The following is an 843959-nucleotide window of genomic DNA, read 5'->3' as shown; positions in this document are numbered from 1 at the left end:
GCTTCACTGATCCAGAAATGGCGACAGTGGGCTATAACGAAGATCAAGCTAAAGCTGAAGGTATTGAATATACTGCAGCAAAATTCCCATTCGCAATAAACGGTCGTGCACTTGCACTGAACCAAACGGAGGGCTTCGTGAAGCTTGTTACGCGTAAAGAAGATGGCATATTAATCGGCGCTCAAATCGTAGGTGCTGGTGCATCTGATATGATCGCTGAACTGACGCTTGCAATTGAAACGGGGATGACAGCAGAAGATGTTGCATGCACGATACACGCTCACCCAACATTAAGTGAACTGACAATGGAGGCAGCCGAAGTAATAATAGGGAGACCAATTCATATGATAAAAGCCCGATAGATTGATATAGAGCTAAAAAGGAAAGCCTGTTTTGAGAACTTTGTTCAAAACAGGTTTTATCATATGAGCGGAATTAAATGAACAAGCGAAAAAGTAATTCAAATCATGTCGTATTAGTTGTTTGTATTTTGTCACTTTAGGATAGACTGAAATCAAAAGTAAAGGAGGGCATGCAATTGTTACAAATTGAATCTAATATCGTCGGAAAAGAAATTAGCTTTGGCTATTTACGTGATCAAATCGAGAGGCATGGTTTTACAATTGGAGGCAATTGGGAGTATCACAAAGGTAGCTTTGATACGATTTTATCGAGCGATGGTGGCGAAACAATCTATTTACGCGTACCGTTTATCGTGACACAGGGTGAATTAGATTTTTATGATGCACAAATTCGCTTTCAAAACCCCTTTGTTATTAAACATGTCACAAATGTAGGATTAGATTATGATGAAGGATCATTGCTTGATGCTACGGGTGCTAGTCAATTCCAAACACCGCTTGATAAAGATGGGCATATACATGATAAAAGTAAATGGATACAAGTTGGTGAAAAGGTAGTAGCTGATAAAGTTCTTCCTTATTTTCACTAGCCTTTACACCAATAATATTACGTTAGTCACACTTTTAATAAGTAGTGGCTTTTATTATGCTTAAAACTTTAACAATATTAAATAATACGCTAGCAGCCTACAGTGATGCGTAAGAAAATTCTTGCTATAGCGTACCTTCGTTGTGATAAAGCGCATGATTTTTAAAGAGATTATCAATTCCACCTATATAATACGGCATTCTAGTGCTAGCTATATCAATAGTTGCCCATTCAATGTGAGAAATTTCATCAGGTAACGTTATTTCTTCTACACCTTCTACTATTTGCGCTTCAAAAGTGAAAAATAGTGCATGATGATTCCTAACAGTAAATTTTGCCTCATTAACTGCGAGTAATTTTCCTATTTCAACAATATAGCCTGTTTCTTCTTTGACTTCACGGATTGTCGCTTCAAATAGTGTTTCATCTGCCTCAACTTTCCCGCCTGGAAGCGACCAATGACCTTCGTGATTATGAACCATCAGTATTTGATTTTTGAGGTTTTTAATTAAAGCATAGACGACTTTTACTTCCTCCATGTCTCTCTCCTTTTAATATCATTTTTTAGTTAAATATGTACATAATAGTTTAATGGTATTTAAATGGAAAGTAAATATATCATTTTCTATTAACATAGGAAGTTGGTATGTTGAAGAAAACTTCAAGAAAAGAGGGAAAGCGATTGAAGAAAAAAATTAACTTTTTGTTTTTAATAATGATTTTGCTGACTGGGTGTTCCGCAAATACACAACAACAGCCTACGAAGCATAGGGAGGGGAATGTTACAGATAATCTAGAACAAAACAATATAAACTTAGAAATAGTAGCGGATAATTTAGATATCCCATGGGCTATCGAAAAATATAAAAATATGTTTTACGTTACGGAGAGAACAGGACATATTGTAAAAATTAACGAGGGAGAAGTGGAGAGACAACGAGTTAATTTGAAAAAAGAACTAGCGACAGCTGCTGAAGCAGGATTACTAGGGTTTGTACTTGCACCAGATTTTTCTGATTTAAAACTTGCTTATGCTTATTATACGTATGTGGATGGAGACAAACAGTTTAATCGCATTGTGACACTTCGACAAGAGGGGGATGTTTGGTATGAAGAACATTTGCTTCTTGATCATATAATAAGTGGTACTTTCCATCATGGGGGAAGGCTTAAAATTGGGCCGGACGGCAAGCTTTATGCAACTGTTGGCGATGCGTTGCAATCGTCTGTAGCGCAAGACCTGTCCGCATTAGAAGGGAAAATTTTACGCATTAATTTAGACGGAACTGTTCCCTCTGATAATCCATTTCCAAATTCATTTGTTTATAGTTATGGACACCGTAATCCACAAGGGTTGACGTGGTCGTTAGATGGCACATTATTTGCAAGTGAGCATGGCAACAGCGCCAATGATGAAATAAACAAAATTGAAGCAGGACAAAACTATGGTTGGCCAATAATAGAAGGGAGTGACACACGACAACGGATGAAATCACCGTTGTTTACATCAGGAAGTAACACAACTTGGGCTCCGTCTGGCATCGATTATAATGATAATAAATTGTATGTAGCTGCATTAAGAGGAGCAGCTGTTTTGGAATTTAATCTTGAAACAAACGCCCAAAGGGAAATGATAGCGGGACTAGGAAGAATTCGAGATATACTAGTGGACGAACAGTATCTTTATTTTGTTAGCAATAATACAGATGGACGTGGGACTCCACTAAATAATGACGATAAACTATATCGAATACCATTATGATATAATGATTTTGAAAACTTTGAATTGGTTGGAAAAGTTGAGGAGGGTAATGATGGTTACGAATTATAAGACAATCGCTGTAGCAATAGATTTTTCAGAGCAGTCGTTGAAAGCCTATGAGCGAGCATTAAAGTTGGCAATAGAGTATGGGGCAACATTACAATTAGTGAATGTCATTGACACGAAGTCGTTCGGGGCTGTTACGGCATATGACTTGAAGTATGCTGAGAAATTGAAAGAAGAGAATTTTATTAAAATAGAGAAGTTAAGAAAAGAAGCTCAAACAGCAGGTGTAACAGAAGTATTAGCTAATGTAGAAACTGGTTCGCCGAAAAGTATACTTACACAACTTCCAGCTGTAGACTTACTGGTATGTGGTGCAACGGGGTTAAATCAATTAGAAAAGATAGTACTCGGCTCAGTAGCGGAGCGTATCGTCCGATTAGCATCATGTGATGTATTGATTGTACGCTAATTAGATAAAATAATTACATATCACTAGAAGGTTAGTGATATATAATTTTTCACAAGAGGAAAAGCCAATCTTCGAGATTTCGATGGTTGGCTTTTTTGCTAGATATAAATAAAAAAGACCGAGAAAATGAAATCATTTTCTCGGCTCTTTTTATTAGTAACCCCAGATCATTGCGAATAATGTACCAAGGATTGTCACAACAGCTACGAACACTGAATATAAAATTGTTGTATATAATGTTTTTTTATCTTCAGATTCACCAATGTGCATGAATAATACTAATTGAACAGTTGCTTGTGCAAGTGCAGTCACTAATAGGATAGCAAATGCTATATTGTAAGACATATCAAATTTCACAACTGCTAAAGCGATAATAGTTAGTAATAGTGAGAAGCCGAAGCCCATCACATGTTGTTTTGGGAATAGTTCCTTCATCAGCTAATCAGTCCTTTCAAGTAGACGAAGCTGAAGATGAAAATCCAAACAACGTCTAGGAAGTGCCAGTACAGTGAGAAGATAAACGCTTTGTTAGCCGTTTGTGGGTTTAAGCCACGTCTTGCTACTTGGATTAAAATTGCAACGCCCCAGAAGAAACCAAATGTTACGTGGGCACCGTGCGTACCAAGTAAAGTCATTAATGCAGATAAAAATGCACTTGTTGTAATTGTTGCACCTTCATGAACATAAGTGACGAACTCATCGATCTCAATACCTAAGAAGCCAAGACCTAAAATAAGTGTAATGATGAAGAATGTCATCATTGCTTTTTTGTTTCCAAGACGCATAGCGTGTACGCCAAGACCGATTGTAAAACTACTTGCTAGTAGTAAAAATGTTTCTAATAATACTGGTGTTAACTCGAAAATCTCAGCACCATCTGGGCCGCTACCTGTACGAGTGTGGAGCGTAAAATAGACAGCAAAGAGTGTAGCGAATAACATGATTTCGGCTCCAAGGAAGATCCAGAAACCAAAAATCTTTAAGCGGTTTTCCTCTGTACTATATTCTAATGGAAGTGAAGAATCGATTTTCATATTATTTATCACCTCTCAAACTTTTTTCAGTTTCCGTAATTTCTTCAACTGAAATGTAACGACCATGATCATTTTCAAATGAACGAAGAGCCATAAAGCCAAATACAACAAGCATGCTGATGATGGCTGGAATCCATAGACTAAATACAGCAAAGAACGCTGCTAGGAATAAGAATCCACTTGTCCAGAAAGGAGTACCTGTGTTGTTAGGCATATGGATTTTTTCAATTTTACCTGCAGTAATATCGCGACCTTCTTTTTTCGCGAACCAGAACTCATCTAAACGTGACACGTTTGGTACTATTGCAAAGTTGTATTCAGGAACTGGAGAATGAGTAGCCCATTCTAATGAACGACCGTCCCAAACATCTGCTTTCTCGTTACGAGGCATATGTTTCCAGCTGTAGTAAATGTTATAACAGATTAACGCAAAGCCTACTGCAAGTCCAAGTGCACCGATGAACGATAGCATGTTTAATGGACCATAACCAGTTGAAGCTGAATAAGTGTACATACGACGTGCATAACCATCTAAACCTAAGATGAATAGAGGGAAGAACGTTACGTTGAAGCTGATAGCGATGAACCAGAAACCAGCTTTCCCTAATTTCTCATTTAAACGGAAACCGAACATTTTTGGCCACCAGAAATGGTAACCTGCAAGTACACCAAATACTGTACCAGGAATTAATACATAGTGGAAGTGGGCAACTAAGAACATCGTATTATGATATTGATAGTCGGCACTTGCCATTGCTAGCATTACACCTGTAACCCCACCAATTGTGAAGATCGGAATAAAGCCAAGCGCATAAAGCATTGGGGTAGTGAATTGAATCTTACCGTGCCTCATTGTGAGCAACCAGTTGAACATTTTAACCCCGGTTGGAACAGCAATCGCCATTGTTGTAATAGAGAATACACTGTTTACCATAACGCCGTGACCCATTGTATAGAAATGGTGGGCCCATACTAAGAATGATAGTAATGAAATGACAACCATACTCATTACCATTGATTTGTAACCGTATAAGTTTTTACGTGCAAATGTTGCAATAACCTCTGAGAAAATACCGAATGCTGGTAGGATAACGATGTAAACTTCAGGATGTCCCCAAACCCAGAATAGGTTGGCCCAAAGCATATCCATACCGCCGTCTGTCATTGCAAAGAATTTTGTACCGAATTGACGGTCTAACATCATTAATGCAAGTGCTACAGTTAACACTGGGAACGCAAATACGATAATAACGTTTGTAATTAAAATTGACCAAGAGAACATTGGCATTTTCATTAATGTCATACCAGGAGCACGCATTTTAAAGATCGTTGTGATAAAGTTCACACCCGTCAATAGCGTACCAATCCCAGATAATTGTAGTGCTAATGAATAGTAGTTGTTCCCTACAGTTGGACTAAAATCAGTACTTGCTAATGGGAAGTAAGCTGTCCAACCTGCATCTGGTGAACCACCAATAATGAATGATAGGTTCAGCAAGCCACAACCTGCTGCGAATGCCCAGAAGCTGACTGCATTAAGACGTGGGAATGCAACGTCACGTGCACCGATTTGTAATGGGATAACAATGTTCATTAAACCGATTACAAATGGCATCGCCATAAATAAAATCATGATTAAACCATGTGTAGTGAAAATCTCGTTATAGTGTTGTGCATCAAGTAGTCCGTTATCAGGAACGGCTGTTTGTGCACGCATTAAAAGTGCGTCGATACCACCGCGGAATAGCATTAAAAGTGCTACGGCGATATACATAATACCGATCTTTTTATGATCGACTGTTGATAGCCAGTTTTTATAGAAGTAGCCCCATTTTTTAAAATAAGTAAGGCCTGCTACGACAACAACTGCACCAACTACGATACTGATAGCTGCCGCTAAAATCATCGGTTCTTGCAGTGGATGGAATAATTCTTCCATACTCATAGGATGCGCTCCTTTCAAATTTGAAAATTAGTGTGAATGTGTTGATTCGGCATCAGTGTTTGAATGATCCATATCTTCATGATTCATGTCTTCGTCAGACATGTCCATGTCACTATGGTCCATACCCCCCATATCCATATCACCATGTGCCATTGGTGCTGGGCTGAAATCTAAGTGAGTAGATGAGTAGCTTGAACGACCTACGTGTTCAGCTGCTAATAATTCCTTGAATTTCTCTTCAGTTAATGGTTTTTCGTTCGCTTTTACATCAGAAACCCATTGATCGAAGTCTGCTTGTGTCATAGTTTGTGCTTCAAATTCCATTTCCGCAAATCCACGACCGTTAAAGTTAGAGTTACGACCCATGAAAGAGCCAATTTCATCAGCTGCAAGGTGAATAGTTGTTAACATGTCACTCATCGCATATTTTTGACCAGCTAACTGTGGAATCCAGAAACTTGTGATTGGTCCGAATGAATACAATTTAAACTCAATTGGACGATCAGTTGGAATGTTTACATAGTTCACAGTCTCAATACCCTCTTCTGGATAGCTGAAATGCCATTTCCAGTTTGAAGATGCTGCATAAATAACAAGTGGTTCTTTATTGTCATAACCTTCTGGTGTTGTTTCTACCGTACTAGTTGTTTTAACAGTAACAATTGCTAGGAATGCTACGATAATAATAGGAATAACTGTCCACGTAATTTCAAGTACGTGACTACCTTCTTCATGAGGTGGCTCATAATCGGCAGATGCTTTTGATGCGCGGTATTTTGTTAACATAAACGCAAATAGCACATACACGACTAGTAAAATAACTGCCATTGTAATAATGGATAAAATAATTGTGTTTGATAATGTTTGAGCATTCGGTCCTTTTGGATTGAAAACTGTTAATGGTTCACAACCAGAAAGGATTGCGATAGCGCCAAATGCTAAAAACATTAAGCTTAATTTTTTATTCATGTTTGACTCCTTTCTATAAAACGGCTATTCATAAATTTCATGTGTAGTAGTATTGATTCACATTTATAAATAGTGGGTATTGAGGTCACCTCTTTTATCTGATGTACCAATCAAGTACAGTTGCATTTACAATGACAATGGCATGGTTCAATATGAAACATAATGTCTTGTAATTGATTGGTCTGATGCAAGCGTTCACATACATGATGATTTATGCACCATAAATTGGACAAAACTTTAATGTCGATGGTCACATCACGTCTTTGTTTGCATATAGGATTATACGCCCGCTTCACTAAAAAAAAAAATAATTAATTATAAATATGATAATGAAAGGGGGGTGAATATGAACATTTTTTGAACAAAAAAAGCTATTTTGCTATTGGTATTTTTAGGTTTTGTTAATTAAACACTGTATAAACGTTGAAAATACTGAGTTTGTCGTATTTAACTAAGTAAATAAATTATTTGTGAAAAATCCTATTTCACATTTTAGACGACGATTTGTAATAAAGTCCTTGTCGTGCCTCTGTTTTTAATTCTTTTTAGTTGCGTTTTTTTAAAAAAAGGAGTATACAAAAAGACTGTTTTTCAACGATTAAAGGATAAAATTTCTATGTAAGGAATGATTAGAGAGAGGATATTGGAACAATGATAAAATTATGTTAACATAATTAAGCGCTTTCAATATTTAACAGAAATTAGTATATCAATATGGGTGGTTCCGAAAAAAAGAACATCCAATGTGATTTGGATGCTCTAGCATTAGTTAAGAACCGAGCTTCAGCCACTTTGCTACTTGGATATACAGTGTGTTTTGAAGTTTAGGTGCTTGATTATTCATTTTTAATGCGAAATACAATGTCTTCATCGCGTTTAATGTGCAAGTACGTCCGCTAAAAAAGCTCTCATTATAACCTTGCGTTACTAAATGCATTTCGAATTTATCAAAAGCTTGCTCTACCCATTCCGATAAGGCTTCTTCAGAATAGCCCCTTGCTAATAATGCCTCAATGATATTTACAAAGCGTTCTTCCTCATCGTTTACATAGACAACATCTTTCCAAGTTGCCAATTTCAGTGCGTGTAGGATGGATGGTGCATATTGCAAGTCAAACTTAGGGTGTTTAATTGTCATGGCGGCTAAATCGGCCCCATGTGCAATGCTGTGTGCCCAACCTTTGCCTTCGACATGTCCTCTTGTATCCTTTTCAAGTAACAAATAACGACCGATTTTTTTAAAGAAAGATTGTAAGCTTGTCTCATTTAAAATAAGGAGCTCACTATCTTTTGCAAGAATGCTAGCTACAAGTAACGCTGAAAAGGAGCGTGTGAATACACTATCATCCATTTGTTCCCCGATGTTTGCATATAAGTAATCGTCACCTATTGCCGTATCGAACAAATTTTGGAGTTGCTGTGAATTTAGTAAGTTATCACTGAGCAGGTCGATAAAAGTTCGATAGATAAGGTGATCGCGTAGCTTTTCATCAGTTGAGCCGATGTGCGTTAACATTTCCTCCAATAGCCAGTCGCCTTCTTTTTCAAAAAACGCTTGTCTTGCTGTAAGTGTCATTGAAGAAAATGTTTGTAATGCTTCTTTTATATCCATGATAATTGCCTCCAATAATAAATCTATTTTTTTATTATACCTTCTTTACTAAAAAAAATTGTTAGATGTGAATTTTTTAATGGTTACTTTCGCAATTGGAATACCGGAATCTATCGAAAGCTGATATGATTAGAGCGCAACGAATTGAAGGATTGGTGTTTAATCATGACAAAAAGACATACTTTGCAAGTATGTCTCAGACATAAGAATAGTTTATGGGCTAGTCGGTTTCAAAAGCATGATCTACATAAAAGGTTTTTGTTTAGCTTCCTATAATATAACAGCAGACTTTATGCCGAGAGGCCATTCGATAAATGTGTTTTGATTTGTTTTTAATTCAACAAGGATATTTGCATTTTTGATGGCATCTAAAAGCCACTCACTATAATAGAGCGTTGGGGTGGGATGCTGTAAAATGCGTTCCATATCTTTTGTGTCAATATGCAGAATCTTATAATTGCATTCAATGTGAACACTTTGGGGAATAATATAAAGTGATTCCTGATGATGCCCAATTGAGATGGAACCGGGTATAGTACCTTGAATACTTGAGATATGTGTTGTTGCTTCTTTCGTAAACGTATTAATTTTTGTACGTGTAAAAAATTCGAAGTCAATTGAATAATCTTGTAGCGGACCGTGTGCTGTTGTAATCGATATAACTTTAATTGATAGTGCCTCGAAAGCGGGGGAGATGCGACTATCGAATTCAATGATTGTATCCATTAATGGCATGTATTACACTCCTTGTGAACAACTTGTTTTCGTCTAGCTAACAATGACTATGGTTGAAGCACTTTCTATCAATAAGGTAAATAATGTTAGGTATTATTAATTATAATTCAATTCATTACAAAATATGAATATAAATTCAATTATTTTTGTTAAAAATAAACAATTAGGAACTAGTGAACTAAAAGAGGTGAGAAAAATGACAAAGCAAAAGCCCCATGTTATTAAACATGACAATATTGTTGTTTTTCCTGGTGCAACCCAAACGCTAATTCGTGAGGGCCATATGTATGTGGAAAAATATCAATATGAAGAGGCAGTTGCATGTTTTGAAAAGGCGTTTTTATATGACAAAGGAGATGAAAAAGCGTTAAGTGCCTATGCGTATGCTTTATATGAGCTGAAACTATATGTGCAAGCTAAAGACGTATGTGAGCAATTGTTAGCTATGGGCACTTCTATGTATGTTGAAGTGATGGAGCTATACATTACGATTTGCATGCAGTTAAAGGAATATCATCAAGTTGAGTCTATAATAACTACGTTAATTGAGGAAAAAGTTCTTCCAGAAGCACAGCTAGAAAAATTTGAACGCTTAAAAAGTATAAATAGTGAAGTCGCTAAAAATCTTCAGCAACGAGAAGATGTACAAGAATTGATAGAAGCGCAAGAATATGAATTAGGAAAATTTACCACACTTACACCGAATGAACAATCGTTGCGATTGCATCGCCTGATGGATACGAATGTAAGGCAGATAAAAATGCTTTTAAAGGCTATTATCGAATGTTCGGATATCCATCCATTTGTGCAGAGTCTTGCACTTATTTTGCTAGTAGAGCAAGAAGTTTCAATTGAAGTTACTGTTACAAAATTTGAACAAACAAAAACTATTAATCCGATTGATCTTGCGTTACCTAATCAATTACAGCAGTATGGTGAAATAAAAAAAATTATAGAATCTAAATTAGAACAAGACCCATCAACATTGGAAATGGTACAATATTTAATGGCTAAGCATGCAATTGTTACGTATCCGTTTGAATGGCACCCGTTTGCAGCCGATGATATTGCATATAGTTATATTGATTTTGTAAAAGCAATGCTTGGTAAGGTGCAGGAAATGGACTATGAAATCATCGACTTTTTACAAATGTTAGAAAAACTAACAGAACTCCATGAAGTATGAAATAAGTTGAAACTATGCGCATCTATGATATACTAAAATGGTTGTCAAAATCGTAGTTACGAATAAATTGTCTAACATTTAAACTTGATTCAACCGAAGTCCCCTAATTTAACAAGTAGGTGGATGAATGTCAAAGGATTTTACTATTTAGTAGGGAATCAAAACTTTAACTAAATGCTAAGTCTTTGACACAAGTTGCGGATTTACAAAAAATTATCGAGAAATCGAAATCCGAACACAATTACGTCATGCGTAATTGAAACTAGATTATTTTGGAGGTATTTATACATGTCAGCAAAATGGGAAAAACAAGAAGGAAATATCGGTACTCTTACAATCGAAGTACCAGCTACTGAAGTAGATGCAGCGATGGACCAAGCGTTCAACAAAGTTGTGAAACAAATTAACGTACCAGGTTTCCGTAAAGGTAAAATGCCTCGTAAAATGTTTGAACAACGCTTTGGAATTGAATCTTTATATCAAGATGCATTAGAAATCATTGTTCCAGATTCTTATGCAAAAGCAATCGACGAAGCTGGTATTATGCCAGTTGATTACCCAGAAATTTCTGGTACAGAAAACTTCGTTCATGGTCAAGATTTCTCATTCACTGCTCAAGTAACAGTGAAACCAGAACCAAAACTTGGCGACTACAAAGGCTTAGAAGTTACGAAACTTCCAGTTGAAGTAACGGACGAAGAAGTTGAAGCTCAAATTCAAGAACAATTAGCACGTAAAGCTGAACTTGAAATTAAAGAAGATGAAGCTATCGTAGAAGGCGACACAGCGGTAATCGACTTTGAAGGTTTCGTAGGCGAAGAAGCTTTCGAAGGCGGAAAAGGCGAAGACTACCCATTAGAAATCGGTTCAGGTTCATTCATTCCTGGATTTGAAGAGCAATTAGTAGGCGTAAAAGCTGGCGAAGAGAAAGACGTTACTGTAACTTTCCCAGAAGAATACCACGCTGCTGAATTAGCTGGTAAAGAAGCTACTTTCAAAGTAACTGTTAAAGAAGTGAAAACAAAAGTACTTCCTGAGCTAAACGATGAGTTTGCAAAAGAATTAGATCCTGAAGTTGAAGGCGTAGAAGCATTACGTGCTAAAATTAAAGAACAAACTGCTACTCAAAAACAAGCAGAATCAGACGCTACACTTCGCGACGAATTAGTAGAAAAAGCTGCTGACAATGCAGAATTCGAAGTACCAGCTGGTATGGTTAACTCTGAAACAGATCGTATGCTACAAGAGTTTGGCCAACGCTTACAAACACAAGGTATGAACTTAGACCTTTACTACCAATTCTCTGGTCAATCAGAAGAAGATTTACGTGGTCAAATGAAAGAAGAAGCTGAAAGCCGTGTACGTGTTTCATTAACTCTTGAAGCAATCGCTGATGCAGAAAAAATTGAAGCTACAGAAGCTGATATTGAAGCTGAATTAGAAAAAATGGCTGCTCAATTCAATATGACAAAAGAACAAATTACTGGCGCTCTAGGCGGTACTGCTGTTCTTGAAAATGATATTAAAATCCAAAAAACAGTTGAATTTTTAGTAGAAAACGCTAAAATTACTGAATAAGATTTTTTACGTAACTAGATAGAAAAATTAAGAAGACAAGGTACGGCGTAAAACCGTGCCTTGTTTTATCACACATAGCTTTTTAGTTTAGGCTAAAGGGGCCCCAACCTCTCAAGGTCAAGGACGACAAAAAGTAAGTCTGATTTTTACTAACTGTTATACTTTTGGTGGCCACTTTAGTTAATTTACTTATACATAGTATTGTTGTTTAACTTTTTACACGATGCTAAATTTTAACATCATTGTAGTAGAGCCGAAAAGTAGCAGTAATTATAGCGCCCCCATTATAATGGAAGAAGAGCGCATATAGGTTTTACGAGTGAGGGAACTAAACCTCGAAGGAATGAAGCTAAATAATCAATAAGTGGTCATGGGTTAGTCTGAATGGTCGCATCAACACGAATTATTTGCATGAAAGCGAGCAGACGGCGGTTAATGTTTTAGTGCGGAAGACTGCCAATTCCTAGCTAACTGACCTCGTGCTTGAAGACTTTGAAAATACTTCAAAATCTAGACGCATTTGCGCCATGACGTAAATGTTGCAATCAATTTATTTGATAATGGTTCAATAATCTTGTAAGATTGTAGCTTGAATAGGGGTGAAACATATTGTTCAAATTTAATGATGAAAAAGGCAATTTAAAATGCTCATTCTGTGGTAAGCCACAAGAACAAGTACGTAAATTAGTTGCAGGTCCAGGTGTTTATATTTGTGATGAATGTATCGAACTTTGTTCAGAAATCGTTGTAGAAGAACTAGGTGTTGAGGAAGAAATCGATTTCCAAGATATTCCGAAACCGAAAGAAATCCAATCGATTTTAAATGAGTATGTAATTGGACAAGAGCGTGCTAAAAAAGCCTTAGCGGTTGCGGTTTACAATCACTACAAACGCATCAATACTAATAGTAAAATCGATGATGTGGAATTAGCAAAATCGAACATTGTGTTAATCGGCCCAACTGGTAGCGGTAAAACATTATTAGCTCAAACATTAGCACGTATACTAAACGTTCCTTTCGCAATTGCAGATGCTACTTCTTTAACAGAAGCTGGTTATGTAGGTGAAGACGTTGAAAATATTTTATTAAAATTAATCCAATCAGCAGATTATGATATTGAACGTGCGGAAAAAGGAATCATCTATATTGATGAAATCGATAAAGTTGCACGTAAATCAGAAAATCCGTCGATAACTCGTGATGTTTCTGGTGAAGGGGTCCAACAGGCGTTGCTAAAAATTCTAGAAGGCACTGTTGCAAGTGTACCTCCACAAGGTGGACGTAAGCATCCGCACCAAGAATTTTTACAAATTGATACAACAAATATTTTATTTATCGTAGGCGGAGCATTTGATGGTATTGAATCCATCATTAAACGTCGTCAAGGTGAAAAAGTAATTGGTTTCGGTTCAGATCCTAATAAAGTAGAAGTGGACGAAGGTTCATTAATGGCGAAATTGATTCCTGAAGATTTGTTGAAATTCGGTCTAATTCCAGAATTCATCGGTCGATTACCTGTACTTGCAAGCCTAGAGCAATTAAATGAGGCAGCACTTGTACAAATTTTGACGGAACCAAAAAATGCGCTTGCGAAGCAATATCAAAAAATGCTTGAACTAGATGGTGTTGAGCTTGAGTTTGATGAAGGTGCCCTTTCTGAAATTGCAAAGGAAGCAATTGAACGTAAAACAGGTGCACGTGGTCTTCGTTCAATTATTGAGTCAACAATGCTTGATGTAATGTACGAATTACCTTCACGTGATGACGTGAAAAAATGTATCATTACTGCAAAAACAATTACGGAAAAAGAAAAACCGAAATTGCTTCTTGAAGATGGCACTGAACTCGATGAAGGTAGCGACACAAAAACTTCGGCATAATAAACAGACGTAGCGTCTATTGTTATGAGAAAAAGAGTAACTTAGCTGACTTCGATTGTGCAATGTTCGCACATATCGGGAGTCAGCTTTTTATTCATACATAAAGCTGAAGACTGTAAATAGATGAAATTTTTGGCTCGTTTGAATAGATAGTGTGAATCGGTTTTTTAAACACATACTAGAAGCGCGGGATTGTGAATAAGAAAATTTTGACGGAGGTGAATACCCGCATGGTAACAATTCAAAAAACAACAAATGTACCATTATTGCCTTTACGTGGACTTTTAGTATACCCGTCGATGGTGTTACATATTGATGTGGGTAGAAATCGTTCTGTAGCGGCGCTAGAACAAGCGATGTTAGAGGACCAATTGATTTTATTGGTAACGCAAAAAGAAATGCACGATGAACAGCCAGAAGAGCAGGATTTATATCAAGTAGGTACAATGGCTTATGTGAAGCAAATGTTAAAGTTACCAAATGGTACGCTACGTATTTTAGTGGAAGGTGTAGCACGTGCAACGTGGTCCAACTATCAAGCATTAGAGAAATATACAGTTGTTGATATTGATGTTAAAGAGGAGAAAATCGATAAAGATGTGGAAACACAGGCCTTAATGCGTACATTGTTAACGTATTTTGAAAGATATGCAAAATCCTCCAACAAAATAACAACAGAAACAATTAATACAGTTGCAGACATTGAAGAACCAAGCCGTCTTGCTGATATTATTGCCTCGCATTTACCAATTAAAATTGCGGATAAACAAGAAGTTTTAGAAATGCTAAATGTTAAGAAACGCTTAGATCATTTAATTATTCGCCTGCATGATGAGCAAGAGGTCCTGGATCTTGAAAAGAAAATTAATTCAAAAGTAAAGCAATCAATGGAGCGTACGCAAAAGGAATATTACTTACGCGAACAAATGAAGGCTATCCAAACAGAGCTTGGCGATCGAGAAGGTAAAACTGGTGAAGTAACGGAATTACGAAAGCTCATTGATGAAACAGGTATGCCTGAATCTGCAAAAGAAGCAGCGCTTAAAGAACTGGATCGTTATGAAAAACTACCTAGCGCAAGTGCGGAAAGTGGAGTAATACGAAACTATATTGACTGGTTAGTGTCTTTACCTTGGACAAAGTCAACTGAAGATCGAATGAATATTGATCATGCTGAGGAAATTTTAAACAGAGATCATGCTGGATTAGATAAAGTAAAGGAACGTGTGCTTGAATATTTAGCTGTGCGGCAGTTAAAAAATTCATTACGTGGACCAATTCTATGTTTAGCTGGCCCTCCTGGAGTAGGTAAAACATCGTTAGCACGCTCAATTGCAGAAAGTTTAGATCGAAAATTTATTCGTATTTCTTTAGGCGGGGTGCGAGATGAATCCGAAATTCGAGGACATCGTCGTACGTATGTAGGTGCGATGCCAGGTCGTATTATTCAAGGAATGAAAAAAGCAGGTACGATTAATCCTGTATTTTTACTTGATGAAATCGATAAAATGTCAAATGATTTCCGAGGAGATCCTGCAGCCGCGATGTTAGAAGTGCTGGACCCTGCACAAAACAATACATTTAGCGATCATTATATCGAAGAACCGTATGACTTATCTAACGTATTATTTATTGCTACAGCTAATGATTTAAGTACGATTCCTGGACCTTTATTAGATCGTATGGAAGTCATTTCGATTGCAGGCTATACAGAAATTGAAAAGGCGCAAATTACAAAAAATCATTTGATACCAAAGCAATTAAAAGAACATGGCTTGAAGAAAACGCAAGTAGTAATCAAAGATGAAGCTGTGCTGGATATTATTCGTTATTATACACGTGAAGCAGGTGTCCGAGGACTAGAGCGTCAAATAGCAACACTTTGTCGTAAAATCGCTAAAATTATTGTTTCTGGAGAAAAGAAACGTGTAACAGTAAATTCAAAATCAGTAATCGAATATCTTGGTAAGCACCGTTTCCGCTATGGACAAGCGGAAGAGGAAAACCAAATAGGTGTAGCAACAGGACTAGCATATACAACTGTTGGTGGTGACACATTACAAATTGAAGTTTCCTTAACTCCTGGAAAGGGCAAAATTCAGTTAACAGGGAAACTCGGAGATGTTATGAAGGAATCCGCACAAACAGCGTTATCGTATGTCCGAACTAAAATAGAGGATCTCAATGTAGACTCAGAATATTTTGAAACACATGATATCCACATCCATGTACCTGAGGGAGCAGTACCAAAAGATGGACCGTCTGCAGGTATCACGATGGCGACAGCAATTGTTTCGGCTATTTTACATCGTCCGATTCGTCGTGAAGTAGGAATGACTGGTGAAATTACGTTACGTGGTCGTGTACTACCAATCGGCGGTTTGAAAGAAAAAACATTAAGCGCACACAGAGCAGGTTTAACAACAATCATTTGTCCAAAAGATAATGAACGTGATATTGAAGATATTCCTGAAAGTGTACGCGAACAACTCACATTTAAACTAGTGTCATCTGCTGATGAAGTATTAGCAATTGCACTGGACGGAGGTTTTTAAGGAAATGAAAGTCCATAATGTCGAAATGGTCATAAGTGCAGTAAGACCGGACCAATACCCAGAAGATGGACTGCCAGAGTTTGCATTAGCAGGTCGCTCAAACGTTGGGAAGTCATCATTTATTAACCGTATGATTGGGCGTAAGGCGTTAGCGCGTATTTCTTCTAAACCTGGGAAGACACAAACGCTAAATTTTTACAAAATTGAAGAACAGCTGTTTTTCGTCGATGTTCCGGGATATGGTTATGCCAAAGTCTCAAAAACAGAGCGTGAAGCATGGGGGAAAATGATTGAACGTTACATCACTGGCCGTGAAGAATTAAAAGCGGTAGTTCAAATTGTTGATTTACGTCATCCTCCAACTGCTGATGATCGAATGATGTATGACTTTTTAAAACATTACAATATCCCTTGTATTGTCATTGCAACGAAGGCAGATAAAATTCCAAAAGGTAAATGGGATAAGCACAAAAAAGTTGTCAAGGAAACACTAGATATGGATAAAAATGATCCGCTTATTGTGTTCTCTTCTGAAAAGGGTATCGGTTTTGAAGAAGCTTGGCGCACAATTGAAAATAAAATGTAATCAAAAAACATCTATTGCGTTAGGAGCACAGTAGATGTTTTTTTATTGCCTAATATTTGAATGACACACAATATTTTTTTTGCTCTCTTTGTATGAAAAGAAGTGAATAAGCTGTTCTGCTGTTAGTGTGAAAGTTATGGATAAATATGAGGGAATTACTTGATGAACGGCAAGTTTAGCCGATAAATTAAATAGGAGGTGGACTAAAATGGATATCGCAGCTTTATCAATCGCAATGCATCAATCTAATCTAATGCAAAATGTATCATTAGCTGTTACAAAGCAAGCAATGGAAATGCAACAGCAAAATAGTGAACAGCTAGTTGAGATGCTAGATGCTCCACATCCAACGGCTGGACATACAATTGACATCCAAGTATGATGATGGCAAGGTAGCTTGAAGTTGGAAGCTACCTCTATCTTTATGTCTAATGGTAGATTCAAAAAAATATTAAAACAAGTTAAAATGTAACTTTTTGAATAAGAAAAACTACCAATAATACGATATACTATTTATAAATAACAATTTTTTAAGGAGGCGGGAATTGTTGAAGAAGATTCCATACATATTGATTGTCCTGTTATTAATGGCACTTAGTTTGCCATCACTACCGACTGTCCATGCCGCACAGTTAGTAACAGGAACCTTCGTTGATGTAACCTATTCAGAATATACGAATTCAAACGGGGAAGTAGAAAGGCAGCTTAGTAAAATTACATTAGAAAATGCTAGTGGCCGTCAAGTAACATACAATATTAATAATAATGCCCGCCTGTACATTAATAACACTGAAACTACAATTGAGGGCTTTAAGATGGGCATGAAAGTAGAGGCTGAAATCAACCTTCGTAGTGTGGTTGAGCTCCGCGGTACTTCCAATACTACTGAGGAATCAACGACAGTTGCTCAAAATCCTAGAATAGTTGCTGGCGTAATCACAAGCATCGACCCAAAAGGTTTGTTCATAATGGTGAAGCCGGATATTGGAAAAGAAACTACATATTATTTGAATAAAGATACTGCTTTTCAAAAGGGTTCTTCATCGGTAGATATTAGTGGGATGTATGTAGGTGATCGTGTAAAACTTAATTTAAAAAATAAAAGTACATCGATTGTCACAAAAGTAGATATTAGTGAGACTGGAACATTAGTTGAAAATTTATACAAAGGTGAAATTCAAGCAGTTAATATCAATGCGAACAAATTAACAGTAAAAAATCAAAATGCCTTTGTGAACTGGCAATTTGGTTCAGCAACAACAACTGCTCTTTCAACGATGAATTTTTCAACAAAGGTACCAATTTACGTTGGAAATACGAAAATTGAAAAGGGCCAATTGAAAAATTATATTGGCAGTGAAGCATATTACGCAACGGTCAAGCAATTTGGTAAAGAAGTTATTGAAAAGATTGTCGTGTTGAAAAACAATGAACGTACGTACTACGAGCCGATGATTGCTGTTGATACAGATTATCAATTGTTAAAACTTAAAACTGCTGGCACGCTGTACTTCCATGATGGGTCAATTTTAATTCGAAATGGTCGTTTTATTCAACCAACAGGATTATTGGCATACGGAACAGCATTTGTCATTACAGACGGTGCTGCTCGCGATCATTATGCGCAAGTAGTAGATGTTACAAGTGATAGCTTTATGTCACCAAATTTAGCTTCGCATGAATTATATTATGGCCGTTTAGCACAAGCAGATGGCTACTTAATTGAAATTGATGATGCAATGAAGATTGAATCAAATGTTTTCAAAAAAACAGCTAGTACCGTACTATCTGTTAGTAATACAACAAAAGCAATGGTAGACGATGGTAATAAAACGTACAGCGTAATGCCAGATATTGAACTGTATTTATCAGAAGGCGATTATGGTTACTTCTACGTAAACAATGGGCATGTTCAGGCTCTTCACATGTTAGATAATGCTAAACCTGTTGCCCCACTAATGCTAGTCGGTAAACTACAGTCAGTAAAATCGACATATCCAGCTACTATTAATGTGAAAAGTGTGAGTCAATGGCAAAATGGCCGTTGGTATGAAGCTGGCCAAATGGTTGATATGAATATTGATCAAGCTACGCTGATTAAAGCAGGGAAAGTCATTCAACCATCTGATTTGAATCCTTCTGATCGTTTAGTCGTATTATCTGACCGATTTGTAAAAGCACATTTCATTTTAGTTGATTAACAAGATAGAAGCTATCTCTACAATACGAGATAGCTTCATCTGTGCATATGCATGGGAAGAAAGAGAGGGGAAAAGAACAGATGCGAAACCATTTATATAAAGTAATGTTAGCCATTCTAATGGTGTTCGTTTTGGGGACAAGTATTCTAGTAGATGCCTCCGCTGCATCGGTGGAAACAACAGGTGCTGTAAAAAATGAATATACATATGAAGAAGCAGTGTTCATTACTGGAACACCAATTATTTTTAAAGGTACGAGTAAAGATATTAAAATTACACAAAAAGAAACAAAAGGTAAATTAACAGAAACATATAATTTAAAACTAACAGCAAGTAATGGGGCGACATTAACAAGAAATATTGCCTATGAATCTGATGTTGTTAATTATGATACGATTGGGCAAAAAACTTCCAATGGGGTTGTCAAAAAATACTCTGAAAAAATTGTTGATGGAAAAATTACGTATAATTTAGCAGACTACCAATTTTCACAAGGTACAGTAACGGATAACCGTGCAGCTTCTGATTATTTTTCAGGCAATGTTATTTCAAGAAAAACATATACCTATCAAACAGGCTCAGGAAAAAATGCAAAAACAAATACGGTAACGATAGATATTGATAGTCGTCATGCAGGCTACGAAAATTTCTGGGGTGCAACTGAAACGCAAATTACAGAATCTATTTATACGTACAGTGATGGTACAACTAGCCATGTGAAAAACCGTTTATCAACAAGTAAATCACGTGTCCTCAATTATGAGGAAAACCCAGGTAGTTTAGCTAGCTTCGATGGGGGCTATGCGGTTGTTAGTGAGAAAGACGTAATTTCAGAATATACGTATGACTTAGCTTCTGGCAAAAAAGGTAAAGTTGATTTGGATACTGAATTTACGCCAACAATTGAACGTCTTATAATTCCGAAGTTCCGAGATTTATCTAATCATTATGCTAAAAGTGCTATCGAGAAATTATATTCTTTAGGAATCTATTCAGATACAAGTAATTTCTTTTCACCAAACACACCGATGAAGCGAATTGACTTTACAATAGCGATTGGGAAAGCAGTCGATCTCCGTGTAATGGAAGAAAAGAATACGAAAAAAACATCCACAAGTGTCTTTAAGGATGTTAAGCGTACTGTTAAAGATTATCCATATATTGAATCAGCAGTAAATAAAGGCATTATTAAAGGTGTGACACCAGATTATTTTAAACCTGATAATGCGATTACACGTGCGCAAGCAGCTGCAATATTTGTACGTGCATTAGGGCTTGAAAATAAAGCACCAGAACCTGGCTATGTTACGGAATTTAAAGATGATGCACAAATTCCAGACTATTCAAGAGACGGAATTTATATCGTCAATGAGCTTGGTCTAATGACAGGCGACCCAGTAACTGGACGTTTTAATCCAAACCAGCCATTAACGCGTGCACAAGCATCTGTAGTGCTTGAACGATTCTTAAACTATTTAGAAAATGATTTAAAACAAAACTATCGAGATGATATTTTATTCTTTAACTAATGAAAGGATTGAAATGAATGAAGTATGCGAAAAAGGCATTGCTATTACTAGCCTGTTTTGTACTAGCCTTTATGACTTTAACACCATCAGTCACACTGGCTGCTACAACGATTCAAGATGTACCAACATCTAATAGTAAATACAAAGCCATCTCATGGGCTGTCGATAATGATTTACTATCGTTAAATAGTGCGAATAACTTTTTACCAAACGAACAAGTAACTGAGCGAGAGCTAGTAACAATGTTTGCTAAGCTTGATAAAAACTATGCGTTATCTTATAACGAAAACGTTGCTTATAATTTTTATAGTGATTTTTATTTACCATTTGATGGAACGCATGTCATGGCGAATCGTTCAAAATCTATAACTCGAGGTCATTTTGCTCGTATCTATGCTGCATTTCAAGGTTTAGATTTGGATGAGCCACAAGCTGTACAATATTTATATACAAACGATATTTCAACTGGTAATACTGGCAAAAAAACATTTGCTGATTTCAATCCCTCTACGAAACTATCTCGCGGGGATGCAGCTGAGTTCTTATATCGTATTGTGCAAAACAATTCCTTTGCTGTACAAGGATTGAAACGATCTGCAGCAGGACGTGATAATGATAAAATTACTTTGCCAGCAGGTTTTATGGGCTCTAATAGTGGTGAGTTTGAAGAACCAAAGGATAATGAAAATGATTTTACTGGTCCCGACTATGTTAATAATGCATTACAAAGTATTGAAGTTGAAAAACCAGATTTAATTGCGAATGGTGAGGATATGACGCCAATTACTGTATCTTTAAAGGCATGTAATGGTGACCCTATTGCCGATGATAAGTCATATACGTTCCGTGTAACTTCTTCAAATGGAGCGGATATTGTAAATGCAGCTGGAGAAGCTGTTCGTAATGTACAATCTGACGGCGCAACAGTAACAGCATTTGTTAAAGCGAAAAAGCTAACGAAATCAGTGCGTGATACGATTACTTTTGAGCTTATTAACAACACAGATCCTAGCATGAAATGTCTTGTTGGAGAAAAAATAAATGCACACGTTCGTTACTTACCACAGCCAGAATTACGCATTGATTTTAAAGTGTATGACCCAACGAACACAGATGATAACGGAAGTGTAACACCACCATATGTACAATATGAAAAGCCACCTGAGTTTTTCACAGAAAATTTGATTGATGTATATGGTCCTGTACCGTTAAAACCGGATGCAGATGAAAAGAAATTCAGCATTGGGCAACAAACAAATGTTACAAATGCTCTTGGTCAAGTAGAAAATATCTACTTACAATATGGTGGTTCAGATCCGAAGTATCCAGCACTCGGATATGAGAATGCCATTTTACAATTTGAAAACTACAATATTTCGGTATATTTATTTGAAAAAATACTGAATGATCGACTAAAAGACTCAGTGACGACGCCAGCTAAGACTGAGATTATGTACATGATTTCTGAAGATGGTCGTCCGATTTATCGCATCCAAGGAATCGATGATAATATTGCGTCACAAGTTGAAAACATCAATCCGGTTGGGGCAATCATTCAATTAATGAGTCCAAAATACATGCCGGAAGAAAAGAATTTGACATTAGAGCATTATGATAGTGTTATGAAAATTTATGCGATTTTAACAAGCCTAAGTAATTATGAGCGTACAGTATTATTGAAATACCAAGGTGGTAAATTACTAGGACAAGTAGAAGCATATAAGAAACGTGTAGAGGCGTTAAAAGAAAGTGCTGACGCTGCAGCAAGGCCAAATGGTAAAGATAGATATACACAAGTAATGGTGACGTTAGTGAGTCCAGGTGGAGAAATTATTACCGACTATCAAGGAACTGTAAAAATTAAATTTGATGGTATTGAGAAAACAGCTTCCTTTGTCACGAATACTTCGGATTATTTGAATAATACAGGTGGTCCAGGAACTGCGGTCGCTTATTTTGACTCAATCATTTATGGAAAGTCTAAAATAGAAGCAACGCTCGTTAATAAAATTGATCCACGTTATGCAACAATATTGAAGTCTCTTACGGATAAAACGATTACGAAAGAAATTTTCACAAATCCTTACTTTAGTAAAAATGCATGTACATTAGCAACTGAAGTCGCATATGTAGTTGATTACTCATCTTCTATGAAACGTATCGACCAAACGAATTATCGCGGTAAAAAAATGGTGGAACTGATTAATCAAATACAAGCTAAAAACAATATTGTGATTGAAACGAATACAAGTGCAAACGTATTGGGTGAGGGCAGCACCGAAAATGTCTTAAAGAAAGATTTGTATCGTACATCGACGGATAAAGGCGCTACAGATATCTTTGCGGGTATAGAGTTGGCTCTTACTAAATTCTCGAACGATACAAAAACTTCTAAATCCATTGTTGTAGTGTCTGATGGTAAAACAAGCAAATCAAAAATGACAAAAGTAATCAATGATGCGAAAAAGAAAGGCATTAAAATTTACACTGTAAGTATGGGCAAGAAAAATCAAATTAATGAGGCAACCCTTACTCAAATAGCTTCGGAAACTGGTGGTATTTACTATCATGCTATTGATAATTTACAATTCCATCAGGTTGCTCAAAAAATAATTGATTCGATTTTATGTAAAACGTCGCCTTCAAGTTGTATTAATCCTGAGGACATCTTTGAAGAAGCGGAAGTAACATTACGAAAAGGTTATATTACAATGAATGCAAGAATTGATGGAAATTGTTCAAATGTTGCAAATGTCATTGTTCGTTATTCTTCTGTTAGCGGGGATGTTCAATTTGAACTTAAAAAGCGTAGTGATAGTGTGTTTATGTTGACTAAAAATGTACAAACTATGTATGACTTTAAAGTTAATGGCGACATCGAGTTTCTAGCATATGATAAAGACGGAAATGTAATTTCGCAGCAAACAGTGAAAATTACAAATTAATAATATTGCTCTTATATAGAGCGATTCTAGACTGTAGATGAACTCAAATGAATTTTTGAGTCGTCTACAGTCTATTTATATTGTGTTGTAAAGTAGAGCTAAAAGTCATTTCTATTCCATCACAATCAACTGTATTTTCCTTATTTTCGACACAAGATGCTACTGCATAGTTAAGCCCAGTTTTTAAATTTGAAACAAGCAGTATAATTTGTTAAACTTAGTTTATAATAATTCTAATGTAGAAAATGAATTATAGTTCTTCATGACATGTTCACAAATTATAGATGAACTATTGTCGAACTGTGCTATAATGAGATTTGTGAATTAGAACGTGTGAGGTGTTATTCATGCATACCATCGTAGTAGGCTTGAATTATAAATCAGCGCCAGTTGAAATTCGTGAAAAGCTATCTTTCATAGAGAGCGAGCTACCACAAGCAATGGAAGCGCTGCAAAAACAAAAAAGTATATTGGAAAACGTCATAGTTTCGACATGTAATCGGACAGAAATATATGCAGTAGTTGATCAATTGCATACTGGCCGACACTATGTAAAGCAATTTTTAGCAGATTGGTTTAACTTGCCTGTGGAGACTTTTTCTTCTTATTTAACAATCCGAGAAGAAGATGAGGCATTAGAGCATTTGTTTAAAGTAACAGCTGGAATTGATTCAATGGTACTTGGTGAAACTCAAATTTTAGGACAAGTGAAGAAAAGCTTCTTAAATGGACAAGAGATTGGGACGACAGGTACGGTCTACAATCAGTTATTTAAACAAGCAGTCACATTTGCGAAGCGAGCACATAGCGAAACAGCTATCGGAGAGAATGCGGTATCTGTTTCATATGCAGCAGTAGAATTAGCAAAGAAAATTTTTGGATCTTTACAGCGCAAGCATGTTGCTATTTTAGGTGCAGGTAAAATGGGCGAACTTGCCATTGAAAATTTATATGGCAATGGCGTAGGAAAAGTAACGGTTATTAACCGTACGTTTGAAAAAGCAGAGACTTTAGCTGCTAAATTCCAAGGCGAAGCAAAATCAATGAGGGAATTACAATGCTCGTTACTTGAGGCGGACATTTTAATTACGTCTACAGGTGCAACAGATTTTGTTATTGATTATGAATTAATGCAACTTGTCGAACGCTTACGTAAAGGTAAACCATTATTTATGGTAGATATTGCGGTACCACGTGATATTGATCCACGTGTTGGAGACTTACCAAACGTTTTCTTATATGATATCGATGATTTACAAGGTATTGTAGAAGCAAACTTAGCAGAGCGTGAACGTGCAGCAGCAGAAATTACACAAATGATTGGTAAAGAAGTTGTACAATTTAAAGATTGGTTTGCTACGCTAGGTGTCGTGCCAGTTATCTCGGCTTTACGTAAAAAGGCAAATCAAATTCAAGAAGAAACAATGATCAGTATTGAAAATAAAATGCCAGAGTTAACGGATCGTGAACGTAAGATATTAAGCAAGCATACAAAATCAATTATTAATCAATTATTAAAAGAGCCTATCTTACAAGCTAAAGAAATGGCAAATTCATCAAAAGCAAATGAACAGTTACGTTTATTCCAACAAATTTTTGGCATTGAAGATGCTGTGGAAGTAGAAGTAGATATGATGAGCAAGCAAGAGCTTGAGCGTAAAGAACGTTTACAGTCATCGCAAACACCTACCGAACCAAAGTATTCTTTCTAGATATGTCTAGACATTCAAGCTCCACAATCGCTTGAGGTTCACGATGTGAGTCATGTAGCAATAGCGCTAATTGCGTAGTTTTGCTGACGTGTGCGAACTTGAAATTACATGAGGCGTTTTCGTATCTGTATGGTAAACTAAAGATACGAAAACGTCTTTTTTTAGGCTGGGATACTGTTTATAGTAACTTTAGCACTTTTTGATATAAAGAAGGGATGTCCATTGGCTGATTTGACAATGACAAGGCTCTATGAAGTAATGATCGTCTTGTACGCGATCAGTCTAGTGTTTTACTTTACTGATTACTTTTATAAGCAAGTACAAACAAGGCGAATTGCTTTTTGGCTTGTTTCATTTGTATGGGTAATTCAAAGTGCCATAATTATTTTAACTTTTGTAGAAACAAAACGATTCCCGATTTTATCCTTGTATGAGGGGATTCTTTTCTATTCCTGGTTACTTGTATCACTGTCGATTATTCTCCATTGTATAGCGAGAGTCGATTTACCAGTATTTATTATCAATATATTAGGATTTGTATTTGCTAGTATATTCACATTTATGCCGAAAAGACCGACGGGTGCAGTAGGAGAGACTTTAATTTCCGAAATGCTCTTTATCCATATTTCATTTGCAATCTTATCGTATGCTGCTTTTACGTTAACTTTTGTGTTTGCGATATTGTATTTAATTTTATATCGTTTATTAAAAAAGAAAAAGTGGTCTCAACTATGGACACGTTTGCCGTCACTACAGCAAACGAGCAATTGGATGAACATATCATTTTTTATTGGTATTCCAATGCTATTCATAAGTTTAATTTTAGGGTTTGAATGGGCATTATTAAGATTAGAGAGTTTATCTATCTTTGATGCGAAGATAATAGGGTCCTTTATCATTTTAGTATTATATTGCTGTATTTTATATGTGAATCGTAAAAGTAAGCTGACAGGTACTAATTATGCGTGGGTACATATCTATGCATATTTATTAGTTGTTGTAAACTTCTTTTTAGGGAGTAGCTTATCTCGATTCCATTTATGGTATTAGAAGAAAGGTTGGAGACTGTTGAGAAAAATTATTGTAGGTTCTAGGAGAAGTAAATTAGCATTAACGCAAACAAATTGGTTCATCAATGAGCTAAAGGCAGCAGGTGCGCCGTTTGAATTTGAAGTAAAAGAAATTGTCACAAAAGGCGATCAAATTTTAGACGTCCAACTTTCTAAAGTTGGCGGTAAAGGGCTTTTTGTAAAAGAAATTGAACAGGCACTTTTTGATAAGGAAATTGACTTTGCTGTTCATTCTATGAAAGATATGCCTGCGGTACTACCTGAAGGTTTAGTCATTGGTTGTATTCCACCACGTGAAGATGCGCGTGATGCATTTATTTCTAAAGGTCATGTGAAGTTTGCAGATCTTCCTGCAGGAGCGGTAGTTGGGACAAGTTCTCTTCGACGTAGCGCTCAACTCTTAACGATGCGTCCAGATATTGAAATAAAATGGATTCGTGGGAATGTAGATACACGTTTAGCAAAACTTGAAACAGAAGAATATGATGCGATTATTTTAGCTGCTGCAGGGTTAAAACGACTTGGCTGGAGCGATGATGTCGTAACCGAATTTTTATCAGTTGAAAATTGTCTGCCAGCAGTAGCGCAAGGTTCTTTAGGTATTGAATGCCGTAAAGATGACGCTGAATTATTAGCTGAACTAGCAAAATTAACTGATAATGCTACATGGCAAGAGGCACATGCAGAACGTGCTTTCTTAGCAGCTATGGATGGCGGTTGCCAAGTGCCTATCGCAGGGTATGCAAAGCTTAATGGGGAAGAAATTACACTTACAGGTTTAGTTGCTGCACCAGATGCCTCTGTAATTTATAAAGAGACTGTAAATGGTATTGATGCTGAAACAATTGGCAAAGAACTTGCTGAGATGTTAACGAAGCAAGGTGCCTATGATTTAATTCAACGTGTGAAGGCAGAGCAAGATGCAAAATAGTTTACCTTTACAGGGTAAAACAATCGTTTTAACAGGAACATCTAAAACAGCAACAGTTATAGAAGATATTTCCTCTTTAGGTGGTCAGGCAGTTTTTGCCCCATTGATAGAAACTTGCGAAATTATCGACATAAATGATGGCGTGCATTTAGAATGTGCGCGTCAATTTAACTGGCTAATCTTTACGAGTCAAAATGCAGTAGATGCTTTTGCTAAGAAGATGGATCGCAGTCATTTACGTGCAATTCATTTTCAAGGGAAAATTGCATCTATTGGAACTAAAACTACTGAGGCATTAGAGAAGTTAGGATTTCAAGTTAGCTTCATGCCTTCAGTATTTAGTGCTGATGTATTTGTTAAAGAGTTTCCAATTATTGCAGGGGACAATCCAACATGTTTATTTATTCGTGGAGAAAAAGCGAAAAAAACGTTAAAGGAAGGTTTGCCCTTTAAACTTAAAGAATGGACCGTTTATGAAACGATTGAGCGCCACGACCAAAAACAAGTAATTATTGATTGCATTCAGGAGCATGCAGACGTCACAGTAATATTTGCAAGTCCTTCAGCTGTAGATGTATATGCAATGGATGTAGCATCAATCGTTGGTTGGGAATCGGTACGTGTGGCAGCAATCGGTCATATTACAGAAGCAGCTATTTTAAACCACGGTGCTGCTGTAGACATTAAGCCGAGTGTTTATACAATGCAAGCAGTCATCGAGGAATTAACGAAAGTAGAGGAAAGAAAATGACAAATTTACAATTTCAAAGACATCGTCGTTTACGCGCAAATGCAACGATTCGATCTATGGTAAAAGAAACTTATTTACACAAAGAGGACTTAATTTATCCGATTTTCGTTATTGAAGGCGAAAATATTAAAAATGAAGTTCAGTCTATGCCAGGTGTTTTTCAATTTTCATTAGATAACCTAGGTGCTGAAGTTGATGAAGTTGTTGCTTTAGGTATACCTTCTGTTATTTTATTCGGTTTACCAGCGGAAAAAGATGCGGTTGGTACGGGTGCTTTCCATGATCATGGCATTGTACAAGAAGCTACGCGCCTTATTAAAGAACGTCATCCAAATCTTTTAGTTATTGCAGATACATGCCTTTGTGAATTTACAGACCATGGTCATTGTGGCTTAATCGAGGGCGACCAGATTTTAAATGACGCTTCTCTTGATGTTTTAGCACGCACTGCTGTATCACAAGCACAAGCAGGGGCAGATATTATTGCGCCATCGAATATGATGGATGGCTTTGTTGCTGCAATACGTACTGGTCTTGACGAAGCTGGATTTGAAAATGTACCGATTATGTCATATGCCGTAAAATATGCATCAAGCTACTATGGTCCTTTCCGTGATGCGGCTGATGGAGCACCACAATTTGGGGATCGTAAATCGTACCAGATGGATCCTTCAAATCGTATGGAAGCATTCCGTGAGGCAGAATCTGATATCGAAGAAGGTGCAGATTTCTTAATCGTAAAACCAGCTCTTAGCTATTTAGATATTATTCGAGATATGAAAAATAACTATACATTACCGATTGTTGCCTATAACGTATCTGGTGAATATGCAATGATTAAAGCTGCAGCTATTAATGGCTGGATTGAAGAGAAAAAAGTCGTGCTTGAAACATTGCTAGGTATGAAGCGAGCAGGCTCTGATTTAATTATCACATATCATGCTAAAGATGTAGCACGTTGGTTGGAGGAGAAATAAATGGCGCGTTCTTATGAAAAATCAAAGCAAGCATATGCAGAAGCTATTAACTTAATGCCAGGTGGGGTTAGTAGCCCAGTTCGTGCATTTAAATCTGTCAACATGGACCCGATATTTATGGAATCTGGTCACGGTGCAATTATTAAAGACATTGATGGCAATGAATATATCGATTACGTATTATCATGGGGGCCTTTAATTTTAGGTCATACTCATCCAGACGTTGTAAAAGCTATTGCTGAAACAGCAGCAAAAGGCTCTTCATTTGGCGCACCTAGTTATACAGAAAATCGATTAGCTAAATTAGTATTGGATCGTCTGCCTGGTATGGAGATGATTCGCTTTGTATCATCTGGAACAGAGGCAACGATGTCTGCATTACGTGTAGCGCGCGGTGTAACAGGACGCGATAAAATTTTGAAATTTGAAGGGTCATATCATGGTCATGGTGACTCATTACTTATTAAAGCTGGCTCGGGTGTAGCAACATTAGGCTTACCTGATAGCCCTGGTGTACCAGCGGATATTGCTCGTAATACATTGACGGTTGCTTATAATGATTTAGAAGGTGCTCAACAAGTATTCGAAAAATTTGGTACAGAGCTTGCCGCAATTATCGTTGAACCAGTGGCAGGTAATATGGGCGTTGTACCGCCGCAACCAGGTTTCCTCGAAGGTTTACGTGAGTTAACAACTAAACATGGTGCATTGTTAATCTTTGATGAAGTAATGACGGGCTTCCGAGTGGACTATGGCTGTGCTCAAGGTTACTTTGGTGTGACACCTGATATGACAACGCTAGGAAAAGTAATTGGTGGCGGGCTGCCTGTAGGTGCGTTTGCTGGTAAAAAGGAAATTATGGAGCAAGTAGCACCAGCTGGGCCGATTTATCAAGCTGGCACACTATCAGGTAATCCATTAGCAATGACAGCAGGCTATGAAACTTTATCACGCCTTGATGCAAACTCCTATGAGTATTTTAAAAAATTAGGAGATCAATTAGAGGAAGGTTTCCGTGCAGCTGCTACAAAATACAATATTCCACATACTGTTAATCGTGCAGGTTCTATGATTGGTTTCTTCTTTACGAATGAAGATGTAATAGATTTTGCTTCAGCAAAAACGTCTGACTTACAATTATTTGCTGAATATTTCCGCTTAATGGCAGAGGAAGGTATTTTCTTACCACCTTCACAATTTGAAGGATTATTTATTTCGACTGCACATACAGAAGAGCATATTGCGAAAACTGTCGCAGCCTTCCATAAAGTGTTTGAACAATTAGCAAAATAACATAAAGCCATCCATTTAGGGTGGCTTTTTTTATTAAAATTAAAACTTTCAGCATAGCCAAATTGTGGGCGTTTTAGTTTATAATAAAACTATTCATAATAGAAAGTAGTGAATTAAAATGGCAACAGGCACACATTCAGTAGAAGTACCCGTAGCAATCGAGCATGTATGGGAATTTGTTAGCGATATGGAAAAATGGGCAAAGCTTGTCCCAGGCTATAATGCACATACAATGATAGATGATAAGCAATCTACATGGACATTTAAAGGTAATGTTGGTGTACTGAAAAAAACAGTTGAAGTAGAAATTACAATTTTAGAGTGGACAGCACCATCAAAAGTAACGTTCAATTTAAAAGGGTTATCAGATAATTTCACAGGAAACGGTTATTTCCTTGCTGAAAGTATTGATGCAGATAATACAAAAATGACAGGCTTTTTAGAGGTAACAGCAGGGGGCTTAGCTGGTCCTGTTTTAAACCCTATCTTTAAGCCAATTGTTCCAAAAGCTACCCAAATTTTAACTGATCGTGTAGCAAATAAAATTAAAATGGTTAACGTATAATCATAAAAAGCATGCCTGATTAAAATCGGGCATGCTTTTTATATGAAAGCTAACTTGCTAGTTGGCTAGCATACATTCCAATTGCAATTCATATGATGCAAAGGGAGGGATTATTATCGAAAAGAAAACTTGGAATATGCGAGAGACATTTTGTTTTCCGGGGTACGGTTGCCCAACAGAAATTGCTGCTGTACAGATAAAGCCACAATGGCAGTCAATGCAATTAGAAGATTCTTTAAGATTAAATGGTATTTATCATATTACAGCGCATGTACGCTTTGATTTTCAAAACATGCAAACTTTCATGGATGCTGAAGACTTAATAAGTATTGATGCGCTTGATGTTCAAGGAGACACAGGTTATTTTGAGTATGCGGTCCCATTAAATGTTGATTTACCAAAAGAGGCAGCGATTGAGGACTTAATGGTAAAAGACATTCGTCCGATACTTACCAATCAAAAGTGCCAATTAGAATGGACAGTGACAAGTACGTTTAGCGAATCGGTGCCAGTAGTCGAACAAGTCGATGCTTTAGAAGAAAAGCTTGTAGAAGCTACAACGCATGATGCAGTGGAAGAGTCTGCATTTGTTGCGCAATCTGTTCAAGTAAAGCAACCGACAACTGTAGAAGCTAGTGCAGCTATTTCAAAATCTAAACAATCTGCACCTGCCGAGCAAAAAATCGTCCTTAGAGAGTCTTCAAGCCTTACTGCTGTGCGAGAATCGAGTTCTTGGCATGAAGTGCCGACGATGATATGGGATTTAACAGAAGGCTATACACCACTCAAAGTTCGTGTATCAAATGATATCTTTCAAAAGTAAATAGCATAGAAGCAGTAAAAGTAATAAGATGATAAGGTCGCCAGAAGTTGGGATGATTATGACACGTATAAACTGAAAACCACAAATCGGTATAATAATTGTTCTACAATAAAATCGAAATTGTCGTAGCCAAGGTGGTAAAAGCCAAGGGTTATACTTACGTCGTCGCATATGAATAGTCACTTCCTTTTTCTATTTACTTTTTAAGACTAGCTGAAATTGACGAAATCACTTGAAAAAATACATGAATTTGCGGTACAATGTGTAAAATCGAATATGGATGCTATGACAGGGAAGAGTAGATTATTTGTGCAATTATAGAGAGGGAACGGTAGCTGAAAAGTTTCTATTTGTGCGTAATTGAACGTAGCCCTCGAGCAGCTTTAGTGAACTAGTAGTAGTTAAAGCCGGTTAAACACCGTTAACGAATTGAGAGCCAGTTGTAATAAGCTTAAGTAAATCAAGCATGAATCATTATTTCGAGATGATAAGGGCATTTAGAGCACTTATTAAATGACAAATAGTGGTGTGTAAGAGTACTAATCTTAAAATGCTGGAATTAAAGGTGGTACCGCGAACTTAAACTCCTTCGTCCTTTTGTTGACGATAGGAGTTTTTTTATTTGCTAAAAAGATGTATGCATTTTATTAGCAAATAAGCCACGTGCAATTGTCACGGATTTATTCGGTGTGAATACACTGAAAAATCAAGACGAGTGGTTATCTAGTTTGCCAAAGCTGACGTATGTCAAAATTATTTACCAACAGGAGGAGACAATATGACAGAAAACATTTCAATGCCTACGAAATATGATCCACAATCAATTGAAACGGGTCGCTATGAATGGTGGTTACAAGGTAAATTTTTCGAAGCACAACCTGAAAGCGGAAAGGAACCATATTCCATCGTAATTCCACCACCAAACGTAACAGGTAAATTACACCTTGGTCACGCGTGGGATACAACGTTACAAGATATTTTAATCCGTATGAAGCGCATGCAAGGTTATGATGCACTTTGGTTACCAGGAATGGACCATGCAGGTATTGCAACTCAAGCAAAAGTAGAAGCAAAACTGCGTGAGGATAATATTACACGTTATGATTTAGGACGTGAAAAATTCCTAGAAAAAACTTGGGAGTGGAAAGAAGAGTATGCTGGGCACATTCGCTCACAATGGGCGAAGCTTGGCCTTGCATTAGACTACTCTCGTGAACGTTTCACACTCGATACAGGTCTATCAGATGCTGTTAAAACGGTTTTCGTTCAATTATATGAGAAAGGCTTAATTTATCGCGGTGAGCGTATTATTAACTGGGACCCAGCAGCGAAAACAGCCTTATCGGATATTGAAGTAATCTATCAAGATGTTCAAGGTGCATTCTACCACATGAAATACCCATTAGCAGATGGCTCGGGCTATGTGGAAGTTGCAACAACACGCCCTGAAACAATGCTTGGTGACTCTGGTGTAGCAGTTCACCCGAAAGATGAGCGTTATCAACACTTAATTGGTAAAACAGTTATTTTACCAATTGTGGGCCGTGAAATTCCAATCGTAGCAGATGATTACGTTGATATGGAATTCGGTACAGGCGTTGTAAAAATGACTCCAGCCCATGACCCGAATGACTTTGAAGTTGGTAACCGTCATAACTTAGAACGAATTCTTGTTATGAACGAAGATGGCACAATGAATGAGCTTGCTGGTAAATACAATGGCATGGATCGTTTTGAATGCCGTAAACAAATCGTAGCAGACTTACAAGAAGCGGGTGTCTTAATAAACATTGAAGAGCATATGCACTCTGTAGGGCACTCTGAACGTTCTGGAGCGGTTGTAGAGCCTTACCTATCAGCACAATGGTTCGTTAAAATGCAACCACTTGCAGATGCCTCTTTAGAGCTTCAAAAAGACGAGGAAGGTAAAGTGAATTTCGTTCCATCACGTTTTGAAAACACATATTCTCGTTGGATGGAGAATATCCGTGACTGGTGTATCTCTCGCCAATTATGGTGGGGACACCAAATTCCTGCCTGGTATCACAATGAAACAGGCGAGATTTACGTAGGGAAAGAAGCTCCTGCTGATGCAGAAAATTGGACACAAGATGAAGATGTATTAGATACATGGTTCTCATCTGCACTATGGCCATTTTCTACAATGGGTTGGCCGGACGAGGCAAATGAAGAATATCAACGTTACTATCCAACAAGTACGCTTGTAACGGGCTATGATATTATTTTCTTCTGGGTTTCTCGTATGATATTCCAAGGTATTGAATTTACAGAACAACGCCCATTCAAAGATGTATTAATCCATGGATTAGTACGTGATGGTGAAGGACGTAAGATGAGTAAATCACTTGGTAATGGTGTGGACCCTATGGATGTTATTGAGAAATACGGTGCTGATTCACTTCGTTATTTCTTAGCAACAGGCTCTTCTCCGGGTCAAGATTTACGTTATACAACTGAAAAAGTAGAGTCTGTTTGGAACTTTGCTAATAAAATTTGGAATGCTTCTCGTTTTGCATTAATGAACATGGATGGTATGACGTATGATGAAATCGACTTGACTGGTGAAAAATCAGTGGCTGATAAGTGGATTCTGACTCGTTTAAATGAGACGATTGAACGTGTAACATCATTAGCAGAACGCTATGAATTCGGTGAAGTAGGTCGTGAACTATATAACTTCATTTGGGATGATTTCTGTTCTTGGTATATTGAAATGGCGAAATTACCAATGAATGGTGAAGACGAAGCTGCTAAAAAAACGACTCGCTCTATATTAGCTTATGTACTAGACCAAACAATGCGTCTATTACATCCGCTTATGCCATTCATTACAGAAGAAATTTGGCAACACTTACCGCATGAAGGTGAGTCGATTACAGTTGCAGCATGGCCAACTGTACGCACAGACCTTCACTTTGCAGAGGAAGCAGACAATATGAAGCTTCTTATGGATATTATACGTTCAGTGCGCAATATTCGTGCGGAAGTTAACACACCAATGAGCAAAAAAGTACCATTATACATTTCTGCTAAGGATGCTGCTACGGTTGCCATTCTTGAAGCCAATAAAGGCTATTTAGAAAAATTCTGTAATCCAGAGTCATTAACAATTGGTGAAGGCTTAGAGGCTCCAGGACAGTCTATGACTGCTGTAGTAACAGGGGCAGAGCTATTCTTACCACTTGTGGGACTGATCAACCTGGAAGAAGAGATTGCTCGTCTTGAAAAAGAATTAGAAAAATGGGCTAAAGAAGTGAAGCTTGTAACTGGTAAGCTGTCAAATGAAAAATTTGTTTCAAAAGCACCAGAAGCGTTGGTTAATGCAGAACGCGAAAAATTAGCGGACTATGAAGATAAACATGCCGTTGTATTAAAACGTTTAGAAGAACTAAAAAATATGTAATAACATAGTGAATGATAGAAACAGCAGATGGCGAAAAAGTCATCTGCTGTTTTTCTTTTTGTAAGCCAAAAGATATGTGTTGAGTTAGGAAAAAATGTATAGTATCATACAATGTAGTTAGTATAATAGATAAAGGCAAACTATCCGAAAGGTTAGGACGCAAAGCCTAGGGTCTAAGGTGAAGAGAGAATTGTTTTCTTTCAACTACGATTGCCTGGTTACCATTTAAAGTAATTTCATTTAATTTTATGGCTATTCTATGTTGATTAGAATGGCTTTTTTCTTTGGTATGAAAAATAAAAATGGAGGTTTATCATGTCTGGAAATATTGGAACAATAGTTGTGAAGGTGAACAAAGCCTGTGATGATTTAGATTTTGTTAATGCAAGAGGGCTGATAGAGGCAAATTTACTAAAGCTATCGGAAGCGAAATACTATCGTTTATTAAACGCAAGCGGGCGCGTTCTTATTAAACATGTTTTAGCGAATAGAAGTGGGCAAAATGAAGTGAATAAAACATTAACACGTACAGATTTACTAGTTATTAATAAGATTAATGAATATTGTTCAAATTTTGATATTTCGATGTTGAAAAGAACATTAAAGAACTCGTTTGATTTAGTGCAAAGATCGGATGTTTTGCCACTTTTAAATAATGATGCAAAAATTATTTTAGATGATATGGGTGCGCTATTAGGTGTCCATCAATTACAATAATTTGCTGTTTATTTGAAATAAACTAGTTGAAAACACACAGATAATCACTCCTAAAGTGCTTTTCTGTGTGTTTTTAAAATTGTGTCTGAATTGTTTGTGTGCCTGGCACCCTTTATACTAGAGTGAGAGGGAGTGTTTCTTTTGTTTACAACGATAAAAGCATGTACAGATTTTATTTTTACATTAAAAGCAGTTGATTTTAAACGTGAGCCATTAGTAATGATGCGTGAAGTATTGGCCCGTTTGGGAGACCCGCAAAACAAGCTACGAACTATACATTTAGCTGGTTCCAATGGCAAGGGGTCTACAGTAAACGTATTGAGGGAAATGTTAGAGGATACAGGTTATCGAGTAGGAGCTTTTACTTCTCCACATTTAACACGCGTTAATGAACGAATGACTATCAATGGCACGCAAATTTCTGACGAGCAATTTTTACAGTATATGAACAATATCGCTTCAATTATTGAGGCGCATTATAATGGGGACTATCCGAGCTTTTTTGAAGTCGTAACACTTATTATGTTCCAGTATTTTGCTGAAGAAGAAGTAGATTTTGCACTAATTGAAACAGGGCTTGGCGGTCGTTTAGATGCGACAAATATCATCACACCACTTGTTTCAATTATTACGACAATTTCATTGGAGCATACAGCATTTTTAGGCGATACGTATGCGAAAGTTGCATTTGAAAAGGCAGGTATTATTAAAGAAGGAGTACCTGTTGTGGTAGGGGTTAAAAACGATGAGGCGCTTGATGTTATTCAAAAAGTTGCACAAGAACGTCATGCGGAATGCCTTGTTTTAGGAAACGATTTTCACGTAGTGGCAAAAAATCAAGGGATTGTTATGCAAACCTTCAACTATCGTAACGCAAATGTTGAAATAAATGATATTCAACTAAAAATGGCTGGTGAGCATCAAATTGCGAATGCCAGTCTTGCCATTACAGCGATGGATATTTTACGTGAGCAAGGACATATTCAACTAACAGAACAATCAATGCGTCAGGCGTTGCAAAATGCTCAGTGGGCAGGCCGCTTTGAACAATTTCCAAATAATATCGTGCTAGACGGTGCTCATAATTCTGAAGGAACAGCCGCGTTGATTCAAACACTTCAGACTGTTTATCCAAATCATCATTATCGCTTCATTTATGCAGCGCTGTCTGATAAGGATCATGCAAATAGTATTGCTTTAATGGATGGAATCGCTTCATCCATGTCCTTTACGCAAATTGGACTGCCAAATGCCATGCCAGCTGAAAAATTAGCGATGCTGTCTACGCATAATGACAAACAATATGATGCAAATTGGCAAGCAATCGTCCGTTCTGTTATACAAAGCAAGGGCCTTCACGATATTGTTGTTATTACTGGCTCACTTTATTTTATAGCGGAAGTTCGCCAATGGTTGCAGGAGGAAGTACGATGATTCCACAGTTTGATATATATAAGAAAAAATGGGCAATAACAAGCGATGATATCATTAAGCCTGGTCTAAAAGCTATTGAAGAGGCATTAGCGCTCGTAGGAAACCCAGAGAGAAAACTACAGATTGTACATCTTGCAGGTACAAACGGCAAAGGCTCAACACTTACATTTTTAGAGTCAATTGCACAGGAGCATGGCTTAAAAGTAGGCAAGTTTATGTCTCCATGTATTTTAAATGTGCATGACCAAATTCAAGTAACGAAAAAGCCCATTACAGAAGTAGAGATGGACCGCGTTTTTCAACAAATGAAAAGCGCTGGACTTAGCGGTAAACTAACAGATTTCGAATTATTAACGGTTGCTGCATTCTTGCACTTTGTTAATTGTGATGTCGATGTGGCTTTAATTGAAGCAGGAATGGGTGGCTTATTGGATAGCACCAATGTAGTGATGCCAATTGTCTCCATTATTCCAAGTATAGCGCTCGAGCATACGAAATTTTTAGGCTCAACAATCGAAAGTATTGCTGAGCATAAAGCAGGGATTATTAAACAAAATCGTCCAGTTGTTATAGGTGAGGTACCTTTAGAAGCGAAGGCAATAATTAATAATGTAGCACATGCAAAGCAAGCACCAATTCTTGAGCTTAAAAAACAATTTACGCTAGAGCAGTCGAATCATTATGAGTGCTATAAAAATAATGAAAAAAACATCTGTATCTCCAATCTTACACGTAATATGAAAGGGCCACATCAAGGAAATAATATGGCATTAGCCATCACTGCTTTTATCGAAGTGGCTACAGTACTAGACGTTGCTATTAACGAAGAAAGTATACGCCGTGGAATAAAAGTGGCACGTATTTTAGGACGATTTGAAGAAGTAATGCCTTATATTATTTTTGACGGTGCACATAATCCTGCTAGTGCAGAGAAATTGGTCGAAACTGTTCGTCTTGAATTTCCTAATGAGTCGGTTACCTTCGTTATCGGCATATTAGGTGATAAAGATGTAAAAGAAGTTTTGCAATACTTTGAGCAAATAAGTGATAGCTTTTATTTTGTTGATTTTGATAATCCACGTGCAATGTCAGCAAAAGATATGGTAGAACTAAGTAATGCACCGCACAAAGCGGTTTTAAGTGATTATCTTCAATTTATTCAGCAGCAATCAGAAAATAAATGTAGAACTATTGTATCAGGCTCTTTATATTTGTTAACAGAAGTGCGTAGTAGGTTGCTACAACAAAACAATTAGGACCGTTAAGCCATTTTCACCCCATTGCGTCAAATTATGTATATGTCATTGTTAGAAGGACAAGCAATTCGTCATCGTTCTACTGAAAACAACGTAACATTACTTTTGATAAATTACAGGTTTTCTGAATTTAGCAGAAGTTTGATACAAGCTATGCACTGCTTTCTATAATACCTAGCCCAAATGACCAAGAGAACACAAAAACATCGGCTAGATAGGATGATGTGACGAGCTTTGAAAGTTATGGACGATTTTTGATAATTAATAGCGATAAATTTTTTAGGCGAGACGACAGCAGTCTCGTCTTTTTTCATCCTCATTTTGATAGGTTGAAATAAGAGGTGATGAACGTATGAAAATTGTTAGTCAGGTAATAAGAAAACAAATAGTGCGCGCAATGCTAATTGGTGGCATCGTCGGGCTTTTTGGTGTAGCCATTTTTTTAGGCGTTCTCCAGGCGAGTACCCAATTTTCTTTAAAAAAGGACAGTGAGGTAGCGAAAAACGAAACTGAAACACAAGCAGAAACAGATTCAGAAACAATACCGACAGCAGGAGGTACTGGGACCTCAACTATGTTTTATGCGAGTCAAGCTGGTGTATTTTCTAATTATGAAAGTGCAAGTGCATTTATAGCAGAACATCCTACACTGCAAGAAAGTGCAGTAGTAGAAGTAGAGGGTAAATATTATGTTTGGACAAGTATGGTGACAGCGGAAAATGACTTAGTTTTTTTAAAGGATCCTCCAACATTTAAAAAAGCATTTAGTGTTAGTGGCGATAGTTGTAAAGAGGCGACAATTGCAGAAATAACAAATGTATTAGCTGATAAAAATACTAAAAAATTAAATTTTAGTGAGGCAGCAAATGATTCTACGCTACCTTCTGATTGGCAAAGCATTGGCAAGGCCGCAACCTCTATTTCCAGTGATATAAGCATTATACGCCTTCAAATTTTCGCGCATTACAAATCAAAAAATGCTTGTCTTCAAACAAAATTTTAAGTAGATAATTTAGCTAAAAGCGCATTATCTTGATTTTTAGAAAATTTTCAAATACCACATTCTCCGTTATGATAGAGAGAAGGAGGAATGGTGAAATAATGTTTGAAACGAATCATAAATTAGTGCTTGCTTCCGCTTCACCACGACGAAAAGAATTGCTTGCTATGCTTGACCTTCCGTTTGAAATTGTGACAAGTAATGTAGAAGAGACAAGCGTAACAGCAACAACAATGCATGATTATGTAAAAGGTGTGGCACTTCTAAAAACGCGTGATGTAGCGCAAAAAAATCCAAATGCAACGATTATTGGTGCAGATACGATTGTCGTCTTTGACAATGAGCTACTGCATAAGCCAAAAACCCGTGAGGAAGCAATTTCTCACTTATCACGTTTATCAGGCAAGCGTCATGCGGTCATGACTGCTGTTGCCATCATTGAACCAAATGGATTGGAAACGACATTTGTGGAAGAAACAGCCGTTGTATTCCATACTTTATCGCAGGAGCTTATAGAAGCGTATGTAGCATCTGGAGATCCTTATGATAAGGCAGGCGGTTATGGTATTCAAACAGCTGGTACCCTTTTAGTTGAGCGAATTGAAGGAGATTATAACAATGTTGTGGGGTTACCACTTGCAGCGTTGTTTGCGCAATTGGTAGCACGACATATTATCCAATTTGCGAAGGAGTGAAACTAATTGCCAATAGACGTTTTACCAGATATGATGATTCGTGACGTCAATATAGCAGACCGACCACGTGAACGACTTTTAAGGCAGGGGGCAAAGAGCTTATCCAATCAGGAGCTGCTAGCCATTTTACTGAGGACAGGCACGAAGGAAGAATCTGTACTTGTACTTGCCAATCGTGTTTTAAGTACATTTGAACGTTTACATCATTTAAAACATGCGACAATTGAAGAAATGGTTGCCATAAAAGGTATTGGAGAGGTAAAGGCAATCCAAATTTTAGCTGCAATCGAGCTTGGAAGGCGCTTGTCTCAAAAGCAAAATGATGACAAGTATACTGTTCGTTCTCCACAAGATGCCGCTGCATACCTAATGCCTGATATGACCTCACTGAGTCAGGAACATTTTGTTGTACTTTTTCTTGATGTAAAAAATCAAATCATTCATAAAAAAACGATTTTTATCGGGGGTTTGAATGCGTCCATTGTACATCCGAGAGAAATTTTTCGGGAGGCTGTAAAGCGATCCGCTGCTACTATTATATGTGCTCATAATCATCCAAGTGGTGTGCCGACACCGAGTCCGGAAGATATAGAGGTAACGAAAAGAATTCAGGAAGCTGGTTTTATTATTGGTATTGAATTACTTGATCACGTCATCATCGGTGACCATCAATTTATTAGCTTAAAAGAAAAAGGTTATTTTTAGCACTGTACGATTAAAGGCTTTTTAAATAAGTCTTGCATAGGACGCACAACCTTTACTGGACAAGCAAAGGCTGTTAGCAGTCGTACAATTAACTTAGCTCCTCGTCTGCTAAATGCGCGTATTAGTAAGGAGCATGTCGCTCACGCATGCAATACGCAGTAGTGGAGCTTGCTAGTTTTACTACAGAACAGCTTTTTGTAAATTAAATAGCTTTGTTGACAAGCTGAGCTCTGCAAATATTTTGCAGAGCTCTTTAGATTGATACTTCTGTTAATATAAGTGACTCCCTAGCACATTTATTTAGGAGAAAAAATTTTTCTAGTATATTTTAGCTTTAGTATAGTTTGAGCGATTTTAAGCACTTTAATAAAAAAATGAACCTTTTTGATTGAATGACGTTATTGTATTCGTAGAAATATCTATAGCATTCACAAAAATTGGTAGCCTATAATGCGTTGTTTTACATGAAAAAAAATAATATGCTAATCTATACGTACTATTTTTAGTTTAAGAGGGAATTAAAATAGTAAGTTTTCTGCAAGATGAGGTATGTGGCACTACAAATTCTTGCATTTATCCGTTATAATGAACGGTATGATTTTATGTCAACGATAGTATGGCTTAAATAGAAAGGGAGTACACAATTTGTTTGGATTAGGTAGTAAAGATGTCGGGATTGACCTTGGCACAGCGAATACATTAGTTTTTATTAAAGGGAAGGGGATCGTTTTACGCGAGCCTTCTGTAGTAGCGAAAAACACAAAAACAGGAGACATCGTTGCAGTTGGTAATGATGCGAAAAATATGATTGGCCGTACACCTGGGTCAATCGTGGCGATTCGTCCGATGAAAGATGGCGTTATTGCTGATTATGATATTACAACAGCGATGATTGAATATTATTTAAAAGAAGCTTGTAAGAATTCTGGCGGTAATTGGAAAAAACCGAATGTAATGATTTGTGTGCCATACGGTATTACATCGGTTGAACAACGTGCAGTTATCGATGCATCTCGTCAAGCAGGCGCAAAAGAAGCCTTTACAATCGAAGAGCCATTTGCAGCAGCTATTGGAGCGAACCTACCAGTTTGGGATCCAACAGGTTCGATGGTTGTTGATATCGGTGGTGGTACTACTGAAGTTGCGGTTATTTCTTTAGGTGGTATCGTTACAAGTGAGTCTGTACGTATCGGTGGGGATGCGATGGACCAATCGATTATTTCATATATCCGTAAATCGTATAACTTAACAATTGGTGAACGTACAGCGGAAGCAGTAAAAATGGAAATTGGTACAGCGTTTGCTGAAGGACCTGATGAGAAAATGGAAATTAGAGGTCGTGACCTTTTAACTGGTTTACCAAAAACGATTGAAATTTCGTCTCAGGAAATTTCAGAATCATTGCGTGAAGCGGTATCATCAATTATTGATGGTGTACGAAAAACGTTGGAACAAACACCTCCAGAATTATCTGCTGACGTGATGGAGCGAGGTATTGTTTTAACTGGTGGTGGCGCGTTATTAACGAATTTAGACAAAGTTATTAGCCGTGAAACAAATATGCCTGTATTTATTGCTGAGGATCCATTAGACTGTGTAGCTATTGGGACAGGTAAAGCTTTAGATCATATTGATTTAATTCGTCAACAACAAGTAAAAGGGTAAGGAGGTTTAGGCAATGCCACATTTTTTTTTCAATAAGAAAGTAATACTGCTACTTGTGGGCATGGTTTTTCTTGTGGCATTGATTAGCTTCTCATTACGAGATCGGACGAACGCAACTTTACCAGAGCAAATTATTAAAGATACTGTCGGCGTCGCACAATCTATTGTTGCGAAGCCGGCGAATTACATAACTGGTATCTTTAATAATATTGACTCCCTCTTAAACACGTACGAAGAAAATAAACGTTTAAAAGCACGCTTAGAAGATTTTGCAGCTGTACAAGCCGAAGCATTGGTATTAAAATCTGAAAATGAAAAACTACTAGAACTTACAAAGTCAGAAAGTTTAAAGGCGTTTAATCCTATTCAAGCAACGGTTATTGCTAGAAATCCTGACCAATGGGAAGAAAAAATTATTTTAAATAAAGGTTCATCTCATGGTGTAGAAAAAAATATGGCAGTTATGACAGCGAAAGGGCTAGTCGGTAAAATTACGTTAGTGACCCCTTTCACCTCTGAGGTTGAGCTTTTATATACAAATAATCCTAACTATCGTGTTTCAGCGATGGTTTTAGGAGAAAAAGAGGCATACGGTTTAATCGAGGGCTTTGATAAAGAACGAAATGAACTCATTATGAAGCGAATCGATTCTAGCTTAACTGTAAAAGTAGGCGAAAAAGTAGTTTCTTCAGGTCTTGGTGGTATTTTCCCTAAAGGTGTACCAATCGGAGAAATTACGGAAGTTAGCACAGATGATTTTGGCTTAACGAAAATGGCTTATGTAAAACCATCTGCTGATTTTTCTATTTTAGAAAATGTTGTAATCGCAAAACGATCAGTAACAGTTATTGATGGTTCTGACGGTGATGCAACAAATGAAGATTTAACAAATCCACAAAAGGTTACTGAAGAGGGGGAAAAGTAATGGTTCGATTTCTTATTCCCTCTGTTGCAGTATTGCTATTTTTACTAGAACCAGAGTTTGCTATGCTCTCACCGATTGAAGTGGGAGGGCATATCTATTATCTAGTACCTCGATTTTTAATTTTATACTTAATATTTATATCCATCTATTACAGCCGTCAACGAGCGGTAATGTATGGACTTTTTTTTGGTGTCTTGTATGATGTGTTTTACATTGATATTATTGGATTATATTCGGTACTATATCCGCTTATTTGTTTTTTAGCAGGGTCTATCGTGAAAATAATTCATCAGCACTTAGTTGTGACAACGACTATTTCAGTTGTTTTAGTAGCAATTTTAGAATTCGTACTTTATCAATTCTTCTACCTAATCGCTTTTACAACGATACCGTTAACGGATTTCTTACAATCACGACTACTACCAACAATCATTGCTAATACGTTATTTTTAATGATTCTTGGTTGGGCCTTCAAGTATCTAATTAATGCGCGTGTCTTACAGAGAGCACGTGAAGTTTCTTAATATCAAGAGCAACGTGGGGTGAGGCATTCATGAAAAAACAATTAGTTAATATGAAGGGAACAAAGGATGGTTTTGTTCTTCGTTTAGACGATCAATGTTCGTATGCCGATTTAGTAGATGAGCTAAAACGAAAAGTTTCAGAAGGCGGTATCGATGGTAAAGTAGATGTACAATTACATTTAGGCTATCGATACTGTTCAGATGAACAAGTAAAAGAGCTAGTAAAAATTGTTCAAGAATCAGAACAGTTAATTGTAGCAAAGGTGCAAAGTGATGTACTGACTGTCCATGAAAGCAACCAGAAAATGATAGAAAGCCAACAAGATACATATGTAGGAGTGGTCAGATCGGGACAAATTCTACGTGCCACTGGGGATATAGTAATTGTGGGGAATGTGAATCCGAATGGACGTGTAGAAGCTGGTGGTAATGTTTACGTCCTTGGCAGACTAAAGGGAATTGTACATGCAGGTGTACATGGAAATAAGGAAGCAATTATTGCTGCCTCTCGTTTAGAAGCCACACATATTATGATTGCTGATCAGGTTGAGGCAATGTCAGATGAACATGTAAAAGCTATCAATCAAGCAGACATGGCTTGTGCATTTATTGGCTATGATGGGCGTATTGCGTACGATCAAATTCATGCGTTAAAAAATATTCGACCATTATTGAATGTGTCTAAGGGAGGAAGCTAGTGTGGGAGAAGCGATCGTCATAACTTCAGGTAAGGGCGGTGTCGGTAAAACGACAACAACGGCTAACCTCGGGACTGCATTGGCTCTACAAGGGAAAAAAGTATGTTTAGTAGATACAGATATTGGCTTGAGAAATTTAGATGTCATTCTAGGTCTCGAAAACCGTATTATTTATGATTTAGTTGATGTTGTTGAAGGACGATGCAAGATCCATCAAGCATTAATTAAAGATAAACGTGTAGATGATAAACTATTTTTATTACCTGCTGCTCAAACGACAGATAAAAATGCTGTCACACCTGAGCAAATGGAGAGCTTAGTAGAGGAATTAAAGAGAGACTATGATTATGTTTTAATTGATTGTCCCGCTGGCATTGAGCAAGGCTATCGCAATGCAGTGGCAGGTGCAGACCATGCAATTGTTGTAACGACACCAGAAATTTCAGCTGTACGAGATGCAGATCGAATTATTGGACTGCTTGAACAAGAAGAAATAACTGCTCCTAAACTAATTATTAATCGTATTCGTCAGCATATGATGAAAAACGGCGATACACTGGATGTCAATGAAATTACAACACATTTGTCAATTGATCTATTAGGCATTATTGTCGATAGTGAAGGTGTTATCTCATCATCAAATAAAGGTGAGCCAGTCGTTATGGATCCGACTAATAAAGCATCTTTAGGTTACCGTAATATTGCCCGACGCATATTAGGTGAATCTGTGCCCTTGATGGCTATCGAGGACGAGCATCGAGGAATGTTCTCAAAACTTAAAGCATTGTTTTCAAGATAATTAATACCTTTTCGTGCATGTGCGCGGAAAGGTTTTTTTATTGAAAGCGAATTGTGTGAGAATTGTGTGAGTGACTGGCACATTTTTTGCGTGCATGAATGGACATGCTGCCTCATATAGTGTGAAAAAAGAGGATGAGAGCTTGTTTAAAAAATGGAAATGGATTGTCATGATATTACTTGTGGCTGCAATTATGCTTGTTATTCGATTAGAAGATCAAGGCGTAATGGAAACTCCTGTGCGAAAGCTTGTAACGACATCAGCAGACTTAACATACTTAAGTGAGCTCGGAAAAAGTCTGCTAAAAAAAGAGGAAGAAACGATAATGGTTTCAAGTGATGTAGGGCAAACTGAACTATTAACGTTCACGAATGCGCAAGTTTTTAAAGAAGGGTTTTTATTACAATATGATGTGGGTCTTCCTGTATACGCAGGGCAAAGTGGGCTCGTTGTTTTTACAGGCCATACAAAATATACCGGTAAAACGATGACAGTTAGCTATGAAGATGGCACAACGGTCTCCTATGGGATGCTCGATAGTTTAGCGCAGTTACCATACACGACTATACAGGCCAATGACTTAATCGGTATGAAGCAGACTGGACAACTCTATATTTCGATTGAGAAAGACAAAACTCATTTTGATTTAGAACAAATTGTCCAGTGGCTTGAAACAACGGAGAACGATGAAAGTTAAATTGCATTTATTATGTATCCCTCTGATTCTGTTAATGATTTTCAGTGGCCAGATTGCTTATTATGCAATTATTTTGACTTCGTTGCTATGGCATGAAGCTGGTCATATATTGGCCGCGGTGCTTTGTGGCGTGAAAATAAAATCATGTGTTATTGCACCATATGGAGGGGAAATTGAATTTGAAAATCCAGCAGCTGTGCAGGCATCTTCACTACTTTGGATTGCACTAGGAGGTCCAATCGCCACTATACTGGGGATTGGTCTTGCTTTTTTCATGCCGGATTTAATTGCAATTCGACTAGTCAATGTGCAGCTAGTGTTACTAGTAATTAACCTAATCCCAATTATTCCACTGGACGGTGGAAGGATACTCTTAGCATGTTTATTTTTATTTTATCCAAGTGTGCGAGTATTTGAATATTATTATTCGCTCTCACTAATTTTTGCCACTATCCTATTCATTGTAACTTTAGTGAATTTGCCACAATCCATTTTTTTGACTGTCCTTTGCCTATTTATATGGTTGCAAGTACTAAAAGAATGGAATTATCGAAAGTATCGTTTAGCTTTTGAGAAATATGTAATGAACAGGTTGACTTGATAGAATTCGTGTGGTAGTATTTTAATGTTATTGTTTGTAGCACCCGTGCTACTACAACCGCTCTGGGAAGGTTCAAGTATCTTTGGATCACCTTCATATACAGGCGAGTCTGAGTCTAAGAGGAGGTGCAGTAAAATGTACGCAATTATTGAAACTGGTGGTAAACAAATCAAAGTAGAAGCTGGTCAAGAAATCTATGTTGAGAAATTAGGCGTAGAAGCTGACGAGGTTGTAACTTTCGATAAAGTTCTATTCGTAGGTGGCGAAAACGTAAAAGTTGGAGCTCCATTCGTAGAAGGCGCTACAGTAACAGCTAAAGCTGTTAAAGAAGGCCGTCAAAAGAAAATCGTTGTTTTCAAATTGAAAGCTAAAAAGAACTACCGTCGTAAACAAGGTCACCGTCAACCTTATACAAAATTAGTTGTTGAATCAATCAATGCTTAATTGTGAGGTGTAACATTTGATAAAAGTTACGATACATCATGATGAAAACAGACATGTGTCTGCATTTGAATTTTCAGGACATGCTGAGTACGACGAATCTGGTAAAGATTTAGTATGTGCAGGCGCATCTACCATTGCCATTGGTACGGTGAATGCGATTTATGCATTACTACAATTACAACCAGAAGTTGAACAAGCGGCTGAAGGTGGAGGCTTTCTTAAGGTATCCTTACCAACAGATTTAGAACCTGAAATTGATACAAAACTACAATTAATTGTCCAAGTAATGACTGCTCAAGTGTATTCTATGGTGCAAAATTACGGACAATATATCCAAATCAACTACAACCAAGTAGGAGGTGGAACAGAATGAAATTGTTATTAGCATTAGACCTTCAACTTTTCGCATCGAAAAAAGGGGTAGGTTCTACAAAAAACGGACGTGACTCTGAGTCTAAACGTCTTGGCGCTAAACGTGCTGATGGCCAATTTGTAACTGGTGGTTCTATTCTTTACCGTCAACGCGGTACAAAAATTTACCCAGGTACAAACGTAGGTCGTGGTGGTGATGATACGCTATTTGCTAAAGTTGATGGCGTTGTTAAATTCGAACGCTTAGGTCGCGATCGCAAACAAGTATCTGTATACCCAGCTACACAAGAAGCTTAATTTTAATAAAGTAGACATAAAGCGGAGGACTGCATTTATTGCAGTCCTTTTTTTGGCTAAATTTCAATGAAGAATTAAGGGAAAAATACATCAAAACTTGTTATACTAGTTAAGATAACTTTATTGGAGTGAATGGGATGAACAATCAATCACTAACCATTAGTGAGGTATTACGTTTTGCAAATCATGATTATGTGAATCAACTTCAACTTATTCGCATGAATTTAGATTTAGGTAGAATTGATGAATCAAAAGAACTTATTCAACATTATTCGGAACAGCTACGAGTATTGTCTATCATGAGTCGTCTACAATTACCACAAACAATGGAGTGGCTACAAACAGCAGGATGGCGCTATCCATCTTTACCGCTGGAGCTTAATGGTGAGATCAAAAAACCAGTCACTAATAATATTGACAAGGATGTTGTAGAGTATTTAAACAAAACAGTTATGCATGTTTATGATACATTAGATCCATTTACGGAGCAGAGCTTAACGCTTGATGTACGTGTTGACGATCATACATTTGTTTTGGCGTTTACGCTAAATGGACTGTGGAGTGCAGACGCATTCACCGAAAGAGGTTTGAAACAATTCGACATTCAAACAATTGTGCAGACAAATACGTGCTGGCAATATGTGTTGAGTGCAAATAGGGAGTGAAATAAATGTTTGTCGATCACGTAAAGATATATGTAAAAGGTGGCGATGGCGGCGATGGAATGGTAGCATTTCGCCGTGAAAAATATGTACCAAATGGTGGTCCAGCTGGTGGAGATGGCGGTCACGGAGGTAACGTTGTCTTTGAAGTAGAAGAAGGCTTACGTACGTTAATGGATTTCCGTTATAAACGCCACTTTAAAGCAGATCGTGGTGAACACGGGATGAGTAAAGGGATGCACGGAAAACGCGCTGAAGATTTAATTGTCAAAGTGCCACCAGGTACAGTTGTGATGAATGAGGAAACAGGAGAAGTCATCGCAGATTTAGTTGAGCATGGTCAACAAGCGATTATCGCTAAATCAGGTCGAGGTGGACGTGGGAATTCCCGCTTTGCAACCCCGGCTAATCCTGCGCCTGAGCTTTCTGAAAAAGGCGAGCCAGGACAAGAATTAAATGTTATATTAGAGTTAAAAGTATTAGCAGATGTTGGTTTAGTTGGTTTCCCAAGTGTAGGAAAATCAACACTATTATCTGTTGTTTCTGCAGCAAAACCAAAGATTGGTGCTTATCATTTTACGACAATCGTGCCGAATTTAGGAATGATTGAAACAGATGATCACCGAAGCTTTGCAATGGCAGATTTACCTGGGCTAATTGAAGGTGCACATGAAGGCGTAGGGTTAGGACATCAATTTTTACGTCATATCGAACGTACACGTGTAATTGTGCATGTTATCGATATGTCAGGAATGGAAGGCCGTGACCCGTACGAAGACTATTTAACAATTAACGAGGAGTTAAAGCAATATAATCTGCGTTTAACAGAGCGTCCTCAAATTATTGTAGCAAATAAAATGGATATGCCAGAAGCAGAAGAAAACTTAGTGGAATTCCGCAAAAAGGTAGGCGAAGATGTACAAATCTTCCCAATCTCAGCAGTTTCACGACAAGGCTTAAAAGAATTATTATTTGCTATAGCAGATTTACTTGAAGTAACGCCTGAGTTCCCTCTATTTGAAGATGTAGAGGAGCAATCAGACGCAACGGTGATGTACAAGCATCAATCACAAGGTGATGATTTCGAGATTACACGTGATGATGACGGTACATTTATCATTAGTGGCTACTCGATTGAACGTCTATTTAAAATGACAGACTTTAGTCGTGAAGATGGTATTCGCCGTTTCGCACGCCAATTGCGCGGTATGGGCGTGGACGAGGCATTGCGTGAGCGTGGTGCTCAAAATGGTGATACAGTTCGTCTGCAAGAGTTTGAGTTCGAATTTATAGATTAAGACAGGAGTTTTAGGGGGAAGCGTATGAAGAATGTTGCGAATCAGCGATATTATTTAGTTCGTGAAGATGTATTGACGGATGCTATGCAAAAAACATTGGAGGCGAAGCAATTACTTTCAAGTGGTTCAGTATCCTCCATCTGGGATGCGGTTAAGCAAGTGGATTTATCGCGCAGTGCGTTTTACAAATATCGTGATGCTGTATTTCCTTTTCACTCTATTGTACAGGAGCGCATTTTAACTGTCTTTTTACAGCTTCAAGATCGAAAAGGAACGTTGGCTAAGTTATTAGAAACTGTGACAAATTCACATTGTAATGTACTAACAATCCATCAAACTATACCAATTCAAGGACGTGCTAATGTGACATTGTCATTAGATGTGACGAGTATGACTTCTGAACTTGATGACTTAATCCAGCAGCTAAAACGATTAGATTTTGTTGAATCTGCTGAGGTAATTAGTTCTGGTGCATTGTAAGGGGCTATTTGAAAAAGCCCCTTGCCTTTTATTAGTTAATGCTGGTAGCTGTTGATACAAAATTTCGCTCCCTTTCCGCATGCGATGAGCAAGCCTCTCTGAAGCTAAAAATAGCCTCTGTGAGGTTTCGCTTAAGTCGCTATCCTGCGAAATACTGCGAAATTTTTTTAAAATACCCAAACATAGTGTGTAATAACTGCATTTGATATAAGCAATTTTATCTTAACAGCTAGCAAAAGCAGTACATATTTTCACATTTACTCTTTTTAGGGGAGGCTATGTAACATAGCCTTTTCTTTTTATAAAGAGTTTTCCAAACATTAAAAATGTTTAAGATACTATGAATTGTAGAAGGAGGTCATTTTGATGACAGAGCGACAGTGGGAGAAACGAATTGCATATTTAGGACCGGAAGCATCATTTACATATTTAGCAACAAAATCTATCTTCCCAACTGATAGCCTTGTACCATGTACAACGATACCTGAATGCATTGAGGCAGTAGCGGAGGGCAAGGTTGATTTAGCGGTTGTACCATTAGAAAATGCATTAGAGGGCTCAGTACCATTGACGCTCGATTATTTATTCCATGAGGCAACGCTTTATGTGACAGGTGAGCTACAATTAAAAATTCAACAACATTTAATGGTCAATAAGGCGCAAAAGGACAATTGGGAATCGATCAAAGGAGTATATTCACATCCGCATGCTTTAGCACAATGTCATAAATATTTATTTTATCGCTTCAGTGATGTGCCTTTACATCAAACAACATCAACAGCGGCCGCAGCTAAATTTGTTTCCGAAAATCCAGATGAATGTATTGCAGCAGTAGGTAATGCAGCCGCAGCAGCGAAATACGGACTAGAAATCGTGCAAGATAATATACATGATTTTCATTTTAATCATACTCGTTTCTTTGTGTTATCCAAGCAAAATAAACGTCTACCCCAGGAATTATCAGAAGGGCAAGCGAAAACAACCTTCATGATTACGTTACCGACAGATCGTTCAGGTGCTTTACACCAAGTTCTTTCCGTCTTTGCGTGGCGACAATTAAATTTAAGTAAAATTGAATCACGTCCATTAAAAACAGGTCTTGGGGATTATTTCTTTATGATTGATGTGTTAGCAGATGAAAAACAACCAATGATGCGGGGGGCTATGGAGGAGCTAGCGGCACTTGGCTGCCAAGTGAAATCCCTTGGTACATACTTTACGTATTTAACATCTGACGAAGACTAACAGGTTTAGGGGTGTCAAAAATGGGTGGTATAATATTGTTTGATGGAATTTGTAATTTCTGTAATAGCAGTGTGCAATTTATAATCAAACGCGATCAAGCTGCGTTTTTTAAGTTTGCTTCGATTCAAAGTGAGGTTGGCCAAGCGCTTCTTGCGCAATACAAAGTACCAGCAAATATCGATAGTGTGATTTACATTGAACAAGATAATATTTATTTTGAATCAACAGCAGCGCTTAAAATTAGTCGACGTTTAGATGGCTTATGGCCTGCTTGCTACGTGCTAATTGTTATACCACAATGTATACGAAATACAGCATATAAACTTTTTGCAAAAAATCGTTATCGTCTTTTCGGTAAAAAGCAAGCATGTCTATTACCAACACCCTCACAACGACAACGTTTTCTTTAAGGTGCCAGGCACATAAACAATTTTTAAAATTTTGAAAATTTTATTCCTAACCGAGTAAAAATCCACGAAGATTTCTGCGGCTTACATCGTGCCCGCGGAAACCGAAGTGGATTTTTTTACGTTCGTTATAGAAAGCCTTGTATTATGCACAAGAACATCTATGAGCTAGCTCTCGGCTCTAATTTTCGTCCGTCGCCATACCTTATTAATCTGAAACGAGATAGCCCTTTTTTTGCAATGATTGCTCAATTAAGTCTAAAATTTCAACGGAAGGTGCTGAAATAACATGAAGATGAGTGCCGCCTGTAAGTGCAGATAAGTAGCTTGCTTGTGTGTCGTTAACACGTTGTACAAATTTTTCAACTTCATGACGATTGGAGACCATGAACGAAGCGGTAAGCTCTCCGTAAATGGGATGCTCGACAATTACATTTTTAACGGTTCCACCACAGTCTACAATTGTTAACAATTCATCTTTAGCGTCTTCGGGTTTGTGGAAACATGGGATTGTCCGTTCAACAGTTTGACTGAGTTGCTCTTGGTGCATATAAATATAACCTTGGCTTGTTGCAATGATAGGTTCATTTCTAGCCTTTAATAATGTCATATCGTTAACAATGACCTGTCTAGAAACGTTTGCAAATTTAGCGAAGTCTGTCCCAGTAATAGGTGTGTTGCTTTTTTTTAGCAGTTCTAAAAGTTGCAGTCGGCGTTCCTCGCCTAACATTTTTTTCATAAAAGATCACCTCTGCCATGTAATAAAGGAAGTGTTATTCCTTAAGCATTAGTGTACCATGAAGCATTTCCACCATGCGTAATTTTTTGTATCCAAATGAAACATTGAACATATGATACGTAGAGAGGAAGGGAGGAAAAAATTGCGTATTCATATTGTTCAAAAGGGAGATACGTTGTGGAAGATTGCGAAAGAGTACGGTATTTCGTTTGAGGATTTAAAGCGACTCAATGCCCATCTTGCCAACCCTGATTATATTGTTCCGGGCATGGAAATTATTTTGCCTGAAAAAATAAACATGGAGCCACATAAAGGATCACATAAGGAAACACATAAAGAAACACAAGTGCATAAAGAGATGCCAACTCAAACAAAGCCAAAGGAAAGTGTTAAAAAAGAGGTGCAAAGACCGATGCCGGTACCACCACCTATTGTTATTCAACCACCAGCACCGATGCCGATGCCAGAACCACAGATGATTCCAATACCGTTTCCAATGCCAATGCCGATGCCACAACAACAGCAACCGATGTGGGTGCCACAGCCAGTAGAACTTAGCTGGAATCAACAATTAGTAATGCCGCAAGTGCAACAACCAGCACCACCACCACCAGTAGCACAGCCAGCACCGCCGCCACCACCACCGCCACCACCGCCAGCACCAGCACCGCCGCCGGTTCATATGGTACCACATATGCCAATGGTACCTCATTGCTCTAGCTGTCATCAGCCAATGCATCATCAAATGTGGTGGCATATGCCAATGCATCCACAAGTAGAGGCATATACAATGCCACAGCAACAAATGCCATTTGCTATGCCGCAACAACCAATGCCAACATATGTAGAAGGTGCGAATTTCTTAGAATCGAGCTCATCACCATTCTTTAATGAGCCGCAAATGCAGCCTCAATTTGAGCAGATGCCAATGATGCCGATGATGCCGATGAATCAACCTTGCGGATGTGGTTCACAGCATGGAATGGGTCAATCTTGCGGATGTGGTGCACAACATGGAATGGGTCAATCCTGTGGATGTGGTTCTCAGCCGGTAATGATGCCTAATTGGCAATTTGACCATAACTGCCCACCGCCATGCCCGCCACCATGTCCTTCACCTGGACCATGGGTTTCACCGAACTTTTTCCCAGGCGGGATGACGCCTTATCGATGGTAAAAAGGCATTCATTGTTGAGGAAGTAAAACCGAACATTTGGAAGTATAAATATCGATCAAATCATTATTTTGTGAAACGAGCAAAGCAGTTAGAAATAGCAGATAAGGTGAGGGCAATTCATCGTCAACTTGGACGAATAGAGCCCTCCCTCGTCCTGCCTCTAGTAAAAAGTGATGATGAGCAACTTATCGTTCAAATGTGGCAAGAGGGAAGCCACAGTGCGAATTTTGCACATAAAAAAGATAGAGAACAATCTTTAAAGTTATTAAACACACTGCATGATACAAATCAAAAAATTGCGTGGCAACGAGTGCCAGGTTTGTATACCTTCTCACAGCTTTTAAAATGGCAGATGCGTCATATGCGTTTTAAAAGCAGACGAAATGAATTTAGAGCATTTTTAACGAGAGAAGAAGTGGATCAAATCATTCATTTTAGTGAAAAGGCTTTGCAGTTAATGGAGCAAGAAAATGTGCCAGAAAAAGATATAACATTGCTACATGGTGATGTCGTACATCATAATTTCTTATGGTGTTCAGATGGGGAATTGCGCTTAATCGATTTTGATCTTGCACATCTTGGTGAAGCTGATGATGAATATATATTATGGCTGCATCGTGTGTTACCTGCAGTAGATTATAATATTGATAGTGTTTTGAACGAATTACCAGAGCTTCAACGGTTAGATAAGAGAAAGTTACATCGTCTAAAGTTTCCTAATGAGTTATTACGAGAGTGGTTATTTGCTGTAGATTTGCCACTAGAACAACAGCTAGTATTTTTAGATTATTTAATACCGTTTACTAAGCGAGCCCTAACATACTGGCCGAAACTGTGGTACGATATTGATAGAGTGATAAAGAAATGACCGTCTCCGAGGCGGTCATTTTTGCATGTGAACGGTACTATCGCCATTTATATAGTCGAGCATTCGTTCGCTATATGCTATAATCGAAGACGATGAATGTGAGGGATTTTACATGTATGATTATTTAAAAGGACAAGTAGTGCGTATTACGCCTGAGTATATCGTTTTGGAGCAACAGGGGATTGGCTGGCAGTTGAATACACCTAATCCATTTGCATTTCGTGCGTCAGCCGTAGAACAACAAATCTACGTACATCTACATGTTCGAGAAGATGCACAAATGTTGTATGGCTTTCCTAATTTAGACCAACGAGAGCTGTTCCGAAAATTAATTTTAGTGTCGGGCATTGGACCTAAAGGGGCGCTTGCGATTTTAGCAACAGGCAATCCACAACAAGTAATCAGTGCCATCGAACGTGAAGACGAAGCATTTTTAGTGAAATTCCCTGGTGTTGGTAAAAAAACAGCACGTCAAATGATTCTAGATTTGAAAGGTAAACTTGGTTCTTTACTTGACACTATTGAGTTACCTAGCTCTGAGGATGAGTTACCGTTATTTGGCGTCAATCCATATAAGCATGAATTAGAAGAAGCCATTCTAGCATTAATGGCACTTGGTTATTCAGAAAAAGAACTCGATAAAATCCGACCGCTTCTTGAAGATAATGACAAGCTAGAAACAACAGATGCCTATATGAAGCAAGCATTACAGCTTCTACTGAAGTTAAAATAATGAAAGGGGGGCAGGTACATGTCAGAGCGCATGATAGCAAGTGAAGCAGGTAGTTATGATGAACAATTTGAATTATCTCTAAGACCACAAAGATTGGCTCAATATATTGGGCAGCAGAAGGTTAAAGAGAACTTACAAATTTTCATTGAAGCGGCGAAGCTTCGGCAGGAAAGTTTGGATCATGTACTATTATATGGTCCTCCTGGATTGGGAAAGACGACATTAGCCGCGATTATTGCAAATGAAATGAATGTTAATGTTCGTATGACGAGTGGCCCTGCTATTGAGCGTCCAGGAGATTTAGCCGCAATTTTAAGCTCACTGGAGCCGGGGGATGTATTATTTATTGATGAAATTCATCGCCTTCCCCGTGCGATTGAAGAGGTACTTTATCCAGCAATGGAGGATTTTTGTTTAGACATCGTTGTTGGAAAAGGCCCTGAAGCACGTTCTGTCCGTCTTGATTTGCCACCTTTTACACTCGTTGGGGCAACTACAAGAGCGGGAGCGTTGTCAGCGCCACTCCGAGATCGATTCGGTGTTCTACTACGTCTAGAATTTTATGATGATACATCATTAGCTGAAATTGTAGTTAGAAGCGCGCATTTATTTGATGTCGATATTGAGCAAATAGCCGCAGGTGAAATGGCAAGGCGCTCACGTGGTACGCCTCGTATCGCTAACCGCTTACTTAAACGAGTGCGAGATTATGCACAAGTGCTTGGAGATGGTATGATAACGGAGGACCTTGCCAAGCAAGCGCTAGAACTTTTACAAGTTGATCCTAGAGGGCTTGACCATATTGACCATAAACTTGTGACCAATATGATTGAGCGCTTCCGTGGTGGCCCAGTAGGCTTAGATACACTTGCTGCCTCCATAGGTGAAGAACGAGTGACGATAGAAGATGTGTACGAGCCTTATTTAATGCAAATAGGCTTTATTCAACGTACACCGCGTGGACGTGTTGCAACGCATCTTGCTTACGAACATTTTGGATATGATTATCCACAACAAACATAAAAGAAGGAAGTTTTTTCAATGCGTGTAGAAGATTTTGATTTTGAATTACCAGAGGAGCTCATTGCACAAACGCCACTTGTCGATCGTACGGCAAGCCGTTTAATGGTGGTGACACCGGGCTCAGAAAAAGTCGAGCATCATCATTTTGCCCATATATTAAATGAGCTACATGCTGGTGACTGTCTTGTATTAAATGATACAAGAGTATTACCAGCACGTTTAATGGGTGTGAAAGAGGAAACAGGCGCACATATCGAAGTATTGCTTTTAAAGCAAACAGCAGGCACTGATGAATGGGAAACGCTTGTAAAGCCAGCAAAACGTGTTAAAGTGGGTACCGTTGTGACATTTGGCGACGGTTTACTAACCGCTACTTGTACAGCTGAGTTAGACCATGGTGGCCGTATGTTTGAATTTAAATACGAAGGTATTTTTTATGAAATTTTGGAGCAACTTGGAGAAATGCCATTGCCCCCGTATATTCGCGAAAAATTAGATGACAGTGAACGTTATCAAACTGTATATGCGAAAGAACGCGGCTCGGCAGCAGCACCAACAGCAGGTCTTCATTTTACGCAAGAATTATTAGATCAAGTTCGCGCAAAAGGTGTGGAAATTGTTTTTATAACGCTGCATGTTGGTCTTGGAACATTCCGTCCAGTGAGTGTGGACTCGATAGAAAATCACGAAATGCATGCTGAATTTTATAGCGTAACAGAAGAAGCGGCTGCTACGATCAACCGAGTGAAAGCAAATGGTGGGAATGTGATAGCTGTTGGTACAACTTCTACTCGTACGCTCGAAACAATTGGCTCTAAGTATGGAGAAGTACGTGCAGAGCAAGGTTGGACATCTATTTTCATTTATCCAGGCTATAAATTTACTGTAGTGGATGGTTTAATTACAAACTTCCATTTACCGAAATCGACTTTAGTAATGCTCGTTAGTACACTTGCGACGAAGGATACGATTTTAAGTGCTTACAATCAGGCAGTAGAAGAAAAATATCGCTTCTTCAGCTTCGGGGATGCTATGTTTATACGTCCAAGTTCAATTCGTAAATAATGTTTATCAACATTCTATTAAGACAGTTGAATGTTGATATTGATTTTTCAAATGAAAAATTTTAAAAAATCGGAGTACTGTTTTTACTTTAGATAAGAGAGGATTTATTATTTTATGACACAACCAGCAATTCGTTATGAACTACTTCATACATGTAAGCAAACAGGAGCGCGACTAGGCATCGTGCATACACCTCATGGCTCTTTTGAAACACCAGCATTTATGCCTGTGGGGACTCAAGCGACCGTTAAAACGATGTCTCCTGAGGAATTAAAAGAAATGAATGCGGGCATTATTCTTTCAAATACGTACCACTTATGGCTTCGTCCAGGCAATGATATTGTGAAGGAAGCAGGTGGACTGCATAAATTTATGAACTGGGATCGCCCGATTTTAACGGATTCAGGTGGCTTCCAAGTGTTTTCACTGAGCCAATTCCGTAAAATCGAAGAAGAAGGTGTCCATTTCCGTAATCATTTAAATGGTGATAAGCTATTTTTAAGTCCAGAAAAGGCGATGGAAATTCAAAATGATTTAGGGTCAGACATTATGATGGCATTTGATGAATGTCCACCTTACCCAGCAACATATGACTATATGCTGAAATCGGTAGACAGAACGACGCGTTGGGCAAAGCGATGCAAAGAAGCGCATGCTCGTCCAGAAGATCAAGGCCTATTCGGCATTATTCAAGGTGGAGAATTCGAGGAATTACGTCGTCGCTCTGCTGAAGCATTAGTAGAGCTTGATTTTCCTGGTTATGCAATAGGGGGCTTATCAGTAGGCGAACCTAAAGATGTGATGAACCGAGTGCTAGAGTTTACGACACCGTTAATGCCATCCAATAAGCCGCGTTATTTAATGGGTGTTGGTTCGCCAGATTCTCTTATTGACGGCGCTATTCGAGGAATCGATATGTTTGACTGTGTATTACCAACACGAATTGCACGTAATGGTACATTAATGACATCTGAAGGCCGTTTAGTCGTTAAAAATGCGAAATATGCACGTGATTTCGGTCCAATCGATCCAAACTGTGATTGCTACACATGTAAAAATTATTCTCGTGCGTATGTTCGGCATTTAATTCGTACGGAAGAGACATTCGGTATACGTTTAACTTCTTATCATAACTTGCATTTTTTACTGAAGCTAATGGAGCAAGTGCGTGAGGCTATTCGTGAGGATCGTCTTGGTGATTTCCGTGAAGAATTTTTCGAGAAGTACGGTTTTAATGGACCGGATGCTAAAAACTTCTAAAAATGGAATGTATCTTAGCGAAAATTTACCTGTTATAGAAAAACTATTGATAATATAGAAAAATTTTGGGCTTGTCCATCGCTTTTTTAGGGTGAAATAGTCTATACTAAAAAAGTGAGATTTGGAAAGGGGGCTAACAATATGAATATGGAATCAATTTTAGGATTTGCGCCTATTATATTGATGTTCGTGGCGATGTGGTTCATTTTAATCCGTCCTGCTAAAAAGAGACAGCAAGAAACGCAAAATATGCAAGGTAGCTTACAGCGCGGTGATAAAGTTATTACAATCGGTGGCTTACATGGTGTGATCGACTCAATCGAGGACACTGCTATCACTTTAGTTATCGCTGATAATGTTCGCGTTAAATTTGACCGTCAAGCAATTGGACGTGTCGTAAATGACCAAGTATAATAATATAAGGCGTTGTCCCAAATAATTTTTGGACAACGCCTTTGCAATTCTAAAAGCTTTGTCGAAATGTGCGCATTTTTGACACAGCTTTTTTGTATAAAAAGCAACTGATACGGTCACCTTGATATTGTGGGGGTGTCTGTATGGAAGAATATTTAACAATTATTTTTAGAACGTGCTTTTTATATGTGTTTATACTTATTGTTTTTCGTTTAATGGGTAAACGTGAAGTAGGTGAACTTTCTGTCATCGATTTAGTCGTGTTTGTTTTGATTGCGGAAGTTGCTGCTTTTGCACTTGATGATTACGAAAATCCTTTATTTAATGCCATTTTACCGATTATTATTTTGCTCTTTATTCAAATATTGAGTGCTTATTTATCGTTAAAAAATAAAAAGATACGTGATTTAGTTGACGGTGAACCAGCAGTTCTCGTTAAAGATGGTATTATCCAAGAAAAAGAAATGCGGAAGCAACGCTATAATTTGGATGACCTATGTCAGCAACTACGTGAAAATGGCATCGCTTCTGTTACTGAAATTGCTTATGCTTACTTAGAGCCTTCTGGCAACCTTTCCGTTTACAAAAAGGATGAGAAGGCATTTATCTATCCGCTGATCATTGATGGTGATATCCAAAATAGACACTTATTGATTATTCATAAGGATGAAGAATGGTTAATGGAAGAGCTAGCTAAAAATAATATTCAGGATACTAGTACGGTGTTCTTTTGTATATGGGAAGACAATCGACTCCATATTCAATTAAAGGAATTTTAAACCTTCTTGGCTAATTTACGTATATAAAGGAAATCTGTAAAGCGTAATTGGTTTGTCAGTAATAACAGCGTAAATAGTAAAAATAGTGTAACACAGCTACTTAATAGGAACGGTAATGGCATAATTTGCATGAAGAAATATTGCGCAATACAAACGCCGATAAAACAACTATAAGGTACAACAAACATACGGAAGCCTGCGCGTAAATTTTTACGTTGTCTAACTGTAGCGATATGCAAGAACGATGTTAGTAACACACCGAAGCCAATTGCTACAACAGCACCTTTTTCTTGTATCCCAGGTTGGGAGGCCAGTACAAACATGACGAATAGTTTGCCAAGGCCACCGTATATTGAATTCATCATTGCAGCACGAGCTTCACCGACAGCTTGTAAAATCGAATGTAATGGACTTTGAATATAATAAAAATAAAAAATGGGTGCTAAAATTTTCACATAGCCTCTATTTTCTTCTAAGTGAAATAATTTCATTGCTAAGTCATCACCGTGTACGAAAAAATACGTAGCAGCGACGCAACCTACCAATGAAGATAAGCGTAGAGAAACGGATATACGTTCCTGTAAAAGAGCGTTATGTTGACGAGCGACTGCATCACTGACAGCAGGAATAAGGACAATTGAAAGTGCTGTGGATACAAAGGCTGGGAATAATAGCAGGGGTACTAAAACACCTGAAATAACTCCGTATAATATAGTCGCGGCAGATGCTGTCAATCCTGCCATCGTTAATGCCTTTAAAAAGATAATTGGTTCTAAAAACCAAGTGAAAGAGCCAAATAATTTGCTTCCTGCTGAAGGTACGGCAACCCGCAACATAGGTGAAGCAGGATAGGACTCCACTTTGCTTTTTCTTGGCAATAATTTTTTCTTTGAAACCGTATAATGTAGCCATAAATACAAGAAAGCAACTACTTCAGCTAACAGTGTAATACCCATCGCAGAAGCTGCAGTTATGGAAGCATTATTATAAGCAGCAACCAGTGGTAACATGAAGGTAATAAACCCGATACGAACAATTTGTTCAAGCATTTGTGCCCAAGCAGTTGGTGTAATTTTAGCAACGCCCTGTAAATAAGCGCGAAGTAATCCTGAACCGACCGAAACTGGCACAGCGAAGAGTGCAATCCAAAGTGTAAAGGTTGTTTGTTCATTATGTAACAGCGTAGTAGAGATATAAGGTATTGTTAGTGCAACGAGTGGCATAAAAACAATCATACCAATAAATGACCAAAGGATTGCTGTACGCATCACGCCAAAAATGCTTTCGCGTTTATTTTTTGCTAGTAATTCAGCTACAATTTTTGCTACAGCGATAGGTAGTCCAAGTTGAATGAGTGAGATGAAGAAAATAAATGCAGGATAGGCGGTCATATAAATACCGACTGCCTCTTCACCAGCAATACGCATAAACTGCATTCTATAAAAGAAGCCAAAGAGTTTAGATAAGAAAATCACAAACATTAAAAATAGTGTACCTCTTACAAAAGAACTCATGCCATCCGTCCCTTCTCAAGCCGCAAAAATTCATTTACACTATTTGTATGCAAACACTTCTTACGATACAACTTTGATTGGAGATGATTCAAAATGAGTATGCAACATGCACAACTATTTGAAAAAATTCGTCCGGCAATTGATAGTAAGATTGCAGAATTTAAGTATTATAATTATGATGCGATTACAGCAGAAGAATTATGGCGTTTTTGCGTAGAAAAAAAATGGCGGAAAAAAAATATAGAGCAATTGCGCTTATATGAAATTATTGCTACTATTTTTGCAGTATCACCGTCCGATATTGTCTCATTCAACCAAGTAGAGTTTTTACAAAGTGATGATTGGTTTGCAGAAATAAACACAGAGGAACTAAAATCATTGCTTGGTCCGGTGAAAACACAAGCAGAATATGTCGGTTCTGTAAAAGATTAATAAGAATAATACAGTGTTGAATTGACACCAAGCGCAACGTGTTTCATAATGAGTGTGTTGCGCTTTTTTACTTTGTACAAGCCATATTAAAAAAAGGCTGTAAAAAGTTGTAAGGAATTTTGATTTCCCTACATAAATGTTCCGCTTACTATTCATAATGAAATGGGAGACGCATCTTCTATTAGTACGGGATTTGCGCGTTATTGAACGATTAAAATAAGTAAAGCAACCCTTTTGAAGCACGAGCTACAATTATTCTAAGGAAAAGGAGGAATACAGGTTTCAAAAGGTATTGCTAGTATACTTGTTTGCAGTGTAAGGGATGCCCTTGCACCAATTCGAGGAGGATTTATAGATGAAATTAAGAAGTCGAATTGTTGCATTCGTGCTACTTTTGGTGCTATTTGCAGCTTCCATGGGTACGACTGTAGATGGCGTCTTAAAGGACATCAAGCTTGGTCTTGATTTACAAGGCGGGTTTGAGGTACTTTATGAGGTCAACGAATTAAAAGAAGGACAAAAAATCACACCTGAGGTTGTAACCGCAACGGCAACAGCTCTTAGTAACCGTGTCAATGCAATTGGGGTAAGTGAACCAAGCATACAGGTTGAAGACAAAAACCGTATTCGCGTGCAATTAGCGGGGGTTGAAGACCAAGAATCTGCTCGTAAAATGCTATCTACATCTGCGAATTTAACATTCCGTGATGTCGATGATAATTTACTTTTAGATGGTGATGATTTAAAGGCTGATGGTGCGTCAGCTTCCTTTGACCAACAAAACCGTCCAATTGTTTCGCTAACGTTAAAAGATGCGAAAAAATTTGCGGATATTACGAGTAAAATTGCTGCCAAACCACAAGGCCAAAATTTACTTGTTGTATGGCTAGACTTTGAAGAAGGCGTCGATTCTTATAAAGCGGAATCACAAAAAGCGAAACCTCGCTATGCTTCTGCAGCAACAGTTAGTCAAACATTAAATACTACAGATGTAATGATTAGTGGTAGCTTTACAGTTGACGAAACAAAAAATTTAGCAGGTATTTTAAATGCAGGGGCACTTCCTGTGAAACTTGATGAGATTTACTCTACATCAGTTGGTGCACAATTCGGTGACCAAGCATTAAAAAGTACAGTATTTGCAGGGATTGTAGGCGTAATAGTTATATTCCTATTTATGCTATTCTACTACCGTTTACCTGGTTTCATTTCGATTATTACTCTTGCTGTTTTCACATTCCTAGTACTTGTTGTGTTCGACTGGATTAATGCCGTGTTAACATTGCCAGGTATTGCAGCTATCGTGCTCGGAATAGGGATGGCAGTAGATGCCAATATCTTGGCAGCAGAACGTATTCGGGAAGAGCTACGTGTTGGTTATTCGGTAAAACAAGCATTCCAGATTGGTTCAAAACAATCTTTATCAGCGATTGTCGATGCGCAGCTTACAACATTATTAGCTGCAGGTGTATTATTCTACTTCGGTACAAGCTCTGTTAAAGGATTTGCAACAACATTAATCATTAGTATCTTATTGAGCTTCTTAACGGCTGTTTGGGGTTCTCGTGTGCTATTAGGATTACTTGTAAACAGCGGTTACTTTAATAATCCAGCATGGTTTGGTATACCAAGATCTAAACAGCATAGCTTGGATGAAAAAATTGGTACATTAGATTTATCAACGAAATTTGATCGTTTTGACTTTGTACACAACCGTAAAAAATTCTATACGCTCTCTTTAGCTATTTTTGTTGCAGGGATTGTCGTTCTTGGAATTTTCCGCTTAAATCTTGGAATTGACTTCTCAAGTGGTACGCGAGCGCAAATTGAAGCGGATCAAACATTAACGAAAGAAGAAGTTTCAAAATATGTGGCTAGCATCGGTTTCCCATCTGATGATATTGTGCTTTCAGGTGAGAAAAGTAATATGGCGGTTATCCGTTATAAAGATGACTTATCACAAAGTGAAGTTTTAAAATTCAAGAAGGTAGTGGGCGAGAATTATGGTCATGAGCCTGCAGTAAGTACTGTATCTCCAACTATCGGTAAAGAGCTCGTGAAAAATGCTATTAAAGCATTAGCACTTGCTGCTCTTGGAATCATTATTTATGTAGCGATTCGATTTGAATGGCGTATGGGTATTGGCGCGATTGTATCGCTTCTGCATGACGTATTCCTTATCATTGCTGTCTTTAGTTTTATGCGCTTAGAAGTAGACATTACGTTTATTGCAGCCGTACTGACAATTGTTGGTTACTCCATTAACGATACAATTGTTACATTTGACCGCATGCGTGAAAACTTAGAGCAGTATGATACGATTAAAGACAGAGAAGTTTTGGCGAACATTGTTAATAAATCATTACGTCAAACGATGGGACGTTCAGTAAATACGGTATTAACTGTAATTATCGTAGTAGTGTCGCTCCTAATTTTCGGTGCACCGTCAATTGAAACGTTCTCAATTGCGTTATTAATTGGTTTAATTACAGGTATGTATTCTTCAATCTGTATTGCAGCCCAAATCTGGTACTCACTAAAAGTGCGTGAGATGAAAAAATCAGATGGTCAATTACACAAAAAAGAGAAAAAACAATGGGGAACAGACGAACCTACTGTTTAATAAATAGTTAAAAGAGCCATTCTCAACTGATGTTGAGATGGCTCTTTTTGTATGGTTAGGATTAGTGTTTTACAAATAACTTAATTATTGAGAATTTTTGTTGAAAATTTTAGTGTTTCTAATAATAATCTTTTATTGTGTTAATGATAGATTGTTTCATGTCTTATTAGCCCTATATATTGTGAGTATTTGTAAAAATATACATCTTCTTTATATCTTTTATATAGTAAGAGAAACTGTTCGTGTGGTTTTGTATATCTGATGTGCTTATAATATACACTTCTTCTTTCAGAAGAGACTGAAGAAAAAATGGCAGTTGCTATAGAAGCTAGAACACCTACTATTACATTTTTTGTAAGTATGGCTGCGAGGACACCTATTAGTGCAGCTTTAGTTAAGCCAGATACATTAATTTGTCCATAATCTGTAAATTAATAAACCCATGTTGTACCAAATCCAGCACCTTGATCAACTGATAAAGGTGTTGGATTATTGTTTTGCAAGTGAATAGATTGATGGTTATTGATTGATGTATGCTCATTTTCAATTTCAGCAAATTTTTTTAAAGAATTTACTATTTCATCTGAAAGTTTTTCACCGTTTAAAAACATTTCATTTTTTTTAGTATCGTAGACAATGTTTTCAGTCGTGTTTCCGTCGTCTACAATCACCGTTTTTATGCCGTTGTCAGTATTTATTGTTACGATGAAACTTTCTTTTGTTGCAGAGTCAGTTAAAATAAATCTTTTATTATTTGATGATACTTCTGCATTAGCTGAGGGGAGATTGAGAGTAAATATTACTAGTAGTATTAACGCTGTAAGGTTTAGAAATTTTTTCATGATTATACTCCTTTCTTTAAAAGACTATAAATATGATATATAAATTATATATAGAAAAGGAAATAAATTAAACTAACAAGTGATTTTATAGGAGGGAAATTTAATGAAATTGCTGAAAATTGTATTGAGTTTGTTTATTGTGCTGGTTGGTTCTTTCTTTTTAAATATTACAGTAAAAGATGAATTACTTAAAAATATTGTATTGAATTTTTTAGGAGTTATATTTTTGTTCGTTGGTTTATTTTATCTGCTTAAAATAATGAAAGTCCCTAACAAATGTCAAAAGAAATAAGCAACTTTGTAATCTTTTAATCAGAATTGGTTGACAATTATTGTAGGGTGGCATAGAATAAGGCTAACTTTTCGTTCGGATACGGTAGAAGGTCTCGGGAGCGAGATCAGCCTAGAACAGATGAGCAGAGCATAGACGAGAATAGCTGAGAAATTGTTGAATAAGAGTAGTAGCATAAGTGTGCAATCTAGAGAGTCAGTGGCTGGTGAAAACTGATTTGTAGCTTATGTGAATGGACTTATGAGAGTTGCTATGCAAATAGCAAACGGATTCCCCACGTTATCGGGGGTGCTTCATCTTAAACAGTTAACTACACAACTGTTTATTAGACATATGCCTATAAATCTTTCGCACAAAAAACACTGCGATAGATTTTATTTGCTATAGGTAAAAATGATGCACATAAGTGAGAGCTTTATAGCTCTAATATGAGGTGGCAACGCGGTCATGATCGTCCTCTGTAATTAGGAAAATTCCTTTTTGCAGAGGGCTTTTTTTGTTTTGTTTTATGCTTTTGCTAAATCGAGAAACGTAAAATTAATGTTTAAAAGGAGTTTAGTCGATATGCAAACAACCAGTTCAAGAACAAAGGTAAAGAAAATAAATGGGGATTCGTTAACGCCAATATTAATTTTTAGACGCTTGCAAGGTACACATAAATTTTTGCTAGAAAGTTCAGCACAGCATGAAGGGGCAGGACGCTATTCGTTCATAGGTGCCAATCCTCGAAAAACATATAAAGGTATAGGCGATGAGATTACGGAATACTCCTATAAAACGGGAAAAACGTATACACATAAAGGCGACATTTTCGTATTGTTGAAACGTTTGATGCCTCGTATTTCGAATACGACTGAATTTCCATTTTCAGGTGGTGCAATAGGTTATATTGGCAGTGGTGCTACAAACAATGTAGCAAGAAATCAAGAAATTTTAGAGGGACCAGATATACATTTTCATGTTTATGAAACAATCGTTGTTTTTGACCACCTAACGGATGAAGTTACATTGATCCATACAAACATCGATGCAGAAAATAAAGAGCCGAATTTAGAGGAATTGGCTCTGCAGTTATTAACAGGCAAAGAAGTTGAAGATACAACATGGAGCTATCATGCGCTAAAGCCGTTATCAGATAAACAATTTGCAACATCTGTTACAAACTTAACAGAGACGTTAAGCGAGGAGCATACACGTGTTATTCTTTCCAAACACTTTATAGCTACTATGCATGGAGATGCCTTTGCATTATATCGTCAATTACGAAAGAAAAATCCTGCCCCATATATGTATTATGTAACATTTGATGATCATATTGTGATGGGAACATCGCCTGAAAGTTTGGTTCAAGTAAAGGGTGAACGCGTTATTGCGACACCTACGGAGGGCTCTTTTCCACGCGGCACAACCAACTTAGAAGATAGAGAAAATGAACGTAAGCTGTACGAAAATACTGAAGTGAGGAAATCGCATGCAGTTCTTGTTACGGCTGTACAACAAGAGCTAGCAAATGTATGTTTTCGTGATTCTATTCAAGTGATTGATGCGATGAGAATTGAACGTTCGAAGCAGAAGCTGCATATGACATCCTATGTAGAAGGGCAACTATTACCGATGCTACATGCAATAGACGTCTTAGCTGCGACAATACCGCCATTTTCATCTACATGTTTCCCAGATCAACAAACCGAGAGTAATATAGCAAAAACAACGCAAACAGCAGGTGTTTTTGGTGGTGCTATAGGATTTATAGGATTTAATGGGCATTTAGATTTTGCATTAACTGGTAAGTCAATTGTTGTTGAAAATGAAACAATGCATATGCAATCCACGATAACGGTAACAAAATATTCAAATGTGAAAAATGTACTGAAACAAGTAACAGCGGAAGAACAGTCGTTTTTACAACATTTGAAAAATGAAGGTGAGATAAAATAATGGAAATGATAAAAAGAAAGGTTCAGCAGCGTCAACATTTAATGTACGAGGAAATGATAGAAGCGGCCAAATGGATGTTCCAACAAACTACACCGAAAGAAGAAATAGCTAATTTTTTATTAAGCTTATCGGCAAAGGGTGAAACGGCTCATGAAGTGGCGGCATTAGCAACGGTTATGCGTTCATTTGCACTGGAAGTACCAGCTAAAGCAGGTGTCTATATGGATAACTGTGGTACAGGTGGTGATGGATTAAATACATTTAATATTAGTACTGCATCGGCTTTTGTATTAGCGGGGGCAGGTGTCAAAATGGCTAAGCATGGTAATCGTAAAATTTCATCTGCATCAGGTAGTGCGGATGTGTTAGAGGCATTAGGTATTCATACAAATATTTCTATTGAGCAAACGGTAGAGCTTTTAGAAAAAGAAGGTATTGCTTTTTTATATGCTCCAAATGTACATCCAAAATTGAAGCGTATCGGAGAGGTGCGCCGTGCCTTAGGAAAGCCAACTATTTTTAATCTTGTCGGGCCACTGACAAATCCAGTCCCATTATCAACTCAGTTTACTGGCATTAATCGACCAAACTTTGTGATGGAATATGCTTCCGTTTTACAAATGCTCGGACGTGAGCGAGCGATAGTTGTTTCAGGTCCAATGGGTTTAGATGAAGCTTCACTTGCTGGTCAAAATACATTTGTCTTAGTAGATAAGGGAGATTTGATTCCGTTTGCCTTAACAGCAGAGGACGCAGGACTTCACTATGCACCTTTAGAAGCGATTCGAGGTGGCAATGCTAACGACAATGCAGCCATTATGCGCAAATTGCTGGCAGGTGAACAAAGTGCTTATTTTGATACGGTATTGCTAAACGCTGGAATTGGTTTATTTGGCCATGGGATTGCGCAAACCGTCAAAGAAGGTGTGGCTATTGCTAGGGATAGTATCATCAGTGGACGCGCATTACAAAAATTAGAGGCAGTAGCCGCTTATAGTGAGCAAATTAAAGAGGTGGAGATTGGGCAATGAATATATTAACTAAAATTATAGAACAGAAAAAAATAGAGGTAGCCGACTTACTTACACAGCCAGATCCATTAACCGATTTCAACGAAATAAAGCGCAACTCTCTTTTTGTAACGTTAAACACTGCTGACACTTTGCAAGTCATTGCGGAAATGAAACGTGCTTCTCCGTCGAAGGGCCTTATTGCACAAGGCGCTGATCCTGTAAAACAGGCGAAAATTTATGCTGAAGCAGGTGCAGCAGCTATTTCGGTCTTAACTGACAAAGCATTTTTTCAAGGTTCGTTTGAAGATTTGGCTGCAGTTGCAAAAGCTGTGCAAACACCATTACTTTGTAAAGATTTTATGATTGATCGTGTGCAAATTCGATTTGCCAAGGCTGCTGGGGCATCTATTATTTTACTAATTGTTGCAGCACTTGACGATGTAACGTTACAAGAATTATTTAGCTTTGCAACAAGCTTGGGGCTAGAAGTGCTAGTAGAAGTTCATGATGTTGAAGAGCTTGAACGAGCACTAGCTCTAGGTGCAAAGTTAATTGGTGTCAACAATCGAGATTTACGCACATTTGAAGTAGATTTAGCACGTACGAAAGAAATTGCAGAGGCTTTTCCATTTGAGGAGCAACGGGTGCTGATTAGTGAAAGCGGCATTTGGCACAATGAAGATGCTAAAAAGGTTGCGGCAATGGGCGCAAGTGCTGTGCTTGTAGGAGAATCATTAATGCGCAGTGGCGATGCAGGTAGTGCACTTCGACAATTACAAGTAAATAAAGAGGGTGCATCAGTATGACGAAAGTAAAAATTTGCGGTTTGAAAGAAGTACAGCATGTGAAAGCGGCGGTGCAAACAGGAGCGGATGCCATCGGTTTTGTCTTTGCACCAAGTAAACGCCAAGTGTCCATAGAACAGGCGCAACAATTGGCACAGCATGTACCTGAAGGAATTATGAAAATAGGTGTTTTTGTTAATCCAACACCTGAGGAATTACAACTGGCCGTCTCGAGTGTGCCGTTGGATTATGTGCAGTATCATGGCGAGGAAACGCCGGCCTTTATTGTTCAGCAAGGCTATCCTTCGATTAAGGCTCTTTCTGTCCATTGCGAGGAGGATGTGCAGGCGGCTACCAACTATGATGTTGACTATTATTTATTCGACGCTCCTGGCACGGATTATAAAGGCGGAAGTGGTCATACGTTTGATTGGACATTACTTGAGGCAGCCGGCATCCAACGTGACAAGCTAATACTAGCAGGTGGCTTAAAGTTAGAAAATATTCAAGAGGCGCTGTCACTTGTATCACCTTCTATGGTAGATGTTTCAAGCGGTGTTGAGACAGAGGGTAGCAAAGACACGAAAAAAATAGAAGCATTTTTACAAGCAGTAAGAGGGGGAGAGCATAATGACAAATTCAATCGCAAATAGTGTACCGACGAAGGAAGGGCGCTACGGGAAATTCGGCGGACAGTATGTTCCAGAAACATTAATGACGGCATTAATAGAATTAGAAGCATCTTTTGATGAGGCGATGGCAGATCCAATATTCACAAACGAGCTAGCTTATTATTTACAGGAATATGTAGGTCGTGAGACGCCGCTGTACTATGCTGAAAATTTAACAAAAGAGCTTGGTGGAGCCAAAATCTATTTGAAGCGTGAAGATTTAAATCATACAGGCGCTCATAAGATTAATAATGCTATTGGTCAAGCGCTTCTTGCCAAGCGCATGGGTAAAAAGAAAATAGTGGCGGAAACGGGAGCAGGACAACATGGAGTAGCGACAGCGACTGCTTGTGCATTGTTAAATCTGGAATGTGTTGTTTTTATGGGTGCTGAAGATATCAAACGACAACAATTAAATGTTTTTCGTATGGAGCTACTTGGCACAAAGGTAGAGTCTGTTGAAACAGGTTCGAAAACGCTAAAAGATGCAGTTAATGCTGCTCTTCGTTACTGGGTGACGAATGTCGAAGATACACATTATATTTTAGGCTCAGCTCTAGGTCCTCATCCTTTCCCGAAAATAGTGCGTGATTTCCAACGTATCATTGGTGTGGAGACAAGAGCACAAGTCCTTGCAAAAGAAGGACGTTTACCAGATGCCGTTGTCGCTTGTATAGGCGGTGGCAGTAATGCTATTGGCATGTTCCATCCATTTGTCGATGATGAATCGGTAGCGTTATACGGTGTAGAAGCAGCTGGAAGTGGTATTGATACAGGGAAACACGCTGCGGCCATTGCAGGTGGTCAGTTAGGCGTTCTTCACGGAGCATACATGTATTTACTTCAAGATGACAATGGTTTTGTTCAGGAGGCACATTCCATTTCAGCAGGTCTTGATTACCCTGGGAAGGGGCCAGAGCATTGTTATTTGCATGATATTGGACGCGCAAATTTTGATTCTATTACAGATGATGAAGCGCTTGAAGGTCTACAATTACTAAGTCGCACAGAAGGTATTTTACCGGCTCTGGAAAGTGCACATGCTATTGCGTATACAGCAAAGCTTGCAAAAGAAATGAATGCTGGTGATATCATTGTTGTTTGTTTATCAGGCCGCGGTGATAAGGATGTACATACTGTTCGTGCAGTACTTGGAGGTGATAAATAATGACAACATTACAGCAGGCAATTGATCAAGTGAACAACGCTGGTAATAAAGCATTTGTGCCCTATATTATGGCAGGAGATGGTGGGCTTGAAACGTTAAAGCCAACTATTTTGTCATTACAAAAAATGGGTGTGACAGCCATTGAAGTGGGTATTCCTTTTACCGATCCTGTTGCGGATGGTCCTACGATAGAGCAGGCAGGAGAACGAGCTTTGGCAGAAGGTGTAACATTGCGAAAAGTTCTAGAAGCGCTTGCTTCATTCCGTCAAGAGATTACAGTTCCATTAGCCGTTATGACATATTTTAATCCAGTTTTAGCTTATGGTTTAGAGCAATTTGCCATCGCTTGTGAAGCAGGGGGGATAAAAGGGTTAATCGTTCCTGATGTACCACTAGAGGAAAGTGAAATACTTCGTCAAACTTTAAATCCCCATGGTGTTGACATTGTGCAACTTGTATCGTTAACAAGCCCACCAGAGCGAATTGCTCGTATAGCAGCGGCTAGTCAAGGTTTCGTTTATGCAGTAACTGTGAACGGTATTACTGGGGCTCGTGCAAGCTTTGCAGATGATTTAGAAGGTCATTTTACACGTTTGCGTAATATGAGTCACATACCTGTGTTAGCTGGCTTTGGCATTTCAACGCCTCAACAAGTGGTGAGCATGGGTGCCCTTGGCAATGGCGTAATTGTAGGCAGTACAATAGTGGCGGCTTTGCATGAAGGAAATGTTGCTAAAATCGAAGCATTAGTCGCAGCCTCAAAAGGAATTGAAATTGTTTGAGTGCCTGGCACTTCGCTTGGGCATTTGTGAGCCGCAACAATCGCTTGGGCACGGTCTGTTGCGATGCACTCGTCGCTTCCTCCGCTCTAATCAACTAAAATTGTTTGAGTGCCTGGCACTTTATTTGTCGCCGTCCACTCCGAAGTCTACTCTTTTTTAGAGTAGGCTTTTTAATATGCGGAAGGAAAGTGTCTTGCATGTTAGAAATAACGAAAAAATAGACAATCTATTAAATCAGGATAAATCTAGTAAGCTAGTGGATAGTGCGAACATGCTCGATTTTCGGTATAATAGCCTTCGTGAGGAAGTGAGAAATATGATTTTATCGAAAAAAAGATGGCAGGTCGAGCGTCCAGACGCACAACTTGTACAAACATTACAAAATGACTTACAACTTTCTGCTATTGCGGCGAAAATTTTGGTGGCCCGAGGCTGTTCAACATCAGCTGATGCAGAAAGCTTATTAAATATGACAGAAGCAAATATACATGATCCGTTTTTAATGCATGGTATGGCAGAAGCGGTAGAGCGCATCCAGAAAGCGCTTGAAAATAATGAGAAAATTTTAGTTTACGGAGATTATGATGCCGATGGTGTGACAAGTACGACGGTCATGCTCAATGTATTACAAGACCTTGGAGCAGATGTGTCTTTTAAAATACCTAACCGTTTTTTACATGGCTATGGTCCGAACGAAGCGTTATTTCGTGAAGCCTATGAAGAGGGCATTCAATTAATACTAACGGTGGATAATGGTATCTCAGGTATTGAACCGATTCGAGTGGCAAAGGAACTTGGAATGGATGTGATTGTGACAGATCACCATGAGCCTGGAGAAGAGTTACCACAAGCGGATATCATTTTACATCCACGTGTACCTGAGGGTCATTATCCGTTTGGTGAGCTGGCGGGTGTTGGTGTGGCATTTAAATTAGCGCATGCCCTATATGGTGAGCTGCCAACACATTTATTTGAGTTTGTGGCAATTGGTACCGTTGCCGATTTAGTACCACTAGTCGACGAAAACCGTTATCTTGTAAAACGTGGCATTGAGGAAATGAGACGTTCACTTAGCCCGTGGATACAGGCAATGTGCGAAGTAGCAAGTGCAGAGCAAGCCACTATCAATGAAGAAACGATTGGCTTTTATTTTGGGCCACGTTTAAATGCAGTTGGGCGACTTGGCGAAGCGTCTCCAGCTGTTGAGTTACTAATGGCAGAGGATGCACCAAAGGCGACAGCTCTAGCGAAACAGCTAAATGGATGTAATACAGAACGTAAAGATATCGTGAAAAGTATTACAGATGAGGCGATTGCCTTAATCGAAGCAGATGAAAAGATTGGGGATTCACTTGTTTTAGTTGTAGCAGGGGAAGGCTGGAATGCTGGCGTTGTAGGTATTGTAGCATCAAGACTTGTTGAACTTTATTATCGTCCAACAATTGTCCTGTCACTAGACTTTGAGAAAGGGACAGCAAAAGGGTCTGCACGTAGTATTGAAGGGTTCCATTTATATAATGAATTGGCGAAAAACAGAGATATTTTACCACATTTCGGCGGACATCCGATGGCAGCGGGAATGACGTTACCATTGGAGCATGTAGATGAACTTCGAGCGCGTTTGGATGTACAAGCAAGAGAATGCTTAACAGAAGAGCAATTAACGCCCGTTGTTTCAATTGATATTCCGCTTAAAATTGATGAGATTTCTGCGGATGCCATAGAAGAAATTGCTACGCTCGGCCCGTTCGGCACAGATTTCCAGAAACCAGTGTATGTACTTGAAGATGTGGAAATTGCATCGATGCGTAAAATTGGTGCTGCTGAAAATCACATTAAAATGGAATTAACCGACGGCCTTGAGAAATTGGATAGTGTAGGTTTTAATAAAGGGCATTTGTATAATGAGCTGACATACGGCATTAAAGTATCGTTTATTGGCGATCTTCAAATTAATGAGTGGCAAGGACGTAAAAAGCCACAATTTATGATTGAGGATGTTCAAACGACAGAGTGGCAATTATTTGATATTCGTGGAATTCGTCAAACATCTCGTTGGTTGCATACAGTGCCAAAAGAGGAAGCTATTTTTTATGCGTTCCGTCCTGAGACGATGAGCTATTATCACACATTGCTAGATGTGCCAATTCAATTAGTTGATGCTGAGCTGACTAATGTAGAGCAAACAAATTATATTGTGTTGCTCGATTTACCACACAACGTTCAATTATTAGAAAATGTATTACAAAAAACTGCACCTTCCCGTATTTATGCTCATTTTTATATGCCAGATTCCCAGTACTTCAACGGAATGCCTACACGTGAACAATTTGCCTGGTACTATAAATTTCTAAAGCAACGCCCTGCATTTCCATTAGATATGCATTTAACGGATTTAGCAAAGCATACGGGTTGGCCGTTAGAAGCATTAAAATTTATGACACAGGTGTTTTTTGAGCTCAATTTTGTTAGAATGGAGAGTGGACTGACGACTGTCAACGTGAATGCGCCGAAAACGGCATTAACTGAGGCGCCGTCTTACAAACAACGTTCAGAACAGATTGAAATAGAGCAAAAACTTGTCTATGCACCATATATAGAGCTAAAGCAATGGTTTGATGAACGATTAAATTTATATACGAATACAATTTCGTAGGAGGAGCAAGAACTATGGATTTAAAGCAATACGTGACAACAGTTGAGAACTGGCCAAAAGAAGGCATTAGCTTCAAAGATATTACAACAATTATGGATAACGGTCCAGCTTACAAATATGCAACAGATCAAATCGTTGAATACGCTAAAGAAGTTGGAGCAGAAATTATTGTAGGTCCTGAAGCTCGTGGTTTCATTATAGGCTGCCCAGTTGCTTATGCGCTTGAAATTGGCTTTGCACCAGTTCGTAAACCAGGAAAATTGCCACGTGAAGTAATTAGTGCAGATTACGGTTTAGAATATGGTAAAGATACATTAACAATGCATAAAGATGCCATCAAACCAGGTCAAAAAGTGCTTATTTGTGACGATTTACTTGCAACTGGTGGTACAGTGGAGGCAACTGTTCGCCTAATTCAACAATTAGGTGGGGAAGTTGTTGGCTGTGCATTCCTAATTGAGCTAATCGAACTAAACGGTCGTGCAAAACTTGGCGATCTAAGCATGAAAACATTAATTCAATATTAATAAACGAAAAAGGCTGTCCCGAATATTGGGACAGCCTTTTTTTATAAAGTGCCAGGCACCCAAACAATTCTGACAAATTAGTCGTAGGATTTCACTACTTTTTGAATTTTTTTTAGCGTTTCATAAAAGTCTATATATTTTTCAAGTCCAATATCCTCTATGATTTTTTCCTGTATGTCCATCCAAATTGGCATTGCTTCATTTAATTTTTCGATTCCTATAGCCGTTAAAGAAATTATCTTTGTTCGGCCATCTTGTGTATCACGCGTAACATCCACATAGCCATTTTTCTTCAATAGATTGACATTACGGGTTATCGTTGTCTGATCAAGTAATAGAATATCACCCAATTGACTAACTGAAACTGCTTTATGATGGGCAATATTTGCTAGCATCGAGTATTGAGTAACTTTTAAATGAGTAGGTTCAAGAGCTTTATCATATAGCTGCGTAACGGCCCTAGTCTTTTTTCTAAGATTCGCACAAACGCAAATTTGAGTATAGTCAATGTCTGTGTAATTTTTCTCCATAACTAGATCTCCTTTTAAGTTTTTCGTTAAACTATATTGTACCACTAAAATGGAATTATTTTCTTGACATCTAAAATAGCGAGTCATTATTATATATGTATATACATATATTTTTAGTATACCTGTTTTCTAAATTTTTTTCATATAAAAACAATCGTTTTACATTTTACTGGAAATGTAGGTGGCATCATGAAACGTATTCATTACAGTTGGTTTATTTTAATGATAACTTTTTTTTCAATTATTGTAGCTGGCATTACCTTATCCTCATCAGGTGTTTTTATTGGCCCGTTTGAACATGAATTTGGGTGGGATCGTTCTGTAATAGCAATGGCTTTTGCTATTAGTCTTTTTTTATACGGGATTTCCGGTCCGTTTATGGCGGCATTACTCGAGGTTCTGGGATTAAAGAAAATGATGCTAGCTGCTATGGCGATATTAATTATAGGCATATCGCTCACATTATTAATGCAGCAAGCATGGCAATTAATTATTATTTGGGGTTTTATTATTGGTCTAGGGGCTAGCCTCTTTTTAACCGTTTTAAGTCCTTTTGTTGCAAATCATTGGTTTGAAAAAAGAAGAGGGCTCGCTTTAGGAATATTAACTGCCAGCACGGCAACAGGACAATTAGTTCTTCTCCCGATATTAGCAATGATTATTGAAAATTCTTCATGGCGATGGGCAATTGCTTTAATAATGGTGTTAAGCTCCATTATGTTTTTCATTATTTTATTGTTTATGAAAAATAAACCGATGGACGTTGGGCTTCTTGCATATGGACTTGAAGAAGAAAAAGCGGAAAGTGTAGTAGAAAATAAGAAAAACCCGATTATTATTGCTTTTAATGGTTTATTCGTTGCAATAAAAGTGAAAGAATTTTGGCTTTTAGCAGGTAGTTTTTTTATTTGCGGATTATCAACAAGCGGGTTAATTGGTACGCATTTTGTATCGTATTGTATTAGTTTCGGTGTACCTTTAGTAACGGCTGCTTCGTTTCTATCGTTCATGGGAATATTCAACTTAGTCGGAACTACATTATCAGGCTGGTTATCTGATCGCTTCGATAATCGTTGGTTACTATTTTGGTATTATCTTTTAAGAGGTGCTTCTCTCGTGTTACTGCCGTATGCATTAATGCAAGGTTCTCTTACATTGCTCATTATTTTTACTGCGTTCTATGGATTAGATTGGATTGCAACTGTACCGCCAACTGTTAGTATTTCAAGACAAATTTTTGGCACGCAAAAAAGTGGTATTATTTATGGTTGGATTTTTGCATCCCATCAGGCAGGTGCTGCAGTAGCAGCATATGGTGGAGGTTTAATTTATAAATTTTTCAACTCGTACACATGGGCGTTTTTCTTAGCTGGTGTATTATGTGTTTTAGCTAGCTTGTTTGTTATCGTCGTGAAAAAGCAATCTCCGAATAAACTAGCACATTAAAACGAATTCTATAGTAATGAACAGAACGGATTGAACATAATAGTATAAACGACATGAAAAGTACAAATAGTATGCTAGGAAGTATTCTAGCGTGCTATTTTTTTGTTGTAAAACCTTGTAAGCATGCATAAATAAGAGAAATGTTTGACTTTGTTCAAACAAAAGTTTATGATATAAACAAATATAATAAAAGGTGATGCTATGAATGAAAGAGAACAAGCGGTACTGGCTTTAATTCGTAAAAATCCGTTTATGTCTCAGCAAGAGATGGCAGATAAGATGAATCTGTCCCGTCCAGTACTTGCAAACCTAGTGTCGAGCTTAACGAAGCAAGGGAAAATTGTTGGCCGTGCTTATATTTTACCTGAGGAAAATGAAATTATTTGTATCGGTGGAGCTAATCTCGATCGGAAATTTCATGTAAGAGGGACCGTGCAATTAGGAACTTCTAATCCTGCTAGCTCCTCATTCAGTGTAGGTGGGGTTGGTCGAAATATTGCGGAAAATTTAGGTCGACTTAATCATGAGGTGACGTTGCTCACGACAGCTGGAAAGGATGCGGATTGGCAAGTAATCCAAGAAGCATCAGAATCATTTATGAATTTACGCTATGTCGAGCAGTTACCAGATGCTTCAACTGGTTCTTATACTGCGATTATGGACGAGCAAGGTGAACTTGCATTAGCTGTTGCAAACATGGAAGTTTATGATTTATTATTGCCAAGTTTATTGAAGAAATATGAGCCAATGCTAATGAATGCAGGCTGCTTTATTATGGATTTAAACTGCCCGAAAGAAACGGTAGCTTACATCCAACAAGTAGCGATTGCGCGAGCTATTCCGTTTGTCATTGTACCGGTATCTTCGCCAAAAATGAATCGATTACCAGATACATTGCAAGGGGTTACATGGTTTATTTGTAACACAGATGAAGCAGAAACAATCGTTGGTCATAAAATTGAAAACGATGCAAACTATGAAAAAGCTATTCAAAAGCTTCTTCAATTAGGGGCCGAGCATGTCATTATTACTGCAGGTAGCAAAGGTGTCTATGCTGCATCTGCAACTAGTACACCAAGTCATTTTGCTGCTAAAGAAATCACTAAAATTGAAGATGTAACTGGCGCGGGTGATGCTTTTGTAAGTGCTGTCATCCATAGTTGGTTAAGGGGACAATCCTTTGAGGTTTGCATTGATGCAGGCTTAACGAATGCTAAAAATACACTTGCATCCCCGTACACAGTAAGACCTGAATTATCAGAAGAATTGTTAAAAAGTGAAATGGAGGAATAACACATGAAAGAATTCATCGTATTATCAGAAGAAGTAAAAGCTGGACAAGCAAAAGGACTACCAATTGTTGCATTAGAGTCAACAATCATCTCACATGGTATGCCATATCCTCAAAACGTACAAACAGCACGTGAAGTAGAGCAAATTATTCGTGACAACGGTGCGGTACCTGCAACGATTGCGCTAATTGACGGTAAAATTAAAATCGGTTTATCTGACGAAGAACTTGAAATGTTTGGGAATGCACAAGGTGTTGCTAAAACTTCTCGCCGTGACCTAGGCTATTTATTAGCTACGAAAAAATTAGGCGCGACAACAGTTGCTGCAACAATGATTTGTGCTGAGCTTGCCGGCATTGAAATTTTCGTTACAGGTGGTATCGGTGGTGTGCACCGCGGTGCTGAAACAACAATGGATATTTCAGCTGACTTAGAAGAATTAGCACAAACAAATGTAGCTGTAATTTGTGCAGGTGCTAAATCTATTTTAGATATCGGTTTAACACTAGAATATCTTGAAACAAAAGGTGTACCTGTTGTAGGTTATGGCACTCCAGAGCTTCCTGCATTCTACACACGCCAAAGTGGATTTGATGTAAACTTTAAGCTTGATACACCAGAAGAAGTAGCAGCAATGTTACGTGCTAAATGGGATTTAGGCTTACGAGGTGGAGCGGTTATTGCAAACCCTATTCCAGAAGCAGAGGCACTTGAGCATGAATTCATCACTAGCATTATCGAAAAAGCGTTACAAGAAGCCGAAGAAAATGGTATTCAAGGTAAAAATGTAACACCATTCTTACTTGGCAAAGTAAAAGAATTAACTGAAGGTAAGAGCCTTGATGCAAACATCGCATTAGTGAAAAACAATGCAGTAGTTGGTGCGAAAATTGCTGTTGCCTACAACAAAGCAAACTAACTAGTAAATTATAGACTCTTTGCGAAGCTCACTTGCCTCGTAAAGGGTCTTTTTATCTATAATAATGTATTTTTTACCCATTAATACAAAGTGTTCACGATATTATCTAAACTATATGACACAGTCCCTTTACAATCGACCTCTATTTTTTATACAATTAAGTTTATATCTAATCTGAAAAATTTGACGAGCAAGGTGGACATGTTATGGCGAAAGAGCAAATTTTGACTCCTGAGGACGTTTTTGATTTAGTCAAATCCTACATGAATGAGGAAAATGTCGCATTCGTGAAAAAAGCATATGAATTGGCAAGAGATGCGCATATTGAGCAATTCCGTAGCTCTGGTGAACCGTATATTATTCACCCAGTGCAAGTTGCCGGTATTTTAGCTGAATTACAAATGGATCCAGAAACTGTGGCAGCAGGCTTTTTACACGATGTTGTTGAAGATACTGAATTTACACGAGATGATTTAGTCCGTGAATTTGGCGAGGAAGTTGCGGTACTTGTTGACGGAGTAACGAAGCTTGGGAAAATAAAATATTTATCGAAAGAAGCACAACAGGCGGAGAATCACCGCAAAATGTTTGTAGCAATGGCTCAAGATATTCGCGTCATCTTGATTAAGCTTGCTGACCGTCTGCATAATATGCGCACGTTAAAGCATTTACCTGCTGAAAAACAACGTCGTATTTCGAAAGAAACGCTTGAAATTTTTGCACCACTTGCACATCGTCTAGGGATTTCGACAGTAAAATGGGAGCTGGAGGATACTGCACTTCGATATTTAAATCCACAGCAATATTATCGTATTGTCAGTCTGATGAAGAAGAAACGAGATGAACGTGAGGCTTATTTAGACAATGTCATGGGGGAAATGAAATCTCAACTTTCTGATGTCGAAATTGATGCGGATGTTTATGGTCGTCCAAAGCATATTTACAGCATTTATCGTAAAATGGTGCTACAAAAAAAGCAATTTAATGAAATTTATGATTTATTAGCGATTCGTGTACTTGTTGATAGCATAAAAGATTGCTATGCAGTGTTAGGAATAGTCCATACTTTATGGAAACCGATGCCTGGACGTTTTAAAGATTATATTGCAATGCCAAAGCAAAATTTATATCAATCATTGCATACGACCGTTATTGGGCCTTATGGCGACCCACTAGAAGTTCAAATCCGTACAAAAGAAATGCATAAAATTGCAGAGTACGGGATCGCAGCTCACTGGGCATATAAAGAAGGTAAAAAGATTGATATTGAAAAACAAAATGTCGATCAAAAATTAACGTGGTTTAGAGAAATTTTAGAATTCCAAAATGAATCTTCTAACGCAGAAGAGTTTATGGAGTCATTAAAATTCGACTTATTCTCTGATATGGTGTACGTATTTACACCTGAAGGGGATGTTATTGAATTGCCTGCTGGTTCTGTACCTATCGATTTCGCATACCGTGTGCATTCAGAAGTCGGCAATCGTACAATCGGAGCTAAAATTAATGGTAAGATGGTACCGCTTGATACACCATTAAAAACAGGTGACATCATTGAAATTTTAACATCGAAGCAATCATTTGGTCCGAGTCGTGACTGGCTTAAAATTGCGCAATCATCACAAGCAAAAAATAAGATTAAGCAATTTTTCAAGCGTCATCTGCGTGAGGAAAATATCATCAAAGGTAAAGAGATGATTGAAAAAGAAATACGCTCACAAGATTTTGACATGAAAGAAACAATGTCATCGGAAAACTTAAAACGTGTTTGTGATAAATTTAATTACACGAATGAAGAAGATTTATATGCGGCTGTTGGTATGAATGGTATTACAGCACAACAAGTTGTAAATCGTTTAGCCGAAAAACGCCGTAAAGAGCGTGAGCAAGAAGAAGCACTTGAAAAAATCGAACAAAAAATGAAAAATCCGATTCCACAAAAGCGTACAGAGTCAGGCGTTATTGTAAAAGGCATTGATAATATGCTTATTCGACTATCACGTTGCTGTACACCTGTTCCTGGTGATGACATCGTCGGCTTTATTACAAAAGGTCGAGGCGTATCAGTACACCGTGCGGATTGTCCTAATATCCAAATAGAGGATGAGCAGGAGCGTATAATCGAAGTTGAATGGGAGCATGGGCTTACACCAGAGAAAAAAGAGTATCCTGTCGACATCGAGGTTTCTGCCTTTGATAGACCTGGAATATTAAATGAAGTCATGCAAATCGTTAGCGAAACAAAAACGAATATTTTAGCTGTGAGTGGCCGCGCTGATCGTGATAAAATTGCGACCATCCACCTAACAATTTCTATTTCAAATATTTCACATTTGCATAAGGTTGTTGAACGCATTAAACAAACACCGGATATTTACTCTGTGCAACGTGTGATTAATTAGATGCACTAGTATTCATACGGTAAGGGCACTTCAGTTTAAACGACAGATGGAACGGATTTTGATAGATTGAGGGGTTAAACATTATGAAAGTAGTTTTACAGCGTAGTAAGGCCGCATCTGTAACGGTACAAGGGGAAGTTACAGGTGCTATTGATAAAGGCTATGTGCTTCTCGTTGGTATTACACATGAGGATACAGCAGAAGACGTCGCATATCTAGCAAAAAAAATTGCAAATCTACGCTTATGGGAAGATAGTGAAGGGAAAATGAATCATTCCATTTTAGAGCATGGTGGCGCAATCCTATCTGTATCTCAATTTACATTGTATGGAGATACAAAAAAGGGCAATCGTCCGAGCTTTACAAGTGCAGCAAGACCGGAAATAGCTGCACCGTTGTGGGAGGCTTTTAATGATGCTTTACGTGGATACGGCTTACAAGTAGAGACCGGTATTTTCGGTGCTATGATGGACGTTGCATTGACGAATGATGGTCCAGTCACGATCCTACTTGAGTCAAAATAGAGGTACATTTTCTATCACTCCTACATATACTAAAAAGAATGGCAAATTTGTAGGAAGGAAGTGTATCGTCGATGACGCAAATAGGAAGGATATCCAATCCTTATTTATATGAAACACTTAAGTTGATGATTAGCCAAATAATTGTAGTGCAAACAGAGAAAAGTATCCAACAAGGTATTTTAACCTCTGTATTACCTGACCATATCGTTATCGAGTTTGATCATACACCTTTCTTTATTCGTATGGAGGAAATTATATGGGTTACATTGGACAAAATAAACACAAACATATAAAAACCTTCATTTTCTAAAATTATAAGAAAATGAAGGTTCTTTTTTATTCATTTGCATCAAAGTAATCTAAAATGCCTTGATAAATACCGAGTGTAGCCTGTTCTCTGAATTTAGCCGTTGTAATAATCCGTTCTTCATTGGCATTACTTAAAAAACCTAGCTCCAGAAGCACTGCTTTTTGTCGGTTTTCACGAAGTACTAAGTAATTTCCTTCCTGTGTACCACGATCTTTAATGTTAATTTTACTAGCAAGGCCATTGTGTATTGCTTCAGCAAGCCCTTTTTGATTGTTATTTAAATAGTAGGAGGTAAAACCTGAAATTGAACTATTATCAGTAGCGTCATAGTGAATACTTATAAAAGCATCTGCATCATGCTGGTGGGCAACGGATACACGTTTACGAAGTGCAACATATTCATCTGATTCACGTGTCATCACAACATTTGCACCAGCTGCACTTAACTTAGATGCGAGAAGAGACGCAGTTTTCAATGTTATATCTTTCTCGTCAGTTCCTCGCTGACCAGTTGTACCGTGGTCATTTCCACCATGACCAGCATCGACAACAATTGTAAGTCCGTTTAGAGTCCCTTTTTTTCGAGGCTCAGATTTTGTATAGCTAGTTGTTACCGCTGTGCTTTGTGAAGTGGAGACTACCCAGTTTGCGACGAATGCGGTTTTATCTTCTAATTGTATTTCGTAAAAATCATCTTTAGCACCTACAATTGGATAGGTTTCGCCAGCATCTACACGTTTAACAACCTCCGCAGTTGTAGTCGCGTCAGTACGTAAGTTTGTCCCATTATAAATAATTGTGACAGATTCAAGCGAGGATGATGATGATGGTGATGATGACGTTGAAGTTTTCGCAGTCGTTTTTACCGTATCAGAAAATGTCCCGTAGAAGCTGTATACCCAACCAGTTTTTTTGTTATTGTACTGAATTTGAACCCAATTATGTTCTTGTGCTAGTACTTTAAAAGATTGTCCATTCGAAACTGTCCCTATTTTTTTTGACGTTAAATCTGCCTTTTTGCGGACATTTAACGTATCGACTAAAATAGTAAATGTAGTACCTTTAGGTTCGGTTGTTGTAGATACTTCTACTACTTGGTCAGTTGTTGTTTTTTCTGTTGTTTCATTAATTGTCACATAGTCTGCAGATACCCAACCGACTAGTCCATTCCAATTAATTTTTGCCCATTCACCATTTTCTGTTATGAGTGCTGCTTGATTGCCTGTTGACAGCTGCCCAAGGACTGGTGATGAAATATCCGGGTCAGTACGGATATTGAGGCGATCAACTTGGGATATGACCGTTTTATCAATTGTTTGTTGCTCATTTATAGAAGCTGTTAGCCAAGATGCTACCCATCCTTCATAATCGTCTGTTTTTACTTGAATCCAATCACCTTCGCGACCGATGGATGTTAACAAATCACCTTCATCTAATGTTGTAATAATCGGGTAAGAGAGCCCAGGTCCTTCGCGTAAATGAAGTATAGTTCCAGTAACTTTTAAATCACTCGAATCGGCAAATACTAGTTCTTTATTGATGATACTTGGAAACAAAAATGTTAATAATAGGACAAAGATAATGGTTTTATGTATAAGTTTTGTCGTCATTGGACCCCTCCTTTTCTTGTGCTATTTTACCATGTTTTCATGATAAAATTCGAGGGAAAAAGGTAACAGAAATCATTATTTTAATAACTACTTTGTGAAAAATAAGAAAACAGTTGACATTACCTTGTGTTGTGACTAACATAAAGGGTAATCAAAAAATGATTAACCGCTTATGACCAAGCAAGTAGCGTATACCTCTATTGGAAAAGAGAGGGAAAGACTTAGGCTGCAATCTTTCCTACAAAAAAGTATAAGGCGAATAACACTTGAGAGGCTTTTTTCTGAAAAGGAATACTTAGTAGGAAAAAACGGAATCGGCCGTTACCCGATTATGAGGAGGACGCAATGTAGTTTGTGCGTCAACTAGGGTGGAACCGCGGAAGCATATACAGCTCTCGTCCCTTGCAATTTTGCAAGGTGGCGAGGGCTTTTTTTGTTGGATTTCTCTAAAAAAAGTCGCTCTGTACTGCTGTTTCGCGCTTTACATACGAAGGCTGGCTCATAAGCAATTGAAAAGGAGGTATTTACATGAGTTTTAAAGTGCCAAGAGGGACCCAAGATATATTGCCAGGTCAATCAGAAAAATGGCAAAAGGTCGAAGCAATTATTCGTGATATTTGTCGTGTGTATCGATATAACGAAATTCGTACACCTATTTTTGAACAAACAGATTTATTTGCGCGCGGTGTTGGAGAAACAACTGATGTAGTGCAAAAGGAAATGTATACATTTGAAGACCGAGGTGGTCGTTCATTAACATTACGTCCAGAAAATACTGCTGGGGTTGTTCGTGCATATGTTGAACATAAAATGTTTGGTGCACCCGATCAACCAGTGAAGCTATCTTATTTAGGACCAATGTTCCGTTATGAACGTCAACAGGCTGGTCGTTACCGTCAATTTGTACAATTTGGTGTTGAAGCTATTGGCTCAGCTGACCCTGCAATCGATGCAGAAGTGATAGCATTAGCAATGGACATTTATGAATCAACAGGCTTAAAAGATTTGAAATTAGTCATCAACTCACTCGGTGATAAAGTAACGCGTGATGCACACCGTACAGCATTAATTAATCACTTTGAGCCACATATCCATGAGTTTTGCTCTGATTGCCAAAATCGTTTGCAAAAAAACCCATTACGTATTTTAGATTGTAAGGTAGACCGTGAGCATCCATTAATGGCAACTGCCCCTGCATTAACTGATTTTTTAACAGAGGAATCAGCGGCATATTTTGCTCAGGTTAAAACGTATCTAGATACGCTAGGTATTTCATATGAAGTAGACCCGAATTTAGTACGTGGCCTTGACTACTACAACCATACGACATTTGAAATTATGTCAACAGCTGATGGCTTTGGCGCAATTACAACGCTTTGCGGTGGTGGTCGTTATAATGGGCTTGTAGAGGAAATCGGTGGTCCGAATGTACCGGGCATCGGCTTTGCATTAAGTATCGAACGTTTATTATTAGCACTTGAAGCTGAAGCGGTAGAGTTAGATACAGAATCAGCATTAGAGGTTTACATGATTGCTATGGGCGATGAAGCGAAGCTAAAAGCAGTCGAACTAACAAGCTCATTCCGTGCAAAAGGTATTTCTACTGATATGGATTATTTAGATCGAAAAATGAAAGCACAAATGAAATCTGCAGACCGTTTAGGTGCTAAATATACTATCGTTTTAGGTGAAACAGAAATAGAAGAGCAAGCAGCAACAGTAAAGCATATGGCATCTGGGGAGCAGCAAAAAGTAGCCTTCTCAGAATTAGTGAACTACTTATTAAATAAATGATTTTGGAGGAAATGCAAAATGGCAAAAAGAACACATGCTAGTAACGAGCTTTCTGAAACGTTACAAGGCGAACACGTTGTATTAAAAGGTTGGGTACAACGTCGTCGCGATTTAGGTGGATTAATCTTTATCGACCTACGTGACCGTACTGGTATTACACAAGTTGTATTTAGTCCTGATGTAGCAGAGGCACATGCTTTAGCTGATAAAGTACGTAGCGAATACGTAATCGAAATTGAAGGAAAAGTAATTCTTCGTTCGGAAGATCAAATCAATCCAAATATGCCAAACGGCAAAATTGAAGTGGAAGCGACAAGCTTAATCGTTATTAATACAGCGAAGACAACTCCTTTCCAAATTGAAGATCGTACGGATGTATCAGAAGATTTACGATTAAAATATCGTTACCTAGATTTACGACGTCCTGCAATGTTCGATACGTTCAAAATGCGTTCAGACGTAACACGTACAATTCGTAACTTCTTACAAAATGAGGGCTTCCTAGAAGTAGAAACGCCTATTTTAACAAAATCAACGCCAGAAGGTGCTCGTGACTACTTAGTACCATCTCGTGTACACGAAGGCGAGTTTTATGCATTACCACAATCTCCGCAGCTATTTAAACAATTACTAATGGTAGCTGGATTTGAAAAGTATTTCCAAATTGCTCGTTGTTTCCGTGACGAAGACTTACGTGCTGACCGTCAACCTGAATTCACACAAGTTGATATCGAAACAAGCTTCTTAACACAAGAAGAAGTTTTAGAAATGAACGAACGTTTAATTCAAGCTGTTATGAAAGATGTAAAAGGCATCGATATTCCTGCGCCATTCCAACGCATGAAATACCAAGAAGCAATGGATCGTTACGGCTCAGATAAACCAGATGTTCGCTTCGGTTTAGAATTAGTAGCGTTAAACGAAGTTTTTGATGGCTGTGATTTCAAAGTATTTGCTGATACAGTAGCACAAGGCAAGCAAGTGAAAAGTATCAACATTAAAGGTGCGGCTGATAAATACTCTCGTAAAGATATGGATGAGCTTACAAAATTCGTTGGTATTTACGGCGCAAAAGGTCTTGCATGGTTGAAAGTAACAGAAGAAGGATTAAATGGACCAATCGCAAAATTCTTTGATGAAGCATTAGCTGCTGCATTAATCGAGCGTATGGGTGCTGAAATCGGTGATATTTTAGTATTCGTAGCTGACAAAGCTGATGTAGTTGCAGCATCTCTAGGTGCTCTTCGTACAAAATTAGGTCAAGATTTAGGCTTAATCGATGAATCGCAATTTGCTTTCTTATGGATTACGGACTGGCCTTTATTCGAGTACTCTGAAGAAGATGGCCGATTCAAAGCAGCGCACCATCCATTCACTCGTCCATTTGACGAAGATATCGAATTAATGGATACAAACCCTGCTGCAGTTCGCGCACAAGCTTACGATATCGTATTAAACGGCTATGAGCTTGGCGGTGGTTCATTACGTATTTATGAGCGTGATTTACAAGAAAAAATGTTTAAACTACTTGGTTTCTCAGATGAGGAAGCACAAGCACAATTTGGCTTCTTATTAGAAGCGTTTGAATATGGCGTGCCTCCACATGCAGGTCTTGCATTTGGTCTTGACCGTTTCGTAATGTTACTTGCTGGTCGTAATAATTTACGTGATACAATTGCATTCCCGAAAACAGCAAGTGCAAGTTGCTTATTGACAGATGCTCCAAGTGAAGTGTCTCCAGATCAATTAAGCGAATTAAGTTTGGCAATTAAAACATTTAAAAGATAAAAGTAATGCAAAATACCTGGATTCTCTAACAAAAAATGTTGGGAATCTAGGTATTTTTTGCGTTTTTTGAAAGAATTTATTTTTTTGCTAGAAATCGTTTGAATTATCTGAAATATGGTGTTATTATAACTGTAATACGAATCCTGATGTGTTTGTCTAACTGCTATCTCTATTTAACAGTTTTGACCGAACACTATATCGTCGGGAGCCATCTAATTTTGTAGTGGCAAACATGCCCCATTTTGGAGAGGGACGTTTAAAGCTATAAAGCGGGCACCCACCTGCAAATTGCGGGTTCAAAACGAATGTTTCATTGGCATTACGGCACAATCGGGATTCGTCCATACATAGCATACTAGAGTCTAGGGGTACGGTATGTCCAATAGCGCCTGCCGTAGCGAACCTTAACGTTTACAACGAAGAAGTGTTAGATTGATTAAAGTCAATCTAACACTTTTTCTGTTTTGTCCCAGCATTTTTACGCCTAAAAAGCATAGGGTGTTATTTACTAAATTAAACGAAAAATAAGAAAAATTGTAAAATTTACTTTTTATTTTTGAATTTCCATACTATAATTGGTATAGACAACTATACCAAATAACATAGCTTGTCCTTACGTTAAAAAGTAAGCTTCGTAAAAACATAGACAGCGGAGGTGTTAAATTGAGCAGTACATTATTAATTTCCAATGTAACGATCGTCAACCATAACGAGATACCTTTTAAAGGTGACGTATTGATTGAGAATGGCAAGATAATTAAAGTAGGTAAAGAATTATTCGATAAGGCAGAGCAATATATTGAAGGCAAGGGGAAAGACTTGTTACTATTTCCTGGCTATATTGATATGCATATTCATGGATCGGCAGGCAATGATGCAATGGATGCTACACAGCAAGCGCTTCATAATATGGCTGCGTCATTAGTTAAAGAAGGTGTCACAGGCTTTCTTGCAACGACGATGACACAAGCGCCAGAAGCGATTGAAAATGCATTAAAGACAATCTCGCAATTTGAAGATGGTGACAATGAAGCCAGTTTATTAGGTATCCACGTTGAAGGTCCTTATGTGTCAACGAAGCGTGCAGGTGCTCAGCCAATCGACTATATGATTCTGCCATCAAGCGAACAATTTGCGCAATGGCAAACATTAAGTAACAACCGCATTAAACAAATAACCATTGCACCTGAGCTAGAAGGTGGCTTTCCGTTTATTGAAGAGCTTTACAAGCAAGGGGTTATTGTATCAATCGGTCATTCAGATGCAACATTTGAAGAGGTAGAGAGAGCAGTAGCACTAGGTGTCAGGCAGGCAACGCATTTATACAATCAAATGCGACCATTCCATCATCGAGATCCAGGCGTTGTAGGGGGAGTACTTGTTGAAGATGCTGTAAAAGTCGAAATCATTGCAGACTTTGTGCATTGCCATCCTATGTCTGTAAAACTTGCCTACCGAGTTAAAGGGGCAGCAGGTATTATTTTAATTACAGATGCTATGCGTGCAAAAGGATTACAATATGGCGATTATGATTTAGGTGGTCAAACAGTCCATGTCACAGAAAGCGGAGCACATTTACCGAATGGAGCATTAGCTGGAAGTGTATTGACGATGGAACAAGCAGTGAAAAATATGAAAGCGGTCACAAATTGTTCGTTGTCAGAGCTTGTTGCAATGTCCTCAACAAATGCTGCGGAACAATTACAATTACGCACAAAAGGCCGTATTGCAGAAGGCTTTGATGCAGATGTCATTTTGTTAGATCAACATTTAAATATTGAAAAAACTATTTGTCGGGGAAAAGTTGTATTTGAGAAATAATAGTAAAAATGCGATAGGATGGTGCAAGGCGTGTTAGATAAAAATTCTCATATACCAATCTATATACAAATAGAAGAAGTATTAAAGCAACGGATTTATTTAGAGGAATACAAAATTGGCGAAAATATTCCATCAGAGCGAGAGCTTTCAGTTCAATTTGATGTGAGTAGAATGACTGTCCGTCAATCAATTACCAATTTAGTAAATAGTGGATTGCTTTATCGTGAAAAAGGCAGAGGTACTTATGTTGCCAATCCAAAGTTGGAACAGCCATTAATGGGATTAACAAGTTTTACGGAGGATATGCGTGCAAGAGGTATGGAACCAACTAGTAAAGTACTACGTTTCGAAAAAATTGTACCACCGTTAGATATTGCAGGAGATTTAATGTTAGAACGGGGTGAAGAAGTATTTTTCGTTACAAGGATACGAAGTGCCGATTCTAAACCGATGGCGATTGAAAGAACCTATATTCCAGTGAAAGTATATCCTGAATTAGATGAAAAGAAAATTATGGGTTCGTTGTATGCGCTTATTGAAGCGAAATTCCATCAGAAAATTGGCAATGCCATTCAGCAAATGGAAGCGGCAATTGTAGCAAAAGAAGATAGTAAATATTTGCAAATCAATAGTACTGCACCGGTTTTAATTATTAAACGAACAAGTTATTTAGCAGATGGCGTGCCATTCGAACTTGTGCGAAGTACTTATCGTGCTGATCGATACAAATTTATAAGTGAAATTAAAAGGTGATATGATGCGTGCTTATTTTCATGAACTACAAAGGCTATTAGATCTTGTGCTAGAGCAGGAAAATACGCTATTAGCAGAAGCTGCACAAATGATTGTTTCACGTCTTCAAAGTGGTGGAATTGTCCAATTGTTTGGTTGTGGACATTCACATCTTTTAGCACAAGATGCATTTTATCGTGCGGGAGGACTTGTGCCTGTACGTCCAATTACGGTCGAGCCATTAACTTTATATGCAGGAGCTTTAACATCTTCAAAAAATGAAAAGGACCCAACGATTATCGTACGACATAAAGATGAATTTCAATTTCAGGAAAATGATGTTTGCATCGTCATTTCCACATCTGGTCGAAATAATGCCCCAATAGATGCGGCATTACTAGCAAAACAGTCGGGTATCCTTGTTATGTCTATGCAATCACTTGAATATTGTGAACAACCAACACGTCATATTAGTGGAAAACGTTTAGAGGATGTTGTGGATGTTGTTATCAACACACATATTCCTGTAGGGGATGGTCTATTGCATCATCAACAGATGCAATACGCACCTGCGTCGACGGTGATTGGTTCTGCAATTCTTCAAGCGCTATTCAGTCACGTTATTGAGTCATTGGCTGATTGTCAGGAAGTATTGCCTGTTTTTGAAAGTAACAATGTTGAATCGAATAAGCATCATAACGAATTGATGATTGCAAACTATCAATCTCGCATTAATTTTGAGTGAAATTTGGAGGGGTATCGATGAAAAAAACATTTAAAATCACAACACCAGAAGGTTTACATGCTCGGCCAACAGCGCTATTAGTAAGTGCTGTCACACCATTTGAGAGTGAGGTTCAGTTAACTTACAATGATAAGTCTGTCAATTTGAAGTCCATCATGGGGGTTATGGCGCAAGGCATCGTGACGGGAAGTACGATTACGGTTTCTGCACAAGGAGCAGATGCAAAACAGCTAATGCAAACAGTTACAGAAGTGATTGTTACTAAAGGAATTGGTGAAGAATGTTAGAAATACAGGGTATTGCCGTTTCTGAAGGCATTGCCTTTGCTAATGCTTTTTGTTTAGTAGAACCAGATTTATCATTTGAGAAGTTAACGATAACAGATATACAGGCAGAATTGGAACGTTTTAAAGTAGCACTCGCGCAATCGAAGAGGGAATTACAAGAAATTTTAACACTCGCTCAGAATAAATTTGGCGAGGACAAGGCGGCTATATTTGCTGCGCATTTATTATTGCTAGAAGACCCTGAAATGTTAGCAGCCATTGAAGAGAAAATTAAAACAGGCAGTAATGCTGAGTATGCCTTACATGAAGTTTCCAAGATGTTTATCGGACTGTTTGAAGGAATGGACAATGTTTATATGCAAGAGCGAGCAGCTGATATTCGTGATGTATCAAAGCGTTTATTAGCCCATTTATTAAATGTTGAACTACTAGATATGAGCCGTTTATCAACAGATGTCATCATCGTAGCAGAAGATTTAACACCATCAATGACGGCACAACTAGATACTAATTATGTCAAAGGATTTATAACAGATATTGGTGGGAAAACTTCTCATTCTGCTATTCTCGCACGCTCACTAGATATACCAGCAATCGTTGGAACAAAAACGGCTACTAAGACAATTAAACATGGCACACCAATTATTATGGATGGCTCAAATGGCAATATTATTATCGATGCTACACCAGAAGTGTCAGCATTTTATGAGCAACAGCAAAAGATGCTCAAGCAGCAGCGACACGAGCTCCTTCAATATCGAGCAATGTCGAGCGTAAGTGAGGACGGACATAGTGTTGAGCTTGCGGGCAATATCGGCAAGCCAGAAGATGTGGAAAAGGTAATAGATGCAGCTGGAGATGGTATTGGCTTATTTCGAACGGAGTTTTTGTATATGGGACGGCAGGAGCTCCCAAGTGAAGATGAACAGTTTCATGCGTATCGCACAGTCCTTGAAAAAATGCAGGGAAAGCCAACGATTGTTCGGACATTGGATATTGGTGGTGATAAGCATCTCCCTTATTTAAAGCTACCAGCTGAAATGAATCCATTTTTAGGTTATAGAGCGATTCGTATTTGCCTAGACCAACAAGCAATGTTCCGTACACAGCTACGTGCATTATTAAGAGCAAGTGCTTATGGCAACTTGAAAATAATGTTTCCAATGATTGCAACGTTAGATGAATGGAGAATGGCAAAGCAATTGTTGAATGAGGAAAAAGCACATTTGCAAGCACAAGGGGTTGCAATGGCTGAGGCAATTGAACTCGGAATAATGGTAGAAATTCCGGCAGCCGCGATGATTGCTGATTTATTTGCAAAAGAAGTAGACTTTTTTTCGATCGGTACAAATGATTTAATTCAATATACTTTGGCAACAGATCGTATGAATGAAAATGTCTCTTATCTATATCAACCATATCACCCAGCAGTACTGAGACTTATAAAAAATGTTATTGATGCAGCACATAAGCAGGGGAAATGGGTAGGTATGTGCGGTGAAATGGCAGCAGATGAAATAGCAATACCTATTTTACTTGCTTTAGGCTTAGATGAGTTTTCCATGAATGCGTCTTCCATTCTCAAAACGAGGGCACATATTGCAAAGCTTTCAAAGGAGCGGTTAGTTCACCATATTGAGCACCTTTTAATGCTATCAACTGCATCTGATGTTGAAGCATACGTAAAAAAACATCTAGGTATTTAAGTTCTTATTTTTGAATATTCTGAAAAAAGGAGGGCGTCATGGACATCCAATACGTTCCGGCAAAAGATTATCAACAAATTCATCGATTACGAGATTATTGCTTTCCAAATAAATATAGCGGTGCGCGGCGCGATGATTTTCATTATTGGATTGAGCATAGTGCAACTTTAGGTGCTTATGATGGCGATAAGGTTGTTGGGCAGCTATTAATACTACCGCTTAATATGACGATACATGGTGAAAACTATGAAATGGGTGGTATTGGATTTGTGGCAACATATCCTGAGTACCGTCAGCAAGGAATTATAAAAAAGCTAATGACTGCTTCTCTAAAGGAAATGCGACAACATGGGCAAACCATCTCGGTACTTGCACCCTTTTCTGTTTCTTTTTACCGTTATTTTGGTTGGGAATTATTTTTTGACAAACTACATTATGCTATTCCTAACTCACAGTTTCCTTATTTCGGCAAACAGTTAGATGTTGTAAAGCGTATGAGCTTTGAATGGCCGGATAGTACGTTGTTCGAAGCAATTCAACAATTTCATAATGCACAGGCAAGTGTTACAAATGGTGGGATGCTACGTGACGCAGCATGGTGGAAACGCATTGAAAGAAGAACACCTGAAAGCCATTTTGCTGCGTGTTTTCTGGAACAAAAAATAGTAGGGTATATCCGCTATACGATTCAAGATGGCATCTTTACAATTCATGACTTTATTGTGGAGGATCATTTAGCAGAACAAGCACTATGGCGCTTTATAACATCACATGCAGCAAGTGTACACACGATCGAAGGAATTACGGCAAATGATAGCCATTTTGGTTTTAATTTTGAAAATCCACAATTTCCAAAAAAGATTATACAAGATGTCATGGTCAGAATCGTGGATGCTTTTGCCTTTATGCAACGCTATCCATGGGGAGATTTACAGCAAACTTTGTACGTTCGTCTAGAGGATCACTTTTGTCCGTGGAATGAACATATTTACATGATAAATAAAGATGGTGAGATCTCGATAATTGAGGAAAATTCCATGTCTGAAAAGCATATGCTTACATTACCAATCAACTTATTTTCTGCGATGATGGTCGGTTATCTTAGTGTGAAAGATGCAGTGACTTTTGCGAATAAAGTGCTAGGTGACGAAGAAATACACCATTGGCAACAGGCGATTCCAGCAAAGCGACCTGCATTTTATGAATATTTTTAACTTGCTGCAGCAGATGATAAAAAACGAAAAAATTTTTTGAATATTTTTCTGGACTATACCAGTTAAGTAAAGCCATTATTTAGCAAGTATCGAAGCAATAGCCCAATTATTTATTAGTTTTGAAAAGGTATAAAATGACTAAAAAAGTATATTGTGGTATATACCAATTGGTGCTATTCTCAATATAAGAAAGCGATTTCATTGGAGTCGTCAATTCGTTAAAAGGTTCTAAATTTAAAAAAACAAAAAGGGAGTGCTGACGATGAAAAATATTATGTTAGTTTGTGTTGCAGGGATGAGTACGAGTTTACTAGTTTCGAAGATGCAGAAGGCTGCACAGGAACAAAATATTGAAGCTGATATTTTTGCTATAGCTGAAAGTGAGGTAGATAAAGTTTTAGCAAATAAGAAGGCAGATGTACTGTTACTTGGACCGCAAGTTCGTTACTTAAAATCAACATTCGAAGTAAAATTCAAAGATTTAAATTTGCCAATTGATGTAATTAATATGGCTGATTACGGCATGATGAACGGTGGAAATGTCTTACAACAGGCATTGAAGCTAATTGGATGAGGAGGCAAGCCAATGGATGAAACAGCAATGATGCAGTCCATTATGGGCTTAATCGTCCATAGTGGTAATACGAAAAGTGAATGTATGGAAGCACTTCAGTTAGCAAAAAAGGGGCAAATTAACGAAGCAAAGGAAAAAATAAAGCAGGCAAATGAAGCGCTAGTTGAGGCTCATCATTCACAAACAGCATTGTTAACGCAGGAAGCAAGGGGAGAAAAAGTCGAAGTATCGATGCTATTAATTCATGCACAGGATCACTTAATGAATGCAATAACGTTTCGTGATTTAGCGCAAGAAATGATCGAACTATATGAACAAATCAAAGGGGAGTAACATCAGTTTTTGATGTCACAATAAAAAGCAAAGGGAGTGTGTGGAATGTTCCGATTTTTAGAAGAAAAATTTGTGCCGGTAGCTGCTAGAGTTGGGAGTCAGCGTCATTTAGTTGCCATTCGTGACGGTTTTATTACGATTATGCCATTGACAATTGTAGGCTCGTTAGCTGTATTAATTAATAACTTACCAATTGACTTTTACCAAAATGCACTGGACTCCATTTGGAAGCATGAAACATGGACGCAATGGGGCGGAAATATGTGGGGTGCGACATTTGGTATTCTGTCGCTGTTACTCGCGTTCGCAATTGCTTATAACTTAGCAAAAAGTTATAACAAAGACGGTCTTTCAGCTGGGGTTATTAGTCTTTCAAGTTATTTGACATTCGGTACGTTTGGTGAAGGCGGTTTATCAGGTTTAACAACTGGAACGGGCGGGATATTTATCGCCATTATCGTGTCCTTGTTGTCTACTGAATTATTTTGTAGGTTATCAGGTAATAGTAAGCTACTAATTAAAATGCCTGATGGGGTACCGCCAGCAGTTTCGAAATCATTTGCAGCATTGCTGCCAGCTATTATTACAATTGGTGTTTTTGCATTAGTTCGTACAATTATTTCTGCAGGTTTTGATATTCCAGATATTGTTGGTTCATTCTATTCAACGATTCAGGAGCCGTTTATGGGCTTAACAAATACGTGGGTTGCTGCCATAATTTTAGCCTTTATTCCAGCATTCTTATGGACGCTAGGTGTTCATGGTGCTAACATTATCGAGCCATTTATGCAAACGATTAATTTACCCGCGATTGATGCAAACGTTGCAGCAATTTCTGCTGGCAAAGTTGCACCTTATATCGTGAATAAGCCATTCTTTGATGCATTCGTCAATATGGGTGGATCGGGTACGACAATTGCACTTATTATCGCGATTTTCATTATTGCACGGAAAAACAAGCAATATAATACCGTTGGAAAATTATCCGCGGCACCAGGGCTATTCAATATTAATGAGCCATTACTATTTGGTCTACCAATCGTTTTAAATCCAATTTTATTTATACCATTTATTTTAACGCCAATGGTAAACGTAACAATTGCTTTCTTTGTCACAAAATGGGGTTGGGTTCCTGCGGCAACTGTTGCAGCCCCATGGACTACACCGCCTATAATTAACGGATTTTTAGTGACACAATCTTGGACTGGAGCTGTTTTAAGTCTTGCGTTAATTGTTATATCAGTTTGTATCTACCTTCCATTCTTAGCGATGGCAAACCGAATTGCTAAACAAGACCAAAAAAAGGCAGAGCAAGCACAAGAACAACAAGCTGAAATTACAGCTGAGAATCCAAAAGTAGAAGTGTAATAGCTTAGCATTGGAGGTATTGTCATTTGAGAAGATTAGGAATTTCACTCTATCCACAGCACAGCACGCTAGAAGAAATGCAACAATATGTTCAGCTAGCACACGATAATGGTTTTGATCGTATTTTTACATGTCTTCTATCTTTAAACAATGAACATGAAAAGCTTAAATTGCAGCAAATCAATTATTTTGCAAAACAGCTAGGCTTTGATATTTCTGCTGATATTGCACCGGCTGTTTTTGAAGATTTAGGCTTAACGTATAAAAATATTGATTATTTTAAAGAACACTACCATCTGGCGGCATTGCGTTTAGATATGGGATTTTCAGGTCAAGAGGAAGCGTTAATGTCTTTCGATGATAGTCAGTTGAAAATTGAGCTAAATATTAGTAATGGAACGAAATATGTGGATAATATATTATCCTACCAACCGAACCGTGACAATATTATAGGCTGTCATAATTTTTATCCAAGACGATTTACGGGTCTTTCACGCCAGCATTTTCTTGCGACATCGAAAAATTTTAAAGCCAACCATATACGGACAGCTGCGATGATTTCATCGCAGCATGCGCTGTACGGTCCTTGGGAAAAAACCGAGCATGGCCTACCAACACTAGAAGAGCATCGCGATTTACCGATTACTGTGCAAGCGAAAGATTTATGGCATACAGGCTTAATCGATGATTGTATTATTGGCAATATGTATGCCTCAGAGGAAGAACTGAAAGCATTAGGACAATTAAATCGGCATAAGTTGGAGCTGAAAGTTGTACCATCCTCTGAAACAACGGTGTTAGAAGAAGCAGTCTTATTCAAAGAGCCTCATTTTAATCGAGGTGATGTATCGGATTACGTTATTCGTAGTACACAATCGCGAGTGAAATATAAAAATGGTGATTTCCCAGTTCACGATGCGCATGCATTGCAACTAGGGGATGTCACGATTGATAATAATTTAGATGTTCGCTATAAAGGTGAACTACAAATAGTTTTAAAGGAAATGCCGAATGCTGGCTCTACAAATGTAGTTGCCAAGGTAGTGGAGGATGAACGCTTTTTAATAGCGCAAATTCAACCATGGGCGTCATTCGGATTTACAAAATAATTGAACTTAAAAGGAGGATTAAGCCGACAATTGTATGTGCTTAATCCTTTTTCATATAGAAAGGAGCAAATAGGATGTATGTGCTAGCGATAGATGGAGGGGGTACAAAAACTTGTGCTGTTATTTGTGATGAATATGGCACTATTTATGGCAAGGTGATGACGTCACGTAGTAACCCAACTGCAATGGATGCACATGATTTTGAGGCAACAATTCACGGATTGTTACAGAAAATGCAGGAGCAAACGCCACAAATATTGACAGCAATACATAGTTGCTTTGCTGGTATGGCAGGGGTGAAGGAACGGCAAGCTGAAGGCATAGTAGAAAGTATTATTCGTCAATATGTTGATCAGACGACGACCGTTGTAATAGAGAATGATGCTTTAATTGCGCTATATGCTGGTACGATGGGACAAGAAGGAATTGTTCAAATTGCTGGTACGGGTGCGATTACGATGGGGTTCAACCATCAGCATATGGTTAATCGTGTTGGTGGCTGGGGGTACTTATTTGATGATGAAGGTAGTGGTTATGATTTAGGTATTCATGTGCTGAAGGCTGTTTTTCAAAGCTATGATCAGCGTGCACAGCCAACCGTTTTAACAGATATAGTACTACAACATTTCTCAGTTGATTGTGTTCCGCAATTAATTGAACATATTTATGGAGTGGAGCACCCAAGAACTGTAATTGCACCAATTGGCAAATATGTTTTTCAAGTTGCAGAAAAAGGAGACCGTATAGCCAAACACATTGTGCAAGACGCTTGTGTCAAATACTATACGGCGATAAAAACATGTTATGCCAGCATGTCATGGGGGAGAGAAAATGTACCCGTAGTATTAGCAGGCGGTGTATTTTCAAATAATCCTACTATTGTTTCGCACCTTGAACAATTAGCATTAGCAGATCAGTTGCCGATACAATTTATTTTACCTTATTTAGAGCCGATTGGTGGGGCGGTTGTCGGAGCCTTTAAACAAGCGCACGTTCAACTAGATGTGTCATTTATTGAAGCGTTTCAAGCAAATTTTGAGAAATGGGAAAATGAAAATGTCTAAATAGGCTAAAACAACCCTCTATGCGAAATTTTTTAGTACAACAACTGTGCGAGTTCTTTTTGAGAATTTCCACTTGAACAATATCATGATAGAATGTAATATAGGTTTGATTTTATCTTAGTATATAACTAGGTTTACTAATAAAAATTGGATAGATGGAGAGTGTAAGGATGTTACATCAATTTTCTCGTAACGAGCTCGCGATAGGTACTGAGGGACTCGAAAAATTAAAAAATACAACAGTAGCCATTCTAGGTGTAGGTGGCGTCGGCTCATTTGCTGCAGAGGCATGTGCTCGTAGTGGGATTGGTCGCATTATTTTAGTTGATAAGGATAATGTAGATATTACGAACGTTAACCGTCAATTAGTAGCGTATCTTTCAACAGTAGGAAAATCCAAATCTGGCGTTATGAAAGAGCGTATTGCTGATATTAATCCAGAATGTGAAGTAATTGATATGCATATGTTTTATACGGAAGAAACATATGAGGAATTTTTTGCACAAGGAATCGACTATGTTATTGACGCGAGCGATACTGTGATCTATAAAATTCACATTATGAAAGAATGCTTAAAACGTAACATCCCAATTATTTCAAGTATGGGTGCTGCCAATAAAATGGACCCAACCCGCTTCAAAATCGCGGATATTTCGAAAACGCATACAGATCCATTAGCGAAAGTTATTCGTACAAAATTACGAAAAGATGGTATTCATAAAGGGATAACAGTTGTATTCTCTGATGAAAGTCCGATTGTCGTACGTCCAGATGTCGTAGAGCATGTGGGCAAACCAGATGCCGCTATCCGTAAGGCGAAAATGCCACCATCTTCTAACGCATTTGTCCCTTCTGTTGCAGGTTTAATAGCAGCAAGTTGGGTAGTCAATAAAATTGTAGAAGATGTGAAAATTACTCGCGTACAAGGTTAAGCTATTTGTCTTGTATTTAGCAGTAACTAGCACATTGAAAATGTTCTTATGTTAATTAAAAGAAGAATCTGCAAAGTTTTCCTTGGGGAAGTTGTGAGTTTGTGCCTGCACATGCTTACTTTCTCTTAGACGACTTGTAGATTCTTTTCTTTTATGACAAGAAAATCAGTAGGAGAAATGACTAAAAATGCTCCCTTATGTTACTTACGCAACAGACGTTCACTTTTTCTATGTTACAATAGGGCTGTTATAAAAGAGGGGGCATTCATTAATAATGGAGCAAATTTATCAAATGGAATATAGAGGATTGAATCTATTCGATGAAATTAGCACAGTGGAATTAGCGATTGATGAGGAGAGAAAGACGATACATATTTTTGATGTTGGACAGGTTGTGACACCTGTTTTTAATTTTGATGTATCTGCTTATGAATTATCAGATGGCTTTTACAAAATGGCGGATATACTTCGGCATAAACGAATTTTAACTGAACAGCAACCAGCGACAGAGCTGACGTTAAGCCAATGGCTAATTACGAATAATGCGTATTTTTATAGTCCAAAACAAAGAATTAAAAAATATGCAAACGGTAGCATCGTCGAAATAATAAATCAAGAAAAGGAACAATTTTTGTTTGATTACTATATACAAAGAGTTTAATTTTACCAAAATAATTAATTTAACGTACACAAAATGCTAATAATTCACGAAATTGCCTTATTTTTTTCATGTCCTCACTTCTTCTTTTGGTTTATTGCTATAATTTGAATAATTCCAATATATAGAGATAATAGGTCAGCTTGTTTGGAATGTTCAAATCTACTTAGGGGAAGTGGAAATGGCGTTTGCTAAAACAAATGAGAACATGGGAGAGTGGAAAAATGGAAATACAAGTAATTCGTGAACATTTAGATATCGTAAAACTTCAAGAGAAAATGAATAGTATTGTATTTGATTATTTAGATACGTCTAATAATTACACAAAAGCCACGAGAGCTTTAACGCCTTTATATACACAAGCTACAACATTTTATAAGGAATATTTAGTTGCTAGAGCTGGTGAATTACCGAAAGCCAATACATATTGGCATTTGTTTATAGATTGTAGTGCCAAGCTTTGTTATTTTTTAGCTGCATCCATTTATTATTCTTCAAATGAGCTACAAAAAACACCTGAAAAAGTAGCGCGTTTATTAACGACTGCCGCCCGTTCTTTACCAAGTATTGAGCAGGAAGAGAATGAGGAGCTATTAGCTGCTATTATCGCTCTATATGGTGATGTAATAGAAAATAGTGATCAGGTAGCTGCTTTAAAAGAAGAGGTCCTTGCCCAAAAAGGTGACGTCAAGCAATGTTTACAGCAATTTAAATTGTTTGTTGAGAAGGAATCCATAAATTAATAAGTAATGAATTATTACCATTGTCGAAAAGCATAACGACAATGGTTTTTCATTTTTGTGAGGGAAATGTAGATAAAATTGTTTATGTGCCTGGCACTCCATTACGCTATCCGTCCAGCACAAGTTGTAAGAAGCAACCCCCGCTATCTCGCGGTCTGTTGCGTCTTACGTTGCGTGCGTTCTTTTAAAGGCATGGTAAATTGTTTGAGTGCCTGGCACTTTACTTGTGACGGAATGATTTAAGCTTATCGTAAATACTTGCCATCCGTTTCTCTTCACCTGCAATAACTGGTTTATAAAATTCTGTACCAACAAGCTCATCTGGTAAATATTGTTGATCTACCCATCCACCAAAAGTACCGATAGGGCTGTTATGTGGATATTGATAACCAACATGCCCTAAATCTTTGGCCCCTTCATAATGTGCATCACGTAAATGGTGTGGAATATCTCCCGTTTTACCTGCGTGGATACTTGCAATAGCAGCGTCAATAGCAGCTATTGCAGAATTTGATTTTGAAGCAAGGCACATTTCAATTACAGCACTTGCTAGCGGAATCCGTGCTTCAGGTAACCCTAAACGCTCTGCTGCCTGGACAGCGGCAAGCATGTGTGCCCCTACTTGTGGGTTGGCAAGACCAATATCCTCATAGGCCATGACGAGTAAACGGCGACTAACTGCAACCAAATCACCTGTTTCAAGTAAATGTGCTAAATAATACAACGCCGCATTCGTATCGCTCCCACGTACCGATTTTTGTAATGCTGACAGCAAGTTATAAAAGTGTGAGCCATTTTTATCACCGTACACGCCAATTCTGCCAATAAGATGTTCTAGAATATGGTCAGAAGCTATTGTTTGTCCGTTCACTTCATCACTTGCATAATAAATCGACTCGAGCAATGTTAGTGCTTTGCGTGCATCGCCATTTGCTGCTGTTGCAATTTGTTCAATTTGTGGATCTGTCAGTGCAAAATGATACTTTCCTAGTCCTCGTTTGTCATCAGAAAGTGCCTTTTGAATAAGTTCTATTAAATTTGCTGTTGTTAATTTTTTTAACTGATGAATTTCTCCGCAACGTGAGCGAATAGCAGGGTTTACATCATGATACGGATTTTCAGTTGTCGCGCCTATTAAAATAATAGAGCCATTTTCCACATGTGGTAGTAATGTATCCTGCTGTAATTTATTGAAACGATGTATCTCATCTAGAAACAGTATAACTTTCCCAGAAATTCTTGCTTCTTGTACAATATCTTCAACGTCTTTTTTCCCAGCACGAGTCGCATTAAGTGCGAAAAAGGGAAGTTTAGAGCTTCCTGCGATGGCATTTGCTATCGATGTTTTACCTATGCCTGGCTCTCCGTATAATAACATGGAAGGAACATGCCCATTTTGAATCATTTTGTATAGAGCAGTATCAGGACCGACGAAATCTTGTTGACCAATGATTTCATCTAGCGTTAATGGGCGCATCCGATATGCAAGTGGTTCATTATGCAAAAGAATATCCCCTTTCGTACGTTTGTTCTAATTCATAGTATATCATAACCTTCCAAGAGTATTTCCGAGTTCTTCAAGAGGAGATTATGATATACTGTTGGTAGTATTTTGACTAGACTAATTGAGGGTGATAAAATGAAAATTTCTACAAAGGGCCGTTACGGTCTCACGATTATGATTGAATTGGCAAAGCATTATGGTGAAGGGCCAATTCCATTACGCAAAATTGCTGCTGAAAAAGAGCTTTCTGAAGCGTACTTAGAGCAACTCGTATCACCATTGCGCAATTCGGGCTTGGTAAAAAGTGTTCGCGGAGCTTATGGAGGTTACATGCTTGCAAACCCACCTAGTGAGATTTCTGCAGCGAATGTAATTAGTGTATTAGAAGGTCCGATTCAGCCTGTAGAGGGTATCGAAAATGAGGAAGCGCCTCAACGTGAACTATGGTTACGAATCCGTGATGCTGTGAAAAATGTATTAGATACAACGACTATTGAAGATTTAGCACAGTATACAGAGGAAAATGCAACAGACGGCTATATGTTCTATATTTAATATTTCTAGGCTAAAGCACCTCCAAAGGTATAAACGCTGTTACGTTTTTACTACTTGGGAATGAATAGTGCTTTAGTGTTTTCGTATAAAGGAGTTTTCAACATGAATTCATATATCTATCTTGATCATGCGGCAACATCCCCGATGAATGACAAGGTAATAGACGCGATGACTTTAGCGATGCGTGATGTATTTGGAAATGCATCAAGTATTCACGGAGCTGGACGAGAGGCGCGCAAACATTTAGATAATGCACGTGATGTCCTAGCACAATCAATAGGTGCAAAGCCAGGGGAAATTATTTTAACAAGTGGCGGTACGGAAGCAGATAATACGGCCATTATTGGAACTGTTACTGCGCGAGCTGCTGAAGGAAAGCACATTATTACAACTCAAATCGAACATCATGCGGTGTTACATACTTGTGAGAAGCTAGAACGAGAGGGCTTTGAAGTGACGTATTTACCAGTTGATGCGCATGGACGCATAACTGTCGAAGCGGTACAAGAGGCATTACGTGACGATACGATTCTCGTAACAATTATGTATGGCAATAATGAAGTTGGTTCAATTCAGCCTATTGCTGAAATAGGTGAGTTGTTACGTGAGCATAAAGCGTCGTTCCATACAGATGCTGTTCAAGCTTATGGTTTAGAGACAATAGACGTGGAAGCTTTGCAAGTTGATTTATTAAGCGTGTCGGCGCATAAGATTAATGGGCCAAAAGGGATTGGCTTCCTTTATCAGAAAACTGGCACACCACTTGCTAGCTATGCGTTAGGCGGTGACCAAGAGAAAAAACGTCGCGCTGGTACTGAAAATATACCGGCTGTTATAGGCTTTGCTACTGCTGCTGAAAATGCAAGTCAGTTGCGTGAAAGTAAGCGAACACTGTACAATCGCTTTAAACAAATTATGCTTGAAGTTTTTACACATGAAAAATTAGTATTTCATGTCAATGGCGATACACAAAATGTTTTACCGCACGTATTAAATGTCAGCTTTGCTAATATGGAGGTAGAGTCATTTTTAGTAAATCTTGATATGGCTGGCATTTGTGCATCTAGTGGTTCTGCATGTACAGCTGGTACAATTGATCCTTCACATGTGTTAGTTGCTATGTACGGCAAAGGGGCAGAGGAGTTACGAAACTCTATTCGCTTTAGCTTTGGCCAAGGTCTAACAGAAGAAGCTGTCCGTCAAGCGGCAGAAAAAACAGCAGCGATTGTGAAAAAGCTGGCAAAATAATTTGTTAATTACTATCAATTTAAACCGAATTAATTAAATGCTATGTAAATTTGCAAAGCCTTATAGTTCGGTTTATATGAATTGAATAAAAGAAAAGGTGACCACAATGATCGAAACACGTGACCCATCGGAAATTCGTGTCGTCGTCGGCATGTCAGGTGGGGTAGACTCTTCAGTTGCTGCATATATGCTAAAGCAACAAGGGTATGAAGTAATTGGTATTTTTATGAAAAACTGGGATGATACAGACGAAAATGGCGTTTGTACAGCAACAGAAGATTATGAAGATGTAATTAAAGTATGTAATCAAATTGGCATTCCCTATTATGCTGTGAATTTTGAAAAGCAATATTGGGATAAAGTTTTCACATACTTTTTAGAAGAATATAAAGCGGGACGCACACCTAACCCTGATGTAATGTGCAATAAGGAAATTAAGTTTAAAGCATTCCTAGAACATGCAATGGATCTTGGTGCAGATTACTTGGCAACAGGACATTATGCACGCATTGATCGCAGTGGTGATGGCGAAGTACGTATGCTTCGTGGTGTTGATGATAATAAGGACCAAACTTATTTCCTTAATCAATTATCGCAAGAACAACTAGCGCATGTAATGTTCCCAATTGGAGATATTGAGAAAAAAGAAGTGCGTAAAATTGCAGAAGAAGCAGGTCTTGCTACTGCCAAGAAAAAGGATTCGACTGGAATTTGCTTTATTGGAGAGCGTAATTTTAAAGAGTTTTTAAGTCAATACTTACCAGCTCAACCAGGCAAAATGGAAACGATGGATGGCGTAGTTATGGGGCAACATGATGGTTTAATGTATTATACATTAGGTCAACGTCATGGTCTTGGTATAGGTGGAGACGGTGAGCCTTGGTTCGTACTTGGAAAAGATTTAGCACGCAATGTGTTACTTGTCGGCCAAGGGTTCGACCACGATGCTTTATACTCAACTTCGCTGACAGCTGTGAAAATGGGCTATACTTCGACAAAAAAATTGCCCGGGAAATTTTCTTGTACTGCGAAATTCCGCTACCGTCAAACAGACACACCTGTTGAGGTAGAAATTTTAGAAGATGGTCGCGCACACATTGAGTTTGCGGAACCAGTACGTGCCATTACACCAGGACAGGCTGTTGTTTTATATGACGGTGAAGTTTGCTTAGGTGGCGGTACAATTGATGAAGTCTTTAAAAGTAATGAAAAACTAACATATGTTGGATAACTTGCAAAAGGGCTGCAAAACATACTTATTTCAGTTGATTTCTTAGGAAATAAAGAAATACATTGAGTTACTATAGTCACTCAGTGTAAACGAATAAGCGATCGGATTTGCAGTCTTTTCGCTACATAGAGGTGAAAAGATTTGGATTTTAACGAGCAGGGCATACTTGCATTCCAAGAGAAGCGTTATGAGGATGCTGCACAGCTATTTACCCAAGCAATTGAAGCAGAACCTGATAATGCAATTGGCTATGTGAATTTTGGGAATTTATTGGCTGTACTAGAAGATACAGAACGAGCAGAACGCTTTTTTCAAAAGGCAATTACTGTAGACGAAACGGCAGCTACAGCATATTATGGCTTAGCTAATTTATATTATAATGCGGACCGCTATGCAGAAGCGTTAAAACTTTATGAGCAAGCGGTACAGCATAAAATTGCAGGTGCAGATGTTTATTATATGATGGGGAAATGCTTTGAACGAATGGAAAATCCAAAGCTCGCATTGCCATATTTACAACGTGCGGCAGAGATTGCGCCTGAAGATACACAAATTCGACTTGCGTATGCTATCGTGCTATGTGCATTAGAAATGTTCGAAGAAGGTAAGAAGGAATTAGATTATTTAATCGAGCTAGATTGGAATAATGCAGATGCTCATTATAATTTAGGTGTTCTGTATGCGGTATCTACAGAACAAACAGAGGATGCTATGTATCATTTGAAGCAGGCATTTACGATTCAACCAGAATATGACCAAGCGCGTTATATTTACGATATGATTGCCCAACGATTTAACTAAAGAGGTTGGGACAAAAGTGAAAAAGTGTTAGATTGACTGTAATCAATCTAACACTTTTTTGCTGTGACCGTTGTTGTCCGCGGGCACACCGTATCCCCAACACTCGCTAACGCGCGGAATGCCCACGTCTTACGCTGCGTGCGTTCTTACAGGAGTCGACGCCTTTCGCTACCAACAACTAATGCTCTCGCTTCTATAAGTTGTCCCTGCTTGATCTTCCTGTCAATTACTTACTATCTTTACTGTCAAATGTGAGTTGCGATAAGTATTGCGCTAAATGTGCAATCGGAGTTGATTCTAAAAGTGAAGATTCTGCTTCATTTTCCTTTAAAATATTGATTTCTTTATTGAGCCGCTCCATTTTACGATCTAATTCTGCTGCTTGTAATGCCGCATCTTTAAGTTCATTACGAATATGTGCAGGTACTTCTTTATTATATTTATAATAAATTTTATGTTCGAGACTTGCCCAAAAATCCATTGCAATCGTACGAATTTGAATTTCCGTATATACTTTTTCCATTCGATCGGACATAAAGATTGGAATTTTAATAATAAGGTGTAGGCTTTGGTAGCCGTTGTCTTTTGGATAAGCAATATAATCCTTTACGTCAACAACTTCAATATCATTTTGTGCTTGAAGCATCGCACTTACTTTGTAAATATCTTCTACGAAAGAGCACGTAATACGGACGCCTGCTATATCACGAATATGTTCGCGAATACTATCAATGGCGGGTGTTAGCTCTTTTTTTGACATCTTCAATAATATACTTTTTGGTGATTTCACTCGGGTTGAGACATGTTCAATTGGATTATATTCATGAATAAGCTTAAATTCCTCTTGTAAAATATTGATTTTCGTTTCAACTTCATTTAATGCAAATTTATATGCTAGGAAAAAGCGGGTTAGCTCTGTTTGGAAAGTTTTTAAAGTTGTGGCTTCGAGTTCGTTTTTCATAATAAAATAAATCCTTTCTTCTGAAAAAAATCGTTCTATCCATGATAGGATGCAAGATGAGCTCCTTATTAGATGATAGGGCAACAAAATTAGTATTCCTTCTTTCAAGCTTAACAAAAAGAAGGGGAAAATAGAAATTTGTGCTCTACAAAAAATGCATGCAACACACGGTAAGACACCGTTGATTCTCGTTCCAAGCGCTCCCATTCCACAGGCACGGCTTTAATTAATTGCTGTGTCTTTGTTTTTGTAGGACACTATCCGCTTCTAAAAAAGAAAAATACTTCGAAAGGTATGGCCCTCGAAGTATTTTGTCTGCGTTTTTATTATTTTAAAGGATAATTTTAGCATCTAAATTGTAACGCTTATTGAATTCGTCAACGAATAGTTGTAAGTCAATATAAGTACCGATATATGGTTCGGTTTCTTGATCACGAAGGAAGCCACAAGTTGCTTTTAACGATTTAGAAAACTCAAGTAACATTTGTTCGTTATCAAGTTGAATCTGTAATGATAAAGAATCATCTAACGTATTCACCTTGAAATATTTTCTATCAATAATGCGTTCTAAATTTGTCTCTTCAAATGGAAAAACAAAATCATTATATATTAGTTTCACAGTATCCCGCCTTTTTTACAATAATTCACAACTTCAACATAAGGTAAATCTCCACCAAAAATAGAAAGTGAGCTACCAATTGTGATATGAAGCTTACCATTTGAAATTGCTTTGAATTTTTCTAAGTCTTCTAAAGAACGAACTCCGCCAGCATAGGTTGTTGGAATGGATGTCCAAGCAGCTAAATCCCGTACTAAGCTTTCCTGCATACCACCTTTTTTTCCTTCCACATCGACGGCGTGAATCAGTAATTCATCACAAAATTTCTCAATATAGGCAATGGTCTTTGCATTCACTTCAAAATCACTAAACTTGGTCCATTTATCAGTTACTACAAACCATTTATTATTGCGCATTCTGCAGCTTAGGTCAATTACGAGATGTTTTTTCCCGATGGCATGAACTAGTTGCTCTAAGCGATTAATATCGAGTTTTCCATCATGAAAGATATAGGATGTTACGATAACATGCGAGGCACCCGCATCTATGTACTTTTTTGCGTTTTCTGAAGTAATGCCGCCGCCGACTTGTAGGCCTCCTGGATATGCTGCTAATGCTACTATTGCGGCATGCTCATTTCCGCTGCCAAGCATAATGACATGACCACCTACTAATTGATCCTCTGCAAACATGTTAGCATAATAGCTAGAGTCATAATCTGAAATGAAATTTTCGATAACTTCTTGATCTGTATGTCCAAGTGTACTTCCAACAATTTGTTTCACTTTGCCATCATGTAAATCGATGCAAGGTCTAAATTCCAATAGCTTCACAATCCTTCCAAACAACAAGTTCATTGTATCTATCATAGCATGGTTAGAGTTAAATTAGCGGTAATTCGTCATTTGTCAAAATAATGTTAAAAATTTTTAGGTTTTTCTAGTTAAAACGATATTTTTTAACGTGCTGTGGTAAAATAATAAAATTGAAATATACGAGAAGGGGACGAATCGATAATGACAGAAAATCTAGATTTATTTGAGTTGAATAAGCTATTTATTCTCGGACGTCCTATTGTATCCATTTTCCATAATACTCAAAATATGTATTCTATTGTACGTGTGAAAATTCAAGAAACTAATTTGCAATATGACGATAAGGAAATTATTGTAGTTGGTTATTTCCCGCAATTGCAAATGGACGAACAATATCGTTTTACAGGTAGTATGAGACAACATCCAAAATATGGTGTACAATTTCAAGTTGAGACGTTTACAAAGGAAGTGCCCGCAACTGAGCAAGGAATTGTTCATTACTTATCAAGTGACTTATTTGTTGGTATAGGAAAGAAAACTGCTGAAACAATTGTTGAAAAGCTTGGTGCCAATACGATCCGTCTTATATTAGAAGATCCAAATGTGCTCGATGTTGTACCTCGATTATCGGCTGAAAAAAAGGAAGTCATTCATCGCACAATTGAGCAAAATCTTGGATTAGAGCGTGTCATGATTCAATTGAATGAATGGGGATTTGGCCCGCAGCTCGGAATGAAAATTTATCAAACGTATCGTACAGAAACGATTGACTTTTTAACTGAAAATCCTTATCGCCTTATTGAAGATGTGGATGGTGTCGGCTTTTTTCGGGCAGATGAGCTTGGTGCAAAATTAGGCATTACTGGTAATCATCCTGACCGTATTAAGGCTGCAATTTTACATACTCTAAATACAGCTGCATTATCAGACGGCCATGTATTTTTAGATGCGGAGCACGTTTTACCACAAGTGAAAGATATGCTCGAGCAAAGTCAACGCCAAGAAATTCCGTATGAAGCAATCTCTAAGGCATGTATCGATATGCGTGAGGAAAATAAAATATATGGTGAAGAAACAAGGCTTTATTTGCCATCACTATATTTTTCTGAGATTGGAATTGCTTCAAAAATTATTGCGTTAACCGAACGAAATAGTCAGGCTAAGCATTTTAGTAAAGATGAAATTCGCAAGGCTATCGGGGATACGGAAGCTTTTTTAAACGTCACCTATGCAGAAACACAAGCATTTGCGATTGAACAGGCCCTTAATTCAGCTGTGATGATTTTGACGGGTGGTCCTGGTACAGGAAAAACGACTGTTGTCAGAGGTATTGTAGAAGTATATGCAAAGCTTCACGGTCTATCATTAAATCCTAAGGAATATGCGCAAAAAGAAGAGCCGTTTCCTATCATTTTATGTGCACCAACAGGACGTGCTGCTAAACGATTATCAGAGTCCACAGAGCTACCTGCTATGACAATTCACCGTTTGTTAGGTTTTACTGGCCAGGAGAAGGAAGAAGAAACCGAGCGAGAGGTTACTGGAAAACTTATAATTGTCGATGAAATGTCAATGGTTGATACATGGCTTGCCCATCAATTATTAAAATCATTACATGAGGATGTTCAAGTTGTCTTTGTAGGTGACCAGGATCAGTTACCACCAGTCGGTCCAGGACAAGTACTCAAAGATTTACTTGCCTCGCAACAAATTCCGACAGTTGAACTGACTGATGTTTATCGTCAGGCGGAAGGTTCAACGATTATTGAACTTGCCCATCAAATTAAACGTGGGACAATTCCTAATGATTTGGCGATGAAAACGTCTGATCGTTCATTTATTAAAGCATCACCAGATCAAGTGGCAAACGTCGTAACGCAAGTTGTAAAAAGTGCTGTATCGAAAGGTCAGGAAATTCGTAATATACAAGTTTTAGCACCGATGTATAAAGGGCCTGCTGGAATCGATAATTTAAATAAAATGATTCAAGACCTTGTTAATCCGAATGATACAGGCTCAAGAAAAGAGCTTATCTTTGGTGATGTAACGTATCGAATTAAGGACAAGGTGCTACAGCTTGTAAACCAGCCCGAAAGCAATGTCTTTAACGGAGATATGGGGGAAGTCATTAGTATTATTAAAGCAAAGGAAACGATTGAAAAGCAGGATTTGCTTGTCGTGTCATTTGATGGTATTGAAGTAACTTACCAACGGAGCGATCTTAATCAGTTAACCCTTGCGTATTGTTGTTCTATCCATAAATCGCAAGGCTCAGAGTTTCAAACGGTAATTATGCCAGTTGTTCGTGGCTACTCTAAAATGCTACGTCGTAATTTGTTATACACTGGAATTACGCGAGCGAAAAATTTCTTAATTTTATGTGGTGAGCCAGATGTGCTAGCTAATGGCTTACAGCGTACAGACGATTTACAACGGTTCACGTCTCTGCGTGCACGACTTAACCCAATGGATGCATCATCCAATGAGGTTATTGAAGTGAAGGAGACATCAGTGGAGACAATTGCAGAAGAAGACCGACAAGAGGAGCCTGTGACTGTTCTACAGCTAACAGTAGATACGGTTCCATATATACATCCAATGATTGGAATGGATGGCATTTCTCCATATGATTTTATGGATGAATAAAAATTGAAAATAAGTTTTATGAGGTGAAGAAAGTGAAACGCATCGTGTTATTGCTTCTATTCATGCTGTTATTACCGTTCGTACAGAAGGTACATGCCAGTAATGTCGTTATTCAAGTGAATGAGGAAGCAACTGTCTTTGATAATCGTTCAGGCTCACTTGAACAAGTAGGAACATTATCTGGAGGACAAACTTTTGAAGTGACAAAAGATTATGGGGCAAATTGGTGGCAAATTCGTTGGGGCGGTAGTTATGGTTATGTCGATAAACGATATACAACCGTTGTTCCTTCCACAACATATAAAAATCCTGTTCCTTCAGTTGCGAAAATAAAAGATTATATTGTAGCAACAAAGGTAACGCCTATATATGATAATACAAGCAATAAGTTGGTGCAATTTGCAACATTGTCGGAAGGTGTTCGCTTCCCTATTTATAGTAGAATGGGCAGTTGGTACGGAATTGCTGTGAACGGACGACTTGGTTATGTACATAGTAATTTTGTTAAAGAAGAAAAAGGACAAGAGACAGATACATCAACAAAGCCGAATGAAAAGCCAACTCCAACGCCAAACCCAAAGCCAACGCCAAACCCAACACCGACACTGCCAAGTAAGCAAAATGGCTATATTGAAGCATTAGAAAACATTGTGCTTTATGACCTTCGTAGAGATCAACCAATGTCTATAGCGACGCTTTTAAAAGGTCAGCAATTGGAAGTTGCAGGTGTAGGAGATGAAACGTATGTCCAAGTTCGTTGGGGCAAGACGTTTGTCTATGCTGAAAAATCGAAAGTGAAGTTTGTGAATACGCCAACTTATAAAAATATTGGTAAGGATAATGCAGTATTAAATCAATATTTCATTCCAATATCAGGAAATAGTGAAATTTATGATCGAACAGCTAACAAATTAATGCCATTTGCAAAGCTTGATACTAATCGACGTTATCCTATATTACGAAAAGAAGCCAATTGGTATGTAACGACAATTGGTGGACGTGAAGGCTATATTCACAGTTCTAAGGTAGCTTTAGATCGTGGTGTTCCTGTTATGATGTATCATCATTTATTGAAGGTGCAAGAGCTTGGGCGCTTTAAAAATGTAAGTACTACAATGACAGATACTCAATTCGCTAATGAAATGAAGTATTTGAAAGATAAAAAATTTGAAACGGTTAGCGCTGATGATTTATTACGTTTTATGCGTAACGAAATTACATTGCCTGCGTATTCTATCGTCTTAACATTTGATGATGGCTTATTATCAACAAGGGAATATGCTTATCCGATATTAAAAAAACATGGTTTTCAAGCAACGCAATTTTTAATTACGTATCGAAATGAATATTCTCCCGCAGAGCAACTATTTAATTATAATGATTTACAAGCACTTTCAAGACAAGATATGGAGCTTATGCAAGATGTCTTTACGTATGAGTCTCATACTTACAATTTACATGATATGATCGGGAATAAAGGGAAAATGCTGCTGATACCATATCATGAAGTTGTACAAGATTTAAAGCGTAGTTTAACAATAATTCCGGGGGCAAAAGCATTTGCTTATCCATTTGGTCAATATAATACCAATACAATTTATGCTGTAAAAGAAGCAGGTTTTGCAATGGCCTTTTCAACAAAGCCTGGTTACAACAATCCGTATGATGATGTTTACCAAATTAAACGTTTATACAGCGATCAACAAACATCCTTCTCACAGTTTAAAAAAATGGTCTCACCATATGCACAATAACAGAGGAGGGCTTCTAATTGCCTTCTTCGACTAGACAAAACAAACCCGTATCTTCCATGAAGATGCGGGTTTATTTTGTAGGGGCTTACTCAATTTATTTTTTTATGTGCAAACAAAAATAGCACCGTTTGAGCGTTTATCATACAGATAAGATGCGAGGAACGATTTAGCCTAATAGGTCATATAATACATGAGAATTAAAACATAGGTCCATATTAGGGGTGAATGTATGCCAGCAATTACAGGCCAGCAATATATTAAACGCATTGACGCATTGCAAACATATATATCGATAGATGGGGAAGTCGTGATGGGAAATGTTTCCGAACATCCGGCATTTAAAGGTGTTATACAAAGTCAGGCTAAACTTTTTGATTTGCAGCATGATGAAAATTTACATGATAGTATGACTTATCTGTCACCTACGAGTAACCAGCGGGTCGGGATGTCTTATTTACAAGTGACAAAGGACGAAGATTTGGTGAAAAGACGTCAAGCTGCTCGAGAGTGGGCTTTATCTAATCATGGATTTATGGGAAGAAGTCCTGATTATATGAACACTACTTTAATGGCATTGGCTTCAGCAGCCGAATACTTAAAAGATAAGCCGAATTGTTTTCCAGATCATCTGCTGAATTATTATGAATATGCACGTGAAAATGATTTAACGATGACACATACGTTTATCGAGCCTCAAGTAAACCGTCATAGTTTTCATTATGAAGATGATGAGGTCATCATTGCGGCTAAAATTGTAGGGAAAACGAGCGAAGGTTTGGTCATTAAAGGGGCAAGATTGCTTGCAACACAGGGTGGCATTACTGATGAGCTCCTTGTTTTATCAACGAATGGTATTGATAAGGAAAAAGGATTTGGTTTCTCCATACCTAGTAATACTAAAGGATTGAAATTTTTATGTAGACAGTCTTTTGTTGGCGGTGAATCCACGTTCGATTATCCACTAAGCGCCCGATTTGAGGAAATGGATGCGATTGTTGTATTTGACGATGTCGTAGTACCGTGGGATCGCGTATTTTATTATGAAAATACAGAAGTTGCGAATAGTTTCATGAATGTGAGTGGCTTCCAAGCATATTCTTTACATCAAGTATTGTCTCGCCAAATTGCTAAAACTGAATTTGTTTTAGGCGTAGTACAATCCATTGTTGATACGATTAATATCGGTAGTTATCAGCATGTGCAACAAAAAGTAGTTGAAATCATTGTAACGCTAGAAACAATGAAGGCTTTATTACTTAAATCAGAAATAGAAGCAAAAAGGGATGTTTTTGGCTTTATAAGACCAGATTTACCAACATTGCAAGTTGCCATTCAAGTTTTCCCAAAAGTCTATCCAACCTTTACGGAAATAATCCAATTACTTGGTGCAAGTGGATTAATGTCTATTCCTAGTGAAAAAGCATTTGCCGCAGATAATGGGGACTTAGAGCATTATTTACAGTCATTTAGAGATGGTGGAGAGGACCGTGTGAAAAAATTCCGCCTAGCGTGGGATTTAACGATGAGTACTTTTGGCACAAGGCAAACACTTTATGAGCGATATTTCTTTGGAGATCCTGTTCGCTTATCGAGCTTGCTCTACCAAACTTATAATCGCGAGCCATTTATGCAAAGAGTAGAAAATTTCTTAAAAAAATAACTTTCAAGAAACGACTTATGTTTGAAGAATTCGATAATTTTGTATAGAATAGAAATGCAATGATTGACAGAAGAACATAATTTTTTTATAATGTGCGTTAGAAAATAGAAAAAACGATGATGGAAAAAGTACGTATTTGTTCGTGTGAAGAAAGGGATTTCTAGGCTGAAAAAATCCTCACGTTAACAAGTGCCGAAAGCTACTCCAGAGTGCAGCTAATCCCTGCCGTTCACTTACGTTACAAGTGCTAAAGAGGTAAGTATGTATATTATGCTTACAACTAGGGTGGTACCGCGAGACAATACACAAAGTCCTCGTCCCTTTTTGGGATGAGGGCTTTTTTATGCGTACAAGCGGATTCATATCGTAATTTTACACAATTTGAGGAGGAACTTTTCATATGAAAGCAGCAGAAATTCGCCGTTTGTATTTAGAATTCTTTAAAGAAAAAGGACATCATCATGAACCATCAGCACCACTTGTGCCAATTAATGACCCTTCATTACTTTGGATTAACTCAGGTGTTGCTACATTAAAACCTTATTTTGACGGTCGTATTATTCCTGATAATCCACGTATTACAAATGCACAAAAATCAATTCGTACGAACGATATTGAAAATGTAGGGAAGACTGCACGTCACCATACATTCTTTGAAATGCTAGGGAACTTTTCTATTGGCGATTACTTCAAAAAAGAGGCAATTCATTATGCATGGGAATTTTTAACGGACAAAAAGTGGATGGGCTTTGACCCTGAACTTTTATCGATTACAATACATCCAGAAGACCAAGAAGCATATGATGTTTGGCATAACGAAATTGGCATTCCTGAAGAACGCTTAATTCGTTTAGAAGGAAACTTCTGGGATATCGGTGAAGGTCCATCTGGTCCAAACTCAGAAATTTTCTACGACCGAGGAGAAGAATATGGTTCAGATCAAAATGATCCAGAAATGTATCCTGGTGGTGAAAACGAGCGTTATTTAGAAGTTTGGAACTTAGTGTTCTCTCAATTTAACCACAATCCAGACGGCACTTATACACCATTACCAAAGCAAAATATTGATACAGGGATGGGTCTAGAACGTATTGTTTCGGTTGTGCAAAATGTACCGACGAACTTTGATACAGATTTATTCATGCCAATCATTGAAAAAATTGAACAGTTTGCAAATCGAAAATACAAACGTCCAGGTGAAGTTGCATTAAGCGAAATCTTCGGCTCAGAAGAAGACATTAATACGCCTTTCAAGGTGATTGCAGACCATATCCGTACTGTAGCATTTGCTATCGGTGACGGTGCACTTCCTTCAAATGAAGGCCGTGGGTACGTATTACGTCGTTTACTACGTCGTGCAGTGCGTTACGCTAAGCAAATTGGTATTGAAAAACCATTCATGTTTGAATTAGTACCTACAGTTGGCGAAATTATGGTTGATTTCTACCCAGAAGTTACGGAGAAATGCGAATTTATCCAACGTGTTATTAAAAACGAGGAAATTCGTTTCCATGAAACATTAGATGGCGGTCTTACGATCTTTAACGAGGTTGTGGAAGCTCAAAAAGCAGCAGGTCATGATTATATACCTGGAGCAGATGCATTCCGTCTTTATGACACGTACGGCTTCCCAATTGAATTAACAGAAGAATATGCGGAAGAAGTAGGCATGAAGGTAGATCACGAAGGATTTGAAGTTGCAATGAACGAGCAACGTGAGCGTGCGCGTGCTGCTCGCCAGGATGTTGATTCAATGCAAGTACAAAATGAAGTTCTAGCAAACTTAACAGTAGCAAGTGAATTTGTTGGGTATGATACATTATCGGTTGAAACTGAAATTGCAGCGATGATTGTTAATGGACAAGTAACTAAAGTAGCTTCAGAAGGTCAAGAAGCGCTAGTTGTATTAGCAAAAACACCATTCTATGCTGAAATGGGTGGACAAATTGCGGATAGCGGTGTAATTGCTAATGATGGCTTTACAGCAATCGTTAAGGATGTTCAAAAAGCACCAAATGGACAACCGTTACACACGGTTCTTGTGGAATCAGGCGAAATGCATGTTGAAGATGCGGTAAAAGCGGTTGTTAATCGTGAGGAACGTAATCTAATCATTAAAAACCATACAGCAACGCACATTATGCAACGTGCATTAAAAGATATATTAGGTGATCATGTGAACCAAGCAGGATCATATGTTGGTCCAGATCGTTTGCGTTTTGACTTCTCTCACTTCGGTCAAGTAACAAAAGAAGAATTACAACAAATTGAACGTATCGTTAACGAAAAAGTGTGGGAAGATATTGAAGTCGTGATTGAAGAAAAAGCGATTGATGAAGCGAGAGCAATGGGAGCAATGGCATTATTCGGAGAGAAATACGGTGATATCGTTCGCGTCGTATCGATTGGTGATTATTCAATCGAACTTTGCGGTGGTATCCATGTAAAACGTTCTTCTGAAATAGGCTTCTTTAAAATTGTTTCAGAAGGTGGTATTGGCGCGGGAACTCGTCGTATCGAGGCTGTAACTGGTAAAGTGGCATATGAGGCAGTCAAAGAGGAAGAGGCGCTTTTAAATGATGCAGCAGCACTTTTAAAAGCAAATCCGAAAGATATTGTGACAAAAGTCCATGCATTACAAGCAGACTACAAAGAATTACAACGTGAAAATGAAGGGTTGTCACAAAAAATTGCGAATGCTCAAGCAGGCGCTATCGTAGATGCAGCACAAACTTTTGGTGATGTAACAGTACTTTCAACTAAAGTGGAAGCAAAAGACAACAACCAATTGCGCCAAATGATGGATGACTTAAAAGGTAAAATGACGAAAGCTGTTGTTGTATTAGGTGCTGTTGATGGCGATAAAGTGATGTTATGTGCAGGTGTCACGAAAGATTTAGTTGGTGGCAATTACCATGCAGGAAATATTGTGAAAATGGTTGCGGAAGCTTGTGGCGGTAAAGGTGGCGGTCGTCCAGATATGGCGATGGCAGGTGCAAAAGATGCATCAAAACTTGATGAAGCGCTACTTTCTGTGTATGATTACGTTAAATCCATTTAATTAATACGTCAAATCGGTTATAATAAAGAGAAATCGGAGATGAGCTTCTTTTGCACATCTCCTTATTTCTGAAAGCGAGGTGCTGGTCATGAGTTCATTTGATCAAACGATGAAATTTAATTTTCCAGAAGAATCAATGGAACAGGAAGTCAAGCAGGTAATGTTGAAAGTACATTCTTCATTAGAGGAAAAGGGATATAATCCTATCAATCAGATTGTCGGTTACTTACTTTCTGGTGATCCGGCGTATATTCCTCGCCATCAGGATGCTCGTAATTTAATTCGCAAGCTAGAGCGTGACGAAATTCTAGAAGAGCTTGTTAAATTTTATATCAAAAAGAATAACGAGGGCTAGAAATGAGAATTATGGGATTGGACGTTGGGTCGAAAACAGTAGGTGTTGCAATTAGCGACGCACTTGGCTGGACGGCCCAAGGTATTGAAACCGTAAAAATTGATGAAGCAAATAGCGAATTCGGCATCGACCGTATTGCTGAGCTAGTGAAGGAATATACTATTACTGAATTTGTTGTAGGGTTCCCGAAAAACATGAATAATACGGTAGGACCGCGTGGTGAAGCTTCTGAAAACTATAAAAAGTTATTAGAAGATACATTTTCACTGCCGGTTAAACTTTGGGATGAGCGTTTAACGACGATGGCTGCCGAGCGCATGCTAATCGAAGCGGACGTAAGTCGCAAAAAACGCAAGCAAGTCATTGATAAAATGGCGGCTGTGATGATTTTACAAGGCTATTTAGATAGCAAAAACTAATTAATGAGGTGGCAAACATGGCACACGAGCATAACCATGAAGAAGAATTACACGTACAACACATTACAGTGATTGACGAAAGCGGAAACGAGCAGCTTTGCGAAGTGATTCACGTACACGAGTCTCCTGAGTTCGGCAAATCTTACGTATTTTACTCAATGGTAGGCGCTGAAGAAGATGAAGATGGCTCTGTAGAAATCTTCGTATCTTCATTTGTACCATCTGAAAACGGTGAAGATGGCGAATTAACACCGATTGAAACAGAAGCAGAGTGGGACATGGTAGAAGACGTTTTAAACGCTTTAGAGGACGAAGACGAAGAATAATTGTTTTCATTTTAGAGTGTAGGGAACAAGGATGGCACAAGCGGTCCTTGTTCTTTTTTTACGCCATCAACTTGTTGTTCCGAAGAAGTGGTAGTAATGATAGAGCACATAGAAACTTAGACAATAAGTAATTTTTGTAAGGAGGAATAAAAATGAACGAGGAAACACAAGAATTCATAATAATAGGTGACAATGGCAAAGAGCAAACATGCCGTGTTGTTTTTACATTTGATGCAGAGGAAAAATCGTATGTACTGTTTTCCCTAATCGATGAAAACGGGCAGGAAATTCCTGGTGATATTTCAGCTATGACATTCGATTATGATGATAACAACGGAGAAATGACCAATTTACAACCTGTGGAAACAGAAGCAGAATGGGAAATGATTAATGAAGTTGTATTAACGCTTCTTGATGAATTCCAAGAAGAGCCACAGCTTATTACGGTAACGAATGAAGATGGTACGGATCAAGTGTGCGAGGTGATTCATACATTCGCCTCAGACCAATTTGGTAAATCTTACGTGCTTTATGTAGCTGTCTCAGATGAGCCAATAGAGGAGCGAGATATTTTCGCTGCGCAGTATGTACCTGGAGCAGATGGATCGATTGAGGATTTATTACCTATCGAAACGGATGAAGAATGGGAATTTGTAGAAGATGTTTTAAATGATTTATAAAAAGAACGAACGATAGTTAAAAGTCAAGGCATACTCGAAGTACGACTTCGAGTATGCTTTTTTACTGTCTTTACAAAGTGCCAGGCACGCAAACAATTCACTAGTCAACGAAGACTCCTGTGGCTTACGTCGTGCGCTATCGGCGATATTGGAGTTTTATCAGCGATTAGTGTTTCGGTTTATAATATGGCTGCGGAAATCGAAGTTGATTTCACGATTTAGAAAGCTTGATTAGTATACAACGATTGGTCTAATAGAAAATTTCTATATGAACCTTAAAAGTATTCTATCTGATAATGACTATTTTGCATTTTAGAGAAGAAATAGCGATTTAAGTACGTAAATAAGGGAAAACACTTTGTGGGAAATGGTCTATTTAAAGTTATGTGGAAAAAATAAGAAAAAAAGGCATTGACCAATCACTAGTAAACAGATAAGATTTGTTGTAATAAAAATAGAAAATTTCAAATACTTTATTTTTAAAGAGCACAATTCAATTGCAAATGATTCTCTGTTTTTATTGCTTATAAAACCAAGTAAATTAATAAATTAAGGAGGATATGATATGAAAAAAATATGGTTATTGCTTATCAGCACATTATTTATTGTATTAGCGGGCTGTGCAGATTCAGGGCAGGCAAAAAAAGACGAAACAGTGACATTAAAAGTAGGAGCAGCGAGTGTACCACATGCGGAAGTTTTAGAGTATTTAGCAGATGATCTTGCAAAAGATGGTGTGAAACTAAATATTTCAATATTAAAAGATGCAGTACAAACTAATCAACAAACAGCAGATGGTGAACTTGATTTCAATTATTTTCAGCATATCCCTTTTTTAGAACAGACGAACAAAGAAAGTAATTTAGATTTAGTAAGTGTCAAAGGAATTCATATAGAGCCATTTGGTGTTTATTCAAAAACGATTAACGATATTAAAGACTTACCACAAAATGCAAAAGTAGCTGTACCAAATGACGTTGTCAATTTTTCGCGTGCACTATTATTGTTTAAAAATAATCACCTTATCGAATTAGACGATGCAAAGAAAAATGATTACACAGTTGAGGATATTACAAAAAATGAAAAGAACATTCAATTTATCGGTGTCGATTCATTGCTGTTAGTTCGCTCCTTAGATGATGTAGATGCATCTGCTATCAATACGAATTACGCTTTAGAAGGTGGCTATAACCCACTTGAGGATGCACTCATTATGGAAGGATCAGATTCTCCATATGTCAATATTATCGCAACGACGAAAGAAAAACAGGAAGATGCTGCTATTCAAAAAGTTGTGAAGTGGCTGACTAGTGAAAAGGCTCGTAAGTTTTTTGAAGACCAATATAAGGGAGCTGTCGTACCAGTATTTTAGTTTTTAAAGTGAATTTTAATAGCTCGAACTTAAGTGAATAGGGGGTAAGTGGATGATTGAATTTATTGATACGACGAAGGAATTCCATGTTGGGCAATCGACTGTAAAGGCGTTAGATCACATTAATTTAACTGTTCAAAAAGGAGATATTTTTGGCGTGATTGGGTTTAGTGGTGCTGGAAAAAGTACTTTAATTCGGACTGTGAATTTACTAGAGGAGCCGACATCTGGCCAAGTACTTGTGAATGGGAAAAATTTGACAAAATTAAGCAAAAGACAATTACGTGAGGAAAAGAAAAATATCGGCATGATTTTTCAACACTTCAATCTTCTTCATTCAAAAACGGTTTTCGATAATGTGGCGATGCCGTTAGTGTTAAGTGGGGCTAAAAAATCGAAAATATCAGCGCAAGTTCAAGAGGTCTTAACTTTTGTCGGCTTAGAAGATAAGGCGCACCGTTATATTGATGAATTATCAGGTGGACAAAAGCAACGAGTAGGTATTGCGAGAGCTCTAATAACAAAGCCAACGATTCTATTATGTGATGAGGCGACTTCTGCTCTTGATCCGCAAACGACAAAATCAATATTAGCGTTACTAAAGCGTGTCAATATCGAGTATGGCATTACGATTTTAATGATTACACATGAAATGGAAGTCATTCGTGATATTTGTAATCGAGTAGCAGTAATGGAAAACGGGAAAATTATTGAACAAGACAATGTATTACACATTTTTTCTGCACCAAAGGAAGAAACGACGAAAAACTTTGTGCAATCTGTTGTGCGAAACGAAATTCCTCAATCTATTTACGATCAACTCAAGGTAATCGATGGAACGAAGCGTATTTATAATATCAAGTTTATCGGGGTGGATGTAGGCCAGCCCGTTGTATCACAAGTAGCTAAAAAATTCGCTGTCGATGTTAATGTTTTATTCGGCAATATTACGGAGCTTCAAGGCATACCATTCGGACATTTAATTGTAGAGCTAGTTGGTACAGCAACTGAAATTCAGAAGGCATTTTTATATATTCAAAGCAAAAATATTCATATAGAGGAGGTTGTTGCACATGAAGGTGAGCACGCAAATTATTATCGACGCAGTGCTGGATACGCTGTACATGGTTAGTATTTCATTATTTTTTGGCGCTATTTTAGGATTTATATTAGGTGTTGTTTTAGTTGTTACACGAAAAGGGCACATTCTTGAAAGTAATATCATCTTCTCGATTGTAAATCCGATTGTAAATACATTTCGATCCATTCCGTTCATTATTTTATTAGTTGCCATCATTCCATTTACACGTTTACTTGTTGGAACAGCTATTGGCACAACAGCTGCTATCGTTCCGTTAGTCTTGCATATTGGACCATATATTTCAAGATTAATTGAAAACTCTCTTCTTGAAGTAGATGAAGGCATTATTGAAGCTGCCAAAGCAATGGGGGCTTCTCCATTTCAAATTATTCATAAGTTTTTACTACCTGAAGCCTTCCCATCATTAATTTTAAGTGTTACGACAGCAACAATTGGACTGATTGGTGCAACGGCAATGGCAGGTGCAGTAGGTGGAGGCGGTCTTGGGGATGTAGCCATTACTTACGGCTATCAACGTTTTGATAATGTTACCATTTTAGTAACAGTCGTTATTTTAGTAATACTTGTTCAAATTATCCAGAGTATCGGCAATACGATAGAAAGAAAGTTAAGAAGAGTAGCATAAAGGAGAGCTGGCCATGAAGAAAATACATTATCTAATAGGACTCATTTCATTATTATTTTTACTTGTAGCATGTTCAAAATCAGAAGGAAAAGATGTTGTGAAGGTCGGCATTCGTAGTTCGGAAATAAAGACGTGGGAATATATTAAAGAGCAAGCTGCAAAGGAAGATATCCAATTAGAACTTGTGACATTTTCGGCACAATATGATCCCAATCAAGCATTGGCAGAGGGAGAAGTTGATATCAATGCCTTTCAGCACGTAGCTTACTTAAATTTGTTTAATACGAATAACGGTACAGATTTACAGGCGATTGGTACAACGATTATGGCGCCTATCGGTCTTTATTCGAACAAATACAATCGAATAGAAGATATAAAAGATGGTGCTAAAATTGCTGTGCCAAATGATCCTTCCAACTGGGGGCGAGCATTGTTACTTTTGCAAGAATACGACCTGTTAACGGTCACGGATAATTTTGATGGCAGTGGTGGAGAAGACCGAATAAAAGATAACCCTAAAAATTTAACGATTGTGCCTGTGGATGGAGCGACGACTCCTCGTGTAATGGAAGACACTGATTTTGCGATTATTAATAACGGGGTAGCTGTCGAAGCAGGCTTACTTTTAAAGGACGCCATTGTTCATGAAAATGAAACAGCGAAGCCTTTTATCAATGTTATTGTGGCAAAGCCCGAAGACAAGGACAAAGACATATTGAAAGCAATTGTTGAAATATATCAGCGTAAAGAAACGGCAGATTTTGTCTCTGAGGTTTCCAAGGGTAACTATATTCCTGTCAAGATGTCAATGGATGAATTAGCAACATGGAAAGCATTTTATTCATATTAAAAGGAGAGATGATGAAAAATGACAGAGAAAAAACAATTGAAGCTTGCTTTATATTTAATTGGGGCAGGAATGCATGTTGCAGCATGGAAGCATCCTTTAGCGCAGGTCGATGCAAGCATCGATATAAAGGCTTTACAGAAAGCAGCACAGCTTGCCGAAAAAGGGAAGTTTGATATTGCCTTCGTTGCGGATAGCTTAGCAATTAATCACGATTCCCACCCACATATTTTAAATCGATTTGACCCATTAATCCAAATTACAGCGCTGGCAGCGGCAACGTCAAAAATAGGCCTTGGTGCAACAGCCTCAACTACTTATAGTGAGCCGTATGTGTTAGCAAGACAATTAATGTCCATCGATCATATAAGTAATGGACGTGTCGCATGGAACTTAGTAACAACGGCAGACGCAACAGGTGAAACAGCTCTAAACTTTAGTCGTGATAAACATTGGGAGCACGATCATCGCTACGAGCGTGCGGAAGAATTTATTGACGTCGTCCAGTCGTTATGGGATTCGTGGGAGGATGACGCATTTATCTATGATCGCGAAAACAATATTTTTTATGACCAACAAAAAGTTCATGAAACAGCATTCAAAGGTAAATATTTATCTGTGAAGGGTCCGTTAAACATTGCGCGTTCAATACAAGGGCAGCCTGTCATAGTTGAGGCAGGAGCATCTAAGCCAGGGCAAAAATTAGCTGCACGGACAGCTGAAGTTGTTTTTGTGCACTGGGATGATATCGAAAAATCAAAGGTGCATTATCGCGATTTAAAGGCACAACTAGTGCCATTTGGTCGCACTGAGGACGAATTGCTTGTTTTACAAGGCATATCTCCAATTGTTGGTGAAACAGAAGAAGAGGCAATACGTAAATATAATGAGTTACAATCCTTAGTAGATCCGTATGAGAGCTTGAAGTTTGTTTCAGGTTATATGGGCAATGTTGATTTTTCGAAGTATTCACTTGATACACCTGCGATTGAAGTTGATTTTCCAGTCGTTAACAGTATACAAAGTCATTTTGATGAGCATTTAGATATTATTAAAAAAGAAAATTTAAAAGTCGGCGATTTATATGCCCGTCTTTTTGGTCCAGCAAGACGTGATGCTTTTGTTGGAACAGCCGTGCAAATTGCTGATGAGATGGAACGTTGGTTAACGGAGAAGGCAGCGGATGGATTTATGCTTCAATTCCCGTTGTTACCGCGTGATTTAGAAAGCTTTGTGGAAAAAGTGGTACCAATTTTGCAGGAACGTGGAATCTATCGTGAAGATTATACGGGATCAACATTACGTGAGCATTTAGGGTTGAAAAAACCACAAAATCGATTTGTCAAAAGTAAGGTGATCCAGTGATGAGTGATATATTTATTCGAAATGAGCGAGAGCAACACCTTGTTCAATATGCGCGCAAACTTGCTGAACAAATTGAAGAAACGGCTGCTATTTATGATGAAAGTGGTGCGTTTCCATTCGAACATTTTAAAATTTTAGAGGATGCAGGTTATTTCCGATTGACTGTACCTAAGAAATACGGTGGGGATGAAATCTCACTCTATGAAATGCTATTAGTGCAAGAACAGCTTGCTAAAGGAGATGGGTCAACTGCTTTAGCCGTTGGTTGGCATTTGTTAACTTTTTTAAATGTCCGAGAGGCAAAGGCGTGGCCTGAGCATGTATTTGCAGAATTGAGTCGTAAGGCAGTAGAGGAAGGATCGCTATTAAATATTATTAATAGTGAACGAGGAAAGGGCAATATTTCACGTGGTAGTATGCCAGGAACGACAGCTAAAAAGGTTTCGGGTGGGTATATTATTTCTGGTGAAAAGGCGTTTGCTTCATTAGCGCCAATTTTAAAGCAATTTACTATTATCGCCTATGTAGAAGATGAAAATCTAACTGCTGAATTTCTCATTGAGAAAAATGAACAAGTAGAAGTTGTTAATACATGGGATGCTATGGGCATGCGTGCGACAGGCAGTCATGATATTATATTTCATGATACCTTTGTACAGGATGACGCATTATTATATCGTCATCGTCCGAATGAAGTAAATCGGTTTTTAGCAGATGGGCGGGTTTATTCGTTAGAAATTCCTGCTGTATATTTAGGGATTGCAGGAGCAGCTAGAGATTATGTAATCGAATTTGCGAAAAATACGTATTCCTATAGTTTGGAAAATACGATCGCCCATGCTAGTCATGTGCAACAAAAGATTGGGGAAATAGAGGTGTTGTATCAAACAGCACGCAGAACACTATATAGCATTGCTGCACAAGTAGAACAGCAACCGGCATTGAAGGAGCACCTAGCGCCTGATGTTAGTATAGCTAAGTATGTTATTTGCCATCATGCCATTGACATTGTGACAAAGGCGATGCAAATCGTTGGAGGTCGCAGTTTGTCGAAATCTAATAAATTGCAACGTCTATTTCGAGACGTCCAATGTAGCCGCTTTAATCCACCAGCTGATGATGTGGTCATTTCTCAGTTAGCACAAGGCTTGTTAGTAGAAGAAAAGCAAGGAGCCTTGCAATTATAAAGTATCAAATCTGCTAAAGAATGTGTTAGCAGATTTTTTTATGTGTGCAATTTCACCTGATTTGTCCATTTCTGTTTGTCGTAAAAGTTGATTTCTAGTATGATATTGGATAGTGATAGGGGGGAAACCCGTGGATAACGGTTCTAAAAAACAAGAAATGTTTTCAAAAATGCAGGAAAAAAAGACTGAGGTAAAAATTGTGAGAAAAATAGTAGCTATTATAGCCATTACATTTGTATTAGTATTTGGGATTATAGGTTTGATGGGTTACAACTACGTAAAAAGTGCTTTAAAACCGGTTGATCCAGATGCAACAAAAACAATTGCTGTTGAAGTACCAATTGGTTCAAGTTTAAGCTCGATTTCGGCTTTACTAGAGAAAAAGGGCATTATTAAAGATGCAAAAGTTTTTAAATACTATGCAAAATTTAAAAATGAATCCCAATTCCAAGCAGGAAATTATGATTTAACACAATCCATGACATTGGACGAGCTAATTGAGAGCTTAAAAACAGGGAAGGTATATCGTGAGCCTGTCTTTACGATGACGATTCCTGAAGGTTTAACACTTGATCAGATAGGTAAAATCGTTGAAAAGAAAACGCCTTACACACAAAAAGAGTTTATGGATTTAGTGACAAGCGAAGCATTTGTTCAAAAAATGATGGCCAACTATCCAGAGCTTATTACAGATGCGGTATTAGCAGACAATATTCGCTATGATTTAGAAGGTTATTTATATCCTGCAACATATTCATATTTTGAAGAGAAACCTTCGTTAGAAGCAATCGCTGAAGAAATGATTGGTGCTATGAATAATGTTGTGAAAAATTACAGTGAAGTTCTAGTAGAAAAACAAATGTCAGTACATCAACTACTAACTTTTGCCTCATTATTAGAGGAAGAAGCAACAGCACAAACAGATCGTGAAACAATTGCGAGTGTCTTCTATAATCGTATTGAGGAAGGCATGCCTCTACAAACTGACCCAACTGTTTTATATGCACTTGGCTCACATAAAGACCGCGTTTTATATGAAGATTTAGAAGTAGAAAATGCTTATAATACTTACAAAAATAAAGGGTTGCCGCCAGGTCCAATTGCAGGTGCTGGAAAAACTTCGATTGAAGCAGCGTTAAATCCGAGCAAAACAGATTATTTCTATTTCCTAGCAGATAAAGAAGGTGTCAACCACTTCTCAAAAACTTATGATGAGCATTTGCAAAAGGTAGAAAAATATTTACGTCAAGCAGAGTAGTTTCTAGTAAATAAAAACGAATGTAACTCAATAAAATGAATAGAAGGAAAGAAAAATAGCTTTCCTTCTATTTTCGTGCTATTATAAATTGTGATTTTTAATCAATTAATACGTGGTGGCAATTGTTTCGTGCTTATAGACAAACAATTGCTCATTTTTGTATGGCAAAGTACCAAGACATCACGTTTGGTCTTTTTCTTTTTGTAGCAAAGTGATGATGAAGTTTGGACAACGGGAATGTGCTCGTTTCCTTTTAAATGAGGGTGAATTTTACAATGGAATTATCGGATGCATATATACAATCCTTTATTCAACCACGTAATGAGTTGCTTTTAGAAATGGAAGCATATGCGGAAGAAAATCATGTACCGATTATGCAACTAGCTGGGATAGATGCGCTTAATCAGTTACTTCGTATTCAAAATCCGTCAAAAATATTAGAAATTGGCACGGCAATTGGTTACTCAGCAATCCGTATGGCAGATGCTTTGCCAAATGTGCAAATTGTGACGATTGAACGCGATGAAGAGCGTGTAGCTCGAGCGAGAGATTATATTGCACGTTCATCTGTTTCAAACCGTATTACGGTAATTGAGGGAGATGCCTTAGAGGTAGACGATGAGGCAATTCATACAACTTTCGATGCAATTTTTATTGATGCAGCGAAGGGACAATATCAACGGTTTTTCGAGAAATATGCCCCACTTGTAAAATCAGGAGGAGTCTTGTATATCGATAATATGTATATGCACGGATTGTCGGATTTGGACTTAAAGGACGTGCCACGTCGCAAGCGGACAATGATTCGAAATTTAAAAAATTTCACTGATTGGATAATGCACCATCCTGAATATACAAGTGCATTTTTACCAGTCGGGGATGGCTTATTATTATGTTTGAAGAGGTGACGACTATGAAAAAACCTGAATTGCTTGTCACACCGCAATCAGTGGACCATGTAAAAGCACTTTTAACAGCTGGAGCAGATGCTTTTGTCATTGGAGAACAACAATTTGGTCTTCGTCTTGCAGGAGAATTCTCTGTGAGCGAAGTTGAAGAAGCAACGAAGCTAATTCACGAAGCAGGCAAAAAGGTTTATGTTGCAGTGAATGCGCTATTTCATAACGAAAAACTAGATGCACTAGGTGAATACTTAAAAGAAATGCAACGTATAGGTGTAGATCGCTTAATTTACGGCGACCCTGCTGTTATTATTGTGCGTCGTGAGCAAGGTGTTACAATTCCGTTGCATTGGAATCCTGAAACAACAGCGACAAACTGGTTTACTGCAAATTATTGGGGTAAACGTGGTGCAACAAGAGCTGTTCTTGCACGTGAGCTTTCGCTAGATGAAGTACTAGAAATTAAGGAAAACGCGGAAGTAGAAGTTGAAGTGCAAGTGCACGGTATGACTTGTATGTTCCAATCAAAACGTCCTTTACTAGGTCATTATTTCCTTTATCAAGATAAAATAATGGCAATAGAAAATCGTCAGGAAAACCGTAATATGTTCCTACACGATGATGAACGTAACAATAAATATCCAATTTATGAGGATAACAACGGTACGCATATTTTTAGTCCAAACGATATGTGCATTATCGATGAGCTTGGCGAGTTATTTGAAGCAGGCATCGATGCATTTAAAATCGAAGGTGTTTTACACTCGCCAGAATATGTTGTCACAGTAACGGAAGCATATCGTCAAGCAATTGACACATATTTTGACGAATCTGAAGACGCATATGACGATATTAAGGATGATTTACTGGCTAAAATTGAAGATATCCAGCCTGCTATTCGACCACTCGATACTGGCTTTATCTTCAAAGAAACAGTGTACTAGGAGGTGGCAAGAATATGGCATTGGCATTAGAACAAAATGACAAAATTCGTGAAGTTGTTAACGGCAAGCGCGTCATTACAAAAAAACCTGAACTACTTGCCCCTGCAGGTAGCTTAGAAAAACTAAAAGTAGCTGTCCATTATGGTGCAGACGCAGTATTTATTGGTGGTCGTGAATTCGGTCTTCGTTCAAACGCAGATAATTTTTCTATCGATGATATGCGTGAAGGTGTAGAGTTCGCTAATCAATACGGCGCAAAAATTTACGTAACAACAAATATTTTCGCTCATAACGAAAATATGGATGGTTTAGAGCAGTACTTGAAGGATATTGAATCTGCAGGAGTTACCGGCATTATTGTAGCGGACCCACTAATTATCGAAACATGTCGAACTGCTGCGCCGAAGCTTGAAATTCATCTTTCTACACAACAGTCACTATCCAATTGGAAAGCTGTGCAGTACTGGAAAGAAGAAGGCTTACATCGAGTAGTGTTAGCGCGTGAAGTTGGCGGCGAAGAGATGAAGCTAATGAAAGAAAAAGTCGACATCGAAATTGAAGCATTCGTTCATGGGGCGATGTGTATCGCATATTCGGGTCGTTGTGTACTATCAAATCATATGACAGCGCGAGACTCCAATCGTGGTGGCTGCTGCCAATCTTGTCGTTGGGACTATGACCTATACGAGCTAGAAGACGGTGAGGAAAAAGCACTTTTCGATGATAACCATGCACCATTTGCGATGAGTCCGAAAGATTTAAAGTTAATTGAAGCGATTCCGCATATGATTGAGCTTGGTATTGATTCATTAAAAGTAGAAGGTCGTATGAAATCAATTCACTATGTGGCTACAGTTGTTTCTGTGTATCGTAAAGTGATTGATGCTTACTGTGCTGATCCAGAGAATTTTAAAATTAAACGTGAATGGCTAGAAGAATTAGATAAATGTGCAAACCGTGATACAGCTGAGGCATTTTTCCATGATGCACCAGGACACGAGGAGCAAATGTTTGGCGTTCATGGCCGTAAAACAACATACGAATTTGCAGGCCTTATTTTAAATCATGATCCAGAGACGAAAATCGTTACAATGCAACAACGTAACTATTTTAAACCCGGTGATGAAGTTGAATTTTTCGGTCCAGAAATCGAAAACTTCAGCATTACAATGGGAGAAATCTGGGATGAGGACGGCAATAGCTTAGATGCGGCACGTCATCCATTACAAATTGTTAAATTTAAATGTGATACGTTGCTTCAACCGCATAACATGATGCGAAAGGAGAATAATTAATGGCAATCAAGCGTCCAGTTGTCATCGGAATCGCTGGTGGTTCATGCTCAGGTAAAACGAGTGTGACACGTGCTATTTATGATGTTTTCCGTGAGCATTCTGTTGTTGTAATTGAGCAAGACTATTACTACAAAGATCAAAGTCATTTAACATTTGAAGAACGTTTAGGAACGAATTATGACCATCCTCTAGCGTTTGATAATGATTTATTAATTGATCATATTAAAAAATTATTAAAGCGTCAGTCTATCGAGAAGCCTGTATATGACTATGTACAGCATACACGTGCCGATGAAGTTATCCATGTTGAGCCAGTAGATGTTATTATACTAGAAGGAATTTTAGTATTAGAGGATGCGGACTTACGTAGTTTAATGGACATAAAATTGTTTGTAGATACGGATTCAGATTTACGTATTATTCGTCGTATTCTCCGAGACATTAAAGAGCGTGGACGTACAACGGATTCCGTTATAGAGCAGTATTTATCTGCGGTGCGCCCAATGCATAATATGTTCATTGAACCAACTAAACGTTATGCTGATATTATTATTCCCGAAGGTGGGGAAAATGGAGTAGCAATTGATTTGATGGTAACGAAAATTAAAACTATTCTTGAAACTGACAACGTATTGTAATAAGATAGAGTGGTATTGACAATATTTACATGAATTTCAAAGCATATTTTTGTAACGCATGCATACTATTAGGTCAAAGCGTATTTTGAAATGAGATTAAAAATAATAAAATTCGATTAAATGCACTTTCTAAAGCATTTGGTCGAGTTTTATGTTTTTATATTGATGAAATAAGGAGTGAAGTACTTTGTCAAATGAAAAACAGTACCCAATGACAGCAGAGGGTAAACGAAAATTAGAAGAAGAATTAGTGAAATTAGAAACAGAAACACGTAAAGAAATCGTAGAGCGTATTAAAATCGCACGCGACTTCGGTGACCTTTCTGAAAACGCTGAGTACGATTCAGCTAAAGAAGAACAAGCCTTTTTAGAGGGCCGCATTTCTACATTAAAATCAATGATTCGTAACGCAGTAATTATTTCTGAAGATGAAACCGACAACAGTGTAGTTTCACTTGGGAAAACGGTTACATTCGTTGAAATTATTAACGGTAAACCATCTTCTGATAAAGAATCTTATACAATCGTAGGTTCAGCAGAGGCAGATCCAATGGAATTCAGAATCTCGAACGAATCACCAATTGCAAAAGGCTTACTTGGAAAAGCAGAAGGTGAAGAAGTAGTTGTACAAACACCTGGTGGCGAAATGAAAGTGAAAATTATTTCAATTAAATAATCACTGATGTACAAGCAGTTAGCTTCTTTATTAGAGAAGCTAGCTGTTTTTATTTTGCAAGCGCTGTAGAACTTGATAAAATATTGGCTAGAGAGGGGGAGACTTCATGAGTGAACGAAAAACTCGAAGCAGTCGTCATTTGCAGCCATCTCGCAATAAAAAGCTAGATAAAATGTTGAATGTTTTAATTGGTATTGTCATTATACTGATTGTTATAACGGCAACGTATGTGTTTAAATGGCAGGATGACAAACAAGAAACAGTTAAAGAGGACCCAGTTCAGGAGCAAAAGAACGATGAAGGTGAGAAAGAACCTCAGAAAGAGGAAGACGTCTCTGGGAAAGAAGAACCGTCTAAAGACGAAGAACAGCCTAAAGAGGAAGAACAACAGCCAGAACAAAATACGGCTGAGGAAACGACGTCAGACGATCCGATTGTTGACCGTGTTGTGACAGATAAAAACTGGAAAGCAACGCCTACAACGCAAACAGGAGCGCATGTATCATCGTATGATGATCAATCTGTCGATTGGGCAGAAAAAATCGCTACGATTACAGCTGTTACAGGTATTACAAATGATAATATGATTGTTTGGCGTCTACAAAATAATGGTGGTGCAAATAAAGCAATTGCAACAGTTTCTACGAAAGATAAGAGTGAAAAGTATCGGGTCAGTATGGAATGGATCGATAACGAAGGCTGGCTGCCAGTGAAGCTAGAACAGTTGAATACATTAGAAGGTGCCTATTGACGAAAGTTGTTGTTTTGATTATTTTTAAAGATGGTCAAAGAAATACGGATTCGCTCCTAGCTTTAATGAAAGCGGAACAATCGGTTAGAGAAGTGTCTGGCGAATAATTTCGATTTTGATTGGATATAGATCATCAAAATGCAGATGCAAACTAGACAGAGACAGAATTAGAGTTGAATAGTAGAAGGGAAGTAATGGATTCATGAAAATCGCAGTTATCGGTGCAATGGAAGAGGAAGTAGAGCTGCTACGGGCTTCTTTGGAGGATGCTAAAAGTACAACAATTGCTGGCAGTGAGTATACAACAGGGACATATGAAGGAAAAGAAGTAGTATTATTAAAAAGCGGTATTGGTAAAGTCAATGCAGCAATGTCTACAACAATTTTATTGCATGAATTCAAGCCAGATGTAGTAATTAATACGGGTTCTGCTGGGGGCTACGATGAGGCACTTGAAGTAGGAGCAGTTGTTATTTCTGATGAAGTACGCCATCATGATGTCGATGTGACAATCTTCGGTTATGAAATTGGTCAAATGGCAGGAATGCCTGCTGCTTTCCAATCTGATGCAAAGCTCATGAAAGTAGCTGAAGAAGCTGTAAAAGCAGTAGGTGAACACCAATACGGTATTGGCCTAATTTGCTCAGGTGATGCTTTTATGAATGATCCTGTACGTGTAGAAGCAGTTCGTCAGCATTTTCCACAAATGAAAGCTGTTGAAATGGAAGCGGCAGCTGTTGCACAAGTGTGCTATCAATTCGGTACACCATTTGTTGTTATTCGTGCATTATCGGATATTGCTGGAAAAGAATCGAACATCAGCTTTGATGAGTTTCTACCAGTAGCCGCTAAACACTCTACACAAATTGTATTAAAGGCAATTTCGTCTCTATAAATCTACATGAAATAGACAAAATGAACAGTTTAAAAGTGAGAAAAATCACAGTCGTAATGAATCTTCAATGTTACAATGGCATTAATTAATTCTCTTCATAGTTAGAGGGGAGGTATTCATTATGCTATTTTTAACAGCAGGTGTCGTCATCATTACGATGTTAATCGGCACGCTTATTTCGGCCGATCTTACTGAAACGACTCATTAATACTGTATAGAAAGCTCCTTTGTGGCTGTTGAGCCTAAAGGAGCTTTTTATATGGAACAAGTAACTGCTAAATGAAAATAAGCTCTTCAATGTAATTTTTGAAAACAAGTGGTAATATTCTTGATTGAATTTTTATGAATAACACATTACAATAAATTACTCAATAGACTTTTGATCTCTTTTGTAAAATTGATAGAGTTTAATGAGTGCTCGCTTTTCTATGCGAGATACATAACTACGAGAAATGCTCAAGCGGGCAGCGATTTCTTTTTGGGTAAGTGCGTCGTGTTGATTTAATCCATAGCGGAGTGTGACAATTTCAAGCTCTCGTTCATCAAGCATATGCAAATAATGATACAACTGAGCAACATGCTCTTTATGTTCTAATTTTTCTGTCGCACTTTCTTCATCGCATTGTAGTAAATCGCGAATTTGCAGTGCGTTCCCATCTTTGTCTGTACCGATTGGTTCAAACAGGGATACATCCTTTTGTACTTTTTTCTGTGTTCGTAAGTGCATTAAAATTTCATTTTCAATACAGCGCGCTGCGTACGTAGCAAGGCGCGTCTTTTTATCAGGGGTATAACTTTCGACGGCTTTCATTAGACCGATTGTACCGATGGAAATATAGTCATCAAGTTGCTCGTGCTTTGGATGGAATTTTTTTACGACATGTGCAACAAGTCGCATATTGCGCTCGATTAAATCAAGACGCGCTTGCTCATCTCCACCTAAAAATCGTTCAATACAAGCAGCTTCCTCTTCTTTAGAAAAGGGTTTATGGAATGTTTGCCCTTTTAAATAACCGAATAACGCAGGAATTTCAAACCATAACTGCAACATAGAAGTAAAAATTCCGCTCATTGAATGATTTCATCCTTTCCCCATTTTTCGACAGTATATGTTAAGAAAAGGCGTTCAATGAAAAAAAGTGCAACAGCAATTGCGCTGTTACACTTTTTTTAACGTGAATGTACTAATCATTAGTAAAGCTAAAATGGGAAGTAGGAAAAGATAAAAAGCTGGGTGGAACGTATTAGATGCAAAATACGTTAATGTTAATAGCGTCCCAGCCGCTGTAATCGGTAGTCCTGTGAAATAACCGTTTGCTTCACTAATGTTGAAGCGAGCTAATCGCATCGCACCGCAGACGATATAAAGAACGGTCATCATCATGCCCGCGAAACCAAAATCAACTAGGACAACTTCATACATTAATAATGCAGGGGCTACACCAAATGATATAATATCACTCATAGAATCTAATTGCTTACCTAACTCGGACACCTGTCCGAGTGCACGTGCCACTTTCCCATCATAGCGATCGAGAAGAGCAGCAATAAAGATAAACAAGACACTATAGCTATAATATTCATGTAAAGTGGCCATTATGGCCGCGCCACCAAAGGACATATTACTAATTGTTATGAAGTTTGCTGCGTGCGATTTCATTTTCTTAACCGTCGTATCCACCAACTTGTGATAAAAAAACAAGGCGGATCACTCCTTTGCACTTAAGATATTGTACCATTATACTTCGGATGCGAAAAAATTGACAGTCTAATTTAATCGATAGGGGTTTTGCTTTATGAAAGAGAAACTTTACCAACGCTTAATAGAATTAACGAATGGCAAACAATCTTCCCAGCTTTTACAAACTATTGCTAAAGCGAAGTGGAGTAAGCGAATAATTCCAAGCTATATGAAAATATACGATATTAACCTTAAAGAAGTTTCAAAAAAACAACAACAATTTTCAAGTTTACATGATTTTTTTACAAGGGAACTTTTAACGGATGCACGACCAATCGATCAAAGTCCTTTCGTTTATACGAGTCCAGTAGATGCAAAAGTGGAATCATTTGGGCGCATTGAATGGGATATGACTTTCCTTGTGAAAGGCAAGCCTTATTCCTTACAGGATTTACTAGGTAATAATGATCGCGCTGCACAATATGCCGATGGACATTATATAGTATTTTATTTAAGTCCTGCTGATTATCATCGAATCCATAGCCCGATTGATGGCACTGTATTAAGACAATATACACTTGGACAAACGTCTTTCCCTGTCAATCAGCTTGGCCTCACATATGGTAAAAAACCAATTTCTCATAACTATCGTCTTGTAACGGAGTTAAAAGTAGCAAATGACCAGCAGATAGCATTTATTAAAGTTGGTGCTACCTTTGTCAACTCCATTGTGCTGACAAATACAACAGTACATTGGGAAAAAGGTGAGGAAGTCGGTTATTTTTCATTTGGTTCGACAGTGGTCATGCTATTTGAAAAAGATACTATTACATTTACGGACAATGTTGTGCAAGGAAGTCCAATTCGCATGGGTGAAGCCTTTGCAAATATGCTATAATGGTCGAATAATACGTTTAGATTAGGGGTCGCTATTTTGTATAATTTTTTATTACCAGATGAATTTGTGACAAGCATTTTTGAAATTACACCAGAAAAGCTTCAAGAATTAGGCATTAAAGGGATTATTACAGATTTAGATAATACGCTTGTGGAATGGGACCGTGCAGATGCAACGGAAGAGCTTATTATTTGGCTACGTATTATGAAGGAATCGGGTATTCGCGTTATCATCGCGTCGAATAATAAAGAGGCGCGTGTAAAGCATTTTGCTGATCCGCTTAATATTCCGTATATTCATAAAGCAAAAAAGCCACTTCGAAATGCCTTTTATAGTGCCGTAATTCAATTAGGATTACGTCCAAATGAAGTAGTAATGGTAGGAGACCAACTACTAACAGATGTAATGGGTGCCAATCGTTTAGGACTGCATACTATTTTAGTAAAACCAGTTGCACAATCAGATGGACTCGTAACAAAATTTAATCGTTTCGTTGAGCGTCGTGTGTTCAATGATTTAAAACGAAAAGGAATAATTACTTGGGAGGAAAAAGAATGAACGAAATGCCAAATTGTATTGGCTGCGGTACGACAATTCAAACAGAAGATAAAACAGCAGTAGGGTACGCACCCCCATCATCATTAGAAAAAGACGTGGTTATTTGCCAACGTTGCTTCCGTTTGAAAAATTACAATGAAATTCAACCTGTGTCATTAACAGATGACGACTTTCTACGTATTTTAAATGGTCTTGGAACACAGCAAGGCTTAATCGTGAAAATCGTTGATATTTTTGACTTCAATGGTAGCTGGTTGCCAGGGCTTCATCGCTTTGTTGGCAAAAATCCAGTGCTATTAGTAGCGAATAAAGCTGATTTGCTTCCAAAATCAGTGAAACCTAAAAAGGTTATCAACTGGCTCAAACGTGAAGCAAAAGCACTCGGCCTACAACCAATTGATGTGCTTTTAGTGAGTGCACATAAAGGACAAGGAATGACTGAGGCGATGGAAGCGATTGACGAGTATCGCAAAGGCCAAAACGTTTACGTAGTAGGTTGTACAAATGTTGGGAAGTCCACGTTTATTAACCGCGTTATTAAGCAGGCTACAGGTGAAGGGGAAGTCATTACAACTTCTCATTTCCCAGGAACTACATTGGATATGATTGAAATTCCACTCGATGATGGTAGTGCATTATATGATACCCCAGGGATTATTAATCACCACCAAATGGCGCATTACATTGATGCGAGTGAATTAAAATATATTATGCCTAAAAAAGAAATTAAGCCGAAAGTGTATCAGCAAAATCCAGGTCAATCATTATTCATTGGTGCACTAGCACGCTTTGATTTTATTCAAGGTGAACGTTCGGCATTCACAATTCATGTGGCAAATGATTTGCCTATCCACCGTACGAAGTTAGAAAAGGCAGATGATTTATACGCTGAGCATAAGGGCGAATTACTTGCACCACCGACTGCAAACTTTATTGACAAGCTACCTGAGTTAATCCGTCATGAGTTTTCAATAAAAGAAGCAAAAACAGATGTCGTCTTTTCAGGGCTTGGTTGGATTACGGTACAGCATGCTAATGTAGTTATTGCTGCTTATGCCCCAAAAGGTGTACAAGTTTCAATTCGTCCATCACTCATTTAATCATTAGTAAAGTAGAGAAGAGGAACTAGGACATGAAGAAGTGGTTTGCAGTAATTGGTGATCCAATCGAGCATTCAAAATCACCAGCCATGCATAATGTTTGGTTTGAAGAAATGGCAATCGATGCAACATATATTCCAGTACATGTGACACCCAATCAGTTAGAAGCGGCAGTTGCTGGTTTTAAAACATTAGGTGCAAGTGGTTGGAATGTTACTATTCCCCATAAGACAGCAATCATTCCCTTTTTAGATGAGTTAGATGAGTTAGCAGAAAAAATGGGTGCGGTAAATACGGTTGTACGTACAAAAGATGGTAAGTTAAAAGGATACAATACGGATGGGCTTGGTTTTGTTCGCTCGTTGGAAGAGGCTGTAGGCAAGTCACATAAAGAAAAGCCAGTGCTTCTTATCGGAGCAGGAGGGGCAGCTCGTGGCATAGCGTTTGCGATGCAACAACAAGGCTATACGAATTTAACGATTGCCAATCGTACAGTTGCCAATGCTCAGGCAATTATCGATGAACTTGGAACAGGTCGGGCGATTTCATTAGCGCAAGCTGAGGAAACGTTGGCTGACTATGGCATTTTGGTACAAATGACGTCAGCGGGACTTGTTGCGGGTGATTTTTCAATGCCATTTTCACTGAATCGACTAATGAAAGGCGCAATTGTTGCAGATATTGTGTATAATCCATTAATGACGCCTTTTTTACAAGCGGCTGAGGAAAAAGGTGCAACTGTAGTAACTGGTCTTGGCATGTTCGTACATCAAGGTGCGATTGCGTTCCAATACTGGCTCGACGAATATCCAAAAACAAATTCAATGATTGCGCGATTGAAGGCGCAATTAGGAGGACAATAATTTTTATGTTAACAGGTAAACAAAAGCGTTTTTTACGTGCAGAAGCACATCATTTAACACCGATTTTCCAAGTAGGAAAAGGCGGCGTGAATGACGAAATGACAAAGCAAATTCGTGAAGCATTAGAAGTACGTGAGCTAATTAAAGTGCGTATTTTAGATAACTGTGAAGATGACAAACAAGAAGTAGCAGAAGCTCTTGCGAAAGGTGCACATGCTGAGCTTGTTCAATTAATCGGATTAACAGTTGTTTTATATAAAGAATCACGTAACAACAAAAAAATTGTGTTACCAAAAGTAGCGAAATAAGGTGAAACGATGAAGAAGGTCGGTTTACTTGGAGGTACGTTTAATCCACCACATATTGGACACCTAATGATGGCAAACGAAGTATTTCATGCATTGGAATTAGATGAGGTACGTTTTTTGCCGAATGCATTACCACCTCATAAACAAGCTCCTCATGATGCGAGTGATGCGAAGCGATTAGAAATGGTTGAACGTGCTATTCAACCATATCAGCATTTTCGTGTGGAGTCGTATGAGGTTGATAAGGGAGGCGTATCCTATTCATATAACACACTTGCTGCATTATGTGAAAGAGAGCCGACTGTAAAATTTTACTTTATCATTGGTGGGGATATGATTGATTCACTCCATACGTGGTATCGCATTGATGAGCTAGTGAAGCTCGTTCAATTCGTCGGCGTAAAGCGTCCAAGTACTGAAGCGCGTACGGAGTATCCTGTATTGATGGTGGAAGTACCGCAAATCGATTTATCGTCTACACTGATTCGTGAACGCCTTGCCACTGGTAGAACGGTAACCTTTTTACTGCCAGAAGCGGTAGAGACGTTTATACGAGAGGAAGGTCTTTATGGAACGCGAACAGTATTTAGCAGCGATTAAACCACGTATGCCTGAAAAGCGTTATATCCATACACTAGGTGTAATGGAAACAGCCATCGCGTTAGCAAAAATCTATGGTGAGAACGAGAAGAAAGCTGAAACAGCAGCCATTCTCCATGACATTGCAAAGTATGCAGATGTCGAATGGATGGAGCGCATCGTTCAAGACGAAAAATTAGATCAACAGCTGATTGGCTGGGGCAGTGAATTACTACATGGTCCAGTTGGGGCATATATTGCTGAAAGTGAATTTGGCATTACGGATGAAGATATATTAAATGCTATCCGTTTTCATACAACAGGACGTGTAGCAATGAGTCGTTTAGAAAAAATACTTTTTGTCGCAGATATGATTGAACCAAATCGAAATTTTGAAGGTGTTGAACGCCTGCGAAAAAAAGCTCAAAAAAATTTGGATAAGGCAATGAGTGCCTGTATACGCCATACATTAGCGTTTTTAATTGATTCAAAGCAGGCAATTTACCCATTATCTATAGCATGTTACAACGATATGATGAAAAGAGAGGAAAGTGAAGGATGACTTCAACTTTATTACAAGCAGCTTACAAAGCAATCGACGACAAACATGGTGAGGATATTGTCGTTTTAAATATGCAAGGTATTTCACTATTAGCAGATTACTTCATCATTGCACACGGGAACTCAGATCGCCAAGTACAAGCGATTGCACGTGAATTACAAGATGTAGCAGTCAAAGAAGGACATGAAATTCGTCGCGTGGAAGGTTTCGATGGCGCACGATGGATTTTAGTAGACCTAGGGGATGTTGTAGCACACGTATTCCATAAGGATGAGCGTGCTTACTATAACTTAGAGCGTCTATGGGGCGATGCACCGCAATTAGACGTACCAGAGGCGTAAGTGAGTAGCTACGAACGTTTTGCTCATGTATACGATGAGCTCCAAACTGATATTCCATATAATAGCTATGTGGAATGGATTGAGCAACATGCACCGAGCAAACATTTCCCGAGGCTTTTAGATATTGGCTGTGGGACCGGTGTTCTTGGCCTTATGTTAGCCAATACTGGCTATAGTGTAAGTGGCATCGATTTGTCAGAAGATATGCTTGCTATAGCGGCAGAGCGTTTTACAGATGCAGGTCTACAAGTACCGCTTTTCTGTATGTCGATGCATGAATTAGAAGGCTTTGAGGCACTGGATGTTGTAACGATTGCAATTGATTCGCTTAACTATGTTGTGGAACAACCAGATGTTTATTCGACGCTAGAACGTATTTTCTATGCTTTACGTGAAGGTGGTCAACTGTTTTTTGATGTCCATTCATTATTTAAAATGGATGAGATTTTTTTAGACGGACCATTTACGTATGATGATGGAGATATTAGCTATGTATGGCATACAGAGCCTGGCGATTATGAACATTCTGTTGTTCATCAAATGACGTTTTTTGTACGAGAAGTAGCGAGTAATTTGTACGAACGTTTTGATGAGGAGCATTTCCAGCGCACATTCCCAATTGAGCAATATATGACATGGCTTCGTGAAATTGGCTTTACAGATGTAGAAGTTACAGCAGATTTTACAGATGAAGCACCTGAATACGAAAGCGAACGCATTTTTATTCGTGCAGTGAAATAAAAAAGAAAAAAGTGACTCAAAAAAGTTCGGTATAATACCGAACTTTTTTTTACTTAAATATAACTTTTTGGACACATAGGGCAAGAACAATTCACTTTTTGAAATATAGCATCAATCAACTTTTCAATACGAGAATGATAGTATATGATGAAATTAACTCCATATGATTGCCTTTTGCATAGAAAGGATGGTTTGTATGATCCAATCTTTATGGCAAAAGTATAGAAAAAGTATGTTGCTCCCCAGCATACTTGGTATCGGTGGACTTTGTTACTTCTTTTTTTCGAGTTTTGACTCTTCACCTCCCCAAGAAGAGCTCATCGAAACAATCCAACCTACAGAACAATTAGCAATAACAGAACCTGCAGAAGAAGCGGTCTTACAGCAGGTGTTTATAGATATAAAGGGCGCTGTCTTACACCCAGGTGTTTATGAGTTAAATCCTGACCAACGAATTATGGATGCTATACAGCTTGCTGGCGGTTATAGCGAAGATGCGGATACACGTCTTATTAATCATGCCCAAAAGTTGCAAGATGAAATGGTTATTTATATACCAGTAAAAGGTGAGCAGCTTGATGAAGTGATGGTCAGTTTCAATAATGCCACCTTTGCAGCTGGAAGCCAAACGTCAACAAATAATAAGGTGAATGTTAATAAGGCAGATAATACGGAACTGACAACATTAGCAGGTATTGGCCCGTCAAAGGCACAGAGCATTATTGCGTATCGTGAGGAAAACGGACGCTTTCAAACAATAGAAGATATAAAAAAAGTGACTGGAATCGGCGAAAAAACTTTTGAAATGCTTAAAGATTCAATTACTGTCAACTAATTGGCTATATAGTATCAAGTTGACGACCCTTTTCGAAAAGGGCTACACTATAGTAGAAAAGTGACTGGGACAATGATGCACAGTCCATAAACAATGATAGTAAATTTTGGAGGTAGTCATATGGAGCGTATTACTTGGGATCAATTTTTCATGGCACAAAGCCATTTACTCGCGTTACGTAGTACTTGTACAAGGCTGGCAGTCGGAGCGACGGTCGTACGTGATAAGCGTATTATAGCAGGAGGATATAACGGTTCGATTACAGGTGATGAACATTGTATTGAAGAAGGTTGCTATGTCGTTGATAATCATTGTGTACGTACAGTGCATGCAGAGATGAATGCACTCCTACAATGCGCAAAATACGGAACGCCGACAAAAGGAGCAGACCTTTATGTTACACATTTCCCTTGTCTACCATGTACAAAATCAATTATTCAAGCAGGAATTGAGCGAATTTATTATGCAACGGACTATAAAAACAATTCATATGCGCAAGAATTATTTGAAAAAGCAGGCGTAGAGGTATTGCATGTACCTTTTGATGAACGCAAAATAGACTTTTTAAGAAATGAAAAATTGGCTTTGTACATAGATATGCTTAATGAGCTACGTGAAAGTGGTGTGCCTGCTGAAAAATTACTCCCTTATGAACAGAAGGTGAGTGCATTATTTGGCAAAATACTATAAAGCATAAATGGATATATGTAGCACTTGCTGTACTTGTGGCCTCATTAGCAGCACACAAGTCAGCTTGGCTACTTGCTAGTTTACTTATCGTAGTAACTTGGCTTACTTTAAAAGGTGAAACTTTTTTCATCTCCGCACTCGTAGTAGGTGCTGGACTTCTTTCCTTCTTCTTTATTACAACTTTTCGATTGACGGAACCTTCCCCTTTACCGTCAACTTTTCAATTAACATGGACGAGCGATTATAAAATTAACGGACAACGGCTTAGTGGTTTTGCGAGAACGGAAACAGGCGAAAAACTTTATGTCACGTATACGTTATCCTCAGAGCTAGAAAAGCATTTTTATGAAACTACATCAATTACTGGCTTTACCTATGTCGTGCAAGGAGAAATTGTAGCGCCAAATCCACCTGCACATACTTACACTTTTTCTTTTGAGAAATATTTAGTGAGCAAAGGTGCAAGGGGCATATTTGAGGTGAAGAGTTGGTCGTTGATGTCGGAGAAAAAAACAATTAGCTCTGTTCTTGCTAAGTATAGATTTCACTTAAAAAAGCATATTGAGACTTTCTTTCCACCATCGCTTATTACAGAGGCACAGGCGCTGCTTATTGGTTTTCGAGATCAAATGGATGATGAGCTCCAACGAGCATATCAAAAGCTTGGTATTACACATTTATTTGCCATCTCCGGCTTACATGTAGCGCTTGTATCATGGTTGTTTTATGAGGGGTTATTACGTTTGGGGATTCGCAAAGAAATGGCCATAATCGTCTTACTCATCATGTTACCTGTTTATGGTGTAGTAGCTGGTGGAGCACCTTCAGTAATCCGTGCAGTTTCTGTTGTGGAACTGAGCATGTTATTGCGCTTTACGAGGTGGCATATGTCAGTTGATGATGCACTAGCCATCAGCTTTATTAGCTTTGTCTTACTAGAGCCAGGTGTTATTTTTCAAATTGGTTTTCAACTATCCTATTTAGCAACAGCTAGTCTTATATACTCGTGGGGGATATTTCAGAACAGGAATTGGTTACAAAAATCATTTTTAATCACGTTTGTATGCCAACTACTTGTTTATCCGCTATTACTGTATCATTTTTATGAACTATCCATATCTTCGTTTTTAGTAAATATTATTTTTGTACCATTATTCTCATTTATAATTCTACCAATAAATATTTTGATGCTTATCGCTACATTCCTCTCGACGCCTTTAGCAAAGCTATTATTTGAAGTATATGAGCCAATGCGTCATTGGCTAACGGAGGCAATCCTGTTTTTACAAGCCTTGCCATTGCAACTTTGGTCGCCTGGGAAACCTGCCTTCTGGCTAGTATGCATCGCTTTTGTCAGCGTGCTTATTAGTTTATATTTTTTAGAAGCAAAGCACTATACCAAAGTTGCCATTGTCCTTCTTATTCCTGCTCTTAGTATACATCTTGCGCCTATTTTATATAAGGAAACAAAGATTACGTTTTTGAATGTAGGTCAGGGTGATTGTACCATCATTGAATTACCGTTTAGAAGGGCCGTATACGTGGTTGATGCAGGAGGCGTACTTCGGTTTAGGCAAGAGCCTTGGAAGCTCTCAAACAGCCCCTATGAGGTTGGTAGACAGGTTGTTGTACCGTTCTTAAAAGGAAAAGGTATTCGGGAGGTGGATATTTTGATTTTGACGCATCCTGATGCCGACCATGTAGAGGGAGCAGAGGAAGTGCTTGAGGAAATAACGATGCGTGAAATTCATGTAACACCAGGCTCATTAAATACACCTGCGATGCAAGATTTATTGGTGGAAGCAACGAAACAAAAAGTACCTGTGAAGGAAAAGATGGAAGGTACGTCATGGCATGTAGGTTCTACAAGTTTTCACTATTTATATCCCCGCGATACGCTTTATGAAGGCAATAACGATTCCCTTGTATTATTTATACAGCAGCAATCGTTTCGTGCATTGTTAACTGGTGATTTAGAAGAAGCTGGAGAACGCGAGCTGATAAAGCTATATGGCCAACAGCTAGCAAACATTACGCTGTTAAAAGCAGGTCATCATGGTAGTAAAACATCCAGTATAGAGCCATTTGTGGAGCTTCTACAGCCTACATTAACGGTTTTTAGTGCAGGACGTAATAATCGCTACCAGCATCCACATGATATTGTAGTTGAGCGTTTTAAGAAGCGCCGATTAGCGACAAAAACGACCAGCATAGATGGGACAATCGAAGTCACTATTTATCGTGATAAATGGATTGTTCGAACAGAAAAAGACCTTGTCCGAAACTGAACAAGGTCTTTTCCATTGGTATAAGAGGTAGATTACATGCTTGCGTAGTCTACTATTACTGCGATGATGAACATAATAGTGAAGACCCCAAATGATACGCCGAAGCCAACGCCTGAATCGATAGCATCGTTACGTTTGCATTGTATATTATTACCTTCAAATGGATTCATTGTCATCCCTCCAATTCTGTTACTAATTATAAGACATCGTTTTCATAAAAGCTATATCGAAAAGATGAATTCCCAACTGTGGCAAGGAATGGACACAATTTAGCTCAAAGTCACAACCGAAACTAAATCATGTATACTAGTAGTATTGCTATATGGAGGTAAAAATATTATGATTTCGACGGTTTGGAACAAAATAAAAAAAGGTGAGCTTTCGCCAGTGTATTTGATTATTGGTGAAGAAAGCTATTTTATAGATGAAACTGTAAAACGTTTAAAGGATGCACTAGGAAATGAAGAAGAGATTGAAATGAGCACTTTTGATTTGGAAGAGTTGCCAGTTGATGTCGTTATAGATGAGGCGGATACAATCCCGTTTTTTTCAGAACGGAAGCTTGTAATTGCTAAAAATGCATCGTTTTTAAAGGCAAGTGAAAAAGGTAAGGAAAAAATAGATCACGATGTTAAACGATTAGAGTCATGGCTTGCAAACCCTTCAGATTTTTCGGTGACGGTTTTTATTGCTCCATATGAAAAGCTGGATGAACGAAAAAAAGTGACGAAAATGATGAAAGAGCATGCGTTCATCGTCCAAGCAGAAACACCGAAAGAACAAGATTTAGCAGTGTGGATTCAAGGGCTTGTAAAAGCGCAGGGTAATACAATAACTCAAAGTGCGATTGAGCAGCTTGTCTCAATGGTTGGATCGAATATGTTACAACTTCAGATGGAAATAGAAAAACTCGCATTATACGTAGGTGACGGTGGAGAAATTACAACGAAGCTAGTGGAGGATTTAGTAGCGAAAACACTCGAACAAGACGCCTTTAAAATGTTAAACGCGTATTTGGCACACGACCCAGTAGCAGCATTGACAATTTACCATGATTTATTGAGACAAAAACAGGAGCCAATAATGCTTGTCGGGCTTCTTGCCTCCAATGTGCGAACGATGTCGAATGTTTTTTACTTGCTGAAAAAAGGCTACCATCCACAGCAAATTGCAAAAAATTTAAAAATCCACCCTTATCGTGTAAAGCTAATGGTAGAGCAACGCAACCGACCATCTGAAGAGAGCTTATTGAAGGCTTTGTACCAATTAGCTGAGGTTGATTTACAGCTAAAAACAGCTGGTGGAAACCGCGAGCGTTATTTAGAACTATTTTTACTGCGCAGACTGTAAAAAATATTTACTAGTTGGGCATGAATGGTTGTATAATGTCGTGGGGGGTTTTTGAACGTGCAAACACGAATTCAGTACATGGATAGCCTACGTGCCATTGCAATTATAGGCGTACTATTTTTACATGCTGCGACTCCTTATGTCGTACTTTATGACAAAATATCTAGTTTTGATTGGCAAACAGGCATTGTATTCAATGCATTGTCACGATGGTGTGTACCCATTTTTTTAATGATTAGTGGGGCACTTTTACTTGGACGAAAGGAAGAATCTTTAAGTACCTTTTTTAAAAAGCGTGCCAATAAAATTTTACTACCTTTCATTGCTTGGTCGATTATTTATTATGCCTGGGCAACATATATGTGGAATCCAGGGTATTCATTAAAAGAATTTCTAATCATGTTTTTTAATGATCAGATATACTATCATTTGTGGTATTTTTATGCGCTTATTGGTATTTATCTATTAGCGCCAGTTTTTAATATATTTGTTAATCATGCCTCTAAACAAATGATAGGCTATGTGATTGTTTTGTGGATGTTATTTTATGGGGTATTCCGTTATTATTCATATATCGTGAGTAATGAATTTACATTGTTTTTCCCTTTAAGTGAGTACATCGGCTTCTTTTTACTAGGCTATTATTTAGCGAAATTTGAGCTATCGAAAAAATGGCGTGTCGGAATTTACATATTAGGGATAATTGGTGCGCTTGAAACGATTTGGAGCACAAATGCGTTGACAGAGCAGCAAGGACAATTTTCAGGCTATGCATTTTCGTATTCCAGCCCTAATGTTATTGCGATGAGTGTTGCACTTTTTGTATTTGTGAAATATTGGGTCAATCGAAAAGTAGCAAGAGGAAGTTATGAAACAAGTGGGATAGTCAAGCTAATTGGACAAACAAGCTTTGGTGTTTACTTAGTACATGCGATGATTCTAGATAAAGTCCGTCCGCACTTTTTTGAAGGAAACGAGCTCTTTGTAAAGCCGCTTATGGCGATTCCGTTACAAGTAGTAATCATTTTGGTGCTATCTACAATTATCGTGTGGATTATACAGAAAATACCATTATTAAAAAGGCTGATTTAGTAGGGAAAATCGACCATAAACTTTAAAAGCCGCTTTGCTTTTTAGAGGGTGAGTAAGGCACGAATGTTTCGTGCTTTTACGTTTCCCGCATTAGCAAGGCGGCTTTTTTTTGTTTATTATTCCTAATAAAAAAATTAGAAATGAAAAAAGACCAGTTACTCCTAAGAGTAAACTGATCCTTAATAAACACTTACGCTTTTTTAGCTAGGCGAGACTTTTTACGAGCCGCCGCGTTTTTGTGGATAAGTCCTTTTGAAGCTGCTTTATCTAAAGATTTGTAAGCTGCTTGTAAAAGTTCTTGTGCGTTTTCAGCGTTTGCAGCAACAGCGTTTTCAGCTTTTTTCACTGTAGTACGCATTGCAGATTTAGCTTGAGTGTTAGCAGCGTTAGCTTTTTCGTTAACTTTTACGCGTTTAATCGCAGATTTAATGTTTGGCATATCTTTCACCTCCTAAAATAGGTACGAGATGATATCTTCTCATTGATTTCTTGTGTCAATACAACAAAAATCATTTTAACAAACGCTAGGCTAAATTGCAATAGATAAATGCAAAGAATATTTACTTGACAGTTTGAACAAACTACAATTTGAGGTGAACTGAATGCAAAACTTAAATTGGCAACGTACTGATTTAATTGATGAATCTGAAGAGGTAGTTTTACATCAAACGAAGGAACAAAAAGATACACTTGAACAATCAAGTGGGGTTCAAATTGAAGACAAAACTGCAGGGCGTGTGAAAATTACCGATGTTCAAGTAAATGCTGAGGGTAAAAAACAAATAGGCAAAAAGGAAGGGAAATATATAACCCTTTCCGTCCCAACGCTTACTTTAGAGGATGAAGATGGATTCGAACAGCTTGAGAAAGCATTGTTGGATAATTTTAAAACAATGCATGAATCAATTGCCTGGAAGGAAGATGACAAAATATTAATTATAGGTCTTGGCAATAGAACAATTACGCCAGATGCCATTGGACCTTATGTTATTGATCACCTGCATAGTCTAGAGCAAATCGATGACAAATTTGTCATGTACGCACCTGGGGTAACAGGACAAACAGGATATGAAACAGGTGAATTTGTAGCAGCATTGGCAGAGCGCCTGCAACCAAAATTAATCATAGTAGTAGATGCACTTGCAACGAGAGCAAGTGATCGATTATGTAAAACCATTCAACTTACAGATACAGGTATTCATCCTGGCTCAGGTGTCGGCAATCAGCGCAAGGAAATTTCTTATGAGATGCTAGGTATCCCGGTTACTGCTATCGGAATTCCAACAGTCGTTGACGCGCCAGTTTTAATTGCTGATGCAGTAGAGGTGATGCTACGCTCTATCGCTGCACGTGTTGCGGAACGTGGAAAACCTTCATCTAAATTATCTTTATCTTCTTGGCGACCGGACATTAATAAAGAACTGGATATGTCCCTTGTGACACCGATTTTTGGTGAATGGGCAACTTGGACAAAAGAGGAGCGCCAACAGCTTTTTGAGGAGACATTTGCCGCTTCCCATGCACAGTTAATGGTGACACCAAAAGAAGCAGATTATTGGATAGATAAGTATGCAACAATCATTTCAACTATGCTTATGAATTGGGCAAACGATCTATAAAATCATCGTTCTAAAAGACACATCCCCTCCATACGATAAGGGGAGGAGGGTGTGACTTTGCTAAAAAAACTACAATGGTCAATTGGTCTATTATTGTTCTTTTTCGTATTACCAGTCATTGCTGGGCAACTTCCGTTCAACAAGCAAGCATCGACTCCGATCAAGCAACCAGAGGATAAACAAGTCGTGTTTGCCGCTACTAATTTGCCTGAACAAACAGCACTAGAGTTGACGAAAGAGCAGACGGAAGAACAGGATCCTTTTAAAGTATTATTGCTATTTACGCATTCACAAGAAGCCTACCAACCAATGGTGAAAGCGGTAAGCGGGAAAGCAGACGTTTATGATGAGAAGACAAATATTTATAATTTACAAGGTGCGATTGCCAAGCATTTTAGTATGAACGGTATACAGACAGATGTATTAGATGTTGATGTCATGAAAGTAATGAAATCTGAAGGCAAAACCTTTCCACAAGCTTACAACACGGTACGTCCATATTTAGCAAATCGTTTACAGGAACAATCTTATAATTTAGTGATTGATTTGCACCGAGATTCTGCCAAGCGTGATACGACAACTATTACACATAACAATGAAAGTTACGCACGTATTGCTATTGTTGTGGGGGCAGAACATAAAAATTACAGATGGAATACAGCTTATGCAGAAAGTCTCTCTGCTGCTATGAATGAAATTGTGCCAAAGGTTTCTAGAGGGGTTATATCGAAAAGTGGTGACAATGTAGACGGTCGTTACAATCAAGATTTAGCCAAAGAAATGATTTTAATTGAATTAGGTGGAATAGATAATACAGAAGAAGAATTAAATCGGACAATTGCGGTAATTGGAAAAGCAATTGCTAAAAGCTTTGTGACGGAATCAAAAAGTTAAAAGCTAGCGTCTTGTCATTCAATATTTTAGAAACATTCGAGATAGCTAGTTATTAATAAAATAATCATATCCATGCGATGCCTTCGTCGTTGTCACTGTTATGAAAATGAGTTGATGTAATCCATGTCGGGGAATGAATGGTAAGTGAGGGTGACTATTGAAAAAATTACCTAAAATTTTTTGTTTCAGAGGTCTTTCAATTGTTTTTACCTTGCATTATACTTTTCAAGTCAGCTCATACGCCTTATTGAATCGGGCAATTTTCGATGGTGTACATCAATGGAAAAAACCGCTTCAAAAGCATCTACCATTATGGGCAGATGCTTTTTTTCGTTGGTTAATATTACGAATTTTAATGTAAAAGTAAAGTATTTTATACATACATTTGTAGTTTTTGGGGTATTTATACAAATCACAGAGGTAAAAAATTCTCAGTGAAAATTTTTTTGTTTTAGAAAATGGTTAACCTTTTTAGGTAGCTCATTCGTCTTTAATAATAGTAATGGAAATGAAGGAAAAGGAGCAGAGGCTAGGCAGTATACAAACTATTTTTAAAACTAAATAATGTTAAAAGGGTTTTACATTTTATTGGAGGAAACAGTATGTTAGGCAAGACATTAAATCATCGTTACATCCCGGGATTAGATGGGATTAGAGCATTAGCAGTACTAGCTGTAATTGCTTATCATTTTAACTTTCGATGGGCCAGTGGAGGATTCCTCGGAGTTGATATATTTTTTGTATTATCAGGTTACTTAATCACCTCAACGATTTTACCGATGCAAGGTGAGCAATTAACAATCAATTTGCGTAAATTTTGGATTGGACGCTTTCGACGCCTAGTTCCAGCTGCATATGTCATGATAATGACCACTTTTGTGTGGGTGATGTTATTTCATAAAGAGCTTTTAAATACGTTGCGAGGAGACGCCCTATCCTCCATTTTTTATTCTAGTAATTGGTGGTTTATTTATCACAAACTGTCCTATTTTGATAGTTTTGGGTCGCCTTCCCCTTTGAAAAATTTATGGTCTTTAGCAATTGAGGAACAATTTTATGTTATATGGCCAATTGTATTAATCATTGGTTTGTCTATATTTAAAAAACAAAGTAAATTTTCTAACATTATTTTCATTGGCGCAATTTGTTCAGCATTACTTATGGCTATCCTATTTCAGCCAGGAGCTGATCCAAGTCGTATTTATTATGGGACAGATACACGTTCATTTGAATTACTAATCGGTTGTTGGCTTGCCTTCGTTTGGCCGATGAAAAGACTTTCTACTAAAAAGCTTTCTGCCAAGCATGTTTATGAGCTCAATAGTATTGGTGTCATTACCTTTATTATTTTTATTGCCAGTATTTTGTATGTAGATGAATACCAAGCATTTTTATATCGAGGCGGCATGTTCCTATTTTGTATTAATGCTGCACTATTAATTGCCTGTGTTTGTCACCCAGCTAGTTTCTTAGGGAAACTACTCTCATGGAAACCACTTTGCTGGATTGGTTCTAGATCATATGGAATTTATCTTTGGCATTACCCAATTATAGTGCTAACTACTCCTGTTCATGAAATAGGAAATCCAGTATATTGGCGTGTCGCTTTACAGCTTGTGTTTATATTAATCGTCGCAGAATTATCATATCGTTTTATTGAAATGCCGATTCGTAAACAAGGATTCCGAATGTATTTCCGAAAATATTGGGTTATCAATCCGAGCAAGTGGCAAAATTTTTCGATTGCAAGAAAAATAGCAACTGCTGTTATTCCGCTATTCATTTTAGTATTTTTTACTGGTATTACAGGGGTAGTAGGGGAAGCACAACAGGATACAAAGGAGAATTACCCTACAAATATTAAAATAAATGGTGAAGAACAGCATTCTGCTAAAGATACGCAAGAAAAAAATAAGGTCGAGGAAGAAGTAGGAACGTCTGTGGAAAATAACGACGAAGCGTCTCAACCTGAAAAAGACGAGCCGAGTGTAAATCCTATGAAAGAACCGTATAAAGAACTATTAGCTATCGGGGATTCAGTTATGATTGATATTGCTACGCGTTTACATACGCTATACCCTAACATTACAATCGATGGGAAAATCGGGAGACAAGTCTCACAAGCAGTTAAATTAGTTCCTAGTTACACTCGTTTCAATCAACCAAATAAAGCAGTCATTATTCAACTAGGCACAAATGGTTATTTTACAAATGACCAGATTGATACTCTCCTTGGAGCATTTTCACAAGCGCAAATTTACTTAGTGAATACACGTGTACCACGTCCATGGGAAACAAAAGTGAATAATGCGTTAGCAAATAAAGCACATGAGTATAACAATATTACATTAATTGATTGGCATTCAACAGCGCTTAATCACCCCGAGTATTTTGCTCCGGACGGCGTACATCTAGAACCAAAAGGGGTAGAAGCTTTATCTAGCCTTATTCAGCAAGCAGTCGATGCTCATATGAATGATGTTTAATGTTAACTGCCAATTTAGCCTCCATATATCTACTTTAACGTTGAAGTAGATCAACTTTCGAGTAACGATAAGATACAAAGAGACCAGCAGCTAAAAATATAGTTGCTGGTCTCTCTTTTGTTTTAAATATAAAATAACAGGGATTTTTTGCATATATTTTATAATAACTAATTTAATATTGACCAATTTTGTACACACACTCGCCATATTTTATGTGTTCCTTATAGAGAGCCATTTTTAGCTTAATTGCCTCAATATGGTGCTTTTTTATGCATTGATTCGCAGAAAATAACAAACATAAATAAGAGTAACCATTGATTTAACAGCATTTATGCCGTTCTAATGTTGTGGTTTGTATATGGTTCATAGTATAATTCATTATAGTTTAATTAGGAGTGGAAGAGATGAACCGAGAAGCACGATTAAAAAGACAAGAGAATATTCGAAATTTCTCTATTATTGCACATATTGACCACGGGAAATCAACGCTTGCTGACCGTATTTTAGAGCAAACGAAATCATTGACATCCCGTGAAATGAAAGCACAGCTACTCGACTCAATGGATTTAGAGCGTGAGCGAGGCATAACAATTAAGTTAAATGCAGTCCAATTAAAATATGAAGCCAAAAATGGCGAAGTGTATACATTCCATTTAATCGACACACCGGGACATGTCGATTTCACATATGAAGTATCACGTAGTTTAGCTGCTTGTGAGGGCGCTATTTTAGTTGTGGATGCAGCACAAGGCATCGAAGCACAAACACTGGCTAACGTTTATCTAGCACTTGATAACGACCTAGAAATTATGCCAGTCATCAATAAAATCGATTTACCAGCAGCTGACCCAGAACGTGTCCGCCAAGAAATCGAAGACGTAATCGGTTTAGATGCTTCTGATGCGGTATTAGCATCTGCAAAAGCTGGTATCGGAATTGAAGATATTTTAGAGCAAATTGTTGAAAAGGTTCCTGCACCAACTGGTGATCCAGATGCACCATTACAAGCACTTATTTTTGACTCTGTATACGATGCTTATAAAGGTGTTATCATTTCCATTCGAATTATGAATGGTACTGTTAAACAGGGTGATAAAATTCGTATGATGGCGACAGGTGCGGAATTTGATGTTATTGAAGTCGGCGTACATACTCCGAAAAGTGTACCACAAGAGGAGCTAACCGTTGGAGATGTTGGTTACTTAACAGCGTCTATTAAAAACGTTGGGGATACGCGAGTTGGGGATACTGTAACATTCGCTAATCGTCCAGCGACAGAGCCATTAGCAGGTTATCGCCGTTTAAATCCAATGGTGTACTGTGGATTGTATCCAATTGATACAGCTAAATATAATGACTTACGTGATGCATTAGAAAAATTAGAACTAAATGACTCTGCATTGCAATATGAGCCTGAAACATCGCAAGCGCTTGGCTTCGGTTTCCGTTGTGGTTTCTTAGGGCTATTGCATATGGAAATCATTCAGGAGCGTATTGAGCGTGAATTTAACATTGATTTAATTACAACAGCTCCATCTGTAATTTACGATGTGCATATGACAGATGGTACGTCCATTAAAGTCGATAATCCATCTTTCATGCCAGATCCACAAAAAATTGACCGTGTAGAAGAGCCGTATGTAAAAGCGACAATTATGGTACCAAATGATTATGTTGGTGCGGTAATGGAGCTTTGCCAAATTAAACGTGGTAATTTCATGACGATGGATTATATTGATACTTCACGTGTCAGCATCATTTATGAAATGCCATTATCTGAAATTGTTTATGACTTTTTCGATTATTTAAAATCAAATACAAAAGGCTATGCATCATTTGACTATGAGCTTATCGGTTACCAACCTTCAAAACTAGTGAAGATGGATATCCTACTAAATGCAGAGCAAGTCGATGCACTTAGCTTTATCGTTCACCGCGACTTTGCTTATGAACGTGGAAAAATCATTGTAGAAAAACTAAAAGAATTAATTCCACGTCAACAATTCGAAGTTCCAATTCAAGCAGCAGTTGGACAAAAAATTGTAGCTCGTTCGACAATTAAAGCGATGCGTAAAAACGTTTTAGCAAAATGTTACGGTGGGGATATTTCCCGTAAACGTAAACTTCTTGATAAACAAAAAGAAGGTAAAAAACGTATGAAACAAGTCGGTTCAGTCGAAGTACCACAAGAAGCATTCATGGCTGTACTGAAGATGGATGATTCGAAGTAACGTTGATATAACAATGTTTATAGAGGTTTTAAATAAATAATTTTATATCACTTGGGTGGAAGATGCCACCGATTTGCCAACGTTATTAAATTGTGCCAGCAATTTGCGGGGGAATCAAAAAGAATTATATCGATAAACACTTTAATATATTTCTGAAGTAATAAAAACCAGGCGCTCATTGTTTTGTGAGTACCTGGTCTTTTTGTTTATTCATCTTAAGGTCTAAATTTTTTGCGAAGCGATTCAAGTACATCTTTTTTCCAAAGCAGGACACTTTTACAAACCTTTATAACGAAGTGGATTTACTTTTTTTCGCATTTCTAACGTCTCCAGGTGGGCGAGTGGTTTCAGTATGTTCATCACGCTCATTAGGTTTTTTAATAGTTGATTGTTTTGTTGGCGCGTCTGTTGCAAATTCTGTGTCTTTTTTATCCCTTTTCATTTCAACACCTCCTAAAGATATTATTTAACTTATCCCAATAAAATATCCTTAATTATTTCAACTTCATACTTTCAACTATAGCGGAGCTGGTTTTTTTATTTGCAATGAAAAAGCAATATAGAAGAGTTAATTATTCTTCACTTTAAAATGTCAATAAATGGTCGATATATAAACAAGAGGTGATGTAATATGAAACTTACGAATGAAGTAAATTCTTCTAATTTCATGAAGCTGTCAAATGTATCAGCAAGTAAGCCTAAATTGGTTCAGCAAAATCTTATAGTACATAAAGATACATTAACAATTGGACAACAAGCTCGTAATTTGTTTAAAGGGCAGCAAGCTAAAACAAGTCTTATCGAAAGTTTAATGAAACAACGTGAGAATATTCAAAAGATGAAAAGTGACCTAAGTGAACGTACGTTAGAAAGTGGCGGCGACTTATCATCTATTAAAGAACAACTAAAAGATTTTGAAAAGCAAATAGCTGATATTGATGCGCAAATAGCTGAACAGCAAACGGATGAGCAAAAGAAAACGACAAACCAAAATGAACAGGATTTGAAAAACGAAAAGCCATCCAACTCAATGGAAAATCTTTTAGAAAAATCTGTTTCACTCGAACAAGTGAAAACACTAGAGTTGACAAAAAATTCATTAGGACGTGAGCAAAATCGCCTTTCCAGTGAATTAGAGATGGATGCAGACCGAGGTATTTTTATTGATAGTAAATATGAAAAACTTTCGGATTTAGAGGATCGTATTCAAACAGTTCAAGAACAAGTTACTGAAGAAATCCAGAATACGGATGATAATGAACTAAATGATAAAAATTCTTTAGCTTCTATGCATGAAAACGAAGAGCTTAAGGAATCACAAACGGATAATCAATAATGAGCATGAATAAGCTCAATAAAGCTATGTTGAAGATGGACGAAGGAAGTAATTCAACAACTATATAGTTTTAGCGCCAATTTGGAATTAAAAATAGCCCAGGTACTCGAATAATGTTGAGCCTGGGTTTTTATTATTTAGTTCATAAAGAAATTGTTTTTCTCAAAAGTTTTATGTAAGCTTCGTAGCTAAAATTGAAATGTTCAAACAAAAAAGGTTAATATTAGTAAATGTCGAAATTGTTAGCTTATATTAAATAATTGTAGGGAGACAAGTTATTGTGACCATACCAATAAAAAAACAAATTCACTGAAATTGAGGATAATTTTTATTTTGTTTTTAAAGATTTAGATGGAAATTTATTAATAATTTGTAGTGAACAACTTAACCAAGTTCGGTAAGTTAGAGGGGATTGAGAAGGGAATATGCAAATGACTATTGTTTGAAAGCCTATAATTCTCAAATAGTAAAGGTGGTTTTGACAGCTTGAGTGCGGGAACTTCTCTTTCACGTTGGGCATATGCTGACACTATATGTCGATTTGAAAGGATGTCTAGTATATGTTTCCGTATCCAGGAAATTATCCATTTTCCTATCCTGATTATAGTTTAATGCCATGGAGGTATTATTCCTCCTCTTATTCAGATGAATGGAATTGCGCTCACGAAGCGGATGCAAGCACCTATTCACATGCACAACGGCTGATGTTCGTACTTGTCCATGGTTCTTGGGCTGATGCTCACTTTTGGGACGGTGTAGCCGCTATCCTTCGTAGTCGAGGACATGTCGTTTATACACCGGAATATGCAGGTCATGGCAATGACCCGAACAAGAATGTTACACATGCAATGATTACAAAGTCTGTCGTTGATTTTATTAAGCAATTGAATATACGTAATTTTATTCTTGTCGGGCACAGCTTTGGTGGAACAGTTATCCAAAAGGTTGCAGAGCAGATACCGGATCGCATAAAGCGTCTTGTTTTCTGGGACGCGTTTGTACTGCAAGATGGCGAATCCGTTGCCGACGCATTTCCTCCACAAATGAGGCAAGGTTTCGAGCAGCTTAGAATCGCTTCTAACGACGATACAATCATGCTCCCATTTCCGTTGTTTCGGGATTCGTTCGTCAATACTGCCACTTTGCAAGAAGCCAAAAGGATGTATGCGGTCATCACCCCAGAACCTGCTAAGCCACTATTCGAGAAGCTGGATCTTAAAGCCTTCTACACACTCTCTATACTAAAAAGTTACGTTTATTTTTACCAAGACAATGCTTTACCACAAGGGGAGGGCTACGGCTGGCATCCGAATATGTCTAGACGACTCGGACAGTTCCGCCTGATAGTAGGCGATGGTGATCACTTTACGGACACACGTACAAGACCTGCTATGTTAGCACAGAAGTTTTACGAGGCGGGGAGGGACTAAGTGCTATAAGGAAGTTGAATAAACGATGAAAAGACTACTCAGTGATGGGTGGTCTTTTCCTCAGATAAATTTTTAAACAACCGGCAAACCTTTATATATTAATCTTTTTTACATATAGTAACTAAATCCAACATAATGATATGTATAATATAAGCCCTCTTATATACATTTTATTACCACTTACTGTGTTAAAAACAACCAATCTAAAATTTAATGTTACATTATGGACTAAGAAACGAAATTTCTTTGATAAAATTTATAATTTTAGGGGACCGCAAAATGAATAAAAAAACTTGGCTTATTTTTTGTTGCTTAGCTATTGGTATAGCTAGTTATTCTATTGTTCAATATTTGATATTGGATGCACATAAAGCAGGATTTGTTAGTATGAAACTTATGTTTATTAATACATTAGATTCGCTTTGGTATACCATGCTTTATACCCATATTATATATAGTGTACTAGCATTAGTTATAGGTCCCTTTACATTATTCTCAAAGTTTAGAGAAAACAATATAAAGCGACATCGAATATTAGGGAAAATCTATATGATTGGCATATTTTTCGGGAGTGTTTCAGGTCTTTATTTAGCATTTTACGCTACGGGGGGATTCGTATCACAGCTCGGTTTTAGCACACTATCTATATTGTGGATGATTACTGGATATCAAGCAGTAGTTAAAATTAAAGAACAAAAAATTTATGATCATCAAAAATGGATGATACGAAATTATTCGTTAACTTTCGCTGCTGTAACATTGAGAATTTGGCTTTTAGTCTTTACTGTATTATTTGGATTTGAAAATTTTATAATTAGTTATCCTATCATTTCATGGTTATGTTGGGTGCCTAATCTCATTGTTGCACAGTGGATAATACAACGGAAGCTTCAAGTTAGTGCACAATATATTGAATAAGACAGGAAAGGCCACTTCATGTAGGGTGGTCTTCTTTGCTGTTTATTAGATTTTTAAACTATAAAATTAATTATGAAAAAAGATTTTGGTGAGCTGAATATTTACAAAAAAGATTAAATAAAAGCTAATAAAAGGATAATATTTTAATACATAATACTCAAATTTTCACCAAAAAATTTTCGGAATTTTATAAAAATGATGTGATTTAACTATTGAATGAGAATCGTTATCAATGATAAATTATTGGTAACTCGAGGTAGTTTAGCTATAGCTATTTAAATAAGTATGTTCACTATTAAATTTAAATACTAATAATATCAGGCTATATTGCTCGATTATAGGATTATGTCGCTTAGAGTTAACCAATGACAGTATTGTATCGTTACGAGAGTCTATTAAAAATCGAAAGTTAACCTAACTACAAGCTTTGAAGAAGGTAAGATTTTTGTAAAGGGGGCAAGTTGATATGAGATTAAGACCATATCATTATTTAGTGATAATCCCAGTCAGTATAAGCTGTATTGCTTCATATTTAACTATATCTTCAAATACAAAAACGATTATTTATCTTATTGCGGCTTTGTTAGTAATTATTTCTATACCTTTGGGCTATAAAGATTACAAACAAGAGACTAAATATTAATAGGTATTTTTTAGGACTGTTGGCATAGAAAACAGTGGTTTCCTTTGTCAATCCAGTTTAATTTGATTTTTGGTGTTGTTTATCAAATTAAAAAAGTAAAAATACAACATAATGAGAAATGATCATGTAGATTATAAAATTAATTATTGGCGTCGAAAAAAAGTAAGAAGACTACATGTTCAAATCAATAAAAAAAATGACCAGGGACTAGCGCAATAAAAGTGAACTGGTCATTTTTTATTATTAACATAAATCGTAAACAAAATACAAAATAATGGTAAAAATAGTAACTGCCGAAATTACATATAGTGTATGATGATATAAGAATAGGAAAGTTGTACTGTCTTTGGATAATGGGGAAGGAGGGGATTGAACATGGATTATCGTATGTTCGAGCATCGAATTGCGAATATAGTGGAACGAATGAATGCAATAGGTGGAGATGTATCGCAAGTAATGGTTGGTGCTCCTGCGTCTTCACAACAAATAGCAGAATGTGAAAACCAAATAGGATTCCAACTTCCAGAAAGTTTTAAAAAAGTACTATTAGAGTTTTCATCAACATGTAACTTGCGGTGGGTTTTCCCTGATGATTATCAACTAGATGATGAATTGGATGGAATCTTTAGCGGGATGCTCCACTGGGATTTAGGATTATTGAAAGAGCTGAATGATGATAAAAATGGATGGGTTACAGAAGTTTTTTCAAATCCAAATAATGAGTATGACAAAGTGTGGCATCATACATTAGCCTTTTATGAGGTAGGCAATGGAGATTATTTTGCATTTGACCTCGTTGAAAATAGTCCTGATGCTTGTGTCGTTTATTTAAGCCATGATGATGGTGAAGGCCATGGCTATAAATTAGGGGACAACTTTATTGATTTTTTGGAGAAATGGTCAAGAGTTGCATTTGCAGGAGGGGAAGATTGGCAGTGGCTACCGTTCACATCAAATTCACAAAGTGGGATTTTACCAGAAAGTCAATCTGCGAATAAGTTCAGAAGTTTATTAAAGTTACCAATTTAATTTGACATGCACTAACGACGACTAGAGAGTAGTAGATCTACTAAAGGAGCTAAGAACATTGTACGAAGAACAACTAGCAAGAGCCATTCAATTACGAACAGATAATAAGAAGTTAGAATCAAATCAATTACTTTTAAAACTGGTAAAGGAATATCCTGACGATGCATTGGTGAATTACCAATGTGCGTGGAGCTTTGATGTTTTAGGTGAAGAATTACAAGCCGTTCCCTACTATGAAAAGGCAATTACGCAAGGGTTATCTGGAACAGATTTAGAGGGAGCGTTCTTGGGACTTGGCAGTACATATAGAACGTTAGGTGAATATGAAAAATCGAAAAATGTTTTTTTAGAGGGAATAGCATCCTTTCCAACGAATCAAGCATTACAAGTGTTTTATGCAATGACTTTATATAATTTAAACGAACATTCAAAGGCGATGGAGCTCTTATTAAAATGCCTGGCAAATACTACAACAGACCCTGAAATACTTAGTTATAAAAATGCGATAAATTTCTATGCAAATCAATTAGATAAAGTATGGAAATAGCTTGTTAACAATTTAATCCTACTATAATGGAGGAGGTTTACAAATGACGAAGTTTTTTATGATGAACATTTGTAAAAAAACAGATGACTCAGAATGTGGGGAAACGAATGTAGAAAAAGTTTTCGAGAAAAAATCTGAGCTAAAAGCGTATTTGAAAAATGAAGGGTATTATAAGGAATCGAAGTATCAATATATTAAAATGCATAAAGAATCTATTTTTGTTGCTACAGTCGAAAAAATAAAAGTTAAATGATAGTATGTCATGAAAAACGAAGGGGTAGTTGTAGTTGAAAATTAGTAAAGAACATGCAGAACATTATTATTGGGGAAATCAGTGTGATGGTTGGCATTTAGTTAAAAATAATGAATTGAGCGTTATTCATGAACGAATGCCTGCCAATACAGAGGAAGTTTGTCATTATCATCATGAAGCCCAACAATTCTTTTTTGTGCTTTCGGGTACGGCAACAATGGAAATAGACGGAAAACGGATTATATTGCAGGCAAATGAAGGAATTGAAGTGCCTCCTCTTCAGGCGCATCAAATGCGTAATGATTCGCAGGAAGATGTAGAATTTTTAGTAATCTCTCAACCGAATAGTAGAGGGGATCGTACACCCGTATAGGGGTATGAAGATTTCAAGCCGTAATTGCTTTTCAAATTGTTCATTCTTTTGCATGAGGTTCATTAAGTATTTATTTAGTACAGTAAATGTATTAAATGCAAAGGGGATGTCTGGAAGATGATGATATCAAAAATGAAGCTATTCGCGCATGATTTACATAAATTGAAGGCATTTTACTGTGACATATTAGAATTTGAATTGTTAGAAGAAGCGGAGCATTATTTTGAAATAGCAGCCGGGGAAAGCGTCATTCAATTCGAAACAATGGATGCTTCTATAGCAAAGCAATATCATTTTGCGCTCAATGTTCCAAGTAATTTGTTTCAGCAAGCGAAAAGATGGGCACAAGCTCGCGTCCAATTATTACGCTTAGATGAACAGGATGAAGTATATTTTAAAACGTTAGATGCGAACTCATGCTATTTTTATGATCCAGAAGGTAATGTATTAGAGTTTATCGCTAGACATGGGATAAATCCATGTGTTCATACCGATGCATTTTCAATTAAACATGTAGTAGATATTGCTGAAATTAATTTAACGACGAATGCGATTCATGCTGTGACAGATTGTTTAAAGAAATATGGTATCACGCCCTTAAAGGGTGAAGAAATTCGTACAGATGCGCTTACATTTATGGGGAATTATGAGGATGGTGTGCATCTATTAATCGGTCCTAGTGAACGCATTTGGTATTTCTCTACTAAAAAAGCAATTGTCAGTCCTATTGATATCATAGTCGATCATCATCTACGACTATACATGAGTGCTAAGGGCGATTTCGCTATATCACAACCTTAATAAATACATCATTATCTTCTAGTTTTATATTGAATAAACATGATATTTATTGTATATTTATTCAAAATGATCTAGGGGGAAATAGTGATGGTGTATACAATATGTGAAACGAACCCTACGTTTGAAGAATATCAGGCATTACATCAAACTACCGGTTGGAATGCGAAGGGGCTGTATACGTACGAACAATTATTTCAAGCCATTTGTAATAGCTGGTATAGTGTGTCAATTTATGATGAGCAAACATTAATCGGCTATGGCAGAATTATTTCAGATGGTATTTATCAAACGTTTATTTGCGATGTAATGGTGCATCCCGAGTATCAACGAAATGGAATTGGTACAACTGTTATGGAAGCTCTATTAGCACATTGTAAAAATGAAAATATTAAATGGATTCAATTATTTTGTGCTATGGGCAAACAACCTTTTTATCAAAAACTTGGATTTACAGAACGGGATGTTGATGCTCCTGGAATGATGTTATTTTTTAAGTAATATGTGGACAGGTGCTATAGAGAGCTTTCCTAGGCTTCTTAATAAAAATGAAGGATAGATGACGATTCCATCCTTCATTTTAGCATTAAAATAAATCGGTAGATAAATAGCGCAGGCCTGTGTCAGGAAAGAGTACGACTATACGCTTCCCTTTGTTTTCAGGTCGTTTAGCAAGAGTTGCTGCAACAAATAGTGCAGCACCAGAGGAGGTACCTACTAAAATGCCATCCGTCTTCGCAACGGTACGAGCGGCTTCATAGGCATCGGCTGTTTCTACTTCTAGCACTTCATCAATCCGATTAAGGTGAACATTTGATGGCACTCGTGCTTCTTCAGCATCAGAAAAGCGATGTACACCTGTAATTTCAATAATATCAGGATTGTCAACTGTAGCAATGGAGTTAATAGCAGGCTCTACGCCAATAATTTGAATGGCAGGATTTTTGGATTTTAAAAAAGCACTTACACCACTAATTGTGCCACCTGTACCAATTGCTGCAACGAAAATATCAATTTGTCCATCTGTATCCTCCCAAATTTCTGGTCCGGTTGTGCGTTCGTGAATATTTGGATTCACTTCATTGTTCAACTGATTTAGAAAGACTACATTTTCCTCCTGATCAACGACAGTTTCTCTAAAAACTTTACTTGTTTCAACAAAATCACCATTTGTTTCTTCAAAGGCCGCTACCATCTCTGGCACATCTGAAAATGGAACAACCTCAGTTCCATATGCCTTCACAACTTTTGTTCGCTCTTCACTTACACCATCTTGCATATAAATACGTAATTTATAGCCCTTCGCTGCTGCGATGGCTGCAAGCCCAATACCAGTATTTCCACTTGTCGTTTCGATAATGGTTTTGTCTTTTGTTAATAGACCCTGTGCTTCAGCATCCTCAATCATTGCTTTAGCAATACGATCTTTTACACTATTGGCAGGATTAAAATATTCTAGCTTCGCAATAATTTCTGCTTCAAGTTGTAGTTCTTTCGTGTACTGATTAAGCGCCAATAGCGGTGTATGACCTACTAATTCAGTAATAGATTGCTTTATTTTGTTGGTAATAATTTGACTCATTCAATCATCCCCTTTCTTTTACCTACTTAACAAATTAGTTTTATAGGAATTAGTGGCATCTTAGCATTATAAGAGCAAATGAGCAATGCATTTCCTGATAGAAAGAATGGTTTGACTAATAGAAAAAAATAATCAATTTAAAACGGAACCCTTTATTTTTGTTAAGGCAAAGAGGTAGTGCAACACTTAGCATATTTTTAAAAAATAGTCACATTGATAATTTGGGAGAACGCCGAAATGCGATATGATAAATATAGGTATTGTTTATTTGGAGGTGAGCATGATGAAAGAAACAATTGCTATCGTGTGCACGTCAGCTAACAATAAAATAACGATGATGAAGAAAAGACCTTTTAACTATTTATTGCAAGCGATTGCTGGTGGACTTTTTATTGGTTTTGGTATTTTGTTAATCGTTACAATTGGAGGATTATTTGATCCTGTGGGTGTACCGAGTATGAAAGTAGTACAGGGGTTAGCATTTGGTGTAGCACTTAGTATGGTCATGATGGCTGGTGCGAATTTATTTACGGGTGATAACTTCGTATTATCGGTAAGTACATTAGAGAAAAAATCTTCCCCACATGAAATGGTCAGTATTTGGTTATTTAGCTACATTGGTAATTTTTTTGGCTCATTACTTGGTGCAATGTTATTCTTCTATGCAGGGCTTGCCGTTGGCGATATAGCTACTTATATCGAGAAAAGTGCAACGTCCAAGATGAATGCAAGCTTTGTTGAGCTGCTATGTCGTGGCATTTTATGTAATCTTCTTGTCTGCTTAGCTGTATGGTGTACTTATAAATTAAAAACAGAAATAGCAAAATTAGCGATGATTTTCTGTTGTATTTTCCCCTTTATTACATCGGGATTTGAGCACAGCATTGCCAATATGACACTTTTTAGCCTTGCGCTCTTTATTCCGCACGGTGATCTTGTATCGCTTGGTGGTGCGGTGGCAAATTTAGTTCCTGTCACAATTGGTAATATTATTGGCGGTGCGATCATCGGCATTGTCTATTGGGTGAACGCGAGAGAATAATCGCAAAAGATCGAGCCATAGAAAGGAGCAATGAATGTTGGAGGATGTTAGTCGTTTGAAAGAAGCAATAAAAAAGCTAAGTGAAGAGGAAGCAAAGTCAATGCTTTTCATATCTTTACTAAATGGCAAGTCGAGTGAGGACATTAAACAAGTTATTCTGCACATGTCAGAAGATAAGGAAAAAGCAGTTAATGCACAAACGGTACATATCCTATTTGGTGATTCACCGGGTGGAAGTTTAAAAGCTGCATTCCGAGATACGGACTATCATAAGACAGAGGGTATTATTGTTTTCCCAGATAATTTGTCCATTGGGCCAATTAAGGATTTACATAACGCGTCGGGTATTGAAGCACGACTTGCTTGGTTTCAGAAACGATACAATACTGAAGATGATGGTCTTGAACATAATAGACAACGTATGCTAACTGCTGTTGAAAAGATAAACAATATTTTACCACATCAGACTATCGTTATTTGGACATGTCAAAATGCGCACGAACAAACAGGATTACGACTTGTGTTAGCCATGCTAGAAGGTAAATTGAATGCAGTACGTGTAATTGATGCGTTCACTGCTTTTCATGAAAAAAATATATACCCATACTTAGTGGAGGATAACTATCCAAGAACAACTGGTGAATTAAATGGAGAAACGCTTCTTAATTTTTACGAGCAGTTTGGGATGGAGCCATTATCTAACATCGAAAGACAAACTCTAAGTGATGAGGGTAGATATTTATTGTCTGACGATATCCATATCATTCGAACATGGGCATGTAATCAGCTATTAAACAGCAGTAATGAAAATCGAGATGATGATTTTATTATTGAATGCGCTAATCGTATGTATCATGAAGATGGCAAGGTGGAATATAAGAAGGCTGCAAGATTAATTGGTGAAGTGATTGGACATATGCAGCAATATACTGGAGACGAATGGATTGAATATCGTCTAAAAAGTTTAATCAAGCAAGGCGTTTTTTCTTATAGAGGTGATTTAAAGGCAATGCGATTTTATGAAGTGAAATTACAAGATGATTTCTTGACATATCATATTTTTTGAAGTTTTGACTTCATTAAAAAGCATAGATAAAATAATGTAGAAAAGTTAGAATGACTCTCCCAAGTTAGCAGCACTTATCAGTGAATATAAAGATTGCATTAATAGATTAATTAAAAGAAAGGAAGTTGACAATGAATCCTGAAATCAATCAAAATGCGATTCTTCAAGCCATTTTGGAGCTTTCTACACAAGTACAAGGCGTGAAAACAGAGATTCTACAAAAAATCGAGGCGCTAGAAACAAGACTAGAGGCAGTTGAAACAAGACTAGATTCGCTAGAAACAAGGCTAGAGGCAGTTGAAACAAGATTAGATTCGCTAGAAACAAGACTAGATTCAGTTGAAACAAGACTAGATTCGGTTGAAACAAGGCTAGGGGCAGTTGAAACAAGACTAGATTCGGTTGAAACAGGGCTACGGGCAGTTGAAACAAGACTAGAGAAGAAAATTGAATCAGTTGAGCAAAAATTACTAGAAAAAACCGACGCAGTGGAAAAAAATCTTAGTGAAATAGTAGAAGAAGTGGATGCAAAGATGGAAGTGTTAATCCTTGAAATATTAGAAACAAAGGCCGATGTGTTAAAGTTAAAGAAAGCAAAATAAATTGTGTCGGTTGACACTATGTGCAATAATCATAGACAATTAGTGATTATATTTGAGGAGTGAGCTTGATGTTAAAAACAGAAGTATTTGAACAACTAAAAAAAGCAATGAAAGAAAAAGATGTCTTGGCAAAAGGTGTTTTAACACTTGTCAAATCAGCACTAGATTTAGCGGAGAAGGAAAAAGGGGAGCCCTTAACACAAGCAGAGGAAATTGCTATTATTAACCGTGAAGTTAAGCAAACGAATCAAGCTTTAGAAGGTGCGCAAAATGCTAATCGTACGGATTTAATTGAAAAAGAGGAAGCAAAGTTAGTGCTATTAAAATCATTCCTCCCTAAACAATTAACTGAAGAAGAAATTACTGAAAAATTAGTAGCAGCAGGTGTTACTAAAGGCATGAATATGGGTGACGCAATGAAAATTGCAAAACCATTGTTAAATGGTCAAGCAGAAGGTGCCGTTATTTCTAAAGTTGTAAAAAGTTTAATTTAACATTGATAAAAGGATAGCCGACGTTATTAGCGTCAGCTATCCTTTATTAATTTCAATGGCGTTCTACCAAAGACATTTTATGAAAGAAGAAAGAATTCAGAATTGTTTCAGTGCCTGTCACTCAAAGAGGGCACTCAAAGATTGAATTTTTGAATGATGTTTCGGAGTTGTTGAGCCATTTCAGCTAAATTATTTGAAGAAGCGGTAATTTCTTCGATGCTTGCTGATTGTTCTTCGGAAGCAGCTGCGACATTTTGAATGTTTCCAGATGCTTGCACGGCTACAACACCAACCTGCTCAACAGAATTAGCGATATTGCTAACTCCTTCATTCATGTTCGTAATGATGCTGTTAACCTCGTTCATTTCTTGCGTAAGTTCTGTAATATGTGAATAGATATCGCCAAAGGCTTCCCCTGAAGCGTTAAAAGTAGTAGAACTTTCAGCAAGGTTATTACTGCTAATCGCCATTGATTTCACTGCTTGAGCAGATTCTTCTTTGATTGTTTCAATGCGTGTTCGAATACTATTTGTTGCCGTAAGTGATTGATCTGCTAATTTACGGACCTCTTCAGCTACAACCGCAAAGCCTTTACCATGTTCACCAGCACGTGCTGCTTCAATAGATGCATTTAATGCAAGTAAATTGGTTTGGTCTGTAATTTCATTTATAAGTGAAACGATATCACCAATCTCATTCGTATAAGTGCTTAAGCGTTTTACAACATCTGCAGTATTATAAATGGCTTCAGATGTAATCGCCATTTTTTCTGTAGCACTTTGGATTGTGGTATTGCCCTTTTCGGCAATAGTAGATGCGCTAAATGCCTTCGTTGTTACATCATTGACACTATTTACAACATCGGACATCTTCGTCGAAATCATTGTAATATGATTTTCTACCTCTTCAATGGATGAAGTTTGTTTTTCTGAGCCTGCAGCTACTTCCTGCATTGAAGATGTAATTTGTTGAATAGATGCGCTCGTTTGCTCGGAGCTGGCAGTTAATTCTTCTGACATGGCGGCTACTTGCTCTGCATTTTCCGCAATTTGCTGAATGAGTGTACGTAAATCAGCCGTCATATTTTGGATACCATCTGAAAGTTGGGCGATTTCATTCGTGCCTTTGATTGGCAGTGATTCAACAGCTAAATCTCCCTTTGCCACCTTATCAACATAACTTGTCATATTTTTGATTGGTTTAATGATACTTTTACTAATGAAATAAGCGACAACGACACCGAATAGCACAAAGATAATTGTCATGATGATGCTAACCCAAATAATTTGAGTTTGTAGCTTAGATATGAATGAAGCATCCATATCTAAGCCAAAAAGTATTTCCGTATTGTTAAATGGAATAAAAATCGATTTATGAATACCATATTCATCTTCATAAATTTCACTTACTTGAGTACGGCCAGTATCTAAAGCAGCATGCATTTTTGGATCGAAAGTGTAGTCTTGCTGATAATTATCACTATTACTTAATGCAACAATATGCTCCTTGCCATTGGCACGTGAAAGGATATAGGCATTTTCAATATCAAACTTTTTTGTTGTACCATTTAATCGTTTTAATAATTTTTCATATTGGTCTTTAATGCCATTATCTGCTGCTTTTATATTATTTTTATCGATATCCTCGAAAATGTTACTAGAAATCACCTCTAACGATGTCTCAAATTGCTTGATAACAAAATTATCGATGATTTTAAAAGAAACTATAAACAACATGAAACTAAATATAATTGAAATAATAACAATTGGAATTGTTAAACTTGCAATATATTTATAGAGTAAAGAACTCTTAAATTTATTTAATATACTCAACTTGTAAATCCTCCAATACTACAACTTTTTGTTGTAGGAAATGAATCATATCACTAATATGTTCTGTCTCTGTGTACGGTGAGATAGAAAAGAATTTAGCTGCTGCCACAGGAACTTGTTGTTTTGTATCGCTCGCGCTAACAGTGCAGACACGTGTTGTGTCACCGAAAAATACTTCATCTCGACCTTCACCTAAAATCTCAAAGAAAGAAGCATTTAAGCCATTAATGTACTCAATTTGATCTTGTGTGTAATTTCCAGCTTGTTCAGATGCCCAATCAAAGCCTTTTGGATATAGTCTATAGGCTGTTACTGGTCCGATATTTGCTTCATTCACTACTTGTAGCATTGGTAATTTCTCAGCTAATTGTGTACGGAACGCTAAATTTACACGGACATAGTTAGCTAGTATTTGTTGATAACCTTCTTTACCAAAAGCTTGTAATGCAGCATAAATAGCAATTGAACTACCCATTCGAGAACATTCTAAAGTATAACCAGTATGATATGAGCCATAGCCTCTATTGCCTACATATGGCGTATCAAAATCGTCAATATCTAACAGTTGTAAACTTTTCCCGTCTTTTATTAAGAAAAGGCTTGTTAAATATGGTGTTTGACCAAGCTTTTGGAAATCAAAGCAAAGACTATCTGCAATTGCAAGATGTTGCATACGTTGGTGAATTTGTTCTAATCCTTGTAATACATCATCCTCGAACTGTAGTGAGTTTGCCTTAAAGTCATAATCATTGAAAAATGCGTAAAAACCGCCTAAAGCAGAGTCAGCATGGATATGTATTTGTTTTAAATCGTATTTTAGTTCAAGTGTTGTTGCAACTTCCTTAATTGCCTGCACATCATCAATAGCAAATTGATCTGTGGCACCTGTAGTCGCTACGATGTAAACTGGAATACCACCATTCTCGATTACTTCCGTCATGCGTTTTCTTAAATCTTCTATGTCCATCGATTGGTCTTTTCCTGCTTTTACACGTACTAAGTGATTACTTCCAATACCAACTGCTTCAATTGATTTTAATAAGCTATAGTGGGCGTTTTCAGATGCAAAGCAATATAAATTATTTGGGACACCTTCCTCTTTGGCGTGAGGGAATTGTTTAGCAATGGCAAGACGTAAACCGCTAAAAACTGCTCCTTGTCCTCCCCATGTTGTATAACCGAAGCTTTCTGTGAAATCATAGCCAACTAATTTTGACATCATTGCGATTACTTTTACTTCACTTTCTGCTGCTGCAGGTCCATATACATCCCACAGATTGTTGCCATTAAGTAAGGCATTTGTAAACTGTCCCAATACACCAGGGATACTAGCCATTGGTAAAACGTTTGTGACAAAGTTGCGTGTATGATAAGGATGACCTTGCATTAATTGTGTTAAGTCTTGAACGACCTGATCAAGACCAACGCCTGATGTGGGAACTTGATTTTCTTGCATAAGATCTTTATAGAAAGTAGCTGAACGTTCTTGAATTGGTCCAAGCGTTGTTTTCTTTGGGTCTTTTAATTGATCTAATGAAGTTACAATTTGCTCTATTAGTGATAAAAAGTTTTCCCTTTGTAAGCTGTTGCCATCTTCACTTTGAAATAGTTGTTGAATTTTCTTCATTTTGCATCATCCTTTATTAGTTCATATTTCACCATTATTTAGATAATAATAGTACAATTTACTAAAGCCATAATAACATATTCTTATGGGAAATATATTCATATTTGACTAGGATATTAAATTTCTACTATTTTAAATTATTAGAAAATATTTTCATTATATTTGAAGAATGATTTGCTAACATAAGATTACGTTGTTTTTTAACTTTTATTAATATTTATCCCATCGAAGGTCCTAGTAAAAGGATTTATTAATGTTTTCTTAATATAATTAAATGTAAAATAGATACTATTAGCTATGAAAAAATAACATAATAAATTACTGTTTTTCTTATGAGTCTTTTTACTTATTTTTTATAATCAGAGATGTGTTTTAGACTATCTGAGAAACCCCTAATTTTTTGTAATGGGGGTTGTTGGTTATATAATGCATAACTCGTTATTACAATAAATAATAGGAGATAACGTCGATAGATTTTGAAATGGGAGGTGTTTAATTGCCAGTTGAGCCACATGTACATGAAGTCGACTATCTTGGAAAAAGTGGAAAACGAAAAAGATGGGTGATTATTGTAATAAGTGTTTTAGTAGTTGCCGGTGTAATGTTGGCAAGTACTCGGTTCGTCTCCTCTATTTTTAATAAAAGTGATAAGTCGGATTTTTCGGCCTATAAAACACTTGTAGGTAAAACAACTAAAAATGATTTTGGGCAATTGACCTTAAATGAGGTGATGATTGATGATAATCAACTATTACTAAATGCAACATTTGAGCCAGCTAAAGGAATGAATTTCAACTATCAAGTATTTTTCTTTCCACAAGTACTAGTGAATGGGCAAGATTATATGGTTCGAAATGGGGGCCAGACCATTGCACAGTCAGCATCAACCTATACAATCTATAGCAGCGTGAAGATGCGTGATTTACCGAAAGATGAAATACTGCAACTTAAAATTCTTTATAACGATTGGAATTGGGAAAAACCAATCGAGGAGCCTTGGGCATTTGAAGTAGAAGCTTCCCAAAAGCAATTGCAAGAGGATCGAAAAGTAATCGCTGTTAATAAAACTATTAAGCTGAATGACGGTCAAGAAATAAAAGTAGGTAATGTTGTTTCTACACCGATTTCTACTACGGTATATTTTGAAACGAAGGAAATATTGAATGAAACCATTGACTTTAAAATTTTAACTGAGTCAGGAAAAACATGGCGTCCTGACTCTTCATATACATTGAATGAAGCGCATACAAAGTGGGGAGTTCGCTTTGATGCACAATATTTATCAGATAAAACATATAAGTTAATTCCTGTTACGACAGGGGATATTGAACTTGGGCCAGCTATCAAAATTCGTGGGAAATGAATTTGATATTTCCAGGCGATTCTCCAGTCTAACCGGCGATACCCGGGTTTTCACAGGCGATTTCTCGTGTCTAACCGGCGATACCTGGGCTTCTATCGGCGATTTCACGGAGGGCGGTGCCAGGCACTCAAACAATTTCGTTTGCCCGCAGAAAGCAACCGCCGTAGCGGACATCAGGCGCAGCAAAAAAGTGTTAGATTGCAATCAATCTAACACTTTTTCTCTTTGTCCCAGTCTCTTTTTATTTTAAATGAGCTCTTCTTTTTGAATCGCGAGTTTTTTCATATGGTACTGCAATGATTGTCGGGATATATTTAATTGCTTCGCGGCAGCTGATATATTTCCATCACACTGTTGCAGCACTTTTCGAATGTACTGCTCTTCATTTGTATGCATAAGTGCTTTAAAAGGGCGCTTTTTTGAAGGGGCTCCTTTTATGGATATTTTATTTTTTAAATAACGTGGCAGCATATCTTCTGTAATATCGCTGTCAGAGCTTGCTTGTATTACGAGGTTTTCTATTAAATGCTCCAGTTCACGTACATTGCCTGGCCAATCGTAGGCTACAAGTATCTGATAAAGTTCAGGTTTAATGGTGATATTGGCCTTCATATATTTCAGCACATTTTTATGTAAAAAATGCTGGATAAAGAAAAGTATATCCTCTGGTCTCTCACGCAGTGGAGGGATATATATACTTGAATGAGCAATGCGATAAAATAGGTCAAGTCGCATTCGCTCGCCAACAGTAAGAAGCTCAGGGTCTTCATTGGATGCGCTAAACACAGTACATTCAATAGGGATAAGTGTGTTACTGCCAACACGTCGAACAGCACGTTCTTGTAAGACACGCATTAATTTTGGTTGAAGCTCCATTGGTAGTGAATTGATTTCGTCTAGAAAAAGTGTCCCATCTTTTGCATATTCAAAAAGACCTTCTTGATTTGTAGCACCAGTAAATGCCCCTTTAACTGAGCCGAAAAGCGTGCTCTCCAACAGCGTAACAGGGATGGCGGCACAATTTATCGCAACGAAGGGCTTTGTTACGCGTGGGCTTAAATTATGCATACTTTGAGCAAATAATTCTTTACCTGTCCCAGTTTCACCGACAATTAACGTATCCGTATTATAATTTGCAATATTTTTAGCTTCGGATATCGTTTGAAGGAGTTCGTCACTGTTTCCTTTTATATCTTGGAATGTGTAAATCGTACCGTTATTACGTTTGACCTCTTCTGGTACCTCCATTGTTTCACGTTTGGAATCCAATGTTTGTTGTAATTGATTTCGTAAGCTTTTTTCCGTATGTGTAATTGAAAAAACACCAATTGTTTTATTATCCTTTTGAATAGGGAAAGAACTGTAGCCTACAAATTTAGGTTCATTTTCTGAATAGGCATGAGCTCTGTATTTCGTATAAATTGGTTTCGCTGTTTTTAAAATATGATTATGCTCTGATAGTCTACGATCTTGATAGTTGTATGCATCCCACAGCTTCTTGCCAAGCATGTCCTCTTTTTTATGCTCCTCCATTTTAGCAAGTGCCTCATTGTAATAAATAATGTCCCCATCTTCATTGCTTACAATAATCCCTTCATCTAAATGCTCAATAATTTCCTCTAGGACAAAAACTTTATTTTGTAATGAATACTGGAAATCTATTAAGTTTTCTACTGAAACAATAAAAAATTGCTCTGGAAAATAAAAAGGCTCTATTGTAAAAGATAAAAGCTGTTCTTGTATTTGCAATTGTTGCGGCTGATGCAAGCTTGTCACATCAATGGCAGCAAAGATTTCTATTGGCATATCAACTTGAATATTTAACGAGATACTTTCATTGAAATGCCACCATTTCACCTTGAAAGAGTTGTCTAGTGCAATGATATTCGCGCCTAAAAATGCTGTATAACGCTGCAATTCCTTAATCATACAAAAACCTACTTTCTCTCGTTATTTTGCATGCAAAATTTATCTGCTTTGTCCTTAATCGTATCACAAATATTTTCTGAATAAAAACAATATACAGAAAATTAAAGAGGTGCAAAAATTATCTGCAGTTACTTTCCAATTCGTGACAATAACAAATGCCGAATATGTATGTACTTCATGTTGGAAACGCAATGAATATCACTTTTTAATAAACTTTTTGTGTGTTTTTAAAAGTTGGCACGCTATTTGCATTATTAAAGTGTGTAGTCACAAAAAAGGAGGAATTATCAATGACAAAACCAGAAATTTTATATTCAGTAAAGGCTCAGCGAGGAAATACATTACGATGCAAAGGTTGGCGTCAAGAAGTTATTTTAAGAATGCTAGAAAATAATATGGAAAATGCTGAAAAACCTGAAGAACTCGTGATATACGGCGGGATTGGGAAGGCAGCTCGTAACTGGGAGTCCTATCATGCCATTGTAGATTCCTTAAAAAATTTAGAAGATGATGAAACTCTTGTTGTGCAATCTGGGATGCCAGTTGCTGTTTTTAAAACTCATAAATATGCACCAACTGTTGTTATGGCGACGACAAATATTATGAAGGCAGATTGGCCAACATTTTATGATTTACAAGAAAAGAACTTAACAATGTATGCCAATTATACAGCGGCACCTTGGGAATATATCGGTACACAAGGTGTCATTCAAGGGACATTTGAAACGCTTTCGGCAATTGCGCGATTGCATTATAACGATTCACTTGTTGGGAAAATTTTATTGACTGCTGGTGCAGGCGGTATGGGTGGCAACCAGACACGTGCGATGACAATGCATGGTGGTGTAGCTATTTTATGTGATTCCAATATCGACATTATTAATCGCCGTATTGAAAAGGGCTTTATTGATATTGTTGTAGATTCATTAGAAGAGGCGATTGAACTAGCAAAAACAAAAGCGGCTGCTGGAGAAGCGCTTGGCATAGCGGTGGTAGGTAATGCAGCAGATATTTTCGAAAAAACATTAGAACTTGGCTTCCTACCACATATTGCAACATCTATGACACCTGCACATGACCCGATTGCCTATTTACCAGCTGGCTACAGTGTTGAAGAGGCAGACGCGCTACGTGATAAAGATCGTCTAGCATACTTAGAAAAAGCACGCCATACGATGATTCGCGAGCTGAAGGCATTAATAGCATTACTTGATAAAGGCGTTCACTCGTTTGAATATGGCACAAGTATTCGTAAAGAATGTATTGATGCTGGATTTGATGAGAAAGAGGCGAAGCGTTTACCTGGATTTGTAGCAGAATATATTCGTCCATTATTCTGCGAGGGACGTGGGCCATTCCGTTGGATTTGTATGTCCGGTGAAGCTGAGGATTTACGTAAAATAGACGATATGATTTTAGCAAAATTTAGTGATGATTTACTTGTTACGCGTTGGATAAAGTTAGCGAAGGAGCATATTCCGATAGAAGCTTTACCTGCTCGTATTTGTTATATGGGCTTTGGACAGCGTAAAAAGTTCGCATTGGAAGTTAACGATATGATACGCCGAGGGGAGTTAAGTGGACCTGTCGCCTTCTCTCGCGATAATTTAGATTCTGGTTCCATAGTCAATCCAACGTTTGAATCTGAAAATATGAAGGATGGTGGAGATTTAATTTCTGACTGGCCAGTTTTAAATGGCTTATTAAATGCAGTTGGGATGTGTGATTTAATCGCTCTTCAAGCTAACTATTCAATGGGAGAGGCCGTTCATACAGGTGTGACGATGATTGCTGATGGAACAGAGGAATCGGATATGCGCTTAGAAGTAGCGATGACAGTAGATTCTGGTATAGGGGTTGTACGTCATGCACAAGCGGGCTATGAAACAGCAAAAGATGTAGCGAATGGTAAAGGGAAATTAACCGATGAAAGCATTCAAATCCCATTATGGTGGGAGCCAACAGCTACATTTGGTCCAAAAGATTTAGTAAAAGAAAAAGTGTAATGTATTTGTGGAAAAGAGGCTGGTGCAATAACTAATGAGAAACGCTGGCCTCTTGTTCATTAAAAAGGAGGAATGTACATGAAAAAAGCAGATATGACACCTGTGGATTTTGATAGTCTTCTAGTTGACGTCGCTCCTAATTATAAGAAATCAGCCATCTACAAATTTTTTGCTTTTAGCTTGTTCGGCATTTTCATGTTCTTTATCTCTATTACCTTAAATGGTAAGAAGACAATACCGCTCGATCATTTAGTAACCTTTATCCGGACGCAGTTTTCGTCAGTTATTGTTTACTATATTTTAGTCATTGTTGTTGCGGGTGCTGTTTACCCTTTTTATAAAAAAACGTGGAATCGCTCCGTTGTCGAAATGGTCATTTCTACATTGAAAATAATGGGTGCTATCGCTTCCGTTTTAGTTGTTTTCAAAATTGGTCCGAGCTGGCTGTTAGCTGCAGATATGGGACCCTATTGGTACAACTCACTACTTACGCCAATCGGTGTTTTAGTTCCAATTGGTGCCATATTTTTAGCTATGTTGGTCGGTTATGGCTTGCTGGAGTTTATCGGTATTTTAGTGCAGCCGATTATGCGACCAATTTGGAAAACACCTGGTCGCTCCGCCATTGATGCAGTTGCCTCCTTTGTCGGGAGCTATTCCATCGGTTTATTAATTACTAACCGCATTTATAAGGAAGGAAAGTATACAACAAAAGAAGCGGTCATTATAGCTACAGGATTTTCGACAGTTTCAGTTACCTTTATGATTGTTGTTGCAAAAACACTTGGATTAATGGATATTTGGAATCTTTATTTTTGGGTTACCTTCCTCGTGACCTTTTTAGTAACAGCCATTAGTGTTCGGATTTGGCCAATTCGTAATATGAGTACGGACTATTACAACCAGATGGATGGGGATGTGGAGAAAACTGTAAAGGAGAAGCGTTTGCAGTGTGCATGGAGAGAGGCGTTACAGACGGCTGAAAATGCGCCGAATCTGTGGCAAAGTATGAAGGACAATGTGAAAGATGGCTTAGTAATGGCAATGGGGATACTACCAACAATTATGTCAATCGGCTTAATCGGTTTATGGCTTGTCAATAACACGCCTATATTTGATTATGCAGCTTATTTGTTTGTACCTATTACTTACTTACTACAAATAGCGGAGCCATTAATTGTTGCAAAAGCGGCCGTCATTAATTTAATCGATATGTTTTTACCTTCACTTGTTGCTGTTGATAGTGCAATAGAGACGCGATTCATTGTTGGAACGTTATCAATATCTGCTATTCTCTTTTTCTCTGCATTAATTCCTTGTATTCTATCAACGGAAATTCCCATTTCTTTAGGCAAAATGATTGCGGTATGGTTTGTACGAACAGTTTTAACGCTCATTATCGTCACGCCTATCGCCTATTTACTATTGTAAAGGAGTGGTCGTGTGTTAAAAAGACCAGACATGATAATTCAAAATGCAGCACAAATATTGCCTTGTACAGGTGACAACATGCAAGACTTTCAAGTTTTAACCGATCAAGCAGTTGTTATAGATGGTCAAAAAATCATCGATATTTGTAGCCATCAACAGCTTGTACAACGATATGTAGTTGATAACAATAACAGTATTGATGCAAGTGGGAAAGTAGTCGCTCCTGGCTATATTGATGCGCACACACATCTCGTGTTTCATGGTAGTCGAGTAGAGGAGTACGCTGCAAAACTCACTGGTAATATTGCAGATAATTTAAAAAAGCTTGCTATAAAAACAGGACCAAATCGAACAATCGAACTTACGCGAGATACTTCTGAGGAAGAGCTTTTGGAACAAGCGAAAAAACGAATAATGACGATGCTTAAACACGGGACAACAACAGTAGAGAGTAAAAGTGGCTACGGTTTAACACTAGAAAGTGAGATAAAAATTTTACGTGTAGGTCGACGTTTAAACGACCAGACAGCCATTGATGTGGTTAATACATTTCTAGGTGCGCACGGTATTCCAGATCATTTAACAAAGGAACAGTATGTGAATGAAATTGTTGATGTTATGATTCCGCAAGTAGCTCAACATAATTTAGCAGAGTTCTGTGATGTTTGGTGTGATGAAGGCTATTTTACTGAACTTGAATCGGAGCGTATTTTACAAGCGGGCTTAGCACATGGATTATTACCAAAAATTCATGCAGATGCCTATTCGTATATCGGTGGTTCAGATTTAGCTGCACGTATGAAAATGATTTCCATTGACCATCTCAATTACACACCCGAGACCGTAATGGCCCAACTAGCGAAAGCTGGAGTCGTCGGTGTATTAATGCCTGCATTAGATTTTGCCGTTGCCCATCACAAACCATTTGCTGCTCGTAAAATGCTCGATAATGGTATGCATATAGCGCTAGCAACAGATATGTGCCCTGCTTGTTATACAACTTCTATGTCCTTTGTTATAAATCTAGCATGTAGACTTTATCAATTTTCAGTAGAGGAAGCCATTAAGGCAGCGACAAAAATGGCCGCAAAGGCTCTAAATCTTACAGATAGAGGGACGTTAGAAATTGGAAAAATGGCAGATATTCAAATATGGGATGTGCCAAATTATAAGCATGTAGCATATGAACTTGGGACGAATATTGTAGATACGGTTATAAAAAGAGGGCAAGTTGTCATCAGTAAAGGGTCATGGGCAATGGAAAGTACATTCAGTTAGAAGGGAGAACTAGTAATGACAATTGAATTTGCATCGAAGGCGGCGTCACATGTAGATGAGGATAAGTTAGTGCAATTGTTTTTAGAAATGGCTCAAATTAATGGTCCTAGTAGCAAGGAAAGTCTAGTAGCAGCGTATTTAAAGAAAGAATTACCGAAGCTTGGCTTTCAATTAAAATTTGATGAAGCACATGAACATTTTAATGGTGAAGTTGGAAATCTAATTGCTTGGCATCCAGGAACAGATGATACCATTCCACCTTTATTCTTTTCTACGCATATGGACACGGTGTTACCAACAGAACACCTCAAGCCTATCATCAAGGATGGGATTATTTATTCAGATGGTACGACGATTTTAGGGGCGGATGATCGAGCGGCACTTGCTTCTTATATCGAAGCGATGCGTGCCATTAATGAAAGTAGTGTCCCACATGGACCGATTGAATTCATTTTAACTGTAAATGAACAGGCAGGTTTAGTAGGTGCAAAATATATGGATTATAACAAGATAAAAAGTAAAAAGGGTTATATTTTTGATAGTAGCGGGGATGTTGGCCAAATCATTTTACAAGGTCCATACAGTAGTAGAATTTGGTTCACTGTGAAAGGTAATGCTGCCCATGTTGCGTTAAATGCGGATGCAGGGAATAATGCATTTATCATTGCCTCTGAAGGGCTTTTATCAATGGAGCTAGGAGAAATTGATAGTGAAACATTAGCAAATATAGGAATTATAAGTGGTGGAGAGCTTACATCGATAATACCAGGTTCAGTTACACTTGGTGGCGAAGTAAGAAGCTTTTCAAAAGAGAAATTGGATGCACAATTAAAACAGATGCAAATGGCGATGGAAACAGCAGCACAGAAACATCAAGGCACTGTCGAGGTGCGCATTGAAGAAAAGTATCTTGGTTTTAATATTTCTGAGGAAGATGATCTCGTTAAAACTGTAAAAAAAGCGGCTAATAATATTCGTGTTTCATCCTATTTAACGAAAACATTGGGCGGCGCAGATACGAATGTATTAAATGAACATGGATTGACGTGTATTACGCTCGGGAACGGATTTCAGAATATTCACTCATTTAGAGAGAATATTAGTATTGAAAACTTAGTCAATACTGGTAGATTAACAGCGGCATTAATTGAGCAGTGGTATGAGCGCCATAAAAATTAAAGGAGGAGAGTGTTACATGACAAGCACTTTAAATGTAGCGAAAGAAATAGAGCAAGTGGTACCGCAAATTTTACAGTGGAGAAGATATTTACATGAAAATCCTGAACTGTCATATGAAGAATATGCTACCGCAGATTTTGTTTACAATCAGTTAATTTCATTTGGAAATTTAGTCGTAACAAGGCCGACAAAGACAAGTGTGTTAGCTGTTTTAAAGGGGAATTTACCAGGAAATTGTTTAGCGTTAAGAGCAGATATGGATGCTTTACCGATTCAAGAAGAAACAGATTTACCATTCGCTTCTAAAGTTGCAGGTGTTATGCATGCTTGTGGACATGATGGACATACCGCTATGTTACTAGGCACTGCTAAAATTTTATCTACGTTGAAGCAATCATTAAAAGGAGAAATTCGATTCATCTTTCAGCATGCAGAGGAATTATTTCCAGGTGGCGCGAAAGAAATGGTGGCAGCTGGTGTAGTAGATGGTGCAGATCACGTTATAGGATTGCATTTATTTTCAACACTTCCGACAGGAAAAATAGGCATTTGTGCAGGACCTTTTACAGCCAATTCAGATACATTTGACTTAGAAATAATCGGAAAGGGAGGGCACTCTTCTCAACCTCAAGATTCTATTAATCCGATTTTAATAGGGTCGCAAATTACAAATGTATTACATCAAATTATTCCGCAAAAAATTGATGCGCAAGAGCGAGCGGTACTCGCGGTAACGGAGTTTCATGCGGGCAGTGCCAAAAATATTATTCCAGATCGGTTAGTAATAGGTGGGAGTGTGCGAACATTCTCACAGCAAGTGAGAGAAGGCATTGCCCAACAAATAGAAATGCTAGTTCAACATACCGTTGCTGCACATGGTGCTGATTATAACTTAACATATCATAACGGTTATTCATCAGTCATAAATGATGAACAACTAACTGCCGTAGTGGAAGAGGTTATACAACAGTATTTTACTCCAGAGACCATTTTACACATCGGCCCGTTTATGGGTGGAGAAGATTTCTCGGCTTTTTTAACAAAAGTGCCTGGTGTATTTATCGCGATTGGAGCAGCTTTTGACGATGACACATTAAATTATCCTCATCATCATCCTAGATTTGCAGTTAATGAAGATTCATTAGCAATTGGCTTAAAACTTTTTGTTCATACAGCTTTAACATTGAATAGTTAAAGGGGAGATAGAATGGTTCAAGAACCTGTAATTGCAGCGATGATTATTTTAGGGCTCATTGCGCTAGGAGAAATCATTTCCGTTATTAGTAAAGCTAGAGTACCGATGCTTTTTGTGGCAATGATGGGCTATTTGATTTTATTGTGGCTTGGAATTTTTCCAAAAGATTTGCTTGAAAACTCGACATTTTTAACAGTTGGCGCATTATTAGGAACGGCTCCTATTTTAGTTCATATGGGAACTTTAATTCCTTTACGTATGATTCGCTCGCAATGGAGGGCTGTATTAATTGCAATTATGGGCATGTTTTTTGCTTCGCTCTTTATTTTAACGATTGTGACCGTTTTTTTTGATTATCAAACAGCGGTTGCAGGTACAGGACCTTTAAATGGAGGCATTATTGCAGTTTTAATTACTTCAGAGGGTATAAAAGAATTGGGTTTAGCTAGTTTATTGACCATCCCTGCATTAATTATGGCTTTGCAGTCTTTAATTGGTATTCCGCTAGCTAATCTATTGTTACGCAAACATGCTACTACGATTAACGAGCAAATGAAAAGCGGTGCATTCGAAGCCTCTGGCAATGTTGCGTTTGATCAAGAAAATGATGAGAAATTATTAATACCGAAAAAATATCAAACTCCTTTAGTACTACTATTTATGTTGTTTATTGGTGGTGCGATTGCAGTTGTATTAGCTAAATATACTGGTATTCCGTATAGCTTATGGGCGTTGGCAATTGGTATTATTGGTCGCTTAGTGAAATTTTATCCTGAACGTGTTATGGAGAAATCAAATAGTTTTACTGTAGGGATGGCGGGCATTATTTTTATCATTATCGGCATGATGAATGATATTACTTTTGAGATGTTTATTGATAAGTTACCTGCTGTCTTAACGATTCTTTTCGTAGGGGTACTTGGCATTTTGTTAGGGGGATTATTAGGATCTAAGCTATTGAAGGTGAATCCTTTTCTCGGGATTCCTGTCGCATTAACGTCTACATTCGGCTTTCCAGGTGATTACATTGTATGTGAGGAAGTAAGTAGGAGCATTGGCAAAACAGAAGAGGAACAGAAAAGAATATTCAATGAAATTATTACGCCAATGCTTGTTGGAGGGTTTACGACAGTGACCTTGGGAAGCGTTATTATAGCAAGTATTTTGATTAAAACAATATAAAACAGACAGTGGGGATGTAGATGTTAGATAATCCTGTTTTAATCTCAGTCATTGTGTTGTCCGTTTTAAGTTTATGTGGCATTCATGTGCTTTTTGCATTAATAATTGCGGCAATTGTTGCAGGGCTTGTTGCGAATTTATCGCTTTCTGAAACAATATCTATCTTTATTAGTGGTATGGGCGGTCAGTCTGAGACGGCTTTAAGTTATATATTGTTAGGAATTTTTGCTGCATTAATCGCGCATTCCGGCTTAGCAAACATTCTTATACAAAAATTATTGTCACTTGAAAAACCGAATAAATACATTTTAATATTTGCGTTGGCAATCATTGCGTGTTTATCAGGTACACTGATTCCCGTACATATTGCCTTTATTCCAATATTGATACCGCCACTTTTATTTTTCTTTAATCAATTAAAAATGGATCGTCGTGCATTGGCATCTGCCCTAACGTTTGGCTTGAAAATGCCCTATTTATGGATTCCTGTTGGTTATGGATTAATATTTCAAGGGATTATTGCCAATGAGATGACAGCTAATGGGATGACCATTGTTCAAAGTCAAATACCGAAAGCGATGGCCATTCCAGCCATTGGCATGTTCGTTGGATTAGCGATTGCTGTCTTTATTTCTTATCGAAAGCCTCGAGAATATCAACAGCTTGAAGAAGATATTAAAGATTATGAGCAAGCAAAGAAAGAAAATAAAAAGGCTACTTTGGATGTTAAAGGATGGATAGCGATCGTCGCAATTTTTGTGGCACTTGGCATTCAATTATCATTAAGCTCCCTAGTTTTAGGCGCATTATCAGGCATTATCATTATGTTTGTTGGCCGTGTAGTCTTTATTAAAGATAGTGAAGAAGTGGTTCAAAATGGCGTGAAACTAATGGGGGTTATTGCCTTTATTATGCTCATTGCCTCAGGCTATGCAACGATTTTAAAAGAAACAAATGCCATTACGGAGCTTGTGGAAGCAATGACTGGTATGACAGGGCAAAGTAAACTTATTATGGCTATCCTCTTATTATTTATCGGTTTACTTGTAACGATGGGAATTGGAACTTCTTTTGGGACTATTCCAATTTTAGCTGTAGTGTTCGTGCCGTTGTGCGCGACAGTCGGGTTTAGTGCGCTTGCAACCGCTGCACTTATTGGAACAGCAGGTGCTTTAGGGGATGCGGGTTCTCCAGCGTCTGATAGTACATTAGGTCCGACATCAGGGTTAAATGCAGATGGACAGCATAATCATATTTGGGATACATGTGTACCGACATTCCTACATTATAATATCCCTTTATTTATATTTGGCATTATCGCAGCAATGGTTTTATAGAAGGAAGATCCGTAACAATAAAAGGGGTGGAGTTATAAATGGAAGTTATTCAGTTGGATGGACATACATTAACGACAACACAAATTGATCAAATAGCGAGGGGGGATGCTCAAGTTGCCATTGCACCGAATGCTTTAGAAAGAGTGCAAGCAAGCCGTGCTAGAATTGAAAAAAGATTAACGGATGGACATACTATTTATGGAGTAAATACAGGCTTTGGGAAACTAAGCGATGTCCAAATTGCCGAAGCGGATAATGAATTATTGCAATTGAATTTGCTACGCGCTGACGCGGTTGGTGTAGGGGTGCCATTGGAAACGACCATTGTTCGTTCGATGATGGTTTTACGTGCCAATGCTTTGGCAAAAGGATACTCCGGCATTCGGCAAGAAACACTCCAATTATTAGTGGCTTTAATTAATCATAATGTTCATCCGATTGTGCCATCCCAAGGCTCTGTTGGAGCAAGTGGTGATTTAGCGCCTTTGTCACATATCGCATTAGTGTTAATTGGTGAAGGCAAAGCAGAATTAAATGGACACGTTATGTCAGGACAGGAAGCATTGACAAAAGTAGGGCTAACCGCTGTCCGCCTGCAAGCGAAAGAAGGGCTTGCGTTAATAAATGGGACACAGGCGATGACGGGCATAGGGGTCATGACGATTAATGAAGCTGAACGTCTTGGCTATGTAGCGGATATGGCAGCATGTCTAACAATGGAAGCATTACAGGGTATTATTTCCGCATTTGATGCTGATTTATTGGCGGTGCGTCCTCATGCTGAAATTGCTACGGTTGGTGATCGAATTCGAAAGTGGCTAAATGGCAGTCAAAGGATAACGACGCAAGGTGCAGTTCGTATGCAAGATGCGTATTCGATACGTTGTGTGCCACAAGTTCACGGTGCATCTTGGCAATGTTTTGATTATGTCCAGCAACGTTTGCAGACGGAAATCAATGCAACGACAGATAACCCGATTGTGTTAGAAAATGGTGAGGTGTTATCTGGAGGACATTTCCATGGTCAGCCGATTGCACTTGCAATGGACTTTTTAAAAGTAGGCGTAGCGGAGTGGGCGAATATTTCTGAGCGAAGGACGGAGCGTTTAGTAAATCCTCAATTAAGTGGGCTATCACCATTTTTAGCAACAGATCCAGGACTTGAATGTGGTTTGATGGTCGTGCAATATGTTGCAGCATCTCTTGTTTCCGAGAACAAAGTACTTGCGCATCCTTCGAGTGTCGATTCCATTCCTACCTCTGGCAATCAAGAGGATCATGTCAGTATGGGCACAACTGCGGCAAGGCAAGTGCGACAGATTGTGCATAATAGTGCACGGGTGCTTGCCATTGAATTAATTGCCGCTTCTCAAGCTATTTATTTAGAACAAGCAGAGCAACAATTAGCACCAATAACACGTAAATATTTAGATATTGTACGGTCATTCTGTCCACCTTTAAAAGGGGATAAAGCGATTGGTGAAGAAACAGAGGCACTGGCAAACTATTTATTGAATAGTAATGATATTTTAACGATTGGGTAGAAATTGTTTGAATTGTTTGGGTGCCTGGCACTCTGTATGAGTATGGGAACATTTTTCGTTCTTGTACTCTCTTTTTCGTTTCAAAAGGACTTCGAACGTTAAGTATTGAGTAATTTATTATAATTCCTTACGTTTACTCGCCGCTTGTATTCCTAGTTCCTCGCGATACTTGCTAATAGTGCGTCGCGCAATATGAATTTGGTGGGAGCTCGCTAAAATTTCAGCAATCTTTTGATCTGATAACGGTTTTTGTTTATTTTCTGCTGTAATTATATTTTTAATCATTTCCAAAATCGACGTTTGAGAATGTTGTGCTTGCGTATTGTCTATTTTAGAAGAAAATAAATCTTTCCACAGATAGGTTCCAACAGGCGTTTGTATGTGTTTATTGCGAATGGCTCGACTTACCGTTGAAACATGCATGTCAATTTGTGTAGCGACATCTTGTAAGGTAAGCGGTTTCAAAGAAGGTAGGCCATGAACGAAAAATGCTTGCTGGTGCTCTAAAACTACGGACATTATTTGAATAATTGTTTGTCGCCGTTGCTGTAAGCTATGTATAAGCCAGTTATATTGCTTAAAATGTTGTTTTACATATTTTTGCTCAGAGTTAGGTAAAAAAGAAGCGATGTTTTTATAGCTATCATTGAGTTGAACGGTCGGTAGTGAGCTATCATTTAAACTAAATTGTAATGTCCCGTCTTCTCTAAAAACGATAATGTCAGGTATTACATACAACGTATCATTCTCTTGGCTTATCGAACATGGTATCGGTGTTAGTTGTTGTAGCCGATTAATGCAATCTGATAACTGATCCTTCGAAAGCTGTAGTATTTTTTGTAACGCTGAAAATTTGCGTTCTGCTAATAGAGCGAGACCATTTTCAATAAGTTGTTGCAAATCATTGTCCTTCTCGCCAATTTGTAACAAAAGACATTCTTGCAAATTACGTGCACCCACTCCAGGAGGTCCAATTTGCTGTAATAGTTGAATTGCACGATCATGCTGTTGTGCTGAAATCTGCCCAAGCTGTGCGGGTGAATATCCTTTATGGTCTAAATGTTTAATGACTGTATGGGCAAGTTGTAAATCTTCACCTACGAAAGTTAGTGTAGCTAATTGTAATAATTCCTCGCGATCATTTGGTTCAGCTATTTTTGTATAAAATTCGTTTGGCATTGTTGTAGAAGCTCTGTAAGTAGTGCCAAAATCTTTTTCCTGAAAAGTAGGTGCTTGTAGGTCGATTAGCGGATTTTCTAATTGTTGTTCATATAAAAATTCTTCTAGCTCATGGGTATTATATTGTAGTAATTCAATAGACTGCTGTAATTGAGGTGTCATCATCATTTTCTGTTGCTGTTGTAGTTTTAAAATTGGCTCCATCATGAATCCTCCTGTCTATCACTTTTTATTAGCATATCATAAAACTAAGTGAATTTTCAGATAAATATCAACTTTATACTAGTTTTTGCTGTTTACCTTTTATGAAAAGATTTACATAGAAGATTAATTTTCATTACACTTTTGTTGTTATTACGAAAAAAAGCAATAGTTCGAATCTTATTAAAAAGGATTTGTTTCGTCTAAGTTTAATAGTAAAATAATGGCATAAGGGGATGGTATATGAAAAAAATTATTTTATTTGTTTTATTATTGTTATTCATTCTGGTTGCTTGCCAATCAAATGATAAAAGTAGATTTTCAGAGGTAAATATTTCAAAGGTCAGTATCTCTAAATCAAGTGGGTTTGGTAAAGTGAATGCTAATTTTTTTACTGTATATAAAGACAAAGAAAGTCTCGATATATTTAACAATGCCATCTCAACCGCTGTTAAGAGAGAAGGAATAGCGGATATGGCTGAGCCTGAGTTTGATTTAAAAGTCAGTTATACAGACGGAAATAAGCAAGGTTATCATCTATGGCTAGGGGAAAAAGGACAAAAAAGTACCATAATGAAGGTGAATGATACACACATTACTTATGCCATCTCAGAAGAAATAACAGATCAGTTAATTAATCTTCTTAAATAATATTTTACTCCAAAGCTTTGCCAGGAGGTATTTTCTTTTATTCAAAAGGTCTTTAAAGCTACCATTAATAGTTTCTTTCTATAGTAACAATTCAATGTTCATGTTTTTAATATTATTGAAGGTTTATTATCATTTTGTACTAACTAGTTTTTACTGTCGTTCATGTATCTGGATGGATTCATGGCGTTCTCCATAACGTTTGTTTATAATGGGGAAATGGAAAAACTCAACTAGAAAGAAGGGATAGCTATGGCACGGGGTGTTTACATTCATATTCCTTTTTGTCATCAAATCTGCAACTATTGCGATTTCAACAAGTTTTACTTTAAAAATCAACCTGTAGATGAATATATAGAAACACTTGGCAAGGAGATGGCGCTTGCTACTGAAAAATTTCCACATAGTTTTAAACAAATTGAAACTATTTTTCTTGGAGGTGGCACACCTACTGCTCTATCTCCAGAACAATTGACGAGACTGCTCAAACTGATTCGCACGTATATTCCGATGGACAGTGTGACAGAATTTACATCAGAGGCGAATCCAGATGAATTATCAGAGGCAAAGATGCATGCTCTGTTTGATGGTGGCGTCAATCGTTTAAGTATGGGAGTGCAATCATTCAACCAAGAATTATTAAAAAAAATTGGCCGCACACATAGCAATGCACATGTCTATGACACCATTGCACTTGCAAAAAAGGTTGGTTTTAAAAATTTAAGTATCGATTTAATGTATGGCTTGCCAGGTCAAACAATGGAGCAATGGAAGGATTCACTTGAAAAAGCGTTTGCGCTTGACCTACCGCATTTTTCAGCGTATTCCCTTATAGTGGAACCAAAAACGATTTTTTATAACCAGTATGCAAAAGGGAAACTGAGCTTACCGACGGAAGATTTAGAAGCGGATATGTATGAGGTGCTTATGCAAGAAATGCAATCGCATGGCCTTTTGCAATATGAAATTAGCAATTTTGCCAAAACTGATTTTGCTTCTACCCATAATAAAATATATTGGGAAAATGATGAATATGCTGGTTTTGGTGCAGGCGCACATGGCTATATAAATGGTAAACGTTATTCAAATCATGGCCCTTTAAAAAAATATATGGATGCTGTTAGTGCAGGGGATTTGCCGATTATGCAGGATCACGTCGTGACGGAAACAGAACAGCGAGAAGAGCAAATGTTTTTAGGACTGCGTAAAACGGAAGGGATTGCACACGCTATATATGAAGAAAGATTTAAGGAGCCGATGATGAGCCGCTATGGTCAAGTCATTGATAAACTAGTTTCAGAAGGTCTTTTAGAGCATGATGCAGTGGGCATTCGTCTTACGCGCAAGGGGCGTTTTGTCGGAAATGAAGTTTTTCAACAATTTTTACTAGAAGATTGAGCGATATCGTTGACAGAAAATGTGGGATTTGATAACTTATTAATAGTATTAGCACTCCTCTTAGTTGAGTGCTAACAGAGGTGATAATCATGCTAACAAATCGGCAATTACAGATATTGCAAGTAATCGTAGATGATTTTATTATGTCTGCACAGCCGGTAGGTTCTCGCCAAATCTCAAAAAAACATGAGATTACATTTAGTCCAGCCACTATTAGAAACGAAATGGCGGATTTAGAGGAATTAGGTTTTTTAGAAAAAACACATACTTCCTCTGGTCGAGTGCCTTCGGAAAAGGGGTATAGATTTTATGTAGATCATTTGTTGAATCCACAGGGCATTAATTCTCGTGATATTCAGCAGATTCAATCGATATTCAATGAACGTCTAGTAGAAGTAGAGCACATTATCCGAAAGTCAGCCAATATTTTATCTGAGCTGACATCGTATACATCGATTCTTTTAGGACCAGATGTCCAAAGGCATCGAGTAAAGCGATTTTCTATTGTGCCACTCTCAAGTGATGCTGCAGTAGCGATTATCGTAACGAATAACGGTCATGTTGAGAATCGCATGTTTAGTTTACCACCTAATTTTACCGCTGCTGAACTAGAAAAAATGGTTAACATCTTAAATGAACGCTTAGTTGGTGTTTCATTAGATGAAATCCATAAAAAGTTGGAAATTGAAATACTCGCCATTTTACAACAACATGTGCGATCTGCGGATGATTTTATCCATTCGCTCGTTTCAGCTACAATGCAAAATTCGGAAAGTAAAATTTTCTACGGTGGCAAGACAAATATGTTCAACCAGCCGGAATTCCACGATTTAAATAAGGTCCGAATGATTCTGGACTTAATGGAAACGACTAGCCAAGTGCAGTCGCTCTTCCATCCGAACGAATCGGGTATTCATATTCGTATTGGCTCGGAAAATAAGCAGTTAGAAATGGAAAACTGTAGTGTCATAACAACGACTTATTCAATAGGTGAAGATCAACAAGGAGCCATTGCAATTATTGGTCCAACACGCATGGATTACAAGCGTGTGGTTGCTTTGCTTGAAGTAATGCGTTTGGATTTATCCCAAGCCTTTACGAAGAATCGTAGTGATTGATAATGAGGAGGATTTAAGTGACTGAAACAACTGAAAACAAAGACCTTGTACAAGAAAATGTACAAGCTGAAAACGAGTCAACTGTAGAGCAAACAGAAACGCAAGAAGTAGAACTAACAGTGGAAGAGCAGTATGAAGCAAAGCTGGCAGAGTTGCAAGCGAAGCTAGATGACGAGGAAAATCGTCACCTACGTTTGCGTGCAGACTTTGATAATTTACGCCGTCGTTCACAGCTTGATCGTGAGGCTGCCGAAAAATATCGTGCACAAAACCTATTAACGGATTTACTGCCGGTATTAGATAATTTTGAACGTGCTTTGCAAATTGAACCAACTTCTGATGAAGCAACATCAATTGTAAAGGGCATCGAAATGGTCTACCGTTCACTATTGGAAGCAACTGAAAAAGAAGGCTTGCAAGTTATTAAAGCAGAAGGGGAGCAGTTTGATCCAAACGTCCACCAAGCTGTCATGCAAGAACAAGATAGTGAAAAAGAACAAGGTGTAGTATTACGTGAGTTGCAAAAAGGCTATATTTTAAAGGATCGCGTATTACGCCCAACGATGGTATCTGTAAACGAATAGTCAAAGCATCATTAATAAAAAATATTTTAGTTAATTAACGCAGCTTTGCGTTTTAATAATAGGAGGAAATTTTACTATGAGCAAAATTATCGGTATTGACTTAGGAACAACAAACTCTTGTGTATCTGTACTTGAAGGCGGAGAACCAAAAGTTATCCCAAATCCAGAAGGAAACCGCACTACTCCATCTGTAGTAGCATTCAAAAATGGTGAAAAACAAGTTGGTGAAGTAGCAAAACGCCAATCAGTAACGAATCCAAACACAATTATTTCAATCAAATCAAAAATGGGTACAGCAGAAAAAGTGAAAGTGGAAGATAAAGAATACACACCACAAGAAGTTTCAGCAATGATTCTTCAATACTTAAAAGGCTATGCAGAAGATTACTTAGGTGAAAAAGTAACAAAAGCAGTAATTACTGTGCCTGCTTACTTTAACGATGCGCAACGTCAAGCGACAAAAGACGCTGGTAAAATCGCTGGTCTTGAAGTAGAGCGTATTATCAATGAACCAACAGCTGCTGCACTTGCTTATGGTTTAGACAAACAAGATGTAGACCAAAAAGTATTAGTATTTGACCTTGGTGGTGGTACATTCGACGTATCGATCCTTGAATTAGGTGACGGTGTATTCGAAGTATTAGCGACTGCTGGTGATAACAAACTTGGTGGTGACGATTTCGATGACGCAGTTATTGAATATTTAGTAGCTGAATTCAAAAAAGAAAACGGCATTGACCTTTCTAAAGATAAAATGGCTATGCAACGTCTAAAAGATGCTGCTGAAAAAGCGAAAAAAGATTTATCAGGTGTAACTTCTACACAAATTTCTTTACCATTCATTACAGCTGGTGAAGCAGGTCCATTACACTTAGAAATCTCTTTAACTCGTGCGAAATTCGATGAAATTACATTACCATTAGTAAACCGTACAGTAGGTCCAGTACGTCAAGCATTATCTGATGCAGGCCTATCAACTTCAGAAATTGACCAAGTTATTTTAGTTGGTGGATCTACTCGTATTCCAGCAGTACAAGAAGCTGTACGTAAAGAAACTGGTAAAGAGCCTCACCGTGGCGTTAACCCTGACGAAGTAGTAGCGATGGGTGCTGCAGTTCAAGGTGGCGTATTAACTGGTGATGTGAAAGACGTAGTACTTCTTGACGTAACACCTCTTTCTTTAGGTATTGAAACAATGGGTGGCGTGTTCACAAAATTAATCGATCGTAACACAACAATTCCAACATCTAAATCACAAGTATTCTCAACTGCGGCTGATAACCAACCAGCAGTAGATATTCACGTATTGCAAGGTGAACGTTCTATGGCAGCGGATAATAAAACATTAGGTCGCTTCCAATTAGCGGATATCCCACCAGCACCACGTGGTATTCCACAAATCGAAGTAACATTTGATATCGACAAAAATGGTATCGTTTCGGTTAAAGCGAAAGATTTAGGTACAAATAAAGAACAAACAATTGTTATTCAATCTGATTCTGGTTTATCAGACGATGAAATTGAACGCATGGTAAAAGACGCTGAAGCGAATGCAGAAGCGGATGCAAAACGTAAAGAAGAAGCTGATGTTCGCAACGAAGCTGATCAATTAGTATTCCAAGTTGATAAAACAATCGCTGACTTAGGTGAGCAAATTACAGAAGATGAGAAGAAATCTGTAGAGGATGCTCGTGATGAGCTTAAAAAAGCGCTTGAAGCTGGCGAATTAGAAGGTATTAAATCAGCGAAAGAAAAATTAGAAGGCGTATTACAGCCTCTAGTAATGAAAGTATACGAACAAGCTGCAGCTGCAGCACAAGCGGCTCAAGGTGGCGAAGCAGGTCCTGATGCTGGAGCAGATAAAAAAGACGACGGTATCGTAGACGCTGACTTCGAAGAAGTAAAAGACGACAAATAAGAAATTTTCAACAGCACAGTAAAGTGAAGAAGCCAAAGACCGCTTGCGGCTTTGGCTTTTCTCTTTCTATACAATTGTTTCCTGATGTTCTAGTAGATGAACTCGAAGTGTCATCGACATGTCAATTCGACAATAGGGCATAGATGCATTGATAGAAAAGTGAAAATTATGGCGAAAATAGAGGCAGTTTTTTAGACTGCATGTTACAATAGATTTTATGCAAAAAGAGCGGAGTGTGAATCATGGAGAAACGCGATTATTACGAGGTGCTTGGTTTAACGAAATCGGCTTCTAAAGATGACATTAAAAAGGCATACCGTAAATTATCAAAACAATACCATCCTGATCTAAATAAAGAGCCAGGTGCGGATGAAAAATTCAAAGAAATTGCTGAAGCTTATGAAGTATTAAGTGACGATCAGAAAAAAGCCCGCTACGACCAATTTGGACATGAAGATCCAAATGCAGGCTTTGGTGGTGGCTTTGGAGGCGGTGGCTTTGGCGGCTTCGAGGATATTTTCAGTTCATTCTTTGGCGGTGGTGGACGCCGACAAGACCCAAATGCACCACGTAAAGGTGACGATCTGCAATACCGCATGAATATTAAATTTGAGGAAGCAATTTTCGGGAAAGAAACAGAAATTGAAATTCCTAAAGACGAAACATGTGATACATGCCATGGCTCGGGTGCTAAACCAGGAACATCTCCTGAGACATGTTCGACATGTAAAGGTGCAGGACAAATTAATCAGGCTGTCGATACACCATTTGGCCGCATGATGAATCGTCGTACTTGTACGACATGTCACGGAACAGGTAAAATTATTAAAGAAAAATGTTCAACTTGTCGCGGTGAAGGTAAAGTTCAAAAACGTAAAAAAATTAAAGTATCAATTCCAGCAGGTGTGGATGATGGTCAACAAATTCGTGTAACAGGTCAAGGTGAACCTGGTATTAACGGTGGTCCAGCAGGTGACTTATACATCATGTTCCGCGTTCAAGGGCACAATGAATTCGAGCGCGATGGCGATGATATTTACTACGAATTAAAATTAACATTCCCTCAAGCAGCATTAGGCGATGAAATTGAAGTACCGACTGTACATGGTAAAGTGAAATTACGTATTCCAGCGGGTACACAATCAGGTGCACAATTCCGCTTGAAAGATAAAGGCGTAAAAAATGTGCATGGTTATGGAACGGGTAACCAATATGTAACAGTTAGGGTTATTACGCCAGAAAAGCTAACAGAAAAACAAAAACAATTACTACGTGAATTTGCAGAAATTAGTGGCGATATTCCAGAAGAACAAGGAAGCTCACTATTTGATAAAATCAAGAAAAAATTCCAAGGTGAATAATTAGAGGAGCTGAAGAGCTACGTGAAGTGGTCAGAATTATCCATTCATACAAAAAATGAAGCGGTGGAAGCAATTTCAAATATTTTGCATGAAGCAGGGGCTAGTGGTGTTGTTATTGAGGATTCAGCTGAATTTGCGAAGCCACGTGAAGATCAGTATGGTGAAATTTACGCGCTAAATGAAGAAGATTTCCCAAAAGAGGGTGTTATCGTTAAAGCTTACTTATCAGAGTCTAGCTTTTTAAATGAAACAGTCGAAGAAATCAAGGCGGCGATTACGAATTTAACGAATTTCAACATTGATATCGGAGAAAATGTTGTTTCGATTGTAGAAGTGAACGAGGAAGATTGGGCGACAGCGTGGAAGCAATACTATCACCCTGTTAAAATTTCGGAACGTTTTACAATTGTACCGACATGGGAAGACTATACACCAGTTTCAACGGATGAATTAATCATTGAGTTAGATCCTGGTATGGCATTTGGTACAGGAACACACCCAACTACGGTTATGTGCTTACAAGGTCTCGAGAAAGTCGTGAAAGAAGGCGACACGGTTGTCGACATTGGCACAGGCTCTGGGGTTCTTTCAATTGGTGCAGCAATGCTCGGTGCAAAAAGTGTGCATGCGCTTGATTTGGATGAAGTAGCTGTACGTTCTGCCAAAGAAAATGTTGCGTTAAACAAAGTAAGCGATAAAGTTGAAGTTTTCCATGGTAACTTATTAGATACTGTGAAAGAGCCAGCTGATGTTGTAGTCGCGAACATTTTAGCAGAGATAATTATGTCCTTTACTGACGATGCATTTACAATTGTCAAACCAGGTGGATTATATGTCACTTCAGGCATCATTGGGGCGAAACGAGATGATGTGAAAGCAGCACTTGAAGCTTCAGGTTTTGTTATAGAAGAAGTATTATTAATGGAAGATTGGGTAGCGATTATCGCTCGTCGACCACAATAAATTGACCAAGGAAGCGCCAAATCGTGAGCCGAGTGCTTACGGTTTGGCGTTTTCTTTATAAGAAAGGAGTGTGAGCTATGCAACGTTATTTCATCGACACAACTATTGATTCAGCCCGCATTTCAGGTGAAGATGCGCGCCATATTATGCGTGTTATGCGTATGAAAGAAGGTGCGGAAATCATCGTCGTGGCACAAGATACTGCTTATATTTGCACAATTGCTGCATTTGAAGATGATGATGTTCTTGTGAAAGCGACTGGACGAACAATTCCCTCTCCAGAGCTCCCTATTCGTGTAACAGTTGCTTGTGGGTTGCCTAAAGGTGATAAACTAGAACTCATTACACAAAAAGCAACAGAGCTTGGCATGTACGCCTTATTACCATTTGAAGCGGAGCGATCCATTGTAAAATGGGATGTTAAAAAAGGTGCGAAAAAGCAGGAGCGCTTGCAAAAAATTGCAAAAGAGGCAGCGGAGCAATCACATCGCACACACATTCCAGAAATATATGAACCAATAAAATTTTCTCAGCTTGTATCGCGTATGGGTGATTTTGACGCTGTATTTATTGCAGATGAAGAGGATGCAAAGGCAGAAAAACGCACAAGGTTTGCGGATAAGCTAAAAAACGTGTATGATAAGGAGTCGAAATCAATCCTTATTATCTTCGGTCCAGAAGGTGGAATTGCGCGTAAAGAAGCAGATACACTGAAGCAAGCTGGCGCGCAAACGATGTCTCTTGGTCCAAGAATTTTACGTGCAGAAACAGCGCCACTTTATGCGCTATCTGCAATATCATATGAATTTGAATGAAAGAGGTGTTTAGCCTTGTCAAAAGTGGCTTTTCACACACTTGGCTGTGCATGAGTAAACTACATTATGATTGCGTACAAACTTAATAAGGATAAGGGTTAACGGCTTGGGGAAAACAACTGTGGTTTAATTTAATTAATGAATGATAAAGATAGCCAATTCGAAAATTTGAATTGGCTATTTTTTGTGTTTTACGTATGTTAAAGTATTACTGTATAAGTTATATCTTTAGGTCAATATCTGGGTATAGAGTTATACTATATACATATATTAAAGAAGGAGTTCTAAAATGAAAAAGAACAAAAAGAACAAAAAGAACACAAAGAACACAAATATTATAATTTTAGCAGTTATCAGTAGCTTTATTTTGTTTGGAATTCTTTTATTTTGGAAAGATTCAAATAGTGTTTTGAACTATTTTGGAATATCTGCAACAATTGTGGGTTTTATTTTAACATTGTTCCTCTTAAACGTGGTCACTGATATTTCTAAGGCTTTTTTAGCCTTTAAAGAAAATCAAATTTTTCATGATACGGTGCTACAAAGTTTTATAAAGGAATTAGAAGAAATTATAGCTATGGCAGATAATTTATTATCAAAAGAGCAAGTGGATGAATTATCTATAAGAGCAAAGTTCTGTTCTAATATAGATATTACATACTCTAAATATATAAGTGATTTATCAAATTATCCTGTAGCGGGATCAGGTAAATTTCAAGAAGCTTTTCAGAGATATGAAAATTACATAATAAATAAAGTTAAATTGAATGAAGAACATAAATTAACTGATGAGTTGGTTATACAATCGTTAAAAGGGAATACACAGTCTATACTAGATAGTGCAAGGTTGTATGAAAGTACATTAAAATCAATAAATTAAGGGGAATTCATATGAATAAAGAAGAGAAAGAAGAACTTCAATATTATCATAAAACAATGGATATATTTGTAGAGAAATTAATGGAGAAAAAAAATAAAAAGAACCAATTGTTATGGGAAAAAATAGATAAGAAGTTATTGAAACATTTAACATTACCTACTGGTAAATTTGTAGAAAAAATTAATGAAATGTATAGTACACATGTAGTTACAAAGGGTGCAAAAAAACAATATTTTGTAATTGGTGAATACCTTAGAAAAGATTTTTTTAATAAACTGGAATATGATATAAATAAAGAAATATTTTTTACTGTATATATGTTTGATGATGATGTACCTGATAAAGTGGGGACAGGTAAAGTTTACTTAACAGAAAGTATGTATAAAAATTTCCTATTAGAAAATGACCACTCTTCAGATATGATATTAAAAAAATTAAATTTACTTTTATCATCATATACAGAGGCAACTTTGCAAAACTCCGATGATTTATTTGAATTATTCTAAATTGATAAATAATTTTTAATCAACTTTATCATAAAAAAATATAGTATTAAAAAATCTCCTTTCGTTTTATTAGAAAGGAGACTTTTAATTTTTGAAAACAATATCTAATCTTTTATCTTGTTTATATAATATCGAATAGCAACTGAGTTGCCTCTTTTCACAATTAAACCTTTTTCCATCATTTCATGAAGAAGTGCGAGAGTGCTACTACGTTTCATGTTGGTTAAATTCTCTAACTCAGTACGATTTGCAGAACCATGCTCTTTGAGATGAATTAATACAATTTCTTCGTAAGATTGATATAAGAATTTTTCTCGATTATTTGATTTGCGATCTTGTAATGGTTTGTATGCAAAATTGTGTTTGATACCATTTTTAAAAGTAATGGATCTAATTTTTTTATCAGTCACAATGATTTTACTAATAACTGACTGTATGAAATCTGTAATCATTTCTTTACCCACAATATCAAGTAATTCTCTATAATCTATATCACGACTATGGAATAATTCCTGTGTTATCAAAAAATGTTTGGCATTATTTAAAAATGACTTGTCCATTCCACTTGAAGAAGATTCCTGGTATTTATTATTTAGCTCTTCATTTAATTTTTCCACTTTACTCAACAATTCGCGCTTTTTAAAAATATAATCTTTTTCACTCATTGCTTCTTCGCTGAACAAAAATAAATCCTCAAGTCGGCCAAGTGCTTTCTCGAATTTTTGTTTTTCCTTTATTATCTGATCTATGGCAAGAGAGGAATGGGATGGTTCATTTTCAGATTCAAGCGCGTACGGCTGCGCATTAAAACCCTCAATAAACATTAAATGTGTATCTTGCAATGCCTCGCGATTTATTCCTAAAACGTCCACAAATGCACTCCCGCGTAATAACATTCTCTCGATGTCTTTTAATGCATGTTTAGGTGTTACTTTATCTTGTAGTCTAATTAGGTTTGATACATAGTTTAAAACAAAAGGAATTAGTGTTATATCGCTCACAAAGTTATTACAGTTATGAGTGTTTTCTGTAAGTTTATTAGTTGAACAAGTATAACGAGAAGGGCGATAACCGTCTTTTCGTGCAGCATCCAATCCAGCGGTAAGTAACATATCGCATTTCCCACAGTAGAGCATCCTAGAAAAAACATGTGTGTGTATATTTGCTCGTTGTGCATCTCCAATACCTTTGTAATTATCAGTCAACATTTTATTGACACGATGATATTGTTCTTTTGAAATAATTGGCGTGTGGTTATCTTCTACAACAATCCATTCTTCTTTATTTTTTAAGCGTCTGCTACCCTCGCTTTTTCTTATGTTGTAACGATAAGTTCCGATGTAAAACGGGTTTCTTAATATATCCCTAACGGTTTTAGCTGTCCATTTTCCACCTCGTTTAGTTTTAACCTGTTCATTATTCAAGCGAAAAGCCACCTTAGAAGTGGATGCAATCTTTTCATATATATCGTAAATATAATGAACAATAGCGGCTTCTTCTTGATCCACGACAGGGAACTTAGCCTCATCAGACCATACATAGCCAATTGGTACAGTCGCACCGTTCCACAGTCCTTTTTCAGCTCTTGACAGCATGATAGAAAATACTCGTTCTGCTGTTAATTTACGTTCCAACTCTGCAAATACAAGAATGATTTTCAACATAGCTTCACCCATTGCAGAAGAAGTATCGAATTGTTCATTTTTTGAAACGAAAGTCACCTTGTAGTTCTTCAATTCCTCATACATTTCAGAAAAATCTTTAAGATTACGCGATATTCTATCTATTTTCCATACAAGTAAATGTGTAAATTCACCGTTACGTATACGCTGCATCATTTGTTGATATCTAGGGCGATCAGTATTTTTAGCCGAATAGCCAGCATCTTCAAAAATTTCTACATCTTCGATATTCAAAGCATATTTAGCGTAATTTTCCAACTCTTGGCGTTGGAAAGGTAATGAATCTTTATCAACTTGGTGCAATGTACTCACACGTACGTATAATGCTGCTTTTTTCAAACTATAATTCCTCTCTTCCTTAGAATAGTACATTGTCTGCTTGTTTATATGTGTAATATTAAGCAAGAAATGCGGTAGATATCAAGCTTTTTACTGCGATTGCTTAATTATAACAAAATAATGTATAAATTATGAAAAAATGGCGAAAAAGAATTATTGGTTATACGCCCTTTTATTACATTATTCGACATAAAATAGTTAAAAAGTAACGGAGGAAATGTAAGAAAAGTAAAGAATTTCTTAATATGTCGAAGCTGGTCGTACAAAAGTGATATGAATATTAGGTATTTGGATATAAAATGTAAATAACAATAATGTCGAATACTGTCATTATTGAAAAGTTTAAAATACATAAATAATAATTGGTAAGAACATATGTTCGGTGTATAATGAGCTAAGAGGTGGTAAGGGTGAAAAAAGGGTTAATAAAAATGATTGAAGAATTAAATGATGAGAAATTAATACGCAGGCTGTTTTACTTAGTAAAAGCAGCAATTAAAAAAAGTAGCTCTGATGAATAAGAGCTACTTTTTTGATTGCTTCGCAAGCATACCATCGATAAGTTGATTAAGCATTAATAAATAATCTTCATCAAGTTCATATGCTTTTGTGATAATGTCTTTGATCATGTCATTATCTGACGCGAGAATAATCCCTAATTTTTCTGAAACTAAATCATCCTCTGTTATAGCGGCATAAATATCGCCTTGGCCAGTTTTTATCCAATCCTCACTAACTCCAAATTTCATACATAAATGGTTTAGGAACAGCTCTGGTGGCTCAACAAGTCCATTTTCATATTTAGCAACTACATTCCTAGAGACTGCCAAACGTTTCCCAAATTCCTCTTGAGATAAATCGCTTTCTTTCCTTATTACTTGTATTCGTTCTCCAATCATCTTTAACACCACCTCTTCTATATGGTACATAAAATAATTTGTTCCTGCAAGAACGAAATAAAACGAAAAATAAAATTTTGTTCTTGAAAGAACACGAAATAGCTGTTATATTGTTCTTATGAGAACGCGATGAGGTGATAATGATGGCGAAAGAGGAAGAAATTAATAAAGTGTTAGAGAAATTAAGGTTATTGGATGATGAACAACTTATGTATATAGTTGGCGCGACAAATGCATTTTGTTTAACTCAACAACAATCTAATAAAAATAAGATTAATAATGTTGAAAAAGTTGTTTCATAAAAAATGCTAGTTTCAATGAATCTATGCGCTGTGATACCGAGCCAATGACGGTATAGAAATCTAATAGTTTATACGACTATAACAAAGCTACTTTTGATTATTTATGAGGTGAGGGTATGAAGGCGACAAATAATATTAACCAAGACAATTTACAACAAGAAAAAATAAAAAGAGCATTAGCCAAATACGGCATTTACAACGAGGAGCAGTTAAATTTAGCGATTCGAGAGATGAAACCTTTAAATATCGGATGTATGGTTTCGCCTGTTCCTTCGAAAAAAGCCATTATTCAAAATGCCATTTAATTAGAGGGGGAAATATAATGCTTGAACAACTTCAAACTGGATATGGACAAGCTTTGAAAAATTTGGTGTTTGTAGATTTCACGAATAAGAAAATCATAGGTGGATTAGACAAACTTCAAATAGAGCACTCAAAAGAAAGTGCTTGTTGTAAAGATTTAATATCAGCTATTAATATCCATTTTCGAAAAGGGGACTTTGATTTAGTGAAAGAGCGGATAGACGATCTAACTGAAAGCGCTGATTATATAAAACGTTTAGAAGGACAAATAAAAGAAAAACGCCTAAATAAACTTTATAAAATTGCTAGTCAACTGCATCAACAAGGTAAATTGGCAGAGGTTGTGAAATATGACTCAAATCCTTGTTAAAGGACATAAAAAAACTGCTTAATCGCTCCAACGATTAAACAGCAGGTAAACCTAGGAAATTATCTTAATTCAAATCATATCAAGAAACGGAGCATGTGTCTAGTTCGCGTCCGTAAAGATGAGGGAAATCTTAATGAAACAAGGCCGTAATTTAACAAGACAACAAAAGATTTATTTAAAGAGTTTACGTTTGAATCCTGACAATTGGCTGATTAGTAAAAAGTTAAAAAATAAGTGGCTTATTATTCACCGAATAACAGGTAAATTACGCTCTATTCCTGCACCATAAAAAAAGCCTTTGTGAGAAGTCGCAAGGGCTTTGATTTTAAACAAAAAAATGCCGTACTTACTCTGACCAGTAAGCACGGCTCACATGACTATTGCCATATATCTTATCGAAAGTATAACAATCTTCGCGGCAAATAGTCAATTACGTCCTTGTAATAGATATTACATTTACGACCAAGCTATAAAAATAACAAGGCTAATAGATTATTAATATCATCGGGAGAGAGTTGTTATGAGGATAAGAAAGCATAAGTTGAAGCATGTATTGGCGACATATGAAGAATCGTTTGCAATAGAAAAAAAGAATTGCGAACAATCGCATTTTGATAGTTTGCGTGCGGAATCTTTAGCTGGATATAGAGTGAAAACAATAAAGAGTGGGCCAATATTGGAAGTCGAAGCATATCCATTTTGGAAAATCCCACAAGGAACACGTAAAAAAAGAGGCGAAGAGAGTAGCGATTCACAAAAGAATTTGAATGATAAGAATACAAAAAAACATGTAACAAGGCTTATCAATGCTAATTTTAAAAATTTTGATGATATTTGGCTTACGTACACATATCCAGAAGGAAAAATGCCAGCGGATTTCGAGCAAGCCAAAAAAGATATGACAAACCTTGTTAGACGAATGAAAAACTGGTTAAAGAAGCAAAGCCAGTTTATGAATTTTGAATTGAAATATATCTACGTAACAGAGCATACACGCGATGGAAATAAGGTAAGGGCGCATCATCACATGGTTACTAACTTCCCTAATCGCGATATTGCAGAAAATTTGTGGAATTGCGGGGGACGTACTCAATCGCGCAGATTGCAAAGTGATGATTTTGGCTTTGAAGGAATGGCCCGCTACATTACAAAAGAAAAAGGCAACAAAACAATGAAACGCTATACACCTTCGCGTAATTTGAAGCAGCCAACTGTTACCGTAGCGGATACAAAATTAACACGCAGGCGTGCTGAAAAAATAGCTAAAGAAGAAATTTCAGCACAAGAGATATTTGAAAAGTGGCACAAAGAATACCAATTTAAAGATATGCAAGTGAAGTTTTCTGATTTTGTTTCAGGGGCGTATTTGCATGTACGAATGAAGCGGATAGATAATTTTACAAAAAAAGGGAGAACAACATATGACGATGAAGACGATCAGCATTATTAATCTAAAAGGTGGCGTAGCAAAAACAGTTTCAACTATCAATATTGCTTACACACTGGTTGCTATACATGGAAAGCGTGTATTAATTATCGATAACGACAAGCAAGGTAATACATCAAAGTTTTTCGGGCTTTACGATCCTTCGAGTTATGGATTATCTGAGTTATTAACAGATAAAAAGATGGATGTGAATAACGTTATTCAGCAAACAAATTATGATGGGCTGGATATTATCACTGCAAATATGAATTTGTTACGCACGAATAAAGAAATCTTAATGGATGTGTCGCGCCCACAGCAAACGCGGCTACGTAAAAAGCTAGAGAAAGTGAAAGATCAATATGATTACGTAATTATAGACAATGCTCCAGATATTAATATGACAGTTATAAATGCATTAGTTGCTTCTGATGATGTGTTAGTACCAATTAAAATAGACCAATTTAGTTTTGATGGATTAGAGCAAATAATTGAGCAAATCGAGGATGTAAGTGAGTTTAATAGTGATATTCGTTTTGCTGGTTGTTTTATCACGATGTATCAACGGAGTAGCGTAAATCAACAAGGGGCGGAATTGTTAGAACAACAAGGGTATCCAATGTTCGCCACGCGAGTTAGAAAGACTGTAAAAGTAGATGAAATGACGTTCAGTAGAAAGCCGTTGTTAGATTACGCGAAGCGGTCAACAGCTTGCGTGGATTATGTAGCGCTAGTAAAAGAATATTTAGAATTGTGATAGAGTCGGGCACATTTTAAGAAAGGGGCTTTCAAATGTCAAAATTCAATCTATCCCAACTTATGAACACAGAATCCAAAAAGCAAAGTGTAGCTTTCAAGATTGAGCATATTGCTTTAAATCACATCCAGCCTTCACCAAAGAATAACTACAGTGTTGATGATGTAGCAGATCTTAAAGCAAGTATTGAGCTTTATGGCCTACAGCAAAACTTAGTGGTCCGTGTCAAAGACAATGGAACTTACGAGTTAGTTAGCGGGCATAGGCGTTTAAAAGCAATGCAGGAATTATGTAGCGAAGGGAAAAATAATTTTGAAAAAGCGCCTTGCAAAATCATTAAATCTACAGACGATATACAAGCGGAATTACAGCTGATACTTGCCAACTCTACGACACGGATATTAACTGATGCTGAAAAAACGATACAGGCTGCAAGGCTATATGAATTATTACAAAAATTGAAAAATGGTGGTTATCAACTTACAGGGCGTAAACGTGAAATTGTAGCAGAACTTATGGGAGTATCTTCGGCGCAGATACAAAGGATGGACAGCATCAATAAAAATCTAACGCAAGAGCTTAAAGATGAATTTACGAAAGAAAACATCAATATCACAACAGCATATGAAATGTCACGGCTTTCACAAGAACAACAAAAAGAATTGGTGCAGGAAAGTGTTGAGCAAGGTAAGGCATTAACGCCAGCGTCAGCAAAGGCCATGCGTCAAGAAGTTATTGAATCTGAGCAGAAGGACAAGCCTATCACACATGAAATAAAAATACATCCTAAGCCTTTTCAAGCAGTAATCAAAGGATTGAAGTCGTGGGAGTATCGCTTTAATAATCGTAATTTCCGCGAAGGTGACAAATTGAAGTTGAATGAGTTTGAGCCTGAGAAGATGGCTTACACTGGCGAATTTGTTGAAGTGCGCGTGGTGTACCTTCTGGAAGGAGGACAATACGATATTCCAGATGGATACGTGATTATGAGTATAAAAAAGATTAGATAACAATGTGGCCCATTTATTGGGCCACACACAATGGAAGGGTTGGTAGAAGTGAGAAAGACATATAGTGGAGGCCATGCTAACCGTGGCGCGAAATTAGAAATGCTTGTAGAAATGACAAATAACCAATATCGCAATGCTTGGTTAGCAGATATTAGAAAAGTACCTACGCATGTGAAAATACTTAAAACTGAAGGAAACAAAGTATCAGGCCATCTTGATACTGCGACATGGGTAGACTATAGCGGTATTTACGAGGGCTATTCAATTATATTCGATGCGAAAGAAACAAAGCTTAAACGTTTTCCTTTGAAAAACATCTCACCTCATCAGTATCAGCTATTAAAGTCTTGGCACAAGCATGGAGCGATTGCTTTTTTATTAGTTGCTTTTTGGTTGGAAGGAAAAAATGAGCCAGAAATTTATGTATTACGTTTTGAACAATTAGCGGAGTTTTATGAAAGTCAGGGAACTGAAAGAGGTACTAAATCTATAGCAATCGATTTTTTTAGAGAAAATTGTGAACGTGCTAAATCAGGGAATGGCTTTACTGTTGATTATATAGACGCACTTAATTTAGAACACGCATTGCGTTGACTAAGAGTTAGGGGCGAGGAGCGAGCAAAGTAATGTCAATTATACAGTTAAACATTTTCGAATGTGATATTAGTATCCAACGTGATGATTTTATTTTTCTGCAACTGGAAGAATTGCAGATTGAAAGTCAATTATTCATTGGTGATCTGAGAATAAGTCGAACAGAAAAATTTTATATCGTAGAAAGAGAAGCAGAGTTTGAAGAGGTTTTTAGAGATATTAAATGTTGTTATGAATTTATTAATCAAGTGTAAGGGGGAAGCATGATGTCTGAGTCATTCTGGAATGCAAAACAGGGCGGGTATCTAAAGTGTCCTGTAAAGGAATGCAATCATATAGGTATTGTTATTACGAAAGCACATTGTCGCATAGTGCATGGCATGACTAGAGAAGAAGTACGAAAGCAATATGGGTTTCCTAAGAGTGTTTCTAAACTAAATCGCAAGCAGATTAAAAGAATAATAGAAAAATAAAAAAGGGTGGTTGTATTGAAAAAAATCTTTGTATCAGTATCGCCAGAAGCGGAAGAATTCTATTTGCTTTGTAATGAGTGGGTAAAATTGACAGGTCATAAAATCACGATTGATGATTTAAGTTTTAGCGCTATTCCATTTCCAAATCTATTTAGGATTTTCGAATTTGAGTCAGGAGCAAGAATATTTGATGTTCATGTACCTGATGTTATAGAGAGTTACGAAGAAACAATGTTATTTTTAGAAATTGATGTAGCCGTAAAATTAGTTAAATTGATTGAACATGTGGGAGTCGAAAAGATAAAAGCGGAATCAAATCGAATGAAAGAAATAATGACAAAAAAACTAGGGCCAAAGCCAAAGTGCGAAAAAATAAATACAGAATGGTTAAAAGCTGATATAAGTGAAACCTTAAATTAATTCATTTAGTGATGGGAGGTAAACAACCCATGTTAGAAATTATAAATAAAAAAGTGGTATTAACACGAAAGACGCATGAGTGTTATGGGTGCTTAAAAGAAATAGAAAGAAGAATAAATGCTATTTATGTTACAGCAAAACAGGATGAGCAGCAGATGCGTTTTCACTTACATGAGAAGTGCAATAAAATAATTGCTAAAGATAAATGGTTTATGGGGAGTGGTCTATTTAAAGGCTGTATTAAAGAAGCGGAAAAAGTATTAGAAGTTGTTGAAAGTATTAATATTACCGCAGATGAAGGGTTACCGTTTATATAAATAAAGTAGTAAGGGAGAGTGAAAATGAAAACTATCGCTTGGTTTAGTGGTGGTGTAAGTAGCTTTATATCAATCTATTTGATGCAAGACCAGATAGACGAAATTTATTTCATTGATGTAAAAGAACAACACGAAGATACCTATAGATTTTTGAAAGATTGTGAGAAAGCAATTGGGCGTAAATTCACGATAATAAAAAATGAAAAAACGTATAGTGCAACGGAGACTTTACGTAAACGAAGATATATCAATGGTCCATCTGGTGCTCCATGTACGAGTGAATTAAAGCGCAAAGTAAGACAACGGTGGGAACAGACACAAGATGATTTATTGCGCTATGTATGGGGCTATGACAGTGAGGAAAAACATCGTGCTGAACGACTATTACAAACGACACCAGAACATGAACACGTATTTCCTTTAATTGATGCGATGCTAACAAAAGATGAAGTACATGGGTTGCTTGAACGATTGGGCATTAAACGACCATTAATGTATGAGCTAGGATTCCGCAATAACAATTGCGTTGGTTGCGTTAAAGGCGGTATGGGCTACTGGAATATGATTCGTAAGCATTTCCCAGAACGTTTTTACGAAATGGCTGCATTAGAAAGAGAAATCGGTGCTACTTGTATTAAAGGGGTTTACTTAGATGAGTTAAATCCAGAACGAGGCAGAATTGAAGATGAAGTGATGGGTGAGTGTGGCATATTATGCGAAATCGCTTATGCCAGTGCAGTTATGTAGTTGCTGCACAATATGAGGAGAATTTACAGTCAATACAAAAAACATTTGGAGGAGAATTTATATGAAAGCAATTGATAAGCAAGCAATCTTAGACGTTCTAAACAGCTTAGAGGTAATCGAACAAAACGGTGGAGAAAGTGCTTATATTCTTGTTGAAAATAATGCAACTAATCACGAAAAGTTAAATGCTGTTGGTGTACCAAGTGAAGCAATAAATAAATATGGTGATGAAGAAACGTTTTGTATTTTAGCATTAGCATTCAGTGAGGGCTATGCAAACGAGTTAGAGTATACCAAGTTGATTCTTAGACCAGATAAATTTGCTGTATATGATACATCTTTTAATGAATTCAGCTTACATGATACTTATAAAAGTGCTTTGGCGGATTATGAGGCAGCTAAGGAGTCCATTATGGAAGAGAGCTTGTCTGGTGATGAACAAGTATATATTTTAGAAGTTAAAAAGGTAGCTTGCATAGTTGAAGATAAAGAAAGAGAAGATGATCCAGCAGAAAAAGGTTTTGAAGGATGGTCTAAGTGGGAAGAAATTGATTTTGATAAATAGCAATTACTGAACCATATGAGGAAACCGTATAGAAGGAGGAAATGAAATGAACGACAATTATTCACGAATTAACGAGGAAGTAGTGGCTATTTTAAAACATTTAAAAGCGGAATCTGCATTTGAAGGTACAGTACTTGAAGGTAAAGAGCAAAAATATACAGTAATCAATATAGCTGATTTAGTTAAATACAACAGTGAACATGTTTTAAATGAAGTAACACCATTGTTAGACTCACTTTTGACGAATATCGAAGAGGGACGACAGGTTGATGGTAAAAGGCCGTATAACTCTTATGTAGTAATAAATACAGATGAGCCGTACATCAATGAAATAATCTCAATACTAGAAAGTAACGATCATTGGGATGGGGTGTCTGTCGAAAGTAGCTCGCTTTTAATACCAAAAGATGAAATTCAAGAGGCAGCAGATTTACACTTACAAACGATTTTAGACTTACAATGCATTCAGAGAATGATTTCTACAGTAGATGATCCAGTTAATCGTTCAATTGGTGTAGCATTGAGCGAGTTAGAAGCAAAATTTCATAAAATCCATGATAAGTGGTCAGAGCATGATTAAACACAAGATAAATATTGTTCAGAAAGAGGGAGTGGGTTCATGAATAAATATTATGAAGGTTGTGGAAATTCGTATAATCCCGACGAATCAGGTGCAGTTTTTTTGTAGTTCAATATGCGAAGTAGAATATGATGGTTAACCCGTTAATCGACAAAGATTTTATTCAGCAAGGAGTGCGAAAAATGAAAATTGAAGCGATATATCAAAACGCAGAGATAACAAGCACATCAGTATGCGGTAGACACTTCAATCGCGTAGCAATAAGTTATGACGAATATGCATTTTTAACAGAATTAACAGGTGTAGAAAATCCGTATAAGGGTTATGGGGATGATTTTATAGAGATGGATTATCACAGTCAATTTATACCGTTAATTGGGAATGCACGTGATGCAGCTTTTCACAAAGAAGAACAAAAACTAATTAAGCAAGATGAAATAACAGCATGGAAAGCTGTAAATGGATTGTTTGAGGATGAAGATGAAAATTACTATCATGGTTAAATTATCAAATTTTTATATGGTTATCAGCTGATAATTGCAATATTTTTACTAAATGAACTATATGAGGACTAGATGAAATGCGATGAAGGAGTGTTCCTATGGAAAGTATCGAATTAGAGAAAATTACTGAAATAGTAATAACCAAATTTAGTGAACTACAAAGAGAAGAACAAACAAAAAAGTCAGATAGAAGGCTTTTCAATACTCGACTTTTGCTAAGGAATTACCATAACCTAAAAGCAAGATGTGAAGAATTAGTTGAAAAGAATAAAACGGAAACAGAAGATGATCCATTTATTGCAATTGGCGGTGAATATCTGTCTATTGAATCTCTAACACGTAGTAGTGCAAGAACTATGAATATGATGAACTTCATTGATAAGATGCTAGAGTTTTACAAAAAAGATTGTGAGCGGCAGGGGAAAGAAGATATTAGGAAATATAATACATTGATACATTTCTATATTAATGAAGATAAAAAAACATATGAGGATATTGCGGAGCTTCATGAATTAAATGAACGTACAGTTAGAAGGGATCTAAAAGAAGCGGTACATGCATTATCTGTATTAATATTTGGAATTGATGGATTGCGCATTCAGTTATAAGATGTCAAAAACATGCCCTTTTTTATGCATTATAAATATAATATAGTGTAAATGTAGAGTAATTGGATTTACTTTACAATAGTCTTCCAATCGACATAGAAGTCCTGTTTTAAACAGGCAATAAAGTTTAATAGACGTTTGCGGAACGTCAACACTACAGAGTCACATCTAATCAGGTGTGACTTTTTATTATGCCTTGAGAGGGTGAACAATGATAAAACCAGAACGCATACAACAACTCCATTCACATATTAATAGTGGCGAGCTTATGAAGTTCTATAAATCAAGAGAGTGGATGTCATTACGTAAAGAAGCATTGAAACGAGACAACTACGAGTGCCAGCTTTGTAAAGCAACTGGGCGTTACCATAAAGCTGAGAATGTGCATCACATGAAAGAAGTGAAGACACATCCTCATTTGTCATTAACATTGAGTAATCTTCAATGTTTATGTATCAAGTGCCATAACGAGGTGCATGATCGATTGGAATCAGTTAGAGCGCCTAAGTTTACTAATGAAGAGAGATGGTAAGTATGCTTCTTGGTGATGGTACATGGTCATTTGATACAAAGGAAATTGATGATGCAGTTATAAAACAACAGCATGATTGGTATGAGCGTGATATGTTAAATGCTTTTACTCGTTATGCTTATTATCGTTACAAACAGATAAGAGACTGTGTAAACTCTCGCAAGTGCAAGCACATGACGATTGTTAAGGTACGCGATCAATTAACTGATGATAGTAAGATGCAATTCATCTGTGACTTGTTACGTATTTCAGACGATGAGGTTAAGTACATTGTTGATTTTGCAGATAAACATCTTCAGTACGTCAAATAGATACCCCCCCATCAAAAAGTTTCGACTTTTTTAGGGGATTCGTTCAACGGTAGGGGTTCATGGGAAAAGATATTTTTTTAATTTCTCCCGCGAGAAAGTGCACACAAATTTGAAATGTATAAAAATACACACGAAAGGTAGGCGGAAAGGGTGCATGTCACATGAATTAGCTTTTTATGATTGGCTCAATGGCATGAAATATAAGGACATTGCTGCAAAGTATGGAGTTACAGAAAATACGGTAAAGTCATGGTATAAACGCCATCATTGGAAAAGAAAAAAAGAAAAGCTTGTAGAAAAAAGTGTGCAAGAAGAGTTGATTGATGCACCACCTTCTGTAGAGTTAGTACCTAGTCACAATAGACTTCGATTGATAATTGAAAAGGACTTGAAAGAGCAGTTACATGAAAAAGGTGCTACACATTCTTATTACATTGATTTAGTGGATGATTATATGGCTTTATGGGATGTAAAGAATAAGTTGATTGAGGATATCAATGATCGTGGTGTTACTGTTCCAGGTATGCATGGACAGAAAAAGAATGATAGTGTAGGCGAGCTTAATAAAACGAATGCACAAATGTTAAGGATTTTGGCCGAACTAGGTTTGAAGGTTACTGATATTGAAAAGCCAGATCCTGATAATGATGATGACGAACTATAAGTTCCATCCTTACATCGATGATTATATTAATGGAGTAAGAAGCGGTAGTTATATTGTATCGAAAGATGTAATGCTACTTATTGACCTAGTCGAACGCAAACTGAATCAGCCAAACGTTATTATTGATACAAATGAAATAACCGAAGCAAAGGAATTTATTGAACGCTATTTCACGTTTAAACTGTATCCAGCACAGTTATTTGTATTAGCCTGTATAGTTGGACTTTTCTACGATGATGAAACATTAGTATTTAATGAATTCCTTTTGTTATGGGCTCGTGGTGCTGGGAAGAATGGTTTTATTGCTGCCATTAGTTTTTATTTTATAGCGAAACAAGGCATTCCTTTTTATAACGTTGACATTGTAGCCACATCCGAAAAACAAGCAAAAACATCTTTCAATGATGTTAGAAATGTACTTGAAAGTAAAAAAGTAAAGATGAAAAAGCATTTCAAATGGACTAAGGAAGAAATAATCCATTTGAAATCTCAATCTGTGCTTACTTATCATACTAATAACGCCAAAACAAAAGATGGTCTACGCCCTGGTGTCATTATTTTTGACGAAGTGCACGAATATGAATCCTACGATAATATCAAAGTATTCACATCAGCATTAGGTAAAGTACCTAGAGCTAGAAGAATCTATATTACAACTGATGGATATGTACGCGGTGGTGTACTGGATGACTTTAAAGCTGAAGCAGAAATGATTTTAAAAGGTGAATTGCCGAACAGTCGAATGTTTCCGTTTTTGGCTCATCTTGATGAAGAAGAGGAAATGCATGATTTTGCTATGTGGGAAAAAGCGAATCCAGGTATTCACTTCTTGCCACATTTAAAATTAGAAATGGAAATGGAGTATGAAAATCTAAAAACTCGTCCATCACTTCGAATCGAATTTGTAACAAAACGAATGAATTTACCATTTATGTTATCAGCAAATGGAGTAACGGATTGGCCAAAATTAGAAGCAGCTAGCAAGCCATTGCCAGATCTGACAGGACAAGAATGCATAGGTGGAGTTGATTATGCAGATATACGTGATTTTGTCGGGGTAGGATTGCTTTTTAAACACGAAGGAAAACGCTATTGGTTAAACCATACTTTCATCAATCATCGTAGTTTAAAACTGTATGATTTTAAAATTGATATTGCTTTGGCAGAGAAAATGGGGCTTGTCACCATCATTTATGAGGAAACAAATAGTCCAGAAATAATCGCGAATTGGTTTGTAGAGCAGTCTAAAAAATATAGGATAAAGACTGTTGCAGCAGACCACGTAAAATTTAGTCACTTGGAAGAAAAATTCAAAGAATATGGATTGGATCTTATTAAAGCTCGAAAAGGTTCGCTAACTCACACGATATTAGAGCCTATTATCGAAGAAATGTTCTCGCATGAAAAAATATTGTGGGGCAACGATTTTATGATGCGTTGGTATACGTGGAATACGTATGTGAAACGAGACGGAAAAGGAAATATCACATATGAAAAAATTGAGCCAGAGTTACGGAAGACTGACGGCTTTTTTGCATTCTTACACGCTCTACAGCATGAAAACTTATTAACTGAAAAGCAAATTATCACAGAAGAAAATGTAGTAAGAGCATTTAAAACATACAGCTACTAGGAGGTGAGGAATTTGAGCATGTGGCAATGGGTAAAGAGGTTCTTTAAAAACGGTCAATTAGAAAGCCTGAAAGATTGCTACTATGAATTATCAGCAGAGTATTATTACAAAAAGCTTGCAGTAGAAACTTGCGTAAACTTAATTGCAAATGCTTTATCGAGATGCGAAATAAAGACATTTAAAGAGGGCAAGGCTCATCGTGGGAACATGTACTACGCTTTAAACGTGCAGCCGAATCAAAATCAAAATGCAACGGCATTCTTTCATAAGGCTATTCGTAAATTTATCTATGAAGGTGAATGTTTAATCGTCATGCAGGATGATAACTTCTACATAGCTGACAGCTTTAATGTGGAAGAGTTCGCATTCCAGGAGAATAAATATTCAGGAATACAAATTGGAAATTTAGCGATGAACAAGATGTTTAATGAATCAGAAGTCATTCGTTTGAAGTTGACTGATACAAAAATTCTCTCAGTGATTAATGACTTGTATGATTCTCATGGGAAAATGATTGAAGCAGCTAAAAGTTATTACAAGCTAAAGAATAATAAACGCGTATTAGTCAAAGGTGATTTTTTAAGGGCGCAGGACGATGTGACACAAAAGAAAATTGATGACATGTTTGAAACTCAATTGAAGAATTGGTTTGATCCAGATAAAAAAAGTGTCGCTTTTCAATTACAAGAGGGTTTTGAGCTAGAGGATATGTCAGATGCAAAAGTTGGTTTAACCATTGATAGCCGAGACATTAGCAATCTTATAGACGACATTTTTAATTATGTAGCAATGGCATTTCACGTCCCTCGTGGCTTGTTGAAAGGCGACCTCGCTGACATAGATAAACAGACTGACAATTTTATTATGTTTGCCTTGAATCCGCCAGCGGAGATGATGGAGGACGAATTTAATCGTAAGGCGTATTCCAAAGAAGAATATCTAAATCGTACTTATGTAAAGATAGACACATCGAAAATAAAAATCACAGATATCGTACAGTTGGCAACTGCCTTCGATAAAATGTTTGCGATTGGAGTCTATACAATTAATGATATTTTAAGCGAGTTAGGCCATGAAATAGTCGATGATGAAATAGCGAATAAGCGTCACGTTACAAAGAACTATCAAGATGCAGAAGAGGCATTAAAAGGAGGTGAGGAAAATTGACAGTTCAAGCAAATAAAAGACGAAGACGTTTCAAAAATTCTCAGTATGAGGACATGATACCGGAAATTCCAAAAAACTTTGCTATTGAAGTGAATGAGATTAATGACGAAACAGTCTTAACTATCTATGGTGATATAGGTGAAAGTTTTTGGTATGAATCAACGTCCGCTAATGACATTGACAGTGCACTGAAAGAAGTAAAGACAAGTAATATCACGATAAGATTAAATAGTCCTGGGGGCGATGCTTTTGATGGAATCGCTATTTACAACCGATTGAAGGATCATCAAGCTAAGGTGAAAATCATTGTTGATGGTTGGGCTTGTTCAGCTGCATCTATTATTGCTATGGCAGCGGATGAATTAATCATGAAACTAGGTGCTATGATAATGGTACACGAGGCATGGACCATTGCTATTGGTTCTAAAACAGAAATGCAAAAAACTATCGATATGATGACAAAACTAGACGAATCACTTTTAGATATTTATATGACTAAAGCGAAAATAACACGTGATGAGATGAAACAATTTGTAATAAATGAAACGTGGTTCACGGCAGATGAAGCTATAGCGATTGGTTTTGCTACTGCAACTGAGGATACAAAAGATGAAGAAGCGGACAAAGCGAATGCAGAAGCATATAAATATAGTGTCCTTGCTCGTTTTAAGCAGGAGTCCACACAACAATCAAATAATATTATAAAAAAATTCCAACGCAACTCAACTGAGTAGGCGTTTTTATTTTATTTAAAAATAGGAGGTCATTTATATGACAGGTATAAAAAATTTAGATAAAGAGTCACAAGGCATTGACAAACAAGCGCAAATCGAAGGTTTGAAAGCTGCATTTGAAAATGGCGATGCAGCAGAAGTTGCGGCCCGCATTGTACAGCAATATGAAGAGAACTTTACTCATTATCAGGATGTAATGAACACAACCATCCGTGAAGCAAAACGCGCAAATGAGCAACAATGGGATGCGACAGTCTTGGCTACTCGCGGAGTACGCCAATTAACAAATGAAGAGAAAAAATTTTACTCACAAGCGATTGAAGTAGAATCTTTCGACGAGGTATTAGCGCTTATGCCTCCGACAGTATATGATCGTGTATTTGAAGACTTAGCCCTGGATCATCCATTGTTATCACTCGTAAACTTTACGCAACTTGGTGCTACTACACAATGGGTTGTACGCAAAGAAGGTGCTACAACAGCATATTGGGGCGATGTATGCGACGAAATTCAAGAAATGATGGATAGTGGTTTCAAAACAATTGAAGCAAAAGCATACAAATTATCAGGCTTCTTAGTTGTATGTAAAGCAATGTTTGAGCTTGGACCTGAATGGTTAGATCGATATGTGCGAGCAATCATGGCAGAAGTTGTATCAGCAGAATTAGAAAAAGTAATTGTAAACGGTACAGGGAACAAACAACCGATTGGTATGATGCGAAATCTTGATGGTGCGGTAGTTGGTGGCGTTTATCCTGAAAAAGCGACAGTGGAATTAGTGTCATTTACACCTCATGAGATTGGTACAAAAATTTTAGCACCCTCAACAAAAAATGGAAAACGTGATGCGCAAGATGTTGTACTAATTATTAACCCATTTGACTACTACTCTAAATTATTTGCGTATGGTGCTAAACAACGTGAGGATGGTGTTTGGACTTTTGGAAATTTCCCAGTGCCAGAGCTTGAAATCATTAAATGTTCAGCTGTACCGCTAAACAAAATGGTTTCGGGTAAACCAAAAGATTACTGGATGGGCGCAGGTAAGGCAACGTTAGAATCATCGGATCATGTGCGAATGATACAAGACCAACGTCTCTATTTAACTCGCCAATTAATAAACGGGCAACCTCTTGATAACGAAGCGTTTACAGTATTTGATATTACAAAAACTGCTATTAATAATGCATCAACGGGTGTGACACAAACACCAGACACACCGTAAGGAGGGGAAACAAATGATTACAGCAAAAGTAGTTAATTCATTTAAAGAACTACAACACAACGGCCATATGTACAATACAGGAGATACGTACCCAGCCGAAGGTTTCGAAGCAACAGAAGAACGTGTCTTTTTTTTAACAGGTGTTCATCCGAAATATGAAAAAATCTATCTTGCAGAGGTTGTGAGTGATGAGCAGGGAGAACAAGAACAAAAACAGGAAGAACAAAAACAGGAAGAACATGTATCAGAGCATCCTAAGCATATAGGAGGAGGCTATTACGAGCTTTCGAATGGCGTTAAGATAAAAGGTAAGGAAGATGCTATTGAGGCTGAAAAAGCTATAAAAAGAGGTAAATAGCCATGTCAGAGTTATTAGCAGAATTAAAAAGTAGATTGCGCATTACATGGAATGATGAAGATGCCGAATTACAAAGAATTATTAATAGAGCAAAGTCTTACTTCGAGAAATTGACAAGTAAGGCTTTTTCTTTTGATTTGGATGATTGGGAAACAGAGTTATTGTTTGAACGTTGTCGTTACGTTTACAACAATGCAGCAGATGAATTTGAAAAGAATTTTTCGGATGAATTGAAGCGTCTTATTCTTCATGTTGCTTTAGAAAAGAGGGCATCTAATGGCAATCAAAAAGATCCGTGATGTTTTAAATGACGGATTTATCGAATTTGGCACAAAGGAAACAGAGAGATCTATTAAAGGCAAGCGGATTGGTGAAAGGTTTGTACCGATGGGGAGACTTGCTTATCAAGAAATGTCATGTCGTGATGAAGATTATGAAATAGCAAAAGTATTAAGTGCTGTTTTAAGTGTGAAAATCCGCACTCTCTGTCCTCCTATTTTACGCAAATATGATAAAAGTAAATTAAAAGTAATTTTAGATGGTGTAGAATTTGACGTCATAAAAGTAGATAGTGACCGAGAAAAAATGTATTTATATTTTTATCTCCAGGAGGTGGGAATGCGTGAGCAAGACTTTGGAGAAAATGCAAGAACAAATTGAAGCACTATTAAAAGCTTTAAATACATTTAACATACCTGTCTTTGAGGATGGTCTCGCAGAAGATGAGGAAGCACAGTTTGAAAAAAAAGGCTATCATTTCTTTGTCTACGAAACAGGAAATATGTTTAAAAACGATGATCTAAAAACAATCAAACAGGAAATCGTAGTTTACTATTACTCTGAAAATCGCGATGACTTAGATGAGCGGACGATTGAAATTATTCAAGCTTTATCTAAAGTACCAATCATAAAGTTTGAACGTTCACAAAAGCAACAATTAAGGCGTAAAGATACAGACAACTACGTTGACAGAATTGTCTTATTATACAATCGGAAAATTGTTACTGGATGTGCAGAAATATGAGAGCACAGTTAGAATTTAATAATCTAAGCTCGCTTGAAGAAAAAATTAGAATGTTACCAAACAGTGCAGAAAAAGCGATCAATCAAGTATTGCATTCCAGAGGTATTGAAATTGCAACTAGAGAAATGACAAACCTTTTACCTGTCTCTAAAGTTCGTAATAAAAAGCATGCAAAAGACAGTAAATGGTCCAAAAGTGAGATAGCCAATTTAGAATTTGTTGTGAAGTCAAAAGGTGGGGCAGCTAACAAAAAGGGGAGCTTTGGCTATCTTGTCTTTCCAGATGAGGGGCGTGGTCCATCTAATCCTTGGGCACAGCGTTTTAGTGATAGGTCATTACAAAAATCAGTGCCGAAAATTTTAGCTGAACTTGATGAAGCGTTACAAGACTTAATACAGGAGGGTTTATAATGACAGCACAAGTAGTTGAACAATTTGATTCATGGGAAATTAAAAATGCATCTATTCAATTTATAGAGGGAGGAACACAGAAGCCAGGTACAAAATTTGGCTGTGTAGGGACAATATCTTCAGAACCAGAAACAACGGTTTTAACAAAAAAATGTGGTCGTTCAACAATGGGTGAAAAAACAGTAACAACAAAATTGAATGTAACTGTAAGTGCACATGTTCCTGTGCAAGTGTTGCGCGATTATTTCGGATTGTCCAACGAAAATTTAAAGACAGGTGTATATAGCTATGGCTCAAATTCTTTGGGGAAAGATTTTGTGTTTACTGCTGATGTAATTGATCTTTTTGAGGATTTGACAAAGGTAATAGCTTTCCCAAAAGCATCTAACGCTGGTGGCTTTAAAATAAATATTGACACATCACAAGAAGAATTAGCAATGTTAGAACTAGGATTTTCCGCAGTTGCAGATGCATCTGGACAGTTCTACTATGAAGCAATTATTGCAGAGCTTGATGATCAGGCAATTGTAAATACATGGCATACTAATTTCAAAAGATCTCTTGTTGAAGCCGTAGAAACACCTTAATCCAAGCACCTCCTTATTGGAGGTGTTTTTATTTTTAATTAAATATTGGAGGGGAATCACATGAAGATTAAAAAGGTCGAGTTAAAAGAAGTAGAAATAAAAGAAGTTGACGGTGAATTTGAAAGGACTTTCATAAATACAAAAGTGCATCCAGCTTTTTTAACGAATGCAGCAGTGAAAAAAGGCTACGACACAGGCTTATTAGAAACAAGTTTATTCGAGGATTTACTGAAACTAAAAGGGTTAGAAAAGCTAATTTCAGAGGTTGAGGATGAAAAAGCGTCTTTAGAATTATTGGGGGCCTTTGATGAACAAAAATTAATTTCTGTGATTTATCTAGCTGTAATTGGTGCGGATAAAAATCTAGGATTATCCTTTGATGAATTTTTAGATAGATATCATTATCCATTAACAGAAACAATTAAACTATATGCCGATTTGATTGTTGGACTAATGAGTGAATCGAATGAATTTGCGCAAGCTCTGCAAAAAGAAACGAAAAAAGGAAAAAAAAAATAACGCCACCAAAGTTAGTAATTATGCACGTAGAGGACCTTTACACACTCTACGTATTAATAGCTGGCATCGACAGCGAAACCTTTTGGCATGCTCCTATTGCAAGCGTAGAGCGTATTTATGCAAACAAACTGGCGTTTGATGGATGGAGTAATAGCCTGATAGGAGAGTGATGATGTGGCAAATAACAATGAAGTTCAAATAACCTTTAGGGCCAGCAATCAAGAATTTAATAAGTCTATGGCGGAAATGAATAAAGAAACAGCAGCATTACGCCAACAAATGAAGCTTCAACAAGAGCAAATGAAGCATAATGCTACAGATTCCGAAAAGCTTGAAGCAAAGATCAATAGCTTACAACAAATCTACGAAGTTGCACGTAGAAAGACAGAAGCCACTACAAGACAACTAGAAGAAGCTAAGGCATTATGGGGTGAAAATTCTGAAGAAGCGAAGAAACTTGAAACACAATTGCGTAGAAATCAGATTGCAGAACAACAGGCTGCGAATGCAATTGCTGAAACACAACAGGCTTTACAGCGAGCGCAACAATCTCAAGCAGATCAGAATGAGTCATTACGACAATTAGAAAATTTATTTGCTGTCACTGGTAAAACAGTAAATGATTTTTCAGGTATTTTAGGTAGAGATTTAACTAGAGCTATTCAAAACGGTACTGCAAGTGCTAATCAGTTAGATCGAGCATTTGACCAAATTTCAAGGTCATCACTAAATGCTGGTCGTGATTTAACTGAAGTAAGAACAGCGATCCGTTCTATAGACAATGGCTCTTCTGTCGAACAAGTACGATTTGATTTAGAAAGATTAAGCCAATCAGCAAGTGAAGCAGAACAAGAAGTAAATGAGTTGGGAGATTCCTTAAAGTCAATGGCTGGCGCAGCGGTTGCAACTGTAGGCATTGGAACTGTCATTTCAGAAGCGTTATCAAGTGCGAGCTTGGATACGTCAATCAAGCTGTCGTTTAATGTACCAGAAGAGTCTAAGGCGACTGTACGAGCTGCGGTAAAAGATGTAGAGGCTTATGGGGTTGAAGGCGAAGCGGCACTAGAAGGTGTTAGGCGACAATGGTCTTTAAATGCTGAAGCAACAGATAATGTAAATAGGGAAGTAGTTAAAAGCGCAGCTACAATTTCGAGAGCTTATGCTGGAATTGATTTTACGGAGTTAATACAAGAATCAAATGAAATAGCCGATGCATTAGGAATAAATAATTTAGAAGCGGTCAATTTAGTTAATAATTTATTAGCTATCGGATTTCCACCAGAACAGCTTGATATTATTTCAGAATATGGAATCCAACTAAAAAGGGCAGGGTTTGAAGCTAAACAAATTCAAACCATTCTAGCAAATGCAGCATTATCTAAATCATGGAATATCGATAATCTTTTAGATGGGTTAAAAGAAGGCCGTATAAAAGCTGTTGAAATGGGCCGAGGGATGACCGAATCCATGAAGGATGCTATTCGTGATGTGGCTGGCGGTACTAAAAAAGTTACAGATGAACAACTAGCTATGATGGAAGATGGTTTTGCTAAACAAGAAGAAGCTATGTCCAAGTCTCTTGATCGTCAAGAAAAAGCGCTTTCCAAAAGTCACTCAAAGCAACAGGATGCTTTATCTAAAAAATTAGATTCTGAGTATAACGCTGCTTCAAAAAATTATGATCAACAGCTAAAAAGTTTAGAGAAATCACTAAGTGATAAATACGATGCTGTGTCTAATAATTATGACGAACAACAAAAATTATTGGAAAAATCATTAGCGGCAGAAGTAAAAGAATTTGAACGTGCTTCAAATGAAAAAATAAAGGTCATTGATAATGAATTTAAGGAACGTTTAAAGCTTATTGACGAAGAAAAATACAATCAATTAAAAGCTTTAGATGCTCAAATTGATTCACTAAATGCACGTACTGCTGCTGAAGATAAAGTGATTAAAGAACGTGAAAACTCCGAGAAGAAAGCGGAGTTAAACAAAGCAGTTCGGGTTGCTAAGAATGGTGAAGAACGGCAAAAAGCAATAAAGAACCTACGGGATTTTGAAGAAAAGCTACGCTTAGAATCTATTCGCGAAGATCGCAAAAAACAAATCGATAATTTGAAAGAACAAAAAGACAGTGTGAAAGATGCTTCAGATGCTAAGAAGGATGCCCTGAAAACAGAGATAGATGAACGGAAAGAACATTTAAAAGAGCAAACTAACGCAGAGAAAGAAGCAATGTCTGAACGTCACAACGCTCAAAAAGAAGCGCTTCAACAGCAGAAAAAAGAGGAACTAAAAGCACTTAGTGAATCAAATAAAGCCCAAATTGATGCAATGCGAGAAGTCAATCAAGCGAAACTGTCTTATTTGAAAGAAGAACAAAACAACCGTAAAAGTGCTTTAAGTGAACGATTAAGTAATGAGATGGATGCAGTAAAAGAAGCGCATCAAGCCGAATTAGCATCGTTTAAAGCAATGAATGATGAAAAGGTGGCAATAGCAAAAGATCCACCAGACAGTGCTGCTGTGCAAGCTTTATTTAGCAAACTTGAAGGATTTGGTAAAGCAATTGCTAAAGGTGGAGAAGAAGGAGCACAAGCTTTCACTGATATGTCTGCTTGGCTAGATTCCATAGGTGATGCAACATTAAGAGAAACTATAGGTGTCGAGCTTTTTGGAACAATGTACGAGGATCAAGGCGAAAAGATTACAAATGTTTTACAAGGCGTATACGCTAGCCAGGAAGAAGTTGCAGACGGCCAAAAAAATATCCAAGATAATATTGATAAATTAGACTCAGATCCAATGACTGAGATAAATCAAGCCTTTACGGATATAAAAGAAGCTCTTAATCCTTTACTTTCTGTGATTGCTGATGTATTAGGTGCATTTGCAGGTTTTGCAAAAGAGCATCCAGTGTTAGTATCTACCTTCGTTGCAATTGTAAGTGCAGTCGGGATTTTAGTAGGGGCTTTTGCAGCTCTTAGTCCAGCAATCATGACCATTATGTCGATGCTTGGCACAGGGGGAGGCGGACTTGGCTTTGGTGCAATTTTAGGTAAAATAATTCCCCTAATCGTCAACATAGCAACGAAAATATTACCAGCTCTACGGATTGCATTTGGAGCGTTAACTGGACCGATTGGAATTGTAGTAACTGCACTTACAATAGCCGTTCCACTTATAATAAAAAATTGGGATTCAATAGTAGAGTTTTTCGGTAATCTATGGGATTTCGTTATTGGGATATTTAAAAATGCAGGAACAGCAATATGGGAATTTGTGAAAAAAAACTGGGAATGGATTTTAGCGGCTATTACTGGTCCAGTTGGTTTAGCAGTGAAAATTATTAAGGATAACTGGGATAAAATTAAGAAATTCACTGATTTTAGTGACCTTTGGAAAAAGACAAAAGAAATTTGGGACAAGGTTGCAACAGCGATCATGTCACCTATTGATAAAGCAAAAGAAGCAGTTAGAAAAGCGATTGAAGCAATTAAGAGCTTCTTTAAATTTGATTTTGAATGGCCAAAATTAAAAGTTCCAAAATTTAAAATTAAAGGTTCGCTTAACCCATTAGATTGGTTTGGAGAAGGATTACCTAAAATTGATATTCAATGGCATGCTAAAGGCGGAGTGTTTAATAAGCCGACTTTATTTAATACAGGTAATGCATTGCATGGTGTCGGAGAAGCAGGACCAGAAGCTATATTACCTCTTAATGAGAGAGTGTTAGGTGCAATTGGCAGAGCGATATTTGATGCTGCTGGAGGAGGGCGACAAGAAGCTCAAGTGATTCATCATAATTATGAACGTATGTTGGAAGGTGCGCAATTTATCATACGTGAAGAAGCAGATATTAAGAAAGTTACACGTCAAATTTATGAGCAACAGCAACGTGATCGAAAGGGGAAATAGTATGTCTGACATCACATTTAAAGGAATACACTGTTCGCGATTGGGGCTTGAGGTTATGGACACTGAAAGACCTCTTTTTGGTGAATTCAGTGATTCATATATCAAATTACCAAAAGTTAACGGCAGTATAGTAATATCTGATAATAGTGAAAGTGATATTGAAATTCGCATACAATTCCTACTTACACCATTAGCAGGTAAAACCTATTATGATGCTTGTCGGGCTTTACGTGGTTATTTCAAATCGGCACAGAAGGAGCATTTAATTTTTGACGAAGATTCTAAGTACGCATACATGGCTAAGTTTATTTCTAGTGAAGATTTTGAACGTATCGTGAATGAAGGGTTATTTTGGGCAACGTTCCGTTGTTCTCCTGATATGGTGGCCTTATGAGTTACGATATTAAAATTCTAAATAATGGTAATTTATTGCCTGTTGGTACACTTGAAAATGTCATTAACGCAGAGATTTATGAAGTCATCAATGACCAATACACTGCTGATATTCAAATTGCTGAAAACAAATTTCCTTCCTTCTTACACTATCCTAATTTAGTGGAGATGGATGGAGATTTTTTTATAATAGCTGGAGTTGACAAGAAACGCGATAGAAGTAAAGAAATTAGGCTTATGCTTGAACATGTGAGCTATGTATTAAATGATCCGTCAGAAGCGCCTTTTTTTTCAGAGGGTGAAGAAGAGTTTTATGAGGGCTCGCCTTTAAATATAATTTCGGAATGTTGGGGAATGGACGGTTTTCAGATAATTGATTTAGCAGGTGGGTATTATTACTACAGACCAAGCGCTAAAGGTGGTCGAAGCCGAATAAATGAATTTGCACGCCAAAATGGGTTAGAAGTTGAATATAACAAGTTTTTAATTACTATTCTTAATAGGCGTGGTGCTAATAAAGGTCTTGTTTTAGAGGTTGGAAAAAACATTCAAACGATTACACAAAAGATAGATTTGAATGACAATTTTTCTATTGAATATGCGCACGAAGTGGACATTATTGATTTTAGTAAAATGTCTGGCTCTCAACAACAAGCTATTGCTTCTGCTGATCTAGGTGATACAGTTCGCATGATTGATACAGATTTAGCCATTGATGCAACTGAACGTATCGTAGGTAAGCGCTATAATCCTTTATTTAAAGAAGTACCGCAATTAGATGTGGGGCAAGTTATACGTGATATTGTAAGTGTCATGAATGAGGATAAAGAAGATGAAGAGAAGGAAGATCCTAGCTTAAATTATTTTTTACAGAGCTGGCAAATTGGTAAGATTAATTGTATGGCACTAAGTGGTATCGAACTTGGCGAGGAAGATACCTTACCAAAAAATATATCTACCTCTATTGATTTTTACATTAGTGGCGAACATAAAGGCATGTCATTAAAAGTGAAGCCTCAATATGCCAACTATCATGTAATAATCGGTGAATTTTATGAAGACGATACCTATGAGGAATACACTTTAGCAAATGTTGTAAACGCAATAAAGGATTGGCATTTCCCTAAACCAAAAATGGTAGGCATATCAATTACTATAAGTGAAGTACCGTTAAATCAGTTAAATCCAGAAGTCCATAAATTCAGAGACTACGCTGTTAAATTTGAAAAAAAGTATATAGAACCACTTCAAGAATTTAAAATAGGAAAGAAAAATGTTCTTGGTATGAATCCATTGATTGATACAGGAGGGGAAAACCTAGAGCTAGACGATATTTCTACAAAGCTTGAATACAATTTGATGCAGGAGCATAAGGGGATGAAATTGTCCCTCAAACGTGAATTTAAAGATTTCATAACTTATATCACTTTACTTGATGAAAATGGATTGCCAGTACAATATGATTTAGAGATTGTGAAAGACCAAATCGGTAAATGGAATTTTCCGCGCCCTGATGCAGAATACGTACTAATAACAATTCAAGAAAAAGCCGAAGCGAATTTCAATCCAGCTATACACAAAAGGGTAATGTATGGTGTCACATTTGAAAAAGTACCTATCGATCCATTTTATGAGTTTCGAATTGGGGACGTAAATTGTTTGCAGTTAAGTGGTATTGATTTAGGTACGAAACCATCACTTAACGAAATTCAAGCAGAGATTTTTTATACAGAACTAAAAGAATATAATGGTTTGAGATTAACGCTAAGAAGAGAGTACAGGTCGTATTCAGTAGAAATTGTAATCTTCGATAAAAATGGATTACCTGAAGTTTATTATTTAGAAGATGTTAAAGGAAGTATAGCAAACTGGAGTTTTCCAACGAATAACATCATGTTCTTGGTAGTTACAGCTAGCGAAGCGCCACCAGGTCTTTTTGATCCAACACAACACCGTAAACAAACTTATGGATTGAAATTTACTGAAAGAAGTGATGAGCCAGATTTACCACCAAGTATAGGGTATTATATAGAATCGGAAATAGTCAAAGCATCAAATACAGGAGCACAATTTGATTTTACAGTGCCCTATGATGATGTAATTAGTGTATCGCTAGGAGTGGGTAAAGTAGAGCAAACAGAGCCTGTTACTTCTTACTGGTCGTTAATTAAAGATGATGATAATAAATGTATAGGTGTTTCTGTAGATATCAAGGGATTGTCTAGTGGTGAGGTTGAAGTGAGTATACAGGCTGTATGCCAGGAAGGTGTAATGGAGGAAGAAGGCGAGCTAAATGGCTAATGGGTTATTTGGTGGTGGAGATGGCGCAGAGTCATCTCCTTTTTTAGTCGAGGATTCACAAGATTTGAATGCGATTAGAAATAATTTATCAGCACACTACAAACAAAAGAAAAATATCGACTTAAAAGTAATTGAAAATTTCGAGCCTATAGGTAGTTATGACACGCCATTTACTGGAATTTATGATGGTTCAAACTTAGAAATAAATAATTTGAAAATTGAGAATGAAGGAGAATATACGGGATTTTTTGCAGTATGTGAAGGTGCTATATTAAAAGGGATAAGTATCAAAAATGCTACTATTAAGAATACTGGAAGTTATACGTATGCTGCTATTTTGGTAGGGGAAGCATCTAGTCAAACGGAAATAACAGATTGTCTTGTAAATGGAGTTGTTGAAGTATTAAATAGTGGCTGTAGTGTTGGGGGGTTAGTATCTCAATTATATAATTCAACCATAAACAAATGCGCATCTGTAAACTCATTTTTAACTGGATTTCAAGTTGGGGGATTATTATGTTACGCTTCAAATGCAGACATACAAAATTCTTATACTACTGGTAATTTAACAGGATATTCACGCAATGCCAATAGTTATATGGGTTCTTTTGCAACTAGTATGTATTACACTACAGTAAAAAACTGTTTCTCTTCAACTCAATTTTCAGTTGATTATTCTGGCACAACTAATGCTCCAATATTTTATCCTTTTGCTAATCAGCAATGGGATACTACCTTTAATTCTTGCTATACAGATACAGAATTGGGCGGTGCACTTCCTTGGATGCCTGACTGTTATTACTATAGCGATAATATTGCGAAAGGTACTGACGGTAGTTTGTATATTTGTACAAACTCTCAATCAAATGTTGACTATGAATATTGGGACCCTGCATGGAACGAAACAGGTCCTCCTCCTTGGTGGCCTGGACCTTTTACTAGAGCACAACCTACAACAGGAGACGTTTGGCAAGAATACTGGCAGGAAGTCACATCCTCGACTCTTCAAGAAGGACGCAATACAGCCCAGATGAAAACGAAGGCAAATTATGAGGATTGGGATTTTGAAAACATTTGGACTATTGTTGAAGGAGTTAGTTATCCAACTTTTAAATTAAAAAGGGCTATAAAAAAGTGCAAAAGAGTGCCACTAACAAACTACAGAAGGTGAAGAAATGGTATTACACGAAAAATTCAAGGATTATATCTTTATACATGGAGATATCTAGGTAATAACCAATTTAAATATACTGTTTTGCCTTTCGCAATTATCTGTGGAAGGCTTTTATTATGCATAAAGGAAGTGTTGATATGGACAATTGGATAATGGCACAGTCGATAAATTTAGGTAAACAAATACTGGAGCAACCTTTCGTTTCATCATTAGGAGCAATTTGCATGATGATTTTTCAATTAGGGTTTGGTGCTGTTCCTACAATTTTAATAGCGTACTTGCTATATGTGACTCTAATCGCGTTAGATTGGTTAACAGGAACATCAGCGGCTAAGAAAGATGGTATTGATACTAGTGCTTATGGGATAGATGGTGTTAAACGTACGGTCTTTTTATTATGTTTACCAGTGTTAGCAAGATTGATTGATTTAATTATGCATTCAGAAGTTATTGTAACTGGAGTTGTTATTGCTATTCTTGCTCGTAGCATCGCACGTTCTGTTATCGCTAACACTAAACGAGCTGGATGGAATACATGGTTGCCAACATGGGCCATTGAATGGGTATCTGCTGAATTGGACCACAAAGATGCAAGAGCAAAACAGAGATTAGAAGAAATTACAAAAAATAATGAAAGAGGGGATGTATGAAATGAAGATTTCTAATGCAGCTCTAAACTTAATTGCAAAGTGGGAAGGGTTTTATGCAAATGCGTACCTTTGTCCTGCGAAAGTGTGGACGATTGGTTACGGTACAACACGATGGGCAAACGGACAACCTGTCAAAAAAGGGGAAGTTATTAAAAAGGAAGAAGCGTGGTTATTATTAGGTAAGCAGGTACAAGAACATGCTAACTCTATTGAGCAGTATGTTAAAACACCACTAAATCAAAATCAATACGATGCCCTTGCAAGCTTTCAATACAACCTAGGCCGTCATATTCTAAAAAGTAGTGCGTTATTAAAATACTTGAATGCAAGACAATGGGAAAAAGCTTGCGCTGAAATGCTTTTATATTGCAACGCTGGAGGAAAACGACTACAAGGTCTTGTCAATCGTCGTATAGAAGAAGTGGCGCTTTTTAAAAAGCCAATTGCAACAGTGAACGTTAAAAACAAAATTCAATATGTAGAAATTAATAAAGATCCAAAAAAATTCCGTATCCAAAGCGGGAATTATAATAGTCGGGAAGCAATGATATCAGCTATGAACTTAGTATTTCAACAAGGATATTTTTCGTACGTAGAGCCTGTAAATGGAAGTACAAACGAAAATGGTTGGCGTTTCATTAGTGGATGGAGTAACACACTTGAGGAAGCAAAGAAAATAGCTGAGCATGCTATAAAAGAGGGGAAATTAAATTACGCAACAATTCGAGGAACAGCACATTAGTAGCATTGACCAGGTTATCACTTCACTGTGAGCCTGGTCTTTTTTATTTCTCAAAAATTTACACTTGCCAAAACACGAACTATTGTTCTAATATAAATACAAACGAATGTTCTTGTTGGAGGAGTGAACGGTGATGAAAGAACAACTGGTAAAAGGAATGCAACGTAATCAATTAGTATACATGATGTATGTAGCAAAGGATGGTTACATAACAAAAAGATGCATAAAAGTCATTAAAATTGTTGGTGATTCATTTCAAGCTTACTGTTTTATAAGACAGGCAAAGCATACTTTCATGATTGATAGCGTATTAGCAGTTGTTCCTATCATTCTCAAGGAGCGTTCAGTTGTATGATAAGTTTTGAACAAAGGCGACTACTCCACAAATATGTAGTTTATGATATGGCAGTACAGACAATACAACGTGACTACAAGGTGATTGAAAATCTTAAAATGAGCAATGTGTATTTACCAATACTCGATAAGCTTTTAGATGACATTTCACAAGAATGTTACAACTCTAAAAGGTTGCTGGCTAAAGATAAAATAAGAGTAGTGCGGTGGGAAAAGACAGATGAATATTTTAGCGATTTAATTGTTGCTACAGCAGGTGAGGACCTTGTGTTGACGTATGCAAATATGGCTTTGAAAACACAGGTTGAAAAGTTGCTGAATCAACACTTATATAAAGATGAGGTTAAAAATTAGTTACCTCTAATTCCTTCATTTACATGTACTTTTACCTAGTGTGACATGAGATAATGGTTATAAGGGGGAATAGGTAATGTTATTTACTCCAATAAAACCAATGTTACTTCAAATGGGTAACAATAATGAAATTATAGATAATCCAGATTGGATTTACGATATAAAATGGGATGGTTGGCGCATCCTTTTGCACAAACAAGGGGATAGGGTTGAAGCATATACACGTCACGGAAATAATGTAACAGCAAAATTTCCTGAACTTCAAGAAGTAGGACAATCAATTCAAACACATACAGCAATTATTGATTGTGAAGGCGTAGTTTTACGAAATGGTGTATCCGTATTTGATGACTTTGCATATAGAGGCAGGCTATCAAACACAAGTAAAATTGAACAGGCTACATTACATTATCCAGCAACATTTATTGCATTCGATGTATTAGCTACTGATAAACCACTAATGCAACATCCATTAGTAAAACGTAAGGAAATATTATCTTCAATTATCGAACCTTCAAATAAAATACTTGTCACACCATCAATTGCGGGCAACGGCAACAATATCTTTCAGTTAACAAAAGACAAAGGAATGGAAGGTATTGTTGGAAAACGAAGCAACTCCACATACAAAATCAATCATCGATCAAATGATTGGTTAAAATTTAAGCATTTTAAAATTACTGATGCTGTTATCCTAGGTTACAAAGAAAATCCGTTTACAATGTTGGTAGGTACACAAGTAAGTAATGGTAAATTTAAACCACTGGCAAATGTTGAATTTGGATTTAAGACAGAAGAAAAAAGGGTATTCAGAGAAATAGCAAAACAAATTGTGACCAGCGTGGACCGTGACATGATGTGGCTTGAACCGAGATTGCACTGTAATGTTCAATATTTGGAAAGAACAGTATCGGGTTCATTAAGAATAGTATCCTTTAAAGGATTTAATTTTGATAAGATTCCTGAAGTAATAAACAAATAACCAGGCGCTCATAATAAATTGAGTACCTGGTCTTTTTTGTTATTCATCATAAGGTCTATATTTTTTTCTGAGCAATTCGAGTTCATCTTTTTTCTCTAACAGTACACTTTTTAGAAACATTTTAGGCTGTTCTTTAGCTGCTATTAGCTTACCTTCTTTCATCAATTTTCCTATACGAGCTTTGGATATTTCTAATACTTCGGCTGCTTCGGCTGCGGATAATAATTCTGTATTTAAGAAACTAAGAAGTTCGTCAGTGTTTGAAAATTCATATTTCATGTTATCACCTTTCTCTTGGGACCATAAAAAGTATTAGCCTTGTAATGTGAATTAAAACAGTTATTCCGTATAGTGTTAGCAATACATAATCAAATGTTGAAGGACTTTGGAAGTTGACATATTTGATTATTATGGCTGTGCTTGCAATTAAAAGTGCAATATTTGTGTAACCAATTCGCTTTAGCATTCTTTTCATACATGTAAGTGGATGTGGTATAATATTATTGAGAAGGAGGAGTTAACCTCCTTCACTTATTACTTGCGACGTTTACCTTTGGTTGGGGGGCGTCGCTTTTTCTTTTTGCCTTGCTTCATGTCGTAAATGTCTTTCAAGCCTGATGTGAAAGCTTTGAAAGCTGTAGCGACTAGTGCAACTGTTGCAAGGACTTTTTCTAAATCATCCACTCTTGTTCACCTCCTTTCTATACTCTTATTATATAATACCTAGCTAAAAAAGTAAATAGGTTTTTTCATTTATTTTTTATTTTTGTAAATTAATTACATTGAATTACGATAAAAAAGTCACTCAATTGAGTGACTTATTTTTTATATGCTGGATGTAATGAATAAGAATTAACAATTAACTTCAATTGATCGTAATTAAATTTTTCAAAATTTATTTTATCAATTTCGGATTTATCTATATTTATGGTTAAACCATTGTCTGTAAAAGTATTACCGTATTTATCAACGAACATAGCTTGAGCGCTAATAGTAATAGTATTAAGGTTTTCAATATCCTTAATACTTTCTAATACATCTACAATATCAGATTCTAAAGAAGAATAACTACCAGACGATTCATCTGACATAAAGCTAATTGTTACATTGTTAGAGTTATTAATTACACTGATAGCTCTTGATTTGCTCATATTATTATTTTCACCAAGAGTACCTAAAACTGCATATTCAAGCCTCTCCACAATAGGTAGGGAAGTGTCTAACGCTTTTTTACTAGCACCTTTTTTATCACCACTGTTATTTGAGTCTATTGAAGCAGCGATAATTAAAATAATAATAATTAATGCTATTAAGCCAAAACAACCAATGGCACAGCCTTTCTTTGCAGTATTGTTCATATGTATCATCCTTTCATTATAATTCCCATTTTAGGGAATTTAATGGTAGATGTACATATTAAAAATCCACTATTGATTGTCTGTATTGCTAGATGTTTTTTTAAAATCAATCAATTCACGAATGTCCTTTACCTCTAAAGCTTCAGCAATTTTACATAATGTCCTTCTCGATAAACGCTCAACTTGATTATTTGTAAGCTCAGAAATAGTACGTTGTGTAAGTCCTGTTAATTTTGAAAGTTCAATCTGTTTCATATTTTTTTTGGACAATAGTTGTTTTAATTTAACTTCGATTTCCACAAATAATCACCTCACAAAAATAAAAATTCCGTTAAACGGAATAATTTAATTCCGTTTAGCGTAAGATTTTTCTAACAGATGCGATAACACACCTTCTACCTAATTGAATATCACTCTATAAGTTCTATTTGTTACATACAAAATCCTTTAATATCAACGGCTTGAATATGGATAACGAAATAACAGAATCGAACAACTCTTACTACGTAAGAGAACCGTGAACCTAATTTTCTTAACGAAAGGATGAATGAGTGCTTTTCGAAATCTTTACAACTGGATTAATGGGGGGAATTGCTTTAAAGGCTTATTCAGAATATAAAGGGATTTCCTCAAACGAAAGTGGAAAAATTTTACGCATTATGTCACTTGCTGGATTGAATGTTCGGGATGGCAAAGGAACACTAACCACTCAATTAGTAAGTAAGAAAAAATATCAATGGGGGTGGGAATATAAATTTAGGATTCCGCTTGGTCGTAGCTATGATGATTATTTATCAAAAATGAATGTATTAGAGGATGGTTTAAATAATCGTAGAAAACATATTACAATAAACGATTTTTTTAAGTTAGAGTGGCAAGGTGATTTATTCCATAACTTAAATAAGTTGTTGCGAACAAAATTAACTGAGCAAAAGGAAATAGAGTTAAATTATGATGGGTTATTAATTATGAGGGTCTATGATAAATCGATGGCGAAAAAAGTGGATTTTATTGCAGGTGAAGGTTGGAAAGTACCCGTGGGTGTTACAAGGGCTATGAATGAGTTTAGATATCATGACTTTGAATCTATACCTCACTTACTACTTGGTGGTGCTACACGATATGGAAAAAGCAACTTTATTAATTCAATGATATGTAGCTTGCTTCAAAGTAACTCCGATAACGTAAAACTGTTTCTGATTGATTTAAAAGGCGGCGTGGAACTATGTGATTACGAAAACATTAAACAAACAGTATCAATTGCATATGAGCCAGAAGAAGCCTTACACACCTTGCAAATAGCATATAACTGTATGAGAAATATTCAGTTGGAGTTAAGGAGAAAAGGAAAAAAGAATGTGCAAGAAGGTGGCATAAAAGAACGCTATTTCATCATTGTGGATGAGGTTGGGGAATTAAATCCTTTAGAAGCGATTACGAAAGAGGAAAAACAACTAAAACAGCAATGCCAAACAATTATGTCACAAATAGCTCGTCTAGGAGCTGGACTTGGTTTTCGCCAAATCCTTGCAACTCAATATCCGACTATTGATATTATTCCTAGACAATGTAAGCAAAATTCAGATGCTAAATTATCATTTCGAGTCCAATCTGCAACAGCTTCAAGAGTAATACTTGACGAAGCGGGAGCGGAATCACTACCACTGGTAAAAGGTCGAGCTATTTATCAAACAGCAGATAAACGTGAAATTCTCCAAACACCACTAATAACCTCAGAAGAAATTCAATCCGTTATTCTTCCATTTTATTCGAGAGAGGAGAAGATTAATGAAGCCAACATTATCAAACAGGGAAGAACAGATATTGTTACTTTTAAAGAAATTTGATTTTCTTACTCGCGATCAACTAAATAGTTATTTCAAATTAGGGAAGGTTTGTAACACAAATAGAGTTTTAAGGAGTTTATCTTTCTACCTATTTAATATCAGAGAAGGTTATCAAACAATTTACTATTTGTCCAAAGAAGGAAGAGGTTATGTAGGTTGTGAAAAAGTTAGGAAAAAAGGCGGTCATGTTAAACATTTTATTATGCGCAATCAATTTTGGTTATTTTATAATTGTCCAATTGATTGGAAGAATGAAGTGAAAATTTCTAGTGGTAGTAATTCAGTAATTACAGATGCAATGTTCACTAGAAACGGTTTTCAATATTTTCTTGAAGTTGATAATCTGCAAACCATGAAAACAAATAGAGATAAAATAAATCGCTATAAAAATTTGATGCCTAGCATATTGCAACAATTTGGTTACAATCCAACTTTGGTTTGGTTAACAACCACTGAACTACGTAGGAAACAACTTGAAGAGGCTTGCGCAAGTAATGGTTTGAAATTCCAGATATACACAATGGACGATATTACGTAAGGGGGAAAGGTATGTTAATAAAAAGAACAAAAAAAACTGAGGTTGTGCCAGTTAGTGAATACACTGATTACTCAGAACGTTTTGCTGGTGATGAGAAGTATGCAACATTAAGGCATGTAGTAGTAGCAGCAGCAGTGCCAACAGTAACAGCGATTACAGCGGGATTATTTGTGTATAATAAATTTCAAAATTTATCATCTTCTGCGAATATACCTGTAAATATGCCGAACCAGCAGCCTGTATTAGAGCCAGTGATTGCACAAATACCATCTGTTATTCCTGTTAATGCAATAACTCAACAAACTGGTGTTATTGCCGATAAATCCTTAGAAATTTTAGCGACTGCTTTAGATCCGCTTATTCAAATTTTAGTTGCTATTAGTTTCCCGATAGCAAGTGTAATTATGGTCGGGGCATGTTTCTTTTTTATGTTTGGTAATAGTGAAAGGGCATGGAATACCATCATGAATGCAGGTTTAGGATATGTTTGTATACAGATGTCTCCATTATTTTTAGAAATATTAAAATCTATAGGCAAAGCTATGTAAAATGCTAGACCAAAAAGTAAACCTTAACATTAAAATAATCTTTAAAGTACTGAAAATAAAAGGTTTGTGTTATCATAAATCACGTATCTAAAGTAAATACATTATAATAAAAAATAGTAATTAAGAAACACAGTGCAATGTGAAGTTGAAAGGATGATATTTATCATGAGTAGCGAGCGACCAAAAATCGTGAGTTTCCATACACTAGGGTGTAAAGTAAATCACTATGAAACAGAGGCTATTTGGCAACTGTTTAAAGAAGATGGGTATGACCGTACGGAATTTGATCATCAAGCGGACGTTTATGTTATTAATACATGTACAGTAACAAATACGGGCGATAAAAAATCGCGACAAGTTATTCGTCGAGCTGTGCGTCAAAATCCAGATGCTGTTATTTGTGTTACAGGCTGTTATGCTCAAACGTCGCCAGCTGAAATTATGGCGATTCCTGGTGTTGATATTGTTGTAGGAACACAGGATCGTACAAAATTACTTGGCTATATCGAGCAATATCGTAACGAGCGTCAACCAATTAATGCTGTACGTAACATTATGAAAAACCGTGTATATGAAGAATTAGATGTGCCGGCATTTACAGACAGAACACGCGCATCATTAAAAATTCAAGAAGGCTGTAATAACTTCTGTACGTTTTGTATTATTCCTTGGGCGCGTGGGTTAATGCGCTCGCGTGATCCACAGGAAGTACTAAACCAAGCGCAACAATTAGTTGATGCTGGTTACCTTGAAATAGTCCTAACGGGTATTCATACAGGTGGCTATGGACAAGACTTAAAAGATTATAACCTTGCCCAGTTGTTACGTGATTTAGAGGCGAATGTAAAAGGTTTAAAACGTTTACGTATTTCTTCTATTGAAGCTAGCCAATTGACAGATGAGGTGATCGATGTTTTACGCGAGTCAAACATTGTTGTTAATCATCTACACATTCCGATTCAATCAGGTTCGGATACCGTATTAAAACGTATGCGCCGTAAATACACGATGGAATTTTTCGGAGAACGCTTAACAAAATTACATGAAGCATTGCCGAACTTAGCTGTTACTTCTGACGTTATCGTTGGTTTCCCAGGTGAGACCGAGGAAGAATTTATGGAAACGTATAACTTTATTCGTGACCATAAATTTTCAGAATTACATGTGTTCCCATTCTCTCCTCGTACAGGTACACCAGCAGCTCGAATGGAAGACCAAATCGATGAGGACATTAAAAATGAGCGCGTTCACCGCCTAATCGCTTTAAATGACCAACTTGCTAAGGAATATGCTTCTCGTTTTGAAAATGAAGTGTTAGAAGTAATTCCAGAAGAATTTGTTCACGATGGTAGTGAGGAAGAAGGCTTATTAACGGGTTATACAGACAACTACTTAAAAGTAGTTTTTGAAGGCCCAGAAAACCTTATTGGCCAACTTGTAAAGGTAAAAATTACACAAGCAGGCTACCCTCATTCTAAAGGACAGTTCGTACGCTTACTTGAAACTGTAAAATAATTGCTAAAGGATTGTCTATCTGTTGTTGATGGACAATCCTTTTTTATTGATAATATTAACCTGAACGGGCATGATAAAAATTATGACAAGTTAAAAACCATTGGGTAATGACTTAAGAAATTAGACGGAAACGTAAAAACATGTTATTATTCCAGAGAGGTACGGACAACTTATGTTAGAAGGAGCGCTTGTTAAATGAAAACAAATTATGCAAGTATGATTGATCACACATTATTAAAGGCTGAGGCTACAAAAGAACAAATTGAAAAGTTATGTGCAGAGGCCAAAGAATTTGGTTTTGCATCTGTTTGCGTAAACCCAACTTGGGTGAAATATTGCAGCGAGCTATTACAAAACTCAGACGTGTTAGTTTGTACGGTTATTGGCTTCCCATTAGGCGCTAATACACCAGCAGTAAAAGCATTTGAGGCAAAAGATGCGATTGCGAATGGTGCACAAGAAGTGGATATGGTCATCAATATTGGCGCTTTAAAAGATCAAAACTTCGAACAAGTACAAGCGGATATTTCAGCAGTAGTAGAAGCGGCAAAAGGTAGTGCAATTGTTAAAGTAATTATTGAAGCTTGCCTACTAACTGAGGAAGAAAAAGTAAAAGCATGTGAACTTTCAGTAGCAGCTGGCGCAGATTACGTGAAAACGTCAACAGGTTTCTCTACTGGTGGAGCTACAGCAGAGGACATCGCTTTAATGCGCAAAACAGTTGGACCAGAGCTAGGTGTAAAAGCTTCTGGTGGTGTTCGTAGCTTGGAAGATATGCAAAAAATGGTTGAAGCAGGTGCCACTCGCATTGGTGCAAGCTCGGGCGTAGCCATTATGAAGGGCTTAATTGCAGACTCTAATTACTAATTCCCGCGAATAACTTAATATTGCTCAATAGGAAAAATAGTGTACTCGATAATTTCTAGTATGCTATTTTTTTGTTTACAACTATTAAATCGTGTGTAAAAAACAACTACATAGTAAACGCCGTGACGCTAATTTTTTCATCAGAATAATTATTTTTCCGACCTCATATACTCGAATGATGGAATTGCCTTTAGGAAGGGAGGATTTAATGTTTACGCAATATAAGTATTGGCGACCTTTTATCAGTCCTTTTGATCCTTGTAAACCGATAGAGGTCAAAAGTTTTGCAACACCTCCACAATTGTATATAGGCTTTCAACCACCTGGTCTACCACAATTTCAGACAGCGAGGGAAGCGTTAAAGTTTGGTACACTATGGCCCGATTTTTTTAGTCCCTATCCAAATCCAGAGAGAGGTGGGGTGAAAGGTGAGTAAACAAATGCCACCAGAATTTTATCAGCTTCTCGAGGAAATTCAAGCTATTGATTTTGTTATAGTTGAATTAAATCTTTATTTAGATACTCATCCACATGATTATGCTGCAATTACACAATTTAATGAGAATACCGAAAAAAGTATGCGATTAAAAATAGATTTTGAACAAAAATTTGGCCCGCTTATGAATTTTGGAAGAAGCTATTCAAATTATCCGTTTAATTGGATCGATACGCCATGGCCCTGGCAAGTATAAATACATTTGGAGTAGGGGGAAGGATGTTTGTGGTATTATGAAAAAAAGCTCCAATATCCAGTAAAAGTTAGTACTTGTAACCCAATGCTAGCAAAGTATTTAGTAGAGCAATATGGTGGTGCTGATGGAGAGCTCGCTGCAGCACTTCGCTATATGAACCAACGTTATACAATACCAGATAAAGTAGTTGGCCTGTTAACGGATATAGCAACGGAAGAGTTTTCTCATCTCGAAATGATTGCAACAATGATTTATAAGCTAACGAAAGATGCAACCCCTCAGCAAATTAAAGAAGCAGGACTTGCTGATCACTATGTTAACCATGATAAAGCGCTGTTTTATCAAAATGCATCGGGTGTACCATTTACTGCATCCTATATACAGGCAAAAGGGGATCCAATTGCTGATTTATACGAGGATATTGCGGCGGAAGAAAAAGCACGTGCCACATACCAATGGATTATTGACTTATCGGATGACCCAGATTTAAATGATAGTTTGATTTTTTTGAGAGAACGAGAAATTATTCATTCACAACGTTTTAGAGAGGCTGTAGAAATTTTAATAGAGGATGGCAATACAAAGAAGATATTTTAACCAATATACTGCTTATTAATCGTTATCGAAGTTTGACCTTTTTTTGTTCAAACTGTATGAAAGTTTTTGTGATGACGGTGAGATATCGATATGTCCCTCTCTCTAACGAAATTACAAAAAAATTTTAGGTACAAAATCTCCGTTTACGGTAGATTATTCTGCGCCAGCTCTATTCTTCATACACAATAACTATTCTTATTGTTATCTGAAGAACCGATTAAAATACGGTTAAAATGGATTTGAAAAATTCTCTTCGTGATTTCGAATACTTTCTATTGACCGTTTTAAGACAATACGGTATAATTTTTTAGTACACAACAGTTGGTTATTAGCCTAATTGTATTGTGTATTGACGTGTGTTCGGAGGGAGGGAAAGAGAGATGTCAAAAACTGTCGTTCGCAAAAACGAATCGCTTGAAGATGCTCTTCGCCGCTTCAAACGTACTGTATCAAAAAGTGGTACAATTCAAGAAGTTAGAAAGCGCGAGTTCTACGAAAAACCTAGCGTTAAACGTAAAAAGAAATCAGAAGCTGCACGTAAACGTAAGTGGTAATTTAATTTCCCATTAAAAATCCCTACGTTCAAAACACGCAATTGTATGATTCACTGAGCAGACAATGATATACCTGGAATTAGTTGCAATTGCGATTAATTCCAGGTATTTTGCATGATGCTCTTTTTGCGGTACATATTCGAAAAAGCCGAATGAAATCACTATAGATTTCATTCGGCTTTTTTTATTTACAAAGAAAAACAATAACTTTGATAATCGACTGAAGGGAAAAAACAAACATCATACTGTATAATAAAAATAAACTCTATTTTGTGAAACTTTTTACAAGGTCAGTCGTATATAGAGTAGAGAAGCATGTTAGAAGGGAGGGAAAAAGATGCGGAAAAGGAGAATCCTTAGCTATATCATCGTCATTTGGATGACTGTTATGGTAGCGTTTCCATTGACTACAGCATTCGCAAGTAGCAAGGTTTACCACGTACCGATTCACGATGAAGTTGAACGTGGACTACACGCATTTTTAGAACGAGCTTTTAAAGAGGCAGAAGAAAACTATGCAGAAGCGATTGTACTGGATATACATACGCCCGGCGGTTTTGTCAATGCAGCAAGTGATATCGCCATGCTTATGGATGCCACTACGATACGCACTATTGCTTTTATTAACAAAGATGCCCATTCAGCCGGTGCCTTTTTAGCCTTACATGCAGATGAAATTTATATGGTCCCTAATGGAACAATTGGGGCAGCAGCAGTAATCGATTCTGCTGGCAATGCAGCAGATAATAAAGCTCATAGCGCGTGGCTAGCTCAAATGCAGGCTGCTGCCGAAACATCTGGTCGTGACCCGAAATATGCATTAGCAATGGCAGATTCGACAATTGATTTGCCAGAATTTCGAGCTGGAGGCAATAATCTATTAACGTTATCTGCTTCAGAGGCTGAAAAGGTAAAATATTCTGAAGGTACGGTTGCTAATTTTCAAGAACTTTTGGAAAAGACAGGTTTAAAGGGCAGTGATATTGTACCAATTGAGCCAACCTTTGCAGAAAAAATTGCTCGTTTTATTACGAATCCACTTATCGTGCCGATTTTATTGTCTGTTGCAAGTTTAGGGCTAGTGTTGGAGTTGTATTCGCCTGGGTTCGGTGTTCCAGGTATAATGGGGTTATCAGCCCTGGGATTATTTTTCTTCGGTCATATGGTGGCAGGCTTTGCAGGCTATGAAACATTGTTAATTTTCATTGCAGGTTTAGCTTTAGTCATTGCAGAATTTTTTGTCCCCGGAGGCATTGTTGGTATTTTAGGTGGCGTGCTTATATTACTTAGCTTGCTGCTGGCAGGTGCAAACATGATGCAAATGGTCATGGCGATTTTTATTGCGCTTGTAGTAGCCATAATAGGAATGGTGATTCTGATGAAATTTTTCGGAAAAAAAATGCATGTTTTAAACAAGTTAGTGCTAATGGATGCTACTACAACGGAAGAGGGCTATGTGTCTAACGTTAATCGCACTGAGTTGTTAGGGAAAGTGGGAATAACGCTAACACCACTTCGCCCAGCTGGCACAATTCGATTTGTGAGTGAACGAATTGACGTTGTGTCAGAAGGTGGCTACGTTGATGTAGGTAAGAATGTAGAAGTAATTAAAGTAGAAGGCTCACGCATTGTCGTGAGACAAACAGAAAAAGAGATGGAGGAATAACAACATGGGATTTGATTTAGCTTTAATTGGTCCAATAGTCGGGCTAGTCCTATTATTTATTGTCGTCGCTGTATTCTTTACTTTTGTACCAGTGGCGTTGTGGATTTCCGCACTTGCTGCAGGTGTCCGCGTTAGTATTTTCACATTAATCGGGATGCGCTTACGTCGTGTAATTCCATCACGTATCGTCAATCCGTTAATCAAAGCACATAAAGCAGGCTTACCAGTGACGATTAACCAATTAGAAAGTCACTATTTAGCAGGTGGTAATGTAGACCGTGTCGTAAATGCGCTGATTGCTGCTCACCGTGCTAATATTGAACTAACGTTTGAACGTTGTGCTGCAATTGACCTTGCAGGGCGTGATGTATTAGAAGCGGTACAAATGTCTGTTAACCCAAAAGTAATTGAAACACCATTTATTGCAGGTGTTGCAATGAACGGGATTGAAGTAAAAGCGAAGGCACGTATAACTGTACGTGCAAACATCGAACGTTTAGTCGGTGGTGCAGGTGAGGAAACAGTTATTGCCCGTGTAGGTGAAGGTATCGTTTCGACAATCGGTAGTGCATCAAGCCATACAACAGTCCTTGAAAATCCAGATATGATTTCTCAAACTGTATTATCTAAAGGCTTAGACTCTGGTACAGCATTCGAAATCTTATCCATTGACATTGCGGATGTGGATATCGGTAAAAATATCGGTGCAGAATTACAAATTGAACAAGCGCAAGCAGATAAAAACATTGCCCAAGCGAAAGCGGAAGAACGTCGTGCAATGGCTGTAGCAAATGAGCAAGAAATGATTGCCCGCGTTCAAGAAATGAAGGCGAAAGTAGTAGAAGCAGAAGCAGAAGTACCACAAGCGATGGCAGAAGCTTTACGTTCTGGTAACCTTGGTATTATGGACTATATGAATTACCGTAATATACAAGCAGATACGGCTATGCGTGACTCCATTTCAAAAGTAAGTACAGATAAATCAGACCCAAATGAACCGAAAGTATAAATAACGGAAAGGAGCGAGTGCTAACAAATGGAACAACTTATTATAATTGCAATTATTGCCATAGTCAGCTCTCTTTTCGGAAAATCTAAAAATAAAAAAGAACAAAAACCAATGCCCCCTTTCAATAAAACTGCTCCATCGCAACCTTCCACTCAAATGGAAGTAGATGAGCCAAAGCATCGTCGTCCAACTGCTAAAAAGCAAAGCTTTGAAGACTTTGCCCGTGGTTTTATAGGGGAACTAAAAGCGGAATTTACGACAGAAGACGACACAGTAAAACGTCTGGAACCAGTGCGAGAAAAAGTGAAGGAACATATGCCTAGCTATGTTGCCCCACCGCTTATTCCAACTGAGCAATCGAGTCGTAAAACCGATCGTCCTAGTCTTGGGCGTATGGCTGCTGGGAAAAAAGACATCTCAGTTGCAACCACAAATAATGGATTTCAGCTACCGAATTCTCAAAAAGCATTGGTGCAAGCAGTGGTGATGGCCGAAATTTTAGGCCCACCAAAAGCAAAACGAAAATAACTAGCATGTCCTCCTTTTTTGGCGCATATATTGCCGAAGAAGGAGGCATTTTTTTATGAAAAAATTATTTCAATTAACGCCACTACTTGAATTAACACAGTATGAAACATTAAAAATTATAGGCCCTTATCGCTTTTTACATGCTGACGCTACATCGTGCTCGTTTATTTATGCTGATTATCATATTATCGTGCGTGGAAAATCGGTTGCAATAAATGCAATAAAGGAAGAAATGCTCCATCTTTCAGTAGAGGATTTACAAGAATTACATGTAAAAATGACTAAAGATATGGGTGTGAGCAAGAATGTGGAATAATCGACCAATTATAATACGTATAAAGCGCCATGAAAATGTTCATCCTTTTATTCAAGCATTACATGCGCAACAAGTACCTTTAAAGCGTGTTGTCTTTCGAGATCAAGAAGTTACATTTGAAACGAATATGGGTTATTTGCCAAAAATTCGCCGTATACGTAGTCGGTATCGGCTAAAAATGACTGTTCATTATGCAGATGAGCTTCAAGTTTTTCGGGCACAACTTTGGACACTACTCGGACTGTTTGTCATGGTTTTAATACCATTGCTTTGTGCGCAAGTAATTTGGCGCGTTGATATTGAAGCGGCTACACCAGAGTTACAGCAACAAATTGAGAAAACGTTTCAAGAAACTTTTCAGTTAGAAACACCGATGACTAAAAAAGTATTACCTTCTGATGCTGTAATTCGGCAGAGTCTGTTAGAAAAACATCGCGATCTAGCGTGGGTGCATATCGAAAAACACGGTGGTCGTATTACGCTAAGACCACAGGAATCTCCAAAAACTAAAGAATTGACAACCGAAAAACTTGCAACACATTTAATTGCTACTAAAAGCGGTGTCATAACAAACTTTAACATTCAACATGGTGAACGGAAAATTTCTGTCAATGATACAGCTTATGAAGGTGACGTCCTCGTAAGTGGTGTAATTGACAGTGGTGACGATCATGTCTTTGTTGGGGCAAAGGGAGAGGTTTTTGCGGACTACTGGCTTGAATGTACATTTAAAATTCCAACAAAGCTAACAATTGAATCTATGCAACAAAAGCAGTGGCGAGTAGTAGTAAAGGGTATTCATAAAGAAGCGGTTGATTATGTACAAAAGAAAGACTTACCAAATTGGCTAGATCCTTATGTTTCGATAGTGGAAGAACAGCAAACAAAAACGGTGGAAATTAAATTAGACGAATCAAAAATAGATACTTTGTTAATGCCACTACTACATGAAAAAATGCTTCAATCACTCCCTGCAAAAACAGTTATTAAAAAAGAAAACCTTTTACAGGCGAAGTGGGGGAATGGTACAGTTGAAGGGAAAGTTCTATTTTTAGTCAACGAAAACATTGCAAGTCCAATACAAGGGCCACAAGGAGAATGATTATGTCAGAACATTTAACTGTATTACAAGTGGATAATCCAAATGAAGCGGTGATGCTGCTAGGTATTTCCGATGCTAATATGAAATTAATTGAAGAGGCTCTTCATGTCCATATCATTACACGCGGTGAGCAAATCCAGCTTACAGGTGAAGAAGAGGCAAAAGAACAGGCAACATATCTTCTACACGCATTATTAAAAGTTATTCGCAAAGGAATTAATATTGATCAGCGTGATGTAGCAACGGCAATTGAAATGACACAAAAAGGAACAATTGAATATTTTGCAGAACTTTATGATGAAGAAATTGCACGCACGACAAAAGGGAAACCGATACGTGCAAAAACAATAGGTCAACGAGAATACATACAAGCGATTCGTCACAAAGACGTTGTTTTTGGTATTGGTCCAGCCGGTACCGGAAAAACGTATTTAGCGGTAGTAATGGCTACGCAAGCACTTAAAAATGGGCATGTAAAGCGTATTATTTTAACACGTCCTGCAGTGGAGGCAGGAGAGTCTCTAGGCTTCCTTCCAGGTGATTTAAAGGAAAAGGTTGATCCATATTTACGACCGCTCTACGATGCGTTAAACGATATTTATGGCACGGAACAAACGCAACGCCTAATTGAGCGAGGAACGATTGAAATCGCGCCTTTAGCCTATATGCGTGGACGTACATTAGATGATGCCTTTGTCATTTTAGATGAGGCACAAAATACAACACATATGCAAATGAAAATGTTTTTAACACGTCTAGGCTTTGGTTCAAAAATGGTTATTACGGGAGATAAAACGCAAATTGACCTTCCGAAAAATACAGAATCTGGATTAATAGTTGCTGAACGCACATTAAAATATGTCAATTCAATACATTTCCAAATTCTAGAACAAGGCGATGTAGTCCGCCATCCAGTCGTAGCAAAAATCATTAAAGCTTATGAGGATCAACAGCTTTAAAATAACCGCCTAAGGCGGTTATTTTAAAGTCTGTACCGAAAGCGAAGCGACAGCTACAACGGAAGTTGATTGGAGCGGAGGGTGGTCGACTCCTGCGGGAACAGCACAAAATGTAAGCCGCAACAGACGGCGCGACAGCGACGGTTGTGGCTTACGATGTGCCCGCGGAAAGCGCCCGCCCGCAGTGGAAATCAACTACCATAGTCTTCTTTATATATAGGTTGAAGCTGATAACTTTTGAAATTATTAGAAGAACGATATTGTGCTTAATTTTAAGCTTAGTCATTCTATAATAGAAACTAATATTGGTTGATTGCAGCGGAGGGTGGTCGACTCCTGCGGGAACAGCACAAAATGTAAGCCGCAACGGACGGCGCGACAGTGACGGTTGTGGCTTACGATGTGCCCGCGGAAAGCGCCCGCAGCGGAAATCAACTGCCATAGTCATCTTTATATATAGGGTGAAATAGGTTGAAGCTGATAACTTTTGGAATTATTGGAAGAATGATATTATGCTTAATTTTAAGCTTAGTCATTCTATAATAGAAACTAATACTGGTTGATTGCAGCGGAGGGTGGGCGACTCCTGCGGGAACAGCACAAAATGTAAGCCGCAATAGGCGGCGCGACAGCGATGGTTGTGGCTTACGATGTGCCCGCGGAAAGCGCCCGCCCGCAGCGGAAATCAACTGCAATAGTCATCTTTATATAGGTTGAAGCTGATAACTTTTGAAATTATTGGAAGAACGATATTGTGCTTAATTTTAAGCTTAGTCATCTGTAATAGAAACTAATACTGATTGATTGGAGCGGAGGGTGGTCGACTCCTGCGGGAACAGCACAAAATGTAAGCCGTAACAGACGGCGCGACTGCGACGGTTGCGGCTTACGATGTGCCCGCGGAAAGCGCCCGCCCGCATCGGAAATCAACTGCAATAACCTATACCAAAAATGAAGTGACAAATTCAGCGCTTTAAGTATGTTAAAGGCGTTAATAGGATAAAAATGTGACGGCTATACAAATACGTATAGCTGTTTTTTTGCTTTCTTATACATTTTTCGGGAAAAATGTTTTTTGAATTGGTATGATAGAAGATAGATAGAGGAGGTGCCGAATGGAGAAACAACTTCAAAAAATTACGGAGCTTATTGGGTTTCGCTACTTTTTGATTGTCGTTCTCATCCTTACAGGGGCATTACAGTTTGCATTTATGTATGGCAATGTAAAGGGTGTTACATACGATTTTAAACCATTGCAACTTGCATCAGAAACAGTAAGATCAACGAAAACGATTGAAGATACAGTTAAGACTCAGCAGGAACGAGAAAAGGCTGCCAATGCAGTTACGCCCGTTTATCAATTTTCAGAAGACGTTGCAACACAACGTGTAGCGATCGTGACGTCTTTATTTGATTATGTGCTTGAAGTAAAAAAGGCTGTTGATAGCAATAAAGATCCCGATGCAGAAGTAGACCAAGTGGCAAAGCTCCGCAAAAAGTTAGAATCTATTGATGTTGATCAAATGCCTGTCATTTTTACAGATGCACAGCTTGAAGGCTTATTACAACAAAGTGAAACAGATTTAAAGCGAACAAGCGTACAACTTTCAAAACTTGTACAAGAATATTTACAAAAATCAATTCGTAAAGAAAATGTGTTAGCTGCTCAAAATGATTTTGAAACAAAAATTCGTGGACAGCGTGGCTATCCTGATAAGATTTTAAACACAGTCATCTTAATTGGACGTGCAAGTATTGTTGAAACCGAAACAATCAATGAGGAACAAACAAAAGTTAGAATAGAGCAAGCTAAGGAAGCAGTTGAACCAACGCGTATACTCCAAGGTCAAATTATTGTACAGGAAGGTCAGATTATTGATAATGAAACATTTAGGCAATTAGAGCTACTTGGAATGGTGAGTAATAAAGCATCAATGAAGCCGATTGCAGGGTTGATTATTTTAACTTTCCTTCAACTGATATTCATGTATATATTATTTGATCGCTGGGAAATAGAAGAACCCAAAAAGCGCAATGCATTGCTCGTCACGGTTATTGTGTATAGTTTTTCAATTCTTCTAATGAAGTTTATAAGCTTAGTGGCAGATGGATTTGATGTGACGGTTGCATTTTTATTCCCAACTGCACTAGCTACAATGCTTGTCCGACTGTTAGCAGATGATCGAGCGGCGGTATTAATTACCGTTATGACGGCTGCTTCAGCAGGGGTTATTTTCCAAGAAGGGTATTCATCTGTGATGCAGATGGAAATTACCTTGTATATTATCTTTGGTGGTTTTGCGAGTTTATTCTTTATGCGCAGTGTAGAAAAGCGCTCACATATTTTACAGGCTGTTGCTGTTATATCACTAGTAAATATGGGCTTTATCGCATTTTATTTATTGATGACACAATCATCGTACGGACTGTCTGAACTGCTATTTTATTTTATAGCCGCCATATTATCGGCACTTTTATCAGGTGCACTTACAATGGGGCTATTACCATTTTTTGAGTCGGCATTTAGTTTACTATCGACATTGCGTTTAATCGAGCTGTCCAATCCGAATCATCCGTTGTTGAAAAAACTACTAATGGAAACACCTGGCACATATCATCATAGTGTAATGGTGGCAAATTTAGCTGAAGCTGCATGCGAAGCTATTGGGGCAGACGGATTACTAGCAAGAGTCGGCTGTTATTATCATGATATTGGCAAGACAAAGCGTCCAGCTTTCTTTATTGAAAATCAAATGTCAGGTATAAATCCACACGATTCAATGCCGCCGGAAACTAGTGCAGAAATAATTATTGCACATACTACTGATGGAGCTGACATGCTAAGACGTTATAAAATGCCTCAAGAAATCATTGATATAGCTCTACAACATCATGGGACAAGCCTACTTAAATTTTTCCTTTACAAAGCAAAGGAAGATGGAAAAGTAATTGATGAGGCAAAGTTCCGTTACCCAGGACCGAAACCACAAACGAAAGAAGCTGCCGTCATAAGTGTTGCAGACAGTGTGGAAGCAGCGGTTCGTTCAATGAAGGAACCAAATGCTGAGAAAATTCACAAGCTCGTGCGTGCTATTATTGATGATCGTGTACAGGACCATCAGTTTGATGAATGCGATATTTCGATAAAAGAGTTAAAATGTATAGAGCAAGTACTTTGTGAGACGTTAAATGGGATTTTCCATTCACGTATTGAATATCCAAAGGCAGATAAGTAGGAGGCACTAATGATTTTAACGATTGATTTTACAGATGAAACAAATGAAGTAACTGCACAACATATGGAGCTCGTGGAGAAGCTTTTACAACATGCTGCAAAAGTAGAAAAGATTGAACCTGAAACAGAAGTATCAGTAACCTTTGTGACAAACGAAGCTATTCAAGAAATTAATAGAGACTATCGCGGTAAAGATCAACCAACGGATGTTATTTCATTCGCCTTAGAAGAATTAGGTGAAGGTGAAATGGAAGTAACATTTGAAGGAATGCCACGTATTTTAGGTGATATTATCATTTCAACAGATCGCACAAAGGAGCAAGCTGAGGAATATGGACATTCATTTGAGCGAGAATTGGGCTTTTTAGCTGTCCATGGCTTCTTGCACTTATTAGGTTATGACCATATGGTACCAGAGGATGAAAAGGTGATGTTCGGTAAGCAAGAGGAGATTTTACAATCTTATGGCTTAGGACGTGACTAAATGGACTTACGCAAATATTTACGTTCGTTTGGATATGCTTTTGAAGGGATAATCACAGCATGTAAAGAGCAAAATTTTCAATCACATTTGCTTAGTGCGGGCATTGTTTTAATTGCTGGTTATTTCACAGGTTTATCACGAGTAGAATGGTTTATTGTGCTATTATTAATAGCACTGATGTTTGCGCTTGAAATGATGAATACCGCTATTGAACGAGTTGTAGACTTAGCTTCAACAGACATTCACCCACTTGCTAAGCAAGCAAAAGATATTGCAGCAGGTGCGGTGCTTGTATTTGCGGTATTCAGTGCTATAATCGGTTTACTAATCTTTATACCAAAATGGTTTTAACTTGTTTTTAGCAAAAGTCCATCACCTTTAAAAGTGGGGAATGAATGCCAATTGTGCACTAAATTTAGTGAGAGTTTAAACTTTGGCTATATAAAGGTGAGGAGAATGTCACAGATTTTAGAGTGGCTTCGAGTGAACTCGAAAAAATCTGGACAGAATTACGCGTTAACGTAATTCATTAAAGAATGCCTAGTTAATAAAGGCATATATGATTTTTATGTAGAGGAGAATTAGCATAGATGAAAATGGATATGCATGCGTTACTAGAAGAATCTAAAAAAGCACGCGAGAAGGCATATGTGCCTTATTCAAAATTTAAAGTGGGCGCTGCGCTTTTAACAAAAAATGGGGATGTCATCCATGGCTGTAATATTGAAAATGCAGGTTATAGTATGACGAATTGTGCAGAGCGTACGGCGTTTTTCAAAGCAGTCTCAGAAGGTGTTTATGATTTTGAAGCGATTGCTATTGTAGCTGATACGGATGGCCCTTGTGCCCCTTGTGGTGCGTGTCGCCAAGTAATGATGGAATTTTGTGAGCCATCTATGCCTGTATATTTAACAAATTTAAATGGTGATGTCACGGTAACGTCAGTTGGCGAGTTACTACCGTTTGCATTTACAACGGAGGATTTAGAGAATGCTGGAAAATAATACTGGCTATAAGTCAGGCTTTATCTCAATTATTGGACGACCAAATGTCGGGAAGTCTACCTTTTTAAACAGAGTCATTGGTCAAAAAATTGCCATTATGAGCGATAAGCCACAAACAACACGAAATAAAGTACAAGGCGTACTAACATCAGACGATAGCCAAATGATCTTTATTGATACACCAGGTATCCATAAGCCAAAACATAAGCTAGGCGATTTCATGTTAAAAGTATCGAAAAATACATTACGTGAAGTAGACGTTATTATGTTTATGGTAAACGCTGAGCAAAAGCTTGGTAAAGGTGACGAGTTTATTTTAGAAATGCTTGAAGGCAATCCAACACCTGTATTTTTAGTAATTAATAAAATCGATCAAATTCACCCAGATGAAGTAATGAGTATTATCGACAGCTATAAGGAGCGTTATGACTTTGCAGAAATAGTGCCAATCTCAGCACTTCAAGGTAATAATGTTGAAAACTTACTGGCTACTTTAACAAAATATTTACCCGAAGGTCCACAATATTATCCTGCCGATCAAGTAACAGACCACCCAGAACGCTTTATTATTTCAGAGTTGATTCGTGAAAAAGTGTTACACTTAACGCGTGAGGAAATACCACATTCTATAGCGGTAGTCATTGATAAAATTCGTCGTGATGAAGAAACAGAAGGTAAAATCCGTGTAGCGGCGACAATTATTGTAGAACGTGATTCTCAAAAAGGTATTGTTATAGGTAAACATGGTGCACTACTGAAAGAAGTAGGTATCCGTGCTCGTAAAGATATAGAAATGCTACTTGGATCTAAAGTGTATTTAGAGCTTTGGGTAAAAGTGCAAAAAGATTGGCGTAATAAATCGACGCATCTTCGTGATTTTGGATTCCGCGATGATGAATATTAATTTTCTCCGCGTGGCTTAATTGCTTAGTTGAGATTATAAAATTCTTCAATTTCTGAAGTGGACAAAGCGTCAGCTGAAGGGATGCTTTTAGCTATAGAGGAAATAGTAAAAAGAGCTGTCCAAATACTGTTTGGAGAGCTCTATTTTCTTTGAAAACTTGCAGGAAGGAGGGGGATTGATGCTTTATAAATGGGAAGGTATTGTGCTAAAGGTTCGTGCATACGGAGAATCAAATAAAATTGTGACGCTACTAACGAGAGAAGCTGGTAAAGTGGCAACAATGGCGCGAGGTGCGAAAAAGCCTTCGAGCAGATTATCTGCGGTGACACAGCCGTTTACATATGGGATGTTTATGGTACAGCATCATACCGGTATGGGCACATTGCAACAAGGAGAGCATCTAAATTCAATGCGTCATATACGTGAGGATATTGTAGCAACTGCCTATGCAAGCTATATAATGGAATTAATCGAACGTGTTGTGGAAGAAGGGAAGGCTGAGCCTTTTGCATTTGAAGTACTTCTACAAGCATTACAAGCAATTGAAGATGGCTATGATCCGGAAGCCATTACACTTTTTGTAGAGTGGAAGATGCTGCCCTACACAGGTGTACAACCAATACTCCATGCTTGTGCATCATGCGGAGCAGTTGATGGGGAATTTGCCTTTTCCTTTGCACAAGGGGGCTTCCTATGTCATCGTTGTTATCAGCACGATCCATATATTATTCGACTAACACCAACACAGTTAAAGCTGATTCGCATGTTTTATACAGTTCCAATCGATCAAATTGGCAAACTAGAATTAAAAAAAGAAACAAAATATTTCATTAAAAAAATTATTACAACCATTTATGAGGAACAAACCGGTATCCGCTTTAAGACAAAGAAATTCATAGAGCAATTAGAAAGAACACCTGAATTACAGTTAAGACCAACTACAGACAAAACAGAAATGCCAGAGGACAACTAATATATGTCCTCTGGCATTTTTTAAAATTCTAATGTATTAATAGTCATCGGAATCATCGTATAAATCGTAATAAGTAGCCCATTTATCTGCAATTTTCATAAACTCAACATTTAAATATGCAGTTTCTCCATTTTTTCCAGTTACGTGTAACACGGCATTGCCTTCTGCTAATGGCGTTACAATCAATTTATTGCCATCAATTACTGCTTTGACTGGTACTTTGTGTGTTGGATCAGAGCTATCATCTAAATCTTCTAATGCAACTTGCACAGGCTCAAAAGTAAAGTAATCGCTTGTAAATGTTAATTCATTTGTAATTTCGTAAAGGTCAATATTACGTACAAAATCATACGTATACACATCAGCCGCCATTGTTTGTTGTTGTGCACCATTTGTAAAAGTTAATAAGTATTGTCCATCTTTAAATATGGATAATGTTGCGATGTTATCTTTAGTATCGAATGCAAAGGAATCTGAAGATAGCGCTTGTCCATCAGCTGTTTGAATACTTACTTCTGTTGGTGTGAACGTTAAATCCGTTTCATTTAGATTAAGAGGTAGATTTTCTAAATAATCTCCTTCATTTACTTCTTCTAGCGTAGCTTGCAGCTTACCATTTACAGATTTCACATGAACTAAGAAAAAGATATCTGTAAATTCCTCTGTATCTTCGTTAAAACCAGTGATAACTAATTTACCAGTGCCTTCTTTTAATGGCTTGATTGTAATGGTATTTGTTATCTCTTGTTCGTCATCCCAAGTGAAAATATCTTCCGCTGGTTCTATCCCGCCATATGATGCAAAAATAAAATCTTGATTATAATGATCTGCATGAATCATCGCATTATTTTGAGTGTTTTCAGCGCGCACTACAAAAGAGGCTAGTTGAGAACGTTTTACATAGCTTTGAGGTCCAAAGGTAGTAGGCGTCGTACCTTTTGTAATGTTATTAGCAAATAATGTTTGAATATACGGCTCATATTCACTGCCAGCCTTTACATCTGTAAAAGGTGTATCAATATCGTCAGTGATTGTTAAATCGAAGCCTTTTACAAGCATTTTGGATAGTTGACCACGTGTAATTTGTTTTGTCGGATTAAAATAACCATTAGAGCCACTAATTATCCCTGCCTCTGCAAGAGCAGCGATTGCACCATAGTTTTCGTTATCAGGGGTAATATCCTTAAAGTGAGGATTTTTTACATGAACAGTATCTAGATGTAAAATGCCTGCTAAAATTTTAGCTGCCTGTGTACGAGTAATAAAATTCGCGGGTTTGAACGTGCCATCAGGATAACCAGAAATTATACCACGCTCGGCTAAGTTAATAATTGCTTTGCCTTCCTCTGTAGATGGATTAATATCGGGAAATAACGAAGCGGCATTAGCTGCTGGGGGGGCTATAACAATAGCACTTGTTGCTAAAGTTGCGGCCAAAGCCATTTGATAAAAACGATGAGTATTCAATTTGTTTCCTCCAATGAATAGATATACATTTATAGCGTTTTTCTTTTTAGTAAGAATCCTTCCTATGAACAGTTTCAAACTTCCGGACGATTGATTGTGAATGGTTGGTATTACTATGTATTGTTAAAAAAACGTACTTTAACATAAAAGATTAACTATAATAATATATTTATATCAAATTGTTGAAGGTGAGAATAGAGGGAATATTATCCACTATAAAATGGAAATTATGTGGTGTACATTGATATGAAATCTTCTCATTATTAGGAAAAAAAGATTAGTAGAACATCCACTGTATGAATTAGTGAGAAAAAATTTGTTTTTTTAGCTATATGTTACATTAATAAAAAAATAGTTATTTTTTGTAATTATAAACTTTTGATTTTATAGCATTAGGTCAAATGAAGTGAAGTTTAATGGGATGAAATACTGAAGTTTACATAATTTATGAAACTAAAGAACTATTTTTTAAATAGTTTATAATATATACATAGTATTAACTAATCATTTCAATCCCATATACTAGTTGAAAAGGCATTTTAACCTATGATATTGTAAAGATAAAGAAAATATATATTAGTTATTTTTGTATAATTATACTAATTAATTACTTGGAAAACTAGTTTGTATTATTTAATTTAACACATATATATGAAAACCGTGCCTCTATCAGCAAAACGTACAATAGTGCGTTATTAGATTAATGCAGTCCTATGGAAAAGGGAGGGAGGTCACATAATGCTGTAAAGACGCGTGTGTGGCTGAATAAATGCTAAGAAAAGTGATATTAAGTATTGACGAAGTAGAAGCGAACGATATTTTAGCAGAAGATATTTTTTCCGAGTATCGCCTATTAGCTAAAAAAGATTTAGTGCTAACTGAGAGAATTATTGCATTACTTAAACTGAGAAAAGTAGAAGAATTATCAGTTTTTTTATCTTCAGATTCAGTAAGGGTTGTACATGATTTAAGTTTACAGCGTACAAGAGAGTATGAGGATGTATTTGCACCGCTTTTAGAACAAAAAGAGGAAATAGATGAATATAAAGTAGCAGTCAACAATCTATTTATGACAACATTAGAAAGTGTTGTGCACGAATTACGTTATGGTCAAATTTTAAAAAGTACTCAAGACACAGCATATGTCAGAGGCGTGTTTGAGCGAATTTTAGAAAAAAAACATCGCTACGATTTACTAATACGTTTAAGAGAATGGGATGAATACTCGTTTGTCCATTCATTTGATGCCTTTGTACTGGGAACTATTTTTGCGCGGCAATTAGGCTTAACGGACATAGAGATGCTAGCACGTGGTTATTTATTTCATGATATTGGAAAAGTATTTATTCCACAAGAGATACTAAGTTTAAAAAGAAAGCTGTCAGAAGATGAATTTGATATTGTCAAAACACATACAACAAAAGGCTATGACCTACTTCTAGAAAATGGTGAAGCGGATATCGCTTATTTAGCACGTGATCACCACGAACGGTTCGCGGGAAAAGGGTATCCTAATCAACTATGTGCAGATAAGATGAGTGATGGCGTTCAACTATTACAAATTATTGATGTCTATTCGGCGATGACCTCAAAGCGTGTATATCATTCGGGATATAACGCAACAGATGCTTTAGCTGTATTATATCGGGATCGACATTTATATAATGAAAAGTTTATGCATAAATTTGTAGAGTGTCTTGGCATTTATCCTGTAAACTCAGTTGTGTTATTATCTGATAATCGTAGTGCACAAGTAGAGCTTGTCTATGATTTATTTCCAACGTTACCGAAAGTAAAATTATTAGATGAGCAAACGTCCATGAATTTACCCCTGAATTATAGTATAAAGATTGTTAAAATGATTGATTATCGTGCAAATAGTTTTGAAGAAATTTTCAACTTATTTATCGAACAGTTGATACGAAATGATGAAAATACTTTAAAAGTATATTTCAATAAATTAATCGATCATTTACATCCAAAAGAAATAGTTTTAAAAATCTTTCTACCTGCCTATCGTATTCTACGGCTACTAACTCGAGAAATTCAAACAGATATGAAGAAATTTAAAAATTCCATTCATATATTAAAGAAACTATTGGAAGAGCAATTAAGTGTTTTGTACATGGATTATCAGCATGAGCAAACAACAATTCTAGTTGTTGAAACTTCTATGCGTGAGAACTTTTTTATCAAACTTGTTCAGAGTATTTTGTATATTGATAAAATTGTACCGTTCTTTATTAATCCTGGCGACGATCAACGTATTACACAACTGATGGAGCATTGCGGGGTCAATGTTGCCTACTTTATCGAGGAGGAACTGACAATAGACAAAAGAGTTCGCCCTATGCGTGAAGGCACATTTTTATATTATTCTTTAAGTGATATTGAGGAACTATTAGTAAACTTAGTTGGAATGAGTATGAAAAAGTTTTTATTTGAGGAAAAAATGCAGGAGCGTTTATTTATATCGTTAAAAGCATAGAACATGGCCAAATCAAAACTTGATTTGGTTTTTATTTTTGCATCTATAAAAAGGGATTGTTTGTTTAGTATTGAAAATAATAAGTATATGAAGCTAGTTTTAGGAGGGCGTAATAGTGGTTATTGATTATGTAATAGAATTAAATGAACATAATATTTCTCAAAGTGGTTGCTTTTGTCAACGTAGTAAAACGAATGCTACTGGATACATAAATAAAAATAAATGGCTTCTTGAACGATTTCACGAAGGTTTAAAGTATATAAAAATAATGGAGAATAATAAGCAGGCAGGATTTATTGAATATACACCAATTGAGTCATCTTCAAGAGTTGTGTTTGGTGAAAACTATATGGTGATTCATTGTTTATGGGTAGGTATTACGGGAAAGGGCTATGCCTCTAAATTGATTAATAAGTGTCTATTAGATGCTAAGGAACAAAATAAGGCAGGGGTAATTGTTATCACAAACCCAGATACTTCTTGGACTCCAAGTAAGCATATTTTTTTAAAGCATAATTTCAAAGAAATAGCTCACGCGCCATATGGCTTTGAGTTGTTAGTTTGTAAATTTGGAAATGCGCCTGATCCATATTTTCCGAATGATTGGGATGAGAGGCTATCTTCCTTTCAAGAGTTAACGATTTTCCGTACTCCTCAATGCCCATTTGTAGATATTGCAACGGACAATGTTGTGGAGGGCGCAAAAAAACTTGGCATTCAGGCACAATTAATTGATTTGCAAAATAGGGAAGAATTGTTGAGATTTTCTCCAACACCATATGGTATCTATGGAGTCGTCTATAAAGGTAAATTAATAGCTTTTCACAGACTTACTGTCCATTCAGCGATGAAACGTTTAAAAGAGTTACGTACATTTTAGCAGTGAGATTGTAGATGAAAATAATAAATCAGGACGCAATTACGCAGAGAGAAGTCCATGAATCACTGGTGTGACGAAAGAAATCGCCGATAAGAGTCCGCGAATCGCCGGTAAACCTAGAGAAACAGCCGATAAAAGTCCATGAATCGCTGGTGAGACAGAAGAAATCGCCGGTAAAAGTCCATGAATCGCCTGTAAACCTTCGAAAAGCAACCGCCGTAGCAGACATCAACGGCATAGAAAAAAGTGTCAGATTGATTGCAGTCAATCTAACACTTATTTCTTTTGTCACAGCCGTTTGACTTTAGACAAATTTAATTCAATTTAAAATTGAAGATGCTTTTCGATATACGCTTTTACATCAGCGATTGGCATACGAACTTGTTCCATTGAATCACGGTGACGAACAGTTACTTGACCGTCTTCTTTTGAATCGAAATCGAATGTGATACAGAATGGCGTACCGATTTCATCTTGACGTCGGTAGCGTTTACCGATTGATTGAGATTCATCAAAATCAACTGGGAACGATTTACGTAGCTCTGACCATACATCTGCAGCTTCATCCGATAACTTTTTAGAAAGTGGAAGTACTGCTGCTTTAAATGGTGCTAAAGCAGGGTGGAAGCGTAATACTGTACGTTTATCATCACCCTCTAGCTCTTCTTCATCATAAGCGTCACATAAAAATGCTAATGTAACACGGTCAGCACCTAAAGATGGTTCGATGCAGTAAGGTACATATCGTTCGTTTGACACAGGATCAATATAAGTGAAATCTTCACCTGAATGTTCCATATGTTGTTTTAAGTCGTAGTCTGTACGATCAGCTACACCCCAAAGCTCACCCCAGCCGAATGGGAATTTAAATTCGATATCTGTTGTTGCGTTAGAGTAATGCGATAATTCGTCATCCTCGTGGTCACGTAAACGCATCGAATCTTCTTTCATTCCTAAGTTTAGTAACCAGTTTTTACAGAATTCTTTCCAATATGCATGCCATTCAAGATCCTCACCTGGTTTACAGAAAAATTCAAGCTCCATTTGTTCAAATTCACGTGTACGGAATGTGAAGTTCCCTGGTGTAATTTCGTTACGGAAAGATTTACCGATTTGTGCAATACCGAATGGTGTACGTTTACGCATAGAACGTTGAACGTTTTTAAAGTTTACGAAAATTCCTTGTGCAGTTTCGGGACGTAGGTAGATTTCGTTAGTTGAAGATTCTGTAACACCTTGGAATGTTTTAAACATTAAATTGAATTGACGGATATCAGTGAAATCTGCTTTCCCACAATCAGGACAAACAACATCGTATTTCACCATTGTTTCTTTCATTTGATCGAAAGTCATACCGTCTACAATAATTTCATCACCTTTTGCTAGGGCAGCATCCTCGATGATTTTATCTGCACGGTGACGCGCTTTACAAGCTTTACAGTCTACCATTGGGTCGTTGAAGTTACCAACGTGACCAGATGCGACCCATGCTTTTGGATTCATAAGAATTGCCGCATCAATACCAACATTATGCTCTGATTCCTGAACAAACTTTAGCCACCAAGCTTTTTTAACATTATTTTTTAATTCAACACCAAGTGGACCGTAATCCCAAGTGTTTGCTAAGCCTCCGTAGATTTCAGAACCTGGGAAGACAAAGCCTCGATGCTTTGCTAAAGATACGATTGTTTCCATTGATTTGTTAGCCATTATAATAGCCTCCTTCATAATTTTTACTTGCACAAGAGTGAAAAGTAAATGTGTTACATGACGACGAATTGGAAGAATGACCAGTTCAACCTTGTCATTTTCAAATCTAATTCGCCACATGCGCATATTGCATGATTTTAATTTAGCACGAGCTAAATTAAAAATAGCACCCGTCTCCGGGCACAAATAATGCCCAGGGACGAGTGCTAATACCCGCGGTTCCACCCTGATTGTTTTAAACGAACTGTTTAAAACCTCTTTTCAAAAAGTTAGCTCAAGGAGTGCCTTTTCTCTGCCACATTGTAGACTTTCACCATTTTCTACTCGCTAAAAATTGAACAGATACTTTTTTCCTATCATCGCCTGTATAACGCAAGTTTGCTCGAAAATACATTTAGAGCAAGCGTATGTGTCAATATTGTAGCATGTAGTTCTTTTCTTCGCAATAACCATTAAAATAGTATATAATAATTGAGCATAAGTATAACACTATTAGATTTGAGGCGGTGAGTCCAATCGAACTCAACAAACGTCAGGAAGACATTTTACAAATTGTGAAAGAGAACGGCCCGATAACAGGGGAGCATATTGCAGAACGTCTCAATCTGACAAGAGCAACTTTAAGACCAGACTTAGCAATTTTGACGATGGCTGGCTTTCTAGATGCTAGACCACGAGTTGGTTATTTCTATTCTGGGAAAAAAACATCCGTAACTTTAATGGATAGCATTAACAATTTAAAAGTAAAAGATTTTCACTCGGGACCTGTTGTTGTACCTGAAACAATGACGGTATATGATGCCATTTGTTTCATGTTTTCAGAGGATGTCGGAACCCTTTTTGTCGTTGATAAGAACGAATTTTTAACTGGGGTTCTCTCTCGTAAAGATTTACTGCGTACAAGTATTGGCACGCAGGATTTAAATAAAATTCCTGTACATATTATTATGACACGAATGCCAAATATCTCGTACTGTGAAAGATCAGATTCGTTAGTTGTTGCAGCAAATAAGTTAATAGAACGAGAAGTAGATTCGTTACCGGTAATCGAACCTCAAGAGGGTGGATTGACGATAGTGGGCCGTTTAACTAAAACAACCATTACACGTGCTTTCCTATCTCTTGCGCAAAATGTCTAACAGTTGAAGGGGAACAGAATGAAGAGATTACGCGTTTTTGTTATATCTGATTCTGTCGGCGAAACTGGTGATCAAGTAGCTAAGGCAGTTATTAGCCAGTTCCGACCAGGCTTAGAAAATACGATTATTCGGCGCTTTCCGCATATTCAAACAGAAGAGCTTGTTCGAAAAATAGTCTGCCTCGCTGCGAAACAGAAGGCATTTGTAGTTTATACACTTGTTCGACAAGACATGCGTGCATTATTGCATGATCTATGCGAAAAAGAAAAAGTTCATGCTGTAGATATATTGGGACCAGCATTAAAATCGATGGCAACCTTTATGGAAGAAATGCCATTAGAAACTCCAGGTATTGTGCATCAACTGGATGATGACTACTTTAAAAAAATTGAGGCGATTGAATTTGCCGTGAAATATGATGATGGCAGAGATCCACGAGGCTTATTGCAGGCTGACATTGTACTTGTTGGAGTTTCACGCACTTCAAAAACGCCGCTTTCACAGTATTTAGCACATAAACGTTATAAGGTGGCAAATGTACCGTTAGTCCCGGAGGTAGCACCACCAGAAGAATTATTAAAAATTGATCCGAAAAAATGTTTTGGCTTAGTTATTTCCCCTGATAAATTAAACTCGATACGAAAAGAAAGATTAATGACATTAGGTTTAAATGATGACGCCATCTATGCGCAACATGTACGTATTTTAGAGGAAATACAACATTTTGAAAAAGTTGTTGATGAAATAGGTTGCAAAGTGATTGACGTAACAAACAAAGCGGTAGAGGAAACAGCTAACGTTATTATTGAATATCTTGCAAGCCGTAAATAAGAAACCAAATTTAGTAAACCACCTCGGGTTAGTAGAGGCGGTTTTTTTGAGTGGGTTTTTAAATTTGTATAGATAAATACTAAAATTTGTTTTATAATAATAAAATTGTGGTAAAAATATTTAAAATGAGAAAAATCCTATTTTTTTGTCGAGAAATAAAGGATTTTTAAAACGGATATCGAATTGTGTTCTAGAACGTAAATTAAAGATGGTGATGAGTTTGGCAGGGAAAATACCAGAAGAAGTGATTGAGCAGATTCGTACACAATCAGATATTGTGGATGTCATAAGCGAATATATGCAGCTGACAAAGCGTGGGCGCAATTGGTTTGGTCTCTGTCCTTTTCATGGAGAACAAACGCCATCTTTTTCTGTGTCAACAGACAAACAGATTTTTCACTGCTTTGGTTGCGGAGCAGGTGGTAATGCTATTACTTTCGTCATGGATATCGAAGGGATTTCTTTCCCAGATGCCGTCGTAAAACTTGGTGAACGTGTTGGTATGCATTTAGATGTAGGCCCAAGCTTACCAGAGGCGACGACAAAGATTTCTAAAGCGGAAGAGAGGATGAAAGAAGCGCATGCTTTTGCGGCAGATTTTTTTCATCATTTACTGCTAAACACAGAAGATGGGGAAGAGCCTTTAAATTATTTGCTAGAAAGAGGATTTACAAGGGAACTTATAGAATCTAATAGCATTGGATGGTCTCTCCCAAGCTTTGATGCATTAACGATATTGCTTGAAAGAAAAGGTTATAACTTACAAGAAATCGCAGATAGTGGTCTAATAATCAAACGTGAAGGGGAAGAACGCTATTTTGATCGTTTTCGAGGACGTATTATGTTCCCGATTCGTGATGAGAACGGTAAAATTATTGCCTTCTCAGGACGAATATTGTCATCGACAGGTGAAGAGGCAAAATATTTAAATAGTCCAGAATCACCAATTTTTCAAAAGAGTGAAGTGTTATATAACCTAGATAAGGCACGAACCTCTATTAGAAAAAATCGTCAAGTAGTGTTGATGGAAGGTTTTATGGATGTTTTGGCTGCAACCTCAGTTGGCGTAACAAATGCCGTAGCAACAATGGGAACCTCGCTTACGAATCAGCATATCACAAAGCTAAAACGCTTAGTAGAGCAAGTTACAATTTGCTATGACGGTGATAATGCTGGATTTGATGCGGCGAAAAGAGCGGCACAGTTACTACAAACGGAGCGCATGAAAGTTAATATTGCGGTGATACCTGATAAGCTCGATCCTGATGAGTATATTCAAAGTTTAGGTGGACAGGCTTTTAAGGAACAAATTTTGGAAAACCCACATACGTATATTGCTTTTATGATGATGCATGCTAGACGAAATAAGAATTTTCAATTTGAAAATGATACGCTTCAATATATTCAAGAAGTACTCGAACAATTAGTGGGTAGCTCCTCACCAATTGAGCGAGATTTGTATATCCGACAGCTATCAAATGAAACGACGATTTCGGAAGAAGCTATTTATGCCCAATTCCGAAAATTAGAGGCAAATCAAGTACGCTCTGCGAAAGTGGAAATGCCAACGCATACACCTTCGATGCCAGTCACGCAGCAACAAAAGCCTATGGACGCAGCAGAACGTGCCGAACGTTTATTACTGGCTCATATGCTTCATAATATAGATGTAGTGGACAGGGTATTACGTAGTGAGCAAACAGAGCCTTTTGTAAGAGATGCATATATGGCTGTATTTGTTCGATTGGTAGGATTTTATGAGGAATATGGTCATCCAGATTATCAGCGCTTTGTAGAAATCTTAGATGACGCTGAATTACGCAAAATTGTTATGGAAGCTGCTTTAGTAGAACGTGATCCTGACCAGGCAGAATCAGAAATCGCAGATTCTATCCGACAGCTTCAAAAATATAGAATTGAGCAAGAAATTCATCAAAAGATGCATGAGTCAAAGGAAGCGGAGAAGATGCACGAGTATGCGCGTGCTCTTGAAATCGCCCAACAGATTATTCATTTAAGAAAATCGTTATCGGCGATTTAACCCGATTCGGTTGTTTAGAAGGAGGAAGGTTTATGGCGGACAAGTCTGAACGTTCAAAAGAGGTAGAAGTAGAAATTACATTAGATGAAGCAAAAAAATTACTACAAGAAAAGGCGAAAACTGAAGGTGAAATTTCCATGAAGGAAATTTCAGAGAAATTATTGCCTTATGAATTGGAAAATGAAGAAGTTTTCCACTTCGCTGAAGATCTTGAAAAAAATAAGGACATTCAAATTATTGGTAAAGAAGAATTTGAAGAAGAGAGCTTGATGAAAGAAGAAGCTAGCGAAGAAACGTTCGATTTAAACGATTTGAGCGTACCACCAGGCGTAAAAATTAATGATCCTGTACGTATGTATTTGAAAGAGATTGGCCGTGTTGATTTACTTTCTGCAGAGCAAGAAATTGCTTTAGCAGAGCGAATTGAGCAAGGTGACGAAGAAGCACGTAAACGTTTAGCAGAAGCGAATTTACGTCTTGTAGTATCGATTGCAAAACGCTATGTTGGTCGTGGAATGCTATTCCTTGATTTAATTCAAGAGGGGAATATGGGGCTTATTAAGGCAGTTGAGAAGTTTGACTACCGCAAAGGCTTTAAATTCTCAACATATGCAACATGGTGGATTCGTCAAGCAATCACACGTGCAATTGCCGACCAAGCACGTACAATTCGTATTCCTGTACACATGGTAGAAACGATTAATAAACTAATCCGTGTACAGCGTCAATTGTTACAAGACTTAGGTCGTGAGCCGTCTCCAGAAGAAATTGGCGAGGAAATGGATTTAACACCTGAAAAAGTACGTGAAATTTTAAAAATTGCGCAAGAACCTGTATCTCTTGAAACGCCAATCGGTGAAGAAGATGATTCGCACTTAGGGGACTTCATTGAGGACTCTGAGGCACAGTCTCCTTCTGACCATGCAGCATATGAATTGTTAAAAGAGCAACTAGAAGATGTATTAGATACATTAACAGACCGTGAAGAAAATGTACTTCGTTTACGTTTTGGTTTAGATGATGGTCGTACACGTACATTAGAAGAGGTAGGTAAAGTATTTGGTGTAACACGTGAACGTATTCGCCAAATTGAAGCAAAGGCACTTCGTAAGTTACGCCACCCTTCTCGCAGCAAACGATTAAAAGATTTCTTGGAATAATAAACAAACACAATACTTTTACTATAAATGCAAACCCCGCCATCACTGTTCATGGCGGGGTTTGCCTTGTATTAGCAATCGAAACGCAACTAGAAAACAGCAACACCCTCGATGTAATCCATATATTATCGGAAGAAACTTTAAATAATTGCTTAAGTGATGTAAAAATATATAATTTGAACGGTGTAGTCATTCCATTTTTGCGACTTTTTACAGATGCTCTTTTATGATTTGTGAGATAAAATTGTATTACAACCATTATTAAGCAATGTTTGGAGAATATATGATGACAAATCCACGGAAAAAAATTATTTTAAATGAGATATTGTTTTGGAAGCAAAATAAGCTATTACCAGAGCACTACTGTGACTTTTTAGCGACTCTTTATGCAGAGGGAAATGATATAGAGGAGATAGAGTCAGCAACTCATAAACAGGCTGTATTGCCTTTAGAAAAAAGAAAAATGATGTTCTTCATTGTGGGATTGTGCTTGGGTATGATGGTACTCTTGTATGTTTATTTTACAGTAACTTCTTTGTTGCTTTTTTTAACGGGCATTGTAGCAATCGCTGCAATTACATTATTCATAATAGCTTTCCGGTTTGCGAGCAAAAATAACTTTTTAGCGCCTGCTTTGCATATTATTGCTGCTATACTGTTATTTAGTTTATCGATTCGCATGTATACTACATATTTTAGTGGAAATAATATAGCGTTATTTGCCTTTATAGCGGCAAATTGTGCCGTCTGGTTATTTTCAGGATTAAAAATGAAACTACTTTATTTCACAGTCTCTGGTGTTCTAGGGCTAGTGGCACTAATTGGTTATTACTTGTATAATTTTATGTAAATTTCAACACCCTTCTATGACTACTATTGTCCATAGAAGGGTGTTTGTTTTTCTAATATAGCAGTATGGCTTTATTGGAAAAGTAATTTCAAAAGAAATCCAATGAAAAAATAGTGAATAATAATATATTGAAATAATAGTATAACCTATTTATGCAAATGTCATTATATATAGTCAACTTAATAAAGCACAAAGGTTTAACGAGAAAGGAGCAATTAATTTTCATCCTTAGATGTATATGAATGCAATTGAAGTGGCAAAATATTTGCGAGAAGTAAAACAATTTTCGTTTGGAAAGGGTTCTCCATAAGTCTAAATATTGGTTTTAACAAGACATAATTTATCCAATTGATACAGAAATGTCGAAATTGTTACAAACAAAGGAAAACTTAGCGAATGGGGCTTTTCGTTTCATGTTTAATGCAGTACAATATTAGATGTTGACTGATTCTATATTATAATAGAAGTAGATTTATTAATGAGGAGGGGAAACATATGAAAAACAATCCAGTCGTTCCTTACATCTTGATTCTGGCATTTGGTATTGGTCTTATTTTCTTCATGTCTTTACAAGGCGCAGATAACAAGAAAGAAATTGCTGCTGAACATGAGGGTGGTGGCGAAACTACAGAAGCTAATGATGATGGTTCTGCATTAGTACAAACTTGTATCGGTTGTCACGGTGGTGACTTAACTGGTAGTGTTGGTCCAAACCTACATGGTTTAGATGAAGCTCATATCGTAGACGTGTTAACAAACGGTATTCCAGGAACTCCGATGACACCAGGAATGAAAAACGAAGCGGAAGCAAAAGCAATCGCTGAGTACATTTCTACTCTAGAATAGTTTTGAAAAGTGGCTGTACTAAAAGTGTATTTACGCTTTTAGTGCAGCTTCTATTATTATAATGGAGTTGCTCAATATATGAGACAACTCCATTTGTTTTTTTGTTCAACATCATACATACTAGAATGGACTCTATATAAGGTAGGCGGTTAAAAATGAACGCACAAAAATTATCAAAGCGATTAGAAACAGTGGCAAAATTTGTTCCAACAGGTGCGGTTGTGGCGGATATTGGCAGTGATCATGCTTATTTACCATGCTATTTAATTCATAAGGGAATAGCTACTAGCGCAGTAGCAGGAGAAGTTGTAAAAGGCCCTTATGATTCAGCGGTGGGACAAGTGAAAAAAGAAGGATTAACAGAACAAATCACGGTTAGATTGGCAGACGGCTTAGCTGCAGTGGAAGAATCAGACCATGTAGATACTATTACAATTGCAGGAATGGGTGGACCTCTTATTGTGTCAATATTAGAGAAACATCCACAAAGCTTACAAGGTGTTACACGTCTAATTTTGCAGCCAAACATTCATGCAAAAGTTATTCGGGAATGGGCTTTAAAAAATAATTGGGCAATCCTCGATGAAGATATTTTAGAGGAAGACGAAAAAATTTACGAAATTCTTGTCTTACAACGAGGGCCGATGGAGCTAACTGCAGCAGACATCTTATTTGGACCTAAATTATTGCTTCGCCAATCACCAGCATTTATGAAAAAATGGAATCGAGAAAGGGAAAATTGGCAGCGCGTTTTACAATCTATTGAAGGGGCAGAGCCAACACTTGATATTGAGGAAAAACGTGCAGAATTAAAAGCGCTACTTGATTTAGTGGAAGGAGTTTTATAGCATGAAATCTGTTAATGGTCAGGAGATTATTCAATTATTTGAATCGTGGTCACCGAAAAATCTTGCTTGTATGGAAAATGATCCAATTGGGCTTGCCATTGGAACACTAAATAAACCTGTAAGCAAAGTTTTAGTCACATTGGATGTCAATGAAGCTGTAGCAGATGAGGCTATCGCTCAAGGTTGTGAATTGATTATCGCGCATCATCCACCAATTTTCCGCCGCCTAGCCAATATTCGTACGGACAATCCTGCAGGACAATTATACGAAAAGCTTATCAAACATGATATTGCTGTTTATGCCGCACATACAAATTTAGATGTGGCTGAGGGTGGTGTCAATGATTTATTGGCTGATGCATTGCTGCTTGAAAATCGTTCTATTTTAGAAGAAACGTATGCTGAGGATGTTCTTAAGCTAGCTGTGTTCGTACCGACTGCAAATGCGGATACGTTACGTGAGGCATTAGCAAAGGCTGGCGCTGGTCGTATAGGTTCTTATGAGGCATGTAGCTATACAACGAGTGGAGAAGGTCGATTCCGAGCGCTAGAAGGGGCTAATCCATATGTTGGTTCGGTTGGTGAGTTACATGTGGAAGAAGAAGTCAAAGTGGAAGTGGTATTCCCAACGCCCATTAAAAATCGCGTTTTAAAGGCGATGTTAAATGCCCATCCATATGAGGAGCCTGCATATGATGTGATACGCTTAGATCAGCAAACGAACATTATGGGATTAGGACGTGTTGGCTATTTACCCGAAGAAATGACGTTAAAAGGCTTTGCAGAATTTGTAAAGAAACAACTAGATGTGCCAGCTGTTCGTGTTGTCGGAGATCTGCAATCAAAGGTAAGAAAGATTGCCGTAGTTGGTGGAGACGGAAATAAATATATTTATACGGCAAAGCGTGCTGGAGCGGATGTGTTTTTAACAGGTGATATGTATTTCCATACTGCTCAGGATGCACAAGCAATTGGTTTACAAATTGTAGACCCAGGTCATCATGTAGAAAAAGTAATGATTGCAGGGGTTGCCAAAAAAATGGCGACGATGTGTGACACAAAAAAATATGCAGTAGAATTTGTTCAATCTACTATTCATACGGAACCGTTTTTATTTGTTTAAGAGAGGGGAATGGGAGTGGCAAATGGGAGACCTGCTGGCAATAGTGCCGGCAAGTTATGGATTATAATTGGTTTACTAATTGCTGTGTTCGGAGGCGGCATGACAATTATGACGAATATGATGAATGAGAAAAAAATAGATGCAATGACTGAGCAATGTGAAGACGATGGGGGCAAAGCCATTGTAACGAAAGAAAAGAATTTTTTATCAACGAACTATTCGTTTGAATGTAACAAATAGTATGTGAATAAACGCAACTTTTAGAGGAATTTCCTTTAAAGGTTGCGTTTTTTTGTTGTAAATGAACGATTGTCTACAACCAATTTTTATTTAACTGCTGTTGATTTCCGCTACGGGAGGACGCTTTCCGCGGGCACACCGTAAGCCGCAACCCTCGCTAACGCGCGGACTGTTGCGTCTTTCGCTGTGTGCTGTTCCCGCAGGAGTCGCCTCCCTCCGCTCCAATCAACTTGGAAATTTTAAACTTCAAAAGAATAAAAAAAAGCATCGAGTTACTTCTCAATTCCTTTTGGTTAATATCTTTTTAATAGAGATACATACTGCTGTTGATTTTCGCTACGGGAGGACGCTTTCCGTGGGCACACCGTAAGCCGCAACCCTCGCTAACGCGCGGTTTGTTGCGTCTTTCGCTGTGTGCTGTTCCCGCAGGAGTCGCCTCCCTCCGCTCCAATCAACTAGTGTCACATTCCTAGATGACTATTGCCGTTGAATTCTGCTACGGGCAGCACTCTGTAAACTACAACCCTCGTGCCCACCGCTCCAATAGACTAATCCTGTAGGTAGGGGAATTCGAATTGCTAACTATCAAAAAAATTGCCATAGGACATCAAGGGTGAATATGCATATTGTTAACACGTTTAATCAATATTAAAAAATATTGATTTTTCTATTAATTTATGCTAAATAAAAAATATCTAGATATAAAGAATCATTTGGTAAATAAATTTTGAAAGGGAAATTACATAATTTAGAAAACGTTAAAATGATAATTACTATCGAGTATGCGATTAATTACTGTAGCTTCAATACTTTAGAGGCTTGGAATGTCTTTCGCAGTAGGCTTTCCAAGCTTCTTAATTAAGGAGGAGAGCCATGCTTAAAAGAGCAATACAATTGACATCATTGATTTGTGTAATTATGCTGTCTCTACTTATTTTTCAATATACGTCGCTTGTCCAACAGCGGCTGCCTTTAGGCACTACAAATCAATTTGATTTAAATCTTGCTGAAACCACTATTGCAAAAGATAAGTTGGTTTCAGACCTTAATCGATTAACAGATCAATATAAAGCGATTGTAGTAAAAACTTCTGTTGACCCAGAAAACTATGACAACAAAAAAGATATTATTTATTTTGGGACTGCTAAACCAGCATTTTATGGCTTGCTTATAGCGCATAAAGAAATTAAGTGGTTCGATTCTACTTTAACAGGTGAGTTGCTTTCTGCTGCAGAAATAGGCACCCGTTCTTTATCAGGCACCTATGCTTTTAACGGTGGAAAAGAATTTCAAGAAGCACTTAAACAATGGGCGCAACAGCATCAAATTAGGATTTTATTTATTCAAGAATCATCTATACTTACAATAGTTTATGCATACTTATTTCAAAATGGTATAGGAAATGCAGTGCTCGCTTCCTTGTTGTTATTAGTAACGACAATTATTACGTGGATATTTCAACATGCAAAAGCAAGGTCTATTCGATTATTAGGCGGTGTTAATGCAGGGAAAATTCATGTGGAGGATACAACGACAATAGTATCTTTTATCTTTGCCGGTTTTTTACTAGGTTTGTTTATTTCATTAGGCTATGTAGGTGTCATAAAGGACATTCGACAAATTCCATTGGTATTCAATCGGCTAATACTATGTCTATTGCTATTCTTGATTGTCGTTGGCATCATCACAGTATTACTTTCGCTAATTGCTGGCCCAAAAGCTGCCCATATAGCCAAAAGACAAATACCGTTGAAGCGGTTTTCCATAATGGGAAAGCTAAGCCATGTTCTTGTCATGATTTTATCGCTAATTGTTATACCGACTATCATCACATCTTTACTAATAACAAATCAATTGTCAAAAGAATATTCGCTCTGGGACAAAATGCAAAATATCGTTCGACTGTCAATGATTGACTTGGAATCATTAGAACAAGAGACGACACTTCCCGATGTAGAAGCTTTTTTTTCTAAAATGCAAGAGGCTAATAATTTAAGTCTTTCTTTTGTTATTGATAAAGCGATTTTATTAGAGCCATCTGAGATGGGTGGCTATGATCACATTATTATGACGGATAGAGCTTGGATTGATTTGCTAGAAATAGGTGTGGAAACAGAAGGCAAAGGCGGGAAACTCATTGCAAAAAATGTTGAAGATTTACCATATGAATTGTCATCGTTTTTAGAAGGTCAAATTCCACTATGGACAAAACATAATGATGTCTATCCAGCGCAAGGTTTAACTTTTTACGAATATAAGGGATCAAAATTCCTTGCCTTACCACCAAATGTTGGTTTGGCAGGTGAAACAGTGCAAGCAGAAAATCCGTTGGTTATACTGATAGACGGTCAGTTAACAGACATTGTAAAAACGAAACGTTTCTTAATATCTTTAGCTTCTAGTGGAAATATCGTTTTTTTAGATGAAGATCATTTGCAAGCAGCATTAGCTAACTCCGTTATGAAACCTCATATTACCTCTATCAATGGTATAGCAGACGTTGCTTTGGAAACTGCTCAAAGGTTTAAACAACAATACGTCTATTATATTGTAGCGGGTATGCTTATTTTCGTAACAATGTTTTTGACAGGTGTATTGAATGGGAGGCTTTGGGCTGGCACGAATGTAAAACGTATTTTCACTTTGCACACATTTGGTTTGTCTTACGCATCGATTGTTGGACCGGTTTTAAAACGACAACTATTTACAATCATTATTACAACGATTGTCGGATCCGTAATCGCCTATTTTATACACTATATGGAACTTAGCATATTACTTTCATCTGCTTTGCTTGTCGGAATTTTATATTGGATAGGAAGTTATCTTTCCTTTAAGAGATCCGCAAAGCAAGCATTTTATCGTACTAGTCATCGGTACAATTAAATGAACTAAAGGGGTAATTTATATGGTAATTCAAACAAAAAATATTGGCATTGAAATTAGTGGGAAAAAGATTTTTTCTAATATGTCACTTAATATTAATCGTAACGAAATGATTGCCATTACGGGTCCATCTGGTAGTGGCAAAACAACCCTTTTAAATTGCCTAGGTCTTATTCAATCAGTAAGCAATGGAGAAATTATGATAGAAAATCAAAAAGCTAGCAACTGGAATGAAAAAGAAAAAACGAATTTTTGGAAAAAAAGTGCGGCATTTATTTATCAAGACTATGGCATCATTGAAGATGAAAACGTCAGTTATAACGTGACATTAAATAAGCGGCAAGCAAAGTCAAAGTTTGTTGAAGAAATCCTACAGACCGTTGGACTTGAAGGAAGGGGTCAAGAAATGGCGGCTGTTTTATCAGGGGGGGAAAAACAGCGTCTTGGTGTTGCACGGGCAATATTTAAGAAGGCAACAATTATATATGCGGATGAACCAACTGCATCGCTTGATAAAAATAATAGAGAGATTATTATTAATTTATTAAGAAAATGCAGTCAAAACGGTGCGAGTGTGATTATTGCAACGCACGATGAAAGACTTGTAACTGTCTGCGATAGACGCATTGATTTAGTTTAATTTGTCTAAGTGAGGGGAAATGGCAAGTTATCATCGGTGATTGGTTTGGGTTCGAGGCGGATGACAATTATAAGTAGGAATGTAAAAAATAATAAAAATGGTCACTATAGAAAAATTAAGCATTGGTCTATACTTGATTTAATGTAATGCAGAAGGGAGTGGCGAAATATGTTTATCCGTTTAACAAAGGAACAACAAGAGCAAATCATCGCCGATATACAACGCTTTTTCTATAATCAACGAGATGAGGATATTTCCGATTTTGAAGCGGAAAGAGTATTTGATTTTGTGAAAGAAAATATTGCTCCATATATTTATAATGCAGCGATTTCAGATGCAAAATATGTAGTGGATAGTCAGTTATCTGCTATTGAGGATGAGCTAGTAGCTCTAGAACGTCCAATAAAATTAAAATGATAACGATTAAGAGAAACGATTACTAGAAAATTGTTTCTCTTTCTTTAGTGAAATCAATCTTTATTGGTATACTTTAGGTTTAAAACAAAAAAATAACAGCTAAACAATTGACAAGGACAATGTAAATATGTTAATTTTATCTCGAAATAAAGATACATGAATTCAAAGTAATCGAGATGCGAAGGTTGCTTAATGAATTTTGATTGAATAAAGTACTGTTTATTTGAACACCATTGGTAAGAGCGCAAATTTTTTGAAAATCACCAAAGTAAGAGCAATCAGAAAAACACTTTTTAGGTACAAATAAGGAGGAATAGAGATGTTGAAAATTGGGATTATTTTAGGTAGTACACGTGAAGGACGTGTAAGTCCGCAAGTTGGTCAGTGGGTAAAGGAATTAGCAGAAAAACGCCGTGATGCAGAATATGAAATTATTGATATTGCCGACTTCAAACTACCTCTTTTAGGAGAACCAGGTGGCGATGCTTCTGGAGCAGCAGCATGGTCTCAAAGAGTAGCTGCATGTGATGGGTTTGTTTTTATTGTTCAAGAATACAATCATTCTATTTCAGGAGCGCTTAAAAATGCTCTAGATTATTTACGTGAAGAGTGGAATAATAAAGCAGCTGGAATTGTATCATACGGTTCAGTAGGTGGTGCACGTGCGGCCGAACATTTACGTGGTATTCTTGGAGAATTATCAGTAGCAGATGTTCGTGTACACCCTGCGCTGTCGTTATTTACTGATTTTGAAAATGGCAATGTGTTTAAACCAAAAGATGTGCAAGCTGATTCAGTAAACCAAATGTTAGATCAAGTCATTCCATGGGCAACAGCCTTAAAAACAATTCGCTAGGCTAGAGTGAATTATATAGCATGTTATTCAGCATACTGGAGTACTTCCAGTATGCTTTTTAGGTGCCAGGCACTCAAACAATTTTGAAAATTTTATGGCTATCCAAGCGAAAATCCACGAAGAATCCTGAGGGAACGCACGTAAAGCGAACTGGATTTTTACGAAATAAGAATTTGAATACTATGCATAAAAGATAGATTAATAAACTTTAAAGAAACTTTACCAAAGGGTAATATTATGCGTTATGCTAATGAAAGCAGAATGGATCATTTGACAGTTCTGCCATCAAAACCTGAATAGCATTCTAACAAAAAAGTGGGGAAGTTTATGAAAACAATAACTGTTCAACATTATGATGCATTTAGTCACGTACCAAATAAGGGGAATCCTGCTGGAGTTGTAGTGGAAGGAAATCAATACAGTGAGCATGAGATGCAAGAAATTGCCAAAATGGTTGGCTTTAATGAAACAGCCTTTGCAATGACGTCTGAAACAGCTGATATACGCATTCGTTATTTTACACCAGGGCATGAAGTCGATTTATGTGGTCACGCTACAATGGCAACCATTTATGCACTACAAACACAAGGCTTATTAGCGAACAAAACGACTATTACAATCGAAACAAAGGCCGGAATATTACCAATTCGTCTGGAAGAAAAAGATGAAAAGCTATACATAACAATGCAGCATGCTGCACCACAGTTTGAAGCATTTAATGGCTCTAGAGCTGCGCTTGCTGAGTCAATAGGCATTGACGAGGATGAATTACATTCAGATTTACCAATTGTCTATGGTAGCACAGGATTGTGGACCCTACTAATACCTGTCCAAAAATTAAGCTCTTTCAAAAAGATGAATCCACAAACCGCTAAATTTCCGTCTATCTTAAATGAAATGCCAACAGCTTCCTTGCATCCATTTTGTTTAGAGGCATTAGATGAAACGGCAAATATGCATGCAAGACATTTTTCTTCACCATACTCTGGCACAATTCAAGATATAGTAACGGGAACGGCTTCAGGTGTGATGGGGGCATATTATGCGAAGTATGTTGATAGTAATATAACATACCCGAAAACACTTGTTGTTGAACAAGGACAAGAGCTTGATCGAGATGGTCGTGTTTATGTCCATGTGAACGAAGTGGACAACAACTTGGATATTTCAATCACTGGAACGGCTGTCTATGTCACGGAATTGAAAGTGCAAATATAAGTGCCAGGCACTCACACAATTTATCGTACTAATCATATATTTTGCAAAGTAAGACGGAGCAATCCCGCGTGTTAGCGAGGGGTGAGGCTTACACTGGCTAAGTGCCAGGCACTCAAACAATTTTAAACAAAAGAGACTGTTCATCGCTAGAACAGTCTCTTTCTTTATTTTTGTAAAATATCACATACTCTACCTATTTGGCCATCCGTTAAACGAACCTTAATGCCATGTGGATGGTGTGAGGAATTGGTTAAAATATCTTTCACAATCCCTTTCGTTTTAACGCCTGTTCGCTGATCTTTTTTAAGAATAATATTGACTTCAAGCCCTGGGTGAATATCTTTTCTGTTTTGACCGTTCATACTTAACCTCACATATATATATAGAATGATTCAAATTATAGCATAAGTGCTGTTAGTTACCTATTGCAAATAGAGATTGAAACAATGAGGCTAGTAAAGCAACAAATAAAGTATCTTCCGAATGGAATAGCTTATAAATGATGCCTTCCCGTACTATCCCATTTTCTACGAAGTTTGCACTCGCAATTTTTTCATCATTACAATATAAATAAGCAGTCGATGTGAAATCTTTCTCAAAGCGAAAGACAAGACCATCCATCGTAAAGGAATAGGAAGATTCTAATAATTGAACAGTTTTTCTTTGAATAGGAATGATACTCCCATCAGGCATGATAATTTCATGACTGACACCTTTTGTGAGCAGCGTAGAACGCACTTGAAAAAGGGGCTCTCCATGCGTTGTCCGTGTTTCATAACGGTGCGGTAACGGTTGCTGTGATGTTACTAGAGAGGCTGCATTAAGTACTTTTCCGATATTTGAGCGCTCAACTTTTTGGAGTATGCAAACTGTTTCATTTTGACTGTTTAGGATTGGTAATTTTGAAAGTCTATCAAATGCTTTTGGATATGTAAGTGTAAATGTTGCCATAAAAAACCTCCAATCTACTTACTATACGAGTAAGCTAGACTGGAGGTTTCACTATTATTAGTTGAATATAAATTTCTCTAACATTTACGTTTTCTTGTTCGGAATTATTAAAATCTGTTCAATGTAATAAAACTACATTTGATTGTAATTTCACTACAAAACTGTATCAATGTTATGAGAAAAAAAGTGAATAAGTAACAATATTATGTCTTTTTCGAAAAATAAACTTGTGAGGGAATTGTCATTGTAGTAAAATTACATTGAAATTAGGAGGTGATTTCTTGTTAAGTTTCGAAGAACGAATAAATAGTAAGGTGAATTCGCTAACAATTTCTGAGAGAAAAGTTGTCGAGCAGCTGAAAATGCATAAACAACCTTTTTTGTTATCAATGAACGAACTCTCAACATTAAGCAATGTAAGTGAACCGAGTGTTGTTCGTTTATACAGAAAGCTTGGATATGCTAGTTACCAAGAGTTAAAAGTGGCACTTGCTCAAGAGCAAGTGAATAACAGCTACTCATCAACGTCGGACCAAAATGAGATTAAGGATGAGGATCTTGCGAATGTTGTATTTGATAAAATAGCAGATCAACTTTCTATAGCGATGTCGATGACTAAAGAGAAATTAAATATTACTCAGATGGAAGAAGCTGTTCAAATTATAGCAAAAGCAGAAAGGCTTTTTTTCTTCGGACAAGGTCTCTCGGGTACGATTGCAGAAGATGGCGCTCATAAATTTATGAGAATGGGCGGTACAACTATCGCTGTTCAGGATCCGCATTATCAAGCGATATATGCCAATCATATGAACAATGAAGATGTTGTCATTGTAATTTCTCATTCTGGAGAAACGGTCAATATTATAGAAGTCGTTCAAATGAGCCAAAAAAGTGGAGCATTTGTCATTGTTATTACATCGAATTCAAATACAACGCTTGCCAAAATGGCTGATACACTACTCCTTACACAGGCGCAAGAGACTGAAAAGCGGTCGGATGCGATGGTTAGCCGCCTTGTACAACTTGCTTTAATTGACACATTATTTACTAGGGTTGTTGCAATAGGGGGTAGCCATGTTAAAAAATCTATAAATATTTCACGGTTAGCCGTTACTAGAATGAAAAAATAATCTTTTAATAAAAGTGTATGCGTTGTCACCTTAGAGATAATTATATTTAAGGAGGATACATTACAATGTTAACAGGTAATACACTCATTATCGGGTTTGTTCTTGCTCTAATTGTTTTATTTGTCCTTATTATGAGATTCAAGTGGGATGCTTTCGTCTCTCTTTTAGTAGTTGCCATTGGACTTGGCTTATTATCAAGCATTCCGGCGAAAGAAGTCCCTGGCATAATTGCCACAGGATTTGGCAACACACTAGCTGGCGTCGGTATTTTGATTGGACTTGGAATTATATTTGGTCAATTTTTAGCATCATCTGGTGCCATTAATAAAATTGCTACTGGAATGCTACGCGTTTTTGGGGTCAAAAAATCTCCATACGCAATTGCAATGACATCGATTACTGTTTCAATTCCTGTATTCTTTGACGCAGCGTTTATTATTTTACATAAATTAATTCAAAATCTTTCTTTTAAAACAAAAATCTCACTTACTACTTTTGTTGCGATTCTTTCGATTGGGTTAATCACAGCTCATAGTGTAATTATCCCGACGCCAGGACCTTTAGTTGTTGCCGACCAAACAGGATCAGATATAGGTATGTTCTTTATTTATGGATTGCTAGTTTCAATTCCTGGAGTACTAGTTGGCGGTGTAATCTATGGAAAGTATATTGGAAAGCGAATTACAAATGAGGGACATCTTGATGAATCTGACATAGCAGAAGCAGACAGCACTCTTTCTGGAAGAAAAGAAATTTCAACTGCTCTTTCTTTTGGGATGCTCGCTTTACCAATTATCTTGATTTTATCGAATACGTTAATAAATTTACTTTTCAGAGACAACACAGAACAATTCGTTCCGACACTTTTTTCCGTTATTGGAGATAAAAATGTTGCGTTGTTAATCAGTGTGCTTGTCGCAATGTTTGCCTTAAAGCCATACATCAAGGAAGATATTAAAACCGTTTTTGCCAAGGCGTTAGATCAAAGTGGAGCGGTCATCCTAATTACTGGTGCAGGGGGTGCCTTTGGTAAAGTTGTTCAAGAAACCGGCATAGGGGATTTAATTATTAGCATGATGCAAGGGCTGAACATTCCTGCTTTACTACTTGCTTTTTTATTTGCGCAAATTCTACGCGCTTCGCTCGGATCTGCAACAGTTGCTCTTGTTACAACATCTGCAATTATGGGACCGTTAGCTGCAGAACTTGGCGTATCACCAGTCGTGCTAGGTCTTGCTATTTGCGCTGGTGGAATCGGCTTATCACTACCTAATGATTCTGGTTTCTGGGTAGTAAGTAAATTTGGACGTTTATCGATGACAGAAACAATTAAAGTTTGGTCAATAGGGGGCTTCTTATCAGGGGTGACCGTATTAATTTCCGTTTACGTTCTAAGCATGTTCCAAGGAATTTTACCAGGTTTGTAATTTACTTGTTTAATAGGCGGATGGCTAGTCCACCGCTATATAGTTGATTAAGTATGAATAGGGTACTTTATATCAGTTAATGAACAACTAGATTGGAGCTGAAGTTAAATTGAAGAAGAAACTTGGATTTATTGGACTTGGCATTATGGGGGCGCCAATGGTACGCAACCTTTTGAAAAAGGGTAACGAGGTTACTGTATTCGACCTAAATACACTAGCGGTTGAGATGCTTGCAAAAGAAGGTGCAAAGAAAGCTACCTCTGGAAAGGGGGTAGCATTAACAAGTGATGTCGTAATTACAATGTTGCCGAAAGGGAGACATGTCCAGCAAGCTATCTTTGGTGAACATGGGGTTATGGAAGGTGCTCGTAAGGGTATGGTCATTATCGACATGAGCTCTGTCACACCAGTTGAATCAAAAGAAATGTACGAGCTTTCTGCAAAACAAGGGGTACATTTTCTTGATGCACCAGTCAGTGGTGGTGAGCCGAAAGCAATTGATGGTTCACTGACAATCATGGTTGGTGGAAAAGAAGAAGTGTTTGAAAGTGTAAAAGGCATTCTTGGCGATATGGGCAATAACATTGTACTTGTCGGTGACTCAGGCAGCGGATCTACTGCAAAGCTTGCAAATCAAATTATCGTAAACTTAAATATTGCGGCAATATCTGAAGCACTTGTGTTTGCGACAAAAGCAGGTATTAATGTGGAGAAAATGTATCAGGCAATTCGCGGTGGTCTTGCAGGAAGTACCGTAATGGATGCAAAAATCCCAATGATTCTTGACCGGAATTTTAAAGCAGGTGGCCGTGTCGACATTAATCTTAAAGATATAAATAATGTGATGCATACTGCTCACGAGCTAGCTGTTCCACTTCCGTTATCAGCTCAGCTCTTAGAAATTTTCTATTCTTTAAAAGCTAATGGAATGGAAACCCTAGATCACGCAAGCATTGTCCAACACTATGAGAAATTAGCAAATGTTGAAGTTTCAAGAGAGGTGCGATAAATGGTAGCGAGAAAAGCATCGGAACTATTATCAGGCCTAATTGAACCAAGTTGCGAGCAGATTCAGATGAAATTGGAGGATGCGCGAAAAGGGTTTAACCATAAAATCGTGATTCTTGATGATGACCCAACAGGTGTACAAACCGTTCACGGTGTTTCTGTTTATACGGATTGGACTGAAGAAAGCATTAAGCAAGGATTCCGTGAGCAAAATCAAATTTTTTTTCTGCTAACAAATTCTCGCAGTTTTACCGCTGAGGAAACAGCGGTTGTTCATCAGGATATAGCTCGCCGAGTGCATGAGGTTTCCTTACAAGAAGGAATTCCTTATCTACTGGTTAGCCGCGGGGATTCTACATTGCGTGGTCATTACCCGCTAGAAACCGAAACAATGAAAAACACAATTGAAGAAATTTCTAATACTAAGTTTGATGGGGAAATACTTATTCCATTTTTTAAAGAAGGCGGCCGTTTAACAATCGACAATATCCATTATGTTCAGTATGGAGAAGAACTTGTTCCAGCTAGTGAAACAGAGTTTGCTAAAGACCGTACTTTCGGCTTTAATTCTTCACATCTAGGCGAATGGATTGAAGAAAAAACAAAGGGTGTTTATCCAAAAGAAGATACTATTTATATCAGCATTGAAGATTTACGTTCACAAAATATTGAAGCAATCAAAGCGCAATTAATGGAAGCTGAAAACTTCAAGAAAGTCGTTGTGAATGCAGCTGTTTACAGCGATGTTGAAGTGTTTGTAATTGCCTTGCTCCAAGTTATGAAAGCGGGAAAAACGTTTATTTTCCGAAGTGCCGCTTCCTTAACGAAAGTACTTGGAGGCATTTCTGATAAGCCATTTTTATCAAGAGTAGAGCTTATTACGGAAGAGACTTCAAATGGAGGACTTATCGTAGTTGGCTCGCACGTTCAAAAGACAACAGATCAATTGTGTGCCCTTCTTAATAGTGGTCTAGTAACAGGAGTAGAGTTTAATGTTCATCTTGTGCACGATGATGAGAAATTCCAACAGGAAATCAATCGTGTCCGTATTACTTGCGAAGAGCTGATTACTTCAGGAAAATCCGTAGTTTATTACACTCGTCGGGAGAGATTGGACTTAGGAGTGAATCAAGGCGAAAGTGAACTTCAACTATCTGTTAAAATATCACAAGCAGTGACAAGCATTGTCACTGACTTAAAGGTACGACCGAAGTACATAGTTGCAAAAGGTGGAATTACTTCATCCAGTGTTGGAACAGTGGGACTATCAGTCAAGCGCGCTGAAGTAGTAGGGCAAATTAAACCGGGTGTTCCAGTATGGAAAACAGGAGAAGAAAGCAAGTTCCCTCGTTCTTCTTTCATTATCTTCCCTGGCAATGTCGGCACAACCGACACGCTCAAAGAAATTATTGAAGTATTAGAGGGGAAACCAGTGAATGCGATGAAGGATTTTTAGTATCGTGGACGAAGTTGCATGTTGGAAACTGCAAGTCGATAATAGAGCGGCTGCGTTGAGCATATTTCCGATGTTCGAACGCTCAATTTTTAAATACGTAGCATTAGAAATTGAAGTCTATTAAATGCTTTTAGGTATGTAAAAAACCTCCAATCTACTTACTAATCGAGTAGACTGGAGGTTTCATTATTATTAGTTTGAAATGATTTTCCCGGATAATGCACGTTTTTCTTGCTCTGTATCGAATTCATTTTCCATCTTAGATACAACTACTGTCGCTACACCGTTACCAATTAAATTAGTAACAGCGCGTGCCTCAGACATAAATCGATCGACACCAATTAACAGTGCAATCCCTTCTACAGGAATCATAGGGAATGCAGCGAGTGTTGCAGCAAGCGTAATAAAGCCTGAGCCTGTTACACCAGCAGCTCCTTTAGACGTTAACATCAAAATAGCAAGTAAAGTAAGCTGATGCCAAATATCTAAATCAACCCCATAAGCTTGTGCGATAAAGATAGCCGCCATTGATAGATAAATGGAAGTGCCGTCCAGGTTAAAGGAATAACCTGTTGGAATTACAAGACCTACAACTTGTTTCGAACAGCCGTAATTTTCTAATTTGCGCATCATCGAAGGAAGTGCAGATTCAGAAGATGATGTACCGATAACGATAAAAATTTCATCTTTAATATATTTAATGAATTTAAAAATACTAAAGCCAAAGAATCGTGTAATTAAACCAATAACGACAACGATAAATATGAACATTGTAATATAGACAGATAACATTAAGAAACCTAAGTTCCCAAGTGATTTTATACCGAAGTTCCCGATTGTGTAACTCATAGCACCAAATGCACCAATTGGGGAAATTTTCATCACCATATTAACAATTTTAAAGAAAATATCTGCTACTTGCTCGAAAAATTTGATAACAGGTTTAGCCGGTTCTCCAATAGCCGCTGCTGCTAACCCGAATAATACAGCTGAAAATAAAACAGGTAATAACTCACCATTCGCAAGTGCACCGACAACATTATCTGGGATAATTTGCATTATAAATGCCCCAAAACCATGCTCAGCAGCAGCAGCTTGCTCAGTATATTGTGAAACATCCGCAGCGTTTGCTGCATCTGTATTAAATCCTTTACCAGGTTGAATGATATTTACAACAAGTAAGCCAATCGCAAGTGCGAAAGTCGAGACAATTTCAAAATAAATTAATGCCTTACCACCAATTTTACCGACCTTTTTTACATCACCCATGCTACCAATCCCGATAACAACAGTTAAGAAAATAATAGGTGCAATTAACATTTTAATTAATTTAATAAAAATATCAGCTAATATTTTTAAGCTAGCACCGAACTCTGGAAATGCAGCACCAACAATAATACCAAGTATAATGGCAATCAGCACTTGTACCGTTAAGTTTTTAAAATTTATCCGCATAATACTTCCCCCTAAAAAAATGTGAACTTTGTGAACGCTTTCATGTGGTTATCATAGCGGAAATTTTCCGACAATAGGATTTATGGCCGTAAAGTTTCTATTGTTCATTTTGTTCATTTTTCATTTGATTAGATAGAAAGCTAGTAATATCAATGGTTTGAGGCTGTTTTATAGTAGAATGCAATTTCTCTAAACTATTATAATACAAAAGAAAAAATCCCCACATAAAGTGAGGATGTATTTTTAATGACCAAAAGTTCTAAGGAGAAACAATCTTTTGGATTTCAGGTAATACATTATGCTGTTTTACATTGGCACGATAGAAATCATAGACAGGGGCAAGTTTTTCTTGAAAGCGTTGACGCTCCTCATCGCTCATCGTATAAATTTCAAAATCGGCTTCTTGTTGTAGTTTTTGTAAATCATTGTCGTTCATTAACACAGCCTGCTTAAATTGCCATTCAGTTGTTTCTTTCATGGCATCTATTAGCTGCTTTTGGACTTTTGGTGGTAACTTTTCCCAAAAATTTTCATTCATCAAAACTGAATAGCCTAAAATCCCATGGTTTGTTAACGTCATATTTTTTTGTACTTTGTAAAAGCCCTTCGAAAAAATATTAGAGGCCGTATTTTCTTGTGCATCGATAGCATGTGTTTCTAAGTCAGTAAAAACTTCGCTAAAGGAAATCGGTACAGGCGTAGCCCCGACTAAGTTAAATTGCTTTTCAAGCGTTTTACTTGGCATTGTGCGTATACGTAAACCTTGTAAATCTTCAAACGTATGAATTGGATGCTCCGCTGTTAACTGTTTAAAGCCATTGTGCCAAAAGCCGAGACCCCGTACATTAAAAGGCTTTAACTCATCCAATAATTGTTCACCGATTGGTCCTGTTAGTACCTCATGAACTTCATCATCTGTATGAAAAAGATACGGCAGGTCAAGCACTTGCCAATCTGGTACATAGGAAGTCATTTTAGAAAAAGTAGGAATGATGATTTCGACTTTTCCATCTTGTAAAGCTTTGAATTCATTTTCATCGTTAAATAACGAGGCATTTGGATAAACATGGACTTTTACCTTTCCGTTTGTTTTTTCCTCTACAAGTTCAGCAAATTTCGTTGCAGCTTGACCTTTTGGCGTATTTTCAGCGACAACATGACTTAAATGTATTGTAATTTGTGTATCAAGGCCCTTTTGTTCATCATCATAGGGGAGCGTTTTCGAAAATAATATTCCTTGCTGTATACTAAATACAATGGTTAAGATCAAAACGGTTGTAATCGTCCCAATAATAAATTTTTTCATATTCTACACCCAATTGATTCGTATTTTCACATGTTTTTGTTATTCTAACATAAGGAGTAAGCTAAAATATAGTAAGAGGGAGGCAATGATCTTGAAATTTCAAAAGTTATCGATGAAGGGCAAAATCATGTCTCTTACTTTTTTTATACTTTTGTTGTCTTTTAGTATAGGTGGAACGTTTTTGCTTGGGTTTGTCATGAATGAACAAAAAGAAAAGCTGGCAGAACAGGCATTACTAGTTGCAAAAACTGTCTCGCAGTTACCAGAAATGAAAACGGCTATTGCCAATCGTGATTTCACAGAAGCGACTAAACATATTAATCCTGTTGTTGAAGAAATACGTGATATAAATGGGGCGCAGTATATAGTTGTACTCGATATGCAGCGACGAAAGTATTCCCATCCAAATACGGAGGAAATCGGCACCATCTCACAGTCAGGTGATTTAAACGCTGCATTTTCTGAGCATTATTATACATCCATTGCACATGGTGAACGTGGAGATATGGTACGCGCCTTCGTACCAATTATGACTGACAATGGACGTCAAATTGGCGTTGTAATCGTAGGTTATAGTGTATTAACCGTTAGCGAGCTTCTATTATCTATCCAAAAAGAGCTAATGATTACAGTAGCTTTATCACTATTATTTAGTGCATGGGGTGCAAACACATTAGGACGTCATATGAAAAAGCAAATGTTTGGATTGGAGCCACTTGAAATTGCTAAAATGTATGTGGAACGCACTGAAACTTTTAACGCTATGCATGAAGGGATTATCGCAATAGATACTGAATTGACGATTACAATTTTTAATGAAAAAGCATGTGATATTTTAGGTGTAGCAGAACGGCCATCTTCGTTAATTGGCAAGAAAATTTTCGAGGTGTTACCAGATACCCGTTTACCAGAAATATTAGCGTTAGATCGTCCTATCTATAATCGTGAACTTTATATAAATGATCATAGCATTATGAGTAATCGTATCCCTATACAGGTCAATGGTAAAACGGTTGGTGCTGTAGCGATGTTTAAGGATCGCACAGAGGTGAAGAAATTAGCCGAGGAATTAACCGGTGTGAAGGCGTTTGTCCAGGCATTACGTGTACAAACACATGAACATAAAAATAAATTGCATACGATCGCTGGTCTTTTACAGCTTGGACATCATGATCAAGCACTATCCTATTTAACACAAGTTAAGGAAGAACATGATGAAATCACTAATTTTTTAAATGAGCGCATTAAAAATGAAAATATTTCGGGGTTATTACTTAGTAAAATTGCGCATGCGAAAGAGCATGGGATTACATTAGAAATAGACCGAGCTAGTCGTCTCACAACATTCCCGAAAAATTTAGATCATCATGATTTTGTCATCTTATTTGGGAATTTAATCGAAAATGCATTTGATGCATTAAAAGATAGTCCAGTTGAAGAAAAGACTGTTCATATTTCTGTAGATGAAGATGATGATGTACTTGCTATTTTAGTAACAGATAACGGAGTCGGCATGACGGAAGCGGTAAAGGCACAAATTTTTGATAATGGCTATTCAACAAAAGAAAAAAAGGGTCGAGGTATCGGCCTGTATTTAATAAAAGAAATCGTACAAAAGGGTCAAGGTGAAATTGAGGTAATGAGTGAACCTAGTAAAGGGACAAGCTTTTTATTAACATTTTATCATCCTTAGTGTTCGGATTTTTCACTCTATAATGGACATAGTACAAAAACATCCACTTCGTATCTCATTAGAAACAAGTATGTTACATTCACATTTTAGAGGAGAGTTGTAATCGATTGTATGGAGGGCTAGACAGTGACGCAAATAAACGTGTTATTAATAGAGGATGATCCAATGGTGCGGGAGGTAAACCGTCAATTTATTGAAAAAGTTGCAGGATTTAATGTAATAGGGCAAGCATCGAACGGCGTAGAGGGAATAGACAAAATCCGTACGCTACGACCTGATTTAGTGTTTATGGATATTTTCATGCCCGAGCAAGATGGTATAACTACCTTGCGAAAAATCCGTGAACTCAAAATTCCTGTCGATGTTATTACTGTAACAGCAGCCAATGATATGGAAACGGTAAAACAAGTTTTGCATCTTGGTGTCTTTGATTATATAATGAAGCCATTTTCGTTTGAGCGAGTACAAGGAACGTTAGAAAACTACATTCGATTCAAGCAACAAATGCAAACAGAACGGGAGCTAACGCAAGGAGAGCTTGATCAGTTATTCCATTATCATAGTGGAGAAGGTAAGGCAGTAGGAGCAATTGAGGAGAAAACTGAGAAAAGTTTGCCAAAGGGTTTTAATCGAGCGACACTAGAGAAAGTAGTGCATTATTTGCAAACGGTAGATGGTGCATCAGCAGAAGATGTTGCAAGTGGAGTAGGCATTGCACGTGTGACAGCAAGACGATACTTAGATTTTCTAGAAAAGCAAAAGGAAATAACGATGGATGTTCGTTACGGTGGTATTGGTCGTCCTATTAATTATTATTTTAGTAAAGAATGAAAATATAGGTAAATGCTATAGGTAATGTCCGTTACGAGTGGAATAAGCTGCAATCCTCGCTAACCACGCAGAATGCCCATGTCTTACGGTTCCGACAGTAAACATATATAAATGACAAAATGCATCAAGCTAAACATCTTGATGCATTTTGTCGTATACTGACTCGATTGTCTGATGAACAATCGAGTACTTTCACATTGCCTTAAGTCGGTTAAATTAATAAGGCAAAATTTTATCGACAGGCTTAGGCGTTTTTATTTTTGGTAAAATTTTATCAAGTGTAACTGTGCGTTGGATACTATGCGTCGTTTCGTCACTTTCATCAAATTGCTCAAGGAAGTTAATAACCTCTTTCACAATAGGTGTTGGTGTTGATGCACCTGCAGTGACTGCAACCGTATTAATTCCTTTTAACCAATCAATTTTAAGCTCAGAAACATCTGCTATACGATAAGAAGGTGTACCTGCAATTTCTACTGATACTTGTGTTAGACGGTTCGAGTTATTGGATTTTGGATCGCCAACAACAATTAATAAATCTGCTTCCCCTGCTTGCTTCGCAACGGCTTCTTGACGAACTTGCGTTGCTAAACAAATTTCTTTATGCACTTCAATATGTGGGAATTTCTCTTTTAAACTATCCATTAAATGAGCAACATCCCATTGACTCATAGTCGTCTGGTTCGTTACTAGCAATTTATCATTTGTTAAGTTTAATGCATCAATATCCGTTGAAGATTGTACTAAATGAACATGGTCTGGAGCAACACCGATTGCACCTTCTGGCTCTGGATGACCTTTCTTACCAATATAAATAATATCGTAGCCTTCAGCTGATTTTTCACGAATTAAATCGTGTGTTACTGTTACGTCAGGACATGTAGCATCAATGGATACTAGGCCTTTGCGTTTCGCAATTTCACGAATTTCAGGTGAAACACCATGCGCTGTGAAAATAACAGTGCCCGTTTCAACCTGTTCAATAATTTCTAAGCGATTATCGCCGTCTAGTGTAATGATACCATCTTCTTCAAAGGCATCTGTAACATGTTTATTGTGCACAATCATCCCTAAAATGTAGATAGGTCTTGGTAATGTTTTATCGAGTGCGGCGTTACGTGCAATGACCATCGCATCAACAACACCGTAGCAATAGCCACGTGGATTAATTTTTAATACTTGCATGGTTGTGACTCCTTTCAAGCTTACCTACCTACATTATAACGGACAGGCACGGCGAATACAAAGAAACCTTCACTCCATAGGTGGCTGGAAAATACGCGGTTTGGATGGAATTGGTTCTCGTGGGGTAGGCGCCGCATTTTTTTGCGTTGAACGTTTACCTTTAGAGGAGCCTGCTACTTTACTAGCTGCCACTGCATCAGTTGCAGCAGCTGCTGCAACCCCTGCTGCCGCACCAGCTGCTGGGAGTCCCTGAAAACCTTTATACAGTTTTAAAAGTGAAGGGATGTTTTTCACCATCGGCATTGCTTGTTGTATATAAGGGGTATACGTTTTGGCAGAGTTAAATAAACTATTTGCTTGCTGTAAAAATGAACCGATTTTGGAAGGTTCCTGTACGGGTGGCGTCGGCATTTGCCCTCCGAATGCCCCCCTCATTCCACCGGACATTGGAAAGCCACCTGGAATTCGTGGTTGAGGAAAACCTCCAGGCGGATAAAAGGACTGCGGTGACATCTGAGGAGGTGTTGGCATCCGCATTTGCGCAGGCATTTGCGCTGGCATCTGCGCAGGCATTTGCATGCCACCCGGATACATCGGGTATTGATAAGGTGGTCTAAATACCATAATGATCTCCTTTCATTGTATGCTTTTCATTGATGACATACCTGATTATAGATATGATATGCAGACGCTGATGTTAGCGTTCGACAAATGCTAATAAATGAACAATAGAAAGAGCTCCTATATGCTCTTTCATATTAGGTTATGTAAGTCACGATAGAATGGATTATGGGGTAAAGAAAATTCTAAAAAAATACACAAAACATTGTATAATATTTTGTGTATTTGAGCTTATTGGGGTAAAAGAATTATTCTGCATCGGTAGATGAAATGTTTTCTGTTATTGAATAGTCGAATTGTCTTCTACAATTGAGTAAAGGCATGTCTCCATAGAATAGGAGCCCTGCGCACAGATTTTTACCGTGTAGAAATGGAGTTGTTATAGTTTAATGGCATATTCGACAGTGTCTTTTGTACTTTCATTATTCATCATCATGAACTCGTAACATTCTATATCCAACACGAACGTGAGTCTGAATATACTTTGGTTGTGATGGATTTTCCTCTATTTTCTTTCGAAGAGTCGCCATAAATACACGAAGACTTGGTACATCTGACTGAAGTGCATTTTGCCAAATCTCTTTCAATAAAAAATTATGTGTAAGTACTTTACCAACGTGCTTAGATAGCACGACTAAAAGTTTATACTCGATAGGAGTCAAGTGCACTTCTACACCGTTAACAAACACGGTGTTTGCCAAATAATGAATCTCTAACTGACCATTAATAAACACTGCGGACTCAGCTTCAAGCTGATGTTCGCTACTAGTTCTTCGTAATGCAACACGGATACGAGCAAGGAGCTCCTCCACGCTAAAAGGTTTTGTGACATAATCGTCAGCTCCAGCATCTAAGGCGTTAATTTTATCGAATTCTTCACCACGTGCACTAACAACAATAATGGGTGTTTGGGTCCAACCGCGTATTTTATTGATAAAATCTATCCCGTCCATATCTGGTAAGCCTAAATCGAGGATAATGACATGAGGCTTCAACGAAATAGCTTTTTGCAAGGCACTAGAACCATCCTGTGCAATATCGAATTCATAGTGCTGAGTAGTTAAGGTCATTCTAATTAAATTGCCGATTGCTACATCATCTTCTACGACTAAAATCCGTTTATTCATTTATACTGACAACTCCTTTTTTTAAAGTAAAACGAAAGATGGTTCCAGTCGGGTAGTTATCTGCAACTTCTAATTCACTATCATGTAATTTTAAAATTGTTTGACATAATGCTAACCCTAAGCCTAAGCCCCTTCGACTATCACTACGCTGTACTTTGCCCGTTATAAACGGCTCAAACAGTTTTTCTTTTAACGAATCGTCAATACCTGGTCCATTATCAGTAATACTAATGTCCACAAATTGGCCTCTATCTTTTGCTATGAAAGAGATGTCACTACCTACAGGTGTATAAGTTAGTGCATTATCTATAATATTTATAATTACTTGAATCATCAGGCGTGCGTCCATCAATGCCATGACTAAATCAGGCTCTACATGATAAGAAATATTATGTGTATTGTCACGTGGAGTAACATGTTGTAACGCCTCTTGAATAATATCCTCGACTAGCTCTAACTGCATCTCTAATGCAAATTGCCCATCTTCTAACATCGAAACTGCCAGTAAGTTTTCAACCATCTGAACAAGCCATTTTGAGTTCTTATATATATCTTCGTATAATCGTGTTTTTTCGATTTCGGGAATATGAGCTTTATTTGTTAACAGTATATCTGCATTCCCTGAAATAGTTGTAAGCGGTGTTCGTAAATCATGTGAGATGGCACGCAAAAGATTAGCTCTCATCTGTTCAAGTTCCGCTTCTCTTGCAACTTGCGCATTTAAATTTTGCAAATACCATTTATCGAGAGCAAATGAAAAATCATTCATAATGGCATGTAAAATATCACGTTCAAATGCGGGTAGAGGTGCTTGCTTAGAAAGAGCAATTCCTACAATGCCCTTAACGCTTCCATTTGAAATAACAGGTAAATAATAGCCGTTCACTTCAGGAAATATATCTGTTGATACACCAGCAAAATGGTTATTATTAATAACCCAATGTATTACACCTAATTCATTTGTATCTTGAAAGAGTGATGCTACTATAGTGTTCTCCATATTAGATAGACTTGTAGTTGGGAAAAAAATAGTGTTAGTAATTGATTTCTGTTCTATTTCAAAAAATTGAACAGGTTTTTCTACTAATTTAACAATCTGTGTCATGCCTTCAGTAATGATTTCTTCGATAGATTTGGCATGTTGTAGCTTGCGATTTGTTTCTAGTAAAACTTCCATTCGATAAGATTTACGAACAGCAACGATGGCCTGCTCTTTTATCTTTTTTGTTAAGCTGCTTGTGATGATGCCAGAGAAAAACATAATCAGAAAAGTAATAGGATAGTCCCGATGATATGCTTCAAGGGAAAATCGTGGCTCAGTGAATAAAAAGTTGAATAGAAGTACAGCCACTGCAGAGCTAACAATGTTCATCAGCCATCCGGACGACCATATCGCAAGAATTAACACAGTAAGAATATAAATCGTAATAATATTGGATTCGCTGACTCCTATTGTAAAGAAAAATAAAGCTAAAAAAGAACCCAAGATAAACACTACTGCCATTTTTAATAAATCCAACCATTCAATCGTTAATCGATTTCGAACGCCAGTAGGAAAATACAATTGTTCATTTTCTTGATCTGGAACAATATGAATAGTTAAATTCGGCGCGAATTCATTGAGCCGGTCACTGATTTTCGGATGCGGCAGCCACCATTTCTTTTTCAAAGCAGTTCTGCCAAGTACTAGCTTTGTGACCCCACTTAATTGTGCATAGTTTGCTAGGGCAGCTGCGACATCACTCTCTTGAACGATTACGACATGACCTCCAAGTTGCTCGGTCAATTTAATATGTTGTTGCAATCGTTCAGCATTCGCTTCATTAAAACTACTTTCTTGCACCTTTTGCACATAAAGCGCAGTGAATTTACCATGTAATGCTTGGGCAAGTCTTGCGGCAGTGCGAATAACTTTTGCATTTGTTGGAGAGCTACTAATACCAACTAAAATATGCTCTTCAATTTGTTTCGGTTGACTAATCGATTCGCAATCGTTTACGTGTTTGTAATTAATCGTATCTGCAGTCCTACGAAGGGCAATTTCCCGAAGTGCAACTAAATTTTGTTTGCGAAAAAAAGATGCTAATGCTTTTTCAGCTTGTTGCTTGTGATAGATTTTGCCTTCTTTTAAGCGTTGAATTAACTCATCAGGTTCAATGTCCACAATTTTAATAAGTGCTGCTTGATCAATTAAATAATCTGGAATGCGTTCTCGCACTTGTACCCCCGTAATATCTTCTACCACATCATGAAGACTTTCAATATGTTGAATATTTACAGTGGTATATACATGGATACCTTTCGCAAGTAATTCTTCTACATCCCCAAACCTTTTCGTATGTCGCATAAGTGGAACATTTGTATGTGCCAACTCATCGATTAGCACAATTTCTGGTTTGCGTTTCAATACGGCATCTATATCTAATTCTTGAAAGTTTCTCCCTTTATAATGAATATTTCTAGTCGGTATTTGCTCAAGTCCGTCAAGTAAGGCTAATGTTTCTGGACGTGGATGTGGCTCTATATAGCCAATTACTACATCTTTGCCTAGTTTTTTTGCTAGATGGGCTGCATCTAACATGGCATACGTTTTACCTACACCAGCAGCATAACCGATAAAAATTTTCAGTCTACCGACAGTTGCTTGCTCCTGATGAATCCTTGCTAAAAACTCTTCTGGAGTGGGGCGCTCATTTTCCATCATCCTTCACCTCATTTGTATTATAGCGTCATCTGACATTAAGAAAGTGTAAAGATTTAACCCCTTTATCGTTTCTTAATATAAAAAGCGATTTCCTAACACTATATTAATTTCAAAGTCAGTATGATGAAAACATCAAATGGAGGGAATGGTGATGTGAATTGATGGACTTTTATATGATTGGCTTATTAATCATTAGTTTCGCCAGTCTATATGCATTAACAATTTGGTGCTATAAGTTAGTCGAAGAGTAGGGGGAATGAATATGGGAATCGTTATTGGCATTATACTTATCTTACTTTTTGGATATTTAGGGTACGCCCTTTTATATCCAGAAAATTATTAATAGGATGCAGGAGGAATAGAGTATGTGGCAAATAGCCATTGTTTGTATGATTTATTTACCGCTTGTTATCTTAACGGGTCATTATCTTTTTCATGTAACGATGCATAAAAAAACATGGCTCGATCCAGTGATGGATAAAGTAGATGATGTCATTTATAAATTATGTGGCATAAAGCAAGTGGATATGACCGGAAGACAATACGTGCTGTCGTTAATTATGTCAAATGCTTTGATGGTGTTCATTGGCTATATGCTGTTGCGCATTCAATCTTATCTGTTGTTAAACCCTAATGAAATTGAAAATATGGAGGCAACGCTATCCTTTAATACGATTATTTCGTTTATGACAAACACAAATCTGCAACATTATAGTGGTGAATCGGGTTTAAGTTATTTGTCACAAATGCTCGTCATTATTTTTATGATGTTCACATCAGCAGCGACAGGCTATGCAGCATGTATGGCATTCTGCCGACGTTTAGTGGCAAAAAGTGATACTTTGGGCAATTTTTATGTAGATTTTGTACGTGTTATCACACGTGTATTAATGCCAATTTCAATTGTAGTTGCCATTATTTTAGTATCGCAAGGTTCGCCTCAAACATTAAGTGCGAATAAAACCGTCCAAACAATCGAAGGAAAGATGCAAGATATCGCACTTGGACCTGTTGCATCGCTTGAATCGATTAAACATGTTGGTACAAATGGAGGAGGCTTTAATGGAGCCAATTCGACGACTCCTTTTGAAAACCCTTCAGTTATATCCAACATCGTAGAAATGCTATCTATGATGTTGCTACCTGGGGCTTGTGTTATAGCATTTGGCTTGATGGTTGCTTATAGAAAAAAGAAGACGATAGTTGGTAAGCAAGGGCTAGCAATCTTTGGTGCCATGAGTATGCTGTTTCTAATTGGACTAGTAACAGTATACATAGCTGAGCGTGCTGGAAATCCACTTATTAGTGAGCTAGGTATTACACAGGAACTTGGCAGTATGGAAGGAAAAGAAATGCGTTTTGGTATAGCACAATCGGCTCTTTTCACTGCTGTCACAACTGCTTTTACAACTGGCTCTGTCAATAATATGCATGATACTTTAACACCGCTTGGTGGTCTTGTGCCGATGTTTAACATGATGGTAAACGTTGTATTCGGTGGTAAAGGCGTTGGACTAATGAACATGATGATGTATGTGCTACTGACAATTTTTATTGCGTGTTTAATGATAGGCCGCACCCCACAATTTTTAGGAAAGAAAATTGAGGAAAAGGAAATGAAGCTTATAGCGCTTTGTATTTTAATTCATCCTGCCATCATCCTGCTATTTTCTGGGCTTGCTGTTGCTACGACAGCAGGAGTAGCGGGCATAACAAATCCAGGGGCGCATGGTTTATCGCAGGTGTTATATGAATTTGCTTCAGCATCTGCCAACAATGGCTCTGGCTTTGAAGGATTAGCCGATAACTCGACATTTTGGAATGTATCGACAGGGCTAGCGATGTTTTTCGGACGCTATTTAACCATCATAATTCAATTGGCAATTGCTTCGTTACTTGCTAAAAAAATGTTGCATAGCGATTCAATTGGAACATTGAAAACAGATACATCGATGTTTACATTTTTGCTTGTAGGAATTGTACTAATGATTGGTGCATTGACATTCTTACCATCATTGGCACTTGGTCCAATTACAGAGCATTTACAAATACATTCCTGATGAGGAGAGAAATAAATGGAAACTGTAAGAAAAAGCTTTATTTCGAGCGATATGATGAAGCAATCCATGATTGGCGCGTTGAAAAAATTTAATCCATTTTATATGATCAAAAATCCCGTAATGTTCGTTGTAGAGGTCGGATTTATCTTTGTGCTATTGTTATCGTTTTTCCCCAATTTACTTGGGAGTGGGGGAGGCGAGCATGATCAACTCTATAATGTTATTGTAGCTATTATTCTTTTTGTGACGATATTATTTGCTAATTTTGCAGAGTCTATAGCAGAAGGGCGAGGTAAGGCTCAAGTTCAAACGTTAAAAAATACAAAAACAATTACACAGGCACGAGTTCTTTTAGCGGATGGTTCGGAAATAATGAAACAGGCACATGAGCTGAAAAAGGGAGATATTGTATTAGTTCAAGCAGGGGAGGTCATTCCAAACGACGGCGAGGTAATTAAAGGGATTGCAACAGTCGATGAATCGGCTATTACGGGTGAGTCAGCACCTGTCGTAAAAGAACGAAGTGGTGACTTTTCATCTGTTACAGGTGGAACGACTGTCACAAGTGATTGGCTCATAATTGAAATTACTTCACTGCCAGGAGAGTCATTTTTAGATAAAATGATTACGCTTATAGAAGGGGCTAGTCGAAAAAAAACACCCAATGAAATTGCGTTAAATACATTGTTAGTAAGTTTAACGATAATTTTCTTATTAGTTGTCGTGACATTATATCCTATGACGACTTATTTAAATGTTCACATCTCTATTGCAACATTAATTGCACTAACGGTTTGTTTAATTCCAACTACAATCGGTGGCTTACTTTCCGCCATTGGTATTGCTGGAATGGACCGTGTGACACAGTTTAATGTTATTGCGATGTCGGGAAGAGCTGTAGAAGCGTGCGGTGACGTAGACACACTAATATTAGATAAAACAGGAACAATCACTTATGGCAATCGCATGGCATCTGAGTTTCTACCTGTAAAGGGAGTAGCACAGCTAACATTGATGCAAGCTGCATGGCTTAGTTCCTTAACCGATGACACACCTGAAGGGAAATCTATATTATCGTTGGCATGCAATTTAGGTGTGAATACGACAGATGAAAAACAAATCATTAAAACAAGTGAGCATATGGCATTTTCTGCACAAACACGGATGAGTGGCTTAAATTTGAAGGATGGCACAAAAATTCGTAAAGGGGCTTACGATACGATTAAACAAGAAAGCATCGCTGCAGGGCATCCTATCCCTCGAAATTTGGAGCAGTTAGTCCATCAAGTATCATCTGTTGGGGGGACACCACTTGTTGTGTCGATGAATAATAATATTTTAGGCGTAATCCATCTTAAAGATGTAGTAAAATCGGGTTTAAAAGAACGATTTGAACAGTTGCGGGCAATGGGCATTAAAACAATTATGTGTACAGGGGATAATCCACTAACAGCAGCGGCTATAGCTAAAGAATCAGGAGTGGATAGCTTTATTGCTGAAAGTAAGCCTGAGGACAAAATAAAGGTCATAAAAGATGAACAGGCACTTGGGAAAGTTGTTGCGATGACAGGGGACGGAACGAATGATGCACCTGCTTTGGCGCAGGCAAATGTTGGTCTTGCCATGAATTCAGGGACGAATGCAGCAAAAGAGGCTGCAAACATGGTAGATTTAGATTCAAATCCAACTAAAATAATCGAAGTTGTAGAGATTGGGAAACAATTATTGATGACGCGTGGCGCACTTACTACATTTAGTATTGCAAATGATGTTGCGAAATACTTTGCGATTATCCCTGCTATGCTGATGGTGGCAGTACCAGAAATGAGCTCACTTAATATTATGCAACTCTATTCACCAACAAGTGCCATCATTTCTGCTTTAATTTTTAACGCGGTCATTATTCCTTTATTAATTCCTATAGCGATAAAGGGTGTAAAGTATAAGCCGATGAGCGCTGCGAAATTATTACAGAAAAACTTGTTCATTTATGGACTCGGTGGCATCTTTGCCCCCTTTATCGGGATAAAGGTGATTGATTTACTAGTAGGACCACTGTTAACCATGCTTGGGCTATAGGAGGAAAATGACATGAATAGATTTTGGGACAGCGCAAAGCAAGCATTATTTGTATCATTAACAATGTTTGTATTATGTGGTTTGATTTATCCTTTTACTGTGACTGGCATTGCACAAGGGCTATTTAATGAGCAGGCAAATGGTAGCATTGTTGAAGTTGATGGCAAAGCTGTTGGTTCAGAACTGCTAGGGCAAGCCTTTACATCACCAGCATTTTTTGGGGGACGTGTTTCTTCTATTAATTATAATGTATATGCAAAGGAAGATATTGTACCAGATGAACATGGCGCAACTGTTTATGGAGGAGTTAGCTCAGGAACCTTTAACTATGCACCGTCCAATCCAGAATTAATAAAACGAATAGATGAAGACATTCAGTCATTTTTAGAGGCGAATCCAACAGTCAAACGACAAGAGATTCCTGCTGATTTAATGACAGCATCAGGGTCAGGTTTAGATCCACATATTAGTGTGCAAGCAGCACAAATTCAAATTAACCGAATTGCAAATGCAAGCGGGCTGTCAGTGAAGGAAATTGAAGAAATTGTGGAGATTAATACAGAAGGACGCACGCTCGGTGTATTTGGAGAAGAGAAAGTAAACTTTTTAATGGCGAATTTAGATATTTTCAAAAAGATGAAGCAATACGAATAGGCGATACAAAGCATTTATTTATACGGGCAGATAGAGAAAAGGGTGTAGCATAATTTTCTCTATCTGCTTTTAAAGATATGAAATGAAGCTCTATCATTGTGAGTTAACAAGAATATGAATATGATTTTTCTCTTGCATTAACGCTTTTTTACTTAAATAAAGGGACTGTTCGACTGCAATAAAGATTGGCCGAGCTGCATACCCATGTAAATCACCCCACAAATTCCTGTCCAATGTACTTTCATTTTTACTTCTACAATGGCAGGCTCTTCAATATTTTCTACACGGATATCTCTCGCTTTATACCATCTTGCTGCTTTCATCATCTATCAACCTCAGCATGTGGAAACTATTCAAATTATTAGTTGGATAAAAATACGAAAAGTTCATTGGATTTTTTTGCATTATTCACACTTTACATTTTTCATTGCATAATAGTCGCAATTAAAGTAAGTTTGTTAAGGGTTAGCGTTGCATCGATGAAAAAAACAAGAGAATATTGTAAATGCTTATGTTAATAGTACGGAAACATACCTAAAAGGCCGAATCATGGTACAATGGGAAAGATGTAAGGAGGAACGAATTATGTCAAAATATACTGATTATAATTTTCAGCCATTTTTGCAGGACGCAATTGCAAAGCTTGGCTTCACAGAACCAACACCAATACAAAAGGAAATTATTCCGCTAATACTTAAAGGGAAAAGTGCGATTGGTCAAGCACATACAGGGACAGGGAAAACGCATAGTTTCCTTATTCCAATCGTGCAACGCATTCATGTTGACAAGCAAGAAGTACAAGCTGTTATTACTTCGCCAACACGAGAGCTTGCTCAACAAATTTTTGATGCGTTAAATCAATTAATAGAAGGAACAGAGATTCAAGCGAAATTATTTATTGGGGGTACGGACAAACAACGCTCCATTGATAAGTTAAAAACGCAACCACAAATCGTTGTTGGTACACCAGGACGTATTCGTGATCTTGTTTCAGCTCAAGCGTTATTTGTGCATACGGCACCAATTTTAGTTGTGGATGAAGCGGACCTAGCGTTCGATATGGGCTTTATCGAAGAAATTGATGGCTTTGCTTCTCAAATGCCAGAAAAACTTGAAATGTTCGTGTTCTCTGCAACAATTCCAGAACGTCTACAGCCATTCCTAAAAAAATACATGGAAGCACCTGTACACATTCATATGAACGATAAACGTCCAGTAGCAGAAGGTATTGACTTTGTGCTTGTGCCTGTTCGTTCGAAATCACGCAACAAACGTTTACTAGATGTCATTGAAGGCATTAACCCGTTTTTAGCGGTCATTTTTACTAATACACGTAAAAATGCAGAGCATGTTGCTGGCTATTTAAACGAGCAAGGAATTCGCTGTGGTCAAATTCATGGTGATTTAACCCCTCGTGATCGTAAAAAAATGATGAAGCAAGTTCGCGATTTAGAGTTTCAATATATCGTGGCAACAGATCTTGCTGCGCGTGGTATCGATATTCAAGGGATTTCACATGTCATTAACTATGAAATTCCAGAAGATCTAGAATTCTTTATTCACCGTGTTGGACGAACAGCACGTGCAGGTAATAAAGGAACGGCGATTACATTATTTGAGCCTTCAGACGAGGACGCATTAGCACGCATTGAGAAAATGGGTATTCCGTTTGAACAAAAGGATGTCAAAGATGGTGAATGGTCTGAACTAAAAGAACGTCATGCGCGTAAAAACCGAGTGAAGCACGAAAATGAAATTGATGTAAAAGCAAAATCTTTAGTGCGCAAACCGAAAAAAGTAAAACCAGGCTACAAACGTAATATGAAATGGGAAATGGAAAAGATTAAAAAACGCGAACGTCGCATAAAAGCACGCGGCAAAAAATAAGGAGGCATATATATGTTACTTGGCTCACACGTTTCAATGAGCGGTAAAGAAATGCTGCTCGGCTCTAGTAAAGAAGCTCTTTCTTATGGTGCTAACACCTTTATGATTTACACGGGTGCTCCACAAAACACGCGTCGAAAACCAATTGCAGATCTTAATATTATGAATGGTCTATTACACATGAAAGAGCATGGCATGACCAATATTGTTGTGCACGCCCCATATATTATAAATATTGCAAACACTGAAAAACCTGAAACCTTCCTTCTTGGTGTAGATTTTCTACAATCAGAAATTGAGCGCACTGCTGCATTGGAAGCAACACAAATTGTTTTACATCCTGGTGCACATGTGGGCGCAGGAGCAGATGCAGGTATTGCCAAAATTATTGAAGGTTTAAATGAAGTGCTTTCACAAGACTTTCCCGTACAAATTGCATTAGAAACAATGGCAGGTAAGGGAACAGAGTGTGGGCGTTCTTTCGATGAACTTGCCAAAATTATTGATGGTGTTACACATAATGAACGACTTTCTGTATGCTTTGATACATGCCATACGCATGATGCTGGCTACAATATTGTCGAAGATTTTGATGGTGTGTTAAACGAGTTTGATAAGATTATTGGTGTAGATCGTATTAAGGTCCTTCATATAAATGATTCTAAAAATGTTCGTGGCGCAGGGAAAGACCGTCATGAAAATATTGGCTTTGGGCATATCGGATTTGATGCTTTAAAATACGTAGTCCACCATCCTCAATTGATGGACGTGCCAAAAATATTAGAAACACCATTTGTTGCATTAAACAGTGATGCTAAATCAAAAACAGCACCTTATAAATATGAAATTGAAATGTTACGTAGCGGCGAATATAAGCCTGAGCTGATTGATGCCCTACGAGGATAATCAAACCGTAGACAAACGCAAAGAAATTTGTGTGTGTCTACGGTATTTTTTTAGTAATGAAACATGGAAATAAGCACTTTCCACTTTCTAAGAGTCCAAATTCATCCGAAAAATATCTTGCAAAAACGAGACATATTCTTTGAATTGTTAAATGTAGGAAGGTATTCGTTAATATTGTATTGTAAATTGATATGTTAAAATGAGACAATCTGAAAGACACAGCACTTTTAGAGGATGATCTTATGAAAATTTCAATAGAAGAAATAAGCAAAGAACTGATAGAAGAAATACTTATTAGGTGCCATGAAGTAGATGAAGAAATACTTGAAATTGTTAATAAGCTGAAAACTGAAACCCCTCTTATACTCGGATATCAAAATGATGGCGTTCATCGAATTAATGTTAGGGACATCTATTATTTCGAAGCAGTTGATGGAAAGGTTTTTAGTTACTGCAAGGATAACGTTTTTGAGGTAAAACATAAGCTATATGAATTAGAAGAGGTATGCAAAGAAGTTCATTGTTTTCGGGCATCCAAATCAACAATAGTAAACATAGCTAAAATTGCATCTATTCACCCGTCTATAAGTGGCCGATTCGTAGCGGTACTTGATAATGGGGAACGTCTTGTTGTATCAAGGCAGTATGTGCCTGTCCTTAAAAAAATGCTAGGATTGTAATAGGAGGTTAATATGAAGTTTTTCGAAATTGTGCAAAAGATCGTTAAAGATTTCTTAATCATCTTCGCATCCATCATCATTATTATTACTATTTTACGGCAAATCTTTTATCCTGAATTAGCGTTTGATTTAATATCAATCTATATTATTATGGCATTTTCATTTTTAAGTGCATTATTAGGATTAATGTTGTATCTAGCTCATGATATAAGCGAGACGAAAATGCGTATAAGGATTGTTCTTCATTTTTTTACACTGGAACTATTATTAATTGCCCTCGCTTGTGGCTTGGATATTGTAAACAATGCAACAGAGGTCATTATTTTGGCACTACAAATTGCATTCATCTATATTTTAGTTCGTCTACTGTCATGGAATAATGATAAAAAAGAAGCCCAAAAAATCAACGAAAAACTAAAGACGTTTAAAAAAGACATTACCCAATAAAATAATAAATTAGCAGTTTTTCTACAAAAAATAGTTAGCGGTAAGCATATAGCTTACTGCTTTTTTACATCTTATTTGCTTGTAGATACAACTTACTGTTTTTCTATATACTTCCCTTCATCGATTTCTTATGATGAGTTCATAAAAAATTAATCGGAAGAAGGGGTAACGACTATGGGGACTTTATTATTATTAATCATGTTGATTTTCGAGATTGCGTTTGCTATTTACTGTATGGTGACAAAGCAAAACCATAAAAAAATGAAGAATTGGGTAAGGGTTGCTGTGTTCATTACTTTTGTAATGCTTCTCCTTTCATCGGTAATTGATTGGAATTTCAGCTGGGCGATGCTTACAATTGTACTTTTCATTTTCGCAGTAATGGGAATGGGTTCTCTTTTGTATAACAAGAGAAATAGGCAATACAAAACTTCATCTATAATATGGAAAACTATTGTAACGATATTGGTACTGTGCATAGCAAGTGCACCTGCAATTGTTTTTCCTCAATATAAATCACCAAAAGTGACTGGCACATATCAAGTCGCAACAGCTACTTACACATATAAAGACCAAAATCGGATTGAGGAATTTACTGATAAGGGGGACAACCGATTTGTTAATGTGGAGTTTTGGTTTCCAAAAAATGCCGATAAATCATATCCTCTCCTTGTATTCTCACATGGTGCAAACGGTATAAGATCAAGCAATACGTCTACCTATACTGAACTTGCAAGTCATGGATATGTAGTCGCTTCAATCGACCATCCGTACCATTCTTTTTATACTGTTTCAGATGATGGAACAAAGGTACTTATTGATAAAGGTTTTAACAGGGAAGTAAGTAATTCAAATAAAGAAGGCATATACACGAAGGAAGAAGTTTATGGACTTATTCAAAAATGGATGAAGCTTCGAACAGACGATATGAATTTTGTCATTGATACAATAAGTTCAAAAACTAAAGGTGACAATGATCCCCTGTATCAAGCTATCGATATAGAGAAAATAGGTGTGTTCGGACATTCAATGGGGGGTGCTGCAAGTGTTTGGCTTGGCGGAGAACGTAAAGATGTTCAGGCAGTTGTCAATATCGATGCCCCATTCTTCAGTGAGCTAGTTTATAAGAAAGAGATTGATGATTTTGTGGCAAGAGGGGAAGACTATACAACACCACTACTTAATATTTATTCGGACGATGTTTGGAAGCAACTCGACAGCAACTCGATTTATATAGCGAACAAACCTGCCAATATCCATTTTAAAGATGCATATACAGTTCATTTTCAAGGAGCAAAACATTTAAGCTTAACTGATTTACCACTTTTCTCTCCTATACTTGCAAATATGTTGCAAGGCGGAAAAGCGGACATTGATAAATATTACGCAATTGAAACTGAAAATGAACTCATCCTTAACTTTTTTGACTTTGAATTAAAAGGCATTGGCCACTTTACTCATGAAGACACTTATTAATATTTTATCGGTAGCATGCAGTAGGCGGAACTATTTCGGTCATTAAACGTCTACATGTGAAATAATTGGAAAGTTAAGAGTAGGTATAGAGAGTGGAAATTGTAACGGAAAAATTAATTACGATTGCTTTATTTATTCTCATCATTCATTCAATCGAAACCCTTGCGTATGCAGTCCGTTTATCAGGAGCACGTGTAAGGTTGCTAGCTTCAGCTTTATCGCTTTTTAATGTAATGGTAATGGTTTCGAGGCTAGCGAATATGATGCAACAACCATTTACAGGAAGTTTGGTGGATACAGCTCCTGCTGACAATGCGTTAGCCTATGTAGAAAACCAGTATCGCATTATTATTGGAGCGGCATCGATAGGAACTCTAGTAGGGATATTATTACTGCCAACGTTCGTAGCCATCTTTTCGCGAGGGATAATCCATTTGGCTGAGGAAAGAGGTTCGATTCCAGCTTTATTGAAAAAAGGATTTACGCTTGAATATGTAAGACGTGGAATTAAACATATTCGTAAGCCAAGTTTTTCGTATTTAAAGGGAATTGGCTTACGAGATATTCCAGTAAAATTATTTGTCATTAACATTGTCATTACAGCGATTTATACGATTGGCGTTTTATCAGCTTTATATGCTGGGTTATTAGTACCCGAATTAAGTAACACTGCTGTCATGGCGTCTGGACTAATCAATGGTATGGCGACGATTTTGTTAATTATTTTTATTGATCCTAAAATTTCAATACTTGCTGATGATGTGATCAACAAGCGGGGTAGCTATTTAGATTTAAAAAGAGCGTCTGTTATGATGATGACATCCAGATTTTTAGGAACGATTTTGGCGCAAGTTTTATTTATACCTGGGGCACATTATGTTGCTTGGTTTGCGAAGCTTATTACTTAATTGCTAAGAAGGAATTCGCTTTTAAAACGAGAATTTAAATGAATAATGAATGGATAGGAAGGTGACTTTTATGAATATAAAGGGCTTTGGAGGGATTTTTTGGAGAACTAAAGATTTAGAGGATATTAAACAATGGTACAGTAAAGTTCTAAATGTGGAAATGGAAGGTTGGAATGGTGCCATTATTACACCACAAGCAGGCAATGAAACGATTTTTTCCTTCTTTACCGAGGATGATCGCTATTTTCCATTAGAACAACAAGTAATGTTAAACTTCCAAGTTGAAAATTTAGATGACAGTATTAAACATCTAGAGAATTTGGGTGTTCCTTTTGTAAAGGAAAAAGAGGTTAGTGAATTTGGAAATTTCATTTGGATTGAAGATCCAGAGGGCAGACGAATTGAGCTATGGGAGAAGTAAACGAATAGAAATTCCTAACGTTAACAGGCAACATGGACATTTATAAAAAATGAATTTTTAAGGCACATTTTCCACAAGAGGATGTGCCTTTTTCATGTCTTTAGAAGAACCCATTTTGCATTTTGTAAATTATAATTAACTTAATGCAATTTATATATTGCAAAAAGCAATGTTGTTTTATATAATAAAATTAATAAAACGAATGGAGGCAAATTATGGCTGCAAGACAGAAGAAGCAAGTTGATGAACGTGTGAAAAATTTACAAAATAAAATATACAAAGAAGTTTACGTATTGATCATGATTGTATGTTCAATATCAATCTTAATTAAATTCTTTAAAATGGGTGTGTCCTTGGATAATGTAATAACAGAGTGGTTGATTATATTTATATCATCTGTCTATTATTATGTTAGAACGGCTTATCTTGGCATATTGACTGATGAAATAGAGGTTCACGATAGTAATAGCAAAGTCAAATTAGGAACAAAAAATGTACTTTTTGGTGTTGCATTTGGTTTAGTTTTTGCAATTATTTTAGGACTTAACAGTGCTTTCAATTATGCTGACAGCACACAACAAGCAATAGAATATTTCTTCGTTGTCTTTTTAGTATCTCTACTTATATATGTGCCATTTTTTGCAGGGTTTTTGGGATTATCGTATATGGCTGCTAAAAAGAAAAGTGATCAAGTCGTACAAAAAAATTTAGAAGATTAACAAGTGGTGATAAGCATGAAAAATATCCGTTTAAAAATGGCTCGAATAGAACATGATCTGTCACAAGAAGATTTAGCACAAAAAGTAGGGGTTACTCGACAAACTATCGGCTTAATTGAAGTAGGTAAATATAATCCGACATTAAACTTATGTATTGCAATTTGTAAAACGTTAAATAAAACGTTGGATGAATTGTTTTGGGAAGAGTAAATTAAAGAAAACCTCCATTTTGAACATTGTCAAAGTGGAGGTTTTACTATATTTGAGGGAAATCAAAAGTTAAAATTACTGCAATTGTGTTCAAACAAAAGATAAATACTGCGGTTGATTTCCGCTACGGGCGAGCGCTTTCCGCGGGCACACTGTAAGCCGCAACCCTCGCTAACGCGCGGATTGTTGCGTCTTACATTGCGTGCGTTCCCGCAGGAGTCGCCCGCCCTCCGCTCCAATCAACTTATTAAAGTTAAAGCTTCAAAAGAATAAAAAATAGAAAGAAGTGTCGAGTTACTTTTCAATGCCTTTAAATAATTATCGCTTTTAATAGACATAAATAGTGCGGTTGATTTCCGCTACGGGCGAGCGCTTTCCGCGGGCACAACGTAAGTCGCAACCCTCTCTAACGCGCGGTTTGTTGCGTCTCACAATGCGTGCGTTGCCGCAGGAGTCGCCCTCCCTTCGCTCCAATCAACTGAATATGTTGGCAAAGAGAGGTCAGACGGGACTTTCTGTTAACAGGCCTTCACGCAACCTAAAAACTTGATCACATAAGGACTCAATATCGATTTTATTATGTGAAGTTAATAATATGGTAGCACCTCGCTGTTTTTCAGCGTTAATAATGTTATAAACATTTTGGACAGAATCTTCGTCCAAAGCATTCATTGGCTCATCTAGTAAAATTAATTCTGGTGTTTCCATAATGCTTTGAGCAATTGCTAGTTTTTGTTTCATGCCAAGAGAGTACGCTTTGACAGGCCGTTTATCTTCTGGGTCTAAACCTACTTTTGATATCGCAGCTTTTATCTCTTGGTCAGTAATTTGCTTACGTATTGATGCTAAAAAATTCAAGTTGGAAAACCCTGAATAATGCTCTAAAAATCCTGGTTTTTCAAGAATAACACTTGCACTTTTAGGAAATGAAATATCTCGATGTAAAACATCCCCGAATAATTTTACGGTTCCGACACTCGGTTTTACTAAGCCACAAATAACGCGAAATAACATTGATTTCCCTGAACCGTTATGACCAACAAAGCCATAAATTTTCCCTCGTTCTAGCTGAAAGTTTATATTTTGAAGCACAGTCCTTCCTTTAATCACCTTAGAAACGTTGGATACTTCAATTGACATATCGTAACCTCCCTAGAAGTAATCTTTTTTTAATCCGAAGCGAACAATGAGTAGACACATCATACAAATTAATAGCCCTTCGATAAATAAAACAATAGCGACCATGTTTGCCTCGAAATTTCCCATTAGCCCATAATAGAAAGGAATATAAGGAGCGGATTGCTTAATACCCGCAAAAAATAGAATGATCAGTAGCACAGATGCAATTTTACCTGAAAACAATAATTCGATTATTTTCCAAAGCAAAGCATGACAGTACATATTGATACACAGAATCAATGCCTGTAGCACAATTAAGATATCAAATTGTAGTGTCACGTGAGCTTTTAAAAAAAGGAAGAAGCTCATGAGATAAGTGATTGCGACATAGCATGCAGTGAATATAAGTAGAATTAGCAGCCGATTAAGCCAAAACCAGCTTTTTGTTGGATAGCGTAATAGCATATTGTATGAAAAAGAAGTGGAGCGAGGCTTCCAAATAATTTGAATTAAAAGCACATAACCAAACCATAGCAAAGTCCAGTACATCCAAGTAAGTTCCTCCACTTGTCCCAAAAGGGCAGTAAATGCTTGGCGCAATGTCATGCCATCAAAAAGTGATGTCATATAGAGTAACAATAAAGTAGTACATAATGGGTAGACGATACAAATACAACAAATTTTAAGGGCATCTTCTCGCAGTAGTTTCCACTCTAACGAAAATGTTGTCATGAATCATCATCTCGCACGTAAAAGTCTAGTTTATTGACTAAATAATGAATGGCATTGATTAACAATATCATAACGGCAACTATTATAAAGAATGTACTAATAGGTGACGTAAATTCAGTTATATTAAAGGCAATATACACAAAGTGCTTTATATATCGATCCAACATGCCAAGAATCATAACTACAATCGCACTAATGAAGTTATTTTTGAAAAGTTGTTGGAAGACGATATAAAGCAACCCGAAAATAGCAGTAACACAATAAAACATATAGATAAAGTAAAGCAATGAACCGTTTTCTTTAGGCTCAGGCACATATAATAATAGGGCACTGTAATTTGTGATATAAGGGGAAAATAGCCACTTCGCTAACGATGTGCTCAACATACTACTTCCGAAAACAACCGCTGTAAAAAAGGCAGTCACGATAAAAACGAAGCAAATTTTATACGATGCGAATTGCTGGCGGTGACGAAATCTTCTAAGCAATAGCCAATCATTGTCTTTAGATGAAAAGGGTGCTAGTAATATTAAAAAAATAGGAATATAAAAATGCTCATAACGAGAGGCTAAAATAAAGTTTTTCAGCGTATGCCATCTTGTTGCCACTGAAGTGATAGGTAATACTTCAAACAAATGTAGCGATATTATAAAATATGCCACACCCCAAAAGAGCAGTTTTTTCAAGCGAATATCCTGTAGACAATAGAGTAAGTATTTATAAAACATCCTCATATTTCCTCATGCCTATGACGTAAATGACAATGGTAAGTGAAATTTGCATCAGAAATTCAACAACCATAATAGAAATGGAGTTATCTCCATGTATACCTTCGGGGGCTAAAAAGAAAAATGGAACCCATTTTGGGTTATTGGTACCAAAGAACCAAAGACTTGTATAAATAATTTGTGGCATCAAAATTAATAGATAATAATTTTTAATAAATATAGATAGGGCTAGTCCTAGGCAAACATACGCACTAGCAAACAATCCACCAATAATATAAAATACAGCAACATATAGATAAGGAGATATACTTAATAAATCCGAAAAAAGAGGTTGGATATCTCCTTTAAAAACACTTATAGCATTATCTGGTATTGCCAAAGTCCCTTCTACAAACCCTTTATAAATATTGGCATAGGCTGTATAGTCCCAATGATTCGTAAATAGATTAACAAGCACTACACCTAGACATAGTGGCAGTACGAACATAAAAAAGGCAGTTAGAAAAGTAGTAGCAATCTTTGCTATGTAATATTTGCGTCTATCCATGCGCATAAAAGTAAAAAGTAGATAACCACTTTTTCTTTCACGATAGATTGAGTCTATAAGTGCAATAGAAATCAACAATGGAAATAATAAATAATACAATTCAGATGCTAAATTGTTCGTAAAACCGAGCCAGTGCTTATGCGGGGAAATGAAAATAAGCACATCTTCCACAATTTCTTCTTCATAGTATTGGCTATAAATTCGTTCAGTTAATTGATACTCTTCGTTATGTTCTTTCACACCTATTACGACAGCAATCACAACAAGCAGTATTAATGCACAAACACTAAGATAAAAGTTTTTATTTTTAAACAGTTTTTTATATTCTATAAGCATTGATATCCTCCTACTCAAAAACAGGGTTGTCCCTATCTAAAATAAGACAACCCATTCTAGACAACGATAAAAGAATGACGATGAACGTTGTTATATCAATATTTGGGCATGCTCTATATTATCTTGTGTCTGGATAAAATCTTCCTGAGATTTCTACACTCACTAATTTTTTTTGGTCATTTTCTGCTACTAATGTTACATCGCCACCAACAGCACTTTGATCTACAATGAAGAAACGTGTATCATTATCAGTTACATCTATAGCAGTATTAGAAACCTTTTTCCCATTAGCATCTACAATCCACATAGTTGCTTCGTAATTTTGACCAACTATAGAGTTTTCAACTTTTGAGTTACTGTTATTGTCTTTTGTCCCTGTCGCTAAATATATATTTCTTGATAAACTAGGTAGTACCTTCGCATAGGTGATCGCACTCGTCCCTGCACTTACTACACCTGTACTAACTAATAGTCCTAAGGCACAAACTGTTGTTGCTAGTCTTTTCTTCATGAAAATCCAACTCCTTTTTTGTATTTTGCTGAAAATTAACTACAAGCAACACAACAATAAACAAGGCATAGAGAAAGAGTATTTCATTCTCTAATTATCAATTATTATAAAATTTAAAATTTTAAAATTTCAATATTTTTTTGCAAAGTAAACCAAAAATTTTTACTTAGAAATTCAAAAAAAATTCAAAAAATAGGTAGGTTTTGGGAGGATATATTAGGACCGATATTATGATAGAATTTGCACAAATAGCCATACGAAAGCCCGAAAGTCAAAACTGACTTTCGGGCTTACTATATTATTTAGTAAATAGTGCAATAAGCTGGCGAGAACGTTTTCTTCCGAGAACGGCTTCCACTTCACTCAGTACTTCTTTTGGAATACCTAAAAAGAGCCAAGAAAATGAGAATTGCTCAAGATAAGGTCGAAGCTTTTTCACTTCTGACGTGCTAATTTCAAAACCTTCGGCACGCGCAATGGCAACTACTTCTTTATCAGTACTTTGAGATAATTGCTGTAAAAAATGAATACTCACAACCAATCCCTCCTTTTAAGTTTTGTTTTCTTTACAAATATTGAACATTCATTTATACTTACAACTTGTAAATCGTAATGATTTTGAATTAGAAAGAAGCGATCATGCATGAAAAAAACATTAATTGACATCGATAATGTGTCATTTCAATATGACTATACACAAGTATTGAAAAATATCTCATTCCGTGTGGAAGAAGGAGATTTTTTAGCACTCCTCGGACCTAATGGTTCAGGAAAATCAACATTATTAAAAATTATATTAGGTTTATTGAAACCAATGTCTGGCGAAATTAAGTTGTTTGGAGAGCCAAGTGCAACATTTAAACATCGTGAATGGATAGGCTACGTTTCCCAAAAATCCAATGCTTTCAACTCAGGTTTTCCAGCAACTGTACAAGAGGTAGTCATCAGTGGATTAACAAAAAAATTAGGGCTATTTAAAAGACCTACAAAAGATGTCAAAGACAAAGTATATGAGGCTTTAAAGGCAGTAGGAATGGACGCCTTTATGAACCAAAATATTGGTGAACTATCTGGTGGACAGCAACAGCGTGTCTTTATTGCACGAGCTTTAGTAAGCGAGCCAAGATTACTGATACTGGATGAACCGACTGTCGGCATCGATCACGAGAATGTGCAGTCCTTTTATGATATGCTGGCGAATTTGAATAGGGAACAAGGAATTACGATGATTCTTGTCACACATGATGTTGATACAGTTTCAAACCGAATTAGCCATGTTGCTTGCCTCAACCAAACGATTCATTTCCACGGCTACAAAGACGAATTTGATTCTATTTCTCAGGATGCGCTTGACGCTTGGTACGGCCATTCCGTGAGAAAGATTCATTAGAAGGAGAAGGCACAATGATTGAAGCAATTATTAACTATGAGTTTTTACAAAATGCCTTTTTCTCTGGCTTATTGATTGGCATCATCGCACCACTTCTAGGGGTATTTATAGTAGTTCGCAGACTATCACTAATTGCAGATGCTTTATCCCATGTCACACTTGCGGGTATTGCTGGTAGCTTGTATGTAAGTCAATCTTTTGCAGCATTTGCAATGCTAAATCCTATTTACCTTGGTATTATAGCTTCAGTTAGTGGTTCAATATTAATTGAACGCTTACGTCGACTGTATAAGCACTATGAAGAGCTTGCCATACCGATTATTATGTCCGGCGGTATTGGAATTAGCGCCATTTTTATATCGCTTGCCAGTGGCTTTAGCACCGATTTAATGAGTTATTTATTTGGCTCCGTTTCGGCTGTCTCAAGGCAGGATTTATTGGTTGTTATTGGGATTGCGATTGTAGTCATTGTCTTTTTATTTTTATTCTTTAAAGAACTTTTTGTGCTATCGTTTGATGAGGAATATGCGAAAGCTAGTGGACTACCGGCACGATGGGTTCATCTTTTATTTATGATTGTGACAGCGCTTGTAATTGCAGCAAGTATGCGTATCGTTGGTATTTTACTAGTATCATCTTTAATGACTTTGCCAGTTGCTGCAGCAATGCGTCTTGCAAAAGGCTTTAAGCAAACGATTATCTATGCAATTGTATTTGGCGAGGTAGCGGTATTAATCGGTTTAGTAAGTGCATTTTACTTAGATTTAGCACCAGGTGGTACAATTGTTGTTACATCAATTCTTATCTTATTACTTGTAATCATAGGTAAGAAAACGATGTTAAAACTATCTGCAAAACAAGGGGAGGCAGCACAGTGAATATTTCAAGAGCGTGGGAAATTTTAAAAGAAAACGGCTATAAAAAAACAGATAAACGTGAGTTAATTTTAAATATGTTTGCAGAGACGGATAAATATTTAACCGCTCGAGATTTATTAGATGTGCTGAAAAAAGATTTTCCTGGTATGAGTTTTGATACGATTTATCGAAATCTCTCAACGTTTGTACAGCTTGGCATATTAGAAGAAACCGAGTTATCCAGCGAACGAAATTTTCGCATGCATTGTGAGTCTGAACATCATCACCATCATTTCATATGTATGGATTGTGGCAATGTGAAAGAGCTCAATCTTTGTCCAATGGAGATGCTTGGTGAAAAGCTTCCTGATTATGAAATCGAAAATCATAAATTTGAAATATACGGTAAATGTCCAGATTGTAAACATGAAACCCTGTCAAATTAATATTTGACAGGGTTTTATTTATTGTGAAGGAGTAATGTTAGAAGGAAAGGGCATAAGAAGACTACTACTATCTTCTTACAATACGGATAGCATCTATTTTTTTACAGTCAATAATAAGTGGTGTTGTAGAACCTGCTTCTAGGAAATAAGCACAGCAATTTCTTGCATTAAAGCTCACGAAAGTCAAACCAAGGAAACTAAGGCCGCCTGTTAAGAAAACATCTACTACAGCGCCAACTTCTAAACATTTTAATTGCTCACAGATACAGCTTCTGCAGTGATTCATTGCTCTCTGACCTTTTTCTTCTTTGCACTCATGTTGTTTCTTTTGGTGACAGTTGCAAGGTTTTTGGCATTTACAAGGAGCCCAATTCATGTGTGTAACATATCTTCTATCTTCCATTTGATACTACCTCCTTTCGTTAGAATTAATGTAAAGCTATTGCCTTACACTTATAATCTATGTTTTGTAAAAGCAAGGAGGTTGGTAATATGTCCGATAGACACTAAAAAAACTATTTTTTCTTTAAAAAAATGCTTTGTAAGTTTATTTTATTTTGTAAATGTATGTTTGTACCAATGGCATTGTCATAGAGATAGAAGTCTATCATTGGGAAAATAGAAATAATTTTTAGAAGAAGACAGTACATATAAATTATAGAGGGAAGCAATCATGCCATTGTTTCAAAAAACAAACGACGAATAATGCTATTTTAAGCAATCATTCGTCGTTAAATATTATTATTGGTGTTTTTGTTGGAATGCTACCATAAAGTCGCGTAGTGCTTCACAAGTTTCTAATGGAACAGCATTATATGTTGATGCACGGCAACCGCCTACTGAGCGGTGACCATTTAGTCCAATAAATCCAGCTGCTTTTGCTTCTGCAAGGAATTGTTTTTCAAGTTCTTCATCAGCGACGCGGAATGTGATGTTCATTAATGAACGACTTTCAGGCGTTGCGTGACCAGTGTAAAAGCCATTACTGTTATCAATCGCATCGTAAATTACTTGTGCTTTTTCTTCATTAAGTTTAGCAATTGCTTCAACGCCACCTTTAGCGTCAACCCATTTTAATACTTCACCTAACATATAAATACCGAATGTTGGCGGTGTGTTGTATAACGAGTTACCGTCTGTATGCGTTGTATACTTTAACATTGTTGGAATGTCTTTGTTCGCTTTTTCTAATAAGTCTTTGCGAATAATAACGACAGTTACACCAGAAGGTCCAAGATTTTTTTGTGCACCAGCGTAAATAATACCGAATTTGCTGATGTCAACAGGTTTAGATAAAATGTCACTCGACATATCTGCTACTAAAGGAACATTGCCTGTTTCAGGGAATTCTTTCCATTGTGTACCGTAAATCGTATTGTTTGATGTGATGTGCACGTATGCATCATCTTCATTAAACTGAATATCTGATAATGCTGGAATGTTGCGATATTTATTTTCCTTTGTGCTTGCTGCTTCAACAGGAGTACCAAATAATTTTGCTTCTTTGAATGCTTTTTCAGCCCATGAACCAGATAAAACGTAGCTTGCTTTTTTATCTGCTTGAAGGAAGTTCATTGGTACCATTGTAAATTGCAGGCTTGCCCCACCTTGTAAAAATAGTACCTCATAGTTTTCTGGAATAGCATAAAGTTTTTTTAATAGAGCAATTGCTTCATTATGTACTTCGTCGAAGATCGCACTACGGTGGCTCATTTCCATAATAGACATACCTGAATTACGGAAGTTAACTAATTGTTGTTGAGCGTTTTCTAGAACTTCTAGCGGTAGTGCAGATGGACCTGCGTTAAAATTGTATGCACGTTGTGTCAAAGTGGTACACTCCTTGTTTGTTTTGTTTAATAAAAGCACTTTACTGGATTATAACTTAATTTTCAAGAGAAAAAACAAAATTCTCAATATTTTATTTATGTAGGATGAAAATGAGCATTTTAGTGTCAGGCACGCACACAATTCGCACACAATTTATTTAAACACTACAAAAACAAAGAAATTTCGGTATACTATCGTTAAGTAATGAAAAGGGGTGTTTTTAATGTTTACAGTAGATCAAGCAAGTCTGATTGTCGTGGATGTGCAAGGGAAATTGGCAACGATTGTAGATGATAGCGAAACAGTTATTCAAAATGTGTCAAAACTTGTACAAGGTATGCAAGCATTGGATATTCCGGTACTATGGCTGGAACAAAATCCAAGTCGATTAGGTGGTACTGCGCTAGAAATCGCAAAGCATCTTCAAGGGAATCCAATTGCTAAAATGGCTTTTAGTGCATGCCAAGAAGAAGAGTTTATTGACGCGGTTAAAGCGAGTGGACGTACGCAGTTTATTGTAACGGGTATTGAAACACATATTTGTGTCTATCAAACAGCAAGACAATTGAAGGAGCAGGGGTTTGAAGTAGAGGTAGTTGTTGATGCCGTATCTTCTCGCACTAAAGCCAATAAGGAAATTGGGTTAGATAAAATGAAGGCACTTGGCATTTTGCCAACGAGCACGGAGATGATTTTGTATGAGCTTTTACAAAGAGCAGATCATACACATTTTAAAACGGTACTGCAACTTGTTAAATAAACAAGACGATGCGGTCTCTATAGGATAGGTTGAAATCAGGGGCAAAGGTGTTTGTAAGTTTGCTATTTATAATGAAGAAGACTTAGCTATCTTTCTTTTGCAATCGATTTAATTTAGACTGCTGCGGGAACGTATGCATCGTAAGACGCAACAAACTGCCGTAGCGGACAGCAATGGCGCAGCAAAAAGTGTTAGATTGATTCTTAGTCAATCTAACACTTTTTCACTTTTATCGCAGCTTCTAAATATTTAAGCAGGCATTTCCGTTGGTGTTGGTTTCGCATAACCATTTTTGTACGTCTCATCAATAGTTTGACGGATTTCTTTCAAGCTCATGCCATCTTTATGCATTTTTGCTGATTGTAGTGCAATTTCTAAGCAAACGCCACAACGTGTACCATGGTCGTCCCAGACGATTGTGCCATCTTTACGTTTTTCCTGAATGAAGCAGTTTAAATTGCTTTTATGTCCTGCGGATTCTCCACAGCCACAGTAGCAAGGCATCCACTCTAAAATGTCTGTTGATTGCCCCGCAATTTGGTAAACTAAGCGAATATTTTCAGTTTGGCTATCTAAAAATGATGGTAATACATCGGCACCTGCTGTTTCTTCCTGAATGTCTCCTGAAACATGAGCATGTCCATCATGTGAAGCCTCATCTTGTGAATCATTCGGATTTTCTTTAATTGCTTTATCTGTCCCGCAAGCACTTAGTACGAGTAACAACAACGTAAAAATGGATACAAGTTTTTTCAAAACAAACGCCTCCTACATGTTTACAATATTTCCATTATAACATTGTCCCTGTCCATATTTATAGCAGACAAGGACGGATTTCAATGAAATATATCTAAACCGCGTGTTTTGTTCATTAAAAGTTCCATTTTTTCGCCTAGTAATTTTTTTAAGAAAAAGCCAAACAGTATAAAAATTAACCAAAAGCCTAACAAAAATGCGAGGTCTACCCATACCTTTTGCCAAATGATGCCACCGACTGCCTCTCGCATCATTTCAATTGCATAGGTAAACGGTAAAAACGGATTAATAACTTGGAAAAACTTTGGTAATAATTCTACAGGATAGGTGCCTCCAGAACCAGCAATTTGTAAGACCAACATAACAATTGCTAACGCCTTCCCAACATTTCCAAATACGGATACTAGCGTGTAGACAACAGTTATAAAAACAAAGCTAATGATTAGCCCAAAAATTATAAAGAAGTAGGGCGCACTAATAGAAACATCTAATAATAAAGCATCGCCAATGGTAATAATTAAAGTTTGGATTAATGAGATTGTTGCAAACGTCAGTAATCGCCCAAAGTAAATTTCACGAATACTATATTGTTGGTTGTCGTGTATATTTACCGCAAGTAGTGAGATAAGTAACAAACAACCTACCCAAATAGATAGCACCGTATAAAAAGGCGTCATTGCTGTACCGTAATTCGCGATTGGAAACATTCTATGTTCTTCTAGCTGTACAGGTTCTTCAAAGAAATTCCGTTCAGCATCGACATCGTTCTTTAATAATTGAACAATTTCAGAAATATCGGTTTCATTTTCTAGTGTTCGAAGCTTATTAGCAAGATCAGTAATTTTTTTGCTTAGCGTTGGAAAGTCTGACTGAATTGTAGAAATCGCCTTATTGGCTGTTACGAGCGTATTTTTAGCATTATTTAACCGTTGTTGTGCCTGTGGAATTGAGCTTTGAACCTTTGTTAGCATTGTTGATGCATTCGTTAAAGTATCTTTCGCAGCATTCAAAGTTGTATGAATTTGCGGCTCCAGATTTTCTGAATAGTAGCTAAGAAATTGTTTTAAATTGTCGGCAGCATCTTGAGCGGTTTTTTGGACTTCAGCAATATCGTTTTTTATCTTTTCTTCATCAATATTATTTATTTGCTGAACTTTACTTGTTATATCCGTTAATAAAGCATTTAGTTGGCGTAATGAAGAGAGCGCACCCGTCGAAGAGTCGGTAATTGTAGGATTAGCTCGTAGCGCTCCTTGTATAGACTCCAATTGCTGAATAATGTCTTTATTATTATCGTTAGAGCTGTTTTGTTGAAGTGATGTAATAACATTTTGGAGCGAATTTTCAAGTTGTTTACGAGATGTTGCATCTGCCTGTGTGAGTTTTTGTAAAGCCTCTAAAGCCTGAATACTACTGTTTACTTTGTCTAGCGAAGATGTTAATTGTTGTTGCAGTTCGACTTTTGATTGCGCTAATGTCGAAGTATCGGAAGTAGCATTTTGCAGCTTTTCTAAAAGATTTGTGAATTGCTGTGCAATTGTTTGCACACCTTCTAAATCCTTTTTAACGATTGGCGAAAGCTGATTGAACAGTGTATCTGCTTCATTAATTAGCTTTAATCCACTTTGAATAGTTGTAAGACCGTTATTCGTAATTTTCTCAATTTCTGGAATTTCACTAATAGTAGTATTTAATAATTTCTCGGCATCTTTTCCACCTGTTGCAGTTTTTGCTAAAAAAGACTCTATATCAGGTAAATGTTGCTCGATTGTAAAAATATACTGTTCAAATTTTTTGAAGTCTGGAAGTTCATGCTCTATTTCAATACCAATAGTATTGAACATCGAGAAAAGAGTGCCATTTACTGTTGATATAAACTCACTAGAAACTTGTTGGGTAATAACGCCAGCGCCTTTACTCGTAATTTTAGGGGCAATGGGATTTATTTTTTCGTTTACATAATAGTCAATATGCGCTTTTGTTGGTACATCTGTCAGAATGGATGTTAGCTTCTCGGAAAAGTCACTAGGAACGATCAGTACTGCGAAATAGTCACCATTTTTTAATGAATCGAGCGCTTCTTGCCTAGGGGTAAAATACCAGGAAAAACTATTATTTTCTTTTAAATTAGTCATTAATTCCTTTCCTATATTTAGATTTTCTCCTTTAATAGTCGTCCCGTCATCTTCGTTTACTACAGCAATTTTCATATTGGCAGTGTGAGCGTATGGATCCATGGAAGCGTAAATATTAAGCCATGCATAAAGAGAAGGTAAAAAAATAAGACCACCAACGATAACAGCAACTACCCAGTTTGATACGATATTTTTAATATCACTTTTGTAAATTCGAAAGACATGTTGGAAAGTGTGTTTCATAGTTAAATTTCACTCCAAATTCATTTTGAGCTTATAGTAGTATGTTTCCATAAATGCACTGAATTATGTTTGAATAGTTGGAAAATTTAATATGAAAGACTAATTAGTTTACTAGGTTCTAAAAACACTTTATAATCAATCCCAAATACACTAAAAGTAGGACATTTTTGTGTGAAAATGGAGGAGTTTAATTGAAAAAATTACTAATTATTGGTTCGGTTATTGTTGTATTATTTGCAGCAATCATTGTGCTTACAAATGTATCGAACAAAAACAAACTTGCTAGTGCAAATAATCCGTATGGTGACAAAAAGTTAACACAAGAAACAATCGATCAATTAGATGATAAAAACTATCAAAATATAATGTTACCAGATGAGCTAGAAAAGAAAATTAAAGCAGGAGAAGATGTGAACGCATACTTCTTTAGTCCAGTTTGTGTACACTGCCAAGCATTTACACCTGTATTAATGCCGATTGCAGATGAACTTGGTGTAAACGTTGCTCAATTAAACGTATATGAATATACAGATCTATGGGATAAGTATGGTATTGAAGCAACACCAACTTTCATTCGTTTTGAAGATGGTAAGGAAGCAGCACGCTTTGTAGGTGCTATAGCAGAACAAGATTTACGCTCTTTCTTAGATAAAGAAGTGTTAAAAAAATAAAGCATGTAAGAGACTGATCCAAAGGAAATATTGGACAGTCTCTTTTTTATAGAATTGGTACATTCTAATATAAGGTGAGCTCACGAACACGCTTAGTGATGGAAGTGGGGCATTTTAAATAAAACATAGTTTGTTTACGATACGGAATATGTATAATGTATATTATAAAGACTGTAAAGTTTTAAACTGGAGGAAATTTGTATGACAATGGATGATTACTTTTATAATGGAGAGCTGATGAAATGTTATGAAGCTGCTTTGCAAGTAACAGAAGGACCAGAAAAGGCCTTAGCTATTAAATATATAACTTTACTAGAGGAATACGACTTTGCCACATTCCCCAAGCCAACACTTTTAGAAGAATTACAGCATAAGGAACGTGCGAATGAAAGTTACCCTGAATCCGATGCCGTTGTAGAAATACGTGCTCTAAAAGATGAAGCTGCCTTTTCGAAGCGTGTTAAAGAGCTTGAGGAAATAGCTAAAACAGGGACAGCAATTGAAAAAGCACAATCATTTTTTACACAGGGTGAGTTATTTTTATTTGCACATCATTATAATGAAAGTGTCCATTGCTTCAAACAAGCAGTTAAAGAAAATCCGAACAAAGCTTTATACTGGGGAATAACAGGTCAAACAATGCATCGTTTTGGCTGGATGCCTTTTGATGCGCTTGGTTATTTGGAACAAGCCATTAATTTAGATCCAATGAATGCACGCTGGAAGTGGAATAAAGCACTTGTACTGATTCAACTTGCAAAAGATTTACAGATGGCTCCCTTTATGGCCAATGCAGCGATTGCATTAGAAGAAGGGATTGCTACTTGCGACGAGCAACAGCGTTCTTTAAAAGAGGCTATTCAAAATACAATTGATAATATGGATAGTTATGTATTTTCATAAACTAATGCATAATCACATTCTTTTTTTAAGACTGAAGACAAACTCGGAAAATTCGAGTTGCCTTCGGTCTTTCTATTTTTAATGGAAAAATACTAATATTAAAGCGGGTTATAATAGGAATTTAGTAATCCTATTAAATTTTCATCGTTACTCAATAAAGACTATAAACAAAATTTTCTTTTGATTGAAATTTAGGTATATCATGGTAATCTATTAGTAGAATATTAGCTTTAAATTATATATAAATAATGAATTACTTATGGGCAAAGAGAAGGTAGGGGTCATCTTGTGGGAATTAAATAAACAATATTCTTTTTTGAGGCAAGGGATTCAATTCATTATATACTCCATTGTTATTTTGCTAATTATCGGTTACTGGAGTGAAGAATTTTACGCGATTTTCGGAAAGCATAATTATGTTTCAATTCATTTGCTAATGGAAATTCTTATTATTGTTGTAACAATGACAATTGCAATACAGTCGTGGTTAACGACACCTTATATATTATCTAATAAAACTTTATACATAGGTGCTTTATTTTTAACATGTAGTTTTATTGAGGTGGCACACGCACTTGCTTATAAAGGAATGCCATTTTTTATTACGGAGAGTTCTAGTTATGCCGCCACATGGTTTTATATAATTGGTAGATTGGTATTGTCCTGTGGAATACTAGGCATTTTTTGTCTAAAGGAAAGAACTATTCGAAAAAATACATATCGATGGTTTATTTACAGTACGCCATTATTTGTGATTGTTGCTTTAGTTATGCTGATATATGCGCCGAATCCTATACTTCCACCACTTGTTATTGATGGTGTTGGTCCAACAGCTTTGAAAAATTCATTGCAGTATGTCGCAATTGTATGTCATATCGCTATCATGATCATATTATTAAAAAAATTCAACAATGCGCCTAAAATCATTTTTCTATTACTAGGGAGTGCTATTTATTTAATAATTAGTGATATTCTTTTTACAATATATAAGGACGTCTACGATATTAAAAACTTTATAGGACATATTTTTCAATTGAGCTCATTTTATCTTCTTTTTAAAGCAGTTTATTTTTCCTCTATAGAAAAGCCATTTCGAGAATTATTAGAAATGCAAAAAAATCTAGAGAAATCTAGAGAAAAGATGCATTACATGGCTTATCATAATGAGGTTACAAATTTACCAAATGAACGATTTTTAATGGAATCACTACAAAAAAATTTATACAAAACCAAAGGCAATAAGGCTATTTTGGCTGTAGAAATCGAACGGTTTTCAGCGATTAAAGCTTCACTGGGCAGTTCATATGCAGATAAATTGCTCAGTATGGTGGCACAAAGGCTGAAGGATACCTTACCTGAAAAGTATTTACTAAGTATGTTACGAGAAGATTGTTTTATCGTTTTTATTGATGATGCGAAAAATACACAACGTATTATGCAGCTTTGTAAACAGCTACAGGTGGCCATGTTGGAGTCTTTCCAAATCCAACATTTTTCATTGAATGGGAATTTAAATATCGGGATATCTTTATTCCCATCAGATGCCTATAAGGAAGAGGAGCTCGTAAGGTTTGCTGTTTATGCGATGCATGAAGCTAGCAAAGTGCCTTCACGCATATTATTTTATGAAACTTCAATGTCGAGCGATATTACCGAGAAACTTATTTTAGAAAATGATTTACATCATGCAATAGAAAATAATGAGTTATTACTGGAGTATCAGCCACAGGTTGATTTGCAAACTGGGCAAATTCTATCTGTTGAGGCATTAGTCCGTTGGCAACATCCTCGCAAAGGGAGGATTTCACCAGGCGTCTTTATTCCGATTGCGGAGGAGTCAGGTATCATTATTCCGATTGGACAATGGGTGTTAGAAACAGCATGTAAGCAAGTGAAGGAGTGGGAGCGAGCAGGGTTACCACCCATCAAAGTAGCAGTCAATCTTTCATTAGGACAATTGTTTCAACAAAATATAGTGGAGATGATTGAGCAAGTCCTTGAACAAACAGAATTAGATCCAAAATATTTACAATTAGAAATTACCGAAAGTATGACGATCAATATAGATCATATGACAATGATTTTACATCAATTAAAGGCGCTTGGTGTAACGATTGCTGTAGATGATTTTGGTACTGGTTACTCATCATTATCCTATTTAAAGGATTTTCCAATTGATTGCTTAAAAATTGATCGTTCCTTCGTCCAAAAAATTCAAAGCGATGATACAGATAAGGCTTTAGTCGATATGATATTATCAATGGCTAAGCATCTCCGTTTAAAGGTAGTTGCCGAAGGTATTGAGGAAGTAGAGCAGCTTAATTATTTATTAGCTGGTCATTGTGAAACAGTACAAGGCTTTTTATTTAGCAAGCCATTACACCCAGCCTTTTTGCAAGAAAACTATCAAATGCTTCAACATAATGCACAAAATATTTTAGAGAAATTACATGTGTAGTTTCGCGTAAAATAAAAACATATTAATAGATTATGCATGTTGGTTGAAGAGGGCGACACTTCAAACAACATGCCGCTAGAACAATAGAAAAAAGTGGTAGATTGACTGCAATCAATCTAGCACTTTTTTTGCTGTTGATACCCGCTACGGCGCATGCTTTCTGCCGGAACACCAGTAAGAGGTACCTGAATTTTTTCTAAGCAGGAGACACAACCTTTTTGCTTCAATCGATTCAATAAAAGGCATAAAGAGCAAACGAATGCATTTTGTATTAAAAATATAATTTTGGTTAGTACTATAACGAATGCTATTTGTAAAATTATAGCGGAGTTTACGAGATAAATGTATTGCAGGATAAGGAATGAAAGATTGGAGATTTGACGATGGATATTATGAAAAAAGCAATAGAGTTGCACAAGGAAGCACGAGGGAAAATGGAGATTGTTGCTAAGGTGCCAGTACAGGATACATATGATTTAAGTCTAGCTTATTCACCTGGCGTTGCACAACCATGTATTGAAATCCAAAAAAATCCCCAAGCAGTATACGATTACACCATTAAAGGAAATCTAGTTGGCGTTGTTACGGACGGGACTGCAGTTCTAGGTTTAGGTGATATCGGCCCAGAAGCGGCATTACCTGTAATGGAAGGGAAAGCAATTTTGCTAAAGCGTTTTGCAAATATTGATGCATTCCCTATTTGTCTCGCAACTAAGGATGTTGATGAAATTGTAAGGACTGTTAAGGCAATCGCTCCAACTTTTGGTGGCATTAATCTTGAAGATATTTCAGCACCAAGATGTTTTGAAATTGAAAATCGTCTTCGTCAAGAATGTAATATTCCAGTATTCCATGACGATCAGCATGGAACTGCGATTGTAGTAGGAGCGGGCTTAGTTAATGCAATGAAAATTGTTAACAAAAAACTAGAGGACATGAAGGTAGTCATTAATGGGGCTGGTGCTGCGGGAATTGCGATTTTGCGCATGTTAATACAATTGGGATATAAAAATGTAGTAATGTGTGATACAAAGGGGATTATTTATAATGGTCGTAAGGAAGGGATGAATGTCATCAAAGACCAAATTGCAAAAATCTCAAACCCGCTAAATTTAAAAGGGACATTAGAGAATGCCATTGCAGAAAGTGATGTTTTTATTGGTGTATCTGTAGCCAATTTATTAACAAAAGGTCATATCGAGTCAATGAACAAAAATCCGATTGTTTTTGCCCTAGCAAACCCTAATCCAGAAATCACCTATGAAAATGCGAGAGCATGGGGCGTTCGTGTCATGGCGACTGGTCGCTCGGATTACCCTAATCAAGTGAATAATCTGTTAGCATTTCCTGGGATTTTCAGAGGTGCATTGGATGTTCGCGCCACAGATATAAACGAGGCAATGAAGATAGCTGCAATAGATGCTATTGCATCATTAGTATCTGAAAAAGAATTAAAAGAAGAATTTATAATCCCAAAATCAATGGATGAGCGCGTAGCAAGCGTTGTTGCAAAAGCTGTTAGTGATGCAGCAATTGAATCAGGCGTATCAGTATTATTCCAATAACACCATAGCCAAACCTAAACGTTGTCCATTTCTTTCTATTCAACAATCATGGTATGATAGGGAAGAAATGATTTGTTGAGATAAGGACGGGTTTTTATCATGGCACAAGAAGTAGCGAATAAATTTATTGAAAATGTATGTCATCATTTAGTACGAAATATGAACATTGAAAAGGTCGAGCAGCACTTTAATCAGACGATTGAGATGCAACGTCAATCAGCATTATCTAAAACGGATTTTTGGGATATGCTAATGGTGAATATGCTGTATTTCACTGATAATGAACAAGTTTGGGAAAATGAGCTTATCAATATGCTAGAGAAAAAACAATGGTTAAAACCTGCAGTACTGGAAGAGGAATTGCTCATGCATCAAATGCGGATTCGTCAGCAAGTAGCTGAACGGATGGAGATGGCAAAAGAGTTGTTTCATCAACAATATGAAACAGATGGCTTATCAGAAGAAGATATTATCTATGATTACGCATATAGCTCTGCAGGACATTCGATGCGCATGGATTTACTAACAGTACTTGTATCCACGCCTGCGCAATCAAAAGTATTATTTGACGCTAATCCACAGGAAACACTGCGCATCATTAACGGTTATATAGCCTATCATACGGACGGGCTTATTTCAAAAACAAACTTAAAATAAAGTGCCAGGCACTCAAACAATTCTAGTAACCAAGTGAAAATCCACGGAGACTCCTGCGGCTTATGTGTGTGCCTGCGGAAAGCGAAGTGGATTTTTACGTTTTAGAAAGCCAGAAATAATCGTTTATAAAAACAACATCTGTGCAGGATAATCGCGCAATATGATAAAATAGGACTGAGTTTACTTGAAAGGAATTATGTCCATGAATACACCATTCACATATAAACATACACAACCAACAAATATGGACCCGACTAAAAAATATCCAGCTATTTTTCTTTTGCATGGCATGGGTAGTAATGAAGAGGATCTACCGCAATTAGTACAAGAATTTCAAGATCAATGTCATATAATTAGCGTAAGAGGTCCTATCACACAAAAGCCTGGTTATGCCTTTTTCACAATTCAGGAAGTTGGAAAACCAGATCGAGCTATTTTTGACAAAGTGTTAATTGCTCTTCAACGCTTTATGTTAGAAGCTATTGAAGAGTTTCAAATTGACCCTCACAAAGTATATGTACTTGGATTTAGTCAAGGTGCGGTATTGGCACAGTCATTAGCTTTTGTTATGGGCAATTTAATTACAGGTATTGTAGCATTGAGCGGATACACGCCTAAATTTGTCACTGAGGAGTATGCAATTCGTACAGTTAATCATCTACATGCCTTTATTTCTCATGGCGATTATGATTATGTGATTCCATCTCAATGGGGTGTTGAAAGCAAGGAACTATTTGAGCAATTCGGTGCATCTGTTTCATTCAAGCAATATCCAGATGGACATGGTGTTACGCCGGAAAACAGACAAGATATAGTGATGTTTTTAACACAACAATTACAAGAGAATATGCAGTAACGATAGAAAATAAAAGGCATCGGGAATAAATTTCTCGATGCCTTTTAAAATTTATGCTTTATTTAGAAAGACTGCGGTCCTTATCCGTTACAGCCGCAACTGCATCGTGGATTGTCGTTTCGAAATGATTGCTTTGCAGTGAAGATACGCCTTGAATTGTCGTTCCACCTGGAGAGCATACTTGATCGACAAGTGCCCATGGGTGTTCTTTTGATTGTAAGATCATTTTCGCACTGCCTAATACAGCGTTCGCTGCTATATCAAGTGCCATATTTTTAGGCATACCTTCGCGCACAGCTGCTCGAGCTAATGCATCAATATACATATAGGTGAAAGCGGGTGAAGCCCCACCTATTGTCGTAAAGATGGAGAATAAGTGTTCAGGTACTTCAATAATCGTGCCAATTGTTTCAAATAATGTTGTGATGAGTCGAAGTTGTGAATCTGTCACCTGCTCATTTGTAGTGTAGCAACTTGTTGATGCGCCAATTAGGGCATTGATATTTGGCATAACGCGAATAATTGGAGTGGACTCTGAAAGGTAGCCTTGGAAGTAGTTGAGATTTTTACCAGCAGCAATGGATACAATCATGTGCTTTTCTTGTAAATGGTTTTTAACTTCTGGCAAAACATCAGGTAGCATTTGTGGTTTTACACCTAAAATAATGACATCACAATTTACCATCAGTTCCTCGATAGAAGTTGTCGCTTGTATGCCATAAGAGGTAGCAAGTTTAGTTGTTTTAGATTTTGTGCGATTATAGCCATATATATAAGAGGAATCAAAATCTCCGCTATTGCACATTCCTTTTATAATGGCTGTGGTCATATTACCTAGACCAATAAATCCGTATTTCACGTGTTAGACACTCCTTCAATTAAATAGAACATACCTATTAGTATAGAGCAGATTGTTTTTCTTGAATAGCATTATGCAGGAAAGAAGGCAATTAGGTTCAAATTCATGCTAGTCGGTGGTATCATAGAAGAAGTTGTGATTTGGCTTAAACCTATTTCATTCATGAAATCATGTACTTTATGTGAACTTTGAGACATAGCTGCCCTAAAAGGGGTAAAATAATAATTTGATATGTTGAATGCAAAAAATGTCTCTTTCTATCGAAGGACGCATATAGAAATTATAATAGAAAAGGAATTAAGAGGAATGGAACAAAATCTAAAAACGGATCAAAATCCACAGACTGTAGAAAAGACAATAGAGAAACACTCGCTCTCTAATGTTTTAGCACAAACAGTTAAAACAGGTATTATAAAATCCAATTTAATTCCTATGTGGGCTGGCTTAACGCTAGGGATGTATAAAAATAAAATGACGCTTTTGGACAATATACCAGAAATCATTTTTGCAACAGTTGGTTCAGCACTTGTTATCGGTGCTGCCGGTGCGTTTAATAACGTGTATGACCGTGATATAGATGCCATTATGCCACGTACAAAAAATCGTCCTACAGTAACAGGCGAAATGTCAGCAAAAACAACGATGATTTTAGCAATTGTTATGCTAATTGTTGGAGTAGGTGTATTAGCATTAGCTTCACCACTAGCTGCATTATTTGGTTTTATTGGTGTCTTTTTATATGTTGTACCGTATACTATGTGGACAAAACGTCGCACAATTTATAATACCGAAGTAGGGAGTATATCAGGCGCTGTACCACCTTTAATTGGTTGGGCGGCTGTATCTTCAGATATTACACACCCAGCTTTAATGGGTCTCTTTTTTGTCATGGTCATATGGCAAATGCCACACTTTTATGCGATTGCTATTCGAAAGCATGCAGATTATGAAGCGGCCAGTGTTCCAATGTTACCTGTAATAAAAGGGATGCGTCGTACTTATTACCAAACGAACTTTTATTTAATATTGCTAATATTATCTAGCTTTTTATTTGGTTCTTTAAGTAAGGGTATTATGCTTGTCGCACTAATATTAAGTGTCGCATGGCTTGCAATGAGTATATACGGTTATCATAGCAATAAAAATCAAGAGAAGTGGGCGACAAAAATGTTTGTATTCTCACTTTTGCATATGACAATCCTCTTCTCAACAGTTATTATTTATTCGCTAGCTGGGGTTATATTTAAACTATATTAACTGTTGTTATAGGTAAAACTAAATAGAAAAGCCAACAAGTTATTCTAAGCTTGTTGGCTTTTCACTTTCAACAGATGTAAATTGACGGTGCGGCCATTCGAAAGCGTGAAGCTTCCCTCCAAATACAGCACCACCATCTATGCCGATAATATTATTGTCACCAAAATAAACATCGTAATTTGTTGGGTCCTGATGCAACTTATAAGTAGGGGTATGGCCAAAAATCACCGTTTTCTCTCCATCATAGCCTGTATGAAATTCTTCTCGAATCCATATAAGTTGTAAAGGATCTGTGTCAGCCAATGCTACGCCCGGCACAACACCACCATGGACAAAAATTGCATCTTCTAACTCTATATACGTTTCAAAAGTTTCTATAAGTTGTAAATGTTCTTCAAGCTTCGGTAATGTTTGAATGTAACTAGGTAATGTATTGCTGACAATAGCATCTTCAAAATCTTCCACATGATAGCCATAGCTGGCAAGTGTTGCATCTCCACCACAGAGTGAAGTCCAATGATTCCAAGCTTTTGGAGTCCCTGTACGACAGGCTTTTAGCATAATAGTTTCATGATTTCCTAGTAGTACGCGTACCCCAGTTGCTTGTAATTCCGCAACTATATTTAAAACACCACAAGAAGCAGGACCTCGATCAATATAATCTCCAAGTAAAAATAGTTCATCTTGTGTGGCATCGAACTTTACCTTTAGCAATAATTCTTCCAAAAGTTCTAGTTCCCCATGTATATCACTAATTGCTAGTATACGTGTCATAAAAAGCATCCTTTCCAGTAAAACAGGCGTTACATTTCATTATAGAGATTAATCTTACAAAATTCGACTTTTCTCATTTAGTAATGACGGCAAAAATACCTGAAACATTTTTAGATAAGTAACCATTTTAGAGAATTATGTTCATACGATAAAGCATCTTCTGCAAATTATCGCCTTCTTTTATCTTATGTCAGAGAGAGTTTGAGCATTTAATCGTTTGTCTATAGATTTGCAATAAATGAGGGGAGGAATTGTGGTAGTGCAAGCGTTGATGGCAAATAAAAAGTATTCTAGATGTTCCTTAGATTTTTGTTGTGAAATATAATTTGAATATAAACCTCCTCGGGAATAGGGATTTATATTCAAATTAGAATTTAACTATTTTTAATTTTGTTCCATTCTTGCTCCGCGATACTTTCGTCAAAGGTTGAAAGTAAGCGGTAGTTGTCGGTATCTAAAATTCGATAATGTTGACTAATCACATTTTGTTGTAAACGATAGCCTTTCCACTCGTTTACATTTTTCCACCATATGTATCCGCCCATCGTTTTTTCCTTTGGTTGTAAAGTGCCATTATTGGCGATTAAGTCAACAACCTCAAGGGGATCCCCGCCTAGCTCATGCTGTAAAATTGAACTTTCACGACATAGTGCACATACAGCAACTGCAGTGGTCCAGCCTGTTGTAATGCGACCTTTTTCAATTTGCACGAGTGTTTTTTTTGAAAGCCCTAATAGGTTGCTCATTTGGTCTTGCGTTAATGTTTTTTCTGTTCGAATTAATTTTAGTTTCTCTGAAATGAGGGAAATTAGTTGTTCACGATTCATGCAAACATCCTTTCATCAGGTTGTTACGCTCCATTATACATGAAAGTCAAAATAGTAGTGCGAAGATTTGGGGAGCTAGCATTTAAAAAGGTAATAGAATACGGAGCGAAAGAAAAAGACTGCTCAAAGGAGAATTTTTCTCATTGAGCAGTCTGTTGATTGTGATAACAGGCAATTAATATTCATATTTTTTTGTGTCAGAAATAACACGGAAATGGATTCCTTTAATTTGCGCACTTACTTTATGGCGTAATGTATCAAGATCAACTAGCTCGTCTCCATCATTTACACACTCAGCGATTTCTTGTAATAGTTTCGTAAATGCTTCTTTGAATAATGAGCGCATATTATCAAAGTCAAGGCTTCTGAAGCTTCCATCAATATCAAATGCCTCAACAGAATTTAACTGCTTTGAAGCGCCAGCGAAGCGGTCATCGTATACTGTATAGTTTTCGTCAGTTACAACGATAATATATAAAATTTCTCCTGTAATCGTTTTTAATTCGATATTTGTCTTATGTTTTTTGACATCGGTAATAATGTGGATACCGTCTGAATGATAAAGTTTAAAAAGTTTCATAACATTGCCCCCTGAAAATAAAATCATTTATATAAACATTATATATAAATATGGCTAATAATGGAATGAGTCAAAAAGTATATAGAAATACTAGTATAGCCTTATTTATCTTAAGTTTTGATTGCCATTTGATGCTTCTAACGAAGGGAAATTGTCCAGTTAACTTTCTGTTGTAACAGGGGCAGCTTTTTGGAGCGGACGTACTTCGATATAGTGAAGCTGATGACCACGTTGTTCATAAATGCTAAATACATATTGTTCCAGCTCGATGTTTTTACTAGCTCTAATGCCATTATTCACGGTTAAGAACCAACCACCGAGTGTTTCTACATCATCTGTATCTAGTGAAATTTGTAGTAAATTTTCTACATCTTCTACAAGCATTTTGGCATTCAAAATATAATGATTGTTACTTATTTTTCGAATTTCAGCAATTTCATCATCGTCAAACTCATCACGAATCTCTCCAACGATTTCTTCTAAAATATCCTCAACTGTGACAAGCCCGCAAGTACCACCATATTCGTCCATTAAAATAGCCATATGAATGCGTTCCTTTTGCATGCGGCCAAGTAATTGTTGAATAGGTGTCGTTTCTATTACACGAATAACAGGGTTAATAAAATCTTCAAGCACAAAAGAATCATCCGTTAATTGTTCAAGTAGACCATGGGTAAATAATTCTTTTGCATTGATAAACCCTAAAATATTATCTCGGTCACCATCATAAATAGGGTAGCGAGTATATTTTTCAGCGGCGATAAAATGAATAATATTGGTGAAGGTTTCGTTTTTTTCAATGCCTGCAATTTCTGTGCGGGGAACCATAATTTCACGAGCAATACGCTCGTCAAATTCAAAGACATTATTAACGAATTTTAACTCAGTTTTATTGATTTCACCGCTTTTAAAACTTTCAGATAGCAATGAGCGCAATTCTTCTTCCGTATGTGATATCTCGTGCTCATTTGCTGGCTTCATGCCGAAGAAGCCTAGAAGAATACGTGCTGATCCGTTCAAAAACCAAATGAATGGGTACATCAATTTATAGAAAGCGATAATCGGTTTAGCAAAAAGTAATGCAATCTTTTCCGTCTTTTGGATAGCTGCTGTTTTTGGCGCCAATTCACCAACGACAACATGTAAAAAAGTAGCGATAGCGAAAGCGGTACCAATTGTGAAAATCGGTATATACTTATCAGCAATTCCGATTATTTCAAATAATGGGTGCAGCATAAATTCAAAGGTTTTTTCTCCTACCATCCCGATACCAAGTGCTGTTATCGTTATGCCAAGCTGACAGGCGGATAGGTATTCATCTAAGTGATTGACAACATGCTTCGCGGGAATGGCATTTTTATTGCCCTCTGCGATTAATTGGTCAAGCCTAGAGGAACGCATTTTTACAATTGAAAATTCCGTTGCGACGAAAAACGCGGTTAACGCTAATAAAATCGTGAAAATTGATAAATTCAGTATGGTCTCCAAATAGTCGTTCTGCAAAACAGAACGTCACCTCCTAGGTATTAATAAGTAATAATAAAGATTGCATAAGTGCAATACTTTCAGGTGAAACATTTTTTTTAATTGATTGAATATTTTTATTGTCTTGATTGTTCATTTGTTCAAGTAAAGATGATACATCATGTTCTAAATCTTGCATTTTTAAACGTAGCATTTGAACATCGATTTCTTCATAACTAGTAATATTGAGTGCGTTTTGTATTTCTCCTAGTGAAAGCCCTTCTTGTTTACGCTGTTCAATAAAATAAAGTCGATCAATCATGGCAGGGTCGTAAAAGCGATAGTTTGACTCGGAACGTTCTGCCTCCAACAGGCCTAAATTTGTATAATAATCAATTGTTCTTTTTGTAATGCCTGTTTTTTGAGCAAGCTCACCAATTTTTAGTTTTTCTGTCCCAATGCAATGACCTCCCAACCATCACGTGATACTTTGATTATAACGTGATGGTTTACTAGCATTCAAATAATAAGCTTTAATATTTCTAAATTGTAAGATTAATTTGTGTCATTGGAATTTGTTGAGGTAAGGTCATGCAAATGGAGTTACTCTACATAAAAATAGCTTTTCTTAACGATAATCGTCAGAAAAGCTATAAGAATTATTTTTTTAAATATGTATCATATAGATGATGAAGGGCATCATCACCACTTAATTGTAGTATCTTTTCTTGATTGAATACAAGCGTTACTTCTGTCTGTGAGCTATCAATTTGATCGTCTTGGATTACACAAATAACGGTTACCAAACCCGTCTCAGCAAGCTGTTTTTGCATATGGTCATCCCAAGCTTGTTCAGAGAATAACGGTGCTTGCCAAGTGCCTTGGACATGAAGCTCGTTTTTTTTGCCGTCATATTCCCAGCGTATGTCACGTAAAATAGTTTTAAATAGGTCATTAATAGTAAAGGATTCGTCATTGTAATTAATTGTAAGTGCTCTTATTGCATGCACATCTTGGCTAACTGCGCTAGCTGCTGCATCAGCCGCTGAGTTAATGCCAGAAAAGGCATCTTTAATTTCAGTTAGTCTATCACCACAGCCAGCAAGTAAGACAGACAGGCATGTAACAATAGCAAGTTTTGTCATCCATTTCACAAGGAGTACCCCCCAGTTCCACTAGTTGTTACTACTATCTTAACGAAAAGAAAATTATGAAGAAAGGGTATGTAAGAGGCAGATTGTGACGTTTTTTCAACGATACGGCCTTTTCCAAAGTATGCTTGATGGTAAAGAATTAATAGACTGAATTTTTAAATAATTACCACTTGAAAGGGGAGCGTTTTGGGATGAAAATTAATGATGAAATACTCGACCGATTAGGAACTTATTTTGTGTATCACGCAGTATATGATAATTATGGGATAACTTTTGAAAATTTTGTGGAGCGTTGGTTACGGGGGATTCTTGAAGTTTAAACGTGCAATAAATTTCTTTGTCACAGCAGTTGTGTTGCCATGGGCGACTTTTAGACAAGTTTTGCATTGCAACAATCTGAAAAGAGTCGTGTTCCACAAAGGAAACACGACTCTTTTGTTTAATTTTTATAAGTTTTACTTAAAGTAATTAGTGATAAATTGATTTGCTTCTTGCCAATTATAAACGCGCACAACATTGTCAGGTACAGTAAGTCGATTGTATGGTGTGTCGAATAACACCACGGGTATTTTTAATTCTTCAGCGAGCATCACAGCATTATCATGTTTATCCTCAAAGAAAGCTGCTACACTATGCTTTTTCGCTGAAGCTAGTTTGTCATGACTCCCTATAAGTTCAATATGATCAAATGGGATAGCCTGTGACTTAAACCAGTTCATCGTAATATCTGATACATTTTGACCGCGTGCAGAAATGTAATATAACTCATAAGTATTTTGCCAAGCACTTAAAATTTCTTTGGCATCTTTTGCGGCCTCCGAAACTTCATACATATAAGGCTCGTTTTCCTTAAACCACGCGTTGAATGCTGTGCGATCTACTGGATGTGGGAAAGCTGATAAAAAATCATATTCGCATACATCATCAAGCGTAATATTTACATTATACTGCTTATTGATGTGAGGAATGAGTGTACTCGGACATGTTACTGTTCCGTCAATATCGATTCCAAAACGAGGCTTTGTCATGCTAGCACCTCCTTAGGCGTTCGCTTTTGCTGCTTCTTCAGCCGCACGTTTTTCTACCATTTCAGCAGCTAGCTTATCGATTTCTTTTTTCAACTCTTCTACCATTGTTTCTTCTGGCACTTTACGGACAGTTTTGCCTTTCATAAATAACAGCCCCTCACCACGCGCACCAGCAATACCGATATCTGCTTCACGTGCTTCACCTGGACCATTAACTGCACAGCCTAGAACAGCAACTTTTAAAGGAACATTCAATTTTGAAATGTATTCTTCAACTTCGTTAGCGATAGAGATAAGATCGATTTCAATACGTCCACATGTAGGGCAAGAAATCAATGTCGCCATATTAGATGCTAAACCAAATGATTTTAATAGCTCACGTGCAACTTTCACTTCCTCTACAGGATCTGCAGAAAGAGAGATACGAAGCGTATTCCCAATGCCTTTTGACAAAATGGCGCCAAGCCCAGCTGCTGATTTTACAGTACCGGCAAAAAGTGTACCTGATTCTGTAATCCCTAAATGTAGAGGATAATCAAATGCTTTTGCAGCTTTTTCATATGCTTCAATCGCTAAATTGACGTCTGATGCCTTCATCGACACGATAATATCGTGGAAATCTAAGTCTTCCAAAATTTTAATATGGTGTAATGCAGATTCTACCATGCCATCTGCAGTTGGATAGCCGTATTTTTCAAGAATATGACGTTCTAGTGAACCAGCATTTACGCCGATACGAATAGGAATGCCTTTTGCTTTCGCTGCTGTAACAACCGCTTCAACTTTTTCTTTACGCCCAATATTACCTGGGTTAATACGAACTTTATCGATACCATTTTCAATTGCTTTTAAAGCTAATTTATAGTCAAAGTGAATATCAGCTACTAATGGAATATGGATACGTTTCTTTATTTCTGCGATTGCATCAGCCGCACGTTCATCTGGGACTGCAACGCGAACGATTTGACAGCCTGCTTCTTCAAGTCGAAGAATTTCTGCTACTGTTGCTTCGACATCATGTGTTTTTGTTGTACACATACTTTGAATGAATAATTCATTACTACCACCAATTGTTAAATTACCGACACGTACTGGACGTGTTTTTGAACGGTGACATATTTCACTCATTAACTTTCTCTCCTTTTCGGGCCACTACTTTCAGCCGTCACTGACACTTATTTTATCAGTGTAAGAAAATAAGGACAAGGAAGAAACGTTAACTTTTCATTTTCCGCATTTATTTTCGAATTCAAAAGAGAGAGGAAGCTTAATATTTTCGCCTGGTACAAGTGCTTGTAATTGTAAATGTGGATTTAATTGATAAAAAAGCTCTAGTCGTTCTGGAAAGGTCATCGGCACTTTTGCAGGATGTAGTGCAAATAAGCTATGTATCGTATCGCCTTGAATCGTTTGTACACTGATGTAAGTAGGTTCGTGTTGGTTTTCACAAAATGCATTTTGACTTTCTTTTGGATAGAAGGCAGCAAGAGATAATGTTCCTTCTGTTAAATCTACTTTAACGACAAAAGCGATAAGCACGATTGCAACGGTTAATAAGAATGCACGCAAAAAATCCCCTCCTTTTTCTACACTATATTGAGAAGAGAGGGGAATCATGCCTATTATTTTGAAATTGGTTGTTTTGGATATTTTGTAAAGGCTACGATTAATAGAGTTATCGTTAATAGTAAAGACAAGATCGAGATAATCGTAGCGGCATTTGGAATGTATTCTGCTAGCATACTTAAAATAGTGGCCCATGTAATAGCGAATGTTGTTGTGCGCCAAATATGGCGGTATTCTCCACGGCGTTTCATGATTTTTAAAATAAATAATCCTGCTAACGCATAGAGAGCAATTTGCCCAAAAATCAACATTGTTGTCATTACAAACAGCATAATGAATGTGACAGGGTATAAGAGCCACTTTATTTGTTCTATGTATTCGGTTATACCGCTAATGTCAATCGTATTGATAGACATATCAGCAGAAAAACGCCCAAAAGAAAATACTGTAACAATCGTAATTAATAGAAAGGTATATTGAATAACTTTCCCAATAGGTAGTAAACGATAGGCTGCTAGTTTTTTAGGATGTATTAAGCTATCGATAAATAATTGTGAGTGTTTCATTTATATCTCCTCCAAACGATATTCTAACATGTTCAGGAATGACTAGATATGGACATTAGTAACTTTATCTGTGAATACGATGCTAAAATGTTAACATTGTGTAAAGAAGTTAAAGGTATTCTTTACTTTTTGTACAATTTCATTTAATGATTAGGAATAGAGTAGTAGAGACGTAGGAATTGGAGAGAAAACCATTGACAATAGATTGGCAAAGCATATTATTTCAATTTTTAGGCGGATTAGGGGTCTTTTTATTTTCCATAAAATACATGGGCGAAGGTTTACAAAAATCGGCAGATGATAGACTTCGAGAATGGCTAAATCGATTTACGACAAATCCGCTAATGGGTGTGTTAGTTGGGATAATCGTAACGGTTTGTATCCAGTCAAGCTCAGCAACAACAGTGATTGCTGTTGGCCTAGTAAGTGCAGGCTTCTTAACACTTCGTCAAGCTATTGGCGTTATTATGGGAGCTAATATTGGTACAACAATAACCGCATTTATTATCGGTATTAATATTGGTATTTATTTTTATCCATTACTTGCGATTGGTGCAGCATGTTTGTTTTTCTTTAAAAAAGCAATCTATCATCATATTGGGCAAATTTTATTTGGCTTTGGTGGTTTGTTTTTAGGGCTAGAGTTAATGAGTGCAAGTATGCAGTCGCTGCATCAATTAGCGGATTTCGAATCATTAACTATTCATCTAAGTAACCAGCCGGTAATTGGAATATTTCTAGGTACTATTTTTACGTTACTCGTACAAAGCTCGACAGCGACAGTCGGGGTACTTCAAGGCTTATATGCCGAGAATTTAATTGGCTTAGATAGTGCGCTACCGATTTTATTTGGCGAAAATATAGGGACGACGATTACAGCTGTTTTAGCTTCGTTGGGTGCTTCAATCTATGCAAAGCGTGCTGCGGCAGCACATGTGTTGTTTAATGTTATTGGGACAGTTATTTTTATGTTGCTTTTTACCCCGTTTATAAACTATGTACATTGGATTAGTGGTCTATTTCACTTGGAGCCGCGTATGCAAATTGCTGTAGCACATGGCTCATTTAATGTTTTTAATATGATGATTCAGCTACCATTTATTGCAGGGTTAACGTTGCTAGTAACAAAACTATTACCTGGCAATGATGGCAATATTGATGTTACGACGAAGCATTTAGATCCAGCATTTATCGATTCTTCTCCTGCCATTGCGCTAGGGCAGGCAAAAGAGGAAGTTTTACGGATGGGCGAGCATGCTCTTAGGGGATTAGAAGAAACGTTTTTATATATGAAAACTGGGGAATCCGCACATATTCCGACAGTATTACAATTGGAAGTTGGACTCAATCACTTAGATAAAGAAATAACAAATTATTTAGTTATGGTCTCAAAGCAGCCACTTTCTCATGCTGATTCGGTTCGTCACCATACTCTTTTAACAAATGTACGCGATATTGAGCGTATCGGCGACCATTTTGAAAATATATTAGAGCTTTTACAATATAAAGATCACCATGAAGTTAGTTTAAGTAAATCAGCGCGACAAGATTTAATTGGTATGTTTAGTCTCGCGATTGAGGCAGTACGTAAAAGCATAGAAGCGCTTGATACAGCGAGTCTTAGTTTGGCACAAGAAGTAACAGAGCTCGAGAGTTTAATTGATGATATGGAGGATAAACTAAGACAAAAGCATATCGCACGCTTAAATACTAATGAATGTAGTGGCGCTGCGGGTATCGTTTATACCGATATTGTGAGCAACTTGGAGAGAATAGGGGATCATGCTGTTAATATTGCAGATTCTATATTAGGCATTCGTCATTAGGTATGAAACTTTTGGCAATATGTTTCGTATAAAAGTCAATGCACGACAAAAGGAGAGATTGTTATGGAAGTCGTTGGCTGGATCGTAGTAATTGCCTGCTTTATCATTTCATTTGTAGGTTTAGTGTATCCGATAATCCCTGGCGTTTTATTTTTACTCGGTGGTTTTTTACTGTATGGATTCTTTTTCTCATTCGCCGATTTAAGCTGGTGGTTCTGGGCTATTGAAATATTATTTGTTGTCTTGCTATTTGGTGCTGACACCGTTGCAAATGCTTTTGGCATTAAAAAATTTGGCGGTTCAAATGCAGGGATGTGGGGAAGTACAATTGGCTTATTGATTGGTCCATTTGTTATTCCAGTTGCAGGAATATTAGTAGGTCCATTTTTAGGAGCGGTTATTGCGGAGCTTCTAGTGGAGCGAAGAACAGTTGTGGAAGCTGTGAAAAGTGGTGTTGGTTCCCTCATCGGCTTTTTAACATCAACTGTAGCGAAAGCGGTTATTCAAATTGTGATGATTGTTATTTTCTTCATTGCTATATAATTTGTTCGTGCACTTTTGTGGGTGTAATTATAAAGTTTAACAAAATAAAGAAGTGGGTATGATAGAGAGTGGATTGTTTTTTCGGTCAAAAGGCTGAAATCTTTGATTTGAGGTATTTTTCATTGAATGGTTTGACCAATTTTGATAATCTAAGGATGTACTAATTATTTCTTTATTTTAGGGAGGAACTTAAAAATGGCTTACGAATTACCACAATTAACTTATGCTTATGACGCATTAGAACCAAATATTGATGCAAAAACAATGGAGATTCACCATTCTAAACATCACAATACTTATGTAACAAACTTAAACGCAGCAGTAGAAGGTACTGAATTTGCTGAAAAAGACATTAATGACTTAATCGCAAACATCGACGCACTTCCAGCTGACAAACAAACTGCAGTTCGTAACAACGGTGGCGGACATGCTAACCACACACTATTCTGGGAATTAATCGCTCCAGGCGGTTCAAAAACTCCAGTTGGTGAAGTAGCAAAAGCAATCGATGCTAAATTTGGTTCTTTCGATGCTTTCAAAGAAGAGTTTGCTAAAGCTGCAACAACTCGATTCGGTTCAGGTTGGGCTTGGTTAATCGTTGATGGTGATTCAGTAGCAGTTACTTCTACACCAAACCAAGACTCTCCAATCATGGAAGGTAAAACACCAATCTTAGGATTAGATGTTTGGGAGCATGCTTACTACTTAAACTACCAAAACCGTCGTCCAGATTATATCGGTGCTTTCTGGAACGTAGTAAACTGGGATGTAGTAGAAGCTAAATTCCAAGCTGCAAAATAATCATTTGCGAGAAAACAATTATATTTCTGCGAAGCTGACGTCAGTGAAGTGGAACTATAAAAATTAATTTTCGAGTAGAGGGCTATGCAATGGGTGAAAATCACCTTGCATAGCCCTTTTTAAATGAATTTATCGCATCAAATGATAACTTTCCAATGTAGTTTACTAATTTAAAGAAATCGATATGTTTTGAAGGAAACTTTTCTTGCAAAGTACCGTCAAATAAATGAAGCTATTAGTAAGGAATTATAAAATGAGTTCATTTCATAAGTAGTTTTTCTTGGGGAAGTAACGAATTTCAATGGAGCGAAGGGCGAAGATGCCAGCGGATAAGCAAGCCTGGGCTGAACGTGGTGATGGAAAACGCTTAGTGCTTGCCAAGGAAAGCGTTTGCCTGTTGCATAATGATGCAAAAAATCCTGTTCTACATTTTTTCAATATTTTCTTTTAATGGAAAACAACATTTATGAAATTGATTCTTGTGTATGCTTTTCTGACTTAACTTCGAATGGTATACTAGGTATCGTGTATTTAAACAGTTATTAGATGAGGAGGGTAATACATATGCGCAAAGCACCGGGGAAAAATCGCGCAGCGAGTGTTAAAGCAAAGCATCATTCTAATTTAACATTTCGTATGAATGTCCTTTTCTTTGCAATATTTATCGTATTTTCGATGTTAATTTTTAGGCTTGGTTATATGCAAATTGTAAAAGGGGAAGATTATGTTCGTATTTTAGAGCGGACAGAGGAAGTACCTGTTAATACAAGTGTACCAAGGGGTAGAATGTATGATCGTTATGGGCGAATTTTAGTTGATAACCAACCGGAAAATGCCATTACATATACGAAAATGCAGACGACAAAAACTGAGGATATGCTAGCAATAGCTGAAAAGCTTGCGCAGCTGATTGAACAGCCGATAGACCGTATCACACTACGTGATAAATATGATTTTTGGATTTTAAAAAATCATGATGCGGCATACGCAAAAATTTCTGATGCAGAGCAAACTAAAATTAAAACCCAAGAAAATATTACGACAAGTCAAGCAAATGCAGAGATTGATAAGGTTGTGCGTGAGCGCATTACCGACGAAGAATTAGCACAATTAACTGATGATGATTTAGAAGTACTAGCAATTTACCGAGAAATGGTATCAGGCTATAATTTATCACCACAAATCATTAAAAGTGAAAATGTAACAGCTGATGAATTTGCACGTGTTTCTGAGCGTTTAACGGAGTTGCCAGGAGTCAATACAACGACAGACTGGAAGCGTGTCAAACTATCTTCACTTTCTGTGTTAGGCCGCACAACTGTTCCAACGAAGGGGATTCCGAAAGATAAGCTGAATTATTATTTGGCACGGGATTATTCGCGTAATGACCGCGTAGGAGAAAGTTATATTGAAGCGCAATATGAAGAGCTTTTACAAGGGCAAAAAACAGTTGTCAAAAATATTACGAATAAAAAAGGGCAAGTTGTCGATACCATTACAACATATGAAGGCGAGCCTGGAAAAGATTTAGTATTAACATTTGATAGTGAGTTACAGGCAGCTAATGAAAAAATTGTAGAGGAAGAACTGCTTAATTTAAAAGCGATGTCTGGCTCTAGTTTATTGGATCGCGCTTTCTTAATCATGATGGATCCGAACACCGGTGACATTTTATCAATGGTCGGTAAAAAAATAGAAAAAGATTCAGAAACTGGGAAAAATGTAGTTGTGGATTATGCATACGGATCGTTCACAACTGCTTATGAAGCAGGGTCTGTCGTAAAAGCAGCCACTTTGCTTACAGGTTATAAACTAGGGGCAATTTCGCCGAGCACAGTATTGGGAGATGAACCTATCCATTTACTTGGTACACCAGTAAAAAAATCGATCTTTAACCATGGTGGGTATATTTCAATGGACGGCTTAAGTGCACTTGAACAATCTTCTAACGTTTATATGTTTAAAACAGCAATGCTGATCAATGGCACACCATATAGTTACATGATGCCATTACGATTAAATGATCAAACATTCCCAAATATGCGTAATTCCTATGCACAATTTGGTTTAGGTGTTAATACAGGTATTGATTTACCAAATGAATTTAGTGGAGTGGAAGGTCCTTCAGGTCCTACAATGGGTGGTAAAACGCTCGACTTAGCTATTGGACAGTATGATACGTATACACCGCTACAACTAGCACAATACATCTCAACGATAGCGAATGGTGGCTACCGTATTCAGCCCCATGTCGTGAAAGAAGTGCGTGATCCATCAAAAGATGGTCAGCAGCTTGGACAATTAGTGACAGAAGTAGGACCGAGAATTTTAAATCATATCGATAATACTGATGATGAAATTAATTATGTTAAACAAGGATTACACCGTGTTTATACAGGCTCTCGTGGTACTGCACGATCAGCATTTGCGAATGCGCCGTATACAGCTGCCGGAAAAACGGGAACAGCCGAAGTTGTATATTATGGTCCGTTAAAAGAGCGTTATGGTACAAATACGATTAATTTGACGCATGTTGGCTATGCGCCATATGAAAATCCTGAAATTGCCTATGCTGTTGTGATTCCTTGGGCAACTACTAACCTAGATCAACATTTATCAAACAATAACGTTATTGCAAGACGTGCTTTAGATAAATACTATGAGCTAAAAGAAAAGTACGACACGACAAAAGTGACAGATAATAAAGTAGAGCAACCAATTTTACCTGCTATTACAAATGATAAAATTGGCGAGGATGAACAAGAATAAAAAAACCGCTAGCGCATTTTAAATGCCTAGCGGTTTTTTATTTATAGTCAAAGCGTCTATTTTCGCGTCTAATTTTCTAGAGGCGATTTACTAGACAGAAAGTTGTTGAATTGCTAATTCAAACTGTTGCTTCGGTTTTTTTCCATAGAGCTCTATATTATTAAAGAAATAAGATGACACCATAAAATCAATAGCCTCCTGTAAAGAAAACTCCCGATGATCCATGATAAGTGTTAAATATGTTTTAAAGTAATCGGCATTTTGCACTTTTGCATGATTAATCACAAAGTCAAACCCCTCTTATAGTATTTCCTGACACAAATGCTTATTATAGCATTTTTCCTAAAGGAAGCAAGTAAGAATGTGATTGTAAATGATTCTTTACAATCATTTACAAAGCATTACATTCCTTTACGTGTCTTTTACGAACGATTTATACGAATTCAACAATAAGTCATTATAGTAAAGATTGTAAGGCAAACAACAAATAAAAAAGTTAGTGACGGAGGCAAATGAGATGAAAAAGTGGAAGTACTTAACGATGACAGCGGTAATGGGTTCAGCATTAATGCTAGGTGCATGTAGTGGAGACAACTCAGCGCAAAATGGTAACAATGCAGAAACGAATGCACCAGCGAACTCAGGACAAGAAGCTGCTGACGAGAAACTGCAAGGTTCAGTTGCTGGAGATGGTTCATCAACAGTAGCACCAATCATTGAAGCAGTTGTTGAAGAGTATGCAGGTGCACAACCGGATGTCAAAGTATCGGTAGGTGTTTCTGGTACTGGTGGCGGCTTTGAAAAATTCATCGCAGGTGAGACAGACTTTTCAAATGCATCTCGTTTTATAAAAACTGAAGAGAAAGAAAAACTAGAGCAAGCAGGAATTGCTTACACTGAGTTAGCATTAGCATATGATGGTTTATCTGTAGTGGTGAACCCTGAAAACGATTGGGCAAAGGACTTAACGATAGATCAATTAAAGAAAATTTGGACTGAAGATGGCACAGAGAAAAAATGGTCAGATATCGATCCATCATGGCCAGCAGAGAAAATCGTCTTCTATTCACCAGGTACTGATTCAGGTACGTATGATTACTTTGATGAAGTAGTTTTAGATGGTGCTGATCTAGTAAGTGCAGCAACATTATCAGAGGATGATAATATGCTAGTCCAAGGTGTTGCTGGTGACAAAAACGCAATTGGTTTCTTCGGCTTCGCTTACTACTTAGAAAATAAAGATAAATTAAACATTGTGAAAGTGAATGGCATTGAACCAACACATGACACAATTGAAGCTGGGGAGTATACGCCACTTTCACGTCCGTTATTCACATATGTGAAAAACAGTGCAATTAAAGATAATGCAGCAGCATATGATTTCATCAAATTCACACTTGAAAATGCAGGGGATATGGCAGAGGCAGTAGGTTATGTTAGTCTACCTGAAGAAAAATATGCTGAAGGCTTAAAAACTTTAGAAGGTTTAAAATAAGCAGACATGCATAGAGGGAAAGAGATGTATGCTCTTTCCCTTGCTTAATGGAAAGGAGTACCCAATGGTTTCTCATAAAGAAAATAAGACATCATCTGTGCAACAATTAATTGCAAATTCGCGCAATCATAAAACTAAGAAAATAGTGGAAAAAGCCATGCCAGCTTTATTATTTTCTGCAGCGCTTATCTCGATTTTGACGACATTTGGCATTGTTTTCACCCTTATTTTTGAAACGTTTGAGTTCTTTAAACGTGTTTCGATTACGGATTTTCTATTTGGTACACAGTGGCTACCGTTTTCTGGGAAGGAGCCTTTGTTTGGGATATTACCACTTATTGCAGGGACACTTAAAGTAACATTTATTGCAGTTGCCGTAGCTGTACCATTTGGAATTGCTTCAGCAATCTATTTGAGTGAATATGCAAGCGAGAAAATACGACGTACGGTTAAACCGATATTAGAAGTGTTAGCAGGTGTTCCAACAATTGTCTATGGTTTCTTTGCATTGACGTTTGTAACACCTTTGCTACAAGGAATCATTCCACAACTGAAGCTGTTTAATGCACTTAGTCCAGGGATTGTAGTGGGCATTATGATTTTGCCAATGATTACATCACTATCAGAGGACGCGATGTCATCTGTACCAAACAGTATGCGTGAAGGGGCTTTAGCCTTAGGTGCAACGAAGTTTGAAGTTGCTATAAAAGTCGTGTTACCAGCAGCTTTGTCAGGGATTATTGCATCGGTAGTACTCGCTATTTCCCGGGCAATTGGGGAAACGATGATTGTATCACTTGCTGGTGGATCAACACCGAAATTTGATCTTGATGTGACAGATTCCATCCAAACAATGACAGCTTATATTGTTCAAGTGTCAACTGGTGATGCTGGTTATGGAACGACGATTTATTACTCGATTTACTCAGTTGGATTCACTTTATTTATCTTTACTTTAGTAATGAATCTAATTGCTCATTATATTTCGAAACGCTTCAGGGAGGTTTACTAGCATGCGCTATATCGATGATACAGTCGTCAAGAAACGAATGACAAAGCGTATTACATTCAATAAAGTGTGGAAGTTCTTATTTTTCTTGGCAACTACATTTGCACTTGTGATGCTAGCTATTTTGCTCTACCGGATTGTGACACAAGGAATTGGCTATTTAAACTTTGATTTCTTAACAAATTTTGCTTCTCGTTTTGCGAATAAGGCGGGAATTAAAGCGGCATTAGTTGGCTCGCTGTGGTTGATGGCGGTTGTAGCTCCCGTATCAATCATTCTAGGTGTAGGAACAGCCATTTATCTAGAAGAATATGCAAAGAAAAATAGACTAAATGATTTTATTCGTATGAATATTTCAAACTTAGCAGGTGTACCTTCAATTGTTTTTGGATTACTTGGCTTAACAATTTTTGTTCGTATGATGGGACTTGGTAAAAGTATTCTAGCTGCAGGTTTAACAATGAGTTTGTTAATTTTACCTGTAATTATCGTGGCAGCGCAGGAAGCAATTCGTGCTGTACCGAATGAACAACGTGAAGCATCTTACGGTATGGGTGCGACAAAATGGCAAACGATTTTACGAGTCGTTTTACCAGCAGCTATACCGGGGATTTTAACAGGTAGTATTTTAGCGTTGTCCCGTGCGATTGGTGAAACAGCTCCGTTAGTAGTACTTGGGATTCCAGTTATTTTACAGTTTTTACCTAATGATCTTTTAAGTCAGTTTACTGCATTGCCTATGCAAATTTACGATTGGGCAAAACGTCCGCAAGAGGCATTTCAATATGTAGCGGCAGCGGGTATTTTAGTGCTGATGATTGTGCTGTTACTGATGAATTCGATTGCCATCTTTATTCGAAATAAATTCCAAAAACGTTATTAATGAGGTGACCTTATGGTACTAGATTTTAAAGAGGAAAAATCAGTTGTTAAATCGATTAATATAAATGTAAAGGCTAGCGCTGAAGTGGCGAAAAAAGTAGTGTATGATACGCGCAACTTAAATTTATGGTACGGAGATCATCATGGTTTAAAAGACATTAATTTAAGTATTTATGAAAATGAAGTAACAGCTATTATCGGCCCTTCAGGTTGTGGGAAATCAACTTATTTAAAAACGTTGAACAGAATGGTAGAACTAGTACCAACTGTCCGCACTTCGGGAGAGATTTTGTATCGTGAGCGCAATATTTTAGATAAAAGCTATACAGTAGAGGAATTACGTACTCGTGTGGGGATGGTTTTCCAAAAGCCTAATCCGTTCCCAAAATCTATTTATGATAATATTGCTTATGGTCCTCGTATCCATGGCATAAAAAACAAAAAAATTCTGGACGAAATTGTTGAAAAGTCTCTGCGAGGTGCAGCGATTTGGGACGAAGTAAAAGATCGTTTAAATCAAAATGCATACGGTCTATCAGGTGGACAGCAACAACGTATTTGTATCGCACGCTGTTTAGCGATAGAGCCAGATGTTATTTTAATGGATGAGCCAACATCTGCACTTGACCCAATTTCTACATTAAAGGTAGAAGAGCTTGTACAAGAGCTTAAAAAGGATTATTCAATTATTATCGTTACACATAACATGCAACAAGCAGCACGTATTTCGGACCGTACAGCATTTTTCCTTAGCGGCGAAGTCGTTGAATATGACAAAACAGATGTGATTTTCCAAACACCTGCTGATCAACGTACAGAAGATTATATTTCAGGACGATTCGGCTAAGCATAGGAGGAACGATAGATGGCAGTACGTGAACGCTTTGAGCAAGAGCTTAAAGAAATTCAAGAACAGTTTGTGGAAATTGCAACAAGTAGTATTAATGCGTTAAAAATTTCATTTGAAGCATTACAAGAGCAAAATTTGGAGAAGGCGTTAAAAATTCTTGAAGATGATTTAATTATTAACCGCCTTGAAGAAGAAATTAATGATCGAGTTATTTTAATGATCGCCAAGCAGCAGCCCGTTGCAACAGATTTACGTCGTCTTATGGTGCTTGTAAAAGCGGCATCCGATATGGAAAGAGTGGGCGATTATGCGGTCAATATTGCTAAAGAGACAATCCGTATAGGCAAAGAGCCATTGGTCTTTCCGACAACAAATTTACAAACAATGTGCAATAAAACTGTAGAAATGCTTGAGAGCATTATTACCGCATTTAAGGACGAAGATACAGTTCGTGCCAAAGAAATTGCTGATCTGGACGATTATGTAGATGATTTATATGGAGCGACCGTTACATTATTGCTTCGTGCTGGTGCGGAAAATCCAGCGCATATTTCGCAAATAACGCATTTAACGTTTGTTTGTCGCTATCTTGAACGCTCAGCTGATCATGCAACTAATATTGCTGAACATTTATTTTACTTAATCAAAGGTAAACATTATGAATTGAATAATTAAAAGAGGGCTGCATTGTGAGGCCCTTTTAGACTATAGCTAACTCGAAAAACTTCGAATTGGCTATAGTCTTTTTCATTTTAAAATAGATATTTACGTCTATCTATTACATTTACGTGTGGTGCATTAAATTGTGTGAGTGCCTGACACTTTATAAAATATTCGGTTACTCATGAAGCCAAGCGAAATGTAACATCTTCAATTTTTACAGTTCCCCCCATGAATCAAAGTTGGCCAGTCATCAAAATTGTATGAGTGCCTGGCACTTTGGGCTGCTTTCTGCATTAAATAACTACATAAACAAAATTGCAGCAACATTGCACTCTGCCTGTGCGTCAAATACTGTAGGGTGTTATTGTATTGTCAAAAAAAAAATTTGGTTATACTATAGACATTATCCCGAAAAAATAGGTGCTTAGGAGGTGCTGCTGCATGAAAGACAGTGTAGAATCACTTATGAAGAAATTTGGTCTAGAAATTTCAATAGAACAACGCAAATACTTAGGTTTTCTATATGAAAATTTACATCTAGAAGAGTTAAGTGATAAGGAACAACATTTTTTTATTGACTATTTTTACAAGAGTGAGACACTACGAAATATGGCAGCATTTGCACTTGAGCTAGCGGATGTCATGCATGAGATTCGTGAAAACGTTCCAACTATTGAACAGGCAGAGCAGTTAGCGAATGGGAAAGAGCAGCGCTTGTATTATGAGCAAAAGTGGCAAGAAGCTAGACGCCAAAAACTAAAGCAACAAATGACAAAAAGTGGTAATATTCTATATGTTCCATTTGTTGACTACAAGGAAGAGCAAGGCCCAATGGTTATATGTCTTGAACAAACATCTGGAATGGCCAAATATTCAGAGCTGTGTAAAAGCATGATTTTGTCTTTATTTATGGATGCGCATCAGGAGCAAAGAGATTTATATATCGTGCCATATGATTGTCAAATCCATGTCCATTATCGCTTTGAAAATGGACATTTAAATCTATCTGATTTTAAAGATTTTATTGAATATAAGGCAAAAGGGGAAGCGGCAATTTTACCTGTTCTACAGTTTGTAAAAGGATTGCTACAGGAAAATCAGCAATGTGCAGAAACAGATGTTATTATTTTTACTGAAGGTAATCCTGTTGATGGGCAATATTTATTAGGGAAGCGTGCAAAGACAATGATAGAGGAAATGAAGCAGCGTTATCATGCCGAATTTTCAGTAATTGCAATGAATGAACAACGTTTTAATGAGCATCATTTTTGGTTTGCAAATAAGGCTATTTTTGCAGACGATGCGATTCAATAAAATGTACAGCTGACCAGAGAGCTTTTGGTCGGCTTATTTTTACTGATCAGTCATATCATTTTTGACAGTATTAAAACATTTACAAAAATGTACATAGGTAAGTAAAAGGAGAATTACATGGATTCAATGAAATGGTTATTACCGAACTTGACTGCGCCAACATGGATGGACATTACAATTGCAGTCGCGTTTTGTGTATTTGGTTGGCTATTCCAGCATTTTGTGCTGAAGAAAATAATTACTAGCAGTGTAACGTTTTTAAAAAAGAGACAACGTAATTTTCAAGCGACTGTGCTTGCACAATTTAATAACGCAATCCGTTATGCGTTTATGTCTGCAGTAGTTGTACTTAGTTTATCGAATTTACTTAAAATATTTTTATTTACACATTTTGCAACGAAAAATTTCGTATTATCTATCATGGTGTTTTTTGCATTTAAAGGTATATATGATGTTCTTCATTATTATACAAAGCAGCCATTACAGTTAAATAACGATGAAGAGCAAAATGTTCTTCTCCCGTTCTTCCTTCGTATCGGTAAAGTGCTTGTGATGATATTAGCCATGTTTACAATAGCTTCATTTTGGGACTTTAATATAAATGGCTTTTTAACAGGGATTGGTCTAACAGGAGTAGCGATTGCCTTTGGTATACGTGATACGTTGGCGCATGTTTTTGGTGGAATGTCGGTTGCACTTGACAATCCTTTTCAAATTGGCGACTGGATTGCAACAGAGGATCAAAAAATAGAAGGCACAATTGAAGATATCAACCTTCGTAGTACGCTCATTCAAACAGGCGACAAAGGGCTTGTATATGTGCCAAACTCTTATTTAGTTAATCGTCCGATTTATAATTTATCAAAACGAGAAAAACGAAAATGTGAACTGTTTTTATATGTAGCCGCAGAAAACGAAGAGGAACAATTGCGCAGTGCTTTAAGTACGATTCATCAGCAAATTTATTTGCATGCTAATACTGAAAAAGAAATGATTCATGTTTATATTGATGAGTTTCACCAAACATCATATCGTGTTCTTGTTCGCTTCTTTGTTGCAACAAATGATACGGCAGTAATGCTAAGTGTCCGACAGGATGTTTTATTTGCTATCCGTCAGGTAGTAAGTGAGTATGACATTGTCCTTGCCGAGGAAACGGACGACGATTGTTGAAAATATGGTAAAATATAATTTGAATTGTTTGATACTTTACATTACAATGTAAACTAGTAATCAGCTTAGATGAAGAGTAGTAACTATTATGATTTGTTCTAGAGAGCTAGCGGTTGGTGGAAGCTAGTACAAATAAATAGTGAATGGACTTCGGAGCTCTAATTCAGAAAAGAGTAGTATGGATTAGCGTTTGCCTACGTTACAAGGTATTGAGAGGGTCTTTATAATTAGACCAATGAAGGTGGCACCACGGCTTTTCCGTCCTTTTGTGATGGAAAGGCCTTTTTATATGGATTTTTGGTGTAGCAGAGCAGAGTAGAGCATAGCGAAGGAGAGATTAAGTATGACAGTTGAGCTTAGCAGATTTGCCATGAAGGTATTACAAGGGGACATGATGACGCCCATTTCGGTGTATCAATCCCTTGCAGGAAAGCATAAAATGCTATTTGAATCTTCAGCAAAGCATGAGGAAAGTGGTCGTTATTCCTTTATCGCCGTTAACCCAATAGCTGAACTTATCGGGGATAAAAATGGGTATCAATTTACAAAGGGTGACGAGATTAACAAGTCTAGCGAAAATGTGTTGAAAAAATTAAAAGAAGTCATGCCATTCCATGAAGCGGCCTATCCATTTGCCTTTTTTGGGGGCGCGATTGGCTATTTTGGTTATGAAACGGCCTTTTATGCAGAAAAAATTGGTGAGTATTTACATGATAATTTAAATATGCCAGATGTCCATGTTTTTTTCTATGATACATTTATCGTATTCGATCATTTAAAACAAGAGGTTACATTAGCGGCAATTGATTTATTTAATGAAGGACGCACACTTGATACGATGGAAGCCGAACTCGCTGAAATGGAGAATCAGCTATACGCTGGTACTACGTTTGGTTTGATGGATTTAGGTACAGTAGATTTCCAGCCGATGATACCGAAGGAAGAGTTTATTACTATTGTTGAGCGCGCAAAACAACATATTGTAAAGGGAGATATTTTCCAAATTGTATTATCCCAACGTTTTTCTTCCCCATTTGCGGGCAATCCATTTGCCTTGTATCGTCAGTTAAGAACATCCAATCCATCACCATATATGTTTTATATGGATTTTGAGGCTTACACTATTTTAGGAACTTCTCCTGAGAGTCTTGTAAAGGTCAAAAATCGGAAAGTCACGACAAATCCAATTGCTGGAACAAAGCCCCGTGGTACAACGCAACAGCAGGATGAGGCTATTGCAGAAAGTTTATTATTGGATGAGAAAGAAATCGCTGAACACCGAATGTTAGTTGATTTAGGGCGTAATGATATTGGCCGAATTTCCAAGGTTGGCACAGTAAAGGTTACTAAATATATGAACATTGAACGCTATAAGCATGTCATGCATATCGTATCAGAGGTAGTGGGTGAGCTTCGAGATGAAGTGCACGTATTAGACGTCCTCAGTGCATGTTTGCCAGCTGGGACAGTATCCGGAGCACCAAAAATTCGAGCGATGCAGCTAATTAATGAGATGGAACCAGTTAAGCGCGGTGTTTATGCAGGTGCAGTAGGCTATATTTCGGCTACAGGAGATATGGACTTAGCGCTAGCGATTCGTACAATGGTTATTAAGGATGGGCATGCACATGTGCAGGCAGGTGCCGGAGTCGTTTATGATTCAATCCCTTTATCAGAATATGAAGAGACACTTAATAAAGCTCGTGCGCTACTGGAGGTAAAAAAATGATTTTACTAATCGATAATTATGATTCATTCACATATAATTTATTTCAGCAAGTTAGTATGCTTGGTAAGGAAGTAAGAGTAGTACGCAATGATGAAATAACAATTGAAGAAATAAAAGATATGGATCCAGAAGCGATTATTTTATCCCCAGGTCCAGGGACGCCAAATGAGGCTGGAATTACAGTGCAAGTCGTACAGGAGTTATATAAAAAGTACCCGATTTTAGGAATTTGCTTAGGGCATCAGTCGATAGGGCAGGCATTCGGGGGCTCGATTGAACAAGCAAACAACATTATGCACGGCAAGTTATCAGCATTAAGCTACAAACAAACAGGGGTTTTCGCACAATTAGATGGTGAAGTTGAAGTGATGCGCTATCATTCGTTAATAATAGAGCCGACTACATTACATGAGGATTTTATTATTACTGCAACATCTAAAGATGACGGGGAAATTATGGCTATTCAGCATAAACACCATCCAGTAGTCGGATTACAATTTCATCCAGAGTCAATAGGCACTGAAGCAGGGAACAATATCGTGCAAGCCTTTCTAACTCAATATAGTGCCAGTCACTAAAACAATTCTGATAATTTAACAACTAAGAAAAAATCCACTAAGGCTCCTGCGGCTTACATGTTCCTGCAGAAGGCGAAGTGGATTTTTTTAATTTACGCGTGCCAGTCACTCAAACAATTCTGAATTTTACTAGTGTATTTTATTGTTTTTTACCTGTAATTAACTTAGCGATTTCCTCTAATGTCATAGAAGAATTGACCTCATAGGAGCCAATTTGTAAGCTTCGAGCATATTTTGCATTAGCAAGGAGTAGTTCCATTTCGACACTATTTGTAATAATGCCACCATCCTCTAGCTTTTGTGCCACAATATAAGGCGTTATTCCGCTATATATTTGAAGCGTCATCGTTACTTCATCGTCGGAATCAGGTGTACTACTCTCAGCATGCTCACTCTCAGCGGTAGCGTCAGTTGCATTTTCTTCCTTCGTATTTTCTGTAACAGTTTCTTTAGTAGTTTGTGCTTTTAATGAAGCAATTTCTTTCGTTGCCTGTTCAAGCTGTTTTTGTAGCTCCTCCACATCCTTATCATTTGTAGAGGCAACTGTTGGTAGGCCAATATTGAGATCAAAGCGGTCAGCTACGGATAGTAACGCGCCGACTAGAAAAAGGGCGACCCCAAATGCACGGATAGAGGATTTGTTCATAATCACCGACCTCCGTTTGCAATCACTTGTTGTACTTGCTCTTCTGTTAAATTGGAGCGAATACTAATATCAGCAATAGAAAGACCTTGTTTGTTTAATTCAAGCACTTGACTAATAATAATATCGTGAATTGGTTTAAGATTGTTAGGCACCGGCTCTGACCTTTTTGCTTGTGTTGCTTGTTGAACGGCCTGCATAACCTGTTGAACCTTTGGATTGTGTAGCGTTGGATTTTTAGTCACTGGTGATTTAACTTGGAATTCTGGTTCTAGTAATAGCTCCTCTTCCACAATTTTTAGCCGACGCTTTAAATTATTAGTTTCTTGGAAAATAGAGATAGATAATTCTTCGACATCTTGTTCGACTTTTTTCGCGCTATTTTTGAAAAAGAACGATAAAACGATAAGAACGATACCGACAATCATAAGTATGATGGATAAATCCAATAGTTTCACCCCGTTAAATTATGTAATTATAAGGTATTTTACCACATGCAAACTTAATATGAAATGAAGGTAGATTTTTTTTCAGTTTATGTTATAATAGGTTAGTCGTATAAATCATGCTCAAATTTAAAATTTAATTCTTGATATAGAGTGGGAGGGTTAATGATGCGCGTAAACATTACTTTAGCTTGCACAGATTGCGGCGAACGTAACTACATTTCTAAAAAGAACAAGCGTAACAATCCAGAGCGTCTTGAACTTAAAAAATATTGCTCTCGCGAGAAGAAATACACTCTTCACCGTGAAACGAAGTAATCGCTCATTAAGCCAAAACCACATGTGGTTTTGGCTTTCTACATTTTAATAGGAGGTAACCTATCTTGGATAAAACAACATTACGCAACGAAGTACGTGAAGCACTTGCAAATATGAGTGCAACAACGTATCGTGATCAATCATTTGCTGTAGCAAAAAAAGTGCTACAGGAACCATATATAATAGAAGCAAATACGATTGGCATCACAATTTCCAATATGCCGGAAGTTGACACTATTCATTTAATAGAAGCACTTTGGCAACTAGGTAAAAAAGTGGCTGTTCCTAAATGTAACGCAAAAACGAGAGAAATGTCATTTTATGCCATAGAGTCATTTGCACAGTTAGAAACTGTTTATATGCATTTGCGTGAACCAATTCCTGCAGAATGTGAGTTCGTTGACGCAAATGAAATGGATATCATACTTGTTCCGGGTGTTGTTTTTGATACAAATGGTTACCGAATTGGCTACGGTGGTGGTTATTACGATCGCTATGTATTACACTATAAAAAAGGTAAACTGATGTCTCTACTTTTTGATGTGCAACTTTATGAACAAGTGCCTATTGAGACGCATGATTGCCCAGTGGATCTTATTATAACACCGACAAAACGTATTGATTGTGTAGCGCAACGAGGAGCGAAATAAAATGGATAAAATGTTAGATATTTATGAATTGTTAAAAACATATGGCACTTACATTTATACTCGGGATCCAATTGGTGATTTGATGTTAATGGAGGATGAAATTCGTGAGTTGTATAAGGCGAATGTCCTGGACATTAAAGATTACCAAATGGCTTTGTTATTAATTCGACAAGAAGCTACAAGACTTCGGGTTGAACAAAATAAGCAATAATGTTTTAAGTGCGAATAATTTGGGTATCGTAAAAATATTGTAATACGTATGTAAAATTATCAAAAACAGTGGTTTTCCACTGTTTTTATGATTTTACGAAACTTTTTACAATCAAGAACGTATATATTAATGTTAAGTGTATAATTGGGTAGTCGTGAGGGCTTCCAAAAAAATATATCTGTTGATTATCTGTAAAAAAAGGATTAAGATATATTTTGTTTCAGTAACAATTTGTAACAGTTTGATTAATTTTATTATTTTTTTGTAAGGAATAGGGAGGATGTTAGGAATGAAATTAACAAAGTGGCCTAAACATTCATTTATGATACTAGCAATTGTAGCAACTTGGATAAAAACGGTCATTGTTTACCACACAAGCTTTGAGTTGAAGTTAGAAAATGCGATGCAACAATTCATATTGTTTATCAATCCATTAAGTTTTGTGCTGTTTATTTATGGATTATCGTTATTCTTTAAAACACCAAAAATACGAAATCGTTATATAATTACTATTAGTGTATTATTATCTATTGTTTTATATGGAAATGTTGCGTTCTATCGATTCTACAATGACTTTATTACATTACCGGTATTATTCCAAACAAGTAACTTCAGTGATTTAGGAACATCAGCTGCAGCTATTATCAACCCTTGGGATCTTTTATATTTTGCAGATGTATTTATATTAATTATTGCAAATAAATATTTACCAAGAATGAAAGAAGCGGTAAAAGTAAACGTTGAATTCCGTCGAGCATTTTTCGTTTTAGCGATTGCAATGACTTTCTTAAACTTAGGATTAGCTGAAACTGAGCGTCCACAATTGTTAACACGAAGCTTTGACCGTGAACTTCTTGTAAAAAACATCGGTACGTACAACTATCATTTATATGATATTTATATTCAGTCTAAATCTTCTGCACAACGCGCATTAGCGGATGGCAGTGAATTAGTAGAAGTGAACAACTACATTCGCTCTAACCAAGCAGCTATCGACGAAAAAATGTTTGGTAAATACAAAGATCGTAACTTAATTGTTGTTTCACTTGAATCGTTACAAAACTTTGTAATTAATAATGATATGGATGGTCACGAAATTACGCCGTTCTTAAATTCTTTAACAAAAGATTCAGATACGTATTATTTCAGTAATTTCTATCACCAAACAGGTTTAGGAAAAACATCTGACTCAGAGTTTATTTTAGAAAACTCTATGTTCGGGCTTGGTCGTGGTGCAGTTTTCTTCACACATGGCGGTAATACGTATAACTCAATGGCAGAGCGTCTTGGGGAAAATGGTTACTTTACAAATGTTATGCATCCGAACAACAAATCGTTTTGGAATCGTGACATGATGTATCAATCTTTAAAAATCAATAAATTCTATGATGTAGATTCATATACTGTAGAAGAAGGGCAAGCTGTCAACTGGGGAATGAAAGACATTCCATTTATGGAGCAATCAGCTGCATTGATGAAAGACATGCCACAACCATTCTACTCTCGTTTAATTACGTTAACGAACCACTATCCATTCACTTTGGACCCAGAAGACGTAATGATTCCTGAATATACGTCAAACTCAGGAACATTAAATCGTTACTTCCAAACAGTTCGTTACATGGATGAAGCTTTAAAAGACTTCTTCCAAGATTTAAAAGATCAAGGTGTTTACGATAATTCAATTATCGTTATGTATGGTGACCATTACGGTATTTCTGAAAATCATAATAAAGCAATGGCACAATATTTAGGTAAAGATGGCATAACACCATATGATAATGCATTGTTACAAGAAGTACCTTTATTCATCCACATCCCTGGTGATGGGGACGGGAAAGAAATGGAAGAGGTTTCTGGCCAAATAGACTTACGTCCAACAATTTTACATTTACTAGGTGTTGAAACGTCAAAAGATATGCAGCTTGGTGCAGATTTATTCTCACCTGAGCACGAGGATTTCGTTATTTTCCGTGACGGACGATTCATTACAGATAAATATGTTTATGCAGGTGAAGCATGCTATGACAAAGCAACAGGTGAACAAATTGATGTTGAGCCTTGCCAACCTTATGCAGATCGAGCAACAACCGAATTGGAAAACTCGGATGCTATCATCAATGGCGACTTGCTCCGATTCTATGATGAAAAAACAGGCAATTTAAAACAAAATGCTGTAAAGTAAAATGATAAATGGTGTACTAGTAATATTTCTAGTACACCATTTTTTTTAATTATGATGTGCCAGTCACTCAAACAATTCTGACAATTTATAAATCTAATAGCACTACTAGTGAATTGTTTCTGTATTTCCACCTAAAAAATCCACGAAGACTCCAGCGGGAACATACAAAATGTAAGACGCAACAGTCCGCGCGAAAGCGAGGGTTGCGGCTGACATTTGTACCCGCGGAAAGCGAAGTGGATTTTTACGCTATAGAAAGATGACACTATAGAAGGAGCGACCGAATGAGATAGCAAATCTTTAAAATGCTTATGACACTGCATGTAGGTATATTTTATATCGAAGTAAAAATCCACGAAGACTCCAGCGGGAACATACAAAATGTAAGACGCAACAGTCCGCGCGAAAGCGAGGGTTGCGGCTGACATTTGTACCCGCGGAAAGCGAAGTGGATTTTTACGCTATAGAAAGATGACACTATAGAAGAAGCGACCGAATGAGATAGCAAATCTTTAAAATGCTTATGACACTGTTTGAGAGGTATTTACAATATGTAATGGCAGGCGTATTATTTAGTAATTTAAAGATTCGCTATTAATTGCTGTAATTGTTGTTGTGTTAATTGTCCCTCGATTGTATGCTTTAACACACCTTCAGTATCAATAATAAAGGTTGTAGGGTAGGCCATAACTTCAAATGACTTACCAAGCGATCTATCATTATCTAAAAAAATAGGGAACTTCAAATCGTATAATTGCTGGAACTTGATAGCATTTTCACGACTGTCATTAGAAGTTGCATTAATCGCAAGTAGCTCAACATTCGAGGGCTTTTGCTCAAAAAAAGTATTTAAATCTGGCGCTTCCGCCTGACAAGGACCACACCAAGATGCCCAAAAATTAATAACAAGAATTTTACCTTTATAATTTTTGAACGTCGTCGTTGATTCATCTAAACGAGTTAATGACGTGTCGAAGTTAACCGACTTTGAACCACTTTGTTTATCTACAATCAATTTTGGTGCTTCCTCTTTGAATATTTCGTTCTTCACAGTAATACCAATTAGTGATAAGACTACTAATAATGAAATGACGATAAAAATATTTTTCCTTTTCATGACAATCTCCTTTATGTATATGTTAGAGGATTATTAAAATAGCGTTAATTCCATTTTTTCAAAATCCTTACTTATATCATAGCGTAATTTTTAAAAAGATACCTCCTAATTTTAAACATTATAACGTATGCAGTTAACGCTTAACGCCATAAAAAAAGAGCAGTCTCACATAGAGACTGCTCTTTTTCTGTCTAAATTTTAGTGTAACGTTGGTGGATATCCGCTATGAATGATTGTCATAATGACGAACCAGCCGAATACTCCAGCACTCGCTAAGTTGAAAACAATACTTAGTAAGTTCTTTTCTTTAATTGCTTGGAATGTACCAACGACAGCAAAAATCGCTACTAGACCAAAAATAACCATTAATAAGTTCATTAAAAAAGACACTCCTTTCGACATCAGAAAATGAATGTCGTAAACAATATTCCTCCTTAATTGTAAACGTTCTACCTGTTTTTGTCGAGGACTATTATAGAGCAAAGTATGAACTTTTATCGTCAAATTGTGGCAAAGAATGTATAATATGAAGTTGAGGTGATAAGTATGATGAACGTACGAAGCTATTCCCTTGGACCAGTCCAAACGAATTGTTATATCGTATCGAATAAAGAGAAAGAATGTTTAATTTTTGATCCAGGAGAAGAAGCTGCAAAAATTATGAAAGCTATTCGCAGTAATGGACTGAAGCCAATAGGCATTTTTTTAACACATGCCCATTTTGATCATATCGGTGCAGTGGATGAAGTAAGGGAGACTTTTAATATTCCGTTATGGATTCACGAAAAAGAGGTGAGCTGGCTAAGTGATCCAGCGAAAAATGGCTCTAGTAAATATGCGGCGCTACCAGATTATACAGTTGCAGCTCCTATGGAAGAACATATTATTAAACAAGAACAACTTTTTGAAATAAGTAATTTCGTTTTTAAGGCAGTATTTACACCTGGACATTCACCTGGGAGTATTTCTTATATTTTTGAACAAGATGGATTTGCTATTGTTGGAGATACACTATTTGAGCAAGGTGTAGGGCGTACGGATTTGCTTGGAGGTTCGACAAAACTATTACTTACATCCATTCATGATAAATTATTATCATTACCTGAAGATACTATTGTTTACCCAGGCCATGGTAATTACACTACAATTGGTGCAGAAATGGAAACAAACCCATTTTTAAATGGATTTTAATTGTTATCGACATGAGATGATGTGTGTTTTACAATAGTGTTAAAGTGACAGAAGTATGTTTACGAATTAAAAAAAGCGTGTCTCAAAATTGTTTTGAGACACGCGATTTTTTGTATTAATGACCGCCGCCAGGTACGTGTATGAATGTTGTATAGTACGTGAAGCCAGCGAAGAATACAGTTAAATATGCTCCGAAAATGTACATGTACATACGCTCTGAAAGGTTTAAGAAGCCTAATAATAAGAATAAACCTGTATTACCTAAGAATAATAGCGATACCTCGTTCATACCACCAAGGTAGAACATAACTGCAAAAATACCTGTCCAGAATGCCATAACTTTATACATATTATCCATGAAGATTTCCCCTCCTTTTGCCCACGACACAATAATCTCTTACTCATTATAAATGATATGAAAGGTGTCTGTAAACTGGAACTTGTGCTTCTTTGTGACAAACAAATGGATTTTTGATTTAGCTATCGATTTCTGTCACGTTAATTTCATATTTGCATAAATCGCAGTTATGTACCATACTTTCGATTTGAACAAATTCATTATTGGAAAATAATGCGTTTAATTGCCCTTTTAAATAAGATTCATGTAATGTACAAACAATATCAGAGTGGGTATTAAGCTGCTCTTGGAACGGGCAGTTAAAAATGGAGAAGATTACTTTTTTACCTTTTTCCGACTGCTGTATTTGTGGAATATAGCCAATTAATGCGGCATTATCAGTTAATAACTGAAGCTTTTGTTCAAAGGATAGCATATTATTTAGTTTTAATTCTGCGTTAACATAATTTTTCATTTGCTGATAACCATCTTGATAACTAATTTCCTGACATTTTGTTAGCGCGGATGGCCCTAATTCTTCTACTAGCTGAATTGTCCATTTTAATAAGCGCTCTTCGTCACGTCTTGGGAAGGTTAGTGAAACTCCTTTTTCAGAAGCCTTATAAACACGACCAGGCCTTCCGCCTTTACCAGTTTTTGCAAAATCTGCCGAGATAATATTAATTTCAGAGAGCTTTGTTAAGTGAAGGCGAGCAACGTTAGGATGAATGCTAAATTTATCAGCAATATTTTGAACCGTTACTGTTTTTTTCTCTTTTAAAATATACTCATAAATGGAGTATCTTGTTTCATCGGCTAATGTACTAGTAATTTTTAATGGATGGATCATTTACATCACCTCAATTTAATTTTTTGGAAAATTGTAGTTGGTCAAAAGCTAGGAAAAAAATCATGTTGATTCTATTATATTGTATTATTGGAAAAGTTACAGTTTCTTTAGGCATAATTATTATCTTTTTCATGTTTTTTGTTCATATTTTGTGAAAAAATGTATGTTATCCACAAGTTTTTTTGAAAAATCTAGATTTCATAGTGAAATGGCAATTAAGATTTTATTTTAGAAAAAGGGCTTTTCTCGTAACGCAGACATCCTTATACTAGGAAATAACGAATAGAGCGGTCATATTCGAATGAACTAGAAAGAAGGTGTTATTATGCAAACTTTTGAATCTGTTGTAGAACAAAAAAGTGAGCATCTTTTAGTAAAGGCCTATCATTTTGGTGCTTCCGATTTATTACTTATACCGGAAGAAAATCGATATATCATCTATTTTCGTAAATATGATAAGTTGCTTCAGGCAGGGGAACTCCCCAACGAGCTTGCTGAGCGAATCGTGTCATATTATAAATATTTAGCAGCATTAGATATTAGTGAGCGTCGTAAACCTCAAAGTGGCTCATTTCAAAAAATAGTCGAGCAAAACCATTTTGCTTTTCGAGTTTCTACACTTCCTTCGGCTTATTTAAAAGAAAGCCTCATTATTCGGCTTCTACTTCAAAACCACGCATTTCCACTTACTTCTTTAAGTTATTCCGAATGTGCAGCACATAAGTTAACAAAGCTTGTTGAAAATCAGCAAGGAATTTTATTATTTTGCGGTGCAACGGGTTCTGGTAAAACTACATCTCTGTACTCTTTAATTCACCATTGTACTACTGTTCTTCATCGCCATGTGATTTCATTAGAAGATCCAGTGGAGAATAATCAGGTCAATCTTTTACAAATACAAGTAAATGAACGAGCAGGTATTACCTATGCCACAGGCTTAAAAGCGATTTTACGACATTCGCCAGATGTTATTATGATCGGTGAAATTCGCGATCAAGAAACGGCTAAAATTGCAATTCAAGCGGCATTAACCGGTCATTTAGTACTTTCTACTATTCATGCTAAAGATTCTGTAAGCTGTCTCTATCGCCTCATTGATTTAGGTATTTCTGATGAAGAGCTACGTCAAACAGTAATCGGTATTGTGGCTCAAGTTCTTATTCAAATACCACAACAGCAGGAGGAGCGCCGAGCATTGTTTGAAATATTAAGTGAGGACCATCTTGATATGGCTATAGGTGCGCTAAAGCAAAATGCTGTCTATAAATTGCCTTATGATCTAACGCTTGCTGGACAAAAAGAAGAAATTGAGAGGCAATACTATGCCAAAGCTCAGCACGTTTATTAATAGGCTTATACTGGATTACAAAAGAGCTACAATATGGCGACTAAAGGAACAAGCTCAGTTTATCAGTCGCTTAAGTGTATTAATACAGGAAGGTTATTTGTTTTCACAAGCAGTTTCAATGCTATTGCCACATCATGTAGCCAAGCATGAGGAGGTACAACAGTTTGTAGATGAAGCACTTAGGCAAGGTAAAGGAGTTATAGGTGTATTTGAAACATTACAACTAGCAAAGCATTATTTAATAGCCATTTCTATTGCTGAAAATAATGGACATATGATTGAAGCATTAAAAGCTGTTGCAAAGCAAATGACTATGAGCCAAGAGACAAAGAGAAAATTTATTAAGCTACTTTTGTATCCAGTAGTACTCATTGTGTTTTTGCTTCTACTGTTTTTAGTATTTCGTACAGTTTTCTTTCCTAACATAGAAACGATGGTTAAAAGCCGTACCATTGGAACAGAGGAAGAGGTAAGTATTGCACTATCAAAACTTTTATTACATGTGCCTGACGCATTTGTGATAATCGTTATTGTCATGACATGTAATAGTATTGTTTTTCAGCGGTTGCTATTAAGGCAATCGATTGCCCGTAGGCTATACGTCATATTGAGAATACCTTTTGTTAATCGTTATTTTCGGTTAACGATAACAAGGCAATTTGCTGCATATTTGGGTAGCTTGCTTCAAAGTGGCTTTTCTCTACAAGCTAGCCTGCAAATTTTAGAAGAGCAACGATTTCAACCATATGTTCAATATTTGGCGAGTCGTATAAAGGAAAGAGTTACATATGGTGATACGTTAACACAGGCTGTCATGTTTATAACAGCGTGGCAAAACGATTTTTCAACTTTCGTAGAACATGGTGAGCAAAGCGGTTATTTAGGGAAAGAATTAACACTATATAGTGAACTGTTGTTAGAAAAGCAGGAATTCCTGTTACAGAGAATGCTTGCTTTTGTACAACCTTCGTTTTTTGTTTTTATTGCGTTATGTATAGTTGCTGCCTATGTAAGTTTATTATTGCCGATATATCACATGATAGAACTAGTATAGGAGGAGGACCTTCAATGAAGCTTTTTAAACAAGAAGCTGGCTTTACACTAATTGAAATGTTAATCGTCTTGTTGATTATTTCAATCCTTATACTAATAACAATTCCAAATGTAACAAAACATTTTGCAACAATTGATGAAAAGGGCTGCGCTGCCTATATAGCTATGGTGCAAGGACAAGTAGAGGCATACCGAGTAGATTTTATGGCGTATCCTACTTTAGAAGATTTAGTTTCGAAAGGTTATTTAAAAGAGCAGGGAAAGACTTGTCCAAATAAAGAAGAAATTATCATTACGAATAAAGGAGAGGTTTTGTTAACCAAACAGTCTCCCATATCAGAGGCTGATAGCCAATGAATTGTCAAAAAAATGAGCGAGGCTATACATTAATTGAAATAGTAATTGTTTTGTTTGTTGTGATGACGTTAATAGCTATTGTGACACAATTTTCGTTAAAAGTAGCAGAAGCAAAAGAAATCGAACGCTTTTTTAGCCAAATTCAATTAGATCTCCACTATTTGCAAACGTATAGCATGCAGCATAAAGATTATATATTTATGAAATTTGAAAGTTCATCACAACGTTATAGTATAAAAAAGGATTTTTATACGAATATTTATATTCGCCCTTTTCCGAAGGGGGTTGAATTATTGTCTGATCGGAGTACCGTACAAACGATACGATTTAATTTTAAAGGGAATGTCATGACCCCAGGAACAGTTTATTTTAAAACACCCCAGGGGACTAAAAAGGTTGTCATTACTCTAGGGCGAGGGAGAGCACGAGTTGAATGAATGAAACAGGCTACTCATTTGTCGAAACAATCGTATCGGTTTTCATTATCATGATACTCTGTTCAACTTTAATTCCTATTAGTTACACAATGAAAACAAATTTATACAATAAAAGGCTAGAGGTTGCTGCAGCTGAAACAGCCTATGAAGGATTGAAGCAATATTTGTTTTTACAGCAAGTCCAAGGGATAAGGACAGTTGATGAGGTAAACTATCACTGGCTGTTTGATGGACAAGGGATATGTGTAACGTTCCAAAACACAAAAGAACAACGACAAAAGTGTATCCAACAAACAGGTGAAATTCGATGAATGAAAAAGGCTATACATTACTGGAAGCATTGTTTCAATTATTCGTATTTGTGCTAGTTTGTCATGTATTAATATTGATTATCCTTTGGGCTGCTAATATAAAAGCAACTATGATGACGGATGAACAAACAAAATGGGAGTTATTTGTTTTCGAAATGAATACGTATTTAACAAATGCTACTACGCCAATAACGATCAGAAGAGATCAAAAAAGAATTACGCTGAAAACATTAAATACACTTCATCATTTTGATTGCTATCGTAATATGATTCGAGATCAAGTTAATGGTGGCCATGTCCCAATGCTCATCGGGATTAATAAATGTCAGTTCCAATTTAACAATAATGAGCTCACAATAGCTGTCGAATTTCCAAGCGGTTTAAAAAAGGAGCGGACCTATTATGTACCAATTATTGAAAAATGATAGAGGGACTGTATTTTTAATCGCAATTGCATTATTATTTTTTGTAACTACTTTTGTTCTTGCGTATTGCATGTCTTATGAGATTCAGTTTCGAACATATGATGGGTTGGAAAAAATGAATGTTCGAGCTACGATAAATTTATTAGGACAAATTTTGTCAGACAGTGTAGAATCGTAGTAAGAAGGTGATTCGAATGCGAAAAATATATTTAGTTGGCTTTATGGGCTGCGGGAAAAGTGCGTTAGGAAGAAGGTTAAGCTATTTATTAAAGTTACCGTACTATGATATGGATCATGAAATTGTCAGACAGCAGGGGATGACGATTCCACAGATTTTTGAGAAATATGGAGAGGCTCGTTTCCGAGAAATAGAAACGGAATTTTTGAAAAATTTCCGCGACGAGGCATGTATTATCTCTACAGGTGGCGGTGCAGCTGTACATGGGGAAAACCGGAAAATTATGAGACGCAGTGGACTTGTATTCTTTTTAGATGCGACATTCGAAGATATTTATAAAAGAATACAGCATGATCCAAATAGACCAATTGTACAAAGATCAACAAAGGAAGAGTTAGAGGAGCTGTATCATTACAGAAGAAAATTCTATCGTGAAGCAGGACATATTCAAGTGCTTACAGAAGGTAGAACAATTCGACATATTCTCGAGTATTTAGTATTTCAAGTAAAAAGATTGAAAAACGAACGATAGTTATATTAAATGAACTTAATATTCGTCTTTTAAGTTAATTTAAAAAATGTTTGCCTTTTCAATACAATCAATGTTAGGATATAGACTAATAAGGTAACTTTTTGTACATTGAATACTAAATAGAACCAAGAGTATTCTTGGGCGGATGATTGTACGGGGAGAGCGCGTGTAGACGCCACCGAAGGAGCAAGTAGCAAAGGGCTATGAATCTCTCAGGTAAAAGGACTCGTACAAGACGCAACTCTGGAGAGTGCTGTAATACAACAGCCACCAAAGGGGAAAGCCTACTAACTGGCATTTTCGTAATGCGAGTTAGTTTGGTGTAACTTTCAGGTGCAAGGACAGAGAATCCCGAAAAGGGGTTCGTCTGTCTTTTTTTATGTCTAGGCATTTGTCAAAAGTACAATTGGGCAGTATTAATGCTTGCTACGTACATAGACTTATGCGCTTTACGATGTGGAAAAAAGCAGGCGAACTACTACCAGTAAAAATGATACTAACAATAAGGAGGCAATAGTAATGACGAATGAATTAAAACGTACACCTCTATTTGACGAATATGCAAAGTATGGTGGTAAAACAATTGACTTCGGTGGATGGGAATTACCAGTACAATTCACTTCTATTAAAGAAGAACATGATGCAGTGCGTAATCGTGCAGGCTTATTTGATGTGTCACATATGGGTGAAATTTTAGTAACTGGTCCTGAGGCTTTAGATTTTTTACAAAATCTGTTGTCGAATGACATTTCGAAAATTGCTACAGGTCAAGCGCAATACAATGCGATGTGCTATGAAGATGGTGGCGTTGTCGATGATTTATTAACTTATAAACTAGCAGACAATCATTATTTACTATGTGTCAATGCGGCAAATATTGAAAAAGATTATGACTGGATGATGGAAAATCAACATCAATATGATGTGACAATTGACAATCAATCTGATTCATATGCGCAGATCGCTCTACAAGGACCATTAGCTGAAGAACTTCTTCAATCATTAACAGCAACGGATTTAACTGCAATCAAATATTTCCGCTTCCAAGATGATGTTGAAATTGCAGGGCATAAAGCATTAGTTTCTCGCAGTGGTTATACGGGTGAAGATGGTTTTGAATTATATGGGGCTCCAGCGGACATTAAAGCATTATGGGATATCATCCTAGAAGCTGGAAAAGACAAAGGCGTTGTGCCAGCTGGCTTGGGTTGCCGTGATACACTACGCTTTGAAGCAGGACTTCCTCTTTATGGGCAAGAACTTTCAGCAACAATTTCACCACTTGAAGCGGGCATTGGCTTTGCTGTGAAATTAAATAAAGAAGACTTCATTGGTCATGGCGTGTTAGCAGAGCAAAAAGAAAATGGATTAGCGCGTAAAATCGTAGGTATTGAAATGATCGATAAAGGGATTCCACGACATGGCTACAAAGTGTTCAAAGATGGTAAAGAAATTGGTGAAGTGACAACAGGTACACAGCTTCCTTCTTCAAAACGTAATGTTGGTAACGCATTAATTGACAGCCAATTCGCAACAATCGGAACTGAATTGGAAATTGAAATTCGTGGTAAGCAATTAAAAGTAGTGACAGTTGAAACACCGTTTTACAAGCGTTCAAAATAAAATTTGAAAAGAGGGACCTACATTTATGAAACATCGTTATTTACCAATGACGGAGCAAGATAAAAAAGAAATGTTAGACGTAGTTGGTGTGTCATCAGTCGATGAGCTATTCGAGGATATTCCAGAAAAAGTACGTTTCAAAGGCCTTTATGATATTAAAGCAGCGAAATCAGAATCAGCACTTTTAAAAGAGTTATCTGCACTTGCTGCAAAAAACAATGATACGAATGCGAACGTATCCTTCTTAGGCGCAGGTGTCTATAATCACTATAAACCAATTATTGTAGACCATGTCATTTCTCGTTCAGAGTTTTACACTGCTTATACACCGTACCAACCTGAAATCTCACAAGGGGAATTACAAGCAATTTTTGAATTCCAAACGATGATTGCTGAGCTTACAGGAATGGATCTTGCGAACTCGTCTATGTATGATGGTGGAACGGCACTTGCTGAAGCAGGTATGTTAGCTGCAGGACATACACGTCGTAAGAAAATTTTAGTATCTGAAACGGTTCACCCTGAATATCGTGATGTCGTTGCTACATATGCATACGGTCAATCAATTGACATCGTAACAATCCCTCATAAAGATGGTGTGACAGATGTAGAAGCTTTAAAAGAGCTGATTGATGAAAATACAGCGGCTGTTATTGCACAATATCCAAACTTCTTTGGTCAAGTAGAGGATTTACAAGTAATCGGTGATATTGCACATGATGCAAAAAGTTTATTTGTTGTATCATCTAACCCACTAGCGCTTGGTATTTTAACACCTCCAGGTAAGCTTGGTGCTGATATTTGTGTTGGTGATGCACAAGTATTTGGTATTGCTGAAAGCTTCGGTGGTCCACACTGTGGTTTCTTCGCGGTAACAACAAAATTAATGCGTAAAGTTCCTGGCCGTCTTGTTGGTGAAACGGTAGATGGTGAAGGTCGCCGTGGTTATGTATTAACGCTACAAGCACGTGAGCAGCATATCCGTCGTGATAAAGCTACATCTAACATTTGTTCAAACCAAGCACTTTTAGCACTTGCAGCTTCTGTTGCAATGACAGCTTTAGGGAAGCAAGGCGTTCGAGAAATGGCTACGCAAAATATTGCGAAAACACGCTATGCGAAAAATGCCTTTGAAGCGGCAGGATTTACTGTTGCATTCCAAGGTGCGCACTTTAATGAAATCGTTGTGAAAACAAATAAATGCGTGAAAGAAATCAATAAAGGCTTAATTAAAAAGGTATTATCGGTGGTTATCCATTAGGTCAAACTTACGATTCACTTAAGCAACACGTACTAATCGCTGTAACAGAATTACGCACGAAGGAAGAAATTGATGCACTTGTTGCAGAAATGGGGGCTCTCAATGCATAACGAAAATCAATCACTCATTTTTGAAATTACAAAAGAAGGTCGCGTAGGGTATAGCTTAGAAGCTTTAGATGTACCAGAAGTTGATCTTGCAGATTTACTTCCTGCAAACTGTATTCGTGAAGAAGCAGCTGAGTTACCAGAAGTTTCGGAACTTGATATTATGCGTCATTATACAGCGCTATCTCGTCGTAACCACGGTGTAGACTCTGGATTCTACCCACTTGGCTCATGTACGATGAAGTACAACCCGAAAATTAATGAGTCAGTTGCACGTTTTTCTGGTTTTGCTAATGTTCATCCATTACAAGATGAATCAACTGTACAAGGTGCAATGGAGCTTCTTTATGAACTACAAACATCATTAGTAGAAATTACAGGTATGGATGAAGTGACATTACAACCAGCTGCAGGTGCCCATGGTGAATGGACAGCATTAATGATGATTCGTGCTTTCCATGAAGCAAATGGAGAAGGACATCGTAATAAAGTGATCGTTCCTGACTCAGCTCATGGTACAAATCCAGCATCAGCAACAGTTGCAGGCTTTGAAACTATTACAGTAAAATCTGATGAAAATGGCTTAGTAGACATCGAAGATTTACGTAAAGTAGTAGGTTCAGATACAGCGGCATTAATGCTAACAAACCCAAATACGCTTGGTCTATTTGAAGAAAATATTATCGAAATGGCAGAGCTTATCCATGAAGTTGGCGGTAAAGTATACTATGACGGCGCTAACTTAAATGCGGTTATGAGTAAAGCACGTCCTGGCGATATGGGCTTTGACTGTGTACACTTAAACTTACACAAAACGTTTACAGGTCCACACGGTGGCGGTGGTCCAGGTTCCGGTCCAGTAGGCGTAAAAGCTGATTTAATTCCGTTCCTACCAAAACCAGTACTTGTAAGAACAGAAGATGGTTCATACCACTTTGATTACGAGCGTCCACAATCAATCGGTCGTGTTAAACCTTACTATGGCAACTTTGGTATTAACGTACGTGCATATACGTACATTCGTACGATGGGCCCAGATGGCTTAAAAGCTGTCACAGAATATGCAGTACTAAACGCAAACTATATGATGCGTCGTCTAGAGCCATTCTACGATTTACCATATAACCGTCATTGTAAGCATGAATTTGTTCTATCTGGTCGTCGTCAGAAGAAACTTGGCGTTCGTACACTCGATATTGCAAAACGCCTGTTAGACTTTGGCTACCATCCACCAACAACGTACTTCCCGCTAAACGTGGAAGAGGCGTTAATGATTGAGCCTACAGAAACAGAATCAAAAGAAACATTAGATGCATTCTGCGATATTATGATTCAAATTGCGAAAGAAGCAGAAGAAAATCCATCTATCGTACAAGAAGCACCACATACAACAGTCGTAACTCGTCTTGACGAAACACGCGCTGCTCGTACACCAGTGCTTCGCTATCAAAAAGCATAATAATACACAATGCCCGACCAGTATTTTACTATACTGATCGGGCATTTTTTTGTGTTGGAGGAAAATTGAAGTTACTAGAAAAAGAGAAAAATATTATTTCTATGAAACTTATTCTAGTAGAATATTTTGATAAAAATATCTCGGATGTAGTGAAATTTCGAAAAAAATTTATTATTTTATAGAAAAAACCACCATTGTATAATATACGTAAAATTTAATACTTTCATTGGGAGGTCTATATGTCAATTAATACTAACTTTAATCAGCAACATTCTACTCATGTATCTGTGAAAAGATTTAGTAGCACTAATCCATTAATTGCTACATCAAACCAAAACAATGATAAAAGCATTAAAAATTTTGCCATGCCACAGCGTGACACCGTTGCTATTTCCAGTGAAGCAAGAAATATGTTCCTGGCAGCTCGTGCTTCTGCAAAACCTACCTCATGGGTGGATACAGCTTTGAACTGGGCAAAATCTACTGTTAGTTGGCTTAAAAGAGCTGGTCAATTTGCAGTAGATGCAGCTAAAGAAGGTATAGACTTTTTAGTACTGGATGATGTAAGAACGATTTTTAACCCGAATGCTGGTATTACAGAAAAAGGGATAGCTTTAGTTTCTCTCTTTCCAGCGGGGAAAGTGGTTAAATCAGGAAAATTATTCGCACTATTGAAGAAAGCAGGGAAATCCGCTGAAATTGATGCCTTTGCAGGTCTAGGTAAAATTCAAAAGTTTAATGCCAAAGGGATTTTATTAGATGGAAATAGCGGTACAGGTTGGGAGCACATTTACAAAAGACATGTTGCGGGCACTACTGCAAATAGAGGTACAACATTATTTCCTAGAGCACTCGGAGATGCACAGATAAAAAATTTAATCATGGAATCATTAGAAAAAGGAACTTTAAAAAGCACTCGTAATGATGGTACTAAAGTTTACACGTATCATCCGAAAAAGTATGGCATTTCTGAGATGACAACAATTGTTACAAAGGATAATATTATTAAAACATCTTATCCAAGAAGTGGGACATCAGTAATAAGAAAATAAACTAAAGGAGACTTAAAATGAAAATAAGATTCGATATCGAAAATGATGTATCTGTGCTTAAAAATAAAAATGTTCATGCTGATTTTTACCTTGATAGCTATTTGGAAGTATTTGTTATCGAAAAAAATAAGGAAGTATTACTTTTCTTTACAACAATGCACAGTACTATTGTTATTGATTTCAATCAACTATTAATAGAGTTGCATCAAACTGGCAAGGAGCAAACTCTTGAGACTTTTGGTAATGCCAATATCTATACATTTAAAAAAGAAGGAGGTAATATTCTGATTACAAACTTTGATGAATTCTCTAATACAGAAGAATGGCTATATTCATTTGATTTTATGGAATTTACGAAGGCTTATACAAAAGAGCTGCGACGATATTTGCATGCGATGGTAATGGAAGAAGCTAACATTATGAAACGTCCAAACTTTATTTTACTTAGACAAGGATTAAATGATTTAGAAAAAATTGTAAAAGAGAAATAATTTTGGAGAGATACTATTAAAATGAAAATAAGATTTGATCTAGAAGAAGATGATGTATCGGTTCTTCAAAATAAAACCGTCCATGCAGATTATTATCTCGACAGCTATTTAGAAGTATTTGTACTTGAAAATAATAAAGAAATTTTACTCTTCTCCACAACAATACACAGTACAATTATTATTACATTCAGTCAACAATTATTAGAGTTATATCAAACAGGTAAGAAACTCATTCTTGATACTTTTGGAAATGCGAACGTCTATACCTTTAAAAAAGCTGGAAATAATGTCTTTATTACAAATTTTAGTGTATTCTCTAATTCAGAAGAATGGCAATATACATTTGAGTTTAAAGCATTTTTGAAGGCTTATACGAAAGGGTTACGTCAACATTTACAAAATTTAATAGGAAAAGATGCGAATATTGTAAAACGTCCAGACTTTATCTTATTGAGGGAAAAATTAATGAACTTAGAAGAGGTTGTCCACAGGAAATAATATAGAGAGAATAATGAAAATTAGATATAAGAGAAATAATTTGGAGAGGTACTATAAACATGAAAATTAGATTTGATCTAGAAGAAGATGATGTATCGGTTCTGAAAAATAAAACCGTCCATGCAGATTATTATCTCGACAGCTATTTAGAAGTATTTGTACTTGCAAATAATAAAGAAATTTTACTCTTCTCTACAACGTTGCACAGTACAATAGTGATTGAATTTAATCACCTATTACTTGATTTATATCAAACGGGTGAGGAGCGAGTTCTTGATACTTTTGGTAATGCGAATGTCTATACTTATAAAAAAGAGGGGAAAAATATAGTCATTACAAATTTTGATGCGTTTTCGGATTCACAAGAATGGCAATATACATTTGATTTTATGGAATTTACGAAGGCTTATACAAAGGAGCTGAAACGATATTTACAGGCGATGGTAGCAAAAGAGCCAAACAATATGAAACGTCCAAACTTTAAGTTATTGATCCAAGGATTAGCCGCATTAGAAGCTATAGTTGGGGCAAAATAATTTGGATAGATAAGCAAACAATGAAAATTAGATTCGATTGCAAAAATAATGAACTGAACTAAAAGCGTCCGATCGTTACTTATCGGACGTTTTTTATTTTGATGGATAGAAAAGGCATGTTATGGAGTTGGAAGTTTCATATCCAATAATTTTTTTATTAAAAGGTGTATTTTTATATAATTGCTTTAATTTGTATTTTAGTTAAAATAATTACATATTGAGATAGCGTTCTACTTTATGATTATTGTTTTAAGAGTAACAAAATTTGATGAAATGGAGGAAAAATCAAAATGTCTGTGGCTCAATGTGAAGTAAGCTTACCTGTACATAGTATTCTACATGATACATATAAAACAAAAGAAGTAATTGCTACTAGTAAATTATCTATTGTTTATTTGGCGGAAACACTCAATGAAGGCAGGCAGGTAACGATTAAAGAGTTTTTTCCACAGGAACTTGCGTTACGGGATTTAGATAATAGAGCAGTAATTAACCGTCTGCCATCAACAAAGCCAAAATTTGAGGATTTAAAAGCAACTTTTCTAAATGAAGCCATCATCATGAAGCAAATAAGTCATCGAAATATTGTCAATTTTATAGACTTTTTTGAGGAGAATGAAACGCTATATATCATAATGGATTATTATGAAGGCATATTATTAGATCATTATTTAAAAGATATTTCACTTAATAATAGGGAGCAATTATACACTAGTATTTTTCTGCCGTTAATTGATGCTTTAAGTTATCTACATAAACAAGGTATTCTACATCGAGACATTAAACCGAGTAATATTATGATCGATTTAGAGGGTAATCCATTTTTACTAGACTTTGGATCTGCGATTTTTTATAAAAATGCCAAAGAATATCAAATTTTTATAAGCCCTGGGTACACTCCTCTTGAGCAATATTCAAATGTCTCTGTACAAGGGGTCTATACAGATATGTATAGTTTAGCCGCAACTTTTTATTATTTATTAACAAATATGGTTCCACCTGATATTTCACAGAGGCTAATTGAGGATAATATTGATCATATAAGAAAATATAATAAAAGGGTAACTATGCTTTTAGCCCATACAATCATGTGGGGAATGGCTTTACAGGCAAAAAAAAGATGCCCTTCTTTAAAAGTTATGAAATGCATTATTCTATTTGAAGATTTTGTCAATAGAATAAGGAACTATTTTAAGGTAAATAATACAAAATAACCAATAAATTAGGATGCATAATCCGATACTATCATTTTACAGTGTAACTAGGAACAAACTTAAACAGCTAAAGGCGTATTTAAAATACACCTTAGGCTGTTTTTTTTGATAAAAAAAAGTGAATATCTACACTTTTTTTAGAGAAATATCATAAAAATTATAATGTCGCTTTTTTATCGGAAATCCATTAGTGTCCTATAATTTACAAAATATTCTATTGTAAATATTGACAATATAATTAGATATTGTATAGTTACTTTGTGATACATAATGTCATTTGTGATGTAGATAAAAGGGTTATGAAATTACAACTTCAGTTTTATCTAAACTGTATTTTATTTTACTTTAGTTGGAATTTTATTACTTAAAAGTAAATTTAAAGTTTGTATTCACTAATGATTATGCTTACTCGAAATTTACTATAAAAAGGAGGGATGGCTGTAGGTTTTACAGCCGAATAAATGGAGATTATTAATCAAACAAACAGAACAATGCTCTTTGAGGAAATCAATCCAGAAAAGCTGGATTTGATTACACTAGTGGGGGATGTAAAAGGAATTGACAGTTTAAGTGATGAGAAAGTGAAAGAAATAAATCAATACCTTCTTGTAAAAAGCTTTGACGAATTTTTAGATAAGTTCTCTCCAACGGTCTATTCGTTCTACAATGCTGCGAATCAGAAAGTAATGTATACGCTTAAAAAACCTGAAGGCATTCAAGAAGATTGTATTTCCGAAATAGCAATCGATCAAAACAATGATTTTTTAAAGATGCTATTTACCCTCATTGATACAAAACGAAGCCAAGGAATTACGAATGTAGACTTTAAATTTGAAAATTTACTAGATATGATCTCTCCTAAAAAGGTGATGGATGATATTCGCCAAGTAAGAAAAGAGATTCATTACTTGTATGGTGAATATGACAAGCTAGATGAAGGGGATCCGAAAAAGCTAGACACAGGGGATAAGTTAAATCTTATGTTCGAAGTAGCTAGCCGAAATTATAACAATGTTATGGCTATGTTGCCGTTAGCAATCGAAGATATTAAAACGAGACTGCTACTAGGAGCTAATCAAGAGGAAAACGAATCCGAAAAACTGCAAATCGGGACACTTACAATTGGTGATACGGGTGAATTAAAAATTATCGAGGCACCTCAAACGAATACTTCTGAGTTGATGGTTATTGAGGAGAATAGTAACTATGGTTTAAGTACTGTTTTTGAGGAAGACTATGAGGCGATTACAGAATCACCATCTTCCTATGTAAAGGATTTAGTAGTAAGAACATTCTCGCCATTACCATCTATAAAAGCAGATTTTGACGTGGAAACAGAGGTTCAAAATTACAATACATACCTAGAATTCTATAAGGATGCAAAGGATGAATTTGTAAAGACAGTGAAGCCATTAGTAGAAAAGCTACTAGGTGTCAAAATGTATTTTGATCAATATGCGACAAAAAATAAAGGTATGCAACCTTCGTTATTAGTGACAAATGCAAAATTGGATATGCTCGTTAAGAGTAATAATTTACCAAGGTTGCGGACGTATTTAAATACAGTCAATTCGAAAAATGATTTCTCAGATACTGTATGGTATGGCATCGTGCCAGCACTTGAGCTTGAAGCATCAGGAAAGATGAAAGTGAGCCGATCTCGATTCAAAGGAAATGAAAAGGTTGCAAAGCAAGAAGGTAACACGATGGAATCCTTATCTAGTCTTCTAGATACAGTAAAAGATTATAAAGTCCAAATATTCTTTAACTTTATGACGGAAGAAGAAACTACTTTCAACGGCATTGCAACAGCAGGCATTGACCGTCTCATCGATAAATGTTCGGTTCTCCTTCGAAAAGATTACAGTGAATTTGCGATTCCTTGCTTACCCAATTTTACAATTATTCCAAAAGACAAGTCAGGCGTAGTCATTGATACAAGGATGCAAACAACCGAAAATGGTGCGCGCCTATCGAAAGAAAAAGAAGATATTCTCAAGCTTTGGATAGAAGGCGTATATGTAGGCGCGAGCTATGTAGCAGCAGGTATTGTGTCTGCTTATCAATGTCCTGAGTACTTAAAGGAATCATTCCGCAATGTAAAGAGAAGTTATCCAGGCGTACGCTTTGACATAGAAGCAGGCGATAACTCATTAAGAGCTGTGACAACAATGGCTAAAGAAATTTCTGGGTTCACGAACAATATTAAAGATGCGATTAATAGCAGAAGCTTTGGTTTTGTATTCTCATCAGAAAATGCACAGCTACAGGATAAAGATATTAAACGTATTACAGTGTACAAAGCAAGAAGTTTAGCGATGGAAGAGGATGGATTTGATTCAATCTACAAAACACAAGTGAGTACGTATATTGAAAGAATTTTAAGATTCCAATCAGGGGACTTCAAGCACGAAAACATTGTTCGATTCTTTAGTAATAATCCAAGTAGTCAAAAAAGTAAGTGGCTTAATGATAAAGGCTATGTAAACTCCGTTATCCATGATGGTGATGACATTGGCTACATTATTGATGATAAAACAAGCTTATGCCAAATTGATCTCGTATTTAACGGCAATGTGAAGAATCTTGAAGTAATGATTACTAAAGGAACAAGTGCTGTAAAAGCTTAAAAAGTACCAATAATAGACTGCATACAACGATTTTAAATTGTATGTTTAAGATTTATTTTTTAATAAATCTTTTAACATAAATATGAATGACCTCAACATACTGACTTGATGAAATAAATACATATTTCTCGTTGAAATTCTTTTAAAATTTACACGAGAAATGAAGTCAGCTAGAAACATGGTCATTTTTATCAAGTTTAGTATGACGAGTGCGTTCACAAAATATTAGGAGGTAATAAGAATGGGTTTTTTATTAAAAGTAGAAGGATCAGAAGCAATTGAATTAGGATTAGAGAGCATTATGACAGTTGAGTATGAAACAGATACACCAAATGATTCGAACGCTCGCTCAACAGATGTAGGAGCAACTTTAAAAGTAAAAGGAAAAATCCTTACTGCTACAGATGGCGACAATTCGGATGATACGATGAAATTAGGTTTATGGTCACTAGTACCTGCTGAAAAGGCAGACTGTTACCGTAAAGTAACACTAGAAGTCATTTCAGCTGATCAAGTAGTAAGAAAAATCCATTTCCCAAATGCCTTCGTTGTTGACTATTCAGAAAGATATGGCGACACAGAAGGTATCGGAGAATTCTACTTATTCATTAAGCAGAAGAAAGACAAAACAGATTTAGCGAAGATCGAAGGCGGCTATGCTGTTTAAGTAGAAGTTTGATAGGTCACACCACATTATCTAAGGGACTATATAGTTCCTTAGATAATTTTGAATAATCCTAATACAGGGGATGAAATTAGTGAAAAATCATTATGAAATTTTGGGTGTCAGCAGACAAGCAACACAAGACCAAATTAAGCTCGCGTACAGAAAATTATCTAAAAAGCATCATCCTGACGTAAGTGGAGGCAATAAACAGTCAGAGCAAATTTTTTTAGAAGTGCAAGAGGCCTATAAAGTATTAAAGGACACGTCTTCTAGAGAAGCATATGATGCACGTCTTGATAGTGCAGCACAAAGCGGTGGGCAATCATTTGAACAGGCAACCAATACGAAAGATCGAACAACTACCTATAAGCAAGAGTTTAATATGAACGATATCGAAAAAAACTTTGAGCACTTTTTTGGTTTTAATCCAAAAACAAAGGAAACGTCGTCAACCCTTCATAAAACGGCAAAGAAAAACCCAATAGATACGACTGATTTATTCGAACGATTTTTTAACAAGTAAAGCAAGTTAGCGAGGAGGAGAGTGCTTTCGTGAATGACATAAAAAATGCAATGGAAGTAAACACGCACAATGAAAAAAACCAAATGATGATAAAAATTATCGATATCATCATTGTGATAATCGCCTTCTTTTTTATTTTATATGTGTTTGTTATGAATCAGAATTTTCTTTTGAAAACGATTATTGGGACGATGATAGTCATCTTTGCCCTTGTTTATGGATTAATAAAATACGAAGCAAAAGAGACAATCTATGAATTTACAGATACGAACATTCGGAAAATTGTATTACTCAATGAACGTGGCGCAGAAATAGAAGAATGGCTGCTAGAAGGGAAAACTTCATTGCTCATTGGGAAAAGCTCAACTGAACAAGAGGTAGATATAAATTTAAATGGCACTGAATACGAATCGCTCATTAATTATGAGCATGCTGTTTTAAATTGTGTATCGGGTATGTGGTACATAGAGGACATTGACTCTGTTAATGGGGTAGGCGTTAAAAAAGCGCATAAGCGTGTGAAAAGTAGTTTAAAACAGGAAAGCCCTTATCGTTTAAATAGTGGAGATATTATATACATAGCAAATACTAGAATTTTAGCAAAATAAAGAGAAGCTAGATTCGTAACGAAGACGGAGGATAACAATATGAGTTTGATTAGATGTACGAATGGTCACATGTTTAGTTCGAGAAGACATAGAAATGTTTGTCCCTATTGTAATGTCATGGTAGAGCAAGAAACAAGAATAACGAGTACGGCTACGGCTGTTGCAGAAGTAGACGATAAAACGATGCCCTATCTTGGGGAAATGGATGGGATTGACCCTGTAACAGGATGGTTAGTTTGCATTGAAGGTCCTCCAATGGGACGAGATTATCGAATTTTATCTGAAAAGAACTTTATCGGACGAGCAGAAGATATGCATATCCGCATCATTGGCGATAATAGCATTTCAAAACGCAATCATGCAGTCATTGTATATGATCCTAAAAAAAGAAACTTTTATTTGTTACCAGGAGATGCATCAGGTTTAGCTTATCTAAATAATGAAGCGGTTTATACACCAACAGAATTAGCAGCATACGATGTTATCCAACTAGGTACAAGTATGTTTTTATTTATTCCTCTATGTGGTGTTCATTTTGAATGGGAAAACAACCAAAGCGGGGAATGATGAAAAATGGATCAGACACTACTATCATACATGATTGTACTTGCTTTCATCATTGTTATCATCGCTTTGCTCGTATTGCGCAAAATACTGATGCAAAAAAAAGAAACGAGCAAGATTGCAATAGGAAATGGGCAAACGATTGGCAGACGAGACGAACAGGATGATTATTTTTCAACTGTGGAAACAACGGTTGGCACGATGGCCGTTCTTGCTGATGGCATCAGTGGATTAGCAAATGGCAGAATGGCCAGTACGGTTGCTGTTACGACATTTATTCATAAATTTATGAAGCTTACTAGTATAGCGAATATCCAGTCCTATTTTAAGGAAACCGCTTTAACAAGCAATGGAATGATCCTAGAAAATTTAAATGGTTCTAATGGCGGAACTACATTAGTAGCAGCCGTTATTGATGAGCATGGTTACTTACATTGGGGAGCTGTTGGAGATAGCATTATTTCGATATTTCGAAATGGCGAATTCATCGCAATCAATCAAAAGCATATTTTTGAATCGGTATTAAAGGAACGCTATATTTCAGGAGAAATTTCTCAGCTAGAGGTGCAAGAAAACCCACTGAAAAAGAGACTGATTAACTATTTAGGATATGAAGGGTTCAAAAATCTAGATACTGGGGGGAAACCTATCCAGCTAAGAAATGGTGACAAGGTCTGTCTATTTAGTGATGGTGTCTACGATACTTTAACAGAAGTAGAAATGGAAAAAATGCTCTCTCAGCATGCCCCTCCCTATGATATAGCTCAAAATATTATTAAAGCTGTTGAACAAAAGCGTTTAAAAAATCAAGACAATGCAACAATCGTGATTTTAGAAAAAATATGGTAATCCGTTCATGTTAAGGAGGTGGAATAATGCGAAAGGAAAACAGCGACTTTAAAACAAGCTTTCTCTCGGAAGCAGGCTCATTTATGCAAAATAAAGATTACTTTGCCTATGCTGAGCTGGATGATGTTGCTTGTTGGGTGGCAGTAAAAGGGTTGGATTCAGATCAAGAGATCAATAGTGCAGAACTAGCGGTCAAAGGTATTCTCGAAAAATTTATGGAAAAGCCGTCAATGTCCAGAAGAGCTATTAATAAGTATTTGAAAAATGCTCAAGCTATCCTTCAAGCTCAAAGCTTAAGGGTAAGATTGAAGGCTAGTATCGTAATGGTTGTATCAGATTATTCAAAAATGATCGTTGCAGTTGCAGGAAATTCTCGTCTTTATCATTTTCGTAATGGCACCTTATCGTATAAAAGCACTGATCAAAGTTTAGCACAGGAAATCGTCAATAGTAGGGATCGTTCGCTCGATATAAGCCAGCATGAGGAAAGAAGCAACTTACTCAATTATCTTGGTAAGCCGAATGATTTTACGCCATTTGTCTCTAAGAAAATGAAGTTAATTGATGGCGATGTATTAGTACTTAGTACAGCAGGCTTTTGGGAAGATGTCAGTGAGGTTGAAATGGTAGATGCGCTAGAGGAGACGAAAGATCCTGAGCAATACACTGATTTATTAGAAGAGGTGCTTTTAAGTAGGCAAAGGAAAGTAGTAAATAATTACACAATCGCTGCGATATTTGTGAACAAGGTTTATCAGGAAACAAATAAGAAAAAAATGAAATACATTAAAACGATTGCTGCTGCATTAGTCGTCGCTTTAGTCATTGGTGGCGGTACTATTTTTTATCAGGCAAAGCAAGTGAAAAAAATGGCGGAATTAACCGTTGAGATGAAGGATCATGAAAAGAGTGGAAACCTTTATTTTCAAGACGCTAATTATGAAAAGGCGCTTTTAGAATACAGTGAAGGTAGAAATGCGGCCAAAAAATTGAAGGATACAATACATAGAAATTTACTCGCTAAAAAATTAAGAATTACGGACTTAATCATCAATGGAGATAAATCAGCCGAAGCGGGGAAATTTACTGAAGCCCTTGAGCAATACGAAAAGGCTAAAAAAGAAGGCAAGCTCATTAAAAACTTTGGAAAAGAAGTAACTGAACAACGAATAGCCAATATGGATACCATTGTACAAATTGCTGAAACAGTGAAGGATGGAGATTTTCAATTTGATGCAGAAGATTACAATGGAGCCCTTGCAAACTATCAAAAAGCAAGGAAAAAAGCTCTTACAATCGCCTTTACTGGCGAGCCTCAAATAAAGTCAAAAATTGAAGAAACAGAAGCTAAAATTGCCGAATTGAAAAAAGCACAGAAAGAATTACAGGCTGAAGGCTTAGAAAAGAATGGCGATCAAAGCTATGCGCGTCTAGATTACGAGAAAGCAATTGAATCCTACACCTTGGCTCAGGAAATTTATCAGGAAACAGAACTAATCGCAAAGGTTTTAGGGCTTGAGCGAAAAATTATGAATGCCAATGATAAATTAAATCCTACTCCTCAAACTGCTGATATCGATCCGTCATTTGAAGCGGCACTTCCTATGGAGGGAGGGGCAGCAAGCGGTGAGCCATCTGATGCTGAAGTGATGAAAGAGGGAAAATAAATTGATAAAAGAGCTCATGATTGAACGGTTACGCAAAATTGAGGATTTGGAGCAACGTCAACTACTAAAAGACATTGTAAGTGGCGTTTTTGTAAATTTAATCGACTATCAAGAGGAAATGAATAAAAGGCTTGAAGAGCGTGTTTTTAATGAAATTGAAGATGTGGAGAATCGGTTTGATATATACGTAACGCTAAGTTCTAAGGAGGATATTGATCCGATTCATCAATATTTATTTCCGATGCGACCAGTGGATTTAGAAAGTAAAACGATCCAAATAAATAAATTGCTTCAATCGCTAGAACGCAATGAACAAGCCGTACTGTATACATTATTTCTCGCGTGTGATTCGGTACAAATTCAGCAGTTACTAACTGAGGAACGGCTGTTTAATGGAACCCTTGTTACGACAGAAGGACCAATAGAGATTCAGGTTAGTCTTACAAGAAATATGGACTACTTGCAAGAAATCAACAAGCTATATCCGATCTTTCAAGTAAATGGATTGCCATGGAAAACTATTAATCATCCATTCGCCTATAAGTTTTTTAATGTGAATTTAGAGAAATGTCCACCTCTAAACGAGGAAGCTGAAATCACTGATATTATTGTTGATTTACAAGAATATGAGCCAAAAAAACGACTGAATATGGTGCCACTATGGAATATCGAACGTCATGAGGTCAAAAATGTTGGATTCCCTGTTCCTGCTATCGATAAGGTCAATTATGAGCATGTCCTTTCCATTCGGAAAATGGGAAGTGAACATGGCTATCTTGTAGAAGCTGATGAGGAGAATGTTCGCTATATCAAACGGACAGACAATGAATTAACAGTTGTTTCGCCACAAGATAAGTCAGGTGTTTGGAAGCTAATAAAAATTGTAAATATGGAAGAAGAGAAGATTGGCAAGCTACATTATGAGCTTGTATCCAATCGACGAATAGAGCATTTTATGTCCAAATTCGCTCGGAAGCATTCTGCAAATGTCAAAACGAAGGGTGAAATTATTAGGATGGTTAACACCTTCGAGGCGGCAAATAGATTTGAGCTTGTTGATGTTGAAATAGTAGATTCGTTTTTAGAAGCAAGCTTTACTTACTCTGCGAATCCTTTCATAACAGAAATGTTAGGCGAGAATAGCTACAAAAAAATAATGCTTTTAAAGTTTAAGGCGAAGGTGGAAAAGGACTTCATAGCAAATGATATTTTGAGCTTCTTAGTATCAGAAGTACAACGACATTTCTTCGAATTTAAATGTGTAGGTGTTTGGCAATGAATTATATTTGGGATTTGCTTATAAAAGCAGAGGATGAAGGGCTTTCAAAAAAGGATATCTATTTTTACCTTGCTGAAACGTATTCGCCCTATATGGAGCTTAGTCTTCCATTATTAAATGCTCAGCTTGTTGAACAGCACGTTGATGTGAATCCGTATTACCGCTATTTTGGCATTTTTAACAACCTTTTTCACCCAGATAATCGTAAAGACATAGCGTTTAGAGAATACTTTTTAGACATCGTCTTGCATTTTTTAGCTGAAATTGATCGGATGCAAGGGATGAACACAAAAGAATTTTACATTCGATTTATATTAAGAGATATCGAAGCCAATGTATTTGGCAATGAGGTGCGCCATAATATTCATGCCTTTTCAAAAAAAGAGCAAGAAATAGTTGTACTAAACATGCTAAAGCTGTACCAGACAGGTGAAGAAATTTACTTATTAAAGGACACGTTTAAAAGGCTATTTAAAGGTTGCTTAATCTATATAAAATCGGAGGAACAGGATGAGCTCCTTATTTATATAAGTCAAAAGAAGTCGCAACAAAATGAGCAGAAAGTGCAGCTTATACAAGAAATCTTTTTGCCGATTGGTTTTCAATTAGAGGTTTTTTGGCAATATCACTTCGGCATTATTGATGCTGAGCAAACGATGCAGCTAGATCGAATAGCTCTTTACTAAACAGAGCAAAAGGAGGGCTTCGGAATGACGACTAAATATTCATATAAGCTGAATGTCAATAATCGCTTCGCAGAAAAGAAGTATATGACATTTACACGTGTAGAGCTAATGGAAATGACCACATTCCAGCTGCGAAATATTTGTTATAAGGAAAAGCTCGTGACAGGGCTTATTAATACACTAACGAGAGATGAGTTAATCGACAAGATTATAAGATATCGTGGGGCTGAAGAAAACCTTCTTATTAAAGAAAGCAAAGATGGGGGCTTTGAAAGAGTCGAAGCGGCTATGCAAAACTATTTGAAAACACCGATGTCTGACAATGGTGAAATAAAAATCCCTGCGAAAATGAGCTTATACAGCGGTATGAAAATGGATAAGCCAGATCAGTATTATGTTGAAACAGGTGGTTTTCTTGTTGAATCAAATGTACTGCTCGTAAATGATCAAATGGATCTTTGCGCCATCCTGAATGTCATTAAAGATGACCAGCGCCCTAACAAATATTACTTTGTTGCAGATGAAGCATTAGGGATTCAGAAGACAAAAAATAAAAACTACAGCTTTATTTTTTTAAGAAAGCAAGATTCAGAATATATCTATAAAACTTACTACCAGGAGACCCCACTTCCGCCCATTAACCTTCACTACTATAAAGTACCAATACAAGATTTAGAGATTAAACAGCTAGAAACAACCAATGCTATTCTTGCTATTGACTTTGGCACGACGAATACAACTGCTGGTGTCTATTTAGAAAGTGATTATGTCTCCTCACCTTGTAGCCATGATTTATTAAATAACAGAATTCAGCTAAACAGCATCAATTTTGTGCAATTTCCAGACCCGCTACACCAAAATGAATGGATTGAAGTTGTTCCGACAGTTATGACAGTGGCAGATTGTTCAAATCAAGACCAAGTGAGCTACTACTACGGCTATGAAGCATTAAAAATGATGAAAAAAAATAGCTATACGTCATTAGCAACGAAATTCCAAGGCATTAAACGGTGGGTGAGTAACTATACAAAATCAGAAGAGATAATGGATGCAAACGGCAATACAGCACTTGTGCCACGAAGCCAAATTTTAAGGGAATTTATGCTTTATATTATTCGAATGGCAGAACATCAATTTAAATGTCGCTTTGCACATTTACATATTTCTAGTCCTGTAAAGCTAAAAACGCAATTTTTGGACATGTTTCAGGCGATCCTACCTGAATACAATATCGAAACAGAGCATGCACTCGATGAAGGGATGGCAGTTCTCTATAATACAATCGCCAATCAAATAGAGAATAATAGCTTTTTGGATGAAAAGGAATATAAGGCACTCGTCATTGATTGTGGTGGCGGAACAACAGATCTTTCTTCCTGTAAGTTCCGAATAGAGGATGGGCATATTTCATACAAAATCGATATTCATACAACTTATGAAAATGGTGATACCAATTTTGGTGGCAACAATATTACATATCGTATTTTCCAATTTATGAAGATTGTTTTTGCAAACTATTATAGCCGAGGGAAAAATGCTTATGACATTGATGCATTAATTGATATTCCAGGCAAGGATATTTATCGATATGTAGACAATCACGGTGTGGAAGCCGTTTACGAGCAATTTGAAAAAGCTTTTTCAGATGCTGAGTATATTATTCCGACGCGCTTTAAGGAATATGAAAATCGCACACGTGATGAATATCTACGTGTCCGCAATAATTATTATTTCTTATGGGAAATGGCTGAAGAAATGAAGAAAGAGTTTTTCCGTAAAACAGGCATTTTACGGAGCCGTTTTTATTCAGAAAACGATCTGCAACAGGACAGTGACTTGAATGTAACGGCAGTTGATCGCTGGTGCCTATCATTAGTAGAAAACAATCAATTTAAAGATGTGTATGATTATCCGAACGTCTTTTTTAATATTAAAGAAATTAACCATCTGATTAAAGCTGATATTTATGATATTGTACGAGAGTTTTTGGAAGAGTTTTATGAGAACGGACTACTCAGCGAATATTCAATTATTAAGCTCACAGGCCAATCGTGTAAAATTGATGCTTTCCGCGAGGCTTTAAAGGAGTTTGTACCAGGACGAAGCATTGAATTTAGACAGAAGGCTGAAAATATTGGGAAAGTGCCAGAGTTAAAGCTAGCCTGCCTAAGAGGGGCACTTCGCTATTTAAATGCCAAGAAGATAGGCATGATTGAAACAACCGTGACGAATCATGCGCCTGTTGTACCTTATGCGGTAAGTGCCTTTACACATAATCGTCAGGAAAAATTACTTATTAGTAGCTTAGAAAGACTCAATCAAATTCACGGTACGATTTCCCGTCCATGGGGTGTAACGGAAGTTGAATTTTTCCTAACAGGCACCGACAATCAAACATCCTATAAATATACGTATGTTAATCGCCATGAAGGGTATGAGCCTGTTTTTTATGACAATATAGCAGCTAATTATCAACATAAAATTCCACAGGATGAGACAGATTCCATTATGAATGGAGAAGTGAAATTTTTTGTCTTCGCAGGAGAAGATCACTGGGGTTTCCATGTCGTCCCTGTAGCTAGAACGGAAGAACAACTATTAATTGGCAAAAAGGAATTCTTTGCCTTTGAAACCGATTTATCAGAGTTGGATTTCTTTGACGGCTTAAAGTAAAGAAAGTGCTCAAAAGTGAAAAACAAGAATAGAGGTGGATGACAGCTTGTTTGCCAATCAATATCCACATTTTCAAAAAGGTCGCATTTTAAAGCGAGAAATGCTGGAAAATTTACGAGATTACCCAAGAGAGTTTTTAGATATTTATTTCCAAGATTATTCAAACGGCATTATTGCTGGAGTCAATATCATTGTAGCGGATACACTGCTAATCATTTCAAACGGCATTATGAAGCATAATGGCAGACTTTATATGCTAACGAATAGCTTTGAGCTTCCTTATGAAGCAACAGGAAATGAGACGATCTTAAAAGTACGATTTGCTGAAGAAGTGAATGACTTAGATTTTAGAAAACACAAATCACAGATTGTCTTAGACGATTCGCTTGAGCTTGCACATAATGAGCTAGAATTAGCACGCTTTAAATTAAAGTTAGGTGCTAAACTGCGCTCACAGCATACCGATTTTTTCGACTTTGCCACTGAATTCAACACAGTGAATTATCTTCACTGCCAGTATGCAGGCTTACAAAAAAGCACATACCACCCACTTATTTTGCAATATTTTGCACGCGAGCTGTTAAAAAATCGACCATCCAATCCATATGATATCGCCTTTGCCATGGAGTGCCTAAATCAGGATCGGGTGCAACGGGATGTGATTAATTTCTATATTTGCAATCGGCTAGAGCTAGACGATCAATCACTAACGAATAGTCAAATTCATAAATACTTGAATCGTATTTTAATGGAAGCGAAAGGTGGTGGTCGTATGAAAGGACTCAGTCAAGGGCGACCGAAGCGTGTGATTGTTGACTAGCTAGTAGTCTGCAAGCATTTTTACAGCATTAAATCAGAAGGTTTTTGTCACAACAAAACAACAAAGCATACTCACAAGACTTTAAAAACAAAGGGGGCGAACAAAATGAATTTCATGGATGAAGAAATTATTGAAATGACGAAACACGCAAGGCAAAAGAAACGAACGGAGAACATTGAAAACCAATTATTGCAAACGGACGTTGTGAAAGGAATTAAAGCGGGTCAGCTTACGATTGACGATGAAATAATTGAATTTGCAGAGCTTCGTTTTTACGACAATCAAATACGGATGTCTATTCCTACAGCCTTTGAAGAGATGGAAACGGATTTAAAAGATATTAAATATCCTTCAAGCCGTAGACCTGATTACATCTATACAAGTGTAAGTACGTCCATTAACGTCACGATGAAAATAATGGAGCAACAGCTACAAGAAGAGGAATTAGAGGATTTTACAGAAACGATGATGACTATCCTGCAAAAATTACAGCCAGATGCAGAAATGTTGGATAGCGGCATGAAGGAAGTGAATGGACTACAAATTGGCTATTTTGATTTTATTTCGAAGGCACTCGATAACAAGATTTATAATTTAATGTTTTTGTTTATAGCAGGCGACAATGTGGCAACAGGTTCAGTTAATTGCTTGAAAAAAGAAATGAATATTTGGCAACCGGTTGCTTATGGCATGTTAGAAACAATCGCAATCGAAAACAAATCATTCAATGGAGAAGGTGTTGTGTGATGACAAAGGAAACAGCTTTGACGTATAAAGATATGATTGTGATGCCTTACAATATCCGCGTGAGTGAAATCGAAATGACACAACAAATGAATGAGCATGCAACATTGCGTTTAACAGGCGTCATTCCAGATGAACTGGAAGACTCTTACGTTTATATGACTGACGCAGAAACGGCAATTGAAGTACTGCAAATTGGTAGTACGGGACAATCGACGCCTATTTTTAATGGACTAGCATTAGATGTGCAAGTGAAATCGGTAATGGGTACATATTATTTGGAGGTTATAGCGGTTTCGCATACGTATGTGCTAGATGTGAAGAAGAAAAACCAAACGTACCAAAATGCCAAGATGGCTTATACAGAACTAATAAATGAATGTATTGCCGACCAGCCAGGTGCGGACTTTATGGATCATGTCACAAAAGGTGCTAGTATTGGCAACTTTACGATGCAATATTTAGAGACGGACTGGGAGTTTCTGAAACGCATGGCATCGAGATTTCATACGGGCTTAGTGCCAGATACAATTCATAGTGCAGCAAAGTTTTACTTCGGCGTACCATTCCAAGCGGGTGCAGTGCAGAAAATGGATGCAATGAATTACCGTGTTAAAAAAGCAATTGGTAATTTTCTCATCTCAAGTAAAAATCATCTCGATAGTATTACCGATAGTGACTACATGTACTATGAAGTAGAATCGCCGCAACTATTCAAAATCGGTAATGAAGTTACGTTTCAATCGAAAAAACTATATGTTTTTAAAATTGTCTCCAAGCTTAAAAATGGCTTATTAAAACATATTTATACGCTCACACCTCAGAACGGCTTCAGTGTCCACACGACTTATAATCAAGCGATTATTGGTGCATCTATCCAAGGAAAAGTCATTGATGTGGCAGGGGACAAAATTCGTATACATGTTGATTTCGATGAGGGGCAAGAAAAAAATAAGGCTTATTGGTTTCCATACTCAACGATCTATGCATCAGAGGATAACACAGGTTGGTATTTTATGCCGGAGTTATCTGACAATGTTAGAATCTACTTCCCAAGCAATCGTGAGGATGAAGGAATTGCCATTAGCTCAGTGTCCAAAGCACCACCACAATCTGGGGCAATGTTATCAGCAAGCAATCCTTCTAGTCAGGGGGGAGGAGGCGGTGCTTCACCACCAGAAGATAGCCGCCAAGATCCGGGGCGCATGGCTGATCCCGATGTAAAAACCCTTAGAACAAAGCATGGTAAACAAATTCTACTCGCACCTGATCGCATTGTCATTTCTGGTGGTGGATTAATGATTACACTGATGGATGATAATGGTATTTCAATTATTAGTGATAAAAATATTAACTTAAAAGCAACAGATAAAGTCGTTATAAATGCCAAGCAAATTATGATAAATGCTAATGAGAAAATTGAGATGACATGTAAAGACAATTCAATCAAGATGGAAGACAAAATGGAGATTAAAGGAACTGAAGTACGTGCAAATTAGTGAGGATGTAGATACATGAAACGAGAAGAAGCATTACAGCATTTTATGGATGAATGCGTGTCAGTTCATGTTCACCGTTTGCAGGAGAAAGTGGATCGACAGTTTCGCAACGATAAGGAAGTTTTACTTCAACCAATCATTCATGCACTTGAACAGCTATTTGCGAATATTCATGAACAGCAAGAACAAGGAAAGTTAGCGCCAGTTGCTTTTATTCATCTATCATTGCTTCGAACATCATTACTAGAAAACAAGTTTACGTATTTACTAGAAGCATATGGAGAAACATGGTATTGCGATTGGACACAATGCACAGCACAGTATGAAGCGGATTGGCTTTGTGAGGCGATGTTCGAATTACAAAAAACGCTTGAGAAAGAAAGAAAACCCTATATTAACATTCAAGCAGCGGACGTCCGCGTTATTATGCAGCAGACAGTCTTACTGTTTCATCAATATATTATCCAATTACTACGTTATCTTTTTCGTTATCAACAACAACGCGTCCCTAAACTTCATTTTCAACGTGCGGCGTGCTTACGATTTCGAGTCGGTGAATATAAAGGGTTTAGTGAAGATGTCGCGATTATGGACGAACGACAACGAGTAGAAAAAGATGTCTTGTTAACGTTAGCGTCAAAAGAGACGGATCAATCGTATACGTTTGGAAACTATTCAAATCTACCTTTACAGCACAAAGATTTCAATCAGTTGGACTTTTCCTATGCGAATTTCCAAGACAGTGATTTAGCAGGAGCTACAATGCAACGAAGTGTTTGCATCGGTACGAATTTTGTAAATGGTCAATTAGCGAATGTGGATTTTTCCTATGCAATGATTCAAGATGCTGATTTTCGAAATGCCAATTTAGCAGGTGCTAATTTTACGCATGCGCAAGGAAAATCCTTGAAGTTCTCTCGTAATGAAGTTCCCTGCTACCTTGGTACTGATTTCAGCCATGCAAATTTAGAACAGGCAAAATTTGAATTTGCTCAAATTGCTGGTGCCAATTTTACAGGTGCTAATTTAAAAGGAGCAACATTCTTTCAACGCGATCAAGGAAAGTATCAATTCAGCCAAGCCCAAATACAAGATATTCATTGGATTCAGTAATGTCGTCCGTACGGGAAGATAGGTATGAAGTTCAGAGGAGGTCAAGATGGAATACTTTATTGTTCGGCAAGATCCCACTATTACAAATCCAATTCTTCCTTTGAAGACAGACCTTGATGGTGATTTTGTTTGTTCGTCGGTATTTGCAGAAGTAGTGGAAAAAGAGCATGCAGTATATTTGGATTATTTAGAAAAGCCTCGGACCATTGTGTCGGATCAATTAAAAAAGTTATTCGTAAAATTTGAGGATCACTTAGCATTTACAGCCATCGTATTTACAGATGTGAAAAAAGGGACACAGCGCTTGTATTGGCTAATGGACATGGTGGAGAAAAACTGTATTTCCCAGGAAACGACTTATTATCCAGACGGACGTATAAATGAGCTCGTAATAAACCCTAAAAAGGTTGAATTGGACTGTATTTTTCAAGTAGATAGTCAAACGGAGCCTTTTACAATCATTAATTTAGATGTTGCAGAAAGTATATTAAGACGACCATTTCTTGGACTTCAATTGCAGCGCGTCAAACTAGAACGATATTAAAAAGCGTTCAAATGGAAATCAAATCAAAAGTGCAATTTGAAACATATACGAAGGGAAGGGTACCGAATGGCTCAAGTTGTAGAAAATTTGGAGACAGAAGGTTCGGAACAAGAGCAATTTAGTTACGTGGTCCATGGAGCGATTATTTCCTGTGAGCATGGAAGCCACCTAAATTATTTAAATTTACCACAGGATCATGGTGTTTATATTAAAGATAAAGCTGTATTGAATGTAGGCGATCGAAACCCCGATAACATCCCCACCTTTGGCGTCTGCTTGAAGTTACAAAAACCGTGTACGCCCACATGTTCCATCGACTGGATGGAAGGGATGGAAAATGTCAATATCGAGGGCAAGCAAGCACTATTATCCCGTTGTCATACGCAATGCTCAGCAGGTGGAGGCAAAATTGATATTGTGCATGATGGGCAAGAGGAATTAGAAATACCGAAACAAGGCTTTTAAAAAGAAAGGATGGAGTGAAAGGAGGTAAGTAATGAAAACGCTAGGAGAAAAGGAAGTCAGCATGATAACGACGTATGAGGATCTTGTGCTCGAATGGCCTTATCCTCTTATTCATATAGATAAACTCACGATAAAACATCAAGGCAATGACCATGCGAGATTGTCCTTTACAGGAATGATTGCGGAAGAGCAAGCGCAAAAATATATTCAACGTGTCAGTCATTCAGATGAAGTCGTTGTAAAATTTGGCCGACAACAAGACATCTTGTTCTCAGGTAGAATTGAAAATGCAGAGTTGCAGGCTGCCCAAGGGGTGCATTATGTCTCAGTTGAGGCAGTATCGTTTACAGCCAATATGGATGTTGCAAAACGCTCACGTTCTTTTCAAGATGCGAATATGACCTATATGGCGTTACTAGATACCATTGTGGGTGCTTATCCTCAAGGGGATTACATCGACCATGTTTCGAACGGTCAGGCCATTGGTCATATCTCAATTCAATACATGGAGACAGATTGGGCATTTATCAAACGAATGGCTTCCAACCTACAGGCGGTCGTTTTTCCTGATTTACAAGGAAAGGGACCACGATTTTGGTTTGGCATACCAGAAAGTAAGAAAAGCGTAACAATCGACCATCTACCTTCAGTATTACATATGGATGTAGATACATATCGGTTAATTACTGAAAACGATGGTACAGATGTAAGTGAAACCGATTATACATTTTGTGCGTTTGAAAGCACAGAAGCTTACGAGTTGGGTACATCGGTACAATTAAAGGGAAGATCCTATGTTATCACGGTTCGTGAAATTCATCTCGAAGCGGGTGTACTAAAGTTTCAATATACTGCCCAACGAGAAAAAAGTATTCGTCAACGATTAGTACGCAATTTAGATTTGATTGGCGCAGCCTTTACAGGGAAAATCATTGATGTTACGCAAAACACGGTTAAAATTCATTTAGATATCGATAAAAAACAAGAGAAAGAAAAAGCACATTGGTTTGCTTATTCAGCAGATGCAAATGGTGTCATGTATTTAATGCCGCAAAAAGGGGCACGTGCCCAATTGCATTTTCCAAGTGCTGTGGAACAAGATGCCATTGTCATTAGCTCGGTACGTGTTTCGCCTGCCACACCAGAAGGCGGACAAAAACAAACGAAAAAAATGGCAGACACGACCGTAAAATCATTAGCGACCAATGCGGGCAAAGATATGACACTAGGGGTTGGAGATATTACCTTTAGTGCAGTAGATGGCGTATTGGACCTTAAGATGGATGATGGAGAAGGTGTAACATTTCAAAGTAACAGTACCATCATGCTAGCGGCAGATGAAACATTAGAAATAAGTGGGATGAACGAGCTATCCGTAGAAGCCGAGGAATGGATTGCCATTTCAGCGAAGGAGCAGAGTCATATTATCCTTGCTGGTGACACACAGTTAATTAGTACGCTAATTGAACAAGAGGGAATAGAGAAAAAAAGTCAACCACCGAAGTTAAATGAAGAAGCAATTGAAGCTACATCAAAAGTGGATGTGATCTTCCCGCAAAAAGCAGAGCAGAAAAAGGAGAAAAAAAGCTTCTTTAGTAAGTTGCTTGATAATGTTAGTTTAGCGTTAGATGTTGCTGGATTTATTCCAGGTATCGGGACCATCGCGGATATTGCCAATGCAGGTATTAGCTTGGTAAGAGGAGACTTTATGGGCGCAGCGATGAATATAGTCGGTGCAGTGCCCATCGTTGGGGATGCTGCAAAAACAGCCTACAAGGTCAATAAAGCGGCAAAAGTAGCAGAGGCAGCAAGTAAAACCGCCAAGGCTGCGGATAAGGCAGTGGATGCTTCCAAGGCAGTAAAAGGGATGAAAGCCGCTTACTCCAAAGTGTCGCAAACACTCGATATGGTTTCGGCAGTAGCGAACAAAGGCACAAAAAGTATGAAAACAGCAGCCGATAAAGTAATCGCCTCGATGGATGAAGTGCTAGCTGTGTCAAAAGCTGTCGACGGTATGAAGGCGATGGCCAAAACAGAGCTAACTAAACTCAATCATCAAGTATTAAAGAAATTTAACTGTACAAAAGGATTAAGTGATAAATTCTGTAAAAAAGGCTTTGAACCGGTTGATTTAATTACCGGGCGCATGATCTATGAAGGTGTTGACTTTGAACTACCTGGCCCTATCCCCCTTGCATGGGAACGTGCGTGGTACAGTGATAGTAGTCGAGTTGGATTAACCGGGCATGGTATGCACTTTACATACGATCTAGCCTTAGAAATATTTGAAGAAGAAGAGCTAATCGGCATTGTGGTGACGGATGGTCGCGCAGTAGGGTTTCCAATTTTACCAATTAATTTACCATATTTTAATAAAAAAGATAGAATGACCCTGAAGAATACAGGTGTGGAATACCATTTGTTTGAGCATGATACACGCTTGCTTTATGTATTTGAACAAACAACCGAGACGACATACCGATTAAAAGAAGTAAGAAATGAACAAGACCACCATATTCAATTTACGTATAACCTGAAAGGCTTCTTATCTCAAGTAACAGATAGTGTAGGGCGTGTATTAGATGTTACGGCAAATGAAGCGGGCAGAATGACGGAAGTCGCTTTACGTAACCAAACGAGTCGTGAAGTGTTAGTCCGCTATGTTTACAATGATGTTCAAGATTTAATCGAAATCCAAGATGCATTAGGGCAAAGTACACATATCCAATATGTGAACCACTTAATGATGCAAAAAATAGACCGTAATAAAAATAGTTTCTACTGGCGCTATGATGGGCCAACGACAGGTGCACGCGTCATTAAAACATGGGGAGATGGCAATGTCCTTGCAGGTGAGCTTGCCTATTACGATGGCTATAACGAAATTACCAATAGCTTAGGGCATACAAGTACTTACTATTTTAATGAAGATAACCTATGTACGAAAATTATGTATCCAGATGGTAGTGAGGTCAGCAATGACTATAATGAGGACTTTGAATTACTGCAAGAAGTAGATGAAGATGGTCGTGTAACAACTTTCAGCTATGATGAATGGGCAAATCCAGTCACGATGACGCTGGCAGATGGCAGTACGTTATCCTCTCAGCATGATGACAAAGATCGGCTGATTCAGGCAGTTAATCCAGAGGGCGGCAGTCGTCAGTGGATTTATAATGAAGACGGGACATTACAGGCAACGGTTTTAGAAGATGGTACAAAGACTGAATTTTCCTATAATGAACATCATTTAATTGACACGGTGACAAATGCGCAAGGCCACATGGTAACCTTAACGTATGACGCTGACCTAAATTTAAGCCGAGTAACACTACCAGATGGGACAAGTTCAACATGGACATACGACCGTCGTGGAAACTGCACAAGCACAACTAATCCGCTCGGTGCCACAGAAAAGTTCCGTTATGACCATTTAAATCGCCTAGTGCGCGCTAATCTATCCGATGGTAACGACGTTCAACTAAAGTACAATGCTTATGATGATATTATTTTTGCAAAGGATAACCATACACAAGTCGCCTTTGATTACACGATTCTAGGTAGCTTAACATCCCGCAAACAAGGTGGCAAGCAAGTACAATTCACCTACGATACAGAGGAGCAATTAACCGCTGTTATTAATGAAAAAGGCGAAGCGTACAAATTTGAACGCGATACAAAAGGCAATATCATTAAGGAAATCGGCTTTGATGACATGGAAAAAGCGTATGAACGAAGCCTCGCAGGATTCGTGCAGCACATTCAACGCCCAGGGAATCGGTGGACAGCCTATCAGCACGATGCGCTAGGAAATATTATTCGCTCTGACTACTATGATGGTACGTGGGAAACATTTAGCTATGACAAAAACGGCGCATTACAAGAAACGGAAAACGAGCATGTAACCGTCAAGCTAGAACGAGACCCCTCTGGACAAGTCATCAAGGAGTGGCAAAACGATCATTGGATTGCCAGTAACTCTGACGAGTTAGGCAATCGCTCCCAAATGACAAGTAGCCTCGGTGCCAAAATCGATGTCACGCGTAATGAACTAGGCAATGTCTTACAAATGACCGCGTCTCGCTCCAAGCAAGCCCAGTGGACAGCCTCGATGCAGTATAATGAACTCGGTCAAGAGATTGAGCGAATCCTACCAGGTGATGTTATTAGCAAATGGCAATATGATATCACAGGTAGACCAACACACCAAAGAGTAAGTAGCCAAAATCGCGATACACGAAGACGTGCCTACAATTGGGATGTCAATCATCAATTACGAAGTATGGTCAACGAGCTAACGGGTGTAAAAGTGACTTATGGTTACGACGAATTTAGTAACCTCGTCTGGGCCAATCAAGACAGTCGCCAATTTGATTTCTTATACCGCAGTGTCGATGATGTCGGCAATCTATATGAAACAAAAGACAAAAAAGACCGCATCTATGGCGCAGGCAGTAGATTACTAGAAACAAAAGATGCCAAATTCTCCTATGACGAAGAAGGAAATCTCGTAGAGAAAGTCGAACATAATGGAGATACATGGAAGTACGAGTACTATGGCAATGGTATGATGGCGAAGATCTTGAAGCCAGATATGACAGAAGTAACTTTCAAGTATGACACACTAGGTAGGCGGATAGAGAAGTGTTCGGAAGGTAGAGCTGCTCATTTTGTTTGGGATGGCAATACGATTTTGCATGAGTATTTGTCACAGGATAATTCAGTGGAGAATGCTTCCCAGCCAGAAGCCGAAATCGCTGATAATCTCGTGACATGGGTATTTAATGATGGCTTTGTCCCTTCAGCTAAGATAACGAGTGAAGGCAACTACAGCATTATTAGTGATTATCTAGGAACACCTGTCGAAGCCTATGATGAACAAGGTCATAAGGTTTGGTCGGCTGAGCTTGATGTGTATGGGCGAGTGAACGAGTTCACAGGTGAGAAAGACTTTATTCCATTCCGTTATCAAGGACAGTATGAAGATATTGAAATAGGCTTGTATTATAACCGATTCCGATACTACGACCCAGAGCAAGGGAATTATACGCAGGTTGACCCGATTGGACTGGCTGGTGGGAATCCAACGCTTTATGGGTATGTGTATAACCCAAATAGTTGGATAGATCCGTTTGGACTAGCAAACGAGTTTCAAATAGCTCCTTACGGTGATATAACAGGACCCAAGCATATTGGAGATAATCTTACAGGACATGAGCTTCTTCAAAGTGCTTGGTTAAGACAGAATCATGGTATTACTAGAAGTAGTAATATTGGGAAACTTAACCCATCTATTGCATTGACTGAGCCAAATATGCATAAAAACATTACAGCTCTTCAAAATCATTACAACATGAAGGGTATGAAATTAAAGGGGCAAAGCGCTTTACAAAATATTAATAGGAACAGTGCTTTAACTAGACGAGGAATATATGAAGGATTGTTGGAAAGAGGTTGGGAACATCTAAATGCGAAGCGATATGCTAATGAATTAACCATGAAACTTAGGGGGGATGCAATTAATTTTGCAAAGAAACAAGGTTATATAAAATGTCCTTAAAAACTAATAAAATGGAAGGGTTGATTTTAATTGTTTGCTCAATGTATTCCTTTTGATGATAATATGAGAGGTAGAATAGGTGGTAATCCTCCAAAATTGATTGAAGAACAAATACCAGATGATTACAGGTTTTATGCAACTCTAGTTCATCCAGAAAAGGAGGATGTTATGCTTTCTATTATTATCCATAAAGATTTTGATACTTTATTGGAAAATAATATTTATCCTTCAATAGAAGTAAGGGTTATAGAGCATAAATACTCCGAAATTGGAAGCAATCCTGATAAAAGTATTTTAGATTTAGGGATGAACTCAATCAGCGATTATTCGGAAAACCAAGGGAATAATTTTTTGTTTATTAAAGTTTTTGGTGAACCACGTCTTATTCAACCTAAAAGTTATTATTTTGAAGAGTTAGGAAATAAAAATTATTCCTTTTTTCTGCAAATAGAAGAGGAAGGCTACATTGATAATATGGATTATGTGTTTATGTACGGTGCATTATATTTATATAAGCATAATGAAACAGGCGAGGTCATTGCTGGTTTCTGGCAATGCTCTTAAACAACCTAACTTTTTGAGTATAAAATAAAATTTGCACCTGTTGGTTACTTTATATAAATGCGTTTGTACAGATATTGAATAAACCCTTTCTTTGTATGGATGTTAGGAATTCTTAACAGTATTTGGACGGGGAAATGAGGTGAATTAAAATATTCCTTATCAAATAGACAGTTACGAATACAACTAAACAAATGTAAAAGAGACTTAAGCTCTATATTTATATATATTTTTTTGTAAGAAATGAATTGCTCTCTTAATAGGGTTACTTCATCTTACACGATTGAACTGATGAATATGTTATTGATTCACTCTTGGAACGTGATCATTTGACATGATTAATTGGAAAAAAGTTTTGATAAAAGAAGAATACGCTGATAATTTTATTGATTACTTATATGGTTAAAAAATTATAAATAAATTGTCTAATCCGTTTTGTATAATAGAAACTAAACAAAATTAATGCACATGTAAGAAGGTTTTTTACATGTGCTTATTATTTATATTCATTCAGTTAGGTGTAATGAACTCGGTTCCGCAGCTAGCCTAAATGGTAGGTCGACAATGGAGCGGGTGTTATTACATCTTTGATTTATAAAACTACAGAGAGGTAAATGATATGAGAAGAGCGTTAAAAATATTATCCAAAATAGGGATAAACGAAGTAAGTCTATCTATGACCTCTTCAGACTTAAAAAATGTCTTAGGCGAATTGGAAAAGAATCCTGTCAAAGGAAATGAATTTTTTCAATATCAAGATGATTATATATTTCATTTTGTAGATGATGTTTTGGTAAGTATATCAGTAAACAATCCAGAGATTATTTTTTGAATGAACAAAAAATAGATTTCATAAATGAATCAACGCAATTTTTATTCAAAGAAAATCCGTATTTTGTGAATGAATGATATTTATTTCCTCATATGAGAAAGATATAAAATTAGGTTTCCAATTCAGAAGTACTGAAAATCAGCTAAAAACCTTAAAATATGAAATTACTCCGTATCAATCTGTAGGATTATTGAAATTCGGTATGCAGTCGAGTGAAGTTGAAAATATTTGGTGAATACTTAGGTCATATTATCTCTGAAAAGTTTTTATTATTAATGAATAAAGTAAATCTATTACAGGATTATGCTTTAGCTAATTTACATGTTGTGAGTACAAAAGGAAAACCAAAAGTAAATGAATTATATTACTTTATAAAATATATCAGGAGACATTCATTAGTTGATTATGATAATTCTGAGTTTCTTAAAAGAGAAATTACAAATAATACAAAATTAAAAGTTGATGGAAGTTTCGTTGATAAGTATATAAATGTGGTGTTAAAAGACACTGAATTGGATTTATTTCAATTGAACGATTTAAAACTAGGAAGATACTTATTTTGTTCAGAGAAATTTAAATCTTTGTGTGAAAAAGATAATCTTCAAGGTATTCAATTTTTGGAATTAGAGCTAATACCTAAATATTTACAATCAATAGTTTAACCATGTTAAATACTAAAAACATGGCGAGGATGGTTATCATCTATTGTAAGATAAATTAAGCAGAGTTTAATTAATTAATGAGTGAGACGCTCACCCAATTGAGTACTATATTAAGTTACCCTTTTCAATTATGAAATGGGTAATTTTTTTCATGCCTAGCAGGGTTAGTGCAGTACATTCAACGCCCAGGGAATCGCTGGACAGCCTATCAGCACGATGCGCTAGGAAATATTATTCGCTCTGACTACTATGATGGTACGTGGGAAACATTTGCCTATGACAAAAATGGCTCATTACTAGAGACAGAAAATGAGCATGTAACCGTCAAGCTAGAACGAGACCCATCAGGACAAGTCATCAAAGAATGGCAAAACGACCATTGGATTGCTCGTAGCTATGACGAGCTAGGCAATCGTTCTCAGATAACAAGTAGCCTCGGTGCCAAAATCGATGTCACGCGCAATGAATTGGGTAATGTCTTACAAATGACCGCCTCTCGCTCCGAGTAAACCCAGTGGACAGCCTCGATGCAATACAATGAACTCGGTCAAGAGATTGAGCGGATTCTACCACGGGATGTTATTAGTAAATGGCAATATGATATCACAGGTAGACCAACACACCATCGCGTAAGTAGTCAAAGCAGAGATACCCGAAGACGTGCCTACAATTGGGGCGTCAATCATCAATTACGTAGTATGGCCAACGAGCTAACGGGTGTAAAAGTGACTTATGGTTACGACGAATTTAGTAACCTCGTGTGGGCCAATCAAGACAGTCGTCAATTTGATTTCTTATATCGCAGTGTCGATGATGTCGGCAATCTATATGAAACAAAAGACAAAAAAGACCGTGTCTATGGCGCAGGCAGTAGATTATTAGAAACAAAAGACGCCAAATTCTCCTATGACGAAGAAGGAAATCTCGTAGAGAAAGACGAAAATAATGAAGATACATGGAAGTACGAGTACTATGGCAATGGTATGATGGCGAAGGCCTTGAAGCCAGATATGACAGAAGTTACGTTCAAGTATGATTCGTTAGGCAGGCGGATAGAGAAGAGTTCGGAAGGTAGAGCTACTCATTTTGTGTGGGATGGCAATACGATTCTGCACGAGTATTTCTCGCAGGATAATTCAGTGGAGAATGCCTCACAGACAGTTGACTTAGACAGTCTCGTTACATGGGTATTCAATGATGGCTTTGTCCCTTCTGCTAAGATCACGAGTGAAGGCAACTACAGTATTATTAGTGATTATCTAGGACCGCCTGTTGAAGTCTATGATGAACAAGGTCATAAGGTTTGGTCGGCTGAGCTTGATGTGTATGGACGAGTGAAGGAATTTACGGGTGAGAAAGATTTCATTCCGTTTAGGTACCAAGGGCAGTATGAAGATGTAGAAATTGGTTTGTATTATAACCGATTCCGATACTATGACCCAGAGCAAGGGAATTATACGCAGGTTGACCCGATTGGGCTTGCGGGTGGGAATCCTACTTTATATAGTTACGTTGCTAATCCTAACTATCTTCTTGATCCACTTGGTTTAGAAAAATGTAGATTATCAGCAGCGGTTAAGAAAACATTAGGCCCTGCTCCAACTGATATGGTAAGACCTCATTATCATCATATTGTGCGGGAAAAAGCACCTAAAAATTAGGATTCTGTTCATGGAAAATACATTACTGATTCACAAAATATTATTAAAAAACATGGTATAGGGCTAAATGATGATTTAAGAAACTTTACTTGGGCGCAAAACGGTGGTGGTGCTCATACTAAAAAAGCCGCTAAGTATGTACATGATACACTTGTAAGAGCTAATAAAGAAGGAAAAACTGCTGTTGAACAAGCACTAAAAAAACTAGGCGAAGAGGCCAAGGAAGGAGTATTTTTCTATGACTAAATTTGAAAAATTATTTCAAGAAAACGAAGAGTTTTTTTATGAAATTTATGCTTCAATTCGTGAGAACGATATTAACAAATTAGATGATTTATTGTCTAAATACCCAGATTTTATTCATGTTCCTGTGTATGGGGATGAGAAAAAAAACGAGAGTTTGTTACATTTTGCTGCTTTTATTGAACAAAGAGATATATGCCTCTATTTAATTAAATCTGGGATTGATATTAATTTCGTAGACGGCTTGTATCATACACCTTTAAAATTTTTCGCTTCTCATGGTGAATTAGAGTGTATAAAAGATTTTATATTAAGAGGTGCATGGGTAGATGGAGATTGCAGAGGAATTATTACCCCATTAATCTCTGCGGTAATTGAGGGACATATAGAAATTGTAAAGTATCTGCTGGACTGTGGAGCTGACATAAATAGATTACATCGTAGATTTAATCAAACGCCATTAGATTTGGCCAAGGTATATGGACATCAAGACATAATTGAGTTATTGGAGTCAAGAGGTGGATTATCGGCACAAGAACAAATCGACTTAATGAACGAAAGAGGAGACGGAATTTTAGCACATATTGATAATAACGTAGGTTTAATACTATCTACAGTATTAAACAAAGATACTATAGACATAAGAACAGCTTTAATAGAAAAAGACAAGAAATTTAAGTTACTATTTACTATTGGTGTGTTTGAAACCTCACCAAGAATAGAATTAATGATGAGTGTTCCATATGATTGGCCAATAAATCTACAACTCGTTGAAGAAAAATGCGTTGAATCATTTCCAATACAATTAATGTTTTTATTGGGCCAATATAAGTTGGATGGCAATAAACTTCAGGAAGGGATAGTTATTGAAAAGACGGATACGAATTGGAATAAACTAGAATGGCCAGAAAGCATTGATGCATTTATTCTAACAGATTTTCAATTTAACCCGTATTCAGAGTGGACTGAGGATGTAGAAGAAGATGATGATGAAGTTAGTTTATTGCTACTTATTCCTATTAAATATCCTAAAACTGGTTGTCCTAAGGGAATTAAATTGGAAAATTGGTTAAATAAACACCGTTCAGCAAAATGGGGAAAAGTTTCTTTAAAGGTATAACGTAGTATTAGTAAGGTATTTAAAATATACTGAGTAAAATAGTATATCACCTCCTGAAGGTTAGAGCAGATGCCTAAATTTCAGGGGGTGGTTTTATTTATAATAATATTTTAAAACTCTAAACATTAAAGATTAAATCTACAGTCAGCTTAATATAAGCTAGTTACAGCTTCATGATTTCCTCTCTAATAGTAAAATAAAGTAATAAATTACTTATATAAGTTTCTAGTTTCGTTCTTTATTTAGGAACAGTATAAAAGATAATAAGTTTGCACGCAATTTGACTACGGGTACGTGATATTAGAAGAATTTTTAAAGAAAGAAAAAGCTAGGTCAAAAAAAATATTAAAAAATTTTCAGGATAATCATAAACGATATATAAATTCACTTGCAGAGGGGATCTGGATACCTTTTTTACCAATAGACTCAATTGAATATTTAATCAAAATTGATAATTATAATCAATCCTTTGACGATGAGTGGGAGGAAAAAATGGTATATCATAACTTCAATATTGAAGTTAAAGATACATTATGGATAGCTAGTATTGGTTTATTTTATGAATTAAACAGAAATAAGTTTCTAGAAAATGATGAAATATCATATCAAACGTTAGATGGAGAGACATTATATTCTGGATTTAGATATAATGTTGATTCTGGAAAATACTTAGTATCCATTAAAGGCTATGCACGTAAGAAGAAATTAGATTATCCTAACCCTAATTTTGGTTTTTTGTTTTCTCTAAAAAAAGTAGTTGAATTTGAAGGATATAATGATCCACGGGAAGATGAAAAATATAACTTTAATGTGGCAGATATGGAATAACTTTTATAGATAAGCCTCATCACAGAAGGAATATTTAAGGGTATCGATTTATACAAAAAAGATTATTACTATCTTAAATCATTTATTTTAAAGGGCAATAAATCCATTAAAAAGGATTTTACTGCCCTTTTAATTCACGAGTAGACCAACAAAGCGGAAAAATGAAGATGTATATATTTTAAAAACTTTAGTGAAACAGAAGGTCATTTACATAACCTGAAAATAGTAAAAGGGATAGATGGATTATATGAAAATGCAAATACAGAATCAAAAATTAAATATGAAGCGAAGTTTGGTAGTTCCCAATTAGGCAAAACGAAAGATGGACCACAAATGTCAAACGATTGGTTGACAGGTTCAGAAACTGGGAAAAGTAGAATTTTAAAAGCTGTTGAGGGGGATAAACGATTAGCTACTAAGATTACTAATGCTTTGGAGGATGGTAAAGTCGAAAGAGTATTATCAAAAGTAGATAGTAGTGGAAATGTTAAAACATATAGGATAGACGCAAATGGTAACATTATGGGGGAATGGCCGTAATTTAGGAAGACTGGGGGAACAACTGGAATGAGAGATCATTTAAGTATAGAAGATAGATTAAGAGAAGGAATAGAATTTAATAAAGAGTTTATTGAAGATAATAGAGAGGATATAAAAAAATTAGAAGAAGATGAGAAAGAAGGTATCCAAAGCAACCCTAATGACAATAAAAGTATTATTGAATCAAGATATTTAAGGAACTTTATATATGAGTCCGAGAATATTATTGCAAAGTACTCATTAGGAGAAGAAATAAGTGCACTAGAAGAAAATTTCTATCATGCAATTTATGATTTAGAGCATACTGGTACAAGAAAAGTAGGATATATATATTTACTTTGGATGGTTTCATTAGGAATATTGTTAGAAACAAAAAAAGAAAATTTAGAAAGATTAGGTCAAATAATTGAGAGTAAAAATCTTAGTGATTCACTAATTGACTATTTATTATGTGCTAGTAATATTGGTTACTCACGAATTACTAATGGTTATTTTAAAGAAAATCCATATTCAAAAACAAGGGAAATTATAGAACTTGCGCAAACCGATAAGAAAGAAGCATCTAAAAGATTACAAACGTATATGGAGAAAGAATGGTTTAAAGGTCATTATGATTACGATTGGAAGAATGCACACAAGGAGCCTGGATATGTAGGGTTTTGGAGCTTTGAAACAGCAGCGCTAGCGAAGATACTAGAACTTGATGATACAAGCCTAATAAATAATAATCACTATCCATATGACTTGGCACATTACAAGAATGAAATGAAATTCAAGCAGATTTCCCTCAGTGACTACGACCATGAACAAGAGATTGAGGAACTTGAAATAATAGAAGGAATTGAAAATAATCCTTTATTGGAAAAGGTTATTCCACCAATATGGCACTCATTTGTCAATGAATTGATACATGATTATGAGGTTATGGATGATAGTATTTTTTATGAAAAATACAAAAAATCTATAGGGTTAGACCAAATCTGGTTCTTATTACAAGAATATAAAGAAGAAAATAAGCGAAAAAATCTCTTGGGAAGTTTAATTGTTTTTGCAATGGTCGAAAAAGGATATATATTGCAATTAGATTATAAAGAAGATTTGGAAGATTACGATTCAAGTATGAAAAATGAGTGGAACACAAAAACAAAGTTAGTTCAATTTATATTAAATAATGATCAGAATTATTTTGCATGGGTACCAGCGGATGCCAATGTTGAAGCGTTGTATGAAGTATTTATTAAAGATGTCAAATAAACTGTATTTGCAATCACGTTCAAGTAGATAGGATTACGAAAGAAGCTAAGGTCTGAAAACGGAGAATATTTCTGATTTCAGGCCTTTTAATTTGGACTAAAGAGGGAAGATACTTGTTTTATTCAATGATGTAAATAATATATGTAATACGATATATCTACCTACTAGTAGATAATCACCCAACCAGGTCTATTCATTGAGGATATAATAGTTTCCATGCTCAATATAATCGGGACATTCGACAAGAATTAGATATCTTATTAGAAGTTGGAGATAAAAATAAATGGACCTCTCAACAATATCATGATGCTATACAAGAATTAATAAATGACCAAAGGAAAGATTTAAGAAAAGGTAGAACAAAACTACATTGTGAAGGGTGATATAACGAATTATTATAAGTTAGCTAACGTTTACGAACGAGATGTCTTTTTTTCTTACGCTGATAATAATACGTTTGTAAGGTTTGATCTGGAAAAAGGTATTGAGTATCCCTCGAATGAGAAACTTTATTATTCAATAGATAAATTTGATAGTTATTTAGACAAGTATGATATTTTGCCTACGATAGGAGGAGAATTAGTAAGTTTAAAACTAAAAAAGTTGATAGAGAGACTAGGTACAGATTGTCAGTTCATTCCTGCAGTAATAACATCAACAAATACTGGTGAAATCAATGAATCCTTTTTTGTCATGAATGTATTAAATTTGGTTCCTTGTTTAGATATGGAGAAATCGGAACACAGACCATTGATAAAATCCTTACCAGATGGGCCAATTAAACTATTGTCTATAAAGTATGTACCCAATTCTCTGATTGGGCATCATATTGTACGAATGAAAGAATATGCAGGAACTATTATTGTTGATGATGTATTTATAAAAGCATGTAAAGTGCAGAAGATTAAAGGAATAATGTTTGTCAAAGAAGGAAGTACACAAAGACCGGATTTTGTCGATATTTAGAAATTAACCTAATGTCAAAACCTAATAATAAAACAAGATTTTAAATTAAGAGTTTGAATAAAGTAATACCCCAAAGAACTAAAATAAACAGATTTAAAGTTATTAAAGTTTCAAAACATATGTAAAGAAATTGTATTAAGCTCTTTCTATACATATGTTTTTTGTAGAAAAGAATTGCTTTCTTAATGGGGGTATTTCATCTGACACAATTAGTCTTATAGCCATTGGTATGGGAGGATTAAGAGATGAAGCATTTAATGGTATTATGATGCCTGGTAACCCGGGACACATTAAAAGGAAGCTCTTTTAGTATGATTCATAATACTCAACACCCTATGTATAGTGATTATGTCTTGAGTAGGGTGACGGATATTGCCGATCAATACTCTCTGGGATTAATAAATGAAAAAGAGGCTAGGACTGATATTCGAAAATTGCAAATAGAATTGAAAAACAAAATACAGAAGGGGCACTTTGGTACTGTGCAATCTAAGAAATATCCTAAGTGTCAAAGATTAGGGTGATAGTATGAGTTATTATATGATAGTTAAGGATAATGTAAAGTCGCCTATTTTTTTGAAGGGCGTTATTCACGAATCATTTGATGAAACAAAATACAATGAGGGGATGGGATATGAATGGAATAAAATCTTTTTTCAAAAACAAGAAATGCCAAAAGATTTATGGTTAATTACTAATAATAAAATTGAATTTGACTATTATGAGGGTTTTAATGGTCATATTATCAGTAGTGATTTTTTTACTTTGATGAATCAAGTAAATACTTTACAAAAGTATGTTACATCAAATCTACAAGTTGTTAGTTCAAAGGGAAAATCTAAAGTAAAGATACCCTATTATTTTATTAAGTACTATAATAGAGAAGATTTCGTTGATTACGAGAAGTCAGAGTTTACAAAAAGAAGTGTGCCAGAAAATAGGGTATTTGACATAAATGTTATGGTTGAAAAATATCAAAGAATTGTTCTACAAGAAAATGATAGAGACGTGTTTTGTTTGAATGACTTAAAATTAGCAAGATATCTATTTTGTTCAGAAAGGTTTAAGCTACTTTGTGAAGAAAAACAAATGAAAGGAATTCAATTTTTAGAATTAGAAGATGTTCCTCAATATTTTTCTTCATATGATCGATAATTTATATGTTCCTGATTTTTGTAAGTAAATAATTTTTCATTTAAAACGATTCAACACATGTTAAGAGGACAAATCCTTTCAACATGTGTTTTCTTTAGTAATGAAACTTCTTCTTCTTAAATATTTTTATTCTTTAGTGAGTCAAGAAGGACAAGAGTACAAAAAATCTAAGGCACCGCTCTAGGTAGGCGGATAGAGAAGAGTTCGGAAGGTAGAGCTACTCATTTTGTGTGGGATGGCAATACGATTTTGAGTATTTGTCACAGGATAATTCAGTGGAGAATGCCTCACAGACAGATGACTTAGATAATCTCGTTACATGGGTATTCAATGATGGCTTTGTCCCTTCAGCTAAGATAACGAGTGAAGGCAACTCCAGCATTATTAGTGATTATCTAGGAACACCTGTCGAAGCCTATGATGAACAAGGTCATAAGGTTTGGTCGGCTGAGCTTGATGTATATGGACGAGTGAACGAGTTCATGGGTGAGAAAGATTTCATTCCGTTTAGGTATCAAGGGCAGTATGAAGATATTGAAATAGGCTTGTATTATAACCGATTCCGATACTATGACCCAGAGCAAGGGAATTATACGCAGGTTGACCCGATTGGGCTTAACGGAGGATTAGTACTATATGGGTATGTACACAATCCAAATACTTGGGTAGATGTATTTGGTCTACGTGGTAAAGATAGTTATCCATCATGGATGAAGAAGAAATCTGGATTTGAAAGACATCATATCATACCGTATCATTTATGGAGTACACATCCACTATTACTAAAATCAGGGCTAAACGTTAATGCAGCATTAAATATGATGATGTTACCAAGATTTCCATCAAAACATCCAAGTAAAGTAACACATAGTTTCTTTAAACTTGGTACAGAACATCATAATATTTACAATCGTGATATGAATGATCTTTTGGATGAAAAATACGAGGTTGCTAAAAAAGAAAAATGGAGTACAGAAAGAATGCAAAAGGAGATTCGTGATTTACAACATGGGACTCGCAACAAGTTAAATGATAGAAATAAATATATAGGATGTAAATAAAAGTGATATATGTAAAATAAGGTATTCAAAAAATAATAATATTATATTTGAAAGAGGGTATATCAATGGGGTTTCCATTTATTAAAAAATATATTAATAACAATCCTAATCTTCAGTTTGTCCCGATAAATAGTAATGAAGTTGAACAAGTGGAAAAAGAACTAGGTATAGATTTTCCGAAAGAACTAAAGTTATTTTTGATGGAGATCGGTTACGGTTCTTTTGTTGGGGAAGATGAACTAGATGAAAATTGTGTGTTAAGCCCTGCATTTATTAGAGATTTTCGATTAAGACATGGGATTTTTGATGGTTATCCAAACTACGATGAAGAAAATAAATTAATCTTTTTTATTGGATGGGAGTCTGTTCCTTTTTCAATAGAATTAACTGATGGAGAACAAAGCCCTGTTTATGAAAGCCAACAGAAAATTGCAAGCTCCCTTGAAGAATTTTTATCCAAAATAACCGAAGATCCTGAATACTTCCAACAGGATTAAATACCAAAGGGTAGATGAGAAAGACATTAAGTTAAGGAGTAAGTGGATAATTAATTGTTAGAAATGAGAGATGCAACGTTTATCATAACATTCATTTGTTATCCATATTATTAAGGCTTGAAGACATATTTGAAGAAAGGTCTTAGTTCTTTCTTTACATATGTTTTTTATTTGATTGAATTTTTTGATGCCGTGTCACTCGTAAGAATTGGGCAATGTCTTACAAATTACCGCCTCTAGCTCCGAGCAAGCCCAGTGGACAGCCTCGATGCAATACAATGAACTATGTCAAGAGATTGAACGAATCCTACAAGGAGATGTTATTAGCAAATGGCAATATGATATCACAGGTAGACCAACACACCATCTCGTAAGGAGCCAAAATCCCAAAATCGCGATACACGAAGACTCTGCTATCATTGGGACGTCAATCACCAGATTTTATTAATCATGGGTTTTGCTAAGAAACAAGATTATTTAAAATGTCCTTAAAAACTAATAAAATGGAAGGGTTGATTTTAATTGTTTGCTCAATGTATTCCTATTGATAATAATGTGAGAGGTAGAATAGGTGGTAATCCTCCAAAATTGATTGAAGAACATATACCTGATGATTACAGGTTTTATGCAACTCTAGTTCATCCAGAAAAGGAGGATGTTATGCTTTCTATTATTATCCATAAAGATTTTGATACTTTATTGGAAAATAATATTTATCCTTCAATAGAAGTAAGGGTTATAGAGCATAAATACTCCGAAATTGGAAGCAATACTGATAAAAGTATTTTAGATTTAGGGATGAACTCAATCAGCGATTATTCGGAAAACCAAGGGAATAATTTTTTGTTTATTAAAGTTTTTGGTGAACCACGTCTTATTCAACCTAAAAGTTATTATTTTGAAGAGTTAGGAAATAGAAATTATTCCTTTTTTCTGCAAATAGAAGAGGAAGGCTATATTGATAATATGGATTATGTGTTTATGTACGGTGCATTATATTTATATAAGCATAATGAAACAGGAGAGGTCATTGCTGGTTTCTGGCAATGCTCTTAAACAACCTATCTAAAATGAAAACGAAGACAATTAACAACCTACTTTGACAAAAAAAATTTAAAATTTTAATATAGGAGGTTGTTACAAATGAAGAAAAAAATAAATTTTATTATGGCTTTCTTTTTAATAGCAATGGTCTCATTATATTTTTTTAATGAATACAAAACAAAAAATCTTGTACAAGATTTTTTCGATACAGATTCTTTAGCAGAAGAAACCCATGATATTAGTATCATAGATACTGAGCGTAACGTTAAAACTATCAAAAAAGATAGTACTGTATTTACAAATTTCATAAATTCACTTGAACAACTAGAAATAAAACGAACTAGCTCTAATTTTACTTACACAGGGTTCTCTCTGATTATTTATCACAACAACAATTTGCATGTTATTTATCTCAGTGAAAACGGACTATTAACTTTTAATCACAAAAATTATGAAATACAAAATAAACAGGCATTTGACAAATTCTTTGAAATAGTGAAAAGCACCCAATAAAGGGTGTTTTTTTTACAAAGGAATAGAACCACCACTGGATGTAATAATTTTTTTAGGAATAATATTCCCTTGAATAATAGTGAAGTCTGTGTTTCCTGTCGCAAGGTTTTTAAATGCCAAATAGTTAACACTAAATTCAATAGAAACAAAAGTTTTATTATCAATGAAAATTCGTAATAGTTTAGTTATTTGATCATAGCCTTCTTCTGCTACTCGTAAGACTTCATTTTTCCCACTCATTCGCACTTGTTAATGCAGATGAAGGGATGGAATAGCTGTATAAGCTGATTTATTAAAAACTTTTTCTAAAGCAGCAGTTGCAAGTCCACCTAGGAATGTTGTTGTTGCTGCCAATGAAACCTTACCGTTCCAATAATTGATGAATGCCTCTTGAGCTCGATGCATATCAGTAACATTTGCTCGAGAAATAGAAGTAGTTACATTGTACTCATAACGTGAATATTTAGCTGTTGCCATAATTAACTTCCTCCATTTTAATAATTGGTTTTGTTTTGTTAGCACTAACACTCTATAAAGGGAAATTTTTATTAGATTTACAACTTCTTTTTAAAAAAAATTTATGTATAAGCTCATCCATTTTGACTTTATATAACAATAGAATTTATTTATTAGTAACGAGAACAAACTCTTGATAAGAATTTTAAATGTATTAACTTTAGAAAATAACTGAAATGAAGTACTAGAATTTCCTTTAGCAATTGCTGATAAATAAGTGTTAGATTTAAAGTAGGTTCTTTCTGCCAGGATGCAATCCAAATAAAGAAATAGCATTAAAGTGAGGGGGAAATAATGGATATTTGTAATAATAAAGAAATCGAATTGAAGAGATCAGAGCTATCGAAACACTTTACAGGTTATTCAAATGATATTTATCAACATTATATTAAGTTAAAGAGCACGATTACTAATTGGTCGTATTCTTTAGGTGTTACTGAAGATTTAATGCCATTTGAGGAATTAATCCCTTCAGTTATTTCTACGAAAAAAGGGAAGCCTCTCCCAAAACCTAGTAGGGTTAACTTTGAGTCGAAAAATTTAGTTACCTATGGCATGGATCTTGAAGGTAATGTTCTTTTAGAGAGTAGAAAATATAATAAAGATATTACGAAATTTGGAGAAAACATTAGATATGTAGATTTTATAAACGGCGAAAAAGTAATTGTTAATGCGCATATTTATGAGTCTAATCCTTCTAGCTCTAGATTAACTTCTCTTTGCCATGTTTATGAGAAAAAAGGGTTTGTGTACTATGTTTCTATTACACCACCCCATAACTGGTATGTTAGAGTGGATTACATGCAAGATAATAAAATCGAAAAAATATCAACATACGCTACAAGTTGGTATAAACAAATGGATTACAGCCTTTATTATGATGACAGCTCCATGTTATCAAAAATAATGATTGATGAGCATTTACATTGGGAAAATCGAAAATAAGTCCTAATAGTTTGCGAGACTAACTACGGTTCCACTTGGAGGAAATAAATGATTTTAAATTTTAAGTCGACACCTTTAATCACTAGAACAGGAAGAAACATTGAGGCATATGAAATCCATAGTCATTTTCAAACTATCATACCTTCAAGAATGATTGAGTTTTGGAAATCGTATAGTGAAGTTTCATTTGAAAACGGAGTAAATATTTATGGCCTTGATATCGCAACTGAAAGAAATAGGTTGTATGAAGTAAGTACTTATGCTCCAGAATATATTTTAATAGGGGATGATGGAGGGGGGCAAGGATTGTTTATAAAGAAAAATGGCGACCTAAACGTTTACTATCAAGATTTGGGGGCTTTGTCATTGCCCTTTTATTCTTTAAATATTGATTTTTTTAGTTGGCTAGAAAATGATCCTGTAATAGATGAAGATAATTGGATTTCAGACGAACTTGATTTGATAGATGAGGTAAAAATTTATGTAGTCAGAAAACCAATTGAAGCAAATAAATTTATGATGGAAATAAGAAAACTTTTTAATTTGAAACTTTCGATTCGCGATATGAGAGAAAAATTGAATAGTTTACCTTATTTGATGATCCAAGATATCACACTTATGAAGTATGGCCAAACTATTGAGGTAATAAATCAAAAATACAATTGTTTAGAGGTTCACAATTCAAAGAATGTTATTTTAATTAGTCCAGAAATAAATTAGCAAGTAAAGATTTAGTTAATATCGAGCAATGTATAAAGTGAAATGATATTAATTTTATGGTAAAATTAGGATAAATATTTGAGGCATATGTAAAGAAAACGCTAAATAACGCTTTCATTACATATGTTTTTATTTATCAAAAAAGGTGTGTTGTTATTGGGCATGGAAGTGTTAAAGCGTGTAATGTTCATAGACCGCGTCAAATTGAGGCAGCTAATCAAAAAAACGAGAGGATAGAATTATTTATGAAACAACTAGAAAATTCACTATTAAAATTCATACAGGCAATGGATGAATATCCGAAAGAAGAAGCTCCTGTTAAAAAAATTGATAGAGTGCGTTATAGGCCAAAATCAGCAGAACTTTTTGTAGATGAAAAAATCTATCTATCTCCAGAATTAATATTCTTTTATCAACATTGTGAAATAATTTGTAAAATCCGTCTTGATGGCTATCAATTAAATTGTACGGATATTGATTTAGGGAATAGCCCCCTTTATTTGTATCCAGCAGATAAATTGGTTCGAAGGCAAGAAGGATTTCGATGGATTGGAAACGAAAAAAGAGAAAATCCAAATTGGGATCCCAATTGGCTTGTAGTTGCTGATAAGGATGATGATCCAATTGTAGTTGTCACAAATCAAGAAAATTCACCAGTTTTTGCAAGTTATGAAACAAGTCCTTTATTTCCAATTGCGGATTCTTTTTCGGCCTTTCTAGATGCTCTTTCAGTGACATTAGAAATAATACATAAAAAATTCAAAGGAGAAATAATGGATGAAGAAACTTTCGATATCTACGATGATTTTATTGATATGTTAAAGTCATCTTTAAGTAGTATTTTGAAAAAAGAGGAATACGCTGATAATTTTATTGATTACTTATATGGTTAATAAATTATAAATAAATTGTCTAATCCGTTTTGATAGAAGAAACTAACCAAAATTAATGCACATGTAAGAAGGTTTTTTTAATGTGCTTATTATTTATAGTCATTCAGTTAAGTGATGTACTCGGTTCCTAATTTTAAAAGTGTCCGATTTTTAATGCCAAAACACATGTAGTGATTTCATTACATGTGTTTTTTTATTAAAAATAAAAACTGCATGTGGTAAAACTTTTTACATGAGAAACAAAAGGAAATTTATACAAAAATCATGTTTATAAGGAGGGCAGCAGGTTACTTAAGTATTATTTTTTCTAAATTATGTTGAATAATAGGAGGGAAAATAATATGGTTAAAAGAAATAATGGTAATAAGTGTAATTTTGTGTATTTGGTTTAGTAATTACAACATACATGTCTGTCCAGATACAACATCCTGCTTGAGGATTATTAGAAACAAAAACTAATGGGATATATAGGCTCATCGAAGTATTCCCTAAATCAAAAATTGGATTCGAAAAAGTAAAAATAAAAAATACATACGCGTTCCAAAAAGTGTAGTGAGGTTGGTTTTTTATGTATGAAGAAATAGAAAAAATTATAGATTGCTTAAAAGAAGGTTTAAAAGAAGATCTTACAAGTATTGTTTTTGGAAAATTAAATTATGGTATCGGAGAAATGAGTGAAATTAATACCTTGAAATTAGGGGAATATTATAATTTATTACGTTTAACTAACGGTGCACGGTGTGGCGATATTGATTTGTGGAGTTACAGCGAATTAGAAAAAAATCAATTTGTTCTCTCGAATATACAGGATGAAAAAGAATCGTGGTTATCAATTGGCCAGATTCTTTATGAACCATTAATAATCAACAGATTTAATGGAAATGTTTATAAATATATCGTGGATGAAGACTCTATGATTTGTTTTGGAAAATTTAATTTCTTTTTAAAGAACTCTGTTTTGGGATCTGGTTATTGTAACATTATCCCGAATTCTGAAAATGATGATTGGTTTTTGTTTCTGAAAAAGAATGGAATTATTTCTGACCAGGGAAGTAAAGATGAAAATCCAGTAGCGTTTAAGAACAACATTTCTGCAACATATTTGTAATAGGTACATAAAGAAAATTAGTAGGAGTTGTAAGAAATAGTGGTAAAAAAATTAAATTTGATGTTATATGCCCCGGGTATAGTAATATTTGATCCACTAACATTAACAAACTATTTGGAGAAAAATAATATTTTTGAAAACGATTTGCTAAAATTTTTTAGTGAAAATGAAAAAATAGGTCGAGAGGTTATATCAAAAGGTTGCATAATTCCAATATATGAAATTCCTGAACTTGATGAGTATTATCGAATAATAATTAACCCTGGAAAGGAAAATATTTCGATACCTAAAGAAAATATTATTTTTACTTCCATACCTTTTCCACTTCATGTCACAAGCGGAAATGTCATTATATCAGATATCTCTGCGATAATTGATTGGGAAAAAGATTATTACTTAAACTATGAAAATTTAAAAGATGATAGTTTAGACAATTGTGACAGTGTTCATTTGTCAAAAAACAATTATTCAGTAAAAATAACGGGTTATTGTGGAAATAATTTGAAATCAACTATTGAGTTTGGATACATTTTCAATTTTAGGACTAGTCAAAAGCTACCTCACTTTGATTTTACAAAGAGTATCGATGAGTATTATTTTGTCGTTGACCCTGAAAATCGAAGGCCATAATGATACTAGAGCGGATAGGGGGTGTATAAATGTTTTATTGTTGCGCATCTCAGTTAACATAGAAATATTTGGAAGAAGTTGAGATTCTATTAAACTTCCAATTACCTTTTGATGGAACATTACCTTCAATATAATGGTGGAATGCTGGTATACCTAATAATTCATGCTTTTTTGAAGAGAATTCAGGTTTAGAAACTAGGGTCCATGAATGGTATGTTGTAATTAAAAAAGGGGCGAAGAAACCAGAGATGGGTACATTTAAGGAACTATTGAACGATAGATCAAAGGCACTGATTTTTCAAGGTAGAAAATTTACTGAAGGTGATACTAGTTGGATAGGGGGAAATGCCCCCTCTTACTTTGATCACCAAAAAGATTTTCAAAGTATATATGGTTCCAAATATTACTTTTTATTAACATTAGTAAATCCTTTAAATCCAACTATGATGTTTACAATTTTTTATCCTAAAGACTATGATGCATACTTAGAAAATAAATAGTATCCCAATTGTACAATTCTACTAGTTGAACACCCTTTATATAGTGAGAGTAGTGAAGAAGTTTTTACTAATCCAAATATGAAGAAGTATGCAATTGGAAATTATGAAGTAATAAATAATGACACTAGCGATAATAAAATCTTTCTAGTGAAATTTGGGGGAACTCCTTTACATATACAAAATAAAAACTTTTATAGTAAAGAGTTAGAAGCTGATTCGTTTGAGTTTTTATTTCAAATTGATGAACATGGTTATCCAAAAGATGATGATTTTCTCCAAGGAAACTATCCTTTTTCATATGGTGCCTTATACATATATGCACAAATGAATAATGAGGGCATTACAAATCCTGTTGTGGGATATTGGCAGTACTCTTAAAAACATTATAATAACATAAGAAAATGAGTAGTAATAATTATGGCGATAATGAGTAAAGTTCATGTCTGGATGGGAGTAAGCAATGTAGATAACGATACCTTTAATGAATATTTTGAAATAGACTATAGTATTCCAGACATGGATATTGATGATCCAAACTATAAGATTTGTGAATTTTGTAAGGATATTAATGAAAAGTTTTATGATGAGGATTGGATTGGTCTATTGGGAAGATAAATTAACAGATGTAGATGAATTTATTGACGAACTATCAGTAGACGATAAGAAAATGGATAAAATTAGAAACATCTGTTTTCATAAAGGATTAAACAAAGTAAACACAATGTTTTATTATTACGATCCGGAAATAGTGATTACTGATGTTAATAAGCTCTACAACGGTCTTCATTATATCGGGCTATTCTTTCTCCCATTTATTTAGATGGGGTTTTGCACGAAAGCTTTTCTGAAGATAAATATGCAGAAGGAATGAACTATGAATGGAATCGACCATTTTTTGAACAAGTGGAGTTTCCAAAAGATCTTTGCTTAATAACGAGAAGCAAAATTCAATTTGACTATTACGAAAATTTCTTCGGTCATATAATGTCTGGTAAATTTTTATCTTCAATGGAACAAGTGAATGCATTACAGGATTATGTTATAGCTAATTTGGAAGTGGTGAGTACTAAAGGTAAACCAAAAGTAAATGGTTTATTTTCTTTATAAAATGTATTAGACGACAATCATTAGTAGATTATGAAAGCTCTAAGTTTCTTACAAGAAAAGTGCCAAGCAATGCAAAATTAAAAGTTGGTGGAAATTTTGTTGATAAGTATATTAATTTGGTGTTAAAAGACACTGATTGTGATGTATTTCAATTAAATGATTTAAAATTGGGAAGATACTTGTTTTGTTCGCAAAGATTTAAATCATTGTGTGAAGAGGATGGTATTAAAGGTATTCAATTTATAGATTTAGAGTTAGTGCCTAACTATCTACAATCTATAGTGTAAGTAAGGAAAACATTCTATTAACGACATCATTTGTAAGGGGGAGTAATACCCATTGAAAAATAAAAATGAAATATTAATAGAACGAAAAGAAAGTATTATATATCAGTTAGACAGGAACATAGATGTTGGTAATGGATGGATTGGTGGAAATGCGCCAGCTTTTTTTGATGATAAAAGTGACCTACTTAGTAAAAGTGGTAAGGATTATCAATTCTATCTGTGCTTTGTAAATCCTCTAGATAAAAATAACATGATATCTATCTTTATACCAAGTGAATATGAAAATCGTGTTTCAAACAATATTTATCCAAACTGTTCATTGTATATGTTTGAGCATCCGATTTCGAAAGAAAGTTTGGATTCAACTTATACTGAAGTTGGAATAGTTAAACACTATATTTCAGAAGGAATCATGGTTAGTGAAGAACAAGCATTTGAAACACCTTTTTTTATTAAATTTGGAGGTAAACCCTTTCATATCCAAGAGGAGAAGTACTATTACACAGAATTAAAAAAAGATGGATATAGTTTTTTCTGTCAAATTGACGAGGATGGTCCAGGTGGATTATTCCATTCAAGCACAAGCTTACCATTTGGCTTTGGGGCTGTATATTTGTATGCAAACATAATGGAGGATTCTATTAAAAATCCCATAGTAGGATACTGGCAATATTCTTAGGGAAGGTGTTAATAATGGCTGAGAGAAGTTTAAATAGAAAAGAGCTCATAGAATTGGTAACTAAGATAATGAATGCTGAAGGTAAGAATGAAGAGGAAAATAATCAGTTATTAGTAAGGCTTCTTGATAACGTACTGGATCCAGAAGTAGCTAATTACATTTTCTACGATGATTTACTCCCAGAAGAAGTAGTTGATAAAGTATTGAGTTATAAGCCCATTCAATTATAAGGCTATTCATTGAAATGTCAGGATTTTTTTTAGAAGAAAATCCTAAAATGTGATTCGTGCAATTTAAAAGGAAGTGACTTTACTAAATATTCTTATCAAATAGTAGAAAGAGGAAGTTATGGTGGAAAAAATTTTAGATACCGCAAGTTACGGAATATGTTTATTTTTCCTTAGACGTATTAGGAGATTTTTTGAAAAAAGAAAAAGTGAGGTCGAAAAAACTTTTAAAAAATTTTCAGGATAATCATAAACGTTATTTAACTTCCCTAGCAGAAGGGATTTGGATTCCGTCTTACCAATAGATTCTATTGAATACGTAATCAAAGTTGAAAATTTTAATCAGTCGTTTGACAATGAATGGGATGAAAAACTAGTCCATCATAACTTCAATATTGAAATTAAAGATTCTTTATGGATTGTTGATATTGGTTCGTTTTATACATTCGATAATAATAAATATTTAGATCAATATAAAGTATCATATCAAACGTTAGATGGAGAGACATTGTATTCTGGATTTAAATATAAAGTTTCTTCTGGGAAATATTTAGTATCCATAAAGGGCTATGCACGTAAGAAAAGATTAGAATATCCTCATCCGAATTTTGGGTATTTATTTACACTTGTTAAAGTGAATGACTTTGTTGGGTTTAATGATCCACGTGAAGATGAAATATATAACTTTAATGTGGCGAATATGGATTAATTCTTGCAAAAAACCTATTTAAGCATTTTAAAAGCATAGCAGCAAGAATCTTAATAATTGGAGTTTTTTGCGACACATTTCTGTAGAATATTTATTCATGTTTTCAATGTTATGGGCAGGTTAAATTGGCAAAATATTATTCAAGACGTTAGAGATGGGGGTAAATATTTTGAATAATTTTATGATTTTAAATGACAAACTTACGTCACCTACTTTCTTAGATGGGGTAATACATGAACATTTTGATGAAACAAAGTATTACGAAGGAATGGGTTATAATTGGAATCGTCATTTTTTTAACAAAGATGAATTTCCTAAAGAGTTGTGGCTAATAACAACAAGTAAAATTGAATTTGACTATTATGAAAGTTTTTTAGGTCATATTGTTGAAGAACAGTTCTTAAATCTAATGGTTGAGTCGAAATCGCAACAAGAGTACGTCTTAGCAAAACTAAATATAGTTAACACCAAGGGAAATGCAAAAGTAAAGAAAAACAAAAACTATTATTTTATTAAATATTATGATGGTATTTCATTAGTGGATTATGAGAGATCGGAGTTTATTTCTAGAGAAGTAGCTAAAAATAAAATTTTTAAATCGGAAGGTTTCTTTGTTGAAAAATATCAGAAAATAGTTTTCAAAAATACAGATTTTGATGTCTTTCGTTTAAAAGATCTAAGATTAAGTTCATACATATTTTGTTCAGAAAAATTTAAGCAACAATGCATTGCACAAAAATTAAAAGGTTTGAAATTTATTGAATTAAATGACGTGGCAAAACATATTAACTCTCATTAGGCAACAAATATAGAAAAAAGAGAACGGGTGAATAAAATTCCGTTATCTCGAGAGTACATAGACTCAGATAAACTAAAATGTAGGAGTTGATATTATGTCAGTAGAAATTACTTATAAAGATGTTGAAAATGAATCCATTGTGCCACGGCTTGGCGGATATAGCTTCTTGCCTCCAAATATTGATTGGCCATTAAATCCAAATGGAGAGAAATTAATACTTATATTATCTTTGCCAACAAACTTTCTTAATAAAGCACTAAATTTCAACTTACCAAAAGAACACTTTTTATCTGTTTTTACAACCTATAATAAGAATGATTATTTTTTAGATTTAATCACTTTTCACGGAGATAAAGACGAATTAGAAAACATTAAACAGGGATTTACAAAGGTTTTATTACACAAAACTGGTGAAAATCGAAATGAATCAAATTTTTTAATACCTGCACAAGAGTTCATTTACGGTGATAAATTAAAATTGAATTATGAGGAATTTGATGGTAAAAATTTAGATGATATGGAGATTTACTGTGGTTCATTAATAGGCAATAAAGCATCATTGTTACAAAAAGAAGACCTAGGCTTAGACAATTATCAATTTTGCCTACAAATATATGGCGGTGATTTCCCAGAGGAATTTCGAGATATATTTAGCCTAAGTGATTCTACTGGATATTTATTTTTAAATAAAAATTACAATGAGAATGACATAGGTGTTTTTTTTACTCAATGTACTTAAAAAGTTATCCTTTAGTTTGAGGTGGTATATATGATTTACACAAATGGGAATTTTTAAGGAGAAACACTGTGAGATCTCATTAGCAGTAGGAGGGGTAGAATGCAATTACTAGTACATAAAATTCGAAATGAACTATTAAATAAGTGGACAGAGGTAGAAATGAATATATATAGTATGATTACTAAAAAGTTATCAGAGGTTTCTTATTGGAGATATGCTTCTGATGAATATTTTACGCATCTACCATACTTTCATGAGATTAATAAATTTAAAAAGGGTAGAATTTTAAAAGATGTTATTGAAAGTGAAAGATTGAGTAAAAGAATGATTCATTCTTTTGGGTTTAATGAATTAGATGAACTAATTATTATGCAATATCCACAAACCGACAATAATATAAAACTTGGTACAGGAACCAAAATATACACTATAAATGCAGATAAAAGTGTGAATACTTTTATAGCTCGATGGTATCCAGATAATAACTTCCCTACAAAATTGTTATCTATAAACTTATTTAAACCTGTAGATGAGCATAGTTGGATAGAGGTTGGTATTGGTGGAGAAAAAAATTGGTCAGCAATGAACTATATTTATAATGATGTTAACAGAATAGAAAATGTAATTACTTGTAATTCGGATGTTGAAAAGCCATTAAGTTATAATTTTATCTACGATAATGAGGAAGAATTAGAAAAAATCAAGATTGGTGAAGTTGTATGGTGGAAAAGAAAGAAATAATCATTAAAAGTCGAGCATAGTTGAAGATCGTGAGAATGAAAGAATCAAAAGAAGAGATAGTTGTAGATGGAGTTTTCATGGATGCGTGCAAAAAAGAAAAAATTAAAGGTGTCTTGTTAGTTAAAGAAGGAAATGTACGTAGTCCAGAATTTGTTGAACTTAGATAACAATGAGGCTGATGTGTATAAATCTTCATATGGAGCACATTACTTCAGTAAATTGTAGTAAATTTGATTTTTTTTCATACTTAAAAGAGTAGCATCAAACTTTCATAATCAAAATCAAAGGAGGAACCATTGTGAAAAAACTTGATTCTGAATTCAAATATTTATCGGACATGTACGAAGATTCTTATTATCCATCGTTTTTAGTGGATAAAATTAAATCAAACATTATTAAAGTAGTTCATTTTATGGAAGAAGGCAATCATTCAGTTGAGGAGGTTCAGGAAAAGTTAGATGAAATGACTGTAGCAATCAATGAACTACAGGATGAGTTTTATCAAAATGATAGTGAAATTGAAACTGTTGCACGAGATTCTATCGCAATAAACGTAGAAGAAATTTTACAATATTTTGAGGTTGATATAGATATTGAAGAAGCTTTAAGAGAAAGAGATTGGTGAAAAACCTATAAATTAATTCTATTGTTAGAACTAATTTGGCCAACCGATATACTTGTAGGAAATGTAGGGGGTGCTATGTTGGATAAGATTTTAACTGTCTCAAGTTATGGTATTTGTTTATTTTCTTTAGATATATTAAAAGACTTTTTAATAAAAGAAAAAGTCAGGTCAAAAAGGATATTAAAGAATTTTCAAGATAATCATAATCGATATTTAAATGCACTTACTGAGGGTGTTTGGACCCCTTTTGTCCCAATTAATTCTATAAAATATGTTATCAAACTTGGTAACTATAAAGAGTCGTTTGACGATGAATGGGAAGAAAAATTTGTTTATCATGGCTTCAATATTGAAGTAAAGGATTCATTATGGATTGGTAGTATAGGTTTATTTTATGATTTCGACATTAACAAATTTTTAGGGAATGATGACGTTTCATATCAAACGTTAGATGGAATAACCTTATATTCTGGTTTTAAATATGAGGTTCCCACTGGTAAATACTTAGTGTCTATAAAGGGCTATGCACGTAGAAAGAAATTAGATTATCCTAATGCAAATTTTGGTTATTTATTTACTCTTGATAAAGTGAATGATTTTGAAGGTTTTAATGATCCGCGTGAAGATGGAAAATATAACTTTAATGTGGCGAATATGCATGTTTAAGGGTAGCACCTCTATCTCGGGTGTATTTAAACCTTAGCTTTATAGCAACGAGTCATAAAAACTGAGTATTTATCCAGATATAGGGGTGAACCATAGTTTATGAAAGAATTTTTTGATGCGTTTGGAAAAAGATTGGTCAAGGCAGTCAGAAACGACTTTAAAAGATTGTCAAAAAATATTGGGGACGAGAGAATATACGCTGTTTGTTTGGTAACTGACAGTAATGCTATGACAGTATTGTTAGCGATAAATACATATGAAAAGATTGAAACAAAATATCAAAAATACCTTCAGGGAAAGTCAGAGCAGTTAAAAGACGAAATTTTATACAAAACTGTTAAATGGATTCCTGCTGAATGGGCATATGATGATAGTGATCTTGAGCAGAGTGAGATAGAATTAGTTTCTGACTATTTGGCTGAGAAAAGAGAGGCTATTGAAGAAAGTAACTTTATGCAGTTTGAAGAGAAACTTTATGAAACAATGACTGAAACATTACTTACATTACAAGATGAAAGATGGTTTTGTTCCAAGCATGACGACATAACAGTGTTTATTTCTATTTCTGATGATGACAGAGCAGAAATGGTTGAGAATTATTCTGCTGGTTTGTTGAACTCAGAAAATATAAAAAATAAATTTGTGAGTAGATGGAATTGAAGGCGAAATGGAAAAGTTAATTTCCGCTGTTTCGTAAATCTAGAGCTTCAATGATAATTATGACTGAAATTTTTGATAAGGATAAAATAATTTTTTCTTTGAAAGAAGGAATAATCAATGAAATTTTCTTTTATTAAAAATAATACTAACCTTCAGTTTACCCCAATAAATAGTGATGAAGTTGAACAAGTGGAAGAGGACCTAGACATTGCATTTCCAAATGAACTAAAGGTTTTTTTGAAGGAGATTGGTTATGGTTCATTTATAGGTGAAGAAGAACTAGACGAAAATTGTATATTAAGTCCATCTTTGATTAGAGATATTCGTTTAAGACAAGGCTATTTTGAGACTTATCCAAATTACGATGAAAAAAATAAATTAATCTTCTTTATTGGATGGGAATCAGTGCCTTTTTCAATTGAATTAACAGAAGAAGAACAAAGTCCTATTTATAATAACCAAAAACAGGTTGCCAATTCTCTTGAAGAATTTCTATTAAAGATTATTGAAGTTCCCGAATACTACCAGCCGGATTAGTATATAGGTTTCTACATCATTAAATTTTTTTCAAGTAAATAAGAAAACTTAAAGGAAATTAATCCACTTGGTACATTTTAATGTTTTTGAAACTGAAGAGGGGCCCCTACCTAAACAGATTGCATAATATCTTCGTTTAGTAGGGGTCCCTCTAACTAATGCTAAAGAATTTGTTGAAAAGCGAACCTAGTGAATGAAATATCAATATATTACTATTTAGTAATGTTTAATAAGGAGGATTTACACCTTTTTGAAATATTCTATAAAACGAAAGAAATTATAGAAATATGACCGATATAAACAATAGATGTATGAAGGAGGTATAAAATTGAATAAAAAATTATTTATCACAGTAGCAGCTATTCCTGCGGTTCTTATTGTCCCAACAGTTGCGGGAGCGGCGGAATCAGAAGTAACAGTGACAGGTGAAAATATGGTGAATGGAGTTTTAAAAGCTTCTATAGAAAATTTACCAGCCAATACAATTGTTAAAGGTTATCAATGGTATTATGTTGAAAATGCTACGGGCGAAAATGGAACGACTACTGTTACGAATAAACCGATTTCTGGTGCAACTACTTCATCCTTTACCGTTCCAGTAGATGCTGCGGGGAAAACAATTTTTGTAGAAGCTATTACAACGACAGATAATCGATATAAGAGTGCAACACGAACAATTAATACATTACAACTTGCGATTACAAAACCAGAATTTTTAATTGCTTCAAAGTATATTGTGCCTGGGGAAGAAGTAAAAGTTACAGTCGATGTTACTGATAGTGCAGGAGCAAAATTACAAAGTAGTCAAATTACATATAGCTACCAATGGTTTTATAAAGTTGGTGATTCTTTCACAATTATTGATGGAGCAACTAGTGGTACATATACAGTCCCAAAAAATGCTTTAGAAGAAAATATAAAAGATATTATGGTTAGGGTCAAAGCAAAAGTTGGTACAGCTATTGTAGAATCAGATTTTTCAGATGAGATTACAGTATCAAATGAACCAACAAACACAATGATTAATGAAATTAAAACAGTGCTTAAAAATGACCATCAATATAATATCTCAAGTCTAGCTTCATTTAAAGCTGATGTTACGGCGTTAGAGGCTAAGTATCAGGCATTAACAGCACCTGCAAAGGCTAATGTGACAAATTATGATGTTTTGAAGCGAGCACTTGCTGATATAGATCTATTGAGCAAGTTAAATGAGAAAGTAGATAAGGTGAATGAGGTTGATGAAAAGAACCTAACACAATATTTAAAAGAAATTGAAGAGACTTATGATAAGTTGGATTTATTACAACGCAGTTTAGATATCAATGATGCTTTATATAATAGTATTAAAAACATATTGAAAAATCCAACTGATATCGATGAATTTAAAGAAGTTAGAAGATTAAATCAAGAAATCGTAGCGTTATTAGCATATGAAAATTCTCTTGTTAAGTATGTACCAACGAACATTCAATCGTTACAAACAGCAGTTGAAACAATAGAAAAGGATATAGCAAAATTATCTCAAAATTATCGTTCAACTGTTCAAAATCAAACAATTTTAAGTGATGCAAAGCAGGATATAAAAAAGGTTGAGCAATTTATTAAACTTTTCGATAAGTTGTCACCTAATAATACACCTAGCAAGCAAGTGACGACAGCGAAGTCGATACGTACGGCTTATGAAAAGCTAACATATAAACAATTACAATTAGTACCAGCCAATTATGTCACTACATTACTTGAAGCAGAAAACGCAGAAGACAGTCAAATTGATCGATTAAATGCAGAGATTGACACTTACGTCGGTGATGCAGATGACATGTACCCAATAGATCCGTCCGTACATTCTTGGCAAAGTCATGTTACGAATGTAAACCGAATCATTAATGAATATAAAGGGCTAACGAAAACTTCGGCTGCTAAAATTATCGGATATGATCGCATTGTAACGTTGCAAAAGGATTTAAAAACAGCAGAAAAAGTAATAAAAGAAATGGACGCATATAAAAAGCTATCCGAGGTTTCTGGTGTGGCAGAAAACAAGCTTAATTCAAGCTATACTAGTACGTTAAAAGCTTATAATAAGTTAACTAGCTTGCAACAATCACTCGTTTATAGTGCAGATGATTTTTTATTAAATCCACCAAATGTTACGGTTGATGGAAACGGTAAGGTACCTGCTGATAAGGGTGCCGCAGAAGCTTTGAAAGCAAACGTTGCAAAGCTTGCTGACGTTACAAACTTTACATTTGCCCAATATGAATCGGCTGTTAATGCAGCGACCGTGACATATAAAAGCCTATCTTCTCCAGCACGAAAGTATGTAACAAACTATTATTTATTAACAGCTGCTAGCAAAGATCTTTCTGGAGTAAAGTCATTCCATAAAAAAGTTCAAACTGCACGAGAAGAAACAGATGTTACAAAACAAGCTAAAAAAATTCAAACCGTACAAACTGCTTATGCTAAACTACCTGCCAACCAGCAGCATTTAGCGAAACAGCAATACGAAGATTTACTCAACAATCGTTTAGTGGATGGCAATGCACCAGACATAGTGGATTTGAATAAGGCAATTGCTAATATCATCTCTAACGATATATATACAGTTTCAAAAGAAAAAATAATGGAGCTTTCCTCACAATATAATAAGTTAAGCGCTAATGATAAAAAACGTATTACGAATGCTTCGATTTTAACTGCGGCAGTTTCAGATGTAAAAAAAGTAGAGACATTCATAAAGCAGTATGAAAAATCATTTATTAGTAATCCAACAACAGTGATTAAGGCTTTTGCCAAGCTATCTTCAAAACAAATGAGTTTAGTTAGTTCAGAAATCCGACAAGCTATTATTGATAAAGAACAAGGACAACAACAATCGAATGAAATTGCTTTGAAATTAATTGAATCCATTAATTCACTGCTTATTAATGGCGAATATATTGATGATTTAGAAACGAAGGTAAAAGAAATTCGTACAACATATGATGCCCTTGGTACTTCTGAAAAAAATATTGTAAAAAATTATTCGAAGTTAACACAGGCAGAGAGCGACTTGAAAAAAGTTGCAGATGTTCATGCGCTCTATGTACCTGCTACTGAAGGCAATGAGGCGGCTCGTAAAGCATGGCAAAATGCATATGCTAAGCTTTCCAAGAAATTAGAAATCCTTTATAATAAAATGTATACAACTGATAAATAATAAACAATGCCCCGGATAATTTTCTATTATTCGGGGTTTTCATATAGTAGAAAATCTGCGTATTACACTGAAAATATTGCTATCATTTGTCCAAACAATCTAATTTTCGCTATACTATTTACAGTTAAATGGTTTAAGCAGCGAGAATTCCTTAAGAAAAAGTGCAGTTTGTTAATAGAAAGTAGGAAGTTATGATGTATAAAATAGGTGTTGTTGGACCAATTAAATCTGTTGAAAAAATCATCGAAATGGCACAAGAAATAGAACGGGATATGGAGTTTATTCCATATATTTACGGCGTTGCTACTGAAACAAAACACATTGTAGAGACTCATAATCAAGATGTTGATTTTTGGCTATTTTCAGGATACATACCTTATACAATTGCGAATCAGACAAGCATTTCAAAGGATAAGCTTGCGCATATTATCTTTTCTGAGGCGGCCATCTATAAAGGCTTTTTAGAGCAAACTTATAAAATGAAGAAATTTATTGAGCATGTAAGTGTTGATATTATCCCTTCGCCTGCACAAATGGCATCAGAAGGATTAGCTGAAATTGAAAAAAGCGTGAAAAAAATGTATTTAAAAGAATTTGATGTCGCTATTGATCCAAAGGAATTATTTAATTTCCATTATGAGCTATGGCAAGATGGAAAAATTGATTTTGCGATTACATGTTATCCATCGGTGGATGAACAATTGCAAAAAATGGGCGTTCCTTCACATTGGGTTTCACCAACAAAGACTGAAATTTATCATACAGTACAGTTGTTTACTGAAAAAATCAAAACGTCCTATTATAAAGAAACACAAATTGGTGCTGTGATGCTCGAAATAAAAGATTTCGATTCATTGAAGGAACGAATGAAGCAAGGCTATCGTATACAGTATCTAGAATTACGAATGAAGGAAAACTTTCTGCAATTATGTGAACAGATTGACGGCTCTCTAATTGAGGAAGGGAATGGAAGGTATACAATCTTTAGTACAAGGGGAGCAATTGAAGGGCACATACAATTTATTACAGAAAAAATGTATCAATTGTCTATTGAATTGGATGCCAAGGTTACAGCGGGGATTGGTTTTGCACAGACTGTCTTTAATGCGGAATTAAATGCGCATCGAGCTGTACGACAAACGAAAGAAAATGATTCCATCGATATTGTGATGATTCAAGAAGATGGAACTATTATTGAATCCGTTGGGAATACCGAAGAGCTCTCCTATTCCTATCGAGCAGATGATCCTGAAATACTCGAAAAATTAAAAAGGGGTGGTGTCGGCATTAAAACCTATACAAAAATACTGGCACTCGTCCAAAAAATGCGATGGAAGCATTTTACGACAAAGGATTTAGCTACACAGCTTCAAATGAGTGAGCGAAATGCGCAGCGTATCGTTGCTGATTTGTGTAATGTCGGTTTAGCAAAAATGTGCGGTGAGGAATTACAGCATACACGTGGCCGACCAATTAAAATCTATCAGCTTGTCATGCAACAGTCTGCTTATTAAATTTATATTTATTAATGTCCCGAACCAATTAATGGTTTTCGGGGCATTTTTTGTTTTATAGATAGATACTACAAGTAAATCACAATAAAAAATTTTTTGTGATTTTTATTTACTATGAGCATGCTAGAAATGTAGATAAAACAACGGTTTTTTTGTTACGACTATTGCATCTTGTACCCATTTATCCCTCGACTATCTATTAAAAATTTTCAAAAAAATATTGTCAGATCTTAATAATTTGATTATTATACGAATATATAACGAAAATGTCGCTATATAAAGGGGATATATATTTTAATAGATAGGGAGAGGTGGAAAAGTAGTAATGGTTTGCAAAAAAATCGTGGTATGGGAAATATAAAAAATTACACACCTTTTGCCTATACTATCGATTACAGCATAACTGGTATTAGATGTTTCGTGAAACATGGGAGGGATATGGATGACAACAAATGAAATGACAAAAAAATCTAGAAATATTATACTGGCGCTATTATTTTTAGGATGGTCGTTGGGGAATTTAGATCGTTACATTATGAACTACGCAGTTGTAGCAATTACAGGGGATTTAAGCTTAGATGCGTCTTCTACAGGAATTATTTTAAGCGCTTTCTTTTTAGGCTATGCGATTATGCAAATTCCTGGTGGTTGGTTAGCAGATAAATTTGGTGCGAAACGAATTTTATTAATAGCTGTCATTATGTGGTCCATCTTTACGGGCTTAACTGCTATAGCATGGTCTTTAGCAGCAATGATTGTTATTCGATTTTTATTCGGAATTGGTGAAGGTGGATTCCAGCCAGCTAGCTCTAAAATCATTGCAACTGTTTTCCCTAAAGAAGAAAGAGGGAGAGCAATGTCGATTATGCTTACCTCTGGAGGCATTGTATCGTTAATCGTTCCACTTCTTTCTGCTTATTTATTAGGAACAATTGGCTGGCGTATGATGTTCATTATTATCGGCTTAATAGGGGCATTTATCGCCTTTCTGTACTGGAAATACATTAAACTTCCACAAGAGCAAACTGTATCAACAGGTAGTGTTGAAGATGGGAAAGTTACTACTAAAGTTAGCTTTAAGGAGCTATTTAAAACGCCACTTATGTGGAATTTAATTATTGCTTATTTTTGTATTTACGCAGTGAACTGGGGATTAGTATCATGGATTCCAACTTATCTTCAAAAAAATCGTGGACTTGATTTGATGTCGATTGGTTGGGCACAAACAATTCCAGCGATTACAACAATTATTGGTGTTTATGGTAGTGGTTTTATTATTGATAAGCTACCACGTGGAATGGACAAAATTTTAGGTTCCATTTCTTGTGCAGTTATTGGAATTTTATTGTATTTAATGTTTACAGCAGAATCTGTGACATTATTTATTGGCTATCAAACTGTTGTGTCGATATTTATTGCATTTGTTATTACATTACTACCTGCCATTGTCTTAAAAAAATTACCATCATCTATTACAGGTTCGGCAATGGGGGTTGCCAATACTGGCGGTCAATTAGCCGGATTTGTAACACCAATGGCTATCGGCTTTATGGTTGATGCGTTTGACGGTTCTTTTGACGCAGCCTTTTGGATGCTAATAGGATTTGCAGGCATTTGTATTATTTCACTACTAACGTTAAATGATCAAAAAGGAAAACTATTGAATTTATAAACGTCATTGGAGGAGAAAATATGAGTATTCATGAAAAAATATCTTCGTTAATTGAAGCAAAAAGTGAAGCTAGTGTAGCATTGAGCAATGCGATTTGGGCGGTGCCTGAACTGCACTTTCAAGAGAAAAAATCTGTTCAGTATATGAAAGCTGCATTAGAAAAAGAGGGCTTTGCGACAGAAGTTGGCGTTGCTGGGCTTGAAACGGCACTCGTAGCAACATTCGGTTCTGGAAAGCCTGTTATTGCATTTCTAGGTGAATATGATGCACTCCCAGGCTTGAGTCAAAAGGGTGGGGCTACACATTATGAGCCACTAGAGAATGGTGGAAGTGGTCATGGTTGTGGACATAACTTATTAGGAACAGGTGCATTTGCTGCTGCTGTTGCGGTGAAGGATTACTTAGAGCAAAATAATCAATCAGCGACGATTCGATTTTATGGTTGTCCAGCAGAGGAAAATGGTTCAGGTAAAGCTTATATGGCGAAGGCTGGTATTTTCGATGATGTCGATATTGCGATATCTTGGCACCCTGGTACTTTTTCATCGGTCATGACTTGTAGCTCTCTAGCAAACTATGCAGTAACTTTTAAGTTTACGGGGAAAAGTGCACATGCTGCCGCTGCACCACATCTTGGCAGAAGTGCGTTAGATGCTGTTGAGCTCATGAATGTTGGGGTAAACTATTTACGCGAACACATTATTCCAGAGGCGCGCTTGCATTATGCGGTTACAGATTCGGGCGGAACATCTCCGAATGTTGTCCAACCATATGCGGAAGTAACTTATTTAGTAAGAGCACCTAAAAAACAACAAGTACAAGAGATTTATCAACGTGTTGAAAATATTGCGAAAGGTGCAACGTTGATGACGGGAACTTCGGTGGAGATTGCCTTTGAGGGAGCTGCATCCAATCTTATTCCAAACAAAACACTGTATGACGCAATGCAGAAACAAATACTTGAAATTGGTATGCCAACTTATACAATAGAAGATGAGCAGCATGCGCAAGCTATTTTTAATACGTTTAGCCCTGAAATTCAAGCATCATCATTAGTTGGTCTAAAAAAAGAAGATGCGATGCAGTTAAAAGATAAAGTCATTGCAGATCACATCCCAAGTGTCCTACCAGAATTTATCATGGGCGGATCAACAGATGTAGGAGATGTTAGCTGGATTGTTCCAACTGTTCAATGTACAACTGTTTGTATGGCACTAGGTACACCGCTTCATACTTGGCAGGTTGTATCACAGGGCGTCATGCCGATTGCACACAAAGGAATGCTACAGGCTGCCAACATTATGGCTTGCACAGCAGTTGAATTAATAAATAATCCTGTGCTTATTGCAGAAGCTAAAAAAGAATGGAAGGAACGCCTAGATGGGGAAATGTATGTTTCATTAATCCCAGAAGGAACAAATCCTCCAAAGCGTTAAATAGAAAATAGAGTCTTCGTAGATTTACTATGAAGGCTCTGTTTTTCCCTAGTTAGGGAAAAGATGATAGCCTTCATCTAAGAGAGGAGAATAGCAAAATGCTTACAAATCATACAAACAACAAATATGATAATCCGCATCAACTTCTTGTAGCTGAGTGGGTGAAGGAGTTTCGACCATTTGCACAAGAAGGTAATTGTGCAAGCTATATTCCAGCATTAGCTCAAAAAGATCCTCATCATTTGGCCATTTCGATTATTGGACCAAATAATGACGAAATTAATGGAGGGGATACAACTGAACTTTTTACCCTTCAAAGTGTTTCGAAAGTTGTAACGTTTATTTTAGCGTGTATGGACCGAGGATTATCTTATGTTTTAGAGCGAGTAGATGTTGAGCCTACTGGTGATACCTTCAATTCAATTATTCGCCTTGAAAGTCATCAACCTGGAAAACCGTTTAATCCGATGATTAATGCAGGAGCCATTACAGTTTCCTCGATGCTTGCTGGTAATTCCCCACAAGAGAAAGTTTCAAAAATCCTCTATTTTTTAGAGAAAATTGTTGGGAAGAAATTAAAGGTGAATGAAGAGGTTTTTCAATCTGAATGGCACACCGCCAATCGCAATCGGTCATTAGCGTATTATTTAATGGATTCAGGCTTTTTAGATTGCCCTGTAGAAGAGGCATTGGAAGTGTACTTGAAGCAATGTGCAATTGAAGTAAATGTTTCAGATTTAGCGATGATCGGTCTAGTTATCGCCAATGATGGCTATCATCCGCTATTACAAACACAGCTGTTTCCAAAGCAAGTGGCAAAACTAGCAAAGGCATTGATGGTGACGTGTGGTATGTATAATGCCTCAGGTAAATTCGCTGCATTTATTGGTTTACCCGCTAAAAGTGGTGTCTCGGGCGCCATTGTTGCGGCAGTTCCAAGTCACGCAAGCTTAGGTTCACCTTTCCCTGCTGGTTGTGGTATTGGCATATATGGACCTGCTATCGACGAAATCGGAAATAGTGTCGCCGGAGTAAAATTACTAAAACATGTTGCGACAGAGTGGAACATGAATATTTTTTAATAAGGTAAACAAATAGCGTAGATAAGCACAGAGGCTTACCTACGCTTGCTTATTAATTTATAAATTATTAATAGGGTGATGAATAAAATGAGTGTAATAATAGGGTAGTTCTCATATGGTAACGAATGAAGTGAGGTAAGAAGAGCAAATATAGAATGCTTATTATTGCAAGCATAGCCCTAGTAATTAGGAAATTATCAAATTTATAAAACATAAAGTCTGTGTATTCAACTAGATTTGGCTTTCTCCTTGCCTACTTAGGAAAGAGGACATTAAGCTATGATATCTTTTCTACGGAATCATTCGAATTATTGAAAAAGAGGAGATATAAACCAAACGTAATAGTGATAATTCCTGTTATGATGATTAAATTTACCACATCATTATATATCATAGGTATTAATAAACATGTAACAATAGCGAAGGACGAAACTGTATTTATAACAGAAGTCACTTTACCGATATGTTGAAAATCATAAAAATAATAAATCATTTTTCCATAAACTGTACCTGACATGCCAATTAATAAAAATGTTAAAGCAAAGAGTACGGTTTTTATGGCTATGCTATCAGTGAAAGCTATCAGTGTAATAGCAGCGCCAGAAATCAGATAATCTATTATGAAAAAGTTTTTAAAAGGCATTTTAATATGGTTTGAGAGAAATACCCCAACAAGCTCTGATCCTCTCTGGATAGCTAAAAGGACACCTAGATATTCAACGCCAATATTTAGTATTACTAGATAAGCACCAACAATACGCATAACCATAGTTGTAAGGCCGCTTAAGATACCTTCCATTACGACTATTCGTGATGGCGTTTTTTCTCGCCAAAAATATTTAAAAGCAAACAAAATATTATTTTTAAAATTAGGTTTGTCTTGAATTTGATTGTTATTATATACATTATTTTTTACGTGAATTTTCAAAAATAATGCTATACATAAGAAGAAAGTAAACATGTCAAGAATAAGTATACTAATGACAGATATATATATCAGAATTATTGATGATAAGAAATTTGATATTATATCAACTGTATTATTCGTAATATTCATGACATAAACAGATTTTTCAATATCTGTTTTTTTGTATCGTAGTATTTCAGGAATAAGACTGGATTGAACTGGATAAATCAATGTATTTGCAAATGAAAATATAAAATGGCATATGAAAATTAATAGGATATCTAATCTAAAGTATACCGTGAATAATATGCCTGTTATAGATAATAATTGTACAATTTCAAAAGTGATTAATAGGTTTTTTTTATTTCTACAGTTATCTATTAAAGTTCCAAAGGCAAAGTTAATTAAGGAGGGGAAAAAAGCGATTAATCCGAAGAGTGCCAAACCATCTGCACCTAAATTGTATATAGAGATAGTTATATAGGCTAATACAACAGTATATAAACTATCTCCGAAATTTGTTATCACTCTACCGGAAATTAAGTAAAGAAAATTTTTATTTTTTCTTAAGGTCATATTTATATACATTCCAATTAAATAAATCAATTTGAATTGCCTCTGGTTTATAATTTAGTTGTGTAATAACGCTGAAAGCTTGATAAGAAATTAATCCTGCAGCCATATAAGTTACCGGTGCTATAACACTTGTCGATAATGTAGTGTTTTCCAAAAGTTGTTCTCTTGGAGCACCTTGCTCTCCATACAATTCGGAGCTTGTTATCGTTAAATTTGGATTCATACAAAATGTGTTGATAACTGTAGAAGCATATGAACCTGAAATAAAAGGTTTATTAAACTCTATTGATAAATCATCAAACCATAAGTCAATTTCGTGTTTTGGCGTATCTGCACAACATAGAGAAATATCAAAGCTATATTTTTGGAAAATATCCTTAAGGTCATTTTTTGTAGCTAAATATTTATTTATTTTATTCACATTTATTTTTGAATCTATTTTTTTTATATATTTTTCAACTATGTCTACTTTATTTTTTCCTATGTCTTCTTTGAAATATGTACCCTGTCTAGTTAAATTTGTTTCATCTATTCTATCATTATCAATGATAGTGAATTTTTGAATACCAAGTCTAGCTAAGATTTCGCATACATTGGCACCAATCCCACCTAAACCAACGATTAAAACATGTGCATTGTTTAATTTTCTTTGATAAATTGAAGGGTCTGTATTATTTGAAATATCCATCCATTCGAAGAAATTAATGTTGCGTGAATATTTATATTGATTATCATATTCATTTATAGTAAGTAGACCTAAATCTTTTAGAACCTTAATTTGATTATTAAATTCTTCTTTGCTTATTGTTAATTGTTCACGCTCCTTCTCGCCATTTAGTACTTTTAAAATATCAATATTTAGTTCACTTTTTTCTATTGACCTCTCTATTCCATCTTGACCAAAACCGAAGATTATTTTTTCGCCTACAATTAAAGGTTGTAAAGTTTTTTTAATTTTTAATAGAGTCATCGAAATATTCCTCCGTTCTAGAATGAAAACAAAACAGAAAGAATATAAATCCTTCCTGCTTTGCTTTATTGGAATCAAATTACTATATTAACAATTTAGGTCTGTATAAATTGTTAATATTAGCGGTCTCCATTACGAAATGCTGGTAGCATAAAAAATCACCCCCAACCAATTTCTTAGTGACATTATAAAAAAATAACTAAAAATTTTCAATATAAAAATAAATGAAATTACACTGTTTTTTCTTCCTATTAATTAGTCTAAAAAGGAAGTTACTTTTTTGATTAATAATATGTTTACATTGGAAACATTAGGTATGCGAGAGGGGGGCCTGTTGTTGAAAAGATTTTATTTGTTATCACAATTATCGACTGTCATCTAGAACGCATAACGCTAGTTTAGCATTAAAAAGGAGATACAAAGTTAAATGTACAGTCAATAAGAGAATGGGGTACGGCTGAGATAGCAATATCAGTTGTACAGCTAAACATTGTAGTGTTGGATAATTGGAGAAAGGTAGGCAGTCAGTGTAATCAACTATATAATGAAAAACAAGACGCAATGCTTAATGATTGCGTCTTTGCTGTGGATTTGTCACAAATGATGATAGAAACAGTGTAGTTTATTGTTGACGATTTTTGCGTTTGTATAGAAGGAAAAGTCCGATAAACCAGATAGGTGTTAGTAAAAGAGCCGTTCTTGTTTCTTCGGAAATCAACATAACAACTAATAAAAACGCGAAGAATGCAAGTATTAAATAGTTCACAAACGGTGTTAATGGAGCTTTGAAAATCGATGCTTCATGTAAGGCACGATTTTTACGTTTATAAATGATATGAGAGATTAAAATAATACTCCATACCCAAATGAAACAGATTGCACTAATAGTTGTCACGACGCTAAAGGCGTTTTCAGGCATTAGCTTACTAAGTAAGGCCCCCACTGATACAACGATTGCAGAGATGATAAGTGCATTACTTGGTACACTGTTTTTATTTAGCTTTGCAAATGAAGCGGATGCTTGTTTATTGCGACCAAGATTATACAACATACGACTTGTCGAAAATAAACCACTATTGCCTGCTGATGCGGCAGATGTCAGTACTACAAAATTAATAATACCAGCTGCAATAGGTATGCCAGCTAATGTAAATACTTGTACGAAGGGACTGCTTGTTCCAGACATTTCATACCAAGGGTTGATGCATAAAATGATTACTAATGCCCCAACATAAAATAATAAAATTCGTAGTGGAATTTTGTTAATCGCAGAGGGGATATTTTTTTTTGGATCTGCGGTTTCTGCAGCAGAAACACCGACTAATTCAACCCCAACAAAAGCGAAGACAACCATTTGGAATGCCATCAGGAAACCGTATATGCCATTGGGGAAGAGCCCACCATGTGCCCAAAGGTTTTCCACTGATACTGTTCCAGAGCTTGTTTGGAATCCAGTGAATAGCATGAATAATCCGATAATTATAAGTGCAACGATTGTTACAACTTTAATGAGAGCAAACCAAAATTCGAGTTCCCCAAATAGTTTTACAGTCAATAAGTTTAAAAATAATAAAAGTACTAGACAGCCAATTGCAGGTACCCATTGTGGGATATCAAACCAATATTGTGTGTAGACACCGACGGCAATAATATCAGCCATTGCGGTCATAACCCAGCAAAACCAATAGGTCCAGCCAGTGACGTAACCTGCCCAAGAGCCAATGTACTCTGTAGCGAAATCTGTGAATGAAGTATAGCCAGCGTTCGATAATAATAGTTCCCCAAGCGCCCGCATAACGAAAAATAAGGCGGTTCCGACAATAAGATAAGCCAATATAATAGAAGGTCCTGCTAAAGCAATTGCTTTACCTGCTCCTAAAAATAAACCGGTACCAATAGTTCCACCAATCGCAATAAGTTGCACATGGCGATTTTTTAAATCACGTTTTAATTGTTGCTGTTCCACGTTCATTCCCCCATAAGATGCGTAGAAGCTGTGACTGGAAAATAAAAAGAGACTAGTAGCGACACTAGTCTCGTAAACGTCAGAATAACAATTACCATGTTCGAAAGTTTGGTTAGTTAAAAATAAATTTAACATTCGTATGGTATAGCTTTCGTGATGAAAGTTTATATTACTCCTCTGTCCTTTTGCCTGAGATAGTGAACCCTTCGGCGACGCAAATTGCGCTCTCTCCAGAAATGCTCCTGCTATAGTTTGATCCATAGCATTCATAGCTTTAATCTATACATTATTTTAAGATATTATTTATCCTATCAATGCCTAGCAAATAATTCAAGGGTAAATTTCAGTTGTTTTCAGCAAGAAAAGAAGAATTCGGTTCATGCTGATATATTTATTACGAAAAATAGTTATTTTAGACATATTGTTTTTCTTGCAATGGGAGATGGCTTACAACAAAGTAGGAGAGTAGAATTAGAACAAATATGGAGGCTGTGGAAAATTCACTTTTACGACAAAAAAAGCTTTTTAATAAATGGGCTCGACAATACTTCGGAGCAGTTTGACATTTTACTGTCCACTGTATGAGGAAGAATAAGTTAAATTCAAACGAAATGGTTAGTCGTTAGACAACTACTATTATATAGAAGAAACTCTGAATTTTAGCAAAAAGAATCCATTACCAAAGCAGTTGGAATGGATTCTTTTGCGCGAAAATAAGCATTGGTGTCGATTTTTCGAAATACATGCTTTACTGTGAAAAGTACTATTTGAAATAGTCGCTTTTGCCTTATTAAGTTCGCTTTAATTGTTATTTTTTTGTTTTAATTTTACCAGTCCAATTACGGAATCCGCCATCAAGCTGATAGATTTGATTGTAACCACGTTTTTTTAGGTAAAGAGCAGCACGCGCGCTACGGCCTGTATTTTGACAGTATAAGTATACTGGTAAATCTGGGCGGATTTCTTTATGACGTTGACGTAATGCTGTAGAAGGAACGTTACGAGCTCCAAGAATATGACCTGCATCAAATTCTTTTTGTTCACGCACATCGATTAACTGTGCTTTACGGTAGCCTTCAATAAATTGTTCTTGTGTTAAGTTGGTTACGGCTTTTTTTAGACGCATTGCATTAATACCGATATATGCAATTAGAACTACTAAAATAACGCCAATTGTGATAAGTATATCCAATTTCTTCTTACCCCTTTCTATCTTCTTTATTATTATAAAAGATGCGCTAGCGATAGTCCAATGAGTTTGATAAAATTAACTAGATTGTGGCTAGAAATGATCTATAAATGTAGGAGATGACGTAATGACAACTTGGTATTTTCTAAATTCAGGAAAATGTAGTCCTTCTTTTAATATGGCACTAGATGAGGCATTGCTTGATTGGCATAGTGAGGGTTTAATTCCTCCAGTTATTCGATTTTATGAGTGGGAGCCAGCAACTTTGTCGATTGGTTATTTTCAACAAGCGAAAAGAGATATTAATTTAGAAGCATTACGTGAACAAGGAATAGGTTTTGTTCGTCGACCAACAGGCGGTCGAGCAGTATTACATGAACATGAATTGACATATAGCGTGATTGTTACTGAAAGCTATCCAAATATGCCTGAATCAGTGACTGAAGCGTATCGCGTATTAAGTGAAGGTATATTACAAGGCTTTCATAATTTAGGGATGGATGCTTATTTTAGCGTACCTGACACGGAAGAAAAAAAGGCAGATTTGAAACAGCCAAAAAGTGCCGTATGCTTTGATGCACCAAGTTGGTATGAGCTTGTTGTAGAAGGCAAAAAAATAGCAGGTAGTGCACAAACACGTCAAAAAGGTGTTATTTTACAGCATGGTGCGATTTTACTTGATCTAGACGAAGAGAAATTATTATCTGTATTTAATTTTTCTAGTGATGAGGCAAAAGAGCGTATGCGCAAAAAACTACCAGAGAAGGCAGTTGCTATTAATAGCCTTGTTAATGATCCTGTTTCTATCGAACAATGTGTAACTGCATTTCGAGATGGCTTTGCAAAATCGTTGCAAATTGAATTAAAACCATTTACACTTTCTGAGGAGCAATTAAAATATGTGCGCGATTTAGAAGAAAAAAAATACGCACATGATGATTGGAACTTTAAAAAGTAAAATATGGTATAAGAAAAATATTTTTTCATCGTTTAAACCTTGTAATGGCAAGCAGTAACCAATCTACTTGAAATTGCAAGAGTTGAATTAAAAATCTATATATAGTATCTTTTTAAAAGAAACATACACAATATGTAGTGTTTACCGACACATGATATTGTGTATTTATTATTGTAAGGCTTAAAATAAGGGAGGCAAAACGATGGTACTCACAAATCATCAACCCGATGTAAACAAACAAATTGAACAGTTAAACAAAGATATTGAGCAATTCCCACAGGTTCACCCTGTTACGCCCGATATGCACATAACGCATAAAGGTGTATCAAGACTTGTGATGATCGATCGCTACTCGTTTAAGGATACGGAAAAGAAAACGCTAAAAGCTGGTGATTTCGTCGTATTAACAGTTAAGGCAGATCCAAAATTCCCTGCACGTGGTTTAGGAACAATACAACATATCGATATGTCTACAAAAACAGCAGACATTTTGATTGAGGAAGACTACCGTAGCGCATTAGATGATCCAAAAGAGCAAGAAACAGGTGTGATTACACGTTCAATTGACGTGCTAGAAAAGCCTCTTGAAATATTTTATGAACAAATCGCAAAACGAAATGCAACAGGGCTTGCTTCAGTTGAAAAAACAGCTGAAAAACGCCAAGAGTGGTTTGAGAAATTTTATAAACAGCTTGTCTCATTGAAATTTGTACCAGCTGGCCGTGTCATTTATGGAGCAGGTTCTGAAACAGATGTAACCTTCTTTAACTGCTATGTAATGCCGTTTGTTGCGGATTCACGTGAAGGTATTAGTGATCACCGTAAGCAAGTAATGGAAATTATGAGCCGCGGTGGTGGTGTAGGAACGAATGGTTCAACACTTCGTCCACGCAATACGTTAGCACGTGGTGTTAATGGTAAATCTTCAGGTTCGGTTTCATGGCTAGATGACATTGCAAAACTGACTCACCTTGTCGAGCAAGGTGGATCCCGTTAACCAAAACGGCGGGATTAAAATCTCGTGAATTGCTGGAACACCCTTAGAGCTTTTCTTGCTACAACGTAAACTGTGAAGTTAAACGTGAATGCTTGAAAAAAGAAAAGATTGGGCAATCAGCAGCGAAGCATCTGTGGAAATGCAGATGAACGTTCAACGACTATTGAACCTTCCTAAACTTTTAAGCCACTTAGGAGGTGGAAGCATGGAAGAAGTAAATCGTAATGTACGGAGACGTCCTTACGAGGCGCGAGACAAAGAACGATTGATTAAAGAGATTATTGAGTTACATGAGCATGGAATGAGCCAAGTAGATATTGCGAAAACACTTCGTATAGGTAGAGGAACAATTCTTAGATGGAATAAAGAATTAGAACTTTTTAAACCAAGAACACCTGGTGAAGCTGGTAAGCTGAAAAATAAGAAATATCGTTATAATGAAAACTACTTTAAACAAGTTGATACAGCGAATAAGGCTTATTTAGTAGGTTACATTACAGGTGATGGAACGATTTTTGACCGCAGAAAATCAAAACGCCTTGTGTTATCACTCGCAGAGCAAGATCGACAACTACTTGAAGATATCGCTAAAGAATTATGTATGTTGGACGCAATTAAATTCCGACCACGCACAGCGCCAAATGAACAAAATAAATACGCTTTACCAATCAATTCAACAGAAATGTGTAATGATTTAATTAAATTAGGAATTACACCACGAAAAACAGGTTTTGAACGTTGGATTAATTTTGGAAGAGAAGATTTACAGTGGGCGTATTTAAGAGGTTTTTTTGATGCAGATGGTCATATATCAAATCGTGGAAGACTCGGGTTTACAGGAAATAGTCATATGCTCCTGTCATTGCTACAATTTCTTCATAATAATCAACTGGCTTTATCTGTCCACAAACTTTATCCGAAACAAGGTTGCGTAGACTTATATATTACTCGAAAAGATGATGTGAAAAAGATTGCTCAACAGTTATATAAGTATGGCTCCATTCAACTCAATCGCAAATATGAAAAAATCAAATCCTTCTTTGATGATATAGTCTGATCTTATGTGAAAGCATAAGAATGTGGCAGAAATGACCGCATCGCAAAAGTATTTTAAAATACTTTTATGTAACAAAAAGCGTGGGGCACAAATGATTATGCTGGCAGATTGGCATCCTGATATCGTGGAATTTATTATTTCAAAAATGCAAAATCCGCGTATTCTACGATACCTAATGGAAAATACAGCAGATGAGACGATTATTCGTCTAGCAAAAGAAAAATTAAACTTTAAGCCACTTTCAATGCAAGAAGAAGCAATGTATCAAGGCATTGTTAATTATAAAGGTATCGAGGGATTAGGCGGATTCGACAATGGGATTATCCGTGAAGCAGAAAATAAATTACGTGACGGTGGTACGTACACAGTTCATAACTCTGAGTTTTTAACAGGTGCTAATATCTCTGTAACGTTAACAAAAGAATTTATGGAAGCTGTTGAAGCAGATGCTGACTTTGAGCTTCGTTTCCCAGCAATTGAAGAATATTCAAAAGAAGAAATGGCTATATACAATAGTGAATGGCATAAAGTTGGAGACGTACGTGAATGGGAGAAGATGGGCTACAAAGTTCGAACATATCGTACGATTAAAGCAAAAGAGCTTTGGAATTTAATCAACGTATGTGCAACATACTCTGCAGAGCCAGGTATTTTCTTTATCGACAATGCCAACGATATGACAAACGCTAAAGCTTATGGTCAAAGCGTTGTTGCGACAAACCCATGTGGGGAACAACCACTTGCACCATATTCAGTTTGTAACTTAGCAGCTGTCAACTTAGCACAGTTTGCAAATAAAGAAAACCAGACAGTTGATTATGAAGCATTACGTGAAACGGTCCGTGTTGGTGTTCGTATGCAGGACAATGTAATCGATGCAACACCCTACTTCCTAGAAGAAAACCGTGTACAAGCTCTTGGTGAGCGCCGTGTTGGTTTAGGGGTAATGGGCTTAGCGGATTTACTTATTTATTGTGAAAAAGAATATGGCTCAGAAGCGGGTAATGAACTTGTAGATGAAATCTTTAAAACAATTGCAGAAACAGCATATGAGGCTTCAACAGAGCTAGCAAAAGAACGTGGCAGCTTCCCGTTCTTAGTAGGAGCGACAGAGGAAGAAACAGCACGTTTACGCAAAGCATTTACGGAAACAGGCTTCATGCAAAAAATGCCTGCACACATTAAAGAACAAATTTTAGAAACAGGTATTCGTAATTCGCATCTACTAACTGTTGCGCCAACAGGTTCTACAGGAACAATGGTAGGCGTAGCAACGGGTCTAGAACCGTACTTCTCATTTACTTATTACCGTTCTGGCCGTTTAGGTAAATTTATTGAAGTAAAAGCGGAAATCGTTCAGGAATACTTAGACCGTCATCCAGAAGCTACAGAAGATAAACTGCCTGAATGGTTTGTGACTGCAATGGAATTAAAACCAGAAGCGCATGCAGATGTGCAATGTATCATTCAAAAATGGATTGACTCGTCGATCTCGAAAACGGTGAATGCACCAAAAGGCTATACAGTTGAACAAGTAGAAAAAGTATACGAGCGCCTATATAAAGGTGGCGCTAAAGGTGGTACGGTCTATGTTGATGGTAGCCGTGATTCACAAGTTCTTACACTAAAAGCAGAAGAAAATGATATGGATCAGTTATCATTTGAAGAAGAATTAGTAGAAGAGCACACAAAACGTCCAGTCGTATTAGTTGATACGATTCAAGCGCTTGAATCTACAACTGTTATTGGCTCGGATGTAGGGAACACATGCCCAGTATGTCGTAAAGGAACAGTCGAAGAAATGGGTGGCTGTAACACATGTACAAACTGTGGTGCACAATTAAAATGTGGTTTGTAAATTGAATTGATATAAAGTTGATATAAATCATCTCACCTCTAAAGATTATTAGAGGTAAGATGATTTTTTTGTTGGCTATTAACGTTACTATTAATGTTAATATTATGAATAATTTACCTTAAACTAGCAAACTAGGTTTCTTCAAAATAATGGGGGGAGAAAGTAATGAAGCGTTCGTCGTGTAATGTAACTAAGGTGGTAGGTATTGTATTAGCTATTTTTTCGATTTTTTATGTTCGAAAGTGTTTGGCTGGGAAAGCTCTCTTTATTTCTAGTGGTATAAAAGTAGATTACCCTTTGATTAATTTGGAAAATAGTGAAGTCACTGCTTATATTACCTATAAAGGAAAGACATATATGCGTATACAATATAATGTTTTAACCGAAGAAACAAAAGTAAATGGGAGTATCGAAACATTAAAATTAAATCGTTTGTTAAAAAATAAGATTACATTAAATGATGCTGAGTTTATAGAAATGGTTCAAAGTTCAGCACGATTTTTTATTGAAAATGAAATCACTAATCCTGACGATTATTACGGTCAAAATTAAGGGATTTATTAAACAAACGGGGAGTTTTAGTTCAATATGCGACTATTTTTCACCAATGCCAATCAAAAAACTGCATCTATTTGGATGCAGTTTTATTTTTTTCTAATCAGCGTATCCCCAAGAGGGATTCCTATAACAACAACCAAAACCGTTAGAATTAACAGGCCTCTAAAAATATAATACGCAACTTGGTCGAACATCTTAACTCTCCTCCTTTACTTAATAATTCCTACCTATATTTTTAAATTACCCAATTGTTGAAGAGCCAAACTAATGATAAAGCATAAAATCATCGGTGCTTTATTAGTTTAGTTTACTTCATTACAACATATGTATGCAGTCGTTACTTTTTATTTTATGATCTTCAACAATTGGCAAAGCATCGCGGTTCTTCTTGAACGAACGGGCAGAAAAGTGGAAGATAAAATGTTATAGTATCAACTATTAGTATCAGGTGTTAAAATTATAATTAGGAATTTAATTATATTGTTATGGGAGGAATAATAATGTTAGATACTCAAAAAATTAAAGAAATAATTAAACATCGGTATCCATTTCTTTTAGTGGATAAGATTTTGGAATTGGAAGAGGGGAAACGTGCAGTTGGTATTAATAACGTGACTGTAAATGAGGAATATTTTAACGGGCACTTCCCTAATTACCCAGTTATGCCGGGAGTTTTAATTGTAGAGGCATTAGCTCAGGTGAGCGCTGTTGTGATGCTAACGAAAGAAGGAAATCAAGGACGATTAGGGCTATTAGCAGGAATAGATAATTGTCGTTTTAAACGGCAAGTAAAGCCTGGAGACCAACTCCGTCTTGAGGTTGAAATCACTCGATTAAAAGGTCCTATCGGAAAAGGAAAAGGTATCGCTACAGTGGACGGAGAGTTAGCTTGTGAAGTAGAAATACTCTTTGCTTTTGGTGATTGAAAGTAAATAGTAAAATGTCGTTCAGAATCTACGTAAACTTTTACAAAAGAATAATGATAAACATTTAGCCTGTATCTATGATTACTTGGTAATCTCAGATATAGGTTTTTTATGTCAGTTATACTTATAGTGATGTTTGCTAAGAAGAAGAAAATCCTTGTTAACATAAATATTTTTGGAAATTGAACCTATTTCATTTTGCGAATCGTCTAATAGCAGAATTTGAAGTCGGTTGAAAGGGAGGGAAGAAGATTGGATAGAGAAGAAAAAGATTTCTTATTAGAAAAAATAATGATTGACTATGGGAATGAGTTGGTACGATTGGCATTTTCTTATGTGAAAGATTCGGAGACTGCTAGGGATTTGGTACAAAATACGTTTATTAAATGCTATAAAAACCTTGAATTGTTTCGCTTTGAAGCACAAATAAAAACATGGCTCTATCGGATAACAATTAACGAATGTAAAGATTATTTAAAAAGTTGGCATTACAAAATGGTGCAAGTAAAAAGTTTAATACATGAAACAGCAAAGTCAATTTACCCATCAACAGAAAAGATAGTTATCGATAAATACAAAAATGAGGAAATAAAAGATACGATTTTTTCTCTTCCGAAAGTGTATCGAGAAGTCGTGTATTTATACTATTATGATTCATTAAAGGCGGATGAAATTGCTGATATTTTAGACATTCCAGTGAATACTGTGAAAACGAGATTAAGAAGAGCAAAACAAAGATTAGAGTTGATTATAAAGGAGGCCGAACTGAATGGAAGATAAACGATTAGGTGAAAAATTTCATAAGTCGAATGAACAAGAGTTAAGATTTACGCAAGAAGATCGTCATGAAGTATTTGAACAAATTCGTAAATTAGAGAAGAACAATAATAAACAAAAGAATTCTCTTATGTTTTCCTCAAAAAAATTCGTGCCTCTTACAGTTTCTATGTTAGCGGTGTGCTTATGTCTATTTTTGTTTATTCCATTGAATTTTTCTGGAAACGTTAATAAAGAACTGAACAGAAGTGATGCAAGTGGAACAGTTGTTCAGGAAGATGAACTTTTAACTACGCTCATTACTGTGAAAGCGGAAGAAGAGGATAATAGGATACCTTTTAACCTTTTACTTACATATAGTAAAAATAAAAAGATGATGAAAGTTGTATCTATCCCAAGTGAAACTTATGCACCTATAGATAATAGTGATGGAACGACCATGTACGATAAATTGTTATTTGCTTATGCCTTCGGTTCAGGAGGAGCTGAAAATGTAAGGACAGCAGTTTCAAAACTATTTGATTTACCAATTGATTATTATGCCGTTATAGATTTAAAAACCTTTTCCACAATGGTTGATGCTGTGAATGGTATTGATTATGATTTGCAAGAAGATACACAAGTACGAGCTATCACGAGCGTGGGATTTGATTTCAAAAAAGGGACGAATCGTTTAAATGGGGAAGAGGTTGTGGCTTTAATGATGGCTGCTACAGACGGAAGAAATTTAAATGAAGAAAACCTATTACACCTCATTCTTGCTGTTATTAATAAAACGGAAAGCAAAATGCCCCAAACACAATTAAAAGAACTTATGTCTCAAATTGAAACCAATCTACCACTCGATCAAATGTTAGAGAATAAAATAGACATGAATTCGATAAAATCGTTATCTTTAAGTGATGGAATTAGAGATGATATGAAAGATGGGAAATACTTCATTATGTTTGAGAAAGATTATTTAAAATCTGTTTCAGAAGAGCTAACTACATTTAATTAATTAATTAAAAATGCCTATCTGGCAAATTAGACGGATAGGTATTTTTTTTATGACCACCGCTTATCCATTAAAAGGGACTACATATCGAAAAGAGAGAGATTAAATTAGTGCATGAAGTAGGGATTTTACGATTTTGCTAGAATCATTAATAGAAAGGGGGAGAGAGTATGTTACGTTTACCAATCATTGTAGCACCAATGTTTTTAGTATCTAATCCAGCAATGGTCATTGAGGCTAGTCGAGCGGGCGCTATTGGCTCGTTTCCATTATTAAATGCAAGACCTGCGACAACGTGTGCCGAGTGGCTTCAAGAGATTAAAGAAGCATTACCAACAGAGCCGTGGGCTGTCAATTTCATTTGTCATCCTGTAGCAAATGCACGTTTTGAGGAAGATTTACAGTTAATTGAGGAATATGAGCCGCCTATCGTTATTACATCGCTCGGTAACCCGAAGCAGGTCATTGACATTGTCCATAGCTATGGAGGTAAAGTGTATGCGGATGTAGCAAACGTTAAGCATGCGGAAAAATCAGCCGCAACGGGTGTAGACGGCTTGATTCTTGTTTGTGCTGGGGCAGGTGGACATGGTGGACAACTAAATCCATTTGGCTTTGTATCCGCAGTCAAAAAGTTCTTTAATGGAACGATTATTTTATCGGGCGCTATTTCAAGTGGTGCAGACGTATTAGCAGCGCAAATTATTGGTGCAGACTATGCTTATTTAGGGACGCGTTTTATCGCTTGTCATGAAGGAAATGCTCCAGAGGATTATAAAAAGATGGTCATCGACAGTAAAACAGATGATGTTTTATATACAGATGCGTTCAGTGGGGTTCATGTGAATGTGCTAATTCCATCTTTAATAAAAGAAGGTATCGACCCGACGTCCTTAAAGCCAAGAAAGGACATTGATTTAACACATCTTGTGAATGTGAAAGCTTGGCGTGATATTTGGTCGGCAGGGCATGGTGTCACAAATATTGAAAAACGCGAGTCAGTCCTTGAAATTATCAAGACATTACATGAGGAATATGAAAGTGCAAAGCAGCAACTGAATGCTGTACAGTCAATATAGGGCAAGTGTATTTTGAAAGAAAGTAAAACGCACAATGTGGTGATTAACCGCATTGTGCGTTTTTAAATTGAATAATTTTTAGTCGTGATTTAATGTAGCAGCAATTTCTGGCTTCTGTTCGACTTGAAGTAACATATTGAATGATGCAATCGCTACTTCTACTTGTTCGTCCAGAGGCTCTCTTGTTGTTAATAATTGTAGCCATAGACCCGGATAGCCTAAGTAGCGTAACAGAGGAATATTACGGCATGCATTTGTTGCCTGTAATACTTCAAATGATACCCCTAGTACAACAGGAATTAATAATATACGGTCTACAATTCGTAACCATAGTGGATCTGTTGGCACGAAGAAATACAAAAACATACCAACGAACACAGTGAATAACATAAAACTACTCCCACATCGATAATGTAAACGCGATTGCACTTGTACATTTTCTACAGTAATATCCAGACCAGCTTCGTAGCAATTGATTACTTTATGCTCGGCACCGTGATATTGGAAAACGCGTTTAATAATCGGTGTTAAAGAAATAAAATATAAATAGGTAAGCAGTAAAAGGAGCTTAATGCCACTTTCAAGAAGGACTTGACCTACTTTACCATCTATCCATCTAGAAAAGAAATCTGCAATAAATACTGGAATTAAGGTAAAGGCGAATTTTCCAAATAAAAAGGAAAGGATTCCGACAACAGCTACTCCTAAAATCATTTGTAGCTTCGAGCCGCCTTCTTCTATATTTTCTGCTTCCTCGCCTGGTGTAACGTCATAACGATCTCCTGAAAATTGCATATGACGTGAACCTAAACCTGCTGATTCAATAAGGGCAATAACGCCACGAACGAATGGTATTTTTTTTAGCTTTTGCAGGATTGGTTTTTGTACCTTTTTAAAATGATAATAATCAATGGAATCATCGTTACGGCGAATGGCAGTAATCGTATGTTCCTTTCCTCCGAACATCACACCTTCTAATTGTGCTTGTCCCCCGTAAACAGGTGAATTGCTCAAGGCTAACACCACTCTCTTTATATATTTCAACTGTACCATTGTACTAAATTTAGCGAAAAACCTCTAGAGGTACGCATAGTAAATTTTCTATATGGTTACACTTATTGTGTAATTTTGTATTTTCAGAAAGATTGATTTGCTATTAAGCAGTGTTGTAAGACTTTGAGCCCTTGTGATAAGGATAATGCTGTAATGCTTGCATGCATAACGGTCAAAATAGGAGGGATAAATATGAAGGTAGGATTAATTACTGCAGTCGTTTATGCGATTGTTTTAGCATTTTGTTTAAAAGGACTTCATTATTTTCATTTAATTTCTTGGAATCCAATTGGCTTTTATAAAAAGTGGGACTTGTTCGAGGATAGTTCCAAACTATTTCATTGGAGTTTTCTAACATTAGCGCTATTTATAGTAGGGTTCTTTTTATTTATGACTTTGCGATATACGCATATTATACCGGCAGTGTTGACTTCTTTTTTAATAGGACTCATTGTAACGATTACATTAGAATGGTTCGTGTTGGATTTACCATTACAATCGACATCATTTAAAAAACTATCAATTCCTTTTATCGTTGTCGTTATTTGCCTACTCCGTTTTTTACTTGAAACAGCTAATTTTCATCAGAAAGAGCATACAGCACAAAAAGGAAATTAGTTGCTGTATGCAATTGGTATGATAAAATAAAAAGCAAGTACATAGAAAGAGGCGAATACTGCGTGAAGTTATTATGTTTGAATGGACCTAACTTAAATCGACTAGGGAAACGGGAGCCCCATATATACGGCCATGAAACACTAGAAGATGTAAAGAATAATGTTCAAAATCTCGCGGCTTCTCTTGGTGCTACAGTCGAGTTTCGTCAATCTAATCATGAGGGTGTCCTTGTTGATTGGGTACACGAAGCAGAAGATGACAAGTATGATGGTATTATCTTTAATCCAGGTGCATATACCCATACAAGCGTAGCATTACATGATGCAATTGCAGGAGTTGCTGTTCCAGTTATTGAAGTACATATTTCCAATATTCACAAACGTGAGGCTTTTCGCCATCATTCCTATCTTGCACCAGCCTGCCTTGGCCAAATTAGTGGTCTTGGTACGAAAGGCTATGAACTAGCACTACGCACTTTTATTGAGAGGGAGAAATAATTATGTTGAAATTACAAAAGCTTCGTAAAACACTTCAAGAACAAAACATCGATGGCATTTTAATTACAAATGGGTACAACCGTCGATATATGACAGGGTTTACAGGTACAGCAGGTGTGGCAATCGTGTCACAAAATGATGCTGTATTCATTACTGACTTCCGATATACAGAGCAAGCAGCTGCGCAAATTAAAGATTTCCGAATTGTACAGCACGAAGTAACGCTCCTAGAAGAAATTGCGACACAAGTTAAAGTCATGGGTATTAAATCATTGGGATTTGAGAAAGATACTGTAAGCTTTGGCACATATGAGTTATATAAAAGTGTGATTCAAGCTGATTTAGTGCCCGTTTCTGGATTAATTGAAAAAATTCGCTTGATTAAGACTGAACAAGAGATTAATATTATTAAGGTTGCGTGTGAAATAGCTGATCACGCATTTACACATATTTTAGACTTCATCAAGCCAGGTAAAACAGAGCTTGAAGTTTCGAATGAATTAGAGTTTTTCATGCGACAACAAGGAGCAACACAGTCCTCATTTGATACGATTGTAGCATCTGGTCTTCGCTCAGCTCTACCACATGGTGTTGCTACGAATAAAGTTATTGAAAAAGGCGACTTTGTCACACTAGATTTTGGAGCACTATACAATGGCTACATTTCGGATATAACACGAACAGTGGCAGTAGGTGAGCCATCTGAAAAATTAGTAGAAATGTATAATACAGTACTTGCATCACAACTTTTATCACTTGAAAAAGTTGGTCCTGGTTTAACGGGTATTCAGGCAGATGCAATTGCGCGTGACTATTTAACAGAAAAAGGCTATGGTGAGGCATTTGGGCATTCTTTAGGACATGGTATTGGTCTTGAAGTACATGAAGGCCCTGGCTTATCGAAGCGTTCTGAAACGGTATTAGAACCGGGTATGGCCGTTACGATTGAACCAGGTGTTTATGTGCCAGGAGTCGGTGGTGTTCGTATCGAAGACGATATTTTAATCACTGAGTCAGGTAATGAACTGCTAACACATTCGACTAAAGAACTCATCATCTTATAAACAATGGAGGAACACAAATGATTTCAGTAAACGATTTCCGTACAGGTCTAACAATTATTGTTGATGGCCAATTATATCGCGTGTTAGATTTCCAACACGTTAAACCAGGTAAAGGTGCTGCATTCGTACGTTCTAAATTACGTAACCTACGTAACGGTTCTGTGAATGAAAAAACATTCCGTGCTGGTGAAAAAGTAGAAAAAGCACAAATTGATAATCGTAAAATGCAATATTTATATGCTCAAGGTGATGAGCATGTATTTATGGATTTAGAATCATATGAGCAAACTGAACTAGCTTCAGCAGCTATTGAATATGAATTAAAATTCCTAAAAGAAAACATGGAAGTACACATCCAATCTTACCAAGGCGAAATGCTAGGTGTAGAATTACCAAACACTGTTGAATTAGAAGTAGCAGAAACAGAACCAGGTATTAAAGGTGATACAGCTTCAGGTGGTACAAAACCTGCAACACTTCAAACTGGACTTATCGTTCAAGTTCCATTCTTCGTTAACCAAGGTGATGTGTTAATTATCAACACTTCAGAAGCTTCATACGTATCACGCGCATAAGCAATGACGAAAAGAGGTTGCGACTCTTTGGGAATAGAAAAAATATAGCAAATAGTACTAGTTGATGGTAGCAAAGGCGGTGACTCCTGCGGGAATCAACGCAACGTAAGCGAAACAAACCGCGCAATTGCGAGGCATTCCACTTACGTGTGTGCCCGCAGAAAGCATCCGCCTTAGCGGACATCAACGGCATAACAGAAAAAGTGTTAGATTGATTGCAGTCAATCTAACACTTTTTCTCTTTTTTCATACATATATCGCAAAGTACAAAAATATGTTAAAATTTTGCAGGTAGAATGGCGAAATAACGTTTACAATACAAGTAAGAGGTGAATGCAATGTTACAAAAATTAGAGATGCAATATCCAATAATTCAAGCACCAATGGCTGGAGTTACTACACCAAAATTTGTTGCAGCATGCGCGGAGATAGGTATTCTAGGATCAATTGGAGCGGGTTATTTAGATGGAGAGCAAACTAGAAGCTTTATAAAAGAAGTTAAAAAGCTTACTGACAAACCATTTTCGGTCAATTTATTTGTGCAAGAAGAGCCGCGTATTGATATAGATGTCCTCCAACAAGCGCGGATGGCGTTGCAGCCTTATTATGATGAGTTAGGATTATCGCCTGTACAAAGTGTGACGTCTAATGAAGTGTTTGAAGGGCAATTACAGGCAGTACTGGAAGAGCAGGTAGCCGTTTGCTCGTTCACATTTGGCATACCTTCTTCAGAGGTTATTCAACGTTTAAAGGCCAACGATGTTTATGTCATTGGCACAGCTACTACATTAGAAGAAGCTATTCTTATTGAACAATCAGGTATGGATGCAGTCGTATTACAAGGTGGCGAGGCAGGTGGTCATCGCGGATCTTTTATTGAACCACTGCAATTAATTGCTCGAGAAGACTTATTACAGCAAGTAGCGGGCAAAATTTCAATTCCAATCATTGCAGCAGGTGGAATTATTTCAAAAGAGGATGTGGATCGCGCTCTTTCTAGTGGTGCACAGGCGGTACAAATTGGTACAGCTTTGTTAGTAGCAGATGAGTGTGAAATATCACCGCTATACAAAAATGCTATATTACAGTCGAAGGCACAACAGACGACCATTACGTATGCTTTTACTGGCAAAGCGGCTCGTGGATTAGCTAATTACTTTACTGAACATATGAAGGACGCTGTCGTAGCTCCTTATCCATTACAACATTATTTAACGTCTACTATTCGTAAAGAAAGTACATTGCAAGGAAATGCACAATATTTATCGATGTGGATGGGTGAAAATAGTCATCTAGTGCAACCAGGCACAGTAAAAAGCATCATTGAAAAATTAGTATAGGTGCCAGGCACACAAACAATTCTGAATTGTTATGCCACTGTAAGTAGAGCTATCAGAGTAAAAATCCACGTAGACTCCTGCGGGAACAGCACCAGTTGTAAGACGCAACAAACCGCGCGACAGCGAGGGTTGCGGCGTACACTGTGCCCACGGAAAGCGAAGTGGATTTTTACGTTATAAGAGCTTGATATTATATTGGGAATCTTGCTAAGTTTTATATGCAAGGTGCCAGGCACTCAAACAATTCACCATGCATTTTATAATTTACAAAGGAAAAATCCACGTAGACTCCTGCGGGAACAGCACCAGTTGTAAGACGCAACAAACCGCGCGCTAGCGAGGGTTGCGGCTTACACTGTGCCCGCGGAAAGCGAAGTGGATTTTTACGTTATAAGAGCCTGATAATATATTGGGAATCTTGCTAAGTTTCATATGCAAGGTGCCAGGCACTCAAACAATTCACTATGCATTTTATAATTTACTAAGGAAAAATCCACTTAGACTCCTGCGGGAACAGCACCAGTTGTAAGACGCAACAAACCGCGCGTTAGCGAGGGTTGCGGCTTACACTGTGCCCGCGGAAAGCGAAGTGGATTTTTACGTTATAAGAGCTTGATATTATATTGAGAATCTTGCTAAGTTCCATATACGAGGTGCCAGGCACTCAAATAATGCTATATTAACTATTACCAACTTTTGTCGATAAGAAGAGACCTCTATACATATTGTATAGAGGTCTTTTTTATTGGGGAGCAACATATATTGCTGTACACGAGGGGGCGTATGAATGGAATTACAAGACGTATTAAGAGTCGCTGGAGTGGGACTAGTAGTAGCGCTTCTTCATGTTTTTTTTGATCAAACAGGGAAGAAAGAATTTTCATTTTTCTTATTTTTTATTGCCTACCTATATATGACAGCAGAATTACTCCGATTTTTGCGTCTATTTTTCACTGAAATATTAACATTCTTTCAGTGGTTGACCTCATCTGGGTAAGTAAATGGAAATTGTCATTGTTGCTGTTGTCATGCTGCTTTTATTGTTGCTTATAAAAGAAGTCATACAGCCACTCCACGCGCTAATTAGTGTTATGTTCTCGTTTTTGCTGTTCAGTCTTTTGTTTACGACACTCTTGTTGCCATTCGTCAAACAATTACTCGGAATGCTTACATTTTTGCCTTATGCAAAAGCCATTGTAATAAGTGCGAGCCTTTTTTATGTAGGGCAATGGGTGTCATTGTTACTAGTGGAGAATAGCTATAAAGTTCTCGGCAGCATTGTTTTCGATGCTGTGAAAATTGTTATTTTGTTGTATTGGTTTAAAGAATTTTTGGATGTTTTACAGGGGGTGTCAGCTATTTTACAAAGGTTAAATTAAGGGGCGAGGCTGGTGCAGGAGCAACTCATTTCGTTTTTCATCGATCCATTTTTTCTCTTGCTCAAAATGACGCTTATATTGTGTGGCTACGTCATCATTTTTTTGATTGTCAACATGATATTACCAGAATTTGAAAAAGGGACAAGAATACTTTTTTTTCTCATTGTATTAGCAACAATAGGGCCAGTAGTCGTCAATTCATTTCAACTAATTGATGAGATTGCAAAAGGACTTTCACATATATTCACGGCATTTTACCCAATTCTCACTTCTAGTTTTTTGTTATCTAGTAGCATAACAGCCATTGCTTCTTGGCAGCCTTTTTTGCTTTTTTTTGTACAAGTCCTAACGATTATTAGTAGTAAATGGCTTATCCCAGGTGTGCTTTTTGCCATTGTATTCGATGTATGTAGTGTCATTGTCAAAGAAATATCTTTTACGAGAATTGCAGAGTTGATTCGTTTTACCATTATGAGTATTGTTTCAGCGTCCGTCATTTGCTACATCATTTTAATGTCAGCAAGTGGAGTTGCTGCATTTAGTGTTAATAAGGCTGTTGCAGAACCTGTAAAAAAATTAATAGAAGAAAATATTCCAGTAGTCGGTTCCTTTATCGTTGATAGTTTTTCGATGTTTCAGCATATGACACAATTTTCTACTTCGATTAGTAGTATAAGTGCCTTTATCGCGGTCATCACAGTATCGTTTATACCAACTGTCCAGCTAGTAGTTAGTGCGTATTCGTTAAAACTATTAGCAGCTATTTTAGAACCGATTGCTTTTGATGATATTTGTAAATTACTCGATCATGTTAGTAAATCTCTATTCACTTTATGTGCAGTATCATTTCTAATTGCTTTTTCATTTATGTTTTCTTGTTTTTTCCTTATCGTTTTCGTGCAAGTGATGGTTGGGGGGAGATAGATTGATTCTTTTATTGGCGTTGCTCTTTATTTGTCAATTATTCGTATTTCTAACTGATGACCAACAAATAATTTCACTAACAAAACTTGTCATTACGTTAGTATTTTTGCAAATGCTATTAAAGATTCCATTTATCAATTCATAGGAGGAAACAAGCGTACATACACTTGAAAAAGAGAAGATGAAAGGAGGCAATGTAGAAGTGATGTGGAAAAGGTACGAAAAAAAACAACGTCATTTATCGTCTTAATGCTTATTGCTGCCTCCGTAGGAATTTTCATCGTGTTTCCAATGTATCAAACGAATTCAACAAATGAACGAGTAACACCGAATACGAATGAAGAAAAACTTGAGCAAACGCTTAAGGCTATGCAAGGCGTTGGGGAGGTAAAAGTATATTTTTATTACGGAGAGATGACAGATGCGAAGGATGAAAATAAACTATTTAGCCAGTATTTTCGAGGGACTGACGAAAGTACGAAAGATGTAACAGGAATGCTAATTGTTTCAGAAGGTGCATCAGATATTTTTGTCAAAAATGAAATACGTGCTGTCGTCAGTCAAGTGATGCAATTACCTATTCATCGAATTATTATCGTTCCAATGGAAAATAAGGAGGAAAAGTAAATGCGCGTACGTAGAAGAACAGTTTGGTTTATGACATTATTAAGTCTTGTAGCAGTAATTTCAGTTTATTATTTGGTTGATCCTGCAAAACAATTTAATGGCTTAACGATTTTTACAGATGATACATTACAGCAAACAGCAATTACGGGTGTTACAGATCAGGAGGCAACTAATAAAGATGCAACACAAGAAGTATTGTCTCCAAGTCACTTATTTGAGGAAATGCGTATGCAAGTTAGTGATGAAAGAAGTCAATTACGTCAACAACTAACACAAAAAATTGGTTCAGAAGAATATACTGCTGAAGAAAAAAATGAAGCTTATAATGAAATAGACGGTTTGATTAAACAGGAATCAACAGAGGCAATGCTCGAAATGCTCATTAAATCTTTAGGCTATTCCGATGCTTTTGTTAGAGCGGAAGGTGAGAAAGTTTCTGTCACAGTTATGGCAGAAGAGTTATCAAAATCACAAGCAAATGAGATTATTTATTTAGTAAAAACAGAGTGGGAAGGCGCAAATGACGTTCAAGTTAAATTCAGCGCAAACAACTATTAAAAAATTTAAAGAAAAAAAGGAATATTCCGTTTATTAACTTGTAGTTGTTATATATCAGCATAATGAAAAGGCTTTCGTTTAGTAAAAGAAAGCCTTTTATTATGTTTATATTTACTTAATTTTCATTTAAGTGTTTCAAATTGTGTCAAAAAAATATAGAATAGTGATTGTAGTAGATTTTATTTCATAAGGAGAGTTAGAAATGTTCAAAATTCAAGAAATTCGTGAAATTATTAAATTAGTAGATTCTTCTTCAATCGACGAGTTCGTTTATGAAGTAGATGGCGCAAAAGTTAAATTAAAAAAGAATGGTGTTGTTGTTACTGAAACTGTGGCACCTAAAAAAGAAGAAACAGCCCCTGTTGTACAACAATCTGCACCAGCAGCACCTGTAGCAGCTCCAGCCAAAGTTGAAGAAGCACCAGCACCCGCAACACCTGCAAGTAACGACCCATCGTTACATAAAATTGTATCACCAATGGTAGGTACTTTCTATGCAGCTCCAAACCCAGATTCACCGGCATACGTAAAAGTGGGCGACAAAGTAGGCGACGAAACAATCGTTTGTATCGTAGAAGCAATGAAGCTATTCAACGAAATCGAAGCAGAAGTTAAAGGTGAAATCGTTGAAGTACTTGCAAAAGATGGCGATTTAGTAGAATACGGTCAACCATTATTCCTTGTAAAAGCTGAGTAAGGAGTGCTAACCATGAAAAAAGTATTAATCGCAAACCGCGGCGAAATCGCTGTTCGTATTATTCGTGCCTGTAAAGAGTTAGGCATCAAATCAGTTGCCGTATATTCTGAAGCAGACGCAGAAGCATTACATGTGAAGTTAGCAGACGAAGCATATTGTATCGGTCCGAAGCTATCAAAAGATTCTTATTTAAGCTTCCCTGCATTATTAAGCGTAGCAGAAAAAACAGGAGCAGATGGTATCCACCCAGGTTACGGTTTCGTTTCTGAAAATGCTGATTTTGCTGAAGCATGTGAAAATGCGGGCATTAAATTTATTGGTCCTTCATCTGATTCAATTAAAATCATGGGGATTAAAGACGTTGCTCGTACAACAATGGAAGCAGCAGGTGTTCCACTTGTTCCAGGTACTGGTATTGTACCAGATATCGAAACAGGTAAAGAGTGGGCTGCGAAAATCGGTTACCCTGTAATCATTAAAGCAACTGCTGGGGGTGGCGGTAAAGGTATCCGTGTAGCTCGTACAGAAGAAGAGCTTGTAAAAGGGATTGATATTACGCAAAAAGAGGCTGCTGCAGCGTTTGGCAACCCTGGCGTATATTTAGAAAAATTCATCGAATACTTCCGTCACTGTGAAATTCAAGTGTTAGCTGATAGTTTCGGTAATGTCGTACATTTAGGCGAGCGTGACTGTACAGTTCAACGTCGTATGCAGAAGTTAGTAGAGGAAGCTCCATCTCCTGCACTATCATCTGAACGTCGTGCAGAAATGGGTGCAGCAGCGGTGAAAGCAGCAGAAGCATGTAACTATGAAGGTGCTGGTACAATCGAGTTCATCTACGACTATCAAGAGGACAAGTTCTACTTCATGGAAATGAATACTCGTATTCAAGTAGAACACCCAGTAACAGAAATGATTTCTGGTGTCGATCTTGTTCAACAACAATTAAAAATTGCATCTGGTGAGAAACTTCCATTCACACAAGATGACATTAAAATAAATGGTTGGGCAATTGAATGCCGTATTAACGCAGAAAATGCATACAAAAACTTCATGCCATCAGCTGGTACTGTAGACACTTATATTACACCAGGTGGCTATGGTGTACGTATCGATTCTGCTGTTTATGCAGGTTATACAATTCCTCCATACTACGATTCAATGGTTGCAAAACTTATCGTTCATGCAGATACTCGTGAAGAAGCAATTGCAAAAATGAATCGTGCGCTTAGTGAATTTGAAGTTGCTGGTCCTGGTATCAATACAACAATTCCATTCCACCAAGCATTAATGAACAACGACGTTTTCAAATCTGCGCAATTCAACACGAAATTCTTGGAAGAAAACGATGTATTAGGAACAAACAAATAATCGGATTCGTGGATTTAGGGAATAGAACGCATTTCAAATATCGCAATAAAATTACCTTCTAACATTCAATTGTTAGGAGGTTTTTTATTTGGCTAGAAAAGGTCAACGTACAGGGATTTTTGATTTAGAGAATGTGACAGAAGCTATACAGCTACCAAGTTTTGAGGGTACGTTTAAAGAGGAAGATACAATACTGATTACTCCACCAAAGCTAATAATCGATGTAGCTGAATTACATGGTAAGAAAGGTGTAGAAATTAATAGTGCTTTGTTAATTGTGAAAGAACAAATGCGTCTGTCGGGCGTTCGTAAAGCGACAATCAGTGAATATATTTACACGTTTAATCGTTTAGTAGATTCATTGAAAATTGAATATGTAGATGACATTAAATTGGAGTCTATATTTAGTTGGCTTGCGAGCTTAGGGGATATTTCAGATGTATCGAAACAAAGCCGTTTAAGGGTAATTAAAGCTGTTTTGAATCGACTTTACGATAACGGATGGATAGAGAGGAACTTTTGGAAAGACGTTCGTATACGTATTGATACCAAGATTAAACTTCCTGCTGATGAGAAGCAATTGTCAATCTTATTGTCGTTACTAGATATGACTAATTTCATTCAGTTTCGTGATGCAGTAGCTGTTCTGACTATATACAAGACAGGAATTAGAATGAACACATTAATACAGCTAGAAGAGAAGCATATTGATTTTAAGACTAACTCATTGTTACTGACAGGTGACATTATGAAGAACCATGATGTTGCACCAGAATTGTCTACACAGGTCTATTCAGACATTTTATTGAAGCGTGTAAAGACGCACAACGTGAGGGCTATCGAGAAGGACGTAAGCCAACGTACACAAAAGCGCAGCTTGACCATGCTATGAAGCTAAAAGAAACGAATAGTTTTACGCAAGTTGCGAATTTAACTGGAATTTCAATTGCGACATTGAAAAGAGAAAGTGCAAAACGGAAAGCAAATGCGATCAATAACGACTAAACATCGTTGTTGGTCGCTTCTTTTTTTGCGTTGAAATTGCGTTACCCCAAGCCCCCGATTCTGACTGGCGCTTTCTGCTGTTCGGACCTCACATACAACTTTTTTTCGTTTTGGAAAAATAATGGATAATTTTCTGAAAGATTGTTACTATTCAACTAACGGGGCAGGTTAGTTGAAGAAAAGAATTGGGCTATTTCCATGGTAAAATGTAAATAATTAATAGATGATTTCAAGTATAAGGATTTTCAATCACAGGGGGGCAGAATAATGAAGCTAATAAAGTTAGCATTTACAGGATTATTGGTAAGTGGATTATTAACAGGGTGTACGAATGAAGGAACGAAGGTTGCACAAGATAAAACAGAAGAAACGAAAGTTGAACAAGTAAAAAAAGAAGCCGAAGTAAACGACCCGAAAACCTGGAAGGACGTTTCAACGCCTGAAGGCTTCAACAGCTATGGAATTGAACCAACATTGGAAGCTTGGATTGCCTATCACGCTGAAGATATTACCAAAACAACCGACGTGAAAGAATATTACCCGAGGGCATATCGTCTCAGAAACGAAATGAAATATTTTCGGATTCAAGGTGACGACCTTCAAAAAGACTTTGATAATTTGGAGGTTCTTCAAACTTTGATGGGTAATCTTGTTTATTCTATTTCGGTAGCAGAAAAGCAAGGAATTGAAACGGTAGAATCCTATGACGAATTAAAAAAATCTTTTAAGTATTTCACCGAACTAGTTCACGATATCGATATTGTAATAAATCACGACGGAAAGGGTGAAACATTCGGGTTCACGCACCAATTAGACGGGAAAAAGGTTGAGGAAATTGAAACGTTTATCTATATAGATTAACTAGTTTTGAGGTCACTTCAAGAAGGATTACAGCTTTTTTTGAACCTATTACTAACGGATGCTTTAGTTTAGTATTCGATCTATTATTTTGACCCCGGAAATTTTTGCTATAATTTTTTAAACTCGGGCGGTTAATAGAAAACTGTAATATTCGGCGCTGTCAGACGCATCGAGAAACGAATAGTCGAATAGTTGAATTCCTTTCCACCAAGCATTAATGAACAACGACGTTTTCAAATCTGCGCAATTCAACACGAAATTCTTGGAAGAAAATGATGTATTAGGAACAAACAAATAATCGTAGCTTGATAAGAGCTATTCTAACTGTTCTTTGAGCGGTGAAGTATGTGAAATTCACTTACTGATATGTATTTGATTGTAGAATAAAATATAAAACAAAACGGAATATCCTATCTGTTTTACCCTCTAACGAATAATTGTTAGAGGGTTTTTTCGTGGGTAAAAAAGGTCAACGTCAGGTGTTAGTCATTATGATTCATTAAATCAAATTCAACAGTATACGACGATTAGAAAGTATAAAAATAGCGATGGTCAAATTGTAGATGAAAAAAGCACCAAAATTAGTTTAAGATATGTGTTTCCAAAAGAAATGGAGAGAATGTTGCTTGGCAATGGATTTGAAATCGCTGCTGTTTATCAGGATTGGAATGAAACGCCGGCAACGAATGATAGTTATGAATTGATATATATTTGCAAAAAAATAAGCAAATGATAATGCACTCCTCCTTTTAACGTTTCTAGCTTCACTTTGAAAAGAATGATATTAGCAATGGTCTAGTTGTACACAAAAAATGAAAAGCGTCTTTCCTAAGCCAAACCTTCCTTTTTATAGTATAATAAGCGTAACAACAGCATTTGCTTGCGATGCGTAGTGGAAAGGATGATATTGTATGGCAGAGAAAGTAGGACAATCTTTCGTACAACCAACACCTTCTGGTAAAGAAGAGCTTGGGAAAATTGAAGTAGCTGCAGAAGTAATCGAAATTGTAGCTGGAATCGCGGTTAACGAGGTAGAGGGTATCGCAGCAACTCGTGGCAATATTGCAACAGGCGTCGTTGAACGTTTCGGCAAAAAAGTACACAATAAAGGCATTAAATCAGGGGTCACAGAACATGGTGAGATCGCTATTGATGTATTTTGTTCTGTAAAATATGGCTATTCGATTCCGAAAGTGGCAAAGGATGTACAAACGCAAATTCGCCAAGCAATTTTAAATATGACTGCACTTGAAACAGCAGAGGTGAATGTACATATTACAGGTATTCACTTCGAAAAAGAGGAAGTAGTAATTCATTAAGAAAAAAAGGAGCTGCCAGCTTGGTGAACATTTCACCATAGTAGGCAACTCCTTTTTATGTTGTATATAACTACGCAAACGGATTATAAAGCGATATCTTTTGGTTTCTTCCAGAAAAATGCGAGGATAACACCGAGAACTAAGACGATTGTAGCGAAATAATATGGATAGTTTAAATCAATGTCGAATAACATGCCGCCAATGATTGGTCCAAAAATATTTCCGAGACTTGTGAACATTGAGTTCATGCCTCCGACAAAGCCTTGCTCATTCCCTGCGATTTTTGATAAATAGGAGGTAACAGCAGGTCGGATTAAATCGAAGCCGACAAAAATAAAGAATGTAACAAATAATATTGCGAAATAATGACTAACCATTGTCATCGCAAAGGTCAGAGCGGCAGAAAGTATGAGTGAGTATCGGATAACGTTGATTTCACCCATTTTCTTAGTAAGCCAATCAAATAATAATAACTGCGCAAGCGCGCCAATAATACCACTTCCGGTAATGATAATGGCAATATCTGACGGTGTAAATGCAAATTTATGATCGACGAATAAACTAAAAAGTGATTCGAATGCTGCGAGACCAAATGAAAGGACAAAAATAAGCACAAATGCAATGAAATACAAAGGGCTAAAAATACGCTTTGCACTGCTTAAAATAGAAGGTGCAGCTTCTGTATCATCCATTGCACGCGTAGGTTCTTTTAATAGTGTAAACGACAATAGTGCGGCTATGAAACCGAGTACACCTGCTGCGTAAAAGGGTACACGTGTGCCGTATTCCGCTAAAAATCCACCGAGACCTGGCCCGATAATAAAGCCAGTACTAATGGCTGCACTCATGTAGCCAAGTGCCTTTGGACGCTGTGCCATTGTTGTAATATCAGCGATAAAAGCAGTTACTGCAGGCATGATAAAAGCAGCACTAACACCACCGAGCATGCGTGATATAAATAAAATTTCAATTGAACGACCCATACCGAATAATAGTTCCGAAAGTCCAAAAATAATTAGACCGATAACAATCATAACTTTTCGACCAACTCGATCGACTAGTCTGCCTGCGATAGGCGATACAATAAGTTGAGTAATGGCAAATGCTGCAACCATATAGCCAACGACAGAGCCTGTTATATTCAGTTCATTCATGATAGTTGGCAATACGGGAATAACCAATCCTATCCCTAAAAAGGCAATGAATAAATTGGATAACAAAATAGTTAAGGTTAAAGCTTGTTTCTTGTTCATTTTTCTCTCCTTCAACAGTTCACGATACATGAGATTGATAATCTACTAGATGATTTCCTTCTAATACAATAAACCCTATAGTAACTATAGGGTCAAAAGATTTGTTTTTATTTTTGTATTTATATTCAATGCGCTATTAGTGTGGAAGTAAAACGAAATAGTTATACCGCGTACATCAATTAAATTCCTGTTAAAAGAGGGGTTTAAGCACAAGAAAGATTGCTAAATAAAAAACTACTATAAAGCATTTTGTCTAATTTTTAATTCGACAATAAATTTCTTTTCACGCTCAGAAGAGATTGTTGCAGGCATATATAATTCATAAACAGTTGATTCAAATGATGCTTGTTGTGAATCAACATATTTTTTAAGCTTTTCATAAAAAGAGAAATACGTATCAGGGTGATAAATAAAAGCGATACATGCATATTTGCCTTCCTGAACAATCGTTTGTTTTACATTAGAAGAAAGTTTAGAAAAAGTTCGTTCAGTTAATAGTGGTGTAAATATTGCATCATAAATAATATCGTTCACATCTGTGTAATGAGCGAGCGGATAGATACATCCATAACGACTATTTAAAACACTTCCTTCATTTTCAATAATTTTTGTTAATGTTCCATAGTACGTATTGGTGCTAGATGTTGGTGTAAGTTCAGTCGTTGTGACCTGTAAAATTGGCATTTCTTCCTCAAAACGTGTGTATACCTCTCCGAAAATAGGAATTTCAATTTGCTCTTGCATCTGTTTTTTCGTTTTCAGCAGGGTATATTTCACTTCGTTGAGTCGTGAAATTTTTTCTTCTAAACGTTGTTCTTGTTGTTCTAAAAAGGCAAGTAGCTCTTCAGATGTCAGCATAAGTGCCCTTTTAATGTCCTCAAGCGAAGTGCCGATATATTTTAGCGATTTAATTATATCCAAATAAAAAATCTGACTATCTTTATAGTAACGGTAATTGCTAGCGGAATCCGTATAAGCAGGTTTAAACAAATCTATTTGGTCATAGTATCGGAGTGTCTGTACAGAGAGATTTGCTAATTTTGCGACCTCACCAATAGTATAATAATGTTCTTTCATAGTTGGCCTCCACTAGAGAATAATGTTGCATTTGCTTTAGTTTATTGATTTTTGAAGATGACAAAACGTTTTGTTGATCTTTTTGGACCTGTATCAATTACATAATTTTATGTAGGATCTAATAATAAGGAAGTCAATAATTATGATGGATAATGTAGACACAGTTTTAAATATTTTCGGCTGAAAATTAAAATGGTTTAGTCACATGGTATAATGTTTCAAATTTTAAGCAGATTGCTTTCGACATGTAGAAAAAAATTCGGGAAATCTAAGATTGTCTTCGTTTTTGGGGAACTTTAAATGGTGTTTTTCCGTATAACTAAATGATAGATTTATCAAAGGAAAAATAAAGGTAGCATTTCTTTTTTAAAATATCAATAAAGTTAAAAGTAAAAATAAGTAGAAAGTTGCTTGAAAAAGGTTTCAGATTATTGAAAACTTGCTTGAATTCGTGTTTCTCGTATGAATTTATGCTATTATAAACCTTAATGCCACTTAAGAAGGAGAGCTTTACATGAAACGACATGAAGCACGTGAAAAAGCGTTGCAAGTTTTGTTTCAGCTAGACAATACTGATCTTACAGTCGAAGAAGCAAAAGAACATATTAAAGGTCAACCAACTAATGCTTTCTACGAAAAGATTGTAAATGGAACAGCTGAACATTTAGAGGAAATTGATGCGGTATTAACGCAGCATCTAGAAAAGTGGTCACTTGCCCGTCTACCAAAAATTGAGAGAACAGTTTTAAGACTAGCTGTATACGAACTATTATACATGCAAGAAACACCAAAAAGAGTAGTACTTAATGAAGCAATCGAGTTATGCAAAACATTTGGAGACGATGGATCGTCGAAATTTGTCAATGGCGTACTTTCTAAATTTACAGAACAATAAAAACGTGTTGAATTGGAAGGAGTAACTAAGGTTTATGTCAAGTGCAATTATTAATGGTAAAGAGATTGGTCAAGAAATTCGAAATTCAGTAGCAGAGCGCGTTGCTCGATTAAAAGAGCAAGGATTAACACCAGGCTTAGCAGTTGTTCTAGTTGGGGACAACCAAGCTTCGGCTACATATGTGAGAAATAAGCAAAAATCTTGTGAAGCAATCGGGATGTTTTCAGAGCTAATTAAGCTACCTGAGGAAACTACACAAGAAGAGCTTTTAGTGCAAATTGAATTATTAAATAATCGTGAAGATATTCATGGGATTTTAGTACAATTACCACTGCCAAAACATATTGATGAGAATATTGTTATAGCTACAATCGCTGTTGAAAAAGACGTTGATGGCTTCTCGCCCGTAAGCGTTGGGAAGATGATGCTTGGCCAGGAAACATTTTTACCATGTACACCGTTTGGCGTGATGAAGCTTCTTGAATATTCAGGGATTGAAATCGCAGGTAAGCATGCAGTAATTGTTGGTAGAAGTCATATTGTTGGCAAACCGATGGGCCAACTATTATTACAAAAAGATGCAACAGTGACATATACACATTCAAAAACACCTGATTTACCTTCATTCACAAAACAGGCGGATATTCTAATTGCAGCGGTTGGTCGTGCTAATTTTATTACAAAAGAGCATGTCAAAGAAGGGGCTGTTGTTATTGATGTCGGTATTAACCGTGATGAAAACAACAAACTTTGCGGAGATGTAAACTTTACAGAGGTTGACGGTATTGCATCTCATATTACACCAGTTCCAGGCGGTGTAGGACCGATGACAATCACAATGTTACTCTTCAACACAGTGCAAGCGGCAGAAATAAAACTTGCAAATAAAATGAAGTAATAAATTGAATAGAATCTTTCGTTTGCTTAGAGAGCCATCTCAGTACTTTTGAGGTGGCTCTCTTTTTGCAAAGTACATAGCTGGCTAGTTTTCAATAAGAGAAATTTTCGATAGAGCTTGAGGGAATCGCCTGTAAAATCAAGCGAATTGCCGGTAGAACAGAGGAAATCGCCGATAAAAGGAAGCAAATCGCCGATAGAACAGAGGGAATCGCCGATAGAATAAATCCAATCGCCGATTAATCAAAGCAACTCGCTGAAAAACAGACACATAGTAGCGACTTTAATACGCGCCAAGATGGGAATAAATATGTTACAGTATAGTTTTCAAGTAGTATGAAAGATAGTCGTTTTTTCTAGTGAAACTGTATTTTCTCACGTCATACGCAATAAAAAATGTTATGATAAGTGTAGTTTTGTGAAAAACTTCATTTTAGTAAAGGAGCCGAAAATTATGTCATCAGCTTCTTATTTAACTGTAAAAGCGTTAACAAAATATATTAAACGAAAATTCGATGCAGATCCACATCTGCGTGAAGTTTATGTCAAAGGTGAGTTATCAAATGTTAAAATTCACCAATCTGGGCATGTTTACTTTACTTTAAAAGACGATGGGGCACGTATTGCTGCAACTATGTTTAAAACAGCAGCGACGAAATTAGCGTTCGAGCCAAAAGATGGCATGCAGGTATTTATCCGAGGGGATGTAAACGTTTACGAAGGCTATGGTACATATCAATTATATGTGCAGGAAATGCAGCCGGATGGTATCGGTAGCTTGTTTGTTGCCTTTAACCAGCTAAAAGAACAGCTTCAAAAAGAAGGGCTTTTTAAACCTGAATGGAAGCAGCCAATTCCAAAGTATCCTGAAAAAATAGGTGTCTTAACATCCACTACTGGCGCTGCCATTCGTGATATTTGTACAACATTAAAACGACGTTATCCACTTGCTGAAATTATTATTTATCCAACACTTGTACAAGGAGCACAAGCTGCACCGAGCATAGTACAAAATATTGAACGTGCTAATCAAGATGCCTTTTGTGACGTATTGTTAGTTGGACGGGGTGGAGGATCTATTGAAGATTTATGGGCGTTTAATGAAGAAGTTGTTGCACGCGCCATATTTGAAAGTCGGATTCCAATTATTAGCGCAGTAGGGCATGAAACGGATACGACGATTGCAGATTTTGTGGCAGATTTGCGTGCGCCGACTCCTACTGCAGCAGCTGAAATGGCTGTGCCGGATCAGCAGGAGTTATATCAACGCGTACTGACGCAAAAATCACAGCTTCACCAGATTGTAAGGGCGCAACTAATAACAGAGCGACAACGTCTAAATAAGCTACAGCAGTCTTACCCTTTATCGATGCCAGATAGATTGTATCGTCCATTTACAGAACGATTAGCACAGCTTGAGACGACTTTGCAAAAAGCGATGCAGGTTGATTTGATGAAAAAAGACGCTCAGCTTCAAAAATTGCATAGCGCTGTGGAGCAGCAATCACCCAAAAAAGCACTTGTCTTTCATCAAAGGGAGTTGGAACATCGCGTTCAGCAGTTAACACGTTCAGCTTCACAGTATGTGACAAAGCAAAAACAACAATTTGAGGCGTCTGTGCGAACACTTGAAGCTTTAAATCCACTCGCTATTTTAACTAGAGGATTTACAGTAGCCTACAAAGATGACAAAGTGTTGAAATCGTCTACTGACTTAAAGCGGCAGGACCAACTAACACTGTCCTTCCACGATGGAAAAGTAATTGCCGAAGTGACAAATGTCTTGCCAAATAATAAGGAGGAATAGAGATGGCGAAAAAGCAACAAACCTTCGCAGAAGCAATGACGGCACTTGAAGAAATAGTCCGCCAATTAGAACAAGGTGATGTACCATTAGAAAATGCGATTGATTTATATAAACAGGGCATGGAGCTTTCGCAATTTTGCCATAGTAAACTACAGCATGCCGAAGAACAATTAATTTCAATTGTCCAAGAGACAGGTGAAACAACAGCATTTGATCCGCTAAAGGGAGAGAACTAGTTAAAATGAACGAACAATTAAAACATTTTATTCAAAGCAACACACCACAAGTAGAAGCTGAAATGTTTGCACTTGTTGAAAAAATTGACGCACCGGCCAATTTAAAGGAGTCGATGCTATATTCATTAAAAGCAGGAGGCAAACGTATTCGCCCGCTGTTTGTATTAGCAGTTTTAGAACAATACGGTAAAGACATAAAAGCAGGGCTTACAGTTGGTGCCGTTATTGAAATGATTCATACGTATTCTTTAATCCACGATGACCTACCAAGCATGGATAACGATGATTTCCGTCGTGGCAAGCCGACCAATCATAAAGTATTTGGAGAAGCGCTGGCAACACTTGCAGGTGATGCATTAAATACACTTGCCTTTGGCATTTTAGCACGTATGGAGCTTTCTGCAGAGCAACGAATTGAACTTGTAAATCTTCTAAGCATCGCAGCTGGTGCCGAAGGGATGGTTGGCGGTCAAGTATTGGATATGGAAGGTGAGCAACGTCAGCTTAACTTAACTGAACTAGAGCATGTCCATGTTAATAAGACGGGTGCACTATTAAGATTTAGTATTGAATCAGGTGCAGTTCTAGCCAATGTATCACAAGAAGATCGAGCTACTTTAAAGGAATATGCGCATCACATCGGCCTAGCCTTCCAAATTCAAGACGATATTTTAGATATAGAAGGAACAACGGAGGAATTAGGCAAAACTGCAGGTAAGGATGTGGCTAGTGATAAAAGCACATACCCTGCATTATTAACCTTAACGGGTGCTAAAGAAAAACTTGCTGACCATTATCAGCTCGCAATAACAGCGCTTGATAAGTTACAAGGAGATGTAAGCTTACTGCGTGAGTTTGCGGCCTATATTGTTCATCGTAAAAACTAAGAGAAAAAATGGGCTTTACAGGTCAAGAATATGCTAGAATAGGTGGGGACGTTTGCCAATAGGCAAACAAAAAAGTGTTCGTACTTTTAGCATATGGATAACACTGTTATAATGGTGGAAACACGATTGCGGTGAATAATTTATTGAAAAGGTGTGTGAGAAAGGTGGATTTAAACAACATTTCTAGTCCATCCTTTTTAAAAAACTTAGATAAGAGAGGGCTTGAACAGCTTGCAAAAGAGATTCGAACTTTCTTAATCGAAAAATGTTCTGTCACAGGTGGTCATATCGGACCGAACCTAGGTGTTGTGGAGCTTACAATTATGCTTCATAAAATGTTTGACAGTCCAAAAGATAAGTTTTTATGGGATGTTGGCCACCAAGCTTACGTGCATAAAATTTTGACAGGTCGTGCGAGTCAATTTGACACATTACGTCAGTTCAAAGGGCTTTGTGGTTTTCCAAAGCTTGTGGAGAGTGAACATGATGAATGGGAAACAGGTCATAGCTCGACATCTTTGTCAGCAGCCATGGGTATGGCAGCAGCACGTGATATAAAAAACGAAAAAAACTTCGTCGTACCGATTATTGGGGACGGTGCTTTAACAGGCGGTATGGCGCTTGAAGCTTTAAATCATATTGGGCATGCAAAAACAAACATGATTGTCATTTTAAATGATAATGAAATGTCCATAGCTCCGAACGTTGGAGCATTACACAACGTATTAGGACGTTTACGTACTGCTAAAGAATATTCAAAAGCAAAAGAAGAGCTAGAATCGTTAATCAATAAAATTCCTGTTCTAGGTGGCAAGCTTGCTTCTACAGCTGAACGATTGAAAGACAGTTTGAAATACTTAGTAGTTTCTGGTGTCTTTTTTGAGGAATTAGGTTTTAAATATTTAGGTCCTATTGATGGGCACGACTTTGAAGCGCTTGAAACAACATTATCATATGCTAAAAAAGTAAAAGGTCCAGTTCTTGTTCATGTCATTACGAAAAAAGGTAAAGGCTACAAACCAGCTGAAGACGATACAATCGGTAACTGGCACGGAACAGGTCCATATAAAATGGAGACTGGGGCATTTGTAAAATCAGAAACAAAAGGTCCTGCTTGGAGTAGTTTAATCGCTGAAACTGTGCGTAAAATTGCGCATGAAGATGAACGAGTTGTGACAATCACACCTGCAATGCCTGTTGGTTCAAAATTACAAGGCATTCAAAAAGATTTTCCAAAACGCTTTTTTGATGTGGGCATAGCGGAACAACATGCTGCAACAATGTCTGCAGGTCTTGCTACCCAAAAAATGAAGCCGTTTTTAGCTATTTACTCAACATTTTTACAACGTGCTTATGACCAAGTACTTCATGATATTGCGCGTCCAAATTTGAATGTCTTTATCGGGATTGACCGTGCCGGCTTAGTTGGTGCAGATGGTGAAACACATCAAGGCGTCTTTGATATTGCATTCCTTCGTCATATTCCAAACATGACGATTATGATGCCAAAGGATGAAAATGAAGGTCAGCATATGGTGAAAACAGCTATTGATTATAATGGAGGTCCGATTGCTCTTCGCTATCCACGTGGAAATGGGATAGGTGTCCCGTTGGATGATGAGCTTATGGCTTTACCAATTGGAAGTTGGGAAGTATTACGTGAGGGGAAAGAAGCTACCATTTTAACATTCGGTACAACCATTCCTATGGCAATGGAAGCAGCACATATGCTAGCTCAACAAGGCATAGAAATCGAAGTAGTGAATGCACGTTTTATTAAGCCAATGGATGAGGATATGCTGCATCGCATATTTACTAGCAATAAGCCAGTGCTAACGATTGAAGAGGCAGTATTACAAGGTGGCTTTGGTAGTGGTGTATTAGAATTTGCACATGACCATAGTTATTTAAATGCAATAATCGATCGAATGGGCATACCTGATCAATTTATCGAGCACGGAAATGTAGACCAACTGCTTGAGGAAATTCATATGACAGCAGAAGATACAGTGGCACGTATGCAAGTGTTACTACAACAAAAACAGCAAGTAGGTTTAAATAAATAATGACAAAACAACCGAAAGAACGTGTAGACATTTTACTTGTTGAACGTGGATTATGTGAAACACGTGAGAAGGCAAAAAGATCCATTATGGCAGGTCTTGTCTTTTCCAACGAGATACGTATCGACAAAGCAGGAGAAAAGATCGCAATCGATGCTCCGCTACAAGTAAAAGGTTCTGATTTAAAATATGTGAGCCGTGGTGGCTTGAAGTTAGAAAAAGCTTTACAAATTTTTGATATGTCTGTAGAGGGGAAGCTGATGCTTGACATCGGCTCTTCTACAGGTGGGTTTACAGACTGCGCCTTACAAAATGGTGCTAAACATTGCTATGCCCTAGACGTAGGTTCGAATCAGTTAGCATGGAAAATTCGTTCTGATGATCGTGTAACGGTTATGGAAAAAACAAATTTTCGTTACACAACTGCTGCTGATTTAACAGAAGGATTACCAGAGTTTGCAACGATTGATGTCAGCTTTATCTCTTTATCATTGATTTTACCAGTACTAAAAACGGTATTAATGCCAGGTGGCGATGTAATGGCCCTTGTTAAACCTCAGTTTGAAGCAGGTAAAGAAAATGTAGGTAAAAAAGGCATTGTCCGTGATAAAAAGGTACATCTCGATGTTTTAGAAAAAACAGCTGCTATGGCAACGAAAGTTGGCTTTGTGGTAAAAGATGCTTCTTATTCTCCGATTACAGGTGGGGAAGGAAATATTGAATTTTTATTCCATCTAGTGAATCCAATTGCTGATGAAGTTATCCCGTCATATACAGCTTTTAATGCACTCGTCGAAGAAGCGCATAGTGCACTAAAATAACACGTGCTCAGTAAGTAGAGCCGTGTTTTTTCTTGTGCTTTTATGCTGGAGATGGTAGTGTAATTATACAAATATTTAACTATTTATAAGAGGTGAACGATATGAATAAAGGACAAAGACATATACGTATTCGAGATATTATTGCGAATCACGAAATCGAAACGCAAGATGATTTAGTCGATTTTTTAAAGGATGCGGGCTATAATGTGACACAAGCAACCGTATCGCGAGATATTAAAGAACTGCACTTAGTTAAAGTGCCTTTGCAGGATGGACGCTATAAATATAGCTTACCCGCAGACCAACGTTTCAATCCAATTCAAAAATTACATCGTGCGCTAGCTGATGCTTTTGTGAGCATTGACGGTGCATCGCATTTTTTAGTCATGAAAGCACTTCCGGGTAATGCAAATGCAATTGCTTCATTACTTGATCATTTAGATTGGCCAGAAATTTTAGGTACAATTTCTGGAGATGATACAATTTTAATTATTTGTCGCGATGAAGGTGAACGAGAAAATACAAAAAATCGCTTATTAGACATGCTATAATACTGTAACTTTAATCGAACGAATTTGATTGCTACCAGATGCTTGATTTTTCCCGTTATTGTTGTTGAAGTGGGTATTTTTGCATCTGTTAGTACGAATTTCAATAGCAGTTGAATTTAATTCAGAGGTGACAATTTGTGTTAAGAGAGCTTAGTATTCGAAATTTTGCCATCATTGAGGATTTAACGGTTAGTTTTTCAGATGGTCTAACTGTGTTGACAGGAGAAACCGGTGCTGGTAAATCCATAATTATTGATGCGGTACATTTACTTGCTGGTGGTAGAGGCAATTCGGAATTTATACGTCATGGTGCTAAAAAAGCTGAGTTAGGTGGGCTATTTCACATTTCAAGTACTGCACATCCTGTATATAAGAAGCTAGAGGAAGCAGGCATTGAAATCGAAGAAGATTCCATTATTTTGCGTCGAGACTTAAATGATTCTGGCAAAAGTGTGTGTCGGGTTAATGGCAAATTAGTGCCTTTATCGGTTTTACGTGACATTGGAGCAAGTCTTATTGATATTCATGGACAACATGAAAACCAAGAGCTTATGGATGAAAAGCAACACATTCATTTACTCGATCAATTCGCAGAAGAGCAACTATCACCAATTCTTGAAAAATACAGTAAACAATATAACGAATATCGTGCATTGAAAAAAGAATTAGCTACAATTTCTATAGATGAGCAGTTAATGGCCCAGCGTATTGATTTGTATCAGTTCCAAATGAAAGAACTCGAGGATGCAAATTTAAAGCTAGGTGAAGAAGATGAGCTTCTTGATGAACGTCGCCGTCTTATGAATTTTAATAAAATTTTTGAACGCTCAAGTGCTGCTTATGAAGCGATTCAAGGTGAAACAAAGGGTCTTGACTGGATAGGTACAGCCATGGGAGCGCTAGATGATGCTGCGATGATTGACGAGCAGTTTAAAGAGGCTTCTGAGTCGGTAACAACAGCCTTTTACGCATTGCAGGATGCAGCATATCAAGTGAAAAATGTTTTAGATGAGCTAGAATTTGATCCAGCACGTTTAAATGAAGTAGAGCAACGTCTGGCGCTGTTCCAAAACTTAAAGCGTAAATATGGCTCAACTGTTGAGGAAATGATTGCCTATTACGAAAAAATTAAAACAGAGCTAAGCGAGCTTTTAAATCGCGATGAAATTTTACAAGTAAAAGAACGAAAAGTACTTGAGATGGAAGTCATATTAGGCGAGCTTGCTGAAGAACTTTCACATGTTCGAAAAGAAGCGGCAAATGACTTAAGTGAAGCCATTATGGCAGAGCTCCGTGAATTACATATGGAAAAAGCGAAATTTATCGTAAATTTTGATGTTTTACCTTATTTTGATGTAAATGGTAAAGATCAAGTTGTTTTTTATATTTCAACGAATGTCGGCGAACCACCAAAATCGTTACCGAAAATTGCTTCTGGTGGAGAACTATCACGTATGATGTTAGCACTAAAAACGATTTTCTCTTCTTCAAATGGCGTTACGTCCATTATTTTTGATGAAGTGGATACAGGAGTAAGTGGTCGTGTCGCGCAAGCGATTGCAGAAAAAATTGCAGCAATTTCTGTTAATTCCCAAGTGTTGTGTATTTCGCATCTTCCACAAGTGGCAGCAATGGCCGACCATCATTACTTTATTAAAAAAGAGGTTGAACATGATCGCACATTTACATCATTAGCTGAAATTGATACCCATGCACGTATTGAGGAAGTGAGCAGAATGATGTCAGGTGCAGAAATTACCGAATTAACTTTACAGCATGCGACAGAATTGTTAAAAATGGCTAACGAACGAAAAAAACAAATGCGTTAATTTTATGAAGAATCCAGAGGCAGGTCAACTGTTTCTGGGTTTTTTTCATTTTGCGCAAATATTTACCGCTTATAAGAACGGTACAACAACACATAGTATAAAGACAAAATTCAAAAGGAGGTGTCGTATGAATCGTCGTTGGCGTCAATTTGTCATTTTGCCTATGCTCATCGTTTTGTTATTTATGCCCATACAGGCTTTTGCGGCCAAAAAATTAATACCGATGGGCGAAGCAATTGGAATTCAGCTTCAGTTATCACATGTCTTTGTTGCTCATGATGTGTTGTTAGCTTCCAATCAATGGATGAAAGGAGGCGCTGTTATTGAAAAAATAAATGATACAACAGTAAAAACACTCGCTGAGGCCAAGCAAGCAATTGCTCGACAAGGGCAACAAAAATGGACGATAAAAAGTGAAGGAAAAGAAGTAACAGTTGACTTACAAGAACAAGAAGCAGAACATGTCATCTCTTTTTTAAAGGATGAAACAGATGGAGTAGGGACATTGACATACATTGATCCAGAGACACAAAATTACGGAGCGTTAGGCCATCAAATTGTTGATTCAACTCTTCAAGAAGCACCTGTCTTCAGAGCAGGCTCCATTTTCTTAGCATCCATCCAGCAAATCCGTAAAAGCCTACCTGGTCAACCCGGCTATAAAATATCCTCAATTGAAAAACATCAGGAACGATTAGGTAGTATCGATAAAAATACGGTATATGGAATTTTTGGCCGTTGGGAAGATAGTTACCAACAAAGATTGCCAAAAGCCATCGAAATTATGCATGCGAAAGATATAAAATTGGGACATGCTGAAATTTACACAGCTATTGAAGGCAGTAAAGTCGAAACATTTTCCATCGAAATTACAAAAGTAGAAAATGAACGGCTTGAATTTATTGTCTCTGACGAAAAGCTCATTGAAAAAACAGGTGGCATTTTACAAGGCATGAGTGGTAGTCCAATCATACAGGACGGGCGTTTCGTTGGTGCTGTCACACATATGTTTGTAGAAGAGCCAAAAAAAGGGGCAGCTATTACAGTGGCTGAAATGTTAAAAAAATCATCATGAATGAGATGGGGCTGCCTCTGGTAGCTCCTTTCGTTCTTGAAAAAAATAGGTTAAACTAGCTCTTTCCCTAAGTATTTCATGCTTTTGACGGAACACTTTAGCGATACTTAAAAAAAAGTGTAGTTTTATCTCAGTTTTTTCACTAAAATAAGTTGTAAGAGCATTCGACAATTTGCTGTTAAGTATCGTAACTTGTCGATAAAAAAAGAAAGTATCGGACTACATACTCATTTTTGGAAATAGAAAAGGTTTTTAAAGCAAAAATGTCGAAAATTCCACAGTGTGTCAAAATAGACATTAGGGGTAAAAGGTTTTGTGCTTTGAACAGTCAAAGCAAAGTCCAGAAGGAGGAATTGAAATGACAAAGGTAAAAGTGGCGATAGCAGATGATAATCGTGAGTTATTAAAAACAATGGAGCAGTATTTTCAGGGTCATCCCGAAATTGAAATAATTGCAACTGCCTCAAACGGGAAAGTATGTCTTCAAATGCTTGAAGAGTTTTCTCCTGATATTTTATTACTGGATATTATTATGCCTCATCTAGATGGGTTAGCTGTTTTAGAGGCGATGTATCAAAATGATCGAATGTCTTCAATACAAGTCATCATGCTAACTGCATTTGGTCAAGAGGATGTGATGAAACAAGCGGTGGATTTAGGGGCTTCATATTTTATGCTAAAGCCGTTTGAATTTGATCAGCTCGTTCAAAAAATATTACATTGTGCTGGCCAAAAGGCAGCTATACCAAAAAAGTCAAGTGTATTACAGCCGACAACTCCTCAAAAATTAAATCAGCATCAACTTGATAGCACCATTACAGCTATTATTAAAGAAATCGGAGTTCCTGCACATATTAAAGGTTACTCTTATTTACGTGAAGCTATACAAATGGTGTTTGAAGATATCGAGTTATTAGGTTCTGTGACGAAAATTCTATATCCTGAAATTGCAAAAAAATTCAACACAACACCATCACGTGTAGAACGTGCCATTCGTCATGCCATTGAAGTCGCATGGAATCGTGGCAATTACGAGTCCATTTCGTCGATGTTTGGCTACACGGTCCACCATTTAAAGTCGAAACCAACAAATAGTGAATTCATCGCGATGATTGCGGACAAGATTCGTATTGATATGATGGCGAGCTAACGGTTTTAAGGGCATTTGGCTTAATGGGGAATGACCCTTCCATCTATTATAGAGAACGCTTATATAGCGAATCGTAACGCCTTTTTTAGACAGTTTGCGTCGACTGTTTGAGGGGGCGTATTTTTTATGTCTAAATGTATATTTATAGATAAAACGCTCGTAAATGGATAAAGTGTAAAGAAAACAGCGTTATGTGCGAAGTTTATGTAAATTTATAACTATTCAATATTTTGCTATGTTTGATTGATTCTATTAATACTTTCGTCTGTAATATTGTAGTAAAATGTAATATATACTATATAAAGGTTGAATAAGTGGAGGGGAATATAAATGGGACTATTTGATGGATTGATGGGAAATGCAAGTGAGATTAATTTGGATAATTTACAGGAAGAAATGAAAGAGATTTTAATACCGACTGAGACAATTCAAAATGCTTATAAAATTATTAGAGATACATTTATCTTTACAAATAAACGACTGATTTTAATTGATAAGCAAGGCGTAACTGGTAAGAAAACGGAATATCATTCGATTCCATATAAGAATATTCTCCATTTTTCAGTTGAAACAGCAGGGACATTTGATTATGATGCAGAGCTAAAAATTTGGGTTTCAGGTAGTCAGCTACCCATTCAGAAAAATTTCAATAAATCCACTAACATCTACAAAGTCCAAAGTGTATTAGCGGAATACGTGTTAGGATAATATTCAATTTTGACGGTTAACAGTATTTAAGCTGTTAATCGTCTTTATTTGTATGAACTTGTTCCAGTGGATATGACAGTTTTTTAGAGGTGCTTTTCGAGAAGGCTTGAAAAAAATCTGGTCGCAATTATACCGAGATATCATTGATGGTTTATAATCGAACGGGGTGATATAAATGAAAAGTGTAAACTTTCAACTAGACCATCATAATTCATTAGAATTAACACAAATAGATGATCAGTTATTTGAGGTACGACTTGAAATGAATGGCCGTATTAGTATTTTTTATATGACGCGCGAACAACTGGGCTCTGATAACCGAATTGAAGCCATGCAAAAACGATTAGTTAGTGACTTTTTTCCGGATAATAAATAAATCTATAAGCATGAACATTTCATTTATAGCTATGCAAATCAAACGCCACTTTCTGAAGGGGCGTTTTTTAGTAGGCAAGACCTAAAACATAAAATTGTAGCTAAGTGGATATAGCCATTTACTTTTTTGCGGATTACCTAAAATACTACTGTAATTTTATGCATTAATAGCATTTGCACTTTTGAAATGAAGGAAAAGATGTTTTTTTATAGGATATATCGTCTATTTTTTAGAGGAAAAATGTATGAGCTATATGTAGGGCTTACTGATAAAGTAGGGGTATTTTCTTTATGAGTAGTGACAATTGTCTCTAAACAAATGTAAATAGATTGTATATACTTACATATAGAGGGAAGGAGGAGGTAGCGTGATTCTAGTTCGAAATGATAACTTCGAAATATCTGAAGAAAACGGAAAGGTATTTATGCTTACATACAGTGCGGGATTTCCATTAAAAGAATTTGATGGTATCTTACGTAGTCATCCACGACTAAAGTTATCTAATTTTTCTATTTTAAAAACTGTACTAGCGACAGAAAGCACAAGTCCTGTTGAAATTGGACGCTGGCTTCCAAATGTTGAAGCTGAAATTGCACGAGATAAAATGTCTGCCTCTATATTTGTATATGAAACGCATGATTATATTCAAAAGAATAAAGAGAAATTAACAGCACAAATTACAGACACACTAGCGGGCCAAGGGATTACCTATGGCATTTTAGAGTTTGATATTTTAAAAATTGAGCCAGGAAAAGCATTTTTAATTGCACAGGGAACATCGCCTGTCGCAGGCATGGATGCTCAAATTACATACTTACCAAAACCAGAGAGAAAACCTGTCATTCGTGAAGATGGGAAAGCTGATTACTATGACATGAATTTTATTTCAGAAATTTCTGAAGGTTCTTGGCTTGGGGAGAAAATTCCTGCAACGTTGGGCAAGCCTGGTCAAAATGTACTCGGTGAAATTATTGCGGCAGCACCAGGCCGTGATTTTCCAATTCGATACGATAAAAAGTCAGCCTATGAAGTAGAAGAAGACGATAAAATTGTCATTCGTTCAAAGATTGCTGGCGTGTTAGATGACGTCAAAGGTATGATTGGTGTTAACCGACATTTACCAATACATGGAGATGTGGGCGTTGAGACAGGCAATTTAGAGTTCAATGGCTCTTTAAGTATTAAAGGAACCGTTACAACTGGCTATACAGTTATTGCGACTGGAGATATATCAATCGAAGGAGCAGAAGGTGTAAGCGGCGCGAAACTGATTAAATCGATCGAAGGTGATGTATACATTCGAGGCGGTATTTTTGGTTTGGGCTCAACACTTGTAGAAGCGGGTGGAAATATTTTCGTTAAGCACGTAAATGAGGCTATTTTAGTAGCCGACGATAGTATTCATATCGGCTTTTACTCACTTGGATCCCAACTTACTGCGCACTCTATATTTGTAGATGAGCGAAAAGGTAAAATTATCGGCGGGCGTGCTGTTGCTAAAAATACAATCGTCACAGCAATCTCTGGAAACCGACTAGAGCGTAGAACAGATCTCATCATTGAAAGTGTCAACAAACAGGAAAGTTATGCCTTGATGCAAAGCAAAGCCACACAGCTAAAGCAACAGCAATCTGAAATTTCAGAACTCGAAGCGAAGATTACGAGTTTATTACCACTTCTTAAGCAAATGTCAACACAGCAAATTGCCTCATTTGAAGAAACAAAACAACAATTGTCAAAATTGAAGGCTGAAGCGGTTACAATGGATCGTGAAATTAAGTTAATGATGGACGAAATGCGTCATGCTGGAAAGGAAGAAATCATCGTAACAAAAGAAGCCTATCCAGGTACGTATATTCAAATTGGTAAGAAATCCTCGTTATTAAATAACATGACGAATGGTAAATTTCTGCTTGAGTTCGGTGAGTTAAATGTATAAGGAATCGTTCATCCCTGTGTTTGCGCATCGAGGGGCGTCAGCCTATGCTCTCGAAAACAGTTTCAAAGCTTTTGAGAAAGCGTTAGAGCTAGGCGCAGATGGGATTGAATTAGATATTCAGCTATCCAAAGAAGGAATACCAGTTGTCTACCACGATCCGCAGTTATCAAGATTAGTAGGTTCTAATAAACTGGTAAATGAATGCACGATAGCGGAACTACAAAGCTTTAAATTAGGAAAGCCTTTGAGAAGGTTTTTTTCTGCGTATCGAATTCCAACATTTGATGCAGTTTTAGTATGGGCAAATAAACACCAACTACCTCTAAATATCGAATTAAAATCGACCATTCTTGACAATAAGGATGCGATCGTTCAATTGCTTCAAGGACTTATTTTACCTAAAGGTAGTCATTTTTCTTCATTCCATTATGAGCTTTTAGAGGTTGTGAAACACCATGCGCCACATTTTGAAACTGCACTTATCGCTACTAAAAAATTGAAATGGGATTTGCTATGTGATTATAAGGCAATTGATTGTGTCCATATGCATAAAAGATATTATAAGCCACAATATTTAGAGGCTTGTGTAACCAGTTCTAAAACATGTCGCTTTTATGCGATTGACGGTAGTGAAAACTTCCTGACGAATCCACATTCATCAGTAATTGGGTGGATTACAGATTTTCCTGATAAAGTGATCACCGTTCAGCAACGTCAATAAAAATAGCTATCCAGTAAGTCACATTGTGTGACTTATTTGGATAGCTATTTTTATTTTTTTTGGAAGCGCGGAGCCACTTTTCCGTTTTTTCGATCGCGGTGTAGTAAAAAGCCTGCGAAAAAGCCAAAGCCGACAACAAAGAAAATGATGCCAACAACAAATTGCAGCCATAAAAATGGGAAAGGTGAGATGAGCTTACCGAATAGTGTATCACGCATAAATTTAATGCCACCTGCAGCCATTAGACCTGGAATAAGCATTACAATAAACGCAGCAAATCGAGCCATGCATGTCCCTCCTCATACCTAAATATAATTGTACCTGTGGATATGGGAATGTCAAGAAACCCTATGAATCTTAGAAGTCTAGGAAGAGAAGAGGAAAAAGTTATAAAACTATTAACTGTAACTGAATTTTTAGAAAATTCTTACTTAGTAGGAAAAGTGTAATAATAGTTGCGAAATTGTGAATTTGTCAGTATTGTAAAATTAAATGGAGCGATATTATCCATTGCAAAATATATTTATCATTAGTTTTTAAATTTGATTGGGATGGGCATTAGGGGTTGCACTTTCCAAAGCAAAGGGGCGAGTTTTCATGGAAATCTTCAAGTATATGGAAAAGTATGATTATGAACAATTGGTATTTTGCCAAGACGAAGCATCTGGGTTAAAAGCGATTATCGCTATCCATGACACAACACTTGGACCAGCATTAGGTGGTGCTCGTATGTGGACCTACGCGACAGAAGAGAATGCGATAGAGGATGCATTGAGACTAGCACGTGGGATGACATATAAAAACGCGGCTGCTGGTTTAAACCTTGGCGGTGGAAAAACGGTCATTATTGGGGACCCATTTAAAGATAAAAATGAAGAAATGTTCAGGGCTTTAGGGCGTTTCATCCAAGGGCTTAACGGTCGCTATATTACAGCTGAAGATGTTGGGACAACAGTAACAGATATGGATTTAATCCATGAAGAAACGAATTACGTTACAGGAATCTCACCGGCGTTCGGTTCATCAGGTAATCCGTCACCAGTAACTGCTTACGGTGTTTATCGTGGTATGAAAGCTGCTGCAAAAGAAGCATTTGGTACGGAGTCGCTAGAAGGTCGCACAATTTCGGTTCAAGGGCTAGGGAATGTTGCATACAAGCTTTGCGAGTACTTACATAATGAAGGTGCAAAACTTGTAGTAACTGATATTAATCAAGCTGCGATTGATCGTGTTGTCAATGATTTTGGTGCTAGAGCTGTTGCGCCAGAAGAAATCTATTCACAAGAAGTTGATATTTTCTCACCTTGTGCATTAGGAGCTATTTTAAATGACGAGACAATTCCGCAATTAAAAGCAAAAGTTATCGCTGGTTCTGCTAATAACCAATTACAGGATTCACGACATGGGGATTATTTACATGAGCTAGGTATTGTTTATGCACCTGACTATGTTATTAATGCGGGTGGCGTTATAAATGTTGCTGATGAATTATACGGCTATAATCGTGAACGTGCGATGAAACGTGTAGATGGGATTTACGACAGCATTGAAAAAATCTTTGAAATTTCAAAACGAGATGGCATTCCTACTTATGTAGCAGCCAATCGTTTAGCAGAAGAACGCATTGCTCGTGTATCGAAATCGCGTAGCCAGTTTTTAAAAAATGAAAAAAATATTTTGAACGGTCGTTAACAACGGCTATTCGTTAAAAGAAGTCGCATAGTCGACTTCTTCTCTTTAAATAATGGTAAATAAAGGATTTTATAATATATAAATAGTCACAAGAAAAGATAGCGCAGTAACTTCAAGTGAACGTAATAAGGTGCACCTTTCATTTCAATATTTCTATGTATAGAGATATTTGCTTGTGGCGATACAGCTATTTCCTCGACGGATTTCACTGTCACACATGTTGGATAGAAGGGCTTTAGCACTTTTCTCATAAGGAGGAATAAAATATGGCTCAAAATTATGATGTTGTTATTTTAGGAGGAGGGACAGGAGGCTACGTAGCAGCAATTCGTGCAGCACAATTAGGCTTGAAAACAGCTATTGTGGAACGTGAACGACTTGGTGGTACTTGTCTACATAAAGGCTGTATTCCTAGTAAGGCGCTACTTCGCAGTGCAGAAGTGTATCGTATGGCCAATAAAACTGCGAGTGAATTTGGAGTAGACATTTCAGGAGTTACATTGCAATTCAATAAAGTGCAAGCACGTAAGCAAGCAATTGTAGAGCAATTAAGCCAAGGTGTGAATACACTGATGAAAAAAGGCAAGATTGATGTATATGAAGGAATGGGAAGAATATTAGGTCCATCTATTTTCTCACCAATGCCAGGTACGATTTCTGTAGAGATGCATAATGGGCAAGAAAATGAAATGCTTATTCCGACCAATGTTGTCATTGCAACAGGTTCGAAACCTAGAGGAATGGCAGGGTTAACAGTCGATGGCAAATACGTCATGAATTCTGATCATGCTTTGCAAATGGAGGAATTGCCAACGTCATTATTGATTGTCGGTGGCGGTGTAATAGGTATTGAGTGGGCATCGATGCTTTGTGATTTTGGGGTGTCTGTAACAGTAGTTGAATATGGCCCATCAATTTTACCAGCAGAAGATGCTGATGTCGTAAAAGAAGTGACAAAGCAGCTTGAAAGTCGTGGTGTACGCATTGTAACGAATGCACGCTTAGATTCAGATACATTCAAAATAGAAAATGATAACGTTTTCATTTCTGCTAAGCTTCAGGATAAGGAAGAAAGTTTCGTGGCAGATAAATTGTTGCTGTGTGTAGGACGTGAAGCAAATATCCATGGTATCGGTTTAGAAAACACAGAAATTGAAATAGACAACGGCTTTATTAAAGTAGGCGATTCTTATCAAACGAAGGAATCACATATGTATGCCATTGGAGATGTTATAGGTGGTTTGCAATTAGCACATGTTGCGTCTCATGAAGGGTTGTCTGCTATTGAACATATTGCGACTGGGAAAATAGCGCCGCTAGATGTTTTGAAGGTACCGAAATGTGTTTATTCCTTCCCTGAAGTAGCTAGTATTGGTTTAACGGAAAGTGCTGCCCATGAGCAAGGCTATGCATTAAAGGTAGGCAAATTCCCATTTAAAGCTATAGGTAAAGCGCTTGTCAATGGAGATTCAGATGGCTTTGTAAAAATAATAGCAGATGAAGAAACAGATGATATTTTGGGTATTCATATGGTAGGACCGCATGTGACAGATTTAATTGGAGAAGCGTCATTAGCAAAATTATTAGACGCAACTCCTTGGGAAATTAGTCAGGCAATCCATCCACACCCATCACTCAATGAAGTATTAGTAGAATCTGCCCTAGCTGTTGATAAGCGGGCTATTCATTTTTAACTTAAATTGAGCAGCAGTCATCCACTTCTAGTAGTGGGCGATGCAGGCAAGCATACTTGAATTCAATAGGGGCACAAATCCTTGTTAATCCAAGTTAACAGTCACGGATTGTGTCGCAGATTTTATAGACCAACTTTTCGAGTAGGCTCGAAAAAATCGGACACGATATTATGCCGAGGCGAGAAAATACTGTCATAAATTAAATACTAGAGCTGCTTGTGCAAGTATTGCAGGCGCTTTAGCATTTTTTCTAATGCGAAAGGGGTGTTCATATGCAAGACGTTCAAATAAAACATGAAGATTTAGGTTTATCGACTGAAGATGTCCTTGCTATGTTCGAAACGATGTTAATGGCAAGAAGACTAGATGAGCGCATGTGGCTATTAAACCGTTCAGGTAAAATTCCATTTGTTATTTCTTGTCAAGGACAGGAGGCAGCTCAAGTTGGAGCAGCATTTGCATTAAATAAGGATATAGATTATATTGCACCGTATTACCGAGATATGGGTGTTGTATTGCATTTTGGAATGACGCCAAAAGAGTTAATGTTATCAGCTTTTGCAAAGGCTGAAGACCCGAATTCGGGCGGTCGCCAAATGCCAGGGCACTTCGGACAAAAGAAAAATCGTATTTTGACTGGTTCTTCGCCAGTAACAACACAAGTCCCACATGCTGTAGGTGTGGCGCTTGCAGGACGTTTGCAAAAAGAAGATTTCATTACCTTTGTCACATTAGGAGAAGGCTCTTCCAACCAAGGTGATTTCCATGAAGGGGCGAATTTTGCAGGTGTGCATAAGTTACCAGTAATCATAATGGTAGAAAATAATCAATATGCAATTTCAGTACCAGTAGAACGTCAGTTAGGTTGTGCAAAAGTTTCCGATCGTGGTATTGGCTATGGTATGCCAGGAGTAACAGTTGATGGTAAATGTCCATTACAGGTTTATAAGGTTGTTAAAGAGGCAGCAGAACGTGCTCGTAGCGGTGCTGGTCCTAGTCTAATAGAAACGGTGACATTCCGTTTAACTGCCCATTCTTCTGATGATGATGATCGTCAATATCGAACAGCTGAAGATATTGCAGAGGGCAAAGCGAAGGATCCGATTGTATCATTTGAGAAATATTTACAAGATGCTGGAATTATGACTGAATCTCTTCGAAATGAAATAGAAGAGCGTGTCATGGCTGAGGTGAATGAAGCGACGGATTATGCAGAAGCAGCACCGTATGCACAACCAGAAGATGCCATGAAATACGTATATGCACCAGTGGACGGAGGTGACGTGTAATGGCAGTTATGTCTTATATTGATGCGATTACATTAGCGATGAAGGAAGAAATGGAACGAGACGACCGCGTTTTCATCTTAGGAGAAGATGTTGGGCGCAAAGGTGGCGTTTTTAAAGCAACTACTGGTCTTTATGAGCAGTTTGGTGAGTATCGTGTGTTAGATACACCACTTGCTGAAAGTGCTATCGCAGGGGTAGGTATTGGTGCGGCAATGTATGGGATGCGCCCAATTGCTGAAATGCAGTTTGCAGACTTTATTATGCCTGCTGTAAACCAAATCGTATCCGAGGCTGCGAAAATCCGTTATCGTTCTAATAATGACTGGACTTGTCCGATTGTAGTGCGTGCTCCTTTCGGCGGTGGAATTCACGGTGCACTGTATCATTCACAATCGGTTGAAGCACTTTTTGCTGGTACGCCAGGGTTAAAAATTGTCATTCCTTCTACACCATATGATGCAAAAGGATTGTTAAAAGCAGCGATTCGAGATGAAGATCCGGTATTATTTTTTGAACATAAGCGTGCGTATCGACTAATTAAAGGTGAAGTCCCATTAGACGATTATACATTACCAATAGGCAAAGCAGATGTTAAACGTGAAGGTGAAGACGTTACAGTAATAACGTATGGCTTAGCAGTTCATTTCGCTTTACAAGCAGCAGAGCGTTTAGCAGCAGATGGTATTTCAACGCATATTTTGGATTTACGTACAGTGTATCCGTTAGATAAAGAAGCAATCATTGAAGCGGCAAGTAAAACAGGCAAAGTATTACTTGTTACAGAAGATAACAAAGAAGGTAGCATTATTAGTGAGGTAGCAGCTATTATTGCAGAGAATTGCTTATTTGATCTTGATGCGCCTATCCAACGATTAGCTGGTCCAGATGTACCTGCGATGCCATATGCACCGACGATGGAGAAGTTTTTCATGATAAATCCTGAAAAAGTAGAACGTGCTTTGAGAGATTTAGCTGCTTTTTAACTTAGACAAATGAATCTCCTTTAACTTGGAGATAAATACTTAATTGTAATCTCTTTTTGAGTAAGCGTTAGGGGCGCTTACTCAAAAAAAGCTAAAGCCTCTGGCGGTTGTCATAGATTTTAAACTAGCTTGCTTTGTCAACGCAAAATCTTGGCTAAGGTTACTACCGAGGCGTAATTGATGGGAGGAATAGATAATGGCGATTCAAAACATTACGATGCCACAGCTCGGTGAAAGCGTAACAGAAGGTACAATCGAAAAATGGCTCGTGCAACCAGGTGATACAGTAAAAAAATATGATCCATTAGCAGAAGTTGTGACAGATAAAGTAAATGCAGAAATCCCATCCTCTTTTGAAGGGGTAATTACAGAGCTACTTGCTGAGGAAGGGCAGACGTTACCTGTTGGAGCGGTTGTTTGTTCAATCGAAATAGCAGGTGACAGTGAGTTACCTGAAGCTCCACCTGCGAAAAAATCAACAGTAAGTTCAGCGATTCTCAATGCTGGTATTCAGAAAAAACAAGAGACGCCAAAGGAAACTACTGTTGCAATTTCATCAGAAAAACCAGTAAGACAGCAAAAAGCGCGCTACTCACCAGCCGTACTTAGACTAGCACAAGAGCATGATATTGCACTCGAGCAAGTTGTTGGTACAGGAGAGGGTGGCCGTATTACACGGAAAGACCTTCAACAATTAATTGATGCTGGCAATGTACCGACGACAACGGATGCACCATCTTCTGAGCCAGTTGCCGCTGCTAGTAACGAACAAGTCACTACACCAGCACCAGCTGCAAAACCAGCAGTATCTGTGCAAGAGACACAAGCGGGTGATATTGAAATACCAGTTACAAATGTGCGCCGTGCCATTGCGAATAACATGGTGCGTAGTGCTCAAGAAGTGCCACATGCTTGGATGATGATGGAAGTTGATGTAACGGAATTAGTTGCTTACCGAGATAGCATTAAGACGGAATTTAAACAAAAAGAAGGGTTTAATATTACCTACTTTGCGTTCTTTGTTAAGGCTGTAGCACAAGCACTTAAAGAGTTCCCGATGATGAATTCTATGTGGGCAGGAGATAAAATTATCCAAAAGCATGACATAAATATTTCCATTGCAGTAGCAACAGATGATGCACTTTTTGTCCCTGTTATAAAACACGCTGATGAAAAATCAATTAAAGGGATTGCTAAAGAGATTCATGAGCTTGCTCAAAAAGTGCGTACAGGCAAACTAACAATGGACAATATTAAAGGTGGTACGTTTACGGTTAATAATACGGGTGCTTTCGGCTCTATGCAGTCAATGGGCATTATTAATTATCCACAAGCTGCTATTCTGCAAGTGGAAAGTATTGTAAAAAAACCAGTCGTTTTACCTGGCGGAATGTTTGCTGCACGCGATATCGTAAATTTATGTTTATCTTTAGATCATCGTGTACTAGATGGATTAGTTTGTGGTAAATTCCTAAATAGAGTAAAAGAAATACTCGAAAATACAAATAAATCTTCGACGTCAGTCTACTGATGACTTGTCGGAAACCTGTTGTATAACGGTTTCCGATTTTTTTTTGCTTTTCGAGTAGCAAATTGTCATGTAGAATAACAAATAGAAACTACTAAGGGGGGAAGCTGATTAAGCGTCCGCATGTCAAACAACATGAAAAATATTGAATTTGAAAAGCCGTCCTATTCAGAATGGCAAGATGCAGCAATCAAAGCTTTAAAGGGAAAACCATTCGAGTCTCTTTTAACGAAAACAAATGAGGGTGTTACGTTAGAACCTCTTTACACGCAAGAAAGTTTAGTAGCAAAACTAGGAGATGAGCTAGATAAACAAGTTGCCACAATCCGTTCCCTACAAAATAGCGAAGTATTTCGTGTGGCACAGCAAGTTTATGCAGAAACAAGTGAAGCATTCTTCGCACAACTTGATGATAGCTTAGCCCGTGGTAATGAGGTAGTAACAGTTGATAGTCGTGTAAACTTTGAATGGACCGAAGAAATAGTGGCACAATTAGCAACTTATTTCTCTGAATATTCGTTTAAAATGACGGTAAAAAATGAAAATGACCCATTATTGGCAGTATTCGACAACATCCCGACTGAACAACGTGAAGATGTAAACGGCTTCATTTTTTCTAACAATCCAATCAAGCTAGTAGGATTGCCAAATGTACGCACGTTAAGTGCAGACACAGTCGTTTTTCATAATGAAGGCGCCAATGCTGTGCAAGAATTAGCATACGCATTTGCTATTGCAGCAAAATATGCAGAGCAAGAAGAAAGCTTTGAAGCTTTTGCACAAAAATTTTATGTTTCATTTGCCATTGATACGCAATTCTTCACAGAAATCGCTAAACTGCGTGCTTTTAAAGTACTTTGGAAAGCGTTCTCATCAGCTTATGGTGTGACAGAAAATGTGAAAATTCCAACGCTTGCTGAAACGTCACTTCGAAGCTTCTCGAAATTGGATGTTTACGTAAATTTACTTCGCGCTGCAAATGAAGCACTTTCTGGATTAATTGGCGGAGCGGACGTCTTTACAGTTCACCCACATGATGCATTAACGAAACCGACAGAACAATCTGTACGTATTGCTCGCAATGTATCTTTAGTATTAAAAGAAGAAACAAATGTGTTAAAAATAACAGATCCCGCTGGTGGTTCATACTTTATTGAATCATTAACAGCAGATTTCGTAAAAGAAGCTTGGGCATTATTTTTAGAAATTGAGGCTGCTGGCGGTATCGACGCTTATACTGCATCAGGTAAATTAGCTGAAGAGTTAGAAGCATCTTACCAAGCGCGCATTAAAGCTGCACAAACACGCAAACAATCAGTTATTGGTACAAACATTTATGCAAATCCTGCAGATGTACTTGATAGCGAAACAAACCCACTATTTGCAAATATTAAGCGCATTACGATACCGTTCGAGCAACTGCGTTCACAAATGACTGCAGCCAATGTAAAAACTGGCATCCTAGCATTAGGTTCACTAAAAAGCTCAAAACCTCGAGCTGATTTTGTGTCTGGTTTCTTAAATACTGTTGGTCTTGTACCAGAAAAAAGCGAACCAGCTGCATCAGCTGAGGAAGCGCTTGCTTGGTTAAAAGCAACAGACGCAAAATATGTTGTAATCGCAGGTAATGATGATGCTACAAAAGAAATGATGCCAGCGATTTTAGCTGAAAAACCAGCACACGTTATTGTCGACGTTGCAGGTAAATTTAAAGACGAAGAAGAAGCTTGGTTAGCAAATGGCTTAAACGGCTTTATTTTCGCAGGACAGAACATCATTGAAAAATTAAATTCGGTGTTCGCTAGCATGAAGGAGGTCCAACGATGAGCAAGCCAAATTTTAGTGCGATTGAAATCGAAAAAGTATTAACATCTGAAGCTCCTGCTGCTTCAGATGAAAAATTCCTGACAAATGAAGGTATTGAAATTAAAGATATATATACAAAAGATGATATTAAAGATGTAAAACACTTAGATGATGTTGCTGGTATTGCACCAAATACACGTGGACCATACCCTACTATGTATGTAGCTCGTCCTTGGACAGTTCGTCAGTATGCAGGATTCTCCACTGCTGAAGAATCTAATGCGTTTTACAAACGAAACCTTGCAATGGGTCAAAAAGGTCTTTCAGTAGCCTTTGACTTAGCAACACACCGTGGCTATGATTCTGATCACCCTCGCGTAACAGGTGATGTTGGTAAAGCAGGGGTAGCGATTGACTCAGTAGAAGATATGAAAATTTTATTTGATCAAATTCCTTTAGATCAAATGTCTGTGTCAATGACGATGAATGGCGCTGTACTACCGGTACTTGCGTTCTATATCGTTGCAGCTGAAGAACAAGGCGTAACACCAGAACAGCTTGCTGGTACTATCCAAAATGATATTTTAAAGGAATACATGGTACGTAACACTTATATTTATCCACCAGCAATGTCGATGAAAATTATTGCAGACATCTTTGAATTTACGGCTAAATTCATGCCGAAATTTAACTCTATTTCTATCTCGGGCTACCATATTCAAGAAGCGGGTGCTACAAATGACATCGAGCTTGCTTATACATTAGCGGACGGTCTTGAATATGTTCGTACTGGTTTAAAAGCTGGTATTGATATCGATGCCTTTGCACCACGTTTATCATTCTTCTGGGCTATCGGTATGAACTATTATATGGAAGTTGCGAAAATGCGTGCTGCTCGTCGTATTTGGGCACAAATGATGTCTACGTTCAATCCGAAGAACCCAAAGACTTTGGCATTACGTACACACTCTCAAACATCTGGATGGTCTTTAACAGAGCAAGACCCATTCAATAATGTAACGCGTACATTAATCGAGGCGAATGCTTCATCTATGGGGCATACGCAATCTCTTCATACGAACGCACTGGACGAAGCAATTGCATTACCAACTGACTTCTCTGCACGTATTGCACGTAATACGCAACTATTCCTACAAGAAGAAACGGCTATGACAAAAGTGATTGACCCATGGGGTGGATCGTATTATGTTGAGAAATTAACAGATGAAATTACAAAATCTGCATGGACGTTAATCGAAGAAATTGAAGAACTTGGTGGTATGGCAAAAGCAATTGAAACGGGTCTTCCAAAAATGAAGGTTGAAGAAGCTGCGGCTAAACGTCAAGCAAAAATCGACTCTAAAACTGAAACAATTGTAGGCGTGAACAAATATCGTCTAGAAAAAGAAGAACCTATCGACATTCTTGACATCGACAACACACTTGTTCGTCAAAAACAAATTGAGCGTTTAGATGCGATGAAAGCATCTCGTGACGAGGCAGAAGTTCAAAAACATCTTGCTCGCTTAACGAAAGCAGCACAAGATGGTGAAGAAAACTTACTTGCAGTAGCGGTAGATGCTGCTCGTGCTCGTGCATCACTTGGAGAAATTTCTGATGCAATCGAAGTAGTATCTGGTCGTCATAAAGCAATCATTCGCTCAATCTCAGGTGTCTATTCTGCAAACTTCTCTGATGAAGAGCAAATTACAGAAGTAAAAAATATGACAGATGAGTTCCTTGAAAATGAAGGTCGTCGTCCACGTATTTTAGTTGCAAAAATGGGACAAGATGGGCATGATCGCGGTGCTAAAGTTATTGCAACAGGCTATGCTGACTTAGGCTTTGACGTAGATATTTCACCACTATTCATGACACCAGAAGAAACAGCGCAAATGGCAGTTGAAAATGACGTACATTGTATCGGCGTATCGTCACTAGCAGCAGGTCATAAAACATTAGTACCTGCGTTAGTTTCTGAGCTGACAAAGTTAGGTCGTGAAGATATTATCATTATCGTTGGCGGCGTTATTCCGGCACAAGATTATGATTTCCTTTATGAAGCAGGGGCAGTAGCCATCTTTGGTCCTGGTACAGTTATACCTGTTTCAGCAATTAAAATTATTGAGGAAATTTATAAACGTTTAGGTTACGAGGAAGTGTCTAAATAATGGACAAAAACAAAGAGATGCAGGAAAGTGCTCTATTTGTTATGGATGGCGTGGAGGCATCTCACGATGGTATGCAATATGGCGTACCAAAGAAATTCCGAAAGAAAAAAGCTGACAAACTTGATATACAGGAGCTTGCACGAAATGTCCGTGCGGGCTCACGTGTACAACTGTCAAAAGCAATTACGCTCATTGAAAGCTCAAATATGACACATAAGGTACAGGCTCAAGAGCTATTACAGGAGCTTTTACCGCATACAGGTAACAGCGTCCGTATTGGTATTACGGGAGTACCAGGGGCAGGGAAAAGCTCTTTCATTGAAGCTTTCGGAACGATGTTATGTGAGATGGGGAAAAAAGTAGCAGTGCTTGCAATAGACCCGAGTTCTTCTTTATCAGGGGGCAGCATTTTAGGTGATAAAACACGCATGGAAGAACTAGTGAAAAAGCCTAATGCGTTCGTTCGCCCGTCACCGTCTGCTGGTACCCTGGGGGGTGTCCATAAAAAAACGCGTGAAACGATGCTTGTTTGTGAAGCAGCAGGGTATGATGTAATTTTAATAGAGACTGTTGGTGTTGGGCAAAGTGAAACGTATGTCCGAGGTATGGTTGATTTCTTCTTATTGCTAGTGTTAACTGGTGCAGGAGATGAACTTCAAGGCATGAAAAAGGGCATTATGGAATTAGCGGATGCAATTGTTGTGCATAAGGCTGATGGTGATAATGTGCGTCTAGCGAAAAAAACAGTATCCGAATACAAGCAAATTTTGCATTTCCTTCAACCTGCAACGCCAGGATGGATGTCTACTGCTATGCCAGTTAGTTCGTGGGAAAAAAAAGGACTAGACAAAGTATGGAATACGATCGGTGACTTTAGACAAACTGTGGAAGCGAATAATTACTGGTCCATTCGCCGTCAAAATCAAACGAAAGATTGGTTCCAATCAATGATTACAGATCATCTAATCGATGCATTTTATGGGGATCCAAACCGTAAAGAACAGGTGCAGTTACTAGAGCGCCAAATTCTGAATGGGCAATTGACGGTAACGCAAGGTGTAGATCGTTTATTTAGCGATGAGCAAGCACAGAAATAATGTACGCTTTTATATGAGCATGTAGGTGCACAAAACTATCACTTACTGCTATGATAGGAGATGTATGAGCGCTATCTAAAGCATACAAAACTTAAAGATGGGCGCGAAATTGAAAGGAGCTATCGCTTTATGAATATGGATTACGATTTATTTATGCAAGAGATTTTAAAAACAGCACGTGCAGAAATTGAGGCTGCAGGTTATGAGCAATTACGCACACCAGAAGCTGTTGAAGAGGCGTTTGCTCGTCCAGGTATCACATTAGTTATGGTAAATTCAGTATGTGGCTGTGCAGGAGGCATTGCTCGACCAGCAGCAGCTCAATGCGTGCATTACGATAAACGACCAGATCATTTAGTTACTGTATTTGCAGGTCAAGATAAAGAAGCTACAGCAGCTGCTCGTTATCACTTCGGTGAAGACCACCTACCATCTTCTCCATCATTTGTTCTTTTAAAAGATGGACAAGTAGTAGCAGAAGTTGGTCGTTATGAAATTGAAGGCCATGATCCAATGTCAGTAGTGACAAACTTACAAGCAAATTTTGAAGAATATTGTGAAGAGCTTTAATATTTTTCAATAATCTCCATACCTATGCATGGTGAGATAAAAATAGGGTTTAGCTTTTATTTATTTGGCTAGAGTGACTTGTGCACTTTAGTCAAATCCTTTTGGAATTTTTGTAATATTGGCTAAATAAATGTCTTGCTAACTAAAAATTTTTACTAGATAAGATAAGCTTCTAATGAATAACTATTCGTTATGAAAGTTGCAGGATGGGAGGCAGTCGACTTGAAGAAATTTTCAATCGGCTATCGTACATTAAAAACAGCAATCGGGGCAGCTATTGCCATTGCGATTGCGCAGTATTTTGAATTGGCTTCTTATGCTTCAGCTGGTATTCTAACGATCCTATGTGTGCAGCCAACAAAGAAAAAATCACTTCATGCTGCTTATACCCGCTTTGTCGCAAGCATAGTTGGTATGCTGTATGCATTTTTGAGCTTTGAGTTATTTTCTTATCACCCGCTAACTTTGGCAGGAATGCTTGTATTGTTTATACCGACTATTGTGTCGTTAAAGGTAGCAGATGGCTTTGTATCAAGTGCGGTCATTATTATGCATATATACGCTGCTAAGGGCTTTTCGTTAGCACTTGTTACTAATGAGTTTGCTTTGATGGCTATAGGTTATGGTACTGGAATAGCGATAAATATGTATATGCCGGACATTCAAAAGGAATTAAATTACTATAGAGTTAAAATAGAGGAACTATACAGCAAGATTTTTCTGGAAATTGCCAGCTATTTAAGACAAGGCGATACATTGTGGGATGGGCAGGAAATTATTCAAGCTATCAAAACGTTGAATGATGCCAAATCATTAGCTTTTAAAGATGTTGAAAATCATTTTACTCGAAGACAAAATGATTACTATGTATATTTTGATATGCGTGAACAACAGCTTGAAATAATTGAACGAGTACTCCCGAAAATAACTGCACTACCTGTTATAGTACAAGAGGCTGAAATCGTTGCGGACTTCCTACAAGATCTTGGAGAGCATGTCCATTCAGGAAATACTGCAGGTCATTTTAGGGAGAAATTAGAGCTAGCAAAGAGAGATTTTGCCGAATTACCGTTACCGACAAATCATCAAGAGTTTATTGCTCAGGCTGCGCTCTATCAATTCATTGAAGAAATGGATCGTTATTTAGAGATAAAGCAATCATTCAAGGGTTTGAAGGTAAAAGGAAAGCGCCCACAGTAGTGTGGACGCTTCGCACTTTCTTAAACTAGCATTGATAAACCAAATGCAAGAGATGAGATTATCATAATTGCAATCATAGTATAAACAACGATTTTCTGAAATTTTTTATTACTCATATGCTCGTTCGCTCCTTCTTTTCTTATAAATAGTTTAGCAAATCTGAAAAATTTCTCAAGTAGTAGAGTTTTGACAAAAAAATCTGTAAAATAGGGTATGTACCATAACAGAAGGAGATGTCACCATGGAGAAAGTAGACCATATTGGGATTGCAGTGCGCGATCTTGATGAACGCATTACATATTATACAGAAACTTTAGGTTTAAAGTTACTGAAAGTGGAAGAGGTTGAATCTCAGCAAGTTCGTGTTGCATTTATCGACGCTGGCAACGTGAAACTAGAATTACTAGAACCGATGAGCGAAAAAAGTACTATTCACGGATTCATCGAAAAGCGTGGCGAAGGTATTCACCATGTTGCTTTCGGTGTAACAGGAATTCGTGAGCGTATGGCAGAACTTCGTGAAAAAGGTGTGCGCCTTTTATCAGAAGAGCCAGGGCCAGGTGCTGGTGGTGCGGAGGTTGCTTTCTTGCATCCTAAATCATCTTTCGGTGTGCTATATGAATTATGTGATAAAAGTGGAAAAGGGGAAAAGTGATTAGTATGGATATGTTCGATAAAATTAATGACTTATATGATCGTAAGACGGTAATTGAGCTTGGCGGTGGCTATGAACGCATCGAAAAGCAACATGAAAAAGGTAAGCTAACTGCTCGTGAGCGTATTGAATTATTACTAGACGAAGGTACGTTTTTCGAAATTAACCCATTCATTACACACCGTACAGTAGATTTCGGGATGGACAAAATGGAAGGCCCTGGCGACGGCGTTGTAACGGGTTTTGGTAAAATTAACGGACGTCCAGTTTACTTATTCTCTCAAGATTTCACTGTATTTGGTGGAGCACTTGGTGAAATGCACGCTAAAAAAATGGCGACAGTAATGGATCTTGCTGCTAAAAATGGCACGCCGTTCATCGGCATTAACGATTCAGGCGGCGCACGTATTCAAGAGGGTGTACTTTCTCTAGACGGTTACGGACATATCTTCTACCGTAATGCGATTTACTCTGGTGTTATTCCGCAAATCTCAGTAATTATGGGACCTTGTGCAGGTGGAGCAGTTTATTCTCCAGCTATCACAGACTTTATCCTAATGGTTGATAAAACATCTCAAATGTTCATTACTGGACCAAAAGTTATTGAAACAGTAACAGGTGAAAAAATCTCTGCTGAAGACCTTGGTGGCTCTAAAGTGAATAATGCAGTAAGTGGTAACGCTCACTTCCGTGCACCATCTGAAGAAGCAGCCATTGATCAAATTAAACAATTATTAGGTTACTTACCACAAAACAATAAAGAAAAAGCACCTCGTCAAGCACGTCCTGAAGGTGACGATTACCGTCCAGAAATCGTGGATACTGTTCCAATCGAAACAACTCGCCCATACGATGTGCGTAAAGTAGTGGAACAAGTAGTAGACGAAGGTTCATTCATGGAAGTTCACTCTGAATTTGCGAAAAATGTAGTAGTAGGCTTTGCGCGTATTGCAGGTGAATCAGTAGGGCTTGTATGTAACCAACCTAAAGTTTTAGCTGGTGGTCTTGATATCGATTCTTCTGATAAAGCAGCTCGCTTCATCCGTACTTGTGATGCGTACAATGTACCAATTATCACATTTGAAGACGTTTCTGGATTCTTCCCAGGCGTAAAACAAGAGCACGGTGGAATTATCCGTCATGGTGCTAAAATTCTTTATGCATATTCAGAAGCAACTGTACCAAAAATTACAGTAATTTTACGTAAAGCATATGGTGGTGCTTACGTTGCACTTAACTCTAAATCAATTGGCGCTGACCTAGTGTTCTCTTGGCCAAATGCTGAAATTGCGGTAATGGGTGCAGCGGGTGCTGCAAATATTATCTTCGCGCGTGAAATTGCAAAGTCTGAAGATCCAGAAGCAACGCGTGCTGCGAAAATTGAAGAGTATAAAGAGAAGTTTGCCAATCCATACGTGGCAGCATCTCGTGGTATGGTGGATGATGTTATCGATCCACGCGATACACGTATTAAACTTATCCAAGCATTAGATATGCTGTCAAACAAACACGAAACACGTCCAGAGAAAAAACACGGAAACATTCCGCTATAATAATGGACAAACCCAGTAGCCATTTGGTTGCTGGGTTTTTGTATGAATAATAAAACAATAGTCAAAAAAAGAAATTTATAAAATGGCAGATAATTGAAACATTTCTTTCGCTCATCCGTACAAATACAAAAGAGGAGTTGAGATGAATGGAATGGCAACATTTACAGACTGAGCAGGAAAAACTTCAAGGACAGCTAAGAAATGCTAATCGATTAAGAGAGCAAAGGTTTTTAATTGAAGGACAAATCGAGCATGCACAGCAGGAAATTAATAAGCATTCTATTGAACACAATCAAATTCGTATGAAACTTGATAAGCTAGAGGGTTTTTCGTTTATGAATATGTTTCGTACATGGACTGGACAACAAGACGAGTTGCGTGCAGAGAAAGTCGATAAGGCAGCCATTTTGGAATTGAAAATCAATGAAGCGAAAAAAATGCTGAAAGACTTAACTATTGATTTTGAGCAAGTTAATCAAAAGCTCAAGCAAATTAATGAAAAACAACTTCAAGAAGCATTAGACATACTACATATAAAAAAGAAAAACTATCTCCTATTACATGAACCCGAAGTCGCTCAGAAAATAGAACAGCTTGCAAATGAAGAGCTTATAACGAAGCAGTTGATTTCCGAAATAAAAGAAGCGGAAGATGCGGGTGACATTGCGCTTACTAAACTGGGGCAGGCGGCTGCATCACTGCACTCAGCGAGTGGATATTCGACATGGGATACGTTTTTTGGCGGTGGGCTTATCGCCACACATTTAAAGCATGATGCGCTTGATAAAACCGAAAGCTACCTTCATAATGCACAAATTGCTTTGCAACGATTTCATAATGAATTACTTGATGTACAGGATATGTCTACTAAATCTTTGCAAGTTGAAACAGATGGTTTCGTAAAATTTGCAGATTATTTCTTTGATGATATTTTTTCAGCTTGGTCAGTCCATTCAAAAATTTCTACGGCAAGAGAACAAGTATCACGTGTACAGGATGATGTACATAATACAATTAGACGTTTACAGGAAAAACATAATAGAGCACTTGAATATTTGGAAGTACTACAAACAGAAAAGAAAGTGATTTTACAACTATAAAAAAGCTTGTGGAAAGAGTGACGTATACTCTTTTCACAGGCTTTTAGTGATTTATCATACAAATTAAAGAAGTTACTACTAGCGTATTATTCCAACTCTTCAGTCAATGTGCTAAACTAATACATATATTATGACGTGAAAAACACGTAAATCAAGGGAGTTTTACAACATGACAAGTCGTTTAGTAGAAGAGTTTTTTGAGCTCGTACAAATCGATTCAGAGACAAAACACGAACAGCTTATTGCACCAGTTCTAATTGAAAAATTAACAGCACTTGGTTTTTCTGTAGTGCAAGATGATGCACATACTCGCAATGGTCACGGTGCTGGAAATATTATCGCGACATTAAAAGGTTCTTTAAATATAGAGCCAATCTATTTCACTTCCCATATGGATACGGTTGTACCAGGAAAAGGTATTAAACCTTCTCTTCGTGAAGATGGCTATATCGTTTCTGATGGCACAACGATTTTAGGTGCTGACGATAAAGCGGGTCTAGCAGCTATGTTTGAAATGGCAAAACGTTTAAAAGAGCAACAAATTCAACACGGTGACATCCAGTTCATCATTACTGCAGGAGAAGAAAGTGGTCTAGTAGGAGCGAAAGAATTGGATCCTACTGCTATTATCGCAAAATACGGCTTTGCAGTTGACAGTGATGGCAAAGTTGGTGGAATCGTGACAGCAGCGCCATTCCAAGCGAAAATTTTCACGAAAATTATCGGTAAAACAGCGCATGCAGGTGTTGCTCCTGAGAAAGGGGTATCCGCGATTACTGTTGCTTCAAAATGTATTGCACAAATGAAGCTTGGGCGATTGGATGAAGAAACAACAGCGAATATTGGCCGCTTTGAAGGTGGGCAAGCTACAAACATCGTGTGCGATGAAGTGAATATTTTAGCAGAAGCACGTTCAATTGATAAGACGAAGCTAGATGCCCAAACAAAGCATATGCAAGATACGTTTGAGCAAGTTGCAGCTTCAATGGGTGCACGTGCTGAAGTAGAAGTAAAATTAATGTATCCAGGCTTCCGTGTAACAGAGTCGGATAAAGTCGTACAAATAGCTATGGCGGCAGCGCGTAATATTGACCGAACACCTCAATTAGGTATCTCTGGTGGCGGCTCTGATGCTAATATTATTGCAGGTTTTGGTATCCCTACGGTGAACCTATCAGTTGGGTATGAAGATATTCATACAACAAATGAAAAGATTCCTGTAGAAGAATTAGAAAAGCTGGCAGATTTGTTAGTTGAAATCGTTAAAGAAACAGCTAAACACGAGCGCTAAAATAGAAGGAAGTGACCTCATGGAAAGTGTAAAGGCAGTAGTATTTGCATGTGGTACAGAGGAATATGCTGTACCGGTGGAGCAAGCAATATCCATTGAAAAATTAGAGCAAGTAACCCCGATCCCGCATTTACCAAATTATTTACTAGGTTTTACTAGAAATCGAGGAGAACTTATTCCGGTATTAGATTTTGAACGTATTCTTTATAACCGTACATCAAATGCACCGACAGCGCGTGTTATTGTGTTAAATACAGATGTAGTGAACTACGGGCTGCTCGTAACAGAAGCTAGAGAAATTCTCGATTTAGATGAATCTGTTTTAAAGCAAATGGGTCTTGTTAATTATTCAAAAACACGCTATTTTACAGCAGTGGCGAATTTAGAAAATCGTATGATTACTTATGTAGACCCGAAAATACTCGTAAATTCTTTAGAGGGCATTCGAGAAATTATCAATTATTTACACAAAATGCTTGAGAATGAGAAAGAAAACGTAGAAGCCTAAGTAATATATGACGAAATGCAGAAAGATTTTAAAAAATCCCCTCCAACTAACAATGTTGGAGGGGTTTTTATTTGAATTAAGAAAGTCGACCACTATAGTCTTCAAACTTAAATTCACGAATTACTTTTATGCCTTCTTCATCGTTATAAGAAACGATAGATGGCAGGTTTACACCGTTAAACATATGATTTTTTACCATTGAGTAGTGCGCCATATCTGTGAAAACAAGGCGATCTCCTGGTTTTAATGGTTCGTCAAATGAGTAATCACCGATAACATCACCAGCAAGGCATGTAAGCCCGCCTAAGCGATACGTGTGTGCTAGCTCATTTGCTTGTCCTGAACCGATAATCATTGGACGGTAGGGCATTTCAAGCACGTCTGGCATATGACAAGTTGCAGAAGTGTCTAAAATAGCTAAGTCCATCCCGTTTTTCTGAATATCTAGAACCGTTGCTACTAGGTAACCTGTATTTAGTGCCACAGCTTCACCAGGCTCTAAATAAACAAGAAGATTGTATTTATCTTGAATATAATTAATGATATTCACTAGTTTTTCAACATCATAATCTTCACGAGTGATATGGTGACCACCGCCGAAGTTTAGCCATTTCATTTGGTGTAAAACATCACCAAATTTTTCTTCGACAACTTCAATGATACGCTCTAAAGTATCAGAGTTTTGCTCACACATCGCATGGAAGTGTAAGCCATCAATACCGTCAAGTTGAGATTTGTCGAAGTTTGCTAATGTTGTACCAAGACGAGAGTTCGTATAGCAAGGATCGTATAGTGCTGTTTCAATTTCAGAGTACTCAGGATTTACGCGAATACCACATTCAATTGTTTTACCAGCAGCTTTTACTTTGTCCTTGTATTGAGCCCATTGGTTGAAAGAGTTAAAGACGATGTGATCCACATAGCCAAGAAGCTCGTCCATTTCATGCTCTACGTAAGCAGGTGCATAAACATGAACTTCTTTACCCATTTTTTCATAACCAAGACGCGCTTCAAATAGAGAGCTTGATGTAATACCAGCTAAGTATTCACCAACTAAAGGGAATGTTGAATGCATTGAAAACCCTTTAAGTGCAAGTAAAATACGACAGCCAGTACGATCTTGAATAGACTTTAAAAGCTCAAGATTTTTTGTTAAAAGTCGTTCATCCACTACATAAGAAGGTGAAGGAACTTTTGTGAAATCAATTGGTTTCATCGGCTATGTTCCTTCGCATCAATCTCAAGGTCAAGTAATTCTGGATTATGACTTTCTTGCCATGGAAGACCCCATTTATTTAAAGCATCCATGTATGGATCTGGATCGAATTCTTCTACGTTCCAAACGCCAGGCTTTTGCCATTGACCGTTCATAACAAGCATTGCACCAATCATTGCTGGTACGCCTGTAGTGTAAGAAATCGCTTGTGAACCAACTTCGTTATAGCATTCTTCGTGGTCACATACGTTATATACGTAGTAAGTTTTTTCCTTGCCATCTTTTAAACCACGGAAAATACAGCCGATATTTGTTTTACCTTTTGTGCGTGGTCCTAGTGATGCCGGATCTGGTAATACTGCTTTTAAGAAGTGGATTGGCTGAATCATTTGACCTTCGAATTCGATTGGTTCAATTGAAGTCATGCCTACATTTTCTAGTACTTTTAAGTGTGTTAAGTATTTTTCAGAGAATGTCATCCAGAATCGAATTTGCTTTAAACCTTTAATGTTTTTAGCAATTGATTCTAATTCTTCATGATACAGCAAGTAAATATCTTTTGGTCCAATTTCCGGTAAGTTGTAAACTTCTTTTTTCTCAAGTGGTGCTGTTTCAATCCACTCGCCTTCTTTCCAGTAACGACCATTCGCTGTAATTTCACGAATGTTGATTTCTGGATTAAAGTTTGTTGCGAAATGATAACCGTGGTCACCAGCGTTGGCATCTACGATATCGATATAGTGGATTTCGTCGAATTCATGTTTTTGAGCATGCGCAGTGAAAACGCCTGTTACGCCTGGATCAAATCCACTACCAAGTAGCGCAGTTAAGCCAGCTTTTTCAAACTTTTCTTTATAAGCCCATTGCCATTTATATTCAAATTTTGCCGTTTCAGGTGGCTCGTAGTTTGCAGTATCCACATAGTGCACACCTGTCGCTAAGCAAGCATCCATAATCGTTAAGTCTTGATAAGGTAACGCTACGTTAATAACAACATCTGGTCCGAAGCTTTTAATAAGCTCGATTAATTCTTCAGTATTGTCAGCGTCTACCTGTGCAGTATGAATCTTTGTTTTTCCGCCGTCTAGTTTTTCTTTTAGAGCGTCACATTTTGAAACAGTTCTGCTTGCGATACAAATTTCCTCAAATACGTCCGAATTCTGAACACACTTGTGTACCACAACACTGGCTACTCCGCCAGCTCCTATAATCAATGCTTTACCCAATTGTCTACCCCCAAGTTCATATAAAGTATTGTCAAACAAGCTGATTATACAGAAAATTGATATACTACTCAATCATTGTTTTTAAATTTCTACAAAAAAAAATTTTTTTCTACATTTATTAGGCACACTCAGGGGGGAAATACCTAAATTGTGTGAGTGACTGGCACTGAAATTCACAGCGCTTTGCGTGCGCACGTTTTAAGCCACAACGCTCGCTACGCATGGCTTGATACGTCTTACATTACGTGCGTTCTCGCTAGGTCTTCGTAGATTATTCCTTGGATATTTATAAATTGTTTGAGAATTGTGTGAGTGACTGGCACTTAAACTTGACGCTCTTCGTCCCCCCATAAATAGAAAATAATAATTAGTAACGTACTTAATAATCCCATCACGAGGCCATAGGTGCTGAAGGCCACTTGCACTTGACTTTGCAAAGCATAAATGAAAATGGCTCCTAGTATAAGTAAATTGCCCATTATTAGTAATAACAGATGAAAACGTCGATTCATAGCAAGCCCTCCTAAAATGAAATTTACTAGCCCCAAAGATAAAGAAATTTTACTTCAATTATCTCATAATTCAGAAAAATATCCAATTAATAACTATTATTATGATGAAAAACTAGAAATAAAAATTAAGACTATCGTATTTACTCCTAAACTAGCCAAATTGCTAATTATTTTGCTTCAATAATCAGCATGTCGGAAACTAAATGTTTTTGAGAAGTAACAATAGGGTGACAATATGTATATTAAAAAAACGGGTTATTCATGCATTGGTTTTCATGATAATTACTGTTTTTCTCTCTAAAGATGGTAAACTACCTATAAGACTTTTCTTTTGGTGAAGGTGAGGATTATATAGTGATAAAACAATTTAATGAACAAGTACAACAAGTAAATGAATTATTTGTAAATGGTCAAGTAAAAGAAAGCTATAATTTGGCTAAAGCATTATTAGTGGATGAAGCATTTGAAGCAGATGCTTCGTTTCCAACTATTCAACAGCATGTGGCACTTTTAGAGGCAAACGGATATGCCAATATGCCAACACCTAAGGCTGAAAAAATGAAGCAAAGTGTTGAACGTGTTGATGGATCGTATCCTGAGCGTGATGTCCTCGCCGCATATATCGGAAGTCAGGATGATGAGCAATTTGGCAAAGTAGTTGATGAACTATTAGCGGGGTCAATTGAAGCGCAGGCGAATGCATACTATACAATGGCTGAATATTTTGTCCTTGCAGAAGATCCTGATAAAGCAATGGTGCAATATGCGGAGGCTATTAAACTACAGCCCAATCTAGCACTTTACTGGGGAGCATTTGCACAATTTATTAACCGTCTGGAAGCGAGCCCATATTTGGCACTTCGTCTCATTGAAGAGGCGATTCAGCTAGATAGTATGAATCCTCGTTGGTACTATATTCAAGGGAATATCTTTTTCCAGCTAGTGGCATCCACAAAAAATTTAAGCTACATACCTGCATTGGAGGAAGCTTGGCAAAAAGCGCAAAAACGTTGCTCTGCTAAGCAAGTTGAGTTAAAGATTGAAATTGCTAAGTCGGAGGATCTACTTGCTCAATGGAAGAAACAGATGTTGTAAGCAGGAAATAATTTTATACGATAAAAACCACTTCAATTTTTATGCAAAGCACGCTATGTATATTTATAAATTGTTTGGGTGACTGGCACTGAACAAGTATGCGTTCTCGCAGGATATTAAGTAGTTTTTTTACGTGAATTTTTATAAATTGTTTGAGTGACTGGCACTTAGTAATGAATAAATATAAAAAAATAAGCTATTTCTGTATTTTTATGCTAGAATATTTATATAAACGGACGTAAGAAGCTTATTTTATAGCATGAAAGAAGTGTTTGTTTGAGTTTATATGTTGCGTATGTATTAGTTGGACTGGCTATTGCAATGCCTGTTGGAGCCATTACTGTCGAAATGACAAAGCAGGGGTTAAAAAATGGCTTTATACATGGCTGGGCGGTAGGGCTTGGTGGTATGACGGTTGATGTAGTATTAGTTTTTGCCCTTTATATGGGACTGGCTTCTATATTAGCCATGCCGATAATTCAACTGCCAATGTGGATTATTGGAGCCGGTTTTTTGTTTTTACTTGGGCTAGATTCTATTAAAAATGCCGACAAGGATATTACGCTTGCAGGTGAAAAGGTGACAAAGTCATTTTTCGCCTCGTATCTAAATGGGTTGCTAGTGGCTATTTCGCCAGGAAACCTTGTTTTTTGGGTAAATGTATTCGGTGTAGTTCTAGCAAAATCGTATAATCAAGGTGAATCGGCAAGCTTCCTAGTAATCGCTGCTGGAATACTTAGTGGTATTTTACTGCACGACATAGGTTTAATGACAATTGTTTCGGTTACACGTAAGGCGATGAGTCGTAAGATGATTAAAACACTTACAATGATATCAGGAGTCTTATTAATTGGTTTCGCAGGTTATTTCATTTATGAGTTTATTCAAGGAATTAAAATGTACAGATAAAAAGATAAGCATCGACAAAAGGCATTGAGAAGGGGATCTCTCAATGCCTTTTATATTGCAACAAAATACTATCTTCAGAATAAAAAAGACTATAAACGATTCGTCTATAGTCTTTGAAGCTATTATAAGCAATGGTTATGCAGTAATTTCACGATGTTCATGAATGCAAGCTAAAATTTCCTCTGCTACTTGATGGGCCAAAGTTAGTTCAGAAGTAAAGCCGACACATGAACAATTCATTTCCCCTAAAATGTAACAATCTTCACCTGTTTCATTTGTATCAAGCATGAAATCAGCTGTCCAAATAAGTGGTAGGTCGTAATTGCCTAATAAGTTAGTTACAAGTGGTAGTTGTGTTAAAAAGTTTTGTACAAGTTCTTCCCAATCCTCTGGTTTGTCGTAGCGATATTGAGCACCAGAGAAAAGTGTTGCACTAAAGGCATCTTCACTATCGGCTGGTTTTTTATGTACCACGTGAACGGGTTTGTCACGCAACATAAATAAGCGGATTTCACCTTCAGTAATACGTGGAAGGAAACGCATATCAATTAGCATTCCGTTTGTGCCAGTGATGTACTGCTCGCAAAATGTCATGAACTCGCCAAGCTTCCAATACTCAACATGATTATCTTTTGCCTCGGTACATTTGATTTTGGCATCAAGTGGTACTTCTGTAGTACCAGCAGCAAGCGGTTCAACTAACTTTACTAGCCAAATACCTTCGCCAGTTGAGCCTCTGTTTTGCTTTAATACTCGCTCAGTGATCGCAAGGGAGGTAGGGAATTGTGCCTTAAATGCGTCAATTGTGTAATAAGCAAATGTATCATCAGGTACTAAATTTGTAGAGACTAATTTGGATAATACATCTTTCGAACCGTAGCCAATCATTGCATCAGGATGTGGCATGCCAATGACACCAGTTGCACATAAATCACGAAGCATCTCAAAATATTCTTCTTCGTGTTCTAGATTACCAGGGTTAATACGGGATACATAGGCAATGCCATGTTCTTTAACGTACTCAAAAATATCTTCTTTTTTTGTTATATCAAAGAACACTACTTCCGCATCTTGCCCACGTTGTTTAAGTGCATTTACCATCGGCATCGTATCTTGTCTGAAGCCATCGGGTCCCTTATCAGTGCCTCCATGTACTTCGAAGAAAATTACTTTTCTATTCATATACATACCTCCTTATTTTCATGATATTTTTTAGTATACTGGACAAACAAGGAGAAAAGATATATGAAATATGTAAAATTTATATATAAATTCATAGTTGTTATTTTCAATCTAGTAGTTTGTGACTAATAATTTTTGGAATTATCTAATTTTAAAGTAATCTACTAATAAATTGGTTTTTTATCCCAAGTCATGTTGCTTTTTCTGAAATACAGTAAGATATAAAATCATGCATAGAATAAGTAAAGTACCAAGCATTTGGAAGCCTCCAAAGGGAATTTGTAGCCAAAGCACACTTGTTAAAACAGCCGTTAATGGTTCCAGGCTACCAAGTAAGCTTGTTTCCTTTGGTGATAAATAATGCAAACTTGCAATATAGAACCAGAAGGCAAGCATTGTCCCAAAAATAATGATAAAGAAAAAGTAAGCGCTCGTTGCAATGGTCCACGTGGAAAGATCGATATGCCAAGGCTGATAAAAAATGCTCATTACTGAACCCCCAATTAACATTGCCCAACCGACCACAAGTAAAGAATGAAATTGCTGTAAAAGTGGCACAGCATACAATGTATAAAAAGCGACCGAAAGCCCCGATAACACACCCCAAATTACGCTCATCATTGGAACGGAAAGTGTGGAAAAAGAGCCATTCGTCAGCAATAAAGTAGTACCTGTAAGTGTAAGTGTTACTGCAATGCCATCTTGCTTCGTTAATTTGCTATGTCTTTGTATGATATAAAAAGCGATGATGAAAAGAGGGGCTAAATATTGCAGTAAAGTCGCTACAGCAGAATTGCCGATAGCAATTGACATCATGTATGTGTATTGTACAGCAAGCATGCCGAGTAAACTAAACAGAATTTGTCTAAAAGCATCTTTCTTTGTTCGCCACATGACAAAGATGGAGTGTTGGCGATGTGTAATTTTGTAGATGGCAATTAACAGGATACCTGCAAGCAGAAGTCTACTCGAAACGAGCCAACCAACCTCAATTTGTTCTTGTTGGAAAAGTTTTTGCGCGACTGTTCCACCAATTCCCCAAAAGCTTGCACCGAGAATGACAAGAATAAAACCAAAGATATGTTTTTTTTTATTTTGTTGATTCATCACTATAGCAACTCCTAAACTATCAATATAAAGTTATTATAAATACTTATTACAAGACAAAATATCGAATTATATGGTTGAAAATATCAATATATTGAGGTGATAACAATGGCACTAACGCACATTAAAGTAGCGAAGGATTTACAGGAATTAACGTTACATGGCTCGAATGCATTTCCAGTCGCATTATATGAAACGCATTTGCGGGTAGATCGCCGTGATTTTTTACCATTACATTGGCATAAGGAAATTCAATTTGTCTATGTGGTAAGTGGGCGTGTCAAATATCGTGTAGGTGCTGATGTATTAGTACTTGAGGAGGGAGATGGCTTGTTTGTCAACGCAGCATGTTTGCATGAAGCACAGCCTTATAACGTTGAACAGTCGAAGCTCTTTTGTATTAATGTAGATCCTAAATTATTGGGAGGACATGAAGGGAGTATATTGACAGCTAAATATGTGAGTCCATATGTAGAAAATAATAGACTGCCATTTGTAAAGCTTTCTGGAGAGCTTGCGCAAGCTGTTGAAAGAACGGCTCAGCTATTAAAAGACCGAAATGCCTATTTTGAAATTCAGGTGTGGAGAACATTATTATTGATATGGGAATCGATATTAATGCAATCAAAGCTAACAGTAGAAACGATGCAGTCATCTATAATTGTTCAACATGAGCGTGCAAAAGAAATGCTCGATTTTATCCATAGCCATTATCAAGAAAAAATAACGCTTGAAATGTTAGCTGCACATGTTTTTATAAGCAGGGCAGAATGTAGTCGTTTCTTTAAAAAAATTGTTGGCATCACACCTTTTACGTATCTTTTACATTATCGTTTACGAAAAAGTATAGAACTGTTGCGAGATAGTGAGCATACCATCACTTTTATTGCGTCGCTAACTGGCTTTAGTACAGTTAGCTACTATATTGAACGGTTTAAGGAGTATACGGGCTATTCACCGCATGTGTATCGTAAAAATTTTCTAGCACAACAACGTAGTATAGAATGACTGGACAAATCAGTGAACAATCCATGACAAGTTTGAAAATTATTTGCAGTTTGTTTTGTGAAAGGGTTTGCAAATTATACCAAATATTTTAAAGTTATTTATATAGTTAAAAGTAGAATTAGAAGCGATGGTAATCTAAAAGGAGAGATACGACATGATAGCCTTAAAAAAGAAACAAAATATTTGGCTTGTGTTTTTATTAATTGTATTAATTAGTAACTACTCGCTTTATAATACCGGACTTGGTCTGTCCATTTTACCAGCCGAAACAGCAGGCGTTGTAGTCGGTTCATTACTCGATTTTACAATTGTTATACCAGTGTTATTTATGCTTTATAAACGAAAGTTTTCTGTCAAGCAAGCGATTGTTTTAGCCGCTTCAGGCTGTATTGCTGCACGGTTTATTATTCCAATAGATCATTTGCAGCCGTTTGTTGCAGTAACATGGGCTGGATTTGCGATTGAAGGGGCACTACTCGTTATTGAGCTTGTATTTGTTACAACGCTTGTCTACTATATGCCTAAAATTTTAAGGGATGTACGGGTAAGCGCACTACCAGATATTTTCTCTTTTCCGCAAGCTGTTGAAAAACATGCACCTAAGTACCCTATTATTCAATTGCTCTGTACAGATTTACTCGTTCTTTATTACGGTTTTGCAAGTTGGAAGAGGAGAGAACGCGCCGGATTAACTTTGCATAAAAACTCCAGCTATATCGCCTTTCAAATGATGATGATTCATGCAATCGTCATCGAAACAATCGGTATACATTGGTGGCTTCATGACAAATCAATAATATTATCTATCCTATTGTTAATTCTTAATGTATACTCGGTCCTATTTTTCATTGCGGATATGCAGGCAGTTCGCCTAAATCCTATCTATACAACAAATGATTCACTTTATTTATCTTTAGGTTTAATGAAACGAGCAACTATTCGCTTTGCTAATATCGAAAAAATAGAAGATGACCTAGAACGGTTAAAAGAAAAATTATCGAAGGATACTATTGATTTTATCGCACGTGATTTTGGAGAAGCATATCCACAAATCATGCTGAAGATGAAAGAACCTGTGGAAGTAACGTTTATGTTAGGATTTAAAAAAAGTTATAATAACGTGGCGATTAAAGCCGATCAAGTACATGAATTGAGAGAACTACTACAGCAGGGAATGGAAAATAATGAAGGATGATGTTGACAAGCAAGCGCCTCGCACACATTTATGCGAGGCCTTTTTATTTGAATACGCTTATAGGAAATTGTATGTCTGTAAAAATTGCTCGTTTATCTAGATAGCCACCTTTATGTATTGTCATATCAATTGCCATCCGTATACATACGAAGGAACATGAAAATATTACTTTTTATTAGGGAAAATTATATACGAAAAGCTAATAATTGCATCAATTATTAAAATAATGCCCCAAACTTTCATTACTTGTAAAAGGGAAGATGTATCAGTAAGTTCACCGATAAATACGATCATTGCATATAATAAACTAGCACTAATTACGTAGGCAATAACATGTAGACCAAGCATTTTTATTTCATGAATACCTTTTGCTAGTCCTGTTAATCGTTTCTTTTCAATGGGTAGTTTTAAAAACCACTGTTGAAACTTTTCATCTGCCCAAGTAATCATCGTTTTACCATATGCTATGGAGACACCTATATAAACAGCGGCGATACCGTGAGAAATGGAGGCTGGTGTACCCGCTCGCAAGTCCATGGCAGTTAGCAATACTAATAGTAGGTCAATAACAGGTGTAAGAGCAAAAAAGATAATGCTAAGTTTAGGCTTTTTAAAACGGTATCTACAAACCAGCCCTATTAAGATGACAATCCAAAAGGCTATTTCTGCAGTAATAATCCAAGCAATCATAAAATATTCTCCTTATTTAATACAGTTGTATTTAATTAAATTTACCATATGTTTCAATGTAATACATGAGTAAATTGCCCATCTAGTGTTAATTTAGATGGGCAATTGCTTTTAGTATGTCCTCGCTAACAGCCTCCCAAAATTGTTGCTGTACTAAATCATTATATGTATATAGCTCTTTATTTTGTACGTGCCCATAAATTTCAGCAATTGTTTCCTTGTGAAAATGTAGGCGATGATTTAATGCTAGTCGTTCTTCTTCGATACAAAAAATCTTATAAATATCCGCTAGTCGTTCGAGCTTAGCACACTTTTGTTTTGTCGACTCATATTGGACTTGATGAAAACGACCTACTGCCGTATGCATCGAGATTTTTGCACGATGCTCAGCTTGTAATGTTCGATATTCTTCCTGACGTATGGCCAAGCGGTACCAAAATTCATAACGCAGCGGTAAATCCCTTGTTTCATAAGTAAGCAATGAATTTAAAATACTGCTCACTTGTTCATATGGTTCCATGATTTTTTCAGATTCTTTAAATAATCCAAACATTTTGCCACCCCCTGTGTTGTTTAATACTACAGAATAGTATTAAAATCCTTTTAAATTTTTGAGTAATTGACGAATCGCTAATAAACTCAATCAAATCGCTATTAGAACGCTCCTTAACTGATATAAGCAAAGCATGAATTTTCATAAAAAAACAAAAAAGAGCATTTACAAAATGAAAATAGATGTGTTAACTTAATGTTTGTAGTTGGTTAACACAAAAGAGGGGGAGGTTAAGATGCAACATTTTTGGGTTGTTGGCACAGATACGGATGTTGGTAAAACATTTGTTACCACATTATTTATGCGAAATTTGCAAAAACAGGGCTTACACGTGACGCCTTATAAGCCGGTACAAACTGGTGAAGTACATGACGGTGAGCAATCCTATTACTACGATACGGCTATGTATGAAAAATATTCTTTACAATTGCTCGACCGAGAAAATTTAAATGGCTATTCGTTCAAAGAAGCGGCATCACCACATTTTGCGGCTCAGCTGGAGGGGCAACAAATAAATACACAGCGATTATTAAGTCAAATGCAGCAATTACAGCAAAAATGGGATGTTGTTATTTGTGAAGGGGCAGGAGGGCTTTTTGTACCGTTAGATTCATATGGCGAAACGACACTTTTGGATGTTATTGTTCAAAGTAAATTACCAGTAGTCGTTGTTACTCGCACAACACTTGGTACAATAAATCACACACTTTTGACGTTAGAAGCATTAAGTAAACGTAAAATTGAAGTTCTTGGCATTGTATTTAACGGTGACACGGGTAGTGGTATGGAGCAAGACAATATTAAAACGATTTTAAGGCATCACCCATTACCATTTGCGACTTTACCGAAGCTGAAACATATATCGCACATTATGGACTTAGCTATTACGGATACATCATTGTTTGAAAGGCTGTCAAAACATGAAACAAGTATTAACTGAGTTACAAGAAACCGATTTGCAACATGTATGGCATCCATGCTCACAAATGAAGGATTATGAGGACTTCCCACCAATTGTTATTAAAAAAGGGCAAGGTGTATGGTTGTACGACGAAAAGAATCATCGCTATTTAGATGCTGTTTCCTCCTGGTGGGTAAATTTATTTGGACACGCCAATCCACGTATTAGTCAAGCTTTAAGTGAGCAAGCATTTACTTTGGAGCATGTAATCTTTGCAAATTTCTCACATGTTCCAGCGATTAAGCTCGCGCAAAAATTAGTAGCTTTAACACCACATAGTTTGCAAAAAGTATTTTTTGCAGATAATGGCTCATCCGCTATAGAAATCGCATTAAAAATGAGTTTTCAGTATCATATGCAAATAGGAAAAACGACGAAAAAACGATTTCTAGCATTAACAGATGCTTATCACGGCGAAACACTTGGCGCTTTATCAGTCGGTGGTGTCGATCTTTATAATGAGATGTATCAACCACTATTATTGGATACAGTGCGAGCACAGGGGCCAGATTGTTTTCGTTGCCCTTTCAATAAAAATTCGCAAAGTTGTGATGCCCAATGTATTCAATTCGTTGAAGAAGAGCTAATTACGCATCATAAGGAAATTACAGCGGTCATAATTGAGCCACTTATTCAAGCAGCGGCAGGCATGAAAATGTATCCAGTTATTTATTTACAGCGTTTACGGGAGTTATGTACAACATACGATGTCCATCTAATAGCAGATGAAATTGCGGTTGGCTTCGGTCGAACAGGTACTCTCTTTGCTTGCGAACAAGCTGAAATTTCGCCAGATTTTATGTGCTTGTCAAAGGGCTTAACAGGTGGTTATTTACCGCTTTCGGTCGTGTTAACAACAAATGAAGTATATCAAGCATTTTATGATGATTATGCGACGATGAAAGCATTTTTACATTCGCATAGTTATACGGGGAATACTCTTGCTTGCCGCGTTGCACTAGAAGTATTGTCGATGTTTGAAGAAGAGCATTACATAGACATTGTGCAAGACAAAAGTGAACGCATGCGTAAGCTAGCAGTAGAGGCTTTTAGTGATTTGCCTTTTGTTGGCGAATATCGGCAAGTAGGCTTTGTCGGGGCAATAGAGCTAGTGGCGAATCGCGAAATGAAAGAGCCATTACCGAGTGAGGAGCGTATCGGCTATCAAATATATAAAAGAGCATTAAAAAAAGGATTACTTATTCGTCCACTAGGGAATGTTTTGTACTTTATGCCACCTTATATTATAACGGACGAAGAAATGCGATTTATGATTCAAACAACAAAAGAAACAATTGTTCAATTTTTTGAAGAACGGGGGAATCATGCATGTTTCAACGACAATCAACGCTCTCACTTGTAATGATAGCGATGTTTGCTGCTTTAACAGCTGTTGGGGCATTTATTAAAATACCACTTCCTGTAGTGCCGTTTACATTACAAATTGTTTTTGTTTTTTTGGCAGGTTGCTTACTTGGTGGTCGCAATGGATTTCTAAGTCAGCTCGTTTACATAGGAATTGGGTTAGCAGGCATGCCAGTTTTTACCCAAGGAGGAGGCATTACATATGTATTGCAACCGACTTTTGGTTACTTAATAGGCTTCGCACTTGCAGCATTAGTGATTGGTTTTCTAATTAATCGAGTAGAGGTGCCATCGAAAAAACACTTCATCGGTGCAAATATTGTAGGGCTTATCATTATTTATGCAGTAGCTGTGCCTTATTTATATATGGCATTGAATGTATGGTTAAACATGAAATCAAGCTGGTCTCATGTTTTCTTAGTAGGTTTTCTTAATAGTATTGTTGCAGACTTTTGCCTAGCGATTGCCTCTGCCTTTTTAGCAGAACGATTATATAAAGTATTTCGTTCCGCTAGAGCTTTAAAACTTGTGCGAGTTGAAAAGGAGAATGTTCAATGAATTGGTTACAGTTAGCAGATGAAGTGATTGCGGGCAAAATTATTAGTAATGACGAGGCGCTTGCCATTTTAAATAGTGATGACGATGACATTTTAAAGCTAATGGACGGTGCCTTTGCCATTCGTAAGCATTATTACGGTAAAAAAGTAAAGTTAAATATGATCATGAATGCAAAGAGTGGCTATTGTCCAGAAGATTGTGGGTATTGCTCGCAGTCATCTAAGTCGACAGCCCCTATTGACAAATATCCATTCATTACGAAAGAGGAAATATTAGCAGGGGCAAAACGCGCGTTTGAAAATAAAATAGGAACCTACTGCATTGTAGCAAGCGGACGTGGACCGACTCGTAAAGATGTCAATGTAGTGAGTGAAGCAGTTGAAGAAATTAAAGCGCAATACGGCTTAAAAGTTTGTGCATGTCTTGGATTACTGAAAGAAGAGCAGGCACAACAACTAAAAGAAGCAGGTGTGGATCGCTACAATCATAATTTAAATACATCTGCACGCCATCATTCTTATATTACGACTACACACACGTATGAAGATCGTGTAAATACGGTTGAGGTTGTGAAAAAACATGGTATTTCTCCATGTTCAGGGGCCATTATTGGGATGAAGGAAACAAAAGAGGATGTCGTGGAGATTGCTCGTGCCCTGCACCAATTGGATGCAGATTCGATTCCGGTAAACTTCCTACATGCGATTGATGGGACGAAGCTAGAAGGAACACAGGAGTTAAATCCTCGCTATTGTTTAAAAGTTTTAGCGTTATTCCGTTATATAAATCCAACGAAGGAAATTCGCATTTCTGGAGGGCGCGAAGTAAATTTAGGTTTTCTTCAGCCATTCGGAATGTATGCAGCAAATAGTATCTTTGTCGGGGATTATTTAACGACTGCAGGGCAGGAAGTGAATAGTGATTATCGCATGCTCGAAGATTTAGGCTTTGAAATAGAACTTACACAAAAGCAAGAAGAAGTGTTTTGTTAATTCATCATCCTTATAAAATAAAATCTACTACTACTAAATGATGATTGAAATTGGAAGACTGTCTGTACATCGTGGAAAAGGCGTACAGACGGTTTTTCTAGTAGCCAGTTATGCTCAGGCTAAAGCTATCGTAGGCAAGTAAACGGTTCATAATTTATACCTAAAATATGAAGATTTTCACAAATTGTTCAATGAAAGCGTTTTGAAATTGAACAGTTTGTGAAGGGCTTCACATAAAGCTTTATTTTTTAAAAAAAGAGAGTACAATAGGAATTAGCAAGAAGTTGTTATAATACAGTTAGTTCTTTTTATCACATTTTTGGTGATTGTTATATTACAAAAATAAAATTGAAAGGAGCGGTTAGAATGTGGGTTGTAACAGTATTTGAGAATAAAAATATTCGTATTTTCGAATATACAAACAAAAACGAGGCAACAGCAGCGTTAGCGAAATTTAAGAAGAATGCCGTTTTAACATATACAAAATAATACTTTAAGTAGTTTAAAGAAACCTCGTTGTACGTAATAACGTACGATGAGGTTTCTTTATTTTTATTAGTGTATGAGTATTGAAAAGGCACTATAAAGTAATAAAAGAGCCATTAAAATATTAAATGGCTGACGATATTTAATGAGCACTTTGCGAAAAACTGAACCGAATAGTGCCCAACTAAATGTACTTGTAATGCCAACAAATCCTAAAAATAGGGCGAAAAAAATGTAGCTCGTAAACGATGAATAATATGGAAGAATATAGGTTGCAACGACTGTGATGCCAAATAAAATACCTTTCGGATTTACAAATTGCAAGAAGACACCGAGTAGCAAAAAGCTTCGACTATTGTCTTTAGTATGGTGACTATTTTCGTCATTTTCTTTAGAGGTTAATATTTTAAAAGCTAAATATAACATATAGCCCACCCCTAAAATGGTTAATGGGACGGTTATTATGGGCATGACGCTGATGAGGGCAATATTAAAAAAACAGCTTAATGCAGTTATTGTGCAAAAACCAATTCCAACACCTAGACAAAACTGAATCGTTTTTCCCAATCCATATTGATTGGCAAATGCCATTGCCATAATGTTGTTCGGACCTGGTGTAAAGCTAGTAATGACAACGAATACTAAAAAAGATATGTAAGGCATTTTAGTCCTCCTTGTATTTTGTATGTTATAATGTCTGAAATAAACAGTATAACGTCGTTCTTTTTATTATACAAAATGTACGTTATATTGTACATACGATAAGAGGTGATTGTAATGGAGGAAATTCATCTTATTTTTGCAAGAAATTTAAAAGCAATTCGAGAAAAAGAAAAATTAAGCTTAGAAAAAGTTTCTCAGCTATGCGGTGTTAGTAAAACAATGATTGGACAAATTGAAAGAGGAGAGTCCAGTCCGACGCTTACAACAATATGGAAAATTGCAAATGGGCTAAAAGTATCTTTTACTTCCCTAATCCATCAACCGCAGACGGATACTGAAGTCGTTTTAAAAAAGGATATTCAAGTATTGTCAGAGGATAATGGAAAATATAGAGTATATCCGAATTTTCCATTTCAAGAAGATAGTCGATTTGAAATTTATATGATTGAAATTGATAAAGATGGGAAATTAAGCGCTGAGGCTCATAAAGAAGGAACAGAAGAGTTTATTACCGTTTTTGAAGGCGAATTAATGATTCGGGTTAACGACAACGAGTATAGATTAAAAAATGGCGATTCTATCCGATTTAAAGCTGACCGTCCTCACTTCTATAGTAATACCGGTGATACATTAACTAAGTTAAGTATGACAATCTATTACCCTAATGAAAAATAAAGAACCGTATAAGCGCTTATACGGTTCTTTTTGTTTTTATAAAATGCTGCCTAAACGTTTAATCCCTTCACGGATAATTTCAGGTGTTGCATTTGTATAGTTTAGGCGCATTGTGTTTACGCCTGTTTTAGATGTATAAAATGGGTCACCAGGAACGAAAGCGACTTTTTGTTCCATTGCTTTATTGAAAACGTCTAATGCGGAAGCTCCGTTATTCATAGTAGCCCAGATGAACATCCCACCATCTGGTTTTGTGTATTCAACATGTGCAGGGAAGAATTCTTGCATCGCGTCTAGCATTGCATCAGATTGATTTTTATATAAAGAAACAATTTTTTTCACGTGTTCCGTATAGTCATTATTCGCTAAATAATCATAAATGACATATTGAGAGAAAATATTTGTGTGTAAATCAGTCGCTTGCTTTGCTGTTTCAATATGTTTCATTAACTCTTTGTTTTTTGTAATGACAAAGCCAAGGCGCATACCTGGTGTAACTGTTTTAGAGAAAGAACCTAGTAAAATACTATTTTCGAGTTTTCCGGCACCGATATAAGGTAATGGCTCACCTTGGAAGCGTAATTCTCCGTACGGATCATCTTCAATTAGTGCTACGTCATATTTAGAAATGATGTCATAAATTTGTTGACGTTTTTCCTTTGAATACGTTAGTCCCGTTGGATTTTGGAAATTTGGAACAGTATAGATGAATTTAACGTTAGGCTGCTGTATAGCTTTCTCTAACTCTTCTAAGTTAAGACCATCGTTTTCAAGTGTTACACCATAAAAAGTAGGCTCACTTAATGTGAAGGCTTGAATAGCACCTAAATAGCCTGGCTCCTCAATCACAATGCCATCACCTTTATTAATAAGTACTTTCCCAATGAGTTCAAGTGCTTGCTGTGAACCAGTTGTTATTAATATATCATCCTCATGGATATCTAGCCCGTGAACACGGCGATATTTTGCAGCGATATATTCACGTAGAGGCGCATATCCTTGTGTAGATGAATATTGGAATAATCGACTGCCATTTTCACTAATGGCATGATCTACAGAAGCTTTTAATGCATCGATTGGGAAGGAGATTGGGTTTGGAAGCCCTCCAGCAAAGGAAATGACATCGTCGGCATCCGTTACTTTCAAAATATTACGGATGAATGAAGATGGTGTGTTTAAGATTCTTTCAGAATATTGCATAATTTTATCGGTCCTTTTTTCTGATTTTTTAAAAATTATATCATTGTAATCATTTGCATACAATATTATGATTGTATGCAAGACAATTAAAATATTGTATGCAAATCCGAAAGAAAGGGGCTTGAAAAATGCCATTCAATTCATTTGAGGAATACCCAATGAGCTGGAAGCCGAATATCCGCAATATTACAGGGCCGATATATATTGCAATTGCTGAGCAGCTTGAACAGGATATTAAAGAAGGCATTTTATTGCCAGGTACAAAGTTGCCACCACAACGAGAGCTTGCTGATTTTTTAGATGTAAATTTAAGCACCATTACTCGTGCGTTTAAGCTTTGCGGACAGAAGGGTCTAATTTATGCTTCAATAGGGAGCGGTACATTTGTTTCTTCTGATGCCGCCACGAATAAAATTTTATTACCTACAAGTCATTCTGCTCATATGATTGAGTTGGGCTCAGTATTGCCTGCAACTTACGCCAATGAGGAAATAACGCGCTATATGAAAAAAATGCTGAATGATTCTAATTTTAGTAAGTTATTTCAATATGGGCGACCCGAGGCGAATGCTTGGCAAACAGAAGCTGCAGCAAAGCTTTTGGAAAAAGTCGGCTTTCAAACAGATCAGCCGATATTGTTTGGGGCAGGGGGACAAAATGCAATTGTTGGTACACTAGCAGCATTGTTTCATCCAGGAGATCGTATTGGAACAGATCCGATTACATATGCTGGGATAAAAACGGCGGCCAATATGCTTGGTATACAGCTAGTGGCTATTCAGCAAAAAGATGGAGAGATGACTAAAGAAGGACTCTTATATGCTTGCAAAAATGAACATATAAAAGGACTTTATGTTATTCCTGATTTTCATAATCCAACTACCCATACAATGTCAATCGACACGAGGAAAATGATTGCAGAAGTGGCAAGGCAAAAAGATTTAATCGTTATTGAGGATGCGATTTATAGTTTTATACAGGAACAGCCACTTGCACCTATCGCATTTTATGCACCAGAAAAGGTAGTTTATATTGCAAGTGTGTCCAAAACGATTTCACCTGGATTAAGGCTCTCTTTTGTTGTGACGCCTAGTGCTTTAAGAAAGAAAATTATTGAAACATTATATAATATTAATATATCTGTATCACCAGTCATGGTAGAACTTACTGCTAGATTGATTCAAGATGGTGTTGCACAAACAATCTTAGAGAAACACCGATTATATGCTAAACAGCAAAATGCACTAGTTAATCAATATTTAGGTGAATACAACATTTTAGGCAATGATGAATGCATTTTTAGGTGGCTTATATTGCCTGAAAAATTTACTGGTGTGCAGTTTGAATTACTTGCATCGAAAGCGGGCGTACAAGTGTATGCTGCAGAGCGTTTTGCGGTAGGCAATACAAAACCTGTAAATGCAGTCCGATTGGCGATTACTGCGCCGGAAAATAGCATGCAGCTAGAGCAAGCCTTAACGGTGTTAAAGGAATTGCTCGAAAGTGATGGTGACTATACATTTATAGATTAAAATAGAAAGTACATAATAATGGTATGTGTGGTGAAATGATGGAACATAAAGGACGGATTATTTTTCATGTTGATATGAATAGTTTTTATGCATCTGTTGAGCAGGCGCATGACCCTAGTTTAAAAGGGAAACCGATTGCAATTGCAGGCAACCCAAAGGAGCGTCGGGGAATATTAGTGACATGTTCATATGAGGCGAGGGCGCTTGGCGTTTATACGACAATGACGGTACATGAAGCGAAACGAAAATGTCCAGATCTGTTGTTGCTACCACCAGATTTTCAAAAATATCGTGAGGCTTCTAAAGCGATGTTTGCTATTTTAAGAAGCTATACAGAACTGGTGGAGCCAGTATCAATTGATGAAGGCTATATGGATGTTACACTATTAAGTAAGGAACGCCATGCACTTCAAATTGCCCAGGAAATACAAACTCGATTATTAACAGAGTTGGATTTACCTTGCTCTATTGGTGTTGCCCCTAATAAGTTTTTAGCCAAAACAGCATCAGATATGAAAAAACCGATGGGTATCACAGTGTTAAGGCTACGGGATATTGAACAAGTGCTTTGGCCACTTGAAGTAGTCAAAATGCATGGTATTGGTGAAAGTACAGCCAAAAAGTTAAATGACCAAGGTATTTTTACAATCGGCAATTTGGCTATGGTTGAGGAACATAAAATCAAGCATATTTTAGGTAAGAATGGGGTTAGACTGCGTGCAAGAGCAAATGGAATCGATACAAGAGAAGTTGACCCAAATGCCATTTATGATACAAAAAGTGTCGGCAATTCTACGACATTACCGCAAGATGTAACCGATATTCGACTACTGCATAAAACAATCGATGGGCTGTGCCAAAAAGTAGCAGAACGACTCGATGCGAAACGTCTAGCAGGTTCCACAGTTAGTATACAAATACGTGGTGCTGATTGGCACAATCATACACGCTCAAAGTCGATGAAGAATGTAATTTATCGCTTTGAAGATATTTTTGAGATTGCCTGTGCGCTCTTTGATAAACATTGGGACGAGTCGCCTGTTCGGTTACTCGGTGTTACTGTTTCGAATGTAGTTGATCGAAAAGATTATAGTCAACAGTTGTCTATTTTCAATTTTGAAGAGCATGTAAAAGACGAGCCTATATTAAAGGTAGTGGATGAGATTGAAGGGCGCTTTGGGAAAGGCATCATTAAACGAGGTGTTGATATAGGTAAACGATCTTCTTATCAATCACAAACAAGCTTTAGTAAAGATTTTTTAGACGATCACGAATAGGGGTGGACCTAAGACCAAAAGGGGCATTACGTTCAACGTAAACCCCCATCTGCGCCTTTTATTTCATCGGATTAATAATTCCGTAAAAAACAATATCTTCAAATGAGTCATTTTTATAAATGTGGTCTTTAAGCGTACCTTCATATTGCATACCACATTTCTCCATAATCTTTCCAGAAGCGGGATTTGATTTAAAATAGCGAGCGTAAACACGATGGTAGTTTTTCTCTGTAAACACAAAGTCGATTAGTGCCTTGGCTGCTTCCGTTGCATAGCCATTGCCCCAATGCTCCTCACCAATCCAATAGGCGATTTCGCCATTTTTGTATTGTTGATGATTCGAAATACCGATTGCCCCATATAACTGACCACTTTGTTTGTCTGTAATCGCAAATTCATACATTTTATCTAAGTCATAGTGCTTTTCATGATTTGCAATCCATGTAAGAGCACAATCTAATGAATATGGATAAGGTAAATTCAACGTGCTTTTGTATATATTGTAATTGTTACAATAATTACTGACTTCTTGCGCATCCGTTTCTTTAAAAAGACGTAGCAGTAGACGATCTGTTTCTAGTGTTTTTTCAGTTTTACTATAAATCATGTTATTCCTCCTATTCTTCCAGTTATTTAATGCTATGAAAAAGTAGTATAACACGTATAATGGTTATTTTGTATAATTAAGGAAAATTAATTTTGTTTTTTACTAGAAAATGATTGTTAAAACAATTAACATTTTTGTTCATAACAAAAAATAAAATAAGTGAATAATTAGCAAACCTATATGGCACATTAACATATAGGAGGTGGAAGAAAAATGTCTAAAATTATCGGTGTCGAACAATCATTATCAAATGTTGAAAATGCTTTAAAAGCAAAAGGTTATGAAGTGATTCAGCTTCGTAATGAAGAGGATGCAAAAAAATGCGATGCTTGCGTAATAACAGGGCAAGACAGAGATGTTATGGGAATTAGCGATCCTATAATGGCAGGACCTGTTATCGATGCAGCTGGGCTTTCTGCTGATGAAGTAATACAACGTGTAGATCATTATTTCCACTAAATATGGCAAAGGGTGCTGTTTTTGAAGTCTGAAGTGACTTCAGAGCGGCGCCTTTTAATTTCATTTTTGAAGTACTATTCATAATATCTTTATAACAGCATTTCCTTTATAATTATCACTAGCTACATATTTTTAACAATCATGGGTAGACATAAGGGGAGAGAAGGAAATGGAAATACTTCACGCGACTATGGATGAATTAGAAGAAGTAACAGTGCTATTTGATGAATACCGCCAGTTTTATGGACTTGAATCAGATAGAAGTAGTGCTAAAGCATTTATCCAATTACGAATGGCTTTAAAAGAATCCATTATTTTTATTGCTGTAGTAAATGGGAAAACGATTGGCTTCGCACAATTATATCCAACTTTTTCATCTATTGCATTACAGCGTGCATATATATTAAATGATATATATGTAACGGACGATGCTAGAGGCCAAGGGGTGGGCAAAGCATTGATGGAGAAGGTGTTTCAATATTGTGAGCAACAAGATGCACGGTATGTTACGCTTCAAACGGCTACAGATAATGTTCATGCACGAAAGTTATATGAAAATCTTAATATGAAACAAGATCAATATTGTAATTATGTTAAGTATTTTAATTAAGAATAAGCATCTCATCCATTTTGGATGAAGATGCTTTTTTGTATTGTATTTACGATAGAGTAATAGGTTTCAAGACGTAAGTCACAAATAATTAAAAGGGTTTTAGAAACATTTGTAAAATATATATATTAATAACTTTAAAGGAGGGCAGACAATCATAATAAAATCTAGAGGGATTCCAACAATTTATACAATGTCCGTTGGAATCACTAATTTATATAAACTAAAAGGAGCAATATATGAAAGCTATCGTATTTGATTTTGATGGAACATTGGCGAATACTTTACCAATTTGTTATTATGCTTTTCAAAAAGTATTTAAAGACTATGATAATAAGGATCTTACTGCAAATGAGATTAAGGAAATGTTTGGTCCTTCTGAAACAGGTATTATTATAAATAATCTCTCAAATCCTAATAAGGAAGAAGCTATCGAATATTACTATGCTCAATATGCCGAATTACATAAAAGTTTGGTAGAAGTTAATCCTGAAATTCGTGAATTATTGACCTCTTTGAAAGAGGCAAATATAAAAATAGGAATTTTCACGGGAAAGGCAAAAAGAAGCTTGGATATCTCTCTAAAAGCATTAGATATGGAAGGGCTGTTTGATGTCATCATAACTGGTGATGATGTATTAAAACCTAAACCTAATCCAGAGGGTTTAGTAAAAGCATTATCTCTTTTAGAGGTTGAAAATTTTGAGGCGGTTTATATTGGAGATAGTGATGCTGATATCGTGGCAGGTTTGCAAGCGAATGTCTATACGATTGGCGTACAATGGTTACCCGAATACCAAACAGAAGAGTTCAACGAACAACCAAATTCAATCATAAAAAGTGTCACAGAATTCAAGCAGTCCTTAAAAGTAGGGATTTTATGAGTTACCAATGGTTGGAATGGGCAAAAAAAATACAAGCATTATCTCAAGCGGGCTTAACTTTTTCTAAGGATATGTATGATATCGAGCGTTATGAGGAATTACGTAACATTAGTGCAGAGATTATGGCACAATACACTGAACTTGACATGACGAAAATTAAGGACTTATTTACGAATGAAACAGGTTATCAAACGCCGAAAGTGGATGTTCGTGGTGTCGTTTTTAAAAATAATCAAATATTAATGGTAAAAGAGAATATTGATAATAAATGGGCATTACCAGGAGGGTTTTGTGATATTGGATTATCTCCTTCAGAGAATGTAGTAAAGGAAATTAAAGAAGAGTCTGGTTATGATGTAATGCCAGTAAGACTTCTTGCGTTATTGGACAAAAATAAACACCAGCACCCTCCTGAACCATATCATTACTATAAGATATTTATTTTGTGTGAGATTATTGGAGGGGAAGCTACGATAGGTATTGAAACGAATAACGTTCACTTTTTTTCGCAACACAATTTACCGCCGCTTTCTACTAATAGAAATACTATGGCACAAATAGATCTTCTCTTTGAATTTTTACGGACACCAGAAAAGAAAACATTATTTGATTGAGATGAAAGCTATTTTTTGAATAAAGGTATTGGGCATAAAGACAAAAGACATCGAGAAGTTCAACTCGATGCCTTTCGTCCTTTTTTTACTTTAGCAGCTAGTTACTGTACTTCGAGCGTATATGGTTGTGTACTAGCTTTGCCGTTTACTTCACTAACCTCTATATAATATGTTCCTTTATCTAGTTCAACGGAACCTACTTCAGTATCTTTGGAACCGTAAAGATCTAATGTTTCAACCGTTTTTCCATTGGCATCAATAATACGAATTACACCATCTAAACCTTTTTCAGTTTGTAAGGAGAATAACACATCGCGTTTGCGGTCATTGTAGAATTCGAAATAGTCTTTATCGCCAAATGGCACACTAGCATTTAAATATTGATTAGCCGTATATTTATCGCCGTTTTTCGTTAGCATAGTTGGTTTTGTTGGCACACCATGCACTAATGTGGAATCTGCATCTTCATCAACATTTTTATGATTAAATACAGATAATGTGTATGGTTGGAGCGATAAGAGCCCAAAGTCCGTGGCGTTAAGAGTAATAAAGTAACCGCGATTTCTTTTCGTTAGGAAAGATGTGTTGACCTCTGAAGTACCTGAGAGACCAAGAAATATTTCAAATAAGTTTTCACCTTGTCCAAACGGTATTTCTTTCGCTAGTTCATCGTAGTCGATTTGCATATTGCCGTTTGTATCCTCAATAATTGAACCAGAAAATTTCAAGTCAAATTGTAGTTCCTTTGGTATTTGATTGAGTTGTTCATTTGTATATGGAACGGAAGATAACAGAAGACTCAACACTGTATCCTCGCCCCGATGTTTATAGTAGTAGTAATCTTTATCATCATTATAGAGGAGATGATTTTGATAATCGATACCTGGTTCAATCGTTTGAGCAGTGATGTCTGTATTAATTTCATTGTTTTTGTCTTCAGGTATAGCTGCCATTTTTCTTGATGTAAGTGAATATGGTTCGATGGAACGGCCACCAAAATTAACAATTTTGATAACATAAGTTTTATCTTTTTTCAGAGCAATTGTTTTTGGATCGTCTTCATCAATTGTTACTCCGTAAAGTAGACCAATCAGCCCCGAATCATTCGCTAATGAAGAAAGTGGAAGCAATTCATTTGTTTCCTCATCAAATTCAAATATAGTGCCAGTTGGCTCTTGATTATTTCCTTTTTTAATTTGGAAACCATAAATCGCATCTTCTGGAGCAGTAAATACGAAATAATCTTCATCATATTCAGTTTGGAAGTATGCTTTTTGATCTTCACCGATATTAAAAGGAATCGCATTCGTCATAATGAGATCCGCATCTAAACCATTTTCCTCAAAATCGGGACCTGAAAGAAGATTTAAAAAATTTTTTCCTCGTTCACGTTTTTTTGCTTTATTTGGAGCTGGTGCGCCATCACTATTTTGTACATCGTCTTCAAGCATTGGCTCATCCAATGGAAGTCCGTCTTCATCTTCAGGAAGATGAACAATTTCTCCTTTTAACGTGTAAGGAATAATTGATTCATTCATGTTCGCTTTTTCCTCGTTATCAATACCGCCATTAAAGAGCATATCGATTGACAATGCGCCACTGTTGTCATTGGATACACTTAGTACATACTCTTCATCAGGGATTGCATCGAAAACGATACTTACACTTTCACCTTTTGCTGAGCTTGAAGATGCTTGTAATGGGTAAGGTGCATTTTCATTCCATTCGTCTTCATCTATTTGTTCTGTTGATATGTTATCCAAATCACTTTTTAAATAGATTTCCATTGATGCTGTAACACCAGGTAGACCAGATAAATCAAATTTCAATGTTGATGGTTGCGTTACTGAAAATGTAAAGTAATCTTGGTCACCTTGTTGATCGTCTGAGAGTAACGTATAATTTTCTCCTGCCGTACTAAATGGGAACTGTTGAATTTTATGTGCACTATCCATTGCTAATGAATCGATCGGTAATTCATTTGTCGTTTGCGCTGTGAAAATATAGTTTGATGCACCTTTTAAGCTATAGCCACCATTATGATCCTTAACGCCAATAAGAAGCGTTCCTGCTTGCTCTGCTTTATAAAGGTAGCCTTCTTGTTTTCCTGCGCGAACATCATTGACATTGATAGTTTCAGACTCATCTTTTTGACCTGTAGGGTAGAAGTACAAGTCAAATGCATAGTCATAGTTGCTAGCACCTTTTAATGATAGTTGAACATATTCCCCTGCATCTAATTCAATTTTATACCATTTCTTTTCATCTGGTAGCTTGAATTCGCCTTTTTCGGTATTCAGACTATTTTTATTAAGCACTTTGGCATTGGTTAGACGCTCTTCTTTTGTTTCAGAATAGCGCTCTGGTAGGTTGTTTAAATCGAAGTGCATTGCTTTTAATGGGTCGACGAGGCCATGTCCATAGGTTAGGTCGTAGCCTCTTTCACCTAAATCCTTTGCGGTCATTTCGAGTATTGCCTCTATTTCATGAGGCTTTAAAGTGGGATATTTTGATTTTAGTAGGGCTGCTACACCCGCAACTACAGGAGATGCCATAGAAGTCCCGCTAAATGCTGTGAAGGATGACCCCTTTTTTCGATCATAAACGGTACTATAAATATCTTCTCCTGGCGCAACTAAGTCCACTGATGGTCCATAGTTGGAATAGCTTGATAGTCTATTGCGTTCATTTGTAGAACCAACGCTAATGACACCTTCGAAAGAAGCGGGGAAGGAGTATTGATCTGTTGAATCATTACCTGCAGCAGCTACAATCGTAATGCCTTTATCGATTGCTTTTTTAACGGCTTCCTGCATTAGTGGAGATTCTCCGTAGCCACCGAGACTCATATTAATAACGTCAGCGTTTTGTTCAATAGCGTAAAGTATACCTTGTGCAATAACGAAATCATTTGCAGTTTGTTTGCCGTTAAAGACATCTATTGGAAGAATCTTTGCTGATGGATAAATACCATGTCCACCAAGCCCATTATCTTTAGTAGCTGCAATAATGCCTGCTACATGCGTCCCGTGTGGATCAGAAAATGAGGTATTGGCAGGCGTTGCTGCATTATAAGGTGGAAGCACTTGAGACTTCAAATCTGGATGTTTATAATCTACACCAGAATCGATAACTGCTACTTTGACCTCATGATTTCCTGCTAATGATAAAGCCTTATCAATTTGCAGTAGATTTATATGATACATATCCTTTTTCTTTGGATCGACTGCATTATTAAAGGATTGGTACTTGTAGCTTGGAGATACACTTTTGACTCCGTTTTGCTTGGCATAATACGAAACAGCCTCTGTTAATGTTATGCCTTTTTTTAGTTGGATTACTTCGTAACCTAATGAAGGAATCGATCGAATTACTTTTGAACCAATTTTACTATGTACGGTCTTCGCAAGACCCGAATGTTTGACGATAATAGTATCGGCACTAATCCATTCGTTTCCTCCTGTTTGATCGTTGAACTGCTTTAATGCTTGCCTTTTGTTGCTAGCGAGCATACTTGTCACCAATTCTGGGTTCTGTGGTGCTTCGGCAAAGGCAGAAGCAGCAGGAACCATTAGTGCAGAACATGCTACGACAGCGATTGATTTCATCACCCAGTTTTTCAATTGTTTTTCCTCCTTCAGTAAAATATGACATTTCACTATTTATAACGGATGGAAAATAGAAAAGTTTCATATCTCAATAAATTTTTTTCAATTGTTTTAAAATTGTTTGAGTGCCTGGCACCCAAACAATTTAGAGCTGCTCGATAAGTGTTTGTAAGTCTTCTTTTGATCGAGGCATAGGCATGCCAACGTCAAATAGCTTTTTGTTTTGTAAGGCGAGGGTTATTTCAAAAACCCAAGGTCGTTCAAGATGGGCTAGTTCAAGTAACTTCTCTTGATAGAACAATTCGACCGGGTCCCCATTGTAAATGACTTTCCCAGCCTCCATAACAATTATTTGATCCGCCCATTCATAAGCCAAAGCGATATCATGGGTCGCCAATAAAAAAGTTCGTTCCCCATTTTCTAATTTAGCTAAGTAATGTAAAAGTTGTGCAGCATAATAATTGTCTAGTCCAGCAGTCGGTTCATCTAATAGTAATACAGAAGGTTCCATTGCCAGCACACCTGCCATGGCAACACGTTTTTTCTGTCCGACGCTTAAAAAATGTATGGGCTTATCAAGTAATGACTCAACCTCTGTTTGTGCTACTGCCCAGGCGATTTTTTCCTCGATTTTTTCATGAGACCAGCCAAGATTTAATGGCCCGAAAGCGATATCTTGCTTTACTGTACCTGAAAAAAGTTGATTGTCAGCATCTTGGAATACGATGCCGACTTGCTGACGTAATGCGGATAATGCTTTTCTAGAATAGCTAAGCGCTTCGTTGCAAAACGTAATGCTGCCATCGGTCGGTTTTAAAATTCCATTTAGATGCTGAAATAGTGTTGATTTGCCAGCACCATTATGACCTAGTAGGGCGATTTTTTTCCCCTTTGGAATTTGCAATGAAATATCTGTAAGTGCCTCGGTACCGTCTGCATAGGCATATGATAAATGTTTAAGATCAAAATAAAGCTCTGTCATGAGAAAAAACCTCCATATATTACGAGGAATAAAAATATAAAAACAATTCTAAACCAGTTTTTCTTGCTATAACATACACTGTCTTGCCAATAAACAGATTCGCCACCACGTGCTAGCATCGCATTATTTAGTTCACGACTACGTTGAAACATTTCCGCAAACAATGCTGCAATAAGCATGGAAATCGACCGTAGCCATTGCATAGGTGATTGATAGCCAAGGCGTGATTGTTGAGCAAGATGAATTTTTTGCATGCTATTTAAAAAGATGAAAATAAATCGATACGTTAGCTCTACTAATTCTACAAATAAAGCAGGAAGACGCCATTGACGTAAGACGTGACAAATAGATTGGACCGATGTCGTTAAAATTAAAAAGTATAAACAGCTAATACTGCCTAATACAGAGAACAATAGCTGCTGTGCTGTGATCAAGCTTTCATTTCCGATGAAAAAAGTCCAATTACTAAGAGAAAATGCCCAGAAATGTGCTGGGAGGTTACTTGAATTTGGTGCAATTGAAATCAAAATAGATAGTAAACTGGATAGCAGAAAAAATCCTGGTAACAGCAGTAATTTCGCATAGTATTGGAAAGGGATTTTTGCGCCTAAAATGATAAAAGCACTCATTACAATAAATGTAATGAGTGAAATAAGTTCATCTCTCACGATAAGCGACAATAGCAGTAACCCCAAGGAAAACGTCATTTTTTCTAACGGATGAACGGACGCTAGTTTATTCATATAAGCATACTTATCAATGAGTAACATCGTTTAACCTTCCTTATGCTTGCCGCGCATATAGCCTACGAAATAGCCAATAAAGCCAGCACCAATCGCAGCCTGTAATACGAATAATAAGCTTTCAATTTCACCACTTGGTGGCTCCCATAAGCTTTCAAACCATGGTTCATATTCTGCATTAATTTCACCGATTGCAGCTTCAGCTTCTCCGTCTGCACCACCGAATTCTGCACCTTTTTGTACGAAAAGAGGGATGATTGCTAAAAGTACAACGACAGCTAGTAGCAGTAAATTTTTCTTCATCCTAATGTGCCTCCTTTGCTGAGAAAACACGTAGTGCCTTTAATTCGCTCACATTGTATTTTTTTAAGAAATTCATAACGATAACTGTTAAAATTCCTTCACTAATTGCTAGAGGGATTTGTGTTAAAGCAAAAATACCTGCAAATTTTGTGAATGAAGCCATAAAGCCTCCTACTTCAGAAGGGAAAGCCAATGCTAATTGAACTGAAGTGACAACATATGTACCTAAGTCCCCAAGCATCGCTGCAAAAAAGACAGCAATAGAGAATGATAGACCGATTTTTTGAGAACCTTTAAAGACATAATACGCAATAATTGGTCCTACAATCGCCATAGAGAAAGCATTTGCACCTAAAGTGGTAATACCACCATGTGCTAAAAGTAATGATTGGAATAATAAAACGATTGTTCCAATCACACTCATGGCTAATGGTCCGAAAAGAACTGTACCAAGGCCAACACCAGTAGGATGTGAGCAACTTCCTGTTACTGATGGAATTTTCAGTGCCGATAAGACGAATGCGAATGCACCTGATAAGCCTAATATCATTTTCGTTTCAGGATTTTCGTCAATTGTTTTACGAATAGAACGTAATCCTAAAATAATAAATGGAATCGAAATAACCCACCAAAAAATCGCCCATTCAATCGGCAAAAATCCTTCCATGATATGCATGGCAAACGCTCGTTTTGGTACTAGTAAAAGAGCCACTAAGAAATAACTAAGTTTCCAAAAAGAAAATTTCAAAACCTTTCCTCCTCAACAGTAATTTTCGAATGTAGCGTGCGCAATAAAAAAAAGCACTTCTCCGTTTCGGAAAAAGTGCATAGCTGAAAAAGCAAATAGAACTGTCATTTGCCAAGCCGCACACCTATCCTCGTAGGTTGAAACGATCACGATTTTCTCGGCAGGTCTCCTGGCTTTAGTTCAACATTTTATAGGCCTTCCCGTCCTATGGACAGTGACATTTTCTATAAAATTCCCTAGTACAGTGGCGGGACCGCGCCGGACTTGAACCGGCTTCCCTTTTAAGCGAAATGTATACACTTCGCACCGAAAAAAGATGAAGTTGTGAGTTTTCACGATGAAGTGTAACATGTTTTTCCAATCATAAGCTATCCTTTTTTTTTGTAAAAAATTTTTTATAAAATAACAATCTAGAAAATTCAGATAAATGTCAGAGAAAATCTATCAATTTTAATGAAATATTTGTTGAAATTTTAATAAAAATCTAATAAATAAAAAAGAAATGTTGAAAAGTATAAAAATGATAGGCTATGATAGAAACAGTTTTATATTCGTTTTATTAACATTTCATTTCAAAATTTAAATATAAATCCATCATTAAGTGCTCGATATACTTCGAGATAATAGGGAAATCGGTGTAAATCCGATACAGCCCCCGCTACTGTAATAGCTGATGAAATCGCAATGCCACTGAAAACTTGGGAAGGCGCGAAAGTAAGAGGAAGCTTAAGTCAGGAAACCTGCTTAGTTGATGATATGCAAACTTTTCGGAGGGAGAAGTGAAGCGAGAGCGGATACGTGTATATTCGTTTTTATTTTGGCTTCTATAAAACCTTTACTCTTCGATATCGAGTAAAGGTTTTTTCTTTTTCCTAAAAGTAGAATGAGGGGAGAAAAGCAATGACAACTTGGAATTTAGAGGGCATGAAAACCCATCTTTTTATTTGTAATGGTAGTAGTTGCATGAAAAAAGAAGCTGAGGAAATTACGCTCGCAATACGAGACGAAATAGAGAAATTAGCACTCGATAAGGAAATACATACGACAAGAACGCGTTGTAATGGCAGATGTAAAGATGCTTGTGTTGTGATCGCGTACCCACAGGGAAATTGGTATCGTGTACCAACAGTTGAGCATGGTAGAACACTTGTACAAGATTTAAACCATGATTCTTTACACAGCGAGCATGTTTTTACACTGACAGAAGGTACGTTGCAACGTACCCCACAAACAACAGCCATTAAAGGCATCGACAAGGTGAAAGAGGGGTAAAAAATGGCGCAAAAAGGAAAGATTTTTGTTGTAGGCTTTGGACCTGGAGATTTCAAGCATATTACGACACGTGCTGTAGAGGCATTACAACAAAGTGAATTTATTATCGGTTATAAAACGTATGTTGAGCTCATTCAAGATTTAGTAAGTGCGAAGTCGATTGTTAGTACTGGTATGACAGAAGAAGTGTCACGAGCACAAGAAGCGGTACGTCAAGCGGAGGCTGGAAATATCGTTTCTGTTATTTCGAGTGGTGACTCAGGCGTATATGGGATGGCTGGACTTGTATATGAAGTACTAATTGAGCTTGGGTGGACGGAAGCAACAGGTGTTGAAGTCGAAATTGTGCCAGGAATTTCTGCTATTAATTCGTGTGCAAGTTTGCTAGGCGCACCGATTATGCATGATTCTTGCACGATTAGTTTAAGCGATCATTTAACACCTTGGAATTTAATTGCAAAGCGTGTGGAAGCTGCGGCGATGGCCGATTTTGTCATTGCGTTATATAACCCAAAAAGTGGTCGCCGTACACGTCAAATTGTAGAAGCCCAACGGATTTTACTAGAATATCGATCACCGGATACACCTGTAGGACTTGTGAAAAGTGCCTACCGTGATCGTCAGGAAATAACGATGACGACTTTAGCAGAGATGCTCGAGCATGATATCGGCATGTTAACTACAGTTATTATTGGAAATTCATCGACATTTTTTTATGACAATAAAATGATTACACCGCGTGGCTATCAGCGCAAATATACACTTGGAGAAGAAAAACAGCCTTTACGTCCACACCAGCGTTTAAGAGAAGAAAATGAGCCGTGGGCAATGAACCAAGAAACAGGTACTGCAAGTCATGACTTTGCTGCAGATCCAAATGCAGGACGTCTGAAAAGTAGTATTGCGATAGCACCTGCGCCTGTATCGGTACAAGAAAAATCATCTCTAGAAATGGCAGCAACTGCACTAGCCATGGTGAAAGGAACAACTGTCACAAAGGCTACAACGAAGTTAGTTCAGCAAAAAATGGAGTCGATTTTTGAACTTGCTGTTAGTCCTGGGGTAGCAAATAAATTTTTCACTCCACAGCAAATGATGACGTTAGCTGAAGTTGTGGGAGATGAAGGCACGATGGAATATACACCTGACCATCAAATTCATTTAAAAATTCCAACGACAGAGCCAGAAATTATTACTGAAAAGTTAAGAGAAGTAGGCTTTTTACTCGCACCAATTGGGGATGTGCTGTCATTAAAGGCTTGTGACTTCTGTTATGGCGAGAAGGCAGATTCAATTCCATATGCAGAGGAGATTCAAGCAAAGCTTGGTGGGTTGTCGTTGCCTAAAACACTGAACATTGGTTTTAATGGCTGTGGCATGGCGTGTTATCGTGCAGTATTTGACGATATAGGTATCGTCTACCGGAAAAGTAAATTTGATGTTTTTATCGGTGCGAAACCAGTAGGGCGTACTGCACATGCAGCACAGCCGGTTGTAGAGGGACTAGAGCCAGAACAGCTTATTCCGCTTATTACAGACATTATTGAGGAATATAAGGCAAATGCACATCCAAATGAACGCTTATTTAAGTACTTCAAACGGGTGAAAAAAATATTGCATTTTACGTATCAAGATATGTCGTCAAAAATAAAAGTAGAGCCAGCTCCGTGCGGCGACTAGTGAGGAGATAAAAGATGAAAGCAATTTTATTTGTTGGCCATGGTAGCCGTTTAGCAGCAGGAAATGACGAGGTACGAACGTTTATAGAGCAAATGACGCCACGTATCGATGAAAGCTTTTTAGTAGAAACATGTTTTTTAGAGTTTGCCTCGCCAAACATTGAAGATGGTATAACGAATTGTGTGAAGAAGGGTGCTACAGAGGTACATGTAATTCCGATTATTTTACTTCATGCAGGTCATTCAAAAATGCATATTCCAGCAGAAATCGAACATGCACGTGAGCATTATCCAAATATTACATTCACGTATGGACAAACAATCGGTATTCATGACGAAATTTTTGCTATTTTAGAAGACCGCTTAGCAGAAATCGACTTCAATACTGAGGAAGAACATAAAGATACTGCTATTTTATTAATTGCACGTGGTGGCAGTGACCCAGCGGCAAATGGTGATTTTTATAAAATTACACGTTTGTTATGGGAAAAACTAAACGTTCAGTATGTGGAAAGCGCATTTATGGGCGTGACAGATCCGCGCGTTGAAGAAGGCATTGAACGCTGTGTCAAGCTCGGTGCTAAAAAAATTATTATGCTACCGTACTTTTTATTCACAGGTATTTTAATGGAACGTATGAATGGCATGTGCAAGCAATTTAATGAGCATTATCCTGACTGTGATATCCAGATTGCTAATTATTTTGGCTACCATGATCGTTTACAAAATGTGTTGTTAAACCGTATTGAACAAGCTGTGAATGGTACATCAACAGGTATGCAGGATTTAGAAAATTATCGTGCTTATGCGGCGGTACATGGACATGCGCATCATCATCACCATCATGATCACGACCACGACCATGACCACCATCATGACCACGAGCATGATCACCATCACGATCATCACCATGACGAGGAGCTAGTAAAATGATTTTCATGTTAGCAGGTACGAGCGATGCAAGGAATCTAGCACTTGAATTGCAGTCAGTGGGCTATGCGATTACGGCTACAGTTGTTACTGATTCGGCTGCTACAAGCCTTGCAGAGGTAGGTCTACCACATTTAGTTGGTAGACTAACTGCTGAGGAAATGGCAGCAATACTTACAGAACAAGGGTATCGCTTAGTTGTCGATGCCTCACATCCATTTGCAGAGGAAGCTTCTAAAAATGCGATGGCAGCAGCAAAGAGTGCTGGTGTTCCATACATTCGTTATGAACGCGCAAATGAACATTACGAACACCCTCTTATTACCGTTGTTAAAGATTATGAGGAAGCAGCACAGTTAGCAGCTGTAAAACGAGGCGTGATTATGCTGACGACTGGCAGTAAAACACTTGCAACGTTTACAAAGGTGTTACAAGGCTTAGAAAATACACGTGTTATTGCACGTATGCTTCCTCGCCTTGATAATATGGAAAAATGTGAAGCACTTGGTGTGGCGCAAAGAGATATTGTTGCTATTCAAGGTCCCTTTTCAAAAGAATTAAACGAAGCACTATTTCGTCAATACGATGTTACATTGATGATTACAAAAGAAAGTGGCAAAGTCGGCTCAGTCGATGAAAAGCTAGACGCTGCACTTGCCTGTGGTATTGAAACGATTTTAATCGCACGACCAAATATTCAATATGGCCAACAATACTCCTCATTTGAGGAAGTACTACAAGCTGTACAACACATACTTTAGGAGGCAAACCAAATGGATTTCAAAACAGATTTCAAACCATTAACAGTAGACCCAGACAAAATTTATGATTATAGTTTCTCGATAATTGCAGAGGAAATGGGCGAACATGATTTTACAGAAGATGAGTGGAAAATTGTCCGTCGTATTATCCACGCTTCTGCTGACTTCGAATTAGGACGTAGCGTCATTATTACACCAGGTGCAATTGAAGCAGGCATTAAGTCGATCCTTGCAGGTCGTCATGTCATTGCTGATGTACAAATGATTGAAAGTGGTTCAGGAAAAAAACGTTTCCAAAAGCATGGTGGAGATTTACACTGCTATATCGCAGATGAAGACGTTTCGATTGAAGCGAAAAAACAAAATACAACGCGTGCCATAATCTCAATGCAAAAGGCAACAAAATTACACGAAGGTGGCATTTATGCAATCGGAAATGCACCGACAGCCTTACTAGAGTTAATTCGCTTAATTAAAGAAGGCTTAGCGAAACCGGACTTAATTATTGGTATGCCAGTAGGCTTTGTGTCAGCAGCAGAGTCGAAAGAAGAGCTTTTAAAGCTAGAGGGGATTCCTTATATTACAAATGTTGGACGTAAAGGCGGTAGTACAGTGACGGTTGCTGCTTTAAATGCCGTTTCATTATTAGCGGACGAACAGGCGAAAAAATAATGGAGCGGAAGCCAAAAAAGGATCCTAAAGACATGCGTCACGGTTATACAACGGGAGCCTGTGCAACTGCAGTTACGAAAGCGGCATTATTAGCACTCATAACAAATGAAGAGCAGGAAACGAGTACGATTCATTTGCCAATAGGGCGAGATGCAACATTTACAATTGAAAAATGTACGTTTGGAAGCAACGTAGTAAGCTGTGAGACGATTAAGGATGCTGGTGATGATCCAGATGCGACACACAAAGCCCTTATTATTGGCACGGTAAGTTGGGCTGATACACCGGGGATACATTTAGATGGCGGTATTGGCGTCGGGCGAGTAACAAAGCCCGGCTTACCTGTTGCTGTTGGAGAAGCAGCGATTAACCCTGTACCACGTAAAATGATACATAGTACCGTGCAAGATGTGCTTGAAGAGTTTCAAATTAATCGCGGCGTTAATGTTGTTATTTCTGTACCAGAGGGCGAGGAAATTGCAAAAAAAACATTAAATGGACGGCTTGGTATTATTGGCGGCATTTCCATTTTAGGCACAAGGGGAACCGTCGTGCCTTTTTCGAGTTCTGCGTATATGGCAAGTATTGTTCAAGCTATTAGTGTCGCAAGGGCAGCTGGCTGTGAACATGTAGTTGTAACAACAGGTGGGCGTAGTGAAAAGTTTGGGATGGCCCAATATCCTACCTTACCTGAGGAAGCGTTTATTGAAATGGGTGATTTTGTCGGCTTTACATTAAAGCATTGTAAACGACTTGGCATTAAGCAAGTATCGCTCGTTGGGATGATGGGGAAATTTTCAAAGGTGGCTCAAGGGGTAATGATGGTGCACTCCAAAAGCGCAGCCATTGATTTTAATTTTTTAGCGCAGTTAGCCATTGATATTGGGGCAGATGAAGAAACAGTAGCACAAGTAAGAGAGGCAAATACCGCATCACAAGTTGGTGAAATAATGGCTGAAAAAGGCTATGATGCTTTCTTTCATCACCTATGCGAGGCATGCTGTTATTCATCTTTACACCATATTAGAGGGGGCTTGACGGTCTCCACATCGATTTATTCGATGCAGGGACAATTATTAGGAAGGGCTGATGACATTGCATCGATCGATGAAATTGATTGGGATCGGGGATAACGGACAGGAAAGTTTACTACCACAGTATAGACAGTGGATTGAAGACTGCGAGGTGCTCGTAGGTGGTGAGCGTGTCCTTGATTTTTTTACAAGCTTTACAGGAGAAAAAATAGTCATTAAAGGTGGTCTTTCGACGCTTGTTGAAAAACTTTCCGAAGAAACGCGTAAGACAGTTATTTTAGCATCTGGTGATCCACTATTTTACGGCATCGGGGGCTATTTAGCAAAGAAGCTAAATATCGAAGTATATCCGTATATGAGCTCTGTACAGCTTGCGTTTTCAAAAATGGGCGAAAGCTGGCAGGATGCCTATGTAACTAGTATTCACGGGCGACCAATGAAAGGCTTAGCGCAACGTATGGATGGTAAAAAGAAAGTAGCATTACTAACAGATGCAGACAATAATCCAAATGCACTGGCACGTTATTTAAAGCATTTTGGTATGACAGAATACCGTGCTTTTGTGGCAGAAAATTTACAAGGTATTGATGAAAAATATGGCTGGTACTCTCTTGATGAATTAGAAGAAGCAGAATTTTCATCTCTCAATGTTGTAATTCTACAGCAAACGTCAGCTCCGAAGCGCTATGCACTTGGTATTGATGATGAAGAGTTTTCACAACGTAAGCCAGATAAAGGACTGATTACGAAAAAGGAAATTCGTGTATTAAGTTTGCAAGCAATGCAGCTTCAAAAGGACAGTACGATTTGGGATGTCGGCACATGCACAGGCTCCATGGCAATTGAAGCTGGTAAATTGGCACCAGAAGGTCAAGTGTATGCAGTGGAAAAAAATGCTCCTGATTTAGAAAATTGCCTACAAAATCAACAGAAGTTCCGTGTCGATGTAACGGCTATTCATAGTAAAGCTCCTGCAGGACTCGAGCATTTTCCAGACCCAGATGCGATTTTTATCGGCGGAACAGGTGGGGAAATGGTGGAGCTATTACAGCTGTGCTGTACGCGCTTAAAGCCCAATGGTCGCATTGTCTTAAATGCTGCTACAATTGAAAATTTATATAAGGCAGTCGAGGCGTTTAAAGCTTGCGGCTTTGCAGTAGAAATTTTACAGGCGCAACTTGCACGTAGTAAACCAATTTTAGATATGACTCGCTTTGTCCCATTAAACCCGATATATATAATTTCGGCATATCGAAAGGAAGAAAATCATGAGTAATCTTGGTATTTTATATGGCTTAGGCGTAGGCCCTGGCGATCCAGAATTAATTACAGTAAAAGCATTCCGTGTTATCCAGGAGTCACCAGTTATTGCCTACCCTAAAAAATTAAAGGGTAGCAAAAGCTATGCACACCGCATCGTAGACGTTTACATTAATCCAGAGGAAAAAGATATGCTTGGTCTTGTTTTCCCAATGACGAAGGATGAGGCAGTATTAGAACGTGAATGGACGAAATCTGTTGAACTTGTTTATGGTAAATTGAAAGAAGGCAAGGATGTTGCATTTGTGACAGAAGGTGATCCTCTTTTATACAGTACTTTTATCCATATGATGAAGCTAATGCAGGACATGCATCCAGACGTAGAAATTCGTACAGTACCTGGTATTTCATCATTCAATGGTTCTGCATCACGTCTAGGCATTGCCCTTGCTGATGGAGATGATCGTGTCGCAATTATTCCAGCTCATGATAATTATGAAGCAATGCGTGAAGCAATTGAAAGTCATGATGCAGTCGTATTTATAAAAGTAGCAAAGGTTATTGATTTAATGCTAGAAGTACTGCGTGATTTAGACTTACTTGATAAAGCTTCCGTTGTAACAAAGGTTACATCTGATGAGGAAATTATTTGGGATGTACGTGAACTAGACGGTGTAGATTTAGAATATTTAACATTAATGGTGGTGCGTAAATAATGAAGAAAATTTATATTGTTGGTGCAGGCCCAGGAGACCCGGATTTAATTACTGTCAAAGGTTTACATATGCTACAAACAGCGGATGTTGTTATGTATACGGATTCGTTAGTCAATGAAGATCTTATTGCAAAGGCAAAGCCAGACGCGGAAGTAATTCGTACGGCCGGCATGCATTTGGAAGAAATGGTTGCGGTCATGGTAGAGCGTGTCAATGCAGGTAAAGTAGTAGCACGTATGCATACAGGCGACCCTGCGATGTATGGTGCAATCATGGAACAAATTGCCTTATTGAAGAAGGAAGGGATTGGCTATGAGGTCATTCCTGGCGTTAGCTCGGTTTTTGCTTCAGCCGCAGCAATCGGGGCCGAGTTAACAATTCCCGATTTAACACAAACGCTTATTTTAACTCGTGCAGAAGGACGTACACCTGTGCCTGAGTTTGAAAAGCTACGTGATCTTGCTAGCCACCATTGTACGATTGCGTTGTTCTTAAGTGCAACGCTAACAAAGAAAATCGTCAAAGAATTGCAAAGTGCGGGATGGTCTGATGATACGCCAGTTGCCGTGATTCAGCGTGCAACTTGGCCCGATCAAAAAATTGTTCGTACGACTTTAGTTGAGCTTGATGAGGCGATGCGTGTCAATGGTATACGTAAACATGCGATGATTTTAGCAGGTTGGGCATTGGACCCAAATATCCATGATAAAGATGAGTACCGTTCAAAATTATATGATGCGACCTTTACACATGGCTTCCGAAAAGGTGTGAAGACAAGTGATTGAATTACAAGAAGGTGTACTTCCTGAAGTTGATCAGCGTAATCCTTATGCAGTTGTAGCCATTACGAAGCATGGTGTTCAAATAGGACGCAAACTACAGCAAACATTTGCGGCAAGCGATTTATATTATATGAGTAAATTTGAACATGGCGACGAAGATGAAAAGCATATTCAGCTTTTTACAGGTACGGTGCGTTTATTACTGCCAACACTTTTTAAGCAGTATAAAGGATTAATCTTAATTATTTCACTTGGTGCGGTTGTGCGCATGATTGCACCAATTTTACAGGATAAGAAGACCGATCCTGGTGTGGTTGTTATTGATGACCGTGGGGAAAATGTCATAAGTGTGCTATCGGGCCATTTAGGCGGCGCGAATGAGCTAACGCATGAGGTTGCAGCGGCGCTAGGAGCAAATCCTATTATTACAACAGCTTCTGATGTTCAAAAAACTATTCCTGTTGATTTATTTGGTGCACGTTTTGGCTGGGTTTGGGACAGTGCAGATAAGCTAACACCTGTTAGTGCCTCTGTTGTCAATGAGGAACACGTTGCGATTGTACAGGAAGCTGGGGAACGTGATTGGTGGATGCGTGATACACCAATGCCTGAGCAAATAAAAATTTACCCATCAGCACACGACGCGATTGAGGCGAAACCTCATGCTACGCTGTTCATTACCGACCGTATAATTGAACCCGAGGAAGAAGTGCTGCTAGAGAATGGCGTCATTTATCGACCAAAATCGATTGTACTTGGAATGGGGTGTAATCGCGGGACGGCTGTTGAAGAAATTGAACAAGTCATTAATGAAACGTTAGCTGAGCTGAAGCTATCGAAAAAAAGTGTAAAAGCACTGTGTACAATTGATTTAAAAAAAGACGAAACTTGTTTTATTGAAATAACAAAAAAATATGATTGGGAGTTTGTAACATATACTCCAGAACAGTTAAATGAAATCAATTTCCCATCACCATCTGAAACGGTATTTAAATATACAGGGGCATATGGGGTAAGTGAACCAGCTGCAATGCGCTATGCACAGGTCGAATCACTCGTATTACCAAAGAAAAAGTCAGGCAATGCTACGATTTCTGTAGCAAGATTAGTATTTTAAGGAGGGAGCCTATGCAAACAAATCGCTTTGTACTTGCAGGGACAGGTAGTGGTGTTGGCAAGACAACATTCACAATTGGCCTAATGAAAGCATTGCAGGAAAAAGGTAAAGTCGTGCAAGGCTTTAAATGTGGTCCTGATTATATTGACCCTAGCTACCATACTGCTGTGACAGGACGTGTATCGCGTAATATTGATAGTTGGATGTTTTCGCATGATGCGGTACGTGATATTGTTGCACGTGCGAGCATGGATGCAGACGTTTCGATTATAGAAGGCGTAATGGGCTTTTATGATGGCAAAAGTCCGTTATCTGACGAAGGTTCGGCTGCGGACATTAGTGTTGTTACAGAAAGTCCGGTTATTTTAATCGTTAATTGTGCAAGTATGGCTCGCAGCGTAGCGGCAGTTGTAAAAGGCTTTCAGCTACTATCTGACCAGCCAAACATTGTCGGCGTTATTGCAAACCAAGTAGGTAGTGTAGGCCATTATGAAATTGCCAAAGCTGCGATTGAGCAGGAATGTGGTATTCCGGTTATAGGTTATTTAAAACGTGAAACAGGCATAGATATTCCAAGTCGCCATTTAGGGCTTATTCCTGCGATTGAACGAGGTGAGCTCGATTCATTTTTTGACAAGCTAGGTGCTTTAATGGCAGAGACGATTGATTTGGATTTATTGTTGTCATTAACAAAGGCACCCGTTCTACAAGAGACGGGTCAACTATTTGCTGAACAACCTGCAAAAAATATTTGTATTGCGGTAGCAAAAGATGCTGCATTCAACTTCTATTACGAGGAAAATTTAGCACTTTTACGAGCAAAAGGAGCAACATTGCAATTTTTCTCACCACTTGCAAATGAACCTGTGCCAGCCGAAGCAGATGGTTTATATATTGGTGGAGGCTTCCCAGAGGAATTTGCTGATACGCTAGCCAAAAATACTGACGTGAAAACATCCATTCGTGAAGCAATCGCGAAAGGTTTACCGACATTAGCTGAATGCGGTGGCTTTATGTATTTGACTGAGGCGATTACGAATAGTCAAGGTGAACGCCATGAAATGCTCGGTGTGATTCCTGGTGAAGTAGCGATGCAAACAAAGCTTGCGGCACTTGGCTATCGTGAAATCTTTGGGACAACGTCTAACTTTTTAATCGGTAAGGACGAACAAGCAAAGGGCCATGAATTCCATTATTCATCATATAGTGGTACTCATGACACTCCTGCTTACGAAACGAAAGGGCGTTTTGGCAATAAAGAAGAAGGTTACCAAACAGGGAATCTAGTAGCTGGCTATACGCATTTTCATTTTGTTTCGAATCCTAAGCTTGTTGAAAACTGGTTAACAGCATGTAAGAAGGTGAAAACAAATGACTAATTACTTTCCTATCCATTTAAATATCGAATATAAAACTGTTGTTATTGTAGGTGGAGGTCATGTAGCGACGCAAAAGGTTACGTCATTGCTACCAGCTAAAGCAAACATTGTCATAGTTAGCCCGACGTTACACGACACATTAGTGCCACTTGCAGAATCAGGGCAAATAACATGGCGTGAAAAAGAATTTGAGCCACGTGATTTAGATGATGCAACACTTATTATCGCAGCGACGAACGATACAAACGTCAACAATGCGGTACAAGAAGCGGCGCAACATTGGCAGCTCTTAAATCGAGCAGATGCACAGGGTGAGAGCGACTTTATAACACCTGCAACAATTCGTCGCGGTCCTTTAGTGTTGACGGTTTCTACTTCTGGTGCAAGCCCAGCACTTGCACGCAAAATAAAAGAAGATTTAACTGAGCAATTTGATGCTGTATATGAAGATTACGTATGCTTTTTACAGCAAGCTCGTCTAATGGTTACTGCTAAATTTGATAAGGGTAATCAAAGACGTGCCGCATTACAAGCACTACTTGAGCCAAACTTATTAGCATGGACACGCAGTGGAGAGATTGACCGACGAGAGGCGTATTTACAACAACTATTGACGGGAGAAACGCGATGAAAGAGGGAATTGTATATTTAGTAGGGGCTGGCCCGGGAGATCCGAAGCTCATTACAGTGTATGGGCTAGAATGTATTCAAAAGGCCGATGTCATTGCATACGATCGTCTAGTGAATCCGAAATTATTAGATTTTGCAAAAAAAGATGCAGAGCTTGTGTACTGTGGTAAATTGCCTGGTAAGCACCATCTAATTCAAGACGAAATTAATGCATTGCTTGTCGAGAGAGCGCAAGAAGGCAAAGTTGTAACTCGTTTAAAGGGTGGCGATCCTTTTGTTTTTGGTCGTGGTGCTGAAGAGGCGGAAATATTAAAAAATCATGGCATACCTTATGAAGTGGTACCGGGTATAACTGCTGGAATTGCAGCTCCTGCATATGCAGGTATTCCTGTTACACATAGAGATTTTGCCACAAGTTTTGCACTAGTTACAGGTCACGGTCGCGAGGAAAAAGGACAAGATTTTTTAAATTGGCCAGCACTTGCAACTGGTATCGATACTGTCGCATTTTATATGAGTGTAGGCAATATTGCATATATCGCAAAAAAGCTTATTGACAATGGTCGCCCAGCGACTACGCCCGTTGCCGTAATTGAATGGGGTACAACTGAGCAACAGCGTACGATAACAGGACCACTAAACGACATTGCTAATATTATTGAACGTGAGGGTTATCATAATCCTTCTATGATCGTCGTAGGGGATGTTGTCAATGTACGTGAAAAAATTCAATGGTTTGAAGAGCAAGGGCTCGCTTTTAGCTAATGTTGCGATGGCACCTTGCTATTCTCTTAGATAAATAGATAGACAGGCAAATGACAAAAGAGATGTACTTAAAGGAGGATAACTTCATGACAGTAATTGAAGCATTAAAAAAACGTCGTGCAATTCGCAACTATACAACTGAGCCTATTGAAAAGGAAAAAATAGAACAAATTTTACAAGCCGCAACGTATGCACCTAACGACCGTATGCGTGAACCTTGGCATTTTTATGTAATACAAGGTGACGCGATGAAACGTTATGAAGCAATGGCTAGTACATATTTGCAAGAACGTTTTCCAACGAAGCCTAATTTAGTAGAAAGTTCATTAAAGGTTGTTCAAACAACACCTGTTGCAATTGTTGTGACAGCCGATATTGTGGAAGATGATGAAGATGCAACCGAAGATAATATTTTTGCTGTATGCAGTGCGATTATGTCCATGTGGCTAGCAGCAGAGGAGCTAGGGCTTGGATTCGTATGGCGTACGCGAGGCGTTGGACTTGTTCATGATGCACGCATGCATACATTTATCGGTGCAAGTGAAAATCAAAAGGTTGTCGGTACTATTTTCATTGGCTACCCAGAAGAGCAAGAGCTTAAAGACAAAAAACGAACATCATTTGAAGAGAAAACAACTTGGCTTTAAGGAGGTAGGAAAAATGGCTAGAAAAGGCTTGTTTTTAGTATACACAGGTGATGGCAAGGGGAAAACGACAGCTTCCCTTGGCGTAACATTGCGTGCAGTAGGGCGTGGTTTAAATGTGCGTTATATGCAGTTTATAAAATCGCCAGAGCGTACGTACGGTGAACAAATTGCCCTATCGAAACTTGGGGTAGAAATGGAACAAATGGGCATAGGGTTTACATGGACAAAAACACCAGAGGAGCATCGTGTTGCATTAGCAAAAGCTTGGCAAAAAGCAAAGGAAGCCTTACAAGATGATAGCATTGATTTACTCGTTTTAGATGAGCTTAATAATGCATTGGCAATTACAAAATTCCCAATTGATGACGTTCTCCCATTAGCTGAAGTACTCGAAGCCATTGCACAACGTCCTCCTACAATGCATCTTGTCGTAACAGGACGCAGTGCCAATCCTGCCCTTGTTGCCATGGCTGATTTAGTTTCAACAATTGATGCAACGAAACATTATTACGAAGAGGGAATTCCTGCTGTCAAAGGACTTGAATTCTAAATCCATTTGTCCAATTTTCGATTTTATATTCAATGGGGGGATATTCAGGAATGATTTAAAGTCACTGAATATAAGCTACTCTCCTAAGTATCAAGGAGGGAAATCAGAATGCCAGCAAAGTCAATTATGATTCAAGGAACAGCCTCTGACGTAGGTAAAAGTATGATATGTACGGCATTATGTCGCATTTTTTCAGATGATGGACTAAAAGTGGTACCTTTTAAGTCGCAAAATATGGCGCTTAATTCATTTGTAACCGAAGATGGCGGAGAAATTGGCCGTGCGCAAGGGGTACAGGCTGAAGCAGCTCGTGTTGTAGCGACAACAGATATGAATCCAATTTTATTAAAGCCAAAGCAGGACATGGTATCTGAGGTTATTGTACATGGCAAGCATTTTTTAAATATGGATGCTAAGAGCTATCGCAATCAATTTGTACAACAAGCAATGCCGATTGTTGAGAAGTCTGTACGTACTTTACAAAATACATATGATGTTATTGTGCTTGAAGGTGCGGGAAGCCCGGCTGAAATTAATTTAAAGGATCGCGATATCGCCAATATGCGTATGGCACATTTAGCAGATGCGGCAGTTGTGTTAGTAGCTGATATTGACCGGGGTGGTGTGTTTGCATCCATTATTGGGACGTTAGCTTTGCTTGATGACGCAGAGCGTGCACGTGTAAAAGGACTCATTATTAATAAATTCCGCGGTATGCGCGAGCTTTTAGACGATGGCATTGAATGGGTAGAGCGTGAGACAGGCATCCCTGTTTTAGGTGTTGTGCCTTATGTAGATGTGAATATTGAAGCTGAAGATTCATTAGCGCTGTCTGCACTGCGATTTAAAAAACCGAAGCCTGGTGAGTTTTCTGTAGATGTGGCGATGATTCGTTTACCTCGCATATCGAATTTCACAGATATTGATCCATTTTTTGATGAGCCAGAGGTTGGTGTACGTTTAATCGGCAATGTGGCTGAGCTTGGCACACCGGATTTGCTTATACTACCTGGCACTAAAAGCACAATGGATGATTTAGCATGGCTTAAGGCACAAGGCTTTGCTCAAGCGATTTCAAACTTACGTGCACGTGGAACTAAAATCATTGGCATATGTGGCGGATTTCAAATGCTCGGTGAAGTGTTGCTCGATCCAGATGCAGTTGAAGGAAATGGCGACTCAGCACAGGGTCTCGGCTTATTACCGATGGAAACCGTATTTGTAGGAGATAAAAAAACTGTACAAATGTCGGGGACGCGCGGAAACGATACATTGACAGGCTATGAAATCCATCTTGGTCGTACACAAATTTTACGAGATGAAGTATCACCATTTTTACAATTAGCAGATGGTCGTGTAGATGGAGCAGTAAGTGCGGACGAACAAGTAATTGGTACATACTTCCATGGATTGTTCCATAATCGTAACTTTACACGTCAGCTTGTTAATAATATTCGCATTTCAAAAGGGCTGGCAACATTGCCGACAGATGTTAAAAGCGATGCTGAGCGCAGGGAAGATGCCTACAATATGCTAGCATCACATGTGCGTGCTAATTTAAATATGGAAAAAATATATGAGATGTTAAAAATTGAGGTACATGGATGACTAGAAAAGGACCGTTAGCTATTAACTTTGAAGCATTATGGCAAGAAGGCATGAAGGATTGGCAAGGTCAAATGCCAGAGCGCATGGTCAATGATCAATTAGAGGAACAGTTTTGGTCTCAATCGTTAGCGCGCAAAAAAATTGGCCAAACCGATCCTTATGCAGCCCGTATTTTTCAAGAAATAAAGAAACATATTCAACCACATCATTCTGTAGTTGAAATTGGTCCAGGATGGGGCAATTATACGTTTCCGCTTGCAGAATATGTGCGTGACCTAACGTGTGTAGATAGCTCAGACAGCATACTTGCATACTTACAACATTGTTTGCAAGAAAAGAGCCATGTATCCTATGTTCACGCGAAGTGGGAGAAGCTTGATGAAAATGAGCTACAAGCACATGACATTGTAATTGGCGTAAATTGTTTTTATCGCATGTACGAAATTAAATCGGCTCTTTATCACATGAATCGACTTGCTAAAAAACGAGCGATTATCGGCATGACAACGGGGCCAATTCAGCCGCATTATGAGGTATTACATGACAAGTTCGGTTATGACATTAAATATCCGCGAAGAGATTATATAGAATTTTTGAATTTACTATATGAAATGGATATATATGCAGATTGTGACATTATTCCGTTAAAGCGAACGTATGAATACGAATCATACAATCAGCTAGTGACAACACAAAGCAAAAAAATATTGAGTGCTGATTTTAATAGATCACATGTTGAGGAAGCACTTGCCCCGTTTATAGAGGAAAAGAACGGTCGATATTACTATCGTCATGATTTTCATGCTGCACTCGTATCGTGGGAACCTAAATAACAGAAAAACCTTTGGTGATAGCTTTCACCAAAGGTTTTTCTTCTGTTTAGCAATAGGGTACAATAGAACGACAGAAAAAGAATTGAGGTGGCAGTTGTGCAACTGCATTTTTTAGGAACAGGCGCAGGCATGCCTTCAAAGGAACGTAATACGAGCGCATTAATGGTAAAGCTACTAGATGAAAACGGTGAAATGTGGCTATTTGATTGTGGAGAGGCGACACAACACCAAATTTTGCATACATCCTTAAAGCCACGTAAAGTGTCGAAAATATTTATTACACATTTACATGGTGATCATATTTTTGGTTTACCAGGATTTTTGAGCTCGCGTTCATTTCAAGGTGGTGATGAGCCGCTAACTATTTTTGGTCCAGCAGGCTTACAGCAATGGGTAGAGCAGACTTTTTCATTATCAAAAACACATTTAACTTACCCATTACACTTTGTAGAAGTACGCGAAGGTATTATTTACGAAGATGAAAAGTTTACAGTGCATGCTAGTGAATTACGTCATGTTGTCCCATGTTTTGGCTACCGTATAGAGCAAAAGGATTTACCTGGCGAGTTACTGATGGAGAAAGTACAATCTTTCGGCGTACCAAAAGGACCTTTACTTGGCCAGTTGAAAAGAGGACAAGACATCGAACTTGAAAATGGTACAATTATTAGAGCAAAAGATGTTGTTGCTCCTCCTAAAAAAGGCTTTACACTCACTATTTTAGGGGATACAAAATTTTGCGAAGAAGCGATTTCATTGGCCAATCAATCAGATGTAATTGTACATGAGGCAACATTTGATGGGAGCACAACCGATTTAGCTGCTAGCTATGGTCATTCGACAAATATCGAAGCGGCAATGGTAGCAAGTAGAGCAAGTGCAAAATATTTACTTCTTAATCATTTAAGTGCACGTTTTTTACCACATGATTTACCAGTATTTTTAGCAGAAGCCCAAGCAATCTTTCCGCAAACTTTCCTCACATTAGACCAATCGGTATTTAATTGGAGTAATGATAAATTATTTTAATTGACCAACAAGTGATCACTTTAACTAGTTTAGAAAGCTTTCACAAAAGGCTAACAGCAAAAAAAGATGAATGAACTGACTGCCATTATTGATATGTTTTAGGGTACTGTTGAAAAGCTAGAGTAATCTGCTAGTAAGTGTTAAGTAGAATTGTTAAAAGTTAGGGTGTTTGTAGAAATATAGTGCGATTAGTAGATGATTTCCGTATAATTAAGTAAAAGGGGAGTGGTTGTATGGATCAACAAAAGATGCCACCAGCTGTTTTACGTTTACTTGTTATCTTTCCAAACGTGTTAAGCTATTTATTATTAGGCGGACTCATTATTTATGTTACTTCAAATTATGATTTGTTAAAATCAACAGAGAGCTTAAAGGTATGGCTAATTTTTATCGCAGTCCTTGCACCAGCAGCAGCCTATACAACCTTTAGTATTGTTAAAAAAATTCGCGCTGGTCATATGTAACAAATATAATAGCGTACAAAGTAACACGTTGCATCTTTTCGAGGATGCAACGTGTTTTTTAATAGAAAGAAAGCAAAACCTAGCCCAGAAAATTGTTGAATTGCATGGAAAGAGAATAAAAAAATATCATATAGGAAAACTAAAAATACAAAGTGTAAATCGTTATTATAAAGAACTGAGGTGCCGTACATGAATCAACCAAACTGTGATTCCGCTCCGTTAAAACAAACAATCAAAGAAGAACTTAGTCAAGTTATTTTGTCTTTACAGCAAAGTTTAACCGCAATGGATTCGCTAGAAGATTGCTTACTTGCAGATTTGAAAAAAATTAAAGAACAATTTGTAACGATTGAAATGCAGGCAGCCACGTTTTATTTAAATTGCTATTTGTCTCCATTCACTGAAAAATATCCAGAGCTATCGATTTGCGTACAAAATATGTCAAAAAGACGTCATGGTGGATTAATTGTATTTGAAAGAGAGAGTCCAATTGAACATCTTATAAAGCCGGGGATTCATATTGGAGCGGAATTAACACATTCTTTGCTAGAATCTATTTTTTACCCAGGCAATCCTCTCCATGATGGTGCTGTGTTAGTTAAGAGTAATCGAATTATCTCAGCAGCAAATGTACTACCTCTTTCAGACATTTATACAGGCGATAAAAAACTTGGAACGAGACATCGAGCTGCGATAGGCTTAAGTGAGCTCAGTGATGCTTTAATCATGGTTATATCAGAAGAAACCGGAAGAATTTCTTTTGCTTTTAATGGAAGCTTACACCCAATTACTTCAGATGGGATTTTATAGTATAAAACAGGCTCTATTCACAATATCTCAAATTCGAGATATTTTCCTTGCAACTTTGTCACTTGCGTGGTAAAGTGATGATACAGTTCGAGGAAGGGAGGGCAAAGTGATGGAAAAACATACACTAGGCTCGCTAACATGGCTACGAATGATGCGCTTTACGAATCAAAGTAATCAGCTATCGAATGAATTTTTAAAACGTTTTAACTTAACAACTGCACAGTTTGATGTACTAATTCAAATTAAAACATACGCACCGTTAACACAGTCACAGCTAGCGGAAAAAGTTACAGTAACGCAAGGTGGTATCTCACGAATGCTTGCCCGTCTTGAAAAAGAAGGACTAATTGAGCGTAAGCAAAACTGGAAAACAAAAACAATATCTCTAACTGTCAAAGGTGAGCATTTGATTGATGCGGCTACACCTAGTCAGCTTCACTTTCAATCCTCATTTTTTGAAGAAGTTTTATCAGAGGAAGAAATGAAATCTTTATATACACTTATGTCAAAACTAGAAAAGCATAGCCGAGAAAAAAAATTACCTTAGGCGTGATTTTTTTTACAACATCACTTGCTTAGTCAAGTGAAAATCAGGAGGACTCTACATGAATAAATTAAGCGGACATCATCATATTTCAATGTTAACAAAAAATGGTAAACGTAATAATGAGTTTTATACAAAAATTCTTGGTTTACGTCGAGTGAAAAAAACAGTTAATCAAGATTCACCTTCCATGTACCATTTATTTTATGGCGATCGTACAGGAGCAGCGGGAACAGAATTAACATTTTTTGAAATGCCTGTAGCAGGACGAACAGTACGTGGAACAAATGCGATTACGCGAATAGGCTTATTAGTACAAAGCTATGATAGTTTATTATATTGGAAAAAGCGTTTTGAGCTTTTACAAGTGGAACATAGCGACATAGCGACATATGCGGGCAAAGATGCTTTATTTTTTGAGGATCATGAAGGTCTGCGCATGGTGCTTATAAATCATGATGGACAGCCGACACCAGCCGAATGGCAAGTATGGGATGGTACCCATATTGCAGCAGAGCATCGCATTTTAGGCATGGGCACCGTTGAAATTACGGTTCGTTATTTACAGCGTACAGTGAATGTATTACAAGAACTTTTTGACTATACAGTGGTCACTGAAGATGACAAAGAAGTACGCCTTCAATCAATTGCTGGTGAAACGTTTGGAGAAGTCATCGTCAAGGAATTGGAGGGACCGAGTGAAAAGCCCGGTCGAGGCAGTATTCATCACCTTGCATTACGTGTAGCGACGGTAGAAGACCTTCAAAAATGGGATGAATTAATTAAAGCGCGTGGTTTAGACAGCTCAGGTGTTGTCGATCGTTATTACTTCCAAAGTCTATATTTTAGAGATCGCAATGGCATTCTGTTTGAATTGGCGACAGATGGACCTGGATTTACAGTAGATTCCGCTATTGAGGATTTGGGGAATGAACTGGATCTACCACCATTTTTAGAAGCAAAACGCGCAGAAATTGAAGCGATTTTAGAACCACTTGATTAAAGGAGAGAGCACAATGGAAAATTATCGTATCGATCAATCACAAGGTTTAGAATTTGGACTTTATTCACTGGGAGATCATATTCCAAACCCATTAACAGGTGAACGGATATCTGCCCAACAGCGGATACAGGAGCTAATTGAAATGAGCCAATTAGCCGAGCAAGCTGGCATCAATGTATTTGGAGTAGGCGAAAGTCATCAATCGTATTTTACAACACAGGCACATACGGTCGTTTTAGGCGCGATTGCACAAGCAACGAAAAAAATTAAAATAGCAAGTTCTGCCACCGTGTTGAGTGTATCAGACCCAGTAAGAGTGTATGAGGACTTTGCAACAATTGATTTAATTTCAGATGGGCGTGCTGAAATTGTAGCAGGGCGAGGTTCGCGCGTTGGCGCTTATCATTTACTTGGCGTCGATTTACAGGACTATGAAGAAATTTTTGAGGAAAAATTAGAACTGCTAAAAAAAATTAATGAAGAAGAGCTTGTTACGTGGGAAGGGCAGTATAGAACACCTCTACACAATGCGCAAATTTTACCACAGCCTAAAAATGGCTCACTACCAATTTGGCGCGCAGTTGGAGGTCCGCCGGCAAGTGCTATAAAAGCAGGGTATATGGGCATTCCAATGATGTTAACAACATTAGGTGGCCCAGCAATCAACTTTAAACCTTCAGTCGATGCATATCGTGAGGCAGCTGATAGAAGCGGTTTTGATGCAGAGCAGTTACCAATTGCCACTACAAGTTTATTTTATGTAGCAGATACATCAAAAGAAGCTTTGCAAAATATGTATCCTCATCTAAATGGGGGCTTCCAAGCAATTCGTGGTGGTGGTTATCCAAAACAACAATTTGCCCAAGCAGTTGATACACGTGATGCCTTAATGGTCGGAAGTAAGGAACAAATTATTGAAAAGTTGCTATATCAATATGAACTTTATGGCATGCAACGTTTTATGGCACAAATTGATTTTGGTGGGGTGCCTTTCGATAAATTGATGAAGAATATCGAAATAATTGGCAATGACATCTTACCAGCAATAAAAAAATATACAGCGAAATAAGGAGCGAGCAGCATGAAAATTGTAGCACTAGCAGGTTCAATTGTCGGCTCTAAAACCAAAATAGCCATTCATAAAATTGTAGAAGTACTAAATGAAAAATACCCAGAGCATGATGTAACAATACTTGACCTAGCTCAGTATAATATTGCATTTAGTGATGGCCGTAATTACGTAGATTACGAGGGTGATACGAAGTATGTGGCAGAAACTATTATGGCTGCTGATGCATTAGTGATTGGTACACCAACATTTCAAGCTTCGATTTCGGCAACATTAAAAAATATTTTCGATTTACTTCCTGTTAATGCTTTTCGTGATAAAACGGTCAGCGCAATTGTAACAGCGGGGACATCTAAACATTATTTAATGGTAGAGCAACAATTAAAGCCAATTCTTGCTTATATGAAAGCTCATATTGTACCGACCTACGTTTTTATAGAAGAAAAGGATTTCTTACGCAAAGAAATTGTCAATGACGATGTTCTTTTCCGCTTAGAGCGTTTAGCAGAAGATACAGTTATGGTAGCAGATGCCTTCGCTGAAATCCGTGCTAAAAAAGATGCGGAGTATGATTTTTAACACAAATTTTAAGGGGAAACTACTAATCTAAGAGGATAATAGGAACACTGCATGGTAATCATGCAGTGTTTTTTTAAATATAGATAACTTTTGCCGTTGATTTCCGTTGCGGGCGGGCGCTTTCCGCGGGCACAGTGTAAGCCGCAACCCTCGCTAATGCGCGGCTTGTTGCGTCTTACGTTCTGTGCTGTTCCCGCAGGAGTCGCCGCCCTTCACTCCAATCAACAAGTGTCAATACTCTCTTTCGGAGGGAAGTTAAAATACAGTACAATTATAGCACTTATGACTAAATAGGATAGTCGTCTGCTTCCATCATTAAATAAATTTAGAAGTCTACTGCCTGTTGATTTCCGTTACGGGCGGACGCTTTCCGCGGGCACAGTGTAAGCCGCAACCCTCGCTGTCGGCAAGGGGTCATCAACAAAAGTAAAGAAAATAGACGTTTGGATTGGACCTGTGCACTAGAAACTGGGAGAATGTAGTTAAAAGGAGTGGAGATTTTATGGTATTTTCATTGTTTAAGAAAAATAAAAAGCCTCAGCAAATGACCAATAGAGTTGAGTTTTGCATAACAAATTTATCGCTCGGTGCAGCTGATGCCTACGATGTTTTAGCAGAGCGATCAGATATAGAAATAGAAGAATCAGGTTGTACTTCCCACTGTGAAATTTGCGAGCAGGGCATTTTTGCAATTGTTAATGGCGAGATTATTACGGCATCTGACGAACCTTCACTAGTACAAGCGGTTGATGAAGAAATCAAGCAAAATCCGCTTTTTTAAAAGTGATAACCCGAGAGCAATCGCCGATAGAAATACATGAATCGCCGATAACCCGAGGGCAATCGCCGATAGAACTGCATGAATCGCCGATAACCCGTGAAAAATCGCCGATAAAAGCAAAAAATCGCTGATAGCTCAAAAGTTACTAAGCTATCAGCGTGTGTAAAAGTGCTTATAGGAAAAGTGAGTTACCAACCACGAACATATTGCACAGGTGGTTCAATTTTTTCGCCAAGTTCCTTTGCAGCATGGAGTGGCCAATAAGGATCACGTAATAAAACACGACCTAAGAAAATTAAATCAGCGCGATTATTTTGCAATATTTCTTCTGCATGCTGCGCTGTTGTAATTAAACCAACTGCACCAGTAGGAATATTTGCCCCAAGTTTTATCGTTTCAGCATGTGGCACTTGATAGCCAGGGAACGGATGAATATGTGCCTGTACGACACCGCCAGTTGAGACATCGACTAAATCTACGCCCTGCGTTTTCATCCAACGACTAAAGACGATAAAGTCCTCCATCGTTGTGCCATCTTGTGCGTAGTCTTCCGCAGAAACACGAACGAGTAAAGGGCCTTCCCAAACGCTTCGAATTGCATCAATTACTTGACGTAGCAAGCGATAGCGATTTTCCTGAGAACCACCGTATAGATCACTTCGTTTATTCGTTGCTGGTGACAAAAATTCACTAATTAAATAGCCGTGTGCACCGTGAATCTCAAGCACATCAAAACCTGCTTGACGGGCGCGAACGGCAGCTTTTTTAAAGGCTTCAATGACATATTCAATATCATTAAGTGTCATTTCAGACGGTGTTTTATAATCATTACTAAAAGCAATGGCTGAAGGACCAAAAATTTCACCATCTACAGTCGCTTTCCGTCCTGCATGGGCAAGCTGAATGCCTGTTTTAGCTCCGTAAGCTTGCATATTTGTTACTAATTGTTGTAAACCTTCGATATGCGCATCATCCCAAATACCAAGGTCGTTGCTAGAGATTCGCCCCTCGGGTACTACAGCAGTAGCCTCCAATAGTATTAACCCAATTTGTCCAGCGGCACGTGTTGCATAATGTACAAGGTGGAAAGGTGTAACAAACCCGTCATCCTTAGCAGAATACATACACATTGGGGCCATGACAATGCGGTTTTTTAACGAAATCGTTTGTAATTGGTATGGTTCAAATAATTTAGTCAATGCAAAGACCCTCCTAATTCCTAGTGAATACCTCTATTTTGCATGGATTACTTACTTTTTGCAAGTGCGCGAGATCGAGCTTCAGCTTCTTTTATGCATGCTTCAATCGCTTCATTAAATTGATATTGTTCCAGCGCTTTAATACCAGCTTCTGTTGTACCACCTGGACTAGTAACTTTTTTCCGAAGCACATCAGGCTCATCAACGGATTGCTTTAACATTTCTGCTGTACCTGCGAGGGTTTGCGTCATCAGTAATCTTACAGTATCTTTTGAAAGCCCTACCTCAATTCCTACTCGTTCAAATGCTTCCATTAAATAATAAATATATGCAGGGCCACTGCCAGATAGCGCTGTAACCGCATGCAACTGGTCTTCCTCAACTTCAATCACAGAACCAACAGCTTCTAATAATTGTAAAAACATGGTACGTTGTGTAGCTGATACATGCCCATTAAATGCTATACCACTTGCGGACATACCGATCGTTGCAGATGTATTTGGCATTACTCGAGCTACAGGGCGCAATCCTAACTGTTCTGTTATAGTGCTAATAGCAATACCAGCTAAAATGGATAGAATCGCAGTATGCTCTGTTATTTTCGATTTTAGTTCTAGCATTGCTTTAATGGCATCCTTTGGTTTCATTGCTAAAATGATGAGATCTGCTTGCTGATAAATAGTCTCTTCAACGTTACAATTAATGCCGTACGTGTCGTGTAAAAATTGTAACCGTTGCTTATCTGAGCGATTGGTGACATAAATTTCTTGTGGCTTAAATACATTCTGCTTAATCCAGCCTTGCATCAATGCTTCTGCCATCGAGCCTGCACCAATAAAAAGTATTTTTTTCATAGAAAAAACCTCCGATTCAAAATAAAAAAGCGCTCTCGTCCTTAAATAGAAGGACGAAAACGCTATCGTTTCCGCGGTACCACCTTTGTTTGCCAATTGGCACAACTCTTAGCCCTTTTATCGCAAGGGGGACGGTTATGTTGTCATAACTGCTCAGAAGTAGGTTCTGTAATGGGAGTGGGTGATGTTACTTGCAGCAAATGTAACACTCTCTAGACACCTTCACCAACTACATACTTGGCTTCCTCAACGCACATAAATAATTTGATTATTCAAAATTATATTGATAATATGTCTAGCTGTCAACAGGAGGGGTGACTTAAGAAAGAAAAACTTGTAGAATAGATGAATCGGTATTCATTAGTTGCGCAAAAAAGGGGGAGACAGCTTTGTCGATACATAAAATAGAAATTCCAACGCCCTATGAAGTAGGAGACGTCAATGCATTTGTTGTCAAAGGTGATGCATTAACAATATTTGATGTTGGTCCAAAAACAATGGAAGCTTATGATGCACTCAAATGGGGTATTCGAGCAGCTGGCTTTGATTTACGAGATATTGAACAGGTTGTTTTAACCCATCACCATCCTGATCATGCGGGATGGGTTGATGCTTTTCCACATGCAGAAATTTTAGGCCATGCCTATAACGATAAATGGCTACGTCATGACGAAGAGTTTTTACGTTATCATGAGCAGTTTTACAGTGAGCGTTTGTTCGAGCATGGCGTCCCACTAGAATATATTCAACAGAGTGTCCATGTTCGTCGAGAATTAGAGCTTGTTGGAGAGCGACCATTGACACAAATTTTACATGATGGGGATGAAGTACCCGGTCATCCGGGTTTAAAGGCAATTGAAACATTAGGACATGCACAAAGTCATTTCATTTTTTGGGATGAAAAAACGCATAATGTTATTGGCGGAGATTTATTGTTAGAAAAAATTACACCTAATCCATTAATTGAACCACCTTTAGACCGCACACTAGGTCGCCCGAAATCATTGTTGCAATATAATGCATCGCTTGAAATATTACGTCAATTGCCTGTAAACATTATGTACACAGGGCATGGAGCAAATTTAGAAGACATACCACATTTAATTGATAAACGTCTTGAACGGCAACATCATCAATCTATGAAGGTGTATGAGTTATTTGGCGGTGATGAGTTAACGGTTGTACAAATGACAAAACGTTTATATCCATCGATTTTTCAGCATCAGCTTGGCTTGACATTATCAAAGACACTTGGACATTTAGACTATTTAGAGGCAAATAACCTAGTGGTTTCTGAGAAGAATAATGAAGGTGTCTATTTGTTTAAAAGAAAGTAGGTTTTATACATGAAAATGAATAAAAAGACAATCTTTGTAACAGGTGCAACGAGTGGAGTTGGCTTGAAAATTACCGAATTGTTAGTTGCACAAGGCCATATCGTATATGCCACAGGGCGTAATGAAGTAGCTTTAAAAACATTACAACGTTTAGGGGCCAATGTAATACAAGCTGATTTAACTTCACTAACAGCAATCGATGACGTATGTGCGCAGCTACCTATGCTTGATGTAGCCATTTTTTCTGCTGGTGTAGGGAAGTTCGCTATTGCACCGATGTTATCAGATGACGATATTACCGAAATGGTGGAGCTTAATATTCGTGTTCCGATGTATTTAGCAAAGCGTCTAGCGACTCGAATGATTGCGCGTGAACAAGGGCAACTAATATTTATCGGTTCACAGGCCGGTAAGGTAGCAACGCCTAAAGCAAGTGTATATGCTGCGACAAAACACGCCATTGTCGGCTTTACAAATGGCCTGCGTATGGAGCTAGCCCCATACAATATTAAAGTAACGGCGATACATCCTGGACCAATTGATACACCATTTTTAGATAAAGTAAATGATGAAAGTGGTTATCGAGAGTCCTTAGGTAGATTGTTATTAACACCAGAAGAGGTGGCACAAGCGACGGTAAAAACAATTGAACGTCCAGTCCGAGAAGTGAACTTGCCACGAATGATGGGATTGACGAGTAAACTATATGCATTAGCGCCAGCTACCATCGAATTTTTAGCAAAACCATTATTCAATAAAAAATAATTTGAGAATTTGAGTGCCAGTCACCCAAACAATTTATAAATATTCAAGCAAACACCTACAGAGACTCCTACAGAAACGTATATTTGCTAAGTGCCAGTCACTCAAACAATTTATAAATATCCATGTGAAAACCCACTAAGGCTCCTGCGGCTTACGATGTAACCGCAGAAAGCGAAGTGGTTTTTTTCGTTTAATAGCCAGCGCCTTTTAATATCGTATACATTCATCTAAATAGGAATAAGTCGTACTTTCGAGTGAAAATATTCACTGTTCGAATAATAGCAATAATTATTGCTATTGCAGACTTTTAACATTCTTCACAAAAGTATATTATTTTATAAAAATGCACTTGTATTTATTTTTATAACATGTTACTATTCGTGTATAAACTTTTAAGTGAGTGTATAAACATACATATCATATAGAGCAATTGGAGGCGCATTTCGTATGGCAAATAAAAAAGTAGTATTAGCATACTCAGGCGGTCTTGATACTTCTGTAGCAATTCCGTGGTTAAAAGAACAAGGTTGGGACGTAATTGCAGTTTGTCTAGACGTTGGTGAAGGTAAAGATCTTGAATTTGTAAAAAATAAAGCACTTCAAGTTGGTGCAATTGAATCTTATATGGTAGATGCAAAGGATGAATTTGCTGAACAATATGCACTTATTTCGTTACAGGCGCATACTTGGTACGAACAAAAATACCCATTAGTATCAGCACTATCCCGTCCTTTAATTTCTAAAAAATTAGTGGAAATCGCAAACGAAGTGGGTGCGGACGCAGTAGCTCACGGTTGCACAGGTAAAGGAAATGACCAAGTTCGTTTCGAAGTTTCAATTAAAGCATTAAATCCAGACTTAGAAGTTTTAGCACCTGTACGTGAGTGGGGCTGGAGCCGTGATGAAGAAATCGAATATGCAATGCAACATAATGTTCCGATTCCTGCAACATTAGATTCACCATTCTCGATTGACCAAAACTTATGGGGTCGTGCAAATGAAGCGGGCGTAATGGAGGATCCTTGGGTATCACCACCAGAAGAAGCTTATGGCTTAACAGTTTCTGTAGAAAACGCACCAAATGAAGCTGAATATGTAGAAATCGAATTCATTGCTGGTAAACCAGTGTCATTAAACGGTAAAGAAATGAAGCTTGCTGATTTAATTCAAGAACTGAATGCAATAGCAGGTGCGCACGGTGTTGGCCGTATCGACCATGTTGAAAACCGTTTAGTTGGGATTAAATCTCGTGAAGTGTACGAAATTCCAGGTGCAAAAGTACTTTTAACTGCGCATAAGGAGCTTGAAGACTTAACGCTTGTGAAAGAATTAGCACACTTTAAACCAGTTATTGAGAAAAAATTATCAGAACTAATTTATGATGGTTTATGGTTCTCTCCTTTACGTGATGCATTACAAGCATTCCTTGCAGAATCACAACAATATGTAAATGGAACTGTACGTGTGAAACTTTATAAAGGTCATGCGATTGTAGAAGGACGTAAATCACCAAATTCACTATACAATGAAAAATTAGCAACATACTCTAAAGAAGACCAATTCAATCACGCATCAGCTGTAGGCTTCATCGAATTATGGGGTCTGCCAACAGTGGTTAACTCTTCAGTTAATAAAAAATAATTATTACATTAGGGTGTAGTGTAGCATGGACGCTGTACTGCACCTTTTCGATAAGAAATGTAGAAAAAGGTGAGCTGTTATGACAAAACTTTGGGGCGGACGTTTCCAAAAATCAGCAGAAGCATGGGTTGATGAGTTTGGCGCATCGATTGGCTTTGACCAACAACTTGTTTTGGAAGACCTAGAAGGTAGTGTCGCACATGTCACGATGCTTGGTGCTACAGGAATTTTACCAGCAGCTGATGTAGAAGCGATTCTTGGCGGTCTTGCACAATTACAAGAAAAAGCAATCGCAGGTGAGCTAGAATTTACTGTTGCGAATGAAGATATTCACTTAAACCTTGAAAAAATGCTAATTGATTGCATCGGACCAGTTGGAGGTAAACTTCATACAGGTCGTAGTCGTAATGACCAAGTAGCAACAGATATGCATATTTTCTTGAAAAAACGTGTAAAGGAAGCAATCGATTTAATCGAGACATTCCAAAAAACGTTAATAGAAAAAGCTGAGGAGCATGTTGAAACAATTGCGCCAGGCTATACGCATTTACAACGAGCGCAACCGATTTCTTTTGCACATCATTTAATGGCCTATTTTTGGATGCTTGAGCGCGATAAACAACGTTTTACAGAATCCATGAAACGCATTGATATATTACCACTAGGTGCTGGTGCGATGGCAGGGACAACCTTCCCGATTGACCGTCTAAAATCAGCAGAGCTACTTGGCTTTAGTGACGTATATGCAAATTCTATGGATGCGGTAAGTGACCGTGATTTTATCGTCGAGTTTTTAAGTAATTCATCATTGTTAATGGCGCATTTATCTCGTTTTGCCGAAGAAATTATTTTATGGTCAACAGATGAATTTAAATTTATCGAATTGGATGATGCCTTCTCAACAGGGTCTTCCATTATGCCACAAAAGAAAAATCCCGATATGGCAGAGCTAATTCGCGGAAAAACGGGTCGTGTCTACGGTAACCTTATGGGCTTACTAACTGTACTAAAAGGAACACCGTTAACTTACAACAAGGATATGCAAGAAGACAAAGAAGGTATGTTCGATACAGTGCATACGATTCTTGGATCTTTAAAAATCTTTGAAGGTATGGTGCGCACGATGACAGTAAATACAGAGCGTTTGCACAAGGCAGTACACTCTGACTTCTCAAATGCGACGGAATTGGCAGACTACCTTGCGACGAAAGGGATGCCATTCCGTGAAGCACATGAAGTAACAGGTAAATTAGTCTTTACATGTATTCAAAAGGGCATTTATTTATTAGATTTACCAATTGAAGACATGAAAAAAGAAAGTGAGCTTATCGAAGAAGATATTTATGATGTATTGGCACCTGAAGCAGCTGTACGTCGTAGACATTCACTAGGTGGTACAGGTTTCGATCAAGTCACTATTCAAATCGAGAAAGCAAAAGCTTGTCTTTCTTAACTATTTTGCGTGCACGTCCTAAGTGACATTTGCATAGATATTCATTAAAGCTGTCCAGTGAGGCACTATGAAAACCTTATTATTCCTTTTTCGGTGGAGCCAGAGGGTGAAACTAAAAAGAGTACCTGACATAAGTGAAGGACAATCCCCAATTTTCGGAGACGCGAAATTGGGGTTTTTGTATAGGAAATATATACTATTCTAAATGGGAGGAATGTTCGTTGACGGATCGTTTTACAAAGGGGTTAGAAACGATAAAGCAATATGTCACGGAAGAAGAGGCAGCTCGCATGGTCAACGCCGATGCACTAGCTGATATAGCACCTGATTTGCGCAAAATGATTATCGAGTTCGCCTATGGAGATGTTTATTCACGGCCAGGTCTTGATGCTAAAAGCCGTGCACTTGTCGTAATAACAGCGGTTGTTACACAAGGTGCCGTGCCTCAAACGAAAACACATATTACACGTGGTTTGCATGCAGGGTTAACACCTACAGAAATTGTAGAAGCCCTTTTACAATTAGTGCCCTATATTGGTTTTCCACGTGTGCAAAACGCGTTAACGGTTGCCCAGCAAGTATTTCAGGACATGCAATTAAGTGTCGAATAGTACAATCTAATATGAGGCTTAGTATGACCGATTGCTTCGAAATTAGACTTTTGTTTAAATTGCATTATAGTCGAAATGAAAAAAATTTTTGAATAACATGTATAGATTTTTGCAAAGTGTCCCATACTGTTAAAGGATACACTTAATCATCGAAATTGATGAGGAGGATGCATAATGAGTAGTTCAAGTTCAACACCAGTAGACAATGAATCTCAGGAAAGTCCGCCACAGCTGAATAAGGTTGATACTTCACATATCTTAAGGGTTAGGTAATGAGAGAATTCTCTGTGTTACTGTATCTTAGGATGAAGTAGAAACCACAACTGTACAATCAAATAGAAGGTATAAGTGTCCATGGCCCAGAATTTTTCTGGGTCTTTTTTGTTTTTAGTTGATTTTGCAACGACAACTGTTATACTCTGAATATGACAGATGGAGGACTACAAATCCTTATTTGGAAAATCTTTAACGCTTTGAGCATTTACATACATATGAAACAGTAGCGACGAACGGTCCTGAATATTCAGGATAATACTTATGCAATCGCTATTTTTTATAAGGAGGGACTTTTATGAAAAAACTAGTTGTATTATTATGCTGTATCGCAATATTATTAGTTGCCTGTTCACAAAAAGAAAAGGCAACAAAGGTGGACACGAAAAAGGAGGGGCAAGTTATGAATGAACAACTAATCGGAAAATGGGCAGGCGATATTGAAATTCCAAATGGCTCGCTACCAATTATTGTAGATTTACAAAAAGAAGGTGGTTCTTTATCTGTTCCTTCGCAAGGCTTAAGTAATTATCCTTTTAAAAGCGTAACGTATGATGAGAATGAAGTACAAATTAGCATTAACTTAAATGGTTCTCTTATTGAGGTGATTGGAACGTTAAAAGGAGAGCAAATCGAAGCAACGTTTAATCAAAATGGTGGAAAATTCCGTTTGCTATTAAAACCGTATGTAGAACAACCTGCAGAGCCAGTATCCTATGAAACATTCACAGTTCCTGTAAAGGATGGCGATTTAACAGTAGCACTTCAAAAGAGTAGTAAGGAGCCGTCACCAGTCGTCCTCATTATTGCTGGTTCTGGACCGACCGATAAAGATGGTAATTCAGCAATTGCTGGAAAAAATAATAGCTTGAAAATGCTTGCTGAAGGATTAGCGCAAGAAGGTGTTGCAAGTGTGCGATACGATAAACGAGGCATCGGAGATAATACGTCTTTGTTAACGAAAGAGGATGATATCTCTATCGATTTATATGTTGACGATGCAGTTCAAATACTCAAGGCACTTTCAGCAAATAAGGACTATTCAAGTGTCCATGTTATTGGCCATAGTGAAGGTTCTTTAATAGGCATGCTCGCTGCACAAAAAGCCGATGTGGAATCATTTGTTTCAATAGCAGGTGCAGGTAGAGCTGCTGATACATTACTGCTAGAGCAATTAACAGGACAATTAACACCTGCCCTAACAACTGAGGCAACAACAATTCTTGCAACACTCAAAAAAGGAGAGCAAGTGAAAAATGTCTCTCCTGAGCTACAAGCATTATTTAGACCTTCTGTGCAGCCATATATGATATCTTGGCTTAAATATAATCCAGCTAATGAGCTTCAAAAAGTTAAAGGTCGCGTTTTAATTATTCAAGGAACAACAGATATCCAAGTGAAAGCTACAGACGCAGAAGCATTAAAGCAAGGCAATGAAAAAGCGGAGCTTATTTATATGGATGGCATGAACCATATTCTTAAAAACGCACCTGAGAATCGAGAGGAGAATATAGCTACCTATGCAGATCCAACATTACCATTGCATACGAACTTATTACCTGCGATTCATAAATTTATCGTAAATGACTAGCAGTATGACGCAAACTTCTAGTATGTTGTTAGTCGCGGTTGCTCTTTAAAAATTTCGTTGCGAGCCACAACATTGGAGGAAAAATTATCGTGGAAGCCATTGTATGTTTGATTATTATGATTCCATTTTTAATATTTGCAATTGTTTTATCGCAAGGCAAAGGAGCATTTTTACTTGCAGGCTTTAACACAATGGCTCAAAGTGAAAAAGAGACCTATAATGAAAAAGCACTTGCTAAATTTATGGGCAAAATCATGTATGGATACTGTTTTTGTATACTATTATGGGCACTCGATGGGGTATTCCAATCCGAATGGCTCTTTATCGTTAGTCTCCTCCTATTTATAGTGCTCACTGTATTTACACTCATATTTGTAAACACAGCAAATCGCTTTAAAAAGTAAAGGATTAAGAAACGTTCACAACATAAGTGCGACTCTCGTTACATGAGCGTCGCACTTTGTTCTATTATGCTATTCACAACAACTTTTTCTCAAAACAAAAACATTCATGAACCCTAGTATAGCGATTCTTTATCATCTCCTTTTCCTTTCCTACATAGTGCGCAAATGCTTGAACGGGGTATAATTCTTGTATTTCGGATGTTAACGTTGGCTTCATTTCCTTTTCACCTTCAATAAATACGTGTAAATAGGAATCTACAATTGAAAACTTATTGTTTATGTACCAATTGTTTACCCACTTATCATCTCTTGTCCAAGCTTCCAAACGGTTTAATTTTTTTCTTTCGCTCTTTTTTCAGCAGCTTGCAATAGTTGATGACCGACTCCCATTTTTTGATAGTCAGGATGAACAGCAATGTGCCAAATCATTCCTCCCAACCCATCGCCTCGAGAACAAACAGTTTGCGCTTACACTTCGTATTCAACATCTATTAAACCAATGACTTGATGATCCTTAATTGCTACTAATTCAATGGCTGGGTTAGCATATGTTTCCTTTTTCTGAAGAACATTGTCAAAATAAGCAGTATTTAAAAATGATAACACCCTACAACGAACCCAACCTATTTCATCTTCTAATTGATACGCTCTAATTTCCATAAGTTCCTCCTAATTGAATTAATATACATATTATACTAAATATTTTGTTAGGGAATTGAAACAGAAATCCGATGAATTCTTATAATTTACCTTTCAACTATTAAATTTCTCACTGCTACAATCTATTTCTTGTGGTATTTTTGATATGAAAAATAAAAAATTTCCATTTAATTTTTGTGGAGGGAAAGGTTTTGAACATAATTAAAAAGGTTTTATGGCAAAATAAGATAAGAAATTTGCTTCGAAGAGGGCATATCGTTATTATTTTTATCATTAGTTTATGTATTTTTATTCCGACAATTTTTATCGAATATCAGCAAACAATTAACCATCAAAAAGAAGAAATGACCAATTACTTAGATGCTCAAACCTATTTTTTTGAAAGCTGGTTAAAGGAGCGTTCCGAGGATATACATACAATAACAAATTTAGCTTTTGTTAAAGGCTATCAGTATGAACAAACGCAAGCATTTTTTCAAGAATATAAAAAACAAACTGTTTTTACTGATTTAGTCTTTGTTAACAAAGAAGGAATAGTACAGTTCGATACAGTGACAGAATATCAACATAACGGGATTGGCATTGATGTAAAAAATCGTGAGTATTTCCAAGTCGCCCAAAAAACGAAGCAACAATATATTACAGATGTATTAATTAGTAAAGTCACAAAGGAGCCAATCATTGCTTTCGCATCGCCTATACTTGATGAGCAACAACAATTTAATGGTGTTGTTTTTGGCACTGTAAATTTTAATACTGTTGATTTGCTTTTAAATGAATCAAGAGTGGGTTTTAGGGGACATGCTTATATAGTCAATCAAGATGGAACTTTGTTAACAGAATTAGTTTCCAATAAGAAAGAAGTGGCTTCAGCTAGTCAAAACATATTGTCGCAAAACTATAACATTGATGAACGAATTTTGACGATTGCTCAATCTAATCAAACGCAATCACCAATAAACTCCTATAAGGACGCAAACGGCGAATGGGTGTTAGCAAAAAGTAAGCCAATTAATCAAGGCAAATGGTATTTTATTTCTGAAGTCAATTTATTGGAAGCGTATACACCTTTAATTAAAAGATTTGGTTTGTTAGCGATTTGTATTTTAGTAGGCACATTTTTAACCATAAAAGTTATGTTAATGATAACGAAAAAGATAGAAGAGCCGATTCAGCAGTTACTAAAAGGTGTTGGTAAGGTGGAGCAAGGTCATTACGATTATAAAATTAATGAAAAACAGTTAGCACCGTATGCCAAAGAGTTTCAGGAGCTTTGTTCATCTTTTAATGAGATGAGCGCGAAAGTGAAAGAAGATACGATATTACTTAAGGAGTTATCTGTTACTTGCCAACTCACGAAACTATATAATCGCCGTTATTTAATTGAGCAGGGCGAGCATGTTTTTCAAGACTGTAAAAACAATGAGCAACATTGTTCTTGTATAGCGATTGATATCGATTTTTTTAAAAAAGTTAATGATACATATGGGCATCTGACTGGTGATGAGGTACTAAAGCATGTTGCAAAGATTATTAAAGAATCCGTACGAATAAAAGATATCACTACGAGATATGGTGGCGAGGAATTTGTAATTTTATCTCCAGCGACGACGTTGGAAAGTGCTGTGAAAATAGCAGAAAGAATAAGAAAAAATGTTGAAGAGTATCCTTTTACTATAGGTGAACAGTTTATTCCTATGACAGTGAGTGTTGGTATTGCGGAATTTTCTGATAATAAGGACATTTCAACCTTTTACGATTTGATTGATAAGGCAGATCAGGCACTTTACATTGCTAAGGAAAGTGGTAGAAATATGCTAAGAGTATATGATGGTGCAAATAACTTCGTTATGCGGTAACGGTGTAAGGCATATAAAATTTTCACAATAGCGGCTATGTACGTGTAGTATTTTAAAAAATGGTCATACTAACATGGATTCACTTATGAAGTCTATAATGATGAGGAGGATGTAAAATGAGTAGGCCTGAACAACTAGACCCGAAATCTCAAAAAATCCACCGTAACTGGACAAGGATTAAGCGTTCGAAATCTCAAGTAAATGGTGAAACGGAGATTACTCTCCATAACCGTATCTTGAGAAGTGAAGCGAAAGCCCGACAGTTTTAATCATGCTAGAAGCAATAAGTGTTATCAAGCTCAGATATTTTATATCTGGGCTTTTTTGTATTTTATTTTAAGAAAATTAGTAAATATCCAAGTAATTGATTTATAGTAAAATATAAGAAATAAGGAATTTAGAAGGAGAAATGGAAATGGATAATCAAATGAACATTCGTGTTGCGCGTCTTGCTGATGCAAAAAAAATGCTTGAAATCCAACAAGAAGTTTTAGCGGAAGAACTATTTTTAATTACGACAACTGAAGAATATCAGCAAACGATCGAAGGACAACAAGCATGGATAAAGTCGAAATTAGCAAATGACCATGAAACAATTTTAATTGCAGAACACAATGATGAAGTCGTTGGCTGGCTAGTATTTCAGTCGCCAAATCGAAAACGTTTAGCCCATACTGGTAGTTTTGGCATGATGGTTCGAAAAGATTATCGAGGGCAAGGAATTGGTAAACGTTTAATAGGGGAATTACTGACATGGGCGGTTGCCAATCCAGTAATTGAAAAAGTTTGCTTAGGTGTATTTTCAACAAATATAGGCGCCATTGCTCTTTATCGAAAAATGGGCTTTATAGAAGAAGGTAGAAAGATTAAGGAAATTAAAGTAAGGGATAATGAGTATGTTGATGATGTGTTAATGTACAAAATGGTTTAAATTCATAAGAGAAATTTTATAAAACGTTTGAATAGGGAGAGGGATTTTCTATGAAAATTTATCAGTTCTCAAAGGATAGTGGCAATGCAATTAACAATTACAACTCACTTTATTCATTTTATACTAAAATAATGAAAACAGTAGAGCCAACAAATATTGGTTTTATATACATAGAAGCGGGTGGTGTAGTTGGATTACATGAAGCACCAGTACCACAGCTATTCATTGTTATTCAAGGAGAAGGATGGGTCTGTGGAAAAGACAGGGAGAAATTACTTGTAAAACAAGGGGAGGGAATTCTTTGGCAAGAGGGAGAAGCACATGAGTCAGGAAGTGACAATGGGTTAACAGCCCTCGTTATTCAATCTACGCAAATTGATTTGCTTGAATAAAACGAGCAAATAACGGAGTGCAAGCGACTCCGTTATTTTTTTGCTAACACAAGCTCCAACCGTAACGTTTTTAAAATATGCCCATCAAATAAATCATCGAATTCTTCAACATATTGGAAGTTTTTTGACTTGTAGAATTGATTTCCAATTGTATTGTCCTTCTCAACACATACAGTTAGTGAAGTTATCCTGCGTGATTTTTGAATCCCACTTTCTAATAGAGCTGAGCCGATGCCTTTGTTTTGGACATCTGGAAGTAAATAAATAGCGAATAGCTCTGCTTGTCCATCGTCATTAACAGTTGAAAAATTAGCAAAGCCAACAAGTGATTCATCTAACTCGGCAACTAAAAATGGGCTCGTTTGAAGACGAGTTATTAAACGTTCTTCGCTATAGGCAGCTTCCAGAAAACGACTCTGAATATGCATCGGAATGATTGCTTCATATGTTACACCCCAACTTGTTTTGGCAATTTCTTGTACAAAAGGGATGTCTTCTTCTTTCATTTGTCGTATAATGAGTGTCAACACTTATCACCTACAATTTCAATAATTTCTATATATTGTAACATTTAATTCAACAGAAGGGGGATGAATGAATGCAAGTTTTGGAAAAAGCATTTGGGTATATTACAAGGGAATGCGAGGGGCGAATTCAAGTGCTTGTATTTGAACAAAATACAGCTGGAGCTGGTATCCAAATTCCAAAGGGGACAGTTGAAGAAGGAGAAACACCTCTTGAAGCAGTAATACGAGAGATGGCGGAGGAAACAGGTTTAACAAATTTAGAAGTAAAAGGCTTAATCGCACATGATTATGCCGAACATTATTCAGGAGCCTTACAAAAACGTTATTTTTACCATTTAATATCAAATGATCCACGTCCGACGTGGCAACACAATCCGACAGGCGTAAACGAAAGTAACTTACAATTTACATTTTATTGGATTGAAGATAAAGATGCCGTTGTATTAGCAAAAGGACATGGCGATTATTTATATCGGATTTTTGGAAGTGTTATGAATGAACGTTAAAATCCCCCTTCGTTAGATGAAGGGATTTTTATTATAAAGACAAAGGAGCTACTAGTCGAAGATGAAAAGGAGGAAGGAATTTTGACGCTTTATTATGAAGAACATGGAGACAAAAATGCACCACTTATCGTGTTTTTACATGGGGGAGGTGTCAGTGGCTGGATGTGGGAAAAACAAATAATATATTTTGCCCAACATTATCATTGTATAGTTCCTGATTTACCTGGACATGGAAAAAATAGTGAAGATACATATTTTTCAATAAAACAAGCTGCGCAGAAAATAATTGATCTTATAGAACAGGTTTCTCATAATCGAAAAATAACGATTATCGGTTTTTCATTAGGAGCTCAAATTATTGTGAAATTGCTAAGTATGAGACCCAATTTAATTGATATGGCTGTCATAAATAGCGCTTTAGTGAGGCCGATGCCTGCTTTAAAAAAATGGATTGCCCCTACAATAAAACTCACTTCTCCACTTATTTCAAATCGAACATTTTCAAAAATTCAAGCTAAAACGCTTTATATCCCTAAAGAAAAGTTTGCGCAATATTATGAAGAAAGCTGTCGCATGTCACAACGAACGTTAACAACTGTACTTACGGAAAATTTATCATTCTTAATCCCAGAAAACTTTAAAGATGTAAAAACTTCAATGCTTGTGCTTGTTGGGAATAATGAAAAATCAATCATGAAAAAATCTGCAAATGACTTGGTGAAAAGTAATGCTAATTGTAAAGGAATGGTAGTAGCCGATATTGGACATGGTATTTCATTAGCGAATCCAGCTCTTTTTAATGAAATAATAGACAATTGGCTTAGTGCCAGTCACCTAAACAATTCTGAATTTTCTTCAGGCTGTTAAATTTTGATTAACAACGTAAAAACCCACTTAACTCCCGCGGATTACACGTTGGCCGCAGGAAAGCGAAGTGGGTTTGAAGTGCCAGTCACTCAAACAATTCTGACATTTTAAGCTTTTGCAGCAATTTCTAATGCTTGGGCAAAGTCAGCAATTAGATCATCAACATGCTCCAGGCCTACTGAAAATCGTAATAGGCCATCTGTAATACCACGTTTTGAACGTTCTTCAGGCTCCATCGCAGCATGGCTCATTTTAGCTGGGTAGGAAAGAATGGATTCCACACCACCAAGAGATACAGCAAAAACAGGGATTTTCATAGCTTCCACTAATGCTTTCGCTGCTACATAGTGAGGTAGGCGGAAGGACAATACAGCTCCTGGACTTGTACATTGGCTTTGATGAATTTCGTAACCAGGATGTGATGCAAGACCTGGATAGTATACTTGTTCAACGAGTGGGTTATCATCTAAAAACTGCGCAATCTTTTGTGCTGATGCCGCAGAACGACTAAAGCGCACATCCGTTGTTTTCATATTTTGCAGTAATGTGAAGCAATCCTGTACACCTAAAATATTCCCAAAAGAATTTTGGATAAAATAAAGGTCGTTTCCTAGTTGCTCATCAGCTGTAACTGTAAGTCCTGCAATAATATCAGAGTGCCCAGATAAAAATTTCGTTGCACTATGGATTACAACATCTACACCTAAGTCAAGTGGACGTTGATGTAATGGTGTCATAAACGTATTATCTAAAAACGTTAAGCATTGATATTGTTTAGCTATCGAAACTACGCCGCGAATATCTGTAATCCCTAACGTTGGATTTGATGGTGTCTCCATATAAAGAAGCTTTGTCGCAGGCGTAATGGCTGCTTCAATTGCCGCTAAATCTGAAAAATCAACGAATGTATGAGAGATACCAAAACGAGGTAATACTTTCGAAACAAAGCGATATGTGCCACCATAAACGTCTTCAGTAATCACGATGTGATCACCTTGAGATAATAGCATTAATGCTGCGGAAACAGCTGCAATTCCTGAAGAGAAGGCGTGCGCTCGAACGCCACCTTCAAGCTCTGCAACGGCTTTCTCTAATGCATCACGTGTTGGGTTACCAGAACGTGCATAGTCATACTCGCCGAACTCATCAATGCTCTCTTGATGAAATGTTGAAGATACATACATAGGAACGTTTACTGCCCCTTTTTTATTTTCATAGCCATCACGCACACCTGCGTGGATAAGGGCTGTTTCAATATGTTGCTTCATTTTTTATGCCTCTTTTCTCAGCGTATCAAACACTTGTTTTAAATCTGCAATTAAGTCTTCAGCTTCTTCAATGCCGACAGAGAAGCGTAGTAATCGATCGCATACACCGCGTTCTACACGTTCTTCGTAAGGCATATCGGCATGTGTTTGTGTGGCAGGATATGTGATAAAGCTCTCAACGCCACCAAGGCTTTCTGCAAAAATAATTAACTTTAAGTTTCGGAGGAATGGGTCAATCCATTCAGGCTTTTGAAGTCGGAATGACAGCATACCACCTTTGCCTGTATAAAGTACGTCTGTCACAAGTTCTTCTTCTTCTAAAAAAGCTGCTATTGCCTTCGCATTTGCATCATGTTGTTTTAAGCGAAGATGCAACGTTTTTAATCCACGAATCAATAACCAAGAATCCATCGCACCTAATACCATTCCACTACCATTATGAATATAGCCAATACGTTCTGACAGCTCAACGCCTTTTGAGACAACTAGACCAGCTAAAACATCATTATGGCCACCAATATACTTTGTCGCAGAATGTAACACAATATCGGCACCTAATTCGATTGGTCGTTGGAAATATGGCGTGTAAAATGTATTATCAACGATTAACAATGCACCGTGTTTATGTGCAAGCTCAGCATACACTTTGAGATCAAATTCCTGCATAAGTGGATTTGTTGGTGTTTCGATAAAGAGGGCACGCGTATTTTCATTAATTAAAGCCTCTACTTGCTCAACAGACTCAAATTTTGAATAGATCGGTTTAATATTGTATGTTTCATTAAAAAAGTTAAAAAGTCGATATGTACCACCATACAAATCATCCGGTACGATTAATTCATCACCAGGCTTAAACAGAGACATAACAAGTTGAATCGCAGCCATACCTGAACTACAGGCAAAGCCAGCGTCGCCACCTTCTAAATCAGCAATTCCTGCCTCTAAAATGGCACGTGTTGGATTTTTTGTACGTGCATAGTCAAAACCTGTAGATTCACCAATACCTGCATGTTTATAAGCAGTCGATAAATGAATTGGAGGGCTGACAGCGCCAGTACTCGGGTCACTTAAATTTCCTAGCTGTACAAGTTTTGTTTCAATAGTTCTATTGTTTGTCATATCGTCACTCTTTTCTTCATCAATAATATAGAAAGAGCCCAATTAGGACTCTATTTCTTAATAGAATAATTTGATTAGTATCTTCAATATTCTCTATAATTGTTACCAATTTAACATGTATAGTACAGAAGGACAAGATGATTTCAGAAAATTACATAGATTATTGAAATTAAATCATGTAGGAATAGTAGGGGATTAATTGCCGAGGATGGAACTGTAAGCACATACAAAAAGGCTATAGAGTATTCGAATTTAACGAATTGCTCTATAGCCTTGTTTATTAAGCTTGTTGTTTTTTTAATAAATCGCGAATTTCTTTTAAAAGTTCCTCTTTTGCATCGAGCTCTGGTGTAGGCTCCTCTACAACCGTTTCCTCTTTTTTTCTAGTAAATTTAGTCATCAGACGCAAAGCTAAAAAAATGGCAAAAGCAATAATTAAAAAGTCAACGATGGACTGTAAAAATACGCCAAGCTTGACTTGGGCTGTACCTGAACCAAACATAAAGCTTTTTGTTAAATCAATGCCACCCGTTAAAACACCAACTAATGGCATAATAATATTTTCTACTAAAGATGTAACAATTTTACCGAAAGCACCACCAATTACAACTGCAATCGCTAAATCAATGATGTTACCTTTCATAGCAAATTCCTTAAAGTCTTTCCACATAAAAAAATCCTCCTACTAATATCCATTAAAACAATCGAATTGTATTTTACTATATTTGCCTCATTATAACAAAGTAAAAATAAAAATAGAAAAAATCTACAACATAAAACGGTAAATTTGGTAATATGGAAGTAGACAAAGAATGATTAGGTGTGACATATGGCGAAAAAAAAACAAAAGAAACCACTGCTATCACCAACTGTAAAGATGGGGATGATAGCTTTATTAATCCCTGTAGCGATTACTGTGTATGTACTCGCCTTTTTTGCGTGGAGGGAACTTCAAACATTTCCTATCTTTGAAAAACTTGCGCAACAAAAGGCAATTGAAGAAATACAGCAAAATTTTGATATGAACATTCCAGAGCAATATATTCCCGTATATGTTGCGGCTGAAGAAAAATATGGAGTGCCTTGGACATTGTTAGCAGCCCATCATCGCATTGAAACGCGATTTTCCTCCATGAAATCTCTTGTATCACCGGCTGGTGCTGTAGGTCATATGCAATTTATGCCCTGCACATTTGTAGGCTGGAAGCATCCAACTTGCTCTGGACTGGGCAAGGGCAATATTTCAAAAGCAGAACTAATGGATCCAGCTATAATAAAAAAATATGGTGGCTACGGAGTCGATGCAAATGGTGATGGCATCGCCGATCCATATGATATTGAAGATGCAGTGTTTAGTGCAGCAAATTATTTATCAAAGTATGGTGCTGCTAAAGGTGATGTAAAACGGGCAGTTTTTAATTATAATCATAGCGAGGAATACGTTAGCAATGTGTTACATTACTATAATTTGTATAATGATTACCATGATGAATTAAAAACAGCAGTTCTTATGAATTCAAAATAACGAAAAGAGCCATTCTTTAGAATGGCTCTTTTGTACATAATTAGGCTGCTTTACGCATACCCTTTAAAATAAGACTTACAATGAAGATAAGTACGATTGCACCGATTAATGCTGGGAATACATAAAAATCACTAACTCTCCAACCCCAATTTCCTAAAACCATACTACCTATCCAAGAACCGACAATCCCGGCAATAATGTTACCAATAATGCCTCCAGGAACATCTTTTCCTAAAATGACTCCAGCTAACCAACCTAAAATTCCTCCGATAATTAAAAACCAAATGAAACTAATCAAAATTATCCATCTCCTTAAAGTTAAGATATAATGGCATTTCTATAATGGCATTACTTAGTTATATCCTTTTTGGAGATAATTAAACCTAAACAGCTTCTTTTTTTATGATTTCATTATATTATTTCACAACGTTTGCACCTAATGTATGTTCAAAATGACGTAAAGCCCAATGATGACCAGCTGCGTCAAAGCTAGCTACAGCATTTGCATAAATAACTGTAGAAATGCCCAAATTATAAGCATCTACAGCAGTATGCAAAATGCAAATATCTGTGCAAACACCCACTAAATGAATTTCCTCTATGCCACGTTCTTTTAGTAAAATGGCTAAATTTGTTCCTGCAAACGCACTATAGCGTGTTTTATCAAGCCACATTACTTTTTCTTTATGCAAGTCATAAACTTTACCAACATGTCCGTATAGATTGCGCCCAAGCGTGCCCCGAATATTATGAGGAGGAAAAAGCTTTGTTTCGGGATGAAACGAATCGTTTTCTTCATGTAAGTCATTAGCAAAGACCACTAAATTTTTCTCAGCAATAAATTGCTCTATTAATGTGGCAATGGGCGTATCTAGTAATTGTCCGGGTTCTCCACAAGATAGTTTGCCGTCCGCCGCTACAAAATCATTTGTGTAATCAATGACAAGTAATGCTTTTTTCAAAATTTTCTCCACTCCTTTAGGCATGATTTCACTCTTTATCATGCCATATTTGGTTTTGGTTGTCAGAAAAATAGTCATATTTTAATATTAAGAATAGTTTGAAAATTGAAGAATGTGAGCGTATAATGTGAAAAAAGGAGAGGTGATAGTTTATGAATATGTCTGTTATGAAACGTTTAGATCGCCAAGGATTCTTAATCGCTGCGTTACATTTAGTAGTGGTGTTAAATTTAGCTGCGGAGTTTTTATTTGCTTCGTAATTAAAAATACAATAGAAAGGTGAGTACAATGCTTGACCTATACTAAAACAACCGTGAAGGCAATTTCGTCGTAGTCCACGGTTGTTTTTTGTTGTCTCTATATATTGTAAAGCTAGAATGCAAGACCCATGACAAGCTCGGTTGGTATTGCAAGTAGAAAGTAGACAAGCATTTTATTTTAAAAGGTGAATTTTTCTATCTATTGTCAAATATATAAAGCATATGGGGGGATTTGATGACTACAAGATTTCAGCAAGCATTCAATGGGCTAGAGCGACCATTTGCATGGCTTGACTTTGACGCACTAGATGAAAATATTAAAAAAGTTCAACAAGCATGCGGGCAAAAAAAAATCCGCGTTGCCACAAAATCAATCCGTTCGGTAGAGGTGCTGCATTATGTACAGCAAAACCTTTCAAACGTAGCAGGCTTCATGACTTTTACTGCAGCAGAAACATTATTTTTACTTGAACAACATTTTGATGATGTTCTTCTTGGCTATCCAATTATGGAAGAAATAGCAGTTCGACAGCTGTTACAGTTTGTGAAAGAAGGAAGAACGATCACATTTATGGTTGATAGACTTGAACATGTAGCATTTTTAGAGAAAATTGGATCGGAGCTTGATATTAAAGTATCTATTTGTATTGATATCAATTTATCGACAGATTTTAAAGTGCTCTATTTTGGAACGAAGCGATCCTCTCTCCATTCGTTGGAGTCGATAACACCATTCTTATTATATATAAAAGAGCAATCGCACATAGAAGTTGTAGGTGTCATGGGCTATGAAGCGCAAATAGCGGGTGTAGGTAATCGTCCTGCAAATGCTATAAAAGGTAGATTAATAGATTTAATGCAAACACAAGCAAAAAAGCAAGTTACACAGTTTCGTAGATTAGCAGTTGCGCATATTAAAGCATATTTTCCAAAATTACGCTTTGTCAATGGTGGTGGGACAGGAAGTATGACGTATACGGCTGAGCAGAAAGAAGTGACGGAAATCACAGTTGGCTCAGCATTTTATGCACCAGCACTTTTTGATCAGTTTTCCCATTTGCAACTTGCCAAAGCAGCAGGTTTTGCACTCCGTGTTACGCGAAAACCGGCAAATTATATTGTTGTTTGTCATGGTGGTGGCTATCCAGCATCTGGAGCGATGGCAGTTGATCGATATCCAGCATTTTATGAGCCTGCTTATTTTTCATTTCTCAGTTTAGAAGGGGCAGGAGAGGTGCAGACACCTATTAAAGTGAAAGGTAAAACTATCGCAATTGGTGACACCATTTATTTTCGTCATGCAAAAGCCGGGGAGCTATGCGAAAGATTTCAAACACTACATGGAATAAGGGGAGACCAATACGTAGGTAGCTTTGCAACATATAGGGGGGATGGCCAATGTTTTCTATAGAAAAGTGGAAAAGTGGAGAAAAATGGACGAATTGGGCAGGTAATATTATTTCTTATCCAAGTGAGATGTATTTGCCTCGTTCTATAGAAGAAGTCGTAAACGTAGTGAAGCATGCGCGTGATACAAAGAAAACGATTCGTGTCACAGGTGCAGCTCATTCTTTTAGTGCTGTTGCAATGCCAGAGCATATTGCACTTTCATTACATAATATGCGAGGGCTCATCTCGATTGATGCGGAAAAACAAGAGGCGACATTATGGGCAGGAACATATTTATATGAAATTGGTCCACAGCTCGCAAAACACGGTTTTGGTCTCATTAATATGGGCGATATTCAAGAACAAACAATTGCTGGTGCAGTATCCACAGGTACACATGGGACAGGTGTGACGTTAGGTTCGCTATCGTCGGCAGTGACACGCTGGTGTTTTGTCGATGGGAATGGAACATATCACGAACATGATAGAGATGCTGATGAATTATCCGAGACACTGCATGTCTCACTCGGCATGCTTGGTGTACTTGTAAAGGTAACAATTAAAGTGTTACCGCTATATGGCTTACATTATATTGGGTCTAGGGATACATTAACAAATGGGCTTGCGACATTCGCCAATGATATACGACAGCATCGTCATGTGGAGTGGTTTTACTTCCCAGGCAGTGAGACGATTCAAATTAAACGGATGAATGCAATGGCTCCTGTCTATCAGAGTCAATGGAGTAAGGTCGTAGAAAATATAAAACTTCAAATAGTAGAAAATGGTGCGTTTTTTGCCATTTCGGAATTATGTAAGTGGAAGCCAACCTTAAGTAGTGCGATGAGCAAATTAGCTGCGGCAAATGTGGTGGAGGCAGAGAAGATAGGTATAAGCTATGAAATTTTTCCCTCTCCTCGCAGTGTAAAATTCCAAGAAAGCGAGTACGCGATAGCTTTACCGCAATTTGAAGCATGTATAGAAGAGATTCATGCAACGTTTAAAAAAGGACATTTGAACGTGCATTTTCCACTGGAATGCCGAACAACAGCTGGCGAATCCGGTTATTTAAGTCCAACGCAGGGACAGGAATCAGCGTTTATTGCATTTCATATGTATAAAGGAATGTCAGAGGAGCCTTATTTTAAATGGATCCATTACCTAATGCAAAAGTATCAGGGACGGCCACATTGGGGAAAACAAAGTCATTTAACAGCTTCACATGTCCAGGCATTGTATCCAAATATAGATAAATTTTTAGCAGTTCGTGCACAATATGATCCTGATAAAGTATTTCTCACACATTACCTAGAACAATTATTCATATTATAAAATTTCGAATTAATCGTAAATTTACTCGTCAAAAGGGATGGAAAACAATAAGTACTTTTACAATTAATTCATACTGAATATTGTTTATTATAAAAAAATTAAAATTTGAACGAAATGTCAAAATATTTATCAATTCGAGATAAAAGTGATGCTTAATCAGCATGTAAACGATTTCATATTTAGCAGAGTATTTGAATTTTTTAAACAATTCAAAAAACACTGTTGACTTAGTATAGTTATTCGTACTATGATAACAACAATTTAATACGTTCGTTACAACAATTAGCTGCCAACAAAGGCAATATGCTAAGGCAAAAACAAAATAGACAGAACATTTTGTATATATCAACGAACATAGCAATAAATGAGGGGCGTTTAATATGAGAAGTGACATGATTAAAGTAGGCGTAGATCGTGCGCCACATCGAAGTCTTTTATATGCAACAGGCAAAGTAAAAGCAAAAGATTTAGGGAAACCATTTATTGGGGTTTGTAACTCTTATATTGACATTATTCCAGGTCATGTTCATTTACGTACATTTGCTGATGTAGTGAAAGAAGCAATAATTGAAGCGGGTGGTATTCCATTCGAATTTAATACAATCGGTGTTGATGATGGTATTGCAATGGGGCATATTGGTATGCGTTACTCCTTACCTAGCCGTGAAATTATAGCAGATTCAGCAGAAACAGTTATTAATGCACACTGGTTTGATGGAGTATTTTACATTCCAAACTGTGACAAAATCACACCAGGGATGTTAATGGCAGCGGTCCGTACAAACGTACCATCGATTTTTGTATCTGGTGGCCCAATGGAGGCGGGAACATCTGCTACAGGAAAACAGCTTTCTTTAACTTCAGTTTTTGAAGGTGTAGGGGCTCATAAATCAGGCAATATGTCAGCTGAAGAGCTGTTAGATATTGAAAATAATGCATGTCCAACATGTGGATCATGTTCAGGGATGTTCACAGCGAACTCTATGAACTGTTTAATGGAAATGCTAGGTGTAGCACTTCCAGGCAACGGAACAATCGTTGCTACTTCTGAGGAACGACATAAACTTATTAAGGAAGCCGCTAAACAACTAGTGCGAATGGTTAAAGAAGACGTTAAGCCGCGTGACATTATTACAAAAGAAGCAATTGACGATGCATTTGCACTAGATATGGCAATGGGTGGTTCCACTAATACGGTTCTACATACATTAGCAATTGCCAATGAAGCTGAAATTGACTATAACATTGAAGATATTAATAAAGTTGCAGAGCGAGTACCGTATTTAGCGAAAATTATGCCAGCTTCAGATGTTTCTATGGATGATATTAATAAAGCAGGTGGTGTAAGTGCCATCATCAATGAATTAACATCTATTCCAGGTGCTATTCATCCAAATCGTCCTACTGTTGCAGGTGTAACAATGGGTGAACTAGTAAAAGATTATGAGATTACGAATGATCAAGTCATTCGTACAAAAGACAATCCTTATAGTCCAGTCGGTGGTTTATCGGTGTTATTTGGCAATATTGCACCAGATGGCTCAGTTATTAAAGTTGGTGCTGTAGATCCTTCTATTAAAGTATTTACAGGGGAAGCTATTGTCTTCGAATCACAAGAGGCAGCACAAGAAAATATTGATAACGGTAATGTTAAGGAAGGCCATGTAGTCGTCATTCGTTATGAAGGACCAAAAGGTGGCCCAGGGATGCCTGAAATGTTAGCACCAACATCAGCAATTCAAGGTCGTGGTCTTGGTACCAAGGTGGCGTTAATTACTGATGGTCGATTCTCAGGTGCATCTCGCGGTATTTCAATAGGGCATATTTCGCCGGAAGCAGCAGAAGGCGGTCCAATCGCTTTAGTTGAAAATGGTGACATTATTACAATTGATTTACCGAATCGTACAATCAATTTAGAAGTATCCGATGAAGTATTAGCAGAACGTCGTGCTAAACTGCCGATTTTTGAACCGAAAATCAAACGTGGCTGGTTAGCAAGGTATTCAAAATTAGTGACAAGTGCATCAACTGGTGGCGTTATGAAGATTTAGTATTAAAAAATAAATAAGTTAAAACGTTGATGAGGTTAAAGGTTCTAGAGCCTTGTATCTACCAGAGAGCCGGTCATGCTGGAAGCCGGCGATACAACTAGATCCGACATCCCCTCGGAGTGAACTATTAAACGCGTGATCGCCATTAGATAGTTCCGGGCATAATCGAAGTGCTCGTTATTAATGAATAAATGATTTATGACACCGTATTGGATGTAAGTTTACTTACATTGGTGCATAAATGCTTTCATTTATTCGCGAGGTAGCAATTTTTATTGCTATAAACAAGGGTGGTACCATGAAAAGTCTTTTTCATCCCTACGCAAGGTAGTTATTTGCGTTCGGAGAAAAGGGCTTTTTATTTTTTTTCAAAAAGAACAGTATATTCTATTTTATGTTTTCCAGCATAAATTGCTTAACCTTTTCGACGTTAAATCATTAAAGTGTTCATTAACTAGAACAGGTAGTCGTATGCTGTTGTGAATCGATAGACAAGAAGGAGGCATATTTTGATGAGTACGAATGTTTCAATTAATGAAAAAGAACAATTGGCGACAGAAGAAGTAGCGCAAACTTTTCAAGCGAAAGACGGTGCAGACGTTTTAGTCCAAGCGCTACATGATCAAGATGTAGAGATAATTTTTGGTTATCCAGGTGGGGCAGTACTTCAAATATACGATGCAATGTACAAAAACCCAATTCGTCATATTTTAACACGTCACGAGCAAGGTGCCATTCACGCAGCTGAAGGCTATGCACGTGTATCGAATAAACCGGGAGTTGTTATCGCAACAAGTGGTCCAGGTGCAACGAATCTAGTAACAGGTATTGCGGATGCGATGATTGATTCAATTCCACTAGTTGTTTTCACTGGTCAGGTAGCAACATCTGTTATTGGAACAGATGCATTCCAAGAGGCAGATATTATGGGCATTACAACACCGATTACAAAGCATAACTATCAAGTGCAGGATGTGAATGATATTCCACGCATTGTGAAAGAAGCTTTCCATATTGCCAACACAGGCCGTAAAGGACCAGTTGTTGTGGATTTCCCAAAAAACGTCTCTCAAATGCTGTTTGATGTAGATAATCCACCAAAAGAACCAGAAGAAATCTATTTACCGGGATATCAGCCAACTTATAAGCCGAACTATTTACAAATTCAAAAGGCTATTCAAGCAATTTCATTAGCTAAAAATCCAGTAATTTTAGCAGGAGCTGGTGTACTATTTGCAGATGCACGTGAAGAATTAACGACATTCGCTGAAAAGTATCGAATTCCAGTGGCCAATACATTATTAGGTCTCGGCTCCATCCATGGTGACCATGAATTATTCATTGGTATGGCAGGGATGCATGGGACAGTAACAGCGAATATTGCGATTACGAAATCAGATTTACTTTTAAATATCGGTGCTCGCTTTGATGATCGCTTAACAGGGAATTTAGCAACGTTTGCACCGAATGCGACAATTGTCCATATCGATATCGATCCGGCTGAAATTGGTAAAAACGTACCAACCGATATCCCAATCGTTGCGGATGCGAAAGAGGCGCTAAAATCTTTATTGAAAAAAGACTTTGATGGTCCAGATACTGCACAATGGCTAGAGTTTTTAAATAATCACGCAAATGAATATCCGCTTTGGTATACAAAAGAAGCTGGTGACTCGGAAGTTTTACCGCAGGAAGCACTAGAGCTTGTGCATAAAATTACTGAAGGAGATGCCATTGTTACGACGGATGTAGGGCAGCATCAAATGTGGGCTGCGCAATATTACCGCTTAAACAATGATCATGGATGGGTAACGTCTGGTGGACTTGGTACGATGGGCTTCGGCTTCCCGGCCGCAATTGGAGCCCAGTTTGCGAAGCCAGACAAAAAAGTTGTTTCCATTGTAGGCGATGCAGGATTCCAAATGACTGCACAAGAGCTTTCATTATTACAAGAATTCAACTTACCAGTAAAAATTGTGATTTTAAATAACAGCTGTTTAGGAATGGTACGCCAATGGCAACAAACATTTTATGAAGAGCGTTATTCATCTTCACTTATGCCGATCCAGCCAGACTTTGTTAAATTAGCGGATGCATACGGCATTAAAGGCTATCGAATTGACACAATTGACGAAGCGGAAAGTATTTTCCGTGAGGCACTTCTTAATGACGAGCCAGCGTTAATCGATTGCCGCGTAAAACAGCTTGAATGTGTATACCCAATGGTTGCACCAGGTAAAGGGTTACATGAAATGATTGGGGTGAAAAAGAATTGAAACGAGTAATTACCGTAACAGTGATTAATCAAAGTGGTGTACTAAACCGTGTAACAGGTTTACTTATGAAGCGTCAATTCAATATCGAATCGATCACAGTTGGTCATACAGAACAGCCAAACTTCTCTAAAATGACTTTTGTTGTAAATGTAGAAGATGAGCGGAAAATTGAACAACTTGTGAAGCAACTATCGAAGCAAATTGATGTGTTAAAAGTCAATGACATTACAGATAAATCTATCGTGCTTCGTGAGCTAGCGCTTGTGAAGGTTATTTCACCACCAAATTTACGTCTGGAAATGAACTCAATTGTTGAACCGTTCCGCCCACAAATTATTGATACAGCGAAAAACGTTGTGACATATCAAGTGGTAGGACATCCAGAAAAAATTGATGCCTTTATTGAGCTAATTCGCCCATATGGTATTAAAGAATTAACACGTACGGGTGCTACAGCATCTGTTCGTGAAACACAAAAAATCATGAATACACAGCTCTCTATTTTAAAATAGTTTGCATATAAAATTGAAACTTGTGATTTGCAATACTGAATAAGTAGTAATAATCGCAAGCAAAAAAATAAACCCACTATTAGGAGGAAACAAACAATGGCTACTATGTACTATGAACAAAACATCAACGAGGACGTATTAAAAGGGAAAAAAATCGCAATTATCGGTTACGGCTCACAAGGTCATGCACATGCATTAAACCTTAAAGAATCAGGATTCGATGTAGTAGTAGGTGTTCGTCCAGGCGGATCTTTCGACGCAGCAAAAGCGGATGGCTTAGATGTAAAAACAGTTGCTGAAGCAGCTCAACAAGCAGATGTAATTCAAATCTTACTTCCAGACGAGCGTCAAAAAGCAGTTTATGAAGCTGAAATTGCTCCATATTTAGAAGCTGGTAAAGCTCTTATGTTCGCTCATGGTTTCAATATTCACTTCGGTCAAATTACACCACCTGCAGATGTTGACGTATTTTTAGTAGCACCAAAAGGTCCAGGGCATCTAGTTCGTCGTCAATTCCAACAAGGTGCAGGTGTACCAGGTTTATTCGCAATCCATCAAGATGCAACTGGTCAAGCAAAAGATTTAGCTCTTGCTTACGGTAAAGGTATTGGTGCAGCACGCGGTGGTTTACTTGAAACTTCATTCAAAGAGGAAACAGAAACAGACCTATTCGGTGAGCAAGCAGTACTTTGCGGTGGGGCAACTCAATTAGTAAAAGCAGGATTCGAAACATTAGTAGAGGCTGGCTACCAACCAGAACTTGCTTACTTCGAAACATTACACGAATTAAAATTAATCGTGGACTTAATGTTTGAAGGTGGTATGGCAACAATGCGTTACTCAGTATCAGATACTGCTGAGTGGGGTGATTATGTTGCAGGTCCACGTATCATTGACGAATCTGTTAAAGGTCGTATGAAGGAAGTATTAACAGATATCCAAGATGGTACATTTGCTCGTCGTTGGATTCAAGAAAATGAAAATGGTCGTCCAGACTATACGAAGTTCAAAGAAGCTGGTGCTAACCACCAAATTGAAGAAGTTGGTGCAAAATTACGTGCAATGATGCCATTCATTAATGAAGGTAAGGAAAAAGTTGTGAGAGAAGTGGCTACAAGTGCGAAAAATTGATATTTTCGATACAACACTTCGCGATGGCGAACAATCTGCAGGTATTAACTTAAATACAGCAGAGAAAATTGAAATTGCTAAGCAACTTGAACGACTAGGTGTAACGATTATTGAAGCAGGTTTTCCTGCTTCATCTCCTGGTGATTTTGATGCGGTCAACCGAATTGCCGGTACTGTGAAAAATTCAATCGTTACAGGGCTAGCTCGTTGCGTCCAAAAAGATATAGATACAACATGGGAAGCTATTAAAGTAGCAGAACAACCACATGTTCATATATTTTTAGCAACATCTCCAATTCATATGGAATACAAGCTGAAAAAATCACCAGAGCAAGTAGTAGAGCAAGCAATTGAAGCTGTGAAGTATGCGAAAAAATACTTCCCTCTTGTGCAATGGTCTGCAGAGGATGCTTTCCGATCGGATCGTGAATTTTTAGTCCGTATTATGAATGATGTTATTGCTGCTGGTGCAACGACGATTAACGTGCCTGATACAGTTGGCTATGCTTCTCCACAAGAATATGGGGCATTATTTAAATTTTTACTAGAAAATGTGAAAGGTGCTGAAAAAGTTAAATTCTCAGCACATTGCCATGATGACTTAGGGATGGCGACGGCGAACACAATCGCAGCTATCGAAAATGGTGCTTCACAAATAGAAGGAACAATGAACGGTATCGGAGAGCGTGCAGGGAATGTTGCACTAGAAGAAATCGCTGTGGCTCTTCATATCCGTAAAGATATGTACCCTGTGGAAACAGGTATTAATCTACAAGAAATTAAGCGCACATCTCAATTAGTAAGTAAACTAACGAATGTCGTTATTCAGCCGAACAAAGCAATCGTTGGTAAAAATGCATTTGCCCATGAGTCTGGTATTCATCAAGACGGCGTGCTAAAAAATCCTGAAACTTACGAAATTATTTCACCGGCATTAATTGGCGAAGGTGAAGTGCCACTTGTCCTTGGAAAACATTCTGGACGTGCTGCCTTCCGAGATCGTGCAGTAACAATGGGTTTCACACTGTCAGACGAAAAGCTAAACAAAGCATTTGTTGAATTTAAACAGCTCGCAGATCGTAAAAAGGAAATTACGGAAGAAGACTTGCTAACACTTCTTACGGAGCAACAAGTACAAATTGAAGATGTGCCATTATTTGAACTAAAAATGGTACAGGTACAATATGGTACAGAAAATATTCCGACAGCCACTGCAACTGTTGTGACGCCAGAAGGCCATGTGAAAAATGTAGTGGCAACGGGCTCAGGCTCAGTAGAAGCTATTTTTAATACATTAGAACAGCTTGTGCCAGGTAACATCAATGTTATAGATTACCGTGTGAAGTCTGTCGGCAAAGGGCGCGATGCACTTGGTGAAGCTGTCATTAATATTCGATACGATGGTGTATCAACAACGGGACGAAACTCATCGCAAGATGTATTAGAAGCATCTGCGAAAGCTTATTTAAATGCGATTAATCGACATTTAATCCAAGTAAGTCTTCGAGCTCAAGGTCAACTAGTTTAATTTGATTTGGCTCTCACCTGCCTGAAATAGGTGAGAGTCTTTCCTAAAACAGCGTAACCATACTCTATAAAAAGAAAGGTGTTTTATAAATGGAGAAAAAAATTACAGTACTTCCTGGCGACGGAATTGGGCCAGAAGTGGTTGCGTCAGCTATACGTGTATTACAAGTAATCGGTAAACGATTTAACCATACATTCCATTTAGGTTATGGAACGATCGGAGGCGCTGCCATCGATCAACATAATAATCCACTACCTGATGAAACAATTGAAATGTGTGAGGGCAGCGATGCCATTTTATTAGGAGCAGTAGGGGGTCCGAAATGGGACAATAACCCTCCAGAACTACGTCCAGAAAAAGGATTGTTACGTATTCGCAAGCACTTTGACTTATTCGCAAATTTACGTCCAGTAAAGGCGTTCCCGAGTTTACTAGATGCTTCACCTTTAAAACGTGAAGTAGCCGAAAACGTCGATTTAATGATCGTACGTGAACTTACAGGCGGCGTATACTTCGGGGAACCACGTATGCGTACTGAAAATGGCGCAATTGATACTACAGTTTACTCAATAGCAGAAGTAGAGCGTATCGTTGAAAATGCCTTTGAATTAGCACGTTTACGTGGAGGCAAATTATGTTCTGTCGATAAAGCAAACGTACTTGAAACAAGCCGTTTATGGCGTGAAGTTGTAGAAGCGAAGAAAAAGGATTATCCAGATGTGCAAGTCGAGCACAACTTAGTAGATTCAGTAGCTATGAAATTAATTACGAATCCAGCTCACTATGATGTCGTTGTTACAGAAAACATGTTTGGTGATATTTTAAGTGATGAAGCATCGGTTATAACAGGATCTCTCGGTGTATTACCATCCGCATCCATCCGTGGTGATAATTTTGGTCTTTATGAACCAGTACACGGTTCAGCACCAGAGATTGCAGGGCAAGGTGTTGCCAATCCAGCAGCAACAATTCTGTCAGTCGCTATGATGTTACAATACTCATTCGGCCTAGCAGAAGAAGCAGCTGAAATTGAACGTGCTGTTAGTGCTGTGTTTGATGATGGTTACTTTACAGCTGACCTTTCACGCGATGGTGGGCGCACGTTATCTACAAATGAATGGACAGATAAAGTAATTAATGAAATTGATACAAGTTTTGTATCGGAAAGTATTATGACAACATATATTTAAGAAATAGGTGAAGACAATGGGAAAAAATATAATTGAAAAGATTTGGGATAAACATGTTGTTTATCAGGAAGAGGGCAAACCGGACCTGTTATATATTGATCTTCATTTAATTCATGAAGTAACTTCTCCGCAAGCATTTGAAGGTTTACGCATGAACGGACGTAAAGTGCGTCGTCCTGATTTAAGCTTTGCAACGATGGATCATAACGTTCCAACGAAAAATTTACCGACTATTAATGACCCAATTGCACGCAATCAAATCGAAACATTAGCGAAAAATGCTGCTGAATTTGGGATTGAACTTGCAGGTATGGGTCACCCTGATCAAGGAATTGTACACGTTATTGGACCAGAATTAGGTTTAACACAACCTGGTAAAACAATCGTATGTGGAGATTCTCATACTTCTACACATGGTGCATTCGGTGCCATTGCATTTGGTATCGGTACATCAGAAGTAGAGCACGTAATGTCCACACAAACGTTATGGCAAAACAAGCCTAAAACAATGGAAATCCGTGTTGAAGGCGAGCTTCCAGTTGGCGTTGCGGCAAAGGATATTATTTTGGCAATCATCTCGAAATTTGGCATTGGCGTTGGTACAGGGCATATTGTGGAATTCACTGGAGAGGCAATCCACAAACTGTCAATGGAAGAACGGATGACAATCTGTAATATGTCAATCGAAGCGGGAGCAAAGGCTGGTCTTGTATCACCAGACCAAATTACAGTAGATTATATTCGTGGCCGCAAATATGCACCACAAGGTGACAAATTTGAAGAAGCTACAGCTTATTGGTTAAGTTTAGCATCAGATGAGGATGCTACATATGATGAAGTGCGTATCATTAAGGCTGAGGAAATCGAGCCAATTATTACATGGGGTACGAATCCTTCGATGGGTTCTGGTGTATCGCAAAATGTACCGACGCAGGCAGATTATAAAGATGAGTCTGACAAAGCGGCTCTTCGTAAAGCACTTGCTTATATGGGCTTAGAAGAGGGTCAGCCGTTAACTTCAATCGATATCCAATACGTATTTATTGGCTCATGCACGAACTCACGCTTAAGCGATTTGCGTGCTGCGGCAAACGTTATTCAAGGCCGCAAAGTTCATGAAAACGTTACAGCAATCGTTGTTCCGGGCTCCCATACTACAAAAAAACAAGCAGAGGCTGAAGGTTTGGATAAAATTTTCATTGATGCTGGTTTTGAATGGCGCGAATCAGGTTGCTCGATGTGCTTGGCAATGAATGATGATGTTGTACCAGCTGGTAAACGCTGTGCATCAACATCAAACCGTAACTTCGAAGGTCGTCAAGGTACTGGCGCGCGCACGCATTTAGTATCACCGCCGATGGCAGCAGCTGCAGCCATTGCAGGACATTTCGTTGATGTACGGGAATTCGTGAAGGAAACTGTGTAAAAGTTAAATTTACACGGAAGGGATGATTGAAATGGAACCAATTAATATTGTAAAAAGTGTTATTACACCACTTGATCGTAAAAATGTAGATACAGATCAAATTATTTCGAAAGAATTTTTAAAACGGATTGAGCGCACAGGCTTTGGTCAATATTTGTTTTATCACTGGCGCTATGATGCGCAAGGAAATGAAGTACAAGACTTTGTATTAAATAAACCTGAGTTTAAAGACTCTAAAATTCTAGTAGCACAAGATAATTTTGGTTGTGGCTCTTCTCGTGAGCATGCACCATGGGCCATTTTAGATTATGGCTTCAATGTAGTCATTGCACCATCGTTCGCAGATATTTTCCACAATAACTGCTTTAAAAATGGAATTTTACCAATCAAGCTAACAGAAGCAGAGTGCGATGAAATTTTAGAAAAAGGTTTAGCAAACCCTTACCATGTAGAAGTAAATCTTGAAGCACAAACTGTAACGGGCGAAGATGGTAAAGTCTACACATTTAATATCGATTCCTATTATAAAGAAACATTATTAAATGGCTGGGATGAAATTGCCCTAACAATTAAGTACGAAGATCAAATTGCTGCATATGAAGCGCAGCGAATAGCCTACTAATTAGCAAAAGTGGCTTAGAAAAAAGTGTTAGATTGACTGCGTTCAATCTAACACTTTTTTTGATGTAAACGTTGTTGTTCGTTTGCCTCACAGGCGAAATAGGTGAATCGCTGATAAACCTGGTGGAATCGCCGATACATGGCGGGAAATCGCCGATAAACCTTGTGGAATCGCCGATACATCGTAAGAAATCGCCAGTAAACCTAGTGAAATCGCCGATACATCGTAAGAATGAGAACAAGTAAGCCTTTGTCTTTCTATTGTTGACTCGGTAAAATGGTAAGGAAGATGGAAAGGATGATTCAGATGATAACAGTAATCGGTAGTTTAAATATGGATTTAGTAATACAAATGGCTAATTTTCCACAGCAAGGAGAAACAGTGCTTGGTGAAGCGTTTCGAACAAGTCCTGGTGGGAAAGGCGCTAATCAGGCTATTGCCGCTGCACGTCTAGGTAGTCAAGTAACAATGGTGGGATGCGTAGGCAATGATGACTTCGGTAATACATTGCGAACAGTTTTAGAGCAAGAGCATGTTAATACGAAAACACTTATATCAGCGTCAGTACCAACGGGAGTAGCTAATATTTTAGTTCATCATAATGATAATCGGATTATTGTAGTACCTGGGGCAAATTATACATTGGAACCGTCTCATTTAGATGCGGTTAAAGACGTGATAGAGCAGAGCCAAATAGTAATTTTACAGCTAGAAATTCCTAAAGAAACGACGGCATATGCCTTGAAATTATGTAAGGGTGCTAATGTGCCAGTGCTATTAAACCCTGCACCAGCGGCGAATTTTGATATGCAGTGGATGAAGGATATAACATACATCACACCGAATGAAATAGAGTGTGCCCAAATATTTGGAGATGATTTCGACAGTATACTAGAAAAGTATCCGAATAAAATAATTATTACATTAGGAAGTGATGGCGCTCGTTATTTTGATGGAGAGTACCCTATTCATGTTCCTGGCTATATGACAAAAGCATTAGATACAACAGGAGCAGGCGACACATTTAATGGTACACTTGCGTATGCATTAACAGAGGGGCAATCATTGGACGAAGCTGTTTATTTTGCAAATATAGCAGCCTCGCTTTCTGTCGAGAAATTAGGCGCACAAGGCGGTATGCCAACGCTTAGCCAAGTGTATGCGCGAATGGCTGGTTATGACGAATAGTAAATATTACGCTTCAAGATTAGCTTTAAGTTCGTAATAGGTTAGCATGAAAATCTCATTTCATTTACCTAGTTGTGCAATAAATAAAGAAAATATAGAAAATTGAACTAAGAAGTAAATCCTATTTGTGACAACCCGAACTAAGTAGTTTGTCCTTTTTTGTTATTAATTTTCAACTATGTATAAGAAATAGAATAGTTTCATTTATAATGAAACTATAGATACATAGGAAAGAGGTTTTGAGGATGACGAATATTGACACTACGCCAATCGACTATACAGCCTCAGCGAATAATATTTTGCCACAGTTTGTGGATCGTTTACGTCAACTGCACAGCATTATTGTACAAAATACATATGTAAAAGATACAGCTAAGCACTTAAATCGTATAATCCAAGATGCAAACAATGAAACAATGGTACTGATAGTCGGGAAACAACGTGTAGGAAAAACAACCCTTGTGAATGGACTTCTTGGTCGTTCTATTTTACCTGTTAGCGATCAAAATCCGACAGGGGTTAACACGTTTTTACGTTACGGTGAAAATGAGGAAGTAAAAGCTTATTTTTTAGATGGTATGGTGGCAATATTTGATATGAGTAAATTAGAATTACTCACAACAGGAGATACATTTGCATCACAAATTTTACGTGAACATTTAGACTATCTAGAAGTATATATAAAACATGATTTATTGAAATCTGTGACAATTATCGATTCGGTATCATTGGAAGCAGGAGGGGGAGAAATGGCCTATTTCTCTGAATCTTTGATCAATCGTGTGGATGAAATTTTCTGGGTGCTACGCTCTCAATCAATGGCTATTGACGCAGAAATTTTATTAATGGAGGCTTTAAAAAATAAAGGGGTTGTACCTCTTTGTATTGTCAATGCAATTGATACAAATAATAATACAGAAGCGTTTATAAGTTCTGAAAAAAAGCGAATTGGTCATTTAATTAGCGACTTTGTTCCTGTTTCGGCAATCGATGCCATCGAAGCACAACGAACAGAAAATAAAGAGTTATGGCACCAGAGTCAATATGATAATTTAATTGCGGAAATTCAACGTGTCGCGATGAATAGTGATAAAAAAACGTATGCAATTATTATTCGTTTTTTACAATGGCTAGAACGTTTCCGTTTTGAATTAACAGTAATACCACAACGTGACCCATTTCAATCAGCAGTTGAAAATATTGAAAAATTTGCTGGCGATACACAATATGAATTTTCACGTTACCAACGCGATTTAGCGATTGTACAAGAATACGAACAAGAGTATGAACAGGTAGCGAATGTCTTCAAAAATGTTCAAACATTGTATCAGCTCTTACAAACGATTTCCCAAAATGATTATTTACAGGATGATCAAGTAGAACAGTTTACTGAAAAGGCGGTAATCTATCAGCAAGCCTTACGAGAATATCGAAATATGCATAACGAATATATGCGAGAACATGAGCGCCTAGATGCACAACATAAAAAAATTCATGGCAAAGGACTTATGAAAGCCATCTTTGGTCAACATACCCAAAATGAATTTTTCAAAGAACGTGTTCTTCGCTTAAATGAACAGCAAGAGGAATGTGTTACTCAGTATGCGAAAGTAAGAGAAGCGGAAGCCTCAATTATTGAAGAAATACAATCAATCCAAAGCTATTTGATAGGGTTATCGAAAAAACGTTTAGCTCGAATAGAAAACAGGGTGAAAGAGCTTAACCAGCAACGTGCAAAAGAGAAAAAGCAACTAAAATTATATGCAGCTAAATTAAATGAGTTTTCATGTTTAATTGAAGCGCAAGGATTTATTAAAGATAATATAAAGCCATTTTTAATGGAAGATAGAATGCCACTTCGCGTAAAAGATCAACAAATGCTGGAAGAAACAATCTACAGTATTATTGACATCGATTTATCGAAAAATGGCTTACTCGCTAGAAGTCAGATGAATAATAAAATGGAAAGTATTGAGATTCCTTTTGAGGTTGACAGTAAATATCCATTACAAGACTTACGCCTTGCAGAGACGGATGTTAAATCAAACGATATTCCCGCAATACCAAATAAATTAGAAGTACAATATGAATCATAATATGTATTAGTCAAAGTCCTAAAAGTGATGGATTCTTTTAGGGCTTTGTTTTATTTATATAGCATGAAAGTGTGGATGAATGGGAACAACTTCCTTAATGGCTTAACTAGAGATTTATCCTATTAACAATATCCTTTTGATGATATAAAATAGGCATACAAAGATGAAGTGGGGGGTTTTTTTGGTTTCTTCTAAAGATGTAGCAAAGTTTGCCGGTGTCTCTCAGACGACTGTTTCAAGAGTGTTAAATACACCTGAATTAGTAAAGCCGAAAACAATAAAAAAAGTGATGGAGGCAATTGAAGAATTAAACTATATTCCAAACGATATTGCAAGATCACTAGTACAACAAAAGACAGGAATTATTACTTTAATTTCTGGACCTTTGCATAATCCTTTTTTTGTCGATACAACAACTGCAATTGTTAATTATGCGAACGCCAGGGGCTATAAAGTAAATGTGCATTTTGGAACGGAAGAAAATTTACATACAATTTATAGTTCCGTGTTAGAAACGAAAGTGGATGCAATTATTTTATCTTCTATCGGGTATACGGATCCATTATTTTATAAGCTCGAAAAATTGGATATACCCTTTATAATGTTTAATCGTAAGCATAAAGAAAATAAGCATTTTGTAGAAATCAATAATGTGGATGCTGGTTATTTAGCGACTAAACATATGCTTTCTTTAGGTCATACGGATCTTTGCTGGATTGGTGGACCACATGAAATGAGTACTTTTTTTGGAAGATATGAGGGCTTCAAAAGAGCGTTAGCAGAAGCAGAAATTGACACAAATATAGTGCCAACATTTTTTACAAATACGAGCAAAGACGATATTAAGCGAGCATTTGAAGAACTATTGCTATTAAACCCAAGACCGACAGCGATTTGTGCTGCAACAGACGCTATTGCTATTGAAATTTTAAACCAATGTTTAGAGCAAGGATTTGCTATTCCTAACGATTTTAATGTTATTGGTATTGATAATGTAGAGTTAAGTAAACATCGTTCAATCTCCTTGACTACTGTGGGCATCGAATCGGAAAAAAATCTAGGATTTCTAGCGATTGAAAAATTATTTGATGTTATGGAGAAAAAAAGTACTTGCATCAAGCAAACTGAATCTGTTAAACTTTTCCCAAGAAACACAACAGGTAAAAAATGAACTGATATTCGTCAGTTTATTTTTTTACTTGATAAATGGTTACGTATTCATTTCTTTATTTTCAGAAATGAATACGTAACCATAAAGGGGAGGAGGAGGATGACTTGAAGAAAGAATTATTGATTAATGACGAATGGCGTATGACAGAAGGGTATACCGATGTGTATGCCCCATATTCAAAGGAATTAATTGCTAAATTCGCTATGGCAACTGAAGTTGACGTGCAAGATGCAATTGAAAGTGCGCAAAAAGCTATTTCAAAAATGGCATCTTTAACAGCATTCCAGAGAGCACAAATTTTGGAACAATTATCGAATTTATTTGCTGAACATCGAGATGAGGCTGCTTCAATAATTTCATTAGAATCAGCTAAGCCACTAAAGTATGCAATTGCAGAAATAGACCGAACAATTGAAACCTATAAGTTTGCAGCAGAGGAAGCGAAGCGACTTGCAGGAGAGTTAATTCCTATGGACGCTTCAAAAAGTGGAGAAGGACGCTTTGCCTATACATTACGTGAACCAATTGGAGTAATAGCGGCAATTACACCATTTAATTTCCCTCAAAATCTTGTCGCACATAAAGTCGGACCAGCATTAGCAGCAGGAAATACAATTGTTTTAAAACCGGCAACACAAACGGCCTTATCAGCACACTTTTTAGCAAAATTATTAGCCCAAACAGATTTGCCAGCAGGTGCCTTTAATTTAATCACAGGGCAAGGAAAGCTCGTAGGAGATACATTTTTAGCACATCCACATGTGAAAATGATTACTTTTACAGGCAGTCCTGCAGTAGGTATTTCACTTCGGAATAGAGCAGGTTTGAAAAAGGTAACGTTAGAACTTGGCTCCAATGCAGGCGTTATTGTCGATGAAGGGGTTCAATTAGATAAAATAATGGACCGCATTGTAATGGGAGCGTTCTCAAACCAAGGTCAAGTTTGTATTTCACTACAACGAATTTATGTAAAGGACAATGTAGTTGATCTATTTTTAGAACAATTAACAGCAAAAATTAAGCAACTGACGCTAGGGAATCCACTTGATCCCACGACAGATCTTACAACGATGATTTCAGAAACGGAGCAACAGCGTGCCCTCACTTGGATTCAAGAGGCTATTAAGAATGGGGCACAAATAATTACTGGTGGTCGCATTGAAAACAATATTTTACTACCTACAGTGCTATACAATGTACCATCCTATAGCCGTGTTTCATGTGAAGAAATTTTTGCTCCAGTAGTTATCGTCAACAAAGTGTCCACAATAGATGAAGCGATTGAAGCAATAAATGATTCTAATTACGGCTTACAAGCTGGCATCTTTACACCTTCTATTGAAACGGCCTTTAAAGCTTCAAAAAAAATGCAAGTAGGTGGTGTCATTATTAATGATGTTCCTACGTATCGTGTAGATCATATGCCATATGGTGGAGTAAAAGAAAGTGGGACAGGAAGAGAAGGAATTAAATATGCAATAGAAGAAATGACCGAGATGAAACTAGTTATTTGGAATAACAACTAATCATGAAATGGGGATGTTTGTAAATGAAGATGATAAATCAACATGCTAAGCTTTTTGTTATGGATAATGGCACGATGCGGATGGATAAAAATTATATGATTGCAATGCATAATCCGGCGACAATCGATCATCCAAATCAACCTAATGAATTTGTTGAATTTCCCGTTTATACAGTTTTAATAGATCATCCAGAAGGAAAAATTTTATTTGATACAGCATGTAATCCGAACTCAATGGGACCTGAAGGACGCTGGGGTGAATTTACACAAAAAGCATTTCCTATTAATATGCCAGAAGAATGCTATTTACACCATCGCTTAGAAGAATTAAATGTTCGCCCAGAAGATATTAAATATGTTGTTGCTTCACATCTTCATTTAGATCATGCAGGTTGTTTAGAACTTTTTACGAATGCTACGATTATTGTGCAGGAAGATGAATTTAATGGCACATTACAAACATATGCGAGAAATGTTAAGGATGGCGCTTATGTTTGGGGTGATATTGATATGTGGATTAAAAACAATTTACAGTGGCGATTAATCAAACGTGGTGAAGATAATGTGAAACTTGCAGAAGGCATTAATATATTAAATTTTGGTAGTGGCCATGCTTGGGGTATGCTTGGCTTGCATATTAATATGCCGGAAACTGGAGGAATAATTTTAGCGTCAGATGCCATTTACACAGCCGAAAGCTTTGGACCTCCTGTGAAGCCTCCTGGTATTATTTATGATTCAGTCGGCTATAATTCAACAGTTGAACGAATTCGACGCTTAGCAAATGAAACGAATTCACAAGTTTGGTTTGGTCATGATCCTGTGCAATTTAAATCATTTAGAAAATCCACAGAAGGCTATTATGAATAGATAGGAGTAGATTGAAAATGAATAAATTAACCTTTACTCCTACAAGTTATACAGGTTGGGGTTGTTTGCAACAGCTTCTTGTAGAAGTAAAAAAATTTCAAGCAAATAATATATTAATAGTAACAGATCCATTTTTACAAGACTTAGGTTTAGTGGATCAAGTTAAAAAGCCATTGCAGGACAATGGGTATAAGACGACAATTTATACTGACATTGCTCCTGAGCCACCTCTTGCAATTGGTGAAAAACTAGTGGACTATACACGAAACCATCAGTTTGATTTAGTTATTGGATTAGGTGGGGGAAGTGCATTAGATTTAGCTAAGCTAGCTGCTGTATTAGCTACTCATGATGGTCAGGTGGCTGACTATTTAAATTTAACAGGCACGAAAACACTTGAAAATAAAGGGCTTCCGAAAATTTTAATTCCAACAACTTCAGGTACAGGCTCAGAGGTTACAAATATTTCTGTTTTATCGTTAGAAACGACTAAGGATGTTGTGACGCATGATTATTTACTGGCTGATGTAGCCATTGTGGATCCGCAATTAACGATTTCCTTGCCTTCAAAAGTAACTGCCGCTACGGGTGTAGACGCTTTAACACATGCAATTGAAGCATATGTTTCTATCAATGCAAATGAAGTGACAGATGGACTTGCACTGCAAGCGATTAGATTGATCAGTAACTCAATTCGTACAGCGGTACACGATGGTAATAACAAGCAAGCACGCTCGGATATGAGTTATGGTAGTTACTTAGCAGGGTTAGCATTTTTTAATGCAGGTGTAGCAGGGGTACATGCTTTAGCTTATCCGCTTGGTGGTCAGTACCATATTGCACATGGAGATTCAAATGCTGTACTATTGCCATACGTAATGGGCTATATTCGCCAAAGTTGTGAAAAACGCATGAAAGATATATTAGATGCAATGGGTCTTTCCTCTATGTATTTAACGCAAGAAGCTGCTTCCTATAAGTGTGTTGATGCATTGCAACAAATAGTACGCGATGTAAATATTCCTTCGACTTTAAAAGGTTTTAACATACCAGAAACTGCACTTGAACAATTAACGGATGATGCAACAAAGCAAACAAGAATTTTAGCTCGCAGTCCAATGCCATTAAATCAGGATGATATTTTTGCTATTTACCGCGCTGCATTTGATGGCGAAATCCGTGAGCCAAACTGACCGTTGTAGGAAAACATCTTGAAAATGAAAAGGGCTGAATCAAATATTATTTGATTCAGCCCTTTTTTTATTAAGCTTCAGTATCTGGTGTGAAAGAGCGATTCGCTAATTCAGCATCTAGCATAAAGATAGCATTCGAATCATTTTGAATACGTTCAATTTTACGTATTAACGTATCAAATGTTGATTCTTCCTCAACTTGCTCATCGATAAACCATTTTAAAAATGCCATAGTTGCGTGCTCACGTTCATCTAATGCAATATCAGATAAGTTGTAAATACGACGAGTCACTTCTTTTTCATGAGACATAGCTGTTTTAAAGGCATGTAAAATAGAGTCGAAATGATTTTCAGGACTGTCAAATCCGTGTATTGATGCACGATAGCCCATATCACTTAAGAAATTATAAAATTTCAACGCATGAAAACGTTCTTCTTCAGCTTGCACTAAAAAGAAATTCGCAAAGCCATCGTAATCTTGGTCTGTGCAAAATGCAGCCATTGCCATATAAGCATGAGCGGAGTAAAATTCAAAATTCATTTGTTCGTTTAGTGCTGTGTGTAGTTTTTCAGATAACATAAATGTTCCTCCCTTTGCAGTAAATACCTACTACTTCTCATAGTATATAGCGAAAGATGGCCATCATACAGAAAAATATTTTTTTCGCCCTAAATGTTGCAAAAATAAATTGATATTCGTTCTCAATTAGAAAAATTAGTCAAATTCATTTTTTAATCGCCAAATTACTTCTAATAGATTCGTAAACAAATTTATGAAATCTAAATATAGATTTAATGCCATCCCAATGACTTCCTCGTCTGACACATGATGATGTCGAATGCGGTTAAAATCATACACTGTGAAAAGACTAAACAGTAAGACAGAAATAGCGGCAATAATAAGCCCAATAATATTACTTACTGGTATAAACATAAAAAGAAGCGAAAACACAAGCACGACGATAAGCACAGTGAATAAATAGCTTCCCCAATTTGAAATATCTTTATTCATCATCATACCTACAAGTGCTAGTATGACAAAAATAATAACGGTTGCTCCGAAAACTAATAAAACTAATTGCGGTCCGAGCTGATCAATAAAAAATTGTGTTGTCCAAAATAGTAAAATACCCATTAAAAAGGGGATTGCATACATAATAGAGTTAGCTAGTTTTAAGCTACGAACAAAGCAGGCAATGATTAGAAGTATTATACAAAGAATCGAAAGCGGCATTATAACAGTCGATGGTAATAAAGTGGCGATAAATATTCCTACCACGGTCAATACCCACATAAAGGTAAAGTGTTTTAAAATTTTGTTTAAGTTTTGATTACGGTTAGCGTAAGCCATTTAAAAATTCCTTTCTTTTTAAGCTTTCTTAGTCCAATACCCGATTATACTGTAGCAATCGCTGATAGAGTAGGGCAATCGCCATTAAACAAAGTAAAATCGCCACTAAACTAGGAGAAATCGATACTAAACTTGAGCGAATCGCCATTAACTATTAACTATTATAAAAAATTCGCCAAGACATTATGTCTAGGCGAATTTTATTTTAAGCGTTTATGCTTCCTTCTTTTGGTTTTTTACACCTACTAAGTAGCCACTTAGCGCGATTGCAACTAATACAATCCAGAATGTAGCTTTCCAAAGTGTTGAGTGTGGGAATTCATGCGGAATAACCCCTAATTTTTCATGTGCTAAAGTTAAGACAGCTAACTTCACACCAACCCAACCAACGATAAGGAAGGCAGCCGTTTCGAGTGACGGAAATTTTTCGAGTACACGTACGAACCAGCGTGCTGCAAATCGCATCATTACGACCCCAATAATACCACCAAGGAACATAACGCCGAATTGGCCTGCGTTAATGCCACCAACATCGAAATTCCCTAAATGCGGTAATGTAACTGCAATCGCAACTGCTGCTAAAATGGAATCTACTGCAAAGGCGATGTCTGCAAGCTCAACTTTAACAACTGTCATCCAGAAACCAGATTGTTTTTTAGGTTCTTTAATTTCATCTGAGTCCCCTGCAGCTTTCCGTGAATCGTAAATATGCTTAATCGACATGAATAGCAAGTAAGCAGCACCTAAAGCTTGAATTTGCCAAAAATTCACGAGTACAGTAATTAAGAATAAAGCGGCAAAACGGAAAATGAATGCACCTACTAATCCGTATAGTAATGCCTTTTGTTGTTGTACTTTTGGTAAATGTTTAACCATTACCGCCATAACGACTGCATTGTCCGCTGCTAAAAGTCCTTCTAGTACAATTAATACAACTAATACCCATGCGTATTCTAATAAAATGGCTTCCAAATGTGTTTCCTCCTTTATTTTGGACAGAAATGAATATAATGCTCTTTCCTATTTTTAATTTTAGGCAAAAGAAAAAGACCCATGCCTAAAAAATAGGCAAAGGTCTTGCTAAGCACAACTATTTGGAAGTTCCAAATAATAATTTGTACCGAAAATTATCAGTACAGCACTCATCTACTAGATGAGCTTGCTATCACACCCGATGGCAACTGCCATGTAATGACGAATGTGAAATCAGATGTATCGCTCACATCTGCTAGCTACTCCCCTTTGACAAAAATGTCAAAAGCTATTCAATTCTTCTTACAAAGATTATAGCATGTAGTGAACTAAATGCAAATGAAAAGTAATCTTCTATTTAAAAATTATTTTCCGAATTATTATCACAAGTGGTACTATTGATGTTAAGTGAAATTTTTTAGCAACTTAGAAGGGAGACATATATGTATAAAAAGTTTTTTTCATACTACAAACCACATAAACGATTATTCGTTGTCGATTTTTCTAGTGCGATTATTGTAGCAATACTAGAGCTCGCCTTTCCATTAGCTGTTCAATGGTTCATTGACAAACTACTGCCTACAGGGGAGTGGAGTATGATTGTCAAAGTAAGTATTTTGCTATTGCTAGTATACGTACTTAGCACCGTACTAAACTTTATTGTCAATTATTTAGGGCATAAACTTGGTATAAATATTGAAACCGATATGCGGCAAGAACTGTTTAATCATGTCCAGCGCCAATCATTCCGTTTCTTTGATAATACGAAAACTGGGCATATTATGAGCAGAATTACAAATGATTTATTTGATATTGGTGAATTTGCCCATCACGGTCCAGAAGATTTATTTATTGCTATTATGACGTTTGTAGGTGCTTTCGTTATTATGTTTAATGTCAACCCAACACTTGCGTTAATTGCAGCGATTATGGTGCCGTTCTTAATGTGGCTTGTAACAGTTAGTAACATTAAGATGAACAATGCATGGAAAACGTTGTACGTTAAAATTGCAGATGTAAACGGTCGTGTGGAGGATAGCGTTTCTGGTGTGCGCGTTGTGAAATCTTTTACAAATGAAGCGTATGAAATGGAACGTTTTAAGGAGCAAAATGGTTTTTTCCGTTCGGCAAAATTATACGCCTATAAGATTATGGCAGGGGCGCATTCGAGTATTTATATGATGACTCGATTGTTAACGTTAGTTGTCCTTGTAGTAGGAGCCTGGTTAAGCTTTAATGGGAAATTATCGTATGGAGGACTTGTAAGCTTTGTATTGTATACAAATGTTCTTATTAAACCAATCGATAAAATTAGTGCGTTGTTAGAACTGTATCCGAAAGGGATGGCAGGCTTTAAGCGTTTCCGTGAGTTAATAGAGCAGGAGCCAGAAATTCAGGATCGTGAGGGAGCAAAGCAAGTAACACATTTATGTGGAGACATCTCGTTTAAAGATGTTGATTTTAATTATGATACGTCAAAAGCTGTTTTACAAGGTATTTCATTTGATGTGCATGCAGGACAAACAATTGCCTTTGTTGGTCCATCTGGAGCTGGAAAAACGACAATTTGTTCTTTAATTCCAAGGTTTTATGATGTCACTAAAGGAGCGATTACAATTGATGGCTTGGATGTACGTAATATGACACAAGCCTCTCTACGAGCACAAATTGGCATTGTACAACAAGATGTCTTTTTATTTACAGGGACAATTCGAGAAAATATTGCCTATGGTCGTTTAGGTGCAAGTGATGAAGACGTTGAAAAAGCAGCTAAAAGGGCGCATTTAGAATCGTTTATTGCAGAGCTTCCAGATGGTTATGAGACACAGATTGGTGAACGTGGCTTAAAGCTATCTGGTGGGCAAAAGCAACGTATTGCCATTGCACGTATGTTCTTGAAAAATCCACCGATTTTAATTTTGGATGAGGCAACTTCTGCGCTAGATACAGAAACGGAAATGATTATTCAACAATCGTTAGCGGAACTTGCTGAAAATCGAACAACACTCATTATTGCGCATCGTCTAGCGACAATCCGTAATGCGGATCGGGTACTTGTTGTCACACAAAATGGTATTGAAGAGGATGGTACGTATGCGGAACTAGTGGCACAAGATGGTATTTTCGCAAAATTACATCATATTCAATTTCGTAAAACAGAAATTGAAAAAGTAGTACAATAGTATAGATGTTAAACATATTCAAAAGGCATCGAGTAAATCAATACTCGATGCCTTTGTTTTATTTTACTTGCTATTTTGTAATTGTTTCAATAAAAGATTCTCTACCAGGATTTACCTTGACTACGTTTATTTTTATGTTGCGTATAGAATCTTCCGTTAAGTCGATTTTACCGTTATTCTCTAATTTTTTCCATGTCTTAACGTCTTTGCGATAGAGCTGTTCAGATAAACGGTAAATATCAGTATTCAATGCTAACGATTCCTTAAATGTTTCCCTTACTTCTTTTTCTACCTGTTTTTTGACCAACTGACGAATTTCTTCGGTCGTAATTTCTTCTGTAATACCAAGAACGTTAGCTTCCATTTTTATTTCAATATCAAATTGTACGTTTTCGTTTTTTACGACTGGAGAAATAAGAACTTTTAAATGATCTAATGTAATGGTTACGAATTGTTTTTGCTCTCCAATTTGCCCGGTTATTTCACTGCGAATTGTTTCATTGTTCATCCATTTAATACCATTTGCGTTTTCTTCGGTGAGAAATCCTTTTAATCCTTCTTTAGATAGTAGTGTAATACCTTTTATTTCCACTGATTCTGACTGTCCTTTGGAAGATACCCATCCTCTATCAATTGATACTAATGGAAGATAAACTTCATGGCTGGGCTCATTTAGACCTATCACTAATTTTCGAAGATCAATCGGTCTTACAAAAGATTCTTGCTTAAACGAATTTATCGGATCTCCGAGTTTAGATAATGTTAGAGCTTTATTATTGATCGGTGTTACGACAAGTAATTTATCGAGTGGCTCTTTTGTGCCATATATCCAAATTTGATATCGTGTTTCACGATAACGAGTTAAGAAATCGAGTACTTGATTTACCTTGTTGTTATTCATTACTTCTTCTGAAAGTATAATATAGGTGATATGTCCCCAAAACGCTTTTTGATCAATGGAATGATATAAATCGAAAAGAGAATCTTCAATTGTTTTACCTTTTGCATGTCCAATTTCAGCCTGTTGAGCTTGCGGATTATTTGGCTGTTCGGATTTGGCTATATTGGCAAAATCAATAATTTGCATGTAAGTTTCATAATTGCCATCTTTATAATCTATACCAAGCGCATGGACATAGTACATTCTTTGTGGTTCAGTGACATCCCAACATCCTGATAACAGTGTAGTGAATGCTAACAACATTATACTGAGTATTTTTTTATTCATTTTTATCCTCACTCGCACGGGTTTGATCTTGTGGTGCAATATAGTTTGGACGCTTGGTATAACCTTTTGGTGATAAGCGTAACAGTGTTTTTTTAATGGTTGACCAATCTAAATCAGCGCCAATTTGCATATAAGAGTTACCGAATATTCTAATATTACATAAGTAAAGAAGGGTTACGTATAGTGAAATAAAAAAGCCGAATAAACCAAAAAAGCCGCTTAATAAAATGAAGCCAACGCGGAAAATACTGATTGTCGTAACGAGTGATTGATTAACGAGTGTAAAGGATGCAATAGTAGAAACGGCAATAATTACAATCATTTCTGGACTTGTAACACCTGCACGTATTGCTGCATCGCCAATAATTAAACCACCAACGACACTTATCGTTCCACCGATTACAGATGGTAGACGTAAGCCTGCTTCTCTAAACAGCTCAAACATTAATAGCATCAATAGCATTTCAAGCGAAGAGGGGAAGGGTAGGCCGGTTCGACCTTGGACAACAGTTGCTAAAAGCAATAATGGTAATTGATTTTGGTGATAGGTTGTTAAAGCAAGCCAAAAAGCAGGTAACAGTAGGCCGATAAAAATACCAGATATACGTAGTAGACGTTCAAGTGAACTAAAAACAATCGGGTATTCATTATCTTCCCCTGACTTTAACAGTAAAAATAAATTAACAGGAGTAATGACAGCATAAGCTACGCCATCTACAAAAATTAAAAAACGTCCTCGTATCAATGATTGAATTGCAAAATCTGGCCGTCCTGTATAATCAGTTTTTGGGAAAAACCTTGTATTTTTGTTTACACGCTCCATTAGTAAATCACCGCTAAATACAATATCCGTATCGACTGATTGTAATTGTACTTTTATACTATTTAAAATTTCCAAGTTCGCAATGTCGCCAAAATAAAGTATAGCAACGGTTGTCTTTGAGCGTTTCCCAAGTTCCATTTTTTCTACACATAAGGAATTCGTAGGCAGTCGTTTTCGTATTAATGCAATATTGACCGAGATATCTTCAATAAAATTATCTCTAGGCCCTTTAACGAGTACTTCCATCCTAGTTTCTTCAGGATTACGATTAGGCTTTCTGGCAATATTACTGGCATAAAGCAGATCATCCGTTTCAAAAAAAAGAAGTAAATGGCCATTATAAATGAGTGTAATGGCTTCTGACTGGTCTGTTACTTGTTGTAGGCCAGGGATGTGTAACTGTTTATTGATAGCATCTTGTAGTGATGCGTCCTTTAAATTATCAAAAAGAGCTTGAACACGCATGACAATGACATCATTGAGAAGTTGTTGATCAATCATCGCCTCACAGATGACAAATTGTACTTTATGTTGCTGGAATGCATATTCTTGAAAATGAACATCAGCAGACTTTTCAAATAACTGCTTTAAGGTTGATAAATCTAAGGGCTTTTCTGTTGAGGGCATCAAGTGTCACCACTTTCCGTGTCTTGGGTATCGGCTTTAGATTTTTTTCCTTTCTTTCCTGACATGAAAGCTACAATCATTAAAAATATAGATAGTAAGAAAAAGAAAATAAATGTACCTGCTAACATATAATTTCCTTTAAGTTGTAGAAATATGTGTTCATTTAATAACATTAATGGTAGACATATAAAAAAGAATGGAGGTGCAACCATTTTCCAAATACGTCGGTGATCTCCTGCCATGCCCAATAAATCTGTAACGATATATAAAATAAATCCGACTCGAATAAATGTGCCAGTTAACCATTGATAAATTGAAAGAAAGTCTAGATGCTCCACATAGCGTCCTATTGTTACTAAGCCCCACTCTTCGTAAGCCGGATAACGTTGTTTTGAGGCCTCAGCTGGTCCAAACTCTGTAATGGCACCAACGAGGGGACCCATTGTTAGCCCTGCTAAAATAAAGAGTATAATGGCGAAGTGATACCAACGCATTCGATCTTTAATTTGGTGTTGTATGAGTAAAAATAATATTAATTCCGAAAAACCCGAGGCGGGGAAGACGAGCCCCTGTAAAACTGGCGTAAATCCATGTTCAAAAAAAGGACGTAGTAAGTCATAGTCCTTAACTTGTAAGTTTGTAAAGGCAACAAAAAATCCAAAAACAACTACAGCTAATAAAACGAATACATTGACGATGACGATCGTTTGTAAACTAGTCGTAACAAGTAGGATACAAAGAACGACGTATATAGCAAGTAAGATTAACCTTGGCGTTCTAGGTAAAAAAGTGGTATTTACCCACTGTAAGGTTTCAATCATTGTAAAGGCCGCAATAATGATAAGATAAATTGCGATAGTATAAATCACGATTTTAGAACCGATTTTTCCGATTTTTTGTGGCAGCCAATCTTTTAAAGGCTCTTGATTCGATTTTCTATGAATATAAACTAAAAGAAAGAGCCAAGGGAACATTATAATCGTTGTAAAAATTACAGATAGCCAGCTATCTCTTTCTGCAGTTTCCAATAACGGAGGCATAATTGTAACGTGATTTTTTAAGCCAATAACGGTCATTGCTAGGAAGACAACATGTAAAATACTAATTGATCCTACACCTTTCATTTGAAAACCCTCTAACATGTTTTGATACAAGTTAGCTTTGACAAAAAGTTGAAAGATTATAAGTCATAAAAAAGCACTATCTCACATTAAATGAGATAGTGCCAGCGATTAATGAATATATTTATTACTTACAAGACTATTTTGAAGGACGTCTGTTGGAATTTCAAATTCCACTACACCCATATAGCCAGGTGCTACTTCATATTTATCGAATGAAATAACGAGTTTTCCTTTTTCAGAAATGTAGAATTGTTGTTCCTTATTGATCGTAGTAAACACTTCCATTAAATCTTCATCAGGCAAGCCCGCTCCTTTAACCCAATAAACTTTATCTTCGTTTGTTGCAGCAATTTGTTCACGCATTTGTTCTTTAATATTCTCACTAATAGCATGAATATAGCTATCATCTTTAAATAGACTTGGCAGCGTAATTAAAATTTCGTTTTGTTTATCAATCGTATCATAGTGCATAACGGTTGATGATGATCCTACTGTATTGACAATATAACGTCCTATCGATAAAATCTGGTCGTTATCCGTTTTAATTTCATAGCCGCTATCTATTCCATAGTGACCACCGCCATTTGCTTTCAAATCGCCAACTTCTGCAATAAAGTCATCATAAAGTGCTTTTCCTTCTGAACGATATTTTTCATTTAAAGCATTTGCAAGATCTGTATTTTCTAAATGCTCAATAGAAGGTACTTTAATAGTAGCGTCATATGTGTCATCAGCTACTTCATATTCTGTCCATGTCAGTACTTTTATGACACTCCCTACTACAGGAATATCAGACAATGTACGTGCCATTGCAGGGCTAATATTTAAACTAGCTGTAAATAGCATAGCAGCTGCCGCTGTTCCAAGTAACCATTGCGGTCCTCGATTTTTTTTCTTCCTTTTTCCTTGTTTTAGTGCACTTTCAACTACAAAGTCAAGCTCTTTTGGTATTGGAACGTCATTATAATGTTTTTTTAGCTCTTCTAATTTTTTATCCATGTGCTGTTTCTCCCTTCCCATCTTGGAGTTGTATTTTTAACAGTTTTAAAGCTTTATATAGGCGCGATTTAGCTGTGCTTAGCTTTATATCCAGTATGTTGGCAACATCAGCTAACTTTAAATCTTCGAAATAATGTAAAATCACGACTTCACGGTACATTTGAGGTAATTCCTCTAAAGCATGCTCTAAATCGATGTTCTCGTAAATATCTTCTTGAGCAGGAGTTAAATATTGTAAAGTGTTATCATCCGTCACTTGTAAGCGATTATGCTTGCGCAAAAAATCAATGGCTGTACGTACAACAATTTTGTAAAACCAGCTTTTCATGTAATCCACATGCTCTAATCGATCGAGAGAAAGCATGGCTTTTTGAATACTGTCTTGTACTATATCAAGTGCATCCTGCTCATTTTTCGTATAGCTATAGGCAAGCAAATAAAATCGTTCTTTCTGTTCACGAATTAACTGGACAAACACCTCTTCATGTTGAAATGCATTTCTTGTTTTCATGTCCAAAGAAGCTCCTTTTTAACATTTTCAATTTGTATACAACTACTAGACGTATGAAAGTGGGGAAAAAGTTGAAGCAATGAAAAAAAAACTTACCTCATAATAGAGGTAAGAATTGTTTCACGAAAAATAGTCGTATGTATTTTTCAGCAATAATAGGATGGTAACAACGATAAATAGTTTACGCACGTAACTACTCCCGCGTTTAATAGCAAATTTTGAACCGACTATCGCACCTGCAATTTGAGCTAGTCCCATAGCGAAGCCGTAAGTATAATGAATCTGACCTAAGTATATAAACATTAGAAGCGCTGCTATATTGCTTCCAAAGTTTAAAAACTTGGCATTGCCGGCTGATTTTAAAAAGTCAAAGCCAACGATTAAAAAGGCAAACAGTAAGAATGATCCGGTACCAGGGCCTAAAAAACCATCATAGAAGCCAATTAAAGTAATAATAAGGACGAAAAAAGCATATCGTTTAGGTGTTAGCTTTTTATATGTGGAAATACTACCCCAGTCTTTTTTGAAAATCGTATAAACAGCTACAGCCGCTAGCATGATTAACATTAAAGGCTTTAAAACACTTGGATCAATTAAATGGACAATCCATGCGCCAATCATGGAGCCGAAAAAAACAAAAGGAAACAGCTTATAGACAGATTTAATATCTAGCTTCCCAGAGCGGTAAAACGTAATGGTACTAGTTAAAGATCCCATTGTACCCGCTAGTTTATTTGTTGCGACAGCTGCGGAAGGTGGTAATCCTACAAATAGGAGAGCAGGTAATGAAATGAGCCCCCCACCACCAACTACAGAGTCGATAAATGCAGCCAAAAAGCCAAAAATAATAAGAATTAATAATATATTTGGGTCTAAATCGAAGGGCACAAACGTCATCTCTTTTCTCTAATAATAATCTGATATTAAAGGAACACGGAGTGACTGTAAATAGCTTGTATTAATTTTTAGCTACCACGTTTAGTATGCATCATTTGTTGAAGAACTATAAAAATCTACAAAATACAAAAATATTCTACTTTATGTAATTATTTTAATGTATTATGAAGGAAATGGTGTTTTTGCGTAAAGGGGACGTGATGACATTTGTCTTTAGGAAATCATTTTCGAGTGTTTGTTTGTGTTGTATTTATGGGTGTGCTCGTAGGGTATGTGTTTAATGCGAAAAAAGATATTACGGATAATGTATATATCGATACAGTAAAGGAAGGATATTTGGTTGATTTTGCTGACGTGAAAGTCCGTGATGCCTTTAATTATGCTTTTACAGAGCCGTATTGGCGTTATTATAAGGCGAAAACGGGTCAACATGTCGTGGAGCTTTCAGGGGATATTCTATTTTCAGACGAAAAAGGACATGCCATATTACAATTCATAGTGAATGAGGAAGCAACTGAGTTTAAGCTTTTTGCAATGAAGTTTAACGATGTTGTACTTGATTCAAAACAAAAAGGAATGCTTGTTGGCATTGTTTATGAAACTTGGGAAATGAAACAGCTCGCATATCAGTAAGTGCTTTTGCTTTGTAAAAAGGGATGACTATATTACAGTAGAAAGGAGAGCATACAGACAGAGAGGGTGTTTTCATTGAAATTAAGTATTTTAGATCAAATTCCTGTACCGAAAGGTCATACTGCTGAACAGGCCTTTTTGCGTACAGAACAATTAGCGCTCTTAGGAGAAGAACTTGGCTTTAATCGCATGTGGTTAGCAGAGCATCATAATAGCGAATCACTAGCAAGCTCAGCACCTGAAATTACAGCAGCCTTTTTAGCGGCGAAAACAAAACGTCTGCGGATTGGCACAGGGGGCGTCATGATGATGCATTATTCTCCCTACAAGCTGGCAGAAGTATTTAAAACATTAAGTGCACTAGCACCGAATCGCATTGACTTTGGTGTTGGCCGTGCTCCTGGTGGAGACCATGCATCAATCTATGCATTAGCAGAGGGACGTAGACAACATTTTAATGAACAATATGATAAGCTCGATATCATTTTAAAATTGATGAATAATCAAAAAACGGGCGAGTCTGTCTATGATCAAGTGATTGCTTCGCCTACTAACATACAATTACCAGAAGCGTGGTTGCTCGGCTCAAGTGGCCAAAGTGCCATGCAGGCAGGGCAACGTGGTGTAGGTTATTCGTATGCTCAGTTCTTTACGGGCAATATGTCCAAAGATATTTTTGATACGTATAAATCTTATTTTACACCTTCTTATTATATGGAAAAACCGCAAATTATCGTTACCTATGCAACAACGGTTGCTGATACGTTAGAGGAAGCGGAATACTTAGCTAAGCCAATTGATATTACGCGCCTTCAGCTTATGAAGGGGCAAATTATTCAGGCGATGTCACCAGAAGAGGCGAAGGATTATCCATTAACAGAGATGGATAAAATGATGATTGCCAACAACCGCAAAGCAAATATTGTAGGCACACCGAAGGAAGTTGCAGCATTTTTAGTAGCAGAGCAGGAACAATATGGCTTTGATGAAGTGATGCTAAACTGCAATCAATATGCGCAGGAAAGTCGCTTGAATTGCTATAAACTACTGGCAAATGAATTGATTTAACAAATAGCTATATTAAGAAATAAATTAAGACAAAAGAGAAAAAGTGTTAGATTGACAGCCATCAATCTAACACTTTTTCTGCTGTACCGTTGTTGTCTGCTCAGTACAGTAAATCGCAACGTTCGCTAACTTGCGAGGTGCCAACGTCATACGTTCTGTGCGTGTCTGCGAAAAAGAGTGGGAATGGAACGGAAATCAACGATTTATGAAAGTTTATCTACAGCAGAAATGTCCAATGCATTCAGTTGCATTGGACATTTTTTATAGTTAAAGTTTCGCTGAGCCGCTCATAAAAGTAGTGTCTTGATAATACATATTTTTAACTAAGACATTCGGACCTAAACATTTCACAGCTGGACAGTGGCAGTTTAAAGATTTTGCTAAATCTGTAGCCATCCATTTATCGAAAATTGCTGGTAGTTTATCATGAACGATATTACCGAGAGCTGATGCATCACCAAAGTCTGTAACGATGACATCACCTGTAAAGATATTGACATTTAGTCGTGAACGACCGTCTGGATCATTACGCATTGTGACGTTTTTAGTCTCTCGTAACCGTTTTAATAGTTTTTGATCTTCCTCATTAGTGCTACAAGGATAAAACGGCAATGTACCAAAGAGCATCCAAGTATTTTCATCGCGTACATCAAGTAAATGATGGATCGCTGCACGTGTTTCCTCTAGAGAAAGAGATGTTAGTGAACTTGCAAAGTCAGACGGATACATAGGATGTACTTCATGACGAGCACATTGCATCTCATTAATAATTTGGTTGTGGATGTGCTCTAAGTAAGGCAACGTTTTTTTGTTAAGCATTGTTTCAGCAGAAACCATAACGCCATGCTCAGCAAGCATACGCGCATTATCAATCATGCGTTGGAAAAGAGCTGCACGTTGCTCATAGGTAGGTTTACGTGCCATCATTGCAAATCCTGTTTCAACAAACTCATCAACTGTACCCCAGTTATGAGAAATATGTAAAACATCTAAATAAGGTGCAATGAGTAAATAACGTTCTGGCTCGATTGTTAAGTTCGAGTTGATTTGCGTACGAACTCCACGTGCATGTGCATATTTTAATAGGGGTAGTACATAATTTTGAACTGATTTCTTCGACATCATCGGTTCGCCACCAGTAATACTAAGTGTTTTTAAGTGTGGAATTTCATCAAGGCGTTTTGTGATTATGTCCATTGGCAGTGCCTCTGGATCCTTATTTTGCAATGTATAGCCTACAGCACAGTGAGCGCAGCGCATATTACAAAGGGTTGTTGTTGTAAATTCAATATTTGATAGGGTCATGTGCCCATGTTGTTCGACATCTAAATAGGCTTCCCACGGATCAAAGCTGGGCGTAATTTTTTGTAAGGTCGTCATTTTTCGTACATCTTCCTTTCTAGCATTCTATTGTCTCATATTCAGTGATATTTTCAAATATGAAATTATTGAAAGAGCATTTTTTTGTCCTTTCTTGGAAATTTTATTCGTGTATCGATATAAAAAATGCTTCTAAATATCCTCAGCGCTTTTCAATCTTTGGAAGAAAACTACAATGATAAACGAAATAGGCATGTGGTATTATGTTTAGAATACTTTTGCATGTACACAATGGCAGCATATTGTCCAAAAACGGGTTTCTTTTAATACGCGAATGCAAAGAAAAGAATGAGTGTTTACACTGCTATTTTTCTGAAAAAACGTTATGATAGAGAAAGCAAGGCGGGAAGACCGTAACGAAGAAAGTAGGAATTTGTTTTGAGTAAGTATGAAATACTATTATTTGATGTAGATGACACTTTATTAGATTTTAATTTAGCTGAAGATGCAGCACTAAAACGTTTATTTGAACAAGAAAAAATTGCGACTACACCGACTATGATTACCCGCTATAAAGAAATTAATGAGTCAATGTGGCGTGCTTTTGAGCGAGGCGAAGTAACGAAAACTTCTCTACATAATACTCGATTTTCAATCGCGTTAAAGGAATTTGGCATAGAGGTAGACGGCGAGTATGTTGAAACTGTTTTCCAAAAGTATTTGCAGGAAGCACATCATTACGTAGATGGAGCATATGAGCTGATTGCACAACTTGCAGACAGTTACGATTTATATGTCGTTTCAAATGGTATTACAAAAACACAAAATAAACGATTAGCAGATGCAGATTTAGCAAAATATTTTAAAGGTATTTTTATTTCAGAGCAAACGGGCTATCAGAAACCGATGCCAGCATTTTTTGATTATGTTTTTGACCGTATCGACGGATTAAATAAAGATAAGACTTTAATTGTGGGAGATTCACTAACATCTGATGTGAAAGGCGGTTTACTAGCAGGGATTGATACGTGCTGGTTTAACATTCGCGATATGCAAAATACAACTGATATAAAGCCTCATTATGAAATTAAAAAATTACATGAGTTGCATATGTTATTAAATAAATGATTCATAAAGGAACTTCGCTCTACTATTTGATAGTAGGCGAAGTTTTTTTAGGTAGGTAACTGTAGGAGCATGTGCTAAAAATACTATATTTTTAAACAATTAAATCTATTATGATAGTTATAGAAAATAATAAAAGGGAGGAGCAATATGAAAAGAATATTTCAAACAACGACTATCCTCGTATTGCTGGGGGCATCAATCGCTTTCCCGATAGAAGCTTCCGCCTATGATGAATCGACGCACTACGTACATACGAAAACAGAAAATATGACAATCTATTCCGCCTATGGTGCTACAATTTCTGCAGCTGAAAAAAATGGAGTCTATAGCATTAAAGCGAATATCGTCAATAACCGTCAACCGCTTGAAGTTGTCATTTTTAAAAATGGACAATCCGGTGTGCTACAACAAGTATTGAAAAAAGGAATGGAACCCGTTGCCTATCGAGATGAAGGAGATCGAGTGGTTGCGATAATTCACAACAATGCAGAGTTGAAGTTTGTGCAACCTGAGCAACTCTATTTCAGAGATTTAGCAAAGACATCAAATAGCTCCTACATTCAAACTTTGGCAGAGCGAGGAATTATTCGTGGGCGTACACCAGATAATTTCGGTGTAAATGATTCTTTAACCCGTGCACAGTTTAGTGCTTTGCTCGTCCGTGCATTTAGCTTTCAGCAGGAGCCAACGAAACAGTTTACAGACATAAATCTAAAAACATCGTGGTACGGTGGTCATGTAGGTGCTTTACATTCATTAGGCATTATTCATGGCAAAACGCCAACTACTTTTGATCCGAATGGCAAAATTACACGTCAGCAGGCGATATTGATGCTAGGACGCACATTGGATGCAGTTGATTTTGTGCTAGAAGATAAAGATGATACAACCATTTTACCTTTTGAAGATAGCTATACATTCCAAGGAGAGTTATTACGTCACACGCAGACACTATATACAATCGGTGCTTTAGATGACAATGCAAATTTAAACCCGAATCAGTATATTACACGAGGTCAATTCGCAAAAATGTTGGCTGTCACTTTGCAAGCAGCAGGCAGATTATAAGTGCCATTTTAAGTGCCTGGCACTCTATCGGCGGTATTGGCAGAGCTAACGGCGATTAACGCAATTTTTAACGGCGAAATTTACAAACTAATTGGCGATTGAACACCTTTTTATCCTTAATAGGAAGAAAAGGTGTTTTTATTATGTGAAATATTCGATAAAAAGAACAAAATATTGTAAGTGAAATTGAGCACATTAAATCTATAAAAAGGTATAAAAAACAAACGATCGGGCAAAACCATTTATGAGACTAGTTTTCACGAGAGGGGAAAATGCTGATGAGTACTATATTAAATGCTACAAAACGTCATAAAGGACAACGCTCAACATTAACAAAACTAAGACAAAGTGGTGCCATTCCTGGCGTTGTTTACGGTTATCAAATGGAGCCCACTTCGATATCACTTGATGCCAGAACATTTGCTAAAGTTTTAAGCGAAATTGGTAGTAAAAGTGTATTTCAATTAGATGTCGAAGGAAAAAAAGTAAATGCAGTATTAACAGAAGTACAACGTTGTGCGTTAAAAGGTTTTGTAAAGCATGTAGACTTTAAATCAATCAATATGTCAGAAGAGCTAGAAGTCGATATCCCTGTTACCGTAGTAGGTGATGCTATCGGTGTTAAAGATGGAGGTTTCTTGTTACAACCAAATCGTGAAATTCGTATTAAAGTGAAACCTTCGGAAATACCAGAAACGGTAGAAGTCGACGTAACAAATGTTGCAATTGGTACCTCACTGTATGTTGGAGATATTCGTCAAAACGTACACTTTGAAATTTTAAATGAAGACGACTATACATTAGTGACAATCACGCCTCCAGCAGCAGAAAATGTACAAGAAGAGGAAACAGTAGATGGCACACCTGAAGTAATAGAAGCGACAGGGCAAAATACAGCTGAACCGAGAGAATAAAGAGTTTTCAAACAACTAATTTAGTCATGAAAAAGCTTGTGAAGTATTACATTTCACAAGCTTTTTGAATTTATATAATTTTTAAACGACAGCGCTCTTAACACCAGTCCATTTTGTAAATAATTTCTCATTGTAAGTTAATGCTAATTGTACAATTGGGCCAAGGCCGAAAGCCATTAGCACTGTTCCTACTCCAATTGGACCACCAAGTAAAAAGCCAATAATAGCAACTGTTACTTCCATTAACGTACGAGCACGTGTAACACTCCAGCCTAGCTTATGAACCATCAAGAGCATTAATGTATCTCGTGGGCCAATGCCTAAATTCGCTACCATATACATGCCACAGCCCCAACCAAGTAAAAGCAATCCAGTTAAGTAGGCAAGTAGCTGCATCCAAAAGCCCTCAATATCTGGGAGCCAAAAGTTGAAAATATCAATAAAAATGCCAGCTAAAAACATATCTATAAATGTACCTGGTAAAGGAAATTTCTTTGTCACTAGCATATCAAATGCTAAAATGGCTAAACCAATTAGTATAGACCAAGTGCCAATTGTAAGACCAAATGTTTTGGCTAACCCTATATGTAAAACATCCCATGAACCAACGCCAAAAAATTGTCCTTTAATAGTTAAAGTTATGCCAAAGGATAAAACTAAGATGCCAGCAATGAAAAATAGACATCGTGTAAAAAAAGCTTGTTTCATATTTAAAACCTCATTCTGAAAAATTCATATTGTCCAACAAAGTATTATAGCAATAGTTTTAGAAAAACGCCGAAAATAGTCATTTCATATTTTTCAAAAAAAGGCGGTTTAGCTTTAAGAACGAGGGGTAAAATAATAATGAATATGAAAGGATGGGATGAAATGACTTCAGTACGTGATGAAATTTTAGAAGTATTAAATCGAGAAAAAATAGGAACGATGGCAACCGTTGAAAATGGCAAGCCATATTCACGTTATATGACATTTCAAAATGAAGACTTCGTATTATATACAGTGACAAATAAGCACTCTGAGAAAATCGATGAGCTATTGAAAAATCCTTATACACATATTTTATATGGCTACGATAATGGAGGCTTTGGTGATACGTTTGTAGAAATTGAAGGGAAGCTTACAGAAATTGAAGAGGAAGGCTTGAAAAATAAATTAGCAGAATTTTTCACAGGTATTTTCATTGGCAACAAAGATGAAATGGTGACACTTAAAATTGAGCCTATTCGTATGCGATTGATGAACAAAAAAGGTGAGCCACCTAAAGAGTTAGAATTTACAAACGACCATTTATAAATGGTCGTTTTTTTCATACTAGTAATAAGGTATATAAAAAAATGAAGACGAAACAATCAACATGACTTGAAACTCCTTCGTCATTCATGCATGATAGGTCATAAAAGAAAAGGGAGTGCTCAAAATGGTAGAAAAAGTACAGCAGCTAGCAGAAAATATACAGGCTTCACAGGGGAAAATGGAGGCAGATTTTATTTTGCGTAATGCACAAGTTGCAGATGTTTTTACTTTAACGTGGAAGAATGCAGATATTGTTGTGAAGAATGGGCAAATTGTAGCTCTCGATACACAAAATCGTTTTATTGCTCACAATGAGGAAGATGCTGAAGGGCATTATGTTATCCCAGGGTTAATGGATGGGCATATACATATTGAATCATCAATGCTTACGCCTTCTGAATTTAGTCGCGTGCTTGTTCCTCACGGCGTGACAACTGTCATCACAGATCCGCATGAAATAGCAAATGTTGCAGGTGCTGAAGGCATCCAGTTTATGCTAGATGATGCGAAAAAAGCGGAAATGGATATTTTTGTAATGCTGCCTTCCAGCGTGCCAGGCACTCGTTTTGAACATGCAGGGGCCACACTTACTGCTACAGACTTAGCCCCTTTTATGACCAATGATAATGTACGTGGATTAGCAGAGGTGATGGATTTTCCAGCTGTGCTGAATGGCGAAAAGAACATGCTTGAAAAAATTAGGTTAGCACAACAAGCTAACCTTGTTGTAGACGGACATTGTGCAGGATTGACTAGCGCACAAATTACAGGTTACCGAGCGGCAGGCATTCATACTGATCATGAGTGTGTGACAGCGGAAGAAGCGTTAGATCGTATAGAGCAAGGAATGTATGTATTAATACGTGAAGGCTCAGCAGCTAAAAATTTACGTGATTTATTACCGGCTGTAGATACAATTAATGCGCGTCGCTTTGGTTTTTGTACAGATGACAAGTATGTTGACGAATTAATGGAAGAGGGAAGCATCAACTTTGATATCAAGATGGCGATTGAAGAAGGAATGGAGCCATTGCAAGCTATTCAAATAGCTACAATTAACGTAGCTGAGTGCTATCGTTTATACGATCGAGGGGCAATAGCACCAGGCTATAAAGCCGACTTTGTCTTAGTGGAAGATGTTACGAAAATGCGAGCGCAAGCCGTCTGGAAAAATGGCGTCAAAGTTGCTGAAAAAGGTACAATGCTAACGGCGCGTGTAGAACCCGAAGTGCCTGCTCATATCCATCGCTCTGTGCATTTGCCACCTATTACTACGGACATGCTTGCCATTCCATTTACAAAAGGATCAAAAGCTAATGTAATGGAGATTGTTCCTAATCAGCTTATTACCAATCATTTAGTAGTAGATGTACCGGTTACGATGGATAAATTTATTCCATCTGTAGAGCAGGATTTACTAAAGTTGGCTGTAATCGAGCGCCACCATCATTTGCACACAACTGGTCTTGGTATTGTGAAAGGTTTTGGATTGCAAAAAGGTGCGGTTGCAACGACAGTAGCACACGACTCTCACAATGCACTAGTCGTTGGAACGAATGATGATGATATGGTCATGGCCCTTAATCGTATTCAAGAAATTCAAGGGGGATTTGTGATCGTAGCAGACGGCAAAATATTAGCAGAAATGCCATTAACAATTGGTGGGCTAATGACAGATGCAACAGCACATGATGCCAAAATGCAATTAGCGAGTCTACACACTGCACTAAATGAGCTAAATCCTAATTTAGATTTTCATTTTCTTTTAACGTTTTCATTTGTGGCATTGCCTGTTATCCCATCTTTAAAATTAACGGATTCAGGATTATTTGATGTCACAACATTCCAACATATTTCGGTAGAAGCATAATGATAAAAACGACCTGAAAGCAGCATGCAATCAGGTCGTTTTTTAGTTGTTATCCATGCCTTAAGCTGCTTTTCATGCGGCTAAACAATACGATAATAATCATTTTTTGCGTACTATTGAATAAAAATATTACTGCGCCTGATTCAAAATTATTGAAATCGAAGCGTTTTCATATTAGAATAACATTTATAGATTATCGATAATCTATAATGGATAACATTTTTACTAGCCACCATATACACGGAACTATTAAAATAAGAGGATATAAATTTATTGGAGTGGTTAGATGGGGTTTAATGAAAATTCAATTTCGAAGAAAACGATAGCAGAACAAATAGCTGAGCAATTATTATTTCGCATATTTTCAGGTCAATATGAACAAGGACAGCGTTTGATAGAGTCGGAAATTGCAAAAGAGTTACAAGTAAGTCATGCACCTGTCCGAGAGGCTCTGTATCTTTTACAAAAAGATGGTGTAGTTGAAAAAATACAACATAAAGGTGTAAGTGTAAAAATTATTTCGGATCAGGAATTGAAGGATTATTTAGAAACCCTTTATTACCTGTTGGATCTTGCACTTAAAAATTGTGAAACAAAATGGACTGCCGAATTTCAAAATGAACTTTTACTTCGTTTTGAAACGATGGAACAACGAAAGTCCGTAAAAAATATTTACGAATATGTTGTATCGTTTGCCCACCTGTTAGAATTGTTTTTCGATATTACTGGAAATATTGCGATGCTACGTTTCTTTAAAGAAACCATATTTGTTACAAATGTAGCTGCACAAACAAAATGGAAAATGAATCTCGTTGAATCCTATCATATGTCCATTCATACGTTTATCAAGTGTATAGAAATATCGGATTTTGAAAATGCCCGAAATGCTATTAAAGATGTTATTTTATGGCATCATTTTAATTAAATTTTAAAGGGGAAATTGATATGAAAGCAGCAGTTTGGCACGGCGTAAAAGATATTAGAGTAGAAGAGGTTGAATTACGAGCTTTAAGAGAAGATGAAGTGAAAGTAAAAGTAGCTTGGGCAGGTATTTGTGGAAGTGATTTACATGAATATCAAGAAGGTCCAGTATTCATACCGGTTGATGCAAAAGCTGATTTAACGAGTGAAATTGCTCCGCTAACAATGGGACATGAATTTGCTGGCGTAATCGAAGAAATTGGTTCTAAGGTTACAAATTTTAAAGTAGGAGACCGAGTAGTAATTAATCCTACTTTAACATATAGAAACAAACATGAAGATATCGATCGTTATGATGGATTTAATTTCATCGGATTACATGGAAACGGTGGGTTTGCAAAATATGCAAACGTGCCTGAAACAAATATACACCGTTTAGCTGATAATTTAACATTACAAGATGGTGCATTAGTAGAACCGATGGCGGTTGCTGTACAAGCTGTAAAAGATGCGGGCGTTACTTTAGGAGATTCAGTTGCAGTGTTTGGTGCTGGTCCAATTGGATTATTGACAGTCATTGCTGCTAAAGCATCTGGAGCAAGCAAAGTTATCGTATTAGATTTATCTGATAACCGATTAGAAAAAGCAAAAGAGTTAGGTGCAACACATATTATTAACTCAGGTAAAGAAGATCCTGTACAAGCTGTTCGAGCGATTGTAGCAGATGGGGTAGATGTTTCTTTTGAAGTTGCTGGAGTTGCTCCTACTTTTAAACAAGCTATTGATGTAACAAAAGCGCGTGGTAATATGATGATTGTTTCTATTTTTGCGAGACCAATCGAGTGGAATCCAATTCATCTTACAAACACTGGTGTAAATCTTCTTTCTTCAATTGTTTATACACCAACAATATTCCAAAGAACAATTGATGCAATGGGTGCTGGTCAGCTAAATCCACAAGGCATTATCACAAGCCAAATAAAATTAGATGATATCGTTGATAAAGGCTTTGAAGCGTTAACAAACGACAAAACTCAATCTAAAATATTAGTTGAGTTAAGTGGAGAAAAATAATACAACGCCAACTAGTGAATTTATACTAGTGTAAGCTCATTTATCTTTTAAGAGAGAACTAATTATAGTTCTCTCTTTCTTTTATTCCTTTAACATATTGATGTTCAACATGTCGCAAATGATGAATGAGCACAATGTTAAAATCTTTCAAAATAAACGTGTTAGTCTATGCTCTTTTGCGTTTGAGTGTAGCTAATAAGTTCATTTCACAGGCGTGACTTATTGACTTTATTGTTTTTTTAATGTGCCTGAAAAATTCGTACCTTCATTGCGCTCTGAACTGCAATCAACCTCGATTATTTTTAGCGCATTTTTAAGTTGCTCGAATTCCAGAACACAGCGGTTTCCATTTTCAGATCTGTTCATTACAGCCTTAGTGTTAGATGTAATGGTAGCTGTCCCATCTACACTACCTAACTGTTGACCATCACTTGCTGTTAAAGAAATGTTAAACGTTTTGCTTGTGACATTAGAAATAATGGCGTCGCGTCGATTAAACTCATTCGCCCCTTTGCCCCATTTATAGTAGTACGTATAAGTCCCTTCCCACGGACTATTTGAAGGAGGCACTTGCTGCATCGTTTTATCTAGCTGATGTTGTCCATTGATCGCTCGTGAATTTAAGGAAGCATTGCTCGGATTATCATAAATGTTTTGTGCATCTTCAGAAATAGTATAAAAATTTCTCGAATCCATGCGATGAAGTAATGTAACGACTTGTGCACGTGTCATATTGTTTGCAACGCCAAAAAACTTTTGTAAATCACGATTTTCATATTGCTCGTTCTGACCAGTGGAAATATAGGAATCGAGTAAAAATTGAATGGATTCATTGAGACCACGTTTACCCTCGGCTAGGTGAGTGATAGCCTGTGCAACAACCCCACGTTTTATAGCAGTTGCTCGGATATTGTTATGAAAGTAGCCATTAAGAGGTACACCATAACTTGCAAGGCGGTTATAATACTCATCTGACCAATTCGCTGCAGGGGTTTGCTTTTTCAACTCATCATATGGAGTTTCTAGTTCATAATAATTTGCAAGTAACTTTGCAAATTGTTGCTCGGTAATGGTCGCATTCGGCTTGAACGTGCCGTCAGCATAGCCATCAATAATGTCATATTCCTCTGCCCACATGACGGCCTCATAAGCAAAATGGTCTTCGGTCACATCTGTAAAACCAGCTGCTTCTACCTTGAGGTTACCAGCAACGATAAGTAATGAAAGCAATACTATACTCAATAATTGTTTCATTAGCATTCTTCCTTTCTAGCAATTATACTATTTAGTTTGCAGGATATAGATGGAAACTGCAAATGTTTCCATTAGATATTTTCAAGTGCATGTCCTTTTTACTAGTCAAAAAGTAGTCAGACTTTATTGGCAATATCGAAGAATCTATCAGCGATATAGGACAGTTAAACGGCGAAAACGAACATCAATTTTTCATCTTTTTTATAACCAAGATAGGCATCGCTAATTTTTGTAGAACATGTACAAAAATTGGCGGTGTTTTTTTGTAGGCTAAATACAAAAGATGTGCAAGAAAAAAATTTTTTTAAAAATTTTTGTTAAAACAGTTGAAATTTATTCACTTTAAGCATATATTTTTCCTAAGGGAAACAAAATATCGTAAACGAAAGAAGAGTGAGTCAATGAAAAAGTTAGATGAATTAAAACTAACGATTCTTCCACTAGGAATACTAGTGTTTCTGACGATGTTGTGGAAAATGACCCAATCTGTAGGTGTAGCGATTTCAATTGTTGTATTTTGGATGGGCTGGAAACAGCTTATGAAGAAATTTATGATAAATAATTAATTTGAGAGACAAAGTTGCATCAACAGTAATGCGGAAATAAGAGAAATGTTTACGCAAGTTGCAGCGAAGCATTTCTCGTAAATTATAAAATTTAAGGAGGGAAGCCGTTTAGTCAAAACAAGCAACACTATAAAACAAAAAAAGTAATACGTTTACTTCAACATCGCTTAACGAATACCCGTATCATCATCTTCATTAAGTAGCGACTAACAATAAAGATAAACTTTCTAGCACCGATTTGGAGAAGTAATCCTACTGAGAAAGATAAATAATAACATCTTTCTCAAGTTCATTTGGGCAACAAAAGCTGTACGAGTTTCTAGCGTATATTTGATTGAAACAGTTAAATGTTATCCTTCTTCTGAAATCTATAGTTGAAATCGCTTTATGTAGAAGTTTTCACTATTTGAAAGAATCTCTAAAGGTGATGGGTGTAGCATAGTAAGATGAAAATCCTGCGCCCATCTATGTAGTTTCTATTAGTCGTCAAAATGCAGAAGATACGGCTAATATGTATTCGTTGTATGCACTATCAGCTTGTGGTGCTGCTAAGACAAACGAAAGTAGCTTCGGTAAAAATGAGTACGATGAAGCAAGAAGTAAACGTAAACTTATAACGTTTTAGAAGGTTTTGACAACGGTAATGGTAAATGAAACGTTTATTAGGTGTATTTGTTTTAATGATGTTACTTTTTGGTTGTAGCGCAGAAAAAAATGAAACTGGAAAAAGGGAAGGGGTCGTTGTTGCAACGACAGGGCATATTGGCGATGTTATTAAAGAAATTGGCGGTGACCATTTAACTGTTTCAGCTTTAATGGGACCTGGTGTTGATCCACATTTGTACAAGGCAACACAAAGTGATTTATCAAAATTAGAAAACGCTGAAGTAATTTTTTATAACGGTTTACAATTGGAAGGCCAAATGCTCGATATTTTCGATCAAATGTCAAAAGATAAAACGGTATTAGCTGTTGGTGATAAGTTAGATAAAGATAAGCTACTTGATAGTGAAGATGAAGGGCTACTACACGATCCGCATATATGGTTTAACATTGACCTTTGGAAACAAGTTGTAGAAGCGGTAACGGAAACACTTGTGAAAGAATATCCAGAGTATAAGGATGATTTTAAAGCAAATGAAACAGCTTTTTTGAAAAAATTAGATGAATTGCAAACTTACGCGAAAGAGCGTATTAATGAAATTCCAGAAAAACAACGTATATTAGTAACGGCCCACGATGCGTTTAACTATTTTGGTGAGAGCCAAGGTTTTGAAGTTCGTGGCTTACAAGGGCTTAGTACAGAAGCAGAATATGGTGTGAAAGACGTACAGGAAATGGTAGATTTCTTAGTTGATAACAAAATCAAAGCTATTTTTGTAGAGTCAAGCGTTTCAGATAAAGCGATGAAAGCTGTAATAGAAGGAGCAAAACAGAAAGGGCATGACATTGTTATTGGTGGAGAGTTATTTTCAGATGCTATGGGTGCTGAAGGAACAAAAGAAGGCACATACATTGGGATGTATCAACATAACATCGACACAATTGTCGATGCACTGAAGTAGGTGGAAAAATGAATGCATTAACAGTTGAAAATTTATCGGTTGCTTATGATAAGAAAACAGTGTTGGAAAATGCCAACGTTACAGTGCCTACAGGCAGACTCTCGGCAATAATTGGTCCGAATGGAGCAGGCAAATCAACATTTTTAAAGGCAATTTTAAATCAATTACCAAATAAGGTTGGGAAAGTAGAAATACTAGGAAAGAACTTTGATCCAAAAAGTCTAATTGTTGGCTATGTACCACAACGCAATGCAGTCGATTGGGATTTCCCAACAAATGCCCTCGATATTGTATTAATGGGGCGATACGGACATACAGGTTTATTTAAAAGGCCATCCAAACAGGATAAGCTGCTTGCTAATCAAGCTTTGGAAAGTGTAGGAATGCAAGATTTTGCAGAGCGTTCCATTGGTCAATTATCCGGTGGTCAACAACAGCGTGTGTTTTTAGCAAGGGCTCTAGCGCAAAATGCAGATATCTATTTTTTAGATGAACCATTTGCTGGTGTAGATGCCGCAACAGAAAAAACGATTATCGATATTTTAAAAAGCTTAAAGGCACAGGGGAAAAGTATTTTTGTTGTGCATCATGATTTACAAACAGTAAAAGAATATTTTGATTACACAATTTTATTAAATAAGACGATTTTAGCATCAGGTGCAACTGAAGATGTTTTTACTGCTGAACAATTACAAAAAACATACGGTGGTAAATTATTTATGATGCAAGACACGTTAGGAGCGAACAGCGTATGTTAAGCGGTAACTTACTTTGGGTGTTGCTCGGTACGATGCTACTTGGCATTGCGGCTGGAATAACGGGGACCTTTTCCTTTCTTCAAAAACAGAGTTTAGTTGGGGATGCTGCAGCACATGCAGCGTTGCCTGGTATTGCTATAGCATTTTTATTAACGGGCCAAAAAGATTTACCAATCTTAATTTTAGGGGCTGCAATTACGTCAGCATTATCCGTATATTGTATTCAATGGATTGTTTCATTTTCTAAAATGAAAGCAGATGCTGCTATTGGTTTAGTATTGACCGTATTTTTTGGGGTAGGGGTCGTATTTTTGACAGTTGTGAATCATAGTCCGCTAGGAAATCAAAGCGGACTCAATGATTTTATTTTCGGCAAAGCTGCAACAATGACAAAAGTTGATTTAACATGGTTATTTATCAGTGCAACAATCATCATTTTAGTGAGTCTATTATTTTATAAGGAATGGAAGCTTTTAATTTTTGATCCTGTTTATGCAAAGGGCATTGGCTTGCCGGTTGAAGCGTTAAAAGCTGTATTGACGATATTGATCGTTTTGACAATTGTAACAGGTATCCAATCCGTTGGTGTTATTTTAATGTCGGCACTGTTAATCATTCCTGCTGTAAGTGCAAGGCTATGGACGACAAAATTAAGTTCCATGATTGTACTGAGTGCTACTATTGGTGGCATATCAGGTTTAGTCGGAACCTTTATTAGTTCACTGCGAACGGGATTATCAACAGGACCTATTATCGTATTAGTAGCAGCTAGCATTTTCTTTATCTCTTATTTAATAAGTCCAGCAGGGCAAATTAATAAGTTTCTCAGAAAAAAACAGTTTCGAAAGCAAGGTGAGGTAGGGTGATTGAGTTTTGGGTCATTTTTACAGGTCTTCTAGTAGGGATAACATGTGGTATGGCAGGAGTTTTTCTAATATTACGTAAAATGTCGATGATAGCAGATGCCATTAGCCATACTGTGCTGTTCGGAATTGTTATGGCTTTTATTGTTACGCAAACATTAAATGGCTTTTGGATGCTAATAGGAGCGGCATTTGCAGGGATATTAACTGCTTATTTAGTACAGTTACTGCATTCATCAGGTATACAGGAAGATGCTGCCATTGGTGTTGTCTTTACGTCTTTATTTGCTGCAGGCGTCTTGCTTATTACATTGTTTGCTAGCAATGTTCATTTAGACGTTGAGCATGTATTAATGGGTGAAATTGCCTTTGTCCCTTGGGATAAATGGACATTATTGTCGATTACAATGCCAAAAGCAGTCTGGATGTTGTTGCTCGTTTTATTAATAAACATTGGGTTCCTTGTTTTATTCTTTAAGGAAATGAAGCTAGCAACCTTTGATGCAGTGTATGCGGCGTCTATAGGCGTTCCGATTATTTTTCTGCATTATGGCTTTATGACTTCAATTTCCTTCACAACTGTAGCAGCATTTGATAGTGTAGGGGCAATTTTAGTAGTTGCCATGTTAATTGGTCCTGCCGCAACAGCCAATTTAATTAGTAAATCGATTAAACAAATGTTTCTATACAGTATGTTATTTGGCGGGGCAGCAGCGATTATTGGCTATTATTTGGCGAAATTTTGGGACACGTCCATTGCAGGTATGATGGCCACAGCAGTCGGCATATTATTTGTCGTCACGTTATTAGCTCAAAAAATCGTCGATAGGAAAAGAAAATCCCTTGTAGGTAAATTAGAGGGTTTATAATTGATAACAATGAAGAGGTGAGGCTTATAATAGGCAGCATCTCTTCATTTTTTATTTTTGGAACATCGAGAACGAATAATGAGAAAGGTAAAAATAAGGTGAACATTTCATCCTTTAGCATGATTTTCACTTTCTATATTAATAGTATACTTTTGTCAGTGATGAAAAGGAGCGATAGCATGATAAAAGGATTATATGAAGCACATTTACCAGTAAGTAATTTACAAAAGTCAATCACTTTTTATAAGAAATTAGGTCTTGAGTTAGCTTATGTGAAAAATCAATTAGCTTTTTTCTGGATTGTCAAAGGGGAAAGTTGGATTGGGCTTTGGGAAAGTAAGGAAGCAAAATTAGATTATCATCCTTCTATTCGGCATATTGCTTTCAGAATTGATAAAGAAGATTTAGCACGAGTGAAAGAGTGGCTGCAATCCATTGACATTGAAATAAAAACAGCATTTGGTTTTACGCCAGCACAACAACCGCTTGTTTTACCAAATAATCCACATGCACATGCCGCAATCTATTTTGCTGATCCAGACGGGAATTCCATTGAGCTAATTACACCATTGAGACTGGATGTTGAGGAAGATTTTCCAATGATGTCGTTAAATGATTGGTGCAATAATGAGGGGATATAGATTGGTAAAAAGAATACATAATTACAAGCTAAGGTAGAGATAAAATAGTAGAATTGTAATTTTATATGTACGAATATTTATAATTTTGTTACGATGGGTGTTATTAAAATTTAATAGAGGACAACGAGGGGATGCAGCATGTGGAAAAATCACAACGTATGGATAATTTTATTAGGTGAGTTTGTAGTAGGTCTTGGCCTATGGGCTGGGATTATTGGAAATCTAGCATTTATGCAAGAGGTAGTTCCGTCAGATTTTCATAAATCATTAATTATTTCAATTGGAATTTTAGCTGGTCTTGTTGTAGCGCCGCTTGCAGGACGACTAATTGACCAATCAAGGAAAAAAACGGTCATTCAGTTTGCTAGTGTGGGTCGCATTATTAGCGTATTTTTTATGTTTATCGCACTTTATACAAATTCGGTCATTTGGATGATTCTCTTTTTAATTACATTGCAAATTGCGGCAGCATTTTATATGCCTGCTTTACAATCAATTATTCCAATGGTTGTTAAGGATAAAGATTTAATCTCATTGAATGCATGGCAAATGAATGCTCGAACGATTTCACGAATTGTCGGAACAGCGGCAGCGGGTTTAATGTTAAGTTATTTTGAGTTGAAATGGCTATACATTATTTCGCTTATTGTATACATACTAATGTATTTTATAACAAACGGATTAAAGCTAGATGAAACAATTAATCTGTCCGTTCAAGATAAAGAAAAAGGTGGATTTAAGGAAGTTTTACCTATGCTAAAAGAGCATCCAGTCGTTTTAATGACACTTGTTCTAATGTTAATCCCTACATTATTTTTAGGCTCTTTTAATTTAGTCATTATGAAAATATCAGAAATTCACCAGTCCACAACTATTTCTGGTTTATTGTATACGGTTGAAGGTATCGGCTTTATGTTAGGTGCAGCAGGGCTCAAATATATTGTTGAGCGAGTGAATATAGGTACATTATTATTTGGACTTGCGTTTATCATTGGTTTAATGGAGCTTATGTTACTGCTTGCAGATAATACTTTCTTCGCGTTACTGACATTTGGACTATTTGGTTTTTCTGTAGGTTGTTTTTTCCCAACGACAATGGTAATCTTTCAAAAGCAAGTGCCGAAAGAGTATTATGGCCGTTTCTTTTCCTTCCGCAATATGATTGACTCTGTCGTCTTCCAAATCGTTCTACTATCAACGGGAATGATGCTTGATTTAATCGGCTTAAATGGAATGGGTCTAGTATTTGGTATCATTAGCCTAAGCTTAACCGTGTCTTTTCTATTTTTTTCAAAGAAAAAGAATGTAATTATGCATGCACAATAACGAAGCTTAATCATACTGAACACGGCAATAGACATTTCCAAAAATTTATTGCCTTCTCTTTATTAATTTAAATGACAAGCTATTTCCACTAAATGTGGAGGTAGCTTTTTTTATTGCAGTGTATTCCATAGTTCGATGGGCGTTGAATTATTCTATGTTTATAATGGCTATAAAATGGTTATTACCAAAAGTTAGGGGAATTTGTATGAATAATATTAAATTTATCGCTTTATTACTACTTACAACGTTTTTAATGGGCTCTTCGTTTGCCATTGTAAAATTGGGTTTACCTTACTCATCTCCATTATTATTAGCGGCATTACGTTTTATCGTAGCTGGTGTATTAATGGCTGTAATTGTTCTTCTTTTAAAAAGACCTCACCCAACGACAAAAGCCAATTGGTTGAAAATTCTTTTGATTGGTACGTTTCAAACTGCTGGCGTGATGGGGTGTATATTTTTAAGCTTGCGAACGATTACAGCTAGTGAATCTTCTATTCTAACATTTACGAACCCACTGTTAGTCGTTGTATTGGCAACTATTTTTACAAAAGCACATTACCGTTTGTATCAGTGGGGCGGTGTTATTCTCGGTTTAATCGGTGTCATGATTACAATGGGTGCACAAATCGAGTGGAAAATTGGTCTAGTTTTCGGGTTTCTTTCTGCTGTTTTTTGGGCCATTGCCACGTTATTAGCAAAAAAATGGGGTGTACTGTTTGATACATGGGTTCTATCAGCATACCAGATGCTCTTTGGGGGATTACTGCTCTTACTAGGTAGTATTGTACTGGAACAGCCACATTTTATCGTTAATGGCCATTCATTGGTTATTTTACTATGGTTAAGCATTTTTTCTTCAATCATTCAATTTGCTGGCTGGTACTATCTTTTACAAAATAGTGATCCAGGGAAAACGAGTGCTTACTTATTCTTAGCCCCTTTCTTTGGAGTATTAACAGGCTGGATATTATTAGATGAACCATTGCACTCGTCGCTTTTGATAGGGGGGCTATTTATTTTAAGTGGTATTTATTTAGTCAATCGAAATTTTACTTCTGCAAGAACAGGCAACTATTAAAACCGATGCTACCCTATAAGTCCTTCTACTTCTATAGCGTAAAAATCCACTGTCCTTTCCGCGGGCACGATGTAAGTCGCAACTGTTGCTATCGCACCGTCTGTTGCATCTTACATTACGTGGGTTCCCCCAGGAGTCTCAGAGGATTTTTACTGAAATACTAAAAGCATAGTAAATTGTTTGAGAATTGTTTGAGTGACTGGCACTATTTCACATCCATATGAAAAACTTGTTTAAAGCCTTTTCGTCCTTTTTCGGTAACTTTAATTGCACGAATTGTTGGTACACGTGTAATCCATTCTAAGTCTAAAAAATGTGTCAGCAGTCCGTGGCCAAGTGCTCCAGCTAAATGATGACGACGTTCACTCCAGTCCAAACATGCGTGACAAAAAGAGCGACGCTTCCTTTTTAATTTTTCTAAATCTATACCGAACTGTGTAAAAAAAACTACGCCATCTGGTGTAACAACATATTCATTTTGTTCTTTTTGCAAATAACCCGAGTTGACCATTGAATCAGTTAAGTGAACACCTAATTTACCGGCTAAATGGTCATAGCAAGTTCGAGCATCTTGCAGTAATTGTATTTGGCTTGATTGCTTTAATGAACGCACTTCAGGTGGGGGTGAAATCGCTAGAAAAGTTTCTAAAAACTGTGCAATATCTTCATTTGCTAGCTGAAAATAGCGATGACGTCCCTGCTTTTCGACTTTTATTAGGTTACCTTCTACTAGCTTAGCTAGGTGAAAGCTAGCTGTTTGAGGTTTAATATTAGCCATATATGCCAATTCACTAGCTGTATGATATCGTCCGTCCATTAAACTAGCTAGCATTGTTGCTCTTGATGTCTCTCCAAGCAAAGAAGCGACTTCAGCCATATTTGGGTTAATACTCATTATTCCAGCTCCTTTGCATTCCATAGTTCGATTATATTGAAAGTATTTATCGTTTACAATAGAGAAGAAAGAAGAAGGGGGACTAAAAATGGAAAGTTATTATGCAGTAATTTTCACATCACAGCGGACGAATGATGACAACGGTGGATATGCAAAAATGGCAGATACGATTGAGGATTTAGCAAAACAACAGCCTGGTTTTCTTCGTGTTGAGAGTACAAGAAATCATGAAGGGCATGGAATTACGGTATCGTACTGGGAATCGCTAGAAGCAATCCGAAATTGGAAAGTCAATGCTAAGCATGCTGTAGCGCAACAATTAGGAAAAGAAAAATGGTACAGTCATTATCATGTAGAAATATGCCAAGTTATGCGTACCTACTCTTTTCAAGGGGAATGAGAAATTCGAAAGGACAACAAGAAAATCCGCTGTACCTATAAAAAGGTTACGCGGATTTTTTCATAGTCTACCTTCAAATCAAAGGACATCAAACTAGCATCTAGTAATCGTAATGTTATTTTCTCCAATCTCTTTATATGCGCGGTGATCAATTGCACCAGCAACAGTTTCAAACGGAATCGCACGTCGTATTCCCGCTGTAACGAATTTTTTAGCTTGAATTACTGCATCCTCAACGCTAAGACCTTGTGCTAATCCTGCAGTAATCGCCGCAGAGTATGAACAACCTGCACCATTTGTATGAATTGTATCAATACGAGGAGCTTCTAATGTTAGCATGTGTACGCCATCAAATAATACATCCGTTGCGGGACCATCGAGGCGTCCGCCTTTCACAAGTACGTATTGCGTACCAAGCTTATGTAAATCACGGGCTGCGTCCTGTAAATCACTTATAGTAGTAAGGCTTCTCCCCCCGAGTAAATACTCAGCCTCAGGCATATTTGGTGTCATAATGGTAGCGTGAGGTAATAGCTTGTCTTTTAAAGAGGTCATGGCACCTTCCTCCATTAAAGCTGTCCCTACTTTACCAAACATTACAGGATCAATAACTACTTGTTTGACTTGAGCGGAAGGGAGCCAGTCCGCCACAAGCTCAATAATGTCTTTGGTGAATAACATGCCTGTTTTTAAAGCATCTATGCCAATTTGTGACGAAATTGTATGAAGCTGTGCCTCAATAACTTCTAGTGATTGTGTATAAACACCTTGCTTTGTATCAGGGTGTGTTGCCACGAAGGCAGTAATGGCAGAAGTGCCGTACACACCTAGTTCTTGAAAAGTTTTTAAATCTGCTTGAATACCAGCCCCACCACGCGCGGCAGAACCAGCAATTGTACATGCTTTTTTCATAATAGTGTACTCCTCTTCTTGTTGCGTTTAACTGGCAGTTTGTCGATAATATAAAAAGTATTTGAATATTATTTTATTTTAATAATAATTGTCATTGTTTTGAAATAGCCAGAAAGTAAAGTTTTTATAATGTCAGTTTATTCATCTAGTATTTATTAAAGGAATGCGTACAAAAATAAATCGGATGAAAAGCTTGTATGTGCTAAGTAATTTACTCAGCACATACAAGTTTTAACGTGTCTATGCAAACAAATTAGCTTTGCTTATGTTAGTTTTTGTTTATAGCGATTCACAGGAATGTTGCCAAGTTTACGCCAAATTGTTTCAACAGGTCCTTGTTTATATTTTTGTAACCATAATGTTGAAAATCCAATCATAAATAATGAAATGCCTAACCAAGATGCATATATTAAAAGCGGGTTATAGTGTTTGGAAAGACCGAGCCCCCAATTATAGAACAAAAAGGATGATACGATGTTTTGGGTGATATAGCATGTAAGCGCCATTTTTCCAACGTTACTAATATATTGTTGTGTTTTGACAAACTTATGGTGGCGAGCGATTAAGAAAACAAGGCCTAAATAGCCTAGTGATAAGATAGGGGCAAAAACGTAGCGGTCAAATGCGACAAAATGTACATTGAAGAGCGATAGTGCATTGATTGGAATGCCAATACCAAAACCAATCCATAGCAGGCGCTTTTGCAGTCGAATTCCGCGTTCATCCATTTTCAATAAACCTTTTCGTACGAGGAAGACGCCAAGTAAAAATAAAAAAACATTCATAGGTAAAATCATAATGGCTTCTGATCGTAATACCCAAAAATGCTCCATCCTGTAAACGACTTGCTCCCACCAAGTAAACCCAGATATTTCAAGCAATTGATTATCATATCGTATTAATGCTTGTTCAGCTAAATCACGTTCAGTACTAATATTGGCATAAGGATTATTTGGAAATAACATCCTTACTAGCTTAGAAGACATAATCACACTAATGAACCCTTGCCAAACTTGGTAAAGAACATGAATAGCACCAGCACAAAACATACATATTTTCATTATTCTCTCGGATCGTTGAATGATAAAAGCAACGAGGATACCTGTTAGCGAATAACTCATTAGTACATCAAATTCAAAAACAAATATAAAATGGAGAAGCCCATCAATAAAGAGTAAAATCATTGACCATAAATATAGGCGAAACCAAGGGAGTTCACGATTTTGAAAGCTAGTATATTTCAATTGCATGCCAATACCGAACATAATCGTTAACAGACCTAGAAACTTACCATTCGTCAAAAAATCTGTGAAATGCGATATGTATGAACCAATATTCGAAATTTCAACTTCATCCACTTCCACAGTATGATGAGACGATCCAAAAACCCAAATATTCGTTCCAAGTGTGCCAATAATAGCGAGTCCTCTAGCGACATCTAGTAATTTTATTCTCTCCATAAAAAACACCTCTTATCAGTTTATATAGAATTAATAGATTGTCATGTAGCTTTCATAATTAATAAACGCCAAGTGAAAAGGAAAGTTTCGATAAAATGAGCATTTTGTTGTATTGAAATAGAATAAATGTGTTTTATTTAGTGAGGAACTGACTGGCAACAAAAAAACACCTTAGAAAACCAAGGTGCTTAAAACATTTGTGGTAATAAGTCATTTATAAAGTGTTGATTTTTACGCAACCAAATTTTTAAAATAATCCGATGGGTTAATAACTGATGCCTTTTATTTGGTCTATTTTTTGCTTCGAGTAAACTTTCTAATAATATACAAGTCTCGGTAGCATAAGCTTGAGGTTCCACTAGAACAGTAAGTTTATAATCAATTAAATGAGCTGCTTGTACTTTTGCGAGCAGTTGCGCAAAGTGAGAAGTCATTTCTTGATAGGCTTCGTCCAGTTCTAAGTCAATTAATGTATATAAAGTATGTTTTATTTCAGCCTCCAACGCTTGGAGCTGTTCAATTGTAGCTTGTGTCAAAAAATCACCTCTTGAATGTTAAGGATATTATGCCAAAATGTAAAGACCAAGTGCAGCAAAAAGTAATCCTAATAATACTGTACTACAAATATAGGCTAAAGCTAATCCCCATTTTTTCTTTTCTACTAGTTGTAGCATTTCAAAGCCGAACGTCGAAAAAGTTGTGTAAGCACCTAAAAAACCGATACCTAAAAAATGCCATAATGCTTCACTTGGATGGCTGCCAAATAAAAGACCAAGGATAAAAGAACCTGTAATGTTGATAATGAAGGTTGCCCAAGGATAAGTACTGACAATCCATTTTCCTAAGTAAAATCTTGTTAATGCACCTAAAATTCCACCTATGCCTACAAGGATCATTGCATTCGCCCCCTTGCAAGTAAAGCACCAAGCCAAGCGCAAGCTAAACCGCCCAATACGCTAATTAAACAATAAGAAAGGGCTTGTACCCATTGGTTATTTTCAATGAGTAAAAGTGTTTCTACAGAAAAGGTAGAAAAAGTTGTGAAGGCTCCTAAAAAGCCTGTACCAACGCCAAGTACGAGTGGTGTCCGGTTAGTAAAAGTCGTAAAAAGAAAGGCTAAACAAAAGCATCCAACTAAATTAATAAAAAGTGTTGTACTTGGAAAGTTAGCGGTATTGGGAAGTAACACGCTGAGGTAATAGCGGGACATCGCGCCGAAAAATCCACCTATACCTATTGCCAAAAACGTTTTCAATATCAAAGACTCCTTTAACTTTTAAGGTCATTATTGTTTGTAAAGTACATCATTTACATTCACTATTACTTTGTATTGTATCAAGGACGTAGGTCGGATGGTAGCTATTCGAAAGTAAGTTTTAACGTGGCGTTCCCCTTTTTACCAATTCAAGCAATTCACTACTTTAAAGCGTTAATTATTTCCTGTAAAATATAAAAAATAACAGTTAGAATGTTGACAATTATTTCAATAATATGATAATCTTCAATAACACTATAACAAAAAAGGAGGGCATGACAATGATGGTTTTAACAGTACAAAACAAAAGCACAGCTTCATACATTGTCCATGTCTAACGTTGTTATTTATTATGCAATAGAAGGTATGGGCGCACCTTACCTTTTATAAGAGACACATGCTCTTTTGAGGGGATGTGTCTTTTTTTATTGCAAAAAAGTTGTAGTGAACTAAAAAAGGAGTGTATGTCGTATGCGTAACATCACAAGGAAATTAATTTTCAATAAGGAATTGCTAGATAGTGGGTAGCGAAGATTTAACGCAATTTGAGAAAGAAGGTTATGAAAAATGTTTGATGTATTAAGCAAATTAAGCTGGTTTTTTAAGCAATATTGGAAGCAATACACAGTAGCGATTGTGCTATTAATGATTGCTAGTGCTTTAGAAGTTATTCCTCCTTATTTACTTGGGAACATAATTGATATTTTAACAGCAGGCACAATGACAACTGCAATTTTATCGAAGTATATTTTGATTTTCAGCGGTATTATTGTTGGTGGCTATGTATTAAATTTTGTATGGCAATTTCGACTATTTGAAGGTGCCATTAACTTAGAGAAAATTTTACGACGCAATTTAATGCAACATTTTTTACGGATGACGCCTACTTTTTATGAAAAGAATCGCACGGGTGATTTAATGGCGCGTGCTACGAATGATTTAAATGCTGTATCCCTAACTGCGGGCTTTGGGATTATGACACTTATTGATTCAACCATTTATATGGGATGTATTATTTTTGCAATGGGCTTTATGATTTCATGGAAATTAACCATTTTTGCCATGTTACCAGTGCCTATTATGGCTATTCTTATACAATATTTAGGGAAAATTGTGCATGAGCGTTATATGAAGGCACAGGATGCCTTTGGCGAATTAAATGATAGTGTTCTCGAGTCTGTAGCAGGCGTTCGGGTTGTACGGGCATATGTCCAAGAAAAAAAGGACGAAGCAACATTTGCGGAGATGAGTGAAACCGTTTATGAAAAAAATATGCATACTACGAAAATAAATGCCTTATTCGGACCAATTACGAAAGTCGGTACGGGTATTAGTTATGTTGTGGCACTCGGTTACGGTGCACACTTAGTATCTACTGAGGCGATGTCGTTAGGGCAACTTGTAACGTTTACTGTCTATTTAGGATTAGCAGTTTGGCCAATTTTTGCAATCGGAGAACTTATTAATGTAATGCAGCAAGGGAATGCCTCATTGGACCGTGTACAGGAGACATTGCGCTATGAAGCAGATGTGCAAAATATTGCTATACCTCAAACGGTAGCAGCCCCGCATGCCATTGGATTCGATAATTTATCCTTCCAGTATCCAATGAGTCAGGTAAAGAATCTTCAACAAATTTCGTTGTCACTAAAAAAGGGGCAAACACTTGGTATTGTTGGAAAGACAGGTGCCGGAAAGACGACTTTCCTGCGACAATTACTTCGTGAATATCCAATTGAAGCGGGCCAGTTATCGATTGATGGGATTGATATAACATCACAAACAAAGGAGCAATTACTCGATTGGATTGGGTATGTCCCGCAGGATCATGTGTTATTCTCTCGAACAATTAGAGAAAATATTTTATTTGGGAAAGAAGATGCAACGGAAGAAGAGCTGAAACAAGCGATTTATGCTGCATATTTTGAAAAAGATTTAGCCCATCTCCCAATGGGGCTTGAAACACTTGTTGGCGAAAAGGGCGTATCACTTTCAGGTGGTCAAAAGCAGCGTGTATCTATTGCTCGTGCACTAATAAAAGACCCTGAAATTTTAATACTCGATGATTCGCTTTCTGCTGTAGACGCTAAAACAGAGGCGAAGATTATAGAAAATATTCAACGAGAACGACAGGATCGAACGACGATTATTACAACCCATCGTTTGTCGGGAATTCAACATGCAAATATGATTATTGTGCTTGATGAAGGGCAAATCGTAGAGCAAGGAACACATGAACAGCTCCTTTCACAACAAGGCTGGTATAAAGAGCAATTTGACCGTCAACAGCTAGAAGGAGGTGCCTCATGAGTACGAGTCAACGATTAACTCGCTATGCGATGTATTTTAAAAAACCAATATTACTAGGTTTATTTTTCTTAACAATTGCAGTATTTACCGAGCTTGTAGGGCCTTTTATTGCGAAGCATATAATCGATAATTATATGACGATTGGTAAATTAGAAATAAAGCCGATTACATGGCTGTTAATACTTTATTTAATATTGGCGATTGCAACAGCAATATTACGTTATTTTATGTATATTTATTTACAAATGGGAGCAAACCGCGTTGTTCAAAAATTACGTAAGGACGTTTTTGAGCATATTCAAACATTGCCAATTCAATATTTTGATAACTTACCGGCAGGGAAAATCGTGGCACGCGTGACGAATGATACAGAGGCAGTACGTAATTTATATGTACAGGTGCTATCGAATTTCGTAACAAGTTTAATCTCAATTTTAGGTGTCTATGTAGCGCTGTTCATTTTAAATTGGCAAATGGCTTGTTTAGCATTAGTAATGGTGCCAATCATTTACGTATGGATGATTTTATATCGTAAATTTGCTTCGAAGTATAACGATGTTATTCGAACTAAAATTGCCGATATCAATGCGATGATTAACGAATCAATACAAGGTATGACCATTATTCAAGCATTCCGCCGTGAGCAACAAATGACGAAGGAATTTGATGATATGAATAATGAGCATTATGCCTATGAGCGTAAATTATTAGTGCTAGATTCGGCGACTTCATTCAATTTAGTGAATACGTTAAGACTTTTAATGTTTACCATTTTTATTTTCTACTTTGGGACGCAGTCGATGACGACAACACAAATAATTTCTGCAGGGACATTATATGCATTTGTCGATTATTTGACGAAATTATTTAATCCTATTACAAACATTGTCAATCAATTTTCTCAGCTTGAACGCTCGCTCGTTGCAGGGAAGCGTGTGTTTGAAGTGTTAGATATAGACGGTGAACCGGTATCAGAAGTAAGTCTTCCGAGATATAAAGGGAATGTCGTTTTTGAGGATGTTTCCTTTGCCTATAAAAACGATGATTATGTTTTGAAAAACTTATCTTTTGAAGCTCATCAAGGGGAAACCATTGCGCTTGTAGGTCATACAGGGTCAGGAAAAAGTTCCATTATGAACTTATTATTCCGCTTCTATGATCCTTCAAAAGGAAAGATTTCAATCGATGGTATTGATATTACAGCGGTCGCGCGTCAATCAATGCGTGAGCATATGGGTATTGTATTACAGGACCCATATTTATTTACAGGAACGATTGCTTCAAATGTGAGCTTAAATAATCCGAAAATTTCACGTGAAAAAGTGGAGGAATCTTTAAGAGCAGTTGGTGGTGATCGCGTCTTAGTAAACTTGCCTAATGGTTACGATGAACCAGTAATTGAAAAAGGCAGTACATTATCTTCAGGTCAGCGACAACTAATTTCCTTTGCACGTGCACTAGCCTTTGATCCGGCAATATTAATATTAGATGAAGCAACATCTAATATCGATACAGAGACAGAAGAAATTATCCAACATGCAATGGATGTTTTGAAAAAAGGTCGAACAACGTTTATCATTGCCCACCGTCTTTCAACGATAAAAAATGCGGATCGTATTCTTGTATTAGACCGTGGGGAGATTGTTGAGCGCGGTACGCACGAGGAGCTATTAGAGCTTGGCGGAATTTATGAAAAAATGTATCAAATGCAAGCTAACTCATTGCAGTAATAGAAGGGCAATACTACTAGAAGATACATCAACATGGAAGTGATGTAGTTGCCTGAATACTATGTAGCATCTAAATAAACATAAGCCCCACTTTACTAAGTGGGGCTTTAATTGCCGTCAAATTAATTTTTAAGCAAAAAATTAGAAAGTATGACGCTCTTTATTTTAAAAGAATTTTTTCATCTAAAATACCTCAACAACAACTGATATGAAAGATTATTTATTTCTTGTTATTTATATAATCGAAAAAACCCGGACAATTAATATTGTTCAATAGGTCTATTTTTTCTAAGATTTTCATTTTAATTTCTTGTTCTAAATCCTCGCGCTCTTGTATGGACGTATTTTTTGAAATATTTTTAATTTTCTGATTAAAATTTCCAATAATTTCCTCGAAGTTTATTTCTTGTTTACTTTGCAATCTTCCCACATCCATTATTAAATAATTTAGCCCTTAACTTTTTTATAGCAGTCCTTAAATTATAGGAAATTGTTTGCGGAGACTCATTTAATATATGTGCTATCTCTTTATTACTTAAATTTTGGCTATATTTTAAATCTAATATTAATAATTGTTTACTAGATAATGCTTTTATAGCATGTAACAGCTCTTCACTTGAAATTGATTGTAAAAGTCCCTGGTTATTTAAAACTGTATCGTATAAGTCTTTTTGCATCTCTAATTGTTTAGAAGGGAATTCCTGAGCATTGTTTTCATCCTTTACAAAAGAAGATAAAAATATATTTCGCCTATAATAACGATTAACTTTTTTATCAAAATCTATTGAAAAGTAATGAATTAATTTGTTAATATAGCTGATTACCTTTGCTTTTTTGTAATGAACTTTAAAAGCGTTGTCCAATCGGACTTTATTTTCAAGGCATGGCTCCGCTAAAAAGGATGATAGTAAATCACGATTTTTTTGATCTTGTAAAAAGAGATGAATGACAGGATCCATTTTTTTTCGCTCGAAATTAATTAAAAAGATTTTTATATCCACCTTTACTCCTCCCTTATAATAAGTATAGTTACTTCTCTCTAGTAACCAATTTCTCTCATAAATCTCTCCATTAATAATTTATAGCTTATATAAAATAAAGAGATTTCTTTCTTTTAAAAAACAAAAAAACAGAACATTCATTCTGTTTTTGGTAATAAAATTATTATATACAATTAATTTTGCTTTTTCAGATTTATTATCTCTTTAACTAATGAACAATTCATGAATTGGAGGATTAATAAATGACTATAAAATTAAAATGAATGAAGAGAAGTATTGTTTCATGCAAAGGATTTACTATCAGGCAAATTATATAAAAAGAACTAAGGAGGAGAGAAGTAATTGAACATAGATTGTTTAATCAAATGCTTTTGCCAATCTCGAAAAACTAAATATTTCTTTTTAAAAACCTTTGAAACAGAACAGCTTAATACAGAAGAAAAAAAGTTGCTTTCTGAAATAATAATGGATGCACAAAATATCTCAAATAAAATTCAAAATTTTTGTAAGTTGTACGATTAACTTATTTAGTTAGGAGTGATTTTTTTGAATAAAATTGCATTAAAACCGTACAAAATCCGATCTTTAAAAAAACAGCATCAAAATCGTACTTCTAGTATAGAAATTATTAAAGCTAGAGATGTTTGGGGACAAACCAATAAAGGACAAGGGGTCGTCGTTGCAATAATTGATACAGGTGTTGATACGACACATCCCGATCTGGCTGGCAAAATAATAGGTGGCTATAATTTTACTTCTGAAGATGGGGGGAACAAAGATATTTACACTGATTACAACGGCCATGGTACACACGTAGCAGGTATTATCGCAGCTGAAAATAATGAAATGGGTGTATTAGGCGTTGCTCCTAATTGTAAGTTACTCATCTTAAAGATTTTAAATCGCTTTGGTGAAGGATCATATAATGGATTAATTAGTGCACTTCAATATATCAAAAGATGGCAGGGGCAAAACGGGGAAAAGGTTCAAGTTATTAATTTGTCTTTAGGTGGTCCGACTCATAAAGATGAGTTATATACAGTTATTAAAGAATTGCATACATTAGGTATAGTAATTGTCTCAGCAGCGGGGAATGAGGGGGATGGCTTATCTACAACCGACGAAATATCATTTCCTGGTTTTTATAAGGAAACGTTATCTATTGGTTCAATTAATCAACAACTTGCCCCTTCAATATTTTCAGATTCCCATCTTAATATAGATTTTGTGGCTCCAGGAGAAGGTATTTTATCAACGCATTTAAATGGCGAGTATGTAGAATTGAACGGTACTTCCATGGCAACACCCCATGTTTCAGGAGCTACTGCACTGGCACTACGGTTAATTAAATCGTGTACACCACCACTTATACCTGCACAAATAAAGTATTACTTTACAAAGCATGCATTAAAATTGGATTTTCCAATTAGTCTGGTAGGAAATGGCTTAATTCAGTTGAAATAACGCGTGTTATTGATGTATTATTCAACAAAGAGAGTTATTTGATTTCTAACTTTAGCTTTCTTATCGTGAAAATGGCCTACTTAAATTAGATTATAGATTGTTAAGAAATGTTGTAGAAACTCATAACGATAAACAATGGCGTGTTTATAGCAAACTAATGTTAAAATAATAATAGACAAAGTCGAAAAACCCGACTTTGTCTATAAATGTGTAACTTCTTTATAAAAAGTATAATATTTCGATGCATTAATAAATAATCTAAGGTTCACCTATCATGGCAATTAGTATAATTGACAAGAATATACCAAGAAAATAAATCCACAATACTATAAAAGGGGAATACTTCCAAAATCCTTTTTCCCTTTTTATAAAGCTTAGAACACTAAAGATTATTCCTATGGCAATTAAAATTTCTCCAACAAAAATTACGATTACCCATGCAGTAGCAGTAATTTGAAAATAATAAAAGCAAGCAATTAAAATAAGTCCTGCTACAGAAAATAATGCTGATAACTTCCCTTTTTTACCCAGCATAATTTCCCTCCTTATTAATTTTTCTTACTTTCTCAAGTCATATCGTGTATAAACTGATTATATTAAAAAATAATAGACATAGCAATTTACCATATCACCTTTACGTGGTTTGATGAATAACCATATAAATTAAAGACGCAACCTTAGACCGAATTCTAAAGTTGCGTCCAACGCTTGTATGGGTAAATCATAATAAGGTGGCACTTGGAATTTAACCGTGTAAAGGTGTTGTAGACCCGGGTTTTAACCATTTGATAATGCCAACATAAGAACACTAAAGTCATTATCTATAATGACTTTAGACTTTAGTGGATATTAGTAAGAAAATTAGCAGCCCATTGCAACCATTTTTGCAGAAAACGCCCCAACGATACGTGATGAACCCGCTTCATCTGTCTGATTAGCACATTCAATTATAATACGGTCACAACCACAACGTTCAGGATATTTCGTATTCGCATCATAACAATGGTCGTGATATTTACAGCAATTGTCTAATGCATTAACAGTAGGACCTGCTCCGCAGTTAGCCCCGCACCAGTTATATCTAACAAGTGGATTAAATGGATTTCCTTTATAACGGAAAGAACAACAACCGTTTTGAAGACATGGTAATCCCCAACCCAATGCATTAACCACATCATCATTTTGTCCTATTTCATCTGATGTTAAATGCTCGTAATCTTCGGGTATCGTTACCTTACTTTCAGTGGACAACTGCTCCCATTCATTTAATAGTTCATTATCTAAATACGTAATAGTCTTCTTTATACCTTGTTCTATATCTAATGATACAACTTTCACTAAGTAAGATGTTCTGTTTGTCTCAGTGTTTATTGTTTTAAAAATATTACCAATAAGGAAGTTGTTGAATTGTAGGAAGCTAATTTTTTGTTCCACTTTAGGTGTCACTTTTGTTTTGATTTGTTCATTAAATTCATTGAATGCATATGCGGAATAAGTAGTTTCGTAGTGTTTTTGTTCCATTTTGGGCGCATTGAATAATTCCTCTTTATTCAATCTCCCTAGAGCTTTTTTTAATAGTGCTTGGCCATGCTGATCTAATGCACTTACTACATTTGATGGTACTTTTCTTACTCGAATATCATTAATATTCATTTTCATACCTCCTTTGGTGGTTTATACTTTATAAAAGAGGTATGTTCAAAAGAAAAAACAAAAATTATAAATTTAATGATAGAACTATTATGACTAAATTAATTTGATGTAATATTAAAAGAGGGGATTGAAAGTATATAAGAGCTATTGAATTGGGGAGAAAGTCACATGTTCTAAATGGCTATTTTTTCTAGCTAGCTCTCATTTTAATCACTTAAAGCCTTGATGTAACAGCTCTTATACAATTTTTGACACAGTCTAAGCCCCACTTTACTAAGTGGGGCTTAAGTGCCGACGAAAGGCGTCAATAAGTTCATAGAGTGTTTCGGCCAACGGAGTGCTACGCAGAAAGCGCACGCCCGTAGCGGAAATAAACCGTTGTAGTCCTCTGTTTTTATTTAGGATGTACTTTTCACATTTTGAAAGACGTTGATGAAAAATAAAACGACAGAAAGTGCAACCGCGATACCGCCACCAGATACAAACAGCTCAAATAACCAACGTGGAACATCTAAATAAACCATCATCATACCAACTAATAGGAACGGTAAACCGATATTATAAAGCCAAAACTGAGCCTTCGCGAGCCCTGTTTCTGCAGCTTCTTTAAAATTAGAATAAACTAAACCTATGAATCCCGTAGTCAGCCAACCTACTACACCAATATGAGCATGTGTCGCCTTCCATTGAAGTTGAATTGTATAATGCATGAACAGTCCAAACGCGAAAACAAGTAATAAATAGAAGATAGAAATTTTTATCCATTTTGCCCCCATCGAAAAACAACTCCTTTCCTGAAAGTGTTTTTAGCTAGCTAATACAGTCTATTCTTGTCGAAAGAAAAAGATGACTGTCCTCTTTGAAGAATTCGGAATTAATGCGGAATTGAAAAAATAAATAATTTTACTTAAAATAAAGGGTAAATACGTGAATATTTTTCTAACAGGAGGGTCTATGAAAAAGAAAATTATTATTTATACGATGTTATTCATGTTGTTCAGTAGTTTTCCATTAATAAATGTCGAACAAGCTTGGGCATCTGAGCAAACAATGACGACTAAAATCAATACAATCATCATGAAAAACTGGAAAAATAATGAGTATAGTATTACTGTACGAGAAATGGAAAGAGGGGACGTCATTTACAGTAATAATGGTGATAAAATGATCCGTCCTGCTTCAACACATAAATTACTTGTTAGTGCTGCAGCATTAGATTTACTTGGTCCTGATTATCGCTTTACAACGAAGGCGTATATCGATGGACCCGTTGAAAATGGTGTATTACAAGGAAATATTTATTTACAAGGTGGTGGAGATCCTACACTGCTACCTGTCCATTTAGAATCATTCGCTAATGGAATAAAAAAATTAGGCATCACAAAAATTACAGGAAAATTAATTGCGGATGATACGTGGTTTGATGATGACCGTTTAGCAAAAGGTATTGTTCCTGAGGAGGAGGCATTATCTTATGCATCTCGTATTTCGGCTCTGACTCTTTCTCCAAATGATCAGTACGATGTCGGTAATGTCCAAGTTAAAGTGACTGGCACCAAAATCGGCCAATCTGCAAGTGTTCAACTTTTCCCACATGCAAGCACAATACCAATTGTTAACAAAACTAAGATAATAAAAAAAGGTGGGAAATCGACGATCAATATTACGAGAGAATATGGAACAGATCGTATTGTTGTAACAGGCAATTTACCTGCTGGTACAGAGAAAAATACATATGTGACCGTTTATAATCCAACATTGTATACGCTGGATGTATTACGAGAAAAATTAATAGCAAAAGGTATTCAGCAAATGCCTCTTGACATAGGAAAAGTTCCAAATAATGCTCAACGAATAGGAATATCCAATTCAATACAATTAAAAGATATCAATTTTCGATTTTTAAAGCTAAGCATTAACGGTATGGGAGAAATGTTGACGAAGCAAATAGGGAAAGAACTTCTTGGAGAAGGAAGTTGGTCGGCAGGTATACAGGCAATTCGTACATATGGAATAGATACTGGACTGGATATGGATCAATGGTACTTTGAAGATGGCTCTGGCTTAAATCATCAGAACCGTGTAAGTAGTATGCAGGAAAGTTTATTATTATATAAAGTTCGTAATAAGTCCTGGTACTTCTCCTATTTAGACGCCTTACCACATGCAGGCCGAAAAGGAAAGTTGGTTGGTGCTACATTAGAAAATCGCTTGAAAGGTTATAGTGTTTCAGCTAAAACAGGCTATATAACGGGAACCTATGCGTTAAGTGGCTATGTTCAAGGAAAAAGTGGTAAATGGTATATTTTTAGTATTTTAACACAAGCCAATAAAGGTGCAGTTATAACCACTATTGATGAAATAGTAAAACAAATTGCAAATGAAATGTAAAGGGTTTCAAAAAGTTGAGCAAACTAGTTTAATTAAAAATAATTTAGTGATAAACTATTGAATGGATTTAAGAAAAGGAGATGTTTATCCATGGGTAAATTACAAGACAAAGTCGTAATTATTACTGGCGGTGCAGGTGGTATCGGTAGTGGTATGGCAAAAGCAATGGTAAAAGAAGGAGCTATCGTAGCAATTGTTGATTTAAATGAAGAAACAGGAAAAGCAATGGAAAAAGAATTGCAACAAATTTCTCCAAAATCAATGTTTTTACAAGCAAATTTAATGGATCGTGCTAATTTGCATAAAATTATCGATACAGTTGTTGAAAAATACGGTAAACTAGATGTATTAGTTAATAATGCACATGCTTCTAAACAAGCAACTATTGAAGACACAACACAAGCTGATTTAGATTTATCATTTGATACTGGTTTCTACCCAACATTTTATTTAATGCAAGCAGCATTACCGCATTTAAAAGAGTCAAAAGGGAATGTTATTAATTTTGCTTCTGGCGCGGGTCTTGCTGGACATGAAACACAAGGTGCCTATGCGGCTGCAAAAGAAGCAATCCGCGGTATTTCTCGTGTAGCGGCAAATGAATGGGGACGTTTCGGTATTAATGTAAACTTAATTAGCCCTATTGCGAATTCACCAGGTGTACAAGCATGGGCAAAAGCACAACCAGAATATTACGAAGCTGTTAAAAGTAAAATTCCTATGGGACGCTTTGGTGATGTTGAAGAAGACATCGGCCGCGTAGCAGTATTTTTAGCATCAGAGGACTCACAATATATCACAGGCCAAACGCTTATGGTTGACGGTGGCTCTATTATGCTTCACTAATATTCTCGGATGTTCGAGGAGGATTTTTTTTGGCACAGACAAGTATTTTTAAACTCATTCATATGATTGATCAGATGAATAATGCGAATATTATACGCTTTACGAAAGCGTTTCCGTATCCGTTAGGTATTTCACCAATTTTAGTTTTAAGTGAACTGAAAATAAAAGGTCCTCAAAGACAAGCAGAATTAGCGGAAACGATTGGGTATACGAAAGGTGCTATGACAAGTATTGCTGAAAAATTAGTGAAACTGGGCTTAGCAGAAAGACTTTACGATGATGCCGATAGACGTACAATTCGTTTGCAGATTACCGAAGAAGGTGTAGGTGCTTTAATCAAAGCGCAAGAGGTAGGGAAGGAAGTATTTATTCAACTTTTTGAAGTATTGAATGACGAAGAAATTGCACAATATTTGTCTATTCAAGAAAAGTTAGTGCAAGGAATTCACGACAGAGCTGAATAGCACTTCTTTAAGAAGTGGCTCAAACTGTAGACAAAATATCTTAAGGATTAACTTCCCAAGATATTTTGTCTTTTTCTGTAGAATCGGCATATCGCCCATGCTTCTTTCAAACAGTAGTGCTAATTTTAGGTACTAATGAATATAAAGATGTATATTTAGTAAATACTAGTGTACGTCTTTTTTTTGTGCAATATGCATATAAGTAGACTATATAAACTTTTTTCCAACCTAATACGTCAAATAGATGGGCAAATTTTTTATAAAGCTAGAGAGGACATAAGTATGGAAAAAAACATGAAACGCTCTAAAGAAAAAAAGAGCAAAAAGAAGATTTGGCTGTGGATAATAGGGAGCCTATTAGCAATTTTTCTAATTTTTATAGGTACTGCTTATTATACTATCCAAAAGACGATGAATAAAATAAATACACCACTTGTAGAAACTACAGATACTTCCGACAAAACGCAAAAAACAATTACGAAAAAAGAGCCTTTTTCTGTGCTGATGCTAGGTGTTGATGAACGAAAGGACGATAGTGGTCGTTCAGACACAATGATTGTTATTACAGTAAATCCTGAAAAGCAAACGATGAAAATGTTAAGTATTCCAAGAGATACACGGACAGACATCATTGGGCATGACACAGTGGATAAGATTAACCATGCTTATGCATTTGGAGGCGTACCAATGGCAATGGATACGGTTGAAAATTTATTAGATATCCCGCTCGATTATTACGTATTTATAAATATGGAGGGATTCCTACAAATAATTGATACACTTGGCGGTGTAACGATTCAAAATGATATGGATTTAACCTATGATTCGTATCATTATCCTGAGGGTGAAATTTCATTAAATGGTGATGAAGCTCTTATTTTTTCACGTATACGCTATGAAGATCCACGGGGGGATTTTGGCCGTCAAATTCGTCAAAGACAAATTATTGAAGCGGTTATGAAAAAAGCTTCAACACCTTCAATGTTGTTGAAGGCAACTGATATGCTTGATGTTGTCGGAGACAATGTCCGTATGAATTTTACGGTGAAAGATTTAATCCAGCTACAAAGTATTTATAAAAAAATGGATAATAATATTGATCAGTTATCATTTGAGGCAGGAGAGGGTCAAATGATTAATCATATTTGGTACTATATTCCGGATGAAACAGAGCTACAACAAATAAAAACAGAGTTAAAAACGCACTTGGAATAAGGGCTTGTAAAGTAACAAATTGGCTACAATAGTTGTAAATTATATGTCTACGAAGGGAGAGAGATGAATGAATGGGAGGACCCAGGTGCTTAGGTATACAGCATTAAATAATTGCATGCAAAGCTATGTACCTAAACGTAAAGTACGAAAAAGTCCAGTCAAATTCATGGTGAAACAGTTACAACTATTTTGTTTTAAAATCTTTATGTAATGCTAAAAAAATCATTCAGGTAGGATGCATGCCTAGTTGAATGATTTTTTTAGTTATGAATGCAATTCAATTTTTTATTTCGTTTGAAATATCAGAAAATTAAGTGTATAATAGATTTAAGAAATGGTTGAGGGAGTGATTGTGATGATGATTGGAACAATTTTATTAGCCATCGCGTTGCCGGTAGGTATTGTTTTAGCAGTAGATTTATTTAACGAGCAACATCACTCTGCTTCATAAAGAGACCATTCTAAAAGTGAAAAACAAAAGCAATTTCCTAGACAGAAGCTATTGAGCCTATGTCTTTTTTTCATGTCTTGGAAACAATTTGTGTTATTATTCGTCAATATACAATAGAAAATGCTATACTATAAAAAAAAGTATCGGGGTATGAGTATGCAAGCAGAAAAAACGAATATGAAAAAAGAAATTCTATCCTACATTAAAATTATTGTTATTACAGCAATTGTCGTCTTAGGCTGTAAACAATTTTTATTTGCACCGATAAAAGTACAAGGTGCTTCTATGTATCCGACATATGAGGATAAGGACATAATTATTGTAAGTAAAACGAGTAAAATTGAACGCTTTGACCAAATTGTCTTTCAATCACCTACTGAGGATGAATTATATATTAAACGTGTTATAGGACTTCCAGGGGACATAGTAGAAATGATAGATGATGTATTGTATGTAAATGGTAAGGCGTATAAAGAAGATTATGTAAATCGTCAAACAGATGATCCGAGTCAATTACGTATTACAGAGAATTTCACACTAGAAGGTTTAACAAATGAGAAAAAAGTGCCAGAAGGTAAGTATTTCGTAATGGGAGATAACCGTCTAAAAAGCTATGATAGTCGCCATTACGGATTAATCGGTAAAGATGCTATTTATGGTGAAGCTAAAATAACTGTTTATCCATTTAAGCACTTTCACGTTGGCCGCGAATAGATAAATAACAATGAAAATAGAAAGAGGCAGCTCCAATTTTTACGAGCATGCCTCTTTATTTTTTAATTATTTTCTGTCAAATCTTTACAAATTTTATAAGTGGGATAATAGACGCAAACTGTTGAATTTTCAACAGTTTCTTTTATTGGGTTTTGCTTTATGTCCAATCTAGGAGATGGTTGATCGATTGTGAGCTCTTCTACTACTAATTCTGCGCCATAAAATAGCATTAAAAAATAGCATACTAAACCAAATATACGCAAACAATCACCCCATAACTATATGTGTACTATTATTATTTATGGTCGACAGACAAAAAATATAAGCAAAAATTCAAAAAAATATACAATAACTAAAATCAAAACTCATTCAATGCAATAAATGTGTGTTGGGCAATCTGAAAAGAAGAAAAATGTTGTAACGTAAAAATCAATATGCTACTATAGCTAAAGTAAAATAATGATCTGTATAACCTCAATAATATGGATTGAGGGTCTCTACCAGGAACCATAAAATCCTGACTACAAAAATTTCTTTCATTTTGTAGTCAGGATTTTTTTATTGTTGCCCACTATAAGATGGAAGTACAACAGAAGGGTGATTAAATGAATTGGAGAGTTTTTATACTGGCAGCTACGACTTTTGCAGTTGGATTGGTAGAGCTAATTGTTGGAGGGATATTGCCATACATTGCTAAAGATTTGAACGTATCTGTAGCAACGGCTGGACAATTAATTACGATATTTGCTCTAGTATATGCAATTTCTGCCCCTGTCCTTTTATCGTTAACAGCTAAAGTGGAGCGGAAGAAACTATACCTTATTTCATTACTTTTATTTACATTAGGTAATGTCATGACCTATTTTAGTCCTACCTTTGTCATTGTCATGATTGCAAGAATCATAACAGCAATGAGTACGGCTCTAGTTATTGTTTTGTCTCTGACAATTACAACAAAGATAGTAGAACCAAGACATCGTGCTAAAGCATTAGGGCTTATTTTTGTAGGTGTAAGTTCAGCACTAGTAATTGGTGTACCGATGGGTATTTTTATTACTGAGGCTTTTGGTTGGCGTGCTGTTTTTTTAGGGATTGCATTACTCTCTAGCATATCTATGATTCTAATTTTTATGCTCCTGGAAAAAATGCCAGTTGTTGAGGTTGTCCCATTAAAAACACAAATTAAGTCATTAGCTAATTTAAAAATTGCAAGTGCGCATTTAACAACATTATTTATGCTTGCTGGTCATTATATGCTTTATGCTTACTTCACGCCGTTTTTAGTAGAGGCATTTAACTTAAACTCTTCCTGGGTGAGTATTTGTTACTTAGTATTCGGTCTTGCTTCTGTAAGCGGTAATGCGTTTGGTGGTTGGTTAAGTGATAAAATTGGTACTGGCAAATCAATCGTACTAATCATTGCAACTTTTGCTATCGTATTATTTGTAATACCGTATACAATCGTAGCCTTCCCGTTATTTTTAATCGTAACTGTTTTATGGGGAGCGCTTAGCTGGTCACTTACGCCACCATTACAAAACTATTTGATTCAAACAGATCCCGAAACATCTGATATTCAACAAAGCTTAAATACTGCTGCCTTACAAATTGGTATTTCAATAGGATCAGCAGTGGGGGGAGCGTTGTTTACTCTTACAGGCTCTGTAATGCATCTATCAAGTTTCGGTGCAATTTTAGTTTTATGTGCGTTAGGTTGTGCAATTTTTTCTATTAAGAGAGCGCCACTTTCAGACAGTAATCAATTAGATGGAAGTATCCAAAGGGTTCATCAATGATAAGCTTAAATTACTAAAAAAAGAAGGACTATGATTGTTGAAGCGAGAATGTAAGAGTAGAGAGGGAGGCTGGTAAATAAATGCAGGTAGATTTAACGGAATTTGAAGGATTGAATGTGAAAGTTGTCGCAACGGTTGATCATACGCTTTATCGAAACGTTGGTGCAATCATTTTATACGAAGAAGATTCACACATTTTATCTGTACGAAAACTGAAACGAAAAATCGCTGATCAATATATACCAACAGACGAACTCGAAAACTTTATGTTTGACACACAGGCAGATGCAATTAAATTTACACATAAGCTAACTAGAATGAGTGCACTCGATTATTTATTAGTTACAAACAGGGAAAAAGAACTAAGTGAATAAAAAGATAGCCTTTTAGGTCGTCTCGTACTGAAGCGAGACGACTAGAAGCTATGGGCTTTATATTGAGGAAGGAGAAAGTAGCCAACCTTTCTTATTACTAAGCTCAATTAACTTGGTACCTAGAATGGCATATTTCATATGAAAAACACTATATTTTGTCGTAAGACTACTTTCGAAAGACATGTCCATTGCTTGACTGACTGAAATTAAGGAAGATGCAATATTCATGGATAGGATAGCACTAATTTCAGAATCATTTATAGCTGCCTTTCCACGCATTTTAGCAATCTGTAAATTTCCTTGGTCAATTGATAATGGCGGCGCCAGAACACCATTTTCTTTTAATAACTTTTCAAGCTGTTTATTTTCCTCTTTTAAACATTGAATAAATTCCAAAATAATGACTTTTAAGTCTCTGTTAACTGCATAGTTGAAAAAGAAATGGTTCGTTGCAATATAGCCATTGTTTACGCCAAGTTGTTTCCAAATTGTAAAAACTTCCTTAAAGCGTAAAGAATCTATATTTCGTTTTGACATTTTCATTGTTGCACGTCCTAACTCATTTTATAGTTGTTGAATGTGAGATTAGGATGGGAAACAAAAGATTTTTTTATACATATTTTTGTAAATAATACAATTATAGATTCGACTTAGCAGTGGAGTTATGTATGTCTTGACATTGGGGAAGCTCCAGCAGTTCCTCTGTTTGACAGAAGTCTCAGGAGCTTACCTTATTGAGCACCCTTCTTTTTCTTATTTTTAAAGCTCTTAATAGTTGTCTTTAAAGAAGCATAATTTCCGATGGCTGCGTATCCATAAAAAAAGCCCATAAATACACCAGCTAAAAAATTATGTTTATGGCTAATAAAAATAGAAATAATTAAACCTAATACTAGCGCGATTGCTGGGACATATTTAGGCTGAATAGGAAAAAATATTTTCAATAATTGTGTAATAATCATAACAACTGGAACGGCAATTACAGCATCCCAAAAATTTGTATGAATAATTGGAAAGTCCATTTTTATACACCTCTTTTACGAATTAAAGTAATGCTGAATAATAGTTAGATTTCCCAGACTTAAAAATTTTATGCACTTGTAGTTGAGGTGTTTACAAAGTGAGCTTTATTCAATTTTAAAAAATCAATAAAGGAAACACGCAAAGGTGTTTCCTTATACAGCCTAACTTTATTAATAATAGGAACCATTTTGATACATGTATGGATAATGGTAAGGATTAAAGTTGTAATGTGGATGTGTTTGCATTGAAGTTGGTGAGGTAATGGAAGGTTGATTGCAATTATTTGCAGGTCCAATATAGGTTGAAGGAACAACAGGGGCGATTGTTTGCTTCCATAAGTTTTCATCTAAGCAATAAGTGTGTGCCATTATATTCGAAGGCGTAAATTTCAAAATATCCGAACCTAAAATAACTTCTGGTGTAGGTGCATCAAAAATTGCTAATATGTGCGTGTTATCTGCACTCGCGACGATATAATGCCACCATCCTTGTGGAATGTTTGCTACCTGTCCTGGTTTTATTGGGTAGTTTTGAATTTGTTTAGTGAAAGGATTTAAAATGGAAACGGTAGCAGCCCCAGAAATACAATAAACAAGCTCTGCTGCATTTTGATGATAATGTGGCTCTACAACGTTATTCGCACTTAAAAAAATATCAAGTAGAGAAACATTTTCTAGACTATTTAATTGAGCAATACCAAGAATGTTTATGTAGTTCTGATTATCCTTTCTAAAAAGTGGACTTGTATTTACATCAAACGTAAACTGTGTGGATGGAGATGTGTAATCATTGGGCAAATCAATACATCCTTCCTTCATATATTTCTCATGTTCATCAATATCACAGTTTATGACAAATGATATTTGTGCATTAAACGATTGCCTAATGGAGTTAGTTAAATAAACGAAAACCTCTCCCTTTTATTTGCGAGAGGTTTTACGCTATCTGTTAGCAGAGGTCAATCCAGCCTCCGTTTCTGTTAACTCGTTGTAACGAAACGAATAGTTCTATGATAGTGGTAGGGAGTATGATGAAACTAGCCTCTTGTTTTTAATAGTAAATAGATAAAGTAAGGTGCACCTAATATGGCTAACACGATGCCAACGGGTAATTCCGCAGGAGCAATAATGATTCGGCTAATAGTATCAGCCATTAACAAAAGCAAAGCACCAATTAATGCACTAAATGGAATCACCCGATAATGCAAACTGCCTACTAATTTTTTTGCAATATGAGGTGCAATTAACCCTAAAAATGTAAGTCCACCCCCAACAGCAACACAGGCGCCTGCTAGAAGCACGGCCAATACTAGAAGTCTTTTACGTTCTTTTGTTACGTTAATACTGACTCCAATAGCGGTCATCTCATTCAATGCTAAAATATCTAGTACGCGAGCTTTATAACAAGCAAAGGGTATTAACACCACTATCCAAGTAAGTAACGCGAGCACAAATGTCCAAGTACTGCCCCAAATAGATCCCGATAGCCAGACGAGAGTTTTAGTAAAATCGTTAGGTTCCATGCGAAGTTGGAAAATGGTGATGCCTGCACTAAACGCAGCATTAATGCCAACTCCAACTAAGAGCATGCGCGACGGAGAAACCTGTCCTCTTTTATAAGCTAAAAAATAAATGATGGATGCTGCAAAGAGTGCACCGATTAAGGCGATTATGGGCATAAAAAAGACAGACATCCATGAGTTAGAAAATAACAATCCTTGAATAAAGAATGTATACAACACAATAGCAAACCCTGCACCGGCGTTAATGCCTAGAATGCCTGGGTCTGCTAGCGGGTTTTTTGAAATACTTTGTAGGATGACACCTGACACAGCAACACCAAACCCAACAAGGATGGCCATGCAAATACGGGGGAAGCGGAAGCTAAAGATTGTTAAAGTATTATCTGGGGAACCGTTCCCTAGCAAAGTTTGAAGAAAACTTAATATTGAAATTTTCATATACCCTTATTCACACTAATGAATGCCACTACAAATAGCAGTAGCAAACAAATCACGATGTAAATAGAAAAACGATGTGTATGTTTACGTATTAAATTATGCATTATAAACCTCTTCCATCTTTACGAGCTAAATATAAGAAAAAGGGCACACCGATAATTGCAGTAACAGCACCTACTGGAGATTCAAAAGGACTCATGATAATGCGAGCTACAATATCCGCAATTAACAATAAGCAGCCACCTATAATGGCTGAAATAGGTAGTATCCAACGATAATCAACCCCCACGATTGCACGAACGATATGTGGCACAACTAAACCAACAAAACCGATAATACCTGCAATGGAAACGGCTGCACCTGTTAATAAAAGCACAGTAACTGTACAAAGCACACGTATAACTGTTGTTCGTTGACCAAGCCCTGTTGCTACTTCTTCACCTAAACTCATAACAGAAATTGATTTTGCTAATATCATTGCCAGCAGTAAGCCAATGATGACAAATGGAATAGCGACCTTTATATGTATTGGCTGAATAGAAGAAAGACTACCTGCATACCAATAGCTTAAATCTTTAGCAATATCGTACTTCAGGCCAATTGCTGTAGATAGTGCGCTTAGAAAAGCAGAAATGGCAGCGCCAGCTAATGCTAGTTTTACAGGTGTAATGCCACCTTTTGCAACCGCAGTTAACGTAAATACTAGTGCGGCACCAGCACCTGCACCAATAAATGAAAAAAGTATAAGCATAGGGAAACTAGGTGTTTGAAACAGCGTGTATGCAATAGATAACATAAAACCTGCACCTGAAGTAACCCCTAATATGGAAGGGGAGGCAAGGGCATTACGCGTAACACCTTGCATAATTGCTCCTGAAACAGCGAGGGCACTACCAACGAGAAGTCCAGCAACTGCACGTGGGATACGCAACTCATGTAAAATAACATGTTCATTATTAGTTTCATCGTAATGTAAAAGGCTATTCCATATTGTTTTATAAGTTAGTTCGTTGGCGCCAAATCGAATCGAAATGATAACTACTAAACAAATTAAACAACTGAATAGCAATAGAGTGAGAATATTATAAGTTACACGGTAATGATGTCTAACGAAAGCTAATGATTTTCTCTTCATCCATGTAAAAGCTCCTAGCATTGACATAATAAATTTTTTATTTTATTTTTTAAATGAGAATGATTTTCAATATCAATTAAATTATAACATAATCGTAGTTAGGAGGCATTAACATGATTTTAAAAACGAAGAAATGGGGATTAACATGTGCTAGTGTCTTAGCATTTATGCTAATGGGATGTGGAAATAACGAGACAAATACTGCTTCACAAGATGATACAAAATCGGAGCATAAAATAGACCATGTTATCGAAACTCGAACACTAACAGATGCGATAGGCAATAAAGTAGAAGTTCCGTTTCACCCTAAGCGGGTCATTGCTTCTTACTTAGAGGATCACCTTGTCGCACTTGGAATAACACCAGTTGCACAATGGAGTGTTCGAGATGGTGCAAGCGTTCAAGATTACTTACAAGATACTTTGAAAGATGTTCCAACAATACCATTTGATTTACCGTTTGAAGCAGTACAAAGCTTTTCACCAGATTTGATTATTATGGACTCTGCCGCTATGGTGGAAGGTGATAAATATGCGCAATATAGCAAAATTGCACCAACTTATGTCATTGGAGCAGAAGTTAACAATGACTGGCGTGATGAACTTCTACGTGTTGGTGAAGTGTTTGAACAAAAAGATAAAGCACAACAAGTGTTAGATGACTATAATGCCAAAGTGAAAGAAGTAAAACAACAAATTCAGCAAAAGGTTGGTAATATCTCAGCCGCAGCCATTTGGGTTGTTGGCGGGAAGTTTTTCATCGTTTCACAAAATCTTTCGAGCGGAGATGTGATGTACAATGATCTTGGCTTAGCTGTGCCATCTGTTGTACAAGAAATCTCAGCAAACGCGACAGCCAACTGGAACGAAATATCACTTGAAAAGCTTGTTACATTAGATGCAGATCATCTGTTTATTATCGATAGCGGTGATGATGCAAGTGTCAAAGCATTAAGTGAAAAATTATGGGGTACGATCCTAGCAGTCCAAGCTGGTAATGTACATAGTCTGCCAAAAGATTCTAGTTGGTTATATACAGGTGCAATTGCTAATACGAAAATCGTTGATGATATTGTCAATGCTTTAACAAAATAAATTTGAATGTGATTCCGCGAAAGGAGTGGGGATTCGCGAAGTGAGGAGGGAATCCCGCGGAAGGAGAGCACGATTCCGCGAAGTGAGGGGGAATCCCGCGGAAGGAGAGAACAATTCCGCGAAGTGAGAAGGGAATTCCGCGGAAGGAGAGTATAATTCCGCGAAGTGAGAACGGAATCCCGCGGAAGGAGAGTACGATTCCGCGAAGTGAGAACGGAATCCCGCGGAAGGAGAGTATAATTCCGCGAAGTGAGAACGGAATCCCGCAGAAGGAGAGAACAATTCCGCGAAGTGAGAACGGAATTCCGCGGAAGGAGAGCACGATTCCGCGAAATGAGAACAATCCAGCGAAACCAAACAAGACATAGAGATGTATAGATTATCACCTCGCTTTCATCTTCAGAATTTACTTGAGAGTTTAGAATTAACCATAAAACCAAGTTTATTGCAGTAACAATTATTACGATGACATATTTTATTGTGATATAAATTTAAATTAGTACTTTTTGGAAAAATATAATATAATTGACAAGATTGTTCATATCTAGAGCTGGTCTGTAAATATTTACACGTTCATTCCTCAAATAAAAATTTTTTGAACTCCGGTTGTATCCCACATAAGAATACAAGTATAGACATATAAATAAAGGTAGTGGAAAACTACGAGCTTATAAACATTGATAGAATCATATCTAGTAGTTTCTATTGACTCATAAAAAATAAAAAAACTTAAGAAATTCTTAAGTTTCAGCTAAGGTAAAAATTAAGATTTATTTTCTATAATATAAAAAAAAGGAAATAACGAAACCATTTGAAGAATTAAAACGTATTGGTATTAATAGAACATTATTGAAGTAGGTGAGGATATGGCACATACCATTTACATAGTATTAACTAAAACAGGTACTTTACTATCGAAGGCGATAGGTATGTACACTGGAAAAGAGATGAATCATGCATCGATCGCCTTTGATGATGGACTCTTTGATATGTATAGCTTTGGGCGAAGACAGCTAAATAATCCTTTAAGTGGTGGGTTTTTACGAGAAAATGCTGAATCTGGACTTTTTGAGTGTGCTGATTGTGTCATTTATCGCTGTCGAGTATCGTCCTATCAGTACTTAGAAATGATTAGAATTGTGCGTTATATGTATTGCAATCGAGATCGTTATAAATATAATTTTATCGGGCTATTTGGTGTGATGATGCAAAAAGAAGTGCGCAGAGAACGTGCGTATTTTTGCTCACAGTTTGTAGCTACTCTTTTAAAAATAGGTGGACTAAAGATTTATCAAAATCCAGCGTTGATGACACCAGATTGTATTGCACAGTTGCCATATTTAGAGGAAATCTTTGCTGGAAAACTAGCAGATTATTTACAAGATGTTCGTCAACCAGCAATGTTGTATGGATAAATTTTTCTCATCTGACGTGATTGACGTTTTTCTGATATAATAATTTATTAGACTACGAGATGAGGTGATAAAAGTGCAAATTGTTATAGTTGAGGGTGTACCATATGTTTGGCTACATCAGTTACAAGCAATTCATGCACATGTATTTGATGGTGCACACCTTAAGCTTGAAAAACTTGAAGACAAGAAAGAACTTCTTTGTTTATTTGCAGTTGAAAAAGAAGAATTGGTCGGATTTAAACTAGGTTATACACATCCTGATGGCGTTTTTTATAGCTGGCTAGGGGGCGTCGACGAAAAGATGCGAGGTCAAGGAATTGCAAGTCAGTTGATGAGATATCAACATGAAAAAGTGCAAGCGCTTGGCTTTAATAAAGTTCGTACATACGGTAGAAACGAGCGGAAAGCAATGCTCATCACAAATATAAAACATGGTTTTGACATTATTTCAACCTTTGTAGATGAAAAAGGACGACATAAAATAGTATTTGAAAAATTATTGAATTGAGGAGTTTATAATGAAGGCATATTTAGCAAACGGGTTATTTTCTTTAGGGGATCGTTTAGTCAATGAACGATTAGCATCGGCAATTCGACAAGCGATACCGGATATTGAATTATATGTACCACAGGAGAATGATGCAATAAACGATAAGACAGCGTATGCGGATAGTTTGGCAATTGCAGAGGCTGATTTAGCTATGTTACAAAAGAGCGATGTATTAGTCGCCGTATTAGATGGCGTCGAAATTGACTCTGGTGTTGCAGCTGAAATAGGGGCATTTGCTATGCTCAACCGTCCAATCGTTGGGGTATTTACAGATGTCCGTCAACAAGGGCGTGAAAATATGATGAAAATAGAAGCGCTTATTCGTGATGGGATTGAAAATCAATTCGTCTACCGTAATTTATTTGTCATCGGTTTAATAAAACGCAACGGTGTCATTACTTCCTCTATAAACGATGCTGTATTAGCGGTTCAGGAATTCCAACAATAAGGAGGATTGCAAATGCTTTTAACAACAACGGATGTTGTTGCTGGAAAAGTAATTGAAGAAACATTAGGTTTAGTCAAGGGCAATTCAGTTCAATCAAGAAATATTGGACGCGATATGATGGCGGGGCTTCGTAATATTGTTGGTGGCGAAATGAAAGAGTATGCAGAAATGCTCGTTCGCTCAAGGGAAATTGCTACAAATGCTATGGAAGAAGAAGCTAAACGCCTAGGTGCGGATGCGATAGTGGCAATTAGATATTCGACATCATCCGTAATGGATGGCACCTCCGAGGTTTTAGCCTATGGTACTGCAGTAAAATTAAAAAAATGACTTTAACAGAGGACTTCAGTCTAAGATTGAAGTCCTTTTAGTTTTAAATATTGATAATAATAACAAATACGTGGTCTGTCTGTCTGTGAAGTGTATGTAATAGTAAAATTATTAATGAACTAATTATCCCAAATATATAGAAAATTCGTAGTTAAAAGGACTAATAATGTCCATCTCGTTTTGTATAATAAGAGGGTAACTATGTAGAAAGAGTGGGATATATGGTGGATTCACAACAAAATAAAGGCTATCGTGTCATTTCGATGTTTGATAGATTGATGGATGGCCAAGGCATAAGCAAAAAGCAAGAAGCATTTACACATCAGGTTGGTGAAAAAACCATACAACGGGATTTAGATCAAATAAGAGTGTATATTGAAAAAGCTAAATTAGATTGTCATTTAAAATATGTGCGAACAGAAAAACTGTATAAGCTGACGAAAACAGGAGAAAATGTTTTATCGAAAGAACAAGTGCTGGCGATTGTTAAAATTCTAATCGAATCAAGAGCACTTTTAAAATCAGAAATGAGCGACATCATCGATAAGCTAATTTCAATTGTTGCAGCGGATAAACAAGAGTTTATTCATAATATCATATTAAATGAAAAGCATTTATACGTTGATTTAAATCATAAAAAATCTCTTTTACATTTAATTTGGGTAATTTCAGAGGCTATTCAGAAGAAAAAAATAATTAAAATTGATTATTTACGTGAAAGTGAATCAATCCCTTCACAAAAAATATTAAAACCTCTAGGTGTTATTTTCTCAGAATACTATTTTTATCTTATTGCTTATGATAGTAAACATGAGAAGGATTTACCGATTGTCTATCGCATCGACCGCATCCAACATTTTCTGGAGTTAGATAAGAAATTTCAAATCCCTTACTCAGAGCGCTTTCAGGAAGGTGAATTTCGCAAACGCATTCAATTTATGGATGCAGGTGAGCTAATGCATATTAAATTTATGTTTAAAGGGCGCTCACCGCAAGCAGTTTTAGATCGTTTGCCAACAGCCAAAATTTTGTCAAATAAAGCTGGGGAATGCTTATTTGAAGCGGAAGTTTTTGGGCGCGGTATTAAAATGTGGCTGCTTAGTCAAGGTGAAAATATTGAAGTGTTAGAGCCACTTGAGCTAAGAGAGGAAATGATTGAAACAATCCAATCTATGCAACAAAATTATCTTTACATGTAAGCATGAAAACATGATTAAAAAACGATTCCCTTGCCGACTATAGTAAAAAGGGGGATTTAAGATGTATTCACTTTCAAATTTTAAATTACTAGTAGAGAAACAGGAAGAAATCGATGCAATTTATCAAAATTGTGATGAATTAAAAATAACAACTGTTGAACCAAAAATCTCCTCTGAAGTTGAGCAATTTTTTGAATGTAGTAAAAAGCATTTAGAAAGCCAAGGATTTAAAGTGACAGTGACAACATCAAAGCTAAATGCACAATATAAGCAAGCGTTTATTACTATCGACAAGCATTCTAAAGACTTAGAGGAATGTATTTTTATTAATTTAAATAATTATGTAGAAGATCAGTTATCGATTATGTTGGACATTGAATCACAACAATCCCAACAAATCATTACATATAACAAAGATGGCTTTTCATCGGCTTTAGATCAAGTAACTGAAAAGTTAAATCGAGCGAAAAATCTCCAAAATGCTTGTCGAGCCACGAAGCTTATTTATAAAAACAATCAAAATAATATTTTCCATTCTGCTGATGAGGCAATAAACTATTATTTTAAATAATACGGGACGTAAAAATTAATAAGTGAATTTAGCATACTCGGAGTAGTTCTAGTATGCTATTTTTAATTTTTCACCAGTACATTCGTGTTACTATCAATACTATCATTTGTTTGCGCATCCTCATTTTTTTAAAAGAAAAGTTCTGGAAGAAGGAATTTTTACGAAATTTGAAGAAATAAGGTTAGGATAAAGGAGGAGTTACATGTTTCCGATTATAGAGACAGAAAGATTAATATTAAGAGAAATAACGTCTGAAGATGCTTCGGACCTTTTACGCTGTTTTTCAAATACTCATGTTACACAATATTATGGAATAGATACATTTAAGACAATAGAACAAGCTGAAAAACTAATTGAATCCTTTTCACAAAGCTACAAGGAAAAGAGAGGCATTCGATGGGGGATAGAAAGAAAAGAAGCGAAAGGTATGATTGGCACAATTGGCTTCAATGCTTGGTCACCTAATCATAAGCGGGCAGAAGTCGGCTATGAAATTCATCCTGATTACTGGAGAAAGGGCTATACGAAAGAAGCTATTACCGAAATTTTGTCTTATGGATTTGACAAGATGGAGCTAAATCGGATTGGGGCAATTGTTTTTATCGAAAATGTGGCATCGAATCAATTACTAACAACAATGGGTTTTCACAATGAAGGAATTTTAAAAGATTATATGTATCAGCAAGGAAAACCACATGATACATACGTATATGCGATTTTTAAAGATAATTAATAATTATCCAGATGAAAGAAACGAGCCCAAATTCACCTTTTCAAGGTGAGCTTGGACTCAAGTGAGTCTATTGTTCATTTAGTCTTTAGTCAAAGCTAATAGAAAGTTGTCTCTATGTGATTCTTCTTGCATTTTGTTATCGACTAACATGGCACCATATTTCACATTTGTCATGCTGGGATCTACTAAAAATTGAACATTTACTTTAGCATCTTTGTTGTTGATAGGACAATCCCCTTTGAATTCCACAACATCTTGTCCCTTTTGTGTTTCAAAATATAGCCAATATGGATTTTGACAAGAAGATGCAAAAGCTGTTTCTAATGATTTGTTACTATTTTCAATTGAATAGTTTTTGACATATGTAATATATTCATTATCTGTTATATCTTTTTGTGGACCGTAAAAATACCAAAACAGCCCTAAAATGCCGATTGGAATTATCCACAAAATATTACGCTTACTCAATTTCCCCATTTCCCATCCCCCTTATAACCATATTTTATCATCTCGGCACTCTTATTTGCTAGCTCAATATAATATTTTCTAGGTTAAACTTTTTTCTTGTTGACTGTAACTTGAAGTGGGGGAGAAGATGTTTTCCTCAAAAGTGAAATTAAACAGACAAATAGGTTTTTTCCGTTTTTTACTAGCTTCATCTTGTAAATAAAAAAACCATCTCAAATGAGATGGAACCCTTTTTCTTTAGCACCCTGTTAAAAAATAAAACTTAAGAATGCAAAGCACGATGAACAAAATATTTCGCACGCTCTGCATCTTTTTTCTTAACAGAAACAATATATTGTTTGTCATAATTACTGTTCATTCCAAAACTTCCATAGTTACCTCTCCTAGTACCATGTCCAATCCATTGTGTTGAGGGGTCAACTACTTTATAGGTATATTTTATGCCTTCACTGTTTAAGATGGCTCTTACCTTTGATAATTCTTCCATTGAATATCCAATATACACATCTTCTTTATTATTGAAAAACATAACTATCCCCCTTTTAATAATTCTACCATATGTTTCCACTATTTTTCCGCAATCATGTTTCGTTAGTTGGAGTAGCAAACGTTGCGTACCTCTTGATAATTAACAAATCAAAGCGATAGTTGGGAATCCTATTGATTTGCTAGTGAAAATTATATATTTGATGAAGGGTGTTCCGAGTACGAAGACATTAGATATTTTATATTGTTTAAAGTAAAATAGTGGTAGGGTATTCATTAACTCAACTAATCCGATTAGTTGAGTTTTCCGTTTTTATAAAAACGCTATTCAAATATTTAAAAGAAGATGTGATTATTTAATGGGTAAAATTGCTATTTTAGCTGAAAAGCCATCGCAGGCAAGAGCTTATGCTGATGCATTTAAAATTAAACATAAAGAGAAAACGTTTATAGAGTTAGAGCCATGTGCTACATTTCCAGATGGAGCAGTTATTAGTTGGGGGATTGGTCATCTCGTCGAATTAAAGGAACCTAAGGAATATAAAAAGGAATGGGAGAAGTGGTCATTAGATTCACTGCCGATTATCCTAGAAAAATATGAAGATAAAGTTGTTAGTAATATGTACACACAGTTTAATGCAATTAAAAAAATATTCCACGATCCACAAGTGACAATGATTTATAATGGGTGTGATTCGGAGCGTGAAGGATCCAATATTTTTTATTCCATTTATAAAATGACGAAAGTAAAAAAGCCTGTAAAACGTTTATGGATTAACTCTTTAGAGGTCGATGAGATTCGAAAAGGCTTCCAAAATATGCAAACAAACGAACGGGATATGCTAATGTATCAAGAAGCAAAAACACGTCAAATTAGTGACTGGCTTGTTGGTATGAACTGTAGTCGTTTATATACACTACTTCTTCAAAAGAAGGGCTTTAAAGGTAGCATATCAATTGGGCGTGTACAATCACCTACAGTTTATTTGATTTATAAAAGATTACAAGAAATTGAGAATTTTAAACCTGAGAACTTTTATGAAATTGAGGGTCTATTTAAAGCCCAAAATGGTATGTATAAAGGCAAAGCGAAAATTAAATCAAAAGTTAGAGAAGAAGTAGAGCAATTGTTGATGCAGAACGGTATTCAGCCAATTGATAGTGGTCAAATTGCAAATGTCTCGAATAAGACGAAGCGAATCCAGCCACCAAAATTGCATGCGTTATCAACGTTGCAAGCAACAGCAAATAAACGCTGGAAATATAGTCCAGCACATGTGTTGAAGCTTACGCAGTCATTGTATGAGAAAAAGCTAGTGTCTTATCCTCGTACAGATTCCCAGCTTATTACGCACAATGAATACGATTATTTAAAAGATTCGTTGCAAAAATACCAACAACTCATTCAACAGTCATTCGCACCTGTTGTAAGAGCCCAAAATAAACGTTATGTTGACAGTTCAAATGTAGGTGAACACTATGCCATTATTCCAACGAAAAAGGTACCAACAGAAAAAGCGTTGCAATCGATGGCTGTAGATGAAAGAAATATTTATTTTGAAATATTAAATACAACACTTGCAATGTTTCATCAAGATTATGAATATGATGAAAAAACAATTTTAACAACTGTGAAAAATTTAGAATTTAAATCGGTGGGGAAAACAGAGCTTGTGAGGGGTTGGAAAGCGCTTTTCACTGCTGATAAGGAGCCGCAAAATCGCGATGAGGTATTACCTGTTGTGACACAAGGCGAAATTGTACAAAGCAAGGTCGAAATTATAGAAGGCACGACAACTCCACCAAAGCCCTATACGGAAGGGCAGTTAATCACCATGATGAAAACATGTGGTAAATCGGTTGAAGATGAGACAGAAATTGAAATTTTAAATTCTGTTGAAGGTATTGGAACAGAGGCAACTCGAAGTGGCATTATTGAGACGATTAAAAAGCATGGATTTATTGAAGTAAGGAAAAATATTGTAAGCATCACACCTAAAGGAAAACTACTGTGCAGAGCGATTGAAGGAACATTGCTTTCTAGTCCTTCTATGACAGCTAAATGGGAGATTTATTTAAAAAAAATAGGGCGTGGGGAAGGATCAGCAAAACATTTTATCGATAATATTGGCAAATTTATTCAGCAGCTAATCGGTGAAGTGCCAAATAAAATTAACACGTTAACGATTGAAGCGGAGCAGTTTACAAACCCTGTTGCAAAAGATATCGTAACGTGTCCAACATGCAAAGTCGGTAAAATCAGCTTACGTAAGAAATTTTATGGCTGCTCAGAGTATAAAAGTGGCTGTAAACAAACTTTTCCAGAAAGATTATTAGGGAAAAAGCTTACGGAGAAAAATATTAGAGATTTATGTACTAGTGGTCAAACGACAGAGATTAAAGGATTTAAAGCTAAAAGTGGAAAACAGTTCAGTGCCGCACTTCGTTTCGTCGAAGGCAAAATTGAGTTTGAATTTAAGACAAATAAATAATGGCAATCTAGATGCCAAAATTATCAATTTGAGCAGATGATAGGACTGTATATTTGATAAAAAAAACTTTTTATGCTATAATTTACATCTGTAATTTAAAGTGATAGAATGAGATTCTCCTGGCCAGGGGAATCTTTTTTTATTGGAGTGTTTACTGTGAAAAATAATGAATCAAGTCTAACTTCTCTTGTTTCTGCATTTAGCCGAGCGTATCACGTGAAAGAAGATCGTCCAATTATTTTCAATGATTATATCGCGCAAGATTTCCTATTACCAGAAGAATTTCAAGCAATATCAACAAATATGGCTAATGGCATTGCTTATTTTAGTTCAAATATGGCTGAAAAGCTAAAAAATCAACAAGACGCAATATTAAAGTGGGTTACACAAATTCAACTCTCACCAACGCCACTTGCGAGAGCCGCATACGCAGAAAATGTTGTATTGCATGAATGCCAACTTGGTGCGGAGCAATATGTCATTTTAGGTGCAGGTTTAGATACGTTTGCTTGGCGTCACGACTCATTGACCAACGTTACTATATTTGAAGTGGATCACCCATCTACTCAACGATTTAAAATAGAACGTTTACAGCAAGCAGGTCATACAATTCCGCCACATTTAAATTTTGTAGCAATGGATTTCATGAAGGAGCTTTCATTAGAAGAGTTAGTTGCAGCAGGATTTGATTCATCGAAGAAAACGGTATTTAGTTTGCTTGGTGTCACGTATTATTTAACAAAAGATGTGTTCCAGCAATTGTTAAGCTTGTTATTTAAAAACTTGCCTAAAGGTAGTTCGATTATATTTGATTTTGCCGATGAGCGATTGTTTACAGAGGCTGGCATTTTCAATCGTGTACAAAACATGATACAAATGGCTAAAGCATCTGGAGAACAAATGAAATACGCAACTTCCATAGTAGATTTAGAAATATTACTTTCGAAAGAATAATTGTTAGTTTATGAACACAAATCAGTATTTTGTTAATCGAGATGATCATTTACAAGCGTTTGAAACGATTCACTATATACATGCAGTAAAAAACTAATTCCCATGTAGTCGTTGAAATCCTTACCTATGTATATTTTTAGGTTAGGGAAGGATTATCAAAAGAAAGCGTTTCCTTCATTATATAGAAGAAAAGCAAGCTACATTTTGAGACAGTGGATATAAGTCAGAGCGAACCATTGAAAATGCCATCCTTTGAAGGGTGGCATTTTGCAATTTACCACCCAATTCTTTATCAAATAACACAAACATAATGATTTTTGCCGCATATCATAATGGGAATAAGTATTCTCTCCATTGTAAAGAAGTAATCAAGTACAGTTAGCTGTGCAAAGGGAGCAAGCTATAGAATTATATTTGAAGAAGGAGACGAGCTAGAGCTACCAGATGAACTAGCTGAATTAAGCTAGTTCAAGCGAAATTTTTTATGATTATGTAATATATACGAAAAAATTTAATAAAAACCTTAACTATTTCCTTCGAAATCCGTATAATAAATCAAACAGTGCGAAAATTGTCCATTTTTCTATTGATAAATTGCGTGAATTTTTTTAATTGTATTGACGTAGAGAACGATAATTTGTACACTGTGTACATTCAATTGTTTTTTGGAGGAATACATTATTTTAAAAGGTTAGGATTTGATAGATATGATCGTATGTAAATTTGGTGGAACATCTGTAGCAAGTGCAGAACAAATTCAAAAAGTAGCAAACATTGTAAAATCTAATCCGGCGCGCAAAATCGTAGCCGTTTCAGCACCGGGAAAACGTTCTGGTGATGATATAAAAGTAACTGATTTATTAATTGATTTAGCGAATGCGGCATTGAAAAATGAAAATACAGAAGAAAAATTACAGACAGTAGTGAACCGTTTCAAGTCAATAGCAGATGGTTTACAGCTGGATAATACTATTTGTGACGTAATTGCTGAAGACCTACGTGAACGTGTGCTTGGTGATGTTTCGAACGAAGAATTATTTATTGATAGCTTAAAAGCAGCTGGAGAAGATAACAACGCCAAGCTTATCGCTGCATATTTTAACTCTATCGGTATGCCTGCACGTTATGTAAGTCCAAAAGAAGGTTTGGTTGTCAATGATCTACCTGAGCGTACGTTCGCATTACCTGAAGCATATTCAAATTTAGCGCCTTTAAAAGATACAAAAGAAGTTATTGTTTTCCCGGGTTTCTTCGGTTACACTAAAGCGGGCATATTGCGTACGTTTGATCGCGGTGGCTCGGATATTACAGGCTCTATTTTAGCAGCAGCTATTGAAGCGGAGCTTTATGAAAACTTTACGGATGTGGATTGTGTATTTTCCGCGAATCCGAAAGTCGTGAATGATCCAGTTGAAATTAAAGAAATTACGTATCGCGAAATGCGCGAATTATCCTATGCAGGTTTTTCTGTTTTCCATGATGAAGCATTAATGCCTGTTTATAAGATTGGGGTGCCAGTTAACATAAAAAATACAAATAATCCATCAGCCCCAGGTACTCGAATTGTACCGAGTCGTCCAGCTACAGGTCGCCCGGTAACAGGTATCTCGGCAGACAGTGGCTTTTCAACGTTATATGTGTCAAAATATTTAATGAACCGTGAAGTAGGGTTCGGTCGTAAACTTCTACAAATTTTAGAAGATGAGAATATTTCTTATGAGCATACTCCATCTGGTTTAGATGATATTTCTGTTATTATGCGATCTAATCAACTAACACCAGAAAATGAAGCGCGTATATTGACGCGTGTAAAAAATGAATTGCAAGCAGATGATGTCCAAATGCGTCATGGTTTCTCAATGATTGTTATTGTTGGGGAAGGTATGCGTAATAACACAGGTCTTGCGGCACGTGCAGCAACAGCGATTTCAAAAACTGGAGCAAATATTGAAATGATTAACCAAGGTTCGTCTGAAGTAAGTCTTGTATTCGGTGTACTACAAGAATATGAAAACCGAATTTTACAAGCGTTATATGGAGAATTTTTTGCACAAGTGCAAGCATGAGTGGACAATATACGATAGTTTTATCAAAAACCATTTATAAAATTATCTAAACATAAAAAGGAGCTGTCCCACTAAGCTATGAATTCATAGCTTAGGAGGCAGCTCTTTCATTTTATCGTGTGACTTTCACAATGGATGATTTTAATGTTTTCTAACAATACTATAAGGAATAGAGTTTTCTTTTAAGCAGTAATGCTGTAAAATCGAGTGCGTACATAGATAGGAGGGCATAATTTTGAAAAGTTTTTCAATGGGGATGATTTTGTCTGTTATAGGGATTTTATTTGTCTGTTTAACAATTATGGACATATTACCAGCATCAACAAAATCAATGAAAGTTGTTTTTGTCGGTATTGGTTGGGTATTTATTATTGCCGGATCAATTATTCGATTTAAAAATTTAAAACAAAAGCAATAAGAAAAATATCAAGAAAATGAATGTTGCAAACTACAAAGTTATGATACAATTTCAAAGAAAATAAATAATTTCAGTACGATGAAGTTGTTATTCTATACTATACAAAAAATTCAGAAGGTTCAAATTTGCAGTGTATTCATAATTAAAGAATGAACAGTACAAATTCTTCTTAGTAAGAATTTGTTTTTTTATTTGCCTCTATTCGTAAAAAGGGTTTTCCCGTTTTATAGAAGCTTCGGGCTACTACGTATAGGCGGTGATGTGGATAATCAACCTATTCCATAAAATATTTTAGGAGGTGAGTAGATGACGATAGTACGTAAAGACAATATTAAAATAATGGATCAGTATGTTGCAATTCAAACAGCAACTCCGATGAAAGTCGTATCCTCTGCAATGCATAATCCAGGCTTTGGCTTTTATTCGCATCTGCTAAATCGCTCAGTGCCGATAACTTACGATGAACGAAAACCACATCAAGAGTTACAAAGCTTTTTGCAATTAGAGGGCTATCCTATTACCAATACCGTTGCGATGATGACAGCAGTTAATGCACGTTTTGCGACGATACGAGAATTTACATATGAGGGTATTCATCTTGTCGTGATGATTACAGCGGGACTAGGAAATGCAGTCGATATTACGCGTGCATTTCATCGACAAGAGCAGTATCACGCAGGAACCATTAATACTTGGGTACTGATTAATGGAAAACTATCAGATGAGGCATTGTTTCAAGCGATGATTTCAACAACAGAGGCAAAAGTTAAGGCACTTATAGATGAAAATATTACGGACCCTACAACGGGTACGCAAGCAACTGGTACGTCAACTGATAGCTTGCTAATTGCGTCTACAGAAGAGGGCGATTTCCATCAATATGCTGGCCCTATTACAATGTTAGGGAAAATTATTGGCCATGGTGTTTATGAAACGATGCGAGAGGCCATTCAAAAATATAAAAAAGAGAAGGAGGCGAATCCTCTATGATTTCACTAGTAATCGCCTGTATTATTGGCATACTATTTGATTTAGTTGTCGGGGACCCTCCAAAAATGCCACATCCTGTACGCTGGATAGGTAAGCTTATTCAAGCGCAAACCGCATTGTGGAATAAGGGCAATATGCGAAAGGTACGTGGCATGGTCATGGCGCTTGCTGTAGTAGGTACGACGATGTTTGTAGTCACAGTTATTTTAATACTCAGCTATCAAGTGAGCATAGTGTTTGGTATTCTAGTAGAGGGATTATTAATAGGTATTGGTTTGGCTCAACGCAGCTTAAAGGAAGCCGCATTAGCTGTTTATGAACCGCTCGTAAAGGGAGATTTTGCACAAGCACGTGTGAAGTTATCGTGGATTGTCGGACGAGATACCGAGCAACTTGATGAGGATGAAATTGTTCGTGGCGTTGTAGAAACCGTGTCTGAAAATACAAGTGATGGCGTAACTGCGCCGCTCTTTTATGCATTTTTATTTGGTGCCATTGGCTTATGGGGGTATAAGGCGGTAAATACACTGGACTCGATGATTGGCTATAAAAATGAAAACTACAAAGATTTTGGTATGTTTGCAGCAAAGCTTGATGATGTATTGAATTTTATTCCAAGTCGTTTAACAGGATTATTGATGGTACTTGGAACAAAAAATGAAACATCTGTAACGCTTGGCAAACGATTAAGACGTTGGGCACAGGATGCAAAAAAACATCCAAGTCCAAACAGTGGTTATTTGGAAGCAGCAACAGCGGTACAGCTAGGGGTTCAACTAGGTGGAAAAAATACATATCAAGGAGTTGCATCATACAGAGCGACAATGGGTGAAAAATTAGTACCGTTAACGAAGGAGCATATTGCAACTTCTATTATTCATATGCGTGTAGCTACATTGCTCTTTACGCTCGTTATGTTAGCAATGGAGGTGTTAATTTTTGCAATTACCTAATCATGGAGCAAATCCGCAAAATGTCTATCAACAGCTCGGGCTAACTATGCCTACAGAAGTTTATGATTTTAGTGAAAACGTAAATGCTGCAGGGCCGCCTACATTTGTTGAGGCACGTTGGCGCACATTTTATCCATTAATTCAGCGTTATCCAGATCCAGATGGAGAGCCTTTTTTAACAAAGGTGGCCCAATTTCATCATATTGAAAAAGATTCTATCGTTTTAGGTAATGGGGCATCAGAGTTATTTAGTGTTTTAGCAAGACGCTATGCAAATAAGCGTGTACTTGTCGTGCATCCGACATTTTCTGAATACGAAAGAACATTAAAAGCAGCAGGGGCGGCCGTCGTGTCGATTGTTGTCGAGGACTTTGTTCAATATACATTACCGATGGAGCTTCTTTATCAAGAAATGGTCACTGCAGATGCATTATATATTTGTACACCTAATAATCCAACAGGTGTATTACCAAAGAAAGAGGAACTGCTACGCTTAATAGCTTATGGAGCGGAAGTAGATTGTGAGCTCGTTTTTGATGAAGCATTTATCGACTGGGTCAGTGAAACACATTCGTTAATTGACTATGTTGCTAATAATGCGCATGTAATTGTCGTTCGATCTATGACGAAAATGTATGCAATACCTGGATTAAGACTAGGTTATTTAATAGCGAATAAAACTATTATTTGTGAGTTAAAAGCAATGCTATCTCATTGGAATCTCAATGCATTTGCGCTCGTTATTGGAGCAGGTTGTTTGGATGAATATGAATACTGTCAACAAGCAATTAATTATGCAACGAAGCAAAGGGAATGGTTACAGCAGTTTTTAATAGAAAATGGATGCTTGGTGACGAATAGTGTTACGAATTATGTTTGTTTTTCATTGCCGAAAAATATGCAAGCAGATACATTTTTTAGTTATTGTTTAGCTGAAGGAGTTGTGCTGCGTCATACAAAGAACTTTATCGGGTTAAATGGGGAATGGTTCCGCATCGGAATAAAGGATGTAACGGCGATGACCTATTTACAAAACTGTTTACAAGCGTGGTTTAATGCAAATAAGGGGTGAGAAAAGTGACGACTTTTTATCTAGTTCGACATGGGGAAACAGTATGGAATAAAGAGCATCGATTACAAGGGTGGTTAGACTCACCTTTGTCAGAAATGGGCATTTTGCATGCCCAAAAACTTGCAGAACAATTAAAAGATATTCAGTTTGCAGTTGCGTATAGTAGTACCAGTGACCGTGCGAAAGAAACAGCGCGCTATTTAACTGCTGGTCGGACGCTTGCGATTCACTACGAGGACGACTTACGTGAGATTTTTTTAGGAAATTGGCAAGGGCAAACTATTGAGGATATTATGGAAACAAATCGATTTGACTATGAGCTGTATAAGAATTATCCAGCACAATTCGTCGCGACGCATACTGAAAGTTTTGGTGCAGTGACAGAACGCGCCATGTATACGTTAAAAAATATTGCGAAAATCTATCCACATGAACATATTTTAATTGTGTCACATGCTGTTACGATTAAATGCATTATAAATGCAATATTAGGTCGTGGCATTGATCAGCTATGGTCTGCACCATACATCGAAGGAACTAGTGTAACGATCGTAGACCGATTAGAAGAAAGTTGGCATATCAAGGAAATTGGTAGCACACAACATTTACAATAGAGAGGTGAGAACAGTGCCGCTAATTTTTATTTCAGGTGGTGTCCGCAGTGGTAAGTCTCACTTTGCCGAAAAAGCAGCTGTTTTACACTACCAAAATAATTATTTATTGAATAAACGACTTATTTATATAGCTTCTGGTGTTGCAATGGACATTGAAATGGAAAAACGGATAGCTCGACACCAGTCTGATCGACTAAAACAAGCGATTGCGTGGCATACGATTGAAGCCCCATATGAAATACAGAATGTTTTCAATAATTTAGTTGATGGCGATGTCGTACTTTGGGACTGTGTAACGACTTGGCTGACAAATGCCTTTTATGAGGGGTTTGATCGTGGCACACCTTGTGTGGAAAAGCCAGGTTGTTTAGAAGAAAAGCTGAGAATTATGAAAAGTTCAGTGCAAACGTTACTTGACAAAAGGGTGACGCTTTTTGTCGTTTCCAATGAACTTTTTGATGAGCCTCCATATGTTAATGAAGAGGTCGAATTGTACCGACAAATGCTCGGTAGCTTACATCAATGGTTCGTTTCTGTCGCACATGAGGCATATGAGATAAATTATGGTATCGTAAAGAAATGGAAATAAGTGAGTTATTATATGGAAGTATAAAGCAGCAAATAACTTAGTTAAGAAATTTCTATATTAATTTGTTACAAGAAAATTGAAGATAACTTAAAAGAAAGAAGGCAAGGCAATGAAAACTATTTGGCATAGCATATTGCTCGCATTTCAATTTTTTACGGTTTTGCCTGTACATAAAGAGATTCCTCTATCTAAAAAAACAATTACTGGCATGTTCGCCTTTTTACCATGGATTGGTGCGCTTATGGGAGCTGTCGTTGCAGCGACAATCTTTAGTTTAACAGAATGGACATCTAGTAGTGATGTTCTATTAACATTTTTGATTGTCGGACTGTTTGCGTTTTTTACAGGGGGCTTGCATTTAGACGGCTTTATCGATATGGGTGATGCCTACTTTTCGTATCGAGATCGTGAAAAGCGTCTTGAAATTTTGGATGACCCACGGGTAGGAGCATTTGGTGTTTTGTCTGTCTTATTTCTAGTGTTAGGAAAATTCGTTGTCCTTCATGAGCTTTTTGTACAGAACAAACTATCATTGTGGATGCTCGTTTTTATGCCTTTATTGACACGTGTGGGGATGAGCTTCTATTTTCTATCTTTAAAGTGCTCAAAGGAAAAAGGTTTAGCCTATTTTTTTAAAACACAACTGAACCATCGTGTATTGGCCAGTTTAATGATAATGACGCTTATATTTTCAAGTTGTTGCGTATTTTTTGTAGTAGGCTTTTCAAGTTTACCATTCGTGCTCATTGCTGTTCTTGTCACTGCCTTTTTATTGTTTCGTCAATTTACAATGCGCAATTTTGGCGGTGTATCAGGTGACTTGCTTGGAGCATCAATTGAAGGAATGGAGGTTGTGCTATGGGTGACATTGTTACTGTTCGCTTAATGAGGCATGCACCAACTAAAGAAAACTTGGAAAAGCGTTATATTGGCTGGACAGATTCTCCATTAGCAAATGCTGCAGCGCTTCCTATACTTAATGAAGCTGTAAAAAAGGTATATGGCAGTGATTTGCGTCGATGTCAAGAAACGGCTTCTCGTTATTTTCCACATGCTAGCTATATTGCAGATGCAAGATTTCGGGAGTCTAATTTTGGTGATTTTGAATGTAAAACATATGATGAATTAAAGTCGGACATACGTTACTGTACGTGGCTAGATGACCCGACTAGTATATCACCACCAAACGGAGAACATTTTGAGTTGTTTTGTAATCGGGTGATTGCTGGATTTTTAGCATTGCCAAAAGATGAACGCGATTATTATCTCGTCGTGCACGGTGGGGTTGTACGAGCGTTACTTGTAGCATTTGCGCCACAGCAAAAGTCTTTTTGGTCGTATCAAGTACCGCATGATCGGGTATTTACGTTAACATTTTCCAAAGCGGCTTGGAAGGAGGGAGCAAGATGCATGTCTTTATCGGAGGGGCCTATAACGGGAAAACCGCCTATGTGACTCAATTGCTTGAGGAACAGAAAGTGGCGTTGATAAATGGGGTTATTCCACAGGTTGCACCTGCATGTGATGCGCTAATTATTAAAAATCTTGAACATTGGCTGATAAAGCAAAATCTTGAGGAAGATGAAGTGATTGTCAAAAATATAATGGCGAGTCTTAAAATTCTTGAAGAAAGCTGTCAGTTGTATATTATTGTAACCGATATGGGACGCGGTGTAGTGCCAATGGAAAAACAGACACGGCTATTACGTGACACTTGTGGTCGTTTGTATCAGGCGTTATTTGCAGAAGCAAAACAAGTTGACCGCATTTGGTATGGCATTGCAGAACGAATAAAATAATCAAAAGATTAGATACATTCCCGAGAGGGGCACTCACTATTTTTAGAAAAGGGGAAATGGAATGGATCGACAAAAATTAATGAATATAACACTAACTGCCATGGTGGCGGCGATTTGTGCTGTTGGTGCAGTCATTAAAATCCCGTCATTTGTATCAACGGCGGCATTAGACTCAGCACCAGCATTTTTGAGTATTGTGTTCTTATCACCTGTTTTAGCAGGAGTGGCAGGGTTAATCGGTCATGTTATTACAGCGATGACTTCTGGTTTTCCATATGGACCCTTGCATATTATTATTGCTATTGAAATGTTTATTGTCGTGTGGATATTTGGTGTAATGCATAAAAGAGGCATGCATTTTTGGAAATGGCCAGTAGCACTTTTACTAAATGGTGTCATTGCACCAATCCCTTTTTATTTCATTATAAGCCCAGCGTTTTTCTGGGGTTCATTAGCCAGTATTTTTATGGCAACAGTCATCAATCTTATTATTGTCGCTGTTGTCATGCCGATTCTCTCGAAAGTGTTTGTCCGTAAGGAGGGGCGCGTGAATTGAGAAATGCAGTAAAAGTAGGGGAACTTATTGCCACAACCGACAATGCAGCAGCGATTGGTGAAAAACCACAAGATGTCGTATTTGCCCCCGATAACTTAACAGCATATTTAACAGCGCGTGTTACTTTTTTAGAGCAACTTGCAGCAGGAGCGATACCTATGCACATAATTCTCGCTAACTTTTCGGGTGATACATCATGGACTCGCTATGTCGCAGGCATTGGACAAGTTTTTGAAGAAGTAGGGCTACGCTGTCCTCCAATAGAGGGGAGTTCAGAATCCAATATGCCCACATTGCAATCTGGATTATCTATTACAATGCTAGGTGAAGTACAAAAAAGATTACCGTTTGATCGTGATCATCTGAGTTGGTACACATATGGACTACCACTCGTAGGCATAGAAATACTTGAACAACCCGAAGATGTTGCTCAGCTCCAGCCAATATTTCGTGCATGGCGTGAAGAAATTGTGCAACAAGTTTGGCCGGTAGGGTCGCAAGGACTACAAGCAGAATTTTCACGACTTTTTGGTCATCACCAAGTAAAAAGTTCGTTGGATATCGAAAAATCAGCAGGACCTTGTGCAGTTATATTATTAGGTATTAATCCCGAAAAAGAGCAATTGGCGCAAAAATTGTTTACACGAAATTTTGAGAAGTGCCAGTCACTCGAACAATTCTGAAAACTCGTAGTCGGTTAGTATTAATTTGTAAGTTAAAATCGATGAAGTCTACTGCGGGTAAGCACAAAATGTAATGCCGCAACCCGAACAGTAACGAGGGTTGCGGCAATGTACTTCGCGTAAAGTAAAGTGGGTTTTTACGCTACAGAAGCCTGTTTGAGTATACTTTTATACAAATATTTTTAAGTTCTGCGCATATAAGCGCGGACTGTGATTGGTGCGAAAATTGCTACAATAACTGCAGCACCGATAAGGGACGCACTTAAATCCCAACCGACTGTTCCATTATTAGTTAGTTCTCTAACTGCAGTGACTAGATGCGATATAGGATTGATCTTCACAAACCATTGCAAGAAGTTCGGTAATGTTTCAGCTGGTACAAAAGCGTTCGACAGAAACGTCAGCGGAAATAAAACGAGCATTGAAATCCCCTGTACACTGGAAGCAGTTCGTGCAATTACACCAAAGAAGGCAAAAATCCAACTCATAGCCCAAGCACATACAATGACAAGAAGACCTGCTAGCACAACAAAACCTAAACCACCTTCTGGACGATATCCCATGATATAGCCCATTGAAAAGGTTAAGACAGTTGCGATTGTATATCGAATCGTATCAGCTAATAACGCACCAGCCAATGGTGCAATACGTGCAATCGGTAAAGATTTAAACCTGTCAAAAACTCCTTTATCCATATCTTCTCGTAATTGAACACCAGTAACGATTGAGGTCGTAATAACTGTTTGAACTAGAATACCAGGAATAATAACTGGTAAATAACTTTGAACGTCACCAGAGATGGCACCACCAAAAATATACGTAAACATTAAAGTGAAAATAATAGGCTGTAGTGTTACATCAAACAATTGCTCAGGTGTGCGTCTGATTTTCAAAATGCCGCGATAAGCCATTGTTAATGAATTATTTATTGATTGACGTAAGCTCGTTCTGTTGGGCAGCTGGCGTCCGCTATGTTGTTTTATTATTGAATTTTTCATTGTTTTGCATCTCCTACCTCATTAGCCTCTGAAAAAGCATTGTCCTGAACACCATGGCCAGTAATCGTTAGAAATACCTCATCTAAAGTTGGCTTTTGCACACTCATTTCGTCTAATAAGATTCCTTTTTGTCTGAGCGCAATAAGTAAATCTGTAACGAGGTCCGCATTCGTCATTGGAGCGGTTATCTTTCCGATATTAGAAGTTATCGTTGAAGGAACTTTTAGTACATGTTCAATTATTTGACGAGCATCACTAATATCGTTTGGATTTTGAATGCTTAAATGCAGTGATGAAGTACCGACTGACGCTTTAAGTTCATCGACCGTTCCTTCAGCAACTACTCGACCATGATCAATAACAGCTATTCTGTCTGCAAGTTCGTCGGCTTCTTGAAGGTACTGGGTTGTTAAAAGTACGGTTGAGCCCATATCGACCAATCGACGAATGGTATCCCACATTTGATTACGTGTTCGTGGATCTAATCCAGTCGTCGGTTCATCTAAGAAAATTAATGGAGGCTGAGCAATGAGACTTGCTGCTAAATCTAATCTTCGACGCATACCTCCAGAGAAATTTTTTAGTGGACGTTTTGCAGCATCTGTTAAACCAAATTCTTCTAACAGTTCAGCAGCTTTTTTTCGTGCATCAGCTCGCCCTAGTCCAAGTAGTCGAGAGAAGATAATTAAATTTTCTGTAGCACTAAGCGACTCATCTACTGAAGCATATTGACCTGTCACCCCGATCAATTGACGAACAATATGTGGTTCCTTCACCACATCATAGCCGAAGATGCGTGTTGAACCAGCATCCGCGCGTAAAAGGGTTGCGAGCATTCTAATTGTTGTTGTTTTGCCTGCCCCATTTGGACCAAGCACACCGTATATACTGCCAGCGCGTACGTTTAAATCTACACTGTCAACAGCACGATGATCGCCAAAATTTTTAACTAAACCCTTTGCCTCAATGGCCCATTCTGGATTGCGCAATATTCCTTCTCGGTTGTTCATTTCTTTCAAAATTATTCCTCCTTACATACTCTTCATAAATGTTGCATTGTAATGAATTTTCATAGCAAATGACTTTCTTTTCTAGCTATCATTTTAGAAAAATGTTCATAAACGGATAATACAATAAATTTATGAACTGAATATTAACTGAGAAATAATATTGAGGAAGAATTAATTTTGTTGTTTCTATTTTTATAAAAAATATATTAGCAAAGCTATTAAATTCAAAATTGTTTGAGTGCCTGGCACTTAGGAATGATTTTCAGTTATAATGAATATCGAATGTGATTTACACGGAACGGAGACGAAAGAATGCAGGCAGTTAGACAGTTAGGGCACTTTTTAGGGCCCTATAAATTTTTTACATTGATTGCACCAATTTTAATGGTGCTTGAGGTAACGATGGATTTAATCCAACCAACTATTATGCAACATATGATTGATACGGGAATTGCGAATAATGACAATCCGTATGTATTTAAAATGTTTTTATTTATGCTTATGAGTGCCGTCCTTGGATTAGTAGGGGGGCTTGGATGCTCAATTTATAGCTCCAAAGCAGCCATTCACTTTGCCTCAGATGTACGTCAGTCATTATATGAGAAAATGATGACGTATTCGGCAAAGGAAAGGGATGCGTTTACTACTGGAAAGCTAATTACGATTTTAACAAGTGATGTGGAAAGCATCCAACGTGCGTTTATGATGACGCTACGTATTTTTGTACGTGGACCGTTATTATTTATTGGTGCGGTTGTCATCGTATTTGTGACGGCTCGCGAGTTATTTTCAATATTGCTCGTGATTGTGCCGATTTTAATCATCGCAATGTATTTTTTCACTAAATATTCAGGTGTTTTATATCGTAAAGTACAAGAGGCGATTGACGGCGTTAATACTAAGCTACAGGAGAATTTAGCAGGTATTCGTGTAGTAAAGGCTTTTCGTCGTGAAAAGCATCAAGTAGAGCAATTCGCGGGACTTAATGACACACTTACGAAACGTTTTATTACAGCAGAACAAATTGTCGTTGTACTCGTACCATTTACAATGTTTGTAGTGAACCTCGGAATTGTTGCTGCACTTTGGCTTGGTGCTATTAAAGTTGAAGCAGGCACGTTGCAAGTCGGTGTAATACTTGCTTTTATTAACTATTTAACGATTATTTTAAATGGGCTTATGTCTTCTAGTATGGTCTTAATGCAAATTGCTCGTGCACTTCCATCTGGAGAGCGTATTGTCGACGTTCTAAACAAGGAAGTAGCGGTGCAAGAAGCAGCGCAGCCGATTACTTCGTCAATTCAAGGAACAATCGACTTTCAAAATGTGAGCTACCGTTACTATGAAACGTCAGAAGATGTGCTGAAAAATATTACTTTTTCTGTAAAGGCGGGTCAAACCGTAGGGCTAATTGGTAAAACGGGTAGTGGGAAATCGACACTTGTAAAGCTATTACCACGTCTTTTTGACCCGACTAGTGGTGCTATTCTGCTGGATGGCAAGCCGCTCAATCAATATGCATTACACACGCTACGTGAACATATCGGCTTTACCTCTCAAAAAGCCTTACTTTTTTCTGGGCCAATTGAAAAAAATATACGCCTTGGTAAGGAAGAAGCGACAAATGATGAATTACAGCAGGCACTGGATGCAGCCTGTGCATCTGAATTTGTTGATAAGCTTGAACAAGGACTGGCGCATGAGCTATCACAGGGTGCAACAAATCTATCGGGTGGCCAAAAGCAACGATTAGCACTGACACGGGCATTTGTAAGAAAGCCAGCAATATTAGTTTTAGACGATACAACCTCCGCCCTTGATAGTGCATCAGAAAAGCATGTACAGCAAGCAATTAGCGAACATTTTCAAGAAACAACAACATTTATCGTCGCGTCGAAAATTACTTCCATCCAACAGGCAGATCTTATTTTAGTGTTAGAGGATGGCCAAATTGTTGGTCAGGGTACGCATCAGCAATTATTACAAAGTAACCAACCTTACCAAGCAATCTACGCTTCACAGCAAAAGGCTGGTGAACAACAATGAGTCAAAATCAACCAAAGCAAATGAATTTTGGACGTGGGCCACGTATGGGTGGACCTGCTGAAAAGGCAAAAAACCAAAAAAACACAATATTACGTGTATGGCAATATGTCAGCCAACAAAAAGTAGGGCTGTTCTTTTCGATATTTTTTGTCATCGCCTCTACATTTTTAAGCTTGGCAGGACCTTATTTGATCGGGCATATTGTTGATGATTATATTATGAAAAAACAAGTCGCTGGTACGATTCGACTTGGTATTGTGCTAGCCTGTATTTTTACGGTAGCATCGATTTTCACTTGGCTACAAACATATGTCATGATTCAAGTGGCGATGAAGACAATACGTACATTACGCCTTGAACTATTTAAAAAACTTCAAACATTAACACTGAAATTTTTCGATCAACGTGCACTTGGTGATTTAATGAGCCGTGTAACGAATGATATTGATAACTTAAATACAGCATTAGCACAAAGTGTGACGCAAATCGTATCTTCCATTTTAACAGTAATCGGTGTTAGCATTGCGATGTTCTCGCTTAGCTGGCAGTTAGCCATTGTGACACTAATTATTATTCCTTTAATTGTTTTCACAACAAAGCAAATTGTTAAACGTAGTAGTAAAAACTATGCGGCTCGTCAACGTGATTTAGGAAAACTGAATGGAACGATTGAAGAAATGATTACGGGAGCGGAAGTACTTACACTTTTCGGTAAAGAACAACAAACGATTGAATCTTTTCGTAAACAAAATAACAACCTACGCGACTCAGCACAACGCGCAGAAATTACTTCAGGCTTATTAGGACCAATCAATAACTTTATGAATAACTTAGGGCTAGCAGTCGTAATCGGTACGGGGGCATTTTTAGCGGTGAAAGGGGTAGTGACCGTCGGGATAATCGCGGCATTTGTCACATACACGCGTCAATTTTTCCGTCCGTTGAATCAGCTGTCGAATTTATTGAATACTTTCCAATCGGCGATTGCGGGGGCAGAACGAGTATTTGAAATTTTAGACGAACCATCGGAAGTAGCGGATAAAAAGGATGCAATTGATAGTCGAAGCTTAAAAGGGGAAGTCGCATTTCAAAACGTCTCCTTTAGCTATTTGCCAAATCAGCCAATACTAAAAAATATTAATTTTCATGCTAAGGCAGGAGACACCATTGCACTTGTTGGTCCAACTGGCTCAGGGAAAACGACGATTATTAACCTACTAACACGTTTTTATGATGTGGATGCAGGTGAGATTCTTATTGATGGTCATAATATCGAGGACTATAAAATGGCAACAATTCGTAAGCGCGTTGGTGTTGTGTTACAAGATACTTATTTATTCACTGGTACTATTCGCGAAAATATTCGCTTTGGTAAGCTAGATGCTTCTGATGCAGAGGTGGAGGAAGCCGCTAAAATTGCGAATGCGCATAATTTTATTAAATACTTACCAGCGCAATATGATACAGCTGTACAGGCGGGTGGAGCTAATTTAAGTCAAGGACAGCGACAGCTGATAGCTATTGCTCGTGCCATTTTAGAAAATGCTGATATTTTAATATTGGATGAAGCGACATCTAGCGTAGATACGCAAACAGAGGTCGATATTCAAAAAGGATTACAGCATTTAATGCGTGGTCGTACTAGCTTTGTGATTGCACACCGTCTGAAAACAATTGAAAACGCCGATCAAATTTTAGTTATTCAACAAGGCGAAATTGTTGAGCAAGGTAACCATCAGCAACTTATGCAAAAACAAGGAATATACAGAAACCTACAGCAAAAGCTACTTTTAGAAAAAGATGAGCTAAGCTTATAAAACATTTAAAGTTTCATGAGAAAATATTTATTTTTTCATGAAACTTTTTCCATTGTCTGATTGTCTAACTACAAATTGTGTTGCACGTTACATTTTGAAAAAAATAAAAATATTTTTCTGTTATAAGGTTTGCACAATTGCAATCACGAGGCTTCATGGATGGGGGGCGAGCAAAGTGATAAAAGCGCAGAAGGATGCTTGTTTATCAAAAGCGATGACACAGTATGGCGATTACTTAGTGCGCGTGTGCTATACATATGTACAAAACTGGGCAGTAGCCGAAGATTTAGTGCAAGATACATTTGTAAAATATTATGAAAAAATGGACCAGTTTCGAGAAGAAGCATCTGTAAAAACGTATTTATATCGTATTGCTATTAATCATTGTCATAATTATTTATCTAGTTGGCGTTATAAAAAAATACAAGTAATTGATTATTGGAATAAATTAACTGGAAATGAAATGAATCCAGTTATTCAAGTGCTTGCAAATGAGTCCGATAGTATGTTAATTGCTGCCATTGAAAAGCTACCTACAAAATACAAGGATGTCTTATTATTATTCCACTTTGCAGAATTATCGTTAAATGAAGTTGCTGAAGCGTTAAAGATGAAAGAAAATACAGTTAAGACAAGGTTAAGAAGGGCACGTCAATTAATTGGCCTGACACTACAAGAGGAGGGGTTTGAATATGGATCAGATTCGTAATGCTATTAATACTGTCTATAAAGAAGGTACGTTTTCAATGGACAATCAAACAAAAACCTTTCGAAAAATCCATCAGCAAAGAAAAAGCTCCCTAACCCCTGTTTTATTAACGGTATTCTTAACAGTAAGTCTGGTTATAGGACTAGATGTACTTTTATTTAAAATCGAACAAATATCACCCGATACGCCTGTAATCTCAGGCTCTGCATTGTACACTGAAAAATCTGGTAAGGAAAAAGACTATAAAGTTCTCCAGCAACCTTGGATGATGGCTGGGGTAGTAGCAATTGCTATTTCAGGTTGCTTTGCACTCTATGCGCTACGTAAAAAGTGGCTATGGTGGTTGTTGCTTTGTGCAATCATTATAATAACAATTGTTGGAAATATGTCTGAACGCATTGGCTATCGCTATTATGTAGCAAATGAAGCCGATATCGTAAATACTTTGCAATCAGGGGTATGGCCCATAGGAAATACCGAGGATTTACGTCTATTTGACACGATTACCATCAATCAATATCGTATGAGTTATTTTTCTACACCTAGTATGCAAGGCATTGCTTTTTTCAAGCATGATAGTAAAGGTTATAAATTGGATCACTTTTTTTTGAACTCGGACGACACAATGCAAGTTATGGCGGTACCGAACATTCAATATATTGTAATTCCGCTTGTGAAGCAAAATACCATTAAGAAGTTAATCATAAACATCAATGACGAACAGATTGAATTGGCTGTAAATGCTAATCGTGCACAACTAGTTGCAGTACCTTACCACTCGAATGTCGATTTATCAGCCGTCACAATACGAGCTGTTCACCAAAACGGTACTGTTGACGATTTATATGAACAAACAGACATTTATATTGCGCCAGACAGTGAATAGCTAAACATTTACTGAACCCTTCTTCTTGAACACTGCAAAAGTGACAAGATGAAGGGTTCAACTTTTGCAAGTAGCAGCATATAGATGGATGGGAATGTAAAAGCAGATAGCTACGTCTTAGGTCTTAGTCGAAGTTAAAGCTAAAGGTCGTTTTTATATTTCCTAATTCAGATAAAATGGATTTAATGGAAGAATATATAGTGGGAGGAAATAAAAGTGAAAAAATTTTTATACTTTGCTTTAATGGTTAGCGCTTCGTTAATAGTTTTAACTGGTTGTTCTTCTTTTGTTCCCGAGAAAGAAAAAGAAGATACTTTTTCGGTTAAAAAGGATGATGCGAAGAAATTAGATGTAGAAATTAATCTTGGTGTCGGTGAAATGACGGTTGCAAAAGGTGCAACGGAATGGATGGAAGGAAGCGCTCAATATAACATAAAAAAATTAGCGCCAAAAGTACACTACAAACAACGCGGGAAAACCGGTGATTTAGTCATTGAGCATAAAGGATCTACTAAAGTTAGAATTGGCAATATAAAAAACGTTTGGGATATCGAACTGAATGAAGATATACCGATGGATCTTTCTGTGGAGACAGGTGCATCAAAAGCAAGGCTGGATTTAAGAGGTCTACAGCTTGAAAACTTAGATATTGAAACGGGTGTAGGAGATCTATACGTTGATCTAGGTGGTGAATGGAAAGAAAGCTTTGAAACGAATATTGAAACGGGTGTTGGTCAAACTACGGTTATTTTACCTTCAAAAGTCGGCGTAAAAATTACAACTGAAAAAGGAATTGGCTCCATCAATCTTGAGGGCTTTATTGCTAAAGGGAAAGGGGTTTATGTCAATGAAGTGTATGAACAAGCAGACGTTATACTAGACATAAACTCTGAAATTGGCGTAGGCGATATTACATTTAAATTGGATAAATAAGTACATTCTATATTTCTTTAAAATTGTGCGTCAAATACATCAGGTAAATTGTATTTGACGCTTATTTTGTGTTAGCTTAAAAGAAGCAACAGAGATTGAAGGAGCGAACGTATTGAGAACTTTTACATATAAGCAACCCGCATCGATTGAATCGACAGAGTTAGTTCAAATAATGAATGAGGAAGGGAACATATCTTCAAATGTACAACGGATTTACTCTAATGGGCTGAAAAAGGCTTTTGACCGTATGATGGATTATCGGTATTTTGTACAATTCGATGTAAGCGCGGTGGATGGGCAACGTCTTTTCACATGTAAAAAAATATCCCGACGGGGGCGTGTTCATTTTAAAGGGAAGGATATTGTAACAGGCAAAGATTATATGATTGCCTATGATGGCTGGCAAATTATGATTCCTGATTTAATCATAACAGATGGTCAATATAAAATAATGCTGAATAAGGAAATGGAGGACTGGTCACTGTTTACATTGAATGAACAGCCGATTGCACGATGGCAAGCAGTTTATCAAGAAACACATTTTGACATTACGCTTCAAATTGAAGAAACTAGCCCGATTCAGCACGAAGCTTTTTTTATTGCAATAGGACAGGCTGTGTTATTTGTCGGTGCATAGTATGTTAAATGATAAAACTGCCGTTGATTTTCGCTACTAGCGCATGCTTTCCAACTTATCACACAATCTGTAAAGTATGACGAAACCCGCTCCAGTCAGTATAATTGTTTGAGTGCCTGGCACTTACTCGCGGCACCTACTGCATCAAAGGTGAACTTGATGCCTTTTATCTATATTGTGAACAGCTCTCATTATGGGAGCTGTTTTTTTATTGAATGTGTGGGTTAATCATAGGAAATTCACTGTTATAATGTTAAATATAGTATAAACTGTATTCGCTAGTTTCGAGGTTCTAAATTGAAACGTTGAATACAAACATAGGTGTGAAAGAACAAGAGTTTTAGGTAAATTTTCTTGAGGAGAGAGTGGAATGAAGAAAAAGCCGATTTACGTTGAGATTGATATGCAAGCATCAATTGAAGATGCATGGAAATATACTCAAAATCCGAAGCTCCATGAGCAGTGGGATTTGCGTTTTACTAAAATTACATATGAAGATAAAAAGTTTCCAAATGAACCACAACGCTTTACCTATGAAACGAAGGTTATGCCTGGTTTAACAGTAAGTGGTTGGGGAGAAAGCAAAGGGGAGCATATGAAAAAAGATGGTACGAAAATTTCCTCTTTGCATTTTGGGACTCCCCAGAAAATATCGCCAATTGCAGAGGGAAAAGGATACTGGAGGTATATCCCTAAAGAGCAAGGCGTAACATTTTTAACGCAATATGATTATGAGGTGCGTTATGGGAAACTTGGTAAACTATTAGATTTAACGTTTCGTCCACTAATGGGGTGGGCAACAGCACTCAGCTTTGACGTATTAAAAAGATGGTTAGAGAAGGGAGAAAAACCAAGTACCCAATATGTTCGCTTCTTTTTAACAATGCTTATTAGTATATCCTTTTGCATTGTTTGGTTGTACCATGGCCTTGTACCAAAAGTGATGATTCAGCATCCTGAAGAAGTAATGATGGTAAAGGAATCACTTTCCATTTTGAATGGTGCCACAATAACGAGAAGTGACGCCAATCTAAATAATGAGACTTTTCTAGTTTTTTGTATTGGTATTGCAGAAATGATTTTTGCGCTTTGCTGGTTATTACCGAGAGGGAAGCGGATGCTCTTTCGGTTACAAATTATTTTGTTTCCATTATTAACGCTCGGCGCAGTACTTGTAAATACAAATATTGCGATGGCGCCATTTAATCCCGTGACCTTTAATGGCGCATTATGGGTACTCTCCATTGTTGGGTTTATTCTTAGTAAAGATTTACCTAGTGCGAAAAGTTGTAAACGAAAGCGAGGGGAAAATGGATGACTATTTACCAAACATTATTAGGTGAGGATTTTAAAAAACTTCATCCGAAACTGCAACAACGCTATGCATTACCATTAAATCAAACTTTTTATGCAAAAGGTGTTATGCATAGCATAGAATCAGGTGCAAAATGGATGCGTCCTTTTTATATGGTTGCTGCAAGGTTTAAGTTTTTATTTCCCGAATCCGGAAAGCATATCCCATTTACAATAAGTAATACTTGTCGCCAATTGCCCAATGGAGAACTAGAAGTAAAATGGGAACGAACTTTTTTGATGACTAAAAAAACAAGGCACTTTGATGCAAGGATGACGGTAGATCCGGTCAAAAAAGTTGTAAAGGATTATTTGGGCTCACCAGCTCTTTTCTATTCTGACTTATTATTTTCTGTAACACGAGAGGGAAAATTAGTAATACGGTCTGGCGCACAGCGTTTTGTTATGTCTAAACTAGAATGTAAAATTCCTAAAATGTTAGAAGGGCATGTAATCGTCGAGGAAGGCTATGATGATAACAGAAATGTTTTTACAATTCATGTATATATTCATAATCCACTTTTAGGGAGGTTAATGATGTATGCTGGCGAATTTACGCAAAAATCTCTTTAGTCCTGTGTTATTAATTGGTTGGGTACTCATAATCATCTGCTACCTGTATAGTAAGCAACCTGATTATTTGATTTTGCTTACATTTGCTCAACTTGTATTAGTCCCTGCTATGCTAAAAATGGTTGTAGCTTTCGATAAAAAAGGTCATGTAATTATAATTGCGATGATGCTTGCAGTAACACTATTACATTGGTTAGCAGATAGTAAGTTAGCAATTTACTTAGCTGTTGTGTACGTTCTTTATACAGCGTTTATTGCACTACAGGGTTTGACACGATTTTTACAGCGTGGTTTTACGAATACCGCTGAAATCGCCATAGATATTGGGCTCATATATATATTTATTGGAGGACTATGGTTTTTTGCTTATATTGCGGAGATTGATACAGGATTTTCGCCGTTAATTACGTGGTTAACTGCAATCCACTTTCATTATTCTGCATGTTTATTAGCTATTTCTATTGGTTTGTTTGGAAGGATACATAAAAGTAAAGGATACAATATCGTCGTTTTGATTTTATTGACAGGACCACTGCTTGTTGCACTCGGAATTACGTTTTCAACAATCATTGAAATTGTGTCAGTTGCGCTTTACATAGGTGCTATCTATTGGCTGTTTACACTTTCGTTGAAGACAAGTTTGCCTAGAAGACAGGGACTCTTGTTGCGGATTTCATATGGTTCATTATGTTTGACAATATTATGGTCCTTACTTTACGCATTTGGTAATTTAACTGGCATAATTCTTGTCAGTATACCTGATATGCTAACATTTCATGGCTTAGTGAATTGCTTGCTGTTTGGATTAGTCGGCGTAATCGCATGGGGCTTGGAAGTCCCGAAATCTACCCATCAACCATTTACTTTTCCAGTAAGTCGTATACGGGGAAAATTACATACAACAGGAGATGCCCATGCAGGTTTAGTTGATGCACTTCAAGATTTTGTAGATACGCGTAAGCTTCCTCAAGTCATTCCTCATTTTTATGAACAAACGAACTGTTATCGACTAAATGCTTCCGTACAATGGAGGGCATGGTTTAAACCACTAGCGTTTATCTATCAAGGCATAAGCCGTTGGATGCAGCAGCTTAATTTACCTTTGACAAGCAAACAAGTAGAGATGAATGGCATTATTGTCAAAGTAGATGAACGACAAGATGGTCGACATGCCCCACGTGCATGGATTCGAAAAATCGATGAGCAAACAACTTTTGTGGCCATATATTCACAACATACGACAGCTCAAACAACGTATATGAATATTGCATTACCTCTTCCTTTTTCAACAATGATAGGTATTTTATATGTATATGAAAAAGATGGGGAATTACATATAACAAGCTCCCGAGGAGGGGATGCAGGCATCTATTTAGCAATGAAACACTATGTATTTAAACTGCCTTTAAATGAGCATTTTACTATTAGTGCTAAAAATGAGACAACATTATCTGCTGTTCATACGATGCGCATTTTTGGACTGCCTTTTTTACGTATAGATTATCAGATCGAACAAAAATAAGACGACCCATAAATCTCCCATTTCATTTTGAAAACGAAATGGGAGATTTTATTTTGTAGCTATAATACCATCGAAAACGGGTGAAAAGTCTTAGTATTATCCCTCATTTATAATCCAATAGGGAAAATAATTTGTAAAAAGGATGCTGAAAAACACAAAGAAACTACTAATTTATTCAATTTTATATAAGAAAAATTCTAAAATCATCCTAAAACAAATGAAAAATGGTAGATTACTAATATTGTGCAATAGAGTTAAAATTTCTTGATTGTAAGCAAAGATTTTTTTCGGTTTAAAAAAGTTTTATATTATATTTCATTAGCAAAGTGAAGGGGATTAAAATATGACTTTAAAAAAGGGGAGATTGAATAATGCACTTTAAATCTATTGGCAAAAGAATCGTTTTTGCATTTAGTATTGTAGTAGCAGTAATTGTTTTTTATATTAGTTTTAATTTTTACGAAATATCGCAAAGTAATAATGCAACTGAACAAATTGTAAATGAGGAATTACAATTATTAATTACAGATTATGAGTTAGCATCAACTATTGGATTACGGATTGCGGCAGCACGTGGATATGTGTTGTCTGGTAATGAAAAATATAAAAATATTTATAGTGAAAACGTAGAGAGAGCACTTAAAAATGAAAAAATACGATTATCTATTTCGGAATCGTCGGAATTTAACAAGTATTCGGAAATGGCGAAAGAATGGAGTAGCTATGTCCAAAAAGAAGTATTTGATGTATATGATCAAGGAAATGTGGAATTAGCTGTACATAATTTAGCGGCAATGGATACGAAAGCTACGGAAATTCGTGAAGGATATGAAGGCTTAGCAGAACAACGTAAACAATCCATTAATGCAGTTGGAGATTCACTAATTACTTCGGGGGAACGGAAGCAAACTGCAAGTATTATCGTTGGAATACTTATAGTCGTCATTGCAATTATTACAGCGCTCATTAGTGCTCGTCTTATTTCTAAACCAATTATTTTGATTACTAAACGCATGCAGCGCATTACAGAAGGTGTTTTAAGTGAGCCTGCTCTAATTGTAAAAACAAAGGATGAAATAGGGCAATTAACAGAAGCAACAAACACTATGTCTCAAATCTTAAATGATTTGTTAAAACATATTCAATCGGTATCAAATGAAGTTGCTACACATAGTGAAGAACTAATGCAATCAGCTACAGAGGTCAAAGATGGTACAGAGCAAATCGTTGATACGGTTGCAGAAATAGCGAGTGGAACAGAAGTGCAAGCGAGTAATGCTTCTGATGTTGCGACAAGTATGACGGACTTTTCAACGAAAGTTTCAGATGTCAATCAAAGTAGTAAAGATGTCTATCAGTTCTCTGAATCCGTGATGAGGTTAACAGAAGAGGGTAAAGAGCTTATGGAAGCTTCTACACAGCAAATGATGACCATTGACTTTATTGTGAAGGATTCGGTTGAAAAGGTAGATGAGTTAAATAAACAAACGCAGGAAATCTCTAAAATTATAGCAGTTATTCAAGAAATAGCTGCGCAAACTAATTTATTGGCACTAAACGCTGCAATTGAAGCGGCACGTGCTGGGGAGCATGGTAAGGGCTTTGCCGTCGTAGCGGATGAAGTTCGAAAACTTGCTGAACAAGTATCTGCATCAATTAATGAAATCACTAATATTATAAAAATAATTCAAGATGATTCAATGACTGTAACAACATCATTAGAAAAAGGTTATGGAGAGGTTGCAAAAGGTACTACACAAATCGTTTCCACAAATGAGACATTTAGTGATATTGCAAATGCTGTTTACTCCATGTCATCTAGCATCGTTCAAATGTCTTCTAAGCTAGAAGAGGTTGTACAAAGTACGATGGATATTAATAAATCAGTTGATGAAATTGCTGCTGTTTCAGAGCAATCAGCAGCAGGTATTCAAGAAACTTCTGCGACGATAGAACAAGCCGCAAGCTCTATGGACGAAATTAAAAATAGTTCAAGTAATTTAGCGGTAATGGCAGAAAATTTAAATGACCTAGTTGGTAAATTTAAATTATAAAAATTATTAAACCTATCTGATTTCATACTTTCATCACAATTAGACGATATACTATTGTAATGGAAGGTGGAGTAAAATTGAGAAAATATATACTATTATTATTAATGAGTGCACTTCTTATGGCGCCTGCAGTAGCCTCTGCGCATACGATGGATAAAAGTATGCTTTATACAGATGTTTCTGCAACTTCAGCGAATATAGAAGAAATCATGGTCCTTCAAAGTATGGGGCTTATTGGTTATAACGGTGTCGACATGGCATTGAACCCATCTGAAAACTTATCCCGTAAAGATTTTGCAGCCTGGATAGGAGCATTTTTCGGTCTTGAAGGTTCAACGGTGGAAGAACTTGCCCAAGCAGCGAAAAATGAAGAATATGTATCTTCGTTAGAAGGAGACATTACATATAAAGAAATTAATACAGCATTATTGCATAATAAATATGAATTTGAAAAACCAGATGCAACGTTGACAAAAGAGGAGTATATTACCTTTTTATCTGAAAACTTAGATATGGATATGGGTGGCCATACTTTACTTCAAATGGGTGGTTTTTCTTATGGCCCAACTGGAACAATTGAAGATGTCGTAACAGGAGATAACATGGGCGTTATCATTGAAGGCAAAACGTATATGCTATCAGGTCATCCTCGTATTTTTGCTGATTCAACAGACCCTCAAAGCTGGATTGGTCAGAACTTAGAAAAATCTATTTTGACGACGAGCGGTGGTCACCATCATGGACATGAAGAAGAACAGTCATCAAATACACCGACATTACAATATATTCAAATTGCTTCGACTACACAACAAACAACCCAAGATACAACAGATAAGTATGAAGGAACTGCAACACCACGTGAAGAACTGAAAAAGAACGAAGGAAATGACACAACTTCAACAAGCTCAAGCACGATATGGATTGTTGCAATCATTGCATTAGTTGCAGTAATCATAGCAATTTTCTTCATTAAACGAAAAAAATAATTGAGTGAAAAACCAGTAATAAGCGAATTAATCGCATTATTGCTGGTTTTTAATTTTTAAAATTTACTTTTGAAGCATTAGAAATATCGGTTAATTCAGTAACTACTTCTTATGAAATTAATAGGATCCATTAGGCACTACTAAGTGAATTGTAAATTATTTGTACAAAATTGTATAACAGGAAGTTCAATGGGTATATAAATAGGATGTAAAGGATTGATTAAAGGTAGTGAGCTAAGGAAAATCGTAAAAGATAGGTGGTAAGTGGATGGCAACGCTTGTTGTAAAAAAAAGTTTAATGCACCGTTATCAAAGTATTAACCAGGCGCTAGAGGATGCTAAAGTAGGTGACTTTATAGAAATAAGAGATGGCATTTACGAAGAAAGTATTGAGGTTTCAAAAAGGTTAACACTTTATGGTAAGGGCGATGTCACGATTAAAGGCGGCGTATTTATTCGCTATCAAACACATGTAGAAATGCGGAATCTTCGTTTTAGTCAGGGACAGGGGATTTATATTAAAGGTGATTTACAGCTTGAAAACTGCGTAATTGAGCAACAAATGGTAAGTACGCAAGTAACAGTTAACTTTGGAAGTCTAATGATGAAAAATGTCGATATTATAGCAAGCCCTTCCAATCAATTTGGACTGCGAATTGATAATGGGTCTAGCGTAATGCTTTCGGAGTCTTCGATACAACAACATGCCAAGGCACAAATCATCGTGCAAAATAGTGAAATTTCAATGACAAAATGTTTGTTGTTAGAGGGTGCGACGAATGGAATCTTTGCCATACGGAATGTCAAAATGTCGATAGAGGATTGTGAAATTCACGGGCACGAAAAAACACAAATTGTTGCAGCTTCATGCACAATTAATATGATAAATACAGTAATTCATGGAGGAAAAGATCTAGGAATTCAAGTATTTAGTGGTTCTAAATTAACAATGGATCATTGTGAGATAAAACATCATATAGGAACAAATGTAGTTGTCCATGAAAGTGAAATTGTTGCGACAGATAGTATCATTGCAAATGGTCAAAGTAACGGATTTTATATAGGTGAAAAATCAAAAGCTATCATCTATGATTGTCTGTTATTTGAACATGTAAAGCCACAGTTGTTTATTGAAAATAGTAAAGCTGAGGTTCGAAAATGTCATGTGAGAAAAGGTAGTACAACAGGTGTCACTATTTTTAACGAAGCTGATGTCATAATGACGGAATGTGATATACATCACCATACACAATTTCATGTGATTGTAGACGCAAGTGGACTTGTAGCCGATCAATGCATTATACATTCTGGACAGACGGGCGGAATTTATGGCAATGACCATGCGAAGATTACACTGAAAAATTCACACATACAGAATTTTGAAAGCCATCATATTTATATAAATAATGCACGTCTTTTTGCGAATAATTGTACTTTTAAACACATTATAGGTAATGGTATTACATGTATTGATGCAATTGTTGAAGTGGTAGACAGTCAATTTTTGCACTGTCAGCAAAGCCCTTATTCAATTTTTTGGTCTGATAAGTCAATGGGACGCATCCAAAATTGCGCAATCGATGAAACCGAACGAACATTTTTAGCAATGACCAATCAATCCCTTCTTGAAATCGTCAACATAAGTTTACCTCATGTCAAAACAGCAGCAATTGTTCAGGAACAAAGCCAGCTATATATACGTGGGCAATTTAACGACGGCAAATGTCAAAAAGATAGCTCCTCAAAAATCACACGTCCAAATTTACAGCCCGTAACGACTGAAAACATACAGCGGCTCGTTGAGAAGTACAGTACATCCAACATTAGCAAGGGGGAACAATGAAAAAAGTGTAACACAAGTAGTTTCGAAATTTTGAAATTACTTTTTTTATGTGAATCCCACTAAGTTTAGCTATAAAAATAGTCCTTCATATAGAGCAATATAGATTATTATAGCTTTTAAAAATACAAAAGAAGAAAACACTTTTATTATTTCGACGGTACGAGTGTAAATACTTGAAGATTACTTTTAATTCATGCAAAATATTGACAAAGATTACTGGATTTCGACATAAAAAAATTTCTTTTTAAAGTGTGAAAAATGTTCCATTGTTATTGCTCAATGGAGTATTATGTTAGAAAACCTTGTTAATTTATTGGAATTGAAGAATAAAGTATTTGTAATATTATATACAATATAATAATGAGTGCAATAATAGAAGAATGTGTTATTAGAAAATTTAGTTTTTAGATTGATTAATTCGTGTGTTATATCCTATAATTAGTAAAAATGGTTCATTAATAATAATGCTTGTCTTCTGTACTAGAACTTTGGATAATGTTTTTGGAATAGTGAATTATTTTTGGAATATGAAATGGGGTGAGAAAAGATGTTTGGGCTTTCGAAAGAAGAAATTATGTTGATGCTTAAGAAGGTTGAATTGGCAGATAACCAAAAAAGTGCAATAGCTGATATATTTCATCAAAATAATCTGTTAATTGAGCAACAGCTAGCATTTATTATCCATCTAGTAATAGATGAGCGCGAACGAAATACTTCAAACAATACATATTTAAATTAATGCAGTGTGATTTTGTCGAAGGAATGCAAAAAATGTCCTGACAAATCCCTAGAACAATTTGTCAATATTAAGTGAACTCATATATATATTAAGTAAAAAAAATCACAGTGGTATAAAACTGTGATTTTTTCTTTTTTTAGAAATGGAAAATATTGAAACTTTAATGATGGATAAACGTAAAAGATATTAAGGAAAACATATATGGGATGGAGATGATAATGAAAACCGCCTTGCTCTTGCTCGGTATGCAAAACGATTATTTTCAATAACAATCGTAAATGTCTGTGTCAAAGAATCAAATTGGACTATTGTTAGATAGAATTAATTTCCTTATTTAACGTAGAGACACCTATCATTTATATTAAAAATGAATCATTTCTTAGACAATTTCTTTTTAATTTACACGCAAATTCACAAATAAATGATACTAGTCAAGTCGTTGGAAAACTTTCGTAGTAAAGGAGCTTACTTAGATTGACTATTTTACAAAGACTTATTGAACAGGCGAAGCGTCCAAGAGGGTTAATAGGCTCAGTAATGCTACATATTATGAATGTAGCTCATAGTGGAATAAATAATTGGTTAATCCAGAGTGGTGCAATTCAAAATGGAGATGTTGTTTTAGATATTGGATGTGGTGGTGGAAGAACGATCCAAGCATTATCCAAAATCAATCGCAAAGGAAAGATTTATGGAATCGACTTTTCTGAACAAGCGATAAGAAATACTATGAAAGTAAATCAGTTAGATGTAGCTAGTGGTAAAGTAACTGTAAAACAGGCAAGTGTTTCTAATATCCCATATCCAGAAGCTTTTTTTGATAAAATAACAGCATGCCAAACACATTATTTTTGGGGAGATTTAGCAAACGATGTTAAAGAAGTATTTAGGGTTTTAAAACAAGGTGGTCAGTTTATTATCATTTCAGAAATATACAAAATCAATTATCATAGGAAGGACTATAAAACCAATATAGAGCTAAGGCAGCTATTCGACAGTGTAGGTTTTCAATCGGTGAACATACAAGAACATACAAAAAATGGCTGGCTCTATATAGTAGGCACCAAGTAACCGAAAAAATTAATATGGAGGTTGAATAGATGAAAAGATGTGAATGGGTGAAGTTAGACGAGCCTTTATATGTAGATTATCATGACAAGGAATGGGGGGTACCAGTTTATGACGATCAACACTTATTTGAGATGCTTTGTCTAGAAGGAGCACAGGCTGGACTTAGCTGGTGGACGATTTTACAAAAAAGAGAGGGCTACCGTGAGGCTTTTGACAAATTTGATGCCTCCATAATCGTCACATATACAGAAGATAAGTTAGCTGAGCTTAAAGAAGATCAGCGTATCGTTCGCAATAAACTTAAAATAGCCAGTGTCGTAACGAACGCGCAAGCTTTTTTGAAAATACAACAACAACATAAATCATTTTCTGATTACATATGGTCCTTTGTCGATCATCAGCCTATTGTCAACAATTGGGCAACTATAGCTGAAGTACCCGCGACAACAGAGCTAAGTGAACGAATGAGCAAACAGTTAAAAAAAGATGGTTTTAAATTCGTTGGAAGTACAATTTGTTATTCATTTATGCAAGCAGTAGGTATGGTCAATGATCATATTGTTGATTGCGGTTGTCGTCAAACAATTGCAGAGTGTTAGTAAAAGAAAAAAGCGTGTATCATCGTCCTAGAAGAAAGCGCCTTCAAAAACAACTATAAAGCTGAAGTATGGCACTTGAAAAGTGACTTAAATGAAGGTGTATTGCTCGTCTGCTTTAAAAAAATAACGAAATACAGCTAGACAATTGGTATGTTTTCGTATATAATAAAATTAATAAAAAGATTTCTTGATTTAAAATATTGAATTCACCTATTACAAAAAGTAATCGTGTTTTTCGGTACTTTTTATAATAGGTGAATTTTTTTTTGAAGAAATTGTTTATTAATTTATTTTTTTGGAGGTTTCGTATATGAAACAAGGTACAGTTAAATGGTTTAACGCAGAAAAAGGTTTTGGATTTATCGAAGTTGAAGGTGAAGCAGACGTATTCGCTCACTTCTCAGCGATTCAAGGTGAAGGTTTCAAATCACTTGACGAAGGTCAAAAAGTTGAATTTGAAGTGGAAGACGGTAACCGCGGACCACAAGCTAAAAACATCGTTAAACTTTAATTAATAATTGCAATTGCAAAAGAGGCATCCTTCGGGAGTGCCTCTTTTTTTTGTGCTGTAGAAACATCCGCTATACAGAGAAATGTTCATGTAAGATGGTTAATGTTATTTTCATGCCATGTTAAAAGCATCAGCCTGTAAATAATGAAGACGCCAATGTAAGCACCCGATACTAAAAATAATGGATTTAAAAAAATGGCATGGATTGTTGTCATAAATACTGCATTATCCACAATGATTTGGTAGATGGAGGTAGATGCAATGCCTCCAAATACGAGCATAGCAAAAACTGCTAGAACGTTAAACAAAAGGCGTACGATTTTGCTTTTCTTTTGTAGTAATAGCATCACGAAAGGAACAATTATGCTTGATACTACCAATAACATTTTCAATCAATCACTTCCTTTACCTAATTATGACCACAGACATTTAGACATAAACATTCGCTGTATTAAACATACCCATTCTATTACATGCAAAACAGCATTTAAGTAATAAGAAGTGTTAAATAATTGATAATGGGGTAATAAAGATTAAGTGAGAGGCGTATAAGGGGTATCACCCGTATAAGTAAAATTAGAAATTTATATGCGAATATAGGATGGCTATGCCTTACAAAACATAGAATGATTTATGTACCAACATGGTAAACATGAGCAATCAACCTGATGATATGAGAAAGTAAATGAAAATTAAGGGGAGAAATGAAAATAAAAGTTAATCGTTTTTTACACACGAAGAGGAAGGTGTATAAAATGGAGAATAAATCAGTTGTAAAAAGTGGAATAGGGTTTGGCTCAGTTCTAGCCATTACAATTTCATGGAGTATCAATCATTCAATAATTTGGGCTATTATACACGGTTGTTTTAGTTGGTTATATGTAATTTATTATGCATTAACAAGATAAGGTACGTTTAAACAAATATAAATGACAGACTATGCATATTGTAGCTAATCATATACTTTGCCGTTTTGGCATACATAACTAAGTGTTGCTTTGAACCTAGTGAAACTTCAAGCATCAGTATTAGAAAAAGGGATGATACTATCCATATACGCAACATGAAAATAAATTGGATTATTGTAGAAAGGTTGATAGGATGACACATCAAGTTACTGCTACGAGCAATATTGATTTTTGTGCAACTGGTGTTGATGAAGTATTGCAAAATGTAGCGTATATTTTATCTACATTTGTCATGTCTTACCCAGAAAAAAGGGTGAGAGATAAGAAAAAGGAGATGGAAGTACCCTTTCAAATAGCAAAGAGACGGAATACCGCACGTATTATTGACAGTATCCAACGTTTTGAACCGCGTGCAGTTGTAATTGATGTAGACTATTTAGGAGATGTATTTATAGGAAAGCTAGAACCAATTGTAAAAGTAATAGTAAATGGATAACGGAGCTTTGCAACTGTAATGAAATTAAATGGTCAATGGTTTATATAGAAAGCATCTGCTTGACAATAATGGATAAATTAATGATTGGTTAACGCAGCAGACATTGTCTGAGCAGACTGAAAAGTATTTTAGATTGCAAGCAGATGCTTATTAAGAGTTAGTTGATCGCTAGTTTATGATTACACAGTTGCAATACGTCTAATTGCGTCAATTTTCTCGCAATCGATAATAATTGGTTCGAATGCTGCTCCATTTTCAACAAAATATGCACAGCAATTTCTGTTATCTAATTTTAAAAATACAACTCCAAGGAAGCTACCCCCACCAGATAAATAAACATCAACTGGAGTTCCTAACTCAAAGCATTTTAATAAATGACAAATACAGCCTTTACAGTGATGGTGATCATCTTTGCATTCATCTTTTTCTTCTTTCCAACAATGTTTCTCTTCTTTACAATCACAACGATGCTGCTTATGTTTCCATTCATCATATTTATGACAGCATGCTTTCTCCTTATGTTCTTGGTCATGTTTACCACAGCAACATTTCTTTTCAAATGTGCTATAATCCCAATTCATATGTTTGAAATATCTATTATCTTCCATTCTATTATCTCCCTTTTGTTAGTTTGTTGTGTAATGCAGCGCCAGCGTTACATTTATATACTATGAATTGAAATGCAATTGACTTGGTAAAATGTCCATCAAATAGATTTAAAATTAAATGTTATTTCAAAAAAATAAATTGGTATGTATACCTAAAAGAAATAGATGGTATAAAAAAATAGGTTAGATAACATAGTCCAAAAATAAATGGGTGATAAGTATGCTCCATTAACACAAACCAAAACGAGAACGAAGTATGAAGTTATACCTCAGTAATTAACTTCATATAACTACTACGACCGCTAATTCCTCATATATCAAATTTCTTCTTTAAAAGCGATTTCTTTAAGGTTTCGTATTTTATTGATAAAGGAGAGCTAGAGAGGGTGCATAAAAGACTAAAAAGAGGCCTTTTTTTTATAATGATTGTTTTGATCGTCTTATTAGCAATTTATATAAAAAATCAAATGCCTTCAACTGTCCAAATTACTCAATATAATTCTTCACAAACAAATGCTGAGGACATAGCACAAAAATTACAAAGTACTCAATTAACAAAAAAAATAATTATGGCGTTACGCGCTGAAGGCTATCAACCTGATAGTACGATTGAATATTTAATTGACTCTTCGGACAATCAAATCATTACTATACATTTACATGATTTAGAGAAATTAGATAGTAGCACAGAAAGTAAAATTCAAAAAATAGTAACTGGTATTGCCGAAAAAAATAACTTTAATTTGTTTATTGTAGATGTTCAACTTACAAATATAGATTGAATTTTTTTGTATATGCAAGACGGTCTAATCCTAAAAGACAAAATAGATAGTTGTAACTATCTTAATTTGAAAAATATTGTAAAATTATTATAGTTTATACTTCCCTTTATTGGTATATTAAGTATGTTAAAAGAAATATTGGGAGGATTTAGTGATGAAGAAGTTTGTATTAATGGCTGTACTATCTTTAGTAGCAATTATGGCAGCAGCATGTGGAAATGAAGTAAGTAAGAGCGGTAACACCTCTTTACCATCGAGTGAAACAAAGAAGGAAGAATCATCACCTGAAAAAGAATCTGAAATCAAAGACGAAGCTAAAAAGGATGAAATAGAACAAGAAGCAGCTGCTCCGGTTGTAACGGTTAATTATGCTAGAAACTATTTAGAAGATATTCCTAGTCTTACAGAAGAACAATTAACATTGGATAAGCAATCATATAATTTTATTTCAACAAATGCAGATTTGTTCCCTGCATTATCAAAAGATGCAATTCAAAAGACGAAAAAGCTTGCAGATGATAAAATCACTTCCAAGCATTTAAATAAAAATGTAAAGCCGTATTTAGAGCAAATGGTAACTTTTGCAGGCGATATCATTCAGATTCAAGAGGAGACATTAGATGATGGAACACCTGTATCAATCATTCTAATTGAAGATATGGATTTTAATGCTATATTTGCAATTGGTTATCATTCAACAGAATTCCTTGAGGGAGATTTTGTTGAAATTTGGGGGTTACCATTAGGTCCATATAATTATGAAAATATTGATGGTGGCACTACGTTAGCTCAAGCGATCGCAACATCCTATATCGAATAGTAAACAACTGGGCACACTCTTAGAGATGTGCCCATTGTTATGCGAAAATAAATCAAAACGATCTATGCTATAATCGCTAGGAAAGAGGTGATTATATTGAATATATTAGTTTTTGGGGCTACCGGTCGTGTAGGTAGTCACATTGTTTCATTGGCATTAAAAGAAGGCCATCACGTAATAGCATTAGTTCGTACGCCAAGTAAAATGAACATAACCGATGAAAATTTACATGTTAAGCAAGGGAATGTCTTAAACATTGAAGATATTGCATCTGTTATGGCTAATGCAGATGTTGTCATTAGTGCACTAAATACTGATGGTACAAAAACATTGACAGAAAGTTTACCTCTAATTATACAAGAGATGAAAAAGAGAAATTTATATCGAATCATTACTGTTGGAACAGCAGGAATATTACAAAGCCGTCTAACGCCTAGTTTACTACGATATCAATCCAGTGAATCGAAAAGAAAGACAACAAGAGCAGCCCAAGAACACCACAATGTATTGAAGATATTAGAACAATCTGATATGGAATGGACGATTGTTTGCCCTACATATTTACCCGATGGACATTATACTGGTAATTATCGCGTAGAACGAGATTTCTTACCTGAGGGTGGAACTGAAATCTCAGTAGCTGATACTGCGGAATTTACCTACCAACAAATTCAATGTACAAAATTTGTGAAATCTCGGGTAGGCATAGCTTACTAAAAGAAAAATATGATGTTTTTTAAGCGGCTGTATAAATTTAAAACACACTAGTTTTAACAATAATTTGTTAAAGCTAGTGTGTTTTTTTACAAAATTAGTTGACTAACATTTAAAAAGTTAAATAAAAAAGGCTACCTTCGATAGAAAGTAGCCCCAAAACAGGAGAGTTTTTTGTAAAAGCTGATTATGCTTGACATTACTATTCATATGCTATGCAAGCTATTTTTGACTAGCCGTCCGCCTGAAAACTATAAAAATACAAATATTTTATCCCTTATTATATTTTTACTCTAGCAACAGATAAATTAAAGAGTTTTTCCCTGTTGAAAAGGCTTAAATTTGTGGAGGAAGTATATCGTTGACAATATGTATACAAATGTATACAATGAAGTTGTTATTAAATGTATACGTTTGTATACACAAGGAGGATATAAAATGAGAAGAGAAGAATTTAAAGAGTATAAAAGAGAAGGACATCATCGTGGTGAGCGATACAGAGGAAAGGATAGTTCTTCGCATCATCGAGGACCGAAAACATTCCGTCGAGGCAGAGCTATAGCCTTTTTAGAGACAATGAATGTAAAGCGTGCAACGATTAAACAGCAATTAGAACAACCTGAGTATCAATCAATTCAACAAATTTTAGTTGGAGAATTAAAAGCAATGGATATGGTCATTAATGAATTTATCCAATTATTTGAAATTCAAGAAAATGAAACAATGGATATGATTAGTGAAGAGGAAAATATTGAAAATAAAGAATCTATGCCGAATGAGGTGGAAGGTAAAGAGATAAATGAAACAAATTAATCACTACATCGATTCAACTTTTTATCATCAAGATCCGCTATTGGAGGATGTTCTTTCATCTATTGAAGAAAATGGCATGCCGTCAATCTCAGTTTCACCCTCTTCCGGTAAATTTTTATCAATGCTTGTATCCATCTCCGGTGCAAAAAAAATATTAGAAATAGGTGCACTTGGAGGGTATAGTGGAATATGTCTAGCTAGGGGCTTTGGTAGTGCAGGGAATTTAACTTCCCTTGAATTAGAAGAAAAATATGCAACGTTAGCAGCGAGTAACTTATCTAAAGCAGGATTTAGTCAGCAAGTGAGCTATATGACTGGACCAGCTTTACAAAGTCTCGCAACATTAGCAGAAGATAAAAAACGATTTGACTTTTTCTTTATTGATGCAGATAAAGATAATTATGAAAACTACTTGAACTATTGTCTTTCTCTTGCAGAAGAGGGGGCATTAATCGTTACAGATAACGTACTTGCTGGTGGCAGTGTAGCAGATCCGAATGCAAAAAATAAACGTTATACAGAAATTATGAAGAAATTTAATGAAACAGTGGCTAATCACCCACAATTAGAATCGATCCTTATTCCAATTGGTGATGGCATCACAATTTCAAAAGTGAAAATAAAAGAATGAGTATAAAAGGGAAAAAATGCCTCGAGAGTTAAGCTCTCGAGGTATTTTGTCATTTTAGAAATTAATCGTTGCATCTTTATCTAGATCATGCGCTTTTCAAACAGAAAAAGGCTGTAGCAAAAAGTACAATGCTACAGCTTAAAAGAAAAATGTTGTTTAGGGAGATTCATGGCTTTAATTTTATTATTGCACAGTTGTCGTAATTTTATACTTCATATGACAGCTAATAATTCTAATTAAAAAGCATTTTTTAAAGAAATCAACAAATAATAAAGTACTAAATATTTTTCTCTGGGAAGTGAAGATTTTTGAAGAAGTTTATGCTGTTAATCATGCCTATTTGCATTTTGGTGGTATCTGTTTTTTTTGTGAGCAAAAGTTTCTCTGCAGATAAAGGAAGGAAGTATTATGAAGAAGCAGGGCAAATATTATGGGAAATTAAAACGAATGAAAAAATTATAGCGTTGACCTTTGATGATGGTCCTCATAAAAAATACACGCCAGAGATATTAGATATATTAGCTAAATATCAGGCAAAATCAACATTTTTTATCGTAGGAGAAAATGCAGAAAAGAACTCAGAAGTTGTTCAACGAATGTATGAAGATGGGCATGAATTAGCCATTCACACTTATACTCATCCGTTAAGAACGACTGTTCCGAATTTACTTAAGGAAATTAAACAAACACACGATACGATATACGGTATTACTGGATATACGCCGACTTTATTCCGTCCTGTAGAAGGACAATATACAGATGGAATGATCGAAGCTGTTACAAAAGAAGGATATAAAGTTGTAATGTGGTCTTGGCATCAAGATACAATGGATTGGAAAAGTCCTGGCGTTAATAAAATTGTAAATACTGTATTAAAAGGAGCTAAAGAAGGAAACATCGTTCTTTTTCATGATGGCGGAGGAGATCGGGGACAAACCGTTAAAGCTTTAGAAAAAATACTACCTGAACTTGAAAAGCAAGGATACAAATTTGTCACGGTATCTGAATTACTTGAAGTGCAAAAGGCAAATAGAAAATTGGAAGAAAATAAATAAAAGATATAGTTCCGAAATTGTAAGAACTAAAACGAACACCTCGATTAGTGTCACTATACAAGTGACTACTTTTCGAGGTTTTACTGTTCAAGCGTGATTATTATATATTATAGTAATTAATGGAATAAATAAAAATTTTTTATAGGGAAGAGGGAAAATAAATGAAGCAAGCTTTAGTAGTTATCGATGCTCAACAAGAATTAATTGATGGTAATAACGAAGAACAAGAAGTGTTTAAGAAAGATAGATTAATTGAAAATATTAATTTCGTTATTCAAGAAGCATTAACAGAGAATGCTTTTATTATCTTTGTTAGAGATAAAGATGTTGCAAATGGACAGGGGGCTGGGTTTCAAGTTCATAATGAAATTAAGATTCCAACAAATAGAGCAATATTTATAGATAAAAAAGCGACGAATGCTTTTTATCAAACTGACTTGCTTCAATATTTAAAAGATAAGAAAGTGGATCATTTAGTCATAATGGGCTGTAAAACAGAACATTGTATCGATACAGCAGTGAGGGCAGCTACAGTGCTAACGTTCGATGTCACTCTAGTTGCAGATGGTCATTCAACAACTGATTCAAAGTCACTTTCCGCAGAGCAAATTATTGCGCATCACAATGAAACGCTGCACGGTCATTATAATGTTGATAATTTTGCTGTTGTTAGAAACGCCCAAGATTATGTATTCAAACCTAACCACAATCAATATCGGGCAGAGAATTAGGCATTCGAATGTCTAAAAATAAAGAAGAGCACAAAAATGTGCTCTCCAATTACTAACGACGATGTTCTACAAGGTCTATTGCTCCTAACACGATATGTGCTAAACCAAATCCAAAGACTGTGTTTGCAATCATTTTGTTAGAGCCACTTTTTTGCTTTAAGGCATAGCCGGCAGCCGTAACAGCAGAACCTAAAATAGTTGGGATTAAACCTTCTCGAATGTTATTCATCAACAATCCCTCCATCGTAGTTAATTGGCGTAATGACACACCATTATTACTATTTACGAATATGCATGATGCTATACTTGTCCAATGTTGTTTTAGTGAAAAGCGCATTCGCAAATGAGTAAAGAAATTTTGATAAGCAACCAATGCAATTATAAAGCTACGCATTCATTTCCTTTATCATCTAAAAAAGAACAAATAAAAAGGGTCACTTGGGGGAAGTGACCCTTGGAGTTAATAGGAGTTTAAAACGGTAACACACATTCCATTACTTTACTTTGAATGTCAGTAATTTATGAACGCAGTACCGACAATAATTAAAAGAATAAAGAGAACAACAATTAACGCGAAAGCTGATCCGTTGCCGTTGCCGCCGCCGTAGTAATTGTCACCGGAGTTACAACCACCGCCATAGTTACAGCCACCACCGTAACTACCGCCCATGCTATATCCACCATAAAAATTATTGTTCCAATTACCTGCATTTCCGTAGTATCCCATGAAACATTCCTCCTTCCTTCAATTTATAATATGTTCATTGTAGAAATGCGGAGGGGTATTTATCCCAATTTTCATAGTCTGTTTTAGAAATGTTTTTAGTAATACAATAAAATTTGGTATTGAATAGGTAAAAAAAGATTTGCCTAATAAAAAAAGCTGTAGCTCAGAAAGAAGCTACAGCTCAATATTGGTTACCATTTTGGTTTGTCAGTACAAGTATTATAACACACATTTTTATTATGGCATAGAATTGCTATGCAGAGTGGACAACTGTATAGAGTACTCGCCTTCAGTTGTATTGCATATTGTTTTATTCGCAAATAAATGATGTTCATGTATAGCTTGCGTCTACAATGAAATTACAGCGTTACAATATAAATCGTTGATGGTAAACTGTAAGATCCTAAGCTACGCTAATTCCAAACGCATTGTATGGTTCATATCTTGAAATCCTTGTTTTTCGTATAAAGTAATTGCACCTATATTTTCCGTTAAAACGTTCAACTCCAAGTAATCTAACTGCCGATTTTTTGCCCATTTTTTCGCTTCAGATAGCAAAGTAGAACCGATACCTTGATTTTGATAGTGGCTTCCAACAATAATATCTACGATAAATGCGTATTTATGTTCAACTATACATGAATATGGAGGAGTCGTAGTTTCTTGTATTAGCAAGAAGCCAACTGTTCGGTTATCTATATCCGCTATTAAAATATCTGAATCTTTATTATTAATCGTATTCTGTACAAATGTCACATCTTGTTTTGCAGGTTTTATATACTTCGGTTGTAAGTTGGACATTTCAGTAAATAGCTCTTGATATAAGCATTCAATTTCATCAATTTCATTTAATGTAGCGATTTTTATTTGCACTGTAATGCCTCCATTACGTTTATTTTAAGTTATTCTAATATTTTACAACATTAGAAAGTTTTAATATATAGTTTGTGTTTTCTCGTGTAGTAAGTGCTTTAAATATAAAATGAGGGAGGAGAAATCGCTAGTGGATAGAAGCGGAGAGATTTTTACAAGATAGATTACTAATCATAAAATATTTTTTTATGTTCGTTTTTTCTGTATTTTTGTTAACGTTCATCGATTACGCAATTGAATATGCTAGAAATGGAGGCTGTTATTGACGAAATCAAACGATGTACTTTATGAAAAATAAAGTATGTTTTGTGCCTTCAGCTATCACCTGTGTGGGTTTTAAATAATGGGGAAGTAGGTGATATTCTGGAAACAAATACGCTTTGGTCATCGTTGGTAGGTGGTATGACTGCATTAATTGCATATCTAATTGGCGGTGTAGATGAATTGGTAACATCTTTAACAATCTTAATGGCTATCGATTTGACATTAGGAGTAATGGTTGGTTGGATAATAAAAGATATTGATTCTCGTAAAACGTTTAAAGGGCTTTTGAAAAAAACAGCCATGATTTTAATGGTCATAGCAGCTGTGCAATTGGACAATGCTACAGAAAGCGGAGATTTTATGCGAAATGCTATGATTTTATTTTTAATAGGAATGGAAGGCATTAGCATCATCGAAAACTTAGGTAAGTTAGGAATTCGTGTTCCGAAGTTTTTAGCTAATGCTTTTGCACAGTTAAAAAAGGATAACGATGATAAAAAGGATGATGAATAGTAACTGTAAAATAAAGTTGCGAATCCACAATAATATTAATAAAAAAAGATAACCCACACAGGAAATGATAACAAATTACCAAACAAGACCAGAGCAAAAGAAATAATAGTCAACACCTCTCCGCCTTTGGAGAGAATTAATTTGACTCAAGCTTAACATGTGGTGAAAATAATTCCTCAAATCAGTGACATTGAGGTTATCTTGACACCATTATGGCAATTTACTTTTAAATAATAGATTAGTGAAAAATGCATGATGGACAAGTAAATATTGATAAAAATAAAAAAAGAGTCACATCTAACTAGGTGTGGCTTTTTGTAATGCATTTAATGATTATAGAAGAAGGAAAGTTGATGATGTAGAAAATCCGAAAAGGTTATTTATTTAAATCGGGGGACATTGATGACGAAAGAGGAGTTGCCAAAAAACTGCTTTATGATGATGCCCTAATTTTTTACATCAACAAGCCTACTCAAGCTTATAAGGAAGAGGTGGTACTATGCAATTGACTGACGGTTCCTGGATATTTGAAACTGAAGAGATAGATGCAGCTGTTATGAACTTAGAACGAGAAGGTTACGAGAGAGAGATGCTAAATGCATTTGCTCGTTATGCATACTTACGCTATAAGCGAATAAGAGACTATGTGAATCCACGTAAGTGTAAATACATGCTAATTGATAAAGTGCGAGAACAATTAAAGTCACCTGCCAAACTACGAAGAGTTTGTAGCTTAGTAGAAATGACGGAAGAGGAAGTGCAATACATTATTGCATTTGTCAAAAAGCATTTGAAATATGTAAAATAGACAAATTCATTAAATATGCTACAGAATAACAGCTGTGTCCTGTTTAGTTGACGCTTACAGTTCCTGAAAGAATGGGATTACTAGATTCTAAGTACAAGCGATCGGAGTAAAAGGTAAAAAGAAAGTGAGTAACTACTTTGCATAAGTTGAAAATTTAAATAACCTTTCTACCTATCCAGTGAGCTGTTAAAACTATAGGGAAAAATAAAAGCCCAAAAGGTAAACTAATCAAAATCATTTTCCAAGTAATGATTCCTTGAAAAAACAACGATCTATATAAAAGAACGCTGTATGGAATAATAATAATTACCGATGTAACAGTACCAGGGGTAATAGAGCGAAAAAGGATTGTTTGCCCAATGTGTGTAAATGCATGGATAAAAAATACTGATGAAACTACGATGAAAAAATAAAGGTTCATCGTTAAGCCATTGTATAAATATAGATTAGCAGCAATTGTGGCTCCACTTACAAATAAAAAAACAATGATGACTGCTACAGCAAATTGAGCTGTAGTCATTGAAAATTGTTTTACTATTCGATCAGCTAATTTTGATGGCAATCGTTTATATAACTTGTTTTTATTGTTATGTAACCATTTTTCAACCGTTATAATCTCTTCAAAATCGTGAACAATGAAAAAAATAGGAAATAACCATATTAGTGTTTGAATGTTTAACCAAAATTCCATATTGTAACTCCACTACTTTCTTGTAAATTTGTTTTAATAAATTAAATAGGGTCACTGGACCAGAGTGACCCTAACCAACAAATCAGGAGGTGCAAAGCTAAATTAGCTTTACACTACTATTACTATGTCGAAATAGTTATGATAGCTAGCTATTAGCCTGTAAACTAGATAAAAAATAAAAGTTTTTGTTAAAAATATCCTCTTAGCTTCTTCCTAATAAATTCATTCTTTCTAATTAAAATAATTAAAGGATGTTTCCGCTTGTTTTATATAATTAAAAGCCTTCAACAAACTCCATTAATTAAAACTCGAAGCGATATAGTATATGAGTCACTTAAATGAATAAATACATTTGATAGGAAAATAGTATAATGTAGGTGTTGTATAATAAGCCTATGTTCTTGCAATATTGTCGAACTTAATAATCAAATTTACCATTCATGATTGTCAGAAAATATCAATATAGCATATAATAAATAAAAAATATAAAATAAGAGGTGAACTTATGGGGAAACCAGTAGATTACAATCTATTTCCGGCCTATCAAAACACACTTGATGACAGACTTAATGAGCGTAAAGAAGAATATAAAGAAGAGTTAGAAAAAGCGAAAATCGGTGGATATCTTCTAGACTTTGAAAAAATATCTGAAGTAGTACCGCAATAAATAGAAAGCATCTCACTTTGAGTGAGGTGCTTTATTTATTTGAACAAACGTGGGAAATCACTGTTTCGTATTCAACAAAATTTTCTACATCAATAGCATAACTATTTTTAATTTTATAGTAGAAATTGCATTTTTATATGCATGCTATTCCTTTCATTTATTTGTTTCCAATATTAAAAATTTCATATAAATCATCTAGAAATTTCTCCAGATGAAAACTACGAGAGTTACCTTCTATTACTATGGGTATAATAACGAATAATCCTAAAATAAATATATAAGCTAAAATTACTTTAAATAATTTTGCATTATGTTCATTATAAACTGGTGCTTCTTCAACATCAGATGCTCTTTCTGTCACAAAAGTTGAATTTTGATAAACAATCTCTTCATTTACCTCTTCGTTAATTGTATTGCAATACTCACATTTATATAGAATTAAACCATCTTCAATTATTTTTTTAAAAGAGTTATTTGCCAAGCAATTTGGGCAATTGCGCAATCTTAATACACACCTTCCTATTAACATCTATTTACTATTTTAGGTAAGATAACATTAAATGTACATATTAATATGACATTACCATATTTGAGTGACGAAATTTTTGTAAATTAACGATTTAGAAGGAAGACTTGGCTGTTGTTATTTAAAGAAGTTAATACTTAGTGAATTTCGATTATGCACTACAAAATAAAATAATTAATGTAAATATAAAGCTATTGTTATAGAATGGTAAAAATACTATTTTCGAAAGTAGCGTGAAGAAATGTTTCCAATATTAAATACTGATCGTTTAGTGTTAAGAGAATTGACAGATAAAGATGCGCAAGCGATATTAAACTGCTTCTCTAATCCAGACGTTTTACGCCATTATGGACAAAAGCCATTAACAAGCATAGAACAAGTGAATCAGATCATCCAAAATTTTGCTAATAATTTCAAGGAAAAACGAGGCATTAAATGGGGTATTGAAGTGCAAGGGCAAGAGGGGATTATCGGAACTATTGGCTTTCAAGAGTGGTCGACAGAGCATAAAAAAGCGGATATTAGTTACGCACTATTTCCCGAAAGTTGGGGGAAGGGCTATGCCAAGGAAGCTGTAGATAAAGTTATTTCATATGGTTTTCAAGAGATGGATTTAATGCGTATCGGAGCCATAGTGTTTACTGAAAATGATGCATCCAACAAGCTATTAGAAAAATTAGGGTTTGAAAAAGAAGGGGTTTTAAGAAACTTTATGCATCAAAATGATATGCCATATGATACGAATATTTATTCTTTAATTAAGTAAATACTATTATAAAATTCAATGTAACGACCAGCGAAGTGAATATAGCGAGCTGGTCTTTTATTATTTTGTTATTTTTTTTATTAAGGAACTATCAAAAATCTGAAAATTTAGTTAACTGTATTGATTTTTTTATTTTGATAGTATATAATGTTCGCAAAAAAATAAAGAAAGGAGACGTAGTTTATGTGTAAGAAAAAGGTAAAAAATTGTCCGCAGGGTTAGTTCTGGTCAGTGCTTTAACGTTTTCAGCAGTAGTTCCTGTTTCCGCTGCTACATTAGAAGCTACGTATAGCGGAAACTTTGTAACAGCTTGGGAACGGTATGCTACAGGATCGGATGGGTTATCTACCATAACATATGGTTATAACACACGGTTTATTAATGAAGATTATGCTTGGGCAAACCATGCGTCAAATGAGCATTATGCGTCTTTATTTAATGGTGAATGGCATACAGGTTCAAGTCAACTTGCTTCAAGACTATCAAAAGTAGAAGTACGTCATAGAGATAGTGATACTTATATATATCGTTGTAATTGGTAATCTAGTTTGACTACTAAAGCGGGTTAACACTAGGTTAACTCGCTTTTGCACTATAAGTAATCTATTCCATAACAGGGTGATTGCGGTGAAAAAAGCAAAGTATATTTTTAGTTTAATACTATTTAGTATAGGATTCACTTTTATCGGGGAGACATACGTATGGCATTTAGTTAGCTTTGAAACGAAATATGATTACGTTACGATGTATAAAAATGGAGTAATGTCTATCCATATTCCTCAAGAAGTGATGTTAAAGGATATTACAACAGCAGCTAAGGAAGAAAATTTAGAGGTTTTTGTGGTGGATAGAAAAATTTCCACTGTTTATTCTGAAAATATAAATATATATGCGACAGAAGGAACCGCAAATTATTTAAAGGAAAGTTCTTCAGTACAACCTGGTCATTATCAAAGTATCTTTCTAGGGGATATCCAATTTGAGGTATTACCAATCACCACTATTCCAGATGTCAATAAGTTTGAAAAATATTATTTGATTGGGGATAAAGAAAACCAGATTCGTTTTAAGCAAAAACTGATTGATAAGTATGCAGGAAAGTTTCCACAGGAGGGATATAGTGCCTTTAATAGTGCCTTCAATATTAGCATTACTTGGGTTATTATATTAGGTCTTTTACTTTTAATAACTTTCTACGAAGTGGCTCAAATGAGAAAAGAAGTAGCGTTAAGAGTTATTTCTGGAGAAAGATTGCAACATATTATTTTTCGAAATGTTATCGCAGATACACTGTTTTTTATTTGTACATATTCAGTGCTAATACTATTATTTTTACAGTTTACAAATGCAAATTATCATTTTAGTATTTCCCTTTTAATGTTTGCGGTTTTTGTTGTATTCAACGTATGTACCTTTTTCACACTTTTTTTAGGTGATTATAAAAAAGATATAAAATCAAAAGATAGTGTCAAAAAAGTTTTGCAGTTAAGTTATGTGTACAAAATTATTACTATTTGTATAACGGTGATACTGGCTGCGGGATGTCTAACGCTAATTGATGAAGGGCTAAAATTTTATAAACAAAAACCTTTTTTTGAAAATGCTAAAGATTATTCTTATGTAAATATAAATGTTGAAGACGGTGAAGTGACACAACAATTAAGGTTTGATTTTTATAAAGAGAATCTTGCAATGAATAACACCCTTTCTTTAGTAGATTTACAAACTAGAGACTTAGGTTCTCCATATGTTTTTGCTGATAGCGGTACCCTTGAATATTTACATAATAAAATAAGCGAATTAAATACTGCTTCGCTCGAACAAAAAGTGTATTTTTTAGTTCCAGAAAAATATAATTCTAAAAGTGTTCAAACGGAAATAATAAAAATATGGGAAACGTACTATCCACACCCTTATGAATTTAATATTATTGCCTATAAAAAACAACTAGATATTATAGCAATAGATAAAGGTTTTAATATTAGTAGTAAGATAGTAAAGAATCCAATCATTTTATTCAATAATATGGACACAAATGCGCTTAACCCTTACTGGAATGTTTTTATATTTGGAACATCCATGTATAAAATTCAAGACTATGAGTGGGAACAATTTATTGAAAACAACCATTTAAGTCTTTCTAAGGCAAATAATTTCAAGACAAATGTTTATGAGCATTATATTCATCAATGGAATATTTATAAAAAAGGGATAGTTATAGGTTGCGTTTTACTCATTATTTTATTAATTTTAGAAGCCATCATTATTAAAACCATTTTAAACTACGAATATAGTATCAATGCAGTTGAAATTGCATTGAAAAAAATAATGGGTTATGGCTTATTTGAAAGATATAAAAAATTATTTTTAACAACCATTATTTTTGGAGGTATTGCAGGAAAGGCTGCTTTTATAATTGGGCATTTCCTTGAGTGGAGTTCGGAACTATACTTAATCACTGGTGGGTTTTCAGTTGTGTTATTAGAACTTTGCTTTGTTTTCTATTACATAAGAATAACAGAAAATAGAAGCATACAATCAATTCTTAAAGGTGGATCCGTTAAATGATCGAAATCAAGAATTTAAGTAAATCTTTTGGAAATCGAGAATTATTTAAAGATTTTAGTTTAACTATTCAAGATGGAGAGTTTATTGTATTTTCAGGGCCAAGTGGATGTGGTAAAACAACACTTTTAAATATGATTGGTGCGATTGAACAGATAGATAGTGGCAAAATTTTAGTTGATAAGATGGATATTAGTCAAAAAAAAAATCAATTAAATTATTTTGGCAATAAGGTGGGATTTCTTTTTCAGAACTTCGCTTTAATCGAAGATAAAACCGTAAGCTATAATTTGAAAATGATTAAACAAAAAAACCGTTCAAGTATTAGTCTTGAAGAAGCGTTAAACTCTGTAGGGTTATTAAATAAACTAAATGATAAGATTTATACGCTATCTGGTGGGGAGCAGCAAAGAATTGCACTAGCACGGTTAATGATAAAAAAATGCGATATTATTTTGGCAGATGAACCGACAGGCTCATTAGATAAAGCAAATGCGGATGTAGTGATCAATATATTAAAAAATATGAATAAAGATGGAAAGACGATTATTTTAGTTACGCACGATGAAGACATTAAAAAAAGAGGAGAGCGGATTGTTGAAATATGAGAAAAAAGAAAAAAATAATCATTGTTTTAGCAACTATACTTTCTATGTTTATTGTCTACAATCTATTGTGGTATGCCTGGATGAATGTTAAGTATTCTAAATATACAGGAGACTTAGACGAATTTATACCCAATCGTAGTTATATATTATCGCAAAATGCTTATCTTTATAATGTGAAATTGCCAGATTATTTATCGTTAGTGGGTAATTTAGCTGTTTCAACAGATGATAATAAATATGCATTAATCATATGGCCATCATTCATAGGAGACAATAAATATGGTATTCAAATTACAGATGAAAATAAGCAAACTTACTCTATTATGATTAATAGGGATCTGAGCGTTATCGATGATGTTCATGAAGAAATAATTGACAATAACAAAGAACAGGTTGAAACATTATTTAAGAAAGCGCAAGATATGTGGGGGGAAATATAATTTATATAAGATTAGGGGATGGCTTTGCTAGTAGCAGAACAAGGTTACATCAACTTACAGAGACTGAGCGCTTCAAAATAATAGTAAAACTCGCATTTTGATTATATGATGGCAAAATGGGAGTTTTTCTTTGTAGGATCATAAAGCCATTTTTTAGCAACATTGTAGTAGGAAAAGTTTAGCTTATGCATTATTTATTTTTTTAAGGAAAATTATACATGTATATCTAGTAGGGATTTTTAATTTACTATATAATTTCCTTAAATCTCATTTTAAAATGACAGAAGGGGAAGTATGATGCAAATAGAAGAGCTCAAAGTGAGAATAAAAAGTGAACCATCTACATTTATTTCTTATTTGGAAAAACTAATTAAAACAAACAAATTTGATGATGGTGAAGTGTTGGAAATTGCAATACTAATGATTAAATACGGATCTGATAAATTGTCAGATGAACAATGGGCTATCTTTCTAGTAAATGGTATATTATGTGATAAATATATTGATCAATGTGATAGCTGTTCTGAACAAATGCCATGGTCAAATATGTATAGTGCTATTTTTATTAATCAAGATTATCTTTGTGCTAACTGTCGATACATGGAAAATAAAATTAAAGTCTGATATATAAACCTGTAATAGGGTTAGTTGTACCCATCGACGAGAATCCAAGCAGTAATTGAACTCGGAAGAAGGGCATGATGTTTGTTGTTTTCATATTACCTATTCAAATCCTACTTGGATTAATTAATCAAGGTTTTAGCAATTTTATACGACTTTTATGCCTAACAATGAAGCAAACCCAACTGCTTGTTCTGAGGATACTTCACAACCTTTCAAACTTTCCAATGTAACATTTAACCTTTCAAATCTACATGTGCTAATATCAATTCCTTTTAATGATGTTTGAGAAAAATCAACATCATTAAGATCACATTGATTAAACAAGACCTTATTAAATTTGCATTCGAAATAATTGGCACCTTGTAGAGTTGAATTATTAAAAGTAACCTGTTTTAAACGAGTATCTGAAAAGTCACATAAATTTGCTATGCAATTTTCAAAAGATACATTTCCTACATTAGCTTCTGCTAAATTCAAACCTAATAATTTACAGTTTTCAAATTTGACTCTGTGAATTAGTCCTTCACTAAAGCTCGCATTCGATAAATCACAGCTTTCAAAAATGACATCGGTCAAATCAATTTTTCTAAAAGTTACATCTATGAATCTTACATTTTTAAAGAGAACTTTTGAAAGTATAAGTCTTTCAATACACTCATTATCAATGACGGTGTTAGAGATTACACAATTTGATAAGAACGGATCTTCTTCATAAAAAATATCTTGAAAATTTGCTTTTTCTAAAGTTAAAGGTAATTTTGGTGATTCCATTTTAAATGTTTTTGCCACAATAGCACACCTTTCAAATGTAATTATTTATATAGAATAATAAAAAATACATTATTATATAAGACTTTATTTTTTAGTGATTGTGTGGACAAGAAAATCTGTCATCCTAGATTTGTTCAAGAGATACAATGAAGGGGGTTATATTGAATGATTCCGTTTGGAATATAGAGCATTGTTGCGAAGAATTAAAAAAGTAGTGAAAGCAACTGGTTTCGTAGATGTTGATTGGCATTTCCCCGTGAATATAGGTTATTACCAACCTAAATTGACTGCTCGTAAAATTTAATAAATGAATGTTAAGGTGGTGTTCGATTTTTGGCTGAATATATAAAAGAAATAAGAAAATTGATAGGTACAAAACCATTGATATTAGTTGGTTCCACTGTCATTGTTCTAAACACCTATAACGAGGTATTACTACAACTTCGTTCAGATACAAAAGAATGGGGATTGCCTGGTGGTGCAATGGAACTCGGGGAAAGCCTAGAAGAAACTGCTGCACGAGAATTATTTGAGGAAACGGGTTTAACTGCGAAAAACTTCAAATTTCTTGATTTGCTATCAGGACAAGAGCTTTACTTTAAGTATCCGAATGGTGACGAAGTTTATAACATCATTAGTGTTTATCTTGCAGAAGATCCCTATGGAGAATTAGCAATGTCAGATAGGGAAAGTTTAGATTTAAAATACTTCTCATCAAAAGAATTACCAGCAAACATTGATGAAAGAGCTCAATTGATTATGAACAAACATTTTTTATAGTGGGGAATTTAAAAAGATAATTTGAAAATTTTTTACCAGAGTTGTTGATGAAATTTTTAATACATCAATCAAATCGTATGACTTTGACCATGTGAAATTTTAAAAATGATTAAAGGTTGTTTGAAAAATGTTGAGAAAAAAATGTAATAATAAATCAGTATTTTTATTTATGTCTTATCTATGATAACGTAAATGAGAGGAGGCGGACAGATGAAAATTTTTGATGCACATTTTCATATTATAGATTTTAATTACCCTATTACTGAAAACCAAGGATATGTTCCACCAAGTTATGTTGTAGAAGATTATCAAAATGAAACAACAACCTATAATATTATAGGTGGGGCGATAGTATCCGGCTCTTTCCAAGGTTTTGATCAAAATTACTTAATTGATGCTTTAGAGAAAATGACCCCTACTTTTTGTGGCGTAACACAATTACCATTTTCAGTGACTGATGATGAAATTATTGATTTGCAGAAAAAGGGTGTGCGCGCATTACGATTTAATGTGCAACGTGGCGGCTCCGAAGATTTAACTAAGCTTGATTACTTTGCAAGACGTGTTTATGATTTAGCTGGTTGGCATAGTGAATTATATATAGATGCCAAAGAATTGCCAGAAATTGCACCAACAATTGAAGCATTACCGGCTATAACGATTGATCATTTAGGTTTATCCGAGGAAGGGTTACCTCATTTGTTACAGCTTGTTGATAAGGGTGTACGGGTAAAGGCGACAGGTTTTGGTCGCGTAAGTCTTGATGTTGAGAATGCTTTGAAATCCATTTATGCTGTTAATCCAGATGCTTTAATGTTCGGTACAGATTTGCCCTCAACTCGAGCAAAAAGACCCTTTGCGTATTCTGATATAGAATTGATCCAGCAATTATTTGATCCAGCAGCTGCGGAACAAATATTATATAAAAATGCGTTAGAGTGGTATTTTAAATAATATAATTTAAATAACATATATGAAACACCTATTTTGCAATCTGTTGCTGGCAATAATTTGAGCAAAGAAATGGAAATGCGAAGGGTGTTTTCTTGTTCCTTACAAGCTGTTGGACTGTTTTGTTGAAATAGCTGATATTATAAATATTCTAAATTTAATTTTGCGATAATCGGAAGAGTGCGCTTTAATTTACAATAAAAGGGTGATGATTATGAATTCCAATTTTAACTTTACTAACTTTCCAATGTTTGAAACAGAACGGTTTATTTTACGCCAAGCGCTAGAAAATGATTGTCATGATCTTTTTGATTTGTATTCAGATGAGCAAGTGACTAGATATACTCCGCTAACACCATTTAAGTCTATTGATGATGCGAAGGATGAGTTGAATTGGTACGATACGATTTTAAGAGAACAGACTGGTTTTAGATGGGTAATTGAAGATGTGGAAACTAAAAAAGTAATTGGTACTTGTGGGTTTTTGAATTATGAAAAAGAACATAATCGTATTGAAATCGGCTATGATTTACATCCTAGCTATTGGGGGAAGGGCGTAATGAAAGAGGCGTTAAGTTGTATTATTTCTTTTGCCTTTTTGACGATGAAAATTAATAAAATTGAAGCGAAAGTTGAACCAGAAAATCAATCATCAATTAGATTGTTAGAAAAATTAAATTTTTCTAAAGAAGGTGTTCTAAGACAACATGAATTTGAGAATGGAAAATATGTTGACCTTGCGATTTTTTCTATATTAAGAAGGGAATATCAATAATTTTTTTATAAAGTTATGTGTAATCCAAAGTATATCTTTACAGTGAAATACTTTTTAAGCATGGATATGTTTGTGCTATCATTTTAATTAATTTATATTAATATCGAAACTTACAATGAGTAGCCGTTTATCTGGGAGATTTTCAGATAAACGGCTATTTTGCATAAATCACTTGAACTTTTTTCAATAAAAATATGTAATCGTATAATTTCTTACTGATAAATTTCGAACTATACCATTAGCGACTTACAAACTACTGGTATTGCTGATTTGATAAAAGGTGTAAAAATTTTTTGAAGGTATAAAAGAGGTGTTTTCTTCTACCTTAGGTTTATTTTTGCTCGAAAAAACGTTGACAAATAATATTCCGATAATTTAGAATTCAATTATTGATAAATGATAATCAATTCTCATTTTTAAAGAGGTGTAATTATGAGTGCAGAAAAAACATTAGAAATTATTGATTTATTTAATTACGAAACAAGAGAATTATCAGTGCAGCAAATAGCAATATTATTAAACAGCCCACAAAGTTCTGTTTATAGGCATTTGAAAATTCTAAAAGAAAAAGGATTTGTTGTAGAAACAAGTCTAGGAAATTATAAGTTAGGCTATCGTTTTCTACAGCTAGCCAAATATGTGAAGAGCGATATTAATTTATCCTCCATTGCATTTCCTATTATGAAAAATCTATCTACCAAATTAGGTGAAACGATTATTTTAACGATTCCTACCGAATACTCGGCAGTCTGTTTAGAGGTTGTTACGCCAGATAAAGCAATAAAAGTAGCATCTGAACAGGGGAAGATACTGCCTCTACATGCAGGTGCTTCTACAAAAACATTACTGGCTTATATGCCGGAAGATACATTAGAGCAATTAAACAAGCGAGGATTGCTACATAAATATACAGAAACAACTATAACCTCTGTCAAAGAAATTCAGGAAGATATTCAGATTACTAGAGAGAAAGGGTATTCGTATTCTGATTCTGAAGTAGATGAAGGGGTAATCGCATATGGGGTACCAATTCATGATATGGATAACAATTTAATCGCAGCTTTAAGTATAGCTGGACCTTCAGAACGAATGAAGGAAGCTGATGAGCAAAAAATAATTGAACAACTATTGAATGCAAAAGAAGAAATTCAACATTATTTTTAGTACACAAAGGGGATGGGAAAATGAATCAATTTGAAGTAGTTATTCAAGGTCAATTAGTTTTACCTGAGCAGGTAGTAGAAGGAGAAATCGGCGTTCAAAATGGGAAAATCGTAGTAATCTCGGAGGGTATCGGAAACCTTCAAGCAACTACTATAGTAAATGCGCAAGGAAAATATGTTTTTCCAGGTTTAATTGATGCTCATGTACATTGCTTTAGTAACCCGGATGAAGGTTTTGAAGTAACAAGCGCAGCGGCAGCGGCAGGAGGGGTTACCACATTCCTTGATATGCCATATGATTTACCAAATCCTATTAACAATGTAGACATATTTAAGGAAAAAGTTGAGCGCTTAAATGAGCAATCAATCGTAGATATTTGTTTATGGGGTACAATTTCGAAATATGACGGTATAGAACAAATTAAGCCATTAGCAGAAGCTGGGGCAGTAGCATTTAAAATGTCTACATTTGAGACAGATGCCTATCGCTTTCCACGTATACCAGACTACGAAATTATGAAAGCGATGGAACAACTTCGGGAATATGATTTAGTCGCGGCGTTCCATGCAGAAAACGATGAAATCATTGCTGATCTGATTGAAGACTATCAAAAGGCTGGGAAGGTATACCCAAAAGCACATATGGAGACTCGTCCACCTTATACAGAAACGTCTGCTGTATTAAAACTTATGGAGTTCGCCCATTGGACAGATTCAAAGCTTCATATTGTTCATGTAAGTCACCCACGTACGTTGGAATTAATCAAACTGTTTAAAGAGCAAGGTACGAAAGTAACATCAGAAACTTGTTACACTTACTTACTATTAAACTGTGATGATTTAGATAAATATGGTCCGAAAGCAAAAAATAATCCACCATTACGCTATCAAGAAGATGTGGATGGCTTATGGGAGAAACTAAAAACAAATGATCTTGATTTTGTTACATCGGATCACGCACCTTGGTCATGGGCACATAAAGAAAAAGGAAAAGATAATATTTTCCTAGCTGCATCCGGTATGCCTGGTTTAGATATTATGGGTTCATTAATGTTTGAAAGTATGGTAGTAGACAAAGGATTTTCACCTGTGCATTTTGCAAAAGCAATGGCTCAAAATCCTGCAGATATTTATGGCATACCAAATAAAGGGCGTATTGCAGAAGGATTTGATGCAGATTTTGCAATTATTGATCCGGAAGTTGTTTGGACAATAGACGAAAATCAATTCCATTCTTATTCGAAAATTTCACCATTCCATGGACAAAAGGTAAACGGAAAAGTTGTGCATACGATTGTTCGTGGCGAAACCGTTTATGATGGCGAGAAAGTGACAAAAGAGCCAGGATTCGGCGCATTTGTTCCAGGTAAGGCATTTAAACAATAATTGAGGTGTAGGGATGTCAATTCAACATTTTGAAGATGCATTAAAGCGTTTATTACAAGTTGATTGGGACATGTTACCTGCAAAAACTAAAGAGCGTGTTGAATGGATCTATTTAGACACTTTTATGGTAGCGGCTTATGGCATGCAAGCTGCTACAGAAGTGTCACAGCTGATAATAGAGCAGCCCGAAGGAAATATTCCTTTAGTTGGGCAGGCACTAGCCAGACAGCCACATGATTTTTTAGTTCTAACAGGAACAGCTATTGTTAGCTTTGAACTAGATGAGGGAAACCAATTTGCAAAAGGTCATCCTGCAGCCCATATATTTGGCCCACTATATGTCGCTGCTTATGAAGAAAATAATTTAGGTAAAGATGTGTTACGTGCTTTTATGATAGGTTATGAAATAAGTGCGCGCTTAGGAAACGCGAGTAAGCTAGATGACAACGCACATCCACATGGCACATGGGGTATTGTTGGAGGTGCTGTTGCTGCAGCTATATTAAAAGGATTTACAGATGATGAAATTATAGAAGTGGCCAAGTTAGCAGCAACGTTTCCATTAGTTACTTCATGGCAGGCCGCAATACAAGGTCGAACAGCTCGAAATTTATATGTTGGTTTAGCCAATCAAATTTCATATCAAATGCTAGGCTTTATGAAAGCTGGTTTTTCAAGCCATTTAAGTGTAGTGGATCATGTTTGGGGACATTTATTACCAGTATCAATAGACTATTCGTTATTTAATCAAAAAGAAGATGAACCATATCTTATTGATCAAAACTATTTTAAATTATATCCAACTTGTCGATTTACACATTCAGCAATTGATGCGGCAAGGGGTTGTTTGGAGCAACTGAGTTCTAGCACAGCAGCAATTACAAAAGTAGAAGTATCAACATACTCACTAGCTGCACGTTTAACAAATAAAGATCCCGAAACAGTATTAGCATCCAAATTTTCTATACCTTATGCGGTTGCGGCGGTGCTTCTGAATAAAAGCTTATATACGCATTATCAAGTAAATGTAGATGATGAAGTCCGTGCTTTAATAGAAAAAATAGAAGTCACTGAAGATGTAGAACTTACAGGGATGTTACCAACGAGTCGCCCTTCAAAGATAAAAATTACGCTTGCGGATAATCATGTAATCGAGGAAACAGCTTTAGATGGTAAGGGGAATTTTAAAGAACAACTTCCGAAGTTAGAATTGCAACTTAAATATACTGAATTATTTGAAAATAATAGTCTGTCGAATGTACAAAAATTTGTGGATACAGTACAACAACTTGAAAAATTCAGATTTAGAGACTATATCGCACAAGTAAGTGAGGTGAGGGAATGTATCAAATTAATTTAAAGCGCTTACAAGAAAACTTTGAAGAACTGGCAACTCACTTCAATACGGGAGAGGCGGGGTTTAATCGACTTGCTTTTTCACTTGAGGAAAAAGGTGCTTTAGAGTGGCTAAAGCGGAAGCTAAATGCAATTCAAGTAAGCGTAAAAGAAGATGCTGTTGGTAATGTTTTTGGGAAGTTAGGAGCTAACAACCTGCCTTCCATTAGTTTTGGGTCCCATTTAGATACTGTAAGAAATGGTGGCTTATACGATGGGGCATTAGGCGTATTAGCGGGGCTAGAATGTTTGCAGACATTCGTTGAAAACGGTTATAAACCAACTAAACCATTAGAACTAATTGCTTTTGTAGCGGAAGAGGCCAACCCATTAGGCGGCACATTTGGCAGTCGCGCTTTAGCGGGCATGTTAGATGAGAGTTATACAGATGAAAAATTGAAAATAGTAAATTTGACACGTGCACAATGTGAGAAGGCAGTTCGTTCTCAAAGTGAGTTTGAAGCATTTCTTGAACTTCATATCGAGCAAGGTTTTGTTCTTGAAGAAAAAGGGACAAAAATTGGTGTAGCCACGGCGATTGCTGGCATATTGAGAATTTTTGTTCATATTAAGGGAGATGCCCGTCACGCAGGGACAACACCTATGCATCGTCGAAATGATGCATTACTTCAGGCAGCATCTTTAGTTCAATTTGTAAATAATGTGGCCAAAACGCAAGAAAGTAATTTAGTCGCAACAGTTGGTGAATTCAATGTTTTCCCAAATTTAGCTAGTGTCGTCCCAGGTACTGTTGAATGTATGATTGAAATTCGTGGGGATCTTTGGGAAGAGATAGAGTCGGTAGAAAATATGATTTTAAACTGGTGTAAACAGCATATTGACGCATCATTACGAAGAGATGTAGTCAAATATCCAAATGCTTTGGATGCAAGTATTCAACAAGCGATTACGAATGTATGTGAAGAAAATGAAGTAAGTTATACGCAAATGTTAAGTGGTGCAAATCATGATACGAAATCGATGGCTACATTATCGAAAGCTGGCCTATTTTTTATCCCGAGTAAGGACGGTATAAGCCATCACCCTGATGAGTATTCATCATGGGAGGATATAGAAATCGGAACAAATATTTTACTTAAAACGCTAGTATTTTTATCAAAATAAAACAATAGGGGTTGGATTTATGAAAAAATGGTTTTTAGTAATTTTGGCAGTCGCTACATTTGTGTTAGGGGCATGTGGGGACAAACAGGAAGCTTCAACACAAACGGCTTTAGAGCGTGTAGAGAAAGCTGGCAAATTAGTTGTTGGAACAACAGGGAATTACCGACCATTTTCATACATGGATAAAAGCAATAAACTAACAGGTTATGATATTGAATGGGCGACAATTATTGCAGATGAATTGGGACTAGAGCTAGAATTTGTAACCGGACAATTTTCTGGATTAATACCGGGTTTAGTAGCAGGTAAATTCGATGTTGTATTATCAGGCGCGAATGCAACTGAAGAACGAAAAAAATCAGTTGATTTCTCTGAATTTTATGCAAAGGATGGAGCAGTAGCGGTAGTGAAAAAAGGAACTACGGGAGTCAGTGGCATTGAGGATATGAAAGGCAAAATTGTTGGGGTAAATGCAGGTTCTGCTTTTGAGGAAGTTGTTAAAAAAATTGGTGGTTATAAAGATTTAAAAACATATCCAGGTGCTGCAGAGAGCTTTGCTGATTTAATCGCAGGCCGTGTTGACTTTGTAGCAATTGGTCTACCAGCAGCAGCAGAGTATATAAATAATTCTACGACAGGTAGTGAAATTGAAATAATCGGTCAACCTTTTGATGAAAAAGACATTGCAGTAGCGATTGCTAAAGATTCGGAAGATTTATTGGAAGCTATTAATAAGGTGATTCAAAAGAAAAAAGAGGATGGTACATTTGATGATCTAGCTATGAAATATTTTAGTCAAACCTTTCAGTAATTAACAAGATTACGAGATGAATTTAATAAAGAGGGATGTGATATAGATGAATTTTGATGTAATTTCAAATGCCATGCCGTACTTTTTAGAAGGTGCATGGGTTACATTGAAGGTCTCTATTCTAGCAATTATTCTAGGAACAGTTTTAGGCTTTATTTTGTGCCTATGTAAGATGTCAAATATCCGTATATTAAAGTATATTGCATCTGTATATATTTGGCTATTTAGGGGTTTGCCACTATTAATAATTTTATTCTTATTCTACTATGCAACTCCGTTTGATATAAAGTTAAGTGCATTTTCCGCAGCATTGTTAGCAATGTCATTAAACTCTGCCGCATATAAGGCAGAAATTATTCGTTCAGGTATGATGGCTATTAACAAAGGTCAGGTTGAAGCGGCCGAAGCAATTGGGATGACGCCTGTTCAAATTATGTTTCGAATTAAAATACCTCAAATGGTGCGTCTAATTATTCCACCATATATCAATAACTCTGTTGTTTTATTAAAGGAATCAGCGCAAATTTCGGTGATTACAGTTACCAGATTTAATGTTAAATGCTCAAACACAGTATAGTAGTACATACCTTCCATATGAAACATTAGGTGTGGCAGCAATATTATACTTAGTTATGACAAGCTCATTAATGCTACTACAATCATGGACAGAGAAAAAATTAAAAGTAGCAAATAACAATAAGTAAGGAGGTAGCCCATGGAAATATTAGAATTAAATAATATTAATAAATATTTTGGAGATAAGCATGCTCTCAAAAATATTAATTTATCGATTAATCAAGGTGAAGTTATTTCTTTAATTGGTCCAAGTGGTTCGGGGAAGTCCACTCTACTACGTTGTGTAAATTTTCTAGAAGTACCTTCTGAAGGTGTTGTTAAATTTGAGAATCAGCCAATTAAGTATAAAGTGAATCGTTCAAGTCAACTAACATTAGGGTCTAAAATAAAAATGAGTAAAGTACGTGAAAACATAGGTATGGTTTTCCAACACTTTAATTTGTGGAAGCATAAAACAGTGCTTGAAAATATAATTGAAGGTCCAATACAAGTAAAGAAAATAAAACGTGAAGAAGCTATTAAAATTGCTGAAAAGCTTTTAGAGCGAGTTGGACTAGCAGATAAACGTGACGATCACCCTAGTGATTTATCGGGTGGCCAACAACAACGCATTGCAATTGCACGAGCGTTAGCAATGGATCCACATGTAATGTTATTTGATGAAGCTACATCTGCACTTGACCCAGAAATGGTGAATGAGGTTTTGCAAATTATGAAAAGCCTTGCAGAGAGTGGGATGACGATGATTATTGTAACCCATGAAATGGAATTTGCACGCAAAGTATCAGATCGTGTTGTATTTATGGAACAAGGTGCAATTGTAGAAGTCGGGACGCCAGACCAAATTTTTGGAGAGAAAGCAAACCCCCGTATTACACAGTTTTTAAACAGCATGCATCCAACTATATAATTTCTTAAGGAGGAGTAGACATTTTATTCCTCCCTATTTCCTGTTTATCACCAAAAGTAAGAGTTGAAATTTCGTTAGGGCATATCTAAATTAAAAGGATGATGCAGTACAGGATGGATGTTCTATAGGAAGCATATATCCCGATACAGAAATTAATCTCAAGGTTTGATTGGTGAATCTGTAATGTAGAAGAGAGGAAAAGAAATGGATATTCAAACAAAATTATTACAAGACTATACAAATAATCAATATCCTCTAAATATGAGAAGAATAGCAGAGCGTTTACATATGCTAGGCCAAATTGGTATGACTAAAAACGGAGGGTCAAACCGAGTTGCACATTCCCTAGAAGATGAAAAAGGACGCTTTCTTATAAAAGAATGGATGGAGCAAATTGATTTAGAGTTTTTCACAGATGAGCAAGGGAATCAATTTGGTATATGGCATGGGGAAAATCCTGAACTACCAGTCTTTATGATGGGATCGCATACAGATACTGTACCGAACGGAGGGCATTTTGATGGTGCACTTGGTGTCATTATAGGATTAGAGGTGATTCATTTTTTACAGCAACATCATATCCAACCAAGAAGATCTTTAGTAATTAGTAACTTTAGCGATGAGGAAGGTGTTGTATCTGGAGAAGGTTTAACTGGGAGCAACTATTTTTTAGCAGCTGCTGAACAAGGTAAACATATGATAGCTTTGCCTAAAGATTTTTTTGAAGTACATATCGAGCAAGGGAAGGTTCTGGAACATCATAATCTAGCAGTTGGCATTGTGGAATCTATTGTCGCACTAACGAATTTGCAAGTTACATTTAAAGGAAAAGCAGATCATGCAGGAACAACACCTATGTTTCTGCGTAAAGACCCAATATTAGCTGCGAGTGAATGGATTTTAAAAGTAAATCATTTAACACGCTCATTTGATCAACATGCTGTTGCAACAGCAGGAAGAACATTAATAGTACCAAATGCAACAAATGTGATTCCTGAGGAAGTACAAGTATTTATTGATATACGTCTTGCGCAAACTGAAAGGCTTAAACAATTAGTTGTGATATTGCAAAAAACAGCACAAGAGATCGCCAAAACGCACCAAATAGAGATTGAAATGAATAACCCTGTTATAACTAACGGTGCGCAGATGAATGCTAATTTATGTAACCAACTACATGCGATTTGTGAGGATTTAAACATACCTGTAATGAATTTATTGAGTGGTGCAGCACATGATGCACTTGTACTTGCTCAAAAAGTTCAAGCCACGATGCTATTTATTAGGAGTCAAGATGGTATAAGTCACCATCCTGATGAATGGTCAAACTTAGATGATATAGAATATGCTTTTACTATAGCTTTGCATTTTGTAAGAAAACAAATTGTATAATGACACAACAGTACGAGATGGTTATAACGAAGTGCAAGTTGTAAGGATTGCCGATGAGGTAATATTTTGTTCTCTACAACATTTTTCCTTTTATAGATTATTTGCATTTTACGTTCCAATATTATATTCTATCGTAATACATAAATTTGGAAATGATGTGATTGACGTGAATAGTATAGAAAGAGCAAATAAAAGAAAAGTAAAGGCTATACGAATTTTGGATGAATTACAATTAATTCAAAAATGGAGTACTGTGGGGAACTGTTTTTTGGTGGGGGCAACAGCTTACGATTTAATAGTGTCACATGATATTGATATAGAAACATTTAGTGAAGAAATTAATCCAGACAAAATTATGAAAGAATTAGTTTCACTGATTAATAATAAAAACGTTTTGGAACTAAAATATAAAAATTATATTGAATCAGACTTTAAAGGCTTTTACTTTAAAATCATTTATCTTGATAATGAAGAAGAGTGGTATATAGATATGTGGCTTTTTTCAAATGACCGTCAAGGCGCTCTCTCTAGAGATTTAGTGCCTTTAATGAAAAAAGCCTTATCCGAATCAACTAGAAAAGCGATTCTAGAAATTAAAGAAGCTTTACTAGAAGATAATTTAAATTATTCATCAATTTTTATTTATCAAGCTGTATTAGATTATGGAGTGAGCAATGTCACTGATTTTTTAGCATGGTCGAAAAATCATAATATGAATCAGCTTATTCAATGGAAACCTCAATGAAGTCCGATGATGTAGCAATGGGATAAGTAGCTATCCATTTATAAAGAGCGACTCCAACCAGCACCTTAAGTCGGTAATATCATAGAGTGGGTAATTTAATTATCCAATTATTCTGCGACTTTATATGGACATATTTGGGTAGTTTTACTTCGTATTTAGAACAAATCTTTATAGTAACATTAGGTATATAAAGATATAGGAGGTTTTATATGCCTGATTTAATGCTTGTCCTTTTTTTATTTAACCTTTCTTTATTTTTTTTGCATGAAATGGATGCGATAAGGCGCTCTGAATGGCGATTGTTTATTGTACTAAAAGATATGGAAGATGCTAAGGCTTATAAAGTATTTACATTGATTCACCTATTTCTTTACGTAATTATCCTTTCCTTACTTTTCAGTGAGTATCAAACAATTACTTTTTGGGTCCTTGATGCATTCTTTATCATTCATGGAATTTTGCACTTATTTTTTGAACGGCACCCTCGAAACGACTTTAAAAATTCGTTTTCAAGATCGATTATTTATTTTATGGGGATTCTTTCTGTAATTCATTTATTATTTTTAATTTAGATTTAAGTCATATCTAATAAGATGTGGCTTTTTTATCTGGTCGTGCATCTCCAATTTATGTATATTTATGTAAAGGAGGAATGAAAATTGAAGAAAAAATTAATAGTACCATTTTTATTATTGCTAGGTATGCTTCTAACAGCATGTAGTCAAGATAAGGAAAAAGAGGGTGGAGCTGAAAAAGAAGTTGCTGCTGTAAACTCAACTGAAAATACAGCGGATGGAGAGCCACTAAAAGTTGATAAAGGGGTTTTAAATGTTGAAGTAACAATACCAGGCACTTTTTTTGAAGGTCAAGATATTGAAAAAGTTATAGCTGAAGCGAAAAATGATGGAATCAAGGAAGTTATAAAAAATGAAGATGGTTCTATTACTTATAAAATGTCTAAAGCAGAGCATAAAAAAATGATGAAGGAATTAGAAGAAGGGATTATTAAATCAGTAGAGGAAATTAAAACGAGTGAAGATTTTACCTCTATTAAAGATGTAAGTTATAATAAAACATTTTCAGAATTTACATTGTCAGTCAACAAAGAAGAATTTGAAAATAGCCTTGATACAATTGCTTCTTTCGGACTCGCAATTACAGGTATGTATTATCAGTTATTTAATGGAGTAGATCCAGAAAAATATAAGGTGACAGTCATTTTCAAAGATGAATCGAATGGTGAAGTGATTAATACAATTGTTTATCCAGATGATTTAAACGAGAAAAATTAATATATTGGTAAAGAACAACACTCCAAATATAAACCAGAATAAATGCTACGTTTGTAGAATTATTCTGGTTTTATTTTGTTAAACTAAATGCTTTTCTAATTACTGTAGAAAAGGACAGTTTAGTTTGAATTACAAATGGTTCCTGTTTTTATGCCAGTAGGTCCATTAAATCCTGGTATTGTATCAACTACCGTATTTGTTGCAATATCTATTACTGACACGGTATTGTCAGCCTGATTTGTAACATAAGCAAATTTTCCATCTGGCAAGATTGTGACTTGGTCTGGAGATAAACCAACAGGGATTGTTGCAATGACTAGATTTGTAGCGGTACTTATGACTGATACAGTATTAATACCTTTATTTACAATGTAAATAAGTGTGCCATCAGGAGTTATTGCTGTTCCAACAGGCCCTGTTCCAACAGGGATTGTATCAACTACAGTATTAGTCACGGCATTAATTACTGAAACAGTGCTACTATTTTCATTTGTGACATAAGCAAATTGACCATTAGGTGTGAAAACGATTGATCTAGGGCGAATTCCAACAGGTATTGTAGCAACTACAGTATTTGTAGTGGTATTAATAACTGAAACTGCATTCGAATTTTCATCTGCTACGTAGGCAAAAGCCCCATTTGGCGTGAACGCAATACCTTGAGGTTGAAGCCCTACTGGAATCGTCGCTGTTACAGTATTAGTCGCTGTATTTATGACAGATACAGTGTTTGATCCGTGATTGGATACATATGCAAGTGCTCCATTTGGTGAAATCGCCACACCAAGCGGATTAACTCCAACCGGAATAGTAGCAACTACCATATTTGTTGCAGTATCAAAAACTGTTACATTATTTGAGAAGAGTGCAGGAACATAACCAAATTCGCCATTTGGTGAAATCGCGACTTCGAGAGGAGCACTTCCTACTGGAATGGAAGCGACAATAGTATTAGTTGCTGTATCGATGACTGACACTCTATTATCGGGAGTTTCTAATTGACCAGCGTCTGTAACATATACGAGATAGTTACAGCTTGGTTGTACAGGTAAATATGGTGGTTTACAACTACAATTACAACAAAAACCGCAGCAGTGACAATGACAACTAGGATTTGTTTTAAACTTGAACTTTTTAAAATTATTAGGTTCTTTTTCCACACTGAACCTCCTTCTAATCGTATATGGTTAGAATATGTACACTAAACTATATCCTTTGTATGTTGTCCTATACAAAATATTTCTTATATGTGGAAAGTCTTTATTTACTTATGTTTCTAAAATTGATTTATTTTTAAATCGTTAGGCGTTCAAGAGTAGGTGGAGGGGATTTAAACTGAATAGGAAGATGCTTAGAAAAATTAGATTTTTTTGATGGTCATTTCCATTAAATAATTATTTTCATTATTAATTTTTTTCACCTTTGAAAATCCACATTTTTCATAACATCGAATTGCTCTTTCATTCGATATTTCAGGGTCTAAAATTATAATTTCGACGTCAGTCGTTTTCAAAATAAAATCAATAAAATTACTAACCATTATTGTCCCATAGCCTTTATTAAACAGATTAGGAATACCGATAAATTGGTCTATTCCATAAATCACTTGATTTTCGAGATAACCGAAATCTTTTTGCTCATGTATTTGTATTGGATAATGTTGCATGTATCCTATAGGTAGATTGTCTAACTCAACAATAAAAGGAGAAACAGTGCTTTCACCACGTACTCTTGGTTCATACTTTTTCCTCACTTCTTCAATTGTATAGGGTGAATTAATATCTCCATAAAATTCTAATACTTCTTTTGTACTTAACCAATGAGTCATTAAACGATAATCATTAGCTGTCATTTTCCTAATGTTTATTTTGTTTGTAATCAAGATTTGTTTCCTCCTTTAAATTTTTTATTAAAATTAAACCACTACATAATAATTCTGTGATTACACCATTTTGGATCAGTATACCATGGGAATTTACGAGCTGAGCGATACGCTAGGGAAAAATTAGGTTCTTTTAAATAAAATTATAAAACCTCACCTAAACGTGAGGTTTTAATATATTTTGACTTGTTCAGCAAAAAGTAATGAGAGATTTTATAAGAATAGAAGAAATTAGTTTTAATTATTATACTGCGCAAATATAACAACGTGGTAATGCTTGTAAGTCAAGGAACAAGTGAAAAGTTGATTTAAATTATAGGTTGAATTTTCCAAAATAGACAGTCAAAATGAAGATTAATACATGATTGATTTTCTTGTTATTTTGAATACCTAATAATTATTATAGGACTGTAATTCATACAATAATTACTTTTATAAAGTTTTTAGCTTGGAGAAATAAGGGGGATGAAGATGGAAAATGTGAATATTTATGAAATCATTGGCGTTTCGATTGACCCTATTTATGAGGCGCTAAATCAGCTTAGTGAAAATGAAGAAATCCTTATCGGAAAATATACCATTCGAAAAACAGCTAAATTTTTCGAAATTGAAAATAAAAACTTGCATGAATGCTTCAAAGAAAAAGAAAATTGCTATCAATTTTTAAGCAATTTGCTCATGGCAAAATAAAAAAGCTACGGTTATGAGTATAGTAGCTTTAAGGTAATAATATGATTGTATTCTAATTTACTAAAATAACCAAATATTGTATAATTTTATTAATGATTTCATATAGTTAGGGGGATTATTATTGGATATCGAGTTTATTAACAGCAAGATTTCAGAACACTTATTAAGTGGTACATCTGAAGTAAGTTTGTTTTTAATTGAAAAGATTAAAACTCATGATGCTTTAGATTATTTTTCATTTAAACCATCTTTAAGTCGGTCTTTGCAATTAGATATTGTAAAGGTTATCCAACCAACTATTGATAAATTAGTGGGAAAAGAGCAAGTTGAATTTAATGAAAATGGTCGACCAAATGGTGTCGTTGAATACTGTGAGCCTTCATATATAGGGATTACATATGATAATTTATTTAAAAGCTTACAAAAACCAGGTGAATTGCTGAATGAAGGTACCCAAAAAGATTTATACTGTATAAAAATTGAAATAGAAATGGGGAAATTTGCTTATATTTTAAATCGTATTCCTCAACTTAAGAAGTTTACGAAAGGTCTATGGGGAACATTGGCGGACTCTACATTTAGAAAAGTCTCAGATTCATTTATAGGAATTGAACCTGGATTTGATTTACTTATTTTTGAAGACGAAGTGCTTGTAATTAATAATATAGCGATGCAAAGAATTTTCGATTTAAAAACAAAGTATGTTCAGAATACTAATTCTGTATTAACAGTCTTTGAAGAAACGAATAAGTTAGAAGGATTTGAACAGTTTAAAAATGATAGTATTGAGGATGGTAATATTGTAAAGAGAGTTTCAAGATTGATGACAAGGCCTGAAAGAATGACGAGGTTTGTTGACAATTTTGATAAAGTAGAAGAAATCATTATGGAATTTGACTTAAATATCGAATTAAACGAAGAAAAAACGAAAATAAAATATACTGATAAAAAACAATTAAACGATATAGTCAAGTTACTTAACGACGCTTATTATAAAACTGTATTAACAGGAGAAAGAGGAAGCGATGACCTAAGGTAATTTAAGAAAGGGTGGGGGAAAATTGACAAATCTTTTTAAATTGTTTTTATTCATATCGTCCTACTCTCCATTGTATCTAATTGTAGCTCTTTCAATATACCCCTATGATCGTTTTAGCATCAATTCAATTATCCAAGATAAAGTAATGCTTACAGTGTATATTATTTTAATTGTATTATTTATCCTTTCATTTTTACCTATTTTGTATATAAAGAAATGTGAATTAAACAGCACAATTGTAGGTGAGCGTGTATCGAAGAAAAATGAAGAAATTTTAAGTTACTTAGTGACATATATAGTACCTTTATTGGCAATCGACATCACAGAAAAAAGTACATTGGTTACGAACGGAATATTGTTTATGTTAATTGGCTATTTATATGTTAAGTCTAATTTAATACATGTTAATATAACGTTTTTACTGTTTGGATGGAATACCTATGAGGATGAGCTTGGCCGAGTCTTAATTTCGAAGGAGAATCCAGACTATTTTAATAGAATGAAAATTAGTGGACACAATTTACATGTTAGAAAATTGGCAAACAATATTTATTTGCATAGAGCCTAATTTCTGAAACAAACCTTTATAAAACGCCTATTGCTGCACTGCAAAAGGCGTTTTTTATTATTCAACGAGGTAAAGAACAGAAAGCTGCCACTGGAGAGCAAATAAAATAGAAACTCAGAAAAAGCCACCCCATTTAAATGAAGTGGCTGATTTTGTACAGTTTTTTGGATTTATTTGTTAATTATTGTTGTGATTGAATTATTTGATCATTTATAAATGCTTTTAAGAAAAAAGTTCATTTTCATTGGGCTCTCTATTATTTTCATCCATAAAGTATTTTCTAGGGAAGTGAAATTAGGACAGTACATACAGAAAAAGAGGGAATAGGATTAAAAAATTTTTACATAGATTTCTCTAAATCGGACGGTATAGGAAATTATTTTATTGAAAAAAAGAGATGAAAGTATAGATTTCTTAAAAAAGGAAAGTGTATTAACTGGAGGTGATGATGATGACGAAAGATAAGAGAAATAAAAAGGATGTAGAAAGAGAAGAATTTGGAAATGATTTAAGTCCAGATGATTTAGATGTTCGTGAAGATAATGATCTTACAAAAGAACAATTTAAGAATGCGAATGAGAAGAATGAAAAACAAGAAGAAAATCAGTAAATACTAAATGAATAAAACCCCAGGTAGTGAGGTGACCCCTAAAAGTTAGACACGGTTATTTCAGTTAGGCAGCTTGGGTAAACTGAGTTCGGTATTGTACTGGACTAAAAACTGCACCTCCAATTGTTAGATGTGTCTAACAATGGGGGTGCAGTTCAGTGTACTGGGGTTTTATTGTCGCTTATAAATTATTTTTTGATTTAAGTATAGATTCTATTTACTGTTCTATATATTGAATTGTAAAATGAGCATCAAATCGGATGCTCTAATATCAATGTTCTTAGCCATTATTTATTAATTAACGGGAAATTGCTCAGAGTTAATTCGTGTGTTCAGATAACTTTATAAATTCTTCTGGGGTAATGTGTTTTACCTTATAAGATATTACTGCTTTATCTGAAATCACTTTATGTTTTGTTGCAGCTTCACCAGGGGGGATTCGAAAAGTAATGTTAATTAGTTTATACGGAGGATTATGTGCATTTTCAAAAGTAATAACTCTTAAAGTAACGTCATAAAAGTCATTTTGTCTATTTCTTTCAATTTTTTCGATTCTTCCAGCAGTAAATAATTCATTATCACCGTATGAAGTCATTGTTTCAAGTATTGATTGGCCTAATTCGCGCAAAAAGGCTAATTCTATTACACTCGGGGGTTTATCTTGAGGGAAATATTCTATATCGGATTCAGCAAAAGCATAATTAGTGACTAAGAAACACATTAATACTAACGAAATGATTATTCTTTTTCTCATATTCAATTCCTTTCTGCATTTGCCCTTGTTATTTGCAGAATAAAGAAGTTTTATGTATAGGAATTTTAAGCAAATAAAACAACGTGTTAATGATGGAGCATAGTTGACCAATTCGGATATCTTTTTATATTTGCTGTTTGCTATAGCTGTTCGAAAATCAATACCTTTGACAATTTTTGATGAGGTCTAACTCATTAGCATGAGGGCAAATAATATTAATTCAGTTGATAATTACCCCTATTTATTGTTTATTTTGATATAATTACCATTATGTACAATGAATCCTTATAGAAAAGCAAAATGAAAATATAAAAATTTACACGAATGTGTTTGTCGAGAAGAATCAAAAAGGAAGCGTCTAAAATGTTTATTCGGTGCGATCTAACTAATATGTCTGAAACAAAAGAATGCCTATATCTTAATGATTGATATAGGCGAAGTTTAAAATTATTCTGTTTTTAGAAGTGAATAAATATTTATATCTATAAAACTTTCATTAGAATTTTCGTATTGTCTAACTTGGTCTTCGAACGTGAAATTAAGTTTTTGTAACACCCTAATAGAATTTACATTTGCAGGCTCCACTTTTGCTTCAATTTTATTTAATTTTAAACTTTCGAAAGCGTAATTCAGTAGTGCCTTTATACCTTCTGGCGCAAATCCCATGCCCCAATAGGCTTTCGCAATATCATAACCGATTTCTGCCTTGTTAGTATCAAAGTCTATAAAATTGAATCCACACGTTCCTATTATTTCGTTGGATTTTTTTTCAATCATGCTGAACCGAATTGCTTCATTTGCCTGAGCCAATTCCTCAAGAAGTTCTATCATTTCTTTTGCTTGCGCTTCATGTGTAAAGCTAGCAATGTTCATATATTTCGTGACATCTGGATCAGACCAAATTTTAAATAAGCTATATGAGTCTGAAATTTCCATTCTTCTTAAATGTAGTCTTTGGGTGTTTAGTTCTTTTATCAATTTTTGTACCTCCAATATTTTTAATCAGTTAGATAAAAAATATTGCCATCTGCGCATAGTTCAGTCCCTTCAAAGTTGTATAGTCTAATGATACCAAGAGGAGCAAAATAAAGGAATCTTAAAACTTTTAACACTTTTTGATTAATGAAAAAGAGAGTGTAGTAAATTAAGTTAATTAATTTATATTAAATATTTTAGGAGGAGTAAAATTGAAGAGAATTTTTCCATTAATAATTCTTTTACTATTAGTTTTATCTGTATATCATTTTAAAGATAAGTTAATTGTTTCAGGTGATGTTTCACAACAATATATAGAGCAATTTTTTAATAATGAAGAAATTTATGATACAGCGCATAAAAAATATGGGGTGTATAGCATGGGTGTAGATCAGAATGATAAATTATTACTTGTAAGTATGAGTGTATCTAATAAAGAATACAAGCAAGATGTAGAAAAATATTTTGAACAACAACTAAATATCCATCGTTTAATTGATTACAATATCGAAGTGTATTTATATGAAAATGGGTATAAATAATTTATTTAAATAATGGGTTTAATTACAAAAAAATTAAAAGGTTGATAAAAGAACAGTATGTAGCAAAAAAGTAAAATTAAAACTATTTCTAAATTTGAAATCAATATTAGCAAAAATTTTCTATTTATGTGTTGAATATGCTGAGAGGCGAGCTTATCGTAAATAAAAGATTTATCTTCTTTTATGCGTAATTACATAGCAAGTTGATATTACTGTAAGAATCTTAAAAGCATTTATTTAATTTATGACAATGAACTAGAACTATAAAGGGGAATACGTATGATAAAATATCCATTTTTAGAAGTGGGGGCAACAATTGGCGTTACAGCACCTTCATCGGGGGTACCCAGTGAGCTGCATGATTTATTGAAAACAGCATGCATTCGTATGGAAAAGGAAGGATATAAAGTCCTTTGTGGAAAAACTGCTTGGACACAAGAGAAAGCAAAATCTGCTTCAGCTAAAAAGCGTGCCGAAGAGTTTAATAACATGATCATTAATGATGAAATCCATATTATTATTCCTCCTTGGGGAGGAGAGCTACTTATTGAGACACTTGAATATATTAACTTTGAAAATATTCCAACTAAATGGGTATTAGGTTACTCAGATATCAGTCTTTTATTATTGGTTATTACATTAGAAACAGGTATAGCTACCGCACATGGAACGAATCTAATAGATTTAAGAGGAGAGTATTCTGATGACACGACAGCAATGTGGCAGTCGGTTTTAGCTCTAAAAAAAGGTGAATCAATCGTACAACATTCTTCAGACCAATATCAAAAGGATTGGCATTTTGATAAGCCTACACCATATGTTTTTAATTTTACTGAGAAAACAAACTGGAAAACTACTGCAGATAAACCTGTTAAAATACATGGGCGTTTACTAGGGGGTTGTATTGATTCGATTAGACATTTAATTGGAACAAGATTTGGTGAAATACAGAAATTTACAGAAACTTTTATTAAAGGGGAATCTGTTATATGGTTTTTTGAAAACTGTGAGTTATCTACTACCGATTTGCGTAGGACATTTGTACAAATGAGATTAGCTGGATGGTTTAATAATTGTTCAGGGATAATGTTTGGTAGAAGTAATGCTGAAACCTCTGTTGAAAATTATACAGTCGAAGATGTGTATGAGGAGCTTGCTAAGGAGCTTGAAATTCCGATTATATACGACATCGATTGTGGTCATTTACCGCCACAAATAACATTAATCAACGGAGCATTTGCAGAAGTGCAAACGTATAACGGTAAAGGAACTATTTTGCAACACTTTATTTAAATATAAAATGTAAAGCGACATCTAAAAACGTATATAATATGGGGTTAAGGATACTATTATCAATTAAATATACCTTACTGACTTTAGGAATGTAATCTATACAAGGGTCACCCTGGGATAGGAGCGACCCTTTAGAAACAAATCAGGAGGAAGTTTGCTTAACACTATTATTTATATGCAATGTTAACTTGGATTTTATAGTTAATTGCCTTTCGAAAAATAAAAAATATTAAAGAGCTTTAAAGATTTTGGGAAATCTTTCTTTCAATAGTATTACCCAAACAAAGTACCTACTACTACAAGGTACATTTTCGCTAACAAAAACCAGCAAGGTAAAAAGTACCGAGCTGGTTTTAAGTGTGAAAATATAACTTTTAATCTTTTAGACTGAATGATGACTAACTTTTAGTAATTCCCACTCGCTACGTAAAATGCCCATTTTAATTGCATCATAGTATTTTCCGTCAACCATTCGTGCGTCTCTAATTTTTGCCTCTAATTGCATCCCCAATTTATCTGCTACTCGCATCATTCTTTCATTGCCGGACCAAGTAGACATACCTAAGCGATGAAGAGTAGTGTTTTCAAAAAGATAGTCAATCCATAAGCTATAAGCCTCAGAACCGTAACCACCATTCCAGTAATCTGAATTATATGTAACAATCCCTGTTTCAAGCCAATTCGTATTTTTGTCAACCCAATAAGCTCCGACAACACCTATAAATTGGTCATTTACTGCCATGACTAATGTATTTGGGACACCTTCAAATAACTCTTCATCATTGGCCCATTCCTTTAAAAATTCTGTTTTAGTTATTTGTTTTTCTGGAATATACGGCCCATTCCATTTCTTAGCTGCTTGTGTTTTATCAACATATTTCCAATAATAAATTTCTTCTAAATCTGCAATTGTAGCTGTACGTAACGTAACTCTTAATCCTCTTTTGTGAATCATGATCATTCTCCCTTTATCACCTATAAAAACACTAATTTTATAATAACATACATATATGTATAAATTGTCAAAAGCAAACTGGACTTTACTTCAAAAAATGAAGCTTAGTGTTATACTTGTCTGATTTTAGAGGAGATCCATTCTTTATGTCGAATTAGTACATAAATGGAGGGATACTATTGTTAACCAAAATTAGAAAAGTTAAGTTTGAAAAAGAAAGAAAAAATCCTATGTATAATGTTGTTATGGAATGTCCAGATGGGAAGGAACTTTTTGTTAAGTTTGATTATACTTATGCTACAAAAAATTTTTGGCCATTGGAAGTAAATTATAATAAAAAAAATTATGGCGCAAAGCTCGCATGGTATACAAGAGAAGTTGAAAATATGACGGTTGAATTGTTCCTAGAAACTATTGCAAACAAAATAAATAAAAAATATAACTTCGTACTACAGAATTAATAATAGGAAATTTTATTTTAGGTCCTTCAAAAATTGTTGTGAAAGGTCTTTGTGCACTTTAGGAACAATTGTGTTAGCTTTGAGAGGAAAAGTTTGATAAAAATATTCCAATTTTATAGATTTTTTTTTATGATTAAGTTGGAGGGGATATTAGATGTTTAGTAATACAGCGAATATGTTTAAGCAAACTACAAATCTTATAAATGCATTGAATAAGCTAAAACAAAACCTATCTTTTGTAAAATCAAATGTAAATAATGATAAAACGCTAGTTATCTATTTTTTAAGTAATGCGTATAGTGACTTTAATTTATTTAAAACGATCTATTTATCTGTAACGCCTGGCGATCAAAAAATCGAAACATTTTTACAAGAATTTGAAAAGTTTTTTGTAGATGCAAATAAATATTTAGTATTTATTACTGAAGATAGTATCGAAGATAAACTTCATAAAGAAGTGGTATTATCAATAAATGAATTAGAAAGATATTTGTTAAATCAGTTAGATATGTATAGATAATTTCATACGCACTTTTGACATTCCTTATAGTAGGAGTGTCTTTTTATTTAAAAAGCAAACTTTTCCCTCTCATTACAAGTGTAGCAGGGGGAGGGCATAAGAAAGAGCTTAGTGGAAAGAAGGAACTGGTAGAGAAGGTGATTTAAAATTAAAATGAGCTGCCCTAAAAAAGAACAGCTACTTAAAAATTTATTTGACAGCCTTTAATAAAGCCTTCCCTTTGTTGTAGATAAATCTTTCCCACTTAGCTAATAGCCCATTTCCATTCTCACCATTGTCTAATGCTAAAGCGTGATTTTTATGGAATTCTTTTACCCGTTTATTATGTTCTTTTTGCCATTGATGTAAAGGATTATGTTTCATTTTTTAGCCTCCTTTTAGTTATTTAATTATATGGTTAGTATGGATAAATTAAAAGCAATAAATATTTAATCAATAGAAAATATAATTGGTAGTTTTGCGTAATGAATATATGAAAGAAATTGTGCAATAACAAAAAAAGCATTGCAATGTGCAACGCTAAGATCGATGGATTTCAGACAACTTTGCTATGCTAAAAACAAAAGATATCAAACCGCTAATCAAAAAAATATACGCTACTAATATTGACATAGCTTCTAAGTTGTTTGTAAAGATTCTATATGCCCCTAAAGCAAATAATGCCAAACTACTTACTGAGCTAAGTAATATTCTACTCTTATCAGTCAATAAAACACCTCCTAATATTGGGATTGTTAATTTGTTAACAATACAGTGAAGTAGAGAAGTTTACACAATATGATTTTTCTTTTTATCTTTTGTTTTACGAAATAACAATGATGCCATGAATAAAAAAATTGTTAGCCATAAGGAAAAGAGAAAGTATTCCAGCGAACTCGTTATTATTTTTGAAATAATCCCAAACGGATAAAAATCAGAAAATTGTCCCGAAGTAAGCAATATAAATGTATTTTTCGAATTTTGTAAAATAAAGTCCCTCTAAATGTAATTTGTGTAAAAAAAACATAAAAAACCTTAAAATAAAATAGTAACGTAATGATAATATATTTTCGCTTTATTAATAATCCTTTTGTTAATACTACTAGCATTTGTATACGGTATATTGGATAATTACAGGAACATAGGAGGTATGAAATTTGAATATTAAACGAATAGATCATATAGGTGTAATCGTAAACGATCTCTCTGCCGCTAAAAAGTTTTTTATCGATTTTGGGCTTGAGGTGAAAGCAGAATGGGATATGGAAGGAGAGTTAATGGGATATGCAGTTGGGCTTAATGACGCTAAAGTAGCGTGTGTTGGTTTGGGAACATCAGACGGTCCAACATGGATAGAGCTAATCAAATTTTATTCGCCATCAGATGATACAGATATTCAGCAACCCTTTGCAAATACACTAGGTATCCGCCATATAGCATTTACTGTTGAAGATATTGAAGCAGTTGTTGCCAAATTGAAAAAGAATGGGTCCGAAATCTTTAGTGAGATACAGCAGTATGAAGAAAGTTATAAATTATGCTATGTTCGTGGTCCAGAGGGAATTATTTTGGAGTTGGCTGAGGAAATCAAGTAAGCATGTTAATTAAAATGAAGATGTAACTCTTTGTTACTTAGTGGTGGATATTTGTACTGTTAAGATGTTAAACCTGAAGTGGTGCAACACTTCAGAGCAAGAAATTAGACATTGGTAAGTGAACTATAATAAAAGGCAAGTAGATACTTAGTGTAATTATTATCATCAGTAATCATATATAATAGTGACAAAAGCCTATGACTAAAGTTATAATTCTTTTGGGGAAATAAGTAGAAATATTACTGACGGATCGCCGTATGTGATGAAAATCACCTGTACGGTGAAGGCTCGTTATAAAACCTAGAAAAAGAAATGGTATAAGACGAGAATAGCTTGTTAGCAGCACCAACTTTAATAACGGATTCTACAAATAACTACCTAGACAATGTATTGGAAATTAGCTTCTCTTCTAATAGTGCTTGGGAATCTAAATTAAGTTCCATATCAATAAGTACGGACGGCGGAGTAAATTTTATTCCTTTAAATTTTATTTCTTCATGGGTTAGTCCAGGAAAAATCACCATTCCTAAAGGTATGCCTTCGGGCTTGTTGATTTTCAAGTTTCATGCTACCGGCTATGAAGATGCTGTTGTTAGTCAAACTGTACTTAAACCATTAGCCGAAGTTAGAATAAAAACAAAAGACGCTAGTATTGTACAAGTGGACAACTCAATTGGATTTATAACAGTTAAATCGACAGCAACAGTTGCTGAAATTAAAGCAGCAATTGAATCTTACAATGGCTCCGCACAAAGTTATATGTTTAGAAAAAATATCGGTGATGATAATTTCGACTATACAGAATCAAATACGATATCAGAGATCTATGTATCATGGCTGGACATTATATCTGAAGATGGTTCGTCAAAAGGGCAATATTTAATAAATGTTATTAAATGAACAAAATGAGAACGTCCATTATGGCGTTCTTTTCTTTTTGCACATTTGTTTCAGTTTGTTTAGTGAAGAGCTTGATACATGAAATAAGGAAAGAAAGTCGTTACAAACTAATTATTTAAACGATAGAACTATTTTAGAGGGGAGTATATATTAGATGTGAGAATGATTGAGCCAAAAATGACCTATAATCTTGGACAAGTTATTTTGCTAACACTGTACCTGCCTGAAATCACATAGGGAACATGGCATGACGAGCGATGAGGTTGACGTAACGCATGGGATGCCTATGCGTATTTTGACATATAGTAATAATCAAGTGAAAGCGATGGGTGTAAAATGGAAGGTGCAATAGGCGGCTGAATACAGTCAGAATAACGTGTAGTATGTAAAGTATGGTTATAGGGTTACGGGAGAGTGGGATAAGAGAGAAAATTGGTTCTAATATAGAAACATTTAGATATTGAGATTGCATTCAATCTAACAGGTTATTCAAGTATTTACTTTTTAGGATTCACTTCAGAGGCCGCTGGTGGAGTGTTATATACTACTTTCCCTAGTTACATTATAGTACGAAGTTAGTAAAGATAAATACCAATCGTGAGTATTAGATTTTCGAATGAACTCGATAAATAATAACAATTATATTTCTAGTAAAAGAAAGGTTAGTGTTGAAAGCTAAAGGTGTTTTAAAAAGAATTACTATAGGTATTGTTAGCTCACTTTTTATCTCTAGTGTAGCTAATAGATTAGCAGGAAGTCATATAAGCTATAGCTACTGAGGAGATAGTCGTATTTATATATTTTATCCATGGCCATCAAAGACGTTGACAGCTTATATATTTCTTTCAGAGATCCTATTCTACTATGAAATCTGCTATTTTCCCATCTAGATTTTTAATCATCAACATCGAATTTTCCTGAATGATTCCTGTATCTACGAAACCAAATGAAACGTATAATGATCTAGCTATGATATTACTTGTTCGATAAAAGAGGGCTACATATTCTGCTTCCCCATATGGCATGGTTTCAATATCCATCAACATTTTTTCAAATGCAATTTTGCCATATCCTTTTCCCTGATAACTCTTTTCAATCATAATATGCCAAATAAAATAGCACTTCTTCCCGTAAAAACCTTCATTTTCAAATGATTCATGATCCAGCGTATCGTAAATATACATCAAAAATCCGACCGCAATTCCATCAGCATAAATGGCAATGGGAGTCGCAGGTATCCCATCTGCGTTCAACATATGAGCGTCTGCAAAGCTTCTGAGGTTAGTAGTTTCTATAAAGTCTTTCTGGTTTTCTCCAACTTCAAGCGCAATTACTTCATCTATGTTATCCCCGGATATTTTTCGAAATTCAATCATTTTTTATCTCCTCTCCTAAGACAAGCTACTCCTATACATACCTAAAATATTTCAAATAACCTTTCCATAATTCTTAAAATAGAGTACACAAAATATTCAATAATGCTAACTTTTTCCACTACGATTTCTCATCCTTTTTCCTGTCAAAATTCATCGTGTTAAGGCAATTGTATCATATATATATTTACAAATTATAGTGTTTTATTACAAATTATAGGTTTTCGTTACAATTGATCATTCTCGCTTGGCGTAAAAGAAGGAAAGGGTTTAATTTATTTCCAATCGAACAATGAATATGAAGATGAGTCCGGTTATTACCATTTTCTTCAGGAAGCGGAGAAAAGTGACGCGCTATTTCAAAGATGTCCTGGGTATTAAATGAGTGAAACGTTCTTCAAATACACAATGAACCTCTTGATTTACAGAAATTCCGGGTATTTGTGCAAGTGTTTTTCGATTATTGTACAAGGTGATTATCGTGATATGGAAGCGATGAAACAATTGTTTACAAACAAACGACGCGAATATGTAAACCTATAAACAAAAACGAAAAAGTCAGCGAAGCGTTAAAGCTGATGATGGATGCACAATAAGCAGTAAATTGCAGAAGGTGAGTGAGGCTATCGATGTAACTGATTAAATGTAATTGATCAGATTGAAGAGGAATTAGTCGATGAACAATAATCTTGCTTATAAGTAAAACTTGTCGTTTCTTGCGCTTACCCGGGAAATTATTTTGCGTATGTGGGCTAGGTGAGTAATTGAAGGAGGGGGGATTGTGTTAAAAGCAACCTCACCTAAATGGTGAGGTTATAATTTATGGCATAATGCAATAAAGATTTGATTATTGCTTCACCCATCGATTTGCAAAAGGAGAGTGGGGTATCCATTTTGCACTTGTAGCCATAATGTTATTTCCTGCTTGGTCAGTAATGGTATTTTTTAATATAACGGCATCATGAATGTGAACTGTACTCATATTCACAAGTATTTGGTGGCTATTAGTATTGTAAATAGCTGAATATAAAAAGTTTATACCCGTAACTGTAATCTGAGCGGCAACATCGGCTCCGTTTTGAACTGGAACACCACCAATATAAGCTTGTTCGCCAATATCAAATGTAAATTGAAGATCATGAATATGGGTAACAGCTACTATAGGCGCTATTGTATCGCTATTCTCGTCTTATCCTTCTCAGTTTTATAACGAGCTTTCACCGTACAGGCGACTTTCATCGCATACGGCGATCCGTCAGCGATAGATGCTAAAACTTATTTCCCCGCGGTTAATAATAAATCAATTTACGTAAGGGCAGTACTGACGAATGTTAATGGTGTTGTTAATACAATAAAAATAACAGTAAGCCTTTGCTTGCGTTTAGTGTGTTACTGAACAATAGGAGGATTAAAAGAAAATAGAGAGATTAAAACATCTCTCTATAATTCAACTATATATTAATATTACTTATTTCTTTCAAGTACTTCGATACGTTTTTCTAATTTTTTAATCTTCATGTCATTAAGTACGGCAATGACTGTCGCTGCTATGGCGAAGGTGAAGACTACATAGGTAACACCAAGCATTAGCATACCTCCTAATTTTTGTGAATTTAATTGTAACACAAAAAAGCCGCAGCGGTTGAAGACGCTACAGCTTGAATTGGAAACACGATATATCTGATTTAAGGTAGACTTAATAAGAAAGCCTTTAACGAAGCGTGCAAACAAGTAAAGTCTTCATGCGTAACTGTGCCATTCTTGAACTACGAGGATTGGAGAAAACAATTTACTGTTGATAGGTGAATAATTAAGGTTTTCAAAAAAAGTATAATAAATCACATCAATAGTATTTCTTTAAAGGTAATTCTAGTATTGGATATTTATGTTAAAATCGGATTGGGTAAATAAATAATTCGAGGTGTGCCAATTTGACAACATATAAAAAATATCTAATTCCCATATGGGCTGTTTTATTTGTTGTGTATTTATTTAAATTGTTTATTTATCAAATTTCTCTATATGAAAAGCCTACTATTATATTTACAGTCATTTATATTTGTACTTCAACTATGATCAGTTTATTTGTAATAGGTGTAAAATCGAATAATAAAAAGTTAACAAATTTTATATCTATTCTAGCTATTATGCTTCTCTTCTTTTGTTCGATAGGTGTGGCTGGCTATTTTAATCATCATAAACATGATGATTTCCAGAAGAAAGAGATTTTATTAACGGGTGCATCGAAGGCATTCCAATCACTTAATATAAAAAGTGAAAATATAGTATCTGTTGAGGTTGGAGAATATACAAAAAAGGATGGTTTTCCTTTTAGATATAAAGTGAAAGTCGTAAGTTCTGACTCTGAAAAACCCTATTATTTTGAATGCTCAGATGATAAATGTGAAACGATGAGAAGGTATACATATCGAGTAGAAGATTAAAGGGAAGTTGGATTGTTTTTAAGGTATTTGTGTTCCTAATATACAAATTCCTTTTATTTTGTTTAAAAACTATTGAAGGTTATGCGACTAAGTAAAAAGATTAACTGTTTATAAAAAAAGTTACATCGTTTATCCATTTGGATGGTATAATTTTACGTATATTTAATTTAGAAGGAAGTGAATTCATGAGAGATTTAGAAAAAATCAAACTCGTGAAGCCACCATTTCCCAAGCTACGATGTTTTTCTTTCAAACCTATAATTATCTAGGAGAGGATTATTTTGAAGAAAAACATCGGAAACAAAACACCAAGCTTATTATTATTGATTGTTTTAGTAGGCTTCCCACAAATTAGTGAAACAATTTTTAGCCCATCATTACCTTCTATTGCAGAAGTGTTTGAAACTTCTATGAGTGATGCACAGCTTACGATGAGTGTATACTTTATCGCATTTGCCTTCGGAGTATTTTTCTTTGGCCGTCTATCCGACAAAATTGGTCGTCGGAAGGCAATGCTTTATGGGCTGTTTTTATATTTTGTTGGTAACGTACTTTGTTTAGTAGCAAATGAAATGGCAGTTTTATTAGTCGCACGCTTTATTCAAGCGTTTGGTGCGAGTGTCGGCTCTGTCGTAACACAAACGATTTTACGCGAAAGTTTTTCTGGTGTTGAGCGGCATAAACTGTTTGCTCAAATTTCAGCTGCCCTTGCCTTCACACCTGCCATTGGCCCATTAATCGGTGGTTTAACCGATTATTATTTTGGCTTTAAATTCGTATTTTTCGTGTTAGTTGCTATGAGCATTATTGTATTTTGCTATGCGTATATACGCTTACCTGAAACAGCGCTAACAACAATCAAAATGAAGCCTATACTACCAATAGTGAAGCGCATGATTACAAATGCGCGTCTATGGCGCTACGGCGTATTAATTGGCGGTATTAACGGTGTATTATTTAGCTATTATACCGAAGCACCATTTATTTTTACGCAATACTTTACACTAACAAGTGCGGTATATGGTTTTTTAGGTATTATCGTTGCGCTCGCTTCTATTGCAGGTGCGATGCTTTCTAAACGACTTGTTAGCCACACAAAACCTGAGAAGATTATCGTACAAGGGTTAGTCATGATGCTCATCGGTACATTGCTCGCTACATCGGTGCATTTTTTACCGATTGTATTACAAATGCCAACTATGATTGTTAGTGTGTTCATTATTTTATTTGGTACAGGTACCGCCTTACCAAACTGTTTAAGCTTAGCACTCGTTGACTTTCAAGATGTCATTGGTTCTGCGGGTGCGATATTTAGCTTAGGTTATTATTTACTGGTCAGCGCTATAATCTATGGTATGAGTGTTTTCCATAATGGCACAGTTTTAGCGATGCCACTATATTTTTTAATAATAGGATTTGTTATGCTTTTAATAAGCGTACCCTTACTTAATAAAAAGCTGTGAATTCTCACGTTACGTTATAGGGGCCACGATTGAACTTTATTTTAAAGCTACTCTAATCGTTCCATTATATTAAAAGATTATCAATTATATTTTTGAACTGCCCCGTAAAAGTTAGACATCAATCTAACTTTTACGGGGGTTTTTTATGGTAAAAGTAAGAGCTGCATTTTCACTCCAAATGGTGTAGTATAGCAAACTAGAACAAGAAATTGATAGTCAAACTCAAGCAACAGTTATGAATTTCAGTCAAAGGAATGAAGTGAATTAATAATGTTGTAAATATAATAGATATTGTTACGTTGTTTTCTATCCTAAATAATTAAAAAGATAGTTCATGGAGAGGATGATTAGATGAGTAAAGACTTTATTATTTTTGGAGCAAGTCAAGGGCTTGGCGACGCCTTTGTAAAAGGTCTACCCACAGAGGGAGATACAGTATGGATGGTGTCAAGAACACGGCCAGAAAGTTTGGATATTAATGATGGCGTAAATCGCAAATGGCTCTCAATAGATTTATCAAGTCAACAACAAATCTATGCTTTAAAGGAAACATTAAAAGACATTGCTATAGATGTATTAATTTATAATGTTGGAGTATGGGAAAAGCATGGTTTCGAGGATGACTATACATTTGATAAGGATGAAATAGAAGATATTTCTAACTTAATCAATATAAATCTAACTTCTACCATTACGTATATTCAGGCGCTTCTACCAAACTTAAGACAAGCTAAAAATGGAAAAGTCATTTTAATTGGTTCAACGGCAGGCCTAGATCATACAAACAGTTCACAAGTTTCATTTGTTGCATCTAAATTCGGCTTACGAGGTATTACAAATGCTCTACGTGAACATTTGAGAAAAGATAAAATCCCTGTCACTTGTATTAATCCAGGGGAGCTGGCTGCAGAAGTACCTTATGAAGAAGGTGCAGAAAAGGCAATTGATTTATATGAAGGTACACGTATACCTGTACAAGATATTGTTTCTATTGTGCAATGTGTGATTAATTTATCACCAGTTTCATGTGTTAAGGAAATTATTATCCCTTCAATAACAGACTTAAATGCTTAATCGTTTCAAAATAAGTAAATTTAATTACAAATATAAAGATTTTAAGCCTTTTACAATCGTCTATGGAGGACTTTTATTAGGCAAAAAGGGATCTGTTCAATGAAAACTGATACACTTGTATGAGGCTCCATGCAAGTGCGCTTGTTTCGTTGGAAATCAAAAGCTCTAAGGTTTTGGGGAATTGATTCAAAGGAATTCACTGCAGTTGACATACGATTTACATGGTGAATGGAAAGTTCATTAGAGTATCCATGAGGTAGCCCCGTAACGGTGTATACATGAACTACGAGGATTAGAGAAAATGATTTAGAGAAAATAAAGTTTAAATTAATAGCGTTAGTTTTCTTAGATCTAATCATCTTTATTGTGTATATAAGTCGGTATTTTTTGTGTAATACTTTAAAATGAGGTAAAATAAACCATATTAACATGTTAAAAGACACGAAAAATTATTTAATAGGAGGTAGAGTATATGAATGATAATAAGAAGAGTGGGAAATTACAAATCTTAGCAATAGTTTTAATAATATCACTATTAGTTGTGGCATTTGTTACTTTTTTCTTAGGTCATTACATGGTCGGTTCAATTTTATTTGTAATCTTTATTATTATTTTGAATGCTATGAGTAGTTGGTCGAGAATGAAAAATACAGAGTACATTCATTTTAAGAATCATAAAAATAATGACAGATGGTAATTAAACCTAGTTTAGCCTATTGTACTTTTTCCTGTTACATATTAATTTACTCATATTTTATTACAAATCTACAGAAGCCATTCATTTTGAATGGCTTCTTATTATGTCTTTTCTCTTCGCTTATATAGTTGATTTAGGTCTAACTTATAAAAAGTCGTTTATCAAACTTTAAAAAGAAGTTAAGCAGTCTAGTATTTCGCTTCCGATGGGAATGTTATGTTTATATGATGGGAAATTTTACTTAAACTAGCACTGTAGGTTAGTTATACAGAGTAGTTAACGTGTGTTTAACAAAACGGGTCAGATTGTTGAATAACAATATACTTCGTATTTTGGTATTGATGTTAAAATATAAAATTAATGAGATAATGAACTAAAACTTAAATCTGTCTTCAATTGAGGGGGGAACTAAGTTGAAAATTATTAAAGTGATGCTTGCTTTAATTATAGTAGTGATTTCAATGTACGGATTAATGACAAAGAATTTTTCTTATGGTCCACTATCATCTTTATTGCTTGGAGTTCTCTTTGCAATTATGGGAATTGAAGAATATAAATTGAAAGGGAAAAATGGTTGGGGACTGCTTCTTATAATAGGATCTTTGTTAATTATTGTTATGGCTCTTTTTAGTTTTTAATTATGTTTGAGTGGCATTAACATTGTAAGTTATTATTCTACAATCGGGCGCGATTCTGTAATAAGAATCAGCGCTCGTTTACATTAAAAGGCCATATTGTTGAAGGCTGCATTGAGATAATGAACTGGAGGGAGGGGTTAGTGAAAAATACATTTAGGAAATATTTTACAAATGTTATATGTTCAATGTTAAAATAAAAGTGAATAGTCTGTATGGAGGGAGAAAGCCATGTTTTGGGTTGCAATCACCATCTATATACTTTTAATAATTAGTTCTTTTATTCTCGAAAAATTAGTGAAACGGAAATTTAATCTTGCAAAGGATATTAAATATAATAAAAGGTTCTCTAAAAATCAAACTTTAATAGAAAATTTAATGTTGATTATATTTTTTATTGGTTTATTTATGTCTAATATTACTGTTCTTGAAAAAAATATCTATCGTCCATTAAATCCAATCCCTACTTATTTGTGGTTATCGCTATATTTATTTGTATTATTTGTATTTAGAGGATATGTGGCAAAAAGAGTTGATACAGATTCGAGAGTATATTACATCCATTTCGTTTTCTCTGTGTGGTTTCCAATTATAATCATAATAGCCTATCACGCTACCAAAATTTTACCATAACCTATTTATTATTAATTAAACAGCAGGGACTTTTGTTAAAGTTATTGAAATAAACCAGCTATAGAAACTCCTTTAGTATTCAACGATCGGGCGCGATTCTGTAATAAGAATTAGCGCTCGTTTTCATGAACGGGCCCAAGTTATTAGATAACAACCTTATGTTAAATTTTACCTAATTTTGATTTAGTAGCCTATATAAAATCTCGTTGATAAGAAAAATAAAAAACAGATAGGACAGTATCAATAAATAATACTAGTTCTACCTGTTTCATTAATCAAACTTTTCTTACCTCGAACTATACTGAATATTAAGCTACTTTTTTTGCCTGTAATAAACTCAGATAATCCATATAAAAATAATTAACGAAAATGGCATAAGACGATTTGTTATAAATGAGAGCCCACAATTGATTTTGACAATCGTTAGCATTGGTTCAAAAAAACCTGTAGCCTCCATCGTATTCATATAATATTATGCTGTTTCGTTTTCATGTCAGTTGGGAAGTCACCATCGACAAACATAAAAATGCCTGATTCAATTATAATCAAACTAAGTACGACACGGATATCGTATATAGTCTGGGTCAGTTCGTTATAGAGTTTCCTTTTTTAAAAATTATTTTACGCCTGGCACCCATCCAACATTACGTTTCATCATGTTCATTAGCGGTTCTGGAATGTTATTATCACGACTCATATCCATTTCAGTAATAACTGGTTCACCAGCCGCTACTTTTTCTACCCAGTGTGGTTCAATTAATAGCTCGCGACCAAGTGCAAGTAAATCAGCACCTGTTTCCATCGCTTCTTTCGCATCTTCTGGTGAATAAATAGAACCAACGCCTATAAACGGTACACGACCGTCAATCACGCGTTTTAAAATTTTAATACGATTTTCTTTTTCACCGCTATATCGACGCGCTTCTGCACGGAAATCACCTAATGAAATGTGTAAGTAATTGAGCTTTTCATCTGCTAAACGATCTACAAGTTGAACGGTTTCATCTAGAGTGATACCGTCTTCTTCAGGCTCTTCTGGGCTAAAACGATAACCAACGATAAATTGGTCATCAGCATATTGCACTTTTGCACGGTTTATACTATCGATAATATTTAATAAGAATGTCATACGCTTTTCAACAGTTCCACCGTAACGGTCTGAACGTTTATTTGTAAGGCCTGAAAAGAATTGTTGTAATAAATACGTATTGGCACCGTGAATTTCCACACCGTCAAATCCTGCTTCAATTGCACGACGTGTCGCTTCACCAAATGCTAAGACTATTTCCTCGATTTCTTCTACCGTTAATGCACGAGCCACACCGCCATCTGCTGCAATGGTTTCACTTGCGCTTACGACATCACCGTTTGGCACAAGGTCACGTACTGCTTGGCGTCCACCATGATAAATTTGTAAAATTGCTTTTGCGCCACCATCATGTATCGCATCAGCAATACGTTTTAAGCTCGGAATATATTCATCGCTATGCGCAGAGATTTGACCTGGGAAGCCTTTCCCATTAGGAATTACGTAAGCACATGCTGTAATGACCATACCGACGCCAGATGAGCGCTCACGGTAATATGTAATTTCCGCTTCTGATACGGTATCATCAGCATTAGCTGAGTAAGTTGTCATTGGCGCCATCACGTAACGATTACGAATTGTGACGCCGTTATTAAAAGTAAATGGTGCTAAATAAGTTATCATGTTATTCACTCCTTCTAAAACAAGAGTAAATTTATCGGATTTAAAAGTCAAAGATTGCGCTTTACTACTATATTTTATTTGCTGGATTATTATAAAAAAAGCAATAGAACATAGGGGGACGGACCCAAATTAGAAGGCCGAAAAGACGTATGAGCATCGATAATCTAAGATATATTATCAAACGCATATCAAACGCATATCAAACCGAGCTGGAATCCCTATCAACTACTCCATAAGCTTTAGTTCAAGAAAGATCATCTTATAGATAAAACTTTTATATAAGCCCCCCTGTACGTATCTCCTTTTGATTTTTTGCCCAGTAATCGCACTTTTATTGGATATTTATGTTAACATTGATATATATCTGGTATTGAAATCTATATGAAATAATTCCTGACAAATTGACTGGAGGAATAAAAATGCAAGGCTTTAAACGTTACTGCTCATTTGAATGGTTATTTGAGATGACTAATATAAGTTTTAAAGGATAGTAAAAGGAACAAAGTTTTCTTATTCAAATACAAAGGAGAGTGATAAAGGGATATGAAATCATATTCACATAAACCCGAAGTTTACGAATGCCCATTTTGTCGGGTAGTATCAGGTAAAGAAAAATCAAATAAGGGAACGAAACAAAGAGACATTATTTATCATAATAAACATGTAACAGCATTTATCGCAAGCAAGTGGTGGCCTAATAACATGGGGCATGTTCTCGTTGTTCCTAACGAACATTTTGAGAATATATATGAGCTTCCAGCAGAAGTTGGAGCTGAAATTCATCGTGCTGCTCAATTGACAGCGTTTGCGATGAAGAATACATATGGTTGTGATGGAGTTTCTACTCGACAACATAATGAACCTGCTGGAAATCAAGATGTGTGGCATTATCATCTTCACGTGTATCCAAGATATGAAAACGATAACCTATACCTAACCAAAGGTTACTACACTGACCCAGATGAACGTCCTTTCTATGCAGATAAGTTGCGTTCGTGGATAAGTGAAAACTATTGTAGTACCAACAATAGGTGAAATTTTTTGTTATACCGTAATCGGGTGCGATTTTGTAATAAGAATCAGCGCTCGATTTCATTAAAGGGCAAGATTGTAGAATAACACCTTTCATGAAAGATTACTAAAGGACGCTTTGGGACTTTTATTATTTAACAAACTGAGTAATTATTTCAAAGGGAGGAAGAACTGTATAGTTAAAGTTAACGTTATAATATTAAGTTATATAAGAGGAGAAATTATGGGATTATGGTATTTCCTGATATTATTTGTAGGATTATTTTTAGTGATTAAGGGGCTACTTTGGAAAAAAAGATTAAGCTCGCTGCTTATTGGATTATTATGTATTTCGTTCTCAATATTTATGTTTTCTCCAGGAAGTGATGAAATCATTTCGAGATTACTCAATTTGAATTAGAGTGTAAGTAGAATATTTATAAGTATTTTCAATTTGGAAGATTTCATTTGAGTACTTGCTCCACAATCAAGCGATTGTAGAATAATATCGCTATTTTTCTAATCCAAAAACATTAACCTATGAGTTATATTACAACCATTTAATATACGAGGTGTATTTAATTGCTGCCAATTCAAACTGAAGAAATTCCAAGTGAAATAAAAGAATATCTTTTTAACATAGATTCTATTAAATTTCCACGACAAGGTTACGGTTCCGATGTTGGATTAATTGAAAATAATCAAGGATTTTATGCACTCAAAAGGACAAAGGGTCAGGTAAATTGTTCTTTGTTAAATCGAGAAGTAAAAGTTATAAACTGCTTAACTAATGAAACAAATTTACCTATCCCAAAGGTGAAGATATTCGTCGAACAAAAATTCAAGAATGAATCCTGGGCTCTTGTAGAGTTTATAGAAGGCGAAACTGTAAGAACAACTTTATATAACGAAAAAAATAATGAGAAACGACAAGAAATAATATTTAACTTTGGTAATCTATTGAGGCAAATCCATTCAACCCCTTGTCCAAATGAATTAATTGGTGTAAGACCTTGGCTAGATCAAATGTTATGTAATGCAGAACTTAATTTTAAAAAGAACAATGTGGATGGAACAAAAAAATTATTAGAAAAAATTAAATCAATTAAGCCGAATGAATATAAACAAACACTTATACATGGAGATTATACAATTGATAATATTTTAGTCAACAAAGGAGTCATTACAGGTGTAATCGATTGGGGTGGTGGAGCATACGGAGACCCGAGATATGATGTATCTTTAGCTATTAGGCCTAAACTCAATGCCTTTGAAAATGAAACAGATAAACAAACTTTTTTTGAGGGATATGGGGAAAAAATAATTGATGATACTTTGTATGATTATTTTGTAAAAGGATTATATGAATTTTTTTAAAAATACCAATACCGTTCTTCCACAATCGATCGCAATTCGAGAGTAGAGGTTGCACTTCTTCTTTAAGAATCTTGCCATTTAGTCAAATAAAATAAAAGAATTAAATTGGACGTGCTGTTTGGGAAGAAAAGAAAATAACCTTGGGGTGGTTTAATGAAAAAATTCGCATTCGTAATACTATTTGTGCTGTTACTAGTAAGTTGTTCTCAAAAGGAACTTGTTAAAGAGGACAAATTACAATTTGAAATCCAAAATGTTAATGAACAGGAACTAGAATTATTGGTTAATCGTGCAAGTAACTTTACTAAACAAGAAATTGAACTGTATTATGCAGTTATTGTTTTAGATTATCAAATACTAAATGGTAATAAGTTTCACAATTTAACTGTAAAGCATGACTTTGATTGGGATGCATTTATGAGTGAAATTGAATTAAATTATGGACCCAAGTATATGAATGGTGAGGGTAGATCAAGTAATTTTAAAAATGGCAGCTTTAAGCAGGATTCCGAGCGCTTTATTTTTTATGCCAAGGATTTTTCAAGCGAGCAGTTACAAAGCATTTTTGAAACATATAAGATAAACATTTCGTGGCAGCAGAATGCTAATGGTAAAATTGTTGAAGAGACGATTCGAATTGGTGATTTCTTACAAGATAAACGCTGAGTTATTCTATCGCTACAAGTACTGAATAAAGAACATTAGCCCTGTTTTATCCTGGATAGATATTCAACAATTATTCTAAAGCAAATAAAGTCCCCAAGCGCCGTTTGGTAGCAATCAATAATACTCCATAAAAATCTCAAAGCCTCTTTTTATTTGTTTTAATCTAAAACTTGATATTATTTAATTAAACTATTTAAATATCTAAACAAGCCACTCATTATGAAAACAATAACTAGTTTATTTTGAGCAGAAAGCGATAAGAGTTTCTACTGAGCAATAATCGTTATCAAAAAATGCTTTGGAAGGGTTTGTGCTAGACTACTAAACAAACTTGATAAAATAGATAATTGACACACAAATAAGGGTGAAAATATGAACACTATTTTAAAACAATTAACTGAAATTGAAGATGAATTAAGAAAGCCATTTCCTACTGAAGATATTAATAAAATAAGTGAAGATTTTCGAACAGAATTTTTGGATTTATCTGATGAGGATGAGGTGGATTTCTATGAGGATTTTCGATTCTACTGTTCAAACATAGCAGGAACATTAAGTTATGTTTTAGAAGGAAAGACAAATCAAATTCCAACAGGACAAATTGACATGCTGTATAAGTCTTTTTTTGAATACTATAATCAATATGAATTTCTTGAAGACCGGATAGCAAACTATAATCATTTCTTTCATGAATGTAAAATCCATGAGCAAGCAAGAAAATTGTTATTAAAGCTGTTATCAAATAACCATTATCCGTTAAAACAACAGAGTCTTTACACAAAAATAAATCTGAATCTGAATTTTGAGAAATGAACTTGAAATTTATACACCAAAATTTAATATAACGTTCCAAATCAAAGTTTGTACGTACACCAAAAAGTCACGAATGTTGTTAAATCAGCGTTTGTGACTTTTCTTATGAATATTATTTATTCTGCTTTTTATGCAAAGAGCATCTGGTTCTATGAAAAGTAGCAACTCTATTTTGACTGGCAAGGTATAAATTACTTTTCATGTTTTAAAATTTCCCAAATATCACGTAATCTCTTAACTGCCTCTTCTTTCATATAAGGAAGTTCTTTGTAAAATTTCTATAGTTCTGGATTGTTAGAAGTATAGAGATGAATTAAAGCAACATTTGTATGAATTGGCTCTTAAATCCTTGGCTAAAGTTAAATTTAAAGAACCAAAAAGTCTATTTATTGACTAGTATGTTAAATATTTTTTTATATTTAAAAATATTTTATAATTAAAATTGACAATTATATTTCCAGTAAAGGAGAGATTTGCGTTGAAAGCTAAAGGTATTTTAAAAGGAATTACTATAGGCATTGTTGGCTCCTTTATTATCCCTTACTTTTTTCATAGAATAGCTTACGGTTTAGCAGGAGGTTATGTAAGCTTAAGCTACTGGGGAGATAGTTGGTTATATATAGCTTTGTCTATTCCTTTGATTTTATCCATGGCCATAATGGGATATTATCTATCTAGTCAAAACAATGTCCAAAATAAAAAAATGTGGTGGATTAGCTTTTTTGTAACTTTTATTGTCAGCTTATTTACCGGCACGTTGGGTATTATAATTAGTGAGATAATATTACGTGGTAATTTAAATACTTTTAATCTTGAGGGATCGATGATATGGGGTGTCATTTATAGTATTGTACTCCTACCGATAACTGTTCCTTTAGGCAAGTTTATTTTAAGTTTATTGTATATATGGATTCAAAAAAATAAAGTAATTATTTAAGAATATATGCGAGTTACTACTTTCCATTTTTCAAATTTCTAGCCCTAGCTTCTTGTTTTCAAATTTCTTCTGGTTGACGAACCACTTAGAAGGAAGATGTAAAACTAAATTGCTAGGGCTCGTCCAAAGCATCGCTATACCTGTTCTCCTTGACCATTAATATTTCTAAGAAATTATTCCTTTGTAAAATATTTAGGATCAATTTTATCTATAACTGAAACAAAATTATAGAGATCCATTATTAATTTCTCATTTGTTGTTAGATCGGTTTGGTTATTGATAAGAGCTATCCACTCTTTTTCTAACACATCAATATGTTTACCGTAAACCTCATCTATCTTTTTAGCCAAATCCTTATCATTGTATATCTGTTCAAATTTTTCTATTCCATAAGTATCAATTAAATATGAAATAAAAGAAGAAGAATGAATATAGCTCATTTTCATAAGGGCGTTCTTCTCATATTCATTTGTAAATTTAGGACGAAAATAGGAATGGGCATAATTCGTATCTATTAACTTGCTAATAGGTATTAATTTATTTGAATCTATAAAATGCTTCATGATTTGATGAGAATGAATTGTAGTATTTCCGTATTTTTGTTCCATATAATCAGCAAAACCTTCTTGTGTAAAATAACCACTGCTCGTATCAAAATTATTTCCATAACCGAGTATAGAATGTGTCATTTCATGGACAAGTGGATATCGATCATCCTTAATGTCATATAGCAGGATTTCCTTTGCAAAGCCCCATGAATTTTGATTTCCTTCATTGAGAAATATCTGAATTTTGTCAGATGGAACATATGTAGTATGGATTGAATTTTTTATTACTTCATATGCAGCAAGTATTTCTTCTTTAATTGTTTCTACCTTTTCTTGGGGAATCTGAATATTATTAATAACCTCAAAGGTTATTTTACCATCCGGTGTAGTGACAATATTTTCTTCACTTTTTTCTTGTTCTTTAGGAACAACTGGAGCTTGAGTACAGGCTGTTAATAGGAATACTAATATAAGGATATAGCCTCTAAACTTAATCATATTTACCTCCATAAAAATAGTATTTTCTAGTTTATACGGAAATAAAATGTAAAAGTTTCATTTTTTAGAATATTTAAGGAATATATCAACACACAACCGAAAATCCACAATTATAGAGACGAGTAATTGGGGAATCTTTAACGGATCACCATATACTACTTACCAAGCAACAGGAGCAATCCATTCAGAGAAAAGAAATTGAGTGATGTTTAAATAAAAAAAGAGTATTAATCTTTTTTGTTCGTGCAATATATTATGGTTTGGATTGAGTATTCCACTCTTTAAAGTAATCTAAAAGTTCAGCATGAAACTCCATATCTGTATTTAAGATTTCACAGCCATTATCATCATAAAGATGGAAAATACATTTCGTATTAGTATTCACTAAAAAAACATCAGGAGCATAAATACTATGTTTTCTTTTTAGTCGAGGATTTTGAGATAAAAAGTCCTCATGAATACATGTTTTTAGCAGTAATTCTAATTTTAAATCCAAGACTTTACAATATAATTCCATTTGTTGAACTGAAATCTTATCTTCATCGAATAGCCAATTATATTCTTGGAGTAATAATGAATACTTTTTCTTTTGATTCTTTACATATCTTTTAAAAAAGTTTGGATTTACTGTATTTTTTGTTTCATCAGGGTATGAATTTACAACAACAATGACATCATCAGTTTTTTTAAACAACAAACCCACAATTTCAGATACTTGTTTATACTCTATATGAAATCTAGGTAAATAATTTTTATCATAATTTTGATGATTATCATTACCTAACTCAACATGAATACCTGTATCCCAATTATGATAAAAATCTGGCGATAATGCTAATCCATTATAATGTTCTTCCATAAATTTTTTTAATTGCATATAGAGTCACCTTATTTCCACATTATTTTATTATTCATCAATGACGTTACCATTCTTATCTAGTGAAGCTGTTCTTTCACTAGCACCTTTTTTCCATGCCTTTTTCTCACCATTATAGCCTATATGACCTGCTGTATCAGCTTTATTCTGTTGTGAACTATCGTTATATGAATAAGCCAGTGTTTATTAGCAGCGAACTAACTTTTGACGAGATTCTTGTTCAAATGGATGAAGGTCTCGGTACACGCTTTTATCAAATGTGTAAGCAGTTTTTTATTCATATCGATAAGGATTTAGGGTTGAACTACAGATTAAAGTGAGGGGCGCCAAGCTCCTTGATTGGAGGGAGAATGGATGAAGAATGATTATAAACAGATTTTAGCTAAGGTTCGTGAGGCGAGATGTGAGTGGGAACTAAACAAACTCATGAATGAGCTTGACGAATTCAACAAACAAAATTACAAAGCTACTGCTATCGATATCGCTTTGGAAACTGGTGACCGCAGGGCTTTTAATAAATTGGTGGTGTGTGAAACAAATGACTAAAAATTTCACATGGTATGCACCAAATGCAGAGCTGCTGAAATGCCCTGTGCCTGGCTGTCATCACATTGGGACCATCATTACGAAAAAGCATTGCTGGCTAGTGCATGGCATGACGAGAGATGAAGTTGGTAAAAAGTATGGAAAGCCTAAACGCATTTTGACATATAGCGAGAATCAAATTAAAGCGAGGGGTGCGGAATGGGTGAACAATACTTAATTGATCAGATGGTGTTACACACTAGCCTCTACAAAAAATATCAGTACAAAGAAAACGAGATAGGGTTTTATCAGAACCTTGAAGCTTTACGCGTGCTGAAGGGGCTTAACACACAGGACGAGGCTTTGAATTATATTGCATTTACTGGAGGATTGAAGGCTACATGAGACTGCGTAAGGGTATTCAAATTGACAATCTAAATACATTAAAAGTTAGTAGGGAAAGTCAGAAAAGTACTGCTTTAAGGTGTATTATCAGCATATTTGAAGAATAAATTTGAAGGAAACAGTATGAGACTGCGGAGAGTGCCATGGTAATAGAAAGATATTGTGCAGTAAGAGGGAGCATTGTTAACTTTGTTTTTTATATAACAATGCCCTATCAACAGTTAGAGAGCGAAATTTGTAATAATTTCTACAAATTATTTCGTTAATTTGTATTTAAAAATATCGACCTTTCTATGTTGTTCATCTAGAACTGTTTCAATGCGCTCCCAACCTCTATTTTCATAATAGGCTGAGGTGTTTTCAGTCTTTAAAAATACTTGAGTATATCCTAATTTCTTCAAATGTGTTAGCAAGTAGTCCATTAAATAATATCCTATTTTTTGACTCCGATATGATGTTTCAACATATAACGAAGCTAACCAAGGTTTATATTGAGGTCTTTCTTTCCAATCGTTTTCAAATACAGATACTGTTCCTACACATTGACCATCTATATTCGCTACGAAAGTAATTGGAAGTTCATTTGCATTTGTTTCTTTAAAAAAATCGACTACTTCGTCATATGATTTCTTGCTGCTAGTTGGTACAACAAATTCTGTATAGACCATTTTTGCAACATCCTCTAAATGTTCTGGTCGATTTACTAATAAATCAATATTCATAAATACCTCCTACTTTTTAAATCTATATAGAACTAGTGTAAATAAATTACCGAATATTCAATTTCAATTATAAACGATGTAGATAACATTTATATATAGTCAAAGATTTAGATTACTGAACAATAAGAGGAGATAATGAAAAAAGAGCGATTAAAACATCGCTCTAAAGAATTCGTAAAATCCGATATTCATCGGAACAGCCCAAATATAAAAACCTATAAGTGCAACAGGTCCTAAAAAGAAATTATATATTTTGCGAGGAAGAACCTTTTTGAATAAGACAACATAGATTCCCATACAGGCGCTCATAGCAACCACTAATAGAATCATCGGTGGTATGAAATTCCACAAGCTTGTACCAAGTGATAAATCAGAAGATATGTCCATAGCATTACCTCATTATGTATTTTGTGTAAATTGTACCATAAAAAAGCTGCAGCGTTTGAAGACGCTACAGCTTGTACGAAACTACTTGAACTTTTGAGGTTTAGTAACTTTAATTGAAGCTACTTCTCCGCAATTTTGACACACAGTAAAAATAAGTGGTGATCCTATAGAGAGACTATTGTTGACAGGTCTTAATTTAGCATAGCCATCAAGTTTACCTTCGCCGAATGAACTATAGCCGCAGGACTTGCAGGTTAATTTGATATTTTCCATAACTAACATCACCTCAATATGTAATTTATGTAAATTATAACATAGAAAAAGCCGCAGCGTCGTAACACGCTACAGCATAGAATTGGTTTATACCCATTAAGCCTTCTCATAAGCATTATACCACAGCTTAAGGGGGCTAACCTGATGGGCAAACAAGGGCAAATTAAAGTAACGAAAGAGAATTTACTGCAGTGGATTAAGAATTATCATTGGATGGTTGCGACTATTGAAGAAGCACGAAAGCCAGTAGCAAAGGTTGATAATAATAGTTACAATGGGGCAAAAATTGCAATGTACGGTATTGAGGCAACATTACCAAATGCTAGTGGAGGTACAAGTGATTCTGTATTTATTGAGGTGCAACGACGTTTGTATATAAATAACAAACGCATTCAGGAATACGAAAGTAAGGTTGCTGAAGTGCAAAAGCGTATTCCGTTAGTAAAAGGCGATAGAGAGCTGGAAATCCTTCATAGATTGCTAGATGGAGATAGTATGCGAGCTATTGGTAAACACATGAGTTTGTCTAGTACGACACTATTTAGAGTTAGAAATAATATTTTGAGTCAGATGATGAAGTAGCCGAAAGGTTGCTTCTTTTTAGTTATTTTTAAAAGTATTGTTTCTTCAACTGACGGAGCAGTTTAGTTGAACAAGGATAGATGGTAAATTATGATAATAATAGAAATAAAGTAGGGGGATTAATAATGTATACAGACAATAAAAAAGTTTTGAAATTAGTGGAATTTGATAAATATGATGTCATAGGCTTAGTAGAACTTTCGACATCAGTTGGCTGGGATTATGATGAACAAGAAATTAGAACTGTTATGTCATCTGGTAAAATATACGGACATAAAAATGCTGTGGGCAAAATTGTTTCGAGTGCCGCAATAATACCCTATGATACTGATTTAGCTTCAATAGGTATGGTAATTGTTAATGAAGAATATAGAGGATTAGGCTTAGGAAAGAAGGCTACTCAGAAGTGTATAGACAGTGTTTCTCAAAATACCTCAATAATGTTAATTTCAACTGAAGATGGAAAACCTTTATATGAAAACTTGGGTTTTATTACTGTCGATTCTGTACATAAGTATTTAAGTGATAATTATATTCCAACTAGATTGTTTAATAATCTTCAAGAAATTACTCTAGAGAGATACCAAGAGAAAGATATAAATGAAATTATTGAATTAGATTCAGCTGCATTTGGAAATAAGAGGAGAAAATTACTTCTTAACAGGATAAATCAATCAAAACAATGTTTAATTGTTAGAAATCTAAAAGGGAAGATTATTGGATTTGGATTATCCATTTTAGGTCCAGAAAATCTATTAATAGGACCTATTGTAGCACCAGAGGCACAAACAGCTGCTTTAATAATAGATGGTTTAGTTAATAATCATCAAGGAAAGTTAAGGATTGATGTGTCATCCAGTAATGACGAGTTAATGTTGTTCTTAGAAAAAAGTGGATTTATTAAAGTTAGTAATCCTCCAATAATGATAAAGAATTCTATTAAAATGCCAAATAGGAATAAAGAGTTGTTTGCTATTGCTGCACAAATCTTTGGTTAGGAATACCAATATCCGTATTCACCTAACAGTGGCTTTTAATAAAATTGTAAATGTAATGTTTGGAACAAATGTAATAAAAGGAACAAACGTAAAACATGAACGATAGTTTGTGATTAAAAATTTGTATTGTAAACTAGGAGGTAGGTTCGGTGCGGTAAAGGTTTCCTCCCTTCGGTATTAAAAACTAAATATTAGGAAAAGACAGACCGACGACCGACCTGCGCTTGTCATATTAGTTCGGAGCGCGACATACATGGCCGGCCCATATTTTTAAGAGATTAGGTATCTTAATTAATATAAAGGGCTTAAATTGTAATTAATTCCCTCTAATATTTATTTGTTGTATGAGAAATAAAATGAAATAGAGGAGTGGGAAGTTATGCTGACAATTTTTCAAATTGTTTTTACAGTCATAATATTGTCTCTCTCGACGTATGGAATTATTACACATGATTACCACTGGAATTTCTTATTGGTATTCTTCATAGGTTTAGTGATGTTAATTCTAGGGATTAAAAAATTTCAAAGCGAGACAAAGGTTTATGGTTGGTTCTATATGGGAGTGTTTTTGTTTTCAGTAATTGTTTCAATTCAAATCTTCTTTCGATAAAGGAGTGGTTATCATGTGAACTTCGTCTACTTCCATTTTGTACAGTCAAACTTACTAAACGTGCACGGAAATGCACTAAAAAACAAATTCGCTTTCAATATTAACATGGTGTAGCTCTGCCACGGTTGCTAGAAGTGAGCTAACTCGACAGTTTTTACCACAATAGAATAATAGAGGAAAAATCCTTACACCTAGCTTGGGAAGGATTTTTGCTGTAAAAATTTACTTATTTACCATCTTTTTTAGGGTTTGTGTATAATGAGAATGATCCTAAAATAAGAAGGAGCTGGATAGAAAAATGAAGGAAGATCTCTTTACGGCATTTATTTTTATATTTCCATTTTTAATAATAGCAATAACATTATGGATTAGAATCATAAAAGTAAATAGCAATATTCAAGTTGAACAAAATAAAGAAATTATCGAGCTTTTAAAAAAGAACAGCCAAGATAAAGATGAAATCAAAATAAACGAATAATACATAGATAGATTCATTTAATGTTAGTTTAACATCCTTCGGGGCGTTTTTATTTTGCCATGAAAAGTGAGTATTGAGCAGTCCTCCTCTTGCTGCTGAACTACCGGAACTTGTTTGTGAAAGCAAAAAGCTATTACATATATTTTATCTTATGGTTTATGATTGTGCTGGAGGTGGATTTGATGAAAAAATGGGAATATAAAATAATATACAGAGAAACAGCAATTGAAGATCAAAGGGAAGCTGATTATATCGGAGATATGTTGAGTGGATATGGTTGCGATGGATGGGAACTTGTTTCAATAACAGATCAGATAGATAGCACTAAGAATGCAGGTAAAAACGCAGTTATTTCTGTTAAAACTAGTTCTTTGATATTCATAATGAAAAGAGAATATCAAGAAAAGTAATTTAAAAAAGATGCTCATTCGAGTGTCTTTTTTTGTTTTGTTAGACGGAGGTGGTGGTCATGAGAGATGCCTAATTGGGATGAAATTAAACTAGAGTGGGAAACAACAAAAATTACACTGGCTGATCTTGCTGAAAAGCATGACATAAAGCTCGGTACATTAAAAAGCCGGAAGAGTCGTGAAAAATGGTAGAGGGATGCAACAGAAAAGGATGCAACCAATACACAAAAGGTTGCAACTATTTCTAGTGAGGATGCAACCGACAACGAGATAGAGACAGAAAGTAGAAACCGCGGTGCACCAATAGGAAACAACAATGCAAAAGGGAATAAAGGTAATACAAACGCTTCGCCTCCGAAACGAAACACAAATGCACTAAAGCATGGCTTCTTTCAAAAGTTCCTACCAGAAGAAACACTCGAAATCATGGAAGCAATGAACGAACGTTCTCCAGCCGATTTAATATGGGATCAAATACAAGTCCAGTATGCTGCTATTATTAGAGCTCAACGTATTATGCATGTTGAATCAAAAGACGAAATCATAAAAGAGCTCAAAAGAGAGAAGGTGCAAGGTGGTAAAAATCCTTTACACGAAACTGAATACAACTTCCAATTTGCATGGGAACGCTAGGCGCAACTACTCACTGCTCAATCGAGAGCAATCGGGGAGTTGCGTTCTTCAATTCGTCAATTTGTGGAAATGGCTGACGCTGAGGATGAGCGTCGATTGAAGCTAGAGCAGATGCAGTTAAATATTGATAAGTCGAAATTGGAGGTTGAAAAGCTTGGTTCTGATCAACAAAATGAACCTATAGAAATTCAAATTGTCAGCCAAAAAAAGCAACCTTAATTGGCTGCTTTTTTGTCGTTTTGTTCAATACCAAGAGCCTCTTTAAGGGAAGCTTGAAGTATCTGTGAAAAGTTTAAACCAGCATCTTCAGCTGCATCTCGTAACCAGCGTGGAAGTGTACAGTTTTTTGTTACGGCTTTATTTACAGCCTCATTACGAAATGGGGGCATGTAAACGTCAATAAAGATAATGCGATCTGATTCAGCATGCAAAACGATATCTGCAGGATTTGATGGATTGGGCAGAGATGTTTCATTTTCTTCTAATTCAAGGATACGAAAAGCTAACATATCTTTCGCTTCTTGGATACCTTCTTTAATATGGTCAGCTAAAATAGCTGTTCCAGCAAAGTCAGGGAAATACATTCCTAAACCACCATCGGCTGCAGTTTCAACAACGACTGGGTAAATAAAATGATTGGCGTAGCTCAATTTAATAACCTCCTTTCTTTTCATTATTATTATTATGTTACTTTTAAACATTTGAGGTAAGGCAATATAGAGAAAGGCAAGTTAAGGCTAGGCAATAGATGTAGCAGAGAGGGGTTAAAATTTAACCCCTGAAGTCTGCTCAATACTTTTAAGTGTGCCTACCGGAATCAATCGACCATCAGCTTTTACGCTTATATCAGCAAATCTTGTTGGGTCATCTTTATGTATGTATCTTTTATGACTGCCAGGACCCTTATGAGTAGGAGATTTGATGAATCCTTCTTTTTTAAGTTTTTTTAGTGCTTCTCTTATGGTCACTTGCTTTCCCATTACCTTACCTCCTTTCTAATATCATTATAACACGCATAAATAATGCGTGTCTATTGTGGAGCAAAAAATACGCGTGTCTTTTATGCGTGTAATATTAAGGGAGTTGAGTAAAATGACAAAGCCTACAAGTTGGAGAAAGTTATACTGAAATAGCGCGCAGGATCGAGAACGCTATGGGGTGGACAAAGAAGAAAGCCATCCTTGTGGCTCGAACTGAAGGTGGCAGAGTATGATCGCAAGCCGATTTAGCTGTAGAAGAATAGGCGAGTAAAACCGTTCGGCTAACGAAGGTTTGGATGTCTTCACTTGATACGAGAGTTCGCAAATCACATAGAAAGCTAGATGGGCAAACAGCGGATAAAGACGGCTATTATCACTACGGTAAGTGGAAATCAAAGCTCCAAGACTATGGAATGTTGTATCAATGGGTATTCAGTGTCGATGCAATACGATTTACTTGATAAACGGTAAAATACCTGAATACAGACGCGGCAAAGACTACATGGATGAACATGTACCAAAAGAAATTAGCAGCTCGTATGGATGCTTACATGGAGGATTTAGGGCTAACGTATAGACAGGCGTTTAACAAAGCTTACAAAGAAGTTAAGCCATCAAGTGTGACGATACCTTATGTAAGTTATAACGAGTGGAGAAAGAAGTTTAGCGCCGAAAGGTAGCATTTTATGAACATCTAGTGCTAAAAGCAGATGCAATTATAAAAAATTATTAAAGGAGCAGAAAAATGGAATATAAATCAATAAATGAAATGTCAGTAAAAGAAAAACTCCGCCAACAACTAGTATTGTTAGCGGAGCGATCTCAATCAGCGCTTGATGAGGAACTAGCGCGATTGACAAATTCAATGATAGAAATAGCAAATTACTTAGAATGAGGATTTTTTCCCTTTTTTAATTTAGTATACGAGATTTATGTAATACATTTGTTTGTATAAGCATCAGTAATTTAGTTCTTGAATTAAAGCATGATAAAAATCGCCTCGTTAGTTTTTCTTAGAGGTGATTTTGTTATTGGTTATATGTGTTAAAATTGAATTGGTTTGGAAGTTTTGATTAAATTTTATTCAACAATCGGGCCAGATTGTGGAGTAACAATCTATTAAGAAATGTTACTTAACGACGATTTCGGTGCATTTTAAAAAGTGGTAAAATTTTCTTGATAGAGTTAATTAATGGTTTAATAAAAAAGAAATAAAATCATTATTACTTAAATTCTTTTTGCGTATGCAAACTATCGAGGAAAGGTTGCTGAAAGAAAATGAAATCAATACTCAAAATACTTATGAATCCAATAGCTAATCTGAACGAAGAGTTGAAACAAATGATGCCTCTTTCGATTGCACTTGGACATGAAAACGATGTATTTGTCCTACTGAAGGAAGAGCGAATTCCACTAATCGATGGTTGTTTCCCTGCAACAGTTACGGAACAAAGCTATAGATATCAAGTCATTCATCTAAAAGATGGACAAAAGAAAGTACTAGATTTGCCGAAAGAGACATGGAATTATCATTACATACAGCCGATTGATGACGGACAATTTCTGCTTGTATGCGCACGGTCGTATTACCATGATGCGCAAAACATTGAAGAAAACGCACGTGTCTATGATGAGAATGGTCGTTTCATCCGATCATTTTGTTTAGGGGATGGTATTGGGCATGTGTACGTAACAAAGAATCAAGAGATTTGGACAGGGTACTTTGATGAAGGCGTTTTCGGCAATTACGGCTGGAAGGATCCGGTTGGCCGCAGCGGGATAGTTGGCTGGGACGCCTCGGGTGCTAAATTGGATTCGCTTGAAGAAGATAAGGAATATTTAATTTTTGAGTGTTTGGCGTTGAATGGTGTAGCAGATGGAGGAATTTGGTTTTTCTTTAGCCTAGATTCGAAGATTGGCGTACGGAAAGAAGGTCTCACATCGTATTATTCACCCGAAGATATTTATTTTCAGGCGTTTGCGGTGAACGGGGAGACGATCGTTGCATACCGAGGCAGAGGAGAACGTACACTCTTTGAGTTACATCGTGAAGGTAATGAATATAAGACTGACCGTGAAATCGAGCTGATGAGGCCGGATGGTAAGCCTTTCGAACCGCAATTAGTGAATAACCGTGAGAGTAAGTTGCTGTTTTTGGACGGGGATGAGCTGTATATGTATGAAGTGAAATCCGGTGTGTGACGGTAGGTGATAAGGAATACAGATTTAGTATCGCTCAGTAAAAGAGACGATTTATTGCTTAAAAACAGCAGTGCAACTATCTTGGCTCTTCGCATTTGTGAGCTACTATTGAATAAGCACTTCTGTCTAAGTTCATTAAAACGTTATAAAGTATACAAAATCATTCAAATTAACTTTCCCAAATAAAAGTTTTGGACACAGAAGACCAAACTATAACAATAGGGCGCGATTCTGTAATAAGGATCAGCGCTCGTTTTCATTAAAGGCCATTTAGTAATATTTTATAGGTGGGGACAAAATGAAGAAACCAATTGTGAACCTTAGTGATTATAATCTTAATTGGGAAGAAGAATTTGAATATGAGAAAAAAAGAATTATCGATGTTTTAGGTGATAAAGTTGTTGGGATTGAACATATTGGAAGCACTTCTATAAAGGGATTGAAAGCGAAACCAATAATAGATATTATTTTGGGCATACAAGATTTAGGTGAGGTATCTAACTTTGTTTTTCCTCTCAGTGAAATTGAATTTGAATATGTCCATAAACCTGAGTTTAAAGATAGAATGTTTTTTAGGAAGGGTTTATGGGGAAAGGGTACTTGTCATCTGCATATCTGTGAAATTAACAGCAGTGAGTGGATTGAAAAATTAATGTTTCGAGATTATCTTAGGTTACACCCCCATGTGGCCAAAGAGTATGCTTCATTAAAAAAAGAACTTGCTTCTAAATATAAGTTCGATAGACCAACATATACAAAGAAGAAAGAACCGTTTATTAAAAAGATTATCGAAATAGCTATGAAGGAAATGTACGGTAAATAAAAATCTCTTATTAAAGTAACCGGTGCTTAACTTCAATAAGAAGTAAAGATTTTTTATTACTAACGTAGCAGATTAATATAAGCACCAAACGACGCTTTGGGAATTTAATATTGACAAAATTTTCTAAATTTAATATGATTTAAATCAATATATAAGTCAATGATTGGAAGTATTAGGGAACAACTATTGTATAGAGAGCTGTTGGATGGTGCAAAACAGTCAATAAATTTCCGAACTCGTCCATGAGTATTTATACTGAACTAAAGTAAGTATAAACGGCAGCTACCGTTATAGCTTAAGTGGATTAATATGAATTAATCAATTAGAGTGGTACCGCGAATATAACTTCGTCTCTTTATTGAGGCGAGGTTTTTTTATTTTTAGGAGGGTAAGCCATGAAACTATTGTGAGAGAAGTTAAAAAAGTGAGCGAAGATTTTGAATGTAAAAGGTTATTACAATAATGTTTACAGCTATAAAAATTAACTTTAAATGTATTAATCGAAAGGAGAGAAATTTTATGAACGATTGTTTTATTTGTAATAAACACGCTGGAAATATTCAAACATCAGGAGTGATGATTTACGAAGACGAATATGTTTTTGTTGGACATATTGATAGAAAGGGTAATCCAAACTATCTTGGTCATATTATGATTGATTTAAAAAGACACGCTCCCACACTTGCTGATATGACGATGGATGAAGCAAAAGCGTTTGGCGTTATTATGGCTCGAATTAGTAAAGCTCTAACGGAGTCAGAAAATGCTGAACACATCTATTCATTTGTTTCAGGAAATTCAGTTCCACATCTTCATATGCATCTAGTAGCTCGCTATCCAAATACGCCAAAAGAATACTGGGGACCATCCGAAGTTTACGATTGGAAAGATGCTCCTATGGGCGATAATAATGCTGTTATTGAACTTTGTAATCGTCTTAAAACGTATCTAGAGGGTAATCCATATGAATAATATTACTAAAGATTTTAGTTGGGTTGGTAGCCAAGAAGATTTCGTTGATAAACCAAGTGTTCTTCAACTTAATCATATTTTAGTTGGACGTTATGGTGGTAATTCTAATGTAGGGCAATATAAGAATGAAGATGGTTGTTTAGTTTGGCATAACATCAAAGAAAATTGGGAGTTCGTGATTCTACTTGATGCACATAATACAGCAGAGAGTGCTAAAATTATTTTAGAGCAGTTCATTAAAGAAAAAAGTGCTATCAAAAATTTATTGTCCTTACCTGTAAATTCACAATTTTTCAATATGATAGAAGATAAGATTTTAAGTATGTTTCAATCGGCGGATTTCCTATCTATTTGTCGGAAAATTAAGGGAGAAACAGCTTGCTTAATTGTAGTCAGGAAAGATAAATATGTATGGTGGTTTTCGGTTGGAGATTGTATTCTTTGTTTGTTTCATCCACAATTAGCTGCACTAGGTCAATACCAATTAAATCAAAGACAATTTTATGAATGGATAGGACAGGTCAATACTTTTGAACAAGAAGTTCCTTGCTATACAGTCGGAAGAAGGGAATTAAGAAATGGAGAAAATCATTTATTCCTTACAAGCGATGGATTAACGGAGTGCCCGAATGAACCCTATGCAAACGCGATAGATATTTATAATGCAGTTAATAACCTAGATGATGAGCGTAGTATTTGGAAAATGTTAAGTGACATCCAAGATAATAATGTTAGAGACAGTACAACAATTATTTTATGGAAGATAAATATTTCAAAGACTGCCACAATCCCTAGTAATCAGTAGAATATATTAATTAGTATGCAAAATAAATCTAAATAACGTTCCCAAATCAAAGTTTGGACGTACGCCAAAAAGTCACGAATGTTGTTAAATCAACGTTTGTGACTTTTCTTATGCGCATTATTTATTCAGCTTTTTATGCAAAGAGCAGTTTGACTGGTTAATTATTATAATTACTTTTCATGTTTTAAGATTCCCCTAATATCAAGGAATCTTTTAACTTTTATTATTAATGGATAATTTACTTAAAATTGGAACTTATATAACTGCCAGACGTATAAAAGTTAATGGACTATGTCAGTTCAAATATATACATATAAAATTTAGTCATTAAAAGGAGAAAATAAAATGAGTATTTATTTAGTGATGTTACCAATGATTAGTATGTTGTTAGGTTTATATTTAGTGTGTTTGGGACTCTGGGAATTAAGACTTGGTATAGATAGAAAAAGATTTATAACCTTCTCGTTTACTGGGCTATTTTTGATCTTTATATTACCGAATATGTTTGGTTTTCTTCAATTTAATTTTTAATAACTTTCAATAAATATCTTTCTGCTAACTGAACTGAAGGGATTCTTAATAATGTGTATACATTTTTCTACTTCAACTTATGGAGCAAGTAAATGATGAACAGTACGCGGAAACAAACCATTATATGGCGCAATTTTAGAGTTGAGATTGCACTTCTTCTTTAAAAATACGGTCTATTTTTTAAATAGTGGACAGGGGGATATGATGCAATTTATTAAGAAATATGGCTTTTTAATATTTACTATGGTTATTACATTAGCAGGTTTTTTTGTATTAAAGTTTAGTGTTGATCTGGGAGCAGGTGCAGCTAGTGCTTATTTAGGTTCGATGGGTGGTATGGATACGGCTGAGTTTCATTCCATTCAGTCCAAATATATAATATCAAATATGATTGCAGGTGGAATTCTATTGTTTCTAGGATTAACATTTCTTTTTTTCTCCGTCTATAGACTTTTCGAAAACAATAGCTAGGACATTCAACATTCTGTCGCGGTTGGTGTTCAATAATCGGGCCATATGCTTGCATAATGCTCTTCAAAGCTAGAATTATATAATTATATTAAAATTTGGAGAAATGGAAATTAAGGGAGGGAACAAAACTGTCCATTTGGAAATCGTACATTATTATAATGTTTAAAACCTTAGTTTTTTTAGTTATTGGTTTTACGGTAACTGACAATGTATTAAGAACGATTTATGAGAACTTTGGTATTATTTATTCTGGAAATGTATGGGTTAATTGGTTCGGTGTCTCTTACTTACTGTTTTTTCTTTATACAATTATTCGTGTGATTTTTATTAATAAAAATCACAACTTGTTAAAGAAACGTATAGCATCTATTATCTTTTGGCTTCTTTTTATCGGCTCTGTTTATGCCGTATTTATTCCGTTTGTTAAAGGAGAAAACCCATTTTAATTCAATAATTGTGCGCGATTACAAGGATAAGCGCTCGTTTTCATTAAAGGGCCAAATTCTTGAATAACTTTCTTTTATGAAATGTCCCCAAACGACGCTTTGAGAACTATCTGTACATAAGCAGCAGGTTTATTAAAAAAGGGAATGTGCATTTTAAATAGAATAGAATAGGAAAGTAGTTTTTTCTATTAGCATTATAAATAAATTGTTCAAAGATGAATGGAGGAATAATAATGGGATCTAGTATAATTCAAAAAATTGGGCAAATAGCAGTCCCAATAAAAAATGTGGAAAGTGCAATTGAATTTTATAAAGAAGTACTTGGGTTAACACTTCTCTTCCAAACAGAGAATATGGCATTCTTTGATTGTAACGGGCAACGACTTCTTCTTTCAATACCTGAAAAAGATGAATTTGCAAATTCAAGTTCAGTTATTTATTTTCAGGTAGAAGATATAAAAAAGTCAGTCGAAAAATTGATTGAAAAGGGAGTTTCCTTTATCGACCAACCACATGTCGTTGCAAAAATGGAAAATACAGAAACGTGGATGACATTCTTTAAAGATACTGAAGGAAATACACATGCTTTAATGTGTGAAGTACAAATTTAATTCGTAATAAATTCAGAGCCTATACTATTTGAAGAACGTAAGAGCTTTAAGAGATGAAAATATATTAGATTTGAAATAATTTTGACCTTTCAAGCTCGGTACATAATTCACTTCATTTGTTGCGATATTTATTCAAGTCTAAACAAAATAACGTTCCCAACTTAAAGTTTGGACGTACACCAAAAAGTCACGAATGTTGTTAAATCAACGTTTGTGACTTTTCTTGTGCGCATTATTTATTCAGCTTTTAATGCAGAGAGCAATTTGACTGGCTAAGTATTATTAACTTTCATGTTTTAAAATTTCCCAAATATCACGTAATCTTTTAACTATTGAATAAGGAAGTTCTTTGTAAAACTTCTGTAGTTCTGGATTGTTAGCAAATGCTTGAAAGTCTGCATCTTCAGGTTCTTGATGAGTAAGATTTTGTTTTTCTGTACGTCAAAGAAGGTAATCAATTGAAACATCAAAAAAATCAGCAAATCTTTCTAAGGTTTCTAAATCAGGTTCACGTATATCATTTTCATAATGGGCATAACGAGCTCGTGATAGTCCTACCGCTTTTGCGATTTCTTCTTGAGTTCGTTTACCTCTTAAATTTTTTAAATTTTTACCTAACAAATGAAATCACTCCAATAAAACTAAAAATTTTTAAGAGGTTGTCTAATGAGTGAATTGAAAACATTTAATCATCCAATGTTTGGTGATTTACCAGTAATCATTGTTGATGAAAAAGAATACTTCGGTGCTACTGATGTAGCTAGAGCTTTGGAATACAAACAACCAGAACATGCGGAGAAAAATCATTGTGATAATGATGGGTGTACAAGTTATACAGTCATCTGTGTTTTTAACTGTCAATGTGACTGTACGTAATGATGGAACAGAAAAGATTAACACTGATTCGAGTTTTTTTAAATTAATTTCTAGTAATGGAGCTGAATATTCTCCTTCAACAATAATCGTAGCAGATGATAAATACTTTACATATGAAGGAATTAATCCTGGGCTTGCTTTAACTGGTAATGTAGTGTTTGAAGTTCCACCAGGATTAGTGGGCCTCAATTTACAAGTACAGACCGGATTCTGGGGTACTGAAACAGGAATAATAAATCTAAATTAAGCGTTTATAAAAGTCACTTATTGAGTAGCGGGTTCTGGTTTCGAGTACAAAACTTTAACAAACACTATAAAAGGTGTATCAAATCGAAATGATTTGGATGCCTCTTTTTTATTGATATAAATCGGTTTTTTAACAATTTTCATACGAATGGGTATATCCAATCGCATTAATAAAGCTACATTATAGAAAGTTCTATAACGATGCGAATACAAAATCTTTTTTTCGCTCGAATTAGTTAACGTCAGGATGTAAATGGCAAGGAACTATATTAAACTAACGGGGCAGTTTAGTTGAATAAGAATTTAAAGTAAAATATTATATAATAGAAGTTTGGAGGTATTATGGAATCACTCATTTATGCTTTGTTTGGATTTTTAGTTTGTATGTGTATTGGTTCGATACTTAATATACTGCTTAAGACGACTCAACAACGAGATTGACTTATCACATACTTGTAAAGTAATGAACAAACCAAATAAATTATAAATAGAAATATTTAAAAATTGATGTAGAAACATCCGATTGAAACAGCAATAAAAATTATGGCAAATAATAAACTATTCCACAGGCCTAGCATAATAAAAGGAGAAGTACTTTTATCTCCGTCTTTCTTGAGACCTGTGAATGTTCGCCAGGTTATTATTAGCTGCCAAATACCTATTAATAAAAAAATGATCCCAAATAAATATCTCATATAATCACCTCCTTTATATAAAAATACCACGCTCGGAAAGCGTTATCAACAAAATTGGAATATAATGAAAAAATGTTTTATATTGTAAATCGTGAATTAAGTTTAGGTTTAGCAATAATAGTAGTACCACTATTAAATTTATCCACTGCAACTTTTTTGGATGAAGACTAACAGATGTTTATTTAAGCTAAACGGGTGGCTTTAGTTAAATTTTGAGAACTTTATTGCACAGGCGGTGAAGGAGGGGATTATTAATGCTTCACACTTGAAGGATTTACAAAGTGGAACCATGACAACTGATCGTTTGATTGGTTTGTATATTACGATTCAGCAACGTAGAGCAACAAAATAAACGGAAAAAGTCCAGAATCATTTAATCTGAGTCTGGGCTTTTATATATTGGCTGTTTTCTGATTGTTGCTATTCGAATAACGGAGCAGGTAATGGAAGGTGGTAGCGGTGAAAAGCAACAATCCAGCATTTGTTATGATTGATGGACGAATTTAATCCCTTCAATAGAACATCCTATGATAAAAAGGTGGGATGATTAATGGCAATTAGGGTTTTATTATTAATACTATTTATTAGTTTTAATTTTTCAATAGGTGTTTCTGCTGACGGCCCACTTAAAGCTGCTTTCATACGAGACCACCAGCTTTGGATAAAAGAGGGTGATAAGGAACTACAGCTTACGACAGGTCAGTATGTATCCTCTCCAAAGTGGTCAAAAGACGGTCAATTTATTGCCTATTTAGCAGGTAAGGAAGAGGATGGAAAAACGAATTTATATATTTATGATGTGAAGAAAAAGGAAAGTTATAAGCCGTATCCTATAATTGAAGCAAATGAAATCAAATGGTCGCCAACATCCAATCAACTAGCTTACAATTCGGGAGGTATCCTAAACGTTACAAAAACCCAAAATGGGCGACCACAAGGTTTTGAAAATGTATCTCTAGGTGTTAGTGATTTTGAATGGTTCCCCGATGGAAAAGCGTTTATCGTTTCATCTCAATCTAATTTACTTCCTACTGGATGGGAACCTGTTCGTCTTTTTAAAGTGCCCTTAGATGCCAATCTCGATACGAATAAAATAAAGCCCTTTTACACCATTCAAACAAATACAACGGACTTATTCGCTATTGATGCTGACTATTTAACGTTTAGTCCTGAAGGGAGCTGGATTAGTTTTCTATTAACACCCACAGCGTCTTGGTCCAATGATAGCAATACATTATCAGTACTTTCATCAGTAGGTGATCAATTTCAAGTGATAGGGAAAATGCTTGGGTATGAAAATTGGATAAAGTGGGCTCCATCAAAAAATCAACTAGCCTACATATCGGGTGAAGGAAGATTTTTTGTTGAAAACAAAGATACAACCGTTACCGAGATCCCTACAGCGAATAAACAAAAGGACTATACACCTAAAGGATATGTAGACCTAGATTTGGAATGGCTTTCTCTAGATGAAATAATTGTTGCTCGGGCAAAAGAAAACAAAGCATGGAAATTGGGACCAGTTCCAACTATGTATACAGCGCTATATGTAATTAATCTTGAATCAGGAGAACAAAGGCAGATTACATTTCCAAAGAACAATAAAATAGATAATACTCCTCAAGTAGTTGGTTCAAGGATTACTTGGTATCGAACAGCTAAAAAAGAAAACCAAGGAGATGTATGGATTAAAGATAGAATAGATGGTCTAGAATATCGGTGGTTAATAAACGTAGACACTGCACCAACTTTTTTCTATAGTAAGTAACTGAAACATCCGCAGATTCTACACTTCTTTATTCTAGTAAAAGAGAGCATTAGTTGAATATTCGGTCCAAAAGGCAGATTTAATCTACAAAACGTGTAGAAAAAATTCTGTCTTTTTGTTCTGATATTTCATGAAATGAAAATTGAATTAATGTACTTCGTTAGCTTAATAAGAAACTTCCTTCTTTCAATTATTAAACAGAAACATCCCCCACTAAACAAGTAGATATAAGAAAGCGATGATTACATAAATAGACCAGAAAGAACCTTGTTGTAATTGAGTCACTAAATGCTCAAACTCGTTCATTTCTTTTTCTCTCCCGATGCTGTTTACAAAACTAATTATCGTAACGCTTACTGTAAGAGCAAAGGTAAAAACAAATTCAGCTGGAGGATGACTTTAATAAATTGCTAGAGGTAGTCTATAATGACGCGGTAGTATGTGAAATGACCAATCGAAATGTCCTTGGCATTGGCCTTATTAAGATATACGTCGTCAATAGCTTTGAACAATATGCATTTTACTTTGCTAGTGATCCACTGGAAGTCAACATGCTGCATCAAGCGTTATTTGGTGAAGTGGCAGGAGGCATTACGGAAGCCCATCGATTATTAACAAAGGTGATGTATTTTGCCGATTTCGATATACAAACGTCACTGCTAGAATACCGAAAAACGATTGTGCAATTTCCAGCCTATCTTGGTCATGCAGCGGCAGGACAATATCACTTGTATCGCTTTGATTTACATAAAGGAGGGAGAAGGATTGTCTAAGCAAGAACGTGAAGAGATTATTGCCATTATCATGCTACGCAAAAACTACGCTGAGGAAATGCTTCGCAATATGTCAGATGAAGAGCTAGTGAAGACGTTGGATGAGTTATAAAAGTGGCTTTAGCTTGAAGAAAAGAGAGGGATGAAAATGGATAATGTGAATATTTATGAGATCATTGGCGTTTCGATGGACCCTATTTATCAGGCACTGAATCAGCTTCATGATGATGAAGAAATCCTTATCGGGAAACATATCATTCGCAAAACAGCTAAATTTTACGAAATTGAAAATATTCGTTTACATGAATGTTTTAAAGAAAAAGAACGTTGCTATCAAGTGTTAAGCAATTTAGTCATGACTAATTAAAAAAGCTATGGCGGCACCATAGCTTTGATACAGCAAAGGCTTCTCCCTTGCTACCAGTAATATCATTATAGCATAAGGGGGAAGCTATTGTGAGATTAAAACCACTAGTCATTTCGAACGAAGGTATCCTACAAATCGACATCATGGAACTTCCCGAAAACTGTGTCATCGTCCTCTCCGATGGCATCGCAAAATACACGGAGCTCCCAGCGCATGCTAAGACAAAGATTGTGACGTATCAAGGGAAGGTGAGACGTGTTGAGTTTGATGAGGGGGAGGAGTTTTAAGGTGAAATAATAGTATTGATAGGAAAATTTATACTGTTATAATAGTATTATCTGAGACTGATGTAATAGTTCTTTTGATGGTGGGACCAAATTATGAGAGCTACCAACGCACGTGAAAACTTAGATAATTTTTATAAATGTCAGGTGATGCGATTGAAATGGACAAGGGAGAGGAATCTTGATTAAATTTTTAAAAGGGTTTTTTTACTTAATTTTTATATTTTTTATTTTAGTTATATCAACTATGGTTAATAAAGAAATTGCAAAAATCTTAATAAGTATTTTATCTTTTTCAATATCACTCTATTTAGGTCTAATTATATTAAATTTGATAAATAAATTTAATACCTGGTCTGATGAAAAGGACTTAAAAAAAGAACGAAAGAAAAAAAGCCTCTATCAATGGATGTCTTTAGAATTTGATGAAAAATACCTCTATGATTTATTAAAAAGAAAAAAGGCAAAAACTGATTTGGAAAATTTAATAGAAATACGGGATATCTTGGAACAGTCCATTGGTGATAATTTAGAAGATTATTATTTATATAAATCTTATCTTGAATGGAGTAGTCAACATAGCGTTTTTAATGGTCTGAAATTTTTAGGACCAACAATTATTACGAGCTTTTTAACAACAATTCTTACGCAAGGAATATTATTCAATAAGGTAAAAATTTTATTTAATAACGAAGTAACTTTTGCAGATAAAATTGTACAAATGCTTAATTTGTCTGCAATAGGAATAGCCCTATTGATAGTGGCAATTTTAATTTTTGTAGAATCTACAAAAAATAAAAAGAAACTTGAACTTACAAAGGTAATAGTTAATGAAATTATTAGAGAAAAAGAAAAACTTAGTAATTTAAGTTGAATTAACATATAACCCCAAGTTGATAATGAGACGATGGTGTAGAATTTTGAAAACTAATTTTAAAAAATATTCTAAGCAAACCTCTATATATATAATAGAGATATTATTTGTACTTTTTTTCTTAAACATAATTGTTTTTTATATAGAACATGGAAACTTAAGTATTAAAATTACTAGAAATACTTTTGGCTATGAATTAATTAGTAAAAATATTGCTTTTTATGCAATCTATCAATTAATGGTATTTGCAATTTTAACTTTAATAGATTCCTCTAAAAAAGATTCTGTTTTGATGCTTAAAGTTTTTTATGAAAAATTAGAATTATTACTGCAATATAATCAAGATACAAATGTTTTAATAGAAACATATCGTAATAATATAACCGATAGATTAATGCTTGATGAAAAATATAAAAAAGAATTTGACCAAATTTACATATTAAATACGAAGTTTATTAATAAAAAGCTTTTAAAAGAACAATATGAATTACAAGTAAAAGCCAAAAAAATTGATTATGCATTTTTATATGAATATTATTCATTATCATGGAGACTTTCATTTTTACTAAGAATATATTTTAAATAGAGTGTATAAAATTATTTATTAGAACTTCGTATTATTTCAAATTTTATATATAGTGGGTGTTTTTATTGGGGCTTTTTGAGTTTTTTATTGGTTTAATTTTAATTATTTGTATAAGTTTTTCTTTTAAAGCAAATTTACATCAATACTTCTCCATTACCGTAAGTAGTTTTATTGAACTGTTTTTATTGGCATTAATAATATTATTTTTAATAGCAATAATAAGTTTAATACAATCTAAAAGAGTCAACAAAACACAATACAATGAAGCGGAAAAATTATCTCAGGGTAAGGCTGGTGAATCTGTACCTATTTTTACCTGGATAGCAGATGAGCCATCAATTGAAAAATTATTTTTTGATATAATAGGGAAAGAAAAATCTGTTGGAAATTTTAAAGAAGACATTTTGAATTTGAAACAAAAGGTAATAGATTACATAGGTGAAAATATTTATGACTATTATATTTTAAAGAACGTATTACAACAGAGATTAGATGGTGGAATAGTAAACATATTTAGAGCTACTTCAAAAAGTGTAATAACATCTGTTGTAACAGCATGTATTACCACATTAGTTTTAAATAAACTAGAGTTAGATTATTATCTATCAATTGCAATTTTATTGGGATTAATAGGTTTATTACTTTATAGCATTTTTAGTGCAAGTTATGTTTTTGTTAGACAAAAGAATAGACTGGAAATTCTAATTCAAATTATTAATACTATAATTTACGAAAAAGAAAAAGAATCAGAAAAAAATATAAAAGAAGATTAGTATACATTATTTATGTATATCCCTATTTTAAAGGACAACAAGAGAGATAACAGCAAATGCTAATATCTTTTGTTGTTCTTTTTAATTTAAAACAACAAGTAAATTTTTTAAATACATCATGACTGTGCAATTCAAAGCTACGTCAGTTTGTTTTATTTTTATAATGGTTGCCAAAATTATAGAATTTGGGTAAAATTGTTGCAAAGAATATAAAAGGGGTTGTGTTCATGGAAATTAGTGCACCAGTTGATGTAGCGAAGTTTATAGATGTAGAGATTGCTAGGCCAGTAAGAAGTTTAATTGTTCCTTGTGTCCAACAGGCATATGAACTAGTAGATGCGAGTTTAAAAGATATATCTTTTTTAAATTGGGCTTTAGGGAAAAAGCATATGGGTTATCTTGACAACCTTGCAGTACAATTTACATTGTATGAAGCAGCTAAGAGCGGTGCACTAAATAACATTGAAGCTAGTATAGTGCCAAATAGAACTAAATCAGCTTATCATGTTGAATTAAAAACAAAGAATGTGATTATATGTATAAATAGAGCCAAAAATGAACATGTTACTGCAAGAAAAGCGATCTATAGATCGTTGTTACAATTGAACAATCAATACTATTGGAATTTTGGTGAGGATGAGATTTTGGAGGAACCAGGATACTTAGAACTGACCCATAATCATTCAAATCGAAATGTAAGTTTTGTTAATCTTGGTGTTCCAGATGGCAAAGGAAAGTGGTTTAATAGGATTGATTTGACAAAGGAGTTACATTTAGTGAACCAAACAAAAAAAGAAATGAACGATATTGTAAGGGTACAATTAGTTAAATTTAAAGAGTTCGCACAAGGAGTGCAAGGAGATGGAGGGAAAAACTAATCTTAATAGAATTTTTCGCAGTGAAAGATTAAGGGAAGCAAGAGAGGCTAGGGGGTTGACTATAAGGGAGTTAACTGACCAAGTAGGCTTAAATAATCATCAAACGCTTTCTAAATATGAAAATGGAAAAGCTATTCCACCTGCTGAAGTATTATTTAGTATAATGAAGGCTTTAAATGTTCCTCATAATTATTTTTTTGAAGATGCCTTTTACAACATTGGCGATGAAATTGTATTTTTTAGAGGAAAAGCAAATGCAACTGCTAAATTAAAGAAAATACATGAAATTAAAATTAGTTGGTTGATGAAAATATATTCATATCTTGAAGGTATTATTGATTTTCCTGAATCGAATTTGCCGATTTTTGAAAAAAAGAAACAAGATTTTTTTGTACCAACGGATTTTGAAAAAATTGAAGAAATAGCTGCGGGAATTAGAAATATGTGGGATCTTAATAATGGCCCTATTACAGATTTAACTCATTTATTTGAGAAACATGGAATAGTTGTTAGTATTATTGATTCTGAAGAATATGTTATTGACGCATGTTCAAAATGGATTGGTAACAAATTATTTATTCTTGTTGGGAATGATAAATCTGCACCTTCAAGAATCAAATTTACTTTAGCACATGAACTTGGTCATTATTTGTTACACTATAATGTTTCAAGGGAAGATTTTAATAAAAAAGAAATATATAAGCGTTTGGAAATAGAAGCAAACCACTTTGCCTCCGCATTTTTATTGCCTGCTAATATATTTTCAAATGAATTGATTTCACATTCGATGGACTATTATTTGTTACTAAAGAAAAGATGGCAAGTCTCAATTCAAGCAATGATTTATAGATCTAAAGAATTGAATTTAATAAATGAATATCAAACATCCTATCTGTGGAAACAAATTGCCAGTAAAGGCTGGAGGGTTAAAGAACCGTATGATGATTTATTATTAAAAGAGACTCCAATTTTATTGAAAGAGGCAATTGATTTAATAATAACTCACAAAGTTAAATCTAAATCAGAGTTGTGTGATGAAATAAAACTGAGTAGTATTGACATCGAAGCTTTGGCTAATTTACCATATGGTTATTTTAATCAAAGTAGTGATAAATCAAATATCATTTCTTTTAAAAAATAAAGTTCTACCAGCCTACTGGAGGACAACATTGGATAGCAGCAAACACGCTGCCTTCTTTTGTTGTCCTCTTTTTAGTTTAACTAAAGGAGTGAAGAATAGTGGATATCTTAAAAAACATCGATGGAAAAGCTACTCAAAAAGCCATTGAAAATATCTTACGACAATATCGCACTTATCAACTGACAACCCCTGAGGATTTGTTGCCGACGATTACAGCGAATTATACGTTAAACATGCCATCTTACAGTGGAGGATTTCATTCAAAAGTTGAAGAAGCAGCAATTCGAAATGTAGAGCACTACAAGCAAGCGAAAGCCTTTTTTGAAAGATTTAATTGTGCATTTTATAAACTGACGCAAAAAGAGCGACAGATTATTGTAATGGTTTGTTTAGAGGAGACGTCTTTGTATAATTATCAAATTTCAAAAAAGCTACATATAAGCGAGCGAACGTTTTATCGTATCAAGGCACAAGCACTGTATAAATTGGCTTTAGCATTGCGAGTAGAGGTATATGAGGGGGATGAGGTGAAGAGTCAATGAATTTTGTCCAGCCAATACGTGATTTAGACAAGATTCGTGATGTTCGTAAAACGTTGCAAGACAATCCACGTGATGAATTGCTTTTTGTTTCGGTATCTATACTGGGCTAAGAATTAGCGACATTTTGCGTTTAAAAGTAGGAGATGTTCGACATAAGCATGTGTTGTTTATTAAAGAGTCAAAGGTTCAGAAAAAGAAGCAGAATAAGACGAAACGTATTCCGATATTAAAAGAACTGCAAAAAGTGCTCATTCCGTACATTAAAGATAAGGAAGATCAGGAGTTTTTATTCAAATCCCGGCAAGGTAAAAATAAACCAATCACGAGAGTAAGGGCATATGCAATATTACGTACAGCTGCATTGGCTAATGGTTTGGACGAAATAGGGACACATACGTTACGCAAGACCTTTGGCTATCATGTGTATCAAGAAGAAAAAGATGTGGCATTGCTACAGGATATTTTTAATCATTCAGCGCCCTATATTACATTGAAATATATTGGGGTAAATCAAGATGCCATCGATCAAGCGTATCAAAAATTAATTAAGCGTTTGAAATTTTAAAATAGCACTGTCAGGTGGGTGCTATTTTTATTTTGCTTATTTTAGGAAATGGAGCAAGTTCTAAAAATTTTTTACACTTTCACACACTAAAGACATTTACAAAATAAGGACATGTAAAGCTCATAATCTGAATGGCGTGTAAAGTGTTGAGAAATCTAGCTTTTTAACACTTTCTGCACATTAACAGAATGTAAGATATGTTAATGTGAATGTGGTAAAATAAGGGTGTGGATTTTAGGAGGTAAATTATGAATAAGGGGATAAAAAATGATTTAGAAGCACATATTTTTGAAAAAGATGATAAGATTCTTTTAAATTTCTTAGAACAAAATTATAGTGTTAAATATGCTTCAGAGACTAGGCTGTTTGAAAACATAAATACATACAAAAGTATTAGTGCTTATAGGAAAAGAATTTTACTATCAAGATTAGCTTTTATGGAAGAACGTCATGACCTTACTACTATTTTTACAGGAATAATTGCTTTAATATTGAGCTTTTTAGGTATTTACAAATTATTTCTCGAAGAATTCATGCCTACAGGAATTTACTTATTTACAATGGTAATCATTTATGTAATGTGTATTTGGATATTTGCTAAGAATTTGGGAACTGAAAAAGGCAGAAGAGCAAAGGCAAAATATTTTCTATTGTTATTTAAAGATATTTAATAAATCCATGGCATAATGTTGGCAGAATAGTGGCAGAGAATTTGTTTTTGAATGTGTTATTATATTAGTGTGTAACAAATGTAAGTTAATGAGTGAACGATACTTCGATTTGATGTCGAGGTGTCGTTTTTTTATTTGGATATTTAAATCCAAAATCATTCCAAAAACTGTTAGGTTCTTCTACCCAAGAACGCCAGGCTGCGGGTCTCCGAGGCCCGGAAAAACGCTAGATATTATGTCGAAAAAGGCGTTCCTTCCATCCTGTAATTCAAGTGAGGTGAGTGCATGTGTGACTGCGAAAACGAAATTGGATGATCGAACGATTGTCAATACAAAAACGATTGCCAAAATGTTTAATATGACGGAAAGGAATGTTCGTTATTTAGTCGAAGAAGGTGTGATTGCGCGTGTTGCTCATGGCCGCTATGATTTGATCGATACCGTCAGTCGCTACATTACTTTTTTGAAAATGTCCTTTGATGGCATTGATGAGAACAAGGTGATGGAGTCTTTAGATTATGAGAAATGGCTGCATGAGAAGGCGAAACGGGAGAAGGCTGAAATTGAGTTGGCGCATCTAAAACGAGAAATGCATAAGGCGGATGAGGTGGAGAAAATTCAAAATCATATGGTCATGGCGTTTCGTTCAAAGATGATGTCGCTCCCCTCGAAGTCAGCGTTACTTTTAGCAAGTAAGGATGATCCGAAGATGATCGAAGCATTACTGGAAAGAGATATTCATGAGGCATTAGCACAGCTTGCTGAGTATGATGTGGCACAGTATTTTACAGAAGATAATGTTGAACTAGAATTGGATGGTGATGAAGATGGTTCAAAAACAGATAATGAGACTGTTTTAAGAAATTGCAAGCTTAGTATCATCCTCTCTATAGCTAACGGTATCTCAGTGGGCGGACAAGCACCTTGTGTTATCCAAGGAATAGGCAGCTGAGCACGGGCGATAGAATACGGAGAGTGCGCCATTTCAAAGAGAGACTATGGATGCAGTAGATAATCCACCAAAAATTTGTTAAGACCTCAGTACAGTGGTCTTATAGAATATTATTGAAGTAGCAAAGAAACTATTAATTTGTCACTTGAGGATTATGTGGATAAATATACTTATAAAACAGCTAGGGAGGGAAGAAAGTAAATCATTTATAGTACAAGTCAATTATTGTTGGCTTGTCCTTTTTCAATATTTGAAAGTAAAAATAGAAATTCCATATAGAGATAATGTGAAAATTCTTATACTAATAAAAGAGTTTTGAATTCCAGAAACCTCTTATGATTAGTTGTAACCAAACGACAACATAAGGGGGAATTATAAATGGCAATAAATAATGGGAATACAGATTTTGGTTTAAGGGTCACAAAAACAGGAATCAAAAGTTTAAGAATTTCTTGGAGTAAAAGGGGTGGTATAGGTTACAATGGATCAATTCAAGTACAGCGACCTGGAGACGGGGAAGTTATATTCACAAAAACTTATAATCAATCGACCACAAGAGACTCTTTTACAGTTGAAACTCCTTATTTCGGAGAGTACAAAGTTCATATAAAGGCAAATAACGGTTATACGTATGATATAGCTTATATTAATGTGCATTTATCAAGAACAGCATCTACAACATATACTTATACAGCACGGGATGTACTTAATTGGAAGGTAAATGCTACTATTTACAATAGGAACTTTTTTGGCATTGGGTTACGTAAGTTTTGTAGCTGTAAGTGTTACAGCAACGATACTTTCAGTCGGTTCTTCGATTGGGAGTGTATGGGTACATGATACTAAGTATGAGCCGTTTCCAATTCCGAAGGCAGGAGATAGGATTACTACTAAACTTGAACCAGTAGCTGATGGAGTAAAGACAACATGGTCGTACAAAGCAAAAAATGGTGCAGTATATCCTGACAAAGTACTAATAGCAAAATACTTGTCATATCCTCGATAAAAACCAAAAGCACATGATTATTCATGTGCTTTTGGTCTTTTTAAATATTTATAAAGCTGATAAAAAAACATTATATAACCTAAAAGCAAAATTAATATTATCATTAAACTTGAAACACTTATTTCAGTTAATAAAATATCTTTAATGTTGATTACAAGACTATTTATAAACAAAAGTAGAAGGAAATTTACAATTACTTCAATAAGTTGTTTTTTTTCTTTGAAAATGAGAGGTAGTATCCATTTTAGTGAAAGAATAATTCCTAGAACTAAAAAATAGATAGACATATATGTGTAGAATTCTACAAATATTTTAGTAATACCTGTATTAATTTCCATTTCATCACCTCGTGTTTTAAGTGTTTTATGACTCAATTCATGAAGGACTACCTTTAATAATTATAAAATGGTGTGTGAATTTCGTACAGTCAAAAAAGAAAATCGAATATGCTTTTCTATTCAGGAACACTGAAAAATACAACGATATTATTATTACTTATATAGAGTTTTTAACTGATGTATCACGTTTCTCCTCGTGAAAATTTGAAAAATAAAAGGGATATTGAATATAAAACAAAGGGGAAATTGGAATGAAGAAAAATAGACGCGAACTTGATAAACTAGTAGAAAAATATTTGAAAATGTATCCATATATAAATAAAGAAAAAGTAGGATCTTTAACCAAAGATCAACTGATTGTGATATGTATTGATGAAATATTAAAGATTATGCCTGAAAAGGAGGTTATTTTTGTTAAATATAGGTATTTTAAGGGGTGGTCAATAGTTAAGATTGCAAGTGAGATGAGTTATAGTCAGCGAATGATATACATCATTCGCAAAAAGGCATTGATAAAAATATATCACGGTATTAGTCACTTACTATACAGTTCAGATAAAGATTTGGACGTTGTAAGAAAACAATATAATTTATCTATTTGGAGGTAAAGAATGTTCAAAGGTTCGTTTTACTATTGAATATTGTAATGATTATAGTGATGATTTAGGTAAACAACAATGGAATATCGTAGAGCAATTCAATTTTGATAGCTTAGTATTCTAAAGTGTAATGGGCGTTGAACGTGGATATATAGCTCAGTAAAATTAAAAACACTATACCTTACAACCAACTGTGGAGGGCTTTTTTTATGAAAAAAAGGAAGGTGTCCAATGAAAACAGATACATTATATATATCACTCGTAGGCGGCTCCATGGCAGGGGTCGCTTATTTTGTTGGTGGCATTGACCATTTAATTAAGGCCTTCGTTATCTTTATTGCGATTGATTATATTTTAGGCATAATGGTTGCCTTTGTTGTGAAAAACGTGGATAGCAGAAATGCTTTAATCGGACTGTTTAAAAAACTGGCGATGATTTTGATGGTTATCGCTGCAGTGCAACTGGACTTAGCAACCGAGAGTGGAAACTTTATGCGCAATGCGATGATTCTTTTTCTAATCGGGATGGAAGGAATCAGTATGATTGAGAATCTTGGAAAGCTAGGGTTGAAAGTACCGAAGTTTTTAACGGACGCTTTTAAGCAGTTACAAATCGACAACGATGAAAAAAAGGATGATAAACAATGAGTATCACAACTACATGTCGAGATTTAGGTGAATTACTACCAGTGGCACAAACGGCTTGCAGATTGCTCTTTCAACAGTGCTATAAAGTAGGCATTCAAAATATCTTCGTCACAGAAACATACCGATCGCAAGCACGCCAAAATTACCTATATGCACAAGGTCGTACAAGACCAGGAAAAATTGTGACGTGGACACTGAAGAGTAACCATACTTCACGATTAGCTTGGGACATTGCCGTCGCTCCCCCTAAAACCCTCTATGATGTAGATACATTAACAAAAGTCGGATCAATAGCTCGTAAGTTAGGTATTACATGGGGCGGTGATTGGGTACGCAGCATTGACCGTCCACATTTTGAAGTGAAACAGAATTGGAAGATGCCAAGAGGGTACAAATTAGAAGGACAAGTAATCGTGCCAAGCAATAGTAAATTGAAAGTCCAATTAATTGTGAAAGACAAGAAGGAGGAAACCAATGTGGCAAACACAACATGGAATCCTGGTTCACCAACAATGAGAACAGAGACTGAAAACTTTATTGCACAGGCAGTGAAGGAGGGTATTATCAATGCTTCACATTTAAAGGATTTACAAAATAGTGTGATGACTACGGATCGTTTAATTGGTTTATGCGTTACAATACATCAACGACGAACAACTAAATAAACGGTAAAACCCAGCTTCATTTTTGAGGGCTCAAGTTTTTCTATTATAAAACTATGTTGGTATATTTAGGTATTTAAAGTATACTTTATAATGGGATTTCGTCAGAAATATGACTTGTGTAAAACAATCTTATGTAGAATAAGTTTAAGGGTAATTTTCAACAAAATTAAGATTATGGGTCTCGAATATGAAATGAGGATTAAACGTATTATGTTAATAATATTTGTAGTAATTATTTCGTTTTTTGTGTTGATTCTTTCTGTGAGTTTTATAAATCATAAAATACAGTTGTCCAAAGAAGAAGAACTATTTGTTCCGATTGGGCAACTTGTAGAAGTTAATGGTCATCAAATGCACGTTTATACAGAAGGAAAAGGAGAAGATACTCTTGTTTTTATGTCTGGTGGTGGCACGAGCACCCCTGCATTAGATTTTAAATCACTTTATTCATTGCTAAGTGATAAATATAAAATTGTTGTTGTTGAAAAGGCAGGATATGGATTTAGCGAAATCACAAATATTGATCGAGACATTGATACAATTCTAGCTGAAACAAAAGAATCTCTTATTAAATCTGGTATTGAAGGGCCATATATTTTATTTCCTCATTCTATGTCTGGCATTGAAGCCTTGAAATGGGCGCAAGACTACCCTGATGAAATAAAAGCTATTATTGGATTAGATATGGCTGTTCCAGCTATATATGAAGAATTAGATATCAATATGTTCTTTATTCGATTAGGTGCTTTTGCTGCAAAAACTGGTTTAACAAGATTTGTTCCAAAATTATCGCAAAGTGACGCAATAAAATATGGAAATTTAACAGATAAGGAGAAAAAGTTGTATAAAGCAATTTTTTATCGAAGAACGTTAACTAAAGATATGGTCAACGAAATAAATAATATAAAACCAAATGCGCAAAAAGTTAAAAAAGCTGGAATACCAATGATTCCTACACTTTTGTTTACATCGAATGGTGAGGGAACTGGTTTTGATAATAAAACATGGAATAGAGTTCAAACTGACTTCATTAGTATGACTAATAATGGAAAATTAATTCAGTTAGATTCATCTCACTATGTCCATAGTATTGACTATGAGCGAATAGCTAAGGAATCAAAAAAGTTTATAGAAAGTTTAAATCGTTAATAGCGAATAACTAACTATTATGTAGTACTTATGTTCAGGAATTAAGCACGTTAGTTCAACAAGGATTTATTAAATATAAAAAAATATATAACGTTAATTCAAACTTCAAATTTGAAAGATATACAAAATGGCGTGATGACAACGGATTGTTTGATTGGATTGTAAATTACAATATAACAAAGACGTAGTAAATAAAATAGAAAGACCGCTCTACCACTAGATCATTGTGGAGGGCGGTCTCTAGATTAATACTCTCTTACTTCAAATGAAGCAATCTTGTCGTGTACAATATATTCAGTTACTTTTTTATATGGTGAGATAGTTTTTATGAATTTGAAAGTTGAAGTACCTTGAGCACTTTCAAACCAATTCAAGTAATTATTTAAAACGGTATTAGTAACATCATATTCTTTTGTAATGCCGTTTACTAGTGTGATACTAAGGATAGCACTAGAAGTTTCATTAATTGGTTTTTTAACAATCACAGTGCTAGAAGCAGCAATTTCAGTGTTTTCTATTTTTGCAGTAATGATTGCAGTTCCTTCACGAATAGCTGTCACATTTCCATCCTGATCTACAGTTGCAATCGAATCATCACTACTTGTCCAAATCACTTTTGCTGTATCTGGAGAAACTGTGGCAGTTAATTTATCTTTGCTACCTTCTAGTAGCTCAAGTGCATTCCTATCTAATGTGATAGATTCAGTTTCTAGACTACCTTGCTTCTTAACAGTTACAATGCAGTTCGCAGTTAGATTTGTATTTGCAAGTTGTGCTGTGACAGTAATTATTCCTTCCTTAATAGCAGTTACATTGCCGTCTAAATCTACAGTTGCAATACTTTCATCACTACTTGTCCATATTACATTTGTGCCGTCTGGAATTACTGTTGCGGTTAGTTTTTCTGAATCACCCTCAAGCAATTCTAGATTATTTTTGTCTAATGTAATAGAATTTTCAATAAATCCTTCATCTACAAGACTGCCATCTGAATCGATATCAATAGCGTCTATTCTAAGATTGTAAGTGTTTACATTAGAGGGTGTATTTGTAATTAAAACTTCAACTTTATGAATACCAAAAGCTAATCCTTCTTTTTTAAAAGCTAATGTTTGAGCTTGTGCAGTACCGTTACTCATAAGATTACCTTGATCGATCCCATCAATTTTCACTAATGCGTTTTTCGTATATGTTGGTTCCCTATTTGTGATTATATTAATTTTGCTGCCTAAAAACCAAAATTCCAATTTAGCAGTTACATTTTTCTTAGCACCCATACTTCCTTTTTTATAATCAGCAGGAGCAGCGTTTGTTGTGTACCTTACCCATTTACCCTTTTCATAAATTAATTTTTTGTGATTATCGTCATATCTCTTCCAACCTATTTCAGGACTTTTTAAAACATCCCCTACAACAGCACTATTTTCAGGAGTATTATTTAAATTAGTAACACCCTCTTCATAATCCACAACTTCTGTTGCCAATGCACTTTCGACGTTAACACTAACTAATACTAATACCATTAATGTTAGATAAATAAAACCTTTTTTAAACAAATTAATCACTTATGTATCCTCCTTCAATATATCTAAGGGCATTAATCTAAACACCCAGCAATAACAACTTTAACCATTAATAATTTAATTTACCATAATAAAAATCGACACTTTTTGATAATAAAAATGTAATACTAAGAAAAAAATCCATTTTTTAGGTATGTAACAACCCACAACCAATGCTACTTCGTTACACAAAAAAAGTCACGAAAGTCACGAAAAAGTCACATTTCTCCCGAAAACATGTGAATTTGGGCGAAAACAAGTTTTTGTACATTCGTAAGAAACCTTGCTATAATGGGCTTTGTGATTACATATGAAAGAGGGTAAAAGCATGAATGCTTACGACGAATATATGAAACAGGTAGTGAAGCCGATGCGTGAAGAGTTGGTGGAGGCTGGATTTAGTGAATTGACAACGGCTGATGCTGTAAATGAATTTATGGCGGAGGCGAAGGGGACTTCTTTAGTTGTTATCAACTCGGTATGTGGATGTGCGGCTGGGTTAGCTCGTCCAGCAGCACGTGAAGCGGTAGGTACGGTAAAACCGGATAATCTTGTAACAGTATTTGCTGGGCAAGATCCTGAAGCTACTGCTGCTATGCGTGGTTTCTTTGAGGATGTGCCACCAAGCTCGCCATCAATGGCTATTTTAAAAGATGGGGAATTGGCTTATTTTATTCCACGTGAACAAATTGAAGGTTTTCCAGTGGAGCAAATTACAGCGCATTTAACAGGCGTTTTAGAGCAAACATGCGAGAAATAAAAACGATTGTGACTACAGCGGGCAGACCAGACGACTTGTCGATGGTGCTCGCTGATTTTGTGTGTGACACGTTACATGTACCGTTTGTTGCTCGTAATAAGCGTTCAATTCGCAAAATTTCCGAGGAAATGCAGGCAAATGTTATTGTTGCAGGAAAAAATCGCTATGAATATTATGCATTTGGGGCAGAAGAGCCTTTTTTCTTTCATCCCAATTCAGCAGCATTTCGTTTAAAGCGAGTGGCACGCGGAGAAATTGAGCCGTTTTTAGAGGCCGTACAGTTAGAAAAAAGTGACACGGTATTGGATTGCACGCTAGGATTAGGTGCAGATGCGATGTTAGCTGCCTTCATTGTTGGGGATTCTGGGCGAGTAGTTGGGCTAGAGGCAGATCCTAATGTGGCGTTTATTGTGGCACACGGGATGGACACATATGATACATCGGAGCTTCCTTTAACCGCATGTATGCGACAAATCGAAGTTGTACAGGCAGAAGCTATAGCATATTTAAAATTACAGCCAGACAATGCATTTGATGTCGTCTATATGGATCCGATGTTCGAAGAAATTATAGAGGAATCGAATAATTTTCAAGCACTTCGCACGGCTGGAGCACATATAACATTAACCGATGTATGGGTAACAGAAGCGAAACGAGTTGCAAAAAAACGAGTCGTTTTAAAGGCTCACTTTCGGTCGACATGGTTTGAAAAATATCATTTTTCAAGATTGACACGTTTAACTTCAAAATTTCATTATGGCGTTATTTTGAAGCAATAAGTCCATAATTCGCTTAAGTTATATTTTCAGGAACAGACTGATTTTAATGTCTGTTCCTTTTTTTTGTTAAAAATCACATCTTTACAAAAGAAAAACAATCACCTGAAAATATTATTATAATTTGAGTTAACTTTTAACTAAAAATAAGTTTACACAAATGAATTTTAGCGCTATTATAATTCACATACAAAGAAACCGGTTTTTTTGCATAAATTTTTTATAAGGTGAGGTTTTTTATATGACAACTAAAGAAATGGTATATGCGGCACTTTTTGCAGCATTAATAGCGGCACTAGGATTAATTCCTCCAATTTCAGTAGGTTTTATTCCAGTACCGATAACAGCACAAACTTTAGGTGTAATGTTAGCAGGAGGTTTTTTAGGAAAGAAAACAGGGGCAATTAGTCTCGTACTGTTTATTGTTTTAGTAGCTTTAGGTTTACCTTTGTTATCTGGTGGACGAGGGGGCTTTTCGGTATTAGTTGGTCCATCAGCAGGCTATATTTTTAGCTGGCCGATTGCAGCTTTTCTAATTGGCTATGCAACTGAAAAAATATGGTCTTCTATTAAAACTTGGAAATTATTAATTATTAATTTTGTATTTGGTGTATTACTAGTTAGTTTAATTGGAGCACCAGTTATGGCATTGATTACACAAACGTCTATTTGGGCTGGTTTAGTAGGAGCGTTAGTGTATTTACCAGGTGATTGTATAAAGGCAATTATCGCGGCAATTATTGTCTTGCAATTAAGGGCAGTTAGTCCAATAGAACAAAAGCTAAATAGTGAAGTAGAATAAGATATTTTTAAAGGTGTGTGAAGAAATGAACATCATCGAACCCATTATCGAACATGCAGTTCGTCAGCCAAAGGGAATTGCGCTAATTCATGAGGAACGGTCTTATACATACGAACAATTAGTAAGTGCCATGAAAAAAATTGCAAAAGGCATTCAATGTAATGGACTTGAGCACGAAAAAATTGCGATTTTATCTAGCAATCGAATTGAATTTGTGGAAGTTTTTTTAGGGATTATGTATGCGGGTTGTGTGCCGATTTTACTTGATCCAAAGTGGAGTTTACATGAAATTGGGTTGGTGCTGAAACAAGCACAGCCGAGGATGATTTTTCTTGAGTGTATGTATGAGGAAAATTTGCATGTTTTCGAACAAATAGACACGTATGTATTTTCGGACAAGCAAATAGCTTCTTATGATGAATGGTTTTCTACTTTAACAGAAGAAGCTACGGTTAATAAAGCGAAAGACCCGTTATTTATCGGCTTTACCTCTGGGACAACTGGCATGCCAAAGGGTTACGAACGAACACACAATTCTTGGCTGAAAAGTTTTATTGCGACAAAGGAAGCATTCCTGTTAAATACTTTAGAAAATTTTCTAGCACCAGGACCATTCGTGCAGTCACTGTCATTATTTGCGCTAATGCAAAGCTTATATTTTGGTGGAACGTTTTATATTATGACCGCTTTTGAGGAAAAAAAGGTAGTTAAGTATTGCAGGGAAGTGCCTAATATGATTTTATTTCTTGTGCCAACAATGATTGAAAAGCTACTTAGGTTAGACAGTTTGCAAGAAATGCATGCACAAGCAATCATTTCTTCCGGAGCTAAATGGTCAGAACAATCGAAAGCACGGGCGAAAAAGGTATTTGGCACAACAAAGTTATTTGAATTCTACGGCTCTTCTGAAGCGAGTTATATTAGTTATTTAGATGTCCATCAAACGATGCAAGAACATATAGTTGGAAAACCTTTTCGTGGTGTAGAGATTTCCATTCGAGATAAAGAACAACGTGAAGTAAAAAATGGTGAAGTTGGATTACTCTATGTTCGTAGTGAAATGATGTTCACTCGTTATTTTCTATTACCCGAAGAAACAAATGCAGTATTTCATGAAGGCTGGTTAAAAACAGGAGATTATATGAGGCAAGACGATTCCGGAGCATTGTATTTAATTGGTCGAGCCAAAAACATGCTGATTACTGGTGGCTTAAATGTGTATCCAGAGGAAGTGGAAACGGTGCTAAAACGACATTGTGCAATTGATGACATGATAATAGTTGGTGTGCCAGATGATTACTGGGGGGAACGGCTTGTTGCCTGTATTAAATGGCAAGATGATCGAACGCTTTCACTAGAAGAAATTCAGCAATTTGGCGCTCAGTTTTTAGCAAGTTATAAGCTACCGAAACAATTAGTAACAGTGCAGAAGTTCATCTTTACAAGCAGCGGAAAAATAGCTCGTAAAGCCATGAAAGATTGGTTAATGGAGGAATTGTCATGAGAGACGCAGTAATTGTGATGGCAAAACGAACACCAATTGGCAAAATGGGGGAGCAGCTAGCCACACTGGAACCAGAGCATCTAGTAGCCCCATTAATAAGAGAAATAATAAAAGAAACTGCATTACCAAGCGATTGTATTGATGATGTCATTTTAGGAAATGTTGTCGGGCCAGGAGGAAATTTGGCCAGACTTGCTGCTTTAGAAGCAGATTTACCTTTTTCTATTCCAGGGGTTACCATTGACCGTCAATGTGGCTCAGGGCTAGAAGCAATTAATATGGCTGCCAGATTTGTTCAAAGTGGAGCAGGAGACGTTTATTTAGCTGGTGGTGTAGAAAGTACAAGTCGTGCGCCTTGGAAAATGAAAAAGCCGAGTACATTAATGGCTATGCCGCAAGTTTATTCACGTGCCCCGTTTACCCCACAGCGTTATGGCGATCCTGACATGGGTATAGCAGCTGAAAATGTAGCAATGAAATTTTCGATTTCACGACAAGCACAAGACCATTACGCATACAAAAGCCATCAAAAAGCGATTCAAGCAAGGAATTTAAATCGTTTTGACGAAGAAATAGTGCCTCTACATGTAAATGATGGATGGGTAACTATAGATGAGTGTCCAAGAGAGAATACAAGTGTCGACAAGCTTCAATCATTAAGACCTGTATTTTTAGATAATGGTACTGTCACTGCAGGAAATGCATGCCCGCTAAATGATGGCGCGGCACTGGTTTTAGTCATGTCTTTAGAAAAATGCCGTCAATTACAATTACAGCCGATACTCCGCATTGTCGATACACAGGCTGCAGGTGTCGATCCAAATTATTTAGGGATAGGTCCAGTTCCAGCTGTACAAAAACTATTGAATAGGCAACAACTGAACGTAGAAGATATTGACATTGTTGAATTTAATGAAGCTTTTGCTTCACAGGTGCTCGCTTCAATCCAAACATTACAAATTCCTGAAGATAAGGTTAATCGAGCTGGTGGGGCAATTGCCATTGGTCATCCGTACGGCGCATCAGGTGCTATTTTAATCACGCGATTATTTTATGAAATGAAATATCAACCATATAAAAGAGGGCTTGCAACACTAGGAATTGGTGGTGGAATGGGGCTTGCAACGCTTGTGGAGGCAGTTCGATGAGATTAACAAAAAAAATAACCGTAACAGCTGAGTGGATACAGCGCTATGCTAAAAGTATAGAGGCCCCGTTACAATATCTTCATGGCAAACTCATTGCCCCTGCGACCATGCCCATTGTATTTTGGCAACAATTTGATCGAGCAATTTTTAATAATCAAAAGCCAGTTCTCCACGGGTCGCAGCAATTTTTTTATCATTTGCCAATTCAAGAAGGAATGGTATTACAATGTGAATTAGCGTTAAGTCATAAAGAGCATAAACAAGGAAAACAAGGACCAATGACTTTTTATACTTATACTTTAAACTGTTTCGAACAAGGAACAGAAATTGTGCAATTAAAAACAGTTTTGATCCACGTAGGTGCTGACATATGAAAAAAACAGTTACTGCAAAACAGGTCTACTATTATGCACAAGTATCGAAAGATGATGCCCCAATCCATGTTAATGCTGATGCAGCGAAGGAAGCGGGCTTCGAACGCCCGATTGTGCACGGTATGTATTTAATGGGGCTTGCTCAATCATTGTATATTAAAGAACATCCGTTAAAATGGGTCGTTCGCTATGATATGCGGTTCCAAAAACCACTTCTAATAGATGAAGAAGTGACGTTTCGATTTATTGAAAAGCACAATACGATAGAAGTATCCTTATTGACCAACAACAACGACTTAATTGCTATAGGATTTTTTGTTGTGAAGGAGTTGAGATAATGAAGAAGGTCGCACTTATTACAGGGGCAACAAGAGGGATTGGTAGCAGTACGGCTATTCATCTAGCTAATAATCAATACAGTGTCGTTGTAAATGGCACGAACCAGCAGTTAATTGATGAAGTCGTCCAACAAATCCGTGCTGAAGGAAATAGGGCAGTTGGGTATTGTGCGGATATTGCTGATGTTGAAGCGGTGTCTAAGATGATTGAAGCTGTGATGGTAGAGTTTGGACAAATAGATGTTTTCATTCATAATGCTGGCAATTTACGAGATGAAAAATGTATGCGAATGACAACTGAGCAATGGCAAGATGTCATCAATGTCCATTTACATGGCGCTTTTTACTGTATTTCACGCGTACTGCCTCATTTACTCGAAAGAGGAGGCGATATTTTATTAATGACGTCAACAGCTGGACTAATGGGCTCCAAAGGCCAACTTAATTATAGTGCGGCGAAAGCGGGCATTCTTGGAATGACGTGGACATTGGCGGAAGAGTTGAAGCCATTTAATATTCGTGTAAATGCCATTTCACCTGCTGCGTTAACGGATATGACGAAGCCTGTGATTGATTTTATATCAAAAAAATATGCCCAACGCAATGAACCGTTTCCTGATTATTGGAAGGTGGGGACTCCAGAGGATATTGCCTACTTTATCGGTACATTATTAACACAGCAAGATGCAAATCTAACGGGAGAAATATTTGGGGTAAATGGTACAACGGTTACGAAATGGACGAGACCACAGCAAAGCATTTCTGCCAGTAGTCCAGAGCGTTTTTTCGCCATGTACGATGAGCAAAAGGGAAGTGTTTAAATGCTAGTATTTGAGCATGTCAATTTTTATCACAAAAAGAGTGCACCGATTTTAAAAGATATTCATTTTACCATACAGGCTGGTGAATTTGTATCAATTGTCGGCAAAAATGGATGTGGCAAATCAACACTTGCAAAATTAATGAATGGCTTATACCTTCCGAAAAATGGTGCTGTACGATTTCATCATTTAGAGACAAGTAATGCTATAGATTTAAAAGAAATTCGACAGAAAATAGGTTTTATTTTTCAGAATCCTGAAGATCAATTTATTTCAACGAGCGTTCGAGATGAAATCATTTTTGGGCTTGAAAATATTCGTTTACCAAAGGAAGAAATGGCTCAGCGTGTTCAATGGGCTAGCAAAGCAGTTGACATGGAAACCTATTTAGATTGCATGCCACATGAATTATCCGGTGGGCAAAAGCAACGTGTTGCGATTGCGGCAATTTTAGCTATGCGTCCACAATGCATTATTTTTGATGAGGCCACGTCAATGTTAGATCCAATAGGAAGAGAACAAGTATTAACCCTCATGCACTCACTGCATCAAGCTGGATTAACGATTGTCCACATCACACACCATATGGATGAAGTAATGCAAACAAATCGTGTGCTTTTACTTGATAACGGTCAAATTTGCTTCGATGGACATCCGATAGCTCTATTTGAAACAATCAATGTAAGAGATTTTTCCTTAGTGGAGCCTATCGCTGTCAAAATTCATCAATTAGCAAATGAAGCATGGTCATTAACAGCGGACTGGGAAGGAGCAATTCGTTTACTATGGGATACGAGCTCAAAAATGTAACAGTTGAATATGATAATCAAAAAGCTTTAAAAAATATTTCGTGTTCCATAGCAGATGGTAAATGGGTTGCGATTATTGGAAAAACTGGAGCAGGTAAGTCAACCTTTGTTCAATTATTTAAGGGATTAGTAGATTCTATAGGGGAATATAGACTACATAATAACCTTATTACACTAAGTGGAAAAGGGCAAAAAAAAGATTTACAGGAAATTGGCTATGTCTTTCAATATCCAGAGCACCAGTTTTTTGAAACGACAGTTTATAAGGAACTAGCGTTTGGATTAAAACAAATAGGACAATCCGAAAAAGAAATACGAGCTAGTATTTATGCAATTCTTCCGAAAGTAGGTTTAGATGAAACCATTTTGACGCTTGCACCTTTTCAACTAAGTGGAGGACAAAAACGGCGTGTAGCGATAGCATCTATTATATTAATGCAGCCAAAGTTACTTATTTTGGATGAACCTACGGCTGGGCTTGACCCGATTAGTAAGTCAACGTTACTAGATTTTTTGAAGGAATGGCAATTAGAAACGAATCATACCGTTCTGTTTGTTACCCATCAAATGCAAGATGTCGCTGAGTACGCTGATGAAGTCATTGTTCTACATGAAGGAGAAATACAAGCACACTTAAATACCAATCAATTGTTTTTACAGCAGGCCCATATAGTAACAAGAGCAGGACTAACAATGCCGGAACAACTACAATTATTAAAAGTTGTGGAACAATTACTTGGGGAGAAAATAGCAGTAGCGAACTGTAAGGAGCAAACCATCTTCAATGCTGTTAAGCCATATTTACAGTTTAGGGGGAAGCTTGATGCGTAGTTCTATTATAATTGGACAGTATGTCGACAAGCAGTCCATTTTCCATCGATTAGACCCTCGCATTAAAATTATCAGTATTTTTATGTTGATGTTAAGCTTCTTATTATTAGATACAGCGACGAGCTATGTAATTGCCACTTTTTTTGTGTTTACACTATTAATTGTTTCTAAAGTTCCGTTTGTTGTGATTTTAAAAGGTGTGAAGCCATTACTCTTTATCTTATCCTTTACATTTGTTTATCATCTGCTCTTTACTAAAGGACATGTATTTTGGTCAATGGGAATCATCACATTTACGATTGAAGGAATTGAAGCGGGCATTCGGTTTGTCTGGCGCATTTTGCTCCTTGTTTTATTAGCTTCATTATTGACCCTTACAACAAAGCCACTTATTTTAGCTAAAGGTTTAGAAAAATTGTTAAAACCGTTATCGAAGCTCCGTGTACCGATTGAACAATTTTCACTAATGATTGTTATTGCCATTCGATTTATTCCAACTGTTTTAGAGGAGTTAAATCGAATTATACTAGCACAAAAATCAAGAGGGTTTGACATTAAATCATTACCGTTTATGAAGCGTATTTTTGCGTATATTCCAATTGTTATACCGTTGCTGTTTACAACTATACAACGGGCAGATCAATTAAGTGATGCCATAGATGCTAGAGGATATGGCGATGGTAAAAATCGCACGAGCTATATTGAACTCCACTATGAGAAAAAAGATATAATAGCAATGCTCGTAACAGTTTTGTTCGTATTTGTATTAATTTTTATTAAATGGAGTGGAATATAAAATGGAGATTTTCGGTCCAGTAATTGATGATGAAACGAGATGCATACATTATCATACAGAAAAAGATATTATCGCGATAAAGTTTGCATGTTGCGAGCGCTATTATCCGTGCTATAAGTGTCATGAGGAACATGCCCAGCATGCCATAAAACGCTGGCAGCAATCACAATTTCATACAAGGGCGATACTTTGTGGACATTGTAAACATGAAATGACGATTCATGATTATATGCAGTCATCATCTTGTCCGCAATGCAAGGCGACTTTTAATGCACGTTGCGCCAATCATTATCCTATTTATTTTGAAATGTAAGTTGAATAGACTAAGTGTGAGAAGCGATATAGATACAGTGTTTTACTTTTTAAATACTTTATGTTATAATAAGACTCGTGCTATTTTGGGTAGCAACATTCAGTAATCTGGCATTCTGCTTTTTGTTTTTTAGGATACTTATTCACACTGGCGCATGCTTTGGGGCTGCAAGGACGCAAAAGAAGGTTGGGTTTGCGTTGCTTAAGTTAGAGGGCACACAGTGGAATTTTACCGCGGTGATGAAACGAAAACGTTTCCAAATAATATTCCCCAGATGATTGGGTTGAGACTTTACAATTTACAGAAATGTTACCTATTAAATACTAAAGGGGTAGCTTCGCAAACGCGAAGCTACCCCTTGTCCAATTTTTTTGATAATATTAACAGTAATAATAAATTTCTGCCATTTAGCACCTACTTTTTTAGAAAAGTTAGGTGCATTTTTCGCTTTATTTTCCTAAATAACGACAAAAAACGACAAACTATCTCTGGATTATATTACCGTTTACTATTGTGGGAAAATAAGTAATAATGAAGTACAGAGTTTTTTAAAAAATCAAATATATGCTATTTTGATTGAAAAATTCTGAAAAATGATTGAAGTGAGGGTGGCATATGAAACAAGTAAATGAGGTATCAATACCTGTATTGGACCAATTAACAGATGTAGCTCAGCAACAACAGAAAAGCTTGGAGGTATTTGTAACACTCTATTCCCACGAAAGGTTATTAGTGCGCTTAGCGGCTTCTTCTTACGAGGATCAGTATTGGCTGTATGGAGATTGTTTAATCGGTGCATTAACAAATAATTATGATAAGTCTTCTACAGGAATTACATTGTGTGCCAAAAAAATGGCCAACAAAGATAGCATCATACAGCATGCTTTCAAAGAAATTTGCTCGGTGAATGTACCAGAGGATGGTATTGAATTTGTTAGCGATGAATTAGAAATTACAACTAGTGATGAAAATCAAATTCATATTAGAATGCCTGTACAATTAGGACACATAACAACATACATAGAAATAAAGATTAACCTTTTTGATAGAATAGCAATGGCTCCAAAAACGATAGCGCTTCAGACGATACTAGATAATTCGCCAATTGAGTTATTGGCTTATCCAACAGAGCTCATGATTGCACATAAATTTAACTTATTATATCAATATCCAGCATGCGAACAAGCAATGAAAGAATATTATGATGTATACTTATTAGCAAGTACACAGAATTTTGAAGGTCGAGTTTTACAAGAGGCTATATCAGATACATTTGACCGACATAAAACAACACTAGAAAAATATCCATCAATGTTCTCTAAACAACTTTATTTAGACGCTGCTAACAATAAGAGATGGCAACAATTAGTTAATCAACAGACGTTACCATTCGATAAAGTTCAAAAACTTGTTCATCAATTGTTAGTGCCAATTTATGAGGAAGTAATAGTAGAGAATGAATTTTTTGAAAATTGGGATTACAAACTAGGTGATTGGCAATAAGAAAATGAAAAATCCGCGAGCTCTAATAAAGTTCGCGGATTTTTGTGAAAAAAATATGAATTAGTCCGTGAAGCATAAAGAAGTTAAGTAACCTAACATTAATAAAAGACCAATACCCATTACAATTGACATACTTTGTACCTCCTTTTAAAAAACGACACATTTATACATAAATTATTGTACAATGAAATATAGAAATATGAAACCTTTTATTGGTTGGAACGTATTATATTATAAGTAGAATTACCAATTTGTACATAAAAAAGAAGGTGTTAATTAATGAAAAAGTGGGTTCAAAAAAGTATCGTAATTATGGTTGCGTTTTTAACATTTGGATTAATTACGCCAACACATGAAATTTGGGATGCATTCGATCATAATCCATCAAATCGTGCTTCCATTGGTCCATCACCTGGGACAAGCACTGCACTAGCAGCTGAACCAGAAGCAATAGCAGAAGAAGCGACCGAAATACAGCAAGATGCGATTGACTATGGTGCGTTACTTGTCGATGCAGCGAAAGAGCAGTCATATGTGAAGTTTGGGACAAAAATTGGTCCTAAAATTAGCAATGAATTTGACTCCATTATCTTCCCGAAAATGGAAGAAGCAATTGCGATGACCGTTGCAAATGTAGAAGACAGATCACTGGCAAATCTCACAATTACAGAAAAACCAAGTGGTAACTACGGAGAGAAAATCTTTAATATCGTTAATAACGAAACAGGAGAGGATTTAATCCGCTTCCACGTACGCACTGAAAAGCGTCCACAAGAAGGCTATTACTATAACTTCCACTACCACAGTGCTGAAGACAACTTTATGGCTCATAACAATCTTGGTGATATTTATTGGGAAAAAAACACACCACCGAAGTGGTTGTCTTAGCATGCTCGAAACACTCGTATTAAATACGAGTGTTTTTTTTGTGGAAACCATGATATATCAAGATTTATAGTAAATTCTTAAGGAAGAAAATATTAATGTTATTGCAGATAGGGAGTGTAGTAAAAAGCATGTACCTCAATTAATTAAATACATCATTTTCAATTTCCAATTAAAAGAGGACATTCTCCTGTTAAAAACAGACAGTCAAGGCAAGTAAGTTGGATTTTATTTGGTCAATCAAATACGAACAAAGCATACTGCACTGCTGTGGAAGATTATATTTTAACTACATATGTAGATGAAAAAAAGTTCCGTAAATATTTCAGTAGAGAATAAATTAGAGAGTTAACATTCATATTAACATTCGTCAGTATTGACCTTACTTAAATTCATGTACAATTAACGAGGGGAATAATTTTTTTAAAAATCTATTGCTGACAGATCGCCGTATGCGATGAAAGTCGCCTGTACGGTGAAGGCTCGCTATAAAATCTTGAGATAGAGAAAAGATATAAGACGAGAATAGCCAACCAAATGTAAGTATTTCGGCACCATATAATGATGGAGGAACTATACCTGGTAATTTCATTATGTCTACAAATGTGAACTTGACAGTTGCGATACCAGGGCAAAACGGTACAGTTGCTACTTATAGTAACCCTAGAAGTAATAACACAAGTATAGCAACTGCAACAATTATAGGACCAAATCCATCAGGACATGTATATTTAGATGTGAAAAAAGTTGGTTCAGGTCCAGTTAAGATTACTTTTGACTATACAGGTAGTAATGGAGCAACTGGGACAATGACCTGGACATTTAATTTTCAATAAAATTTACGTTAAAGTTCCAAGTTAAGAATATACAATTTTTCGAAAGTATTTATAGAAACGAGAGATTTTCTAAAGAAAATCACAATGCTAAATTAAGGGAGCTTATCAAATAAAGCTTATTGTAGATGTGATGAAATTGGTACTCAATCTAGCCCCACTGTTTCTGTATCAATTAATTTAATTGTACTGAAGAAACATGTAGACCTCACCATTTTGGTGAGGTCCTTTTTATACATTCGTCGCATATTGTTCAGTAACCCACCAAACAACAAGCAATGATTTAGATATTATTTTATTAAAATTAAGAGCAGATACCATAAAAGATTAAGATTTCTTTACCTAGTCTAATTGTAGTGATTTAATTTTACAAATAATTGTTGTGCTTACTTCTCTCTTTCCATTTATTAAAGAGCTCACTGTCTACGAGGATTAATTCCATATCTAATGCTTTTGCATATTTAGCCAAGGTTATAGAAGATGGAATTGAGTTAAAGGTTTCCATTTTCGAAACAACACTTTTGGATAAACCACTTTTTGCTATCACTTCATCTTGACTAATATTTTTTTCTATTCTCTTATTTAACAAATTAAATGCTAATTTAGTTAGCTGTTTTTCTTCTTCAGAAAGTAGTGTATGATCCATAATTTCATAATACCGCATAAAAATTTTAGGTATTATTCTTGGTGAATAATTTTCCACGTCACACCTCGTTCTTCTTTTCATATATAGTTTGCAGATTAAACTATATGATTATATTGTGGAATCTACACGAAAGCTAGATTTCACATCTTGAAAATAAATTTCAATAATTAAAGTCTATTTTAATTTTTCCTTTTTGTGTATTCAATTAAAAAGGAAACTTCTCCCTTTTTGCAGTAGAGAAAAGAATCCTTTACTAGAATAATATACAATAAAAAGGAAAACCATCCACCTAACGTATTAATCGAGAAGTTTTTAATAAGGACCTAAAAATCAAAATAATTACAAATATTAGTTTATTAGAAATATCGTAAATCGACTGAAATAGGGTGGTAATTGGGTAGGTAATATTGATTGCATGAATTTTAAAGTGAAAACTAATTAGGAATGCCAAAGTGTTACAAGTTAGAAGGACAAGTAACAGAAAAATGAGAATTCAATTAATTGTGGAAGTCATTAATTATCTAACCGGGATAGTGGTGAGTTTGAGTAAGTTGTTACTTAGTACCAAATGTAGATGCTGAAGAGTACCAATTGTATCCAAAATGTTTCTTTAAAAAAAGTGATGAAGAAAGCTTATTGAACTAACCGAGCAGAAGAATAGAGGTCTTGACAACCTTCATGTCGAAAAGAATGTATAACCGCGTAAAATAGAAGGAGAGATACTTTGAAAGAAATTAGGGAAGCAACAAAAGAGGAAATGATAGACATTTATAAGATGGGCTATGATGTTTGGGGAGATAATCTCCCATTTGAAGAATATATAACTATGTGCCAGTCTTCCAAGAAGTATAAAAAGGGAAAGTGGTACGTTCTTGAAGCCACAGAAACAAAACAACTATTAAGCTCTCTCATCGTTTACGAACTAAATCTTTCTGAAAACCAAATTGTAAAAGGGATTGGTTCAATCGCCACCCCTTTATATTTAAGAAAAAAAGGATATGCTTCTTTATTGGTCAAAGAAACAATAATTAAACTTGAACAGGAAGAAAACTGTAACAACTTTTTCCTATATAGTGATATTGGGATAGAATTTTATAAAGGATTAGGTTTTATTGTACTACCGAATGATAGTCAAAAATATAATGACAGCGTTTGTATGTATTACTCAAAAGATAATGATATCGACTCCATATCACTTGATATCCCCGATTACTTTTAAAGCACAACCTTATTGCCTTTTTTATGGCTTAAAAAGGCTTTGGCAGCGGGGTAGCCAAAGTGTTAGTTGAAAGAGCTTAACAAGGCTTTTAATCTTAATAAATTTGTAATCTAGACAGATTATCAAGGGAAATATTGAGAAAATATTCATTAGAAAAGTGAGGGAAAGCCATGAACATTTCGTATAAATTGATGTCTTCATTAAGCTTTGAAGAAGCGCATGTCCTATTTAATCGTGGATTTGAAGGCTATTTAGTGCCGATGAATTTATCTTTTGATACATTCTTAAGTCGATTTGCAAATGATGGATATTCTCCGGCATTATCTATCGTTGCATATGATGGAAAAGACCCAATCGGCTTTGTGCTCCAAGGAATTAGAGAAGTGAAAGGTCAAAAGATTTCTTGGAATGGTGGAACAGGTATTATTCCAGAATACAGGGGTAAGAAATTGGGCTATTCCTTGATGGAGGAAGCGGAAAAAATTTTAAAAGAACATAAAGTTTCAGTAGCAACTTTAGAGGCGCTGTCAGAAAATAAGCCAGCTATATCTTTATATGAAAAGTGTGGTTACAAAGTGGAGGACGATTTATTCTTTTTACGTGCAAATGAAATTTTAAATAGTAATGTACCAAATCTTGACGGCTATGAAATTATAAGAATGCCAGCTACCCAAACTATTGGATCAGATTTATTTTCAACAATCGTCCCTTGGCAAACGGATGCTAGTAACACGCCAAAACTAGGTGGAGAAGCTGTAATAATTTCGAAGAATGGAGAAGTGCAGGCAACTTGTCTTATTCGAAAAAAATGTGTGTTTGGCAATAAGACAGAAAACATTACTTTATTTCAGGTGAAAGAAAATGGAAATGAAGATGCGCTAAATAAACTCCTCGCATACGCATTAGAATATGACCAAGCTATCAATCGTACAACTTATAACTTCTTAAAAGGAAATGGCCGTGTAGTTTCTTCTTTACTGGAAAGTGGTTTTGAAAATACTTCTATATCACAAGTTTTTATGACAAAAATCCTCTGAAATATTCGATCGATTATAATCGTCAAAATTACCTATTCGAGCTTGGACGGACACAACCAATTTCAATTGTCACATGGCAGCAACCATATAAGTCGTTTAGCGTAGGACGTAGCAGTAAGTCCAACTGCTAATCTGTATGATGCTGCCACACATAAATAAGGCAGGAGCAATCGTTCGGAAAATCGGTATCCTTTAACTTTTAGTACACTAGATGAAGAGTTAATTTGAGAATCTGCAAAGGCACTTGAACTAAAAGCTAGAAACACTACTAAAATTAAACTTGAAATGAACGATAAAAGTAATTTCATATATAGTTCCTCCTTTAATAAAAACTAATTCTCTCCTTATCTTAATATTATTTATTATTAGACATTAAATTTTATTTTTCCTCTAATTCTATTGTATTATTTTTATCAGGGGAAAACATATTATTTAAGGGAGCTGTAGTCATGGAAAACAAAAAACGCAATGATGATAATAATTGGATTCCAGAAAGAAATATAGTGAAAGGATTTACTTTCAAAGGATTCCTAATTTTTATCATTATATTGATTATCGGATCGCTTGTTAATTATTTTTTAAAACAATAATTTTTTGATTATACATTTACATCTTTTTACTCTTATAAAGATTGTTTTTACCACTAATGCAACAGTACTATTAAATCCTTGTATGTAATGAATAGGCACTAAACTGTAAAATTGTTTAAATCCCTCGTATAAATTGGAAACTATCTATAAAATTTACAAAAAATATGATATACTGATTTTGTTTTACAAAAATCAAAGAGGAGGGGAAGTAACATCTACAAGGTGTGATATGTATGAGCAAATTGAAACAAAGTTTTGGAAAATTAAATAAAATTGATATGTTTTCTCCGTATTTCTTTTTGCCATTTATTTTACTGTTATATTTTTTTATCAGTTTATTTGATTGGCATAAATTTGAACAATTCGGTATACATGTATCTATATGGCCAGCTGTAATATTAGCTGTTATTTGTTATTACATAGGTGTATTGATAATTGATAAACTTGAGTGGACAATTCCATCGTTCGGACTGTCGTTCTTAGGGAAATATGTGATCCATTTTATAGTTGCCTTGACATTGCTTGGGCTAGGCTCCTATTTAATGATGATTTTTAGTGGCAACTTAGGGATTACGGACGAAGCAAATCGCCGTAATTTAGATCCAAAGTTAAACTTCTTTAGCCAATTATTATGGTTTGGTGTGTTATTGCTCTTGTCCTATAAAATGATTTTGGAAAAGACGATGACATGGAAAAAGGCAATCGTATATGGTTCAATTTTTGCAGTTGTCATGTTTTTATTTTTATTAATGGGCTACCGTACGCCACTTATCATTATGTTATTTACTGGCATTATTATTTTCCACTATGTTGTAAAAAGAGTGAAATTAACATGGTTTTTAACCGCGTTGGTCGTAATTGGTGTAGCATTCTCGTTGTTTGGATTTATACGTGTCCTTACAGAAGATACGTCACAGGAATTCAATAAGCGTGAGCAACCCGATGTAGAATTAACTGCTGAGGAAAGAGATAAACTATTAACGGCTGAACAAAAAGTAAACTTAGTACCGAAATGGGTTCGAGCATTAAATGTGAAGCTGTCACAAGTCACATCGTTTTAAGTACGATAATTGAATACACAAAAGAAGAAGATTACTTAAAAGGTGAAATTCATAAAGGAATATTTAGTACAATTTTACCTGGTGAACAAATTTCACCTCGCATGAGGGTTACAGAGGTCGTCAACTCGATTACGAGCGAACGTGGTGTAAATGTTACACGTGAACAGCGAACAACTACCCCAACATTTATAGGTCAATTGTTTTTAGATGGGGGTTATTTATTAGTTGCAATTGGCTTCCTATTATATGGTGTCTTAATTTCTTTAATTTATAATAAAGTAAAGCAAAATGGTATTCGCAGTTTCCACACTGTCGTTTACGCATTTACAATTACCGTGTTTACCGTTTCAATGCATACAGGTTTACTCGATTTAATCTTTGTTCTTATGCTTGGCTTCGTTATTATCGCATCTTCCATTATAACAACCGATAAGCGCATGCTTGATTTATAAAATATAGGCAAACTATCCTTTAAAGTTAATGGCAACTGCTTTTAAGGATGGTTTTTTTGTGGGGAAAGTTTGCCAGATTGTATTAACAACATACAAAATACAGCCTTCCCTATAGTAGGGAAGGCTGTTTATGATCAAGTAATACGCTCAAAAAACGTAATTGTTTTATTCATATCTGTTACATGTTGATTACACGTATCGCTGTCAGCACAAATGTAATTACTATGGTTCGTATAAGTGCCTACGACATTCCCTTTGATCGAAGTTGTAAATAGTCCAACATCAGCGTGACGATTACAAATTGCGCATATACCACGAACCGTATTATTTGCAAAAGTGCCTTTAATTGCTTTTAGCTTATCGTCTTGCTCAAGAATGACATATTTACGATGTGTACCAAGATCATCCCACGCGAAATAACAAATTTGTTGAAAATCTAATCGTTCTAGATTTGGCAACTTTAGCTTTTTTTCTTTTTTAAACAAGCTTTTTATAGTGCTTGCTGTAATTGGCTTAAATGGGATGACATATAACTTCAGGTCTTGTAAATACGATTCACCTGCTGCACGCTCTGTTACTGAATAAATGGGCTCAATCAGTTGGGCTTCTGAATTTGTCATGACAACATTTTCAGAAATCTCTTTTTGGACAAGGCCACGCACAGTTTGAATGACATTTGTGTCTTTTGAAGTAGCTATTGTTTGTAAAATTTTATTCATTTGTTGACCAAGTAAATTATAGTTTGCAACCGTTAAAAACGGCTGAATTGCTTGTTTTTCCATGTGAAATCACTCCTGTAAATTAGGCTTTTGTATTTGCGGCCTAAAGAGATCATCCATTTGTGGAGTTAACCTAGACCTCTTCGACCTGTAGATAGGCGGGTCTAGAGCAGGCATTACAATAGAATGCGACCATTTCGATTCCTCCTTGTAAAGAGAACTATTATTATTTTAACATTTTAAGGCAATGAAATAAAGAAAGAGGTGGCGTTTTTCTAAAATAAAAAAGGACTGTGCTAAGCAGCCCTATAACCGTGCATTATTGGATTTATGACACCATAGACATAATAAATTTCCCTGAAAGCATGAAAATTGCATAGACGAGTAATGCACCTATAACAGCAATGCTAGGCTTATACCAGTTTGTTAATAGGAAGGCGAGTACAGTGAAAAGTAACATGCCTACTGCTCCAAAAACTGTATTTTGTAAAACGCTATGAAAGGTGTCTGCTTTCATATTTTTCATTTGCATACCCATATTAATGAGCGTCAGAATTGGCAAGGCAGTAATAATGCCCGATAAAAATAAATATTTTGACTGACTTAAAAGCAAAGCAAGCACCATAATGGCTCCACCGACAAAAAAATACACCAAATATAACACGCGTAACCCTCAATTTCGTATTCTCTTCTAGATTTAGTAGTGTAATGATACTGCACATAGTACATGCTTACAAGAGCCTATCAATGTTAGTAGAAAAAAGTTATTAAATAAAGGAATCAATTTGAAATAACTAGCGATTTTCAGCGCTGAGGTGAAAAAGATTTTACGACTACTTACGTTTAAGGTTCTTAATGATTATTGTTGTTCGATTCCAATTTCGTTAAAAACAATAAATAACGACAATAGAACGATAGCTAAAATTTATCGTATATTCTTAGTATTCTCTTTTAATATATCGATAAGTACGATATAATCGTTGTTGACGATATATTAAAGGAGTATAAAATATATGATACAAGATATTAACCATTATTTCACAAATATTTTTTATCATCTCCATACAACACATGAAGATGTGATTTCCCATCAAAGTGTGCGTATTTTACAGATGATTCAAAAGGAAGATGAAGTGACAGTCCGCGATATTGCAACGTTGCTTAATATTTCACAAAATACAGCTTCAGAGCATATAAAAAAGCTTGAGCGTCTTAGCTGGGTTGAGAAGATTCGAGCAACCGAAGATCAACGCAAAGTTAAGCTCTATCTAACGGATGCAGGGCGAATTGTTTTAAAGAAAAATACGGAATTAGACGATAATAAGCTTAAGCAAGCACTGAACCTATTAACCGAAAAAGAACAACAAAGTGTTTTGGAAGCATTTCGGCTATTAAGTGAGGTGTCGAAATGATGTATACACTCGTAAAAATTATTAGTTCCGCAGCAATTATCGCTATAGTGACAGAAGTTGCAAGAAGATTTCCTACATACGGTGGTGTGATTGCCGCGCTACCACTTGTCAGTATTTTGAGTATTATTTGGCTAACAGTTCAAAGTGAACCAAATGAGCATATTCAGCGCTTTATGGTAGGGGTTATCGTTGGGCTTCCAGCAACGATGGTCATGCTTTTTGTGATGTATATGGCGATGAAATCATCTATCCATATTGTTTTTGCTATAGCGCTAGGAGTAGCCTCATGGACAATCTGTTTAGGTATTCAGAAAGCAATTGCTGGAGTATTTCATATTTCAATTTAAAGTAGGTGAAGTTAAATGTCAGTTATCAATATTTCACAAGTGAATAAAAAGGATGTCATCGAGTTTTTTCAAACGCATTGGGGAACTACAGAAATGGTTATTTCCAGTGGGATTTATGATTGTAGTAAGTTAGAAGGCTTTGCTTTTATTAACGAGAATAAAAAAATCGCAGGTCTAGTAACATACGTAATTCGTGAGGATGAATGTGAAATTATTTCTCTCGATAGTACGGAAGAGGGAAAAGGTATCGGGACATTACTTGTACAAGCAGTAGAAGAGTATGCATGGCAACACCGCTGTACAGTTGTTTTACTCATTACAACGAATGATAATTTACATGCATTAAAATTTTACCAAAAGCGTGGCTATTACCTCGTAGAAATTTTACAAAATGCAGTAGAACGTGCAAGAGCAGTGAAACCTGAGATTCCACTAATAGGCAATGACGGAATTCCTATTCGTGATGAAATACGTTTGCAAAAACTATCTGCCTCGTTTTGAGACAGATGGTTTTTTGCATTTGAATCGATAGCCACTATGGTGAAATATATTCCGCTGCCTATCATTTCTCGCTATAATTGTGTTGAAGATTGAAAGTGAGGAATCCAATGAAAAAAATATTATTTATCCTATTCTTTAGTGTGCTAGTAGTGGGAGCGGCATTTGTGATTTATTTGAAAAGTAATCCGCCACTTGTTATCAATGGGTATACAAGCGCTGATGGTAACCCTACTATCCGTTTAATCGAAATTGAAAATAAAGGTATAAGAGAGCTACAGTTACAAACGATTCTTGTCGATGAAAAATTACCGGAAAGTGCAAAGCTTATTGTCAGCAAATCAGAACCATTTGAAACAGATACAAAAATTGAAAACAACCCAAACATGTCATTTCATAAATTAACGCAAGTAAGTATTTTTCCAAGTCAATACATAGACAGACAGGCGATTGGTAAACAACCGCAACATTATGCAATACAAGTAAATGCTACAACGATTCAAAAAGTTACAATTCAATATAACTATTTGAAAATACCATTTACATTAACAGCGGTGCTTCAACCAAATAACGAGCAAAAAAATGATGCCAATTAAAATAGTTAAAAAACGAAACAGTCCTCATTTATGCAAAACTAAATTATTTGTCATATCGTTTATGCCGATGTCATTTCATAAGATTGTTTGATGAAAAAATCCCTTTTTTCCTAAATCATGGTAATCTAATGGTAATAGTTATCGCGATGATAGGAGGGGTCTAATGGAATTAGTAATAGTTGGTGTCGTGCTTGTACTTAGTATTTTAGGTACCATTTTAGTTGTTGTTAAGAAGCAGTCTAAAGGTGATGTAATGCTCCAGGTTGAAGCAATATGTGAAGGAAAGAATGAATTGGACCAGGCCGTTATGAAGATATACTTTACGTTTTCAATCGGAAAACTTGCCAGTCGTAGTAAAGAAATTATCGGTAGTATTGATTGGTCAGAAGGATGGATGCCAGTCAGCTACAATTTGAAAGAACATGGAAGCTATAGGGAAGACCGAATCCCTACATTGATAGAAGACAAATACACTACTTTTGATATAGATGCGACGAATGCAATTGATAGTCAAGGTAGTGGTGAGGGCTATATTGTTCTTGTATTAGAAAAACCGACGCATACAATGCTGTCTAGAGCAGGTGTAATGCTAGTCGTAACGGCTAACTTAGTGTCCTATCAATTGTCAGAATCTATTAGCTGGCATAATGAAGTAGTGGTCAACCATTATTAACTCATAAAGGATAGAACTAACGATAAATGCGCAATCCCATAACAAAAAAAATTTTCAGAAAAAATGTATGCGTTTTACACTTAGTGATATCAATAAAAAGGTCATGGTTGTTAATGAGAAAATTAATTTTTAAATATTGACAAGTTTTTAGATGTCCGATATAGTAAATACCAATTTCATGAAACAATGAAAATAGCTATGACAGGGACAAGAGAATTGATGAACGATTTACAGAGAGGGAAGCCTAGCTGAAAACTTCCTAATGCCGCATCATTTTTTACTACCTTTGAGCAGTGCTTGGAAACATGCACCGTAATTGCGACGTTACAGCAAAGTCAATGAGCTGCTAGTGCAACTAGTGGGAATTTGGGTGGAACCACGGGTAAATTACACATACTCGTCCCTATTTTGGGACGGGTATGTGTTTTTTTTATTTTCTAGTAAAGGAGAAAAGAACATGTCAAATCAAGTATTAAACATTCAGTTTCCGGATGGAAAACAACAAGTATTTACAAAAGGTGTTACACTAACCGACATTGCACAGGCGATTAGCCCCGCACTGCGCAAAAAAGCAATTGTAGGAAGTGTGAACGGAACCATCACTGATTTGACGCGCCCTATATTGGCAGATGCCCAAATCAATCTATTTGATGCTAGCTCACGCGAGGGAATCGAGGTTATTCGTCATTCAACTGCTCATTTATTAGCACAAGCTATTAAACGAATATTTCCAGATGCGCAGTTTGGTGTAGGGCCAGTCATCGAAAATGGGTTTTATTATGATATCGATTTAGCACAATCCCTTGTACCAACTGACTTACAAAAAATAGAAAAAATGATGAAACGAATTGTTCAAGAAAATATTGAAATACATCGAAAGATAGTATCGCGAGAAGAAGCTAAACAGTTGTTTCAGCATGATAAATTAAAGTTGGAATTACTAGCTGATATTCCCGAAGAAGATATAATTACAGTTTATGAGCAAGGTGATTTTTATGAATTATGTCGCGGGCCGCATGTATCGTCAACAGGTAAATTGCAACACTTTCAATTAATGCAAGTTTCTGGAGCGTATTGGCGTGGCGATAGCCAAAATAAAATGCTTCAGCGCATTTATGGTGTTTCATTTGCTACAAAAGAAGAATTACAAGATTACTTTGTATTTTTAGAAGAAGCAGAAAAACGCAATCATCGTAAATTAGGAAAAGAACTTGAATTATTTATGTTTTCCGAAGAAGCACCAGGCATGCCGTTCTATTTAGCAAATGGTCAAATTATTCGAAATGAATTAGAATCCTTTTTACGAAATCTTCAAACGAAGTATGACTATCAAGAGGTTCGTACACCATTTATGATGAACCAACGTCTATGGGAACAATCGGGACATTGGGACCACTATAAAGACAATATGTATTTTACTCAAGTAGATGCTCAAAGCTTCGCATTAAAGCCGATGAATTGTCCTGGACATATGTTGATTTTCAAAAATGCAAGACATTCATACCGTGATTTGCCGATTCGTATGGCAGAATTTGGGCAAGTTCATCGACATGAATTTAGCGGTGCATTAAATGGTCTATTACGTGTACGAACATTTTGCCAAGACGATGCCCATATTTTTGTCACACCAGAACAAATAGAGGATGAAATTAATTTAGCGCTGAAGATCATTGATCACACTTATCAAGTATTTGGCTTCCAATATGAAATTGAATTATCGACACGTCCTGCTGATTTTATGGGGGATGTTCAGCTTTGGGATAAAGCAGAAAGAGCATTGGAAAATGTTTTAAATAATGCAGGATATGCTTATAGAATAAACGAAGGCGACGGCGCATTTTACGGACCTAAAATTGACATTCACATAAAAGATGCTATTAAACGCAGTCACCAATGTGCAACAATTCAACTAGATTTCCAACTGCCTGAGAAATTCGATTTAACATATTTAAACGAACAAAACGAAAAAGTAAGACCTGTCGTTATTCATCGTGCTGTTTTTGGCTCAATTGACCGCTTTTTAGGCATTTTAATTGAACATTTTGGCGGCGCATTTCCGACTTGGTTAGCACCACAACAAGTAATTGTGATAGGGGTTGCTACTATCCATCAAGAATATGTCCAACAGGTTGTACATGCACTTGAAAAAGAACAAATACGAGTGCGAGTAGATGACCGTCAGGAGAAGCTCGGGAAAAAAATAAGAGATGCTCAGATGAAGAAAACACCATATATTCTAGTATTGGGCGATAAAGAGCGCGATAATCAAAGTGTAACTGTACGCAAATTTGGTCATCAAGAGTTAAATGAAAAAACATTGCAGCAGTTTGTTGATGAAATCAAACAAGAAATTTTACAAAAAGCGTTACCTACTAGTTAATAATAGAGAAAAGCCTGGTTGGATATTTCAATCAGGCTTTTTCTCATTACAAATAAAAGTAAATTATTTATTATAAATTGCAAAGATTATGCTTCTAGTAATGGTTATTCAAGCATAGTATATAGTAAATGTACTTTATAGTATCAAAGCGGTTTATCAGCTTTTAGTATTGCTGAATACGTACTACTACCTAATAGTATATTATTCGTTTCTGCATCCACCACTATATATTTATGAAATTCTTCTTGTTCGTTTTGGCGATATGAGGCTAAAAAATATACTTGTCTGTTTGGATGAATCATAATGTGATCTGAGAGATCTAATTTTCTACTGTTGTCATTTGTTTGCATAGTAAACATTTTATGAGTGTCAGGCACTTCTTTAAATAGAATTTTTTGGCGAACGTTAAACGATGAATCTTTATACTCTTCATAGATGGATTTATCTAATTGCTTATAAAATTCGTCTTCAACAAGAAATGATTGAAAGTGATTACTAGGGTATTGAAGCGTAGTGTCAGATGTTGTGATAGGTTCACATATAGTAGTTGTCGACTCTTTTGGTAAAGTCTCTGTGTGTGAAAATAAATTAGAAATAACGACCAAGGTTAAAAACAGTACTTGCATAATTTGGCCTCCTATAATTAGTGTTATAGGTAGATTTCCCAATTTTTTGTTATGTATACGTTTTACTACAGTAACATATTGAAAACTAAGGAATATCGAAAGGACATTTTAACAAGTAATTAGACTGAGCGAAAAACCAGCCAAGTAAACAAAACATTATTTCTGACTGGTTTTATCGAAAATGGGATTATATTATAAAATTTATTTATAAATACTCCTCCTTTATATTAGGATGCTTGTTTTAAATATTTATTTAGTAAAACATCAAGTTCTTGGCTATAATCTACTACGGCGGGGTGTGTAAATCCTAAATCTTTTGCCTTTTTATACATAATTCTCCTTTTAATCTCAATTTCAAACTTCAAGAATTGTTTAAGCAATAAATGTACCAACTTATTCTCCTCCTAATTTTTTTCCGCATATTCTTGATTTTAAATTCCAATGACTTTGATTCAGCTTTTTCATTGTATATCACTTAAAACAAAAAAAATGTCACATTGTGTATCGAAATTGAAATTCGTAATTTAGTCACAAATTAGTCTAAGTAACTATAAAAATAATGTGAATTCTAGTGAAAATTTTTTACCCTTTTATTTGATTAATAAGTTATGTAATAGCGGATTGACAGTGTTTTTTCTTTAAAAAATGGTTAGAATAAAACTTTTTACGTTTGTGTCTTTTTTACTATAGAGAATAATCTATCTAACTAGAATCGTTAATGAGAAACGTTACAATATTTCATTTCTTGTCGCAATTTATCAAATCCTATTATTTGCTGTTTAATTATTAGGAATAATTCTTTTTCTTAAAATTGCTTGACATATATAGACTTTTTTTTCTAAATGATTAAAAAGTGAAGTCAATATACGGTACATTATAAATGAGTAACGCACACATTCATTATGTTGAATGTGTGCGCTTTTTTAACTAAGTGGGGGCCACTCTTCACGTAATAGGCCGAATAAGATAATATCGTGAAATTTACCGAAGCGGAAAATTTCATTACGAAGGGTGCCTTCTTTTGTAAATCCACATTTTTCATAGGAACGTATCGCGCCTACATTAAAGCTGAACACTTGTAGTTTAATTTTGTTTATTGCAATGTAGTCGAAGATGAACGTGATGAGCGTCTGCATAGCATCAGTTCCTAATCCTTTACCTTGCCATTTTTCACTCAAAGATATGCCTACTGAACATGTGCTATTAATCCAGTTAATAGAATATACACCACATGAACCAATAAGCTGTTGCGTCGTCTTTTCAAAAATACCAAAGAAGAATTCCTCCTTTTTTCCACTAATACTTTGAAAGAAAGAAGAATGGTCTTCTACTGTATGTGGGAATGGAATTTCATCATTAGCAAGTAATAAAGTATGTTGTTCACTCTCTACCTTTATAAACTCTTCTAAATCAGAAGATGTCATTTGCTTCAAAATAATCGATTGTCCATTAAGAAAATCTTTAAAATATTGTTCCATGTAAATTCTCCCTTGTTCAAGGGTTGCAGTGTAAGTTAACATCCCTTTGAAATTAGTTTGTTCCAAACATTTCTACTGCTTTTAGCGCAATCATAGTCGCATCTCCTTTAAATTGAATAGTATAATAATAGCATAGTTTGGAATTTAAAGTAAATAAATGAAAAATAACACGATAGTGTGTGATTAGTTAGTAAATTTTAAACTTTGATAATCTGCTATTAATTTCTAAAATATGTTAAAATTATTTGTGAGTAAATGGAAGAAGGGATAATATGCGACTAAAATTTTATGATACATCCGATCGTTCATTAATTGAGCAATATACGTTAACTAAAGAGCAGCTTCGCTATACGATGTCCCCTCAGGCAAGTATTGAATTAGTTAAAACTGATAAAAGTCGACATGCGGTGTTAGCGATAAAAGAAGGGAAGCTCGTTACTTTTTTTGTTCTTCATGAAAAGGAAGGAGTAAAACCTTACACTGGAAATAATCAAGCTTTATTAATTCGTGCATTTTCAACGGATGTCAATGAACAAGGTAAGGGGTATGCAACTGAAGCATTACAATTATTGCCCTCGTTTGTGCAACAACATTTTCCTACTATAAATGAACTAGTTTTAGGTGTGAATTTTCCTAATATCGCAGCACAGGCTCTTTATAAAAAATGTGGCTTTGTAGATGAAGGCGTCAATGCAGCAGGGATTAACGATGAGTTGAAAGTAATGAGTTATTATTTATAATCTATCAAATGAAATAAGGGTGAATGAAATGATGCCAGTAATAGAGGCAAGTATAGAGCATATTGATGACCTATGTACAATGGATAAAGAAGTCATAGGGGAATATTCAAGAAAGGATATGATAATAAAAGCAATTGAAGAAAAGCGATGCCTTATTCAAAGAACGCACAGCGGTATTGCAGGATTTTTAATTTTTACGACTAATTTTTTTGAATGTAGTTTTATTTCATTGGTCATTGTAAAACCTTCTGAACGAAGAAAAGGGGTGGCTTCATCACTACTAGCTAGTTTTGTCAGTATGGCACCAACACCCAAAATTTTCTCCTCTACAAATCAATCAAATTTGCAAATGCAAAAAGTATTTGAAGAGGCTGGATTTAATAGAAGTGGCTTTATTGAAAACTTGGATGATGGTGATCCCGAAATCATTTATTTTAAATCAAAAGTGATTGAAATTGGGAAGTAATTGTTTAAGTGCCTGTCACTTACCATATACACATTATAAGTAAAAATCCACATTGCTTTCCGCGGCACAGTGTAAGCCACAGAAGTCTACGTGGATTTTTACTTGGAGATTTCAGAATTGTTTGAGTGCCTGTCACGTTTTAATGCTTCTTTGCTTTTACTAATAAAAAGGAAGGTTTCCTTAATTCTTTTTTTAATTTTGGAAGAGCTTGTATTGCTTCGTTAGAAGGGATAGGTTCTTCAATTTTCTCGATAGTGAGTCCATGCGTAATTAGTGTATTGAGTATAGTTGATAGCGTTCGATGATACTTTATAACACCTTCAACTAACCAGGTTTGCTCCCTTAAGCCTTCCGCTTGATAATCATCAATTGCATAATGACATAAATCACCATCCTCATCGCAAATCCAATTATCCGTATCTTTGCGTGCTGTGACAATCGGGTGTTCTATTGAAAAAATGACTACACCATCATTACGAAGCAATGACGATACTTTAGCAATTACTGCATTAAAATCTTCTATATAATGTAGAGCGAGAGAGCTTGTAATACAATCAAAACTATTTGCAGGTGCATTAAATTCCTCAAATGATTGTAAACAATAAGAAATGTTTGGGCGCGCATGCAATGTTTTAGCAACAGCAAGCATATTTTTCGACACATCTATCGCTGTTACATGCCTCGCTTTGTTCTCAATACAATACGTTGCAAATTCCCCCATACCACAGCCGATATCAAGTAACTGTAAATCATATAGATCGGGCAGTAATGCTTTAAATGCTGGCTGCTCAAGTAATTGATTATAATTGAATGGTGATGTTCGTAATTGTCGGTATTGGCTAAAAAAATTTGGATTATCATAAATATTCTGTTGCATGTAAAACCTCCGAATTATTTTACATAACGTTATGTTTTATTTGCGCATGATTATTTTCTCATACAGCTAAAGAAAGAAATAGACTTATAATATAATTTTTGGTAATATGTAGATAGAGGCATGTCCGCTTTCATAAAACCCAACTTTTTGCTTAAGTGAAAAGTTGGTTTTTTTTTTTTTAATCCCATAATAAGGGGATGTTGTTTTGGCAAAATATTTAGTGTTGAAAACTACGTTATGCATATACCTCCTTACAACTATTGTTCATCTAATTTTACTGACGCTTTCAAATGGGCGAAGTTTGATAGGCTTCACAATGATTATCCCGCTCCTCTCAGTAATTCTTATTCAAAAAATAGGTGCTAGTCTACCTATTGTATATTCGTTATCCTGTTTGTATTCCTTTGCTTCTTCTTGTATCGTCACATCTTTGTAACATATACCGTTAATAGTAAAAATTTACAGAGGGAAGAAGGCACTTAATGTAACGGGTTACGTTCTTTTTATGGAGAGGCATTCACAGCTTCTACCAAAAAAGGATGTTGGAGGTCGTTATGTTGGGAACTGAAAAGATATTAAGTATGAGTGGGTATTCGTTATTTGCAGCTTTTATTTTACTGTTAATTGCCATTTTACCGTTTGGACTTGCAGTAAAATCATCAGGACATATGTTTAAGAGACTTGGCCTTATACTTACATATTCCGCCTTTGTCTTACAATTATGCTATTTTATTTTAAGATGGTTTGCAGTAAAACACGCACCTGTTAGTAATATGTACGAGTTTATGACGTTTTTTGGCATTATGCTAACGGCAAGCTTCCTCATTATTCATTATTTGTATAAGCAAATTGTTGTAGGGTTGTTTGTCATACCTGTAGTATTAATGATTCTCGGCTATGGAAGCGTTTTTACAAATGAAGTTACACCACTTGTACCTTCATTACAAAGTAATTGGTTAACAATTCATGTTATGACAGTTGCTTTTTCCAGTGCTATTTTATCTATCTCATTTGCAACGGGGATAATTTATTTACTAAAAACGTTGGATGTTCAAAAACGATCACTTAGTACGATTATGTTAGAATTTGTCATGTACTGTTTGCTTGTTGTCATTGGCTTTAGCGGCGTATCGACTGCTTTTACTATAATGAAGGATGACGTACATCTTCAATTTGAAAATACACAAGGCAAGGAAGAACAGGTTGTCTATACGATGACACCACTTATAGTCAATGCCGGAGCGTTAAAGGAAAATGGAGATTCTGCAGGAGTATTGAAAGTACCTCAAACTATAGACGCAAAAAAGTTAAATTCGATCGTTTGGGCATTTATTGTGGGAACCATTTTATATGGTATCATACGTATTCTCTTTAGAAAGTCGATTATTGTGTTATTAAAGCCGCTGACAAAACGTGTCCAGCCTGCATTAATGGACGAAATTTCTTATAGAGCCGTTGTGATAGGCTACCCATTGTTTGCTTTAGGTGGTTTATTGTTTGCAATGATTTGGGCACAAATTGCCTGGGGAAGATATTGGGGTTGGGATCCGAAAGAAGTTTGGGCACTTATTACATTTTTATTTTATGCTGCTTTCTTACATCTGCGTCTTTCCAAGGGATGGGAAGGGGAGAAGACTGCATGGTTATCTATAACTGGCTTTGGCATTATCGTTTTTAATCAAGTATTCGTTAACTTGGTGATTGCGGGTCTCCATTCTTACGCGTAGAGAAATAATGATAAATGAAAAGAGACATCCATAAAGGATGTCTCTTGGAGTTTGAACTGTTAATTCTTGAAAAAGAATTAAAGTTTTACAACGTTTGTAGCTTGAGGGCCACGGTTACCTTCTTCAACGCCGAATTCTACTTTTTGTCCTTCTTCAAGTGTTTTGAAACCTTCAGATTGGATTGCAGAGAAGTGTACGAATACATCGTTTCCACCTTCTACTTCGATGAAGCCAAAACCTTTTTCTGCGTTAAACCATTTTACTGTACCTTGAGTCATTTAAAAAACCTCCAAAAATAAATTCAACAATCATATTCCTTCATTCTGTATTAAATAAACACATAATCATAAGATCGCAAGAACACGTTACTATTGAATACGTGGTTTCATTGTTTACGATGAAGTAATTTAATTATTACTTTCATTATATAACAGATTCATACATTTATCCAGCAAATGCCGTTTTTTAGTAAGAAAAAATTACATAATATTGTTTCTAAGTATAATGATTGACCCATTTACTGAAAGAAAAGAGGTATAAACAACCTATTTTGTTAATAAAAAGCGATAAATTGAATTGATTTTATACCATTATCACATTTGATGAAACTATGTAAACTTATACAAAATTTTTAAGTAGCGCTTATGACTTTAGTCAATCCATGCTTTTTCTTTTGCAACAATTACTGCCTCAGCACGTGATTCCACTTGCAATCTTACAAAGAGTTTAGATAAATAATTTTCCACTGTACGTTGGGTAACCCCAATTGCAGAGGCGATGGCTTTATTTGTACAACCTTGTGCTACGAGCTGCAAAATTTCTTGTTCCTTATGACTTAGTAATACTTCTTGTTTTGCATTGGAACGATTCGAGTGCTGTTTAACAAAGTCCAAAAAATCAGCCGATAACAAAATTTCCCCGCGCAAAGTAGCTTGGATTGTTTGAATAACTTGTTCTTTCGTAGCAAGCTTTGATAAAAGTCCATCCACTTTTTTTTCAACGAGTAGCTCGTAATAATCGGACAACTCATAGCCTGTATAAAGTATTATCAATGCTTCAGGTTGTATTTTCTTAATCATTTCAGCAAGTTGAATGCCATTTATCGGTTTCATATTAATATCAATTAAAAAGAGCTGGAAAGTTTGAGTCTCCATTCTGGAAGCGACATTAGCACTTTCTTGCTCTGTTTCAATATGGACATTTTCTAAGTCTTGTAATAATGTTTTCGTTCCGTCTAAAACGACAGGATGATCATCTACAATCAATATATCAATCATTTGTATGGTTCCTCACATTCCTCTTGAATTTGAATAAAAACATGCATGCCATCATTTGGTTTGGAGGTAATGGTCATTTCTCCGTTAAACGCTCGAACACGTTCTCGAATTCCATTAATGCCCATAGAAGCGGATGATTGCATTAAATCTTCAATATTACAGCCGATACCATTATCGTCGTATTGGAGAACAAAACCATTGTTAATCGCAAGTAGTTTTAGTGAAACCTTCGATGCATCAGCGTGTTTAATTGCATTATTGAGCAGTTCTTGAACTAGGCGATAGACGACTAAATGTAAAGTTACATCTTGAAACTGAACTCGGTCAATTTGAGTATTCAATAGAAAGTTAGCTCGAATTTTTACTTTTTGTACAAGTTTTTTTAAAGCCATTTCTAAACCAAAAGTATCGAGTAATGGGGGACTTAGATTTTCACAATACTCCCTTAAATCTTTAGTGGCATTAATAAGCTGCTCCCGAATGTCTAACACTTTTTTTTCTTCAATAATAGGGGAGCTTGCAATAACATCTAATTCCCTCGCCAAATGGAGCTGCTCCTGTAAAATAGTGTCATGTAACTCCTGTGCAAGTATACTTTTTTCTTTCTCAATAATATTCCATAATAATTTATCGAGCCAGGGAAGTTGGGTGTTATTCGTGTCTTTCATGTGCTGAATATCGCGTACTAAATCTTCAATATGCTTTAAATTGTCAATAAACATAGAGACATATAAAGCAAGTAACTCCAACCAAAGTAACTCTTCTTTTTGTAATATGTGTCTTATCCGAATAAGAATCTTTTCATCCACTGTATCATGGATAAGTAGTTGTGTCATTTGGTTCTCAATTTGGATGCCGCCTTGGGGAAATTGAACATCCTCGGTTATTGTTTCAAGGGTAAATGCTGTAGTACCAAGTTTTTCGGTAATTTCATTTTTAAGTTTATTAAGTAATTCCTGTTGATTTTTTGCATTTCCAATGCGATTAACAGCCGCATATAAATTATGTACATAATCACCAGATGACGAAAATATAATTTTTCGATGTTTAAAATCAAGTTGCTCTTTTACATAGAAGCTTGTAATAAAGCCTAAGAAAAGAACGATAAAAACAACAATTAGCATTGCAATTGTAAGTTGTTCAAATAACAATATTGCTAAAAACGTCGTTATAATGAGTGAGATAAAAAAGGCAAGTGATGAATAATAGCGAAAACGAGATAACTGGTACTCAATATCAAACAATCGTTCATTTAACTGAATGAAAATAAAGGAAAAAGGAATAAATAAAATAAATAAAACACTTATTTCAGGCTGAATGATTGCTTTGTTAACTAAAATTTCAGGTACAACAAATAATAGTAAAAAAGGTAAAAAAGGTATAATACATGAAATGGCAATTAATCGTATTTTCGCTAACCGTGTTCGTAAATAGCTAGTGAGTAATATAAAAATAGCGTATAAAATGAGTAATGCAAATAAACCAAGCGTAACATTAGGCGTGATATCCTTAAATTGTGGCACAAATAATTCAATGACATAACAAGATGGAATGATGACTAAAGGAATAAAATAGAGCCACCTAGTATCTAAGTATGACCATTTTATGTGTAAATAATGGAAATACTGTTGTAAAAAGTGAATAATTAATACTAAGCATAAGACGATACAAATTCCATTGACAATCATGCCTACTACATTCCCTCGACTTGAAGCACCTGTGCTTGTGTAAGCTAACGAACATGTTAAAAGAAAAAGTATTAGTAATTTTGTTATGAAATTATCTTTATTATGTTTCCATAAGTAGAAAGCAACACAAAAACAAAGGATGAAATAAAACATCGGAAAAACAATATGTGTATAAAACTCTTCAGGAAGATCACGGTGTTTTACTTCAATTGTATGTACTGTACTGTCTGCTTTTAATATCGACAACTCATTTGCACTGGCGACGTAAGAATCTCGTTGGGACGATACATAACCTTTCGTAGAATGTTGATCGATGGTCAGAATGGTGTCTCCTTGTTCAATATTCTGTTGTTGTGCCCAACCTATATAATAAGGATCAATGACGACAGGGAGCTCACTAGACGTATCGACTAAAATGTTAATAAAAGGGGCACGAATTGCAATAACAAGTACATAAATGCCAATAAGTAAGTAGGTGATAAAAATACTAGAAGTCAATTTGTGCATAATATATCCTCTTTATTTTTCATAATCATTATGAAAATGCCTCGTTTCATCAATAAGTATCTACTATATTATCCATAATTTTAGGTTTTTTTGGAATACCGAAACAAGGTGTTTCGGAAAACCACTATCATTTTTTCGGAATAACGAAATAGTCTTTTCGGTAAAAGCTGTGATAATGTGAATCTAGCTTATGAGAAGGAAAGGGGAGCCTGCATGAAAAGAAGTGTGCTAACACTAATCCTATTTTTCCTAGTCGCCATCTCTATGTATCCGATGACAGCAATCGCTAAAACTATTGTTAAAAATCCTGTTGAAGTGGATATCTGCATCATAGGAAGTGACAATCATTTTGTTTATAAGATTCCTAAACAGTTACATAACAATATGCAATATAATGAGATGAAAAATGATATTGAAGCCTCCTTAGCTAGTCATTGGAAAGTGGAAAGTGCTCATTTTGAAACAAATCAATCTGATGTATTCTATACATTTTTTATCGGGGATTTATTTCAAGAGAAACAAGATGGTCAATTGAAATTATCAATCCCCTATCGCACATTAGTAGGGATGTTTAGTGAAGATGAGGCTATACAATTGCGTATTATGGCAAGTAAATTAGCAAATTGGCAAGTAAATGCTAAAGAATGGTCAACATTTGGATTTGACCAGCCACTAACATTTTTAAGTGAGCGAGAATACATCTATAATGGTGCAGTTAACGAACTGTTACAGCAGCGAGTTGCGCATTTCGATGGGTCAATTGCAAAACAACAAATGATCTTACGTAGTATTATGTATTTTAGCTTTATTATCGTTCAAATTTTTACATGCTTGATTTTATCTAAACGTTTAAAAAAGCGAATTATTCGGCATCCAGAAAATATGCATCAATTTAGAAAGCTAAACTATTTATATCAACTCATTCCGTTATTAATTGTCATTGCACAAATTGCTTTTTTAGTGATGTCTGGATTACTAACAGCATTTGGACTCTTTTTTAGCCCTGGCATTGATTTATTATTTATTGTTGGGCCTATTCTTGTATCAATTATACTGTTACCGATTTTTTTCGTTGCAACAGAAAATGAAATTTCTAAAGAATTACACGATAAAACGTTGGGTTCAAACATGTAATGGACCTTTAAAAAAGGACAAAACGAAATTACTGCAGATTCTAATGTAGATGTTGAATTGTAGTTTGTTTTTGTATTTGGGCGTCCACTTACCAACATTAGATGGTATAATGTTCAACAGCATATTTGAAGGAGCTGGTGACAAATTGACGCATCCAGAAACTGCGTATTTAAATTTACTACAACATATATTAGAAAATGGTGTGAAAAGGGACGACCGTACCGGAACAGGTACATATAGCGTCTTTGGCTATCAAATGCGCTTTGATTTAAGTAAGGGTTTTCCACTTTTAACGACAAAGCGAGTACCATTTAAACTTGTAGCAAGCGAGCTTCTTTGGTTTATTAAAGGCGATACTAATATTCGCTACTTATTACAAAATAATAATCATATATGGGACGAATGGGCTTTTAAAAAATGGGTAGAATCCGATGAATATGGTGGCCCTGATATGACGGATTTCGGTCGTCGTTGTCTAACGGACGAAGCGTTTAATGCGTTATATCAAGCTGAGCTGACATCGTTTTGTGACCGCATTGTTAATGATGATGATTTTGCGAAGAAATACGGTGATCTTGGCAATGTGTATGGCAAGCAATGGCGTAATTGGACAACATCGAATGGGGAAAGTCTTGATCAATTACAAGACGTTATCCACCAAATTAAACATAATCCAGATTCACGTCGCATTATTGTGAATGCTTGGAACCCAGAAGATGTCATTAATGCAGGTGCAAAGGGGAGTAAAGCTGCTTTGCCACCTTGTCATGTAATGTTCCAATTTTATGTAGCAGAAGGTAAGTTAAGCTGTCAATTAATGCAAAGAAGCCTTGATACGTTGCTCGGGTGTCCATTCAATATTGCATCCTATGCATTACTAACACATTTAATTGCCCATGAATGTGGACTTGAAGTTGGCGAATTTATTCACAGTATTGGCGATGCGCATATTTATGCAAATCACATAGAGCAAGTGAAAGAACAGCTCTCTCGTGAGCCACGGGAACTACCAACCTTGAAAATAAACTCAGATAAAACGTCAATTTTCGAAATAGAACTTGAGGATCTTTCCATCGAGGGCTACAATCCACATCCAGCAATTAAAGCACCAATTGCAGTATAAAAGAAGAGAGCAGCAACCAAAATGGTTGCTGCTCTTTTGATTAGAAATACTAAAATAAGCAATCTGTTTTTAAGAAATAGGAAAGAAGTCGGATGGTTAAGTAATGGCACGTCTATTATAGTGTTAATGGTATTAATAGGAATATTTTCTAATAAAATGTTTAGGGGTGGCTGTGTTGAAAGAAAGATTGTTGCTTCAAACACCAAGAAATGCGAAATTTCTTCGGTTGAGGGAAAATATACAAGGAGAAGCTTCGTTGCTTAGAAAGCAACAGGTTCAACACGATAGTCCACATATATCAACTACATTATCGCAAGAACAAATAGTGAAAATGATGCAAATTGTTGAGGAAATTCGGCTTCATGGTTATAAATAAACAGTTAAAATGTAAGCGTCTTCTATATGCGCTAGGTTATATACATAAAATTTCAAGTAGACAAGTATGAAAAAACTTGTTTTTCTAAAACTATTTAGTAATAGAAAGAAAGTGTATCAAATTAATAAGAAATGACTTCTCCGTTTTTATCATAAAAAGTAAAAATTGCAGGAAACGTATTTTCTGCATTAGGAGGTAGTTTAAATGTTTTCATAAATGGTGCGGATGTATCAACTTCAATTTCTTTTTCGAAATACTTCCAGTTTGTTGTTAATTTGATTTTGGCAACATTGCTGTCTAATTCGTGTACATATAGTGTGCCATAATTGCCTTTATTTGTTTTATATTGTCGATAGGTTTCTGAGGGATCTGTGGCTAAATAAATAAATTTAAGTTTACCATTCCAACCTTTATTAAAACGTGCATGACCATATTTACTATCGTTAATTTTCAATTGTACTAACCACATATTTGTTTCTTCTATTCGTTCAAAATGCATTATTTGTATGCTACTGTCGATAAATTCCTCTATAAAATCTTTCACTGTCGTTTCGGATGATTTTAGATGATAGTCTTTATAATAAGCATTTCCGTAAATGAACACTCCTAATAATAGGAATGGTGAAAATAAGCATATTATTAATGGTAATATTTTGATTTTCATACTAAATATCCTCCTTTTTTATAGAAAATACTTTTACTGATTTTTTTAAATTTATCATTAAATTAAGAAAAAAAACAAGGAGGAAACCATTATGATTTAATTAAAAATTTCACTTTTTTAGTATAGGGATTCAACTAAATAGTAATAAATAAATGCTATAAAAATAAGCACCTTCTAAGCTATAATGGCAAAGGAGGTGTTTTTATATGAATGTGTTTTTTATTGAAACGATTTCAGGGATGGAACTTTTACATATAGTGTCACATGATGTCGCTGGCATACTTGCAGCTGCACAAGGGGAGAGCGTAACGTTTCCTGTTGGCCATTTTAAATATGAGTTTCATAACTTAGATTTTTATGAAGAAAATGGGCAAATCCAACAAGAGCTCGTTATTTATGTGTCCAAAATATAAGATTAAAGTTGTGTGTTCACATAATGCATTTCTTAACATGTATTGTGTACATTAAATTTGAACAGGCTAAGGTAAGAGCAAAAAACTTGTGATTATCTCGACCTGTAACTATAATAGTTACAACAGGTGGTGATTCATATGGTGAACAGTCGATTTTCGGTCGCAATCCATATACTTTCGCTCATTGCAACAACATCTGATAAAAGTCAGCTAACATCGGATTATATTGCTGGTAGTGTGAATACAAATCCAGTAGTCGTGCGACGTATGATTGGCGTATTAAAAAGAGCTGGTTTGTTAACATCGCAGTCAGGAATTGCGGGTTATGGGCTCGTTATTGAACCAAAGGATTTGTCTTTATTGACCATATATCGTGCGATTGAAGGGCCTGAGCAACTTTTTGCAATTCATGATGAGCCAAATCCAGCATGTGCGGTTGGTCGAAAAATTCAGCACACGTTAGAAGCCGTTTATATAGATGTTTGGCATGCAATGGAAAAACAGTTACAAGCACAAACTTTACAAGATGTGCTAGATCAACTTCGTTAATGTAAAACGAGGTCGGTCTTACTGTGATTAACCTGTAACTAAAATGGTTACAATTATATTGAGGAGGATTTTAAAATGAAAATAGGCGTTATTGGAGCAACAGGGAAAGCGGGACAAAAAATAGTTGAGGAAGCATTGCAACGTGGCCATGAAGTTACTGCCATCGTTCGTTCAGCTTCTAAAGTAACAGAAGACATTAAAGTGATTGAGAAGGATGTATTGGAATTAACACAAGAGGACATGAAGGATTTTGATGTTGTTGTTAATGCATTTGGAGCGCCTTTCGGACAAGAGGAGTTACATGTGAGAGTAGGACGTCATTTGATTGCTATTTTCAAAGGCATTGCAACAAAATTATTTGTTGTCGGTGGCGCAGGAAGTTTATTTGTTGATCCAGAGAAAACAGTTCGTGTTATGGATACACCAGATTTTCCGGAAATGTTCTTTGCTACTGCAAAAAATCAAGGTGAAAACTTAACGGATTTACAAGCATCAAGTATTACGTGGACATTTTTAAGTCCTTCTGCAATGTTTGATCCAGAAGGTCCACGAACAGGGCACTATACTACAGGAAATGATCATCTACTCGTAAATGCGTCGGGTGAAAGTTACGTCAGCTACAGTGATTTTGCCATTGCCGTTTTAGATGAAATTGAAAATCCACAAAATATTAATAAACGTTTTACTGTTTCTTCAACGAAATAATAATGCTACCGAGCGTGCGAATTGCGCTCGGTTTTTGTTGATTATCGTCAAAATTGAAAAAAACTTTCGAATTATGTTGAACTGACTGTTTACAAGACGGCATTTATTAGCTACTATCAGTGTGAGTATTACTTCAAAGGAGACGACAATAATGTCCACACAACGTATAGAAAAAGATTTTTTAGGTGAACGAGTATTACCAGCAGAAGCTTATTATGGGATTCAAACGCTTCGCGCAACAGAAAACTTCCCGATTACAGGTTACACAATTCATCCAGCCCTTATAAAAGCAATGGGAATAGTTAAGAAAGCTGCTGCACTAGGTAATATGGAAGTACACCTATTATCAAAAGAGATTGGAGAGGCAATTGTCGAGGCTGCACAAGAAGTCATCGATGGTAAATGGGATGCAGAGTTTCTTGTAGACCCAATCCAAGGTGGTGCAGGCACTTCTATTAATATGAATGCTAACGAAGTTATTGCGAACCGTGCACTTGAAATTTTGGGTAAAGCAAAAGGTGAATACCAAACGATTAGCCCAAATAGTCATGTTAATATGTCACAATCAACAAATGATGCCTTCCCAACAGCTATTCATATCGCTGTTTTAAATTTAATAGATGAACTTCTTGTTACAATGGAAAATATGCAAGCTGTATTCCATCAAAAAGCAGAACAATTTGCCCATGTCATTAAAATGGGACGTACGCATTTACAAGATGCTGTACCGATTCGCTTAGGACAAGAGTTTGAAGCATATTGCCGTGTAATTAACCGTGATATTGTCCGTATTCGACAAACACGTCCAAACTTATATGATGTAAACATGGGTGCAACTGCTGTTGGTACAGGGTTAAATGCATTCCCAGATTACATTAAATCTGTAGATGAGCATCTTGCTGACATTTCTGGCTTGCCATTAAAAGGTGCTACACATTTAGTAGATGCTACGCAAAATACAGATGCATATACTGAAGTGTCCGGTGCACTTAAAATTAGTATGATTAATATGTCTAAAATTGCGAATGACTTACGTTTAATGGCATCTGGTCCACGTGCAGGTTTAGGTGAAATCATTTTACCAGCACGCCAACCTGGGTCTTCAATTATGCCTGGTAAAGTTAACCCTGTTATGCCAGAGGTGCTTAACCAAGTAGCATTCCAAGTAATTGGTAATGACCATACGATTTCTTTAGCATCTGAAGCTGGTCAATTAGAGTTAAACGTTATGGAACCTGTGCTTGTCTTTAACTTAATTCAATCTATTAGCATTATGAATAATGTTTTCCGTGCATTTACAGAAAACTGCTTAAAAGATATTGAAGCAAATGAAGAGCGCATGAAAGAATATGTAGAAAAAAGTGTTGGTGTCCTAACTGCAGTGAACCCACACATTGGCTATGAAGTAGCAGCACGTCTTGCGCGTGAAGCGATTCTTTCAGGACGTTCAATTCGTGAGCTTTGTATTGAATCGGGTGTTTTAACGAAAGAACAATTAGATTTAATTTTAGATCCATATGAAATGACACACCCAGGTATCGCTGGTTCTAGTATGATGAAATTAAAATAATTTTTTAAAAGTACTTTGCAATTGTTTAGTACTTTGATTGTCGACAAAAGGCATTAGGAGTAAACTCTTAATGCTTTTTGTCTTTTTTAATTCTTTTGAAGGGCATTAAAAAGAGTGTCTTTTACAAACGCGTATGTAGAAATTAAATGCCCTTGTCTTTTTTATTCTTTTCCACTAAATAAAAAGTAGGCGTTTTTCTGTGAATATTAGGATAAATCAACTATAATAATGGTATTATAGTAATATTATAGTTGGGGGAATTTAGTATGAGTTTGCGAAGAAAAAGTATTATCGGTTTTTCTGTTTTAAATTTAATTATGATTGTTGTTTTAATTATTGATTTGGCAAATTTAACATCATTAGCTTGGCTTTCTACAATTTTAACAATCGTTGGTATCTCGATTACTTTGTCTTATATGTTCTATGTCAAATATAAAGTAATTCTACCGATTAACCAATTGTCAAATGCTGCGAAAGCGATTACAGCAGGGGAATTTGATACTATTACAATTGCCACACATGATAATAGTGAGATATCAGAGTTAGCTAAAGCCTTTCTTGAGATGAAAGAACAACTTCATACTATGACGCAAACAATTGCGAACAGCTCAACAGATTTATCTGCAAGCATAGAGGAACTTTCAGCAAGTACAAATGAAATTACGATAGCTGTAAAAGAGGTTGACCATCAAATGGAGAAAACGTCAACTGGACTAAAACAAGCTGCACAATCTGCTAATGAAAGTGCTATTGCCATGCAACAAACGGTGGACGGAATTGAACATATTACAACTGCAACACAAGGTGTTTACGACCATGCTAAAGAAGCGAATGATATAGCAGGAAACGGAGCAGAAATATTGCATGTAGCAAAAAAACAGATGGAATTTATTTCATCTTCTACAGATAAAACGAGTGGATTAATGCAACAATTAACAAATAAAATGACAGATATTAAAGCCATGACAGAAATGATTACAACGATTACCGATCAAACGAATTTACTTGCATTGAATGCTGCGATAGAAGCTGCACGTGCTGGTGAGCATGGTAAAGGCTTTGCTGTAGTTGCAGAGGAAGTTCGTCATTTAGCAGAGCAATCCAAACATTCTGCTACACAAATTGTTGACCTAGTAGTTGGCATTGAAAGTGATACGAAGCAAGTAGCAGTAGCTGTTGAGGAAGATTTAAAAAATGTCCAACAAGGTGTTTATGTTATCGATGAGGCGACAAAATCGTTTGGTAACATTTCCAATCATGTGAGCCAAATGACTAATCAACTCGAAGATATTTCGACTACTGCAAAACATTTGTCGGGAAGTGCAAATGAGGTAGCCACATTAGTAACCAATATAGCGGGTGGCATGGATAGATTATCTAACTATACGGAAGCTGTGTTACAATCTATGGATGAGCAAACGGCCTCTATGCAAGCAGTCAATCAAGTTTCTCAGGAGTTAACGATTCAGGCTGATGACTTGCAAAAGGTGACAAATCGATTTCAAGTAATTTAACTTTAACAAGAGGGATATATACACTCAGTTAAATGCTTCTTTAAAATAAAATAATAATTTTTTTAATATAATTTTTTAATGTTTCTATGTACGAACATAGCAGGCTATTTCGCAAAAGTAATTTATTTTTGTGAAATAGTCTCTTTTTTTTACTTTTTATTCAGAAAACTTGTAAGTTCACAGACAAATAAAAATGTTGAATTTTTTAATATAGTTTCTTATAATGGACTAACTGTTACCTCTTCTAACACACTTCAACTATTGCAACCCGCATTCGCCGGGTCAACAAGTCATTTCTATAACCTTCGCAAATCCCAGCGAAATCATAAATTATATGAAAAAACAAACTGTATGTAAAACTAAATTGTAAGAAAATTGAAAGACTGAATTATATCGAGAATCATTATAGAAAGATAATTCTGAATTTTGGAAAGAGAGAGATTGGATTGAAGCTATCACAAGTAGAACAAGAAAAACTACTCCTCCATGTGGCAGGAGAACTTGCGCTGAAAAGAAAAGCGCGTGGGTTAAAACTGAATTATCCAGAGGCTGTAGCACTTATTAGTAGTTTTATTATGGAAGGTGCTAGAGATGGAAAAACAGTTGCACAATTAATGAGTGAAGCGAAACATGTTCTAACTGCAGAGGATGTTATGGAAGGTGTGGGTGACATGATTTCCGATGTGCAAGTAGAGTGTACATTCCCAGACGGAACAAAGCTTGTTACCGTACACCGTCCAATTCAGTAAAGGAGGAATTGATGATGATTCCTGGAGAAATCAGACCAAAAAATGATGTTATCGAAATAAATGTAGGAAGAGCAACAAAAAAAGTACTTGTTTCGAATACGGGAGACCGTCCGATACAAGTTGGCTCCCATTTTCATTTTATTGAAGTCAATAGATTTCTAGAGTTTAACCGAGAAGATGCGATCGGAATGCATCTTCATATTCCATCAGGCACAGCAGTTCGATTTGAACCTGGGGAAGAAAAAGAAGTGGAGCTTGTTGAGTTTGGGGGCAAACAGCATGTTTTTGGATTGAACAAGCTAACGGAAGGCTCTACTCATCATAAGGATGAAATATTAGATAAGGCAATTGAAGGTGGCTTTAAAGGAGCGGAAGAAAAATGAAGGTAACACATGAAGCTTACGCGAAAATGTTTGGTCCAACAGTAGGAGATAAGGTTCGGCTGGCCGATACAGATTTATGGATTGAAATCGAGAAGGACTATACAACGTACGGGGATGAAGGCGTATTTGGTGGTGGTAAATCATTGCGTGTCTCTATGGGACAAAACGGAAAGAATACACGAAATGAAGGAGTGCTTGACACCGTAATAACGAACGTCATTATCATTGATTATACGGGTATTGTGAAAGCGGATATCGGTATAAAAGATGGGCGTATTATTGGTATTGGCAAAGCAGGCAATCCGAACAGTATGGACGGCGTCGACCAAGATATGATTATTGGCGTTGGCACAGAGGTTTATGCAGGTGAAGGTCTTATCGCTACGGCTGGGGCTATCGACACGCATATTCATTTCATTAGTCCGGATCAAGTGGAAACAGCATTATTAGCGGGGACAACAACCTTTATTGGTGGAGGTACAGGGCCTGCAGCTGGTTCTAAGGCGACAAGCTTAACTGCTGGTGAATGGCATCTACATCGCATGCTACAAGCTGTAGAAGGTTTTCCAATAAACGTTGGATTACTTGGCAAAGGTAGTGCATCTGATCCTGAACCAATTATTGAGCAAGTTCGTGCTGGGGCAATTGGTATGAAAATACATGAGGACTGGGGTGCAACACCCGCAGCACTTGATCAAAGTTTAACAGTTGCTGATGAGTATGATATTCAGGTGGCGTTACATTCAGATACATTAAATGAAGCTGGGTTCGTAGAAGATACAATTAATGCTATTGATGGTCGTGTTATTCATATTTTCCATACGGAAGGTGCAGGTGGTGGACATGCACCAGACCAATTAGTAATGGCATCATTACCTAATATATTGCCAGCATCTACTAATCCAACAAAACCGTTTACAACGAATACGATTGATGAGCATTTAGATATGTTAATGGTCTGTCATCATTTGAAGCATGATGTACCAGAAGACGTGGCGTTTGCCGATTCTCGAATTCGACCAGAAACGATTGCTGCAGAAGATATTATGCAAGATTTAGGGGTTTTAAGTATTATGTCATCTGATTCACAAGCGATGGGTCGTGTTGGTGAAGTGACAATACGAACATTTCAAACGGCAGACAAAATGAAGAAGCAGCGTGGTGCTTTACCGCAAGATGAAGGGAAAGATCACGATAATTACCGCGTCAAGCGCTATATGGCTAAGCTCAATATTAACCCAGCAATAGCACATGGAATTAGCCATGAAGTAGGCTCACTAGAAGAAGGCAAGCTAGCGGACATCGTACTTTGGGATCCAGCGTTCTTTGGCGTCAAAGCGGAAGTTGTTATAAAAAGTGGTATTGCAGTTTACGGTATTACTGGTGATCCAAACGCATCAATTCCTACACCGCAGCCTATGAAAGGACGTCGGACGTTTGGCTTTTATGGACAAGGCCCTCAAAATTGTGGCATGACATTTTTACCAAACATTGCAGTAGAGGAAGGGTTACCGGAAAAATTAGGTTTAAAACGTATGATAGGGACAGTGAAAAATTGCCGAAATATTAGTAAGGCTGATATGAAGCTTAATAGTGCTACACCGAAAATTGATGTTAATCCTGAAACATACGAAGTGAAAATTGATGGTGAATTAGCTACATGTGAGCCAGTTGATGTTTTGCCAATGGCACAACGATATTTCTTATTTTAAGAAAAAAATAGAGAGTGTGTAACAGTAACAGAGGTACAGTCAAAAAATCGATAAAGAGGTGCAACATAGATGTTAATTGAAAAAATTATCGGCAATATTGCGAATGAAGAAGAACATTCACATAAAACAACAGAGTGGATAGAGCTTGAGTGGGAAGAATTAAGCAAACGTATCCTTCGAACAGAGACAGATAAAGGCACGGATATTGCTTTACGTTTAGAAGGTGACGAGCCATTACAATATGGTGACTTATTATTTGAGGATGATAGCCGTCGCATTGCGATTCGTACAAAACTCGAACCAGTTATCGTCATTTCACCGAAAGATATGTATGAGATGGGGAAATCTGCATTTGAATTAGGCAATCGCCATACACCTTGCTTAATTGAACATAATGAAATTATCGTACGAGCTGATCATACGATTAACCCATTATTAGATGAAATAGGAGTGAACTATGAAACGACAGAACGACGTTTTAAACAACCATTCAAATACCGCGGACACGCTCACTGATTTTTCGTTATTGCGCCTATTACAAATCCATGATTCTGCATTTCCAATAGGCTCTTATACGCATTCATATGGGATGGAAACGTATATTCAGGAAGATGTTATTCGCACAAAGGAACAATTAATAGATTATTGTAAATCGTATTTATTTCATAATTTAGTGAATGGTGACGCCTTAATTATTCAGGATGCGTTCCATGCAGCAAAAGTAAGAGATTGTGCTCGCCTTACAGAGTTAGACGAACTTTGCGGGGCTATCAAGCTAGCAAAAGAATCGAGAGATGCTAGTCTCAATGTTGGCAAGCAATTTATCCGAACAGTGGCACCTATTATGGACAGCCCTTTATTAATGCAATGGCAAGAAAAGATAGCCAAAGAAGAAGTGCAAGGCCATTACGCAGTACTTTATGCGATTTATAGTGAAGCACTTGGTGTAGATGTCTATCATGCAGTGATGACTTATATGTATGCATCCATTAGCGGATTAGTACAAAATGCTGTTCGCGCTGTGCCGTTCGGTCAAAATACAGGTGTACAAGCATTAAATAAACTTCTTGTCTTTATAGAGGAAGCTTCGGTAAAGGTCATGACCTTAACGATAGATGACCTCTCTAATAATGCTTTAGGTATTGAACTAGCATCGATGAAACATGAATTTTTATTTTCAAGATTATTTATTTCATAGAAAGAGAGTGGATATAAATGACGCCAATTCGAATTGGTATAGGAGGCCCAGTTGGTTCTGGGAAAACATCTTTAGTAGATCAATTAACACGTGCAATGCATGAAAAATACAATGTGGCAGTAATCACAAATGATATTTATACAAGAGAGGATGCCCAGTATTTAATTACAAATGGTGTTCTAGAAGAGAATCGTATTATCGGAGTAGAAACAGGTGGATGCCCGCATACAGCTATTCGTGAGGATGCATCGATGAACTTCTCTGCCATTGATGACTTAAACAAACGCTTTGAAGATTTAGATATTATTTTCATTGAAAGTGGTGGGGATAATTTATCGGCTACATTTAGCCCAGAACTTGTTCATGGCTATATTTACGTAATTGATGTGGCTGAAGGACAGGACATACCTCGTAAAGGTGGACCTGCATTAACACGTTCGGATTTACTGCTAATCAACAAAACGTCACTGGCACCGCATGTTGGTGTAGACCTAGAGATCATGGATCAGGATGTGAAAAAAATGCGTGCTGGACGTCCATATATTTTTGCAGACGTTCGTTCACAAACAAATGTCGACAAGGTTGTTGAATGGATTCAGCATCACATGTTACTTGAAGGCGCCGAAGCAGCTGACGTGAATGCTTAATCAAGGAAAAGTAAATCATTATGGCAAATTAGAGATGGCATTTGAGCCAAGAAGGGGCTATACACGACTTGTTCATGTATATCAGCAACCGCCATTGAAGGCAAGCCGAGAATTGTATGCTGATAATAAGCCAACTGCCACAGTTTTTATCATGGAATCATCTGGTGGCATGGTAGCTGGTGATCGAAATGAAATCTCTGTAAAGCTTGCACCAGATAGTCAAGTAAAATTAAAACAACAATCCGCTCTAAAAATTTATCCTTCTCACAATGGTGAACGATGCACACAGGAAATTACGGTGGAAATTGCAGAAGGGGCAAGATTAGAATGGCTACCTGAGGTGACCATTCCTTTTGAACAAGCGAAATTTCAAGTGGATACAACGATTCGCATGGCAAAAAGCTCTACATTAATATGGGGTGAAATTATTGCACCAGGTCGAGAAATGCGAGGAGAAATCTTTGATTATCAATCCTTCCAATCCAAATACAAAATCTTTGTTGAGGAAGCTCTAATTGCATTTGATTCATTCCATTTTAAACCTCAGGAAATGAACCTATCTACGATTGGTCTGTTAGAGAGGGCATATTATATCGGTTCGTTATGGATTGTATCTCCACAAGTTGAGAATCTCAATATTCGAGAATTACAGGAAATGATCCAACAGGAGAGTTCCATTCAGGCAAGTGTTACAAAACTAACAGATCATGCAATCCATTGTAGATGGCTTTCAAAAGAGCAGCGAACACTCCACAAAGAAATCAATCGCATGTTTGAACATGTGGCAACAATACTTTAAATTTCTGTGGTGATGAAGGAGATAGAGAATTGAAAAAGTTTTCAGTATTTATTTTATTATTCATACTTAGTCTTGCTGGCTGTAGTAATGAGTCTAATCAAGGCGAGGAAAAACAGCCATCCGCTGCTTCCTCTTCAAAAGCAAATGAGCTTATTTATGCATCTGAATCCGAATTTGCAGGGTTAAATCCAATTTTAGAGGAAACGAATTTAGATGCATTACTTTTTAGAGGTCTTATGCGTTTTGATGAACATAATGTACCAGTATATGATATTGCCAAAAGCGTTGACATATCGGATGACCTGTTAACTTATACGATCATGATTCGTGATGATGTGACATTTCATGATGGGCAAGTGTTAACAGTAGATGATGTAATGTTTACTATTAACAGTATTCTTGATGATGCGAATGGGTCTTATTTAAAGTCAGATTTTATCCATGTTAAAGCGATGCAAAAAGTAAATGACACAACGATGACAATCGAATTGGATGAACCATTTACGCCGATGTTAGATAAGTTAACAGTGCCAATTTTGCCGAAGCATGTCTTTGAAGGTCAAGAGATGAGAACGGCTACGTTTAACCAAGAACCTATTGGAGCTGGACCTTATATGGTGGAGCAATGGGATAAAGGGACAAGCTTAACGCTTAAAGCATATCCATCTTTCTTCGGAACAAAAGCATCCATTGAAAAAGTCATTTTTAAATTTATTCCTGATAGTAATGTTCGTGCATTACAACTAAAATCCGGTGAGGTAGATATTGCCTTACTTGATCCGAATCAGGTTGAAGAACTTTCAAAAGTAGAGCAGTTAAAAATGTATGAAGTTGAATCAGCAGATTATCGTGGCGTGTTATTTAATATGAAGTATCCACTTTGGAAGGATGTCAATGTTCGAAAAGCGGTAAGCTACGGTACAGATCGAGCTGGCATCGTCAAAGGTATTTTACATGGTTATGGTACAGAAGCATATTCGCCGCTACAAAAGCATGCCTATGTAAACGAAAATATTGAACATTATACTTTTGATGTTGAAAAAGCAAATGAATTATTAGAAAAATCAGGCTGGATATTAGCAGATGATGGATTCCGCTATAAAGACGGTAACAAACTCGCCTTTACTATTACGGCACCGATTACAGATACAGTTCGTGTCAATATGGCCAATTATGTCGCGCAAGGCTATAAAGAAATTGGGGCAGATGTTGAAGTAGCAGCACTTGATTGGAGCAATATCGTTATTGAAGAAACACAAGCGTTTATGGTTGGTTGGGGAAGTCCATATGATGCCGACCACCATACGTACAGTTTATTCTATTCTGACGAATCTAGCGTAACAAGTGCTGGCTACAATTATGGTAGCTATGCAAATGCGAAAGTAGATGCTTTGCTAGAAGAAGGAAGAACAACTGTCGATCCTGAAAAACGCAAGGAAGTCTATAAGGCATTACAAGAGGAGCTAGCAGAAGATCCACCGTTCGCTTATTTTGCCTATGTTGATGCTGTTTATGGCATTAATAAAAATATTAGTGGTGTTAAAGAGCGTATTTTAGGTCATCACGGCGCCGGCTTCTTATGGAATGTCGAGGAGTGGAAATGGAATGATCGCTAAGTGGATCGGGAAGCGAGTGATAATGGGGACAATTGTCCTCATTATCGTGAGCTTCCTCTCTTTTTTCATTATGCATGCTGCACCTGGCAATCCGGCGGCGGCTTATTATGGAGGCAATGCTCAAACATTAACAGTAGCTGAGCAAGAACGAATTGAAAAAGCGTTTGGCTTAGATAGGCCAGTCCTTCTTCAATATGGCACTTGGCTAGGTGAAGCGGTAAAAGGGAATTTAGGCTATTCTGCAAAAGAAGGTAGACCAGTAATAACGATTTTATTAGAACGTTTACCCAACACATTACAGCTGGTGGCACTCACGTTATTCATCGTTACAATTGTCTCTACTTGGCTAGGATTACGGGCAGGAATGAAAGAAGGTTCTTTATTGGATCGAGGATTATCCATCTTTAGTATTGCAAGTTCTGCGATTCCTCCATTTTGGCTAGGTATTGTCTGTATTATAATATTTTCGCTACAGCTTGGTTGGTTTCCTTCTTCAGGTATGAATGATGTGCGTGGCAATGGAGGTTGGCTTGATCGCTTAAACCATATTGTGCTCCCTTTAATCGTTTTAGTAATTTCTCATGTGGGCATATTCGCACGTTTTTTACAGGATAGTGTTAAGGCAGAGAATCGTAGTTATTATGTCCAAGTTGCGCGTGCAAATGGAGTACCAGACCGACAAATAAGAAACCTCATACTACGGAATTCTGTTATTCCGTATATCAATTATATTGGTGTGACGATTCCTTCATTCTTTGGTGGTTCCATAGTAGTTGAAACACTCTTTGGCTGGTCAGGTTTAGGATCACTGCTAGTGAAATCAGTGATGGTAAAGGATTTCCCAGTACTTATGGGAGCCATTCTGATTATTGGTGTTGTGGTGGTCATTTGCTTATTTGTAATCGACGTTTTAATGATTTGCATCAACCCTAGATTGAGAAGAGGGAAAATAGTATGAGAAAACGACGGAAGATGCCACTATTTTGGCTTGCACTTCTTTGCATAATTTTAGGAACAACCATCTTCTCCTCACTGTTGGCACCTTTTGAACCAAATGCAATGGATATGAATCAGATTTATGAAGCACCTAATCTTACACATTTACTCGGTACAGATCAGCTAGGCAGAGATGTTTTATCACGAATACTTGTTGGGGGAAAAGTGACACTTTTCATCGCCATTGTGTCAGTCGTAATTTCTAGCATTGTAGGCATTATTTACGGTGGTATAAGCGGTTTTGTTGGTGGTGCCGTCGATGTAATAATGATGCGCATTTTGGAGGCATTTTTAACGATTCCATCCTTGGTCATTGTGCTTGCCCTGCAAGCAATTATGCAAGGAAGTGTTTGGCGAATGGCCATGATTATCGGATTCACAGGCTGGTTTGTCACAGCTCGAATCGTGCGCTCAGAGTTTATTCGTTTAAAGGAAATGGAATTTGTTCAAATGGCTAAAATGTTCCGTACCCCATTGTGGAAAATATTATTTAGTCATTTATTACGTAATAGTTTGCCAGCCATCTTTGTCGTGACGATATTTAATTTTGCTGGTGCGATTTTTACCGAAGTGTCTTTAAGCTTTTTAGGCATCGGTGTGCCGCCAGCCATCCCGTCATGGGGGACGATGCTGTACACAGCGCAAAATGATTTACTCGTTGGTGCTTGGTGGATCGGCCTTTTTCCTGGGTTTATGATTTTTGTGACGATATTATGTGTGCAAGCAATCGGGAGCACTTTCAAACAAGGGGGAGAACGATCACATGTTTAAAATCGACAATTTAACTGTTCGAGTGAACGATAAAAATCTCATCCACAATATCTCGTTAACTGTGCCAAAAGGCCAAATTACAGCAGTTATTGGTGAAAGTGGGAGTGGGAAAAGCACAACCGTATCAGCTATTTTAGGAATGCTCCCGCCACAAGCTGAGACGACAGGGGCAGTGTACTTTAATGGGAAAAATATAATGGCGATGTCAAAAAAAGATAGGTTACTGTTACGGACAAAGCATATCTTTACTATTTTTCAAGATGCTACAAATAGCTTTTCTCCTACCCAAAAAATGAAACAACAATTGTATATGTTTACTGCCTTACGAATGGGTGAGGAGAAAGCAATGTTTCTGCCAAAAATGACCGCTATCTTAAAGGAATTAAATTTGACCGAAGATGTATTAGATTGCTATCCATTTGAGTTGTCAGGGGGTATGCTGCAACGTTGTATGCTTGCCTGTGCATTGTATAATAAGCCAGACATTTTGATAGCTGATGAACCAACTTCTGCACTAGATATGTTGCATCAACAACACTTTATTACATTACTAAAAAATCTACATGCTCAACTGGGAACAACTATTATATTGATTACTCATGATTTAGGGGTTGCAGTTTCACTAGCGGATACGATTGTTGTGATGAAAAATGGAGAGATTGTCGAGAAGGGGCAAGCGACAGAAATTTTTGAGCAACCAAAACATCCGTATACAAAACGGCTTGTCACAAATCATTTTTAGGAGGCGTTTTAGTTGCTTCGGGTAGAAAACGTAAATAAAAGCTATCGAACAGGACAGCAAGTGTTAGCAAATATAAACCTTACTGTAGGAGAAGGCGAAATCGTCGGACTTGTAGGAGAAAGTGGAAGCGGTAAAAGTACTTTAGCCAAAGTCATTATGCAGCTAGAATCACCTGATAAAGGGACCGTAATTTTTCAAAATCAACAAATCACAAAGAACAATCGGAAGTCCTTTTATGAAAAGTGCCAAATTATATTCCAAAATGCTAGTAATGCTTTAAACCCTATGTGGACGGTTAAGGAACTATTAAGGGAGCCATTGCAGCATCAGAAATTCGTGACGGACACCTATTTACAAACGATGCTCGAGAAGGTCAAGTTATCAAACGATGTATTACAATCTCTACCCTCTGAACTTAGTGGTGGGGAGAAGCAAAGAGTAAATTTATTACGCTCTATTCTAGTTGAACCAAAATTAATAGTATGTGATGAAATTGTTTCTAGCCTAGATCGTCTAATTCAGCGGGAAATTATCGATTTATTAATTTCGTTAAATAAAGAAAGAAACATGGCTATTTTATTTATTTCTCATGATTTAAAAGCAGTTTCATATTTAAGTGAACGGATTTATGTAATGAAAGCTGGCGAAATTGTCGATGAACAGTACAAGGAACAAGGTGCATTTAATTTCACCGATAGCTATGCTCAAAAGCTATTTCAAGCGATGGAAAGTGAATGATATTTGAAAATAATTAGCTTTGATCTGGATGGAAAAATATCCTTTTTACGAATGTACTCAAAACTATATTAATCTGTAAGTCCAAATAGATACCTTGTACTGTTCATTGACATTGAAATTCCATTACTTTACAATGTGATTTAATAGTATACTAGCGATACTATACATTTTATTAAAACTGAATAGCGTGTAGTAATAGGTGTAAATTGCGTGCAATTTACTGAAAAGGGAAGTCGGTGCAAGTCCGACACTGTCCCGCAACTGTAAATGTGAGCGTCTTTTCAAATACCACTGTCAAATGATGGGAAGGTGAAAAGAAGCGATGACCATAAGTCAGGAGACCTGCCTGTTACAAGTACACACCAATAACCTACGAGGAATAGGAGGTGGCATGTTGACAAAACAGAATGTTCTGTTCGTCACAGTACGTCAAACGATAAAAACCAAAGGATATAAAGGGATACGGCATCGAGCCAAATCTCTCCCATTGGTGCAATGTTTGATGTTACTTGATGAATGATAATGATTAGCCGGATGACGGATTTCCTCTTATTTAGCAGGAAATCCGTCTTTTTATGTAATCTAAACATTTGTTTTGAAAATATGTACGAAAAGAGGTGCACGTATGACGAAAATTCATGTTTGTACAACACAGGAAAAGCAATATGGAGATATGAAGATTTGTAAACTGCCGCGCATTGAAGTTGCCAAGCAGCCAAAAACGAGAATGGTCATTGAAGCACTTGTTGATCAGTTTTTAGCAACAGGACTTATTCGGAACGAACGTTTATTTAATCAAATTTTCTATAACAAAGGCATCATTTGGATTCAAAATGAGGTGTATGAAGGGTGCCTTTTTGCTAAAGCAAGTGTAGCGGATGAGCTGAAAACAAAAAAGAATGCCTTTATGATGTACATGCCAACAAATCCAATCGTATATGAGGTAAATGGTGAGCCGTATCATTTAATAACACGTATTGATTCGATTCGAGCTAAACCAAATTTAGATAGGCTTGATTTAGAGCCAAAGCCCATCTTAAGTGCTGCAAGAGTCAATGATTTACTATGCTCGATGGTTATGCGTTTCTATCACACCTATTTAGAAGAGTTGTCGTTAGTCGTTCATACAAATCAAGATAGTAATAAAATAGTACATTTAATAAAGTATGTAGAGTGTGAATACGCTCAATTTCTTCAAAGTGTTAAAGAATTAAATGACTATCATTTAAATTGGCATCCAAGAGGCAATGGTCATCAATTATTGCTCCAATTAATTGAGCAATTACAAATTTTAAAGAGTAAACCAGGTTCGGTTCTTGTTGATTTTTCGAATAGTAATGGTTACGTAATTGTGGAATCAGCGAATAACTTTGTTGCGAAAGCGAAAAAAGCTTTATAGGATTAATATAAAAGGCATCGAGATGTTCTCGATGCCTTCTGTCATTTTTTATGGATAACTTTTGAAATCGCCATAAAAACTGGCTGAATCGCCGATAAAACCTTTAAAATCGCCGATAAAAGTCGCTGAATCGCCGATAAAACCATTCAAATCGCCAATAAAACTTGCTAAATAACCGATAAACCTTCCCCAATCGCTGTTATGCTTTGGAAAGTGCGGTTTCTCGGATAATTACAAGCAATGCATGGCTTCTTTTGCCTCATACCAAGGAACTGAATAGCCCTTTCCTTTCGCACAAAAAATACTTGATGATGTATAGTCGGGATCTGCCTGTTTATTGTAATTGATTTGTGCAATTATTTCTTCACTATTATGGCATTTATCATAGCCATCAAATTGTAACGAAATTGACCCTTTGCCGTTTGTATAAGCAGCGAAAGTAGTACTATAATGCATAAATGTTGCAACAGGAACTCGTCCTGTTAATGTTACTTGTTCCTCTGTTAATAGAGGGTCATCAAAAGTACCATCTGCTTGCTGGATATCGTTCATCATACGACCGATAAAATCATTCGATGCTTTCAATTTAAAGCGATAATATGGTTCAAGCAATATATTTTCGGCTTGCTCCAGCCCTTGTCGAAGTGCACGGAAAGTTGCTTCGCGAAAATCGCCACCCTCTGTATGCTTGATATGAGCACGTCCTGTCAAAAGGGTGAAGCATACATCTGTCACTGGGGAGCCTGTTAAAACACCGTGATGCTCTCGTTCAAATAGATGTTTTTCAATTAGTCGTTGGTTTCCAACTGATAAATCATCAGCATGACAAGCGTTAACAAAAGTGTTACCAGTTCCACGAATATTAGGCTCCATTAACAGGTGTACCTCAGCATAATGTTTTAAAGGCTCGAAATGACCGTATCCTGTTACAGTTGTTACGATTGATTCCATATATAAGATTTTTGGCTCACCAAAAGTAACAGAAAGTGAAAAGCGATTTTTTAACACTTCAGCAAGTACTTCAAGTTGAATAACCCCCATAATATGTACATGGATTTCTTGGAATTTCTCATGCCAAACGACTCGTAACGATGGTTCCTCCGCTTCAAGTAAACGGAATACTTGTAAAACTTCTTTTATATGCTGTTGTCCATCATACTGTACTTTAGCTTGTAACGTAGGCACAAGCTCATATGGCTGAGGAGGTATTGTACTACCTAAAATATCACCGACTTTTGCTAGACTAAGCCCTTTAACCGCGAAAATTTCTCCTGCTTGCACTTCTTGTGTTGTGTCAAAACGGCTGCCATTATATAAACGAATTTCAGTTATTTTTTCAGTCACATCACCAAATGTAAAGTCTTGGCGTGTATGTAAAGTTCCTTGCAATGCTTTGATAAACGTTAACCGTTGAGTTCCATCATGGCGAATTTTAAATACCTCACCTTGAAATGGTGCTTGATGGTCGAATCGAGTCTCCGTAAGTAGAGGGAGCTGTGATAAAAATTCTTTTATTCCAATATCCTTTAATGCCGCACCAGTAAAGCAAGGAAATGTTTGCTCTTGTTTAATCAACTTTTGCAACTGTAATAGGCATGTTTGTGCATCGAGAGTTTCTGTCAAATAGGCATCGAGTAGTTGTTCATCACGTTCAGCTAGCCATTCAGCAATGTGGCTCTGGACATAATCTGTACGCAATGGGTCGTCTATTAAAAGTACGTCCTTCGAACATTCCTTTCGAAGCTGCTTCATAACGGCATCTACATCAGCGCCTTCACGATCTATCTTATTAATAAAGAAGAAGGTTGGTACGTTGTATTGACGTAGCAATTGCCACACGGTTTCAGTATGTCCTTGTACACCCTCTACTGCGCTTACGATAATAATGGCGTAATCCATTACACGAATTGCGCGTTCCATCTCTGGTGAAAAGTCGACATGCCCAGGCGTATCAATTAGTGTGTATGTATCATCCCCAATTTGCATCCGTCCTTGTTCAGCAAAAATGGTAATACCACGAGCTTGTTCGATAGTATGATTATCTAAAAAAGTATCTTGGTGATCGACTCTTCCGCGCGTTTGAATACTGTTCGTATGGAATAGTAGTTGTTCACAAAAGGTTGTCTTTCCTGCATCGACATGTGCGAGCACACCAATCGTTTTATACATAAAAAATCCTCATTTCTATTTTTCCTATATTCCTATTGTAACAGATAGTGCTTAAAAACATTTCGAGTAGAATAGTTCTCGTTTATGTTTGAATAGTGGTCAATTATTCGTAATTATTAGTTATGGATTTTTTTGTGTGATTGAAAACAAAAATTACTTCTGCTAGGCTATTTTTATAACTTAATACTTCTATATATTGGTGCAAATGGTTTATATCATTTGCTTAAAAGGGAAATCGGTGTAAATCCGATGCTGTCCCGCAACTGTAAATGGGGAGTTTATACAACACAGTCACTGTAGTTTAACTATGGGAAGACGTATAAACGTTGAACCTAAGCCAGGATACCTGCCAATATATATTATTTTACTTAACACCACGAGGATGGGAATAGTGATTGGTTGAATAACCATTGTTTTTTCACTATGCCGCCCTCTTGGAAACAAGAGGGTTTTTTGTGTCCATTTTGATGTGCAGTAGTTTAAGCAGGAACCGTAGCAAACAGCAATTCATGCTTTTACCAGGAAATGAAGCGTCAAGAAGTGCTCGTAATCAATAGCAAAGAAGTCATTGATTTCTTACTATAAAGATGAAAAATTACAAACTAAAGGAGAAACAAACATGAACAAATGGAAAGGCATGTGGCTAGTTCTTGCAATGGCACTATTGAGCATTTTAGGCGCTTGTAGTGCAAAAGATGATTCAGAATCAGCTGCACAAAGTGAAAACATTGAACCAGCACAAGCAGAGGCAAAAGAAGTAACAATTGATAATAACGATACGACACAAGTTTATACAGAAGCTCCTAAAAAGGCGATTAGCTTAAATCAGCACGTTACAGAAATAATGCTAGCATTAGGTTTAGAAGATTCAATGGTTGGTACTGCTTATTTAGATGATAAAATTTATGAACCTTTACAAGCAGCTTACGATAAAGTACCAGTGATAGCGGAGCAGTATCCGACAAAAGAACAAGTAATTGATAGTGAAGCGGATTTTTTATACGCTGGGTGGAAAAGTGGCTTTAGCGAAAAGGGTGTTGGTACACCAGAAGAGTTAGAAGCACTTGGTATTCACACATATTTACATACTTCTTCAAGTATTACAAAACCAACGTTAGAGGATATATTTACGGATATCCGTAATATTGCAAAAATCTTCCGTGTTGAAGACCGCGGAGAGGCATTAATTGAACAGATGACAAAGGATGTTGATGCTGTTCGCGCAAAGTTACCCCAAGGTGAAAAAGAATTACGTGTTCTAGTTTTCGATAGTGGGGACAAGGAAGTCTTTACAGCGGCACAAAACTTTATGGATGAACTTGTCACAGTTGCTGGCGGTAAAAACATTTTTGGCGATGTTGAATCGGGCTGGACAACGGTATCAAAAGAAGAAACAGTTGAACGTAACCCTGAAGTCATTGTCGTAATTGATTATGGTTCCCAAACAGCAGAAGACAAAATTAAATTCCTAAAAAGTGATCCGGCATTAAAAGAAACAGATGCTGTGAAAAATGAACGCTTTGTCATTTTACCACTTTCAGCAGCTTCAGAAGGGGTTCGTGCTGCAGAGGCTATTGAAATTTTAGCAAAAGGTTTTTATCCTGAAAACTTTTAAATAACAATCGAAAGAGCTAGCTACTTGCTAGCTCTTTTTCATAAGGAGAACAAACAATGAATGCCTTTCGTTCAAATACACCAGATCGAACATTTGAAAAACTAAATACAAATGGAAATTTTACACGCCTTGCAGTAAGTCCAGGTATTATCAATAAGCATTATACACCAGCTCAATTTCAAAAAATTGCTGAGGTTGTAGGTGATAGCGGCGCAATTAAATACTCGGCTTCCTATAGTATCCTTTTGTCCGTCCCAACTATAAACGTGAATGAAATTATCAATGAGCTTCAAGAAGCAGGCTTATATATTGCAAAGCAAGGTCCTATCGTTGCGATAAAAGCATGTGATTTTTGTGATGGGGACAAAATGGAGGCTGCCGAAATAACCGAACACCTATACGAAGCATTACATGAAGAAACTGTGCCTTCTAGACTACGGTTAAATATTAATGGCTGTGCATCGGCTTGCTATAATGCTGTATATGATGATATTGGGCTTGTTTATCAAAAGGATAGCTTCGATGTTTACTTAGGTGCCGTGCCGATGGGGGCCAATGCAAAGGCGGGTACACTATTTGCTAAAAGAGTTTCAGTACAAAAAATAGAAAGCTTTCTACAACAAATTATCAGGCATTATCAGAAACACGCTCGCCCAAATGAACCTTTCCATAAATTTTATCGTAGAACAAATAGCGCTGAATTTTGGCAAGCATTAAAGCCTTCATTGATTTCTGCCTTTGGAGTCGTGTCGTTTTAAACAACTGAATAAAAGCAAAGAGCTGGCTAGAGCTAGCTCTTCTTTAATGGAAACAATAGATGACTAGGTAGGGGTATAGATGTTAAAAATAATATCTTTAAAGAAGAAGTTTTAGCCTGATACGCTAGGTAAAGTTGGGTTGAAATATTAAAAATTAGGGAATGATAAGGACGAAAATCTAAATGTAGGGGGGATGGAATGACCATCTTAAACAATCATAACAATACACAAGTTTATGTAAGCCGGAATTTATTGTCAGGGTTTCTATTTGGGATAGGCCTAGTAGCTTTTATAGATGAGACTATTTTTCATCAATTATTTCGCTGGCATCATTTTTATGATAAGTCTACAACGGATATTGGCTTAATTTCTGATGGTATATTCCATGCAATTAGTTGGTTTGCTACTATTGCAGGATTATTTTTACTTGCAGATATTCGTCGTAAAAGTGGGTTTTTGTTGAAGAGATGGGTTGGTGGCATGTTACTAGGTGCAGGAGGTTTCCAATTATATGATGGCATCATTCAACATAAGCTAATGCGAATACACCAGATTAGGTATGTAGAAAATGTTATCGTATACGATGTAATTTGGAATGTACTTGCTGCAATTATTCTCATAATCGGACTTTATCTTGCTGTTCGTACTAGCAATAAAAATCTTCAAGTAGAGGCTACCACTAATGAACGCTGACCATCACCAAATATTAGAGGGTGGTCCTAGTCATGATGGTTTTGGAATCATTCATCCTCAACTAGTTTTTTTAATTTTGTTTATTACCATATTAATTTTGTATATTAGTGCTACTGTAATTACAAATCGAAATTATAAAACATGGCCATTTAATCGTATAGTAAGTTTAGTTTTTGGAATTTTATTGGCGATTAGTGCTGTTGTAGGTCCTTTAGCAAATCGTGCTTCTATAGATTTTACAGCACACATGTTTAGCCATTTACTTTTGGGTATGCTAGCACCGTTATTCATTGTACTTGCAGCTCCTATGACATTAATACTTAGAACTTTAAGCACCCCATTAGCTCGGGGGCTTTCAAGAATTTTAAGAAGTTGGCTAGCACGTATACTTATTCATCCACTAGTTACTAGCTTTCTAAATATAGGTGGACTTTGGATATTGTACACTACTAACCTATATTCATTAATGCACGACAATAGTCTAATACATGTAATTGTCCATTTACATGTATTCATTGCAGGCTATTTGTTTACTGTTTCTATCATTTATTTTGATCCTGTATATCATAGGAAATCCTTTATTTACAGAGCAATAGTTTTAATTATTGCATTAGCAGGACATGGAATATTATCGAAGTATATTTATGCTCATCCTCCTAAAGGTGTTCCGATAGAACAAGCAGAAATCGGAAGTATGGTTATGTACTATGGTGGAGATATAATTGATGCCATAATAATTTTTACACTTTGCTTGCAATGGTATAAGGCAGCAAGACCACGAGACCGTGAACTGCAAACAACTAAGGGAACAACATTAAAAATTAATTAAAGAAAGAGTGACGCATATAGAGTCACGCTCAGACTGTAAACAAACTATTTTTGGCGAGGTCAGATGCTAAAAAATAGTTTGTTTCTTGCTTTATAGCGAATTTTTCCAACAACATTTATACATCGTGTTTTCTATGCTACAATTTCCTATAAGTGTGGAAGGAAGGTGTTTTATGAAAATATCCGTTTATGTTGCAAGTGCATTTAGCAAAGATCATAAAGGCGGAAATAAAGCAGGAGTAGTATTTATGGAGCATACATTGTCCACTACTCAAAAAATGGCAATAGCCAAACAACTGGGCTATGCGGAAACTGCATTTATAGCAGAATCTGAAATTGCGGATTATAAAATTGAGTATTTTACACCAAAAGAAGAAGTTGATTTATGTGGTCATGCTACAATTGGCTCTTTCGCGATTCTGATGCATTTAAATAAACTTTTCAAGAATCGCTATACGATTGAAACGAACAGCGGTGTTCTTGCTATAACTATAAAAGATGACATGATATTTATGGAACAAAACAAACCGATATTCTATGATGTTGTATCTCCAAACGAGTTCATCGACTGTTTTGACATTCAAGCTATAGACAATAAATACCCAATTCAAATTGTCTCCACGGGCTTAAAAGATATTTTAATTCCTATAAAAAGCGAAACACAATTACATGCACTGCAACCTAATTTTGAAAAAATTAAAGAAATTAGCAAGTATTATAATGTTGTCGGGATGCATCTGTTTACTTTTAATGACAATCGAATTATATGCAGAAATTTTGCTCCACTATACGACATCAATGAAGAAGCAGCGACTGGAACTTCCAACGGTGCATTAGCTTGCTACCTTTATGAACATCACTACTTGCAAAAAGAAGTCTATGTATTTGAACAAGGTTATGCTTTACACTCGCCTTCTGAAATATTAGTTAAATTAGCAACGAATAGCAAGAATGATATAGATAAAGTTTATGTTGGCGGCAAAGGCTATTACTGTGAAACTAAGTGTTTAAATGTAGAAAATATTGAGTGAAAAAATAACGAATAAAAAGGTTGAGAAAATAATTTCTCAACCTCAGTCTGTAGACAAAGTATCTGATTATTCGATACTTTGTCTTTTTCTTGGTTAAAACGGAGGAGATATTGATAAGTATGTTGATGTCTATTTTATTTATGAATTAGTAGTGTATAGTCACTCTTTTTAGCTTAGTTTTTGAATAAAACAACTTTTAAGTTATTGAATTCAAGATGGTCACGCGGTACGCGAAAATCCTTTGGTAAACCGTGTTTCTTTTTTATATTAGTTTATATTAACTAACTAATAACCTTACGCAAAAAATCGGTTATTATATTGCGAATTTTCAGTTCGTTTAATAAAATAAAAATATAAACGACGGGTTAAATACTATCATAATGGTTCATTACCATAACTTAGGGTTGTCCTCCATTTCCGCTGGGCGTTTTCATGAGCATCCAGATTTCACTCCAACAGCTAACATTCTAAAATTCATTTTCTTTTTTTAAAATATTATTCTAGCCTTTTGATGAGCCATAATAATGGTATTTTACCTAATAAAATATCGAAAGGAGCTAAGATTAGATGAAAAAGTAGGTTCGTCCTTTGTTGCAATGTCAGTTTTAGTTTCTTCACTCTTTTTTGGGGGAGGTACAAAAGTTTTTGCAACGACAGGAGAAGAGTCATCTTTGACAGATAAAGAACTTTTAAATGCTGGTGAACAGTTAGAATCTTATATTTATTATGAGGACGGAAAACCGTTTGTTAATATTGAAAAAGTAAAATTAGATGGCTTAGCAGAGGAATATATTGAAATTAGTTTGATGGTGAATCACATTAGTAAGAGTTATGCTAACTATCAAGCAAACACTACAATGAGTACTAGAAAAGGGTTACCTATTTGGGGAAATTGGTGTGGCCCTGGACATGGTTCTGGCCCTCCACAAGATGTATTAGATAGGGGTTGTCACATACATGATATGTGCTATGAAGATAAAAGGTATTTTAGCTGTTCATGTGATTGGGAGCTTGTTGCTTATATAGATAGAAATTTTCATAGAATGGGACTCAAAGAAAAACTATTTGCTTCTGCTATAAAAATATATTTTAATAACAATTTATGTAATCCGTTGAAATAAGGAATGGTTAAAATGGTGAAAGCTTTAGCTGTAAGTACGATTATTATTTCTTTATTACTTTGGGTACCGAATATTGTGTTTCAAAAAGCTTCAACTTTATGGATTTTCACGTTTGTATTATCAGGCATAGGTATTGTCTTAGCCGTATGCGTTAAATCTAAAATTTTAATTATAGGGAATATCATCACATTCTTTAGTTTTTTTATCCTCATGTTTTTAGGTTATATTTTCGTTTTTTTAACAAAGTAATGGAAACTTGATTCAAAAAAATAGTAGACAAAGTTGGAAAATTCGACTTTGTCTACAGTCTGAGAGTGACTTTCTGAGAGTCGCTCTTTTTTAGCTTAATTTTTCAATAAAAACAACCTTTAAGTAATTGAATTCAGGATGCTCACGCGGCACACGGAAATCTTTTGGTAAACCATATTCTTCAACGATTTTATAGCGAGTATTCGTTTCTTTAAACGCTTGGTCAATAAAGCCTTTAAACTTTTTCATGCCAAAGCTTGCATTGTTTGTAGAGGCAACAATAATACCATTCTTTTCAGTAATAGCGATTGTATCCATCAATAATTTAGGGTAGTCCTTTGCTGTTGAAAACGTCATTTGCTTTGTGCGCGCAAAGCTAGGCGGATCTAATACGACAAGGTCGAATTTCAACTGATGGCGCTGTGCATATTTGAAATAATGAAATACATCCATTACTTTAATGTCCTGTGCTTCATAGTCAATATGATTGACACTAAATTGCTCGATTGTTTTGGCTAAACTACGTTTGGCTACATCGACACTTGTAGTTTTCGTTGCGCCACCAAGTGCTGCTGCTACTGAGAAAGCACCTGTATAAGAAAATGTATTTAACACGGTTTTATGTTGAGAATAGCGTTCACGAATGGCAAGTCGTACTTCACGTTGGTCGAGGAAAATACCAGTCATGGCTCCATCATTTAAATGAATAGCATAGTTCATGCCATTTTCCTTCACGATAAGTGGGAATTCACCAGGGGTACCCATAACAAAATCGTCCTGTACAATATATTGCCCTTTACTATCAAAACGTTTTTTCTCATAAATTGCTTTAAAGTTGACTATTTCTGAAAGTGCCTCATAAATGGCTTCTTTAAATGAATAAATACCTGCACTATACCAGCTCACCATATAGTAACCTTCAAAGAAATCGATTGTCATGCCCCCAATTCCATCACCTTCGCCGTTAAAAGCACGAAATGCCGTAGTATTAGGGTTATTGAAAAATGCTTCACGATTTTGTAGCGCTTTGCTTATTTTTTTCGCAAAAAACGCCTTGTCAATTTCTTCATTAGCATCCGTAGTTAACAGCCAGCCGATGCCTTTATTTTGGATACCATAATAGCCAGTGCCGATAAAGCGATTATGAATATCTAATAGACGAAGTACTGCACCTTCTTCAGTAGGCAGTTTTCGAGTATCGACTGCTTCCTTTAAGATTAGTGGGTAGCCTTTTTTTAATGGGCTTGCATATTGATTATTAATTTGTAATGCAATCGTTTGTGTCATGTTGTCATCCTTTAAAAAACATTTTGCTCTATTATCGCATTGTTTAGTAGCATTACACAAACTTATTTGACGAATGTCGCAATTTTTTCAGCTGTTTCAATTGTAGCAGCTTCGAAAAACTCCATTTTACTGAAATAACTATGAATCAAACCCGCCATTTGGACATGTTCCACATACACGCCTGCATCCGCTAATTTTTTAGCGTAAGCAAGTCCTTCATCGTAAAGTACATCTGCTTCAGCAGCGATAATTATTGTTTTTGGAAGTACGCCAAAATTTTCAATTTGCAAAGGTGAAACGAGTGGGTTTTTAAAATGTTTTGGCTTTGTATAATGCTCAGCAAACCATTGCATACCTTGCTTATCTAAACCAAAATGTTCTCCGTAAGCACTATAAGAAGCAGTCGTAAAATCAAGATTTACTACAGGGTAAATAAGTGCTTGTGAAGTAATAGTGGGTCCATCAAACATCGCTGCTAAGTAAGAAACTACCATTGCGAGGTTACCACCAGCACTATCACCAGCGACCGTTATTCGGGTGTTATCACCACCGAATGCCGCAATATTGTCAAATACCCACAGTAACCCATCATATGCGTCGTTTAATGGGATAGGGAAGGGATATTCAGGTGCCAAGCGATAATCTACAGATACGACAATGGCATGCGCTCTATCAGCTAATAACTGACAACCGGCATCCGCTGACCCTAAATCGCCAAATATCCATCCACCACCATGATAATAAATAATAACCGGTAAATTTTTTGCGTGTTCCGGAATATAAAGGCGAATAGTAATCTCTTGTCCATCTCGCATAGGTATTTTTCGATCCTCCATCGATGCGAGGTGAGGCGTATGGACAGATTGCCAAGTTGGAACTGCGCGCATAACTCTTGCTTCCTGTGGTGTCATTTCATAATAATGTGGTTTTAAATCCGTAGCTTGAATATAGCAAACGGCCTCTTTTGTTAAACGTGTCATAACATCATCCTTTAGAAATTTTTATTGTTATCTCTTATTATAAACTATTCTTATAAATTTACTATGATTTAACGTCGAAGAAGTAATTTATTTTAATAATGAGCAGAAATATTCCGATAGTAAAGTAAAATTATGTTTATAATAGGATGAATGATATAACTTGGAGGGTAATTATGATTTCATTAATAGTAGCGCATGATAATAATAATGTCATTGGATATGAAAACGGTATGCCTTGGCATTTACCTGGGGATTTACAATATTTTAAGGAAAAAACGATGGGTAAACCAATGATAATGGGACGAAAAACATTTGAGTCGATTGGTAGACCGCTACCAGGGCGACGCAACATTGTCATTACGCGTGATGCCAACTATCGTGCTGATGGGGCAGAAATAGTGACGAGTCTCGACGATGCACTGTCATTAGCGGGTGATGTACCTGAAATCATGATCATCGGTGGCGAACAAATTTTTAGACTATCAATGGACATAACAGATCGAATATATGCTACAAAAATTAATCATTCCTTTAAAGGGGATACATTTTTCCCACAATATGAAGATGACTTTGTGCTAGTCTCGTCACAACAACCAGTAACTGCACCAGAAGGTTACACATTTCAATATCAAATTTTTGAACGCAAAAAATAATTGTATTGGGGCGTTTGCCACTTAGTGGACGTTCTCAGAAGCTGTAGTCTAAATTATGAGAAAAAGCACACGGATTAGCTTATGCCGTAGTGCTTTTCTTGTTTAACGATACATATTTTTAGTTGAAAAACTTCATTATTATAAATAAAGATACACACAGGCATACATTGAGCCACATCCAGCTAACACAAAGAGGTGCCAAATTGTATGATTATATGGGAGGCTGCGCCAAGCGTAAAAAATAGCGCCAAATGTATAGAAAAGACCGCCAGCTAATAAAAAGGCAAAGCCGTTACTTCCTAAGAAAAAATAAATCGGCTTAATGGCAAAGATAATAAGCCAGCCCATACCAATATAGAAAATAAGGGATAGTATTTCAAAACGATTAATAAAAAAGCATTTAAATACAACGCCTAGTAAGGCAAGTGCCCAAATGATACATAATAAAGTAATTCCTAATGTGCCGCCGATAGCAATCAATAAAAAAGGTGTATAGGTCCCAGCAATTAAAATGTATATAGAAGAATGGTCAAGAATAGCGAAAAAATATTTGTATTTTTCAGGCATGCTGTGGAGTAATGTTGACATAAGAAACAAGATGATGACAGAAGCACCAAAAATACTAAAAGTTGTAATATACAATGCACTTCCGTTTTGGACGGCAGTTAATATTAAAATAACAAGTGCTGGAATACTTGCAAGTAAGCCTATACCGTGAGTAATGGCATTCCACAATTCTTCCTTCCATGTTTTATAGTCAAATGAATCCACCATTATAAACACTCCCTTCGTTGTCTATTTACTATAGCCCAATAATGTGCGTCTTACTATTTACATTTGTCACATATTTACTTATCTAAAATGTCATGTCGAATTTTAGAGGAAATTGTTAGACAAATTTATTGAAAAAAGGCTATAGTAGCGAAGGAAGTGGAAATGAAAAAGACTTGAAATAGACACTTGAGATGACAAATGTCATGTTTACATATGGAAACATTAGTCTATATAATAATTTCAATGATGTTAAAGGATGTGTCGAAGTGGGACGAATTCATATTGTAACGGACTCAACTTGTGATTTAACAAAAGAAGAAGTAGAGCAACACGGTATACATATAGTACCGTTAACAATTCAAATTGATGGGAAAACATATATAGATGGTGTAGATTTAGATCCACAACCTTTTTTAGGCTTAATGAAAAATGCGAAAGAATTGCCGAAAAGTTCGCAGCCTGCACCAGGGAAGTTTAAAGAACTATATGACGAGCTTGGCAAAGATGGCGACCAAATACTTTCTATTCATATGACTGGTGGAATGAGTGGGACTGTTGAATCAGCACGACAAGCTGCACAAATGACAGATGCAGATGTAACGGTCATTGATTCTCGTTTTATCGCAATTGGCCTTGCTATTCAATTAAGAGAGGCTATTAAAATGCGTGATGCTGGAGCGACTGTTGAAGAAATCGTCACACGTTTAGACAAGGTGCGTGACAATACACATTTATATGTAATCGTTGACACACTTGAAAATTTAATTAAAGGCGGCCGAATTGGTAAAGGAACAGGATTTATCGGTTCTTTGCTTAACATTAAAGTCATTGCGAACCTAGAAGGTGGAGCATATAACCCGGTATCAAAAGTTCGTAGTCATAAACAGGTAGTGAACTACTTATTCAAACAATTCCAAGCAGATACTGCTGGTAAAACAGTTAAGGCTGTAGGTATTTCACATGCTGACGGTTTGACAACAATGGGCGCTCCATTAAAAGAGCTAGTTGAAGGAACAGGCTTTAATGATGTTGAAATCGCTTTTACGTCACCGATTATTTCTACACATACTGGACCAGGTGCAATAGGTTTTATCTATTTTTCAGAATAATTGACAAGAGCTGCTACATAAGTAATTGTAGTAGCTTTTTAACGCTTTATGTGGCTAGTTGTAAAAAACGTATACAGGTAATGTGATAATTATGCTTGCATTTTCTTGATAAACTGAAGCATCGTCACTTTTCATTGTAGCGACAACTAATTATAATAGAACTAACAGTAAATGATGGAAGGTGGTCAAATGGGCAGCTGGCGAATTATTTTGTCATGTTTGATCGTCTTAGTACTAAGTGGTTGTGCAATATCAATAGATGAACCGAATGTACCTGCAGATAAAGAAAGTGAGCAGGCAGAGACGGAGCAAGATATGAGACAGGATGAGCAACAAGCAGAAGAGGAGGCAAAACCTTCTAGTAATGTATTGACGCAAATTTTTGAACATTTTTTTGAACCTTCAGAAGAGAATTTACGGCAAATTGATGATGATAACGCAAAACAACTACATTACTTGGCACTTGGGGATTCACTAACAGATGGTGTCGGGGATGAGTATGGTCAAGACGGTTATGTTGGAAGATTAGCAGATTCGATGCTAGCTTGGACTTCGATTTCAGAAGTGGATGTTGATAATCGAGGAAAAAGGGGAAGACGGAGTGATCAGCTATTAAAATTAATCAAAAAAGGGCATTATGATGAAGAGTTACAACAAGCACAGTTTATTTCATTAACTATGGGTGGAAATGATGTAATGAAAGTAGTCAAACAGGATCTGTTTAATTTAAAACGAGATGCGTTTGATAAGGAATTATTAACCTATGAGGATCGTTACGGTAAAATTATTGATAATATAAGGGCAAAAAATCCAACCGTGCCTTTATTACTCATTGGATTTTATAATCCTTTCTCGATTGTCACAAATGAGGCAAATGAATTTGATACAATTATTACAGAATGGAATAATGTCATTAAAAAAATTGCAAGTAAAGATTCAAATGCTTGCTATGTCTCAGTTGAAGACTTGTTCGATTCAAATCAAGAACTGGTCTATCATACAGATTTTTTCCATCCTAATGCAAAAGGCTATGATAAAATGACTGAGCGAATATTAGCAGCAATGGAGCAATGTAAAATGGAACAAAAAATTAATAAGGAAATAGGCTTCGAGGAGTGACTAAATGAATAAATGGAAATTCGCATTTTTTGCGTTAGCAGGTATGGTTCTTCTTTCAATCCTCCTCGTCGTTTATTTAGCAACGAAACCAGTAGATGGATATGATTTAGCAAAGAGCTCAGACAGTGATACTGAAATAACAGGAAATGTACTAGTTGTCCAAACGACTACGAAAGAGTTAGAGTCAATTACGAAGAAATATTTAAAAGACAGTGCAAAAGGCTCGCCACTCCCATTAGATTTTTCCATTGGGGATGATATTGAGTTACGTAGCAAATTAACTGTTTTTTATACAGAAATTCCTATTTCAATGAATTTTGAGCCTATTGTCGATGATAAGGGTAATATTATTTTAAAGC

The 843959-nt window shown here is 36.3% G+C and carries 877 protein-coding genes, 1 other RNA gene, 11 pseudogenes, 8 riboswitches and 7 other annotated features (1 of these 904 running past the window's edge); of the genes and pseudogenes, 708 read left to right on the top strand and 181 right to left on the bottom strand.

Going from position 1 to position 843959, the window contains the following annotated elements:
- Both ACIQXW_RS12285 and ACIQXW_RS12280 read left to right on the top strand, forming a co-directional pair.
- A pseudogene (locus ACIQXW_RS12285) lies at positions 1–362 on the top strand (dihydrolipoyl dehydrogenase); the annotation flags it as partial.
- 176 nt (positions 363–538) lie between these two features.
- Positions 539–952 carry a YugN family protein gene (locus ACIQXW_RS12280; RefSeq protein ID WP_340823280.1) on the top strand — a complete coding sequence of 138 codons (414 nt, stop codon included), beginning with the start codon at positions 539–541 and terminating at the stop codon, positions 950–952.
- Between the two features lie 124 nt (positions 953–1076).
- On the opposite strand, the gene ACIQXW_RS12275 is transcribed toward ACIQXW_RS12280, so the two are convergent.
- Positions 1077–1490 carry an NUDIX hydrolase gene (locus ACIQXW_RS12275; protein WP_402762393.1) on the bottom strand — a complete coding sequence of 138 codons (414 nt, stop codon included), beginning with the start codon at positions 1488–1490 and terminating at the stop codon, positions 1077–1079.
- 143 nt (positions 1491–1633) lie between these two features.
- On the opposite strand from ACIQXW_RS12275, the gene ACIQXW_RS12270 reads away from it, so the two are divergent.
- Together ACIQXW_RS12270 and ACIQXW_RS12265 are read left to right on the top strand one after the other, a co-directional pair.
- The gene (locus ACIQXW_RS12270) at positions 1634–2713 is read left to right on the top strand and encodes a PQQ-dependent sugar dehydrogenase (RefSeq protein WP_402762390.1); all 1080 of its coding nucleotides are present in this window, start codon (positions 1634–1636) and stop codon (positions 2711–2713) included.
- A gap of 52 nt (positions 2714–2765) precedes the next feature.
- Complete coding sequence (locus ACIQXW_RS12265; protein WP_340823285.1) at positions 2766–3188, top strand: universal stress protein; 423 nt, start codon at positions 2766–2768, stop codon at positions 3186–3188.
- A 153-nt stretch (positions 3189–3341) separates the two neighbouring features.
- Here ACIQXW_RS12265 and qoxD read toward each other — a convergent pair whose 3' ends face one another.
- From qoxD to ACIQXW_RS12235, 6 genes are all read right to left on the bottom strand, one after another.
- Positions 3342–3623: a cytochrome aa3 quinol oxidase subunit IV gene (gene qoxD / locus ACIQXW_RS12260; RefSeq protein WP_340823286.1), complete on the bottom strand. Its 282-nt coding sequence runs from the start codon at positions 3621–3623 to the stop codon at positions 3342–3344.
- Positions 3623–4222, bottom strand: a complete 600-nt coding sequence (gene qoxC / locus ACIQXW_RS12255) for a cytochrome aa3 quinol oxidase subunit III (RefSeq protein WP_340823288.1) — start codon at positions 4220–4222, stop codon at positions 3623–3625. Before qoxC ends, qoxD begins: the two co-directional genes overlap by 1 nt.
- Before the next feature lies 1 nt (position 4223).
- Positions 4224–6167, bottom strand: a complete 1944-nt coding sequence (qoxB, locus tag ACIQXW_RS12250; protein ID WP_340823289.1) for a cytochrome aa3 quinol oxidase subunit I — start codon at positions 6165–6167, stop codon at positions 4224–4226.
- 27 nt (positions 6168–6194) lie between these two features.
- Positions 6195–7136: a cytochrome aa3 quinol oxidase subunit II gene (gene qoxA, locus ACIQXW_RS12245; protein WP_401018112.1), complete on the bottom strand. Its 942-nt coding sequence runs from the start codon at positions 7134–7136 to the stop codon at positions 6195–6197.
- A 769-nt stretch (positions 7137–7905) separates the two neighbouring features.
- The gene (locus tag ACIQXW_RS12240) at positions 7906–8748 is read right to left on the bottom strand and encodes a DUF2785 domain-containing protein (RefSeq protein WP_340823293.1); all 843 of its coding nucleotides are present in this window, start codon (positions 8746–8748) and stop codon (positions 7906–7908) included.
- 270 nt (positions 8749–9018) lie between these two features.
- A complete protein-coding gene (locus ACIQXW_RS12235; protein ID WP_340823294.1) occupies positions 9019–9483 on the bottom strand; it encodes a hypothetical protein in 465 nt (154 codons plus the stop codon).
- 196 nt (positions 9484–9679) lie between these two features.
- On the opposite strand from ACIQXW_RS12235, the gene ACIQXW_RS12230 reads away from it, so the two are divergent.
- From ACIQXW_RS12230 to ACIQXW_RS12040, 39 genes are all read left to right on the top strand, one after another.
- Positions 9680–10669: a DUF3196 family protein gene (locus ACIQXW_RS12230; RefSeq protein WP_402762383.1), complete on the top strand. Its 990-nt coding sequence runs from the start codon at positions 9680–9682 to the stop codon at positions 10667–10669.
- Between the two features lie 288 nt (positions 10670–10957).
- Positions 10958–12247, top strand: coding sequence for a trigger factor (gene tig, locus ACIQXW_RS12225; protein WP_340823296.1), 1290 nt, complete (start codon positions 10958–10960; stop codon positions 12245–12247).
- Between the two features lie 609 nt (positions 12248–12856).
- Complete coding sequence (gene clpX, locus ACIQXW_RS12220) at positions 12857–14128, top strand: ATP-dependent protease ATP-binding subunit ClpX (protein ID WP_172772230.1); 1272 nt, start codon at positions 12857–12859, stop codon at positions 14126–14128.
- A gap of 230 nt (positions 14129–14358) precedes the next feature.
- Positions 14359–16683: an endopeptidase La gene (gene lon, locus ACIQXW_RS12215; protein ID WP_340823297.1), complete on the top strand. Its 2325-nt coding sequence runs from the start codon at positions 14359–14361 to the stop codon at positions 16681–16683.
- A gap of 4 nt (positions 16684–16687) precedes the next feature.
- Positions 16688–17269 (top strand): ribosome biogenesis GTP-binding protein YihA/YsxC, encoded by a 582-nt coding sequence (gene yihA / locus ACIQXW_RS12210; protein WP_340823298.1) that lies wholly within the window; start codon positions 16688–16690, stop codon positions 17267–17269.
- A gap of 208 nt (positions 17270–17477) precedes the next feature.
- The gene (locus tag ACIQXW_RS12205; RefSeq protein ID WP_340823299.1) at positions 17478–17651 is read left to right on the top strand and encodes a YjfB family protein; all 174 of its coding nucleotides are present in this window, start codon (positions 17478–17480) and stop codon (positions 17649–17651) included.
- Positions 17652–17817: 166 nt separating this feature from the next.
- On the top strand, positions 17818–19470 hold the full coding sequence (locus tag ACIQXW_RS12200) for a hypothetical protein (RefSeq protein ID WP_402762379.1): 1653 nt from the start codon (positions 17818–17820) through the stop codon (positions 19468–19470).
- An 80-nt stretch (positions 19471–19550) separates the two neighbouring features.
- The gene (locus ACIQXW_RS12195; protein ID WP_340823302.1) at positions 19551–20999 is read left to right on the top strand and encodes an S-layer homology domain-containing protein; all 1449 of its coding nucleotides are present in this window, start codon (positions 19551–19553) and stop codon (positions 20997–20999) included.
- 17 nt (positions 21000–21016) lie between these two features.
- Positions 21017–23944: a VWA domain-containing protein gene (locus tag ACIQXW_RS12190; protein WP_402762376.1), complete on the top strand. Its 2928-nt coding sequence runs from the start codon at positions 21017–21019 to the stop codon at positions 23942–23944.
- A 347-nt stretch (positions 23945–24291) separates the two neighbouring features.
- Positions 24292–25656 carry a glutamyl-tRNA reductase gene (gene hemA, locus ACIQXW_RS12185; protein WP_340823304.1) on the top strand — a complete coding sequence of 455 codons (1365 nt, stop codon included), beginning with the start codon at positions 24292–24294 and terminating at the stop codon, positions 25654–25656.
- Between the two features lie 222 nt (positions 25657–25878).
- The gene (gene ccsA / locus ACIQXW_RS12180; RefSeq protein WP_340823305.1) at positions 25879–26706 is read left to right on the top strand and encodes a cytochrome c biogenesis protein CcsA; all 828 of its coding nucleotides are present in this window, start codon (positions 25879–25881) and stop codon (positions 26704–26706) included.
- 18 nt (positions 26707–26724) lie between these two features.
- The gene (gene hemC, locus ACIQXW_RS12175) at positions 26725–27657 is read left to right on the top strand and encodes a hydroxymethylbilane synthase (protein ID WP_340823306.1); all 933 of its coding nucleotides are present in this window, start codon (positions 26725–26727) and stop codon (positions 27655–27657) included.
- On the top strand, positions 27647–28408 hold the full coding sequence (locus ACIQXW_RS12170; protein WP_402762372.1) for a uroporphyrinogen-III synthase: 762 nt from the start codon (positions 27647–27649) through the stop codon (positions 28406–28408). The genes hemC and ACIQXW_RS12170 overlap by 11 nt, the downstream gene beginning before the upstream one ends.
- A complete protein-coding gene (gene hemB, locus ACIQXW_RS12165; RefSeq protein WP_340823308.1) occupies positions 28405–29385 on the top strand; it encodes a porphobilinogen synthase in 981 nt (326 codons plus the stop codon). Before ACIQXW_RS12170 ends, hemB begins: the two co-directional genes overlap by 4 nt.
- Positions 29386–30678, top strand: a complete 1293-nt coding sequence (gene hemL, locus ACIQXW_RS12160) for a glutamate-1-semialdehyde 2,1-aminomutase (RefSeq protein WP_340823309.1) — start codon at positions 29386–29388, stop codon at positions 30676–30678.
- A gap of 118 nt (positions 30679–30796) precedes the next feature.
- Positions 30797–31243: an SRPBCC family protein gene (locus ACIQXW_RS12155; RefSeq protein ID WP_340823310.1), complete on the top strand. Its 447-nt coding sequence runs from the start codon at positions 30797–30799 to the stop codon at positions 31241–31243.
- Positions 31244–31379: 136 nt separating this feature from the next.
- Positions 31380–32066, top strand: a complete 687-nt coding sequence (locus ACIQXW_RS12150) for a valyl-tRNA synthetase (protein ID WP_340823311.1) — start codon at positions 31380–31382, stop codon at positions 32064–32066.
- 276 nt (positions 32067–32342) lie between these two features.
- Positions 32343–32666: a binding site (T-box leader), on the top strand.
- 178 nt (positions 32667–32844) lie between these two features.
- A complete protein-coding gene (locus ACIQXW_RS12145; protein ID WP_402762367.1) occupies positions 32845–35490 on the top strand; it encodes a valine--tRNA ligase in 2646 nt (881 codons plus the stop codon).
- 124 nt (positions 35491–35614) lie between these two features.
- Positions 35615–35716: riboswitch (cyclic di-GMP riboswitch) on the top strand.
- A gap of 89 nt (positions 35717–35805) precedes the next feature.
- The gene (locus ACIQXW_RS12140) at positions 35806–36207 is read left to right on the top strand and encodes a hypothetical protein (protein ID WP_402762364.1); all 402 of its coding nucleotides are present in this window, start codon (positions 35806–35808) and stop codon (positions 36205–36207) included.
- 141 nt (positions 36208–36348) lie between these two features.
- Positions 36349–37641 carry a bifunctional folylpolyglutamate synthase/dihydrofolate synthase gene (locus ACIQXW_RS12135; RefSeq protein WP_402762361.1) on the top strand — a complete coding sequence of 431 codons (1293 nt, stop codon included), beginning with the start codon at positions 36349–36351 and terminating at the stop codon, positions 37639–37641.
- Positions 37638–38897 (top strand): bifunctional folylpolyglutamate synthase/dihydrofolate synthase, encoded by a 1260-nt coding sequence (locus tag ACIQXW_RS12130; RefSeq protein WP_402762358.1) that lies wholly within the window; start codon positions 37638–37640, stop codon positions 38895–38897. The genes ACIQXW_RS12135 and ACIQXW_RS12130 overlap by 4 nt, the downstream gene beginning before the upstream one ends.
- A 352-nt stretch (positions 38898–39249) precedes the next feature.
- Positions 39250–39900 carry a hypothetical protein gene (locus ACIQXW_RS12125; RefSeq protein ID WP_340823398.1) on the top strand — a complete coding sequence of 217 codons (651 nt, stop codon included), beginning with the start codon at positions 39250–39252 and terminating at the stop codon, positions 39898–39900.
- Between the two features lie 98 nt (positions 39901–39998).
- A complete protein-coding gene (locus ACIQXW_RS12120; protein ID WP_340823400.1) occupies positions 39999–40592 on the top strand; it encodes a Maf family protein in 594 nt (197 codons plus the stop codon).
- 33 nt (positions 40593–40625) lie between these two features.
- A complete protein-coding gene (radC, locus tag ACIQXW_RS12115; RefSeq protein ID WP_402762515.1) occupies positions 40626–41297 on the top strand; it encodes a RadC family protein in 672 nt (223 codons plus the stop codon).
- Positions 41298–41942: 645 nt separating this feature from the next.
- On the top strand, positions 41943–42962 hold the full coding sequence (locus ACIQXW_RS12110) for a rod shape-determining protein (protein WP_340823403.1): 1020 nt from the start codon (positions 41943–41945) through the stop codon (positions 42960–42962).
- A 13-nt stretch (positions 42963–42975) separates the two neighbouring features.
- A complete protein-coding gene (mreC, locus tag ACIQXW_RS12105) occupies positions 42976–43887 on the top strand; it encodes a rod shape-determining protein MreC (RefSeq protein WP_340823405.1) in 912 nt (303 codons plus the stop codon).
- Positions 43887–44411 carry a rod shape-determining protein MreD gene (gene mreD / locus ACIQXW_RS12100; RefSeq protein WP_340823406.1) on the top strand — a complete coding sequence of 175 codons (525 nt, stop codon included), beginning with the start codon at positions 43887–43889 and terminating at the stop codon, positions 44409–44411. Before mreC ends, mreD begins: the two co-directional genes overlap by 1 nt.
- A 29-nt stretch (positions 44412–44440) precedes the next feature.
- Positions 44441–45109: a septum site-determining protein MinC gene (minC, locus tag ACIQXW_RS12095; RefSeq protein WP_340823407.1), complete on the top strand. Its 669-nt coding sequence runs from the start codon at positions 44441–44443 to the stop codon at positions 45107–45109.
- A gap of 1 nt (position 45110) precedes the next feature.
- Positions 45111–45908, top strand: a complete 798-nt coding sequence (gene minD / locus ACIQXW_RS12090; RefSeq protein WP_172772210.1) for a septum site-determining protein MinD — start codon at positions 45111–45113, stop codon at positions 45906–45908.
- Between the two features lie 142 nt (positions 45909–46050).
- A complete protein-coding gene (locus ACIQXW_RS12085; protein WP_340823410.1) occupies positions 46051–46605 on the top strand; it encodes a peptidoglycan DD-metalloendopeptidase family protein in 555 nt (184 codons plus the stop codon).
- Positions 46595–47206 (top strand): zinc metalloprotease, encoded by a 612-nt coding sequence (locus ACIQXW_RS12080; RefSeq protein ID WP_340823411.1) that lies wholly within the window; start codon positions 46595–46597, stop codon positions 47204–47206. The genes ACIQXW_RS12085 and ACIQXW_RS12080 overlap by 11 nt, the downstream gene beginning before the upstream one ends.
- A 45-nt stretch (positions 47207–47251) precedes the next feature.
- Positions 47252–47327 (top strand) — a sequence feature (ribosomal protein L21 leader region).
- A 14-nt stretch (positions 47328–47341) separates the two neighbouring features.
- Positions 47342–47650: a 50S ribosomal protein L21 gene (rplU, locus tag ACIQXW_RS12075; protein WP_010860053.1), complete on the top strand. Its 309-nt coding sequence runs from the start codon at positions 47342–47344 to the stop codon at positions 47648–47650.
- A gap of 16 nt (positions 47651–47666) precedes the next feature.
- Entirely contained in the window at positions 47667–48023 is a 357-nt protein-coding gene (locus ACIQXW_RS12070; RefSeq protein WP_340823413.1) for a ribosomal-processing cysteine protease Prp, read from the top strand.
- Complete coding sequence (gene rpmA / locus ACIQXW_RS12065) at positions 48020–48319, top strand: 50S ribosomal protein L27 (RefSeq protein WP_024363181.1); 300 nt, start codon at positions 48020–48022, stop codon at positions 48317–48319. The genes ACIQXW_RS12070 and rpmA overlap by 4 nt, the downstream gene beginning before the upstream one ends.
- Positions 48320–48456: 137 nt before the next feature.
- Positions 48457–48984, top strand: coding sequence for a Spo0B domain-containing protein (locus ACIQXW_RS12060; RefSeq protein WP_340823415.1), 528 nt, complete (start codon positions 48457–48459; stop codon positions 48982–48984).
- Positions 48985–48989: 5 nt separating this feature from the next.
- The gene (gene obgE, locus ACIQXW_RS12055; protein WP_340823416.1) at positions 48990–50279 is read left to right on the top strand and encodes a GTPase ObgE; all 1290 of its coding nucleotides are present in this window, start codon (positions 48990–48992) and stop codon (positions 50277–50279) included.
- 24 nt (positions 50280–50303) lie between these two features.
- Positions 50304–50759: an ACT domain-containing protein gene (locus ACIQXW_RS12050; RefSeq protein WP_172772204.1), complete on the top strand. Its 456-nt coding sequence runs from the start codon at positions 50304–50306 to the stop codon at positions 50757–50759.
- A 366-nt stretch (positions 50760–51125) separates the two neighbouring features.
- On the top strand, positions 51126–52004 hold the full coding sequence (gene pheA / locus ACIQXW_RS12045) for a prephenate dehydratase (RefSeq protein ID WP_402762348.1): 879 nt from the start codon (positions 51126–51128) through the stop codon (positions 52002–52004).
- A gap of 20 nt (positions 52005–52024) precedes the next feature.
- Positions 52025–52414 (top strand): thiol-disulfide oxidoreductase DCC family protein, encoded by a 390-nt coding sequence (locus ACIQXW_RS12040; protein ID WP_402762345.1) that lies wholly within the window; start codon positions 52025–52027, stop codon positions 52412–52414.
- Between the two features lie 205 nt (positions 52415–52619).
- Here ACIQXW_RS12040 and ACIQXW_RS12035 read toward each other — a convergent pair whose 3' ends face one another.
- Positions 52620–53150: a transcription repressor NadR gene (locus ACIQXW_RS12035; protein WP_402762342.1), complete on the bottom strand. Its 531-nt coding sequence runs from the start codon at positions 53148–53150 to the stop codon at positions 52620–52622.
- A gap of 142 nt (positions 53151–53292) precedes the next feature.
- On the opposite strand from ACIQXW_RS12035, the gene ACIQXW_RS12030 reads away from it, so the two are divergent.
- The 8 genes from ACIQXW_RS12030 (at position 53293) to ACIQXW_RS11995 (ending at position 60469) form a co-directional block, all read left to right on the top strand.
- Positions 53293–54327 carry a LysM peptidoglycan-binding domain-containing protein gene (locus ACIQXW_RS12030; protein ID WP_402762339.1) on the top strand — a complete coding sequence of 345 codons (1035 nt, stop codon included), beginning with the start codon at positions 53293–53295 and terminating at the stop codon, positions 54325–54327.
- A gap of 70 nt (positions 54328–54397) precedes the next feature.
- Complete coding sequence (locus ACIQXW_RS12025; RefSeq protein WP_401018058.1) at positions 54398–55195, top strand: phosphotransferase; 798 nt, start codon at positions 54398–54400, stop codon at positions 55193–55195.
- Positions 55196–55307: 112 nt separating this feature from the next.
- On the top strand, positions 55308–55928 hold the full coding sequence (ruvA, locus tag ACIQXW_RS12020) for a Holliday junction branch migration protein RuvA (RefSeq protein ID WP_340823426.1): 621 nt from the start codon (positions 55308–55310) through the stop codon (positions 55926–55928).
- 18 nt (positions 55929–55946) lie between these two features.
- On the top strand, positions 55947–56951 hold the full coding sequence (gene ruvB / locus ACIQXW_RS12015; protein WP_340823427.1) for a Holliday junction branch migration DNA helicase RuvB: 1005 nt from the start codon (positions 55947–55949) through the stop codon (positions 56949–56951).
- Positions 56952–56969: 18 nt separating this feature from the next.
- Positions 56970–58016 carry a tRNA preQ1(34) S-adenosylmethionine ribosyltransferase-isomerase QueA gene (queA, locus tag ACIQXW_RS12010; RefSeq protein ID WP_401018055.1) on the top strand — a complete coding sequence of 349 codons (1047 nt, stop codon included), beginning with the start codon at positions 56970–56972 and terminating at the stop codon, positions 58014–58016.
- Between the two features lie 114 nt (positions 58017–58130).
- Entirely contained in the window at positions 58131–59276 is a 1146-nt protein-coding gene (gene tgt, locus ACIQXW_RS12005; protein ID WP_340823429.1) for a tRNA guanosine(34) transglycosylase Tgt, read from the top strand.
- Positions 59277–59423: 147 nt separating this feature from the next.
- Positions 59424–59690, top strand: coding sequence for a preprotein translocase subunit YajC (yajC, locus tag ACIQXW_RS12000; RefSeq protein WP_340826447.1), 267 nt, complete (start codon positions 59424–59426; stop codon positions 59688–59690).
- Between the two features lie 143 nt (positions 59691–59833).
- Complete coding sequence (locus tag ACIQXW_RS11995; RefSeq protein WP_402762333.1) at positions 59834–60469, top strand: DUF421 domain-containing protein; 636 nt, start codon at positions 59834–59836, stop codon at positions 60467–60469.
- Here ACIQXW_RS11995 and ACIQXW_RS11990 read toward each other — a convergent pair.
- A complete protein-coding gene (locus ACIQXW_RS11990) occupies positions 60466–61983 on the bottom strand; it encodes a putative polysaccharide biosynthesis protein (RefSeq protein WP_401018050.1) in 1518 nt (505 codons plus the stop codon). The genes ACIQXW_RS11995 and ACIQXW_RS11990 overlap by 4 nt on opposite strands.
- A 93-nt stretch (positions 61984–62076) precedes the next feature.
- On the opposite strand from ACIQXW_RS11990, the gene ACIQXW_RS11985 reads away from it, so the two are divergent.
- Positions 62077–62415: a post-transcriptional regulator gene (locus ACIQXW_RS11985; protein WP_340823434.1), complete on the top strand. Its 339-nt coding sequence runs from the start codon at positions 62077–62079 to the stop codon at positions 62413–62415.
- Between the two features lie 355 nt (positions 62416–62770).
- Entirely contained in the window at positions 62771–65038 is a 2268-nt protein-coding gene (gene secDF, locus ACIQXW_RS11980) for a protein translocase subunit SecDF (RefSeq protein WP_402762329.1), read from the top strand.
- Between the two features lie 431 nt (positions 65039–65469).
- Here the strand turns inward: secDF and ACIQXW_RS11975 are convergent, their stop codons facing one another.
- Positions 65470–65880, bottom strand: a complete 411-nt coding sequence (locus tag ACIQXW_RS11975) for a hypothetical protein (RefSeq protein WP_402762326.1) — start codon at positions 65878–65880, stop codon at positions 65470–65472.
- A gap of 103 nt (positions 65881–65983) precedes the next feature.
- Here ACIQXW_RS11975 and ACIQXW_RS11970 point away from each other — a divergent pair, with 103 nt between their 5' ends.
- The 9 genes from ACIQXW_RS11970 (at position 65984) to ACIQXW_RS11930 (ending at position 75712) form a co-directional block, all read left to right on the top strand.
- Entirely contained in the window at positions 65984–66172 is a 189-nt protein-coding gene (locus tag ACIQXW_RS11970; protein ID WP_340823441.1) for a hypothetical protein, read from the top strand.
- A gap of 147 nt (positions 66173–66319) precedes the next feature.
- Positions 66320–66634: a binding site (T-box leader), on the top strand.
- Positions 66635–66736: 102 nt separating this feature from the next.
- The gene (locus ACIQXW_RS11965; RefSeq protein ID WP_402762323.1) at positions 66737–68110 is read left to right on the top strand and encodes a chorismate-binding protein; all 1374 of its coding nucleotides are present in this window, start codon (positions 66737–66739) and stop codon (positions 68108–68110) included.
- Complete coding sequence (trpD, locus tag ACIQXW_RS11960) at positions 68110–69141, top strand: anthranilate phosphoribosyltransferase (RefSeq protein WP_340826448.1); 1032 nt, start codon at positions 68110–68112, stop codon at positions 69139–69141. The genes ACIQXW_RS11965 and trpD overlap by 1 nt, the downstream gene beginning before the upstream one ends.
- Entirely contained in the window at positions 69138–69929 is a 792-nt protein-coding gene (trpC, locus tag ACIQXW_RS11955; protein ID WP_402762318.1) for an indole-3-glycerol phosphate synthase TrpC, read from the top strand. The genes trpD and trpC overlap by 4 nt, the downstream gene beginning before the upstream one ends.
- A complete protein-coding gene (locus ACIQXW_RS11950; protein WP_402762315.1) occupies positions 69926–70561 on the top strand; it encodes a phosphoribosylanthranilate isomerase in 636 nt (211 codons plus the stop codon). The genes trpC and ACIQXW_RS11950 overlap by 4 nt, the downstream gene beginning before the upstream one ends.
- Positions 70539–71747: a tryptophan synthase subunit beta gene (gene trpB / locus ACIQXW_RS11945; protein ID WP_401018033.1), complete on the top strand. Its 1209-nt coding sequence runs from the start codon at positions 70539–70541 to the stop codon at positions 71745–71747. Before ACIQXW_RS11950 ends, trpB begins: the two co-directional genes overlap by 23 nt.
- Positions 71747–72529, top strand: a complete 783-nt coding sequence (gene trpA / locus ACIQXW_RS11940) for a tryptophan synthase subunit alpha (RefSeq protein WP_402762311.1) — start codon at positions 71747–71749, stop codon at positions 72527–72529. The genes trpB and trpA overlap by 1 nt, the downstream gene beginning before the upstream one ends.
- Before the next feature lie 316 nt (positions 72530–72845).
- A complete protein-coding gene (gene recJ / locus ACIQXW_RS11935) occupies positions 72846–75185 on the top strand; it encodes a single-stranded-DNA-specific exonuclease RecJ (protein WP_402762512.1) in 2340 nt (779 codons plus the stop codon).
- Positions 75186–75199: 14 nt separating this feature from the next.
- A complete protein-coding gene (locus tag ACIQXW_RS11930) occupies positions 75200–75712 on the top strand; it encodes an adenine phosphoribosyltransferase (protein WP_340823452.1) in 513 nt (170 codons plus the stop codon).
- Between the two features lie 77 nt (positions 75713–75789).
- Here ACIQXW_RS11930 and ACIQXW_RS11925 read toward each other — a convergent pair whose 3' ends face one another.
- Complete coding sequence (locus ACIQXW_RS11925) at positions 75790–76242, bottom strand: MarR family winged helix-turn-helix transcriptional regulator (RefSeq protein WP_402762308.1); 453 nt, start codon at positions 76240–76242, stop codon at positions 75790–75792.
- Positions 76243–76431: 189 nt separating this feature from the next.
- On the opposite strand from ACIQXW_RS11925, the gene ACIQXW_RS11920 reads away from it, so the two are divergent.
- The 6 genes from ACIQXW_RS11920 (at position 76432) to ACIQXW_RS11895 (ending at position 83118) form a co-directional block, all read left to right on the top strand.
- On the top strand, positions 76432–77688 hold the full coding sequence (locus tag ACIQXW_RS11920) for an MFS transporter (RefSeq protein WP_401018025.1): 1257 nt from the start codon (positions 76432–76434) through the stop codon (positions 77686–77688).
- A gap of 201 nt (positions 77689–77889) precedes the next feature.
- The gene (locus tag ACIQXW_RS11915; protein ID WP_340823456.1) at positions 77890–78981 is read left to right on the top strand and encodes a carbohydrate kinase; all 1092 of its coding nucleotides are present in this window, start codon (positions 77890–77892) and stop codon (positions 78979–78981) included.
- 3 nt (positions 78982–78984) lie between these two features.
- Positions 78985–79899: a pseudouridine-5'-phosphate glycosidase gene (locus ACIQXW_RS11910; RefSeq protein ID WP_340823457.1), complete on the top strand. Its 915-nt coding sequence runs from the start codon at positions 78985–78987 to the stop codon at positions 79897–79899.
- Between the two features lie 206 nt (positions 79900–80105).
- On the top strand, positions 80106–82301 hold the full coding sequence (locus tag ACIQXW_RS11905; protein WP_340823458.1) for a RelA/SpoT family protein: 2196 nt from the start codon (positions 80106–80108) through the stop codon (positions 82299–82301).
- Positions 82302–82384: 83 nt separating this feature from the next.
- Entirely contained in the window at positions 82385–82825 is a 441-nt protein-coding gene (gene dtd, locus ACIQXW_RS11900; RefSeq protein ID WP_401018019.1) for a D-aminoacyl-tRNA deacylase, read from the top strand.
- Positions 82826–82896: 71 nt separating this feature from the next.
- Positions 82897–83118 (top strand): DUF2642 domain-containing protein, encoded by a 222-nt coding sequence (locus ACIQXW_RS11895; protein WP_402762302.1) that lies wholly within the window; start codon positions 82897–82899, stop codon positions 83116–83118.
- A 43-nt stretch (positions 83119–83161) separates the two neighbouring features.
- On the opposite strand, the gene ACIQXW_RS11890 is transcribed toward ACIQXW_RS11895, so the two are convergent.
- On the bottom strand, positions 83162–84745 hold the full coding sequence (locus tag ACIQXW_RS11890; protein WP_340823462.1) for an N-acetylmuramoyl-L-alanine amidase family protein: 1584 nt from the start codon (positions 84743–84745) through the stop codon (positions 83162–83164).
- A 163-nt stretch (positions 84746–84908) separates the two neighbouring features.
- Positions 84909–85151, top strand: a binding site (T-box leader).
- A gap of 122 nt (positions 85152–85273) precedes the next feature.
- Here ACIQXW_RS11890 and hisS point away from each other — a divergent pair.
- From hisS to ACIQXW_RS11805, 17 genes are all read left to right on the top strand, one after another.
- Complete coding sequence (gene hisS, locus ACIQXW_RS11885) at positions 85274–86539, top strand: histidine--tRNA ligase (protein ID WP_340823464.1); 1266 nt, start codon at positions 85274–85276, stop codon at positions 86537–86539.
- Positions 86540–86557: 18 nt separating this feature from the next.
- A complete protein-coding gene (gene aspS / locus ACIQXW_RS11880; protein WP_340823466.1) occupies positions 86558–88327 on the top strand; it encodes an aspartate--tRNA ligase in 1770 nt (589 codons plus the stop codon).
- A 137-nt stretch (positions 88328–88464) separates the two neighbouring features.
- A non-coding RNA gene (gene ssrS, locus ACIQXW_RS11875) (6S RNA) lies at positions 88465–88668 on the top strand.
- A gap of 322 nt (positions 88669–88990) precedes the next feature.
- Positions 88991–90148: an N-acetylglucosamine-6-phosphate deacetylase gene (gene nagA, locus ACIQXW_RS11870; protein WP_402762297.1), complete on the top strand. Its 1158-nt coding sequence runs from the start codon at positions 88991–88993 to the stop codon at positions 90146–90148.
- Positions 90149–90178: 30 nt separating this feature from the next.
- Positions 90179–90901 carry a GntR family transcriptional regulator gene (locus ACIQXW_RS11865; RefSeq protein ID WP_340823470.1) on the top strand — a complete coding sequence of 241 codons (723 nt, stop codon included), beginning with the start codon at positions 90179–90181 and terminating at the stop codon, positions 90899–90901.
- Position 90902: 1 nt separating this feature from the next.
- Positions 90903–91625, top strand: a complete 723-nt coding sequence (locus ACIQXW_RS11860; RefSeq protein WP_340823471.1) for a sugar isomerase domain-containing protein — start codon at positions 90903–90905, stop codon at positions 91623–91625.
- 17 nt (positions 91626–91642) lie between these two features.
- Positions 91643–91912: an HPr family phosphocarrier protein gene (locus ACIQXW_RS11855; protein ID WP_340823472.1), complete on the top strand. Its 270-nt coding sequence runs from the start codon at positions 91643–91645 to the stop codon at positions 91910–91912.
- Positions 91906–93618 carry a phosphoenolpyruvate--protein phosphotransferase gene (gene ptsP, locus ACIQXW_RS11850; protein WP_402762293.1) on the top strand — a complete coding sequence of 571 codons (1713 nt, stop codon included), beginning with the start codon at positions 91906–91908 and terminating at the stop codon, positions 93616–93618. The genes ACIQXW_RS11855 and ptsP overlap by 7 nt, the downstream gene beginning before the upstream one ends.
- 38 nt (positions 93619–93656) lie before the next feature.
- Positions 93657–94832 carry a GNAT family N-acetyltransferase gene (locus ACIQXW_RS11845; protein ID WP_402762290.1) on the top strand — a complete coding sequence of 392 codons (1176 nt, stop codon included), beginning with the start codon at positions 93657–93659 and terminating at the stop codon, positions 94830–94832.
- Positions 94833–95094: 262 nt separating this feature from the next.
- Positions 95095–95406 (top strand): PTS sugar transporter subunit IIB, encoded by a 312-nt coding sequence (locus ACIQXW_RS11840; RefSeq protein WP_340823478.1) that lies wholly within the window; start codon positions 95095–95097, stop codon positions 95404–95406.
- 12 nt (positions 95407–95418) lie between these two features.
- Positions 95419–95739 carry a PTS sugar transporter subunit IIA gene (locus tag ACIQXW_RS11835; RefSeq protein WP_340823480.1) on the top strand — a complete coding sequence of 107 codons (321 nt, stop codon included), beginning with the start codon at positions 95419–95421 and terminating at the stop codon, positions 95737–95739.
- A 36-nt stretch (positions 95740–95775) separates the two neighbouring features.
- Complete coding sequence (locus ACIQXW_RS11830; RefSeq protein ID WP_402762285.1) at positions 95776–97107, top strand: PTS sugar transporter subunit IIC; 1332 nt, start codon at positions 95776–95778, stop codon at positions 97105–97107.
- Between the two features lie 26 nt (positions 97108–97133).
- A complete protein-coding gene (locus ACIQXW_RS11825) occupies positions 97134–98216 on the top strand; it encodes a DUF871 domain-containing protein (protein ID WP_402762282.1) in 1083 nt (360 codons plus the stop codon).
- A gap of 74 nt (positions 98217–98290) precedes the next feature.
- On the top strand, positions 98291–99280 hold the full coding sequence (locus ACIQXW_RS11820; protein WP_402762279.1) for an N-acetylglucosamine kinase: 990 nt from the start codon (positions 98291–98293) through the stop codon (positions 99278–99280).
- A gap of 170 nt (positions 99281–99450) precedes the next feature.
- Positions 99451–100212: a tRNA threonylcarbamoyladenosine dehydratase gene (locus ACIQXW_RS11815; protein WP_401017992.1), complete on the top strand. Its 762-nt coding sequence runs from the start codon at positions 99451–99453 to the stop codon at positions 100210–100212.
- A 274-nt stretch (positions 100213–100486) separates the two neighbouring features.
- Complete coding sequence (locus ACIQXW_RS11810) at positions 100487–100873, top strand: hypothetical protein (protein ID WP_401017989.1); 387 nt, start codon at positions 100487–100489, stop codon at positions 100871–100873.
- 221 nt (positions 100874–101094) lie between these two features.
- On the top strand, positions 101095–101613 hold the full coding sequence (locus ACIQXW_RS11805) for a hypothetical protein (RefSeq protein ID WP_402762277.1): 519 nt from the start codon (positions 101095–101097) through the stop codon (positions 101611–101613).
- A gap of 220 nt (positions 101614–101833) precedes the next feature.
- Here the strand turns inward: ACIQXW_RS11805 and ACIQXW_RS11800 are convergent, their stop codons facing one another.
- Positions 101834–103117, bottom strand: coding sequence for a replication-associated recombination protein A (locus ACIQXW_RS11800; RefSeq protein WP_402762274.1), 1284 nt, complete (start codon positions 103115–103117; stop codon positions 101834–101836).
- A gap of 135 nt (positions 103118–103252) precedes the next feature.
- Here ACIQXW_RS11800 and cymR point away from each other — a divergent pair, with 135 nt between their 5' ends.
- From cymR to ACIQXW_RS11780, 4 genes are all read left to right on the top strand, one after another.
- Positions 103253–103672: a cysteine metabolism transcriptional regulator CymR gene (gene cymR / locus ACIQXW_RS11795; RefSeq protein WP_340823491.1), complete on the top strand. Its 420-nt coding sequence runs from the start codon at positions 103253–103255 to the stop codon at positions 103670–103672.
- 102 nt (positions 103673–103774) lie between these two features.
- Entirely contained in the window at positions 103775–104920 is a 1146-nt protein-coding gene (locus tag ACIQXW_RS11790; protein WP_402762271.1) for a cysteine desulfurase family protein, read from the top strand.
- Positions 104921–105026: 106 nt separating this feature from the next.
- Positions 105027–106151: a tRNA 2-thiouridine(34) synthase MnmA gene (mnmA, locus tag ACIQXW_RS11785; RefSeq protein WP_340823493.1), complete on the top strand. Its 1125-nt coding sequence runs from the start codon at positions 105027–105029 to the stop codon at positions 106149–106151.
- Positions 106152–106292: 141 nt separating this feature from the next.
- Entirely contained in the window at positions 106293–106952 is a 660-nt protein-coding gene (locus ACIQXW_RS11780; protein WP_340823494.1) for a tetratricopeptide repeat protein, read from the top strand.
- A 226-nt stretch (positions 106953–107178) separates the two neighbouring features.
- Here ACIQXW_RS11780 and ACIQXW_RS11775 read toward each other — a convergent pair whose 3' ends face one another.
- The 3 genes from ACIQXW_RS11775 to hisA all read right to left on the bottom strand — a co-directional run bounded on the left by ACIQXW_RS11775 (position 107179) and on the right by hisA (position 109296).
- Positions 107179–107913, bottom strand: a complete 735-nt coding sequence (locus ACIQXW_RS11775) for a GTP pyrophosphokinase (RefSeq protein WP_402762267.1) — start codon at positions 107911–107913, stop codon at positions 107179–107181.
- Positions 107914–108244: 331 nt separating this feature from the next.
- Positions 108245–108532, bottom strand: a complete 288-nt coding sequence (locus tag ACIQXW_RS11770) for a hypothetical protein (RefSeq protein WP_402762265.1) — start codon at positions 108530–108532, stop codon at positions 108245–108247.
- Complete coding sequence (hisA, locus tag ACIQXW_RS11765) at positions 108529–109296, bottom strand: phosphoribosylformimino-5-aminoimidazole carboxamide ribotide isomerase (protein WP_402762262.1); 768 nt, start codon at positions 109294–109296, stop codon at positions 108529–108531. The genes ACIQXW_RS11770 and hisA overlap by 4 nt, the downstream gene beginning before the upstream one ends.
- Before the next feature lie 192 nt (positions 109297–109488).
- Here hisA and recD2 point away from each other — a divergent pair, with 192 nt between their 5' ends.
- From recD2 to mtnN, 22 genes are all read left to right on the top strand, one after another.
- The gene (recD2, locus tag ACIQXW_RS11760) at positions 109489–111933 is read left to right on the top strand and encodes an SF1B family DNA helicase RecD2 (protein WP_402762259.1); all 2445 of its coding nucleotides are present in this window, start codon (positions 109489–109491) and stop codon (positions 111931–111933) included.
- A gap of 32 nt (positions 111934–111965) precedes the next feature.
- Positions 111966–113687, top strand: a complete 1722-nt coding sequence (locus ACIQXW_RS11755) for a polysaccharide deacetylase family protein (RefSeq protein WP_402762256.1) — start codon at positions 111966–111968, stop codon at positions 113685–113687.
- Positions 113688–113916: 229 nt separating this feature from the next.
- The gene (hpaB, locus tag ACIQXW_RS11750; RefSeq protein WP_401017963.1) at positions 113917–115347 is read left to right on the top strand and encodes a 4-hydroxyphenylacetate 3-monooxygenase, oxygenase component; all 1431 of its coding nucleotides are present in this window, start codon (positions 113917–113919) and stop codon (positions 115345–115347) included.
- 107 nt (positions 115348–115454) lie between these two features.
- Positions 115455–115672 (top strand) — a binding site (T-box leader).
- A 75-nt stretch (positions 115673–115747) separates the two neighbouring features.
- Positions 115748–118408 carry an alanine--tRNA ligase gene (alaS, locus tag ACIQXW_RS11745; protein WP_401017960.1) on the top strand — a complete coding sequence of 887 codons (2661 nt, stop codon included), beginning with the start codon at positions 115748–115750 and terminating at the stop codon, positions 118406–118408.
- A gap of 88 nt (positions 118409–118496) precedes the next feature.
- Positions 118497–118763 (top strand): IreB family regulatory phosphoprotein, encoded by a 267-nt coding sequence (locus ACIQXW_RS11740; protein WP_024363117.1) that lies wholly within the window; start codon positions 118497–118499, stop codon positions 118761–118763.
- Positions 118764–118765: 2 nt separating this feature from the next.
- The gene (ruvX, locus tag ACIQXW_RS11735; protein WP_402762251.1) at positions 118766–119182 is read left to right on the top strand and encodes a Holliday junction resolvase RuvX; all 417 of its coding nucleotides are present in this window, start codon (positions 118766–118768) and stop codon (positions 119180–119182) included.
- Positions 119183–119199: 17 nt separating this feature from the next.
- Positions 119200–119508, top strand: a complete 309-nt coding sequence (locus tag ACIQXW_RS11730; RefSeq protein ID WP_401017958.1) for a DUF1292 domain-containing protein — start codon at positions 119200–119202, stop codon at positions 119506–119508.
- 152 nt (positions 119509–119660) lie between these two features.
- On the top strand, positions 119661–120188 hold the full coding sequence (locus tag ACIQXW_RS11725) for a DUF1292 domain-containing protein (RefSeq protein ID WP_340823506.1): 528 nt from the start codon (positions 119661–119663) through the stop codon (positions 120186–120188).
- Between the two features lie 565 nt (positions 120189–120753).
- Positions 120754–121560 carry a MetQ/NlpA family ABC transporter substrate-binding protein gene (locus ACIQXW_RS11720; protein ID WP_402762248.1) on the top strand — a complete coding sequence of 269 codons (807 nt, stop codon included), beginning with the start codon at positions 120754–120756 and terminating at the stop codon, positions 121558–121560.
- Positions 121561–121612: 52 nt separating this feature from the next.
- Positions 121613–122692, top strand: a complete 1080-nt coding sequence (locus ACIQXW_RS11715) for a methionine ABC transporter ATP-binding protein (protein ID WP_402762245.1) — start codon at positions 121613–121615, stop codon at positions 122690–122692.
- Entirely contained in the window at positions 122634–123287 is a 654-nt protein-coding gene (locus tag ACIQXW_RS11710; protein WP_340823510.1) for a methionine ABC transporter permease, read from the top strand. The genes ACIQXW_RS11715 and ACIQXW_RS11710 overlap by 59 nt, the downstream gene beginning before the upstream one ends.
- 13 nt (positions 123288–123300) lie before the next feature.
- Entirely contained in the window at positions 123301–124137 is an 837-nt protein-coding gene (locus ACIQXW_RS11705) for a MetQ/NlpA family ABC transporter substrate-binding protein (protein WP_402762241.1), read from the top strand.
- Positions 124138–124155: 18 nt separating this feature from the next.
- Positions 124156–125499, top strand: a complete 1344-nt coding sequence (locus ACIQXW_RS11700; protein WP_402762238.1) for an LLM class flavin-dependent oxidoreductase — start codon at positions 124156–124158, stop codon at positions 125497–125499.
- Positions 125499–126686, top strand: coding sequence for an acyl-CoA dehydrogenase family protein (locus ACIQXW_RS11695; protein WP_402762235.1), 1188 nt, complete (start codon positions 125499–125501; stop codon positions 126684–126686). The genes ACIQXW_RS11700 and ACIQXW_RS11695 overlap by 1 nt, the downstream gene beginning before the upstream one ends.
- A gap of 130 nt (positions 126687–126816) precedes the next feature.
- Positions 126817–127944 (top strand): endolytic transglycosylase MltG, encoded by a 1128-nt coding sequence (gene mltG, locus ACIQXW_RS11690; protein ID WP_340823518.1) that lies wholly within the window; start codon positions 126817–126819, stop codon positions 127942–127944.
- A gap of 275 nt (positions 127945–128219) precedes the next feature.
- Entirely contained in the window at positions 128220–128852 is a 633-nt protein-coding gene (locus ACIQXW_RS11685; RefSeq protein WP_340823519.1) for an O-methyltransferase, read from the top strand.
- Between the two features lie 5 nt (positions 128853–128857).
- Positions 128858–129790 carry a peptidase U32 family protein gene (locus ACIQXW_RS11680; RefSeq protein WP_340823520.1) on the top strand — a complete coding sequence of 311 codons (933 nt, stop codon included), beginning with the start codon at positions 128858–128860 and terminating at the stop codon, positions 129788–129790.
- A 14-nt stretch (positions 129791–129804) separates the two neighbouring features.
- The gene (locus tag ACIQXW_RS11675; protein WP_401017942.1) at positions 129805–131085 is read left to right on the top strand and encodes a peptidase U32 family protein; all 1281 of its coding nucleotides are present in this window, start codon (positions 129805–129807) and stop codon (positions 131083–131085) included.
- Positions 131085–131723, top strand: a complete 639-nt coding sequence (gene udk / locus ACIQXW_RS11670; protein ID WP_402762230.1) for a uridine kinase — start codon at positions 131085–131087, stop codon at positions 131721–131723. Before ACIQXW_RS11675 ends, udk begins: the two co-directional genes overlap by 1 nt.
- Positions 131724–131910: 187 nt before the next feature.
- Entirely contained in the window at positions 131911–132399 is a 489-nt protein-coding gene (gene greA / locus ACIQXW_RS11665) for a transcription elongation factor GreA (protein WP_340823525.1), read from the top strand.
- Between the two features lie 106 nt (positions 132400–132505).
- Positions 132506–133150, top strand: a complete 645-nt coding sequence (locus tag ACIQXW_RS11660) for a YrrS family protein (protein ID WP_340823526.1) — start codon at positions 132506–132508, stop codon at positions 133148–133150.
- A 202-nt stretch (positions 133151–133352) separates the two neighbouring features.
- Positions 133353–134045 carry a 5'-methylthioadenosine/S-adenosylhomocysteine nucleosidase gene (gene mtnN, locus ACIQXW_RS11655; protein ID WP_401009199.1) on the top strand — a complete coding sequence of 231 codons (693 nt, stop codon included), beginning with the start codon at positions 133353–133355 and terminating at the stop codon, positions 134043–134045.
- Positions 134046–134409: 364 nt separating this feature from the next.
- Here the strand turns inward: mtnN and sigK are convergent, their stop codons facing one another.
- The gene (gene sigK, locus ACIQXW_RS11650; protein ID WP_340823529.1) at positions 134410–135117 is read right to left on the bottom strand and encodes an RNA polymerase sporulation sigma factor SigK; all 708 of its coding nucleotides are present in this window, start codon (positions 135115–135117) and stop codon (positions 134410–134412) included.
- Between the two features lie 87 nt (positions 135118–135204).
- Positions 135205–135705, bottom strand: coding sequence for a CDP-diacylglycerol--serine O-phosphatidyltransferase (pssA, locus tag ACIQXW_RS11645; protein WP_173477657.1), 501 nt, complete (start codon positions 135703–135705; stop codon positions 135205–135207).
- 136 nt (positions 135706–135841) lie between these two features.
- Here pssA and ACIQXW_RS11640 point away from each other — a divergent pair, with 136 nt between their 5' ends.
- The 12 genes from ACIQXW_RS11640 (at position 135842) to ACIQXW_RS11585 (ending at position 145489) form a co-directional block, all read left to right on the top strand.
- On the top strand, positions 135842–136624 hold the full coding sequence (locus ACIQXW_RS11640; RefSeq protein WP_340823531.1) for a phosphatidylserine decarboxylase: 783 nt from the start codon (positions 135842–135844) through the stop codon (positions 136622–136624).
- A 36-nt stretch (positions 136625–136660) separates the two neighbouring features.
- Positions 136661–137182, top strand: a complete 522-nt coding sequence (locus ACIQXW_RS11635) for a YqeG family HAD IIIA-type phosphatase (protein ID WP_172772137.1) — start codon at positions 136661–136663, stop codon at positions 137180–137182.
- Positions 137179–138282, top strand: a complete 1104-nt coding sequence (yqeH, locus tag ACIQXW_RS11630) for a ribosome biogenesis GTPase YqeH (protein ID WP_401017933.1) — start codon at positions 137179–137181, stop codon at positions 138280–138282. Before ACIQXW_RS11635 ends, yqeH begins: the two co-directional genes overlap by 4 nt.
- A 32-nt stretch (positions 138283–138314) precedes the next feature.
- A complete protein-coding gene (aroE, locus tag ACIQXW_RS11625; protein WP_401017931.1) occupies positions 138315–139145 on the top strand; it encodes a shikimate dehydrogenase in 831 nt (276 codons plus the stop codon).
- Between the two features lie 5 nt (positions 139146–139150).
- Entirely contained in the window at positions 139151–139453 is a 303-nt protein-coding gene (gene yhbY / locus ACIQXW_RS11620) for a ribosome assembly RNA-binding protein YhbY (protein WP_139860444.1), read from the top strand.
- A gap of 9 nt (positions 139454–139462) precedes the next feature.
- On the top strand, positions 139463–140053 hold the full coding sequence (locus ACIQXW_RS11615; RefSeq protein WP_340823536.1) for a nicotinate-nucleotide adenylyltransferase: 591 nt from the start codon (positions 139463–139465) through the stop codon (positions 140051–140053).
- Positions 140022–140594, top strand: a complete 573-nt coding sequence (gene yqeK / locus ACIQXW_RS11610) for a bis(5'-nucleosyl)-tetraphosphatase (symmetrical) YqeK (protein WP_340823537.1) — start codon at positions 140022–140024, stop codon at positions 140592–140594. Before ACIQXW_RS11615 ends, yqeK begins: the two co-directional genes overlap by 32 nt.
- Positions 140591–140935, top strand: a complete 345-nt coding sequence (gene rsfS / locus ACIQXW_RS11605) for a ribosome silencing factor (protein WP_340823538.1) — start codon at positions 140591–140593, stop codon at positions 140933–140935. Before yqeK ends, rsfS begins: the two co-directional genes overlap by 4 nt.
- Positions 140936–141676: a class I SAM-dependent DNA methyltransferase gene (locus tag ACIQXW_RS11600; protein ID WP_402762221.1), complete on the top strand. Its 741-nt coding sequence runs from the start codon at positions 140936–140938 to the stop codon at positions 141674–141676.
- A gap of 196 nt (positions 141677–141872) precedes the next feature.
- The gene (locus ACIQXW_RS11595; protein ID WP_340823541.1) at positions 141873–142511 is read left to right on the top strand and encodes a helix-hairpin-helix domain-containing protein; all 639 of its coding nucleotides are present in this window, start codon (positions 141873–141875) and stop codon (positions 142509–142511) included.
- A 120-nt stretch (positions 142512–142631) separates the two neighbouring features.
- Complete coding sequence (locus ACIQXW_RS11590; RefSeq protein WP_340823543.1) at positions 142632–143201, top strand: ComE operon protein 2; 570 nt, start codon at positions 142632–142634, stop codon at positions 143199–143201.
- Positions 143202–143236: 35 nt separating this feature from the next.
- On the top strand, positions 143237–145489 hold the full coding sequence (locus ACIQXW_RS11585; RefSeq protein ID WP_402762217.1) for a DNA internalization-related competence protein ComEC/Rec2: 2253 nt from the start codon (positions 143237–143239) through the stop codon (positions 145487–145489).
- 32 nt (positions 145490–145521) lie between these two features.
- Here ACIQXW_RS11585 and ACIQXW_RS11580 read toward each other — a convergent pair whose 3' ends face one another.
- Positions 145522–145659 carry a YqzM family protein gene (locus tag ACIQXW_RS11580; protein ID WP_340826450.1) on the bottom strand — a complete coding sequence of 46 codons (138 nt, stop codon included), beginning with the start codon at positions 145657–145659 and terminating at the stop codon, positions 145522–145524.
- Between the two features lie 169 nt (positions 145660–145828).
- On the opposite strand from ACIQXW_RS11580, the gene holA reads away from it, so the two are divergent.
- Both holA and ACIQXW_RS11570 read left to right on the top strand, forming a co-directional pair.
- A complete protein-coding gene (gene holA / locus ACIQXW_RS11575; protein ID WP_340823545.1) occupies positions 145829–146839 on the top strand; it encodes a DNA polymerase III subunit delta in 1011 nt (336 codons plus the stop codon).
- Between the two features lie 57 nt (positions 146840–146896).
- On the top strand, positions 146897–147931 hold the full coding sequence (locus ACIQXW_RS11570) for an acyltransferase (RefSeq protein WP_402762214.1): 1035 nt from the start codon (positions 146897–146899) through the stop codon (positions 147929–147931).
- Positions 147932–148121: 190 nt separating this feature from the next.
- Here ACIQXW_RS11570 and rpsT read toward each other — a convergent pair whose 3' ends face one another.
- Positions 148122–148370, bottom strand: a complete 249-nt coding sequence (gene rpsT, locus ACIQXW_RS11565; protein ID WP_172772128.1) for a 30S ribosomal protein S20 — start codon at positions 148368–148370, stop codon at positions 148122–148124.
- A gap of 163 nt (positions 148371–148533) precedes the next feature.
- Here rpsT and gpr point away from each other — a divergent pair, with 163 nt between their 5' ends.
- The 4 genes from gpr to lepA all read left to right on the top strand — a co-directional run bounded on the left by gpr (position 148534) and on the right by lepA (position 155161).
- Positions 148534–149550: a GPR endopeptidase gene (gene gpr, locus ACIQXW_RS11560; protein ID WP_340823549.1), complete on the top strand. Its 1017-nt coding sequence runs from the start codon at positions 148534–148536 to the stop codon at positions 149548–149550.
- 51 nt (positions 149551–149601) lie between these two features.
- Positions 149602–150444: a stage II sporulation protein P gene (gene spoIIP, locus ACIQXW_RS11555; protein ID WP_340823550.1), complete on the top strand. Its 843-nt coding sequence runs from the start codon at positions 149602–149604 to the stop codon at positions 150442–150444.
- Between the two features lie 602 nt (positions 150445–151046).
- Complete coding sequence (locus ACIQXW_RS11550; protein ID WP_340823552.1) at positions 151047–152930, top strand: acyltransferase family protein; 1884 nt, start codon at positions 151047–151049, stop codon at positions 152928–152930.
- Positions 152931–153334: 404 nt separating this feature from the next.
- Positions 153335–155161 (top strand): translation elongation factor 4, encoded by a 1827-nt coding sequence (lepA, locus tag ACIQXW_RS11545; protein ID WP_340823553.1) that lies wholly within the window; start codon positions 153335–153337, stop codon positions 155159–155161.
- Positions 155162–155447: 286 nt separating this feature from the next.
- Here the strand turns inward: lepA and ACIQXW_RS11540 are convergent, their stop codons facing one another.
- A complete protein-coding gene (locus ACIQXW_RS11540) occupies positions 155448–155603 on the bottom strand; it encodes a hypothetical protein (RefSeq protein WP_401017908.1) in 156 nt (51 codons plus the stop codon).
- 189 nt (positions 155604–155792) lie between these two features.
- Here ACIQXW_RS11540 and ACIQXW_RS11535 point away from each other — a divergent pair, with 189 nt between their 5' ends.
- The 10 genes from ACIQXW_RS11535 to ACIQXW_RS11490 all read left to right on the top strand — a co-directional run bounded on the left by ACIQXW_RS11535 (position 155793) and on the right by ACIQXW_RS11490 (position 162989).
- Positions 155793–156497, top strand: coding sequence for a hypothetical protein (locus ACIQXW_RS11535; protein ID WP_402762208.1), 705 nt, complete (start codon positions 155793–155795; stop codon positions 156495–156497).
- 560 nt (positions 156498–157057) lie between these two features.
- On the top strand, positions 157058–157927 hold the full coding sequence (locus ACIQXW_RS11530; RefSeq protein ID WP_402762205.1) for an alpha/beta fold hydrolase: 870 nt from the start codon (positions 157058–157060) through the stop codon (positions 157925–157927).
- 279 nt (positions 157928–158206) lie between these two features.
- Complete coding sequence (locus ACIQXW_RS11525) at positions 158207–158845, top strand: DUF2306 domain-containing protein (RefSeq protein WP_401017901.1); 639 nt, start codon at positions 158207–158209, stop codon at positions 158843–158845.
- A gap of 466 nt (positions 158846–159311) precedes the next feature.
- Positions 159312–159488, top strand: coding sequence for a hypothetical protein (locus ACIQXW_RS11520; RefSeq protein WP_401017899.1), 177 nt, complete (start codon positions 159312–159314; stop codon positions 159486–159488).
- A gap of 375 nt (positions 159489–159863) precedes the next feature.
- Positions 159864–160517, top strand: coding sequence for an SMI1/KNR4 family protein (locus tag ACIQXW_RS11515; RefSeq protein ID WP_402762200.1), 654 nt, complete (start codon positions 159864–159866; stop codon positions 160515–160517).
- A gap of 58 nt (positions 160518–160575) precedes the next feature.
- Positions 160576–161064 (top strand): tetratricopeptide repeat protein, encoded by a 489-nt coding sequence (locus ACIQXW_RS11510; protein WP_402762197.1) that lies wholly within the window; start codon positions 160576–160578, stop codon positions 161062–161064.
- Between the two features lie 43 nt (positions 161065–161107).
- Positions 161108–161317 carry a hypothetical protein gene (locus ACIQXW_RS11505; protein WP_340823564.1) on the top strand — a complete coding sequence of 70 codons (210 nt, stop codon included), beginning with the start codon at positions 161108–161110 and terminating at the stop codon, positions 161315–161317.
- A 34-nt stretch (positions 161318–161351) separates the two neighbouring features.
- Positions 161352–161690 carry a cupin domain-containing protein gene (locus ACIQXW_RS11500; RefSeq protein ID WP_340823565.1) on the top strand — a complete coding sequence of 113 codons (339 nt, stop codon included), beginning with the start codon at positions 161352–161354 and terminating at the stop codon, positions 161688–161690.
- 117 nt (positions 161691–161807) lie between these two features.
- Positions 161808–162491 carry a VOC family protein gene (locus tag ACIQXW_RS11495; protein WP_402762194.1) on the top strand — a complete coding sequence of 228 codons (684 nt, stop codon included), beginning with the start codon at positions 161808–161810 and terminating at the stop codon, positions 162489–162491.
- Positions 162492–162578: 87 nt separating this feature from the next.
- Positions 162579–162989 carry a GNAT family N-acetyltransferase gene (locus ACIQXW_RS11490; protein ID WP_402762191.1) on the top strand — a complete coding sequence of 137 codons (411 nt, stop codon included), beginning with the start codon at positions 162579–162581 and terminating at the stop codon, positions 162987–162989.
- Between the two features lie 85 nt (positions 162990–163074).
- Here the strand turns inward: ACIQXW_RS11490 and ACIQXW_RS11485 are convergent, their stop codons facing one another.
- Positions 163075–164070: a PLP-dependent cysteine synthase family protein gene (locus ACIQXW_RS11485; RefSeq protein ID WP_402762188.1), complete on the bottom strand. Its 996-nt coding sequence runs from the start codon at positions 164068–164070 to the stop codon at positions 163075–163077.
- Between the two features lie 280 nt (positions 164071–164350).
- Here ACIQXW_RS11485 and ACIQXW_RS11480 point away from each other — a divergent pair, with 280 nt between their 5' ends.
- From ACIQXW_RS11480 to ACIQXW_RS11465, 4 genes are all read left to right on the top strand, one after another.
- Entirely contained in the window at positions 164351–165112 is a 762-nt protein-coding gene (locus ACIQXW_RS11480; RefSeq protein ID WP_402762185.1) for a formate/nitrite transporter family protein, read from the top strand.
- 55 nt (positions 165113–165167) lie between these two features.
- Positions 165168–166178 carry a DUF1835 domain-containing protein gene (locus tag ACIQXW_RS11475; protein ID WP_402762182.1) on the top strand — a complete coding sequence of 337 codons (1011 nt, stop codon included), beginning with the start codon at positions 165168–165170 and terminating at the stop codon, positions 166176–166178.
- 131 nt (positions 166179–166309) lie between these two features.
- Positions 166310–166780, top strand: coding sequence for a hypothetical protein (locus ACIQXW_RS11470; RefSeq protein ID WP_402762180.1), 471 nt, complete (start codon positions 166310–166312; stop codon positions 166778–166780).
- A 68-nt stretch (positions 166781–166848) separates the two neighbouring features.
- On the top strand, positions 166849–167274 hold the full coding sequence (locus ACIQXW_RS11465; protein ID WP_340823574.1) for a GatB/YqeY domain-containing protein: 426 nt from the start codon (positions 166849–166851) through the stop codon (positions 167272–167274).
- A gap of 134 nt (positions 167275–167408) precedes the next feature.
- On the opposite strand, the gene ACIQXW_RS11460 is transcribed toward ACIQXW_RS11465, so the two are convergent.
- Both ACIQXW_RS11460 and ACIQXW_RS11455 read right to left on the bottom strand, forming a co-directional pair.
- The gene (locus ACIQXW_RS11460) at positions 167409–169106 is read right to left on the bottom strand and encodes a methyl-accepting chemotaxis protein (protein WP_401017870.1); all 1698 of its coding nucleotides are present in this window, start codon (positions 169104–169106) and stop codon (positions 167409–167411) included.
- Positions 169090–170733: a pyridoxal phosphate-dependent decarboxylase family protein gene (locus ACIQXW_RS11455; protein ID WP_401017868.1), complete on the bottom strand. Its 1644-nt coding sequence runs from the start codon at positions 170731–170733 to the stop codon at positions 169090–169092. Before ACIQXW_RS11455 ends, ACIQXW_RS11460 begins: the two co-directional genes overlap by 17 nt.
- A gap of 496 nt (positions 170734–171229) precedes the next feature.
- Here ACIQXW_RS11455 and ACIQXW_RS11450 point away from each other — a divergent pair, with 496 nt between their 5' ends.
- Positions 171230–172096: a DUF5643 domain-containing protein gene (locus ACIQXW_RS11450; RefSeq protein WP_402762174.1), complete on the top strand. Its 867-nt coding sequence runs from the start codon at positions 171230–171232 to the stop codon at positions 172094–172096.
- A 246-nt stretch (positions 172097–172342) separates the two neighbouring features.
- On the opposite strand, the gene ACIQXW_RS11445 is transcribed toward ACIQXW_RS11450, so the two are convergent.
- Positions 172343–174025, bottom strand: coding sequence for a sigma-54 interaction domain-containing protein (locus tag ACIQXW_RS11445; RefSeq protein ID WP_401017863.1), 1683 nt, complete (start codon positions 174023–174025; stop codon positions 172343–172345).
- Positions 174026–174315: 290 nt separating this feature from the next.
- Between ACIQXW_RS11445 and hutU the strand changes: the two genes are divergently transcribed.
- The 8 genes from hutU (at position 174316) to hutH (ending at position 185177) form a co-directional block, all read left to right on the top strand.
- A complete protein-coding gene (hutU, locus tag ACIQXW_RS11440; protein WP_401017861.1) occupies positions 174316–176031 on the top strand; it encodes a urocanate hydratase in 1716 nt (571 codons plus the stop codon).
- A 93-nt stretch (positions 176032–176124) separates the two neighbouring features.
- A complete protein-coding gene (locus tag ACIQXW_RS11435) occupies positions 176125–177462 on the top strand; it encodes a YjiH family protein (RefSeq protein ID WP_402762509.1) in 1338 nt (445 codons plus the stop codon).
- Between the two features lie 12 nt (positions 177463–177474).
- Positions 177475–178740 (top strand): imidazolonepropionase, encoded by a 1266-nt coding sequence (gene hutI, locus ACIQXW_RS11430; RefSeq protein ID WP_402762171.1) that lies wholly within the window; start codon positions 177475–177477, stop codon positions 178738–178740.
- Positions 178741–178755: 15 nt separating this feature from the next.
- Positions 178756–179919, top strand: coding sequence for a M20/M25/M40 family metallo-hydrolase (locus ACIQXW_RS11425; protein WP_402762168.1), 1164 nt, complete (start codon positions 178756–178758; stop codon positions 179917–179919).
- A gap of 16 nt (positions 179920–179935) precedes the next feature.
- A complete protein-coding gene (locus ACIQXW_RS11420; protein WP_402762165.1) occupies positions 179936–181114 on the top strand; it encodes a M20 metallopeptidase family protein in 1179 nt (392 codons plus the stop codon).
- 12 nt (positions 181115–181126) lie between these two features.
- Complete coding sequence (locus ACIQXW_RS11415) at positions 181127–182296, top strand: hypothetical protein (RefSeq protein ID WP_402762162.1); 1170 nt, start codon at positions 181127–181129, stop codon at positions 182294–182296.
- A 20-nt stretch (positions 182297–182316) separates the two neighbouring features.
- Positions 182317–183633: a Na+/H+ antiporter family protein gene (locus ACIQXW_RS11410; protein ID WP_402762159.1), complete on the top strand. Its 1317-nt coding sequence runs from the start codon at positions 182317–182319 to the stop codon at positions 183631–183633.
- Positions 183634–183671: 38 nt separating this feature from the next.
- Positions 183672–185177: a histidine ammonia-lyase gene (hutH, locus tag ACIQXW_RS11405; protein ID WP_402762156.1), complete on the top strand. Its 1506-nt coding sequence runs from the start codon at positions 183672–183674 to the stop codon at positions 185175–185177.
- A 117-nt stretch (positions 185178–185294) separates the two neighbouring features.
- Here hutH and rpoN read toward each other — a convergent pair whose 3' ends face one another.
- Positions 185295–186563 (bottom strand): RNA polymerase factor sigma-54, encoded by a 1269-nt coding sequence (rpoN, locus tag ACIQXW_RS11400; RefSeq protein WP_402762153.1) that lies wholly within the window; start codon positions 186561–186563, stop codon positions 185295–185297.
- Positions 186564–186800: 237 nt separating this feature from the next.
- On the opposite strand from rpoN, the gene ACIQXW_RS11395 reads away from it, so the two are divergent.
- From ACIQXW_RS11395 to ACIQXW_RS11350, 10 genes are all read left to right on the top strand, one after another.
- The gene (locus tag ACIQXW_RS11395) at positions 186801–187208 is read left to right on the top strand and encodes a YhfM domain-containing protein (RefSeq protein ID WP_340823602.1); all 408 of its coding nucleotides are present in this window, start codon (positions 186801–186803) and stop codon (positions 187206–187208) included.
- A 249-nt stretch (positions 187209–187457) separates the two neighbouring features.
- Positions 187458–188603, top strand: a complete 1146-nt coding sequence (gene hemW / locus ACIQXW_RS11390; RefSeq protein ID WP_402762150.1) for a radical SAM family heme chaperone HemW — start codon at positions 187458–187460, stop codon at positions 188601–188603.
- Positions 188604–188692: 89 nt separating this feature from the next.
- Positions 188693–189721: a heat-inducible transcriptional repressor HrcA gene (hrcA, locus tag ACIQXW_RS11385; RefSeq protein WP_340823604.1), complete on the top strand. Its 1029-nt coding sequence runs from the start codon at positions 188693–188695 to the stop codon at positions 189719–189721.
- 17 nt (positions 189722–189738) lie between these two features.
- Positions 189739–190305 carry a nucleotide exchange factor GrpE gene (gene grpE, locus ACIQXW_RS11380; protein WP_401017837.1) on the top strand — a complete coding sequence of 189 codons (567 nt, stop codon included), beginning with the start codon at positions 189739–189741 and terminating at the stop codon, positions 190303–190305.
- Positions 190306–190381: 76 nt separating this feature from the next.
- A complete protein-coding gene (gene dnaK / locus ACIQXW_RS11375; RefSeq protein ID WP_340823606.1) occupies positions 190382–192223 on the top strand; it encodes a molecular chaperone DnaK in 1842 nt (613 codons plus the stop codon).
- A gap of 242 nt (positions 192224–192465) precedes the next feature.
- Positions 192466–193584, top strand: a complete 1119-nt coding sequence (dnaJ, locus tag ACIQXW_RS11370; RefSeq protein WP_340823607.1) for a molecular chaperone DnaJ — start codon at positions 192466–192468, stop codon at positions 193582–193584.
- 21 nt (positions 193585–193605) lie between these two features.
- Positions 193606–194547, top strand: a complete 942-nt coding sequence (gene prmA, locus ACIQXW_RS11365; RefSeq protein WP_340823608.1) for a 50S ribosomal protein L11 methyltransferase — start codon at positions 193606–193608, stop codon at positions 194545–194547.
- Positions 194548–194624: 77 nt separating this feature from the next.
- Positions 194625–195362 (top strand): 16S rRNA (uracil(1498)-N(3))-methyltransferase, encoded by a 738-nt coding sequence (locus tag ACIQXW_RS11360; protein WP_402762144.1) that lies wholly within the window; start codon positions 194625–194627, stop codon positions 195360–195362.
- 289 nt (positions 195363–195651) lie between these two features.
- Positions 195652–196242 carry a hypothetical protein gene (locus ACIQXW_RS11355; protein ID WP_402762141.1) on the top strand — a complete coding sequence of 197 codons (591 nt, stop codon included), beginning with the start codon at positions 195652–195654 and terminating at the stop codon, positions 196240–196242.
- An 11-nt stretch (positions 196243–196253) separates the two neighbouring features.
- Positions 196254–196748, top strand: a complete 495-nt coding sequence (locus tag ACIQXW_RS11350) for a hypothetical protein (protein ID WP_402762139.1) — start codon at positions 196254–196256, stop codon at positions 196746–196748.
- 104 nt (positions 196749–196852) lie between these two features.
- Here ACIQXW_RS11350 and ACIQXW_RS11345 read toward each other — a convergent pair whose 3' ends face one another.
- Together ACIQXW_RS11345 and ACIQXW_RS11340 are read right to left on the bottom strand one after the other, a co-directional pair.
- Positions 196853–198769: a recombinase family protein gene (locus ACIQXW_RS11345; RefSeq protein WP_402762136.1), complete on the bottom strand. Its 1917-nt coding sequence runs from the start codon at positions 198767–198769 to the stop codon at positions 196853–196855.
- 524 nt (positions 198770–199293) lie between these two features.
- Positions 199294–199668, bottom strand: a complete 375-nt coding sequence (locus ACIQXW_RS11340) for a helix-turn-helix domain-containing protein (protein WP_402762133.1) — start codon at positions 199666–199668, stop codon at positions 199294–199296.
- Between the two features lie 140 nt (positions 199669–199808).
- Between ACIQXW_RS11340 and ACIQXW_RS11335 the strand changes: the two genes are divergently transcribed.
- From ACIQXW_RS11335 to ACIQXW_RS11145, 39 genes are all read left to right on the top strand, one after another.
- A complete protein-coding gene (locus ACIQXW_RS11335; RefSeq protein ID WP_402762131.1) occupies positions 199809–199970 on the top strand; it encodes a hypothetical protein in 162 nt (53 codons plus the stop codon).
- Positions 199971–200086: 116 nt separating this feature from the next.
- The gene (locus ACIQXW_RS11330) at positions 200087–200275 is read left to right on the top strand and encodes a hypothetical protein (protein ID WP_402762129.1); all 189 of its coding nucleotides are present in this window, start codon (positions 200087–200089) and stop codon (positions 200273–200275) included.
- A 17-nt stretch (positions 200276–200292) separates the two neighbouring features.
- Positions 200293–200643 carry a hypothetical protein gene (locus ACIQXW_RS11325; protein WP_402762127.1) on the top strand — a complete coding sequence of 117 codons (351 nt, stop codon included), beginning with the start codon at positions 200293–200295 and terminating at the stop codon, positions 200641–200643.
- A gap of 133 nt (positions 200644–200776) precedes the next feature.
- Complete coding sequence (locus tag ACIQXW_RS11320; RefSeq protein WP_402762125.1) at positions 200777–200932, top strand: DUF6906 family protein; 156 nt, start codon at positions 200777–200779, stop codon at positions 200930–200932.
- A gap of 264 nt (positions 200933–201196) precedes the next feature.
- Positions 201197–202093, top strand: a complete 897-nt coding sequence (locus ACIQXW_RS11315; RefSeq protein WP_402762123.1) for a rolling circle replication-associated protein — start codon at positions 201197–201199, stop codon at positions 202091–202093.
- On the top strand, positions 202065–202826 hold the full coding sequence (locus ACIQXW_RS11310; RefSeq protein WP_402762120.1) for a ParA family protein: 762 nt from the start codon (positions 202065–202067) through the stop codon (positions 202824–202826). Before ACIQXW_RS11315 ends, ACIQXW_RS11310 begins: the two co-directional genes overlap by 29 nt.
- Positions 202827–202861: 35 nt before the next feature.
- A complete protein-coding gene (locus tag ACIQXW_RS11305) occupies positions 202862–203836 on the top strand; it encodes a ParB/RepB/Spo0J family partition protein (RefSeq protein WP_402762117.1) in 975 nt (324 codons plus the stop codon).
- Positions 203837–203884: 48 nt separating this feature from the next.
- Positions 203885–204430: a Holliday junction resolvase RecU gene (locus ACIQXW_RS11300; RefSeq protein WP_402762114.1), complete on the top strand. Its 546-nt coding sequence runs from the start codon at positions 203885–203887 to the stop codon at positions 204428–204430.
- A gap of 32 nt (positions 204431–204462) precedes the next feature.
- Positions 204463–204684: a hypothetical protein gene (locus ACIQXW_RS11295; protein ID WP_402762111.1), complete on the top strand. Its 222-nt coding sequence runs from the start codon at positions 204463–204465 to the stop codon at positions 204682–204684.
- Positions 204685–204918: 234 nt separating this feature from the next.
- The gene (locus ACIQXW_RS11290) at positions 204919–205323 is read left to right on the top strand and encodes a hypothetical protein (protein WP_402762108.1); all 405 of its coding nucleotides are present in this window, start codon (positions 204919–204921) and stop codon (positions 205321–205323) included.
- A gap of 29 nt (positions 205324–205352) precedes the next feature.
- Positions 205353–205640: a hypothetical protein gene (locus tag ACIQXW_RS11285; protein WP_402762105.1), complete on the top strand. Its 288-nt coding sequence runs from the start codon at positions 205353–205355 to the stop codon at positions 205638–205640.
- A gap of 24 nt (positions 205641–205664) precedes the next feature.
- Positions 205665–206387 carry a phosphoadenosine phosphosulfate reductase domain-containing protein gene (locus ACIQXW_RS11280; RefSeq protein WP_402762103.1) on the top strand — a complete coding sequence of 241 codons (723 nt, stop codon included), beginning with the start codon at positions 205665–205667 and terminating at the stop codon, positions 206385–206387.
- Positions 206388–206448: 61 nt separating this feature from the next.
- Positions 206449–206952 carry a hypothetical protein gene (locus ACIQXW_RS11275; RefSeq protein ID WP_402762100.1) on the top strand — a complete coding sequence of 168 codons (504 nt, stop codon included), beginning with the start codon at positions 206449–206451 and terminating at the stop codon, positions 206950–206952.
- Between the two features lie 46 nt (positions 206953–206998).
- Positions 206999–207532, top strand: a complete 534-nt coding sequence (locus tag ACIQXW_RS11270; RefSeq protein WP_402762097.1) for a hypothetical protein — start codon at positions 206999–207001, stop codon at positions 207530–207532.
- 128 nt (positions 207533–207660) lie between these two features.
- Complete coding sequence (locus tag ACIQXW_RS11265) at positions 207661–208035, top strand: hypothetical protein (protein WP_402762094.1); 375 nt, start codon at positions 207661–207663, stop codon at positions 208033–208035.
- A 98-nt stretch (positions 208036–208133) separates the two neighbouring features.
- Positions 208134–208643 (top strand): hypothetical protein, encoded by a 510-nt coding sequence (locus ACIQXW_RS11260; RefSeq protein ID WP_402762091.1) that lies wholly within the window; start codon positions 208134–208136, stop codon positions 208641–208643.
- A 211-nt stretch (positions 208644–208854) separates the two neighbouring features.
- Positions 208855–209175, top strand: coding sequence for an HNH endonuclease (locus tag ACIQXW_RS11255; RefSeq protein ID WP_402762088.1), 321 nt, complete (start codon positions 208855–208857; stop codon positions 209173–209175).
- Entirely contained in the window at positions 209169–209486 is a 318-nt protein-coding gene (locus ACIQXW_RS11250; RefSeq protein ID WP_402762085.1) for a hypothetical protein, read from the top strand. The genes ACIQXW_RS11255 and ACIQXW_RS11250 overlap by 7 nt, the downstream gene beginning before the upstream one ends.
- 154 nt (positions 209487–209640) lie before the next feature.
- Positions 209641–210150, top strand: coding sequence for a P27 family phage terminase small subunit (locus ACIQXW_RS11245; protein WP_402762083.1), 510 nt, complete (start codon positions 209641–209643; stop codon positions 210148–210150).
- On the top strand, positions 210110–211783 hold the full coding sequence (locus ACIQXW_RS11240; RefSeq protein WP_402762080.1) for a terminase TerL endonuclease subunit: 1674 nt from the start codon (positions 210110–210112) through the stop codon (positions 211781–211783). The genes ACIQXW_RS11245 and ACIQXW_RS11240 overlap by 41 nt, the downstream gene beginning before the upstream one ends.
- Before the next feature lie 12 nt (positions 211784–211795).
- The gene (locus ACIQXW_RS11235; RefSeq protein WP_402762077.1) at positions 211796–212950 is read left to right on the top strand and encodes a phage portal protein; all 1155 of its coding nucleotides are present in this window, start codon (positions 211796–211798) and stop codon (positions 212948–212950) included.
- Positions 212947–213684 (top strand): head maturation protease, ClpP-related, encoded by a 738-nt coding sequence (locus tag ACIQXW_RS11230; RefSeq protein ID WP_402762074.1) that lies wholly within the window; start codon positions 212947–212949, stop codon positions 213682–213684. The genes ACIQXW_RS11235 and ACIQXW_RS11230 overlap by 4 nt, the downstream gene beginning before the upstream one ends.
- Before the next feature lie 37 nt (positions 213685–213721).
- Complete coding sequence (locus ACIQXW_RS11225; RefSeq protein WP_402762071.1) at positions 213722–214909, top strand: phage major capsid protein; 1188 nt, start codon at positions 213722–213724, stop codon at positions 214907–214909.
- 13 nt (positions 214910–214922) lie between these two features.
- A complete protein-coding gene (locus ACIQXW_RS11220; RefSeq protein ID WP_402762068.1) occupies positions 214923–215267 on the top strand; it encodes a hypothetical protein in 345 nt (114 codons plus the stop codon).
- A gap of 2 nt (positions 215268–215269) precedes the next feature.
- Positions 215270–215566, top strand: coding sequence for a head-tail connector protein (locus ACIQXW_RS11215; protein WP_402762065.1), 297 nt, complete (start codon positions 215270–215272; stop codon positions 215564–215566).
- Positions 215544–215927, top strand: coding sequence for a phage head-tail adapter protein (locus ACIQXW_RS11210; RefSeq protein ID WP_402762062.1), 384 nt, complete (start codon positions 215544–215546; stop codon positions 215925–215927). Before ACIQXW_RS11215 ends, ACIQXW_RS11210 begins: the two co-directional genes overlap by 23 nt.
- Positions 215890–216291 (top strand): hypothetical protein, encoded by a 402-nt coding sequence (locus tag ACIQXW_RS11205; RefSeq protein ID WP_402762059.1) that lies wholly within the window; start codon positions 215890–215892, stop codon positions 216289–216291. Before ACIQXW_RS11210 ends, ACIQXW_RS11205 begins: the two co-directional genes overlap by 38 nt.
- The gene (locus ACIQXW_RS11200) at positions 216288–216701 is read left to right on the top strand and encodes a hypothetical protein (RefSeq protein WP_402762056.1); all 414 of its coding nucleotides are present in this window, start codon (positions 216288–216290) and stop codon (positions 216699–216701) included. Before ACIQXW_RS11205 ends, ACIQXW_RS11200 begins: the two co-directional genes overlap by 4 nt.
- Complete coding sequence (locus ACIQXW_RS11195; RefSeq protein WP_402762053.1) at positions 216701–217288, top strand: phage tail protein; 588 nt, start codon at positions 216701–216703, stop codon at positions 217286–217288. The genes ACIQXW_RS11200 and ACIQXW_RS11195 overlap by 1 nt, the downstream gene beginning before the upstream one ends.
- Positions 217289–217348: 60 nt before the next feature.
- Positions 217349–217807, top strand: coding sequence for a hypothetical protein (locus tag ACIQXW_RS11190; RefSeq protein WP_402762050.1), 459 nt, complete (start codon positions 217349–217351; stop codon positions 217805–217807).
- Positions 217808–217981: 174 nt separating this feature from the next.
- Positions 217982–221725, top strand: a complete 3744-nt coding sequence (locus ACIQXW_RS11185; protein WP_402762047.1) for a tape measure protein — start codon at positions 217982–217984, stop codon at positions 221723–221725.
- A complete protein-coding gene (locus tag ACIQXW_RS11180) occupies positions 221616–222119 on the top strand; it encodes a distal tail protein Dit (RefSeq protein WP_402762044.1) in 504 nt (167 codons plus the stop codon). The genes ACIQXW_RS11185 and ACIQXW_RS11180 overlap by 110 nt, the downstream gene beginning before the upstream one ends.
- A complete protein-coding gene (locus tag ACIQXW_RS11175) occupies positions 222116–224419 on the top strand; it encodes a hypothetical protein (RefSeq protein ID WP_402762041.1) in 2304 nt (767 codons plus the stop codon). Before ACIQXW_RS11180 ends, ACIQXW_RS11175 begins: the two co-directional genes overlap by 4 nt.
- Positions 224412–225590 (top strand): GLUG motif-containing protein, encoded by a 1179-nt coding sequence (locus ACIQXW_RS11170; RefSeq protein WP_402762038.1) that lies wholly within the window; start codon positions 224412–224414, stop codon positions 225588–225590. The genes ACIQXW_RS11175 and ACIQXW_RS11170 overlap by 8 nt, the downstream gene beginning before the upstream one ends.
- A 140-nt stretch (positions 225591–225730) precedes the next feature.
- Positions 225731–226243, top strand: coding sequence for a phage holin family protein (locus tag ACIQXW_RS11165; RefSeq protein WP_402762035.1), 513 nt, complete (start codon positions 225731–225733; stop codon positions 226241–226243).
- Between the two features lies 1 nt (position 226244).
- Positions 226245–226985, top strand: coding sequence for a lysozyme (locus tag ACIQXW_RS11160; protein ID WP_402762032.1), 741 nt, complete (start codon positions 226245–226247; stop codon positions 226983–226985).
- Between the two features lie 133 nt (positions 226986–227118).
- Entirely contained in the window at positions 227119–227340 is a 222-nt protein-coding gene (locus tag ACIQXW_RS11155; protein WP_402762029.1) for a transcriptional regulator, read from the top strand.
- Positions 227337–227693 carry a YhjD family protein gene (locus ACIQXW_RS11150; protein ID WP_402762026.1) on the top strand — a complete coding sequence of 119 codons (357 nt, stop codon included), beginning with the start codon at positions 227337–227339 and terminating at the stop codon, positions 227691–227693. Before ACIQXW_RS11155 ends, ACIQXW_RS11150 begins: the two co-directional genes overlap by 4 nt.
- Positions 227694–227769: 76 nt before the next feature.
- Entirely contained in the window at positions 227770–228675 is a 906-nt protein-coding gene (locus tag ACIQXW_RS11145) for an ATP-dependent DNA ligase (protein WP_402762024.1), read from the top strand.
- A 39-nt stretch (positions 228676–228714) separates the two neighbouring features.
- Here the strand turns inward: ACIQXW_RS11145 and ACIQXW_RS11140 are convergent, their stop codons facing one another.
- The 4 genes from ACIQXW_RS11140 to ACIQXW_RS11125 all read right to left on the bottom strand — a co-directional run bounded on the left by ACIQXW_RS11140 (position 228715) and on the right by ACIQXW_RS11125 (position 230333).
- Complete coding sequence (locus ACIQXW_RS11140) at positions 228715–228954, bottom strand: DNA-binding protein (RefSeq protein ID WP_402762021.1); 240 nt, start codon at positions 228952–228954, stop codon at positions 228715–228717.
- A 255-nt stretch (positions 228955–229209) separates the two neighbouring features.
- The gene (locus tag ACIQXW_RS11135) at positions 229210–229359 is read right to left on the bottom strand and encodes a hypothetical protein (RefSeq protein ID WP_402762019.1); all 150 of its coding nucleotides are present in this window, start codon (positions 229357–229359) and stop codon (positions 229210–229212) included.
- Positions 229360–229493: 134 nt separating this feature from the next.
- Positions 229494–230033 (bottom strand): hypothetical protein, encoded by a 540-nt coding sequence (locus ACIQXW_RS11130; protein ID WP_402762016.1) that lies wholly within the window; start codon positions 230031–230033, stop codon positions 229494–229496.
- A gap of 69 nt (positions 230034–230102) precedes the next feature.
- Positions 230103–230333, bottom strand: a complete 231-nt coding sequence (locus tag ACIQXW_RS11125) for a helix-turn-helix domain-containing protein (protein WP_402762013.1) — start codon at positions 230331–230333, stop codon at positions 230103–230105.
- Between the two features lie 251 nt (positions 230334–230584).
- On the opposite strand from ACIQXW_RS11125, the gene ACIQXW_RS11120 reads away from it, so the two are divergent.
- The 21 genes from ACIQXW_RS11120 to recO all read left to right on the top strand — a co-directional run bounded on the left by ACIQXW_RS11120 (position 230585) and on the right by recO (position 249371).
- Positions 230585–231880 (top strand): FtsK/SpoIIIE domain-containing protein, encoded by a 1296-nt coding sequence (locus tag ACIQXW_RS11120; RefSeq protein WP_402762010.1) that lies wholly within the window; start codon positions 230585–230587, stop codon positions 231878–231880.
- The gene (locus ACIQXW_RS11115; protein WP_402762007.1) at positions 231822–232418 is read left to right on the top strand and encodes a replication-relaxation family protein; all 597 of its coding nucleotides are present in this window, start codon (positions 231822–231824) and stop codon (positions 232416–232418) included. Before ACIQXW_RS11120 ends, ACIQXW_RS11115 begins: the two co-directional genes overlap by 59 nt.
- A gap of 11 nt (positions 232419–232429) precedes the next feature.
- Positions 232430–232966 (top strand): hypothetical protein, encoded by a 537-nt coding sequence (locus ACIQXW_RS11110; RefSeq protein ID WP_402762004.1) that lies wholly within the window; start codon positions 232430–232432, stop codon positions 232964–232966.
- Positions 232967–233131: 165 nt separating this feature from the next.
- A complete protein-coding gene (gene mtaB / locus ACIQXW_RS11105; RefSeq protein ID WP_402762001.1) occupies positions 233132–234481 on the top strand; it encodes a tRNA (N(6)-L-threonylcarbamoyladenosine(37)-C(2))-methylthiotransferase MtaB in 1350 nt (449 codons plus the stop codon).
- A gap of 195 nt (positions 234482–234676) precedes the next feature.
- Positions 234677–235348, top strand: coding sequence for a deoxyribose-phosphate aldolase (deoC, locus tag ACIQXW_RS11100; RefSeq protein WP_401017827.1), 672 nt, complete (start codon positions 234677–234679; stop codon positions 235346–235348).
- A gap of 208 nt (positions 235349–235556) precedes the next feature.
- Complete coding sequence (locus ACIQXW_RS11095) at positions 235557–235784, top strand: spore coat associated protein CotJA (RefSeq protein ID WP_340823613.1); 228 nt, start codon at positions 235557–235559, stop codon at positions 235782–235784.
- Positions 235777–236040 carry a spore coat protein CotJB gene (locus ACIQXW_RS11090; protein ID WP_340823615.1) on the top strand — a complete coding sequence of 88 codons (264 nt, stop codon included), beginning with the start codon at positions 235777–235779 and terminating at the stop codon, positions 236038–236040. The genes ACIQXW_RS11095 and ACIQXW_RS11090 overlap by 8 nt, the downstream gene beginning before the upstream one ends.
- A 27-nt stretch (positions 236041–236067) precedes the next feature.
- Complete coding sequence (locus ACIQXW_RS11085; RefSeq protein ID WP_340823617.1) at positions 236068–236637, top strand: manganese catalase family protein; 570 nt, start codon at positions 236068–236070, stop codon at positions 236635–236637.
- 380 nt (positions 236638–237017) lie between these two features.
- Positions 237018–237191 (top strand): 30S ribosomal protein S21, encoded by a 174-nt coding sequence (gene rpsU, locus ACIQXW_RS11080; RefSeq protein ID WP_004227078.1) that lies wholly within the window; start codon positions 237018–237020, stop codon positions 237189–237191.
- Positions 237192–237528: 337 nt separating this feature from the next.
- The gene (locus ACIQXW_RS11075; protein ID WP_402761996.1) at positions 237529–238857 is read left to right on the top strand and encodes an NfeD family protein; all 1329 of its coding nucleotides are present in this window, start codon (positions 237529–237531) and stop codon (positions 238855–238857) included.
- Between the two features lie 4 nt (positions 238858–238861).
- Positions 238862–239866 (top strand): flotillin-like protein FloA, encoded by a 1005-nt coding sequence (gene floA, locus ACIQXW_RS11070; protein WP_340823620.1) that lies wholly within the window; start codon positions 238862–238864, stop codon positions 239864–239866.
- Positions 239867–239893: 27 nt separating this feature from the next.
- The gene (locus ACIQXW_RS11065) at positions 239894–240394 is read left to right on the top strand and encodes a hypothetical protein (RefSeq protein ID WP_401017824.1); all 501 of its coding nucleotides are present in this window, start codon (positions 239894–239896) and stop codon (positions 240392–240394) included.
- Between the two features lie 55 nt (positions 240395–240449).
- A complete protein-coding gene (locus ACIQXW_RS11060; RefSeq protein WP_401010553.1) occupies positions 240450–240710 on the top strand; it encodes a hypothetical protein in 261 nt (86 codons plus the stop codon).
- Entirely contained in the window at positions 240700–241812 is a 1113-nt protein-coding gene (locus tag ACIQXW_RS11055; protein ID WP_340823623.1) for a sporulation protein YqfD, read from the top strand. Before ACIQXW_RS11060 ends, ACIQXW_RS11055 begins: the two co-directional genes overlap by 11 nt.
- 2 nt (positions 241813–241814) lie before the next feature.
- Positions 241815–242771 carry a PhoH family protein gene (locus tag ACIQXW_RS11050; RefSeq protein WP_172772085.1) on the top strand — a complete coding sequence of 319 codons (957 nt, stop codon included), beginning with the start codon at positions 241815–241817 and terminating at the stop codon, positions 242769–242771.
- A gap of 1115 nt (positions 242772–243886) precedes the next feature.
- Complete coding sequence (locus ACIQXW_RS11045) at positions 243887–246007, top strand: HD family phosphohydrolase (protein WP_402761991.1); 2121 nt, start codon at positions 243887–243889, stop codon at positions 246005–246007.
- Positions 246008–246016: 9 nt separating this feature from the next.
- The gene (ybeY, locus tag ACIQXW_RS11040) at positions 246017–246490 is read left to right on the top strand and encodes an rRNA maturation RNase YbeY (protein ID WP_340823626.1); all 474 of its coding nucleotides are present in this window, start codon (positions 246017–246019) and stop codon (positions 246488–246490) included.
- On the top strand, positions 246491–246841 hold the full coding sequence (locus ACIQXW_RS11035) for a diacylglycerol kinase family protein (protein WP_340823627.1): 351 nt from the start codon (positions 246491–246493) through the stop codon (positions 246839–246841). It begins immediately after the preceding gene.
- A 239-nt stretch (positions 246842–247080) separates the two neighbouring features.
- Positions 247081–247494: a cytidine deaminase gene (locus ACIQXW_RS11030; protein WP_340823628.1), complete on the top strand. Its 414-nt coding sequence runs from the start codon at positions 247081–247083 to the stop codon at positions 247492–247494.
- A complete protein-coding gene (gene era / locus ACIQXW_RS11025; protein ID WP_401017818.1) occupies positions 247481–248398 on the top strand; it encodes a GTPase Era in 918 nt (305 codons plus the stop codon). Before ACIQXW_RS11030 ends, era begins: the two co-directional genes overlap by 14 nt.
- 178 nt (positions 248399–248576) lie before the next feature.
- Complete coding sequence (gene recO / locus ACIQXW_RS11020; RefSeq protein ID WP_340823630.1) at positions 248577–249371, top strand: DNA repair protein RecO; 795 nt, start codon at positions 248577–248579, stop codon at positions 249369–249371.
- Positions 249372–249407: 36 nt separating this feature from the next.
- Here recO and ACIQXW_RS11015 read toward each other — a convergent pair whose 3' ends face one another.
- Complete coding sequence (locus tag ACIQXW_RS11015) at positions 249408–250838, bottom strand: S-layer homology domain-containing protein (protein WP_402761986.1); 1431 nt, start codon at positions 250836–250838, stop codon at positions 249408–249410.
- 769 nt (positions 250839–251607) lie between these two features.
- Between ACIQXW_RS11015 and ACIQXW_RS11010 the strand changes: the two genes are divergently transcribed.
- Together ACIQXW_RS11010 and ACIQXW_RS11005 are read left to right on the top strand one after the other, a co-directional pair.
- Positions 251608–253326, top strand: a complete 1719-nt coding sequence (locus ACIQXW_RS11010; RefSeq protein ID WP_402761983.1) for an HD-GYP domain-containing protein — start codon at positions 251608–251610, stop codon at positions 253324–253326.
- A 115-nt stretch (positions 253327–253441) separates the two neighbouring features.
- Positions 253442–254206 (top strand): GNAT family N-acetyltransferase, encoded by a 765-nt coding sequence (locus ACIQXW_RS11005; RefSeq protein WP_402761981.1) that lies wholly within the window; start codon positions 253442–253444, stop codon positions 254204–254206.
- 324 nt (positions 254207–254530) lie between these two features.
- Here the strand turns inward: ACIQXW_RS11005 and ACIQXW_RS11000 are convergent, their stop codons facing one another.
- Positions 254531–255916, bottom strand: a complete 1386-nt coding sequence (locus ACIQXW_RS11000; RefSeq protein ID WP_401010533.1) for a glycine--tRNA ligase — start codon at positions 255914–255916, stop codon at positions 254531–254533.
- A 506-nt stretch (positions 255917–256422) separates the two neighbouring features.
- Between ACIQXW_RS11000 and ccpN the strand changes: the two genes are divergently transcribed.
- The 14 genes from ccpN to ACIQXW_RS10930 all read left to right on the top strand — a co-directional run bounded on the left by ccpN (position 256423) and on the right by ACIQXW_RS10930 (position 271011).
- Entirely contained in the window at positions 256423–257055 is a 633-nt protein-coding gene (gene ccpN, locus ACIQXW_RS10995; protein WP_172772074.1) for a transcriptional regulator CcpN, read from the top strand.
- Between the two features lie 18 nt (positions 257056–257073).
- Positions 257074–257886: a pyruvate, water dikinase regulatory protein gene (locus tag ACIQXW_RS10990; RefSeq protein ID WP_340823635.1), complete on the top strand. Its 813-nt coding sequence runs from the start codon at positions 257074–257076 to the stop codon at positions 257884–257886.
- Between the two features lie 208 nt (positions 257887–258094).
- The gene (dnaG, locus tag ACIQXW_RS10985; protein WP_340823636.1) at positions 258095–259927 is read left to right on the top strand and encodes a DNA primase; all 1833 of its coding nucleotides are present in this window, start codon (positions 258095–258097) and stop codon (positions 259925–259927) included.
- Positions 259928–259959: 32 nt separating this feature from the next.
- Entirely contained in the window at positions 259960–261087 is a 1128-nt protein-coding gene (gene rpoD, locus ACIQXW_RS10980; protein WP_340823637.1) for an RNA polymerase sigma factor RpoD, read from the top strand.
- Between the two features lie 283 nt (positions 261088–261370).
- A complete protein-coding gene (locus ACIQXW_RS10975; protein ID WP_401017805.1) occupies positions 261371–261937 on the top strand; it encodes a hypothetical protein in 567 nt (188 codons plus the stop codon).
- A 495-nt stretch (positions 261938–262432) separates the two neighbouring features.
- The gene (gene cccA / locus ACIQXW_RS10970) at positions 262433–262783 is read left to right on the top strand and encodes a cytochrome c550 (RefSeq protein ID WP_172772070.1); all 351 of its coding nucleotides are present in this window, start codon (positions 262433–262435) and stop codon (positions 262781–262783) included.
- Between the two features lie 155 nt (positions 262784–262938).
- Positions 262939–263631, top strand: a complete 693-nt coding sequence (locus tag ACIQXW_RS10965) for a tRNA (adenine(22)-N(1))-methyltransferase (protein ID WP_402761974.1) — start codon at positions 262939–262941, stop codon at positions 263629–263631.
- Between the two features lies 1 nt (position 263632).
- Positions 263633–264754, top strand: coding sequence for a Nif3-like dinuclear metal center hexameric protein (locus ACIQXW_RS10960; RefSeq protein WP_340823643.1), 1122 nt, complete (start codon positions 263633–263635; stop codon positions 264752–264754).
- 15 nt (positions 264755–264769) lie between these two features.
- Positions 264770–264994 carry a hypothetical protein gene (locus ACIQXW_RS10955; RefSeq protein WP_402761970.1) on the top strand — a complete coding sequence of 75 codons (225 nt, stop codon included), beginning with the start codon at positions 264770–264772 and terminating at the stop codon, positions 264992–264994.
- 873 nt (positions 264995–265867) lie between these two features.
- Positions 265868–267880 carry a hypothetical protein gene (locus ACIQXW_RS10950; protein WP_402761967.1) on the top strand — a complete coding sequence of 671 codons (2013 nt, stop codon included), beginning with the start codon at positions 265868–265870 and terminating at the stop codon, positions 267878–267880.
- Positions 267881–267902: 22 nt separating this feature from the next.
- Positions 267903–268520, top strand: a complete 618-nt coding sequence (locus ACIQXW_RS10945) for an ABC transporter ATP-binding protein (RefSeq protein ID WP_340823649.1) — start codon at positions 267903–267905, stop codon at positions 268518–268520.
- A 168-nt stretch (positions 268521–268688) separates the two neighbouring features.
- Positions 268689–268937 carry a DUF2164 domain-containing protein gene (locus ACIQXW_RS10940; protein ID WP_340823650.1) on the top strand — a complete coding sequence of 83 codons (249 nt, stop codon included), beginning with the start codon at positions 268689–268691 and terminating at the stop codon, positions 268935–268937.
- Between the two features lie 319 nt (positions 268938–269256).
- Positions 269257–269793 carry an NADPH-dependent FMN reductase gene (locus tag ACIQXW_RS10935; RefSeq protein WP_340823651.1) on the top strand — a complete coding sequence of 179 codons (537 nt, stop codon included), beginning with the start codon at positions 269257–269259 and terminating at the stop codon, positions 269791–269793.
- Positions 269794–270120: 327 nt separating this feature from the next.
- Positions 270121–271011 (top strand): PhzF family phenazine biosynthesis isomerase, encoded by an 891-nt coding sequence (locus ACIQXW_RS10930; RefSeq protein WP_402761962.1) that lies wholly within the window; start codon positions 270121–270123, stop codon positions 271009–271011.
- A gap of 164 nt (positions 271012–271175) precedes the next feature.
- Here the strand turns inward: ACIQXW_RS10930 and ACIQXW_RS10925 are convergent, their stop codons facing one another.
- Positions 271176–271373 (bottom strand): YwbE family protein, encoded by a 198-nt coding sequence (locus tag ACIQXW_RS10925; RefSeq protein WP_340823655.1) that lies wholly within the window; start codon positions 271371–271373, stop codon positions 271176–271178.
- Between the two features lie 52 nt (positions 271374–271425).
- Entirely contained in the window at positions 271426–271962 is a 537-nt protein-coding gene (locus tag ACIQXW_RS10920) for a tubby C-terminal domain-like protein (protein WP_340823657.1), read from the bottom strand.
- Between the two features lie 281 nt (positions 271963–272243).
- Here ACIQXW_RS10920 and ACIQXW_RS10915 point away from each other — a divergent pair, with 281 nt between their 5' ends.
- From ACIQXW_RS10915 to ACIQXW_RS10900, 4 genes are all read left to right on the top strand, one after another.
- Positions 272244–273092: a MurR/RpiR family transcriptional regulator gene (locus ACIQXW_RS10915; protein WP_340823659.1), complete on the top strand. Its 849-nt coding sequence runs from the start codon at positions 272244–272246 to the stop codon at positions 273090–273092.
- Between the two features lie 65 nt (positions 273093–273157).
- Entirely contained in the window at positions 273158–274519 is a 1362-nt protein-coding gene (locus ACIQXW_RS10910; RefSeq protein ID WP_402761957.1) for a GntP family permease, read from the top strand.
- Positions 274520–274628: 109 nt separating this feature from the next.
- Positions 274629–275528, top strand: coding sequence for a 2-hydroxy-3-oxopropionate reductase (gene garR / locus ACIQXW_RS10905; protein WP_402761954.1), 900 nt, complete (start codon positions 274629–274631; stop codon positions 275526–275528).
- Entirely contained in the window at positions 275529–276983 is a 1455-nt protein-coding gene (locus tag ACIQXW_RS10900) for a four-carbon acid sugar kinase family protein (RefSeq protein WP_402761951.1), read from the top strand. It abuts the gene before it with no gap.
- 192 nt (positions 276984–277175) lie between these two features.
- On the opposite strand, the gene ACIQXW_RS10895 is transcribed toward ACIQXW_RS10900, so the two are convergent.
- Both ACIQXW_RS10895 and ACIQXW_RS10890 read right to left on the bottom strand, forming a co-directional pair.
- Positions 277176–278438: a dicarboxylate/amino acid:cation symporter gene (locus ACIQXW_RS10895; protein WP_401017772.1), complete on the bottom strand. Its 1263-nt coding sequence runs from the start codon at positions 278436–278438 to the stop codon at positions 277176–277178.
- A 259-nt stretch (positions 278439–278697) separates the two neighbouring features.
- A complete protein-coding gene (locus tag ACIQXW_RS10890) occupies positions 278698–279744 on the bottom strand; it encodes a TRAP transporter substrate-binding protein (protein ID WP_402761947.1) in 1047 nt (348 codons plus the stop codon).
- Between the two features lie 112 nt (positions 279745–279856).
- On the opposite strand from ACIQXW_RS10890, the gene ACIQXW_RS10885 reads away from it, so the two are divergent.
- Together ACIQXW_RS10885 and ACIQXW_RS10880 are read left to right on the top strand one after the other, a co-directional pair.
- Positions 279857–281437: an ATP-binding protein gene (locus ACIQXW_RS10885; RefSeq protein ID WP_402762506.1), complete on the top strand. Its 1581-nt coding sequence runs from the start codon at positions 279857–279859 to the stop codon at positions 281435–281437.
- A gap of 126 nt (positions 281438–281563) precedes the next feature.
- Positions 281564–282268, top strand: a complete 705-nt coding sequence (locus ACIQXW_RS10880; protein ID WP_402761944.1) for a response regulator — start codon at positions 281564–281566, stop codon at positions 282266–282268.
- Positions 282269–282484: 216 nt separating this feature from the next.
- Here the strand turns inward: ACIQXW_RS10880 and ACIQXW_RS10875 are convergent, their stop codons facing one another.
- The 4 genes from ACIQXW_RS10875 to ACIQXW_RS10860 all read right to left on the bottom strand — a co-directional run bounded on the left by ACIQXW_RS10875 (position 282485) and on the right by ACIQXW_RS10860 (position 287905).
- On the bottom strand, positions 282485–283453 hold the full coding sequence (locus ACIQXW_RS10875) for a 4-hydroxy-3-methylbut-2-enyl diphosphate reductase (protein WP_340823667.1): 969 nt from the start codon (positions 283451–283453) through the stop codon (positions 282485–282487).
- A gap of 69 nt (positions 283454–283522) precedes the next feature.
- Positions 283523–284077, bottom strand: a complete 555-nt coding sequence (gene vrrA, locus ACIQXW_RS10870; RefSeq protein ID WP_340823669.1) for a VrrA/YqfQ family protein — start codon at positions 284075–284077, stop codon at positions 283523–283525.
- Between the two features lie 419 nt (positions 284078–284496).
- Positions 284497–285201, bottom strand: coding sequence for a response regulator transcription factor (locus tag ACIQXW_RS10865; RefSeq protein WP_402761940.1), 705 nt, complete (start codon positions 285199–285201; stop codon positions 284497–284499).
- Positions 285194–287905 (bottom strand): ATP-binding protein, encoded by a 2712-nt coding sequence (locus ACIQXW_RS10860; protein ID WP_402761937.1) that lies wholly within the window; start codon positions 287903–287905, stop codon positions 285194–285196. Before ACIQXW_RS10860 ends, ACIQXW_RS10865 begins: the two co-directional genes overlap by 8 nt.
- Before the next feature lie 365 nt (positions 287906–288270).
- On the opposite strand from ACIQXW_RS10860, the gene kdpA reads away from it, so the two are divergent.
- From kdpA to kdpC, 3 genes are read left to right on the top strand one after another with little or no spacing between them, the layout of a single operon-like run.
- Positions 288271–289965 carry a potassium-transporting ATPase subunit KdpA gene (gene kdpA, locus ACIQXW_RS10855; RefSeq protein WP_340823674.1) on the top strand — a complete coding sequence of 565 codons (1695 nt, stop codon included), beginning with the start codon at positions 288271–288273 and terminating at the stop codon, positions 289963–289965.
- A 15-nt stretch (positions 289966–289980) separates the two neighbouring features.
- Positions 289981–292044, top strand: a complete 2064-nt coding sequence (gene kdpB / locus ACIQXW_RS10850; protein WP_402761934.1) for a potassium-transporting ATPase subunit KdpB — start codon at positions 289981–289983, stop codon at positions 292042–292044.
- Positions 292045–292056: 12 nt separating this feature from the next.
- The gene (gene kdpC / locus ACIQXW_RS10845) at positions 292057–292698 is read left to right on the top strand and encodes a K(+)-transporting ATPase subunit C (protein WP_340823677.1); all 642 of its coding nucleotides are present in this window, start codon (positions 292057–292059) and stop codon (positions 292696–292698) included.
- Between the two features lie 152 nt (positions 292699–292850).
- Here kdpC and ACIQXW_RS10840 read toward each other — a convergent pair whose 3' ends face one another.
- Positions 292851–293024: a hypothetical protein gene (locus ACIQXW_RS10840; RefSeq protein ID WP_402761930.1), complete on the bottom strand. Its 174-nt coding sequence runs from the start codon at positions 293022–293024 to the stop codon at positions 292851–292853.
- 259 nt (positions 293025–293283) lie between these two features.
- On the opposite strand from ACIQXW_RS10840, the gene ACIQXW_RS10835 reads away from it, so the two are divergent.
- The 9 genes from ACIQXW_RS10835 to ACIQXW_RS10795 all read left to right on the top strand — a co-directional run bounded on the left by ACIQXW_RS10835 (position 293284) and on the right by ACIQXW_RS10795 (position 300352).
- Positions 293284–294585 (top strand): DEAD/DEAH box helicase, encoded by a 1302-nt coding sequence (locus ACIQXW_RS10835; protein ID WP_402761927.1) that lies wholly within the window; start codon positions 293284–293286, stop codon positions 294583–294585.
- A 12-nt stretch (positions 294586–294597) separates the two neighbouring features.
- The gene (locus ACIQXW_RS10830; RefSeq protein ID WP_402761924.1) at positions 294598–295491 is read left to right on the top strand and encodes a deoxyribonuclease IV; all 894 of its coding nucleotides are present in this window, start codon (positions 294598–294600) and stop codon (positions 295489–295491) included.
- Between the two features lie 242 nt (positions 295492–295733).
- Positions 295734–296171, top strand: a complete 438-nt coding sequence (locus ACIQXW_RS10825) for a LytTR family DNA-binding domain-containing protein (RefSeq protein WP_340823681.1) — start codon at positions 295734–295736, stop codon at positions 296169–296171.
- Positions 296172–296183: 12 nt separating this feature from the next.
- A complete protein-coding gene (locus tag ACIQXW_RS10820; RefSeq protein ID WP_340823683.1) occupies positions 296184–296618 on the top strand; it encodes a DUF3021 family protein in 435 nt (144 codons plus the stop codon).
- 174 nt (positions 296619–296792) lie between these two features.
- Positions 296793–298094, top strand: coding sequence for an alpha/beta hydrolase (locus ACIQXW_RS10815; RefSeq protein WP_402761920.1), 1302 nt, complete (start codon positions 296793–296795; stop codon positions 298092–298094).
- A 92-nt stretch (positions 298095–298186) separates the two neighbouring features.
- Complete coding sequence (locus ACIQXW_RS10810; RefSeq protein WP_402761917.1) at positions 298187–299002, top strand: lipid II flippase Amj family protein; 816 nt, start codon at positions 298187–298189, stop codon at positions 299000–299002.
- A gap of 70 nt (positions 299003–299072) precedes the next feature.
- Positions 299073–299423 carry a VOC family protein gene (locus tag ACIQXW_RS10805; protein WP_401017752.1) on the top strand — a complete coding sequence of 117 codons (351 nt, stop codon included), beginning with the start codon at positions 299073–299075 and terminating at the stop codon, positions 299421–299423.
- Between the two features lie 215 nt (positions 299424–299638).
- On the top strand, positions 299639–300142 hold the full coding sequence (locus ACIQXW_RS10800; protein WP_340823686.1) for a DUF6773 family protein: 504 nt from the start codon (positions 299639–299641) through the stop codon (positions 300140–300142).
- Positions 300143–300157: 15 nt separating this feature from the next.
- Entirely contained in the window at positions 300158–300352 is a 195-nt protein-coding gene (locus ACIQXW_RS10795; protein WP_024362980.1) for a helix-turn-helix transcriptional regulator, read from the top strand.
- A 501-nt stretch (positions 300353–300853) separates the two neighbouring features.
- Here ACIQXW_RS10795 and ACIQXW_RS10790 read toward each other — a convergent pair.
- The 6 genes from ACIQXW_RS10790 to ACIQXW_RS10765 form a co-directional block, all read right to left on the bottom strand.
- The gene (locus ACIQXW_RS10790) at positions 300854–301492 is read right to left on the bottom strand and encodes an ABC transporter ATP-binding protein (RefSeq protein ID WP_402761913.1); all 639 of its coding nucleotides are present in this window, start codon (positions 301490–301492) and stop codon (positions 300854–300856) included.
- Between the two features lie 12 nt (positions 301493–301504).
- Positions 301505–302203, bottom strand: a complete 699-nt coding sequence (locus ACIQXW_RS10785; protein ID WP_402761910.1) for a hypothetical protein — start codon at positions 302201–302203, stop codon at positions 301505–301507.
- On the bottom strand, positions 302200–302931 hold the full coding sequence (locus ACIQXW_RS10780; RefSeq protein WP_402761907.1) for a hypothetical protein: 732 nt from the start codon (positions 302929–302931) through the stop codon (positions 302200–302202). The genes ACIQXW_RS10785 and ACIQXW_RS10780 overlap by 4 nt, the downstream gene beginning before the upstream one ends.
- A complete protein-coding gene (locus ACIQXW_RS10775) occupies positions 302921–303814 on the bottom strand; it encodes an NADH dehydrogenase FAD-containing subunit (protein ID WP_402761904.1) in 894 nt (297 codons plus the stop codon). The genes ACIQXW_RS10780 and ACIQXW_RS10775 overlap by 11 nt, the downstream gene beginning before the upstream one ends.
- A gap of 118 nt (positions 303815–303932) precedes the next feature.
- Positions 303933–304325 (bottom strand): hypothetical protein, encoded by a 393-nt coding sequence (locus tag ACIQXW_RS10770; RefSeq protein WP_402761901.1) that lies wholly within the window; start codon positions 304323–304325, stop codon positions 303933–303935.
- A 298-nt stretch (positions 304326–304623) separates the two neighbouring features.
- Complete coding sequence (locus ACIQXW_RS10765; RefSeq protein WP_172772040.1) at positions 304624–304860, bottom strand: endonuclease IV; 237 nt, start codon at positions 304858–304860, stop codon at positions 304624–304626.
- A gap of 108 nt (positions 304861–304968) precedes the next feature.
- Between ACIQXW_RS10765 and ACIQXW_RS10760 the strand changes: the two genes are divergently transcribed.
- Genes ACIQXW_RS10760 through ACIQXW_RS10750 form a run of 3 tightly spaced genes read left to right on the top strand, consistent with a single transcriptional unit; the run spans position 304969 to position 307018 of the window.
- Positions 304969–305715: a metal ABC transporter ATP-binding protein gene (locus ACIQXW_RS10760; RefSeq protein ID WP_340823698.1), complete on the top strand. Its 747-nt coding sequence runs from the start codon at positions 304969–304971 to the stop codon at positions 305713–305715.
- Positions 305716–305729: 14 nt separating this feature from the next.
- Positions 305730–306593 (top strand): metal ABC transporter permease, encoded by an 864-nt coding sequence (locus ACIQXW_RS10755; RefSeq protein WP_340823700.1) that lies wholly within the window; start codon positions 305730–305732, stop codon positions 306591–306593.
- Positions 306590–307018, top strand: a complete 429-nt coding sequence (locus ACIQXW_RS10750; RefSeq protein ID WP_172772037.1) for a Fur family transcriptional regulator — start codon at positions 306590–306592, stop codon at positions 307016–307018. The genes ACIQXW_RS10755 and ACIQXW_RS10750 overlap by 4 nt, the downstream gene beginning before the upstream one ends.
- Before the next feature lie 67 nt (positions 307019–307085).
- Here ACIQXW_RS10750 and ACIQXW_RS10745 read toward each other — a convergent pair whose 3' ends face one another.
- The gene (locus ACIQXW_RS10745; RefSeq protein WP_401017735.1) at positions 307086–307421 is read right to left on the bottom strand and encodes a hypothetical protein; all 336 of its coding nucleotides are present in this window, start codon (positions 307419–307421) and stop codon (positions 307086–307088) included.
- Between the two features lie 338 nt (positions 307422–307759).
- Entirely contained in the window at positions 307760–308848 is a 1089-nt protein-coding gene (serC, locus tag ACIQXW_RS10740) for a 3-phosphoserine/phosphohydroxythreonine transaminase (RefSeq protein WP_340823702.1), read from the bottom strand.
- A 223-nt stretch (positions 308849–309071) separates the two neighbouring features.
- Here serC and ACIQXW_RS10735 point away from each other — a divergent pair, with 223 nt between their 5' ends.
- The gene (locus tag ACIQXW_RS10735) at positions 309072–309608 is read left to right on the top strand and encodes a hydrolase (RefSeq protein ID WP_340823704.1); all 537 of its coding nucleotides are present in this window, start codon (positions 309072–309074) and stop codon (positions 309606–309608) included.
- 249 nt (positions 309609–309857) lie between these two features.
- On the opposite strand, the gene ACIQXW_RS10730 is transcribed toward ACIQXW_RS10735, so the two are convergent.
- Together ACIQXW_RS10730 and ACIQXW_RS10725 are read right to left on the bottom strand one after the other, a co-directional pair.
- Entirely contained in the window at positions 309858–310364 is a 507-nt protein-coding gene (locus ACIQXW_RS10730; protein WP_402761895.1) for a PCYCGC motif-containing (lipo)protein, read from the bottom strand.
- An 80-nt stretch (positions 310365–310444) separates the two neighbouring features.
- The gene (locus tag ACIQXW_RS10725) at positions 310445–312742 is read right to left on the bottom strand and encodes a YhgE/Pip family protein (RefSeq protein ID WP_402761892.1); all 2298 of its coding nucleotides are present in this window, start codon (positions 312740–312742) and stop codon (positions 310445–310447) included.
- Positions 312743–312933: 191 nt separating this feature from the next.
- On the opposite strand from ACIQXW_RS10725, the gene ACIQXW_RS10720 reads away from it, so the two are divergent.
- The 6 genes from ACIQXW_RS10720 (at position 312934) to ACIQXW_RS10695 (ending at position 319852) form a co-directional block, all read left to right on the top strand.
- The gene (locus ACIQXW_RS10720) at positions 312934–313413 is read left to right on the top strand and encodes a thioredoxin family protein (RefSeq protein ID WP_402761889.1); all 480 of its coding nucleotides are present in this window, start codon (positions 312934–312936) and stop codon (positions 313411–313413) included.
- 201 nt (positions 313414–313614) lie between these two features.
- The gene (locus ACIQXW_RS10715; RefSeq protein WP_402761886.1) at positions 313615–314316 is read left to right on the top strand and encodes a tetratricopeptide repeat protein; all 702 of its coding nucleotides are present in this window, start codon (positions 313615–313617) and stop codon (positions 314314–314316) included.
- Between the two features lie 286 nt (positions 314317–314602).
- A complete protein-coding gene (locus tag ACIQXW_RS10710) occupies positions 314603–316774 on the top strand; it encodes a bifunctional diguanylate cyclase/phosphodiesterase (RefSeq protein WP_402761883.1) in 2172 nt (723 codons plus the stop codon).
- A 383-nt stretch (positions 316775–317157) separates the two neighbouring features.
- Positions 317158–318339, top strand: coding sequence for an NAD(P)-dependent malic enzyme (locus ACIQXW_RS10705; protein WP_402761880.1), 1182 nt, complete (start codon positions 317158–317160; stop codon positions 318337–318339).
- Between the two features lie 99 nt (positions 318340–318438).
- Entirely contained in the window at positions 318439–318996 is a 558-nt protein-coding gene (locus tag ACIQXW_RS10700; RefSeq protein WP_340823714.1) for a hypothetical protein, read from the top strand.
- 202 nt (positions 318997–319198) lie between these two features.
- Positions 319199–319852 carry an alpha/beta hydrolase gene (locus ACIQXW_RS10695; RefSeq protein ID WP_401017713.1) on the top strand — a complete coding sequence of 218 codons (654 nt, stop codon included), beginning with the start codon at positions 319199–319201 and terminating at the stop codon, positions 319850–319852.
- Positions 319853–319910: 58 nt separating this feature from the next.
- Here the strand turns inward: ACIQXW_RS10695 and proC (ACIQXW_RS10690) are convergent, their stop codons facing one another.
- Positions 319911–320711: a pyrroline-5-carboxylate reductase gene (proC, locus tag ACIQXW_RS10690; protein WP_340823716.1), complete on the bottom strand. Its 801-nt coding sequence runs from the start codon at positions 320709–320711 to the stop codon at positions 319911–319913.
- Positions 320712–321017: 306 nt separating this feature from the next.
- Here proC (ACIQXW_RS10690) and cyoE point away from each other — a divergent pair, with 306 nt between their 5' ends.
- Complete coding sequence (gene cyoE / locus ACIQXW_RS10685; protein ID WP_340823717.1) at positions 321018–321968, top strand: heme o synthase; 951 nt, start codon at positions 321018–321020, stop codon at positions 321966–321968.
- Positions 321969–322007: 39 nt separating this feature from the next.
- On the opposite strand, the gene ACIQXW_RS10680 is transcribed toward cyoE, so the two are convergent.
- The 6 genes from ACIQXW_RS10680 to ACIQXW_RS10655 form a co-directional block, all read right to left on the bottom strand.
- Positions 322008–322742, bottom strand: a complete 735-nt coding sequence (locus ACIQXW_RS10680) for a metallophosphoesterase (protein WP_402761875.1) — start codon at positions 322740–322742, stop codon at positions 322008–322010.
- 374 nt (positions 322743–323116) lie between these two features.
- Positions 323117–323569: a helix-turn-helix transcriptional regulator gene (locus ACIQXW_RS10675; RefSeq protein ID WP_340823719.1), complete on the bottom strand. Its 453-nt coding sequence runs from the start codon at positions 323567–323569 to the stop codon at positions 323117–323119.
- Between the two features lie 175 nt (positions 323570–323744).
- Complete coding sequence (locus ACIQXW_RS10670) at positions 323745–324149, bottom strand: hypothetical protein (RefSeq protein ID WP_172772022.1); 405 nt, start codon at positions 324147–324149, stop codon at positions 323745–323747.
- Positions 324150–324308: 159 nt separating this feature from the next.
- Entirely contained in the window at positions 324309–325637 is a 1329-nt protein-coding gene (locus tag ACIQXW_RS10665; protein ID WP_340826456.1) for a hemolysin family protein, read from the bottom strand.
- 31 nt (positions 325638–325668) lie between these two features.
- The gene (locus ACIQXW_RS10660) at positions 325669–326088 is read right to left on the bottom strand and encodes a MerR family transcriptional regulator (RefSeq protein ID WP_340823720.1); all 420 of its coding nucleotides are present in this window, start codon (positions 326086–326088) and stop codon (positions 325669–325671) included.
- Positions 326089–326272: 184 nt separating this feature from the next.
- Positions 326273–326758: a hypothetical protein gene (locus tag ACIQXW_RS10655; RefSeq protein ID WP_340826457.1), complete on the bottom strand. Its 486-nt coding sequence runs from the start codon at positions 326756–326758 to the stop codon at positions 326273–326275.
- A 200-nt stretch (positions 326759–326958) separates the two neighbouring features.
- Between ACIQXW_RS10655 and ACIQXW_RS10650 the strand changes: the two genes are divergently transcribed.
- Entirely contained in the window at positions 326959–327087 is a 129-nt protein-coding gene (locus ACIQXW_RS10650; RefSeq protein ID WP_255313805.1) for a hypothetical protein, read from the top strand.
- 135 nt (positions 327088–327222) lie between these two features.
- Here the strand turns inward: ACIQXW_RS10650 and ACIQXW_RS10645 are convergent, their stop codons facing one another.
- The 4 genes from ACIQXW_RS10645 to ACIQXW_RS10630 all read right to left on the bottom strand — a co-directional run bounded on the left by ACIQXW_RS10645 (position 327223) and on the right by ACIQXW_RS10630 (position 329927).
- A complete protein-coding gene (locus ACIQXW_RS10645) occupies positions 327223–327795 on the bottom strand; it encodes a 5' nucleotidase, NT5C type (RefSeq protein WP_402761871.1) in 573 nt (190 codons plus the stop codon).
- A gap of 12 nt (positions 327796–327807) precedes the next feature.
- Positions 327808–328923, bottom strand: a complete 1116-nt coding sequence (gene ispG / locus ACIQXW_RS10640; protein WP_340823725.1) for a flavodoxin-dependent (E)-4-hydroxy-3-methylbut-2-enyl-diphosphate synthase — start codon at positions 328921–328923, stop codon at positions 327808–327810.
- Positions 328924–329019: 96 nt separating this feature from the next.
- On the bottom strand, positions 329020–329364 hold the full coding sequence (locus ACIQXW_RS10635) for a hypothetical protein (RefSeq protein WP_402761867.1): 345 nt from the start codon (positions 329362–329364) through the stop codon (positions 329020–329022).
- A 53-nt stretch (positions 329365–329417) separates the two neighbouring features.
- On the bottom strand, positions 329418–329927 hold the full coding sequence (locus tag ACIQXW_RS10630; protein WP_340823728.1) for a DUF1189 family protein: 510 nt from the start codon (positions 329925–329927) through the stop codon (positions 329418–329420).
- Positions 329928–330121: 194 nt separating this feature from the next.
- Here ACIQXW_RS10630 and ACIQXW_RS10625 point away from each other — a divergent pair, with 194 nt between their 5' ends.
- The 5 genes from ACIQXW_RS10625 (at position 330122) to ACIQXW_RS10605 (ending at position 335866) form a co-directional block, all read left to right on the top strand.
- Entirely contained in the window at positions 330122–331753 is a 1632-nt protein-coding gene (locus ACIQXW_RS10625) for a Na/Pi cotransporter family protein (RefSeq protein ID WP_401017694.1), read from the top strand.
- A 63-nt stretch (positions 331754–331816) separates the two neighbouring features.
- Positions 331817–332296 carry a DUF456 domain-containing protein gene (locus tag ACIQXW_RS10620; protein ID WP_401017691.1) on the top strand — a complete coding sequence of 160 codons (480 nt, stop codon included), beginning with the start codon at positions 331817–331819 and terminating at the stop codon, positions 332294–332296.
- 195 nt (positions 332297–332491) lie between these two features.
- Positions 332492–333097, top strand: a complete 606-nt coding sequence (locus tag ACIQXW_RS10615) for a superoxide dismutase (protein ID WP_401017688.1) — start codon at positions 332492–332494, stop codon at positions 333095–333097.
- A 319-nt stretch (positions 333098–333416) separates the two neighbouring features.
- Positions 333417–333548, top strand: a complete 132-nt coding sequence (locus ACIQXW_RS10610) for a hypothetical protein (RefSeq protein WP_401017685.1) — start codon at positions 333417–333419, stop codon at positions 333546–333548.
- 113 nt (positions 333549–333661) lie between these two features.
- On the top strand, positions 333662–335866 hold the full coding sequence (locus ACIQXW_RS10605) for a peptidoglycan D,D-transpeptidase FtsI family protein (RefSeq protein ID WP_340823734.1): 2205 nt from the start codon (positions 333662–333664) through the stop codon (positions 335864–335866).
- A 90-nt stretch (positions 335867–335956) separates the two neighbouring features.
- Here the strand turns inward: ACIQXW_RS10605 and ACIQXW_RS10600 are convergent, their stop codons facing one another.
- Entirely contained in the window at positions 335957–336151 is a 195-nt protein-coding gene (locus ACIQXW_RS10600; protein ID WP_340823735.1) for a hypothetical protein, read from the bottom strand.
- A 232-nt stretch (positions 336152–336383) separates the two neighbouring features.
- Between ACIQXW_RS10600 and ACIQXW_RS10595 the strand changes: the two genes are divergently transcribed.
- The 9 genes from ACIQXW_RS10595 (at position 336384) to ACIQXW_RS10555 (ending at position 345559) form a co-directional block, all read left to right on the top strand.
- Positions 336384–337361 (top strand): PstS family phosphate ABC transporter substrate-binding protein, encoded by a 978-nt coding sequence (locus ACIQXW_RS10595; RefSeq protein ID WP_340823737.1) that lies wholly within the window; start codon positions 336384–336386, stop codon positions 337359–337361.
- Between the two features lie 64 nt (positions 337362–337425).
- Positions 337426–338373, top strand: a complete 948-nt coding sequence (gene pstC, locus ACIQXW_RS10590) for a phosphate ABC transporter permease subunit PstC (RefSeq protein ID WP_340823738.1) — start codon at positions 337426–337428, stop codon at positions 338371–338373.
- A 1-nt stretch (position 338374) separates the two neighbouring features.
- Positions 338375–339253: a phosphate ABC transporter permease PstA gene (gene pstA, locus ACIQXW_RS10585; protein ID WP_340823739.1), complete on the top strand. Its 879-nt coding sequence runs from the start codon at positions 338375–338377 to the stop codon at positions 339251–339253.
- A 54-nt stretch (positions 339254–339307) separates the two neighbouring features.
- Positions 339308–340099 (top strand): phosphate ABC transporter ATP-binding protein PstB, encoded by a 792-nt coding sequence (gene pstB / locus ACIQXW_RS10580; protein WP_401018165.1) that lies wholly within the window; start codon positions 339308–339310, stop codon positions 340097–340099.
- An 18-nt stretch (positions 340100–340117) separates the two neighbouring features.
- Positions 340118–340777 carry a phosphate signaling complex protein PhoU gene (gene phoU / locus ACIQXW_RS10575; protein ID WP_340823741.1) on the top strand — a complete coding sequence of 220 codons (660 nt, stop codon included), beginning with the start codon at positions 340118–340120 and terminating at the stop codon, positions 340775–340777.
- Between the two features lie 429 nt (positions 340778–341206).
- A complete protein-coding gene (locus tag ACIQXW_RS10570; protein ID WP_402761858.1) occupies positions 341207–342079 on the top strand; it encodes a hypothetical protein in 873 nt (290 codons plus the stop codon).
- A 117-nt stretch (positions 342080–342196) separates the two neighbouring features.
- Positions 342197–343252, top strand: coding sequence for a mechanosensitive ion channel family protein (locus tag ACIQXW_RS10565; protein WP_402761855.1), 1056 nt, complete (start codon positions 342197–342199; stop codon positions 343250–343252).
- Between the two features lie 57 nt (positions 343253–343309).
- Positions 343310–343521 (top strand) — a binding site (T-box leader).
- Between the two features lie 74 nt (positions 343522–343595).
- A complete protein-coding gene (gene trpE, locus ACIQXW_RS10560) occupies positions 343596–344981 on the top strand; it encodes an anthranilate synthase component I (protein WP_402761853.1) in 1386 nt (461 codons plus the stop codon).
- The gene (locus ACIQXW_RS10555; protein ID WP_402761850.1) at positions 344978–345559 is read left to right on the top strand and encodes an anthranilate synthase component II; all 582 of its coding nucleotides are present in this window, start codon (positions 344978–344980) and stop codon (positions 345557–345559) included. Before trpE ends, ACIQXW_RS10555 begins: the two co-directional genes overlap by 4 nt.
- 139 nt (positions 345560–345698) lie before the next feature.
- Here ACIQXW_RS10555 and ACIQXW_RS10550 read toward each other — a convergent pair whose 3' ends face one another.
- Positions 345699–346205: a hypothetical protein gene (locus tag ACIQXW_RS10550; RefSeq protein WP_340823748.1), complete on the bottom strand. Its 507-nt coding sequence runs from the start codon at positions 346203–346205 to the stop codon at positions 345699–345701.
- A gap of 2 nt (positions 346206–346207) precedes the next feature.
- Positions 346208–346660 carry a hypothetical protein gene (locus tag ACIQXW_RS10545; protein ID WP_340823750.1) on the bottom strand — a complete coding sequence of 151 codons (453 nt, stop codon included), beginning with the start codon at positions 346658–346660 and terminating at the stop codon, positions 346208–346210.
- Positions 346661–346816: 156 nt separating this feature from the next.
- Here ACIQXW_RS10545 and rpmG point away from each other — a divergent pair, with 156 nt between their 5' ends.
- From rpmG to ACIQXW_RS10525, 4 genes are all read left to right on the top strand, one after another.
- On the top strand, positions 346817–346966 hold the full coding sequence (gene rpmG / locus ACIQXW_RS10540; protein ID WP_008408521.1) for a 50S ribosomal protein L33: 150 nt from the start codon (positions 346817–346819) through the stop codon (positions 346964–346966).
- Positions 346967–347031: 65 nt separating this feature from the next.
- Positions 347032–347616 (top strand): 5-formyltetrahydrofolate cyclo-ligase, encoded by a 585-nt coding sequence (locus ACIQXW_RS10535; RefSeq protein ID WP_402761846.1) that lies wholly within the window; start codon positions 347032–347034, stop codon positions 347614–347616.
- A 1-nt stretch (position 347617) separates the two neighbouring features.
- Complete coding sequence (locus ACIQXW_RS10530) at positions 347618–347827, top strand: YqgQ family protein (RefSeq protein ID WP_340823752.1); 210 nt, start codon at positions 347618–347620, stop codon at positions 347825–347827.
- A gap of 289 nt (positions 347828–348116) precedes the next feature.
- The gene (locus ACIQXW_RS10525; RefSeq protein WP_340823753.1) at positions 348117–350012 is read left to right on the top strand and encodes an LTA synthase family protein; all 1896 of its coding nucleotides are present in this window, start codon (positions 348117–348119) and stop codon (positions 350010–350012) included.
- A gap of 580 nt (positions 350013–350592) precedes the next feature.
- Here the strand turns inward: ACIQXW_RS10525 and ACIQXW_RS10520 are convergent.
- A complete protein-coding gene (locus ACIQXW_RS10520; protein ID WP_402761842.1) occupies positions 350593–351129 on the bottom strand; it encodes a TlpA disulfide reductase family protein in 537 nt (178 codons plus the stop codon).
- A 198-nt stretch (positions 351130–351327) separates the two neighbouring features.
- Positions 351328–351507: a DUF2759 domain-containing protein gene (locus tag ACIQXW_RS10515; RefSeq protein WP_172771999.1), complete on the bottom strand. Its 180-nt coding sequence runs from the start codon at positions 351505–351507 to the stop codon at positions 351328–351330.
- Between the two features lie 168 nt (positions 351508–351675).
- Between ACIQXW_RS10515 and ACIQXW_RS10510 the strand changes: the two genes are divergently transcribed.
- Positions 351676–352320: an MBL fold metallo-hydrolase gene (locus ACIQXW_RS10510; protein WP_340823756.1), complete on the top strand. Its 645-nt coding sequence runs from the start codon at positions 351676–351678 to the stop codon at positions 352318–352320.
- Positions 352321–352435: 115 nt separating this feature from the next.
- Here the strand turns inward: ACIQXW_RS10510 and ACIQXW_RS10505 are convergent, their stop codons facing one another.
- Both ACIQXW_RS10505 and ACIQXW_RS10500 read right to left on the bottom strand, forming a co-directional pair.
- Positions 352436–352678 carry a DUF2626 family protein gene (locus ACIQXW_RS10505; RefSeq protein WP_004231035.1) on the bottom strand — a complete coding sequence of 81 codons (243 nt, stop codon included), beginning with the start codon at positions 352676–352678 and terminating at the stop codon, positions 352436–352438.
- 118 nt (positions 352679–352796) lie between these two features.
- Entirely contained in the window at positions 352797–353507 is a 711-nt protein-coding gene (locus tag ACIQXW_RS10500) for a helix-turn-helix transcriptional regulator (protein ID WP_340823757.1), read from the bottom strand.
- A gap of 325 nt (positions 353508–353832) precedes the next feature.
- On the opposite strand from ACIQXW_RS10500, the gene comGA reads away from it, so the two are divergent.
- The 48 genes and pseudogenes from comGA to ACIQXW_RS10260 all read left to right on the top strand — a co-directional run bounded on the left by comGA (position 353833) and on the right by ACIQXW_RS10260 (position 402217).
- A complete protein-coding gene (comGA, locus tag ACIQXW_RS10495; protein WP_402761837.1) occupies positions 353833–354855 on the top strand; it encodes a competence type IV pilus ATPase ComGA in 1023 nt (340 codons plus the stop codon).
- The gene (gene comGB, locus ACIQXW_RS10490) at positions 354830–355909 is read left to right on the top strand and encodes a competence type IV pilus assembly protein ComGB (RefSeq protein WP_402761834.1); all 1080 of its coding nucleotides are present in this window, start codon (positions 354830–354832) and stop codon (positions 355907–355909) included. The genes comGA and comGB overlap by 26 nt, the downstream gene beginning before the upstream one ends.
- Before the next feature lie 14 nt (positions 355910–355923).
- Positions 355924–356265, top strand: a complete 342-nt coding sequence (gene comGC, locus ACIQXW_RS10485; RefSeq protein ID WP_402761832.1) for a competence type IV pilus major pilin ComGC — start codon at positions 355924–355926, stop codon at positions 356263–356265.
- Positions 356262–356702 (top strand): competence type IV pilus minor pilin ComGD, encoded by a 441-nt coding sequence (comGD, locus tag ACIQXW_RS10480; RefSeq protein WP_340823763.1) that lies wholly within the window; start codon positions 356262–356264, stop codon positions 356700–356702. The genes comGC and comGD overlap by 4 nt, the downstream gene beginning before the upstream one ends.
- Positions 356699–357013, top strand: a complete 315-nt coding sequence (locus ACIQXW_RS10475) for a hypothetical protein (RefSeq protein ID WP_340823765.1) — start codon at positions 356699–356701, stop codon at positions 357011–357013. The genes comGD and ACIQXW_RS10475 overlap by 4 nt, the downstream gene beginning before the upstream one ends.
- Positions 357010–357438, top strand: coding sequence for a competence type IV pilus minor pilin ComGF (gene comGF / locus ACIQXW_RS10470; protein WP_402761829.1), 429 nt, complete (start codon positions 357010–357012; stop codon positions 357436–357438). The genes ACIQXW_RS10475 and comGF overlap by 4 nt, the downstream gene beginning before the upstream one ends.
- Positions 357416–357616: a hypothetical protein gene (locus tag ACIQXW_RS10465; protein WP_402761826.1), complete on the top strand. Its 201-nt coding sequence runs from the start codon at positions 357416–357418 to the stop codon at positions 357614–357616. Before comGF ends, ACIQXW_RS10465 begins: the two co-directional genes overlap by 23 nt.
- Before the next feature lie 16 nt (positions 357617–357632).
- Entirely contained in the window at positions 357633–358148 is a 516-nt protein-coding gene (locus ACIQXW_RS10460) for a shikimate kinase (protein WP_402761823.1), read from the top strand.
- 145 nt (positions 358149–358293) lie between these two features.
- A riboswitch (glycine riboswitch) is annotated at positions 358294–358386 on the top strand.
- A gap of 281 nt (positions 358387–358667) precedes the next feature.
- On the top strand, positions 358668–359771 hold the full coding sequence (gene gcvT / locus ACIQXW_RS10455) for a glycine cleavage system aminomethyltransferase GcvT (RefSeq protein WP_340823771.1): 1104 nt from the start codon (positions 358668–358670) through the stop codon (positions 359769–359771).
- Positions 359772–359796: 25 nt separating this feature from the next.
- Positions 359797–361142 (top strand): annotated as a pseudogene (gene gcvPA, locus ACIQXW_RS10450) (aminomethyl-transferring glycine dehydrogenase subunit GcvPA).
- Positions 361135–362598: an aminomethyl-transferring glycine dehydrogenase subunit GcvPB gene (gcvPB, locus tag ACIQXW_RS10445; RefSeq protein ID WP_340823774.1), complete on the top strand. Its 1464-nt coding sequence runs from the start codon at positions 361135–361137 to the stop codon at positions 362596–362598. Before gcvPA ends, gcvPB begins: the two are co-directional and overlap by 8 nt.
- Positions 362599–362837: 239 nt before the next feature.
- Positions 362838–363650, top strand: a complete 813-nt coding sequence (locus ACIQXW_RS10440) for a hypothetical protein (protein ID WP_402761819.1) — start codon at positions 362838–362840, stop codon at positions 363648–363650.
- Between the two features lie 17 nt (positions 363651–363667).
- On the top strand, positions 363668–364141 hold the full coding sequence (locus ACIQXW_RS10435; RefSeq protein WP_340823777.1) for a hypothetical protein: 474 nt from the start codon (positions 363668–363670) through the stop codon (positions 364139–364141).
- A gap of 21 nt (positions 364142–364162) precedes the next feature.
- On the top strand, positions 364163–364639 hold the full coding sequence (locus ACIQXW_RS10430; protein ID WP_340823779.1) for a hypothetical protein: 477 nt from the start codon (positions 364163–364165) through the stop codon (positions 364637–364639).
- A 59-nt stretch (positions 364640–364698) separates the two neighbouring features.
- Positions 364699–365175, top strand: coding sequence for a hypothetical protein (locus tag ACIQXW_RS10425; protein ID WP_402761816.1), 477 nt, complete (start codon positions 364699–364701; stop codon positions 365173–365175).
- A gap of 290 nt (positions 365176–365465) precedes the next feature.
- Positions 365466–366389 carry a serine/threonine-protein kinase gene (locus ACIQXW_RS10420; protein ID WP_402761813.1) on the top strand — a complete coding sequence of 308 codons (924 nt, stop codon included), beginning with the start codon at positions 365466–365468 and terminating at the stop codon, positions 366387–366389.
- A 461-nt stretch (positions 366390–366850) separates the two neighbouring features.
- Positions 366851–369019 (top strand): transcriptional regulator, encoded by a 2169-nt coding sequence (locus tag ACIQXW_RS10415; RefSeq protein WP_402761810.1) that lies wholly within the window; start codon positions 366851–366853, stop codon positions 369017–369019.
- Between the two features lie 241 nt (positions 369020–369260).
- A complete protein-coding gene (locus ACIQXW_RS10410; protein WP_340823784.1) occupies positions 369261–369686 on the top strand; it encodes a membrane-associated protease 1 in 426 nt (141 codons plus the stop codon).
- Positions 369687–369768: 82 nt separating this feature from the next.
- Positions 369769–370209 carry a J domain-containing protein gene (locus ACIQXW_RS10405; RefSeq protein ID WP_340823786.1) on the top strand — a complete coding sequence of 147 codons (441 nt, stop codon included), beginning with the start codon at positions 369769–369771 and terminating at the stop codon, positions 370207–370209.
- 29 nt (positions 370210–370238) lie between these two features.
- Entirely contained in the window at positions 370239–370817 is a 579-nt protein-coding gene (locus ACIQXW_RS10400) for an FHA domain-containing protein (RefSeq protein WP_340823787.1), read from the top strand.
- A gap of 39 nt (positions 370818–370856) precedes the next feature.
- Positions 370857–371384, top strand: coding sequence for an FHA domain-containing protein (locus ACIQXW_RS10395; RefSeq protein ID WP_340823789.1), 528 nt, complete (start codon positions 370857–370859; stop codon positions 371382–371384).
- 6 nt (positions 371385–371390) lie between these two features.
- The gene (locus ACIQXW_RS10390; RefSeq protein ID WP_402761805.1) at positions 371391–372230 is read left to right on the top strand and encodes a PP2C family protein-serine/threonine phosphatase; all 840 of its coding nucleotides are present in this window, start codon (positions 371391–371393) and stop codon (positions 372228–372230) included.
- 26 nt (positions 372231–372256) lie between these two features.
- On the top strand, positions 372257–373897 hold the full coding sequence (locus tag ACIQXW_RS10385) for a serine/threonine protein phosphatase (RefSeq protein WP_402761802.1): 1641 nt from the start codon (positions 372257–372259) through the stop codon (positions 373895–373897).
- 1 nt (position 373898) lies between these two features.
- Complete coding sequence (locus tag ACIQXW_RS10380) at positions 373899–375176, top strand: normocyte-binding protein (protein WP_402761799.1); 1278 nt, start codon at positions 373899–373901, stop codon at positions 375174–375176.
- The gene (locus ACIQXW_RS10375) at positions 375167–375862 is read left to right on the top strand and encodes an iron-dependent peroxidase (protein ID WP_402761796.1); all 696 of its coding nucleotides are present in this window, start codon (positions 375167–375169) and stop codon (positions 375860–375862) included. Before ACIQXW_RS10380 ends, ACIQXW_RS10375 begins: the two co-directional genes overlap by 10 nt.
- 24 nt (positions 375863–375886) lie before the next feature.
- Complete coding sequence (locus ACIQXW_RS10370) at positions 375887–378535, top strand: molecular chaperone (RefSeq protein WP_402761793.1); 2649 nt, start codon at positions 375887–375889, stop codon at positions 378533–378535.
- Between the two features lie 46 nt (positions 378536–378581).
- On the top strand, positions 378582–379355 hold the full coding sequence (locus ACIQXW_RS10365; RefSeq protein WP_340823798.1) for a DNA and RNA helicase: 774 nt from the start codon (positions 378582–378584) through the stop codon (positions 379353–379355).
- A gap of 105 nt (positions 379356–379460) precedes the next feature.
- Positions 379461–380102: a hypothetical protein gene (locus tag ACIQXW_RS10360; protein WP_402761779.1), complete on the top strand. Its 642-nt coding sequence runs from the start codon at positions 379461–379463 to the stop codon at positions 380100–380102.
- The gene (locus tag ACIQXW_RS10355; protein WP_402761776.1) at positions 380102–381598 is read left to right on the top strand and encodes a phage baseplate assembly protein V; all 1497 of its coding nucleotides are present in this window, start codon (positions 380102–380104) and stop codon (positions 381596–381598) included. The genes ACIQXW_RS10360 and ACIQXW_RS10355 overlap by 1 nt, the downstream gene beginning before the upstream one ends.
- A gap of 15 nt (positions 381599–381613) precedes the next feature.
- Positions 381614–382711: a pentapeptide repeat-containing protein gene (locus tag ACIQXW_RS10350; protein WP_402761773.1), complete on the top strand. Its 1098-nt coding sequence runs from the start codon at positions 381614–381616 to the stop codon at positions 382709–382711.
- Positions 382712–382757: 46 nt separating this feature from the next.
- Positions 382758–383255, top strand: a complete 498-nt coding sequence (locus ACIQXW_RS10345) for a hypothetical protein (protein WP_402761771.1) — start codon at positions 382758–382760, stop codon at positions 383253–383255.
- Positions 383256–383321: 66 nt separating this feature from the next.
- Positions 383322–383720 carry a DUF4280 domain-containing protein gene (locus ACIQXW_RS10340; protein WP_172771975.1) on the top strand — a complete coding sequence of 133 codons (399 nt, stop codon included), beginning with the start codon at positions 383322–383324 and terminating at the stop codon, positions 383718–383720.
- Positions 383721–383751: 31 nt separating this feature from the next.
- Complete coding sequence (locus ACIQXW_RS10335) at positions 383752–389280, top strand: RHS repeat-associated core domain-containing protein (RefSeq protein ID WP_402761768.1); 5529 nt, start codon at positions 383752–383754, stop codon at positions 389278–389280.
- A gap of 30 nt (positions 389281–389310) precedes the next feature.
- A complete protein-coding gene (locus ACIQXW_RS10330) occupies positions 389311–389844 on the top strand; it encodes a hypothetical protein (protein ID WP_402761765.1) in 534 nt (177 codons plus the stop codon).
- Between the two features lie 616 nt (positions 389845–390460).
- Entirely contained in the window at positions 390461–390673 is a 213-nt protein-coding gene (locus ACIQXW_RS10325; RefSeq protein ID WP_401017580.1) for a hypothetical protein, read from the top strand.
- A 212-nt stretch (positions 390674–390885) separates the two neighbouring features.
- Positions 390886–391335 carry an Imm43 family immunity protein gene (locus ACIQXW_RS10320; protein ID WP_401017577.1) on the top strand — a complete coding sequence of 150 codons (450 nt, stop codon included), beginning with the start codon at positions 390886–390888 and terminating at the stop codon, positions 391333–391335.
- Between the two features lie 167 nt (positions 391336–391502).
- Complete coding sequence (locus ACIQXW_RS10315; protein WP_401017575.1) at positions 391503–391844, top strand: hypothetical protein; 342 nt, start codon at positions 391503–391505, stop codon at positions 391842–391844.
- Between the two features lie 18 nt (positions 391845–391862).
- Positions 391863–392996, top strand: a complete 1134-nt coding sequence (locus ACIQXW_RS10310) for an RHS repeat domain-containing protein (protein ID WP_402761760.1) — start codon at positions 391863–391865, stop codon at positions 392994–392996.
- A gap of 238 nt (positions 392997–393234) precedes the next feature.
- Entirely contained in the window at positions 393235–394359 is a 1125-nt protein-coding gene (locus tag ACIQXW_RS10305) for an ankyrin repeat domain-containing protein (RefSeq protein ID WP_402761757.1), read from the top strand.
- A 294-nt stretch (positions 394360–394653) separates the two neighbouring features.
- Positions 394654–395187 carry a hypothetical protein gene (locus tag ACIQXW_RS10300; RefSeq protein ID WP_402761754.1) on the top strand — a complete coding sequence of 178 codons (534 nt, stop codon included), beginning with the start codon at positions 394654–394656 and terminating at the stop codon, positions 395185–395187.
- 333 nt (positions 395188–395520) lie between these two features.
- On the top strand, positions 395521–395727 hold the full coding sequence (locus ACIQXW_RS10295) for a hypothetical protein (RefSeq protein ID WP_401017563.1): 207 nt from the start codon (positions 395521–395523) through the stop codon (positions 395725–395727).
- 27 nt (positions 395728–395754) lie between these two features.
- Complete coding sequence (locus ACIQXW_RS10290; RefSeq protein ID WP_402761751.1) at positions 395755–396981, top strand: PoNi-like cognate immunity protein; 1227 nt, start codon at positions 395755–395757, stop codon at positions 396979–396981.
- Positions 396982–397353: 372 nt separating this feature from the next.
- Entirely contained in the window at positions 397354–397947 is a 594-nt protein-coding gene (locus ACIQXW_RS10285; RefSeq protein WP_402761749.1) for an imm11 family protein, read from the top strand.
- 528 nt (positions 397948–398475) lie between these two features.
- Positions 398476–399102 (top strand): Imm43 family immunity protein, encoded by a 627-nt coding sequence (locus ACIQXW_RS10280; protein WP_402761746.1) that lies wholly within the window; start codon positions 398476–398478, stop codon positions 399100–399102.
- 275 nt (positions 399103–399377) lie between these two features.
- Positions 399378–400163, top strand: coding sequence for an RHS repeat-associated core domain-containing protein (locus ACIQXW_RS10275; protein WP_402761743.1), 786 nt, complete (start codon positions 399378–399380; stop codon positions 400161–400163).
- Between the two features lie 65 nt (positions 400164–400228).
- Complete coding sequence (locus ACIQXW_RS10270) at positions 400229–400660, top strand: SMI1/KNR4 family protein (RefSeq protein WP_401017585.1); 432 nt, start codon at positions 400229–400231, stop codon at positions 400658–400660.
- A 522-nt stretch (positions 400661–401182) separates the two neighbouring features.
- Positions 401183–401716: a hypothetical protein gene (locus ACIQXW_RS10265; RefSeq protein WP_402761740.1), complete on the top strand. Its 534-nt coding sequence runs from the start codon at positions 401183–401185 to the stop codon at positions 401714–401716.
- 87 nt (positions 401717–401803) lie between these two features.
- A complete protein-coding gene (locus tag ACIQXW_RS10260) occupies positions 401804–402217 on the top strand; it encodes a hypothetical protein (protein ID WP_402761737.1) in 414 nt (137 codons plus the stop codon).
- 12 nt (positions 402218–402229) lie between these two features.
- Here ACIQXW_RS10260 and ACIQXW_RS10255 read toward each other — a convergent pair whose 3' ends face one another.
- Together ACIQXW_RS10255 and ACIQXW_RS10250 are read right to left on the bottom strand one after the other, a co-directional pair.
- The gene (locus ACIQXW_RS10255) at positions 402230–402457 is read right to left on the bottom strand and encodes a hypothetical protein (RefSeq protein WP_402761734.1); all 228 of its coding nucleotides are present in this window, start codon (positions 402455–402457) and stop codon (positions 402230–402232) included.
- Positions 402458–402466: 9 nt separating this feature from the next.
- Entirely contained in the window at positions 402467–402694 is a 228-nt protein-coding gene (locus tag ACIQXW_RS10250; RefSeq protein WP_402761731.1) for a hypothetical protein, read from the bottom strand.
- Between the two features lie 333 nt (positions 402695–403027).
- On the opposite strand from ACIQXW_RS10250, the gene ACIQXW_RS10245 reads away from it, so the two are divergent.
- From ACIQXW_RS10245 to ACIQXW_RS10120, 26 genes and pseudogenes are all read left to right on the top strand, one after another.
- Positions 403028–403678 (top strand): hypothetical protein, encoded by a 651-nt coding sequence (locus tag ACIQXW_RS10245; RefSeq protein WP_402761728.1) that lies wholly within the window; start codon positions 403028–403030, stop codon positions 403676–403678.
- Between the two features lie 48 nt (positions 403679–403726).
- Positions 403727–404398 (top strand): hypothetical protein, encoded by a 672-nt coding sequence (locus ACIQXW_RS10240; RefSeq protein ID WP_402761725.1) that lies wholly within the window; start codon positions 403727–403729, stop codon positions 404396–404398.
- Positions 404399–404643: 245 nt separating this feature from the next.
- Complete coding sequence (locus tag ACIQXW_RS10235) at positions 404644–405291, top strand: hypothetical protein (RefSeq protein WP_402761722.1); 648 nt, start codon at positions 404644–404646, stop codon at positions 405289–405291.
- Between the two features lie 568 nt (positions 405292–405859).
- On the top strand, positions 405860–406399 hold the full coding sequence (locus ACIQXW_RS10230) for a hypothetical protein (RefSeq protein WP_402761719.1): 540 nt from the start codon (positions 405860–405862) through the stop codon (positions 406397–406399).
- Positions 406400–406438: 39 nt separating this feature from the next.
- On the top strand, positions 406439–407029 hold the full coding sequence (locus ACIQXW_RS10225) for a hypothetical protein (protein WP_402761716.1): 591 nt from the start codon (positions 406439–406441) through the stop codon (positions 407027–407029).
- A gap of 248 nt (positions 407030–407277) precedes the next feature.
- Complete coding sequence (locus ACIQXW_RS10220) at positions 407278–407529, top strand: hypothetical protein (RefSeq protein ID WP_402761713.1); 252 nt, start codon at positions 407278–407280, stop codon at positions 407527–407529.
- Positions 407530–407607: 78 nt separating this feature from the next.
- On the top strand, positions 407608–407907 hold the full coding sequence (locus ACIQXW_RS10215; protein WP_402761710.1) for a hypothetical protein: 300 nt from the start codon (positions 407608–407610) through the stop codon (positions 407905–407907).
- A 39-nt stretch (positions 407908–407946) separates the two neighbouring features.
- A pseudogene (locus ACIQXW_RS10210) lies at positions 407947–408349 on the top strand (immunity 22 family protein).
- Between the two features lie 8 nt (positions 408350–408357).
- Positions 408358–408636 carry an Imm43 family immunity protein gene (locus tag ACIQXW_RS10205; RefSeq protein ID WP_402761707.1) on the top strand — a complete coding sequence of 93 codons (279 nt, stop codon included), beginning with the start codon at positions 408358–408360 and terminating at the stop codon, positions 408634–408636.
- Complete coding sequence (locus tag ACIQXW_RS10200) at positions 408624–408923, top strand: Imm43 family immunity protein (RefSeq protein ID WP_402762502.1); 300 nt, start codon at positions 408624–408626, stop codon at positions 408921–408923. Before ACIQXW_RS10205 ends, ACIQXW_RS10200 begins: the two co-directional genes overlap by 13 nt.
- Positions 408924–408975: 52 nt before the next feature.
- Positions 408976–409602 (top strand): hypothetical protein, encoded by a 627-nt coding sequence (locus tag ACIQXW_RS10195; protein ID WP_402761704.1) that lies wholly within the window; start codon positions 408976–408978, stop codon positions 409600–409602.
- Positions 409603–409616: 14 nt separating this feature from the next.
- On the top strand, positions 409617–409832 hold the full coding sequence (locus ACIQXW_RS10190) for a hypothetical protein (RefSeq protein WP_173479097.1): 216 nt from the start codon (positions 409617–409619) through the stop codon (positions 409830–409832).
- 280 nt (positions 409833–410112) lie between these two features.
- Entirely contained in the window at positions 410113–410538 is a 426-nt protein-coding gene (locus ACIQXW_RS10185; RefSeq protein ID WP_402761701.1) for a hypothetical protein, read from the top strand.
- 169 nt (positions 410539–410707) lie between these two features.
- The gene (locus ACIQXW_RS10180; RefSeq protein ID WP_402761698.1) at positions 410708–411337 is read left to right on the top strand and encodes an Imm43 family immunity protein; all 630 of its coding nucleotides are present in this window, start codon (positions 410708–410710) and stop codon (positions 411335–411337) included.
- 94 nt (positions 411338–411431) lie between these two features.
- Positions 411432–412076 carry a DUF1963 domain-containing protein gene (locus ACIQXW_RS10175; protein WP_402761695.1) on the top strand — a complete coding sequence of 215 codons (645 nt, stop codon included), beginning with the start codon at positions 411432–411434 and terminating at the stop codon, positions 412074–412076.
- Positions 412077–412175: 99 nt separating this feature from the next.
- On the top strand, positions 412176–412817 hold the full coding sequence (locus tag ACIQXW_RS10170; protein WP_402761692.1) for a hypothetical protein: 642 nt from the start codon (positions 412176–412178) through the stop codon (positions 412815–412817).
- Between the two features lie 35 nt (positions 412818–412852).
- Entirely contained in the window at positions 412853–412984 is a 132-nt protein-coding gene (locus ACIQXW_RS10165; RefSeq protein ID WP_402761690.1) for a hypothetical protein, read from the top strand.
- Positions 412985–413115: 131 nt separating this feature from the next.
- Positions 413116–413442 (top strand): DUF5713 family protein, encoded by a 327-nt coding sequence (locus ACIQXW_RS10160; RefSeq protein ID WP_402761687.1) that lies wholly within the window; start codon positions 413116–413118, stop codon positions 413440–413442.
- A gap of 78 nt (positions 413443–413520) precedes the next feature.
- Positions 413521–414108: a hypothetical protein gene (locus ACIQXW_RS10155; RefSeq protein ID WP_402761684.1), complete on the top strand. Its 588-nt coding sequence runs from the start codon at positions 413521–413523 to the stop codon at positions 414106–414108.
- 99 nt (positions 414109–414207) lie between these two features.
- Entirely contained in the window at positions 414208–414768 is a 561-nt protein-coding gene (locus ACIQXW_RS10150; RefSeq protein ID WP_402761681.1) for a DUF4303 domain-containing protein, read from the top strand.
- Positions 414769–414885: 117 nt separating this feature from the next.
- On the top strand, positions 414886–415305 hold the full coding sequence (locus tag ACIQXW_RS10145; RefSeq protein ID WP_402761679.1) for an SMI1/KNR4 family protein: 420 nt from the start codon (positions 414886–414888) through the stop codon (positions 415303–415305).
- Positions 415306–415633: 328 nt separating this feature from the next.
- Positions 415634–418510 carry a hypothetical protein gene (locus ACIQXW_RS10140; protein WP_402761676.1) on the top strand — a complete coding sequence of 959 codons (2877 nt, stop codon included), beginning with the start codon at positions 415634–415636 and terminating at the stop codon, positions 418508–418510.
- A gap of 191 nt (positions 418511–418701) precedes the next feature.
- A complete protein-coding gene (locus ACIQXW_RS10135; RefSeq protein ID WP_402761673.1) occupies positions 418702–420024 on the top strand; it encodes a hypothetical protein in 1323 nt (440 codons plus the stop codon).
- Between the two features lie 442 nt (positions 420025–420466).
- Positions 420467–421696, top strand: a complete 1230-nt coding sequence (locus ACIQXW_RS10130) for an MFS transporter (protein WP_340823824.1) — start codon at positions 420467–420469, stop codon at positions 421694–421696.
- 20 nt (positions 421697–421716) lie between these two features.
- Complete coding sequence (locus ACIQXW_RS10125; RefSeq protein WP_401017513.1) at positions 421717–423132, top strand: M20 family metallopeptidase; 1416 nt, start codon at positions 421717–421719, stop codon at positions 423130–423132.
- A gap of 98 nt (positions 423133–423230) precedes the next feature.
- Positions 423231–424214, top strand: a complete 984-nt coding sequence (locus ACIQXW_RS10120) for a glutaminase (RefSeq protein WP_402761670.1) — start codon at positions 423231–423233, stop codon at positions 424212–424214.
- A gap of 277 nt (positions 424215–424491) precedes the next feature.
- On the opposite strand, the gene ACIQXW_RS10115 is transcribed toward ACIQXW_RS10120, so the two are convergent.
- From ACIQXW_RS10115 to ACIQXW_RS10100, 4 genes are all read right to left on the bottom strand, one after another.
- Positions 424492–425727 carry an MFS transporter gene (locus tag ACIQXW_RS10115; RefSeq protein WP_402761667.1) on the bottom strand — a complete coding sequence of 412 codons (1236 nt, stop codon included), beginning with the start codon at positions 425725–425727 and terminating at the stop codon, positions 424492–424494.
- Positions 425678–426667, bottom strand: a complete 990-nt coding sequence (locus ACIQXW_RS10110; protein WP_402761664.1) for a ThiF family adenylyltransferase — start codon at positions 426665–426667, stop codon at positions 425678–425680. Before ACIQXW_RS10110 ends, ACIQXW_RS10115 begins: the two co-directional genes overlap by 50 nt.
- 622 nt (positions 426668–427289) lie before the next feature.
- Positions 427290–428633 (bottom strand): amino acid permease, encoded by a 1344-nt coding sequence (locus ACIQXW_RS10105; protein ID WP_402761661.1) that lies wholly within the window; start codon positions 428631–428633, stop codon positions 427290–427292.
- A 167-nt stretch (positions 428634–428800) separates the two neighbouring features.
- Positions 428801–428877, bottom strand: a riboswitch (glycine riboswitch).
- Between the two features lie 564 nt (positions 428878–429441).
- Complete coding sequence (locus tag ACIQXW_RS10100; RefSeq protein WP_340823831.1) at positions 429442–429825, bottom strand: rhodanese-like domain-containing protein; 384 nt, start codon at positions 429823–429825, stop codon at positions 429442–429444.
- Positions 429826–429949: 124 nt separating this feature from the next.
- On the opposite strand from ACIQXW_RS10100, the gene ACIQXW_RS10095 reads away from it, so the two are divergent.
- The 9 genes and pseudogenes from ACIQXW_RS10095 to ACIQXW_RS10055 all read left to right on the top strand — a co-directional run bounded on the left by ACIQXW_RS10095 (position 429950) and on the right by ACIQXW_RS10055 (position 439029).
- Positions 429950–430780, top strand: a complete 831-nt coding sequence (locus tag ACIQXW_RS10095) for a lipoate--protein ligase family protein (RefSeq protein WP_401017506.1) — start codon at positions 429950–429952, stop codon at positions 430778–430780.
- A gap of 202 nt (positions 430781–430982) precedes the next feature.
- Positions 430983–431774, top strand: a pseudogene (locus tag ACIQXW_RS10090) (ribonucleotide reductase N-terminal alpha domain-containing protein); the annotation flags it as partial.
- A 208-nt stretch (positions 431775–431982) separates the two neighbouring features.
- Positions 431983–432834: an LAGLIDADG family homing endonuclease gene (locus tag ACIQXW_RS10085; protein ID WP_402761657.1), complete on the top strand. Its 852-nt coding sequence runs from the start codon at positions 431983–431985 to the stop codon at positions 432832–432834.
- A 76-nt stretch (positions 432835–432910) separates the two neighbouring features.
- A pseudogene (locus ACIQXW_RS10080) lies at positions 432911–434692 on the top strand (vitamin B12-dependent ribonucleotide reductase); the annotation flags it as partial.
- Between the two features lie 165 nt (positions 434693–434857).
- Complete coding sequence (locus tag ACIQXW_RS10075; RefSeq protein ID WP_402761654.1) at positions 434858–435244, top strand: hypothetical protein; 387 nt, start codon at positions 434858–434860, stop codon at positions 435242–435244.
- 506 nt (positions 435245–435750) lie between these two features.
- Positions 435751–436176, top strand: a complete 426-nt coding sequence (gene fabZ / locus ACIQXW_RS10070) for a 3-hydroxyacyl-ACP dehydratase FabZ (RefSeq protein WP_402761651.1) — start codon at positions 435751–435753, stop codon at positions 436174–436176.
- A gap of 252 nt (positions 436177–436428) precedes the next feature.
- On the top strand, positions 436429–436956 hold the full coding sequence (locus tag ACIQXW_RS10065; RefSeq protein ID WP_402761648.1) for a sigma-70 family RNA polymerase sigma factor: 528 nt from the start codon (positions 436429–436431) through the stop codon (positions 436954–436956).
- A complete protein-coding gene (locus ACIQXW_RS10060; RefSeq protein WP_402761645.1) occupies positions 436946–437953 on the top strand; it encodes an LCP family protein in 1008 nt (335 codons plus the stop codon). The genes ACIQXW_RS10065 and ACIQXW_RS10060 overlap by 11 nt, the downstream gene beginning before the upstream one ends.
- A gap of 167 nt (positions 437954–438120) precedes the next feature.
- Positions 438121–439029 (top strand): NAD(P)H-dependent flavin oxidoreductase, encoded by a 909-nt coding sequence (locus tag ACIQXW_RS10055; RefSeq protein WP_402761642.1) that lies wholly within the window; start codon positions 438121–438123, stop codon positions 439027–439029.
- Between the two features lie 78 nt (positions 439030–439107).
- Here ACIQXW_RS10055 and ACIQXW_RS10050 read toward each other — a convergent pair whose 3' ends face one another.
- Complete coding sequence (locus ACIQXW_RS10050; protein WP_402761639.1) at positions 439108–440082, bottom strand: DUF1385 domain-containing protein; 975 nt, start codon at positions 440080–440082, stop codon at positions 439108–439110.
- A gap of 192 nt (positions 440083–440274) precedes the next feature.
- Here ACIQXW_RS10050 and ACIQXW_RS10045 point away from each other — a divergent pair, with 192 nt between their 5' ends.
- From ACIQXW_RS10045 to ACIQXW_RS09965, 17 genes and pseudogenes are all read left to right on the top strand, one after another.
- Positions 440275–440700 (top strand): hypothetical protein, encoded by a 426-nt coding sequence (locus tag ACIQXW_RS10045; RefSeq protein WP_340823845.1) that lies wholly within the window; start codon positions 440275–440277, stop codon positions 440698–440700.
- Positions 440701–440762: 62 nt separating this feature from the next.
- Entirely contained in the window at positions 440763–441197 is a 435-nt protein-coding gene (gene aroQ, locus ACIQXW_RS10040) for a type II 3-dehydroquinate dehydratase (protein WP_340823846.1), read from the top strand.
- Positions 441198–441199: 2 nt separating this feature from the next.
- Entirely contained in the window at positions 441200–442261 is a 1062-nt protein-coding gene (locus tag ACIQXW_RS10035) for a M24 family metallopeptidase (RefSeq protein WP_402761635.1), read from the top strand.
- Positions 442262–442278: 17 nt separating this feature from the next.
- Positions 442279–442836 (top strand): elongation factor P, encoded by a 558-nt coding sequence (efp, locus tag ACIQXW_RS10030; RefSeq protein ID WP_340823848.1) that lies wholly within the window; start codon positions 442279–442281, stop codon positions 442834–442836.
- Between the two features lie 338 nt (positions 442837–443174).
- On the top strand, positions 443175–444176 hold the full coding sequence (locus tag ACIQXW_RS10025; protein WP_401017487.1) for an NAD(P)H-dependent flavin oxidoreductase: 1002 nt from the start codon (positions 443175–443177) through the stop codon (positions 444174–444176).
- A gap of 787 nt (positions 444177–444963) precedes the next feature.
- A complete protein-coding gene (locus ACIQXW_RS10020; RefSeq protein WP_008179863.1) occupies positions 444964–445173 on the top strand; it encodes a hypothetical protein in 210 nt (69 codons plus the stop codon).
- Positions 445174–445177: 4 nt separating this feature from the next.
- A complete protein-coding gene (locus ACIQXW_RS10015; RefSeq protein ID WP_340823850.1) occupies positions 445178–445555 on the top strand; it encodes a hypothetical protein in 378 nt (125 codons plus the stop codon).
- Between the two features lie 12 nt (positions 445556–445567).
- A complete protein-coding gene (locus ACIQXW_RS10010; protein WP_340823852.1) occupies positions 445568–446479 on the top strand; it encodes a stage III sporulation protein AE in 912 nt (303 codons plus the stop codon).
- A gap of 1 nt (position 446480) precedes the next feature.
- Positions 446481–446624 carry a hypothetical protein gene (locus tag ACIQXW_RS10005; protein ID WP_173479065.1) on the top strand — a complete coding sequence of 48 codons (144 nt, stop codon included), beginning with the start codon at positions 446481–446483 and terminating at the stop codon, positions 446622–446624.
- A 62-nt stretch (positions 446625–446686) separates the two neighbouring features.
- Positions 446687–447106, top strand: coding sequence for a hypothetical protein (locus ACIQXW_RS10000; RefSeq protein ID WP_340823853.1), 420 nt, complete (start codon positions 446687–446689; stop codon positions 447104–447106).
- The gene (locus tag ACIQXW_RS09995) at positions 447107–447664 is read left to right on the top strand and encodes a SpoIIIAH-like family protein (RefSeq protein ID WP_340823854.1); all 558 of its coding nucleotides are present in this window, start codon (positions 447107–447109) and stop codon (positions 447662–447664) included.
- A gap of 202 nt (positions 447665–447866) precedes the next feature.
- Positions 447867–448361, top strand: coding sequence for an acetyl-CoA carboxylase biotin carboxyl carrier protein (gene accB / locus ACIQXW_RS09990; protein WP_340823855.1), 495 nt, complete (start codon positions 447867–447869; stop codon positions 448359–448361).
- Positions 448362–448373: 12 nt separating this feature from the next.
- Complete coding sequence (accC, locus tag ACIQXW_RS09985; protein ID WP_340823857.1) at positions 448374–449732, top strand: acetyl-CoA carboxylase biotin carboxylase subunit; 1359 nt, start codon at positions 448374–448376, stop codon at positions 449730–449732.
- Between the two features lie 88 nt (positions 449733–449820).
- Positions 449821–450624: a tyrosine-type recombinase/integrase gene (locus tag ACIQXW_RS09980; protein WP_402761627.1), complete on the top strand. Its 804-nt coding sequence runs from the start codon at positions 449821–449823 to the stop codon at positions 450622–450624.
- Positions 450625–451004: 380 nt separating this feature from the next.
- A complete protein-coding gene (locus tag ACIQXW_RS09975) occupies positions 451005–451598 on the top strand; it encodes a hypothetical protein (protein WP_402761624.1) in 594 nt (197 codons plus the stop codon).
- Positions 451599–451794: 196 nt separating this feature from the next.
- A pseudogene (locus ACIQXW_RS09970) lies at positions 451795–451896 on the top strand (hypothetical protein); the annotation flags it as partial.
- 613 nt (positions 451897–452509) lie between these two features.
- Entirely contained in the window at positions 452510–452917 is a 408-nt protein-coding gene (locus ACIQXW_RS09965) for an Asp23/Gls24 family envelope stress response protein (RefSeq protein WP_340823860.1), read from the top strand.
- Positions 452918–453000: 83 nt separating this feature from the next.
- Here the strand turns inward: ACIQXW_RS09965 and ACIQXW_RS09960 are convergent, their stop codons facing one another.
- Entirely contained in the window at positions 453001–454170 is a 1170-nt protein-coding gene (locus ACIQXW_RS09960) for an MFS transporter (protein WP_340823862.1), read from the bottom strand.
- 237 nt (positions 454171–454407) lie between these two features.
- Positions 454408–455247 (bottom strand): MerR family transcriptional regulator, encoded by an 840-nt coding sequence (locus ACIQXW_RS09955; protein ID WP_402761620.1) that lies wholly within the window; start codon positions 455245–455247, stop codon positions 454408–454410.
- A gap of 514 nt (positions 455248–455761) precedes the next feature.
- Between ACIQXW_RS09955 and nusB the strand changes: the two genes are divergently transcribed.
- The 15 genes from nusB to ACIQXW_RS09880 all read left to right on the top strand — a co-directional run bounded on the left by nusB (position 455762) and on the right by ACIQXW_RS09880 (position 471202).
- On the top strand, positions 455762–456142 hold the full coding sequence (gene nusB / locus ACIQXW_RS09950; protein ID WP_340823864.1) for a transcription antitermination factor NusB: 381 nt from the start codon (positions 455762–455764) through the stop codon (positions 456140–456142).
- A 34-nt stretch (positions 456143–456176) separates the two neighbouring features.
- Entirely contained in the window at positions 456177–457040 is an 864-nt protein-coding gene (gene folD, locus ACIQXW_RS09945) for a bifunctional methylenetetrahydrofolate dehydrogenase/methenyltetrahydrofolate cyclohydrolase FolD (RefSeq protein WP_340823865.1), read from the top strand.
- A 453-nt stretch (positions 457041–457493) separates the two neighbouring features.
- The gene (gene xseA / locus ACIQXW_RS09940) at positions 457494–458846 is read left to right on the top strand and encodes an exodeoxyribonuclease VII large subunit (RefSeq protein ID WP_402761616.1); all 1353 of its coding nucleotides are present in this window, start codon (positions 457494–457496) and stop codon (positions 458844–458846) included.
- A 2-nt stretch (positions 458847–458848) separates the two neighbouring features.
- A complete protein-coding gene (xseB, locus tag ACIQXW_RS09935) occupies positions 458849–459082 on the top strand; it encodes an exodeoxyribonuclease VII small subunit (RefSeq protein WP_173479030.1) in 234 nt (77 codons plus the stop codon).
- Positions 459083–459087: 5 nt separating this feature from the next.
- Positions 459088–459969: a polyprenyl synthetase family protein gene (locus ACIQXW_RS09930; RefSeq protein ID WP_340823867.1), complete on the top strand. Its 882-nt coding sequence runs from the start codon at positions 459088–459090 to the stop codon at positions 459967–459969.
- A 164-nt stretch (positions 459970–460133) separates the two neighbouring features.
- Positions 460134–462035, top strand: coding sequence for a 1-deoxy-D-xylulose-5-phosphate synthase (dxs, locus tag ACIQXW_RS09925; RefSeq protein WP_340823868.1), 1902 nt, complete (start codon positions 460134–460136; stop codon positions 462033–462035).
- The gene (locus ACIQXW_RS09920; protein WP_402761612.1) at positions 462035–462853 is read left to right on the top strand and encodes a TlyA family RNA methyltransferase; all 819 of its coding nucleotides are present in this window, start codon (positions 462035–462037) and stop codon (positions 462851–462853) included. The genes dxs and ACIQXW_RS09920 overlap by 1 nt, the downstream gene beginning before the upstream one ends.
- Positions 462854–462954: 101 nt before the next feature.
- Positions 462955–463404, top strand: a complete 450-nt coding sequence (ahrC, locus tag ACIQXW_RS09915) for a transcriptional regulator AhrC/ArgR (protein ID WP_402761609.1) — start codon at positions 462955–462957, stop codon at positions 463402–463404.
- Between the two features lie 137 nt (positions 463405–463541).
- Positions 463542–465233, top strand: coding sequence for a DNA repair protein RecN (gene recN, locus ACIQXW_RS09910; RefSeq protein WP_340823871.1), 1692 nt, complete (start codon positions 463542–463544; stop codon positions 465231–465233).
- 127 nt (positions 465234–465360) lie between these two features.
- Positions 465361–466308 (top strand): SpoIVB peptidase S55 domain-containing protein, encoded by a 948-nt coding sequence (locus ACIQXW_RS09905; protein ID WP_340823873.1) that lies wholly within the window; start codon positions 465361–465363, stop codon positions 466306–466308.
- Positions 466309–466666: 358 nt separating this feature from the next.
- Entirely contained in the window at positions 466667–467458 is a 792-nt protein-coding gene (gene spo0A, locus ACIQXW_RS09900) for a sporulation transcription factor Spo0A (protein ID WP_173479023.1), read from the top strand.
- A 330-nt stretch (positions 467459–467788) separates the two neighbouring features.
- Positions 467789–468166 (top strand): PH domain-containing protein, encoded by a 378-nt coding sequence (locus ACIQXW_RS09895; RefSeq protein ID WP_401017470.1) that lies wholly within the window; start codon positions 467789–467791, stop codon positions 468164–468166.
- Between the two features lie 175 nt (positions 468167–468341).
- A complete protein-coding gene (locus ACIQXW_RS09890; protein ID WP_402761605.1) occupies positions 468342–468542 on the top strand; it encodes a hypothetical protein in 201 nt (66 codons plus the stop codon).
- 367 nt (positions 468543–468909) lie between these two features.
- The gene (locus tag ACIQXW_RS09885) at positions 468910–470481 is read left to right on the top strand and encodes a flagellar assembly protein A (protein WP_402761602.1); all 1572 of its coding nucleotides are present in this window, start codon (positions 468910–468912) and stop codon (positions 470479–470481) included.
- Positions 470474–471202 (top strand): glycerophosphodiester phosphodiesterase, encoded by a 729-nt coding sequence (locus ACIQXW_RS09880; protein ID WP_402761600.1) that lies wholly within the window; start codon positions 470474–470476, stop codon positions 471200–471202. Before ACIQXW_RS09885 ends, ACIQXW_RS09880 begins: the two co-directional genes overlap by 8 nt.
- 50 nt (positions 471203–471252) lie before the next feature.
- Here the strand turns inward: ACIQXW_RS09880 and ACIQXW_RS09875 are convergent, their stop codons facing one another.
- Entirely contained in the window at positions 471253–471489 is a 237-nt protein-coding gene (locus ACIQXW_RS09875) for a DUF2627 domain-containing protein (RefSeq protein WP_340823878.1), read from the bottom strand.
- Positions 471490–471799: 310 nt separating this feature from the next.
- On the opposite strand from ACIQXW_RS09875, the gene ACIQXW_RS09870 reads away from it, so the two are divergent.
- The 10 genes from ACIQXW_RS09870 to ACIQXW_RS09825 all read left to right on the top strand — a co-directional run bounded on the left by ACIQXW_RS09870 (position 471800) and on the right by ACIQXW_RS09825 (position 485232).
- The gene (locus tag ACIQXW_RS09870; RefSeq protein ID WP_340823879.1) at positions 471800–472894 is read left to right on the top strand and encodes a Leu/Phe/Val dehydrogenase; all 1095 of its coding nucleotides are present in this window, start codon (positions 471800–471802) and stop codon (positions 472892–472894) included.
- A gap of 266 nt (positions 472895–473160) precedes the next feature.
- A complete protein-coding gene (lpdA, locus tag ACIQXW_RS09865) occupies positions 473161–474588 on the top strand; it encodes a dihydrolipoyl dehydrogenase (RefSeq protein ID WP_402761597.1) in 1428 nt (475 codons plus the stop codon).
- 272 nt (positions 474589–474860) lie between these two features.
- A complete protein-coding gene (locus tag ACIQXW_RS09860) occupies positions 474861–475877 on the top strand; it encodes a thiamine pyrophosphate-dependent dehydrogenase E1 component subunit alpha (protein WP_340823883.1) in 1017 nt (338 codons plus the stop codon).
- Positions 475877–476860 carry an alpha-ketoacid dehydrogenase subunit beta gene (locus tag ACIQXW_RS09855; protein WP_401017462.1) on the top strand — a complete coding sequence of 328 codons (984 nt, stop codon included), beginning with the start codon at positions 475877–475879 and terminating at the stop codon, positions 476858–476860. Before ACIQXW_RS09860 ends, ACIQXW_RS09855 begins: the two co-directional genes overlap by 1 nt.
- A gap of 196 nt (positions 476861–477056) precedes the next feature.
- On the top strand, positions 477057–478391 hold the full coding sequence (locus ACIQXW_RS09850; protein ID WP_340823886.1) for a dihydrolipoamide acetyltransferase family protein: 1335 nt from the start codon (positions 477057–477059) through the stop codon (positions 478389–478391).
- Positions 478392–478523: 132 nt separating this feature from the next.
- Entirely contained in the window at positions 478524–480215 is a 1692-nt protein-coding gene (locus ACIQXW_RS09845) for a methylmalonyl-CoA mutase family protein (protein ID WP_402761593.1), read from the top strand.
- Positions 480212–482365: a methylmalonyl-CoA mutase gene (gene scpA / locus ACIQXW_RS09840; RefSeq protein WP_340823889.1), complete on the top strand. Its 2154-nt coding sequence runs from the start codon at positions 480212–480214 to the stop codon at positions 482363–482365. Before ACIQXW_RS09845 ends, scpA begins: the two co-directional genes overlap by 4 nt.
- On the top strand, positions 482365–483462 hold the full coding sequence (meaB, locus tag ACIQXW_RS09835; protein ID WP_340823890.1) for a methylmalonyl Co-A mutase-associated GTPase MeaB: 1098 nt from the start codon (positions 482365–482367) through the stop codon (positions 483460–483462). Before scpA ends, meaB begins: the two co-directional genes overlap by 1 nt.
- Positions 483463–483591: 129 nt before the next feature.
- On the top strand, positions 483592–484032 hold the full coding sequence (locus ACIQXW_RS09830; protein WP_340823892.1) for a BrxA/BrxB family bacilliredoxin: 441 nt from the start codon (positions 483592–483594) through the stop codon (positions 484030–484032).
- 192 nt (positions 484033–484224) lie between these two features.
- A complete protein-coding gene (locus ACIQXW_RS09825; RefSeq protein ID WP_340823894.1) occupies positions 484225–485232 on the top strand; it encodes an aromatic acid exporter family protein in 1008 nt (335 codons plus the stop codon).
- A gap of 20 nt (positions 485233–485252) precedes the next feature.
- On the opposite strand, the gene prli42 is transcribed toward ACIQXW_RS09825, so the two are convergent.
- Positions 485253–485348 (bottom strand): stressosome-associated protein Prli42, encoded by a 96-nt coding sequence (gene prli42 / locus ACIQXW_RS09820; RefSeq protein ID WP_340823895.1) that lies wholly within the window; start codon positions 485346–485348, stop codon positions 485253–485255.
- A 125-nt stretch (positions 485349–485473) separates the two neighbouring features.
- Between prli42 and mce the strand changes: the two genes are divergently transcribed.
- The 5 genes from mce to ACIQXW_RS09795 all read left to right on the top strand — a co-directional run bounded on the left by mce (position 485474) and on the right by ACIQXW_RS09795 (position 490339).
- Positions 485474–485887 (top strand): methylmalonyl-CoA epimerase, encoded by a 414-nt coding sequence (gene mce / locus ACIQXW_RS09815; protein WP_340823896.1) that lies wholly within the window; start codon positions 485474–485476, stop codon positions 485885–485887.
- A gap of 5 nt (positions 485888–485892) precedes the next feature.
- Positions 485893–487440, top strand: a complete 1548-nt coding sequence (locus ACIQXW_RS09810) for an acyl-CoA carboxylase subunit beta (protein WP_340823898.1) — start codon at positions 485893–485895, stop codon at positions 487438–487440.
- Positions 487441–487586: 146 nt separating this feature from the next.
- Positions 487587–488540, top strand: a complete 954-nt coding sequence (locus ACIQXW_RS09805; protein ID WP_402761586.1) for a hypothetical protein — start codon at positions 487587–487589, stop codon at positions 488538–488540.
- A gap of 169 nt (positions 488541–488709) precedes the next feature.
- A complete protein-coding gene (locus ACIQXW_RS09800) occupies positions 488710–489831 on the top strand; it encodes a M20/M25/M40 family metallo-hydrolase (protein WP_402761583.1) in 1122 nt (373 codons plus the stop codon).
- A 19-nt stretch (positions 489832–489850) separates the two neighbouring features.
- Entirely contained in the window at positions 489851–490339 is a 489-nt protein-coding gene (locus ACIQXW_RS09795; protein ID WP_340823902.1) for a chemotaxis protein CheW, read from the top strand.
- A gap of 76 nt (positions 490340–490415) precedes the next feature.
- Here the strand turns inward: ACIQXW_RS09795 and nspC are convergent, their stop codons facing one another.
- From nspC to ACIQXW_RS09780, 3 genes are all read right to left on the bottom strand, one after another.
- On the bottom strand, positions 490416–491555 hold the full coding sequence (gene nspC / locus ACIQXW_RS09790) for a carboxynorspermidine decarboxylase (RefSeq protein ID WP_340823904.1): 1140 nt from the start codon (positions 491553–491555) through the stop codon (positions 490416–490418).
- Positions 491552–492781 (bottom strand): saccharopine dehydrogenase family protein, encoded by a 1230-nt coding sequence (locus ACIQXW_RS09785; protein ID WP_340823905.1) that lies wholly within the window; start codon positions 492779–492781, stop codon positions 491552–491554. Before ACIQXW_RS09785 ends, nspC begins: the two co-directional genes overlap by 4 nt.
- A 323-nt stretch (positions 492782–493104) precedes the next feature.
- The gene (locus ACIQXW_RS09780) at positions 493105–493293 is read right to left on the bottom strand and encodes a hypothetical protein (protein WP_340823907.1); all 189 of its coding nucleotides are present in this window, start codon (positions 493291–493293) and stop codon (positions 493105–493107) included.
- 354 nt (positions 493294–493647) lie between these two features.
- On the opposite strand from ACIQXW_RS09780, the gene ACIQXW_RS09775 reads away from it, so the two are divergent.
- Both ACIQXW_RS09775 and ACIQXW_RS09770 read left to right on the top strand, forming a co-directional pair.
- Complete coding sequence (locus ACIQXW_RS09775; RefSeq protein ID WP_401017453.1) at positions 493648–494388, top strand: tetratricopeptide repeat protein; 741 nt, start codon at positions 493648–493650, stop codon at positions 494386–494388.
- A gap of 276 nt (positions 494389–494664) precedes the next feature.
- Positions 494665–495297, top strand: a complete 633-nt coding sequence (locus ACIQXW_RS09770) for a LysE family transporter (protein ID WP_340823910.1) — start codon at positions 494665–494667, stop codon at positions 495295–495297.
- Positions 495298–495432: 135 nt separating this feature from the next.
- Here ACIQXW_RS09770 and ACIQXW_RS09765 read toward each other — a convergent pair whose 3' ends face one another.
- Both ACIQXW_RS09765 and ACIQXW_RS09760 read right to left on the bottom strand, forming a co-directional pair.
- A complete protein-coding gene (locus ACIQXW_RS09765) occupies positions 495433–496479 on the bottom strand; it encodes a Cj0069 family protein (protein ID WP_402761576.1) in 1047 nt (348 codons plus the stop codon).
- A 180-nt stretch (positions 496480–496659) separates the two neighbouring features.
- On the bottom strand, positions 496660–497586 hold the full coding sequence (locus ACIQXW_RS09760; protein WP_340823913.1) for a DMT family transporter: 927 nt from the start codon (positions 497584–497586) through the stop codon (positions 496660–496662).
- Between the two features lie 108 nt (positions 497587–497694).
- Here ACIQXW_RS09760 and ACIQXW_RS09755 point away from each other — a divergent pair, with 108 nt between their 5' ends.
- Both ACIQXW_RS09755 and ACIQXW_RS09750 read left to right on the top strand, forming a co-directional pair.
- Positions 497695–498594, top strand: a complete 900-nt coding sequence (locus ACIQXW_RS09755; RefSeq protein ID WP_402761573.1) for an AraC family transcriptional regulator — start codon at positions 497695–497697, stop codon at positions 498592–498594.
- Positions 498595–498748: 154 nt separating this feature from the next.
- Positions 498749–499789 carry a beta-carotene 15,15'-monooxygenase gene (locus ACIQXW_RS09750; protein WP_402761570.1) on the top strand — a complete coding sequence of 347 codons (1041 nt, stop codon included), beginning with the start codon at positions 498749–498751 and terminating at the stop codon, positions 499787–499789.
- A 165-nt stretch (positions 499790–499954) separates the two neighbouring features.
- Here the strand turns inward: ACIQXW_RS09750 and ACIQXW_RS09745 are convergent, their stop codons facing one another.
- Entirely contained in the window at positions 499955–500479 is a 525-nt protein-coding gene (locus tag ACIQXW_RS09745; RefSeq protein WP_402761568.1) for a hypothetical protein, read from the bottom strand.
- A gap of 88 nt (positions 500480–500567) precedes the next feature.
- Entirely contained in the window at positions 500568–501032 is a 465-nt protein-coding gene (locus ACIQXW_RS09740) for a hypothetical protein (protein WP_402761565.1), read from the bottom strand.
- A gap of 235 nt (positions 501033–501267) precedes the next feature.
- Here ACIQXW_RS09740 and bioD point away from each other — a divergent pair, with 235 nt between their 5' ends.
- The 5 genes from bioD to ACIQXW_RS09715 all read left to right on the top strand — a co-directional run bounded on the left by bioD (position 501268) and on the right by ACIQXW_RS09715 (position 505397).
- Positions 501268–501972, top strand: a complete 705-nt coding sequence (gene bioD, locus ACIQXW_RS09735; protein WP_402761563.1) for a dethiobiotin synthase — start codon at positions 501268–501270, stop codon at positions 501970–501972.
- A complete protein-coding gene (gene bioA, locus ACIQXW_RS09730; protein ID WP_402761560.1) occupies positions 501953–503356 on the top strand; it encodes an adenosylmethionine--8-amino-7-oxononanoate transaminase in 1404 nt (467 codons plus the stop codon). The genes bioD and bioA overlap by 20 nt, the downstream gene beginning before the upstream one ends.
- On the top strand, positions 503323–503916 hold the full coding sequence (locus tag ACIQXW_RS09725; RefSeq protein ID WP_402761557.1) for a biotin transporter BioY: 594 nt from the start codon (positions 503323–503325) through the stop codon (positions 503914–503916). The genes bioA and ACIQXW_RS09725 overlap by 34 nt, the downstream gene beginning before the upstream one ends.
- Positions 503913–504908, top strand: coding sequence for a biotin synthase BioB (bioB, locus tag ACIQXW_RS09720; RefSeq protein ID WP_401017436.1), 996 nt, complete (start codon positions 503913–503915; stop codon positions 504906–504908). The genes ACIQXW_RS09725 and bioB overlap by 4 nt, the downstream gene beginning before the upstream one ends.
- A gap of 366 nt (positions 504909–505274) precedes the next feature.
- On the top strand, positions 505275–505397 hold the full coding sequence (locus tag ACIQXW_RS09715; RefSeq protein WP_340823925.1) for a hypothetical protein: 123 nt from the start codon (positions 505275–505277) through the stop codon (positions 505395–505397).
- Positions 505398–505463: 66 nt separating this feature from the next.
- Here the strand turns inward: ACIQXW_RS09715 and ACIQXW_RS09710 are convergent, their stop codons facing one another.
- A complete protein-coding gene (locus ACIQXW_RS09710; RefSeq protein WP_402761554.1) occupies positions 505464–506057 on the bottom strand; it encodes a LysE family translocator in 594 nt (197 codons plus the stop codon).
- A 114-nt stretch (positions 506058–506171) separates the two neighbouring features.
- Here ACIQXW_RS09710 and ACIQXW_RS09705 point away from each other — a divergent pair, with 114 nt between their 5' ends.
- A complete protein-coding gene (locus ACIQXW_RS09705; RefSeq protein WP_402761551.1) occupies positions 506172–506732 on the top strand; it encodes a helix-turn-helix domain-containing protein in 561 nt (186 codons plus the stop codon).
- Positions 506733–506768: 36 nt separating this feature from the next.
- Here the strand turns inward: ACIQXW_RS09705 and ACIQXW_RS09700 are convergent, their stop codons facing one another.
- The gene (locus tag ACIQXW_RS09700; protein ID WP_402761548.1) at positions 506769–507932 is read right to left on the bottom strand and encodes an aminotransferase-like domain-containing protein; all 1164 of its coding nucleotides are present in this window, start codon (positions 507930–507932) and stop codon (positions 506769–506771) included.
- 128 nt (positions 507933–508060) lie between these two features.
- Between ACIQXW_RS09700 and ACIQXW_RS09695 the strand changes: the two genes are divergently transcribed.
- Both ACIQXW_RS09695 and ACIQXW_RS09690 read left to right on the top strand, forming a co-directional pair.
- Positions 508061–509464 carry an aminotransferase-like domain-containing protein gene (locus ACIQXW_RS09695; protein WP_340823931.1) on the top strand — a complete coding sequence of 468 codons (1404 nt, stop codon included), beginning with the start codon at positions 508061–508063 and terminating at the stop codon, positions 509462–509464.
- Positions 509465–509502: 38 nt separating this feature from the next.
- Positions 509503–510741 carry a DNA polymerase IV gene (locus tag ACIQXW_RS09690; RefSeq protein ID WP_402762499.1) on the top strand — a complete coding sequence of 413 codons (1239 nt, stop codon included), beginning with the start codon at positions 509503–509505 and terminating at the stop codon, positions 510739–510741.
- Between the two features lie 58 nt (positions 510742–510799).
- Here ACIQXW_RS09690 and ACIQXW_RS09685 read toward each other — a convergent pair whose 3' ends face one another.
- On the bottom strand, positions 510800–511348 hold the full coding sequence (locus ACIQXW_RS09685) for a GNAT family N-acetyltransferase (RefSeq protein ID WP_401017427.1): 549 nt from the start codon (positions 511346–511348) through the stop codon (positions 510800–510802).
- Between the two features lie 213 nt (positions 511349–511561).
- Between ACIQXW_RS09685 and ACIQXW_RS09680 the strand changes: the two genes are divergently transcribed.
- The 4 genes from ACIQXW_RS09680 to ACIQXW_RS09665 all read left to right on the top strand — a co-directional run bounded on the left by ACIQXW_RS09680 (position 511562) and on the right by ACIQXW_RS09665 (position 513915).
- Positions 511562–511807, top strand: a complete 246-nt coding sequence (locus ACIQXW_RS09680; RefSeq protein WP_401017425.1) for a YkuS family protein — start codon at positions 511562–511564, stop codon at positions 511805–511807.
- 169 nt (positions 511808–511976) lie between these two features.
- Positions 511977–512417 carry a GNAT family N-acetyltransferase gene (locus ACIQXW_RS09675; protein WP_401017424.1) on the top strand — a complete coding sequence of 147 codons (441 nt, stop codon included), beginning with the start codon at positions 511977–511979 and terminating at the stop codon, positions 512415–512417.
- A gap of 239 nt (positions 512418–512656) precedes the next feature.
- The gene (locus tag ACIQXW_RS09670; RefSeq protein ID WP_402761543.1) at positions 512657–513301 is read left to right on the top strand and encodes an HAD family hydrolase; all 645 of its coding nucleotides are present in this window, start codon (positions 512657–512659) and stop codon (positions 513299–513301) included.
- Positions 513298–513915, top strand: a complete 618-nt coding sequence (locus ACIQXW_RS09665; protein ID WP_402761540.1) for an NUDIX hydrolase — start codon at positions 513298–513300, stop codon at positions 513913–513915. Before ACIQXW_RS09670 ends, ACIQXW_RS09665 begins: the two co-directional genes overlap by 4 nt.
- Positions 513916–514016: 101 nt before the next feature.
- Here the strand turns inward: ACIQXW_RS09665 and ACIQXW_RS09660 are convergent, their stop codons facing one another.
- The 5 genes from ACIQXW_RS09660 to ACIQXW_RS09640 all read right to left on the bottom strand — a co-directional run bounded on the left by ACIQXW_RS09660 (position 514017) and on the right by ACIQXW_RS09640 (position 520299).
- Positions 514017–517538: a S8 family peptidase gene (locus tag ACIQXW_RS09660; RefSeq protein ID WP_402761537.1), complete on the bottom strand. Its 3522-nt coding sequence runs from the start codon at positions 517536–517538 to the stop codon at positions 514017–514019.
- A 130-nt stretch (positions 517539–517668) separates the two neighbouring features.
- Complete coding sequence (locus tag ACIQXW_RS09655; protein WP_340823942.1) at positions 517669–518505, bottom strand: energy-coupling factor ABC transporter ATP-binding protein; 837 nt, start codon at positions 518503–518505, stop codon at positions 517669–517671.
- Entirely contained in the window at positions 518502–519275 is a 774-nt protein-coding gene (gene cbiQ / locus ACIQXW_RS09650; protein WP_402761533.1) for a cobalt ECF transporter T component CbiQ, read from the bottom strand. The genes ACIQXW_RS09655 and cbiQ overlap by 4 nt, the downstream gene beginning before the upstream one ends.
- A 3-nt stretch (positions 519276–519278) precedes the next feature.
- Entirely contained in the window at positions 519279–519551 is a 273-nt protein-coding gene (locus tag ACIQXW_RS09645; protein ID WP_173478982.1) for an energy-coupling factor ABC transporter substrate-binding protein, read from the bottom strand.
- A gap of 1 nt (position 519552) precedes the next feature.
- Positions 519553–520299, bottom strand: coding sequence for an energy-coupling factor ABC transporter permease (locus ACIQXW_RS09640; RefSeq protein WP_340823946.1), 747 nt, complete (start codon positions 520297–520299; stop codon positions 519553–519555).
- 142 nt (positions 520300–520441) lie between these two features.
- Positions 520442–520625, bottom strand: a riboswitch (cobalamin riboswitch).
- 256 nt (positions 520626–520881) lie between these two features.
- A riboswitch (cobalamin riboswitch) is annotated at positions 520882–521061 on the top strand.
- 138 nt (positions 521062–521199) lie between these two features.
- On the opposite strand from ACIQXW_RS09640, the gene ACIQXW_RS09635 reads away from it, so the two are divergent.
- The 25 genes from ACIQXW_RS09635 to ACIQXW_RS09515 all read left to right on the top strand — a co-directional run bounded on the left by ACIQXW_RS09635 (position 521200) and on the right by ACIQXW_RS09515 (position 543213).
- Complete coding sequence (locus ACIQXW_RS09635) at positions 521200–521571, top strand: (2Fe-2S) ferredoxin domain-containing protein (protein WP_401010180.1); 372 nt, start codon at positions 521200–521202, stop codon at positions 521569–521571.
- Between the two features lie 3 nt (positions 521572–521574).
- Positions 521575–523251, top strand: coding sequence for a precorrin-3B C(17)-methyltransferase (gene cobJ / locus ACIQXW_RS09630; RefSeq protein ID WP_401017410.1), 1677 nt, complete (start codon positions 521575–521577; stop codon positions 523249–523251).
- Positions 523252–523265: 14 nt separating this feature from the next.
- Positions 523266–524183, top strand: coding sequence for a sirohydrochlorin chelatase (locus ACIQXW_RS09625; protein WP_402761529.1), 918 nt, complete (start codon positions 523266–523268; stop codon positions 524181–524183).
- The gene (cobK, locus tag ACIQXW_RS09620; protein ID WP_340823953.1) at positions 524180–524941 is read left to right on the top strand and encodes a precorrin-6A reductase; all 762 of its coding nucleotides are present in this window, start codon (positions 524180–524182) and stop codon (positions 524939–524941) included. Before ACIQXW_RS09625 ends, cobK begins: the two co-directional genes overlap by 4 nt.
- Before the next feature lie 12 nt (positions 524942–524953).
- The gene (locus ACIQXW_RS09615) at positions 524954–525613 is read left to right on the top strand and encodes a precorrin-8X methylmutase (protein WP_340823954.1); all 660 of its coding nucleotides are present in this window, start codon (positions 524954–524956) and stop codon (positions 525611–525613) included.
- On the top strand, positions 525613–526746 hold the full coding sequence (locus tag ACIQXW_RS09610) for a cobalt-precorrin-5B (C(1))-methyltransferase (RefSeq protein WP_340823956.1): 1134 nt from the start codon (positions 525613–525615) through the stop codon (positions 526744–526746). Before ACIQXW_RS09615 ends, ACIQXW_RS09610 begins: the two co-directional genes overlap by 1 nt.
- A complete protein-coding gene (gene cbiE / locus ACIQXW_RS09605; protein WP_402761525.1) occupies positions 526703–527923 on the top strand; it encodes a precorrin-6y C5,15-methyltransferase (decarboxylating) subunit CbiE in 1221 nt (406 codons plus the stop codon). The genes ACIQXW_RS09610 and cbiE overlap by 44 nt, the downstream gene beginning before the upstream one ends.
- Positions 527916–528623, top strand: a complete 708-nt coding sequence (gene cobI / locus ACIQXW_RS09600; protein ID WP_340823958.1) for a precorrin-2 C(20)-methyltransferase — start codon at positions 527916–527918, stop codon at positions 528621–528623. The genes cbiE and cobI overlap by 8 nt, the downstream gene beginning before the upstream one ends.
- The gene (gene cobM / locus ACIQXW_RS09595) at positions 528623–529408 is read left to right on the top strand and encodes a precorrin-4 C(11)-methyltransferase (RefSeq protein WP_401017398.1); all 786 of its coding nucleotides are present in this window, start codon (positions 528623–528625) and stop codon (positions 529406–529408) included. The genes cobI and cobM overlap by 1 nt, the downstream gene beginning before the upstream one ends.
- Positions 529401–530522: a cobalt-precorrin 5A hydrolase gene (locus ACIQXW_RS09590; RefSeq protein ID WP_402761521.1), complete on the top strand. Its 1122-nt coding sequence runs from the start codon at positions 529401–529403 to the stop codon at positions 530520–530522. Before cobM ends, ACIQXW_RS09590 begins: the two co-directional genes overlap by 8 nt.
- An 11-nt stretch (positions 530523–530533) precedes the next feature.
- Positions 530534–531901: a cobyrinic acid a,c-diamide synthase CobB gene (locus tag ACIQXW_RS09585; protein WP_402761518.1), complete on the top strand. Its 1368-nt coding sequence runs from the start codon at positions 530534–530536 to the stop codon at positions 531899–531901.
- On the top strand, positions 531894–532532 hold the full coding sequence (locus ACIQXW_RS09580; protein ID WP_402761515.1) for a precorrin-2 dehydrogenase/sirohydrochlorin ferrochelatase family protein: 639 nt from the start codon (positions 531894–531896) through the stop codon (positions 532530–532532). Before ACIQXW_RS09585 ends, ACIQXW_RS09580 begins: the two co-directional genes overlap by 8 nt.
- Entirely contained in the window at positions 532529–533296 is a 768-nt protein-coding gene (gene cobA, locus ACIQXW_RS09575) for a uroporphyrinogen-III C-methyltransferase (protein WP_340823965.1), read from the top strand. The genes ACIQXW_RS09580 and cobA overlap by 4 nt, the downstream gene beginning before the upstream one ends.
- A gap of 86 nt (positions 533297–533382) precedes the next feature.
- Positions 533383–533943, top strand: a complete 561-nt coding sequence (locus ACIQXW_RS09570) for a nitroreductase family protein (protein ID WP_340823967.1) — start codon at positions 533383–533385, stop codon at positions 533941–533943.
- Between the two features lie 13 nt (positions 533944–533956).
- A complete protein-coding gene (locus ACIQXW_RS09565; protein ID WP_340823968.1) occupies positions 533957–534493 on the top strand; it encodes a cob(I)yrinic acid a,c-diamide adenosyltransferase in 537 nt (178 codons plus the stop codon).
- 108 nt (positions 534494–534601) lie between these two features.
- On the top strand, positions 534602–536101 hold the full coding sequence (locus ACIQXW_RS09560; RefSeq protein WP_340823969.1) for a cobyric acid synthase: 1500 nt from the start codon (positions 534602–534604) through the stop codon (positions 536099–536101).
- Positions 536098–536934, top strand: coding sequence for a class I SAM-dependent methyltransferase (locus ACIQXW_RS09555; RefSeq protein WP_402761510.1), 837 nt, complete (start codon positions 536098–536100; stop codon positions 536932–536934). The genes ACIQXW_RS09560 and ACIQXW_RS09555 overlap by 4 nt, the downstream gene beginning before the upstream one ends.
- A gap of 96 nt (positions 536935–537030) precedes the next feature.
- The gene (rnz, locus tag ACIQXW_RS09550) at positions 537031–537963 is read left to right on the top strand and encodes a ribonuclease Z (RefSeq protein WP_402761507.1); all 933 of its coding nucleotides are present in this window, start codon (positions 537031–537033) and stop codon (positions 537961–537963) included.
- 233 nt (positions 537964–538196) lie between these two features.
- The gene (locus ACIQXW_RS09545) at positions 538197–538427 is read left to right on the top strand and encodes an acyl-phosphate glycerol 3-phosphate acyltransferase (protein ID WP_340823974.1); all 231 of its coding nucleotides are present in this window, start codon (positions 538197–538199) and stop codon (positions 538425–538427) included.
- 189 nt (positions 538428–538616) lie between these two features.
- Positions 538617–539237: a sporulation-specific diadenylate cyclase CdaS gene (cdaS, locus tag ACIQXW_RS09540; protein ID WP_402761504.1), complete on the top strand. Its 621-nt coding sequence runs from the start codon at positions 538617–538619 to the stop codon at positions 539235–539237.
- A 109-nt stretch (positions 539238–539346) separates the two neighbouring features.
- Positions 539347–539784 (top strand): MarR family winged helix-turn-helix transcriptional regulator, encoded by a 438-nt coding sequence (locus ACIQXW_RS09535; protein WP_340823977.1) that lies wholly within the window; start codon positions 539347–539349, stop codon positions 539782–539784.
- A gap of 58 nt (positions 539785–539842) precedes the next feature.
- Entirely contained in the window at positions 539843–540784 is a 942-nt protein-coding gene (locus ACIQXW_RS09530) for a ring-cleaving dioxygenase (protein ID WP_402761501.1), read from the top strand.
- Between the two features lie 13 nt (positions 540785–540797).
- Complete coding sequence (locus ACIQXW_RS09525) at positions 540798–541853, top strand: LLM class flavin-dependent oxidoreductase (RefSeq protein WP_402761498.1); 1056 nt, start codon at positions 540798–540800, stop codon at positions 541851–541853.
- Between the two features lie 12 nt (positions 541854–541865).
- Positions 541866–542432, top strand: a complete 567-nt coding sequence (locus tag ACIQXW_RS09520) for an NADPH-dependent FMN reductase (RefSeq protein ID WP_402761495.1) — start codon at positions 541866–541868, stop codon at positions 542430–542432.
- Positions 542433–542934: 502 nt separating this feature from the next.
- Positions 542935–543213, top strand: a complete 279-nt coding sequence (locus ACIQXW_RS09515) for a YuzB family protein (protein ID WP_402761492.1) — start codon at positions 542935–542937, stop codon at positions 543211–543213.
- A 188-nt stretch (positions 543214–543401) separates the two neighbouring features.
- Here the strand turns inward: ACIQXW_RS09515 and namA are convergent, their stop codons facing one another.
- Together namA and proC (ACIQXW_RS09505) are read right to left on the bottom strand one after the other, a co-directional pair.
- Positions 543402–544412, bottom strand: a complete 1011-nt coding sequence (gene namA / locus ACIQXW_RS09510) for an NADPH dehydrogenase NamA (protein WP_402761489.1) — start codon at positions 544410–544412, stop codon at positions 543402–543404.
- A 47-nt stretch (positions 544413–544459) separates the two neighbouring features.
- Positions 544460–545266 (bottom strand): pyrroline-5-carboxylate reductase, encoded by an 807-nt coding sequence (gene proC / locus ACIQXW_RS09505; RefSeq protein WP_402761486.1) that lies wholly within the window; start codon positions 545264–545266, stop codon positions 544460–544462.
- A gap of 389 nt (positions 545267–545655) precedes the next feature.
- Between proC (ACIQXW_RS09505) and ACIQXW_RS09500 the strand changes: the two genes are divergently transcribed.
- From ACIQXW_RS09500 to ACIQXW_RS09470, 7 genes are all read left to right on the top strand, one after another.
- Positions 545656–546603, top strand: a complete 948-nt coding sequence (locus ACIQXW_RS09500; protein ID WP_401017362.1) for an MBL fold metallo-hydrolase — start codon at positions 545656–545658, stop codon at positions 546601–546603.
- Positions 546604–546612: 9 nt separating this feature from the next.
- Complete coding sequence (locus ACIQXW_RS09495) at positions 546613–547368, top strand: SDR family NAD(P)-dependent oxidoreductase (protein WP_340823993.1); 756 nt, start codon at positions 546613–546615, stop codon at positions 547366–547368.
- A gap of 447 nt (positions 547369–547815) precedes the next feature.
- Positions 547816–549009, top strand: coding sequence for an argininosuccinate synthase (locus ACIQXW_RS09490; RefSeq protein WP_401017358.1), 1194 nt, complete (start codon positions 547816–547818; stop codon positions 549007–549009).
- 79 nt (positions 549010–549088) lie between these two features.
- A complete protein-coding gene (argH, locus tag ACIQXW_RS09485; protein ID WP_401017356.1) occupies positions 549089–550462 on the top strand; it encodes an argininosuccinate lyase in 1374 nt (457 codons plus the stop codon).
- A gap of 221 nt (positions 550463–550683) precedes the next feature.
- Positions 550684–551073, top strand: coding sequence for a carboxymuconolactone decarboxylase family protein (locus ACIQXW_RS09480; RefSeq protein WP_402761481.1), 390 nt, complete (start codon positions 550684–550686; stop codon positions 551071–551073).
- Between the two features lie 571 nt (positions 551074–551644).
- Positions 551645–552937 (top strand): alpha/beta hydrolase, encoded by a 1293-nt coding sequence (locus ACIQXW_RS09475; RefSeq protein WP_402761478.1) that lies wholly within the window; start codon positions 551645–551647, stop codon positions 552935–552937.
- 89 nt (positions 552938–553026) lie between these two features.
- Positions 553027–553341 carry a DUF3784 domain-containing protein gene (locus ACIQXW_RS09470; RefSeq protein ID WP_402761475.1) on the top strand — a complete coding sequence of 105 codons (315 nt, stop codon included), beginning with the start codon at positions 553027–553029 and terminating at the stop codon, positions 553339–553341.
- 73 nt (positions 553342–553414) lie between these two features.
- On the opposite strand, the pseudogene ACIQXW_RS09465 reads toward ACIQXW_RS09470, so the two are convergent.
- Positions 553415–554001: pseudogene (locus ACIQXW_RS09465) on the bottom strand (GNAT family N-acetyltransferase).
- Positions 554002–554192: 191 nt separating this feature from the next.
- Here ACIQXW_RS09465 and ACIQXW_RS09460 point away from each other — a divergent pair.
- The 4 genes from ACIQXW_RS09460 to ACIQXW_RS09445 all read left to right on the top strand — a co-directional run bounded on the left by ACIQXW_RS09460 (position 554193) and on the right by ACIQXW_RS09445 (position 557183).
- Positions 554193–555860 carry a sensor domain-containing diguanylate cyclase gene (locus ACIQXW_RS09460; protein ID WP_402761473.1) on the top strand — a complete coding sequence of 556 codons (1668 nt, stop codon included), beginning with the start codon at positions 554193–554195 and terminating at the stop codon, positions 555858–555860.
- Between the two features lie 116 nt (positions 555861–555976).
- Positions 555977–556129 (top strand): YpzG family protein, encoded by a 153-nt coding sequence (locus tag ACIQXW_RS09455; RefSeq protein ID WP_069513162.1) that lies wholly within the window; start codon positions 555977–555979, stop codon positions 556127–556129.
- A gap of 140 nt (positions 556130–556269) precedes the next feature.
- A complete protein-coding gene (locus ACIQXW_RS09450; protein WP_402761470.1) occupies positions 556270–556791 on the top strand; it encodes a GNAT family N-acetyltransferase in 522 nt (173 codons plus the stop codon).
- A 50-nt stretch (positions 556792–556841) separates the two neighbouring features.
- Entirely contained in the window at positions 556842–557183 is a 342-nt protein-coding gene (locus tag ACIQXW_RS09445; RefSeq protein ID WP_340824006.1) for a cupin domain-containing protein, read from the top strand.
- A gap of 32 nt (positions 557184–557215) precedes the next feature.
- Here ACIQXW_RS09445 and ACIQXW_RS09440 read toward each other — a convergent pair whose 3' ends face one another.
- A complete protein-coding gene (locus tag ACIQXW_RS09440; protein WP_402761467.1) occupies positions 557216–557710 on the bottom strand; it encodes a GNAT family N-acetyltransferase in 495 nt (164 codons plus the stop codon).
- Between the two features lie 71 nt (positions 557711–557781).
- Between ACIQXW_RS09440 and ACIQXW_RS09435 the strand changes: the two genes are divergently transcribed.
- Positions 557782–558216, top strand: coding sequence for an NUDIX hydrolase (locus tag ACIQXW_RS09435; protein ID WP_402761464.1), 435 nt, complete (start codon positions 557782–557784; stop codon positions 558214–558216).
- Positions 558217–558297: 81 nt separating this feature from the next.
- Positions 558298–559083, top strand: coding sequence for an alpha/beta fold hydrolase (locus ACIQXW_RS09430; protein ID WP_402761461.1), 786 nt, complete (start codon positions 558298–558300; stop codon positions 559081–559083).
- A 107-nt stretch (positions 559084–559190) separates the two neighbouring features.
- On the opposite strand, the gene ACIQXW_RS09425 is transcribed toward ACIQXW_RS09430, so the two are convergent.
- The 3 genes from ACIQXW_RS09425 to mscL form a co-directional block, all read right to left on the bottom strand.
- A complete protein-coding gene (locus ACIQXW_RS09425; RefSeq protein ID WP_402761458.1) occupies positions 559191–560351 on the bottom strand; it encodes an aminotransferase class I/II-fold pyridoxal phosphate-dependent enzyme in 1161 nt (386 codons plus the stop codon).
- Positions 560352–560354: 3 nt separating this feature from the next.
- Positions 560355–561470 carry a methionine biosynthesis PLP-dependent protein gene (locus tag ACIQXW_RS09420; RefSeq protein ID WP_340824011.1) on the bottom strand — a complete coding sequence of 372 codons (1116 nt, stop codon included), beginning with the start codon at positions 561468–561470 and terminating at the stop codon, positions 560355–560357.
- Positions 561471–561750: 280 nt separating this feature from the next.
- Positions 561751–562140, bottom strand: a complete 390-nt coding sequence (gene mscL, locus ACIQXW_RS09415; RefSeq protein ID WP_402761455.1) for a large conductance mechanosensitive channel protein MscL — start codon at positions 562138–562140, stop codon at positions 561751–561753.
- 159 nt (positions 562141–562299) lie between these two features.
- On the opposite strand from mscL, the gene ACIQXW_RS09410 reads away from it, so the two are divergent.
- On the top strand, positions 562300–562995 hold the full coding sequence (locus ACIQXW_RS09410) for a lytic transglycosylase domain-containing protein (protein WP_402761452.1): 696 nt from the start codon (positions 562300–562302) through the stop codon (positions 562993–562995).
- A gap of 40 nt (positions 562996–563035) precedes the next feature.
- Here ACIQXW_RS09410 and ACIQXW_RS09405 read toward each other — a convergent pair whose 3' ends face one another.
- Positions 563036–563293, bottom strand: coding sequence for a GlsB/YeaQ/YmgE family stress response membrane protein (locus tag ACIQXW_RS09405; protein WP_340824015.1), 258 nt, complete (start codon positions 563291–563293; stop codon positions 563036–563038).
- A gap of 118 nt (positions 563294–563411) precedes the next feature.
- Positions 563412–563957, bottom strand: a complete 546-nt coding sequence (locus tag ACIQXW_RS09400) for a cysteine hydrolase family protein (RefSeq protein ID WP_401017335.1) — start codon at positions 563955–563957, stop codon at positions 563412–563414.
- Between the two features lie 495 nt (positions 563958–564452).
- Between ACIQXW_RS09400 and ACIQXW_RS09395 the strand changes: the two genes are divergently transcribed.
- The 16 genes from ACIQXW_RS09395 to ACIQXW_RS09320 all read left to right on the top strand — a co-directional run bounded on the left by ACIQXW_RS09395 (position 564453) and on the right by ACIQXW_RS09320 (position 585717).
- Positions 564453–565628, top strand: coding sequence for an amino acid deaminase/aldolase (locus ACIQXW_RS09395; RefSeq protein WP_402761449.1), 1176 nt, complete (start codon positions 564453–564455; stop codon positions 565626–565628).
- Entirely contained in the window at positions 565616–566938 is a 1323-nt protein-coding gene (locus tag ACIQXW_RS09390; RefSeq protein WP_402761446.1) for a D-arabinono-1,4-lactone oxidase, read from the top strand. The genes ACIQXW_RS09395 and ACIQXW_RS09390 overlap by 13 nt, the downstream gene beginning before the upstream one ends.
- A 380-nt stretch (positions 566939–567318) precedes the next feature.
- Positions 567319–568989, top strand: coding sequence for a dihydroxy-acid dehydratase (gene ilvD, locus ACIQXW_RS09385; protein WP_340824021.1), 1671 nt, complete (start codon positions 567319–567321; stop codon positions 568987–568989).
- A 512-nt stretch (positions 568990–569501) separates the two neighbouring features.
- On the top strand, positions 569502–571265 hold the full coding sequence (gene ilvB / locus ACIQXW_RS09380; protein WP_340824022.1) for a biosynthetic-type acetolactate synthase large subunit: 1764 nt from the start codon (positions 569502–569504) through the stop codon (positions 571263–571265).
- Positions 571262–571777: an acetolactate synthase small subunit gene (gene ilvN, locus ACIQXW_RS09375; protein WP_173478925.1), complete on the top strand. Its 516-nt coding sequence runs from the start codon at positions 571262–571264 to the stop codon at positions 571775–571777. The genes ilvB and ilvN overlap by 4 nt, the downstream gene beginning before the upstream one ends.
- Positions 571778–571873: 96 nt before the next feature.
- Positions 571874–572908: a ketol-acid reductoisomerase gene (gene ilvC, locus ACIQXW_RS09370; RefSeq protein WP_340824023.1), complete on the top strand. Its 1035-nt coding sequence runs from the start codon at positions 571874–571876 to the stop codon at positions 572906–572908.
- The gene (locus ACIQXW_RS09365) at positions 572895–574436 is read left to right on the top strand and encodes a 2-isopropylmalate synthase (RefSeq protein ID WP_402761441.1); all 1542 of its coding nucleotides are present in this window, start codon (positions 572895–572897) and stop codon (positions 574434–574436) included. The genes ilvC and ACIQXW_RS09365 overlap by 14 nt, the downstream gene beginning before the upstream one ends.
- 89 nt (positions 574437–574525) lie before the next feature.
- Positions 574526–575626: a 3-isopropylmalate dehydrogenase gene (gene leuB / locus ACIQXW_RS09360; RefSeq protein ID WP_340824026.1), complete on the top strand. Its 1101-nt coding sequence runs from the start codon at positions 574526–574528 to the stop codon at positions 575624–575626.
- A gap of 16 nt (positions 575627–575642) precedes the next feature.
- Complete coding sequence (leuC, locus tag ACIQXW_RS09355; protein ID WP_340824027.1) at positions 575643–577052, top strand: 3-isopropylmalate dehydratase large subunit; 1410 nt, start codon at positions 575643–575645, stop codon at positions 577050–577052.
- Between the two features lie 31 nt (positions 577053–577083).
- A complete protein-coding gene (leuD, locus tag ACIQXW_RS09350; RefSeq protein WP_402761438.1) occupies positions 577084–577674 on the top strand; it encodes a 3-isopropylmalate dehydratase small subunit in 591 nt (196 codons plus the stop codon).
- A 306-nt stretch (positions 577675–577980) separates the two neighbouring features.
- The gene (gene rbsK / locus ACIQXW_RS09345; protein ID WP_402762496.1) at positions 577981–578862 is read left to right on the top strand and encodes a ribokinase; all 882 of its coding nucleotides are present in this window, start codon (positions 577981–577983) and stop codon (positions 578860–578862) included.
- A 245-nt stretch (positions 578863–579107) separates the two neighbouring features.
- Entirely contained in the window at positions 579108–580958 is a 1851-nt protein-coding gene (locus ACIQXW_RS09340) for a dynamin family protein (RefSeq protein ID WP_402761435.1), read from the top strand.
- A gap of 181 nt (positions 580959–581139) precedes the next feature.
- Positions 581140–582129: a LacI family DNA-binding transcriptional regulator gene (locus tag ACIQXW_RS09335; RefSeq protein WP_340824030.1), complete on the top strand. Its 990-nt coding sequence runs from the start codon at positions 581140–581142 to the stop codon at positions 582127–582129.
- A 104-nt stretch (positions 582130–582233) separates the two neighbouring features.
- Positions 582234–583655 carry an aldehyde dehydrogenase family protein gene (locus tag ACIQXW_RS09330; RefSeq protein ID WP_402761432.1) on the top strand — a complete coding sequence of 474 codons (1422 nt, stop codon included), beginning with the start codon at positions 582234–582236 and terminating at the stop codon, positions 583653–583655.
- Positions 583656–583678: 23 nt separating this feature from the next.
- On the top strand, positions 583679–584524 hold the full coding sequence (gene ahlS / locus ACIQXW_RS09325) for an AhlS family quorum-quenching N-acyl homoserine lactonase (RefSeq protein WP_340824032.1): 846 nt from the start codon (positions 583679–583681) through the stop codon (positions 584522–584524).
- A gap of 17 nt (positions 584525–584541) precedes the next feature.
- On the top strand, positions 584542–585717 hold the full coding sequence (locus ACIQXW_RS09320) for an iron-containing alcohol dehydrogenase (protein ID WP_402761429.1): 1176 nt from the start codon (positions 584542–584544) through the stop codon (positions 585715–585717).
- 70 nt (positions 585718–585787) lie between these two features.
- On the opposite strand, the gene ACIQXW_RS09315 is transcribed toward ACIQXW_RS09320, so the two are convergent.
- The 3 genes from ACIQXW_RS09315 to ACIQXW_RS09305 form a co-directional block, all read right to left on the bottom strand.
- Complete coding sequence (locus ACIQXW_RS09315) at positions 585788–586297, bottom strand: ferritin (RefSeq protein ID WP_402761426.1); 510 nt, start codon at positions 586295–586297, stop codon at positions 585788–585790.
- A 135-nt stretch (positions 586298–586432) separates the two neighbouring features.
- On the bottom strand, positions 586433–587068 hold the full coding sequence (locus ACIQXW_RS09310; RefSeq protein WP_340824036.1) for a Bax inhibitor-1/YccA family protein: 636 nt from the start codon (positions 587066–587068) through the stop codon (positions 586433–586435).
- A gap of 213 nt (positions 587069–587281) precedes the next feature.
- The gene (locus ACIQXW_RS09305; RefSeq protein ID WP_340824038.1) at positions 587282–588040 is read right to left on the bottom strand and encodes a TerC family protein; all 759 of its coding nucleotides are present in this window, start codon (positions 588038–588040) and stop codon (positions 587282–587284) included.
- Positions 588041–588483: 443 nt separating this feature from the next.
- Here ACIQXW_RS09305 and ACIQXW_RS09300 point away from each other — a divergent pair, with 443 nt between their 5' ends.
- Positions 588484–590223: an ABC transporter ATP-binding protein gene (locus tag ACIQXW_RS09300; protein ID WP_402761422.1), complete on the top strand. Its 1740-nt coding sequence runs from the start codon at positions 588484–588486 to the stop codon at positions 590221–590223.
- A gap of 70 nt (positions 590224–590293) precedes the next feature.
- On the opposite strand, the gene ACIQXW_RS09295 is transcribed toward ACIQXW_RS09300, so the two are convergent.
- The 6 genes from ACIQXW_RS09295 to ACIQXW_RS09270 form a co-directional block, all read right to left on the bottom strand.
- Positions 590294–591451, bottom strand: a complete 1158-nt coding sequence (locus ACIQXW_RS09295; RefSeq protein ID WP_402761419.1) for a Ger(x)C family spore germination protein — start codon at positions 591449–591451, stop codon at positions 590294–590296.
- Positions 591444–592901: a spore germination protein gene (locus ACIQXW_RS09290; protein ID WP_401017308.1), complete on the bottom strand. Its 1458-nt coding sequence runs from the start codon at positions 592899–592901 to the stop codon at positions 591444–591446. The genes ACIQXW_RS09295 and ACIQXW_RS09290 overlap by 8 nt, the downstream gene beginning before the upstream one ends.
- On the bottom strand, positions 592901–594025 hold the full coding sequence (locus ACIQXW_RS09285; protein WP_401017307.1) for an endospore germination permease: 1125 nt from the start codon (positions 594023–594025) through the stop codon (positions 592901–592903). The genes ACIQXW_RS09290 and ACIQXW_RS09285 overlap by 1 nt, the downstream gene beginning before the upstream one ends.
- A gap of 108 nt (positions 594026–594133) precedes the next feature.
- Positions 594134–595024: an anti-sigma-V factor RsiV gene (rsiV, locus tag ACIQXW_RS09280; protein WP_401017305.1), complete on the bottom strand. Its 891-nt coding sequence runs from the start codon at positions 595022–595024 to the stop codon at positions 594134–594136.
- Entirely contained in the window at positions 595017–595535 is a 519-nt protein-coding gene (locus tag ACIQXW_RS09275; protein WP_340824046.1) for an RNA polymerase sigma factor SigV, read from the bottom strand. The genes rsiV and ACIQXW_RS09275 overlap by 8 nt, the downstream gene beginning before the upstream one ends.
- A gap of 120 nt (positions 595536–595655) precedes the next feature.
- Positions 595656–596423 carry a TSUP family transporter gene (locus ACIQXW_RS09270; protein WP_340824048.1) on the bottom strand — a complete coding sequence of 256 codons (768 nt, stop codon included), beginning with the start codon at positions 596421–596423 and terminating at the stop codon, positions 595656–595658.
- Positions 596424–596639: 216 nt separating this feature from the next.
- Here ACIQXW_RS09270 and ACIQXW_RS09265 point away from each other — a divergent pair, with 216 nt between their 5' ends.
- Together ACIQXW_RS09265 and ACIQXW_RS09260 are read left to right on the top strand one after the other, a co-directional pair.
- Positions 596640–597065 (top strand): hypothetical protein, encoded by a 426-nt coding sequence (locus tag ACIQXW_RS09265; protein ID WP_402761414.1) that lies wholly within the window; start codon positions 596640–596642, stop codon positions 597063–597065.
- A gap of 75 nt (positions 597066–597140) precedes the next feature.
- The gene (locus ACIQXW_RS09260) at positions 597141–598133 is read left to right on the top strand and encodes an LLM class flavin-dependent oxidoreductase (RefSeq protein ID WP_401017300.1); all 993 of its coding nucleotides are present in this window, start codon (positions 597141–597143) and stop codon (positions 598131–598133) included.
- Positions 598134–598400: 267 nt separating this feature from the next.
- Here ACIQXW_RS09260 and yfkAB read toward each other — a convergent pair whose 3' ends face one another.
- Positions 598401–599513: a radical SAM/CxCxxxxC motif protein YfkAB gene (yfkAB, locus tag ACIQXW_RS09255; protein ID WP_340824052.1), complete on the bottom strand. Its 1113-nt coding sequence runs from the start codon at positions 599511–599513 to the stop codon at positions 598401–598403.
- A 378-nt stretch (positions 599514–599891) separates the two neighbouring features.
- On the opposite strand from yfkAB, the gene ACIQXW_RS09250 reads away from it, so the two are divergent.
- The 3 genes from ACIQXW_RS09250 (at position 599892) to ACIQXW_RS09240 (ending at position 602563) form a co-directional block, all read left to right on the top strand.
- Positions 599892–600581: a YjjG family noncanonical pyrimidine nucleotidase gene (locus ACIQXW_RS09250; RefSeq protein WP_402761410.1), complete on the top strand. Its 690-nt coding sequence runs from the start codon at positions 599892–599894 to the stop codon at positions 600579–600581.
- 147 nt (positions 600582–600728) lie between these two features.
- Positions 600729–601649, top strand: coding sequence for an S-layer homology domain-containing protein (locus tag ACIQXW_RS09245; RefSeq protein WP_402761407.1), 921 nt, complete (start codon positions 600729–600731; stop codon positions 601647–601649).
- Between the two features lie 278 nt (positions 601650–601927).
- Positions 601928–602563 (top strand): 50S ribosomal protein L25/general stress protein Ctc, encoded by a 636-nt coding sequence (locus tag ACIQXW_RS09240; protein WP_402761404.1) that lies wholly within the window; start codon positions 601928–601930, stop codon positions 602561–602563.
- Positions 602564–602644: 81 nt separating this feature from the next.
- Here ACIQXW_RS09240 and ACIQXW_RS09235 read toward each other — a convergent pair whose 3' ends face one another.
- The gene (locus ACIQXW_RS09235; RefSeq protein ID WP_401017291.1) at positions 602645–603271 is read right to left on the bottom strand and encodes a YczE/YyaS/YitT family protein; all 627 of its coding nucleotides are present in this window, start codon (positions 603269–603271) and stop codon (positions 602645–602647) included.
- Between the two features lie 162 nt (positions 603272–603433).
- On the opposite strand from ACIQXW_RS09235, the gene ACIQXW_RS09230 reads away from it, so the two are divergent.
- The 4 genes from ACIQXW_RS09230 (at position 603434) to ACIQXW_RS09215 (ending at position 607724) form a co-directional block, all read left to right on the top strand.
- Positions 603434–603859: a pyridoxamine 5'-phosphate oxidase family protein gene (locus ACIQXW_RS09230; protein WP_173479112.1), complete on the top strand. Its 426-nt coding sequence runs from the start codon at positions 603434–603436 to the stop codon at positions 603857–603859.
- 124 nt (positions 603860–603983) lie between these two features.
- Positions 603984–605729: an adenine deaminase gene (gene ade / locus ACIQXW_RS09225; RefSeq protein WP_402761400.1), complete on the top strand. Its 1746-nt coding sequence runs from the start codon at positions 603984–603986 to the stop codon at positions 605727–605729.
- 286 nt (positions 605730–606015) lie between these two features.
- Complete coding sequence (locus ACIQXW_RS09220) at positions 606016–606654, top strand: GntR family transcriptional regulator (RefSeq protein ID WP_340824061.1); 639 nt, start codon at positions 606016–606018, stop codon at positions 606652–606654.
- 20 nt (positions 606655–606674) lie between these two features.
- Positions 606675–607724, top strand: a complete 1050-nt coding sequence (locus ACIQXW_RS09215) for a 2,3-butanediol dehydrogenase (protein WP_340824062.1) — start codon at positions 606675–606677, stop codon at positions 607722–607724.
- Between the two features lie 228 nt (positions 607725–607952).
- Here ACIQXW_RS09215 and ACIQXW_RS09210 read toward each other — a convergent pair whose 3' ends face one another.
- Complete coding sequence (locus ACIQXW_RS09210; RefSeq protein WP_402761396.1) at positions 607953–608978, bottom strand: S-layer homology domain-containing protein; 1026 nt, start codon at positions 608976–608978, stop codon at positions 607953–607955.
- 401 nt (positions 608979–609379) lie between these two features.
- Between ACIQXW_RS09210 and ACIQXW_RS09205 the strand changes: the two genes are divergently transcribed.
- The 8 genes from ACIQXW_RS09205 (at position 609380) to ACIQXW_RS09170 (ending at position 616647) form a co-directional block, all read left to right on the top strand.
- Entirely contained in the window at positions 609380–609544 is a 165-nt protein-coding gene (locus ACIQXW_RS09205; RefSeq protein WP_340824065.1) for a hypothetical protein, read from the top strand.
- Positions 609545–610194: 650 nt separating this feature from the next.
- Positions 610195–611109, top strand: a complete 915-nt coding sequence (locus tag ACIQXW_RS09200) for a metal ABC transporter solute-binding protein, Zn/Mn family (RefSeq protein WP_340824067.1) — start codon at positions 610195–610197, stop codon at positions 611107–611109.
- A gap of 8 nt (positions 611110–611117) precedes the next feature.
- A complete protein-coding gene (locus tag ACIQXW_RS09195; RefSeq protein ID WP_340824069.1) occupies positions 611118–611867 on the top strand; it encodes a metal ABC transporter ATP-binding protein in 750 nt (249 codons plus the stop codon).
- Entirely contained in the window at positions 611861–612733 is an 873-nt protein-coding gene (locus ACIQXW_RS09190; RefSeq protein ID WP_401017279.1) for a metal ABC transporter permease, read from the top strand. The genes ACIQXW_RS09195 and ACIQXW_RS09190 overlap by 7 nt, the downstream gene beginning before the upstream one ends.
- Positions 612730–613599 carry a metal ABC transporter permease gene (locus ACIQXW_RS09185; RefSeq protein ID WP_402761392.1) on the top strand — a complete coding sequence of 290 codons (870 nt, stop codon included), beginning with the start codon at positions 612730–612732 and terminating at the stop codon, positions 613597–613599. The genes ACIQXW_RS09190 and ACIQXW_RS09185 overlap by 4 nt, the downstream gene beginning before the upstream one ends.
- A 179-nt stretch (positions 613600–613778) precedes the next feature.
- A complete protein-coding gene (locus tag ACIQXW_RS09180) occupies positions 613779–614240 on the top strand; it encodes a VOC family protein (protein ID WP_401017276.1) in 462 nt (153 codons plus the stop codon).
- 138 nt (positions 614241–614378) lie between these two features.
- Complete coding sequence (locus ACIQXW_RS09175) at positions 614379–615566, top strand: MFS transporter (protein ID WP_340824074.1); 1188 nt, start codon at positions 614379–614381, stop codon at positions 615564–615566.
- A gap of 205 nt (positions 615567–615771) precedes the next feature.
- Positions 615772–616647 (top strand): DMT family transporter, encoded by an 876-nt coding sequence (locus ACIQXW_RS09170; protein ID WP_340824076.1) that lies wholly within the window; start codon positions 615772–615774, stop codon positions 616645–616647.
- Between the two features lie 205 nt (positions 616648–616852).
- On the opposite strand, the gene ACIQXW_RS09165 is transcribed toward ACIQXW_RS09170, so the two are convergent.
- Positions 616853–617542, bottom strand: a complete 690-nt coding sequence (locus ACIQXW_RS09165; protein WP_401017270.1) for an ArsR/SmtB family transcription factor — start codon at positions 617540–617542, stop codon at positions 616853–616855.
- An 88-nt stretch (positions 617543–617630) separates the two neighbouring features.
- On the opposite strand from ACIQXW_RS09165, the gene ACIQXW_RS09160 reads away from it, so the two are divergent.
- Positions 617631–617942 carry an antibiotic biosynthesis monooxygenase family protein gene (locus ACIQXW_RS09160; RefSeq protein WP_402761387.1) on the top strand — a complete coding sequence of 104 codons (312 nt, stop codon included), beginning with the start codon at positions 617631–617633 and terminating at the stop codon, positions 617940–617942.
- Positions 617943–618035: 93 nt separating this feature from the next.
- Here the strand turns inward: ACIQXW_RS09160 and thiD are convergent, their stop codons facing one another.
- The 5 genes from thiD to crcB all read right to left on the bottom strand — a co-directional run bounded on the left by thiD (position 618036) and on the right by crcB (position 621569).
- Entirely contained in the window at positions 618036–618854 is an 819-nt protein-coding gene (gene thiD / locus ACIQXW_RS09155) for a bifunctional hydroxymethylpyrimidine kinase/phosphomethylpyrimidine kinase (RefSeq protein ID WP_402761384.1), read from the bottom strand.
- 263 nt (positions 618855–619117) lie between these two features.
- The gene (locus ACIQXW_RS09150; protein ID WP_402761381.1) at positions 619118–620314 is read right to left on the bottom strand and encodes a DUF418 domain-containing protein; all 1197 of its coding nucleotides are present in this window, start codon (positions 620312–620314) and stop codon (positions 619118–619120) included.
- Between the two features lie 188 nt (positions 620315–620502).
- Complete coding sequence (locus ACIQXW_RS09145; RefSeq protein ID WP_340824082.1) at positions 620503–620850, bottom strand: hypothetical protein; 348 nt, start codon at positions 620848–620850, stop codon at positions 620503–620505.
- A 27-nt stretch (positions 620851–620877) separates the two neighbouring features.
- Positions 620878–621210 carry a fluoride efflux transporter FluC gene (locus ACIQXW_RS09140; protein WP_340824085.1) on the bottom strand — a complete coding sequence of 111 codons (333 nt, stop codon included), beginning with the start codon at positions 621208–621210 and terminating at the stop codon, positions 620878–620880.
- On the bottom strand, positions 621207–621569 hold the full coding sequence (crcB, locus tag ACIQXW_RS09135; protein WP_483869803.1) for a fluoride efflux transporter CrcB: 363 nt from the start codon (positions 621567–621569) through the stop codon (positions 621207–621209). Before crcB ends, ACIQXW_RS09140 begins: the two co-directional genes overlap by 4 nt.
- Positions 621570–622136: 567 nt before the next feature.
- Here crcB and ACIQXW_RS09130 point away from each other — a divergent pair.
- The gene (locus ACIQXW_RS09130; RefSeq protein ID WP_401017263.1) at positions 622137–623879 is read left to right on the top strand and encodes an ABC transporter ATP-binding protein; all 1743 of its coding nucleotides are present in this window, start codon (positions 622137–622139) and stop codon (positions 623877–623879) included.
- The gene (locus tag ACIQXW_RS09125; RefSeq protein ID WP_340824089.1) at positions 623876–625609 is read left to right on the top strand and encodes an ABC transporter ATP-binding protein; all 1734 of its coding nucleotides are present in this window, start codon (positions 623876–623878) and stop codon (positions 625607–625609) included. Before ACIQXW_RS09130 ends, ACIQXW_RS09125 begins: the two co-directional genes overlap by 4 nt.
- 410 nt (positions 625610–626019) lie before the next feature.
- Here the strand turns inward: ACIQXW_RS09125 and ACIQXW_RS09120 are convergent, their stop codons facing one another.
- Entirely contained in the window at positions 626020–626610 is a 591-nt protein-coding gene (locus ACIQXW_RS09120) for a sigma-70 family RNA polymerase sigma factor (RefSeq protein WP_402761376.1), read from the bottom strand.
- A 537-nt stretch (positions 626611–627147) separates the two neighbouring features.
- On the opposite strand from ACIQXW_RS09120, the gene ACIQXW_RS09115 reads away from it, so the two are divergent.
- On the top strand, positions 627148–628074 hold the full coding sequence (locus ACIQXW_RS09115; RefSeq protein WP_402761373.1) for a S8 family peptidase: 927 nt from the start codon (positions 627148–627150) through the stop codon (positions 628072–628074).
- 258 nt (positions 628075–628332) lie between these two features.
- On the opposite strand, the gene ACIQXW_RS09110 is transcribed toward ACIQXW_RS09115, so the two are convergent.
- From ACIQXW_RS09110 to ACIQXW_RS09100, 3 genes are all read right to left on the bottom strand, one after another.
- Complete coding sequence (locus ACIQXW_RS09110) at positions 628333–628608, bottom strand: hypothetical protein (RefSeq protein ID WP_402761370.1); 276 nt, start codon at positions 628606–628608, stop codon at positions 628333–628335.
- Between the two features lie 327 nt (positions 628609–628935).
- On the bottom strand, positions 628936–629727 hold the full coding sequence (locus ACIQXW_RS09105; RefSeq protein ID WP_402761367.1) for a phospholipase A2 family protein: 792 nt from the start codon (positions 629725–629727) through the stop codon (positions 628936–628938).
- A gap of 398 nt (positions 629728–630125) precedes the next feature.
- Positions 630126–630503, bottom strand: coding sequence for a hypothetical protein (locus tag ACIQXW_RS09100; protein WP_402761364.1), 378 nt, complete (start codon positions 630501–630503; stop codon positions 630126–630128).
- Between the two features lie 178 nt (positions 630504–630681).
- Between ACIQXW_RS09100 and dacB the strand changes: the two genes are divergently transcribed.
- The 6 genes from dacB to lepB all read left to right on the top strand — a co-directional run bounded on the left by dacB (position 630682) and on the right by lepB (position 635808).
- Entirely contained in the window at positions 630682–632118 is a 1437-nt protein-coding gene (dacB, locus tag ACIQXW_RS09095) for a D-alanyl-D-alanine carboxypeptidase/D-alanyl-D-alanine endopeptidase (RefSeq protein ID WP_402761361.1), read from the top strand.
- A 90-nt stretch (positions 632119–632208) separates the two neighbouring features.
- Positions 632209–632964, top strand: a complete 756-nt coding sequence (locus tag ACIQXW_RS09090) for an SDR family NAD(P)-dependent oxidoreductase (RefSeq protein WP_340824093.1) — start codon at positions 632209–632211, stop codon at positions 632962–632964.
- Between the two features lie 29 nt (positions 632965–632993).
- Positions 632994–633428 (top strand): MarR family winged helix-turn-helix transcriptional regulator, encoded by a 435-nt coding sequence (locus tag ACIQXW_RS09085; protein ID WP_340824094.1) that lies wholly within the window; start codon positions 632994–632996, stop codon positions 633426–633428.
- A 282-nt stretch (positions 633429–633710) separates the two neighbouring features.
- A complete protein-coding gene (locus ACIQXW_RS09080) occupies positions 633711–634643 on the top strand; it encodes an LCP family glycopolymer transferase (RefSeq protein ID WP_401017259.1) in 933 nt (310 codons plus the stop codon).
- A 355-nt stretch (positions 634644–634998) separates the two neighbouring features.
- The gene (locus ACIQXW_RS09075; protein WP_172771884.1) at positions 634999–635094 is read left to right on the top strand and encodes a transcriptional regulator; all 96 of its coding nucleotides are present in this window, start codon (positions 634999–635001) and stop codon (positions 635092–635094) included.
- A gap of 156 nt (positions 635095–635250) precedes the next feature.
- Complete coding sequence (lepB, locus tag ACIQXW_RS09070; protein ID WP_340824097.1) at positions 635251–635808, top strand: signal peptidase I; 558 nt, start codon at positions 635251–635253, stop codon at positions 635806–635808.
- A gap of 62 nt (positions 635809–635870) precedes the next feature.
- Here lepB and ACIQXW_RS09065 read toward each other — a convergent pair whose 3' ends face one another.
- Positions 635871–636071, bottom strand: a complete 201-nt coding sequence (locus tag ACIQXW_RS09065) for a hypothetical protein (RefSeq protein ID WP_340824099.1) — start codon at positions 636069–636071, stop codon at positions 635871–635873.
- A 181-nt stretch (positions 636072–636252) separates the two neighbouring features.
- A riboswitch (purine riboswitch) is annotated at positions 636253–636352 on the top strand.
- 61 nt (positions 636353–636413) lie between these two features.
- On the opposite strand from ACIQXW_RS09065, the gene ACIQXW_RS09060 reads away from it, so the two are divergent.
- Both ACIQXW_RS09060 and ACIQXW_RS09055 read left to right on the top strand, forming a co-directional pair.
- Positions 636414–637604, top strand: a complete 1191-nt coding sequence (locus ACIQXW_RS09060) for an MFS transporter (RefSeq protein ID WP_340824101.1) — start codon at positions 636414–636416, stop codon at positions 637602–637604.
- Positions 637605–637684: 80 nt separating this feature from the next.
- A complete protein-coding gene (locus ACIQXW_RS09055; protein ID WP_340824102.1) occupies positions 637685–637978 on the top strand; it encodes a hypothetical protein in 294 nt (97 codons plus the stop codon).
- A 57-nt stretch (positions 637979–638035) separates the two neighbouring features.
- On the opposite strand, the gene ACIQXW_RS09050 is transcribed toward ACIQXW_RS09055, so the two are convergent.
- The 5 genes from ACIQXW_RS09050 to ACIQXW_RS09030 all read right to left on the bottom strand — a co-directional run bounded on the left by ACIQXW_RS09050 (position 638036) and on the right by ACIQXW_RS09030 (position 642096).
- Positions 638036–638521: a DUF3231 family protein gene (locus ACIQXW_RS09050; RefSeq protein WP_402761355.1), complete on the bottom strand. Its 486-nt coding sequence runs from the start codon at positions 638519–638521 to the stop codon at positions 638036–638038.
- Positions 638522–638709: 188 nt separating this feature from the next.
- Positions 638710–639000, bottom strand: coding sequence for a hypothetical protein (locus tag ACIQXW_RS09045; protein ID WP_340824105.1), 291 nt, complete (start codon positions 638998–639000; stop codon positions 638710–638712).
- 171 nt (positions 639001–639171) lie between these two features.
- A complete protein-coding gene (locus ACIQXW_RS09040; protein WP_402761352.1) occupies positions 639172–639819 on the bottom strand; it encodes a cupin domain-containing protein in 648 nt (215 codons plus the stop codon).
- A gap of 218 nt (positions 639820–640037) precedes the next feature.
- Positions 640038–640961: a FecCD family ABC transporter permease gene (locus tag ACIQXW_RS09035; RefSeq protein WP_402761349.1), complete on the bottom strand. Its 924-nt coding sequence runs from the start codon at positions 640959–640961 to the stop codon at positions 640038–640040.
- Positions 640962–641064: 103 nt separating this feature from the next.
- Positions 641065–642096, bottom strand: a complete 1032-nt coding sequence (locus ACIQXW_RS09030; RefSeq protein ID WP_402761346.1) for a FecCD family ABC transporter permease — start codon at positions 642094–642096, stop codon at positions 641065–641067.
- Positions 642097–642209: 113 nt separating this feature from the next.
- Here ACIQXW_RS09030 and ACIQXW_RS09025 point away from each other — a divergent pair, with 113 nt between their 5' ends.
- From ACIQXW_RS09025 to ACIQXW_RS08990, 8 genes are all read left to right on the top strand, one after another.
- Positions 642210–643190, top strand: a complete 981-nt coding sequence (locus tag ACIQXW_RS09025) for an ABC transporter substrate-binding protein (protein ID WP_402761343.1) — start codon at positions 642210–642212, stop codon at positions 643188–643190.
- Between the two features lie 866 nt (positions 643191–644056).
- On the top strand, positions 644057–644605 hold the full coding sequence (locus ACIQXW_RS09020; protein ID WP_340824111.1) for a hypothetical protein: 549 nt from the start codon (positions 644057–644059) through the stop codon (positions 644603–644605).
- Between the two features lie 73 nt (positions 644606–644678).
- Complete coding sequence (locus ACIQXW_RS09015) at positions 644679–645113, top strand: GNAT family N-acetyltransferase (RefSeq protein ID WP_402761340.1); 435 nt, start codon at positions 644679–644681, stop codon at positions 645111–645113.
- A gap of 10 nt (positions 645114–645123) precedes the next feature.
- Entirely contained in the window at positions 645124–645603 is a 480-nt protein-coding gene (locus ACIQXW_RS09010) for a nucleoside 2-deoxyribosyltransferase (RefSeq protein WP_340824114.1), read from the top strand.
- Between the two features lie 12 nt (positions 645604–645615).
- Positions 645616–645933, top strand: a complete 318-nt coding sequence (locus tag ACIQXW_RS09005; RefSeq protein ID WP_340824115.1) for a YbjQ family protein — start codon at positions 645616–645618, stop codon at positions 645931–645933.
- Between the two features lie 221 nt (positions 645934–646154).
- On the top strand, positions 646155–647132 hold the full coding sequence (locus ACIQXW_RS09000; RefSeq protein ID WP_340824116.1) for a helix-turn-helix transcriptional regulator: 978 nt from the start codon (positions 646155–646157) through the stop codon (positions 647130–647132).
- Positions 647133–647193: 61 nt separating this feature from the next.
- Positions 647194–647703: a hypothetical protein gene (locus tag ACIQXW_RS08995; protein ID WP_402761335.1), complete on the top strand. Its 510-nt coding sequence runs from the start codon at positions 647194–647196 to the stop codon at positions 647701–647703.
- A gap of 202 nt (positions 647704–647905) precedes the next feature.
- Entirely contained in the window at positions 647906–648436 is a 531-nt protein-coding gene (locus ACIQXW_RS08990; RefSeq protein WP_402761332.1) for a GNAT family N-acetyltransferase, read from the top strand.
- Positions 648437–648514: 78 nt separating this feature from the next.
- On the opposite strand, the gene ACIQXW_RS08985 is transcribed toward ACIQXW_RS08990, so the two are convergent.
- Complete coding sequence (locus ACIQXW_RS08985; protein ID WP_340824119.1) at positions 648515–648913, bottom strand: glucosamine 6-phosphate synthetase; 399 nt, start codon at positions 648911–648913, stop codon at positions 648515–648517.
- A gap of 253 nt (positions 648914–649166) precedes the next feature.
- Positions 649167–649433, bottom strand: a complete 267-nt coding sequence (locus tag ACIQXW_RS08980; protein WP_402761329.1) for a hypothetical protein — start codon at positions 649431–649433, stop codon at positions 649167–649169.
- 316 nt (positions 649434–649749) lie between these two features.
- On the opposite strand from ACIQXW_RS08980, the gene ACIQXW_RS08975 reads away from it, so the two are divergent.
- From ACIQXW_RS08975 to ACIQXW_RS08910, 14 genes and pseudogenes are all read left to right on the top strand, one after another.
- Positions 649750–651882, top strand: a complete 2133-nt coding sequence (locus ACIQXW_RS08975) for a type IA DNA topoisomerase (protein ID WP_402761326.1) — start codon at positions 649750–649752, stop codon at positions 651880–651882.
- 156 nt (positions 651883–652038) lie between these two features.
- Positions 652039–652933 (top strand): annotated as a pseudogene (locus ACIQXW_RS08970) (class I SAM-dependent methyltransferase).
- 610 nt (positions 652934–653543) lie between these two features.
- The gene (locus tag ACIQXW_RS08965; protein WP_340824124.1) at positions 653544–654902 is read left to right on the top strand and encodes an aspartate kinase; all 1359 of its coding nucleotides are present in this window, start codon (positions 653544–653546) and stop codon (positions 654900–654902) included.
- Positions 654903–655137: 235 nt separating this feature from the next.
- Entirely contained in the window at positions 655138–655320 is a 183-nt protein-coding gene (locus tag ACIQXW_RS08960) for a hypothetical protein (protein ID WP_172771863.1), read from the top strand.
- A gap of 306 nt (positions 655321–655626) precedes the next feature.
- Positions 655627–656310, top strand: coding sequence for an adenosylcobinamide amidohydrolase (locus ACIQXW_RS08955; RefSeq protein WP_402761322.1), 684 nt, complete (start codon positions 655627–655629; stop codon positions 656308–656310).
- Positions 656307–657263 carry an adenosylcobinamide-phosphate synthase CbiB gene (gene cbiB / locus ACIQXW_RS08950; protein WP_402761319.1) on the top strand — a complete coding sequence of 319 codons (957 nt, stop codon included), beginning with the start codon at positions 656307–656309 and terminating at the stop codon, positions 657261–657263. The genes ACIQXW_RS08955 and cbiB overlap by 4 nt, the downstream gene beginning before the upstream one ends.
- Complete coding sequence (locus tag ACIQXW_RS08945) at positions 657250–658335, top strand: pyridoxal phosphate-dependent aminotransferase (protein ID WP_402761317.1); 1086 nt, start codon at positions 657250–657252, stop codon at positions 658333–658335. The genes cbiB and ACIQXW_RS08945 overlap by 14 nt, the downstream gene beginning before the upstream one ends.
- Positions 658336–658340: 5 nt before the next feature.
- Complete coding sequence (locus tag ACIQXW_RS08940) at positions 658341–658949, top strand: histidine phosphatase family protein (RefSeq protein ID WP_402761314.1); 609 nt, start codon at positions 658341–658343, stop codon at positions 658947–658949.
- Positions 658950–658962: 13 nt separating this feature from the next.
- Positions 658963–659538: a bifunctional adenosylcobinamide kinase/adenosylcobinamide-phosphate guanylyltransferase gene (locus tag ACIQXW_RS08935; protein ID WP_340824131.1), complete on the top strand. Its 576-nt coding sequence runs from the start codon at positions 658963–658965 to the stop codon at positions 659536–659538.
- A gap of 109 nt (positions 659539–659647) precedes the next feature.
- Positions 659648–660424: an adenosylcobinamide-GDP ribazoletransferase gene (gene cobS, locus ACIQXW_RS08930; protein ID WP_402761310.1), complete on the top strand. Its 777-nt coding sequence runs from the start codon at positions 659648–659650 to the stop codon at positions 660422–660424.
- Complete coding sequence (locus ACIQXW_RS08925) at positions 660397–660993, top strand: histidine phosphatase family protein (RefSeq protein ID WP_402761307.1); 597 nt, start codon at positions 660397–660399, stop codon at positions 660991–660993. Before cobS ends, ACIQXW_RS08925 begins: the two co-directional genes overlap by 28 nt.
- Positions 660945–661337, top strand: coding sequence for a bifunctional adenosylcobinamide kinase/adenosylcobinamide-phosphate guanylyltransferase (locus ACIQXW_RS08920; RefSeq protein ID WP_402761304.1), 393 nt, complete (start codon positions 660945–660947; stop codon positions 661335–661337). The genes ACIQXW_RS08925 and ACIQXW_RS08920 overlap by 49 nt, the downstream gene beginning before the upstream one ends.
- Positions 661338–661398: 61 nt before the next feature.
- Positions 661399–661893, top strand: coding sequence for an ECF transporter S component family protein (locus ACIQXW_RS08915; protein WP_340824136.1), 495 nt, complete (start codon positions 661399–661401; stop codon positions 661891–661893).
- Positions 661890–662576 (top strand): hypothetical protein, encoded by a 687-nt coding sequence (locus tag ACIQXW_RS08910; protein ID WP_402761301.1) that lies wholly within the window; start codon positions 661890–661892, stop codon positions 662574–662576. Before ACIQXW_RS08915 ends, ACIQXW_RS08910 begins: the two co-directional genes overlap by 4 nt.
- A 182-nt stretch (positions 662577–662758) precedes the next feature.
- Here ACIQXW_RS08910 and ACIQXW_RS08905 read toward each other — a convergent pair whose 3' ends face one another.
- Together ACIQXW_RS08905 and ACIQXW_RS08900 are read right to left on the bottom strand one after the other, a co-directional pair.
- Positions 662759–663574, bottom strand: coding sequence for an ABC transporter permease (locus tag ACIQXW_RS08905; RefSeq protein ID WP_340824139.1), 816 nt, complete (start codon positions 663572–663574; stop codon positions 662759–662761).
- Positions 663571–664584: an ATP-binding cassette domain-containing protein gene (locus ACIQXW_RS08900; RefSeq protein ID WP_402762490.1), complete on the bottom strand. Its 1014-nt coding sequence runs from the start codon at positions 664582–664584 to the stop codon at positions 663571–663573. The genes ACIQXW_RS08905 and ACIQXW_RS08900 overlap by 4 nt, the downstream gene beginning before the upstream one ends.
- A gap of 312 nt (positions 664585–664896) precedes the next feature.
- On the opposite strand from ACIQXW_RS08900, the gene ACIQXW_RS08895 reads away from it, so the two are divergent.
- The 16 genes from ACIQXW_RS08895 to ACIQXW_RS08820 all read left to right on the top strand — a co-directional run bounded on the left by ACIQXW_RS08895 (position 664897) and on the right by ACIQXW_RS08820 (position 682863).
- Complete coding sequence (locus ACIQXW_RS08895) at positions 664897–666630, top strand: ABC transporter ATP-binding protein (RefSeq protein ID WP_402761299.1); 1734 nt, start codon at positions 664897–664899, stop codon at positions 666628–666630.
- Entirely contained in the window at positions 666627–668447 is a 1821-nt protein-coding gene (locus ACIQXW_RS08890) for an ABC transporter ATP-binding protein (protein WP_401017163.1), read from the top strand. The genes ACIQXW_RS08895 and ACIQXW_RS08890 overlap by 4 nt, the downstream gene beginning before the upstream one ends.
- Before the next feature lie 175 nt (positions 668448–668622).
- Positions 668623–669156, top strand: a complete 534-nt coding sequence (locus tag ACIQXW_RS08885; RefSeq protein ID WP_340824143.1) for a sigma-70 family RNA polymerase sigma factor — start codon at positions 668623–668625, stop codon at positions 669154–669156.
- On the top strand, positions 669140–670042 hold the full coding sequence (locus tag ACIQXW_RS08880) for a hypothetical protein (RefSeq protein WP_402761295.1): 903 nt from the start codon (positions 669140–669142) through the stop codon (positions 670040–670042). Before ACIQXW_RS08885 ends, ACIQXW_RS08880 begins: the two co-directional genes overlap by 17 nt.
- Positions 670043–670258: 216 nt before the next feature.
- Positions 670259–670975, top strand: coding sequence for a toast rack family protein (locus tag ACIQXW_RS08875; RefSeq protein WP_402761292.1), 717 nt, complete (start codon positions 670259–670261; stop codon positions 670973–670975).
- Positions 670976–671087: 112 nt separating this feature from the next.
- Positions 671088–671612, top strand: a complete 525-nt coding sequence (locus tag ACIQXW_RS08870) for a tubby C-terminal domain-like protein (protein ID WP_402761289.1) — start codon at positions 671088–671090, stop codon at positions 671610–671612.
- A gap of 370 nt (positions 671613–671982) precedes the next feature.
- On the top strand, positions 671983–672930 hold the full coding sequence (locus ACIQXW_RS08865; RefSeq protein WP_402761286.1) for a DoxX-like family protein: 948 nt from the start codon (positions 671983–671985) through the stop codon (positions 672928–672930).
- Complete coding sequence (locus ACIQXW_RS08860) at positions 672927–673538, top strand: DUF4166 domain-containing protein (RefSeq protein WP_402761283.1); 612 nt, start codon at positions 672927–672929, stop codon at positions 673536–673538. Before ACIQXW_RS08865 ends, ACIQXW_RS08860 begins: the two co-directional genes overlap by 4 nt.
- Complete coding sequence (locus ACIQXW_RS08855) at positions 673507–675060, top strand: YndJ family protein (RefSeq protein WP_402761280.1); 1554 nt, start codon at positions 673507–673509, stop codon at positions 675058–675060. The genes ACIQXW_RS08860 and ACIQXW_RS08855 overlap by 32 nt, the downstream gene beginning before the upstream one ends.
- A gap of 371 nt (positions 675061–675431) precedes the next feature.
- A complete protein-coding gene (locus ACIQXW_RS08850; protein WP_402761277.1) occupies positions 675432–677114 on the top strand; it encodes a methyl-accepting chemotaxis protein in 1683 nt (560 codons plus the stop codon).
- A gap of 77 nt (positions 677115–677191) precedes the next feature.
- On the top strand, positions 677192–678100 hold the full coding sequence (locus ACIQXW_RS08845; RefSeq protein WP_402761274.1) for a hypothetical protein: 909 nt from the start codon (positions 677192–677194) through the stop codon (positions 678098–678100).
- A 268-nt stretch (positions 678101–678368) separates the two neighbouring features.
- Entirely contained in the window at positions 678369–679943 is a 1575-nt protein-coding gene (locus ACIQXW_RS08840; RefSeq protein WP_402761271.1) for a right-handed parallel beta-helix repeat-containing protein, read from the top strand.
- 547 nt (positions 679944–680490) lie between these two features.
- On the top strand, positions 680491–680682 hold the full coding sequence (locus ACIQXW_RS08835) for a hypothetical protein (RefSeq protein WP_340824153.1): 192 nt from the start codon (positions 680491–680493) through the stop codon (positions 680680–680682).
- Between the two features lie 474 nt (positions 680683–681156).
- Entirely contained in the window at positions 681157–681753 is a 597-nt protein-coding gene (locus ACIQXW_RS08830) for a class I SAM-dependent methyltransferase (RefSeq protein ID WP_402761268.1), read from the top strand.
- A gap of 29 nt (positions 681754–681782) precedes the next feature.
- A complete protein-coding gene (locus tag ACIQXW_RS08825) occupies positions 681783–682352 on the top strand; it encodes a DNA-3-methyladenine glycosylase I (protein ID WP_402761265.1) in 570 nt (189 codons plus the stop codon).
- 310 nt (positions 682353–682662) lie between these two features.
- Positions 682663–682863 (top strand): cold-shock protein, encoded by a 201-nt coding sequence (locus ACIQXW_RS08820; RefSeq protein WP_024360941.1) that lies wholly within the window; start codon positions 682663–682665, stop codon positions 682861–682863.
- Positions 682864–682949: 86 nt separating this feature from the next.
- Here ACIQXW_RS08820 and ACIQXW_RS08815 read toward each other — a convergent pair whose 3' ends face one another.
- Positions 682950–683249 (bottom strand): transposase, encoded by a 300-nt coding sequence (locus ACIQXW_RS08815; RefSeq protein WP_340826467.1) that lies wholly within the window; start codon positions 683247–683249, stop codon positions 682950–682952.
- A gap of 715 nt (positions 683250–683964) precedes the next feature.
- Here ACIQXW_RS08815 and ACIQXW_RS08810 point away from each other — a divergent pair.
- On the top strand, positions 683965–684267 hold the full coding sequence (locus tag ACIQXW_RS08810) for a hypothetical protein (RefSeq protein ID WP_340824160.1): 303 nt from the start codon (positions 683965–683967) through the stop codon (positions 684265–684267).
- A gap of 179 nt (positions 684268–684446) precedes the next feature.
- Here the strand turns inward: ACIQXW_RS08810 and ACIQXW_RS08805 are convergent, their stop codons facing one another.
- Complete coding sequence (locus ACIQXW_RS08805; RefSeq protein WP_402761261.1) at positions 684447–684875, bottom strand: hypothetical protein; 429 nt, start codon at positions 684873–684875, stop codon at positions 684447–684449.
- Between the two features lie 386 nt (positions 684876–685261).
- Between ACIQXW_RS08805 and ACIQXW_RS08800 the strand changes: the two genes are divergently transcribed.
- From ACIQXW_RS08800 to ACIQXW_RS08770, 7 genes are all read left to right on the top strand, one after another.
- Positions 685262–685657: a hypothetical protein gene (locus tag ACIQXW_RS08800; RefSeq protein WP_402761259.1), complete on the top strand. Its 396-nt coding sequence runs from the start codon at positions 685262–685264 to the stop codon at positions 685655–685657.
- 154 nt (positions 685658–685811) lie between these two features.
- Positions 685812–686477 carry a hypothetical protein gene (locus ACIQXW_RS08795; RefSeq protein ID WP_401017137.1) on the top strand — a complete coding sequence of 222 codons (666 nt, stop codon included), beginning with the start codon at positions 685812–685814 and terminating at the stop codon, positions 686475–686477.
- Between the two features lie 96 nt (positions 686478–686573).
- Positions 686574–687194, top strand: coding sequence for an NAD(P)-dependent oxidoreductase (locus tag ACIQXW_RS08790; RefSeq protein ID WP_401017136.1), 621 nt, complete (start codon positions 686574–686576; stop codon positions 687192–687194).
- Between the two features lie 435 nt (positions 687195–687629).
- Positions 687630–688004 (top strand): hypothetical protein, encoded by a 375-nt coding sequence (locus ACIQXW_RS08785; RefSeq protein ID WP_402761256.1) that lies wholly within the window; start codon positions 687630–687632, stop codon positions 688002–688004.
- Positions 687991–688635, top strand: coding sequence for an O-methyltransferase (locus ACIQXW_RS08780; RefSeq protein ID WP_402761254.1), 645 nt, complete (start codon positions 687991–687993; stop codon positions 688633–688635). Before ACIQXW_RS08785 ends, ACIQXW_RS08780 begins: the two co-directional genes overlap by 14 nt.
- A 308-nt stretch (positions 688636–688943) precedes the next feature.
- Entirely contained in the window at positions 688944–689690 is a 747-nt protein-coding gene (locus tag ACIQXW_RS08775; RefSeq protein WP_340824167.1) for a polysaccharide deacetylase family protein, read from the top strand.
- Positions 689691–689851: 161 nt separating this feature from the next.
- Positions 689852–690421: a cysteine hydrolase family protein gene (locus ACIQXW_RS08770; RefSeq protein WP_402761251.1), complete on the top strand. Its 570-nt coding sequence runs from the start codon at positions 689852–689854 to the stop codon at positions 690419–690421.
- Between the two features lie 52 nt (positions 690422–690473).
- Here the strand turns inward: ACIQXW_RS08770 and ACIQXW_RS08765 are convergent, their stop codons facing one another.
- From ACIQXW_RS08765 to ACIQXW_RS08755, 3 genes are all read right to left on the bottom strand, one after another.
- Positions 690474–690650 (bottom strand): asparagine synthase, encoded by a 177-nt coding sequence (locus ACIQXW_RS08765; RefSeq protein WP_172771828.1) that lies wholly within the window; start codon positions 690648–690650, stop codon positions 690474–690476.
- Positions 690651–690932: 282 nt separating this feature from the next.
- Positions 690933–691148, bottom strand: a complete 216-nt coding sequence (locus ACIQXW_RS08760) for a YjcZ family sporulation protein (protein ID WP_340824169.1) — start codon at positions 691146–691148, stop codon at positions 690933–690935.
- Positions 691149–691556: 408 nt separating this feature from the next.
- Positions 691557–692021 (bottom strand): GNAT family N-acetyltransferase, encoded by a 465-nt coding sequence (locus ACIQXW_RS08755; RefSeq protein ID WP_402761247.1) that lies wholly within the window; start codon positions 692019–692021, stop codon positions 691557–691559.
- Positions 692022–692423: 402 nt separating this feature from the next.
- On the opposite strand from ACIQXW_RS08755, the gene ACIQXW_RS08750 reads away from it, so the two are divergent.
- Both ACIQXW_RS08750 and ACIQXW_RS08745 read left to right on the top strand, forming a co-directional pair.
- Complete coding sequence (locus ACIQXW_RS08750) at positions 692424–692798, top strand: phage holin family protein (protein WP_340824171.1); 375 nt, start codon at positions 692424–692426, stop codon at positions 692796–692798.
- Between the two features lie 499 nt (positions 692799–693297).
- Positions 693298–693606, top strand: coding sequence for a hypothetical protein (locus ACIQXW_RS08745; RefSeq protein ID WP_340824172.1), 309 nt, complete (start codon positions 693298–693300; stop codon positions 693604–693606).
- 154 nt (positions 693607–693760) lie between these two features.
- On the opposite strand, the gene ACIQXW_RS08740 is transcribed toward ACIQXW_RS08745, so the two are convergent.
- Positions 693761–694297, bottom strand: coding sequence for an HXXEE domain-containing protein (locus tag ACIQXW_RS08740; protein ID WP_402761243.1), 537 nt, complete (start codon positions 694295–694297; stop codon positions 693761–693763).
- A gap of 505 nt (positions 694298–694802) precedes the next feature.
- Here ACIQXW_RS08740 and ACIQXW_RS08735 point away from each other — a divergent pair.
- Positions 694803–694964, top strand: coding sequence for a hypothetical protein (locus ACIQXW_RS08735; RefSeq protein WP_340824175.1), 162 nt, complete (start codon positions 694803–694805; stop codon positions 694962–694964).
- 157 nt (positions 694965–695121) lie between these two features.
- Here ACIQXW_RS08735 and ACIQXW_RS08730 read toward each other — a convergent pair whose 3' ends face one another.
- Complete coding sequence (locus ACIQXW_RS08730; protein WP_402761240.1) at positions 695122–695466, bottom strand: hypothetical protein; 345 nt, start codon at positions 695464–695466, stop codon at positions 695122–695124.
- A 265-nt stretch (positions 695467–695731) separates the two neighbouring features.
- On the opposite strand from ACIQXW_RS08730, the gene ACIQXW_RS08725 reads away from it, so the two are divergent.
- From ACIQXW_RS08725 to ACIQXW_RS08700, 6 genes are all read left to right on the top strand, one after another.
- Positions 695732–696256, top strand: a complete 525-nt coding sequence (locus ACIQXW_RS08725; protein WP_401017122.1) for a GNAT family N-acetyltransferase — start codon at positions 695732–695734, stop codon at positions 696254–696256.
- 206 nt (positions 696257–696462) lie between these two features.
- Entirely contained in the window at positions 696463–696798 is a 336-nt protein-coding gene (locus ACIQXW_RS08720) for a mediterrocin family bacteriocin (protein ID WP_402761237.1), read from the top strand.
- An 85-nt stretch (positions 696799–696883) separates the two neighbouring features.
- Positions 696884–698824 carry a hypothetical protein gene (locus ACIQXW_RS08715; RefSeq protein WP_402761234.1) on the top strand — a complete coding sequence of 647 codons (1941 nt, stop codon included), beginning with the start codon at positions 696884–696886 and terminating at the stop codon, positions 698822–698824.
- Positions 698821–699429: an ATP-binding cassette domain-containing protein gene (locus ACIQXW_RS08710; RefSeq protein WP_402761231.1), complete on the top strand. Its 609-nt coding sequence runs from the start codon at positions 698821–698823 to the stop codon at positions 699427–699429. Before ACIQXW_RS08715 ends, ACIQXW_RS08710 begins: the two co-directional genes overlap by 4 nt.
- Positions 699426–699869 (top strand): hypothetical protein, encoded by a 444-nt coding sequence (locus ACIQXW_RS08705; RefSeq protein ID WP_340824184.1) that lies wholly within the window; start codon positions 699426–699428, stop codon positions 699867–699869. Before ACIQXW_RS08710 ends, ACIQXW_RS08705 begins: the two co-directional genes overlap by 4 nt.
- 294 nt (positions 699870–700163) lie before the next feature.
- Positions 700164–700493 carry a hypothetical protein gene (locus ACIQXW_RS08700; RefSeq protein WP_402761228.1) on the top strand — a complete coding sequence of 110 codons (330 nt, stop codon included), beginning with the start codon at positions 700164–700166 and terminating at the stop codon, positions 700491–700493.
- Positions 700494–700637: 144 nt separating this feature from the next.
- Here ACIQXW_RS08700 and ACIQXW_RS08695 read toward each other — a convergent pair whose 3' ends face one another.
- Complete coding sequence (locus tag ACIQXW_RS08695) at positions 700638–701282, bottom strand: pentapeptide repeat-containing protein (RefSeq protein ID WP_401017115.1); 645 nt, start codon at positions 701280–701282, stop codon at positions 700638–700640.
- 315 nt (positions 701283–701597) lie between these two features.
- Between ACIQXW_RS08695 and ACIQXW_RS08690 the strand changes: the two genes are divergently transcribed.
- From ACIQXW_RS08690 to ACIQXW_RS08625, 14 genes are all read left to right on the top strand, one after another.
- Entirely contained in the window at positions 701598–702044 is a 447-nt protein-coding gene (locus tag ACIQXW_RS08690) for an NUDIX hydrolase (protein ID WP_402761225.1), read from the top strand.
- Positions 702045–702254: 210 nt separating this feature from the next.
- On the top strand, positions 702255–702998 hold the full coding sequence (locus ACIQXW_RS08685) for an amidohydrolase family protein (protein WP_402761222.1): 744 nt from the start codon (positions 702255–702257) through the stop codon (positions 702996–702998).
- 211 nt (positions 702999–703209) lie between these two features.
- Positions 703210–703770, top strand: a complete 561-nt coding sequence (locus ACIQXW_RS08680) for a GNAT family N-acetyltransferase (RefSeq protein WP_402761219.1) — start codon at positions 703210–703212, stop codon at positions 703768–703770.
- 432 nt (positions 703771–704202) lie between these two features.
- Positions 704203–704934, top strand: coding sequence for an IclR family transcriptional regulator (locus ACIQXW_RS08675; protein ID WP_402761216.1), 732 nt, complete (start codon positions 704203–704205; stop codon positions 704932–704934).
- 20 nt (positions 704935–704954) lie between these two features.
- Positions 704955–706319, top strand: a complete 1365-nt coding sequence (locus tag ACIQXW_RS08670) for a dihydroorotase (RefSeq protein ID WP_402761213.1) — start codon at positions 704955–704957, stop codon at positions 706317–706319.
- A gap of 13 nt (positions 706320–706332) precedes the next feature.
- Positions 706333–707679, top strand: a complete 1347-nt coding sequence (locus ACIQXW_RS08665; protein WP_402761210.1) for an MmgE/PrpD family protein — start codon at positions 706333–706335, stop codon at positions 707677–707679.
- Complete coding sequence (locus ACIQXW_RS08660; RefSeq protein WP_402761207.1) at positions 707661–708839, top strand: M20 family metallo-hydrolase; 1179 nt, start codon at positions 707661–707663, stop codon at positions 708837–708839. Before ACIQXW_RS08665 ends, ACIQXW_RS08660 begins: the two co-directional genes overlap by 19 nt.
- Positions 708840–708858: 19 nt before the next feature.
- On the top strand, positions 708859–709650 hold the full coding sequence (locus ACIQXW_RS08655) for a substrate-binding periplasmic protein (RefSeq protein WP_402761204.1): 792 nt from the start codon (positions 708859–708861) through the stop codon (positions 709648–709650).
- Between the two features lie 46 nt (positions 709651–709696).
- Entirely contained in the window at positions 709697–710227 is a 531-nt protein-coding gene (locus tag ACIQXW_RS08650) for an amino acid ABC transporter permease (protein WP_402761201.1), read from the top strand.
- Positions 710228–710365: 138 nt separating this feature from the next.
- On the top strand, positions 710366–711136 hold the full coding sequence (locus tag ACIQXW_RS08645; RefSeq protein WP_401017098.1) for an amino acid ABC transporter ATP-binding protein: 771 nt from the start codon (positions 710366–710368) through the stop codon (positions 711134–711136).
- A gap of 204 nt (positions 711137–711340) precedes the next feature.
- Positions 711341–712528: a Zn-dependent hydrolase gene (locus ACIQXW_RS08640; protein ID WP_402761198.1), complete on the top strand. Its 1188-nt coding sequence runs from the start codon at positions 711341–711343 to the stop codon at positions 712526–712528.
- Positions 712529–712559: 31 nt separating this feature from the next.
- On the top strand, positions 712560–713273 hold the full coding sequence (locus tag ACIQXW_RS08635) for a hypothetical protein (RefSeq protein WP_402761195.1): 714 nt from the start codon (positions 712560–712562) through the stop codon (positions 713271–713273).
- A 209-nt stretch (positions 713274–713482) separates the two neighbouring features.
- Positions 713483–713845, top strand: coding sequence for a DUF6713 family protein (locus ACIQXW_RS08630; protein ID WP_402761192.1), 363 nt, complete (start codon positions 713483–713485; stop codon positions 713843–713845).
- An 87-nt stretch (positions 713846–713932) separates the two neighbouring features.
- Positions 713933–714565 carry a hypothetical protein gene (locus tag ACIQXW_RS08625; protein ID WP_340824193.1) on the top strand — a complete coding sequence of 211 codons (633 nt, stop codon included), beginning with the start codon at positions 713933–713935 and terminating at the stop codon, positions 714563–714565.
- 119 nt (positions 714566–714684) lie between these two features.
- Here the strand turns inward: ACIQXW_RS08625 and ACIQXW_RS08620 are convergent, their stop codons facing one another.
- Positions 714685–715725 (bottom strand): beta-propeller fold lactonase family protein, encoded by a 1041-nt coding sequence (locus ACIQXW_RS08620; protein ID WP_402761189.1) that lies wholly within the window; start codon positions 715723–715725, stop codon positions 714685–714687.
- A gap of 200 nt (positions 715726–715925) precedes the next feature.
- Positions 715926–716447 (bottom strand): GNAT family N-acetyltransferase, encoded by a 522-nt coding sequence (locus ACIQXW_RS08615; protein ID WP_402761186.1) that lies wholly within the window; start codon positions 716445–716447, stop codon positions 715926–715928.
- 471 nt (positions 716448–716918) lie between these two features.
- Between ACIQXW_RS08615 and ACIQXW_RS08610 the strand changes: the two genes are divergently transcribed.
- The 4 genes from ACIQXW_RS08610 (at position 716919) to ACIQXW_RS08595 (ending at position 719354) form a co-directional block, all read left to right on the top strand.
- Positions 716919–717137, top strand: a complete 219-nt coding sequence (locus tag ACIQXW_RS08610; protein ID WP_340824197.1) for a hypothetical protein — start codon at positions 716919–716921, stop codon at positions 717135–717137.
- Between the two features lie 121 nt (positions 717138–717258).
- Complete coding sequence (locus ACIQXW_RS08605; RefSeq protein WP_402761183.1) at positions 717259–718176, top strand: DUF4868 domain-containing protein; 918 nt, start codon at positions 717259–717261, stop codon at positions 718174–718176.
- A 22-nt stretch (positions 718177–718198) separates the two neighbouring features.
- Complete coding sequence (locus ACIQXW_RS08600) at positions 718199–718744, top strand: hypothetical protein (protein WP_402761180.1); 546 nt, start codon at positions 718199–718201, stop codon at positions 718742–718744.
- A gap of 451 nt (positions 718745–719195) precedes the next feature.
- Positions 719196–719354 carry a hypothetical protein gene (locus tag ACIQXW_RS08595; protein WP_340824201.1) on the top strand — a complete coding sequence of 53 codons (159 nt, stop codon included), beginning with the start codon at positions 719196–719198 and terminating at the stop codon, positions 719352–719354.
- 319 nt (positions 719355–719673) lie between these two features.
- Here the strand turns inward: ACIQXW_RS08595 and ACIQXW_RS08590 are convergent, their stop codons facing one another.
- Positions 719674–720108, bottom strand: coding sequence for a hypothetical protein (locus ACIQXW_RS08590; protein WP_402761178.1), 435 nt, complete (start codon positions 720106–720108; stop codon positions 719674–719676).
- Between the two features lie 447 nt (positions 720109–720555).
- Positions 720556–721086: a GNAT family N-acetyltransferase gene (locus ACIQXW_RS08585; protein WP_402761175.1), complete on the bottom strand. Its 531-nt coding sequence runs from the start codon at positions 721084–721086 to the stop codon at positions 720556–720558.
- Positions 721087–721295: 209 nt separating this feature from the next.
- Here ACIQXW_RS08585 and ACIQXW_RS08580 point away from each other — a divergent pair, with 209 nt between their 5' ends.
- A complete protein-coding gene (locus ACIQXW_RS08580; protein WP_402761173.1) occupies positions 721296–721625 on the top strand; it encodes a YolC/YozM family protein in 330 nt (109 codons plus the stop codon).
- Positions 721626–721904: 279 nt separating this feature from the next.
- Positions 721905–722918, top strand: a complete 1014-nt coding sequence (locus ACIQXW_RS08575; RefSeq protein WP_402761170.1) for a S66 family peptidase — start codon at positions 721905–721907, stop codon at positions 722916–722918.
- Between the two features lie 382 nt (positions 722919–723300).
- Here ACIQXW_RS08575 and ACIQXW_RS08570 read toward each other — a convergent pair whose 3' ends face one another.
- Positions 723301–723873, bottom strand: a complete 573-nt coding sequence (locus ACIQXW_RS08570; protein WP_402761167.1) for a GNAT family N-acetyltransferase — start codon at positions 723871–723873, stop codon at positions 723301–723303.
- Between the two features lie 179 nt (positions 723874–724052).
- On the opposite strand from ACIQXW_RS08570, the gene ACIQXW_RS08565 reads away from it, so the two are divergent.
- Entirely contained in the window at positions 724053–724334 is a 282-nt protein-coding gene (locus ACIQXW_RS08565; RefSeq protein WP_340824209.1) for a hypothetical protein, read from the top strand.
- A 154-nt stretch (positions 724335–724488) separates the two neighbouring features.
- Positions 724489–724854 (top strand): hypothetical protein, encoded by a 366-nt coding sequence (locus tag ACIQXW_RS08560; protein WP_340824210.1) that lies wholly within the window; start codon positions 724489–724491, stop codon positions 724852–724854.
- 189 nt (positions 724855–725043) lie between these two features.
- Here ACIQXW_RS08560 and ACIQXW_RS08555 read toward each other — a convergent pair whose 3' ends face one another.
- Positions 725044–725217 carry a hypothetical protein gene (locus ACIQXW_RS08555; RefSeq protein WP_402761163.1) on the bottom strand — a complete coding sequence of 58 codons (174 nt, stop codon included), beginning with the start codon at positions 725215–725217 and terminating at the stop codon, positions 725044–725046.
- A 773-nt stretch (positions 725218–725990) separates the two neighbouring features.
- On the opposite strand from ACIQXW_RS08555, the gene ACIQXW_RS08550 reads away from it, so the two are divergent.
- Together ACIQXW_RS08550 and ACIQXW_RS08545 are read left to right on the top strand one after the other, a co-directional pair.
- The gene (locus ACIQXW_RS08550) at positions 725991–726428 is read left to right on the top strand and encodes a VOC family protein (RefSeq protein ID WP_340824214.1); all 438 of its coding nucleotides are present in this window, start codon (positions 725991–725993) and stop codon (positions 726426–726428) included.
- Between the two features lie 333 nt (positions 726429–726761).
- Positions 726762–727328, top strand: coding sequence for a hemoblobin-interacting domain-containing protein (locus tag ACIQXW_RS08545; RefSeq protein WP_401017064.1), 567 nt, complete (start codon positions 726762–726764; stop codon positions 727326–727328).
- A gap of 854 nt (positions 727329–728182) precedes the next feature.
- Here ACIQXW_RS08545 and ACIQXW_RS08540 read toward each other — a convergent pair.
- Positions 728183–728704 (bottom strand): GNAT family N-acetyltransferase, encoded by a 522-nt coding sequence (locus ACIQXW_RS08540; protein ID WP_401017062.1) that lies wholly within the window; start codon positions 728702–728704, stop codon positions 728183–728185.
- A 1461-nt stretch (positions 728705–730165) separates the two neighbouring features.
- Positions 730166–730288 carry a hypothetical protein gene (locus ACIQXW_RS08535; RefSeq protein ID WP_401017061.1) on the bottom strand — a complete coding sequence of 41 codons (123 nt, stop codon included), beginning with the start codon at positions 730286–730288 and terminating at the stop codon, positions 730166–730168.
- Positions 730289–730632: 344 nt separating this feature from the next.
- Between ACIQXW_RS08535 and ACIQXW_RS08530 the strand changes: the two genes are divergently transcribed.
- From ACIQXW_RS08530 to ACIQXW_RS08505, 6 genes are all read left to right on the top strand, one after another.
- Positions 730633–731145: a hypothetical protein gene (locus tag ACIQXW_RS08530; protein ID WP_402761159.1), complete on the top strand. Its 513-nt coding sequence runs from the start codon at positions 730633–730635 to the stop codon at positions 731143–731145.
- A 281-nt stretch (positions 731146–731426) separates the two neighbouring features.
- Entirely contained in the window at positions 731427–732608 is a 1182-nt protein-coding gene (locus ACIQXW_RS08525; protein ID WP_402761156.1) for a multidrug effflux MFS transporter, read from the top strand.
- 351 nt (positions 732609–732959) lie between these two features.
- Positions 732960–733682 (top strand): SDR family NAD(P)-dependent oxidoreductase, encoded by a 723-nt coding sequence (locus ACIQXW_RS08520; protein ID WP_340824221.1) that lies wholly within the window; start codon positions 732960–732962, stop codon positions 733680–733682.
- 472 nt (positions 733683–734154) lie between these two features.
- Complete coding sequence (locus tag ACIQXW_RS08515) at positions 734155–734379, top strand: hypothetical protein (protein WP_402761153.1); 225 nt, start codon at positions 734155–734157, stop codon at positions 734377–734379.
- Positions 734380–734792: 413 nt separating this feature from the next.
- Entirely contained in the window at positions 734793–735017 is a 225-nt protein-coding gene (locus ACIQXW_RS08510; RefSeq protein ID WP_340824223.1) for a hypothetical protein, read from the top strand.
- A 228-nt stretch (positions 735018–735245) separates the two neighbouring features.
- Complete coding sequence (locus ACIQXW_RS08505) at positions 735246–735647, top strand: DUF4181 domain-containing protein (RefSeq protein WP_402761150.1); 402 nt, start codon at positions 735246–735248, stop codon at positions 735645–735647.
- Between the two features lie 616 nt (positions 735648–736263).
- On the opposite strand, the gene ACIQXW_RS08500 is transcribed toward ACIQXW_RS08505, so the two are convergent.
- Positions 736264–737358: an NADH-dependent flavin oxidoreductase gene (locus tag ACIQXW_RS08500; RefSeq protein ID WP_402761148.1), complete on the bottom strand. Its 1095-nt coding sequence runs from the start codon at positions 737356–737358 to the stop codon at positions 736264–736266.
- A 543-nt stretch (positions 737359–737901) separates the two neighbouring features.
- Here ACIQXW_RS08500 and ACIQXW_RS08495 point away from each other — a divergent pair.
- The 5 genes from ACIQXW_RS08495 to ACIQXW_RS08475 all read left to right on the top strand — a co-directional run bounded on the left by ACIQXW_RS08495 (position 737902) and on the right by ACIQXW_RS08475 (position 742162).
- Positions 737902–738393, top strand: coding sequence for an HIT family protein (locus tag ACIQXW_RS08495; RefSeq protein WP_402761145.1), 492 nt, complete (start codon positions 737902–737904; stop codon positions 738391–738393).
- A 558-nt stretch (positions 738394–738951) separates the two neighbouring features.
- Positions 738952–739746, top strand: coding sequence for a phosphotransferase family protein (locus tag ACIQXW_RS08490; RefSeq protein ID WP_402761143.1), 795 nt, complete (start codon positions 738952–738954; stop codon positions 739744–739746).
- Positions 739747–739899: 153 nt separating this feature from the next.
- Positions 739900–740412, top strand: a complete 513-nt coding sequence (locus ACIQXW_RS08485) for a hypothetical protein (RefSeq protein ID WP_402761141.1) — start codon at positions 739900–739902, stop codon at positions 740410–740412.
- Between the two features lie 372 nt (positions 740413–740784).
- A complete protein-coding gene (locus ACIQXW_RS08480) occupies positions 740785–741225 on the top strand; it encodes a YxiJ family protein (protein WP_402761139.1) in 441 nt (146 codons plus the stop codon).
- A gap of 478 nt (positions 741226–741703) precedes the next feature.
- The gene (locus ACIQXW_RS08475) at positions 741704–742162 is read left to right on the top strand and encodes a hypothetical protein (RefSeq protein ID WP_402761136.1); all 459 of its coding nucleotides are present in this window, start codon (positions 741704–741706) and stop codon (positions 742160–742162) included.
- A 173-nt stretch (positions 742163–742335) separates the two neighbouring features.
- Here ACIQXW_RS08475 and ACIQXW_RS08470 read toward each other — a convergent pair whose 3' ends face one another.
- Both ACIQXW_RS08470 and ACIQXW_RS08465 read right to left on the bottom strand, forming a co-directional pair.
- Positions 742336–743208, bottom strand: coding sequence for a gluzincin family metallopeptidase (locus ACIQXW_RS08470; protein WP_402761133.1), 873 nt, complete (start codon positions 743206–743208; stop codon positions 742336–742338).
- Positions 743209–743461: 253 nt separating this feature from the next.
- Complete coding sequence (locus tag ACIQXW_RS08465; protein WP_402761131.1) at positions 743462–744085, bottom strand: DUF3885 domain-containing protein; 624 nt, start codon at positions 744083–744085, stop codon at positions 743462–743464.
- A 354-nt stretch (positions 744086–744439) separates the two neighbouring features.
- Here ACIQXW_RS08465 and ACIQXW_RS08460 point away from each other — a divergent pair, with 354 nt between their 5' ends.
- Genes ACIQXW_RS08460 through ACIQXW_RS08450 form a run of 3 tightly spaced genes read left to right on the top strand, consistent with a single transcriptional unit; the run spans position 744440 to position 745015 of the window.
- Positions 744440–744631, top strand: a complete 192-nt coding sequence (locus tag ACIQXW_RS08460) for a hypothetical protein (RefSeq protein WP_401017034.1) — start codon at positions 744440–744442, stop codon at positions 744629–744631.
- Positions 744624–744848 (top strand): hypothetical protein, encoded by a 225-nt coding sequence (locus ACIQXW_RS08455; protein ID WP_401017032.1) that lies wholly within the window; start codon positions 744624–744626, stop codon positions 744846–744848. The genes ACIQXW_RS08460 and ACIQXW_RS08455 overlap by 8 nt, the downstream gene beginning before the upstream one ends.
- Positions 744830–745015 carry a hypothetical protein gene (locus ACIQXW_RS08450; protein ID WP_340824241.1) on the top strand — a complete coding sequence of 62 codons (186 nt, stop codon included), beginning with the start codon at positions 744830–744832 and terminating at the stop codon, positions 745013–745015. Before ACIQXW_RS08455 ends, ACIQXW_RS08450 begins: the two co-directional genes overlap by 19 nt.
- Positions 745016–745269: 254 nt before the next feature.
- Here the strand turns inward: ACIQXW_RS08450 and ACIQXW_RS08445 are convergent, their stop codons facing one another.
- Positions 745270–745737 carry a GNAT family N-acetyltransferase gene (locus ACIQXW_RS08445; RefSeq protein WP_402761128.1) on the bottom strand — a complete coding sequence of 156 codons (468 nt, stop codon included), beginning with the start codon at positions 745735–745737 and terminating at the stop codon, positions 745270–745272.
- 150 nt (positions 745738–745887) lie between these two features.
- Positions 745888–746124 (bottom strand): hypothetical protein, encoded by a 237-nt coding sequence (locus tag ACIQXW_RS08440; protein WP_402761126.1) that lies wholly within the window; start codon positions 746122–746124, stop codon positions 745888–745890.
- Between the two features lie 417 nt (positions 746125–746541).
- Between ACIQXW_RS08440 and ACIQXW_RS08435 the strand changes: the two genes are divergently transcribed.
- The 5 genes and pseudogenes from ACIQXW_RS08435 (at position 746542) to terS (ending at position 750327) form a co-directional block, all read left to right on the top strand.
- Positions 746542–746979, top strand: a complete 438-nt coding sequence (locus tag ACIQXW_RS08435; RefSeq protein WP_402761124.1) for a hypothetical protein — start codon at positions 746542–746544, stop codon at positions 746977–746979.
- 125 nt (positions 746980–747104) lie between these two features.
- A complete protein-coding gene (locus ACIQXW_RS08430) occupies positions 747105–747977 on the top strand; it encodes a GNAT family N-acetyltransferase (RefSeq protein ID WP_402761122.1) in 873 nt (290 codons plus the stop codon).
- 908 nt (positions 747978–748885) lie between these two features.
- On the top strand, positions 748886–749065 hold the full coding sequence (locus tag ACIQXW_RS08425) for a hypothetical protein (protein ID WP_402761119.1): 180 nt from the start codon (positions 748886–748888) through the stop codon (positions 749063–749065).
- Between the two features lie 182 nt (positions 749066–749247).
- Complete coding sequence (locus ACIQXW_RS08420; protein WP_402761116.1) at positions 749248–749475, top strand: DUF4177 domain-containing protein; 228 nt, start codon at positions 749248–749250, stop codon at positions 749473–749475.
- Positions 749476–749541: 66 nt separating this feature from the next.
- A pseudogene (gene terS / locus ACIQXW_RS08415) lies at positions 749542–750327 on the top strand (phage terminase small subunit).
- Here terS and ACIQXW_RS08410 read toward each other — a convergent pair.
- Both ACIQXW_RS08410 and ACIQXW_RS08405 read right to left on the bottom strand, forming a co-directional pair.
- Positions 750324–750758 carry a type II toxin-antitoxin system HicB family antitoxin gene (locus tag ACIQXW_RS08410; protein WP_402761113.1) on the bottom strand — a complete coding sequence of 145 codons (435 nt, stop codon included), beginning with the start codon at positions 750756–750758 and terminating at the stop codon, positions 750324–750326. The pseudogene terS and the gene ACIQXW_RS08410 sit on opposite strands and share 4 nt — an antisense overlap.
- Before the next feature lie 114 nt (positions 750759–750872).
- Positions 750873–751088: a type II toxin-antitoxin system HicA family toxin gene (locus tag ACIQXW_RS08405; RefSeq protein WP_402761110.1), complete on the bottom strand. Its 216-nt coding sequence runs from the start codon at positions 751086–751088 to the stop codon at positions 750873–750875.
- A 296-nt stretch (positions 751089–751384) separates the two neighbouring features.
- Here ACIQXW_RS08405 and ACIQXW_RS08400 point away from each other — a divergent pair, with 296 nt between their 5' ends.
- The 10 genes from ACIQXW_RS08400 to ACIQXW_RS08355 all read left to right on the top strand — a co-directional run bounded on the left by ACIQXW_RS08400 (position 751385) and on the right by ACIQXW_RS08355 (position 757949).
- Positions 751385–751549, top strand: a complete 165-nt coding sequence (locus tag ACIQXW_RS08400; protein WP_402761107.1) for a hypothetical protein — start codon at positions 751385–751387, stop codon at positions 751547–751549.
- A gap of 45 nt (positions 751550–751594) precedes the next feature.
- Entirely contained in the window at positions 751595–751768 is a 174-nt protein-coding gene (locus ACIQXW_RS08395) for a hypothetical protein (RefSeq protein ID WP_402761104.1), read from the top strand.
- 65 nt (positions 751769–751833) lie between these two features.
- Positions 751834–751983, top strand: coding sequence for a hypothetical protein (locus tag ACIQXW_RS08390; protein WP_402761102.1), 150 nt, complete (start codon positions 751834–751836; stop codon positions 751981–751983).
- A gap of 383 nt (positions 751984–752366) precedes the next feature.
- Entirely contained in the window at positions 752367–753290 is a 924-nt protein-coding gene (locus tag ACIQXW_RS08385; RefSeq protein WP_402761099.1) for a hypothetical protein, read from the top strand.
- 298 nt (positions 753291–753588) lie between these two features.
- The gene (locus tag ACIQXW_RS08380) at positions 753589–754113 is read left to right on the top strand and encodes a GrpB family protein (protein WP_402761096.1); all 525 of its coding nucleotides are present in this window, start codon (positions 753589–753591) and stop codon (positions 754111–754113) included.
- 150 nt (positions 754114–754263) lie between these two features.
- Positions 754264–754471, top strand: a binding site (T-box leader).
- A gap of 161 nt (positions 754472–754632) precedes the next feature.
- Complete coding sequence (locus ACIQXW_RS08375) at positions 754633–755085, top strand: HIT family protein (RefSeq protein WP_402761093.1); 453 nt, start codon at positions 754633–754635, stop codon at positions 755083–755085.
- Positions 755078–755890: a PP2C family serine/threonine-protein phosphatase gene (locus ACIQXW_RS08370; RefSeq protein ID WP_402761090.1), complete on the top strand. Its 813-nt coding sequence runs from the start codon at positions 755078–755080 to the stop codon at positions 755888–755890. The genes ACIQXW_RS08375 and ACIQXW_RS08370 overlap by 8 nt, the downstream gene beginning before the upstream one ends.
- A gap of 732 nt (positions 755891–756622) precedes the next feature.
- Complete coding sequence (locus ACIQXW_RS08365) at positions 756623–756892, top strand: hypothetical protein (RefSeq protein ID WP_402761087.1); 270 nt, start codon at positions 756623–756625, stop codon at positions 756890–756892.
- 158 nt (positions 756893–757050) lie between these two features.
- Complete coding sequence (locus tag ACIQXW_RS08360) at positions 757051–757338, top strand: hypothetical protein (protein ID WP_402761084.1); 288 nt, start codon at positions 757051–757053, stop codon at positions 757336–757338.
- A 233-nt stretch (positions 757339–757571) separates the two neighbouring features.
- A complete protein-coding gene (locus tag ACIQXW_RS08355) occupies positions 757572–757949 on the top strand; it encodes a VOC family protein (RefSeq protein WP_402761082.1) in 378 nt (125 codons plus the stop codon).
- 444 nt (positions 757950–758393) lie between these two features.
- Here the strand turns inward: ACIQXW_RS08355 and ACIQXW_RS08350 are convergent.
- A pseudogene (locus ACIQXW_RS08350) lies at positions 758394–758570 on the bottom strand (helix-turn-helix domain-containing protein); the annotation flags it as partial.
- A gap of 45 nt (positions 758571–758615) precedes the next feature.
- Here ACIQXW_RS08350 and ACIQXW_RS08345 point away from each other — a divergent pair.
- On the top strand, positions 758616–758825 hold the full coding sequence (locus ACIQXW_RS08345; protein ID WP_402761079.1) for a BRO family protein: 210 nt from the start codon (positions 758616–758618) through the stop codon (positions 758823–758825).
- Positions 758764–759072: a DUF4352 domain-containing protein gene (locus ACIQXW_RS08340; RefSeq protein ID WP_402762487.1), complete on the top strand. Its 309-nt coding sequence runs from the start codon at positions 758764–758766 to the stop codon at positions 759070–759072. Before ACIQXW_RS08345 ends, ACIQXW_RS08340 begins: the two co-directional genes overlap by 62 nt.
- A 496-nt stretch (positions 759073–759568) precedes the next feature.
- On the opposite strand, the gene ACIQXW_RS08335 is transcribed toward ACIQXW_RS08340, so the two are convergent.
- Complete coding sequence (locus ACIQXW_RS08335; RefSeq protein WP_402761076.1) at positions 759569–759766, bottom strand: hypothetical protein; 198 nt, start codon at positions 759764–759766, stop codon at positions 759569–759571.
- Between the two features lie 550 nt (positions 759767–760316).
- Between ACIQXW_RS08335 and ACIQXW_RS08330 the strand changes: the two genes are divergently transcribed.
- The 15 genes and pseudogenes from ACIQXW_RS08330 (at position 760317) to ACIQXW_RS08260 (ending at position 770946) form a co-directional block, all read left to right on the top strand.
- Positions 760317–761534, top strand: a complete 1218-nt coding sequence (locus ACIQXW_RS08330; RefSeq protein WP_402761073.1) for a translocation protein TolB — start codon at positions 760317–760319, stop codon at positions 761532–761534.
- Between the two features lie 407 nt (positions 761535–761941).
- The gene (locus ACIQXW_RS08325; protein ID WP_402761070.1) at positions 761942–762307 is read left to right on the top strand and encodes a hypothetical protein; all 366 of its coding nucleotides are present in this window, start codon (positions 761942–761944) and stop codon (positions 762305–762307) included.
- On the top strand, positions 762300–762419 hold the full coding sequence (locus tag ACIQXW_RS08320; protein WP_137067835.1) for a BH0509 family protein: 120 nt from the start codon (positions 762300–762302) through the stop codon (positions 762417–762419). Before ACIQXW_RS08325 ends, ACIQXW_RS08320 begins: the two co-directional genes overlap by 8 nt.
- A gap of 36 nt (positions 762420–762455) precedes the next feature.
- Complete coding sequence (locus tag ACIQXW_RS08315; RefSeq protein WP_402761067.1) at positions 762456–762674, top strand: hypothetical protein; 219 nt, start codon at positions 762456–762458, stop codon at positions 762672–762674.
- Positions 762675–762763: 89 nt separating this feature from the next.
- On the top strand, positions 762764–762961 hold the full coding sequence (locus tag ACIQXW_RS08310) for an XtrA/YqaO family protein (RefSeq protein ID WP_402761064.1): 198 nt from the start codon (positions 762764–762766) through the stop codon (positions 762959–762961).
- 178 nt (positions 762962–763139) lie between these two features.
- Positions 763140–763832 (top strand): hypothetical protein, encoded by a 693-nt coding sequence (locus ACIQXW_RS08305; RefSeq protein ID WP_402761061.1) that lies wholly within the window; start codon positions 763140–763142, stop codon positions 763830–763832.
- A 46-nt stretch (positions 763833–763878) separates the two neighbouring features.
- Complete coding sequence (locus tag ACIQXW_RS08300) at positions 763879–764418, top strand: hypothetical protein (RefSeq protein WP_402761059.1); 540 nt, start codon at positions 763879–763881, stop codon at positions 764416–764418.
- Between the two features lie 65 nt (positions 764419–764483).
- Positions 764484–765191 (top strand): hypothetical protein, encoded by a 708-nt coding sequence (locus ACIQXW_RS08295; RefSeq protein WP_402761056.1) that lies wholly within the window; start codon positions 764484–764486, stop codon positions 765189–765191.
- 227 nt (positions 765192–765418) lie between these two features.
- Entirely contained in the window at positions 765419–766069 is a 651-nt protein-coding gene (locus ACIQXW_RS08290; RefSeq protein ID WP_402761053.1) for a hypothetical protein, read from the top strand.
- Complete coding sequence (locus ACIQXW_RS08285; RefSeq protein ID WP_402761050.1) at positions 766053–767210, top strand: helix-turn-helix domain-containing protein; 1158 nt, start codon at positions 766053–766055, stop codon at positions 767208–767210. The genes ACIQXW_RS08290 and ACIQXW_RS08285 overlap by 17 nt, the downstream gene beginning before the upstream one ends.
- Positions 767211–767308: 98 nt before the next feature.
- On the top strand, positions 767309–767752 hold the full coding sequence (locus ACIQXW_RS08280; RefSeq protein WP_402761048.1) for an ArpU family phage packaging/lysis transcriptional regulator: 444 nt from the start codon (positions 767309–767311) through the stop codon (positions 767750–767752).
- Positions 767749–768317: pseudogene (locus ACIQXW_RS08275) on the top strand (tyrosine-type recombinase/integrase). The gene ACIQXW_RS08280 and the pseudogene ACIQXW_RS08275 overlap by 4 nt, the downstream one beginning before the upstream one ends.
- 248 nt (positions 768318–768565) lie before the next feature.
- Positions 768566–768988: a hypothetical protein gene (locus tag ACIQXW_RS08270; RefSeq protein ID WP_402761045.1), complete on the top strand. Its 423-nt coding sequence runs from the start codon at positions 768566–768568 to the stop codon at positions 768986–768988.
- A 277-nt stretch (positions 768989–769265) separates the two neighbouring features.
- On the top strand, positions 769266–769940 hold the full coding sequence (locus ACIQXW_RS08265) for a hypothetical protein (protein ID WP_402761042.1): 675 nt from the start codon (positions 769266–769268) through the stop codon (positions 769938–769940).
- Positions 769941–770694: 754 nt separating this feature from the next.
- Positions 770695–770946, top strand: coding sequence for a hypothetical protein (locus ACIQXW_RS08260; RefSeq protein WP_402761039.1), 252 nt, complete (start codon positions 770695–770697; stop codon positions 770944–770946).
- A gap of 17 nt (positions 770947–770963) precedes the next feature.
- On the opposite strand, the gene ACIQXW_RS08255 is transcribed toward ACIQXW_RS08260, so the two are convergent.
- Complete coding sequence (locus tag ACIQXW_RS08255) at positions 770964–771284, bottom strand: hypothetical protein (protein WP_402761036.1); 321 nt, start codon at positions 771282–771284, stop codon at positions 770964–770966.
- 251 nt (positions 771285–771535) lie between these two features.
- On the opposite strand from ACIQXW_RS08255, the gene ACIQXW_RS08250 reads away from it, so the two are divergent.
- From ACIQXW_RS08250 to ACIQXW_RS08235, 4 genes are all read left to right on the top strand, one after another.
- Positions 771536–771892, top strand: a complete 357-nt coding sequence (locus ACIQXW_RS08250) for a hypothetical protein (RefSeq protein WP_402761033.1) — start codon at positions 771536–771538, stop codon at positions 771890–771892.
- A gap of 222 nt (positions 771893–772114) precedes the next feature.
- A complete protein-coding gene (locus ACIQXW_RS08245; RefSeq protein ID WP_402761030.1) occupies positions 772115–772531 on the top strand; it encodes a phage holin family protein in 417 nt (138 codons plus the stop codon).
- Complete coding sequence (locus tag ACIQXW_RS08240; RefSeq protein ID WP_402761027.1) at positions 772528–773196, top strand: M15 family metallopeptidase; 669 nt, start codon at positions 772528–772530, stop codon at positions 773194–773196. The genes ACIQXW_RS08245 and ACIQXW_RS08240 overlap by 4 nt, the downstream gene beginning before the upstream one ends.
- Before the next feature lie 210 nt (positions 773197–773406).
- Positions 773407–774345 (top strand): alpha/beta hydrolase, encoded by a 939-nt coding sequence (locus ACIQXW_RS08235; protein WP_402761024.1) that lies wholly within the window; start codon positions 773407–773409, stop codon positions 774343–774345.
- 245 nt (positions 774346–774590) lie between these two features.
- Here ACIQXW_RS08235 and ACIQXW_RS08230 read toward each other — a convergent pair whose 3' ends face one another.
- Entirely contained in the window at positions 774591–775910 is a 1320-nt protein-coding gene (locus ACIQXW_RS08230; protein ID WP_402761021.1) for an Ig-like domain-containing protein, read from the bottom strand.
- 325 nt (positions 775911–776235) lie between these two features.
- Here ACIQXW_RS08230 and ACIQXW_RS08225 point away from each other — a divergent pair, with 325 nt between their 5' ends.
- From ACIQXW_RS08225 to ACIQXW_RS08155, 15 genes are all read left to right on the top strand, one after another.
- On the top strand, positions 776236–776667 hold the full coding sequence (locus ACIQXW_RS08225; protein ID WP_172771689.1) for a BrxA/BrxB family bacilliredoxin: 432 nt from the start codon (positions 776236–776238) through the stop codon (positions 776665–776667).
- On the top strand, positions 776655–777446 hold the full coding sequence (locus ACIQXW_RS08220; protein WP_402761018.1) for a class I SAM-dependent methyltransferase: 792 nt from the start codon (positions 776655–776657) through the stop codon (positions 777444–777446). Before ACIQXW_RS08225 ends, ACIQXW_RS08220 begins: the two co-directional genes overlap by 13 nt.
- Positions 777447–777684: 238 nt before the next feature.
- Positions 777685–778245, top strand: a complete 561-nt coding sequence (locus ACIQXW_RS08215; protein ID WP_340824322.1) for a biotin transporter BioY — start codon at positions 777685–777687, stop codon at positions 778243–778245.
- A gap of 25 nt (positions 778246–778270) precedes the next feature.
- A complete protein-coding gene (locus ACIQXW_RS08210; protein WP_402761015.1) occupies positions 778271–779749 on the top strand; it encodes an AMP-binding protein in 1479 nt (492 codons plus the stop codon).
- Positions 779746–780897, top strand: a complete 1152-nt coding sequence (locus ACIQXW_RS08205; protein ID WP_402761012.1) for a thiolase family protein — start codon at positions 779746–779748, stop codon at positions 780895–780897. Before ACIQXW_RS08210 ends, ACIQXW_RS08205 begins: the two co-directional genes overlap by 4 nt.
- Positions 780894–781271 carry an FAS1-like dehydratase domain-containing protein gene (locus ACIQXW_RS08200; protein ID WP_402761009.1) on the top strand — a complete coding sequence of 126 codons (378 nt, stop codon included), beginning with the start codon at positions 780894–780896 and terminating at the stop codon, positions 781269–781271. Before ACIQXW_RS08205 ends, ACIQXW_RS08200 begins: the two co-directional genes overlap by 4 nt.
- Positions 781268–781609 carry a MaoC family dehydratase gene (locus ACIQXW_RS08195; RefSeq protein WP_402761006.1) on the top strand — a complete coding sequence of 114 codons (342 nt, stop codon included), beginning with the start codon at positions 781268–781270 and terminating at the stop codon, positions 781607–781609. The genes ACIQXW_RS08200 and ACIQXW_RS08195 overlap by 4 nt, the downstream gene beginning before the upstream one ends.
- Positions 781609–782430: an SDR family NAD(P)-dependent oxidoreductase gene (locus ACIQXW_RS08190; protein ID WP_402761003.1), complete on the top strand. Its 822-nt coding sequence runs from the start codon at positions 781609–781611 to the stop codon at positions 782428–782430. Before ACIQXW_RS08195 ends, ACIQXW_RS08190 begins: the two co-directional genes overlap by 1 nt.
- On the top strand, positions 782431–783240 hold the full coding sequence (locus tag ACIQXW_RS08185; RefSeq protein WP_402761001.1) for an ATP-binding cassette domain-containing protein: 810 nt from the start codon (positions 782431–782433) through the stop codon (positions 783238–783240).
- Positions 783216–784070: an ATP-binding cassette domain-containing protein gene (locus tag ACIQXW_RS08180; protein WP_402760998.1), complete on the top strand. Its 855-nt coding sequence runs from the start codon at positions 783216–783218 to the stop codon at positions 784068–784070. Before ACIQXW_RS08185 ends, ACIQXW_RS08180 begins: the two co-directional genes overlap by 25 nt.
- Positions 784063–784866 carry an energy-coupling factor transporter transmembrane component T family protein gene (locus ACIQXW_RS08175; protein WP_402760995.1) on the top strand — a complete coding sequence of 268 codons (804 nt, stop codon included), beginning with the start codon at positions 784063–784065 and terminating at the stop codon, positions 784864–784866. Before ACIQXW_RS08180 ends, ACIQXW_RS08175 begins: the two co-directional genes overlap by 8 nt.
- A 1-nt stretch (position 784867) precedes the next feature.
- Entirely contained in the window at positions 784868–785179 is a 312-nt protein-coding gene (locus tag ACIQXW_RS08170; protein ID WP_402760992.1) for a CHY zinc finger protein, read from the top strand.
- Positions 785180–785794: 615 nt separating this feature from the next.
- Positions 785795–786682 carry a nucleotidyl transferase AbiEii/AbiGii toxin family protein gene (locus tag ACIQXW_RS08165; protein ID WP_402760989.1) on the top strand — a complete coding sequence of 296 codons (888 nt, stop codon included), beginning with the start codon at positions 785795–785797 and terminating at the stop codon, positions 786680–786682.
- Between the two features lie 279 nt (positions 786683–786961).
- The gene (locus ACIQXW_RS08160; protein WP_402760986.1) at positions 786962–787570 is read left to right on the top strand and encodes a YpjP family protein; all 609 of its coding nucleotides are present in this window, start codon (positions 786962–786964) and stop codon (positions 787568–787570) included.
- Between the two features lie 590 nt (positions 787571–788160).
- On the top strand, positions 788161–788403 hold the full coding sequence (locus tag ACIQXW_RS08155) for a hypothetical protein (RefSeq protein ID WP_340824339.1): 243 nt from the start codon (positions 788161–788163) through the stop codon (positions 788401–788403).
- A 364-nt stretch (positions 788404–788767) separates the two neighbouring features.
- Here the strand turns inward: ACIQXW_RS08155 and ACIQXW_RS08150 are convergent, their stop codons facing one another.
- Positions 788768–789103: a helix-turn-helix domain-containing protein gene (locus tag ACIQXW_RS08150; RefSeq protein WP_402760983.1), complete on the bottom strand. Its 336-nt coding sequence runs from the start codon at positions 789101–789103 to the stop codon at positions 788768–788770.
- A 667-nt stretch (positions 789104–789770) separates the two neighbouring features.
- On the opposite strand from ACIQXW_RS08150, the gene ACIQXW_RS08145 reads away from it, so the two are divergent.
- The gene (locus ACIQXW_RS08145; protein ID WP_401016964.1) at positions 789771–790265 is read left to right on the top strand and encodes a GNAT family N-acetyltransferase; all 495 of its coding nucleotides are present in this window, start codon (positions 789771–789773) and stop codon (positions 790263–790265) included.
- Positions 790266–790435: 170 nt separating this feature from the next.
- A complete protein-coding gene (locus ACIQXW_RS08140) occupies positions 790436–791302 on the top strand; it encodes a GNAT family N-acetyltransferase (RefSeq protein WP_402760980.1) in 867 nt (288 codons plus the stop codon).
- Positions 791303–791364: 62 nt separating this feature from the next.
- Here ACIQXW_RS08140 and ACIQXW_RS08135 read toward each other — a convergent pair whose 3' ends face one another.
- Positions 791365–791610 carry a hypothetical protein gene (locus tag ACIQXW_RS08135; protein ID WP_402760977.1) on the bottom strand — a complete coding sequence of 82 codons (246 nt, stop codon included), beginning with the start codon at positions 791608–791610 and terminating at the stop codon, positions 791365–791367.
- 141 nt (positions 791611–791751) lie between these two features.
- Between ACIQXW_RS08135 and ACIQXW_RS08130 the strand changes: the two genes are divergently transcribed.
- From ACIQXW_RS08130 to ACIQXW_RS08120, 3 genes are all read left to right on the top strand, one after another.
- Positions 791752–791892, top strand: a complete 141-nt coding sequence (locus ACIQXW_RS08130; protein WP_402760975.1) for a hypothetical protein — start codon at positions 791752–791754, stop codon at positions 791890–791892.
- A 233-nt stretch (positions 791893–792125) separates the two neighbouring features.
- Positions 792126–792953 carry an oligosaccharide repeat unit polymerase gene (locus ACIQXW_RS08125; RefSeq protein ID WP_402760972.1) on the top strand — a complete coding sequence of 276 codons (828 nt, stop codon included), beginning with the start codon at positions 792126–792128 and terminating at the stop codon, positions 792951–792953.
- Positions 792905–793405, top strand: a complete 501-nt coding sequence (locus tag ACIQXW_RS08120; protein ID WP_402760969.1) for a hypothetical protein — start codon at positions 792905–792907, stop codon at positions 793403–793405. The genes ACIQXW_RS08125 and ACIQXW_RS08120 overlap by 49 nt, the downstream gene beginning before the upstream one ends.
- 134 nt (positions 793406–793539) lie before the next feature.
- Here ACIQXW_RS08120 and ACIQXW_RS08115 read toward each other — a convergent pair whose 3' ends face one another.
- Positions 793540–794187: a FusB/FusC family EF-G-binding protein gene (locus ACIQXW_RS08115; RefSeq protein ID WP_401016960.1), complete on the bottom strand. Its 648-nt coding sequence runs from the start codon at positions 794185–794187 to the stop codon at positions 793540–793542.
- Positions 794188–794452: 265 nt separating this feature from the next.
- Positions 794453–794749 (bottom strand): hypothetical protein, encoded by a 297-nt coding sequence (locus ACIQXW_RS08110; RefSeq protein ID WP_340826469.1) that lies wholly within the window; start codon positions 794747–794749, stop codon positions 794453–794455.
- Between the two features lie 388 nt (positions 794750–795137).
- Between ACIQXW_RS08110 and ACIQXW_RS08105 the strand changes: the two genes are divergently transcribed.
- The 6 genes from ACIQXW_RS08105 to thrS all read left to right on the top strand — a co-directional run bounded on the left by ACIQXW_RS08105 (position 795138) and on the right by thrS (position 800030).
- Positions 795138–795536: a MarR family winged helix-turn-helix transcriptional regulator gene (locus ACIQXW_RS08105; protein WP_402760966.1), complete on the top strand. Its 399-nt coding sequence runs from the start codon at positions 795138–795140 to the stop codon at positions 795534–795536.
- Positions 795536–795883, top strand: coding sequence for a DUF3147 family protein (locus tag ACIQXW_RS08100; protein WP_340826471.1), 348 nt, complete (start codon positions 795536–795538; stop codon positions 795881–795883). Before ACIQXW_RS08105 ends, ACIQXW_RS08100 begins: the two co-directional genes overlap by 1 nt.
- A gap of 15 nt (positions 795884–795898) precedes the next feature.
- On the top strand, positions 795899–796384 hold the full coding sequence (locus ACIQXW_RS08095) for a GNAT family N-acetyltransferase (protein WP_402760963.1): 486 nt from the start codon (positions 795899–795901) through the stop codon (positions 796382–796384).
- 107 nt (positions 796385–796491) lie between these two features.
- Positions 796492–796977 (top strand): hypothetical protein, encoded by a 486-nt coding sequence (locus tag ACIQXW_RS08090; protein WP_401016954.1) that lies wholly within the window; start codon positions 796492–796494, stop codon positions 796975–796977.
- Positions 796978–797140: 163 nt separating this feature from the next.
- Entirely contained in the window at positions 797141–797650 is a 510-nt protein-coding gene (locus ACIQXW_RS08085) for a hypothetical protein (RefSeq protein WP_401016952.1), read from the top strand.
- Between the two features lie 457 nt (positions 797651–798107).
- On the top strand, positions 798108–800030 hold the full coding sequence (gene thrS, locus ACIQXW_RS08080; protein ID WP_402760959.1) for a threonine--tRNA ligase: 1923 nt from the start codon (positions 798108–798110) through the stop codon (positions 800028–800030).
- A 143-nt stretch (positions 800031–800173) separates the two neighbouring features.
- On the opposite strand, the gene ACIQXW_RS08075 is transcribed toward thrS, so the two are convergent.
- From ACIQXW_RS08075 to ACIQXW_RS08065, 3 genes are all read right to left on the bottom strand, one after another.
- Positions 800174–800656 carry a hypothetical protein gene (locus ACIQXW_RS08075; protein WP_402760956.1) on the bottom strand — a complete coding sequence of 161 codons (483 nt, stop codon included), beginning with the start codon at positions 800654–800656 and terminating at the stop codon, positions 800174–800176.
- Positions 800657–800883: 227 nt separating this feature from the next.
- A complete protein-coding gene (locus ACIQXW_RS08070; RefSeq protein WP_172771661.1) occupies positions 800884–801048 on the bottom strand; it encodes an aspartyl-phosphate phosphatase Spo0E family protein in 165 nt (54 codons plus the stop codon).
- Positions 801049–801579: 531 nt separating this feature from the next.
- Positions 801580–802134 carry a GNAT family N-acetyltransferase gene (locus ACIQXW_RS08065; RefSeq protein ID WP_402760953.1) on the bottom strand — a complete coding sequence of 185 codons (555 nt, stop codon included), beginning with the start codon at positions 802132–802134 and terminating at the stop codon, positions 801580–801582.
- A 272-nt stretch (positions 802135–802406) separates the two neighbouring features.
- Between ACIQXW_RS08065 and ACIQXW_RS08060 the strand changes: the two genes are divergently transcribed.
- A complete protein-coding gene (locus ACIQXW_RS08060; protein WP_401016944.1) occupies positions 802407–802874 on the top strand; it encodes a GNAT family N-acetyltransferase in 468 nt (155 codons plus the stop codon).
- Positions 802875–802902: 28 nt separating this feature from the next.
- A complete protein-coding gene (locus ACIQXW_RS08055) occupies positions 802903–803340 on the top strand; it encodes a GNAT family N-acetyltransferase (protein ID WP_402760951.1) in 438 nt (145 codons plus the stop codon).
- Between the two features lie 139 nt (positions 803341–803479).
- Here ACIQXW_RS08055 and ACIQXW_RS08050 read toward each other — a convergent pair whose 3' ends face one another.
- Entirely contained in the window at positions 803480–804217 is a 738-nt protein-coding gene (locus tag ACIQXW_RS08050) for a class I SAM-dependent methyltransferase (RefSeq protein ID WP_402760948.1), read from the bottom strand.
- A 572-nt stretch (positions 804218–804789) separates the two neighbouring features.
- Between ACIQXW_RS08050 and ccsB the strand changes: the two genes are divergently transcribed.
- Positions 804790–805944, top strand: a complete 1155-nt coding sequence (ccsB, locus tag ACIQXW_RS08045) for a c-type cytochrome biogenesis protein CcsB (RefSeq protein WP_402762482.1) — start codon at positions 804790–804792, stop codon at positions 805942–805944.
- Positions 805945–806021: 77 nt separating this feature from the next.
- On the opposite strand, the gene ACIQXW_RS08040 is transcribed toward ccsB, so the two are convergent.
- From ACIQXW_RS08040 to ACIQXW_RS08030, 3 genes are all read right to left on the bottom strand, one after another.
- The gene (locus ACIQXW_RS08040; protein ID WP_010859201.1) at positions 806022–806222 is read right to left on the bottom strand and encodes a cold-shock protein; all 201 of its coding nucleotides are present in this window, start codon (positions 806220–806222) and stop codon (positions 806022–806024) included.
- 372 nt (positions 806223–806594) lie between these two features.
- A complete protein-coding gene (locus tag ACIQXW_RS08035) occupies positions 806595–807221 on the bottom strand; it encodes a response regulator (RefSeq protein ID WP_340824359.1) in 627 nt (208 codons plus the stop codon).
- On the bottom strand, positions 807218–809416 hold the full coding sequence (locus tag ACIQXW_RS08030) for an ATP-binding protein (RefSeq protein WP_402760944.1): 2199 nt from the start codon (positions 809414–809416) through the stop codon (positions 807218–807220). Before ACIQXW_RS08030 ends, ACIQXW_RS08035 begins: the two co-directional genes overlap by 4 nt.
- A 213-nt stretch (positions 809417–809629) precedes the next feature.
- Here ACIQXW_RS08030 and ACIQXW_RS08025 point away from each other — a divergent pair, with 213 nt between their 5' ends.
- The 3 genes from ACIQXW_RS08025 (at position 809630) to ACIQXW_RS08015 (ending at position 812049) form a co-directional block, all read left to right on the top strand.
- Positions 809630–810550: a hypothetical protein gene (locus ACIQXW_RS08025; RefSeq protein WP_402760941.1), complete on the top strand. Its 921-nt coding sequence runs from the start codon at positions 809630–809632 to the stop codon at positions 810548–810550.
- A 145-nt stretch (positions 810551–810695) separates the two neighbouring features.
- Positions 810696–811673 carry a thymidylate synthase gene (locus ACIQXW_RS08020; RefSeq protein ID WP_402760938.1) on the top strand — a complete coding sequence of 326 codons (978 nt, stop codon included), beginning with the start codon at positions 810696–810698 and terminating at the stop codon, positions 811671–811673.
- A 175-nt stretch (positions 811674–811848) separates the two neighbouring features.
- Positions 811849–812049, top strand: a complete 201-nt coding sequence (locus ACIQXW_RS08015; protein WP_402760935.1) for a hypothetical protein — start codon at positions 811849–811851, stop codon at positions 812047–812049.
- Positions 812050–812170: 121 nt separating this feature from the next.
- Here ACIQXW_RS08015 and ACIQXW_RS08010 read toward each other — a convergent pair whose 3' ends face one another.
- The gene (locus tag ACIQXW_RS08010) at positions 812171–812713 is read right to left on the bottom strand and encodes a hypothetical protein (RefSeq protein WP_402760932.1); all 543 of its coding nucleotides are present in this window, start codon (positions 812711–812713) and stop codon (positions 812171–812173) included.
- 206 nt (positions 812714–812919) lie between these two features.
- On the opposite strand from ACIQXW_RS08010, the gene ACIQXW_RS08005 reads away from it, so the two are divergent.
- From ACIQXW_RS08005 to ACIQXW_RS07920, 18 genes are all read left to right on the top strand, one after another.
- Positions 812920–813126, top strand: coding sequence for a thymidylate synthase (locus ACIQXW_RS08005; RefSeq protein WP_172771652.1), 207 nt, complete (start codon positions 812920–812922; stop codon positions 813124–813126).
- Positions 813127–813264: 138 nt separating this feature from the next.
- Positions 813265–813675, top strand: a complete 411-nt coding sequence (locus ACIQXW_RS08000) for an Rrf2 family transcriptional regulator (protein WP_340824366.1) — start codon at positions 813265–813267, stop codon at positions 813673–813675.
- A 75-nt stretch (positions 813676–813750) separates the two neighbouring features.
- The gene (locus ACIQXW_RS07995) at positions 813751–814380 is read left to right on the top strand and encodes an NAD(P)-dependent oxidoreductase (RefSeq protein WP_340824368.1); all 630 of its coding nucleotides are present in this window, start codon (positions 813751–813753) and stop codon (positions 814378–814380) included.
- Positions 814381–814531: 151 nt separating this feature from the next.
- Positions 814532–815950 carry an aspartate ammonia-lyase gene (gene aspA / locus ACIQXW_RS07990; protein ID WP_402760927.1) on the top strand — a complete coding sequence of 473 codons (1419 nt, stop codon included), beginning with the start codon at positions 814532–814534 and terminating at the stop codon, positions 815948–815950.
- Positions 815951–816216: 266 nt separating this feature from the next.
- Positions 816217–817464, top strand: coding sequence for a methyl-accepting chemotaxis protein (locus ACIQXW_RS07985; RefSeq protein WP_340824371.1), 1248 nt, complete (start codon positions 816217–816219; stop codon positions 817462–817464).
- A gap of 446 nt (positions 817465–817910) precedes the next feature.
- Positions 817911–818213 carry an urease subunit gamma gene (gene ureA, locus ACIQXW_RS07980; protein ID WP_340824373.1) on the top strand — a complete coding sequence of 101 codons (303 nt, stop codon included), beginning with the start codon at positions 817911–817913 and terminating at the stop codon, positions 818211–818213.
- A gap of 14 nt (positions 818214–818227) precedes the next feature.
- Complete coding sequence (locus tag ACIQXW_RS07975; protein ID WP_340826475.1) at positions 818228–818596, top strand: urease subunit beta; 369 nt, start codon at positions 818228–818230, stop codon at positions 818594–818596.
- A complete protein-coding gene (gene ureC / locus ACIQXW_RS07970) occupies positions 818593–820308 on the top strand; it encodes an urease subunit alpha (RefSeq protein ID WP_402760922.1) in 1716 nt (571 codons plus the stop codon). Before ACIQXW_RS07975 ends, ureC begins: the two co-directional genes overlap by 4 nt.
- Before the next feature lie 69 nt (positions 820309–820377).
- A complete protein-coding gene (locus ACIQXW_RS07965; protein ID WP_340824375.1) occupies positions 820378–820824 on the top strand; it encodes an urease accessory protein UreE in 447 nt (148 codons plus the stop codon).
- The gene (locus ACIQXW_RS07960) at positions 820766–821506 is read left to right on the top strand and encodes an urease accessory protein UreF (protein WP_402760919.1); all 741 of its coding nucleotides are present in this window, start codon (positions 820766–820768) and stop codon (positions 821504–821506) included. Before ACIQXW_RS07965 ends, ACIQXW_RS07960 begins: the two co-directional genes overlap by 59 nt.
- A gap of 17 nt (positions 821507–821523) precedes the next feature.
- Entirely contained in the window at positions 821524–822153 is a 630-nt protein-coding gene (gene ureG, locus ACIQXW_RS07955) for an urease accessory protein UreG (protein ID WP_340824379.1), read from the top strand.
- Positions 822146–822952: an urease accessory protein UreD gene (locus tag ACIQXW_RS07950; RefSeq protein ID WP_402760916.1), complete on the top strand. Its 807-nt coding sequence runs from the start codon at positions 822146–822148 to the stop codon at positions 822950–822952. Before ureG ends, ACIQXW_RS07950 begins: the two co-directional genes overlap by 8 nt.
- Positions 822953–822981: 29 nt before the next feature.
- On the top strand, positions 822982–824568 hold the full coding sequence (locus ACIQXW_RS07945; protein ID WP_402760913.1) for an ABC transporter substrate-binding protein: 1587 nt from the start codon (positions 822982–822984) through the stop codon (positions 824566–824568).
- Positions 824558–825526 (top strand): ABC transporter permease, encoded by a 969-nt coding sequence (locus tag ACIQXW_RS07940; protein ID WP_402760910.1) that lies wholly within the window; start codon positions 824558–824560, stop codon positions 825524–825526. The genes ACIQXW_RS07945 and ACIQXW_RS07940 overlap by 11 nt, the downstream gene beginning before the upstream one ends.
- Complete coding sequence (locus ACIQXW_RS07935) at positions 825523–826335, top strand: ABC transporter permease (protein WP_401016912.1); 813 nt, start codon at positions 825523–825525, stop codon at positions 826333–826335. The genes ACIQXW_RS07940 and ACIQXW_RS07935 overlap by 4 nt, the downstream gene beginning before the upstream one ends.
- The gene (locus tag ACIQXW_RS07930) at positions 826328–827077 is read left to right on the top strand and encodes an ATP-binding cassette domain-containing protein (protein ID WP_402760907.1); all 750 of its coding nucleotides are present in this window, start codon (positions 826328–826330) and stop codon (positions 827075–827077) included. Before ACIQXW_RS07935 ends, ACIQXW_RS07930 begins: the two co-directional genes overlap by 8 nt.
- 12 nt (positions 827078–827089) lie before the next feature.
- On the top strand, positions 827090–827815 hold the full coding sequence (locus ACIQXW_RS07925) for an ABC transporter ATP-binding protein (RefSeq protein WP_401016909.1): 726 nt from the start codon (positions 827090–827092) through the stop codon (positions 827813–827815).
- A gap of 180 nt (positions 827816–827995) precedes the next feature.
- Positions 827996–828179: riboswitch (cobalamin riboswitch) on the top strand.
- A gap of 261 nt (positions 828180–828440) precedes the next feature.
- Positions 828441–829214 carry a hypothetical protein gene (locus ACIQXW_RS07920; RefSeq protein WP_401016907.1) on the top strand — a complete coding sequence of 258 codons (774 nt, stop codon included), beginning with the start codon at positions 828441–828443 and terminating at the stop codon, positions 829212–829214.
- A gap of 231 nt (positions 829215–829445) precedes the next feature.
- Here the strand turns inward: ACIQXW_RS07920 and ACIQXW_RS07915 are convergent, their stop codons facing one another.
- On the bottom strand, positions 829446–831383 hold the full coding sequence (locus ACIQXW_RS07915; protein ID WP_402760903.1) for a GTP-binding protein: 1938 nt from the start codon (positions 831381–831383) through the stop codon (positions 829446–829448).
- Between the two features lie 180 nt (positions 831384–831563).
- Positions 831564–831751: riboswitch (cobalamin riboswitch) on the top strand.
- 251 nt (positions 831752–832002) lie between these two features.
- Here ACIQXW_RS07915 and ACIQXW_RS07910 point away from each other — a divergent pair.
- From ACIQXW_RS07910 to ACIQXW_RS07880, 7 genes are all read left to right on the top strand, one after another.
- On the top strand, positions 832003–832998 hold the full coding sequence (locus tag ACIQXW_RS07910) for an ABC transporter substrate-binding protein (protein WP_401016903.1): 996 nt from the start codon (positions 832003–832005) through the stop codon (positions 832996–832998).
- Positions 832999–833054: 56 nt separating this feature from the next.
- The gene (locus ACIQXW_RS07905; protein ID WP_402760900.1) at positions 833055–833756 is read left to right on the top strand and encodes a precorrin-3B methylase; all 702 of its coding nucleotides are present in this window, start codon (positions 833055–833057) and stop codon (positions 833754–833756) included.
- Positions 833757–833954: 198 nt separating this feature from the next.
- A complete protein-coding gene (locus tag ACIQXW_RS07900; RefSeq protein WP_402760897.1) occupies positions 833955–834449 on the top strand; it encodes a DUF2243 domain-containing protein in 495 nt (164 codons plus the stop codon).
- On the top strand, positions 834439–835278 hold the full coding sequence (locus tag ACIQXW_RS07895) for a cytochrome c oxidase assembly protein (RefSeq protein ID WP_402760895.1): 840 nt from the start codon (positions 834439–834441) through the stop codon (positions 835276–835278). Before ACIQXW_RS07900 ends, ACIQXW_RS07895 begins: the two co-directional genes overlap by 11 nt.
- A gap of 172 nt (positions 835279–835450) precedes the next feature.
- Positions 835451–836308, top strand: a complete 858-nt coding sequence (locus tag ACIQXW_RS07890; protein ID WP_402760893.1) for a PhzF family phenazine biosynthesis protein — start codon at positions 835451–835453, stop codon at positions 836306–836308.
- Positions 836309–836832: 524 nt separating this feature from the next.
- Positions 836833–837429, top strand: a complete 597-nt coding sequence (locus ACIQXW_RS07885) for a phospholipase A2 family protein (protein ID WP_402760891.1) — start codon at positions 836833–836835, stop codon at positions 837427–837429.
- A 12-nt stretch (positions 837430–837441) separates the two neighbouring features.
- Positions 837442–837678: a hypothetical protein gene (locus ACIQXW_RS07880; protein ID WP_401011877.1), complete on the top strand. Its 237-nt coding sequence runs from the start codon at positions 837442–837444 to the stop codon at positions 837676–837678.
- 90 nt (positions 837679–837768) lie between these two features.
- On the opposite strand, the gene ACIQXW_RS07875 is transcribed toward ACIQXW_RS07880, so the two are convergent.
- Positions 837769–838965 carry a class I SAM-dependent rRNA methyltransferase gene (locus ACIQXW_RS07875; RefSeq protein WP_402760889.1) on the bottom strand — a complete coding sequence of 399 codons (1197 nt, stop codon included), beginning with the start codon at positions 838963–838965 and terminating at the stop codon, positions 837769–837771.
- 62 nt (positions 838966–839027) lie between these two features.
- Positions 839028–839945: an alpha/beta hydrolase gene (locus tag ACIQXW_RS07870; RefSeq protein WP_402760887.1), complete on the bottom strand. Its 918-nt coding sequence runs from the start codon at positions 839943–839945 to the stop codon at positions 839028–839030.
- A 173-nt stretch (positions 839946–840118) separates the two neighbouring features.
- On the opposite strand from ACIQXW_RS07870, the gene ACIQXW_RS07865 reads away from it, so the two are divergent.
- A complete protein-coding gene (locus ACIQXW_RS07865; RefSeq protein ID WP_402760886.1) occupies positions 840119–840598 on the top strand; it encodes a dihydrofolate reductase in 480 nt (159 codons plus the stop codon).
- A gap of 138 nt (positions 840599–840736) precedes the next feature.
- On the opposite strand, the gene trhA is transcribed toward ACIQXW_RS07865, so the two are convergent.
- Positions 840737–841372 (bottom strand): PAQR family membrane homeostasis protein TrhA, encoded by a 636-nt coding sequence (trhA, locus tag ACIQXW_RS07860; protein ID WP_340824405.1) that lies wholly within the window; start codon positions 841370–841372, stop codon positions 840737–840739.
- Positions 841373–841638: 266 nt separating this feature from the next.
- On the opposite strand from trhA, the gene ACIQXW_RS07855 reads away from it, so the two are divergent.
- From ACIQXW_RS07855 to ACIQXW_RS07845, 3 genes are all read left to right on the top strand, one after another.
- Entirely contained in the window at positions 841639–842481 is an 843-nt protein-coding gene (locus ACIQXW_RS07855; RefSeq protein WP_340824407.1) for a DegV family protein, read from the top strand.
- A 189-nt stretch (positions 842482–842670) separates the two neighbouring features.
- Complete coding sequence (locus ACIQXW_RS07850; protein ID WP_402760883.1) at positions 842671–843600, top strand: GDSL-type esterase/lipase family protein; 930 nt, start codon at positions 842671–842673, stop codon at positions 843598–843600.
- 4 nt (positions 843601–843604) lie between these two features.
- A protein-coding gene (locus ACIQXW_RS07845) for a YpmS family protein (protein WP_340824411.1) crosses the window boundary here: on the top strand, positions 843605–843959 show its 5' portion. 227 nt of this gene lie beyond the right edge of the window; the window shows 355 of its 582 coding nt (coding positions 1–355); the start codon lies at positions 843605–843607; its stop codon lies beyond the right edge, outside the window.

It is taken from the genome of Lysinibacillus sp. NPDC097162 (assembly GCF_044762185.1).
Classification (GTDB): Bacteria; Bacillota; Bacilli; order Bacillales_A; family Planococcaceae; genus Lysinibacillus.
Note: the sequence above shows the minus strand (reverse complement) of the source record. Positions and strands in the feature narration are given on the sequence as shown.

Excerpts from the sequence above, each read along its gene's own strand:
- ACIQXW_RS12275 (WP_402762393.1), bottom strand. The coding sequence starts at position 1,490 with ATGGAGGAAGTAAAAGTCGTCTATGCTTTAATTAAAAACCTCAAAAAT.
- ACIQXW_RS12265 (WP_340823285.1), top strand. The coding sequence starts at position 2,766 with ATGGTTACGAATTATAAGACAATCGCTGTAGCAATAGATTTTTCAGAG.
- qoxD (WP_340823286.1), bottom strand. The coding sequence starts at position 3,623 with ATGAAGGAACTATTCCCAAAACAACATGTGATGGGCTTCGGCTTCTCA.
- qoxC (WP_340823288.1), bottom strand. The coding sequence starts at position 4,222 with ATGAAAATCGATTCTTCACTTCCATTAGAATATAGTACAGAGGAAAAC.
- qoxB (WP_340823289.1), bottom strand. The coding sequence starts at position 6,167 with ATGAGTATGGAAGAATTATTCCATCCACTGCAAGAACCGATGATTTTA.
- qoxA (WP_401018112.1), bottom strand. The coding sequence starts at position 7,136 with ATGAATAAAAAATTAAGCTTAATGTTTTTAGCATTTGGCGCTATCGCA.
- ACIQXW_RS12240 (WP_340823293.1), bottom strand. The coding sequence starts at position 8,748 with ATGGATATAAAAGAAGCATTACAAACATTTTCTTCAATGACACTTACA.
- ACIQXW_RS12235 (WP_340823294.1), bottom strand. The coding sequence starts at position 9,483 with ATGCCATTAATGGATACAATCATTGAATTCGATAGTCGCATCTCCCCC.
- ACIQXW_RS12230 (WP_402762383.1), top strand. The coding sequence starts at position 9,680 with ATGACAAAGCAAAAGCCCCATGTTATTAAACATGACAATATTGTTGTT.
- tig (WP_340823296.1), top strand. The coding sequence starts at position 10,958 with ATGTCAGCAAAATGGGAAAAACAAGAAGGAAATATCGGTACTCTTACA.
- lon (WP_340823297.1), top strand. The coding sequence starts at position 14,359 with ATGGTAACAATTCAAAAAACAACAAATGTACCATTATTGCCTTTACGT.
- yihA (WP_340823298.1), top strand. The coding sequence starts at position 16,688 with ATGAAAGTCCATAATGTCGAAATGGTCATAAGTGCAGTAAGACCGGAC.
- ACIQXW_RS12205 (WP_340823299.1), top strand. The coding sequence starts at position 17,478 with ATGGATATCGCAGCTTTATCAATCGCAATGCATCAATCTAATCTAATG.
- ACIQXW_RS12195 (WP_340823302.1), top strand. The coding sequence starts at position 19,551 with ATGCGAAACCATTTATATAAAGTAATGTTAGCCATTCTAATGGTGTTC.
- ACIQXW_RS12190 (WP_402762376.1), top strand. The coding sequence starts at position 21,017 with ATGAAGTATGCGAAAAAGGCATTGCTATTACTAGCCTGTTTTGTACTA.
- hemA (WP_340823304.1), top strand. The coding sequence starts at position 24,292 with ATGCATACCATCGTAGTAGGCTTGAATTATAAATCAGCGCCAGTTGAA.
- ACIQXW_RS12170 (WP_402762372.1), top strand. The coding sequence starts at position 27,647 with ATGCAAAATAGTTTACCTTTACAGGGTAAAACAATCGTTTTAACAGGA.
- hemB (WP_340823308.1), top strand. The coding sequence starts at position 28,405 with ATGACAAATTTACAATTTCAAAGACATCGTCGTTTACGCGCAAATGCA.
- hemL (WP_340823309.1), top strand. The coding sequence starts at position 29,386 with ATGGCGCGTTCTTATGAAAAATCAAAGCAAGCATATGCAGAAGCTATT.
- ACIQXW_RS12155 (WP_340823310.1), top strand. The coding sequence starts at position 30,797 with ATGGCAACAGGCACACATTCAGTAGAAGTACCCGTAGCAATCGAGCAT.
- ACIQXW_RS12150 (WP_340823311.1), top strand. The coding sequence starts at position 31,380 with ATGCGAGAGACATTTTGTTTTCCGGGGTACGGTTGCCCAACAGAAATT.
- ACIQXW_RS12145 (WP_402762367.1), top strand. The coding sequence starts at position 32,845 with ATGACAGAAAACATTTCAATGCCTACGAAATATGATCCACAATCAATT.
- ACIQXW_RS12140 (WP_402762364.1), top strand. The coding sequence starts at position 35,806 with ATGTCTGGAAATATTGGAACAATAGTTGTGAAGGTGAACAAAGCCTGT.
- ACIQXW_RS12130 (WP_402762358.1), top strand. The coding sequence starts at position 37,638 with ATGATTCCACAGTTTGATATATATAAGAAAAAATGGGCAATAACAAGC.
- ACIQXW_RS12125 (WP_340823398.1), top strand. The coding sequence starts at position 39,250 with ATGAAAATTGTTAGTCAGGTAATAAGAAAACAAATAGTGCGCGCAATG.
- ACIQXW_RS12120 (WP_340823400.1), top strand. The coding sequence starts at position 39,999 with ATGTTTGAAACGAATCATAAATTAGTGCTTGCTTCCGCTTCACCACGA.
- radC (WP_402762515.1), top strand. The coding sequence starts at position 40,626 with ATGATTCGTGACGTCAATATAGCAGACCGACCACGTGAACGACTTTTA.
- mreC (WP_340823405.1), top strand. The coding sequence starts at position 42,976 with ATGCCACATTTTTTTTTCAATAAGAAAGTAATACTGCTACTTGTGGGC.
- mreD (WP_340823406.1), top strand. The coding sequence starts at position 43,887 with ATGGTTCGATTTCTTATTCCCTCTGTTGCAGTATTGCTATTTTTACTA.
- minC (WP_340823407.1), top strand. The coding sequence starts at position 44,441 with ATGAAAAAACAATTAGTTAATATGAAGGGAACAAAGGATGGTTTTGTT.
- ACIQXW_RS12080 (WP_340823411.1), top strand. The coding sequence starts at position 46,595 with ATGAAAGTTAAATTGCATTTATTATGTATCCCTCTGATTCTGTTAATG.
- rplU (WP_010860053.1), top strand. The coding sequence starts at position 47,342 with ATGTACGCAATTATTGAAACTGGTGGTAAACAAATCAAAGTAGAAGCT.
- rpmA (WP_024363181.1), top strand. The coding sequence starts at position 48,020 with ATGAAATTGTTATTAGCATTAGACCTTCAACTTTTCGCATCGAAAAAA.
- ACIQXW_RS12060 (WP_340823415.1), top strand. The coding sequence starts at position 48,457 with ATGAACAATCAATCACTAACCATTAGTGAGGTATTACGTTTTGCAAAT.
- obgE (WP_340823416.1), top strand. The coding sequence starts at position 48,990 with ATGTTTGTCGATCACGTAAAGATATATGTAAAAGGTGGCGATGGCGGC.
- ACIQXW_RS12050 (WP_172772204.1), top strand. The coding sequence starts at position 50,304 with ATGAAGAATGTTGCGAATCAGCGATATTATTTAGTTCGTGAAGATGTA.
- pheA (WP_402762348.1), top strand. The coding sequence starts at position 51,126 with ATGACAGAGCGACAGTGGGAGAAACGAATTGCATATTTAGGACCGGAA.
- ACIQXW_RS12040 (WP_402762345.1), top strand. The coding sequence starts at position 52,025 with ATGGGTGGTATAATATTGTTTGATGGAATTTGTAATTTCTGTAATAGC.
- ACIQXW_RS12035 (WP_402762342.1), bottom strand. The coding sequence starts at position 53,150 with ATGAAAAAAATGTTAGGCGAGGAACGCCGACTGCAACTTTTAGAACTG.
- ruvA (WP_340823426.1), top strand. The coding sequence starts at position 55,308 with ATGTATGATTATTTAAAAGGACAAGTAGTGCGTATTACGCCTGAGTAT.
- ruvB (WP_340823427.1), top strand. The coding sequence starts at position 55,947 with ATGTCAGAGCGCATGATAGCAAGTGAAGCAGGTAGTTATGATGAACAA.
- queA (WP_401018055.1), top strand. The coding sequence starts at position 56,970 with ATGCGTGTAGAAGATTTTGATTTTGAATTACCAGAGGAGCTCATTGCA.
- tgt (WP_340823429.1), top strand. The coding sequence starts at position 58,131 with ATGACACAACCAGCAATTCGTTATGAACTACTTCATACATGTAAGCAA.
- yajC (WP_340826447.1), top strand. The coding sequence starts at position 59,424 with ATGGAATCAATTTTAGGATTTGCGCCTATTATATTGATGTTCGTGGCG.
- ACIQXW_RS11995 (WP_402762333.1), top strand. The coding sequence starts at position 59,834 with ATGGAAGAATATTTAACAATTATTTTTAGAACGTGCTTTTTATATGTG.
- ACIQXW_RS11990 (WP_401018050.1), bottom strand. The coding sequence starts at position 61,983 with ATGAGTTCTTTTGTAAGAGGTACACTATTTTTAATGTTTGTGATTTTC.
- ACIQXW_RS11985 (WP_340823434.1), top strand. The coding sequence starts at position 62,077 with ATGAGTATGCAACATGCACAACTATTTGAAAAAATTCGTCCGGCAATT.
- secDF (WP_402762329.1), top strand. The coding sequence starts at position 62,771 with ATGAAATTAAGAAGTCGAATTGTTGCATTCGTGCTACTTTTGGTGCTA.
- ACIQXW_RS11975 (WP_402762326.1), bottom strand. The coding sequence starts at position 65,880 with ATGAAAAAATTTCTAAACCTTACAGCGTTAATACTACTAGTAATATTT.
- ACIQXW_RS11970 (WP_340823441.1), top strand. The coding sequence starts at position 65,984 with ATGAAATTGCTGAAAATTGTATTGAGTTTGTTTATTGTGCTGGTTGGT.
- ACIQXW_RS11965 (WP_402762323.1), top strand. The coding sequence starts at position 66,737 with ATGCAAACAACCAGTTCAAGAACAAAGGTAAAGAAAATAAATGGGGAT.
- trpD (WP_340826448.1), top strand. The coding sequence starts at position 68,110 with ATGGAAATGATAAAAAGAAAGGTTCAGCAGCGTCAACATTTAATGTAC.
- trpC (WP_402762318.1), top strand. The coding sequence starts at position 69,138 with ATGAATATATTAACTAAAATTATAGAACAGAAAAAAATAGAGGTAGCC.
- ACIQXW_RS11950 (WP_402762315.1), top strand. The coding sequence starts at position 69,926 with ATGACGAAAGTAAAAATTTGCGGTTTGAAAGAAGTACAGCATGTGAAA.
- trpB (WP_401018033.1), top strand. The coding sequence starts at position 70,539 with ATGACAAATTCAATCGCAAATAGTGTACCGACGAAGGAAGGGCGCTAC.
- trpA (WP_402762311.1), top strand. The coding sequence starts at position 71,747 with ATGACAACATTACAGCAGGCAATTGATCAAGTGAACAACGCTGGTAAT.
- recJ (WP_402762512.1), top strand. The coding sequence starts at position 72,846 with ATGATTTTATCGAAAAAAAGATGGCAGGTCGAGCGTCCAGACGCACAA.
- ACIQXW_RS11930 (WP_340823452.1), top strand. The coding sequence starts at position 75,200 with ATGGATTTAAAGCAATACGTGACAACAGTTGAGAACTGGCCAAAAGAA.
- ACIQXW_RS11925 (WP_402762308.1), bottom strand. The coding sequence starts at position 76,242 with ATGGAGAAAAATTACACAGACATTGACTATACTCAAATTTGCGTTTGT.
- ACIQXW_RS11920 (WP_401018025.1), top strand. The coding sequence starts at position 76,432 with ATGAAACGTATTCATTACAGTTGGTTTATTTTAATGATAACTTTTTTT.
- ACIQXW_RS11915 (WP_340823456.1), top strand. The coding sequence starts at position 77,890 with ATGAATGAAAGAGAACAAGCGGTACTGGCTTTAATTCGTAAAAATCCG.
- ACIQXW_RS11910 (WP_340823457.1), top strand. The coding sequence starts at position 78,985 with ATGAAAGAATTCATCGTATTATCAGAAGAAGTAAAAGCTGGACAAGCA.
- ACIQXW_RS11905 (WP_340823458.1), top strand. The coding sequence starts at position 80,106 with ATGGCGAAAGAGCAAATTTTGACTCCTGAGGACGTTTTTGATTTAGTC.
- dtd (WP_401018019.1), top strand. The coding sequence starts at position 82,385 with ATGAAAGTAGTTTTACAGCGTAGTAAGGCCGCATCTGTAACGGTACAA.
- ACIQXW_RS11895 (WP_402762302.1), top strand. The coding sequence starts at position 82,897 with ATGACGCAAATAGGAAGGATATCCAATCCTTATTTATATGAAACACTT.
- ACIQXW_RS11890 (WP_340823462.1), bottom strand. The coding sequence starts at position 84,745 with ATGACGACAAAACTTATACATAAAACCATTATCTTTGTCCTATTATTA.
- hisS (WP_340823464.1), top strand. The coding sequence starts at position 85,274 with ATGAGTTTTAAAGTGCCAAGAGGGACCCAAGATATATTGCCAGGTCAA.
- aspS (WP_340823466.1), top strand. The coding sequence starts at position 86,558 with ATGGCAAAAAGAACACATGCTAGTAACGAGCTTTCTGAAACGTTACAA.
- ACIQXW_RS11860 (WP_340823471.1), top strand. The coding sequence starts at position 90,903 with ATGATGCGTGCTTATTTTCATGAACTACAAAGGCTATTAGATCTTGTG.
- ACIQXW_RS11855 (WP_340823472.1), top strand. The coding sequence starts at position 91,643 with ATGAAAAAAACATTTAAAATCACAACACCAGAAGGTTTACATGCTCGG.
- ptsP (WP_402762293.1), top strand. The coding sequence starts at position 91,906 with ATGTTAGAAATACAGGGTATTGCCGTTTCTGAAGGCATTGCCTTTGCT.
- ACIQXW_RS11845 (WP_402762290.1), top strand. The coding sequence starts at position 93,657 with ATGGACATCCAATACGTTCCGGCAAAAGATTATCAACAAATTCATCGA.
- ACIQXW_RS11840 (WP_340823478.1), top strand. The coding sequence starts at position 95,095 with ATGAAAAATATTATGTTAGTTTGTGTTGCAGGGATGAGTACGAGTTTA.
- ACIQXW_RS11835 (WP_340823480.1), top strand. The coding sequence starts at position 95,419 with ATGGATGAAACAGCAATGATGCAGTCCATTATGGGCTTAATCGTCCAT.
- ACIQXW_RS11820 (WP_402762279.1), top strand. The coding sequence starts at position 98,291 with ATGTATGTGCTAGCGATAGATGGAGGGGGTACAAAAACTTGTGCTGTT.
- ACIQXW_RS11815 (WP_401017992.1), top strand. The coding sequence starts at position 99,451 with ATGTTACATCAATTTTCTCGTAACGAGCTCGCGATAGGTACTGAGGGA.
- ACIQXW_RS11810 (WP_401017989.1), top strand. The coding sequence starts at position 100,487 with ATGGAGCAAATTTATCAAATGGAATATAGAGGATTGAATCTATTCGAT.
- ACIQXW_RS11805 (WP_402762277.1), top strand. The coding sequence starts at position 101,095 with ATGGAAATACAAGTAATTCGTGAACATTTAGATATCGTAAAACTTCAA.
- cymR (WP_340823491.1), top strand. The coding sequence starts at position 103,253 with ATGAAAATTTCTACAAAGGGCCGTTACGGTCTCACGATTATGATTGAA.
- ACIQXW_RS11790 (WP_402762271.1), top strand. The coding sequence starts at position 103,775 with ATGAATTCATATATCTATCTTGATCATGCGGCAACATCCCCGATGAAT.
- mnmA (WP_340823493.1), top strand. The coding sequence starts at position 105,027 with ATGATCGAAACACGTGACCCATCGGAAATTCGTGTCGTCGTCGGCATG.
- ACIQXW_RS11775 (WP_402762267.1), bottom strand. The coding sequence starts at position 107,913 with ATGAAAAACGAACTCGAAGCCACAACTTTAAAAACTTTCCAAACAGAG.
- recD2 (WP_402762259.1), top strand. The coding sequence starts at position 109,489 with ATGACAGAAAATCTAGATTTATTTGAGTTGAATAAGCTATTTATTCTC.
- hpaB (WP_401017963.1), top strand. The coding sequence starts at position 113,917 with ATGCCAGCAATTACAGGCCAGCAATATATTAAACGCATTGACGCATTG.
- alaS (WP_401017960.1), top strand. The coding sequence starts at position 115,748 with ATGAAAGCAGCAGAAATTCGCCGTTTGTATTTAGAATTCTTTAAAGAA.
- ACIQXW_RS11740 (WP_024363117.1), top strand. The coding sequence starts at position 118,497 with ATGAGTTCATTTGATCAAACGATGAAATTTAATTTTCCAGAAGAATCA.
- ruvX (WP_402762251.1), top strand. The coding sequence starts at position 118,766 with ATGAGAATTATGGGATTGGACGTTGGGTCGAAAACAGTAGGTGTTGCA.
- ACIQXW_RS11730 (WP_401017958.1), top strand. The coding sequence starts at position 119,200 with ATGGCACACGAGCATAACCATGAAGAAGAATTACACGTACAACACATT.
- ACIQXW_RS11725 (WP_340823506.1), top strand. The coding sequence starts at position 119,661 with ATGAACGAGGAAACACAAGAATTCATAATAATAGGTGACAATGGCAAA.
- ACIQXW_RS11720 (WP_402762248.1), top strand. The coding sequence starts at position 120,754 with ATGAAAAAAATATGGTTATTGCTTATCAGCACATTATTTATTGTATTA.
- ACIQXW_RS11715 (WP_402762245.1), top strand. The coding sequence starts at position 121,613 with ATGATTGAATTTATTGATACGACGAAGGAATTCCATGTTGGGCAATCG.
- ACIQXW_RS11710 (WP_340823510.1), top strand. The coding sequence starts at position 122,634 with ATGAAGGTGAGCACGCAAATTATTATCGACGCAGTGCTGGATACGCTG.
- ACIQXW_RS11705 (WP_402762241.1), top strand. The coding sequence starts at position 123,301 with ATGAAGAAAATACATTATCTAATAGGACTCATTTCATTATTATTTTTA.
- ACIQXW_RS11700 (WP_402762238.1), top strand. The coding sequence starts at position 124,156 with ATGACAGAGAAAAAACAATTGAAGCTTGCTTTATATTTAATTGGGGCA.
- ACIQXW_RS11695 (WP_402762235.1), top strand. The coding sequence starts at position 125,499 with ATGAGTGATATATTTATTCGAAATGAGCGAGAGCAACACCTTGTTCAA.
- ACIQXW_RS11685 (WP_340823519.1), top strand. The coding sequence starts at position 128,220 with ATGGAATTATCGGATGCATATATACAATCCTTTATTCAACCACGTAAT.
- ACIQXW_RS11680 (WP_340823520.1), top strand. The coding sequence starts at position 128,858 with ATGAAAAAACCTGAATTGCTTGTCACACCGCAATCAGTGGACCATGTA.
- ACIQXW_RS11675 (WP_401017942.1), top strand. The coding sequence starts at position 129,805 with ATGGCATTGGCATTAGAACAAAATGACAAAATTCGTGAAGTTGTTAAC.
- udk (WP_402762230.1), top strand. The coding sequence starts at position 131,085 with ATGGCAATCAAGCGTCCAGTTGTCATCGGAATCGCTGGTGGTTCATGC.
- ACIQXW_RS11660 (WP_340823526.1), top strand. The coding sequence starts at position 132,506 with ATGAGTGAACGAAAAACTCGAAGCAGTCGTCATTTGCAGCCATCTCGC.
- mtnN (WP_401009199.1), top strand. The coding sequence starts at position 133,353 with ATGAAAATCGCAGTTATCGGTGCAATGGAAGAGGAAGTAGAGCTGCTA.
- sigK (WP_340823529.1), bottom strand. The coding sequence starts at position 135,117 with ATGAGCGGAATTTTTACTTCTATGTTGCAGTTATGGTTTGAAATTCCT.
- pssA (WP_173477657.1), bottom strand. The coding sequence starts at position 135,705 with ATGAAATCGCACGCAGCAAACTTCATAACAATTAGTAATATGTCCTTT.
- ACIQXW_RS11640 (WP_340823531.1), top strand. The coding sequence starts at position 135,842 with ATGAAAGAGAAACTTTACCAACGCTTAATAGAATTAACGAATGGCAAA.
- yqeH (WP_401017933.1), top strand. The coding sequence starts at position 137,179 with ATGAACGAAATGCCAAATTGTATTGGCTGCGGTACGACAATTCAAACA.
- aroE (WP_401017931.1), top strand. The coding sequence starts at position 138,315 with ATGAAGAAGTGGTTTGCAGTAATTGGTGATCCAATCGAGCATTCAAAA.
- yhbY (WP_139860444.1), top strand. The coding sequence starts at position 139,151 with ATGTTAACAGGTAAACAAAAGCGTTTTTTACGTGCAGAAGCACATCAT.
- ACIQXW_RS11615 (WP_340823536.1), top strand. The coding sequence starts at position 139,463 with ATGAAGAAGGTCGGTTTACTTGGAGGTACGTTTAATCCACCACATATT.
- yqeK (WP_340823537.1), top strand. The coding sequence starts at position 140,022 with ATGGAACGCGAACAGTATTTAGCAGCGATTAAACCACGTATGCCTGAA.
- rsfS (WP_340823538.1), top strand. The coding sequence starts at position 140,591 with ATGACTTCAACTTTATTACAAGCAGCTTACAAAGCAATCGACGACAAA.
- ACIQXW_RS11595 (WP_340823541.1), top strand. The coding sequence starts at position 141,873 with ATGATCCAATCTTTATGGCAAAAGTATAGAAAAAGTATGTTGCTCCCC.
- ACIQXW_RS11590 (WP_340823543.1), top strand. The coding sequence starts at position 142,632 with ATGGAGCGTATTACTTGGGATCAATTTTTCATGGCACAAAGCCATTTA.
- ACIQXW_RS11580 (WP_340826450.1), bottom strand. The coding sequence starts at position 145,659 with ATGAATCCATTTGAAGGTAATAATATACAATGCAAACGTAACGATGCT.
- holA (WP_340823545.1), top strand. The coding sequence starts at position 145,829 with ATGATTTCGACGGTTTGGAACAAAATAAAAAAAGGTGAGCTTTCGCCA.
- rpsT (WP_172772128.1), bottom strand. The coding sequence starts at position 148,370 with ATGCCAAACATTAAATCTGCGATTAAACGCGTAAAAGTTAACGAAAAA.
- gpr (WP_340823549.1), top strand. The coding sequence starts at position 148,534 with ATGCAAAACTTAAATTGGCAACGTACTGATTTAATTGATGAATCTGAA.
- ACIQXW_RS11550 (WP_340823552.1), top strand. The coding sequence starts at position 151,047 with ATGTTAGGCAAGACATTAAATCATCGTTACATCCCGGGATTAGATGGG.
- lepA (WP_340823553.1), top strand. The coding sequence starts at position 153,335 with ATGAACCGAGAAGCACGATTAAAAAGACAAGAGAATATTCGAAATTTC.
- ACIQXW_RS11540 (WP_401017908.1), bottom strand. The coding sequence starts at position 155,603 with ATGAAAAGGGATAAAAAAGACACAGAATTTGCAACAGACGCGCCAACA.
- ACIQXW_RS11535 (WP_402762208.1), top strand. The coding sequence starts at position 155,793 with ATGAAACTTACGAATGAAGTAAATTCTTCTAATTTCATGAAGCTGTCA.
- ACIQXW_RS11530 (WP_402762205.1), top strand. The coding sequence starts at position 157,058 with ATGTTTCCGTATCCAGGAAATTATCCATTTTCCTATCCTGATTATAGT.
- ACIQXW_RS11525 (WP_401017901.1), top strand. The coding sequence starts at position 158,207 with ATGAATAAAAAAACTTGGCTTATTTTTTGTTGCTTAGCTATTGGTATA.
- ACIQXW_RS11520 (WP_401017899.1), top strand. The coding sequence starts at position 159,312 with ATGAGATTAAGACCATATCATTATTTAGTGATAATCCCAGTCAGTATA.
- ACIQXW_RS11515 (WP_402762200.1), top strand. The coding sequence starts at position 159,864 with ATGGATTATCGTATGTTCGAGCATCGAATTGCGAATATAGTGGAACGA.
- ACIQXW_RS11505 (WP_340823564.1), top strand. The coding sequence starts at position 161,108 with ATGACGAAGTTTTTTATGATGAACATTTGTAAAAAAACAGATGACTCA.
- ACIQXW_RS11495 (WP_402762194.1), top strand. The coding sequence starts at position 161,808 with ATGATGATATCAAAAATGAAGCTATTCGCGCATGATTTACATAAATTG.
- ACIQXW_RS11490 (WP_402762191.1), top strand. The coding sequence starts at position 162,579 with ATGGTGTATACAATATGTGAAACGAACCCTACGTTTGAAGAATATCAG.
- ACIQXW_RS11485 (WP_402762188.1), bottom strand. The coding sequence starts at position 164,070 with ATGAGTCAAATTATTACCAACAAAATAAAGCAATCTATTACTGAATTA.
- ACIQXW_RS11480 (WP_402762185.1), top strand. The coding sequence starts at position 164,351 with ATGATGAAAGAAACAATTGCTATCGTGTGCACGTCAGCTAACAATAAA.
- ACIQXW_RS11470 (WP_402762180.1), top strand. The coding sequence starts at position 166,310 with ATGAATCCTGAAATCAATCAAAATGCGATTCTTCAAGCCATTTTGGAG.
- ACIQXW_RS11465 (WP_340823574.1), top strand. The coding sequence starts at position 166,849 with ATGTTAAAAACAGAAGTATTTGAACAACTAAAAAAAGCAATGAAAGAA.
- ACIQXW_RS11455 (WP_401017868.1), bottom strand. The coding sequence starts at position 170,733 with ATGAAGAAAATTCAACAACTATTTCAAAGTGAAGATGGCAACAGCTTA.
- ACIQXW_RS11445 (WP_401017863.1), bottom strand. The coding sequence starts at position 174,025 with ATGATTAAGGAATTGCAGCGTTATACAGCATTTTTAGGCGCGAATATC.
- hutU (WP_401017861.1), top strand. The coding sequence starts at position 174,316 with ATGACAAAACCAGAAATTTTATATTCAGTAAAGGCTCAGCGAGGAAAT.
- ACIQXW_RS11435 (WP_402762509.1), top strand. The coding sequence starts at position 176,125 with ATGACACCTGTGGATTTTGATAGTCTTCTAGTTGACGTCGCTCCTAAT.
- ACIQXW_RS11425 (WP_402762168.1), top strand. The coding sequence starts at position 178,756 with ATGACAATTGAATTTGCATCGAAGGCGGCGTCACATGTAGATGAGGAT.
- ACIQXW_RS11420 (WP_402762165.1), top strand. The coding sequence starts at position 179,936 with ATGACAAGCACTTTAAATGTAGCGAAAGAAATAGAGCAAGTGGTACCG.
- ACIQXW_RS11415 (WP_402762162.1), top strand. The coding sequence starts at position 181,127 with ATGGTTCAAGAACCTGTAATTGCAGCGATGATTATTTTAGGGCTCATT.
- ACIQXW_RS11410 (WP_402762159.1), top strand. The coding sequence starts at position 182,317 with ATGTTAGATAATCCTGTTTTAATCTCAGTCATTGTGTTGTCCGTTTTA.
- hutH (WP_402762156.1), top strand. The coding sequence starts at position 183,672 with ATGGAAGTTATTCAGTTGGATGGACATACATTAACGACAACACAAATT.
- rpoN (WP_402762153.1), bottom strand. The coding sequence starts at position 186,563 with ATGATGGAGCCAATTTTAAAACTACAACAGCAACAGAAAATGATGATG.
- ACIQXW_RS11395 (WP_340823602.1), top strand. The coding sequence starts at position 186,801 with ATGAAAAAAATTATTTTATTTGTTTTATTATTGTTATTCATTCTGGTT.
- hemW (WP_402762150.1), top strand. The coding sequence starts at position 187,458 with ATGGCACGGGGTGTTTACATTCATATTCCTTTTTGTCATCAAATCTGC.
- hrcA (WP_340823604.1), top strand. The coding sequence starts at position 188,693 with ATGCTAACAAATCGGCAATTACAGATATTGCAAGTAATCGTAGATGAT.
- dnaK (WP_340823606.1), top strand. The coding sequence starts at position 190,382 with ATGAGCAAAATTATCGGTATTGACTTAGGAACAACAAACTCTTGTGTA.
- dnaJ (WP_340823607.1), top strand. The coding sequence starts at position 192,466 with ATGGAGAAACGCGATTATTACGAGGTGCTTGGTTTAACGAAATCGGCT.
- ACIQXW_RS11360 (WP_402762144.1), top strand. The coding sequence starts at position 194,625 with ATGCAACGTTATTTCATCGACACAACTATTGATTCAGCCCGCATTTCA.
- ACIQXW_RS11355 (WP_402762141.1), top strand. The coding sequence starts at position 195,652 with ATGAAAAAGAACAAAAAGAACAAAAAGAACACAAAGAACACAAATATT.
- ACIQXW_RS11350 (WP_402762139.1), top strand. The coding sequence starts at position 196,254 with ATGAATAAAGAAGAGAAAGAAGAACTTCAATATTATCATAAAACAATG.
- ACIQXW_RS11340 (WP_402762133.1), bottom strand. The coding sequence starts at position 199,668 with ATGATTGGAGAACGAATACAAGTAATAAGGAAAGAAAGCGATTTATCT.
- ACIQXW_RS11335 (WP_402762131.1), top strand. The coding sequence starts at position 199,809 with ATGATGGCGAAAGAGGAAGAAATTAATAAAGTGTTAGAGAAATTAAGG.
- ACIQXW_RS11330 (WP_402762129.1), top strand. The coding sequence starts at position 200,087 with ATGAAGGCGACAAATAATATTAACCAAGACAATTTACAACAAGAAAAA.
- ACIQXW_RS11325 (WP_402762127.1), top strand. The coding sequence starts at position 200,293 with ATGCTTGAACAACTTCAAACTGGATATGGACAAGCTTTGAAAAATTTG.
- ACIQXW_RS11320 (WP_402762125.1), top strand. The coding sequence starts at position 200,777 with ATGAAACAAGGCCGTAATTTAACAAGACAACAAAAGATTTATTTAAAG.
- ACIQXW_RS11310 (WP_402762120.1), top strand. The coding sequence starts at position 202,065 with ATGACGATGAAGACGATCAGCATTATTAATCTAAAAGGTGGCGTAGCA.
- ACIQXW_RS11305 (WP_402762117.1), top strand. The coding sequence starts at position 202,862 with ATGTCAAAATTCAATCTATCCCAACTTATGAACACAGAATCCAAAAAG.
- ACIQXW_RS11295 (WP_402762111.1), top strand. The coding sequence starts at position 204,463 with ATGTCAATTATACAGTTAAACATTTTCGAATGTGATATTAGTATCCAA.
- ACIQXW_RS11285 (WP_402762105.1), top strand. The coding sequence starts at position 205,353 with ATGTTAGAAATTATAAATAAAAAAGTGGTATTAACACGAAAGACGCAT.
- ACIQXW_RS11280 (WP_402762103.1), top strand. The coding sequence starts at position 205,665 with ATGAAAACTATCGCTTGGTTTAGTGGTGGTGTAAGTAGCTTTATATCA.
- ACIQXW_RS11275 (WP_402762100.1), top strand. The coding sequence starts at position 206,449 with ATGAAAGCAATTGATAAGCAAGCAATCTTAGACGTTCTAAACAGCTTA.
- ACIQXW_RS11270 (WP_402762097.1), top strand. The coding sequence starts at position 206,999 with ATGAACGACAATTATTCACGAATTAACGAGGAAGTAGTGGCTATTTTA.
- ACIQXW_RS11265 (WP_402762094.1), top strand. The coding sequence starts at position 207,661 with ATGATGGTTAACCCGTTAATCGACAAAGATTTTATTCAGCAAGGAGTG.
- ACIQXW_RS11260 (WP_402762091.1), top strand. The coding sequence starts at position 208,134 with ATGGAAAGTATCGAATTAGAGAAAATTACTGAAATAGTAATAACCAAA.
- ACIQXW_RS11255 (WP_402762088.1), top strand. The coding sequence starts at position 208,855 with ATGATAAAACCAGAACGCATACAACAACTCCATTCACATATTAATAGT.
- ACIQXW_RS11250 (WP_402762085.1), top strand. The coding sequence starts at position 209,169 with ATGGTAAGTATGCTTCTTGGTGATGGTACATGGTCATTTGATACAAAG.
- ACIQXW_RS11245 (WP_402762083.1), top strand. The coding sequence starts at position 209,641 with ATGTCACATGAATTAGCTTTTTATGATTGGCTCAATGGCATGAAATAT.
- ACIQXW_RS11225 (WP_402762071.1), top strand. The coding sequence starts at position 213,722 with ATGACAGGTATAAAAAATTTAGATAAAGAGTCACAAGGCATTGACAAA.
- ACIQXW_RS11220 (WP_402762068.1), top strand. The coding sequence starts at position 214,923 with ATGATTACAGCAAAAGTAGTTAATTCATTTAAAGAACTACAACACAAC.
- ACIQXW_RS11215 (WP_402762065.1), top strand. The coding sequence starts at position 215,270 with ATGTCAGAGTTATTAGCAGAATTAAAAAGTAGATTGCGCATTACATGG.
- ACIQXW_RS11210 (WP_402762062.1), top strand. The coding sequence starts at position 215,544 with ATGGCAATCAAAAAGATCCGTGATGTTTTAAATGACGGATTTATCGAA.
- ACIQXW_RS11200 (WP_402762056.1), top strand. The coding sequence starts at position 216,288 with ATGAGAGCACAGTTAGAATTTAATAATCTAAGCTCGCTTGAAGAAAAA.
- ACIQXW_RS11195 (WP_402762053.1), top strand. The coding sequence starts at position 216,701 with ATGACAGCACAAGTAGTTGAACAATTTGATTCATGGGAAATTAAAAAT.
- ACIQXW_RS11190 (WP_402762050.1), top strand. The coding sequence starts at position 217,349 with ATGAAGATTAAAAAGGTCGAGTTAAAAGAAGTAGAAATAAAAGAAGTT.
- ACIQXW_RS11180 (WP_402762044.1), top strand. The coding sequence starts at position 221,616 with ATGAACGTATGTTGGAAGGTGCGCAATTTATCATACGTGAAGAAGCAG.
- ACIQXW_RS11175 (WP_402762041.1), top strand. The coding sequence starts at position 222,116 with ATGAGTTACGATATTAAAATTCTAAATAATGGTAATTTATTGCCTGTT.
- ACIQXW_RS11170 (WP_402762038.1), top strand. The coding sequence starts at position 224,412 with ATGGCTAATGGGTTATTTGGTGGTGGAGATGGCGCAGAGTCATCTCCT.
- ACIQXW_RS11165 (WP_402762035.1), top strand. The coding sequence starts at position 225,731 with ATGGACAATTGGATAATGGCACAGTCGATAAATTTAGGTAAACAAATA.
- ACIQXW_RS11160 (WP_402762032.1), top strand. The coding sequence starts at position 226,245 with ATGAAGATTTCTAATGCAGCTCTAAACTTAATTGCAAAGTGGGAAGGG.
- ACIQXW_RS11155 (WP_402762029.1), top strand. The coding sequence starts at position 227,119 with ATGAAAGAACAACTGGTAAAAGGAATGCAACGTAATCAATTAGTATAC.
- ACIQXW_RS11150 (WP_402762026.1), top strand. The coding sequence starts at position 227,337 with ATGATAAGTTTTGAACAAAGGCGACTACTCCACAAATATGTAGTTTAT.
- ACIQXW_RS11145 (WP_402762024.1), top strand. The coding sequence starts at position 227,770 with ATGTTATTTACTCCAATAAAACCAATGTTACTTCAAATGGGTAACAAT.
- ACIQXW_RS11140 (WP_402762021.1), bottom strand. The coding sequence starts at position 228,954 with ATGAAATATGAATTTTCAAACACTGACGAACTTCTTAGTTTCTTAAAT.
- ACIQXW_RS11130 (WP_402762016.1), bottom strand. The coding sequence starts at position 230,033 with ATGAACAATACTGCAAAGAAAGGCTGTGCCATTGGTTGTTTTGGCTTA.
- ACIQXW_RS11115 (WP_402762007.1), top strand. The coding sequence starts at position 231,822 with ATGAAGCCAACATTATCAAACAGGGAAGAACAGATATTGTTACTTTTA.
- ACIQXW_RS11110 (WP_402762004.1), top strand. The coding sequence starts at position 232,430 with ATGTTAATAAAAAGAACAAAAAAAACTGAGGTTGTGCCAGTTAGTGAA.
- mtaB (WP_402762001.1), top strand. The coding sequence starts at position 233,132 with ATGAGTAGCGAGCGACCAAAAATCGTGAGTTTCCATACACTAGGGTGT.
- deoC (WP_401017827.1), top strand. The coding sequence starts at position 234,677 with ATGAAAACAAATTATGCAAGTATGATTGATCACACATTATTAAAGGCT.
- ACIQXW_RS11095 (WP_340823613.1), top strand. The coding sequence starts at position 235,557 with ATGTTTACGCAATATAAGTATTGGCGACCTTTTATCAGTCCTTTTGAT.
- rpsU (WP_004227078.1), top strand. The coding sequence starts at position 237,018 with ATGTCAAAAACTGTCGTTCGCAAAAACGAATCGCTTGAAGATGCTCTT.
- ACIQXW_RS11075 (WP_402761996.1), top strand. The coding sequence starts at position 237,529 with ATGCGGAAAAGGAGAATCCTTAGCTATATCATCGTCATTTGGATGACT.
- floA (WP_340823620.1), top strand. The coding sequence starts at position 238,862 with ATGGGATTTGATTTAGCTTTAATTGGTCCAATAGTCGGGCTAGTCCTA.
- ACIQXW_RS11065 (WP_401017824.1), top strand. The coding sequence starts at position 239,894 with ATGGAACAACTTATTATAATTGCAATTATTGCCATAGTCAGCTCTCTT.
- ACIQXW_RS11060 (WP_401010553.1), top strand. The coding sequence starts at position 240,450 with ATGAAAAAATTATTTCAATTAACGCCACTACTTGAATTAACACAGTAT.
- ACIQXW_RS11055 (WP_340823623.1), top strand. The coding sequence starts at position 240,700 with ATGTGGAATAATCGACCAATTATAATACGTATAAAGCGCCATGAAAAT.
- ACIQXW_RS11050 (WP_172772085.1), top strand. The coding sequence starts at position 241,815 with ATGTCAGAACATTTAACTGTATTACAAGTGGATAATCCAAATGAAGCG.
- ACIQXW_RS11045 (WP_402761991.1), top strand. The coding sequence starts at position 243,887 with ATGGAGAAACAACTTCAAAAAATTACGGAGCTTATTGGGTTTCGCTAC.
- ybeY (WP_340823626.1), top strand. The coding sequence starts at position 246,017 with ATGATTTTAACGATTGATTTTACAGATGAAACAAATGAAGTAACTGCA.
- ACIQXW_RS11035 (WP_340823627.1), top strand. The coding sequence starts at position 246,491 with ATGGACTTACGCAAATATTTACGTTCGTTTGGATATGCTTTTGAAGGG.
- ACIQXW_RS11030 (WP_340823628.1), top strand. The coding sequence starts at position 247,081 with ATGAAAATGGATATGCATGCGTTACTAGAAGAATCTAAAAAAGCACGC.
- era (WP_401017818.1), top strand. The coding sequence starts at position 247,481 with ATGCTGGAAAATAATACTGGCTATAAGTCAGGCTTTATCTCAATTATT.
- recO (WP_340823630.1), top strand. The coding sequence starts at position 248,577 with ATGCTTTATAAATGGGAAGGTATTGTGCTAAAGGTTCGTGCATACGGA.
- ACIQXW_RS11010 (WP_402761983.1), top strand. The coding sequence starts at position 251,608 with ATGCTAAGAAAAGTGATATTAAGTATTGACGAAGTAGAAGCGAACGAT.
- ACIQXW_RS11000 (WP_401010533.1), bottom strand. The coding sequence starts at position 255,916 with ATGGCTAACAAATCAATGGAAACAATCGTATCTTTAGCAAAGCATCGA.
- ACIQXW_RS10990 (WP_340823635.1), top strand. The coding sequence starts at position 257,074 with ATGAAGAGATTACGCGTTTTTGTTATATCTGATTCTGTCGGCGAAACT.
- dnaG (WP_340823636.1), top strand. The coding sequence starts at position 258,095 with ATGGTGATGAGTTTGGCAGGGAAAATACCAGAAGAAGTGATTGAGCAG.
- rpoD (WP_340823637.1), top strand. The coding sequence starts at position 259,960 with ATGGCGGACAAGTCTGAACGTTCAAAAGAGGTAGAAGTAGAAATTACA.
- ACIQXW_RS10975 (WP_401017805.1), top strand. The coding sequence starts at position 261,371 with ATGATGACAAATCCACGGAAAAAAATTATTTTAAATGAGATATTGTTT.
- cccA (WP_172772070.1), top strand. The coding sequence starts at position 262,433 with ATGAAAAACAATCCAGTCGTTCCTTACATCTTGATTCTGGCATTTGGT.
- ACIQXW_RS10965 (WP_402761974.1), top strand. The coding sequence starts at position 262,939 with ATGAACGCACAAAAATTATCAAAGCGATTAGAAACAGTGGCAAAATTT.
- ACIQXW_RS10960 (WP_340823643.1), top strand. The coding sequence starts at position 263,633 with ATGAAATCTGTTAATGGTCAGGAGATTATTCAATTATTTGAATCGTGG.
- ACIQXW_RS10950 (WP_402761967.1), top strand. The coding sequence starts at position 265,868 with ATGCTTAAAAGAGCAATACAATTGACATCATTGATTTGTGTAATTATG.
- ACIQXW_RS10945 (WP_340823649.1), top strand. The coding sequence starts at position 267,903 with ATGGTAATTCAAACAAAAAATATTGGCATTGAAATTAGTGGGAAAAAG.
- ACIQXW_RS10940 (WP_340823650.1), top strand. The coding sequence starts at position 268,689 with ATGTTTATCCGTTTAACAAAGGAACAACAAGAGCAAATCATCGCCGAT.
- ACIQXW_RS10935 (WP_340823651.1), top strand. The coding sequence starts at position 269,257 with ATGTTGAAAATTGGGATTATTTTAGGTAGTACACGTGAAGGACGTGTA.
- ACIQXW_RS10930 (WP_402761962.1), top strand. The coding sequence starts at position 270,121 with ATGAAAACAATAACTGTTCAACATTATGATGCATTTAGTCACGTACCA.
- ACIQXW_RS10925 (WP_340823655.1), bottom strand. The coding sequence starts at position 271,373 with ATGAACGGTCAAAACAGAAAAGATATTCACCCAGGGCTTGAAGTCAAT.
- ACIQXW_RS10920 (WP_340823657.1), bottom strand. The coding sequence starts at position 271,962 with ATGGCAACATTTACACTTACATATCCAAAAGCATTTGATAGACTTTCA.
- ACIQXW_RS10910 (WP_402761957.1), top strand. The coding sequence starts at position 273,158 with ATGTTAACAGGTAATACACTCATTATCGGGTTTGTTCTTGCTCTAATT.
- ACIQXW_RS10900 (WP_402761951.1), top strand. The coding sequence starts at position 275,529 with ATGGTAGCGAGAAAAGCATCGGAACTATTATCAGGCCTAATTGAACCA.
- ACIQXW_RS10895 (WP_401017772.1), bottom strand. The coding sequence starts at position 278,438 with ATGCGGATAAATTTTAAAAACTTAACGGTACAAGTGCTGATTGCCATT.
- ACIQXW_RS10890 (WP_402761947.1), bottom strand. The coding sequence starts at position 279,744 with ATGAAAAAATTTATTATTGGGACGATTACAACCGTTTTGATCTTAACC.
- ACIQXW_RS10885 (WP_402762506.1), top strand. The coding sequence starts at position 279,857 with ATGAAGGGCAAAATCATGTCTCTTACTTTTTTTATACTTTTGTTGTCT.
- ACIQXW_RS10875 (WP_340823667.1), bottom strand. The coding sequence starts at position 283,453 with ATGCAAGTATTAAAAATTAATCCACGTGGCTATTGCTACGGTGTTGTT.
- vrrA (WP_340823669.1), bottom strand. The coding sequence starts at position 284,077 with ATGGTATTTAGACCACCTTATCAATACCCGATGTATCCGGGTGGCATG.
- ACIQXW_RS10865 (WP_402761940.1), bottom strand. The coding sequence starts at position 285,201 with ATGAATAAACGGATTTTAGTCGTAGAAGATGATGTAGCAATCGGCAAT.
- ACIQXW_RS10860 (WP_402761937.1), bottom strand. The coding sequence starts at position 287,905 with ATGATGGAAAATGAGCGCCCCACTCCAGAAGAGTTTTTAGCAAGGATT.
- kdpA (WP_340823674.1), top strand. The coding sequence starts at position 288,271 with ATGTGGCAAATAGCCATTGTTTGTATGATTTATTTACCGCTTGTTATC.
- kdpB (WP_402761934.1), top strand. The coding sequence starts at position 289,981 with ATGGAAACTGTAAGAAAAAGCTTTATTTCGAGCGATATGATGAAGCAA.
- kdpC (WP_340823677.1), top strand. The coding sequence starts at position 292,057 with ATGAATAGATTTTGGGACAGCGCAAAGCAAGCATTATTTGTATCATTA.
- ACIQXW_RS10840 (WP_402761930.1), bottom strand. The coding sequence starts at position 293,024 with ATGATGAAAGCAGCAAGATGGTATAAAGCGAGAGATATCCGTGTAGAA.
- ACIQXW_RS10835 (WP_402761927.1), top strand. The coding sequence starts at position 293,284 with ATGTCAAAATATACTGATTATAATTTTCAGCCATTTTTGCAGGACGCA.
- ACIQXW_RS10830 (WP_402761924.1), top strand. The coding sequence starts at position 294,598 with ATGTTACTTGGCTCACACGTTTCAATGAGCGGTAAAGAAATGCTGCTC.
- ACIQXW_RS10825 (WP_340823681.1), top strand. The coding sequence starts at position 295,734 with ATGAAAATTTCAATAGAAGAAATAAGCAAAGAACTGATAGAAGAAATA.
- ACIQXW_RS10820 (WP_340823683.1), top strand. The coding sequence starts at position 296,184 with ATGAAGTTTTTCGAAATTGTGCAAAAGATCGTTAAAGATTTCTTAATC.
- ACIQXW_RS10815 (WP_402761920.1), top strand. The coding sequence starts at position 296,793 with ATGGGGACTTTATTATTATTAATCATGTTGATTTTCGAGATTGCGTTT.
- ACIQXW_RS10805 (WP_401017752.1), top strand. The coding sequence starts at position 299,073 with ATGAATATAAAGGGCTTTGGAGGGATTTTTTGGAGAACTAAAGATTTA.
- ACIQXW_RS10800 (WP_340823686.1), top strand. The coding sequence starts at position 299,639 with ATGGCTGCAAGACAGAAGAAGCAAGTTGATGAACGTGTGAAAAATTTA.
- ACIQXW_RS10795 (WP_024362980.1), top strand. The coding sequence starts at position 300,158 with ATGAAAAATATCCGTTTAAAAATGGCTCGAATAGAACATGATCTGTCA.
- ACIQXW_RS10790 (WP_402761913.1), bottom strand. The coding sequence starts at position 301,492 with ATGTCAATTGAAGTATCCAACGTTTCTAAGGTGATTAAAGGAAGGACT.
- ACIQXW_RS10785 (WP_402761910.1), bottom strand. The coding sequence starts at position 302,203 with ATGACAACATTTTCGTTAGAGTGGAAACTACTGCGAGAAGATGCCCTT.
- ACIQXW_RS10780 (WP_402761907.1), bottom strand. The coding sequence starts at position 302,931 with ATGTTTTATAAATACTTACTCTATTGTCTACAGGATATTCGCTTGAAA.
- ACIQXW_RS10775 (WP_402761904.1), bottom strand. The coding sequence starts at position 303,814 with ATGCTTATAGAATATAAAAAACTGTTTAAAAATAAAAACTTTTATCTT.
- ACIQXW_RS10770 (WP_402761901.1), bottom strand. The coding sequence starts at position 304,325 with ATGAAGAAAAGACTAGCAACAACAGTTTGTGCCTTAGGACTATTAGTT.
- ACIQXW_RS10760 (WP_340823698.1), top strand. The coding sequence starts at position 304,969 with ATGAAAAAAACATTAATTGACATCGATAATGTGTCATTTCAATATGAC.
- ACIQXW_RS10755 (WP_340823700.1), top strand. The coding sequence starts at position 305,730 with ATGATTGAAGCAATTATTAACTATGAGTTTTTACAAAATGCCTTTTTC.
- ACIQXW_RS10745 (WP_401017735.1), bottom strand. The coding sequence starts at position 307,421 with ATGGAAGATAGAAGATATGTTACACACATGAATTGGGCTCCTTGTAAA.
- ACIQXW_RS10735 (WP_340823704.1), top strand. The coding sequence starts at position 309,072 with ATGTTTACAGTAGATCAAGCAAGTCTGATTGTCGTGGATGTGCAAGGG.
- ACIQXW_RS10725 (WP_402761892.1), bottom strand. The coding sequence starts at position 312,742 with ATGAAACACACTTTCCAACATGTCTTTCGAATTTACAAAAGTGATATT.
- ACIQXW_RS10715 (WP_402761886.1), top strand. The coding sequence starts at position 313,615 with ATGACAATGGATGATTACTTTTATAATGGAGAGCTGATGAAATGTTAT.
- ACIQXW_RS10705 (WP_402761880.1), top strand. The coding sequence starts at position 317,158 with ATGGATATTATGAAAAAAGCAATAGAGTTGCACAAGGAAGCACGAGGG.
- ACIQXW_RS10700 (WP_340823714.1), top strand. The coding sequence starts at position 318,439 with ATGGCACAAGAAGTAGCGAATAAATTTATTGAAAATGTATGTCATCAT.
- ACIQXW_RS10695 (WP_401017713.1), top strand. The coding sequence starts at position 319,199 with ATGAATACACCATTCACATATAAACATACACAACCAACAAATATGGAC.
- cyoE (WP_340823717.1), top strand. The coding sequence starts at position 321,018 with ATGGAACAAAATCTAAAAACGGATCAAAATCCACAGACTGTAGAAAAG.
- ACIQXW_RS10680 (WP_402761875.1), bottom strand. The coding sequence starts at position 322,742 with ATGACACGTATACTAGCAATTAGTGATATACATGGGGAACTAGAACTT.
- ACIQXW_RS10675 (WP_340823719.1), bottom strand. The coding sequence starts at position 323,569 with ATGAATCGTGAACAACTAATTTCCCTCATTTCAGAGAAACTAAAATTA.
- ACIQXW_RS10670 (WP_172772022.1), bottom strand. The coding sequence starts at position 324,149 with ATGAAACTTTTTAAACTTTATCATTCAGACGGTATCCACATTATTACC.
- ACIQXW_RS10655 (WP_340826457.1), bottom strand. The coding sequence starts at position 326,758 with ATGACAAAACTTGCTATTGTTACATGCCTGTCTGTCTTACTTGCTGGC.
- ACIQXW_RS10650 (WP_255313805.1), top strand. The coding sequence starts at position 326,959 with ATGAAAATTAATGATGAAATACTCGACCGATTAGGAACTTATTTTGTG.
- ACIQXW_RS10645 (WP_402761871.1), bottom strand. The coding sequence starts at position 327,795 with ATGACAAAGCCTCGTTTTGGAATCGATATTGACGGAACAGTAACATGT.
- ispG (WP_340823725.1), bottom strand. The coding sequence starts at position 328,923 with ATGAGTGAAATATGTCACCGTTCAAAAACACGTCCAGTACGTGTCGGT.
- ACIQXW_RS10630 (WP_340823728.1), bottom strand. The coding sequence starts at position 329,927 with ATGAAACACTCACAATTATTTATCGATAGCTTAATACATCCTAAAAAA.
- ACIQXW_RS10620 (WP_401017691.1), top strand. The coding sequence starts at position 331,817 with ATGGAAGTCGTTGGCTGGATCGTAGTAATTGCCTGCTTTATCATTTCA.
- ACIQXW_RS10615 (WP_401017688.1), top strand. The coding sequence starts at position 332,492 with ATGGCTTACGAATTACCACAATTAACTTATGCTTATGACGCATTAGAA.
- ACIQXW_RS10610 (WP_401017685.1), top strand. The coding sequence starts at position 333,417 with ATGCCAGCGGATAAGCAAGCCTGGGCTGAACGTGGTGATGGAAAACGC.
- ACIQXW_RS10605 (WP_340823734.1), top strand. The coding sequence starts at position 333,662 with ATGCGCAAAGCACCGGGGAAAAATCGCGCAGCGAGTGTTAAAGCAAAG.
- ACIQXW_RS10595 (WP_340823737.1), top strand. The coding sequence starts at position 336,384 with ATGAAAAAGTGGAAGTACTTAACGATGACAGCGGTAATGGGTTCAGCA.
- pstC (WP_340823738.1), top strand. The coding sequence starts at position 337,426 with ATGGTTTCTCATAAAGAAAATAAGACATCATCTGTGCAACAATTAATT.
- pstA (WP_340823739.1), top strand. The coding sequence starts at position 338,375 with ATGCGCTATATCGATGATACAGTCGTCAAGAAACGAATGACAAAGCGT.
- phoU (WP_340823741.1), top strand. The coding sequence starts at position 340,118 with ATGGCAGTACGTGAACGCTTTGAGCAAGAGCTTAAAGAAATTCAAGAA.
- ACIQXW_RS10570 (WP_402761858.1), top strand. The coding sequence starts at position 341,207 with ATGAAAGACAGTGTAGAATCACTTATGAAGAAATTTGGTCTAGAAATT.
- ACIQXW_RS10565 (WP_402761855.1), top strand. The coding sequence starts at position 342,197 with ATGGATTCAATGAAATGGTTATTACCGAACTTGACTGCGCCAACATGG.
- trpE (WP_402761853.1), top strand. The coding sequence starts at position 343,596 with ATGACAGTTGAGCTTAGCAGATTTGCCATGAAGGTATTACAAGGGGAC.
- ACIQXW_RS10555 (WP_402761850.1), top strand. The coding sequence starts at position 344,978 with ATGATTTTACTAATCGATAATTATGATTCATTCACATATAATTTATTT.
- ACIQXW_RS10550 (WP_340823748.1), bottom strand. The coding sequence starts at position 346,205 with ATGAACAAATCCTCTATCCGTGCATTTGGGGTCGCCCTTTTTCTAGTC.
- rpmG (WP_008408521.1), top strand. The coding sequence starts at position 346,817 with ATGCGCGTAAACATTACTTTAGCTTGCACAGATTGCGGCGAACGTAAC.
- ACIQXW_RS10530 (WP_340823752.1), top strand. The coding sequence starts at position 347,618 with ATGGATAAAATGTTAGATATTTATGAATTGTTAAAAACATATGGCACT.
- ACIQXW_RS10525 (WP_340823753.1), top strand. The coding sequence starts at position 348,117 with ATGAAATTAACAAAGTGGCCTAAACATTCATTTATGATACTAGCAATT.
- ACIQXW_RS10520 (WP_402761842.1), bottom strand. The coding sequence starts at position 351,129 with ATGAAAAGGAAAAATATTTTTATCGTCATTTCATTATTAGTAGTCTTA.
- ACIQXW_RS10515 (WP_172771999.1), bottom strand. The coding sequence starts at position 351,507 with ATGAACTTATTAATGGTTATTTTTGGTCTAGTAGCGATTTTTGCTGTC.
- ACIQXW_RS10510 (WP_340823756.1), top strand. The coding sequence starts at position 351,676 with ATGATGAACGTACGAAGCTATTCCCTTGGACCAGTCCAAACGAATTGT.
- ACIQXW_RS10505 (WP_004231035.1), bottom strand. The coding sequence starts at position 352,678 with ATGGATAATATGTATAAAGTTATGGCATTCTGGACAGGTATTTTTGCA.
- ACIQXW_RS10500 (WP_340823757.1), bottom strand. The coding sequence starts at position 353,507 with ATGATCCATCCATTAAAAATTACTAGTACATTAGCCGATGAAACAAGA.
- comGA (WP_402761837.1), top strand. The coding sequence starts at position 353,833 with ATGCAAACTTTTGAATCTGTTGTAGAACAAAAAAGTGAGCATCTTTTA.
- comGB (WP_402761834.1), top strand. The coding sequence starts at position 354,830 with ATGCCAAAGCTCAGCACGTTTATTAATAGGCTTATACTGGATTACAAA.
- comGC (WP_402761832.1), top strand. The coding sequence starts at position 355,924 with ATGAAGCTTTTTAAACAAGAAGCTGGCTTTACACTAATTGAAATGTTA.
- comGD (WP_340823763.1), top strand. The coding sequence starts at position 356,262 with ATGAATTGTCAAAAAAATGAGCGAGGCTATACATTAATTGAAATAGTA.
- ACIQXW_RS10475 (WP_340823765.1), top strand. The coding sequence starts at position 356,699 with ATGAATGAAACAGGCTACTCATTTGTCGAAACAATCGTATCGGTTTTC.
- comGF (WP_402761829.1), top strand. The coding sequence starts at position 357,010 with ATGAATGAAAAAGGCTATACATTACTGGAAGCATTGTTTCAATTATTC.
- ACIQXW_RS10465 (WP_402761826.1), top strand. The coding sequence starts at position 357,416 with ATGTACCAATTATTGAAAAATGATAGAGGGACTGTATTTTTAATCGCA.
- ACIQXW_RS10460 (WP_402761823.1), top strand. The coding sequence starts at position 357,633 with ATGCGAAAAATATATTTAGTTGGCTTTATGGGCTGCGGGAAAAGTGCG.
- gcvT (WP_340823771.1), top strand. The coding sequence starts at position 358,668 with ATGACGAATGAATTAAAACGTACACCTCTATTTGACGAATATGCAAAG.
- gcvPB (WP_340823774.1), top strand. The coding sequence starts at position 361,135 with ATGCATAACGAAAATCAATCACTCATTTTTGAAATTACAAAAGAAGGT.
- ACIQXW_RS10440 (WP_402761819.1), top strand. The coding sequence starts at position 362,838 with ATGTCAATTAATACTAACTTTAATCAGCAACATTCTACTCATGTATCT.
- ACIQXW_RS10435 (WP_340823777.1), top strand. The coding sequence starts at position 363,668 with ATGAAAATAAGATTCGATATCGAAAATGATGTATCTGTGCTTAAAAAT.
- ACIQXW_RS10430 (WP_340823779.1), top strand. The coding sequence starts at position 364,163 with ATGAAAATAAGATTTGATCTAGAAGAAGATGATGTATCGGTTCTTCAA.
- ACIQXW_RS10425 (WP_402761816.1), top strand. The coding sequence starts at position 364,699 with ATGAAAATTAGATTTGATCTAGAAGAAGATGATGTATCGGTTCTGAAA.
- ACIQXW_RS10420 (WP_402761813.1), top strand. The coding sequence starts at position 365,466 with ATGTCTGTGGCTCAATGTGAAGTAAGCTTACCTGTACATAGTATTCTA.
- ACIQXW_RS10415 (WP_402761810.1), top strand. The coding sequence starts at position 366,851 with ATGGAGATTATTAATCAAACAAACAGAACAATGCTCTTTGAGGAAATC.
- ACIQXW_RS10410 (WP_340823784.1), top strand. The coding sequence starts at position 369,261 with ATGGGTTTTTTATTAAAAGTAGAAGGATCAGAAGCAATTGAATTAGGA.
- ACIQXW_RS10405 (WP_340823786.1), top strand. The coding sequence starts at position 369,769 with ATGAAATTAGTGAAAAATCATTATGAAATTTTGGGTGTCAGCAGACAA.
- ACIQXW_RS10395 (WP_340823789.1), top strand. The coding sequence starts at position 370,857 with ATGAGTTTGATTAGATGTACGAATGGTCACATGTTTAGTTCGAGAAGA.
- ACIQXW_RS10390 (WP_402761805.1), top strand. The coding sequence starts at position 371,391 with ATGGATCAGACACTACTATCATACATGATTGTACTTGCTTTCATCATT.
- ACIQXW_RS10385 (WP_402761802.1), top strand. The coding sequence starts at position 372,257 with ATGCGAAAGGAAAACAGCGACTTTAAAACAAGCTTTCTCTCGGAAGCA.
- ACIQXW_RS10370 (WP_402761793.1), top strand. The coding sequence starts at position 375,887 with ATGACGACTAAATATTCATATAAGCTGAATGTCAATAATCGCTTCGCA.
- ACIQXW_RS10360 (WP_402761779.1), top strand. The coding sequence starts at position 379,461 with ATGAATTTCATGGATGAAGAAATTATTGAAATGACGAAACACGCAAGG.
- ACIQXW_RS10355 (WP_402761776.1), top strand. The coding sequence starts at position 380,102 with ATGACAAAGGAAACAGCTTTGACGTATAAAGATATGATTGTGATGCCT.
- ACIQXW_RS10350 (WP_402761773.1), top strand. The coding sequence starts at position 381,614 with ATGAAACGAGAAGAAGCATTACAGCATTTTATGGATGAATGCGTGTCA.
- ACIQXW_RS10345 (WP_402761771.1), top strand. The coding sequence starts at position 382,758 with ATGGAATACTTTATTGTTCGGCAAGATCCCACTATTACAAATCCAATT.
- ACIQXW_RS10340 (WP_172771975.1), top strand. The coding sequence starts at position 383,322 with ATGGCTCAAGTTGTAGAAAATTTGGAGACAGAAGGTTCGGAACAAGAG.
- ACIQXW_RS10335 (WP_402761768.1), top strand. The coding sequence starts at position 383,752 with ATGAAAACGCTAGGAGAAAAGGAAGTCAGCATGATAACGACGTATGAG.
- ACIQXW_RS10325 (WP_401017580.1), top strand. The coding sequence starts at position 390,461 with ATGAGAAGAGCGTTAAAAATATTATCCAAAATAGGGATAAACGAAGTA.
- ACIQXW_RS10310 (WP_402761760.1), top strand. The coding sequence starts at position 391,863 with ATGCAATACAATGAACTCGGTCAAGAGATTGAGCGGATTCTACCACGG.
- ACIQXW_RS10305 (WP_402761757.1), top strand. The coding sequence starts at position 393,235 with ATGACTAAATTTGAAAAATTATTTCAAGAAAACGAAGAGTTTTTTTAT.
- ACIQXW_RS10295 (WP_401017563.1), top strand. The coding sequence starts at position 395,521 with ATGTCAAACGATTGGTTGACAGGTTCAGAAACTGGGAAAAGTAGAATT.
- ACIQXW_RS10290 (WP_402761751.1), top strand. The coding sequence starts at position 395,755 with ATGAGAGATCATTTAAGTATAGAAGATAGATTAAGAGAAGGAATAGAA.
- ACIQXW_RS10280 (WP_402761746.1), top strand. The coding sequence starts at position 398,476 with ATGAGTTATTATATGATAGTTAAGGATAATGTAAAGTCGCCTATTTTT.
- ACIQXW_RS10270 (WP_401017585.1), top strand. The coding sequence starts at position 400,229 with ATGGGGTTTCCATTTATTAAAAAATATATTAATAACAATCCTAATCTT.
- ACIQXW_RS10260 (WP_402761737.1), top strand. The coding sequence starts at position 401,804 with ATGAAGAAAAAAATAAATTTTATTATGGCTTTCTTTTTAATAGCAATG.
- ACIQXW_RS10255 (WP_402761734.1), bottom strand. The coding sequence starts at position 402,457 with ATGAGTGGGAAAAATGAAGTCTTACGAGTAGCAGAAGAAGGCTATGAT.
- ACIQXW_RS10250 (WP_402761731.1), bottom strand. The coding sequence starts at position 402,694 with ATGGCAACAGCTAAATATTCACGTTATGAGTACAATGTAACTACTTCT.
- ACIQXW_RS10245 (WP_402761728.1), top strand. The coding sequence starts at position 403,028 with ATGGATATTTGTAATAATAAAGAAATCGAATTGAAGAGATCAGAGCTA.
- ACIQXW_RS10240 (WP_402761725.1), top strand. The coding sequence starts at position 403,727 with ATGATTTTAAATTTTAAGTCGACACCTTTAATCACTAGAACAGGAAGA.
- ACIQXW_RS10235 (WP_402761722.1), top strand. The coding sequence starts at position 404,644 with ATGAAACAACTAGAAAATTCACTATTAAAATTCATACAGGCAATGGAT.
- ACIQXW_RS10230 (WP_402761719.1), top strand. The coding sequence starts at position 405,860 with ATGTATGAAGAAATAGAAAAAATTATAGATTGCTTAAAAGAAGGTTTA.
- ACIQXW_RS10220 (WP_402761713.1), top strand. The coding sequence starts at position 407,278 with ATGGGTACATTTAAGGAACTATTGAACGATAGATCAAAGGCACTGATT.
- ACIQXW_RS10215 (WP_402761710.1), top strand. The coding sequence starts at position 407,608 with ATGAAGAAGTATGCAATTGGAAATTATGAAGTAATAAATAATGACACT.
- ACIQXW_RS10190 (WP_173479097.1), top strand. The coding sequence starts at position 409,617 with ATGGCTGAGAGAAGTTTAAATAGAAAAGAGCTCATAGAATTGGTAACT.
- ACIQXW_RS10175 (WP_402761695.1), top strand. The coding sequence starts at position 411,432 with ATGTCAGTAGAAATTACTTATAAAGATGTTGAAAATGAATCCATTGTG.
- ACIQXW_RS10170 (WP_402761692.1), top strand. The coding sequence starts at position 412,176 with ATGCAATTACTAGTACATAAAATTCGAAATGAACTATTAAATAAGTGG.
- ACIQXW_RS10165 (WP_402761690.1), top strand. The coding sequence starts at position 412,853 with ATGAAAGAATCAAAAGAAGAGATAGTTGTAGATGGAGTTTTCATGGAT.
- ACIQXW_RS10150 (WP_402761681.1), top strand. The coding sequence starts at position 414,208 with ATGAAAGAATTTTTTGATGCGTTTGGAAAAAGATTGGTCAAGGCAGTC.
- ACIQXW_RS10145 (WP_402761679.1), top strand. The coding sequence starts at position 414,886 with ATGAAATTTTCTTTTATTAAAAATAATACTAACCTTCAGTTTACCCCA.
- ACIQXW_RS10135 (WP_402761673.1), top strand. The coding sequence starts at position 418,702 with ATGATGTATAAAATAGGTGTTGTTGGACCAATTAAATCTGTTGAAAAA.
- ACIQXW_RS10130 (WP_340823824.1), top strand. The coding sequence starts at position 420,467 with ATGACAACAAATGAAATGACAAAAAAATCTAGAAATATTATACTGGCG.
- ACIQXW_RS10125 (WP_401017513.1), top strand. The coding sequence starts at position 421,717 with ATGAGTATTCATGAAAAAATATCTTCGTTAATTGAAGCAAAAAGTGAA.
- ACIQXW_RS10120 (WP_402761670.1), top strand. The coding sequence starts at position 423,231 with ATGCTTACAAATCATACAAACAACAAATATGATAATCCGCATCAACTT.
- ACIQXW_RS10110 (WP_402761664.1), bottom strand. The coding sequence starts at position 426,667 with ATGACTCTATTAAAAATTAAAAAAACTTTACAACCTTTAATTGTAGGC.
- ACIQXW_RS10095 (WP_401017506.1), top strand. The coding sequence starts at position 429,950 with ATGACAACTTGGTATTTTCTAAATTCAGGAAAATGTAGTCCTTCTTTT.
- ACIQXW_RS10085 (WP_402761657.1), top strand. The coding sequence starts at position 431,983 with ATGGAAGAAGTAAATCGTAATGTACGGAGACGTCCTTACGAGGCGCGA.
- ACIQXW_RS10075 (WP_402761654.1), top strand. The coding sequence starts at position 434,858 with ATGAAGCGTTCGTCGTGTAATGTAACTAAGGTGGTAGGTATTGTATTA.
- fabZ (WP_402761651.1), top strand. The coding sequence starts at position 435,751 with ATGTTAGATACTCAAAAAATTAAAGAAATAATTAAACATCGGTATCCA.
- ACIQXW_RS10060 (WP_402761645.1), top strand. The coding sequence starts at position 436,946 with ATGGAAGATAAACGATTAGGTGAAAAATTTCATAAGTCGAATGAACAA.
- ACIQXW_RS10055 (WP_402761642.1), top strand. The coding sequence starts at position 438,121 with ATGTTACGTTTACCAATCATTGTAGCACCAATGTTTTTAGTATCTAAT.
- ACIQXW_RS10050 (WP_402761639.1), bottom strand. The coding sequence starts at position 440,082 with ATGGTACAGTTGAAATATATAAAGAGAGTGGTGTTAGCCTTGAGCAAT.
- ACIQXW_RS10045 (WP_340823845.1), top strand. The coding sequence starts at position 440,275 with ATGAAGGTAGGATTAATTACTGCAGTCGTTTATGCGATTGTTTTAGCA.
- ACIQXW_RS10035 (WP_402761635.1), top strand. The coding sequence starts at position 441,200 with ATGTTGAAATTACAAAAGCTTCGTAAAACACTTCAAGAACAAAACATC.
- efp (WP_340823848.1), top strand. The coding sequence starts at position 442,279 with ATGATTTCAGTAAACGATTTCCGTACAGGTCTAACAATTATTGTTGAT.
- ACIQXW_RS10025 (WP_401017487.1), top strand. The coding sequence starts at position 443,175 with ATGTTACAAAAATTAGAGATGCAATATCCAATAATTCAAGCACCAATG.
- ACIQXW_RS10020 (WP_008179863.1), top strand. The coding sequence starts at position 444,964 with ATGGAATTACAAGACGTATTAAGAGTCGCTGGAGTGGGACTAGTAGTA.
- ACIQXW_RS10015 (WP_340823850.1), top strand. The coding sequence starts at position 445,178 with ATGGAAATTGTCATTGTTGCTGTTGTCATGCTGCTTTTATTGTTGCTT.
- ACIQXW_RS09995 (WP_340823854.1), top strand. The coding sequence starts at position 447,107 with ATGCGCGTACGTAGAAGAACAGTTTGGTTTATGACATTATTAAGTCTT.
- accB (WP_340823855.1), top strand. The coding sequence starts at position 447,867 with ATGTTCAAAATTCAAGAAATTCGTGAAATTATTAAATTAGTAGATTCT.
- accC (WP_340823857.1), top strand. The coding sequence starts at position 448,374 with ATGAAAAAAGTATTAATCGCAAACCGCGGCGAAATCGCTGTTCGTATT.
- ACIQXW_RS09975 (WP_402761624.1), top strand. The coding sequence starts at position 451,005 with ATGAAGCTAATAAAGTTAGCATTTACAGGATTATTGGTAAGTGGATTA.
- ACIQXW_RS09965 (WP_340823860.1), top strand. The coding sequence starts at position 452,510 with ATGGCAGAGAAAGTAGGACAATCTTTCGTACAACCAACACCTTCTGGT.
- ACIQXW_RS09960 (WP_340823862.1), bottom strand. The coding sequence starts at position 454,170 with ATGAACAAGAAACAAGCTTTAACCTTAACTATTTTGTTATCCAATTTA.
- ACIQXW_RS09955 (WP_402761620.1), bottom strand. The coding sequence starts at position 455,247 with ATGAAAGAACATTATTATACTATTGGTGAGGTCGCAAAATTAGCAAAT.
- nusB (WP_340823864.1), top strand. The coding sequence starts at position 455,762 with ATGAAACGACATGAAGCACGTGAAAAAGCGTTGCAAGTTTTGTTTCAG.
- folD (WP_340823865.1), top strand. The coding sequence starts at position 456,177 with ATGTCAAGTGCAATTATTAATGGTAAAGAGATTGGTCAAGAAATTCGA.
- xseA (WP_402761616.1), top strand. The coding sequence starts at position 457,494 with ATGTCATCAGCTTCTTATTTAACTGTAAAAGCGTTAACAAAATATATT.
- xseB (WP_173479030.1), top strand. The coding sequence starts at position 458,849 with ATGGCGAAAAAGCAACAAACCTTCGCAGAAGCAATGACGGCACTTGAA.
- ACIQXW_RS09930 (WP_340823867.1), top strand. The coding sequence starts at position 459,088 with ATGAACGAACAATTAAAACATTTTATTCAAAGCAACACACCACAAGTA.
- ACIQXW_RS09920 (WP_402761612.1), top strand. The coding sequence starts at position 462,035 with ATGACAAAACAACCGAAAGAACGTGTAGACATTTTACTTGTTGAACGT.
- ahrC (WP_402761609.1), top strand. The coding sequence starts at position 462,955 with ATGAATAAAGGACAAAGACATATACGTATTCGAGATATTATTGCGAAT.
- ACIQXW_RS09905 (WP_340823873.1), top strand. The coding sequence starts at position 465,361 with ATGAATCGTCGTTGGCGTCAATTTGTCATTTTGCCTATGCTCATCGTT.
- spo0A (WP_173479023.1), top strand. The coding sequence starts at position 466,667 with ATGACAAAGGTAAAAGTGGCGATAGCAGATGATAATCGTGAGTTATTA.
- ACIQXW_RS09895 (WP_401017470.1), top strand. The coding sequence starts at position 467,789 with ATGGGACTATTTGATGGATTGATGGGAAATGCAAGTGAGATTAATTTG.
- ACIQXW_RS09890 (WP_402761605.1), top strand. The coding sequence starts at position 468,342 with ATGAAAAGTGTAAACTTTCAACTAGACCATCATAATTCATTAGAATTA.
- ACIQXW_RS09880 (WP_402761600.1), top strand. The coding sequence starts at position 470,474 with ATGTATAAGGAATCGTTCATCCCTGTGTTTGCGCATCGAGGGGCGTCA.
- ACIQXW_RS09875 (WP_340823878.1), bottom strand. The coding sequence starts at position 471,489 with ATGGCTCGATTTGCTGCGTTTATTGTAATGCTTATTCCAGGTCTAATG.
- ACIQXW_RS09870 (WP_340823879.1), top strand. The coding sequence starts at position 471,800 with ATGGAAATCTTCAAGTATATGGAAAAGTATGATTATGAACAATTGGTA.
- lpdA (WP_402761597.1), top strand. The coding sequence starts at position 473,161 with ATGGCTCAAAATTATGATGTTGTTATTTTAGGAGGAGGGACAGGAGGC.
- ACIQXW_RS09860 (WP_340823883.1), top strand. The coding sequence starts at position 474,861 with ATGCAAGACGTTCAAATAAAACATGAAGATTTAGGTTTATCGACTGAA.
- ACIQXW_RS09855 (WP_401017462.1), top strand. The coding sequence starts at position 475,877 with ATGGCAGTTATGTCTTATATTGATGCGATTACATTAGCGATGAAGGAA.
- ACIQXW_RS09850 (WP_340823886.1), top strand. The coding sequence starts at position 477,057 with ATGGCGATTCAAAACATTACGATGCCACAGCTCGGTGAAAGCGTAACA.
- ACIQXW_RS09845 (WP_402761593.1), top strand. The coding sequence starts at position 478,524 with ATGAAAAATATTGAATTTGAAAAGCCGTCCTATTCAGAATGGCAAGAT.
- scpA (WP_340823889.1), top strand. The coding sequence starts at position 480,212 with ATGAGCAAGCCAAATTTTAGTGCGATTGAAATCGAAAAAGTATTAACA.
- meaB (WP_340823890.1), top strand. The coding sequence starts at position 482,365 with ATGGACAAAAACAAAGAGATGCAGGAAAGTGCTCTATTTGTTATGGAT.
- ACIQXW_RS09830 (WP_340823892.1), top strand. The coding sequence starts at position 483,592 with ATGAATATGGATTACGATTTATTTATGCAAGAGATTTTAAAAACAGCA.
- ACIQXW_RS09825 (WP_340823894.1), top strand. The coding sequence starts at position 484,225 with ATGAAAGTTGCAGGATGGGAGGCAGTCGACTTGAAGAAATTTTCAATC.
- prli42 (WP_340823895.1), bottom strand. The coding sequence starts at position 485,348 with ATGAGTAATAAAAAATTTCAGAAAATCGTTGTTTATACTATGATTGCA.
- mce (WP_340823896.1), top strand. The coding sequence starts at position 485,474 with ATGGAGAAAGTAGACCATATTGGGATTGCAGTGCGCGATCTTGATGAA.
- ACIQXW_RS09810 (WP_340823898.1), top strand. The coding sequence starts at position 485,893 with ATGGATATGTTCGATAAAATTAATGACTTATATGATCGTAAGACGGTA.
- ACIQXW_RS09805 (WP_402761586.1), top strand. The coding sequence starts at position 487,587 with ATGGAATGGCAACATTTACAGACTGAGCAGGAAAAACTTCAAGGACAG.
- ACIQXW_RS09800 (WP_402761583.1), top strand. The coding sequence starts at position 488,710 with ATGACAAGTCGTTTAGTAGAAGAGTTTTTTGAGCTCGTACAAATCGAT.
- ACIQXW_RS09795 (WP_340823902.1), top strand. The coding sequence starts at position 489,851 with ATGGAAAGTGTAAAGGCAGTAGTATTTGCATGTGGTACAGAGGAATAT.
- nspC (WP_340823904.1), bottom strand. The coding sequence starts at position 491,555 with ATGAAACCAATTGATTTCACAAAAGTTCCTTCACCTTCTTATGTAGTG.
- ACIQXW_RS09780 (WP_340823907.1), bottom strand. The coding sequence starts at position 493,293 with ATGAATCGACGTTTTCATCTGTTATTACTAATAATGGGCAATTTACTT.
- ACIQXW_RS09765 (WP_402761576.1), bottom strand. The coding sequence starts at position 496,479 with ATGAATAGAAAAGTAATTTTCTTCGAAGTACATGGAGGCACTGATAAG.
- ACIQXW_RS09760 (WP_340823913.1), bottom strand. The coding sequence starts at position 497,586 with ATGAATCAACAAAATAAAAAAAAACATATCTTTGGTTTTATTCTTGTC.
- ACIQXW_RS09755 (WP_402761573.1), top strand. The coding sequence starts at position 497,695 with ATGGCACTAACGCACATTAAAGTAGCGAAGGATTTACAGGAATTAACG.
- ACIQXW_RS09750 (WP_402761570.1), top strand. The coding sequence starts at position 498,749 with ATGATAGCCTTAAAAAAGAAACAAAATATTTGGCTTGTGTTTTTATTA.
- ACIQXW_RS09745 (WP_402761568.1), bottom strand. The coding sequence starts at position 500,479 with ATGATTGCTTGGATTATTACTGCAGAAATAGCCTTTTGGATTGTCATC.
- ACIQXW_RS09740 (WP_402761565.1), bottom strand. The coding sequence starts at position 501,032 with ATGTTTGGATTATTTAAAGAATCTGAAAAAATCATGGAACCATATGAA.
- bioD (WP_402761563.1), top strand. The coding sequence starts at position 501,268 with ATGCAACATTTTTGGGTTGTTGGCACAGATACGGATGTTGGTAAAACA.
- bioA (WP_402761560.1), top strand. The coding sequence starts at position 501,953 with ATGAAACAAGTATTAACTGAGTTACAAGAAACCGATTTGCAACATGTA.
- ACIQXW_RS09725 (WP_402761557.1), top strand. The coding sequence starts at position 503,323 with ATGTTTCAACGACAATCAACGCTCTCACTTGTAATGATAGCGATGTTT.
- bioB (WP_401017436.1), top strand. The coding sequence starts at position 503,913 with ATGAATTGGTTACAGTTAGCAGATGAAGTGATTGCGGGCAAAATTATT.
- ACIQXW_RS09715 (WP_340823925.1), top strand. The coding sequence starts at position 505,275 with ATGTGGGTTGTAACAGTATTTGAGAATAAAAATATTCGTATTTTCGAA.
- ACIQXW_RS09710 (WP_402761554.1), bottom strand. The coding sequence starts at position 506,057 with ATGCCTTACATATCTTTTTTAGTATTCGTTGTCATTACTAGCTTTACA.
- ACIQXW_RS09705 (WP_402761551.1), top strand. The coding sequence starts at position 506,172 with ATGGAGGAAATTCATCTTATTTTTGCAAGAAATTTAAAAGCAATTCGA.
- ACIQXW_RS09700 (WP_402761548.1), bottom strand. The coding sequence starts at position 507,932 with ATGCAATATTCTGAAAGAATCTTAAACACACCATCTTCATTCATCCGT.
- ACIQXW_RS09695 (WP_340823931.1), top strand. The coding sequence starts at position 508,061 with ATGCCATTCAATTCATTTGAGGAATACCCAATGAGCTGGAAGCCGAAT.
- ACIQXW_RS09690 (WP_402762499.1), top strand. The coding sequence starts at position 509,503 with ATGGAACATAAAGGACGGATTATTTTTCATGTTGATATGAATAGTTTT.
- ACIQXW_RS09685 (WP_401017427.1), bottom strand. The coding sequence starts at position 511,348 with ATGATTTATAGTAAAACTGAAAAAACACTAGAAACAGATCGTCTACTG.
- ACIQXW_RS09680 (WP_401017425.1), top strand. The coding sequence starts at position 511,562 with ATGTCTAAAATTATCGGTGTCGAACAATCATTATCAAATGTTGAAAAT.
- ACIQXW_RS09675 (WP_401017424.1), top strand. The coding sequence starts at position 511,977 with ATGGAAATACTTCACGCGACTATGGATGAATTAGAAGAAGTAACAGTG.
- ACIQXW_RS09670 (WP_402761543.1), top strand. The coding sequence starts at position 512,657 with ATGAAAGCTATCGTATTTGATTTTGATGGAACATTGGCGAATACTTTA.
- ACIQXW_RS09665 (WP_402761540.1), top strand. The coding sequence starts at position 513,298 with ATGAGTTACCAATGGTTGGAATGGGCAAAAAAAATACAAGCATTATCT.
- ACIQXW_RS09655 (WP_340823942.1), bottom strand. The coding sequence starts at position 518,505 with ATGACAGAGCTTTATTTTGATCTTAAACATTTATCATATGCCTATGCA.
- cbiQ (WP_402761533.1), bottom strand. The coding sequence starts at position 519,275 with ATGTTACTCATTGATAAGTATGCTTATATGAATAAACTAGCGTCCGTT.
- ACIQXW_RS09645 (WP_173478982.1), bottom strand. The coding sequence starts at position 519,551 with ATGAAGAAAAATTTACTGCTACTAGCTGTCGTTGTACTTTTAGCAATC.
- ACIQXW_RS09635 (WP_401010180.1), top strand. The coding sequence starts at position 521,200 with ATGACAACTTGGAATTTAGAGGGCATGAAAACCCATCTTTTTATTTGT.
- cobJ (WP_401017410.1), top strand. The coding sequence starts at position 521,575 with ATGGCGCAAAAAGGAAAGATTTTTGTTGTAGGCTTTGGACCTGGAGAT.
- ACIQXW_RS09625 (WP_402761529.1), top strand. The coding sequence starts at position 523,266 with ATGAAAGCAATTTTATTTGTTGGCCATGGTAGCCGTTTAGCAGCAGGA.
- cobK (WP_340823953.1), top strand. The coding sequence starts at position 524,180 with ATGATTTTCATGTTAGCAGGTACGAGCGATGCAAGGAATCTAGCACTT.
- ACIQXW_RS09615 (WP_340823954.1), top strand. The coding sequence starts at position 524,954 with ATGGATTTCAAAACAGATTTCAAACCATTAACAGTAGACCCAGACAAA.
- ACIQXW_RS09610 (WP_340823956.1), top strand. The coding sequence starts at position 525,613 with ATGGAGCGGAAGCCAAAAAAGGATCCTAAAGACATGCGTCACGGTTAT.
- cbiE (WP_402761525.1), top strand. The coding sequence starts at position 526,703 with ATGACATTGCATCGATCGATGAAATTGATTGGGATCGGGGATAACGGA.
- cobI (WP_340823958.1), top strand. The coding sequence starts at position 527,916 with ATGAGTAATCTTGGTATTTTATATGGCTTAGGCGTAGGCCCTGGCGAT.
- cobM (WP_401017398.1), top strand. The coding sequence starts at position 528,623 with ATGAAGAAAATTTATATTGTTGGTGCAGGCCCAGGAGACCCGGATTTA.
- ACIQXW_RS09585 (WP_402761518.1), top strand. The coding sequence starts at position 530,534 with ATGCAAACAAATCGCTTTGTACTTGCAGGGACAGGTAGTGGTGTTGGC.
- ACIQXW_RS09580 (WP_402761515.1), top strand. The coding sequence starts at position 531,894 with ATGACTAATTACTTTCCTATCCATTTAAATATCGAATATAAAACTGTT.
- cobA (WP_340823965.1), top strand. The coding sequence starts at position 532,529 with ATGAAAGAGGGAATTGTATATTTAGTAGGGGCTGGCCCGGGAGATCCG.
- ACIQXW_RS09570 (WP_340823967.1), top strand. The coding sequence starts at position 533,383 with ATGACAGTAATTGAAGCATTAAAAAAACGTCGTGCAATTCGCAACTAT.
- ACIQXW_RS09565 (WP_340823968.1), top strand. The coding sequence starts at position 533,957 with ATGGCTAGAAAAGGCTTGTTTTTAGTATACACAGGTGATGGCAAGGGG.
- ACIQXW_RS09560 (WP_340823969.1), top strand. The coding sequence starts at position 534,602 with ATGCCAGCAAAGTCAATTATGATTCAAGGAACAGCCTCTGACGTAGGT.
- ACIQXW_RS09555 (WP_402761510.1), top strand. The coding sequence starts at position 536,098 with ATGACTAGAAAAGGACCGTTAGCTATTAACTTTGAAGCATTATGGCAA.
- ACIQXW_RS09545 (WP_340823974.1), top strand. The coding sequence starts at position 538,197 with ATGGATCAACAAAAGATGCCACCAGCTGTTTTACGTTTACTTGTTATC.
- cdaS (WP_402761504.1), top strand. The coding sequence starts at position 538,617 with ATGAATCAACCAAACTGTGATTCCGCTCCGTTAAAACAAACAATCAAA.
- ACIQXW_RS09535 (WP_340823977.1), top strand. The coding sequence starts at position 539,347 with ATGGAAAAACATACACTAGGCTCGCTAACATGGCTACGAATGATGCGC.
- ACIQXW_RS09530 (WP_402761501.1), top strand. The coding sequence starts at position 539,843 with ATGAATAAATTAAGCGGACATCATCATATTTCAATGTTAACAAAAAAT.
- ACIQXW_RS09525 (WP_402761498.1), top strand. The coding sequence starts at position 540,798 with ATGGAAAATTATCGTATCGATCAATCACAAGGTTTAGAATTTGGACTT.
- ACIQXW_RS09520 (WP_402761495.1), top strand. The coding sequence starts at position 541,866 with ATGAAAATTGTAGCACTAGCAGGTTCAATTGTCGGCTCTAAAACCAAA.
- ACIQXW_RS09515 (WP_402761492.1), top strand. The coding sequence starts at position 542,935 with ATGGTATTTTCATTGTTTAAGAAAAATAAAAAGCCTCAGCAAATGACC.
- proC (WP_402761486.1), bottom strand. The coding sequence starts at position 545,266 with ATGAAAAAAATACTTTTTATTGGTGCAGGCTCGATGGCAGAAGCATTG.
- ACIQXW_RS09495 (WP_340823993.1), top strand. The coding sequence starts at position 546,613 with ATGAAAATGAATAAAAAGACAATCTTTGTAACAGGTGCAACGAGTGGA.
- ACIQXW_RS09490 (WP_401017358.1), top strand. The coding sequence starts at position 547,816 with ATGGCAAATAAAAAAGTAGTATTAGCATACTCAGGCGGTCTTGATACT.
- argH (WP_401017356.1), top strand. The coding sequence starts at position 549,089 with ATGACAAAACTTTGGGGCGGACGTTTCCAAAAATCAGCAGAAGCATGG.
- ACIQXW_RS09475 (WP_402761478.1), top strand. The coding sequence starts at position 551,645 with ATGAAAAAACTAGTTGTATTATTATGCTGTATCGCAATATTATTAGTT.
- ACIQXW_RS09455 (WP_069513162.1), top strand. The coding sequence starts at position 555,977 with ATGAGTAGGCCTGAACAACTAGACCCGAAATCTCAAAAAATCCACCGT.
- ACIQXW_RS09450 (WP_402761470.1), top strand. The coding sequence starts at position 556,270 with ATGGAAATGGATAATCAAATGAACATTCGTGTTGCGCGTCTTGCTGAT.
- ACIQXW_RS09445 (WP_340824006.1), top strand. The coding sequence starts at position 556,842 with ATGAAAATTTATCAGTTCTCAAAGGATAGTGGCAATGCAATTAACAAT.
- ACIQXW_RS09435 (WP_402761464.1), top strand. The coding sequence starts at position 557,782 with ATGCAAGTTTTGGAAAAAGCATTTGGGTATATTACAAGGGAATGCGAG.
- ACIQXW_RS09425 (WP_402761458.1), bottom strand. The coding sequence starts at position 560,351 with ATGAAGCAACATATTGAAACAGCCCTTATCCACGCAGGTGTGCGTGAT.
- ACIQXW_RS09420 (WP_340824011.1), bottom strand. The coding sequence starts at position 561,470 with ATGACAAACAATAGAACTATTGAAACAAAACTTGTACAGCTAGGAAAT.
- mscL (WP_402761455.1), bottom strand. The coding sequence starts at position 562,140 with ATGTGGAAAGACTTTAAGGAATTTGCTATGAAAGGTAACATCATTGAT.
- ACIQXW_RS09410 (WP_402761452.1), top strand. The coding sequence starts at position 562,300 with ATGGCGAAAAAAAAACAAAAGAAACCACTGCTATCACCAACTGTAAAG.
- ACIQXW_RS09395 (WP_402761449.1), top strand. The coding sequence starts at position 564,453 with ATGACTACAAGATTTCAGCAAGCATTCAATGGGCTAGAGCGACCATTT.
- ACIQXW_RS09390 (WP_402761446.1), top strand. The coding sequence starts at position 565,616 with ATGTTTTCTATAGAAAAGTGGAAAAGTGGAGAAAAATGGACGAATTGG.
- ilvD (WP_340824021.1), top strand. The coding sequence starts at position 567,319 with ATGAGAAGTGACATGATTAAAGTAGGCGTAGATCGTGCGCCACATCGA.
- ilvB (WP_340824022.1), top strand. The coding sequence starts at position 569,502 with ATGAGTACGAATGTTTCAATTAATGAAAAAGAACAATTGGCGACAGAA.
- ilvC (WP_340824023.1), top strand. The coding sequence starts at position 571,874 with ATGGCTACTATGTACTATGAACAAAACATCAACGAGGACGTATTAAAA.
- leuB (WP_340824026.1), top strand. The coding sequence starts at position 574,526 with ATGGAGAAAAAAATTACAGTACTTCCTGGCGACGGAATTGGGCCAGAA.
- leuC (WP_340824027.1), top strand. The coding sequence starts at position 575,643 with ATGGGAAAAAATATAATTGAAAAGATTTGGGATAAACATGTTGTTTAT.
- leuD (WP_402761438.1), top strand. The coding sequence starts at position 577,084 with ATGGAACCAATTAATATTGTAAAAAGTGTTATTACACCACTTGATCGT.
- rbsK (WP_402762496.1), top strand. The coding sequence starts at position 577,981 with ATGATAACAGTAATCGGTAGTTTAAATATGGATTTAGTAATACAAATG.
- ACIQXW_RS09340 (WP_402761435.1), top strand. The coding sequence starts at position 579,108 with ATGACGAATATTGACACTACGCCAATCGACTATACAGCCTCAGCGAAT.
- ahlS (WP_340824032.1), top strand. The coding sequence starts at position 583,679 with ATGAAGATGATAAATCAACATGCTAAGCTTTTTGTTATGGATAATGGC.
- ACIQXW_RS09320 (WP_402761429.1), top strand. The coding sequence starts at position 584,542 with ATGAATAAATTAACCTTTACTCCTACAAGTTATACAGGTTGGGGTTGT.
- ACIQXW_RS09315 (WP_402761426.1), bottom strand. The coding sequence starts at position 586,297 with ATGTTATCTGAAAAACTACACACAGCACTAAACGAACAAATGAATTTT.
- ACIQXW_RS09310 (WP_340824036.1), bottom strand. The coding sequence starts at position 587,068 with ATGGCTTACGCTAACCGTAATCAAAACTTAAACAAAATTTTAAAACAC.
- ACIQXW_RS09300 (WP_402761422.1), top strand. The coding sequence starts at position 588,484 with ATGTATAAAAAGTTTTTTTCATACTACAAACCACATAAACGATTATTC.
- ACIQXW_RS09295 (WP_402761419.1), bottom strand. The coding sequence starts at position 591,451 with ATGAATAAAAAAATACTCAGTATAATGTTGTTAGCATTCACTACACTG.
- ACIQXW_RS09290 (WP_401017308.1), bottom strand. The coding sequence starts at position 592,901 with ATGCCCTCAACAGAAAAGCCCTTAGATTTATCAACCTTAAAGCAGTTA.
- ACIQXW_RS09285 (WP_401017307.1), bottom strand. The coding sequence starts at position 594,025 with ATGAAAGGTGTAGGATCAATTAGTATTTTACATGTTGTCTTCCTAGCA.
- rsiV (WP_401017305.1), bottom strand. The coding sequence starts at position 595,024 with ATGGATAAAAAATTAGAAGAGCTAAAAAAACATTATAATGACGTTCCA.
- ACIQXW_RS09275 (WP_340824046.1), bottom strand. The coding sequence starts at position 595,535 with ATGAAAACAAGAAATGCATTTCAACATGAAGAGGTGTTTGTCCAGTTA.
- yfkAB (WP_340824052.1), bottom strand. The coding sequence starts at position 599,513 with ATGACGACCTTACAAAAAATTACGCCCAGCTTTGATCCGTGGGAAGCC.
- ACIQXW_RS09245 (WP_402761407.1), top strand. The coding sequence starts at position 600,729 with ATGAAAAGAATATTTCAAACAACGACTATCCTCGTATTGCTGGGGGCA.
- ACIQXW_RS09240 (WP_402761404.1), top strand. The coding sequence starts at position 601,928 with ATGAGTACTATATTAAATGCTACAAAACGTCATAAAGGACAACGCTCA.
- ACIQXW_RS09235 (WP_401017291.1), bottom strand. The coding sequence starts at position 603,271 with ATGAAACAAGCTTTTTTTACACGATGTCTATTTTTCATTGCTGGCATC.
- ACIQXW_RS09230 (WP_173479112.1), top strand. The coding sequence starts at position 603,434 with ATGACTTCAGTACGTGATGAAATTTTAGAAGTATTAAATCGAGAAAAA.
- ade (WP_402761400.1), top strand. The coding sequence starts at position 603,984 with ATGGTAGAAAAAGTACAGCAGCTAGCAGAAAATATACAGGCTTCACAG.
- ACIQXW_RS09220 (WP_340824061.1), top strand. The coding sequence starts at position 606,016 with ATGGGGTTTAATGAAAATTCAATTTCGAAGAAAACGATAGCAGAACAA.
- ACIQXW_RS09215 (WP_340824062.1), top strand. The coding sequence starts at position 606,675 with ATGAAAGCAGCAGTTTGGCACGGCGTAAAAGATATTAGAGTAGAAGAG.
- ACIQXW_RS09210 (WP_402761396.1), bottom strand. The coding sequence starts at position 608,978 with ATGAAACAATTATTGAGTATAGTATTGCTTTCATTACTTATCGTTGCT.
- ACIQXW_RS09205 (WP_340824065.1), top strand. The coding sequence starts at position 609,380 with ATGAAAAAGTTAGATGAATTAAAACTAACGATTCTTCCACTAGGAATA.
- ACIQXW_RS09200 (WP_340824067.1), top strand. The coding sequence starts at position 610,195 with ATGAAACGTTTATTAGGTGTATTTGTTTTAATGATGTTACTTTTTGGT.
- ACIQXW_RS09195 (WP_340824069.1), top strand. The coding sequence starts at position 611,118 with ATGAATGCATTAACAGTTGAAAATTTATCGGTTGCTTATGATAAGAAA.
- ACIQXW_RS09190 (WP_401017279.1), top strand. The coding sequence starts at position 611,861 with ATGTTAAGCGGTAACTTACTTTGGGTGTTGCTCGGTACGATGCTACTT.
- ACIQXW_RS09180 (WP_401017276.1), top strand. The coding sequence starts at position 613,779 with ATGATAAAAGGATTATATGAAGCACATTTACCAGTAAGTAATTTACAA.
- ACIQXW_RS09175 (WP_340824074.1), top strand. The coding sequence starts at position 614,379 with ATGTGGAAAAATCACAACGTATGGATAATTTTATTAGGTGAGTTTGTA.
- ACIQXW_RS09170 (WP_340824076.1), top strand. The coding sequence starts at position 615,772 with ATGAATAATATTAAATTTATCGCTTTATTACTACTTACAACGTTTTTA.
- ACIQXW_RS09165 (WP_401017270.1), bottom strand. The coding sequence starts at position 617,542 with ATGAGTATTAACCCAAATATGGCTGAAGTCGCTTCTTTGCTTGGAGAG.
- ACIQXW_RS09160 (WP_402761387.1), top strand. The coding sequence starts at position 617,631 with ATGGAAAGTTATTATGCAGTAATTTTCACATCACAGCGGACGAATGAT.
- thiD (WP_402761384.1), bottom strand. The coding sequence starts at position 618,854 with ATGAAAAAAGCATGTACAATTGCTGGTTCTGCCGCGCGTGGTGGGGCT.
- ACIQXW_RS09150 (WP_402761381.1), bottom strand. The coding sequence starts at position 620,314 with ATGGAGAGAATAAAATTACTAGATGTCGCTAGAGGACTCGCTATTATT.
- ACIQXW_RS09140 (WP_340824085.1), bottom strand. The coding sequence starts at position 621,210 with ATGATCCTTGTAGGCATAGGTGGAATTTTAGGTGCATTAACAAGATTT.
- ACIQXW_RS09130 (WP_401017263.1), top strand. The coding sequence starts at position 622,137 with ATGTTTGATGTATTAAGCAAATTAAGCTGGTTTTTTAAGCAATATTGG.
- ACIQXW_RS09125 (WP_340824089.1), top strand. The coding sequence starts at position 623,876 with ATGAGTACGAGTCAACGATTAACTCGCTATGCGATGTATTTTAAAAAA.
- ACIQXW_RS09110 (WP_402761370.1), bottom strand. The coding sequence starts at position 628,608 with ATGCTGGGTAAAAAAGGGAAGTTATCAGCATTATTTTCTGTAGCAGGA.
- ACIQXW_RS09105 (WP_402761367.1), bottom strand. The coding sequence starts at position 629,727 with ATGAATATTAATGATATTCGAGTAAGAAAAGTACCATCAAATGTAGTA.
- ACIQXW_RS09100 (WP_402761364.1), bottom strand. The coding sequence starts at position 630,503 with ATGGGGGCAAAATGGATAAAAATTTCTATCTTCTATTTATTACTTGTT.
- dacB (WP_402761361.1), top strand. The coding sequence starts at position 630,682 with ATGAAAAAGAAAATTATTATTTATACGATGTTATTCATGTTGTTCAGT.
- ACIQXW_RS09090 (WP_340824093.1), top strand. The coding sequence starts at position 632,209 with ATGGGTAAATTACAAGACAAAGTCGTAATTATTACTGGCGGTGCAGGT.
- ACIQXW_RS09080 (WP_401017259.1), top strand. The coding sequence starts at position 633,711 with ATGGAAAAAAACATGAAACGCTCTAAAGAAAAAAAGAGCAAAAAGAAG.
- ACIQXW_RS09075 (WP_172771884.1), top strand. The coding sequence starts at position 634,999 with ATGATGATTGGAACAATTTTATTAGCCATCGCGTTGCCGGTAGGTATT.
- lepB (WP_340824097.1), top strand. The coding sequence starts at position 635,251 with ATGCAAGCAGAAAAAACGAATATGAAAAAAGAAATTCTATCCTACATT.
- ACIQXW_RS09060 (WP_340824101.1), top strand. The coding sequence starts at position 636,414 with ATGAATTGGAGAGTTTTTATACTGGCAGCTACGACTTTTGCAGTTGGA.
- ACIQXW_RS09055 (WP_340824102.1), top strand. The coding sequence starts at position 637,685 with ATGCAGGTAGATTTAACGGAATTTGAAGGATTGAATGTGAAAGTTGTC.
- ACIQXW_RS09050 (WP_402761355.1), bottom strand. The coding sequence starts at position 638,521 with ATGAAAATGTCAAAACGAAATATAGATTCTTTACGCTTTAAGGAAGTT.
- ACIQXW_RS09045 (WP_340824105.1), bottom strand. The coding sequence starts at position 639,000 with ATGGACTTTCCAATTATTCATACAAATTTTTGGGATGCTGTAATTGCC.
- ACIQXW_RS09040 (WP_402761352.1), bottom strand. The coding sequence starts at position 639,819 with ATGAAGGAAGGATGTATTGATTTGCCCAATGATTACACATCTCCATCC.
- ACIQXW_RS09035 (WP_402761349.1), bottom strand. The coding sequence starts at position 640,961 with ATGAAAATTTCAATATTAAGTTTTCTTCAAACTTTGCTAGGGAACGGT.
- ACIQXW_RS09030 (WP_402761346.1), bottom strand. The coding sequence starts at position 642,096 with ATGAAGAGAAAATCATTAGCTTTCGTTAGACATCATTACCGTGTAACT.
- ACIQXW_RS09025 (WP_402761343.1), top strand. The coding sequence starts at position 642,210 with ATGATTTTAAAAACGAAGAAATGGGGATTAACATGTGCTAGTGTCTTA.
- ACIQXW_RS09020 (WP_340824111.1), top strand. The coding sequence starts at position 644,057 with ATGGCACATACCATTTACATAGTATTAACTAAAACAGGTACTTTACTA.
- ACIQXW_RS09010 (WP_340824114.1), top strand. The coding sequence starts at position 645,124 with ATGAAGGCATATTTAGCAAACGGGTTATTTTCTTTAGGGGATCGTTTA.
- ACIQXW_RS09005 (WP_340824115.1), top strand. The coding sequence starts at position 645,616 with ATGCTTTTAACAACAACGGATGTTGTTGCTGGAAAAGTAATTGAAGAA.
- ACIQXW_RS09000 (WP_340824116.1), top strand. The coding sequence starts at position 646,155 with ATGGTGGATTCACAACAAAATAAAGGCTATCGTGTCATTTCGATGTTT.
- ACIQXW_RS08995 (WP_402761335.1), top strand. The coding sequence starts at position 647,194 with ATGTATTCACTTTCAAATTTTAAATTACTAGTAGAGAAACAGGAAGAA.
- ACIQXW_RS08990 (WP_402761332.1), top strand. The coding sequence starts at position 647,906 with ATGTTTCCGATTATAGAGACAGAAAGATTAATATTAAGAGAAATAACG.
- ACIQXW_RS08985 (WP_340824119.1), bottom strand. The coding sequence starts at position 648,913 with ATGGGGAAATTGAGTAAGCGTAATATTTTGTGGATAATTCCAATCGGC.
- ACIQXW_RS08980 (WP_402761329.1), bottom strand. The coding sequence starts at position 649,433 with ATGTTTTTCAATAATAAAGAAGATGTGTATATTGGATATTCAATGGAA.
- ACIQXW_RS08975 (WP_402761326.1), top strand. The coding sequence starts at position 649,750 with ATGGGTAAAATTGCTATTTTAGCTGAAAAGCCATCGCAGGCAAGAGCT.
- ACIQXW_RS08965 (WP_340824124.1), top strand. The coding sequence starts at position 653,544 with ATGATCGTATGTAAATTTGGTGGAACATCTGTAGCAAGTGCAGAACAA.
- ACIQXW_RS08955 (WP_402761322.1), top strand. The coding sequence starts at position 655,627 with ATGACGATAGTACGTAAAGACAATATTAAAATAATGGATCAGTATGTT.
- cbiB (WP_402761319.1), top strand. The coding sequence starts at position 656,307 with ATGATTTCACTAGTAATCGCCTGTATTATTGGCATACTATTTGATTTA.
- cobS (WP_402761310.1), top strand. The coding sequence starts at position 659,648 with ATGAAAACTATTTGGCATAGCATATTGCTCGCATTTCAATTTTTTACG.
- ACIQXW_RS08925 (WP_402761307.1), top strand. The coding sequence starts at position 660,397 with ATGGGTGACATTGTTACTGTTCGCTTAATGAGGCATGCACCAACTAAA.
- ACIQXW_RS08920 (WP_402761304.1), top strand. The coding sequence starts at position 660,945 with ATGCATGTCTTTATCGGAGGGGCCTATAACGGGAAAACCGCCTATGTG.
- ACIQXW_RS08915 (WP_340824136.1), top strand. The coding sequence starts at position 661,399 with ATGGATCGACAAAAATTAATGAATATAACACTAACTGCCATGGTGGCG.
- ACIQXW_RS08905 (WP_340824139.1), bottom strand. The coding sequence starts at position 663,574 with ATGAAAAATTCAATAATAAAACAACATAGCGGACGCCAGCTGCCCAAC.
- ACIQXW_RS08900 (WP_402762490.1), bottom strand. The coding sequence starts at position 664,584 with ATGAACAACCGAGAAGGAATATTGCGCAATCCAGAATGGGCCATTGAG.
- ACIQXW_RS08895 (WP_402761299.1), top strand. The coding sequence starts at position 664,897 with ATGCAGGCAGTTAGACAGTTAGGGCACTTTTTAGGGCCCTATAAATTT.
- ACIQXW_RS08890 (WP_401017163.1), top strand. The coding sequence starts at position 666,627 with ATGAGTCAAAATCAACCAAAGCAAATGAATTTTGGACGTGGGCCACGT.
- ACIQXW_RS08880 (WP_402761295.1), top strand. The coding sequence starts at position 669,140 with ATGGATCAGATTCGTAATGCTATTAATACTGTCTATAAAGAAGGTACG.
- ACIQXW_RS08865 (WP_402761286.1), top strand. The coding sequence starts at position 671,983 with ATGAAGAAAAAGCCGATTTACGTTGAGATTGATATGCAAGCATCAATT.
- ACIQXW_RS08860 (WP_402761283.1), top strand. The coding sequence starts at position 672,927 with ATGACTATTTACCAAACATTATTAGGTGAGGATTTTAAAAAACTTCAT.
- ACIQXW_RS08855 (WP_402761280.1), top strand. The coding sequence starts at position 673,507 with ATGCTGGCGAATTTACGCAAAAATCTCTTTAGTCCTGTGTTATTAATT.
- ACIQXW_RS08850 (WP_402761277.1), top strand. The coding sequence starts at position 675,432 with ATGCACTTTAAATCTATTGGCAAAAGAATCGTTTTTGCATTTAGTATT.
- ACIQXW_RS08840 (WP_402761271.1), top strand. The coding sequence starts at position 678,369 with ATGGCAACGCTTGTTGTAAAAAAAAGTTTAATGCACCGTTATCAAAGT.
- ACIQXW_RS08835 (WP_340824153.1), top strand. The coding sequence starts at position 680,491 with ATGTTTGGGCTTTCGAAAGAAGAAATTATGTTGATGCTTAAGAAGGTT.
- ACIQXW_RS08825 (WP_402761265.1), top strand. The coding sequence starts at position 681,783 with ATGAAAAGATGTGAATGGGTGAAGTTAGACGAGCCTTTATATGTAGAT.
- ACIQXW_RS08820 (WP_024360941.1), top strand. The coding sequence starts at position 682,663 with ATGAAACAAGGTACAGTTAAATGGTTTAACGCAGAAAAAGGTTTTGGA.
- ACIQXW_RS08815 (WP_340826467.1), bottom strand. The coding sequence starts at position 683,249 with ATGTTATTGGTAGTATCAAGCATAATTGTTCCTTTCGTGATGCTATTA.
- ACIQXW_RS08810 (WP_340824160.1), top strand. The coding sequence starts at position 683,965 with ATGACACATCAAGTTACTGCTACGAGCAATATTGATTTTTGTGCAACT.
- ACIQXW_RS08805 (WP_402761261.1), bottom strand. The coding sequence starts at position 684,875 with ATGGAAGATAATAGATATTTCAAACATATGAATTGGGATTATAGCACA.
- ACIQXW_RS08795 (WP_401017137.1), top strand. The coding sequence starts at position 685,812 with ATGAAGAAGTTTGTATTAATGGCTGTACTATCTTTAGTAGCAATTATG.
- ACIQXW_RS08785 (WP_402761256.1), top strand. The coding sequence starts at position 687,630 with ATGAGAAGAGAAGAATTTAAAGAGTATAAAAGAGAAGGACATCATCGT.
- ACIQXW_RS08780 (WP_402761254.1), top strand. The coding sequence starts at position 687,991 with ATGAAACAAATTAATCACTACATCGATTCAACTTTTTATCATCAAGAT.
- ACIQXW_RS08770 (WP_402761251.1), top strand. The coding sequence starts at position 689,852 with ATGAAGCAAGCTTTAGTAGTTATCGATGCTCAACAAGAATTAATTGAT.
- ACIQXW_RS08765 (WP_172771828.1), bottom strand. The coding sequence starts at position 690,650 with ATGAATAACATTCGAGAAGGTTTAATCCCAACTATTTTAGGTTCTGCT.
- ACIQXW_RS08760 (WP_340824169.1), bottom strand. The coding sequence starts at position 691,148 with ATGGGATACTACGGAAATGCAGGTAATTGGAACAATAATTTTTATGGT.
- ACIQXW_RS08750 (WP_340824171.1), top strand. The coding sequence starts at position 692,424 with ATGACTGCATTAATTGCATATCTAATTGGCGGTGTAGATGAATTGGTA.
- ACIQXW_RS08745 (WP_340824172.1), top strand. The coding sequence starts at position 693,298 with ATGCAATTGACTGACGGTTCCTGGATATTTGAAACTGAAGAGATAGAT.
- ACIQXW_RS08740 (WP_402761243.1), bottom strand. The coding sequence starts at position 694,297 with ATGGAATTTTGGTTAAACATTCAAACACTAATATGGTTATTTCCTATT.
- ACIQXW_RS08735 (WP_340824175.1), top strand. The coding sequence starts at position 694,803 with ATGGGGAAACCAGTAGATTACAATCTATTTCCGGCCTATCAAAACACA.
- ACIQXW_RS08725 (WP_401017122.1), top strand. The coding sequence starts at position 695,732 with ATGTTTCCAATATTAAATACTGATCGTTTAGTGTTAAGAGAATTGACA.
- ACIQXW_RS08710 (WP_402761231.1), top strand. The coding sequence starts at position 698,821 with ATGATCGAAATCAAGAATTTAAGTAAATCTTTTGGAAATCGAGAATTA.
- ACIQXW_RS08705 (WP_340824184.1), top strand. The coding sequence starts at position 699,426 with ATGAGAAAAAAGAAAAAAATAATCATTGTTTTAGCAACTATACTTTCT.
- ACIQXW_RS08700 (WP_402761228.1), top strand. The coding sequence starts at position 700,164 with ATGATGCAAATAGAAGAGCTCAAAGTGAGAATAAAAAGTGAACCATCT.
- ACIQXW_RS08685 (WP_402761222.1), top strand. The coding sequence starts at position 702,255 with ATGAAAATTTTTGATGCACATTTTCATATTATAGATTTTAATTACCCT.
- ACIQXW_RS08680 (WP_402761219.1), top strand. The coding sequence starts at position 703,210 with ATGAATTCCAATTTTAACTTTACTAACTTTCCAATGTTTGAAACAGAA.
- ACIQXW_RS08675 (WP_402761216.1), top strand. The coding sequence starts at position 704,203 with ATGAGTGCAGAAAAAACATTAGAAATTATTGATTTATTTAATTACGAA.
- ACIQXW_RS08670 (WP_402761213.1), top strand. The coding sequence starts at position 704,955 with ATGAATCAATTTGAAGTAGTTATTCAAGGTCAATTAGTTTTACCTGAG.
- ACIQXW_RS08665 (WP_402761210.1), top strand. The coding sequence starts at position 706,333 with ATGTCAATTCAACATTTTGAAGATGCATTAAAGCGTTTATTACAAGTT.
- ACIQXW_RS08660 (WP_402761207.1), top strand. The coding sequence starts at position 707,661 with ATGTATCAAATTAATTTAAAGCGCTTACAAGAAAACTTTGAAGAACTG.
- ACIQXW_RS08655 (WP_402761204.1), top strand. The coding sequence starts at position 708,859 with ATGAAAAAATGGTTTTTAGTAATTTTGGCAGTCGCTACATTTGTGTTA.
- ACIQXW_RS08650 (WP_402761201.1), top strand. The coding sequence starts at position 709,697 with ATGAATTTTGATGTAATTTCAAATGCCATGCCGTACTTTTTAGAAGGT.
- ACIQXW_RS08645 (WP_401017098.1), top strand. The coding sequence starts at position 710,366 with ATGGAAATATTAGAATTAAATAATATTAATAAATATTTTGGAGATAAG.
- ACIQXW_RS08640 (WP_402761198.1), top strand. The coding sequence starts at position 711,341 with ATGGATATTCAAACAAAATTATTACAAGACTATACAAATAATCAATAT.
- ACIQXW_RS08630 (WP_402761192.1), top strand. The coding sequence starts at position 713,483 with ATGCCTGATTTAATGCTTGTCCTTTTTTTATTTAACCTTTCTTTATTT.
- ACIQXW_RS08610 (WP_340824197.1), top strand. The coding sequence starts at position 716,919 with ATGGAAAATGTGAATATTTATGAAATCATTGGCGTTTCGATTGACCCT.
- ACIQXW_RS08595 (WP_340824201.1), top strand. The coding sequence starts at position 719,196 with ATGACGAAAGATAAGAGAAATAAAAAGGATGTAGAAAGAGAAGAATTT.
- ACIQXW_RS08590 (WP_402761178.1), bottom strand. The coding sequence starts at position 720,108 with ATGAGAAAAAGAATAATCATTTCGTTAGTATTAATGTGTTTCTTAGTC.
- ACIQXW_RS08575 (WP_402761170.1), top strand. The coding sequence starts at position 721,905 with ATGATAAAATATCCATTTTTAGAAGTGGGGGCAACAATTGGCGTTACA.
- ACIQXW_RS08570 (WP_402761167.1), bottom strand. The coding sequence starts at position 723,873 with ATGATTCACAAAAGAGGATTAAGAGTTACGTTACGTACAGCTACAATT.
- ACIQXW_RS08560 (WP_340824210.1), top strand. The coding sequence starts at position 724,489 with ATGTTTAGTAATACAGCGAATATGTTTAAGCAAACTACAAATCTTATA.
- ACIQXW_RS08555 (WP_402761163.1), bottom strand. The coding sequence starts at position 725,217 with ATGAAACATAATCCTTTACATCAATGGCAAAAAGAACATAATAAACGG.
- ACIQXW_RS08540 (WP_401017062.1), bottom strand. The coding sequence starts at position 728,704 with ATGATTGAATTTCGAAAAATATCCGGGGATAACATAGATGAAGTAATT.
- ACIQXW_RS08535 (WP_401017061.1), bottom strand. The coding sequence starts at position 730,288 with ATGCTTGGTGTTACCTATGTAGTCTTCACCTTCGCCATAGCAGCGACA.
- ACIQXW_RS08520 (WP_340824221.1), top strand. The coding sequence starts at position 732,960 with ATGAGTAAAGACTTTATTATTTTTGGAGCAAGTCAAGGGCTTGGCGAC.
- ACIQXW_RS08515 (WP_402761153.1), top strand. The coding sequence starts at position 734,155 with ATGAATGATAATAAGAAGAGTGGGAAATTACAAATCTTAGCAATAGTT.
- ACIQXW_RS08505 (WP_402761150.1), top strand. The coding sequence starts at position 735,246 with ATGTTTTGGGTTGCAATCACCATCTATATACTTTTAATAATTAGTTCT.
- ACIQXW_RS08500 (WP_402761148.1), bottom strand. The coding sequence starts at position 737,358 with ATGATAACTTATTTAGCACCATTTACTTTTAATAACGGCGTCACAATT.
- ACIQXW_RS08495 (WP_402761145.1), top strand. The coding sequence starts at position 737,902 with ATGAAATCATATTCACATAAACCCGAAGTTTACGAATGCCCATTTTGT.
- ACIQXW_RS08485 (WP_402761141.1), top strand. The coding sequence starts at position 739,900 with ATGAAAAAATTCGCATTCGTAATACTATTTGTGCTGTTACTAGTAAGT.
- ACIQXW_RS08480 (WP_402761139.1), top strand. The coding sequence starts at position 740,785 with ATGAACACTATTTTAAAACAATTAACTGAAATTGAAGATGAATTAAGA.
- ACIQXW_RS08470 (WP_402761133.1), bottom strand. The coding sequence starts at position 743,208 with ATGATTAAGTTTAGAGGCTATATCCTTATATTAGTATTCCTATTAACA.
- ACIQXW_RS08465 (WP_402761131.1), bottom strand. The coding sequence starts at position 744,085 with ATGCAATTAAAAAAATTTATGGAAGAACATTATAATGGATTAGCATTA.
- ACIQXW_RS08460 (WP_401017034.1), top strand. The coding sequence starts at position 744,440 with ATGAAGAATGATTATAAACAGATTTTAGCTAAGGTTCGTGAGGCGAGA.
- ACIQXW_RS08455 (WP_401017032.1), top strand. The coding sequence starts at position 744,624 with ATGACTAAAAATTTCACATGGTATGCACCAAATGCAGAGCTGCTGAAA.
- ACIQXW_RS08450 (WP_340824241.1), top strand. The coding sequence starts at position 744,830 with ATGGGTGAACAATACTTAATTGATCAGATGGTGTTACACACTAGCCTC.
- ACIQXW_RS08445 (WP_402761128.1), bottom strand. The coding sequence starts at position 745,737 with ATGAATATTGATTTATTAGTAAATCGACCAGAACATTTAGAGGATGTT.
- ACIQXW_RS08440 (WP_402761126.1), bottom strand. The coding sequence starts at position 746,124 with ATGGACATATCTTCTGATTTATCACTTGGTACAAGCTTGTGGAATTTC.
- ACIQXW_RS08435 (WP_402761124.1), top strand. The coding sequence starts at position 746,542 with ATGGGCAAACAAGGGCAAATTAAAGTAACGAAAGAGAATTTACTGCAG.
- ACIQXW_RS08430 (WP_402761122.1), top strand. The coding sequence starts at position 747,105 with ATGTATACAGACAATAAAAAAGTTTTGAAATTAGTGGAATTTGATAAA.
- ACIQXW_RS08425 (WP_402761119.1), top strand. The coding sequence starts at position 748,886 with ATGAAGGAAGATCTCTTTACGGCATTTATTTTTATATTTCCATTTTTA.
- ACIQXW_RS08420 (WP_402761116.1), top strand. The coding sequence starts at position 749,248 with ATGAAAAAATGGGAATATAAAATAATATACAGAGAAACAGCAATTGAA.
- ACIQXW_RS08405 (WP_402761110.1), bottom strand. The coding sequence starts at position 751,088 with ATGGGAAAGCAAGTGACCATAAGAGAAGCACTAAAAAAACTTAAAAAA.
- ACIQXW_RS08400 (WP_402761107.1), top strand. The coding sequence starts at position 751,385 with ATGTCTTCACTTGATACGAGAGTTCGCAAATCACATAGAAAGCTAGAT.
- ACIQXW_RS08395 (WP_402761104.1), top strand. The coding sequence starts at position 751,595 with ATGAACATGTACCAAAAGAAATTAGCAGCTCGTATGGATGCTTACATG.
- ACIQXW_RS08390 (WP_402761102.1), top strand. The coding sequence starts at position 751,834 with ATGGAATATAAATCAATAAATGAAATGTCAGTAAAAGAAAAACTCCGC.
- ACIQXW_RS08385 (WP_402761099.1), top strand. The coding sequence starts at position 752,367 with ATGAAATCAATACTCAAAATACTTATGAATCCAATAGCTAATCTGAAC.
- ACIQXW_RS08380 (WP_402761096.1), top strand. The coding sequence starts at position 753,589 with ATGAAGAAACCAATTGTGAACCTTAGTGATTATAATCTTAATTGGGAA.
- ACIQXW_RS08375 (WP_402761093.1), top strand. The coding sequence starts at position 754,633 with ATGAACGATTGTTTTATTTGTAATAAACACGCTGGAAATATTCAAACA.
- ACIQXW_RS08370 (WP_402761090.1), top strand. The coding sequence starts at position 755,078 with ATGAATAATATTACTAAAGATTTTAGTTGGGTTGGTAGCCAAGAAGAT.
- ACIQXW_RS08365 (WP_402761087.1), top strand. The coding sequence starts at position 756,623 with ATGATGCAATTTATTAAGAAATATGGCTTTTTAATATTTACTATGGTT.
- ACIQXW_RS08360 (WP_402761084.1), top strand. The coding sequence starts at position 757,051 with ATGTTTAAAACCTTAGTTTTTTTAGTTATTGGTTTTACGGTAACTGAC.
- ACIQXW_RS08355 (WP_402761082.1), top strand. The coding sequence starts at position 757,572 with ATGGGATCTAGTATAATTCAAAAAATTGGGCAAATAGCAGTCCCAATA.
- ACIQXW_RS08345 (WP_402761079.1), top strand. The coding sequence starts at position 758,616 with ATGAGTGAATTGAAAACATTTAATCATCCAATGTTTGGTGATTTACCA.
- ACIQXW_RS08340 (WP_402762487.1), top strand. The coding sequence starts at position 758,764 with ATGATGGGTGTACAAGTTATACAGTCATCTGTGTTTTTAACTGTCAAT.
- ACIQXW_RS08335 (WP_402761076.1), bottom strand. The coding sequence starts at position 759,766 with ATGAGATATTTATTTGGGATCATTTTTTTATTAATAGGTATTTGGCAG.
- ACIQXW_RS08330 (WP_402761073.1), top strand. The coding sequence starts at position 760,317 with ATGGCAATTAGGGTTTTATTATTAATACTATTTATTAGTTTTAATTTT.
- ACIQXW_RS08315 (WP_402761067.1), top strand. The coding sequence starts at position 762,456 with ATGGATAATGTGAATATTTATGAGATCATTGGCGTTTCGATGGACCCT.
- ACIQXW_RS08290 (WP_402761053.1), top strand. The coding sequence starts at position 765,419 with ATGGAAATTAGTGCACCAGTTGATGTAGCGAAGTTTATAGATGTAGAG.
- ACIQXW_RS08285 (WP_402761050.1), top strand. The coding sequence starts at position 766,053 with ATGGAGGGAAAAACTAATCTTAATAGAATTTTTCGCAGTGAAAGATTA.
- ACIQXW_RS08270 (WP_402761045.1), top strand. The coding sequence starts at position 768,566 with ATGAATAAGGGGATAAAAAATGATTTAGAAGCACATATTTTTGAAAAA.
- ACIQXW_RS08255 (WP_402761036.1), bottom strand. The coding sequence starts at position 771,284 with ATGGAAATTAATACAGGTATTACTAAAATATTTGTAGAATTCTACACA.
- ACIQXW_RS08250 (WP_402761033.1), top strand. The coding sequence starts at position 771,536 with ATGAAGAAAAATAGACGCGAACTTGATAAACTAGTAGAAAAATATTTG.
- ACIQXW_RS08245 (WP_402761030.1), top strand. The coding sequence starts at position 772,115 with ATGAAAACAGATACATTATATATATCACTCGTAGGCGGCTCCATGGCA.
- ACIQXW_RS08240 (WP_402761027.1), top strand. The coding sequence starts at position 772,528 with ATGAGTATCACAACTACATGTCGAGATTTAGGTGAATTACTACCAGTG.
- ACIQXW_RS08235 (WP_402761024.1), top strand. The coding sequence starts at position 773,407 with ATGTTAATAATATTTGTAGTAATTATTTCGTTTTTTGTGTTGATTCTT.
- ACIQXW_RS08225 (WP_172771689.1), top strand. The coding sequence starts at position 776,236 with ATGAATGCTTACGACGAATATATGAAACAGGTAGTGAAGCCGATGCGT.
- ACIQXW_RS08220 (WP_402761018.1), top strand. The coding sequence starts at position 776,655 with ATGCGAGAAATAAAAACGATTGTGACTACAGCGGGCAGACCAGACGAC.
- ACIQXW_RS08215 (WP_340824322.1), top strand. The coding sequence starts at position 777,685 with ATGACAACTAAAGAAATGGTATATGCGGCACTTTTTGCAGCATTAATA.
- ACIQXW_RS08210 (WP_402761015.1), top strand. The coding sequence starts at position 778,271 with ATGAACATCATCGAACCCATTATCGAACATGCAGTTCGTCAGCCAAAG.
- ACIQXW_RS08205 (WP_402761012.1), top strand. The coding sequence starts at position 779,746 with ATGAGAGACGCAGTAATTGTGATGGCAAAACGAACACCAATTGGCAAA.
- ACIQXW_RS08200 (WP_402761009.1), top strand. The coding sequence starts at position 780,894 with ATGAGATTAACAAAAAAAATAACCGTAACAGCTGAGTGGATACAGCGC.
- ACIQXW_RS08195 (WP_402761006.1), top strand. The coding sequence starts at position 781,268 with ATGAAAAAAACAGTTACTGCAAAACAGGTCTACTATTATGCACAAGTA.
- ACIQXW_RS08190 (WP_402761003.1), top strand. The coding sequence starts at position 781,609 with ATGAAGAAGGTCGCACTTATTACAGGGGCAACAAGAGGGATTGGTAGC.
- ACIQXW_RS08185 (WP_402761001.1), top strand. The coding sequence starts at position 782,431 with ATGCTAGTATTTGAGCATGTCAATTTTTATCACAAAAAGAGTGCACCG.
- ACIQXW_RS08180 (WP_402760998.1), top strand. The coding sequence starts at position 783,216 with ATGGGATACGAGCTCAAAAATGTAACAGTTGAATATGATAATCAAAAA.
- ACIQXW_RS08175 (WP_402760995.1), top strand. The coding sequence starts at position 784,063 with ATGCGTAGTTCTATTATAATTGGACAGTATGTCGACAAGCAGTCCATT.
- ACIQXW_RS08170 (WP_402760992.1), top strand. The coding sequence starts at position 784,868 with ATGGAGATTTTCGGTCCAGTAATTGATGATGAAACGAGATGCATACAT.
- ACIQXW_RS08165 (WP_402760989.1), top strand. The coding sequence starts at position 785,795 with ATGAAACAAGTAAATGAGGTATCAATACCTGTATTGGACCAATTAACA.
- ACIQXW_RS08160 (WP_402760986.1), top strand. The coding sequence starts at position 786,962 with ATGAAAAAGTGGGTTCAAAAAAGTATCGTAATTATGGTTGCGTTTTTA.
- ACIQXW_RS08155 (WP_340824339.1), top strand. The coding sequence starts at position 788,161 with ATGTCTACAAATGTGAACTTGACAGTTGCGATACCAGGGCAAAACGGT.
- ACIQXW_RS08140 (WP_402760980.1), top strand. The coding sequence starts at position 790,436 with ATGAACATTTCGTATAAATTGATGTCTTCATTAAGCTTTGAAGAAGCG.
- ACIQXW_RS08135 (WP_402760977.1), bottom strand. The coding sequence starts at position 791,610 with ATGAAATTACTTTTATCGTTCATTTCAAGTTTAATTTTAGTAGTGTTT.
- ACIQXW_RS08130 (WP_402760975.1), top strand. The coding sequence starts at position 791,752 with ATGGAAAACAAAAAACGCAATGATGATAATAATTGGATTCCAGAAAGA.
- ACIQXW_RS08125 (WP_402760972.1), top strand. The coding sequence starts at position 792,126 with ATGAGCAAATTGAAACAAAGTTTTGGAAAATTAAATAAAATTGATATG.
- ACIQXW_RS08120 (WP_402760969.1), top strand. The coding sequence starts at position 792,905 with ATGGGTTCGAGCATTAAATGTGAAGCTGTCACAAGTCACATCGTTTTA.
- ACIQXW_RS08115 (WP_401016960.1), bottom strand. The coding sequence starts at position 794,187 with ATGGAAAAACAAGCAATTCAGCCGTTTTTAACGGTTGCAAACTATAAT.
- ACIQXW_RS08110 (WP_340826469.1), bottom strand. The coding sequence starts at position 794,749 with ATGGTGCTTGCTTTGCTTTTAAGTCAGTCAAAATATTTATTTTTATCG.
- ACIQXW_RS08105 (WP_402760966.1), top strand. The coding sequence starts at position 795,138 with ATGATACAAGATATTAACCATTATTTCACAAATATTTTTTATCATCTC.
- ACIQXW_RS08100 (WP_340826471.1), top strand. The coding sequence starts at position 795,536 with ATGTATACACTCGTAAAAATTATTAGTTCCGCAGCAATTATCGCTATA.
- ACIQXW_RS08095 (WP_402760963.1), top strand. The coding sequence starts at position 795,899 with ATGTCAGTTATCAATATTTCACAAGTGAATAAAAAGGATGTCATCGAG.
- ACIQXW_RS08090 (WP_401016954.1), top strand. The coding sequence starts at position 796,492 with ATGAAAAAAATATTATTTATCCTATTCTTTAGTGTGCTAGTAGTGGGA.
- ACIQXW_RS08085 (WP_401016952.1), top strand. The coding sequence starts at position 797,141 with ATGGAATTAGTAATAGTTGGTGTCGTGCTTGTACTTAGTATTTTAGGT.
- thrS (WP_402760959.1), top strand. The coding sequence starts at position 798,108 with ATGTCAAATCAAGTATTAAACATTCAGTTTCCGGATGGAAAACAACAA.
- ACIQXW_RS08075 (WP_402760956.1), bottom strand. The coding sequence starts at position 800,656 with ATGCAAGTACTGTTTTTAACCTTGGTCGTTATTTCTAATTTATTTTCA.
- ACIQXW_RS08065 (WP_402760953.1), bottom strand. The coding sequence starts at position 802,134 with ATGGAACAATATTTTAAAGATTTTCTTAATGGACAATCGATTATTTTG.
- ACIQXW_RS08060 (WP_401016944.1), top strand. The coding sequence starts at position 802,407 with ATGCGACTAAAATTTTATGATACATCCGATCGTTCATTAATTGAGCAA.
- ACIQXW_RS08055 (WP_402760951.1), top strand. The coding sequence starts at position 802,903 with ATGATGCCAGTAATAGAGGCAAGTATAGAGCATATTGATGACCTATGT.
- ACIQXW_RS08050 (WP_402760948.1), bottom strand. The coding sequence starts at position 804,217 with ATGCAACAGAATATTTATGATAATCCAAATTTTTTTAGCCAATACCGA.
- ACIQXW_RS08040 (WP_010859201.1), bottom strand. The coding sequence starts at position 806,222 with ATGACTCAAGGTACAGTAAAATGGTTTAACGCAGAAAAAGGTTTTGGC.
- ACIQXW_RS08035 (WP_340824359.1), bottom strand. The coding sequence starts at position 807,221 with ATGATTGATATATTGATTGTAGATGATCATCCTGTCGTTTTAGACGGA.
- ACIQXW_RS08030 (WP_402760944.1), bottom strand. The coding sequence starts at position 809,416 with ATGCACAAATTGACTTCTAGTATTTTTATCACCTACTTACTTATTGGC.
- ACIQXW_RS08025 (WP_402760941.1), top strand. The coding sequence starts at position 809,630 with ATGAAAAGAAGTGTGCTAACACTAATCCTATTTTTCCTAGTCGCCATC.
- ACIQXW_RS08010 (WP_402760932.1), bottom strand. The coding sequence starts at position 812,713 with ATGAAAATCAAAATATTACCATTAATAATATGCTTATTTTCACCATTC.
- ACIQXW_RS08005 (WP_172771652.1), top strand. The coding sequence starts at position 812,920 with ATGAATGTGTTTTTTATTGAAACGATTTCAGGGATGGAACTTTTACAT.
- ACIQXW_RS08000 (WP_340824366.1), top strand. The coding sequence starts at position 813,265 with ATGGTGAACAGTCGATTTTCGGTCGCAATCCATATACTTTCGCTCATT.
- ACIQXW_RS07995 (WP_340824368.1), top strand. The coding sequence starts at position 813,751 with ATGAAAATAGGCGTTATTGGAGCAACAGGGAAAGCGGGACAAAAAATA.
- aspA (WP_402760927.1), top strand. The coding sequence starts at position 814,532 with ATGTCCACACAACGTATAGAAAAAGATTTTTTAGGTGAACGAGTATTA.
- ACIQXW_RS07985 (WP_340824371.1), top strand. The coding sequence starts at position 816,217 with ATGAGTTTGCGAAGAAAAAGTATTATCGGTTTTTCTGTTTTAAATTTA.
- ACIQXW_RS07975 (WP_340826475.1), top strand. The coding sequence starts at position 818,228 with ATGATTCCTGGAGAAATCAGACCAAAAAATGATGTTATCGAAATAAAT.
- ureC (WP_402760922.1), top strand. The coding sequence starts at position 818,593 with ATGAAGGTAACACATGAAGCTTACGCGAAAATGTTTGGTCCAACAGTA.
- ACIQXW_RS07965 (WP_340824375.1), top strand. The coding sequence starts at position 820,378 with ATGTTAATTGAAAAAATTATCGGCAATATTGCGAATGAAGAAGAACAT.
- ACIQXW_RS07960 (WP_402760919.1), top strand. The coding sequence starts at position 820,766 with ATGAAACGACAGAACGACGTTTTAAACAACCATTCAAATACCGCGGAC.
- ureG (WP_340824379.1), top strand. The coding sequence starts at position 821,524 with ATGACGCCAATTCGAATTGGTATAGGAGGCCCAGTTGGTTCTGGGAAA.
- ACIQXW_RS07950 (WP_402760916.1), top strand. The coding sequence starts at position 822,146 with ATGCTTAATCAAGGAAAAGTAAATCATTATGGCAAATTAGAGATGGCA.
- ACIQXW_RS07940 (WP_402760910.1), top strand. The coding sequence starts at position 824,558 with ATGATCGCTAAGTGGATCGGGAAGCGAGTGATAATGGGGACAATTGTC.
- ACIQXW_RS07935 (WP_401016912.1), top strand. The coding sequence starts at position 825,523 with ATGAGAAAACGACGGAAGATGCCACTATTTTGGCTTGCACTTCTTTGC.
- ACIQXW_RS07930 (WP_402760907.1), top strand. The coding sequence starts at position 826,328 with ATGTTTAAAATCGACAATTTAACTGTTCGAGTGAACGATAAAAATCTC.
- ACIQXW_RS07920 (WP_401016907.1), top strand. The coding sequence starts at position 828,441 with ATGACGAAAATTCATGTTTGTACAACACAGGAAAAGCAATATGGAGAT.
- ACIQXW_RS07915 (WP_402760903.1), bottom strand. The coding sequence starts at position 831,383 with ATGTATAAAACGATTGGTGTGCTCGCACATGTCGATGCAGGAAAGACA.
- ACIQXW_RS07910 (WP_401016903.1), top strand. The coding sequence starts at position 832,003 with ATGAACAAATGGAAAGGCATGTGGCTAGTTCTTGCAATGGCACTATTG.
- ACIQXW_RS07905 (WP_402760900.1), top strand. The coding sequence starts at position 833,055 with ATGAATGCCTTTCGTTCAAATACACCAGATCGAACATTTGAAAAACTA.
- ACIQXW_RS07900 (WP_402760897.1), top strand. The coding sequence starts at position 833,955 with ATGACCATCTTAAACAATCATAACAATACACAAGTTTATGTAAGCCGG.
- ACIQXW_RS07895 (WP_402760895.1), top strand. The coding sequence starts at position 834,439 with ATGAACGCTGACCATCACCAAATATTAGAGGGTGGTCCTAGTCATGAT.
- ACIQXW_RS07890 (WP_402760893.1), top strand. The coding sequence starts at position 835,451 with ATGAAAATATCCGTTTATGTTGCAAGTGCATTTAGCAAAGATCATAAA.
- ACIQXW_RS07885 (WP_402760891.1), top strand. The coding sequence starts at position 836,833 with ATGGTATTTTACCTAATAAAATATCGAAAGGAGCTAAGATTAGATGAA.
- ACIQXW_RS07880 (WP_401011877.1), top strand. The coding sequence starts at position 837,442 with ATGGTGAAAGCTTTAGCTGTAAGTACGATTATTATTTCTTTATTACTT.
- ACIQXW_RS07875 (WP_402760889.1), bottom strand. The coding sequence starts at position 838,965 with ATGACACAAACGATTGCATTACAAATTAATAATCAATATGCAAGCCCA.
- ACIQXW_RS07870 (WP_402760887.1), bottom strand. The coding sequence starts at position 839,945 with ATGACACGTTTAACAAAAGAGGCCGTTTGCTATATTCAAGCTACGGAT.
- ACIQXW_RS07865 (WP_402760886.1), top strand. The coding sequence starts at position 840,119 with ATGATTTCATTAATAGTAGCGCATGATAATAATAATGTCATTGGATAT.
- trhA (WP_340824405.1), bottom strand. The coding sequence starts at position 841,372 with ATGGTGGATTCATTTGACTATAAAACATGGAAGGAAGAATTGTGGAAT.
- ACIQXW_RS07850 (WP_402760883.1), top strand. The coding sequence starts at position 842,671 with ATGGGCAGCTGGCGAATTATTTTGTCATGTTTGATCGTCTTAGTACTA.